The organism is Flavobacterium sp. AC274 (genome assembly GCF_979258275.1).
In genome coordinates this window covers 2,249,185-3,171,930 of the sequence record NZ_OZ409852.1, presented here as the reverse complement: position 1 = coordinate 3,171,930, position 922,746 = coordinate 2,249,185, and the positions used below count along the sequence as shown (strand labels likewise).

Sequence of the window (922,746 nt, the reverse complement as noted above, 5' to 3'; positions counted from 1 at the left end):
TTCAGTTGATTTTCTAACATATCGCCCAACATTTGAAGAGGTATTAATTCCGCTTTCGTTTGGATTTGCAACGTTTGCAGTATAAGTTCCGATGGCATCTCTAAACGTAATATTATGTGTGTTTTGATAATCTTCGTACACAACGCCCGGCGTAAAAGTGTCCGGTAATTTGGTTGAACCAATTCTGATATTATCAAAATAATAAGTGTCGCTTGTGTAAGAACCTGAATTAAATAACAATACCATTTGGTTGACTGCCAGATTTGAAGTTCCTGCATCAGGACTTGAATTGTAATAGAAAGTTAGTGTTTCCCATTGATTTTGTTTGGTCGTGATCGCTACATAGTTACTGTTTCTTCCTATTGGAAAATTCGCAGGAAGCGATGTCGCACTATTCTCTAAATTCAAGCTTACAACTGTACCAATTGGTGCCGAAGTATACACATCAATCATGATTTTATTGGTCTGATTTTTCAATAAACCGGCATCTTCGATTGTGCTTTGTGTATTGAAAAATAAAACGTCGTATTGCTCGGTTACATTTCGAACATAACGTGCCACATTCGCGGAAGCGTTAACTGAATTTGCTCCCGGATTTGCTACTACAGAATAAGTTCCAGTCGTAGTTCCTTTAATGATTTTATTGATTCCGTCGTAGTTTTGCAAAACATCGGTCGCAATAATTGGCTTTTCCGGTGCCGCTTTTGTTAGCAGATTATCAAAATAATACGTCGCTCCCGAATTTGAATTGGATTCAAAAAGAAAAACTACAGTATTGATTGTCAATGCACTTGTATTAAGGTCGATTACTTTTTCGAATTCAAATTCGATTGTTTCCCATTTGTTTTGTACCGTTGTTGTTGCTTTGTAACCACTATGTCTTCCTGACGGAAAATTGGTAGCGGTTGTTACCAAACTATTTTCTAATTGCATGGAGATTTTTGTACCAACCGGTGCAGATGTGTAAATATCAAAAGACATTCTTTTTCTTCCGTATACATAATCATTTGCATTGCTAATTACCACGTTTTTAATATTCATAACATCATATAATTCAGATGAGTTACGAACATATTTCCCCACCAAAGCAGAAGTATTTATTCCTGTTGCCGATGGGTTTGCTGTAGCTTCTGTTAAAACTCCCGTTTTAAGACCATAAACTATATTTCGGTTCGATTGAAAATCTTCATGGATTTTTTCGACCGGCAAAACGGCTTCTGTTGCTACGGCCAGTTTATAAGTATTTGAAGTACATCCTGAAACTGTTGTAGCTACGGCAACATCTCCTCCGGATGTTCCCCAGTTAACCGTAATGGTATTTGTTCCTTGTCCAGATGTAATACTGGCACCTGCAGGAACTGTCCAGTTGTATGTGGCACCGGCAATCGCATTTAAAGAATACGTTTTATTAGTTTCGTTTTGATACACTTTTGCATCACCAACTACGCCGTAATTAAAACTTCCGCTGTAAACACGGACATAATCTACTTGTAATTTTGCCGGAAAGTCTGCCGGAATTGGCTCAACTCCCGCACCATTTACACTGGTATAAGGCGTTCCTAAACTACCAACGGCCAGATTTAGAATAATATAAAACTGTTGCTCATTAAAAGGCCATCCGCCGTTTACTGTTGTTTGTGGCGTTGCGGTATGAAATAAATTGCCATCAATAAACCATTTGATAATATTTGGTCCCCATTCTACGGCATAGACGTGAAATTCATTAGACAAATCTGTTGGCGATGTATAGCTTCTGCCTGTATAATGATATCCGCCTCCGTCATAATGAATGGTTCCATCTATTGATTTTGGGTTTCTGTGTTTGGCTTCCATGATATCAATTTCGCCGGTATAAGGCCAATTTGACGTTCCTGCTGGCAACATCCAGAATGCCGGCCAAGCTCCCATTCCGTTAGATAACTTCATGCGGGCTTCAATTCTTCCGTACTTTATGGCATATTTTCCTTCAGTAGTTAATTTGGCTGAAGAATAGGGCTGTTGCGGAAATGATGTACTTGGCTCGTATTTAGCCTGAATATTCAAATAACTGTCTGCACCTTCTTTGACAATTGTCGCTTGATTTGGATCATAACGCTGAGCTTCTGCATTTCCAAATCCGCAAAGCGAAGGACAGCCGTTTCCGGAAATACTTTGCCATTTTGTTAAATCTACTGTGGTTCCGTTAAACTCATCAGCCCAAACTAAAGTGTTGCATTGTGCCTGAAGTTTTAAAAAAGGTGTAAGAAAAAATAGTATTAGAATAATACACCTTTTTAAAAAATAGTAATTACTTCCCGGTGGTCGGCCGAAAGAAAAGTCTTTTTGTTTCATTTTTTTTAGTTTTTTGTTAGTAAAGCTCATTAACACAATAAATCTTCTATTTTTTAAAAAACAGTTCTATATTGTATTAATAAGATGACAATATTAACAAATAAACTATCGAAGATGTCAATTTTGAGGTACGGTTTGACTACGGTGTTTGTAAAAAAATGTAATAATCAGCTTTCAAAAACCGTAAAACTACTTAGGATTTTACTGATAGTGAAAAATTGCTTAGCGGTTGGTTTTAGAGAGAAAAAGCTTGAATTTATTTTGTAGGAATGCGTAGTGAAATGTTTGCCACAGATTAAATGATTAAAAAGAATTATAAAATCTGTCCTCATTTTGTAATTTAGAACAGGATGCGTTAAACCCGACAGTCCCGAAGCCTCGGGATAAAAACCTGTCGGGTTTGAAATGCCGATACTTTTTGCGTTTAGTTTGTCATTTCGAGGAACGAGAAATCACATAAAGTTAAGACACACAGTTCGTCGCTCTCTGGATGTGATTTCTCGTTCCTCGAAATGACAAAACAAGATGAAAAACATTCTTATGAAAACGAGTGCCCTAGCCCCGATAGAAGTGGAAATCCTTTTGTGGCGGGGTTCGCCACAAAAGATTGAAACGGATAGCGGGATTAGCTCCTGAAAAAAGATTTGGCTTTATCATAGAAATCGAAATGACAAAAAAATCCAAACTAAAAATTCAAAATAAACTCCGTAATATTCGCATCTGACGAAAGTTGTAATTTCTTGCGAATGCGATATCGGGTGTCTTCCACCCCTCTTACGGAGATTCCTAAAAGCGGCGCAATTTCTTTGGTATTAAAATTCATTCGCAAATAAGCACACAGACGCATATCACGGGGAGTTAATTCTGGAAAACTCGTTTTCAAGCGTTGCATAAAATTATCATGAAGCTGGTTGAAAATTTCTTCAAATTCATTCCAATGCTGATCTCCCTGAAGTTCGTGATCAATCAATCGGTTTATTTTGGTTAATAAACTGAAATTTACATTAGTGTCATTCTTTTTATCAATTTGTCCGATAAGTTCTTTTATCGAAAGCAAAATCTCATTTAAATGGATAAGATTCACAGTACTAGAAGCTACTTTTGCATTTTTAAGATTAATGGTAGCTTCGAGGTTTTCGCGCATAATGGCCATATTTTCCTGTTCTAATGCCAGTTTTTGTTCGTTTAATTCTGCTCTGTTTCGCAATAATTCTTTTTCCTGATTTAAAATCAATTGTTCCCGATCGCGCTCGGCAAGATTTTTTTGATATTTGATAATTGCATAAATCAAAACACCAAAAAGCAGCAAATACAAAATATAAGCCCAGCTTGTACGGTACCAAGGCGGTGAAATTTCAAATTTAAAAATAGCTTCTTCGCTTACAACATCGTAAATATTTTTTGCCCTTACGTGAAAAATATATTCGTTTTCAGGCAAATTGGTATATTCTTTTTCGGTCTGCAAACTCCAATCCGACCATTTTTCTTCAAAACCTTCCAGCCAATATTCGTACTTTGTAGCATCGGCTTCATCATAACAAAGTGAAGCAAACGAAAAGTGCAAAGCGTTATTAGAATGTGATAAAACAGGAATGAGTTCATTTTTATCCAATTTTATATTATTAGGAAGTACATCATATCTACTGGAAAACAATAAACTATCTTTTGGTAAAATACATTTCACCTCAGAAATAATCGCTTTATACTTTGCCTGATAACTTTTATTTTTGGTTGCGTTATAATGAATTAAGCCATCCTGAGTACCAAAAAAAACATCGCCATTTGTAGTGGTCTGAATGTTTTCGAAACCCGGAACATATAAATATCGAAGTTTTCTAAAAGGCAATTCTTCTACAGTAAAATTTCCATTTGCCTGTCGGGTCATTTTCCCTGTATTTTCTCCGGAAACATACCAGATATTATTTTGATTATCTGCTTTAAGCAATCGAATATGATTTTCCAATCCCAAATACTTTTTAAAAACCGCATCGGGAATCATTTTTTTTGATGTGTCGTCTTGTTTGTAAATACCTTTTGTAGTTCCGAAAAGTATTTGATTGTTAATTTTAAACGTATTCAAAAACAAACTAGAAGGAAAACCACTTTCCTGATTGTAAAACTGAAGATCTGAAACTGCATCAAATGTTTTATTGAATTTAATTTTATAAATTCCTTTATAACCATGAGCTAGCCAGATACTTTCGTTATCAGTTACAATTATCCTGCTGCTTTCCTGAAAGTTTTTAATTTTATGCTGATATACCCAGGAATCGTTTATTTTTTTCAACAAATGCATTCCGTTATAACCGCCAACTAATAATAAATCAGGACGATTTGGAATATTTATGCCTTGCCACGCCCCATCAGTTTTTGCCAGTAATTGAGCCGAATTTCCTTTGATTTCATAGATTCCGTTTTTTTCAAAAGCCAATAATGATTTACCAAAAACGCCAACATTCCACACATTTTCAGACATTCCTGAAATGTGTTGGAAATGTGTGTTTTCACGCTTTCCGTTTTTATATGCTTGCCAATCCATCCAAAATAAACCGTTATCTGTAGCGATATATAATTTATTTTGATAAATCTGGCTGCAATATATTTTAGTTTCTGAACTTGATGTGTCTAATATTCTGGACAAAGGCGAGGAAATCTGAATTAATGAAATACCTTCTTTTAAAGTTACCCATAAATTGCCTTCTTTATCCGTTTTAAGATTTGTAACATATTCATTTTGCAGCCCCATTTGCTTATTAATGTGCTGAATTAAATGTCCGGTACTGTCAATAACTATCAATCCGGATTGTCGTGTTCCAATTCCTAAATAGCCATCGGGAAACAAAATTGCGGTCGTAATTTGATACTGTTTCAATAAATAATCAGCTTCTGTAACAAAAGGTTTTATTAGATTATTTTTATAAATGAAAAGACCATCTTTTTGGGTTAGCAACATTAATCCGTCTTTAGTTGCAAAAGCTTTCCGAATTTTCATTCCCAAAAATTGTTGTCCTTTTTCTACAGGAATTAAAACATCATCTTTTAACTTCAACAAACCCTTTCTGTTATCTAAAACATAAATAGAAGTGCCAACATTAAAAAACTCATCAAAATTTGAAGTAGATTCTATTACCTTGATTTTATTGTTCTTATAAATAAATATTTTTTCGTTTGAGAAAAAAATCACTTCATTATTTCGAACAACCGTATGTAAAACATCGCCAAAATTTCTGGACGAAACCGGAAGTAATTTTACAAATGAAGTATATTTATATTGCCCGTTTGGCAACTGAAAAGTATAACCAAAATCGCATTGCGCCCCTACATATATTCGATCATTTTTATCGATTGCAAGCGACCTTACCATACTTTTATTTTCTGGCTGTGTAACAATATTCCATCGCACGCCATCAAATTGCATAATGCCAAAATGATTGGCAAAAAACATCATTCCTTTTGAATCCTGCAAAACATCCCAGTTTTCTGAAGCTGCCTTGTATGTTTTTGGATTATAATTTGTAATAAACGGAACCCCGATTTTTTTTATTTGCGCACTTATAATAGCAGGCAAAAAAAAGATCGATACAACTAAAAATCTAATTATACATTTTGTCATTTTGTTTCTGTCTGTAGGTTATTTTTTATGGTCGTGAGAAAACCATAATCCTAAAAACAACAGCTTGGGATTGCTGTTTTCAGGCAAAAAAAATTGTTTTATAATGCTTTCAAAAATTATAATTTGATAATTTCCAGGGCTCTAAAAACAATTATATATAATCAAATATATAAAATTTTATTTTATTGTAACAAATTACATTAGAATTAGATAATTTGATAATGCGGTTAATTAGATAATTGGGCAATTAGATAATGAGATAATTTTAAACACAATCTTGTCAGGCGGAGTCGAAGCATCGTGAACATGAAGTTTTGTAAAAAGCTTTGTCAAAGTTTAAAACTTTGACAAAGCTAACTCAGTATAAACACAAAACCCGACAGGTTTTTAAAACCTATCGGGTTTAGCGCACTATTGTCATTGCGAGGAACTAAGCAAACCTGAAACTCTATTTCAAAAGATTTTCTAACTCTTCATAACTATTAAAGAGAATTGCACCTTCGTTTGCTAAGTCTTCATTGTTATAGCCATTCGCAAAACCGTAGACTTTAAATCCGCCGCTTTTTCCTGCCATTACTCCTGCTTTACTGTCTTCGACTACAATGCAATCTTTTACATCAAAACCCATTTCTTTTGCTGCGTGCAAAAAAATTCCGGGTTCTGGTTTCCAGCTATTAATTTGGTAGGAACTAAATATTTTATTTTCGAATTTATCCAATAATCCGGCAACTTCAAGATTAAGTCTGATTTTATCAACGGGACCGCTTGAAGCCACGCAATACGGGATTTTTAATTTTTCTATGAATTCAACTACGCCTTCCATAGGCTTAACCTGTGTTTTAAAAGCTTCAAAACTTTTTATACGATATTCATTTTCAAAATTCTCCGGAAGTTTTTTATCTATTGTAGTTTCTATATGCTGAAAACATTCTTTTAAATTACGGCCGTTAAAATCGCGGTAAGCATCTTCCAATTTCATTTCAAAACCATGTTCGGCAGCCATGTCCAGCAAAATTCCGTTACCTATTTTTTCAGTATCTACGAGAACGCCATCACAATCGAAAATTACACATTTAGTATTCATATTTAATTTTTACATTTTAATTATCAAATTTGACAAGAATGTAAATTACAAAATAAATTTTAAAAAGTCTGTGAAATTAAAGTGAAGCAGATATTCTGGAAACAATCTGAACTATAAAATCAGCCTGAGCCGGGTTTATTTTCTTTAAAGCTTCTGCCGTTTGAAACCATTCTGCTCTGTCAATTTCAGGAAAGCTTTTCATGCTTCCGGACTTGGGCGGCCATTCGATTTCAAATTCATTACTTTTTATTAAAGTAACGTCAATATCAAATTCTAAAGCCCAGGCAAAAACTGTTTTTCCTGATTTGAGTTTTACAGGTTCCAGTTTAATAAAATCTCCATATGCTTCAAAATCTGTTTCTTCGAGAAACTCACGCTGGGCGGCAACTAATCCATCTTCATCATCTGAAAACTCTCCTTTTGGAATCGACCAGCTTTCTAAGTCCTTATTTTTCCAAAATGGACCACCAGGATGAACTAATAAAAAATAAATCGTTACATCTACAAATTTATAGAGTAATAAACCGGCGCTTTGTTTCATTTTTTTGATATTATAATCTTAAAGATAATTCTTTTTATTTAGCAAAAGTTCAATTTGATATTATTTCAAAAGTGATTCTGTTTAGTCATGATTTACCATTTGGCGATAAAGCATCAAAACACCATTTTTATCTCTTTTCCAGATATTTGTGCTTTTTCCGGTTACGGTTGCTTTTCCTTTTTTCTTGTCCCACGAAACATCTACATAATAATAGCCATATTCTATAACAAATTTATCGAGAGCAATCATTTTACTTGCCTTAATTTCTAAAAAATCAATTGATACTCCATTTGGTTTCTCATGTTCAACAAAATAAGGTTTTATATTATCCATACCTATCAGCATTGGCGTGTCATAAGTCATGTATATCGCATCATTTGCAAATAACTCTGTAGCATGTTTCTCCCCTTCTCTTTTTGTTACAAGTTTAGCAATAAGATCATTACGTTTATTTACTTCATCAGATACTGATTTGTTTACCTTTAACTTTGGCATATTACTGGCCTGCGGTTTTAAGAATGAAAAATTAGATTTATCTATTGCGCTATTGGCTCCCCAAATTTCTGATACAAGTGTTAGACTCTCCTCTTTCTCAATTCGCCATACATTCATGTATTTTCCGTCATAAACAAATAAAGTACTATCAGGTTTAGTAAAATTATTGGTAAAAGTTCCTATTTCTACTAAGTGATTTTTAATTAATAAAACTTCGTAAATAGTACGTTTATACGAATTTATCTTAACGTTATCAAACCATTGCTGATAGTAGTATGCTATACCATATTTTGAATATATTGCCTTATAGTATTCAGGCATGCAGGTTGGCTCATTTTCATCATAATATTTCATTATGACATTGATGTCTTTATTTACAAAAGCATCTGCTAATTGAATATTTACAGAATTTAACTTTTCTTTCCAGTAGTCAATACTTTTAGCTGTTTGATCCTGTGCAGACAACTTTAGAAAACTCAGGAAGATTATTGTAATCAACAAATATTTTTTTCATCTTTTCTAATATTTAAATTGATATACTAAAAGTAATAAATAACTTTTAAAACACTACAATACAGAATATTAAATACAATAAATAGGTTTTTATATTAACTGCTAAAATTAAATTTTTGTACATTTTTATACCATATTTGTATTTATATCTAAAGTTTGATTTGTAATTTTAGAAAGTCATAAGCAATTCATGACACTAAAACTTTCTAACGAAAATTAAACCACAAAAAATTGAAAAAGTATCTTTTACTCACCGTAATTCTGGCAAGTAATTTTGTCGCTCATTCTCAAAACAAAATTATAACCGTGATAAATTCTCTCAATATTGAGAGGGAATTTGAAACTGTTGAACTCACAAAAAAATCACTCGGATTACCTGATTCTGTAAAACTGGAAGAATTTGCCATAAAAGAAAAAAACAGTGATTTATTTCTCGAAAGTCAAGCTGTAGATAACGATGGCGACGGAACAATGGATGTTTTATTATTTCAGCCGAAAATAAATGCTTCTTCTCAAAAAGATTTTGAAGTTGTTGTGGCAAAAAATACATCAGCAACAAAAAATAGTATTTGCTATTCGAGATTTGTTCCTGAAAGAACAGACGATTATGCCTGGGAAAACAACAAAGTTGCTTTTAGAACTTATGGTCCTGTAGCACAACAAATGGTTGAAAATAAGATTGAAGGCGGAACTCTGACCAGCGGAATTGACGCTTGGTTAAAGAGAGTCGATTATCCTATTATTAATAAATGGTATGAAAAAGCCACTAACGGAACAGGAACTTATCATAAAGATACTGGCGAAGGTTTGGATAATTTTCATGTTGGAAACAGTCGTGGCGTTGGCGGAATAGCCGTGAAAGTTGACAATAAATATTATTTTTCCAAGAATTTTATCAGTTGGAAAACTATTACAACTGGTCCAATCAGGACGAGTTTTATTCTAACTTATGCCGATTGGGATGCTAAAGGAAATAAAATAACTGAATCTAAATTAATTAGTCTGGATTATGGAAGCTATTTATCCCGATTTGAAATTTCAATTACAGGTACAAAAACAATAGCTGCAGGATTAACACTTCATGATAAAAAAGGAACAATTGGCACCAATATAAAAGAAGGCTGGTTAAGTCATTGGGAAACAATTGACGATTCTGAAATAGGAACTGGTTTAGTTGCTCCAAAAAACACTTTAACTAGTTTTGATAATTATCTTACCAATGATAAAGACTTAAGTAATTTGTATGGAAACTTAAAAGTAAAAGACAATAAAACAATCTATTTTGTTGGTTTTGGATGGAAAAAAGGAAGCCCGCTTCAAACCAAAACAGAATGGGAAACGTATTTGAGTTCTTTTGCTAAAAAGATTAATAATCCACTTGTTGTGAAAGTAAAGAAGTAATCTAAAACATTTTTTAGAAACGAATAAAAAAAGTCCCACATTGTGGGACTTTTTATTTAGAAGAAGTTATTTATTGTTTGATAAATTTCATGCTTGAACTTCCTTTATCTGATTTCACTTTTACAAAGTAATTACCTGTTCTAAGCTTTGAAACATCAATAGTTGAAACTGATTTTGCATTTGGAACAGCTATTACTAATTGTCCTAAAATATCAAAAATAGCTAATGATTTTATTTCTATACTTTGAGTTGCAGTAATATTTAAAATATCTTTAGCCGGATTTGGATATAAAGTGAAATAATTTGAAAACTCGAAATCCTGAGTTCCCAGAGTTTTAAAAGTTGAAATGGCTTTATTAGTTAAAATCGGAAAATTATAATCAAAATAAATATTAGCATCGTTGGTGAATGAATCTCCAACAACGAGTGTCGGTTTGGTCTTAATTTTAAAAGCAATATAACCATCATTAGTTGCATCATCAAAAGGAAGATTTATATTTTCGAAAATAAATTCTACTTTGTTTCCTTCTGAAATTTTGGTTACAAATGAATGACTTGAGCTTGTTGGCATTAAGGTTGAAACATCAAATTTATCCAAATCAATCATGTCTTTTACTACAATATTTTGAGCCTGATAAGTTCCCGTATTTTCAAAACGAATTATATAATGAACGTATTCGCCTATTAAACCTGGCGTAATAACTGAACCTTCTAAACAAGTTTTATCGTTTGGATCATAAGATCCTACAACTGTTTGATTTAAGGTGAAATTATTATCTAAAGGTGTGTCATCTGTAAAGACAGACACTATGGATGTTTTAAATGATAAAGTATCTCCATTGTTTACCGGAGGAACCGCCGTTGGAGTATTTACTTTAAGTGTAAAATTAATTTCTCCAGATTCAAAAGGTTTTAGATTACTAAAGTTCCACGATAAATTATTTAATGCTTGAGTCGCAACAGGATTTGTGGTAACCAAATCTAAAACAGCATCATCAAAAGTTAAATTTACAACACCTGATTGTGTTGTATTTCCTTTGTTTTTGTAAATAATTTTATATGAAGAATTAAATCCGGGTATAGCCGCAGTAATTGGTAAAATTGAAAGCTCTAAATCGGGATGGCTACCATTTGCAGTTATACAAAAATTTTGTTCTAGCGGGCTTATTTGTCCCGGAAAAGTAACATTGAAATCCGTTGGCGAAATATTAAAATAAGCTGGGTTTTCTAAAACCGGAGTTATTGTATGAGAACCAACTGGTAAGTAAATTGAATAATCACCATTTACATTAGCTATTATGCTGGCGTTATTAGTTCCATCTGATAAGCTAAATTTTAAATTTGGAAGACTTAAATCTGAACCATCGCAACCATTATTATTTAAGTCAAATTTATTAATTCCCTGAATGGTATAATAGGTTCCAATTGGTTTAAAAGAACAGTACGAATTTAAATTGCAATTAGTATAACCGTATTTAGTAATTAGGGTTTGAACATCTGCTAACTGACTCTCGTCTGCACAAACGTATTGTAAATTAGGATTTTGCGAGAAGTCTAAAGTTTTTCCCTCATTGCTTCCGTTTCTGATAAATAATGAGGTAAGCTCATTTTGATAGCAGCTAAATTGTTCTATTTTATTTAAATCACTTAAATCTAATGTATTCAATTGGTTATGATAGCACTCAAGATTTAAGAGATTTGTTAATCCGTTTAAATTTAACGAAGCTAATTGATTATAACCACATTTTATCCCCTTAAGATTTATTAATCCATTTACGGTTAGTGTTTTTAATTGATTATCTGTACAATTTAACCACTCCAGATTAGCTAAACCATCTAAGTTTAACGACGGAATATAATTTCCATCACAGTATAACTCTTTAAGATTAACCAATCCATTGACGTTCAATTCCATTAATTGATTTGAAAAACATGTTAAATTTACTAAGTTTATCAAACCGCTTACGTTTAATTTAAGCAATTTATTAATTTGACAAGATAAACTAGTTAGACTTGTTGATCCGGTAATGTTTAGTGTGCTTAATAGATTTCCTCCACAACTTAAACTTTTAAGATTGATTAAATTGCCTGCATCGAATGTTTGTAATTGATTACCTTGACATTGCACATTTTTAAGAGCTGTTAACCCATTTAAATCCAGGGATGCCAACTTATTGTTAGAACACCAAAGATCTGTCATATTTACTGCACCGCTAATACTTAATGACGTTAGGTTCTTATTACCTGTACATTGAACTTCTTTTAAATTTGATGATCCATCAAGTATTAATGTCGTAAGGTTTGAATTTACAATATTAAAGTACGTAGTACTTTGAATAAAAGAATAGTTTAAATAAGTGAGTTTTTGAAGTAGATTAAAATCAATTGAATTAAATATTGGATTGTTGCTACAATTCAAATACTCAAGATTTGTAAAGTTCTCTAATCCTTGTAAAGAATTAATATTTGAATTACTAATGTCTAAAAATTTTAAATTTAGTGCTTCAGAAGTTTCGATTTGAAAATTTGAGTTTGTATCAACATTTAATGATATCAACTTCATTTTAAGATTATTGTCTGGAATATTGATAACCTGTGCATTCAAACTATTAAAAAAGCATAAAGCAAAAGCCAAAAAGTAGAGTTTCTTCATATATAGAATTTTATTACAAAAATAACTTTTTAAGACAATAACACAACTTTATTTGTTAAAATGTACTAAAACTAAAAATAAAGAACAAAAAAAGTCCCACAGTAATGTGGGACTTTCTATAGAAATGTAGAGACGCACTGCTGTGCGTCTCTACTAAGAATTATTTTTTCTCAGTTTTTTCCATTTTAGCTTTCAATGCAGCTAATACATCATTGTTATCTCCTAAAGTTGCAGCTGGTGCATTTGTAGTAGAGTTAGATGAAGTATTTTCAGTTGCAGCTTTCACGTTTTTCTCTTCTTCTTCACGGAAGATAGCAGTGTGAGAAGCAACTACTCTTTTGAATTCTTTGTTGAATTCGATAACTTTGAAATCAGCAGTATCACCTTTTTTCAATTTCTTTCCGTCTTCTTTTTCAAGGTGACGAGTAGGAATGAAAGCAACGATATCATCTCCAAATTCTACAGTAGCTCCTTTGTCAACGATTTCAGAAATTTCACCATTGTGGATAGTTCCTACAGCGAAAGAATCTTCGTATTGATCCCAAGGATTAGCAGTAGTTTGTTTGTGACCTAAAGATAATTTACGTCCTTCAACATCTAATTCTAATACAACTACATCAAGTTTCTCACCAACATTTACAAATTCAGATGGGTGTTTGATTTTCTTAGTCCAAGATAAGTCAGAGATGTAAATTAATCCATCAATTCCTTCTTCTAATTCTACGAAAATACCAAAGTTTGTAAAGTTTCTAACGATACCTGTATGTTTAGAACCTACTGGGTATTTAGAAGTGATGTCAGTCCATGGATCTTGAGTCAATTGTTTGATACCTAATGACATTTTACGGTCATCTCTATCTAAAGTTAAGATAACAGCCTCAACAACATCTCCAACTTTTACGAAATCCTGAGCAGAACGTAAATGAGTTGACCATGACATTTCAGAAACGTGGATTAAACCTTCAACACCTTCAGCAACTTCAATAAATGCACCATAATCAGCGATTACAACTACTTTACCTTTTACTTTATCACCAATAGTTAAATTAGCATCTAAAGCATCCCATGGGTGAGCGTTTAATTGTTTCAATCCTAATTGAATTCTTGTTTTCTCATCATCGAAATCAAGGATTACAACGTTTAATTTTTGGTCTAATTCAAGAACTTCACTTGGGTGGTTGATTCTACTCCAAGAAAGGTCAGTAATGTGAATTAATCCGTCAACACCACCTAAGTCAATGAACACACCATAAGAAGTAATGTTTTTAACAACACCTTCTAATACTTGTCCTTTTTGTAATTGACCGATGATTTCTTTTTTCTGTACTTCGATATCAGCTTCGATAAGCGCTTTATGAGATACAACAACGTTTTTGAATTCGTGGTTAATTTTTACCACTTTGAATTCCATCATTTTGTTTACATATACATCGTAGTCTCTAATTGGCTTAACGTCAATTTGAGAACCAGGTAAGAAAGCTTCAATTCCAAAAACGTCAACGATCATACCACCTTTAGTTCTGCATTTTACAAAACCATTAACGATTTCTCCTGTTTCGTTTGCAGAAATAACTCTATCCCATGATTTAATAGTACGTGCTTTTCTGTGAGATAATACTAATTGACCTGTTTTGTCCTCACGGATGTCGATTAATACTTCTACTTTGTCACCAACTTTTAAGTTTGGGTTGTAACGGAATTCGTTTAAAGAAATAACACCTTCCGATTTTGCGTTGATATCAACGATAACGTCTCTATCTGTAATTCTAACAACTACACCTTCAACTACTTCTTCTTGATCTGTAGCGATGAAAGTTTTTGAAACTAGTTCTTCGAATTCTTGTAAGTTTTTCTCATCTACTGCATCAATTCCTTCTTGGAAGTTATGCCAGTTAAAATTTGCTAAAAACTCTTCTTGTGATTTTAATTGTTCAGACATGCTCTGATAAAAAATTTGTATTCTGTATTTCTCGAGTTTCTTAATGCAGTAGAAAAAACAGAAGTTGTTTTACATAAATAGTTGATACCTAAAGGAAACTCTTCTTTGCCAAAAGGACTGCAAAATTAATACATTTATTTGTAATGGCAAAATAAAACCAAATGATAATCAATCAATTATTCAGGAGCAGAAGATTTCAGGTTTTTCAAGACGTCCAGTCCCGCTTTCGCTCCTATCTTTTATGGTGAACGCCACCATAAAAGGATATCCGCTCTATCGGGGCTAGATTAGAGGTTTTAGTGTTTTTAAAAAACCCAACCCTTCCTTATTGACAAACCCGACAGGTTTTAAAAACCTGTCGGGTTTACTATGCGCAACTATCTTTGTCAAAGTTTTAAACTTTTACAAAGTTTTACGAAACCTGCAAATTCTGATTTTCTATTTTCACATTAAAACTAATTTCAGCTTTTAGTGCTTTGAAAACCTTAATTATAGTATCAATTGTTGCGCTATTTGCACTGGTTTCCAATTTAGAAATTTGTGCTTTTTTCACACCAATTAATTCTCCTAATTGCTCTTGAGTAAGGTTTCTCTCTTTTCTTGCGGTCTTGATCATTCTTCCTAAAATATCCATACGAAGTTCATATTCATATTGATCTCTATCAGGTGTACCAACTATACCAATATATTTATCTTTCATTTCAGAAAGAGAGTACGACTTAATTATTTTCTTTTCCATAATTTTGTTTTTTACTTATCTTGCAAATAGCGAATCCTTATTTTATTTGCTCTTTCAATCTCGTCAGTTGGAATTTTATCCACCTTTTTGAAAAAGCCATGAGTTGCAAAAACTAAAGTTTGTTTATTATCCGTTTTATCCCAAAATGCTAATAGCCTAATTTGAGTACCTCCAAATCTCACTCTAAATTCCCAAATCTCATCTTTCAATTTTTTAAATAATCTTGGATCATGACTTTTCTCTGCCAAATCAATATTATAAAATAATTTATTAATTATTTTTCTATCAAGTTTTGATATAAACTCATCAGCCTCTTCTAAAAATTTTGTTTCAAAATATTTCATTCAAATTGCATATAACAAAAATACCACAAAAGTTTCTAAATTTAGAAACTTTTGTGGTATTTTATATTTATTAATATTCTTTGTTCAAATACTTGTTATCAAAGCCTGAACGACAACAAAGATAATAGATTATTTCTTATCTCTCTTGATCCAAAACAAACCTCCCAAAACAGAAACAGGTGCAAAAACAAAAATTGCCAGCAATTGCGTCCAGGAACTGCCACTCGATTTAAAAAGTGAAAAAGCAGCAAAACCAGCCATGATAATAAAAAGCACATAATTAACTTTTAAGTTTCTCGCCTTTGAAATTAATTGAGCAACTAGTCCACTTATAAACGAAAAAACAGTTCCGTAAACAAATGTCAAAACCATAAATAACTTCGAAGCATCTTCATGCGGATTAACTCCTGAAAATTTAAAAAGAAATATAGAACTAATTACAAAAATAGCATACCCAAGAATAACACCTAATATTTGCTTTATCATGACTTAAAATTTTAAAACAATTAAAATCAATAAACTACAAAGTATAAAATTACCAAAATTAAAACACAAAATAAAAATCCAAAAAATTGAATTTGCCTTCATTGACGATAATTAATTACATAGTTTTCAGGATCAATATAGTGCTTTACAAAAATTGCCGGATCTATACTAATATCAGGTCTGTAATATGCTGTTCCTAAAACAAAAGCCCTAATCAATTCTAACCGGTTAGAATAAATCATTGAAAAAAAGTGTTTTCCCAAAAATGCATCATTATGAACTATAACTTTATCATTAATTAAAACCGGCCAATAAAACTGATCAAACACTGCTTTCATAGGCGTATTTGAATTAACATCATATTTTGGAGATTCCAAAATGTATTCAACTTTTTCTTTTTTAGCGAAACAATTCCACGGTAAATCTTTTACAATAGCATTACTAAATTTATTTAGATAACGAATTCCTTTTTCATCAATTATAGTTGTGGTGTACATTCTTTTTTTATAATAAAATAGCAATGCCGAAAAACTTACTAAAGCAAATAGAAATATCAAAAAAAAGCAACCGTAGCAATTTCATCCAATCCGGTTTCATCAGAAGAATTAGTCATTATAAAAATTATTCCCGCCAGAAAGAATAACAGAAAAAACACTCCAAAAAGCCCAATTAGAACATTAATAAATACCATTGGTTTCGAAGTAACGGCTTTGAACGGCGGTAGTGATTTTTTTATCTGATTTTGCATTTTTAAATATATGATAAAATAATAAAAGAAGAAACCCGACAGAATTTAAAATTTGTCGGGTTCTTTATAAAATGAAATAATCTTAATGACTCAAATTTTCTATTTCTTTCGGATCATGTTTATGTTTAAATAAAATAGCAAAAGCAATTGCAATAACTAAAGCGTAAGCTGCAAACGACAACCAGATGGTGTGCCAGTCTTTCATTAAAATTGGATTTGCAAAAACTCCATCTGTAGAAATTGAATTTCCCTGATTTTTTACAAACTCTAACATTTTTGAGTTTGAAGAATCTGTTTGTAAAAATCCGGCTAATTCAGCTGTATTTGAAAACGATTTTGTAAAAAAACGATCAATTGCCCAGCCCGAGGTTAAACTTCCTAAAACTGCTCCTACTCCATTGGTCATCATCATAAATAATCCTTGTGCTGATGAACGTATTTTAGAATCGGTATTGCTTTCTACGAATAACGAACCTGAAATATTAAAGAAGTCAAATGCCATCCCGTAAACGATACATGACAAGATAATCATCCATAAACCTGTTACAGGATCTCCAAAGGCAAATAATCCGAAACGTAAAACCCAGGCAAGCATACTAATAAGCATTACCTGCTTGATTCCGAAACGTCGTAAGAAAAACGGAATTGCAAGAATAAACAATGTTTCAGAAACCTGTGAAATCGACATAATAATCGTCGAATATTTAATTACGAAAGAATCTGCATATTTTGGAAAATGTTTAAACTCATCCAGAAATACATCTCCGTAAGCATTTGTTAATTGCAAAGCGCCTCCTAAAAACATAGAAAAAACAAAAAACAAAGCCATTTTATAGTTTCCAAATAACTTAAAAGCTTCTAAACCTAATGTTTCTGTTAATGAAGCATCTTCTTTGGTCAATCTTTGTGGCTCACATTTTGGCAATGTAAAAGCATAAATTCCAAGAATTAAAGCTCCAATTCCTGCAATATAAAATTGATATTCTGTGGCTTTACTTCCGCTTAAATTGGTAATCCACATTGCGGCAATAAAACCTATAGTTCCCCAAACACGAATTGGCGGAAAATCTTTTACAATGTTTTTATTATTTAATTTTAATGAAGTATATGAAATTGAATTACTCAATGCAATTGTGGGCATATAGCAACACATTGCTGCAAGCATTACATAAATAAAATTATCAGGAGTTGTAACTTGTGCAATACCAAATAAAACTAAAGCATATGTTATATGCAAAAAGCCATATAATTTTTCGGCATTTACCCATCTGTCAGCAATAATTCCGGTTAAAGTAGGCATAAATAAAGAAGCAATTCCCATGGTTCCGAAAACAAGACCAAATTGGGTTCCTTCCCAATTTTTAGTTCCAAACCAATAATTTCCAATTGTTATAAGCCAGGCTCCCCAAACAAAAAATTGAAGAAAGCTCATTATAATCAACCTGTTTTTAATGCCCATATGATGAATTTGTCTTTAGAAATAAATGAAGCGGTAAAACTACCATTAAAAATGATATCTACAAAAAATTAAACCGTTTTAACAACGTCATTTATTAATTCTAAAACAGCAGCAAATTGTTCTTCTCTGCTTAAGTAAGAATTATCTATTTCAATTGCATCATCTGCAATAATTAAAGGAGAATCTTCGCGGTGTGTATCTATATAATCTCTTTCTACTACATTTTTTAAAACATCTTCATAAGAAACATTGTCTCCTTTTTGCTGTAATTCATCAAAACGTCTTTGCGCGCGGGTTTCGGCACTGGCAGTCATGAATATTTTAAGTTCTGCATTTGGAAAAACTACAGTTCCTATATCCCTGCCATCCATCACGATAGCTTTGTTGGTTCCCATTTCCTGTTGTTGTTCAACTAATTTGGCACGTACTTCAGAAACCTCGGCTACTTTGCTTACAAAACTGGAAACCTCAATTGTTCTAATTGGTTTTTCGACATTTTCACCATTTAAATACATCTCAGCAAAACCTAAATCAGCATTGTATCTAAACTCTAATTGAATTTTTGGTAAAGATTCAATCAAAGCTGCTTTATCAAAAAAATCAGCACCAATAAACTCATGCTGCATTGCAAAATAAGCCACAGCGCGGTACATTGCTCCGGTATCTACATATACATATTCAAGTTCTTTTGCCAATTGTTTTGCCAAAGTGCTTTTTCCTGTTGATGAAAATCCGTCGATAGCAATAGTAATCTTTTTCAATGTTTTATGTTTTAGTTTTTATTATTTTAAGAGTTTTCAATAATAAATACACATCAAAATATTAGATTCTGATGCATCAATTATTTTGGCTATTCTTTCAAAGTATCTTTTACTGACCATTGGACAGCCATAACTATTGCAAATGTAGCCATCTTTCTCGTTATATGGAACATCATAATAATAATGAAAAACAATATCTCGTTTGAAGGCATTATTATTTGTTTTATCTAAACCATAGAGCTTATACGCTTTTCCAAATTTTCCGGAATAACAACCTCCAATATAATAACTTCCTAAAGAAGTACTTAAAGAATTCTGGACATTACTAAATTTTAGCTTTCCCTGAATACCGGTTTCAGAGCCGGAACCATGCGCAACTATACCTTTATCTATAATTTTATTTTCTTTTAAATCATAGACAAAAAATCGATTTTTGCCAGATGGTATTTTCATATCTATTAAAAAGACAACATCCTTATTATACTTGGTATCATTACTGATTATTTTTTTTATTTTATTAACATGAGAATTGATTCTGTTGTTTCTTGCTACTTCAAAATCAGGTTTTAAATCCTTATAGATAAACCTATAAGCAATAAAAACTAACAATATAAGAAGCAGGACAAAGAAGAGTTTTTTCATGAAAATTGCAAAAAAAATCTTTTATAATCAAAAACAAAAACTGTTTTTAGATCATAAAAGATTTATGTGAGTTTTATTTTATCCAAACGAATAAAATTTTAATAATAAATATCTAAAACTATTTTCGATTTAGAATTATCAATTATTTTTTCTATTCTTTTAAAAAATTGTTCATTAACCATTGGGCAACCTTTGCTACGTGATATATAATAATCTTGTTCTTCCTCTGGAACTGCAGAATAATGATGTAAAACTATCGCTCTTTTTAAAGCATTGCTATTGGTCTCATCTAATCCGTTTAGTCTGTAAGCTTTTCCAAAAATCCCTTTATAACATTTTTCGATCGAATATCTTCCTAATGCGGTACAATTAGAATTTGGTTCATTGCTAAATTTTAATTCCCCTCTAACCGGAGTTTCAGAACCTGATCCGTGTGCTACAAGTCCTTGGTCAAGAATTTTATTGTTTACCAGATCGTAAACAAAAAATCGATTTTTACCTGACTTTATTCTCATATCTACTAAAAAGGCGATCTTTTTACTGTACTTCGAATCAGTACTAATCACTTCTTTTATTTCATTTAACTGATTATTAAATCTTTCGATTTCGGCATCAGTCATGTTTTCATTTTTAAAATTTAATTTTGAGGTATTAAAAAAACCTGCAGTAACAAAAAGAATCAAATAAAATAGCTTCATAAATTACCTAATTATTGAAAGTTTAAGATTAGTCCAAAAAGACTCGAATTACCCGCTAATGTGTATCGTGAATATGAATAATTAAATTTTAAACGGTTCATTCTTAAACCGAAACCCAAAGAGATGCCCGAGAAATTACGCTGATCATTAATTCTCAATTCTTCACCTCTTCTAAAGTTGTAACCTAAACGTAAATTAACTGCTTTTTGCGGAAAAAGTTCTGCACCAATAACAACATGTCTTAAAGCATTATTTACAAAGGAAACTTTCTCTTCACTTGTTGTTCCGTCGATATTGGTTTCACCACGCACGGGATTCGAAAAGGAAACGTTCCATTGTTGTAAATTTTCTAAAGAAAGATGCCAGCGCAGTGGCACATGCTCTAATTCCTGCGACACTCCTGCAATGATTTCAAGTGGTAATTTTTCATGTATTCCTGAATATGTTGTAAACTGAGTTCCAATATTTCGGATTACCAATGCGAAATTCAAATCATTTCTTTCCACAATATATAAAAAACCTAAATCAATTGCGCCTCCAAACGAATTATAACTTTCTAATGTTGAAGTTATTAACTTCGCATTTACTCCAACATGAACATCTGTAAATGGTATATTGTATGCATAACCTAACGATAACGCTGCTTCACTACCTGTAAAGTCAGATGTTGCCTGACCATTTTCATCGTAACCTTCAAATGTTCCGTAGTTAATATAGCTTATTCCGGCATGAAAAGTTTGTACATGTCGATCATAAGTATAAGCATAAGAAGCAGTTCCATAAGATGCTTCTCCATAATAACTACCATAATTCATAGCCAGATGATTGTCCATATCCTGGTTTAGGGTAGCTGGATTAAACATGACCTGATTAACATCTTCATCATAAATCGTTATCGTTTTACCACCTAACGCCGCCTGTCTGGGTGATGTCGTTAAATTTAGAAATTCATAGGTGTAGCGCCCACCAATTTGTCCGAAGGAAACCGAACAAAATAGTATCATAAAAAATAAAACAAATTGTTTTACCATATTTTTTTTGGCGTTCCTATATGGGAATAACGCAAAGACAAAGATAAAATTATATAACTTATAAAATAATTTTATATGAAATTCCAATTGAAAAAAACACCAAAAATTAAATTCCAAATTCCAATTTAAAAAGAAAGTCCAAAAAGAAAATTCCAAATCCCAATTGAATTGAATTCAAAAAAAAAAAAAAAACCAAATCCCAATCTTTAAGTAAAGTTTGGAATTTGGAATTTTTAATCCCGATAGCTATCGGGATGGAATTTACAATTGAAATTTTTTATTTCAATGTTTTAGCATTTTTTACATTTTGATCTGTCAAAGCCAAAGCCAGAACTTCGCTCATTTCTTTTACATAATGAAAAGTCAAACCTTCTAGATATTCGGCTTTAATTTCATCGATATCACTTTTGTTTTCGTGACATAAAATGATTTCTTTAATACCTGCTCTTTTTGCAGCTAAGATTTTTTCTTTGATTCCGCCAACAGGTAAAACTTTTCCACGAAGTGTAATTTCTCCTGTCATGGCAAGACTCTTCTTTACTTTCTTTTGTGTCAATAATGAAACCAATGACGTTAACATTGCAATACCGGCACTTGGTCCGTCTTTTGGTGTTGCACCTTCGGGAACGTGTAAGTGGATATTATATTTTTGAAACAATTCTACACCTAAGCCCAATTTTTTAGCATTTGCTTTAATATATTCCAAAGCAATTGTTGCAGACTCTTTCATTACATTTCCTAAGTTTCCGGTAATTGTTAAAGCACCTTTACCTTCAGAAATTAAAGATTCTATAAATAAAATATCCCCGCCAACACTTGTCCAGGCAAGACCTGTAACAACTCCGGCAACATCATTATTTTCATATTTATCGCGCTCTAATCTTGGCACACCCAAAACAGTTACAATATCTTCATCTGTAACTTTTTTGTTGTACTCCTCTTCCATAGCAACAGCTTTTGCCGCGTTACGAATAACCTGAGCGATTTTTGTTTCCAGATTACGTACACCAGATTCACGTGTATAACCTTCTACGATTTTCTCTAATTGTTTTTTTCCAATTGTCAGATCTTTCGAAGTTAATCCGTGTGCTTCTAATTGTTTTGGAAATAAGTGTCTTTTTGCTATTTCAACTTTTTCTTCAATTGTATAACCTGACATTTTAATTACTTCCATTCTGTCACGCAATGCTGGCTGAATCGCCGACATATTGTTTGAAGTAGCAATAAACATAACTTTGGATAAATCATAACCCATTTCAAGGAAATTATCATAAAAAGCATTGTTTTGTTCCGGATCTAAAACTTCCAATAAAGCTGAAGACGGATCGCCGCTATTTCCACTTGATAATTTATCTATTTCATCTAAAATAAAAACAGGATTTGATGTTCCGGCTTTTTTCAAACTTTGTATGATTCGACCTGGCATGGCGCCAATATAGGTTTTTCTGTGTCCGCGAATTTCTGCTTCGTCACGTAAACCACCCAAGGAAATACGAACATATTCACGTCCCAAAGCTTCTGCAACAGAACGACCAATAGACGTTTTACCAACTCCCGGAGGTCCTGTTAAACAAATAATTGGCGATTTCATATCGTTACGAAGTTTCAATACAGCCAAATGTTCGATCATTCTTTTCTTCACTTCTTCAAGTCCAAAATGATCTTTATCTAATATTTTCTGGGCAAATTTCAAATCAAATTTATCTTTAGAATATTCGCCCCATGGCAATTCTAAAAATAACTCAAGATAATTTCTTTGAATACCAAAATCCGGCGATTGCGGATTCATTCTACGCATTTTAGACAATTCTTTTTCGAAGTGTTTTTGCGTTTTTTCATCCCACTTTTTGGTTTTCGCTTTCAGTCCCATTTCGTCCATTTCTTCCTCTTGCGAAACGCCTCCCAATTCTTCCTGAATGGTTTTCATTTGCTGGTGAAGAAAATACTCACGTTGCTGCTGATCTAAATCAAAACGAACTTTTGACTGAATGTCATTCTTCAATTCTAATTTTTGCAGCTCAACATTCATGTAACGCAAAGTTTCAAGCGCACGTTCTTTTAATCCGTTTATCGATAATAAATCTTGCTTTTCTTTTACCGATAAATTCATGTTTGAAGAAACAAAATTGATCAAAAACGATTGGCTTTCAATGTTTTTAATCGCAAAAGTTGCTTCTGAAGGAATGTTTGGACTTTCTTTTATAATTTGAATAGCCAATTCTTTTACAGAATCTAAAATGGCCGTAAATTCACTGTCATTTTCTTCAGGACGTTTTTCTTCAACTTCTTTAATAGTTGCTGTCAAATAAGGTTCTTCTGAAACAACCTGGTCAATTTCGAAACGTTTTTTTCCTTGCAAAATAACCGTAACATTTCCGTCAGGCATTTTCAAAACGCGTAGAATTCTGGCTACAGTTCCTATTTTATGAATGTCATCTTTTGATGGATCTTCGTCTTCTTCATTAATTTGAGAAACAACTCCGATGATTTTTCCACCGGCATTTGCATCATTAATTAGTTTTATTGATTTATCTCTTCCTGCAGAAATCGGAATAACGACACCCGGAAATAAAACGGTATTACGTAAAGGTAAAATTGGTAACGAAAGCGGAAGTTCTTCATTGTTCATTTCCTCTTCGTCTTCCGGAGTTAATAATGGAATTAATTCTGCTTCTGAATCAAATTCTTGAAGTGACAGATTGTCAATAGTAAGTATTTTATGATTTGACATAATATTATATAAGTCGTTTTGTCATTAAAAGTTAAATTCTAACTGCAAAGTTAACCTTAAATACAACAGTTTTTGTTAAAAGTGTAATAAGTGTTTCGTTTACAACGTAGGCCATAAAAATAGACAATCATTGTGCCAAATGCAAAATAGTCAGTTTTGAAATTTATCTTTTCTTCCTTATTTATCTTTTATAAAATCCTGGATATAAAAAAACCCGAAAGTAATTTCGGGTTTTTGTTTTATTATAGTTACTCTAATTATTTTAAAGAATAAGAAACTAATTCGCTTACTGTACTTCCAGAAGTCATTTTAATTATACCAACATCTTTGGCAACCCAATAGTCTACAGTTACAGAACTTGCGGTTTGTCCTTCCATTTTTGTTTCCATAAGAAATTTAAATTTAATTACATCCTTATATGAAACACTATTAACTGTTGCTGTTGCACCTTTTTCTAAAATTGTACCTGTATAGTTAACATTTAATTTTATTACAGGAACACCCGGGAAATCAAATGAAGTTTCTTGTGTATAACTTCCTGTCCAGGTTTTATTTACTTCTAAATAATCTTTAAAGAAAACGAATTCATAACCACTTGTTTTACCTGTAATACCATTTGCATTGTATATCACATCAGCGATTTTAATGTAATAATCTCCTTTAACTTTTTTGATGGCAGCAGTAGCGCTTCCTTCTCCTTCATCCTGAGCAAGTGAAAACTGATTGAATTTAAAGTAAGTGTCGTCATTTACTTTTTCTGAACTAACAATTTTCATTGTACTTTCTGTTCCGTTTTGATCCATAACCCATTGGTTATTAACTGCCGTAGGCCAATAATCTCCTGTTGAAGCTTCTGCAGTGTCCTCATTATCCGAATCATTCGAACAAGAAATAAATAACGAACTTGACATCAATAATGCCAATAAAGCAATACTTTTAATTTTTCTCATGGTTAAATTTGTTTTTAGTGCTCCAAAATTAACATAAAAAACGATTTTTTTAGCATTTTTTTAACAAACTAATTCCTCAAAACAAACAATTCCGTAATGTATTATATTTCAGCATTTTAAACTTAATCCTTATGAAAATAAAGTATGTTTTAAGAACTACTATCGAAATAGACTTAAAATATTTTAAAAAAATAATCAAAACTGTAACAAACCAAAAAAAGCAAAGTCATTATAAAAAACTAGCAACCATTACTTGAATATAACTAATCAAAATATCGAAGAATTAATTGCGCTTTGCAAATTAAATAATCAAAAGGCGCAATTTGAAATTTACAATCGTTACTGTAAAGCTATGTACAATGTAGCTTACAGAATTGTAAAAGACGAACATTTTGCACAAGACGTCATGCAGGAAGGTTTCCTGAAAGCTTTTACAAAAATTAACGATTATAAACAAGAAGTTGCATTTGGAGCCTGGCTTAAAAAAATCATTATTAATTATAGTATTGATTTTTATAAAAAAAATAATGCTTTCCAAATGGATGACCTGAATAAAACACTTTATAAAATAGAAGAAAATGATGATTTTTTTTCTGAAAATATCGATTTAAATTCACTTAAAGTGAAACAAGTTTTAGACGCTATTTCAGGTTTAAAAGATAATTATCGAATGGTTTTGACGCTTTTTTATATTGAAGGTTATGATCAGGAAGAGATTAGTGAAATCTTAAACATTAGTTATGCAAATTGCAGAACTACGTTAAGCAGAGCTAAAGAAAATTTACGAAAAAAATTAGAGGATATATGAAAAAGGAAAATGACAATTTAGACGAGTTATTTAAAAAATTGGAGAATCAATGGGATGTTCACGAAATGAGTTCTGATCATCAGGTAGATTTTTTGAATAAATTAAATAAAAAACAGCCACAGAAAAAAATTATGCCGGTTGGGCCATTGCGGCTTCGATAGCTTTATTATTAGGGATTTCTGTTTTGTATAACAATAACGAAAAACCTAAAGAATTCAAATTTGCATCGCAGGAAACCAAACGCACAGATTCTATTTTTAATATTTTAATCGAAAATGAACTTGTTAAATTAAAAGAAAAGAGCTCGCCTGAAAATGAACAAATCATAAATGATGCTTTAAAACAAATGAAAGTTTTTGATGCTGATTATGAAAAAATCATAAAAGAAGTTCAGAAAAACGGTGAAAACAAACAAATCATTTATGCGATGATTAGCAATCTGCAAACCAGAATCTCCTTTTTACAGACGGTTTTGCAGCGTATCGAAGAAAATGAAAATTTAAAAAACACAACTCATGAAAAAACATTATAACATACTTATTTTATTCATCTTGCTTCCTTTTTTAGGGTTTTCAAATGATGATACGGTAATTTCAAAACAAAAAAACATCAAAAAAACGTATATCGTAAATTCTAATGCAGGAATCGATATCGAAAATAAATACGGAAACATTACTGTAAGTACCTGGGATGAAGATAAAATTGATCTTGATATTACTATAAAAGTAACGGGAGGAAATGAAAACTGGGTAAATGAAAGACTAAATAGTATTGATATTGATATAACTGCCTTAAAAGGATTGGTTTCTGCGATTACCAAACTTGGAAATTCTTCTATAAAAAGTGGTGGAAGCAGCAATAGCTTTGAAATCAATTATGTGATTAAAATTCCGAAAAACGGAACTGTAAAGCTGGATAATAAGTACGGTAATATTACAATTCTGAGTTTAGAATCTACAACTGATATTTCGTGCAAATACGGTAAAGTTAATTTAGGAAAGCTAAACGGATCCAATAATCGTGTTCATATTGAATATTGCCAAAACTCAACTATTGACTATATCAAAAACGGAACTATTGAAGCTCGTTATTCTGGTTTGAAAATCGTTGATTCGGGTAATTTAAATTTAGATACAAATTATACAGATTTGGTTATTTCCGAAGGACAAAATATAAAATACGATTGTAATTACGGGAACTTTAGGTTTCAAAAGATAAATTCATTCTCAGGATCTGGAAATTATCTGACGGTTAATATTGCCGAAATTTCAAATAGTGTCAATCTGGATACCAATTACAGCAAAATAAATATATCAACAATAACAGATAAGGCTAATAATGTCAACATTAACTCAACTTATTCTGATGTAGCCTTGGGGTATGACACTAATTACTCTTTTGATTTTGATATTAATACGAGATACGGAAATATCAAAAGCGATAATTCTCTGGATGTTTCTGTTACTGAAAGCAAAAGCACCAGTAAAAGAATAAGTGGTTTCAACAAGAAAAAAGGTCAGAATAAAGTGGTAGTCAATTCAAATTACGGCAGCGTGTCATTAATCAAAAAACAATAATCAAAAATCAAAACAATGAAAAAATCAATTCAATTATTAGTTTGTGGTGTATTTTTAGTGAGCTTTATTGCTCATGCACAGTGGTCATCTAATGACAAAAATAAAATAAAAGGCAATGGCAAAGTGGTAACCGAAACCAGAAACACTGGTGATTATGATGCTATTAAAGTTGGTGGTTCTTTTGATGTAAATCTTGTAGCAGGAAAAGAAGGAAAAATTACTATTAAGGGAGAAGAAAATTTACTATCTGCTATAAAAGTTGAAGTTGAAGATAATGCCTTGAAAATTTATGTTGATAAAACAATAAATATCCGACCAAGTTCCGGACACAAAATTGAAATTACGGTTCCGTTCGAAAAAATTTCTGCGGTAAGTCTTTCTGGTTCAGGAGATTTAAAAACAAAAGATCAAATTAAAAGCGAGACTTTTGCTGCGAAACTGGCAGGTTCAGGAAACGTTAATTTAAACGTTAATTCAAATGATTTTGAGTTGAGTTTAAGTGGTTCCGGAGATGTTACTCTAAAAGGTTCTGCAGATAAATTTACTTCAAAACTTGCGGGATCAGGAAATGTAAATGCTTCAGATTTAAAATCAAAAACTGTTGAAGCCAATGTTTCAGGTTCTGGAAACAGTACTGTAAACTGCGAAGGAAGTTTAACTGCCAGAGTTGCGGGTTCAGGAAATATTAAATATTTTGGAAACCCTGAAAAACGTGACGTAAAAGTTTCCGGATCAGGAAATATTACAAAAGGTTAATTCAAAAAAAGCTCAATACTAAATATATTACAATCATCAATCCGTTTTAAAACGAACAAAATCATCCTTTTTAGTATTGAGCTTTTTCTATAAATTTTCTACTTAAATAACAAAACTAAGTCAGGTGTTTTATTAATTTAAAACGCCTTTTTTTGGCACTCTTCGTAATAATAAAATACCTACTGTAAAAAATATTCCTAATACTACAATTGCATATCTGGGGCTTCCGGTAATTTGATCAATGGCGCCGTAAACACACATTCCAATTACGATTCCTATTTTTTCGGCAACATCATAAAAACTAAAAAAAGATGCTGTATCATCAGATTCCGGTAATAATTTAGAATAAGTAGATCGTGATAAGGCCTGAACTCCTCCCATTACAAATCCTGCCAATGTAGCCATCGCATAAAAATGTATTGGCAGCCAGATAAAATAAACAATAACACAAAAAATTACCCAAATAGAATTTATTACAATTAGGGTTGGAATATTGCCATATTTTGCAGAAGCTTTTGAAGTTAGAACGGCTCCAATAACAGCTACTAACTGTATTAATAAAATACAAATAATTAAACCTTTTGTGCTATCAGCCTGAGATGGCCAGTCAATTTCCTGAGCACCAAAGTAGGTTGCTGCAATCATAACGGTCTGTACAGCCATACTGTAAACAAAATAACTGCTCAAATATCTTTTTAAGGAGATGTTTTCTTCCAGTAATTTCCATACTTTTTTTAATTCTTTAAAACCATTAAAGATTACATCTTTATTTACTTTTTGATCTTCTTTTTTATTTCCTTTTGGTAAATAATAATAAGTATATTGACTAAAGCCAATCCACCAAATTCCAACCATTAAAAATGAATAGCGCATTGCTTTCATAGCAGCTTCGCCTTCAGTCCCTGTTATGCCAAAAATTTTCGGTTTCATGATCATCGCAAGATTAACAATCATTAAAATAACACTTCCTATATATCCTAAAGAATATCCTTTGGCACTTAATTTATCTTGCTGTTCAGGAAAAGCAATATCAGGCAGGTAGGAATTATAAAAAACCAAACTTCCCCAAAAACCAATCAATCCCAAAAAGTAAAAAAGTAAGCCGATGTATATGTTTTCAAGGTTAAACCAATATAAACCCATACAGGACAAAGCTCCCATATAGCAAAAGAATTTCATAAATGTTTTTTTATTCCCCACATAATCAGCAATACCAGATAATAATGGCGAAATAAAAGCAACAACCAAAAATGCTGCAGCTGTAATAAAACTGATTAAAGCAGAATTTTTAAGATTCATTCCGAAAACATCTATATAATGATCTTTGTCTGAAAATAATGCTTCGTAAAAAATTGGAAAAACGGCCGATGAAATAACTAATGGATAAACTGAATTTGCCCAATCGTAAAAAGCCCATGCATTTAATAATTTTTTATCTCCTTTGTTTAAATCTGCCATATTTATGAATTTGGTTGCTAAATTATTTCTTTTTTTCTATAATTGGATATAATATTCATAAATCGTACATTATTAAATTATTATTTAATCGCAATTAATTGACTTATTGACAAATACAAAAAAAAGCTACTCTGAAAGAATAGCTTTTATAATTTTTTGATATTAGGAAATATTGTTTATCTGATAACACCAACTTTTGCAGCTGTCGCCCTTGCATCAGGAATTAATGCTTTTAAATTTGCAATTCTTGTTGCGTCAGAAGGGTGTGTACTCATAAATTCAGGAGTTCCCGATCCACCAGATTTAGCCGACATTCTGCTCCAAAATGCAATTGAATCATCGGGATTGTAACCTGCAATTGCCATAAGTGTCAAACCAATTTTATCGGCTTCACTTTCATTGCTTCTGCTAAATGGAAGCATTACTCCTACTTCAGAACCAACTCCGTAAGCTTGCGAAAATATGGCTCTTGTTGACTCAGATTTACCGCTTGTTGCAGCATCCAAAGCAACTCCTCCAATTTGCTGCAATTGTGCTGCACTCATTCTTTGTGCTCCGTGATTAGCCAATGCGTGAGAAACTTCATGTCCCATAACAGTTGCCAAACCTGATTCATCCTGAGTGATTGGCAAAATTCCTGAATAAACCACGATTTTACCTCCTGGTAAACACCAGGCATTTACTTCTTTATTTTCTACCAATTTGTATTCCCAACGGTAATCTTTTAAATATTGCGTTTGTCCTAAAAAAGTTAAGTATCTTTCTGCAGCAGCTTTAATTTTACTGCCCACAAGATCTACTTTTTTAGCATCTGCAGTTCCTGTTATAACTTTATTTTCTGCAATAAAAGCATTGTATTGTTGAAATGAAGTTGGAAATAACTCACTGTTTGATACAAAGTTAAGAGTCGATTTTCCTGTTACAGGATTTGTCGCACATGCAGCTAGTAAAAGCGCCGCAAAGGCGGTTAAGAAAAAGTAATTTTTCATGGTCATAGATTTTAATATAAAATAAAAATACGATTATTTTTAATAGGTATTTTTATATAATTAAAACGAAACGTATCATAATTATTATTATTGTCCGATAATGTGTAATTCCGCAAATTCTTTATCAATAATCAGGAAATGATTTTCTTCGAATCTTTCACTATCAAATTCTACTTTTTCGTTATCAATCTCTATTTCAGTTACTTTGAATGGTAATCCAATTAAATTAATTTTATATCTACTATAAGGTGTATCGTATTTTCCTTCTTTATGCAATTGAATAATAAGTTCTTTTTCTTTTCCGATGGTTCTAAAAGATAAAAAGCTGTATCGGCCTTTTTTATAATCGTAACCATCTTGTGCATCTTCGTAAACTACTGATTTTTCCTTACCATTTTTATAATATAAATCCAGCGTTAATTCATCAAATTCAAGTTCACCTACATATTGCTGTACAGGATATTTCGGGATAATTGCTCCTGCTTTTACAAAAACGGGAATTTCATCAAATTTGGTATCGATCCAAACTTCTCGTCCGCCGGTTGTAAACTCATTTGTCCAGTAATTGTACCATTCTCCTCTTGGAATATACATACGTCTTCCTAAAGAATTAGGTTCAAGAATTGGGCAAACTAATATTTGATTTCCGAAGATAAATTCATCGTTACGATAATGTGTCTGGGTATCATCCTGATCGTAGTAAACCAATGGTTTCAGCATTGGGATACCTTCTTCTATATATTGCCAAAACATGGTATACAAATAAGGTAATAACTGATAACGTAAACTCACAAATTTTCGGGTAATATTGATCACTTCTTCATCAAAAGCCCATGGTTCCTGATTGCCGTGATCTCCGGAAGAATGTGTTCTGCAAAAAGGATGAAAAACACCCAACTGAATCCAGCGTGCATATAATTCTCCTGTTGGCTGTTCTGCAAATCCACCAATATCAGAACCTGTAAAGCCCATTCCTGAAATACACATTCTTTGTACCTGAATATTGGCAATCCATAAATGTTCCCAAGTTGCTACGTTATCACCTGTCCATGATGATGTATAACGCTGCGCACCTGAATACGCCGATCTTGTAATTACAAATGGACGTTTAGGATATGCAAAACGCTTTACTCCATGATAAGTGGCACGGGCCATTTGTGTACCATAAATGTTGTGTGCTTTTCTATGGCTACAAGGATTACCATCGTACATATGACGTACATCCATTGGAAACGTTTTATTTGGAACTTCCATAACTGCTGGTTCGTTCATATCATTCCAAACCCCTTTTACACCAAAGTCCGAAATTAATTCTTTAAATAAGCCCGCCCACCATTCTCTCACTACTGGATTTGTATAATCCGGAAAATTACATTCTCCCGGCCAGACTTTTCCTTTCATGTAAGGTCCATCTGCTCTTTTACAGAAATAATCTTTTTCAAGAGCTTCCTGGTAAACCCAATAATTTTTATCAATTTTAATTCCCGGATCGATGATTACAATTGTTTTAAAACCATCTTCGGCTAATTCTGCAATCATTCGTTTTGGGTCGGGAAAATATTCACTACTCCAGGTAAAACATCGAAAACCTTCCATATAATCGATATCCAGATAAATAGCATCACAGGGGATTTTTAATTCTCGAAATTTTGAAGTGATTTCTTTTACTTTGCTTTCCGGATAATAACTCCATTTGCATTGATGGTAACCCAAAACCCAAAGTGGCGGTAATTCTGGTTTACCTGTTAAATCAGTATAAGTTGTAACAACATCCTGCATTTGTGGGCCATAAATAAAGTAGTAGTTCATTTCACCACCTTCGGCCCAAAAACTGGCTACATTTCTTCTTTCCTGACAAAAGTCAAAGAAAGTTCTAAAGGTATTATCAAAGAATATCCCGTATGATTGTTTGTTATGTAAACCAATGTAAAAAGGAACAACTTTATACAATGGATCTTGTTCTTTGTGAAAAGCGTACTGATCTGTCGCAAAATTTTCTAATCTTTTGCCTTTTAAATTCATTTGTGTGGCTTTGTCGCCAAGACCGTAAAAACATTCTCCATCTTTGGATGATTTACTCATTTTTACGATATTTCCGCCATATTCATAACTTTCTTCCCAATGAAAACCAAGCTCATCTTCAAGAATTAGAAAATCATTGAGGTCATAAATAGACAAACGAAGATCCTGTTTTTGAATTTTACACTTTACTTTACTGGTTCTTATTTGAAAATAAGTTTCCTCTTCGGTTAATTCTAAAAAATTATAACCATGCAATTGTGTTTTATCTATTGCGTATGAAAAGTCATTACTGAAATAACCTTTTGTAGTAAATCTAAATCGAATTAAACTGTCTCGAAGAATAGTGACTTTTAAGATTACTTTATTGTCTGTATGAAAAAAGATGGTATCTCCTTCATGTTCATGCGAAACAATTTTTGATGGATATAAATCGCCTTTATACTCTAGTGCTGTATTTGTAATCATACGCTAAATGAATTAATTATATAACTCCAATCTTTATCTCAAACATACAAAAAAACTTGATAAGCCTCTCTGAATAAAAGGATTATTCACGAAAACGATTTTTCTGAATGACTATCAAATTACATCTCAAAAAATCAGTAAATCGATAATTTAAGGATACAAAACTGATAAAATTGCATTGCGAAATAAAGATTGAATTTTTATTGAAAGGAATAAACTGTAACGCTTAAGGGAGGTAAAGTTAATTCTACAGAATAATCTCTTCCATCATAGGAAACAGTTTGAACTTTTAATGTTTCTGAATTCCCTACTCCACTTCCGCCATATATAATTGAATCGCTATTAAAAATTTCTTTTAATTTTCCTTTTTGCGGAATTCCGATTCTATAATTTTCTCTTATCACTTGCGTGAAATTACAAACAACAATTACATTTTCTTTCTCGTTATTTCCTTTTCTGATATAAGACAAAACGGCATTTTGATGATCTGAATAATTTATCCATTCAAAACCTTCGCCAGTAAACTGTTTTTCATATAATGCAGGATGAGTTTTATATAAATGATTCAAATCTGTGATTATCTTTTTTATACCCAAATGATAATCATATTGAAGTAAATGCCAATCTAAACTTTTCTCGAAATTCCATTCATCACTTTGTCCAAATTCTGACCCCATAAACAATAGTTTAGTTCCGGGATGTGTAAACATATAACCGTATAACAAACGTAAATTGGCAAACTTTTGCCATTCGTCACCCGGCATTTTATTAGCAATAGATTTTTTTCCGTAAACCACTTCATCATGTGAAAATGGCAACATAAAATTTTCGGTAAAAGCATACGTCATCGAAAATGTCAAATCATTTTGGTGGTATTTGCGATAGACGGTTTCTTTCTGAAAATATTTTAAAGTATCGTGCATCCAGCCCATCATCCATTTCATTCCAAAACCTAAACCTCCGGTAAAAGTTGGTCTCGATACCATTGGAAAAGAAGTACTTTCTTCTGCAATAGTTTGAACTCCGTCAAAATTAGCATAGATAACTTCGTTAAATTCTTTGAGAAAGCTTATAGTATCTAGATTCTCTCTTCCCCCATAAATATTAGGTTCCCATTCACCTTCATTTCTCGAATAATCAAGATATAACATCGAAGCTACAGCGTCAACCCTTAAGCCATCAGCATGATAATTTTGCAGCCAAAAAACAGCATTACTTATTAAGAAAGCACGAACTTCATTTCTACCATAATTAAAAACCAAACTTTTCCAATCCGGATGATAGCCTTTTCTACGATCAGGATGTTCGTATAAATGTGATCCGTCAAAAAAGCCTAAACCGTGTGCATCATCCGGAAAATGTGATGGAACCCAGTCTAAAATAACGCCAATTCCAGCCTGATGCAGCTTATCAACCAAAACCATAAAATCCTGAGGTTTTCCAAAACGGGAAGTTGGCGCAAAATATCCAGTTAATTGATATCCCCATGACGGATCGTAAGGATATTCCATAATTGGCATAAATTCAACATGTGTAAATCCGGTTTCTTTTACATAATTAACCAAATCATCCGCAAGCTCTAAATAGGTTAAAAACCGATTTTGATCACCTCTTTTCCAAGATCCTAAATGAACCTCATATACAGAATAAGGCTTATCCAGCTTATTACTTTCCTGACGTGATTTCATCCAGTTTTCGTCTTTCCAGTTATAATCCAAGTCCCAGACAACCGAAGCCGTGTGAGGTGGTTTTTCACAATATAAAGCAAAAGGATCTGCTTTTTCGGTTACAACGCCATCAATATTAGATTGAATTTTATATTTATAAAGTGCTCCTTTTTCTATATATGGAATAAATCCTTCCCAAATTCCGGAAGAATCCCATCGAACTTGCAATAAATGTTCTCCTTGTGTCCAATAATTAAAATCACCAACAACAGAAACTGATTGCGCGGTTGGAGCCCAAACGGCAAAATAAACACCTTTTTCTCCATTGACTTCAATTAAATGTGCTCCTAATTTTTCATATAATTGGAAGTGCTTTCCTGCTTTGAATAAATCAATATCAAAATCAGTAAATAAAGAATGCGTGATTACTTTAGACATATTTGGTTTTTAAGGCAATAATTAATTTTGAATTTTTATTCAATTCTGAAATTATCTGAGAGAATTGCGCCTTTTTTAATAACTACAATTCCATCTTTTATGCTGTATAATTCGTTGGTAAAATTATCTAAATGTTTTCCTCCGCTTATGTGAACATTATTTCCTATGCGGACATTTTTATCTATTAAAGCATTGCTTATAAAACAATTATCCCCAATTCCAATATGGATTTTATTAATAGTACTTTCATGATTCATTTCATCAAGATCCTGGTAAAAATCATTCCCCATCACATAACAGTTTTGCAACACAGTTCCTGTACCAATTCTGGAACGAATACCAATTACAGAACTTATTATTTCTTTGGCATTAATAATACAGCCTTCAGAAATCAATGATTGATTTATAATTGAATTTCTAAATTTTGATGGCGGTAACAATCTTGGTCTTGTAAAAATTTTATTCTCATTATCAAACAAATTGAATTCCGGAATATCAGCAGTTAGACCAATATTAGCTTCAAAAAATGATTCAATATTTCCTATATCCGTCCAATATCCTTCATATTGATAACTTAGAATTTTATGTTTTCCAACGGCTTGCGGTATAATTTCTTTTCCAAAATCTTTCGTTTCAGTATCAGACATTAAATCTTCCAGCAATTGTTTATTAAAAATGTAAATCCCCATTGATGCTAAATACTTTTTACCTTTTTCCTGCATTTGTTCACTTACCTCAGATTCCCATTCAGGCAATAAAGATGCATCTGGTTTTTCTATAAAAGCTTCAACACAATTCTCGTGATTGGTTTTAAGAATACCAAATTCAGGAGCATCTTTGGCATTTACAGGTAAAGTCGCAATAGATATCGCAGCATCTGCAGCAATATGCGCTTCTAACATTTCGTTAAAATCCATTTGATATAATTGATCTCCGGATAGGATTAAAGCATGATCAAATTCATGCTTTTGAAAATGCGACATACATTGTCGAACTGCATCTGCAGTTCCCTGAAACCATGTTGGGTTATCAGGTGTTTGTTCTGCTGCCAAAATATCAACAAATGACTGACTAAAAATACTGAAATTAAAAGTGTTTTTGATGTGAGCATTCAAAGAAGCAGAGTTGAACTGTGTCAGGACAAATATTTTGAAAATATCTGAATTGATACAATTTGAAATTGGAATATCCACCAATCTATATTTTCCTCCAATTGGTACTGCAGGTTTTGATCTCGTTTCTGTTAATGGAAACAAGCGGGAACCTTGTCCTCCTCCTAAAATAATGGCAACGACATTTTTCTTTTTAAATTTCATTTTTCTCAATTATTAGGTTGTATATCTCGATATATTCTTGGCAAACTCTTTCCCAGGAATGATCAATGGTCATTCCTGTTTTTATAACTTTATTGAAATTTATTTTATCATCGTATAATTTTACAGCACGATTTATAGAATAACAAATATCACCAACCGAGGCCTGATCATGACAAATCCCGTTACCATTATCGCCAAAATCAACTACAGTATCACGCAGACCTCCCGTTCTCCTGACAATCGGAATTGTTCCATAACGCAACGCATACATTTGATTTAATCCACATGGCTCAACTCTTGAAGGCATTAAAATATAATCTGAACCTGCATAAATCAGATGTGCTAATTCTTCATTATAACCAATGAAAACATTGTAATTTCCCTTATAATCATTCCGTAGCTGCATTAATTGTTCTTCAATTAGGGAATTTCCAGAACCCAAAATCAAAATATTGATATTCTCAAAATTTTCCGACAAGGCCAATGCCGAAGCCTGAGGCAATAAATCTCCTCCTTTTTCCTCAAATAAACGCCCAATAAAACTAAAAAGAGGTTTTCCGGGATCTAATTCAAATTGCTCACACAAGTTTTCCTTGTTCATTTGTTTTCCAACTTCAAAACTATCAATCGAATAATTTTTTACAATCATCTTGTCTTTAGAAGGATCCCAAACTTCTATGTCAATTCCGTTTAAAATACCTTTTGATTTACTTTGAACCGAATTAAATAAAGACTCTAAGCCATTTGCTGAATAGTTTATTTCGTTTAAATAACTCGGAGACACCGTCGTAACAGCATGTGCGCATTTAACTCCAACAGCCAATGAATTCAAAGAACTTCCCCATTCCAGAAAGCCAACATGAATTAAATCGAACTCAGGTAAATAATGTAGTTTATCAAAACCAAACCAACCTTGATATAAACCGTTATGAATTGTAATTACCGTTCTTACACTTTTTAAACTTTCATATTTATAAGCATATTTTAGCAAAAATGGAACTAATCCAGTATGATGATCATGACAATTTATTACATCCGGAATTGTTTTTCTGGCTAAAAGCCAATCTAATGTTGCGATTTGAAAAGAAAAAAACGCTCAATATCATCTTCATATCCATAAATATTTGGCCTGTCAAATAGTTCATTAATTTCTATCAGATATAATTCATAACCGAGTTTATCCGAAGTTTCTTTTAAAACACTAAAAGGAAAATCAAAATTCCCTAATTTAACATTTCCCCAATGAACACATTCAAAGTTATTTTCTTTTCTAAATTTTGTATCATAAAAAGGAACCACAACTCTAACAAGATTACCCGCAGCTGCTTGATATTTAGGTAATGCACCAACAACATCGGCTAAACCACCAACCTTTACCATTGGATAACATTCTGCACTGATATGAAATATTTCCATGTTAAAATTTTATAGGCCTAATAATAAAATTAATTCTCAAATTATTTTTTAAGCAAGCATTTATTAATATGTTACTTTTATGTTTTTTAAATTTAGGAAAAAATAAACAAAATTAAGCCTCAAAAAAATATTTATTGATATGACAAAAAATATAACTAATCCTACTAAATCATTAAAAATTCCGCAGTTTATAATTATATCCTGTAAAATTTGTGCTTTTATCTCAACAAAATTAGTTACGTCATATGCTGCAAGGTTATTTACAACTCCCATAAAACATAAAGTTCCAAAACGGGAGCTTGAAATGGATATAAAAAGCATTCAAAATAAAATCTATATTCCTAAAATTGACAAAAGTGTAGTAACTTATAAATATGGAGAAAGTAATCGTAAAATTTTATTGGTTCATGGATGGTCAGGAAGAGGAACACAACTATTTAAAATTGCTGATGAACTTTTAAAACTGGGCTATTCTACAATTAGCTTTGATGCACCCGCACATGGAAAATCTAAAGGAAAAACTACCATCATGTCTGATTTTATTGCATCAATATTAGAAATTGAGAAACAGTACGGTCCGTTTGAGGTTGCTATTGGTCATTCACTTGGAGGAATGTCGGTACTAAATGGAATTAAAGATGGTTTACAAGTAAATAAAGCAGTAATAATTGGTAGTGGAGATATAGTGCAAGATATTTTAGATGATTTTACTGCTAAATTAAGTTTAAAACAGGAAATTAGTGAACGATTACGTAATTTGTTTGAAGAGAAATATCAGGTAAAAATGGACGATTTCTCAGCATATAAAGCCGCACAAAAAATGGAAATTCCAGTTTTGGTAATACATGACAAAGATGATCCCGAAGTTCCTGTAAAAGCAGGAATTCATATTCACGAACAACTTAAAAACGGGATTTTATATATTACTGAAGGTCTCGGGCACCGAAAAATACTTGGAAATCAAAATGTGATAAAAAAGATATTAGAATTTATTTAAAGTGCTTAAATTTGTGTTAGTTACATTTTTAATTGTATAATTCTAAAGAAAAACAAAATGGATTTATTTGGAGAAATATCTGATTGGGAAAGTAAACTAAAACCTCTTTTGAAAAAATATAAAGGAAAAAAACACCCTTTGGATTATCAAAACATCTATCAATTGTTGGTGATGGTAGTTCTATCAGCACAAGATTCTGATGCAAACATTAATAAAATTGCTCCACTCTTATTCAAAAAATATCCCACTTTAAATAGTCTGTCTAAAACTGATTTAGAGACATTTACTCCCTATATAAGTAAGGTTCGGAATTATCCAACAAAAGCACAATGGCTTCTGGAAATTGCTAAGTTTATTAAAGATGATAAAGACATACCTTTAAATATGAAGGAATTAACAGCTTTAAAAGGTATTGGTAGAAAATCTGCAAATGTGATTCTAAGAGAAAGTCACAAACCAGCAGAAGGAATAATTGCAGATTTACATGTAATACGTGTAAGTCCAAGAATTGGTATAATAAAAGAAAGTAAAGATGGAAATAAGGTTGAAAAAGATCTTATGCAGGCATTACCCAAAAAAATATGGTCAGAGATAGGAATGGCTCTCTCCTTCTTAGGACGGGAAACCTGCAGACCTAAACCAAAGTGCGAACAATGTCTAATCACAGATTCTTGTCATTACTATCTAACAGAAGTAATATAACTATTTTTTTCTTCTGGTATCAATTAAATAGATAATCTTCCATGAATCTTTTTCTTTGAATAAAGTAAAAGCATTAACTCCCGAGTGGCTCAATTTACCATTTAAATAAAATTCATAAGGAGTCCAAACATGCGCCATACTTCCATCAATCTGGATATTATAGTTCAAGATTTTCTCCTCAAATTTTAAATTAGAAGGTATTGAAGCGATAGACTTGTAGAATTCCTTTATATTCTCTTCAGATAACTTATTTCCTTTGGTTACACTTTCACTAATAGATTGCAAAATAAGTTTATCAGAACAAACTGACTTTAATTTAATTGTGTCTTTGTGATGAAAGGCTACAAAAAAAGATTCAATGGCTTTCTGTACATCCTGTTTTTGTGCATTTGAAGACAACCCAGCAAACATTAATATTACAATAAAATACATTCTCATAATTAATACTTTTTCTTAAACTCAAACTAACTTATCTGACATAAAGATATAAAAGATAATTTATGATTAATAATAAGAATGTGTAGAAGAGCAGACTTTAAATACATAATAATATGGCTCATAACAAGCTATTTATAAAACAAAAAATCCCCATCAAATAAATGATGAGGATTCTTCAAAGAAAGGCGACGACATACTCTCCCACATAACTGCAGTACCATCTGCGCAGGCGGGCTTAACTACTCTGTTCGGGATGGGAAGAGGTGAGCCCCGCCGCAATAACCACCTTAAGGTCGTTGTTACTTGAGGTAACTTTTAATTATTAATTATCAATTATAAATTGTTAATTATCAATTAAACAATATCTTAACATACTGAGATAAAGAAAAAAGTGTTTTTTAGAAAGTTTCTTCTCCCGACCGTAGTCGGGAGAAAAGGTGTACATAAGCTTACGGATTATTAGTACTACTCGACTATGACATTACTGCCTTTACATCTATAGCCTATCAACGTGGTCATCTTCCACGATCCTTAAAAGAAATCTCATCTTGTGGTGGGTTTCGCGCTTATATGCTTTCAGCGCTTATCCCTTCCAAACGTAGCTACTCTGCGGTGCCCCTGGCGGGACAACAGATACACTAGAGGTTTGTCCAATTCGGTCCTCTCGTACTAGAATCAGATCCACTCAAATTTCTAACGCCCACAGTAGATAGAGACCGAACTGTCTCACGACGTTCTGAACCCAGCTCGCGTGCCACTTTAATGGGCGAACAGCCCAACCCTTGGGACCTTCTCCAGCCCCAGGATGTGACGAGCCGACATCGAGGTGCCAAACCCCCCGTCGATATGAGCTCTTGGGGGAGATCAGCCTGTTATCCCCGGCGTACCTTTTATCCTTTGAGCGATGGCCCTTCCATGCGGAACCACCGGATCACTATGCTCTACTTTCGTACCTGATCGACCTGTATGTCTCTCAGTCAAGCTCCCTTATGCCATTGCACTCTACGCACGGTTACCAAGCGTACTGAGGGAACCTTTAGAAGCCTCCGTTACTCTTTTGGAGGCGACCACCCCAGTCAAACTACCCACCAAGCAATGTCCCCCGCAAAACGGGGTTAGGCCTCAGATAAACAAAGGGTTGTATTTCAACAATGACTCCACAACGCCTGGCGACGCCACTTCACAGTCTCCAACCTATCCTACACATCATTTATCCAAGGTCAATACTAAGCTATAGTAAAGGTGCACAGGGTCTTTTCGTCCCACTGCGGGTAAACGGCATCTTCACCGTTACTACAATTTCACCGAGCTCATGGCTGAGACAGTGTCCAGATCGTTACACCATTCGTGCAGGTCGGAACTTACCCGACAAGGAATTTCGCTACCTTAGGACCGTTATAGTTACGGCCGCCGTTTACTGGGGCTTCAATTCAATGCTTCTCCGAAGATAACATCTCCTCTTAACCTTCCAGCACCGGGCAGGTGTCAGGCCCTATACTTCATCTTACGATTTTGCAGAGCCCTGTGTTTTTGATAAACAGTCGCCTGGACCTCTTCACTGCGGCCAGCTTGCGCTGGCGACCTTTCTCCCGAAGTTACAGGTCTATTTTGCCTAATTCCTTAGCCATGAATCTCTCGAGCACCTTAGGATTCTCTCCTCAACTACCTGTGTCGGTTTACGGTACTGGTACTAATTACCTGAAGTTTAGAGGTTTTTCTTGGAAGCCCTTAGGCGCACTATCTCTTTGTCCGAAGACTCCGAGTACTATCGTATTTCCCCAAGATCTGTGGATTTGCCTGCAGATCTTATAGGTAGGTACTTCAACGAACTATTCCGTCAGTTCGCGGCGCTTTCATCACTCCGTCACCCCATCACAGTAATTAGTAGTACGGGAATATTAACCCGTTGGCCATCGACTGTCCCTTTCGGGTTCGCCTTAGGACCAGACTAACCCACAGCTGATTAGCATAGCTGTGGAAACCTTAGTTTTTCGGTGTGCGGGTTTCTCGCCCGCATTATCGTTACTTATGCCTACATTTTCTTTTCCAGCCAGTCCAGCATACCTTACGATACACCTTCAACCCTGCTGGAATGCTCCCCTACCACTTAGAGTAAACTCTAAATCCATAGCTTCGGTAATACACTTATGCCCGATTATTATCCATGCTCGTCCGCTCGACTAGTGAGCTGTTACGCACTCTTTAAATGAATGGCTGCTTCCAAGCCAACATCCTAGCTGTCTGGGCAGACAAACCTCGTTCTTTCAACTTAGTGTATATTTGGGGACCTTAGCTGATGGTCTGGGTTCTTTCCCTCTCGGACTTGGACCTTAGCACCCAAGCCCTCACTGCTGAGAAACATTATATAGCATTCGGAGTTTGTCAGGAATTGGTAGGCGGTGAAGCCCCCGCATCCAATCAGTAGCTCTACCTCTATATAACTTAATTCAGCGCTGCACCTAAATGCATTTCGGGGAGTACGAGCTATTTCCGAGTTTGATTGGCCTTTCACCCCTACCCACAGGTCATCCGAAGACTTTTCAACGTCAACCGGTTCGGACCTCCACACTGTGTTACCAGCGCTTCATCCTGCCCATGGGTAGATCACACGGTTTCGCGTCTAACACTACTGACTAAAGCGCCCTATTCAGACTCGCTTTCGCTACGGATCCGTGGCTTAACCACTTAACCTTGCCAGCAACGTTAACTCGTAGGCTCATTATGCAAAAGGCACGCCGTCACCCCACGAAAGGGCTCCGACCGCTTGTAAGCGTATGGTTTCAGGATCTATTTCACTCCGTTATTCACGGTTCTTTTCACCTTTCCCTCACGGTACTGGTTCACTATCGGTCTCTCAGGAGTATTTAGCCTTAGCGGATGGTCCCGCCAAATTCAGACAGGGTTTCACGTGCCCCGCCCTACTCAGGATACCACTATCTATTACACTTGTTACCCATACGGGGCTATCACCCTCTATGGCGTCACTTTCCAGCAACTTCCGGTTCCTTGTGCATAAAATGTCGTGGTCCTACAACCCCAGCACTGCCGTAACAGCACTGGTTTGGGCTAATCCGCGTTCGCTCGCCACTACTTACGGAATCACTTTTGTTTTCTTCTCCTCCGCCTACTTAGATGTTTCAGTTCAGCGGGTTTGCCCACCTATCGGTGTACTATGTCTTCAACATAGTGGGTTGCCCCATTCAGGTATCTGCGGATCAATCGGTGTGTGCCCGTCCCCGCAGCTTTTCGCAGCTTATCACGCCTTTCATCGCCTCTGAGAGCCAAGGCATCCCCCATACGCCCTTATTTTGCTTATTGTACCAATCTTAAAATTAATTAAGACCGTTTTTTTTGTCTTTTGTTATTTGTATTGCTACTATAACAAAAAACGCTTTCTACTTTTTATTATTTTCTTATCTCAATATGTCAATGAACTTTTATTGCCTATCTTTATAGACAATCAGTGGAGAATAACGGAGTCGAACCGTTGACCTCCTGCGTGCAAGGCAGGCGCTCTAGCCAGCTGAGCTAATCCCCCATTTTAATTAAAAATTAAAAATCGTGAATTAAAAATTATGAACTTTTTGATTCTTAATCTTTCAACTTCTAAAATTTCCTTTTTTCTAAGTATTTCAGTCTTTTTTAATTTTTAATTCTCAATTTTTAATTAAATTACCAATTGAAATTCTTAAAAAAGTAGTCCCGGGCAGACTCGAACTGCCGACCCCTACATTATCAGTGTAGTACTCTAACCAGCTGAGCTACGAGACTCTGTTTTACTTAAAATTTATTATTTGAACTAACAGCAAGAGTAATTGAACTTCGTGATTCAGAACCTTCTAAATTATCATCTTTTTTCCCCATCGTGCATTACTGCTAACAATTGGGGCTCTAGAAAGGAGGTGTTCCAGCCGCACCTTCCGGTACGGCTACCTTGTTACGACTTAGCCCTAGTTACCAGTTTTACCCTAGGCAGCTCCTTGCGGTCACCGACTTCAGGCACCCCCAGCTTCCATGGCTTGACGGGCGGTGTGTACAAGGCCCGGGAACGTATTCACCGGATCATGACTGATATCCGATTACTAGCGATTCCAGCTTCACGGAGTCGAGTTGCAGACTCCGATCCGAACTGTGACCGGTTTTATAGATTCGCTCCTGGTCGCCCAGTGGCTGCTCTCTGTACCGGCCATTGTAGCACGTGTGTAGCCCAAGGCGTAAGGGCCGTGATGATTTGACGTCATCCCCACCTTCCTCACAGTTTGCACTGGCAGTCTTGTTAGAGTTCCCGACATGACTCGCTGGCAACTAACAACAGGGGTTGCGCTCGTTATAGGACTTAACCTGACACCTCACGGCACGAGCTGACGACAACCATGCAGCACCTTGTAAATTGTCTTGCGAAAGATCTGTTTCCAAACCGGTCAATCTACATTTAAGCCTTGGTAAGGTTCCTCGCGTATCATCGAATTAAACCACATGCTCCACCGCTTGTGCGGGCCCCCGTCAATTCCTTTGAGTTTCATTCTTGCGAACGTACTCCCCAGGTGGGATACTTATCACTTTCGCTTAGCCACTGAGATTGCTCCCAACAGCTAGTATCCATCGTTTACGGCGTGGACTACCAGGGTATCTAATCCTGTTCGCTACCCACGCTTTCGTCCATCAGCGTCAATCAATTAGTAGTAACCTGCCTTCGCAATTGGTATTCCATGTAATCTCTAAGCATTTCACCGCTACACTACATATTCTAGTTACTTCCTAATAATTCAAGTCTGGCAGTATCAATGGCCGTTCCACCGTTGAGCGATGGGCTTTCACCACTGACTTACCAAACCGCCTACGGACCCTTTAAACCCAATGATTCCGGATAACGCTTGGATCCTCCGTATTACCGCGGCTGCTGGCACGGAGTTAGCCGATCCTTATTCTTACGATACCGTCAAGCTCCTTCACGAAGGAGTGTTTCTTCTCGTATAAAAGCAGTTTACAATCCATAGGACCGTCATCCTGCACGCGGCATGGCTGGATCAGGCTTGCGCCCATTGTCCAATATTCCTCACTGCTGCCTCCCGTAGGAGTCTGGTCCGTGTCTCAGTACCAGTGTGGGGGATCTCCCTCTCAGGACCCCTACCCATCGTAGCCTTGGTAAGCCGTTACCTTACCAACTAGCTAATGGGACGCATGCTCATCTTTTACCGTTGTGACTTTAATAGTGGCTTCATGCGAAGCTGCTATACTATGAGGTATTAATCCAAATTTCTCTGGGCTATCCCTCTGTAAAAGGTAGATTGCATACGCGTTACGCACCCGTGCGCCGGTCTCTGGTTCCGAAGAACCATACCCCTCGACTTGCATGTGTTAAGCCTGCCGCTAGCGTTCATCCTGAGCCAGGATCAAACTCTTCATCGTATATTGTTTGTCTTAATTAAATCAAGACTAATTATTATGCGACGATTCTCTATCGGTTCTTTTCAAATCTCTCGATTCCATTACTCTTATTCTTTTGTTTTGAAATCTCTCTCAAAACGGCTGTCAATTCAATATGTCTACGAACGTGTTTCAATTTTGTTTCGCTTGTGTTTCAAAGCGGGTGCAAAAGTAGAAAACTTATTTCTAACTGGCAAATGTTTTTTGAAGTTTTTTTTAAGAAATTTTAATTTCCTTTTTCCTCATCTTACCTGCCAATCTGTCAATGAACTTTCCGTGTTTTGCGGGGTGCAAATGTAACTTCTGTTTTTAAATCTCACAAGCTTTTTTGAATCTTTTTTTGAAAAAAATTTTCTTTCCAAAATCCGTATGCTTGTCAGTATTTCTTAGAACGTCTGTCGCTGTTGCGGGTGCAAAAGTAGCACCTTTATTTACATTTACAAGCCTTTTTTTTATATAATTTCAATCTTTTTTATAAAGCACTGGTTTTGCGTTTTTTACAATTCAAAGTTTTTTTTGATCGGATTGGGGTTTTGTGGATTTGTAGCGCTTTGTGTGGGTTTGGATGGGTTTGCCGCAAAGGCACTAAGGCCCGAAGGTTTTTGTTTTCTTCCTTTTTATTGGGATGGAAAAGGCACAAGAGTGCGTTTTGGGATGGTTTTTGTTTCGCGCAAAGTCGCAAAGGCGCTAAGTTTTCTTCTTTGTTCCTGAATTTTCCTCTCTTTATCCAAATGTTTTCTTGAAAACTACTGCCCTAGCCCCGATAGTAACGGAAATCCTTTTGTGCCGGGGTTCACCACAAAAGATTGTAGTGGATAGCGGGAAATAACTCCTTCTAAAAACTAAATTTCAAATTCTTCAAACTCCAAATTCCAATCAGTGACGTTTCAGCTTCAGTTCAGCAGGATAAAACTAACTTATATAATTAAGGAATCTTATCCTTATATATAGGTAGCAAAAAATAAACCCGACAGGTTTTCAAAAACTGTCGGGTTGTAAAGATTAAATTCTATTACTATATATAGGTATATTATTTTTTATTGAGTGTTTTTGCCTTTTCTTCCCAATGCTCCATCAAATCATTATAATTAACTGGATTTGCAGGTTTTTGATTTATTAATCGACCGGATTCAAATGCTCTCACGAGAATGGTTTCTATTAAATAGTCTTCATTGGCTTCATAAGGCTTATATTCTGTTTTTAAACTTATGTCAAATAAATTGGCCGTGGTATTTGAAACAAATGCCTTGAAACCACTTTTTAGAGTTCGAATTAATTCATATGTTGTAATTCCGGTTTGACGATGAATTAATTTTACCAGAATTTGACCTTGTTTTCTAGAGAGCTTTTTAAGTCGTTCTTCAAATTCGTTATTAAGGTAATCTTCTACAATTTTAAAATATTTCTTTTTCTCACGATTTGTTTTTAAACGCGCCATTCCTTTATTTAATGCTGTCAATCTATCTGATGCTAATTTTGCGTACGGATAGGTTTTATAAACTCTGTTTTGAAGAATCAAAAATTGTTTCTGCGCTTCGGGGTCCAGCTTTTCTTTAGATATTATAATCTCTGGCAACTCGATTGTATCGTTTAAAATAGAATCTTGTTCGGTAAGGATATATCCCATTTCCTGATTTTCTTTTGGAGTAACCTGAGCCTGAGTTGTAAAAGAAACCGATATAAAAAACAAAATAATGTAGGTAAATCTCATAGAGTCATAATTTAAATGTAAAATTATATATTTATATACAACTCTAATACCAAATTTATAAATTAGCGCAAAAATATTTTTATGAGTACGAAATCTATCTTAAAAGATACCTCTATTGCTTTTCTGGAAAGTTACCTAAATAATGCCTCTCCTACTGGTTATGAAAGTGAAGGGCAAAAACTTTGGATGAATTATTTAAAACCTTACGTTGATACTTTTATTACGGATACTTATGGTACTGCTGTGGGAGTTATTAATCCTGATGCTCCTTTTAAAGTTGTTATTGAAGGACATGCTGATGAAATTTCCTGGTATGTAAACTATATTACTGATGATGGTTTATTATATGTAATTCGCAATGGTGGTTCTGATCATCAAATTGCGCCTTCTAAAAGGGTTCATATTCATACTAAAAAAGGAATTGTAAAAGGAGTTTTTGGATGGCCTGCAATTCATACTCGTTTGCGTGACAAGGAAGAAACTCCAAAACTGAGTAATATTTTTATCGATTTAGGCTGTGAAAACAAAGAACAGGTTGAAGCGATGGGTGTTCATGTAGGTTGTGTGATTACATATCCTGATGAATTTATGATATTAAACGAAAATAAATTTGTTTGTCGCGCTATAGATAACAGAATGGGCGGTTTTATGATTGCCGAAGTTGCCCGTTTATTGCATGAAAATAAAAAGAAATTACCTTTTGGGTTGTATATTGTAAACTCTGTTCAGGAAGAGATTGGTTTGCGTGGTGCCGAAATGATTGCACAAACTATTAAACCAAATGTTGCAATTGTAACTGATGTTTGTCATGACACAACTACTCCTATGATCGACAAAAAGGTTGAAGGCGACCTTAAAATGGGAAAAGGCCCTGTTATTGCTTATGCACCGGCTGTACAAAATAAATTACGAGATTTAATTATAGATACTGCCGAAGAAAATAAAATTCCGTTTCAACGCAGTGCGATTTCAAGGGCCACTGGAACAGATACTGATGCTTTTGCTTACAGTAATGGTGGTGTGGCTTCGGCTTTAATTTCGCTGCCTTTACGTTATATGCATACTACTGTAGAAATGGTTCATAAAGAAGATGTTGAAAATGTTATTCAATTGATTTATAAATCTTTATTGAAAATTGAAAATAATGAGACTTTTTCTTATTTCAAATAAAAAATAATTTTAAACGTCAATTCGGTTATTAATTGGCCGAATTGACAAATAAAAAAACAATATGAAAATTTTACTACTCGAAGACGATTTTACTTTATCTAAAGAAATCTCAACATTCTTTACTTTAAAAGGATTCGAGTGTATTCCTTATTATGATGGTTCATTATTATTGAAAAAATATTTTCCGTATGAATATGATTTAATAATTCTGGATATTAATGTTCCCGGAATCAATGGAATCGATGTTTGTAAAGGTATTCGGGAAGTCGATAAAAAAACACCTATTATAATGTTGACTGCTTTTAGTGAAATTGAAGATAAATTGACTTCTTTTGATAATGGAGCTGATGATTATTTGGTAAAACCTTTTCATTTTGAAGAATTATATGCCCGAATTTCATCTCTTTTAAGAAGAAAAGAGATTCCGCAACAGGTTGAGAAAAAAATTTCTATTGAAGATTTAGAAATATTCGAAGATGACATGAAAGTTTTTCGCTCTGGCGAAGAAATTAAATTAACCCCAAAAGAGTTTAAACTTATTTTGATTTTGGCTCATGCCAAAGGAAAAGTGCTTTCTAAACAATTTATTGCCGAAAAACTTTGGGATTATCATATAGAAACAAATCAGAATACAATTGAAGTTTACATTAATTTTTTAAGAAAGAAAATAGATAAAGACCACGAAATAAAATTGATTCGAACCAAAATTGGCTACGGCTATTATTTAAGCAATCAGGAATGACTTTAAAAAACCGGATATCACTTTTAGTAAGTTTATTATTTACAATCCTTTTTGGGTTGGCTTCTACATTGATATTTGTTTTATATTCTAATTTTAGAAAAGAAGAATTCCGTGATCGATTAGAAATAAAAGCACTTTCTAATATTAAATTACTGGTAAACGTTAAAGAAGTAGACGATCAGCTTTTGAAAATGATTGATCAAAATTCCATTAATAAATTGTATGATGAAAAGACATTGGTTTTTGATTCTCACTTTAAACTTATTTATAGCAGTATTGATGATGCGAAAATTAACTGGTCTATTGATGATTTAAAATATTTAAAGAAAAATAAAACTTTTTTAAACAACAGGGCGATTATGAAGTTTATGGTGTTTTTTATGACACTAAAGACAAAGACTTTTATGCCCTTATATCTGCAACAGATGATTATGGTAAACGAAAATTACTTTTTTACGATACACCTTAATTATATCTTATATCTTTTTTACTTGTATTTGTTGGGTATTAACTTCATTCATGGTTAAAAAGGCGATGAGTCCTTTAAATATATTCCATCAAAAAATTAAAAATATAAACGAGAATAATCTTGATACCCGTATTGCTTCTAAAAGCAATAAAAATGAAATTGATTTGATTGCAAATGAATTTAATTTCATGATGGATCGCATCGAAATATCGTATCAAAAACAAAAAGAGTTTACCGCACACGCTTCGCACGAGCTTAGAACTCCCCTATCCAGAATTACATCGCAAATTGAAAATACTATTGAAGATTCGGCAACTTCTATAAAAGGTAAAAACTTTTTAAAAACTATTTTATCTGATGTGAACCAATTAACCGAATTAATTAATTCGTTATTGATTTTGTCTAAAATAGACAATAAAAATCATGAGAATTATGAAATTCAAAGAATGGATGAGATTTTATTTTCTGCTATTGAAAATTTAAATAAAAGCTTTCCTGATTTTGTTATTCTTTTTGAAATGGAAGAAAATGAAAATCTGGATACTGCTTTAGAAATAAAAGGAAATAAAAATCTGCTGGAAATCGCTATAAGTAATGTTCTGAAAAATGCTTGTGTTTACTCTGATAACAAACAAGCTATTGTAAAAATTAGTATTGAAAACAATGATCTTATTATTTCAATTTCTAATATTGGAAAGACTTTAACGGAGAACGAACAAAAAAATCTCTTTCAGCCTTTTATGCGTGGCGAAAACTCAAAAGGAACTGCAGGTTTTGGGCTTGGATTACGCATTGTAAACCGTATTTTAACACTGCATAACGCCAAAGTTATATATAATGTCCCTTTTGAAAACACCAACTTATTTCAGTTGATTTTTCATTCAACTTAAATTTTTAAGGTCTTTTTAAGTTCTTTCTTAAGGTGTCTTAAAGTCTCACGATAGCATCTTTGTATCAAATAAAACCGATACAATGAAAAAGTTATTTGCAATACTACTATTGATTTTAATACATCCGGTAGGTTTCGCACAAAAGCCATTCACTTTAGAAGAGTGCGAAAGTCAATTTCTAAAAAACAATCTTTTCCTGCTTGCATCTCAATATAATATTGATGCTTCGAAAGCACTTACAATTCAGTCCAAAATTTGGGAAAATCCAACAATTACTGCAGAATTAAATGCGTACAATCCTGAAAGAAATCAATATTTTGATATTGGAAAAGAAGGACAAAAGGCATTTGGCATCGAGCAACTAATTTATTTAGGTGGAAAAAAACGCAATGAAATTAAATTGGCGCAAACTAATGAGAAATTAGCCGAGCTACAATTTAATGATTTATTAAGGACATTAAAACTACAATTACGCAAAAGTTTCTATACCGTTTATTACAATACAAAAAGCCTTGAAACGACTGACGATCAGTTAACTCATATTGAAGATTTAATCAACTCCTATTCTGTTCAGGTTCAAAAAGGAAATATTCCTTTAAGAGATCTTGTTCGTTTGCAATCGTTATATCTAAATTTTAAAAACGAACGAATGGAAGTTGTAAATAATAATATTGAAGAACAGGGAAACCTGAAATCATTATTGAACTCACAAGAAAATATAGTTCCTCAAATTTCTAAAGAAGAATTTAATAAATATCTAAAAGAAATTCCTTTTGATCTTAAAAACTTTCAGGATGAAGCCATTGTAAATCGCCCTGATTATCTGGCCAAACAAAAAGACATCGAAGTAAATGAACTGAATGTTAAATGGCAAAAATCACTTTCTGTTCCTGATATTACTGTGGGCGCAAATTATGACCAACGCAGTGGCGCTTTTAACAAGGAAGCTAATCTTACACTTGGAATTCCTTTACCGCTTTGGAATAAAAACAAAGGAAATATAAAATATGCCCAAACCATTTTAGAGCAATCAAAAGTCGAAAAACAAAATTTTGATCTGCAATTGCAAACCGAAATTACATCGGCATGGAACAAATGGGATGAATCCCGTAAAAACTACATTGTTATAAAACCAACAGTAAATTCAGATTTTGAAGCTGTTTACAACGGTATTTTAACCAATTTTCAAAAACGAAATATCAGTTTACTGGAGTTTACAGATTTCATGGAAAGTTATAATCAGGCTGCTGTTCAGTTAAATGAACTAAAGAAAAGAGTAGCACTTTCCGGGGAAGAATTAAATAGTACAATCAACAAAGACTTATTTTAAAACTAAATAAAATGAAATATAAACTAATTATAGGAATTGCTCTTGTCAGTCTATCAATTGCAAGCTGCAAAAAGAAGTTGAAAACCCTGAAACCAATACTTCTTTTGCATTAAGTGATGCAATGCTAAAAACTACTACAACAGCTGTTGCACAAACACAATCTGTAAAAAATGAATTAAGTTTTTACGGAAAAATTACAGCTGACAATAATAAAATGATAGACGTTTATCCCCTTGTTGGTGGAAATGTAATCAAAGTAAATGTAGAACTTGGAGACTATGTTCGCAAAGGTCAGGTTTTGGCAACTATTAGAAGTACTGATGTTGCCGATTTTGAAAAACAATCTATCGATGCAAAAGGTGATTTATTAGTGGCCAAAAATAAGTTGAAAGTAGCTCAGGAATTATTCGACGGAAAATTAAATTCTGAAAGTGATGTTTTTGAAGCAAAATCAGAAGTAAATAAAGCACAGTCTCAATTAAGCAAGATTCAGGAAACTTATAAAATTTATAATATTAAAGCAGGATCTATTTATGAAGTTACAGCTCCAATTAGTGGTTTTATCATCCAAAAAAGTATCAATCAGGATATGCTTTTAAGAAACGACCGCTCTGAAAATATTTTTGATATAGCTGAAATTAGTGAAGTTTGGGCATTAGCCAATATTAATGAAATCGATATTAATAAAGTAAAATTAGGAATTGATGCTGACGTTACAACTTTAAGTTATCCTGATAAAGTTTTTAAAGGTAAAGTCGATAAAATCTTTAACGTGATTGATCCTGAAACAAAAGCTATGCAAGCTCGCATAAAATTGCATAATCCGGATTTTATGCTAAAACCGGATATGAATGCAAATATCAAATTATCTTATAATGAAGGAAAATCAATGATTGCCGTACCCAGTAAAGCAATTGTTTTTGATAAAAGTAAAAACTTCGTAATGGTATTTAAAGATCGTCATAATATTGAAACCAGACAAGTTGAAGTCTATAGTGTTGTTGGTGATGTCACTTACATTTCGAATGGTTTGAAAGAAAACGAGAAAGTTATTACAAACAATGAGTTATTTATTTATCGCGCTTTAAACGAATAAGACATGAACAAATTCATACGAAATATTATTGCTTTTTCGCTTAAGAATAAAGCATTTACCTTCTTTTGGGTAGGATTACTGGCTGTTGCAGGATTTATTTCTTTTAAAAATATGCCAATCGATGCTTTTCCGGATGTAACGAATACTCAAATTATTATCATTACACAATGGAATGGAAAAAGTGCTGAAGAGGTAGAACGTTTTGTTACTTCTCCTATAGAAATCTCTATGAACTCGGTACAAAAAAAGACCAGTGTTCGTAGTATTACCATGTTTGGATTATCTGTTATTAAAATTATTTTTGATGATGGTGTCGATGATACCTTTGCACGTTTGCAGGTAAACAACTTATTAAAAAATGTATCGTTACCAGATGATGTAGAACCAGATGTGCAGCCACCTTATGGGCCAACCGGTGAAATTTTCAGATATATTGTAAAAAGTGACAGTCGAGATAGTAGAGAGTTATTAACTTATCAAAACTGGATTATTGATAAACAGCTTCGTTCTGTTCCTGGTGTTGCCGATTTAAATGTTTTTGGAGGTCAGACTAAAACTTATGAAGTTGGTGTTGATCCAATAAAATTAGCAAAATACAACATTACGCCGCTTCAGGTTTATAATGCTGTTAATGCAGGAAACTTAAATGTTGGGGGAGATATTATCGAAAAGAATGGACAGGCATTTGTTGTACGCGGTGTCGGGCTTTTAAAATCCATTCAGGACATTGAAAATATTATTGTAGATGACGCTAACGGTAATCCAATTTTAGTAAAAAACTTAGCTTCTGTTTATGAAAGTTCAATGCCAAGAGTTGGACAAACCGGTATAGGCAAAAATGACGATGCCGTTGAAGGAATTGTTGTAATGCGAAAAGGCGAGAATCCACAGGAAACATTGGCATTGATTAAAGCCAAAATAAAGGATTTGAATGACAATGTTCTTCCAAAAGACATTAAAATAGAGACTTTTTATGACCGTGATAATTTGATGAATTTCACGACAGAAACAGTAATGCATAACTTATTTGAAGGTATTATTCTTGTAACATGTGTCGTGTTTCTTTTTATGGCAGATTGGAGAACAACTTTTACAGTTTCAATTGTTATTCCGTTATCGTTATTGTTTGCCTTTTTGTGCCTGAAAATGATGGGGATGAGTGCCAATTTGTTGAGTTTGGGTGCAGTCGATTTCGGAATTATTATTGATGGTGCGGTGGTAATGGTCGAAGGATTATTTGTGGTATTGGACCACCGTGCACATCAATTAGGAATGACGGCATATAATAAAATTGCAAAAGGCAGTTTGATTAAAAAAACGGGAGCAGAAATGGGGAAAGCTATTTTCTTTTCTAAATTAATCATTATAACTGCTTTACTTCCAATTTTCTCATTTCAGAAAGTGGAAGGGAAAATGTTCTCACCGTTGGCTTATACTTTAGGTTTTGCCTTAATGGGAGCGTTACTTTTTACTTTGACATTAGTACCGGTTTTATCACATTTACTTTTAAATAAAAATGTAAAGGAAAAAAACAATCCTTTTGTTAATTTCTGGGATCGAATAGTAAGTAAAAGTTTTGCCTGGACATTTAAGCATAAAGTAAAAACTTTAATCGCTTCGACAGCTATTCTAGTAGCAGTTTTCTTTTCGGCTACGTTTTTAGGAACTGAATTTTTACCTCAATTAAACGAAGGCGCTTTATGGGTAACAGCAGAATTGCCAATGAGTACTTCTTTACCGCAAAGTGTAGAAACAGCCGCAATGATTAGAAAAGATCTGGAAAGCTTTCCTGAAGTAAAAAAAGTTTTATCTCAAACCGGAAGAAGTAATGACGGAACTGACCCGAATGGTTTTGGTTTTATACAGCTTCAGGTTGATTTGAAACCCAAATCAGAATGGACCCGAAAAATTACAATGGATGATTTGATTAATGAAATGGATCAAAAATTAAAAGTTCACCAGGGAATTACTTATAATTATTCGCAGCCTGTTATCGATAATGTTGCCGAGTCTGTTGCTGGTTTTAAAGCCTCAAATGCAGTAAAAATATATGGTGATGATCTTGACAAACTTGATGAATTATCAAATGAAGTTTTAGCTCAGATAAAAGATATTCCGGGTATTAAAGATGCCGGAATTTTAAGAAACGTTGGACAACCGGAAATCAGTGTAATTCTTGATAGAGATAAAATGGCCGCTTATGGAGTAACTTTAAGTGATGCTCAAGCTGTTCTGGAACTTGCATTTGGAGGAAAAACAGCAACTCAAAAATATGAAGATGAAAAGAAATTTGATGTAAGGGTTCGTTTTTCTAAAGAATACCGCAAAGATGAAAATGATATTGCTGAATTGAAAGTTCCAACAATTAGCGGGATCAAAATTCCATTGAAAGAAATTTGCGATCTAAAAACCGTTACTGGTCCGGCTTTTATTTACAGAGATAATACCAAACGTTTTATTGGAGTTAAATTTTCTGTTCGTGATCGTGATTTAGGAAGCACAATTGCTGAAGCTCAGGCAAAAGTGGCAAAAATGAAAATGCCGCAGGGATATACTGTGGGCTGGACAGGAGAATTTGAAAATCAGGTTCGTGCCAGTGCGCGTCTGGCTCAGGTGGTTCCTATCAGTTTAATCGGGATTTTTGTTTTACTGTTTATTTTGTTTGGAAATATTAAGGATTCATTACTTGTATTGGCGAATGTTCCGTTTGCAATTATTGGAGGAATCATGGCTTTGCATCTTACAGGAATGAATTTTGGAATCTCTGCCGGTGTTGGATTCATAGCCTTATTAGGGATTTGTATTCAAAACGGTGTAATTCTAATTTCTGAATTCCACCATAATCTAAAAGCAAAACTATCTCTCGAAGAATCCATTTTTATTGGAGTAAAAGCCCGAACAAGAGCTGTAGTCATGACAGCCCTTATGGCCTCAATAGGTTTAATGCCAGCTGCAATTTCAACAGGAATTGGTTCTGAATCACAAAAACCATTGGCAATTGTGATTATTGGAGGACTAATTACTGCAACAGTTTTAACATTATTAGTGTTCCCAATTATATTTTGGGTATTCAATCGAAAAAAGCACGTTCCTATTGAATAGTGTTTTAAAAATAAATTAATTTGGTTTGATTAATTTGACTTGGTTTTAAAAAAGAAAAGCATCATTATTATTAATGGTGCTTTTTTGATTTTAAGCTTTAAGGCTTTTTAAGATCAAAAAAATGAATTTTACCGCAGAGTTCACAAAGATTTTTTACTATTAGCCTTTTATAAAAAACACAAAGTTCGCAAAGCTTTGTATTGATTTAGCTTTGCGAACTTTCTGTCTAATAGGAAGTACAATCTTTGAACTCTGCGGTAAATAACTACTCGATAATAATCAATTTCAAATTACCACAAAAAAAAGATCCTCTGCTCAAAGAAGATCTTTTTTGTATACTAACTCAAACTTTTTTTAAACTCTTATTTCAAATCTTTCAAAAGAGCGATTGCATCTGTTGCATTTGATAATTGTGCATATTTTAAAGCTGTATATCCTTTTTCGTTTTTGTCACCAGGACGAGCGCCGCTAGCTAATAAAACTTTAATAATTTCAACTTTGTTGTAACGTGCAGCTGTCATTAAAGGAGACATATCGTCTGACTTTTCATTAACGTTAGCACCATATTCAATAAATTTTTTAACTACTTCGATGTCACCTTTACTAACAGCAACATTAAGTGGAGTTGCATCCCAAGCTGAAACTTCAACTGGCTGTTTTACTACTACTTGTTGATTTGAAGCCATTGATACATTTGCAAATGCAACTAAAGCTAGTCCTAAATAAATAACTGAATTTTTCATAATGATTTGTGTGTTAAATTGATTGATAAATATTTGATTGATAATGGGTTGTTGTTAAATTCTATACAAATGTAAATTAAATTCCAGTATATTGCATTGCAAGGTACTTTGTTTTAACTAATTCTTAACGTTTAATTAATAAACTAATAATGACAAGAGCGTTTAATTGACGTTTCCATATAATAGACGCTGCAAAAGTAAAAATGTTACACTTAATTGAATATTTTCTGAAAAATAATTCGCGAAATTTTCAGAAAATGGACAAACAATCCTTTACCTTTTTAACGTTAGTTCAAAAGGAAGTGCAAAAAAGCTCGAGAATTAAATAAAAACTAAATAAATACTGAGTAAAACATAAATTAACAATCTAAATACGTCAATTTTAAAGAAAAGCTAAAAAGAAAGAAAATACATCTGATTTCAATGCATTTCTTTAACATTTTTTTCAATAAATTGAATTAATGCGAGTTTTTTAAATCTGTATTTTAACTTAAAATACACTTCATAAAAAGGAAAAAATCATAAAAAGTGTGAAAGACAATTGAAGATTTAGAGACAAAACAAAAAGCCACAGATTACATGATCAAAAGATTATTAAAATCAAATTAATCATGTAATCTGTGGCTAAATATTCTCAAGCTTGCCTTACAGATAATTTCTATAAGACAAGATAAAATAACTATTTTTTAGAAGCTAGATATTCTACGACGTTTTTTTCAATACGCTCATCAATATTGTCAATGTTTGCCTTAACAAATTTTTCTCCTAAAATATTCTCGTATAACTCAATATATCTTTCAGAAACAGATTCTATATAAGTATCTGTCATCTCCGGAATTTGTTGCCCTTCCTGACCCTGGAAACCATTTTCAATCAACCAGCGACGAACAAACTCTTTAGATAATTGTTTTTGCTCCTCTTCTTTTTCCTGTCTTTCCTGATAACCATCAGCATAAAAATAACGAGAAGAATCAGGAGTATGAATTTCATCAATTAAAACGATTACACCGTCTTTTGTTTTTCCAAATTCGTATTTAGTATCAACTAAAATTAAACCACGGCTTGCAGCAATTTCAGTTCCTCTTTGAAACAAATCACGTGTATATTTTTCTAAAACAATATAATCTTCTTCAGAAACAATACCTTTTGCTAAAATGTCTTCACGGGAAATATCTTCATCGTGAGAACCATTATCTGCCTTTGTAGTTGGTGTAATAATTGGTTCAGGAAATTTATCATTTTCTTTTAAACCTTCGGCCATAGTTACTCCGCAAATTTGTCTTCTTCCTGCTGCATATTCACGGGCAGCATGACCAGAAACATATCCGCGAATTACCATTTCTACTTTAAAAGGCTCACATAAATGACCTACAGCAACATTAGGATCTGGTGTTGCAATCAACCAGTTTGGTACAATATCTTCTGTTAATTCCATGAATCTTGTAGCAATCTGATTCAAAATTTGCCCCTTGTACGGAATTCCTTTTGGTAAAACCACATCAAAAGCCGAAAGTCTATCCGTTGCCACCATTACCAAAAGTTCATCATTAATATTATAAACTTCTCTAACTTTTCCTCGGTAAACTGATTTTTGATTTGGGAAATTAAAATTTGTAGTTGTGATTGTATTGCTCATTATCCTTAAGTTGTGTTTTGTTTTATGAATGCAAATTTAAAACTATTTCACAGAGTTACACAATGAAAAGACAGAGATCATCAAGAAATGTGATATTTTATAAATTATAATCTCTTCAAAAAAATAATATTCCAATAAACGTATTAATTATCTGCTATTTATAATACAAAAAGAAACTATTTGAAACTCAATATTCCTTTACCTAATGTTTTTACCGAAGCATCAAAATTTCCTAAAGTTATATCAGGCAGTCTTTTTATATCAGTAGTGCTTACAATATAAATTTGTCCCTGATCTTTTGCGGGAGCAGTTGGCACAAAAACCACAGCATTCCCTTCTGTGTTTTCTTCAATTAAGTAAGCGGGCTGCCAATAGGAACCAAACTTCAATAAAACAGGCAAATTTGTACTTGTTTTTTTTACTTTTTTAATCAGTTTTTCTTCTGCCAGCTTTTTATTTTTTTCGTAACCCGGCAAAAAAAACATTAATTTATCATCAATCCAGTCTGCTATTCTTTTTAAGAAAGAAAATTGCATTAGATAACCACTGAAATAAATCAATAGAATTAAAAATATTCCACCAATAATGTCACTTCCTATTGTACCTAAGACTTTATCTATATGCAATAAGTGAGCAAATTTATCACCGTACTTTCTAAAAAATCCCCATACTTTCTCGAGGATCATAAAAAACACAACTAATGGCAATAAAAGAATAATTCCTGAGATACAATTTTTTTGAACCCGAAGTAAAAAATTTTTCATGGTATTGCAGATTAAATTAATATCAAAAAAAACTTATCCAAAAATAAGATAAGTTTTACAAAATTAAAGATTTAGTACCAATGAGCAATACATCAATTGGTTAATTATTTAAATACTAATCAGTTACAAATTCTTTATTTAGTATTTTAGATGAAATATATCTTGCAACGCCATCTTCGGCATTGGTTTTTATAACTTCTAATTCAGGCAAAGTTTCTTTTAATAATGTCGGAGCGTTCCCCATAATTAAACCTTTTCCTGACGCTGACAACATTTGAACATCATTAAAACCATCACCAAAAGAAACAACCTGTTCTAAGGTAAAACCTTCTTTTTCTAATACAGTTTCAATTGCAACTGCCTTATCTATAGATTTATCCATAAATTCTAAACAAGTTGGTAAGCTGAATGCGTGATGCAAATGCTCAGAAGAATTGGCTAGAATATCATCTTTTAATTTTACTAATTTTTCATGGTTGTCGCAGGAAAAGAAAATTTTAATGGCGCCAAAGTCTTCTAGTTTTTTATAGTCGACCAATTCAGGGCGGTAGTTTAATTTTTCCTGAAAAGCATTTAATTTTTCACTTACTTTGTTTGTTTGCCAAACATTTTCTTTAAATAAAACAACTGTAATTTCGGGATCAATTTCAACATTTAGAGCAGCTTTTACAACATCGCTGTCTAAATTAAAAGAAAATAATTCTTCTTTTTCCGGAGAATGAATTCTCGCTCCGTTTGAACTTACCAAATAAACCGGTACTTCGAGTTTTTCAATAATAGCCATCGCGTCAAGATGGTGACGTCCTGTAGCTACAACTATAAGATAATTTTGATTGTGAAGTTCCTGAAAAATTGATTTAGTGTAATCTGATATTCTGTGCTGTGTGTTAAGTAAGGTTCCGTCTAAGTCACTTACAACAACTTTTATATTCTTAAGTTTAGAAGTCATATTAAAATCAAGTATTTATGATATACAAATCTACGATTTTAACAACAGTTAAGCAAAGATAACCAAGCATAAAAGCCCGAAGACGGGCAAGTTTATTATTTATTTAACTATTTGGTTAAATAATCTATTATCTTTATTTTAAATCCTTACAGCTCCTGAATTATATAAGTTCAGGGCTTTTTGTAAAATAATTTCGATTCTGTCCAATGGCAGATCTTCATTAGAATCGACCAGCATAATTTTCATTCGTGAACGTTTATCCTGAACTAAAAAAGATTCATTAAAATAAGATCCTTCTACTATTCCAATATAAGGTTTCTTGCGTTTTTTATCTATCCATAAATAGCAAAACATTTTACCTTTATAGTAAAAAAATGGCATCCCATATTTTATTACATTAGTAATATTTTGGTCTCTTCTTAAAATAATATCCCGCAACGCAATTAGTGTTCCTTTTACAGGTTCTTCCTGGTTTAAATAAAATTCATCTAGCTGATTCATCGGCGCATAACTTTTTTTATTGTGCTAAAAAGTACCTGCAAATTTATAAAGGAAGAATCATTATTTATTTAAAAAAATTTAATTTATAAGTAATTTTAACTTAACTTGTAAAGTTTTACTTAAAAAAATATTCGTTTTATACATTTTTAAAAAAATGTATAAAACGAATACTAAAACATCAAAAAAACAGTTACGATTAAATCAAATATTTAAATTAAGTATTAATCGTGGTTTTCAATTTGCTTATAAGCATCGATTACCTTTTTCACTAATCTGTGGCGTACAATATCTTTATCATCCAGATAGATAATTCCAATTCCGTCAACGTCTTTTAAAACCAAAATAGCTTCTTTCAGACCAGAAATAGTTCTGCGTGGTAAATCGACCTGTCCTGGATCGCCCGTAATCATGAATTTTGCATTTTTTCCCATACGGGTCAAAAACATCTTCATTTGTGAGTGGGTTGTATTTTGCGCCTCGTCAAGAATTACAAAAGCATTATCAAGTGTGCGCCCACGCATAAATGCCAATGGTGCAATCTGAATAATTCCTTTTAAAATGTAATCTTCGAGCTTTTCATTTGGCAGCATATCGCGCAAAGCATCATAGAGAGGCTGCATGTACGGATCTAGTTTTTCTTTCATATCGCCGGGTAAAAAACCAAGATTTTCTCCTGCTTCTACCGCCGGACGCGTTAATATGATCCTTTTTACTTCTTTCTCTTTAAGCGCTTTAACGGCCATTGCCACACCTGTATACGTTTTTCCTGTTCCAGCGGGACCAACTGCAAATACCATATCATTTTTTTTGATGGTATCTACCAGTAACTGCTGGTTGGGCGTCATGGCCTTAATTATTTTACCGCCAACACCGTGCACTAAAATTTTGTCATGATCATATGATTTTCTTTCATCCTGACCATCACTCATAATGACACGTTCGATAACATTATCGTCAATGTTATTGTATCTCGTAAAATGAAGCATTAGTCTTTGAAACCTTTTCTCAAATTCATCTAAAACTTCTTTTTCGCCAAATGCTTTCAAAGTAGTACCTCTCGCAACAATTTTAAGCTTTGGGTAATACTTTTTAATTATTTCAAGATGAGTGTCCTGAGCGCCCCAAAAGTCTTTTGGAGCGATGTCTATGAGCTCGATTATTCTTTCGTTCAAATGAGGTAGTTTTAAATTAAAAATAAATTTGTTTTTGTAAATCTATTGCTGTCGGGTTGTTTATATCTTTAAATGCAAATTGTCTTTTGTTTCTTTCAATTTGCATTTAGTATTACTAGATTTGCATATCTCAAATTTAATGAAAATTAGATTTAAAAACTACCAATAGTTATAAACAAAATTATGTCAATAATTACCCTTACTACTGATTACGGCTTAAAAGACCACTTTGTTGGTTCGCTAAAGGGTAAGATTTTATCTGAATATTCAGAGGCTCAAATAATTGACATTTCTCATGACATAGATCCGTTTAATACTGCCGAAGCAAGTTATATTATCGGAGCATCTTATTTAAGTTTCCCAAAAGGAACTGTACACCTTATTGGTGTTGATATTGAACGCAATAAAGAGAACCAGCATATCGCCATGCAATGGAACGATCATTACTTTATTTGTGCCGATAACGGAATTTTAAGTATGCTTACGCAGAAAATTGTTCCCGAGAAAATTGTTGCCATTAATATCCACGATCGTTTTCCGGCTGAATCTACCGATTTGGATATTTTTATTCAGGTTGCCTGTCATATTGCAAAAGGCGGGTTATTAAATGTAATTGGCAAAGAAATTACAGCTATTAAAGAGGTTACAGAATTACAGACCGTTGTTGCCGGTGATGGAAACTCAATAAAAGGATATGTAATTTATATCGATCATTTTGGAAACGTAATTACAAATATTTCGAAAAAACAATTTTTAGAAATCTCACGTGGTCGCCCGTACGAAATTGTCATGAATACAAAAAACATCAAAACTATTTTACCAAATTATTCTGCAATTGCAACATCTGATAAATATCCAATAAAAACCTATGAAGGCGAAAAACTGGCTATTTTTAATGAAGCCGGATTTCTTGAAATTGCTATTTTTAGAAGCAATCCTTCAAAAGTGGGTTCTGCAAATAGTTTGTTAGGACTGAATTATCGTGATGTTATTACGATTCAGTTTTCTTGATTTTAGATTAATAGCACACGGATTTTACGGATTGAGCGGATTTACACGGATTATATTTAATCTTTTGTTCTTTGATCAAAGAAATTACTCTATTTATATTTTAGACATAGCCCGCGGTTTCAACCGCGGGGACGCATCATCTATACATGATGTCTACATGGTTGAAATCGTGGGCTATATTTGAAATACGATAAGACATTAGAATCCAAAAAAATATGTATTTATAATATTTTATTTTTTCATAAAAAGAACAATCAAAATTGGTATTTTTGCCCGCTTATTAGATTTTTTCAATCTAAAATCTAATATCAGCAATCTTAAAATCATTATATGTTTGTTCGAATAGTAAAAATGAGCTTTCACGAAGAAAAGATTCCAGATTTTTTGGAAAATTTTGAAACTGTAAAAAACAAAATACGAAATGCAGAAGGAAATCGTTTTTTAGAACTGTATCAGGACAAAAATGATAAATGTATATTTTTTACCTATAGTTATTGGGAAACCGAAACTGATTTAGAAAATTACAGACAATCTGAACTTTTTAACTCTGTTTGGAGTTTTACAAAAAAACTATTCAATGCAAAACCGGAAGCGTGGAGTGTTGATAAAATTGTTTCTTTAGTTTAAAGTTTCAGGTTTCAAGTTGCATACGTAACGTGAAGATTGGAACGAATTAACCGCAAAGAACGCAAAGAAAATATTTAAAAGGTTTAGAAAACAAAAAGTTCGCAAAGCTGGAACTTGAAACCTGAAACTTGAAACAATATAAATAATTAAAATATAAAAGGTTTAGAAACGTAAAGTTCAAAGTAAAGCAACTTGAAACCTGAAACAAGAAAAACTTGAAACAAAACATATGAAATCAATCATTTTAAGAGAAATAAAATCTTTTTTTGGCTCTCCTATTGGCTATTTGGTTATTGCTATATTCTTAATTAGCAACGGACTATTTTTATGGGTTTTTGAAGGAGATTACAATATACTGAATACCGGTTATGCAGATCTGACTCCGTTTTTTACTTTAACGCCGTGGATTTTAATTTTCCTGATTCCGGCCGTAACGATGAGAAGTTTCTCAGACGAAAAAAAACAAGGAACCCTTGAATTGCTTTTAACCAAACCATTATCAATTTGGGAAATCGTAAACGGAAAATTTTTAGGTTCATTATTTCTGATTGTTTTGGCTATTATTCCAACGTTTATTTATGTTAAGGTAATTTCGAATTTGGGTTCTCCCGAAGGAAATATTGACATGGGCAGTACAATTGGTTCTTATTTCGGATTGTTGTTTTTAATAGCTGCCTATTCTGCTATCGGAATTTTTACTTCTACCCTATCAGAAAATCAAATTGTTGCTTTTATCATTGCCGTTTTTTTATGTTTTCTTTTTTATTTTGGTTTTGAAGGTTTAGCAACATTAATTCCTGGTTTCAGCAATATTATTGTCGCTTTTGGTATGCAGGATCATTTTAAAAGTATGAGCCGGGGCGTTATTGATACGCGCGATGTTATTTATTTTTTAAGCATCACCGTATTCTTTTTGTCTTTTACTGTTTATCAATTAAAATCATTTAAAGCCTAATGAAAGCATCCAATCAACATAATATCAAAGCATTAGGTATTACAGTTTTCGTTCTAATCGTTTTAAATGTATTAGGAAGTTTATTTTTCCACCGATTTGATTTGACAAAAGACAAACGATATACTTTATCTGAAACCTCTTTACAAATTGTAAAACAGGTTAAAAATCCGCTATCAATCAAGATTTATATGCAGGGCGATCTTCCTGCAGATTTTAGACGACTACAGCAGGAAACTAAACAGTTACTAGAAGAATTTCAGGCTTATAACGCTAATATTGTTTTCGAATTTGTAAATCCTATGGAAAACGAAGACGAAAGCATGGAAGTCGTAAAATCACTTTACCAAAAAGGATTAACGCCAATAAATATTACTGTTGACGATAAAGGTAAACAATCTCAGGCAATGGTATTCCCTTGGGCAATCGCCGTTTATGATAATAAAGAAGTTAATATTCCATTATTAAAAAACATAATGGGTGCTTCGACAACACAAAAAGTAATTGGATCAATTCAGCATTTAGAATATTCGATTGCAGATGCTATTAATAAAATAACAAAAGCCAAACAAAAGAAAGTTGCCATTATAAAAGGAAACGGTGAAATAAACGAAATTCATATTGCTAAAATGCTGATGCAAATTCGCGAAAGCTATTACATCGGACCTTTCACATTAGATTCTGTTGCTAAAAATCCAACCGGAAGTTTAGATGCTTTAAAAAAATATGATTTAGCCATTATCTCAAAACCAACCGAAAGTTTCTCTGATGAAGAAAAACAGGTTTTAGATCAATTTATCATGAACGGCGGGAAAACTTTATGGTTAATCGATCAGGTTGCGGCCGATATGGACAGTCTTTACAATCAATCCGGTGCAACTCTGGCTTACCCAAGAGATTTGAATTTGAACGATATGTTCTTTAAATACGGATTCAGAATTAATCCTGATTTGGTAAAAGACGAACAAGGAAGTCCAATAAAACTAGCCACCGGAGAACAAGGAAGCGCAACTCAATATCAGGATTTTGTATGGAAATTTGCCCCGCAGGTATATCCTACAAGCAAACACCCAATTGTAAAAAACCTGGGCGGAATTAAATTTGATTTTGCAAATCCAATAGATACTTTAAAAAACGGAATCAAAAAAACAGTCTTACTGCAATCGTCTCAATATTCAAAAGTTATCGGAACTCCGGCAGAAATTAATTTGAATATTGTAACCGAAAAAACATCTCCGGAAGAATATTTAAACAAAGGAAACTTGCCGCTTTCGGTTCTGTTAGAAGGAAATTTTCATTCTGCTTTTGAGAATCGTGTTTTACCTTTTAAGGAAAATGATTTTATAGCAAAAGGGAAACCCAATAAAATGATTGTAATTGCTGATGGCGATTTAGCCCGAAATCAATTGGACAAAAACAGGGAGCCGGTTGAATTAGGTTACGATCAGCGCACAGGAAACCTGTATGACAACAAAGATTTTATCATGAATTGTATCAATTATTTGCTGGATGACACTGGACTTATTAACATTAGAAGCAAGGATGTTGAACTACCTTTATTGGACAAAGAAAAAGTTTACGAAAATTACAGCATAACACAATTCATAACTATCGGACTTCCAATTGCAATTTTATTGATATTCGGGCTTGTATTTACTTACATCCGAAAAAGAAAATACAGCAAATAGATGTTAATAAAAAAATTGCGAAACTAAGATTGTTTACGATATATTTGTAAAACCTATCTTAGTTGAAGAAAAACTAAAGAAAAGAGCAAAAAATAAAACAAAAGACATGAAATTTATAGTATCGAGTTCGTACTTATTAAAACAATTACAAGTTTTAGGTAGTGTAATTAACAGTAACAATACGTTGCCTATTTTAGATAACTTTTTATTTGAACTAGACAATGATGCGTTGACAGTTTCAGCTTCAGATCTTGAAACTACAATGTCTGCTACATTATCTATCGATTCTAAAAGTAAAGGAAGCGTTGCTGTACCTGCTAAACTTTTGCTTGAAATTTTAAAAACGTTCCCGGAACAACCTTTAACTTTTACAGTTGAAGACAACAATACAGTTGAAATTAGTTCTAACTCAGGAAAATATGCATTAGCATATGCAGCTGGAGAAGAGTTTCCTAAAGCTGTAAATCTTGAAGATCCATCTGTAACACTTGTTCCTGCTGATGTTTTGGCAACTGCAGTAAGCAAGACTATTTTTGCTGCCGGAAATGATGATTTACGTCCGGTAATGTCCGGAGTTTTCTTCCAGTTCTCACCAGAAGGTTTGACTTTTGTAGCAACAGATGCTCATAAATTAGTTAAATATGCACGTACAGATGTAAAAGCATCTCAGGTTGCAGATTTTATTATGCCTAAAAAACCTTTGAATATTTTGAAAAGTATTTTAGGATCTTCTGACGCTGAAGTAAAAATTGAATACAACGACTCAAATGCGACTTTCTCATTTGACAATTATATTTTAATGTGTCGTTTAATTGATGGAAAATATCCAAATTATGAGGCGGTAATTCCTAAAGAAAACCCAAATAAATTAATGATCGACCGTTCTTTATTTTTAAGTTCTGTTCGTCGTGTTGCTATTTTCTCTAATAAAACAACACACCAAATTCGTTTAAAAATTGCCGGAGCCGAACTTAATGTTTCTGCAGAAGATATTGATTACTCTAACAAAGCCGAAGAAAGATTGACTTGTGATTATCAGGGAGACGACCTTCAAATTGGTTTCAATTCACGTTTTTTAACTGAAATGTTAACCAACTTACAATCAGACATGATTATGTTAGAGATGTCATTGCCTAACAGAGCTGGGATTTTAACTCCAGTTGATGGCTTAGAAGAAGGAGAAACCGTTACCATGTTGGTAATGCCTGTAATGTTAAATAGTTAACATCAAAACTCCTTTTTGTTACAGGGATTTTTTTTAATTTCAAATTAAAGACATATCATTGTAAAAAAACATCGCTATTAACCAACCATTTTTTATACCTAGAAACCGCAATTTTTTCAAAAGAGTTGCGGTTTTTTATTTTGGGGATTTTTGTTTCAAGTTTCAAGTTGAAATGTGATAAGATGTTTCGCAGATTTTTACCGCAAAGACGCAAAGTTTTTCGCAAAGTTCGCAAAGCTTAATAACCCAAAGCTTTGCGAACTTTGTGTTTTTAGACAACGTATATATAAAAACCTTTGCGCCTTTGCGGTAAAATGACAAAGTTGCTCTACTCCCATTTCAACCTGAAACCTGAAACAAACAAAAACCTGAAACAAATTTTTCCTTAACTTTGTATTTATGAAAATAGAAATTTGGTCGGACATCATGTGTCCGTTTTGTTATATCGGAAAAAGACAACTGGAAACAGCTTTAGCTGAATTTCCAAATGGAGAATTTGAAATTGAATGGAAAAGTTTTCAACTTGACCCAACTATTACGCCACAGTCAGGAAAAGACGTTTACACCTTTCTTGCTGAAAGAAAAGGTATTTCAGTTGAGCAATCAATAGAAATGCACAAAGGTGTTGTAGAACGCGCAAAAAGCGTTGGTTTGGATTATCATTTTGATAAGGCAATTATTTCCAATTCACTTACTGCACATCGTATTATACATTTGGCAAAAACCAAAAAATTAGGCGATGAAATGGAAGAGATTTTTTTAAAGCTTATTTTACTGATGGAAAAGATCTAAATGATGCGCAGACATTAGTTGAATTAGGCTCTAAAGCCGGTTTAGATTCAAAAGAAGTACAAGAAATTATAGAAAATGAAAACCTTTATCTAAACGAAGTAAAAAGCGATATTAGAGAAGCTCAGGAAATTGGTGTTCAAGGAGTTCCGTTTTTTGTTTTTGACAGAAAATATGCTGTTTCCGGAGCACAGCCTGTTGAAGCTTTTGTAAATACTATCAGAGAAGTACAGAAATAATTTTGATTTTAGATTAACAATTCATTTTATCAAAACGGATTGTTAATCTAAATTTTATTTTTTCGCAGGAAAATAATTCTCTTTTAAAATAATCTCCAACGGAATATAATTGGTATTTTCTACCGTTTCCTGTAAAACCAATTTTTTATACAAATAATTAACCCCCATATAACCCTGTTCTTCAGGCCTTTGATTGATTAAAAAATCGATTATTCCTTTATTTAGGTATTCTATATTTTCTTTCAATAAATCGTAACCAATTATACGAACGCCCTTTATATTGTTTTGTTCTAAAAAACGGGCAACAATATAAGCTCTGGAATTAGGCACAAAAACACTGTTTATTCCCGAAAATATTTCCAACGATAATTGATCAATTCCGGAATCTTTAATAGTAACTTCCGAGAATTTAAAATTAGTAAGTTCGTTATGATCTTTAAAAAAAGAATAAAAACCATCAATACGCTGTAAATAAACAGATGTACTTTCTATTTCTCTGGTGATTTTAAAAATCAGAACCTGCCTTTCGTTATTTACCGCAAAACTAATGAGTCTTCCTGCCAGATAACCGCTCTGAAAAGCATCCTGCCCTACATAAGCATGTTCTTCATTATTTGAAATATTAGAATCGATCATAACAACCGGAATATTTTTCTTTTCATATTCGTTTAAAAACCGAACGGATTCTTCATAAAAAATTGGAGCAAACAATAATCCATTACAATCAAAGTCTAATACTTTTTCAACGGTTTTTTTGAATGAAACTTCGTTAAAATCATAGAAAAAATAATCAAGTACAACACCAAATTTCCCAAATTCAATAGCTGCTTTTTCTATTCCGCTAATCTGGCTTTTCCAATATTCTATATTTTCATATTTAGGTAAAAAAACGGCAAAGCGAAACTTCTTATTTAATGCCAGATTACTCGCCAAAATATTGCGTTTATAGCCATATTGTTCAATTATAGCATTTACTTTATCTACATTATCCTGAGTAACCTGTCCGCGATTATGAATTATTCGGTCAACAGTTCCTGGTGAAACATTAGCTAATTCTGCTATTTTTTTGATTGTTATGATAATGATTTCTTTTTAAGTTAAAAGGGGATTTTTGAAGTCTGTAAAATTAATTTTTTTTGAATATGATGAGTTGTTTTAGAAAACTTTTTATATACATTTGTAAAGCTCGTGTGCGTACACGTAAAATTACATAATTTACATACAAAATCGTAAATTATTTATCTTTTTTGAAATAATTACAAATAAAAAAATCAAATACAAAATTTAAAATATGATTATAGACATTTTAAATAATGCAAAGAGATATTCAGGTTTACATCCGAATTTTAAAAAAGCATTTGATTATTTAAGTCAAAATGATTTGAATAATCTTGAACCTGGTTCGTTTGAAATTGCAGAAGGATTAAAAGTAATTGTAATTTCCGGAGAAGGAACAACCAGAGAAGAAAGCATAAAAGGTTTTGAATGTCATGACCAAAACATTGACATACAATATTCTATAAAAGGCCCTGAAACTTTTGCCTGGAAACCAAGAGAAAAATGTGTGAATCCAAACGGAGAATATAGTGATGAAAGAGATGTTCGTTTTTTTCACGACAAGCCGGATACATTTTTTGAATTACAGGAAGGACAATTTTGTATCCTGTTTCCCGAAGATGTTCACGCTGCAATGATTGGCGGTGGAATTATTAAAAAAATAGTTATAAAAGTAAAGATTAAATAAATTCCAATTTTTTAAAATTCCAAACTAAAAAATAAATTCCAAATTTTAAATAGCAAATTCCAATCTTAAAATTAAATTTTAAAATTTCAAATCCCAATTTTTAAAGCTTGCGATTGGAATTTGGAATTTAAAAAATTGGAATTTAATCAACACAAATAAACTAAATACATGAATTCAATATTTAACCTTGAAGGAAAAATTGCCCTAATCACCGGTGGTGCTGGCGTATTGGGAAGCAATTTTGCAAATGTTTTGGCAAAACAAGGCGTAATTGTCGGCATTGTTTCTCAATCGATTGACAAAGCCAATAAAACAGTAGCAGAAATCGAAAGCATTGGCGGTAAAGCTTTTGCGATACAAGCCAACGTATTAAACAAAGAAGAACTGGAAAAAGCCAAAGATGCTATTGTTGAAAAATACGGTCGTCTTGACATTTTGATTAATGCTGCGGGAGGAAATATGCCAGGCGCAACCATTCAACCCGATCAGGCAATTTATGATATGAAAACTGATGATTTACAAAAGGTTATCGATTTGAATATCATCGGAACCATGCTTCCTTCGCAGGTTTTTGCAGAACTTTTTGCGAAACAAAAACAGGGAATTATTATCAATATTTCGTCGGCATCGGCACAAAGACCTTTGACAAGAGTTGTGGGTTATTCGGCTTCGAAAGCGGCGATTGATAATTTCACACAATGGATGTCGGTGGAACTGGCTTCAAAATATGGTGAAGGAATTCGTGTAAATGCTATTTCACCGGGATTTTTTATTGGTGAACAAAACAGGGCTTTATTATTGACTCCGGAAGGAAAACTAACTCCAAGAGGCGAAAAAATCATCGAACATACACCAATGGGAAGATTTGGAACTCCGGAAGATATTGACGGTGCGCTTTTATTTTTATGCAGCGATATGTCAAAATTTGTAACGGGAACGATTATAAAAGTAGATGGTGGATTTGCCGCAACGAGTATTTAAAAGTCTATTACGATTCTTGCAATCCCGAAACTTCGGGACAAAACCTTGTAGGTATGCAAGACGGCCTGTTTGTCTACAATCTTTGTCATGAGACGCAGATTAAACGGATTTGCTTTGCAAAGACGGGGATTTAAACGGATTTTTATTTTAGAGATAAGATAAAACGAAAATGTTTCTTATGAAAACGAGTGCCCTAGCCCCGATAGTAGTGGAAATCCTTTTGTGTAATGAAATGGAGCAAAAGATTGTAACGGATAGCGGGAAATAGCTTCTTAAAAAACTATAAATAATTATACCTACAAGGTTTCGAAAAACTTGCAGGAACTAATAAAAAACATAAAAAATGGAACAAACATTAAGATGGTTCGGCCCAAAAGATCCAGTTTCTTTGCAGGATATTAAGCAAACCGGCGCGACCGGAATCGTAACTGCGCTTCACCATATTCCGAACGGAGAAGTGTGGACTATTGAAGAAATCATTAAACGAAAAGTTGAAATTGAACACGAAAATGGTGATCCTAAAAAAGGTGCATCAGGTTTAGTCTGGTCTGTCGTTGAAAGTATTCCGGTTCACGAAGACATTAAAAAGCAAACCGGAAAATACCTGCAATATATTGAAAATTATAAGGAAAGCATTCGGAATTTGGCGTTATGCGGAATCAAATGTATTTGCTACAATTTTATGCCGGTTTTAGATTGGTCCAGAACTGATTTATCGTATACGGTTGAAGACGGATCAAAAGCGCTGCGTTTTGATATTAATGCTTTTGCAGCTTTTGAATTGTTTATTTTGAAACGACCGGGAGCAGAAAAAGAATATTCATCTATTCAAATCGAAAAGGCTACTAAGTATTTTCACGCTATGACGGATGATGATAAAGTAAAACTTCAGCAAAACATTCTTGCCGGACTTCCGGGTGCTGAAGAAGCCTATTCTGTAGAGGATTTTTTGATTACTTTGAGTGCTTATAACCATATTGACAGAAAAGCATTAAAGGAAAATCTTTTCTTCTTTTTAAAACAAATTATTCCGGTTGCTGAAAATAAAGGCGTTTTGATGGCGATTCATCCTGACGATCCTCCCTACCCTATTCTAGGTTTACCGAGAGTGGTAAGTACCGAAGAAGATTTAACAGAATTAATGGCAGCGTACGATTCAAAATCAAACGGATTTACGATGTGTACAGGTTCTTATGGCGTTCGTGCGGATAATGACTTACCCGGAATTGTAAGACGTCACGGCGATAAAATGAATTTTATTCACCTGAGAAGTACGCAAAGAGATGAAGAAGGAAGTTTTTACGAAGCCAATCATCTGGAAGGAAATGTGGACATGTACGAAGTTGTAAAAGCAATTCTTGAAGTAGAAAAAAGAAACAACAGTGCATTGCCAATGCGCCCGGATCACGGGCACCAAATGCTGGATGATTTGAATAAAAAGACAAATCCCGGCTATTCTGCGATTGGGCGTTTGAGAGGTTTGGCAGAATTAAGAGGGCTTGAAATGGGGATTAAAAGATCCATATAAAAAATTTGCCACGAAGGCACTAAGGCGCAAAGTTTTTTTTCAAGCAGATTTTGCAGATTTACGCAGATAATTATCCAAATTTAAATCTGCTCAAATCTGCAAAATCTGCGTGAAAAAATCATTAATTCTTTTAATCTTTGACTTAAAAAACTTTGCGTCCTAGTGCCTTCGTGGCAAAACGGCAAAAAAAACTAACTATCATAATAACCACAAACCATGAATAGTCAAAGCCTTATTATTTGTTGCAGCCTTTTTATAAACAGTATCGCATTTAGCCAGCAAACGCCAAAAATACTGACTGATTCAAAAGCAAATTACCTTCCTGATTTTAGTTACGCCGGCTATCATTTCGGCGAAAGCCCAATTCCTGAAGCTACAGGAAAAACTATAAATGCTGTAGATTTTGGTGTAATAGCAAATGACGGTTTAGACGATTCTAAAGCTTTGTTGAAAGCCATAAAAGCAGCAACTGAAACCGAAGGAAATGTAATTCTGCAATTGCCTGCAGGACAAATTATTCTGAGTGAAGTTTTGTATATCGAAAGAAGCAATTTTGTACTTCGCGGTGCCGGTTCGGGCGAAAACGGAACCGAGATTTATTGTCCGCGACCAATGATGTACCTTAAAAATCCGGAATCGCTGGCAGAACTTCGCGAATATCTAACCACTTTTGATAAAAGACAACGTGAACCTGAAAATAATGTCGATTTGCCTTTTTCGCAATATGCATGGTCGGGCGGGTTTATCTGGACACAAATTCCTGGCGAACGTGTAAAATCGTATTTGGATAAATATGAACCGGTTCCTAATGTCTTGGCGAAAGTCAGTTCAGGAAATATGGGCGAACATATTATTAATGTTTCTGATGTAAAAGGATTAAAAGTTGGCGATATTGTCGAGCTTCAATTGTTTAATAAAGAGGGCGAAAACGGCGAAATTATTACCGATTTATATAAAGGTGCAAAAGTAAAACCGGGTTCACATCATTGGAAATTCCCAAAATTACCAATCGTAAGGCAACAAGTTGAAATCACTAAAATTTCAAACTCAAAAATTACCATAAAAACGCCGTTGACAATTGCTATAAAACCAAGTTATCAGGCGCAATTGGTTGAATGGAAACATTTAAACGAAGTGGGAATCGAACATATCCGTTTTACTTTTCCTGATATTCCGAGAGTTGCACATCATGTGGAACCGGGAAATAATGCAATATTTTTAACGCGTTTGTTTAACAGCTGGGTTAAAGATATTGTTATTACAAATGCTGACAGCGGGATTTTGGGTGAAGAAATTTCGAATGTAACCGTTCAGGATATCGTGACCGATGGAAATCATATGGCGCATTATACCGTAACTTTAGGCGGTGTTCATAATGTTTTGGTTAAGAATCTGAAAATCTATAATAAAGCAGTTCATCCGTTGAGCTTCAATACTTTTGCTACTAAAAACGTCTATCTAAATTGTGAAATATTTGCAGATGCACTTTTAGATCAGCATTCTGGAGCAAATCATCAAAATTTATTTGATCATATTACGGTGCATATCAATCCGGATAAAAACAATAGTTATCTCTTATTTGGCGGTGGCGGCGCAGATTATTGGAAACCTTCGCACGGACCTTTTAGTACTTTTTGGAATCTAAATGTTCAGGTTGAAAAACCTTCGGAAATAACAAAGCCGGTTTTGCTTTACGGAATGAAAGATGGACCTTTTGCGAGAATTATTGGTGTAAACGGAAATGCAAAATTTGAAGTAAAATACGAACCTGATACTTATATTGAGTTTTTAAATATGTCGATGGATCAGATTCCTTCGTTATATGATTATCAATTAAAGAAGCGTTTGAAATAATCTTTTTTGCCACAGATTTCACAGATTAAAAAGATTAATTTCTTTGCGTTAAATCGCCACGAATTCACGAATTATTGTGCATAATAATTATAAAAATTCTTGAATTCGTAGCTTTAAAATCTCACCGAAATCTTTGTCAAAGTTTTAAACTTTGACAAAGATAATCACAATAAAATTCGTGAATTCGTGGCTAAAAAACCTTTGTCCCTTTGCAACTCTGCCTCTTTGCACCTTTAAAAAAAACACCATGAAATACAAAATAGCTTTTCTGGTTCTACTCTTTATTTCGGGTAATATATTTTCCCAAAATAAATACCGCCTCAAAAATATCTCGACGACAGATGGGCTTTCGCAGAGTTCTGTTATTGCGATTCATCAGGATAAATTTGGGCAAATGTGGTTTGGTACGCGCGACGGACTTAATAAATATGACGGAAGTCACTTTACCATTTTCAGAAATGATGTTGCTGATAAATCGTCTATTAGCAACAACGATATTTTGGCAATCGAGGAAGATAATACGGGCAAAATTTGGGTTGGAACCTACAACGGATTAAATTGTTATGATCCTGTTACCAATACTTTTAAAAGATATTTACATACCAAAAACAACCACACGATAAGCAATAACGCTGTTTGGTCGATCAGGAAAGTCAACAACGAAATGTGGTTTGGTACTTCAAAAGGATTGACTATTTATAACAGAAATACAGGGAAATTCACATCTGTTTTTCATTCGGATACCGATGATGCTACTTTGCCGAGCAATAATATTCTCACTATTTTAAAAACCAAAAAAGGAAAAATCTGGGTTGGAACCACAAAAGGTTTGTGTGTGGTAAAAAGTAGAAAATTCGGAAAGCTTTCTTTTATAAATTATCGCTTGAACAATACTGATCTTCTCAATGTTCAGTCTATAAAAGAGGACAGTGATGGAAATTTATGGATTGGAACAAAAAACAAAGGGCTTTTAAAATTTGATACTTCTGACAATAAATTTGTTTCTTTTTTACCTGATAATAAATACAACGAAATTAATACAGATATTCGCTCTCTGGTCTTTGATAGTCAGGGGTCTTTATGGATTGGAGCTTATGACGGAATTTACATTTTAGGAAAAGACAAAAGCATTCAAAAAATAAATAACAGCAATAATAACAACGGAATCGATAAGGTAAAATCGGTATTTATTGACAAAAAGGGTTCGGTTTGGATTGGCTGTTATTACAAAGGCGTGAATATTTGGGATGTTTCGAATGTGAATTTCTCTAATTACAATCAGAATTCTAAAAAGATTCCGATGAGTTTTGATGTCGTGAGTTCTATTATTTCAGACAAGAATCACAATATTTATTTTGGAACTGAAGGCGGCGGTATTACGATTTTTAACCAAAATACCGAAGTGGTAAGTTACATCAACAGCAAAACGAATCAGACGAATAAAAATGACATTAAATCAATGTGCCTCGACAAAGATCATATTTTGTGGCTTGGTACTTTTTCTAAGGGAATTTCGGCTTACAATACCATTTCTAAAAGAATTGAAGACAACCGAATTGCCCCTGATTTAAGTGATTTATTGAAAGAAAGTGGCGTTTATTCACTTAAAACAGAAGGAAACGGAATTTTATGGATTGGTACTTTTGGGAAAGGCTTGATTCGGTATAATACGATTGCCAAAACTTTTCAGGTGATTGGCAATGATACGGCTTCTGCCAATTTCCTGACGAATAATATCGTTCGAACTCTTTTGGTAGATCAAAATAAACTTTGGATTGGAACTCAAAACGGTCTGAATTGCATTTCGCTAAAAGATTTTCAGCAAAATAAATATACAATAAAACACTACTTTTTTGATGCCTCAGCTTTGTCCGGCGATGATATTCTAACATTATTTAAGGACAGTCAAAACAAAATTTGGGTGGGAACTAAAGCGAAAGGATTGCATTATTTTGATGGAAAAAAATTCAACAAAATCAATCTTAAAGTAGGAAACACGATTATTACTTCCATTCATTCAATTCTTGAAGATGATGATAAAAATCTTTGGATTAGTACCAATCAGGGAATTATAAAATACAGCACAACCCTGAAAAAGTTAGTTCTTTATGACCAAAAAGATGGTTTGGCGAGTAATGAATTTAATGATAATGCCGCTTTAAAATTAGATTCGAATCAGTTTTATTTCGGAAGTCCATCCGGAGCGACTTATTTTGATGCCAAAAAAATCTCCCTGAATGATTATGCACCTCAGGTTTTAATTACAAGTTTGAAAATTAAAAATGAGACTATTAATCCAAACAGAAAAGATAAAATTTTGGAGAAAAGCATTGGCTATACGAGAAACATAACATTAGATTACGACAAAGCCAATTTCTCGATCAGTTTTGCGATTCCAAATTACATTCGATCCAAAAACAATCAATACAGTTATCGTTTAATTGGGTTAGAAAATAATTGGACGATTACCAAAAATAACGAAGCCATATTTGCGATTCAAAATCCTGGAACTTATCGATTTGAAGTTCGTGGCGCCAACAATGACGGTGTTTGGAATCACATTCCGACTACTTTAACAGTTGTTGTAAAACCGGCTCCGTGGCGCAGTATCTGGGCGTTTTTATTATATGGAATCATCATTGGTTCAGCATTATACGGCTTGATCTGGATTATGAAATCGAAAGCCAGACTAAAACAAAAACTCGAACTGGAATATCTGGAAACCAAACGTATTGAAGAAAATAACCGCGCCAAACTAGATTTCTTTACCAATATTTCACACGAATTCAGAACACCTTTGACATTGATTTTAGGTCCGTTACAACAGATTTTATCCGATTATAACGGAACAAATGAGATGTACAAAAAGCTTTTGGTGATTGAGGGAAGTGCGAATCATCTTTTGAGTTTAATCAACCGTTTAATGGATTTTAGAAAACTCGAAAACGATCAGGTTAAATTGGAATCGGCAAACGGAAATATTGTCAAATTTACTAAAGAAATCTTTTTGTCTTTTATCGAATATGCCAAAGATGGCGGCTACAATTATACTTTTGAAACTCAGGAAGAAGAGATTTTGGTGTATTTTGATCGTTACAAACTCGAACGTGTTTTTTATAATTTGATTTCGAATGCGTTTCGTTACACACCAAAAGGCGGTGAAATCAACATAAAAATCAATCACGATCACGAGAATTTATTTATTGCGGTTGAAGATTCAGGAGTTGGAATTGCGGATGAACATATTGACAAAATTTTTGATTTGTTTTTTGAAGTTCCGCTTCATAATAATGTTCAGAAAAATTATAATAAAGGAACCGGAATTGGTTTATCGATCGTAAAAAATATTGTCAAACTTCATAAAGGAAATATTGAAGTTACAAATAAAGAAACGGGCGGTGTTGTATTTAAAGTCACGCTTCCGTTAGGACGCGCACATTTACTGGACAATGAAATTATCGAAAATTTTAAAATCAGCGATGATATTGCGCAATATTCAGCGCAGCTAGAAACGCAGGAAATTACAGAATATGAAGATATTGACGATTTTGTGGTTGATGGAGAAAAGCAAACCATTCTGTTAGTCGAAGATCATAAGGTTTTGAGAACTTTTATGAAAAATTTACTCAAAAAAGAATACAATATTATTGAAGCCGAAAACGGCAAAATAGCATTTGAAAAAGCATTACAACATGTTCCGAATTTAATTATCAGCGACGTAATTATGCCTGAAATGGTGGGAACAGAATTGTGTTCTAAAATAAAAGAAAACCTAAAAACAAGTCATATTCCGGTTATTCTATTGACTTCGAGATCTTCATTGGTTTATAAATTTGAAGGATTAGAAAGCGGTGCCGATGATTATATCAGTAAACCATTTAATCTGATTGAATTTAAACTTCGGGTAAAAAACCTTTTAAATTCAACCGAAAGATTAAAAAATAAATTTACAAGCCAGGACAATTTTGTTCCGTCAGAAATTACGGTTTCGTCTCTGGATGAAGAATTATTGAAAAAAACATTCAAAATTGTCGAAGAAAACATTTCGAACGAACAATTTGATATTCCGCTTTTCTGTTCAGAATTGGGCGTTAGCCGAACGATGTTATTCTTAAAAATTAAAGCGTGGACGAATTATACGCCAAACGAATTTATTCATGAAATAAGATTAAAACGCGCCGCTCAATTATTGGAACAAAACAAATTGAATGTTTCTGAAGTAAGTTATAAAGTTGGTTTCAACAATCCGAAATACTTCAGCAAATGTTTTCAAAAAAGGTATGGAGAAACGCCGTCGCAATTTGCTGACAAATTTAGCGAAAAAATCTCCTGATGTATTCCTGCAAGGTTTTCAAAACCTTGTAGGTATAGATTTAAAACACGAATTTCACGAATTGCCACTAATTAGTTCGTGAAATCAATTTCACAAACTAAGCTAACGATTGAAATTTGTGGAAATTCGTGTTTATATTTCTATGTGTTAGAAATAATTACATTCAACGGATAACCTCTAATTTTAAAAAATATAAATGAATACCTACAAGGTTTTGAAAACCTTGCAGGAAGAAGAACTTCAATTAATTGCAAATTCTGTAATAATTCCTAAATCCGCATATTTAAAGGCTTAAAAAAGGGTATCTGTATTTTTAGATACCCTTTTTTGTATTTCTATATCGTTTGCGCCTGATATATTTGTGACATGAAAATCAAAAAAACAAAATTCCTGTTGCTGCAAATTCTCTTCATGCTGCTCATCATCGGAATGAGTTTATTGCTTTTTTATTTTATCTAACATTAACCTAAAACCAAAATGAATGTTTACAAATCTCAAAATTAAATCACTTAAATGGTGTTTTCTGGTACTTTTTTTACTGGCAAATATCATGATGAATGCACAGGAGAAAAAAATCACCGGAAAAGTTACTTCCAGCGAAGATTTACTCGGGCTTCCTGGTGCCAATGTTTATGTTAAAGGATCTTCTGTGGGAGGATCTGCAGATATGGACGGAAATTATAGTGTTTTCGTTTCAGACAAAAATGCTGTTTTAGTCTTCAACTTTGTTGGCTATCAAACGGTTGAAATTCCCGTAGGAGGCAAAACGGTCATCAACGTAAGTTTAAAACCAGATACAAAAAATCTTGAAGAAGTAATCGTTGTGGGTTACGGTACCCGAAAAAAGAGTGACATAACAGGTTCTGTATCTTCTGTAACCGCAAAAGAACTAACGGCTTACCCTTTATTAAATGCAGAACAGGCTTTACAAGGACGTGCAGCAGGGGTTTCGGTACAATCAAATAATGGTGGTGAACCGGGCGCTCCTGTAAAAATCAGGGTTCGTGGCGGAACTTCGATCAATGCGAGTGGTGATGCGCTTGTTGTTGTCGATGGTTTTGCGGGCGTTGCCATGCCGGCGCCTCAAGATATTGCTTCGATCGAGGTGCTTAAAGATGCATCTGCAACCGCAATTTACGGATCAAGAGGTTCAAACGGGGTTATTATGGTGACAACTAAAAAAGGAAAACCGGGAAAACCTGTTATTGAATTCAGCAATTCTACATCGGTACAATCTGTAAACAATAAACTCGATTTATTAAATGCAGAACAATTTGTAGCCTACAGAAAAAGTTTTACAACGCATACTGACGGCGGTGCAAACACAGATTGGCAAGACGTAATTTACCGTGACGGAATGGTTTCAAATACATCACTTTCTTTTTCCGGCGGATCTGAAAACGTGAGATATTATGTTTCAGGAAACTACTTTAACCAAAATGGTGTTGTAATTAACTCAGGAATTGACAAATACACGATTGTAAGTAATCTTGAAGCTGATTTGTCTGACCGTTTTAAAGTGGGTTTGAATTTATTTCAAAGCAAACAAAACAAGGAAGGGATTATTAGCCAAACTGGCGCCGGAGGAACTGGTGCTGCAGGTGTAATTGCAGCGGCGTATCGTTTTATGCCGGACAAAGGAATTTATAATGCAGACGGATCGTACACAACAACGGCGCCAATTGGTGACGATATTGACAATCCGTATGCGACTGCGATGGAAAATGTTTTGGAAACCGTATCCATCGTAAACAGATCAAATTTCTTTGCTCAATATAAAATCACAAAAGATCTTGACTTTAAAACTACTTTAGGATTAACCGACAATAATTCGCAAACCGGAAGATTTATTCCGTCGACTTTAATTGCAGGAAAAAATATCAAAGGAGAAGCTTCTGTAAACAACACGAGATTTTCTTCTTTCCTTACAGAAAATTATCTAACGTATAAAAAAGAGATTATCGACAAAGGAATTTTGACGGTTCTTGGAGGTTATTCGTATCAAAAAAATAAAAACGAAAGTTCGTATGCGGCCTCTAGAGGATTTTTGACGAATACCAATTCGTACCGAAATTTAGGCGCGGGAACTGTTTTCTTAAAACCGGATTCGAATTTATCTGAAACAGAATTAATTTCGGCTTTCGGAAGGTTGAATTTTGATTACGACGATAAATACTTATTTACGTTTACGGCACGTCGCGACGGTTCTTCAAGCTTTAGTAAAAACTACAAATACGGAACTTTCCCTTCTGGAGCCGTAGGTTGGAATATCGCAAAAGAGAATTTCTTAAAAGACAACAAAACGATTTCAAACCTTAAATTGAGAGCGAGTTATGGTGCAACCGGAAACCCGTCAATTGGTGCCTACTCTACTTTATCAAGATTCTCAGAAATTTACGATGTAAGCGGTGACGTTATTGTAAACGCAGTTCAGCTGACTTCTTTGGATAATCCGAATTTGAAATGGGAAACATCATATCAACAAGATTACGGAATTGATTTGGGTTTATTCGAGAACAGAATCAGCTTAACGGCAGATTATTACAAAACTATTACGAAAGATTTATTGTTCAACAGACCTTTACCGGGCGTTTCAGGAATTGCTTCTCAGCTTCAAAACGTGGGTGAATTAGAAAACAAAGGTTGGGAATTAGGCATAAATTCTAAAAACTTTATTGGTGCAGATTTTACGTGGTCTACGAACTTTAATATTTCATCAAACAAAAACAAAGTATTAAAACTGGCTGATAATAAAGATCTTTTAATTAACTCTACGCCAGGACATTTCCTTGCAACAGATTCTCAAATTTTGAGAGTTGGCGAGCCTGTTGGTTCTTTCTTCGGATTTGTTTATGATGGTGTAATTCAGCAAGGTGAAGCGGTTATTCCGGGGAATTTTGAAACGATTGCAGGTGGAGAAAAATTCAAAGATGTAAACGGAGACGGGAAATTAGATTCTCAGGATAAAACGATTATTGGTAATCCAAATCCTGATTTTATCTTCGGTTTGAACAATGATTTTACGTATAAAAATATTGATTTGAATATCTTTTTTCAGGGTTCACAAGGAAACCAAATCTTAAATTATACGTTGATGGAACTGGCATCCGGAAACAATAATGCCACAACAGAAGTTTTAGACGCCTGGACGCCAACAAATACGGATACAAATGTGCCAATTAATGCAGCAAGAACAAAAAGGGTTACTTCGAGATTTGTTTATGATGGAAGTTATATTCGTTTAAAAAACGTTTCTATAGGATATAGTTTAGATGAAAAAGTAGTTTCGAAAATTGGTTTGAGCAAAGTTCGTTTCTACATCAGCGCGCAAAATCTTTGGACGATTACAGATTATCCGGGTTCTGATCCTGAAGGAAATTACCTGAATGATACCAACGCGAGAAGTAACACCAACTTAGGATTAGAATATGGAAGTTACCCAAATGTGAGAACTTTTACTTTCGGTTTTAATTTAAAATTTTAGTCTAAAAATAATATTAAACACATAGAAACATAGAATTTTTCTTTCTCCAAAGAGGAAATAAAAAAACTAGTTTTCACACATAGTTATACACAAAATACTATGATTGTTAATGCAAGTGAAACGTCTAATTAAGCGCTCCAAAAAGCTATGCCTCTATGTGTTAAATACACACCCAATACCCTAAAAAAATATTATGAAAAAATATATAGCTTTTCTTTTCTTGGGAATATTCGCTTTTGGCTGTTCTGACCTTGAAGAAAAACCCGTGGGAATTATTCGTCCCGATAACTTTTTTAACAATACAGATGACTTGCAAGCCGCTGTAAACGGAGCTTTTGCCAACATTGCCCACAACAACTATTGGGGACGTGAATTTACAATTGCCCTAATGCTTCGCGATGATATGGCTGATATTGGCGACAGAACCACGCAGGCTGCCCGTATCGATGTTAATGATATGAATATGAACGATACGAATGCGCTTGTTGCTAACTTTTGGCCACAATCGTATGTGATTATTACCGCTGCAAATCAGGCGATTGAAGGCGCTAAAAAAACGCCCGGAGATCCTGCAAAAGTAAACGCCATTGTCGCTCAGGCTTATTTTGCGAGAGCCTTTGCTTACTATCATTTGGTTCGCATTTTTGGCGATATTCCATATATTGATTTTGTGGTAAATGATGTTTCTCAGGTAAATTCTTTAAGCAGAACAAAAGAAGCAGATGTTTACCCAAAAATTATTGCCGATCTGGAATTTGCAAAACAATGGCTGGAAGACAAACCAAAAGTAAAAGCCGTTCCCGGAAAAGGTACTGCAGCAGGTTATTTAGCTTCTGTTTATCTGACTTTGGGAAATTACCAAAAAGCTTATGATGAATCAAAATACGTTATTACAAACGAAGCCAAATTTGGTTTGGGTTTAGATGCTGATTTTCAGGATTTATTCAACGCTACAAAAGCGGCAGCATTAAAAGAACCATTGTTTACCATCGACTTTAATAACTTAACATCAGGAAATTACGGTCAGGATTATACCGCGTTTTTTACAGGTTCTTTAAAAGATGACAGTTACAGTTACGGACAAGGATTTTCGGTTGCTGTGCCTTCTCAAAAAGTTTTTGATACCTGGGATCAAAGAGATTACAGACGTGCGGTAAGTTTTGATACAATTATTAGAAAGAAAACGGGTCCGGGCGGCGCTTTGCAGATTTTCCCTTCAAGCGATAACGAAAAAGCACCACGCCCGCATATTGCAAAATACTTTCGTTTTCCCGGAAAAGCCGGAGCAAACGGAAGAACTTCGCAACACAATTACATCACAATGCGTTACGCAGAAGTTTTGTTGACCGCTGCAGAAGCTTTAAACGAAATCACACCGGGAACTACAGAAGCTGATGGTTATGTAAACCGAGTTCGCGCCAGAGCGAGAAACAAAGCCGGAAAACAGGTTTCGTTTCCTGCCAACGTAACGCCGGGACTTTCTCAGTCCGATTTTAGAAAAATGGTTATTGATGAAAGACGTTTAGAATTAGCTTTCGAATACATCAGGTGGTACGACATTAAACGATTGAAAATTGCCCCTGACGTTTTTGGAGTGAATGGTTTAGAACCTCACACTTTTGATGTAAACAAAGATTATTTATGGCCGTTACCGGGAACTGAATTAGCGATTAATCCTAATTTAAAACCGAATAATCCCGGGTATTAATATTCATTAGAAATAAATTAAAAATTTAGAATTAAAAATTAAAAATAGCTACTGTGTTTGTTTTCCAGGGATTAATCCCGAAGCTTCGGGACTGGCTACAATATAGATTGTTCCTCCGGAACTTTTAGAAAAGAGCCTTAGGCTCGACCTATTTTGTAGGGATGGATTTTAATCCATTCATCGCATGCATAATTGCGGTTTCAAAGATTTTTAATTTTTAATTCTAAATTTTTAATTAAAAAAATATAAGCATGAATAAAGTTAGTTACTTTTCTTTAATTCTAGGATTTGCATTGCTGGCATCAGCGTGCAAATCCGGAATTAATTCTCAGACCAAAACTTCGGCAAGTGCTGAACATCTTCTGGAAAACCGATACAAAATGTTACTCGATTATCCGGTAGATTCGATGTCGATGCCACGAAGTATGACCATTAAAACCAATTTAATAAAAAAAGTGCCGTCGAGAGACTGGACAAGCGGATTCTTTGCCGGAAACTTATGGCAATTGTACCGCCTTACAAACGATTCTAAATACAAAGAACAAGCTCAAAAATGGACTCCTTTCAGTAAAAAAGAAAGTGTTAATAATAATTCGCACGATGTTGGTTTTAAAGTGTTTTGCAGTTTTGGAGAAGCGCTGAAAGTGGAAAACAAACAAGAATACAAAGATGTGATTATTAAAGGCGCCGAAACTTTATGCACGCGTTTTAACGCAAAAGTGGGTGCAATTCGTTCGTGGGATTTCAACAAAGAAATTTGGGATTATCCGGTGATTATCGATAATATGATGAATCTCGAATTATTGTTTGAAGCCTCAAAATTATCAGGAAACCAAAAATACCATGATATTGCTGTAAAACATTCGAATACAACATTAAAAAATCAGTTTAGGGAAGACAACAGTTGTTATCATGTTATTGATTATAATCCTGTTACGGGAGAAGTTAGAAAGAAAACTACGTTACAAGGTTACAATGACGATTCGGTTTGGGCACGCGGACAAGGCTGGGCAGTTTACGGTTTTACGATGTCGTATCGCTATACCAAAGATCCTGCGTATTTAAAACAAGCCGAAGCTACAGCAACCTTTTTTATGACGAATAAAAACTTGCCGGAAGACGGAATTCCGTATTGGGATTTTAAAGATCCGAGTATTCCAAATTCACCGCGCGATGTTTCTGCTGCAACCGTTATGGCTTCAGCATTGTATGAACTTTATGGATATACGAAGAATCAAAGTTATTTGGCTTTCGCCGATAAAATAATGAAGTCTTTACATTCAGACAAATACATTTTACCTGATACTGTAAAAGCGCCATTTATTCTGGATCACAGTACCGGAAACTGGCCAAAACACGACGAAATCGACGAACCAATAATCTATGCCGACTATTATTTTCTGGAGGCATTATTGAGAAGAAAGCATTAGAAAAAGTAGCAAAGGTGCAGAGGTGCAAAGTGACAAAGGTTTTCAGTCTTCGAACCTTTGAGCCTTTGTACCTAAAACCTAAAAAAGGTACAGAGGTGCAAAGTGACAAAGGTTCTAACCCTTTGAGCCTTTGAACCTGAAAACCTAAAAAAGGTACAGAGGTACAAAGTGACAAAGGTTTTCTGCCTTTGAACCTTTACAACTGAAAACCTTAAAAAGGTACAGAGGTGCAAAGTGACAAAGGTTTTCAGCCTTTGAACCTTGGAACCTTTGTGCCTGAAAACCTTAAAAAAAAGCTTTATAATTTATGCAAAAACTACATCACAACTATACTTCTTTTTCTGTTATTGCTTTTTTGATTGTTTTTCAGTTTTGCTTTTTCATTGGCTTTGCCCAGAAAAATTCGGCAATGCGAACGAAGATCAATATCAATGAAAATTGGCTGTATTTAGAAAATCATACTTCAAGTCTTACGGAAGCAAAAAATGCGGCAAACTGGACGTCTTTAAATTTACCACATACGTGGAATGCCGAAGATGCAACCGATTTAAACCCAGGTTACAGACGCGATGCAAGCTGGTATCAAAAAAGCTGAACATTGCCCAAATAGACAAAAACAAACGTTATTTTCTATATTTTGAAGGCTCGAATGTCACCACAAAAGTTTATGTAAACGGCAAAGAAGCCGGCGGACATATTGGTGGTTATATTGGGTTTACGATTGATATTACAGATTTTATCAACGAAGGAAACAACGACATTTTTGTACGTGTTGATAATAGTTACGACATAGAAATAATTCCGTCGCAAAAAAGTGATTTCTTTATTTATGGCGGAATCACAAGAGATGTTTGGCTTTTGTCTCAATACAAAAACCGAATTGATAATCTAAAAATTACAACTCCTGAAGTTTCTGCAAAAAAAGCTTCAGTACAAATTCTGGCTTCAACGATAAATGCTGAAAATGCAAAAGATTTATCTTTAACGGTGGTTCTTAAAAATCCGAAAGGGAAAAAAGTTGCCAGCAAAACGATTTTAGTTTCTGATAAAACGTCGAATATTACTTTCGAAAACATTAAAAATCCGGAGTTGTGGGATACGGATAATCCGAATTTATATTCGGTAACCGCCACTTTATCAGAAGGAAAACAAATCATTGACAGTGTAAATGAAAAAGTTGGTTTTAGATGGTTTGAGTTTAAAGATCACGGTCCTTTTTATCTTAACGGAAAGCGATTATTGATTCGCGGCACACATCGTCATGAAGAACAAGCCGGAGTTGGCGCAGCGATGAGCAACGAGCAACATTGGGCAGATATGAAATCCATAAAAAATATGGGTGCCAATTTTGTTCGTCTCGCGCATTATCCGCAAGATCCTGAAATTTACAAAGCCTGTGATGAATTGGGTCTTTTGGTTTGGGATGAATTGCCGTGGTGTCGTGGCGGCATTGGCGGTGAACTTTGGCAAACAAACACCAAAAATATGCTGGCCGAAATCATCAATCAAAATTACAATCATCCGAGCATTATCATTTGGTCTTTAGGAAACGAAATGAACTGGCTTCCTGATTTTCCTGATGGCGACAATACCGAAAAAACGAATGCATTTTTAACGGAATTAAACGACATCGCACACAAAATGGATCCAACTCGAAAAACTGCGATTCGAAAATATTATGAAGGTTCACAAATTGTAGATGTATTCTCTCCTTCTATTTGGTCTGGCTGGTATTCTGGAAGTTACAAAAGCTATCAAAAAGCAATTGACGTTTACAAAAATGAATACAAACATTTTATTCATGCCGAATATGGCGGTGACAGTCACGTTGGCCGTCACAGTGAAAATCCCGTAACTGGCGAAAATATCATAAAAGCGGAAGGCTGGGAAGAAGCAATTGTACAAACCAAAGTGGCCAATATTGCCCAAATTGGAGATTGGAGCGAGAATTATATCGTTGATTTATTCGACTGGCATTTGCATATATCCGAGAACGATCCGGCATTTGTGGGAAATGTTCAATGGGCGTTTAAGGATTTTGCAACGCCATTGCGTCCCGAAGATGATATTCCGTACATGAACCAAAAAGGTCTTGTGGACAGAAACGGAAATCCGAAAGATGCGTATTATGTTTTTAAAAGTTATTGGGCAAAAGAACCTTTTACCTATATCGAATCGCACACCTGGACAGAACGCCAGGGACCGGAAAATACGCCAAGAACTCTGAGTGTTTTTAGTAATTGTGAGCGAGTTACGCTTTATCATGAAGGAAAATCGCTTGGAGAAAAACAAAGAAATCTTTCGCTATATCCTGCAAATGGTTTAACTTGGGATGTTAATTTTAAAAAAGGAGAAAATATTCTGATTGCTGTCGGAAAAACAATAGCCGGAAAAACGGTTTCGGATACTTTAAAAGTCAACTATCGTTTTAACAAAAATGATACGGCAACGTCTTTACAATTGTCTTCTCAAAAATTAAAAAACGGCAATTATCTGGTTACGGCAATTGCAATTGACAATAACAATTTGCGTTGCCTGGATTATGAAGAAAGTGTTTATTTTCAATGTTTGAAAGGCGGAAAAACCATGAAAAATCAGGGAACTCCAACGGGAAGTGAATCAATCAGAATGGCAAATGGAAAGGCTTCGATTGAAGTTGTTCCGGATGGTTCTGGTTTGGCCATTGAAATGACGGCTTTGAATCAGAGTTTTAAAGGGGAATATTTAAAAATAATGCTTAAATAAAAATAATGCCACAAAGTCGCTAAAACACAAAGTTTTTTTTGTCACAGATTAAAAGATTAAAATGATTTTTTTTACGCAGATTCTGCAGATTTTAGCAGATTTAATTTTTAAAAAACTTTATAAATAATCTGCGCATATCTGCTTAAATCTTTTTAAAATCTGCGTGAAAAAAAACTTTGTGCCTTCGAGCCTTTGTGGCAACAAACACACATACTAATGAAAAAACTAATAACCACATTACTCCTAACCTTTTCCATTTTCGGACAAGCTCAGGATATCAACCTAATCTCAAACATTTCAAACCGAAATACAACCTCATTAAACGGCGTTTGGAATTACATTGTAGATCCTTACGAAACAGGATATTACAGCTTTCATCACGACGAATATGATAAACAGGCAAAACCGTCAAACGCGGCGTATTTTAATAATTATCACGCAGTTAATAAACAGGAATTGGTAGAATATGATTTTGATAAATCGCCTAAAATCAATATTCCGGGCGATTGGACTTCGCAGGTTCCGGAACTGAAATATTATGAGGGAAATGTCTGGTTCAAAAAGTCTTTTGATTATGATTTAAAAGCAGGAAAACGTCTTTTTCTTTATATTGGTGCGATCAATTATAAAGCTGATGTTTATCTGAACGGCAAAAAACTCGGAACTCATATTGGCGGATTTACACCTTTTAATTATGAAGTTACTTCGATTGTAAAACCAAAAGACAATTATCTGGTTATTAAAGTTGATAATACACGTCACAAAGAAGATGTTCCGACGATTAATACAGATTGGTGGAATTATGGCGGAATCACGCGTGATGTGACTTTAATTGAAGAAAACGCCTCATTTGTAGAAGATTATAATATTCAGCTAAAAAAGAATAGTACAGATTTGATTTCCGGGTTTGTAAAGATCAATAATTTAAATGCTTCGCAAAATTCGGTTTCAATTTCGATTCCTGAATTGAAAATTAATTATAAAGGAAAAGTGGGCGCTGACGGAATTGTAAGCTTTGAAATTCCGGCGAAAAAAATATCATTTTGGTCACCTGAAAACCCGAAATTGTATGATGTAACGATTGATTTTAACGGACAAAAACTGAAAGATAATATTGGTTTCAGAACAATTGAAACAAAAGAAGATAAAATTTTATTAAACGGAAAACCGATCTTTTTACGTGGAATTTCGATTCACGAAGAAAACGCAAAAGGCGGACGCGCGAATTCTGAAGAAGATGCTTTACGTCTATTAAATTGGGCAAAAGAACTGGGTTGTAATTATGTTCGTCTGGCACATTATCCGCATAACGAAAACATTATCAGAACGGCAGACAAAATGGGATTAATGGTTTGGGAAGAAATTCCGGTTTATTGGACAGTTGAATTTACAAGAGAAGCCACTTATCAAAATGCCGAAGATCAATTAACGGCTGCGATTACAAGAGATAAAAACAGAGCTTGTATTATTATCTGGTCGATGGCAAATGAAACACCAATTTCTGATGCACGAAATACTTTCATCAAAAATTTAGTCGATCATACCAAAACTTTAGACAATACCAGATTGATCAGCGCAGCTTTATTAACGCAAAGCGGAAGTGATGGTTTTGGAACGATCAACGATCCTATTGGTGAATATTTAGATATTATTTCCTTCAACCAATATTTGGGCTGGTACGGCGGAAAACTGGAAGATGCCGAAAAGATTTTCTGGAAAACCAAGTACAATAAACCGATTATTGTTTCTGAATTTGGAGGCGATGCCAAAGCAGGATTACACGGCGAAAAAAACGAACGCTGGACAGAGGAATTTCAGGAATATTTATATATTCAGAATTTGAAAATGATCGAAAATATTCCGCATTTGAGTGGTACAAGTCCTTGGATTTTAGTTGATTTCAGATCTCCAAGACGACTTTTACCGGGAATTCAGGACGAGTACAATCGCAAAGGATTGATTTCTAACGACGGTCAAAAAAAGAAAGCCTTTTATATTATGCAAAATTGGTACGAGAAAAAGAAAAAAGAGTAAAAATTGTATGATTTCTCTTTGTTATTCTCTTACTTTGTATGAACCTATAACAAATTATAATTCTTATGAAAAAATTTAGTTTATTGGCAATTACTTTTTTGATTGCTATTTCAGTTAAAGCTCAGGACGTAGTAAAATTTCCACCGTTAGATGCAAGTCCGGTTGATATTGCTTATTTCCCAAATAAAGCGGTTAAATTCAAAAAAACAGATACTCCTTCGCCTTCTATCAAAGTTATTTATTCAAGACCTTCTGCAAAAGGGCGTGTAATTTTTGGAGATTTAATTAAATACGGTGAAGTTTGGAGAGTTGGTGCAAATGAGAATACCGAAATCAAATTCTACAAACCGGCAACTATAAACGGTGTTGCGGTTCCTGCAGGAACTTATAGTTTGTTTGCCATTCCTGAAAAAGATAAATGGACAATCATTATCAATAAAGAACTTGATTTATGGGGAGGTTATGCGTATGATGAAAGCAAAGATCTTGTAAAAATTACGGTTCCTGTAAAACCAGTTTCAGAAGTAATCGAAGCTTTATCAATCGCTTTTACATCAAAAGATAAAGTAACAAATTTGGTAATTGGATGGGACAAAACAACAGTTGAAGTTCCTATCACAATAAAATAATTAGTCAATATTTCGACATAAATATCAAAGAGACACTTAATTAAATAATTAGTGTCTCTTTTTTTGCTTAATATTGAGTAAATTTAACAACATAACCACTAACCAAAAAACCACAAAAATGAAAAAAAGTATGTATTGCTGCTATTTCTGTTGTCCGCTTATTGCGGATATTCTCAACAAAAGTTCAAAATTACTTATGAGCAATTAAAAGAATATGAAGGTATTTATGAATATCAGAACAATACTACTTTACAAATCGCCGCCTCACCAAAAGACACTATTTTATACGCTATTATCAACGAAAGCAAATATGCCTTAAAACCTTCTGAAAAAGACATCTTTTTAAATATGTCTAAAGAAAAAGTGACTTTCTTAAGAAATAGTGCTTCTGCTATTACCGGTTATACTTCTCAGGAAAAAACATTTAATCTGATTAGTAAAAAAGTCATTTTTCCAAAAGAAATGTGGTATCCGAGACTGAATTCAAAAGATTTTAAATATAGCTATCAGCCGCCAAAAAAAGACCTTGATGGTTTATTGACCGGAACGCTCGATAATACGGGACTGGATAAAGCATTATTGAATGAAATGATGCAGAAAATTGTTGACGGAACTTATGCAAACGTACACAGTGTTTTGATTATAAAAGATGGAAAATTGGTTTTTGAAGAATATTTTTATGAATACAACAAAACCAAATTGCACGAAATGCGTTCTGCTACAAAAAGTATAATTTCTGCCCTTACGGGAATTGCAATTGATAAAGGATTTATTAAAAGCAAAACTGAAACTGTACTTTCTTATTTTCCTGAATATACTTTTAAAAACCTCACAGATGATAAACGACAAATTACAATTGAAAACCTTTTAACCAATCAAAGCGGACTTGATTGTGATGTGAGTAATCCTAAATCAGAAGGAAATGAAACGACAATGAATTATTCTGATGACTGGATACAATTTACATTAGATTTACCAATGATTGATGTTCCGGACGGACGAGGAATGTATTGCTCAGGAAACCCAATTACAGTGGGGAGAATTATTGAAAAAGCAACTAAAATGACGCTTCCTGATTTTGCAAAACAAACGCTTTTTAAAGATATTGGCATTAAAAATTTCAAATGGAATTTTAAACCCGATGCTTCCAGTTCCGAAACTTTTTGTCAGGTCTATTTAACGCCAAGAGATATGGCTAAATTTGGTTTGCTTTATCTCAACAAAGGAATGTGGGCAGACAAACAGGTTATTTCTAAAAACTGGATTGAGGAATCTTTAACCAAACACTCTGTTATTCAGGGAGTAAATTACGGTTATTTGTGGTGGCTTAAATATTTGGAAGTAAATGGCACTCGCTTTTCCGGAAAGGCTGCTCAAGGAAACGGCGGACAGAAAATTTATATTTGGGAAGACCAGAATATGGTTACTGTGATTACCGGCGGAAATTATAACTCACAATCACCAAGTGACGAACTGATTCAGAAATATATTTTACCTGCTTTTAAGAAATGAAACAATTAGATAATTCGGCAATTAGATAATTAGATAATTTTTAAATGAGATAAAAAAAGGCTGTCAAAAAATTTGACAGCCTTTTTCATGAATAAAATAGATAAATAATCTCGAATTGAGACTTAATCATTATGCGATCTCAATCATTTTTGGTGCTTTTTGTTTTGCATCATCTCTTTTTGGAATAGTAAGATTTAAGATTCCGTTCTCATAGCGGGCATTGATATTATCCTCATCTACAACGTTTTTTGGCAATTCAAAACTTCTTTGAAATGATTGGTAACTAAACTCTCTGCGAGTGTAATTATCTCCTTCCGCTTTCTCTTCTTTATTGGTAGATTTTGTGCAGGAAATAGTCAGTAAATTGTTATCCAGGGTAACATTAAAGTCTTTTTTGTCGAGTCCCGGAGCTGCGACTTCAACCTCATAATTTTCGGCTGTTTCTTTAACGTTTATGGATGGTACGGTTGTACTGGTGGATGAAAAATTATTGTTTTCCCAGTTAAAAAGTTCACGACTGAAAAAGTCGTCAAATAATGCCGGAAATGCATGGGAATTTGTCCCGTTTCTTCTAATAGTTAACATGACTTTTACTTTTTAAATAGTTATACATTAAAATTTAATTTCACAACCCAAAAAAAGCAAAATAAATACCAAAATAAAAAAACTGTCATTTTTTCAATATTTATTTGACACAATTTCAGATACATACGAAAAAATGTCAGTTCAAAATTAAAACATGGGAATTATGTAACAAATAAATTAAATTATATAACAAAAGTGTATTTCCTACATTTATTTTTGATGTAGTATAGAAAGTAATTATTAAGAAAATGTTCCACAACTTGTAAAAAAACTTAATCAATTATTCAATCATAAAAATCTATACTAGCCAAAACCAATTAAAGAAAAATGGTGCATTGTCATAAACGAAATATCAGCGTAAAAATTTAAAAGACAGTAATTAAGAAAACTACTTTTTTATATTCCCACTAATAATCATGTAGCATTTTTTTAATTTGTGTCCAAAAATTAATGACTTTTCCCTTTATGACATTTTGCATCATTTTTTATTGATGACTTTATTAACTATCTTGAAATACGGCTCATTTTATTTAATTAAAAAATCCCTTTGAGAATCAAATAATATTCGATTCCTAAAGGGATTATTGTTTTTTCGTCTGCTAATTATTATTAAGTAAACAATAGTTCATGTAATCCCTACGGGATATTTGAACTGGAGTAAAATTCTACTTTGTTACCAATATGTAAATCCTAACGGATTATCTTTTAGAATTTGAATTTTATTCATAAATAAAAAACCATATCTCGTAGAGATTACATATTGGTAGAAAAAAGGAATATGCACACAATATTGTCCCGTAGGGACTACACGATATTATTAAATTATGCTGTCGCTACAGCAGGATCTAAAATTTTATCAAGTGTAATTGGTAAGTCTCTAACACGTTTTCCTGTTGCATTAAAAACTGCATTTGCAATTGCCGGCGCCATTCCTACTAATGCTGTTTCTCCCAGACCTTTTGTTCCCATTGGGTTACTCACAGGATCTTTTTTATTCACAAAAAACACTTCCTGTTTTTCAATATCAGCATTTACAGGAACATGGTAATCGGCAAAATTATTATTGATCGGACGGCCAAAACGGTGATCGATTTCTAAAGCTTCCATTAATCCCATTCCGATTCCGCCCACTGCACCTCCGTACATTTGTCCTGCCGAAGTTTTATGGTTGATTACTGTGCCAATATCAGCGCAGGAAACTACGTGAGCAATTCTGATTTTACCTAAATTAGGGTTTACCAAAACTTTTACAAAATGCACTGAAAACGAATAAATAGAATATTTTTTAGCTTCTTCTGAACCTTTTGATTCATTTTCGACCGCTAATTCTTCTAATTTATTAGCACTAAGCAAAGTCGATAAAGAAACCGATTTTGAAGCTTCTTTTTTAGAAGAAACCGAACCATTTGCAAAAGTTAAATCTGCAATGGGAATATTTTTAAAAGTTGGGTTTTCAGTTGCCAAACCAAGCGCTTTACTCACTAATAAATTACACGCATCGTGAACTGCAGAACCTACAGATGAAGTCGTTGCAGAACCACCTTGCGTTGGCCCTTTTGGTAATCCGCTTCGGCCCATTTCAATCACTACATTTTCAGTTGGAATTCCGGTAATTTCTGCACCAATTGCCGTCATCATAGTTGCTGTTCCCGGTCCCATATCGTTTACGCTGCATTGAAGTACCAAGTTTCCATCTGCCAAAAATTTCGCTTTTACTGTCGTAGGATTTCGGTACGAACCAAAAGTTCCCGTTCCCATTCCGTAACCTACGAGCCATTCGCCTTCACGAACACTTCCGGGTTTGTTTTTACGGTCTTTCCAGCCAATGCGTTCCATTCCGGCTTCGTAACAATCTAAAAGATATTTACTGCTCCATGGTTTATTTTGTTCGAGATCTTTTTCGGCATGATTGCGTTTTCGAAATTCAATAGGATCCATATTTAATTTATGTGCCAATTCGTCGATAGCGCTTTCTAGGGCAAAAGAGCCGGTCGCTTCGCCGGGACCACGCATCCAGATTGGCGTACAAGTATCAAGTTCAGCAATTCTATATTTGGTCGAAACGTTGGCACAATCATACATAAAACGTGACATGTTTACGGTTGCTTCGGTAAAATCTTCATAGTTCGAAGTCATTGCCAGGGCTTCGTGACTTAAACCTGTAAGTTTACCATCTTTAGTGGCTCCCAATCCCATTTTTTGAATTGTGTAAGGACGAAATCCAACATTGGTAAACATCTGTTCACGATGCAAAACCAATTTAACCGGTTTGCCTATTTTTTTTGATCCGATAAGAGCTGCAATTTCATAAGGCCAGGTATGCAAACCCATTCCAAAAGCACCACCCAAATATTCAGAATGTACTTCTACATCTTCAGGCGGAATTCCAAAAACGTTCCCAACACTTTTTCTGGTGCCTTCTACACCCTGACTTTTGGTGTATAAAACGGGCTTATTATTTTCCCATTTTGCAATAATATTTGCCAATTCCATCGGATTATGAACTTCTGTCGGAATCGTATATTCTGCTTCTAAAACAACTTCTGCCGTTTTATAAGCATCTTCTGTTCCGCGATTGTAATCTTTTGCACGATCTCCACCGGGATTTCTGCTTTTATCTTTTGCTTTTTCAAGTTGAGTTGTATGTTCTTCTTTTAAATATTCGGCTTTGATTAAACTCGCCGCATATTGCATACGCTCAAAAGTATCAGCAATCACCAAAGCTATTGGCTGATCGTAATAACGAACCGAATCGTCTTTAAAAATTTGAAGCGGCTGTCCCAGATTATTACGTTGTTTGGCTTGCTCGTATCCTGCAGGTTTCTCGACATTTAAATGCGTTATAACCGCCAGAACTCCCGGCGCCCATTCGGCTTTTTTAGTATCAATACTTTTGATTCGGCCTTTGGCAATCGTACTTCCCACCAAACAGGCGTAGGTAACACCAGCAGTTTTATACTCGGCCGAATAAGTTGCAGAACCCGTTACTTTAGCAAATCCGTCAACTCTGTTTATATTACTTGTCTTGCTCATAATCAAATTATTTAGATGCTGCTATAGTTAACGCTTCGGTGATTGCATTTGGTCCTAGAGTCAATTTAAAGGCGTTGTCGCCATAACTTTTAGCGCCTTTCATGCTTAAATTTGCCGCTTGTCTGAATGTTTCTTCAGAGACTGTTTTTCCTCTCAAAAATTCTTCCGCTTCTGTCAATCTCCAAGGTTTATGCGCAACACCGCCCATCGCAAGTCTTGCCTCATTTATTACATTATTTTTAATATCTAAACCAACGGCGACTGAAACCAGTGCAAAAGCATAACTGCTTCTGTCACGAACTTTTAAATAATGTACATTTTTGGTAAAATTGTTTTCCGGAATTTCTATCGAAGTAATCAATTCTTTATTTTCCAATGTATTGTCTTTTTCAGGCGTATTTCCGGGAAGACGATGAAAATCAGTAAATTTTATTTGTCTTTTCCCTTTTGGGCCTTCTACAAAAACGGTTGCATCCAGAGCTGCAAGTGCTATGCACATATCACTCGGATGAACGGCAATGCAACTGTCTGAAGCTCCAAAAATGGCGTGCATTCTGTTTGAACCGCCAATGGCTCCGCAGCCGCTTTTTGGCATTCTTTTATTGCAGGGCATATCGGTATTATAAAAATACGAACAACGTGTGCGCTGTAACATATTTCCGCCAACAGTTGCCATATGCCTGATTTGCTGAGATGCTCCGGCGGCTAATGCCAAAGCCAGCAAAGGATATTTTTCTTTAATGGATTTATCTTCGGCAACCTGACTGTTTTTTGCCAATGCGCCAATTGATACTTTTCCAGTTCCAAATTCTATTTTCTTTAAATCCAAAGCTGTAATGTCGACCAGTTTGTCCGGAGCAACAACATTCTTTTTCATTAAGTCTACCAGGTTTGTTCCACCTGCAATAAACATTGCTGAAGGTTCTTTGCTGATATTGGTTACTGCAGAGCCGGATGAAAGCGCTCTAATGATTTGAAAGTTTTTCATAATGGCTTCCCTCCTTCCTTAACTTCTGTTATCGCGTCTACAATATTATGATAAGCTCCACATCTACAAATGTTTCCGCTCATATATTCTCTAATTTCTTCTCTGCTGTTGGCGTGACCTTCTTTAATGCAGGCAATTCCGGACATGATTTGTCCCGGCGTGCAATATCCACATTGAAAGCCGTCATTTTTGATGAAAGCTTCCTGCATTGGATGTAATTTTTTTCCTTTCGAAAGTCCTTCAATTGTAGTCACCTGCGCATTTTGCTGCATGGATGCCAATGTTAAACAAGACAAAATTCTGGTGCCGTTTACATGAACTGTACATGCGCCGCATTGTCCATGATCGCACCCTTTTTTTGTTCCTGTTAATTGTAAATTCTCCCTCAACAAATCCAGCAAAGTAGTTCGTGGTTCAACATTAAGATTGTGTTTTGTACCGTTTACTTCTATCGAAAGCGGAACTGTCTCTAAATATTCTGCAATTTTCTCATCCCACTTTTTTTCTGAAGCCATAACCAATGAAGGCGGTGCAAAAGCAAGTGCGGTAAATAATCCTGATTTTTTAATAAAATCGCGACGTGAATTAGTGTCGTCTTCGATTACTTTCTTAATATTTGTTTTCTTGGGAGCCATGCATACTGTTTTTAAATTAACAAATTGCTTGTAGTAATTCTAACAAATTTAAGTATCCTTTGTGAGAAAAAATTACAAAATTCACATAATCCTGTTATTCAGAAAATTTCTAGATAAGGACTGTTTCCGTTAAATTTCAAAATCGTATTTTTACAATAATTAGACTAAATGCCACCCATGATTTACCTTGACAACAATGCAACTACCCGTTTAGATGATCGCGTATTAAATACTATGCTTCCGTACTTTACAGAAAATTATGCAAATGCAGGAAGCGCTCATCTTGCAGGATTAACCGTAAGTGAAGCTGTGGCCAATGCGGCATGGCAAACGGCAAATTTGATTGGTGCTAAAGAAGAAGAAATCATCTTTACATCGGGTGCAACCGAAGCTATAAATCTCGCTATTAAAGGTCTTGCTAATCAGTATCGTAAACATATTGTTACAATTGTAACAGAACACAAAGCCGTACTCAATACCTGCGAATTTATGGAAAGTATTGGGTTTGAAGTCACCTATTTACCGGTGGGTTCTGATGGCGTTTTAGATCTTAATGTTTTAAATGAATCAATTACAGATAAAACACTGATTGTCATAGTAATGACAACCAATAATGAAACTGGTGTAACTCAAAATATTGAAGCGATTTCTGAACTTGCTCACGCCAAAAATGCATTGATTATGTGTGATGCTACACAGGCAATTGGAAAAATTCCGGTTGATGTTGAAAAACTAAAAATTGATCTTTTGCCACTTTCTGCCCATAAATTTTATGGCCCAAAAGGTGTTGGTGCTTTGTACATTTCGGCGAAAGCCAAATTAAAATTATTGCCTCAGCTACACGGTGGGGAACAACAGCGAAAATTACGAAGCGGAACGTTAAATGTACCCGGAATTATTGGTTTAGGTAAAGCTAGTGAAATTGCTGTTAATGAATTAGAAAGAGATAAAAATAGAATTTCAAAATTAAGAGATAAACTTGAAAATGGCCTGCTAAATTTTGAAGGTTCATTTGTAAACGGAAATACTGAAAACCGAATTTACAATACTATCAATATTTGTTTTCCGGGTGTTATTTCCGAAACTTTAATTCTCGCTTTACAGGATATTTCTGTTTCTAATGGAGCTTCTTGTTCGGCAGTAACATCTAAACCTTCGCATGTTTTAAAAGCAATGGGGTTATCTGATGATGATGCTTTGAGTTCGATACGTTTTAGTTTGGGAAGATTTACTACTGAAACTGAAATTGATTTGGCTATCGAAAGGATTTTGGATTTGGCGAAAAAACTAAGAGTTTAGGTTTTGCCACGAAGGCACTAAGGCGCAATTTTTTTTCACCGATTAATCAACGACAAACTTTGAAAACAAAAAACTTCGTGCCTTAGCGCCTTCGTGGCAAATCTTCAAAAAGCTTCTCATAATCTTCTATTGTATCAATATCGATATTACCTTTTTCGAAAGGAACGGCAATGACATCATCATTAAAACGGTTGATTATTTTTTTTGCACCTTCATGACCTTCCAATTCTAAAAGTTCATCGAAGTATTTTTTATTAAAAAGAACGGGAGTTCCTAATGTTTGAGAATAAGCAGATGCTGCAATTCCTTTTTCGTTATTTTGATAATGATGAATTAAATCCTCAAAAATAGCAGTTGTTAAATAGGGCTGATCGCAAACGGCAAAAATACAGCTTTCACAATCCGGAGATAAAAGCAATAGTTCTTTAAGTCCTTTGGCGATTGAAGTTGACATACCTGCTTGCCAGTCTGAGTTAAAGCAAATTTTGATTTCATCACTATTAAGGCTTTTTTCTATTATTTCGTTATTTGATCCTGTTACCACGATAATAATTGAATCAGGAACTAATAAAGCTGCTGTAATTGTGTTTTTTAAGAGCGTTGAGTTCTTGTATTCCAGTAATTGTTTGGGCTGCCCTAATCTTGAAGAATTTCCTGCGGCCAGAATAACAATACCCGTTTTTAAATCATTCGACATAAGGCGCTGTGTTATGAATTTTTCCGGTTTTGTATTTGAGTGAAGTACCGGTTTTACCACTCATCATTGCTTTTATTTCGGCAACAATCGACAAGGCAATTTCTTCAGAAGTTTCGGCGCCAATATCAAGTCCAATTGGTCCATAAATGCGATTTAATTGCTCTTCGGTTACTTTTATTCCTTCACTCAACAAATCATCGAGCATGCGGTTTAATTTTGTTTTCGGTCCCAGAATTCCAATATAACGGCAATCGGTTTGCAAAAGCAATTTTAGCATTGCTAAATCGTATTTGTAATTATGCGTAATTAATACAAAATAAGTTTGATGGTCAATGTTTATATTTTCAAACACCTGTTCCGGTTTTCCAACCCATATTTGTTTTGCTTCCGGAAATCGTTTCCTGGTTGCATGTGTGGCGCGGCCTTCGGCTATTGTAATTTCCCAGCCTGCTATTTCAACCATTTTTACAAGTGGCTGCACATCGTTCCCGGCTCCAACAATAATAAGCGAAACCGGTGGCGCAATATATTCGATTAAGGCTTCGGCATTGCTGTTTTCATTTAGTTTTTTTAGGATCGTAATCTTATCTTCTAGAACCTTTTTTGCATCCGGAAGAAGTTCAAAAGCTATGTTATTAGAACATAAAGGATCTGAATTTTCTCTGTAAAACAATATAGTTCCGTCTTGTCTGGCCTGTTTTTGCAATGAAAATAAAGTGCCAATTACGGCAGGTTTTCTTTCTGCCTGCAATTGTTGTAAAAGCCGGATTGGATTATTTTCTAATGTTTCGTCGATATATTCAAAAAGAATATGAACAATTCCGTTGCAGCCTAATTGCAGTCCTACTTCAGCATCTTCATCGTTAGTGGTATTATATGTTATTAATTTATTTTGCTGCTGATGAATTGAGAGCAATGCTTTTCGAAGCGCATCGCCTTCTAAACAGCCACCACTTATGGCTCCTGTCAGCAGACCGTCTTCGGTAACGAGCATGCGCGCACCGGGTTGTCTGTACGACGAACCTTCTACCTTAACAACTGTGGCCAATGCAGTCTTTTTTCCTGTGGCTTTTGCCTCTGAATATGCTTTAAGAATTTCGCTAATTTCTTTCATAATGGTAAATGCCTTCTAACAAAAATAAGGGATTTAAATAATTTTTACCACAAAGTCTGCAAAGTTTTCTAAAGAAATAATCTCGCAATCCTAATCAAGATCAAAAGTGATATTTACCAAATAAACGAAACAAAAAAGAGTTAAAATGTCCAGGCGAACATTTTAACTCTTTTACTTCTTTGCTAATAATTATTTTGTTAATGAATAATCGTCAGTGAATAATTGAGGTCTGATTTAATTATTTTTCGATTATCCAATAAATAAATCTTTTCACGATTATTACTATAACTGCCGTAATAAATCTGTTGTGCTTGGGGTTTATCCCAATTTAGTACATAAATTGTTCCATCTGCATCATCTTCCAAACCTCTTTCGAGATTAAAATTACCTTTTTCTGTAAATTCTTTTTTGGGTACTTTTCCTTGGTAAGTACTTGATAATTCAAATTTATGACTTTCTATCGTTCCATCTCCTTCATAAATTTTCAAAACTGTTTCGATCCCTTCACAATCTGCACAAGGAATTACACCTTTATAAATTGCAGCCTGGTCCGAAACATTGCTGTTCACTTCAACTTTTTTCGTCTCTACAACTTTTTCACTTTTTTTAGAATTACACGCAAAAAATTGCGCTGTAACAACTAGTACCAATAATAATTTTTTCATGACTTTTTTTAAACAAAAGAAAGAATATTCTTAGTTTTACAATTTCATTTAACAAAACTTTATGGTTTAAAAAAATATAATTATACTAAATCAATTTTTAAAATTACTCCTAAATCTAAAAAAACATGTTTTCTAATGCTAATAAAAAACATAAATCAAAGCCCAATTTTGCCTTTTATCCTTTAATCTTTAGTATTTGTAATATAATTACTCAATGGAGATTTTTTCTTTCAGGCTTATAAACCTTTGACAAGCCCCTGACTGCTGTACTTTTTTATTCTTTTCTTTCTTGTATTCATCCTGAGATATTTGATAAAATGCGACTTTATACAAGCATTTTTTTTTACTGTTTTTAAGCCTTTTACCAATTCAATTCCAATAATCTTAATGCTAAATTTGGGATAGAATCCTGAGAAATATTTTTATTTTTTTGAAGCTGTATTACAAAATTTTAATTCGAAATCACATAAAATACTCAAAATATTGGTTTATAAAAATATCCAATAAACCTCTGTTCCCAGAATGCTTAATTCTTGTGTAAACCCAAATTAGTTTAACCAATACAAAACCGATGAAAAAAATCTCTTACTTTCATAGCCTGACTCCAGAATCGCAGGATCTATTTTTACGTAATATAAACGGAGAACTCATCAATAATAAAATAATTTCTATTCCTGAGACAATTGGTCACGGGCACTATTATTTTACTCCTGTAAAAAGCTACATATCTGCCATTTATATGGATTTTACAGCAAAAATCCCACTTAAAATACACAGATATAAATCCGATAATGAATTGTATATTTTTCACTTTGATTTAAGTGACGAAGCCAACTCAATTAGGGTTAATAAATCAAATTATAAAATAGGCTCCAATAAAGGCTCTGGTGTTCTTGTAATAGATAATCAGACCGATAGTTCTTTTCAGCCTGTTGTTGGCAAAAGAATAGTGGCTTTACGGCTCTTGGTTGATAAAGAGAAAATGGATTTTTTTTAAAGAACAGACCTATTGGTCGTCTTTCAAAATCGAAAATTATAACCTCGCAAAAATTCGTTTATTATTATAATCAAATAGACAGCAAAAGTATCCTTGCTTTAAGATCTATTATGAATAAATCTATTTTTGAACTCTCGTTTGATTCTTATTTAAAAGGTATTTCTTTAAAGTTACTGGCTAATTTTTTAAACAAACAAGAACATTTGGAAGAGGAAAAAACTATAATTAGTAAAACCGACAGCCAAAGGATCCTCAAAACAAAAAACTATATATTAAAGAATTTACACGAGCCGTTTCCTTCTGTTTTATTTTTGGCAAATATGGCCGGAATGTCTGTTACGAAATATAAAATACTGTTTAAAAAACATTTAGCAACAACTCCAAAAAAATATATGTTAAAGAAAAATTTTTACTTGCCAAAAAAATGATTGAAAGCGGTAAATATAGTTTGTTGTCTGAGGTAATGTATGAACTTAATTACTACAACTTAAATTACTTTAAAACCCAGTATACTATCTTTTTTAGAAAAAGTCCAACGAAATATTTTCCCAGAAACATAAAAAATAAAATAACCAATGATGAAAAATAAAAAAATAAAAAAAGAGTGCTTCAATTATAAAAGGAACCTCTTCAAAATATATTTTGAAGAGGTTCCTTTTTATGTAAATAACTTTTAAAAATCATTCTATCAGAACTGCTTCTTATTTTTACTGAAATAATTTACCAACTCTTTAAACTCTATATTTTTTAAAATTACATTTTTGTTTTCGTCAAGAACATAAATTGTTGGAAGGCTTTGTATCCAATATTTTTCCTGTAATTTATTCTCTTCATTTTTATCCCATAAATTGAGCCATCTGGGAGGATAGGTATTTTCTTTTACATATTTCTTCCATTCCTGTTCATTTTGATTGATATAAATTGCTGCGACTTCTCCATCTTTAGGCCCGTCTGTATAAAACCATCCTTTCATCTTCGGCATAATTTCCGTACAATGCGAGCACTCAGGATCATAGAAAAATAGAATAGTATATTTTGATTTCAAATCATGAAGTGCATATTTTACATCTTCTATATCTTTTAAAGCCAGATTTACTGCCTTTGTACCTACCTTGTTTTTTTCATGAATTAGAATTTGCTGTTCTATAGATTGTTTTTTCCAGTCTGGAACGAAAGTTTGTTCCTTTGCATTCTTTAAAATAGAAATTGCAACATTCTCGTTATTATTATGGTATCCCGTTGCATTAAAACTACCATAAAGTGCATCTGAAATAATCTGGTACATTACAGGATTTACAGCACTTTTGTCTAATAATTCTTTTACAGTAATAATTAATTCCGGATCATTTTTATCAAAAAAAGAAATATATTTTTTTGTTTTTGAAGGCAATAGTACGGTATTCAACAAAACATCATTTTTGAAATCAATGCCTTTCCAATAGTTGTCACGCAGGAATTGTGTTGTTTCTTTATAAATTGCAGCTGACGGATCGATCCTGTAATTGTCTAATATACTTCCCGGCATTGATGGCAGACTATTGGCGGTTATAATCGCACTCAAAAGTGTGTCCGGATATCTGTTTATTAAACTGTTTTCTAAATCATGTAATTTTTTCTGCGATTCTTTTATTTGGCCCTTTATCTTTTCTATTTCTGCAGCACTAGTATTGGCGGCTGTTCCTTTACTGTATAATTTTTGAATCTGGTCTTCGGTATTTCTTACTGATCCCAAATAAGCAGAATATATTCCGTTTATTGGGTTGTCCTTAAACAAAACGGTATTATATGACTCTAAGGAAATAGTTATTTTATCACTTTTATTCTTTTCAATCAGGAACTCTATAAGCCCATCATGAACTTCTTTTGGTGTTTCTAAAAAATATTGTCCCTGCAAAAATGGTGTTTTAGAAACTAACTCTAAACGTCCCTGCGTTTTAGCTGCAATTGTATCTCCTTTTGTTAAAGCACCATTTACAGAACGATAAAAAACACATTTATTGCCTTCCTTAAGCTGTTCGCTCTCTATTAGTATTGACGATTGTGCATTCAATAGTGATGGAAACACAATGGCTAACACGATTATTATAATGAATTGAAATATTCGCATAACTGTTTATATTGTTTATAATTACTTAAAATAGCAAGAAAGACCATTTGAATAAACAAATGATCTTTCTATACTTTAGTCTGGTATTTTTTGCAAATTATTTCACAAAATACTGCAATACATAGTTGTTACCTGTTCTAACCTGATTACCATCAGAGGCACAAATACTTTTACCATTCACACATTTTGAGAAATGGTCGTTTAACTGCGCTCCTCTGGCTGAACTATTGTCTCCATCAAAGTAACCCCATAAATTCACCCAAGTACTTGAGTTTGAAACACTAGGATTACCAAACCAGTCAATTCTCATAGCATCTGAACCAGTTTGAACTAACTCAAATCTGTGACCAGGTGCACCACTATAAGTTCCGTCACCTTTAGTACCTTGCGCACTTGCTGTCATCGTAAAAAGTATTCCTGCTATTTTTCCTTCTCCGGCAACTCCACGTTGAACGTATGAATCTTTTCTAGGATCACCTCCTGCAACTGTTACAAAAGTTACATAGTTTGCATTACCTCTTGCATCTGCAATATTTCCTTTTCCTGCATTTGATGCAACACGAAATTTAAACTCACCAGCACCCGGGTTTATGGCAAGCATATCTGCAGTTGGTATTCTGTATTCATCATATTCTACCACATCCCCCGTTTTATAACGGTATCCTGCTTTACCATAACTTCCTGAATTTGTGCTGTAATTAACATTTAAATTAGTCCTGCTTCCGTCAAATTCAATATATCTTATCCAAACATATTTATTCCAGTTTGTATCTTCAGAAAATGAGTAAATCAAAGTATACCCACCACCAGTCATATCACATAACGTTTTGTAACCTCCTGCGGCGCCAGCAACTCCAGGATTGGTTGGATTAATCCAGTACTCACCATCTTTGGCTGTATTTGAAGAGGCAATTAAAATGTCTTTACAGCTTTTAGCCGGATTGGCTGCTTCACCAGGACCAACTGAGATAGTTAAATTGATTGTTGTTACATCTCCACAGCTTCCTTTAATAACAAGAGGAATACTTCCTGATCTTTCAGGAATTCCAGTCGCATTAAATGTAACCATGATATCTTGTGTACCAGGTGCAGGAACTGTTCCTGAAGCTGTTAAAGTCATTCCTGATCCATCTGCCTGCAACGTATAAGGGCCTACAGAACTAGCCGGTAAAGTTATTGAGTATTGTGCCCCTGTTAAAGGCACATTTGCCTGCCACGTACCTATTTGATTTCCTGTAGCTGATGCAGTTGCTGCAAAACAACCAATAACTGCCTGAACGTTTACAGACACACTTGGACAAAGTGCCAATCCTGAAATAAGTTCCTTAAACTGATTGAACACAATAGTACCCACCATATCAGGAGTACCAGATGCCGGTATTTGTATGGTTTGCAATCCTGCTGCTTCAAAAATACCTGCAACTCTAAATGATAAACCATTTTTGGATTCTGTTTCGATTGAATAAGGTCCCGGTTTAGTAACATTTAAAGTTAACTCTATATAATCCAGAGACGTTGTCTCTTTACCAATAGAATAATTTCCTTTAACTTTTACATTATTAGCACAATCTACCACATCAAATCCAGCGTTAGCACTTGATACTGGTACGTTTATAGTACAGCTGTACGAAACACCGTCTTTGTCTAAAATGTCAAAAGGAATAATACCATCAGGGGCTTTCCATGTTGGTGTACCTGTTGGGCGTAAAGTAACTATTTGTTCTCCCGGATAAAGGAAAACTCCTGATGCGAAAAATGAAATTCCGTTATTGGTTGCTGTTTTAAAAGTATAATTACCAACCTTAGTAACATTTACTTTCAAAATAATCTGATCTTTAATTGATACAGGTTTACCTTCATTAAAATCACCGCTTACTACTGCTTCGCCACAACCTAAGTTTAATTCAGCATTATTTTCTGTTACTTCTACTGACATTGCACTACATACAGAGACACCTGACTGATCAAGCAAATTATAATTAAATGTTCCTGTTGCTGTAGGCGTACCAAAAGCCGGGATTTTAATAATTTGTGGTGTTGCACTTACTGTACTTATAATAGAGGAAAGGAAGAAACGAACGCCGTTTTGTGTTTCAGCCACAAAGGTATACGAACCTGCTTTTTTTACTATTACAGAAAGCTCCAGATATTCCTCATTTGTTACAGGAACATCTTTATAATACGTTCCTTTAATGCCACTTGATGCACAATTTGTTTCAAATTTAGCAATTAGTACCGGGTTACATTCTGTCCAGGCGTCACCTTTCCAGGATTGTAAACATTTTTCATCGGTATTGTAAACTGTTAGGCCATTATTAACTACATCAAGTGATGGCTGTAGGGCGTTAATTTGAATTTGAGTTAAACGCGGAGGCATGAAACCTTTTTTACCGTTTTGTGAAAGAATTTCTAAAGTTGCATTATCGTCTCCTTTTTGAGTACCACCAATGACAACGGGTTTAGTTACTTGTGCAAAGGTCTGCATTAAAGTAAATACCATTATTAATGTAAAAACTATTTTCTTCATTATTTTGTTTTTTATTATTATTTGTAGATAATCGCTTATTAGGTTTTCTGTTATTAAAATAAACCTAAATTATTTGTTGCAGGTTTGGTAGTCAGCGTATTTATACTGCCAGTATAAGCAGTTGACCGGGCAGAGCGATTTTCCTTTTGATTTCCTGTCCCGACCTGTGAGCAAAAGAAAAAATACCTAAGGAAAATAGCAATAAGAGTAGTTTATTATTCATTTAATTGTAAGATTAATATTATATTACAAATAGCCGAAAAAATATTTTTTTAATCATTGAATAAAAGCCGTAAAAACAACAATTTATTTTTTTATTTAAATTTTCTTACTCAAAATACCATCGATGCAAGCAGAACATTATTATCACATTCACAAGCAATTAGATAAAAAATAAATTTATTCTAAAAATATTGCTATTTAAAAGTAAAATTAAACCTACATTTATGAATACTTTTAATATAGACTATAGCTTACTTGTATGGACTGTAGTCTCATTTAAAGAATTTACTTTTAATGAAAACAATTAGCTTATCTTACAGTGCAGACTTAAATTGGACAGCAGCATTAGCCGAGCAGCTGGATGGCAAAATTGAAAAAAACAACATCATTTCTTGTGAATCTATTTCTACAGGAGATCGGTTTTTTATGAACATTCAAAAAGGGGTTGCAGTATATTATCATAATACGATTACGCATGTAGATATAAGAATGATTCAAAAAAACAATACTGATGATTTTATAGTTGTTTATTATATTTTGAGCGACCAATATTCAAAATTTTTAAGCAACGATTTTTCTCTGGATATTGGCAGATGGCACTATAATTTTTTAATTGTTGATAGTAAAGTAGAATCTACCTTCTATATAAAAGCCGGAACCAAAACAGTGGCTTTGTCCCTATTCATTAAAAAAAGTGTAATAGAAACATTTGCAAAAACCAATCATTGTTGGTTTCCTGATCTTGATAAAATGCTCAATCCACCGGAAAATCTAATTATCAGGCTTGACAGAATGAGTAATGAAAGTATTCAGGAAATAAATGATCTGCGCAAATTAAAAGTTGGCGGTTTAGTATTCGAACTGTACCTTAAGGCAACTGTGGAATTATTATTCTCTAATTATTTAAAAAAGGTGAGCACGAAAAGAACTATCATAGAAACTGATGATTCTGATTTTGCAAATATTGTTGCTGCTAAACTTTTTCTAATTAATAATATTGAAGAACATTTTCCGAGTATAAAAAGCATATCGAACATCGCTAATATGTCTGAATCTAAGTTTCAGCATTTATTTAAAAAAATAACAGGGAAAACGGTTAATAATTATTTCATGCATAATAAATTAATAAGAGCCAAAGAGCTTCTTGAAGAAAATGAATTAACGGTTTCTGAAATTTCAGACAGACTTCATTTTACCAATAGTTCTCATTTTGCTTCTACATTCAAAAAACATTTTGGCATTTTACCAAAACAATTTATCAAACAATTATAGCTGTTTTCAAGTTTTCAGCTTTGATTTTGCAGATTTAATACACTGAATATTATTAAATAATTATTTTTTTTAACAATATAATTTATATGATGAAGTTTTGTATTTTTATCCGGCAAAATAAAAATGTTACCTAACTTAAACCAATAATTATGGGAAAATTTGTGATTACAAAAAGAGCCAACGGAGAATTTCAATTCAATTTAAAAGCAGGGAATGGCCAGACTATTTTAACCAGCGAAGGTTACAGCACAAAAGCAGCGTGTACTAACGGAATTGAATCTGTAAAAACAAATTCGCAGGATGATGCCAGATTCGACAAAAAAGAATCAAGTAACGGAAAACCTTATTTTAACTTAAAGGCGTCAAACGGTCAGATTATTGGCGCAAGTGAAATGTATGAAAGTACATCTGCCAGAGATAACGGAATCGCGTCTGTAAAAACAAATGCTCCTGACGCTACTACAGACGATCAAACAGCATAATTCTAAAATATTTAAATAAACACGAATTTCACAAAACTAACACAGAAATTCGTGAAATTCGTGTTTAAAATAATTTATAATAAATAGTTGGTTTTATATAGGTCCGAATTTCTTTTTGTACCGATACAATTCTTCTTCTGTTTTTTTTAGAAGTTTTTCGAGAAGCTTTATTTTATCTTCGTAAAGCGTTTTCAGGGTTTCGTTGTTATCCTGATTAATGAGGATACTGCCGTTGTTATTTCCTTTTACATTATTAAAATTATTAAAGTACCTCTGACTGTCGAAACTAATGATATCTTCTACACTAACATCTAAAATACGGGCAATTTCAACCAATTTAATATAGGAAAGAACCGTTTTTCCTTTTTCAATTTTACTATAACCCGCCTGGGTGACACCTAGTTGATCTGCCATATATTCCTGAGTGTAATTTTTTAACTCTCTAATGCTTTTTATTTTGTTTTTTATTGAAGTGGCCATAAACTTTGTTTGGGGGGATGGTATAGCTATAACTGCAATGCGTATCTGAATTTGCTTCCAAATGTAGGTCAATGAAGCACTATTGATATGTTATTTTTTTTTAATGGTAATTATGAAACCGTATACTATTGCAACAGCCATAAATGCCCAATCGAAAGATGAAATTCCGAATAATGATTGATCCATTTTATTATCTTGGTTTTATGCTTCCTGCAAAATCTGATCAAATTTCAGACTAAGGTACTGGTCAATTTGTTTTCCTATTTTTGTTCGGTCTAATGCTTTTATTTTAATTTTGGTTTCTTTCTGATAAATGTCTTTTACGATAACATAATAATCAAATTCGATATTTTTAGGGAATCTTAAAATGATTAAAATAGTGTAACAGAGCAAAGTTGGAATAATGTAGTAGAGTTCGGCAAAATTCGAAAAAATAATAAAATAATAGGCAAAAGCGGTTACTATTAAAAAAGCAATGTTTTCAAGAAAATAGGATTTCTTTTTTTGAGCAATCCAAGCTCGACAATTTCATCAAAATTGTACTGCCAGTGCTCCGATCCGTAATAAAAACGGACTTGATCATGTGTGAGAGTAATAAACATAGTAATTGTGTTGTTTTAAAATAATAAGTATTCAATAACGAAATCTTAAATACAGTAGTGAAAAACCATTTTTATACTTGAAAATAGGTGTAAAAACGCTAAAAATGTTACGAAACATTCCGAATCACAATATTACGTATATTCTGCTTTTTTATTCTTACAAAAAGTATCATAGAATATAACTATACGTTGTAATTCAATCTTAATATCACTTTTTACTGATTTTTAATATAGTTAGATTGAGATTTTACTGATATAGTATTTTATCCTAAAATTGAATTCTAAACTCAAAATTATTGCCCAAAAAAAGGCCGTTTCTTTATATTAGAAACGGCCTTTTTTTATCAAAATTATTATTTTTTACTATTTTTTTTAATGCATTCGCCTAAAAATCATTTGTTTCATAAATTTATATTATCTAATAAAATTTATATTTTACCAATCATATTTTCGATTCGTGAAAACGATATTTCAGGATTTGCTCCCGCAGATTCTGCAACCAAAGCACCAACGGCACAAGCAAAATCAATCGAAGTCTGCGGATTTTTATCGGTAAGTAAATAAGTTATTAACGAAGCCAAAAACGAATCGCCTGCCCCAACTGTATCGGCAACTTTTACCGGATAACCTTCATTTTCATAAAGTTGTCCTTTCCAAAACAATAAAGCGCCATGTTTGCCTCTTGTTACGCAAATTGCTTTTGTGTGGGTAAGTTCTGCAATAAAATGAATATTTTCTTCAAGACTTTCAAAAGGTGATTGTAAAGCCTTGGCAATTTCGAGGATTTCTTCGTCATTAAACTTAATAAAATCTGCAGAAAGCATTAATCTTTCAAGTACTTCATACGTATAATGCGGTTTTCTTAAATTAACGTCAAATACTTTATAAATGTTCATTTGCAGCAAATCTTCCAGCGAATCTCTCGAAACTTTATCACGGCAAACCAAACTTCCATAAATTAAAACATCGGCATTAATAACCAGCGTTTCCGCCTGATTATTCAATACAATTTTATCCCACGCCGATGGATAATTGATTTCGTAAGTTGCAGAACCTCTTTCGTCTAAAGTTACCTTTACCAATCCTGTTGGAAAAGTTTCAGATTGCATAATAGCATCTGTCTGAAGTCCTAATTGTTTTACGTGGTTTAAAATTGCTTTTCCGTCTTCGTCATTTCCTACACAGCTTATCATCGCGACTTCACAGCCTAGTGTTTTCATTCGCAAAGCCACATTAAGCGGGGCTCCGCCTATCTTTTTCTTATCTTCAAAAACATCCCAAAGTACTTCTCCGTATGCTACTGCTTTAAGGCTTATATCGTTATTCATTCTTAACTTTTTTAATATTTATATGGAGGTTCAATATTATAAAGTTAAACTTTTATTTTTTGATGGGCTAAAGATCGTGGAATATACAAGTAAAAATAAGTCCCAGCTTGACGTTATATTTATAGAAACATAAAGATCTGTTATTTAAAAAGCTCCATCGGAGCGAGATATCTCGCTCCGATGGAGCTTTACTAAAGGGTTCGCAATTATTTTTGCTATAAATATCATGCTCCGCTGGAGCATTTATGCTATTACTCTAATAAAAAAACAATCAATCCCCTAGCCCCATGCGCTCCCAAAACCAAAGATTGTTCAATATCTGCTGTTTTTGAAGGTCCGGCGATAAAAGTTCCGAAACCATATTCCTGGTTTCCAATTCTTTCATACGCCTGATGCATTGTTGGGACAATGTCCCTTTTGTTTACGATAATCGCCAGATATTGTGCAATAAAAGGTGCCACACGCTGACCCAAAATATCATCGGTTACCCAAAGTGCGCTATTTTCGGCAACGCCAAAATGTGCTTTAATAATCGTTAATTCAACATTTTGCAACAAATGCGGATCTTCGTTTTTCCAATCTAAAACCGCAACTTCAGAAAGTTCAGGAACTGTGGTGATAATGCGCCTTTCGAGTGCATAATTTTGTTTTAAATAGGCTATTATTTCATTGTAATTAGCAACTTCAATAAAATCGCCACCAATGTTTTTTAAAACAGTTTTATAAGTATCCAAAACCTCAAATTGATCTGAACCTAAAACATTTAAGTCAGGCAAATCAGCAACTATATTCGGTTGGCTGTTTTTTATTCTTTGTAAAATTTGGTCTTTACTGCTCATCTTTTTTCGCTTTAGCTTCTCTCGAATTTTTTTGTACCATTCTCTAAAAGATTCCTCTGGAACATCTGGCATTTCGCGCTGATCGTACCATTTATTCATTTTATTATTCACCAAAGCGGGAATATTTTTCATTACAAATCGCCCTGATTTTCCTGCGATATTAAAAATAGTCGGGTTTGCCAAAACGGTTGCCATTGTTTTCATTGCTACGGTTTTTGCTGCTGGCGTATGCCCTTCTTTTACCAAAACCTGACGCCATTTGTACAATTGATCGTGAATGTCAATTTTTACCGGGCAAACATTGGTACACGAACCACAAAGCGTACTTGCAAAAGGTAAATCGGCATTTTTGCTCATGTCGAGATTGGGTGCCAAAATAGCACCAATTGGTCCCGCAACGGCATTGTGATAACTGTGTCCGCCGCTTCGTCTGTAAACCGGACAAGTGTTCATACACGCGCCACAACGAATGCATTTTAATGAGTTTTTAAAATCTTCTCTGCCTAATTGAGTACTTCTGCCGTTGTCAACAATTACAATATGAATTTCTTTTCCGTCTCTAGGTTTCTTAAAATGACTTGAAAAAGTCGTAATTGGCTGTCCTGTTGCGCTTCTCGCCAATAATCTCAGGAAAACCCCTAAATGTTTTCGCTGTGGAATCAATTTCTCAAATCCCATACACGCAATATGAACATCGGCTAAATGCGCGCCCATATCAGCATTTCCTTCATTGGTACAAACCACAAATTCGCCGGTTTCTGCAATCGCAAAATTGACTCCGGTTAAAGCTACTTTTCTGGTTAAGAAGGTATTTCTTAACGTTAAACGAGCCGATTCTGTTAAATATTGAGGGTCAAAATTTCCTTTTTCTGTACCTAAATGTTCATGAAAAGTTTCGCTTACATCTTCTTTTTTAAGGTGAATGGCAGGCAAAACAATATGACTTGGCGGTTCTTTTCGAAGCTGAACAATAAATTCTCCTAAATCAGAATCGATTACTTCGATACCTTTTTCGGCTAAATAATCATTCAAATGACATTCTTCTGTAAGCATTGATTTTGACTTCACCATTTGCTTTACATCATGTTTTGCCATGATCGAATGCACGATTTCATTATGTTCTTTGGCATCAGCAGCCCAATGCACAATGATTCCGTTTTTTTGAGCATTCGCCTCAAATTCAACTAAATAATCATGAATATTAGAGAGTACATTGTTTTTTATTTGTGAAGCCGTTTCACGAAGCAATTCCCAATCGGGAATATTATGCGCGGCTCTGTCACGTTTTTCACGAACAAACCAAAGTGTTTCATCATGCCAGTTTACGCGTTCTACATCTTTGTTAAAACGTGTTGCGGCTTCACTATGTTCAATTATTTTTTTTGATGACATCTTTTTCTTTTGTTTTTTTACCATTAAGACATTAAGTAATTTAAGCCTAGCTTTATGAACTTAATCTCTTAATGGTAAAAGAAAATTAAGCTTTAATTTAAAAAATCACTTTCCTTGTTTATTTAACCCATTAAGGCATTAAGTAATTTAAGCCTAGCTTTATGAACTTAATATCTTAATGGTAAAAGAAAATTAAGCTTAATTTTAAAATCACTTAGTTTTCGAACGAATTTAATATTTCGGCAATATGAATGGTTTTTATGCTGCTTTTTTGCCTTTTCAGGATTCCTTCTAAATGCATTAAGCACGACATATCTCCACCTGTGATATAATCTACGTGATGATTTTCATGATCTTTGATTCGGTCTTGACCCATTTTTACAGAAACAGCTTCTTCGGTTACGCAAAATGTTCCGCCAAAGCCACAACATTCATCTTTTCTGGATAAGGAAACCAAATCAAGTCCGTTGATTTTGCTTAATAATTGTTCGGGTTTAGAGAAAAATGGCGCGTTTAATTCCGTCATCTGCGAAAGCTTTAATCCACGCTGACCGTGACAGCTTGCATGCATTCCTACTCTAAATGGGAAATTTCCGTTGATATGATCTACTTTCAAAATATCGGTAATAAATTCCGTTAATTCGAATACTTTTTTACGCATTTCTGCCGCTAATTCTTCTTGTTTATCATCGTGTAAATGGTCTTTTACATGCAAAACACAACTTCCAGACGGACAAACGATATAATCAAATCCGGCAAAATTGGCTATAAAATTGGCATCACAGCCTTTGGTTAAATATTGATATCCGCTGTTTGCCATTGGCTGTCCGCAACAGGTTTGCCCCATTGGGAAATGAACTTCACAGCCCAATTTCTGCAAAAGCTCATAGGTTGCAATCGCTACTTTTGGGTAAAACTGATCGACATAACACGGTATAAATAATCCGATTTTCATATTCTTTTTCATTATTTTTTAAACACATAAGCTATGTGTGTAAATATTTTTTCACGCAGATTTTGCAGATTGAGCAGATTTTTTATTTTAATCTTTTCTTTCAACGGATTAAAATCCGTTGCTACAAAATGAATCGTTCCGCCGGAACTTTTGTAAAGAGCCTTCATATCACTTTGTAGAGTTACTTGCGAAGATTTCTCTCCCGAAGCCTCGGGATCGAAATGACAAACTACCTTCAATAATTATAATAAAAAAATCTGCTCAATCTGCCAAATCTGCGTGAAACAAAATCTTTTAATTCTTTAATCTGTGGCATTTATTCTAACTCAAACCAAACAGATTTTTAATTTTTAATTCTAAATTTTTAATTCCAAATCTAGTGTTTATAAAACTTCAAATCAATCAAATCATTTTGAATTGGTTTTGGATTCCAGTTTTGATGAATTGCCAACGCCGCTCCCAAAGCACTTGCCTGCGCCATTGATGCTGCATAAACTTCTACATCCGGAAAAGCTTCTGCAAGCAAATTCATGAAAATGGAATTTTTACTGAAACCTCCATCCACAAAAATCTTCTTAACAGGACTATTACGAATGACTAAATTAGTTGAAAAAAACTGTTGTTCGACCAAATCAAGCATTAATTGATGGTACGCAATATCGTAATTTTTAAAGGTATTTAAATCTCTTTTTTGAAACGGACATTCTTTTAGAATATCAAAATCATATTTCTTGGGATAAACGATCTGGAAATTTAAGGCTCTTAAATTCGAAACGATCTTTTTATCAAAATAAATATCCTTGAAAGAATCAAACGGCACATTGAAATGTTCTGCTAATCTTTTGGCCTGAATTTCATGTTCGTTGCCCGAAAACAACCGCGCTGCTTTTACCGGTTTTTCGGTGTATTGCATGTAACACAAACAATCGTTTTGAAGTTCTTCAAACGTTAAAGGTCTATTATTAAAAGGGTTCAATGAAATACTCCAGGTTCCTGTTGATAATAAAACAAAAGGTTCTGTAAAATTAATCGTATACGGAATAATTGCCGATGAACTATCGTGCAAACCAATACCGACAGCGATACCATTTTCTTTTTTAATAATGTCTTTTCCCGGATGAATTGGCGGAAGTTTCTCTTTAATACCTTCATTTTTAAGCCATTTATGATACTTCATCTTTTTAAAATTCCAAAGATTAGTATGGCATCCAATGCTTGTAATATCGGTGTAAGCTTCACCGGTTAACAGAAAACTCAGATATTGCGGAAGATGTAAACAATATTCTACTTTTTCAAACAACTCCGGATTTTCTTCTTTTAGCCTGTAAATCTGCATTCCGGAATTCAGACTTCCTAAAACTGGAGAAGCTGTTTTTACAGCAAAAACTTCTTCTCCTTTATATTTAGTATAAAAATTGTTTTTTAGCTCTTTCGGATAATCTTTTAGATAATTGTACAAAGGCGTTAAAACTTCGCCTTTGTCATCAATATAAACAAAACTGGCTCCGTAAGTGCTAAAATTTATTGCTTTAAGAGTGTAATTACTGAGTTCTTTAATTTCTGATAATCGATCGAGAATCCAGTTTTTTAGAACCTCAATATCTTCGCAGGGAAAACCATCTTCATCAACTGTTTCATCGAGATTTACTGATTTTTCCCAGACAATTTTATAATTTTCATCAAATAAAAATACCTTTTTGTTGGTTTTACCAATATCAAAAATTGCAACTACATTCATTATTTTAATTTTGAGTTATGAATTATAAATTATGAGTTAAAGAATTATGATTTTGTCCTAGTTAACGATTAACTCATAATTCATAACTTACAATTATAATCCTGTTGCCATCGTTTTTAATCCTCTTTCTCCAATTAGATTTTTTCTAACATCAAGACCACGGTATAATGCTACAGGGTTTAATGCAGCTCCGGAACGCAAACGGGCTTCGGCAACCAAAGCGCGAACATCGGTACGGAAAGCATTTTGCAGAATTTCCTGTGCTTTTACCACATCGTTCTCATCCTGAGCAATTTCTAATGCTTTTCTGTCTACCAAAAGTGCCTGCGCATAAGCAATCATAATCGCTTCTACAGATTGCAATAAATCTTCTAAAGGATCTTTTATGTTGTGAGAAGCATCGATCATCCAGCCTAAATCTTTGGCGTGATTCATTCCTCTGGCGTCCATTCCTTCAACTAATTCATTGAAAATCAAAAATAATTGGTAAGGTTTTAAAGCTCCCGCTGTTAAATCATCGTCGCCATATTTTGAATCGTTAAAGTGGAAACCTCCCAATTTATTTTCCATCAATAATAAAGAAACAATTTGCTCGATATTGGCGTTTGGCAAATGATGTCCTAAATCGACCAATGTCTGCGCTTTATCTCCTAATTTTTTTACATAAGAATACGATTGTCCCCAATCTGCAACTGTTGTAGAATAAAAATTAGGTTCTGCACATTTATATTCTAAAAATAATTTCCAGTTTGAAGGCAATGCGTCGTAGATTTCTTCTAGGCTTTCTAATGTATTTTGATACGCTTTACGGAAGTTTAATTGTCCCGGAAAAGAAGATCCGTCTGCTAACCAAACCGTTAACGATTCTGATCCTAATTCAATCCCGTGTTTAATAACCTCTATATTATGTGCAATTGCTTGTTTACGAACCGCTTTGTTTACGTTTTGTAAGGAACCAAATTTATAAGTATGTTCCTGATTAGCCTGATCCTGAAAAGTGTTCGAGTTCATGGCATCAAATTTTAAACCGTGTTGTCCGGCTAAGTTTTTTATCGCCTGATAATCTGTTGGAATATCCCACGGAATATGCAAAGAAATCGCTCCTGAAGCTTTATTTAAAGCATGAAGCAAACCAACATCTTCAATTTTTTCTTCGATCGAACGTGGTTCTCCTCCTCCGGCAAAACGCCCGAATCTTGTTCCTCCGGTTCCCAATGCCCAAGATGGAATTGCAATTTGGAATTCGATTAATTTTTTAATAATCGCTTCTGCATCACCAATTTCTGAAGTTGTAAATGCAAATTTATTTTGATGCTTTTTTAGTAACTCATCATTATGCGAGTCTATTTTGTTTGATCCAATTAACATATTTTTTCTCTTTAATGGAATTTCAATTGATAAATATATAAATTGAATTCCTGTTTTACTATACTATTTTGAAGCTAATTTGTTTGTTTAAAATTCTTTTACATTTTAAAAACCTAACGTTCGAAATCATCGAACGCTAGATCACAAAAAACCACTTTTGCTTAAACAAACTTAAAAAAAACTATTTTTATCTATAGAAACCCATTGATACTCCGCCGTCTACGTTTAGTGCGTTTCCTGTCGATTTATCAAGTAAACCGCCAACAAAAGCAAAACACGCATTGGCAATATCATCAGGTAATATGATTTCGTTTAATAGTGTGCGTTTGGCATAGTAAGCCGGTAATTCTTCTACCGTAATGCCATACGCTTTGGCTCGTCCTTCTGCCCATCCTCCAGACCAAATATTGGAGTCTGAAATTACAGCATCAGGATTTACCGTATTCACACGGATTTTATCTGCTCCCAGTTCTGCTGCCATAAGGCGCGTTAAATGTGCCTGGGCTGCTTTTGCCGATCCGTAACCCGGATTGTTTGGTCCTGCAACAACAGCGTTTTTGGAAACAATGTTTACAATGTCTCCGCCAAATCCTTGTTTACGCATTACTTCTATTCCCGCTTTTGAAACAATAAATTGTCCTTTTACCAGAATATCGTATAATCTGTCCCATTCTTCGAGCGTATGTTCTGCGATAGATTTTGAAATGCTGATTCCGGCATTGTTCACTACAATATCAACTCCGCCAAAAGCAAGACAAGCTTCGTCTAATGCTTTTTCTGTGCTGCTTTCGTTGGTCACATTCAATAATGTGCTTGAAACTGCATCTTTTCCGAAAGCTTTTATGAAGTCTTTTGTAGCTTCTTCCAGTCTTTCTTCGTTAATGTCATTGATGATTACGCAAGCACCTTCCTGAGCGAATTTCTTTGCAATAGCTTTTCCTATTCCTCCGGCTGATCCGGTAATAAGTGCAACTCTTCCAGAAAGTGCTTTTGGTTTTGGCATACGCTGTAATTTTGCTTCTTCCAATAACCAATATTCGATATCAAAAGCTTCCTGATGCGGAAGTGAAGTATATTCTGAAACTGCTTCTGCGCCTTTCATGACATTTACCGCATTCACATAATATTCTGATGCCAAACGTGCCATCGTTTTATCTTTGGCAAAAGTGAACATTCCAACTCCAGGGTATAAAATTACAACCGGATTCGGATCACGCATTGCCGGAGAATTTGATTTCTTGCAGGCATTGTAATAATCCTTGTACATTGCTCTGTACGCTTCAAAAGCAGGCTGTAATTTTGCTTTGATAGCATTTACATCTGATAAATCTTCGTTTGGATCCAATTTCAAAACAAGCGGACTGATTTTGGTTCTTAAAAAGTGGTCCGGACAAGAAGTTCCAAGCGGAGCTAATTTCTCTAAATCATTCGAATTGATGAATTCCAAAACTCTTGCATCATCGGTATAATGTCCAATCATTTGGCGTTCTGATGAGCAGAATCCTCTTAAAATCGGAGCTACTTTTGCCGCTTTTAGTTGACGTTCGTTTTCCGGTAAACTATTTATTTTTTGTCCTCCAAAAACTGGACGTTTTTTTCCGTAGTTATTCTCAAGGTAAGTCGCACATTTCTCGATTACTTCAAGCGTGTTGATGTAACTTTCATACGAAGTTTCACCCCAGGTAAAAAGTCCGTGAGAACCCAACATGATTCCTCTTAGTTTTTTTCCTTTTTTCTCCGCTTCTTCAAGGCAAGATCTCAATTGAAGTCCAAGATCAAAACCCGGACGCTGCCAGCCTACCCAGCCAATTTCTCCGTCGAATAATTCTTCGGTGATTTTTGCACCGTCTTTGGCCGCTGCAATGGCAATGGCCGCATCGGGATGCAAATGGTCGATATGTTTGAAGGGTAAAAATCCGTGTAAAGGTGTGTCAATTGACGGTGCTTTTGAAGCCAAATCAAAAATGCAGTGGTTGAACAATTCCACCATTTCATCTTCGAATTCGATGCCTCTGTACACATTTTCCAAATTACGAAGTCTCTCTAAATACAATGCCGCACAGCCCGATTTGGTCAGAGTTCCGATATCGCCGCCAGAGCCTTTGATCCACATTACTTCTGAGTTTTCACCAGTCAAAGGATCTTTGTCAGTAATTTTAACCGAAGTATTTCCTCCTCCGTAATTAGTCAATCTTAAATCGGCTCCAAGTAAATTAGAACGATAAATGAAAAGCGCTACTTCATCCCCTGCCAAGGCTGCTGCTTTGGCCTCATCCCAAAGGTAGCTCACGTGCTTAAAATTCATATTTGGTGTTTTTATTATATTTGACATTATATAAATGTTATTGGTTGGTTGTATGTCTTTTATTTTATAATGAATTTCCAATTCCGACCAATACTATCGAAAGCATGATCAATCCAATTCCCCATAAAAAAGTATTGAATGTTTTTTTGGAAACTCCTTTCCATTCTTTCAAATAAAATCCCCAGAAATTGGCTGTAAGGATAATCGTTGCCATGTGCAAAATCCATGAACTGGCTCCGTTTCCAAGTTTGCTTTCGCCCATTCCGTAGAAGAAAAATTGCAAAAACCACATCGTTCCGGCAAGTGCAGAAAAAAGAATATTTTTAGTAATTGGTGTTGATTTATTGGTATAATCTCCAAAGGTTTTATTTTTGAAATTGAGGTACATACACCAAATAAAATTCGTTGTAAGTCCGCCCCAAAGAAGTACGATATAAGTAACATTATTTTGAAACAAAGGATTACAGCCTGAAACTACAGCCGCTTCTGCCATTGGTTTTCCGGCTTCGATTCCGTAATTGAAAAAAGAACTTAAAATACCTGATATTACGGCAATAATTAATCCTTTTGTAAGATTAAAATCTTTGTCTTTATCCTCATGTCCAACTGCAAAATCTTTTTCTTTTAAGATTCCTGCTTTCCCTGAAATGGCAATTCCGATAAGGCAAACCACAACGCCAAGCAACACAAGTTGTCCGCCAGTACTTTGTAACATATCTGTAAAAGAAATTTTTCCTTCGGTTGGATAAAAATTATAATAAATGGATGGAACCAAAGCTCCAAAAGCAGAACAGAAACCTAATACGATAGAATTTCCAAGTGACATTCCGAGATAACGAACGCCTAAACCGTATGTTAATCCGCCGATTCCCCAAATCAATCCCATTGAAAAAGTAAAGGCTTTGATTGTAGGCGAAGCTGCAGCAATAATATCAACAAAATTCGGAATCGTTAAATAAGCTGCAATTGGCGGAACGATAAGCCAGGAGAAAAAACCTCCTACGAGCCAGTAGCTTTCCCAAGCCCAATTTTTAACTTTTTTGAATGGCATGTAAAAACTCCCTGAAGAAAAACCTCCGATGGAGTGAAAAATGATCCCTAATAATGATTCCATTTATTAATTTGTTTGTGGCTATTGTGATAGTTAATCTCGTTTGGTAAAATAAGAAAATGTAAAAAACAAAACTATCCTGTACTATCCTTTATATTATATGTTAAAACCGGGAAGTATTGTAAAGAAGTATTGGAATATATTGAAAAAATAAATTTAAAATTTCTATTTTAGCAATCGATTTCGCAATTATTAAAATGATACTTATTTAATAAATAAAAAATCAGATTAAGAATTAAGTTCCTTAAATTTAATGTTGTCTTTTATTTGTAAAGCCAACAAAATAAGGCAACAATTTAATTTTAAGCTATTTACAAAAAAATATAATTTAGAATTGCGTTTTATTAAACGAACGTGATTTGCAATTACAAGCCTCATGATCAAACTTATTAAAATAGATGAAGACTCAAGAGTTCCTAAATACAAACAAATTGTAGACTCGATTCTGCAAAATATTGCCAACGGAAATCTAAAAATAAATCAAAAAATTCCTTCTATAAACAGCTTTAGTGAAGAGTTTTATATGTCGAGAGATACAGTTGAGAAGGCTTATAATATTTTAAAAGAGCGAAAAATTATTTCATCCATTCGAGGAAAAGGTTATTATATTACCCGAACCAAGCTTGAATCTAAGGTAAATATTTTGTTTTTATTTAATAAACTGAGTGCGTACAAAATGAAAACGTACAACTCTTTTATTAATACCGTTGGTGCCAATGCCCATACCGATTTGCATATTTACCATTGCGACGAAACATTATTCCTGAATTTACTGGACAAGTTTGAAGGTGTTTACGATTATTATGTCATTACAACACATTTTAAAACTGATGAACTGAAACACTTAAGTTTTACTGATGAAGTTGTAAAAGCGATTCAGAAAATTCCGCAGGATAAATTGGTTATTATGGATAACATAAAACTAACAACGGAAGGCGAAATTATCAAAATTTATCAGGATTTTGAAAATGATATTTACAATGCTTTAAAGGAAGGTCTTGCCAAAATAACTAAATATAAAAAATTAATCCTGGTCTATCCTGAAAAAGCCGTTTATCCTTATCCCCGCAGAATTTTACACGGTTTCAAAAAGTTTTGTGTCGAGCACGAAATCAATTTTGAAATTCTTAGTGAGGTTTATGACGATATGGTGCTTAAAAAAGGCGATTTATTTATTACTATTGAAGAATCTGATCTTGTTAACCTTATGAAACAAATTCGCGATGAAGAATATGTTTTAGGAAAAGATATTGGCGTAATCTCTTATAATGATACTCCACTAAAAGAACTCTTGGGAATCACCGTAATGTCTACCGATTTTAATGTTATGGGCGAAACTGCAGCCCGAATGATTTTAAATAAAGAAAAAGGTTCGGTGAAGGTGCCGTTTAATTTTATTGACAGGAATTCGATTTAATGAATCAATAAAATTCAAAAATATTTCATCATAATATTGTAAACATAGCCAACGGTTTCAACCGTTGGAGCGCAATATATTCATACAATGTGTATTCCGATTACATGATTGAAATCGTTGAAAAACAATGCATTTTACAATACGTCTCCCACGGTTGAAACCGTGGGCTATGGTTAAAATACTATACGATAGAATCAATCTTTCCTCTCAAAATTCACCACATTTTCATGAATATCCTTTTCTCCTGAAACATTATCAGCTTTAATATTTTTAAGAAAAACATTCTCAACCGGAAGTTCTTTTTGCCCTAAAATTCTTGAAATAAACTTTACGTTTGTTGCTTTAATATTTTCCAGATAAACGTTTTTTATTGGCGTTAATTTTCGCTCGAGCGTTGGCACTAAATTTCTCCATTGATACATCACATCAGTTTCAATTCCCAGAATTCCTTCGTCGATTTTACCACATGTTATGTTACTCATATAAATATTGTTGACATATCCGCCACGGCGTTCATTGGTTTTGATGAAAAGAAGATGATTCAGTTTTGCGCCATCCACGACAGTGCAATTATCGATGAAAACATTTTCTATTCCGCCAGAAAGTTCGCTTCCAATGGCTACCAATTGATGTCCGTTTTTAACAATACAATTTCGCATGACAACGTTTTTTGAAGGCGTATTCAGTCGCCACGCATCCTGATTACTTCCAGATTTTATGGCAATTGCATCGTCTCCCTGATCAAAAACACAATTTTCGATTAGTACATTCTGGCTCATTTCAGGATCAACACCGTCATTATTATGTCCGTGTGCGTAAACTTTTAGATTTCTGAGAACAACATCTTTAGACAAAAAGGATGAATCGTCCAAAACGGACTATTAGTAATCGTAACACCATCCATTACAATATTCTCACAGCGATTAAACTGAATAAACTGAGGTCGAAAATGTGCCGAATCATTTACCATTTGGCGTTCTTTTAAAGGTTTGTTGTAAGAAGCCAAATAATACAATCTTTTTAAACTTTCCATGTGCCCTTTTGGTCGTTTAAACCATTCTTTCCAAATATCCATTTTTGCCTTTAATTCGCCTTCACCGGTAATGGCAATATTTTTACATTGGTACGCATAAACCAACGGCGAATAATTATAGCATTCATATCCTTCCCAAGTCGAGGAAACGGCCGGTAAATAATCATTTGGATCTTCTGAGAAAAGTAAAACTGCTCCTTTCTTCAAATGAAGGTTAACATTACTCTTAAAATGGATTTTTTTCGTAATCCATTCGCCTTCAGGAATCACCACAATTCCTCCACCAGCTTTATTTGCTTTTGTGATCGCTTTATTTATGGCATCGGATATTTTGTCCTTATTTCCTTTTATAGCTCCGAAATCTACAATTGAATATTCCTTGCAATTCGTGAAATCCGGAATTTTAATTGCCGGCATCTCAAAAGGAGCTTTTACAACAACTTCTTTTAGCGTTACGCCTGATTGATTTTTCTTAAATGACAAAAAAATAAGCGAAACTAAAAGAGCAGAAACAAATAGTATTTTCTTCATGATAAGTAGTTTTTTAATGGATTTATTCAAAAAATATTCAACAAAATCAAAAGCGCATTCATCTAGTAAAGTAAGAAAATACCAAAAACAAAACCATCCTGCACTATCCTTCTACAATCAATAAAAAATCTATTATTTTTTCAAACAAACGATTTTATTTTAACATATTTAATAATTATCATATTCTTAATTTAACATCATAGTACAGGATACTTTATCAAAAATGAACGATTAGATTTGAATAACAAACCCATTAAAATTTTACAAAAGTGGCAAAAATCACAACCTTATTTCTTTGTTTTTTTCCTGGACTTTTGTCTTTGCTGCGTCTTCGAATGGCAATTTGAATGATACTATTAAAAACAGAAAATCTGTATGGTTTGATTTTGGAACTTCTGTAAAAAACTCAAAAGGAACCATAATCAATACTGCTTTGGTTTACGATCCAAATGTGGGCTATGGCTTTGATTTTAATACGGCTTCAAACATCAAAATGGATCCCAATTCTTTTTCAACAAAAAAACCAACTTACTTTTCTGTGAAACTTCCCGAAGGAAATTATCAGGTGGAAGTTGTTATGGGAAATTCAGAAAAAGAGTCAAACATCACCATAAAAACAGAATCCCGAAGATTAATGCTCAATCAACTTGCTATTCAAAAAGGAAAGTCAGTCACAAAGATTTTTAATGTTAATATCAGAACTCCCAAAATAGATGAAAACCAAAACATTACATTAAAAGATCGCGAGAAAGACATTTTTGATTGGGATGATAAACTCACGCTTGAATTTTTGGGCGAAGTTTCGATTCAAAGCATCAAAATTACTTTAAAAGATAATTTGACAGTTGTTTATCTCGCCGGAGATTCTACGGTTACCGATCAGGATGTTGAGCCGTGGGCATCTTGGGGACAATTTGTTACTAATTATTTTGACACAAATATTGTTATCGCAAATTATGCATATTCAGGTTCTTCTTTAAGTTCTTTTAAAAATTCAAATCGTCTAAAAAAGATCCTTTTACAAATAAAAAAAGGCGATTATTTGTTTGTGGAATTTGGTCATAACGACGAAAAAATAAAAGGCGCAGGAAATGGTGCGTGGGAATCTTATTCTGATTTATTGACTGAATTTGTTCACGCTGCAAAAGAGAAAGATGCGATTCCGGTTTTGGTAACACCTACACAACGTCGGTTTTTTAATGAAAATGGAACTTTAAAAGAAACGCATGGCGATTTTCCTGCTGCCATGCGAGCTGTGGCTCAAAAAAATAATGTTGCGCTTATTGATATTACAAAATTAACGACTGAACTTTACGAAACCTGGGGCGATGAAGTTTCCAGAAAAGCTTTTGTGCAATACCCTGCCAATACTTTTCCGGGGCAGGAAAAAGCTTTGGATGACAATACACACTTTAATAGTTTTGGAGCAAACGAAATTGCGCTTTGCGTGCTTCAAGGAATTCGAGAACTTGATATTCCTTTGAAAAAAATATCAAAAAAGAAATTCCAAATTACAATCCTAAGAAACCAAATTACATTTCAAGCTGGACTTTACCAATGAGTAACCGCTTTGAAATCACTAAACCAGATGGTAATTAACGATCAAATAATAAAACTATTATGCTGCTAAAAAATACATTTCAAACTATTGCAATTGCTGCGTTTTCACTTTTTGTAACTCAAAAATCTATCGCACAGCAAACAGATAAAATTTATCTTTCGGGAAAAGATTTTGAACATCCTGTACAATGGGATTTTTATTGTACGGGCGGGAATAACAGCCAAAAATGGTCTAAAATAAATGTGCCATCGCAATGGGAATTAGAAGGTTTTGGCGAATATACGTATGGTCGCTGGTACAAAGAACTCAACCAAAAAGAGCCGAGTAAAGAAGAAGGCTTGTATAAATATGAATTTGAAATTCCAGCAAATTATAAAGATAAAGATGTTGTTATTGCCTTTGGTGGCGCGATGACGGAGACAGAAGTAAAAATCAACGGAAAACTGGCCGGGGCGATTCATCAGGGCGGATTTTATGAATTTAAATATGATATTTCGTCTTTATTAAAATTTGGCTCTAAAAATATTTTAGAAGTTCACGTTTGGAAACATTCTGCAAATAAATCAGTTAACGCGGCAGAACGTCGTGCAGATTGGTGGCTTTTTGGTGGAATTTATCGTCCGGTTTGGCTCGAAATTTCTCCAAAAACTCATATTGAACATATTGCCGTAAATCCAAAAATGGATGGTTCAATTACGGTTGATCTGAATTTGATAAACATTCCGAAAAACACGGTTTTGGAAGCGACCCTAAAAGGTTTAAAGGGAGAAAATTTCGAAACTTTTACTTTTCCGCTTAAAGCGAAAACTACAAGAGAATCCATATCTGCACAATGGAAAAACATTAAACCGTGGAATCCGGAAAATCCTAATTTATATGATTTACAGCTTGTTTTAAAACAAAACGGAACTGTGCTTCATCAATATAATAAACGCATTGGTTTTAGAACTTTAGAATTCAAAAAACAAGACGGTATTTATGTAAACGGTACCAAAATTATCATGAAAGGAATTAACCGTCATTCGTTTTGGCCGGAAGGCGGAAGAAGTACGAGCAAGCGAATCAGTGAATTAGACGGGAAATTATTAAAGGATATGAATATGAATGCGGTTCGTGGGCATTATCCTCCAGACGAGCATTTTCTGGAAGTTTGTGATTCTCTTGGTCTTTTTGTTTTGAATGAATTAGCGGGCTGGCAAAATTCTTATGATACAGAAACGGGAACCAAATTAGTGACGGAAATGGTGACACGAGATGTCAATCATCCGTCGGTAATTATTTGGGATAATGGTAATGAAGGCGGCTGGAATTATGATGTTGATAAAGTTTTTGCAGAAAATGATCCGCAGAAAAGAATTGTAATTCATCCGTGGGCCGATTTTAATGGTTGGGACACACACCACTACCCGACCTATTTGACTGGAATGCATCGTTTTAATGCAGGTGAAAATGTATTTTTTCCAACAGAATTTATGCACGGAACTTACGACAACGGTCACGGAGCGGCTCTGGAAGATTTTTGGAATCGGTATAAAGAAAGTCCGCTTTTTGCCGGAGGATTTATGTGGGCGATGCTCGACGAAGCCGTAAAACGCTCTGACTGGACGGGCGATGTAAAATTTGATTCGAAAGGTTCGCTTGCCGCGGATGGAATTCTTGGACCTCATCGTGAAAGAGAAGGAAGTTATTATACGGTAAAAGAAGTCTGGGCGCCCATTCAGTTTCTGCCAAAACAGGTTACATCAGCTTTTGACGGTTCGTTTTTAATTTCTAATGATTATCTTTTTAGCAATTTGAATTCCTGTAAAATGGAATTTAAGGTTCTAAAATCAGAAACCAATGTTCTTTATTCCGATGGAACTTCAACAGCAATTAGTTCAGGAAAAATTGAAATTCCAAGTATTGATCCAGGTGAAACGCGTAAAATTCAATTTGCTGTTCCGAAAAATTTTGCTGACGGCGATGTTTTGTCCATCTCTGCTTATGATCAATTCAATAAAGAAATTTATACCTGGACATGGCCCATTCACAAAGCAAAATATTATGCTGCTAAATTTTTAGCGGTTCAAAATACCAAAACAAAAGCAACGGTTACAAAAACAGGAAATGAAATCATTTTAAAAGGAAATAATGTAACAATAACTTTGGATGCTTTGACGGGAGAAATCTCTTCTATAAAAAATAAAACTTCAATAATTCCGCTTACAAATGGCCCTCGCCCAATTGGGATGAAAGCTAAACTAAAAGATATTCAGGTTTCGCAAGAAGGTGAAAAAGTCATTTGTACTGTAAATTATTCTGGCGGTTTATCTTCCATTAAATGGATTATGGAACCTGACGGAAGATTCAAAATGGAATTAATTGCCTTGAAAAATGCTTCTGGCGGCGAAGGTTTTGACGGTGCTTTTTTTGAAGATAAAATCAGCGCGTTTGGAATCACGTTTAGTTTTCCTGAAAAAGAAGTTACAGGCATTAAATGGTTTGGAAGAGGCCCTTATCACGTTTGGAAAAACCGAATTAAAGGAACAACGTACGGCATTTGGGAAAAAGCCTATAACAATACCATAACGGGCGAAAGTTTCGAGAATTTAATTTATCCTGAATTTAAAGGGTATCATGCTAATGTTCTGGCCGCTAATTTAAAAGCAGGAGCCTCATCGTTTAAATTTTTTAGCGAATCTGATAATTTATTCCTGAGGTTATTTACACCTGATTTGCCTAAAAATGGTTTTCAGGGAAGTTATCCGCAACCTGCATTTCCGGAAGGCGATATTTCGTTTATGTATGAAATTCCTGCGATGCGGGATTTTAAACCTCTAGAACAACAAGGACCACAAAGTCAGCCAACTAATATTCGTATTAAAAGCGGCGATGACGGGATTAAAATGAATTTGTGGTTTGATTTTAGGGAAGAATAAAATTGTTTCAGGTTTTCTTTGTTTCAGGTTTCAGGTTGCTGTAGTTTGTCATTTCGAGGAACGAGAAATCACACTAGAAGCTCCGCAATTATAATCGCCAATCTTTGTAGAGTTACGCATGTGATTTCTCGTTCCTCGAAATGACAAATAACACGCTTAATCATTAACTTAAAAATAAAACTTTGCGCCTTTGCGTCTCTGCGAGAGAATTTATGTGTAAACTTTAGTTTATAGACAAAAGTTTAAACTTGAAACCTGAAACAAAGAAAACATGAAACTTCTATCCTTTCACCTGTATAGAACTATCATTAATCTCAAACTGGGTGTTTTTCAAAAGCAAAATCATTTCGGCTCCGGCCAATAAAACGGGACCGTAACCGTGGGCAGCGTATAAATTTACGGGGCGATAGTAATAAAATGCAGGATCAAAACCCATTCCGGTTCCTACGCAGGTTCCTTCAACCTGACCTTTTGCATTTACTTTTGAAGCAACGGCATTCCACGCCAAAACAACGGCGGGCGTGTAAGCCAGTTTGTCGACATAACCACGATTAATGGCTCTGGCAATGGCGTAAGTGTATATGGCTGTCGCCGAAGTTTCTAAGTAGGTATCATTTCTATCTAATAATTGATGCCAAAAACCGGTTCCGTCCTGATATTGCAATAAACCTGCAATGTGTTTTTGAAGCTGTGCTAAAACCTGCGGATATCCGGGATGATTTTTTGGTAAAACTTCTAATAATTCTACCATTGTCATCACTGCCCAGCCATTGGCTCTGGCCCAATGAAATTCAGGATGAACCTGCATAGATTCTACCCAGCCATGCATATAAATTCCTTTTTGAGAATTGAACATTCTTTGAGAAAACTGATTGACCTGCTTTACGGCATCGTCGTAATATTTTACATCGCCTGTATAACTGCCCATTTGCGCAAGCGCTGGCACACTCATAAACATATCATCTAACCAAAGTGTGTTGTCCTGCGGACGGTTTCTGGCGAGTGTTCCGTCTTTTAAGCGAAATTCTTTTTCGCTGATATACTTTATAAAATTATTGATTACTGGATCGACATTGGCATTAGTTCCTGCTTTTTTGGCTTTTATAAATGCGGCACACAAAGCACCCGCATCGTCTAAAGCTCTTGGATTTAAAACGGTATGTACGGGAGAATCTTTTAGATTTTCGGTTTTATAATTTTCTGCGACATCTGCAATGAGTTTTATACGCTTATTTGTATAATCTGAATATTGTTTGTTTCCGGTTGCTTCGGCTGCTAAAATCATTCCTGCATAGGTTACACCCCATTCGTAACTTGTTAACCGAAATGCTCCAGGTGCAAATTTGATTTTTCCTTTTACTTTTTTAAAATCTTTTATTTCTGAATTATCACTGGCATTTATAACTTTTGAAGCTGTATTTTCTTCGAGAAAAACATAAACTCTATTCAATACATTTTCGATATTGTTTTTTTCAGGAATTACATACGGCGTTACATAATCGGGCTGCATTAAATGTAAGGGCGTTGTTACGTCGTTTGTTTGGGCATTTATAGAAAAACATATTCCGAAAGTGAATACTGTTATTATTTTTGTTGATTTATAATTCATAATTGTAGTTAGTTAAAATCCGTTGGCGAAATTATTTTAACACATAGAAACATAGATTCTCTTTGCTAAAAAAGGCATTTCACTTGTTTAAACAAATCCCGAAGCTTAGGGACTATGTGTTGAAAATCTTGATTTTCTTTAAATACCTTTTTATTAAAATTTTAATTCTATGTTTCTATGTGTTGATTTTTTGTCATAGATTATATGGACTAATCTAAATGAAAAACTTCTTTTAATGAAATGGCAACCGGAGAATTATCCGGGTTCGTTTCCATAATATCAGCCATATAGGCCCACCACGTTTTTACTATTGGGTGATTAGGCAAATACTTCTGATCAAAATCGGGGCTAATTTTCTGGACTGCAAAAAGTATCAGGCTTTCTTCATCTAAAAAAATACTATAATCCTGAATTCCCGTTTCTGAAAGTAGTTTTGCCAATTCCGGCCAAATTTCGTCATGCCTTTTTTTATATTCTGCTTCAAAACCAGGCTTTAATTTCATTTTAAAAGCATTTCGAATTGTTGCGTTGTTTTGCATATTCTAATGTATTGTGAAGTTATTAAAGCAAACACGAATTTCACTAATTAGCACAAATTTGGATGGTTATCTTAATTTGTTCAATTAATTTCACAAACTAGTAATTCGTGATAATTCGTGAAATTCGTGTTTGAATAGTATTAATTAGAAATCAACACTAATTTCACTAATTAGCACAAATCTGTTTGGTAACTTTGCTTGTGAAATTATTTCACGAACCATAATTCGTGACAATTCGTGAAATTCGTGTTTGAATAGTATTAATTAGAAATCAACACTAATTTCACTAATTAGCACAAATCTGTTTGGTAACTTTGCTTGTGAAATTATTTCACGAACCATAATTCGTGACAATTCGTGAAATTCGTGTTTGAAATTCGTGTTCAATAAATTTTAATATCCAGGGTTCTGCATGGCATCTTTTTCTGAGGCGGTCAACGGTCTTCCGTTTGAATAAACTCCATCAAGGAAAGTTTGCGGAATAGGACGCAGATGATGGAAATCCTGAATATTTGGGTTCGCTTCAATATTGTAGGCTTTTGCTCTGGCTATCAAAGTTTTGGTTCTGCTTAAATCTTCCCAACGGTGAAATTCTCCGCAAAGTTCTCTCGTACGTTCGTTAAGTATCAAACACAACATTCGGTCATAATCACCTGCATATCCTAATTTTGAAATTACAGCCTGATCTTCTAAAGGCAAAGCTCCAATACTGGTAATTGCGAGACTTGTTGCGGCTGTTGAAACAGGAATGTTATTTGACTCATAATAGGAATTTTCAGGAACAAAAGAAATCGGAATTCCTGCCTGACCTGTCGTTGTATAGGCTGCAGAACCATCTGTGTAAGCAGCACGATTTTCTCCCGCTTTGTATTGCGCACGAGTTCTAACGGCGTTGATATAAGGTAATGCATCCGAAAATGTAGCGCCGCCTATTTGTGCCAAACGTATTTTTGCTTCTGCAGCCTGCAAATAGGTTTCTGCAGAACGCGCTAAAATAATATCACGCGAACCTTTTGTATTACTCAAATCGATTCTGTTTCCATCTAAATGTTTGCTTAAAGAAGGAAATCTTACATCGGCCATCAAACCAATATTGTCTGCGGCATAGGCTACATAAACACTCGGAACTGTTTTTCCGGTTTTTACATCAACTATGGCATCCGTATTTTTAGTTTTTGCGAAACGGGTATCTCCGGCATTATTAACGATATACATAATTCCTAAATCACCGTTATTGTAATAAGTTCCAGATTTGTTGTTGATGATACTTTTGGTTTGGAAACTTTTCCAGAAACGGGAATCGTTTACATGATCGTAAACATCATATACAAAATAAGTTGGCGCTAAACGGCTAAAAGGTCTTCCTCCTGCAAGATTACGTCGCATTTGCGGAAGCTGATCATAAGTTGAAAGAAAATGCAAATGCTGCTGATTACCTCCTGTAGTTAATGTACTGGCATTAAATTGGGCTGATAAAATTAACTCCGGAAGTTTTTCATTTGCTCCATCTGCAACAGTATAATTCCATAACTCCCCAAAATTTGAAGCCAATGGATGATGTGCAATTACTTCATCTGATAAAGTTACCACTTGCTGTAAATCTGTGAGTTTTGTGGCCGAATTCCGGTATCATTTATTTCACTCGCACGTGTTAAATAGGCTTTTGCCAAATAATGTGCTGCGGCATCTTTTGTAATTTTTGCCGGGGCGCCTGCATTACTCAATAAATTATAAGCTTGAGTAAAATCTGCAATTACCTGTTCTAAAACTTGTTGCGGGGTTGCTCTGGTAAATTCTAATTCAACTGTAGAACTTGTGGTTAATTTTAAAGGAACACCTCCATATTGATTTACTAATTTTAAATAATTAAACGCTCTTAAAAAATAGCCTTCGCCTAAAGCTGTTTTTTTAATCGCATCGTTGGTTGATGCAATTGCTGTTGCTGATTCTATTAGTTGATTGGCATTCCCGATTCCGATATATAAATTATCCCAATTGGTATTTGCAGCAACTGTATTGGCATTAGAAACGGTTACAAAAGCCTTAAATCCTGAAGAATACGAATTCCAGATCCAATTGGATGGATCTCCTCCCGCATGAAATTCATCTGTTCCTGATTCTGTTGCCGTAAGCGGAATTTCTGTTGCAAATTCTGCAGCAAATACCTGATAATAAGTTCCAATTGCCAAAGCCTGAATTCCGGCTTCGGTTTTATAATATTCCTGAGTATAAGCTGTAGTTAATTCTTCGTCAAGAAAATCTTTGTTGCATGAACTGCTTAAAAGTAAAACAGTAACAAGCATCAAACTGATATATTGTTTTTTATAATTTTTCATAATGATTTTTTTAGTTTAATTAGAATTCTACATTTAAACCTAAAGTCACACCTCTGTTTGAAGCTGTTGTCTGCGTATCCAGATCTGTCCATTTAACTTTGGAGAAAATCATTCCCGGATTTGTCGCCTGACAGTATAATTTCATTTTAGAAATTCCCAGTTTTTGTATTAAATCTTTATCAAAATGATAGCCTAACGAGATGTTTCGCATTTTTAAGAATGCTCCGTTTCGATAGCCTAAAACAGGAAAATAAGGATCTCCTGTTCCGGCAGAATAAATTGGTTTTTGATACTCGGCATTTGTATTATTATCTGTGTAATAATTAATGGCTCTCTGACTGCCTTTTGCGCCTTCGTTTTCTCCCAAAGTATCATACAAATATCCCATTCGACCGTAAACAAAGAAAGATAATTCGACACTTTTGTACACGAAAGTATTGGTTAAACCCACAATATATTTTGGATCTTTTGAACCGATAATAACACGGTCATTATTAGCATCAATTTTATAATCTCCATTTTGATCAACAGGTCTGGCATTTCCAAATGAAAAAATATTCGAACCTGCTGCGGTATTAAATTTTGCCATTTCTGCTGCATCTTCGGGTTTCCATATTCCGTTTGAAGCAAAACCGTAAATTACATTTTGTGATTCTCCAATAAATAAATTGTTATTTATATCATCAAATTTCCCATTTTGAAGCGATACAATTTTACTTTGCTGATACGATCCACTAAAATTAGAACTCCATTCAAAATCTTTTAAAGTTACGTTTACAGTATTCAACGTAAGTTCGACTCCGTTTCCTTCTGTTTCACCAACATTTTGATACGTGTCTTTTACACCAAGAGTAGTAGGAACACTGCTTTTTAATAACAAATCTGTTGTTTTACTGGTGTAATAATCTAAAGCACCCGAAATTCTGTTATTAAACATAGAAAAATCAATTCCGTAATTAAACTGCGAAGTCTGCTCCCAGCCCAATTGCAAATTTCCAAAAGAAGTATTATTTGTAACACCGGATCCGTTTGGATAAACGATTCCTATTAAAGGCGGCTGAGTAGCATAAGCCGGAACTGCAGCATTACCGGTAACACCATAACCTACTCTCATTTTTAATTGATTAAGCCAGGTCGCATTTTCCAGAAATTTTTCTTTGTTGATCACCCACGCTACAGAAGCACTCGGGAAAAAGGCCCATCTTTTGTCTGGAGCTAATTGCGAAGCCCCATCAAAACGACCAGAAGCTGTTAGCAAATATTTGTCGTCATAACCGTAATTCACTCTTCCCATGTAGGATAACAAACCTGTATCGGTTAAACCGGAAGAATAACCTGCAAGCGTAACATTAGCAGGATTTAAGGCATTCCATTTGTTGGCAGGATTTTTTATATCATTCGCAGACATTGAACTTTGCTCATTGTGATATTCTGTCTGGCTCATTAACAAAGTAGCTCCGAAGTTATGATTTCCTACTGCTTTGTTGTAAAAAATCAGATTGTCCAGCGTGTACGAAATTGATCTTTCATTGTATAAAGAAGCAAAACTTGTTCCGGAACGAATGGCCGATTTTCCATCTAAATAAACACCATCGCGATAAGACGTAATATCGGGACCAAAATTAATTCGGTATTTTAAACCATCCAGTTTAGACGAAAAAGCACCAAAATCCAACTGTGCATATAAACTACCAAAAGCACGTAATGAAACACGCTGATCCTGCGAATATTTATCTTCATCAACAGGAGTTCTTATTGTAGAATCTCCTCCGGGATTATCAATTCGTACTCCGTTATTGTCATACGGTACCGCGTATGGAAGATTTGTACGGGCTGTAGCATAGATTCCGGTAGTAGTTGTAACGGCAGTTCTACCTACATTTGATTGTCCGTATTCATTAACACCGTAACTTGTATTAAGGCTTACTCCCATCTGGAACCATTTTGTTGGCGTAATATCTACACTTGCTGTACCACTATAACGCACGTAGCCCTGCCCTTTTAATGTTCCGGTATTATTGAGATATCCAAAAGAACCGTAGGCTTTCATTTTTTCTGTTCCGCCGCTTACGCCAATGGTATGCTGTTGTGTAATTCCGGTTCGGGTTACAAATTTTGTCCAGTCTGTAGTTCCTACTTTTGAGCCATCCCAGGTTGCGGTTAAATTTCCGTCGGTATCTCTCCATCCTTTTTCAATATTGGCCCACGCAGAAGGATCGGCGGAAGCCAAAAAATTAATTTGTCATTTTCAATTGTTGGTGCATCTCCTTTTGGAAAAGCACCGGGATTGGAATAATACCTTCCCCAACGGCGAAATTCGATATATTCTGCCGAATTCATCATGGGTGCATTTTCATGAATGGTTTCGAACATGATCGAAGTATCGTAATTTAAAGTAAATCTTCCGTTTTTACCTTTTTTTGTCGTTACAATAATAACTCCGTTTGCACCACGTGAACCATAAATAGCAGTCGCAGAAGCATCTTTTAAAACATCAATCGTTTCAATATCCGTAGGGTTCAAAAAATCGATTCCACCAGAATTCGGATCCACACTAATTTTCCCTGTACTTGAATCGGTAATTAATCTTGAGTTTAACGGAATACCATCGACCACATAAAGCGGGGCATTGGATGCGGAAATAGAACGTGCTCCACGAATAGTAACCGTTCCAACCGTACCCGGACGCTCATTTGTCGTAATATCTACTCCGGCTGCTTTTCCTTGCATTGCCTGTACCGCATTTACAACGGGCCTTGAAGCGATTTCCTCAGCTCCTACGCTTACAATTGACCCTGTAAGGTCTTTTTCTTTTTTACACCATAACCAACGACAACAACTTCTTCGAGAGAATTATCCTCTTCCTTAAGGACAACATTGTAAACATTTGAATTTCCAACAGTGATTTCCTGTTTTTTAAAACCAATAAAACTGTAAACAAGAACAGCACCCGATGCAACACTTATGGAATAACTTCCGTCCATATCTGTACTTACGCCATTCGGGGTTCCTTTAATGAGGACATTAACTCCTGGAACGGGCAATCCGGTTCCGTCTGTAATTGTACCTTTAACTACTTTGTTCTGTGCAAAAGCTGATGCATGAAGGAGTGCAATCAAAGCTATCACCAGCAGAAAACTTAATTTGTTTTTCATAAAAGTTAATTTGGTTAATTAATAGTTAGCTACTCAAATTTATCCAGAAGTAATTTTCTTACCATCCTGTAGTATCCTGTTAGTTTTCAATGCATTACAACACAGTATTAAGATTTTTTTAACCAAAATAATCGTCAACTACTTGATTTTCAATAAACAAGAAAGCAAACAAACCCAAATAGTAATATCAAAACAAAATGAGATTTTAATTATACATATGATATTTTTATATTTAAAAAATTATCAAATAAAAACACGATCGCGTAAATTGATGGTTATTTTATATTTTTAAAAATTTACACATCAAAACATACGCTTATGATTTTAAATTGCAAACAAAATGGTGTAGCAGGATGGCATTTTAATGCATTAATTATACTTTTACTAATGAAGAAAAACACCTTTGAAAATCATTTTTTATGAAGAAATCAAGCGCATTAAAAAATCTAAAAACCGTATTGTTTTTTATTTGTTTTTGGATGACAATTCCGGTGGAATCTCAGCATAAAACTCCCGACGGATATCTATTTACTTATTTTAAAGGAAATGGAGAAGATGGTCTACATTTGGCTTATAGCGATGATGGTTACAAATGGATTGCTTTAAAAAATGACACATCATTTTTGACTCCCGAAGTAGGGAAAGACAAACTGATGCGTGATCCCTGTGTGATTAAAGGTGGCGATGGCTTATATCATATGGTCTGGACGGTGAGCTGGACTGATAAAGGAATTGGTTATGCATCATCTAAAGATTTGATTCATTGGTCGAAACAAGAATTTATTCCTGTAATGTCTCACGAAGAAAAAACCCGAAATACATGGGCGCCGGAGATTACTTATGATGAAAAATCGAAAACTTATATGATATATTGGGCATCAACAATTGATGGAAAATTTCCCGAAACAAAATCAGAAGAAGAAAAAGGATACAACCACCGAATTTATTATACAACAACTAAAGATTTTAAAAAGTATTCTAAAACAAAATTGCTTTACGAACCCGGATTTAATGTGATCGATGCCACAATTGTAAAACAAGATCAGGAATTTGTGATGTTTTTAAAAGATGAAACCCGAAATCCGGTGCAGAAGAATATCAAAATTGCCCGAAGTAAAAACCTAACAGGACCTTACAGCAAAGCAAGTGAGCCTATTACAGGAAATTATTGGGCAGAAGGACCAACAGCAATTAAAATTAATAACAACTGGATTGTTTATTTTGACAAGTATACTTTGAAGAAATACGGCGCAGTAAAAGAAACCTCAAATGGCTGGGAAGATATTTCGGAACAAATTAGTTTTCCCGAAGGAACACGCCACGGAACTGTTATTAAAGTTTCTGCCGATGAAATTAATACTTTGAAAAAACAGTAAATAATAATTTAAAAAAGCGTTCCGATTTAAAACGGAACGCTTTTCTTTTATTTCTTAACAGGCATTAAAACAATATTAGGTTTTGGTGCGGGTTTCATGTCTTTTCCCATATAAAAACTCGTATGCGGCGGCTGATTGTAACCCACATTTTGCCAGGCAACGCTCAACCTATATTGTGGATCATGCATTAAAGTATATTGCCTGATTTCGGTTGGAATTGTGGTGGAGTAAATTCGTAATTCTTTATTGTCTTCAGATCTTAGAATCAGTTCTTCCCGCCAATCGCCCAAAATATCTGCAGAAAGCGCCGGAGTCGATTTTGTCCCATTGTTAGAAGTTGCTCCTGTTGCAGTAAACAATCTGCCAGCATTATACTTATCAATATAATTAGCATTCAAAAGTTCTCTTGAAGAATCTCCATCCCAATAAATTAAAAAATTAGTTGATGTTGGTGCTTTTCCAATCGGCTTGCCTTTTATATCATGTAAATCCGGAGATCCAGACCACCAGCATTGCGCTCCTTTTCGGGTTGGATCAATATTATCGGCAACGCCACGGCCAACATCTTCGTTTGGAGAATCTGTAAATAAAACTTTGCCATCTGCAGCAGAAAACAAAGTAACTCCCGGACCTGTTGTTCCGTTTTCAATTTCATGAATTCCAAATGCTTCCAAACCCGGAATATCAGGATCAAGATCAGAAACATGCAACGCATCACCGTGTCTAAAACCTGTGGTGTACAAACCTTTTCCATTGTCATCAACGCACATTGCGCCGTAAATAATTTCATCTTTTCCGTCGTTATCAACATCAGCAACTGTAAGTCCGTGATTTCCCATTCCGGAATACGGATTCTCGGCATCTTTACTATCAAAAACCCATCTCGAAGTGAGTTTGTTATTTTTAAAATCCCAGGCTGCCAAAACCGTTCTTCCGTAATAACCTCTACACATCACAACGCTCGGATGAATGCCGTCTAAATACGCAACACAAGCCGTAAAACGATCAATTCTATTTCCTTTTGTATCATTTCCTCCGCTGCCGCCTCTTCCGCCCCAACCTGCCAGATCACCTCTTTCTGCAATGTAATCAACCGTTGTAATCAGTTTTCCGTTTCTTCCATTAAAAACCGAAAGATATTCTGGGCCTTTTAAAATTTTACCGTAAGTTGGCGATTTCTCATCCCGATCAACCCAATCTTTTGATGCATCGCCTACTACATTATTTGTACTGTCTGTTGTGCCGTCGGCAGTTTTGCAAACCAATTCAGAAATCCCGTCGCCATCCAAATCATACACCATAAACTGTGTATAATGTGCGCCTTCGCGGATATTCTTTCCAAGATTGATTTGCCATAAAAACTTTCCATCCAAAGTATAAGCCTGAAATATAGGCGGATCTGTAATTCCGGTATGCGAATTATCATGCGCTTTTCCCGTCATGTGCACAATCAAATCGTAACGTCCGTCGCCGTCTAAATCTCCCACCGAAAGATCATTTGGGATATAACCTTCAACGGGTTTTAGCACAATCGACAAATACTCTTTATCCTGACTTTCGTCCGGAATCGTGAAACTTCCTTTTGCATCCGTTTCTTTTCCTTTTAAAACCGTTTTTACAAACCAGGTATTTTCTTCTTTAGGATTTGCTTTTGTATCCAAAAAATTTGTCGCTCCAAGAATTGGTTTTTCATTCAATTTAATGGCTTTTTTTGTTCCACTTTTTCGGTATAAATTAAAAGCTAAATCATCAGTATCTGTTCCTAAAACCCGCCATCCTATAAAAAACTGATTGTTGTTTTTTACTGCGATTATACCACGGTCAAGGTTTTCCATTTGTCTTTGGGCAAAAATAGAACTGGATGAAAGTAATAACAAGAGTAGAATTGTATTTTTCATAATTAGTTTTTTTTGTTGGATTGTAATGGCACGCGGATGACTCGGGTTTAGGCAGATTGTCGCTGATTTTTTTATTTTTTTTCGCTGTATTGTCATTTCGACAGAGGAGAAATCACATAACGTAACCACACAGTTCGTCGCTCTCTGGATGCGATTTCTCGTTCCTCGAAATGACAAAACAATAAAAAATCCGCGTTAACCCGTTTAAACCCGCGTCATCCGTGTGCCATTTCTCAATCAAAACATTTTCTTAAATCCTTCACTCTTCACTTTCCAAGTCCCATCTTTCGGGAAACCGGGATTTTCTTCAGTCGATCCGTCCCAACCAGCGCACATCATGGCAACTGCGGTTAATAATCCGCCGTTTCCGGGAAGGTATAATGTTAGTCTTTCTGCCTGATAATTGTGTCCGTTTTTTAAATACGTATTTGTTGTTACATTCATAAAAAGCGCATCAATCGCTTTTTCCGGCATTTGCAAACGGGCAGCAGACATCGCCGTCATCGGGAAATCCCAACCCCAGGTTTTGTCCCACGACCATGTTTTCCAAACCAGATCAAACGTATTTTTCATGATTTTTTTATCTAAAAGAGAGGTTTCAGGAAGCATTCCGAAGGTTCCCAATACCGATGGATGATCGGTTTTAAATTCAGGATTTGTGTATGAATCTGTCGCACTTTCTGTAGCCAGATAAACATGATCTGAAACGGGTAATTTTGATAATTTAGTCAAAACAGTTTCCCATTTTTCAGGTACTTTCTGATTTAGTTTTTTCTTCCATGCAATTGCTGTTTTTAAGGCCCAATTCCAATACGCCAATTCATAAGTTGGGTTAAAAGTTTCCATCGCTTTAAAGCGTTCTTGCGCCGGAATTACTCCAGGTCCCAAAACATATCGATCATTTTTAGCATCATAATTAGCAAACGAAGCCATAAAATCTGCCGTAGCAAAAACGCGTTCGCTATACAAGTTCAAGGTTTTATTTGTTGGATTTGCTCTGTATATTAATTCAGCATAAGTAATAAAATGCGGTTGTTGCCAAATCAAAAATGAACCTACAGAAGACGGACTTTCATTTCCATCAGGATCGGTCATTTTTTGCCATCTTGCACCTTCAAAACCTTGTCTTTTGGCTATGTTTTTTGCTTTATCAAACACCTTCTGATACCATGGCAGGCTTTTTTCTAATAGTTCCGGTCTGTTCCAAAGTACAAAATGAACACCATGCCACCAATGCATTTCCAAATGCGGTTTTCCGTACCAGCTGTTATAGGTTAATCCTGTTTCCTGTGGCGGAACTTTTCCTGTACATTGCACTTTGGTTAGATATTGAGATAGAATAACTCTTCTTTCTAATTCATTAGCACGCTTATCTGTACTTCCCGAAAAATCTACAGCTGCTCCGCTTTTCCAGAATTGTTCCCAGCCTTTTATGCTGCTGGTTTCAATTTCTGCGAAAGAAGAATTTGCTGCTTTTTTTCTGCTAAAGCAAAAAGACAACTCAATTCTAAAACATTCGTATTCGAAGCTTCCACTACAAAATAATGATCCGAAGTTTTTTTAATCTGCGCATTTCCTTTCCACATCAAATTTAAATGATAAGAAATACTGTCCATTACATGCGTTACAACAGCTTCATTTTTAGACTTTTCTACAAGGGTACTTTTATAATCCTGTTTTCCTTCCCATTGTGTTCCCATATCTGCCCAATCTCCGGTTGGAAACGGAATTCTTAAACTGATTTTCAATCGTTTCTGCTGCAATAAATCTGATTTTACTTTTACGCCAATCGCATCTTTTTCCTGATGAGAAGCTGTTAAAACCGTTACCGGAATTCCTTCTACTTCAAAATAACTTTCGATTTCTCCCGTCCATAAATTCAGTTTTTGAGTAATCGATTTGATGTCTTCGGGTTTTGCTGAACTTCCATCTTTTTTGGTAATTTCAAAACCTAAATTTCCTAATTGCAGTAAATGCGGATTTTGACGAAACCAATTCACTGCTTCGACTCTTCTCGCCGGTTCTTTTATTTGAACGGTGTATGAAATATCTCTCCCGTATTGTTTATAATCACGTAAGGTTTCTGAAAATTTATAACCTTTTGTGTTTTTATAACTGTCCCAACCCCACTCTGACTGCGTTCCTAACGGAATTCCGTTTTGATATTTTTTAGGGAAAGTCTGCAAGCCTGTGGCGTCTACAGTAAATGCAAAAGCACCATTACCTACAGTTAACGAAGCCAAAGTATCGATAGCGGTAGTTTGCACGTTATGTCTTGTTACTACTGCTTTTCTGTCTATTTTTTGTGCAAACAGCGAAGTGGAAAATAGAAATAGAGTAATTAATTGATATTTTTTCATTTGAATATAGGGTTAGTTTTGATAGTTTCAGGTTCTGATTTTCGGCAGCTTTGTCAAAGTTAGCCACGCATTATCTAATTATCTCATTGACACATTATCTAATTAAAGTTACACTCATTAAACCAATTACCACATCGTTGGCAATAGTTCTCAAAGTCAAACTTTTTAATGTTTTATTTTTATCCAAAGCCAAATCTAAAATTGTTCCTGCACCACCATCAACTCCATAATTTGAGAAACCTTTTATGGTTTTAAAATTTTTAAAATCTCTCGTAATTTCTCCTGTTTTTAAATATACTCTTGGCGGTTTTGGCGCATCAGTTGTAAACGCAAGTCCGTCAATAAAATAATCCTGTTCAATTGGCCACCAGTTTTCTGGGTTCTTCAATAACAAAATATCCGAAGTTTCATCAGTATAATTGACTTTTATTTCACCATTTACAATTCTGCTTTGCATTGGGTTTGTGGTTCCTGCCATCATAAAATAAGCGTGAGAAGCTTTTCCGTCAAGCGGAATAGCAATACTTTCGGGAAAATTATCCCACATCGAAGTGAAGATTATATTTTTTTGATTTTCATCAGAAGGCGTTTGAAACGGAATTCCGTTTGGAGTCGAGATTTGTCCGTTTGCTTTTGCTTTTTCGCGCAATCCTTTGTCATCAATTTTTACCGAAACGTTTGGATAACACCAATTTCCAATTCCTTGTTTTGGTAATTGTAATGTTACCGTTTTCGGTCTTGGCGAAAGATATTCGTAATTAAAAATATCGGTTACTTTTGAATTAAAAAAGGATGAAAGCAAAATCGTTTCTGCACGCACCGATTTATCCAAAGGTTTATCCCAATCTATGACTATTTCATTTGATTGTTCTTTTGCTTTTATGTTTAAGTGTATCGGTTCCCACCAAAAGAATTCTCCCTGTTTCAATTTTACAAAAAACATCTTATTTCCCTCTCCGTTTACAGTCGCATGAAGCATTTTTTCTTTATTCGAAATTTCTCCCAAAATAGATTGCGGATCATAAACAGACATGATTTGAGATTTAAAAACCAGCATATCCAGATTTTCTCCTGAAGTATAAAATGGTTTTGGATGCATTTTTTCGATAGTTCCTCCGCGCCAGTTAACAACCACATCATAAGTTTTAGCATACGGTGTTTCTATGATGATTTTAGGATTTTCTATTGTTTGAGGAGCAGCTCTGTAACTCGCTATTTTACCATTTACAGTAATACCCTGAATGTTTTCGAAAGGAGCGTTTACAACCAAACACAAATTCATTTGTGTTCCTAAACGATTCTCAATATGATACGTTTCTTTTTTATTTTCTCTTTTGAAAGAAAAAGTAATATCCGGAATTTCTAAAGAAGCTTCGTTCCATTTTGAAGGAAAACCGGGTTTAATAGTTAAAACGCCTTTTAGAGCATCAGGCTGAATTCCGTAAAGTCCTTCGACTAAAGTTCGCGACGCCATACCAATTGGATCTGCAAAATCGCGATATAATTCTCCACGGATCGCGTCCTGATACAACAACTGTTCAAAACCTCCCGGGGATGCGCCCAAATACATACTTTCAATCAAAACACTTTCCCACATTTTGTAAGCTTCTTCACTTTTTCCGCCTTGCCAAAAAGCCAATGAAGTATGCAATTGCTCGGCAAGAGCCACGTTATTAATCGACCAGGTATAAGGCTGCCAATTGGTTGTACTTATTACGTACAAATCTTTTTTATCCAATCCTTCTGCTGAAATTGGAATATGCGGAATTTGTTTATCGACATAATTCAGCATTTGATAACTTTCAAAAGGATTTGATAATTCTGAATCGATCGTATGATAAATGCTCCAGATTCCGGGAACATCGTGTAATAATCTGTTTCCGAGAGCGTCTTTATATTCGGCAAAAATTCCTTTTTTTGGAATCCAAAGCTGATCGTTTGTGGCTTTTAAAATTTTGTCGGCTTCATTAGAAAATGGCTTTGTATCTGCGTTTACAATTTTGGCAACCTCAGCAACGGTTTTATTCGCATAATAATTATATGCCGAAGAATGAATCACGCCTCCACCGCTGTATTGCAGTGCATCGCTCGCCCAAATAGTTGCATATGCATCATAAAGTCCGTCATTATCAGCATCAAAATTTCGCTTTTCCCAGTTTAAATGCCTTTGAATTGTGGGCCACATTTCTTTCATAAAAGCAACGTCGCCCGTCCATTTAAAATGGCGCAACATCTGATCTATGAATACCAGATTCATATCATAATGATGCGCCAAAGTATTTTTATTCGGATTACGGCTAATGTAACCGCTGCTAAACATCGAGGTTCCGATTTCTTCTTTTTGACGTGCGAGATTTTTTTCTTCATCAAAAACAACCGGACCACTTTCTGGCGATAAAACCTGCGAGTTGCTGTAACTTGTAAAATGTGTTTTTGCCCTGTCATGCCATCCCAAAGGATCTGCAGTATAAGCACCACGCCAGGCATTGAGGTACATTCGCCATGCAATGGCACCATGAAGATAAGCAGGACTTTCCCAAATTCCGTCGGCTGCAATTGAAAGCGCTGAGCCTAGTGTATTAATATATGGATCAGGAGTTTCGACTTTAACTCTATTTGCTAAAGTCTGTGTTTCCTGAACTGATTTTTCGCAAAGTTCTGCTATTGTTTTTTGGGTAAAATTATCTTTTGAATCTTCTGATAAAAATAAAAAATATTGTGCTTTTTCATCAATTGGGTTTCTTTTTCCTGTAATAACCGGCAATGATTCTGCAGTAGAATTAAACAATTCCAAGGGAGAATTTTGACGGCTTGCATTGGCTAAATGCATTTGAGATTCAGGAAAAAATCCGGTTATATTTTTATTATTTCCTGTTTTTTGTTTGTTGCTTTCTGAACCGTATTCCAACAAAAATGAATCTTTTTTTAAAGTATATTTATTGTTGGTGCAATATTCTGGTTTTAAATAAAAAACAGATTCAGGATCTGCGCCAATATCTCCATCACGACTGAACTTTTTGCCCGTTGCACCGCCAAATACCCAAATTAAATTAGTGCTTTTTGATATGTTTTTACCGTAGACTTTTACAACAAAACCCTCTTTTTCTTTTAAAGCAACGACATCAATAAACAATTTTCCGGATCCTAAAACCGGATCCTGAATTTGATATTGCATTATTCCCAAAACATATTGTGTTTCAATTTTTGAAGCTTCTGTAATCCATTTATTCTCATTTCCGTTTACTAAGCCAAACTTTAAATTTCCGCCCATTCCGGGCATATATATTGCAAATTCCGGCAAATCTCCTGTTTCTACCCTAAATCCTGTATTTGAGCCATAAAGTGCTCTATTGAATTTTCGTGTACCATTTTTAAGTACAAAACTATTTCCGTCCGGGACATAATGTATTTTTCTGGACGTTTGTTTTTCCTGACTAAAAGATAGCGTTGAACATAACAAAAATATGCAAATCAAAATTGGAGTGTAATGTATTTTAGTAATGGTAAGCTTCATGCACGATTGGGTGTTACTTATAATTAATCATCAACTAAATCCTAAATATTTGACAATTCAATTGCAATTTCTTTGTTTTTTTATGTTTTACCATCCTGTACCTACCTGATTTTTACAATTTAATAATTTATAATTCGATAATATTTTAACATCATAGCACAGGATAGTATATAAAAATGGAATGGTTAGTTTTGAAATAGTTTCAGGTTTCAGGTTTCAGGTTTCAGGTTTCAGGTTTCAGGTTTCAGGTTTCAGGTTTCAGGTTTCAGGTTTCAGGTTTCAGGTTTCAGGTTTCAGGTTTCAGGTTTCAGGTTTCAGGTTTCAGGTTTACTTAGCTTTTTCAAAGTTTTTAAACTTTGAAAAAGCCAGAGCTTCACATTATCTAATTATCTAATTGACAAATTATCTCATTCATGAAATCAATTAAAATTTTTTCTGTCCTTTCTCTCGCTTTGTTACTTTTCAGTTTCTCAGAAAATCAAAACTCCAAACCAACTGTTTTTATGGTCGGAGATTCTACAGTAAAAAATGGCAAGGGTGACGGAGCTGGCGGACTTTGGGGCTGGGGAGATTATATTGGTCAGTTTTTAGACACTACAAAAGTTAGCGTAGAAAACCATGCCTTGGGCGGAACAAGCAGCAGAACTTTTCAGGATAAAGGTTTATGGGCACCGGTTTTAAATAAATTAAAAAAAGGCGATTATGTTTTGATTCAGTTTGGACATAATGACGACGGACCAATAAATGATAGTCTTCGTGCACGCGGAACGATTAAAGGCATTGGAAATGAAACGCAGGAAATTGATAATATCCTGACCAAAAAACATGAAACCGTGCATACTTACGGCTGGTATATTCAGAAAATAGTTAACGAAGCAAAATCAAAAGGAGCGATTCCGATAATTTGTTCGCCTATTCCGAGAAATGACTGGAAAGAAGGTAAAGTTCCACGCAACAATACTTCATACGGGTTATGGGCAAAACAAATTGCTAAAAAAGAAAAAGTCACTTTTATTGATTTGAATAATAAAATGGCTTTGGAAATGGAAAAACTGGGTGAACCAAAAGTAACGGGAACTTATTTCTATAAAAAAGATCATACGCATACCTCAGCAAAAGGTGCTGTACTTTCGGCTTCTGTTATTATTAATGAATTAAGGGAAAGTAAAAATTCACTGAAAAATTATATTTTGAAAGATCCAAAAATTGTTTTTCCTCCAAAGAAAAAAGTTTTCTTAATTGGAGATTCTACCATGGCAAATAATAGCGATGAAAATGCTGTAGGCTGGGGCGTCACTTTTCCTACATTTTGCGATACAACCAGAGTTGAAGTGATTAATAAAGCACGAGGTGGAAGAAGCACAAGAACTTTTGATCACGAAGGCCTTTGGAATGAGGTTAAAAACCAATTACAGCCCGGAAATTTTATCTTAATTCAGTTTGGTCATAATGATGTGGGAGCTGTTGATAAGGAAAAATTCAGAGGTTCTTTAAAAGGAAATGGAAATGAAACTCAGGAAGTTGTCCTGCCAGACGGATCAAAAGAAATTGTTCATACTTTTGGCTGGTACATGGAGAAATTTATTCGCGAAGCCAAAGAAAAAGGTGCGGTTGTAATTGTATTAAGTCAAACTCCAAGAAATGAATGGCCAAACGATAAAGTTGAAAGACGAACAGAAACTTATGGAAAATGGTCGAAAGAAGCGGCTGATAAGGAAGGTGTTCTTTATATCGATTTAAATGAAATTGTAGCATTAAAATACGAAGCTTTAGGAAAAGAAAAAGTAAAAGCCTTTTTTCCAAAAGATCATACGCACACTGGTTTTGAGGGTGCAAAACTAAATGCGCAAACCGTCGCAGAAAGCATTAAAAAGTTAGGTTATGAATTATGAGTTATGAATTATTTTATCACTAAACTAAAAACTCATAATTCACAACTAATAACTCATAATTAAAAAAGAAAACCTCGTTTAATTGCTTAAACGAGGTTTTATCTTTTTAGTTCAAAAAAGATTATTTTTTTGATTCTTCGATAGAAACTTTTCTGAATTCTTTTAAAAGTTTTTCAATTTCTAAAGTTGCTTTACGAGCTCTAGGTCCAGCAGCTTTAACTCCTTTTTCAGTTAATGATTCAGCCTCTGCTTTGAATGTGTCGATTTCGGCGTTGATTTTTACTAATAGATCTTTCATGCTTATACTTGTTAAATTAAGGCGCAAAAATAAAAGTTTGCTTGAAAGATAACGCAACTTTAGTGTTAAAATTATCACTCATTTTATCCCGAAAGTTAATATTTGATTAACTGATCTTCTTCATCATTCATTATCAATTCATTACAAAAATAACTTTTTTGAGAAAATTTTATCCTTATCACTTAGTAATCACCGTATAATGGCAATTTTCAGACATTTTTATAGTACAAATTATGCTCAAAAGTCAATACAACCGTAAACTCTTACATCTATGTGCTTCTTAAGCCTAATCAACTAATTGTTTGTTTACATAGACATTTTTAAATATTACGCCGCTTATTAAACTTTTGTCGATACTTGTTTTAACGGTTTCAATGTTTAAGTTTTCGAACGTAAAATTGGATAAACGAACATTCGGATCATTTTCAACTCCGTAAAAAGTCTCACATTTTAAGTCTATATTTTTTAAGGTAATATTATCTCCGTAAGAAAGCGGAATATCTTTTCGCCCTTTTAAATCAAAAAATTGTTTCCAGGCAAAAACGGCCAAACCTGTTTTTGCTTCTCCTTTAATATCTTCAACTCTTATGTACTCATAGCGCTGTGGTGTATCCGGGCGCATTTTAAGCCATAACATTCTTGATGCGCCGTCTATTTTACAATTGCGCATAATTACGTTTCTGTTATGAATTGATTCGCTTCCGTTTGTTAAGGAAGAATGACAAAATCCGAAATTACAGTCTTCTATGATTATATTCGCATTTGGTCCGTTGTTTTTATCCTGATCTGCATACGGTCCTTTTCCTCCTTTTAAAGCAATCGCATCATCGTTTACAGACAGATAACAGCCTTTTACTAAAAAATTAGTGCAAATATCAATATCAATGGCATCGGTACTTGGTGCTTTTACGCCAACATGTGGTGAAAATATATACAAATCGAGCATTTTTACATTATTGCATTTGTAAAAATGATTTGTCCAAAAACCCGAATTAATGAGTTTTACATCTTGCAATTGTACGTTGTTTGAATTCCATACAAAAACTAATCTTGGTCTTGAAACTTCAAGATTGGTACATTTTGGGTTTTCTTTTCGTCTTTGCCAAAATGCTTCCCAATATTTTTTTCCGTTTCCGTTGATGGTTCCTTTTCCTGAAATCGAGAAATTATCAACTCCATAAGCGTTTACCAAAGCTGGAAAATAATCCAGATTTTGTCCTTCCATTCTCGATGGCATTATCGGAAAATCAGCAATATTATCTGAACCTTTTAAAACTCCTCCTTCTGAAACGTACAAAGCTGTTTTTGGTTTAAAAAACAATGCTCCGCTTAAATAAACTCCTTTTGGAATCACAATTACACCTCCGCCATTTGCAGCTGCTTTGTCAATTACTTTTTGAATTGCTGTGGTTTGAATTTTGGTGCTGTCTTTACTTACACCAAAATCTGTTATAGTATATTGTTTGCCTAAATCTTTTAGCTGCAGCTTGGTATAATCTTTAAACCAATTTGAAATTGTTGTTCCGTCCGGGAATTTATCGTTTGCGTAATTTTGGGATAATGACACTTGCGTGAAAGCGAGAATGGCGATTATTATGGTTAGGATTTTTTTCATTTTTTTGGTTTGGTGTTAGTAGTTAGTTGTTTTTTTACACAATCTTGTCATTTCGAGGAACGAGAAATCACATAACGGAATTACGATCGTTGCTCTCTGGATGTGATTTCTCGTTCCTCGAAATGACAAAGCTGGCGTAAAAGCCTGCGGTTATTTTACCTCAACTTTAATTTTTGCTGACAATTGTTTCGCTAAATCCGTAACATAGCTGGTAAAATAAGCTGAATCTTTAAAGTTTTTATCTGCACTTAATTCCCAACCTGCGATTGGGTAATAACTAATTTGCTGATTATTTTTTACGTTTAATTTTATCAGATAGGAATCTGTCAATTGTCCGCTTTTTGGTGCTTCGATATATCCTTTATAAACATCTTTTGGAATAATTACGGCTGTTCCTAAAATCCATTGGCGATCGTAGGTTAGTTTATCATGCTGTATAAAACACACAAAATCTCCTGAATCAATTACTTGCAATGGGTTTTTATTGTTTAAGTTAGAAAGCGTTATAAGCAACGTTTCGTTTCCTTTTAAACCATTTAAAGAAACAGTGTTTTTATATCCATACATTCCTGGCCAGATCGAAGAAGTTTCTTGTGCGTCGTAATTATTTCCGTCTATTTTCCAGTTGTGGTAATTATAACTTAAAATTGAATTTACCGGACCTTCGCTCACGATTTTGAAAGTCGTTTTTTCGATATTGTTTACAGTGTCATTGGCGATAATTCCGAGTCTGTTGATTTTATCCTCTTTTAATAAAGCAAAACCGCCTAATCCTGCCGAATTTCCAACGGGAAAAATATCTCTTCCCCAATCGTACATAACATGATAATTGTCTTCAACGGCACCTTTGCTGTTTATACCAACATCTTCCGGGGTTATTCCCGGCAATTTTTTCCCGAAAACGTCTTTAGAATTTCTTCCGTCTAAATAATGCCTAAAGCCTACTTTGTCGTTTTCCCAGGTTGGTCCGTCGGTTTGGTATTTTTGATATCCTAATTTTTTATGTATCTGATTTGCCATCAAAACTTCTTGTGTATCTGGATGAACTGGTAGGTCTTTCCCATCTCTTTTTCCAAAACGAACACTTGTTTTTACAGGGAATTTAGGATCTGTTTTCGACCATTTTAGTTCTAGGGTTTTGCTTTCGTTTGGAGAAAAATCAGCAACTAAAAATAATTCATCCCATTTTCCATCTCCATCCAGATCATTTACCTGCGCCGGAATTGTATCTTTTTTATAAATCAAAATTGGATATTGACCTGTTTCATCTTTAATAGAAAGCTGATTTCTTTTGATTGAAATTGCTTTTTGAGACAATTCTATTTTTGAAGAATTTTTTAAAACAATTTTGTTTCCGGCTGTTTTTTGTTGTGCGTTAGAGCTTGCAAAAACCAATGCCGTAAATGCTATTGGGAAATATAATTTAGTTTTCATTATTTATTTGTTTATGCTGTTTGTTTATCATAACAATTTAATCATTTTATACTATCCTAAAAATAAAAGCCGAAGCTGTTTCGTATTTCCCTCCCTGAGAAGCAGTAAATAAATAGGTTGCTTTTCCATTTTGAAACAATAATTGCGGACGTTCTACACGGCCGTATCGGTTTAAATGTTTTGGTGCTTCGGGCTGTTTTATATATTTATCTAATGGCTGATAGGCTATTGAAGGATCGCTCCAGTGTATGCCATCGTCAGAATCCATATAAAGTCCGTGATCGATGCCAAAAACGCCCATATCCCTGGCTAACATTTTAAATTTCTTGTTTTCATACCATACAAAAGCATCTTCGCATTGCTGGTTATTTCCTAGTTTAGAAAAATCAATAAGCGGATTGTTTTCATATTTAATATAAGGTCCTTCTAAAGATTTTGAAATAGCCAATCCGTATTTTCTGTTTCCTTTGATTTCAAATTTTGGATGTACATAATTTTCTGTGTCCAATGATTTATAATAAAGCCAATATTCGCCGTTTTGACGTTTTAAAAAAGATGGGTTTGTAGTTAAAAGATCGTCCCATTCTCCTTTTTCTCCCGGTAACAATAAAGGTTTATCGGGTCTTTTCCAAGGGCCATAAAGTGAATCTGAAGTTGCTAAACCAATGCGTTTGGTATCCATTTTTCCGTTAGAATTTCCCATAAAAAACAAGGCATATTTTCCATCTACAAAATGAATGCTTGGATTATGGCAGGTTGTGGCGTCCCAAAATCCTTCTCCTCGCGGTGCCAAAATGGTACTTATATATTCGTATGGCCCTTCGGGTTTATCGGAAACGGCATGTGCAATTTCTGAGCTATTGATCCAGCCGCTCATTCCTTTTGATTTTTTCCACCTTGAAAAAAACACATGGATTTTTCCATCCGGACCTTCTATCGGGCTGTTGCACCAAACATAATAATCTTCAAATTCGAGTGCACGACCGACCGGACGAAGCCTTTTTTCAAAATCTGAAAGTTTTGGATCTTCCGAAAAAATATTGCTTCTGACGGGAAATGGCAAACATAAAGCCATTAACGCGAGGGAATTTCCGATTATGAATTTTCTTCTGTTCATTTTTAGATTTCAGATTTTAGACTTTAGATTTTAGATTCAATACTATGGTATATGCATTTTGTTATCCCGAGGAACGCAATCAAAATCGCCAATCTTTGTCGAGTTGCGCGTGTGATCCCTCGTTCCTCGGGATGACAAACTTTATGGTTACTTTGTCAAAGTTTTGTCAAAGTTTTAAACTCTGACAAAGCTTATACAGATCTTTTTTCCACATCGCTATGTTTATTTAAAACAAGTGAAACGTCTTTTTACGTTTCTATTGACTATGTTTCTATGTGTTTAAATAATTTCACTCAAAGTTTTTTCTCAATTTTATCAACCCAATCATCTGTTCTGAAAGGCGATGCGGGCAGGTTTTCATTATTGAATAAATTGGGTTCGGGAACTGCTTTCCATGCAAAACGAACGGCTGCGGGATTTTTTACTTTTAATGAAGAAACTACAATTGTTTTTCCCTCAATTTTGGCGTCGGCGGGATAAAAAATTTGATCTTCTCCGGCAATTTCAAATTCTTTTAAAGTTTCGCCTTCTTTCTTCAAACCCGAATCGGCATAATCAAAAAACAACTGCACTTTTTGTTTCTTGATTTTCATATTCTTGTAAATAGGTCCTGAATAGACCAATTTAGTTTCATTGTAGGTTTTGGCTCGGGCCAATAAAGCAAGGCGATGTCCAACGGTTTGTTTGTCTATTGGGTGAATGTTGTTTGCGTCGCCAACATCTGTGGTAACAGCCATTCCGCTATTTGGTATCGTTTTTAAAGAAAATAATTGCGCTTCGCGAATGTCAGGAGTTTGTCCTTTATGAGGTGTGATTTGTACATAGTAAAAAGGGAAATCTCCTTGTTTCCAATCGTCTCGCCAGTTTTTTACCATTGCCGGAAATAAGGTTCGGTATAAATTTGCCTGACCGGAATTGCTTTCGCCCTGATACCAGATTACGCCTTTCATTGTATAATTTATGAGTGGATATAACATTGCATTATAAAGCACATAAGAAGTTTTATTGGCTTCTTTTTTTGGCTTTTTTAATTCTAGTTTTGGAGCATTTGCAGCGCTTGCTATTTGTTGGTTTATGGAAGCTAAATAATAGGCTTCGAGTTTTTCCTGATACAATTTTTCATTTTTAGCATCTTGCTGTAAAATCGGCAAAAAGGAGACATCTTTTTCCAACACATTTTGAGACGTCCAGGCTTCTGCTTTTGTTCCTCCCCATGAAGTTGAAATTAATCCTATTGGGACGTTTAATTTTTGATACAATTCTCTTCCGAAGAAATAAGCCACGGCAGAAAATGTATTGATACTTTCCGGCGAACATTGTTTCCATGAGCCAATTACACCATCAAGAGGTTTTGGTGAGGCATTGGTTAAAACCGTAAACAATCTGATATTGGGAAATGAGGCATTTTTAACTTCTTCCTGATAATTTTTTACTCCGGTTTTCCAGGTTCCTTCTTCTTTTCCCACAGGAAAATACATATTTGATTGTCCGGAACAAATCCACACTTCGCCAATTAAAATGTTATTAAGTACAATTTTATTATTTGCGTTTATAGTAATTGTATAATCTTTTTCGCTTGCGTTTGGTGTGTCAACCGTAACTTTCCAATTTCCATCGGCGTTTGCTGCCGTTTCTATTGCCGCATCTGACCATCCTAACTGAATGTTTATTTTTTCGTTTGGAGACGCCCATCCCCATAAATTGACTTTTGCGTTTTGCTGCAAAACCATATTATCACTTACTAAAGCTGGTAGTTTGACCTGAGCTGTAAGGGAGAATTTTGCACTAAAAATCAATAAAAACAAAAGAAGCTTTTTTAAGTAAATCATTGGCATTGCGTTATTAAATCCTGAACTTTAAATTTAAAATAATTAAACACAAAAAGCATCCTGTGCTTTCCTGTTTATTTAGCATTAGAAAAATGCAAAAAAGCTGTCAAAAGAGACAGCTTTTTTCAAAAAAAACAAAATATAAAAAAAAATTGGGGGCAAAGTTTTTTTAGTCGTAACCAATATTCTGATCATACAGTCCCGGAACAGCAAGTATTTCAGACAACGGAATTGGATAAATCAACGCATTATTATCTATTGTTCTTATTTTTCCATCTGTATCTTCAACTGCTTTCCAGGCGTTCATGATTTCTACTGCTTTTCCTGATCTGATTAAATCAAACCATCTGTTTCCTTCAGAGAAAAATTCTTTTCTTCTTTCTGCAAACAATTCATCTAAGGTAATATTTGCAGCATTTGCCGTTACACCTGCTCTTGTTCTAACCTCATTTACAATAGCATCAACATCGGCCTGCGAGCCTCCGCCTCCATGAAGCGTACATTCGGCCATCATCATTAATACATCTGTGTAGCGAATTACCATAAAATCTACGCCCCAGTCTTCACGACCGTTTCCATATCTTGCGGGATCAATATATTTTTTGAAAACCGGTAGTGTGTAACTTCCTTTGTATGTTCCTGAAGCTACTGTATAACTTGTAGCTATACCGAAAGCTTTTCTTTTATCGGTTGCTGCAAACATGTTTAAGAACTCGGTAGAAATTTCTTTAGCTTCCAATGATCCCTGTGCTGATAAATTGAAAGAAGCAAAATAAGGTTCATAGCCTAGTTCGACCATAAAATTACCTCCTACACTAAGCGGCAAACTTTGTGTGTACGGAATAGTCAAAACATTTTCTTTGTTTGCATTTCCTTCTACTTTAAAAATAGCATCATAATCTGCTCCAAACACGTATACGCCACTTGTTTTTATATCGTTTAATTGCTGATACGCTTTATCCCATTCGTTTAAGCCAAGAGTAGCACCATCAATTCCGTAGGTCGGGCTTGAGCGTGTCATGTAAACAAGGCCTAATAATGCTTTTGCTCCGTATTTAGAAACTCTTCCGTAGTTTGCGGCATCGTATGACGGAGGAAGATCAGGAATAGCCTGTTCAAGATCTGAGATTATAAAATCATACACTTCTGTAACCGGAGTTCTTGGTATTTTAGCAGCTTCGGGAGCTGTCATTGTTCTTTCGATTAAAGGAACACGTCCAAACCATCTGATTAAATCAAAATAACAAAATGCTCTTAGAAAACGGGCTTCGGCAGCCATTGCTGTTTTATCTGCAGGATTTGTAAAAATCTGATCTCCTTTTTCTGCAATTTTTTCAAGCAACTGATTTGCTTTATTTATCGCATTATAATTACTTGTATACGCTTCTTTTATATATGAATTAGAGCTAATGTTGGTGTAAAAACTATTAATTCCTTCCCACTCCCTTGATGCGGTTGTGGTTGCATACAAATTATCGGATCTGGTTTCGCTTAAATTCAATACCCTGTTGGCATAACCATAAGTTCCGGCGCCATGAAAAGCTACAGAATAGGTTGCATTTCTGGCCTGAACGAAATCGCCCGGAGTAGCATAAAAATTCTCTATTGTTCCTTGAGACAAAGGCAACTGAGTCAATTCATCATTGCAAGAGGTAAAGGCAAATAATACCAAAGCACTTGCAGCTAAATAAATATATTTTTTCATTTTCTTTTAATTAAAATTAATGTTAAGACCTAAAACAAGTGACTTTGCAAGAGGTGCTCCTCCATAATCTACCGGTACAGAAAAATCACTATTTGAACTTGCAGATGTATTTACGGCTTCCGGGTTAAAACCAACTTTGTATTTGTTCCAGTTGAACCAGTTTTCTCCGGTGATATAAAGCCTTGCATTGTCGATTCTGCTAAAACTTTTTACAGCTTCTCTTAAATTAAAGCCTATTGAAATACTTCTGATACTTACATAATCTGATTTATACATCCAGTCAGAGTTAGCCTGATATCCAAACGAAGTTCTCCAGTTTCCTCTTACGGCCGGGTCAACGTCTAAAGAATTTTCTACAGATCCCATTCCGGTACGGTCAATGGCTCTTCCTGTCAATCCATAAACTGATCCTCCATTTTGTCCTTGTACCAAAATATTTAAATCAACATCTTTATATTTAAAAGTATTGGTGATTCCCCAAGTGTATTTTGGTGTTGGATTACCTAAATCTACACGATCTTCTGAGTTGATTTTTTTATCTCCGTTTTGGTCAATATATCTTGGATCTCCCAAGACTAGTTTGTTTCCTCCAATTGTAGTTCCGCCTCCATCGATATCAGCTTGTGTTACTACACCATTTTGCTGTAATCCGAAAATGGTATACATTGGTTTACCAACTTCTAATTTTATAAACGGAACTCCTCCATCAAACGAATTACTGATTTCAATTTTAGACTGATCAGGACCTAAAGCCAGGACTTTATTTTCGTTATGACTTATATTTGCAGAAGTTCTCCATTCGAAATTATTTGTTTTTACGTTTAAAGAGTTTATTTCAAATTCCCATCCTTGATTTTGGACTTCTCCAACATTGGTTAAATAACTTGTAAATCCGGTTGCGCCAACGATTGGAACTCTTAAAAGCAATTCGCTGTTGTTTTTTCTATATACTTCGAAAGTTCCTGAAAGTCTGTTTTTTATAAATCCGAAATCTATACCTGCATCAACACTTCGTGATTCTTCCCAGTGCAGTGAAGGGTTAGCAATTGATGATGCGCCCTGCCCGATTGCAGCTGCTCCGCCAATTGAATAATTATACGAAGCAAGTGTGGCATATGAAGCATAACTTCCAATATTATTACTTCCGTTAATACCTGTACTGGCTCTCAATTTCAAATCACTAAGCCAATCAACATCTTTCAAAAATTCTTCTTGTTTTACTCTCCAGCCCAATGAAAGAGAAGGAAATACTCCCCATTGTCTGTCTGATCCAAATTTTGAAGAACCATCACGTCTGATACTGGCAGAAATCAGGTACTTTTCTTTGTAATTGTATTGTAATCTGGCAAAATAAGAAAGTAATGTACTTTTTCTGCATTTGTAGAACCTAATGATCCTGTTGGCAATGTTTCTACAGTAGAACTGTTATAAAGCGCACCAGATGACAAAGTAGATCTCATGATTTCATACGAACTGAAAGACTGTCCTAAAAGCAAATTGAAATTATGGTTTCCAATAGACTGATCGTAGTTTAAAGTATTTTCATTTACTAAATTTTGTCTTCTGTACGTATTATATGCTCCTCTAATACTTGCCTGAACATCGTTTGGTGTATAACTTTCATTGGTATTATCTGAATTATCAAAATTGATTGTGCTTTTAAACGTAAAACCTTTTGCAAATTGATAACTGGCATAAGTAGAAATCAAAGTTCTGTACATAGAGTTTTTTCCCGTTCTTGCCAACGCATTTAGCATGTTGGTTGTACTGCTTCCCCACGCATATCTTGTGGTGTATTTTTCTCCGGCAGCATTTGATGCACTTTCAAAAACAGGAGTTGCAGTAAGAGCCTTAAATAATGTATTGTCTTTACCTTCAACACCCGGATCATTTTTTACAGAATATGAAGGGGCTATATTTATTCCCATTTTAAAAGAATCAGACAACTTTACATCAACGTTTGCTCTGGCAGAAAATAAAGTATAATCAGTACCTACGATATATCCGGTATTTTTTTGGTAATTGGCAGATACGTAATAATTTACGGCTTCTGTCGCTCCTGAAACAGACAATTGATAGTTGCTAAATTCTCCTGTGCGGAAAACTTTATCCTGCCAATCGATATAATCTAACCCAGGATGTCCCGGCATATCCCATCTGTCATCATACAAATATGTGAAGTATCTTGAATTTGCAGTTGTAAGCGGAGCGGTTGGGTTTACTGCATTATAAGCTGCAATACGCTGCGCCGTGTTTTGACTCGCTGATGCACCTGCAATACCAGAACCAATCCATTGTGAATCGATCATGGTTTTGGCTCTGCCAATCCATTCTTCTGACGATAACATATCTACTCTGTTGGCTTCTTTGTTAACTCCTCCGTAAGTATTAAACGTAAATTTTGGTTTTCCTATTTTACCTCTTTTTGTGGTAATTAAAACAACTCCGTTTGAGGCTCTTGATCCATAGATTGCTGCTGCCGCGGCATCTTTTAATACTTCGATCGAAGCCACATCATTTGGGTTCATATTATCGAGCGGACTACCACTTGAAAAACCTCCGTTGCTGTTTGATCCCTCGGTATAAATTGGAAATCCATCTACTACATACAACGGTTCATTTCCTGCCGTGATAGAACCTGCTCCACGAATTTCGATACTAAAAGGTTGTCCCGGTAAACCTGTAGTTTGCTTAACACGAACTCCGGCTACCTGCCCTACTAATCCCTGATCGATTCTTGAAATAGGCCTTTCGGTAAAATTCTCTGTTTTAATACCCGAAATCGCTCCGGTTGTTAATTTTTTCTTTTGAGTTCCGTATCCAATAACTACAACTTCATTTAAATTTGAACTTTCAGTATCTAAAACAATGTTGTAAGTATTTGAAGTTCCAATTTTTACTTCTTTGGTTACAAAACCTATGAAAGAAAAAACCAGCGTTTCTCCTTCTGAAACCTTAACACTGTATTTACCATCAAAATCGGTACTGGCCGCTCTTTTTGTACCTTTTACAAATACATTGGCTCCCGGTACCGAGAGTTTGGACGGATCTGTAACTGTTCCTGTAACCACTTTTTCTTGCGCATAACCCACAGAATGGAATAATCCAAACAGGGCTATAATCAGCAATAGATTAAAATTATTTTTCATAAAAAGTTTAATTTGGTTAATTAATTAGTTTAACCAAATTTATTTAGAAGGGAATCGCACAGCATCCTGTAGTATCCTGCTAACTATCAATATCTTATATTTTTATTTGTATTTTATTTAACAAAAAAGCAATATAAGTAACTGATTTACAATGCGAAAAATATAAATATCATATTAAAAATTTTATGCATTTATTTTTTTAAATCCGTATTGAAATTCGTATAAATATAAATTATGATAAAAATATTAGCCAATTTTAAGATTATTTCATATTTCAAACAGGACGCTACAGGATGGCAATTTCAAGAAGGACTTTTACTTTTACTTTATTGGATAATCATCTTTTGAATCTTAAATAATGAGACTAATCAAAACCTATTTCTTTGTATTCTTTTGCATTGTATTGACTTGTCATTCTTTTGCACAGAAAAAATCTGAATCTCCATGGCCAAATTCTACCAATATCAATCAGCCATGGGCACGTTGGTGGTGGATGGGAAGTGCTGTTGATAAGCCAAATTTGAAGAAAAGTCTTTTAGATTTTCATAATGCCGGAATTGGTGGTGTAGAAATAACTCCCATTTATGGCGTAAAAGGAGAAGAAAATAATTTTATGGATTATCTGTCTCCAAAATGGTTAGACATGCTGGATTATACCATTCACATTTCAGACAGTCTGCACATGCAGGTAGATATGGTTTTAGGAACCGGCTGGCCTTATGGCGGATCTCATGTTACACTGCAAAATGCCGCAACTAAACTAATTATCGAAAAATATCAGCTTAAAAAAAATGAAACTATTGACAAAAATATAGTACTCGAAAACACAAAAGAAAAAATACCTGCCGAGCTTTTGTATGTTGTCGCTTATGGAAATGACGGAAGTTATGTAAACTTAACAGATCAGTTAAAAGATAAAAATTCAAAAGTAAACGACAAAGGAATTGAAGGAAGTCCTGTTTCGATGCAGAATCCGTTAAAACCAAATAAATTAAAATGGAAAGCTGTTAAAACAGATTATACGATATATGCTGTTTTTAGCGGAAAAACCGGTCAACAGGTTAAAAGAGCGGCTCCGGGTGGAAGCGGTTATACTTTAGATCATTATTCTGAAGAAGCATTAAATGCTTACGTTGTTCCGTTTAATACAGCTTTTAAAGGTCGTGAAGGAAAAATAAGAGCAATTTTTAATGATAGTTATGAAGTGTACGGAACTGATTTTACTCCTAAATTCTTTGAAGAATTTAAAACTTTAAGGGGTTATGATTTAAAACAACAAATGCCTCTTTTACTAAACGAAACTGATAATGAAATTGGTAACCGAATAAGAAGTGATTACAAACAAACGATTGCCGATTTATTACTCAATAAATTTGATAAACCGTGGACAGCTTGGGCAAATTCCAAAAACTTTAAAACAAAACTGCAGGCGCACGGTTCTCCCGGAAACCTGATCGATTTGTACGCTTCGGCAGATATTCCGGAATGTGAAACTTTTGGTTCTATGCCTTTTGATATTCCGGGTTTTAGACGTGAGAAAGAAGACATCCGTGAGGGTGATGCTGATCCGGTTATGCTAAAATTCTCCTCTTCGGCAGCACATATTTCAGGGAAAAATCTGGTTTCTTCTGAGACTTTTACATGGTTGAGAGAACATTTCAAAACAGCTCTATCTCAATGTAAACCTGAAGTTGAAGACTTGATGTTAAATGGCGTAAATCATGTTTTCCTGCATGGATCAACTTATTCGCCAACAAGAGCTGCGTGGCCGGGATGGCAATTTTATGCTTCGGTAAATTTTAATGCCAACAATAGTATTTGGGAAGATGCTCCTGCCCTTTTTTCTTATATTTCGAATTGTCAATCGTTATTGCAACAGGGAAAACCAGATAACGAAATTTTGCTTTACTGGCCCATTTTTGATGTTTGGGACCAATATCAAAAAGGTAACTTATTTTTTCAATTTAAAATACATTCGTTATCAGAATGGTTACATGGAACATCTTTTTATGATACTACAAAAAGCCTTCTGAAAAAAGGATATGGAGTTGATTTTATATCGGATAACTTTATTACTGAAGCAAAGGTTATTGATGGAAAGATCAGTTTGCCGGGTGGAACTTTTAAGTCATTAATTATTCCGTCCTGTAAAAAAATGCCGCTTACCACTTTGCAAAAATTAATAGCCTTAAAAAAACAAGGTGCAATTATTATTTTTGAAGGATTACCAGAATCTGTTCCCGGATTTAATGATTATAAAAAACAGGAACAAGAACTTCAAAATCTTTTAAAGACGAATAATGAATTTGTAAAACCGGTTTCGGATATTTTTATTGCTTTAGAAAATGCAAAAATACAGCCGGAAACACTTGTAAATTCTGGTTTAAAATTCATCAGAAGAGACGTTAATGGTGAAAAAATATATTATTTGGTAAACCACACTCCTAAAACAGTTGATGAATTTATTCCGTTACAAATTGGCAATAAAGAAGTTATTATTCTTGATGCATTAACGAAAGAAGCTGGAAATGCAATTGTAAAAAAATCCAATACGAATACTTTAGTAAAAATTAAAATTGAACCGGGACAATCTTATTTTTTAAAAACAGAAAATACGGCTTCTCAAAAAAAATGGAATTATTACGAACCTGTAACTGAAGCTATTTCTTTAAAAGGAAACTGGAAAATTAACTTTGACAAAGGCGGACCAAAATTACCAACAAGCGCAACAATTTCAACTCTGGAATCCTGGACTAAATTAAGTCCGGATGCTGAAGCTTTTTCGGGATCTGCAACTTACTCTTTGGAATTTGAAAATCCGAATAATAAAATAGAAAACTGGAGTTTGAATTTAGGAGATGTGCGCGAAAGTGCAAAAGTCTGGCTTAATGATAAATTTATCGGAACCGCATGGTCTGTTCCTTACAAGCTGAATATCAAAAATTTAAAATCCGGAAAAAATATTTTAAAAATACAGGTCACTAATCTTTCTGCCAACAGGATCAGGGATAAAGAATTAAAAGGTGAAGAATGGAAGATTTTTTACGAAATAAATATGGTTGATAAGGATTATAAAAAATTTGACGCCACAAAATGGAATCCAATGCCTTCGGGATTGTTGGGGCCGGTTACGATTACGCCATTAAAAACTACAAACTAATTAACCGAATATAAGATGAGAAAATTACTTTTAAGCTTTACGATATGCTTTTTGTACACCAATATAATAAGTGCACAGCAGCCATTTGATAAAAAATTAGTACTAAAACAAATGATTTTGGCGAATGATTATTTTATGCAAAAATGGCCTGAAACCGGTAAAACTATCATTACCAACAAAGAACGCCCAAGTAACATCTGGACACGCGGTGTTTATTATGAAGGATTAATGGCATTACATGAAATTTTTCCTAAGGATGCTTATTATGATTATGCTTATTCGTGGGCTGAATTTCATAAATGGGGATTTAATGGCGGAAACACGACCCGAAATGCTGATAATTATTGCGCAGCTCAAACCTATATTGATTTATACAATTTAGAACCTGATCCTAAAAAATTAAAAAATACAATTGCAAATACCAATATGCTATTAAACACTCCACAATTAGACGATTGGTCGTGGATTGATGCGATACAGATGGGAATGCCTGTTTTTGCCAAAATGGGTGTTTTAGAGAAAGATAATCGCTATTTCGAAAAAATGTATCAAATGTATATGTACACCCAAAATAATCATGGAGACCACGGTTTGTTTAATGTAAAAGATGGTTTATGGTGGCGTGATGCCGATTTTGATCCTCCGTATAAAGAACCAAACGGCGAAGATTGTTATTGGAGCCGTGGCAATGGCTGGGTAATTGCAGCTTTGGCAAAAGTATTAACCATAATTCCTGAAAAAGCGCCACACAGAGAACAATATGTAAAAGATTTAAAATTGATGGCTGCAGCATTGATTCCTATTCAAAGACCTGATGGATTCTGGAATGTAAGTTTGCATGATCCAACAAATTACGGGGGCAAAGAATTATCAGGAACAGCATTATTTGTTTATGGAATGACTTATGGCATTAATAACGGTATTTTGAAAAAGGAAACTTATTTACCCGTTATCCAAAAAGCATGGAATGCCATGACTACGGAAGGTTTACAGCCTAATGGATTTTTAGCCTATTTACAATCAACAGGAAAAGAACCAAAAGACGGTCAGCCGGTAACCAATGATAAAATTCCGGATTTTGAAGATTATGGATTGGGTTGTTTTTTACTCGCCGGTTCAGAAATTTATAAAATGAAATAAAAAAGTTTCATTAATTCAAAAAGCCCATTCCTTTCGGTTTGGGCATTTTTTTAGTCTTACAACTTTAGTTGCTTTTGCTTATTATTTAAGAGTAGGTAATAAATTAACCGGCATTCGCTATTACTAATTTTTTAATCGAAGTATAAGATTGATTTTTCTGTGCATAAAAATTAGATTCAGACACTTGTTGTTTAAAACCTAATGTGCTTTTAAAACTAGATTTTAAATCGTTCATGATTTCATTTCTGGTCTTTGAACCGTCTAATAGAAGCAAATCATTAAAATCTTCTAAGAAAATTAAATCTGTGTATAATTTTTTATTAAAAATACATACTAAGATATTGATTCCTTTTTGTAAAATTTAAAAAATTCAATCAATTCAAACTTATTGTAGATGACAAGAACTATCCTGTCGAAATTTATTATTTGATCTTCTGTATGGTCTAAGGCGGTACTATCAGTAAATTCAAACTCATTACTAAATTTTCGCTTAAACATTTTCATGAAAACTTTTTTGTTGTCACATACTAAAATATTCTTCTTTCCCATCTTTATATTTTTTATTATTCTTCAATAATAAAACTGAATTAATAAGGTCTTCCGGTTTGGTTATTTTTAGTTTCAAATAAAATAAATAAGCAATTATTACATTTTTGTAATCTCAATTACATTACGTTCTACAAATGCAATTAATTCATTTATATTTCTGCCGTTATTAAATTTATTCGAAATGGATATGATATGATGATCATCATCTTTTACATATAAAAAGAAAAAATCTTTGGTCAGAACAGCTCTTTCTATCTGGCTCCATTTATGTGCAAAAGCTCCTAAGGGTGAGTGAACATAAATGAATGAATTGGTAAAATTTAATTTATACTTTCCTAAAACAGTAGTGTAATCCGTTATTTTTTTAGTTATCCTAAAAATGGTTTTACAGATTGCATTTACAAAAGAATAGCGAAACATTAAGAACAATATAATGACAACAAGATTTCTTAATTCCCATATTATAAGATCTTCATCTTTACTAAGATTAAAAAAATCTAAAAAGATTAAAAAGATCAGAATTAATGCAAAAAAATGGTAACTCTTTCTTTATATAAATCTTTGTAATACATTTTGTTTAACTTCTGTATTTCAGCAACATTCAATTCAAACTCTAATGAAAATTTGGAAGTATTCATATTCTTTTAAACCGCTATTTAATTTAGGTATCTTTTGTTTTTGTTTTGATCTTTTCAATAATTTTTAAATTACTAAAAGACTAAGACAAAATTACTCTTAACATAAAGTTGATATTCACCGCAAAAGCTTTTAGAATAGTAAAATAGGACTTTTGAATAAGTAACGTATGTGCTTTAAAAAATAGTTTAAAAAAATTAGAAGTAAATAAAACTCAAGAAATCTTCCTTTTTTTCCTACATATCCATATAACTCAAAAAACAATCTTAATAAGGTATATAAATATCAGAATAAGGCTAAAAATTAAAACTTATTTATTTTATTTTCAAATAGTTAAATAAAATCTAAATTTAGAATACAGAGAAGATTATTTAAGTAATTTTGGACTTTATTTAAAAACAGAATACAGAATACTTCCTACAAAATGAAATTTGCTACCGCTGAGGAAAAACTTAAAGAGAGAGTAAAAGAACTTACTTGCCTTTATGAGATTTCAAAAATAATATCAAAGACAAATTCTGATCAAGAAGAATTTTTAAAAAAATAATTGTAAGTACAAAAAAAGCATGGAGATATAGTGAAGATGCTATTGTAGAAATTCAGATTCGGGATAAACACTATATAACAGCAGCACTTTCACCGGAAACTGTTTATCAAAGTAGTTACTTATATATAGATAGTGTCAATATTGGTTTTATAAAAGTACATTATCCAAAAAATAAGTACATGCAAAATCATCTTTTAGAAGATGAACAAAAACTGCTGGATACTATTTCTTTTGAAGTTGCCAACCACATTGAAAAAATCAAAAAATTAGAAAGAGAAGATTTACTTAGGAGAAGTGCAGAAAGAATAGATCGATTAGCAATTCTTGGTGAAATAACCGCTGGAATTGCCCACGAGCTTAATACGCCTCTTGGAAATATACTTGGATTTTCTGAGCTCATCAAGGATAATAATACAAATCCCGAAATTGACTCTGATATCTCTATAATAATAAATTCCGTTTTATATTCTCGCGAGATTGTAAAAAAATTACTTTTTTTCTCGTGCGAGATGCCACATCAATTACAATTAGTTGAAATAAAACCTATTATACATTTCGTTCTTTCATCTCTGAATCAAAATTTTCAAAAAAAGAAATTAAAAGTGATGTTGTTTTTAAAAATGAGAAAATCGCTGTAAAAGTCGATTCGGTACAACTAACACAGGTTCTCTTCAACTTACTAATCAACGCTATATATGTTTCCCCACAAAAAAGCTCCATTAGAATTGTCGTTAAAAGTGATCATAAAAATGTGATCATAAAAATTGAAGACCAGGGCCCGGGAGTACCCGAGGATATCAAGCATAAAATCTTTGAACCTTTTTTTACCACCAAGCCATTAAATGATGGTAACGGACTCGGTCTTAGCGTTGTTCATGGCATCATAAAAAAACATAAAGGTGAAATAACAATAGAAGACAACCAGCCTACCGGCGCAATCTTTACAATAAAAATACCGCTAAATTAATTATAATGAATCTTAAAAAAGAGAACGTTCTTATTGTCGATGACAATTATGATATGCTTAATCTACTTCAACGTCATTTAAAATCATTCGATTATTACACTTACAAAGCTTCGTCTGTAAATGAAGCATTAGATGTACTAAAACACAATACAATAGATTTATTAATTACAGATCTTAATATTCCTGACATAAATGGCATTGAGTTATTAAAATATGCAGAAGAGCATTATCCTCTACTGCCAAAATTAATCATAACCGGACTGCCATCTATAGAAAATGTCGTGAGAGCCATAAAATCCGGTGCATTAGATTATTTAATAAAACCGTTTACAGCGGAAGAATTGCAAAAAGCAATACAAAACTCTTCTCAAAAAAGAAAACCGATTGTAGAAAACATACACGATAAAGCTGAAAACAATTATGCAGGGATAACTGGATGTTCGAAAAAATTTAAAAATTTAGTAGAAATAATAAAACGCGTAGAAAACAACAAAGTTAGTGTTCTTATAGAGGGCGAAAGTGGCACAGGGAAAGAACTAATTGCAAAAGCAATTCACTTTAAAGGAGCTTTTTCTAACATGCCGTTTATATCTGTAAACTGTTCAGGAATTCCGGAAAATTTAATAGAATCTGAATTGTTTGGTTATGTAAAAGGTGCCTTTACAGGAGCCGGTGAGTCCAGAATTGGCTTTTTTCAGGCCGCTTCTGGCGGAACTATTTTTCTGGACGAAATTGGCACAGCATCATTAGCATTACAAACTAGACTTTTAAGAGTATTACAAGAAAAAGAAATCACAAAAGTTGGATCCAGAACTCCAGAAAAATTAGATGTTAGAATTATAGCCGCAACAAATGACGATTTATTTCAAATGGTCCAAAAAGGCACATTTAGAGAAGATTTATATTATCGCTTAAATGTTATTAATATAAAGACAGAACCCTTAAGAGAACGAAAAGAAGATATAATACACTTATTAAACAATTTTATCAAAAAGTACTCTGCTGAATTAAACAAACCAGGAATCACAATTAATTCAAAAGTTACAGAAATCTTACTTCGATACTCCTGGCCCGGAAATGTTAGAGAACTCGAAAACGTCATACAAAACATGATCGTAATGAGCGATGACACTATAGAATTACAGCATATTCCGGAGCATCTGAAATATCATATTCCTGAACAAAAAGGGATTCTTAAATCATTAAAAGAATATGAAAAAGAGCAGATCATAAAAGTATTAGCGGCCGTAAATAATAATAAAACTAAAGCAGCTCAAATTTTACAAATAGATCGCAAAACACTTAACCAAAAAATAATGTAAGCAGGGTAATATTTCCCTGTTTGGTACGAAATTCCCAGCTTAAAAAACAAAAAAAATATTTTCTAAATTTTCTACAAAAGTGACTAGTAACTTGTTATAGTTTTAATAAAGTTTCAGGCATATCTTTTGTATAAAGTAAATGTATGAAACAATTACATTTAAAAAAATCACATAAAGTTTATATTAGAATAATATAAGACATAATTAATAGGATATATGAGACAAAATTTAAATTATTAATCGACAGTATTGCTCACAAAATTTAGAATGTAAAAATTGGTATTATTAGAAAAGAAAAAACATTCTTTTTTATTAACAAACAAACTTATACAACTACAAATCAAATTATTACACAATAATAAAATAAAATAAATTAACTTTATATACTTAAAATTCAAATACCATGAAAAAAATTGAACATTACTATGGTGCAGATTTAAATTGGGTTGAAAATTTTGCAGAACAATTTGGCGGTAAAATAGACGGTAATTTTATTATAGTACCAGAAGAATTTCAAACAGGCACAAGATATTTTTTTGATTGTGGAGATGGTATTATAGCGTATTATCTTAATGTAAAATATAATAAAAATTTAAATCTGATTCAAAAAAACACAAATAGTGATTTTATTGGTTTTTATTATAATTTAACTGATGGTGAAGCAACATTATCGGGTCATAATTTCATGAAAAACGTAGGAAGATGGCAATATAACTTATCCGTAATTGATGGTTCTCTTGAATCTAATTACTTTGTAAAATCCGGAAGCAGTACCTATGCTTTATGTATTTTTATAAAAAAAACAGTATAAAAGAATTTGCCGAAAAAAATAATATTATACTTCCGGACGTCCGAAAAATAATCGATCCAACAAAAAATACTGTTGTAAGATTTGACAGAATTAGTAGTGAGAGCTATCATCTATTAAATGACTTGCGAAAACTTCCTGTAGGCGGACCAATATTTAATCTGAATCTGGTTGGTACTGTACACATGTTAATTTCTAATTACTTAAAAAAAATATCCCGTAACAGAGTTATTATCCAAACTGTTAATCAAACAGATCTAAATAATATAATAGCTATACAAATGTTTCTAATTGAAAATATTGAAGAACATTTCCCGAGCATTTCTGTAATAGCAGGCAAAGCAAATATGTCAGAATCAAAATTTAAGAATTTATTTAAAAAAATTACAGGCTGTACCCCTAATACATTTTTCATGGAAAATAAACTACTATTGGCCAAAGAGTTACTTGAAAAAAAGCAATTATCAATATCGCAAGTTTCTGACAAATTAAATTTTACCAATAACTCCTATTTTGCCTCAAAATTTAAAGAACATTTTGAAATGTCTCCAAAAACATTTGTCAAACAACTGTAGGTAGCGCTTAAATGATTTAAAAACAAGTTTTTATTTTTTACATAAAAAACTATTTGTACATGAAAAAAATTACTCATTTTTATAGTTTAACGCCAGAATGGCAATACCAGTTAGCCGAAGAAATGGGGGCTAAACTTATTGACAACAAAATAATTGAAATTCCTGAAGCATTAGGCAATGGACATACTTATTTTGCCCAAATTACCCCTGAAATTTCAACTCTCTTTATTGATTTTACATTAACGTCTCCTCTTAAAATAACCAGATTACATTCTAATAACGAGCTGTATATTTTTCATTATGATTTAAGTGAGCACATAAATCTGATAAAGATTAACAATGCAGATTATGAAATTGGTTCTTTTGACAAACTTGATTTAGCTATAATTGATAATCAACTGGAGAGTTCTTTCAAGCCAGCAGTTAACGAAAGAGCATTTGCTATACGTTTACTCGTTGATAAAAAATTATTAGCTGATTTTATAGAAAAATATTCGAGTAAAAACAAATCAAAACATGCGGATAAAGATGATACGAAAACTTTTTATCATTATGGAAACATTGACAGTAACAGCATATTGCTAATCCAGTCTATTAAGAACAAATCTGTATATGATATATCATTTGATTCTCTTCTTAAAGGTATTTCTCTAAAATTGCTAGGGAACTTTTTTAATAAATTTTATGATTCACAAACAGAAAAAAATGAAATAACAGAAATTGAAAATGAAGCAGTTAACAGAACAAGAGACTATCTCGTTAACAACCTATACGGACCATTTCCTTCTTTAACATTTTTATCAGCAATGGCAGGTATGTCTGAATCTAAATATAAAAAAATGTTCAAAAAATGTTTTAATAACACACCTAATAATTTTTTTATTACAGAAAAAATGCACCTCGCCAAAGAACTATTGGAAAGTGGTGAATTTCATAGTTTAACGGATGTTGTTTACGAATTGAATTATAGTAAGCTAAGCTATTTTTCATCAAAATATTATGAGCTTTTTAAACGTAAACCTTCTGAAGATTTAATTAAGAAGAGACATTAGCAATTTATTATTTTTTCTCTTTAGATATTGTCCATACAATTTTATTAATTATTTATAATAAAAAACAGGATGTTCAAAAGAACATCCTGTTTTTTATTATCTATTATTCACCTTTATAGTGAATTCAAATTCTTTAGAGATATTTTTTTAGAATAGTATCTCATTTTCTCTATTTACTCACTGATAGTATAAATTCCGAACGTCTGTTAAGTTCATGTTCTTTTTCAGTACATTTTACCCCGTTAGCACATTTGTTAATCAAACGTGTTTCTCCAAATCCATGTCCACTAATACGTTCCGCACTTATTCCATTCGCTACTATATAATCTACTGTAGCTTGGGCTCTATTCTCTGATAGTTTCATATTGAACTCATCTCTACCTCTGCTATCCGTATGTGAATTTACAGTTATCGTAATTCTAGGACGGGCAATCATTAACGCCACAATCTTATCCAATTCAGCTTTTGATGATTGTCTGATTTTATATCCACTATAATCAAAATAGATAGGCTGCAGTTTAAGTTTGTCAGTAAGATTATCTCCTTCTTCAAGTACTACTTTTTGATTATTAACCATTACTTCCATTTCCTTAATCATATTTTGCGAGAATTCCCTTTTCTCTAATGGCTTTAATGGAGAGATATTTTTTGTTACTTCAACCAATCCCTCTTTTTTATAAATCAAATTGTAATTTACAAAAGGATCCAATGGCACAGAATATTTACCATCTTTATCTGTATACCAGGTACCTATTTTTTCTTTTGAAGAATTATAAGCCTCAATAGCAACACCTTCTATAGGAAGCCCATCTGTGTCATCTTTTAATACACCGAACACAGTTGGTTTAATATTAAAATTAAAATCAACCTGTTTGTTCTCTATAAAACTATAGATATCATCATTTCCGTTTCGATTAGACGAAAAATACCCTCTTCTATTGTCGGTCTGAATTGTATAAGCAAAATCATCTGCAATTGTATTTACTCCATCGCCTAAGTTAACTACATGATATAAACCTGTCTCATCTTTAATTGCTGCATATACATCTAAACCACCTAAGCCGGGATGCCCATCTGAAGAAAAATACAAAATACCTGAAGCATCAATGAAAGGATACGTTTCTTTACCTAATGTATTGATTTCATCTCCTAATTTTCTTACATCATTACTAATCAAGCCATTTTTTATACTTACTACATATAAATCTGTATTACCAAATTTATTATTTCGATCAGAAGCAAAATAAAGTTCATCTTCATTTGGGCTTAATGCAGGATGTGCTGATGAAAAGCCGTCACTATTAATCGGATAAGCCAACTCTTTTATGTTTTTCCACTCTCCTTTAACATTTTCAGCTGTATAGATTTTTAAATATGTGGTTCCATTTTTATCGGCTCCAATTTTGCCGTCAAGATAATTATTTCTTGTAAAATACATTGTTTTACCATCCTTAGTTATAACAGGAGTACTTTGATGATATTTTGTATTTACATCTCCTTTTAATAGAACAGGATTCTGCAATCCGCCATCAGTAGTAATATCAGCCGAATATAATTTTAAAAACGATTTTTCATTCCAACTGTGTTTACGTTTTATAACTATACCCGTATCTCTTGCCGAAGCAAAAATTACTTTATTCTTATCATAAACTGCAGCACCAAAATCTGAAAATGGTGAATTGATTTCTACCGGTTTTAATGTATAACGACCCGATTGTTTTTGAATCGCCTCCAATAGTTTTCCCTCATTCCAGTTTTCACTTAAATCTTTTGTACCTGATTTTGCATAATATCTTTTCATTATCGCTTCAGATTCTTTATATTTTTTGCTATTATTTAAAGCTTGAGCATATCTAAAGTAATATTCAGGACTAACCTCATTTGTTGAGCTTATCATTTTAGAATAACATCCGGCTGCTTCTGCATAATTTCCATTATAATAATAACAATCCCCGAGTTTCGTGTATGCATCTACTGTATTATTTCCTTTGTCAATAATATCTTTGTACAACTTTGCAGCCTCTACAAAAGCAAATTTATTATATGCTGCATCTGCTTTCTCCATTTTTTTATCCTGAGCCTGTATACTACTTATATGCATTATACAAGCCATAAAGAAAACAAAAGTAATTTGTAGTTTTTTATAAATCATCATGTTTGTTTTAGTCGTTATTAGAAGAATCTTGGTGTAACTAATCTCGCTTTCGATTTGCTTAAGAAATCAAATCTTAAAAATAATTCGTGAGATCCGGAGTTATATCTTCCCAAGTTGGTAGTTTCATAATCATAGGCATATCCTATTTGTATAGCATCCGAAACCTGAAAACCAGCCATACCACTAACACTTGCATCCCAACGATATGCAGCACCAAGTGTTAATTTATTACTAATCAGGAAATTTGCTGATAAATCGACTGCTACGGGAGCACCTTGAACAACTTTAGCTAAAACTGCCGGTTTAAATTTCAAATTTGGATTCAAATCAAAAACATATCCCCCTATGAAATAAAGATGTGATTTCGTTGAATAAACAGATTCTGCTACATCATCAAAAAAATCTGTTTTTAACAATTTAGGAACTGCTGCTCCAACATACCAATTATGGCTGTGTACATAAATCCCGGCACCTACATTTGGTGAAAATTTAGATGTTTTTCCGGTCATGTAAATATCCGGATTTTCAATATTTAATTTTGAATAATCAACTTCAAAATTGTCAAAACCACCTGATATACCAAAAGAAACTCTTACATCATCATTAGCATCAATCGTATAAGCATAACTTACCATCGCACCCGTGTTTTTTGTTGGTCCAATTTCATCATTTACAATGTTTAAACCAATACCATTACCATGATATCCTAAAGGACTTTGTATAGAGAAATTCATTGTTTTTGGAGCACCTTCTAAACCAACCCATTGAGTTCTATATAATCCCATTGCACTAATTACCTCCCTTGACCCCGTATATCCAGGGTTAAAAGACATTGTGTTGTACATATATTGCGTATACTGTGATTCTTGCTGTGCCGAAGCTCCAAAAACACCCAGCAGCAATAGTGTTGCTACGTAAAATATTTTTTTCATTAGTTCTAATTTCTTTTATAATTGTCTTAATTATTATTAATATATAAGTAACCTGATTTCTGAATACCTTTTACACCATTGTTATATTTTAAGATGTAAAAATATGTTCCGGTAGGAAGTTTATCTCCTCTTTTACCGTTACACGTCCATCAGAATATCCTCCAAACATAACATCACTTTCATTATAAGATTTTGCATCATAAACTTTAACTCCCCAACGGTTATATATTTCAACTGTGTTATCAGGATATTTAGCAATTCCTTTAATATGGAACGTATCATTGATTCCGTCGCCGTTTGGTGATACTGCATTATACACAATTAAATCATCCGGTTCCACTATAGCTTTTTTAACAATAGCCATAGTAAAAATTCCATATCCACCTACTGGAGCAGTTAATAATTTTGAAAAGTTCTCCGTAGAAGCCGGATCACTTATTTCTCCTCCATCATTTACCCATTTAGATAATGATGCATCCCAACGTACAATTGCCAATTGAGTATCAGCATTTTCATTAAAAAAAGCCGATGGGGTAGTATCTGAATTAAGAGTAAGACTTAGAACAATGTTTTCTTCTCCATTATCTTGTGTTATTTTCCAATATTCAGCATCATTTATCGTTACAATTGTTTCATCTTTACTTGAATGAGGATATAAGTCATTAGAGTTTTGAAAAAAGTATTGTGTTGTGTATGCATTTTGCACAGAAGAACCTGCTGCATGATAAGACGGTCTAAAATAAAGCTCGTCACCTACAGGAAATTGAAATGCTACATCGCCTTTTTTCTCTACCATACCATCAACAAAACTTTGATTTCCAACATTTGAATGCGAAGCGTTTTCATTAAAAATCATTTTACCATTGAACTCAGCAGCATTAATAATTCCATTTTTGAAATCTGTATTATCACCAACCGCAATTGTGGTTTTCAGTTGAAATGGAACTAGCGATGTTAAATTGTTGAAAATAATATTTTGAAAATTCGCTATCTTAGAACCCACAATAAGTTGCTCCTGACTACCTGTAAAAAAAGTTTTTCCTAAACTCGAATTGCTATATGATACAGTACCGTTATTAGCCCAATTATTGAAAATATATACTTCTCCATCATTAATAAAATTTCCAGATGACTCATTGTCATAATCCATATAAACTGACAACAAAGCATTTTTACTTACTTTTACATCACCTGTATTAACAAACTGAGCTTCTACTTCCTGACATGTAAACAAACCCAACATTAAACCTATAATGCAAACAGGGCGTTTGCAGTTTACTAAAACAAAAAATGGTTTCTTTTCTGCTTTATATAAGTAATTATTTTTCATACATATTATTTTAATTTTTTATACAAATTGCACTTTAAATCATAAGACAAAATTAACCCAATAACAAAATTCACTTACCCCTTAAAAGTTATTGATATATCATAATAAGGTGAATTAATCCATCTTGTTTCAACGAAAAAACCACAAAAACCATGTAGATAAACAGGTTTTCTGTTTTTTATTTCATTCAATATGAATGTGACATAACTTTAAGATTTTATTCAAAAAGATTTTTAAATTTTAGAATTTACTGTCCATAATAAAGAAGAGGAAGCTTACACTTCCTCTTCTTTTACCAAAACATTAAAAAATTCAAAAAATTTACAATTCAAAAATACATCTGCAATAATCATAGTTATCGTACCGGTCATTAAATCATGACCGGTTTAATAACTTAAATAAATTACATTGTATATGTGATTACGAACCAATTTTCTCCGTCTGATTGTAATGTCATTTTTATACTTCCGTTAGTTACACCTCCAAACATACTTGCTGTCATATATGGATACGAAGCTGCGTCTGAATATACAACATTAGTATTGAAGTTCACTTTTACAGGAACCTGAATATCAGGATTTGCATTAGGTATAATTACATTATACTGATTGATAACCAATAGTCTTCCTGTATTTGTTTTTGCATCAGGAAGAGTAATAGTAATGTCCTCTGTTAGTTTGCGTGCAATAATTGTATAATCGTCGTTTCCTACTGTATAATTAGCACTTATTACTTTGATTCCCATAACATTACTTTTAGCTGCTGCTTTCCATCCTACAACTCCTTCTGCAGTTGTTGTTATTACATCTCCTACAACTGTTGAAGGAACAACGTTTACTGTCGCTGCAGTGAATGTAGAACCTGTACCACTTACTGCTAACACAGTATCAGGTGTTGAAGTTGTAATATCTGCAAGGTTTATTGTTGTTGACTGTTCGCCTTCTCCATTATAAACCAATGTTTTTGCTGTAGTATTATGTACTAAAGTTGTAATAGTTTCCTTGCTATCAACAATTTTTGTAAGTTCATTTACAACATCAGTATTATTGAAAATTGTTGAAGCATTAGAAATAACATCTGAAACTACATTTATATCAGATGGAGCTCCTGCTTCATTTACATAAGTATAAGAACCTGATCCATTATTGGTAAGCGTTGTAACTGTCTCACTTCCTTTGATAACATCGGCAATGTTAACCACCTGAGTATTCCCGGCTACATCAACATAACTAAACTGTTTTGTTTCTGAATTATAGGTTACACTTCCGGCTGTCTGCTCTGAAATTTCCTTAATGAAATTCGTAACTTCTGCATTATTGAAAATTGTTGAAGCATTACCAATAACATCACCTAAAACATCAATAGTAACAGCAGTACCTTTCTCATTTGTATAAACATACACACCTTCTCCTTTGCTCTCAAGGGTAGTTAACGTCTCATCTGTCTTGATTACATTAGTAAGCTCTGTCTTGAATTCTGAATTATTGATAATTGTTGAAGCATTGGCAACAACATCTCCAACCACATCAATATTAACCTCAGTTCCTTCCTCATTTTTATAGGTATACAATCCCTCTCCTTTATTTTCAAGAGTTGTAACTGTCTCACTTCCTTTGATAACATCAGAGATGTTCACCACCTGAGTATTCCCCGCAACATCAACATAACTAAACTGTTTTGTTTCTGAATTATAGGTTACACTTCCGGCTGTCTGCTCTGAAATTTCCTTAATGAAATTCGTAACTTCTGCATTATTGAAAATTGTTGAAGCATTACCAATAACATCACCTAAAACATCAATAGTAACAGCAGTACCTTTCTCATTTGTATAAACATACACACCTTCTCCTTTGCTCTCAAGCGTAGTTAACGTCTCATCTGTCTTGATTACATTAGTAAGCTCTGTCTTGAATTCTGAATTATTGATAATTGTTGAAGCATTGGCAACAACATCTCCAACCACATCAATATTAACCTCAGTTCCTTCCTCATTTTTATAAGTATACAATCCCTCTCCTTTATTTTCAAGAGTTGTAACTGTCTCACTTCCTTTGATAACATCGGCAATGTTCACCACCTGAGTATTCCCGGCAACATCAACATAACTAAACTGTTTTGTTTCTGAATTATAGGTTACACTTCCGGCTGTCTGCTCTGAAATTTCCTTGATGAAATTCGTAACTTCTGCATTATTGAAAATTGTTGAAGCATTGGCTACAACATCACCTACTACATTAATATCAACTTCAACTCCTTTTTCATTTGTATAAGTATACAAACCTGATCCTTTATTCTCAAGAGTAGTTAACGTTTCGTCTGTCTTGATTACATTAGTAAGCTCTGTCTTGAATTCTGAATTATTGATAATTGTTGAAGCATTGGCAACAACATCTCCAACCACATCAATATTAACCTCAGTTCCTTCCTCATTTTTATAAGTATACAATCCCTCTCCTTTATTTTCAAGAGTTGTAACTGTCTCACTTCCTTTGATAACATCAGAGATGTTCACCACCTGAGTATTACCCGCAACATCAACATAACTAAACTGTTTTGTTTCCGAATTGTAAGTTACACTTCCGGCTGTCTGCTCTGAAATTTCCTTAATGAAATTTGTAACTTCTGCATTATTGAAAATTGTTGAAGCATTACCAATAACATCACCTACTACATTAATATCAACTTCAACTCCTTTTTCATTTGTATAAGTATACAAACCTGATCCTTTATTCTCAAGAGTAGTTAACGTTTCGTCTGTCTTGATTACATTAGTAAGCTCTGTCTTGAATTCTGAATTATTGATAATTGTTGAAGCATTGGCAACAACATCTCCAACCACATCAATATTAACCTCAGTTCCTTCCTCATTTTTATAAGTATACAATCCCTCTCCTTTATTTTCAAGAGTTGTAACTGTCTCACTTCCTTTGATAACATCAGCGATGTTCACCACCTGAGTGTTTCCGGCAACATCAACATAACTAAACTGTTTTGTTTCTGAATTATAGGTTACACTTCCGGCTGTCTGCTCTGAAATTTCCTTAATGAAATTTGTAACTTCTGCATTATTGAAAATTGTTGAAGCATTACCAATAACATCACCTACTACATTAATATCAACTTCAACTCCTTTTTCATTTGTATAAGTATACAAACCTGATCCTTTATTCTCAAGAGTAGTTAACGTTTCGTCTGTCTTGATTACATTAGTAAGCTCTGTCTTGAATTCTGAATTATTGATAATTGTTGAAGCATTGGCAACAACATCTCCAACCACATCAATATTAACCTCAGTTCCTTCCTCATTTTTATAAGTATACAATCCCTCTCCTTTATTTTCAAGAGTTGTAACTGTCTCACTTCCTTTGATAACATCAGCCATGTTTACCACCTGAGTGTTTCCGGCAACATCAACATAACTAAACTGCTTTGTTTCTGAATTATAGGTTACACTTCCGGCTGTCTGTTCTGAAATTTCCTTGATGAAATTCGTAACTTCCGCATTATTGAAAATTGTTGAAGCATTGGCAACAACATCACCTACTACATTAATAGTAACAGCATCACCTTTCTCATTTGTATAAACATAAACACCTTCCCCTTTGTTTTCAAGCGTAGTTAAGGTTTCGTTTGCTTTAATCATCTTACTGATATCAACTAACTGAGTATTTCCAGCAGCATCTGTATAACTGAACACATTTGTAGTTGGATTATAAGTTACACTTCCGGCAGCTCCTGAAGATTCACCTGAGATAAGTATTCTATTCCATTTATTATCAAACCAGTAATAGTACCCAGGTTTAATATCTGAGATTGCATTTGTATTAAAAACCAACAAACTTTCTACATTGCCTTTACCAATAGTAGTAGCGTCTGTAGAGCTAGTTAATTTTACTCTTGGTATCAACATACCTTTATCTGTAGCAAACACCTCTAATTGAGCTGAAGGACTAGGGTCCAATTTTCCTATACCTACCTGTGAGTAAGCTGAAAAACCTCCTAAGACAAAAAGTAAAGGGAGTAATCTATTCTTCATATTATTTAATCTTTAATGGGTTATTATTTTTTTATACTATTTGATAGAAAAAAATACTTTGCGAAAATTTCATAAAATCATAAACTAATATCAAACAACGTGTTACATCAATAATCCGTTACTTAACTTATAATCAATAAATTTTACTATTATCTTCCTATTGCTTTTTATAATTCAATTCCATCATATTTCCAAAAACTTACTAGCTATCAAACCATTAAGTTTCAGAGTGCAAAGTTCTCGGTAAATGAATCTTATTTATACCCGTAAAAGTTTTTACTCTTACATATTAAGGTACAAGTACATCTATTGAAATAGAAAAACTTTTGAAGCACTATTGGAAATGAAGAAGATCTTTAAATTGCTTAAACACTTCTAATACTATTTATTAGTCTAAATATTTCTCTTTAGATAATTTTCACAAAACTCAAATTTGAGTTTTTAGAGGATGCATAAATCAGCTATAAAAAATCAGGAGTTGATGAAATAAAATATAACAGAAAAAGCTTAAACATATTTGATATAATTTAAATGCAAGAAGCCCGATCACTACCATGATCGGGCTTCCAAAAAAACAATATTATATAATTACATTGTATATGTGATCACATACCAACTTACTCCATTTGACTGTAAAGTAACTTTCATACTTCCTGCAGTTGCACCTTGAAACAAGCTAGCTGCTAAATATGGATATTGATTTACACTTGAATAACGTAAATTATAATTAAAATTCACCACTATAGGTGTTTCTCCATCCGCTTTTACCATATCAAATTGATTTATCACCAACATTCTTCCTTTGCACAAGGTTGGATCTGGAAGATTAATTTTGATATCGCCAGTCATTCCTTCAGCGATAATTGTGTAATCTCCAGGAAGTACTGTATAATTATCTTTAATTACTTCAATATTCATAACACTTAGTGCTTTCCATCCTACAACTCCTTCTGCAGTTGTCGTTAATACATCTCCTACAACTGTTGAAGGAACAATATTAACTGTAGCTGCAGTGAATGTAGAACCTGTACCGCTTACCGCCAAAACAGTAGAAGGTGTTGTAGTTGTAATATCTGCAAGGTTTATCGTTGTTGACTGTTCACCTTCTCCATTATAAACCAATGTTTTTGCTGTAGTATTATGTACTAAAGTTGTAATAGTTTCCTTGCTATCAACAATTTTTGTAAGTTCATTTACAACATCAGTATTATTGAAAATTGTTGAAGCATTAGAAATAACATCTGAAACTACATTTATATCAGATGGAGCTCCTGCTTCATTTACATAAGTATAAGAACCTGATCCGTTATTAGTAAGCGTTGTAACTGTCTCACTTCCTTTGATAACATCAGCAATGTTCACCACCTGAGTATTTCCGGCAACATCAACATAACTAAACTGTTTTGTCTCTGAATTATAGGTTACACTTCCGGCTGTCTGCTCTGAAATTTCCTTAATGAAATTCGTAACTTCTGCATTATTGAAAATTGTTGAAGCATTACCAATAACATCACCTACAACATCAATAGTAACAGCAGTACCTTTCTCATTTGTATAAACATAAACACCTTCTCCTTTGCTCTCAAGGGTAGTTAACGTCTCATCTGTCTTGATTACCTCAGTAATCTCTGTCTTGAAAGCTGGATTATTGATAATTGTTGAAGCATTAGCAATAACATCTCCAACTACATTAATATTAACCTCAGTTCCTTCCTCATTTTTATAAGTATACAATCCCTCTCCTTTATTCTCAAGAGTTGTAACTGTCTCACTTCCTTTGATAACATCGGCAATGTTCACCACCTGAGTATTCCCGGCAACATCAACATAACTAAACTGTTTTGTTTCTGAGTTGTAAGTTACACTTCCGGCTGTTTGTTCTGAAATTTCCTTGATGAAATTCGTAACTTCTGCATTATTGAAAATTGTTGAAGCATTAGCAATAACATCTCCAACTACATTAATATTAACCTCAGTTCCTTCCTCATTTTTATAGGTATACAATCCCTCTCCTTTATTCTCAAGAGTTGTAACTGTCTCACTTCCTTTGATAACATCGGCAATGTTCACCACCTGAGTATTCCCGGCAACATCAACATAACTAAACTGTTTTGTCTCTGAATTATAGGTTACACTTCCGGCTGTCTGCTCTGAAATTTCCTTAATGAAATTTGTAACTTCTGCATTATTGAAAATTGTTGAAGCATTGGCAATAACATCTCCAACTACATTAATATCAACTTCAACTCCTTTTTCATTTGTATAAGTATACAAACCTGATCCTTTATTCTCAAGAGTAGTTAACGTTTCGTCTGTCTTGATTACCTCAGTAATCTCTGTCTTGAAAGCTGGATTATTAATAATTGTTGAAGCATTAGCAATAACATCTCCAACTACATTAATATTAACCTCAGTTCCCTCCTCATTTTTATAGGTATACAATCCCTCTCCTTTATTTTCAAGAGTTGTAACTGTCTCACTTCCTTTGATAACATCAGCAATGTTCACCACCTGAGTGTTTCCGGCAACATCAACATAACTAAACTGTTTTGTTTCTGAGTTGTAAGTTACACTTCCGGCTGTCTGCTCTGAAATTTCCTTAATGAAATTCGTAACTTCTGCATTATTGAAAATTGTTGAAGCATTGGCAACAACATCACCTACTACATTGATGTCAACTTCTGTTCCTTCCTCATTTTTGTAAGTATACAATCCTTCTCCTTTATTCACAAGGGTTGTAACTGTCTCATTTCCTTTGATAACATCGGCAATGTTAACAATTTGAGTATTACCGGCAGCATCTATATAAGTAAACTGTTTTGTATCAGAATTATAAATCACACTTCCGGCAGCTCCAGAAGCTTCACCAGAAATAAGAATTCTGTTCCATTTATTATCAAACCAATAGTAATAACCGGATTTGATATCGGCAACATCAGCCGTATTAAAAACCATTAAACTTTCAACGTTACCATTTGCAATACTGGTAGCATCTGTTGATCCTGTTAATTTTACTCTTGGAATTAAGATACCTTTATCGCTGGCAAAAACCTCTAGCTGCGCTGAACGATTTGGATTCACTTTTCCGATACCTACCTGCGAATAAGCAGAATAGCTACCAATCACAAGAAGTAATGGGAGTAATTTATTCTTCATAATAGTTAATTATTTAAACGAATATTTTCGTAGTTATAAAGTGCAAAGATCTCCGTAAACACAATCTTTTTTTGCCTTAAAAAGTCTTTAGTGTTGTAGATTAAGGTATAATGAAAAAGAAGGGGAACATTAAAACAGATATGTCGTTTGAGAAATATGACATTACATTATACACAACAAAACCAACAACTTACACAAAAAAATAGACAAAAAAACCAGTAATTAGAATTACTGGTTTTTACATTTAATAAAAAAATACTATTATTTATTCGTCAATTACAGAAGAAACTACTGATTACAAGAATTGTAAATCTATTGTATAAGATTTAAAAATACAGAATGTAACAATGATGATGAAATATTTATAGGATTTCCTAATAACTTATTTATCATTATTAATGTACAAATATCCTGTTTTATTAATCGTTTCGTTTCCTTTTTTATATTTCAAAATATAGAAATAAGTACCTGCAGGAAGCCCTGCGTTTCGATTAACCGTATCACGTCCTTCTGAATATCCTCTAAACATAATATCACTTTCATTGTATGAATCTGCATCATACACTTTTATTCCCCAACGATTGTAAATTTCAACTCTGTTCTCGGGGTATTTATCTATTCCCAGTATATGAAAACTATCATTAAGGCCATCTCCATTTGGTGATATCGCATTATAAACAATTATATCATCAGGCACCGGAACTGTTTTAGGAACAATTGCAATTGTAAAAAGACCATATCCGGTAACTTCTGTTGTTACCATTTTTGTATAATCGGCTCCTGTAAGAAGATCAGTTGTTACTCCTTTTTCATTGATCCATTTCGACGTTACATCATCCCAACGAGCTATGGCGAGTTCTGTATCTGTTTTTTCTTCAAAAAAAGAAGCCGGAGTAGTATGTGTATCTAATGTTAGACTTAGTACAATTTTTTCGGTTCCCTGATTTTGGGTAACATTCCAATATTCAGCTTCATCAATAGTAATAATTATATCTTCTTTACTGGTATACGGATAAAGACTTCCTGCACTTTGAAAAAAATATTGAGTAGTATATACGTTATTTATATTTTCTGCTTTATCATGATATGAGGGTCTGAAGTAAAAATTATCACCAATTGGAAATTCAAAATCTAAATTTCCAATATTTTCTACTTTTCCATCAACAAAACTCAGGTTGCTAGCATCGGAATGAAAAGCATTCTGATCAAAAATCATTTTACCATTATAAGTATCAGCGTCAATGATTCCATTTTTAAACTGCACATTACTGCCAATCGAAATCGTAGTACTTAAATGAAAAGGAACCAATGCCGATATATTATCAAAAACAATATTTTGAAAATGTGCAATTTCCGAACCTTTAATGAGTTGCTCCTGTGTTCCGATGAAAAATGTTTTACCGTTGCTAATTGTACTGTAAGTAACTAATCCGTCATTATTGAAATTGGCATATACCATGAAATCTCCGTCAATTAAAAAATCTCCGTTTGGCTTATTGTCAAAATCAAATATTGTAGCAAACTGGGTATTAGATGCAATTGACAAGTCACCTAAATTAACCGTTTGCGCAGAAAGTTGTACATCAAAAAACATTAATATAATACTGGCTTTTATATAAACTTTAATCATATTCTTTTGAATTTATAATGTTTAAAAATTCAATGACTATATTACTATATATCAATACTTGCGGTGATAGTAAGTAAAATTACCTTTATTTTATTTCGCTAGCAAGTTAGCGTGAAATATTTGACTTTTTCAAGATCATCAATAATTACTTTTTCTGCAATCTTACATTGTATAATTAATTACATACCAATTTATTCCATCTGACTGCAAAGTTATTTTTAAACTTCCTCCTGTTACACCACCAAATACGCTTGCGGCAATGTATGGATATGAGGCAGTGTCTGAATATATTACAGGGACATTGAAATTAACAACAACAGGAGTACCACCTGATGCAACCGTATTTTGATTAAATACTAAAACCCGACCTGTATTTGTGGCAGCATCAGGAAGTGTAAGCGTAATATTCCCTGTTAAATTTCTGGCAATAACTGTATAATCGGCATCACCTAATATATAATCAGTAGAAGTAATTTTGATGCCAAATACGTTTAGTTTCGCAGGCGCCTTCCACTCTACTCCGGTTGCAGTTGTGGTTAAAACATTTCCCTCAACCGTTGAAGGAACAATATTAACGGTTGCTGGTACTAATGTCGCGCCTGTACCTGTTACTGCTAATACTGAAGCAGGAGTTGTCGTTGTAATATCTGATCTTGAAATTGCATTATCAACTAAACCAACTAAGTCAATTGGATTACTGACAACTCCATTTACAGTTGCGGTCAAGACATTACCAGTTGTTTCTAAAATATTTGTATTAATAATCGGAGCTCCGGTACTTGCTAGTCCGTTTACTGTTACTGTTGCTATATTGGCTGTAGAAGTATTTGAAACACTACTTACTGTACCTGTTGTCGATATTACTCCGTTTACATTAGATGTCAAAGTATTGCCTGCCAAGTTTATATCATTTGTAGTTCCTGCTGCGATTGCAGAAGTCAAATCTATTGCATTACTTACAACACCATTAATAGTTGAAGTTATGGTATTGCCCGATGTATCCAAAATATTAGTATTAATAATCGGAACTGCTGTTCCCGTTATTCCATTTACTGTGGTGCTTAAATCATTTGCAAAGCTCGTATTAGAGACCGTTGTCGCCGAATTAATAGCGTTAGGAGTCAATAATGTTCCTCCATCTGTTCCAACTGTCAATATATTATCTGCATCATTGCTTCTTAAAATAGCGGTCTGGTTATCTGCATTTTCATTAGTATAAGTAATAATCCCCGTAACAGGATCTTGTAACATATTAGTCGTTGTTTCACCTGCAGTAATAGCAGAAGTTAAATCTATTGCATTACTGGTAATTCCGTTTATAGTTGCAGTTAAAGAATTACCCGATGTAGCCAAAACATTGGAATTAATTATCGGAATTACTGTTCCTGTTACTCCATTTACAGTGGTATTTAAATCATTTCCGGAACTTGTGTTAGAAACTGTTGTAACTGAAGTAATTGTAGAGGGAGTCAATAATGCTCCCCCATCAGTTCCAACTGTTATAATATTTGCTGCATCTGTACTTCTAACTTGTGAAATAAAAGCTGTCCCAGCTTCATTATTATAAGTGATCGCTCCTGATATCAGATTTTGAGATAAAGTAGTAACGGTTTCCTGATCTTGTATAACATTAGTTAGTTCCGTTACAAAAGTAGGATCACTTAATATCGTCGATGCATTGCTTATAACATCACCAATAACATCAATTGTTGATGTAATATTATCCTCATTGGTATAAACATACTGCCCGTTATTTAGAGGATTTTTATCTAAAGTAGTCAGGGTTTCGCTTGCTTTAATGATTGAGGTAATGTCAATAACCTGCGTAGTTCCCGTATTGTCAACATAACTAAACTGATTGGTGGTCGAATCAAAAGTCACATTCCCCTCTGTATTGTTTGAAATTTGCTCGAGAATATTCGTTACCGCAGGATCATTAAAAATGGACGATGCGTTTGTGATAACATCCCCGACAACATCAATGTTCACATCTGTCCCTATTTCATTTTTATACGTATAAGAACCTGCTCCGTTATTGGTAAGTGTGGTTAGGGTTTCATTGGCTTTAATGATTGAGGTAATATCAATAACCTGCGTAGTTCCTGTATTGTCAACATAACTAAACTGATTGGTGGTCGAATCAAAAGTCACATTCCCTTCCGTATTGTTTGAAATTTGTTCCAGAATATTGGTGACCGCAGGATCATTAAAAATGGAGGATGCATTGGTGATAACATCGCCAACAATATCAATGTTGACATCTGTTCCTATTTCATTTTTATAGGTATAAGAACCCGCTCCGTTATTGGTAAGGGTAGTCAGGGTTTCGCTTGCTTTAATAATTGAGGTAATGTCAACAACTTGCGTAGTTCCTGTATTGTCAACATAACTAAACTGATTGGTGGTTGAATCAAAAGTCACATTCCCTTCCGTATTGTTTGAAATTTGCTCCAGAATATTGGTGACCGCAGGATCATTAAAAATGGAGGATGCATTGGTGATAACATCTCCGACAATATCAATGTTCACATCTGTCCCTATTTCATTTTTATAGGTATAAGAACCTGCCCCGTTATTGGTAAGGGTGGTCAGGGTTTCACTTGCCTTAATGATTGTAGTAATATCAATAACTTGGGTAGTTCCCGTATTGTCTACATAACTAAACTGATTGGTGGTAGAATCAAAAGTCACATTTCCTTCCGTATTGTTTGAAATTTGCTCCAGAATATTGGTGACTGCCGGATCATTAAAAATAGAGGAGGCATTGGTGATAACGTCCCCAACAACATCAATGTTGACATCTGTTCCGATTTCGTTTTTATACGTATAAGATCCTGCCCCGTTATTGGTAAGGGTGGTCAGGGTTTCGCTTGCTTTAATAATTGAGGTAATATCAATAACCTGCGTAGTTCCCGTATTGTCAACATAACTAAACTGATTGGTAGTAGAATCAAAAGTCACATTCCCTTCCGTATTGTTTGAAATTTGCTCCAGAATATTGGTGACCGCAGGATCATTAAAAATAGATGAGGCATTGGTGATAACATCCCCGACAACATCAATGTTTACATCTGTCCCTATTTCATTTTTATACGTATAAGAACCTGCTCCGTTATTGGTAAGGGTGGTCAGGGTTTCGCTTGCCTTAATGATCGAGGTAATGTCAACAACTTGTGTAGTCCCCGTATTGTCAACATAACTAAACTGATTGGTGGTAGAATCAAAAGTCACATTCCCCTCTGTATTGTTTGAAATTTGCTCGAGAATATTCGTTACCGCAGGATCATTAAAAATGGACGATGCGTTTGTGATAACATCCCCGACAACATCAATGTTCACATCTGTCCCTATTTCATTTTTATACGTATAAGAACCTGCTCCGTTATTGGTAAGTGTGGTTAGGGTTTCATTGGCTTTAATGATTGAGGTAATATCAATAACCTGCGTAGTTCCCGTATTGTCAACATAACTAAACTGATTGGTGGTCGAATCAAAAGTCACATTCCCTTCCGTATTGTTTGAAATTTGTTCCAGAATATTGGTGACCGCAGGATCATTAAAAATGGAGGATGCATTGGTGATAACATCGCCAACAATATCAATGTTGACATCTGTTCCTATTTCATTTTTATAGGTATAAGAACCCGCTCCGTTATTGGTAAGGGTAGTCAGGGTTTCGCTTGCTTTAATAATTGAGGTAATGTCAACAACTTGCGTAGTTCCTGTATTGTCAACATAACTAAACTGATTGGTGGTTGAATCAAAAGTCACATTCCCTTCCGTATTGTTTGAAATTTGCTCCAGAATATTGGTGACCGCAGGATCATTAAAAATGGAGGATGCATTGGTGATAACATCTCCGACAATATCAATGTTCACATCTGTCCCTATTTCATTTTTATAGGTATAAGAACCTGCCCCGTTATTGGTAAGGGTGGTCAGGGTTTCACTTGCCTTAATGATTGTAGTAATATCAATAACTTGGGTAGTTCCCGTATTGTCTACATAACTAAACTGATTGGTGGTAGAATCAAAAGTCACATTTCCTTCCGTATTGTTTGAAATTTGCTCCAGAATATTGGTGACTGCCGGATCATTAAAAATAGAGGAGGCATTGGTGATAACGTCCCCAACAACATCAATGTTGACATCTGTTCCGATTTCGTTTTTATAGGTATAAGAACCTGCCCCGTTATTGGTAAGGGTAGTCAGGGTTTCATTGGCTTTAATGATCGAGGTAATATCAACAACTTGCGTGGTTCCCGTATTGTCAACATAACTAAACTGATTGGTGGTAGAATCAAAAGTCACGTTCCCCTCTGTATTGTTCGAAATTTGCTCAAGAATATTGGTGACCGCAGGATCATTAAAAATAGATGAGGCATTGGTGATAACATCCCCAACAACATCAATGTTGACATCTGTCCCTATTTCATTTTTATAGGTATAAGATCCTGCTCCGTTATTGGTAAGGGTGGTCAGGGTTTCATTGGCTTTAATAATTGAAGTAATGTCAATAACCTGCGTAGTTCCCGTATTGTCTACATAACTAAACTGTTGATTAGTGGGATTATAAACAACCGTACCCGGGCTTATAGTGATTTCATTTGAGATTACAACTCTATTCCATTTATTGTCATACCAATAGTAATATCCCGGTTTTATATCTGAAATAGTAGCTGTATTAAATACTAATAAGCTATTTACATTACCAGTTGCAATTGTAGTCGTATCAGTTGAACCTGTTAAGCTAATTCTGGGAATCAACAAACCTTTATCATTTGCTACAATTTCTAATTGACTAGATGCATTAGGCATTGGCGTTCCAATACCAACCTGAGAATAAGCTGCATAACTACATAAAATTAATATAACGGAGAGTAATTTATTCTTCATGAGATTCAATTATTAGGGTTATCAAACAATTTTATTACAGAAAAAACAATTGGCAGAAAATGATATACATGCTGATAGTTGATGCTTTACATAAAGCATCTTTAAAGCTCATCTTTGAATAAGATGTTAAACGGCGGTAATAATTTAAAAAACAAAAATAATTTCGTCGCAAATACGAAAAGACAACATGTTACTAAATAACACGTCTAAAAATCTTAGAAAAATACAAGTGGAAACATTGTATCTCTAACTAATATTCAATTTAATGGCGTAGATAAAATTAAAGGGAGTTAAGACGTGAGCAGGAATAAAATCATTTTAGGAGTTCAGAATTAACTTACTTTAATTATTAGTAAGTGTAAAAATAATGAATTTTAAAACACTAACAATCAAAATATTAAGTTTTTATTTATAAATAAAAACCTATAATAATAATTTATATTGTTTTTAATTTTCATAATCATTTACTACATAATCATTTTAAAGAAATAATTTAATTATAGAAAATAAATACACGCAGTCGTCTTAACATGAGTAATAAGAAACAACAAAAAAGGAGAAGACAAAGTCTTCTCCTTTAAAAAATCAAAATATTATTTTAATATTTTGATAAAAAAATAAACTAACCACCAAAAAAAATGAGAGCCCAAGTTCTCTCATTTTTCGAAAATTACTAAAATATTTGAAAACCCGTCAATATTTAGAAGTGCAAATATCCAAATAATTTCAAATTGCTACTAGACCTAAAAAATATTGCTATAATAAATTAAGACATTCTTTTTGTCTCAAAATATAGCATCTTCACTTTAAAACTAAAATTAAGGCTACAAAATTATTTAATTCCTGTTTTTAGTTTTTCCAAAGATGAATCTTGTATTGTTTTAATTTGATCTACAACAATTTGAGCAATTTTCGTCGCACCTAATAAAGAAAGATGTGTATCATCGGCCTTATCCTTGTCATAATAAGCGTTTTCGCCAACTTTAAAATGCAAATGCAATTGTTTTGATTTTTCAGGACCATAAGACTGCTCCAATAATTCGGTAAGATACTCCAAATCAATAAAAGGCACTTTATATTCCTGTGCTACCAATCTGGTTTCCAAAGGATATTCACCATGTGTAGGCACTAAAACTCCTTTTTGATTAAAATTACGTCTGGCGATAGAAGTCAGTAATATCGGAATGGCTCCTTTTTCTCTGCTCTCTTTAACAAACTTAATTAAATTGTATCTATAGCTCGTATGCGGATTTGTATATCTTGTAGAGTCTTCTATTTTTTCATCATTATGTCCAAATTCAATAAAAACATAATCTCCTTTTTTTAATTTTTTATAAATCGAATCCCAGCGCTTTTCATTGATAAAACTTTTAGTACTTCTACCATTTACAGCTTTATTTTCGATAACAATATTATCTTTAAAAAAGGCTGCAAAACCTGAGCCCATCCATGCTCCGGATTACGATCCGGATCTTTTTTGTTTGCCATTGTAGAATCACCAATAGTATAGACAGTTGTTTTTTGCGCAAAACAAATACTAGATATTAAACAGATTATTATTAATTTATATTTCATTTTGTTAGATAATTTGAATATTAGTCAACTACACTTTTAGGTAAGTCAATAAAACCTCTGCAACTTTGAACCTTTGCCCCTTTGAACCTCAAAAAAATCTATTTCGCTGCAGAAGGAACAGTCGCTCTCTTACCAATAAAAACATCGGTCATTAAAACATTTTCCGCATTTTCATTTGAAATAGCATTTTTAGCCGATTTAATTTCAATATTTTTCAAAGATATATTTCGTATTTTTTTCTCCGGAAATCCCTGAATTACAATCCCGGATTCTGATGCTTTATTACACGAAATATTCGAAAAATGAATATTTGAAATATCCGATTGGTAACCACTTCCTTCTCCATGATAATTGGCTGTCATATACAAACAATCTTCTACCTCGTCTAATTGTATATTTCGAACAAAAATATTTTTTATAAAACCACCGCGATCTGCATTTGTTTTGATGTAAATTCCGCGTTTTAAATATCCGACAGTTTTACAATTTTCAACATACACATTCTGAATTCCAGCTGACATTTCGCTGCCTAAAACAACGCCGTGAAGTCCTTTAAAATTACAATTCCTAATTACAATATTCTGGCTTGGCGTTGCCGAATTTGCTCTTCCTTCATGATCTCTACCGGCTTTTATGGCAACATTATCATCACCATTATCAAAAGTTACATTTTCGATCAAAACGTCTTTAGCATATTCAGGATCAATACCATCGTTATTATAATTCAACGATTTATAACTTATTCCGCGAACTGTACTACTTTCAGATTTTAAAAGATGCAAACACCAAAATGGTGAATTTTCGATACGAACGTTCTCAACCAAAATATTTTTGCACTTAAAAAACTGAATCATTTGCGGTCGTAAAAAATAACCTTCACCAAACTTTCTGTCTTTTAAAGCAGCATTATTATGATTCATCTCGCGACTCAAATCTTTTCCCTTTGCTTCTTTAGCCTTAAAAGTTTTCCAGGTTTTGCCTCCTTCTCCATCAATTGTTCCTTCGCCGGTTATAGCGATATTATTGCATTCGTAAGCATAAATCAACGGACTGTAATTGTACAAAATGGTACCTTCCCAACTTGTTAAAACCAACGGCAAATAATCCTGAGGATTATCGCTAAACTTAATTTTTGCCCCTTTTTCAATTTTAAGATTAACGTTGCTTACAAAATGAATTGGCCCATTAATCTTATAAATTCCTTTAGGCACTATAATCGTTCCGCCATTGTTCTTTTTACACAGTGCCATGGCTTTGTCAAATGCAGCTTTATTATTTGTTACAGAATCGCCTTTCGCTCCTAATTTTGCAATATTTATTTGATACGCAGGAAAAACAGGCAATTGAATTCTGTTTACAATTGAATCGACTTTTGCAGTTGGAAATTCACTATTCTGTGCAAATGAACTTATGCAAATCAACAGAAAGATAAAATACTTTAAATTCATATTTATTATTTAATATATTGTCCACGGGTTTTAACGGATTAAACGGGTTTCCGCAGGTTTATTTTCTAAATTTCAGTGATGAAAAATCAGCGTAAGCCCGTTTAATCCGCACAATCCGCGGGCTTATTTTTATTTCGAATACCAATTAGCAATCGAATCTTTTAAAATGTTTTCGATTGTATATTTTTCAGCTTCTTTTTTAGTAAGCTGATGCGACCATGAAACCCTGTTTTTCGGCTGAAAACCTTCGCCTTTACAATTGTATTCTGCATAAAAAGCATTTTTTTCAGCATCGGGTTTAGACCAGTTTTCCCAGCCTTCGGGTTTAATATGTTTTCCCATATCACAATTTATAAAAACCGTTTTAGCATAAATTCTCCAGGGTCTTCCCAGATAAACAGCCGTCGCTTCAGGGTTTGCCGTGAGTTTGCAATTCTTAAAAACAAACCCAAACGGAATTCCTTCGGGCGTTGAAGCTGCCGTAACATACGAACTTTTTATACTTTTGATTTCACAATTTTCGAATAAAGCAGTGGCACCCCCAAAAATAAAATCGGTTGTGCCTTCGATATAACAATCCTTAAAATACTGTTTTGATTCTTTTCCTGATAAGTATAAAGTATCCTGATTTCCTAAAATAGTACAATTTGAAACTTGCGCACGATTCCCCACAACTGACAACGCAATGGCCTGTCCATTATCTCCCGAAGTATTTTTAATAGTTAAATTAGATGCCGAAAAATCATCGCCTTCTACCAAAACTGTAGACGTATAAAAAGTACTATTTCGACCTAAATTAATTTTCTTAAAGTTATCGTCAAAAGCAATAATCGTGTTTTCTTTGCTTTCTCCCAATAATGTCAAATGCGTATTCCACTCAGGGATACGCACTTTTTCATTATAAATTCCGTTTTTTATATTTATGATTACTTTTTCATAAGGAAAAGAAGGACTTGCGTTTATCGCATCCTGAATTTTAGTAAAATCGCCAGAACCATCTTGTGCAACGGTTATGAAATTATCTTTTTTTTGAAGAAGTTTCCACAGAAGAAACTTTTACACCGTTTTTAATGGCCCAGACCGAATATTTTTTCAATACTTCTTTTGGTGCATCAGAATACCAGGCGTAACCATTTCGTCTTTCAGACCCAATTTGATCCAAAGATTTTTTTCTGATTCCGTCACGGTCACAAAAGAAAGGCTCATTGGTTTCCAAATCCATAAATCTAGCCCAAATAGGTGCTGCATTTGTAGTTGGAATCATCTTTTTATCTATGATTTTTCCAGCATCATTTAATACTCTTTTTTCTTCCAGATTCGTGATTTTCGTTTTTTCAAACCAATCATGAGCGCTTTTAATAGAAGTAATAATTTCTGGCGAAGGTTTTTCGATCGACATTAAAAGCAACACAATTTTTGCCGATTCAAAGCCGCTTAACGATACCAATTCAAAAGCTCTGGCATTCGCAGGAGCCAAAGTAACTTCGTCATGTTGCGCGCACCAGCCTGTTAAAACACCATTTTGTTTGTATTGTGTTTTTAAAATACAATCTATTCCTTTATCAAATGATTTTTTAGTTTTTTCGACAATGTCTTTTGATGGTTTTATGCTGTAATAATCAGACTCTTCGCTGATTTCTTTCATAATATTCAAAATATTAACCATCGAATTATCATTGTACGTAATGTGCGTGTAATATCCTTTTTTTAATGGAAAAAACTGTGGCCATCCACCATTATCATACTGTGCTTCAAGCAAATAATTCAGTCCTTTTAAGAACGATTCTTTGTATCGCTCCTCTTTTACCTGAGCATACATTTTAGACATAAAAAGCATTTCCTGACACGTTGCTCCGTTGTCAGTTGTTATTTCATGCAAATCACTTTTTAGCTCAATCAGTTTTTGTTTTTCTGTTTCAGTAAGCGTATTTTGCATTTGGATATTTTTTGGCCATCCGCCAATATTTCGCTGGTAAAGCAAAACATTTTCTGCTATAGTTTTCGCTTCTGTTGAGGCAAACCATGCTACATCGTTTTTGCGAATAACATCCGGCCAGTTTTTATAAGTGTTTTGGGCATTTAAGCCTAAACTAACAACAAACAGAAAAACCAATATTGTTTTATTTAATTGAATCATTTTCATTTTATTTAGTAATTCTAAACCAATCGACTGCAACATTTCCTGAATCGTTTGTCACTTTTTCGCTCAAGGCAAAAAGTCCAACTTTGGCACCAATCCATTTCCCTTCTTTTGATGTAAAATCGGTTCCAATGGCTTCATATTTTTTATCATCTAAACTATAGAAAAAACTGCAAATACCGCCTTTTTTCACTTTCACACGCAGGTAAATGGTATTGTTTTTTATTAAAACAGGAACCGTTTCTGTTTCAGAAACTTTTTTATCAAAAGTTCCCGTTTTCTGATTCAGATATAATTTCCCATTATCATTTTTAAGACATAAATAACTGTAATCTAAACCCATTATCAAAAGACCTGTCGATTCGCCGTTTAAGCGTGCATTAAAAGTCAGTTTTGTTGTCGTTGTAAATTCTTCTGCAGGAAACTTTTGCAGCAATAAATTTGGCGCCTCAAATATTTTATTACTCTCTTTGATGGTTGGCACACAAAACAAATTCAGATATCCTAAACTTGTCGGAAATCCCCAGTTTATCTGGGCATTTGCCTGCCATTGCCATTGCAAACCTAATTTTGGCAAATTAAACTCATCCGATTCGGCTGGAGTTTCTATTGGATATTTCTTTCCAACATTTGGTTTTTTATAAATAGTAACCGGTTCTCCAATGCCATTTTTGTCAAAATCCTGTCCCATAACAGGCCAGTCATTTACCCACTTCATCGGCTGAAGATGCACAATTCTGCCGTAAGCACCTTTATCCTGAAAATGTATAAACCAATCCTCACCCGTTTGCGTTTGAACCCACGCACCCTGATGCGGTCCATTTATATTGGTTTTACCTTGCTCTAATACTTTTTTGGTCTCATAAGGCCCAAAAACATTTTTAGATCTTAAAATGGTTTGCCATCCTGTAGGAACTCCTCCTGCCGGGGCAAAAATGTAATAATAATTGTTTCTTTTATAAAACTTTGGTCCTTCAATAGTTCCTTCACTTTCATGACCGTCAATGACCATAACTTCATCATTATTCGCAACCGTTCCTTCCGTATTCATGGTGCAAACTACGATCAAACTTTTGATTTTTGCACGGCTGCCCGCAAAGGCATGAACGAGATAATTTTTCCCATCATCATCCCATAACGGACTCGGATCTATTAATCCTGAACCTGCTTTTACCAAAATAGGTTCAGACCATGGGCCTTCTGCTTTTTTAGCTTTTATCATATAAATTCCAAAATCAGGATCTGGATAATAAATATAAAATTCATTATTATGAAAAGTTATACTTGGTGCCCATACGCCGTTTCCATGTTGCACTTTATCAAAAGTTTCGGTTGGAATTTGTTTGGTTAAGGCATAGCCAATAATTTTCCAGTTTACTAAATCTTTAGAATGCAAAATTGGCAATCCCGGAATGCAATTAAAAGACGATGCCGTCATATAAAAATCATCACCTACCCTAACGGCATCCGGATCTGAATAATCAGCATGAATTATTGGGTTCGTATACGTTCCATCTCCATTATCCGGCACCCAAACCTGAGCAAAATTCTCTTGTATGGAAAAAACCGATAATAATAGAAAAATGATTTTTATATTTTTCATTCTTTGGCAATTAAAAATAATTCAATAATTAGATTTTGTCATTTCGAGGAACGAGAAATCACATAACAGATTTTCGGTTCGTTGCTCTCTGGATGTGATTTCTCCTTCGTCGAAATGACACAACTTTATCTTTATTCTTGACCCTTTGTCGTTACGTGTTACTCATAATTCATAACTCTTAACAAACTATCTATTCAACTCTAAAGCAGCCAGAATAAAAGGACCAGTTGCTTTAGGATCGTTGTCTTTTTTTCTTTCGTTTACATAATAATCATAAGAACCATCTCTGTACGGAGTACCACCTAAACCTGCAACCTGACAACAATTTGTCAATGTAATTCCTCCATCTTCGTCTACTTTTTTGATTAAGACTTTAGTCAGACCATCAAAAGCTTTGTTGGCCAGTTTTTTGTATTTTGCAGGCAAATATCCTTTATTTGCTCCTTTTGCAAAAGCATAAGCAAACATCGAAGATCCAGAAGCTTCAAGGTAATTTCCTTTTTCTCCACCTTTATCCGTAACCTGATACCATAAACCTGATTTTTTATCCTGAAATTTCTCCAAAGCTGCCGAAGCATTATTTAAATACTTTACCAATTCTTTTTGTTTTGGATGGTCTTTTGGCATATAATCCAGAACGTCAACCAAAGCCATCATATACCAGCCTAAAGCTCTTGACCAAAAGTTTGGCGAATTTCCTGTTTCTTTATTAGCCCATGGCATTTGTTTGCTTTCATCCCAACCGTGGTATAATAAACCTGTTTTTGGATCTGTTGCGTGTAGTTGAATCAATTCAAATTGTTTTGCGATATCATCAAAACTTTTTCCTCCTTCAAAAGTAGCCGTGTATTGTGCATAAAATGGTTCTCCCATATACAAACCGTCCAGCCACATTTGGTTTGGATAAATTTGTTTGTGCCAAAATCCACCGCTTGCAGTTCTTGGCTGTTCAGCCAATTGTTTACGTACTAATTGTAAAGCTTTCAAATATTTATCTTCTTTTGATTCGGCATAAATATCAAAAAGCAAACGTCCCGGTACCACCAAATCGATATTGTATTTATCAAATTCATAGGTTTTAATAGTTCCGTCAGCTTGTACCAATTCATCGACATAACCTCTTATATAAGCTTTGTAACGAGGATCCGGATTTTTTTTGTTCAGCTCTTCTATAGAATGCAAAACCAGGGCATGAACATAGTCCCACTTCGGCTTTTTAGAATCGTCAATCATATAAGCTTCGGGGTGGCGTTTCATCAATGTTAAAGCCATTTTATCAGACCATTTTAAATCTTTAGAAATAACTATTTCCTTTTTTGAAGGTTCTTGCGAAACCACTTTACAACTTGTAAAAGCCATGGCGCAAACTAATAAAACCGACACAAAATAACCTTGCTTTCTATTATTTTTCATTTTAAAATATATTTAAATTCTACTATTTTTCTAATTCAACTGCAGCCAAAATAAAAGGTCCTAATCCGTGAGAATTGTCTGTTTTTATTTTCTCTTTAATATAATATTCATAAGATCCGTCACGATACGGATTTCCGCCTAAACCTGCGCTGGCGCAAACTTGTGTAATGTGTATTTCGCCATCTTCATCAACTTTTATGAGATTTTTTACAATTCCGTCAAAACCTTTTATAGCCAGTTTTCTATATTTTTCAGGCAAATAACCTTTGTTTACTCCTTTTGCAAAAGCATAAACAAACATTTCAGATCCTGATGCTTCCAGATAATTTCCTTCCTTTTTTCCGGCATCCGTAACCTGAAACCATAATCCAGAAGTATCCTGATATTTTGCAATCGCTGTCGATATTTCGTTTAAATATCCAATCAATTCTTTTCTTTTGGATGCTCCTTTGGCATATAATCCAAAACATCAACCAAAGCCATCATGTACCAGCCTATAGATCTTGACCAAAAATTTGGCGAAGTTCCCGTTTCTTTATTTGCCCAGGGCATTTGTTTGCTTTCATCCCAGGCATGAAATAATAAACCTGTTTTTTTATCAATCGTATGTAAATGAACTTGTTCAAATTGTTTGGCAACATCGTCTAAATCTTTTCCTTTATCGAATGTTGCGGTGTATTGTGCGTAAAAAGGTGCGCCCATATACAAACCGTCAAGCCACATTTGGTAAGGATATATTTTTTTATGCCAAAATCCGCCCGAATTCGTTCTCGGATGCGTCTCTAATTGTTTTCTTAAAGTTTGCAAAGCAGTAAGATAACGATTATCTTTTGTTCCGGAATACAAATCAAAAAGCATTTTTCCTGCGTTGATATTATCTATATTATAATCTTCCAGTTTATAATTCAGAATTTCTCCTGAACTATTAATAACCGTTTCGGCATAACCTTTTATATAATCTGCATAAACTGGATTCTTCGTTTTTTTATGAAGTTTTTCAAAAGAGGTCATTAACAACCCAATTTTATAATCCCATTTCGTTTTTTCGTTATTGTCTACCTGCCATGCAATTGGAGCGCGTTTCATGATCGAAAGTGCCATTCGCTCTGACCATTTTAAATCCTTAGAAATAATAATTTTTGAAGATTCCTGCGCAATGATTTTACCATTTGCAAACAGCAAAACACAAGTCAGTATTATTAGTGCCAAATAATTTTTATTTCTATTCTTTATCATCTTGAAGAAGCTTAAATTATTATTTATTCAGTTGAGTTGCGCTTAGTAAAAATGCGGCTAAGGCAGGCGAACTATTATCTTTCGTTTTACTTTTGATATAATATTCGTTTGTTCCATCACGAAAAGGTTTTCCGCCTAAACCAACATTCGATGAAACGTTTGAAATAACCACTTCTCCATTTTCTCCTTTTTTAACAAACTCTTTTACAAAAGCGTCAAATGATTTTTGTGCGATCTTTTTATAATTTGAGGCCAAATATCCTTTATCTGAACCTTTTGCCAAACTATAAACAATCATAGCCGAAGAAGAAGATTCCAGAAAATTATCTTTCAATTCCGGTTTATCAGTAACCTGATACCACAAACCAGATTCACTTTTATATTTAAGTGCGTTTTTTGAAATTTGATTCAAATATCCTACCAAAACTTTATAATGTGGATTTGTTTTAGGATAATAATCTAACGTTTCTACCAATGCCATCATGTACCAGCCAATGCCGCGACCCCAAATAGTTGGCGACGTTCCTGTTTCAGGATTTGCCCAGCCAATTTGTTTGCTTTCATCCCAGGCCTGATATACTAAACCTGTTTTTTTATCAACCAAATGATTTTGAACTAATTCGAATTGTTTAGCAACATCATCTAACGCTTTTCCATTTTCATACTTAACCGTGTATTGCGTATAAAAAGGTTCTGCCATATATAAGCCATCAATCCACATTTGGTTTGGATAAATTTGTTTGTGCCAAAATCCTCCGCTAGCCGTTCTTGGCTGTGTTTCAAGCTGTGTTCTTAATTGTTGAATTACTTTTAAATAGCGATCATCTTTCGTTATATCATATAAATTAAACAGCAATTTTCCCGGATTTACATAATCGATATTGTATTCTTTAAGGTCATATTTTTTAATATTTCCTGAACTATCGATCATTTCATCGGCATATTCTTTTATATAATTGAAATACTTTTTATCGTTTGTTTTTTGATATAATTTCTCAAAAGCAGTTAAAACCAAACTCATTTTATAATCCCATTTTGGCTTTTCGGTTCCGTCGATCTGCCATGCTTTTGGATATTTATTCAGAATAGTCAATGCTGTTCTTTCCGACCATTTAAGATTATCAGTAAGAGCTTTATTTTCATTAGTCTGCGCCATCATTTTACTACCAAAGATTAGTAGCAAAACAATTACGCTTTTTCTGTAATTTACGTTTATAACACCAAATAAAACTAAAGCTGTTCCTGCGATTTTTGTTTTCATTTTATTTGTAGTGTTATTTAAATATTTTGTCTAAAAATTGTGTTGTATAAGTAATGGTTTCAGTAAACCAGGGTTCAAAAAACCAAAATGAATGTGGTGAATCCTGAATTGTTTTAACTTCACTGTAAATTTTGTGCTGATTTAAAATAGCAATCATATCATCTCTTCCTGCATGAAATCTTTCAAAACTGCTGTTAATGAAAAGTATAGGCGGTGTATTTTTGTCTGCATGGCTTAAAGCCGAAGCATTTTTCCAGTTGTCCGTTTTTTCGTCATACGAGCCTCCCAGCCAAAAAGATGCCATTTCACCTTCTGAAGATTGTGGATGCCTAAAAGCTAAAACGCCATCTACATCAATAATTGCATTTACTTTTGAGGAAGATTTACTTTTAAAAGTAGCTTCTTCAAAACCCGAATTTTCATTTGTTGTACCAATCAAGGCTGCCATTTGTCCTCCCGAAGAGCAACCTAAAACCGCAATTTTGTTTGGATCTACATTAAATTTTCGTGCATTATCTTTTATAAATTTAATCGCATTTTTTACATCATAAACTCCTTCCGGATATTTTGCTTCTAATGATAATCTGTATTCGATAGCAAAACAAGAATAGCCTTTTGAAGCTATTTCTTTTGCCAAATCATGCATCTGATTTTTATTTCCTGATCTCCAGCCTCCACCATGAATCATGATTACTGCCGGATTTGATTTTTGCTTCTTAAAATAAAAAGCATCAAAATGTAATGTTCTGTCTTTTCGCTGCTGATAAATAACATCTTTACTTTCAGCCACATCCGTATTATTCTTTTCCTGCGGAATTGTGATAAAAGGATATTTTTTGATTAATTTATTATAAGTACTTTTTACAGTATATGAAGTATCAACACTATAATTGCTTTGAGCAAAAATGGCATTAGAAATCAACAGTATCATAAAAAGCATTTTTTTCATCTGAAAAATCCATTTAACAGTTAAGAAAGGAGTTTGAAATAATATCAAACTCCTTTTTAACTTCTTCAAAAAACTAAAATCTCAAAAAAATTATCAAATTATTAATAACCAGGATTTTGAGGGAAATCTTTATTTTGATTTAAATCTAATGCAGTTTGTGGTATAGGTCTTAAAATTTTAAGCGCTCCGCCAACTCCAACAAAATTTGCTTCTTTTATTTTATAATTGTGTGCAGAAGCTCTTGCAACAAGAGTTCCAGTACGTTTCAAATCAAACCAACGTTTGTATTCTCCAAGTAATTCTCTACCTCTTTCATCTAAAACATAATCGATATTGAATTCTCCGATTGTAGCATTGGCAACACCGGCTCTTCTTCTCACTTCATTTAAACGGTCTAAACCTGTAGAAGGAACTCCTGCTTTTAAATAAGCTTCAGCAGCAATTAAATAGGTTTCTCCAAGTCTTGAAACAATAATATCTCTTGTACTTACAGGACCTGTACTTGATGGTGTAGTTGGATCCGGATCGTCAAATTTCTTAACAGGAATAGTATAACAATCTAAATTTTTAATTAATGTGTGTGCTGCAGAATATTCTCCCCAAGGATGATAAACAAAAGTCGATGCTTTTCTTGAAGCATTTGCAGTATCCCAAGCTAATTTGTCTGCAGGAGTAAACCATTTTGGCTCATAAAAATGTCTCACTTTTAAAGCTGTTGGATTTGTACTTCTGTAGTAAGGATAATAAAGAGTTGTTTTTGGTTTACCGTCAGAGCCTGTTGTAGTTTCTTCAAGAATTTCTGTCATAAAAGTAGCTTCCCATCTTTTATCTCCTTTTTCATATAATCCTAAAGCATAATCTGTTGGACATAAATTATAGCTTCTTAACGGAGCTCCAGTCTCAGCACCTCCCAAATAAGAACTAAAATAATAAAACTGATTATTTCCTAATTTTGTAGGATCTGTACTAGTTGAATTTTTATCGTATTGAACAGAGAAAATAGTTTCTGCATTCAAGTCATTTCCTGGTTTAAACAATTGGTCAAAAGCCAGATTTAGAGCTTGTCCTGCAATTGCAGCATCAGCATAAGCTGCAGCTTTAGCAAAATCATCAGCTTTACCAAAAGTTTCGTATCCTCTTGTTAGGTATACTTTTGCTAATAAATCGTTTACAGCTCTTTTATTTACTCTGCCAGTTGTACTGTAAGTTCCTGTACCTACACTTGCCAATGCAGCATCCAGATCTGTAATGATTTGAGTATAAACTTCCTCAGCTGTATTTCTTTGAAATGACAATATTGGAACAGTAACATGTTCATTAGCAATTGAAACACCTCCGTATGACTGAACCAATAAAAAATAAGCATTGGCTCTCAAAAATCTAGCCTCTCCAACAAGAGTATTTAAATTTGATGTTTGCTCAGTTACGGTAGAATAATAAACAGTTTTATTTACAGACTGAATTAATTGATAACAAGAATTATATAATTCATCCACATTACTCGATGAAGGAATTAATAAAGTATATTGACTTAAACCCGCTGGTTCAGGAGTTCTTCCTTCAGCATACATGTCTGTTCCTGATTCAAACAACCACGGATTACCACCATAAATTCCTTTAAGCCACGCATAGTTTGAATTTACCAGCAATTGAAAACCTGAGGATGTTTTATAAGTCTCATCAGCAGGTACAAAAGATTCACTGTTTTCTTCAATATAATCACTGCATGAAGCAAAAACAGTAACAATTATTCCTAAAATTAATATTATTTTTTTCATTTTATATCTTATTAAAATTTAACACTTAGTCCCAATTGTGTAGTAATAGATGCAGGACGATTTACACCAAAAGGTGAACCAGCCCACTCTGGATCATATCCATCAAAATCTGTGAATACAAATGGGTCTAAAACATTTACATAAATTCTAAAATTACTCATCTTTAATTTTTTAAGTAAATCTGAATTGAAAGTGTAACCTAGAGATATATTTTTAATTTTAACATAAGATGCATCTCTGTAATATCCAAATAATGATGTCCAGTAAGCACCTGCACCAGTCGCAACAGGACCTGGTCTAGGGTTTTCATTATTAGCATTTGCCTCTATACCTGTACCGTTTGTTGGTATAAAATAATCCATTTTAATTTTTTGACGACCTCTATCACTTACGTCAGCAAAATTTTGGTGAAAAGTACTTAGTACCGTTTGTCCCTGACTTGTAATTACTGAGAAATTGAAATCAAACTGACCTACATTTAAACGAGAATAGAAACTTCCCTGCCATTCCGGATTTGGATTACCAATTACCGTTCTGTCATCCTGATTAAATTTACCGTCTCCGTTTAAATCTTTTGGTCTTGCCTGACCAGGAGCCATTCCGTAAGAAGTAGCCTGAGCAGCTTCACTTTCCTGCCATACACCATCATAAACATAATTGTAATTAGGATTTAGAGGTGATCCTAAAATCAAATTATTTCCAATATCACTTACTTTATCCTGATTGTAAATTGACTCTAATTTGTTTACGTTTTTAGTAAATGTAAAAGTAGTTTCCCAACTAACCATATTTGTTTTAATATTCTTAGTTGTTAATAGTACTTCTATACCTTTATTACTAACAGATCCAACGTTTGAATAGGTGTTTTTCCAACCAGATTCTGCCGGTAATTGCTGTTTGTAAATCAAATCGTCAGATAATCTGTCGTAAACATCTACACTACCTGTTATTCTGTTTCTTAAGAAACCAAAATCAAGACCTAAGTTAACCTCTCTTGTTTTTTCCCAGCCTAATAAAGGATTTGCAAGAGTTTCTGATTGCCAGCCCGGAACTACAGTATTACCACTAGCATAAAATGTTTGCTGATTTAATAAAGCTTGTGAGGTATATGGCGCAACGTTATCGTTTCCTGTATAACCTAAACTCGCTCTCAATTTTAAGTCTGAGATTGTAGCATTATTTTCTAAAAATGGTTCTTTACTAATTTTCCATCCTAAAGCAACTGATGGAAAACTTTCCCATTTTGCTCCTTCTGCCAATACAGATGAACCATCCCATCTATTTGATGCTGTTAATAAATATTTATCTCTAAAAGTATAGTTTAAACGTACTGCATATGAGCTTAGTGAGTTTTTAGCATAAGCTGATCTTACCACATAACTTGACTGAACTCCTGAACCAATATTATCTGTTCCGGTATCAAAAGGCTGTGTATTAGAATATAAGTAAGAACTTTTATCTACATTAGAATACAAACTTTGTAATAATAGCAAACTAAAATCGTGTACTTGATTAAAAGTATGTTTCAAATCAATTTGATTATCCCAAGTGTAATTAAAGTTATTTAAATTTTCAAGAGAAGATGAATTCTTACCATTTAAAGTAACACCTGCATTAGATTGAGCTCCATAAGCAGCACCTTTTTCGGTATCCATAATTCCCGCAGCAAATGTTGTTTTGAATGAAAACCACTTAATTGGCTGATATTGAAAATAAACATTTCCTACAGTCTGCCATGTATTTTCTTCCTGAGATGAATTAGCAATTTCTACTAATGGGTTTACTGTACTCGTTTTATTGATAGCCCATGATCCGTCAGGATAAGTTAACTTTCCAGGTAGAAAAAACTGTGTTCCTACTAATTCATTTCCTGCAGCATCAATAGCCCAAGGAGACATAAGCGGACTTAATCTAAAAGCATCCTGCATAGCCAAATCACTACCTAATTGTGAATCGATACGAGCTATTGTAATATTTGCTCCTGTAGAAAATTTATCGTTGATTTTATGATTTAAGCCAAGTTTAAAAGAATATTTATCTGTTGAATCATTATCGATAAGTCCTTTATCTGACTGAATACCAAAACCTAAATTATAACTTAAACCAGACTCTGAACGTCCTGAAATGTTTAAATAATTATTCTCGGTCATTCCTGATTTAAGTACCGCATCATACCAGTCAAAATTATAACCACTATTTGCTCTTGAAACTAATAATGGACTTTGATTTCCTGCTAATGCCGCCAATTGTGCCGGAGTTTGAGTTGCAGGTGTTGCGCTCATATAAGCTGTTTGGTGAAATTTCCACCATTCTGCTCCAGACATCATTTCTGGTAATCTTGCAGCCGTTTTTGTTCCGTATGAAGTATCAAAAGTAACACTAATACCAGCTTTGGCACTTGTACCGCTTTTAGTTGTTACGATGATAACCCCATTAGATCCTCTTGAACCATAAATTGCTGCAGAAGACGCATCTTTCAAAACGTCCATTCTGGCGATATCCTGTGGATTTAAAAAGTCAATTCCGTCCATTGGCACACCATCCACAACATATAAAGGAGTTGAACCAACCACTTTTGGATTACTTGAATCAGATACTAATGAATTATTTCCTCTAATTACAACTTTAAATCCGTCGCCGGCACGTCCTGAACTAGATGAAATTTGAACCCCTGGAGTACTTCCCTGAATTGCTTCTAAAGGGTTTATTGTATTTCTTTCTGTAATAGTTGCTGCACTTATCGTACTTACAGAACCTGTAAGGTCGGTCTTTTTTACAGATCCGTATCCTACAACAACAACTTCGGTAAGTGCATTAGATTGCTCTGAAAGACTTACATTTACTTTGCTTTTTCCCGCAATACTAACTTCCTGCGTTTGAAAGCCTAAATAACTAATAACTAGAGTGGCTTTATTATTAGTAACATTCATTTTAAAACTTCCTTCAAAATCTGTTGAAGTTCCGTTTTTAGTTCCTTTTTCCTGAATATTTACCCCTGGTAAGGATAATCCTGATGCATCTGTAATTTTCCCTTCAATTACAGTCGATTGAGCGTTCATAGTAGCGCTCAACAGAAAATTCAGGAAAAATAAAAATACAAGATTGCATTTTAAGTTTTTCTTTAAAATTTGTTTAATCTTCATAGTTTGGTTTATTGGTTAAAATTGTTAGTTTTCTTTTAAAAGTTTTTACTTGATTCTACTTTTTTGTCATTGATATAGGTATTAATAAAATTGATGTTCTTTACATTCTTTAAAGAGTAAACAGAGTCTACTTTTTTAATTACAACATTTTTTAATGTAATATTTTCTACTGGAGATTCTTTATAGCCATCAGCCAGAACACCATATTTTCCTCCATTTTTAACGTTGATATTTTCAAGACTGATATTACGTACTACCGGTATAAAATTTCCGGTCTGACTTCCATAAACATTATACGTCATTGTTGCTCTCAGCACACATTCCTTTACAGTTCCAACTTCAAGATTTCGAACAAAAATGTCTTCGATAATCCCGCCTCTTCTGGAATTTGTTTTAATGCGGATTGCCCTGTCCAGATTTGGACTGTCCATTACGCAGTTTTCAACATAAACATTATTTACACCAGCAGAAATTTCACTGCCAATTACAACGCCACCGTGACCATCAATCATTTTACAGTTTTGAACAATGATATTTTTACTTGGTATTGCTACTCTTCTTCCATCGGCATCTCTTCCTGCTTTGATGGCAATACAGTCATCACCGGTATTAAAAGTGCAGTTTTTGATAATGATGTTTTGAGAATATTCAGGATCACAGCCATCATTATTTGGTCCATGGCTGTTTACCGTTACGCCATCAATAATAATATTGTTTGATTTTAAAGGATGAAGAATCCAGAAAGGAGCATTTATTACGATAATATCTTTTACAAGAACCGTATTACATTCGAAAAATTCGATAAAATTAGGTCGTAAATAACGTCCTTCGCCAAAAACTCTTTCAGCAACCGGGACATTTTTTTCCGCCATATCTACTAAAACTTCGCGATTTGTGGGATCATTTTGTGACGGAATTCCTTTTTGCCAGCCATAACTTTTCCCGCCAGACCAAACCCACCAATTTGTGCTGTTAGCCTGACCGTTTAAAATACCTTTTCCGGTTATGGCAACATTGGTTTTATTTTTTGCATATATAAGAGGAGAATAATTCATTAATTCTGTTCCTTCCCAAGAAGTGTGAACTATTGGATAATCTTTTGGATTTGTACTAAAAAGAATTTCGGCCTGATCATCTAAATGTAAATTCACATTACTTTCTAAATGTATTGCTCCGGTTAAATACTTTCCGTTTGGCACAATTACTTTTCCGCCACCATTTTCAGTACAAGTTTTGATTGCTTTTGCAAAAGCTGCTGTATTTAAGGTCTTTCCATCAGCAATAGCACCAAAATCATTTATGTTATACGTTTTGTCCGAAAAGTGAGTTTCGGGAATGCTTTTACAATTAAATCCATTTTTTTCCATGGATTTGCTTCTGAAATAGCAGAAACTTGCTTGCCACAAGATAAAACCAATGTAATAATTACAATAAAAAAGGCAATCGATTTAAACGTTATAAGCTTATTTGTAGTCATTTACGCGGTAATTTATTATTCTATTCAATTAAAAGGCAATATTCATGTAATCGATTACACGAAAATAGAAAATTACAATGGATGCACCAAATTTATTTAGAAAAAAATTATATATTTAATTTTTATTACTAATTTTATTTACACATTGCGTAAAAAAAGACATAATTTATTATCATTGTAGAATAGAAAACGTTTTAGATATAAATTATGGTAATCGATAACAATTTATATTAGAATATCTAAAAAAAATGTATTTTTGTCTGTAAATTAATCAAAAACTATTTTTGAATGAGCGAAAAAATAACCATCTATGATATTGCAAAAAAGCTAAATATCACTGCAGCTACGGTTTCAAGAGCGTTAAACAACAACCCTAAGATAAAAGAGAGTACGCGCGAATTGGTTATAAAAACCGCAGCCTCAATGAACTATAAGCAGAACAAATTGGCGCTGGCTTTAAAAAGTGGTCGCAGCAATAACATTGGTGTAATTGTTCCTCGTATAGATAGTAACTTTTTTGCTTCGGTAATTCGTGGTATTGAAGAAGAGCTGCACCCTCATGGTTATCAGGTAATTATATGTCAAACTCATGAAGATTCCAAAAGAGAAAACGAAAACCTTTATACCTTAATAGACGCTCAGGTTGATGGAATACTAATGTCTGTAACTGCGGTTACGACCGAAAATGATGGTGCTTTTCATAATGTATTAGAAAAAAATGTTCCGTTGATCTTTTTTGATAGAAGCAAACATATTGACGGAGTTAGTTCTGTAACCATTAATGACTTTAAAGGCGGTTATATGGCAACTAAGCATCTTATTAATGAGGGCTGCAGATGTATTGCTCATTTATCTGGAGATCAGTCACTTGAAATTTTCAAAAACAGGTTTTTAGGCTATAAACAAGCTTTATTGGATAATGGAATGATTTTTAAGGAAGAACTTGTTATTCCCGTAAAAAGTAGTGTTGATGCAGGAAAAGAAGCCGTCGATACTTTACTACAACTTCAAACCAGACCAGACGCTATATTTTCTTCGAGTGATTTTGCAGCTTTAGGAGCTATTCAGGAATTAAAAGAGAGAAATATCAGTATCCCAAAAGAGTTTTGTGTAGCAGGTTTCAGTAATGAACCTTTCACTAAATTTATGGAATTATCTATTACATCTGTAGATCAGTCGCCGCTTGAAATGGGAAAAATGTCAGCACGTGTTTTCCTTGAACAAGTAGACAAAACCGAGACTATTAAAATTGAAAAAAAGGTAGTTCTGGCGCCAGAATTACACATTCGTAAATCATCTTCAAGGACAACATCGTAATATTTTTTTCACCATATAAGTTATATAAGTTCATTTAATATACTGAACTTAGTAAAAAGGCAGCTCATTTAAGAGTTGCCTTTTTGTTTTTTTCTCATTTTTTGTCATTTCGACGGAGGAGAAATCACACATGAAACTCGATAAAGATTGGCGACGTACTGTACGGAATTTCTAGTGTGATTTCTCCTCCGTCGAAATGACAAACTCAACGATGAATTTGCTTAAACCTAAAAAGCAGCCCATAAATGAGCTGCCTTTTTACTAGTTCCGTATATTAAATGAACTTATATAACTTATATGGTGAAAAATTTCAACCTATAAAGAAACTCCTCTTTTCCAAGGAATAAAGTCGTTTTGATTTAAAATTGCAGCTTTTGTTTTAACAGTACCGCTGGCTACATCAATAATAAATTCAAGCATTTCGTCTGCCATTTCATCAATTGATTTTTCACCTGTGATGATTCCTCCGGTGTCAATATCAATAATGTCTGACATCTTTTTAGCTAATTCTGTATTTGATGAAATTTTTACAACCGGTGCAATTGGGTTTCCTGTTGGAGTTCCTAAACCTGTTGTAAATAAAACCATATTTGCTCCGGAACCTACCATTGCAGTTGTACACTCCACATCGTTTCCAGGAGTACATAACAATGTAAAGCCTGGTTCATTAATATATTCTCCATAATCGAAAACACCTGTAATTGGTGAAGTTCCTCCTTTTTTAGCAGCACCAGCAGATTTCATTGCATCTGTAATCAAACCGTCTTTGATGTTACCCGGAGATGGATTCATGTCAAATCCTGAACCTGCATCTACAACTGTTTTTTCGTACCATTGCATTAAGTCTAAGAAACGTTTTCCATCCTTATCATCTACACAACGGTTTACCAATTCCTGCTCTACTCCACATAATTCAGGAAATTCAGAAAGAATTGTAGTTCCTCCTAAAGCAACTAAATGATCAGATAACACTCCTAAAGTTGGGTTTGCAGAAATTCCAGAGAATCCGTCAGAACCACCACATTCCAAACCAATTCTTAATTTAGACAATGGCGCAGGCTCTCTTTTTATATCGTTAGCTATTTTAATAGCTTCAAAAGTATCTTTTACAACACTGCTCAACATGGTTTCAATTGTACCAATTTGTTGTTGATCGTAAATCAAAACTGGTTTTTTACTGTTTGGATTAATTGCATCCAAAGCATCTTTAAAAATTTGAATTTGAAGATTCTGACATCCTAAACTCAAAACTGTAGCTCCGGCAACGTTTGGATTATTTACATATCCGGCCAATAATTTAGCCAGACTGTGCGAATCCTGACGAATTCCGCCGCAACCGCCTTGATGCGTAATGAATTTTACTTCGATGTTATTGAACAAATTAGCATCGTTAGAAGCTGCTTCATTACCAGTTCCGCCTGTTTCTGTTTTTACCAAAGAACGAAGCAACAACTGATAATCGTTTTCTTTAGGTTTCATTAATTCTTTTTCGAAAATATCTTTTAGGATTTCGATATTTCTGTTTTCACAAAAAACTAACGGGAAAAACAACCAAACATTCTCAGTTCCAACCTGACCATCTTCTCTATGATAGCCCTGCCACGTTCTATCTTTCCATTTGTCAATATTTGGAGAATTCCATCCAATCGTTTCGGTTTTACCTGTTACTTTATCACTTTCATGTTTTACATTTTCTGTAGAAAGTAAACCTCCTTTTTCAATTCTGGCACTTGCTTTTCCAACCAAAACACCATACATAATAATACGCTCACCTACTTCAAAAGTATGCATGGCGATTTTATGTTTCATTTTCACATCAGATACAATTGTAATATCTTGTCCCTCAAAGTTGATTACTTCACCAGCAACCAAATTCACTAATGCAACTGCTACATTATCTGAAGGGTTTACTTTTATTAATTTCTTTTGCATGATTGTTATTTTTTAAAAGTACTTGTAATCTAATTAATATTGTTTGCTAAAATTAGCAAAACCTTTTTCTATTCCGTTTTCTTCAATCTCATTCAAGGCCAATACTAAAGCTTCAGGTAAACCATTGATTTTAGTTAAATCTTCACCCCAGAATTCCGTGTTAGCTAATATTTTAGCAACAACTAAATCTGCAGATCCTAATTGCCATGCATTTTTAAATGCTTCAACTATCTCTGGAGAATCTTTTACAGGCAATGTTTCGTTATTCCATGTTCCTTTATAGAATTGAATTAAACTCGCTAATGAAAAAGTCAAATTAACAGGCAATTTTTTGTTAGCATTATAATATCCTAATAAACTAGGCAAAACTCTTACCTTGAATTTTGAGATAGAATTTAATGCAATATCAGCCAATGCATGTTTGATAAATGGATTTTTAAATCGGTCCATTACCTCTTCAGAATAGGCCGAAATTTCATTTTTGTCCATATCAAGCGTTTCACTAATTTCACCAATAACGCCGTCTACAAATTTTCCGGTAAAATCTCCGTTAACAGTTTCCATCACTAATTTGTTACCATACAAAAGTGAAAAAGGAACCATTGCCGTGTGCGCACCGTTTAGAATACGAACTTTAATCATTTTAAAAGGACGTATATCATCAACGATTTTTACATTCAAATTCGTTTTATGAAAAGGTAATTTTGCTTTTAAATCCTCACCACCTTCAATAGCCCAAAGAAAGAAAGGTTCTGCAGCAACAATTAAATTGTCCTGATAATCTAATTTATTATTGTATTCTTCAATTTCAGCTCTTGGATATCCAGGAACAATTCTGTCAACCAAAGTACTGTGATACGTACAAGCATCTGATACCCAAGTTTTAAATGCATCCTCTAATTTCCATAAATCAACATATTGCAAAATATATTTTTTCAGCGTTTCTGAGTTATAATCAATCAATTCGCAAGGAATGATCGTTACTGCTTTAGAAGCATCTCCATTGAAATGCTTGAATCTTTCATATAATAAAACAGTCAGCTTTGCAGGAAATGAAACTGGTGGCTTCATATCCGGAGTATCACTTTCAATGAATTCAATTCCAGCTTCAGTAGTATTTGAAACAATAAACTGAAGTTCTTCTTCCTTCGCTAAAGCTAAATAATCTGCAAATTCGGTATACGGATTTATTGCTTTTACAATATTAGTGATTAACTCAATATCTTGTATTTTTTCGCCCTTTTTAATTCCGTTCATAAACAAAGTATAAAGACCATCCTGATCATTAATCAGGTGCACCATACCGTCTTTCAAAGGCTGAACCATTGCAATACCGGCATTAAAATCAACTTCTTTATTTAGTTTGTGAAAAGCGTAATCAACAAAAGCTCTTAAAAAATTACCTTCTCCAAACTGGACAACCTTAATTGGATTTAATTTTTCTAATCCTGTATTTTTTCTGTTTAACTGTTTCATTTTAAATTCTTAAAGTGTTATAAATAACCACGATAAATACCTTATTGCTTTTATAAGAAGTTTTTTTAATTGTAAAAGAAACATTACACTTGTAAGAGTAAAATACAATTTGCTGTGAGGAGTGACAAGCTGTATTTAGCAAGCGTAATGCTCAATTACAAAACGTTAAAATCTAAAAAAACTGCAATTCAAATAAGGAATCGGTATGATTACTCCTTATTTATTTTTAATATTTTTGATGATCTCAAGAACCTGACTCACTTTTGTTTTCAGTCCGTCATAATCATTGTTATCTAATATATCTTTCGAAATTAATTGCGAACCTAATCCAACACAAGTAGCTCCTGCATTTAACCAGGAAGATAAACTTTCAACCGTTGGATAAACACCTCCTGTTGGCATAATATTCGTCCACGGGCAAGGTCCTTTTATAGCTTTAATAAACTCTGGTCCATAAATATCGGCAGGGAATAATTTTACAATCTCGCAGCCTAATTCTTCGGCTCTTGCAATCTCAGAAAGTGTTCCGCAACCTGGCGACCACAAAACTTTACGACGATTACAGGCAATTGCAATATCTTCTCTAAAAACCGGAGTTACAATAAAATTTGCACCCAAACTCATGTATAACGATGCCGAAGCAGCATCTGTAACAGAACCAACTCCCAGAATCATTCCCGGTAATTCTGCCAAAGCATATTTATTTAAAGCACCAAAGACTTCGTGGGCAAAATCGCCTCTGCTGGTAAATTCCATTAAACGGGAACCACCGTCATAACAGGCTTTTAGTACTTTTTTACTGATTTCAATATCCGAATGAAAAAATAGCGGAACCATTCCGTTATCTTTCATTTGCTGAGCTACTTCAATTCTTGAATATTTTGCCATTTCTATATTATTTATCTTGATACTAATCCCGCAGAATCACCACCAAGCATGTTCTCAACTTCTTTTAATGTAACCAAATTGTAATCGCCGGCAATGGTGTGTTTTAAGCAACAAGCTGCCACCGCAAAATCCAATGCTTTTTGATTATTATTTTGATATTCTAACAATCCGTAAATCAATCCGCCCATAAAAGCGTCTCCACTACCTACTCTGTCTACAACCGGAGTTACTTCTTTTACGGCAGCGTGGTAAATGGCTTTTCCGTCAAATAAAACTCCTCCAATTCTTTGATGCGATGCACTTACAGAATAACGTAATGTTGTAGCAACGGTTTTCAAATTCGGAATCAAATCAAACAGCTTTGTATACAGAACAGGAAGCGATTTTTCATCCTGATAATTTGGGTTTACTTTCGGAATTCCCAACATAAAATACGCCGTATCAATATCTCCTAAAATAACATTACTGTATTGCAGTATTTCTGGCATAACATCGCTTGGCGCTTTGCCATATTGCCACAATTTTGACCTGTAATTTAAGTCGCATGAAATCATGATTCCCATTTTATGCGCCACTTTAATTGCTTCTAAACAAGCCTCGGCAGCACTTTGGGAAATTGCTGGTGTAATACCGCTCCAATGAAACCAATCAGCACCTTCCAGAACTTTTTCCCAGTCAATAAGACCTTTTTCAATAGTTGCCATCGAGCTGTGTGCACGGTCGTAAACAACGTTACTTCCTCTTGTTCCCGCACCTGTTTCCAGAAAATAGATTCCTAAACGTTCTCCTCCAAAAATTATATTTTTAGATTCTACGTTCATTTTTCGTATTTCTCTCAACGCAGATCCGCCAATTTCGTTTTCAGGCAATCTTGTTACAAACTCAGCATTTAAGCCATAATTTGCCAAAGACACACAAACATTAAACTCACCGCCACCATAAGTAGCTCCAAATGCTGTAGATTGTGCAAAACGCAGGTGTCGCTCTGTCGAAAGACGTAACATAATTTCACCGAATGCAACTATTTTACTCATATTATTTTATTGTTTTTACCAGTAAAAAGATTTTTTTCACCATTAGAGATTAAGAAAATAAAGTTTTAGATTAAATCAAACTTAACATATAGTATAAACTCTTCTTCTTGCCTCTTTCTTCTATATTCTATTCTCTATATTCCCAATTAAAATTTGAAATATTCCTTTGCGTTGTTGTATGAAATATCAGCAACCAGTTTTCCAATCCATTCCATATCTGCAGGAAGTTCACCTCTTTGTATTTCATCTCCTAAAAGATTACATAAAATACGTCTGAAATATTCATGTCTTGGGAAAGATAAAAAGCTTCGTGAATCTGTTAGCATTCCAACAAAACAGCTAATTAATCCCATGTTTGAAAGGGCGTTTAATTGCTTTGTCATTCCGTCTTTCTGGTCTAAAAACCACCATCCTGAACCAAACTGAACTTTTCCTCTAACGCTTCCGTCGTTGAAATTTCCAATCATTGTAGCCATAACTTCGTTATCGGCCGGATTTAGGTTATAAATAATTGTTTTTGTCAATTTATCTTTGCTGTCTAATGCATTTAAGAAAGAAGACAATTTTTGTGCCTGTGGATAATCTCCAATAGAATCCCAACCTGTATCAGGTCCTAAGATTCTGTGCATACGCGCATTATTGTTTCTTAATGCACCTAAGTGAAATTGCTGTACCCAGCCAAATTCGTGATAAGTTTCAGATAAAAACAATAAAATAGCACTTTGAAATTTCAATGCTTCTTCCGGAGTTATCGTTTGGTTTTCTCTTTTCTTTTTGAAAATTGAATTTATTTCAGATTCTGTAAAGTTTTCAAAATAAATCTGATCTAAACCATGATCGCTTAATTTACAGCCATTTTGGTTAAAGAATTCGATTCTTTTTCTCAATGCAGTTTGTAAGTCTGCGTAAATATTAATCGCAATTCCGGATACGTCCCCCAACGTATCCAGATATGCGTTATAGCCATCATTTGAAATAAGAATGGCTTTATCGGGTCTGAATGCCGTACTCATTTTTGTTCCAATTGGGTTTTTAGCCAGTTTCTGGTGAAACTCTAAAGTATCAATTGGGTCTTCTGTAGTACAAACCAATTCAGCGTTTACTTTTTTAAGCAAGTTTTGTGTGCTGTATGCCTGGGAGTTTATTTTTTCTGAAGTTTCGATATAAATTTTCTCTGCTGATTTTTCATTCAGCAAATCATAAATATCAAAATAACGCGCCAATTCTAAATGTGTCCAGTGGTACAAAGGATTACGCATCGTGTACGGAACAGTTTTTCCCCAGTTTAAGAATTTATCTTTATCAGAACCATTTCCGGTTACAAACTGTTCGTTGATTCCTAATGTACGCATTGCACGCCATTTGTAGTGATCTCCGTTGATCCAAACCTGCGTAATGTTGTCAAAGATTTTATCTTCGGCAATAAACTGCGGATTTAAGTGATTGTGGTAATCTATAATTGGCTGATTTTTTGAGTAATTGTGATATAACTCTTCAGCATATTTATTTTCAAGTAAAAAATTATCGTTTATGAAAGTCTTAGCACTCATGTCTTTTTAATTATAATTGAGAATTATTCTTCGTTTGACGGTTTACCAATTGTGGCTAAAATTCCGCCATCAACAAATAAAATATGACCGTTTACAAAATCACTTGCTTTTGAAGATAAGAATATTGCAGCTCCTGCTAAATCACTTGGATCTCCCCATTTTGCAGCCGGAGTTCTGCTAATGATAAAATCGTTAAACGGATGTCCGTCAACTCTGATCGGCGCTGTTTGTTCAGTCGCAAAATAACCCGGTCCAATTCCGTTGATCTGAACATTGTATTTAGCCCATTCTGTTGCCATATTTTTAGTCAGCATTTTTAAACCGCCTTTTGCAGCAGCATAAGCACCAACTGTATTACGACCCAATTCGCTCATCATAGAGCAAATGTTGATGATTTTTCCTTGTCTTCTTTCGATCATTCCTTTGGCAACATGCTTGGAAACGATAAATGGAGAAACCAAATCAATATCAATTACTTCTTTAAAATCAGCAACTTCCATATCGATAAGCGGAATTCTTTTGATGATTCCAGCGTTATTAATCAAAATATCTATTGGTCCAACTTCGCTTTCAATTTTAGCAACGGCCGCTTTAACTTCCTGCTCTTCGGTTACATTAAATCTATAACCAACAGCATTAATTCCTTCACTTTTAAGTTCAGCAACAGCATCATCAATTTTTTGTTGAGATGAATTTCCGTTTACTACAATTGTAGCACCGGCTTGTCCTAAACCTTTTGCCATTGCCATTCCCAGTCCGTGTGTACTTCCTGTAATAAGGGCAACTTTTCCTTTTATATCAAATAAGTTTGTCATATTCTTATCTTAAATCAGTGATTTTACAAACATCCATATCTCCATAATCTAAATTTTCACCGGCCATTCCCCAAATAAAACTATAATTTGAAGTTCCTGAACCTGAGTGAATTGACCAAGGCGGAGAAATTACTGCCTGATGATTGTTCATCCAGATATGTCTTGTTTCCTGAGGCTGTCCCATAAAATGACAAACTGCCTGATTTTCCGGAATATCCAAATAGAAATAAACTTCCATTCTACGATCGTGTACGTGTGCCGGCATGGTATTCCAAACACTTCCCGTTTTTAATTCCGTCATTCCCATTTGTAATTGGCAGGTTGTTACAACACTACCGATAATCATTTGGTTTACCGTACGGTGATTTGCCGTTTCCATTGTTCCAAGCTGTAATTTATTTGCTTGTTCCAAGCTTACTTTTACAGTTGGATATGTTGTGTGTGCCGGAGCAGAATTAATATAAAATTTAGCCGGATTTTTGCTGTCATCACTTTTAAAAATCACTTCTTTATTTCCGCTTCCAATGTATAATGCATCTTTAAAACCTAATTCATAAGATGTTCCGTCAACCAAAACAGAACCGCTTCCGCCAACATTGATGATTCCCATTTCTCTTCTTTCCAGAAAATATCCAGCTTTAAGCGGATCGATCGTTTCAAGAGTTAAATCTTTTACAGGAACTGCAGAACCTGCAATATAGCGGTCGTAATGAGAGTACGTTAAAACAATTTCATTCTCCTGCATTAAATCATCAATTAAGAATTCATTTCTCAATTGTTGTGTGTCATATTGTTTAACAGCTTCTGGGCTTGACGCGTATCTTGAACTATATTTTGTCATAATTTTTATTTTAATGTAATCGATTGCACAAAATTATATTTTTATCTTCAAATATCATAATACAAATGAAAAATTATTTGTGTTGATTTTACACTTCTACTTTTTTCATCCTCGGAACTAAAATATGCATAATCAGCCAGGCCAGCAAATACGATGCTCCGCAGATGCAAAACATAATAAAATATCCGGTTTCGATTTTTCCTAATTTGGTATAATAGACGAACATATTTTTTTGAATCAATAAAGTTAGTAAAATTCCGCCAAGGGCACCGAACATACCTCCTATTCCTGTAACTGAAGCTGTTGCCTTTTTTGGAAACATATCTGAAACAGTTGTAAAAATATTAGCACTCCATGCCTGATGTGCAGACACTGCTAAACCAATTACCAAAATCGCCCACCAAATATTGATTGCTCCTAAATACTGAGAAAACAAAACCGGTAAAACGGCAAAAGCATAAATTAGCATACTGGTTTTACGCGCTTTATAAGCCGGCCATCCCTTATTTATTAATTTCAACGGCAACCATCCGCCGCCAATGCTTCCTATACTTCCAATAACGTAAACCAAGGCACAAGGCCAGATAATTTGAGTTGCCGAAAGTTTGTATTGTTTCATTAAAAAATCAGGCAGCCAAAACAAATAAAACCACCAAACAGGATCTGTCAATAATTTTCCAATGGCAAAAGCCCAAGTCTGGCGAAAGCTAAGCAATTTAAACCATGAAACCTTTTCTGTATCTTCAACTTCAACTATTAGAGCTTTATCTGAGTTTATATATTCTAATTCTGCTTGCGATAAACGTTTTTGCTTTTCGGGAATTTCATAATAGATGAACCATAATACGAGCCATACAAAACCAATTATTCCGGTTAGGATAAAAGCCCATTGCCATCCGTAATTCTCTGCAATAAAAGGTACTGATAAAGGCACAATGATCGCTCCGATATTACTTCCTGAATTAAAAATTCCTGTTGCCAAAGCTCTTTCTTTCTGCGGAAACCATTCGGCTGTGGCTTTAATGGCGGCAGGAAAATTTCCTGCTTCTGTAATTCCTAAAAACACTCTTGCAATTAAAAAACCTCCTGTTCCAGTAGCAAGTGCGTGACCAATAGCTGCTAAACTCCATAAACCTGTTGCAATTGCATACCCAATTTTGGTGCCTAGTTTATCAATAATACCACCTGCAACCAGCATTCCGAGTGCATAGGCAATTTTAAACGCTAATTCAATATTCGAATAATCTATAACCTCCTGTTCCGGTGTCCAATGAAAGGCTTCTGCTAAAAAAGGTCTTAGGTAACTTATTACATTTCGATCTAAATAATTGACTGTTGTTGCAAAAAATACTAAACTACATATTGTCCAGCGATATTTTCCAATTGCCTTATTAGCTTCATTCATAGGTTTTGGTTGGTTAGGTTAGTTGATTATTCTATAGCATATAATTTTAAAGATTGTAATTTTAAAGATTTGTAATCGGGCTGTATTTTGGTACTAACGCTTTCATTACGACCCAACCAATTAAGTAACAAACGGCGCAGATAGAGAAAATGATAAAATATCCGGCTTCAATTCCTTTAAAGCCCATAAAAACCATTTCTGTTTCTTTTGCGTGATCAAATAAAAGTCCTGATCCTTTATTAATTAAAGTTGAACCTAAACCTCCTGCCAAACCACCAATTCCGGTAATAGTTGCAATTGCTTTTTTAGGAAACATATCGCCTACAGTAGTAAAAATATTAGCCGACCATGATTGGTGTGCTGCTCCTGCAATACCAATAATGATAACAGGAATCCAATATGTTATATATCCTAAAGGCTGTGCAATTAAGGCTAATAAAGGAAAGAATGCAAAAATTAACATCGCTCTCATTCTTCCTTCGTACGGATTCATTCCTTTTTTCTCTACAAAATAAGTTGGCAGCCAACCTCCAATAATAGAAAGTAATGTGATCATGTAAAGCACAAATAATGGTAAAGCCGCCTGTGTAGAGTCCATTCCGTAAACAGAACTTAAATAAGCCGGTGTCCAGAACAAAAAGAACCACCAAACGCCATCTGTCATGAATTTACCAAAGGCAAAAGCCCAGGTTTGTTTGTATTTAAAACAATCTACAAAGGATACTTTTGTTGTAGTTTCCGGAACGTAACCTACAATTTTAGCATCAGCAATATCATCTTGTTGTATATATTCTAATTCTTCGGCGCTAACTCTTGGGTGCCTCTCTGGTTTATCATACATAAAAACCCAAAATCCCATCCAAACAAAACCAAGTGCTCCAATAATTATAAAAGCCATCTCCCAACCAAATGATTTTGCTATAAACGGAATCGAAATTGGCGCTGCCAAAGCTCCAACGGTTGCACCGGCATTAAAAATACTGGTAGAAAATGCTCTGTCTTTTTTAGGAAAATATTCAGCAGTTGTTTTGATGGCGGCAGGAAAATTTCCGGCCTCACCAATTGCAAGAATAAAACGGGCAAAAATAAATAAGCTTACACTTACGTTGATAACCATTCCGGTATCGTTAACATTTTTAATGATTTCCTTAGCGCCTTCAAAACCTACAAACCAGTTTCCAGTTATAATTCCTGAAGTTGCAATTCCGCAAAATGCGTGTAGACACGCACCTATAGACCAAATTCCGATAGCCCAAAGAAATCCTTTTTTAGTATCTAACCAATCCACAAATCTTCCTGCAAACAAAAGAGAAACTGCATAAAAAATAGAGAATAGCGCTGTGATATTCCCGTAATCGTTGTTTGTCCAATGAAATTCAGGAGCTATAAAATCACTCCATGTTAAAGAAAGTACTTGTCTGTCGAGATAATTGATAGTTGTTGCAAAAAATAATAGTGCACAAATACTCCAGCGATACTTTCCGGTGTTTTTTTGATTTGATTCATAATAATGTAATGGTTAGGCTAGTAATGTTAATAAATTTAAAATTTTTAATCTCACAAATGCAGTTTTGGTTAAGCATTGATCTTGAACTACATAACTTCTCTTTGTGCAATAAAATTTCAAATAATGTAATCGATTGCACAAATATAGTTCTTAATCTTAATATTCCAAATAAATTATATAAAAAATTATTTTGATGGTATAAATAAACATTTCATATAAAAAAATGAACTCAAATTTACACATTAAATAATATATTTGTTAAAACTGTATATGTGAAATTCATCCGATTTACGTGTGAAAATAGTACTAAAATCAGTACTTCAAAATCAATTTATAACAACTATTCTTATCGAAAGAGAAATAATACTTTTTAAGGGTTCTTAAACACTTTTAATCAATAAAAAAATATAAATTTGACTAACACCTTATAATAATCTATTAAAAACTTTGCACATTGAAAAAATTAACAGCCTTTATCGTAAAAAACTCATTTTTAAGCCTGATTTTTATTTTGGGAATTACAAATTTGTCACAAGCGCAAAACCAGGTTATCCCGCTTTGGAAAGTGATTCCACAAGAAATTAAAGCTCCTGATTATACAGAAAAAGAAGATATAAAAGATGGAAAAGTACAAAGCACAAGTCAGGTTTCAATACCTACTTTAAGTGTTTTTTTACCAAAAGGAATCAAACAAAATCAAACGGCTGTGGTTATTTTTCCAGGCGGCGGATATACACATCTGGCCATTGATAAGGAAGGAACTAAAGTGGCCGAATGGTTTAATTCTCAGGGAATTGTTGCTTTTGTTTTAAAATACAGATTGCCTAACAATTTAATTATGACGAATAAAACTGTTGGTCCATTACAGGATGCACAGGAAGCTATTCGAGTGATAAGACTAAATGCTGCCGTATGGAATATTGACCCAAATAAAATTGGTGTAATGGGATTTTCTGCCGGGGGACATCTGGCTTCGACTTTATCAACTCATTACGATGACAGGGTTTATGAAACTAGTTCAAAAATAAGTGCACGCCCAGATTTTTCACTTCTGATTTATCCTGTAATTTCTATGGAAAATGATATTACACACAAAGGATCTCAAATTAGTTTATTAGGCGAAAACGCTTCACAACAGGATATTGATTCATTTTCTAATGAAAAAAGGGTTACTGCACAAACTCCACCGGCTTTTTTAATACATGCTACGGATGATAATGTTGTTTTACCAGAAAATAGTATTAATTATTATTTGGCACTTAAAAAAAATGGAGTTACAGCCGAGTTACATTTATATGAAAAAGGAGGTCACGGTTTTGGTTTAGGCGTAAATGATACAAGCAAATTCTGGACAAAAGCCTGTGAGGAATGGCTTAAAAGTAATGGATATAAGAATTAAAGTATTATTTTTTCTCGCAGATTTCAAATGATTTAAGTAGATTTTTTTATATCTAATTATCGTGTGTCACCCTGAGCGGAGTCGAAGGGCGCTCCAATTGGAACGTGGGCTTCGACTCCGCTCTGCCTGACAATACAATATAGATATAACGAGCCATCAAAGAATCGAGATGTCAACGTAAAACTTATTTTTTAAAAATGCTTACATTTTTAAACAAATTGTATAAAACCGTTTTAAAACAAAAAGGCAAAACTCATAAAGTTTTGCCTTTTTTAATCAAAAAAAAAGAAATTAAAAAACAATTGAATTATTATTTTAAGCAGTTAATTCTTTTTCTGCTCTATTTTTTAGTTTAGAAACCGGAATTTCTTTAGTAACAACTTTAGGTTTTGCGGGTGATTTTTTACCGAATTTCTGTTTTCCCCACCAGATTATAAAACCTGTAATAGGTAAACTTGCTGAGATTAAACTGGCGAAAAAAGCCAAAAATTTCCCTGTAAGCCCAAGTACGCTTCCAACGTGGATATCATAATTCATTCTGCGAATTTTATCCGGTATATTGGCCTCAATATATTTTCCTGAAAAAGGCGTTTTTATAGAGATTTCCTTTAAAGTTTGCTGATCAAAACTATAACGATCCATATTATAGAAAGTATGTTTTTTTGTAAACAAAAGCTCCAATTGCATCTGCAGGTTTATCGGGAACAGTAACTAATATTCCGGCTGCCTGAGGATTTTGTTTTGAAAGATTCAATAATACTTTATCAACCGTAGTAATATTAAAAGCTTTAACAATCGTTGTATCTGATTTTGGAGACTCACGGCTTTCTGTTAATGGTTTTCCGCCGGATGTTACCCAATATAAGGATTTACTCCACCAGCCAAAACTCCACACTAAACCGGTAATCGAAATAAACAAAAGAAAAATCATGCTGTAAAAACCCAATACATTATGTAAATCATAATTTAAGCGTTTAAAACTAGCTGATAACTTGATTTTAAAACTTTTATCTCTTATTGATTTAATCCATTTTGTGGGCCACCACAATACAATACCTGAAATCAATAAAAACACAAAAATCAAAACAGCGACGCCTACAATTGGTCGGCCAATATCATATGGCAGCCACAAAGCACGATGTCCGTTAAGTATAAATCTGAAGAAATCAGGAGATTCACTTCTTGAAACAGATTTAATGTTTAATACTTCTCCTGTGTAAGGATTCATATAAACACTGGTAAAAATACCGCCTCTTCTTCTTTTAGATTTTTCTTCTTTACCTTTTTCCTTGCCTTTCCCTTTTCCTTTTTCTCTTTCTTTACCTTTTTCGTTGTCGCTTTTTGCAACATCTTTTTGGTTTCTTCCCTTACCTTCTCCTTTTTTATGTTCTGCTTTTCCTTCTCTGTCTTTGCCTTCTTTTTTCTCAGTAAAATAACCTACTATGGCGGCATCTTCTTTTCCTCCAAAAGTTACGCTTGTGGCATGTTTTCCTTTCATTGTTTTATCGGCAATTGTTATCAATTGCGAGGGCAATAAAAAAGCTTGTTCTTGTGGTTTTACAAATCTCCAGTCTTCAATAAAATCTTTTATTTCACTTTCGAAAACATAAATACAGCCTGTAAGACTGACAATAACTACAATTATTCCAGACGCTAATCCTAGCCACAAATGCAGCCAGGCCATAACGCGCTTAAAAAGTGATTTTTTACTTTTTTTCTTATTTGGATTTGAAGAAGAAAACATATTTTAATAAGTATAATTAAGGTAAATAAAAAAAGCCGCAAGCCTTTACAGGAAAGGCTAACGGCTTAAAAAAATTAATATTTTAATTTAGCAATAGCAGTAATTTGTCCACCTTCTACTTTCATACCTCTTGTAGCAACCGCAGTTGTACCATTGATTGTATAAATCCAGTTTCCTTCAGGAGTATTGATACCAATAATAGCAGCGTTACCATCTTCTGTAGTGATATTATAACGGCTTGTTGCAGATGTTAATGTTGCAGGGGCATTTGTTACCCATGTAAATGTCTGGTTGTAAACATCGGCTACAGCCAATTTAACAGCTCCGTTATTTTTACCCGCATTTCCGTACATCAACAATAAAAATTTGCCTTTGGAAATATAACTTGTAGAAGAAATTTTATATCCGCCAGACTTTTCTTCAACATTAAAGAAATAAGACTGATCAAACTCTGTAGTTCCTTTTTTGATTTTTACAATCGCAGATGGTTTTGTAGAAGTCAAAACTGCATTACTAGTAGCAATCGCACCAGAGAAACCGTAAGCATCACCGTTTTCATCCTGAAATAATCCGTTTGTAAAATAAGCTCCCAAATAACTTGTACGGTTATCTTTTATTACTTTTTCTAATTTAAGTTCAGGATAGTTGTAAACGGCAACCCAAGTACTATCAGGGTTTACTGTTCCAAAGTTATCAACTCCGTCTCCTTTAATACTCATATATGGCATGTATACTTTATCACCAACTTGTGTTGCCCAGGTAAAGAAAGCTCTTTCTCCGTTTCCGGCAAGAACTTTAGTGTCTTGCTGTGCTTCGCCGGTAATAAGTGAGTTTACTGCATCAATTTTATACATTGAAGCAATAGAAGCACCACTTCTTGGTACTTTAATTGTTAAAATATCCTTGTTTACAGCAGCAAAAACGTGTACAGTTTCTGCCTGAAAATCAGATTTTTTAACCAATTTCCCTTCAGTGTTTAAATTGTAAGTCGTTACAGCTCCGGGATTTCCTTGTCCGTAAAGTAAACTGAAAAAGTTATTTTGAGCAGTGATGTAGTAACGGTAAGTTCCGTCTTGTTCTACCCCGTTTCCAATAGTCGTTATCGATCCTGTAGAAACATCATCTGCTGTCAATAAATAATCTGCAACTCCGGTAGCTCCGGTTGTTGCTGTAATAATATATTTAGTTTTTCCGGTATCGCTTCCGCCACCTGTATCGTTTCCTGATTTATCATCACTGCTGCAAGAGAATGATGTAAAAGCAATTAATGCTGAGAATAAAGCTAAAGTGCTAAATTTTTTCATGTTATTATGGTTTGAATTATTAAATTATTTATTTGGATTTTGAGAAAAAATATCTCAGTTTAATATTGAAAGCCCTACTTGGTTTTTGCAATGAAAAATTGTCGTAAAGTTTATTGTCCAATACATTTTTACACTCTAAAGCAATATTGTATTTCCCATTTGCAAAAGTGTAAACAGCATTTAAGTCGTGATTAAACTGTTCCGGAATATCCAATTTATCATCACTTCCCATACTTGGCCAGTACAAATAATAAGCATGGACATATAGAAGATTATATCCAAGGGAAAGATTGTTTCCTTTTTTTATAAAATCAGGAAAAATATAACTTGCGTCTGCATTTCCAAACAAATAAGGCATATTTGGAACTCGGTCTTTGTAAACCGGAGATACATAGTCCTGATTCGGTTCGTATTCTGTCATATTGCGAATATTTTGATACGTTGCATTAACACCGGCGGTAAATCTGCTTCGGTACGAATAACGAATCTCTCCGTCGATTCCGTGATTGGTAACACGTCCCTGGTTAACATTTGTAGTCATCGTTTGATTATTATTCAATGTTGGGCGAATAAAATCTGTTGCATTACGATACAGCAAATTCATATCAAATGTTAAGGCATTTACTTTATTAAAACTGGTTTGGTAAGCAAAACCAATATTAAAATTATCGCTTGTTTCGGGTCTCAAATCAAGGTTTCCTTCCAGATTATCATTGACATTTCCAAAAACTTCATCAGTAGTTGGTAAACGATAACTTTTTTCGAAAGAGCCTTTTACCTGAAGATTTTGTCTTATATAATAGCTCGAAGCGCCTCCAAAACCATACGAAGAGGTTTTATCTTCATATTGTTGATAAGCAATATCTCCGGCATTTCCACTTGGGTTATAACTTCTTGAATAAGTCGTTGTTAGAGTGTAGCCTTTTACAAATACAGAACTACTCCATTTTTGATTGTAATCAAATTTATACCCGGCACCAACAACATTTTTTTGTATTTTTTTAGGTTGCTGATATACTAGTGATTCCGGAACCAGCTCATCACTTTCTTTTCTGTCAGAATTATTAAAAGTATTATTTAGCGAGAAGGAATGTCTTTCACCCAGACTGTATGTAATGTTTGTGGTGGCAATTGCGTTATTATTTTTAAATATTCTTAAAGTTCGGCTTCGCTCTGCTCCCTTACCTGGATATTCTTTATAATCTCCAAACCAATTGTATCTTCTAAAAACAGTGTCAATATTTTGTTCCTTACCAAAATTATAATTACCGGTAACATTGACATTTAAGTTTTTGGTAAACAAATCTTTTACCTGATATTTAAATGTGGGCATTAATGTCGTTCCTCTTTCATACATTTTTCCAAAAACACTTTTCATTCTGGCTCCTGTCTGAATATCAGCTTTGTTTTCGCCTGCTGTTAAACCAAACAACAACTTATCAGCATATTTTTTTCCGGTAATACCAATGTTTACAATTACAGTTTCATTTTTATAATGGTCGTGAAATTTTCGAACACGCTGATTAGGAAAATATGCCCCTGTATTTAAATCAGCTATATCAACATTAACCCAATAATTATTATCCGAGTAATTTTGAAAAGCATTAATTTCGGCAGTAAAACCATTTTTGGCAGTATACCCGGCATTTAATGTTGAACGGTGCGTATTAAACGATCCAAAAGAATAAGAAGCATCAAGATAAGTACGAGGTTTGCTATTGGTCACAATATTCACGGCACCTCCCAAAGCATCTCCTCCCAACCAAATTGGCACAACACCTTTGTAAACCTCTACTCTATCTGCAAGATTTATAGGAATATTATTCATTTGAAAAGAAGATCCAAAATTATCCATAGGCACTCCATCAATAAAAATCTTTACCTGATTACCTGTAAAACCGTTAATAGAAAGCTCTGAACGAGATCCTACACCTCCGGATTCACGAACACGAACTCCCGAAACTCTGTCTAAAGCATGTGCCAAATCGAGCGTAGAATTATGTAGTTTTTTTGCATCAATAGCAGTAACATTATAAGCTTGTTTATTTACTTTTTCAACCTGTGAACGACCTAACACAGTAACACTCTCCAATTCATTTAATTCACTTTCTAGCTGAAACTGAATATTTACATCTTTGTCTGAAACTTCAATACTTTTTTTATGGGTGGAAAAACCAATTGCGGTAATTTTTAAAGTGTATTTTCCCGGCTTAATATTCTTGAAAGTAAAGTTTCCGTTTTCATCAGAAATCAGACTTAAGTCAGTTTTTTCTATAAAAATTGTCGCATACGGAATTGTCTGACCAGAATTTTCTTTGACCTGTCCTGAAACCGAAACCCCTCGATTTTGCTGGGAAAATGATAAGAACGAAAAGAGAAAAATTATACTTGAAAATAAAAATTTGTGAGTTGTCATATTTTTAATTAGACTAATTATAAATAACTTTGGCACAAAAGTACTCTCAACTGCTCCAAAAAAGTTAGGGAAAAACGGATTATTATTTTGTAAAAACGGATTATATTTTGAAAATCAAATCGACATTATCAGCCTACGAAAAACCAATTATAAAAATTGAAATAAAAGATCATTACGACCCAAAAAGTCATTTATCTGAAGAAAATATTCATATAGAAAACGGAGATTTAGAAAATATAAAAAGTACCATTTTAGCGACAGACGGAATGGTTTTAATTGATACTCAGATGTATTTTGAGAAACCACAAACAGAAGTATTTGAAATTAGTGAAGAGTGTATCGTAATGGATTTTATCAATTGCAATAACATTGAAACCGATATTGAGCAGCTGGAAAATGAAAAATATCTTAAAGATAACACACACAATATTTTCTACACCACAAAATTTAAAGGCACTTTTAAAATTCCCGCCTTCGAACAAACGAATTATTTATGCATTATTTTGACAAAAGACTTCTATTATAATATTATAAATGAAGATTGGGAACTGCACAAAAAATTTTCAAAAAACATTCTTCTTAAAAAAGCCACTTATTTAACTTCAAAATATATTCCGTTTACTCCAGCCATTCAATGGATTATATACGAAATTAAAAGCTGTACACGTCAGGGAGCCCTAAAAAAATGTATATAGAAGCCAAGATTAAAGAATTGCTTATTCATCAGCTTGAAGCGATTATTGACCGGCCGGCAGTTAGCGAAATTGTAAATGAAGAAGAATACTCTAAATTACAGGAAGCCAAACAAATTATTGAAAAAGATTGCGCCCATGCCCCTACTCTTACTGAACTATCCAGAATGATTTCGCTAAACGAATTCAAACTAAAAAAGGTTTTAAAGCTTGTTTTGGAACTACTGTCAAGAGTTATATTATCAAACTCAGAATGGAAAATGCAAAGGAATTATTTAAAAGTAAGGGATTGACAGTAAGCGAAGTTGCCTATAAATGCGGCTATAAGGATGTTTCACATTTTTCGGCTGCTTTTAAAAGTTTTTATGGCTTTTCTCCGCAAAAAATCAAAATTAACTGGGATATTATCAACTTCTGGATTACCGGAATTCTTTTATTAGGCTAAATAAAAAAGGGTTTTCAAATTAGCTAACGTGTAGCCAATCTAAAAACCCTATAAAAATTAGACAGTATTGTATTTATTTTCAAATTGATACAACGACCACGATCAATGATTTGTCAAATTTTGTTTTAACTAAACTTGTTTTTTCCAAAAAACCTGTAATTTAAAAGTAAGAGATATGTACAAGTCAAAAACTCACTTATCCTTACTTTCACGGCGCAAAACTACAAGCTACTTTTTAAAATAGCTTACGGCTTTCCTCATTCTAACATTATTTTAGAAAGAAGTTACTAAGTGGCTAAGGCTCTAAGATGCTAAGGTCTTCTTTATTAATATTCTACATTTTTCATTCTTAAGAAATCAGCAATTAAAAATTTTAGATTTTTTTCTTGTCCTGGATTAAGTCATCAAGATCTCTTTCATTTATACATTTGTAAAATAAATTAGTAGTTCTTAGAAAAATTGATGATTCTTAATTTTTAAAAAAGACAATTAAAACAAAATTTTAGTTCTTGTTCTAGGTTAAGTTATCACCCTCTTTTTAACAACTACATTTGTCAAATAAATTAGTAGTTCTTAGAAAAATTGATGATTCTTAATTCTTAAAAAAAACAATTAAAACAAAAAATTAGTTCTTGTTCTAGGTTAAGTTATCACACTCTTTTTAACTGCTACATTTGTCAAATAAATTAGTAGTTCTTAGAAAAATTGATGATTCTTAATTCTTAAAAAAGACAATTAAAAACAAAAAATTAGTTCTTGTCCTAGGTTAAGTTATCACCTTCTTTTTAACTGCTACATTTGTCAAATAAATTAGTAGTTCTTAGAAAAATTGATGATTCTTAATTCTTAGAAAGAAATTAAAAACAAAATTTTAGTTCTTGTCCTAGGTTAAGTTATCACCTTCTTTTTAACTGCTACATTTGTCAAATAAATTTGTAGTTCTTAGAAAAATTGATAATCTTAATTCTAAAAAAAAACAATTAAAATAAAAATTTAAGTTCTTGTTCTAGATTAAGTTATCACCTTCTTTTTAACTGCTACATTTGTAAAATAAATTACTGAATCATGAAAATATTAGAATTTTTAATACTCGGAAAAAACGAAGAAATCTTACCAATTTTACTTCGACTTGTAAACGCAAATGAGAATTGGAATGGAGTAAGTTTCAACGATGAAGAAATTGCTCAAAAATATTTTCTAAACAACAAAATCGATATTGTTCTGTTGAGTTCCGGAATCGAAGATCATATCGAAAAAGAGTTTACTTCTTTTTGTTTAAAACATCAGCCAGAAGTAGAAGTAATTGAACATTTTGGTGGTGGAAGCGGCTTATTAAAATCCGAAATACAACACCGATTATATCTTAAAGGAAAAATTTAGGTACCAAAAATTTCCTTTTCAAAATTCACTAAAAGCTTTAAATATCGTATTCACGAATATCCAATGTTAAATTGACGATATATCGTTAAAATCTTTATTGCCTTTTTTGAAAAACCTTTTAAAATCAACGTTTTAGAAATAAGGCATTCCATTTGAATGTAAGACGTTGAAAATCAAATGCAAAATATTTTTTAAAAAACCATTTATCAACAACAAAATTTAATTATCATGAAAAAATTAATCTTAACAGCAGCTTTATTATTTGTAACTTTTATAGGTTTCGCACAAAAACCAAGTCCGGCATTATTAGATCCAACAAACCATACATTGGTACTTATTGATTATGAAAGCCAAATGGCATTTGCCGTAAGCAACATTCCAATCGATCAGCTTAGAAATAACACAGCTTTAGTTGCAGGTGCTTCAAAAATCTTCAAAGTTCCAACAATTGTTACAACTGTGGCCGAAAAATCATTCAGCGGACCTGTTTTTAAAGAAATTGAAGAATTTTATCCACAAAAAACTTCAAACTACATCGATCGTACTTCAATGAATACCTGGGAAGATGTTCCTGCTCACAAAGCAATTACGGAAAAAGGAAAAAAGAAAATCGTTTTTGGAGGATTATGGACAAGTGTTTGTATCGTAGGACCAACATTATCAGCAATAAACGAAGGTTATGATGTGTATGTTATTACAGATGCAAGTGGGGATGTTTCTAAAGAAGCTCACGAAATGGCTGTAACACGTATGGTTCAGGCAGGTGCTCATCCAATAACTTCATTACAATATTTATTAGAATTACAACGTGACTGGGCGCGTCAGGGAACTTATGTAGCCGTTACAGATCTTGTTAAAAAATACGGTGGTGCATACGGTGTTGGTGTACAATACGCTCACGAAATGCTAAAACATTAATTCTTTTTTAATTAAAAATTGGGAATTAAAAATTAAAAATCTCTAAATCTGCGAATCTCCGTGAAAAAATTTAAACATATAGAATATAGATTTTTAAATTTTAAAACGCCACAGAAAACCATTACACTAAACATTTTTAATTTTTAATTCTAAATTTTTAATTAAAATCTACCTAAGAAAGGCTGTGTTAAGTCACAGCCTTTTTTTTACCCAAAACCCAATAAAAACCATTATTATGAAACTGAATATCAAAATATTAGCCTTTTTACTAATCATTTCGCTGCCTATTTTCGCTCAAGGCAAAAAAGCCACACTCATCGTTCATCATGCCGTTATTCATACTTTGGATGATAAAAACACAATTGTTGAAGCTATGGCTGTAGCCGATGGTAAAATTTTGAAAACAGGAAAAAACAGTGAAATTTTAAAATTAAAAGACAAAAAAACCACTGTAATCGATGCAAAAGGAAAAGTAATTATTCCCGGAATATTTGATTCTCATATGCATATTATTCGTGGTGGAAGATTCTTTAATACCGAATTGCGCTGGGATGGCGTTCGATCATTAAAAAGAGCTTTGGCAATGTTGAAAGAACAGGCACAAAGAACTCCAAAAGGACAATGGGTTCGCGTTGTTGGCGGGTGGAATGCTTATCAATTTGAAGAAAAAGACTACCAACTCTTGAAGAAATAAACGAGGCAACAGGTGATGTTCCAACTTTTGTTCTTCATTTGTATGGGCACGCTTATCTTAATAAAGCCGGATTAACAGCTTTAAAAATAGATGCAAATACACCAAACCCAAATGGCGGACTTGTAGAGAAAGATGCCTCTGGAAACCCAACCGGATTATTAGTTGCAGAACCAAACGCATTCATTTTATACTCGACACTTTCAAAACTTCCTGAATTATCTCCGGAAGAAAAAATAAACTCAACAAAACAATTCATGACCGAAATGAATCGTCTTGGCGTAACGGCAATTATTGATGCAGGCGGCGGGTTTCAAAACTTCCCTGACGATTATGGCGTAACAAACGGATTATGCAAAGACAGTGATCTTACCATTAGAATGCCTTATTATTTATTTGCCCAAAAAGCAGGAAGCGAACTTAACGATTATACAAAATGGGTAAGCACAGTTGAAATTGGCGAAGGCTGCGACGATCACGATACAGATAAAGTAGAATATCACGCTCAGGGAGCCGGAGAAAACCTTGTAATGAGTGCCGGAGATTTTGAAAACTTTGACAAACCAAGACCGGAATTAAGCCCTGCAATGGAAGGTCAACTAAAATCAGTTCTTTCTCTTTTGGTTAAAAACAGATGGCCATTTAGAATTCATGCAACTTATAATGAAAGCATTACACGTTTCTTAAACGTTATTGAAGAAATTGATAAAGAAACGCCGCTAAACGGACTTTTATGGTTTTTCGATCACGGAGAAACCGTTTCTCTGGAAAATTTAAAACGTATTAAAGCTTTAAACGGAGGTTTGGCAATTCAGCACAGAATGGCTTATCAGGGTGAAAGTTTTATTAAAAGATATGGAAAAACGGCTGCTGCAAACACCGTTCCGCTGAAAAAGATTCTTGAAATGGGAATCAAAGTTGGAATGGGAACCGACGGAACTCGTGTTGCCAGCTACAATCCGTGGGTAGGTTTGTATTGGTTAACAACCGGAAAAACTCTAGGCGGTTTAAAATATATGAACGACGAAAATATTCAGGACAGAACTGCTGCTCTTAAATTATTTACTTACGGAAGTGCGCAATTAATTAATTTAGAAAAAGACCGCGGAATGCTTACAGCAAATAAACTAGCCGATTTTGCCATTCTTTCTGACGATTATTTCAACACGCCGGAAGAAAAAATATTAAACATCGAATCAGAACTTACTGTTGTAAACGGAAAAGTGGTGTATGCCGATAATGACTTTAGAACATTTGCACAACCAACTCCAAAAGCAATTCCGGATTGGAGCCCGGTAAACTATTTTGGAGGTTATCAAAAAAATTAAATTATGAAGACTATATTCCGATTATTGTTGCTTTTGGGAATCTTTTTTCTGCAAATGCACAGCAAAGACCAGTTTTTCAAAAGCTGCGATATGACGATGATTTGACTTATTTAAAGGATTCTACCAGAAATTGGTACGAAAAAATCAAATATATCCCACTAAGCCAGAACAGTAACTATTATGCCACTATTGGCGGTGAAGCAAGATTGCAATATACTTATACTATAAATGATAAATGGGGCGATGACTCTGATGAAGGCGACGGTTATTTACTTTCTCGTTATCTCCTTCATGCTGATATTCATTTGGGAATTTTCAGAACATTTGTTGAATTACAAAGCAGTCTAGCCAACAGCAAAACTGATCCAAGTCCGGTTGATGAAAATGAATTGGACTTTCACCAGGCATTTCTGGACATTGATTTTATTAAAAATGAAAACGAACGTTTTACATTGCGTTCCGGGAGACAGGAAATGTCGTATGGTTCGCAGCGTTTAATAGCAGTTCGCGAAGGTCCAAACAGTCGTCTTGCTTTTGATGCTGTCAAATTATTTTACAAAAAACAATTGGCAAACAGATGCCTTTTATACGCATCCTATTGCCAATAAACAGGGAACTTTTAACGATGGATTTAATGAAAATGCCCAATTCTGGGGAAGCTATACAGTAATTCATAAAGTGCCTTTTATCCAGAATATCGATTTTTATTATTTAGGATTATGGAAAAAAAGAGCCGTTTTTGACGATGCCATTGGCGAAGAAAATCGTCAGTCTATCGGAACAAGAATCTGGAAAAACAAAGGAAACTGGAAATATGATTTTGAAGGATTATACCAATTCGGAAACCTAAATCAAAAAACAATCTCGGCCTGGACACTTTCCTCTTTTGCTTGTTATACTTTTTCAGAAGTAAAATTTAATCCCGAAATTGGACTAAAAACAGAAATTATTTCCGGAGATAAAAATTCAGATGATAATCATTTACAAACCTTTAATCCCTTATACCCGAGAGGTGCTTATTTTGGATTAGTTGCCCTAATTGGCCCGTCAAATTTAATTGATATCCATCCTTCGATTGATTTTACTTTAACTGAAAAATTAGGTCTTGGATTTGATTGTGATATTTTCTGGAGACAAACTATAAGTGATGGTTTATATGCGCCAAATATGCAATTATTATATTCAGGAAAAGATACTACAGAACGTTTTATAGGCTCACAATTCATCTCCAATTTAGATTATACTGCCAATGATTTTCTGTCTTTTACATTAGAAAGCGGTTGGTTTAATGCAGGTTCATTCTTAAAAGAAGTTGGTACAGGAAAAGATTATTTTTATGCAGCTTTGACGGCTCAATTTAAATTCTAAATTTGTGTAAACCAAATCACAAAATGGAAAAGAAATATTCGGTTGCCATTTATCCTTCCCAAGAAGTAATTGATGCTGTCAAAACAATGAAGGATTATTTAAAAAGCAAAATAGATTGGTACAACAGCTGTAATTCTGTGGCTCATATTACAATTTGTGAATTCAGTATTGATGAATCTCAAATCGAAAAATACAAACAAAAACTTTTTAAGATTTGCGATACGTTTACACCTTTTCAGGTAAATTTAGATCATTTTGGATCTTATGTAAATGGTGCCTTTTTCATCGCACCAAATGAACATTCAGCCAATCATCTAAAGCCGATCATGAAAAAAACTCAGGAAGCTTTAAAACCTTTAAAACTCAAAAAAAGCGACGATCCACATATGTCTATTGGCAGAAAATTAATTCCCGAAAATCTTAAAATTGCTTCACAGCTTTTTACCACAATTAATATTGATTTTTTGTGCTGTGAAATTGTTTTACGAGAATTTGATCCTATAAAAAAACAGTTTTTTGTTATTGATACCTTTTCTTTTAATGGCAATTCACAACCAGAATTAATTCAGGGAAGTTTGTTTTGAGTTTGCCACGAAGAGACCAAGACACAAAAATTAAAAAACACAATATATAAACATAGCCAACGGTTTCAACCGTTGGAGCACAATACATTCACAATACATTTTCACAATACATTTTTACAATACGTTTCAATAATACGTTTCAATAATACGTTTCAATAATACGTTTCAATAATACGTTTCAATAATACGTTTCAATAATACGTTTCAATAATACGTTTCAATAATACGTTTCCCACGGTTGAAACCGTGGGCTATATCAAAATAGCTATAAAACCTTAAATCTTCTGTTTATTTTTCTTTCTTTATAATTACAAAAATCAAAATCCCAACAAAATAAACTTTGTGCCTTAGTGCCTTCGTGGCAAAAACCCATCCTGCAAATATTTTTCGTATATTTGAATTTTACAATTCACCCTTATGAAAACTCTGGATTCATTTTATCAGGATATTACCGAAGGTTCAACCGTTGAACCAAATTCTTTATTACCCAATGACATAAAAAAAGAAATCGGTCATTTTAATATTTTCGACATCAAAGAACTTTTGGAAAGAATGCAGGGAAAATCGTTTATGCCTTATGACAGAAGGGCTTATTATAAAATAAGTTTGATTCGAGGCAAAAACAGATCTGAATATGCTGATAAAATAATCGAAATCGAAAAACAGGGATTATTATTTGCTACACCAAAAATCCCGTATAATTATGTTCCGCAGGATACCAATCAGGCTGGGCAATTTTGTGTTTTTACCAGTGAATTTCTTTCGAAAAATAAAAGCGGAATTGATCTCGATGAACTTCCAATTTTTGCTTCAGACGGATATCCTGTTTTTCAGCTTACAGATGAAGAAGTTTTAGAAGTTGAATTGATTTTCAATAAAATACAAAAAGAAATCAATTCTGATTATGTTTATAAATACGATCTAATTCGAAATTATGTTGCTGAATTAATTCACTTCGGGCAAAAATTACAACCCATAACAGCACTTTATTCTAAACATAATTCAGCAGCGAGAGTTTCCTCATTATTTGCAGAATTACTTGAAAGACAATTCCCTATAGAATCTCCGCATCAGCGATTAGAACTACGAACAGCAAAAGATTTTGCAGAAAGATTATCCGTTCATGTCAACCATTTAAACAAGGTTTTAAAAGAAAATACAGGAAAAACAACCACAGAATTAATCAGTAACCGATTAACAAACGAAGCCAAAATTCTTTTAAAACAAACGGATTGGAATATTTCTGAAATTGCGTATTCACTTGGTTTTGAAGAACTGGCACATTTTTCTAACTTCTTTAAAAAGCAAACAACCATTACGCCTCTGGCTTTTCGCACCTAATTTTAGATTTTTGATTTTAGATTTTAGATTGTTGTCAAATCGTTATCACAACGCATCTCCTCCTGAGCGAAGTCAAAGGGCACACACTGTATAGATTCAGCATGAGATCCTTCGACTTCGCTCAGGAAGACACAAATTGAGAAAAAATCCGCGATAATCCGTGTCTTCGCAAAGCGAACCCGCGTCATCCGCGTTCAATTACACGCTTGTAAACTTTAGTTGATATATGAGTAAGATTGCTTCGTATCTCGCAATGACTAAACCTGATTTTTAAAATTGGAATTTAATTTTCCTCTGATTTGAATTTCGCAAACATCGGTTTGATATTTACAACTCCCCATTTCTACTTCACTCCTACCTTTGTCTTATTAATTTAAAGATCAGAAAAAATGGAATTATCAAACAACAAAATTTTAATAACCGGTGGCGCAAGCGGCATCGGACTTGGATTGACACAAAGATTTATTGAAGAAAATAACACCGTAATTATTTGCGGAAGAAGAGAATCAGTTTTAAATGAAGTAAAAGCAAAATTTCCAACCGTAATTACAAAGGTTTGTGATTTATCCAGCGAAAAAGAACGAATTGAGCTTTACGAATGGATTTCTGAAAACCACAGCGATTTGAATGTTTTGGTAAATAATGCAGGTATTCAAAATTGGATTTCTGTTGATGACGCAAATTTCTTCGAAAGCGCAAAAAATGAACTTGCTACTAATATAGAAGCTCCCTTACATTTAACATCGCTTTTCATCAACTTAAAATCACTTTCAACAGTTATGAACGTAACTTCGGGATTGGCATTTTCACCATTTGCAAAAGTTCCGGTCTATTCAGCAACCAAAGCATTTTTCCGTTCGTTTACCCTATCGCTTCGTCATTTATTGAAAGCAAAAAACATTGAAGTAATCGAAATTATTCCGCCTGCATTAAATACAGATCTTGGCGGAATTGGTTTACACAACGCACATCCAAGTGTAGCTGATTTCATTGTTTCTATTTTTGATCAATTAAAGCAAGGTAAAAACGAATTGACTTTCGGAACCAGCGAAACAAGATTAAACGCAAGTGTCCCGGAATTAAAAGCACATTTTGAAGCATTGCATTCAAATTAATAAAAACGCAAATACTCAAACACATAGAAACATAGACATTGTAAACGCTAAAAAAAGGCATTTCATTTTATTAAAACAAACATAGAAAGATAGATTAGCTAAAACTATGTGTTAGAAACTAGTTTCTTTTTACAATCTTTTTAACAAAATAAAATCTATGCTTCTATGTGTTTAATTTTTTTTCACGCAGATTTAGCAGATCAGCAGATTTTTAATTCTTAATTTTTAATTCATTATCAAAATGGCAGTAAATACAAAAATCGCTTTAGTAACAGGCGGAAGCAGAGGTTTAGGAAAAAATATGGCAATTGCAATTGCTAAAAAAGGAATCGATGTAATCATTACATACAACAGCAAAAAAGAAGAAGCTGACGCAGTTGTAAAAGAAATCGAAAGTTTCGGACAAAATGCAGCGGCACTTCAATTAAATGTTGCCGATTCAGGAACTTTTGATTCTTTTTTCGAAAATATTTCAGTAACTTTAAAAAACATTTTTAAAACTGATAAATTTGATTTTCTTGTAAACAACGCCGGAATAGGAATTCATAATTCTTTCGTTGGAACAACTGAAGCAGAATTTGATCAATTAACTAATATTCAATTTAAAGGACCATTCTTCCTTACTCAAAAAGCACTTAACGTAATGAATGATGGAGGTGGAATCGTAAATATTTCAACCGGTTTGGCAAGATTTTCATTTCCTGGTTACGCGGCTTATGCTTCTATGAAAGGTGCAATTGAAACTTTAACAAAATATCAGGCAAAAGAATTAGGTACAAGAAAAATAAGAGCCAATGTTGTGGCTCCGGGCGCTATTGAAACTGATTTTGGTGGTGGAGTTGTTCGTGATAACGAACAAATGAACCAACAAATTGCTTCAGTTACTGCGTTAGGAAGAGTTGGCTTACCAGAAGATATTGGCGGAGTCGTTGCTTTTTTATGTAGCGAAGAAGCACGCTGGATAAATGCACAGCGCATTGAAGTTTCTGGCGGAATGATGTTATAATTTAACTAAGTCCACGATCGGTTAAGCCCGGCAAGTTTTAAAACTTGTCGGGTTTGCTATTAAAAATCAAATTGATTTCTACAGAAAGTGTATCTCTATTCTTTTAAGATATTCTCCATTTTTATCGAAGATAATATTGTACAGTTTTTTATCTTTTTTTGCTACTGCAACGTACGTTTCATTATTTTTATCATCAATCATATAAAAAATCTTACCAACAGACTTGACTTTTCCCTTATCCGGATAATTTTTCTTCAAATAATTTTGAGATTTTAAAGGCAATTTGACAATTGCAGTTTGTGTTTTTAAGGATTTGAAAACTCCATTGCTATCATAAAGCACAATTGCCTTACTTTTTTTGTCATCAGTAAACTCTCCCTCAAAATAAACATCCTCATCTTTACCATACTCAATAGACCAAACAACAGTTTTTTTCGGATATTGACTTTCAAAAGATTTCGTTACATTTTCCGGCGGTACTATAATAGCATCTTGTGCTATTAAAAAATTACAATATAAAAAAGTCACGAATAGTAGAATGTTTCTCATTTAATACATATTATAGGTTAAAGACTACAAATTAAATAATTAAAACTAATACTATCCTAATGAAAAGGAAATAAGTTTTTACATTTTATCTGTTGACTGATTTTCAGATATTGACTTCCATATATTTTTATAAAACAAAACCCAACGGATTTTAAAAATCTGTCGGGTTTGTCTTTTCAATATAATTGAATTAGTAAGCAACCTTTAATTTATGTTAGATTTACATCTGAACTTCTCCTTCTTTATTAAAAATAACATCATAAAATTTGATATTATTCTTTCCTTCGACTTTATATGTTGTTTTATTTTGAGCATCAATGACAAGTAAAATTTGCCTCGCAGGCTTAGCCGGATATTCTTTTTTAAGATAAAGTTGTGCTTTAAAAGGCAATTGATCTATCTGAATTTGTGTTTTGTAAGCCTTAAAAACTCCTTTGCCATCATAAACGGCGTATGCTTTAGTTGTCGCTGTTTCCTTAAATTTTGCTTCAAATTTTATATCATCTTTCTGATCACCCTGTTCTATCGACCAAAGTGCCGCTTTGTTTGGATATTGTTTCTCAAATGCCATTTTTACATTAGCAGGTGGTAAAACACCATTTTTTTGCCCCATTACCAAACTACTAATTAAAAAAGCTGCGGCCAAGTAAAAATTTTTCATGTTTATAAATTGATTTTATTCTGGCAATAAAATTACATCTTTTTATAACATGAAGTATAATTCTTACAAAAATTAACTTTTCAGATTTTTATAAATTTTTAATCTTTTTGAATACTAACATCAAAACCACCATTTTTATCGAAGATAACATCATAAAATTTTGAGTTATTTTCAACACCTACCTCATATGTTGTTTTGTTTTTATCGTCAACCACAACTGCAATTTCATGAATAGCTTTTGCAGGATAATTTTTCTTTAGGTAAGACTGTGCTTTCTGTGGCAGCTGACTGTACGGAATCTGCAATTCATAAGCTTTTAAATATCCTAAATTATCATAAACTGCGAGTGCCTTCGTGTTTTTATCGGCATTAAATTTAGCTTCGTATCTAATTTCATCATTATCATCGCCAACATATTCTATTGACCAAACCGGCACTTTATTGGGATATTGTTTTTCAAAATTAAACCTTACTTTTTCAGGTGGAGTAATTTCTCCCGTGGGCATAATTCCATTTTGTGCCATCAAAAAACTGCTGCAAAAACATGCGAAAGCAAAAATTATGTTTTTCATGATTCCAATACTTTAATTAAACAACCTTTAAATTACGTACTAAAACTACTACTTTTAAATGAATTTAAAATGAAATCTGGAAACTTTTATTTCTTCAGCCGATCTGATAATTCTCTTTTATATGTAATACCAATTGGCAATTTTTCTTTTTCTGATAATAACAAAATCCTTCTCAGTTTCATCAATTTTATCAAGCGCAACAATATATGATTTATGAATGCGCATGAAATTTTTCTCCGGAAGGCATTTTTCGAATTCACTTGTTGTGATAGACGCCAAATATGTTCGTTTAGTGGTATGCAGTTTCACATAATTTCCAAAACTCTGTGCAAACAAAAGCTGATCTAATTCAATATCAACAAAATAACCGTCTACTTTTACGCTAACTGAATTAACAATTACTTCGTCTTCTTTTGCTTTTATATTTTCTGTTCCGAAGAAACGATCAACGGCTTTTAAAAATCTTGGAAAATAAATCGGTTTCAATAAATAATCGATCACGCCATAATCATAACTTTCCAAAGCAAATTCAGAATACGCTGTTGTTAAAATAGTTTTAGGGTGCGTTGGAATAATCTTTAGCAATTCCATTCCTGAAATTTCCGGCATATTTATGTCCAAAAACATCAAATCAACTTTATTTTCACGAAGATAATCCATTGCTTCAATGCCGTTATAACCCTGAAAAACCAATTCTAATTGCGGATTTTGCTTGATATAATTCGCCAGAACGTAATGCGCAGCCGGCTCATCATCAACAATTATACATTTTTTTGGCTCTTTCATTCTACAAACTTTTTCAGTTGCAATTTCAAATCTACGATATAGGTATTTTTATTGTCCTGAATATTCAATTTATAGTCTTTTCCATAAATCAAATTCAAACGTTCGATGGTATTTTTTAATCCAATTTTAGTCGAAACTACATCGGTTTTTTTATCCGGAATTGAATTTACAACGTGCAAATGCAGCAAACCATTTTCGACTGTAACAATGATTCGTACAAAACATTTTTCGATGGCGCAGGTTCCGTGTTTAAAGGCATTTTCGATAAAAGCGATTAATAACATTGGCGAAACCTTATAGGCGTTTTCATTATCAATTTTACAATCGTATGTAATATCACAACGATATCCAACTCTTTCTTTTTCAAGCTGTACATAACTGTTTATAAATTCCAGTTCATCTTCAAGAGATACACATTTTTTACTGTTACTTTCAAGTTGATAACGCATCAATTGCGAGACTTTCATGATCAAATCCGGAGTTCTTTCGGGGAATTCCAAACTAATTCCGTAAAGCGTATTAAAGGTATTGAATAAAAAATGAGGATTCAATTGTCCTTTCAAGGAATTCAACTGCATTTCATTAAACAGTAAAGCTTCATCGGTTTGTTTTCTGTGGATTCTGTAGAATTTAAACACAATAATCGGACTCAAAATACAAACCAAAGTTCCCAATACACTTGCCAATTGATAAACATAACTTCGCTGATGCGAGTTTTGATACAAACGGCAATTACTAAACATCTCGAGCATCATAATTTCATATAAAACGATTGAAAAAACGAAAACTCCAAATAATGTTAATAGTATATAAGTTACCGGACGGCGGGTTTTGAATAAGATTGGCAGGAGGAAAAATCGGTTAAACTGGGCATGCATATACAAAATGAAGTAAAAAAAATGCCCATAGATATGGAAGTAAAAGAACTAAATAACATCCAGTCATTTTTTAACGTATAGATTGTAAATGAAAAGGCAACAACGGCAATTTCCTGCCACCATTTGTTGTCCAATATGTTATCAAATTTTTTATTCATTTTTAATACTTAAATAGTTTACAAAGTACGGACAAATATTTAATTTCTTTTTCCAAAAAATGACGAATTGAATTTGTCATTTTTTAGTGCAGTACATCATTTAAGATGACATTTATCAGCGCAAGACAAATAATTTTGTTCTATAATTTGATACCACGAACTTTTATGTATTTCAAAAAAATTACCTTATTATTTTTCTTGATTTTTGCATCAATCGGTTACTCACAAAACTTGTCTTTAAAAGATGCCATTAAAACGGGTCTTGAAAATTACGGTTCGATAAAAGCAAAAACCAATTACACAAACGCTTCGCGAGAAACACTCAAACAATCTCGCCGCGATTATTTACCTAATCTAAACTTGTCTGCCCAGCAAGATTATGGAACTGTAAATGGACAAAACGGACCTTTGTATGGTTTTGGAGGTCTTGGCGTTGCTTCGTCAGGATTACCACTTCCTGAACAAAACTGGAACTCAGCTTTTGGAGCTTTGTATTTAGTGAACATGAACTGGGATTTTTTCACTTTTGGAAAAGCAAAAGAAAAAATCAATTTGGCTAAAGTTGATCTTAAAGCCAAAGAAAATGACTTAAAACAGGAAATGTTTCAACAGGAAATCAAAATTTCTGCTGCCTATTTAAATTTATTGGCAAGCCAAAGATTATTGATTTCGCAGCAAAAGAATTTAGATCGCGCCGAAGTTTTCAAAAGAACAGCCGTTGTACGTGTTAAAAACGGATTATTGGCCGGAGTCGATTCTACATTGGCTACAGCCGAAGTTTCAAAAGCTAAAATCGCTTTGAATCTGGCAAAAAACTTCGTAAAAGAACAAAACAATAAACTTGTTGATTTGATGGGCGTTGCGCCACAGGATTTTGTTACCGATACTTTATTTGTAAGCAATATTCCGAAAGCACTTTTAGTAGAAGAAAAAACTACTGATAGCCTTCATCCTTTATTGCAATTATACAAAACCAGAATTGATTACAGCAATCAGCAGCTTAAATTATACAAACGATTTTATTACCCAACTATGACCGCTTTTGGTGTTTTACAAACCAGAGCTTCAGGGTTTGATTCTGCATACGCAACAGATCAAACAGCTTACACAAGAAATTATTGGGATGGTGTAAATCCGGATCGTTCGAATTATTTAGTCGGAATTGGAATTAGCTGGAACCTGACAACACCTTTTAGAATGAGCAAACAAGTAAGCGCTCAGAAATTTGTTTCGCAAGCTTTGCAGGAAGAATACAATCAGGCTGACAGAGAATTAAAATCGCAATTGAACTTTGCAGATGATAAAATAAAAATTACACTGGAAAATTATGCCGAAGCGCCAATTCAGGTAAATGCAGCCCAGAAAGCGTACTTGCAAAAATCGACTTTATACAAAAATGGTTTGACCGATTTGACTGATTTAACGCAGATTATGTACACGTTGAACCGTGCCGAAATCGATCGTGATATCGTCAATAATAATGTATGGCAATCGTATTTGCTAAAAATAGCCGCTACGGGCAATTTCGACTTATTTATAAATGAATTTTAATTAGAGCCTAATGAATTTAATACGTTTCGCACTCCGCAAACCCATCTCCATATTAGTATTGGTTGCGGGTCTATTTTTCTTCGGAATTGGTGCCATACAGGACATTAAGGTAGATATTCTGCCAAAAATGAACTTGCCGGTTATCTATATCGCGCATCCGTTTGGAGGTTATACGCCAGACCAGATGGAAGCTTATTTTGCTAAAACTTACGTCAACATTTTACCCTTTGCAAATGGTGTAAAATCGGTTGAAACCAAAAATATTCAGGGGTTAATGATCATGAAATTAACCTATTATGAAAACACAAATATGGCGCAGGCTGCAGCCGAATTAAGTTCGCTTTCGAACAGGATTCAGGCGGCATTTCCACCCGGAACCCAGCCTCCGTTTATCATTCGTTTTGATGCTTCGTCATTGCCAATTGGTCAATTGGTTTTGAGCAGTAAAATCAGATCGAATAATGAATTGCAGGATTTGGCCAACGTTTATGTTCGTGCTTCTTTTACTTCAATTCCGGGTTTACTTTCTCCGGCACCTTTCGGCGGAAGCCCAAGAACAATTGAGGTTAACGTAGATCCTGATTTATTGCGTTCGCATAATATGACGCCGGATCAAATCGTAGAAGCGATTCGTATCAACAACCAAACGGCTCCTTCCGGAAACGTTAGAATGGGCGATATCAACTACATCACGCCAACAAACAATACGATTAAAGAAGTTAAAGATTTTGAAAATATTCCGTTGTTTAAAGGAAGCGTTCAAAACTTAAAATTAGGTGATGTTGCCACAGTAAAAGATGGTGCTGATATTACGGCCGGTTATGCTTTGGTAAACGGAAAACGTTCTGTTTACATTAGTATTGCAAAAGCCGGAGACGCTTCGACCTGGGATGTGGTTCAGAAATTGAAAGCAGAATTGCCTAAAATACAAAGTACACTTCCTGAAGATGTACAATTATCATACGAATTTGACCAGTCGGTTTATGTAATCAATTCGGTTAAAAGTTTAATTACAGAGGGAATTATCGGTGCGGTTTTAACCGGATTAATGGTTTTACTTTTCCTTGGCGACAGACGTGCGGCATTGATCGTAATTCTGACGATTCCAATTTCGATTATTTCGGGAGTTTTATTCCTAAAATTATTCGGTCAAACCATCAACTTAATGTCTTTAAGTGGATTGGCACTAGCGATTGGTATTCTGGTGGATGAAAGTACCGTAACAATCGAAAATATTCACCAGCATCTCGATATGGGTAAACCCAAGGCACTCGCCATTTGGGATGCCTGTCAGGAAATTGCATTGCCAAAATTATTGATCCTTCTTTGTATTTTAGCGGTATTTGCACCAGCATTTACCATGGTTGGTATTCCGGGAGCGTTGTTCTTGCCTTTGGCTTTAGCAATTGGATTCTCAATGGTTATTTCGTTTTTACTTTCTCAGACTTTTGTGCCCGTAATGGCAAACTGGTTAATGAAAGGTCACGCAAAACACGAACATGGTCCTGAAATTACAGATGATGAAGCAGAATTTAATGATTGCGGTCTAACGCCGGAATCTGAAAAAGATCTGATTACACAGAAAAAAGCCTACGTTGAAAGAGACGATACTGATAATAACGGAAAAATTGGCGCTTTTGAGCGATTCAGAATTCGTTTTATGAGAACTTTAGATCGATTATTCCCTCATAAAAAAGCAACAAGTATAATTTATCTGGTTTGCGCCACACTTCTTGCGGTAACTTTTATCACTTTTATTGGAAAAGATGTTTTCCCGAAAGTAAACTCAAGTCAGTTTCAGCTAAGAATGCGTGCCCCCGACGGAACCCGTTTGGAACGTACGGAAGAAAAAGCAATTATTGTTTTGAAAGAATTGCAAAAAATGGTGGGCAAAGAACATATCGGAATTTCATCTGTATATGTTGGTCAGCACCCGTCGCTGTTCTCGATTAACCCGATTTATTTATTCATGGCAGGTTCGCATGAAGCTGTTTTCCAGGTGAGTTTAAAAGAATATCACGTGGACATGGATGACTTTAAAGACGATTTTAGAGCGCGAATTAAAAAGGTTTTACCAGATGTGAAACTTTCTTTTGAGCCAATCGAATTGACGGATAAGGTTTTGAGCCAGGGATCTCCTACTCCAATCGAAGTTCGTATTGCCGGAAAAGATAAAAAACGAAATGAGTTATACGCCAATCAAATTGTGGAGAAACTGAAAAAAATCTCTTATTTCAGAGACGTACAAATTGGTCAGCCAATTCATTATCCTGCAATGAATATTGATATTGACAGAACCCGTGCAGCCGAACTAGGTGTTGACATGAACGACATATCACGATCATTAGTTGCTTCGACCTCATCATCAAGATATACAGAAAAAAATACCTGGGTTGACGAAAGAGCCGGATTGTCATACAATGTTCAGGTGCAAGTGCCTTTGAACAAAATGAAAAGTAAAACAGATATTGGAGAAATTCCGGTATTAAAAAATTCGCTTCGTCCGGTTTTAAGTGACGTTGCCAAAATTACACCGGCTTATGTAAGCGGTGAAAATGACAATTTAGGGGCTATGCCATACATTACCGTTACAGCCAACATTAGCCAGACCGATTTAGGTACGGCAGTAAAAGATGTGGATGCAACAATTAGTTCATTAGGAGAATTGCCGCGTGGTTTGTTCATAACTCCAATTGGATTAAGTAAAGTATTGAGCGAAACATTAAGTAGTTTACAGGTTGGATTATTGGTTGCCATTTTTGTAATCTTCTTAATGTTAGCCGCTAATTTTCAATCGTTCAAGGTTTCATTGGTTATTTTAACTACAGTTCCGGCGGTAGTTTTAGGAGCTTTATTAATGCTAACGATCACGGGGTCAACGTTAAACTTACAATCGTATATGGGAATCATCATGTCGGTTGGGGTTTCGATTGCCAATGCCGTTTTACTGGTCACAAATGCTGAACAGTTGCGCAAGAAAAATGGAAACGCCTTAGAATCTGCACGAGAAGCTGCTGCGTTGCGTCTTCGTCCGATTATCATGACTTCGGTTGCGATGATTGCGGGAATGCTGCCTATGGCGATTGGTCATGGCGAAGGAGGAGATCAGGTTTCACCATTAGGTAGAGCCGTAATTGGCGGGTTATTATTTTCGACATTTGCCGTATTATTAATCCTGCCACTTATCTTTGCATGGGCACAAGAAAAAACAACAACACAATCTGTTTCTTTAGATCCTGAAGACGAAGAAAGCATCCATTATATCTCATCATTAAAATCGAAAAATGAAAAATAAAATACAATTTAGCGCGCTGTTTTTTGCAGCACTATTTTTCCTTAACAGTTGTAATTCTAAAAAAGAAGAAACTGTTACGGCAGAAATCGAACCTAAAACAGAAACGTTTCTTTTAGACAAAGAAAAACTAACGACAGAATTGCGTTTACCAGCGGAACTAACCGGTTTTCAACAAGTTGATTTATACGCAAAAGTGAGCAGTTTCGTAAAATTACTAAAAGTAGATATTGGTACTAAAGTAAAAAAAGGACAGCTTTTAATTGTTTTGGAAGCGCCGGAAATTAGTTCTCAATTGGCTGCAGCCGAATCAAGACTGAAATCGATGGAAGCCATTTACACCACAAGCAAAAGTACCTACAACCGTTTGTACGAAACCAGCAAAGTGGAAGGAACGATTTCTAAAAATGATCTGGAAATGGCAAGCGGAAAGAAAAACTCTGATTACGCACAATATCAGGCGGCAATTGCAGCTCATAAAGAAGTGTCGATTATGAGAGGTTATCTAGAAATCCGCGCTCCGTTTGATGGCGTTGTAGCAGCAAGAAACGTGAATTTAGGAACGTTTGTTGGCCCTGCCGGAAAAGGTTCTGATTTGCCTTTATTGACGATTCAGCAGCAGGATAAATTGCGTTTAGCAGTTTCGGTTCCGGAACTTTACACAGGATATTTACACGCTGGCGACGAAATGACTTTTAACGTAAAATCATTGCCTGAAAATTTTAAAGCTAAAATTACAAGAATGTCCGGAGCTTTAGATTTGAAATTACGTTCTGAGCGTGTTGAAATGGATGTTATCAATACCAAAAAAGATCTTTTACCGGGAATGGTAGCTGAAGTTTTGTTACCGCTTAACGCGAAAGACAGCACATTTGTAATTCCAAAATCGGCTTTGGTGAGTTCTGCGGAAGGTTTGTATGTAATCAAAGTATTAAACCACAAAGCAACAAGAGTTGAAGTGAAAAAAGGAAGAGAAATCGACGATAAAATTGAAATATTTGGTGATTTGGACCGTAAAGATAAGTTGGTGAAAATTGCCAGCGAAGAAACTAAAGAAGGCGATATTATAAACGAATAACCTGCGTTTAGCTTTCTTAGTTTAGTAGTTTACCAAAAACTGTACGCAATTATTAAATGCGGCATTTTAAATCAGAAATGGTTTATATGCAAATCTATTTGCCTTGAGGGCAGTACTTTTTATTGAGTGCTGCCCTTTTTTGTTTTTGTTGTTTTATTGTTTCACAGAGATTCGCAAAGGTAGCGCGGAAGATTCGCTGAGTTTTTCCTTCATTTCTTGCTATTCCCGATTGTCACCCTGAGCGTCCCGAGGCTTCGGGAGAAGGCTTATGAAACCTAAAAATCTCGCAAAGTCACAAGGGCGCAAAGTTTTTATTCTCATTTTTTTGTCATTTCGACAGAGGAGAAATCACACTAAAAGCTCGACAAAGATTGGCGATTTTGCATGCGTAGAATGGATTAAAATCCATCCCTACAATATGATCCGTTCCTCTGGAACTCTTTATAAAATTCCAAAGGAATGATTTATTTTATAGCAAGGTCCCGAGGCTTCGGGATTAATCCCTTAAAACGCAAAGTAACCCCATTTTTGTCATTTCGACGCAGGAGAAATCTTCGCAAGTAACTCGACAGAGATTGGCGATTTTGCATGCGGAGTTAGTTGCGAGGATTTCTTGCTCCGCGAAATGACAGGCTTTATGGTTATGTTATTTTAAACCTTTTAATTAAATGAAAAGTTTTAGAATTTTTTGGAGCTATTTCCTGCTATCATTCCAATTTTTTTATCCGCCGCGACGGACAAAAAAGGATTTTCCCTCTATCAGGGCTAGGATTTGTTTTTTATTTGATAAATCAGGTAAAAGTACGTGGTTGTTTAGATTGGGAAATTGATATTTTTGATAGAAATAAATTTATTTTTCAAATAAAGGTTTTCCGTAAAAAGCCTACTAATTAGTAGTTTATATTTGGATTTAATTTTAAACAAAGTTAATGACAAAATGGCTACAATAAAAAACATTAGAGATTCAAAACACTACACTTCAATAAACATGGGCAATTGGAGTCCTTTTACGATAATTATTTTCAAATAAACACAGTTTAATCAATAATATTTATAAATGAAAAAAAGCACATTGGAAAGAATTTTAAAAGTTACAGTAATTTTAACCATTATCGGAATTGTTATCTTTAATTTATTAGGTATTAATATTTTTAGTAGAGAAGGCCTAATAAAAATACCAAGCTTAATAAGCGGAATTGTTTTATTTTGGGTTTTTTATATTAGTATTGGATGGAAATGGCCTTTATTAAAATATATTGTATATCAAGAAAATATAAATGGTACTTGGTTTGGAACTTATAATTCTACAGACTTTACCACAAATCAAATGTATAATGGAGAAATAGCAATGGTAGTTAGGCAATCTTTTTTAAGAATTGACATCAAATCAATGACTTCAAATTATATTAATTACTCATTTGGAGAAGCCTTTACATATGATTCAAAAAGTGATTCAAATCAATTAATTTACTTATATTCCCAAAACCAATTTAATCCCACCGACGATAACTTTAGAAAAGGAACGTCAGAGTTAATGCTACATTTTAATGTAAATGGTCAAGAGTTTTTTGGTGATTTTTGGACCAATCATAATTCAAAAGGCAATCTTAATTTAAAAAAAACATCTAAGAAACATTCTAAATCATTTTTAGAAGCAAAAAACAAATAAAAAATGAAATTTATTTATATAGACGGCGATAATATAGGGTTAAAAATAGAGCAAAGTTTTTTAAATAATGACGAAAAGAAACTAAGTGAAATAAATTTAATGGTAGCAAATGCGATCAAAAATATTACATCATATCTTCTCTCAGAAAAACAAGAAATAATATTTAGCGGAGCAGATGGAATTATATCGAAAGGCAGTAACATTAATTTAAGTGATTTACTGAAAAATGTTAGAAATACTGATGTAAATTTAACATTTTCAATTGGAATGGGGTATACTTTAAATGATTCATATATTGCTTTAAGATATGCGAAGTCATACAATAAGAATATTGCTGTAACTTTGGAAAATGGAAGTTATGAAATTATATCTGTATAAAAAGTGTGCCTTACATATATCTCCATCAATTTACAAATTTAGTGGAATTATCATTTTTGCAGTATTATTTAATTGAAAAATAAAATTTAATTTAATTGTAAACCTCGCCAAGTAGCGATAACAAAAATTTAAGCAATCATATGGCAATACCAGAGAGACAACTTGAAATTTGGTCACACCAAGGTGCTGTACAATCTTCAGCAAATACACATAAAAGTGTAGTAAATTGTATTAATAAAATAAGTTGGAAAAGTGATGTACGGTACGAAACCTACTTACAAGGTTCCTATCCAAATTACACAAATATTTATGGAAATAGTGACGTTGATTTAGTAGTTGAATTTAGGTCGATTTTTTCAAAAAATTTATCAGCTTTAGATGAATCACAAAAACAAGCATTTGATGTTAACTATTCTGACGCAAAATATAGCTTAGAATCATTCAAAGCTTCAATTGTTAAACAACTTAAATCATGTTATGGGGAAAGTAATGTAGTTATTGGCAACAAAGCAATTTTAGTTAAAGGGGATTCTAATAGACTAGATTGTGATGTAATAGTCTGTAATCCTTATCGAAAATATATTTCTTATTTACCATATACTGAAAAATATATCGAAGGGATAATTTTTCGTACTGAACATGAAATGCCAAATAGAAGTATCATTAACTATCCTAAGATTCATCTTAAAAACGGGAGTATTAAAAATCAATCAGAAAATACATTTGGAAATTTTAAACCAACCGTAAGAGTTTTTAAAAATATGAAAGCAGCCATGGTTAATCGCGGCTACGTTGACAAGAAACTTGCTCCATCATATTTCTTGGAATGCTTAATTTACAATTCCGATAATATAAATTTTAGAAAAAATGGATATAATGAGATTGCTATATCAATAATAAATCAGTTCGATCGTGATTTAAAGAATGGTATGATAATCAATTATCTCGTTCAAAACGAACAAGACAAATTATTTGGCACAAGTGACTTGCAATGGAATATAGAAGATGCAACAACTTTTGTAACTCAATTGATTAAATTTTGGAATGAATATAAATGAAAAAATCAAATTTAAATATTTTAGTTTTGGATGGTGGTGGTTCAAAAGGAGTTTATACACTTGGAGTTCTTAAAGAACTTGAACTTAAACTTGGTTCTCCATTATATAAACACTTTGGTTTAATTTATGGAACTAGCACAGGCTCTATAATTGCTGCACTTATAGGTTTAGGCTATAAAATTGACGATATTGAAAAATTGTATTTAGATCTTATTCCTAAAATAATGAAATGTAGAACTAAATCAGGTAAAAGTAAAGCTATAGAGAGAGAAGGTAAAAAAATATTCGGCACTAAAAAATTCAATAAATTCAAAACAAATATAGGAATTGTAGCTTTAAATTATGAAACACAAATGCCTTTAATATTTAAGACTGATCTTGGTCAGACACACGGCATGAAGCAATCATTTAAGCCAGGATTTGGCTGTACTATTGAAACTGCAGTACGTTGTTCAAGCGCTGCTTATCCTTTTTTCGAGAAAATGTCAATCGAAACCGAAAGTCATGGTAAAATTGAAGTTGTCGATGGTGGTTTTATTGCTAACAACCCGACGCTTTATTCAATTATTGATGCTTACAAAGCTCTTGATTACGATGAAAAAAAGCTTCATATTTTGAATATTGGTGTTGGCAATTATATTGAAAACTCTAACGGAATACTTTCAAAAATTTTAAAAAAATTGGATTGTTTGCTTTTTTTGAACGAGTTCTAAATTCAAGTACAAATAGTAATTCAACTATTTCAAAATTATTATTTCCAAATTTGGATTTGTTAAGAATCAGCGATTCTTTCCCAGAACCAAAACACGGAACAAATATGTTTGAATACGACTTAGAAAAATTAAAAAAAATGATTCAATTAGGCCGTTCTTCATATGCAAAATATGAAAAAGAAATAATAAAATTACTAAGGTTAGAGTAAATTAATCCCCCAGCTAGCACGAGCGTCCCGCTCGTGAACGCAAACAATAGCAGCAATATAATTTAAACAAACGTGAAAAAAATAAATCTAATCATTCTAATTATAATCGCAGTAATTATTTGTGGTTTTGGACTACGTGGAAAAATATCCGGTGAAAAGTTCGATTCTAAAAAATGGAAAACAAATGATTTAGTTTTAGAAGATAATTTTTCATTACGTTGGGATATGATGAATAGTTTGCGAAACAATCATAATTTAATTAGAACATCAAAAAGTGAAATTATTACTTTGCTAGGAAAACCAGACGAAGGTTTTACAACAGAAAATGCTTTTAGATATTCTTTAGGTTACACTCATACAGGAATAAATACAGGTTCATTAGTTGTCACATTTGATAATGGAATTGTTTCAGGAATAAGTGTTTGGCAAGGATAAAACTAGCAATTAAAAAAAATGCAAGACCAAAATTGATCTTGCATTTCTTACAACTTGATAAATAAAAACATCTTTTTACACTGTCTGACGCTCGTGTTTTCCTTCTTTAATTTCTTCCACCATTTTTTTATTAAAAGCGGGCAAATCATTAGGGTTTCGGCTGGTTACCAATCCATTGTCTACGACTACTTCTGAATCTTCCCATTGTGCTCCGGCATTTATCAAATCGTTTTTAACAGAGAAAAATGAAGTTACTTTTCGACCTTCTAAAACATCAGCATCCACAAGAATTTGAGGACCGTGACAAATAGCGGCTACTGGTTTTTTACTTTCAAAAAATGAGCGTACAAAATTTACTGCAGACTCTTCTCTTCTTAATAAATCAGGGTTTATAACTCCTCCAGGAAGAACCAAAGCATCGTAATCTGCTTCATTTGCCTGATCTAATACGACATCAACATTATATTCCTTGCTCCAATTACCGTCTTTCCAGGCTTTGATAGTTCCTGATTTCAAACTGATGATATCTGCATTCCAACCCTGCTCTTCCAGATAGGCTTTAGGCGATGATAATTCTGATTCTTCAAAACCGTTTGTTGCTAATATGGCTATATTCTTTTTCATAATTTTAAATGTTTAAAACGTTATTAATTTTGATTTAGTTAAAATTAGTAATTTCAAATAGTCAGCGAAAACGGAGCATGTTAAACCTTTCTTTAATAAAAGTTAATTAATTGAATTTCAGATTTTTATTAAAAATTAAATTGAAATTATATAAAATTCATGTCAATTTAGTTTGCTATTTTATAGGATGAAAGCTATTTATCTTTTCAAAAAATTGTATTGAAAGCTGGTGATTAATCAACAACAATTTAATTAACTTCGTGTTACTTAAGAATTGGCTTAATTCAACTTTATGATCAAGATAAATTATAAAATCCTATTTGCTTTATTTATCATTTGCGTATTATTTATAGGTTTAGGTATATTCGAAATCTTAACCGAAGGATTAAAAACCGGAACAGCTCTTTTTTGGCAGATTTCCGCTTTTGTTCCATTTGTGACTTCAGCCATTATTTTTGGTTATAATTTATATTCCAGATATAAGATATCTAATTAAAAAACAGGTTTCATAAGCCTTCTCCCGAAGCCTCGGGACGCTCAGGGTGACAATAGAATTTATCAAAAACAAAACTTTGCGCCTTAGCGACTTTGCGCGATTACTTTTTCAAGCTTTTAAACAAAAAAACTTTGTGAATCTCTGTGCTCGCTTTCGCGTAATTTTGCGAAACAAAACCAGTAGTAATTCATAGTAATATCCTCAACACCAACCACTCTAAATTATTTTTAATAAAAATAATCACTAAAAAATTTGCGAAACCAAATAGTTGCACATATATTTGCAACCGATTAGTTTCTTAATTAATTATTTAAAAATAAAAATTATGACACTTATTAAGCCCCAGAAGCGTAAAGTTTTCTAATTTAGATTTTCTTGCAAGATTTTATTTGCAAATTTGCACGAATATTATAAAAATACTTTTTACAAACTTGACGACATATTATTAACTATAAAAAAACAGAAAAAATGAAAAGCGATTTATTATTTGATTTTACCGTAGACAAACCATCAAAAACAGTAGTTATAACAAGAGAATTTAATGCAGAATTACCTTTGCTTTGGGATGCTTTTACGAAAGCAGAAATTCTGGATCAATGGGTTGCGCCAAAACCCTTTACAGCAAAAACAAAATACATGAATTTTGAAGTTGGCGGAAGACGATTCTACGCAATGGTAAGCCCTGAAGGACAAGAACGCTGGTCGGTTCAGGAATATACTTCGATTACGCCGAAAACGAATTTTAAAATGTACAATACCTTTGCAGACGAAAATGAAAACCGTCAATTACCGGGTTCTGACTGGGATTATGTTTTTAGTGAACAAAACGGAGTTACAACGGTCAATATTACCATTTTCAACGAATCTTTGGAACGCATGGAGAAAATGATTGAAATGGGCTTTGTACAAGGATTCAAAATGACAATTGATAACTTAGAAAAGGTATTGGAGAGTTTATCACAACGATAATTAATCTCGCAAATTTTTATTTCACGCAGATTAGGCAGATTTAAGCAGATTTCTTTTTTAGTAAATTAGAATAAACATCTGCAGAAATCTGCCTAAATCTTTTTAAAATCTGCGTGAAACAAAACTTTGTGCTGCGAAATTATTTTTTAAACCTTTGAAATAAATCTTATTTTTGATTAAGAATTATCTTCAATATGATTTCTATAAAAACATTTGATCAGGCTGCAGATTTACAAAATCCGAGACGTGTCTTAAAATACGTTCTTGTTTTTTGCACTTCGGGCTCTACAACTATTTCTGTTGATGAAAATGAATTTATATTAACCAAAAACTCTGTTATTACGATAACTTCTGGACAAATTCATTACTTCAAAGATATTCAAAATGCCACAGGATATGTTTTAGAATTTACCTATAATTTTTTCTGTAAAGATGATACTGATATGGAATTGATTTTCCACAACGGATTATTTTGTCATTTTGCCATGAATGAAATGATTAAGGTCGATAACAGCGAAATCATTATCAAGCAATTAGAAGAAATAAGCAAAGAATTAACCGAGACGCCTTATCAATATCTCATTTCTATTCACAGCCGAATCGAATTAATATTGATTGAAATTAATCGTACCAAAATCAATCGTGGCGATGAAATTTACAAACCAGATGCGTTGTTTCTGCATTTTCTGGAAACTGTTTTAAAGAACTTCGAAAAGAATCTTTCTGTTAATGAAATCGCTTCTCTCATTGGTACAACCGAAGCCAAACTAAACGAACTTTCTAAATTACACACCAACAAAACGGCACAAAATGTAGTCTTCGGATTAATTATTTCTGAAGCAAAACGTTTGTTTAATTACGAGAAGTTATCGGTAAAAGAAGTCGCTTATGCTTTGGGATTTAATGATCCGTTTTACTTTTCGAACTTCTTCAAAAAACACACTAATATCTCTCCAAAATCATATAAAGAAAAAGTTCCGCATTTATAATTACATGCTTTTTCTAAGATTCTCTATTCTTTCGCGCGGGCAGTTATTACATCTTTGTATCTCTAATTACGAATTAAAAGTATATGAAAAGATATCAGGATTTTGCAGTCTTGCTTTTGCGAATAGCATTGGCAACAGGGTTTATTTCTGCCGTTTCGAGTCGGTTGGGTTTATGGGGAAATTATTCCTCACGCTGGGAAAGTTTTTTGGTTTACGTCGAAAAAGTAAACTCCTTTGCTCCAAAAAGTTGTATTCCCTCAATTGCTATTACTGCGACCATTGCCGAAACACTTTTGGGAATACTTTTATTAATCGGTTTTAAAACCAGATTGTCCGCAATTGCCACTTCCCTTTTGACTTTATTGTTTGCCTTTGCCATGACGTATTCTTTTGGAATAAAAGATCCGTTAGATTATTCGGTATTTGTGTTTTCTATGGCGGCTTTTCTGTTGTCGACTGCAGAGCAATATAAGTGGAGTTTAGATGAAATGATTTCGAAAAAGTAACAAATTAAAATTCAATAAAAATGGAAAAACAAATCACAAAAACCAGTGAAATAAATTGGAAACCTTTAATCGAAGAAGGTGTAAAAACAGACGGAATCTCTGTAAAAGCTTTATGCTACGACGACGTTGCCAAAAGACCTACAGCATTTTTATCCAAATTTGAACCGGGGGCTTCGTACCCAAATCACAGTCATCCCGCGGGAGAAGAAATCTTTGTTCTCGAAGGCGAAGTGCGCTCCGGAAAAGATGAACTTAAAAAAGGCGATTATTTGTACATGCCACCGGGAAGCACACATTCTGTGTTTTCTAAAACCGGATGTATATTGTTGTTTAAAGTCCCGGAGGAAGTTGTTATTTTGAAGTGATATGTAAATGGTCTGAAGTCTTGATTTTATAGCACATGTTGAAATAATCTCGCAAAGACGCTAAGTCGCAAAGAAATTTAAAAAAGAAAGCTTTGCGACTCTGCGACTTTGCGAGAGTGTTTTTATTAATAAATACTTTAAATCTTTATAACATCTCACAAATCTTTCAATATTGGATATACTTTTTTAAACTTCTTAAAAGCATTTTCATAAACCTCTTTATGGTCTGTATTTGGATAAAAAATCTTTCCGGTTTTGTTTTCGGTTACGATATTAATACCAATAGATTTCATTCCAATTAGTACAGCGCCCCAGGCAGAACCTTCAATAGTTTGGGAAGTTTCTACCGTCATTTGAAAAATATCGGCCACCATTTGAAGCCAGAGTTCACTTTTTCCAAATCCGCCGCTGGCCATGACTTTGGTCTGTTTTCTTTTTCAGAATCGGGAATTAAAATTTCGGTTATCTGAAACAATCCAAACAAAATACCTTCTAAAGTCGCTCTGACCAAATGCGCCTGCGTGTGCGTAATCTGCATTCCTAAAATGGAACCTTGTGCAGCGGCATCCCAAATTGGTGCTCGTTCGCCCAATAAATAAGGCACAAAAAACAAACCATCTGATCCAGCAGGAATTTTTTCTGCTTCTGCAAAAAGAACTTCAAAAGACTTATTCGTTTTTAGCAAAGTTTCCCTAAGCCATTGCAGAATAATAGCGCCATTATTTACCGCACCTAAGGTTAGATATTGATTATCCATCAAATGGTAACATTGCGTTCGCATTTGTTCGTCGAGATAGGGTTTGTCTATTGGTAATCGCACGGCTCCACTTGTGCCAATAGTCAAGGCAATACAGCCTTTGTTCATTGCTCCTGTTCCTAAATTTGCCAAAGCGCCGTCGCCTCCTCCAATTATATATAAAAAATCGTCTGAAATTCCTTTGCATTGATGCGTTACTTCACATACTGTAGATAATTGATCGGGTTTCAAACTTAAAAAATCTAAAATCTCTGCATCCCATTTTAAAGTATGAATGTTCAATAATCCCGTACCGGATGCCATTGAAGTATCGGTATAATATTCATTGGTAAGATGATGCCAAACGTATTCTTTAATGCTAATGAATTTATAGGTTTTAGAAAAAATATCGGAATCAAATTCCTTAAACCATGCAATTTTAGTCATGGGTGAAAATGGATGAATCGGGATTCCGGCTTTTTGATAAAAATGGATTCCTTTTTCAGAATTTTTAAGTTTTTCTGCAATTGTGTGAGCTCTGTTATCAGCCCATAAAATTGCCTCTGTTAAGGGTTTTCCGGTTTCATCAATCGCAATAATACTTTGCATCGCCGAGCTAAAACTGATAAACTCCGGCTGAATTCCATTTGTAATTTCGGTAATGCAATCTTTAACCGTTTGTAAAATTTGTTCCGGGTTTTGAACACTCCAATCCGGTTTTGGATGGTACATTGGGTAGGCCATTGAAACCTCTTTGATTACATTTCCCTGTTTGTCAAAACAAATGGCTTTTGTGGCTGTGGTTCCAATATCGATTCCTATATAAAATGATTCCATGTTTTTTATTTGATCCATAAATTGAGCACCAAAACGCCTATTAATCCCATTACACCAATAATGGTTTCCATCACCGTCCAGGTTTTAAAAGTATCCGAAATGCTGATACCAAAATACTCCTTAAACATCCAGAATCCGGTATCGTTGACGTGAGAACACATTAAACTTCCTGCGCCAATAGACAATACCATTAATTCGGGACTTACACCGGAAGCCAATACTAAAGGCTGTACAATTCCTGCTGCAGTTAATCCTGCAACAGTTGCAGAGCCTAAAGCAATACGAATAATTGTGGCAATCAGCCAGCCTAAAAATAAAGGTGAAAGAGAGGATTTTTCGAAAAATGTACTTAAATCATTTCCCATTCCGCTGTCTATTAAAACCTGTTTAAAAGCGCCACCGGCAGCAATAATTAAAATAATCATGGTGGCAGAACTCATGGCACTACCCGATTTATCCATAATATCCTGCATTTTTCTTCCGCGAAAAATTCCTAAAGAAAATACCGCGAAAAGTACGGCAATTAACATTGAAGTGGTTGGGTTTCCTATGAAAAGTAAAATGGATCGTATTGAACCTTCCGACAAAATTAATTCACTAAAAGTCGCTGTTGCCATTAAAAAAACAGGAACTAATGCCGTTAAAATACTGATTTGAAAAGAAGGCATTTCGGCTTCTGTAAAAGTTTTGCTTTCGAATAATCCTTTTGGAGGAAACGCCTGAATTTTTTAAGAATTCAGGAAAAACGATTCCTGCTGCAAAAAGTGCTGGCAACGCTACGAGAAGTCCGTAAAGTAATGTTTTACCAATATTGGCTTTAAAAATAACCGCTATTGCTGTAGGTCCGGGATGCGGCGGCAAAAAACCGTGCGTGATCGAAAGTGCCGAAGCCATTGCAATTCCCAAATAAATAATGGGCTGTTTGGTACTTTTAGCAACAGCAAAAACCATCGGAATTAAAATAATAAAACCCGCATTATAAAACATCGAAATTCCTACTGAAAAACCAGTAATAACCATTGCCCATTTGATATGCCTGATGCCAAAAGAATCAATCATTACGGAACTTATTCGCTGAGCGGCACCACTGTCTGAAAGCAAGTTACCCAGAATAACTCCAAATGCAATAATTAAAATTAAAGATCCGAGTGTACTTCCAATTCCGGATTGAATGGAATTAATTAAATCGGGAAAAGGCATTTGCTTTGCGATTCCCACAAAAAAAGCGGCAATAATTAAAGCGATAAAGGCATTAAGTTTAACGCCGGAAATAAGAAGCAATAATAAAAGAATACTGGCAATCAGAATCAATAAAGACATGGATTTGAATGTGATAAATGATTAATAACTGTATTCGAAATAGCTAAATAGCTTTTATTCGCTTTTTCTACAGCGTGTCCGCCAAACTCATTGCGAAGTGCCGCTACCACTTTTCCAGAAAACGTATCCGACATTTGAGAACGATAACGCATCATGATAGAAAGGGCGATCACAGGAGTTGGAACGCCTAAATCTAAAGCTGTTTCTAAAGTCCATTTTCCTTCGCCAGATGAATGCATAATTCCTTTTATTCCGTCTAGTCTTGCATCTTTAGAAAAAGCATTTTCGGTAAGTTCCATCAACCAGCTGCGAACCACTGAACCGTGATTGAACAATTTAGCCGTTTTTTGGAAATCGATATCAAATTCTGAATGTTCAAAAACCTCAAATCCTTCTGCAATAGACTGCATCATTCCGTATTCGATACCGTTGTGAACCATTTTAGTAAAATGCCCGCTTCCAGCAGCTCCGGTATATAAAAAACCATTTTCAACAGAAATATCCTTGAAAACTTGTGCTACATAATCAAACACATCGGCATCTCCGCCAATCATAGTGCAGGCTCCGTTTAAAGCCCCGGAAGTTCCACCAGAAGTTCCACAATCTAAAAAATCAATTCCATGTTCTTTTAGTTGTGCATAACGGCGTTTTGAATCGTTGTAATTCGAATTTCCGCCGTCAATAATAATATCGCTTTTTGACAAATATGGCAATAAAGAAGTAATAACAGCATCTACGATTTCGCCAGCAGGAACCATTAGCCAAATTACTTTTCTGTCTGTAAGCTTTTCGCAAAGTTCTTCAACAGAAAAGGCGGTTTCAATTCCTTCCTGACCAATTTTTGAAACAAAATCGGAGTTGACATCCTGTGCAACAACATCATAATTATTTCTTTTTAAATTCAAGGCGAGATTAAATCCCATTTTTCCCAATCCTATTATTCCTACTTGCATGTGTCTTTTTTTATTATTTGATTCGTAAAAATATTACTTTCCGTGCTTTTAATTGTTTCAATTTTGATTTAATATGTTAAATAAAATTGACCCCAAACTATTTTATTGGTGGTTCTTACTTCAGATCTTTTTTAATAACGAGATATTTCAAATCGGTTTTTCCAACATTACTAATGCCGTGCTCCATATTTGACGGACAATAGAAACTGGTATTTGGTCCGGCAGTTGTGGTTTTTCCATCGAAATAAAATTGAGCTGTTCCTTCAAGGATATAAAAAAATTCTTCTTCGATGTGATGATGCGGTGCGTGTGTAGATTTTCCGGGTTCAACAATACTCATTTTGAGCGTATTTTCCTGAGTGAAATTTTTATCACCAAACCAATACTGGTATCCTACTTTGGTTTTTGTAGCTTTTTCTAAATCAAAATGATTGACACAATTTTCAATGGTATATTTTATCTCTGTTGGCGTTGTTTCTTTTTTTACTTCCTGAGAATGTATGGTTTGTGTTATTAAAGTTACGATCGCAACTTTAATTGTGGTTGATAGTTTCATGGCTTTTTTATTGTAATAATACAAAAAAATGGTTTTAAGTAAAAGAGAAAAAGCAAGCCTTATCAGCTTGCTTTCTTCTTCGTTAAATTTTCTCCTTAAATTTTAATTGCAATTTTACCAATAGTAGTTCCAGATTCCAATAGTTTGTGCGCTTCTTTAAAATTAGAAACCGTTAAACCATTCAGAGTTGTTTTTAAAGTCGATTGAATCGTGCCATTGTCTAATAAATGGGCTAATTTATTTAAAATATGGTGTTGCGCTATCATATCTTCTGTTTGAAACACGGAGCGTGTAAACATTGACTCCCAGTGGAAACTGACACTTTTACCTTTTAATTGACGAAGATTCACATTTTCGACAGGATCACTTATACACCCAATATGTCCCTGAGGTTTTATCAACTCTACAAATGCATTCCAATATTGATTAGCATTTACAAAATCTAATATAAAATCAACTTGTTGAAAACCGGCATCCCGAACTTCTTCTATCAAATTTTTATGATTGACTACAAAATCGGCGCCTTGCTGTTTGCACCACTCTATCGATTCAGGACGTGAAGCAGTAGCTATTACGGTTAATCCTGCCACTTTTTTGGCCAGTTGAATAGCTATTGAGCCTACACCGCCTGCTCCGCCAATTATCAAAATAGTTTTCCCTTTATCTTTTTCTGCATCAATTCTGATTCTGTCAAATAATATTTCCCAGGCTGTCAAACCTGTTAACGGCATTGCAGCGGCTTGTTCTATAGTAAGTGATTTTGGTTTTTTGCCCACAATGCGTTCATCAATAAGCTGATATTCGGCATTACTGCCTGGTTTAGTAATATCTCCTGCATAATAAACTTCGTCACCCACTTTAAATAAACTTACCCGATCGCCAATGGCTTCTACAATTCCTACGGCATCCCAACCTATAATTTTTGGCGTTTCTAAAACCGTTTCTTTGGCACTATTCTGGCGCATTTTAAAATCTACCGGATTCACCGAAACAGCTTGAACTTTAACTAATAAATTATGTCCTTCGGGAGTTGGTTTTGGAGTTTCAAATGCTATAAAACTATCTTCTTTTTCTATTGATAATGAGGTTTTAAATCCTATTGCTTTCATCTTTTTATGTTTTGATTTGAACTAATAATACAAAGGTATTCAGAAGGACGAAATTGATATTTGTACAAATTGACTATGATTTTGTATATGTTTGGCAATATTAAATAAATGTCTTTTTTAGACTTACAAAATTTAGAATATGATTATAAAAAAACTAAGATCGTTAACATGGAAATTAGACTTTTATCTTAACTTTGTTATCAACTTTAGTAAATAAATAATCATGCAGGCAATTAACATCACAGCGTATACAGAAGATGCTTCTCAAATTGAAGCTGTAAAAGCTTTTATGAAAGCACTAAAGATAAAATTTGAGATCGCAAATTTAAAACCGTACGAGCTATCTGCTGAACAACAGCAAATTTTAGACAGCCAAATTAACTTAGATAAAAGTCTGTATACAAATGCTGAGTCAATTTATAAGGATTTAAAAAAGAAGCATGAGTTATAAGATTATCGTTTCACCTATTGCATTAAAGAATATTGAAGAAGCTGTTGAATATTATGTTTTAAAAGTAAATAAAAAAGTTGCTTTAGATTTTTTGAACGATTATAAAAAAACTTATAAAGCTTTGCAAATAAACCCTTTTTATCAAGTGCATGATAATAATTATCACTTTTTTCCTTTTAAGAAATTTCCTTATATAGCTTTTTTTATTATTGATGAAGCTTCAAAAACTGTATTTTTGAATGCTGTTTTTCATACCTCTCAAAATCCCAATAAATATCCTGTAAAATAAATGGGCAGTAGAAATAGGAATCTATTGAAATCTTATAAAAACTAAACCTCTTTCCTAGCCCCGATAGAAGCGGTATCCTTTTTCTGGCTTCTTTAGCAAGGAAAAGATACAAGCGGATAGCGGGACAAGTCGTCTTAAAAAACATAATGCGTCTGCTCCTAAAAAAGAATATCCCATGCCAGCTAGAGCACCTTGGTCATGAGCACAAATAAATTAACACAAGAACCAAACTATATTATCCTTTCATTTTTTTAAAGTAACCTTTAAACCTTATCAATATGAACCAACTCCAACTTAAAATAAAATCACCTCTAATATTTTTCATCACTTTTGCTTTTACAAATTTCATATACGCTCAGCTATCAGAATGCAACAACCATAACTTAATTGCAAAAGGCGCCTTTCTCACAAAACTATCAGATCAATACAGTTTTACAGAAGGACCTGCCGCAGATAAAAAAGGAAATATTTATTTTACCGATCAGCCTAATAACAGAATCATAAAATGGTCGGTTAATGGCGAACTTTCTGTTTTTATGGAAAATGCAGGAAGAGCTAACGGTTTGTATTTTGATCACGAAGGCAACCTTTTGGCTTGTGCCGATGAAAAAAATGAAATTTGGAAAATAGACCAAAACAAAAATACTACTGTGTTGATAAATGATTTTGAAGGAAAAAGGCTGAATGGTCCCAATGATCTCTGGGTTGATCCCAAAGGTGGTATCTATTTTACAGATCCTTTTTACAAAAGAGATTACTGGAAACATACCTCCAAAGAAATAGAGAAAGAATGTGTTTACTATTTATCTCCGGATAAATCTAAAATTATTAACGTTGACGATGATCTTATAAAACCTAATGGCATTATTGGAACTTCTGATGGAAAAACTTTATACGTAGCGGATATAGCAGCAAACAAAACGTATTCTTATCCCATCAACAGTGATGGGTCTCTAGGCAAAAAAACGCTGTTTACTGAATCAGGTTCAGACGGAATGACAAGAGACGAATCCGGAAACATTTACTTAACCGGAAAAGGAGTTACTGTATTTAATCCAAAGGGAGAAAAAATAGCCCATATTGATGTTCAGGAACCTTGGACAGCCAATGTTTGTTTTGGAGGAAAAAAATTTAAAACATTATTTATTACCGCCGGTAAAAGTGTTTACACGTTAGAAATGAACATTCGGGGAATGAAATAATCAATGGAATTGTGCCAAATACTTGTGTTATTCTTTACACTTTGGGAAACCAAACCTTATCATTAAACTGGACTAAAGTCCAGCCCTATAATATGAATCATTCCTCCGGAATTTTATAATCTGTGTGGGTTTTTAAAAAAATCAAAAAAAGAGCCTTCGGCTCGACCAATTTTGTAGAGCTGGACTTTAGTCCAGTTTAAAGGGACGAATATTTATAAGATGAGATTGGTTTGCTTCTAAAAATCCAACCGTTTTTATCAACTTTATTTATGTTTTTTGATTTTGACGACGTTTTTGCAAAATAAGAACTCTTAAAAACTTAAAAAAAGAAATCAATTTTGATAAAAACAAAAATATCTAAGGATTAAAAACCTTCAAAAAGCCTTATTTTTCGGCATCTATATCACGATAAGAAAATATTATGACTAATTTATTTCATTATTAGAAAAACGGTGTTACATTTGCCTAACAGTGTTAAACAATTTAATACTTAAATAAAATGGCAAGTAAAGATCGAATTTTAAGACAAAAAGAAGAGACAAGAAGTAACATTCTTGAAGCTGCTTATGCTATCGTCAAAGAAGAAGGATGGCAGGGTCTTAGTATGCGAAAGATTGCTGATAAAATTGAATACACCGCTCCTATTATTTATGAATATTTCTCTAATAAAGAAGCTATTTTAACTGAATTGACCGGAAAAGGTTTTATAAAACTAGCTAAGGAACTTCAAAATGCCAAAGCCAAATTTGAAAAACCAGAAGATCAAATCGAAGCAATGTGGATGGCATACTGGGATTTTGCCTTTACAGATACCGAGATGTATCAGGTAATGTTTGGTGTACAAATGAACTGTTGTTCTCAGCAATGTTCGGCTGCTGAAGCCCCATATAAACTGTTTACGGCGGTGATTGCTGAAATTATGAAAGACAGTAATCCGAGTCCGGAAGTTATTAAACAAAAGTATTTTACTTTCTTTTCTGTTATTCACGGCTTAATCGCGATTAACATCATTAACAGAAGTGAAGTAATGGAAACCATCAACAATCAAATCCTGAAAGATGCGATTGGTGGAATCATAAAATCAATACAATAAAAAAATTTCATTTTTACTTAACAGTGATAAATGATTTAATGGGTAAATTTGCAAATCCTTTTTTTACAATTTTACTTAACAACGTTAGAAAATTTAATTAACGTAATTTAAAGGCTTTTTTAACCCTTTACTTAACACTGATAAATAATTTAATACCGATTTATGAAATATAATTCGAATGCATTATTATTTGAAATTTTGCACCAATTTACTTAACAACGTTAGAAAATTTAATAGACATAAATATGAATTTCCAGAATACCACAAATAAAATTTTTAAAAACGAGAATGTCCAACAAATTAAAACCAATATTAAAATGAAAAATGTAATTATAACCAGCTTTATTCTTGCGCTAGTACTAAGTAGTTGTGCAGATAAACAACAGGCTCCAGCTCCTGCAGCACCGCTTTTGCCTGTTTTAGCTATCCAGAATTCAAATGCTGTTACTGATGCTGAATATCCTGCTTCGATACAAGGAACTGTTGATGTAGAAATTCGCCCTCAGGTAAGCGGAAACCTTGATCGCGTTTTGGTTGATGAAGGTGCTTATGTAAATAAAGGTCAGACTTTATTCAAAATAAACGAACGTCCGTTTCGTGAGCAGTTAAACAATGCTTTGGCAAGTCTTCACGCTTCTGAAGCTGCTTTGATCAACGCTCAGTTAGAAGTTGATAAATTAACGCCTTTGGTACAAAACAAAGTAGTTTCTGATTATCAGTTAAAAACGGCTAAAGCTTCTCAAAAAATTGCTGCTGCCAATATAGAACAAGCAAGAGCAATGGTAGAATCTGCTAAAATTAATTTAGGATATACAAATGTGACAGCCCCAGTGAGTGGTTATATTGGAAGATTGCCTAAAAAACAAGGAAGTTTAGTTTCTGCATCTGATATTGAGCCTTTAACAAAATTATCTGATGTTCATGAAGTTTTTGTTTATTTCTCTTTGGGTGAAACAGATTTCATCAAATTTAAATCTCAATACGCAGGAAACACACTTGGTGATAAAATTAAAAAATTACCTCCTGTAACTTTAATTTTGGCTGATAACAGCGATTATGGCAAATCAGGAAAAATTGATATGGTCGATGGTCAATTTGATAAAACTACGGGTGCAATTACTTTAAGAGCAACTTTCCCTAATGCAAGCGGAACTTTACGTTCTGGAAATACAGGAAAAATTCGTTTAGGAATTAACCATGACGATGCAATCCTTGTTCCGCAATCAGCAACTATTGAAATGCAGGATAAAGTATTTGTTTTCACCTTAAACAAAGAAAATAAAGTAAACAAAATGCCTATCACAATTATTGGTAAAAGCGGTACAAACTATCTTATTAGTGATGGTGTAAAATCTGGTGACCAAATTGTTTTAAGCGGAATTGACAAACTTCAGGAAGGTCAGGTTATCCAGCCTCAAAAAGCAACAGCAGTTGCGCAAATCATTACTAAAAAATAATTTTTACGAAAATGTTCAAAATATTTATACAAAGACCTGTACTGGCAACTGTTATCTCCATTTTATTGGTGATACTCGGTGTACTTGGACTTACAAAATTGCCTTTACAACAGTTTCCTGATATTGCACCGCCATCGGTTTTGGTAACGGCTGTTTATCCGGGAGCGAATGCAGAAACGGTTTTACGTTCTGTTGCACCATCGCTGGAAGAATCTATAAATGGTGTTGAAAACATGACGTACATGAGTTCTACTGCCAGTAATGATGGTACTCTTGCTATTACTGTTTTCTTTAAATTAGGTACAGATGCCGATCAGGCTGCAGTAAACGTGCAAAACAGAGTTGCTCAGGCAACAAGTCAATTGCCTGCAGAGGTTGTTCAGCAAGGTGTAATCACGGCAAAACAACAAAACAGTTTTATCATGGCAATTGGTATGTATACCGAAGATGAATCGAAATACGATCAGACTTTTGTTGCCAATTATGCTCAAATTAATATTATTCCGGAAATTAAACGTATTCCGGGTGTAGGTTCTGCCAGTATTTTTGGTGGGGTTAAAGATTATTCGATGAGAGTTTGGTTGAACCCAACTCAAATGTCGACTTACAATGTTACGCCAAACGAAGTTATGGCTGCCATTCAGGACAAAAGTTTAGAGGCTGCTCCGGGTAAATTTGGAGAAAGAAGTAAAGAAGTTTTTGAATATGTAATTAAATACAAAGGGAAACTTACCAAACCAGAAGATTATCAAAATATTGCAATTCGTTCTAACGCAGATGGTTCTATTCTTCGTTTAAAAGATGTTGCCAGAGTTGAACTTGGTTCATATTCTTATAACAGTTTAACACGTTTAAATGGTAAAAAAGGAATCGTAATTGGAGTAATTCAGTTAGCGGGTTCTAACTCAAATGATATTCAGGTTGCGATTAACAAATTGATGATTAAAGCATCAAAAGATTTCCCAACGGGTATCAAACACAATATTTTCTATAGCACAAAAGTATCTTTAGATCAATCGATCGATCAGGTAAAACACACTTTATTAGAAGCTTTTATCCTGGTATTTATTGTGGTATTTATCTTCCTGCAAGATTTTAGATCAACATTAATCCCGGCTATTGCTGTACCTGTAGCAATTTTAGGAACGTTCTTCTTCATGCAATTATTCGGATTTTCGATCAACCTTTTAACGCTTTTCGCATTAATTCTGGCGATTGGTATTGTGGTCGATGATGCAATTGTGGTCGTCGAGGCCGTGCATGCGAAAATGGAGCATAAACATTTGTCTCCAAAAGTAGCAACACATGAAGCAATGCACGAAATAACGGGTGCTATTATCTCGATTACGCTGGTAATGGCTGCTGTATTCCTGCCGGTTGGTTTTATGGAAGGCTCAACAGGAGTTTTCTATCGTCAGTTTGCTTTTACGATGGCAATTGCAATTGTAATTTCAGCCGTAAACGCTTTAACATTAAGCCCTGCCCTTGCCGCTTTATTCTTAAAGGATAATCATGCACCAAATGCAGACGGAAGCGCTCCTTATGTAAAACAAGGATTTAAACAAAGATTCTTTAACGGATTCAACAAAAGTTTTGATTCATTGACAAACCGTTATGTAGGCGGATTAAAATTCTTAATTCGTAACAAATGGGTTAGTTTAGGAGGTTTGGCTTTAATTACTTTCGCAACTGTGGTAATGGTTAAAACAACTCCTTCAGGATTTATTCCAACAGAAGATCAGGGATTTATTGCGATTGCCGTAAATACTCCTTCAGGAACATCTCTTGACGGAACTCAAAAAGTAATGACAGAAGCTGAAAACACTTTAAGAGGTCTTGATGCATCACGATTTGTAACCGCAATTTCTGGTTTCAACTTGTTGACAAACTCTACAAGTCCATCTTCTGCAGTTGTTTTCGTATTGCTTAAGCCAAATGAAGAGCGTGGAAAAGTAAAAAATATTGATGAAATTATGAATGAAGTTCGTGGCAAATTAGGCGCGATTTCTGGCGGAAGTTTCTTCGTATTTAGTTTCCCAACCGTTCCCGGATTTAGTAACGTTGAGGCATTGGATTTAGTACTTCAGGATAAAACCGGAGGTAAACTGGATAAGTTTAGTGGAATTTCTCAAAACTTTATCGGAGAATTGATGAAACGACCTGAAATTGCTGTAGCCTTTACTTCGTTTAAAGCCGATTATCCTCAATTACAATTGGATATTGACGATGCAAAAGCAGATCAGTTAGGTGTAAAAGTAAAAGACATTCTGCAAACCATGCAGGCGTACTTTGGTAGTGCACAGGCATCTGATTTCAACAGATTTGGTAAATATTACAGAGTTGTTGTTCAGGCTGATATTGCAGACAGAGCAGATCCATCAGCGATTGATCGTGTCTTTGTAAAAAATAAAGATGGCGAAATGGTTCCGTTAAATACTTTGGTAAAACTAAGCCGTATTTATGGTTCTGAAACAGCATCAAGATATAATTTATTTAACTCAATTGGTATAAATGCGATTCCGAAACCTGGATTTAGTTCCGGAGATGCCATTAAAGCAATTGAAGAAGTGGCAGCACAACAATTGCCTGCAGGTTATGGATTTGAATTTTCTGGACAAACCCGCGAAGAAATTTCTTCAGGAGGTCAATCGGCAACAATTTTCCTATTGTGTTTGATATTCATTTATTTCCTACTTGCTGCACAGTATGAAAGTTACATCTTGCCATTAGCAGTAATTCTTTCAATCCCTGCAGGTATTTTTGGAGTTTTCGTAGCCATCGGTTTAACCGGAATCGAAAACAACATTTATGTACAGGTTGCATTGGTAATGCTTATTGGACTGCTCGCTAAAAATGCCATTTTGATTGTCGAATTTGCCGTGCAGAAACGAAAATCAGGTCAGGCATTAGTAAAAGCTTCTATAGACGCTGCAAAATTACGTTTACGTCCTATTATCATGACGTCGCTGGCTTTCGTAGTAGGATTAATTCCAATGATGAGTGCCACAGGACCTTCTGCTCAGGGTAACCACTCTATTAGTATTGGTGCCGCCGGAGGTATGATTTCGGGAGTAATTCTTGGGTTGTTAATCATCCCGGTTTTATTTATCGTATTCCAACATTTACAAGAAAAGGTTTCCGGAAAACCGGTAGCCGTAATTCATAACGAAGAAGAAAAATAAGAATGGAAAATTATATAACGACAATCCTGGTGACCATCATTATTGGCATCGCCTATATATCGTACAAAATCGCTAAAGATCTGGATAACAGAAAAGATACTTGTACAGAAATTTAATGACAACATATAAAATGAAAAAGTATATAACCAAAATCGTGATGGTCGCCATTTTGATCACCACAATAATATCCTGTAAAGTTTCGAAGGATATTGAAACTCCAAAAGATGCATTTCCTGAAAATTTCAGGAATGCATCAACTTCAACAGATACAACGAGTATTGCCGATGTGGAGTGGAAAAATTTCTTTACAGAGAAAGATGTTATTCAATTGATTGATAGCGCTGTGGCAAGAAATAATGATTTACAAATCGCTACCAAAAATATCGAAATTGCTCAATACAGATTCACACAATCAAAATGGGGAAATATTCCTCAGGTGAATTTATTTGTGAATGCAAGTACCAGCAATCCGTCTGACAATAGTTTTACGGGAATGAATTTGAATCAGGCTTTGGGGCAAAAACACATCGATGATTATTCTGCAGGAGCTTCACTTTCTTGGGAAGCTGATATTTGGGGGAAAATCCGCAATCAGAAAAAAGGCGCTTATGCAGGTTATCTTCAGTCTGAAGAAGTTAGAAAAGCATTGCAGACTAATATTGTAGCCAATGTTTCAAAAGGATATTACAATCTTTTGATGCTGGACGCACAATTAGAAATTGCAAAACAGAACGTGAAATTAAATGATAGTACAACTACTATTATCAAATTAAAATTTGATGCTGGTCAGGTAACTTCATTAGGAATTCAACAATCTGAGGCACAAAAACTGAGTTCGCAACAACTGATTCCGTTATTGGAACAAAACATTGCCATTCAGGAAAATGCTTTAAGTGTTTTAACAGGATCTTTTCCTAACTCAAAAGAAAGAACTACCCGTTTGAGTTCAATTGAAGTTAAAAACAATAACGCAATCGGAATTCCGTCTAGTTTAGTAAGCAGAAGACCTGATGTAAAAAGTGCAGAATTGGCTTTAAAAGTTGCCAATGCAAATGTTGGAATCACAAAAGCTGACTTGTATCCTGCACTAAAAATTACCGCTCAGGGCGGAGTTAACTCATTCGAAACTAGCAGTTGGTTTAACATTCCCGCTTCATTGTTCGGAACTGTTGCCGGAGGTTTAACACAGCCTTTATTCAACAATAAAAGAGTAAGAACGCAATATAATATCGCTGTTGCGGAAAGAGAAAAAGCAGTTTTAACTTTCAGACAATCGGTTTTAGTTGCTGTAAGCGAAGTTGCTGATGCTTTGGTAAGAGTTGAAAAATTAGAGCAACAGGAAACTTTTTTGCAAGAGCGTGTAAAAACATTACAGCAAGCAATTAAAAATTCGAATCTGCTATTCAAAAACGGAATGGCTGAATACCTTGAAGTACTTTCTGCTCAGGCAAATTTATTACAAAGCGAATTAGAATTAGCAGACATTAAAAGACAACAACTTTCTGCCAATACCGAGTTATATCGCGCTTTAGGCGGAGGCTGGAGATAATACCCGTTTTTAATTATTTATTTGAGATTACGCTGCAAGACTTCGGTTTTGCAGCGTTTTTTTTGTTTTGCCACTAAGGCGCTAAAACGCAAAGTTTTTTGAACGCGGATGACGCGGATTCGCAAGCGAAAACACGGATTGTCACGGATTTTTTTGTTTTTATGTCTCATTTTATGTCCTCCTGAGCGAAGTCGAAGGATCGCAAAGATTGGCCATTCAGTTTGTAGAGCTTCTTTGCGGTGACTTCGACTCCGCTCAGTCTGACAAACAGTCTGGCTACTTTACTTAAAAAAGTTTCACGCAGATTTTACAGTTTTAAGCAGATTCAAAATTGATCTTTCTTCTATTCTCTTTACTCTATTCTCTTTACTCTATTCTCTTTACTCTATTCTCTTGCTTCTTACTTCTTGCCTCTTTCTTCTATACTCCTCATCAAACTAAAATCAAACATCTGTCCCAAATGACCCTAAAATAGTCGCAAATACCTATTCATTATAAAAAATAACATTGGTAGATTTGTATTAAGTAATTAACTAACAACTATTTAAATATTAACCAATGAAAAAAGCAAAGATGATTTTCTGGATTACAACTATTATTATTTTCCTGTTTGAAGGTGTTATGCCAGCACTGACTTCTCAAAGTGAAATGGCAAAAGAAGGAATCAGGCACCTTGGATACCCTGAATATTTTGGGAATGCCTTAGTCGTTTTTAAAATTATCGGCGTATTGATATTAGTGATTCCGCAAGTTTCAAATCGTGTTAAAGAATGGGCTTATGCAGGTTTTGCTTTCGATTTTATATTTGCTTCAATAAGCCATTTTGCGGTTGATGGAGTTGATTTTCAATCTTTCTTTCCTTTAATCTTTTTAGCGATTTTGGCGACTTCATATATTTATCACCATAAAATAGAGCAATACAAAAACATCGCTTTATAAATGCAAAAACCGATGATAGAAGTTTTTAAAACAAATGTTCAGGAAATGGAGCAATCAAAAATGATTGTGATGAAACTTCTTGAGCATTTTCCAAACAGCATCATCAATTTTGATCTCGAAGATTGCGATAAAATTTTGCGGGTTCATGCTGCATCGATTTCAAACCACAGCATCATTGAACTTTTAAATTCTTACGGTTATCATTGCGAACCGCTTCCTTAATCAATGCAAAATATTGATTTTTAGAAGTTTAATTTAAAATCGTAAATTTGGTTGTATCAGTAATCTTAAATAACAGAAAAATGAACATACCCAAAAATCATCAGGTTGTAATGCCGTATTTAATTGTAAAGGGCGCATTAAAATTTATAGAATTTACAAAAAACGTTTTTAATGCGACTGAATTACAAGCACCATTATTGCGCGAAGACGGAACAGTTCAGCATGCTGAAATCACGATGCACAACAGCACCATTATGGTGACAGACGAAACCAAAGATTTTAAAGTGCAAAACGCTAACTTATTTGTATATGTACCCAATGCCGATGAAAGTTTTAAAAAAGCAATCGCTGAAGGTGCAACAGTTTTAATGGAATTAAGCGATCAAAATTACGGCCGAACTTGTGGTGTAACGGATCCTTTTGGAAACATCTGGTGGATCACATCTGTAGATAAATTGACCATTTAAATTAAAAAAGATGAAAACAATAGTGCAAAAAGATATTGTTGAAACATTCAAAAAATTAAACGGGATTCTTTCTGAGTTTTCTGAAAGTGAATTAAATACCGTTCCGTACAAAGGCAGCTGGACTGCCGCACAAACAACACAGCATATTATTCTTGTCTGTTCCGGTTATCCCGAATTATTTGCCGGAAAAACGGAAAAAACGGCCAGAAAACCTGATGAAAAAATTAAAGAGATTGAAAGCATTTTTTTAGACTTCAAAACAAAAATGGATGCACCAGATTTTATAAAACCTGAAATTAAGGATTACAGCAAAAATTCGCTAACGTTAACCCTGCTTAATATAGAATCTGATTTACTTAACGCTTCAGAAACTTATGATTTAACGCTCACATGTCTTGATTTTGAAGTTCCGGGATTTGGAAAATTCACCATTTTAGAATGGATTTATTTTGGTTTAATTCATGTCCAACGACATACGAAGCAGTTACATGATATTTTTAATTATGCGACAAAACTCTAAAATAATTATATGAAATCAAAAGCGGGAACAATATTTTTAGCAGGATTAATTGCCGGAACGCTTGATATTTTGGCAGCGATTTTTATCTACGCCATTCTATTACAAAAAACAACTCCAATAAAAATCCTGCAATCCATTGCCAGCGGAATATTCAAGAAAGAGGCCTACAATCACTCACAAATGGCCTGGTACGGATTGGGTTTCCATTTTATAATTGCCCTTCTTTTTGCCTGGTTTTATTTTATTATTTATCCCTATTTAACCTTCTTAAAAAAGAGCGCTCTTGTTTCGGGATTTCTGTATGGCATTTTTGTCTGGATTGTAATGAATTTGATTGTTCTGCCAATTGTATTTCCGGTTTTACCGGCTAAACATTTAGATTTTCCTTTAATCTTATCGGTCTTGATTCTGATATTTTGTATTGGATTTCCAATCGCGTTTATAACGCGGAAGTTTTATTCTTTTAAATAAATATTCAATTTTCTTAACGATACATACAACAAACCCGATAAGTTTTAAAAACCTGTCGGGTTTAACAGCGTAATACCACTTGAAACTTGTAACCTGAAACAAAAGATAACAAACAAAAAAAGCGACACTCCCCAAAGTATCGCTTTTTTTGATTTATATAATTAATCAGTTTATCACTAAACTTTTCTTCTTCCGCTTATTAATGAAAGTATAAATAATACGATAAATATGAAGAATAAAACTTTTGCGATACTAGCTGCTCCAGCGGCAATTCCACCAAAACCAAATATTCCGGCTACTATAGCTAGAATAATAAAAATGACTGTCCAACGTAACATATGATTTGTTTTTTAGTTAATAAAAGTGACTTTTTGGGTCTGTTTGTTATTCAAATTTCTTTCTTAAATAAAAGCTTTATTAACTCTATCCAATAATTTATTAGCGCAATCAAATATAAAACACAATAAATGAGTAACTTACAAAAAAGTATCAGAATTCCAATTTTAGTCTTATAGAATTCCCATGAAAATGCTTTTGAGTTAAATTTTTAGTCGATTGGATTAATCGTACCCTTGCCTTCGATCTAATTTTAGATAATATTTAAAAAGAACGTATGGAATTGGCTACAAAACATGGTGTTGTACTTGAAAAAACCGAAAGGTCTTTTGAAGAATTAGGAGTTTTAAATCCTGCCGTTTTTCAAGACGGAAATTCAGTACACATGTTTTACAGAGCTGCAAAAAAAGGTAATTTTTCTACTATAGGATATTGTCGATTCGAAGGACCAATGACCTTAGCAGAAAGAAATACTGAACCAATCTTTGTTCCCGAATACATTTATGAAATTCATGGAGTTGAAGATCCGAGGATTACAAAAATTGATGATTTGTATTACCTCACCTATGTTACTTATGACGGAATAAATGCGTGCGGAGCTTTAGCGGTTTCGAAAGATTTGAAAAAATTTAAAAAGAAAGGAATTATTACGCCGAAATTCATTTTGAATGAATTTACAAACCTGATTAGAAAACATTTAGAAAATCCAAGTATTGCCAAAATACTTGCTTTTAATGTCAAAAGAAATTATCCTTTGACAGAAACTATTAAAGAAAATCTATTTGTGTGGGATAAAAACGTGGTTTTATTTCCCAAAAAAATAAATGGAAAATTTGTTGGATTACACCGCTTATTTCCATCTATACAAATATTTAGTTTTGAAAAGAAGAAAGACCTGACCGAAGATTATTGGAAAGATTATTTAAAAAACCTGCCTGATTATCTCGTAATGGAACCTAAATATGACCATGAAACAAGTCATATTGGCCCGGGCGCTCCTCCTATCGAAACAGCAGATGGCTGGTTGCTTATTTACCACGCCGCCGAAAGAAGAGAAAAAGGATTAGTATATCATGCCTGTGCAGCACTGCTGGATCTTAATAATCCGCAAATTGTTTTATCAAGATTAAAAATACCTCTGATAACACCATCAGAATACTATGAAAGACACGGTTATGTCAATTATGTAGTTTTCCCAACGGGAACAGCAATTTTCGACGACCTTCTTTATATATATTATGGTGCTGCCGATGACAAAATTGCGGTAGCCTCTGTGAACTTAAATGACTTATTAAACGAATTAAAAAGTAATCCCCATGAAAGCAATATCTAATAAATCAAAAATCGTTTTTTTATCAACATTTCCACCAACACAATGTGGAATTGCTACTTATACGCAGGATACAATAAAAGGTATTACCGATGTTTTTGGTAAATCTATAGCATGTGAAATTTGCGAATTGGTTAAGGAACCAAAAGAAAATCCAACACAGGCTTTTACTTTAAACACCAATAACAGAGAAGAATACTCAAAAGTTGCCGAAGAAATTAATGATGACGAAAGCGTCAAACTAGTTCATATTCAACATGAATTTGGATTGTTTGGCGGAAATTACGGCGACCATTTATTAGATTTCTTAAATGTGATCAAAAAACCTGTGACGTTTACGTTTCATACCGTACTTCCTAACCCGAACAACGAATTAAAAACATTTGTAAAATTACTTTTGAGTTATAGTAATTCTGTATTTGTAATGACCAAAAGGTCTGAAGAAATATTGATTAATGATTACAACATTCCACAAGATTTTATTACAACTATCTCTCACGGAACTCACGTTGTTGTTTATGAAGCACCGGAAACGGCAAAAGCAAAATTTGGAATTGAAGACAGAAAAGTGCTATCAACTTTTGGTCTTTTGGGCGAAGGAAAAAATATTGAAACAGGTTTAAGATCTTTGCGCAAAATTGTCGAACACACACCAAACGCACTTTATCTGATTATTGGCAGAACACACCCCAATTTAATTATTGATGGAGTAGATACATATCGTGAAAAACTAGAGGCTATTGTTAACGAATTAGACTTGCATGACAATGTTCGTTTCATCAACCAATATCTTGAAACAGAAGAACTTTTAAGCTATTTGCAGGCTACAGATATTTATCTGTTTACATCAAAAGATCCAAATCAGGCAGTAAGCGGCACTTTTTCTTATGCAATGAGTTGCGCTTGCCCAATTGTCGCATCAAAAATTCCGCATACAAAAGAAGTCCTTACAGAAGATTCAGGAATTCTGGTTGACATTGGAAATGAAGAACAATTTGCAGAAGCTGCAATAAAATTACTTTCTGATGAAAATCTAAGAGAAGAAATGGGTAAAAACGCCTTTAGAAAAACACGCGCCTGCTCTTGGGAAAATATAGCAATTGCGCACATCAATACATACAAAAAACTGATTGAAGATGCGACAGAAATTAAATTTACATATCCGCCAATTGAATTAACACATGTTAAAAAAATGACAACAGAACTTGGAATGATTCAGTTCAGCAAAATTTCTGTTCCGGACCTTTCTTCAGGTTATACCTTAGATGATAATGCAAGAGCTTTGGTAGCACTTTGTATGCATTACAAACTTACAGAAGACAAAGCCGATTTGCCATATATTTTAATTTATCTGGATTTTATCGAGCGTTGCCAAAAACCAAAAGGCAATTTCATGAATTATGTTGATGAAAACAATCGCGAACATATTGAGCAAAATGCCGAAGTAAATCTGGAAGATTCTAACGCACGCGGTATCTGGGCTTTAGGAACAGTTGTTTCTATTCGAAAAATTCTGCCTGAAGCAATTGCTAAAAAAGCTTCAAAATGTTTATTGAATTCTTTAAAATGGGCCGAAACTATTCAATCGCCTCGTTCTATAGGTTTTGCAACAAAAGGTTTGTATTTATATCACAGCGCTATTCCTAATTTATATGTGGCAGCCATTATCAATAAGCTAAACGCGAAATTGTTATACAATTATGAAGTTCATGCTACTAAAGACTGGAAATGGTTTGAAAATTATTTAACATACGGAAACGGAATTTTACCCGAATCAATGCTATATGCTTATTTGGTAACCAACAAACCTATTTATAAAAAAGTGGCTCTGGAATCGCTAGATTTCTTAATCTCTAAAACTTATAAAGGGGATAATTTCAAAGTAATTTCAAATAATGGCTGGTATCATAAAGACTCAGAACCAGCAGAATACGGAGAACAGCCAATTGATGTTTCATACATGATTCAGACTTTGAATTCGTTCTACAGCGCATTTAAAACTCCGGAATACAAACGTTTGATGAAAATTGCCTTTAACTGGTTCTTGGGTAAAAATCATTTGAACCAAATTATGTACAACCCGGTTAGCGGCGGTGGATATGATGGTCTGGAAAAAGATAATGTAAACCTGAATCAGGGTGCAGAATCGACAGTTTGTTATTTAACCGCAAGATTAATAATGGAGAATCTGAAATTATCCGAAAGTAAAGTGATTCCGTTAATGAAAGCAAAAACTGATATGGCTATTAACTCATAATATCTTAACTATACCATAACTATATTTGAGTAACAGATTGTTACCGTAAAATCCCTTCTTTCTCGAGAAGGGATTTTTTGTTTTTAAGAAGACTTCGAATAAAGTAAAATTTTACCGCAAAGCACGCAAAGTTTTTTAACTATTGAGGTTTTTATAAAAAGAGAAAAGTTCGCAAAGCTAAATCAATACAAAGCTTTGCGAACTTTATTTTTTCTAAACATACGACCAGAGAAAAAAATTGGCGGAATTTCTGGAGAATAATTAGTTCGCATAAAATTCCCCTTAAAATCTAATCCCATGTAACGTAAATCTTTTTGAGTTATTGCTTACGATGTAAATTATATAAACTTGAAAAAAGTTCTGTAATATTTTTCGTTAACAATTAAGATAACTTTAATATTAAATAAGAAAGGAAAATAAAATATGTTAAAATATTGATTTTCAATCTAATCTCACCAACTAAAAACAACTTATTTTGATACTCACTTTAAAAAATACATTCGAAGAAGTAGGAAATGCAACGTTGTTTGCAAAGCAGTTTTTTAAGGAAGTATTTATACCCCCTTACGAAACCAGACAATTTTTGAAACAATGCTATATCATCGGATATAAATCATTACCGCTTGTAGCCATAACAGGTTTCATTATGGGACTTGTGCTTACCATGCAATCGCGACCAACTTTGGTAAAATTTGGTGCCGAATCCTGGTTGCCGGGAATGGTGGCGCTTTCGCTGATAAGAGAAATTGCACCTGTTATTACAGCCCTGATTTGTGCAGGAAAAATTTCGTCAGGAATTGGTGCCGAATTAGGCTCTATGAAAGTAACAGAACAAATTGATGCTATGGAAGTTTCTGCCATTAATCCTTATAATTATTTGGTTGTAACGCGCATTTTAGCCTGTACATTAATGGTTCCGATATTAGTGTTTTTTGCAGATGCAATAGGAATTATGGGTGGTTACGTGGGCGTAAATATTCATGGTGATGTCAATTTTCGCAGATACCTCACACAAATTATTCAGTCTCTGGAATTTCTGGATTTGATTCCGGCAACGATAAAGACTTTTTCTTCGGATTTTTTATTGGAATGATTGGATGTTATAAAGGATTCAACGCCGCAAACGGAACCGAAAGTGTTGGTAGAGCTGCAAACTCTGCTGTTGTAACGGCGTCCTTGACCATTTTTATTATAGATATGATAGCCGTGCAAATAACCGATTTATTTTTTAAAGATGATCAAGGAAGAAAAACATATAGAAAAAGAACCGAAAGCGAAAGATAAGAAAGCAATCATCGAAATCAAGGATTTGCACAAAACCTTTGGCAAAAACAATAAAGTTTTGCAAGGCGTGAATCTTACTGTAAACAAAGGTGAAGATTTGGTGATTTTAGGCCGTTCAGGTTCCGGAAAATCAGTTACTATAAAATGCATCGTTGGTTTGATTGAACCAGACAAAGGTGAAATCAAGGTTTTTGACGAAAATGTGTTACATCTTAAAAAAAGTGAACTCAATGAAATCAGGGTCAGAATTGGATTTTTATTTCAAAGCGGTGCTTTATACGATTCAATGTCGGTTAGAGAAAATTTAGCTTTTACGTTAAGAAAACACAAAAGAGATTTAAGCGCTGAAGAAATTGAAAGTCAAGTTATTGAAGCACTTGACAGCGTAGGATTAAGTGAGGCTATTGATAAAATGCCATCTGAATTATCCGGCGGAATGCAGAAGAGAATTGGCTTAGCCAGAACTTTAATCTTAAAACCTGAAATTATTTTATATGATGAACCAACAACAGGTTTAGATACGATAACATCAAGAGAAATCAGCGAATTGATTCTCGACATAAAACATAAACGCAAAACAACTTCGATCATTATTACACACGATATGGCTTGTGCCAAACTTACTGCAGACCGAATTATGGTTTTAAAAGATGGTGTAATTCATGCTGAAGGAACATACGAAGAACTAGAAAAAAGCGAAGACGAATGGGTACGCTCTTTTTTCAATAAAACTAAAAAACAAAAATAGAAATCATGGATAAGCAATCTGGATATACTTGGAAATTAGGAATGTTTGTAACAATTGGTTTGTTGCTTTTTATAATAGCAATTTACTTTATCGGGAAACAAAAAAACCTGTTTGGTTCAACATTCAACATCACTTCACAATTTAAAACCGTAAGCGGTTTAGAAGTGGGTAACAATGTTCGTTTTTCAGGAATAAATATCGGAACGGTTGAAGAAATCAGATTAATAAATGATTCTTCGGTAGTGGTAAGTATGGTTATCAAAGATGAAGTTCGCGAATTTATTAAAACAGATGCCCGCGCCAGCATAGGATCTGATGGGTTAATGGGAGACAAAGTATTAACTATTTCTCCTGGTGTAAAATCTACTAAAGTAGTCGAAAACGGCGGAGCCATAGCTTCTGTCAACGGAATCGAAATGAACGATATCATGAAAAGCGTTAAAAAAAGCGTTGATAATGCCGGTATAATTACTGAAGAGTTAGCCATTTTTAGCCATAGTATGAATAACGGAAACGGTGCTTTGGCGAGATTAGTTCGTGATGATAAAATGGCAAACAGTGTTTCGAATACCCTTTCAAATCTTGAATCAGGCACAAAAGGTTTCAGCGAAAATATGGAAGCTGCAAAAAGCAACTTTTTGCTAAAAGGCTACTTCAAGAAAAAAGAGAAAGAAAAAGAAAAAAGCAGGAAGAACTGAAAGAGAAGAAAGAAGAGCAAAAAGAAAAGGCTGAAAAAGCACAAAAGGAAAAAGAAGAAAAAGCGAAAGAGCAAAAAGAAAAAGAAAAAGAAGAAAAACAAAAAGAAGAAGATGCTAAAAAAGCAGAAGCTGAAAAAAAGAAGCTGCAGACAAAGCCAAAAAGTAATTTAATACACGCCTATGAATTCGCCTTTTAAAAATATTGCCTTAAAAGCACTCAAAGTAACAGGAATAACAATAGCATCTATTTTGCTGTTGTTATTTCTCATTCCGCTATTGTTTCCCGGAAAAGTAGCCTCTGAAGTAAAGAAAATTGCCAACGAAAGACTGGATACAAAAATGGAATTCTCGAAATCGAAACTTTCATTTTTTACGCATTTTCCGTCACTAACCGTTTCGCTTGATGATTTGTCCCTTACAGGTTCTGCGCCGTTTGGAAACGATACTTTGATAAAAGCAGAACAGGTTGCTTTTGGCATCAACTTAAAAAGGCTGATTTTTGACAACGAAGTAAAAATCAATAAATTATACGTTTCCAACGCCTTAATAAACGTAATGGTAAACCAAAAAGGACAAGCCAATTACAATATTTATAAAGCTCCGGATGAAGACAAAAACAAAGCCGATAATCCCGAAGAAGGAACAGCAATTCGTTTAGAACGTATTGATCTTAAAGATTGTCACGTAAAATACAACGATCGATCGGCTAAGATTCTCATTGATGCAAAAGGTTTTAATTATGTTGGAAAAGGAAATTTGAGCGAAGATATTTTTGATTTAAATACCGATGCCAAAATTGACAACATCGATTTTTATTATAACCGAACTGCTTATCTGAGAAAGAAAGAATTACGTGCCGATTTAATTACCCGAATTAACACGCATGCGCTTTCGTTTATTCTTCAAAAAAACGAATTAAGAATCAACAAATTACCTCTAACATTTACTGGTTTATTTACGATTTTACGAGACGGATACAAAATAAATATTAAGGCAGCTTCAAAAAATACAACCGTAAAAGATTTATTTTCTGTAATGCCGCCGGAATACTTAACCTGGCTGGATGAAACTGAAATTTCCGGAAAAAGTGATTTGCTTTTATCTTTTAGAGGAAATTATAATGTTTCAAAAAATCAAAAACCAGATTTAGCTTTCAATTTAAAAATTAACGAAGGCGCGATTAATTATCAAAATGCACCCGCTCCATTGACTGATTTTCAAATGGATCTAAACACCGTTTTGCCTTCTCTTGATGTAGAAAAATTACTAATCAACTTAAGAACTTTAAAATTTAAGGTTGGCGAAAAAGATTATTTTACCGCTTATCTGCATAGCAAAGGATTTAACGAAATGACGGTCGACGCAAGCGTAAAAGGCGCGCTCGATCTGGCTACTGTCGATGCTGCTTTGGGCTTGAGTACAATTGATTTAAAAGGAATTTTAAAAACCAATATTCAGGCGAAAGGTGTTTTTAGTACTTCAAAAAATTATTCCCTAAAACAATTGGCGGGATTTCATTGCGAAATGGTTCTCTAAAAACAGACTCCTACCCTAACCCAATTACCGATATTACTTTTATTGCCAATGTGCTCAATAAAGCCGGAACATTTGAGGATTTGATTGTGGCCGTTGCACCGGCATCGTTTGTTTTTGAAGGAAATCCGATGTACGTAAACGCAACGCTTTCTGACTTTAATGATTTGGCTTACAATGCTAAAATTAAAGGCGAATTGAATGTGGGGCGAATTTATAAAGTATTTTCGAAAAAAGGTGTCGACATTACAGGCTGGGCAAAAGCCGATCTTTCTTTAAAAGGAAAACAAAGCTACGCGACAACGGGACAATATAACAAACTGGATAATCGGGGAACCATTATTCTGAAAAATATTAAAGCAACCTCTGAACTTTTCCCTAAAGCCTTTTATATCAAACAGGGAAATTTCCGTTTTCAGAACGAGAAAATGTGGTTCGAAAAATTTGATGCTTTTTATGGAAAATCAGATTTTGCGATCAATGGATATCTGCTCAATACAATAAATTATTTTCTGGAATCGCACGGAACCTTGAGTGGTAATTTCAACTTAAAATCAAAACTGATTAATGTTGATGAATTTATGGCGCTCGAAAAAGGCGAAAATACCGATCGAAATATTGAAGTACAATACGCCAAAGAAGATCATCCAAAAATGAGCGGTGTTGTTATTGTACCGAAAAACCTAAATGTTGGTTTAACGGCAAATGTAAACAAGGTTGAATATAACGGACTTGTTTTAAACAAACTAACCGGGAAAATTGGCATTACAAAAGCAGGTTTTTATCTCGAAAATACCAATTTTAACATCATCGATTGTATTTTGGGAATAAACGCTACTTATAAAGATGAATCGCCAACTTCGGCGCATTTTGATGCTCATTTTACTGCTAAGGATTTTAGCGTGCAAAGAGCTTATAAAGAAATTCCGATGTTTCATGATATGGTTTCTGCTGCCGAAAAAGCACAGGGAATTATTGGCGTTGATTATAATATAAAAGGAGATTTGAACGGAAATATGGGACCAATTTACGAATCTCTTGAAGGTGGCGGAACTTTAAATCTTCGCGATGTAAAAGTAAAGGGATTGAAATTATTTGACGGAATAAGCTCTAAAACCGGACAAGACGGCCTGAATAACCCGGATATGAAAGGTATCGAAATTAAATCATCTATAGATAATAATTTAATTCATATTGAGCCATTTACATTTAGCGTTGCCAGTTTTAAGCCTACTATAAAAGGTACCACAAGTTTTGACGGATTACTGGATTTAAGAATGCGATTGGGGCTTCCGCCGTTTGGTATTGTTGGATTTCCAATTGTAATTACGGGAACGCACGAAGATCCTAAAATTAAAATTTTTAGCAAAACAGGTCAAAAAATTGACGATGCCATTTATGACGAGAAAAACAACAAAGTGATTAAGGAAGAAAAAGTCAGCAAAAAACGAAAAAATTAGAATCAAATGGAAAAGAAAAAACAAAACAGTGCATTCGAAAAATTTGCTTCGCATGTTTCAAAAGCTGCAGGAAGCACAACCGCTTTTTTAAGTGCTTTTTTAATTGTGATAATTTGGGCTGTTTGCGGCCCTATTTTCAATTATTCTGAAACCTGGCAATTGGTTATTAATACAGGAACAACAATTATCACTTTTTTAATGGTTTTTTTAATTCAGAAAGCACAGAACAAGGACTCACTTGCCATTCAATTAAAATTAAACGAATTGGTTGCTTCCAATAAATATTCAAGCAATAGTCTGGTCGATATTGAAAGTATGACCGAAGAAGAAATGATTATTATTCAAAAATATTATCACAGACTAAGTGAGCTTGCTAAAAAGGAAGTAAGCATTAAAACCTCGCATTCTATTGACGAAGCACATGACCAACACGAACGCAAGGATAAAAACAGAATAAAAACACGTACCAAAACCAAATAAAATGAAGTTACGCTCATCAGAAACTTACTGGCCGTTAAAGCATGCAATGGATACAAGCTATCCGTCGTTAGACTCAGATATTACTACTGAAATACTAATTATTGGCGGTGGAATTACCGGTGCATTAATGGCATATAAACTTATTAACGAAGGAAAAAAGGTTACAATTATTGACCGTCGTGATATGTGTAACGGAAGCACTGCCGCCAGTACCGCATTACTTCAATATGAAATTGATGTATCTCTTCATGATCTTATAAAACTAAGAGGAGTCGATTGTGCCGTTAACAGCTATATAAACGGAAAAAAAGCAATTTTTGATTTGCGAATAATATGTGATGCCATAAAAAGCGAATGCGGATTTGAGTTTAAAAAAAGCATTTATTTTTGTTCTCTTAAAAAAGATCTTCCGTTTTTAAAAGCCGAATTTAAATGCCGAAAAGAGCATGGCTTTGATGTTACCTGGCTTGAAAGATGGGATCTTGAAAAAATGGGATTAAATGCCATTGCAGCAATAGAATCTAAAACTGCCGCGGTGATGGATCCGTATAGATTGGCGCAAGATTTACTTGTTTATTGCGAAAATAAAGGACTGCAGATTTACGATCGTACCAACATTACTTCTACCCAAAGTCAAAAGGGAAAACTCGTTGCACATACTGAAGATAAATGTACGATAACAGCAGATCATATTGTAAATTGTACCGGTTACGAAAGTACCGAAACACTTACTGAAAAAGTTGTCGATTTAAAAAGCACCTATGTAATCACATCCGAAAGCATTCCTGAATTACCAAAAGTATTTAAAAATGCCATTTTATGGGATACGTCTACGCCATACGTTTATTTTAGAGCAACCCCGGATAACCGAATTATTATGGGCGGTGGCGATGAAGATTTTAGAGATGCCAAAAAAAGAGACAAATTATTACCCAAAAAAGAAATTTATCTTTTAAAGAAATTCCAAAGAAAATTCCCAAAAGTCAAATTCAAATTAGATTATTCCTGGGCAGGAACTTTTGGCGAAACCAAAGATGGCTTACCGTACTTCGGAAAACCAAATCCAGACAAAAACGAACATTATGTATTAGGTTTTGGCGGTAACGGAATCACCTTTAGCGTTATTGCAATGAACTCAATTCTTGACTCTATAAACAACATAAAAAATCAGGATTTGGAGTATTACAGGTTTGGGAGATAGGTTTCTGTACAGAGGTTCAAAGGTACAGAGTAGCAAAGGCTCAAAGGTTTTTTGACCAATTGTTTACTGTAGAGGCGCACTGCTGCGCTTCTTTGCATGGTGTTAGACGCACAGCAGTGCGTCTCTACGAAAAATACTGCCGTGAAAAATAACGTATATTTTAATCTCTGAACCTTTGCCACTCTGTACCTTTGAACCTTTGCTACTTTGAACCTTATCTAATAATAAGCTCCATCTGGATATTACAACGTTTATAAGGCGTTGCCAAACCAGAAACTTTCTCGAAACCTAATTTATGGTATAAGTTAATTGCTGGTTTAAGGATTGTGTTACTTTCCAGATATAACTTTGACGCGCCAAGTTCTTTAGCATTTTTTACAATTGCTTCACCAAGCAGCCAGCCAATACTTTTTCCCTGCGCTTTTGGCGAAACAGCCATTTTTGCCATCTCAAAATCATAATTTTTATCATTCATTTTAATCAGGGCGCAAACACCAACAGGTTCATTTTTATATAAAGCAACCAAAATCTTTCCTCCTTTATCCAAAATATATTCTTTGGGATTATCCAATGCTTTATAATCTGCTTCTTCCATTTCAAAATACGTTGATATCCATTCCTCATTTAAAGCTTTAAAAGCTTCCTGATATTCGGGAGTGTACTCTATAATTTGAACATCCTGACTTTCACGCGTTTTTTTCTGTTCGTTTACTCTTTTAAACAATGATTTTTGCTCCAGTAAAAATTCCCATTCTTCGAGCGCAGCCCATAAATTATGATTTGATTCAGAAATCAGAGATTCAACAGCAGCCTCAACATCAATACATTGCAATTTTATTTTTTTAGACAGGATTAATCCTTTTTCTGTCAAAGCCACAATATTTCTGCGCTTATCTATCGTTTTTAAATTATCATTTACAAGTCCTGCGGTAATCATTTCCTGAACAATTTTACTTACTGAGGGTTGCGAATGTCCAATTTCATTAGCAATTTCAGTGATCGTAATTTCTCTTTCTTCTGTAAGTGTATAAAAAACCGGGAACCATTTTGGCATAAAATCCGCTCCATACAATTCGTAAACTTTTGCAGCATCATCTGTAATTATCGCTGTCATTAAACGCAAACGGCTTCCTAAAGCCACTTTACCTACTTTATTAAAAAATCCATTTTATAATTGATTACATAATTAGTTATGCAAATATATGTATTTTTTTAAGATACTAAGTTTTTTTAAGTAACAAAGTTGCAAAGGAACATAGGTACAAAGGTTTTTAAAAATGGCAACAGTGTGTGTTTATAATATTATTTTACAAAAAATGTCATAAAAAAAAGACGTACAATAATGTACGCCCTTGAAGAAAAAACTTTGAACCTTTGCTACTTTGTAGCTTTGAACCTCTATAAAACTAAGCTGTAATAGCCAACGGATTCAAATTGAATTTATATTCTTTTGGACTGCAATTGAATTTTTGTTTGAAGATTTTAGAGAAGTAGCTTCTGCTTGTAAAACCAATGCAATACACAATTTCAGAAATATTCAAGTCCGACGTTCTAATTAAAATTTCGGCTTTTAAAACACGCATATGTGTAATATAATCATTAACTGTGCGATTGTGAATCATTTTAAAACCTTCCTGCAATTTATTTGGTGACAGACCCGATTTTTTGCTTAATGATTTAATCGTAAATGGTTCTTCAGGATTGGCTTTTATAGCTTCAGAAAGTTCTTTGATTTCTTCCATTTCTCTTAAAGTCAAACAGTTTGTATCTTTTGAAGCAGCAATTAAATCATCTGTATGTTGTTGAATTTCCATAGCAAGAATAATTCTTAAAATACCTTCTTTCAATAAATTACGAACTATTCCGCTTTGATTTACAGCATTTAATTGCTCTATTTTTTCGGCAATTCTTAAATTATATGAACCTATGTAAAAGAAATCTTCAACAGTATTTTTACCAAAAAAAGTTTCTCTCACATTTTCATTCAATGAATGAGTTTGATTAACAGTTGCGTGAGTTCCCACAATAATCAAAGTAAATTTTGTTTTCTTATCTTTTTCAAAAAACAAAACATGTTCCTGATCTTGTTTAGAAGAAAGAATTGCTGTTTGAAACGTTTTCAATTTTCTTTCTTCACCCGTAATTCCAAAACTATGAGATAAATTACCTTTAGAACAATAGGCAAAATAAACCGGAGACGATTTTAAGTTTAAGATATTCATTCGAACATCGGCAGAAAAAGTCATATCAAACTGCACATACGAAATATCATCATTGAATGAAGCACCGGTAATAGATCCTTTTGCAAAACTATTATTGACTTCCAAAGTATATTCATCTAAATCGAAAGTTACTTTTCCGCCTACATTTAAAGTTAACTCATCAAAAATATTTTCGATTTTCTCTGTATTTATAGTTACTATTTTCATTTTGCGTGGATTTTAAAAATTCTACATTCTATTTTTAATAGATTTTTGAGAAACTTTTAGAAACAGAAACATTTCTTTTAGACGTTGGATTTCCTTAAAAATCTATCTGTCAAAGTTCGTTTAATGACCTTCCGAAAATGTTATATAATTTTTGTAATTTGTTTTATAATTACCTCTAAATGATTATTCTAATATTTAAGATTTTTTCCTCTAAATAAGCAATACAAAATGAAAAGTTTTTCTTTCGCTCCCATAACTTCAAATGATGCTAATATTTTGATTTTAGGCACAATGCCCGGCACTAAATCATTAGAACTCAATCAATATTACGGTCATAAACAAAATAATTTCTGGAAATTTATGTTCACTATTTTAAAAGAAGATTTTTCAGATGACTATCCAACCAAAAAAGCACTTTTGCAAAAAAATAAAATAGCACTTTGGGATGTTTTGCAATTTTGCGAACGAGTGGGAAGTCTGGACAGTGCCATAAAAAATGAAATTGCCAATGATTTTGAAACTTTCTTAAAAAGTCACCCTAACATAAAAACCATACTTTTTAATGGACAAAAAGCGGCGGCTTTTTTTAAAAAATACGTTCCTCTTCAAAAAGAATATAACTTAATTACCTTACCATCATCAAGTCCTGCCAATGCGAGTAAAACTTTTCAGTCAAAATTAGAGGAATGGAAAATTATTGAAACCTTGATTTAAAGCCAATATTTGAATTCTATAATAAAATCATTTTAAAATGTAACAAAAAAGGACAGCTTCTAAGATAATTTTACCAAAGGTTTTAAGATATTTAAAATAATTAATCCTTTTAATTTATATGGACTCACTACTTATAAATTATTGCCAGGGAATTAGATTATAAAATATTGGTTGTTAGTTTATTTTTAAATAAAAGCTATTCTTTATTGAATAGCTTTTATTAATTTAACACTAATATTTAATGCAGAAGAAATCATGAAAATTCAAACATATTCAAACCATATTAGGTTTTATTCATGGCATCATTTTATTTATTATCCTGTTTTAATCGCATTTTTGACAGGAAGTATATATTTTGTCTGCACCACAAACGATAAATTAATCTGGACATTTATATGTGTCTGCTTTATTTTTTTGTTCTGTCTTGCTTTTATGCTTCGCCAGCATTATGCAATTACTCTCCAAAACAGAATTGTTAGATTAGAGCTTCGTTATCGCTATTTTACACTAACCGGAAAAAGATTAGAAGAATTTGAATACAAATTAACCGACGATCAATTATTTGCCCTGCGTTTTGCGCCAGACAACGAACTGCTTGGTTTAATCGACGATGCCATCAAAAATAACCTCTCCGGCAACGCCATCAAAAAGGCAATTGTTCACTGGCGAGGCGATTATAATCGCGTCTAACAAAACCAACTTTCCATTAGTCTCTTTTAGAGGCTTTTTTTTGAACTAACCAAAATGTAAATCAAAAATACGATCAACTCTCAGTATCTTAACAATCTGGGCGTGCCACCATCCCGATAAGGGGGCAAATTTACATTGCGGTTATTCGCCCCTCATCGGGATGCTGTCGGGCTATCCGCGCTACTTCGGTAGCTTGCTCCTATCCCTCACGCGACATTCAGTATTCACAAAAAAATATTTCAGCTTTTTAAACATTCTTACAAAATTAATTCACCAAAAAAAACACAAAAGTATCTTTATTTTTACAAAATAAAATATACAATACTGATAATCAAATAAATCTAAAAAATAATAAAATAAAAAAAGTAAGAAGAACGTTTTTTTTTGTTAACTTTAATTGCTAATTTTTGTCAATAAACCTAAAAAACAATCCTATGAAAAAATTATTTTCTTTGTTGGTTATTTCCCTTTTTTGGTTTTCAGCTCAGGCACAAACCACAGCCGAAATTCCTGCTGAAACCACTTTACCTACTTTACAAAATAATAATAATTTAGAAGATCTTCAGGATTATGATGTCAATGAATTGCTCTGGCACGCCAGACGATTTAAATTTACTGCAGGAGCATTTTTTCCTTTAAACAACACACAGGTTCAGGTTGGAAGAAATAGTACCGATACAGCAACCGAGATAGATCTTGAAGACGATTTAGGATTTTCAAAATCGAGCGTGTCATTTTTATCAACATTCGAGTGGCGTATTTCAAGAAGATCAAGACTAGGTTTTGAGTATTTTAATTTAGACAGAAATTCATCAAAAACTTTAGAAAGAGATATTACTTTTGGCGATCACACGTATAATATAGATGCCAGAATAACTGCCTTTTTTAATGTTCAGATTGCAAGAATCGCTTATGGATATGCCTTTTTATCTAAACCAAAATACGAAGCCGGTTTATTAATAGGATCACACGTTATGTTTGTAGATTTAGGTCTACGTCTTGAAGGAGAAGGACAGAGTGTTGAATATAGAGATAGTTTTAATTTTACTGCACCATTACCGGATGTTGGAGTTTGGGGAGAATTTGTTCTGGGAGAACGCTTTGGTCTTTATGTAAATGCCAATTACCTCGCCATAAAAATTGACAATATCGACGGTAGAATTCTGAGTTATAATTTATCTCTATTATATAATGTACACAAAAACTTCAGTTTAACAGCCGGATACACAGGACTTAATTTTAAAATTGATACCGTAAGAGAGAGACTAAACGGATATTTAAAATGGGGTTACAATGGCCCAACTTTAACAGCAGCCTATACCTTTGGAAATCATGTTAAGCTTTATAAACACTAGTTTTTATAACCTCAATTAACAAACTCTAAAACTTACAATTCATTTAAACCATTTCTGTTGGTGTTTTGTATTTAGATTTGATCCATTTTTTATTTTAAAATAAAGAAAATTGATGTTAATAATCTCATGAATAAGTAAAGTACACAAAGCATATGATTTTAAAAAATAAAAAGATAGCCATCATTGGTGCAGGACCTGTTGGTCTCATAATGGCTAAATTACTACAACAAAAAGGAATCGATGTAACTGTTTACGAAAGAGATAAAGATTCGCAGACAAGAATCACAGGCAGTACGCTGAATTTATATAAAGATTCAGGACAAAAAGCCATGAAAAAAGCAGGATTATTAGAACGATATTTCGAAATGGGTCTTCCTATGGGAAAAATTGTTACTAACAAACAAGGTAAAATATTATTCGCCAGACAAACGACAGCCAAAGAGCAGAATGCTAATCCTGAAATAAACAGAAACCATTTAAGGCAAATATTGTTTGAAAGTTTAACTGTTGATACAGTAGTTTGGGATAGAAAATTTACCAACCTTAAAGAAGACGATGGGAAATGGCTTTTGCAATTTGAAGATGGAAAATATGCAACCGCAGATTTTGTTATAGGAGCTAATGGAGGAATGTCTGCACTTAGAAAATATATTACAGATGCCCAAACAGAATATACAGGAAGTTTTATTATAATGGGAAATGTATTTGAACCAGAAATAAAATGTCCATTATACTATCAACTTTTTAATAACAATTTGCTATTGGCTCCATGCCAAAGTAATGTATTAGTTGTAAATCCACAGAATGACAATATCCTGACTTATGCTTTGTCTTTTGAAAAACCTGAAGGATGGGTTGATGAAAATGAATTAGACTTTAAAGATACGGAATTCATTATTAATTTTTTATCAAACAGATGTGCTGACTGGCACGAATGTTACCATGAATTATTCCGGTCAACATCTACTTTTGTAAAAGGATCAACAATGAAAATGCCGTTAGAAAAATCCTGGAAAGATAAACGTCCTCTGCCAATGACACTTATTGGAGACGCTGCCCATATTATGCCTCCTTACGCAGGGCAAGGTGCTAATATAGGGATGACAGATGCATTGATTTTATGCGATAATCTAACTAATGGAAAATTTGAAACTATAGAAACTGCTGTAAAAGATTATGAAAAAAATGTTTGCTTATGCACGAGAGGCACAACTTCAAACAAGCATGATCGAAATGATTTTATATCATCCTTATGCAGCCGATTTACTTCGTATGTACTATTAATAGAATTGAGGAATAAAACGTTGATTTATTTTAAAATCAACTTATAATACAATTTCCAGAAAAAATAAACCCAACACCTTTTTCTAAAGATGCCGGGTTCATTGATCAAACTTAACTCAATTAACTTATTTTATTTCTCGACTGGAGAAAATTTTATAGCTGTTCCTCCGCCAGCTGCGAGTTTAATATCTAAAACTGTTTTACTATTTACTTTTTGTTTTGAAATCGCTACCGGATACGGATTCGTTTTGTAGTTTGCTCCTGCTCCATCGGCATAAATTTCGGCTTCGTATTCTTTTCCTGCATCTAAAAATGATAATGCTACTTTAAGATCTCTGGCATTACTGTTTGTTATAGAACCCAAATACCAGTTTTTCTCGTCCCAGTCTTTGCGGGCAATTGTGGTGTATTCTCCAATTTTAGAATCTAAAACTTTTGTGTCTGACCAATTACAAGGAACTTCTTTTACAAACTGAAATTCCGGTTTCCCTTCATAATTCTCCGGCAAGTCTGAAGCCATTTGCAAGGGACTAAAAACTATCACATATAATGCCAATTGATTTGCCAAAGTCGTCTGCACGCGCGCTCCGGATGGCGTTTTATAATCAAAATTAAAATTCCCAGGCGTGTAATCAAACGGTCCGGAAAGCATTCTTGTAAAAGGCAAAGTTGTTAAATGTTCCGGCGTGTTTCCGCCATCTACAGACCACGCGTTGTATTCCTGACCTCTTCCACCCTCTTGCGACATAAAGTTTGGATACGTACGCTGTAAACCTGTTCCTTTTATAGGTTCGTGGTTGTCGATCATGATGTGATATTTCGCAGCTGTTTCCATTACTTTTCTGTAATGACGCGCTCCGTATTGGCTGTCGTGCCATTCTTTTTTGTCCAGATATTTGTTTACGTAACCGGTTTTCACGGTATTTACGCCCATTTTTTGATACAATTTAAAAGCGTCTTCCAACTGGCTTTCGTAGTTTTTTGTGGCTCCGGCAGTTTCGTGATGACCAATTAAACGAACATTTTTCATGGCGGCATATTTTGTAATTTCTTCCAGATTAAAATCAGGATACGGTTTTACGAAACTAAATGCAGATCCGTCGGCAGTCCAGTCGCCATCCCAGCCTTCGTTCCAGCCTTCGACAAGAACACCGTCGAAATTGTTTTTTGCAGCAAAATCAATGTATTCTTTGGTGTTTTTAGTTGTTGCACCGTGTTTTGGACCTTGTCCCCACGTGAATTTTTCCAAATGCATTCCCCACCAGATTCCAATATATTTTGAAGGTGTTATCCACGAAAGATCATCAATTTTTGAAGGATCATTTAAATTCAGCATGATCGTAGAAGTTGTCAAATCTCCTGGATTATTGCCTACAATAATGGTTCTCCATGGCGTTGCAAAAGGCGTTTCGGCATATACTTTTACACCATCTTTCCACGGTACTAATTCGCTTTTGTATTGTTTATTATTTACTTTTAATAAAGTCATTGAAGCAAAATCAGTCAAATTGGCTTCATGAATCGCTACAAATAATTTTTCTTTGGTTTCAAAAGTGGCCGGCGTGTTTATAGTATCTGTTTTACTAACAGGCGTTTTGCGATACGTACTTTCATAATAACTGTTTTCTCTGTGAACAGGAATCCACCAAACATCATTTTCTGATTTAAAAGTAAACTGCGTTGCTTCATCAGCAATTTTCACTTTGTTTAAATGAGGCTGTTTCGGAAAGAAATAGCGAAATCCTACACCATCATCAAAAACCCTGAAAATAATATCAACCAAACGTTCTTCTCCTTTTGTTTCTTTCAAATGAACAATCAATTCGGTGTGGTGGTCACGAACTTTTTTGAATTCGCCCCAAGGTTGTTCCCAGGTTTCGTCAGACGTTTTTTCTTCGGTGGAAACCACTTCAAAACCTTCTGTCATTTTCTGGATTCCCTGAAATTCAAAACCCATCAAAGACGGCTCAATAACCGATTTCCCATTCGAAGAAAAACTGTATTGCGGCTGACCGGAAACAGTTAATTCAAAAACCAATTGGGTCGTTTTTCCAGGCGAACTGATTGTGTATGTTTTTTTAGTACCAGCACTGCACGCGTAAATCAATATCGACGCTAAAGCAATTAAACAGTATCTATATTTTATGTTTTTCATTATTTAATTGTATTAATTACAACTCTTTATTTAATTTCATTTATCAATTGTTTTGCTTTTGCAGGCTGTGCAGAAACAAAATAATTAAAAGCCTCATCTAATTTTTGCTGTACATCAGCATTGCTTTTCTTTTCGATTCTTAAATTGTACATTTTACTGATTTCAGGAAAAACCGATTCGGTGTTTTTTACTCCGGCAAAAGCTTTTACTTTTTCGATATACGTATAACCAAATTCTACCGTTGGTTCAAACATTGTTCCTTCGCCAAAGTCGTTCCAAGTAATTAATTGCAAAAAGTTTAGGTTGGCATTTTTAGCCAAAGCTAAAGTTTCATCCAAAGTCGCTCCATTGTTATGTTCAATTGTCCATCCAATCGCTGCTCCGCCCCCGCCTTCGGCATAAAAATCTTTAAAACCGGGATAAGCACTTCCTATTGCAACATTTAGTTTTGGTTTTGTATTGGTATAAAAATTCGTCAGGTAAGAATTGTCTTTATACACCCACGCATATTCTCCAGAAGCATTTACTCCAGCCTCTACAGATTGATCCCAAAGGGTGACAAAAGTAGGTTTTGTTGTTATGGTGTTAAAAACGTTTGTCCATTCTGCTGGTGTTTGCAATACAATTGGTCCGAAGTTTAGCAACAATGGTTTTCCGTTTACTTTGATGTAGTTTGCATCATCAAAATAATTTTTCTCCATATAAGCCAAATCGGTTTTTGCAGCTGCGGTAACCGAAATTGCTTTTCCGGCATCAACAGCGCTTTTGGTTACTCTGTCTTCATAAACGATGGCATATTCTAAACCAACTTTATCAAGCATGGCAATTAATTGTTCTGTGTTTTCTTTAACCATTCTGTAATCAAAAACATCATAAGTGCCGTACCAATCGATTAAAACACCATCAATTCCGGAGTATTTCATTAGTAATAAATGGTTTTCGATCACATTTTTATCGCCTGAATGGTAAGGACCAATTAGTGGATAATAATACGATGCAATTTCTCTGCGATTGTTTGCGCCTATCGTGTTCGGATTTTTGTTGGCCATTGTCCAGTGATATCCCCATTTTTTGTCGGCACTGCTCTCGTTGGTTTCAAACCAAGGCATGTAGTGCACGTAAATTTTGGTGCTATTTGTTTTTTCAATCGCAATGGGCGCAATAACTTCTGGTTCTGTAGGTTTATCTGAACCTTTATCATCGCTGCTGCAACCGGCGGCGATTAAAATATTCAAAATCCCAAAAAACAATAATGTGATATATCTTTTCATATTGATGTGTTGTTTGTTTTGTTTTTTTGCCACTTAATTTTCTCACGCAGATTTGGCAGATTGAGCTGATTTTTTTTGCCTGATTAAAAGATTATTACAGATTTTTTAATCAAGTTAATCTTTGGCTAAAATTATCTCACGCAGATTTAAAATAGATTTGAGCAGATTCCGCAGATCTTTTAATTAAATTAAATCTTTTTTAATCTGCTTTAATCTGCAGAATCTGCGTGAAACAAAAACTATTCACACAGATAAAATAAATCTGCTTAATCTGCCAAATCTGCGTGAAAAAAATCCTTTTAATCTGTAAAAAAACAATAAAAGATGTCAGCCTTCCACGACTAACCAACATGGAAGACTGACATTCCAGAATCTAGTTTACAGGATATCCGGGATTCTGATTAAGGTTTTTATTTGTAGTCATCACAGTACTCGGAATTGGGAAAATCGCTCTGTATTTTTCTGTCGCTCCTTTTTCCCACCATGAATCGAAGAAAGTTCCAAAACGAATGTTATCTGTTCTTCTTCTTCCTTCAAAAGTAAATTCGCGAAGCAATTCCTTATCGACATAAGCAAGATCAATCGTAGCTGGTAATTCTGTTCCGGCGCGAGTTGCAATTTGCTGTAAAAATGGTTTTGCTAAATCTGCAGATCCTAAACGAACATAACATTCGGCTTGCATCATCAAAATTTCGGCATAACGAATTACAACAAGATCGTGATCACGTTCCCACATTTCGCCCGCTTTCATTTCGTATTTCCCCAAACGAACACCTTCATTTTCTTTAGCATCGGCAACGCTTGTCACGGCTTCAGTATAGGTTAAAGGTTCTCCGTTATCCATCATAATCACTTGCCCGGTGGCTAAATTGATCTGATCTCCGGCCACCATACATTTTCTTCTTTTATCAGTTGCTTCAAATGCAGAGAAAACGCCTGGCTGTGCGCACATTCCGTTGGCACTCCAAGGATAATCTCCAATAGCAGAAAGCGTTAATTTATGCAAATAATGACATGACATTGAACTCATATAATTTCCAACAGTTCCAGCTTTTGAATCGTACGGAATTGCAAAAATAATTTCTGGAGATTTTTCATTTTGTGTCGCAAAATTGGCAAAAAATCAGGTGCTAATGTATAACCCGTTACTTTTTGGCACATGTCGATACAATCCTGCCAACGCGGTGTTCCAACGAATGCTTCTGAATTTAAATACAATCTTGCCAATAACGAATACGCTACATTTTTAGTAAATTTAGAATACACTACATTCGAAGTTAAATGCGGAAGTGCATCCAGCAATTCTTTTTCTACAAAATCATAAACCTGTTTTCTGGTAGAATTTGACGGCAACGAAGTATCTTCAAAATTAACTACGATTGGCACATTCCCAAACATATCAAGAAGATTGTAATAGTAATACGCTCTCAACGCTTTTAATTCGGCATAAATTGGTGCTTTTGCAGCATCTGTCAATGACGATTTGTCGATTTGATAAATGATCGAATTGATCTTTGCTATTCCGGTATAATTATAACGCCATGCCGAAAGAATCATACGATTGTCTGGTTTCCAGGTGTGTTTTTGTGCATCCTGATATTGGCCGCCGTCGTACCAGTTTGTTCCTCTTGTTGGAATCGTGGCTTCATCTGAAACGGTTTCGTTCAAAAAGAAAACATATTCGCAAGTTGGGTAATTGTTTGAAATTCCGTCTGCAAATCCTCTTAAAGAAGAATAAGCGCCACCAACCAATGCATCAATTTCTTTTGGCGTATTCCCAAAGTTTCCGTCTTCTACTCTATCGTACAAATCTTCATCTAAGTTTGTACATGATATCGTAAAAAGCATGCTCATCAATAGTACTGCTGTTATTTTGATTTTCATTTTTTATATTTTTGAGTTAATTCGCTTAATTGTTAAACGTGAAATTTAATCCAACAGAAATGGTAGTTGGTCTAGGATAATTGTTATATCTGTCAATTCCAGGCGCTGCCAATCCGGTTAAATCCATTACTCCGGTTTGGTTGATTCCGTCTTGTGCATTTAGACCAATTTCAGGATCAACACCTTTGTATTTTGTAAACACGGCAAGATTTTCGCCCATTAAATACATTCTCAATTTTGAACCTTTTAATTTCAATGGCAATGTATATCCAACAGAAACCGTTTGAAGTCTAAAGAAAGAAGCATCTTCGATCCAGTAACTTGAGTATTTTGGTGCAGAAGTAATACCTGTATTCAGGAAATCATCAGGAACATTAAAAGCCGGTAATCTGTTTGGGTCGTTTAACATCATGTTTGTGGCATTTAATGCTTTTTGACCAAACATTCCGTAACCAGAAATTCCTAAATCAAAATTTCCATAAGTAAAATTCATTCCGATACCTAAAGTCAAATCCGGCTGAATATTACCTAAATCTCTTTTATCTGCATCTACCAAAACGTCGTCTAAAACTTTTTCTCCGGCAGCATTGTAGTACAACATTTTTCCATCGGCGCCAAGTCCTGCACTTTCAAATCCCCAGAAAGTTCCAACCGGATATCCTTCGGCAATAATTTGAGAATATTGTCCTGACATACCCGCTAATCCGTGTAGAGATCCGCTGTAAATTACATCTGTTTTATAGGTTGGGTTTGATAGTTTTTCGATTTTTTGAACATTGTGTCCTAAAGTCAAATTCGCATCCCAGGTAAATTTATCCCCTTTTATGATGTCTGCATTCAGCGTAAGCTCAACTCCTTTGTTTGACATTTCACCAACGTTTGCCAACATATTACCCACTAAATAAGGTGGTTGTGGCACTTCATACGTATATAATAAATCTCTTGTCGTTTTAGAATACCATTCGAATGAACCTGTAATTCTATTAAATAAACTAAAGTCTATACCCACGTTTACTTGTTCTGTAGATTCCCATTTTAAATCAGGATTTGGGTTTTGTTTTGGAGAATAAGCCAAACTCCACGTTCCTGTAACAGGATCATAATAACTGTCGTTACCCACTCCTAAGATCGAAAGTGATTTATATTCACCAATTCCGTCCTGATTACCGGTAATTCCCCAACCTACTCTTAGTTTTAAATTTCCCAACCAATCTTTAGACGAAGTCATAAAATCTTCGTTAGAAATTCTCCACGCTGCAGATGCAGATGGGAAAGTTCCCCATTTATTGTTTTCTCCAAAACGGCTAGAACCGTCACGTCTTACCGTTGCAGTCAACAAATATTTGCTGTCGTAACCGTAATTGGCACGCGCATAAAACGAAACTAAATTGGATTTTCCTTTGTAGGAGTACACATCGCCCAAACGATAATTGTAACCTGCTCCTAAATTATTATAACCAAAAGCATCAGTTACAAAACCGGAACGCTGTGCACCAAAACCATTGTAAATATTTTCAAGATATGAATATCCTGCAAGCGCACTAATATTGTGTTTGTCAATAGTTTTATTATAATTTACATACAATTCTCCTTGTGCATTGGTATATTCTGCATAGGTTTTTTGAGCATAACCGCCTTCCGTTCTTCCTTCCATAACAGCGTACGAAGGTTTGTATGTACTTCCCTGCATGGCATTATGTTCTAATGAAATATTGGCAACTGCTAAGAAATCATTCAGGAATTTTACTTCAGTTTTAAAATAACCTAAAAGTCTGTGTCTTTCGTTATCAACTGTTCTGTTGGTTAAAATCTCCACCGGATTTTCGTAGATATTTCCGCCTACAGAAGAAAAATCTCCGTTTGCATCATAAACCGGAATTGTTGGGTTCAGGTTATATGAACGCTCAAAAATTCTGTAATCAATTGGGTGCCATTTATCGATATTGGCAAATAATCCCATATCAAATTTTACGGCTTTGTTGTCTCCAAGATATTGGTAGGCGTTTAAGTTTCCGCTAATTCTTTCCAGACCGCTTGTTTTAATAACACCTTCATTATTTAAGTACGAAATTGACGCTCTAAAACCGCTGTCTGTTTTACCAGAATTGATGCTTAAAGTATGCGATTGCGAAATGGCAACTTGCTCGATTTCTTTTTGCCAGTTGGTATTTCCGCCGTAATCAACAGCGTCCATATTTCCGGTTTGACGAACTTGTGCTCTCCATTGGTTTGCCGATAAAAGATCTAAATTATCAGCTACATAACCTACGCTTGATAAACCGCTGTAGGTAACAGAAACGCCTTTTGTACCTGATTTTGTGGTAATAATAATTACTCCGTTTGCTCCTCTTGAACCGTATATGGCTGTCGCCGAAGCATCTTTAAGAATGTCTACCGATTTAATATCTGAAGGCTGAACGACATTGATATCAACGCCCGCAATTCCGTCAACTACAATAAGCGGACTGTTGCTTGCCGTTAAAGAGGTTCCTCCGCGCAAGCGCAAAGTAGAGCCCGCTGCAGGATCTCCAGAAGGACGAATTACATTCAATCCCGCTACTTTTCCCTGTAAAACCTGTTCTGTTGAAGAAATTGTTCCTTTTACCAAATCATCTGCACCAACGGTCGAAATGGCCCCGGTTAAATCTGATTTTTTCTGCGTTCCATATCCCACAGAAACGACCTGAACTTCTGCCAGTTGATATCCGTCATTTTGCAAACGAACATCGATATTGGATGAAGCTGAAGTGATCTGAACTTTTTGTGTTGATGAACCTATAAACGAAACTTCGATGGAACCTCCTACGGCTACATCCAGCGAAAATTTCCCGTCAAAATCTGTTGTGGTTGCGTTTTTTGTACCTACTTCAATAATCGAAGCTCCCGGCAAAACACTTCCTGTATTGTCATAAACGGTTCCTGATACTTTCTTTTTCCCTGCGCAAATATTCCTGCCGAAAGGAAAAGCATGAAAATCATGAATACCACCGATTTAGTAGTCCACATTTGATGCAGGACTATTTTTTTATTTTTACTATTCATTAGAATTGGTGTTTGGTTTGATAGTTATTTGTCTAAAGTTTTAAGCGGAATCGTAGTGTCCGAAATTGTTTTGTCTTTATTGTCTTTGACCAAAACATGAATTTCATTTAAATTCGGAATTCCCTGAAGCTCTGAAACCAAATTGACAAATCCTTTTATTTCAGCAGTTCCGCCTGAAAACTCACCCGCAATTATTTTGCTTCCGGCTGTAATCGTGTACATTAATTTGTTTACGCCCGGTTCGTTGTTTTTTCTGTACATACCCAGAAAATCTTTTTGGCTAATTTGCAAAGGAAAAAATCCAAATACCGGCGGTGGTGGCGGCTCATAAGCTCCTGCATAAATAATCTGATCACCAGAATTCGTTGTCCAGTCTTTTGCTACAAACAGAAACGTAATGTTTTCCATAACAAAGCCAGGCTCAGGATTATAATATTCTTGTGGAATCAAATCCATTCTGTAAAAACCATTTCCAAGATCTTTCAGTTTTGTTTTTTCAGATACTTCCGGAAGCCATGCCTGATATTCCTGTTTAACCGCCCAATCGTTTAATCCACTGTGGAAATGCACACTTGGAACTCCGGCAAAGCCATCTTTTAAGTTTGAATTGAATAAAATACTAACCGGTTTATCAATTGTTGGTTTTGTTGGGTATGATCTGATTAACTCATTTGCAGTGTAAAACGAAGAGAAATCAGTGTAAGTTACATTGGCAACTTCACTTTGTTTAGATCCGTTTTTGTTTTTTAAACGAAACCAAAATCCGTCGCTTGCCGTAATTTGTGCCACCGTTCTGGAGAAATAAACGGTTGGAGTTAAAGTAAAACTCCATACTTTATTGCCTTCATAATGCAGTTTTGCAAAATCAGAAGAGTTTTCCCAGTTGCCCGCATCCGGTTCAGATGGTGACCACATCCACATATACAGATCTTCGTTTTCGGTAAAAGTTGATCCTGACATGTCAAAATACCACGTAACCTGCTCATCATATTTATAAACTACGGGAAACGATGATATTGGTCCCACAGCTCCCGCGGCTTCCTGAGCCTGCGTAAAATTCGGAGCCATTAAAAGGGCAAGTAAAATTGTATATAGAAATTTTTTCATATTACTTTTAGTTAATAGCATTTAATTTGAATACATAAGATACAAAGGCAATTCCGCCTGAAGAATGCACTAATTGAAGTTCCATTTCGTCGTTGTTTCCAGGAACCGAAGTCAGTCTGAGTTCGTCTGTTTTTTGCGTTTTCTGAGCGTCGCTGTACAAATAAATTCGAACCGGACCGCTTGCATTAGTAGGCTGAAAATCTGAACTTAATCTCCAAAATCCTGTTTTGGCAAACAATGGAGGAACGTCTCCCAGAACTTCATAACTTGTTGGGTTCCTATTTTCATCTACGTTAAATTTGATCTTAAAATCTTCGTAGTTAAAATACGTACTCAAGTTTTGTTCACTTGGTTCGATGGCATTTGCCTTAGCAGATTCATCAACCATTTTCAAATTTGTTAATCCCCAATTTCCGTTTACTTTCTCGTAAAGGGTAATCGGATCAACGTAGCTTCCGTCTTCTGTATTATCACAACCAATGGCCATGAAACACATCAAAACAGCTAACCAATAAATACTTTTACATTTCATAAATTTGTGGTTTGTTTCGTTAGTTTTTTTGTCTTCTTAAAGACAGAACGAAACTAGATGTTAAATAAATCTAAAAAAAAACATCTGAGAAAAATCAAGATATATTTTGAGTTAATAAGAAGTCAAAAATCTAATAATCAATATTTTATAATCTTGTAACGATTCAAAAAATCAAGACGTTGTTTAGATCAAATTATAGGTTTTTTTAATGGTAATAATGACAATATCTAAATTTATGCATGTATTTTTTTCACTATGCATATATATAATTGCTTTTTATTGTATAATTGCAAATTATTAGACTACTTTTAACATTTAAGAGTGATTTGACTTTATAAATCACACATTTTTAAATACAAAAAGCTAATTTTAAAGTTGCTCAATCATCAACTCTTTTAAAATTATTCTGAATCAACCAATTAACAACTACAAATCAAAAACTAACTTTACCTAACCAAAACACTATGCGAATACTATTGATTCTGTATTTTTTATTGCAGGTTTTTCTCTGGCTGCGAAAGAGAAAAATCCTGTGTTGGAAGAATTGGATAAAGTGCTTCTGAAAAAGGAAGTTTATTTAAAAAAGAAATATCATAAAATTGCGGCCATAAAAAAAGACGTTTCAAAATTTACTTTGAACCAAAACAACGAGCAATTGTATAATTGTTATATGTCGTTGTTTGAAGAATATAAATCCTTTAAATACGATTCTGCTTATTATTATCTGGAAGAAGCAAAAATCAAAGCCATTGTTTTAAAAGATCCGAAGTTTTTGGCTAAAAGCCGAATTAAAGAAGGTTTCGTATTGCTTTCCTCCGGATTATTTAAGGAAGCGATTGACACTTTGAATGTTATCGATGACCAAAAACTCGACCAGAAAAATAAATTCGAATATTATTCTATAAAAGCCCGTGCTTATTATGATCTCGCCGATTATAATAAAGACCAGCGTTTTAATATTCATTACGTGCAACAAGGAAATCATTTCCTGAAAAAAGCATTAGAATTAATTGGAACCAACAGCAACGAATATTGGGCAGCAGAAAGTTTAAAACGCTTAAAACAACAAGATTGGCGTGGCGCCGAATTTGCCTTTAGCTATTGGATAAACAACTACAATTTGCCTCCGGATTACTACGGAATCGCAACTTCGAGTCTTGGCTACATTTATTCGGAGAGAGGATATACCAAAAAAGCGATTTATTATCTCGCACTTGCGGCTATTGCAGATGTTAAAAATGCGACCAAAGAAACTACAGCGTTGCGAAATCTCGCCAACGAACTCTTTAAAATGGGAGAATTAGAAAAGGCAAATGAGTACATTAATATCGCAATGGACGATGCTACTTTTTATAATGCAAGACATAGAAAAATTGAAATTTCGTCGATTTTGCCTATTATAGAAAAAGCACAACTGAATAATGTAAAAGATAAAAATGACAAACTGGAAAGAATTATTATTCTGTTAACGATTCTGACTTTGATTATTATTTTGTTTCTGATTATCATCTTTAAACAATTAAAAGAAAAGAATAAAGCCCGTAAAATAATGGCTTCTTCCTACGCGCAATTGCAGGAAATGAATGTGAGTTTAAGCGAAGCCAATGCAATTAAGGAAGAATATATTACGTATTTTATTAAGGCGACATCGGCGTTTATTAATAAAATTGATCACATACAGAAAAGTACGCTTCATAAAATTATCACCAAGAAGACAGATGAAGTTATCGCGAGTTTAAAGCGTTATAATGTAAAGGAAGAACGGGAAAATCTCTTCCATCAATTTGATGAAATCTTCCTAAAATTATTTCCCACTTTTGTGACCGATTTTAATAATTTATTTCCAAATGATCATAAATGCATCGTTAAAAAAGGAGAACTTTTAAATACCGAACTCCGCATTTTTGCCTTGTATCGATTAGGGATTCAGGACAGTAGTCAAATGGCAGAATTTCTGGAACTTTCTGTAGCTACAATTTATACGTATAAAACAAGAATCAAAAGTAAATCAGATTTTAAAGATACTTTTGAAGAGAAAATTATGGCGATTAAAACGATATGATTTTTTGCCCACGGATTGGACGGGTTAAAACAGATTGACGCAGATTAGAAAAAAACATTTTAATCTGTGTCAAAAAAAAACGCCACGAATTCACGAATTTTAAAACAATTTAATTTTTTGCCCACGGATTGAACGGGTTAGAACAGATTGGCACAGATTAGAAAAAAACATTTTAATCTGTGTCAAAAAAAACGCCACGAATTCACGAATTTTAAAACAATTTAATTTTTTGCCCACGGATTGAACGGGTTAAAACAGATTGGCACAGATTAGAAAAAACATTTTAATCTGTGTCAAAAAAAACGCCACGAATTCACGAATTTTAAAACAATTTGTTTTTTGCCCACGGATTGAACGGGTTAGAACAGATTGGCACAGATTAGAAAAAACATTTTAATCTGTGTCAAAAAAACGCCACGAATTCACGAATTATTGTTACATCTGCATGTATAAAAATTCGTGAATTCGTGGCAATCTTCATAATTTTATTCTGCCCAGATCATACAAATTTATACAATAAAAAATCTGTGATAATCCGTATCATCCGCGTCATCTGTGGCCTATTTTTATTCTGATTCCAATTGCAATACTACATTTTGATAACGTTTGCTCAACGAAAACAATTGTTCTGCAAAAATCATAATCGCCAGCGGAACAAACAAAAATGCCGTTAAATCTTCTTCGTATAAAAAATAACTGCTTACGATAAAAATTCTTCCATATTCCAGATAATAAATCCATCTGCGCTGTTCTAATAAAGCACCACAGTTGACTAACGTTATCAGAATAAAAGTCAACACAAAAATCTTATCAAAGAGGTTTAAAAAGTCAAAATAATAAGTAAAAACAGTTAGAAATAAAGTACAGATTCCCAATTGGATATAAAGATAATTACGGAATCGTAACCTTTGGTGCGGATTACTTTTGTCCTGCAAAAAGCGTTTTTCTAATATCGGTCGAATGTCCTGATCCATGTGTGCGGGACTTCCAAAAACGGCTTTCCATTTGGCTTTAAATCCTGAAGAACGTTTCCATAATTCATATATTTCAAAATAATAATGAAAGTGCTGCCAAAGGAAACTGTAGCTTTTTAGCGGATGCGTTAATCCGTATTTTGGTTTTTCTTCTTCTTCCTGGAAAGTTCCAAAAATACGATCCCAAAAAGTAAACATATCTCCGTAATTTTTATCCAGGTATTTCTCGTCAGAGGCGTGATGAACACCATGAACGGATGGCGTTACAAAAACATATTCTAACCATTTTATTTTGCCAATAAGCTGTGTATGTGTAAAAAAGGAATAGGCGCCGTGAACAATAAGCATCGTGATTACCATTGTAGGATGAAAACCAACAAGTGGAAGAATGCACCAAAAGCCGGTTCGTACAACCGCCTGAAAAGTAGTAATTCTGGCTGCAGCCGTAAAATTAAATTCTTCACTGTGATGATGTACAATATGCGCCGCCCAGAAAAAATTGACTTCATGACCTAGTCTGTGGTACCAATACCAGACAAAATCGGTCGCGAGAATTAAGGCAAACCAGACAAATACATTGCTTGGAATATCAAAAAATCGATAATTATTATAGATAAAATAATAGAGTTGATAAAAACTTGCGGCTACAAAAAGATTGATTAATCTTTCGGCAATACCAATACTAATGTTCGAAACAGAGCTTTCATAATTGAAAATCTCAGGTCTTTTTTTGCGCTGTGCCAGTTTATATTCCAAAAACAAAAAAATGAAAAACGCAGGCATAGCAAACGCTAGAAAATTAATATGTTCCATTTTAAAAATTACTTTTTTGATTCATAATACAAGTAATTACAATCTCTTTAATATTTTTTAAACACATAGAAACATAGCTTTTTTTCAAATTAAAAATTGAGAATTAAAAATTAAAGATCTATGTTTCTATATGTTTGAAAATTAACTCACAGTTCTTAATTCTGTTTGAATTTTGGCGCACTCAAAGCCACTTCTTTTACAGATTGCGTATCGGCAACTTTTTGCAAAGCGATGATATAAGCCGCAATACGTGGCGTTACGTTGTGTTTTGCAGCAATCCTGAAAACAGTTTCAAAACCTTTTTCCAAAATATCTTCGAGACGCGTATTGATTTGGTGAATTCTCCAGGATTCTAAAAGCGAATTCTGAAGCCATTCAAAATAAGAAACCGTTACCCCGCCGGCATTTGCCAAAATATCCGGAACAACCAAAACATTGTTCTCATGCAAAATCTGATCAGCATCTGAAGAAACCGGACCATTTGCGCCTTCTACAATTATTTTTGCCTTAATTTCGTTTGCGTTTTTTTGTGTAATTACATCTTCTTTCGCCGCCGGAATTAAGACATCAACTTCCAAAAGCAATAAATCTTCATGTTTTATAGCAACAGAGTTTGGATATCCCTTGATGCTTTTATTATTCAGATTATAATACAAAATCAGTTCAGGAATATTAAGTCCATCCGGGTTGTAAAATGCTTCTGAAACATCACTTACTGCGACTACCTTCAATCCTTTTTGATGTAAAAACAATGCGGAATGCAATCCTACATTTCCAAATCCCTGAATAGCAACTGTAGATCTTGCCGGTCTTAATTTTAATTTTTGAAGTGCCAAAAGTGTAATAATACTTACACCTCTTCCGGTTGCTTCTACCCTGCCCAAAGAACCTCCGGAATGCAAATGTTTTCCGGTTACAACAGCGTGAATTGGTTTGCCGTGAAGTAATGAAAATTCATCCATTAACCAGCCCATTTCATCCGGACCGGTTCCCATATCCGGTGCAGGAACATCTTTTTCGGGACCAAAAATATCAGATAAAGCTTTTGTATACGCTCTTGTAATTTTTTCTAATTCTTTTTTAGAAAGTGTTCTCGGATCACAAATAATACCGCCTTTTGCTCCTCCAAACGGAATTCCCGTAACGGCAGATTTCCAGGTCATCCAGGCTGCCAATGCTTTTACTTCGTCAAGATTTACGCCATTATCATAACGTATTCCGCCTTTTGATGGGCCTAATGCCGTGTTGTGAATTACTCTGTATCCTTCGAAGTTTTGTACGTTTCCGTTATCCAAAACAATAGAAAAATTAACGACAATTTGTTTTTTAGGTCTTTGCAATTTTTGCCTGATTGATTCGTCAAGATTAAGAATATCTGCCGCGATATTAAAACGATCAATCATAGACTGAAAGGGATTCTGTTTAATTATTTCTGTACTCATTTTTATATTTTTAATTGGGGTTATTTTTTTGATTTAGAATTTACCTGACTCTTTTCCAAGAGAATTGTTATTGCAAACAATTGCCTGGTCTACAACACGGAATTTTGATAAGACAGCACTGCATCATTATGTTGGTATTTCTATTTGATCTCATTTTATTGATTTTTTAATAGTTCTAAAAAAAGCCTTTCATGGTGCATGAAAGGCTAAAAAAAATAACTAACAAGTTCCATTTTCTATTAACGCCATTTCATTACATAGTTCACCATGCAACACATCGTGAAGCTGCACATGACCTGAATGATATTTTGGCTAGAGTTTCTCATTGTTGAAGCAAATTTATAAATATATTTTATAAATTCTATAGAATTAGTCGAGTTTGTTTTAATTATTTTAAAACTTAACATAAAAGAACCTGTAAATTAACGTATTAAGCTGTTGAAAAATTTACTTAAATTGAGAAATAACAATCAAAATAATGGCAATTAAGGCCAAAAAGATACCGATAAAGTTAATTTTGGATAGTTTTTCTTTGAAAAAAAGCAGACCAACAAGGCTTCCTAAAATAATAACCCCCATATTCATTCCGGCAAAGACGGTGGAGGGATTTTCTGAAAATGCTTTGTGTGCTTTTAGGTAAAACAGAATATTTCCGAAATTAAAGAGTCCGACCATACTTCCGAAAAGGATATTTTTAGCTTCCAATTTTACCTTTTTAATTGCAACATCATAAATAACGATAAGCAAAGAAACCGCTAATGAAATATCAAAAACAATAAATAAAGAAGTTGTATAAGGCAAATTGGTATAAAGGGCAATTTGTTTGAAAAGTATATCGATTAATCCGAAACCTAATAAAACCACAGCAGGATAAATCCATTTGTTTTCTTTATTTTGAGATTGTTTTTTTAAGATGAACAACAGCGCTAAAAAACCAATTATGATTCCCAGAACTTTATATGTATTAAATTCTTCCTTAAAAATAAACCATGCGGCTAGTATTGGTATAAAAAGTGATAATCGCTGTGCTGCATCTGTTTTTACTATTCCCATATGCTTTATGGATGCAATCAAAAACAAGAAAACAACCGGCAACAGAATTCCTATTGCAAGATAAATATTCCACGGCGCAGTTGTGTGAATTTCAGAAATATCCGGACTAAAAGTAAGGTAACACAATAGGAGAGCAAACACATAATTGAAGGCTACAATTTGAATTGGATTTCCGTTATATTTACGGGTTATTTTGAAAATTACACCAACAGTTACGCTACAAAGAATACTTAAAAGAAGAAATAACATATTATATATTTTAAATACAAAAATAAGGTTTTAAACTCCTTTAGTTTTATTTTTCACTTCTTTTATTCCCGCTTTTTTGATTTCTAACTGTGTAATTTTTCCTTTTTTATTTTTAATAAATTCCAATGTCATATTATTATTGTCTGATCTAAAAAATTTCGTCTGAGATTCCGCCAACAGTTCGATATTGTAATCAAGATAATAGAGTTTATTGTCTTTCTTTAAAATTTTGATGCCATCATAATCGCCAACATACTCATCAAAAACTTTTGTATCTATTACTGATTCAATGTGTTTGTACGGAAGCTCTACTTCTTTTCCAAAACAGATTCCGGCAAGACCATAAGCGATATAATATGATTTTGACTGATTATTAGACAAAACGGTTATAAAAACCTTATCCTGTGTGTATTTATTAAAAGAAGTCATAGCACCGTAGAAACCTCCATCGTGCGCAATTAATTGATGTCCCTGATTATAGAAAGGATTTATTACAACTCCAAAACCAAAATTTTGCTCATTATAAGGCGTAAACATTTCTTTCTTAGATTCTTCTGATAAAATGGTTTCACTATCAAAAAGCGCCTTATTCCATAAATATAAATCTTCAGCAGTTGCATAAATACCATCATGCCCTAAATTACAACTCCAATCGATATAGGGATTCTTTACCAATTTATTATTTTTTAAATAATACAATTGAGTCATTTTATCTACTATTGCATCATTAGTTGAAACACCTGAATTATACATTTTTGCTTTATCGAATACATTCTCTTTTAGGTATTCGGCATAAGATTTTCCAGATACTTTCTCTATAATACGCCCCAGAAAATAATATCCAATATTGCTGTAAGCCGTACTTGTTCCAGGCTCAAACAACAATGGTTTTTTGGTTAAATAGTTATAAACAGAATCTTTATCAAGATTTGTTTTAGACAGATACAACTCGTCAAAATCCATTTGTAAACCTGAATTGTGGGTTAACATCATTTTTAAAGTTATTTTTTCTCCTTTAGGAAAATCACTAAAATATTTGCTAAGAGGATCATCCAATGAAAGCAATTTCTTTTCTGTCAATTGCAAAATAGCAACAGCAGTAAATTGCTTTGAAACCGAAGCTAAACTGAATTTAGAGTCTATCGTGTTTTTTACATTCCACTCATAATCAGCAAAACCATATGCTTTTTCCAACATTACAGAATCATTTTTAGAAATCAAAACAGTACCGCTAAAATTATTAATGACAAATTGAGCATCCATATATTTTTCTAATTTGCCCGCAAGTTCTTTTTGTGAATATCCAAAAGTAAATACCAACAATGCAATTAGTGTTAATCTTAATTTCATAATTATTATTTTTTACAATTCGCAATTATTTTATTGAGGGTTTTGTTTAACAATGCTATTTCTTCTAATGATAAACCATCGAGTGCCGTTTCTCTATTAATTTTGATAACTGGTTTCATTAGTTCCAGAGTTGTTATTCCTTTATTTGTTATTTCTAGATTAAATTTTCTGCGGTCTTCGAGATGAATTGTTCGGTTTAGATATTCTTTTTTAACCATTAATTCAATCATTCTTGTAATCGAAGCATTGTCCTTAAAGACTAGATTTGCTAATTCTTTCTGAGAAATATTCTGATTATCATTTAGTATAATTAATACTAAACACTGATCTATCGTAATGTCTTTTACAACTTTGGTTATATTTTTTTGTGCCAGTTTTCGATATTCCTTTATCGCTTTTTCTATTGAATAAAGCGCGGTTCCGGTTGGATTTTCAAGTTTCATGTCCTTTTTATTTGATACAAATATAATTGATATATCAATATAATTTCTAAAAATATTCAAACTCCAAACAATTAAATATTTATAAGGATCTCTTAGTCGCTCTTTAACCAGCCAGTAATGCTCATTCTTGTGTTTTGCGTAACCAAAACTTCATGGACCAATTCATTACTTTTAAAAAAACTGTTTTTCCCTGAGTTGGGGCAATTTTTTGATTGTTGTTTTCCTGATGAATCATTAATTCGCCACCATCTGCTTCTTTCCAATTACTATTTAAATAACTGATCATAGAATATTTTCGACTCGGGTTATTTTTGAATTGATCTAAATGTTTCAGGTAAAAATCACCGGCTTCATATAATGAATAATGAAATTCATAACCGGTAATTCCAGCGTAACAGCTTTCGTTTAAGTATAATATGAAAGCGTCTATTTTATCGAAGAATTCATTTTCGAAAACATTATTGTGCTTTTTATCAAGCCAATAAATGGAATCACTTCTGATGGCGCCGTCGTAAGATAGTTTCTCTGAATTACCAATTCCGGCAGCAAGCAACAAACTTTTGTCGTTTAAATCAAATAAATTTTGTTTTAAATGATTTGCTAGTTCAGCACTTAAAAAATGCTCTGATATTCCTACTTTATTCTCAATATAACTCGAAATCAAATCTTCGAAACTATCTTCCATTTTGTTTTAGGGAAGACTACAATTGCAGCCAACGGAGCAAGGTAGACTAAATAAAAATGGTAATGGGTTTAATTTCAATAAAATAAAAAACCTATTATGATAGTTGATTGCTAAATCTTTGTCAAAGTTTTAAACTTTGGCAAAGATAGTTGCGCATAAAAAACCCGACAGGTTTTAAAAACCTGTCGGATTTAAATTTATAAGACGTAACTTAATTTATAATTTATAATTTATATTAAACTATAGTTTACTAATATAACTTCCGTACATATCTTTAAACTGATGTCCTTGTGCAAAACGATCTTTACTTAATTTTTTATATTCAACCAATCCCCATAAAATAAATTCTTTGAAGAAATAAATATCTTCTTTATCCAGTTCAGGCTGGTATTTTTTCACCAAAATATTTAACGGAGTTACTTCATCCAAAATTCCCTGATATTCAGCATCCGAAGCATCGTCTAATAATTCGAAACCACTTTCGGCAAAAAACCATTCGATCAAATCAGAATATGGTGTTTTTTCTCCCGGTTTTTCGAGCTTTTCTATTTTTGGCAAAAGTGTCGGGAATAACGTTCGAATTGCAGAACCTATTAAACTCTGCGCCACGTAGGCTGCTCCCTCCTGCTCTCCTTCGTAAACCAATTCTACTTTTCCGGTAATAGCCGGAATAATTCCGATAAAATCAGACAAACGTAAATTTGTTTTATCAACTCCGGCTTTTAAAGCGCGGCGTTCTGCTGTACTTATTAAGTTTTCGAAAGCCGTAATACTCATTCTCGCACTTACACCGCTTTTATTGTCGATGTATTCGCTCTCGCGGGCTTCAAAACTAATTTGTTCTAAAATATCACGAGCTAATCCAGGTACATAAACAATGTCGCTTTGGTTTTGATCTAATTTGGATTCCTGTTCTGTAATTGTTCTTGCAATGGCAACACTTTCAGGATAATGCGTTAAAATTTGTGAACCAATTCTATCCTTTAAAGGCGTTACGATACTTCCACGATTGGTATAATCTTCGGGATTTGCCGTAAAAATAAATTGCATATCAAGTGGCATTCTCAACTTAAAACCTCTAATTTGAATATCGCCTTCCTGCAAAATATTGAATAATGCTACCTGAATTCTGGCTTGTAAATCAGGTAATTCGTTGATTACAAAAATGCAACGGTTCGCTCTCGGGATCATTCCGAAATGAATTACGCGATCATCTGCATAAGATAATTTTAAATTGGCAGCTTTTATTGGGTCAACATCTCCAATTAAATCGGCTACGGTAACATCCGGCGTGGCTAGTTTTTCAAAAAAACGTTCGCTTCTGTGCAGCCATGAAATTGGCGTTTCATCTCCTTTTTCTGCAATTAAATCTTTTGAAAATCGAGAAATTGGATTCAACGGATCGTCGTTAATCTCCGAACCTGAAACAAACGGAATATATTCGTCTAACAATTCGACCATTTTGCGCGCCAAACGCGTTTTTGCCTGACCACGAAGTCCTAATAAATTGATATTATGACGAGATAATATAGCACGCTCCAATTCTGGAATTACAGTATTTTCGAATCCGTGAACACCTTCAAAAACAGGAGCTCCGGATTTTATCTTCTCACGCAAATTATTTCGCAATTCGTCTTTAATACTTATGCTTTTATATCCTGCAGCTTTTAATTGACCTAATGTGTTTATGTTTTCTATTTTCATTTTATTGAAATATCTGTGTTGTTATTATTATTTGTGAATGACAAATATTGTGTCATTACTTTGCGTAGACGCACTGCTGTGCGCCTCTACGATATCTGTTGTCTATAAAAACCTTTGTTCCTTTGAACCTCTGCAACTTTGAACCTAAATCTCTTTTATGTTAGACGCACTGCTGTGCTCCTCTACGGTATGCGTTGTCTATAAAAACCTTTATTCCTTTGAACCTCTGCAACTTTGAACCTAAATCTTTTTACGTTGTCTATAAAAACCTTTGTCCCTTTGAACCTCTGCAACTTTGAACCTAACTAACGAACTCTCTTCTTCCTATTCGTTTCATAATCTTCAAAAATCATTTCGCCCAAACCTTTTAGTCCTGTATAAAATGCCTTTCCCTGATTGGCTTCTGTAAAATGATTCACAAAACGCTGTAAATACGGATCGTTTGCAATCATAAAAGTCGTAATCGGGATATGGAGTTTTCTGGCTTGCTGTGCCTGTGTGTAGCATTTGTCTACAATATATTCGTCGAGACCATTACTATTCATATAATAAGAACCGTCGCGTTCGCGCACGCAACTTGGTTTTCCGTCGGTAATCATGAAAATTTGCTTGTTTGTGTTTCGCTTTCTACGCAAAATATCCATCGCTAATTGCAAACCAGCAACTGTGTTTGTGTGATACGGACCAACCTGTAAATACGGTAAATCTTTTATGGGAATCGTCCAGGCATCATTTCCAAAAACCAAAATATCAAGCGTATCTTTTGGATAACGCGTTGTGATTAATTCGGCCAGAGCCATTGCAACTTTTTTGGCAGGCGTGATTCGGTCTTCACCATACAAAATCATACTGTGACTGATGTCTATCATCAAAACCGTACTCATTTGGGCTTTGTATTGCGTTTCTTCTACAACCAAATCATTTTCGGTCAACATGAAACTTTCAACTCCATTATTGACTTGTGCATTTCGCAAACTTTCTGTCAATGAAATACGTTCTAAACCATCGCCAAAATTAAATTCGCGAAATTCTCCTGTATGTTCATCGCCGTTTCCGGCATGCTTAGTTTTGTGATTTCCTGTTCCGGAACGCTTTAAATTTCCAAAAATCTGATCTAAGGCTTGTTGTCGAATGGCACGTTCTGTTTTAGCAGTAATACCAAAACCTCCTGTTCCATCTTCTTTAACCTCGTCTTTTATGTAACCTTTCTTTTTTAAATCTTCGATAAAATCATCGATTGTGTAGTTTTCGTCGGTCAGTTTATATTCTTTATCCAACTCCCGAAGCCAGTCTATTGCTTCATCAAAATCGCCCGAAGTATGGGTGATTAGCTCTTTAAAAATTCCAAAAAGCTTTTCAAACGGAGACTGAAATGGGGCTTCGTACGTCTTAAAATAAAAACCTTTTTTAAATTCGTTTTTCATAATTCTAAAATTAAGCTATTTTAGAATTACGAAAAAAGAAACGTTTATTAATTTTTAGTTAAAATATTCAAACAAAAGAGGTTGAATTCCCTTATAAATTTAGCAATTATTCAAACTTTCCGTCAACGTAAAACCAAACATTATTTTCTAATTTAAAAGTCGAAAATTCATAATGTGTTTGAGGCTTATTATTAACATCTAAAAAATAGGCTTTAAACTCAACTGTATCTTCTGATGAACTAAGAATTTCTAATTTTTGCCATTTATTACTTGTTGCCCATTTTAAAATTTCAGTTTTTGAATAATACTTTCTTTCCGAAACATAAGTAGTTTCCAAAAGATAATCAGCATTATGAGTCGCGTATGCCGAATATCTCGAACGCATTAGCGCTAAAGCTGTTGGCGCTTTTTGATTGTTTTTAAGATACAATCCGCAGCAATCTTTAAACAATAAACCTGTATCGCAAAAACATTTATTCTCCATCAACCTGCTCTTCGCCGTTAATTTTTACATGCAATTGATTCAATAAAACCTGATAACGGCTAATTTCTCTCAAATCTTCATCTTCTTCTGCGTGATCCAGCATTTCGTCTAAATCATCACTTACTTCAAGCAGTTTATTATTGGCTTCTCTCTCTTGTTTTGCAGCTATCAAATCAATGATTTCCTGCACTCTTACTTTTAAATCTTCGAATTTCATATCTTTTGTTTTTTGTTTCAAGTTTCAGGTTTCAGGTTTCAGGTTACTTGACGCAACTTGAAACCTGAAACCTGAAACTTGAAACAATTATTTCTATTCTTCTTTTTTATCTTCGTTGAACTTTTTGATTATTTCTTTTAGTTTTTCTTTACGTGCAATTTCAGCCTGTTTTACTTTATTTTGGGCTTTGTGCAATTTGTCGTTGTGTTTTTTGATATTCCTTTCGTTGTTGCGTCCCATTATATTTCTCTTTTAATTTCTTCTAAAGTTTTCTCGGTGTAAATCAATTCGGTAATAATTTGCTTTCGTAAGTCGGCAATATCATCATAATCAAAATGTTTAGCCCAGGAAGTTAATTGCTGCAGATTTCGGATTTGTTTGATGCGTTTTGTCGTTTCAAAACTCGTTCTTAAAATTGCTTTTTTATCATAATCCGGGTTATTTTTATGCTGATAGGTTACGGTATTTTTATCAAAATCAGCATCGATATAATATAGTTTTTCTTCGGCATTATCCGGATGAAATTCACTCCATGCGGCAAAACCTATTTTAGTTTTTGATTCCGTTTCAGGCTCGCGTGCTACTAACCGCCATTTACTGTTGGCAAGTCTTCCCCAATGATTCGAAACGCGATACATTCCGGCTTCGGTATAATAATAGGTACTTCCGGCTTTGCTTTCGAACTGTTTTTTTAACCCTTCAATTTCATCTCCAAGTACTTCATGAAAAACACAGAATGTATTTTTAAACGAATTAGGATGTGGCTTAAAGTTTTTTTGCATATGCAAATATACTGAGATTGTTGCGAACTCCCTAAAACAAACATTAATTGATTAACTTTGCTGCTTTAATTTTAAATTTAAAAGTCATGTCTAAAGATTCACAAGAAAAAATGCCCCAAAAAGGAGTTTACACCGGTATCATCGAAAAAGATGAAAACAACAATTATTTTTGTGGTGAATATCTTTTAGATTATAAAATTGCACATACTAATTTTAACGTAGGTGATTGGATCACAATTAAATCTGTAATTGAAAATCCAAGCGATATTAGTTATGACAAATATCCTAAAAAGTCTAAAAACTTTGATAAGGCAAATCATAAACCGGAAAATAAGTAATTTTTGTTCCTGGTTTTATTTGTTTCAGGTTTTGAAATGAGAATTTAACCACAAAGTCCACAAAGGTTTCGCAAAGTTCGCAAAGTTATAACACATAGCTTTGCGTCCCGAGGCTTCGGGATGCGGTTTACAGGTGATTTATGTATAAAAACTTTGCATTTTGCTGTAAAATTTCACCACTTAAACGTTAACTCTTAATTTTTTACAATATTTTTTCCTTCAAAAGTAAAAAGTTAAAAAAAAGTGTACCTTTGCAAAAAATTTGTCGTTTTGAAGTAAAAAACACTCATTTCAAACTAATAGACAATAAGTTACCTTTTATTTATGAAAAAAATAGTTGAATACCGCAAGTTACTAAACGTTGATAAAACTGCAGAGTTAAAAGATTTGAAAACCATTTATCGTAATGCGATGAAAGAATCTCATCCTGATAAATTTCAAGGTGATGATGCTGGTTTAAAAGCTGCAGAAGAAAAAAGTAAAGCTATTATTGAGGCTTACCACTTTTTGGTTAGTATTAATCCTGAGACAATTAAAGCAAATTTACCTGAGTATACTGAAACGATTTCAACTTGTTCAATTACCGATTATAAATTTGTTGAAGGTCGTTTAATTATCGATTTTTCTAACGGAAGTGTTTACGAATACATTAGTGTTCCTAAAGCAACTTACGTGAAAATGGTAAACGCTGATTCTCCTGGAAGATTCGCAAAAAGACACATTTTAAACTCTTTTACCTGGAGAAAGAAAACAAATCAGGAATAGATTTATACCCAAATATTTATAAAAGCATTCTGACAACAGGATGCTTTTTTTATGCTTAAAAATCAGAAAATTGCATGTTTTATTTCCAAATAATAATATAATTAAAAGTTTTAAGTCAAATTTAGTCAGCAAACACACTGAAAACATGAGAATTAAGCATAAAAAAACTATAACAAAATTTTAGGTTACAAAATTCTTTAAGTTTTATATTTTTAGATACTTTTGTTGCACAAATCAATTAACTAATTAATTTTTTATAATGAAAAAAATACTTTTTTTACTTACCGCTTCTGTAGCGATAATTTCTTGCAGCAAAGTTAAAGACGGAGAATACCTAATTACAGGAACTGCAACTGGAATTGAAAACGGAAAAACGATCATTCTTCAAGGTCAGGACCCAACAACAAAAATGCCATTAGCTCTTGATACAGTAAAAGTAGAAAATGGAAAATTTGAAATTAAAGGAAAAGTAACTGAACCAGCATTTCATACTTTAATTCTTCAAGGTGCAAACGGGCCAATTCCTTTTATCTTAGAAACAGGAGAAATTAAAATTGCAATCGATAAAGACAGTATCCACAAATCTAAAATTTCTGGAACTTACAATAATGATGAGTATGTAAAATTCAACGAAGAGCTTACTAAAACTCAAAAAGCATTAGTTGATTTTCAAAAAAACAACACTCAAAAAATGCAGGCAGCTCAACAAGCTCAAGATACAGCAACTATCAACGGTTTGATGAAACAATACATGAAAATTCAAACTGAGGTTCAGGCAGATTCTAAAAAGAAATATTTAGCTTATGCTGAAGGTCATCCAAAATCTTATATTTCTGCATTGATTATTCAAGGTATGTTAGGAGATCCTTCTACAGATGTTAAAAAAGCAGAAGCTTTATACAACTCTTTAGATGAGTCTTTGAAAAACACAGCTCCTGGTAAAGAAATTAAAACAAAACTTGGTCAAGCAAAAATGCCTGCAGTTGGTGCAACAGCTCCTCCTGTTGGTGACGCTAAATGAAGATCAGATTTTTCTGCACCCAATCCTGAAGGGAAAGTAATTTCGCTTAAAGAAAGCTTAGGAAAAGTAACTATTGTTGACTTTTGGGCTTCATGGTGCGGACCATGCAGAAAAGAAAATCCGAATGTTGTAGCCATTTACAAAGAATTACATTCTAAAGGCTTAAATATTATTGGGGTTTCTTTGGATAAAGAAAAAAGCAAATGGACAGAAGCTATCGCAAAAGATGGCTTAACATGGACACACGTTTCGAACTTAAAATTTTGGGACGAGCCAATTGCAGCTCAATACGGAGTTCAATCTATTCCGGCAACTTTTATTCTTGATGCGTCAGGAAAAGTGGTTGCTCAAGACTTAAGAGGTCCTGAATTGAAAGCAAAAATCGTAGAATTATTAGCAAAATAATCCTACTTTTTAAAAAAACTTAAAAAATCTCCCTAGTGGAGATTTTTTTATTTTATTCAATTCCAATGAATTAAAAAATAACTTTAAAATAACTTAAAATTAAGTTCGTTTTTTGTTTGTAAACATGAAAAACGTTCCTATATTTGCAACCGCTTAGAACAACAAAGCGCATCAATGCTGAGATCGGGGAGATACTCAAGCGGCCAACGAGGGCAGACTGTAAATCTGCTGTGTGAACTTCGCAGGTTCGAATCCTGCTCTCCCCACCAAAAGGGTAAAAGAAATAAAGGCAACTTTTTCAATCTTTTCAAAAACCCATAAAAAACGTGGTAAAACCTGCAAATCCTAGGATTCGCAGGTTTTTTGCATTTTAAGGCAGTTTTCATTCTTTATAAAAACACTCAAAAGTTTTATGGTAAAATCGTGGCACTTTTGTCTTGGAGTGGATACCTTTTCTGCCACAAAAAGTTATGACGTTTTTTGAAGATATTTCACCTGTCTAAGTTTTGTGGCAGAATCGTGGCACAAACTACTTTTAACAATTAAAATTATTCTTTTCATGAATATTGTTTATATAAAGCGTTGGCAATATAATTTGGCCATTCCCACAAATTCCGATTTAATTCCGATACTGATCTAAAAATACATTTAAAGCCTTTGAAGGTTCTTCATCATTTCTGTAAATTAACACTGTAGTCATCGTGGCAAGTTCTTTAGTTAAAGGAAAAGTTTTTATATTTCTGTTCCTGTAATACTGATTTACCACTTCTGCAGGAAGTATACTAATACCAAGACCTGCCTCCACAAAATTAATAATGCCTTCTATCGAATTGATTACGGTACTTTTATAACGGAGGATTCCTTTTGAACCGAGCCAGGTTTCAAGTCGCGCCCTGAAAAAACAACCTTGCTCAAAAACTACTATTTTTAAAGGTTCTTGTTTCAATACTACCGAAAGCTTATCCACATCACCACCTGCAATTATTACAAGTTGTTCATCACGAACAATAAGCTGCTGTAAACCCGGAATATTTATGGGTGCTGCAACAAAAGCAGCATCAAGTTTATAACTGATTACATCGTTTATCAATGCTGACAACATCGAAGAATAAAATTCAAGCTCTACATTGGGATAAAATTCTGCAAAACCTTTGATGATTTCTGGCACTTTAAAAGCCATAGTGGTCTCAATACACCCTATGCGTATTGTCCCTCCTATTTTGTCTGCACTCTGTATATCACTTTTTGCATCATCCAATAATCGTCCTATTTTTTTAGCATATTGCAAAAGTGTTTCCCCTGCTTCAGTTAGAACCACTTTTCTGGCTACTCTTCTAAACAGTTCAGCTCCAAATTCATCTTCGAGATTTTTTATGCGAGCCGTTACGTTTGATTGTACCGTAAAGGTTGCTTCTGCAGCTTTCGTAAAACTTCCGAGTGTTGCTGCGGCTTCAAATATTTTCAGGTCATTACTATTCATAGTATCACTTTTAGTGATTGATTAGATCATTATAAATCGTTTTCAGGTATCAAATATAGACTGTATTTTTGTCTTAAACAATTGAAAATATGAAAAACACAATTAAATCCTTAATTCTAATTCTAGCTATAATTATGCTACCACGAACAAATGTAAATGCACAAGTTAAAAACTCTTTAACTACAAAAGAGAACACTGAAATTCATACCACTCATTACAATAACACGGAAGTCAACGGACTAAAGATATTCTATCGTGAAGCAGGATCTAAAAATGCTCCAATTGTATTATTACTGCATGGTTACCCTACATCATCTCATATGTTTAGAAATCTTATTCCTATTTTAAGCAAAAAATATCATGTAATAGCTCCGGACCTGCCTGGTTTTGGCTATTCAGATGCACCGGATCATCTTAGTTTTCAATATACTTTTGATAATCTTACCAACACTATGCAGGGCTTTATCGATAAGCTTGGTTTAAAACGTTTTGCCATTTATGTATTCGATTATGGCGCGCCAACCGGATACAGGCTTGTTCTTGCTAATCCGGAAAAGATAACTGGCATCATATCACAAAATGGCAATGCCTACGAAGAAGGATTAAGCAATGGTTGGAATCCTATTCAGAAATACTGGAAAGATCCTTCGCTGGCTAACAGAGACGCGCTTAAGGATTTTGTTTCTAAAGAATCAACCTGGTATCAGTATCACGAAGGTGCTTCGGATGCTGCTCTTATCGCACCTGAAACATACACATTGGATCAGCATTTTCTGGATCGCCCGGGAAACATCGAGATACAGCTTGACCTGCTAAAAGATTACAGAACCAATGTTGCTTTATATCCTAAATTTCAAGCTTATTTTAGAGATAAAAAACCTATGATGTTAGCTGTTTGGGGCAGTCAGGATCCTTATTTTCTTCCCGCAGGAGCAGAAGCATACAAACGTGACAATCCAAATACTACTGTAAAGTTCTATAAAACGGGTCATTTTGCCCTGGAAACTCATTATAAAGAAATCGGAACTGATATATTGTTGTTTCTTGCCAAACTTCCTAAATAATTAGGCTATAATATATTTAAAATAGCGGTTATAAAAGACCGCTATTTTTTTTAATAAAAGTGGACCTGATATTTTTTTTACAAAAAATTAGTTTGCATTTTTCTTCCAACTCGCTTTTATGCGATTTAAAAGGGTTGATATTTTTCTGTTATTTACTATAAAACTATATTTTTGCTTTTCAAATAATTAAAAGAATCAGAGTATGGTTCTGTCGCATCTATCAGAATTAAATACAAATATTTAAGTAATTCAAAAGCTAAACTGCTAATTTACAAAATGATTTAAACATGGTCAACCTAGTCTAACCATTTGATTCTTTCTCAGCATATGCACAACTTCAATTCCACTCAATTTTCGTATAGCTGATTCAAAACTTTTAAAGCCTAATCCGTTTTATGCCATTTGATAAAACGATGATCCTGTTCTGCAATATTGTTGAGATATTTACATTGCCGGATTTTAATCTTTGAAAACGAACGCTTGTTGTATACTTTGATAGCTGCCAAATTAGAACCACTTTTATCAATATTGATTACTATCAGCCTGTAGTTAGTATTCATTTTGGATGAGCTTAAATTTATAAAGATAAAAGTTATTACCAAATGCGACAGAACCACTATTTTCTTACTTAAAAATTCGGCCAATAATTTTTCCAATATCAGCAAAATCATCAAGATTACTTACGGATCTTTTTTCTGTAACCGTATTATCAATTTTTGAGAAAGGATAAATTAATAAATAATTGTTATTATGGAGTTTTTTATTTAAAATTTCAGGCACTTCTTTCATCTGAGGAAAATAAGAGTGCATACCCCTGTCAGCCATTAGAATGATAAGCCCTTCATCCTCTTCAAGACTGCTTGCCATATTTTCAGCCTCCTGCCAGGAAGTTACAGCATTAAAAACAGCTTCAATATTTGCCTTTTTAATAATGCTTTTCAATACATCAAGAGTTTTATCGTTTGCATAAAAACTCATTTTAGCGCCCGAGTTTTTTCCGATATTCCAAATCCTTAATAAACAATGGAAAAAACCTGGTTCGCGCTCCGCATCGGCAGGAATAAGAACAACATATTTTTTAATAGTTGACACTGGCTGGACCGCATGATAGATAATCAAATTTATATGCTTATTTTGCAGGTAACCGTTATAAAGATTATAAATAAAAGAGGTTGAGAATCCTTTTTCTTCTTCAAGACCAATAATCAGATCCGTAATATTCTGTTCTTTTACCACGTTATTAACACCCGCAATTACATCATTGTCATGTCGTGTTATCGGATTTATTTTAACATCCGCAGCTGCGCCCATATTTACAGCTTCACTCAGCAGTTTTTCTGCATTTTTTGAAGACGACTCGCTTTTTTCTTCATTAATCACATTAAGTGCGAAAATCTTGTCTTTATTACTTTTATTTTTTATAAGAAGTCCCAGGTTAACCATTTTCTCAACAGTATGCTCATGATTTACAGCCAGCAGAATCTTTTCTTCTTCATCACCCGTACCCGCCGCAGTTTCTTCTTTATCAGCATCGGCAATCCTCTGGGCACTTGCCATTGATACAAAAGATGAAATAGTACAGGAAACCAGGATAAGTAGAATACTACCATTAAGCACATGTTCGTTTAAAAGCCTCACAGGCTCGCCTGCTTCATTTTCAGATAAAATAATATTATATCCTACCATTACAGATGCAAGTGTCGCTGCTGCAGAGGCGGCGCTCATTCCGAAAATAAGCCTGCCTTCATCATCTGTAAAATTAAATGTCTTTTTAGTTAAGATAGCTGCTGCGTATTTTCCTCCTATTGAAGCAATAAGCATAATTGAGGCTACCCCCAGTGTTTCCCAGCTCTGGATAAAAGCGTTAAAATCAATCAGCATACCAACACTGATCAGGAAAAAAGGAATAAAAATAGCATTGCCCACGAATTCTACCCTGTTCATAAGTGATGAAGTGTGAGGTATAAGCCTATTTAGAGCAAGACCAGCAAAAAATGCTCCGATAATGGCTTCTATTCCTGCTAATTCTGCCAGTAAGGCTGCAAGGTATATCATTACAATTACAAAAATATACTGCGAAATCTTGTCTTCTACATTCTTAAAAAACCAGCGTGCTATGATGGGAAAAAGAAGTAAAACTACTAAAGCAAATACCAGCATGGAAGCAGATAGTGTAACCCAAAATGAAGTACCTACTTCTCCCTGTGACATACCTACTACAACAGCTAATACTACTAGTGAAAGTACATCTGTAATCATTGTTCCGCCTACCGTAACATTTACTGCCAGCTTTTTTGCTATTCCGAGTTTACTCACCATTGGATATACAATAAGAGTGTGTGACGAAAAAAGACTGGCAAACAATACCGAGGTTAAGAGCGAAAAATGAAGTATATAATATCCGCCTATAAGTCCCAGGGCAAATGGCACAATAAAGGTATACAGCGAAAAAGTGATACTCTTCCATTTATTTTTTTAAAGTCACCCATGTCTATCTCCAGTCCTGCCAGAAACATTATATACAGCAGTCCTGTAGTACCTGTTACCACTATGCTGCTGTCTCTGGCAAGAACGTTAAATCCATTTGGGCCTATAACAGCACCAGCTATAATAAGGCCAAGCAGATGCGGCACTTTTATTTTATTCAGTAAAAGCGGAATACATAAAATAATAATGAGTTCGATAAGGAATTTTAGCACTGGATCTTCAATAGGAAGACTAACGTGTTGTATACTTAATAACATAAATTATTTTTTTGAGGAAGTGTAAGTTCTACCGCAAATCTGGCAGAACAGTTATCCTGTCCGGTAATAGTCTGCGTGCCTTTAATAATATTTTCTTTGATATCATCAAGAACCACATTCATTTTTACTCTGTTTTTAGAAACACTGTCACTGCTGAATTCAAGCATTATTTTATTTTTTAGGAATTTTGCCTTAAATACCCTGACAAGCTTTTTATTATTTAGAACATTCGTATAAGTTCCGGTAGAATCAGATACAAATTCCCAGGCTTCATTACGCTGGTCTCCTATAACGTACTGGCTGCAGTTTGATTCTCTGCACAGCATCTTACTGTTCCAGAAACCTTTAAGCGATTCCGGCCATTCCGTAATTAATTCAGCATCCTTATTTATAGTGTCTTTTAAAGCAAAGATGCTGTCGCGCATAGAGAGTAATGCATTATAATCTGCTTCTTTTTTTCAAATTCTTCTTCCTTTAAAATTATAGCCTTTTCTCTCTTCAGCAGCTCCTGTTCTTTTCTGCTTTGACAGGAAATAAAAATACAGGCAAGAATTAATAGTAGAGGTAATTGTTTCATAAATCTTTTTTGGATATACAATTTAACCAAAATATACCGCTATACAAAATAAAAGAAACCTTAAAAACAATAAGCTTCCATTAAAGTTGATATAGAAAATAAGAATAAATCAGTAAATTTCAATTAAAGTAAGCCACGAAATTAAAAAAGATTACAGTAAATTAGTTTAAAACTTACAACATCATGGTTATGTTATCGACAATCTAAACGAGTTTTGGGTAGACAATCAGGCATTTATATTGACGGCAGCCGTAGTCTATGTTATTGCGACAATTTTTCAAAAAGGAGTTGAAATCCAAAACGAAACGACTTAACAGTGTAAGCTATGCCAATAATTGTAAACCTGGATGTGATGATGGCAAAACGAAAAGTTTCTCTGAATGAACTTTCTGAAAGAGTTGATTTGACATTATCTAATCTTTCAATATTAAAGACTGGAAAAGCTAAGGCGATCCGCTTTAGCACCTTGGAAGCTATTTGTAGAGCTTTGGACTGCCAACCAGCCGACATTTTAGAATATGTTAATGAATAAGTAAACAGCGACCACTGACAACCACTAACCGTAATCGCGGAGATTTAGGTAAATTTACGTTGTGATAATCAATATATCGATGTGGAACGAGAATTTGAGCGAAAAATGAAAACGGAATAATATCATTATCAGTAATTAACATATTACAGTACAGTCAATAATAAAAACCTCCAAACTTTTTTGGAGGTTTATTATTTTTTACTTTAATAAGTTCGAATCAAAATTGAATTTAAATTCTGATAATTTATCACATCTGTAAATAGTAGTTCAATTATTTTATTTTAGTTGCAAATTGATCAATTGGCAGGCGAACTTTTGGCATTGAAGCCAGATAATCGTTTGCAGTATCGCGATAGCCCAAAGAAATAATGACAGAAGCATGAAGATTCTTTTCTGACAAACCCAAAACATTATTAAATAACTCCGGATCAAAACCTTCCATAGGAGTAGCATCTACTTTAAGTTCAGCCGCTGCGATTAAGGCAGTTCCAAGTCCAATATAAGCTTGTTTAGCAGACCAAATCGCGTGTTGCTCGGGAGTTTGAGTGAAAAAAGAAGTCACTGCATCCTTTAAAGGATTTAGAGCCCCAACTTCCAAAGCGCGTTTTTTTCCATCATTGCTACGTAATCTGCAATGTACTCGCTGGTTATATTGTTAAATGCAGCAAAAACAAGTAAATGAGAAGAATCCAAGATCTGAGTATTGAATGATCCCTCCGCTAATTTTTGTCGTATTTCAGGATTAGTTACCACAATCAGGCGATAAGGCTGTATCCCGCAGGAAGAAGCGCTAAGGTTGATGGCTTCGATGATTTGGTCAATCTTGTCTTCACTAACCAGTTCATCTGTGTATTTCTTAACAGCATATCGCCATTGTAAATTTTTGATCAATTCCATATTTATATAATTTTAATGCAAAGCTATATCAGTTATGTGTATATTTGTCACTAAGTGACAAAAAGTTATAGTGACAAATGGGTAACCACCTAAATGATATGGAACAGAAATTTGAACCAATAAAAGATTGCGCCCATAAAATATTAGCGATCAGCGATACAATGGATATTTTAAATGGGAAATGGAAAATGTCCATCGTTGCCTGCTTGTGCTATAAGCCAATGCGCTATTCCGAACTGCTGAATGAGGTTAAAGGTATTTCCGGCAAAGTGCTCAGCCGCGAATTGAAAGATCTGGAAATAAATGAGCTTATTGAGCGTAGAGTGTTAAGCACTGCGCCTGTTGCCGTCGAATATCGAATTACAGAGTACGGCAATTCGCTTAAAGAGCTCACTAATACAATAGCAGATTGGGGATTCATTCACAGAAAACGCATCATTAGCAGAATGAAAAAGGATTGAGCTGTTTATCACTACTGCAGGTTGCCGTTGTACATTCCTTCGTCAAAATGGACTGTATCTGTTTGTGTTATAAACAATACAATATCGCTTGTTTTAACAGCTTTCAAAAATCTATTAATTCGTCATCATCAACTAAATCACAGGTGTAACATAACATTTTTGAAATCATAATTTTACTTTTTAAAGAGGGTTAATCTCTATAAATTCAACATAAAAACTGTTATACGAATGACTAACCGTAAGCTTAGAATTAGAATGAAATTATAAAAGTTTACTTTTATTCTCTTAAAATATCAATATTATTTCCAATGTATTTTACAGAAATATTTGTCTCTGCTTTTTCGAGACCAACACCGTTTGATTCATTAACCCAAACGATATTAAATACCCTGTTTTCAATTAACCCATTAAAGATTTTGCCTTTTCGTTTTCCAATTGTAAGGGTTTGTTTTTGCTCATTCCATTCAAAAGGTATAATCGAAAAAGCTCCTTTCTCATAGTTGTAATTTACTTCTTCATCTTCATAAAGTTCAAACTTGCCATCTGATCCTGTATATATTCTAATTTCAAGATTTTCAGCAGGCTTTTCATTTGTGTACTGTATTTTTTCACCCATTGGAATTACAGAACCCGATTTTACATATAGAGGAATAATTGAAAGAGACGAAGCTGTTTGTATTGTTTGTCCGCCTTTATACTGTTTTCCCGTCCAAAAGTTAAACCATACTGATTGATTTTCTGGCAAGTAAACATCCCAGTTTTCCATACCTTCTGAAACAACTGGCGCCACAAGAAACGCAGATCCAAACATATACTCATATTTTTGTTGAAGTGCTTTTGTATCATTTGCAAAATCCATTATCAGTGGACGCATCAAGGTTCCGTTTTTAAATGTTATATCTGCTGCTTGGGAATAAATATACGGAAGCAAACGATAACGAAAGTTTAAATATTTTAAAGATTCGGCTTCTACTTTCTCACCATATCTCCAAAACTCAGTATTTGTTTCATATCCATGTATTCTTTGTAGCGGAGAGAATGTAGCCAACTGAAACCATCTTAAAAAACGTTCGTGAAATTTAGTATCCGTATATTGGCTTTTGTCCGGACGGAAAAATCCTCCTGCATCAAAAGTCCACCAAGGCAATCCTGTTATTGAATAATTTAATCCAGCAGTTAGCTGTCGACGTAGGGTTTCCCAATCGTTACCTACATCTCCAGTCCAAACAGCTGCTGCATAACGCTGTTGGCCTGAAAATCCGCTTCTGGTAAGAATAAAAACCCTTTTATCCGGAGCATCTTTACGAGAACCCTCATAAACTGTTTTTGTTACGTACATCGGATACACATTTCGCATTTGCTCTCCGGGAATTGTTCCGTTATTTATTTTTCTGTTTACCAAATCATCATTTTCCGGTTCAGTAGCATCCTGCCACCATGCATCAATTTCATAAGGTTTTAATAGTTTTTTACTAAAGTTTTTCCAATAATAATTTGCAGCATCAGGATTAAAAAAATCAACCCACTCTGTATTTGGGATATAGTATTTTTTGTTACTAAACTCTTTACCAAGAACACTTTCTTTATCAATTTTGGACCAAACGGAAAGCATTAGTCGCATATTCATTTGATGTAATTCTTTTACCATTGCAGACGGATCAGGATACATTTTTTCATCAAATTTCATCGAATTCCAACCGTATTTACCCCAATATTGCCAATCCTGAACAATTAAATCCATTGGCAATTTTTTCTCCCTGAATGCTCTGGCATTCTCAAGCAAATCATCTTGAGTAGTAAAACGTTCACGGCAATGAATATAGCCCAATGCCCATATGGGCATAAGCGGAGCCTGTCCTGTCAGATTACGATAGCTTGAAATAACCTCATCTGAATTTCCGGCAAAAACGACATAATCCAATCTATCAGCGACAGGTGACCTAAAGACTGTTTCATTTGTAACTCTACGATAATACACTACGGGGAGATCATTTTTTTCTCCAGTAACTGTAATCTCATGTTTACCCGCTGTTAGTTTAACCAATGTACTGGTTGTGGGCGGCAGCCAATGATTCTTAAAATTAAGAATCTCTTGACCATCAATTGTCAATTGCCATTTTCTGGCCATTTTTTGTCCCACATCCAGCAGAATAGCGTATTCATCTGTATCTTTAATAGTGAAATTTCCGGTAAAAACACCGTCCTGACGAGTTTCCTTTTGTGTTCCGTTAGTAGTCGTAACATCAACTGTTATCGCTTCCCCACTTATACCTGCAGGCTTTAATTTAACAATACTATCAGCAGGATTAAAATCAGTAAGACCATAATTATGCCATAGCAAACCATAACCTTTGCTTGACATTATAAATGGAATAGCAATTTGTGTATTCACTTGGGTTAGTCTTCTGGGTAATCCCTTAATATTTAAATATCCGTCCTGAAACTGACCTGTTCCAAAAATATATTCATCGGGTAAAGTGCTAAAACCTTGTTCAACAATTTGGCAAGATACACCTTGTACTGAACTTGGTTTCAAAATACGACTATCAGGTTTTTCGCTAAGAAAAACTTTTCCCTCATGGTCGCGATAAGACAATGATCCAGTCTTTTTATCTACTGCAATAATCATTTTTGATGTAGCAATTTCAATTAGTGAGTTGGATTCAGAAACCTTAAAATCAGGCACTTTAACTTTCGAAGTAAAAACTAATTCAGGAATTTGACTTTTCATTTCCAAGCCATACTGAATCCTTACGGTATTTTCGGTTAGAGGACTTAAATGCAGTTCACCTTTATCGAAAGCTATAATTACTTTATCTTTATATTTCTTATAGCTCTTAACCACTTGTCCAATACAAAATATTGGAATCAGGAAGATAAATAGAATGGTTATTTTTTTCATTTAATCTTTATCTAGAATTATAAAACAAAATCAATTTACATTATGATAAAATTTCCAAAGCATTCGCATAAGAAGCTTCTGGTTTTTGATTTGGAAAATATACTTCAAGAGAATTTGAATTCTGCTTGAATTTCAGTTTTTGTCCTGTACTAACTAGTCTAATCTGTCTTATTTCCTCTCTATGATGTTGGTTAGATTTACCCAGATTTTTAATAATTGCAGTACCGCTTTCCGGCCATGCCATTACAGTAGCATAAAGTATTTTATCTTTTTGAACAAAACGAATATCTTCTGATGTAAAGGGTTTTCCTTTTCCTTCATTAAAACCTTGAGCGGTTAAAGCTCCGGCGCTGCCTAGCTGAGGCCCTTCGCCAAATATTTTCCAAGGACGAGTACCATAAATACTTTTGCTATTTAGTTTCATCCAAACACCAATTTCTTTTACAATCTGTCGTTCTAATTCGTCGATACTTCCATCTCCTCTTACCGGAATATTAAGCATTAAATTCCCATTTTTACTTACTGCATCAATCAGGGTATGAATAACTGTTTTAGCTGACTTATATTGCTTCCTTTCGTAAACCCCACGATCATAATGCCAATTACCAAGACAAGTATCTGTCTGCCAAGGCAAAGGTTCAATATCATTACCTTGTCCTTTTTCGATATCCCAAACCAAGGCTTTTTTTTGCTGTGTATCTAATATTTTACCTGTGATTACCGCTTGAACGGTTTTATTTTTTTGGAGACTTTTGTTATACATGTGTGCCGCAATACGTAAACCTGCATCACTGACAGGCCACAATGGTAATGCGGTATCATCAAAATAAATCATATCAGGATTATATTTGTCAATCAAATCAATGGTTCGATCATAAAAATTCTCCATGTAAGCTTCGGAGGGCTTTGCTACTCCATTTCCCCAATTCCATTGGCCGTGTATCGCACCATTATCGGAGCTTCTTTCGCTTAATGGATGATTTTGGGCATATAATTCCTGAGGATCTAAACCTTCCCACCAAGTTCCTTTTCCATCGGCTTTAGTCAATTTTCCATCATAGGGCACTCCTGCTAAAGATCCATTTTTGTCAGAACGCTGAGCAGTTTCAAACCAAGTCCAGGCATGTGCTGCGTGAACACTAACAGCAAAAGGAAGACCTGCTTTGCGAGCGGCTTTTTCCCATCCTGCTATTATATCTTTTTTTGGACCTACTTTTGTCGAATTCCAATTCGGTTGATATTTACTATCATACAAATCCAAATTATCATGGTGATTCGCCATTGCCATAAAATATTTGGCACCCGAATCCTTATATAAATTAACCAGCTCTTCTGGATTCCAGTTATCTGCTTTCCAGACATTGATCACATCTTTAAAACCAAATTTTGAAGGATGACCGTATTTTTCAACATGATATTTATATTGCCAGGAATCTTCCTGATACATTCCTCTTGCGTACCAATCACCTGCTTCTGGCTCACATTGAGGTCCCCAATGCGCCCACATTCCAAATTTAGCATCACGAAACCAATCAGGCACTTGGTATTTTTCAAGCGAATCCCAAGTAGGTTCGAAAGGTCCTTTGAATGCAGAATTGTTAAAAATATTAATTTGTCCTAATAAAGGTGACAGGTAGAGTCCAGCCAGGGCTGTTGTGCCCAATTTTAAAGCATTTCGTCTGTTCATATTTTTATGATTTTATAATATTTTACATATTTCCGACTTCACCAATCATTAAAATAAGATCATAATTTAACATTATGACATATATTTAATATATAAATTTTATTATTAGTTTTTTTTATTATTAATTTTAAAACAATTAACAACAAATATATTAATCTATTTATATATAAATTTTATTCAAAAACGACCTTTTATTATTCAAAAGCGGTATTTTTTAATTATAATGTTATTATGTCCAACAATACTTTTAAATATTCTTTTTCATTATTACATATTGATTATGTAAAACTTAATCATAATTGGAATTATAATAGTGTGATTAGTCCCTATTATCGAATTTATTATATAGATGAAGGAAATGGATTTATTTCTGACAGTTCAACCCGTTGGGCTTTAGAGCCAGGTTACCTGTATCTTGTTCCCAGTTTTACAATTTGTAATCTAAGCTGTGAGGTCTTTTTGAGTCAGTATTTTATTCAGTTTTTCGAAGAATCTCCTGATGGAATTTCTTTGTTCAACAATAATAGAAAAGTAATAAAATTGGCTAGTACAGAACTTGATGTAGCACTCATAAAAAAAATGCTGCATAATAATCCTGGAAGAGGAATCAATAGATCAGACAATCCTAAAGTATATGAAAAAGAAGCTTTTTATAAAGAATACCGATCGCTAAATGATACAATGAAAACACATCTAAAGTTTGAAAACCATGGTATTCTTCTTCAATTAATTTCCAGATTTTTAAGCACAAAAGACTTTAGAACATTCAAACCCCAGGTTACATCTCCTAAAATATTAGATACGATGAGTTATGTACAGCTTAACATAAGCGAAAATATTACGGTTTCTCAGTTAGCCCGAAGAGTAAATCAGAATCAGGATTATTTTTCCAAACAATTTCTGACTCATACAGGACAAAGACCCATGAAATATATCCATGAAAAAAAAATTGAAAGAGCGCAATACCTCATCGCAACCAGTGATAAAACATTTTTGGAAATCGCTTTAGACACCGGATTCTCGAACTTGCCTCACTTTTCAAAAATATTCAAACAAATAGTGAGCCTGACTCCGGGAGAATATCGCCATCAGAATAATAAACCTTCTATGTAATTCTCTCCATATACATTCTATAAGGTCTTTTTTATTTTGTAAGTTGCTATTCTAGCAAAAAGATATTATTCACAATTAGACGAATCACATTATTTTAGTGATTGCCACAGTGGTATTTTAAAAACAAAAAAGCTAGTATTAATAAAAACCGTCGAATTTAGATTTGAATATCGATTTGATGTGGGAAACAGTTCCAGCATCAAACGTGTCTTATTTTATTTGTATTTGATAGAAATGTTTAAGATTCCGACGACTGATTTATTGGAAAAAAAACAGTAAAACCAACTCCGGCTCCTTTTACGGATTTAGCAACGATGGTTCCCAAATGTTTTTCGATAATTCTTTTGCAAAAAGCCATATCAATACTAATCTTATCAAACTGTTCTGTGCAGGATCTGAAATACCCTGGAGGAATCAGTAAGAAAACCTTCTCCATTATCCAGATAGGTTATTCAATTTTAGAAACGCGAAAAAACGTATCATGCAGCTTTGCATCCAGGTTTATAAAAAAAAGCATCTGTTTAATACAGATGCTTCTTTTATACATTTTGCAGGATATTAAAGCACAACTACATTTACTGCGTTAGGCCCTTTTTTTCCTTCTGTTACTTCATAACGCACTTCATCGTTTTCACGAATACTTTCTGAAAGACCTGAAGCGTGAACAAAGATTTCACTTCCGCCATTTTTTGGTGTTATAAATCCAAAACCTTTTTCTTCATTGAAGAATTTTACTGTACCTTCTTGCATATTAAATTATTTATAAAAGGATAAATCTAAGCATTTTAATTGTGTACAACTAAAAAGATACCAGATAATATTTAGGATATTGAAATTATATAATAATTTCAATAAATTATGTAAATATTGTAAATGAAACAAAATATAAATCTGGTTCAGGACTTAAGGTTCTAATCCTGTTCAATCTTACTAAAAAGGGGAGAAAAATTACTCGCTCATAATACAAAAGAGCCGTCCGGCAAGACAGCTCTTTTTAGTCTACAAATTCTATAACTAATTCAAATTTAAAGAAACATAAGATTTTCTTTTAGAGACTATTAAAATCAAAGTGAAGAATTGCCGTTCTTATAGTGGTAAAATGCTATTTTGAAGCATTCTGATCTGTTTTAGGCTGCATAACGACTTCGACTTTATCGGCATTTGGCAATACTTCAGCTGCGTATTTATTAATGTCTTTTATCGAAATAGATTTGATCAATTTCTCATATTCATTACTGCTTACGAATTTATCATTGGTTTTTAACTGATCAACGATCGTGTTCATCCAATAAGAATTTGACTTAATATTCTGCTGATTGCTTTTTATCAAATCTTCTTTTATGTCTGATAAATCTTTATCCGAAACGTCATTTTTTGTAATAATATCCAGTTCGTCATATACAATTTGAAGCAGTTTGCTGTCTTTTTCAGGATTACAATCAAAGCTTACGCGAAGTGAAAAAACCGGAGATGGATTCTTAGACAATGAACTCTGCGTTTGCACACCATAACTTCCGCCCTCGTCTTCTCTAATTTTATCTAAATAACGTTTGTCTAACAATTGAGAAAGCATATAAGCCATAATTTGGTTTTTCTCTGAAAATGCTGCATTTCTATTTTCCAGATGTACATAAATACTGGTTTTAGGAACGCTCATTTCTCTGATCAGTTTTTCTTTTACAAACCCTTTTGCTGTTCCAATTTTATGATCTATAAATTTTTCCTGAGTGTGATTTCCTGCTACATTTCCTAAATATTTATTGATTACTTCAAGGTCTTTTTCAGCAATATTTCCAACAAAAACAAAAGTAAAATCAGAAGCATTTGAAATACGCTCTTTATAAATTTTAGAAGCCTCATCAAATTTCAGTTCTCCAAGATTTTCTTTACTTAAAAGAAATGTTCGTTTGCTGTGATTAGTGTCTAACAAAGCAATCGTATCACCAAATATTTTACTATTGTTTTCCGTTACATTTTCAAGTGCATCGCCATAATAATCAATAATTCGTTTGTATGCCGTAGTTTCAAATCTTGGATTTTTAAAGTATAAATAAGTCAGTTCTAAAAGTGTTTCTAAATCTTTTTTAACGGCACTTCCGCTGAATCCTTCGTAATGTTCACCAATAAACGGACTCACTTTAACTGTTTTTCCTGAAAGCTGTTTTTGTAAATCTGTCACTTTAAAATCACCCAAGCCAGAGTTTTTGGCTAAAACCGTCGCAATCTGTGAAGACGGCAAATCTTTTTCGGGCAATAAAGAAATTCCACCCGGACTAAAAGCTGAAAAAAGAATCTGGTCCTGCGCCAAAGTTGTTGGGTAAATAATTACTTTGGCTCCATTATCTAAAATATATCCTTTTGCTTCTTTAATTCCTTTAATTTCAAATCTCTTAACAATTGGTTTCTCCGTAAGTTTATCTGTTACCAAAGCAGTATTTGCAACTGTTTCGGTATAAGGTTCTAACTTTTGCTCTTTTACTTTTTTTATTACCGTAGTATAATCTGTTTCTGTTGGATAGGTAACATTTTCTTTTTCTGGTCCTGAAACGGTTAAAACTTGATTTTTTTCTGTTGGAAGTGCACGAAACACTTTATTGATTTCATTTACGTCTACATTAGCCAAAGTCGTTTTTACAAACGCTGCTTCGTCTTCTAAACTCATTACAGGCGAAGCTTCTAAAAAGTAATTCTGCAATTGTGAAGCCCAGTTTTCATTACTGATCTTATCTTTATTTTTTAACTGATTTTCATAACCCGTGCGCATATTTTCTTTTACACGGTCCAGTTCTTCTTTTGTAAAACCATTTTGAATGGCTCGCTCATATTCTGTATAAGCCTGTTGAAAAGCTTCTAATAATCTTCCGTTTTTAGGATTTACCGTTAAAGTAAAAAAAGACGTTAAGCGTGTCAAACCAGAATAGCTCAAACCTGCTCCCAACAAAGCCGTTTCATTATTTACGGTATATTCTTTAAGACGATTATTCATCATTTGCAAAGCCAATTGTTCTGCAATACTATTTTCAAATGCTGCAAGATCCTGGACAAGCGGTTTATTCTTTTTAAAGTTTAATGAAATAGATGTTTTCTGCGCTTCCTTGTCTACAGCTAGTTTATACAACAATTTATCATTGTCGGGAATAGTCTCATAAGTTCGCTCTGCAGCATTTGAAGGCATCGGAATTGAACCCATTATTTTCTTCACCTTCTCTTCTATTTTTGCAGGATCAATATCTCCCACAATAATTACGGCCTGATGGTTTGGCAGATACCATTTTTTATAATAATCTCTCAGTTGTTTGTATTTGAAATGCTCGATAAGATCCATATCTCCCAAAACATCTCTTTTTCCGTATTTTGAACCGTTGTAAATGATAGGTTCCAATTGCGAACCAATTCTTAAATCGGCATTTCTTCTAGTACGCCATTCTTCGTGAATTACACCTCTTTCAGCATCGATCTCGGCATCTTTTAAAGATAAAAAACCAGACCAATCGTGTAAAACATATAAACACGAATCTAATAACGCCGGATTTTTAACCGGTACATTACTTAGATTATAAACTGTTTCATCATGCGCAGTATAAGCATTAATGTCACGCCCAAACGTTACACCGTGTTTTGCGAGCATATTGATAATGCCTTTCCCTTTAAAATGCTCCGTTCCGTTAAAAGCCATATGTTCCAGAAAATGCGCCAGACCATTTTGATTGTCATCTTCTAAAATGGCACCTACATTCTGAACAAAATAAAAATCGGCTCTGTCTTTGGGCCATTCGTTATGCAGAATAAAATATTGCATTCCGTTGTTTAAAGTGCCATGTACCACATCTTTCCGCAGTGGAATTGTAGTTTTAAACTGCGCTGAAACCTGAGTTAAACCCAGTATTATAAAATGCGCCAGAAATAGTTTTGCTTTCATTTTGGTTGATATTTTTGTTCTTCTTTGATTGATTTATTCTTGAATTGTAATTTGAAAATGGTATAGGAAATTCCTGCTGTTAATTTGAAAATTCCTGTTGAATCTTCAAATAACAGTTTTATTTGAACGCGGATGAAACTGATTCGCCTTGCGAAAACGCAGATTAAACGGATTTAATTTACAGAATAAGATCTGTGTTAATCAGTGTTTTCGCGATAGCGATCAGTAAAATCAGTGTCTATTTTTAAGCATAGCAAAGTGTTTTTTATATTACATCCAGTCTGGTTTTGCTTCACCTTTTAGATAATAATCAAAATACTGTTGCATTTTGATTGTCCAGTCTTTTTTGTTTGCGGCATCTTCAAGCGTATGTCCTTCTTTTTTGTAGTTCACCAATAAAGCAGTTTTCCCTAAACGACGAAGTGCAAAAAATAAGGATTGCCCTTCCTGATAAGGCACTGCGCGGTCATTATCATTATGAAAAATAAGTACGGGGGTTTTTATATTCTTAGCAGAAAAAATCGTGGAGTTTTTAATATACCCGTCCAGATTATCGTATAAAGAACTTCCCATACGGTATTGATCGGCTTCGTATTTAAACATAGTCGAAATACCATTTGATCGCATAACAGGATAATTGGCCGTAAAATTACTTACTCCGGAACCTACAATTGCACAGCTGAAAATATCTGATTTTGTTAATAAAAATGATGTTTCGTAACCGCCAAAACTATGTCCCTGAATACCAATTTTTCCTTTTTCGGTAATGCCTTCTGCAATTAGATATTGAACACCGCTGATTACGTCATTATAAACACTTTTTCCGGGATCTCCGTATGTGTAATGTACATCTGGCTGAAAAACAATATAACCCTGGCTCACTAATGTTGGAATATTGATGTTTGATGTACTAACCTCAGGGGCTTGATATACATTGAAATCTTCCGTATGTTTTTCGTAAAAATGAACGATAACCGGATATGTTTTTTTACTGTCGTAATTGTCCGGAAGGTAAAGATTACCTTGATTTTCTTTTCCGCTAAAGCTTTTCCAGGTCAATACTTTTGAAGTTCCCCAAGCATATTCTTTTTGCTGCGGATTGATATCGGTAATTTTTTGCTGAGATCCAAAACCAGCCGTTGCCCACCATAAATCCGGGAAAATAGTATAACTTTCTTTCGCAAAAAGTAGGCTTGAATCATCTCCTGAAACAGTTTCAATTTTTACATTATAATCGGGATTTGCAAATACTTTTGTTATAGAATTGTTATTGGCTAATTTGTAAACTCCTTTGGATTTATGCACGATATCAAAACCTATTAAAGTAATTGACTTTCTATTGTCTAAATCGCCGATAAAACCATTTTCGTTATAACGAAGTTTTATATTGTTTTTTCTTCCATATCCCTGCGTTATAGAATAAGCCTTTTTTTGATTGGTAAGATCAATTGCCCATAAATCAAACTCATCATAGAGAACAACTGTATTTCCGTTGTTTAACCACCCTGCGATTCCGAAAGCTGTATTAGCAGATTTCATATCTACATTGTCATCAGAAACTGGATAAGAAATTTGCGAACTTATGTTTTTAAACTGCATGGTATCGCTGTCAAAAACAGTCCAGACTTTTTCTTTTTCATCATAAAAAACAGCAAAACTTCCCTGCGGATTCCAGGATATAGCGCCAAAAACTCCTGTCAGCACTTTAGTAGATTTTCCAGTTGAAACATCAATCCAATAAATATCATTGCGTTCGTTAAAAGTCCAGTCTACTTCTATTGTGTATGGTTTTTTATCAATTGCAAAAATGTCTTTAAAATTACCGGATTCTGGAATAATTACCTGATCAAATTCGCCAATTGAAGCCACTTTAACGACTTTGTTATTTTTGATATCGTAAATAAACTTTGGCTCGCTTGGAAGTGTTTTTGAATTTCGCAGCATTTCTTGTCTGCGCTCCATACTTCCCTGATTAGATCTCCAAATTTCAATATTTGATCTGGCAATCTGGGTATTTTCCTGACGCTTATTAGAATTTACTACCAATACAATGAAATTGCTGTCTTCATTTAATCCGTAAGCTGTTTTTGAAATTGAAAAGTCAGGGTCGTTTAACACAATATCATCATAATTGAACACTGGTTTTGTTGAATTATTAGTCAGATTAAAATAATATACCAAATTAAAATCGGTGCTGTTACTGCCTTTTAACGTAAAAGTACCGCCATCTTGTTTTTCATTTAATTGAAAATCACCAAAATCAGCTGCTTTTCCGCTGTAAACAGTTTCTTGTTTACCGCCTGGGATTCCGTGTTTTAAATAAGCTTTGTCTTTTTCTATTTGAACATATACAATCGCCTGGTTTTTTAAAAAGCGAGATGATTTTATGTTGCTTATAGAAATACTGTCGTTACTTTCTAAATTGTAAAAAACCACACGCTGTAGAAAAAATCTCCTTTAACAGCTTCCGGACGTGAATAGTACAAGAAATCTGTTCCGTCAAGAGCATTGGTATAATGCTTGCTTTTCCAAAAAATTTTACACCTGTTTTTAGATTTTGCAAAAGCGTGCTGTCATTTTTGCTGTACTGAATCCAGTCTTTTTTTCCAATGAATTTTAAATCACTGATATCATTCAGCATCAAGCGTTTTCCTTTTGAAGCTTCCTGAATTATGGCCTGTTTTTTATTTTCCTTTTCTTCATCCTGAAAAACGGTGCTGTAAGAAATCCATTTACCATTGTATGACAAAGATTTACTGTTTATTCTTTGCCATGATTGATAAGCCGATTCGTCGACCGTTTTTTTCTGTGCAGATAAACTATGTACACTCAGCGCGAGTGTACATAGTAAAAGTATATTTTTCATATTTTTTTGATTTTCAAAAAGAAATTACTCTTTCTTTAAAGCATTAATCACTTCTGTAAGTTCATCAACAAGCTGACCCGGATTTCCTGAATATCCTTCGGAAGTAAAACGAATCTGCCCGTTTTTGATCACCACTTTTCTTGGAATTCCGCTTGATTTAAAGATCGCTGCGTATTTAGAAAACGATTCGTTATTCGTTCCGCCGCCTTTTTTAATTAAATCAAAATAAGTATCCATTTTTAATCCTTTTTCTTTTAAGTAAGCCAATGCTTCTTTTTTGTATCCTTCTTTGGTTTCCTGTGTACTGATAAAATAAACCTCAACTTGTTTGTCTTCTTTGAAGTTGTTTACCAATTGCTGCATTGCCGGAAATGCTTTTTTACAAGGTCCGCACCAAGTCGCCCAAAAATCAATTACGATAATTTTTCCACTGTCCAAAGCCAACTGTTTTGCTTTTCCGTCTGCTGTCTGTACTTTAATTGCAGGCGCAGGAACCGGATTCATTAAAGCAATTTTTTCTTCAGACTTGTTTTCTTTTTTCAACTGCTCTAAATAAGCAGGAAAATCAGCTTCTTTTTTTCCTTCTTTTAAATACGTTTCTTTTAATTTAGCAGTTAACGCTTCTGATAAAGTATTGTTTTTTGCTGCATTTTTTAAAACTTCGACAGTCGGTTTGTTTAAGGCTTCTAAGGCTCTTACATGAATGTCGTTTATACTTGCTTTTTCGTAACGTTTTGCAAATGGCAGCAATTCAAAAGTTTCTAAAACTTCTTTGTATTTTTTCAGCATGTCGTACATACGAATCTGAATCACTAATTGATCGTTAAGCCTATCTTTAGCATTTTCATTTGCCTGATTTGGAGACCAGTAAATTCCCTGCATGTATGATAAGTCATTTACTTTTTGCTGCATCAGTTTAATCATAGGCACAGCCATTGTTTCTATAACCGCAGGATCAACCACTTTTAAATACAACGCTTTAGATATATTCTGATGATAAGCATCGTTTAGATTAGCAAAATTCATAGTTGGAATTAAAGCTAAAATACTGTTGTAATCTTTGGTTTCAAAATAATAGCCAAATTGCGTTTTTACAATATTATCATAGAAGTACTTTTGAGAATCTGGCACATCAGAAGTGTATGGGAAATCAGTTAAAAATTGCGTTATAACTTTGTTTTTCTCTGCAGCATCTGCAATTGGCATAATTTTTTGATACGCTTTAAATCTTTGAAAAGCGCCTTTCGGAAATTGTTTTTGGATTACAGTTTCAAGAGAATCTGATTTTGCCTGATCTTTTAGCTCAAATTTGTATAAATTGTAAACTTTTAGAAAAACTTCTTCAGGCTGGCCGTTCATTTTCCTTGTAAAATCTCCTAAAAAATGATGCCCTAATGCATCAAATTTTTCTGGTTTCTGAACCTTTAGTACTTTAATATACGTATCAATAAATTTCGGGAAATTGTTACCCTGATCTGCTACTTCTTTTTTTAACCAATATTCCGTAGCATCTCCGTCTATCGTAAAGTCTTTAAAATAACCGCCAAATTCAGAATTGAAATCCTTGTTTCTAAAAGTTGCCCAGGCTAAATCTGCTCCCGGCATTTTTACTTTTGGCTCCTTAAAAACAACCAAAAGATAACCAGTGTCTTGTCCAGTATCTGTAACTAAACCGTTCTCAGTATTTCCATAAAATTTGAAAGCCATAAAGCCGCAGTTTTTTGGAACGGTGTATTCTACATTCCAAACTGCGCCGTTTTTCTTCATTTTAAGATCCTCGATTTCCCATCTGTAATCATTAAAAACGTAGGCATAACCATTGATTTCTTTGATGTTTTCTAAAGGTCCGCCTTTTGCATCATAAGTCATTTTTAAAGCCATTCCCGGAATCGGAACATCTGCCATTCCTTGTAATCTGGACTTAACTTCCTGAGCGGAAATCTGTATAGTAAAGGCGCAGAACGCCAATACCAAAAATTTGATATTCATTATTTTTTTTAACATTGTTGCTATTTTTAGTTCCCCAACTCTGGGTTTAAATCAATATAATTTTGATTGATTGGAAATACATATCCGTCGCTATTAGGTTCCAAATTATAAGTCTGTCCCTTAAAAACTCTGGTATATGTTTTTTGATAAAGGGGATCCAGATTTAATCTTCGCTGATCAAACCAACGGAAACCTCTGCCTATAAATTCTTTTTGTCTTTCAATCAGCGCCAGGTCCAGAGCCTCTTTACTTGTTCCGGCAGAAACCTGGTAAACTGTACCCGATTTGTAACGTTTTTCTCTTACGATATTCAAGTTATCAATTGCTTCTTGTGTTTGTCCTAATCGGGCGTAACACTCGGCAGAAATTAAATACATTTCCGGCACCGATACTCCAACGTTAATTCCGTTAGTATAACTATATCTGGTCATACCAAATCCTCTACCTGTGTAAGTAGGAAAAAAATTGCTGCCTGCTATTGTATAATAATTGTAACGCAAATCATTGCTGTCAAAACTATTTAATAAATCATTTGATAAAGGAGATCCGTCATAAGTAGTCAACAAGGTTTTTGAGAATATAACTTCGGGATTCTGAACCAAAACGGGATAACTGTATGCAGTAGCTAATCCTTTAAAATCTATCAAACCGTTTTGCAAAGCCAAAGCTTTTTGTGCATTATCCAGACTTAATTGGTAAGAGCCCATATAAAGATAAGTTCTTGCCAATAAAGCATAAACCGCTTTTTTTGACGGCAGGACATTAAATGGCGCTGCATCCTGAATATCATTATCCAAAGCACTGTTTAAATCTGAGATAATCTGATCGTAAACCTGACCCACGGTACTTCTGTCTAATTTTGAAAATAATTCGGGTTTTAATAACAATGGAACTGCTTTTGCAGAATTATCTGAAGCCGGATCAAATTGCGGGCCATAGGTATTTACCAGTTGTAAATACGCAAACGCTCTGTGAACAAAAGCTTCAGCATAAATTTCTTTTTTTCTGCGTCACTTCCGTCCTGACTTCCCATTACTCCGTCAATAATTACGTTGCTGTAATAAATAGCCTTATATAAACCGTTCCAGTCTGAGTCACCCTGAGACGGATCGTATATTTTGTCCTGCCAGGTATAAGCATTAGACCAAATAGTCGAAACGCTATTTTGGTAGGTTGTTGGAAATTCTGCATCGGCGCTCGCAAGCAGATAAATTCCTCCTGCAACAGTCATGCTTTCATAATTGTTCGCCAAACCTCTGTAATCAGATGTATATTTTAAGATTCTGTTGTTCCCAACGGGTTCTACTTCGACATAATCTCTACAAGAGTTTAATAAAAGTACCGGCAGGAAAATATATAGTGTGAATTTTAGCAATTTCATAAAATCTATTTTTTAAAATTAAAAACTACAATTAAACTGTAAAGTATAATTACGCTGTGGTGCAAGTGTATTATAGTTATTATTTGATAAATATTGAGGATCAATACCCTGGTCATTTTTAACCCATAATAAACCTAAATTTCTCGCTGCAAAATTGAAGCTTAACGACTTTATAAAAGTTTTTGCCAGCCATTCTGAAGGAACATTATACCCTAATGATATTTGCTGTAATCGAATATTATCTGCAGGCAGCACATTGATATCGGCCATTTGATAACGATTTAAACTATTAAAACTAATATTAGTTAATCCCGGAACATTGGTAACAGCTTCGTCTCCGGCTTGTCTCCAACGATCTGCAATAAGTTCGTCTTTTGCGACAGCACCATATTGAGCACCAGAATAAGTAGGATAGTTTTGTAAAACTGTGTTTCTAAATACATGCCCCATGAAATACGTAACCTGAACACCCAATGTGAAATTATGATACGAGAAATCATTCATTAACCCACCAAAATACGGCGCAACAGTAGTTCCCATATATTTCAGGTCATCCGGAGAAACATTCGCGATACCCTGAGAAGCATTTATAATTGTACCATCTTTTTTAGAAACGGTAGATTGTCCTGTTTCATCCAGACCAGCCCACTTATAAGCGTACAGGTATCCTATTGTTTCACCCAATATCGGACTTGAACCAAAATACTGGTTTGTAGATGTAGCCTTAAAACGAGAATCTGTTACTTCGTTGGTATTATAGGCAAAATTGAAATTACTGTTCCATTTGAAACCTTTGTTAATAATAAGTCCTCCAATATTTACATCAACTCCGTGTCCTTCAAGTGTTCCTGTATTGTAATTTAAATAAGACCAGCCATAGGTTGGATTATAAGGTATATTGGTTAAAATATCTTTTGATTTTTTGTAATAAAGATCAACACTTCCGCGTAAGCGATTATTAAAAACGCCATAATCTAAACCAAAATTAAGAGTCGATGTTGTTTCCCATTTAATTTCAGGATTTTCCGGTAATGAAATAGAAGCTGTTGGCAATTGTGTATTAAAATCAATAGATCCAACCGAAATGATAGCACTTTGACTTCCGAATCCTCCGCCGGGTGCACTTCCCGATTTACCATACGTAACTCTTGCCGATAAATTGTCTAGCCAGCTTACTTCTCTTAAGAAAAATTCTTTATTAATATCCCATTTACTTCCCACGGACCATAATGGTAATGCTCTGTTTTTTCTGGAAGCTCCAAGTAAATTATAATCATCAAAACGTACACTTCCAGATATGTGGTATCTGTTCATAAAATCATAAGACCCTAATCCGTAATATGATAAATAACGGTCTCTGTATTTACTGATGCTATTGTCTGAAGTTCCAATGTAAGTCTGCCAACCGTAAATTGTAGTATAATATGTTGTAGGGTTTACAGATTGTGATGAATTTGTATCGGTATTATAGCCATAATATCTTTGGCTTGATCCTTCCCTACGCTCTTCTCTGATTTCTGAACCGGCTAAAAAGTGCAATCCATTATTTTCATTGAAATTCTTATTGATATTCATTTGAAAACGCATGCTTTGAGATTCATTAGATGTAGTCATATTATACAAATATGCTCCAACTGGTATACCATAAACCAATTTGCCGGCAGTATCTACTGAGGTCGCTTCATTGATCATATTTCGAACATAATAACTGTCCTGCTCGCTCAAAGATTTGGTTTTGTTGCCAATTGAAGTGTACATTCCAGATGCTTCAAAATTTAACCAACTGTTTACTGTAGCTGTTAAACTGGCATTCAGTCTTATGTTGGCTCCTTTTGTAATTACATTGGAATAATTTAATTCGTCAAGATAATTATAAGACCATGGCAGATATCCTTGGCTTTCAAATCCTTTTGCAACTTCTGGTCTGAAAAGAATATAACGGTCAACACCATTTCCATTTTCATCGGCAATCATATCATAAGGGCGCAATGCGGTTGATGAAACATTGGATAAGGCTTCATTGGCAACGGTATTGGCCTGAAAACTGGAAGAAACGTAATTTATTCCTGTGTTTAATTTTAAAAAGCTTTTCAGCTGAAAGGAATTATTTAAAGTCACGTTGTATGATTTCGATTGATTACCTCTCATGGCTGCCTCATCTTTATTATACCCCAAAGACAAGTAATAGGTGCTTTTTTCACTTCCGCCGCTTACAGACAAATCATATTGCGTGGTTAATGAGTTTCTTAATAAATATCTGCCAATCTGATCCAGATTATCATTTTGCGAAAGCTTATTTAGCAATTGATCTCTCTCTGATATTGAAATTGTTCCTCTTTTTGCTGAAACATAATTTCCTGAGCAGCACTTGGATTTTTACCTTGCCAATTGCTGATATCGTCTGCTGCAAATCCGCCATCAACCAAATCTTTTTCATAGTCAATATACTGCGCTGTATTCATGACACGCAATTTGCTCAAATCGATTTTATCACCTACTGTAGTTGTTGTGCTAAAATTGATTGTAGGCTCTGCTTTTTTACCTTTTTTTGTTACTATAACAATTACACCATTGGCAGCACGAGAACCCCAGATAGAAGCTGCAGCGGCGTCTTTTAAAACTGTAATACTCTCTACATCGTCCGGATTAATGTAACTTAAGATCGATTGTCCGGGAACTCCTCTTTTGCTTAAATAGAAATCACTTATAGGCTGAGGAAAACCATCGATAACGATAAGTGGAGAATTTGCTCCATAACTATTTGTTCCTCTAATGGCTATATTACCTGTTCTTGGATCTACACTTACCCCTGCCATTTTTCCTTCCAGTCTCGATGCAATATCTACTGTAGGGACTTGTGCAAGTTCTTTTGCACCAATAACTTCAAAAGCTCCTGTTACTCTTTCTTTAGGAATATCGGTGTAACCGTTTGAGGCTACTACTTCAACTCCTGTTAACTCGGTAACATCAAGACTTAAAATAACTTTTATATTTCTTTGATTGTTAATGGCAATTGTTCTTGGTTTATAACCTAAATATTCAAAACGAAGTGAATCATTGGCTGCTAAAGTTACTCGGAAATCACCTTTTTCACGGGTAATATCCCAGGCTTGTTTTCCTACTACTATAACATTAACACCAACTAACGGATTTCCTGTTTTATCGGTAACAATTCCTGTAACTTCATATTCTTCTTGTACTTGTTGCTGCGTTTTTTTATTTTTCTTTATAACAATTTGTTTGTCAATAATAGTATAAGTTAACCCTGTATTATACAAAGCCGTGTCTAAAATTTCAGGAACGGTAGCGTATTGATTAATACTTACTTTTTTAACAGAAGATAATAAATCATCATTGTAAAAAAATACGTAATCGCTTTTTTGCTGAATCGTTGTAAAAAGTGTTTGCAAAGAAGCTCCCTGAACCTTTACTGAGATTTCATTTTGTGCTTTGGCAACGTTGGCGTAGATACTGGTTAATCCTAAATACAGAACTAAAATGAATACTCTCATAAATAAAATAAAAGTAAGGTTGATGATTTTTTTAGGCAATAGAGAGCCTATATCATGATTTTTATTCATAATTTTGTTTTAGTTTATCGATAATTGCAAGTGCAATTAAAATTTTACATAAGCCAAGAGATGTTCGAGCATCTTTTGGTTTTTTTTGGTCTGGTTAGATTATTTTATTCTCAGGTTTTATCTTACATCATAGGCACTCACAATTTATAGTCATTAATAATTAGTTAATAGTTATTTCCCTGGTTTCAGCATTATAAAAGAACTCAAAACCTGTTGTGGCTTCTAATGTTTTGACCACTTTATCTAAATCATCATTAAGTTTGAAAGCCCCGGAATAGGTTTCGGTCTGGCTTACTTTTTTATTCATGACAAAATCAACATTATAATAGCGTGTTAGTTTATCTAATACTAATGGAAGTTTTTCCTGTGAAAATTCATAATATCCTTTTCTCCATGAAAATAAAGGCTCCACATTCTGAACAGTGGTTTTAATCGTTTGCTGTTTTTTATCTAAAGCCGCAATCATTCCCGGTTTAAGAATGCCTTGAAGTGTATCATTATTAAAAAAGCCTTTTTTAGCATAAACCACCTGCACTTTTCCTCTTAATAATGCAGTTGTAACTTTTGCATCTTTGGCATAACAGCTTACGTTAAACAATGTTCCTAATACACGTACACTATAATTGTTCGCTGCTTTTACAAAAAATGGTTTTGCTGCATTGTGCGCCACATCAAAAATTCCTTCTCCTTCCAGAAATACCTCTCTTGTATCTTTATCAAAAGAAGTAGGATAAATCAATTTAGAACCAGAATTCAGCCACACCAAAGTTCCGTCGGCCAGACTAAGCTGCGCTCTTTTCCCATAAGGAACCAAAACCGTATTGTATTGGGCTTCGAGAGATTTTGTTTGTTTTATCTGCTTATTATTGACCTTAACTTTATTTCCTGATGCATCATAAGCAATCGTTGAGCTGTCACCAACTGTTACAGATTCCTGATTGGATAATACCAGCTTGATTTCATCACTTTTTTCAAAAGCAATTCGGTCAGTCTTATTGCTGTTTGCAAATTGTTCAATCGGACTTATTTCATTTTGTTCTTTTTTAGATACAACTGTAATAAGTCCAAGACCTACAAAAACTACTGCAGCAACGCTCCACGAAAGTATACGAAGTTTTTTTCTTCTGGTTTGCTGTTTTTCAAACGCAATGCTCTCCGCAATTCTGGCTTTTAAATCAGCTTTATCTTTTTTTGGTAAAATTTTGAAATTTGGGTACAAAATATTTTTCTTTTAGATTCTCTATATTGCTATAAGAATCAAAAGGCAAAAACATAGACAAAAAAAATAACGTTTTTTTAAAGTTTTTTTAAAGCTTAGTTCGAATCTCTTTTAATGATCTGTAAATCAATGTTCTACAAGATTCTAAGCTAATTTCTAAAGTAGAAGAAATTTCCTCATAAGATAAATCTTCACTAAATCTAAGGTGAAGAGCGTAACGCTGTTTTTTGGTCAGAGAAGATAAGGCCAATGCTAAACTGGCATTCTTATTTAAGGCAGTTTCGCTAAAGATCAATTCATCTTCTGCTGAATCTGTTCTGTAAGCATCTTCTGAAACAATATCCAGACGCAAGGTTTTGGATTGTGATTTTAGTTTTTTGAAAATATCGTTTTGAAGTATTTTGAAAAGATAGGATTTAACCACTACATCTGCTGCAATTGTAGTGCGGTAACGATGAAGATCAACAAAAATATCATGTATGGCATCTTGCACTAAAGCCTGGTCATTAGTGTATTGCATTCCAAATGTAAAGAGTGCATTTATATACCGATCATATAATTGATGATAAGCATGAACATCTCCCTTTTTTATTTGGTGCCATAAATCAATATCTCTTTTTTCATTCTCCATTGAGATTTTCCTGCCTTTAAGGGTTCTTTTCAGCACAAAACTAAAGAATTTAAAAAATTATCAATAGAAATTTCATTTTTATTTCAACCTTTGCAACTTTTTCCGAAATAAGAAAAAATAATACTACATTTTAACACTCTAACCCATAATCTGAAAATTTATAATTTTGCTTATTTTAGTTCTTTTAAGACAATATTAAAACAAAAAAAAGATGAGCATTACTGCTCATCTTTAAATTATTCTTTGTTAGTATTTATCATAGAATAGACTATTCAATTAATATCTTTTTGGTTGTTGTAGTTGAATTTTGAGAAATCGTAGCCAAATATAAACCTCTGGCAAGTTTGGTTCTAATAACCTGATTCGTATTAGATTTTAGATTTTTTGTTTCATATAATAACTTACCTTCTGTAGAGTATATAGCCAGAGAATAATCTTCATCTGATTGTGAAGTGAAATAAATATTAAACATTCCGCCCTTTGATGGATTAGGATATACCTCGACATCAGTATCTATTTTAATATTATTTATTAAAATATTTTTCTCATCTACACTTTTTGAAGTATTTCCTATTTTATTGAACTTAAATAATTGACATGCAGTCCCGTAATATTCCCAAAGCTGAAGATTTGCTGTGCCATCCATATTACAATTAGAAATGTCCCAACTTTTTGATGTATTTATGGCTGATTTTATACTATAATAACCATTACCCACATCGGTTACTAACCATTTTTGAGCATCATTGCTATAATTTTCCCAAAGTCTTATCGCTTTTCCATTTGTTGGATCTGCGCTGTCAAGATCTATTACACGTCCTGTAGAACTTGCATTTGATTTAAAACGCCAATAGCCATTTCCGGCATCAATAGCAATCCATTGTTGTGCTGTTCCCCCTGATCTGTCCCAAGGACGAATTACAGTGCCATTTGCATTAGTCCCATATTTAAGATCTATTACTTTATTTGAATTTGTTTTAAATTCAATTTCATAAACACCATTGTTTACTAGCGAAGTACTGCTACTACAGTTTTGCGATGGTATATTGTTATTTGCATATACAGAGAACCACTGCTTAGTTGGTGCGGCACAAGATTCCCAATCGTTGTTGAAAGCAGTTGTAACATTATATGGATCTGCCTTAGTTATCAACCCTTCTGGTGCAAGTAAATTCCAACTACAATTTCCGGTAGCATCAATTCTGCCTTTCAGATTAAGACCAAAGCCGCTTGTTGTACCAGTACCCCATGTTTCGTCCCCACTAGGCGACCAATCTGTTTCTGTTATCATAATAGGCGCTACGTTTGCAATCGGTTGCACGTTAGCATTCCAGGCATTATTAAAACTAGTGGTATTTTCTGCATTAGCTCCCCAATATCCCGGATAAACATGAACAGCATAACCTATATTACCTCCTGTTATCAAATGGTTTGGATATCCTTGGTAATGAGATTGATACCCTGTTCCTGGTATCCAACAAACATTATTTGCACCATTAGCCTTAATTCTATTTACTAAATCCTGAAAGTAATTATGTAAAGCGGCAAAATGCTCATCACCTGTTGCACCCCAATTTCCATTTGTCCCAAGTATTTCTATAGGTTCATTGGCTATTTCAAACATAACATTATCTACATTCTTTAAACTTGGATGGCTCGATAGAAATTGCCATACGGTTCTTAAATAATTATGGTAATTGTCCCCATAAGCAATTCGATTAGGACATACGCCAGGAGGACGAAGGACAACATAAAGCCCTCTGCTTCTGGCATGATTAATTAAAGGGATTATAACTTGATTTACGTAAGTTACTAATCTATTGTAATCAAAGCATGCGATGTCATTTTCTCCTGCAGAACAGCCGGGTTTATTGGTCCAGTAAGGGTCAATATGAAGTCTTATATAATTTAATTTCCATCCGTTATTTGTGTCTGTGAGCGCATCCATAACTGCATTGTTATAATTGAGACAACCCTGAACATTATAATTATCCCAACGGCATTGATTATACGAGCATCCATTAAACCAGGGACTTGGTGTTATGGCAACGCCATGCAGCAAAACGTTTTTTCCGCAAGGATCCTTTAAATTTTTGCCTTCAATATGCAGAGGAGGCAGTGGCATTCCCGGCCATGCAAATAATTGTATTAGGGGAATAAACACTAAAAATAGAAAAAGTAATTTTTTAAATCTTTTCATAATATAAATGGTTTAGTTAATAAAATACACTCACTTTGAGTAAGTTTTTTACTGCTAATTTAACAATAAACATTTTAAAAACAACCGATTGTGTAATTTATTCTTTTTTGACTCTTTCTAAATCATAATTGATTAAAATCTCGATACTTAATTTTATTTTGGCTCAAAAACCAGAACAGGAAATATTCGGGAAAATAATATGTAGCTAAAAACAAAATCACTAAATTAGATTGAATCATTATTTGTTGACATTATAAAAGAAAGTTGTTAAACAATCACCATTTTAAAAAAATGAAAACAATTATAATAAAACGAGATAAAAGACTTAGAAAACAGAACGCGGTAATATCGTTGCTGGCGCTAGTGATTTTTTTATCGACTGCTATAGTTGTTATTAACTTGTCTGTTTTTCTGGCTGCATTTTTGGGCTTGATAGGACTCTTATATCTTTTTTCTTTTATACAGGATAGGCGCATTATCGAGGAGCCCGCTGAAATTATTTTTAGCGATAGATGCGTTTTTTTTAATTCAATAGGTACTTTTGAGTGGGATGATATAAATGCCCTTGAAGTAAAGAACAGCCTCAGCTACAATGAATATAGCGAGAAGAGCACCTCTGTTTATTTACATGTTTTGCTGGAAAACAGGGAATCGTTTTATTTTCCCATAAACTTTCTGGAAAAAAATGAAAATGAAATTATGGCTCTTTTTATAAAGTATAAACCAATACTTCTAAAATCTCATTTTTAATAAAAACCTGCCTACACTAAACGCTCGCTTTTTTTGTCTTTCTTCTTGGAGTGTAAAAATGGTAGTTTCACAATAATTACAACAGCTAATAGAGATTTATATCAAAGGATGCAGTGCCACAAAACTGAACCTTACAAAACCAAAAAAATCCTTAATTGTATGAACTCTATTGTTGCTTCAACAGTGTATACATTAATACGCAGGTTATTTATTGACTTATTATCTTTAACAAAATATCAAATATCAAAACCTTCATCTCTTTATTGTAAACATTGATATCCTCGTCAGGAATACTCCCGTGGTAAATTATATTTCTAACCCTTATAATATCTGTTAGATCGACTTCATATTTATTAGGATTTAAATCTAAATACAAAATAAAACTCTCAAACCGATTTACCAATCCCGTTTTTTTTACAGGATCTACCTTTAGATTTACTTTTGAATCAAGCTCTACTCTATCTGACTCCCATATTACTTCTCCAATTTCTTTAAAGCAATTTGTTTTTTTGTTATGCTTGTAAAATCAAATCCTTCCCTAATAGTAAAAGAAGTTTCTTCTAAAGGATTTGATAAAAAAAGTTTCTAAATTTTTCAATAGTAATATATAGAATCATAAATGTAGAGATAGCATCTAAATTTTTAATTCTTTTTAAACACGAAACTGCCTGCTCAACAAGTGACTTATAAGTTTGGTATTTTTCAAAATTCACTGATTCAGTAAAATCATAAAATGTTGGATACGTGTTTTTTAAAAAATATGTTTCAGAATAATCCAAATCTTCATTACTAAATTTGAAAACTTCTCTCGTTTTATAATTATCGATATCATTGATTCGAAGAGAAGCGCTAAAAAAATCAATATTTTTTTCCCAGTAAAATGACATCAGTAGGCATAAATCTTCTCCCAATTGCAGTAATTCAGCGTCTTTTAAAACTTTACTTTTATCGGTCAAGGTCAGGTACGCATCTCTGGTAATCAAAAAATCTTTAACTGAAGGGCTTGATTTATAGGAATGTTTAAAATGGAGAATAAAACTAACTGGACCAAAATCTGTTCTTCGATTATCATTGCGTTCAATAAACTTATTACCCTCTTCATGATTTCCCGGCATACCGTATTTTATATAATGGTCAAGATGAAGAAAAATGTTTTCTGTTATTTTAAATCGCGCATCGCCAGCATATCCGCTACTTAGAATAAGCTCTAGACTATCCAGAATAAGTATCAAAGTTTTTTTATCGTGGTCCAAATAATTCGTATCCTTAATTTCAATCAAGGAGCTCCTTGAAAAATCAAGGATATCAGAATGTTCCCATGAATTTTTAGAAATCACCGGGTTTATTAATTTCAGAATATTAACTCCTGAAGTTTTTAAAAAATTTAATTTTTGATATAAGAAATCTGTCGACTTATAATAGATTATTAACTGCAGTTCTTCAGGCTTTCTCTCATTGTAGATTAACCTTGTGTCATATTGAATATTCTCTGTATTTCCGACAATTATTTCACGTAATAGTTTTTGATGTTTTGACAATTGCAGACTTATTTGAACGTCCCTCTGAAAATATTCTTTCATTATTTTTTTATAACATTGTGAATCATAGACTTAAATAGTTGATAATATTATTATTACCAGACAAAGTAATCTAAAACCTTTATAGTTGGCTCAACCTTGCTTATCTCACTATCGATCTTTTGCAATATATATTTTAACATTTTCTAATCCTTCTCATTTATTTTAAGTAATTTTTTAAACTGGAAGGAAGCATATATATATTCACTTTGGCTTTTTCAAAGAAGCTAATTTCTTTTCTGATCAGATTCACAGAGTCTATAAAACTTTTTTCCTGAGGAGACAATAAAGCCTTACTTTTAAGTTTAAGCTGTCCTTTATATAGAAATAAATATTTCAAAACATTTGGGTAGCTATTTCTATCAAGAAAATCCAAAGAATTAAGCTTATGAACTTTCTTTTGAAAATAAGTATCATTTTGAGTATTAGTCCCATGTTTACGATACGGAACAAAAAATAAGGGATAGTATTTAATCTTTTTAGCAGTAGTAAAAACATTAAACCTGAAATGATTATCCTCTCCGTATATGATTGAATTATCAAATGCATAATTATTGAAGACTTCTCTTTTAATCAATATTGAATGCATTACTGAATATCTTAAATGGATCATCATGCTTCTGAAATGTTTATAAAAAAGAAGATGCCCCATTACATACATCCAAAAATTTCTTAATAGCTTAAAGAAAACCTCAGAGTAAGACATTTTCGATATGAGTTCTTCACAAGAACCGTTTTTCGAAAAAACACTCACGAAATTGGATATTACTATTTCTGCGTTTGTTGAAACGGCTCTTTTATAGAACCAGGAAAGTGTGTCTCTGCTTATACAGTCATCATCATCGATAAACATCACATATTTTGAATTATCATCCAGATACTTTCCTCTAAAAGATTCGTTTCTACAATAAGCAATTGTCTTTTCTTCCGGCAAAAATATTTTTTTTACATTAAATTTATCAGAAGTAATACTTTTTACATAGTTAACTGTTTCTTCATTTGAATAATTATCGATAATGATAACTTCAAAATCATTAAATGTTTGCTCTTCCAACGATTTCAAAAGGTGTCTTAGTAAATGATGCCTATTTTTTGATATTATAATAACTGAAATCATTCTATTTTTTAATTGTTTTTATTAATTTGATTTTTATTTCTTTTACTGACATTTTTCAATAGAAAATGCCGAATTCCGTTTTTTACATCCTTATTTTCAGTAGAAAACACAATACTTTTATTACGTTAGATATTCAATATTAAAAAATTAGAAGTTTCTAAAATATTTTTGAAAAAAATCCAAATTATTAAAAATAAAGAAATGATCACCTTCAAGTTCTGATATCTGAACAGGAGCTTCACTTTCTCTTTTCCAGCCTTCCATTATAAGATCTCCGTCTGTATGTTCTTCTGAACCGTAAAACACATCAATAGGAACTTTTAGTTTGTCTTTATTTTCTTGATAAGTATAAGATTCATAAATAGAAAAGTCAGCTCTTAAAATAGGTATTACAAAGCTCTTGAAATCCTCATTATCTCTGAAGTCTTTTGGTATTCCCCCTAAATTACAGACCTCTTTCCAAAACATGTCATCTGATTGATGGGTATACTTCACCGTACGAACCCTAGAAGGAGGTGTTCTTCCTGTTATTACTAGTTTTTCAGGCATTTTACGATGCATTTCCTGAATTTTCATCGATATTTCATATGCCAGTAATCCTCCCATGCTGTGCCCATAAAGGATATATTTTTCGTTATTATCCAGCATACTTCCAATCTGGCGCATACAATCTTCTATCAATTCTTCAAATGTTCCTGCAAATTCCTCCTTCATTCTGGTTCCTCTGCCGGGATATTCTATCACCTTAATCTTATCTTTGTTTTCAATGTTTTCAATGAGGCTTTGGTAAGAAAACTTGTGCCCTCCGGCAAAAGGGAAAAAATTATATTCATCATTTAATAGTAAACTTTTTATTTTGAGTTAAACAACCATTCCGGGATCATGTCCGTGTCATATAAATCCGGATATATGGTATGTTCCAAGCCGGAAATCTCCCAGAAGGTATAGTTTTTATTATTCATTTTTTTGAGGTATTTCACCAACATTCTGTCCGGTTCTATAGGATTCTCGGTATCCGTATTTCCATGAATGATCCATATTGGTGACTTTGCCACTTTTTCACTGAAGTCTTTATCTGGAATTCCGGAAATACTCACAGAGGCTTTTAATACATCGGGATTTCTAGCCAGCAAATTATAAATTGTGGAGGCTCCCATTGAAAAACCTATTCCATAAACGCGCTTTGCATCAACCTTAAGCTGCATAGTGAGGCTTTTTATAAGTTCTGAGGTGGCCTCCAGACAATAATCATCCGGTACGGAATACATACGTTTGGACTCATCAAAAAGGTAATTGGAAGAACGTACAGGATATTGTATTGCTACTACATAGGCAGGATATTTATTACGGACTTTTTCCTGAAGCCAATATTTGGGAAGGGTCGTCATCTGGTTCCTGTTGTCATTCCCCACTCCGCCTGAGTGGGGAAATATAATAACCAACGGATACTTTTTTCCTTCCTTTGCTAAAACCGGCTCCAGAATCCTGTAATTAAGTACGGAGTTTTTATAACTAAATTTTTCATACTTATATAATGAATCGTTTAACTTCATTACTTCTGCTCTTTTTTCCTTTATCGCATCCTGGGAAAACTTATTTTCCGTTAACGAATAGGCAGCATGCTGCATTTTACACCCGATAAGGAGCAATATTCCTGTAAAAAAAACCAAGCCTTTTTTTATCATGATTATTTAACTTTCAGATTTAAATTCGAAAATATAAGATTAGCAACCACTTTTGCAGGACCTGTAGCCATTGTCATATGATTTCCAGGAGTGAAGCTTATTTTAATTTCTCCTTCACAATATTCACGGAAACCATTGTAAGGAGTATCATGGTTTCTTTCAAACTCTGAAGTCAGTTCAGGTTTAATAAGGGCAATATCACCTTTATATATTGAAGCGGGCCTGTAGTTTTTAATGACATAATTAGAATGATATGCCTGCTCAATAAATTTGTGCATCCCTATCGAATCCGGATCTATATTTTCCTGGATAAGTAAAGCTCTGATTATTTTTTCGTAGTCTTCTCTCTGCTTATTATCACTATCAAATTCCGGTCTGTACATATTAGGATCCAATAATACAAGAGAGCTTACTTCTACTCCCAACGCCTGAAGCTGCAATGCTATTTCAAAAGCTGTACTTCCTCCAAAAGACCATCCGCCCATATGTATTCTTTTACCTTTATACATTTGTAGGATAGAGTTCTTGTAAAAACCAGCCAATGTTTCCAGGTCTTTTGCCAGTTGTGGGTATTCTTCAACAGCAATAGTTTCGAAAACATAGAAATCTATACCTTCCTGCATAAATGGCCTTAATGTGTTAAAAAGTGATGTTCCCGTAAGTGGTGGTATCAGGAAGAAAATATCTTCGTTATCATCATTCTGATTCAGGGTATGATATATCTCTTCTCTTTTAAAGTTTTTATTGGCTATCATCGTATCTATAAATACCGCCAGTTTCTCGATAGTATCATGCTGAAACAGCTCTGCTCCTTTTAGGCTTATATTAAACTCTGTACTTAATTTATAGGCGGCTTTCATTGTCAAAATAGAATTTACGCCCATTTCAAAAAACTCTTCATCAATATAAATCACAGAGCTTGGCATGATATCAGTAAAAATGTCCTTTATTCTCTGTTCTGTCATGCTATTTGTTTCGGTTCTGTTTTTATCCGTTACATTTATCTGTCTTTTCAGAGATTGTATATCTATTTTACCGGTACTGGTTCTTGGAAATTCATCCAGAAACAATATTTTATTCGGGATCATATAGTTCGGCAGCATATCCTTCAAAAAGTGTTTAAGGTTGATATCAGTGAACTCATCAACTTTTTTTACATGACAGAATGCTACGAGCCTTGCCATCGTAGGATCTTCGACGTCTACAGGAACTATTTTTGCTTTCATTATGCCCTCAAACTTTTCCATTGCAAGTTCTATTTCTTCGGGCTCAATACGGTATCCTCTTAGTTTCAGCATTGAATCTTTTCTTCCAATAAACTGTAAAATGCCTTCCTGATCTATATATCCTAAATCGCCTGTTTTTAATCCAGAAATTTGACCATCTTTATAGATAAAGTTATTATTTGTAGTTCCAATATAGCCTTGAGCCACGCTTTTACTTTCTACATATATTTCTCCTATAATTCCTGATGGCAGAACATTGCTGCTATCATCAATAATTTTAAACACGGTATTATGTATTGGTTTACCCAAAGCAAAATATCTTGACGATGTGTTAAGATTACTTTCAAGTGCTTCATTATAAGCGGTAGAAGATGCTTCTGTAGATCCATATCTGCTGACAATTTTGGTTGCCGGCATGAGTTTTTTGAATAACGTCATGTCTTCCATAGAAATTGCTTCACCACGTACTTCTAAGAAATTAAGCTTATTCAGGAAGCTTTCTTTATCGTTTTCAATAAGAAGCCTGATAAAGCTTGGAGTAAGTGAGAGTCTTGAAATTTCTTTCTGAGATACAGTCTCTACAAACTTGTCTATATTATGGTACAAATATTCCGGAAGGATAACGATTTTATTTCCCTGGATAATTGCTTCCAATATATTCCTTACAGAAGGGCTAAAAGAAACTCTTATGTTAAGACAAAAGATGTCCTGAGCATTGGCCGGATAATATTGTAGAAGGTATAATAGTCCGTTTAGGGTGTTTTCATTAGAAACCTTAACTATCTTAGGAATTCCTGTAGATCCGGATGTGTAATAGATCGATAAGATGTCTTCTGCCAGGCTTTCTATCTCTTCAATAAGGTTGTCTTCTGACGGAATATGATCTGAAATATGAATTAGGGTACAGTTTTCTTTTACATATGGCAAACGGTCTCCAAAAAGCGTTTTTTCTTCAGAGCTTATAATACATGCCTGCAAATCTGTTTCAAGAGTAATAAGATTAAGCTGCTCGATCGGGTAACCGTGTTCTAAACTGATCACTGTACATCCTGCTTTTAAGATTCCCAGAATACTTACAACCAGATTGGTAGAATACTTAAGGTGAACACCTACAGCACCTTTAATGTTTTTCGCTATCAGTTGATTCGCGATATGATTACTTTGTGCATCCAGCTCTGCAAATGTGAGCGAATTATCCTCAATGTCCTCTATTGCTGTTTTTTCTTTATACTTGCCTAATGCTTCTGTAAAGAGTTTTTGCAGAGAAACATTTTTCTGATCAAATTTATCTCCGGCAATAGCAGATCTTTCAATGTCTTTTTTGTACTCAAAAATATCAAGTTCAGAATACTTCAGTTCAGCAATATTTTCCAGATTGTTATAAAGTCCCATGATAATATCAGTCATATCTTTTATTATATCTTCTGAAAATATATCTGATCTGTAGCTGATGCTAAATGAAATTTTATCTTTTTTTGCAGATGCCAGAATAGACAGAGGGAAATGCGATATACTTTGGCTTTCAGAAACAAGTCTTTCGATACCTACATCGTTAAATGTGTCATTATTATTTTCTGAAACATCCTGAAAACTTACATTGGCACTAAACAGGTTTTTAGCATTGATAGCCTCATAGATTTCAGGGGTAGAGATGTAGGAGTATTCACGTGAATCCAAAAGCTGATAATGAAAATCAGAAATAGATTTCATAATGGTTTCCTGTTTCTCAAAATCATTAGCCACCGGTATTGTTGTAATCATAGGGCCTATGATATCTCTAAAGTTATCATGATCCATATATCGATGTGTTATGGTATTACCCCACACAAATTTTTTGTTTCTAAAATATTTAGAGAACACCATTCCAAATAAAAAGTTGATCACCGTATTGCTGGTCAGTTTGTTATTCTTCAGCATTTCCTGAGTAGCAATATTCAGATCGTAGGAAACATTTAGTTCGCCATAAGTTTCCTGAAGGTTTTTCTTAACAGGAACTATTTGTTCTATTGGGGTCGCATCGTAATTCTCCAACAGGTTTTTCCAGTAAGACAATCCTTTTTCCTTGTTCTGTTTCAATAGCCATTTCGTATATTCAGAAAAGGGAACTGATTGCAAAGCCTCCGGGGTAACATTATTCTGAAATCTGCTGTAGTATCCAAATAACTGCTGAAGCATCAGCTGTACCGATACAACATCTGCTATAATATGATGAATTTTTATAATGATAATATGCTTGTCTATCAACGCAAATTTTATAAGAGATTCTTTGGATATATCAAAGCTACCCTGCCTGAAAAACTGCTCATCCTGAGGAAGTATCTGTTCGCAGAAAAATTCGTCTGTATCTATAATTTTCGACTTAAAAACCTGCTCCTGGGAATCATAATCAAATGACGATTTTAAAATCTCATTGCTTGATACCAAAAGTCCACATGCTTTCTTAAAAGCATCAAAATCAATTTCTTTTTCAGATTTAAAAGTAAGATGAATAATATACCTTGAGCTATCCGGATTATTTTTTACAAATCCTGCCAGGCCTTCCTGAAAAGGTGTCATTCTGTAAACAGGAATAAGGCTTTCACTGTTCTTTGTTTCAAGATGTTTTATAAGATGCTCCTTGTTGCTTCTGATAGAGTCTATTAATGTTTTGTTTTCGGCGTCTTTTTTATTTAAGACGATGTTTAAGTTATAAGACTCATTAAGGCTTACATCAATGTTATTCTCTTCAATATATGTTAATAATTCTTTAAGTTCCATTAGTTAAAATGTTAGCGTTATTTTGTTATCAGTTATTGTTTGTATCTCTTGTGAAATTTGGTGCAGGTCTGTCGCATCCATAAGGTTTTTAAGGCTGTATTCTAAACTGAATTCTGATTTTATTTTATTCAGAATCACCATTGCTTTCAGAGAGTCGCCTCCCAGTTCAAACATATTGTCCTTTATTCCTACCTCATCCAGGCACAGTACTTCCTTGATGATATTTACCAGCCTGATCTCAGTTTCGGTTTCAGGAGCTATATATTCTTTATTCGTAAAGACTCTCTCTTTAGAGAAAGTAACGTGGTCAAGATCCTCTTCTTCTGTAACTTCCAGATATCCGGTCTCTACATCCATTCTGCTTCTGGAAGCAATTACAAGATGTTCTCCGGATGCTATGGATTTAAAGAGTATTTGAAGCATCTGACTAACGGTAATTGATCTGCTCAAAATAGATTTATGCCTGTATTCCGGCACGTTCTTTAATGCTTCGTTGATCATACCTACGCCGGCTACAATAGGCCAGTGCACCGTTACTCCATTATTATTCGATATACAGTTATCCAGATATGAGTTTGCTGCAATATATCCCAGCTGCCCTATAAACGGTTTTGATACGGCACGTGACGAATATCCTAAGAAAAACTGCAGAGAATTGTTCTTTAATATTTCCACTAAATTTTTAGTACCATATATTTTAGGATTGAATACTGAAGAATCATCTGTTCCTCTTCTTAAAATGATACCATTATAATCTCCTACTCCCGCAGCATGTATTACTCCGGTAACAGTTCCTATTTCCTGTTGTGCAGCTTCAATTTTCTCTTTAAGGAGGTCATAATCTGAAAGGTCTGCCTGCAGGTACATTACTTTAGTACCGTAGTCTTCAAGTATTTTTCTGTTTTCAGAATTTTCTTCTCCTCTTCCTATAATCATCAGGTTAGCCTGTGCATTTTCTGCAATATATTTGGCTACTTCAAAACCAAGTCCTCTCAAACCACCCGTTATCACATAGGTATTTGGGCTGGAAACCTGATAAGGTTCTGACGGCAATTCAATTTCTTCAAATTTTTTGATAAGGAGCTCTTTTTCCCTTACGGCATATTCAAAATGTGTTTTACCATTCTTTTTAATGTGAGACAATATATCCTGAGATAAACCGCTAAATTCCGGAACATCTGCGCAGGTTGCCGTGATATTCTCAAATTCCACATTCACCATTTTCAGGGCATTATATGCGGTTGCTTTTATGGCGCTTGTTTTTTCGCCCGGTTTTACCTTAAAGAATAAATCTCCAATCAGGGTGATATTAAGATCTTTATCAAAGAATACGCTATCAAACCCTCTTACGAAATGATAAATTGAACGATATCCGTACAAAAGTCCTTCTTCTGTTTCCTTATCTCCAAACCATACATAATATACCGTTCTCGGTACAATGCCTTTTTGCTTTAAATCCGAGAACAGCTCAGAAGTCTCTTTCTCGTCTGAAAAATCAGCACATAAAATATTCTCAGATAATTCGGCAGAGCAGCTGTTTTTATCCTGATTACAAATGTAGATGGCCTTTTTACCAAAGAAGGAAAGCTTCTCATATATATTGCTGTCATCAGAGATCACAATAATCTGCTCTTCTTCTGTATTGGTTTTATTTTCTGAAATATCTGTTGCCTGAGCTTCCCATTTTTCACGGTAGGTATAATATTCTTTTTCAGGTTCACGAACTTCCTCTTTCTGAAAGACAGGGTTCGTTATAATTTCATCTATAAACTCAACTTTGTCAAAAGGATATACCGGTGCTGATATGATATTGGCCTCCGGGAAGATTTTTTCCCAGTTTATCTCATATCCTTTCTCCGACAATAGTACGATAACGTTAAGCATCTGGCTGTATTCAGATTCTTCTTTATGATAAGTATCATAAGTCTGGATGCTAATATCTACATTTTTTAATATTTTGGACACTGTAGTTCCGGGACCAATGTTTACAATAGTAAGATCATCTTTGTTTGGAAGAATCGTACTGATACATTTATCAAACAAAACTGGCATCGCCATATGATCAAGCCAATATTCTGATTTTATGACAGAATTCTCATTTACCGTATTTCCTGTAGCACAGGAAGTAAAAGGAATTTGAGGGGTTTTGAATGTATAGCCATCCAGAAACGACTTAAATTCATCTTTTATAATTCCTGTAAAAGGAGTATGGTAGGGCCCGTCTGCCTGTAGTTCAGTAAAGTATATATCCTGCTCTTTCAACTTTTCCGCAAACAGGATCATATCGTCCTTCAATCCGGAAAGAGTATAGCTGTCCTGCGAATTGTATGCAGATATAAATATATTGTCACTTTCTTTAAGCATATCTTCAAGCTGTGATAACGGAATACGAATGCTTATCATTCTGCCTTCCGGCAAGCCAGCAAGCAATTTTGCTCTCTTATATATAATGCTTAGAGCTTCTTCATAAGAAATAACCCCGCTTAAACATGCACATACGTACTCTCCGAGACTATGACCCATCATGTATGATGGTTTCAGCCCCATTTCTATTAATAATTGTGCGTACGAATACTGGAAAGCAAAAATTATAGGGTTTGTATGATCTATTTTTCTTTGATCTATTTCTTCTCCATTGAGGAATATTTTTCTGTAATCTATATCCGAAAGCTTTTCCAATGTAGAAAAACACAGGTCCATAGTATTCCTGAACACTTCAGAATCAAGATACATCTGTACGCCCATCTTAATATAACTGGAGCCCTGGCCGGAGAATGTAAAAACCAAGGGTTTATTATTAGGAGATATTGCCTGTACGCGTGAATTTCCTTTATAAAAACCTCTCAGTTTTGAAATCAGATCTTGTCTGGATTCGAATATAAAACTTTTTCTGATATCAAAATTCGATCTTGATTTTCGATAAGTATATGCCAGATCATGAATATTTACATCCTCATTTTCTATAAATTCTGAAACATTTAAAGCTATTTTTCTAAGTGCTTTTTCAGATTTTGCAGAAATTGAAAAAATGTCAGGAAAGTTGTTTTCTATCCTGTTTTTTTCTACAAGCGGAGCCTGTTCCAGAATAATATGAGCATTGGTACCTCCTATTCCCAATGAAGTTACAGCTACCCTTAAAGGTGAATTCTTTTTCTCTATGTCTATAATTTTGTTATTTACATAAAATGGGCTTTGTTCAAAGTTGATGTTAGGATTTGGGGATTCATAATTAATGCTTGGAGGAATTTGTTTATTTTCTAAGCACAATACAGCTTTTATAAAGCTTAATATCCCTGCTGCATAACTCGTATGTCCGATATTACTTTTCAGAGAGCCAATAGGAATTTTATTTTCTCTTCCCAATCCATAGGCCTGAGTAAGGGCTTCCACCTCAATAGGATCTCCCAAAGATGTTCCTGTACCGTGAGTTTCTACATAAGATATGGTTTCCGGTAAAACCCTGCTGAATTTCAGTGCTTTTTCAATACATTCTTTCTGCCCGATTACACTTGGTGCGGCATATCCTATTCTCCTGTTGGAATCATTATTACATGCGCTCCCTTTTATAACACTGTAAATATGATCTTTATCTCTTATAGCATCTTTTAATTTTTTCAGCACCACAACTCCTATGCCTTCTCCCCACGATGTCCCAGATGAATCTGCATCAAAAGCCCTGCAGTGTCCATCTTTAGATTCTACTCCTTCTTTGTAGATATAGCCTTTTTCTTTACTGTTAAAAAAATTGACTCCCGCTACTATAGAATATTTGGATTCTCCCAGTAAAAGACTTTTGCACCCTTCATGAATCGCAACCAATGAACTTGAGCATGCACTCATAATTGGCAATGGCAATCCTGTAAACCCAAATTTATAAGATAAAAGTGCCGGAGTAAAATGATGGGCCGATAAAAAATTAAAGGAATAAAAATCTATGGGCAATTTATCCCTTAGCGATCTTACATGCATCTGCCATGTAAAATCTTCTATAATACTTACAAATAAACTGCTGCTTTCTAATTTTTTAATATCACTTCCCGAATCTTCCACTGCTTCCCATATAGACTGATGCAGCATTCTGGTTTGCGGGGAAAGCAGTTGGGCTTCATTCTTATTATATCCAAAAAAAGAATAGTCGAAATTTTTTTTGTTTTTCAACCGTCTGCTTTTGCGAACGTAATCTTTATTCTCAGCCATTTCTCTTGGTACACCTGAAGCAACTATTTCATCAATAGTAAGTTCGTCAATAGGTTCAAATCCTTTTTTAAGCTGATCCCAGAAAATATTATGATTCTCTGCAGTGGGCACTTTGCATGATATCCCTACCACTGCAATTTCTAAACCTGTATATTCGCTCATGTTATTCTGTTGAAAAATTATTTAATATGCTAAGAGTTTCATCTATGGTACTCAAAGACTCTTCAATACTTTTGTTGTAGTCAGAAGTGGCTGTTTCACCTTTAAGATAAGCTGCCAGTTTTGAAATCTGAGGAAACTCGAAAATATTAACAGGGGTTACTTCTTTTTTATTTCCGGTAACTGGTTAATTTCTTTTACCAACTGTAAAAGCTTTAATGAGGTACCTCCTATTTCAAAAAAATTGGCATTTGTGCTTATCTGGGATTCTTCAAGGTTCAGAAGATTTGACCAAATTCTTCGGATTTTAATTTCAAAATCACCTTTTGCCTCAATATATTCCGTCTGTATGGTATCTTTAAATGATACTTCCGGCAAAGCTTTTCTGTCAATTTTCCCGTTTGGAGTCAGCGGAAATTCTTCTAATGAAATGTAATAGGTAGGAACCATATAGTCCGGCAAATATTTCATCAGATATTTTTTCAGCTCTGCATTGTTAATTGACATATCCGAGCAATAATATACTGCTATGTACTGTTCTGAATTATAAGAAACAATATTGGCCAAAACGGTTCTGACATGGCTGGAATAGCTACTTGCAGCAAATTCTATTTCCTGCAGTTCCACCCTGTTTCCTCTCAGCTTTACCTGGAAATCATTTCTTCCTAAGAATTCAATATTATAGTCTTCCATCAGTCTTCCCAAATCCCCGGTTCTGTATAACCTTCCGTATTTAGGATGCTCATAAAAACGAATATCTGTTTCCTGAGGATTGTTTACATATCCCAGACCTACACCTATTCCTCCTACAACAATTTCTCCTTTGAGACCTAAAGGAAGAACATTATAGTTATGATCCATAATGTATACTTTTACCTTTGGGATAGCTTTACCAATAGGGAAATTTTTTGTACTTTCTTCATTTATCTCATAAAATGAAGAGACATCACTTGCTTCACTTGGTCCGTAAGAGTTATATATTTTGATATCACTTACCAGATTCCTCAGATTTTTAATGATTACAGGATCTATTTTTTCTCCGCCAAATATAACTTTACGCAAAGAGTTTAATACTTTATACTCTGCATCTGTAAAAGAGCTAAATATAGCCGGAGCTGCATTTGCTACCGTTATTTTATTTTTGTGGATGAAGGAAGGAATATCATACAATCCTGTATTTTCCAAATAAATTGTAGCCCCGGCTAAAAGCGGTGCAAAATAGTTTTTTTGAGTAAGGTCAAAACTGATATTACTGATAATACCTACCTTATCATTCTCGTGAATTCCTATATCGTTTTTATACCATTCCAACAGATTCAGAAAACCTTTGTGGGTATTAATGGCCACTTTAGGTTTTCCTGTAGATCCCGACGTACACATTAAATACACAGGATCATCCTGACTAACATCCTTTATCTGCTCTACAGGAGCAATTTCTTCTATCTTATCTAAAAAATCCTGAAGCTGCAATTCATCGAAGATCAATTTACAGTTTATATCTTCCAGCAATGATTTTTTCCTTTCTTCAGGAATGAAGGGATCAATTACAACATATGCATTTCCTGATTTTATGACTCCGAGCAATACGGGGATAAAATATTCCGATTTATTGATACAGATTCCGACATGGCCCTTTCCGTTTTCAGTATAACTGCTGATATAGTGAGATACTTTATCTGACAAATATTTTACGTCTCCATAGGACAATGATTTCCCTTCAAAATCAATCGCTGTTTTTGTAAAATATTTATCAAAAGAATCTTCAAGTTTTGCAATAAGACTTTTATTTTCCAATGGTTGTGATTCCGTGGGAGCCAGATATACAAGGCTCTGATTTTCACTTTCGGACATATAACCGATCTCATGAAGAACTGTATTGAAGCTGACTGGTAAAGCGTTAATTATATTTACCAGATGATCCAGCAGCCGTTGAACATGTTCGTGTTTATATGAAGGATGAGAATCTATACTGATATTCAACTGATTCTGATCATCATTAATCAAAATATCAATGTATGAATTGCCTCTGTCTTCGGATCTCTTGCCATATATCTTTTCTCCGGAATTGTATGAAAAAAACATTCCCGTTTTTACAATTTCTCCAAGCAGTTTATTTTTCTCACCATCTGCCAATAAATCTTTCCACTGATCTTTTTCAGATGCAGCGTGAATTGCTTCATTTTCTTTTCGAATAAGATTCTCTATGGTTTCTTTGTCCTCTATTTTATTCTTTATAAACAGTATTCTGTCTTCATTTGTACTTAAAAGATTAGTACAAAGGATGATGTTTTTCTGTCCGGTATACCGATATAAGAGTATTCTGTAAACTGTCAGGAACAAAGCCTGAGAGGTAATATTATGCTCTTGTGTAAACCTTTTTATTTCATTATACTTTGCATCTGAAATATTTTTGCTTACTACAGAGGATACCGTATTCTGAATGTTTCCGCTATTCCTCAGATCATTCAGATCCAGGCTATCCAGCTCTTCGTGTCCAAAGTAAAGCACATCCCGAAAGAAATAAAACGTATCTTTCCTGATTAGATAATCTATTATTTTTTCTTTATTCTCCTTCAAAAATGTTTTTTCCTCTACAGAAATTTGGGATATATTACCTTTCAGTCTGATCTGTGTGTTTTCAACTTCCAGGCTTACTCCTTTTGTACCGAGTGTTTTTAAAATATGTATAATTTCCATATTTGTTCTAATAAATTATATTAAAAATTCTTGGTCCTGATTCATCTCAATTCGTAATGCCTCAACAACATCATTCAAATTATCTCCGGAATTATTTGCCATTTTTTCGATCAGATCTGTATATAACTGCAGTAATTTTGTCATTTTGCTTTCAGAAAAAATGTCTGTATTATATTCCAATCGAATTGTGAGTTCGTCTTTTTTTACCGTAATATCTATTTTGAATTCTATTTTGGAGTGTGTACCTATTTCTTCTACATGTACAAATTCTTCTATCTGTACACCGTCATCAAACAGTATTGTACGGGATACTTCTTCTTCATTATGAAGAATAATTGTTGTATCAAAAAAAGGATTTCTGGATGCATCATTATTCGGCAAGTACTTTTCTACCATCAGGTCAAAAGGATAGTCTTCATTTTCATACACCTGCACAAATCCTTTTGTGTTTTCTTCAAGGAATTCCTGAAAATTCACTCCTGATGAAACCTTGATTTTTAAAGGCAGGTAATTTATAAAAGATCCTATAATCTGTTCTGTATCTACGTGGGTCCTTCCGGAAGAAATTGTTCCGATATAGAATTTCTCTTGATTACTATAAGCATGTATTAAGAGCCCATATATCCCAACAAGATAATTGTTCAGAGAAAGAGATTGTTCATTTAAGCTTTGTTTCAGGCCGTTAAAGTTTTCTTTTATCTGTGTGCTTATGGCGGTCCCATTGTAGGAGATCATACCGGGACGCACATAATCTATCGGAAAATCCAGGGAAGGAATGTCTTCGGCAAAAAAGTTTTCCCAGAAATTTTCATGCGTCTTATATTTGCCTTTGTGCCAGTTTACATAATCTTTATATTGTATTGCCAGAGGCTCAATATTGATACGTTTATCTTTAAGATATGTATTGTAATTTTCTTTGATTTCTTTATACAAAATCTCGCGCGACCAACCATCAGAAATAATATGATGAAGCGTTGTTGCAAGGATATATTCTGTCTCTCCTTTTTTGATTAGGTTTAACCTAATAGGCAATTCCTTTGAAAGATCAAAGGGTTTATATCTTTCCTGACGCAAAAATTCTACCATTGATGGTGTATCCTGTATGGCTATAAGAGGAATTTCCAGATCAACATTCTCTATTGGTAAGATGTACTGATAAATATCTCCATCTTCATATTTGAATATAGTTCTAAGGGTTTCATGTTTTTGTATAAGCGCCACAAAAGAAGCCTTAATTGCCTCAATATTCAGAGAACCATTGATTGAATAATTCATAGGAACATTAAACAACGCTGCACTTTCTTTTTTAATGGTCGACAGCCACATGCGTTTCTGAGAATTTGAAACTTCATATCTCGACTGAACCGGTACGGGAGAAATCTTCGTATAAGAAGATTCTCCACTCTCATTTACTTTTTCCAACAGGAATTCTGAAAGGCTTTCAAACTCGGGATATTTGTAAATATCTCCCAAAGTTATTTTTACATTAAACGCTTTATATATTTTGTTGAGCATCTGTATTCCCTTTAGGCTATGTCCGCCCAAAGAAAAGAAGTTGCTGCTGCCGGTTATATCATCTGTTATTAAGGTTTCTTTCCATATCCTTAATAAATGTTTCTGTAAATCTGAGGTTATAAAAATCTCATTTTCTTTAGAAGAATCATGAATCATTTTATCAGATTTATGTTCTTCATATAAATCTTTAAGAGCCTGATGATCAACTTTGTTATTTGTCGTTAACGGAATTTTATCAACAAATAAAATTTCGGCCGGAACCATATATTCAGGCAGAGAATTTTTAAGATATTCTTCCAAATCTGAAGAACTTTCTTTGATAATCCCGGTTACAAAAGCGCAAAGACCTGTATCTCCGTTGTTTTCTACAGCCAATACTGCTGAATCGCTTACGCCCGAAAAAGTTCTGATAATGTTTTTAACTTCATCCGGCTCTACTCTGTAACCTCTGATTTTTACCTGACTGTCTCCTCTTCCCAGAAACATGATTTCGTTTTCCAGAGTGATGAAACCGATGTCACCTGTCGCATATATTCTTCCATAATCGGGATGAACAATGAATTTTTCTGAAGTAAGCTCTTCATTATCCAAATATCCTTTTGCAAGTCCTGCACCTCCAATAAAGACGTTTCCTGTCTCATATTTTGAAACTTCTTTCTTTTTGTCATCTAAAATAACAGCAAAATTATTGGGAATCGGAGATCCTATTACAGGCCTTTCAATATATTGCTCTATATTATTTATTTTTGTGAAAACAGTTCCAATAGTCGTTTCCGTAGGGCCATAATGATTGATAACTTCTATTGTCCCGAAAGATTTTTTAAAGTCTGCTAAATCTTTTGTCTTTATTTTTTCTCCTCCCAAGATTACTTTTTTAAGATCCGATCCTTCAATCTTAGTAAAGTTTTTTGCATTTAATATGGCGTTAAAATACGACGGAGTCGTTTTAATATAGGTTACTTTTTTATCTGTAATCGTATTGATCACCTCATCTACATCATACAGGGTATCTTTTTTAACCATCTGTAATTTTCCTCCTGAAAGTAAAGTTCCCCATAAGCTTGTATAACCTAAATCAAAGGCATAAGAAGAAAGAAGTATAGAGGTGTCGCTATGGTTAATGCCAAGTGTTCCGTTAAGGAAGTCGACATAGTTTATCAAAGATTTATCCTGAATACAAACTCCTTTGGGAGCTCCGGTTGTTCCTGACGTATATATAATATATGAAGTACTTTCCGGCGTACGAATAGCATTACTGCCCGTGGATGTACTGGATGTACCTTCTGTAAAATTCAGTGTATCAATAAGGAGTTTTGGTTCAAATTCCTCTTTCTGATAGTTGCTTCCCGTGATTAAAAGCTGTGCATTAGAATTGTTAAGTATATGCGTGATTCTCTGTTGGGAATCATTAGGATCTATAGGAACTATACTTCCATTGATCTTTAATGTCGCCAAAAAAGCAACAATCACGTTATGATCCCAATCGCACATTACACCTATTGTTGGCGATGATGCATCTGCTATTTTATCCAGAATTAACGCAGCCAGTACATTTGATTTCTCATCGATCTGTTTGTAACTATATGCTGCATTTTCATCTTCTATGGCAATTTGGTCCGGAAACTGCTTCACGATTCCTGCATATCTTTCCAAAACCGATTCTTTAGTCACGGTATTTTCTGTCTTCAACAGTTTTTGGACACCGGTTTCGTAAGGCTCGATAGCAGCTGTATTTTCAGAATATCTTTCTATGATCTGAATACTATTGTGCTCCCACAGCTGCATAAAGTAGGTAATATCTTCACTTCTGATGCTATTATTATGATGTAAGGCAACAGTAGTTTCTTCTTTTGCAGAATAAATCTGGGCAATAAAACCTGAATAGTCATTTCGGTGATCTATAATCTGACTCAAAGGAGTTTTATCTTTAGTAATTATACTTAGATCAATAAATTCAAAAATATACTTGAAGTTTGATTTTATAAAATCTGCATATTCTTGATTATTAAGAATATATTCTTTTCGACTGTTCAGTAATACCACCAGTTTCCCTATACTGTCACAGTATTCTTCTATTCCTGAAAAACCTTTTGCTGCTTCTGCATTAAAAGGTAAAGTACTGGCATAAAGTCCTATATTTTTATAAAGCTGCTCGAAGCTTCTGCCATGGCTTACATATCCTGCACCAAATACTGTATTTTTATCTGCAGATATCTGACAAAGCGTATAGTGCCATCCTGATAACAGTAGTATCTCTTTATCAATTGGCGCATTTTGCAGTAACTGCACAAGCTTGTTGCTCAGCTTATGAATCTGTGTTTTTCTTTTTCCCTCCTCAGGAACATTCAATTCAAGGTTTGTTCTGAAAGGCTGAAATTTTTTCATTACATCTTTCCAGAATTCTGAATTTTCTTCATTCCCTTCTTCACCTATAATATGTTCTCTCCATGCAGAATATTGCAGGTAGCTAATATCAGCCATATCATAAGTTTCTTTGTGATACTTTTCTAAAATACGGTGGTACAGCATTATTATACTCCAATTGTCAAAAAAGTAAAGTCCATATCTGAACGCTATCGACACAGCATTTTCATTATCCTGAATGATGGTGATGCTTAGATTATGTTCTTGGGATACTGAATTCTCTGCATTTTCTATATCTTGTTTATGCACAAGTTTTACATCGAAATTTCTTTCCTGCTCAATACTTAAAAAGGCTTCTTTTCCCGGGGAAGTAATATTCATGTAAAGAGATAATTCATCTTTCAGAACTTCCTTTATATCATCACAGAGCTTTTGTCCCTGAATATTCTCCAGAGAAAAAACCATTACATTATACAAGTCACCTTTACCCGCCGCCAGATACGTGAGGTTTTGCTGTGGTGACAAATTATATCTTTTTATCATATGCTTAAAGAAATTGGATAGTAGTTTTTGATATCCGTGTGTTCCCTTTCGATTCTTCTCGCCAAAGCATCAAATTCAATTTTGAAGCCCATAGGATTGCTGATCCATTCTTTGGAATTTTGCGCTGTTTGAGAATCTATAAGATTTACTTTTTCGTTCATCTGTCTTGCCAGTACGTTAAGTCTAAGTGTACGCTCCAGACTGATCATGTACATCATAGCTGTTTCAATACTTTCTCCGCAAGCAATTGCTCCATGATTAGCCAGAATGGCAACGTTTTTATCCCTCAGCTTTTCTGCTAATTTAATGGCTCGGTCTGTTGTATTAACAGGACCGTCGAATTCATTATACAGAACATAATTATCATAGAACATGCAGCTGTTCTGGTCAAGCATAAGGATTTCAGGTTTTTCCAGCGATGAAAAAAGCGTTCCCCACGGAGAGTGTGTATGCACGATACAGTTGGCTTCTCTGCTTGTATTATGTATTTCTGAGTGTATGCAGAATCCTGCTACATTAATAGGATATTCTCCTTCAATGACTTCTCCTTCGTTATTTACCAATATCAGATTGTCTGGTGTTATTTCATCGAATAGTATCCCGAAAGGATTCACCCAAAACAGATTTTTCTCATTGGGTACTTTCATACTGATATGCCCGCTGATGCTTCCTTCATCAAGCTGAAGACTTCTTAGCATTCTGCACGATAAAGCAAGTTTATATTTAAGCATTGCTTTGCTGTCTCCATATTTGGATTCGTTGGTGATAAAGAAAGACGCTGTATTTTTTCTGGCTTCAGTTACTTTTTTTGTAGCTGAGGCTTTTACGTAGTTGCTAATATTATCTTCTTCAGACATAGATACAAAAAGCTGTCTTGCCCCGTCATAAGAATCACGGCCATGAGTGAAATTAATATTATCCATCATCAAAAGATCTCCTTTGTCCCAATCAAACCTGAAAGCCACATCGTCGTAGGCTTGTCTTATCACCTCCAAATCAGCGATGGATATGGCTGTACCATCTCCATAATAACTGTTGCGCGGAAGATTGTCTATTCCGTAGGCATCTATCAAATAATTGTAAACATCACTATCCAGATTACTGTAATGAAAAAGATGCGCCTGATTGAACCATATTTTTTTATTGGTAGCTTTATCAAGAAGTGTTGCCTGTGCAACGTAATCAATTCTAAGTCTGGTCTGATCGATTTGTGTAAGGTTCATATGATGCTCCTTACAGTATTTCTCTACTTCTTTTATGTCTGATGTTCCGAAAAAGTTTCCCACGGAATATCCATTTCCTGACTAAAATTTCGAACATACATTACGCCTCCTTTATCTTCAAATCTTTTGGAAATATCAGACGGGATTTTATTATACACAGCCGAACTATTGCAGATAGGCGTACAACCGCCGATCTCTGAGGGACGTTCACAATAAAAAACAGTTTTTTTGGCCATGATTTTGAGTAAGAATGCTCGTTATGCTGAGGGATAGACTGTTCTTTAGGATATTCTGTCGAAGTATATATTTTATCTTCCAGTCTCGTTCTTGGAGAAGAAGGTTCTGCATACTCCAAAGCACCGCCTAAGGATAGATTGTCAACAGCTGAAGAAAATTCTGTTTTAGAGGTAAAGCTTTTAAATTTTCTGAATAAAATAATTCTGTTTTTTTCATAAATTTCATCTACAAAATTATTGTTTTTTGCGAGCCAACCTTCCAGTTCATTATCTTCAACCGAGGTTATAACTGCTATTTTTGTATATTCATTCCCTATTATTTCAAACTTTATATCTTTAGGAAATTTATCACTTATTTCCTTAGGCTGGATATTGATAAGGCTGTTAAAACTATTTTCCATATTCGTGGTATTTATTTGTTTATATTATTTAAGAAGTTCACATATTTGTTTGTTTCTCTGTTCTCTTTTTTTATTGTATAATTGGGTTCAACAAATATTTCAGGTGTTTTCAGATAAGATTTCTTTATTGTTTAATGCTTCCGGAATAGCCACATTTTTAATAAAATCAATCACGAAGTTTTCAAATTCTTTATTTAAAGAAAAATTATATTCGTTGGCCACAATGGTTGAAAATTTCTGGTATAATTCAGCTGTTTTAATTAGTGAATTTTGCATGTTATTTATATTATCAGATAATAACGTTCCGTATAAATCATGATAAATTTCTTCTCCGCTCCAATCATATATTTTTAAACCATTATAAAAAACATCTGTTGATTTTTTGTTTAGGGCTGCTTCCCATTCTATCATTCTTACTAATTCTTTTTTTATGTAATTATCATAAGTTAGAATTGTAAAATAAAAATCTTTTCTTATTAGCTTAATTGATGCGGTATAACAGGATTGCCAAAAAAATTATAATGCTGAAAAAATATTTTTTTGTCTAATTTTTTATCCAAAGTAATAGTCTCAGAAAAAGTAATAGTTCTTTCTAATATTTCTTTCAGATTAATTTTATCGACATGAATTTTATACCCCCTTTTTATAGTATCATAGAATTTTAAAATACTTCCCTCAACACTCTTTTGTAAAAACCCTGGAAGTAACAATTTCAAGCCAATATTTTTTAGTCTTAAATAATAGCTTATAAGCTTGATTTTTTTATATCAATAATTGTTAAATCATACATTAAACCATCCTCTAGAACCACTTTGTTTTTATCGACTCCTTCCTGCAAGTCTTTAAATACTCTTCTTGATATTATCTTTCCTAAAGGATTAATCCATGAATGATTCTCTTTATCTAAATATTTTTTAGGATTATTAGTAAAAAGATACAAGTCTATATCGGAAAATTGATCTATCGAATTTTGAGAAAAACTTCCTATTGAAACCAGTGAAATAATATCTTGGTTGTTGGATAATAACAATTCAACGCCTTTATTTATAGTATGTATTCTTTCTGATGTATTCATAATAATTTAGTCTATTCGTTCTTTAATTTCATCTGAACCGGTTTCTCTTTTTCTTTGTTTTTTTAATTGATTATTTCCGAAATTATAGGTAAAAGTTAACCTTATAACACGCGGTTCATAACTATAAAGAACATAAGAGCTGTTCAGATTTTCTGTAGACTCAAAACTATAATCACGTCCGAAAATGTCGCTAAAACTCAATTGGACTCTACTATCCCATTTTGGAATTTTTTTATCTATACTTAAATTTACTCTCTGATAATCATCTATATGGCTTACTCCTGATATCCTTTTTGAATTATAGGAAGCAAATACCTGAATAGAAAAGTCTTTTGGTAATGTGAAGTTTTGGGAAGTTCTTAAAACATAAAATGTATCATCCTCTTTTTTATCATCCATTTTTTGATCTAAATAGGATAATTGAAGGTTATTTTGCATATCCCACCAATCTGCAATCTTAAATGGTAAAGACAGAGAAAAATTTAAAACCTTTAGATAATCTATATTTAAGGAAGTTAAAACTTGTTGGGTTGTGTTATCCGGAAATATGGTTTGTGATCTGGCTATCGCGTTTTTTTCAATTGTGTACTCCAGCGATACTAAATATTTTTTATATTGGTAATTTGTTGAAAATGCGTTACTGATAGATGGTTTAAGCTCAATATTACCAAAATAATATGTGTTTGGATCCAGGAATAAAACAAAGGGAGCCAAATCAAAATAAGTAGGTCTTGCAATTCTTCTTCCATAAGAAAATTGCAAAGTATTGTCCTTATTTAATTTTCTGGATAGAAACAAGGATGGAAAAAGCTCGCTTAATTTAGAATCAAGAACATTTCCTTTGCTTAATAAGTTTAAATCCTGAGTTGAATATTCGTAACGTAAACCAAGTTTAATATCTGTCTTGCCATTTGCTTTCCAATCCATAGAAGAATAGACCGCTGCTATATTTTCAACTAAATCCGACTTTTCGCTAAATTCTTCATTCCTTATATATGCACCATTTATCAGATCTTCTACAAGTACGTTATTATCGAGATTTGAATTGGTATATTTTGATCCTAAATCAAATTTTACATTTTTGTTTATTTCTTTTGAATAATCTACTTTTCCAACCCAAACATTCACGGGAGTCTTTTTTGTTGCCGAAAAAGTTTCATTTTTATATGCAGTTCCTGCAGCATCAAAATAAGTATTTTGGTAATTAGTGGGAGCTCCGTTATAATAGTTCAAATAATCAATATCAAAGTTTAAGGATTGTGAATCATCAATTTTTGTGTTGAAATTAATATTGGTACTAAATAAATCTCTTTGGCTGTCTTCATCATTAAATAAAACTATTGACGAATTAGTACCAGCTGATTCACTCTGCGCAGTATTCCCAAATACTTCTTGTTTAAATCTACTTGTATTGCCATTAACAAGCAATCCAAGTGTGGTTTTATCATTTATATAATAGTCCAGTCCTAACCTTCCGGAATAGCCGTTTATTACCGGATATCTGTCGCTAACCGTTTTATTATAAAAGGTATTGTTATCTGATTGTATGGTAGAAGAATTCGTAAATTGTCGGGGATTGTTATTTCTGTCAAAATTTAAATCTCCAAAAAAATTAATGTCCTTTTTTCTGGTATTCCAGTTAATTCCTGCTTTTTCCTTATCTTTTTTTCCATAACCCAATCCTAAAAGAATACCGCCATTTGTTCCTTCAGTATTTTTTTTAATCTGTTTGATATTGATTAATCCACCGGTAAATTCTGCATCATATTTAGATGGTGGATTTGATATTAATTCAATTTTTTCAATGTCTTTTGCATTGGTGCTGCTTAACATTTGCAAAAGAGATGCAATAGGAACTCTAACCAACTTGTCATTGATCATTATACCTACTTCTGTTTTACCATTTAGCGTTATTGCACTTCCGTTTGAGCCAATATCCACTCCGGGCATTCTTTGCAATACTTCTAAAGCACTCCCGGAAATCCCTATTGGAGTTCCTTCAACGTTAACAACCAAACGATCGGTTTTTTGAACCATTTGCTGTTTTTTTGTTGATATCACAACTTCCTTCAAAACATTATCCGTTACCAATATAATGGGACTAATATCCAGATCTTTGTTTTCTATAACAATATCTGTTTTATATTCCTGAAAAGACAAAGCAGAAACAATTAAAATATAATTGCCGTTTTTTATGTTTTTTATATTAAATGTGCCATCAATTCCCGATTGGACAGGGCGAATTTTTACGGTATCATTTACTGCAATAATTTCAATTTTTGCCAATGACACACCACTTTCCTTACTATCTTTTATACTACCCGATATATTATATTGCGCGATACAATTTGTGGAAATAATAAATAAAAAAATAATCGATAGTATACGTTTCATATGTTTGATATTCTGATTTAAAAGTTAAAATTGATTTCGATGTTTTTCTTAATTTCTTTTTCTGTTTGCAATAAAATGTCATAATCTGCCAATTTATCGTCAGGACTTTTTATGATTTCTTTTATAATTTTTTTAAATTTTTCAATAATTATAGTAATATTATTAAGTGAATAATAATCTGAATTGTACTCTAAGGCACAACATAATTGATCATCATCATGATAAAAATTAAAAGTTAAAGGAAATCTGCTGACTTTATGTTTATATTGAAATGGCTTCGTTTCCAATGCATTAAATCCAGAAATATTAGTTAATGAAAAATCCGGATTTTGATATGCAATCATTACATCGAATAATTGTGAATTTTTAGTTTGTAATGTTGCAAAAGGGAAATTTGAATACTGAAATGAATCAATAATTTTTTGATTAATAGTATATGACACTTCTTTAAAAGTATCTTCATCCTCTATCATAAATCGTAATGGAACTGTATTTACAAACATTCCTATGCATGGGAATAATTCTGTAGAATTTCGACCAGAATTTACAGTGCCAATACAAATATCTTTATGCTTTGAATACTTATGTATAAAAGAACCTGTTAATGAAATTAATATGGAGTATAAGGTTAAATTAAAAGTGTCTGCTAATTTAACCAGCTCTGCTTTTTCATCGGCATCAATTGAAAAATGGACCTGATTGCCATTAAATGAAACCTTATCATGCTTTAGGTCTTTTAAAAATGAATCTTTGGCTTGATAACCTTTCAATTCTTTAACCCAATATGCATTAGCATTTTCATCTAGAGGCTGGTTATTTATCCATTCTGAATAATCTTTGAACTGAAATGGTAATGGGTTGATTTTATATTCAATTCCTTCAAACAATTGATTATAAATAACCATTAATTCTTTTATAAATATTTCAACAGACCATCCATCCATAATAATGTGGTGTGTTGAAAATAACAAATAGTGTTTATATTCATCCACCACAACATGGTATAATCTTAGTAATAAATCTTTTTCTAATTCAAATTCTTTATATAAAATTGAAGCGGCTATTGCATCAAATTGTTCACTTTTTACTTCAATAGTTTTTAATTGAAAATTTACTTCACCAGAAGATTTAATTTTTTGTTTGGGAATTCCTTCTAATGCAAAAAAGTTAGTTCTTAAACTCTCCTGTTTATTGATAACCTGCGATAGCGCCTGATTTAGTATAGAAATATTAAGACTCCCCTGAATTTCATAAATAGCATTCATATTATATGCTATCGATGCTTCAGTTCGCTGAGATGCTATCCATATGTTTTTTTGAACATGGGTAAGATCATAAAACTCTTTCTCCGGAGCATTTGAAATTGGATTGGATATACTTCCCTTAGATGTATTTTCGATTAATGCACCTATAGATTTAATAGTCGGATTAATAAAAATATCTTTTTGAGACAAGTTACAGGCAAATAACTCATTTATCTCATATATGATTCGAACTGCATTTAAGGAATGTCCGCCTAATTTAAAAAAGTTATCTGTAATACTTATCTGATTTACAGGCAGATTTTTCAACCATATTTCAAGCAGCTTTTCTTCTGTTTGGGTTTGTGGCATCTCTACATCCTGCAGACTATAGCTTATATTTTGGTTTGCCAGCGCTTTTCTATCGATTTTATTGTTAGGGGTTAATGGAAAGTTTTCTAATCTTACAATGATTTTAGGCACCATATACTCCGGTAATTCTTTTTGCAGAATTTCGGTAACCAAATCTTCCTGAAACAGATTATTTGTTTTTACAAAAGCAACCAGAAAAGCCTCGTCATTTATTTTTTTAGTAATTACGATGGCCTGGTCAATAGTAGGTATTTTAACCAATTTTTCTTCAATCTCACCTAACTCGATACGATAGCCTCTTATTTTAACCTGGAAATCATTTCTTCCTAAAAATTCGATTTCGCCTTTATCATTCCATTTACCTAAATCTCCGGTGTTATATAGTCTTTCATCATAAGCAGTTATATAAGGAAATCTTTCATTTGTTAATTCAGTATTGAGGTAATATCCTTTGGCCTGACCGTGACCACCAATATAAATATCTCCAATTGCACCAATCGAAACCGGATTAAGCCATTGATCTAAAATATAAAAAGAGGTATTATCTATTGGCTTACCAATGTTTTTGGCATCACGGGGCTGTACTAATTTTTTAGTACTCGACCAGATTGTAGTTTCCGTTGGACCATACATATTCCAAACTTCTTTACAAGTATTAATAAGTTTGCCGGCTAATGATTCACTCAGTAAATCTCCTCCGCAAAGTATTTTTAAGGATTTATTTCCTTTCCATCCGGCATGAAACAACATTTGAAAAAAACTTGGAGTTGCCTGTATAATGGTTGGTTTTGTATGCTCTAAATCTGAAATAACTTTTGTTAAATCAGAAAGCACATTGCTCTTAACAACACGCAAAGCCGAACCTGAAATTATAGGCAGGAATAACTCAAGAATTGAAATATCAAATGAATACGTAGTAACTGCATAAAAAATATCATCAGCAGTGATACCCGGCTCTTTTTGCATACTCCATAAAAAATTGATTAAGGATTTGTGTCCAATTTCAACCCCTTTGGGATTTCCAGTCGAACCGGATGTATAAATTATATAGGCCGTATCGTCAAAAGTTGGCAATGCCGTGATATAATTTTCAGCTCGAAAATCTTGTATCTTTTCTAATATGAATTCTTTAGTATTTTTAAAATCAAAACTAACAGAAAGATCTTCGCTTATAATGATACTTTCACATTTGCTGTTTTCTATAATATATTCCAATCGTTCCTTAGGGAAATTAGGATCAAGAGGAATATAGGGTCTTCCAGATTTAATAACTCCCAATAATACACATACTAAATTAGCCGATCTGTTTAATAAAACTGCTATTGGCTTTTTTTCCTGCGAATCGATATTTTGAAGAATATAAGTCGCTACTTTATTGGATTCAAAATCTAATTGCGAATAACTTAATTCTTCGTCACCATCACTAACGGCTATTTTATCCGGAAATAATTTTACATTTTTCAGAAAAATATCCACGAAGGTTTCAGAAGGATATGAAACAGTTGTGTTATTAAATTTTTTTATAATTTTTCTCTTTCCTGTACAGAAAGGTATTTTATATCTTTAATTTTTTGAGATGGGTCAATTAATACCTCATGCAGTATATTTTCAAAATGAATGGCAAATTCATCAATATTAGATTCGCTTAAATAACTTACATTATAATCAAAATCAATTTTTACATCTTCCTGCTCATCAAATTCTCTGATATAAACGGCCAATGCAACTCTTTCAGATTCATGGCTTAAAGGAATAACGGTTGTTTTTGTCCCGTTAAAATGACTGGAATAGTTTTGTTTTTCGTAAGATAATGTAATGTTAAACAGTCGCTCTGTCTCTTCAAAAATATTTAATGACTGAATGAGTTTACCCAAAGGAAACCTTTGATGTCTGTATTCCTGACGTAGTTTATTTTTAATTTGTAAAATTAATTCCTGAAAAGAATTGTCACAATCTAATGCCAGACGTAAAGGCGCAATACCCATAAATAGTCCAACAGTTTTTTTGAAACTTGATTTTCCTCTGTTTAATACCGGGATACCTATAGATAAATCATCCGTTCTGTAATATCTGCCGAAGTAGACATACAATACCCCTAAAATGATATGAAAAGTAGAAGCATTATGCTTACCAGCCAGTTCGTTGATTTGATTGTATATTTCTCTCTTGATGTATATTTCTTTTCTTTTGCTTTCATTCTTTTTTTCAGAAATCAAAGGAATTAGTGCGTCCGGTAAATTTGAAAATTCTTTGGTCCAAAATTTTTTGTCTTCCAAAAAAGCATCAGAACCTTGATAATTAATATCATCATGAGCAAAATCAATATAATTAAATGGATAATCAGATAGTATTTTTCCGTGTTCCACTATCTCATTATAATTTTGAACCAAACGCTGAAACATTAAAGATGTACCCCAGCCATCTGTAATAATATGGTGGTATTTAGAGAATAAATAATATAAATCGTCTTGTACTTTAATTAAAATAAATTTATGCAGCAGCTCTTTTTTATTCAAATAAAATGGCGTCTGGAAATTTTTACGCATAAATTCCAGAGAAATTCTCTCAGCATCAGATTCGTTAGAATAATCAATATATTCTAATTCAGAATTATGGTTATCAAGTATATAAAAATAAGGGATGTCATTGTTGGAATCTATAATAATTCGGTACGCATCATGTTGGTTTATTAAATGAATATAAGCATCCTTAAAAGCATCTACATTGATACTTCCTCTAATTTCGATTTTTGCACCAATATTGTATATAGGATCGTTTGGGTAGAGGATTTGCTCAAAATAAATATCTTGCTGTGGGAGTGTGAGAGAGAAATTATTGATTAATTGTTCCATAAAATAGCTTGACTAAATTCATTTTTTTCTATGCTTATATCTTTTATTATTTTTCCGTATTCGAATTTTAAAATCCGGTCTGCGTGTTGAAAATAAGCGTCATCATGAGTAACTGCAATAATTGTTTTGCCTTGTTGTTTGAACATTGGTATTAATTTCTCGTAAAAATACTTTCTGAAATAAGGGTCCTGATCTGCTGCCCATTCGTCTAAAATTAGTATCGGGCTTTTTTCAAGCATCGCAAATATCATAGACATTCTTTTACTCTGACCTTTAGAAAATTTTCTTCTTGCAGATGATTCTTCATCGTCAGGAAGAACCTTATCCAGCTCCATTAGTTTTAATAAAGAGATATACTCGTTATTATTTTTAAGAGAATAATTATCATAATTTTGAGAGAAAATATAGTTATCAGTGAATATTACAGATAGTAAATTTTGATAATTAGGAGTATTGGATTGAACCGGAGTATTATTTAATAAAATTTCACCTGATGAAGGGCTATATAAACCGGTTAGCAGATTTATAAAAGTACTTTTACCGCTTCCATTTCCTCCAATTATAAAAATGGTTTCACCTTTATTTATAGAAAGATTTATCGGACCTAATCCGAAAGAAGGATTATGCTCGAATTTACAGTCTTTAAATTGTAAATTTTCAAAATCAATTACTTGCGATTGTTCCTTTTTCTCTTCGATTTCGTTTGCGTTAATTTCTTTAAAAAAAGATTTTACTCTTTTTATAGCAATACTTGTCCTTGTGTACATGTTTTGCATTGTAATTAACTTATTTAAAGGCCCTGACATAAATAACAATACGGTTACAAAAGAGACCATTTCTTTTGCCTGAATTATGCCAAATGCGGGAAGTAAAAAAGAATAACACCAAAAACTACATATAGTCCGTATTGGCTTAATATATTGATAGCGTTAAAATTATTAGCTAAAAACTTGTCTAAATCTTTAGCGTCTGTTCTATTGACAGATACATTATTGTATAAGTTATTTTTTCTTGTTTCACTTATCTTTAATTCCTTGAATCCCTGAATAATATCATGAATGTATTTATTAAAAAAATCATTCTGACTTCTTAAAATACTCAACTTTTTTGATAATTTTTTTCCAACAAGAAAGTACACATAGGCTATCATAGCAATCAATACAACGATCACTAATGTACTTTTATAGGATAGTATAAATAAATAACCAATACATAACAAAATCATTAATAAAGAATTGAGCGTATTTGTCATAATCCCCGGTAGAAATATAAAAACTCTCATTTCTTCTATAATTCCATATATTCTTTCAGTTCCTAAAGTCTCTAATTGCTTTAAGGAGGAGTTTTGAAGCTTTTTAGCCAGGAATAATTCATTATCATACACAAAATTGTAGGTGTAATCAATTATTTTTTTCTGAAAAAACAGGTTTAACAGATAAGAATAAACAATAAAAGAAAAGAATGTAATTACAAGATAATTCTTAGATTTAAAATTTTCATCTGTTATTGCGATATTTAGTATATATATAATTCCAAGCGTTAATAAGGTATTTACTAACGAATAGAATATTAACAGCAAAATTTTATTTAGATTAATTTTAATCATTTAGTATTTCAATTTAATTACTTTTTCTTTAAACTTTTTTATTACAATTTTGAAATAATAAACACTATCAAAATTATGGTATGGTCAATTTGCCATTGTCTTAAATCGGCCATTGTCAATAAAATATTTCGACGTTGACAATCCTTTTTCAGTATGTTTTATTTATTCATGTAATTAAGGAAACTATCAAATACTTGTTTATTTTTTTGTTGGGTTTTAGTCTCCATATACGCTGTATACATTCCTTCAAAAGAATTTAATGAATGTATTTTTTCTGTTTGATTTTGGCTTATTCGGGTTAGAATATGTTTGTAACTTTCTGTAATCAAATCCATGTATTGGGCATCAAACAATTCTTTTTTATAGTCCAGAGATCCTAAAAGCCTGTTTTTTCTAATTCTCATCACAAGACTAAAATCGAATTTTGCAGTAAACTCTTTTGGTGTAAAAATTTCAAGTTTATTTACCTGAATTTTCTCGGCAACATTATTTAAATCATATAATTCTTCATTAAACACAAATCTGCCCTGGAATAATGCATTCGAATCATTTTTTCCTCTCAAATTCAGTTTTACCAACTCTTCCAAAGAAAGATTTTGATGATCAATATCCTGCATGATGTCAGCATTGGCTCTGATGAGCAGGTCAATGAATGTTTCGTCTGGATTGATTGTTGTTTTTATTGGTAATGTATTTACAAAAAAGCCTATAATAGATTCAAATTCTTTTTCTGTTTCTTCCGGTAATAGAGGTTCCCAAAACTATATTTTTTTGATCTGAAATATGATGCAGTAAAACGCTGAAACTTGTCAGTAAAATTGAAAACAGGGAAACATTTTGCTCAATTGAGATTTTTTTCAGCAGGGCAAAAACTTCATCTTCAATATAAAAGTCAGCAACATCACCTTCACTTTTACTATCGTTTTTAACAGGATGCTGGTTTTTAATCAGGTTTAATTTCTCTATTCCGCCTTCCAGCCTGTTTTTCCAATATTGAACATTTTTATTATGTTCGTCATTTTCTTTTATAGCGTCTTGCCATGAAACAAAGTCCAGATAAGTATAATCAACTTCCGGCAAAGTGTTTTTGCTGTTCGTTACGAGTGCATTGTATATTTCGACCCATTCGTTTATTAAAATATTCAAAGACCACCCATCACTTATAATATGATGCATGACGATAATGACAAAATAAGTGTCATTGGGTAATTTAAGGATCTTTAATTTTGATAAAGGAGCAGCACTTAAATCAAAACTTATCAGGTTTTCTTTATTTAAAATCTTTACTAATTCTTCATTTTCAGGTAAATAATCAAAATCTTCAATTTCAATTATTGGCGCTGCCTCTTCTTGTATAAACTGAATAGGATTTTCTCCGTCAAATTCAAATCTTGTTCTAAAACTATCGTGTCTTTTAATAAGTTCATCATATGAATTTATAAAATCATTGATACTAAAAGTGCCTTCAATCAGCAATGCTGTCGCAATATTGTAAGCGCTGGATTCTGTTTCATCCTGACTTAAAATCCATAATCTCCTTTGATTGCTGGATAATAATGATGCCGTTTTTTGGGATTTTTCTATTACAAGGTTCGAATTATGTTTCAAATCCAGCCCGTTAATAAATTTACTCAGACTTCTGACAGTTGGTTTGCTAAAAATATCTTTTAGCTTTAAATCCAGAATAAGTTTTTTATTTATTGAATTTATATATTGAATGGCCAATAAACTATTCCCGCCTAATTCAAAAAAGTTATCGGTAATGCAGATAGCATCTTTTTTGAAGAGTTCCATTAAAATAATAACAAGCGTTTGCTGTACTTCATTTTCCGGAAGGATAATTTCGGCATTTTCTTTTATGCTTTCTATTTTTGGCAATCTTGTTTTATCAATTTTACCATTAGAAGTCATTGGCAATGATTCCATTATCACTAGTAGGGCAGGAATCATATAAACAGGCATTTTTTGAGTCAGATATTCTTTAAATTCATCCTCATCATATCCTTCTTTAGTTACCAAATAGGCTATTAGTATATTTTCTGAATTTGAATTTTTATCGACTTTTATACAGCTTTCTTTTATATATTGATTCCTGGCTATCATTACTTCGATATCCCCAAGTTCAATCCTGTTTCCTTGTATTTTTACCTGTCCGTCTTTTCTTCCTATGAATTCAATATTTCCTTCGGGTAACCATTTAACCAAATCTCCGGTATTATACATTCTTTCACCAATCACAAAAGGATTATCGATAAATTTAACCTTCGTAAGATCAGGATTGTTTAAATAACCATTAGAAACTCCTGCCCCCGAAATATAGAGATTTCCAATAATCCCTATCGGAAGCGGAACTAAATTTTCTGTCAGAACATAAGCAGATGCGTTCGAAAAAGTACGTCCCAGAGGCGTTCTGTCCTGTAATGGTTTATCATCCACAGGGTAAATAAGCTTTCCTATAGTTGTTTCTGTAGGACCATAATGATTAACAATCTTTAATTCATTATTTACTTCTTTTATCTTTTCAATAATCCCTTTTGACAATTCTTCTCCTCCAAAAACAATCATTTTCTTAGGCAGCAAAGGCTTATTTTCATTCACTAATGCTTTCCAGAAAGTAGGCACTATTTTAATGCAATCAATGTCGTTTTGATCGAAATATTGATGTACATATTCTATATTTCTTAAAGAATCCTTAGACAATAAATGCAATGTTTTACCATAAATTAAGGAACTGTACAAAGTGGTATTTCCTAAATCTGTTGATAAGGAAGACATTAGTAAAAATGTTTTAGCCTGATCGATTTGAATTCTGGAATTCAGTCCATAAAAATAATCTGTTAAATTCTGTTGATTCACCATTACTCCTTTTGGAGCACCTGTGGTTCCTGAAGTATAGATTAAATACGCTAAATTATCCGGTGTTGTATTATTAATATTTAATCCTTTTTCTTTTAAAAACTGATTGTCACTTTTATTGTTTAATGTGATGATTTGAATATTTTTATTTACAAAAATTCCTGAATCAGCATCATTTGTTATAACAAAATTAGCTTTGGTATCATTTATTATATAGGCAGCTCTTTCCTCTGGTATATCAGCATCCAGCGGCACATATACACCTCCGGATTTCATGATGCCCAGTAACCCCACAATTGACATACTCATATGCGAATTGTAACAAAGCAAAACAAAATCTCCTTTTTTAAGTCCATTGCTTAAAAGATAATCCGCCAGTTGATTTGCTTTTTCATTAAGCTCTTTATAGGTGAGTTCTTCATCGTCAAAAACAACGGCAATAGCATCAGGAACATTATTAGCCTGCTCTTCAAATAAGTCTATAATGGTCTTATCCATAGGATAATCTACCGATATATCATTAAATCCAACTAAAAGTTCTTGTCGCTCCTCCGCTGTTAGAAAATCAATTTCTTCTATAGGGTTTTCAGGTTGCTCTAATGATTTTATCAGAATGTTTTCAAAATGAGAAAACATTCTTTTAATTAACGATTGATCATAAATATCTGAATCATAATTTATTAACAAGGTTAAAACATCTGACTCAGAAAAAGTAAAAGTGATATCAAACTTAGAATTTCTGCTTTCAAATTCGTAATTTTCTATTTGTAAACCTGTTAATTGTTCTTCATTAACAAGGCTTTTTACCTGTCTTTGGTTTTGTAATACCACTAAAACATCAAATAGAGCAGAACGGCTTGTGTCTCTCTTTAAATTCAATTCTGCCAACAACGCATCAAATGGATAATTTTGATGTTCGTAAGCTTCCAGCAGGATATTTTTTTCTTTATTTAATAAATCAAGGAAACTATTTTTTCCTCGAATTGGGTTCGTATCGCTAGAGTATTTAAAAATAATCCCATTTGGTTTTCCAAATCCGGATGCTCTCTTCCAGCCACCGGAGTTCCAATTATGATATCATTTTGTCCCGTATATCGATGCAATAAAGCATTGATTCCGGCCATTAAGGTCATAAACAACGTTGCATCATGCTCTTTTGAAAAGGTTTTCAGTTTATTTAGAAATTCTTTTGAAAAGATATGTGTATGGCTGTTTCCATTATAGTTACGAACCAATGGGCGTGTTTTAAAACTCGGCAGATCTAATACCGGTAATTCCCCGGCAAACTGCTGTAACCAAAACGCTTTAGATTCCTGGCTTTTTTCCTGTTGCAGTACTTCATTAAGCCATACTGAATAATCTTTATATTGAATGCTTAATTCAGGCAGCTTAGCTTCTATTCCTTGTGTTAACGCATTATAGATTTTTACAATTTCTGATACCAATAACTCTATTGACCATCCATCGCCAATGATATGATGCATCGACAGGAAAAACACAAATTCATCTTCTTTCAATTTAACCAGACTTGCTCTTATCAATGCAGCTTGCTCTAAATCAAAAGCAATTGCGTTGTTTTCCTGTAAATAGGCAAGTACTGCACTTTGGTCTTTTTCAGATGTAAAATCTTTTTCTGTTATCTTAAAATTAATTTCTTCTGCCGGTACTATAAACTGATGAACTTGTCCTTCTTTATTCGTTTTAAAATAGGTTCTCAATATTTCATGACGCTGGATTAAAAATGCAAAGGATTCTTCAAATTTAATTTTATCGATATTTCCTTTTAATTTTACTACTGCAGGCATGTTATAAGCCAAAGAACCTCCTTCTAGTTGGCTCAATATCCATAATCTGTGTTGAGATTTGGTTACAGGATATGATGCTTTCTCCGGAGCTTTAGGAATGAAGGCAAAATCTTGTGCCTGTAATTTTAGACTAATTTCTTCAATTGTCGGACTAGAAAAAAACGCTTTAAAAGTTATACCCTGATGAAGTTCTTTATGTATTCTATTGATAACTTGCCCGATGATTAAACTGTTTCCTCCCAGGTTAAAAAAGTTATCTGTAATACCTACTTTTTCAATTCCTAAAACGTCTTGCCAAATCGCTGCTAATTTATCCTGAGTTTCGTTTTTTGGCGCTACATATTCACCCCTGATAATATCATCTCCGGTAACAGAAGGCAGCGCTTTTCTATCAACCTTACCATTAGAAGTGACAGGAATACTGTCTAACGCGATAAAGAAATTCGGAATCATGTATTCAGGAAGTTTTTCCTGTAGATAATGACGGATTTCAATTTTATCGATTTTCGATTCAGAAACATAATAAGCAACAATTACTTTCTCCTGATTTACTTCTTTAATCTCAACAATTACATTTTTTATTGCATTTGAATATTGAAATAAATGCGTTTCTATTTCGCCTAATTCTATTCTAAAACCACGAATTTTTACCTGATGGTCTTTTCTGCCAATGTATTCAATGTTTCCATCAGCAAGCCATTTGGCTAAATCTCCTGTGTCATACATTTTTGTGCCCTCAATAAAAGGGTTATTGACAAACTTTTCCTCTGTAAGCGCTGTTTTATTCAAATAGCCCCTGGCAACTCCAATCCCGGCAATGTATAGTTTGCCAACTGAACCAATGGGTTTTAAAGATAAATTTTCGTCTAGAATATATAAACTGATATTATCAATAGGCTTACCAATTGGAACAGAACTAATGTTATGCTGCTCTGCACAATCATAATAACTTACATCGATACTGGCTTCTGTGGGGCCATAAAGATTCATCAAAGAAATACCTGACAACTCCTTATAAAACAAATCCCTTTGATGCAATGTTAATGCTTCACCACTTACAAATACTTGTTTTAAGCTTTTTATGCGTTCTTTTTCATTTGGATGCTCCTTAACGTATTCTAAAAAGACAGATAACATGGCAGGAACAAAATGTATTACCGTTACCTGATTTTCATCTATGTTTTGTATTAATTGAGCCGGATCTTTTTCTGCTCCCGATTTAGCAACAGAAAGTTTTGCTCCGTAGATAGCCCACCAAACTAATTCCCAAACCGAAACATCAAATGAATAGGTCGTTTTTTGGATAAGGGTTTCACCGGAACTTAATGGATATGCTTTTTGCATCCAGGTTAATCTGTTCACTAAAGAAGTATGTTCGATCATTACTCCTTTAGGATTTCCTGTTGTTCCAGAAGTATAGATCAGATATGCTAAATCCCTCGGAGAATTGATTTTAGCTAAATTGAGAGTCGTGTATTTTTCCCTTTGATTATAGAAAATTCCGTACTGGGTTTCATCAATGATAATTTTACTTTGCGTATCACTTTCTATATAATCAATTCTATCCTGAGGATAATTAGGATCAATAGGAACATAAGCTGCGCCAGATTTTAAAATCCCCAGTATAGAGACGATCATACGTTCGCTTCTTTCTAACTTTATACCTATTAAATCATCAGGTTCTATACTGTATTTTTCTCTTAGATAAGCACCTAACTGATTGGTTGTTTCATTAAGCTCTTTGTAGGTAAGTTCCGTTCCTTCAAAAACAACTGCTACGCTATTGGGTGCCTTTTCCACCTGATCCTCAAATAATTCAATGATGGTTTTATCGTGCGGATAATCTACTGTAGTATTGTTAAAATCAAATAATAACTGATGTTTCTCTTCTGAGCCTAATAAATCAAACTCATTGCTGTCACCGTTAATAAATTCCTGAAGATGGACTAAAATTTTCCTAAAACCGGAACCTAAATGCTGTAGTAATGATTTTTCGACAAAATTTTCATTATAGTAAATTACTAATTCTAATACCTCATCGGTTATATTAAAATCTAATAAAACGCCTTTACATTTATCCGCCCCTATTGACCCATCGTTTAAACTGATTCCAAAATGGGAATAACAGGCTAAATCCAAATAGGCTGAATCATAGGCTGCATAAGCCAATTTGTTTTGGATTTCTTCTGATATCGTTTGTAAATGCTCCTTAAAAGATTTGTTTGATGAATTGGTATCGTCTTCCAAAAAGAAAGGATTGGAATCTTTATTTCCTATCAAAGAGTTGTAAGAAGTAATAATGCCTGTATAATTATAAAAATATTTGTACAGCAATATGGAATATATCGCAGTAATTATTGAAAATTGTGAAAGACGATTATTATTGGATATCTTTTGCAAATATCCCAAGTCTTCCAATTCAATTGTGTATTTAAAGGAGCTAATTTCTTTATTTAACGGAAATACCGGCTCTTTGTCCTTAATTTTGGTATTCCAAAAAAGCTCTGCAATTTTATTGATGTTTTCCATGAAACTTAAAACCTTTTATTTAACGAGTGTATCTTTTATATCATCGAGAGAAATAAAGATCAAAATATTCAACGCAGTATTTTACCAGTATTTTTAAATCAAAAATGATAATTCATACTTAGTATAAAACAGTTAACTATTTTAAAAAATTCATTAATAATACATGAACTTTATTATAGCATAACGCAAAAATAACATAGCGCTTAATAAAAAATTACGGACTTTTTAGATAAAATTTACGGCTTATTCCAACTGTGTATCAGTTTCTATAAAATTGCCATGGAAAAAACATTTATATAAACGGGAGATAGTCTTGAGTAAAGAATTTTGTTGTTGTGATTTTTATAATGTATTCAAATTTAATTGTTCTAAAACAACAGTTTCATGTTTTATTCTGTCACTATTTGCTGCTATACAGCATTGATAATTTTTATCAATAAAAATTTCTTTCAAATAGAATTTTTCATTTTCTACTATACATTCATTATTTGAAATTTCAAAAGATTTTAATGGAATTAGTAAGCCTTTTCCATGGGCTTTTATGACAGCTTCCTTTTCTGTCCAGTACGAAAAAAAACCCTGCACCGTATTCTTGGAATTACCAACTCTATACAATTCACTAAATGTCATTTGGAGTTTAAAATCCAGATAGTTAATTTTTTTATCTAAAAATTCCACATCGATTCCTATAGGAAAATCTGCAATGACACATGTCACCAAAGAGTTTGTATGAGATATATTAAAGTATATATTTTTACCTTCTAAAAAAGGTTTTTTATCAGACTGATAACAAATTTCAAATTCTTTTATATCATAAAAAGTGCTTAATCCGTATTTCAGAAGTACTCTTCCCAATAAAGATAATTGAGCATCCTGCCATCTTCTGTATTTTAGAATTTTTTCTTTAAACTCTTTTGTACTAATATCTGAATATCTATTTAAAAGATCCTGATGTTTATCTTCTTTTATAAATGCGTATAAAATAATCATTAAAAATCATACTGGTTAAAATCGTTATTTTTTTTCCATATTCCATCCAAAAACTTTTGGTCAATATTCTCATTATACTCTACCTCACATTTTAAGTCTAAACTATCATAGAAGCTAAATAATAAATGGAATCCCGAATGGGTTAAGTGCATGTACCAATAGAAGAAATATATTTCTTCCGGAAATTTTAAGTATTTCTTATTAAATTATTGAAATAGTTTCTAAAGTAATCACTATGGTTAAAAATAAAAAAGTGATTTCCTTTCAATTGAGTAATATTTACTTCTCTGGTTGTTTCATCCCTCCAACCTGTCATTTCTCCTTCTATGGCATCATCTGATCCATAAAATACGTCAATTGGAATACTTAACTTTTGCCTATTTTCGTATTGGTAACTTTCAATCACTTTAAAATCATATTTCAAAATAGGCAAATAATAATTTATTAGTTCCGGATTATTTTTTATCTCATCTGGTATGCCTCCTAAAGCTATTATCTCATTCCAAAAATCTTCATCATTAAGGTTTACTATTTTTTTATCACTTATAGTTGAGGGTGACTTCTTACCACTGACTATTAATTTTTTTGGCATTGGATAGTTTAATTCTTGCAATCTTTGACAGAGTAAATAGGCAATTAAAGCTCCCATACTGTGACCATAGATGACATAAGATTTTTCTTCCTGCACCTGGTTTTTCAATAAAATCACAAAACGATCTATAATTTTATTGAGTTCGGCAATATTATTATTTCGTTCCAACTCAAAAGGAACGTAATTATTAAAATTAGTAAAAATCTTATTTAAAGAGTATTTGTTTCCACCAGCAAAGTGAAGGGATATAATTTTCATATATTAATTTTTCTTTTTCTCGCAATTATGTTCCAATCATACACATATACATTATTTTCTATAACATGTATATTTTCATGTAAAGCAATTGTAGGACAGATATGATCCGGAATGCCAATTAATACATCACCAATTTTAATGTTTGAAGTATCTGTTATTTCTATCACTAAATGTTCTTCGCTTTGCATTATACTTTTTGCTTCAGGAAAATTTAAAAATTTTAATCTTGGAAAAGGATTTTCTGCAGCTACTGCTTTATGTCCAACATCCAGGCATATTGTTTTAGAATCCAGAATAGAAATCACTCTTGAAATGATATAAACAGCACATTCAAATTTCAAATCCGGAAACAATCTAGAATATTTCCAATCCCAAAACACAAAAGTTCCTGGTGAACATTCTACTCTTGAATTTTGTGAATGTACAGAGAAAGACGGAGAACCTCCGGCAACAATCTGAAATTTACAGTTATGCAAATTTTCTATCATCTCAATCTGTAAATAGGCTTGATTAAAGACTTCTTTTACAATTTCGTTTCTTTTGTCAATATTAGTTTCCCGAATGTGTCCGTCATAAATATGAAACCCCTTAATGTTTATATTTTTTAATTTCAAAATTTTTTGAAAAAAACAATCAATTCATTACAAGGCAAACCTGTTCTGTTCATTCCAACATTTACATCTATAAAAATGTCCTGTTTAAAATCATAAGAATCAAGAAAATCATCAAAACAGACTAAATTCTCATAATTGTCAAAAACACAAGAAAATTTTGTATTTGGATATTTAAGACTTAGATTTATAAATCGTTCCATTTTTAAGGGAGTAAGCTGATGTGCTAACAGAACATCTTTTGCATCTATCATTCCTAACATCTCTAATTCAGAAATAGTAGATGCTTTAAATTTGGTAACCCCTTTGTTTTTAAGAATTTTGCAAACCTCCAGAATTTTATTTGTTTTAACATGTGGTCGAAACCTATCCAAAGAAACCATCTCTAAAGCTGCCTCAATATTGCTTTCCATTATTTCTTTAATTAAAATAAGGGAAGGGGAATCTATCTCTGATAAATTTTTTATTTTATTCATTTTTATTATACATTATTGCATCAATTTCAATTTGGGCATTTTTAGAAATAGCCGAAACTCCTAATCTGATTCTGGCAGGATAAGGTTCATGAAAAAATTCCGGCAGAACTTCATCCAACGCTTGAGAAAATCTTACATCAGTATAATATACATTGAGTTTAACTACATCATTAATTTCTCCTCCGGCAGCAATACATATGTTACTAATATTGATAAGACATTGTCTGCAATGTTTAACAGGTTCATTGTCTGAAATTAAGTCCCCATCTTTTAATGGTAATTGCCCGCTAATAAAAACCAGGTTATCGACCTGAATGGCTTGAGAATAATTGCCAGAAGGCATTGGGGCATTATTAGTTATAATTTTTCGTTTCATCTAGAAAATATTTTACATCACTGGCTAAATTCTCTGAAACTTCTTCTAGTGCATCACGGGTGCCCGCTGCTATATGAGGAGTATAAAATACTTTAGGGTGATGAATTAAAAAATGATTATAGGTGTTTAAAATAGGATCTGTATTATAATGAGGATCAGGGTAAAGACTGTCCAAAGCTGCATACGCAATTGTATCATCTTTAAAGGCATTCAATAAGGCACTATCCTCAATAATTTTTCCTCTGGCTGTATTAATCAAAATACTTCCTTTGCGCATACATTTAAATAACTTTTCATCAAATAAATACTCTGTTGTTGGATTTAAAGAAGTATGAATAGTGATAACTTCTGACATAGATACCACTTCTTCAATGCTATTGTAAAATTTAACATTACTATGGTTATCATTTTTAAAAGTAAGCTCCTTGTTCGTATACACCAAAATATTCTTGCAAAGCGGAGCTAATAAGTCAACAACTTCCTTACCTATAACTCCATATCCAATAACACCAATACTCAGCTCACTAATATTCCTGCCTTGCCAGGTATGTCTTTGAAAATTATTATTTTTTGCTCCAAGGTGTGATTCAAAAAGTTTGTGAGACAATAAAATCATTGTTCCTAACACATACTCCGCAACACTACGGGCATTTCCTTTTGCTGAAGTAAATAATTTTATATCTAATTCATTAAGTGTATTTATATCAATATTATCGACACCGGATCCTGCTCTGGCTACAAACTTTAAATTAGCTGCATCAAGTAAAATTTCTCTATTAATACGATTACCACTCTTAAATATAACACCATGGTAATTACCAATTACAGATTTAATTTTTTCCTGGTCGAATGCACATCCATCATCAATAATTGAAAATTCTTTAAATCTCTCAAGCCCTTTTTCGGCAATTTTATCTAATAAAAGTATTTTAGTCATAGTTAATTATCAATTGTGTATTATCTGATTAAACAACTCTAGTATTCCTTCCATATTTTGCATCATGGTCATATGATTTCCATTAATCTCAAGTAACTCAATTGTTGTATTACCTATTTCATCTAATTGATTCAACTTATGATTATAATTTCTTTCAAAAGAACTAATGGTTTTAGGTTTTACTAAAATTATCTTTCGATCTAACTTTTTCGGATTATAGTTTCTTATTAACTGGTTCGCCTTTAACGCAGCATCAATATAACGATCTGTAAATATTTTTTCCGGATCTAACTTCTCTAAAGAGATTGTAAGTGATGTTCTTGTGACTTGATCATCATAATCCTGATAATAAAACCCGGGGTCAATTAACATTAAATGGTCAAAAACTACGTTCTCTTTCTTAAAAAGAGCGCTTACTTCATAAGCAATAGTGGCGCCCAGAGACCATCCGGCAATACTCACGCTTTCAACATCAATTATTGTACTCAGGTAGTCATTAATTTCCTTTGTATAATGCATTGCAAGAGTTTCCATGTTTACTGTTGTTTCTTTATCCAATCTTACAGGATCAAAAATTACCAGGTTATAGTCATATGTTAGTATTTCATTTATAAATTGAAAATCAATTGCGGCGTCACTTGCAGGTGTTATAACAAAAACAATATGCTTACTTTCTGGTTTTATGATACTATAGCCTGCTTGATTATCAATACTTTTTATAGCATTTGCAAAAAGTCTGATAGTATTATTTTTGTATAATAATATAGGATCTGATTTTATTCCCAGTACATTGTGCAATTTGTGGAGGAAATACAAAGACAGAATAGAGTCTAACCCAAGTGATCTAAAATCATCCATGGGATCAATATCTTCTTCTATTTTTAATAATTCTTTTAAAATATTTTCTATGCTTTTTTCCAATGATTTATCTAGTGGAGTGTTTTGATCCTTTGTCAATATCGGAATAGACATTTTTTTTAGTTCCTGAGCATCTATTTTACCATTTAACGTTAGTGGAAAAACTGAAATGAAAACATATTTATGAGGTATTGCATATTCTGGCAATTCACCTACAAAATATTCTTTTAGCTCTGTACTACCAATAGGTTTCTTTGAAAATGAACTGTAATAAAACACGATAAAGTTGCCATATTCGTTTGTTTCAACATCTGCATATGCGTTCTTTATATCTGGGTGATTCTTTGCAATAACCTCCAATTCATCTAGTTCTACACGATATCCCCTTATTTTTACCATTCTGGTACCTCTACTCACATAATAAAGGTTTCCATCTTCGCCAATATATCCAAGATCCTCCGTGTTTAACCAGATAGTTCCTTCTCGTTCGATAAACTTATTTTTATTGGCTTCTGCATTTACATAACCAAGCGACAGACAATCTGATTTAATTAAAATAGTACCAATCACGCCAATTGGAACGATTTGATCTTCTTCATTACAAACAATTATTTCTGTATTATAAATGGGTTTCCCGGATGGGATTCTCTTTTCAGAAATCGGTAATTCTTTTGAAAAAGTATGATATACAACAGAAGCTGCCTCTGTACAACCATAACGATTCAATATAATGGTATTTGGCAGTACTTTATTTAACGTTTCTACCAGATCATAAGAATAAGATTCGCCGCTTACTTCTATAATCCTTACTTCTTTTAGATCAACTAATTTGTTATTTGCTATTAGTAATTTAATGTACGATGGAGTAAGAAAAATCCTTGTTATTTTGTTCTTTTTCATAAATGAACAAAACTCATCTACATTTTTTAACATATTGTTATTTATAATATGCAATGTTGATCCCTGACATAAAGGCTCAAACACTTCGCGAAGTGCAGGAGCAAAAGAAAAAGAAGATTTTAGAACATACTGATCATCTGTTGTTGCCGGAAAATTTTGCAATAACCAATTTAATCTGTTTAAATGACTTTTATTATCAATCTTTACTAATTTAGGTACACCCGTGGATCCAGAAGTATAGTTAATTGTTACTAATTCCTGATTCTCTATATTTATTGTTGGAGCAGCTGATTTTTTTCCAATTCCTTGCTGTAGATTAATTCTATTTTCACAGGTAAAAAACGGATCTAAATTTTCTGCTGCATTATCTGTTATTAAAACAGAAGGCTCTAATTGTAGAATAATTTTTTCAATTGTTTTTTGTGAGAAACTGGCATCAATATTTATAAAATGTAAACCTGTTTTAAGAATTCCTATAATCGCCGGCACATAATTTTGTACGTTAGAAAGGCAAACAACAACACAATTGGCTCCTTTATGATCCATAAGTTGAGAACAGATAAAATTTGCTTTCTCATCTAACTCCCTATATGTGAGTTCTTCACCAACATACGAAAGCGCTATTTTATCTGGTGATTTCTTTACCCAAAGTTCAAACCCTTCTATAAGTGATTTAAATGGCATTTTTTGTTTATATTCTCCTTTAATAACTGAAAGAGCGGTTTTGGTCTGAGAACATTCCAGCTTTTCCATGTTATCTGTATAAACTTTAATAAAATTCTGTATAAAGTCTTCCGTATAAAATGCTGTATTATACTTTACACGTATGGCAAATTCATGTTCTGCAACTTGGTGTACAACAACCGTTAATGGAAAATGAGAAGAAATAATATTTTCATTTAACATTTCTATTTGCAGGTTCATACTGTCTAATTCTGCCTTTTTATAATTTTGATATGTGAATAATATATCGAACAATTTTTTCTGGCCAACAGTAGTTACTATTTCTTGCAAAGAGATATATGAAAATTGTTGAGATGTAATTACTTGTTTTTGCAAAATAGCAATATCATCAAACAAGGTGGTTCCAGGCTTTTTAAAATCAAAACAAACTGGAATACTATTAATACATGGACCTACTATACCGTCCATGTTTTCCATTTCATTTGTTCTATAATTTACAACGTTCCCCCAAATCAATTTCTCTTCATTCTTTAATAAGGCATACGTGTTTCCGAAGATAAAGTTAAAAGCTGAAGACAGCGTTAATTTGTTAGATCTTAAAGTATCTTGAGTTCCTTTGCTGATTTTAAAGGCCACAGAGTGCTCATTAAAAGTGGCATTGTTATTCAGGTTTGTCGTCACTTTCTCCTTTAAAAACATTGAAAGTGTAGTCTTCCAATAATTTAGGGCTACTTTTTTATCTTTTGAACGAATGTGTTGTATATATTTTTTATAAGGAACATAATGTTTTTCTACAGATTTATCCTCGTATGTGTTTAATAGTTCATGCAATAAAATAAACATAGAATGGCCGTCCAATAATGCGTGATGCGCACTAATAACAAATATATCTGTTTCGATATCAATATTAATAAGTGAAAATTTTATTAGTGGTTTATCGGCAACTACAGCTATATTTTTTAATTGTTTAAGCTTTTCTTTAAGGTTAGTAACAGCTGAATATTCATTAAAAATAAAAGCGTCCTCAAGATTCAAAACTTCGCTACGGAAAATTCCTCTTTGTACGTCATAGAAATAAGCTGTTCTTAGTATTTCAAATTTATTAAGCAAATCCCTGCAGCTATTTCTTAATTTAACTCTATCAGCGTTTTTAATTTCAAATTCCCACTGAATAATATAGTTTTCAGATTTGTCCTCATTGATTAAAGAGTGCGCAATTAATTCTTTCTGAAAATCAGATAATGAGCCATCATCATCTGAAAAATCTTTCGGATCATTTTTACTATATTCCATTAAAGTGTTTATACTCTCATTTAATAGTTCTTTAAAACTATTCCATTCTTCATCATTTAAACATAGTCTTTCAGTAGCATTTAAATTGATGAAAATTTCATTTGCTATCACACCGCAATTCACTTCTAATAAGTAAAAATTTTTTCTTATTTCCTTAAGGTACTCGCTATTAATATGCGTGCTGAGTGGAATTAATGGTCTCGCTAAAGGAAAACTATTTAAATTGGACTGACTGAATACACCCAGATAATTAAATGAAAATGATAACTCCTTGTTTAAGGCATTTCTTATTGGTTGAGGTGCCAAACGCTTGTATTTATCAAACCATACACCATTATAGCGTCTATTTTCATTGGCGTTTACAACATTATGATAGGTTTGCACAAGACTTTCTCTATTCGTGGTGTACTTTACAGGATATTTTGATGTAAACCATCCAATAATTTCCGAACTATCAAATTTATTAACCATCTCTCTACCATGTCCTTCTTTTTCAAAGTAAACATCATCAAACTGAAATGTCTTGCCAATTGTAAATGTTAAAGCTGTCAGGATAATATTTTCGATATTCTTTGAACTTTTATCTACATCTACGTTAGGAATATTAAGATTTTCCATTCGATTTTGGGTAATAAAACCCTTCCTGTAAATATTCTTATCAGAAGCCTGTTCAATCCAATAATTGATTTCTTCCTTATTAATATTTCCATTGCTATTATTTAGATGATTTAACAACCACTCTTTATAGGTTTTTGTATAAGTAGGCTTAAGTGACGGATTATTATAATAATACACAAAATCATTAATAAAAATATTCCATGACACTGCATCTATTATTAAATGAGGACAGGTAAAAAATATTGCTGTTTCTTCATTATGTTTAAATAAAGTAACATATAAAAGTGGTCCTTTTTGCGTATCTATAATTTGTTCTGCTTCTTCTATACAATTTTCTAAATTTTTATCCTTTTCAAATCCAAGGTCTTTAAAAACATAGAGTTGCTCTGTTAATGCTTCTGTATCATAATACTGATGCCAGAAAAGATTTTGCGTGTACCTCAAACGAAAAGAGGAATGCTTTTGACAAATAGCATTTAATGCTATTTGTATCATTTCAGTCGAATAATTTTCTTCTAATGTATGGGTAGTATACATCAAAAAATTAGCATTACTTGGATTTTTCTCAAAGTACCATTCTTGAATTGGAGATAAAATAAAAGGGTTTTCGTCTAATTGCACAGGTGTTAACTCATCCCCTATCACATTATTAATTATGTTAGCTAAAAAAGGAGCTTCAATAAATGCATCGTATGTAATATGGATGCCAATATTGTTAAGCTTTGAAATTAGGTTTAATAAAGAAAGTGAATCACCTCCATTTTCAAAGAAATTTTTTGAAGGAACAATATTTTTAATATCTGTATCTAATACTTCTGCCCATATCGACAATATTTTTTCTTCATTATTAACAATTGCCAGACTAGGTTGTTCTTTTCTAACTTTTTGCTGTTGCAATAATTTATTCCTATCCAACTTTCCATTTATGGTAGTGGGAATGGATTCTATTTCAATAAAAAGATGAGGTATCATATAATCAGGAAGAAGCTTCTTAATATCATTACGGATAATAGTTTCAATATCTTCATTATTTATATCCTCAGGAACAAAATAACAAATCAATTTATTCTTTTCATACAACGTTCTGGAAGCCTTTATATACTCAAGATTCGTTATCGCATAGTCTATTTCATTTAATTCTATTCTAAACCCTCTAATTTTTATTTGATCATCTTTTCTCCCCAAAAACTCAATAAAACCATCTACTGTATATCTTCCTATATCTCCCGTTCTATAAAGTTTCATGTTTAATTTTTTGTGGAAAATAAATTTTTCATCGGTTTTTTCGACATCGCCTAAATAACCCTCTGCCAAGCCTACTCCACCTATACAAATTTCGCCATATAGCCCCACTGGTAAAATCTTTTCGCCATTTAATATGTAGATACTAATATTATCAATTGGTTTACCAATGTATATGATCTGACTATCGGGATGAACATCATAATAGGTAACATCCACAGATGCTTCCGTAGGCCCATATAAGTTTTTGACAGGGATATCTGTATAGCTATACCATCGCTCTACTGTATGTTTCGTAAGGGCTTCTCCACTGGTATATACATTTTTTAAGGAATTTATGGAGGTAAATTGCGTTTTATTTTCTGTCAGGTAATTGATAAATGCCTCTAACATACTTGGCACAAAGTGAATGTGATTTACTTGGTATTTATCTATTATTGTTAGTATTTGATCTGGTTTTTGTGCTGTGCCATCTTCGGATAATACCATTTTACAGCCCCAGCATAAAGGAAGAAAAAGTTCCCATACCGATACATCAAATGAAAATGAAGTCTTTTGAAGGATGGTGTCTTCAGGGGAAAAACAATAATAATTCCACATCCAATGCAAGCGGTTAATCACTCCTTTGTTGTTTAACATACAACCCTTAGGTGTTCCAGTTGATCCCGAAGTAAAAATAACATAGAGTAAGTCGTCAGGACTTATGATAGTATTTATCGCTGTATCCGGAAAACTTAGAGCTCTGGCTGTAAACTCTTGCCATAGTGTTTCGTCCAATTGTAATTTCCCACCCGTAAGTTGCCTTAACTGTTCTTGTCTTTGTTTAGGGTAAAGCTTATCTATAGGTGAATAAGCTGCCCCTGTTTTAAGTATAGCTAATATTCCAATAATTGTTTCAACTGATTTATCAGTACTAATAGGAATAATTTCTCCCTTTTTAACACCTTTACTGCTCAAAAAATGAGACAACTGATTGGCTTTTCTGTTTATCTCATTAAATGAATAACTTTTATTTTTATGTATGATAGCAGTTTTGTCTGCGTACTTTTCTATACATTTATTAAATAAAGAAATTATCGTTTCATCTGATGGAAAGTCTTTTGAAGTATTATTTAATTCTAGTTGAATTTTAGTTTTATCTGCATCATTAATCAATTCTATGTCTTGCAATATTGTGTTGGGTTCTTTACATACATTTTCAATGAGATTAAACAGAGCCTTATAGATTACGTTAATATAATCCGCACTATATAAAGATTCATTATATTCTATTTTAATATTGATATCACCACCAATTATGTCCGAAAACTCAATAATAAGATCGTACTTGGCAGACATCTCTAATTTGTCGTATATTTTTTTTACAAATTCTGATTTCTCAAACTCCTCTTGGTTTTGATACACTACTAGAATATTAAAGAGCTCTTTGATATTCTCCTGATTTTTTTGCAGGTTTTTTATTAAATATGGAAGAGGGTAATAACTATGATTAATACATTCATTAATATTATTTTTATTTCTTTTTAAAAAATCAATAAAACTAATTTCGTCATCGATTTTTATTCTAATCGGAATAGTATTAACATAATACCCCACCTGATCCTGATGATTGAGTAAATGCCTTGCGGTAACGGGACTACCAAATATTATATCTTTGGTATCTGTAATTTTATTTAATAATAAAGAAACAAGACTTGAAAATCCGACATAAAAAGACGAATTATTTTCTTGGCAAATCTTTTTAAACGTCTTTAAATATAACTTTGGAAATGAATGGTTTGCATATTTTACAGTAGGATTAATTATTGAAAGATTTAAATCATTTTGTAAATGAGTGGTAGTTTCCAAGTTTGAAAACTTCTCCAACCACATTGTTTCTGCTTCCTTAGTATCGGTTAATTTTTTTTCCAACCATACACAATAATCTTTATAGTGTTGATTAAGAGGATGAAAATTCGTTTTATTTCCTAAATAAATCTCGTAAATCTCCTGAGCAATAATTTTTAATGACAATAAATCACCTACAATATGATGGAGGCTTAAAAGCACCAGACTTCTACTTTTCGTTTGAACTAAAACAACTCGCAAAGGATAGCCTTCTTCCAAGTTAAATCTTTTTTGTGCTTCCGTTCTTAAAGTTTTTACTACTTCATCTTCATCATATGTTTCGTAATTAAATAAAACTACCTCAAGTTTCGAGTCTTGAACCGGAACAATGATTTGTTTCAGTTGATTATTTCTCTCCACAAAGCATGTTCTAAGGGCTTCATGCCTTTTTACAACTTCATTTATGGCATTATTAAACCTGCTTACATCAACAATTTCTTTCAGCTCATTGATATAGGTCATATTATAAGAAGACGAAGAAATGTCCTTTTTATAATTAAAATATAAACTTCTTTGATTAGGAGAGCAAGGGTATTCATTATTATCATTTGGAAATTCTAATGCATTTTTTTCCTGTTTAAGAAATGCAATCATTTCAGTCTTCTTTTCTTTCAATTCCTGTAAAAAATGTTCAGGAATTTCCTTGTCTTCATCAAAAATTATTTTAAGTTTATCTTCATCAACAATTATAGAAACTCCATTTTTTTCTAGTTCTTCAATTAATTTCTCCATAATTATTCTATTATAATTTCCCTTTTTTTACTTTTATCAGCTATTTTGTTGACCATGTCTGAAATGGTATTCATATCCAGAAACTCATTTAAAGTAAGCTCGACGCCTAAGTCTGTTTTTATTCTATTTAAAATGACCATAGAGCTTAATGAATTTCCACCTAAGTCATAAAAATTATCATTCATACTTACAACATCAAGATTTAAAACATTTTTTATAATAGTTAATATTTGGGTTTCTTTTTTTGTTTTAGGCAAAACCAATTCCGAATTTATATTTAAACTCTTTCTTGTATTCCTTTCTTTACTTAAGTGTTGACTATGACTCATCAACATTTTTTCAAAATCATTTTGAGAAGTTTCTATTTCATTTTTAGAAATTACACTCCCCTTCTCTTTTATTAAAAGTATATTGCTAATAATTTTGAAGATGAACTTTGGATCTAATGCAATTTCATTTAAATTCTTTTGCTCTCTGGCGGTGCTTGTTTTATCATTTAATATGGCATTATGCGCCATACCAACATCTTTAATTGCGGGCCAGGCTATTGAAAAATATTTTTCATTGGTATTTTCCGTAAAACTTTCAATAAAAAGATTGGCTGCTGTATAGGCTAATTGACCAGGATAGGTAACTGTTGCTGCTTTGGAAGAAAAATTAATAAAAAATCTAGCTCATCCTGATTTAAGCTCTCACTAAGGTTAATGGTACCAATCACTTTTGGCAAAAACAATTTAATATCATTAATGTCCCTTCTTAATATTATACCTGCAAAGTCTCCAAGACCTGCTGTATGAAACACCCCATTAATGGATTTATTTAAATGGTTTTGAATGTTCTGCAAACTTTCCTCTAGTTCGTGTTTGTTGCTAAGATCTGATTGAATATAAAAAATTTCAGCGCCTAAATTTTCTAATTCTTTTCTTTTTGTCTCATTGTCCTCCTTAGTTCCTACAATAATTATTTGAGCAGAATATTCTTTACCTAGAGTAGAACAAATAGTATAACCAATTCCTCCGTAACCACCCGTTACGAGATATAATCCGTTTTTTCTATATTTAAATTCATATTCTCCAGTTTCCTTTTCTTCCAGATGTTCTATGTAGACATTTTGATTTCTTATAGCAAAAGCTGTATTTACATTTTGAAGAATAATGGAATAAAGTGTAGCAAAAGAAACATTCCTCAAATCATCAACATCAATTACTTTAGTTTGAATGTTTTTAAATTCTACATTACTTACTCTGGCCACTCCTAACAAAAGTGCCTTAAAAGGATTAATACTTTCTTCTGCTGTTTTAAACAATGTAGACGAAATAATAGTGATATTCGCCTTCCTGCTATCTCCTATAACTTTATCTAATTGTTTTACCAAAAAGGCAATTGATTTGTAATATATATCAATCGCATGTGAGGCAACTGTAATTTCTTCTAGTGTCCAGCTATGTAGTATAGCGTCTATTGTGGGATTCTCTTCGTAAAGCGATTTAAATAATTCATAAAAATCTTCTTCACATAGAGGATTTATAACATAGCTTATGTTACTGACTTTTTTAAACTCGGCACCTATTTTTACTTCTATAACCTTTTCGGCTTGTTCTTCAAAAAAGTTTTGAAGGTTTTGATTACCAGAAAAATGAACAACTGTTTTATACTTTTCTGTATTTTTTATTACTTCTTCCTTTTTCCACTTTTTTTGTATACGTAATAGTTTTTGAGTTTTTCACTACGAGTCATTAATTCTTTAAAACCATCCGCTTCAGCAGGCAATTCAAGAGTATCAAAATAATAATTAGAAAAAGAAATTTTATTGGTAGCTGTATATATTTTACTCCAGTCAACCGGAAGTCCTGCTTCCCACAGTAATCCAACAGACTTAATAAAGGTTTCCCACTCTTCTTCATTTTCTTTATTTAAACTAATTATTTGTGCTTTATTGATATTTGCCTTAATTAGTTTTGTAATGGAACTACCGGGACCAATATCTATAAATAAACTTTGCTCATCATACTTGAAGTTGGATATTACCTGATGCAAATTAACTGGATTTAGCATTTGATCAGCCCAATAACTACTTGTTAATTCACTCATTCTATTTCCGGTTAAACTGGAATAAAAAGGAATTTGTGGAGTATTAAAGTTAAACTGCTCTAAATATTCGAGAAAAGCATTATAAATTGGTTTCAGCGCATCACTATGAAATGCATAACCTGAATTAAGTTTTATATGAGGTATTTTACTTTCTTTAAACTCTGCCATTAACCTTTTTATATTTTCTTCGGTGCCAGACAAAACCATATTATTTTCAGTATTTATTGACGCAACAGAAACATTATGTTGCTCTATAATACTTTGTATATTGTTACTATTCTCGACAGATACCGATATCATGGCTCCTCCTACTGTTTGTTTTATAAGCTTTGCCCGTTCATAAACTATTTTTAAGGCATCTTCCAAGCTCATAATTCCAGCTGTAACAGCGCTGGCATACTCACCTAAACTATGCGCCATAAGTGCTTGTGGCTTAATACCCAAATCGATCAACTGGCAAGCTATTGCATGTTGAAACAATAGAATCAATGGATGTGTACTTTCTATATCCAATTCATCTATATTCGCATTCCAAAAAATCTGTTCAAAGTCTATAGCTGTATAAGCAGAAAGTAAAGTAAGTCCATTATCTATTTCTTTCTTAAAAGTACTTAACCTACCTGCTAAGTCTCTACCCATATTTAAAAATTGGGTTCCCTGTCCCGCAAAACAAAAAACAATTTTATTGACATTATCATTTTTGTTTGATTCGTTGACTGAAAATTCTAGAGCATTTATTAATTCTTTTTTATCATTAAACGCAATTGCTTTTCTGTAATCAAAGTGATTTCTGTGCACATTTAACGTTTTAGCCAAAGCTGTTAAATCATAATCATACTTTTCAACTTGCTTTTTAATTTTGGTTATCTGTCCATTTAGTGATTGACTACTTTTGGCACTTAGCGCCAGTACTTTTATCTCATCTTTACTATTTTGTAGTTTAGGCTGTTGTGCATATTCTTCTAAAATTAAATGTGCATTTACTCCCGTTAAACCAAAATTATTGATCCCAATTCGTAAAGGATAGTTTTTCTCTTTAAAATCAAGCAAGTCCTTGTTAACATAAAAAGGTGTCGCTGCAAAATCAATTTTAGGATTAGGTTCAATAAAATTAAGCTGAGCAGGGATTTTTCTATGCTTTAAACATAAAACTGACTTTATTAATGAAGCTACACCTGACAAAACATTCAAGTGTCCTATATTAGCTTTAACAGAACCAATAGGGGTTTCTTTTGAAAAATTAATTTTACTCAATGCCTCAATTTCTATAGGGTCACCAAGAGAAGTTCCTGTACCATGTGCTTCAATATATGATATGCTTTCAGGCTGAATAGAAAACTTCTTATAAGTTTTATTTATACATTCTGATTGTCCTTTTACACTTGGAGAAGTATGACTAACCTTTCTGTTTCCGTTATTGTTTACAAAACTTCCTTTTATTACTCCATGAATAGTATCTCCATGTGCAATAGCATCTTTTAAACGCTTTAATACTACAATTCCAACTCCCTCACCCCAAGCCGTTCCATCAGCATTTTTATCAAAAGGTCTGCATTTTCCATCAGATGATTCTACTGAATTTCCATCATATAAATAACCATACTCTGGACTACTCTTAATGTAAGCACCTCCTGCAATTGCAATATTCGTTTCACCAAGGAGTAAACTTTTAAATGCCATATCTATGGCAACCATAGAACTGGAACAAGTAGTATTTACACACAAACTTTTACCGTTAAAATTTAATTTATTTGAAATTAAACTCGGAATGTGCGTGACATTTGTTAAAGTCTTAAATGTAAATTTATCAACCTCCAATTTATCAATTACGGAAGAAGCATATACTTTCCAATTAAAATCTTCTTCCATCCCAATAAAAAGTGATGTAAACTCGTTAATTTCACTGGTGTTTGTCAAATTACTATCTTCAAGCGCCTCCCATATAAGCTGATGTAAAAGCCTGGATTGCGGTGACAGCAATAAAGCTTCCTGAAAACTATAGTTAAAAAACTTATAGTCAAAGTATTTTTTTCAGGTTTTTGCCTGTATGTCTTTATATAATTTTTATCATTATAAATATTCGCTGAGATGCCCAAATTATCTAATTCTGTATTCGATAAAGAGCTTATAGATTCTACTCCATTTAGAATATTGTTCCAGAACTCTTCATAATTCTCTGCTCCGGGAAACTTACAAGACATACCCACAATAGCAATCTCTAACCCTGTATACTTGTTATTTTCCATTTAAAAAATCTATAATATAATTATTAATTGTTTCTACCTGAGATGCCGTTCCTTTATCGTCCATATCCGAATGACGTATATCTTTCAAGTAGATTATTTTCATTTTAAATTTTACTTGTTCTTCTTCACTTGGTAAAACGCCAGGCTCTGGAGGGTAATCACTTCCCCTTAAACTTAAAATTCTTGGACTTTCTGATCTGGGCAGTAACATTCTTCTATTATCAAGTGATATCGCATTTTTTATAGACTGAGGATATTTTGAAGCATATAACATAGTCATGTCTCCACCATTTGAGTGCCCTATCAGCGTAATATCTTTCCAATCCAATGTTGGAAAAATATTTTTACCTTCTTCAATTACAAATTTTATATTTTGTACTCCACTTTCCCAATTGGGCATTCTGGTCTCATAAAAAATTCCTTCCATTGCCAATGGAGCATCACCAGGAATCTCATGTTGAATAGATATTACAAAATATCCATTTTGTGCCAAGTGTCTGCAAATTTTAGAGTATGTTTTATAACTCCCCGGATTATTTTTTCCGTAACCATGATTGAAAATCACTACTTTTTGTTTCCAGTCATTAGTATTGTAGAAATAGATTGGTATCTGTCTTGCTCTGAGTGTGTCGAATAAAGTAATACCATATTCCCTTAATTCTTGTGATTCCTTACTTTTTTTGGTAGAGCAACTACTTATTATCAGAATGAAGCATATAATAATAACTTTATAAAATTTCTGTTTCATTTTTTATATTTTCTTGTTTTAATTTATTCTTACAGCTATTTTTAGCTTGTCATTTAGAGGCTTAGTGATCGTTTTCTTAAATTTACTCTACTAACAATTTCTCTTCAGAGAATTTAGACACTTGATAACAAAAAAGCATTTTTCGTTCCTGAAGTTCAAAATTTTCTACACTTTTACTAATATTTATTTTATTTCTACTAAACATTACATCTTCAATTATAATTGCCAGCTCATCCATTTCTTTTTCACTAAACCCCAGTCTCGTTACTTCTTGAAGACCTATTCTTAAAAAGGTTTGATCAAATATTCGCCTAATATTTATACTTATATTATTCGAATAAAATCGCTGAGCAATTCCTTCGGCATTTTGACCATCAGGTACTTTTATATATAATTGATTAGTAAGCAATTCTCTTTTTTGAAATGGTTCTAAAATAGAAAAACCTTTTTCAACCAAAGAATTGTATAAATACCTTGTGTTTTTAATTATTTTTTCGGCATAAGCTTCACAGAATTCATCCATCTCAAGTATAGCAAGGTGAAGTGCAAGTGTATGATGACTATGTTGGCTGGAGACTAAACTTTTTCCAATTTCTTCTTTTACCTTAGATGCCAAGGCTTTGTTTGCAAAATGTATAATTCCTTTTTGTGGTCCTGGAAATATTTTATGTGTATTGGCCTGCAAAATATCACATCCTTCTAATATAGGCTTCATAAATTGCTGAGCAAATATAAAACCAAAAGGGTGTGATGCATCGTAGACTATAATTGTGTTTTGTCCTAAAATTTCCTTTAATAACGGAAAGTTTATAGGTTGAAAGGCAAAACTATCATCGATATAAAACATTTTAATTTTTTCTCTGTCCTTCATTTTTGCTATAAAATCATAGTCAAGTGTCAGGGTTTCTCTATTTAAAGGAACAGTCAAAGCTTTTCTTCCTGTTCGTTCAATAATATTTTGTGTTGCAAAGTGCCCGCCTGTTGCAGGATCTACAGTAAGTACATAATCATTTACTTCAGTGACAGCCAAAATTGTGCACATCATGGCATGAACGCCTGAAAGAGGTCTAAAATCAGTGTCAACGCCCCCAAGACGATTATTTAATATAATTGATGTAATTCTTTCCAACTTATTAATAGCCGATATACCTTTATATATATTTCCGTTAGAATAAGTAATATCATCATCACTAAATTTGTCTATTTGCCCAAGATGATATCTGTTTGAAAATGTACCGGACAAACCCTGAGAAACAAACTCTGATATTACATTTTCATTAGCTGTTAGATGCAAAAAACTATTTAAGTTATTTTCTTCCTCTTTTATTAATTGTTCTATTTCTCTACTATTCATTTATGCTAGTTTTCAAGATTTTCGTTAAATAAATTTATTGTATCTAATAATATCTCCATATCATCATACTTTAATTCTTCCTCTGTTTCAGCCACTGTGCTTTCCGAAATAAAGTTGGACATTTCTCTAATATTTGTGTATTCAAAAACAATTACAGCAGATATCTCTTTTTCAATAAAAACTGATTTTAATCTATTTGTCAATTCGATAGCCTTAATTGATGTTCCACCTATGTCAAAGAAGTTATCGAATATACTTATAGGGGAAATATTCAATACACTTTCCCAGATTTGTTTTATTTCTTCTTCGATTTCGTTTTCAGGCGCTACATATTTTGTCTTAGAAAAATGCTCTTCTCCCAATTGGGGTAGTGCCCCGGCATCTACTTTTCCAGTATTGGTTAAAGGAATTTTTTCTAGTATGATAATTGCTTTGGGAACCATGTAAGAAGGCAAGCCGGTTTTGAGTTTATCTGCTATAATTTCCTTTGTAAGTTTCGTATCTTGTTTCAAACTCACATAACAAACAATATAATCTGTATTATTAAATTTTCTAAGCAGGGTAATGGTCTCATTTACACCTTCAATCTTTTCGGCAACACAATTAATTTCATTTAATTCTATTCGAATACCATTTAATTTTATTTGACTATCTATACGTCCGATAAATTCAATATCACCATTTGGCAAGAGTTTCCCCCAATCACCAGAATAATAGCACCTTGCAGATAAAGGCGGAGATAAAAAGGATAGCTCATTTCTAAATTTTTTATCTGTTAGCTCATTATCTTTATAATAACCTAAGGCCAGATAATCACTGGAATAAATAATTTCACCTTCTTCATATATGCGTGCCGTTTGATTATTTTCTTTTAACAAATAGGCTTTCGTTCGGCTTACGGGCTTACCAACTGGTACATGATATTTTGTCGTAGATGTTTCGTTTAAAAATTTTTGACATACTATTGTCGATTCTGTCGGTCCGTATCCATTTATTAAAATGGCATGTGACTTGAAATTATTTTTAAAATCTATAAAATCATTATTATAAACTGCTTCCCCTCCTAAAACAACTAATCGTACATATTTTATTTTTTCCTTAATGATCTTTGTTAATGATCTGTATAAAGTAGGAACAGAATGATATATAGATATTTCATACTTATCCAGCCACTCCGGTAAATCGTAAATACCAATAGCATTTATATCATAGGGATACAATGTAGCTCCGTTTAATAAAGCTCCAAAAATATCCATCACTGCAGAATCAAAATTGTAATAAGGTATTAAGCTTACACGATCATTTAAGCTAATGTGTAATTGTGAGGTGTATACATTTATAAAATGCAATACATTTTTATGAGATTGCATTACACCTTTAGGTTTTCCGGTTGAACCGGATGTATATAAAATATACGCTAAAGAATCTGGAACTAAATTTACTTTTTCTAACGCTACATTTAAATTTTCTTTATTAGATATTTCTTCTTCAATATTTATAATGTCAATTTGAAAATCTTTAGTGATTTTGTAAGCAAGTTCCTCTGTTTTATGATCACATAAAATAGTATCTGCATTAATCTCACTTATAATGTCATAAATTCGTGCTGAATTTAAATTTAAGTCTATAGGAATGTATGCTTTACCAGATTTAAGTACCGCAAAAATTCCAACCACAGCATTATAGCCATGCGTTAGTAAAAGAAGTATTTTATCATTCTTACTATTTTCAAAAACATGTGATGCCAAATTATCTGTCAGCTCATTCAGTTCTTTATAAGTGATACTTTTGTTATCTTCAACTATAGCTTGCTTATCTGGATTTGAAACACATATATACTGAAATCGATCAATGATTGAATGATATCCAAGATCCCAATTAATGTATTCATTGATAGATTTGGGTTCGTTCGTAATTAAAAAATCATCAAATATTTCAATTTCATCAATCCTTACTTGTGGCTCCGAGAGAACTTGCTTCATTACAGAGACAATCCCATTTATCCAATACTCTACTTCATTTTTCTCGTATAAGTCTGTTTTAAATACAGCACTTATTATCATTTTTTCGGCAAATTCTTTGACAAAAAATTCTAAATCAAACTTTGAATCAACCATTGGTTCTTCATCCATGTCCATTTCAATCTCCGTCTCGTAACTTTCTTCAAGAAAATCAAGAATATTGACAACTACTGGAGTTAAAGGAATACTTCTATGAGAATTTTTAATCTTTAAAGCATCACAAATTTCATGAAGAGAAATATTGGAATATTTTATTGCTTCTATCGAAGTTAATTGTACCTGTTGTAAAAAATCGGCAAAACTTTCATCGCTTTTTATTTTGTCATAATGAAATAGGATATTAGTAAAAAGTCCTATTGTATTTGCAAAAGAATAATCATTTCTATTAGCAGAAGGTATCGCAATATTAATAGAATTACTATTAGAAATTCTGCTAAGTACTATCTTTATACAGGCAAATACAAAAGTAGAAAGAGTTACTCCGCTTTGTTGTGTGTATTTTTTAATACCAGTAACCACTTCATTATCAATAGGGATTTCTACATAATCCCCATTTTTGCTAATTTCTACAGTACTGCTTCCTGCTTTTTCAGGCAGACCTAAGAAACTTGGAACATCTTTAAGTTTTGATTCCCAGTAATTATATATCTCCTTTTTATTTCTAGCTTCAAGCTTATTAACATAGTCTTCATATTGAAATCTGATGTTAACAAGATTCTCATTAGAATTTGTATAAAGCGATAGTAATTCATTTCTAAATACGTTTAAAGACCAGCCATCAAAAATAAGATGATGAATTTTTAAGAAAACTTTAAAAGAGTTTTCTTTACAGAGCACATAAATTTTAAATAAAGGAAACTCTTCTAAGCTAAATTTATGTTCATCCTTCGCTTTTTTTAAATCTTCTTCTGATATAATTTCAATACTATAATTTTCATAACCATGCGAAAGTACTTTTTGCATTGGCTGATTGTCAACATACACAAAAGTTGTTCTAAATGCTTTATGTCTATAAATAATGGTATCGATAGCAGATTTAAATTTACCAGGATCAAAAGCCTGCGGTATTTTTACCCCAGCTACAATAATATTAGATGTATTATTCTTTATTTCAGAAATCCACATACTCATTTGTTGGGGTGATAACCCAATCGAATCAGTATTTGCGCCAAGACTAAAATTATCTTCTGCTTCTGTTAAATGCTCTGCTAGTACTTTAATTTCAGGGTTTTTAAATAATGTACTAATCTCTACATTAAGTTTATAAAGAGAATTAAGCTGCGCTACAAATAAAATTGCTTTTATGCTATTTCCTCCTAACTCGAAGAAATTGTCATTTATTCCAACTTGTTCAACACCTAATATATTCTTCCATACAGAAGCAATCTTTTTTTCCGTATCGTTTCTTGGAGCAACGTATGCTCTTCTTACCATATCCACCTCTGTTACAGTTGGCAAAGCGCTACGATTTACCTTTCCGTTCGATGTAAGCGGTAAAGTCTCCAGTTCCACAAAATAACCTGGAACCATATATTCAGGTAATTTTGATTGTATGTAATCTTTTAGATCTTTCTTTTCGACGTTTTCTTCCTTATTTTTTAGAATATAATAAGCAATTAGTGTTTGTTCCCCATTTATTTGCTGAGCTACTACAATAGCATTTGCTATATTATCATGACCAGCCAACGCAAATTCTACCTCATTAATTTCTATACGATATCCCCTTATTTTTATTTGAAAGTCTTTTCTACCATAAAACTCAATGTTTCCATCCGGAAGCCATCTCGCCAAATCTCCGGTGTAATACATTTTTTCATCACTTAGAAAAGGATTTTCAACAAATTTTTCTAACGTTAAATCTTTTTTATTTTTATAACCTTTGGCCAATCCAATACCACCTATATATATATTTCCCACTTCTCCTAATGCACATAACCCTTTATTTTTGTTTAATATATATATTGAAGTATTAGCAATAGGTTTACCAATTGGAGGAATATGTATTGTAGCATTTTTTTCATCTATTACATATGTAGTCACAACGTGAGTTTCTGCTGGCCCGTAATGATTATGGATTTTAATATGCTTCTCTTTAACCTTAGCTAAAATTGCATCATTTAAAACTAATTTTTCTCCTGCTACTATAATATGTTTAACCTCGGTATTAAGTGATTCCAGAAATAAATCATTCTCTGCAAGTACTGTAAAATATGCTGTTGGAAAAAACAAGGAATCCAATTTATTCTCTCTTATAAAAGCAGAAAGTTTATGAATATCTTTCTTTATTGCATCTGTTACTGGGAATATCGTTGCACCTATTAATAAGGTGCTAAATATTTCCTGAAATGACACATCAAAGCTTGGATTTGATAAGAATGTTACCCTACTGTATGGTGTAATTGATTGTATATGATAAATAATTAAATTCAGAATATTTCTCTGCTGCATCATTACACCTTTAGGCTGTCCTGTAGTTCCAGAGGTGTAAATTACATATGCCAAACTATCTGGTTTGCTAAGTGTAGAAAGGTTTTCCTTAGTATAAGTATTCTCTTTGTTTTGCCTTGCAAAAGTTTCTAAAAAGTCTTCATCTATTGTAACCTTCGCTTTTGTATCTTCTTCTATATAATCTATTCGATCTTGTGGATAATCCGGATCTATCGGCACATAAGCTGCTCCCGATTTTAATACACCCATTATAACCACTATCATCTTGTCACTTCTCTCTAGCTTAATAGCTATTAAATCATCCGGCTGTATATTATAATTCTGTCTTAGATAATCTCCCAGCTGATTAGCTTGCTCATTTAAATCTTTATATGTAAGCCCCTTACCATCAAAAAATACCGCTACTTTATTCAGATTCTTCTCTACTTGCTGCTCAAAAAGCTGCATAATTGTTTGATCTTCCGGATAATCAGCTTTAGTATCATTGAATTCAACCAGGAGTTTATGACGCTCCTCCTTTGTAAGAAAATCAATATCCTCAATAAATAGATTTGGTATATTTTGCTTCTGGCTGTGTGTTTCTTTTTCTATAACCTGAGTAAGCAGGTTTTCAAGATGTGAAAACATTCTTCCTATTAAAACAGCGTCATAGATATCGGTATTGTACTCAATTGTAAGCCCTAATTGCCCTTTCTCTTCTACAAAAATGTAACTTATATCAAATTGTGAAGTCTTTCTATGATAATCATATCCTTCAACCTGTAAACCAACTATATCTTTTTCTGAATTATTAAATTGTAACTGACTCTGATTCTGGAACACAACCAAAACATCAAATAATGCAGAATGACTGGTATCACGCTTTATATTCAATTTACTTACCAGTTCATCAAAGGGATACATCTGATTTTCATAGGCAGATAACAAAGTGTCTTTTTCCTGTTGCAGTAAGGATTCAAAGCTATTATTGTAATCTTCAAATCTTGTTCTTATAGCTAGTGTATTAAGGTAAAGTCCTATTTGATTTTCCAAATCAGGGTGTTCTCTTCCTGCTATTGGAGTTCCTATGATAATATCATGCTGACCTGTATATCGGTAAAGTAATGTATTAATACCAGTCATTAATGTCATAAACAGGGTTACATCCTGTTTGTCTGAATACTTGATAAGTTTTTCTGTAAATTCTTTCGAAAAAATATGCTTTAAATTATCTCCGTTATAAGTCTGTATTAATGGTCTTGTTTTATAACTTGGTAACTCTATTACAGGAAGATCTCCTTTAAATTGTTCTAACCAATACGTTTCTGCTTTTTGATATTTTTCTCCCTTGATTTCCTGCTGTAGCCATACTGCATAATCTTTGTATTGAATAGATAATAAAGCTGATTTTTCTTCTCCGTTAAGATTACTCCCTCCATAAAGAAGATTATTGTAGTTTCCTACAACTTCTGATATCAATACTTCTGTTGACCATCCATCGCCAATAATATGATGCATGGACAAAAAGAATAAGAACTCATCATCTGCTTTTTTAAGTAACGATGCTCTTATTAATGGAGATTGTTCTAAATTAAAAACTTCACTATTGGCAGTTTGCAAATAATCTTCTATATCGGATTGGTACTTTTCAGTAAAATTCAAGACCGGTATTTTGAAACTAATCTCTTCTTTTGGTACAACATACTGACGGATTTCTCCCAATACCTTATCTGTCTTAAATAAAGTTCTGGTAATCTCATGCTTGTTTATGAAAAGACCAAAGGCTGTTTCAAAATATTTAATATTAAGTTTTCCTTTTAATGTAACTACTAATGGCATATTATAGGCTTGTGAACCGCCTTCTAACTGGCTTAAAACCCATAGTCGCTGCTGAGATGGAGTTAAGGGATAACTTTCCTGCTCTGCTGCTTTTGGAATTGGGATATAGTCTTTTCTACTAAGATTTTTAACAATTCCTTCAATGGTCGGATAAGCAAAAAAGTCTTTAAAACTTATCTGCATACTCAAGTTTTGGTGCATTTTGTTCAACACCTGTCCCACCATTAAACTATGCCCTCCCATTTCAAAAAAATTATCACTGATACCTACATTGTCAATTCCTAGTACTTCCTGAAATATTACTGCAAGTTTATGTTCGGTCTCATTTCTAGCGGCTAAAAATGCTTTTCTGATTAAATCCCTTCCTGTAACATTTGGTAATGCTTTACGGTCTATCTTACCATTTGTGGTTAAAGGGATACTTTCAAGCTCAACAAAAAATCCCGGAACCATATAATCTGGAAGCTTGCTCTGTAAATAATCTCGAAGAATAGTCTTATTGATCAGCTCTGATTCATCTGTAGTGTAATATGCAATTAGTGCTTTCTCGCCATTTACTTCTTGGGCATTCACTACGATTTGCCTGATATGCTTGTTGAACTGAGAAATCGCAACCTCTATTTCACCCAATTCTATTCTGTAGCCACGAATTTTTACCTGATGGTCTTTTCTGCCAATGTATTCAATGTTTCCATCAGAAAGCCATTTGGCTAAATCTCCTGTGTCATACATTTTTGTGCCCTCAATAAAAGGGTTATTGACAAACTTTTCTTCTGTAAGCGCTGTTTTATTCAAATAGCCCCTGGCAACTCCAACCCCGGCAATGTATAGTTTACCAACCGCACCAATGGGTTTTAAAGATAAATTTTCGTCAAGAATATATAAACTGATATTATCAATAGGCTTACCAATTGGAACAGAACTAATGTTATGCTGCTCTGCACAATCATAATAACTTACATCGATACTGGCTTCTGTGGGACCATAAAGATTCATCAAAGAAATACCTGACAACTCATTATAAAACAAATCCCTTTGATGCAATGTTAATGCTTCACCACTTACAAATACCTGTTTTAAGCTTTTTATGCGTTCTTTTTCATTTGGATTTTCCTTCACGTATTCTAAAAAAACTGATAACATGGCAGGAACAAAATGTATTACGCTTACCTGATTTTCATCTATGTTTTGTATTAATTGAGCCGGATCTTTTTCTGCTCCCGATTTAGCAACAGAAAGCTTTGCTCCGTAGATAGCCCACCAAACTAATTCCCAAACCGAAACATCAAATGAATAGGTCGTTTTTTGGATAAGGGTTTCACCGCAGCTTAATGGATATGCTTTTTGCATCCAGGTTAATCTGTTCACTAAAGAAGTATGTTCGATCATTACTCCTTTAGGATTTCCTGTTGTTCCAGAAGTATAGATCAGATATGCTAAATCCCTCGGAGAATTGATTTTAGCTAAATTGAGAGTCGTGTATTTTTCCCTTTGCTTATAGAAAATTCCGTACTGGGTTTCATCAATGATAATTTTACTTTGTGTATCACTTTCTATATAATCAATTCTACCCTGAGGATAATTAGGATCAATAGGAACATAAGCTGCGCCAGATTTTAAAATCCCCAGTATAGAGACGATCATACGTTCGCTTCTTTCTAACTTTATACCTATTAAATCATCAGGTTCTATACTGTATTTTTCTCTTAGATAAGCACCTAACTGATTGGTTATTTCATTAAGCTCTTTGTAGGTAAGTTCCGTTCCTTCAAAAACAACTGCTACGCTATTGGGTGCCTTTTCTGCCTGATCCTCAAATAATTCAATGATGGTTTTATCGTGCGGATAATCTACTGTAGTATTGTTAAAATCAAATAATAACTGATGTTTCTCTTCTGAGCCTAATAAATCAAACTCATTTGTGTCACCGTTAATAAATTCCTGAAGATGGACTAAAATTTTCCTAAAACCGGAACCTAAATGCTGTAATAATGATTTTTCGACAAAATCTTCATTATAGTAAATTACTAATTCTAATACCTCATCGGTTACATTAAAATTTAATAAAACGCCTTTGCATTTATCCGCTCCTATTGACCCATCGTTTAAACTGATTCCAAAATGGGAATAACAGGCTAAATCCAAATAGGCTGAATCATAGGCTGCATAAGCCAATTTGTTTTGGATTTCTTCGGATATCGTTTGTAAATGCTCCTTAAAAGATTTGTTTGATAAATTGGTATCGTCTTCCAAAAAGAAAGGATTGGAATCTTTATTTCCTATTAAAGAGTTGTAAGAGGTAATAATGCCCACATAATTATAAAAATATTTGTACAGCAATAGGGAATATATCGCAGTAATTATTGAAAATTGTGAAAGACGATTATTATTGGATATCTTTAACAAATATCCCAAGTCTTCCAATTCAATTGTGTATTTAAAAGAGCTAATTTCTTTATTTAACGGGAATACCGGCTCTTTGCCCTTGATTTTGTTATTCCAAAAAAGCTCTGCAATTTTATTAATGTTTTCCATGAAACTTATAACATTTTATTTAACGAGTGTATCTTTTATATCATCGAGAGAAATAAAGATCAAAATATTCAACGCAGTATTTTACCAGTATTTTTAATCAAAAATGATAATTCATACTTAGTATAAAACAGTTAACTATTCTAAAAAAATCCATTAATAATACATGAACTTTATTATAGCATAACGCAAAAATAACATAGCGCTTAATAAAAAATTACGGACTTTACAGGTAAAACTTACGGCTTATTACCAACTTGTTTAAGTTTAGAAAATTGCCATAAAAAAAGCATTTATATAAAAGGAAATAGTTTTGATCTGGACACGTTTTTTTAAGAAATCATATCTTCCTAAATATTTCCATCTCTTTGTTTTACATTACAAGTTGTAATTTTTCGAGTGTTTTTTTAAAATTTTATGCGGATTAACCGAAGACGTTTTTACTTAAGTGATTTATTTCTGTTTTTAAATCCCTGACAAGAGTTGCTTTATGCTAAATACATACGCCCTATAGACTTTTCCTTCAGCGGTTTGAGGTTTGTGTAAACATAAACTTTTCTCTACTGGGCAGTATTTGGAGTGGATAACGAAAGAAGTAATCGAATAAATCGAATAGCATAAGTTATTATATTATAAATCACTTTATAATATTAATAACTTGCACCTTATCCAATTAGAAGATTCCCCAATAGGAGAAATAAATAATTACTAATATAAAAGAAAATGCTATCGAAAAAACCACTTCTATGTATGGTATAATCTTTATTTTAAGTAGTAAGTAGAATACACTAATAATTGTTGTTCCAATAAATATATAATTTAAAATAAATAAAAAATTATATTTTTCAGGCAATCCAAATAGTAGAATAAAAAGATTGTATTTAGAAGTCTGAAAAATAGCCCAAATGAAACCAAATACTACAATCATCCCTAACAAAGAGTTTGCGATAAATAAGTATTTCAATAGGTTCAAATCTTTATTTTTATTTCTAAAAATTGAAAAAACACAATACAAGAATGTACCAAAAATTATTATTAATGCAATAATCAACGGCGATAAAAATAACAGAATTGGTTTATTTAGACTTTTTGCCAACTTAGATATTCCAGGATTATATTTAATATCAGAAATAAATTCAATTTGACTTAATTTTTCTTTTACTTCAGGTTTCTTATCAGGTGTTTTTACAAAATGCTCTACTATACCCTTTCCAGCTTTTGAAAAACTTGTTGCATGACCATAAGGCATTTCAAATAGAAAGCTGTTTTTATATTTTTTTGCAATTTCCTTACCGTTATATAAAGGTGTAATTGGATCATATTTTCCGGCAAAAATTAAAGCTTTAATGTGATTGCTTTTTTGTGCTGAATTTATTTTTTTGCGCCAATTCCCCATTCTTCACAAACAGACAAGTCTGAACGATAAAATAATATTCCTCCTTTATTTTTTTTAAATACAGAAGCATTTTTGTCATATTCCGCAATACTTTTATCTGTAAACCCATCATTACATGAAACGCAATAATAAGTACCAAAGTCTCTTTTTAATGCTTCAGAAAAAGCATCTACTAAATTCGCTAATATAAATTTATCTTCTTTATAAAAACCGTTTATTATTAAAGGAATCAATTCAATTAATTGTTGATTATAAAGAGATTGATGAATAATTATTTTAAAATCGTCAGCATTATAGGTAAATTTTTCTGTTTGAACAATAGCTTTCTCAACATTTACCTCTATGCCTTTTTTACTCAATTTATTTATTACTGAATAATATTTTGATTCTAAATCAGGGTATTTTTGTTTACTTTCCTTAAAAAGGGTATTCAGACTATTAATATAATTAAAAGTATTGTTTTTATAATATTCATTAATATCATTAATCGGAGAATCCAGAATAATACCTTCGAAATCATTTGGAAATTGATCAGAATAAACTTGTGAGATATAAGTACCATAAGATATACCATATACAAACCATTTGTTTATGCCTAATGATTTTTTTAATGCGTGTAAATCTTTTGAAATATTTAAACTATTATACGCTTTTATATCTATTCCTTTTACAATAAGGTCATTTTTGCATTGTTCTGAAACATTGACAATTTCATTTATATCTTTAGTTGTACTATTATTTTCGGCAAGCACTTGCAAAATCTGTTCTCCAAGTTTAGGACAAAGAGCAGGTTCAGAAAAACCAGTACCCCTTAAATCAACAAGTATAATATTTGCTTCGTTTCTTAAAGGATGATTTAACCATTTTTTGATAGGGCCTATGCACCAACCACCGGGACCACCAGAAATATGTACTACGTTTTTACTTGACTTTTTTAAACACGGTAGAACAGCGACAGCCAATTTTATGGTTTTATTTGAACTGGTATTTTCCCAATTTTCAGGAACATTGAAACGATACCATTTTATATTTTGGCTATTTACTTCCTTCAAGTCTGGAAAATAACTTGCCGTGGTTTGAAGTTGATAGTGATTTGGACTTTGCGCATTTACGTGTAAAAATAAATGAAAAAAATGATGCAAATAAATAGTTTTTTAATGTCGCGTTTAATTCTCATTCGTGTATTTAAAATAATATCCTAAATTTTAGCTAATCTTATTACTGCCTTTTTAGTTGTTTCTTGACCAAAGTAACTTTCTTCGACTATATGAACAGTCAATCCCGTACCAATAAAAAATTTAAATTAAAGGAGTAAATAAGAATTTAAAGTGTGTTTTTACCAAGTATTTTGTAAATAAATCTCCCCCAATGATTCATTTTTATTTGTTATTTCCTTTGTTATACTATATTTAGTATATTGTTCAACAGTTATTTCTAAAATATATTTATTTGGTGGTAAATCTTTTATGATAAACTCTCCATTTTTATCATTAAAATGTAACTCTTTAACAAAAACACTATCTCTTTCTTGAAAAACTTTAATTTTAAATATAGATACAGGGCTGAATCCGTGATCAACTAATCTCCCCCATATTGAATAATTATTTATTCCATTAAAAGACATAAAAAGAAATGAAATGAATATTAAATATTGAATCTTTTTCATTTACCGTTTTTTAGTTTATTTTTTTGCTTTTGGTTTTATAAATCTTGAAAATTTATAATTTTTATTTTGTTGATTTTTATTTCACGAAAATAACAGTAACATTTAGCTAAAAATTACGGAATTTAAATATAAAAATTACGGAATTGCATTTTTTCTGAAGGTAAAATTATTTTACAATCACTAATAAATATTGGTATGGTTCTTTAAAGTAAGAAGGAATAAACTTGAAAGAAAATTTAAATCATTTAAGATCCAGATTTAAAAATGAAGTGTAACTTTAATTTTCGTTCCCACCCCAATTTTAGATTCTATATGAAATTCCCCTTTAAGAGAATTCGTTCGCTCTTTTATGTTGGTTAACCCTATGCCATTTTTTTTACTCTTAATATCAAAACCCTGTCCGTCATCTACAATAGAGATTATTAAGGAAGTATCATTAAACTTTTGAACACTTATTTCACAATTTTTAGCATTTGCATACTTATTAACATTCAAAATAGCTTCCTGAATTATACGATATAAATTTATCTTATATATATTTTGAATACTTGACCATTCAAACATTCCATCATTTAGGTATTTAAACTGGGTAAAGCTAATGTCTTTTTGATTTTCAATTAAATTTAATAACAAAACATCAAAATCATTATCTTCCAAAAAAGAACTTCGACTTAAGTCATGTGAAATAGTTCTAATCTCATTCTCAATATTTTGTAATTCAAAAATATATTCTTTTCTTTTTTCAATTATTTTCTCGTCAACTTTAGAATTAAAAAACCTAAGTTCATTCGAACACCATAAATTTTATTCATTATGCCATCATGTAATTCTTTTGCTATTTTAGTTTTCTCATTCTCTTTTGCAACATTTATTTTTTCATTTTGCTCAGTCAACAGCTGGTAGATTTCTTCATTAGCTTTTTGCTGTTCCTTTAAAAACTCCAATTCTTTATTTTTATATTTTAAAGATCTTAAAACAATAATTATTATCAATAATAAGATTAGTCCAAATGAAATAATTAAAATGTAAAAGTTCTTTTTTGTCAAAATTTTATTTTCATCCTCAATTCTTGAGGTTTCATATTCAATTCTGGCATACTTATTATGAGCATTTTTTTGAAGTGTATTAATACTATCACTTAACTTTATATATTCATTTGCATAAAACAACCTGTGCGTTTTATCTATTTTGGAGAGAAATTTTAACGATGTTAATATTTCGTTACTATTCTTAATTTTAACTGCTAATTGATTAGCTTCTTTTAAAATTTGAATTGCTTTTGTAGTATCCTTCTGGCTTAAAAAATATTCTCCAATATGTATCTTTTTATATAAAATATCCGACTCTGCTCCAATACTATCAACAATCTTTAAGGATTCAAAAAACATTAAACCAATATTCTCATAATTCCTGTTTTTCATCTTAGAATAAGCCAAATTGCTTAAAACATTAGCATATAATCTAGGATTGCTTTTTTTAAATCTGCTGAAAGCAGGCTCTTTAATATTTTAATAGACTTCGGGAATTCACCTTTTAAATCATATAAGTTACAGATATTAATCATAGAAGATACATAGTAATTGTTTATCTCATTACTATCATCATTACCATTAATTTTCATTTTTTCTAATTCACCTAAAGCCAATTTGTGATAATGTAATGCTTCGTCATACTCAACCAATTTCTCTAAACAATTTCCTATCAATGTGTTACAAGAAAAAATCAACTGATGATTTGTAGATTTCTTTAAATATCGTAATGCTTTAGCAATTTCAACTTCACATTCAACATAATTTCCATTATAAAATAGAACATAGGCTTTATTGAATAACATTCTGCCAACATTATCATAGTCATGTATATTATAATATAGTTTTTCTGCAAGTAAATAATAAAAGTAAGCACTGTCTTTTTTTGAGTTAATATAACAATCACCCACATAATAGGATGCCTTTGCCATTCTAATACTATCGTCTGACTGTTTTGATAGTCGCAATGCATTTAAACTAGCAGATAAAGATTTTTCAAAATTATTGATGTAATAATATTCTGTTGCGGTTTTCAAATATGAATTTCTGACAGTTGAATCATTTTTTTTAATTTTAATAAATCTACTATTGAATCTAGATATTTCTCTTTTTTATTTTTCCCTAATTTATCTATATAATTTTTATCAAAAAAAATAGCTGCATTTTTATCATAAGCAACAGAATCATTTTTTTTGCATGAAAATAATAGTAGTAGAAATAGTAAAATTATATAAGCAAGGGTTCTCAAGATTGTAATTATTATTTTAAATTTCAAATATACTATTATGAAACAAGAAGACTATGCAATTAAGTATAAATCACATAGTCTATCTTGAAATAATTATAAGCCTGAATTATTTAGCTCTTGGGGGTATCGGATTACTTGGGTCTCCATTAACACTCATAATCTCCATATTTAAAATCACAGTCGTTGAATCATTTCTTTTTTTATTTAATTCATTTTTAAAATCAGTCTGTGGACTAATTTTAAAATTACGACTTTTAACTTCAGGAACTTCATAACTATCATCATTAGAGCATGAATAGGTTAATAAAGAAAAGGAAACAAGGCCTACAATGTATAATTTGCTTTTCATAAAATTTATATTAATATCATTTAGTACAAAAAAACATCCTAGATTTACTTCAATTGTACGGTAAATCCGTAATATTTAATTATCTTTGATACCCTATTTAAAAAAAATGAAGATTAGTCTTAAGATTTTGATCGTTGACGATCACCCCATGACAGTTGATAGCTATATTAACCTACTATCTGACACGGATTTTCAAAAAAAACAACCAAGTTTTATAAAGAGTTATAATTGTGAGGATGCATATAACAAAATAAAACTGCAACAAATAGAAAACATAAATATTGATTTTGCTTTATTAGATATTAGCCTGCCTCCTTTTAAAGAGCTTAATATTAATAATGGCATTGATTTAGCTATACTTATTAGAGAAAAATTTGCAAATTGCAAAATTGTACTACTTACAATGCATAGTGATCCCTTAACGGTAGATAAAATCATTAAGGAAATAAAACCTGAAGGGTTCATTTCAAAAAGCGATATTAACTTTGAATTGTTTCCAATCATTTGCAAAAAAATTCTTGAAGGTGATATATATCGAAGTAATACCATAATACAATCTCAAAGAAATTTATTTAAAAAAATATAAATTGGGATAAACATGACAATCAAATTTTAACCTTAATTTACCAAGGAGTTAAAACTGTCAATCTTCCTAACTACATACCTCTTTCAATGAGTGCAATAGAAAAAAGAAAAGCAAACATAAAAGATCAACTTTTAAAGGGAAAAGGCAGTGATAAAGATCTAATTGAAAAAGCTAAAAAACTAGGATTATTACAGTAATTGGAGTTGCTCTATTATTTGTCAAAATATTGTGCCATTTTCATTCATGTATAACTTAAACTTTTCTATTACTAAGGTTTACAGAAATACAATAATATGAAAGAATAAAATACCTCCTTAAAAGTTCATTCTAAAATAAAAAGGTCGTTTCTAGCTAAGAAACGACCTTTATTGACCAAATTAATTTTAATAAATTATTTCAAAGCTTGTACTCCCGTGTGTGTTGGAATTACCTGTTTGATACTTCCGTCAGCATTAAATTCTAATTTATCCATACAAACTTCACGATGAAAACCGCCGGCATCACCCATTTTTATTCCGGTTGGATAAGAAAAACGATGATAGGTTATGTACCATTCGTCTTTGTCTGGAATTTGTAATACAGAATTATGTCCCGTAGCATAAATTCCCTGATCTGGAATTCCCTGAATTACAATATTATTTTTCGGAATTTCAATTGGCCCTAAAGGCGATTTTGACGTTCCATATCTAACTTTATAATTTGGACTTCTCGTATCATCTTCACTCCATAAAAAATAGTAGGTTCCGTTTCTGTAAATAACATAAGTTCCTTCTCTAAAAGTATCATCAACCTTGATTATTTTGGTGCTTCCTTCTTTTAACGAAATCATATTGGCATTTAATTCGGCTACAGCCATATAACCATTACCCCAATACAAATAGCTTTTTCCTGTTTTAGGATCTGTAAATACATCCGGATCAATTTCCTGACCTCCCTTTACTCCTTCTGGTCTTGTGCTTACAAGTGCTTTTCCACTATCGGTAAAAGGTCCGTTTGGATTATCTGACGATGCTACACCAATTTTTTGAGCAGCCGTGAAATAATAAAAATATTTATATTTTCCTTTGCTCTTTTTCTCAATAATACAAGGCGCCCAGGCATTTCTATTGGCCCAGGTTACATCTTTTCTGAGATCTACAATAATTCCTTCGTCTTTCCAATCCGTCAAATTATCTGAAGAGAAAGTCTTGAAATAATTTCCTGACCATCCATCAAAACCATCGCTTGTTGGATAGATATAGTATTTCTTTGTTTTGTTCGAATATAAGATTTCCGGATCAGCATAATAACCTTCTAAAACCGGGTTATTATTTATTTTTGGAAATTTATCCGGCATTCCCCATTTTGTAATCAGTTTCTTCAATTCAGAACGTGTGATAGGCAAAATAGTTCCGTGACGCGGATTAAAATCCATTGAAATATCATTATCAATAACAGTGAAATTCTCTAAATCTTTACTTTTTGTAAATTGATATCTTCCTTTTGTGTAAACATCATACATTAAGATATAATCATCCGAATTATTTAGTTTGAAAACGCTGGAGCCTTCAACACCATCCTTTGTTTGTTGCAGATAATTGTCATTTTCTGTCCATTTTCCAGAAGTCAAATCAGTTGTTGTGGCTACTTTAATTCCTGCTTTTTCGGTTTCTGTTTTATAAAAAAGATGATAAATTCCGTCTTTTTCAATAATGTCACCGTCTATACAAGCTCTCTCCGATTTTGGAACAAATAATAATTTTGGAGCACTTTCTAAACCTGTAAAATCTTTGTTTGCATAAGCGTAATAAATTTTATCCGGACCTCCTGCATATTGCAAACTAAAGTAAATTAAATACTTTCCTGCTTTTGCATCGTAAATGGTCTGCGGTGCCCAAACTCTTTTCAAATTTTCATTTCCGGAAAAAGTAGTTTGAATATTTACAATACTACTTTTCCAATTTACTAAATCGGTGCTTTTTAACAAGACCATTGCACGATTGCTGTCCCAGCCTTTTGAAGACGTCATATCTGTCAAAACCATATAAAAAGTTTTGCCATCGTCTCCGCGCAAAATATGCGGATCCCGAACGCCACCAGTTGAACTGATTACTTTGCTGTCTATGACTGGTCTGTTATTATTTAAATGATAATAATGATATCCATCTGCGCTAATGGCATATCGAACAGCTTCATCTTCAACAGAATTTCCGGTGAAGTAAACAAACAAATAAGCCGTTAAATCCTTCTCTGCAATTACAGGTGGAATTCCTTTTGCATTGTTGTTTTGTGCTTGTGAAAAAGTAAAGAGCAATAAAAATAATACAATACTAAAATGTGTTTTCCTCATTATTTTTTCCTTTTAATTGATACAAAACTGAACTGTGAGGTTTTAATTCTGCTGAAATTGCTGTTGAAGCAACTTTAGATTTCTCACCAGTCCACATATTCAAAACTTCTATATTTCCTGAAATTCCTAAATCAGAAAAATTTACCGAAATAGTTTCTGAAGCTTTATCTGAGATATTAAACAAAGCCAAATAAATACTTCCGTCTTTAGGATTTTTTGAAGTCACCGCAATTTTTCCGTCTTTCTGGAAAAGTTGTTTTACATCGGTACTTTCATTGTGCATTTTCACAACGTCTTTATTCGTTAATAATGATAATGTAAACGCATCATTACTTGGTAAATCTCCACCAAAAAATAACGGCGATTTAAAAATATTGAAAAAGGTAATTAAAGTGTATTGCTCGTCTTTTGTTAAGCGTGTCATTCTGTCTTCGCCACGTTCTCCTCTAACAGAAATACGTCCTAACGGAATCATATCGCAGTCTGGCCATGTTCCTGGTGCAATATGTGGATACCATTGTTCACTTACCTTCATTAAATGTGTAATATGCGGCCAGGTGTCCCAAACATCATCAACCATACGCCACATATTGGCATGTTCTTTTACGTGAGGGGCTGCTGTTATAGGTGTTTCACCGGGCGAAGTACTCAATACAATTTTACGTCCGCATTTGTCGATTGCATTTCTAATCAGGTTAATTTCGCCTTCGTGATACGGTCTTGACAAATCATCAATTTTGATAAAATCAACTCCCCAACTTGCATACAATTCAAATATAGAATCATAATATTCCTGTGCTCCCGGCTTGTCTGCAACAATTGTATAATTGTCTTTTAGCCACTCGCACTGCAAAGCTGTAGTATAAATTTGATCTGCCGTGATTCCGTTTGCTCCTTTAACTGGCATTTTATCTTCCACTGCTTTTTTCGGAATTCCGCGCATGATATGGATCCCGAATTTTAATCCTTTTTTATGAATATAATCTGCTAAAGGCTTAAATCCCTGTCCGTCTTTTGCTGATGGAAAACGATTTACGGCTGGCAAATATCTTCCGTATTGATCGATTACATATCGTGGATCTGTTTGGTTGTAACCTCCTGCTTTATCATTTTCTACAAACCATCTGATATCAACGACGATATATTCCCAACCGAATTTCTTGAGGTTTTTTGCCATATAATCGGCATTGGCTTTTACTTCATGTTCTTCTACAGTCGGACCATAACAATCCCAACTATTCCAGCCCATCGGCGGCGTTTGTGCCCATTGTTTGAATTCATCCTTTTTAAAAACTTTTGTTTGGGCATTAGAAGAAACCGATACGAAAACCAACCCCAAAATCAACGGAACTATATTTTTTATTTTCATCATGATTTTAATAAGTGTTAATAATACACTCGAATATAATAAACTTTTCGTCATTAAATACAATTAACCTGTCTGCTAACCAAAACGCTGACAGGTTAATTGACAATTTAAAAAACAAACTACTAATTTGTGTGAACTAGTTCCAACGGAACAAGCATCCTTTGATAGACCTGACAGGTTTTTAAAACCTGTCAGGTCTCTTTGACGACGTACTTTGTCTTTCTTTAGCCACTGATTAAAAATAATTTAATCCACATTTCTAAACTCCAGAGGAGCAACATATTTATAGCAAATAAAATCCGGTCGTGGATAAAGCTCCAGCGGAGCGATATGTAAAACGATCTTAAGATTTCACCCCGATGGGGTTCTTTTGTATAGATTCTAATTTTTCTATAAACATGTTGTTCCGCTGGAACTAGCATCCTTTAATAAACCTGACATGTTTTTAAAACCTGTCAGATCTTCGGTGATGATCTACTATAAATATATCGTTCCTCAGGAACTTAAAACTAATTACATTTTACTTCTTACTTCACATTCACAGTAACTTCAACCGGTTTTAACCATTGACTTGTAAACGTAACTTTAATAGGCTGAGACGATTCTCCTGTTGCCTGAACATAAGCCGCAATATGCCCGTGATATACTCTCTGTACATTATCTGTATAATCTGTCATGTCACTATTGTTTCCGGCTTCTAGTCCTAACAATGTTCCTGACCCCGTAATTGTGCAGGTAACTTCATTATCTGAAAGCATTACAGGAAGACCATTTTGATCTTTTAGCTGCACCATAATTTTAGCTACACCTTTGTCTTTTGCAATTGTGATATTAGTATCAGCAATGGTTAATTCAACAGGTTGTTGTGTCGAATTAATCGTGTATCTGCTTACTTCTTTGTCGTCTTTGTTTAGACCAATTGCTTCTAATTTTCCAGCAGTAAACGGAATATCCCAATAAATAATTCCTGTTTTCTCATCATAAGCTTTTGTCTCACCAACTACTTTTCCGTTTAACTCTAAACGAGCTTTTGCAGCATTTGTATAGCACACAACGCGAATCTTTTCACCTTGAGTGTAATTCCAGATTGCCCACGCATCTTTAGAAATATCCTTTTCATTTTTTAAAGGATAAGTTCCGATGTAAGCCATTGGTTTATCAGACCATAAAGATTGACGGAAATATCCTCTCGGTTTGATAATCCCCGCAAAATCAACTAAACCAGAGTAAAATCCTCTTGAAGGCCATCTTCCTGATTCTCCTAAATAATCAATACCTGTCCAAAGGAATTGTCCAAAAATATGTTTGTTATTTTTTACGGCCAGCCAAGGCTCCATATCGTGAACATTCTCGCTTCCGAAAATAACTCTGTTTGGATATTTTTCGTGATCTGATTTATATTTGCTTTCTGTATAATTATATCCTGTAATATCTAAAGCTCCCGGATATTCTGTTTCGTTAGACATTGCTACACCGGCCAAACCAGCAGTTGTCGGACGGGATTTATCGTATTTTTTTACTGCTGCAACCAAGCGTTTTGCAATTACTCCAAGACGCATGGCATCTGGTGCCTCTTTTTTATAACCTCCGTAAGCCGCTTGTCCAAAACCCTCTTTTCCTTTATCTAAAACGGGGTGCGAATAAGGATCGTTTGGATAATCTACCTCGTTACCAATACTCCAGGCAAAAACCGAAAGATGATTTCTGTCACGACGTACAAAATCTTCCAGATCTTTTTCTCCATAATCTGCAAAAATATCAAACGAACCCTCGAATCCCGGTGTTCCGTAATTCCAGCCTTCTAACCATTTACGTTTTGGGAATTCCCATTCGTCATACGCTTCGTTCAATACTAATAATCCTAATTCATCGCAAAGCTCATAAAAAACCGGTGCTTGTGGATTATGACTTGTACGGATCGCATTTACGCCAATTTCTTTTAATGTTTTCAATCTGGTTTCCCAAACTTCGCGGGGTACTGCAGAACCTAAAACTCCGGCATCGTGATGCAAACAAACGCCTTTCATTTTCATCCATGTCCCATTTAAAGCAAAACCATTATTTGGATCAAAAGTGAACGTTCTAAAACCCGTTTTTGTAACCGTTTGATCTATTTGTTTTCCATCTTTCAGGACGGTTGTTTTAAGCTGATATAAATTTGGATTATTGATGTCCCATAATTGTGGATTTGTGACATTTAATTTTGCCGCAATTTTACCGCTTTGATTGGCCGCAACCTCAACTTTATTGGAAGCTTTTGCAACCGATTTTCCGTCTTTTGAAATCAATTCGTTAACTACAGTTAAAGTTGATTTTGCAGAAGAACCATTCTCTACATCAATCTCAACATTTAGGGTTCCCACTCCCTTTTTTACTTCGGGATAGGCGTAAACACCCCATTGTGCAATATGAACCGGATTTGCATAAACTACCCAAACATCTCTATAAATTCCAGAACCTGTATACCATCTGGAATCGGCACTTTGACTGTGATCTACACGAACTGAAATCGTGTTTTCTCCGCCATATTTTACAAACTGAGTTGCATCATAAGCAAAAGAAATATATCCGTTAGGGCGTTTTCCTAAAGAATGTCCGTTGATAAAAACTTCACTTCTGTTGTAAACTCCTTCAAAATACAAATACACTTTTTCTCCGGCTTTGCTCTGCGGAATATTGATTGATTTTCTATACCACCCAATACCACCCGGTAAATAACCTGTACAACTTGCCAGCGTTGGACTTAGCTGTCCTTTTACGCTCCAGTCGTGAGGTACATTTACCGACTGCCATTTGCTGTCGTCAAAAGTGGTGTTTTTTGCATCTGAAATATCCTGAAGATTAAATTTCCAGTTGTCATTGATTTTTTTCGAATCTCCAAACGAAATCTGGCTGAATGCCGAGACGCACGAAAAGAGTAAAACAGGTAATAAGCTCTTTTTTGTAAACACTATTCTTAATTTTTAGTTGTTGTTTTTAGTTTTCTTTGTTTCAGGTTTCAAGTTTCAGGTCTCACACAGAACTTGAAACCTGAAACTTTTTTAATATTCCAATTCTCCCACAAACGTTACAATAGATTTTGCAGGGATTTCCAGATTATCAATTTTCTGAGTGTTGGTTCTTTTTAAATTTGAATTTTCAGAAGTTATATACGGAGTAAACTCGTTGTTTTTAAGCACTCCTTTTGATAAATTGAATTTGTATTTCTGATTCGATTTTCCGCAGTTTACAGCAACAACAATCATTTTTTTGTTTGTCTTGTCTTTATAAGCGGTCAACATAACATCATTTGCTGCATCGAGTTCATCTTGATTTGGAACATCAATTCTCAACATTCCCGGACGCACAAACAAAGAGTAATTTCCTAAAGCCCAAAGCAGTTTTGAATCGTGAAATTCTCCATCGTTTCTCACATAATCCGGTGTGGTTCCGCCGTTGCTTTTTCCATCATCCAGATAAATCAATCCGTCTTTGTAATCAACTCTCGTTATAGAAGTCCACCATTGCCATGAAGCCGCATTAGCGACAGCAATATCGTTATGAATCAAACGTGCTACGAATAAAGCGGTCTGCATTCCTAAATCTCTTCCTCCTCCTGAACCACCCGGAATTTCCACTTCTCCCGGATTTTCTAAAATACAATATTCAGATTGCCAATATTTTAATCCCGGATTTTGTTTCACATTCGCAGCGATCAATTTTCGGCTTAAAACTTGTTTTTCTATTGGCCAGGTTGTAAAATAACTGTGACCTAAAATTACATTTTTAACATTTGGAAATTTCGAAATATTTGTTTTTGTTTTTCCGAAGAAATAGTCAATCTGATTGTCTCTGTTTTCGCCATTTACATTTTCATATAAATAATTGATTTGTGCGGCTTCGGCAATTACAATTTCGGTGCTCATTTTTTGAGCTTTTAATTTTTCTGAAAGTGATTTGGTCAAATCATAAATTTCCTGATTGGTTGCAGGTGTCCCTTCCTGACTGTTTGTATCACCGTGTTTTGGCATCCACTCCCACTGCGGTTCGTTTATCGGACTTATATAATCGAATTTTATTCCTTCTTTTTTCTCTAATCCCTGAATACTTTGAACTAAGAAATCGGCAAATTTTGGAATTGCACCATCTTTTAGATTCAGTTTATTCTTTTGAGAGGCAAAAGATAATCCGTTGTTTGTCATATAAACTGGCGGACTATTGGTAAAAATCAGGAATTTTTCAACACCTCGTTTTTTAGCTGCCTGCAAAAACCATCTTTGTCCTTCCTGTTTCGAGAAATCATAAGTTCCGTCAGCTTGCAGAAAAGATTCGCTTCTTCTCCATTCGTCCGAAACTTTGCTGTTTTCGCCTTGCTCTGTACTTCCCGCACCTAAATTAAATCTCCAGATCGAAAGCCCAATTCCTTTTGGATTTCCCTGTGCATCGATTTCTTTGCTAAAAAGTAAATCGGCAATGGCATTCTTTTTCTGTTCCGGCCATTTACCCACAAACTGGCATCTCCAGGCATCAGAACCTCCAAAACCATCCATGGTTTGTACAACATTATCTGTGCTAATGGTTATGGTTCGCTGTCCGTAAGACAGCGAACTCATTACCAATAAAAGCGAGATATAGGTTTTTCTCATTTTCTTTTTATTCTTTAAGTCTTTATATAAACCCGACAGGTTTTAAAAACCTTTCGGGTTTGCTAATCTTTGTAGAGCTTCTCGCGGAGATCCCTCGTTCCTCGGGATGACATACTTTACGATTAATTACTTTACTTCAAAGTTTTATGCAATCTATTCGTCATCTAAATCCAATAACAAACATTGTGGTTATTTATCTTTGTCAAAGTTTAAAACTTTGACAAAGATTTGCGCATCGATTCTAAAACCTTTGAACCTTTGCCTCTTTGAACCTCTGAACCTTATTATTTATACGTTCCAACATAAGTCACAACTGACTTCGCAGGAATTGTAAAATTAGAAACATCTACAGCTGCACCTTTTTTCAAACTTAAAGTTTCAGAAGTTGTGTACGGCGTAAATTTATTATCTGCTAAACTTCCTCCCGTAAGATTTAATTTGTAGGCTTTCGCCGATTTGCTAATGTTAACTGCAACGACAACTAATTTCTTTGTTGCCGCATCTTTATATGCCGTTACCATTACATCATTCACGGAAGTGCCATTATCAACACTCGGAATCTGAACTCTTACCATTCCCGGTTTTACGAAGAAAGAGAAGTTTCCTAAAGCCCAAAGCGTTTTAGAATCTCTAATGTATCCGTCGTTTTTGCAGTAATTTGAATCTCCCGCTCCGTTGCTTGCATTGTCATCAACGTGAATCAACCCATCTTTGTAATCACCACGGCTTATTGCAGTCCACCATTGCCATGACGTAACGCCACCAACAGCAATATCTGTACTGATAATACGGGCTGTCCAAAGTGCCAGCTGAATTCCTAAATCTCTTCCCGGACCTCCGCCTCCTGACAATTCTGATGTTCCGGGACTTTCTAAAACACAATATTCTGAAGACCATAAACTAACTGCACCAACTGACTGAATTCTTGAAGCCGCTTGTTGTCTTGAAGAAATCAGTTCGTTCAAAGGCCAGGCCTGCCAGTAACTGTGTCCGGAAATGGTTTTCTTTACGTTTGATAATCCTGTTATTTTTTTAGCAGAATTTGCTGCAAAGAAATAATCAATCTGATTGGATCTGCTTTCTTTACCTGAAACGGTTTTATATAAAGATTCGTAAGCTCCGGCTTCCCCAACAACAATTTGAGCCGTAAGCCCTTTTGACTGCAATTTAGGAGATAATACATTTACAAAACTGTAAATGTTAGCATTGGTAGCAGGAGATCCTTCTTGTGCAGTTCCGTCCCACTCATATTGCGGCTCATTAAACGGACTCACATAATCGATTGTTAAACCTTGTTCTGTTTTTAATTTATCTAATGCAGTAACCCAGAAATCAGCCAATTCCGGCATTTTTCCATCTTGCAAATTATAAAATTCTTTTATGCTGGCGTGTGCTTTTCCGTTTTGAGTTAAATAAACCGGTGCACTGTTGGTAAAAGCTAATAATTTCTCAACACCACGTTCTTTTGCAGCTTTCATAAACCAAACTTGTCCGGCTTGTTTGCTCATGTCATACGAAACTCCATCTGTTGTAAAACATTCTGTACGTCTCCATTCATCTGAAATATCACTGGCATCGCCTTGTTCTGTACTTCCCGCTCCAAGATTAAAACGCCATAATGATAGTCCGATTCCTTTTGGGTTTCCGTCAGCATCCAATTCTCTGCTGAAAAGCAAATCCGCCATTTTATTTCTTTTATCAGAAGGCCAGTTTTTTCCAATGAAATTACATTGCCAGGCATCAGAAGCACCAAAACTTTCCATGGTTTGGAGATTCATATCCAGATTTACACTTAATTCTGCAATGGTGTTTTCAGCACCTGAATCATCTGATTTTTCAGAATCGCAACTAATCATAAAAAAGTTAGCGAAAAGCAAGCCTGCACATAGCAGACTTACTTTTTTGTTATTTATAAATTTCATTAATATCCTGGATTTTGTTTGATTACTCCTCCACTTAAGTCAATTTCCATTTGAGGTATTGGCCACAATAAGTTTTTGGCAGGGTTAAAATTGATTCCTTTATCCTGAGGTTCTCTCAAATTGGTTGTTTCATAAGGGTCTGCAGAGTTCAGGTTGTATTGAACAAAAGTTCCGTTTGGTCCCATCAAAGATTCAATAACCGGTTTTCCGGTAGTTGGGTCTTTTTCACGACGGATATCGTACAAACGCAATCCTTCAAAAGCCAATTCTAAACGACGCTCTTTATAAATTTGGTTCAGCAATGTCGGACCAGATAAACCTGTTTTTGGATCTAATTTTACACGTGCTCTGATAATATTGATATCTGCCAATGCATCTCCTCCTGTATGGTAATTTGCTTCAGCTCTTGTCAGATACATTTCAGCCAGACGAATCAATGGAATGTTCAAAGGCAAATGCCCGTCTTTATTATCTAAAGCACGACGTGTTGCTATCGGAATATAATATTTACGACAGATACGTCCTGATTTATTGTCATTTAAACTGAATTTATGTGTTGGATTCAAAACCTCATCTCCATAAGCAGCCTCTCCCCATTTTGTAATAGTGCTTCTGCGACGGATAACATCATTTTCAGAAAGATAAGCATTTTCTAAATCACTGGTTGGCATACACCATCCCCAACCGTCCAAAACATCTGCGGCATCATTGCTTGGAAAGTTTTTCTTGTCTTCTCCTCTTGCCCCTGCCAATGTTGGTAATGCAGAACCTAAAGTTTTGTTTTGTACATCTGAAGATTGTGCTTCTAAAATGGATTCGACACCGTTGTGATTGTTTACATTCCAAATGTTTAGGAAATCAGCTTCTAATGCAAAAGGACCTTCTGTGATTACTTTGTTTGAATATTGTTTGGCCTCTGCCCATTTTTCCTGAAATAAAGAAACACGCGCCAATAAAGCATAAGCTGCCCATTTGTTTATTCTTCCGTTTCTGTTTACCGGAATAGTTTCCAGTTTTGCAGCAGACTCTTTAAGATCAGCTTCAATCTGAGCATACACTTCTGCAGCAGAATTGCGTTCTAATTTTAAATCACCTGTTCCTAATGATGTTGTATAGACTGGAACCCCTCCGAAAAGGTTTACGAGTTCATAATAACAATAGGCACGAACAAATAGAGATTCTCCCATATATTGATTCTTTTGAGAATCAGAAATTGGTGCCAAAGCCATTTTCTCCAAACCAATATTTGCTGATTGAATGGTATAGAAATGCGCTGTATAACTGCTGTTCATATCTCCCATATTATCCGGCGAGATAATATATTGAGAACTTGGTCTGTGCGCACTGTTGTCCTGACCTGTATTACCCATCCATGCATCATCTGTTGCCATTTCGTTGGTAACTCTTGGTGCAACCAATACCCACCAATCATTGGTAACTAACAATCTGCGGGTTAATTCGTTGGTATAATTTTCGCATTCCTGTGCCGTTTGAAAGTAGTTTTCTAAGGTTTGCTTTCCTCTTTCGTCTTTTTCAATAAAATCAGAGCAGGAAACTGCAACTGCAGCTAAAGCTATTATTGATAAAATTATTTTTTTCATGTTCGTTTTTATTAAAATGCTACATTAAGACCCATCAAAATTGTTGGCTGTACAGGATAGTTCCATTCTCCAAAACCTGCTCCTTTTACTCTGTCGCCCTTATCCGGATCTCCTCCTGCAACTTCAGGATCAACTCCCGTATATTTTGTCCAAGTCCATAAATTCTGGCCTGATAAAGAAATTCTAAGCTTGTCTAATCCGAATTTATTATAGAATGAAAATCCTAACTGTAAGTTTTTCATACGGACATAAGAACCATCTTCTACGTATAAAGAAGAAAATTTAGTGTAGTTCTCATTATTATCATCTTTAGACAAACGAGGAATAGAATTAGAAGTTCCTTCTCCGTGCCATGCTTTTTGGTCTAATCCGCTTACTTTGTTGGTTAAACTTGCACCGTTGTATAAATCTGAAATGGTTGTATTGACGATATCATTTCCGATACTGGAATAAAAATTAGCTACCAAATCAAATTGTTTGTAGGCAAAATTTAAATTCAGTCCGATGTTGTAATCCGCCCATGGAGAACCAATTTTAGTACGATCTTTGTCATCTAATTTTCCGTCTCCGTTAACATCTTTAAAACGAATGTCTCCTTCTTTTGCATAAGGTTGTAATTTAGTTCCGTGCTCATCTGTATGAGAATTTAATTCGGTTTGATTTTGGAATAAACCATCAGCAACGTATCCGTAGAAATAACCTGGTTCATCTCCTTTTACAGTCACACTTCTGTTATTAGCTCCGTACAGTTTTTCTCCATCAGAAGATAAAGACAACATCTCAACATCAACCGTTGTAAAAGTTACATCGGCACCATAAGAGAAATCCCCTTTTTTATCTTTATAAGAAATTAGCAAATCGATACCGCTGGATTGCATAGAACCTACGTTTGTCCAGATTGTGGCATTTTCAGGAAATCCGCTATAAGCTGGAAATTGCTTTAAGAATAACATATCATTTGTTTTTTTCTGATAATATTCTAATGATCCTGAAAGCTTGTTTTTCCATAATCCGAAATCGATTCCAAAACTCATATCTTCAACAGTTTCCCATTTAATGTCTTTATTGGCCATAGAAGAAGGAAATGAAGTATCTCCCACAACATCTCCGATAGGATAAAATCCTTGCCCAATGTTGGACTGATACACTTGCGTTGGCAATCCCTGATTCCCTACTTTACCCCAACCTGCTCTAAATCTAAGATCGCTTAGAACATCTTTAGTAGATTCCATAAATCCTTCGTTCAAAATCCTCCATGAAACAGATGCCGAAGGGAAATTTGCCCATTTGTTGTTCGTCATAAATTTAGAAGAACCATCACGTCTGAAAGTTCCCGTGAAATAATATTTATTGTCGTAGTTATAAGAAAAACGAGAAATATAAGACATCAATGAACTTGACCAAGTGTTACCTTTACTATCGCGGTTTTTAGTTGCTGCATTTACCTCTCTCATTAAATCTGAGTTATTAGGCACACCTTCTCCGTAACCCCAAACATCATTGCCATTGTACTCTTCCATTGTATTACCAATCATTAGGGAAACATTGTGTTTTTCTGCAAATGTTTTAGAATAGGTAATTGTATTTTGCCATGTCCAGTCTACATTATTAGTAGCCCATCTTTCAACCTTATTTATCTCCTCTTTTTCGTGTGCAGCATCAATTATAAAATCGGGTCTGAACCTGCTTCTTATTTTATCACCAACTTCAACAGAAGCCTGTGTACGAAATACTAAGCCTTTGATTGGAGTATATTGTAAATACCCATTTGTATTTAAGTTATATTGATCTGTAAAATCATCATATCTCTTTACAGCTGCAACCGGATTCCATACATACGAAGGCGAACGCGCATAAATACTGTATTCATTTTCGCTTCCTGTTAACTGATCTGCCGGTTTGTAAATTGGCGTAATGGGATCAATTTTATCAAAATCTGCCCAGTTTCCAGGCTGGCCATAGGTTTCATAACGCGGATTTAAAGTGATTCCGGCAGAGAATTTATCTGAGAATTTAAAATCATTGGCAATTCTTAACGTAATTCTCTCCCAACCTCCTACTTCATAAATAGATTCTGCATCATAATAGTTCATACTGATGGCATAAGTATGTTTTTCAGAACCACCACTAACACTTAAAGAAGCATTTGTAACGGGAGATCCACCTTTAATTCCGGCTTTCCACCAATCTGTCGTTTTACCTTTGTATTGAGAAGGGTTTGGCAAATAATCCGCATAACCAGAATTGTTGTATGCTTTGTTCATGATTGTTGCATATCCTTCGGCATCAGCCATATGATAGGGATTGTTCATAAGCTGCATCCCTGAACTTATATCAAAGTTGAATCTTGTCTGACCCACTTTCCCTTTTTTGGTAGTGATCAGAATAACTCCGTTAGAAGCACGTGAACCATAAATAGCACTTGCAGAAGCATCTTTTAAAACTTCCATCGATTCAATTTCATTCGGGCTCAAAAAGTTTATACTGGTTCCCATTGGTATACCATCCACTACATAAAGAGGAGAAGTATCCAGATTTAACGTAGAAATACCACGGATCAAAACTCTTGGCTGTGCACCAGGGCCTCCTTGTCCAGTTACCTGAACCCCGGAAACCTTCCCTTGTAATGATTCGGTCACATTACCCACTGTCATGGTTTGGAGTTCTTTTCCTTTAATAGAAGAAATAGAACTCGTTACATCGCTCTTTTTTACCGCGGCGTAACCTACAACGACAATCTCATCTAGTGTCTGGCTTGATTCCTCAAGCACAACATCAAAAGTTGTTTTATCGCCAACCTGAATTGTTTTGTTAGAAAAACCAACAAACGAGAATTCAATTTGAGCATTTTTATTGGGTACACTGATAGAAAAGTTCCCGTCAAAATCTGTTGATGTTGTTGTTGAAGTTCCTTTTACTGCTAAATTAACTCCGGGAATTGGCACATTGCCTTTATCCTTAACAGTTCCTTTTACCGTTATTTGCCCGAATGTCGCGGCGGTGCACAACATGGTGATAAATAACCATATAAATTTATATTTCATATTAATCTATTTTTTTATTAATGCTAAAACTTAAGTTCTAACAAACTATTTTTTTGTGATAAAGACTCTTTCCAATTCTGTATCCAATACAACTTTGTATACTCCCGGAGCAGCTGGATATTTTGCATTTCCATTTTCACCCGGTGACATTGTAGCAATACCATTTTTGATTAATCTCCATGACGGACTCCACCATTGACCTGTAAAAGTGGCTTCCAATTGTCCTGTCAGCGTATACTCACCAACTAATTGATATGCATTATTTGGGTTATTTGCCAAATGCAATCCGGTTTGTGTCCAGGCTGTCCATGTATCCCAGTCTGCACCCTGAATACCACCGCCACATACGCTCACAAAAGGTCTTCTTAAAGCTTCGTCATCACTCCATAATCCATTGGCAACATCAGCCCAAACTTTGCTTGAAGGCGTATATTTAGTAACTGTATAAGCTAGTGTATTTGGGTTTACTTTTATATTGTAATACCCTTTTGTTGGTAAAATAATTGGTGTTGCCGTTAAATCGTCTACTAAACCTCCAGCTGCATTTAATCCGAAACAATGTGGGGCAAAGTCCGCTTCCTGACCTAAGAAATAAACTTCTTTATTGTCTTTATCAGCATAATATTTAAACTCAAAATCCTGTCCGTTTTTCTCGTGGAAATACATTGGTACACCCACAGCATCAGTAGTCAGATTAGTACCTTTTGGCTGATCACATAAATAGAGGGCAGGATATTCATTTGTCGCCACAATATTGATATTTAAAGATCCTGTATTGGGAATCGTAAATTTATCTTTGGCAGTAATTGTCAATACATAATTTGCTGCAGTTACAGGTAAAGTATACGTTTTATTGAAAGTATAAGATTGAGGCGAGCCCGCTAACTGAATCGTTTCATCAATACCTAAAGCTTCACATTTTACCTGAACATAATCTATTCCCGAATCATCGTTTACTACAAAATTTACTGGCATTTCATTGCTTGTTGACAATAAAATAACAGCTCCTTCTTTTGGCGTAACCATCGTTATTGCCGGTGCCGCAAATTCTCCATCCAGACGTAAATTGATATCTTCGTCAATGGCATTTCCCGAAACATCTGTTATTGTCAATTTAATTTTGAAAGATTCTGAGGTTCCCCTGTCCGAAGGCACTTCAAAAAAATAGCTTAAATCATATGTTTCAAGTAATGGGTCACTTGCAAACGTGATCATTTTATCTAAGGATAATTCAGGAATTTGAATTCTCACACTTTTTAGTCCTAAATCGTCATTAAGCACGGCTTTAATTTCGAATTTTCTGTTTGGTGCTCCGTAAATTTCCTTTGTTGTCACTACAGCTGTAGGATCATCAGAAGAAGGATAACCAGTTTCGTTATTTTGACATCCGGTAACAAGGACGGCAAAAAGGGCAAGAAAAAATAAAAATACATTTTTTTTCATTTCTTTAATTTTAAGGTTAGGTTAGTTAGTTTTTATGCTAAAAAATTGTTTGTTGAAGATGAGATAAACTCATTTTTGAAGAGCATCTAAATTGTCTTTCTAATAATAAAGAAATAGGACAATAAAAGATAATGGTGTGGTTTTTTGTCATTCTAGTAAAGTTTGGTTTATATTCTTTTTTCTTCTTAAACGTATAAGTGCAAAGAAATATGTAATACAGACTTCTAAGGAGGGGTAAAATGGAAAAAAAGGAGGTCAAAATGGAAATTAACTATTATTTTGGATTTAAAATTAACAAGTACAAAAAAATAATAGGGTATTTTTCAGGAATTCGTAATTATTAAATAATCCTCAAACTACAACTACAACGTTTGATTTTTTTTTAAAATTTTATACTCTTCTGCACAAAAAGCAAAAGAGTATTCAAAGAATAAAAACATAAAAGGATTGTTATTTGATGATATTCAGGTCAGAATTAAACGAATTTTTATACTTTTTAATATATTCTGAAGGTGTCATTCCGAAGAGTTTGACAAACTGCTGTCTGAAATATTTTGGATCTTCAAAACCAACTTCTGCACTTGCCTGCGCAATATTCATATCTTCTGTCAACATTAACATCGCCGCTCTTCGAATTCTGAGCGAACGAATAAAAGCATTTAAAGTCTGGCCTGAAATGATCTTGATTTTGGTATAAAGAGTTCTATGACTCATACCCATTTCGAGTGCAAAATTCTTAATCGTAAAATCTTTTTTATGAATATTGGCTTCGACAATATCGATACACTTTTTCAGGATTTCCTGATATTCAACCGGGACTTTTTGTGAGTTTTCCCTAAGTGTTATACTGTCTAAGAAATAAGTTCGCAGATTACTTCTGTTTCGCAATAATGACTCCACACGTGCTACGAGTATATCATCATCAAACGGTTTTGTAATATAATCATCCGCACCATCTGTGATTCCCTGTAAATGCGTTTCGCTATTTTTGGACGCCGTTAATAAAATAACAGGAATATGAGATAAACTGTCACTTTCTTTTATTTTTCGGCATAATTCGAGACCGTCCATATGTTCCATCGTGATATCGCTGATAACCAGATCAGGCATATGTTTCTTGGTCATCTTCAACCCCTCTTCTCCATTTTCAGCACTATAAACGATATAGTTTTTAGAAAATAATTTGATCAGATATGCCCTGATTTCTGCATTATCATCTATTATTAAAACGGTACGTTTATCAGTCAGCATAATTTTCTGAAAATCACTTTCTGAAACCATATTATTTAAAGACTGATTGTTTTCTTCAGAATCATCAATGATCAATTCATCAAATAACTGGCTTCTTGTTGCCACAACATCAGTAATTTCAATATCTTCAAAATGACTGTTTCCTTTAAGGAACGTCAAAGTAAAAGTGCTTCCTTTTCCTGGTTCACTGCTACAGTTTACTGTTCCCTTGTGTTTGTTTACAAAATATTTTACAATATAAAGTCCAATTCCAAAACCTGTTCCAACAGACACTTTTGAGTTGATCTGTTTGAATTTTTCAAAAATAACGTCAATATCTTTCTTTTCAATTCCATCGCCACTATCTGAAATTTCCAGGATAACTTCATTTGTATTTTCAGAAAGTTTCAGATTAATTTCCCCTCCAATTGGTGTGTATTTAAAGGCATTTGACATTAAATTAAATAAGGAAATTTCTATTTTTTCATAATCTCCAATAATTTCAATATCATGTTCCGGAATAGAAAATTGATAAGTAATGTTTTTCTCTTTTGCCTGATTTACGAAACATTGATACACTTCATTGCAAAGATTATTTACATTTATATTTGATAATCTGAGCGAATCAGCGTCATTTTCGGCTTTTCGAAAAAGAAGCAGCTGATCCACCAAACTCAAAAGCCTGCGGGCATTTCGATGCGCAATTGCCAAATCACTTCCGGAAGAACCATTTTGAACACTTTCTTTCTGAACTGCTTTTTTGAGCGGATTTATAATTAGCGAAAGCGGCGTTCTAAACTCGTGCGAGATATACGTAAACATCGACGATTGTTTTTCGGCGACTTCCTTTTCTTTCTTGCTTTCCAGCTCGGCTATTTTTACTTTATATTTTAGTTTTTCCTTATTTTTATGATATTCCAAATAAGCAAAAAGAATCCCTGCCATAGCCAATAAATACAACGTATATGCCCACCATGTTCTGTACCATGGCGGTAAAATTTCGATTGTCACAAGGCTTATTTCTTTATTCCATCCGCCTTTAAAATTCGTAGTTTTTACTTTAAAAGTATATTTCCCTTCGGTTAATCTGGCATAATTTGCTTTTCGTGCCTGACCCACATAATTCCACTGTGCATCCCAGCCTTCTAAATAATAGGCGTAATTTATTTTGTCGGCATTATTGTAATCTAAGGCAACAAACTCCAGCGATAAAGTGGTTTGATCGTAAGGCAGGCTTACTTCTTTTATTTTACCCGATTCCCATTCAGAAACCAAATCATTTTTGCTTTCTTCAATAGGCTGATTGTTTACGTAAAAATCGGTCAGCAATAAATTATTCTGTTGATTAAATCCTTTGATTGCTTCCGGAAAAAAGATATTAAAACCATTAATTCCTCCAAATAAAAATTCGCCTGTAGATAATTTAATTCCGGCATTAAAACTAAACTGATTACTTTGTAAACCATCGTTTACAGAGAAATTACGAAAGGTTTTTCTTTTTTTATCGAATCGACAAACGCCATTATACGTACTCATCCAAAGATTGCCTTCATTATCTTCTAGCATTCTTAAAATTGTATTCGAAGGTAAACCATCATCTGTAGTTAGTCTTTTAAAAGTATTAGTTTTTCGGTCGAATAATAACAATCCGCCTTCCTGGGTTCCCAGCCATAGATTTTTGTCCTTGTCTTCATGAATACATCGAACTGGATTTCCAATAGGAACTCTCGTAATTTTTTTGGTATTTTTTTCCAAAGAAAAGAGACTAGTATAATTACCACCCCAAAGTTTCCCGTCGCTTGTTTCTGTCAAACATTGCAAATTTGTAATCGATTTATCGAAAAGAACAAAAGTGTTTTTTGGTCTGTCAAAAAGATATAAAGAACCTTCGTTTGTAGCGCTGGCCCAAATATTTGCTTTTGAATCCTTGTAAACCAGCCAAATTTTCTTCTCGATTTGTTTGGTGAAAGGATTAAAACAAGAATATTGCGTAACTGAATTATTTCTGGGATTGATTTTGTTTACTCCGCCATTCCATGTCGATAGCCAAATTTCATTGTTATTATCGCGTACGATTCCGGTTATAAAAGAACTCGAAAGCTTGTTGCTGTAATTAGTGTAAGTATTGTTTTTTCGGTTCCAATATTTCAATCCTGCACCATCTGTCCCGACCCATAAATTTTTCTTTTCATCTTCACAAAAAGATAAAATAAAATTCTCTGCCGGATTTGTGGCGTTATAACGAATGCTTTTAAAATATTTAGGTGTGCTGCTGAGCATACTTATACCGCCGCGCAAAGAACCAAACCATTTATTACCTGTTTTGTCTTCGTATAAACTCCAGACTGAGTTGCTTTTGGCCAGCTGTACATCATTTATAACATTATATGGAATTGCTTTTTTATTTGTTCCGATGATTTTGTAGATACCGCAACCGTCTGTGGTAATCAAGATTTCCTTTTTCTTTCCCAATAGAATGTCGGTAACGCTGCATTTATTCGAAAAATAATTATCTGAAAGAACTCCTGATTTGGTATTAAAGAGAAAAATGCCTTCATCAGTTCCCAGCCAAAGATTTCCGTCAGAAGCCAATTTCATTGATTTTACTTCTTTAGAAAACGGAAAAACTACCTTTAAGGTTTTTGATTTGTAATTGTAACTACAGATTCCAATATTTCGTACATGAACCCAACAATGTTCCTTCTTTTTATCATCCTGAAGAGCAATTGCATCGTAATTATCAATACTAATATTATTGCCCAAAACTTTAAGCGGAATTTGTTTTCCGATGAAAGAACCGTTCTCAAAAGCAATTAATCCCAAATTCTGAGAAGCTACTAAAACTAAATTCTCAGACACTGATCGCATCTGGTGAATAATATCTTTTAAAACTTTATTTTTTTTGTTTAAAGAGGTATATTCGACAGGATGAAATGTAGCTGTCGTTTTACTGTAAATGCAAATCCCGTTGGAACCTCCAACCCAAATGTTTTTTCGGGAATCGCCTTCGATATTATAAATCGTATTAAAGAGTAATGATTTTTTATCGTTGATTCTGTTTCGGAAAACTTTGAAATTATAGCCATCATAGCGGTTCAATCCGTCATAAGTTCCAAACCAAAGATAACCATCACTGTCCTGAAAAATGGTGGTTACCGAATTATTAGACAAACCATCAGAAATATCAAGAAATTTTATAGGATTATCTTGTGTAAAACCTACAGAAGAAAAACCTATTAAAAAAAGAAGATGTAAAACAAAATACTTCAAAATAAAATGTTTTTGCCAGGTGTAACAAGTACAATTATAAGTTAATTTTATAGATATTTCATAAAAATGAGCAGATAAAAATTAATATACTCCTTTACTTGTACCATTTCACCCTTAATCTACATTTTTAATAAAATTATACCTGCAAAAAAAGCATCTGTGTATTAGTTATTATTTATAATTCTCCAATCATGTTTTTAATACGCGAAAGCAAAATATCAGGATTTGCTCCAGGAGCTTCGGCAACTAAAGCACAACGACACAGGCAAAATCAATTGTGAATTATGGTTCTTATGATATATCACAACGCATTGTTGTCAATATTTGTTTAAAACCAGCCTTTTCATAAGCTCTGATTGCTGCTTCGTTTTCAGAGTAAACTTCCAGTCTAATCTCGGTTATTCCTTGAGAGAAAACCCATTTTTTAAGATCATCAAGTAATAGATTATTCAAGCCTTTTCCTCTAAATTCCGGGCTTACATACATGAAACCAAGATATCCGAATAATTCATGGTTTTGATACGGTTTTGCTGATCGGATCTGCGCATATCCGCAACCAATAATTTGATTATTATAGTCAATAACAAGAAGTTCTGTTTTCTCATCAGGTATAAATTCTTCTATATTATAATAGAATATTTTCCCTTCTTTAAGTGTTGGGTCAAATGGTCGCTCTGCGGCAACCAGAAATTGTAGAAATTCTGCTAGTTTGGGTAAATCAGCAGTCGTGGCACATCTGATAATTATGTCTTTAGTATTTACATCCATATTTCAAATATACAAAAAATGATTTTTGAATAAATTAAGAAATACTCGAAATTGATATTCTCACTAGCACGAGGCTTTTATTCTAATATTGATTTCCCCCGTTCCTCGAAGTGTTCATTGCAATCGCTGCACAAATGTCTCTGACTTTGCGCCATTTTAAACAAATATTTCTCAAAAAAACCAAAACCTCATAAAGTCTCCGACTTTAAACCAAATTTTAATACAGATTATATTTCGTAAATGATTTAGAATCTAAAACATTAATTACAGGGTTATCAGCTTTTTCAATCGCCAACAATCCGTAATCATTAACATAATTGTTGGCGCTAGAATAAATATAATCTGAAGCTTTTGCAACCAGTCCTGCTCTAACAGGATTTAAATGTATATAATCTAATTTTGACCACATAAATTTATTGGTATAAATTTCTTCAGCGTGATTTCCGTATTGCCAAAACTGAAATTCTTTATTTCTCTGATGACTTTGAGCCGCTAATTTAAAACGTTCGAGCATCCACTCTTTTCTGCTTTCAGGGCTGTTTTTTATTTTATCCAAAATAGATTTCGCTATAAACTTTTTAAAATCCCTTATCAAGTCAGATAATTTCCCATTTTCTGACTGCACTATTAAATGAATATGATTACTCATAATGACATACCGTATAAAATCATTCCTTTGTTTTTTATACAATAATCTAAACACTCAATCACGATATCTCTATAAGTTTGTCGTGTAAAAACATCAATCCAGTCTACGACTGTTGGCGTTATAAAATCTGGTAAAGTTTGATCCCGAATTACGTAACCTTCTTTCATTTTAAGTTTTTTTCTTACAAAAATAATAGTTTTACCATACATTGTTTGTTTTTAAGAAATGATCGTAAAAAGTCGGAGACTTTTATTAATTTTTGATTTTCATAAGAACATAAAAAAATTGCGCAAAGTCAGAGACATTTGCGCAGCTTTTCATTAGAACTCTTTGAGGAGCGGGTATTCCCTAAACATGTAACAACTCCATAAAATCCAAAAGCCACTCCGTAATGAAGTGGCTTTTTGTTTGCTTTAGATTGTGGGTGTGCAGTCAAGAGACATTCATACAGCTTTTAATCAGCACTCTTTATATAACGGTAATCATTACCATTACTTCTCTGAACCATCATAATTATAATCATCTAAATTCCATTCAATCATTACTTCTTCTACCCATTCAATAAAATTACTATTTGAAATTTCAACATCATCATAGCTCTCATATACAAAATCCCATTGCCAAAATACTACTGGTGTTATTCCATCTACATTTTTTGATAAATCGAAGCAATAATGATTTCCTCTCCCATCAGGTGAAAATGGCAAAAATTGGGAAGGCATTTTATTAGAAACTTCAAAGTGCTCAAATTGATATACTTTTTCTAATGAAGAATTTTTAAATTCAATATCGTAACCAAATATTTCCGTTCCCAAAAGAGATATTTTATTATGCTTTTTTAAAATATATTTAAAATCATGAGGTAAAAGATAACCAATACTTTCCTCGAACAACTCTAATCTATTATCTTCTATTGCTTTTCCAAAAAATATAACATCACTTGAAAACTTATGTAACTCCTCTAATAAACTTTCACATTTTTTTTAATTCCATCTTATTTTACTTTTGGGTTTTAGGATATTCCTGTTTCCAATACTCTTTTCTAGCTTGATTAAATTCTTTTCTTTCTGCTTTTGTTAATGGTTTCTGACCTGGTGGGTGATTCTTAGGTTTGATCCCGAATTACGTAACCTTCTTTCATTTTAAGTTTTTTTTCTTACAAAAATAATAATTTTACCATACATTGTTTGTTTTTAAAAACTGATCGTAAAAAGTCGGAGACTTTTATTAATTTTTGATTTTTCATAAGAACATAAAAAAATTGCGCAAAGTCAGAGACATTTGCGCAGCTTTTCATTAGAACTCTTTGAGGAGCGGGGACATTTGCGCAGCTTTTCATGAGAACTCTTCGGCGAGCGGGGAAATGATCGTAAAAAGTCGGAGACTTTTATTAATTTTTGATTTTCATAAGAACATAAAAAAATTGCGCAAAGTCAGAGACATTTGCGCAGCTTTTCATTAGAACTCTTTGAGGAGCGGGTAACTTTCATGTAGCTGACCTACACACATATTTTTATTATTTAATAAATATCTAATCGATATGTTCCAAAAACTAAGGGTGTAAAAATACACCCTTAGTTTTGTTTTGTTTTTGTTTGCAGAACAATACCGATCTATATATCTTTCAACAAACTTAAGTCGATAATATCATCTTTAACTATTTGTCTCATTACTTCTAAATCCTTTTCTGTTACTAATTCTATGCTATCTAAATAATCAATAACATTTGCCTGTCTTTTTATTTCATTCTGCATAAACAAATCTTCCTCAATCAATAATTCTAAATTAGGATCATTGACATCTAAATCATCACGCTCTTGAATAAACATATCAACTGTATCTGTAGCGTAAGTTGCAATATCGACAATGTTCTCTATTTCTTTATCTTGTAAAAAATATAAAGTACTCAATATTGATGTACAAGCGTCTAAAGCAAAAGATACTAAAATAGTACTATAATCCTCTGTATCCGGAGTAATCGCTTCAACAGTATCTATGTAATTATCAATATTAGAGTCCTCACTCTTTTCCAGTAAATTATTATATAAGATTGAAATTATGCTATTAAGTTCCGATGGATTTCCATAACTATATTTTTTAGAAAAATAAACGTAGTTAGGTAAAAGCCTCTCGCATATCAATAATGAAAATGTAATTTTCTTCTCATCATTTAACAAAAGTAGTTTTTGTTGTATCATATTTCTGTACTGATTCATTTATTTTTTCCTTTTTAGAGGTGTTGTAGGAGTAGCTCCTGCATTTTTTATCCAAATTTCGCAACCGTCGCATATAGGTCGGCTAGGCTTATTCTGTGTGGTCTGAACTTCTTTTTGAGACTTTAGTGTTTTGTAAAGATAGTATGCAGTCAAAGTTGTAACTGCAACCATGAGCCAGTCAGAAACTGTTCCCCATATTTCTGGATCAAATTGCCACATATTTTAGATGTTTTTAAATGAATATTAGTGCATAATTAAAAAGGATGAGCAGTTGCCCATCCTTACCAAATTAATTATTATTAAAACATTCTGTAATATCATAAAAAAAACCATCTGTATCAAATTTTTTCATCTTCTTATCACTCAAAATGTCTTTTGATTGACTTAGAAACTCATGATTCAGAATCTTTATTCTTTCTAATGTGTCTGCTTTAAAAAAAGTTTCAAAATCTAGTTTTATTTCATACTCAATGGCTGGTTCGTTTTTTATTATTTTCAAAGGTCTTGCCATAAAAAAAGGCTCAAAAGCTTTAGATACACATATAATACCAATGTAGATCTTTTCTACTTCTGAATTATACTTTTTACCTGCTAAACAACCGTTTAACTGATCCCTTAGATTATCAACAATTGATGTTTCTTCAAAACTAAACTCTTTTGAAAACTGCGTTCCTATACTAAATTCCATAATTTTTATCTAAATATTTTATTTCCTGGTGGTAAACTTCCATTCATTAAAGTGTAACCATATATCATAATTTTTTCTTGCACTTTTGTCTCTACTTGGGTTCCAACAAATATAGGGACCATTCTGACACCTCCCGGAACCATATTATCAAGTGTCGATTGAGAATACCTGGTCATTCCTGCAGATGTTTCCCCATACTTCCATACATCACCTGCATTTAAATTAACTTTATTACCTCTAACATCAATATACTCTCCTGAAAGGTTTACTCGTAATTCATAAGTAAAACCAGTAGGTTTCATTTTCTTGGCTAGAATTTTTTTAATTTCGTAAGCCTGTTTTGCTATTAATGCCCTATTGTCATAAACCCAAACTCCTGATGCTACTCCATAGCCTACTGGTATAAGAACATCATCCACGGCTCCAATTCCAGTTACGTCATCTGCAGCTAAAGTAGCTGCAAATACGGTCGCAGATTTAAATGCTCTGTTATTGAATTTTGAGCCCTTAGCTGGGATTGAATTTCGAAACTATATCGATGAAAAAAGGACGAGCAATGCTCATCCTTTTTAGTATCTACATTATACACTCTCTATCTAAAGTTTATTTAAGCTTTAATTTAAATTCATTTGGAATAGGGACAGTATTATTATCATGGATTATCCTATATACATATTCATCTTTACGGCTTCCTTTAAGTAATACACTTGTCAACTGCAGATCTGACGTATGAAACCAAATATTATCATTTTTATCAATATATAAAACCCATCTGCTATTGTTGCTAAAACTATGGTTAATTTCTTGTTGATAGATAATATTATTCTTTAGATCAGCAATTCCGTAAATCAAGCTTCCATCTTTAAATTCTTTAACAATTATTTTTATTGTTTTGTGATAATAATTCCCAGGCTCAGATATAAATTCATTATTTTTTATAAATCGGTCATTATCATTTTTACAGCATGAGCATATAAAAACTAATAATACTAACAGTAATTTTTTCATTTCCTATGTTTTTTTTAAGATTATTGTCCTGTAACTATTGTTCCAGTAATATTGCCATTTTTTATATCTGCACCCGACACAGTTATTGTTTGTTTCCATTTTATTGCTACATTATAATCAACTGGAGAGTACACTTTATTTAAAGCATTATTAAGCGCTGAATCCAAAGGATAACTATGATTTGGGTCAATTGTATCAAACCATTTTAAATTAAAGTTAAAGGTATAGCTGTCAGTCTTTTTATCATATTTCCCAACAACTCCGTAACTGAAAAAATTTGTACCATGTAACATTTGATAACCTGTAAAGTAACCATCTTCAATGTCAACATGATAATTTCCTGATTCGACAGATGTTTTTTTCTTTTTATCAATAGACATTCCGCTAGCAATTTCAAAAGCATTCCTTATTATCTCATCATTCAGTATCTCATTTTCCTTCATATAATCTTGCCATGCCTCATTATCTAAAACCAAGTCTCTTCCCGATCCAGACAACCAATGACTTAACAATTCTTGCCCTCGAGCATCAAAAAGAATACTACCGCTACCTGCTCTGCTACGATTTCTATCTCTTTGTCTCGCTCCCCTTCTTCCCGGATCAATTTCATTATTATTTTGACCGTCACTATTTCCTCCAGAATTAACATAGGACATAGCATCTTCAAATGAAACTTCATTACCATTAATTACATATTTACCTGTATTGCTATTATATACAGAATCTGCTCCACTTGGGTCAGAAAAAATAGCAGGATTGTTATCAAAAGCAACATATGGGGATACACTCAAATGTACCACTGGATCTTGAACAACCCATCTTCCAATTGCAGGATCATATTGTCGCATATCCATTGCGTACATCCCAAGCCCCATCTCGTCTTGCAACTCTTTTCCATTGTACTTATACTTTAATGCCGGATTGGTAGAAACTACCAGGTTACTATTATATGTTTGTTTTAATCCAAAAGGGTAATAGTTGTTCTCTTCTAGAATTTCGTTTTGAGCATTTGATATTACCTTTTCTATTTTTAATTCATCAAACCATGCACTTCCATTTGTTGTACCAGTCCTATAGTCAAGAGTTATTCTTGAGTTTATCGATCTTATATAAGCCGGAACTGTAACAATTTTTTCAACATATACCCATTCACCTTTAGTCGTAATATACTGATAATCGTAAAGGGTCATATATTCTGTTTCTCCTTCTTTTTTCATCATGAGTTCCAGTCTGGCACGTGACCATTGTGGTATGTTTTCTAAAAGAACCCATCCAGAAATACGGTACTGGGTGTCTGCAGGATTGTTTATTAAAATCCATTGTGTACTGTGAACAGATCTGGATACATCTTCGATATGTACATCTATTCGTCCCGAACGGTTTCCGGAATGTTTTACAGTAGTGTCAAATGCATCTAAAGCATGACCCCAACTCGCACCAGTACCATCCCAACCAATTGGGTTTTCAAAACCATCTTCCCACACAAGCTGAGTACCTGTCTGATCTGAAATTATACCATCTTTATTACTATCAGCATAACTCAATCGAATGTTCCCTAAATGATCTTTGTACTGATATACATATTTATAAGAACTTCCCGAAGGTTCAACATAACCTTCTGCAGTTGGAAAAAATTTAAGTGTATTGTTATTATACTGATACCCTCCAAGATAATCGGTTGTTATAGCAGGTTTTCCTGTTTCATTAACGATTTTCTGTACTTTTTGGCCCGCTGCATTGTAAATATACTCAATATTCCCTTTAGAATCAAAGGTAATTTTGGTTGGCAGGTTTAAATGATTGTACTTTATCTCTATGATGTTTTTATTATTATCTCTAATCATATTTCCATTGACATCATAAGCGTAATCATCAGCAGTGTTTGATGCACTGTCAACAAAACCTAATGACTTATCGCTGCTGTCTATTACCTTAGTAAGTTGGTTGGTGAGGTTGCCAGATCCATAGCTATATGATAAATCATCAATTCTTGAAGCAGCAGTTTCATTATTTCCATTACGAATAATAGACATTATGTTTCCGTTTTTATCATATGATAAATTTTCATCATAGGCATTATTTACGGCACCGTTTCGTTTGAAAATACTTGTTTTTAAACGATTAAGTTTGTCATAAGCATAACCATATCCGCGAACTAACGGATTTGCCTCAGAAGTACTGGTCCAATAAGTTTCGGCAATATTTCCGTTAAATAAAGGATCGACACCTGGTGTATTTGCAGTAGAATAGTTGATTTTAAATGCAAATAAATCCTTAGGATCACCAACTATAGAAAGTGAACTTACATCATTAATACTTTCTAACCAACCACGAATATTATAGGTATAATTGACGTTTTGAGTATTATTTCCTGTTTTTTTAGAAATTAGTTGTCCTAATTCATTATAAGTATTACTCAGTATAACTTCTGCAGGTTCTGCTCCGTTTATCTGATGCGTTTGTGTTAGCAGTCTGTCATGGGGAGAGTATGTAAAAGCATCCTTTGTAACAAGATCAGCTCCTGTTCCCAATCTATTGTGCTTTGTAATACTATATTGCAATTGCCCTGAAAAAGAATCTAATTTGCTATCGGTATAAGTATAACCTCCTAAAAAGTTTTGCGTATAAGTACGAACCGGTCTTGCTTTTGCCTCATAAAAAGTAGCTGTTGTTTCTCCTTTATTACTTGTACTTGATGTAAGTACTCTTGTCCATGAAGCTGTTGCCAAACCTTTTGTAGCAGTTAAAACATCCTGTCCTTCTACACTGGTTGGTATTGCAATTGCGGGTGTGCCTGGAAAAGTATAGTTGTCATAATAGTTAACGGTAAGAAGCTTGAAATTAGTTGGCGCAACTACATTACTATAATAAGCAGGAATTCCATCTATTGTTCCACTAGCTTGTTTGTTTTCGTTTAGTACCGTAAGAACTGAACTATTTTGTGCGTTTTGTAACGATACTCTTCCATCTGCAGTGGCAGGAGTATTCATCCACCCTGTATAAACAGGGCGATTAAAGGCATCATATTTAGTTATTAACCATCCTGCAGTGTTTATGTCAGAAAAAGGAGAATTGGCTGGTCCGGTAGCTACTGGCCTGTCTAATTTATCGTAAACAATAAATTCCCATTGTTTGCCGGGTAATTTTTTCTCTACCAATCTGTTTTTAGAATCATACTTATACTGGTAGCATAAATTATCTAAAACAGTTTGACTATCAGTAGTAGTTATTACGGCGCTAAAGGTACTTCCCGCCTGAGCGTGAAAACCATCCAACAAACGTATAGAATTTGCTGCTGTTAATTGTACCGTATTTCCTGAAGCTATGATAGCTGTTGATGTTATATCTGCCCCTGTAGCAGATGAACCTCCAACACTTCCTGATGCTTTAGGCGGAATCACAAATGTTAGATTTCCATATATGTCATAAACATAATAGGTATCATGTTTTTCATTAACAGTCGAATTTTCAACTGTTCCATAGGTTCTTTTAAGAACTACTTGCCCTTGTTTGTTTTTAAATTCAACTGTTGATCCGTTAGTTTCAGATGGCGTAGCAGCTGTATTCTCGTCATACGTAATAGTTTTGTAAAGTACATTTGGCTCATAAACTCCAGTATTTAATTTAGTAGTGTATAAACCAAGAGTAGCATTCCATGTTGTTGCAGCATAGTAATAAATAACTTCACCTGCGGCATTAGATTGGTAATCCATTTTTATTTCATGTCCGGAGCCTGTTCTCCAGTCATTTCCCGGTGCTGCCTGTTTTAATACTCTGTTTAGAGGAGAAGGCTCTAACTGTTTGTCACTAAAAGGATTGTCGTTTGTATTGCCATAATTTGCTTTATACTGCTCTGTTAGTTGAAATTGTAAAACTGAAGGCAACATATAAGTTAAAGTTGTCTGATTAGAAGCGAAAGGAAGAAATTCTTTTGTTTGTCTTCCTAAATCATCATAATCAATATGTGTTATAATATCTTTACCAGTGGCAGAAGATTGATTGGCAATTTGTTGTATTGGTCTTCCTAAACCGTCAAAATAAGTAATATTAGTTTGCGCCTGATCTGGTGTTGGATTGACAAAAACTTCTGATGTTTCTTTTTTATAAGTTGTACTAATTATGTAATTAGTATCCGGCACAGGTATGTTTGAACAATCTGCACTTGTACCGTATATCAAAGGACAGTTGTCGGTATTGTCTCGCACGTAAGATACTGGTTTAGTACATTGTTGGATAAATTTTGAGGGATCTCCAAGATTATCGCCATCAAAATCAGCATACCATACGGTTGCTGGATTTATATCTGTAGCATCATCATTACAATCTCCGGCTTTATCTACGTAGTCCTCAAGTTGTTTGCCAGGACTCGCTAATAGCATATGAGTGGTTCTTAATTCATTTCCATAACCATCATGATCATGGTCCCAATAGTACATTCTTGGAGTTATATTTGTGATAAAGCCTGTTTGATCATTTAAATCAAGATTATTAGTTACATATTTATCGGGTTTAACACTCGCATAAACACTAACATTGGGATCTCCAAAAGTATCCTTATCAAAATCAAAATAAAATGTTTGTGGAGTTATCTCAGTAATAAGTCCGTTATTATCATCTAAATCATTATCTGTATCCGAATAACCATCAGGTCGTGTACAAGCCTTTGTGGTAGGACCATTTTTAGCACCACGTCCGTCACCATCCATATCACGATACCAAACTGCGTCGGCCGTTTTTATATTGAAATTACTATCATCACAATCTTGTTGATTTGCGACATAACGGTTAGGTTTTGTTGGAGAAAAAACATAAATATTTGGATCACCGTAACCATCTCCGTCATAGTCATAGTTCCACTGGTAATTTGTTTGACAATTATCGCATGGTTCTGGCGGATCAATAGGTTCAACAAAGCTTTGTGTTGTAACTGTACCACCAGTTTTTGCGGTTTTATCTTGTGCAAATCCTGAAAAAATGAAGATCTGCAATAATATTATAAGTAATAATTTTTTCTTCATTTTTCGACTAGTTAGTTTTATAGTGATATTGGTTTTGGGATAGTATTTTTCCGTTTGAATCTTTTAAAACCTTCAAGCGATTAAAATTATCGTATTCGTAATAGGTTATCAGACCTTTTGGGTCGGTTACTGAACTAATGCCTATTAAGGGTTTATAAGTATAAGTAGTTATCATTGCGTTAGGCAGCAATGTTCTTAAATCATTTAATGCTGAAATTAAATTCGCCTCTGTATCTGTATCTGATTTTGTCTGTAAATTGGCGACATAAGAAGATACCTCGCTGTATAGTGCATTTTCTATTTTTGCAATAGGTTTTGTTTTATTGTATCCCCAGATTATGGCAACCGGAGTACCATTTTCTATTTTATATTCCAAAATATTACCATTCCCATTATCCAATAATGAAAAAACAATTTTTCTGTCTTTAGCAGTTGTTATATCTATATCTCCGGCACCTCTCATTTCATGAATTTCTTTTGGCAATAAAAGATTTCCTGTAGCACTGCTTTCTTCATATTTTACAATATTTTCAGAAGTCTGTGCAGCATTAACCAACATTTCTGTTTTAACAGGTGTGTCTATTCTGTTTTGATTAACTAGTTTTTGCATGTTTGCTCCCTGATTTGAAGTTAGCAAATCTGAAGGGTAATAGTATTTTGATTCTAAATTTTCTCCAACAGAAGAACTTGATGCTTGCGACGTCAATTGAAGATGCTTATTGCCATTGTAGTTATAATTTGTAGCCGTTGTAACAGGATTTTCACCATTTATATCATATAGGCTTGTTGAAGTATTTGCTAAATAAATAAAGTAAGAGATATATTTATATGGCATTACATCAAGATGTTCTATCGTGGGAATACCAACATATTGACCTACAGAAGCATTTTTTGTAATGCATGGATGTTCAATATTTACTGTTTGATTATTTGCTCCGCTAACGATACAATTGTTATTGGCATCTTTTTGGTGAAAATGTATTGCAGAGCAATATTTAACTGGATAAACCTCAGTTAAAGTATTGGCGTCACATAAACACTTATCTTGTTCGTTAGAAGTAAAAACTCCTGGTGCAGGATTATATATAGCGTAATTGATCGCAGTAGGTGTATTTAGGTCCTTAACATAATTATTTGTAACTTCTTTTCTTAAAACAAAAGTATTATTGCGTTTTTCGAAAGTTTTTGTTTTAAATAATTTTCCGTTATTCCATCCAAAATTTGTCCAGGGTACATTTCGAAATTCACGATCTCCCCTATATATATGTTCACGATAATCTTTATTTATGATAAACTCATTTTCTTCGCAACCATTTGCATTACCAGTTCCTTCACTTACAGTAACATATTGATAAAAAATATTAGAACCCATCTCAAATAAAGAAGAGACACTACTTGAATTTAAAACAAGGTCTGTAACAGTACAACTTAGATCATTAACTCCAGACTCACTTACATGATCACTAAAGTTTACATAATAAGGTTCTTGTAGAAAATCTCCAGAAGATTTTGATTCATTATATTTTGAATAACTATAATTTTTTATAACAGGATTAGTTTTGTATAAGGAATAATCTCGGGTTTGTTTTACTCTCAATCCTCCAATCTTAATATTAGCAGGCACAATAATAGTTGTACCTGAACGGTAGCTATAACTTAATGTTGCAGATGTGCAATTAGCACCGACTATACTTAAAGAAATTCTATATTTTTGACCTGCCTCTGCATTAAAATAGCTATTTCTTGTATATGGGGTCATATTCTCTTTCAGAGATATAAATGTAGTGCTAGTTGTGATTCCGTTATTGGATGTCAAGTAAAGCGTTTCGTTTTTTTGTTTATCAATATTATATACACTATAGGTCGCTACTCTTTTTCCTGTATCATCCTGATCATTTAGACAAAAAAACTGATTCCTCCTATAAGGTTAATCTGCTGACTGCTTAAAGCCGTAAATTCTCTTCTAGATGTTGCATTATGTGTTTCTAAATCAGTTGTTGGATTTAGATATTCGTGAATTGGGGGGGCATATTCTTTTGTCTCTCCATAATAAGTATTAGGTTCATATGTTAACTCTGTATAGCCTTTTGTAGGATAGGTGATTTTATTCAAAAGCCCCATTTGTGAATAACCTTCTTTAACTTCTCTATCAGCTGCCTGATAATCAAAAGTTTCAAAACCATAATCTTCGATTCTTGGAATTAACATCGAATTATTAACACCATTAAAATATCCCCAATGATCCTGGCTCTTTGATAAACGAGCAGGAAAGGTATTAGGACTAATATAACTGAATGCATATTTGTTAGTTTCTTCCAGAAAATGAAAACTATTTAAAAAGATCCTTTTATTGTTTGTTACTAAATAATCAAATTCAATTTTTTCAATTGTATTTGATGTTTTACCCTTCATCGTAATTGTTTTAACAACAGTAGCAGGTTCGTTGGTGGCAATTTTATCTTCATAAGCAAATGATACATTACCAAAATCAGGTTTGTTACTAGTTATTGACTCAAGGTTTTTACCTATTATTCTAATAGAATGAGAAAAGATTCCACTAAAAGTAATTCCTTTTATATAACCTTGTCCTGGCGCACAATTTTGCATATCTGGAAAGGATTTTGAAGCTTGTTGACTTTCTGCCTGAATGTAATCTTGTGTATGGTTAGTGTATCCAAAATAAACTTCATCTCCTTTAGGATGTACAATTTTATTAAGGTACCACGCCGTAACTTTTATTGAAGGTATTGAATGTCCTCCCCCTTGAGTTCTTAACATGGTTTGCTCTTTTTCCTGGAAAAAATATTTGACTCCATCTGGTGTTGTTACAAGAAAAGAGTAAATCTCATCCCCAGGATTATTAATTACTTCAATTTTGATGTCGTTTCTCTCAAAAAAAACAACTTTATTATTATCATCAAAGTAAAATTTTCCAGAGTAATTCATAAAGTTGAACATAAATAAATCTCTCTCTTTTCTTTACCATAATTTTCTCCATAAAAATTAAAGTATAGTCTATTCATAACATCTGAAGGCGTCGAAGTTATATCAAAATGCTTTAATGGATAGTCTTCATAGTAATCATCTTCCTGATTACGAATTACTCTAGTAATAACACCACCACCAATAAGATTCCAGCCCATGCCTGCTTTACCATTCACGTCATCAACTTTAATTCCTCCAGAAGAGTAATTCAATGTAAAAGGAACGTTTATATTATTTGTTTTATAGGTAAATAAGGGTAACTGAATATTTGGTGTTCCAGTAAACAAACCTATCGGTGTGTTACCGTACATTGCAAACTTAAATGCTTCGGGAGAAGGTGGGGTAATATTTGGTAAAAATTTACTTGGATCATTGGCATTGTCCTGAGCGGCAACTTTTGTCAAAGCAAGAACAAATAAAAAACAATATAAAATTATAGTGTTTTTAAAAGTAGTTTTATACATAAAATCGGTAAGTTTATGGTTTGTTGAATATGATTTTCTTTGTTGTTTATAGTTATAACTATAATAATGCAATTGCATGCCCATGTGGGTTACATTTGCATTTGTTGCAGAAAAGTTTTTTTCTTAACTGGAAATAATATTATTTTTCAGTTGCTATCTGAAAATTGTTGCTTTGCCTAAATGTAAAGTTGCTGAAGCAACAGAAAATGATTTAAGGAAGAGTTTAGGTGGAGATTTAACTAAACAATTAATTTTTAGAGAGTGGTTAAAATAAGCCACATACTTAAAGAGTAGATTTTTTATCATGTAGATATTCTTAGAATATTTTAGTTGTTTTTGGCATGCAATAATAATAAAAATAAACTTATAATTTTAGATTAATATTAACAGAATATTTCTTAACAGGGCTCTAAGTTTTTTTTCAATAAAAAAGATATATTTGTAGAAATTAATTTATATTTTGTTTTGAAGAAAAATCTACTTAAAAAACTGCCATCTTTCAACCTTCAGGAAATGTTGATTGTTCTTGCTATCATAGGAATTCTGCTTTTAATTGCATTGCCAAACCTAATGCCATTAATAACCAAAGCCAAAAGTGTAGAAGCTCAGGTACAATTAAAAGCTATTTATAATGCTGAAAAACAGTATTATTTTATGTATTCAAAGTACAGTCCTAACTTTACAGAGATAGATTTTGAAGCACCAAAAACTACTAAAGAAAACGGTAGTGCAAACTATGTTTATGAAATTATTCAATCTGATAATACTGCTTTTAAAGTAAAAGCAACTGCTATTACAGATTTTAATGGTAATGGTGTTTTTAACGTTTGGGAAATTGATCAAAATGGTGTTCCAAAACAAATTGTAAACGACTAGATGTGGTACTTAAAATTGCTTTTAATTATTGTTTTTGCAATTGTTTTATTTCAGGATTTTAAGAATCGTTTGGTATACTGGTTTTTATATCCAATTATAGGAATTTTGGCATTTACAATTCAATTATACAATATCCCTTTAGAAATTGCACTTTTGAATTTAGGATTTAATATATCCTTTGTGGCTCTTATTTTAGGGGTTAGTTTTATATATATTAAGTTTCGAAACTTAGATTTTAAAAATGCGATTGGTCTCGGAGATATCCTCTTTTTTGTGTTTATATCCAGCACCTTTTCAATTCTGTCTTTCTTGATTTTATTTGTTTTTGCATTATTGTTTTCCTTGATTTTGCATTTTGCTTTAAATATAAAAAAGGAACAGGAAACAGTTCCATTAGCCGGTTATATGTCACTTTTTTTGGAGTGATTTATGCAATTTCTTTTTGTAATATCAACACTTTTTTATACTCTTATTGAAATGGAAAATTTTGATATTCCAATAGAATTTCAGCAGCTTGTAAAATCGGAGCAGGCTTATTATTACAGAATTATTCCTGTTGGCAAAAACCAGCAAACTGTTTTATTAAAAACAGATGCTCTTGATATTATAAATTTGCAAAACGAATTAAGTATTTTACTTAGTTTTCAGGTTGAATTAGAATCTGATTCAACTGAAAATATAAATCGTTATTTGAGTACTAATTATAGAAAAACGTCTAATAATAGTATTTCTGAAATCCATTATACATCTGATTTTTTAGAAAAAGTTGTATTAAATGCAAAAGAAATTGGAAGCAGTGATATTCATTTCGAACCTTATGAAAAAAATGCCAGAGTAAGATTTCGTTTAGATGGAAAGCTTAAAGAACAATTTCATATTTCAGTTGAAGAATATCCAATTATTGTAAACAAAATTAAAATCAGGGCCCAGCTTGATATTTCAGAAAAACGTTTACCACAAGATGGACGTATTACAATGGTCACCGATTATCAGGATTTTGATGTTCGTGTCTCTGTTTTGCCTACACTTCATGGTGAAAAAGTCGTTTTGCGTATTTTAAGTAAAGATACCAGCCATATTGATATTAACTCACTTGGTTTTACTGAACAGGAATTAACTGCCTATCTTGAAAATATTAAAAGACCCAATGGAATTGTTTTAATTTCAGGGCCAACAGGATCCGGAAAAACAACAACTTTATATGCTACCTTAAAAAAATTGAATGTTCCCAATACGAACATTTTAACGGTTGAAGACCCTATAGAATATACGCTGGAAGGTATAAACCAGGTTCAGTTAAAAGAAAATATTGGACTCGATTTTGCTACAACTTTAAGGACATTTTTAAGACAGGATCCGGATATTATAATGGTTGGAGAAATTCGTGATGTAAATACGGCAAATATGGCAATACGTGCTGCTTTAACAGGACATCTTGTTTTGTCTACTATTCACACCAATTCTGCCTGGGCAACTGTGTCGAGATTAATTGATATGGGAATTCCTTCATTTTTAATTGCAAGTACATTAAACATAAGCGTTGCACAACGTTTGGTTCGTAAATTATGTGATTCTTGTAAAGCTGAAGAAATTATTTCATCGGCAATTTTTCCTAGTGGATTTGAAATTCCAGATAATTTAAATTTTCATCATGTTGCCGTTGGATGTGAGCATTGTTATCATACAGGATATTCTGGGCGAAAAGCTATTTATGAAATTTTGCCAATCGGAAGTGAATTATCTAATTTGATTAAAAATAACCAACTTGATATTAATGATTATCTCGAAGAAAAAAACATTTTCACATTAAAACGTAATGCATTGTTATTAATAAAAGAGGGAATTACTTCTGTCGATGAAGTTTTTTCATTACTCTTGTAACATATATAAAGTCCTACAACTGATATAATTTCATGAAAAAAATAATTACCCTATTTTTAATACTAATTTTTCAAACTTCATTTTCGCAAGAGAACAGAATATTACAACTTAAAAATAATATCGAATCCATTACAGCTGATGCTCCGGGCTTAAATGAAAAAATCAATGTTAATATAAAAGAAGCTTCTTTGTCAAGCTTTTTATTAGCTGTATCCCAGGTACATAAATTAAATATTAGTGTAGCTCCAAATTTAAGCCAAATTAATATTGTCAATAATTTTTCGGATGTGACAGTTGGTGATTTAATTATTTTTTTGTGTAAAGAGTATAATTTAACCATCGATTTTACAGGAAATATTCTTTCTGTAAAGTCTTATGTAAAGCCAGTTGAAACTCCAGCTTTAAAGAATATTGATGTGAGTTATGATTTAGCAAATAATTTGCTTTCTTTAAATTTAAAGGATGATAAATTATATGATGTTTTCAGAAAAATTATGGATGAAAGTGCTAAAAATTTAGTTTTTGCTCCAGGTTTAGAAAATCAGCTATTAACAGTCTATATTAAGAATATGCCTTTTGACGCAGCGTTAAATAAATTAGCATTTGCAAATAATTTGACAGTTACAAAATCAAGAGATAATTTCTATGTCTTTGATAAAATTGAAGGTAATTTTTCCATAGAAGGAACAGGAAGCCAAAATGGGGAAATAAGGCAAAATAAACCACAAAGACCAAGAAAATCCAACTTTTTCTTTACCATTGTTGATGCTGATAAAAAGTTGTTGGATGTTGATTTTGAAAACACTCCTATTTCTAGTATTATTTATGACATAGGACATGAACTTGATATTGATATGTTTATTTCCAGTCCGCTTGAAAGTGCTGGTAATGGAACAGTTAAAGCTAAAAACATTACTTTCGATGATCTTTTGGTAAAATTGTTTCAAATAAAAACAGATAATAGTACTTCTTCTAATAATAATTCACAGCAATTTAATAACAATTCAGGAGGTAATACACCATCGGCAGGAAATTCATTTACTTTCATGAAAAGTGGTTCTATTTATTATTTTGGCACTAAAGATCAATTGGTGGTTAGAAATATTAAATCTATTGCCTTAATGCATCGTTCTATTGAAATCTTAAGTGACCCTTCAAAAGAAGGCAGAAGCGCAGGCAGATTGAATAATACCAATAGTTACTCCAATTATAACACGTTTGATAGTAATAGTAATAATAGCAACAGTAGTAGATCTAATTCTAATTATCAAAATCAAAATAGCAGCTATAATAATTCTGGCGGCAGTACAACTTCATCATCAAGCAGTAACCCATCTGAATCTATTTTAACCATTATACCGGATGAAATCAAGAAAGATTTAGATATTAAGATTGATAAAGAACTAAATAGTTTTTTAGTAAATGGTCCTGCCGCTAATATTGAAAGATTTGAATCTTTTATAAAATATATTGACAAGGCAGTTCCTGTTATTTTAATAGAAGTAATGTTGTTAGAAGTAAATAGAAGTGCTACTGTAGAAACAGGTATTCAGGCAGGTATTGGAGAAAAACCAGTTACCACTACAGGTACTGTTTTTCCTAATGCTGATATTAATTTAGGAGCATCCACAATCAATAAAATTATTGATGGATTCAGCGGATTTGGTTCTCTGAATATTGGTCAGGTAGTTCCTAATTTTTATTTAAGCTTAAAAGCTATGGAAACTAACGGAAATTTAAAGGTTCGTTCCTCTCCCAGATTATCAACATTAAATGGTCATAAAGCCTATTTATCTATAGGAGAAACTACTTATTATGTGGTTACTAATCAAAATTATTACGGATCTCAAATTCCGCAAGCTTCAGAGGTTAAAAATTATCAGCCAATTGATGCTGAACTTTCTGTAACTATCATGCCTTTGGTTTCTGGTAACGGACAAATTACAATGGATATTAAAGTGATACAATCTAGTTTTAATGGTCAAAAAGTAGATAAAGATGCGCCTCCAGGAATTAATTCAAGAGAATTTACTTCAATAATAAGAGTAAAAGATCAGGATTTGATTGTTTTAGGAGGTCTTGAAGAATCTGTTAGAAATGAATCAGGAACGGGAGTACCATTATTATCAAGAATTCCTATTCTAAAATGGATTTTTAGCTCTAGAAAACGCGAAGATTCTAAGAAAAAATTGAGTGTATTAATTAAACCTACTGTTATCTACTAATGACTTTACCATCAATAACTACTTTTTTGCTTGGCAAACAGTACATAGGTATTGAACACTTTACTTTAAATAATGAAGACAAAGTATCATTATTATTAATCGAAAATAAAAAAGAAGGATTAGTAATTGATAAAAAAGACAGGGTTAATTATAATGGCAAAATAGCTGAAAAGTGGGATATCAAACTTCCTTTTTTTAATTATTAATACCAATCAGGTTATTCAAAAAGAAGTTTCAGGAATTGAATCTTCAGATGAGAAATTATTACATAAAGCATTTCCTAATACAAATTGGGATGAGTTCTATTATGAAATCTGGAGACTAAAGTCTAAATCAATTATTGCGATAACAAGAAAATCATATGTTAATGATTTATTGAAAAATTATGAAAATCAGAAAATTACAATTACAGGAATAAGCCTTGGGGTTTGTTCTATTGCTGATATGATTGATTATACTTTAAATGAACAACAATTGTTAACTAATCACCAAATTATAGCTATAAAAGAAGAAAACCAAATTATTACGACAGGTACACAAGAATCTGCTTTGGTTTATAATATAAATGGTCTTGAAATAGAGAATAGACAATTACTTGCTTTTTCCGGACTTTTGCGCCTAATTATGAATTCGACATTCAATACAGGGTCAATTGTATTTTATAGCAATGCTTTATATGATAATTATAATCAAAAAACTTTTTTCAATAAAGGAATCAAGATTATGGTTGCTGTTATATTAGTTATTCTGGTTTTTAATTTTATGTTTTTCTCACATTATTATAAACTCGCACAAGAAACTTCAGAGACTTTATTAGTAAATAAATCCTCAATTGAAGATATTACCAAAATAAAACAGAGAATTATTGTAAAAGAAGAAAAAGTTAAAAACATTAGCGGAAAAACGACTTCACAAAGCTCATTAATTATTAATGAAATTGCAAACAAAGTTCCGTCTTCTATTTTATTAACCGAACTAACTTTTAATCCTTTAGAGAAAAAAGTAAAGGCTGAAGAGCCAATTATTGCTCAGGAAAAAATTATTACTATCTCTGGAACAACAATCGCAAATGAATCTTTTACAAATTGGGTCGAAGAAATAGAAAAACTAAAGTGGGTAGATAAAGTTTTAATAACCCATTTTGGAAAAAATGATGCTAATGAAACCGCTTTTTCTATTAAATTAACTTTGAAATAAATGACGCTGAATAAAAAAATAAATTGCTTTTAGTTGGTTTTGTAATAGTTCTTTATGTTTGCTATTCTTTTGCAATATCAAATACAATTAATTACTATAAAGAATATCAGGCGAAGCAGCAAGAGATAGCTGCAGATAGTAATATGCCAAAATTGGTTGGTCAATTAATTCAAAAAGAAAAGCAATTAGACCAGATATTATCACAATATGATGTAAATATTTCAGAATCCTTTCAAAATGATTTACTAAAAAAACTCACTTCTTATAGCGATAGTTATAAATTAAAGATTGTAGACTTTCAGGAACCACATACAATATCACAAAAAGGATTTACTACAACAAGCTATATATTTTCATTAGAAGGCTCTTTTAATGGTTGTTTAGCTGTACTTAATACAATAGAAAACAATCCATCCTTAGGAAATATAAAACACCTGAACTTTGTTAAAAAGAAAAACTATAAAACCAATACAGATCAGTTATTTGTAGAAGTGATTATGCAAAAAAATAAAGGAGCTTAAAATCAGCTTACCATCATAACCAACAATATTTAACTAATTATGAAAAAAACTTTTTACTACTTGTGGCATTTGCCGCACAGGTTAATTTTGCCCAAAATGTTTTTCCAACTACAGGAAATGTTGGAATAGGAACTCAAAACCCTTTGAATAACTTAGATGTTAATGGCAACATTCAAATATCAAATTCTTTAATTCCAATGGGATTAATGACAGAAGTTGTAGGAGGTTACACTCCACTCTTAAATATGAGCTTAAATTTTAGAGAGCCTAATAAAAATTTACAATATATTGGAGCAGGATTTAGAATTGATTCCAGAGAGGGTTTACCTCTTTTTCAATGGTTAAAAAGAGAGCTTAATACAGAAACTGAGCAAGTTCTTATGTCTATAAATCGAAGTGGTAATGTTGGTATAGGTACAAATAATGCCTTAAATGCTTTACACGTTTTTAAACTTAATGATTTTAATGGTGGATCAATAAGACTTGGACATAGTGGTTCATCCGACGCTATTTTAAGTTTTGGATGGAATAATCCAACTCTTAGTGATGCTTTTAAGCTGTCGTTTAATCCTCATAACTCAATATCAAATATTGTAGATTTATTGACTATTGGTACGAATGGTAATGTTGGTATAGGAACTGCTAACCCAACCTCAAAACTTACAGTAGCGGGAAATATTGCTTCTCGCGAAGTAAAAGTAACCGTTGATGCCGGAGCTGATTTTGTTTTTGAAAAAGATTATGATTTACTATCGTTAGACTCTGTCGATAAATTCATTAAAGAAAATAAACATTTACCAGAAGTTGCATCTGCTGCTTCAATGCAGAAAGATGGAATCAATTTATCTGAAATGAATATTAAGCTTTTGCAGAAAATTGAGGAATTGACGCTTTATATGATTGAGATAAAAAAGGAAAATACAGAGATGAAAAATAAACAATTACAATTTGAAAAAACAATTTCAAAACTAACTAATAAAACGTAAATATGAAAAATTTATATCTAAAAACATGTATTTTTTTGGTTTTTATTACTAGCATGAATGCACAAACATTGTCTGCTATACAACAACAAAATGCAAGAGCTACCGGTTATGCAATTGTAGCAGCAAAAAACCCTGGCAAAAGTTTTTCTGTTTATGTAATTAAGTGGGATGGAATAAATGATTTAGAATACAATGCTAATCATCAGATTAATTCATCTTGGCATCCTCAAGCTGCAGTAAAGGGTAATTATTTTGATCAAACATTTGTAGACAACAATTTTTCTACTTACAGTTCTGTAGTTGTTAGTCAATCAGAGTTTGATAAATATAAATCATCAGGCTCAGATTGGTGGATTGTTTGCTCATACTTACCATCTTTTAGTAATTCAGGAATTTCAACTTTAGAAAATGGTAATGTAGGTATAGGAACAATAAATCCGCTAAATAAACTAGATGTAAAAGGTACCATTCATTCTCAAGAAGTAAAAGTAGATATGTTGAATTGGTCAGATTTTGTATTTAAAAAAGAATACAATTTACCAACACTTCAAGAAGTAGAAAAACATATTACTGAAAAAGGTCATTTAGAAAACATTCCAAGTGAAGAAGATGTTTTGAAAAACGGTATTAATTTGGGTGAAATGAATACTAAATTGCTTCAAAAAATTGAGGAATTGACACTTTATATGATTGAGCTGAAAAAGGAAAATACAGACATGAAAAAAAGAATAGAAAAAATAGAAAAAAATAATATTATGAATAAGACTATTTTACTGCTTGTGGCATTTGCCACACAAATTAACTTTGCCCAAAGTGTTTTCCCTACTGATGGAAAGAATGTAGGAATTGGAACATTAAGCCCTAATTCCAGATTAACAATAAGATTAGGTACTACAGGGGTGAGTATCCATCCTGGTTCAGGTACAAACTCTTATTTTGGATCTTTAGCCTTTAATAGAGAATCTGCAACTGGAGAAATATTCGATAATAGCGCTTATGCTTTTCAAATAAACAATGGAAATAATGTGTATGATAAGAGTCTTCATTTTCAAATTTACGATAGCAGTGGGATGCAAATTGCTAATAATGCCTTGGTAATTAGTGGAGCTACAGGAGGTAATATAGGAATAGGCACAGCATCACCATTGGCTTTATTAGATATTTATTCTCCCTTGCCTCTGGTAGGAAGTTATGATACCCAAAAGTGGTCAACTAGTAATGTAGACTATAATCTTAAGTTACAAACTATTTGGAATAACAGTGGTATAAATCAAGAGTTCATTCAACGATATAATGGTATTGATTATAAATCATTAGTTTTTTTGCAGGCAATGTGGGTATTGGTACCAGTACACCAAATACAAAATTAGCTGTAAATGGTACAATCCGTTCAAAGGAAGTAAAAGTTGAAATATCGAATTGGCCAGATCATGTGTTTAAAAAAGAATACAGTTTACCAACTCTGGAAGAAGTAGAAAAACATATCATTAAAAATGGGCATTTAGAAGACATTCCGAGTGAAGAAGAAGTTTTAAAAAATGGGATCAATTTGGGAGAGATGGATGCTAAACTTTTGCAGAAAATAGAAGCGTTGACTTTGTATGCCATTGAGCAGGATAAGAAAACTGATAAATTAATAAAGGTTATTGAACAGCAGAATAAGAGATTAGAAGCTCTTGAAAGATTAAAAAGAGATTAGATTCTTCGAAACTAGAAAAGCCACTTCATTTAACGAAATGGCTTTTCTAGTTTAATTGCTTTGCCGATTCTTTTTGCGGGTGCGAAGTCAGAGACATTCACAGCTTTTCATTAGAACTCTTCGGATAGCGGGATTTTGTTTGACATAAAACTAGATTAAAAAGACATCCTTCAATTCTATATCTAAATCTTGTTCCGAAATTATTTCATCCTTTAATAATTCTAAAGTTTCAAAATCAGAATATAAAGTTTCAAAAATGCTAAACTCTAAATCAGTAGATTCAATGGCTTCAACACTTTCAATTCCAATGAAATCTAAACTAACTAAATTATCTTTTGATATCTTAATTATTTTATTTTTAAAGATGCTATCATTGCCTAAATTGTAGGCGCATAATTCAATTTTTTCTACTTGATTTTCTAAAATAGTTAAAATAGTTATTGTAAATTCTTCATTTTCTTGATTTCTACATAAATAAATTAATGAGCATTTAAGTATTTTTATTTCGTTATCAATATTATGTAAAGCTGTGGATAATTTACCTCTCAGTTTTTTTGCACTACTAGTATTATCAAAATCATAATAGGTAGTTCTACCTAATATTTCCCCTTGTTTAATATTTCCGGAAACAACAAATACATCATTAATACCTAAAAATGCATAACTATAATGTTCAGCTATTTTTCTCCCTAGTTTCCTTACTTTTCTTCTAAAGTCTTCGATTTTTACATCAACAACTAAACTTTTAAGAATACCTGATATTATTTTATTGTCTTTTTCCTTGAAGATTAAAGTTAAACCTATATTCATAACAGTATAATTTAATATATTATTTATTACTTTTCCAATTTGGATTTTGTCTTTTTTTATCTCGATTTACTTGTTGCTTTCTAGTCTGACCTTTTTCATGGGTTCCTGCGGTACTTGGTCTTGCTCCTGATGTATGTTCGTTGCCTTTTACTTCACCAGCTTTTCCTGGTTTTGATTTAGCAAACGGCATTGTGCCCGCGGTAGCATTGGTGCTCGGAGCATCGTAGTTCACACTATTGTGCCAAAGTGATACAACAGTTCCCACAATGATAGATCCACCTGCAACAACTACAGCGGCAGGTTCTAGCACAACCCCTTGTGGACCAGCTCCTGCAATTGAAATGTAAGTAGCCAAAGTCAGACCTCCTGCAACTATTGCAGGCCCAGGGTCGATGTCTGGACAACAATTTTCCTTGTTTTCTGCAATATCATTTTCTAGAATATTTAGATTAATTTCCTCAAGTTCATCTACTATTACAGTAGATTTATTTCTATTATCATCACTTGATGTTTCTAATATATCCATTGGCAGTTCTGGATTTTCAAACATAGAATTATTACTCTCATTGGCAAAAGATCCTTGATGTCGATCAGACCACATTTGATGTCTGCCATTTATGGTTTGACTATTATGAGCATAAGTTTGTTGAGCTTCCATTCCATCAGGATCAATACCCCCCCGCTCCTCGAAGTGTTCATTGTAATCGCTGCGCAAATGTCTCTGACTTTGCGCCATTTTAAACAAATATTTCTCAAAAAACCAAAACCTCATAAAGTCTCCGACTTTAAACTAAATTTTAATACAGATTATATTTCGTAAATGATTTAGAATCTAAAACATTAATTACAGGGTTATCAGCTTTTTCAATCGCTAACAATCCGTAATCATTAACATAATTGTTGGCGCTAGAATAAATATAATCTGAAGCTTTTGCAACCAGTCCTGCTCTAACAGGATTTAAATGTATATAATCTAATTTTGACCACATAAATTTATTGGTGTAAATTTCTTCAGCGTGATTTCCGTATTGCCAAAACTGAAATTCTTTATTTCTCTGATGACTTTGAGCCGCTAATTTAAAACGTTCGAGCATCCACTCTTTTCTGCTTTCAGGGCTGTTTTTTATTTTATCCAAAATAGATTTCGCTATAAACTTTTTAAAATCCTTTATCAAGTCAGATAATTTCCCATTTTCTGACTGCACTATTAAATGAATATGATTACTCATAATGACATAACCGTATAAAATCATTCCTTTGTTTTTTATACAATAATCTAAACACTCAATCACGATATCTCTATAAGTTTGTCGTGTAAAAACATCAATCCAGTCTACGACTGTTGGCGTTATAAAATGTGGTAAAGTTTGATCCCGAATTACGTAACCTTCTTTCATTTTAAGTTTTTTTCTTACAAAATAATAGTTTTACCATACATTGTTTGTTTTTAAGAAATGATCGTAAAAAGTCGGAGACTTTTATTAATTTTTGATTTTCATAAGAACATAAAAAAATTGCGCAAAGTCAGAGACATTTGCGCAGCTTTTCATTAGAACTCTTTGAGGAGCGGGCGTTAGCACAGCGTTTCATTAGAACTCTTCGAGGAGCGGGGCCTCTTTAATTGATACTGCCATTTATTCGTATTTAGTGTTCTTTCAAACAATTAAATTTCAATATTTTTATTCATATACAATAATACGATAAAACCACAAACCTTTGAATCATGAAAATAAAAGAATGAACTATAATTGCTAATCCCCATCAACTTTTAATTTATTAAAAATATCTATTTATCAAGCTAATAATAATTCAAAAACCGTATCCATTCCCATGTACAAAAAGATCTAAAACAAAGAAAAAAGAAGAATTTGAAGTGATATTTAATAAATTTATGTCTGTATTTTTACATCCTTTAAAAAAAACATGAAAACTATTATCGAGGTAATCAAGGGAGACATTACTAAAATTAATGTTGATGCAATTGTTAATGCAGCTAATAGTTCATTACTAGGAGGTAGCGGAGTGGATGGCGCAATACACAGAGCAGGTGGCAGTGAAATTCTGCAGGAATGTCAAAAAATAAGAAATAGACAAGGTAAATGCAATGTTGGCGAAGCTGTTATCACTACAGCAGGAAAATTGCCCGCGAAATTTGTTATTCACACTGTAGGTCCAGTTTGGAATAATGGAAATAAAAATGAAGTTCATTTATTAAGTTTAGCATATGAAAACTCATTAAATTTAGCTGTGCAAAATAATATAGAAACAATTGCTTTCCCTAACATAAGCACTGGCATTTATAAGTTTCCCAAAATTCTAGCTGCAGATATCGCAATTAGATCTATAAAATCATTTAATGATAATTTTAATTCTTTAAAGAAAATAATTTTTGTTTGTTTTGATGATGAAAATTATAAAATTTATAATGATATATTAAAAAAATAAATCCCCAAATGGGGATTTTATTTTATAAAAGTGTTTTTAATTTATCTAAAAATTCTTTTTGTTCTTGAATTTGATCTGGCTTCAATAATACATTAATTATTTCTTTTTCTTTTTTATAATCATAAAGAAATATTCCGATCCAGCCTGTTCCCCATAAGTCTAAATTTCCTCCTTTATCTGGGGAATTAAATTCTATTTGATCTAAACTTCCAAAATCTCCTTCCTCGTAAAAGCGACTTTTTACGTCGTATTCTTTTAAAAGAGGTTGGAAATTTGTTTTAAACCATAATAAGTTTTCCTTTTCTTTCATTCTTCTTTATTTTACTTGTAATATAGGTGTAAGTTTTTGAATAGTAGGCATCACTTGCCCTCCTTGTTTCGCAAGTTGTGATTGCATTGCTCTTCCTGCGTTTGGACCAAGCGTCTTAAACCAGCCTTGAACACCGCCTTGTAATAAACTATTAGTAGCTACTTGAAATTCTACATATACAGAGCCTTTAGCTGCTGCTGTAAAAGCTGTTGGTCCTCCTGTAGCTACAAATGTTTGACCACCTGCTCCCCCGCTCCTCGAAGTGTTCATTGTAATCGCTGCGCAAATGTCTCTGACTTTGCGCCATTTTAAACAAATATTTCTCAAAAAACCAAAACCTCATAAAGTCTCCGACTTTAAACTAAATTTTAATACAGATTATATTTCGTAAATGATTTAGAATCTAAAACATTAATTACAGGGTTATCAGCTTTTTCAATCGCTAACAATCCGTAATCATTAACATAATTGTTGGCGCTAGAATAAATATAATCTGAAGCTTTTGCAACCAGTCCTGCTCTAACAGGATTTAAATGTATATAATCTAATTTTGACCACATAAATTTATTGGTGTAAATTTCTTCAGCGTGATTTCCGTATTGCCAAAACTGAAATTCTTTATTTCTCTGATGACTTTGAGCCGCTAATTTAAAACGTTCGAGCATCCACTCTTTTCTGCTTTCAGGGCTGTTTTTTATTTTATCCAAAATAGATTTCGCTATAAACTTTTTAAAATCCTTTATCAAGTCAGATAATTTCCCATTTTCTGACTGCACTATTAAATGAATATGATTACTCATAATGACATAACCGTATAAAATCATTCCTTTGTTTTTTATACAATAATCTAAACACTGAATCACGATATCTCTATAAGTTTGTCGTGTAAAAACATCAATCCAGTCTACGACTGTTGGCGTTATAAAATGTGGTAAAGTTTGATCCCGAATTACGTAACCTTCTTTCATTTTAAGTTTTTTTTCTTACAAAATAATAGTTTTACCATACATTGTTTGTTTTTAAGAAATGATCGTAAAAAGTCGGAGACTTTTATTAATTTTTGATTTTCATAAGAACATAAAAAAATTGCGCAAAGTCAGAGACATTTGCGCAGCTTTTCATTAGAACTCTTTGAGGAGCGGGCGTTAGCACAGCGTTTCATTAGAACTCTTCGAGGAGCGGGGACCACATTTAAGTTTAAAAATGAAAACACCTAATTTTGTATATGAAAAAACCAGTGAAAGTAACTTCACTGGTTTTAATTAGTATTGTAAAAATCGTCAATCTATTTTAGGACGACTCAACTGATTCAGAAATTAATTAATATACAGCTATTTCTGAATAGGTTTAAGAATGAATATATCTTCATCTTTTTCTAAGGAAAACTCTACATTATTTTCGAAATATTCTTTATTTGTCACGAAAAAAACTTTATAAGGTTCTGAATCATTAAAAATTAAATTTTGCTCATATACTATTGTTTTATTTTTAACAAATAATATGAGACGGGATATATCTTTATCTCCGTCATATTTAAATCCGATTATTTTACTAACATCTTCGTTTGATACTCCTTCACTAAAAATATATAATTTATCATAATCAAAAAGATTATTGAAATTTAAAACACATTTATATTTACAATTCGAATATACAGTTTTAACATAACTATCTAATTTATCACCTTGTGCAAGGTTACATGATTGACAACTAAAAATTAAAATTATAACAAAAATTAAAAAATTATTTTTCATATCTTCTTTGTTTTATCCCCTAATGAATTTCATTTGTTTATCTAGTCTTTCTGATTCTTTTTTCCAAAATGCATCAATTGCCTTTTGTTGTTCTTCAGTTCTACCGTTGTTATTCAATTTACTCAAAAGTTCCTTAAATTGTTCATACTGTTCATTTGTTAATTTAGTTTTTCCAATCGCATATCCTTCTCCTTCTCCACTAGTTCCAAAACTTCTCTTTGTTGCCGTGTACAAACCTTCTGTCCGAAAAGTTTCTAATACTACCATTGCCAACTCTTTCATTCCTAGCTTGGGATTATCTTCCCCTATTTTTCTACCTATTATATTGTTCGACAAATCTACTCTTTCATCTACACGAGACAAAACAGCGTCTACAGATGCTCCAGTTGGGGCTGCAGGATTTTCTTCATGAGCATCGCCAACTTCTTTTGCTATCAATGAGCCAAATCTAGATGCAATAGTTGCTTGCCACAGCACATGCCTAAATGCACCATTTTGTGACCCTTCATCTCTTACACCGTCTTTACCACCATTAGAACCTTCTAAGACTCCTCCAGTAGTGGCGAATCGAGTTGCATTTGTAGAAATATTACTAGACCCTTTTTCATATTGTCCGATTTGCGAAGCAATAATTGGGTGTCTTAATGCAAACTGAATTGTTCTTAACCAAGCTGGACCTGGTCCTAGAGAATTACCATCTGGGTCTATAAAAAAGACTGGATTATTTACAGCATAATTATATGGCGACCATCTTCTACTTTGCTCTGCTAATGGGTCAATGTTCATCCAGCGACCAAGCGCAGGGTCGTAATTCCTTGCTCCATAGTCGTACATGTTAAGCCCCAGTTCGTCTTGCAGTTCTTTACCATTATACTTATACTTATTCTCTACACCATTTTTCACATTGTTATAGCCTTCGTGTTTGAGCCCAAAAGGGTAATAGTTGTTTTCTTCCTGAATGACAAGATTTTTATCATAACTCAAGCGGATGTTGCCCAGATGGTCCTTGTATTGGTATACATATTTATAAGAACTTCCAGAAGGTTCTACATAGCCCTCAGTTGTCGGGAAAAATTTCAATGTCGCATTCTCATACTGGTAACCTCCCAAATAATCTGTTGTTATGGCAGGTTTTGCTGTTTCATTAACGATTTTCTGCACCTTCTGCCCTGCTGCATTGTAAATATACTCAATATTCCCACTCGAGGCAAAGGTAATTTTAACCGGCAGGTTTAAGTGATTATAGGCGATAGAGGTGATGTTTTTGTTGTTGTCCTTTGTCATGTTCCCATTGGCATCATAGCTGTAATCATCTGCCCCATTTGAAGCGCTGTCCAGAAAACCGCCTGCCTTGGAAGCTGTTGGGGCATTATCGGCTACCATCATAAGCTGATTGCTGTTATTAGTGCCTGCATAGCTATATGTTAAGTCATCAATAAGAGCAAAACTTCCACTATTTACTCCATTACGTTTTAAGCTTAGGATGTTTCCGTTTTTATCATAAATTAATGCCTCGTTATAGGTATTGGTCAGGGCACCGGCATTTTTAAACACGGCATCTTTCAATCGGTTTAAATTGTCATAACGATATCCATAAGATCTTATAATCCCTGTATCAGAATTGGTTGCCCAATAGGTTTCCGATATGTTTCCGTTGTATAATGGTTTTACATCGGTAATTCCCGAAGTTGGCAGGTTATAATTGATTTTAAAAGCAAACAAATCTTTAGGATCACTGCCCTGGGTAAGTGCATTTACATTGTTGATGTCTTTCAGCCATCCACGAATATTATATGTGTAATTAATATTTTGAATGTTGTTACCTGTTTTTTTAGAAATCAACTGCCCCAATTCATCATAGGCATTGCTGGTAATAAGTTCAATTGCACCTCCATTAATCTGATGTGTCTGTGTAAGCAAACGATCCTGAGGCGAGTAGGTAAAAGCATCTTTTGTCATAAGTTCAGCATTAGAGGCTGTCCTTTTATGTCTTGTAATACTATATTGCAATTGTCCCGAAAAAGCATCCAGTTTGCTGTCTGTATAAGTATAACCACCCAGATAGTTTTGTGTAAAGACGCGAACGGGTCTTGCCTTGGCGTCATAAAAAGTGGCAGTAGTTTCTCCCAAGGCAATACCACTTGTAGTTAGTATTCTTGTCCAGGAAGCTGTTGTGAGGCCTTTTACCTGATCTGTTGTTAAGGTAGTTTGTCCTTCTATACTTGTGGGCAATATAATGCCACCAGGAAAAGTATAGTTGTCATAATAATTTACCGAAAGAAGTTTGAAACTCGTAGGAGCTACGACATTACTGTAATAGGCCGCTATACCGTCAAGGCTTCCGCTGGTTTGCTTGCTTTCATTAATGACGCTAAGGGCAGGATCGTTCTGGGCAGATTGTAATGCTGTTCTTCCGGCAGTAGTAGCAGCAGTCCCGTTCATCCACCCGGTATATACCGGACGGCTAAAGGCATCATATTTTGTAATGACCCATCCATCGGATGTGATATCCGAAAAAGGAGAGTTGGCAGGTCCTGTAGCGACAGGTCTGTCCAGTTTATCATAGACAATAAATTCCCATTGTTTGCCCGGTAGTTTCTTTTCTACCAATCGATTACGGTAGTCGTATTTGTACTGGTAACATAGATTATCCAGAACACTTTGGCTGCCATTATCTATAACCGCCGAAAAAACACTGCCTGACTGGGCATGGAATCCGTCTTTTAATGTAATGGAATTGGTTGCCCTGAGGTGTAAAGTGTTACCTGAGCTAATCACCGCTGTTGATGTGAGATCAGCCTCACTGGCTGCTGTACCAATTAAATCAGCTGCTTTGGGCGGAATTACATACGTCAGGTTTCCATAAACATCATAGACATAATAAGTATCATGTTTTTCGTTGACAGTTCCGGTTCCAACAGTTCCATAGGTTCTTTTCAGGATAACCTGTCCTTCCTTGTTTTTAAATTCAACTGTTGATCCGTTGGTCTCAGAAGGCACAGGGGCAGTATTCTCATCATAGGTAATGGTTTTATAAAGCTCATTGGCTGCATAGTATCCATTACCGGAAAGTGTTATAGAGTATAATCCCAGATTGGCATTCCAGGTAGTACTGGCCGTAAATAATATCACTTCATTGGCTGTGTTAGCCTGATAGTCCATTTTTATTTCATGTCCTGATCCGGATTTCCAGTCGTTGCCCGGTGCAGCCTGTTTCAAAATGCGATTAAGAGGAGATGCTTCCAGTTCTTTTCGGCTAAAAGGATTTGTTGTAGCCTCCTGTGATGGATTTCCGTTAACGGCAGGATTGGGGTTTGCATAATAAGACAATACATTTGTTTCTGCAAGGGGATCAAAAGCCATATTGGCATTGGAAGATTTAAACGGAAGATATTCCTCAACCTGCCTGCCAAATCCATCGTATTTGATATGGGTAATAATATCATTTCCTGAATTGGATTGCTGTGCTGCAACTTGCTGGATAGGTCTTCCCAGTCCGTCAAAATAGGTAATATTCTGAGCAGCCTGAGCCGGTGTAGGATTCAGAGGTCTTTCTGCTTCTAAAAAAGGAGCTTTATAAGTGGTGGTTTTAATATAATTTTGGGTTTGTGTCTGACCAATTACTATAACGGGAAACAATAGAACCAAAAGGAGTTTGACTATTTTATTCATGATGCTCTTAGTTTATTATTGTTTGTAATTGTATTGGTTCTCTGATAAAATGTTGTTATTCTTGTCTTTGACAAATTGCAGTCTTCCAAAGCTGTCATAAGTATAAGTCATAACATCTCCTTTGGGATCGGTAATGGTACTTACTCCAACAAGCGGAATATGAGTATAAGTTGTAACCATGCTGTTAGGCAGGAAGGTCCTTAAGTTGTTAATCGCAGCTAAATTGGTTTCGTTTAAAACACTTATATCCGAAACTCCCAATGTTGTTGCTATCTGTGCATTTGTCGCATTTTCAATTTTGGCAATAGGCTGTGTTTTATCATAACCCCAGATAATTGAAACCGGATTACCATTCTCAATAGTATATTGTAATATATTACCCTTATTATCATATTGATCAAATGCTATTTTTCTATCTGTAGCAATATTTAAAATAGCTGGTCCTTTGTTTCCTAATACATATCTAGGCAACAATAAATTGCTTGTTGATACACTTTTATCATAAATTGTTTTTTGATCAGACACTTTTATACTGTTATTACTATTTTGAGTTTCTAATGGCATTCCTATTCTATTACTAGCTATCAATTCGCTTCTAAAAGGTTCACTTGCCATTTCAGAATCTGATGCATAAAAATATTTTGTTTCTAAAATTTTCTGGTTTGAAGATTTAGTTTGCGTGCTTTTTACTTGATAATTAGAATCGTAATTATAAGTGTATTCAGTACTAACCTGATACTCAACTGAATTTTTCATGTACTCTATTTCCTTACTACTTAAAAGATCAACTGGGCCTCCGGTTGTATAATAAGTTTTATAAGAGTTTGGATTATTGTACGCTGCATTACCCTCTAAACTCTCATCTTTAATAAAAAGAATGAGAGGAAAACTAAATTTCCTTCTATGATTTAAATACAAATAAGTAAGATCCGGATCAATCATTTCTGTAAAATATATTGGAGAAAAAGCCTCACCTCCATATAAATATCTATTAGTGATTTCCTTTACAAGCGAATAAGTATTTAAATCATGTGAATAATATTTAATATTCAATGGCATTCCTCTTAACCATTCATTATCAGTGGGAGCATGGTACGGAAACTTATAATAATCACCGGTATCTTCAGGCATTGTAAAAGTATATTCTGTTTTACCAATGTTATTATTTTTTTCTCCATCAATTTCTGTTACAAAAGAATACCCTAATGAGTTACCTTGAAAATTAGTCAAAGGACTTCCTGCCGTTGCTCCAAACATATCAATAACAGGCATGCCATTTACAACACGAGAGATGTAATACATATTAGGTATCGAAAATGTTTTCCCTGAAGATTTTCCTGAACTGTCCAGATATTTATAGGTTTTATAGGTTAAACCACCCAAATTGTCATCCCAAACTATTCGTTTAATTCTTTTTCCGGCTGCAAATAATATTTCATTCTCATTACTTATAAATTCTTCCCAATTTAACCTAACCCAAAAAGCATCATTTTCGTAATCCTCCGGATTATGGCCTGCAAGCGTTTTAGGTCTTACTTCAACTTCATATTCTCCAGGCTTCAATATTATATATCCTGTACTACCTGTGTACAAGCTACCTACCAAACCTCTTGGATTGGTCTGATAAACATATACATCAAAAGGACAATTTGCATTATTGGATGTTGTACTACAGGATCCGGCATTACTACCAAGATTAATATTGGAATAAAGCGTAATATTTTTTAATGGGTCTCCATTAACCGTAAAGGTTTTTCTATATACTCTGCTGGCATAATATTCCGGATCTTTAAACATACTAAACGTTCTGGGTACTTTTGGAGTACTAGGATTAGTAAGCAAATCCTTGTAAAATCTTGCAGGTATAACTTTATTATGTTCGTATTCAAAAGTTGCGGTTCCTCCTGTTGGATATGTAATTTTCTTTAGCATTCCTGCCTCAGATTTAATGGTATCAACCTGCCTGTTATCATTTTCAAAAAATGATGAGAATGTGCCGTTACTTTTACCATTATAATAGCCCCAACTATCTTGTGCTGTTGAAAACCTGTTAGGCAAGACCTCGGCATTATAGATAAATGAATGTTTTTTGTCCTTAGTTGATGCAACAGATCCTTCAGTAATTATTGACTCTAAAAACAATCTTTTTTTCGCTTGAGGTTCAGAAGTTCTTAAAAAATCCAATGAATTAATGTCTTCACTATTAGTATATCTGTAATTAAAAACATGTTTGGTTTTTAGAACATTATCGCTTCCAAATACTTCTACTTTTTCTAATGCAAAGCTTGATGTTAAATCTTCCCGGGCTATACTTGCTTTAGTAAAAACAATCTTTCCTTTGTCAAAATAAATAGTCTTAATATGACATTGGTCCATAAACATTTTTGAAAAACTGGAAGTTATGTTACCACTTGTTCCTTCATCAGAATTTTTTACAAAATATACAGGTTTATCTTTTACGTATTCAAATTTTATGTGTTTTGCACTAGGTGTTATAATATCTAGTAGTTGCCATGCACTATTATTAATTGGACCACTTGTTGGTTGCTGCAGGCCTCCAGCTTGTGAAAGATATTGATATGAAGAAACCCCACTAGGTTTGTCAATGGCAGTCCTTAGACCGTCTTGTGATGTACCAAAGTAATATTTTATTCCATCTTTATCTGTAATAACCCATCCTTTTATATAGTACCCAGTTTCATAAACTGGTTCAATTTTAAAGTCACTAAATTTTTGAATCACAGGTTTTTTCGTAATTTGATCGAAAATAAATTTTCCTGAAAAGTTTAAAAAATTAAAGAAATAGACATCCGGTTCCAAATCAATGGTCTGGTCTCCTGTTCCTGCTGAAACTCCTGCTAAAACTTGCTCTCTTGTGGCACGTGAAGTAAAAAAAGTACTATAATAATTTTCGGTAATATAACCAAATGGTGTCTCATCAGCCCGACCTCTTACTTGTCTTATAACAGCTCCTCCTGCCATTAAGGTCCATCCTGTACCTACCTGAGAAGCAATTTCACTTACCTGTATACCTCTGGCATGATAAGAGATTTCTATGGGCAGTTTTATTTCACCTGATTCAATAGTATAAAGTGGAATTTTTATATTTGGTAGTCCTGTATAATGTGAAACTGGCACCTCTACAAATTTTCCTAATGAAGCAGCTTCCGGGGAGGGAGGAGTCACATTAGGAGCTACCTTACTCTGTGCTAGAACATTTTGTAAGGTAAGACAAAACAAAACGATAAAATATAGAAATTTTTCAAAATTCTTTATGGTTAATTTATTCATTGTGTAATTTATTATATAGTTGTTTTATTTTTTAATTATAGATTTTTTTGTAAGAAAATACAAGTATACTTCATGATGGATTAAAAAGTGTTAAATTTGATTGTAAAATATTAACAAAGAGATTTTTCATTGTTAATAATAAATATATTAACCAATCGCACTACTCAACTGAAACATCGGCAAATACATCGCTACCAACAAAACAGCAACCAAAACCCCAACAAAAAGAATAATAAAAGGTTCCAGAACAGTAGTCATAATTTTAGATTGCTGTACAACTTCTTGGTTATATTGCTCACTAAGCTGTTTAAAAACATATTCAGTTTGGTTCGTTTCTTCTGCTACTTTTACCAGGGATATGATGCGGTTATCAAAAAGAGGATTATTCTTTAAACTTGAGCTTAAGCTATTTCCTTTCAGAATACTTTCCTCTACTTTTTCCAAAGCATCTTGTAACGGAACAAAACGTATCATTTTTTTGACCATTTGTATACTATTCAAAAGGGGAACTTTGGCTGTAGTTAATAATGTAACTGCCTGTGTAAATTGTGCCAAATAAACTTTGGTCATAAAAGGGCCAATTACCGGAATTTTAATCAAAAAATAATGCAGCGCTTTTTTGTATTTGGCATTATCCTTAAAAAATTGAGTTGAGAAAATAAACAGTACAATTCCCAATAAAAAATAAACTCCATATGTTTTGGTTAAAACCGAAAGTTTAACAATTACCTGAGTCAAAAACGGCAGCTCCATATTGTTTTGTTTAAAGATATCCTGAAACATAGGTACAACATAACTTAGCATAAAAACCACAACCAAAACTGCTGTACTTAATACAATAGAAGGATAAGTAAGAGCGGCAATGATGATGCGTTTTTGTTCATTTTTTCGTTCAAAAAAATGACCGAGTTCCTGACAAACCTGTGCTGTAGTTCCTGTTTCTTCACCAATTTGAATAGAATAATACTCATATTCAGTAAATGATTTTGAGGTCTGTAAAGCATCCGAAAATGGTTTTCCGTTAACAACATCATTTAGTATAGACTGAATTAATTCTTTATCAGCATTCTTTTTTAAAGATTCAACAATTAAGGATAATCCTTCTTTAAAACTAACTCCGGCTTTTAGCAAAACAGAAAGTTCCTGATAAAAGGCCTGTTTTTTTTATTATTAAAACTGTCGCCAAAAAGAGTAATTTCCTTTTTTAGCAGGCTTTCTATACTACCCGAATCTTTAGACTGAACAGTTTTTTTATTTGGTACATTTTCTATTTTAAAGGCCATCTTCCTGGTTCATAAAAAAGGTTATATCATTTTTTTGAAACAAATATTTCATAATCGGGCAAGGAAGTTTCAGCAGACAAACGGATCGCATCAATGTATCCTTTGGTAACTTCTTTTCCTTTAAAAAAAGCATTTTTGGGATCAATTTTCAATTTAATAGTATCTAAATTTCTCATGCTAAAATCTTCTTTAAACAGATAAGTTATTGTATCTATTTCTGAAGTCATTATTAAAGTTTGGTTTTGATTATCATATATTATGGTGCTTGTTTCGTTAAAATCCTGCCATAGTTTTTGCTCAAACAGAGCCAGTGTACTTGTTTTATCAAAATTGGTTTGAATGGAGTGAATCTGTTTTTGCACAATACGCAAAACAGTAAAGGCCATACCAACTACAATTGCTGTAATAATCATAACAACTAATAATTCGGCCAGTGTAAATGATTTTAATTTTCTTGCTGCCATAGTATCTGTTGTTTTAAAATTTCCTTTTTAGAAGTACTATTTATAGCTGAAATTGAAATTATTTTTTTTGCCGAAACAGCTTCTAAAGCAATACTAATATCCCAATTTTTATAGTTTTCCTCATAGGGTAATTTTATATTGTTATTCTGAATTTCATACTCAAGTTCATTAATTCGGGTTTCTATGGCATGGGTATTTTTAGAAAAAGTATTTAAAACCAGATTATTAAGCACCAGACTAGCAATTACAAATATGATCACAATTAAAACTGTTGCAACTAGAGCCTCTATCAATGTTGCCGACTTTATCTTTTTTAGTACAACCATTGCAAAACAGTTTTAGGTTCCTGATCCAAAATAATTCCACCGTAGATTTTTGGAATATTTTCATTTTCAATAGTTCCGTTATAAATATGGTTTACAAAAATAGATCCTGATTGATTGGCTGTAAATTGTTTGGTATAAACACATCCGGAAACTGTTCCTCGTAATTCAAAATTTCCATTACAATATATCTGGCCTTTTATTTTAGCATCTTTTTCTACCACAATTTGAGTTTGAAAGTCTGCAACTGTTTTAGTTTGAAAATAACATACAGCTCCTCTAATTATACTATTAGAATCAATAAAAATTTTATTATCTAAAGGGTCACTTGAAACTTCATTCGCATTATTTTTATTATCCTGATACAATATTAAAGCCGAAGGATAATTTAGTTTACAGGCTTTTCCAACAGTAATTTTTTTTGAGGCAATTGCCTGAAAATTTCCAGAGGTTTCATCTTCAATGTCAATTACCGGAGCAATTAAAATCACATCTTTTAATAAAGCTGATTTTTTAACCTTAATAGCTGATTCAGATTTTATAATGATATTTCCGGCAATGTAGTTGTCCAGAGTTATTGGATTGATAGAGTAATAACTTTTTGTCGAAGATTTAAATGAATTGATAATACGTAAATTACTATCTAAATGAATATAATCTTTTTCATTCTCAGGTTTATATATTTTAAGATAGTTTTCAATATTTTGTAAAATAAATTGATTGATTTTTGGCAATTCAGAGCTGCTTTTTTTGATATTACCATAAATAAGCGCCGATCCGTAATAACTATTTCCGGCTATATACCCAGAATTTACTCCCTGAGTGGGTAAATAAGCATTTCCTTTAATTTTTGTATTGCCAACAACCGTTAAGGCATTATATGTTTCCTGTAAAAATAAAGTTGGAGACTCATCTTTATTAATAAGGGAACCAATAATCGCTATTTTGGTAAATTTCTTTTTTCGATATTGAGTAGCAGTAATTCCTTTTTCGAAAATTCCCCATTGAGATAAATGGTTTTTAATGATCTGATTTTCTTTTTTGATAAAATCAATTTGGGTCGTATCAGTACTGAGTTCTTGTTGTTCTAATAAACTTTGTATACCAATATCCGAAAATTGAATGTTTTCGATAGCCCCTTTTGACTGCTCTTTCATGTAAACAAAAGTATAGGCATATAAAATAAGCCCAGCTAAAAGCAGAGCTATTAATACTGCTACAAAAACAGTAAATTGTAAGGCACCCGATTTAATTTTCAGTCTCAATCTTGTAACATTATAATGTTGAGGTTGCCTTTGTATTTTACATAAACAGATTCTTTGTCTCCACTTTTTAAAAGAATTTCATTTTCAGTTTCACCAATTTTCATATAATAATTTTTATTGTCAATAATTAACATAAAAATTGTGTTTTTAGCTTTAGTATCAGATATCATACCTTTGTAAAGAATGGTAGGCCACACTAAAGTTTCTTTAGGTTTTACGATTTTAGCTGATTTTGTGTGATTTACTTTCACTACAGCTGTATTTGGGGCAACATACGCTTTTCCTAAAAATGGATCTCTATAATTAACATTTATCGCAAAAGATTGTCTTCGATTTATTTTAAGAGGTTTTATGGTAAATTCTGAATTCGTGATAGGAATTATTTCATCTGATTTTGTAAACGAGAAAACCTGAAATAAAACTGCACCCCAAACTAATAATACCAAAGGCAAAAGAATGTATATGTTTTTTTTATTTTTCATTACAACTTTATTTTGTACCTAATTCGTTTTCAATTTTGGCAACTCGCAAAACTAAACCTTTTAGAGATTCTATCTCTTTTGATTGTTCTTCAATCTTTTTATTTTGCTGAATACTATACAAAGTCAACTCTTCAATTTTTTGAAGCAATTTAGCATTCATTTCGCCCAAATTAATTCCATTTTCCAAAACTTCTTTTTCAGTAGGAATATCTTCTAAATGACCTTTTTCAGCAATATGTTTTTCAACTTCCTGAAGTGTTGGCAAATTATATTCCTTTCTAAAAACAAAATCAGACCAGTTTAGCATATCAACTTTTACTTCTTTCGAATGGATTGTTCCGTTTACCGCTAATTGACTATCAGGATTTGCTGTCCCAATTCCAACTCTTGCAGCATCTAAAATTAAAGGCTGATTGCCTCCTCCTGTTTTTAAGATAACAGGATAATTATTATCAAGAAAAGCTGGAAAACTAGCAGTATGTCCAATTTCTAAAACTCTGCCATCTCCGCTTCCAATTCTAGCTGGAAAAAAATGAGATTTGCCATAAACAGTGAGAGGGGCGCTAGGATTGTTGGTGCCAATACCAAAATTCCCACTATAAATATAAGAATTACCTCCATCTTTAAAATAAACATCTTTACCAATTCTAGTCCCTCCGGTAAAATCTTCGCTATAATTTAATGATAAAATATTATTATTATCGTGTACAAATGCTCTTCCCCCTGATCCTCTTTCTGGAAATCTAAAAATAACATCAGCCAGACCATTGTAAGTAAAAACATTACTACCATTTGGAGAGTTAATTTGAGAGAAAGCATTAAATGATATTATTATAAGCAGTAGAAATATTATTTTTTTCATTTTTTATCTTTTTTTAAAGTTTCTATTTCTTTTTTCATTTCAATCATATAAAGCGTCAACTCTTCAATTTTCTGCAAAAGCTTAATATTCATTTCAGATAAATTGATTCCATCTTTCTGCATTGAAGCAGCAGATGCAACTTCTGGTAAATGTTTATTTTCTTTAATAAATTTATCGACAGAGTCTAATGATGGTAAATCATAATCTTTTTCAAAAACAAAATCAGCTCCGGCATCAACCGTTACTTTTACTTCGCGAGAAGCAATATTTCCTGCTACTGTAAGTTTTGAGGTTGGATTTGTTGTTCCAATACCAATATTACCATTTTGAATATAATGATTTCCTAATCCAGTTATTTTTAAATCAGTGTTTAAAACATTTGATTCCGGAAAATCGTTGATATTAACCCCTACCGGATTAAGATTAATTTGAATTTGATTGACATCTGTAAGAACATCAACTTTTTGTTGCAAATAAGTAATTTTAACCTTATATCGTGCATAATATCTCAAATCTAAATAAATCGGCAATTGTTTGTTTATATAACCTCCTACACTAGTAGACAGATTTATAGGAGAACCTAATAGAATTTTACCAGAATGAATTAATCCGTATGAGTCTACTCGTTTGAGTTCTGCAGAAGATCCTTCACTCCCTTGCCCGTAACCATTTTCTATAATGTATTTTTCATAACCAGTGGCATAGTATTCGTTATAAAGCTCTATAATAATAAGTCCTCCCGCTTGCCAATGATGGGAATTATAACCAATGGAAGCGATTTCATATCTTTTTGCCTGATCATTACTAGCAGATAATGGTCCAACAACTGTTGACTTTACTCCGTTTTGATCTAAATTTATTTGAGAGAAAATATTTAAGGTCACAAAAAAATAATTAATGTGATCAATTGTTTATTGTTAATCATGTTTACTGGCGTTATTTTTTAAATTTATGTTTTTCAATAATTGTATTTCTTTATTTTGTAATTGAATTTGTTCGTTTTGTATTTTTAATTGTTTATTTTGCTCAATCATATACAATGTCATTTCCTCAATTTTTTGCAAAAGCTTGATATTCATTTCAGATAGATTAATACCATCTTTTTGCATTTCAGTGGCAGAAGCAATTTCCGGTAAATGCTTATTTTCCTTAATGAATTTATCGACAGAATCCAGAGAAGGTAAATCATAATCTTTTTCAAAAACAAAGTCTGCTCCAGCATCAACGGTTACTTTTACTTCGCGTGAAGCAATGTTTCCTGCAACCGTAAGTTTTGAGGTTGGATTTGTTGTTCCAATACCAACATTTCCTGTGAAATAAGCATTTCTGTTTTGGTATGTACCTGTAGTTGTAGCATATTCATCAACAGTTGTTTTAAAACTATGTGCAGGACCATTCACTTCATTGTATGGCAATGCATTTTGTACTCCATCATAGATTGTTGGATTTGTAGAATAATTTGATTGATAAAAATAAGTAGTGTTACCACCACGTAGCCATATAATAATACAAGTGCAAGTTCCGTTTGCAGTTGCATCTCTCCATCCCGATATGAAGTTACCACTAGAGCCTGCTGAGGTGTTGATTTCTGAATTAATAAAGCTTGAGCCGTGCCCATAGTTTGATACATGATAGTTGAAAGTTGCTATTAAAGAACCTTTCCATAGAGAATCAAGATGAACATTACTTCTGCCAATAATTAAATTTGTTGGTACATTATTTCCCCAACCACCATCATAAAATGTAACGGGGTAAAATTTATCTAAGTCACCACCAACAATAAAATTATTTGATTGTGCAAAGCTGTATTTTATAAAAAAACGAATATACTTACAAATACTATTTTTTTCATTTCTATTTGTTTTCGATTTTCTGTATTCTTTTTCTAAAATCTGTTGATTGTTTTTAAGAGAATCATTTTCTTTTTTCATCTCAATCATATAAAGCGTCATTTCCTCCATTTTCTTAAGCAAACTCATATTCATTTCTGCGAGCATCAAACCATTTTTTTCAATTTCCTGTGCAGATGGTATTTCCGGTAAATGTTTGTTTTCTTTGATGTAATCTTCAACTTCTTGTAAAGTTTTAAGTTTATAATCATTGGCAAAAACATAATCAGGAACTAACGGTCCAGACATATCAACTCTTACTTCTTGTGTGTGAATTTTTCCTTTTACTGTTAGTTTTTCATCTGGTGAAAGAGTTCCTATACCAACATTTGCAGTAAAATAAGCATTTCTATTGTTGTATGTTCCTGTGGTAGTTGCATATTCTTCAATAGTTGTTTTAAAACTATGTGCGGGGCCATTAAGTTCATTGTAAGGTAATGTGTTTTGAATTCCATCATACACCGTTGGATTTACTGCATAGTTAGAATGATAATTATAAGTTGTACCACCACCTCTTAACCAAATAATAATACAATAGCAGCCACCATTTATTGTAGCATCTCTCCAACCTGCTATAAAAGTTGTGAAATTAGGATAACCAAGGTTTGAGGGTATAATATCAGCATTTATAAAGTTAGAACCATGGCCCCAACTCGTAACATGAAAGTTGAAAGAAGCCATTAATGAACCTCTCCAGCTAGAATCGCCATGTACATTACTTCTTCCTAATATTAGATTTGTTGGAACATTATTCGGCCATCCGCCATCATAAAAAGTTACCGGATAAAATTTGTCAATATCACCATTTACAATAAAACTGCTTGATACTTGGGCAAAGCAATTTTTTGAAAAAATAAATAAAACAACTATTAATACTATTTTCTTCATGTTTACGATTTATCTTGTTTTTAATTTTCTAATATCTTTTTTCATTGCTTCATTTTCTTTTTTTATCTCAATCATATAAAGCGTCAATTCCTCAATTTTCTGTAAAAGCTTAATATTCATTTCAGATAAATTAATTCCGTCTTTTTGCATTTCAGTGGCAGAAGCAATTTCAGGTAAATGCTTATTTTCCTTAATGAATTTATCCACAGAATCCAAAGAAGGTAAATCATAATCCTTTTCAAAAACAAAATCGGCTCCGGCATCTACTGTTACTTTTACTTCGCGAGAAGCAATATTTCCTGCTACTGTAAGTTTTGAGGTTGGATTTGCAGTCCCTATACCAACATTTCCGTTTTGAGTAGCTTTAATAGCAAGAGAAGCACCATCCGCAACAAAAACGTTTCCAACATATAAATCCCAATCAGATGTCATTGGAATAAATTTTGAAACGGTCAAATCGTTTCCTATTGCACTTAAAGCAGTATAGGATTGGTTTGTATTTAAAGACGTAACTTTTATATACACTGTGATTGGAGTATTTATTCCTAAAGTACCAATTGCTCTTATTCTAAAGCGAGGATTGCCATATTGAGTATTGCAATCTACTGTAAAATTAGTTCCTACTCCTACATATGGATTGTTGTTTATGCGCCCGGTTTCTCTCCATAATGCAGGATTTGAATGTGATATTGAAGCCACATGTGTTGCTGCAGATGCCACATTGCCTCTTGTATAATTTATGGAGATTTCATAATAACCACTTGCACCTGCTGATAATGGACTTACACCTACAAATTCAATATAATCACCAATTACATATCCTGCGGGGAAAGTAATGCTGCTTTCATATTCAGATGCAATTACTTTATTATTATTATTATTATTATTATTATTGGAGTTTGCATAGATTTTTGTAAATGAGAAAATAATTAGAATAATTAAGAGTAAGTTTTTTTTCATTTTTAATATATTTATTTGTTTAAAATGGTTTCAATTTTCTTTTCAAGATTTTCTATTTTTTTATTCTGCTCAATCATATAAAGTGTCATTTCCTCCATTTTCTTCAACAAACTCATATTCATTTCAGCTAGCATCAAACCATTTTTTTCAATTTCTTTTGCAGATGGTATTTCCGGTAAGTGTTTTTTTCTTTAATGTAATCTTCAACTTCTTGTAAAGTTTTAAGTTTATAATCATTGGCAAAAACATAATCGGGAACTAACGGTCCCGCCATATCAACACGTACTTCTTGTGTGTGAATTTTTCCTTTTACTGTTAGTTTTTCATCTGGAGCTGTTGTGCCAATACCTACATTTCCATTTTGAATATAATGATTTCCAGGTCCGCTTATTTTTAAATTGTAAGTTAAAGCGTCTGAAGGTGAAAAATCTGGAATACTAACAGCGATAGGACTTTGATTAATTTTAATTTGATTAATATCTGTTACTGTATCTACTTTTTCTTGCAAATAAGTAATTTTGATTCTATAGCTCGCATAATCCCTAACATCTAAAAATATAGGAAGTTGTTTGTTGATGTAACCTCCAACACTTGTTGATAAATCAGTTGGTATTCCTAAAGTAATTTTTCCAGAATGATATGCTCCGTATGAATCGACTAATTTAACAACTGGTGAGCCATAGTTCGCACCTTGTCCAAAGCCGTTTTCTACAACATATTTTTCATAACCGGTTCCGTAAGATGTTTGAAAAAGTTCTATGATCATAAGTCCTCCATTTTGCCAATGAAAAGAGTTATATCCAATCGAAGCAAATTCATACCTTTTTGCTTGAGCTGCATCAGCTGATAGCCCTACTATTACACTTGTTTTAACACCATTTTGGTTTATATCATTTTGTGAAAAAGCACAAGTAGTCATAAAAAATGCAAATAGAACAATAAATATATATTTTTTAATATTTGAATTCATTTGGTTGGTTTTTAGGTTGTTGTTTTTATGCAGATTATTTATTTTTAAGTAATTGTATTTCCTTGTTTTGAAAAATAACTTGTTCATTTAAGGCTTTTAACTGTTTATTCTGCTCAATCATATAAAGAGTCATTTCCTCCATTTTCTTTAGCAAATTCATATTCATTTCCGCCAACATCAAACCATTTTTTTCAATTTCTTGTGCGGATGGTATTTCCGGTAAGTGTTTATTTGCTTTAATATAATCTTCAACTTCCTGTAATGTTTTAAGTTTATAATCATTGGCAAAAACATAATCAGGAACTAACGGTCCAGACATGTCAACTCTTACTTCTTGTGTATGGATTTTTCCTTTTACGGTTAGTTTTTCATCTGGAGCTGTTGTGCCAATACCAACATTATTGCCTAATATTAAAAAATTATTTACCTGATGGGTTTCATCCATATTTGGAGTATAATCTTCTATATTAGAAAGAATGTTACCATTTACAGCTTGTCCATTTTGTTCGTAGTTTACAGATTTCATATTTTCACCTGTAGATTTTATCCATCCTATAAATTTAAAACCCCAATCATGATAAGCCGGTGAATAAGGAACGTCTAAAGCAAGATATTTTTTTCCGTTATAAATGCAGGTTTTTAATTTCCAGTTTGCATTGTTATCTATTGATTGTATACTTGCTAAAGTTCCATTATATGCAGATGAAGAATTAATTTGTACGATATTTGTTCTGTTAAAAGAAGCTGATGTACCTCGAAAGGCAGTTATTGTTCCCACGGCATTATTACTTCCTATTAAGGTGCCATTGTACATTTCATGAATTAAAATTAGGTTCTTAACATAATCACCTACGCCATTACTTCCAATGTCAATAACTTTATAATCTCCGGCAATTGGTGTTGTCTGACCGTTTATAAACAGAGGAATGTAAACTAATGCAGTAATAAGTAAAAATTTTAGATTTTTAATCATAGGTTGATTTTTTGGTTTTGGTATATTTATTCTGGTTTTAAATTTCCTTTTAAGTAATCTATAAAATTTTAATTGATCGTAAAATTAAAAACCGTACTTCTTGCGCTTTCATTTCCCGCCTCATCAAATGATTTTACAAACCAGTAATAAGTTCCTATAATAAGCGTTTTGTTGTATGGGCTGTTACCTTTGTCTTTGAAGCTTAAATTGGTTAAAGCGCTTTCTTTGTAAACATAAATACTATCTTTTTCTGCACTTCCGGCAATAGGAGTTCTGCTCCATTGAAAATTGATACTCGTATTTGTGGTAGTACTTGCATTAGCAGGAGCTGATAATGTAGGAGTATTTGGAGCCTTACTATCAACTAAAATCAATCGTGAAGTGTATAATGTTTGTGCAGTTCCGTTACTGGCTCTTACTTTCCATGTATATTTACCCTCGTCAAAAGTAAAATTTAGTAAAGTGGTTTCTATACTTTGTTCTTTTACTACAGTACTATTCTCATCTAATATCTGAATCTGATAATTGGTTGCACCAATAATGGCATCCCAGGATAATTTTTGTAAAGCAGTCTTCGTAGTTAAATTGTTGGAAGGAGTTAATAAAACAACAGTATTGTTTTGAAAATCATCGTTGTTTAAAATTTCAAAACTTTTTTTAGCATAAGCAGTTTCATAAGCACTATTCACAGCTTTTACACGCCACTCATATTTACCAATATTTAACTGTTGTGTAAAAGAATTTTTTGTAACCAAAGTATCAAGTACAATTTGTTGAGGAGCATCAAAATTTGGAGTTGCAATTTGCAATTGGTATTTGTCTGCACTCTCCACAGCCTCCCAAGAGAAACCAACACCAGATGATGACAAAGCAGCATTATTTGCAGGTGCAGTAAGTGAAACTTCTTCTTTAGAAATATCATCAACAAGCAATATTTCTTCGCAGGAAATAAAACTAAAAATCACTAAAAAAGTAAAGAATTTATAAAAGGTAATTTTGTTCATAATAAATTAATTGTTGTTTAGATTTTAAAAATCTATTTATTCAGATAGTAACAATTACATATCAAATAAGTCTTTGTTAACTTTCTTTTCACTTATTTTAGATTGTGTTGTTCCCGCACAGCTATTGTGCTCACTAACAATATCGGCCACATACCAATTTCCGCGACCTGAGGTAGCCCAACAAAAAGAACTGACCTGATACGCCACAATTGTCTCCGGATTTATGCTGATTGCATCGATTTTTTTTCCTGATTTAAATAAAGCAATTGTATATTTTTTATACTGGTTATTAGTTAAATAAAAAGCATCTGCTTGTCTTATTTTTGCAATTTCATCAGTAGATAAACTAACGGCAAGACTTGAAACTATTTTAGATTTTTGAGTGTTTATTAATAGTTTTAAAATATCAGTATTATAATCGGCATTTATTTCATTCGTCAATCCTGCAATGTCTAAAATTTTTATAGTCACTAATTCAGGTTTAATAGGTAAACTATCTATAAAAGCTACTTTTGTCTGATTTTGATTGTATTTAGCTTTAGACTTATAAATTTTATTCAATTTTCTATTATAAGGAACAACACCAATTTCTACACGAATATTATTTTCTAATTTTGGCAACCCTTTAGTTTCAAATTTATTTTGATTGTAAGATAACTTCGATGTTCCAATGCTCCCTAATTCTACAACAGAAGCTGAAAATTTATATTCTTCATTTTTAATTTGGGTTGTCTGGCACGCACTGCAAATTAAGATTGCCAGTACAACAATTTTTTTAACATAAGACTGATTTTTAAGTAGATATCTTAATTTAATAGAATCAAAAGCAATACACATTATCGTGTGAATTTTATTATTATAATTCTAATAAATTTTTAACAAATCTAATAAAATAGATATAATTGATTGTTAAAATTTTAGCTTTCTTTTAAGAGTTTTTTTAAGGTAAAAAGTGACTTTTTTTATTTTTGAAAATAATTAAAATAAATGTTTTTATAGTATATATAAAATCTCATATCACTAAATCTGAAACACTACCTGATAAAAACAAAAGAGACGACCTGCTGGTCGTCTCTTTTACTATTCCCAATTTATAATTTTATATTCTTTTTCAGTTAGTTACTATGTAAAAACTAATCTAAAAACATCATGAGTAATTTTGAAAAGGAAAATCATTTTTTCTACAATTACAATATTCCAATTAAAGTTCTGACTTTAAATTTATTTTACCTTTCTGAAGCCCTTTTCCGGTTACTTCCAATTGGATTGCGCCTGCAGTTTTGACTGCTTTAACCAAAACAACCAATTTACCGCTGAAAAGCTTCATTTTATTTTCGTGAAATATTTCCAATGAAGTTGCGTCTCCATTACAAGCTGCTCTGTATGTTGCAGCGCCAGTTACCTTAAATTGCAATTCATTAACTGCTGTAGGACATGGAATTCTGTTTTTATCTACAACCGAAACGGTTACAAAAGAGATATCTTCGCCATCCGCTTTGATAACTTTACGATCTGCTTCGAGAATGATTTTATAAGGATCACCCGAAGTTTTAACCTCGCTTTCGGCAGCTATTTTTCCATTTGAATCAAATGCTACAACTTTTACCGTTCCAGGCTCATATTTTATATCATTCCACATTAAGCGATAACGGTTTTGCGGAGTTGAATTGTTTTTTTTCTGAACGCCCATACTTTTTCCGTTTACGAAAAGTTCTGCACTGTCATAGTTCGTATAAACGAAAACCGGAGTAATTTCTCCTTCTCTTCCTTTCCAGTTCCAATGTGGCAGAATATGAAGCGTTGTATCTTTCGTATTCCATCTGCTTCTGTACAAATAAAAACGGTCTTTAGGAAGTCCTGCCAAATCAGAGATTCCGAAATAAGAACTTCTTGACGGCCATTTTTCATCATAAGGCGTAGGTTCTCCTAAATAGTCAAAACCAGTCCAGACAAATTCACCAATAACCCATGGTTTATCATCCTGAAGCACAAAATCTTCATCCGGAACATTCGACCAGCTGCAAGCTTCGAGATCATAAGACGAACATTGAAGATCATCGTATTGTTTCTCTTTTTGCTGTACAACAGGAAATTTATAAATTCCTCTTGAACTTACTGTTGACGCTGTTTCTGAACCTAAAATAAATCCCTGTGGAAATGATTTATAAGCTTCTTCATAAAGATGAACTCTATAATTTAAACCAGGCACATCTAATAAAGCCCCAAAACCTGATGCCATAGTCTGTTTTACCTGATCCATTCCTACCGTTACCGGGCGTGTAGGATCTTCTCTATGAAAAACATCCTGCAGAAATTTAGCTCTGGTCAAACCTTCCGCTCCATATTGATCTGGAACTTCATTTCCTGAACTCCACATGACAATACAAGGATGGTTTCGTGTAGCTCTCACTAAATTTACAATGTCTTTTTCTGCATATTCTTCAAAAAAGCGATGATATCCGTTTTGTACTTTGGGTTTAGCCCATTCATCAAAACTTTCTGCCAGAAACATAAATCCCATTTCATCTGCCAATTCAAGCTGTTCAAAAGAGGGCATATTATGAGAACTGCGAATCGCATTGCATCCCATATCTTTCAGAATTGTAAGCTGTCTTCGAAGTGCGGCTTTGTTTACCGCTGCTCCAAGAGGTCCAAGATCATGATGAAGACAAACTCCTTTAAATTTTGTCACTTTTCCGTTAAGACTAAATCCTTTATCGGCTTCATATTTAATAGATCTGATACCGAATTTTATACTTTGTTCGTCTTTCAAAGTTCCGTCAGCTGCATATAATTTTGTTACTGCAGTATACAAATAAGGCGTTTCAGGACTCCATAAATGAGGATTGGCAACAGAAATGGTTTGATGAAATTTTCCATCTTTGATTTCTATAGCTTTCTGTGTTGCTACTATAGTATTAGCTGCATCTTTTATTTGAGTTATCATCGACAAATTATTGCCACTTACCTCAGCTTTAAGATCAACAATAGCAGTATTTTCTTTGATGTCCGGAGTTGTAATAAAAGTTCCCCATTGTACAAAGTTTTCTTCTTCTTTTACTACAATACTTACTTTTCTGTATAAACCGGCTCCTGGATACCATCTTGAAGAAAATGGCATATTGGTCAATTTTACTGCTAATATATTTTCTGATCCGGCTATTAAATCTTTAGAAATATCAATATAAAAATAACTGTATCCGTAACCCCACTCTCCTATTTTTTTACCGTTTAAATAAACCTGAGGTTCGCTCATCGCGCCTTCAAAAATAAGAAGTGCTTTTTTACCTTTTTTAAACTCAGGAATAGAAAATGTATTGCGATACCAGCCTGTACCAATATGCGGAAGCGCACCTGTACGACCTGTTTTTTCAGTAGGAACTTTTTCTCCATTTTGTTCAATTGCCGAAACCTGCTTGTCCCATTCTTTATCAAAAGGTCCGTAAATCGCCCAATCGTGCGGTACGCTAACTTTTTCCCACTTTGAAGCATCAAAATTTACAGAAAACGCATCTTCTTTTACGGCTGCAGAAAAACGCCAGTTGTCTTTTAAAATAACAGTTGTTGATTGTGACATCATTTTTCCACACGAAAAAACCAGTAGAAATACGAATAATATTGATCTAAAAATTAATTTCATTTTTTATTTTATTTTTTCACCATTAAGATATTAAGATAAACAGTTGAGCGCAATTATATTTAACACATAGAAACATAGAAGTATTGAACTCAAAAAAGGCGTTTCACTTGCATTAATCCCGATAGTTATCGGGACTATGTGTGAGAAACTAGCTTCTTTCTATAATCTTTTTCAAAAACATAAAATCTATGTTTCTATGTGTTTAATTTTCTTTTTATGCTACTCCCATCTGGCTTAAGATCATTTAGCTTTATGAAACTTAATATCTTAATGGTAAAATTTAATTTTTAATTTTTGAAAGCATCCAATGCCGGCGAAGGTTTACCGTCAGAAAGCCAGGCATTCAATTGATAACCGCTCCAGCTTTTTTCGCCTTGTGGTTCCCAATAAATAACGCCTAAACCTTTATTATTGGGTACGCTTTTTACAGCTTTTATAGTGGCTTCAAGCATTTCTTTGGTATTTTGTACTTGTTCAAAATCACCACCCACTTCGACCACCATAACTTCTTTATTGTAGCGGAAAGCCATGTCTTTTAGATTATTTTCTAAATCTAAAATGGTGCTTTGATAATCGGTTTTGATCCAATACGGATAATACGATAAACCAATTACATCATATTTTACCTTATTTTCAGTCGCTTTATCAAAAAACCATCTGAATTTTTCACTTTTATTTCCTTCGTCTAAATGAACAATAACTTTAATTTTTGGATCGATGGCTTTTGTAGCTTCATATCCTTTATCAAGTAATTGTGCCAGCTGATTAAAATTATCTGTATGTCCTTCCGGCCAAAGCATACCACTCGGAATTTCATTTCCAACCTGAACCCATTCCGGCGTTACTCCTGCTTTTTTCAACAGTTGCAAAACATCATAAGTATGTTGATAAACATCGGTTAACAATTCCGGAAAAGAATGTTTTGCCCATGCAGCAGGTTTATTTTGTTTACCGGGATCTGCCCAGGAATCGCTGTAATGAAAATCGATCATAATACGCATTCCCATTTTTTGCGCGCGAACTGCCATAACAACTGTTTCTTGGGGACTACAGTGTCCGCTGGCTTTATCATCATTCGGGTTAACCCAAACACGCAACCTGATCGTATTTATTCCGCGGTCTTTTAGTAATTGCAGACAGTCTTTCTCAGAACCGTCTGCGTCATAAAATTTATAACCTGTCGCTTCCATTTGAGGCAGCCAACCGATATCAGCTCCTTTTGAAAAGGAGTTTTTTTCGCTAATCATTTTTGATTTACATGAAGTAAATGCAAGTACAATTAGCATCAAAAAAGATATAATTTTAAGTGAATTTCTCATGTTTTAGTCTTTGCTGAAAGCCTCCATTACTGATAAGACATTATTGTCAAAACTATATAAAGCCTGATTTTCGAATGTAGAACCACTTGTAGATTGTTGTCCTTTAAAAGCAACCCACTCGCCTCCCCAATACGCAAATCCTTGTCCGAATTGGGATGTTTTTACTATGTTTTTAATTTCCATAACAAAAGTTCTTTGTCCCGCCGGAGTTGCAGGATATCCCGGTACCAACTGATCGTTTGTTCCTACAATGTTATTTGTCTGATCATTGTGCAATAAGGTAAAAGGATAAGCGGTTTCTGCAATCAGGACTTTTTTACCGAATTTTTCTCCTAAAGCATCAATGGTATTTTTTACTTCTGTCAAATCTTTACCGTGCCAAACAGGATAATACGATAATCCGATGTAGTCGTAATCAACACTTTTCATTTTGGTAAAAAACCAATCAGTTGCACCACCGTTTACACCTGCATAATGAATCATTATTTTTGTGTTTGGCGCTTTACTGCGAACTGTTGCACTGGCAGCAGTTAATAAAGCGATACATTGTTCTTCGTTACTAATTAAATTTCCTTGTGGCCACAATAATCCACTATTGATTTCATTACCAATTTGAATAATATCCGGATTAATTTCTGTAATTATTGTTGATGTATAATTGGTAACGGCCGTTTTTAAATCGGTAAAAGATAAATCTTCCCATTCTTTGGGAGTAGTCTGTATTGCAGGATCGGCCCAATTATCAGAATAATGAACCGTAAGCCAAACTCTAAGTCCTGCTTGTCTTGCTTTTTGAGCCAATTGTTTTACTTCGCTTAAACCAGAACGCCCATTTACAGGATTTTTCCATAAACGAATTCTGACTGTATTACAACCCGCATTTTTTAGTGTTGTAAGCATTTCTTCGGCTTTGCCGTTGCTGTAAAATTTTGTTCCTAAAGATTCCATTTGAGGAAGAAAAGAAACATCTGATGCTCTGATAAAAGTATCACTCGCATCTGGTGGGTTAACCGCTTCCGCCTCTGCAGCATCATTACTTGAGCACGAAAACTGAATTGCCGTTATAGCAAGTAACCCAAGAAGTTTTATATATTTTTTCATGAGATGAATTATAATGATTGAAATTTTGAATTTAAAAGTAAGTTTCTTTAATGTTAAAGAAGAAGCCTCAAAATAAGCTTATTGAGGCTTCTCATATTTTTTAATTCAATTATGGAGTTGGTATAAACGTGTAACGACCATCTAAGTCATTGAACCAGATTTCATATTTTCCAGCCTCAACAATAATATCTCCACCATTATCGCCCCAGCTAACATCCCAGCTGTTGTTTGCTTTAAATTTCATTTTTCCGGCTTGTAAAGTTTGAGTAACTTTCCAGATATGTCCATCAAAATCAGATTTTACTAAAGGAACATCCATATTCCATCCGGCGTCATCTCCTGTTAATACCGATCCTGTCAAAGTAATTACCGCATACGTTGTCATTGGTCCTGTATAAGGCTCAATTTTATATGTTAGTTCTTCAAGATTAATTTCAAAACTATAATAACCTGCAACTGTCGTAGGGAAAACACCCGGATCAGTATCGCTTTCTGTTGCTCTGTATTGCACTGCAGCACCATTTGTTCCGTAAGCCGGAGCCCAGAAACCAATTTGCTCAATTAATTTAAAACCATCTTTATTAAAATATCCTGTATAATAAAACTTTGCGTTTTCTTTTGTATCTCTGTAAATTGGCATATTGTTACTCGTTACACTCCATCCTGCAGCCGTACCAGGTCCTACTAAAAACAAATCAATTTTAGGGAATATACCTCTGTAAGGAGTCAGTGCAATCGTAATTGGCGTAGAAAATTTTGGCTCTGAAAGTGTTGTACCAACCGTTGATTTAATTCTAACATCGATTGTTCCTTCAACTTCAGCCGTAAGACCAAGTTCCAATGCTTTTGCATTAAGTTCTGCTACTGTAATACTGGCGTGAGTAGAAGTTGTAGACGTAATATCAACCGGAGCTGCAAATTCAGTATTACTGGCTGCAAACTGTACGGTATAGGTCACGATAGTAGGTGTTCCGTAACTCACTTTTTCCCACGTAAAAGTCAGGGCAGTATTGTTAGGTGTGTCTTTATTTAAAATAGTCGAAGAACCATTATCAGGAGTAATCATTGAAAAAGCAGCTTCCTGAGGCTCTACGATCATCAAATCCGTTTCGTTTTCACAAGACCAAAGTCCTGTAAGTAAAGTAATAGCTATAAAAAATTTATATATATGTTTCATTTTTTGTATCGTTTATGTTTTAAAAAAAGTTTTAGTAACCCGTGTTTTGAGTCAAATTTCTATTGGCTCCCAATGATCCTTCCGGAATAGGAAAAACGCTCATGTAAGAAGGTATAGCGATTCCTTTTGAAGAATTTCCCTTCCATGCCCAATTGTAAGATCCTCCCGTATATTTTCCAAAACGGATTAAATCTTGTCTTCGGTGTGCTTCCCAATGTAATTCACGAGCTCTTTCATCAATTAAAAAATCAAGAGTCAGTTCGCTTAAAGTAATGTTTCCAACGGTCAAATTACTATTAGCTCTTTGTCTTAAAGCATTTACATATTCTAATGCTTGTGCCGTAGTTCCGTTTCCACCTCTTAAAGTAGCCTCAGCATACATTAAATAAACATCGGCTAATCTGAATAATGGAAAATCAGTATCAGCATAAGTAGAACTTACACCGCTAACTCCTGCGGTAGTTTTATTAGAAAATTTAGATAAAATATAGCCTTGTGTTTTTACGCCAATATCTTCAATATCAATTGATCTTTGTTTTGCCGGATCGCCCTGAACTCCTCTTCCTACCGTATTTCTGGTATCCTGACTGAATTTTGTACCGTCAAATTTTTGAGCAAATTCTTTTCTAATTCTAAGTGCTCCTGTCCAGCCCCCAACTCCAAAATCAGCACCATTGTTTTCCCAGGCACCAATTTGTCCGTTTGTTAAAACAGTTGTTGCTCCCCAGTTTTGAGAAACTGCTCCATCCGACTGGATTCCGAAAATGATTTCTTCAGAGGTATTGTTATCTGCTTTAAAATTGTCCAGGTATTTTGGTTTTAAAGTATAACCGCTTGCTATGATTTCATTACACATTGTAATACAATCATCAAAACGATCGGCTTGAATATATACCTCGGCATTCAAATATATTTTTGCCAAAATCATACGTGCCATAGATTGGTCTAATCTTCCGTATTCATTGGTTCTGGCTGCTTTTAAATCTGGTAAAACAGCTTTAAGTTCTGTTTCGATAAAATCAAATAATTGTTTTCTGTTAAACTCAGGTCCGGTAAAATTTACTGGATCATTTTCGGTATACATTGGTGCTTTTCCAAATAAATCCATCATGTTATAATACGCATACGCCCTTAAAACACGAACTTCCTGACGATAAAGTGCTATATCGGCCAAAGTTGCAGCATTTGTAATACCTCTTGAACTTAGTTTTTCTGGTGTACTCTGACGTAAAAATTCGTTTGCATAAGAAACAGAAACCATCGTTCTGCTAAACATTCCTAAAATAACAGGATTTGCAGCGGTCCAAATATTACGTTGTAATTCTGCGGTTCCTCCGTCATTTTCATAACTCCAAACCAGTTCGTCTGTAGTTAATTCCTGCATGTATAATAAACATCTTGTAAACTGGCTTGTTCCGGCATCTACACCTTCCAAAGAAGAATCATTAGGACCAATAACTCCGGTTAAAGTCAGATTTCCGTACACACCTGCGAAAGCTTGTTTATAGCCCGCAGGCGTAGAAAATAATACATCCGAAGAAAGAACATCGTCATCTTCTGAGACTACATTTAAATCATCAGTACAAGACTGAAAAAGGGTAGTCAGTGCTAAAATTGTTATTAAAATATATTTTTTCATCGTAATTAAAATTTAAGATTAAGACCAAATAAGATGGATCGTTGTCTTGGATAAATCGTTTTGTCTACACCATTGTTGGTAATTTCAGGATCTAAACCACTGTATTTTGTAATAACAAAAACGTTCTGAACTCCTGTTGATATTCTTAACGATGCTTTACTGTTTAACCAGTTGTTCAAAGTGTATCCTAACGTAACATTGTCCATTTTTAAGAAAGAAGCATTCTCTATATAAAGATCTGACAATACAACATTTGAAGTAGTTTGAAAATTAGTTTCTGTTATCTGAGACGGAACATTACTTAAAACCCCTCCGTTTTCCATAGCATCATATTGTGCTCTGCTGGCGTCTACGGCATTATAAATTCGGTTACCAATACTGGCTCTTAAATTAAATGAAAAATCGAATTTTTTATAATTCATGTTAGATGCAAATCCTAATGTAAAATCAGGATCCGGATTATTATAGATATATTTATCAGCATCATTTCTGATATTATCTCCATTTAAATCTGCAAAAGCGCCTTCAATTGGTTTTCCTTCGTTGTTGTATAATTGTTTGTATACGTAAAAAGAATAAGGAGTATAACCTTCTCTGAAAATTTGTCCCGGAGTTCCTGTTCCTGCAATGTTGTCTCCTAAAAAGATATCGCTTCCGTTTACCAGATTTTTGATTCTTCTTTCAAATTTAGAGACATTAAAATTCATATTCCAATTGAAATTTTCTGTTTTTACAGCATTAGCATTAATCGTAAACTCGACACCTTTTGTGGTAAAACTCCCTACGTTTTGGTACACGCGGTTAGAGAAATTACTACCATCAGATATTGCTGCATTTACCAATAAATCTTTAGATTCTTTGTAATAAACATCAAGTCCGGCAGATAAGCGATTGTTTAAAAAACCAAAATCAAGACCTGCATTGTATGAAGTGGTTTCTTCCCATTTCAAATTGTTTGTTCTTTTTGAAGGAAGTGCAACCGGAATTGGGCTTTCGCCGAAGTAGTATTCAGAATTTCCACCGCCAAGCTGGTATTTTTGCAAATATCCGTTTGGCTCAGGAATATCCTGTTGTCCTGTAATACCATAACTTAATCTTAATTTTAAGTCAGATAATGTGTTATTATCTTTAAAGAAATCTTCTTTGATTTTCCATGCAAAAGCTACGGATGGGAAATTCCCCAACGATTTGCTTCTTCAAATCTTGAAGAACCATCTCTTCTGTAAGACAGCGTTAATAAATATTTATCTCTAAAATTTAAATTTGTTCTGGCAAAGAATCCTAATAAAACAACATCTGTATCCAAAGTAGTTTCAGGATATGTTGATGGCAAATCGGGATTTAGGATATTACCTGTTTCAAATTTTGAGCTTTGAAATTTTTGATACGAATAACCGCCTGTCATTTCAAAAACAAGTGAGTTAAAAGTTTTGTTATAAACTAAATAAGTATCTAATAATTTATTTTTTCTGGTTGCTTCTGTATATTCATTTGTCCCGTACGGAATGTTGTTGTTAGACGGAGCAGAACCGGCATCAGCACCAACCAATCTTCTTCTGTCTCCATTCGATTCATCATAACCAACATTTACAACCGCTCTTAAAGCAGGTAAAAAATGGAATTTATAATCAATTTCAAAATTTCCGAAAATTCTGTCATTTGTTCCTCTGTCGTTTGTATTCAACAATTGCGAAACAGGATTTCTTGCTGCAGTCGATACTAACGGATAATTTCCGTTGGCGTCTACACCTGTAGTATATTCAAAATAACCTCCGTAAGGCGCACCATCCACTTTTATGGGCTGCGTTGGGTCAAAACCAATGGCCGATCCTTCAACAGCATCTGTAAATCTGTTTATTTCGTTTGTATAATTGGCCGAAAGTCGCAATTTTAAATGATTGTCAAGAAAAGTTGGATTCATTACTAAACCAACGGTGTTTCTTTTAAAATTATTGGTTAAACGCAATCCCTGCTGATCTGTATTTCCCAAAGTTAAACTCGTTGGAATGATATTGAATAAACTTCCTCTCACGGCTAAACTTTGATCTACCGTTCCGGTATTTCTGTAAATTGCTTTTTGCCAATCTGTATTTGCAGTTCCCAGTTTATCCAGATCATCGCTTCTTCTGTCTGCAATAACGCCTCTAAATTCATCTGCACTTAAAACATCAACCGTTTTAATCAGTGTACCCGCAGCATATTGCACATTATAATCTACAGATAATGTTTTGCTTCCTTTTTTGGTGGTAATAATAATAACACCATTTGACGCGCGTGAACCGTAAATCGCAGACGCCGAAGCATCTTTTAAAACCGTAATAGATTCTACGGTTGCAGGATTTAAAGAAGCCAAAAAGGAAGAGGCTCCTGTATTTGTAGTATTATCAAGCGGTAATCCATCGATGACAATAAGAGGATCGTTACTTGCAAAAAGTGAACTTCCTCCTCGAATTCTAATTTGAGAACTAGACCCCGGAGCACCAGTTGAATTTACGGTTAAACCAGCTACTCTTCCGTTAAGCAGATTTTCTGTAGTAATATTATTTCCTTTGTTAAAGTCTTTAGTAGAAAGTGCAGTAACAGATCCGGTAGCATCTTTCTTTTTAACGCTTCCGTAACCTACCTGAACAACAACTTCTTTTAGTTGATTATTATCTTCTTCAAGAGAAACAGTTATGTTTTTTTGTCCGGCAACTGCGATAGTCTGAGTGGTATAACCTGTATACGAAAACGTAATTTTACTATCCGCTTTTACTCCGGATAATTGAAATTTTCCATCAAAGTCGGTCGATGTACTACTATTTGTTCCAGATACTTTTATGTTTACTCCTGGTATGGGCTGCTTTGTCCCTTTTTCCAGGACAACACCGCTAATCGTGTTTTGAGCCAAAACACAAAAAGGAAGCAAGAATAATAAAAGTAAAAATTTGGTTTTAATTATTTTCATACTTTTTTAATTGGGTTGGTTTAAGTTAGATTTTATTAATTAAGTGTGGTCATAAAATGATTGCAGAGATATATAATTTTTAAAGAAACAAGACTTGTTTTTTAAAATTATTTCTTAAGAATTATAACCTGCCTTGCTAAGTAAGCTTATTCACTTTTTAGAATAAGGAAAGTTTTCCTGGTGAATTTTCTTTGGAATGTTGGTCATGTTTAAAGTGTTTTTGGTTAAGATAATTGGTTAGTTTGTTTTCATTGACTTGCTATGAACAAAAAAATAAAATAAGATTACTCAAACGTTATAGCTTATCAACTCACTCTGCAAATTAAGTACAGAGCCAGATATTAAGACAGGGAAAAATTCATTTATAAAAGGGGACAATTTCGTAAAAAGTGTGCATATGACACTTTATAAAAACATATTCTGTATTTTTTTGCTGTAAAAAAATGATAATATAAATAATTAACAGGTAAAATAAGAGATTTAGTAATTGATTAAGCTACTGTTCTTTTTATCACTATGACATCAAAAACAGCTTAAAAATTCTTAAAATCTTATTTTTAAAATTAAGTTAAGCTTTTAGAAAATAAAATTATTGCAAATAAAATCCGCTTTTATCTGCGTTTTTACGAAGTAAATCTATTTTATCCGCGTCAAAATTAGACGCTGATTTTACTGATTCGCTAAAGCGAAAACGCTGATAAAAACGGATTTTTCTAATTAAAATCTATGCGATGCTTCGGCAATGTCATTAAGTTACTTTTTTACAAAATAAAATTATTGCAAATAAAATCCGTTCTTATCCGCGTTTTTACGAAGTAAATCTGTTTTATCCGCGTTAAAATTAGACGCTGATTTTACTGATTCGCTAAAGCTAAAACGCTGATAAAAAACGGATTTTTCTAATTATTTTCCTGATTAAACTGTAGTAATTTTATAGATTTCAGCTTAACCAATGACATTCTGCTTCGGGACTATGTGTGAGAAACTAGTTTCTTTTTTGATTTACTTTTTTCAAAATCATTAAATCTATGTTTCTATGTGTTAGAAAAAATTGCGCCCAACAGGTAATCACTATCTAAAAAACCAGTAGTGTTTTTAAACATTACATAATAATTGTTTTAATTTCGCAAAGTATACAGATTTCAAATATATTCACATAAAAATTGATCCCGCATTTAGATCACATCTCTTCTATTTTTCGTATATCAAAGAGCAACATGCTTTATAAAAAAATCTATGAATAAGTTAACGTTCTTTCTTGTTATTAGTGTTTTGCATATAAATGCATTTGGACAGAATTACCCGATAAGACATCTTGATATTTCATTAGGACTTTCGAACAATTCTGTTGCTTCTATATATCAGGATCAAAATGGCTATATGTGGTTTGGAACTTTTGATGGATTAAACCGATATGACGGAAATGATTTTAAGATTTACCGCCATATTCATACCGATCCAAATTCGATTCAGGGAAATGCCATTAGCTGTATTGAAGGTGACTTTGAAAACAATTTGTGGGTAGGAACAACTGCGGGACCAGTGGTTTTTAATGCAGAACGATCTTCTTTTAGTCCGCTGCAATATTATGATACGAATAAAAAAATAAAACCTTTAAACGTTACCGCTTACGAAATCATTGCGGTACATTCTCTACATCTCATTCTTGTCGCTACAAAAGAGGCAATCGTTCTTTATAAGGAAGGTGAGAAAATTGGAACGGCAATCCCCTTCAACGGAAAATTAAATTATATCGCAAGATCAATAGCTTATAATGCAAAAAAACAAATCTTCTACGTTTTTATAACAGGAACCGGACTTTGTCAGTACGATATTAAATCCGAAAAACTAACGCTTCTCAACAATACAATTACAGGTGCAAATTGCATTAAACTAACAAATGAAGGTCTCTGGATTGGATCAGACGAAGGGGCGTATATATATAATGACAATCTGAATAGTTATTCTAAAAATTACTTTCTTGAAAAAACAGTCGTACGCGATTTTTTTCAGCAGGAAAACAGACTCTGGATTGCTACCGACGGTGCAGGACTTTACACCATTACAAAAAATCAAACTGCTCCAATTTTATATCGTGCCAGCGGTCCGGTTTCATTGCTTAACAGTAAATCTTTGTATGATATATTCCAAAGCAAAACCGGAGAAATGTGGTTTGGAACCCTGCGTGGCGGCGTAAGCATGATGGGGGAAAAACCGCTCGATTTTAATCATTTTAAAAGCAAAGATCCAGTAACCAATAAAGAAGACGAAGATCCTGCCGCAAACTTCATGCTTTCTTTCTGCGAAGATGAAAAGAAAAATATCTGGATTGGTACTGATGGCGCCGGAATGCGATACTGGAACAGAAAACAAAATACCTACGACGTTTACTCCACAGCTTCATCTGCCGGCAAAAAGATTCAGAGCAATTTTGTTACAAGTATTGTCAAGGATGCTGATAATGCCATTTGGGTGGCGATGTGGAAAGGCGGAGTCTGCCGAATCGATCCCAAATCAAAAGCAATTCAAAATTTCTCCATTTATAATCAGTTTACTAAAAAAGCAGAACAAGAATCGTGGCTGCTGTTTTTAGATTCAAAAAAACGTTGTGGCTTGCTGTTACTAACGGCGGAGCGCTATATCAACTGGATAGAAAACAAAATAAATTCATTTGCTACAGTAATACTTTGCGCGATGTAACTTGCCTTTACGAAACCAAAGACGGAAAAATCTGGGGCGGAACTTTCAATTCTTTTTTTGAAATAGATCCAAAAACCAAAAAAGTAAAAAACTACCATTCAGATTATACTATCAGATGTATAACCGAAGATCAAAACAAAAATCTCTGGATTGGTACTGTCGAAGGCGGTCTGCTTTTTTCAACCCAAAAACAGGCACTTCTAAAAAATACACGACTCAAAACGGCCTTTCGAGCAATACAATCCTTCGCCTTCTGGAAGATAAAAAAGGAGATTTATGGATGAGTACGTATCACGGAATTTCGAGATTGAACCCCAAGAACAATACTTTTAGAAATTTTGGCGTTTCTGATGGGCTTCAGGGCAGTCAATTTAGCTGGAATGCAGGTACAGAACTTTCAACGGGAGAATTTATTTTTGGCGGTATAAACGGATTCAATGTTTTTGATCCTGACAATATAAAAGACAAAAAAATACGGGCAAATTTTTATTGAATGATTTGCTGGTAAACAATCAGCCTTTAAAATTAGACAGTCCTTATATCACAGAAAAAAAACTCGAAATGATAAGCGGTGCCGAACTTCCTTATGAAAAATCGGCATTGAGTTTTGATTTTGTTTATCTTGATTATGTCAATTCCGAAAAAATTAACACCGCTTACTTTCTCGAAGGCTGGGACAAAGACTGGAACTATACTTCAAAAAACAACCGAGCAAATTATTCCAGATTAACAGAAGGAACGTATGTTTTTAAAGTAAAAACAACCGATGTTTTTGGAAATTGGACCAATGAAGTAACATTAGCAACCGTAAAAATCCTTCCGCCATGGTACAGAACATGGTGGGCTTATACTTTTTATCTAATCGCTGCTATTGGTGCAATTTATGCATACGTAGGTTATCATAAAAATAAGGAAAGACTTCGCTATGAAATAAAACTGACCCGAATGGAGCATAAAAAAGACAAGGAACATGCCGAAAAGCAGTTTTCTATGTTTACTTATATGGCTCATGAACTGCGCACTCCCCTATCTTTAATTATAAATCCGCTAAAAAGTGCAATCGACAGAAAAACCCGTTCTGAAGATGATCTCGATCTGAATCTTGCCTATAAAAATGCCAAAAGATTATTGAGTCTTACGGATCAGTTGCTGTTGTTTAGAAAAGCCGAAACAGATCTTGATGAACTCAAAATTTCTAAGATTAATTTAAACAGTTTGTGCCGTGAAATCTATGACAGCTTTACGCAAATGGCAGCCGTTAAAAGTTTAAATTATCAGTTTATTGAAGAAGAAACACCGGCCGAAATATATGGAGATTATGAAAAAATAGAGATTACGCTTTTTAATTTAATCTCCAATGCTTTCAAATTCACGCCAAATAAAGGAACTATAAGTATTGAAATTATCGAGAATACTGCCGATGTTTCGATTATTATATCGGACACCGGAAGCGGAATTGATGAGAGTGATATTGATACTATTTTTGAAGAATTCAAGCAAGGTCATTCTAAAGCCAGCAATGGTTTTGGAATAGGTCTTTATGTTGCCAAATATTTTGTGACTAAACATCACGGCGAGATAAAATGTAAAAGCGAATTAGGAAAAGGCACTTCGTTTACTATTACGCTTCCAAAAGGGAAAAGTCATTTTGCACAAATGAGCATCAATGAAAATCATCCACAAATGTCACCGCTTGTTGGTGAACTTCTGGAAGGAATGCCGGCAGACAATCAAAACACAGCTAAAAGTGACGATCAACCCTCAAATCCTGAAACGATACAGTCAGCATTAATCAGTACAAAAAAAGTGCTCCTTATTGTTGAAGATAATCCGGAAATGAATCATTATCTGGTACAGCTTTTCACCAAAAACTATATTGTGTATTCGGCAGCAAATGGACTCGAAGGATTAAAACTTGTCGAAAAACACATGCCTGATATTGTACTAAGCGATATTTCTATGGAAGGCATGAACGGTTTGGATTTATGTAAAAAAATCAAACAGAATGATGATTTAAGCCATATTCCGGTGATACTTCTCACAGCTACAACCAGCAATGATATTCATTTGCAAAGCATTACCGAAGGTGCAGACGATTATGTTACCAAGCCTTTTGACAGTGATATACTTCTGGCGCGTGTAGATGCTGTTCTTCGAAACAGAGGACAATTACGCAAGTATTTCTTAGACAGTATTACACTTCGTGAAAATGTCAATAAAGTTCCCGTTGAATACAAAGAATTTCTTGATAAATGTATCGAAATCGTCGAGGCCAATCTTGAAAACAGCGAATTTAATTTAAAGAGTTTTTCTGCTGCCATGGGCATGAGCCATTCAAGTCTTTACAAAAAGATTAAAGCAATTTCCGGACAAACCGTAAATGTTTTTATCAGATCTATCAGGATCCGCAGAGCCGCAGTAATTATGCTTACCGAAAATATTAACATCGCGCAGGTTGGCCCTCAGGTTGGTATCGAAGATCAGCGTTATTTCCGTCAACAGTTCGTAAAATTGTTTGGGATGAAACCTTCAGAATATATCAAAAAATATAGAAATTCTTTTAATAAGGAATTGAATATTATTCAGAAAAGAGATATTACGTAATTAATTCAAGTTGCTAATTAATCTGTAGTCCCTACGGGACAAAAAATGGCACAAATAATTGATTTCTACCAATATGTAATCTCTCCGAGATATTTTTTATTACTCCGTTAGGAGTTAAATATTACATAATTAATTCAGGTTGCTAGTTAATAAGTGTAGTCCCTACGGGACAAAAAATGGCACAAATAAATTGATTTCTACTAATATGTAATCTCTCCGAGATATTTTTTATTACTCCGTTAGGAATTAAATATTGGTAGAATTAACAAAAGTCACACTCTGGAAATATCCCGTAGGGATTATATTTTTTTACAACCAATTTATTTATTAAATTGTTAAACTGGTAACTTGAATTAATTAGAAAAATGCTTTCTCGTTTTTCATTTTTTAAACTATAATTAATTATTTAACTGAAACAGAAAGCCTATTTGGATGATACTATACTATATGAAATTCCCTTTTTAGTTTCAAATACTGCAGAATAACCTATAGACGATTTCTCACTTTTGATATTAAGCTTTTCAATTACAAATGGTACTGCAGCTCTTACCGAACATTTACCGCCATTATTGGATATAATTGTTGCTTGGGTCATTTTACCATCATTCCACTTTATCGCTACAGTAAAATTACCTTTTGCCGTAATACCTTTTATTTCGCCGTCTGTCCAGGCATCAGGAAGAGCGGGAAGCAGATGAATTTCTTTATTCTGACTTTGCATTAACATCTCAATAACGCCTGCAGTCCCGGCAAAATTTCCATCTATTTGAAAAGGCGGATGAGCATCAAAAAGATTCGGATAACAACCTCCATGTCTGCTGTATTTTGGGTCATTATCTTTTGTTAGTCTTAATTGATTTTTGAACAATTTATAAGCATGATTTCCATCTAAAAGTCTTGCCCACATATTTACTTTCCACGCTAGGCTCCAGCCGGTACCATCATCACCGCGAAGTTCTAATGTTTTCTTTGCAGCTTCAGCTAATTGCGGAGTTTTTAACGGCGAAATTAAATTAGCAGGATGTAAAGCATATAAATGAGAAGTATGCCTGTGATGCGGATCTTCATCTTCAAAATCTTTATACCATTCCTGAAGCTGTCCTTTACTGCCAATTTGAAAAGGAAGTAATTTGTCTGCCGCCTGGCTTACAGTTTGTCTGAATTCTAAATCAGTATTGAGCACTTTAGAGGCTTCGATGGTATTTTCAAATAAATCTTTTATGATTCCAATATCCATCGTCGAAGCAGTCGTGACAACACCTCCTTTTTTTCCATCATAAAAATATTTGTTTTCCGGTGATGTCGAAGGCATGGTTACCAGATAACCATTTTTGTCTTTTTGCAGCCAGTCTAAACTAAATTCTGCCGCACCTTTTATTATTGGATATACTTTTTTAAGATATGCCACATCGCCTGTATATTGGTAATGTTCCCATAAATGTCTGCTTAACCAATTGGCGCCCATGTACCAATTTGCCCACATTGGATCTCCTTTTCCAAAATCACCAACCGGATTTGTTGTTGCCCATATATCCGAGTTATGATGCAAGACCCATCCGTTGGCATGATAATAACTTTTGGCAGTTTCGGCTCCGGTTACAGAAACGTTTTTGATAAATTCGTCAAGCGGAAAAAACAATTCAGATAAACTTCCTGATTCTACAGGCCAGTAATTCATTTGTAAATTAATGTTTGTGGTGTAATTACTGCTCCAGGGAGCGCGAAGTTTATTGTTCCAAATGCCTTGCAAATTGGCTGGCGTATTGTGTGTGCGGGAAGATGAAATTAAAAGATAACGTCCGTATTGAAAAAATAAAGCTTCAAGTCCGGCATCTTTTTCTCCTTTCGCATATTGTTCTAATCTTGTATCTGTAGGCAAATTAGATTTATTGGTTTCTTTTTGATTAAGTTGTAATGAAACTCTATTAAAGAAATTTTGAAAATCTGCAACATGTTCTTTTAATAAACTATCATATTTTTTACCAACAACTTTTTTAATTGGACTTTCTGCCAATTTATGTTCGTCTTTTCCCTGACTGTCCGGGCATTTATCAAATCCATTGAAACTCGTTGCTGCTGAAACAAAAAGTAATACTTCAGATGCATTTTTAATCACTAGTTTGTTTCCATCAGAACTTACTTCTCCATCTTTTATAATTGGTTTTATAATCAATTCAAAACGCATTCCTCTACAGCCTGCTACATCATCATAAATAACAGGTTCTTTATTGTAATCAATATAATTTGGGTCTGAATGAGATGGTGCTTTTCCGTTTAAAACCAACGACTGATTTTGTATTGTTTTTTGATTTCTTAAAAGGCTTGAAGCATCAATTGTAAGAGAAAGTTTTTTTAACTGATCTGCCGAAAGTTTAATAACAATACATTGTGCCGGTGCCGAAGCAAAAATTTCTCTTTTATAATTTACGCCGTCAATTTTAAAATTGGTTACTGCTAAACCTGTTTCAATATCAAGACTTCTGTTATAAGAATCCGCTTTTTGTCCGTTAAAATTCTGATTTAAAATAAGATCTCCCAACGGCATAAAACTTTCGCTGTAAGCACCCTGCATATTTTTAGTCAAATTATAAGCTTTTTCAAAATCTTCATTCGTTAATGCTTCCCTAATCTGCGCCAGATTTTTAAAAGCATCCGGATTCACATTTTTCTGTACTGGTCCACCGCTCCACAAAGTAGCTTCATTCAACTGAATTAATTCAGAATCTACCCTTCCAAAAACCATTGCGCCCAGAGTTCCATTTCCTATAGGAAGCGCTTCTGTCCATTCGACAGCGGGTTTATCGTATTGAAGTTTTAAATTTTGTGCATAACACGAAAATCCAGTAATTACAGCAATAAGCACAAAGACCTTTTTAAAAAAATGATAAAGCATGGTATTTTTCAATTAATAATTTACAATCGACAATTTACAATTAATTAATTCATTTTGAGTTTTAAAACAGTTACCGAATAAGCCGGAAGATTTAATTGCTGATTTCCTTTTGTTATTTTGTATTCGCTTTGTTTTGGAGTTATCTTTTTCGGATCTGCAAAAGTATTTTCATCTTGTGGATTTGAACTTACAAGTCTAATGATTGTTCCTTTTGATCCTAATTTAGCTCCTTTTAAATCAAGACTAACATCTTGTGCAGATTCGGATGTATTTACCAATTTTACAATTATTTCTTTGCTGTTTGCATCTTTTACTGCCGAAGCATATAAACTATTTTGTCCCGTTAAAGCTTTTCCATCTTTGGTAATACTTAACAAATCAGTTCCTTTATTAGTTGAAAATAACTGCTGTACATAATAGTTTGCCGAACCGTAAGATTGTAAATTATTGAACCAAATCATATCAGGAGTCCACTGCCAGGCATCTTCGTGCGCCATCAAAGGTGCGTAAGATGTTAAATGAACTACTTCTGCATTTCTTTCTAAACCAGTCATAAAAGCGGCTTCAGAAAAAGCACATTCCCAATTATTTCTGTTGTTCGGATTTGCGCCTGAAACACTTTGTGCTGCATATTCTCCTGCAAATATTTTTGGGCCTTTTCTGTCATAATTATCATAACGCCCGGCGTTTTCTCTAAACCATTTCGGGCTTTCATAATAATGTTCGTCTACCAATTCTGCATTCAGTTTTTTAAGTTCCTGCATAGCAAAATCAAAATGTTCGCCTGCAGGAGAAGGACCGCTTCCTGAAACAATTATGATATTTGGATATTTTGCCTTAATTGCTTTTTCAAAAACTTTGTATCTGTCAATGTAATCTGGTCCCCATTGCTCGTTTCCAACTCCAATATATTTTAGATTAAATGGTTTTGGATGTCCCATATCGGAACGGATTTTCCCCCAAGTCGTCGTGACAGCACCATTGGCAAATTCAATTAAATCCAAAGCATCCTGCACATAAGGATCCAGTTCGTTTATAGGTGCCAATTCTCCTGTATTATACTGGCAGGCCATTCCACAGCTTAAAATCGGCAATGGTTCTGCTCCAATATCTTCTGAAAGTTGGAAATACTCAAAAAATCCTAAACCAAAACTTTGAAAATAATCGGGAGTTTGTTTATGGTTGAATTCTACATTCCAGCGGTTCATCTTTGTCTCTCTATTGTCTACATTTCCAACTGATTTTTTCCATTGGTATCGATCTGACAATGTTCTTCCTTCAACAATACAACCTCCGGGAAAACGTAAAAATCCAGGTTTCATATCATATAAAAGCTGCACCAAATCTTTACGAAGTCCGTTTTTTCTGTTCTTCCAGGTATCTTCCGGAAACAGTGAAACCATATCTAAATCTATCGTTCCTGTTCCTTCAAAAGTTATTTTCAGCTTTGCTTTTGCTTCGGTTTGAGTCGCTGTAATTTGCGATGTATAATTCGTCCATTGATCAGATTTTGGAACAATGTTCGTTTCTCCAATCACTTTTTGGTCTTTATCAATAAGCTGAATAATAATCTTTTTAATCGCTAAATTGTGATTGGTTGCTTTTAATGAAAGATTATATTTTGCCTCCTTTTTGACTCCCATTCCCCTGAAACCTTCATTTATTAAAACGTAACCTTTTGCATTATTAATTTCTACTCTGCAAAAAACTGTATTGCTTGCCTCAAGTTTAATTGGTGCTGCACTACCCGATTCCTTATTCAAAGAAGATCTTTTGGTATTGGGCTGTTCCCATCCCATCAAAGGTTTATCAAATTCAAAAGACCTGTTTTTAATCAATTCAGCATATAATCCTCCATCTGCAGCAAAATTGATGTCTTCAAAAAACAAACCGAACATCGTAGGCTGGATTTTAGTAATGGTTTTTGTGGCATCAACTTCTAAAATTGTTTTTTGAGCATTTACATAAAAACTGCTTAAAAGCATACAAATGGTGAATGTTCTAAGGATATTATTTTTCATAATTTTTTGGAATGGAAGGAATTATTTTTTTACTGCCTCTAATTTAGCAGGAAAAGCTGATTGTCCGTCTAAATTTGTTACAATTAAATCATCAACATTTTTACTTTCGATCGCATATTTAAAATATTCCGGTTTATTTTTTCCCCATTGTACGGTACAATTCTGCACTTTGATACGTTCTGCCGAATCAAAATAAAATCCCGAAGTACTTCCTTTTACAAAACCTTCTACATTAGAGGGACGTCTGTCATATACTCCGCCAGGAAAAGTGGTCGTTTTATCAATAAAAACACTCACATTATCAAAAACAATGTTCTTGATTTTATCTTTAGATTCGCCGCTTACAAACACACCATTTTCTCCTGTACACTGAATATTAGAAAAATAGATATTTTTTATTTCGCCTACTTTTCCTTCTGTAGCTCCTTTTGGAAAACGCCAGTTGGCATCTTTATGATTTCCTTTTGCTCTGCTAAAAGCCGTTACATAAATGGGTTCTGCTTTTCCCCACCAGGTATCTGTCGTTAATTTACCTTCGATAATAATATTAGAAAAAATAACATCGCTTACTGTTCCTTCATCTCTATTTTGAATTCCCAACGCGCGATTGCTGTTTTTAATGATACAATTATTGAAAACCACTTGTCTGATGGCGTCCATGTTTTCTGAACCAATTTTAATGGCACAGCTGCTGCTCGTCATGGTGCAATTGGTCACAGTAATATTTTCGCAGGCTCCAAATTCTTCAAATTCTCTTCTGTTTTTCAAACAAATACAATCATCGCCGCTTTCAATATAACAATCGCTGATTCTCACATTTTTCGAATGATCCAAATCGATACCGTCACTATTACGCACTTTTAAGCTGTTCAACAAAGTAATACCGCTAATTACAACATCATTACAGCCAACCAAATGAATGGTCCAGTAAGCCGAATTTCCGATATGAACATCTTTGATTCTGATATTTTTTCCGCCAATAATGGTCAATACATGTGGTCGTGGATCAAGTACGTTAAAAGGTTTCAATACATACGAATCTTCCAGTTCTTCACCCATAAAAGAAATTCCGTTTCCATCTATTTTGCCGCTTCCGCTAATGGTAAAATCCTCCACGTTTTCTCCTCCAATCCAAATCGTTCCTTCTCCGGGATTGGTTCTGAAAGCGCTTTTGGTGTATAATTTTTCATCCGGACTTGCTAATAATTTCGCTCCGGCTTCGATATGAAGATCTACTTTGGATTTTACATCAATTGGTCCGGCTAAAAAGGTAAACGGTGCCGGAATTAAAACTCTTCCGCCCGTTTTAGTGCAGGCATCAATTGCTTTTTGAATGGCCGCCGCATCATTAGTTTTTCCGTCTCCTTTTGCTCCGTATTTTTTAATGTCGTAAACATTCTGCGCCGAAACGGTTAACGAAAGACAAAAAATTAGGATCGCGATTATAGATTTCTTTTTCATTTCATTTTATTTATTAAAAACCTTGTTTAAAATAGTACTCAAAGTTTTTGGTTTATTTTTTAATCTCGTAAAGTCGCAGCGTTTTTTGTTTCACGCAGATTCTACAGATTTTAGCAGATTAAATTAGATTAAAAAAAATCTCCAAAATCTGCTTAAATCTTTTTTAAATCTGCGTGAAAAAAACTTTGCGCCTTAGAGCCTTTGTGGCAAAATTTCAATGCGCAGGCAATTCAAATTTATTTTGTTCTGGTTCTATTTTTCTTTTTAAAGATTCACTGTCTAAATTGCTTGATGAAACATCTTTAAAAATAATCTGGTTAGTTTTGTCTGAAGGAATATCAATAGCTTTCATCGTAAGATTTTTTACATCATCAAAAACAAAGGCAGGACGAAAATCTTCTTTTTCCAAAATCAGTTTTATATTCTTCATTTCGATTCCGTTTACGTGACGCACATAAAATCCCCAAGAAGGCAATTCTCCAAACATGGAAAATTCGGGATAACCGTTTATGTTTTCTTTTACATCTTTTAATCGGCTTAAAGGATGATACGCCATTCCTTTTGAAGCTCTTCCCGGATAGGTAATTTCAATATTTTCTAAAGTCACATTTTCTATCAAATGCCCCGGAATTCCCACAATAGAAGCCGGAAACGGATTATGGAAATAATCAACTTCTGGTCCGCGCAAATCATAATCAATATCAGGACGACCAAAAGGAACCTGTACTTTTATATTTTTAATAGATACATTTTTGATATAACCCGGCTTATCTCCATTTCTGTGGCCTAAACGAATTAATATCGCATTTCCTGTATTTACGGCCGTAATATTTGAAACTTTAATATTCTCAATCTCGGCTCCATCCACAGATTCAATTGCGATTGCCGATCTAAAAGTATCATAGACTTCGATATTCTCGATAGTTACGTTTTTGAAACTGCCGTAAGAACCTGTACCAAATTTAACTGCATTGGCACTTGATCTAATCCTGCAGTTTGCAATGTAAATATTATTATTCTGCAAACCTGGTGACTCCGATTTTAGACAAATTCCATCATCTGCTGCGTTTACATTGCAGTTTGTAATTCGAACATTTTCACATCCGTTAACATCAATTCCATCATTGTTCCAATAAGCGGTACTATTGACTTTCATAGCATCGATTACAATATTTTTGCATTCGGTAAAACACTGCACCCAGCCCGGACTGTTTTTTAATGTGATATTGATCATCGTTATAGAATCGCATTTTACAAACGAAATCAGTTTTCCTCTTCCGTCTTCAGGACGCATTCTTCTGTAATTGTATTTGGGATCAACTCGAACTCCTGTATGATGCAGACTATCAATTGCTAATGCCAGTTCTCTACCTTGTCCGTCTATAATTCCTTTTCCATTTACGGCAATATTTTTTGCTTCATTGGCTACAATCAAAGCTCTTATTCCTTCAAATTTAGGATAATCATCCGGATTGGTGCTTCCTAACAAAACTGCTCCTTCTTCAAAAAACAATTCAACTTCGCTTTTCAATACTATGCTTCCAGATAGAAATTTTCCTTTAGAAAAAACAACTCTTCCGCCATTATTTTTGTTGGCCGCATCAATCGCTTTTTGAATGGCTTTTGTATTTAAAGTTTTTCCATCTCCTACGGCGCCATATTTTTTAATGTCAAATATCTTTTGCGCCGAAACGGTTAAGGAAATACAGAAAATTAGGATCGCAATTATAGATTTATTTTTCATTACTTTTTGTTTTTATGCCACAAAGACACTAAGTCGCTAAGCTTTTTCTCTACAGTTTCTTTCAATAAACTTTGCGCCTCAATCCTTTGCAAGCAATTTTCAATTTATTCTTTTTAAATAAACTTTGAGCCTTTGTGGCTTTGTGGCAAAATAAAAATTACCAGAAAACGGTATATAAAGCCACTAATATTCCGCAGATAATAAATGATCCTACAATAAACTCTGATGACACTTTAAACATCGAATTATCGACTTCTATTTTATGTATTTCAGCCTCTACTTCAGACACTGGTTTTGCCAGACTAAGACCAACCATTATAAACACAATTAAGAAGAAAACAATAGTCATTCGGTCTAAGAAAGGATAATCAGGAAAAGCGCCATCTGTCCACATCGGCAGGAATTTCAATATAGCAGCAAGCGGCACTGTTAATAATGCACCTGCAAGTCCGGCTGATGGTGTTGTTTTTTTCCAGAACATTCCCAATAAAAAACCGCTAAAACTCCCGGTGAAAAGAACCCAACATATTCTTGTATAAACTGATAAGCCTGATCTAATGATTTTAATGCCGGCGCTACAATTGCTGCGATAATCATGCAGACCACCACACACCATCTTCCTGTACGTACCAGCTTTTTTCTGTTGCCTGCGAATTGAAATATTTTTTATAAATATCTAAAGAAAATATAGTCGAAATACTATTGGCTTTTCCTGCCAAAGAAGCTACAATTGCTGCTGTCAAAGCAGCTAAAGCTACACCTTTTAATCCCGCAGGAAGTAAATTCATTAAAGTTGGATACGCCTGATCTGGTTTTAAAACTCCAGCGGCATCAACCATTTCCTGTTGAAACATTCCGTTTGAATGCATTACGAACATTGCGATACCCGGTAAAACGGCAATAATTGGAACTAATAATTTTAGAAAAGCGGCAAATAAAATTCCTTTTCGGGCTGTTTTTAAATCGGCTCCTAAAGCTCTCTGAACAATATATTGATTGCATCCCCAATACGCCAGATTATTGATTAACATACCTCCGATCAAAACAGACATTCCCGGCAGTTCACTATAATGCGGATTTGACTTTTCTAATATCATGTGCAAATGTCCAGGCGCTTCATCAGCAATAATAGCCAGTCCTTTTATAATGTCTTTTCCAAAACCAAACTGATCCGAAAGTAAAGTCAATGCTAAATAAGTGGTTACTAATCCGCCTAAAATTAATACTATAACCTGAAACATATCCGTATATCCAATTACTTTCATTCCCCCTAAAGTTACAATCACGGAGAATAAACTCAGCGCAATAACACAAAACTGAAAACTTACAGGAGCAATTGATGAAATAGCCAATGCACCTAAATAGATTATAGAAGTAAGATTTACAAACACATAAATTAAAAGCCAGATAATAGCCATAATGGTACTTACTGTTCCGCTGTATCTTTTGGCCAGAAACTGCGGCATGGTAAATATTTTATTCTTAAGATAAATGGGTAAAATAAACATCGCCACAATAATTAATGTGGCGGCAGACATCCATTCGTAAGAAGCAATCGCAAGTCCGATGGCAAATCCCGAACCACTCATACCAATAAAATGTTCTGCTGAAATATTAGAAGCAATCAAAGAAGCTCCAATTGCCCACCAAGTAAGCGATCCCTCGGCTAAAAAATATTCGTTGGAACTGGTTGCTGCGGTTTTCTTGCTTCTGTAAATATACATTCCATAAGCCGTGACTATGACAAAGTAAATAAAGAAAACAATGTAATCTGCGGTTTGTAATACATTCATAATAGTGTGGTTATTGTGTGGTTAGTTAGTAAAATGTATTTAAATTTGAATGTCTCTCAAATTTTTAGAAACCATTTTCTTTTATATAGAAAATAAAGTAACAGAAGCTGTACAACGGTTACTGATAAAGCAGCAAAAAAAGGCTGCCATACAAGCGGCGTAAAATTGATAAGTCCGCCAAAAACATAATCTGCAGTGTGTTTAAAATCAACTAAACCTTCGGCAGCGATGTAAATTAAAATAGAATTTGAACCGATTAATATTAATGGAAATGCCCATTTATGAAATCCAAAAAAATCAATTATCAAATAAAAAAAGACAAAAAATAAAATGCTAAATCCTCCAACAAAACACACAAATGAACTTGTCCATAAATGTTTATTGATTGGGAAATTAATATCCCAAAGCAATCCTGCCATAATCAGAACCAATGCCGTAAGAGCCATTAAAAGCAATTTTACTTTTATAGAAAAAGAGAATTTTGCTTTTAAAAATGTTCCTGTAAAAACACCTAATAATGCTGTAGCAATAGCAGGTATGGTAGAAAATATTCCTTCCGGATCATAAACCGTACTGTGCAGTCTGCCTGGTAAAAGCAAACGATCAATATATCCTTCCAGTGATCCTTCTTTGGTCAAAACTCCTGCGCCAAAGTCGGGAACAGGAATCCATTTCATTGCGGCATAATAGCCAATCAAAATACCGAAAAACCAGATTAATTGTTTTTTAAAATCAAAATTTAAATAGATAATTCCGGCAAAAAACCAAGCCAGTCCAATTCTTCCTAAAACACTTGCGAAACGTGTATGATCAAAACCATCAAATCGCAATATTCCATTTACCACAAAACCTAAAACCAGTAAAATACAGGTTCTCCTGAGCATTGATAAGTATATTTTTCGCTTTTCGTTACTTGGTAATTCCTGCGGCGTTTTTACACCGGCAAGCTGCATTTTCTTTTCAAAAGAATAGGGCATTGAAACTCCTGCCACAAATAGAAACACAGGAAAAATCATATCGTAAAACGTAATTCCATTCCATTCTGCATGATGCAATTGCGATGACATCCAGATAAAAACGGGAATTGGGGCAGCTTTGGCCAGAGCATGAATTATGTGTTCTCCGCTCATAATCCAAAACATAACAAATCCGCGAAGCGCATCCAAAGAAATTAATCTTCCTTTTGTAGTGTTACTCATTTTTTAGTATTCAGTGGTCGGTTGATAGTTTTTTTTAGTATTCAATCTAGTCCCAGTTTTCAGTACAAATGAGACTGAAAACTAAAAACTTATTCAATTGGTTTTATGACAAATCCGTAGCTGTATTCATTTTGAGTCAATACATACTGTTCGTGCGGAGGTAATCCCCAGCTGTTGTCTCCTCCTAATCCGCGCTGGGTTAAGTCTACACAAACCACTACTTCTTCTCTTGGTGTGATATCACTGGAATGAATGTTTTTCTTAGAAATTCCTCCGTCAAAATCACTCGGATAATTATTTAAAGCACTCATACATAAAGGTTGCAGACCTTTTATTTCCAGGCCATTTCCATTATTGCCTGACAACTTAAACCAGCGTATATCGGTCTTGTATCCATTTTCTTGTGGGCGTGTATAAGGCACATATTGGTCTGCAACTTTACTGTAATAAATTCCTTTGAATGAACTGGTTTTTCTATCTGAATAATTTTCTAACGGTCCTCTTCCGTAATAATCCAGATTTTCTAATGTGTTTTTTAAGGTGAAAATCATTCCGAAACGCGGGATTTCCGGCACCGGATTATTGCCTTTTTTATAAGATGCTTGAATTTCTAAAGCACCGTCATTTCCTAATGAATATTTAATTGTATAATCAGAAGCAACATCATTCAGTTTTATTTTGGCAACGATATATTGCTTTCCGTTTTCCTCTGTCTGCTGAATGCTTTCCAGACTCGTATTTTTACCGGCAGTTCTCCAAACATTCGTTCTAATCTGCATTTTATTTCCAATATCATTATCCGTTGGTGCTCTCCAGAAATTTGGTTCAGGATATTGTTTAAAATATTCCTTCCCTTTTAAGCTGTAATACGAAATCAGTCCTGTTTTTTTGCTGATTTTCACCACAACATTCTCTGATGTCAACACAAACTGCTCTTTTTCGTCCTGAATTTTAGCTGCATTTACTTTTTCTGATTTTGCAAAATAGTTGGCGTCTTCGATAACAAACTGTTCTTTGGCAATTTCAAAATGCTGTGGCAGTAATTCAGAACTTGTTTTCGTGTATGCAAAGACATTCAATAAATATTCTGTCCCTTCTTTTGATTGTAATTTTGGTAAATCAAGCTTAAACTGTTTTTTTGTTTTAGGGTCTAAAGCAACATTAATTGTTCCTTCTTTAAGTACTTTTCCGTTTTCTAAAACCTCATATTTAAAGTTGTATTTATTCAGATTTGTAAATCCAAAATCGTTAATAATTTCGATCACTCCATTTTTGATATCAACTGCATTAAATAAAATATCCTGATAGACTTTTTTTACTTCAAATGCTCCGGGATGCGGTGTTCTGTCAGGAAAAACCAATCCGTTATGGCAAAAATTTTCATCATTTGTATAGTTCTGACTTCCTAAATCGCCGCCATAAGCCCAATATTTTCTGCCAACTTCATCTGTTGTTTCAAATCCCTGATCTACCCAATCCCAGATAAAACCACCCTGCATATTTTTGCTTCCGCGAATGATATCCCAGTATTCCTGAAAATTACCACTGCTGTTTCCCATCGCATGCGAATACTCACACATGATATAAGGGCGCGTAACTTCTTTACGTGCCGCATATTCTTTCATGTATTCTATTGTTGGGTACATTGGGCAAACGATATCGGTATTTTCATTTTCCTTTGCCTGCTCAAACTGAACTAATCTTGTATTGTCTCTTTTTTTGATCCATTTGTAGGCTTCGTGAAATACAGGCCCATTGGCACTTTCATTACCTAATGACCAAAGAATTACCGATGGCATATTTTTATCTCTTTCAACAAGACTATAGATTCTATCCAGATGTGCTTCTCTCCATTCCGGAAGATAACCCGGATTAGTTTTTGGGTTCATCCAAATTAGAGGTTGTCCCTCTACTCCCATTCCATGACTTTCGATATTGGCTTCATCTACCAAAAACAAACCGTATTTGTTACATAGTTTTACCCATAAAATATTGTTTGGATAATGACTGCAGCGCACTGAATTAATGTTCAGCTGTTTCATCATTTTGATGTCTTTCATCATCGTAGCTTCGTCCTGATAATGTCCCGTTTCCGGATTATGTTCGTGAATGTTTACGCCATGAACCATTAATCTAATTCCGTTTACCAATAATTGTCCGCCTTTTAATTCTACTTTTCTAAATCCTATTTGAGTGGAAACGGTTTCTACAATATCTCCTTTTGCATTTTTTAAGGTTAAAAGCAAAGTGTATAAATTTGGCGTTTCACTGCTCCATAACTTTGGATTGGAAACATTCTGAGCAAAATTTAAAGTCTGAATTTTTGATGCTTCAAAATTGACATTCAATTCTTTTGTAAATACATTTTTTCCCGAAGCATCTACCAATTTTGCTATTAATTTTTGATTGTTAACAGTAGTTGAAGTCAGGTTTTTTAAATTTACTTCTACATTTAAACTTCCGTTTTTGTATTTGGCATCTAAATCTGGTTTGGCAAAAAAATCTGAAATTCGAACATTATCTGTGCTGTACAAATACACATTCCTATCAATTCCAGACAGTCGCCACATATCCTGATCTTCCAGATATGAACCGTCACTCCATCTGTAAACCTCTACAGCTAAATCATTTTTTCCTGGTTTTAAATATTTAGAAATATCAAATTCTGCCGGACTTTTGGTGTTTTCAGTATACCCTACTTTTTCACCATTCACCCAAATATACATAGCTGCTGTTCCTGCTTCAAAATGAAGAAAAACATGTCGGTTTTTCCAGTTTTCAGGCAAAACAAAATCTTTTTTATAAGACCCTACAGGATTATCCCAATGATTGATAAAAGGTGGGTTTTTCTCAAAAGGATACGTAATATTGGTATAGATTGGCACGCCGTAACCATTCAGTTCCCAGTTGGAGGGCACCTGAAGTTCCTTCCAATGCAGTGTACTGAAATCTGTTTTGTAAAAATCCTTCGGGCGCTGATCTGGTGTTGGCGACCACGCAAATTTCCATTGACCGTTTAGAGAAAAATACCACGGAGAGTTTTCATATTTATCGCTTATTGCAGAAGTTTCGTCTGCATAAGGAAGAAAAGCAGCTCGCGCCGGCTCTCTGTTAATTTGAAATACTTGAGGATTTTCCCAATCGTTACGATCTTGTTCCTGAGCCGAAACAAAAGTTCCGTAAAGTACCAGCAGGGTTAATAAAAATATTTTGGTTTTGATTTTATGCATTATTTTGGTTTTAGATAGCTTTCAAATGAAATTTTTGATATTTCTAGAACTTCAATTTCTCAGGCAAATATTTAGCAACTAATTCTTTATAGTAAGGAAGTAATGCTTTTACATCTGGTTTAACCGGTGCTTTAGTGTATAAATCATACGGATTGAACTTTCTTACCCAATCAAACATTTCTATGTCTTTTTCATTCATTAAATGAGCGTACGCATTTTCTTTATGCTGTGAATAAAAAGAATGATAACGAATCATGTATAAAGCCGGATCCGGAAGATAATCTTTCATAATCTGATACAAATATTCGTCATGACCCCAGCTCATTTTTACCTTATCCAATCCGCAGTTTTGAGTGTAAACACCAAATTTGGTATTGAATCTTTCATCTGTATAATCGGGGTTTTCTTTAAAAAATTCTGAATAAACAATTTTATCTGAGTAAGCACATCCAACCGGAAATGTATCACCTACAACTGCCCACTGCGGTTCTCCGAACAAACATAAAATTTTACCTAAATCATGGATAAATCCCGTTAAGACAAACCAATCCGGGTGACCGTCTGCTCTAATGGCTTCAGAAGTCTGCAAAAGGTGTTGTGTCTGATCTAAATCTATATCTGGGTCGCTGTCGTCTACAAGCGTATTTAAAAACTCAACTGCTTCCCAGATTGACATTTCTTTTTTATTAAATTGTAAAAATTCTGCTTCTTTATTACAAACAAAATCATAGGTTTGGTAAGTATGATTGATTCTATAAAATTCCTTAACCGTTTCTACTCTTTCCGAATCGACATAATTCCTGAATTCTTCTTTTTGTTTTTCGGGCGTACTTTCAGAAGGATCAGGATATCGCAATAACAAATCATCTTCCCATTCATCTAAATTATTCAACGGATTATCTGTATCTATATGCTTTTTCATAATGCTAAAAATTAAAAGTTATAAAGACAAAAATAGAATTACCTATACCGTTCAAAATGGATTAATACATCAAAAACATGGATAATTTTTATTATTGTAGGATTTTTACAAATATTTAGCTGATTATTTTGGTGTGTTCCCAAGGTTTCAATCACGGGAGACATAGCAGGAGAAATTAGATTACGGATATGCATTGCGTTCCCGCGGTTGAAACCGCGGGCAATGTTTTGAATATTGAAATGAAAGGTTGAGGAATCCCATTTCAAACATAGCCCGCGGTTTCAACCACGGGAGACATAGCAGGAAAAATTACATTGTGGATATGCATTGCGTTCCCGCGGTTGAAACCGCGGGCAATGTTTTGAATATAGATATGAAAGATTGGGAAATCCCATTTCAAATATAGCCCGTGGTTTCAACCACGGGGACATAGCGGGAAAAATTACATTATGGATATGCATTGCGTTCCCGCGGTTGAAACCGCGGGCAATGTTTTGAATATTGAAATGAAAAGATCACGAAATCCCATTTCAAATATAGCCCGTGGTTTCAACCACGGGAGACATAGTTTGAGAAATTACATTATGGATATGCATTGCGTTCCCGTGGTTGAAACCACAGGCTATGTTTTAATATTGAAATGAAAAAATTACGGAATCGAATTTCAAATATAGCCCGTGGTTGAAACCACGGGAGACATTTGGGAAAAATTAGATTGTGGATATACATTACGCTCCCGCAGTTGAAACCGCGAGCTATGTTTATGCTTAGGATATCTTTGTCAAAATTTTAATCTTTGACAAAGATTCGGTCTCAATAGAAAATGGGAAAATTAATTAATCAGCTTACTAGGCGGGAAACCAAACTGTTTTTTAAAGCATCTGCTGAAATATAAAGGATCATTAAAACCTACTAAATTCGTTACTTCTGAAACATTGTACTTTTTAGTTTTGAGTAGTTCTGCTGACTTTTTTAAACGAATCGTTCTGATAAATTCGTTTGGAGCCAAATCAGTCAGTTCTTTAATTTTTCTGTATAATTTTGAAGAACTAACGCCCAGTTTATCACATAAAAATTCTGTCGAAAGATCTACTTCGCTTAAATTATCATTGATCAGATTCGTCACTTTAACCATAAATTCTTCATCAATTGGCGAATGTGTCAGCATGCTGATCTTACCTTCTACTTCTCCGGAGAATTTTTGTTTAAGCTCTAACCTTGATTTGATCATGTTTTCGATAACCGTTTTAAGCAATAATGGTTCAAAAGGTTTCACTAAATAACCATCAGCTCCCATGTCATAGCCTTTTACTTTATCCATATTTTCAGAAAGTGCAGTAAGCATCACAACCGGAATATGGCTTATGAATTCATCATTTTTTAATTGTTGACAAAACTCCAGTCCGTCCATAACAGGCATCATAACATCGGTAACGCATAAAATTGGCTTAATTTGTCGGCAGATTTTCAAACCTTCTTCTCCATTTTCAGCGTCATAAACTTTGTAATAATCAGATAAATAGTCAACCAGATATTTTCTAAGTTCGCTGTTATCTTCAATTACTAATATTTTTTCTTTTAAATCTGTGTTTTGAATGATTTTCTTAGCCGCTTTTTCTGGAATAAGCATACTCAAACTGTCATTTTTAAGCGCATATTCAAACACCTCTTTATGCTCGTAAGAATCACGGTCAATCGGAATTTCAACTCTAAATGTGCTTCCCTTTCCTGTTGTACTTTCAACAGAAATAATTCCTTTATGAATTGCTACTAAAGATTTTACCAATGACAAACCAATACCCGATCCTGTATTATGGGCTTTACTGTTTGTTGCCTGATAAAATCGTTTGAAAATTTTATCCTGGCTTTTTAAAGGAATTCCAATTCCGTCATCGGTTACTTCGATCACTAAAATATCTTCAACCGTATCTTTCAGCCTAATGTACAAGTCTACATTCCCGTTTTTATTGGTAAACTTTAATGCATTCGACAAGAGATTGTACAGGATTTTATCATACTTATCATTATCCAGCCAACCGTTTATTTCATCATCTTCGGTAATAAAATTGAGCTTAATCTTTTTATCATAAGCCATTTCCTTAAAGGAGTCAAAAATATTTTTTGAATAAGCCAGAATATCGGTTTTAGTAACTTTTAGTTTTAATTCACCGGACTGCGCTTTTCTAAAATCTAATACCTGATTTACCAGATTCAGTAATCTGCTGGCATTTTGATAAATTAAATTATATCTGCTTTTTTCATAATCCGTTGCGTTACTGCTTTCATCCAAAAGCTGTTTGGCCGGACCTAAAATAAGCGTTAACGGCGTTCTTAATTCATGCGAGATATTGGTGAAGAAACGTAATTTCTCATTATTCAATTTAACGTCGTGTTCTCTGTTTACTTTTTCGGTAAGCAGTTCTTGTTTTAAACGAATTCGGTTTTTGATTTCTTTTCTAATGAAATAAAAAACACCAAATAAAAGGGCAAGAAACAGTATAAAAGAAATGGGTGTCAACCAAAAAGGCGGCAGGATTTTTATTTTATATGAAACTGTTTTGCTCCAATATCCGTCGCTGTTGCTTGATCTTATTTTAAAAACATAATTTCCGGGATAAAGATTTGTATACTGAACTATTCTTGACGTACTATTAACTGTAATCCATTGCTTATCAAAACCTTCCAGCATATATTGAAACTTATTCAGCTTTTCGTTTGCAAAAGACGGAGCTGAAAACTGAATCGAAAAATCGCGGTTCTTATGGGTAAGTTCTATTTCATTTCCATAATTCAAATCTTTTGAAAGCGGAATTTCTCCATTAATCTCCATTTCCGGGAAAACTTCTTCATTCTGAATTTTAAATTCAGAAATCACGGGTAACGGCGCCCATTTGTTTCTTTTCATTGCGGGAGGCGAAAAAGAAATAATTCCATTTTTACCTCCCAGAAAAATATTCGAATTATTAAAGTAAAAAAAGCCGCTTGAACTAAAAACGTCCAATCTGTTACCGCTGTTTACATGATAAATACTGATATCCCTTAAATTAGCTTTAACAAAAGCAATATTATTATTATTGATATTCAGCCACAAATTTCCTTCTGTATCTGATAAAATATCAGTAATCCATTTGCCCGAAAGTTCTTTAAGATTCTTTACCGGTTCAAATTCGTTTTTTTTCGGATCGTATAAACACAGTCCAAAACGTGTTGACGCCCATATTTTACCTTTTGCATCAACCAAAACGTCACTCACATTTTCATCATGAGGAACTCCTTTTTCTTTGATAAAAAGCGACGAATAGGTTTCTATTTTTCCAGAATTGATATTGTATTTTACAACTCCGGTTTCTGTGGCAAACCAAACATTATTTTTAGCATCTCTTTCAATTGCATTAATCTGAAAGTCTGGTAAAAGTTTACTTGATGTTTCTACTTGCAGCGTTTTGGTGTTCAAAATTACTGCGCCTTCTCCAAAAGAACCTACTATCATCGAATCGTCTGTAATCTTTGTAAAAGCAAAAACAGGGGATTTTTCAAATCCTGCCTTAATTTCTCTGGAAGAATTTGTACTGTAATTGTACACTAATATATTTCCGTCCCAAAGACCACAATAAAAGATTTTACCGTCGTCAGAATAAATACTGGCAATATCTTTTCCTGTGTTATGTAAAGGAGTTGAGCCTTTTGTATTTGAAATAAAAAGTCCGTTATGGTAAGTCGCCACAATCACTTTTTGGTCATACGTTTTAGCAAAACCTCTAATACGCGGTGCCTGATTACCTATAGAACGTGAAATATCTTTGTTTAAAGTGAACTGATTTTCATAAGGATCATATTTATCCAAACCATCTTCTGTCCCGATCCATAAAACTCCGGAAGCATCAAAATAAAGTGCTGAAATTAAATTATCTACAAGCGAAGTATCATCTGATAAAATAGAATAATACCATTTATAATTTCCTTTCTGAATATCTTCTAATTGATTACAAACCAGCAATCCGCCTAAAGTTCCAACCCAGTATTTTCCATCGGGAGCGTGTGCAACCGATAAAAAATAAGGTCCTAAAGCGCCTCTAATCTGTTTGCTTTCTATATATAAATTGACAAATTGATCACTGGTTTTATCAAGTTTATATAAACCTTCACGGGTTCCGACAAAAATATCCGACTTGGCATCTTCGTAAATAAAATTAATATATGGATTTTTTATGTTGGAATACGGAACAGAAAGCGTATAATTATTAATTCGTACAATTGCTCCTTTAGCATCCATTGTTATTTTTGCGATACCTGATTTTTCGTAACTGCCAACCCAGATATTGCCTTTTTTGTCTTCAAAAATTTCTTTTACATAATCAAAACCTTTAAGCTTAATTTTTTCGAATCGGTTTTCTTTCAGGAAAAACAGATACATACCTTTTGTTTTGGTACCCACCCAAACCCTTTTAAATTTATCCACATAAACCGATCTTACTTCATCATCGGGCAGACTGTTTGGGTCTTCTTTTTTATGAAAAAAGGTCGTAAAAACATGCGTGTCCATCTGGAAAAGTGTCAGTCCTTTTCTGGTACCAATCCATAATTGATTTGAAGCTTCATCAAGTTCCAAAGCCGTGATATCATCATTGTACAATTTATTTTTTCCCGGAGTAGAACTCATGTAATTTTTGAACTGATAACCGTCGAAACGATTTAATCCTGAGAACGTTCCAAACCACATGAAACCTTTTTTATCCTGTACAATATGGCGTACCGAATTATGAGACAATCCGTTATTGTCATTATAATGCGCAAATTTTATATTCTGTGAATAAGAATGATAAAAAAGGGCAAAAAATAAAAATAGTGCAAAAGATTTTTGTCTCATCGAAATAAATTATAAATGCAATTTAATCTTTTTTGATTTAATAAATATCAAAATTATTTAACAGATAAATTATCAATTTTGTTATTTTTCAAATCAATCATAAAATGATCGGAAGGATCGCCGTTCATGGTTTTCAAGAATATTTCTGCCCATAAAATCAGTTTTGGATCATTTGATTTTTTTAACTGACTGCAAACCAATTTATATTGCTTTAGTCTCTTGTTTCCAATTTCTGGAAAGGCCAATTCATCAGCACTTTTTAAACGGTAAAAATCGAAAATCATATCAAAACCCGTCCATAATTCAAAATCAGAAATAGTCAGGGAATTTGATTTCAAATCTTTATCCGTTTCTGATGCATTTTTATTTATTTCTAATAATTTTTTTCCTGAAAGATTTACTATTGATTTTAAAAAATCGGCAGGAAAATCTTCGGGTAAAAATCTTAAACGAACTAATTCTTTTAAATGCCAGCTCGTAAATGCTGCATAATCCTTTGCTTTTAAAATCTCTTTATTCCAAATATGCTCGCTTTTACTGTTCTGTAAATGAGCATATTCTTCTTCATAAAAAGGAAATAAATTATTGAAATTAGGCACTTTGCCAATTACAACTGTTTCAACCTCAAGTTCAGAATCAGAATGAATCGTTAGTATTTTATACGCCGGCATATAAGCTGCGAGCGAAGGCGTTTGAATATTAAACAATGTATTTCCTTTTGCCGATGTTCTTACGCCCGTATCGTTAATGTGCATGTGTCCGCCAAAGTGAATCTGAATCCCTGCATCTGCAAATTGCTGCGCTACTTCTTCGTCTGGAACTCGTTGCAGCTGCATTTTATCGGCACCAAATAACTGTTTTAATTCCGGCGAGGCATTGTCGTTAAATTCAACCATCGGGTAATGACTAAAAGCGATCAGTATTTTCCCTTCTTGTTTCGCTTCCGCGGAAACCTTCTTTACCCAGTTTAATAAGTGACTTTTATAAATCAGAACGTTATTATAACCTGTATTGGCTCCCGAAAAATCATGCGGATCATCTTGTTTTCCTGATAATTTATCGTTTGGAACATACGCATTGGCATCTATAGCCAAAAGCCAGATTCCTTTAATTGGTTCAACCACATAACTGGCATCCGGAAGATATAGATTGGTGTTTTTAATTAGATACGTTCTTTTTTCTAAAACAGATTCTTTTAAAGCGTCTTCAAAATTGTATTGTTCATACGTGTAGTTTGAAAAAGGTGTTTCCCAATACAAATCGGTCTTTTTTGGAAAAAAACCAAAATCTCTCATTTCCTGAATGGTTTCTTTATAACCCCAGTTTTTTATATCGGAAGTAATAATGGGTTCGAGTTCGCTTTTATTTTTATTGAGATTATTTTTCGAACTGCTAATGATCTGCTCTTTTCCATCTTTGCCTAAAAAATCGGTTTTAGCGGCATCTTGCAAAAATGGTCTTACAACATCATGATTACCAGTCGTAACAAAAAAATAGATTCCGTATTTTTGAGAATATTCGTTGAGTATTTTTCTCAATCCACGCACGTGAACAGGCTGTCCGTCGTCGCTAAAATCGCCCGGAAGTACGACCTGTTTAATGCCTCTTTTGACAATATCATTTAAAGCTTCTAAAAAGGCAAAATAATTTTCATTAAAAATTCTCGTAGAATGCAATTGAGCGTTCATCGTCCTGATATTGGCATATTCGCCTGTAACCGGATTTTTGATTCCCTGATAATTGCTATCTTCAAATTTGGCGAAAATATCTTGTAAATGAACATCGGCTATAAAAGCAATTTTAACTTCTTTTTTAGCCGTCTGCTGTGATTTGCAGGAATATAAAGAAAGTAATAGTACTATTATAGCCGATATTCTAAACATTTATTTTGTATTCTAATTTTTAATAATTATCTGTTACTTGTATTTTTTTTAGATTATACCGATTATATATCCATGAAATGTCCTTAAAATTAGACGCAGATTAAACAGATTCGCTAACGCGAAGACGCGGATTAAAACGGATTTTTATTAATCTTTTAAAAAATACAAATAGATTATCCGTTTTAACCCGCGTCTTTACGAAGTAAATCCGTTCAATCCGCGTTCTTACTTAAAGGATAATTCTATTACTTTTTAATATATGCTTCCAATTTATCTAAAGTGTTCAATTCTGTTTCTCTTGCGCTCGAAGAAATGATTTTTGTTTCTAATGTTTTTGTTGGTTTAGAGATTAACAAATACTGTGTTCCATCATCTGTAGTTTTTTCATAATCTTTTGGATTGTATATAATTGCTGCTCCAATCTCTACGATTTCTGCTGCAACATCTTCCGGATGTTTTCCCCAAACTGCAATATAATTGGTTCCTTTTTTAGTTCCAAAATCTTTAAAATAATTAATTCCTGTAGCAAATTGTACTTTTTCTCCGCTTAAGGAAACAGCTTCTACTTTAGCTTCTCTTTTACCGGAAAACACCGTTACACGAACTAAAATATCTACTTTTTTTCCTTTGTAAGGCACTCCTCTTGAAATCATTTCCATCCACGAAGTAGTATCTGTTTTTCCCACGCGTGCCAAACGATTTGTTACCGGATTTAAAGGCACCACTTTTTCTCCATCCCAAAGTTTTACACCTCCCAAACCTACGGTCGACGCTACTTTATAGTAATCAGCTCCCCATCCTTCTTTTTGCTGTTCCGGCGTTGGGTACCAATTTGCTTTTTTAACTCTAAACCGGGTTTAGCTTTAGAATAAACATCAATCGCTACTTTATCGCTGAAGTAAATTCTCAAAGCCATCCATTCATTTTCGACTGCAGGCCCGTGATGTCCAATTGTTTTATATAAATCTCCCGTTTCTGAACCAATATCTGTCAGATAGGTAATTTTATCAGACTTCATATACAAACTGGTATCTGTATTATTTTGTCCAAAACAAATGCAGCAAAAAAGTAAAGTGGTTAAGATTGATAATCTCATAATTTCAATTATTAATAGTTTAAAATTTAATTTTCGTAAATTTAAACTAACATTTCAATACTTTCACTATTACGCAAACGATTTCTCAATAAATAATCATTTTGTTATAAAAAAGGAGTAAATACAATAACAAAAACTAGATCGCAAAATGTTTTTGTATTTATTGTAAAGGATTCTTAATTATTTTTAACACATAGAAACATAGATTTTGATGCTTGTTAAGAGACGTTTCACTTGCATTAACAAATCCCGATGCTTCGGGACTATGTGTGAGAAACTAAGTTTCTTTTTGTCGTCTTTTCTACACAACTAAACTATGTTTCTATGTGTTGGATTCTTTTTTAATTACACCCAACGGGTTATATTATTTATCTGCTACTTTCACTAAAGTGAAGTTTATTCCTAAAGGATTCTTAGCTATTTTACAGATTAATGGATATTCTGCATTTTTTACAATCCACATTTCGGTTTCATCAATCTGTGCGATTACATGTAAAGCGTCGATTAATTTTCCGTCAATCGAAACACCGTTTTTGTCTTCATTTTTATCTAAAACATAAGTGGTGTTATTATAAACGAATGAACTATTTTTTACTAAATCCTGATATGCCGATCTTGAAATCATAAAAAAGGTTTCTGTAGGTTTTAAGTTTAAAACTGGGGCGTATTCTCCTTGGTTAAAACTTAAGGCATTTCCGTTTTTTACTGCTTCAGGAAGCATGACAATACTGCTTTTTACGCCTCTGGTTTCCAGTTTAAAAGTTAGTCCGTCACCTGCCGTTTGAGCTATAAGTGATAAAGTTCTGGTTTGGCCGTGCAGTTTGCAGACGTAATTTAGTTCTGTATTGTTTTTTAGTGTTGGAATGTAATTCTGCGCTGTTCCTTTTTGATAAACGATACAAAAAAGAATCATTAAAAATATATTTTTCATCTTGCTTATCATTTTATTTAGCTGGTGGTAAAATAGTAGTTCCCCAAGCCGAAGGTTTAGAGTCCATTTCTAAAACTAATTCTCCTCCGTTATTAATATCATCGTGTAAAATCCAAGCTTTGTTGTATGGTTTTCCGTTTAAAAAAGCGGCTTTTATGTATTTGTTTTTATCGCTCATTTTTTTTGCCGAAATAGTAAACTTTTTACCGTTTTCTAATTGCATGGTTGTTTCTTTTATCAAAGGCGTATTAATCAGATAATAAGGCTGTCCAGCATTTGGATATAATCCCATCATGTGAAATGCTAACCAGGAAGACATTGCACCAGAATCATCATTGCCCGGAAGTCCTTCTCTTGAAGTGTTGAAATTGTTTTTGATAATCGTTCTGATTCGGTCACTGCTCAAATACGGTTTCCCGATCCAGTGATACAGACAAGGCGTTAAAAACGAAGGTTCATTGGCCACATTATACAATTCTGAATTAAAGAAAGTATTCAATCTGTCTTCAAAAGCTTTTTCACCGCCTGATTTTCGAACCACTTCGGGAATATCATGCGGAATACTAAAGGAATATTCCCATGAATTTCCTTCGTAGAAAAACACACACCAATGGCAGACATACCAAGGCGATTCTATAATTACGGGCGTATATTTAAAAGTAGGTTTCTGGATTTTTGATTCTCCGAAAACAACATCATCCAGCCAGTTTCCGTCTTTGTCTTTTGGCATAATAAAACCTTTGGCTCCGTTATTTTCATAATCAGGACGCCATAAATTTTGCCAGCTGTCGGCTTGTTTGATGTATTGATTGTACAAATCTGTTCTGCCTAATCCTTTTGCTACAACGGCAATATTATAATCGTTGTAGGCATAATCGATTGTTCGGTTTCCTGCGCGGTCTGTGCCGAAGGGAACGTATCCTAATTTTAAATAATCTATTAACCCGCCCCTTCCTTCTTTTTCTTCATTTCCTCCCGGCGGAACTGTCGCATCTTTGAGCATTGCTGCAAGCGCTAGTTCGTAATCAATTCCTTTTAAGTTTTTTACAAAAGCATCTGCCAGAACAACCTCAGCATTTGAACCTCCCTGAGTTCTTCCGTTATCGTTACCACTTCTTCCTTCTGGCAAAAAGCCTTCACGCTTGTAAATATTGAGCATAGCATTGATAATTTCGACTTTACGTTTAGAATCTATCAGCGTAATTAAAGGGCTTGAAGTTCTAAAAGTATCCCAAATCGTATAAAAATCATCATAATACGGCTCGTCATTTGTCCATAACGGATTTTCTCCGGTTCTATCAACGGGCATAATCATTGTGTGATATAAACCGGTGTAGAACATTTTTTTATATTCATCTGAAGTGTCTGCAGAAAGCTGAATTCGACTTAATAAGTTTTCCCATTTATTTTCTAAGGTGGATAAAACGGTATTAAAATCCCAATGCGGAATTTCTACTTCTATGTTATTTTTTGCTTTTAATTCACTTAAAAAAGAGATTCCGATTTTGACATTCAGTTCTTCTTTTCCCCCGTTTCCGAAAGAAAGTAAAGCGGCTGTTTTTTTCCGGAATCAAATTGTACTTTTTGATTGCTGTAAAATTTCCCGTCTTTAAAGGTTACATATTTTGCAATCGGCTGATCGAAAACTGCCCAGAAATAAACCGTGTAAGCACGGCCGTTATTCCATCCGCCTCTTATTCTGCTGTAACCTCTCACTTCAGTATCCGAAACAATTTCGATCTGCGAACCTACAAACTGCTGTGCTTCTCTGGCATCAGGAATCTTTTCTTCTCCAAGAAAAAATCCCGGATCTATTTTTAATTCTTTTGATGTATTTTTTGGATAAGTGATACGGTAAAATGATACTTTTTCGCCTGTCGTGATTTCGGTTTTAATTTTATTTTCTTTGAAAATAGTTTCGTAGTAACCCAGTTTTACATTTTCTTCTGCTCTAAACGAAGTCTGATCCATTTTATCCAAAGCACCTGAAAATGGCATAATTTGAATGTTTCCGTATTTCGGCCCACCGCCTGTTCCGCTTACGTGTACTTGGCTAAAACCGGTTACTTCTTTTGGCATTGGCAGCCAGCCACTATTCGGACTCGAGGTACAATCCGGACTTGGTTTTACCATTCCGTATGGACACGACGGGCCGATAAAAACCCTGCCAACTCCTTCTGACCCGATCATTGGATCGACGTATTGATGAACGGTTTTCTGAGCGTTACTTGTAATTGTTGTAAGAAATGATATTCCTAAAAAAAGATAAACTTGGATGATATTTTCATTGTGGTTATTTCTTTGTTTTTTGTTTATGTGTTTAGTTATTTTTAATATTTCTCAAATAACTATATTTATATGTTTTTATGCGTTAATAGGGTTTTAACCCAACGTTATCTTTACTATTTTTCTAGCTTTGGCTGATCTGACATTTCTAAAATCAACTCACCTCCATTAGTAATCTCCTGATGTGAAAGACTGAATTTTGGCACTGCTTTCTGATTGAATTTGATATCCTTTATATACACATTTTCAGCGTTGTTATTATTGGCTTTGATGATAAATGTTTTGCCTGAATAATATTTCGAATTTAAGTCTATCGTGATTGTATTGAATATCGGACTTCCAATTTGATAAACAGCTTCTTGGTCTGTTCCTCCATTCATTTGAAATAAACCTAATTTAAGCAATACATTTAGACTTCCCATTAATCCCTGATCTTCGTCGCCGTTATAACCAGTTGCCGGAGATAATCCGCTGAAAGTTTCTTTTACTACATTTCTTGTCCAATACTGTGCTAAATCCGGCCTTCCTAATACTGTAAAAATATTGGATGTTTGTATGGAAGGCTGATTACCAAAATTTACAGGAATTCTGCTAAATTCCGGATGTAATTCTGCATCGTGCGATGTACCGGAAGTATACTTTTGTTTTTTGGCCGTTTCAAATTGGGCATTCAATTTTTCAACAGCTTTTTCTTTTCCTCCCATTAAAGTGGCTAAACCTTCAATATCATGCGGTACAAACCAAGTTGACTGCGCGCCATTCGATTCTATAAATCCATTTTCATATTGATAGGGATCGTAATTTTCACGCCATTTTCCTTCTACGTTTTTCGGACGCATCCAGCCTATTTTTACATCAAAAACATTTTGATAGTTTTTAGCTCTTTTGATGAAATAATTATAATCTTCTTCATGATTTAGTTTTTTAGCCAATTGCGCCAAAGTCCAATCCTGATAGGCATATTCTAAAGTCTGGCTTGTACCGTCTTCATGGCTTCCGAAATTGCCTTCGGGAAGCGGATAAGGCACATATCCTTTTTCTAAATAATATTTTAATCCACCGCCAATATTTGTATTATGCTCATATCCTGCTTTTTCCATAATACCTCCCGGCATATGATTTTTTTGAGGGCGGTATAAATCTCCTCTAAGTCTTCTTTTACAATTCCTTTTTGAATGGCGCTAACGATAAAAGGTGTTGCCGAAGCTCCGGTCATTACATAAGTATCATTTCCTCCTGAAGGACCACGCGGAATCATACCGCCGTCTTTGTAATACTGCATTAACGAATAGACAAATTCTTCCATAATTTCTGGATATACCAATCCCCAAAGATTATTAATTGTCCATTGTGCGCCCCAGAAAGCATCGGAATTGTAATGGTTGAATTTTGGTTTTCCGTCAGCATTTAAAGGCAATTGTCCGAGTCTGAATTTTTCTCCTGTATTATCCGGATAGGCTCCATTTGCGTCACTGATCATTTTTCTGCCTTGAAGGGCATGCCAAAGATCCGTGTAAAATCTTCTTTGGTCGGTTTGGGTTCCTCCTTCTATTTTAATTCTTCCCAATAAATCACTCCATACTTTTCTGGAATCGTCAACTGTTTTATTAAAATCCCAATGTGGTAATTCGGTTTCGATATTATTACCGGCATTTTCTATTGAAGTATAAGAAATACCAACTTTCATCAATATTTGTTCTTTCGTTTTATTAAAATTGACCAAATAATTACCTGTCAGATTATCTCTTTCTATGGAAGTAATCGGCTCGTTTGTTTTAATTTTAAAAAATACGGTTAATGGTTTTGGGCGTCTGAAATTGGTACTCAAAACTAATGAACCCGAAAGTTCATAATCATTGTTTTTTTCTAATTTGCCATTTGCATTTTCACAAGGCCCTAAAATAGTGTTCAAATTAAAAAGAACTGCTTTTTGTGCCTTTGTCGGAAAAGTATATTTATGAAAGCCAACTCTTGGCGTACTTGTTAATTCTGCCGTTATTTGATATCGATCTAATTTTATGGAATGATATCCCGGCGTTATGATTTCGTTTTGATGACTGAACTTAGAATAAAAATCTTTAAAAATTGTCTGTTTGTTTTCTGATGCAATTGTCACGGGCATAACTGATACGCCAGACATTTGCCATTCGTGAACGTGGCTGAAACCTTTAACTGTATCTGTAGTATATTTATAACCGCCGCCCCAATCGCCGTTAATTTCGGTATCGGGATTTAGATTTACCATACCAAACGGACGACTTGCTGATGAAAAGTAAAACCACCTGGAATTTTCGGTGTCCAACAACGGATAAACCATGTCTGATAACTGTTTCTTTTTTAAAGAAATAGTTTTCTGAGCATTGCACGACACTAAAAAAACAAGAGTTAAACCTATTCCAATGCGTCCTATTTTATAGATTTTATTTAGTTTCATTTATTCTGTTTGTATTGTTGGGACAATATTGTTTTAGACAGGATTTCATCGGATTATAATTCTCAAAACATTAGCTAAATGAATGTTACAAAGCTTAATCTTTCACTGCTTTCTCAAACGGCATTCGATTAAGCTTTGCTTTCATTCAAAAACAAAACTAAACTGATTCTTACGAGCAACTGAATAGACCAGTTTTTTAGTAAAAAAAGGAGAAGAATTTACGCTCCTCTCCTTTTCAAAATTAAAATTGGGTAACAATGCGTACTTACTAATTCTTATTTTTAATATCCATCATTCTGGATCAGAGCCGGGTTTAAAACCATAGCATTGGTTGGAATTGGGAATACACGGCGATAGGTATCTGCATTGGTTTTGTAACCCCATTGCCCTTCATATTTTCCGAAACGGATCATATCATTTCTATGCCATGCTTCCCAGGTAAATTCACGGCTTCTTTCTTTGTAAAGATCTTCTAATGTTACACCGCTTAATGCCGGAGATGTTGTACGATTAGAACGAACCATGTTTACTAATGCGTCTGCACTTTGTCCTATTGTTACGCTTCCTCCACGAAGGATTGCTTCTGCTTTCATTAAAAGAACATCTGAATAACGTAAGAAAGGAACATCATTTTTTTGATTACGATTTGTTGAAGTAGCATCCGGGTAAAATTTAATATTTCTGTAACCCATATTCCATGCAATTTCGTCGTTTCCAAGATCAAATAAAGGTTCACTTTGACGCGGTATAATATCCGGTGTTAAATTTACCTGATAGGTATATGCAGCTCCTCCATCAGATCCTGTATAAAATTGGTCATATCCTTTTTTGGTTGTTGTAACTGTTACTGGTGTAATACCGTCATTCATAAACTGAAGCCCGGTAAGCCATTGTTTATTTCGAATATCATTTACATCATCAAAATAAGCATAAAATTCAGGAAGGGTACTTCTTGGTGCACTTGGTGTAAATGAAAGACCAAACTTCGCTCTTTCAGAACGCGGTACATCATAACGTGAATGGTACATTTGTCCGTTGTAACCCACTGTAACAGCCGCCGGATCGTAAGGAACTGCAAAAATGAATTCTTTCATCAATGGTCCATTAGTTGGATAAAACATCTGAAGGTAAGTTGCTCTTGGCTCAACAACATATAAGCCCGAATTGATTACCTCATCGCAAGCTGCAATACATTCATTAACGCGTGATGCGCCTGTATATACCTCAGCGTTCAAATATAATTTAGCCAGCATTGCATTAGCCGTTTGCTTATTTGGTCTTCCGTAAGTGGCAACTCCCACTGCAGGATTTAAATTAGGAACGGCATTTTTTAATTCTTTTTCAATAAAATTAAAAACGTCTTTTCTCGGCGTTTTGGCATGAGACGAAAAATCTCCGTATAAAGTATCCAACGGTACATCTCCATAGCTGTCCATTAACATGTAATAAGAAATGGCACGCATTGTTTTTAACTCAGAAATCAATGTATTTTTATCTGCACCTTCAGGCATTGTCTGATTTAAAATTGAAATTGCCTGATTACTTGTTCCGATCACTTTAGACGACCAGTCCCAAAGACTTCCTATGATTCCATTATCTGCATTCCAATCATGGTAATGCATCGCAATATAGTTTCTGTTATCAAACCAGTTACCTCCTCTTGCAGGCAAAATAGCTTCGTCTGTAGATAAAGACTGAGACCACCACCAGGCAAATGAAAATTCACCTCGAAATGCTGCATAAACAGGTCCTGTTGTCTGAATGTATTGTGCTGAGTTTTGAGGAAATACTTCAGGTGTCAATTGTGTTGTAATAGGCACTTCAAGATCATCACAAGACCAGATTAAACCAGCCATAAGTACTGGGAGCCCTAAATATTTTAATATCTTTTTCATAATTTTTAGCATTTAATTTTAGAAGATCACATTTACACCAAACATATAAGTTCTGGTTTTTGGATAGAAGTTATTTGAATCTACACCAGGAGCTGTTCCTCCTTGTTCAACTTCCGGATCAATTCCTTTGTATTTGGTAATAACAAATACGTTGTTTACGGTTTGATAAATACGTACACTGTTTATATACCTTCCCACTTTACCAAAATTATATCCTAAAGTCATGTTGTCTAATCTTACATAGCTGCCGTCTTCTATAAAACGATCTGAATATTTATAAGAGTTTAAGTCATTTGGAGACTCATTTCCTGCATCAACTAAAATATTATTGGTCATTGCAGTACTAGGTCTGAATAAATCGGCACGAGTGGCATTGAAAATTTTATTACCAAAAACTCCTCTGAAGAAAATACTTAAATCGAATTTTTTGTATTGAAAATTATTTGCCCATCCTACTAATAGTTTTGGCTGTGCGCTTCCTGCATAATGATAATCTACTCCGTTTAAAGGCGTTGTAGTCAGAGCACCATTTTTATCGTAATACTGTGAAACTCCGTCAGCATTTTTTCCTGCATATTTCAATGTAAAGAATTGTCCTAAAGGTTTTCCTTCTTTAAAAATCTGTAAAGTACTTCCTGTTTGTCCGCCTCCGTCTGGCTGTACACGACGAATAGAATCTCCGCCAACAAAGAATGGACTGGTTAATTTTACGATTTCATTTTTATTGTGGGCCAAATTCAGATTAGTTGTCCAGCTGAAATTTGCTGTTTTAACAGGAGTTGTACTTAAACTAACCTCAATACCTTTATTAGACATTGTTCCTCCGTTTGCAACAATTGATCCTACTGGTACAAGCACCGGATTTACATTATAATTGAAAATCATGTCTGTTGTTTTTTTGTCGTACACATCAACAGAACCTGTTACTTTTCCTTTTAAGATTGAGAAGTCAACTCCAATATTTGTAGTAGCTGTTTTTTCCCATTTTAAATCAGGGTTAGCTGCCTGGTTAGGACCATAAGCACCAATTTGTTGTCCGTTATAATAGAAAGTTCCTAAACTTCCAGAAATAAACTGTGCTGTGTAAGCATTAAATCCAGATGAGTTTCCTGTTACCCCCAGCTTCCGCGGAATTTCAAATCAGTAAAAAAGTCTTGATTCTTCATGAAATTTTCTTTATCTACTCTCCACGCACCACCTACAGAAGGGAAATATCCCCATTGGTTATTTTGTCCAAACATAGATCCACCATCTCTTCTAATTGATCCTTGTAATAGATATTTATCTTTGTAATTGTAATTCACACGTCCAAAATAAGCTATCAAACGTGTTTTTTGATAAGCTTTACTGTCTCCAAAATTTACTACGTAACCATTAACCGAAGTGTAATTACTTAAAGCAAGGTTGTTATACCCAACATTGTCTACAGGAAAGTTCGTTGTTGTAGCCTGAAAACCGTCTCCTAATGTATTCTCCTGCCAAGAGTAACCTGCTACAGCTTTTATTTTATGCTCTCCAAATGTTTTATCCCAAGTAAGGAAACTTTCAATAATATTGTTTCTGGTTTCGTAAGAATTTCTCAATGCAGAACCATTTACACCAAAATTAACCAATGTTTTTGTCAAAGGTGGATCTGGGTTGTTGTAAAAATTGGCACTGTTGTATTGTGAATAATAACTGTCATAAAATTCTCCATGAGAAGTAGTTAATCTTTGGTGTGCTAAATTCAAATTATAAGTGAATCCAAACGGAAGTTTTACTTCTGCAGTAAAGTTACCTACAAGGTTTTCCGTTTTAGTTTCATCGGTACCATGATCAATTAATGCTACCGGGTTAAAATATCCCGGACTGGTAAAATTTTCAAAAAAACTTCCGTCAGCATTTCTTACCGGAGAAACAGGAAGATAACTTGCTGCCTGCAAAAGAACAGTATTTCTCTGTGGTACATTTTGATATTTTGTACTGGAATTGGTAACGTTTAAACCAAATTTAACTTTATCATCAAAAGCAAATTGTTCAACGGATAAACGGGCAATAATACGAGAAAAGTCACTTTTTAACATTACCCCTTCTTTGTTAAGAGAAGTGATACTTGCTGTATAGTTTCCATGATCTCCGCCGCCGCTCATCGATAAGTTATGGCTGCTTGATGCTGCACGTCCTGTTCTTAAAATTTCTTTTTGCCAGTTTGTATTGGCACCTTTATCATTTTCAGGAGTAAAATTCAAATTGTTTTTAGTTGTAAAATCTCTCAGCTGATCTGCATTCATCATGTCCAGATTATTTGAAACTTCTTCCCAACCAACATAACCATTGTATGCAATCTGAGTTTTGCCCTTACTTCCTTTTTTTGTTGTTACCATGATAACTCCATTTGCAGCACGGTTACCGTAGATTGCCGTTGCAGCAGCATCTTTTAAGACATCGATAGTTGCAATATCGTCTGGAGAAATTACGGAGATATCAACTCCCGGAATACCATCTATTACATAAAATGGTCCTTGTGAACTATTTAATGTAGAAGCTCCACGCAAAACTACAGAAGCCGTTTTTGTAGGGTCGCCACTTGATGAAATGTTCAAACCGGAAACTTTACCTTGTAAAAGCTGTCCTACGTCACTAATTGCCCCTCTGTTTAAATCTTCGGCTTTTACAGAAGTTACAGAAGTAGTAAGGTTTTTACGAGACCCTTTTCCATAACCCACTACTACAACTTGTTCTAAACTGTTTGTAGTAGGCTGTAATTTAATCGAATAATTTGTTTTTGTTTCGTCTAGTTTTAAAGTCAAATCTTCAAACCCCATATAAGAAACTATTAGTGTAGCATTTTTGTTTGAAGCCGAAAATTTAAATTTTCCATCAAAATCTGTTGTTACTGAATTCGTTGTACCTTTCTCTAGTACATTGGCGGCTGGCAGTGGAATGCCTTTGTCATCTAAAACTACACCGGACACTTCTGTTTTTTGTGCCCAGGTATTAATTGAGAAGCAAAAACAAAAGGCTAATAATAAAAGTTTAAGTTTTTCCATTTTGATATTGGTTAATTGGTTAATATAGTATTGACGAAATTAATGGTAAAGAAATGTTAACAAATGGACAAGTTATTCATAAACATGGATAATTCATATAAAGTCAATGATAGCAAGGGTTTCCAAAATTATTTTTCTAAAATTACATAGTTAAAAACTTATTAATTAATCGATTTCGTAAAGATTTCATTTCATATTTCTAGTATAGTTTAAGGTAATGGTTAAAAGTTTAAGTTATATTTTGGTTATATACGTATTAATTATAGTCTTGGTATATTTTTTATTTATTTTCGGTCCATTTGATTTCCCAGTTTTTAATTAATTCTCTTTCTTTTGTTTCATCAAAAGGAGTGTTATCCACTGCTGATTTTTTTAGAGCTTCTAAAAACATTTTCCATCTTGGCCAGTAAAATCCTTTATACATTCCCTGCCAGGATCTGGATGCATAATCATTTAAATGTCCTTCTCCTCCCCAAAGTGTTATTAATGTTTTCGCATTTTTTACATACAATTTTGATACTTCAGGAGAATCACCATAATCAGAAGCTGATTTTACCCATTGATCCAGACTATTCAATGATTGTCGTGACATCATCTTATCGATATCCAAAGCTTGTTTTTCTATCTTTTTAAATAATTGATCGCCTTTTGAAATATCTTTTTGCTGATAGGCTTTTACACATTCAATCAAATCTTCATCAATACAAAGTGAATAGTAATGTCTTGAAGCATCGATTAAATCGTAATTGATAAAATTCTTTTTATCATATTTTTTGGCTTCTTTGGTTAAAATATCCAAAGCTTCTTTTAATTTTTTCTTATCTCCGGGATTTCCTTTAAATTCTGTAATTGTTGCAGTCGGGCGTTTAAATAACAAATACGCTCCAGCCCTATCATTCCACCAGCGGGTTTCCCAATATTTGATATTGTAAACAGATTCAAGTAATAATTCCCATGCCTGAAAAACAGATTTTGAAGTTGTTTGTCCGTATCTCGCATTTAAATATTTAGTCAGCCAGTCGTTTACAGGTTGTTCACCCTGACTCCACGGAAGGTCATAAATATATTCGTATACAATTGAATTATTATTTAAACCTTCGGGCATTGCGCCGTAGCCCACAACATTTCCTCTATTTGGATTTTTAAGTAAACTCGTCAATTCGTTTTTATAGAAATTCAGGTCTCCATATACAGGATTCGATCCTCCATAATTATGTACATAACCGTAAGTCCATTGTTTACCATAAAAAGCTTCCTGGTTTTCCCATACCTTATATCTGTCGTTGGCGTAATCCTGAACCATCAATCGGTCATTTGGCACTTTACTTAAAAATGCGCTGGTAGCTTCTTTTGTCCAAAATTCTTTATTGTCTCCAAAAAGCCATCCCTGCATAACCCAGACTGCACCCGGCGCGGCTTCATTAATAGTTTCATAAATCGCACTTCCGTAATTAGAAAGTTCTTCATATTTATTGTGTTCCGAAACCGGAGGTTCAATCTCATTAAAAGAATCTGCCAGATAGAAATTCGACTTCCCATACATTTTAGTATAAATTTCAATAAAACGTATTCCTATTTTTTTAAACAAAGGATCTTTGGAATCTAATAGAAAAGTACTTGCAAAACCACCTCCCGACCAGGATTTTAATTCCGTTATTTTAGCTTCCGGATGTTTTTCTGCGAAAGCTTTAGGAACATAACCGCTAAATGCTGGAACAACAGGATGCATATCTAAAGCTCTCATTCGTTCCAATATTTTCTTTTGAAGTTCTTCTTTTTTACTGAACCATTCTTGTGGCAATGGCCCTTCGAGACTGTTGATATTTCCCATACGCTGCCATGGCAAAAAGGCTGGTCCGGCAAAATGTGCTTCTAATTGAGTGCTTGTTAAACCATATTCTTTCCATAATTCCTGCCACACGGCTTCCTGACCTTCCATTGCCGTTGGAAGATTGATTCCGTGCATCGCCATCCAGTCGATTTCCTGTTCCCAACGTTTCCAGTCCCACCACGGAGTAGTATAACCAAAAGTACAGGCGTTTAAATATTCTCTGTATTGAAATGGTGTATTTCCCTTTTTGAATATTCTGGCCATGTCTTAGGTAAAGCAACTCTATTTCCTTCCCAACTTACTAAAACGGCTCCTATATCCCTTAGAAAATTATAAGCAGCATAACAAATTGCTGTATTGTTTGAACCCTTTATTTTTACATGATTGTTTTTTGTTTCAATTTCAAACCAATCTGATTTATTATTCTCTCTGTTCTCAATAATACTTAATTCAAACTCACTGGCACGATTGCCTATAAGTCTTTCTATTAATGCCAATGCGTCTTTTGTATTTTCTTCATTTTTAGAATATCCTTTAAACGAACAAAGAAATAACAACATAACTGATACAGCCATTTTTAAGGAATTGTACTTTCTAATTTTTAAATGCTCTCTTTTCATATAAATCATATCTTATTAATAGTCCTAACTTATTTAGCCTAACAAAAACAAGGGAGATTAACTAATAACTAATCTCCCTAACAAACAAAACCTAACAAAAAATATATTACTAATAATTAACAATCGTGTTTCATTAAATTTTAGAATCAAATAATGGAATGCTAAACCGAAAATAAAAGTATATATAATGCTATTCTATAAGATGGATTTATCAATCAAAAGCATAGACATATTCTCTCGAAACCTCTTTTTTCTTAATAAGAAGATTTAAATTGATAAAAAAGGTAAAATATTGGGTTTGAATTTCTACAAGCATTTCTAAAAATTCATTTTTTTTGATCTCTAATTACATTCCTGTCTATGTTTGAAATGTATTGCTGAGTGTAAGTAAAAGTTAGTAAACTGATTTTTTATTAGAAACCACAATACTCTGTTTTAAAGCAAATTAAAAAGAATAAATATGCTTTAAAAGTGGTAAAACATAATTTAAGAAAAAATATGTAAAAAAATACTATTACGTAATTATTAATTTACTATTTTTACACAGTCTAAATAAGAATAGTGATTTGCATATCAACTTCACTTATGGGCAATTCGCATATCAGTAAAAATGAAAAATATAAGCACTTTCAATTCTATTAAAAAGATCATTACGGGTTTTATTGTACTATTTTTTAGTATAGCTCAAGCACAAAATAATAATGCGATTAGCGGTTTAATTTACCATTCAGGAAATCCGTTATCACAAGCTAAAATAGTATTAGAACCTTCTGGTAAAAGTGGAATATCTGACAGTAAAGGCTATTTTTCATTTTCGGGATTAACAAATGGAGCGTATACCATTAGAATCACTATTATGGGTTTTAAAGATTACATACAAGAGATCACTTTAAACGGACAAGCGATTAAACCACTTCATATAGAAATGGAATCCGGTATTGATCTAAAAGAAGTCAATGTAATTGGCCGCACCGTTAAGAACAATCCCGAAACCTTAGTCAATGCACAATACAGCGCAATGCCTGTAACAATTATAGATCGCAAAACCATAGAACTTATGGGCAGCAGAAGACTTGATGAAATATTGAAAGAACAAACCGGAATTGCTATTGTAAATAATATCAGTGGCGGAGCCAGATCTGTTGGTGTTCAAATGCAGGGTTTTGGCAGTGAATATATTATGGTTCTCATTGACGGTCAGCCAATGGTTGGGAGAAATAATGGTAATTTTGATCTTTCAAGAATCAGCGTATCAAATATTGAACGTATTGAGATTATAAAAGGTGCATCTTCCAGCCTTTACGGAAGCGAAGCTCTTGGAGGAACAATTAATATTATTACACGGCATGGTGTCGTTGATCCGCAAATGCAGGCCTCTTTAAGCTACGGATCCCTAAATATAATTGATGCAACACTAGAAGGAGAAACCCCTTTTTTACAAAATAAAGGAACAGCAAATATTGCCGCCAATTACTACAGAACAGACGGTTACAATACCAATTCTAAATACATTCAGGGTACTACATCTCCGCCTTATGACAATTATAGCTTGCAGGGACGATCGCGTTATCAGGTAAATGAAAGCAGTTTTCTGGGCTTAAGCGGACGTTATGGATTGCGACGTTCTTTCATGCAGAAGGATTTTGGTCTCGGTCATATATCCGGCGATAATCAGGACGAGCAGGACCTTAATCTTTCGGTTTCTTTTGATCATCGTTTTAATAGTAATTTTAGAAGTATTACCAAATATTACCTCACATATTACTCGGCAGACATGAGTGTTGCCTGGCAGCAAAATAACAGTGCGGTAAGTCAGGACGTTTTTAAACAGACTTTGCATCGGGCTGAACAGCAATTTTCTTATAGCAATAATAATTCATATCAGCTGGTTGCCGGAATTGGCGGCAGTATCGAAAACATGAATGATAATGCACTTGCCGGTGTAAATTCATTAGAAACTTTTTTCTCATACGTTCAGGGCGAATGGACTCCTTTTCAAAAATTAAAAACCGTTGGCGGATTGCGATATGATCATACCAATAATTTTGGAGGAAGATTAAATCCCAGTTTTGGCCTTCAGTATTTTATAACACCAAAAATAACATTTAAGGCCGGTATTGGTACAGGTTTTAAAGCACCTGATTTTAAAACCAATTATCTCGTATTTTACAATCCCAGCAGCAATTATCTTGTAGTTGGAAATGCAGTTCTCTCCCCTACACTACAGCAATTACAGCAAGACGGACAGATTAGTGAGATAAGACAATATATTCTCAATCAAACCTCCGGAAATTTACAGGCCGAAAAAAGCACCTCCTATAATGCAGGTATGGTTCTGGAGCCTTCTAAAAATTTTAAAGTTGAGGGAAGTGTTTTTTATCATAAAATAACAAATCAAATTAACAGCATACAAGTAGCCACCGGTACCAATAACCGAATTATTTATACGTATCAAAATTTGCCTGAGGCTGTAAATAAAGGTTTTGAGCTTGCCTTGAAATTCAGTCCATTAAAAAATATGGAAATAAGTGCCGGTTATCAATACTTAATTGCAAAGGATTTAAGTGTAAAAGACAGCATCAGAGCAGGAAAATGGCCTTATAGCCAAAACATACATGATCCTGCAACGGGAAATTCTTATGCGCCGCGCCCATCAGACTATTGGGGAATTGAAAATCGCTCACGCCATATGGCCAATACATCTGTTTTTTATCGTTATGATCCCTGGAAAATCAATGCCAACGTCAGGGTAAACTTTAGAGGAAAATATCCTTTTGGAGATCGTAACGGAAATCAATTCATCGATAAATACGACATTTTTGTAAAAGACTACTTTTTGACCAATGCCAGTCTGGAAAAACAATTACTAAAAGAGCATCTCAGCCTCAGATTTACTGCTGATAATATTTTTAACTACACCGATCCTTTAATGCCCGGACAGCCCGGAAGAATACTCCTTTTGGGCATAAGCTATCGTTTCTTTAAAGACAAGGAAAACTAATAAACTTTAAATATTTCCAAAATGACTAAAACTAAAATAATTAAAAAATGGCATTTTTTACTGCTTATGATTATAGCGATGAACTTTATCGCCTGCAGCAGTAACGACGAAAATACCAGCGCTTCACTACAAGATGGCAAAAGCATTGTTATCAACGATCTTGCCGGAGATACCGGAGCTGCTATGGGCGACGCTACAGAAGGAAAAGAACAAAGAAGCTTTCATACTTTTCTTTTTCGTTTTAGTGATCAAAAACAAATTTGGCTTCATACCAAAGCAGATTCTTTGCAATATATGAAAACAGCTGACTGGGATATTGCTTTTACCGGACCGTACAACAGCGAAGTTTTTGTAAACAATGCAAAATATCAGTACAATCCGGGCTATGAAGGAGCTGCTCAAAATACAGCCGTTGTACTTCTTAATGAAACTTATCAAAATGTAACTCAGGCACCGGCAGACAGCGAGTTTGACAATAGTGAAATTACTAAAATCGGATGGGCATCTTCTGAAAGTTCTCCGGGCTGGTTCTATTATAGTTTAAGCAGCCATATCATGCAGGCTATACCTGATCGTACCTACGCGATAAGGCTTCCGAATGGAAAATACGCAAAACTACAACTTGTAAATGCTTATAAAGGTAATCCTCCTGCAGTAACAGATCTTAATTGGCCGGCACCTTATTTTACATTTAGATATTATGTTCAGGCTGACGGAAGCAAAAGTTTAAATACAAAATAATATAATCCAATGAAAAAAATTAAAGCCACAATTAACAAAATACCACAAGCAATACTGGCAGTTTTCTTTATTGCCGCAATATTCTCAGCATGTTCATCTGATGATAAACCTGCTGACGAAAATGGAAATGAAGAAAACCCGGATACAGAAATACCGGATTCCTCTTTATTTAATAAAGTAATACATGTAAAAAATTATCAGGGAAGCACTTCTGATGACAATCCTACTGCGCCATCGGCAACATTATATTATAGTCTTGAAGAAAATAAGGCTGTTGACGGTTCTTTTAAGAAAACAAAAAAATGGGATTTAGCTTTTGGCGGACTTTATGCCAGCTTTTTATCCGGCAATAATACCACTAACAATCAGAATAATGGTTATTTGGGAGGCGGTGTTGGCGGTATTACAATCGTTGCAAAACCTTTTAATGAAGTGGTTGATATTCCTGCAGATAGTGAGTTTAAAACAGGAATAGATCTTATTGGTACAGATGACGCAGGTTCTTTTGGTAACGGAGTTGGCTGGTATTTATACGATTTTGGAGGTGAAGTTGTCACAAACGGAACTGATCCGAACAAAGCTCACGTAGCTTACGCACTTGGAGAACCGCTTACCATAAACAATGGTACTGTTATTCCTGCAAGAACTGTTATTTTAAAAACTGCAAATGGAAATTACGCAAAAATAAAAATGATATCAGTATACAAGGATATTTATACTCCTGCAGAATGGTTTAAAGATACTCCGCATATGTACTACACTTTTGACTATGTAATGGCAGCGAAGGGAAGCACCAAATTTGAAATTAAATAACCAACCCCCAATCCTAATGAATACTAAAATCATAAAATTTAAAACATCTTTATTATTTACTGCTTTTGCCTTATTTAGCCTTCTAACTGCCTGTACAAGTGAAGAAGATAGATGGACGGATGTAAAAGAAGATCCTGTTACGGAAATCATTACAGATCTTGATGCCAAAAGAATTATATCTTTTAAAGTAACAAATCCGGGTGAAGAACAGGCCATTTACAGTGCCGTAAATAATCTGGAAAAAACCATTACGGTTTACCTGCCTTCTTATTATCAATATGAATATTTGGAAACAGCTATTGCATTGCCGGAAAAAACTACTATTTCTCCTGCTGCTACAGAACTTTTACCGGTATTTAGCAAAACTCCTGTTACGTATACAACAAAAGCTGCGGATGGAACAACTGCTGTCTACACAGTTAACATTATTATACAACAGCCTCAATTAATTTTAAAAGAATTATCGACTGCAACTACTGTTTATACTGTTAACACCGGAGCTTCCATTACAGTAAAAGGCGAAAATTTCCTTCCATCTTATGAAATAACGAAGGTTTTTGTGGTAGATGCACAGGGAAATAAAAAATGGCAGATGCAACAATATAATGAAGGATTAAATATTGCCAGTTTTTATGCGATGTATGTTTTTGGAGCTACAGCAGATTCTCCAATAACACTTTTGCCTGACACTGATTATTGGATCATGATGGAAAGTTATAATCTTTCGACTACGATGAAACTTCCTTTTAGGATAACCAATTAAAAATTTAGGAAATAAAAAATGCCTGTCTTTAATGCAAGCGGTAACGAAAACAAAGCCAATTAACCCTATTAAATTAAATATTATGAAAAAAATAATCTTTTCAATTGTAGCATTGGCTGCTATTTCGCTTACATCTTGCAGCTCTGACGATCAGACTGCCGAAATACAAGGAACATCAAAAGAACAAACAAGCAGCAAGACTGCTAAAAGCACTGCTCTTGCGCTTTGTACTGTTACTTCAACATCTGTTACAGTAAACAGATGGCAAGCCCCATCATCTACTTATACAAACTGGACACCTGTAGCCGCTGCAATTGGTGGTGTAAATGTACAGTGGGAAGGTATTTATGGAGGATCAATTCGTCCTGTAGGTAATACTGATCAATGGTACGTAGGTACAATAGACTTAAACGAGACTTGTGCAAACTGGGATAGCTGGAAAGGAAGCATTGCTGTTAAAAACGATCCGTCAAATGTTGGTGCAGAACCAGTTGCTAATCCATTTAATGTATTAGGATACGATGGGATTATTTCCGGAGCAGATTATGGTTTAGGATATTACAGCTATGTTTTGGCTACACATGTTATGACTCCTGCAAAAGCTATTGTGATCTGGAAAACCACTGGTACTGATTCAGAATCAGTTACTGATCCAACAACAGCTACAGAAGCCTATTTAGTTAAAGTAACCGGTATTGCTCCGGGAGCTTCAAGCAGTGTAATAAGCTATAACTGGACACAAGTACTATAATTAATAACAATGTAAAAAGAACATGGGATCATGATATTAATAAAAGTAATTGCAGTAAAAGCTGACCGGCGATCGACTGCAGAATACTCTTAATGACATCATTCCCCCATGACTACAAACGGCTTTTTAAATTACCGTGAGCATTGAAGTACAGGCATTTTAAAAATAAAAGCCATTATTCAATAAGTGGCAAAACTAATAAAAATAAAATCATTTAAAAATTAAATAACCAATACAATCATGAATAAAAGAATCAATATCAGTATGTTCTTACATACGGTTATACTACTTTTTTTATCACTACTTTTTTTCGTGCGACACCGAATACATTGATAAAATAAATACTATTCCCGGCGATGTAATAAAAGTTCCAGGATATACTCAAATCGAATCATTCACTTTAAAAGATACAGAAAATAATGCGATTAGTGCTGCCTTAACAGATAACACTATAATAGTGACATGGAGTAGTCATATAGCGATTCCGGAAACTATTAAACCAGAGATTATTTTGGGTACAGAAGCTACAATTTCTCCGGCATCGGGTGCAGAAGTTCCTTTTAAAGACGGAACCGTATATACTGTAACTTCAAAAGCCGGAACAACAAAACAATACACATTAAAAATAGACTTTAGACAACAAGAACCTAGTGCCTGGACTTTGGCGGGTGGAGAAACGTACAGAAAAGGTTTAATGCAAAAAAAGACGAATCCAGCCAGAGGCGGGACTTATGCTATAGATAATTTATGGCTGAGTTTTGAAAATACAAGAGTATATTTTGTATCTGCTACAGATCAGACGGAATATACTGCAGAAATAATTTTTATGGGAAGCCCAACGGTTACGCCTTATACTGAATATGGAATATATTATTTTCTGCCTGAAAATATGCCCGTAGGAATGTATGATTTACGCATAAAAAACGGAGCTTATACACTGCAAAACACAAATGTAGATAACCGATATAAAATTTCGGTGATCGAGCCTGACACTTTTAATACTGCTAACTATGGTTTTCCTGTAACAAAACAAACAGGAGAAACTCTGGAAGTAAGAGGCGGAATGATGAATACTGTTACATCTGTAGAGTTATATCTTAATAGTAATGCAACAGTAACTTATCCTGTAGAAATTGTAAGCACAACTTCATACAGAGCCGTTTTAAAAATTCCTGCCGGCATTCCTGTCGGAACATACGACAGAATGAGATTTAAAAGAGGTGCTGCAACTTCAAACTTTGCCTATACTGTAACTGTTAAGTAATCCCTAATCAATCCGTCTTTTTCTGGCAAAAAATCAACGAAAAATTTTATTAAACAATAGTATTAACAGAAGGTTACTATCTGCGGTCTAAAGCCAATTCATTATAAAATTAGTTTATATTCGCTATTCAAAAGTAGATTAACCTAACCTTCCAAAACACAAAATGAATAAAAAAATTCTATTGGCATTACTTATTGTAAATGTATTTTGCAGACAATACATTGTTTATGGTCAGGAAAAAAAGAGTGAAGTTGTTACTCAGGAATCTATCCAACTTGAAACTGATGCAATTTTCGACAAGCTTGTTCAAATTAGAAGGGAGTTTCATGAGAATCCGGAACTGGCGGGTAAAGAAAAAAGAACCCAAGAGACTATAAAAAAATATTTATTGAATTTAGGCCTTAAAGTTGAAACGGATATTTACGGATATGGTGTCGTTGGCATTTTAGAAGGTGGGAAAAAAGGTAAAAAAATCGCCTGGCGAGCAGAAATGGACGCATTGCCAAATGATTTTCCTGATCAATCTGATTTTAAATCTAACACAAAAGGTGTTCAACACGGTTGCGGTCATGATGTTCACATGGCGATTTCATTGGGAATAGCAGAAGTTTTAGCAAAAAATAAAAAGTCGCTGCATGGCACGGTCTATTTTATTTTTCAGCCTGAAGAAGAAACATTTATAGGGGCAAAAAAAATTACTGAAAACAAATTATTTGACAAATATAAAATTGATGAAATTTACGCACTTCATGTAGTGGGATTACCCGTAGGACAAATAATGGTAAAGCCTAATGAAGTGTTTGCTTACCAAAAAGAAATAGGGATACAATTTAAAAATGTGTTACCTGCCAAAGAGTTAAAAGAGCTTACGTCAAAAATTCGTAATTCCCTGATTAGGTCGAATAACCAAAGCAAACCATGGGAGATTCAGCTCATTTCAGATCCTGAAATGGGCTTGATGAATCCCAAAACAATATTTAGTGATTATTTAATTGCTGACGAAAATTTTAGAACGTATTCTAAAAACGATGCATTCCATATAAATGCAGAAATCTACGAAACTGATGCAACCCGATTAAAAAACATTATTCCTACTATTAATAAGGTAATTGAAGACAATAATTATGGTTCTCAGAAAATTTCTGTTAAGTTCATAAAAGAAAATCCAACCGTTTTAAACGATCCAAATTTGACACGCACTTCTATTACTACACTTGACAATATTTACGGAAAAGGATTTGTCGTAACCGACTACGGACAGGTTCCTTATTTCAATGATGATTTTGCCTATTTCCAACAGAAAATTCCCGGAGTTTATTTCTTGCTTGGAGGTTCCAACTTCCAAAAAGGAATCATAGCAATGAATCATGCCCCTAATTTTCAAGTTGATGAAGAGTGTATTAGAATTGGAGTCAAAGCATTTTCTTCGTTACTATTTGAAAGAGGTAAGTAAACAAAAAAATAATAGATATACCAAATGGCGCCAACTGAAAGCAGATGGCGCCATTTTTTTGTCTTAACTTAGAAATTTATATATCGGTATAATTAACGCTTATGGTTAAATTATACTTTTATTTTGTATCATTAAATTTTCAATTCTGGAATTAGAAATCTCGGGATTAGCTCCCGGTGCTTCTGCAACCAAAGCCCCAACTGCACAGGCAAAATCAATAGCTGTTTGCGGATCTTTTCCGTTAAGCACTGATGTAATTAAAGCTGCCAAAAATGAATCCCCCGCTCCAACTGTATCGGCAACCTTTACAGGATAACCTCCATTTTCATAGAGCTGGCCTTCCCACATTAACAAAGCGCCATGCTTTCCTCTTGTTACGCACATAGCTGTCACTTTGGTTTTTTCTGCAATAAAGTTCATATTGTCTTCCAAACCCGAATATGGCGAATGCATTGCGCCTGCTATTTCCAGCAATTCCTCATCATTAAATTTAATAAAATCAGCTGAATGCATTAATTTTTCTAACATGTCATAAGAATAATGGGGCTTTCTCAAATTAACATCAAAAACTTTATAAGCTTGTGTCTGAAGCAATTCTTCCAGAGATTTTCCTGATACCTCATCCCTGCAAACCAAACTTCCATAAATTAGCACATCAGCATCTAACACTATTTTTTTTCCAGATTCATTCAAAACAATTTTATCCCATGCCGATGGATACGTGATTTCATAACTTGCAGATCCGCGTTCATTCAATGTTACGTTTACTAAGCCAGTCGGAAAATCTTCTGATTTACTAATAGTATCCGTTTCAATTCCCAGGTTTTTTACCTCACTGATAATTGCCTCACCATCTTTATCATTTCCTACGCAACTAATCATGGCTACCTCGCAACCAAATGTTTTCATTCGCAAAGCCACATTTAATGGTGCCCCGCCAATTTTTTTCATTGGCAAAAACATCCCAAAGCACCTCTCCAAAGGCAACCGCCTTAAGGTTTTTTCCGTTGTTCATTCTAAAAATATTTATTATTAATGTTATTCTGGTCTCGTAATCTGAAGATTAGAAAAAGTACTATTCTGTCCTTCAGCAATTAATCCCCATTTGTTTTGATCTCTGCCGTAAATGCGATTTGTTAAAGCTGTTTTTCCGTTTATGTAAAGTACTACAACGCTTCCTTCTGCAATTATTTCAACATCATACTTCGTATTTGTCTGAAATTGAAATGGTATACGTGTTACCTCCTGTGAAGCGGAATTATACCCTATGACTTTACCTTTTGTTATATCAAAAACTATTTCATAATAACTTCCTGTATCATTGGTATGAAAAATAAATCCTGCCATTCCTGCGCTATTTGATAAGGTCACTTCTGCTTTTATTCTGGCTTTTTTACCTACTGCTTTAAAAGTTACCATGGCTTTTTCAGTAGCACCTGACAAAATATAGCTTCCATTATTTACTGTCGCATTTGCTGTGGCTGCATCAACTTCAGCAGTATTACTTTTTTTAGAAAATAAATCTTTAACAGATTGTGGTGTCTGTACACCAAGGGTTCCATCTGTATTTTGAGTCAATTCATGAATAACCATATTACCTGCCCAATCTTTATTTCCTAAATCATTTTCAGGCGTTTTGCGGGCATTCCATCCAAAAACATATCTTTTATTTCCATCAGAAGCGGTTTTACCTGCGTAAAAATATTCTCCGTCAATCATATCATTTTCAGGCTTAATCCAAGGTCCGTTAATAGAATTTGCCATTCTGTAATGTGTTCCTTTATTAGCACTCCAGTTTTCAGAAAAATCAAATACCAATAATTCCCGATTTTAAAAATATCGGCACATTCCATCATCAAATAATTATCTTGTGATGTTGTCATATAAATTGGCGTCTGAACATCCCATTTTCCTGATGCAGGATCAGCAGTTGTAAAATGCAGTAAAACTGCTTTTCTGCCTGGTTCTGTCTGTGTACTAACCAACATTGAATACTTTTTTAACTCATCATTATAAAAAACATGCGGATCTCTGAAATCATAATTATAATATCCTGCCGGTGCTGTAATTTTAAAAGAAGGCACTTTAGTCCAATTTTTCAAATCAGAACTTGTAGCACACAAAACACTTTCTCTCACATTGGATTGTACATAAGCCGGAGTTTCATTATGTCCTGTATAATAGAAATAATATAGAGACCCCACTTTTACCACCGATCCTGTGCCAATGGCAAAATCAGGATCAGTCGTTTTTCCGTATGGAATCATTTGCCCTTCGTAGGTAAAATGAGCCAAATCAGTACTTAAATATTCATGAATATCATGAAAACCTTTTCCTGCCGGTTTATTCTGCGCATCATGAAGGAAATAAATATGGAATTTTCCGTTGTCAAAAAAAGGCATAATGTCTCCTGTATAACCCGCACTATAATAAGGATCATTTGCGCCCATCCATTGTGCCGGCGGCACAGGAAAAACACTTGTTATCTCAGAATTTCCTCCTGAAATAGAACCTCCAATATACTTATCGTCCTGACTGCAGGAAACAAGTGAAAAGAAAACGGAAGCTATCGTTATTATATTTCTATATTTCATTTTTGTTGAATTCAAAGTAGATTAATTTTTAGCCAAATAGTTGATACTATTTTGCGTTAAAAGCTTGATATTACCAATAAACTCATTTGCCTGACTTGGGACACCGCTACTATTGGTTTCGTTATACCAATCATAAGCACCCATCGAAATCACGATCACATTTTTATCAGTTCCTGTATTTGGAAATTCCGCAATGGTAACTCTTCCGTCAAGATTATTATCCCAAGCTTCACTTGCTAAGTTGGTTCCTCCTGTTTGGTTTCTCCAACCTTCTCCGTTGCTGTAACCTCCCCATTCTGGTAAAAACCACCAGGCAGTATGATTCAACCGGAAAGTACCGCTTTGTAATAAATTAGCTTTCCCGGTTTCATAAGTAATCAATCCTTCAAAAATTGGGTGATTCTCATGTCCCACAAATGACATTCCCCATGAATTTCCATCAACAAATCCGTTTGGAGGAAAATCTCCAAAAACATTATTCGGTCCTTTTCCTGAAGGAACAATTCCTAAAGCATCTACATATTGAGAAGCAAAAGATGTCAAAAGCAAATTTCCCCCGTTAGATCTGAAATTTTCCAAAGCAGTTGTTACTGCAGGATTGTAGGCAATTGAAGGTAAATTAACGGCAGAATCAAAATGCCACCAAATTACATCAACATCACTTAAATCAGCACCATTTTGAATACTATTAAATGATATATATTTAGCTCCATTAAAAGTTGCAAAGAACCAATCGGCTGCCGTAATTTCATCTATATTAGTAATTTCGGCTCTTGTTGCAGCAGTTCCTAAAAACGCTACTACTAATCCTGTTACCGGAACTCCTACATTAGCCGTATAATTAACATTTTTTCCGTTAGCAGTTACAACAAAAGTTACTGCATTGCTAAAATCTACCGTTGTCCCTGAAGCCGGTGAGATAGAAACTCCCTCTGTTGCCTCAATAACCGGTTTTAATGCCGTTAGGTTTGTGCCCTCAGGCAGTGTCATTGTAATAGTTTTACTTATATCATTGACTGTTGCTGCAACTCCATTAACAGTAAAACTTTTTATTGGACTCAACACTACAGTTGTTATCGTATAGTCTTTATACAAATTACCATTTACTACTCTAAATTTTATTGGGCTTGTAAAGTTGATTGGTTTTGTCAAATCAAGATTTGATGTTGCACCTCCTTCAAGTATTATTTCAGGTTTTACTGCTGTGATATCAGATCCATAAAGCATTGTTAGATTAATTTTTCCTGTTTTTTGGTCAATTTCACCAGCTACTCCATTTATTTTAAAAGAAGTAACATTAGAGGGTGAATTGATATCAAAACCACTGTTTTCAAAACTGTTCTCACAGGCAGTAATCATAAAAATCATTGCCAATACTGCAGATACTTTAACCCAATATTTATTTATATGTTTTTTCATATTAATGATTCTTAAAGATTAATAACCCGGATTTTGTTTGTACACTCCCTGACTGAAATTAATTTGTTTCAACGGAATTGGGCAATACTCCTCTTTACTCGCATCAAAAAAGGCATCCTGATAATAGGTGCGTTTTGTTTTTTCGCCAGCATAAAAATCATTCATTACCTGATCTGTAACGCCCCAGCGAACTAAATCAAAGAAACGATTTCCTTCCATTGCCAATTCTAAACGACGTTCGAAACGCATTGCTTTACGGGCAAAATCCTGTGTCCAGTTGCAATTAACGCCGTCTTCATAAGTATTAACTTTAAAGTTACTTACATACGGAAGTCGTCCTGTACTTTGGGCAGCTCGTTCTCTAATTTGATTGATTAATGGTAAAGCTTCTGATTGTCTTCCTAATTCAATCAAAGCTTCGGCACGCATCAAAATCACATCGGCATAACGAATCTGGATTCTGTTTTTAGAATTTCCGTAAAACGGATCAATGTTCACGACACAACTACAGCTTGGCGCCACGTTTTCTTTTAAGGATGCAAAATATCCGTATGTTCCCGGAGATCTAACCCACGCTTCAACATATAAAAATTCCGGATCATATTTATAAGGCAGACCTGGCATCGCAACGGTATGATACAATCTTGGATCTACCGTATTGGCATCGATATTTTTATAATCAAAATCCTGATTGTTATAAGTATCAAATTCCGGCAAACCATTTGCACCTGTTTTAAAAGCATTTACTAAATTTTGACTTGGTTTATGAAAATCACAGCATCCTAAACCCTGAGGAGTTGACAAAACATCTGAAAAATTTAATCTTCCGTATAAAGTTCCGTCATTGTCTGAGAATTGAATGGAAAAAATCGATTCAGTTCCGTTTTCAAAAGTTCCCGGCAAAAAGTTATTTGCAAAATCAGGCTCTAAACTTGCTTTGCCAATTACTTTATCGGTCGCGTCAATTACTTCCTGCAAATGCTGCTGATTGATTCCTGTTACTTTATAACTTTCATCCTGCGTATAAGCCTGATACAAACGGGTTTTTGCCAGATAAGCATACGCCGCTTTTTGAGTCGCACGGCCAACTTGTGGCTGCGTTTCCGGTAAAGCCTCGGCGGCAGCCTGAAAATCTTCCGCTATTTTATTCCAAAGTTCTTCGTTTGAAAGTGCTTTGTTTGAGATTGTTTTATAATCTTCAATCGCAATATCTTCTGTGATGTAAGGAACATTTCTGAACATAATTTTCAGCATAAAATAAAAATGTCCTCTTAAAAAACGCATTTCGGCGATACGAGTTTTCTTTAACGGATAATCAGCTTCTGAAATTTGTTCTAATGCCTTCAAAGCTTTGTTGGCTCTGGAAACTCCCACATAACTTATATACCAAAAGTTATCTAATTCGCCAAAATCAGATCTGATATTATTCGAAACTTCAAAAAAGTGAAAATCCTGAATATCGTTAGTTCCGCTTCCGCCTTTGTAGGCATCATCAGAACGCACATTTCCAAATGGCCACAAACTATAAGGCGAATCATAATGATCATTACCCAATTGTGCGTACGCCGCATTCATAAAACCTTCTACAGATTGTGGTGTTACAATATCTTCTTCAGACAACACTCCACGCGGATCTTCTTCCAGAAAATCAGAACAGGAAGCAAATATTCCCAACAATAAAAACCCTGTTATATATAGTATTTTTTTCATTTTTTTTGATTTAATCTTTATTATAAAGTAAAATTAAGACCAGCCGTGAAAGTCGTTGGCTGCGGATATCCAAATCTTGCATTTTCAGGATCTACACCAGTAAAACTTTTAGCATCAATGATCAATAAATTTTGTCCGCTGATGTAGAATCTAAAGCTGTCAAAATTCATTTTTTTCAATAAATCTTTAGGCAGACTGTATCCAAATTGTAAAACACGCAGTTTTAAATAGTTTCCGTTTTCTACATAATAAGTTGAAAATCTTGACTCTGCATTTCTATCAACCGTGGTTAAAGCCGGAATAGTAGAATTTGGATTATCTACAGACCAGGCATTTAATAAACGAGTCCCTTTGTTTGAACCTACGTCATCTACACTCCAAAAATCTGTTTGGTATTTTGTATAGTTAATCACATCGACATCACTTGCTCCTTCCCAGAAAGTGGTGAAATCCCAATTTTTATATCCTAAACCTAAATTAATTCCGTAAGTCAATCCCGGATTTGGATTACCAATCCACGTACGATCTTTATCTGTGATGGTTCCGTCGCCGTTTAAATCTTTGTAACGAATTCTTCCAAGGCCTTTTCCTTCCTGAATAGCCGAGTTGCTTACTTCGTCCTGACTTTTAAACAATCCATCAGTAACATAACCGTACATTGAGTTAATCGGTCGGCCCAAAATATTATCATTTAATCCGTCTCCTCCGTAGTTATTTCTTACTTCATCCGGCAATTGCGTAATCTTGTTTTTGTTTGCCGAAATATTTCCGGAAATGTCATATTTCAGTCCAAATGATGTTTCATCGTGATATCCTAAAGAAACTTCCCATCCTGTATTTTCCATCGAAGCACCATTAACCCAACGATTTCCACCTTCGCCAATTACTCCTAAATAAGCCGGTAAAACCAAAATATCTTCTGTTTTCTTACTATAATAATCAACAGAACCGCTTAATTTTTGTTTGAATAATCCGAAATCTAAACCAATGTTGGTTTGTGTTGTGGTTTCCCATTTTAAATCATCATTTCCGGATTGCGTTGCAATGAAACCTGACGGAAGCAATCCGTTTCCGTTCCCCGCAATGTCGTAAGCTGTTCCGTAAGACGTTTCCCAGGTTGGACTTCCACCTGCATAACTAGCCATATACAAACTGTAAACGGCTGTATTGCTAATTTCCTGATTTCCGGTTTGTCCCCATCCTGCTCTTAATTTTAAATCAGAAAAAACGGGTGCATTATTTTTAATGAAATTTTCATTGCTGATTCTCCATCCTGCTGAAACTGCCGGAAAGGTTCCGAATTGATTGTTTTTACCAAAACGCGACGAACCATCACGACGAATTGTAGCCGAAAGCAAATAACGATTGTCAAATTCATAATCTGCTTTTCCAAAATAAGAAAGCAAAGAATATACTGTTGAAGTTCCGCTTGTAAACGATTCTCCTGTTCCTGCATCCGGATACATATAATCTGGTGTTTCGATCAAAAAGTCGTTTTTACGCAAAGTGGTGGTATCATAAGTATCTTTGTACATCTCGGTTCCTGCCATTAAATTCAGATTGCTTTTTCCGAAATTCAAACTGTAAATAGCCGTGTTTGTCCAGGTCCATTTATCACTTACGGACTGGTCTATGGTAACCGATGTCTGATCGTTTTGTAAATAACCCGATTGGTAACTTCTTTGTAAAGTACGTTTTTTATAAAACCCGTAATCGATACCAAAACTACTCTTGATATGAAGGTTTTTGATAATCTCTAAATCGGCATACATATTTCCGAAAAGACGTAAATAATCGTATTTATTGTCTTTGTTATATTCTAAAAGTCGAACCGGATTTTGTCTGTCGTTCATTCCGCCAACCGGTCCTCCCCAGCCTTTCCCGTCAACAGTATGAACCGGAATAATTGGCAGTGCACGAAGCGCAGGATCTAATACTCCGGGATCTGTAACTTCATTGGTACGAGTGAAACTAAAGTTTTCACCAATAACCAGTTTACCATTAAAATATTTATAAGAACTGTTCATTCTGGCAGAGATTCTTTCGAAATCAGTTGTTTTTACAACACCTTCATTTCCATAATATCCCAAAGAAAAAACATAGCTTCCTTTGTCAGATGCATTCGAAACTGAAAGATCGTATGAATTTGCAATTCCGGTTTGAGAAATCGCATCGTACCAATCTGTATTTGCTGATTTTAGCGTTTGATTCGCGTCTAAATATTCGGGAATCAAAACTTTGTTTAATTGTGGTTTGTTATTATTAACAGACCAGTCAAATTGGTAACGCAAATTATTATTATTCGGATTTAATCCGTCGTTGATATTTGCCTGCCATAAAGCCTGCCCAAATTGATTTGCATTCAAAACTTCCTGCTTTCTGGAATAATCAGAAAGTGAGGTATACGTGCTAAAATTGATTCTCATTTTACCTTCTTTTCCTTTTTTGGTCGTAATGATAATTACTCCGTTTGAGGCGCGAGAACCATAAATACTCGCCGAAGAAGCATCTTTTAAAACCTGAATAGATTCAATATCATTCGGGTTCAATTCGTGCATTCCAGATTTAGTTGGCATTCCGTCAATTACATACAAAGGATCTGTGTTGTTTAAAGTTCCAACGCCACGAATCACTACTTTTGTATTTGCTCCACTCGGAGATCCGTCAGACGAAACTTTAACCCCCGCTACCCTTCCTTGCAGCGCTTTAATTGGGTTTGGTTCCGGCTGTTTCATGACATCTTTCATGTTTACAACAGCAACCGCTCCTGTAATATCCGTTTTCTTTTGTTTGGAATATCCTGTTACAACAACTTCATTTAGCTGGTTGTTGTCTACTTTTAAAGTTATATTGATTGTATTTTGTCCTTTAACGGGAATCGATTGTGGTGCAAAACCGATAAAAGAAACAACAATTACAGCATCAGCATTTATATTTCCGAAAGAAAAATTACCATCAAAATCTGTTACTGTACTGGTGTTTGTACCCGAAATAAGTACGGTTGCTCCCGGAAGCGGCATTCCGTCATCAGACGAAATTACCGTTCCTTTTATTCCGTTTTCCTGTGCTGTCAAAATCAGCATTGGAAAGAAGAAAAATAGAAAATAAATAATTTTATTTTTCATGAGGTTAGTGGTTTTTAGTTAGTTTATATTTAATTGGTTAATTACGATGTTGCTCAATTCAATTCCTTCGTTTGAAGAAACCGACAGAGAAGTAAATGGCTGGTTTGTGAAAAAGATTTCAGTGATTACTTTCTCGCCATTGTTGTAAAATATTTCAATAGATGTTTTGTCTAAAATGATTTTAAAAACACCTTCTTTCTGATTTCCGTCTACAAGCGCTTTGGTAATTGTTGAAGCAAATTTTTCTGAGAAATCATTTTTTCCTGCTTTCGAACGATCCAGAAATAAATAATGATCTGAATTATTTAATCCGAACGTTAAAGATTCTCCGGCTGCATTTGAAAGTGTAAAAGTATACGTGTCCTGTTTTAAGTTTTTTACATTAAAATTGACAATTGCCTGAGCTAAATCAACTTTTCCTGCTTCCAGAATTGAAAGTTTTCCTTTTCCTTTAAGGTTTTTCCCTTTGATGGTTTTAGAAACATATTTGTTGATTTCTTTCACCGGATTGCTAACTAAGCTATAATCATTTCCTTTTTTTACTAACTGAATTTCACGTGCAATTGTAGTAGCACTTCTCCACACAGTCGTAGGCACATCTTGCGCATAATCCCAGTTAGACATCCATCCAATAAATAATCGTCGACCGTCTGCACTTGGAACATTATTCCAGGTTACACCGGCATAATTGTCTTTTCCGTAATCAATCCAAACGGCTTTTTCCTGTTCTACTCTTTTTGCAAAATTAGCATCCAGCGTAAACATTTTTCCGTCAAAATCTCCAATAAAATACTGTGTTCCTGAACCTCCGTTTGCTCCACCCGGATTTAAACTCTGAATTAAAACCCATTTGGTTTCGTTGGTTCCCTGTACTTTAATTTCGAAGAAATCCGGGCATTCCCAAACACCTCCGTGGGCACCAATATTTTTTCCGAAATCAGATAGATATTCCCAGTTTTTAAGGTCTTTCGATTTGTAAAACTGTGATCGATCCTGAGCTGCCAAAACCATTATCCATTGTTTGTGCGTTTCATCCCAGGTCGCTTTTGGATCGCGGAAATCACGAATTCCAGGGTTTTTCACGACAGGATTTCCTTCCTCAAATTTCTGCCATGTAAAACCATTGTCGTTCGAATACGCAATATCCTGTTGCTCGACATCAATTTTATTTTCTTTTTCTTTTGTCATATCATGCAGCGTATAAATCGCCACAATTGGAGCTGTTTTTCCAGTACCTAAACCTGAACTATTGTTTGTATCTACAACCGCACTTCCAGAAAAAATAAATTTGTCTTTATTCGGATAAATCGCAATTGGCTGTTCTTCCCATTTAATTAAATCTTTACTAATGGCGTGTCCCCAATGCATTGGTCCCCATTTATTTCCGTCAGGATAATGTTGATAGAATAAATGATAATAACCATTTGCATAAAACATTCCGTTAGGATCGTTCATCCAGCCCTTTTTTGGTGTAAAATGAAAATTAGGACGGTACATTTTTTCTTCAACAGAAGTTGAAACTGTAGTTATTGCTGTTGTTTGGGCTGTCGCCGAATTCGGTTTGCAAGCTCCTATTAAAAGTACAGCGACACTATAAAATGTCAGCGGTAGATGTTTCTTTGATTTCATGGTTTTTGATATTTTTTTTAGTTAGATTTTCACTTAAAACTTCTAATGATATTCCTTTCGTTTCCGGCATTAGAAAAATGACAAACAATAATTGCAGGACCATCATAAGCGTAAAAATTAGGAATACGACTTCCGGACCTATTTCTGAAAACAACATCGGAATTAAAGATGGAATAATCGCTGCCAAAACCCAATGTACTGAACTCCCAAATGCCTGCCCCGACGCACGAATGTGATTTGGGAAAATTTCTGAAATAAAAACCCAGATCACAGCTCCCTGACCAATGGCGTGAGAAGCAATAAATAAGAAAAGGAAAATAGGTACAGATAATCCTCCCCAATTGAAATAAAATGCCGCAGAAACTAATCCTAAAGAAATAATATATCCAATTGAACCAATGTACATTAATAACTTTCTTCCTAATTTGTCAATTAATGCTACACCAATTAAGGTAAAGATAAGATTGGTAATCCCGATCCCAATACTGCTTAATAAAGCGGTGTTTTGTCCTAAACCTGCTTCTTCAAAAATTCTTGGCGCGTAATATAAAAAGGCGTTGATTCCTGAAAACTGATTAAAAAATGCAATTAAAAAAGCCAACATCAACGGGAAACGGTATTTTTTCATGAAGATATTTTCATGTTTGGTAACACCATTTTCTCTGGAATCGTCCATAATATCAGTAAGATTTGCTGTCGGATCAATTTTGAAAAGCACTTTACGCGCTTCTTCATCACGGTTTTTAGACAATAACCATCTTGGGCTTTCCGGAATTGTAAGTATAAAAAGTATATAAATAAAAGATGGAATAGCCTGAACTCCAACCATCCAACGCCAGGCATTTTCTCCAATATCTTTTAAAAAATAATTAGATATAAAGGCAATTAAAATTCCAAGTACAATATTAAACTGATACAAAGCAACCAAACGTCCGCGTTTGTCAGCCGGGGCAATTTCAGAAACATACGCCGGAGCAGCAATAGTAGAAGCACCAACTCCCAGACCTCCTATAAATCTGAAGGCGGCAAATACAAATGGATCATTTGCAAAAGCAGCACCTACAGCCGAAATAAAATATAAAATCCCAATCCAGAATAGTGTTTTTTTACGACCTATTTTATTAGTTGGGATTCCTCCAAAAATAGCACCTACAACAGTTCCCCAAAGTGCCATTGCCATAACAACAGATCCATGAAAAGCATCAGAAGAATGCCATAGAAGCTGTAATTGTTTATCAGCTCCAGAAATAACTACGGTATCAAAACCGAATAGAAAACCTGCCAGTGCAGCAGTAACAGACCAAATTAATATCTTGTTCATTGTAGATGTATTAAAAACTTATCGCTAAGATATCCGCAAAAAAAACAACTTATTTTTAATGATGTTACAATTTAATTCTATAAATACTGATAGATTGATATTTAAACAAAAAAAGCCTTATTTACAAGGCTTTACACAATTTAAAATTTATTTACGAAAACCATGTAGTTTCGATTTTGTTACATTAAGTTCAAAATTGATACGTGTTTTGTATCAATTTTGAACCAATATTAATTGGAAGATTTGTATTCCTTTGGTGAAATTCCAAATTTATTCTTAAAAGCTGTAGAAAAATAGTTTGGAGAAGAGAATCCAAGTGAGTATGCAATCTCAGAAATATTCATGTTATTGGACTTTAAAAGCTCTGCCGCTTTCTCCAATTTTACATTATTTATATGATCGCTGATATTAATTCCGATAATCGCTTTAACCTTTCGATACAGCTGAACGCGTGACACACCAAGTTTATCAGCTAAATCTTCAACCGAGAATTTGGGATTTTCAACATTCATCTTGATAATATCATTCATTTTAGTAATAAATGACTGTTCCTGATTGCCAAATTTAGACTCAGGCTCAATGCGATAAATATTATTGGTGTAATAATAACGAAGTTTTTCTCTGTTGAAAAGCAAACCCGAAATGGATTGTTTTAAAATAGAAAGACTAAAAGGTTTTGTAAGATACTGATCTACTCCGCTTTGCAACCCTTTCAAAGTAGATTCCTTATCACTTTGCGCGGTTAAAATAATAATTGGAATATGTGACGAACGCAAATCCTTTTTCAATTCTTTGCTAATTTCATAACCGTCTTTGTCTACCAGATTAATGTCACAAATGATGATGTCCGGAACAATTTCCATTGCTTTTTCGATAGCATCGCTTCCGTCAGAAGTATGAACTACATATTCATTCGATAATTTAGCTTTTAAAAATGTGACCAGATCAATATTATCTTCTATCACCAAAAGCGTATGTTTTTCTGATTCAGAAACTACATTTACTACGTTTAACTCCGTTTCGATATCTAAATTATCTGATATTAAATTTGGCGTTATATCCAGATTCTCCTCTTTATTAATCATTTCAGCAGGCTGTAAATGACTAATTCCTTTTAATAAAGTAATTACAAATTCGCTTCCCTGTTTTGATTTTAATTCGATTGTTCCGTGATGCAAAAGCACAAATTCTTTGGAAAGATGAAGCCCAATTCCTGAACTGTTTTTATTATTATTTGAAGCCCTGAAAAAAGGATTAAAAACATTCGATAATTCATTTTCAGGGATTCCAATTCCGGAATCTTTAAAACTAATTTTAACGGTATTGTCCTGATTTTCTACAATCAAAATAGTGATTTTTCCGTTATCCGGAGTAAATTTAAAGGCATTAGAAAGCAAATTGAAATACACTTTATCCATCAATCCTCTATCAATGAACAATTCAAGGTTTTTATTTTTACAGGTAAGCTGAAAATCAATATTTCTGCGGGCAGCTTCACCTTTAAAGTTGGTCATTACTTCATTTGTAAAATCATAAATTTTAGTGTTTGAAGCTCTTAACGTAAATTTTTGTTCTTCAATTTTTCTAAAATCCAGCAATTGATTTATTAATCGAAGTAATCTGTTTGAGTTTTTATGAATTAGTTTTACCTCATCGACAAGCGTGGTTCCTTTGATTTTTTCATTTTCGATTAACGATTCTACATAACTCATAATCAAAGTTATGGGCGTTTTAAATTCATGCGAAAGTCCGGTAAAGAAATTCAATTTTGCCTCATTGCTTTTTTGGGCAATTTGAGCCATTTCCTGAATTTCGTTATTCTGATCAATTACCGTTTGATTAATTCTCTCAAGTTGTTTTTTCTTTCTTGAAATTGAAATAGTCGAATAAATACTGTAAATCGTCAAACTCAAAATAATTACCAAAAAGAAACTTAGCAATCGAACCAGATTATTCTGCGAAGCATATTCTTTTTCCTGAACTTTTATTGCTCCTTGCTGCGAATCGATAACGGCTTGCTGCTGATCGACTTTATCCATTTGATTTTCGATAATTTCAGCATTGTTCTTGTCGATTACAATGGTATTAAGAATGTTATTTTTTGCAATTGGTTCTTTATTGTACATTTTTAAAGCCAATTTTAATGCCTCATTTCCTCCTGTCGGATATAAAATAGTACCATCTAAAACGCCGCTTTTCACCAATTCTATACCGCCATTAACGGTATTCAGTCCATCTACACCAATAAATTTAATTTTCTTTTCGAGTCCTACAGTTTTAGCCGTTTCCCAGGCGCTTAAAGCCATGCGATCGTTATGAGAAAAAATGTATTCAATATTGGGATTGCTTAACAGAATTGCTTTTAAAGGTTCTTTTACCGATTCTCCCTCCCAATCCCCATGAATTGTATTTTCGATTTTTATGCGCTTGTTCTCCTTTATTATTTGTCCAAATCCTAAACTGCGCTCGTATGCTGGTGAAGAACCAATTGCTCCTGTAATTTCGATAATTTTACCGGAACCTTTACTGTGCGAAACTATATAACGGCCCGCAATTCTCCCAATTTCAATATTATCAGCTCCAAGATAAGCCGTATATTTTTCTCCATCAATTTTTCTGTCTACAACAAGAACCGGGATGCCGGCTTTTATAGATTTTTCGACTACGGCGGTTAAGGGTTTTGATTGAATTGGAGATACAATAATTACATCTACTTTATTAGAGATGAATCTTTCGATATCGTCAATTTGTTTCTCGATATTATTATTGGCATCGCTAATTTTTAATTCTACTTCAGGTTGCAGAGACGCTTCAATTTTTATAGAGCTGTTCATTTGCTTGCGCCAATCATCGGTAGTCATGGCCTGAGAAAATCCAACTTTGATTTTATCACCTTGCTTTTGCTTACAGGAAACTAAACTTATTGATGCTAAAAAAAGCATCAAAATATATTTTATAAATGAATACATGAATAATGAGTTTATACAGATGAAAAATGAGTTTTCAAAAAAACACCTTCTTAGACCAACAACCTGTCAAAATAATTAGGAAGGATTATTTTCGTTGACAAGCGGGAAGGCGATATATAATAAGGTAAAATTAAACTTTTATTTCGTGTATGCAAATCAGTAAATAAAAAATGCATGCGTAACTACTGTTTAGCGGAAACAGGGATTTTTTTGTTGCTTCAAAATAACTTCAACTAAAATGTAATGTTGAAAATTACACGTTTCCGATCCAAAAAATCCATTTTAACGTAGTTGTTTTTTCTTCTTAGTATCTTAATAATAAAAACATTAAACATTATTTATTTTATATAATTTGGCGAAACACATTTCTGCCAATATTCTATAATGCTTTTTATCAGGTTTTTCATTTCTATAAAATCGGAAGGCTTTATAAAAAAACCCTGTACAGATTTTGAATAAGCTTCAACAACATGCTGCTGTTCGGCACCTGTACTAAAAAATAAATAAGGAATCGATTTCATTCTCAAATCTTCGTTTTCGTGAACTTTTGAACGTAACTCTATTCCATTTAATTTTGGCATATTAATGTCTGAGAAAATAATAAAGGGCTCAACCGCCGTTGCGGTTAAATAATCAAGTGCCAATTCTCCATCACCAAAAAAAATGATTTCGTTCTTATAATTAAGTTCCTTAAATACCAACCCCAGAATTTCCTGGTCATCCTGGTCATCTTCTATAATAATTATTGGTCCGCCTTTATTCATAAATTCATTTATATTTATTTGTGAGAAAGGTACTTAATTTAACTATACATTCATCCTGGAATAAAAAGAATAACTATTTAATTAAAATAGCTGTTAAGGTGCATCGTTTATAACATTTTATTTTACAGTATTTACTTTATCCTATAAAATAATAGAAATAAGTAAGTGTTTAATCACTTAATTTCGCTATATTCGTTTATAATCCTAATAATCTAAAAATTAATTTTAGGTATCCGTTCTAATAATTACTAAAATATAGGTGCTTTTCCAGCAAATTATTGCCATTATTTTTCTAAATATAACTTCGCTTTATATGAATATCCAAGAAAAAAATGACACTAAGGAAACAGTCCTTTTCTCAGATCAAATATCTTTTCATGAAAAAGAAAACGATCAAAACACTTCCTTTGAAAATAACAAAAATCTAACACTAGAAAACCAAAACCTTAAGGAGCTGCTAAAAGCAAAAGAACAGCAGTTAAACAATCATGTTAATGCTATTGATACTTCAAATGCATCAATAGAGTTTGATCTAGATGGAAATATCCTTAGTGTAAATAAAAATTTTCTGGAAATTATGGATTACAATGAGGCCGATTTGTTAGGAAAACATCATCGTCTTTTAGTTGATCCTGCATATTCACAATCCAATGCCTATCAATTGTTTTGGAGCAATCTAAAAAAAGGGATTTATCAAAAAGATGAGTTTATCAGGGTAGCCAAAAACGGAAAATTAATATGGCTTTTAGGAAGTTACAATCCCATCCTGGATATTATGGGCAAGCCTTATAAAATCTTAAAATTAGCTACAGATATTACTCTTTCGAAAACCCAATTTTTACAGCTTGCGGTACAGGCACAGGAAAAGGAAAAACGCGCCTCTGAATTGGCCGTCGCTAATAAAGAACTTGCTTTTCAGAATGAGGAAAAAGAAAAACGTGCAGCTGAGCTTGTAATTGCAAATAAAGAATTAAAATTTCAAAACGAACAAAAAGAACAAAGAGCAAAGGAATTAATTATAGCCAATAAAGAACTTGCCATACAGAGCAAAGAAAAAGAAAAACGTGCCGCTGAATTGATAATTGCAAATAAAAAACTGGCTGCAGAAAATATTCTGAAGGAAAAAAGAAAGGTCGAAAAGCAACAACGTGCAGCCGAATTGATTGTAAAAAACAGAGAACTTGCTTATCAGGAAAAACGAAGCAAAGAACTTACCCTCGCATACGATGAGCTTAAAAAAGCCCAGGAAGAGCTGGAATCCTTCTCTTATTCTGTTTCTCATGATCTTCGGGCTCCTATACGTGCTATTAATGGTTATACCCAAATTTTAATAGAAGACCATATTGATTTAATTGATGAAGATGGGAAAAACATGTTCAATGCCATAATTAAAAACTCCAATAAAATGGGAGTACTAATTGATGACTTACTGGCATTTAGTAAATTAGGCCGTAAACAGGTATCTTCTACCAATATAAATATGACAGCATTAGTAAACGGAGTCATTAGCGACATAGCGATAGAAAAAGACGAAAACAATCCAATATTTGAACTTGATGAACTTGCTCCTTCAAATGGTGATCCCTCACTTATTAAACAGGTATGGGTAAACTTAATTTCAAATGCAATAAAATATTCAAAACATAAACCTGAAACCCGTATTAAAATAACTTCAACATCAAAAAACAATAAAATTATCTATAGCATACAGGATTGGGGCGCTGGCTTTGATATGGAATATTACGATAAATTGTTTGGTGTTTTTCAACGCCTTCATTCTCAGGAAGAATTTTCCGGAACGGGCATTGGCCTGGCAATTGTGCAAAAAATAGTAAACCGCCACCACGGAACTGTATGGGCCGAATCAAAACTAGAGGCAGGCGCAACATTTTACTTTAGCCTGCCTGATATTAAAAATTAAAAAATATAAAAATGAATTACGACGATATTGAAATTTTATTTGCCGAAGACAGCATGGAAGATGCTTTATTAACAATACGCGCATTAAATAAAAGCGGTTTTACAAACAAACTCTTACATGTAAAAGATGGAGCTGAAGCGCTCGATTTTATATACTGCAGGGGAATTTATGCCGAAAGAAATCCAAAAGCATATCCAAAACTTTTTCTCTTAGATTTAAAAATGCCAAAAATGTCAGGGATTCAGGTATTAGAAAAAGTTAAAAGTGATTCTGATCTTAAATCAATTCCGGTGGTTATACTGACCTCTTCACAGGAAGATCCTGATATAGCAAAATGCTACAGCCTTGGTGCCAACAGTTATATAGTAAAACCTGTTGACAGCAATAATTTTTTTAATGCCATAAAAGAAATGGGAATGTACTGGATGATTCTTAGCCAGCCTGCTATATAAATTTAAAGCAAACGATTATTTAATCTAAAATTATGATTCCATATCACATAAAAGAAGATATTAAAATATTGATATTAGAGGATAATACTGCTGATGCGGATTTACTTGTACGTCATCTAACAAAATCAGGATTATCGTTTGTCTCAAAAATCGTTGAATCAAGAAAATCATTTGAAGATTCCCTCGAAAACTTTTTACCTGATATTATATTATCAGACTATTCTCTTCCGTCATTTGATGGTGTTTCTGCTTTTAAAATTATAAAAGACAAAAACCTCAATATTCCTTTTATAATAATTTCAGGTACAATTGGAGAAGAAAATGCTGTAATGCTTATAAAAGAAGGTGTAACAGATTATGTTTCTAAAAATAATTTTTCATCCTTACTGCAAAAGATAAGCCGTGCGCTTAAAGAAGCCGAGGAATTAATTGAAAAAGAAGATCTTCTCCAGAAACTAAAAATTCAGACTGCTGCACTACTATTAGCTAATCAGGAATTGGAATTTCAAAATGCTGAAAAAGAAAAAAGGGCTATTGAACTGCTCAATGCAAATAAAGAACTGCTTGCTTTCAATTTTATTTCAAGTCATGACCTTCAGGAACCACTTCGGAAAATTCAGATTTTCATTTCAATAATGATGGAAAAAGAAATGAATAACATTACAGAGCAAGGAAAAAATAATTTAAAACGCATACATGTCGCGGCAACCAGAATGAGACAGCTCATTGAAGATTTGATGGACTTTTCAAGAGTCAGTACTACAGATCATCATTATGAGATGAGCGATTTAGAGGATATTATTGAAGATGTAAAATCAGAACTTACAGATATAATTCAGCAAAAAAAGCTGTTTTTAAAATAAACGGATTAATGCCGGTAAATATAATAGCTTTCCAATTTCGCCAGCTTATCTATAATTTAATCAGCAACTCGCTAAAATTCTCAATACCTGAGATTCCACCCCAAGTTACCATACAATCCAGTATTCTGAAAAATGAAGATTTCAGGCTTCTTAATCTGCCCCATAGCCCGCAGATATGTGATTACTGGAACCTGAATTTTCAGGACAATGGAATTGGTTTTGATGCCCAATACAACGAGAATATTTTTGTTATATTTCAAAGACTTCATCATAGCGAGGAATATTTAGGAACAGGAATTGGTTTGGCAATCGTCAAAAAAATTGTAGAGAATCATAACGGAATTATATTTGCTGATGGAAATTTAAATAAAGGGGTTCGTTTCAATATCTATATCCCGGTCACTAAGAACTTTGATAAAAATTCTGTAGCATTAAAACACACAAAAAAAGAATTGCATTGCGCTTTATGATATTTCCAATGCATTTAGATTAGATTATTTTCTCAAGGCTTTATTTATCACATATTTAAATCTCAAATAAAGCAAAACAGAGGATGTTAACAAACCTAAAGATAATCCGTACCAAATTCCCTGAATCCCAATATTGAAATAAATGCCCAGAATGTAGCACGACGGCAAACCAATTATCCAATAAGCAACAAAAGTGATAAAAGTTGGAATATTGACATCGCCCATTCCTCTCAAAGTTCCTAGTCCTACAACCTGAGTACCATCAAACAGCTGAAATATTCCGGCAATTAACAATAATTGCGCAGCTATTGCTACCACATTCACATCACTTGTTATTAAAAAAGGCAAATATTGATTGAAAAGCGTAAAAATAACGGCGAAGAAAAGCATGAATATAATCACCAAATGATATGATGCATGAGCAAATTTCTGAAGCCTCATATAATTCTGATTTCCGAAACTATTTCCAATTTTAATGGTTGCTGCAGAGGCAATTCCTCCCGCCATCATGTAAGTCATTGCTGCAAGTGTTATAGCAGTTTGATGAGCAGCCTGTTCTGTTGCCCCCAATTGACCTGCAATTAAAGCTGCTGCTGCAAACGCTCCTATTTCAAATACATATTGCATGGCAACCGGCAATCCAATTTTTACTACCGCAAGGATTTTGGAAAGATTGATATACTTTGCAGAAAAATGCAGCATATAATCTTTAAAATTATGTGATTTGAATACGTACCAAGCCATTACCACCATCATTAAAACCCTATCGACTAAAGTTGCAACTCCTACTCCTTTAACTCCCATTGGTTCAATGCCAAACATTCCTTTTACCAGAATAACTGCGATAACAACGTTAATCAAATTTCCCCAAATTGTAATGTTCATGGCTTGTTTTGTAAAACCAAGTCCTTCGGCAAATTGCTTAAATGTCTGAAAAATCATTAAAGGAAAAATCGACAAACTTAAAATAAGCAAATAAGGTTTTGCTGTTTCTACAACATTCGGATCCTGATTGGCATGCTGCATGGCAAACATAGAGCCAAAATAGACTACTACAAAAAGCAGTATTGCAGCTATTATATTAAGCCATAAACTATTGGAAAGAAGTTTGGCACATTCCTTAAAATTTGATTTTCCATTTTCCTGTGCAATTAAAGGCGTTAATCCGTAGGCAATTCCCAATCCAATGACCAGAATCACCATAAAAACAGAATGCACCAACGAAACTGCTGCCAGCGATATGGTTCCTGCATAATGGCCTATAATAATGGTATCTACGGTTTGTACCAAAGTATGCCCCAATTGTGAAATAACAACAGGTCCTGCCAACGCAATGGTACTTTGATAATATATTTTATTTGATTTGTATTTTTTCAACATAATAATTCACTATTCGGGACAAGTCAATGCCTCTATTTTTTTACTTCAATTAAGGTTTGTCTTATGAAAAGATGCCATTTTGATAATCTAACAAAAACTGACCGGTTGTTATTCCGGTCTGGGTTTTGAAAAATCGCATCATATGTCCGGGTTCCGAGAAATCGAGATCATAAGCAATCTCAGCAATTGTCTTTCCCGAATGTATGAGGTCGTTTTTAATTTCAAAAAGCAACCGCTGTTTTAAGAGTTCTGTCGCCGTAACATTAAACTGTTTTTTTACGCAGGTATTAATTGTAATTCTGCTTACGTTTAATAAATCGGCATAATGATCGATTCTCTGTTTCTGCCTTATATGCAACTCCAATAACTGTTTGAACTGATAAGCATAGCTGTTTTCAGCCCTTTCAATTGATAGATGGTTTGTTTCAGCATATATTCGATTGAATTTCAAAAGCAGATAATACGTAAGCGAGCGTATAATATGAATGCTGTCTGTTTTGCTGTCTACCAGTTCAGATTTGATTTCCATAAGCTGATCCAGTGCTTTTTGGAGTTGCCCATCATCAACAGTAATATACAACGGATAATTTAATTGATAAAAATAAAGCATCCGATAGGTAAAAAATTTGTCTGAGAAAAAATCATTAAGAAAATTTTCCTGAAACACTAAAACCGTAAAATCCAATCCTTCTTTCTCCAACGTCCATTGCCTTTTTTGAAAAGGTGAAATAAAAATAATGGTGTTGTCCGCAATAGTGATTTTCTGCTGGTTTAAAACTAAGGATCCTTTGGCTTTTTTAAAAGCAGAATTTCAAAAAAATCCGTGTTGTAAATATCCCTTTCCAAATATTTTTCACTGAGCGTATCTCCGTGCAAAACATTCAGGAGAACTTCTACCCCACATTCGGTTTTATGAAATTTTACTGTTTTCATTTTATCTGTTGTTACTGCAAATCTACAACTCAATTAGATGATTTAAACCCCTCGAGAATGTTAATTTCATTATTCAAATTCTAAATAAAAAAATGAGCTGTAATTTGCTACAGCTCATTTAATAATGTGATTTTATATTTTCTTTTTAGGAATGTAGATAATCAGCTGTTGTCAAAATCTTACTGTAAGAGAATTCTAATGCTGCTAAAAAAGCATTATGCACATCTGCAGCCTTAACATTTTGATCGTTAATTTGAAGATCTCTTGTAGCGCAGGCATCTCCAATTACGGTGCATTCAAAACCAAAATCAAATGCAGCTCTTGTTCCCGCGTCAATGCACATATGAGTCATCATACCGGCAATAACTAGATGAGTTATATTTTTTGATTGCAGATATTCGAGCAAATCTGTACCTCTAAAACTATTAGGAAATTGTTTTGTGATTACTTTCTCGCCTGCTAAAGGCTTTACATTTTCATGGATTTCTACGCCTTCTGTTCCTGAAACAAAAAAAGGAATACCTTCCGGAGATATGTGTTGTACGTGAACAACTGTGTCATTTTCTTTTCTGAAATGCTCCAGTAATTTTTGTGCATTTTCACTTGCAGCAACAGGATTTACAAGTTCTAATGCGCCATTTTTGAAATACTCTTTCTGGATATCGATTAATAATAGTGCTTTGCTCATTTTATTTAATTTTTATATCTGACAAAATTAAAACGCAGAACATGTATAGAAGATACCAAAACATACCGATTGCATGCCATTTTGATAAGTACCTGTTTTTTTTAAACTATATCAAAAAAAGAAACCCTGTGTGTGTGTCAGCAGCAACAGGGTTTCGAACTATCAAAATTTAAATGGGTCTTCTTTGGTGGACAACCTTAGCTAATAGAGTCCTTTAATAAATTGATAATCTTTTTCTAATGGGTTTTCTTGATTGTTTACTTCTTTTGACTTTATAAGCTGAAGTGTAACCGATTTTATTCTTATCAGAAAAACAATTGCAAGAAGAACAAAAATTAAAATCATAATGGAAAAAACCTGAATCATATTATTTTATTTTAAGTTAGAAAATTCGATACTGTTTCTTTATTATTTAATATTAAGAATATACTCTGCCAGCTGATCCAACTGCTTTTGATCTAACTGCGATTCGAAACCGGGCATTTGTGGATAATCAGGACGTTTTTTACCCGGATTTTTTATCCATTTCTGTAAATCTCCAATATTGCCTTTATAAATTTTTGCCATTTCTAAAACTGGCGGTCCCACTAATTTTTCGTCTATTTTATGGCAGGATGCACAATATTGGCCAAATACCTTCTGCCCTTTCTCTGCCTCTGTCATATCTTCAGAGACTGCTCCGGCTTCTGCTGCTTTCATTTTTGCAATAGCTTCTTTTTTCAGAATTTGAAATTCTGCTGTTTTAATTTGTACCAGCTCACGATGTTTTTCAAGAGAATTTGCTCTATAAATCTGTCTTCCTGAACCCATGCACAAAACGGTAACTCCAAGCAGCATTGCTATTTTATAAAAGTCTTTTTCGATGTTTTCCTTCTCCCCTGTTAGTCTCTTCCAGATCATCCACATGGCGGGAACAGCAAAAGCAACTCCGGAGAAAATGATCAGAATAAGGTTCCATCCCATACCTTTAGACGGAAGCGTCAACAAAACCAAAGGACCAATCATAAACTGACAAATAGAAGCTGTCAGCGCCAGAGAATAACCTTTCTTTTGAATATCATATCGGGTAAACTTTTGATATATTTCTTCAAACGGATAATTTTTTCGGCTGTTATACCAAAATATAAACAATCCTGTAACGGCCAGTGAAGCCAGGATAAAATGCAAATACCTCGGAAAAACATTAGGAAGAAACAAGGCATCGACAAAACCTTTTACTACCGTCCATTTTTCAGGAAAGAGCATTAAATTTATATTAGTCAAAAATATAAACGGAATAAACAGAAAAATAACGGTTGCCAATGCCAAAATTGAAATATGAACCGCTTTATGATTCTCAAGTGTTTTCCAAGTATATTTGTGTAGATAAGTAAGCAGGAATGCCACCGTTACCAGCGGTATTACAGCTATCCACATTAAACCCGTAAGCGCATTTGCCGAGTAAAAATAAATCGTATACAAAACATTAATGCTCAAAAGCGGAGCAATTCCCAGCACAACAGCAATACTTTTGTTAACGGTTATTGTTTTGGCTATTTCGTGTGCGAGTATGTCATATTCTTTGTTTTTAAGTCCTTTTATCTGTGCAATCAAAGCCAGAATTGAACCTCCAAGCATCAGGTTAACAAAAAGAATGTGAAGCAGAAATGACAGTACAAGCACCACTACAAAAAACCATTCAGGCATGGGCAACGGCAATGGAATATCTTTTGGAACCGGAACGTTATTTTGTAACGCAATATATAAATGTATCATTTTTAAACTTTATTATTTTTTATTTTCTAAAACTGCTTTTGTGTTTTGCAGCTCACTCACCTTTACCCCTTCAGACTGTGCTCCTTCAAGCACATCGCCCGTATCCTGAATGTTGCGGATATAAGCAGCAAGGGCTTCACTCTCTTCCTGCGTGCCCGGAAATGGCGGCATATACGTTCGCCCGTTGTGCATATTGGGTATGTAGGACGCCATAGAATTGATATCAAGAGGTTTTCCAATGCCGTACATGCGCTCAAAAACATCTACAACACTGTTGACGCCTTGTGTAGTATGGCAGCGACTGCAGGCAATAGCAAAAACATTTCTGCCGGCTTCAATTTTATTCTCCGGTGTTATTTCGGTAACGGTTGTATAAGTGGCATTTTTCAGTAGTCCAAATTGTTGGTACACAGGATAATCTTCTTCTAATAATAAATTAGAATACATATAACCTCCAATTACATAAGGTTTTCGGACAAATTCTCTGACCCTTTCAAAAAATCCTAAATAGGCGAAAGCCATCAACACCGGGAAAAAGACAATATAACTCTTCAGCCATTTGGATTTATATAAACCTATGATGGCCATAATCAATGAAGATGAAATTCCGAACAGGATAAAATACTTCATTAAATCGTAATACTTATTAAAATCCATGGTCCCAACGGCTGTACTCATATTGGCAATCATGGCTTCGGGAATAGAATTATAGTAAATAACTGCTCCAAGAAGTGAAATTGGTGCCCAGAAAACAATCCATTTTGAAACATACTTAACGGCTTTTAATCTCAATTCTGTCCCTTTTTTAAAGAAAAGCGTTACCAGCAGCATTCCAAAACTACCCGCCACAAGCATGGCCGTTGGAGTCCTAAACAATAATTGTGGAAGATAAATAGGGTTGGTAAAACCGTTAAGCAGGCTCTTATGTGTGTTCCAGTTTCCGGGATCCATCATAAAACTCAAAATAGAAACAATAATCGCCATCGTTATCCAGGAGAACAAACTTAAAAACCATCCAAAACGAATGTGCAATAATTTTGCCCTGAGCGATGTGTTGCTGCTTTTCCATGTCAAAAAATAAATCATGATCAAAATCACTTCTGTAACAAATACCAGCCATTCTATAAACCATGCCCAGTAAAAAACGCGAATTAAACTTCCGATAGATGTTGGACTTACAAGTGCCACAGAAAACCAAATTCCCACTCCGGTCATTGCGCCCAATGTTGTGGTAATGATGAAAGCTACTTTCATCATATTATAAATTCTGTTATCCCAGTCTAAATTGGTAATCTGATCCCTGCCACTATTTTTTACCCCTTTTTGCTCCAGCCAGGTTATAAGGGGCATAAAACCTACCGCTAAACCGTGATTAATCATGACGTGAATAATGGCAATTATGGCAATAAGCATTCTGTTGTTAAGCCAGTCTAAATGAAACATTGGAAAGTCCATAAATTGTTTTTTTCTGCAAATTTCGGGCAGTACTCCAGAAATTGCTAAAAACAAAAAAGCAGAACGTTTATAAAAACGTTACTCTCAGATTCGTTAACAGTACTTTTTATAGTGTCTTTTATTCCGTTGAATTTAGTTTTTCAATACTATGAATTTGCTAAATACACCTTTTGAAGATTTAAAATAACATAGTATTATGATTTTCAGATCAGAGGGTAAATTTTTGGATAAATAATTGATTAAAAACTAAAAAGCTGAGAGGCTGTTTGAAAGTAGGGAAAAAACCTCTATCCTTGTTTTATATAAAATTCAAAGCATAACAACGGAAATGCCGAACACCGTTTTACAAAGTAGGCAGATTTTAATTTAAAATAAAGAAATGGAGAATCAACTAAAATCAATAGTAATGCTATGTGCAGCTGTACTTTTGGTTTCTTGCAACAACGCCACAAAAACGAAAGAACCAAATTCAATTTCTAATCCGGCAGAAGATTTAAAACCTGTAATTTCACATGTAATGACCAAGGAAGAGCAAACCAGACTTACGCCTGATGCTATTTTACAGGAATTTATTGAAGGGAATAAACGTTTTCAAAGCGGGACGACAACGGTGCGTGATCACAGTAAACAAGCAAGAAAATCGGCGCCGGGTCAGTACCCAAAAGCAGTTGTTTTAAGTTGTGTAGACAGTCGTGTACCTGTCGAAGATGTTTTTGACCAGGGGTTAGGTGATATTTTTGTCGGACGTGTAGCGGGGAATTTCGTAAACGAAGATTTATTGGGCAGTATGGAATTTGCGTGTAAAGTTTCGGGTGCAAAATTGGTTTTAGTAATGGGACACCAGCATTGTGGAGCCATAAAAGGCGCAATTGATGATGTAAAATTGGGTAACATTACAGCGATGCTTTCAAAAATAAAACCGGCTGTAGCAATAAGTCAGAATTTTAATGGTGAAAAAACGTCTAAAAATGATAAATTTGTAAAATACGTTTCAGAAAACAATGTAATTTATACTATCGATCAAATTCGTAAAAAGAGTCCTATTCTTAAAGAAATGGAAGATAAAGGTGAAATTAAAATTGTTGGCGTGTTTTATAATTTAACAGACGGAACACTTGAATTTTTAAAATAATGAACATTAAGAATTATTTATGGACCATCCTTTTAGTTGGTGGTTTACAATCGGCAATTGGCCAAAACAATCGCATACATACCGATAACAATATTGGATGGTACAATTTTTTCGGAACATTTAAAATATCCGAAAAATTTGGAATACATACTGAATACCAATGGCGTAGAAATGAATTTATTACTGAATGGCAGCAAAGTTTATTGCGCGTTGGAATAAATTATAACTTAAATTCAAGAGTATTATTTAGAGTTGGATATGGCTGGATAGAAACTTATCCGTATGGCGAAATCCCGATAAATGGAATGGGCAGGGATTTTACCGAACACCGAATTTTTGAAATGGTACAGCTTGGCCATAAAGAAGGAATAGTTGATTTTTCGCATCGATTTATGCTAGAACAAAGATTTGTAGGCCGTTACAGTTCATTAGCAGAAACAACAGAAGACGAATTTCCGTTACTAAACAGAATCAGATATATGATAAGGGTTCAGGTTCCTTTAAAAGGGAATGAAATAAAAGACAAAACACCTTATTTGGCTTTCTATGATGAAATTTTTATTGGTTTTGGAAAAAATGTCAATGTCAATATTTTTGACCAAAACAGAATCGGAATTTTATTAGGCTACCGATTCAATAAAAATGTACGAATTGAAGGAGGTTATCTTAATCAAACCGTACAGTTGGGCCGACTAATAAACGGACAAAACGTTTTTCAAAACAATAACGGATTTATATTGAATACCAATTTAAATTTTGACCTGACCAAAACAAATAAAACCGTTGAGTAGAACGCATTTAGAATTACATAAAAAAAGCTGAAAAGTGTTACTTTTCAGCTTTTTTATTTTGTTTGTCTTTAGAATTACTTCTGATTCTTAGAAAGGTATTCATCTGGTTTTCTCATAAAATCTTCTTTGCAGACTGATGAACAAAAACCGTATAATTTTCCTTTGTAGGTAACGGTATCGCTAACACCGTATTTGCTTATATCCATCTTACAGCTAAAATCTATTTTGCTGGCATAAGTCAATTTATTGAGCGGATTTTTAGGATCTTTATAAACCTCCTCTGACTCCATAGCATGCGGGTGATCGTGAGGATGTTTTTTTCTTCTTTTTTGTTACAACTTATAATAGTGACAATTAAGGCAATTAAAAGAAATTTTTTCATTGTATTTAAGTTTAGATTGTTTTTTTACTGTGGAATGAGGATTACTAAACCCATTCCTGTTTATTAAATTTCAAATTGCAATTAGGTAATCTGCATGCTTAATTTGATGTTTTTTACTGGTTTGATAATCTGCGGAACTGCTCTGGTGTTTTGCTCGTTTGTCTTTTAAAAAAGTAACAAAGTAGGACGCGTTTTCAAAACCCAGCTGATCTGCAATTTCATTTATAGAATAATTCGTAAAATGAATAAGCCGCTGTGCTTCTATAATAATACGTTTTCGTATCAGGTCGCCTGCGGTATTATTTGTAACCTCCTTACAGATCTTGTTGAGATAATTGGGCGTTACGTTGAGCAGGTCTGCATAGGCAGCGGGCATTTTTTTCAATTTAAAATCTTTGTCTATCAATTTCTCAAATTCTTTTATTTTCTGCTGTTTTGGAGATGTATTTACAACAAATCCAAAAGGATGATAAAGCCGCTCTAAATCGAAGAACAAAATATTGAGATACGACCGAAGGACTTTTACAGATTCTCTTCTGTGGAGACTGAATTCCTTAAAAAATATTTCAAGCAAGTACATCCACTTATCTTTTTCCTCATCACTAAGTCTTACAAATAATTTGGAAGTATCGTGAAGAAACGAAAATTGGTCTAAAATATTATTGTTGTAACGCAGTGAAAAAAATTCTTCCGTAAAACAGATTATTTTCCCTTTTGCTTTCCTGTTCATGTCTATACTACTTATACAGCGTGGTTTAATAGCAACGACCTTGGCATTATCCAAACGTATTTTCTGATTATCAATACTAATTTCTCCCTCTGCATCATCAATAAAGATAAGCATAAAGAAATCCTGCCGATGAGGATATTCTAATACCGGAAATCGTTGCAGCAGGTTCATCAGATTATCCATCCAGAAATGACTCTCATTATTTGTAAATAAGTCCAGACCGCAGACTGGTATTTCTGATAGTTGCATTTTTTTGATTTTATGATTAATACTAAAACGACAGTATTAACCACATCTGGGAGGATGGTAAATCGAAAAAATAAAATTAGACTTCTGCCTGTCTGTCTCCATTACAGGATATTTTTTTCGAATGAAAAATATATCGCCGTGAATGAAAAATCTGCCGGAGCCTCTAAAAAAAGCTGCACTTCCTTATATGTTACCGTTGGAAATTTCTGTTCCTCCTTATCATTTGCTTTTAATTTATTTTCGAGATAACATTTTCCGTTACAGATTGGAATTGTATCAAACCTATTGATACAGACATTTTTGGAAATATAATCCTGATTGAGGTAAAAATCACCAATAATCCAGATACTGCCTGCATTTTGAAATACAAACAGCATAAGAATAAATAAAGTGATACCTTTTTTTATCATGACTATTATTGGTTGGGTTCTTCTTCTAAAAGATTTTTCAAATCAGCAATCAGCCTTTCGGTTTCTTTTGGATTTGTACCGTCATAAACTCCGCGAACATGTCTGTTTTTGTCAATAAGCAGGAATCCGCCGCTGTGCACAAAACCTCCCGGCTCATTTTTATCCGGATATGCCGTTGCAAAATAACTTTCGGTTGCAATTTTATAGATGCTGTCTTTGTTTCCCGTAACAAAATGCCAATTCTTTTTTATGCCTTGATCTACGGTATAAGACTTTAGGCGAGGTATAGTATCATGATCCGGATCTATGGTGTGAGAAAGAAACAACACCTCATCATTTGTTTTGTAAACATCATATACTTTTTTGAGCTGTGTATTCATTTTTGGACAGATCGTAGGGCACGAAAGAAAAATAAAATCCGCTATATAGATTTTGCCGTCAAACGTGCTGTTGTTGATCTGAAGGCTGTCCTGATTCGTAAAAGAAAAATCTTTGATACGAGGATATTCGGTTTGATTTCCTTTAACAATCGGATTTCCTAAAATGGGAAGTTTTTCCTGTGCTTTCTCACATGATATTATGAGTAGAGAATGTAGCAGAATCAAAACTATTTTTTTCATATTTTCTATTTTTTGGGTATTGATACAGTCGCTCATTTTAAACGACTGTAGATTTTTTATATTAATTATTTCAAGAGATTTTATCTGTAAAGTTTTGTCGGCAATCACGATACCGAACAAGATTCCTAAGATGTTATTATAATTGATTAAGAATCTGTTACAGAATGTGAATTCACCAAAACCATTTCCATCTTTCTGTATTCACAATAAAAATGAACACGGAAAAATTAATTTAGTTACTAACAACAATAACTATCATATACAAAAGCACATGACAAATTATCTCAATGAAATGGGAAAAAGTTTAGATTATGAAATAGCGACGGGTGGTCGAAAAGTAAGCGAGGAAACTCCATTAGGTTTGCTATTTAGAAAAGCAAAAGCCTTTTGTTGTAATTCTAATGAAGGGATTACAGTAAAGTTTACGTCAGACGAAATGCAGATATAAATAAGCTCTGCTTTTTCTTTCAGGCTGTCCTGCATTTGTTTTTCGTTATCAGAATATTTCTTTAAGCTTTTCTGCAGTTCGCATCGCCCGTTACAGGAGTTAAAAATCTGTTTACGTTGGACACAGATTGTTTTGGCAATTTCCTGCTGATTTAATTTAAATGAAGCATAAACAAACATACTACCAAAGGATGGCAGAAAAAGAAGTCCACAAAGTAATATGATAATATACTTTTTCAAGAATGTCAATTTGTTTATAAGTGCAAAAATAAACTAATTTTAGTTTTATTCCGAAGAAACTTCTTGGTTCCTTAAAACATTAATCAAGATATAGTGATTACTTACAATCCTGCACAAAATTTTCAAAAACTAGCAATTTAGTATTAATGAGCGCCTATGGAGTCCTGCTCTACAAAATGCAAAATATATTTCTATCTTTTAAATTCATTAAATAAGGTAAAGACATGATGTTACATTGATTTGTAATCTATAAGTATATTATAAGAGAATTTACATCTTGAGAAATAAACTTTTTTTCATAATTATCGAAAAAACACTATCAAATAACGATATATCATAAACATATTTAACTAACTTCACATAAAAGTACTAAAAATCAATACTTTAAAAATACGGCAGACTTTTTGGCAATAAAACTTAAGTTTATGAACCAAAAAAGTAATTGATCAATAGCTGTATATCTACACGTTCAATTGTATCACACCATTTTAAATTAAATACTGTTAATTATGCAAAACGACATTTATCAAATTAAAAGGCTGTTAACTTCTAAAAACAAGACTTTTTCTTATTACAGTCTTGCCGAAATGGAAAACCAGGGATTTAATATTAAAAAAATGCCATTTTCTATTCGGATTCTTTTAGAAAATGTACTACGAAATTATGATGATTTTGCCATCACAAAAGAAAACATCGAAACCCTGCTGAACTGGAAACCAGAAGCTTCTGATAAAGATATTCCCTTTAAACCTGCGCGTGTACTTATGCAGGATTTTACGGGAGTTCCGGCTGTTGTAGATATTGCCTCTCTAAGGGCTGAAGCACAGCGCAGAGGGAAAAATCCCGATATGATAAATCCATTGATTCCTGTAGACCTGGTTATCGATCATTCTGTACAGGTGGATTATTTTGGAACGGAATATTCCTATTTAAGTAATATGGAAGAAGAATACAAGCGTAATTCTGAACGTTATGAATTCTTAAAATGGGCCCAGCAGTCCTTTAGTAATTTTAGTGTTGTTCCTCCGGGTATGGGAATCTGCCATCAGGTTAATTTAGAATATTTATCTAAAGGTGTGATTGAAAGAAACGGAGAAATTTTTCCGGATACATTGGTTGGAACCGACAGTCATACGCCAATGGTAAACGGAATAGGTGTAATCGCCTGGGGTGTTGGAGGTATCGAAGCCGAGGCAGCTATTTTAGGACAGCCTATTTATTTTATTATGCCGGAGGTTATCGGACTTAAGCTTACGGGGAAAATTCCGCTTGGTTCAACAGCCACAGATATGGTACTTACTATTGCAGAGCTACTTCGAAAATATGGTGTTGTCGGTAAATTTGTAGAAGTATTTGGTCCCGGACTTGACAGTTTAAGTGTTCCTGATCGTGCTACTATTGGTAATATGTCTCCTGAATTTGGCTGTACTGTTACCTACTTTCCTATTGATGAAAAAACATTGGAATATATGCGCCTAAGCAACCGTTCTGAAGATCAGATTGATTTGGTCGAAGAATATTGTAAAGCTAATTTATTGTGGAGAACAGGCGATGAATCTATAACCTACACCGACATTCTTGAACTTGATTTGTCTACTATAGAACCTACTATTGCGGGACCAAAAAGACCTCAGGATAAAATTTTGCTTAAGAATTTACAGCCTTCTCTTGTAGATATGCTCGACAAAAGCTTTGGAAGAAAAAGTCTTCCCCAAAAACAAGTTGTTCGTTGGTCGGGCGAAGGAGGTTCGCAGCCAATACAGGGAGATGCCGTAATTTCCGAGAATGCAAAAATTGAAGAAAAAGTGGAAGATGGTATAAAAAGCGTTGCCGTAACTTTAGGCAATGAACAATTTATGCTCTCTGATGGCGCAGTTGCTATTGCTGCTATTACATCATGTACCAACACTTCCAATCCTTATGTAATGATTGGTGCGGGACTTGTTGCAAAAAAAGCCAGAGAAAGAGGGCTTAGCGTAAAGCCGTGGGTAAAAACTTCACTTGCACCGGGCTCAAAAGTAGTAACCGACTATCTCGCCAAAGCAGATTTATTGGGAGATCTTGAAGCTTTAAAATTTCACGTTGTGGGCTACGGATGTACTTCCTGCATTGGTAATTCCGGTCCTTTGCCTGCTCATATTGCCAAAGCTATTGAAGATCATGACCTTGTTTTGGCATCTGTTTTATCTGGTAACCGAAATTTTGAGGCGAGAATTCATCCTCAGATTAAAATGAATTTTTTAATGTCGCCCATGCTTGTGGTCGTTTTTGCACTTGCCGGTAAAGTAGATATTGACTTAATGAATGAACCTGTAAGTTTTGATCCAAATCAGCTGCCTGTTTATTTGAAAGATATCTGGCCAACAGATGATGAAATCCATCAGGTTTTAAGCGATGTTTTATCTCCTAAACAATTTGCTAAAAGTTATGAAACTATTTTTGACGGAAACGAAACATGGCAAAAATTAAAAATACCGGAACAAAAAATATATGCCTGGGATGATCAGTCTACTTACATTAAGGAAGCGCCATTTTTTAAAAATCTTACTGAATTTCCAAAAGAATTACAAGATATTGAAAATGCCCGTACTTTATTAGTCCTTGGAGACAGTATTACCACAGACCATATTTCTCCTGCGGGATCTTTTAATGAGAAATCTGCAGCCGGTAAATATTTATTAAGCAGAAATGTTGAAAAAGCCGATTTCAATTCTTACGGTTCCCGTCGTGGTCATGATGAAGTTATGGTTAGAGGAACCTTTGCCAATGTTCGTATTAAAAACGCTTTGGCAGATAAAGAAGGCGGTTATACCAAATATCTTCCAACGGGTGAAGAAATGAGTGTTTATGATGCTTCGATACAATATAAAGCCGCTAATACTCCGCTGATTATCCTTGCAGGGAAAGAATACGGCAGCGGATCATCGAGAGACTGGGCTGCAAAAGGAACTTTCTTATTAGGTGTAAAAGCTGTACTTGCTGAAAGCTACGAACGTATTCACCGAAGCAATTTGGTAGGTATGGGAGTATTGCCTTTACAATATAAAGATGGAGAAAATGCGTTAAGTCTTGGACTTACCGGAACTGAAATTTTCTCTATATCCGGAATCGCACAGGATATAAAACCTTTAAAGGAACTTAAAGTAACTGCTCAAAAAGAAAATGGTGAAGTGATTAGCTTTGATGTTATTGCCAGACTGGATTCAAAAATTGAAATTGAATATTACAGAAACGATGGAATATTACAATATGTTTTAAGACAATTTCTTCAAACAGCAGAATAGATTTATGTTTTTTGAATTGAAATTAGCGTAAGTAATTAAAAAATAAGAAAGGCTGCAATAAATTGCAGCCTTTCTTATTTGACTAATATAATTTGTTGTTTAAATTCTAAAATATATAATCTGTACTTAAAAAATTAGAATCATGATCTCTTATAATAGAATTAAATAATTTTTTATTTGCATCTGTAGATTTAGTCGCCACAAGCGAACGTATTGAAAAAGATCGCAAAGCATCAGAAATGGATAAAGTTCCTTCTGCGCTGTCTTTTCTTCCTGTAAAAGGAAATACATCAGGTCCGCGTTGTGAAAGACAATTAATATTAACACGGCTCACCAAATTTACAAACGGATCAATAAGGCTTGAAACTTCTTTTGGGTCTTCGCTAAAAATACTGACCTGCATACCGTGAGAGGCATTAATCTGATAGTCTATTGGTTCGTCTATAGAATCAAAAGGTACAACCGGAATTATGGGTCCAAATTGCTCTTCATGATACAATTTCATTTTATCATTTACAGGATATACAACAGCAGGAAAAACAAGTGAATGATTAGAATAACCGCCATTCTCATTTATGATTTTTGCTCCGTTTGCCAGAGCATCATCTAAACAAGTTTTAAGATAAGCCGGTTTGTCAAACTCAGGAAGTGGTGTTATTTTAACGTCTTTTTCCCATGGAAGTCCCGGTTTAAGAGCTGCTACGGCATCGCTTAATTTTTTAACAAATTCATCTGCGATTTCTTTTTGTACAAAAATTAGTTTTAATGCTGTACAACGTTGTCCGTTAAATGATAACGATCCTAAAAGGCATTCACTTACTGCCACGTCAATATCGGCGTGTTTGGTTACAATTGCTGCATTTTTGGCGTCAAGACTTAAAATAGATCTTAGTCTGTTTGCTTTTGGATGTAATTTCTTTAACCCATTTGCGACATTACTTGAGCCTATAAAAGCCAATACATTTACTTTGCCGCTTTCCATTAACGGAGAAATGATTTCAGCTCCTCTGCCGTAAAGTGTATTTACAGTTCCCGGAGGAAATGCTTCTTTAAAAGCATTAAGCAAAGGATAATGCGCTAAAACTCCATGTTTAGGTAATTTAAACAAAATAGTATTTCCCATTATAAGAGCGGGAATCAAAGTGGTGAAAATTTCATTAAGAGGATAATTAAATGGTCCCATACTTAGAACAACTCCCAATGAAGATCTACGAATTTGAGCCAGCACACCTTCTGCTTCCTCAAATCTTGATGATTGTCTGTCCAGATCTTTTAGTGCATCGATTGTAGCATTTATATATTCTACCGTTCTGTCAAATTCCTTTGTTGAATCCGGAAGGCTTTTTCCGATTTCCCACATCAATAATTTAATAACCAACTCACGTTGCTGAATCATTAGGTATACAAATTTCTGCATACATTTAATTCTGTCTTCGACACTCATAGTTGGCCAGACACCTTGTCCGTTATCATAAGCCGCAACTGCTGCATCGAGAGAAACTAAAGCTTCTTTGGCAGAAGTATGCGGAATTGTTCCTACTAACTTGCGCTTAAGTCCTTCGGGACCAGGAATAAAAACCGGTGAAAAAACTTCGGTAACTTCACCATTCCAGGAAACTAATTTCCCGTCTAATAAGTATTCACGCTGATGAATTTCAGAAATCTGATATTCCTGAGGAATTAAGTTTTCCTCCACAAACAGACTGTCAATAGCAGTCTGGGACGCTTTTAAATTTTCCATATTCAATAAATTATTTTGTAATCAGGCTTTTCAATAAAAATGTACTACTAATTTAAGATATTTAATTCTTTAACAATCATAAGATCAGGATTATTAAACAAGCATTGTAACTTTATTTATTCGACAATTTTGATTCGAGTTCTTTTATCTTATTTTCTAGGTTTTTAATGTATTCTCTTTGTGGCAGTAAAGCTTCTTCTATCTCTTCTGTTGTATAACGAGGTGTTATATGTTGTGGACAATTCCAGTCGTATGCCTGAATTTCAAAAATCATCATTCTTTCTGGTTTAAATTTGTAATCTGCTGGTTTCAAAAGATTATATAATTCTTCATTTTCTTTTAAATCAACAATTTTTGCGTGTGCATAAATCTTCAGCCTTGCTCTTTGTGGATATGATAGCAGTATTAAAGCTACATTTTCATTTTTAGAAATATTACCTGTCGAAATATATTGTCTGTTTCCTACAAAATCTACAATGCCAATTGTTTTATTATCTATTACCTTAATAAATCCTGCTGGCCCGCCACGGTGTTGGATGTATGGATATTCATTTTCACCAAAACTAGCCATATAAAAACTATCCCTATCACCAATAAAATTAATTTCATTATCTGTAAGTCCATCAACAACCGACATTTTTTCCATACGGTCATAAGTGCTTCTGCTTCCAACTTCTTCCTGTATTTTTTTATGGCATCTGTAAATGCTAATTGTGAGTAGTTCATACTTTGAGGATTTTAGTTTTTCTAACTATTGTAAAAAGTATAATTTTAAGGATCATCAACGCTATTATTTTGAATGTAAAAATGTCCTTTAAATTACTATATAAATTTAATTGATTTCTTTATATAACTTTTCTTTTACGATCAGTAATATCTATGATCCAATGAATATCTTCCTGCATCCATAAAAAAAATGAACCCTAGCGCGGAAGAAAAATACCCAAAATAGCTTCCTTTCTGTTTCTGGCAATGGGCAAACTGATTTCATTCAGATATAAAGTACTGCCATCTATATGGGTAATATATTTTGTATTGACGATATAGGATTTATGAATTTGTAAAAAATCCTCCTGAGGCAACTGGTCCAAAATATTCTTTAAAGTATGGTGCACAATTATTCGTTTGTGGTTTTCAAGATGTATTTCGACATAATTCTGCATACTCTTGACATATAAAATTTGAGTAGGCACAACTTTAAAAAAAACACCATTTTCTTTAAAGAACAAAGGCTTAACTGTGTTTTCCTGATGAAACATTAAATCATACATCTTTTTTGCCTTAAAAACAGAGGCTTTAAAATCTTCAAAAAAATAGGCTTGAGTAAATAATCTACCGCATTTACCTTGTATCCTTTCAAAGCATATTCGGAGTAAGCAGTTGTAAAGACGATCATCGAGGGCTTATCTGTTATCATTTTTGCAAATTCCAATCCGTTTAAAAACGGCATTTGTATATCCAGAAATATCAGGTCAATAGTTTCACTTTTTAATTTTTCCATTGCCTGATGTGCATTTGAAAACGAACCTCTGTTTTCCAAAAAGTCAAATTCTTTGATAAATTCACTCAATCCTTCGCGGGCAATGCGCTCGTCATCTATTACTATACATGTCATTACCTATTCAAATTTATTTGGAGTTCTACTCTGTATTTATTTTCTTCCCTCTTAATTTCCAAATTATAATTACCCGGATAAGAAAGATCCAGTCTCTTCTTCACATATTTTAGTCCGACACCTTTTGATTTTTTATTGTCTGATACCGAATTGGTCGTGTTTTCTATTTTCAGAAACAGGTTATTTTCATTTTCCAAATAGATGTGTAAGTGTATGTAATTGGTTTTATCAGCAAAATCGGAAACATGTTTAAAGGCATTTTCAATGAAAGTCGATAAGAGAAACGGAATGATCATTAAATGATTTTCTGCAATATTACATTGAAAGGAAATCTGCAAATCTTCACCGGATCTATCTTTTTCTAATTCAAAATAATGCTTCAAAAAAGAAATTTCATCGTCTAGCTTTATCCATTTGTTTTGTGATTCGTAAACATAATACTGCAGTATTTTACTGTATCTGGAAAGCAGTTCGAGAGCTTCCTCTTTATCCTTTCGAATTAAAAATTGCAGATTGTTTAAGATATTAAAGGTAAAATGCGGGCTTAATTGCGTCCGTAGGTTATCAATTTCGTTTTCTAAAACACTGTTTTTCAACTCCTGATGAAGTTTTTCAGATTCGACGTTCTGCTTGAATAACTCTATTGAATAACTCCCACCGGAGATCAGAATACTTACCATCAGCATTCCGAAAAACAAAGACAGCATGTCATTGGGCATTACGAGCCTCTCAGAGGGAATTGCTCCCACAATTAAACAGCCTTCAAATGTCAAAATTACAGCTGTTATTACACTGGCTAACAAAGCATATAGGATGAATTTTATGGAACTTTCACTATTCAGATACCTTTTTGCCAGCCTGTTTATCACACACAGCACATGTATTCTCAAGGTTAATGTGATGGATAGTGAAAACAAAACACCGCCCAAAAATGACAAGTCATCGGACAATTGCAATAAAGTCATCAGGAACATAAAAATCCAAAAAACGTAATCTGCTTTTTTTACAGTAAACATGGCTTGTTTTATTTTTTTACAAAAATACCTTTTTCTAATCGGCAATAGAAAACCGTTGGTCAACAAAAAACGACCACTTGTCAAAAGCAAAAAAGAGCATTAAAGTAAAAATATAGTTTTGTTCCGAAATTTTTAGAAACAAATCCATATCATGAAAACAACATTAATTTTAGCTGCATTACTTTTTTACTTATGAATGTAAAATCAAGGGCACAAGTATCTTTTAAAACCGAATATTTTGGTACATCAAACTATAAAAATAACGATGGTGACAAAGTGGGCAATAGCAAAGGCTCGGCTATGGTTTACAGCGGAATTGCCAATATTCCCCTTGCTGTAAAAATAAATAAAGACAGTCTTTCGTCAACATGGATTCTTAATTTATCCGGCGATCATGCTTCGCTTGACAACAAAAATTTTACTCAGGATTTGGTTTTATCCCATATCACCAACCTTCAGTTATCAGTTGTTAACATTCGTCAATTGAATCAAAAATGGTCTCTTATAGCTTTTGCCGGTGCGGGAATCTACACCAGCGAAACCCAAATTTCTAAAGTGAATGCCAATAGTATTCTGGGCAATGGCGGTGCTATTTTTGTAAAAAAATCAACCCTAAACTGGATCTTGGTGCAGGACTTGCCCTGACAAATACTCTTGGATACCCAATGCTTTTTCCTGCTTTATATGTAAATTACAACTCAGAAGGAAAATATACTTTTAAGTTTTCAATGCTAAACGGAATTCAGGCATCAGCCGGATACAATTTTAATAAAACATTTGATTTACATCTAATTGCCGAAATGAATGGTCAGATGGCTTTGCTTAAAAAAGACGGCAAAAATGTGATTTTTACGCACCAGTATGTTGTTGCAGGATTAAGACCTGAAATCAAAATAAATAAGAATATTAGCCTGCCTATTACACTTGGAGTGAATGCCGTACGATTTGCATATTTTCAGGATCGAAACCTCAAAAGCTTTTTTAAAGATAAAGAAAGTTCCTATTTTGATTTTTCACCGTATGCAGCAGCTCAAATAAATTATAAATTTTGAAAATATAAAGCATAGCACATTGAGAATTTTAAATCAATAAACAGAAAAAGCTCCTGCCTCACAGCAAGAGCTTTACTTGGATACAGATTATTAATTCATTAGTTATTATAGTGTGGTGAGCACACCGCCATCTACTCGGGTAATTGCCCCGTTGGTTGCAGAAGCTAAAGGACTGCAGAGATATACTGCCATGTTTGCGATTTCAGAAGGAGCAATAAAACGTTGTAATAGTGAGGTTTGGTTGGTATTTTGTATAATAAGTTCTTTCATTTGCTCCTCTGACAATTGCTGTGCCTGGGCAATCTGCGAGACAACCTCTGCAACACCATCAGAATAAGTAGGGCCTCCTAAAATTGAATTAACAGTAACCTGAGTATTTTTGGTAAGTTTAGAAAGACCGTTGCTAATGGAAAGCAAAGCAGTTTTAGTCATTCCGTAATGGATCATACTCTCCGGAATATTGACTCCGGATTCACTACTGATAAACAGGACTCTGCCCCAGCCTTTTTCCATCATTTTTGGAAATAATGCCCTTGAGAGCCTAATACTGCTCATAACATTAATCTCAAAAATAGATAACCACTGCTCATCTGTTATTTCCGTAAAACCCTTTAGTTCAAAAACACCAACATTGTTGATCAGAATATCTACCTGTGGCAAAGCATCTATTAAAGCATTGACCTGCTCTATATTTGAAAAATCAGCCGCAATACCCGACACTTCTGCCTGAGGTATTTCTTGCCTGAGTTTTTGAAGAGCGTTCTCTATTTTAGCCTGATTTCGACCGTTTATAATAACGGTAGCCCCTTCAGTAAGAAGCTGGCGCGCAATGGCATAACCGATACCTTGAGTTGAACCGCTGATAAAAGCGGTCTTTGATTGTAATTGTAAATCCATTTTATATTTATTATTGTATTGATTACTACAAAAATAATTCAAAGAAAAAAGAGCTATTTATGTCTTTATTTTTTGAATAAACTAATTTTATTATTTTGTATTGATTACTACAAAAATGTGTAAAAAAACAGCTTAGCTCAATACACTAAGCTGCATTTCTATTTGTGCTTTAAGAATTGTATTATCGGGATACATACGCCTCGTTACATTAAATCCGCACCAGAAGGTAATTAAATAACGTCCCAGAATCTCAGCGCTGGTTTTGTTTTTCATGGTTCCGTCCCTTTGGGCTTTTTCAATAACATCAATATACATCTGTTCCACTTCTTTTAAAACCCTAACCGCTTCTTCCTCGAGTGACTGATCAACAAAAGTCATTTCCGTAACAGTATTTGCAATCAGGCAGCCCTGCAAATGAGTCAGTTTGTCGGCATGTGCCAGTGAGCGGTAAAAATCTTTAATCACCTCAAGTGGCGCTGTGCTTGCATCAACGATGGCTTTAAACTCGGCAAAAGCTTCTCTGCGCTGTTGAATAGCCCTGGAAAATAACTCCTTTTTACCTCCTTTGAAAGTGTTATAAAAACTACCGCTTCCAATCTTCATGGCATTTAGCAAATCTTCCAGTGAAGTGGCTGTGTACCCTTTCTCCCAGAAAATGTGCTGTGCCTTTTCCAGCAACTCTTTCTCCTTAAAAATCGTAGGTCTTCCTCTCATTTTGTTATTTTTGTATTGATCGATACAAAAATAGAATCTTTCTTTTAAAAAGAAGTTTTTCAGTATTATTTTTTCATAAACTTCCGAAATACTGTCTAACCTAACCGGTAAGGAAAGAATTATAATAAAAAAAGGCTGTCTTTTAAAGACAGCCTTTCGTTGCAAAATATTTAATTTATTAGCATATAAATATTATTGAGCATCCCAAGACGCACTGCCATAATAAATAGAGCTTGTTACAGGGGCTTTCCAATATTCCTGACTGCCGCCACGGAAGGTATGAAGACTTACTGCATTAACATTTCGCTTAGAATCGTTAGTTACCCAACGAATTGTTTGATTCAATATTTCTGTACCATTTACATAATATTTGACATATCCATTTGTATTTGATCCAGTATTTAACTTAACAGATATCTGACAGTTATACGTCACTCCTTCTTGTATGTAGTACTTTTTTCCAAAATCATTCCCATATTGTCCGGGCTGATCTTTATAGTAAACATAAGGCTGGAGATAAGCTCCGCTTCCTTTCGAAGTGTTTGATCCATTCGGACAATACCACATAAATCTGGCACTACCGCCATTGCCATCCCATCCTGGGTCACCTCCGGTATTCTGGTCACCAATTAGGATCCCATATCCGCATTTACCGCCTCTGCTCCAATAAAATCCGGAATTAAATTTCATAGTAAACCAAACGGTGTAAACGCCTTCTGACCAGACGCCATACGATGTACACAAACCACCTGGACATGTTAGTGTATTTGTTTTCAATGTGATTGTTCTGGCTCCGGCACTGCCTAACGCAGCAACAAGTGAGGCGGCATCTTTGTTGGTACTTTCCGGCGTGTCTTTGTTTTTACTTTGTATCACATCTTTGTTAACACTTTGTGGTACATCTAAATTTTCTTCCTTTTCACAGGAATTAAATAATAATGCTGTAATAAATAGCATACTTGTCAATTTTAAGATTTTTTTCATTTTTTTAAAGGTTAAAGGGTTAGTAAATAAATAGGTAGTAATTATATCGTTCCTGCAATTGTGCTGAACTTGCTATTGCATTTATATTTTTTCTGATTATTCTAAATCACGTCAGGTTTGTGACGCTATTAGCAATTAACATCACAAAGTTGATAAATAATAACTGTCACAAGGAGTAGTAAAGTACGTTTTTACGTACACAAAAATCCAGCTTAAGAATTTTGTGCATATTTTTTTAGATAAAAAAAACACTACTTTATTTGAGTGCTTATTTATATCCACGACTTTAATTTTATAAGATCAGCATTAAAAGATATAACATTAAAAAGCAGCTGTATTTAGATATTTGTAAAGTAAATACAGAAATCTAATAACAACAATTATGAATACCAAATTTAAAAAAGGACAGGAAGTTAAACAGGAATTTGGAGGTCCTGTAATGAAAGTAATAGGCTTTGAGCCAGAGCTAATTGAAAATATTATTACACAATGGGAAGACGAGGAAGGAACTATCATAACAGCAAAATTTATGGATTCTGTTCTGGTACCTGCCAATGAAAACACAAATTGAATTGCTCATTAGGATTTCAATTAGAATAAAACCACAGCATAAAAGTGTTGATTTAAAACACATTATATAAAGACGTGACAACAACTCCTCAAATGACATTGTTGTCTCAATTAAAATTTCCCTAAGCAGAATCTCCAGAAGATTCTGCATTTCCACCACCGTTTTTTTGAAGTACCCTTTTTTGATTGTAGCTTTTTGAATATACAAATGAGCTAGAAGTAACTACATATTTTTCTTAAATAGAAATTATGAAACTTTTGAGGAAAATTATATAAGAAAAAAATGTCCAAAAATATTTATTTGCAAGTAGTAAAACTTGTACAAAAATAAACTACATAATTTACAACGTTCTTATCAGATGTTATTACCCTGTATTAATGATCCCAAATAAATTAATCCACCATCATAATAATTAGTCTCTTATGAAAAGATATACGCTCTTTATAATGTTAATTTCCTCTATATGCCTTGCTCAGAATACCCCTCCACCACCGGGATTGCCAGATCCACCGGCAGTCTCCATAAATAGCATAGATATTATTTTATTCGTTACAGCAGTTTATCTTGGCTTCTATTTCATTTTGAGGAACAAACTAAAAAGATGATTTTAAAATAAAAATGCATCATCCCATGAAAAACACCATTAATTAATCTACAAAAATTGTGGCCAATGAAAAGAAAAATATTCTTACTATCAATTGTGATTTCAGTTCAGAGTTTTGCTCAAATATATGTAGGTGCAAGCACACCTGTTTATGTAAAAAACCAAGTGCTTTATGTTGGTCAAAATATAAATTTGGCAGCTAACTCCAATCTTTATTTGAGAAATAATTCTCAATTCGTACAAGGATCCTCAGGATTATCTACCAATACCGGAACTGGGATTTTATCGGTTTATCAGGAAGGAACTTCTGATAATTTTGATTACAATTACTGGTGTTCACCCGTTGGAAATAATATTGCTTCTTCTGTCAATAATAATTTCGGAATCACCTTATTATATCGACCTTCTACATCGATCGCTTCTACAAATGCTGCGATACTGCCCATTGGGAGTTATAATGGAACAGCCAATCCGTTAGCAATAGCCTCACATTGGATTTATAAATTAACAAATGCCAATAACTACTCGCAATGGGTTCAGGTGGGAAGTGCTACAACAATTGCGCCAGGCGAAGGATTTACGATGAAAGGAGCCAGCGGATCAGATAGTGCAGATCCCGAAGCAACAGGCATTGTAAACAATCCTACAGGCGCTCAAAGATATGATTTTAGGGGAAAACCCAATGATGGAAATATCGCCGTTACAGTTGGTACCAATAATGCAACCCTGACCGGAAATCCTTATCCATCAGCTTTACATCTAAATGCTTTTCTGTTAGATCCAACAAATAATGCTTCAACTGGTATTGCTTATTTTTGGCAACAGGACAAAAATGTAAATTCTCATTTTCTCTCTGCATATCGAGGAGGATATGCCGCATATTCGCCGGTTAGTTTAGGTTCGAATGGAATTTATACTGCAGCAACATTTAGATCCTATAATAGTGACGGAACATTAAACAATAATCCACCAAGTGGTACAAGTCCTGTTGTGCAAAGAAAATATCTCCCAATTGGTCAGGGCTTTTTGATAAATGGAGCTAGTAATGGGACAGTAACTTTTAGAAATTCGCATCGCATTTTTTATAAAGAAGGAAGCGGTTTATCTCAATTTGAAAAAATTCCAAAAAAAACAACTTCAAAAACAGAAGATGAACTTGAAAAAGAAGAAGCTATACCTCTTTCTTATTTTAAGATTAATACAATTATAAATAATGAGTTCACCAGACAACTTGCTTTAGCATTTACACCTCAAGCCACAGATGGAATTGACAGGGGAATCGATGCTAAAAATTTAGACGAAAGCCTTCCTAATGATGTTTCTTTTTGGATAGAAAACAGCAATTATGTAATTCAGGGAACTAGTTTTGATGCATCAAAAAAAATTCCACTCTCTGCAAAAGCAACTACAAAAACAACCTTTAAATTTTATATCCCCGAAATTGTTGATTTTGATACTTCACAGCAAATTTATATCTATGACGCACTTGATATGTCTTATCATGATATTAAAAATGGGACATACGAAGTTACTGTAGATCCCGGAACTTATGCGGAACGTTTTAAAATAAGTTTTACCAACCAGACACTTGGCACAAATCAAGAAAGTAAGACTAATTTTTATATCACTCAGGACAATAAAAATCAGGTTTTAAAAGCACTAAATCCAAATAATATAGCAATACAGTCATTTGTTCTATATGACGTTTTGGGCAAAGCAGTACTTTCAAAATACCGTATTGGAATTGAGCAGAGCTATACTTTTTCGACTTCCGGGCTTAGTTCTGGTATTTACATTGCAACATTCCTTACCGCTGATAATATAAAAATTACCCAAAAAGTTATTATCTCCTATTCCGGAAAATAGTAATCGACTTAACTATAATCTAACAGCCTGCTCAACATTTAAAATCTTTGATTAATTAATATTAGAAATTTATGGTAACTACACGTACTTCACAAAATACTAAAATTATATTATTGCTATTTTTCTACTTCTTAACTTTTATTGGTAATGCACAAGTTGGTATTGGTACTACTAATCCAAATACCAGTTCCGTTTTAGATATATCTTCTACAACACATGGTATGCTGGCTCCAAGAATGACAACTGCACAAAGAAACGCTATTGTAACACCTGCTGATGCGTTACTGGTTTACGATACTGATGTAAAATCGTTTTATTATTATAATTCGACTACGGCAGCGTGGACAATTCTTAGCGGCGGTACACCTTCGAGAGTAAATTTCAAGCGTATTAAAGCCGGGGACAATCTGGCTGTTGTTCTCGCACCTGAACTCGCGGCAGGTGGAGGTTCTAAATATGTCTTAACCGCAAATACTTTGTATGAAATTAACGGCCAGGTTGTATTTAATTTGCCTATAGACTTAAATAACGCTTATCTGGATGGTCTGGATGCAAATGAAGATATAATTGTAAAAACATCAGGTGTCCTTTTTGACGGCACAACAGGCGGCAGTATTCGAAACCTAACCATAACAACACCAGGTGCTACAGTTTTTAATTTGAATGCGGCAGCATCAACTTCTACCTTTTTACTTAGGGATACGGTTATTGCCAATTCAAATAATATTGGTCTCATTTCTGGTTATGGGCTTGTTTTTTTAAGCATCGTTAATTTTTCAGGAAATACAAATGGTATTACTTACAATAATATTGGTCAATTACTATTGAGCAATCAGGCCTGGTTTAGTAATAACGCAGGTACCTATGAAAAATTTACCGGCACATTTAATCTGATAGAAAAACAGGGAGGTTTCTCCAATGTAGCTAGTGGAGCCTTCGGTTTAGATGTTTCTACGCCGGGTCTTACAATCAGCGGGGATGCTGTTTTAGAGTCTGTTGTTTTTACAGGTCCTACTCCGGCAAATTATATCAGACCATATCCGGCATCTTCAACAACATACACAGGCTATAACTTTAATAACAGCTGGACAGTGAGGGCTGCAGGAATTCCCACCGAGGCAGATGCCAATGCGGTAGGTGATTTTGCAATAGATTATGCGGTTAATAATGTGGGCATCAATGTGCCTTTGAACAACTCTACACCAAGTAATATTGTAAAAGTAGGAATAAGTTCAGGTACCGCTCCTACTACAATATATTCAAATTTGTTTAGATTTACGACTGATGCGACTTCTGCCGGTTATAACAGATTAATTTACGCCGGAAAAAAGAAAAGAATTTTTCAAATAACCGGTGCTATTTCTATTCAGGTGCCTGGAGCCGGGATTTTCTTAGCATACGTTACTAAAAATGGTACTCCTTTAACACAATATAAAATTTATGGAAGAAGTACTATTAGTGGTGATATTATAAACCTTCCCTTGCAAGCCACGGCAGAATTGAATACTGGCGATTATATAGAAGTGGCTGTACAGCGTAATTCCGGAGCAACGGGGACGGTCTCAGTACCAACTTTAGCATTAACGATAAAATAAGAAAAATCACCTCACTATATTATAATTTTTCATTGGGAAGTTCCGGCTATTTTTTGCAGGAACTTCCCAAGGAAATTAAATCAGAGATCTTCCTCCAGATTCCATGTATTCTATAATTAATTCACTAATAATACACCGCCGTTATTGGGGATTTTTATCTCGACTTCCTTATTATTTTTAAGTTTAATTGTTTCTACTTTTCCATTTAGATTTTCGTCATCAGAATAATATTTTAATGCTGTTCCAGAAGCAATCATTGGCAGTTTTAGTTTAAGCTTTATTGTTTCTTTTTGAGCATTTACGCCTGCTATGTACCATTTGTTTCCTTTTCGGCGTGCAAAAACGACGTATTTACCCGGATATCCGTCCAGAAAACGAACTTCATCCCAGGTTGTTGGAACTTCTTTCATAAAATTAATTGCCCAATCCGGAGCATCATTTAAATTATTAGGCGCCAAGGCAAAATGCTGAACACCACTCTGAAAAAGAACTGCTGTAGCTAAAGCAAACACATCAGAAGTAATTCGTCTTGAACCTTTATTGGGAATATTATCACTATTATAAAATTTATTCAGAGCGCTTCCGCCAAAATCCATACTGCCAACTGTATTTCTAATAAAAGTATGTGTTGCGGCATTCTTAGCTTCATTGTCACAGCTTGCTTGTCCAAAATGCAGATTTTCACTCGCTAAAACAGCCTCACTTGCCGCGTAATTGGGATACATGCGCTCCCAACCTCTTGGTAATGTACAGCCGTGAAAAATAACCATTAATCCAAAATCATTAGCATCTGTCAGGATATCTTCATACAGTTTCATGGTGACTTGCTTGTCTCCGCCAAAAAAGTCAACTTTAATTCCTTTAACACCAATACTTTTCATCCACGCCATTTCCTGACGACGGATTGCTGCATTGTCCATTTTTCCTCTTGGCCCTTGCGGCGCATCATTCCAATAGCCATTTGAGTTGTACCACAAATACAAACCCACGTTTTTTGTACTTCCATATTCCGCTAATTCGGCAATTTTATCTTTTCCAATTTGTGTATCCCAAAGTGCATCAACCAAAATGGTTTCATAGCCTAAAGCAGTACTAAAATCGATGTATTGTTTTTGAACCGGAAAAGTGGTGTTGTTATCCATTTTCATAATCCAGCTCCACGTACCTTTTGTATATTGATATTCTTTTGAGGCTTTGTATTTTGGGTGAACCAAATCAAACGGAATCGTGGTTTCTACTATTGGATTTAGCGTTTCGCCAATTGTAATCGTTCGCCATGGAGTTTCGCCCGGAAGCGGTATTCCCGGAGCAGTTGTTCCGTTTCCGTTATTTTCTCCTGCCATTGGAAAACCAATCGTATACAATCCTTTTTCGCGACCTATTAATCTGCTGCCGCAATAATTTCCATCAACGCCTGTTTCAGAAATTAAAACCCAACCCTTATTATTTACTTTAAAAAGACATGGAAAAGTATAACCTTCGCCCATACCATTTTTTCCCATTACATCATCCAAACTATAAGTTGTTTCATAACTTGGCGCACTTCTGGCATATCCTGTCATGGGTTTACTTTGCGGACAAAGAAATGTTGTCGTTCCCTGAGGCAGCAAAAAACCAGAAGCTTCTTCCTCGACTACACAAGAGATAATATCTTTTTGCGGATGTATTTTATATTTGAAAGCGACATTGTTATTGCTCACTCTGAAAATTATATCAATCGCAGGTTTGTTTTCTTTTGCGAAAGAGAATACGGCTTCGTTTGCTTCATAATGTACCTCACGCTGCTTAATATTAGGAAGTTCGTATTTTCCATCTACTTTATTTTGATTGGGTTCCGATTTTAAACTTAATCCTGTTGTAAAATCACCAACATTTGTTTTTAAGCCAAGTGGAGAATTTTCTAAGAATATTTTATCATTATAAGTGATACTATACAAAGGAGTTCCATTTGAGATCAACACCGAAACTTTAAGTTTTCCGTCGGGACTTTTTACAACTGATTGTGCACTTAATTTTAAAAAACCAAACAGACAGAAAAATATAATATATTTAAAATTCATAACACTTTGATAATTGGTTATTTGTTATTGGTAACAGAATAAGTAGTTTATAGAATTGACACTTTAGTCATTTTTAAATCTTTAGCATCTGAACTCGTTCCGTAAAACACTTCGTATTCTCCGGAAGTTATATTCATTCCGATGCTTTTTGCATCATAAAATTCAAATGAAGAAGGCGGTAAATCGATCGCTACATTTTGACTTTCGCCGGCTTTTAAGGTAATTCGTTTAAAAGCTTTCAGTGTTTTCAAAGGACCATCAGTATCATTCACTTTTCGAACATAAACCTGAACAATTTCTGTTCCTTCACGTTTGCTCGTGTTTTTTATCGAAAAATTTAATTGCGTGTTTTCATTTGCTTTTATTTTGGTCTTGTCAAGATTCGCTTTTCCAATTTGAAATTTAGAATAGCTTAAACCAAAACCAAACGGAAACAAAACATTTGTTGTATATCTGTAAGTACGTCCTTTCATCGAATAATCTTCAAAATCGCCTAAGATTTCTGAGTTTTTATAAAAGGAAACAGGCAGTTTCCCCGCAGGATTATAATCTCCAAAAAGAACATCGGCTACAGCCTGACCTCCCGATTCTCCCGGATACCAAGCCTGCAAAATAGCGTCACAGCTTGCTGTTTCAGGCGTTAAGGCAATCGCAGAACCCGAGCAGTTTACAAAAACTACTTTTTTGCCTGCCGCTTTCAGTTCCTGCAAACATTTTCTTTGTACGGCAGGAAGTTCGATATTGGTTCTGTCACCGCCTTTAAAACCGGGATAAGAGACCGGCATTTCTTCGCCTTCCAATAAAGTCGAAAGTCCGCCTACAAAAATTACGGTATCTATACCTTTTAACTTTTGAATTAAAGCCGCAAAATTGATATCATGTTCTTTTCCAAAATCAAATTCAAGATTCGCCTGCCAATTGTTGGATTGCGCATAGAGAATTTCGATTTTGTATTTTTTCCCTACTTCTACTGCAAATTTAATTTTGCCGGGAAGCGTTCTCCAATTCGTATATTTTGCCAAAGATTTATCATTCACCAATAATTCAAAAGCTCCGGTAGCACCTGTTTTAAAAACAAGACTGTCATTTTCTTTCGCTGTAAATTCGGTTTCATATTTTGCAGAGAATCCTTCTAATTTAACGCCCGAAGCAAATTCATGCTGTCCTGCAGTTGTCATTTTGATCGAATTTACAATTTGCTGCGAGATAACGCTGTTGCCTTCTCTGTTTGGGTTGTTCCAATACGTGGCTTTCATTCCTCTTTTGCCTTCAAACGAAAGCTGGTCAAAATAACTTTGATTTACTTTGTCTTCAACTAAATCGCAGGCTTTATCATAAACCATTTTATTTTGGGGAATTTTTGATTCTATACCACTTTTAATCGTGATGGTTTTTACCGGAGTTCCGTTATAATTCCCCCATAACATCGGTTCGTTATCCGCATTCGGACCAATAACGGCCACTTTATTAATTGCTTTATTTAAAGGCAGAATATTGTTTTTATTCTGCAAAAGAGTCATTGATTTTTGCGCCATTTCGAGTGCTAATTGCTGATGTTCTTTGCTGTTAAGAACAGAAGCCGGAATTTGCGCCCACGGCACGATGGCGTCATCATCCATTTCGCCCAAATCAAAACGTCCCGTTAAAATACGAAGCAGACTTTTATCAATATCGGCTTCTTTTATTAAGTCTTTCTCAACCGCTTCGGGCAGGTTTTTAAACGGATATTTCTCCCAAACACATTCTACATCAGTTCCTGCCAAAACGGCTTTTGAGGCCGCATGTGTTGCATCTGACGAAACTTTATGCGTGGTGTAAAAATCTGTAACGGCTCCACAATCTGATACTACAAGATATTTAAATCCCCATTCGTCACGCAAAATGCGTTGCAATAAACGCGTGTTGCTACAGCAAGGCTCATCATCCAATCGCTGATATGCGCACATCACCTGACGCACATCGGCATCTTGTATCAAAGCTTTAAAGGCTGGCAAATAGGTTTCGTATAATTCACGCGGGTCAATATTATTGAGATTCAGCTCATGTCGGCTCCATTCCGGTCCTGAATGCACGGCAAAATGTTTGGCGCAGGCCAAAAGTTTGCGGTATTTCGCATCTGCCGGACCTTGTAATCCTTTCACCACTGAAATTCCCATTCGGGAAGTTAAATACGGATCTTCACCATACGTTTCCTGCCCACGTCCCCAACGCGGATCCCTGAAAATATTGACGTTTGGTGTCCAGACTGAAAGACTTAAAAATCGTTTGTTTTCATTGCCACCCTGAATCCATTGGTTGTATTTTGCACGGGCTTCATCAGAAACTGCATTAAAAACATTGTACACCAACTGATCGTCAAATGAAGCCGCCATACCAATAGGTTCAGGAAAAACGGTAACATTATCATTGTTCGCATAACCGTGCAGGGCTTCACTCCACCAATTGAATTTTTTAATCCCAAGTCTCGGTATCGGATCACTTTGATCGCACATTAACGCCGCTTTTTCTTCAAGGGTTAATCTTGAAATTAAATCTTTTGCACGTTCTGTTGAACTTAAAGATGCATCCTTAAAACTGTATTGTTGAGCGTTTGCATTAAAAACACAAACAAAACTTATGATAAACAGACAACTAATTTTCATGATTTTCTGAATTATGTGATGAATATTTTACGACGCTAAATCGACTAATTATTCTTTGAAATTTTATCTTCAATATGGAAATAATCAAAATCAACAAAGCCTCCCACATTTTTTGTTGCGTAATTGAACAACCCAAATCGATACCCCATAAAATGAGGAAGCGTATAAGGCAGTTTTATTTTTTTCCAATACTGATCCATTTTTTACCATCTAAACTGTAAAAAAACTGACCTTGATCTGCCTTATCTTTAAAGTTGCATTCTGCCTTGAAATAAATTTTATCCTGCGTTAATGGAACGCTTTCTATTTCTGTTGGAATATCTTTTAGCGTTTCAATCATAACGATTTTCTTAGCATCTTTTTCGGCTTTTACACCAATCAATCCGTACTCTTTTTGCAATAACGAAAGTCCTGCAAAGTCGCCTTCTTTCATTTTAGAAACCTCAACAAGAATAGTTCCTGTACTTTCAGGTCCAAAAGTTCTTTGCGTTAAAGTATTTTTTGCCTGAACGAAACTGCTGTCGATTCTTGCGGTTTTCAATCTTAAAAAACCTTTTCTTTCTTTTACCGACCAAAGCGAATTATCCGGATTATGATTCCATTGCCAGGCCAAAGGCAAATCGGGATCATTTTTTTTCGGTTAAAATCATCTGAGTTTACAATTCCCGGAATCAAACCTTTGCTTGCCGGTAAATCGAGATTTTGAGGCACTTTATTATTTTCGCCTAAAATTGGCCAGTCATCTTTCCATTGAACAGGAACGAAATAAGGAATTCGCCCGACACCGCCAAAATCCCTGAACAGATAAGAGAACCATTTTCCGTCTGGTGTATCGATAAGTCCGCCTTGGGCGACACCCAAATCCTGCAAACCTACTTTTCCTTCCCACGGACCTGAAATTTTATCCGCTCGGTGTATAATTACCGTTCGCATTCCGTCTTTTGGCCACACGATATTAAACAGATAATATTTTCCTTTGATTTTAAAAAGCTGTGAACCTTCAGATTGCAGCATAATATTGTTTCCCGCAGGCGCACTGGCATTTTCTATTAAGACTTTTTTTGTTTCTTCTTTTACAGTTGATAAATCCGATTTTAACTCAACAATCTGTAGTTTTCCTGCTCCCCAAACCATATAAACCTTTCCATCATCATCAAAAAAAATAGAATGATCGTGATAGGAATTATCTAAAACAGTTCGTTTCCACGGTCCTTTTTCTATATCTTTTGTCGAAAAAATATAGGTTTTGCCCGTCGTTCCGGAAAAAGTACTGACATAATAAATACCATTATGATAATTGAGACTGCTCGCCCACGAACCTCTTCCGTAATCATTTTTTCCATTATCAAGATTTAGTTTATCATTATCATCTTCTAATGTTTGATAGGCGTAATTGATTATTTTCCAATTCACTAAATCATTAGATTTCATAATAGGAACACCGGGATTCATGTGCATTGTCGTACTGCTCATGTAATAAATACCGTTTACACGAATGATGGACATGTCAGGAACATCGGCAAAAATGATCGGATTCTGCGCCTTATTTTGTCCATAATTACACAGACTAAAAAGCAGAACAAGACTAAAAAAAGCATTTTTAATTTTCATCCTGGTTTATTTTTTTAATCCTTTAAAATTCTGAATTGATGAAACTTCGGACTACTATTTCCATCATTCGATTTTATTGTGATGTTTACAACTTCAATCTTTTCAACATTTAATCGAATTGTCTTATTTGCTGAAGAAATAATGGGCGCGGGTTTTTCATTGATAAGAATGGTGATTTTATCTGTTTTAGAATCGTCTGTACAACTTATATCCAGATATTTTCCGGACTTATTTTTATTTAATAACTGATATGAAATATACGATTTAGTACTTCTCCATGCTTTTGTATCATCATAACCCGAATCACTTTTTTCGCCTTTATACCCATGATCCACTTCTGACTGCTGTTCGCCGCAATTAATTTTATCAATAGTTTTAGCTTCCAAAGCCAAAGCTTCAATTTCCTGCTGTTTCAAAAGAGCATGTTTTTCTTTGTACTGTTCTTTGGTATAATTTTGAAAATACATTTGATAACGCGCGTCATGAATTTCAAAAAAAGGCTGCAATTCTAACGAATCTAAACGAAAATGCAGGTTTCCTAATTCCTTTAGTTTTGCTATATAAGCTGATTTTTCACCAATTATTTCATAAGCTTGATCCAATGGGTAATATTTACCAGACGCGACATGCCCCATTCGGCTGTCATCTGCAAATAATCCGTCTAGATCTTTGTTTGATGTTTTGGCTGCCAATACAATTGGTCCGTTTACAAAAGCACTCCAGTTGGAACCGTCCGGCAAATTTTCTAAATGTGTCGAAGTTTTGAATCTAACGGAAATTTGATCTCCAGATTTCCATTTTCTGTTGAGAACTACATAATTAGAAGGCTTTGCTTCTATTTTTTGAATTTTTCCATTAATTGAAATTTCAAAATTTTCTGCCCATTCCGGACAACGAATATTCATAGAAAATATCTCGCTTTTCTTTAGCTTTAAAACAAGATCTGTACTATTTTGATAGGGGAATTTTGTATTTTGTTCGATGTAAATATTCTTTTCTTTCCAGTCTAAAACAGACGGAATAAAAAGGTTTACAAAAACATCATTTTCTGTATGGCTGTAAATTAATTCTCCATACTTAGAATGATTTTCAAGCCCTGAACCTACACAGCACCACATGCTTGTTTCGGGCTGAGAATAGACGCGATAATGATTGGGTCTAATCGGAGTAAAATAAACAAAACCTCCTTTTTCAGGATGCTGGCTCGAAAGAATATGATTGTAAAGTGTTCTCTCATAAAAATCAAGATAACTTACCTTATTTTTATCCACAAATAAGGCTTTGCTCAAACGTTCCATATTATAGGAGTTACACGTTTCAGGCCCCTGATTTGATTTTAACATACCGCTAAAATCTTCGGTTGGATTAAAATGCTCGGCAAAACTATTTCCTCCAAAAGCTACACTTCTCTTTTGGGTAACATTTTCCCAGAAAAACTGTGCAGCGTCTGTCATGTCTTTGTTTCCGGAAAGTACACCGATTTTCTCAAAACCAATTACTTTGGGGATTTGCGTATTGGCATGCAATCCTGTTAATTTATCTTCTTTTTTCTCCAGCGGATTTAATATGGCTAAATGCGAAACTTTTTCGGCAGTTTCCAGATATTTCTTGTCTTTTGTAATGATATACAAATCGGCAAAAGATTCGTTTATTCCGCCGTGTTCTGTTTTTAATATATTTTGAATCTGCTCATCTGAAAGCGGACGAATTAATTCGATAAACCAATCGCCCAGTTTTATTAAAACCTCTTTTGCTTTTTCATTATTTGTATAATGATACGCATCATATAAACCGGCAAAAAGCTTGTGGATATTGTACAGCGGCACCCAGGTATTGTTTAATCCAAAATTGCTTCCGTCAATGTCTCCGTTATGAATTCGATCCCAAAAAACTTTCCCCTGCGGAATCCCTCCCACATAGCCATTTCCGTTTTTTTGCTGACATTTCTCCAATTCTGAAATCATATAATCCAATCGGTTTTTAACTTCAGTATTTCCGGTCGAAGCATACATCATCGCCAATGCCGAAAGATAATGTCCGGCAATGTGCCCGTCAAGTCCTATACTTTCCCAATTACCGTAACGTTCTGCTTTTACGGGTATTCCCGAGGCAATGAGATAAGGCGCTAAAAGCCTGTCTGGATTGAGTTCTAAAATATACTTGAGATCTACATCCTGAGCATTTTTAAAAGGTCCATCTTTTAGCCTTACCTCTTTTAAATCAAACAACTGCATTTGAGCTTCTGTCACATGGCTCAGTAACAGTGTACAAAAACAAAATATAAAGCTGTATTTCATTCTAATTTTTTTTAATATTTTAAATATTTTTCCTTTTTCTTAATAACAGATTGATCCTATTTATTTTTTAAAACAAGAAGTAAGACTAAAGAATACTATTCTTAAAACTAGAAAATGAACTAGTTCTATCGGTTGTTTACTAAAAGTGTAAAAATAACACTTTTTAAAACGTGAAAAATAATTCTTCAATAAAAAAGCTATATTTTTATCATTTATGTTTTTAAATCAAATATTTTTAAGAAAATAACTCAAAATCAAAAGAAATCATTTAGATATTACATTTTAATTCAAATACCAGGCAAATAAATTTTGCTTCCTGCACAGATAATGAAAATCCGAAAACCTACGATAATTTAATATCGCAGGGTAAATATTCTTGAAGTCCAGCTTTAAAGTCACCATTGTTTTAGGAGACTTTGCACCTCTTTTCTTATCCTGAATTCTAATCTTATTTTTTTACAAATTTTCTACTTATTTTAGATTTATCGATTGTTCCATTAATAAAATAAACTCCTGCAGGCAGTGATTCTATTTTTATTCTGGTATTGCCGTTTTTCAAGGTCCCTGAATTCACTAAAGTGCCCTGAACATTAAAAATTTTATAATCAAAATCAGAAGTCATCTTATCAACAAAAATTTCCTCCAACGCAGGATTTGGATATAATGTGAAACTAGCTTCATTCAATTCATTTTGAACGATGCCTAATGTGGTAAACTCCAACGGAAGCACGGTTGCATTATATCCGCTTTTTTCACTTAAGTAAAAATTAAATGATGAAATTAAAGGTTCGCTTCCTGCAGTTACAGGATAAAATGCAGTAACATTATTTACTGTCTTCAATGTATAACTTCCTGCCGGAGCTTTCACACCAATGTAAACCGGATTCATTTGATCAACAGTTAAGGCTTTTGGTGTTGAAACATTTCCGGTACCACTGAAAACAAATGTACCTGAACCACTCAGTAAAACAGGGGTGTTTGCCGGAATTACACCTTCAATTTTATTACAGGTTATTTTAGCAGATGAAGGCTCTAGCGTGTAAGCTATTACACCTTGAGGTATATTGGCTTCATACGGAAGAACCAGAACATCATTACCTGCAATAGTTTTGGTAAAAGATGCTGCTAAAGCTGAAAAACCGAAAGGAACATTAAAATCTCCTCCCTGATCCATAAGATTTAGATTGTTACACGTTGTTCCTGATATTACATTGTTAGCAGTATTATTATCAGCCACATAAAAAATACTATTTTTATTCACTGATTTGGCATGCCAATCCTGAGAGGAACTGATACCGGTGGTGTTTCTAAAATCTAATGATACATAGTTGATGCTTTGCAGGGCATCCATCAAAAGGCTGTCATCATCTGAATATATTCCTCCAAATTCTGCCGCTTTTTCGTCTGCAATATTAAAATATACATCACCCAAATTTAAAGTAAGTACTGAACTGTAATTAGAATTTCGCAAACCAATAATTCCGGTACATCCATCTGTAAGAACGGATTTAGAAATATCAAATGTCAAATCAAATTCGACCCCGGTAGGGAAATTAAATTTTCCATAATTTTTAGATTTTACTTCGCCGTTGTCATTGATATAATACAAAGTCGTATTATCAGTATTGGCTTGATTTGCAGTAGTAAAACTTTTAACATGCAGTATAAATTTATTGTAACGGTTGTCTAATTTCAAATATCCGTTAGAACCGTCCATATTGGTACTTATCAGAGGATTTGCGTTAGCAAATGTCACTGTTTTACCGCTCATCTGATAGGTTGTTCCGAATGCTGGACTTGTAACAGACTGATTTTCAACTTTAGCGTAATGAACTTCTTTACTGGTCATTTGTGAAGGTACTCTTTCCTTACTCTTTTCAAATATCAGAGTAATAAAACTAGAAGGATCAATACTTATTACCGGGCGAAATGTTTCAGCAAAACTTATCGCAGTGTTTTGTATATCAATACTTTGACTGGTAATTGTTTTAGTGCCTTTTACAGAATAAAATGGCAAATCTACAGTAAGATTATAGGTGTTTTGTGATGGATTAATTATAGTAAGAACAATTTTATCACCTGCATCATTTATGTATGAGGAACCTTTAAGCTGTGCAGTGGCGTCACTCCACGTTGATTCTACACGTGTTGTACCTGTAGTGAATTTTGCATATTGCGAAAGTATATGCCCTCTTTTGGTAATTTCTCCGGATACTGTGCCGTTTGTTCCATCACCCATAAGTGCGTAATATCGCTTAGTGGAATAATGAATCCACGCATTGACATTTCCTAGCAAGGCATCATTCACACTGTTTGCGAAACTAAAAGCATCAATTCCCCAATTAAAATCACGAACCGTACCTCCGGAATTCCAGTTAATGAGATATTCTGTCATCCATATCTCTTTGTTAAAATTCTGAAATTGTTTGTATTTGGACTGAATACCACCATACTGATGAACTCCGTAGACTTCAAAGTTATTCATGACATCAGCATCGAGAAAAGCATTTGAAAAAGCATCTGAATAACCAACACTTTCCGGTGCAATAACTTTACAATTAATAAGATGTCCGTAATTTTTAACAAATGCAGCTATTTGTACAGGTGTCCATATACAGCCCTGGTAAGTCGCTCTTTCATCAGGCTCGTTTTGAATTGAAATATAATCGAGTTCTACTCCATTATCACGAAGGTAGGTTACATAACGATTAAGATACAAAGCATAATCTTCATAATGTTCTTCTTTCAGGTAGCCAACTTGCTGAACTCCATTTTCGTCTGTGTAAACCGCAACTTCACTGTTGTTTGTTTTCCATTCTGCCGGCATTGTCCAGGGACTTGCAAAAATCTTTAATCCCAAATCATTTTTGGCTAATTTGGCAGTTGCAAGCGTTGTTGCCCAGTTACTTTCTCCCGGAATGTAAAGACGCATAATGTTAAAACCGGCTTCACTGTTTGTTCCCCACATTTTTTTGATTTCGTCAACAGACATGTAATTATAACCAAACTGGGGACTGCATACAAAACCTCCAAAACCAGTAACTTTTTGATAGGTCTTATTTTTATCAATTTGTACTTTCGCATTTTGTGCACTTAACTGAGCAGATGATAAAAATAAAACTGCAAACAATATTGAACTTAATTTGTATAATTTTTTCATATTCTACTAAAATTTAATCAGTTAAAAATTTAGAATTTAATATTACTTTCAGGAGGTCCGAGATAAGACGGCTTTAATCCTCCGGTATTAATGACAATTTTCTGCAGCACAATTCCTGGATCTAAAACACGAAAACGCAAAACATGTTTTCCGGGTTTCGAAATGGTATGTTTAGTGTTCGAATGAATCAGGTGTTCGGCTTGCCATTTTCCTAATTCGCCACGGTAATATCCGTTAAAATTTATTGTTTGTGGTTTTTCTTCATCAAAAGAAATTTCATAACGAAGCCCTTTATTGCTGTTAAAGTTGAGCGTTGGAGACAAAAGCAATTCTACATTAAATTCTCCCGTTGAAGCAAAATCAATTTCATATTCCACAAAAATATTCTCGTTTGGAACCGGATATTTATTTTGTGGAAATGTCGTAATCCCGCTTTTTGTTTTTCCAAAATCAGGAATTACCTCCCAGTGAATTGTGTTCGAATTATTTAGTTTAGAAAAATGTTCTGCTTCGATAGAAACATAACCATCTTTTTCTACAAATACATTCGAAACTAGCTGCTCTTTTTCAGAAACATAACTGATTTCAGGCAAAATGTTTTTCGGAGTATCGTGCCACGCCTTATATCCAATTCGCATCTGATCCATAATATGCGTCCATTTTCCACCAGAAATTTCATTGTTGTATTTGTTTTGAAGTACAGAATCCCTTTCAAAATTTCTTTTACCTGATCTGCAAAAGCATTGGCTAAGATGTTTTTTTCCGAAGACAGTTTTCTGTTATTTGCCTGTGCAAAATACATTTCATAAAGATTACTGCAGGCATCTATTGGGTATAAAACCAATTGAAAATAAGCATCCTGATATTCTTTAGGAATCTCATTGTAAATTCGATACGCATCAAGTGCCAGATTTTTATACTCATTTACAACCGTTTCAAATTCATTGTAATTTTCCAGACTGTAGGTTTTGCTGTCAAGCATTTCGGGTGTTACTCTTCTGTTGAATTTTGGATAGGTATTTAATAATCTTGCGATTTCTTTGGCATGTTTTGTTCCGAATTGATCGGCAGCCCATTTCTCTGTAAATTCAAAAAGATTTTGAGAATTGAACTTTTTTGGATTCCACGCCATATCTAAAAAGAAACTGATCGGAAATTCCATTGGTTTTAAATCTCCAACATTGACAATCCATACTTTATCAACGCCATGTTCGTAGCTCAAATTCATCTGCTCCCAAACCCTCTGTATCGGACTTATATTAATCCATTTTGAATTTCTCGGACCTCCGACATAATCAAAATGATAATATATTCCGTAACCGCCTTTGTGCAAAGGTTTTGTCAGGTCTGGAAGTTTACGTACATTCCCCCAATTGTCATCACAGAAAAGCAAAATAACATCATCCGGAACACGCATTCCCTGATCATAATAATCCTGAACTTCCTTATACAAAGCCCAAACCTGAGGTGTTTTTTCAGGCTTTTTTTGGGTCACTTCTGCAATAATTTTACGTTGTTCTTTTACGATATTTTCCAGCAAAGTTATATTTGTTCCTTCACTCATGGCTTCATCGCCGTCTCCACGCATCCCAACAGTTACAAGCTTTTCCCAATTTTTGCTGCGTTCTATTCCGCCTTTCCAGAATTCATCGAGAACGGTTTTATTTTTATTATAATCCCAAACATTCGGGAGGTTATTTTTTTTAATATATCGATGCCAGTCGGTTTGTGCCAAAGCCATTGGTTCGTGGTGCGATGTCCCGATGACTATTCCCATTTCGTTGGCAAGAGGTCCGCTGGCAGGATCATCATCGTAAAATGCATTTCCCCACATGGCAGGCCAGATGTAATTGGCTTTTAACCGAAGTAATAATTCAAAAACTTTTTCATAAAACTTACTGTTAAATCCGCCAAATGTTGCTTTCGACCAGCCGCTTAATGCCGGGGCTTCGTCGTTGATAAAAATTCCTCTGTATTTTACGGCAGGTTCGCCATCCGTATAAGTTCCTTTTACAAAATACAGATTGTCTTTTTTCTCCACAGGCACATCAGCCCAGTAATACCAAGGCGAAACGCCAATTTGTTTGGATAATTCGTAAATACCGTAAATCGTTCCGCGTTTGTCGCTTCCGGCAATTACGATCGCTTCTTCGACTCCTTTAAATGGATTTTTAATGTTTTGAATACTAAATTTTTCATTTTTGCCTTTAAGCTGTTTTCCGTCGATTTTATTTGCTTTAACTAAATCATCAATAACGGAATTCGTTCCGATTGTTCCAATGATAAGCAGCGGCGATGCAATATTTGGTTTTTGATTTAAAATTGATGGTTTTTCTCCCGTAACTTTTTCAAAATCAGTTTGTAAATTAGTGATTGCACGCAAAATCCCTGCATCTGTTCCATTATTAACTAGAAAGGACAAGGTTGAAGATTTCTCTTTCAGGACAATAACATTATCCCCTTTTTGAGTGGTAATAAACGATTGCGCTTTTAAAAAAGTACAACTAAAAACGATAAGAAATGTGAGGATATATTTTGAAAATGTATTCATGAACTTTATTTATTATGCAATTCAATTACTATTTTAAAATCTTTATTTCTGCTGAAACAATAATGGTGTAAACATAAATAAATCATGTCTCCAGACTGGCCATGTATGTCCGCCTGGGTATTCGCTGTATTTATATTTGATTCCAAGCTGGTCGAACTTTTTCATCATTATTTTGCAATTTTCATAAGCGATATCTTCTTTACCGCCCATAGAAATCCAAAATTCTTTGATGTTCGCATTAATCGTCGCGGCATTGTTTTTCATAAACTCGTATTGCGGATCCGATAAAGTGGTATTATTGGCCCACCAGCCTGAACTGAATACGCCTATATAAGAAAACAAGTCAGAATTTTTAACGCCCGCATAAAGTGTTTGCAAACCTCCCATTGATAATCCTGCCAAAGCTCTGTTTTTAGCGTCTTTCGCTACTTTAAAATTGCTTTCTACAAAAGGTATAGCTCCGGTTTTCAATTCATTTTCAAAAGCTTTCAATGCATTTTCATTGAAACCTGCCACGCCGCCTGTATTCCCCATATTGCCGTCGAGCATTGCGATAATCATTGGTTTTGCTTTATTTTCGGCAATTAAATTGTCTAAAATTAAGTTTGCTTTCCCCTGCGTTGCCCAGCCTGTTTGATCCTCGCCTCCACCATGAAGGAGATATAAAACCGGATATTTTTCTGTTGAATTCTCGTAACCCGGCGGTGTATACACATACATTTCGCGCCATGAATTGGTTGCTTTTGAAAAGTATTTTTTGATTCTGATATCGCCATGCGGAACGTCTTTTAAAGCATAAAAATCTCCTTCTTTATTTGGAATTTCGATACCGCTTGCCATTCGCCCCATTCCGTAAAATGTCTGACTTGACGGATCTGCAACGGCGACGCCATCAATAAGCAGTGAATAATAATTAAATCCTTTGTTTATTACCTCTGTAGTTACTGTCCAAAATCCTTCTGAGTCTCTTGTCAGATCATATTTTTTGCCCAAATCGATTTGTACTTTTGAAGCTTCAGGAGCATTGACTTTAAAAAGCACTTTGTTATCCGGTAATATTTGAGGATATTTTGCAGTACGAATATTGGTGTGTGCCGGATTGCCTAAAATGGTATAAGCTGCAAAATTGGATTGATCGACAGGTTTAAATAAGAATTGTGAAAACATATATAATCCGTTTTTCCAGACTTTAAAATCATGAACTCCGGGTTCGATATAATAAATGTGCGGCACATCATTTTTATACAAATAATCATGCGTTCGTTTACTGTTTTCGATAAGCCAGTCGTTATCTCCGCAGGAAATCCAGAGTAGTTTTAATTTCTTTTTTGCCTCTTCGGGATTGGGAAGTAATTCTTGCGGTGCTTTAGTATTTGGAGCTGCTGAAAAAGCGCCAACCCAGGCAAATTTATCTAAATTACCCAATCCGAAATTCAACGATTGTCCGCCACCCATTGATAAGCCGGCGATGGCGCGGTGTTCTCTGTCTTTCAAAACCGGGTATTTTTTTCGATAAACGGAATCAGGTCGTTTAATAAATCTTTTTCGAAAACAGCAAAAGCTTGAACTTTATCCGGTGCCATTATATTACCTGTTGCGCTGTCATCTTTCATTGCCCTGCCGTTTGGCATGACCACAATCATGGGTTCAATTTTTCCTTCTGCAAAAAGATTGTCTAATATAATTTGCGGATTCGCTCCGTTCAACCATTCTTTTTCATCGCCGCCTATTCCGTGTAAAAGATACAAAACCGGATATTTTTTCTTTTTATTAAATCCCGGAGGTGTGTAAACTGTTGCTTTTCTTGTAGAACCAACCGTTTTAGATTCATAAGAGATCGTTTCTATTTTTCCCGACGGAATACTGTTATTTAACTGATCAAAACCTAATGGAGCCTGCACTATAAAAAGCGATTTTCCATCAGCCAATTTATATCCCAATAATGAAAGCATTTTATCAGCATAACGTCTTCCTAAGTCTCTGTAACCTGCAGCATTAAAATGCAAAAAGTCAGGTTCTGCCGTACATCCTTTAGATGAAATAACATACGAATTGGGAATCGTTTTTGGCAATGTCGCAATAATTTTATTCATGCTGCCACATTTACCGTTCTGGTCTTCGTCTACAGTTTCCCCCGAAAGCAAAGGCACTTTTTTCGGATCCAGATTCAGGTCTTTTATCAAATTATCGTAGACGATTTTTACTTTTTTCGGCCAAAGTGTATCGCCGGTATTAGATTCTCCCTGATGTAATAAAACACCTTTAATAACTCCTTTTTCTGTGCTATTTTTGCCAGTTCGACCAATCTTGCATACGGATTTTCATCGTATTCTTTTAGAATGCCTTTCATCCAGTCTGGCGCTGTTGCTACATATTCTGCTGTTTTATCTTTATCAAAAAGTTCAATTTTGCATCCTCCAACGGCTACATTGATTACGCCAACTTTTATATTTTTAGGCAGATTCGCTACCAGATTTCGTCCAAAATAATCAACTGGAGTTAGTCCGGTACTGCAACGGCACAATGGCGGTATGGCGGTGTACCAATTTCCTTTTTCACGTTTCAGTTCAGGACAATTGACGGCTTGTAAAACCTGAAATCGATCATCGACACCCAATTTATCCTGTGGTTCTATTTTGGCATATCCTTCCATGTTTGACTGACCAAAACTCAGATAAACATGAAAATCAGAATCCTGAGAATACCCTTTTTGCGCTATTGAAAAAAGAACTGTAAAGGCGAAAAACCTAAGTATTGATTTCATTGTTGATTTGTTTTTATTATCAAAAAATCATTTTAATCGAATTCAAAATATGCAAGCTGTTATTTAAAGAAATTGAGATCTACTGTTTCTCCCATCTTAAGATAACCCGCTTCGTTTGGATGCAAAAAATCTCCGTCGTGCAAGTTAGATAAGATCGTTTTTGAACCTTCTTCTGAAACCATTGCTTTATCAAAATCAATTACAGCATCAAAGGCTTTACTATTTCTAATCCAGGCATTTACAATATCACGGGCTTCTTGTTTGTGGGGCGCATCGTAAAATGATTTTTGAAATGGCAAAATGGTACAGCCGTAGACTTTAATTCCTTTTGCATGTGCTTTGTCAATCATAACTTTATACGCTTCAATAAGTTCCTTTGCTTTTATTGGTGCATCTTCGGGATTTTTAATTCCTCCAATATCGTTGATGCCTTCCAGAATTACGAGCCATTTTGTGCCTTTTTGAGATAATACATCCCGATCAAAACGACTTAGTGCCGTTGGGCCTAATCCGCCTTTTACGACACAATTTCCTCCAATTCCTAAATTCAAAACGCCTATTTTTTCTGTTCTTTTATTGGCAGATAATCGTGCCGATAAAATATCTGTCCAGCGATTTTGCTTATTGGTTCCTGAGCCTCGACCGTCTGTAATAGAATTTCCCAAACAAACGATATTCGCAGTCGATTTATCAGAAACAACATCCAGTCCCATAATCGAATACCAGTGATCTGTTTTTATGGCGCCATCAAAAGCTGCATTTTGAATTTGATCTCCTTCAAGAATATAAGAAGTCGTTCGTGAACCGGGATGTCCTGATGTTTTTTGCGATGTATTTCCGTAATGAATCGTAATCGCTAAAAGCTGTCCGGGCTGTAATTCAAAATCAAAAGCATCTGAAAAAATATCCTGTTCCGGATTTATCGTTACTTCGGATTTTCCATTAAAACGAAGTTCCTTTTGGGTTTTAGCATCAACAATCGGTGCATCGATAACATTGGCCACACTAACCGATTTTAAAACCGTTTGTTGATCGCTAAAAATATTAGAGAAACGCAATCTCATACGTTTTCCTCCAATAGAAACCCTTATAATTTGTCGAAGTGTATTTTCTGAAAGTCCCGGAGCGGGTGGCATATTGTTGGGTTCGACCAGCATTTGCGCGCAAGCCCAGGTTCCGACCCAATTCTCCATTTTTGATTTGCTTTGTGCTAATATCTGACAACTCAAAATCAAAAAGAAGAGCTGCAAAAACAACAATCCTTTAAAATGTTCCTTTTTCATATTTCATTTTTATTGTGGCTGAGCATCATTTGCAGCCGTTGCGTACAATCCTACCAACGCTCCTGTAAAACCTCCGGCCACATTGGTTGAAAGAATATCGCCTGAAACTGGTTCGCCTAAATTTTTAAAATCAGTACCGTTTAGCGCATAACTAAATTCGTAACTGTCTTCGGTTGCTTTTACTTGTAATCGTATATTTTTTTGATTTCGATTTTGGCACTTGCCATTATTTTCGACTGTCCTTTTTCTGTTCTTTCTAATAAAATATAGGTGTCTTTTCCTTTTTTTGTGATGCCAAAAACATAATTAAAACGCTCGTTTTGCAAACATGTAATTCCTGCCAAATCTTTTTCTGATTCTGGTTTGTAATCTATTGTCGTGGCAAAAGAGAACGTGTTGTGCATTTGTCTGTAAAAAAGTGTCGAAGTGGGTTTCAGTTCTTTAATATTGACTTCGAAAGGATTAATCTGAAGTCCTTTTTTGGTTACGGAAATAAAATTTTCACGCGGGCCTCTCAATCCGATCCATCTGTAATCTAATTTATCAGAAGTAAAATTTTCGGTGAATGTAAAATTGCCATTCGGAAAAAATCCGCCTTTGCCTGTTTTGTTTTCGGTAACGCCTTTTGGCATTTTAATTTTTGGTTCTAAAGGCACTAATCCGTTTTCAAAAACCGGAAAAGTTCCTGACCAGTCTACCGGAAGCATAAAAGTTTCGCGTCCTGTATTTACTCTGTCTTTATCATTCGGGCGAACGCCTAAAAATACACCGTAATATTTATTATCAGGTCCAAGTACTAAATCGGCATGTCCTGCCCAGTCTACTTTGTCTTTTCTGTTTTGCGGAAAATATCTTTGGGTTAGAATCGGGTTGTTTGATGCTGGTTTAAAAGGCCCTTTTGGACTATCGCTGATAAAAATAACTTCACTGTGATTTCCTCCTGTACCGCCTTCGGCACACATTAAATAATAATGACCGTCTTTTTTATACAAATGCGGCGCTTCTATCCAGATTGGTTTTTTAGAAAGGTCTACTCCGCCATCTACGATAATTTTATCCGTTCCTTTAATAACCTCATCTTTTTCCAGATCGTATTCCCAAACTTTAATAACACGATGACCTTCATATAATTGCTTTCCTTTATCGGGAGCATCATTATGAACAATGTACCCTTTTCCGTTATCATCAAAAAAGATACAAGGATCAATTCCGTCAAAACCTAATTTTATAGGGCTTCCCCAGCCTTTCATTGGGTCTTTTGTTTTTACTATAATATTGCCCAGACCTCCTGAAAAGGCGGTTACAATCATATAGAAAGTGTCATTATGAGGATTATAAGTTATTCCAGGTGCATAAACGCCCTGGCTTATACCTGTATCGTGCGGATTAAATTCGGAGACTTTATTTAATACGCCTCCAAGGTCTGTCCAATTTACTAAATCTTTAGAATGAAAAATGGGCACGCCTGGAAACATAGCAAATGAAGAACACACCATAAAATAATCATCACCTTTTCTGGTAATTGCCGGATCCGGATAACATCCCTGTAAAACGGGAGAATAAAACTCATCTGGTTTTAATGGATTATTTTTATAAATATTATCATTTCCCTGATACACAACATTCGAAAAAACAGGCGGTTTAACAGTCTGTTTTCCGGTAATGGTATCTTTAACTACAACTCCTTTAAAAGAAAAGAGAAATGATAATGCTAGTGAGAGAATTAATAGTTGTTGTTTCATTTTTGTTTTTTCTTATTTTTTTAATGTGGATAAAGTGGGTTTATTGGAACGCGGATGACGCGGATTTAAACAGATTGTCGCTGATTTTTTTATTGAAAATCTGATAAATCTGCTTAATAAAACAAACAAATCCGTTTAAATCCGCGTCATCCGCGTTCCATTTTTATTTCATTTTCAAATCAATATCCCTTATATCCTTGCTGCGTTTTACAAGGTAAAAGCCGAGGGAATTATCCCTCGGCTAAACTTAACTAACTTATAAATTTATTTACTTCAAAATATTTATTAATTGTATCCCGGATTCTGGTACGTTTTTTTATCTGCATCAGACATTTCCATACCGTCTATTTGCCCTTGCGGAATAGGACGCAGATAGTGATATGGCTCTATTGTTCTGGTAATAACCTCTGGTGTATGCTGACCGTAATTTGATCCGCCAATTGAATATTTACCTGCAATTTCATTCCATTTTTGAGTTCTTACTAAATCGTACCAACGGTATCCTTCGCCATAATATTCGCGCGAACGCTCTGCCAGAATGTAATTAATATCAATTACGGCAGGAGTTGTGTTTGTTAACAAAGCACTATTATCGGCCGTTTTTGCTACTTTACCATTATTGTCCCAACGCCATTTTCCTGCGCGGGCTCTGATTACATTGATAAGATCTCTGGCAGACATGCCGCCAGCTGCTCCTTTTACTGCTGCTTCTGCCGCAACAAAATAGAGTTCAGAAAATTTAGCAACCGGATAAGGTCTTGTGCTTCCCGCATTTGGCTGTCCTAATCCTCCTGCATTATCTGTACGGTATGGCCCTAATTTCCATAATCCCGGATATACGATTCTGCTTATTCCCATTGGAGAAATTACATAATCAGATCTGCCTGGTAAAACTCCTGCTCCAACACCATTATCTCCTGCTCCTGTAGGATATGTAATTGCCGTTGCAGGTTCATCATTAAGAAAAGTTACAATAGCATCGCCTGGTTTTACAGGTAACCCGTTAGCATTATACAATGTTGGTACATCGGTTAATCCGGTTCCAAGTAAATTCCAGTTCCCACGATATACGGCTGCAAATGTTCCGTCGTATCTTGAATCGTTTGTTTTATCTGCAAAAGTTTTGGTAAAGACTTCTATAGGAGGTACCATTCTTACCCATGGACGTCCTAAAAACTGATCGGCCGCTCTTTGTACAGTCGAAACCGCAGCTCCTGATGCATTTTTACTTCTTATAGATGTGTAATTAAATGTTCCCATCCAGCCTGCAAAATTATCCGGCGCGCCACCGCTTCCGTATGTAAGACTTGCTCCATTGTAATATTCGCTTTCTTCTGTATGATCTGCATAAAGCATAATTTCTTTGTTGCGATCATTAGAACCTAAATTTACATCATAATAGTAAGGCAATAATCCATAAGTTCCCGGATTATTAATTCCGTCTAATGCGATGTTGTAAGCTTCTTGAAAATACCATTGTGCATTATGACCATCAGGATCTGTTCTTGGTGTATCAGGATAGGTTGGAATATTGTTTGGATTTTCCAGCCACCATGCATATGTCAGATATGCTTTTGCTAACATTAAACGAGCCAGCGTTTTAGTTGCCGTACCAGTTAACCTTGGCGCATCCGGTAATTCATTTACAGCTGCTACCAAGTCCGGAAAAATAGCTTTTGTATAAACTTCACTTACTGTATTTCGTTTTGAAGATCTTGATGGCTTGCTATTAAATTTTAGTTCTCCAGATCCTAAATCTAAAGGCACACCACCAAAATTTTGTACTAATAAAAAATAATCAAAAGCTCTAAAGAATTTAGATTCTGCAATTAAGCTATTTGCGATACCTACTGCGGCTGCATTTTCAATAATACCACTTGCTGTATTGATATCATTATAAGAGTTATTCCATACCACATCGGCTCTGCTTGAAGCAGGATTTATAACCCCAACTCCGGATAAATCATGATCTTTGAAATTCCCATCAGCTTGCTGTCCATATGTATTTTCATCTGTTCCTGTTTGCACAGAATTATAATAATAGGCCTGCCCGTATATCCATCGTAAATGGGCATAATGTGAGGTCAATCCCTGTATAACTCCCTGTTCCGTTTTAAAATAGCCAGGCTCATAAAAATCATGTGGTTTTTCTTCTAAAATATCAGAGCAGCCCGCAAAGGAGAACAAAGCTACTGATCCTATAAGTAATCTTTTAAAAATATATCGTTTCATAGTTGTTCCTGATTAAAATGTGAAATTAAGTCCGAATAAAAAGTTTCTGGTTGAAGGTGTATTGGTTCCAATAACCGTAAATCTACGTTGGTAAGTACCTGTTACGGCCTGATTTTCATCTCCAAAAGAATTTGTTTCAGGATCCATTCCTGATTTTCTATTGTAAGGAGAGAAAAGTACAAATGGATTTTGCGCTGTAAAATAAAGTCTCAGCTTCTGTATCCCTAAACTTCTCATAAATTCCTGATCTAAAGTATATCCAAGAGTTAATGCCCTGATTTTTACGTATGATGCATCAAAATATCCCATCGTAGAAATGTATTTTGGGTTATCTCCACTTCTAATCCCTCTTGGATTTGGATATTCAGCATCTCTGTTATCCGGAGTCCAGTAATCTACATCAACATTACTTCTTCTTCCGTTAAGAAGATTCAGGTAACTGTTTCCTCCGTAAAGTGTACTGATTAAAACACCGCCGCTTTTGAATGCTCCAACGGCAGAAAAATCAAAACCTTTATACGTTAAATTGGTATTAAAACCTCCCTGAAAATCCGGGTCAGTTTCTATTATTTGTCTGTCATTTCCGTTGATGGCACGTGTTGGTGAACCATCCGGATTAAAATCTCCTGCATATTTTACTTTAATAGATCCTACTACTGTTCCTTGTTGGTTGATACCGGTTGGTCCAGGTTCGTATATAGACATATAAGGATCACCTTCCTGCCAGATGCCTACTTTTTCATAATCATAAATAGAATTGATATTATAACCTACGAACCAGGAATTAGCCTCATCTCTTTGAGCTCCGGAAGCAAGTTTAACTAACTTATTTTGATTGGCATATAAATTAACCCCAACTGTCCAGCTCAACCCTTTTGGATTATCAAGAATAACTCCGTTTAAAGCAATTTCGTAACCTTTGTTTTCAGTTTCTCCAACATTACCAACATAACCGCTAACTCCGTTTGTTGCCGGAAGATTTACTCTTTGCAGCAAATCTTTTGTATTTGTTTTGTAATATTCGATTGTTCCTGATAAACGATTATTAAGGAAAGCGAAATCCAGTCCGTAATTCCATGTTGTCGAATATTCCCATCCTAAATCGGGATTAGGCAATGTTGTAACATATACACCTGTAGAATTAGTCGTTCCAAAATTATAAGGTCTTGTACTTAAAGCTCCCAAAGTTTGATATGGATCTACGGCCTGATTAGAAGTTTCACCGTATCCTGCACGCAATTTTAGCAAATTAACCCATGAAAGATTTTTCATAAAAGATTCATTAGACATGGTCCATCCTGCAGAAACCGCCGGATACGTAACCCATTTATTTCCTTTTGCTAATCTTGATGAACCATCTGAACGAATTGTTCCCGAAATAAAATATTTATTATCGTATGAATACATCGCTCTTGCCATATAAGAACTTAATCCCCATTGTGTGTAATCCTGATCTGCAGGGTTTATAACTGCTTCTTCCTCACTCTGACCCAAGTTGTAAAATTGAAATGCATCAGAAGTAATTCCGTTTCTGGCGATTCTTGAAGTATTTCCTGTAAATTGCTCATTCGAATACAATCCCACAAAATTTACGGTATGCTTTTCAGCAAAAGTTTTATCGTATGTGATCAAATTTTCAATAAGCCATTGTGTTGATAATGTATTGCTAATCCATGCATTTGAAATCGTGGTTGGATTTACATCAAAAACACCTTGTCCTTCATAGTAACCGCCATTTGATAAGCGTAGATTCAATCCGGTATTCATACGATATTTCAAACCTTCAACTCCCGGTATTTTTACTTCAGCAAAAATATTATTGTACGAACTAAAAGCTCTTGTCTGGTTCACATAAGACTCGCCAAGATTATTAATAGATTCTCTGGTGTAAACCCAGTTTTCATCAGCACCCATTCTCACAGTTCTTTTTAAAGATCCATCTGGATTATATGGATTTGCCAAAGGAGAGGTTCCTAAAACAGTACCTGTACCGATGTTGTCTCCGTTGGTAACAGAGTAATTACTATTGGTATTAAATCCCATACGAAAAGAACTTCCTAATTGCTGATCTAAGCCTGCTCTCAGGCTAAAACGTTCGTATTTTTGACCAGGTAAAACAGATTCTTCTTTATAATATCCTAAACCTGCATTATAAGCTCCGTTCTCACTACCTCCTGAAACACTTACATCATGACTAATCATTTCGCCAGCTCCGTAAAGTGAATCCTGCCAGTCTGTATTAGTGCTTCTTGATTCATCAATACCGTCTGTATATAAAGTTGAATAATCACGAAGTGCTCCAAATTTAGCAGCATCCATCATATCATATTTCCCAAAAACCTGCTTGATACCACTAAATCCATTATAGTTAAAAGTAGCTTTTTGATTTTTACGTCCTTTATTACTTGTAATTAATATAACCCCGTTTGCTCCACGTGAACCATAAATAGCAGTTGCAGAGGCATCTTTTAAAACATCTACAGATTTTATATCCACAGGATTTATATCTCCGATTGAACCTGCAAACGGAACTCCGTCTAAAACAATTAATGGATCATTGCTCCCTGTTAAAGATCTGGTTCCGCGTATGCGTATCTGCATTGCTGCTCCCGGTTTGGTCGAAGTTTGAGTTAAGTCAACACCGGCGAGCCTTCCTTGTAAAGCCTGCGTTACGTTGGCAGCAGCAACTTGATTTAATTCACCGCCTCCAATAGAAGCTACAGATCCCGTTACAGCTTCTTTCCTTTGCGTTCCGTACCCGATAACAACTACTTCTTTTAATTGAGCAGAATCTTCTTCAAGACTTACATTAATTTTGCTTTGTCCGTTTACAGCTACTTCTTTGTTTCTTAAACCTATAAAACTGAAAACAAGAATACCATTGGATGGGACATCGATAGTATAAGTACCGTCAAAACCAGTACTTACACCAGTTTTAGTTCCTTTTAAATTTACATTAGCTCCCGGAATTGGACCATTTGCATCTGACACGGTTCCGGTAACTTTTGTCTGCGCACCCGAATGGAGTGAAAACGCAAACATTAAGATCAAAAAACAAAAGCATTTTAGATGCTTCGATTTACTTGTAACAAAAGAGTTAGTCATAAAAATTGATTTAGATAGTTATAATTTGATTGGTTTAGTTAATAAGTGTACTTATAACAAATATAAAGAAAAGCAATTAATACACAATCGGTTGTTTGTTATTTTTTTAAATAATCTATAAAAAAACATACTTTAAAAAACATTCTAAGTAATTTTAAGACCTAAATAGTGTGCAATATTCATTATTAGAATTATTTTTGCTACTAATTTTGACAATATTGCTGTATAACTTCTATTTAGTTAAAAAAAGCATAAAAAATAAAAAAAGTAAAAACGATCATGTTTTTACTTAAAAATAGTAATTTTTTAATGTAAAAATATTGTTAAAATAAAAAACTAAAAGATAATAGATCAGTGTATTTGCTCTTAATCATTAAATATTAGTTCTGAAAAGTAATCAGAACAACAGAAAAAGCAATCGGTTGTTATAAAATTAAAAAAAGCTCCTTTCAAATTAAATTCGAAAGGAGCTTTTTATGGAATTGAAATTTAGTAAAATCAGTAAAAATTGATGTACTAAACTGATAGTAAGAATATTATAATTTCATTTTTTTAGCATCTTCAATAAATTGGTTCAATCCAATATCGGTTAACGGATGTTTAAGTAATCCTTTAATAGCAGAAAGCGGTCCGGTCATAACATCTGACCCAACTTTTGCACAATTTACAATGTGCATTGTATGTCTGATCGAAGCCGAGAGAATCTGAGTTTTGTATTCATAATTATCATAAATTTCTCGTATCTCTTCAATCAAATGCATTCCATCTGTTGAAATATCATCGAGCCTTCCTAAAAACGGAGAAACATAGGTAGCGCCTGCTTTTGCTGCCAGTAACGCCTGTCCAGCAGAAAACACTAAGGTAACATTGGTTTTGATTCCTTTTGATGAAAAATATTTGCATGCTTTTACGCCATCACCTATCATTGGTAACTTAACCACAATTTGCGGATGAAGTTTGGCAAGTTCCTCGCCTTCTCTTACCATTCCGTCATAGTCTGTCGAAACAACTTCTGCAGAAACATCTCCATCTACAATATTGCAAATGTCCAGGTAATGTTTCAAAATATTATCTTTTCCTGTAATTCCTTCTTTCGCCATCAACGAAGGATTTGTCGTTACACCATCCAGAACGCCCATTTCCTGCGCTTCTTTAATGTCTTGTAAATTGGCTGTGTCAATAAAAAATTTCATTTTTTTGGTTTTAATTTGGTTAGTATTTAGTTTGTCATCCTGACGAAGGAAGGATCTCCGCTTACAGCATCGACAAAGATTGACATATTTGATTGTAGAGCTACTTGCGGAGATTCCTCGTTTCCTCGGAATGACAAAACTACCTCTAACAGCTAATAGTTGTTGCGCACATCTTTGTCAAAGCTCTAAACTTCGACAAAGATTACACACAAAATAGTTATCAAAATAGTTATTTTAGTTTTTAACCTTCTACAACTATCACTTTAATTATATATATTGATTGATAATGTTTTCAAACAATTCCTGTTTCCCGCTTTGCAATGACAATTCACCATTTTGGTTGGCAATGTCATACAAATCTTTAAGGTTTAATTTTCCATCAGCAAAATCTTTTCCTTTTCCAGAATCGAAAGAGCTGTATCTTTCTTTTCTTAATTTTTCATATGGAGAAGAAGTAATAATTTTATCAGCCGTCAATAATGCTCTTGCAAAAGTATCGGCACCACCAATATGAGCAAGGAAAACATCTTCAAGATCAGTAGAATTTCTTCTGATTTTGGCATCAAAGTTTACACCACCTCCTTGTAATCCACCAGCTTTTAAGAAAACAAGCATTGCCTCTGTAGTTTCCTGAATGTTGTTCGGGAATTGATCTGTATCCCAGCCATTTTGGTAATCACCTCTATTAGCATCGATACTTCCTAACATTCCTGCTTTTGCAGCTACTTCCAATTCATGTTGAAAAGTATGTTGTGCCAATGTTGCGTGGTTTACTTCAATATTGATTTTGAAATCTTTATCCAAACCATATTCTTTCAAAAATCCAATCGCTGTTGCAGAGTCAAAATCGTATTGGTGTTTTGATGGTTCCATTGGTTTTGGCTCAATAAAGAAAGTTCCTTTAAAACCTTGTGATCTTGCATAATCTCTCGACATTGTTAAAAACTTTGCCATGTGATCTAATTCTCTTCCCATATCCGTATTTAAAAGAGACATATAACCTTCTCTTCCGCCCCAGAATACGTAGTTTTCTCCGTCTAAAGCAATTGTTGCGTCAAGCGCTAATTTTACTTGTCCGCCTGCTCTTGCCACTACATTAAAGTCTGGATTTGTAGCTGCTCCGTTCATAAATCTTGGATTTGAGAAACAGTTTGAAGTTCCCCAAAGCAATTTAATTCCTGATTCTGCTTTTTTCTGTTTTAAATATTCTGTAATCGTTGCCAAACGTTTTTCTGATTCCGCAAAAGTTGGTCCTTCAGCAATCAAATCATAATCGTGAAAACAGAAATAATCAAATCCCATTTTACTGATAAATTCAAACGCAGCATCCGCTTTATCTTTTGCTGCCTGAATTGGATCTGATGATTGATCCCACGCAAATTTCTGCGTTCCCGGTCCAAACGGATCACTTCCTTGTCCGCAGAACGTGTGCCAGTACGCAATCGCAAATCTAAAGTGCTCACGCATTGTTTTTCCCGCCACAACCTGTTCCGGATTGTAATATTTAAATGCTAACGGATTATCAGATTCCTTGCCTTCAAATTTTATCTGGCCTATGCCTTTGTAATATTCTTTATTGCCTAAAACTACCATTTCTTTATTTTTTATGTGTTAATATTAATTCTAATTCCTGTTTCCATTTTGCATAAGCCTTTGCATACGGTTCTGCATTTTTTAGTGGTAAAAAGGTCATTACGTGATCGTTGGTCGTAATACTTGAACCAAATTTATTGTAATCACCATCTTTTAAACCCACTGCTCTCGCCGCTCCTACTGCGCCGGTTGTATTGTAAATTTCAATTTCGTGCCCGATTAAAGTTGCTACAGTATTCGAAAAAATCTCCGAACGGAACAAATTATCATTTCCGGCTCTGATTACATTTATCGTCGCATTATCATCCTTTAAACATTCCATTCCGTACACGAATGAAAAAGCAATTCCTTCAAGAGAAGCTCTGAACAAATGTGCGCTATTGTGAATATTCAAGTTGAGATTTAAAAAGTGTGTTCCGATGTTTTTATTGTTGAACATACGCTCTGCGCCATTTCCAAACGGAATCACGACAACGCCATCAGAACCTACATCAATTTTAGACGCTTTACGGTTCATCGATTCGTAGGTTTCGTCGCCCATATTATTACGCAGCCAACGATACTGAATTCCGGCTCCGTTTATGTTTAAAAGTTTTCCAACTCTTGGTGTTTTTTCTTCGTAATTAACGTGCACAAAATTGTTTACACGAGTGCTTTTTCCCGAAGACATTTCGCTAATGGCATAAAAAACACCTGAAGTTCCTCCCGTTGCAGCGACTTCTCCAGGATTCAAAACATTCAAAGCCAAGGCATTATTAGGCTGATCTCCCGCTCTGTAAACCACCGGAATCCCCACAGGAAGTCCCGCTTCTTTCGCGCCTTTCTCGTTTAAAATCCCCTGATTTGTGAAGTTCTCAACAATATCCGGCGTTAATGATTGATCGATTCCGTAATAGTCCAAAAGCCAGTTGGCCACTTTGTTTTCTTTATAATCCCAAAGCATTCCTTCAGACAAACCATTTTTTGTAGTGGTAATTTCTCCTGTAAGTTTCAAAGCAATATAATCGCCCGGAAGCATGTATTTGTAAATTTTGCTATAGATTTCAGGTTCGTTTTCTTTGACCCATTTTAGTTTCGAAGCCGTAAAATTTCCCGGAGAATTCAATAAATGCTGCATGCATTTTTCTTCTCCAATTTCGGCGAAAGCCTCGTTACCAATTTCCACCGCACGGCTGTCGCACCAAATAATCGAGTTTCGAAGTGCATTTCCTTCTTTGTCCACAATAACCAATCCGTGCATTTGGTACGAAATACCCACTCCCGTAATTTTTGAAGCTTCAATATTGGCCTCACGAATCGCTCTTTTAGTTGCCGTACAAATGTGCTGCCACCAAATTTCCGGATCTTGTTCTGCCCAATCAGAATGAAGGGCGACAATTTCCATTTCGTTTTGAGGTTCATTCAAAACGATTATTTTTTTCCCTGTTTCAGCTTCAACCAAAGCTACTTTTACAGAAGAACTTCCAATATCATATCCTATATAATACATAACTTATAATGATTCTCTTAAAATTAAATTTGTTGGCACATAACTCTGCATCACTTCATCATGCGTAATAAATGCGGCCGCTTTTGTTCCTATTGCATTAAAATCAGTCGATACGACCGAAATTCCTTTGTATATAAATTTTTTCATTGGCGTTTCGTTATACGACAAAAAACCAACATCTTCTCCAGGCTCCAAATCCTTCTCTTTGCATTGTTCTAAAAAGTGACCTAAAATCCTGTCGCTTATGCTGATATACGCAATTCCTTTTTCGATATTAAACTTTTTGGCATCGGTAATAATTTCATTTTTAAAATTAAAATCGGTGCAAAACTTCTTAAAAACTGTACGGTTTCTTTGGGATGATTTGTATAATCCGGATAAATAAAATGAATGCTTTTATACTTTTTAAACAAATCAGCAGCTTCTTTCAATGAACTGTAAAACGCTTTTCCAAAATCCTGAAAAACATAATTATTTTCTTTTTTCGAATGAATATTCCAATCAATCAAAAGCAATTTATCATTAGAAATAGCTGATAATGTTGGCGCTACATACTTGTGATCAAAATTCATCACCACGTATTTATAATACTTCCCAACACTATTATTAATGATGGTTTTAAAAACATCTATATTATAATGATGAAACTGTACATCTGTAATCACATTATCCGGCAAATTATTGACAAACGAATGATACAAAACCTCTTTATACGCCTTAAATGTGTCTAAAACCAAAAGCACTTTTCTGGTTTCTCCCGAAACATAATAACCTTTATTCGGCACAGAATCAATAACATTCTGATCTTTTAAAATTGAATATGCTTTAAAAACCGTATCTCTCGACAACTGATTTTCTTTACAAATCGCATTTACAGACGGAAGCAAATCTCCCTTTTGCAAAATATTCTCCGCAATAGCATTATTAATTCCGTTTACCAACTGCTGGTATTTCGGAACATCACTATCGTGATTGATAACAAATACAAATTTTTCCTGTTCTTCTTTTAGCATACTGTTCCGTTCTGTTCTGGTATGCTAAATTAGTGAATCCAACTTTATAAAAAAATACTTTTTCGTCCTAAATTGTTATGTTTTCAAAGCTCCAAAAGAGCGATATTACCTAGAGATGCCACCCCGCTGGGGTTTCTAATAAATTGAAATGCCAAGTCTATAAATATGACGTCCCGTTGGGACTATTCAAATTATTATTGATATTCTCTGAATTATTATCTAAACAATAAAAATAATTTGGGCGTGTCCCTCCGGGTCGGGCTATCCGCTGCAAGTCCTCGCACTTCCTTCGTCAGGCTGTGGGCTTTCCGCTACTATCCCTCACGCAACCGTAATCAAGACCAGACAAAACACTTCCTTAAAAATTAAAATTTATTTCTCTCTGTGATAACAATTCCTGATTTTGCAAATTCAAACTGTAAAACCTTGCAGCTCTGTGCGAAACATCTTCTTCCTTTTCATTCGAGTCATGTACAATTCCTGTCTGCAATAACTTTCTTCTAAAATTTGATTTATTAATCTCGATTCCTAAAATTTCTTCATACAAATTGATAACCTGCAAAAGGGTAAATTTCTCCGGCAATAAATTAAAACCAACGGCGCTTTTACATATATTTTTGCGTAATTCTTTTAAACTAAAATCTAATATTACTTTGTGTTTATCATTTAAACCGATAATTTCATTAATGCCAATCCATTTAACATTAGCATTAAACAAATCATCTTTGCTGTTATCGCGTTTTACCAAAGCATAATATGCGATCGAAATATCTTCCTGCGACGAAGAGTCTGACTGATAACTAAATGCCTTTAATTGCTCTAAGAAAAATTGATCGCCGTTAATGTAATTTTTCAAAATATTATGGGCTGTACTCAAAATTGTTTCCCCTTTTTTGATGTAATCATTCGCCAGTCCCCACGTTATAACTCCTTCATTGTCTTGTTGTTTTACCAATAAAACTTTAAGACTGTTGTTTTCAAAATTGAATATTACACAATCAATTTCAATTTTGTTTGTAATATATTGTCTGGCGATTTTTCTAACATTTTCATCTCCCTTTTTCATAGAAAATAAAATTTAAACATATTACTTTTTCTTTTCTTAATCTCCTGATCTTCTGATGCCGTATGGATCTATTGTAATAATTGAACCATCTTCCAGATAATCAATTTTGGTTACTTTCATACTTCGCAAATGCGTTACGCCTTTTGATAAACTCGAATCGTGGTAAAACAAATACCAGTCATCCTCAACTTTACAGATAGAATGGTGCGATGTCCAGCCCACAACCGGATTCAAAATGCGCCCCTGATAGGTAAACGGCCCATACGGACTGTCGCCAATCGCGTAACAAATAAAATGCGTATCGCCTGTTGAATACGAAAAATAATATTTGTCGTTGTATTTATGCACCCAGGAAGCTTCAAAAAAACGTCGGTCGTTGTCTCCGGCTAATAAAATTTCTCCGTTTTCATCGAGGATTTTAATCTCTTTTGGTTCTTCTGCAAACTCCAGCATATCGTCTGTCAGCAAGGCCACAATTGGTCCTAAAGCAGGTTCATTTGCAAGCGGTTCTTCCTGATTTGAATCGTAGGTATTGTTTCTGTATTTTTGAAGCTGTCCACCCCAAATACCGCCAAAATAGATATAATGTTTTCCGTCGTTATCTTCAAAAACAGCCGGATCGATACTATAACTTCCTTTAATAGCTTCAGGTTCAGGTAAAAATGGTCCAACTGGAGAATCGCTTATCGCAACCCCAATCTGGAAAATTCCGTTAGTACGTTTCGCTGGAAAATACAAGTAAAACTTTCCGTTTTTACAGGCCGCATCCGGTGCCCACATTTGTTTTTCGGCCCAGGCCACATCATCAACATGAAGCGCAACTCCGTTATCAACTGTTTCTGCATTAATGTTTTCCATCGAAAAAACATGGTAATCTTCCATTCCAAAATGGTCGCCATTATCGTTAAACGGAATCCCGGCATCAATGTCATGCGACGGATAAATATAAATTTTACCATTAAAAACATGCGCCGACGGATCTGCGGTATAAATATGCGAAACCAAAGGCTGCGAAATGGCTTTTTTATTAATTTGCTCGAAATTAATTTGTTCAGTACTATCTTCAGGCATAGTCGTTTTTGTTTTATAAAATAATTAAGTTCTTCTTTCTTTTAAATCAGATTCAATCTGCACTTCCATATTTTTATCGATTTTATAGAAAAATAATAGCGCAACACCAATTAAAAAAGGTATCGCGGGAAAAATACTCACCAATAATTTGATTCCGTTTATAGCAATCGCGGTTTGACCCGAAGCATTTGGCACATAATCAAAAAAGCCTAAAAATGAAGTAGTTAAAGCTCCACCAATACTCAATCCGGCTTTTAAACCCACCATCATGGCCGAGAAAATAATAGCCGTTGCACGACGGTTATTCAGCCATTCTGAATAATCGGCAACATCTGCAATCATCGCCCACAAAAGCGGAATCGTTATTCCGTAGAAAAATCCGTGTAAAATCTGGGAGAAAAACATAAAGCTGATGGCGTTTGCCGGAAAGAAATAAAATGCAATAATAAATAGGGTCGAAATGAATAAAAACAATCCGAAAATATTTCGTTTTCCGTATTTGTCAGCCAGACTTTTAGATAACGTAATTCCAACAATCATGAAGATAATTCCGCCCGCATTAAACAATCCGAAACCGGCAGAAACAGGATCACTTCCAAAATAATTCAATTTTAAAGTGGATAAAACATCCAAAATCGGTTGTATAAAAATCGCAAGCTGGTCTTTGTCTACATAATTTTCAAAATAATACACATAAGAACCGCCTTTCATTGCCAATGTAATGAATACCAATGTGGTAAGACTTAACATAATGACCCACGGTTTGTTTTTCATCAAATCGCTTAAATCTTCTTTGATGCTTGATTTTTGTTCCGGTTTTGGAATAATACGTTCTTTTGTAGTTAAAAATGTGATTAACAACATGATGGTTCCAATAATTGCCAAAACGGTCATTACCTTTTCAATACCAACGGCTTTGTCGCCATTTCCGGCACTTTTGATGATCCCCAGCATAAAAACCTGAACAAAGAATTGCGCAAACATTACAGCCACAAAACGATACGCCGACATGCTGTTTCTTTCGCCCATATCGCCTGTAATAACTCCGCTTAAAGCAGAATATGGCAAATTATTACTCGCATAAAAAAGCAATAATAAAGTATAAGTAACAACGGCATAAATTACTTTTCCGTGATAAGAAAAATTGGGCGTTGTAAAAGCCAGTAAGGCAATCGCACCAAGCGGAATTGCAGTTATTAAAATCCAGGGTCTGAATTTCCCCCATTTTGTACGGGTTCTGTCTGCCAAAACACCAATAATCGGGTTGAAAACAAAAGCCGCAATTAAACCCACGACTAGCATAATTATAGAAGAATCTGTTGGCGATAAACCGTAGATATCTGTATAAAAATAAGCGAGATACGTCATCAGGGTCTGGAAAACCAAATTTGCCGCGAGGTCACCTAAACTGTAGCCGATTTTTTCTTTAATGGATAATTTTTGTGAAATGTAATTCATTCTTGGTGTGGTTATTTTTTTAGTTAGTTGATTCCTGAAAAGGTATATATTTTTTATCATTTCGAGAAACAAAATAACATACAGAGAGCGACGCACTACATGACTACATTATATGATTTCTCGTTCCTCAAAATGATAAATTCCTTAAAACAATCGGTTGTGTAAAATTATATAAAAAAACAGAATTCGCAAGTGCGTATTTAATTATTTCATTAAATCAAACAAAATACGCATTCGGTTGTGTACTTCGCAAAAAAAAGTTTTTTTTGCGAGAAAATTTTATTGTTTTATTTCTTTTAATTGGATTACGCTGTTGTACGCTTTTTTGGGCTTTAAGTCTCTATCAAATAACAATGGGTAATTTGTCCTACCTTTTATAGGCCAGTCGTTTAGCCAGGACTGCCCATCATGAACGCCCCAAAACGTAACGCGGCTAATTTTGTCTTTATGTTTTAAAAATAATTTAAAAATTGAAGCATAACGTTCTGCCAGTTTAACCTGCACAGAATCCGGAAGTGTTTTAGGATATGGATTCATTTTAGGATCTCCTTCAAATTTTTGATTTACATCGGCACCACTAAAATCCTTTGGATTTGGCAAAACCGAAATATCAAGTTCCGTAAAAGCCACTTTAATACCAAGTGCAGAATATTCTAAAATACTTTTTTCAATTTCTTCTAATGATGGATAACCCAATTTCCAATGTGCCTGAATCCCTACTCCATCAATTTTTCCTCCGCCAGCTTTTATTTTTTTGATTAATGCGATATTTCCCGCTCTTTTGGCCGGTTCTTCATTATTATAATCATTGTAATATAAATCGACTTTTGGGTCTGCAGCAGCAGCCAGTTTAAAAGCGTCTAACAGATATTGCTCTCCAAGTTTATCCAGAAAAATTGATTTTCTTAAAGTTCCGTCTTCGTTTAAAGCTTCATTCACCACATCCCACGAATCTATTTTGCCTTTGTATTTGGAAACAATTGTCGTGATATGATCTTTCATGAAAGCTTTCATTTCTGTGCTGTCCTTAATTTTTGCATCCATGGCGCCAACTGACTGTGCCAGATCAAAGTATGACCGTGAATGAACATTTTGTTCTTTTCTCCGTAAGCAATAAATTTATCCGTGAGAGCAAAGTCGTATTTATCTTTTTGTGGATGAATAAACATCGATTTCATGATATTTTCTGCTGTAATCGCATTAAATTCTCTTTCGATTAAGGAATCTTCGCTAGCGTTTTTTTCTTCAATCTGATAAGCACTCAGGGCAGTTCCAATATAAAAATCATTTTTGTAGCTGTCTTTTAAGGAAACAACTTCTTTTTCTTTTTGTGCATTACAGCTGTTTAAAACTACAACAGACAAAAGCAGTAGAGAGCGGTTAAGTAATCTCATTTTATGTGGTTTTAGGGTTAGTAGTTAGTACTTAGTTGCTAGTGCTTAGTTGTTTTTTGTACTTCTTTATTCTATTTTCTAAACTCTTTCTTCTTGCTTCTAGCTTCTTTATTCTATTTTCTATTTTCTAAACTATTGCTTCTTACTTCTTTCGATGATTGCTTACGCCAATTCTTTCAGCTTATAAGCAATACCCATTTCTAATCCTCTTAATTCAGCAAGACCTTTCAATCTTCCTGTTAAAGAATAGCCGGGATACGTTTCCTTGCCTTTATCCACTTCATGCAAAAAACCATGATCGGGACGCATTGGCAGACTAATTTTTGTGGAATTCATTAGCATTAAAATTTTCTCGACTATCCTTTCCATTTTGGTATCACCGTTTAAATGTTCTGATTCCCTAAAAATAGTTTCGCTTTCGCGGAAGGTATTTCGAAGATGCAAAAAGTGAATCCTGTCTCCGAAATCATCTATAATTCTCTCCAGATTATTTTTCGGATCTGCACCCAAAGAACCTGTACAAAAACACAATCCATTCGAATTTAAAGGAACTGCATTCAAAATAGCTTTAATATCTTCTTCGGTAGAAACAATTCTGGGCAATCCCAAAACCGAAAACGGCGGATCATCAGGATGAATCGCTAATTTAGCATCATGCATTTCAGCTACCGGAGCAACTTCTGATAAAAAATAATTCAGGTTTTCTCTTAGTTTTTGATTATCAATATTGGCATAATTATCTAATAAAGAGAGAATTTGTTCTGCCGTAAAATTGATTTTACTTCCCGGTAGTCCCAATAAAACATTCTTAAACAATAATGCTTTTTCGTCTTCAGAAAGTTTATTCCCAAATTGTAATGCGTTTTCTTTTTCTTTATCAGAATAATCATTTTCGGCATTGGGTCTTTTCAGCAAAAAAACATCAAAATAAATAAAAGCTTCCTGATTGTATAAAAGTGCCTTGCTCCCATCTTTATTAATAAAATTGTGTTCTGTTCGAACCCAGTCCAGAATTGGCATAAAATTATACGTAATGATTTTAATACCGCAATCTGCTAAGTTTTTGATGCTTATTTTATAATTTTCAATGTATTGCAGATAATTTCCGGTCGAACGTTTTATTTCTTCATGAACCGGTAAACTTTCTACAACTGTCCATTCTAAACCAGCATTTTTTATAATTTGCTGTCTTTCTTTAATATCTTCAACCGTCCAGATTTCGCCAACGGGAATTTGATGCAAAGCGGTAACAATTCCGGTTGCTCCGGCTTGTTTTATATCTAATAAACTTACGCTGTCATTTGGTCCAAACCAACGCATTGTTTGCTGCATTTTTATCATACTGAGTATTTTTTTTAATCTCGCAAAGTCGCAGAGTCGCAAAGTTTTTTCTTTTTTAAGCTTTATTTTAAATAAGTTGGCGACTTTGCGAGCAATTTCATAGGTTCTTAAAACCCAATACTATTTCCACCATCAACAGGTAAAACAGTTCCGGTTGTGTATTTTGATTCGCTTAATGCGAAATAATAAACAGCATCTGCAATGTCTGATGGTTCTCCTAAAAAGCCCATTGGAGTTCTTCCGAGTACTTTATTTTTTCTTTCGGGATCATTATCAAGTGCTGCCGAAGACATTTTTGTTTTTATAAATCCCGGAGCGATGCAATTGACACGAATACCAAACGGTGCCAGTTCGACCGCCATGGCTCTGGTCATCGATTCGATTGCGCCTTTACTGGCTGAATAGGCAATTACTTTTGGAATCCCATATTGCGATGCCATCGAACTGATGTTAACGATGCTTCCACCGTTATTTTCTTTCATGTTTTTTACAACAGCTTTACTCACAGCAAAAACGCTTAAAAGATTGGTATGAATTACAGATAGAAAATCTTCATCGGTAACGTCTGTAAATTCTTTTTTCAGATTGATTCCGGCGTTGTTTACCAAAATATCAATCGGATTTTCTTTGGTCAGTTTTTCAATCATTGTTGGAATTCCGCCCAAATCATTTAAATCATAAATAACCGGAATGGCATTTTCGCCAATTTCCTTACAGGCATCTTCTGTTTTTTCTTTTGATCTTCCAACTATATAAGTTTTAATGCCGTTATCACATAATTTCTTTGCTGTTGCAAAACCCAAACCCGAATTTCCTCCGGTTACAATTGCCGTTTTTGTGCTCATATTTTTTTAATTTGAATATTAATTTCCCGGTGCAAAAGGAAATTTTAATGATTTAAAATAGTCCAGAGACTGTGTTGGTTTTTCGACGCCTAAAGGTAATTCCTTTTTTGAATATTGTTGAAAATACAGCAGACACGCATCCCGCCACCATTTTGCTTCTTTGTGCTGAATTTCTAATAACATCTGCACTTCTTTAAAACGTTCATCATCAACATATTTCTGCGTTTTATTCCAGATATTTTGCATTGCTGCAACCTGATTTACACCTTCCTGATATTTTAAAGCTAAACCATTCCAAAGCGTTTGTCCGTTTTTCAATTTATAATCCCAGGAAACGTGATGAAACCATAACAAATCTTTTTCGGGACAAGTTTCGAGATTATCGAACATTTTCTCCACTTCGGGGGCGTATTGCGCTGTGGCATTTGTTCCGGTTTTTGATCGGTCGAAACCAATTCCGTTTTTATCTGCTTTATGATAATAAACGGGATTCCATTCTGGTCGTGACAAGTTTGAAACCCAAGGCCCCGGACCATAATGATGCCCAGTATCCATAATGTGATGCAAACCAAGCGGTGTCATATAATTTACAACGGCTTCTCGCGATTGCATCATCATTTGTTTAACAGGTTTTATGAAGTTTTCATCGTTCGAAAATGTGCATCTAAGCCACTCATCGGCAATGGTTTCTGAATCTAAATAAGGATTCCATGCTAGTCTCCCAAAGCCGTACCAATTGGCCTGCGCAAAAGGATGTCCCGTCCAGTTGAGATCATTACCTATGTTGGAAACACCTGCAATTCCGGTCAGTTTTGTTTTGTTTAGAGATCCATCAATAACTTTGGCAACGGTTGTTCCTTTTCCTTTTTGATAGGTATCTGATTCTAAAACTTCCTGAAATAATTTTGGCAGAAAAACCAAATGCGTACTAAAACCCAGATATTCCTGAGTGATTTGGAACTCCATCATCAAAGGTGTTTTTGGCATCGCACCAAACATGGGATGAAAAGGTTCACGAGGCTGAAAATCAATCGCTCCGTTTTTTACCTGAACAATTACATTGTCTTTAAATTTTCCATCATAAGGCACAAATTCGGCGTAAGCTTGTTTGGCTCTGTCGTTTGCATCATGTTCAGAATACACAAAAGCACGCCACATAATGACACCTCCAAAAGGCGCAACCGCATCGGCCAGCATATTGGCTCCATCGACATGGTCTCTGTTATAATTTTGCGGTCCGGGTTGACCTTCTGAATTTGCTTTTACCAGAAATCCGCCAAAATCGGGGATTCTTTTATAAATTTCCTTGGCTTTATTTTTCCACCAATTAATGACTTGAGTATCTTTTGGATCGGCTGTTTTTAAACCTCCAATTTCAATTGGTGCCGAAAATCGTGCTGTTAAATACACTTTGATTCCGTAAGGTCTGAAAACGTTGGCCAACGCTTCTACTTTTTCTAAATATTGTGGCGTCAGGATTAATGCGTTTGCGTTTACATTTGTCAAAACCGTTCCGTTAATTCCGATTGAGGCATTTGCACGCGCATAATCAATATAACGCTGATCGATAAAATCAGGGAGTTTTTGCCAGTTCCATAACGAAAATCCGGCGTAACCGCGCTCTACAGTTCGGTCAAGATTATCCCAGTGATTTAGTATTCTGATATTTGTTTTTGGTGCATCAGTAATATTTAAATTTTGAATGGGTTTATTGGTTTGCATCAATCTCAAAAAGCTATAAACGCCATATAAAACGCCAACATCTGTTTTACCTGTAATGACAAGGTGGTTTTTATTTTTTATGGAAATAGATTTAATGATAAAACCTTCGTCATTTATTTGATCGAAATTCCCAACTTCCTTTTCAATTTCAGAAGTTAGAAATTCTTTTGAACTTATTATAATATTATGATCTCCCGAAATTACTGACTTATTTTCAAATTTCTTTCCCAACATTTCATCCAAACCGGATTGCAGTTCTGTAAAGGCTATTTTAGCAGTTTCCGATTTTCCCAAAGAAACAATCTCCTGAATAGTAGAAAGATATTGTGTTTTTAAATTAGCGTCAGCAACCTTATTGTATTGCAGCCATAATTTGTAATCTTTTTGAGCTGATGAAGACCAGCAAACTACCAAAAACAGTAAAATAGATTTGAAAAAAGTTTTTTTAATATATGTCATTTTGCTTTTCTATCAATTTAAATTTAAAATGCAAATCAGCAATTCTATTCAAAATCATATTATTTAGCAAAAAAAGTGCTAAAAAAATATGTTATTATAAAAAATAGGTTATTTGCAATCGGTTGTGCTAAAATACAAAAATATGGGAATAAAAAAATAAAAATTGATTTTTTTAATTCTGATTAGCTTTTTAAAAATAGAAAATGAGATCCTTAGCAAGAAGAATTATGAAAGAATTCGACATAAAAAAACCTATCAATATTGAAATTAACAGGTTTATAAAATAGTAAAAAAAGAGAATCTAAATTCTCTTAGAAGATTCACGTATAAGGACTTGTGTATTTAAAAATGTAATTTCTTTGGCATCTTCTTCCTTAGCCGATTTAAGATTTTTGATAATCAGTTCGGCTGCGGCTTTTCCCATTTTCTCAGCCGGATGCGTTATGGTAGAAATGTTTGGTTCAATAATTTTAGAGATTGGATCGTCGTTAAAACCAATTACTGCAAACTCTTCAGGTATTTTAATTCCACGCTTTTTTGCTGTCTGCACTGCACTTACGGCAAGAATATCCCCAGGCGCAAAAAGACCATCAGGACGGATTTTTAAATCAAATAATTGATTACAAGCTTTTACGCCGTCTTCATACGTCATTTCTTTCAGGTTTATAATCAGCTTTTCGTCAACAGGAAGTTCGTGCTCTATTAAAGCATCCATATATCCCCTTTTTCGCTCATTATAAAGTGTACCAAATTCTGATCCGGCAGTTAAATGCGCGATTCTTTTACAGCCTTGTTCGATGAGATGTTTTGTTGCTTTATAACCTGCGAGATAATTATTAATGACAACTCTGAAAGTATCATAATCTCTGGGGACCCTGTCTACAAATACAAGAGGAATATTGTTATTAGAAAATTGTTTAAAATGTGAAGTGTCTTTTGTTTCCATCGCAAGCGAGCAAATAACACCGCTTACCCTGTTGCTGTATAAAGATTTAGCTAAATTAACCTCCATCTCGTAGGAATCATGCGACTGCATAATAAGAACTGAATATTCAGATTTTTGAGCCGTGATTTCGATACCACTAATTAAAGAGGATAAAAATGGCTGTGTTACTGTTGGAATTAAAATACCAATAGTTCTTGATTTATTCCCACGTAAACCTGCGGCCAAAGTGTTAGGTACAAAACCCATTTCCTTAGCTGTCTGCTTAACTTTTTTTATTGTCTTATCACTAATAGTATGATGATCTTTTAAAGCTCTTGAAATTGTTGATGTTGCAAGATTAAGCTTCTCTGCAATATCATATATCGTTACATGTCTGTGTTCTTCCATCATTAAAGTACTAAGATCGTAAATGTAATTATTTTAATGATACATTAATACATTCTGGAAGCATTTTGCATATTACAAGCACCTAATTGATTACCTGATATCATCTCATTTTTAAAAAAATGTCACAAAACATAATTTTTTTATTTTAAAAAAATGTCATTTCTTTACACAATCGGTTGTTTGAAAACAAATTATAATGCTGTATATTTAATTCTCCAAAACAAAAAAGCTTATGAGATCATCAAAATTCAAATACATATTACTACTGTTTATAACTTCTTTTTGCTTCGCACAAGAAAAATCTGAAAAATTTCTCTTTCAAGATCCAAACCTGACGTTTGAAGAACGGGTAAATGATCTGGTAAGTCGCTTGACATTGGAAGAAAAAGTATCACAGATGCTAAATTCATCGCCGGCAATTCCCCGTTTGGGAATAATTGCTTACGACTGGTGGAACGAAACCTTACACGGCGTTGCAAGAACTCCTTTTAAGACAACGGTTTATCCTCAGGCAATAGCGATGGCGGCAACATTTGATAAAAATTCACTTTTTAAAATGGCCGATTATTCTGCTTTGGAAGGAAGAGCTATTTATAATAAGGCTTTAGAATCAAACAGAACCAACGAGCGTTATTTGGGACTTACCTATTGGACGCCCAATATTAATATTTTTCGTGATCCGCGTTGGGGACGCGGTCAGGAAACTTATGGCGAAGATCCCTATTTGACCAGCATTTTAGGTGATTCATTTGTAAAAGGACTTCAGGGTGATGATCCTAAATACTTAAAAGCAGCGGCTTGTGCCAAACATTATGCGGTACACAGCGGACCGGAATCATTGCGCCATACCTTTGATGTTGATGTTACTCCTTATGAACTTTGGGATACTTATCTTCCTGCTTTTCAAAAATTAATAACCGGATCAAAAGTGGCTGGCGTAATGTGTGCATATAATGCTTTTAGAACGCAGCCGTGTTGTGCCAGTGATATTTTGATGACTGATATTCTTCGTAACCAATGGAAATTTGATGGCTATGTAACCTCTGATTGCTGGGCAATTGATGACTTTTTCAAAAATCATAAAACGCATCCTGATGCCGAATCAGCTTCGGCTGATGCGGTTTTTCACGGTACTGATATTGACTGTGGTACCGATGCTTACAAAGCTTTGGTTCAGGCGGTAAAGAATGGAAAAATCAGTGAGAAACAAATTGATATTTCGGTTAAAAGGCTTTTTATGATCCGTTTCAGACTCGGAATGTTTGACCCTGTTGCAATGGTTAAATATGCACAGACGCCTGCTTCTGTTTTGGAGAGTCCTGAGCATAGTCAGCATGCCTTAAAAATGGCCAGACAATCAATGGTTTTGTTACGCAATGAAAAGGATATATTGCCACTGAGTAAAAAGTTAAAAAAGATCGTAGTTCTTGGTCCCAATGCAGATAATGCTATCTCGATATTAGGTAATTACAACGGAACTCCGAGCAAATTGACAACGGTTTTAAATGGCATCAAAGAAAAACTGGGCAGTAGTACAGAAATTGTTTATGAACAGGCAATTAATTTTACCAATGATACTTTATTAGTATACCAGGATCTTAAAAATCAATACCATTACGAAGGAAAAGCAGGTTTTAAAGCGGAATATTTTGATAATGTTGATTTATCAGGAAATCCTGCCGAAATAAGAATTGAACCTGAAATTAATAACTTTTGGCAGGAAGGCGAAGTTGTGGTTAAAAACATTAAGGCAAATCATTTTTCTGCTCGTTACACCACAAACTTTACTGCAGACAAAGACGGTTCTATAACATTCGAACTCAGCGCTGATGATGGTTATCGTTTTTTAATTGATGGAAAAGAAGTCGTAAACGCCTGGAAAAAAACAGATGGGGAGAAAAAACATTTCAATTAACTACCAAAAAAAATACAGTTTATAAGCTAGTTCTTGAATATTGGCAAGGAGAAGGAAAAGCAAACGTTGCCTTACGTACAGGAAACTTTGTAAAAACTGATTTTGCAAAATTAACTGACCGAAATAAAGATGCGGATGCCTTTATTTTCGTGGGTGGAATATCACCTCAGCTTGAAGGCGAAGAAATGCCAGTTAATTTTCCGGGGTTCGCAGGCGGTGATCGTACCTCTATCCTACTTCCGGAAGTACAAACCCGACTAATGAAAGCACTAAAAGCTTCAGGGAAACCAGTTGTTTTTGTGATGATGACCGGAAGTGCGATCGCGATTCCGTGGGAAGCAGAAAATATTCCTGCAGTATTGAATGCATGGTACGGAGGTCAGGCAACGGGAAATGCAGTCGCTGATATTTTGTTTGGAGATTATAATCCGGCGGGAAGGCTGCCTGTTACTTTTTACAAAGGGGATTCAGACTTGCCAGCTTTTGTTGATTATAGCATGGATAATAAAACCTATCGTTATTTCAAGGGCACGCCGCTTTATGGTTTTGGATATGGTTTGAGTTATACTTCCTTTAAATATGATCCATTAACGATTCCTTCCAAAATAAAAAAGAATGAAACTGTTCCGGTCTCTGTAAAAATAACCAATACCGGCAAAACAGAAGGCGAAGAAGTTGCCCAATTGTACATTATCAACCAGAATGCAAATATAAAAACACCACTCAAAAGTCTAAAAGGATTTGAAAGGCTTAATTTAAAACCGGGCGAAAGCAAGACCATAACCTTTAAACTTTCTCCTGAAGATTTGTCTTATGTGACTGCCGAAGGAAATTTACAACAATATGAAGGTAAAGTTAAATTTGCCGTTGGCGGTGCTCAGCCAGATGAAAAAAATCAAATGAAAAGTAATATTGTGTCTCAAATTATTCAGATAGAAAAATAAGCAGACATAAAATATTATTGAATTAATCGAATCAAAGCGGTTCAATTTTTTACGTGCTTTTATAATTAGAATATTAAATACGGTTCCTTTGACATCCTATGGATCTTGAGGAGCCGTTTTTTTATCGATGCTGGACATCTTATTCTTTTATCATAATGTTACGAAACCATACTTTGTTTCCGTGATCCTGCAAAGCTATTTTTCCTTTTTTGAATGTGCCAAAACCCGGCCATTCTGCAAATTTGCTTCCCTCGATCAATTTATTAAAATTAGCATCCCAAAGTACCGTCTCAACTACTACAATACCATTTAGAATTAGCGTTAGTTTTCCTTTTTTGCTAATCACTTCCGCAGTATTCCATTCCCCAACTTTTTTTACAGGTTCTGATTTACTTTGAATCAAGTCGTATAAATCTCCCGCACGGTGTTTGGTGATTTTTCCGTCGGTATGACCGTCATTGTCCAAAACCTGCATTTCGAGACCTGTACTGTATGTGTTTTGATATTTTGAAGGATCTTCATTAACATAAAAAATAATACCACTGTTACCGTTTGGCGCTATTTTCCAATCTAATTTTAAATGAAAGTCTTCAAATTCAGCATCTGTTACCAAATCCCCTCCTTCTCCATTCTGCGCTGCATCAGGATCAAAATATAAAACTCCATCTTCTACTTTCCATCCGGTTCCTGCAGAATTTTTACCATACGAATGCCAGCCTTTGGTGGTTTTTCCATCAAAAAGCGGTTTAAAACCTTTCTGTGCATGAATCTGTAAAAAAGACAAAATCAATACTGCAATTATAACTTTTTTCATTTTGTTTAAATTATTTATTTGTACTAAAAACGGTTTTCTGAAGTTCTTCCTGAGATTTTCCTTTCGTTTCAGGCACTATAAAAATAACAAGTTTCAGGAGAAATTAGAAAATTGAATAACTAAAAGACACTTTATATTATTAATTAAAAATAATACAAAATGAGGAAATGCATCCAATAAAAATAGAGGCTGCTTCACAATTGTGAAACAGCCTCTTATATTTTGTAAGAGAACTCTAATTCAACTTCTAGTATAAATAATTAAGAGCTGTAACGTCGTTAGAATTGAAAGCCCCTGTTACGCTTGAACTGAAACATGCTAACATGTAAGAAGTAGAATCGTATCCTGAAGGTGTTCCAGGAATTTGAATTGCTCCAACGCCAGCTGTTCCCTCGTTTGAATTTTGTCCACAACTTTGACGGCTGAACCAGTCTGTATGACGTAAACCAATACAGTGTCCGATTTCGTGTGCAGCTACGTGTGCGTTTACATTTGTTGAATAAGTATCTAATCCAGAATATAATGTAACTGAATTATAAGGATTTCCTCCTGAAGGGAAACCAGCTACTCCACCGGCAGATCCGGTTTGTCTTCTTACAACAATGTTTGCACCTGAAGTACTTGAACTAAAAGTTAGCGTAAAGTTAATTGATAATCCTAAATTATTGTATCTGTTGATTGCCGCTTGCAATCCATTCCGCATATTTGTTGACAGTGCTGATGTACCAGTCCCTGTTAATCCAACAACTCTAATTGTTCTTGGAGCAGATACTAAATTAGTAGTACGGTACTGTTCTGTAGTAATACCACCATGAAGATCCATTTTATTTAATTGATCTTGTGTAATGATAATATCTCCTTCTATCAGGAACGCATCCTCGGTAGTACCATCTAATTTAGTATTCTTAATCACCTGAACATCTGATGTATTTAATGAAAGTGAACTAATTTTATTTAACACCTCTGGTGTTACTTTAAGGGATCCTTGATTAGATTGAACTTGCTCATCTTCTTTGTTACAAGAAAACAGCGTTAGCGCTATAAATGACAAGGCTAAAATTGATTTAATTTTTTTCATAATAAGTTTTTTGGTTTGTTAAATTAAGTTGATAAATAGGGGTTCTTTCACAAAATATTGTAATACTTATTACCAAATTTATATAATTTTTAATCTTAAAATACTTATAAAATAATAATTTAACAAAATTAACACTTTTTGTTATATTTTTTGATAACATATTTTTAATAATAATTATCTGATTATTACTGCAAGCCCAGTAAAATCAATAAGTGAATATAAATCAGATTATTAAGACCTATTAGTATCCGAAAATTATTTCTTTTCTAAAAGTGTTAGAAAATGACTTTTACAATTTTGCATTCATTTTAAAATGCAAACAGATTATAAAAGAAAATTGTTCTCCTACAAATTTTGATTATTGTGAATGAATAAAAAATCATAAAATTATTACAAATAATTTAATAACTTTGATTTGACCTACAACGGATAAATATTTAAACTAGAAATCATTAATCATAAATTTCATCTGGCTTTATCTAAATTAAGAAGTGATAAACAGCTGAAATAATTAAGAATGTTATAGTTGCCCCTAACCTCTACAGTAAATGAAGAAACGAATTACTTTTCTCCTTTTTATGATAACGACGATCAGTTTCTCACAAAGTTCTGAGAAATGGAAACGGTACATAAAAAAAGAAAACGAAAGTAAATTTGAGAAATACTTTTTTACATCTTTAGAAAATGCACATCAAAATAAATACAAGATTGTAAAAAAACTGGACAGTACTTTTTGTATTGTTGAAAATGAAAGTTTAAAATCGAATCAAACTTTTAAATCAGATCAAACTTTAAAAAAAAATCTACCGGTAAATAATTTATGGAAATTACCTTCAAATTTTTCAGATCATAAAGAAGACAAGTTTTATACAATAGCAACAGATACTATCGAAGCTTTGATTACAGACTTGAAGTTATTGAACATTTCTGATATTAAAATACTGAACAATCATCTTGTAATTATAAAAAGTGATTCTAAAAAAATTGTTGATGAAATTATAGCGCTCAACAGTGTGTCTTCTATTTCGCAGGAATCGTTGCGGCCAAAAGGGGAATCTAAAATAATTGATCAAAATTTTAGCATCAATTCTATAAATAAAGCCACTACTAATTTTCCTCTTTTAACAGGCGAAAATCAAGTTGTAGCTATCAAAGATGATTTGTTTAATCTGGATGATATTGATTTATTACATAAGCACATTCCTTCCTCAACGCAATCTGCAATTGTATCGAGTCATGCAACGGCTATGGCGACTATAGTTGCAGGATTAGGAAATAGTTCAGCATTAGGAAAAGGAGTTGCCGAAAAGGCTAAAATACAATCATCTGACTTTTTGAATATTTATCCTGATGAAGTAGCAACTTTACAAGGTGCTGTTACTCAAAATCATTCATACGGCACAGAAATTGAAAATTTTTATGGTTCGCTTGCTAATGCTTACGATTCTCAATTGTTTTTAAATACTGATTTGACTCATTGCTTTTCCTCCGGTAATAGCGGACTTCAGGGGTATAAATCTATTACCGGTAATTTTAAGCAATCCAAAAACAGCATTATATTGGGCTGTATTGACCAAAACGAAGTAGTTATGCCGTTTTCTTCAAAAGGTCCTGCTTATGATGGCCGAATAAAACCTGAGTTAGTAGCTTATAGCACACAAGGAACTTCAAATTCTACAGCATTGGCTACAGGAATTATTACGCTTATGAAACAACATTATAAAACTATAAACAATAGTTCTTTGACTAATGCCCTGACAAAAGCCATTTTAATTAATAGCGCAAAAGATTTAGGTAACTCAGGTCCGGATTTTACTTATGGTTATGGTAATATTGATGCTGATAAAAGTCTAAAAACAATCAACGAAAACAGAATCATATCAGGTAATTTGACATCTGGTCAGACAAATACACATACGATTACTATTCCCGCAAATGCAAAAAACTTAAAAATTACATTAGTATGGAACGATTTGCCGGCTGCAATTAATAGCAATATAAGTTTGGTGAACGATTTAGACATGGAAGTTATTTCGGCCGACAATATCACTTTTTTACCCTGGATTCTTAACCCTGAGATTCCTGAGCAGCAAGCTTTAAGAGGAAAAGATAAAATTAATACTATCGAACAAATTACTATTGAAAACCTTGTGTCGGGTTCAGTTTCTATCAATGTTATGGGGTCGTACATATCGAATACATCTCAGGAATACGGTATTGCTTACGAATATGAATTGGAAAATCAATTTGAATGGAATTATCCTGTAATTAATGATAATTTCCCTTATGATGGAAAGACTATTTCTCCTTTCAAATGGAATTCTTCATTTTCCGGTATCTCCGGAGAATTGTCTGTTAGTTATAATAATGGGGAAACCTGGGAAATTATAGCAAATAATATAAATCTGGATAATGAACAATTTACATATACGCCTAAAGAACAAAAATTTTCAAAGGCCAAATTAAAAATGACCATTAATAATACCGAATATATCTCTGACAGCTTTACGATTTCTTATGATTTAAACATCAGTACCAGTTTAGTTTGTGACGGCACAACAGAAATTAATTGGGACAAACCTGCCGATGTTACTTCCTTTAATATTTATCAATTAACGGGAGATCATTTAGAATTTAAAGAACAAACCACAAACGCTAGTTATGTTTATACTGATGGAAAAATCCACACTGTTATTCCTGTATTTGACAATACCGAAGGAATAAAAAGTGAGTCAACATTACAATACACCGAAAACTCAAATTGTTATTTTGAGTTGACTTTGGCAGAAGTTTTTGAGGAAGACAAAGTAAAGATAGATGCCAGTCTTTTCAGTTTGTACAACATTAAAAGAATTGACTTAGTAAAAATAGTTAATGATGTTGAAAGTGTTATTAGTACAATAAACGATATCAATTCAAAAACATTTTCTTTTTTGGATGCTGCCCCGATAAAGGGCAGCAATAAATATAAAATAAATATAATTTTAGAAAACAATAATGTAATAAGTTCGCTAATTCTTGATACTAATTATTTGGGAGATGATTTGTTTTTTGTATACCCCACACTATTAAGTAAAAATGAGGAATTAAATATTGAAGCTAAAAAAGAAGGAAACGCTATTTTCTATCTGTACAACATCGGTGGACAAAATACTATTGCTTCTCCTTTACTTTCTAAAACCAATACTATCCATCTAAAAAATACTGCATCGGGAATTTATATTTATAAAATAGTTACAAACTCTGGCGAAATGCAAACAGGCAAAATTGCAGTTTTTTAAGCTCTTGACACAGAATCTCACTTTGTAAAAACCAGATCATTAACCAAATCTATTTCGTCCTGGCTTATTGTATGCCCCATATTTGGGTATATTTTTTTTGTAACTAATGCTCCCATTTTTTTAAGAAGCACTTCAGTTTCATTTACTCTTTCAACGGGAACATGAAAATCAGGATCGCTTGTTCCGATGAAAATCGGTGTGTTTTCAAAATTTCCTGAATAATGATTTTCATATACTTTATCCCCTATAAGTCCGCCAGTAAAAGCTGCTACACCTCCATATTTTGCAGCATTTCTGGCTGTAAATTCCAATGCAAGACAAGCTCCCTGCGAAAATCCGAGGAAATAAATGTTTTCTTTCTTAATTCCATTTTGCTGAACTGCTTCAACAACCTGAGCAATGGTTTCCAAGGATTTTGAAAACGAAGGCTCATTCTCTTCAATCGGTACTAAAAAGGAATACGGATACCAGGTTCTGTTCTCTGCCTGAGGCGCTATTAAGGCAAAATCTTCAACCTTAAGATACTTCGCAATCGAAAGAATATCGTTTGAACCTGCACCACGCCCGTGAAGCATGATTAAAGCTTTTTTTGCTTCTTTTAAAGGCGTTCCTGCTGTTATATTTTCTAAATTCATGATTGTATTTTTTAAATTATTTTTTCCAGATATCCTGATATTCATCCGGATGTTTCTTGAACTGCGCATGTACATAAGGACAAAGTGGTAAAACCATCAAATTATTGGCACGTACATAAGATGTCATTTCATCCAAAAGTTTTTTTGCATAACCTTTTCCTTCAGCTTCAGGCTCAACACCTGTATGGTAAACAGTCAGCAAATCCGGTTTAATGCTTACCGTCATTTCTCCTAGTTTTTTATCATCAACATAAAGATTAAAAGCTCCATGTTTTTTTTCGTCTAATTCTAATTTTATTGTTTCCATAGTATTTTTTATTTATAAAATTAATTTACGCCTAATTTAAGCGTAAACTAATTTCATTTTTTTATTGATTTAAATATCTTTTAGTAATTAATTAATTTTAACCAAGTGCTTTTCAATGGCAGCTCTTTGTGATTCATATTGTGCCGGAAGTTTTAAGTTTTGTCCTAATTCTTCTAAGCTTTCATCTACTGTAAATCCGGGATTATCTGTTGCGATTTCAAACAAAACTCCTCCTGGTTCTCTGAAATATAGAGAATGGAAATATTGTCTGTCGATTTGTGGTGTAATTGACAATCCAAACTCTTCTATTTTTTCACGGAAGTGCATTAGAATTTCATCATTTTTCACTCTAAAAGCCACGTGGTGAACAGTTCCATTTGCATTTAAACCACGTTTTTCATCAGCCAATTCTACTAAGTCAACAATTGCGGCATTTTCTACAGCATCTGTTGCATAACGATAACGATTTACATCCTGATCAATCAATTTGTAACCAAATATTTCTGTTAAAACTAAAGCAGTTGGTTTAATATCGTTTAAAGTTAAAGTAATATTGTGAAAACCTTTTGTTGCAACATCTGCTTTTACTTCGTCAGTTTCCCAGCCTTTTCTGTTATCGTCCGTTTTAGATTCGATCAATTCTAATTTTAATCCGTCCGGATCTAAAAAAGTAAGATATTTTTCTCCGAATTTCTCAGCAGGTTTGTTATAAATTACATTGTATTGTTCAAAACGTTTCTGCCAGAAATCAAGGCTTCCTTTTGGAACAGAATATCCTATTTCAGTAGCCATTCCAGAACCTTTTCTTCCTTGCTGAATTCCTTCTCCCCAAGGGAAAAAAGTTAAAATTGTTCCTGCGCTTCCTGTCTCATCACCAAAATAAAAATGGTATGTTCCCGGATCGTCAAAATTCACTGTTTTTTTGATAAATCTTAATCCTAAGATTTTTGAGTAAAAGTCGAAATTACGTTTTGCGTCACCTGCAATTGCAGTAATATGGTGTAAGCCTAAAATTTTATTTTCCATGGTATTTAATGTATTAAAGTTGTTTTGATTTTCTTTTACAAATTTACTTCCGTTATACCTGTTTATCGATTAACCTAGATTAAGAAATGAAAATTGCTTAAAAACTGTTGTTTTTCTTATTATATAATCAGTCGTGTTCTTAATAACTGAATTAACTTTTTGTAAGTTAATCTACCTAAAAATAATATAAATGATTACCCTAATTCTATAAAATGGAATCAATCGTGTTTCGGAAATTTGTGAAAAAGCAAGAACCATGAAAAACTTTTTACGAAATAACGGACTCAGTATCTGTTTTCTACTATTATTTTTCGGCGCATTAATCGGTCAAATATTTTTTGGGTTCGAAGAACATAATAAAGAATTGATTGATGAAGGCAGTACTGCTATTACGCTTTCTTCTTATCTTATTTCAGGTCATTTTATTCAATCGACTTTTGAAAATTGGGAAAGCGAATTTCTACAAATGGCCTTATTTGTTGTATTAACCATTTTTTATGCAGCGGGGTTCTTCAGAATCTAAAGATTTAGACAAAGAAGAAGAATTTGACAGAGAACCTTCGCCTACGCGAAAAGATGCACCCTGGCCTGTAAAAAAAGGCGGCTGGATTCTTGAAATCTACAAACATTCACTTACCATTGTTTTATTGTTATTGTTTATACTTTCTTTTTGTGCTCATTTTTACGGAAGCCTTAAAGATGAAAATGAACAATTGGCTTTAAAAGGAATGCCTTTGGAATCTGCCTCTGATTATTTGGGAGATACGAGGTTTTGGTTTGAATCTTTTCAAAACTGGCAAAGCGAATTTTTATCTGTTTTTGCCATCGTAATACTTTCTGTTTATCTAAGACAAATTGGCTCTTCACAATCTAAACCTGTGGATGCCCCTCATATGGAAACAGGCGAATAGCTATTTTTTTGAAATAAATAAAGAAATCTTTTATCAATTAAAACTATCATTATGCCAACAGTTACACCTTGGAGCGCAACGGCGCAGGAAGATATTGAAAATAGTGAAATACTTTTAGAAAGAAAAATTGTTGATTACACCTATCAATTTTACAATACAGGTGATTCTTTATGGATTGTGGTATTGATGCCTGAAAACGGAAAAATAGCTTTTCGTGCGGCATTTGCTATGAACAGCTGTTTTGAAGTTACAAATCTTTTTGATGATGAAGATACCACTGTTTTTATACTCGATTCCAGATTGGGAAGTTATGAAGTTCGCATCAATTTTCCGGAAGGTGTATTACATTATACAACAACATTTACAGCAAAAACTGCCTTAATGATTCCGTTTTGGCCACGAGATATAATTCCGCTTACACAAAGTGGAAGTTTAGAAAACACGGCTGGAAATATTCACATGGCACAATTCGGGTCGCGATCAGGATTGTTATTTGCCAGCATTACAAAACCACAAACAGGATCCTTTTTTTATTTTCAAAATCTTACTTCATTGTCTGAGTATTGCGAAGTTACCAAAACAGAATCGAAAAATACCGTTGGAGGAACATGGCCGGAAATTGGATTTCAGCTTCCAATAACGGATGAATTGCCTCTTCCTCCCAATCAGGCATTTACAATATCAGATGCGTATATAATAGTAGAGACTGAAATTTTTAAAGATACAACGGCTATTTGTGAGCACTTTTTAAATAATCTTGTTATTATATACAAAGTGCTTGAACAGCCAAGAATTGAATATCATAATTGGCCGGATATCGCTCAAAAAGTTTTAAATGATTTGCGGTATAACAAAGGTGCATGGCAACAGGCAAGCGGAATTCAGTATCTAAATGCCTACTTATGTGACTATGACACACCTCCTGAAAGTATGGTACAATTGGCTGTATTGGCACCTTTTAAGGAATTTGAAAAATGGAGTGGTGAAAAACAATCGATCTGTGATGAGTTAATTAAGGGACTGCCTGCTTTTTATGATCCAAAGATAAATTGCCTTAACAGATGGCTTCCTTCGATGGTAGACAAACTTGACAACTCAGAAGAACAAAAAAAAGAGATGGTGATGGATTCCTGGTATCTGCACCATCCGTTAATGAATTTGGCAAGACTGGCTTTAGCTGGAGACAAAACAGCAAAAAAACTGGTATTAGATTCTATTGAGTATGTCATAAAAGTGGCGCATCATTTTAAATACAAATGGCCTGTATTTTATAATATGGAAACCCTCGAAATAATCAAGGAAGAAACTGCTCCCGGTGCCGGAGGAGAAAGGGATGTTCCCGGATCGTACGCACATTTAATGCTGCTGATTTTTAAATTAACGAAAGAAAAACGCTATTTAAACGAAGCAGAAAAAGCAGCCAGAAAATTGGCAGATCTGGGTTTAAATATATTATACCAGGCCAATAATACAGCTTTTGCCGCTGCGGCATTATTAGAATTATTTAAAATTGCTAATAAAAAGCTATACCTCGAGATAAGTTATACCTGTCTGAGCGGATTATTTAAAAATATCCAGCTTTATGACTGCAAATATGGCTATGGTAAAAACTATAATAATTTCTTTTCAATATTTCCCCTCAATGATGCACCGTATACCGCTGCTTATGAAGAATTAGAAGTCTACGCAGCTTTATCAGAATATTTATCACTGGCTAAAGATGTTGACATTTTGCCTTCTTTAAGAACGCTAATTCCGGAGTTTATTAAATATACCGTGAGCAGGATTGCTTATTATTATCCAACGATGCTGCCAAAAGAAATGCTTTCGGAAGAAGTTAAAACAGGTGAAATACAAGCCGATCTCTGGGTTCCTCTGGAGGATTTGTACAATGGCTGGGAAAAAAGCGGTCAGGTTGGTCAGGAAGTATATGGCAGCGGAATGGCTTTTGGAATTGTATCCAGACAATACATCAAAATCGATGAAGATTTTCTTCTTTTTATCGATTATCCTAATGAACATACGAAAAGAGGAAAATCGATTACCATCAAATTAGATGGTGACAAAGATATGATCTGCAATTTGAAAATTATAAAACTCAAAGACCGTAAAATTCAAATGAAAGTGTTTTTTGATAAGGAACTTCTTGATCCCTTCACAAAAAATGTCAACATACAGGAATATAAAATTTCTGGTCAGGGTTCAGTTAAAGTTCAATGGTAATATTTAATAAAAAACCCAGTACTAAAAAATATCATCTGCTGTTAGAAATTCCAGCAGTTTGCAAATAATAATCATTTATAAAAAAACAAACAATGGAACAATTAACAAATTACTTTGGACAAAATATTAAAGACAAACGAATTGTAGTAACCGGCGGCACAACCGGAATAGGAAAAGCAATTGCCGATGTATTGGTCTCTCTGGGCGGACGCGTTCTTATTTTTGGAAGAGATGAAAAAGATTTTAAAAATGCTGTCGAAGATCTTAAACAGCAATTTCCCGGCTGCGACGTTTATGGAACTCCTGCCGATGTAACCAAAAAAGAAGATATCGATAAAATATTGCAAATTGTAGATACTGAGTTGGGCGGAATTGATATTCTTATTAACAATGCGGCATTAGGTGCTCCGGGAATTACACAGGAAACTTACAAGGATTACAAGTATATTATTGATACCAATATTACTGGTTACCTGGCTTTTGCTCAGGAAGCCTCATTACGAATGAAAGAGCAAAAATCCGGGCATATCATTAATATTGGGTCTATGAGTGCCGAGAGCCGTACTCCGGAAAGCACCATTTATGTAGCTACTAAATCTGCAATACGAGGTTTTAGCACATCGCTTCGTAAGGAATTAAATCCGCTTGGAATTAAAGTCTCACTAATAGAACCCGGAGCCGTAACAAGTGATATGCAGCCAGGCACTAAAGAAGAGCATAAGGAAAAAATAGAAAAAATGGAAATGCTCGAAGCGTATGATATTGCTATGAGTGCCCTATTCTGTTTATCTCAGCCAAAGAGATGCGATATTGTAACGATGCAAATTCGACCACATCTTCAAATTATATAAAAAGAATTGCTATTGATTTTGGTTGGATGGTAATTGTACAATATTGCGGAATAATCTTATAAATTGAAATTAATGGTATAGGCTAAATTTGATTTATAAGTTTATTCCAGATCACAAATGCCTCATAATGTGACGATAACATAAAAAAAATAAATCTAAACAAAGCAAAAACTAATGAAAAATTTTCAAGACGAAAAACAGCGTGATTTGTCGATAAACAAATCCGACGGAACTAATAAGTTCCTGACTACTGATCAGGGTGTTCGTATTAACGATGATAACAATTCGTTAAAAGCCGGCGAAAGAGGACCTTCCCTACTCGAAGATTTTATTCTGAGAGAAAAAATTACGCATTTTGACCATGAACGTATTCCGGAAAGAATCGTACATGCACGTGGTTCAGGAGCGCACGGTTTTTTTGAAGTAACAAACCCAATTCCTGAATTAACAAAAGCAGGATTTTTAAAAGAAGCCGGATTAAAAACACCCGTTTTTGCCAGGTTTTCTACCGTTGCAGGTTCAAGAGGTTCTACAGATCTTGCGCGGGATGTACGAGGATTTGCTGTAAAATTTTACACGCAGGAAGGTATTTATGACCTTGTTGGCAATAATATACCTATATTTTTTATTCAGGACGCCTCAAAGTTTCCCGATTTAGTTCACGCTGTAAAACCAGAGCCTCATAATGAAATGCCTCAGGCAGCGTCTGCTCACGATACTTTTTGGGATTTTATTTCCTTAATGCCCGAGTCGATGCACATGATTATGTGGGTAATGTCTGATCGTGCGATTCCAAGAAGCTATAGAATGATGGAAGGTTTTGGAGTTCATACTTTTAGATTGATTAATGAAGCTGGAGAATCGACTTTTGTGAAATTTCACTGGAAACCTAAATTAGGAACACATGCTGTTGTGTGGGATGAAGCCCAAAAAATTTCGGGTAAAAATCCAGATTTTCACAGAGAAGATTTATGGGAAGCGATCGAAATGGGAAATTTTCCTGAATGGGAATTAGGCGTTCAGGTCATTCCTGCAGAAGACGAACACAAATATGAATTTGACTTACTTGACCCGACCAAAATTGTTCCCGAAGAACTTGTTCCTGTAACGATTGTGGGAAGAATGGTTTTAGATAGAAATCCCGATAATTTCTTTGCAGAAACAGAGCAAATTGCCTTTCACCCAGGGCATGTTGTACCGGGAATTGATTTTACAAACGATCCGTTGCTTCAGGGAAGATTATTTTCTTATACCGATACACAACTTTCAAGATTAGGAAGTCCTAATTTTCATGAAATTCCGATTAACAGAAGCGTTGCGCCGGTACATAATAATCAACGTGACGGACACATGCGTCAGGAAATTAATAAAGGCCGTGTAAGTTATCATCCAAATTCACTTGGCGGAGGATGTCCGTATCAGGCTAAAATTGCCGAAGGTGGTTTTGCAAGTTTCAACGAGCGCATCGATGCACATAAAGTAAGAGAAAGAAGTGAAAGTTTTGCAGATCATTTTGGTCAGGCAAGATTATTCTTTAACAGCCAGACAGATGTAGAAAAAAGCCACATCGTAAAAGCACTTCGTTTTGAACTTGGAAAAGTTGAAACTACAGCCGTAAGAGTTAGAATGCTGGGACTTTTATCTCAGGTTGATACGCAATTGGCAGAAAAAGTTGCCTTGGGTCTTGGAGCTTCGGTTCCACCTGTATTGGAAACCCCAATTAATCAGGGTGTATCTCCGGAAAATGAAAATGGAAATCAGGAACCACGAACAGTAGATTCATCGGTTGACAGTTCTGATGCTCTTTCTATGCTTAAAAACCCTACCAATTCGCCTACAATTGCTTCCAGAAAAGTAGCTATTATTTGTTCTGACGGAGTTTCTGAAGCCGCAGTCCTAAACATGAAAAGTGCACTTCTCAAAGAAGATGCAAAAGGTTTTGTTGTTGCGCCGCATTTAGGATCTGTTCTTACAGATGCTGACGGAGCAATTGCAGCAGATTATAGTTTGCTAACCGCATCTTCTGTTTTGTTTGATGCTGTTTACATTCCGCATGGATTAGGCCTTGACCTTTTGGCTGAAAATGATGATGTAAACGAATTTATAAACGATGCTTATAAACACTGCAAAGTAATTGGTGCCGATGGTGAAGCAACAAAAATATTAAGCGCAGCACCTTTTGTTGCCAAAATAACAAACAATGATGACGGACTTATTTTATCCAGCGAACCTGGCACACAATCATTTGCATTAGATTTTATTGCTGCTATGGCACAACATCGTTTTTGGGAACGCGAAACCAACTTATACAATTAACATTCAAAATAAAAAAGATATGAAAAATTCAGAAAAACCAACTGAAACCAAAATTGCTGCCGCAAAAAGCACCAAGAAAAATAATCTTGTCGAACCCGCATCAGACGCTGCGGCAGATTTAAGAGAATTATTTATTGACAGTCTTAAAGATATTTACTGGGCAGAAAATGCACTTGTGGGTGCCTTACCAAAAATGTCTGCCAATGCTACAGCTCCAAGCCTTTCGGGCGTTATTTCAGAGCATGTTCTCGTTACCGAAAATCATGTTGCAAGACTTGATAAAGTTTTTGACTTACTGGGAGAAAAAGCCGAAGGAAAAAAATGCGAAGCTATGGCCGGATTATTAAAAGAAGGCGACAGTATTTTGCTTGAAACAATTCCAGGCTCAGTTAGGGATGCGGGAATTATTTCGGCATCACAAAAAATCGAGCATTATGAAATTGCAACTTATGGTACTTTAGTCGCTTTTGCAAAAGCATTGGGAGAAAATGACGCTGCAAAATTATTAGCACAAACTCTGGCCGAAGAAAAAGAGGCTGATTGTTTACTAAATGACGTTGCCTTAAATACCGTAAATATTGTCGCGGCAGAATAACGAACTAAATATTACCGTTTTAACAATACTACTTTTTTCATTTACCTGAAAACATCTGTACTTCGTGCAGATGTTTTTGCATTCAATTTTAAACTTTAATTTTTTTAAATATAACATATTATGAAAGAATTTCTGCATGACATTGCCCAACATATAGAAGGATATTATCAAAACATTGTTGATATCACGCCAAAATTATTACTCGCAATTCTGGTTGTTTTAATCTCCTGGTTTATAGCATCACGAGTTCGGGTATTTGCAGACCGAAGATTAAAACACCGAATGCATGACCCTTTATTAGCGACTTTTATTGCCAATCTTATCAAAGCAGTTCTTATTGTTATTGGGTTTTTATTTATGTTTCGTGTTATTGGGCTTACAGGCGTCGCGCAAAGCGTTCTGGCCGGTGCCGGAATTTCGGCGTTTATTATTGGTTTTGCCTTAAAAGATATTGGCGAAAACTTTTTAGCTGGTATTTTACTGGCTTTCAAAAGACCTTTTTCTGTTGGGGATATTATCGAAAGTAATGGTGTAAAAGGAAAAGTCGTGGCATTGAATCTTCGTGATACACAGATAAAAAGTGACAGCAAAAACATTTATATCCCAAATGCATTATTAATAAAAAACACGCTTATCAATTTTAATAGTGAAGGATTTCTTCTTCAGGATTTTACAATTGGGCTTGAATATGGATCTGATTATAAAAAGGCAATTGATTTGATCACCGAGGTTATGAAAGCGGATGACGAAATTGTAGATAAAGGATATTCAAATTCGGCTGTAGTGTCTGGTATTACAGGGGCCGTTGTACAAGTCAATGTAAGATATTGGGTAAAAACCGACTTAAAGGTTACGGATGGTAAACATCGCTCTGAAATTGTAATTAAGGTTGCCGAAGTATTAAAAACAAATGGTTTTGTTATAAAATAGCAAAATTAACATTCAGAATGATTCTTCTAAAACAGCGCAATACAACATGACAGTTCTTTTAAAAATTAATTCAGATTTTAAACAAAAGATATCAAATATGGTATCTTTTGTTATTTAGTTAAAGATTAAATCAATTAAATTCTAAAACAAATTATTAGGATATCTTTCGTAATTTTATAGAACTCATGAGCTAAATAAGGCTTTAAGAACTACAGCTTAAATTGTTTCAGGCAAAAATAGAAATCTATGAACGTTATTATTGATAAAGAAGCGACGAAAAAAATATTGCCTATTATTCTGGCAACTTCCATTTTTATGCAAATGCTTGATTCTACAATTCTTAATACTTCTATAACTGCTATTGCCAAAGATTTGCATGAATCGCCGCTGGAAATGCAAAATGCTATTATCAGTTATGTCTTAACGTTGGCGCTTTTTATGCCTGTAAGCGGTTTTTTGTCGGACAAATTTGGAACCAGAAAAATATTCATTTTTGCCTTATTACTTTTTAGCCTTGGGTCTTTGTTTTGTGCCCTTTCTCAAAACTTAATGCATTTGGTTATTGCCCGTGTTATTCAGGGTATTGGAGGAAGTTTAATGACACCTGTAGGAAAGCTGGCGCTTATTAGAACATTTCCAAAAAATGAATTATTACAGGCAATGAATTTTGCGATCATTCCAGCTTTGATCGGACCCGTTTTGGGTCCGTTGATTGGAGGATATATGGTCGATTATTTATCCTGGCACTGGATTTTCTTAATCAATATTCCTTTTGGTATTATTGGCATTATTTTAAGTTTAAAATACATGCCCGATTACAAATCTCCAATAATTGATTTTGATTTAAAAGGTTTCCTGATTTTTGCAGCCGCTTCACTCCTATTATCAATTTCTTTAGAATTGTTTGGCAATACCGTTCGTTTATCGCCGGTTTTAGTTGTTTTAATGTCAGGATTTTTAATGCTGTATTGGTATTATCGTCATGCCACGAAAGATAATAATCCTATTTTTCCCTTAAATTTATTTCAGGTAAGAACCTTTCGTGTGGGTATTGTTGGTAATTTGGCAACGCGGCTGGGTTTTAGTTCTATTCCCCTGCTATTGCCTATGATGATCCAGATTGCTTATGGTCAGTCTGCAGTGACCTCAGGATGGATTGTTGCACCTATGGCACTTACCGCAATGTTTGGAAAATCAGCAGTAATTAAAATTCTAAATACTTTTGGATATCGTAAAACTTTAATGGTTAACACTTTTATTATTGGTGTATTAATTTGTGCTCTGGCTATTCCGTCAATTCATACTTCTATTTATTGGTACATTCCGATTATTTCTGTTTTGGGTTTCTTTAACTCCATACAATTTACCTCGATGAATTCTATTTCTATTGCTGATTTAAGGGTTTATCACACAAGCAGCGGTAATTCATTAGTTTCTGTAAATCAGCAATTAGCAATAGGTTTTGGTATTGCTTTTGGATTATTGGTACTCAAAATTTTTCAGGGAGATGTAAAACTCATTCATAACGAGATTCACAATGCCTTTCGCTACACCTTTCTGGTTGTTGGTTCTTTGACTATTTTATCGGGCTTAGTTTTTAGAAGGCTTCATTTAAAAGACGGTGATAATTTAAAATCTTCTATTTAAATTTAGTATTTAGCCCAAATTTTAAAAACCGAAGAATTTCATCATATAATTGATAACGGCTTTTTTCAAGCTGCATAACATGAGTTCCTTTTTCGATAACCACATATTTTTTATAAGCGGCATTTTCCAGAGACGAAAATAATTTTTCAGCATCGATATTGTCAGGATATTGATCCCATTCACCCCGAATTACTAAAACAGAAGCGTTTATATTGGCTGGGTTATAATATGATTTTCCGTGTAATAAATCTTCCACATCCTGAGAGGGACCTGAGGGAAAACGAATACTATTAGATTTAAATTTTACAGCTAATGGATCAGATTTTAGCCAATTATCTCCCCAAACATTAAAAACTTCGGTTTCCAATTGACATTCTTTTTCTGGTGGGGTCAAATTTTTCATTGAATTTATTCTTTCATCGGGCGTCATAGTCTCAAAAGAATATGCTATTTTTTCAGCTTCAGAAGTATTTTCCCTTTGGGTAATAGCTGCAAACAAAACCAGCTTAGAAACTCTGTCGGGAAATTGTGAAGCATATAAAGCCGCAACAGATCCTCCCCAGGAATGGCCTACTAAATACACTTTTGATTTTCCTGTTTTTTTTATAATAAAATCAACTGCTTTATCTACATCTTTATAAACATCCAGAGCTCTTCCAACAGGTTTGCTATTTACTAAATTTGTTTCCATTTCATTATATCGGTCCGAATTCCCGTAACCTAAAAAATCTAGTGTATATACGTCATAACCATTGTCTGACATGCTATCAATCATGGAATAATTATTCATCTTAAAACCAAAAGATAATGCAGATGGAAATGAAGAACCGTGCAAAAAAAGAATAGCATAATCGTCTAAAGGAACCTTTGGATGTTTGTGTGTTATGGCAATTTTTAATCCCGAAACATGGCTTTCTATTTTGAATACTTCCAAATCATTCATCTTTTTATTTTTTAAATTTTCAATGTTATTCTGGGCATTGATTAAGCTTGTAAATAATACCAATGCAAGAATTGTAATTCTACTATTTTTCATCCTATTCTTTTATAAATGCAAAGTTTAAGAATCATTAGTTACAACACTTCATTTTATACTTAACTATGAATGTAAGTTTGATGAAAAAAGAAAAACGCCGGAATTATTATTGAACATAAAAACCTCGGTGTTCAAAGCAGGAGAACATGATTAATATTTTAATTTAAAAAAAACTGACTCAATAGAAATAATGAGAAAATTTCCATAATTTAACTCTCTCAATATTTAAAATCAATAAATAATTAAACAGATAAGAAATGAAAAAATTAAGCGTATTTACATTAGCAGCGGTTACTTTATTTTTAACGTCATGCGGAAAAAAATCATCTAACGAGACAACGACAGCTGCAGAACAAGAGGTTGCAGAAAAAAAGGGGAAGTTTTACCTGTAAATTTAGAAGCCTCTAAAGTAAACTGGAAAGCATTTCACAAAGGTGGTTTTGCTCCTCGTTGGGGAACTCTTAGCCTTACATCAGGAGAAGTTTCTGTTGAAGGCGGAGAACTTACAGCAGGTGACTTTGTAATAGATATGAAATCTATTAAGGTTGATCCGGCATCTGTAACAGAAAAAGATAAAAAATATTCTGAATTGGAGGCTCACTTAAAAGGTGCTGATTTTTTTGATGTAGAGAAAAATCCAACGGCAGCTTTTAAAATTACAAAAGTTGCGGCATTAGATCCTGCTGCTAAAGATGCAATTGAAGGTGCTAATAAAACAGTAAGCGGTAACCTTACCTTAAAAGGAAAAGCAGTAAATGTTACTTTCCCGGCAAAAGTTACTGTTGCTGAAGGAACTGCATCAATTCAGGCTAAATTTACTGTTAACCGTACAGATTGGGATATCAAATTTGGAGCTTCTGAGGCTGATCCTGCAGAATGGATGATCAGTAAAGACATTGAGATTGGTATTGATGTGAACGCAGCAAAAAAATAACAACAAATCATTATCGTTGATACAAAAAGCCCTTCTTAATTATAAGAAGGGCTTTTTTTAATTTTAAATGATATTTCATCTTTATTGACTGGAATTTTTGTTAAACCAGACAATAAATGCATCAACAGCTTTTTGAAGAAATTCCCTAATCTCTTCTTTCTGAATATTTCCATGTTCATCAAAAAGCTCATTTACTTTGGTAAGATAAACTTCAGGCTGCTGCATAACAGGAACATTTAGAAAAACCAAACTTTGTCTTAAATGATGATTAGCACCAAAACCAGAAATACTTCCTGGCGAATTACTAAATACGGCTCCCGGTTTACCGTCCCACACACTTTTTCCGTAAGGACGTGAACCTACATCCAATGCGTTTTTTAAAACTGCGGGTACAGATCTGTTGTATTCCGGTGTTATAAAAATAGCACCATCAATTGCTTTTACTTCATTTCTAAAAATAGTGTAGGATTCCGGCACTTGATTTTCATCATCAAAATCCTGATTATAAAGCGGCAAATCACCCAACGAAATTATTTTAAACTCAAATCCTGCAGGTGCCATTGCTGCAACGGCTTTGGCTATTTTTCTTGAAAATGATTCCTTACGCAAACTTCCTGCGAAAAGTCCAATTACTTTGTTCATATCAAATGTTTTTTAATTACAGTTACCACAGCTTTTGCAGTATAACTTACTTTAAATAAAAATTAATCGATTAATAATCTTTCGTTATATAATAAAGTTAGTCAAAAAAGCAGACTGCTCTAAATAAGAACTCATAAAATTGACGTAAAATTCTTAAGATTATATAAAACTAAAACATCTTATTTTTTTATTAAAAATCAATAAATATGTCTTAAAATCCTTTTATTCTTACAAAAATCATTGACTACCCAAACCACTACATTTTGTTAATATTGAGTTAACACCGGGCTTCTTCAATCTCATAATTTTGCCAAAAAATTAAACCAATATAAAACATTAGATGAAAAAAATTATTTTTATTTTAATTATTTTACTCTCTACTTTAGGTCATGCTCAGGTTACGAGTTCGGCCATGTCAGGGATTGTTAGATCAAATAAGGGAGAGGCTCTTCCTGGGGCGACAGTAGAAATTGTTCATAAACCAACAGGAACAAAGTATTTCTCAACTTCTGATTTTGACGGTGGATACGCGGCACAAGGTTTGAGACCAGGAGGTCCTTACACAGTTAAAGTAACTTATATTGGTTACAAAACAACAGAAATAACCGATATTAATGTCGGTTTAGGTAACAACCTGACTATAAACATTACTATTGATGAAGAACCAAACGCTCTTCAGGAAGTTGTGGTTTCTACAAAATCAAAAGGAAATTTTAATAAAGGAAGAACTGGTGCTTCACAACAGTTTTCAAACAGAGAAATCGCTGCAGTTCCGGTATTAGGAGCACGTTCAATAAACTCTGTTACAAAATACAATGCAAATGCCGGAGCTAACGGAACATTTGGCGGACAGGATTCAAGATTAAATAATTTTACTATTGACGGTTCTGTATTTAACAACGGATTTGGTCTTGGATCAGATTCACAAGCCGGAGGCAGAACTGGTTCGACTGCAATTTCATTAGATGCAATTGAGCAGTTACAAGTAAACATTGCTCCATATGACGTTCGTCAATCTGGATTTTTAGGTTCAGGAATTAATGCGGTAACGAGAAGTGGAACAAACGAAATCGAAGGATCTGTTTATACTTCTACCAGAAATAATAAAAAAGATTTTATCGGTACTCACGCCGGAGATGTAACAATTAAACCAGGTAAATTTGAAGAAACAATCTGGGGAGCCCGTATTGGAGCGCCAATTATCAAAGATAAATTATTCTTTTTTGGAAATTTTGAAACTATTGACAATGTAAGCCCGGCTACAAACTGGACATCTACAGGTTCTCCGCAACCAAGTGGTCAGGTTTCTCTTCCTACCTATACTGAAATGCAGACTCTTTCTAACTTTATGAAAGATAAGTTTGGTTATGATACAGGTGCATGGGAAAACTATGATTCTTCAAAAGAATCAAAAAAATTCTTAACGAGAATTGACTGGAATATCAATGACAATCATAAACTTACTGCTCGTTATGTATTTCATAATTCATCTTCGGATCAGTTAACTTCTAACTCAAATTCATTAGGTTTTGGTAACAGAACTAATAGTGCATTAGCAATGTCATTCAAAAATAGTGGATATACAATTTTAGATAATACAAGGTCTATTGTATTAGAATTAAATAGTAAATTAAGCAATTCATGGTATAATAACTTCATTGGAGGTTATGATAAACAAATTGAAGACAGAGGTTTAATTGGTGGTGGTTTATTCCCTACAATTGATATTAAACAAGGAACTGCTACTTATATTTCAGTTGGTTTAGATCCTTTTACTCAAGGTAACAAACTGTCATACTCAACACTACACTTTACAGATAATTTGACTAAAACTATTGGAAAACACTCTTTAGTATTTGGTGCAAACTTTGAATATTTCAAATCTAGTAACTTGTTTTTCTCAGGATCAAACGGAGTTTACGTTTTTAACTCTTTAGCAGATTTTTATGCTTCTGCAAATGAATCTCTTGCAAATGGTGGCGCGCCATCAACTACAATTAGTACTATGCCGAATAAAGTTCAATTTAAATATTCCGCTTTACCTGGAGGTGCTGAACCAATGCAAATACTAAAATCTAACAAATTAGATTTATATGCTCAGGATGAAATGAAATTGAGTGATAAATTTAAATTAACTGTTGGTTTAAGAGCTTCAAGAATATGGTATGCTGATACAGCATTAGAAAACCCAACAGTTACTGCTATGACTTTCGCTGATGGCGAAAAATTCAATACTAGTTCAATGCCGGATGCAGCAATCTTATTCGAGCCTAGAGTTGGTTTCAACCTTGACTTAAATGGTGATGCTTCAACAATTGTTCGAGGAGGTTCAGGAGTATTTACTGGTAGATCTCCTGGTGTATATTTATCAAACCAAATTGGAAACAACGGAGTTCTTACTGGTGTTGTCGATGTTAGTGGTGCTGATGTATATACAAAAGGATATGGTTTTACAGCAAATCCAGCACAATATTTTACTCCAACTACACCTACAGCTCCATCAACTTATGACTTGTCATTTAATAAGAAAAACTTCAAATCTCCTCAGGTTTGGAAAACTACAATGGCAGTTGATCAAAAACTTCCTTTTGGATTTACAGGTACAGTTGAAGGAATACTTCAAAAAAATATTAATGCGATCACTTATTACAATGCTAACTTTGATGCTCCGGTTGGAACATTTAGCGGTACTGACAACAGACCAAGATATTCTCGTAATGATGCCGGAACACGTGTAAATGATAATGTTTCAAACGGTATCGTTTTAGCAAACTCTGATGAAGGATATTTTTATTCTACAACATTTAAATTAGAATACCCATACCAAAGAGGACTTTGGGGATCATTCGCCTACACGCACTCTAATGCGACAGATTTAATGTCTCCAGGTTCAGTAGCTTCAGGTTCATGGACAAGTGCGAGATCTGTAAATGGAAATAATGATTTGGATGTATCTAATTCAAACAACAATACACCAAATCGTTTGGTTGGAGTTATTGGTTACAGAATTGAATATGGTAAAGGTCTTGGCGGTGCAACTTCTATCAACTTAGGTTATATTGGAGAACAAGCTAGTCCATTTACTTACACTTATAGTGGAGATATGAATGGAGACAGAATTAGTGGTAATGATTTGCTTTATGTACCAAACAGCGCAAGTGAACTTACGTTTGCTCCTCTTGTAGTATCTAGTACAGTAAATAATGTTACAACTTCAAGAACTTACTCACAAGATGAGCAAAGAGCTGCGTTTGATGCTTATATCAATCAGGATAAATATTTACGTTCAAGAAGAGGTCAATATGCTCAAAGAAATGAATCTACTTTACCAATGTTACACAGATTAGATTTATCTATCTCTCAAGATATATACATCAAAATAGCTGGTAAAAAGAATACTTTCCAATTTAGAGCTGATATCCTGAACTTTACAAACATGGTAAATAAAGACTGGGGATTATCACAAAGAGCAACAAATCCAAATGTTCTAGCTTATTCTAGTACAACAGGTGCAAATGTCCCTGTTTATACCCTTGCTACACAAACAGATCCTAATGGAAACAGGTATTTAATTAAAGATACTTTCCAAAAGAACTCTTCAACATCAGATGTTTGGCAAGCACAATTTACACTTAGATACATATTTGGTAACTAAAATATTTTTTACAAATAAATTAAAACCAAAATAATTAATAAAACGACATTGACTTTTAGTTAATGTCGTTTTTTTCGTATTGGAAGAATTAAAGAACCTGAAATCTGGAAAATATTAGTCTTCCCATAAAAAAGTCCTGTCTTCATATTAAAAATGACAATATCAGGAATCTTTTAATATTTTTGACCTGTGAAGAAGTCCCCAAAAATGCAATTCATCTAATACTTTTTCTAATGAAATTCCATGCTCTGTGATTGAATATTCGACTTTTGGAGGAAATGAATCATAAACCTGACGTGTAATAAGTTTATTTGCTTCTAATAATTTTAATTCTCTTGACAGCGTTTTATCTGTAATACCAACTACACTTTTTGATAACTCTCCAAATCTTTTTGGATGTTCAGCAAGAGAAAAAGAATAAGTAATTTCCATCTTCCCTCTACCGCTTCAAGAGCATCTTTTATAGAAAGCATTGTTTTAGGGCATCCACCTTTTGATATCATAACGTATTGATTATCTAATTACTTTACCTCAGGATAGTACTATCCTGAGGTAAAGTAATATCGTTTGGATAGTAAAAGTATCTAATTTTGATAAAAACTTATAAAAAATGGAAGAAAACAAAATTAAAAAATTGAAAAAAATCGTTGTATGGATAGTTCAGATGCTGCTATTTGCAATTTTTGCATGGGCAGGATTTATGAAAATTTTTAAACCAAACGATCTGCCATTTCCCTGGATAAAAGATAATGTAATTTTAGTACTGATTACTGGTATAATTGATCTTTTGGCAGCGACAGGAATTCTATTTCCTTCTCTATTCAATAGTAAATCCAGACTGACAGTTTATTCAGCTTACGGAATTATAGCATTAATGTTTAGCGCTATTGTCTTTCATATCTTTCGAGGAGAAGCTAAAGATATTGGTTTTAATATCTTCATTATTTTTGCTGCCTTATTTATAGCTTGGATAAAAAAATCACTTTAAGTAAATTATTATGATTATCTAAATCCTGCAATATTCAAATGCTATTATATAACAATACATTTTTAAAAAGGAATTAAATTTGCGACACTTACTTAAAAATACGATTATGAAAAATTATTTAATTCTTTTACTATCAATTCTCGTTTTTTCATGTCAACAAAAAGAAACCAAGGAAACTGCTGTTGAAACCTCAGACACTATTTTCGTGAAGAAAAATAAGGAGGAGAAAAAAGAAGAGAACAAACAAATAGACGATACTATTTTTATGAATTTTGCGAATGACAAAGGTTTATACACAGCTGAAGGCTCTTTGGATTCAATTCATTCTAAAATATATGTCAAATTTAAAAATGAGGATTTAGGCGAATTGAATGCAAAGATCATTCCGTCTACCGGTAAAGGAAACATCCGTTTCAACCAAATTATTTTTCCAGATAAATCCTCAGATGGTCCATTTGGAATGGATTTAAAAATTCAACTCAAGCAAAAAGGAAATCATATTATTGTAATTGGACATTCACTTATGGCTGACAGTCCTTTTTGGGGTAAATTCGAAGTACAGCTTGAAAATAAAAAAGAATAATCTAAAAAAGTCCTAATTAAAATTAGGACTTTTTTATGGGTAAATTTAAAAGCTATTTTTCTAAAAACTTTATATAGATTTACTTTTAAAGACAGTTAATTTTTCTCTAGTCATATCATTTATAGTATATGAAATCCCGCCCATTCCAAGACCTGATGCATCTCTGCCTCCAAACGGCATCCAATCTACTCTAAAGGCAGTATTATCATTAATCATAACTGCAGTAGCGTTTAGTTTTTTGGCCGTACTCAAAGCAATATCAATATTCTTTGTAAAAACCGCTGCCTGAAAATGAACATCCAAAGCGTTGGCTTTATTTATTGCTTCTTCCCTATTTGTAAAAGGATAAATACAAACAACGGGGCCGAAAATCTCATTAGTCGATACTTTAGAATCTTCCGAAGGATTAAGCAGAATTGTCGGTTCAAAACAAGTATCTGAAATTCTTTTTCCTCCCGTAATTAATTTAGCGCCATTTTCAATAGCTTCATTAACCCATTCCTCAATGCGGTTAACTTCTTTTGGAGTTATAAGCGATCCTACATCTGTAGTTTCATCAAACGGATTTCCAACAATTAATTTATTGGTTGCCTCCGAAAACTGTTCAATAAAACGATCACAAATTTCCTCATTTACATAAATTTTCTGAACTGAAACACAAACCTGACCCGCATGATAAAACCCTCCTTTTACCAAATCAGGAATCATTTCGTTAAAATCGGCATCGCTCTCCACAATTACAGGAGCAGCGCCACCATGTTCTAAAGCACATCTTGTTCCCGGCGGCAATTTGCTTTTTAGGGACCAGCCTACTTTTGCTGAACCTATAAAAGAGAAAAAACCGACTCTTGAATCTGTAACCAATAATTCTGCAGTTTCATTATCACATAACACTACTTGCAGCCATCCTTCGGGCAAACCGGCTTCCTTTAAAATATCTGCCAACGCAAGACCAGATAAGGGTGTATTACTTGATGGTTTAAATATAACAGGACAACCGGCGGCAACGGCAGTAGCAATTTGATGTACCGCTAAATTTAATGGGTGATTGAATGCACTAACTGCAACAACAACGCCAATTGGTTCTTTTGACGTAAAAGCAATTCTGTTTAAAGAAGCTTCAGTAAGTCCCATCGGGATTTGTTCTCCTTTTATTTGCGCTATATGTTCTGCTGCTAATTTTACACCTTTGATGGCTCTAAGTATTTCCGCTTTTGAATCTTTATACGGTTTTCCTCCTTCGCTTATTGCTAAATGAATCAATTCTTCACTTCTTTCACTCATTATCGAAGCTGCTTTTTCTAAAATTTCAATTCTTTCAAAAGCCGGAAGCCAATTAGATTGGTCATTAAATAATTTTTGGGCTGTATTTAATATATTCTCAACATCGTTACTATTTAACAGCGGTAATTCTTTGACCAGAGTCTGATCGTAAGGGAATAATATTTTTGTGGTCTTTTCCATAAATGTTTTTTTAATACTTAACCTGAAAAATGTTATCAAATATTTGGGTTCATTTTTTATGATTGTTCTTTAAATTTAGTCAAATTATCAATGACTACAATATCTTAATTTCCAATATTGAAAATTAAAATTTTAAATCCGTCGCTAAAACAATCTCCCTATTATGCAACAAAGGCACAATTTTACCTAAAACCAAATCTTGAAAATGTACTGAATTTCTATGTTCTGCAACAGCAGCTTCATTGCTATATCCTTCAAATAATACAATTGTATTTACATCCGAATTGCTTTGATGAACTTTATAAAACAAATTACCTTCTTCTTTGATACTTTCGTCATGTACTGCTTTTAGCAAATGCAAAACATTTTCAATATGACCTTCTTTCACTTTCCATGTAGCAAAAACATGAACTGGATTTTGATTTTCCATTTTGATTATTTTATATTATTATGTATATTTTAAAATTGTATGAACCTTCTTTTCTTTTTTTGAAGAAGATCCATACAATTAGTTTCATTATTTTTTAGGCGATTCTAAAATGACAATCATTTTTTCAGCTACTCCTTTTGCCGAAGCAGGATTTTGTCCCGTAACCAGATTACCATCAGCAATACTGTGAGCTGACCAAACTGCTGCTGCATGAAATTTTGCTCCTTGTTTGGTTAATGCTGTTTCTAACAAAAAAGGTACATCTGCGATAGCATAACCTCGTTCTTCTTCATCTGTAAAAGATGTGATGTTTTTACCATTTACTAGATAAGAACCGTTGCTTAATTTCACATTTAATAATGATACCGGACCGTGACAAACAGCTCCAACAACTGCATTTCGTTCGTAGGTTTCTTTAATTACTTTTTTAAGAAGTTCATTTTCCGGCATATCAACCATTGGTGCTAATCCGCCTGGTATAAAAACAGCATCGTATTTACTAACATCAACATTTGATAGTTTAACAGCTTTCTGCATTTTTTCCCATCCTTTTCCTGTTAGAAAAATAAGATTGTCAGGATCATTTGCTAAATTAAGTGCATCTAAGTATGGGGTATCTCCTGTTAAGCTGGCAAAATCTATCTCATAGTTTGCCTTGTCAAATTCTGCATATGGATGCGCTACTTCGGGAAGAAATGTTCCGGTTCTTCTTTTGTTTGGTCCAATCGCATTGGCATTAGACACAATAATTAAAATTCTCTTTTTCATTGTAGATTCTTTTTTAGGTGTTGCTGTTTGTTTTACTAATGTATTTTCCTTTTTACTTTGTGCATTCGAAGAAAAAAAGGTAATTGCTAGGGTTAAAAGCATAAGTTTTTTCATGTCTATAAAATTTATTGGTTTGTGAATTATTATAGGACAAATTTATGCCAGCTCTACTCCTCAATACGAGGAGCAAAGTCACAAAAAAAGTGTGACCGGAATCACACTTTTAGAATCTATGTTATGTTATTTGTTGTTGGAGTAAAGCCTGCTAAGGGTTTCGCGGCTAATTCCGAGATATTCTGCTATATACTTTTTTGGAATTTTTTGCATTAGATTTGGATAAAGATCTGCAAATTCCTCATATCTCTGCTGCGGATTATTTGAGAGAAGTGAAATAACTCTTTGCTGAAGTGCAATAAAACCTTTCGTGAGTTTTATTCTAAAAAAATGTTCCATCTTATGAAGCGTATCAGAGAGTTTTTCTCTGCCATCGAGTGTGAGGCATAAAACTTCTCCCGGCTGCATGCATACAACATACATATTAGCCTGCTTTTGATTGAAATAAGCAATGTAATCAGACATCCACCAATTTTCTGTGGCGAATTGTACAATATGTTCCTTACCATCTTCATCAAGATAAAAAACTCTAAAAATTCCACTCATAATGATGTATTCATATTTTGCTTCATCACCTTGTTGAATAAGATATTGATTCTTTAAAACTTTCCGTATCGTAAAAAAAGGCTTGATAGATTCAAACTCCTCATCAGTGATAGGTATAATTTCTTCAATATGTTTTCTAAGTTTTTCCATAGTTTACCTTTTCAAAGATAGAAGATTTATTTTTTGTTTGATAAATAGAAATTTTGGTAGCATTCTACTCTACCTATTCTTATAGCTTTTAAATGATTATTACAAAATTAATATAGAGTATTAAACGAAAAAAGGCCTTAGCTAAAATAGCTAAAGCCTTTTTTAAAAACAAAATCCCCCTTATAAAATAATAAGGGGGATTTTTGTACTCAGAGCGGGACTTGAACCCGCACGAACATTGCTGTTCACTGGATTTTAAGTCCAGCGTGTCTACCAATTTCACCATCCGAGCATTATGTGGTACCTCCAGGGATCGAACCAGGGACACATGGATTTTCAGTCCATTGCTCTACCATCTGAGCTAAGGTACCTTTTATTTACTTATAATTGTATATAAATAAAATTAAGAATAAAAAACCCTGTTGATTAAAACAGGGTTTTTCAAAAGAAAGGCGACGACATACTCTCCCACATAACTGCAGTACCATCTGCGCAGGCGGGCTTAACTACTCTGTTCGGGATGGGAAGAGGTGAGCCCCGCCGCAATAACCACCTTAAGGTCGTTGTTACTTGAGGTAACTTTTAATTATTAATTATCAATTATAAATTGTTAATTATCAATTAAACAATATCTTAACATACTGAGATAAAGAAAAAGTGTTTTTTAGAAAGTTTCTTCTCCCGACCGTAGTCGGGAGAAAAGGGTGTACATAAGCTTACGGATTATTAGTACTACTCGACTATGACATTACTGCCTTTACATCTATAGCCTATCAACGTGGTCATCTTCCACGATCCTTAAAAGAAATCTCATCTTGTGGTGGGTTTCGCGCTTATATGCTTTCAGCGCTTATCCCTTCCAAACGTAGCTACTCTGCGGTGCCCCTGGCGGGACAACAGATACACTAGAGGTTTGTCCAATTCGGTCCTCTCGTACTAGAATCAGATCCACTCAAATTTCTAACGCCCACAGTAGATAGAGACCGAACTGTCTCACGACGTTCTGAACCCAGCTCGCGTGCCACTTTAATGGGCGAACAGCCCAACCCTTGGGACCTTCTCCAGCCCCAGGATGTGACGAGCCGACATCGAGGTGCCAAACCCCCCGTCGATATGAGCTCTTGGGGGAGATCAGCCTGTTATCCCCGGCGTACCTTTTATCCTTTGAGCGATGGCCCTTCCATGCGGAACCACCGGATCACTATGCTCTACTTTCGTACCTGATCGACCTGTATGTCTCTCAGTCAAGCTCCCTTATGCCATTGCACTCTACGCACGGTTACCAAGCGTACTGAGGGAACCTTTAGAAGCCTCCGTTACTCTTTTGGAGGCGACCACCCCAGTCAAACTACCCACCAAGCAATGTCCCCCGCAAAACGGGGTTAGGCCTCAGATAAACAAAGGGTTGTATTTCAACAATGACTCCACAACGCCTGGCGACGCCACTTCACAGTCTCCAACCTATCCTACACATCATTTATCCAAGGTCAATACTAAGCTATAGTAAAGGTGCACAGGGTCTTTTCGTCCCACTGCGGGTAAACGGCATCTTCACCGTTACTACAATTTCACCGAGCTCATGGCTGAGACAGTGTCCAGATCGTTACACCATTCGTGCAGGTCGGAACTTACCCGACAAGGAATTTCGCTACCTTAGGACCGTTATAGTTACGGCCGCCGTTTACTGGGGCTTCAATTCAATGCTTCTCCGAAGATAACATCTCCTCTTAACCTTCCAGCACCGGGCAGGTGTCAGGCCCTATACTTCATCTTACGATTTTGCAGAGCCCTGTGTTTTTGATAAACAGTCGCCTGGACCTCTTCACTGCGGCCAGCTTGCGCTGGCGACCTTTCTCCCGAAGTTACAGGTCTATTTTGCCTAATTCCTTAGCCATGAATCTCTCGAGCACCTTAGGATTCTCTCCTCAACTACCTGTGTCGGTTTACGGTACTGGTACTAATTACCTGAAGTTTAGAGGTTTTTCTTGGAAGCCCTTAGGCGCACTATCTCTTTGTCCGAAGACTCCGAGTACTATCGTATTTCCCCAAGATCTGTGGATTTGCCTGCAGATCTTATAGGTAGGTACTTCAACGAACTATTCCGTCAGTTCGCGGCGCTTTCATCACTCCGTCACCCCATCACAGTAATTAGTAGTACGGGAATATTAACCCGTTGGCCATCGACTGTCCCTTTCGGGTTCGCCTTAGGACCAGACTAACCCACAGCTGATTAGCATAGCTGTGGAAACCTTAGTTTTTCGGTGTGCGGGTTTCTCGCCCGCATTATCGTTACTTATGCCTACATTTTCTTTTCCAGCCAGTCCAGCATACCTTACGATACACCTTCAACCCTGCTGGAATGCTCCCCTACCACTTAGAGTAAACTCTAAATCCATAGCTTCGGTAATACACTTATGCCCGATTATTATCCATGCTCGTCCGCTCGACTAGTGAGCTGTTACGCACTCTTTAAATGAATGGCTGCTTCCAAGCCAACATCCTAGCTGTCTGGGCAGACAAACCTCGTTCTTTCAACTTAGTGTATATTTGGGGACCTTAGCTGATGGTCTGGGTTCTTTCCCTCTCGGACTTGGACCTTAGCACCCAAGCCCTCACTGCTGAGAAACATTATATAGCATTCGGAGTTTGTCAGGAATTGGTAGGCGGTGAAGCCCCCGCATCCAATCAGTAGCTCTACCTCTATATAACTTAATTCAGCGCTGCACCTAAATGCATTTCGGGGAGTACGAGCTATTTCCGAGTTTGATTGGCCTTTCACCCCTACCCACAGGTCATCCGAAGACTTTTCAACGTCAACCGGTTCGGACCTCCACACTGTGTTACCAGCGCTTCATCCTGCCCATGGGTAGATCACACGGTTTCGCGTCTAACACTACTGACTAAAGCGCCCTATTCAGACTCGCTTTCGCTACGGATCCGTGGCTTAACCACTTAACCTTGCCAGCAACGTTAACTCGTAGGCTCATTATGCAAAAGGCACGCCGTCACCCCACGAAAGGGCTCCGACCGCTTGTAAGCGTATGGTTTCAGGATCTATTTCACTCCGTTATTCACGGTTCTTTTCACCTTTCCCTCACGGTACTGGTTCACTATCGGTCTCTCAGGAGTATTTAGCCTTAGCGGATGGTCCCGCCAAATTCAGACAGGGTTTCACGTGCCCCGCCCTACTCAGGATACCACTATCTATTACACTTGTTACCCATACGGGGCTATCACCCTCTATGGCGTCACTTTCCAGCAACTTCCGGTTCCTTGTGCATAAAATGTCGTGGTCCTACAACCCCAGCACTGCCGTAACAGCACTGGTTTGGGCTAATCCGCGTTCGCTCGCCACTACTTACGGAATCACTTTTGTTTTCTTCTCCTCCGCCTACTTAGATGTTTCAGTTCAGCGGGTTTGCCCACCTATCGGTGTACTATGTCTTCAACATAGTGGGTTGCCCCATTCAGGTATCTGCGGATCAATCGGTGTGTGCCCGTCCCCGCAGCTTTTCGCAGCTTATCACGCCTTTCATCGCCTCTGAGAGCCAAGGCATCCCCCATACGCCCTTATTTTGCTTATTGTACCAATCTTAAAATTAATTAAGACCGTTTTTTTTGTCTTTTGTTATTTGTATTGCTACTATAACAAAAAACGCTTTCTACTTTTTATTATTTTCTTATCTCAATATGTCAATGAACTTTTATTGCCTATCTTTATAGACAATCAGTGGAGAATAACGGAGTCGAACCGTTGACCTCCTGCGTGCAAGGCAGGCGCTCTAGCCAGCTGAGCTAATCCCCCATTTTTCAATCTTAGATTGTAGAATTCAGATTTTAGATTTCTTAATTCTTCTCTAATTTCTTTTGGTGAATTCCAACTTCCAGAATTTCCTTTTTTTAAGTTAAATAGTAGTCCCGGGCAGACTCGAACTGCCGACCCCTACATTATCAGTGTAGTACTCTAACCAGCTGAGCTACGAGACTCTGTTTTACTTAAAATTTATTATTTGAACTAACAGCAAGAGTAATTGAATCTTTCAATTCAGAACTTTCAATAAAATCATCTTTTTTCCCCATCGTGCATTACTGCTAACAATTGGGGCTCTAGAAAGGAGGTGTTCCAGCCGCACCTTCCGGTACGGCTACCTTGTTACGACTTAGCCCTAGTTACCAGTTTTACCCTAGGCAGCTCCTTGCGGTCACCGACTTCAGGCACCCCCAGCTTCCATGGCTTGACGGGCGGTGTGTACAAGGCCCGGGAACGTATTCACCGGATCATGGCTGATATCCGATTACTAGCGATTCCAGCTTCACGGAGTCGAGTTGCAGACTCCGATCCGAACTGTGACCGGTTTTATAGATTCGCTCCTGGTCGCCCAGTGGCTGCTCTCTGTACCGGCCATTGTAGCACGTGTGTAGCCCAAGGCGTAAGGGCCGTGATGATTTGACGTCATCCCCACCTTCCTCACAGTTTGCACTGGCAGTCTTGTTAGAGTTCCCGACATGACTCGCTGGCAACTAACAACAGGGGTTGCGCTCGTTATAGGACTTAACCTGACACCTCACGGCACGAGCTGACGACAACCATGCAGCACCTTGTAAATTGTCTTGCGAAAGATCTGTTTCCAAACCGGTCAATCTACATTTAAGCCTTGGTAAGGTTCCTCGCGTATCATCGAATTAAACCACATGCTCCACCGCTTGTGCGGGCCCCCGTCAATTCCTTTGAGTTTCATTCTTGCGAACGTACTCCCCAGGTGGGATACTTATCACTTTCGCTTAGCCACTGAGATTGCTCCCAACAGCTAGTATCCATCGTTTACGGCGTGGACTACCAGGGTATCTAATCCTGTTCGCTACCCACGCTTTCGTCCATCAGCGTCAATCAATTAGTAGTAACCTGCCTTCGCAATTGGTATTCCATGTAATCTCTAAGCATTTCACCGCTACACTACATATTCTAGTTACTTCCTAATAATTCAAGTCTGGCAGTATCAATGGCCGTTCCACCGTTGAGCGATGGGCTTTCACCACTGACTTACCAAACCGCCTACGGACCCTTTAAACCCAATGATTCCGGATAACGCTTGGATCCTCCGTATTACCGCGGCTGCTGGCACGGAGTTAGCCGATCCTTATTCTTACGATACCGTCAAGCTCCTTCACGAAGGAGTGTTTCTTCTCGTATAAAAGCAGTTTACAATCCATAGGACCGTCATCCTGCACGCGGCATGGCTGGATCAGGCTTGCGCCCATTGTCCAATATTCCTCACTGCTGCCTCCCGTAGGAGTCTGGTCCGTGTCTCAGTACCAGTGTGGGGGATCTCCCTCTCAGGACCCCTACCCATCGTAGCCTTGGTAAGCCGTTACCTTACCAACTAGCTAATGGGACGCATGCTCATCTTTTACCGTTGTGACTTTAATAGTGGCTTCATGCGAAGCTGCTATACTATGAGGTATTAATCCAAATTTCTCTGGGCTATCCCTCTGTAAAAGGTAGATTGCATACGCGTTACGCACCCGTGCGCCGGTCTCTGGTTCCGAAGAACCATACCCCTCGACTTGCATGTGTTAAGCCTGCCGCTAGCGTTCATCCTGAGCCAGGATCAAACTCTTCATCGTATATTGTTTGTCTTAATTAAATCAAGACTAATTATTATCGACGACTCTCTATCGGTTCTTTTCAAATCTCTCGATTCTATTACTCTTATTCTTTTGTTTTGAAATCTCTTTCAAAACGGCTGTCAATTCAATATGTCTACGAACGTGTTTCAATTTTGTTTCGCTTGTGTTTCAAAGCGGGTGCAAAAGTAGAACCTTTATTGACATTTGCAATACTTTACCAGCACTTTTTTTCAATCTTTTTTAAAACTATTCCCTAACTTTCTGATAACAATAATTTTAGACTAAAATCTTTTTTCAATTAAATAACGATTTTTCTTACTATTTGTATTAAGCACGTAAATTTACACTTTTAAAAAAACTCTCTTTTACTGATATCAGAGCTTTATCATATGTTTCTATCGATTTTGGATACACATATTCAAATAATTTTTAGAATCAATACTCAATTTTCTCAAAAACCCTTTTTATACTATATTATATATGTTAGCAAAAGAGTAATGCACAAGTAAAATCCTTGTGCATTTAAATAAACTTTAGAATATCCTACTCCACAATTTTAGAAATCTGAATATTTGCAATAAGTTTTACATCTTCCCCTAACCCCAGACCTCCTTTATCTGTAATCTTGTTCCAGGACATTCCAAACTCTTTTCGATTCACTATTCCTGTTATTTCAAATCCGTGTTTCACATTCCCATGTCCGTCATTTTCAAAACCGCCATATTCCACATACAATTCAATTGGTTTGGTTACACCTTTTAATGTCAGATTCCCTATCATGTTATAATGATTGTTGTCCACTTTTAAAAAGGATATAGATTCAAAAATTATCTGAGGATAAGTATCAGCTTCAAAAAAGTCACCACTTTTTAAATGTTCATCCCTTTGTGACTGATTTGTATCTATACTTTTTACATCAATCCTCAATGAAAATTTGGCAGTACTAAAATCTGCTCCTTCAGAAATTACATTTCCCTCGAACTTCCTAAAGGAACCGGTTACAGAAGAGATAACCAAATGTTTGATTTTAAATAACACTTCGGAGTGTACTGGGTCTATAACCCAAGTTGTTTTATTTTTCATAATTTTTACAATTTATTATATGAGCAAAATTATATACATTTACTATCTAATATATACTAGTTACCTCTTAGTAAGTAGTTACATTTAAGTAAGTATTGTTTTAAACCAAATTAGATATGAATCAAAAAAATGATGTTTGCCGACATAGATTAATGATTGCAAGGGACACTCTGGAAGTTATTCAGGGAAAATGGCGCTTGCCTATAATTATCTCTTTAAATCACGGAAACAAACGTTTTGGAGAAATACAAAGAGATATTACGGATATTTCTCCTAAAATGCTTTCGCAGGAACTAAAAGCTTTAGAAACAAATAAGATTATTACCCGCACTCTTTATGACAGTATGCCTGTAACTGTAGAATATTCACTTACTCCATTAGGAGAGAGCATGAGGAAACTACTAGATGAAATTTTAAACTGGGGTATTCATTTTAGAAAAGAAATTTTAGAAACGAGCATTGATAATTGACATATCAAGTCCCACCGAGTCCGCATCTCTGTCAATAACTTAATTATTGGTTTTAAAAATGTTGTTTTATTCCATCCCTGATTTCATAAAGTTTGAAGTCAGGGATTTTTTTGATAAAAAAAACACTCAATTTTCTTTCTTTCTCCATAATATTTGGTCTTTCGAAAAAATTTCATCGATCGAATTTACAACCCTGTATAGCAAATAGCTCCATACTTCTACTTTATTATTTTATACCAGCCTTTAGTAATTTCTTTGAATACGAATTGGAGGAATAAACCTCAGCGTATTTAAATTTTATAAGCCTATTCAGCAAAATTACCTTCTAGTAACATTCAAATAATTCTTTGTTCAATTACCAAATCTGTCTTATCATTTTAATGGTAATACGAACCTTTTTTTAGTTTTAAAAATTCAATTGAATTAAAGAGCATTTTTTTAATCATCAAAATAAATAACAAAGGTTACTGGAAACCTTTTAAATGCATAAAAAATTATTTTTTCTTGTACTGTTTCTCTATGCTTTTACATCTCAGGCTCAAATTACGCCTACGGTTCAGGATACTGTAAAAAATGGATACGCTATTGGAAAAATTCAATTGGCAAATCCCAAAAGCATCTTATCAGCTTATACCTATGATCCTGTTACAAACAACTATGTTTATACAGATTCTGTAGATGATTTTTCGATTAACTATCCGCTGATTTTAACTCCTGCCGAATACGAAGATTTAATATTGAAAGAATCAAGACGGAATTATTTTAAAAAAAGACAGATGCCATAGAAGCTAAAAAAGATGGTACACAAACTGCCCAAAAAGATTTACTGCCAAGATATTATATCAATTCGGCACTTTTTGAATCTATATTTGGTAGCAATACTATAGATGTAAAACCTACAGGATCTGTCGAAATGGACTTAGGTTTATTATATTCCAAACAGGATAATCCGGCATTATCACAAAAAAACAGATCAAGCCTTACTTTCGATTTTGATCAGCGAATTAGTTTGTCTTTGATGGGAAAAGTAGGAACAAGATTGAGCGTAAATGTAAATTACGATACACAGTCGACTTTTGCATTTCAAAATTTATTCAAATTAGCCTACACTCCGGATGAAGATGATATTATCCAAAATATTGAAGTCGGAAATGTCAGCATGCCTTTAAACAGCACTTTAATTACGGGTGCACAGAGTTTATTTGGTGTAAAAACCCAACTACAATTTGGTAAAACAACCGTTACAGGCGTTTTTTCTCAGCAAAAATCAGAAACCAAAACGGTAAGTGCAGAAGGAAGCGGTACTGTTCAGGAATTTAGTATGTATGCACTTGATTACGACAGCAATAGGCACTTTTTTTATCACAATACTTTAGGAACAAATACGATGCATCTCTTAAAAACTATCCTTTAATTGATAGCCGAATTCAGATTTCAAGAATAGAAGTCTGGGTTACAAACAAAAAAAGCCAGGTAAGTACAACAGCCAATAATTTACGAAATATTGTGGCTATTCAGGATTTGGGAGAATCGCAGTTATCTGGTCTTACAGACGATCAGGTGATTGTTTTGAATCCGTCGTCCGGAATGTTTAACAACAGCGCTGATTCTCCTACGGATAACTCAAATAACGATTATGATCCGGCTCAAATAAAATCCGGAGGTGGTTTATTGAACAGTAATATACGCGAAATCGCAACAGCATCTTCCGGATTTAATGTTACGGTAAATGAAGGTCAGGATTATTCAAAACTAGAAAATGCCCGAAAATTAAGTTCGACGGAATATACACTGAACAAACAATTGGGATATATTTCGCTGGTACAAAAACTCGCTAATGATGAAATACTTGCGGTTGCTTATCAATACACATCCGGAGATCAGGTTTATCAGGTGGGAGAATTTGCAGGCGATGGTGTTGATGCTACTGTTGTTACCAACTCAGAAACCGTAACAACACAAAGTTTGGTTTTAAAAATGCTAAAAAGCAGTCTGGTAAACTTAAAAAATCCGGTTTGGAATCTGATGATGAAAAATATTTACCAAATTCCAAATGCCTATCAACTGAGTCAGGAAGATTTCAAGTTTAATATTATGTATGCCAATCCATCTGCATTAAATTATATTACGCCGGTCACGTCCTTCCCTCCCAACCCAACTGATGATAATAAAGTATCCGAAACGCCTTTATTGAGAGTTTTTAATCTTGACAGGCTAAATTCTACAAATGATCCGCAGGACGGAGGTGATGGTTTCTTCGATTATGTTTCGGGAATAACAATGGATACTTCAAACGGAAGAATAATTTTTACCACCAAAGAACCTTTTGGAGAATTGATTTTCAAAAAATTAACTTCAAATACATCTGAAGATTACAACAATACGGCTTCTTATAATGCGAATCAAAAAAAGTACGTTTTTAGAAGTTTATACAACAATACGCAAACGGGTGCACAGCAGGACAGTGATAAAAACAAATATTTATTAAAAGGAAAATACAAATCATCCGGATCTGACGGAATTTCGGTAGGTTCAACCAATATTGCAAGCGGTTCTGTAATTGTTACTGCCGAAGGCCGTACTTTGACAGAAGGAATTGATTACAGCGTTGATTATCAATTAGGAAAAGTTCATATCTTGGATGCCACACTTTTGGCCTCAAATGCCAGTATTACGGTAACATTAGAAAATAATTCTGTTTTTGGACAGCAGACCAAAAGTTTTATTGGCTTAAATATTGACCATAAAATATCCGACCAATTTACCATTGGTGCAACCTATTTAAAATATACCGAAAAACCATTGACTCAAAAATCAGTCTACGGGCAGGAATCTGTAGACAATACTATTTTTGGGCTCAATACTAATTTCTCAAGTGAAGTTCCTTTTTTTACCAGATTGGTCAACAAACTTCCCAATATTGATACTGATGTTCCGTCGAATATTTCCGTACGCGGCGAAGTTGCATTTTTAAAACCTAATACCGCCAAAGCAAGTAATTTTGAAGGAGAATCGACTATTTATGTAGATGATTTTGAAAGTACGGCAACAACTACAGATTTAAGTTCGGCTTATGCCTGGAGTTTGTCATCAACTCCGGCAAATAATACAGCGAGTGCATATAATTTCAGCGAAAGCGCTACCGATTTAAGTTATGGTTTTAAAAGAGCAAAATTAGCCTGGTACACGATTGATCCTGTTTTTTATACGTCTAAACCTTCGGGAATTTCAAATGATGATCTTTCATTAAATTCTACCAGAAGAATTTACAAAGAAGAATTGTATCCGAACACCGAAACTGAAACAGGACAAACTCTTGTTGTAAGCACTTTAGATTTAAGTTATTATCCTTCTGAAAGAGGCCCTTATAATAACGGATTGGATTTTGCCAATTCTCCGAAAGACAATTTTGGAGGTATAATGAGATCCTTAAATTCTACCAATTTTGAGCAGGGAAATGTTGAATATATTCAGTTTTGGGTTTTAGATCCTTACGTTGGAAATGGAAAATCAAATCCTGAAAATTCAGGCAAAGTATATTTCAATTTAGGTGAAATCTCCGAAGATGTTCTAAAAGATGGAAGAAAACAATATGAAAACGGACTCGGTACAGATCAACTTGTTGTAACGTCACGTGGTATTTGGGGAGATGTTCCTGCTTCACAATCTCTTACTTACGCTTTTGATACTGATTCTGCCAATCGCAGCAATCAGGATATAGGTCTGGATGGTTTAAAAAATAGTCAGGAAGCTCAAGTTTACACCAATTATACAGCTGAAACTGATCCAGCCGGTGATGATTATACCTATTATTTGAATACTTCGGGTGATGTTTTAGAACGTTACAAAAAATACAATGGAACTGATGGAAACTCGGCGGTAAGTGCAGATGATGCCAATCGTGGAGCTACTACACTGCCAAATACTGAAGATATTAATGGCGATTTTACGATGAATACCATCAATGCGTATTATGAATATAGTATTGATATGAAACCTAATATGGAAATTGGAGAAAATTATATTACTGATATTCGAAATACTCAGGTTACATTGCCCAACGGAAATTCGACAGAAGCAAGATGGATTCAGTTTAAAATTCCGATTTCACAGCCTCAAAATACAATTGGAAGCATTTCTGATTTTACTTCTATACGTTTTATGCGAATGTTTATGACGGGTTTTAGTCAATCTGTTACGCTTCGTTTTGGCGCTTTAGATTTACAGCGAGGCGAATGGCGAAGATATACGGAAACACTTGATGCTGCAGATACAAACATAGATGATGACAATACGCAATTAGACATACTAGCAGTAAACATCGAAGAAAACGACGGGAAATGTCCTGTAAATTATGTGCTTCCTCCGGGCGTAGAAAGAGAACAGGTTTATAGTGGCAATACTGTTATTTCGCAAAATGAGCAGTCATTGGGTTTGAAAGTGTCAGGAAAAGGTTTAGAACCAGCAGATTCCAGAGCAGTTTATAAAAGTATTAGTATGGACATGCGCCAATATAAAAAGCTAAAAATGTTTCTGCATGCAGAATCGCTGACAAATCAGACAGTGTTGACAGACAATCAAATGAGCGCTTTTATTCGTTTAGGAAATGATTATACCGAAAATTTTTATCAGATAGAAATTCCTTTAAAAGTTACACTTCCGTCCGGCTGTTCGCCTTTGAGTGCAGAAACCGTTTGGCCGGAAAGCAACGAAATTGATTTATCATTATCATTATTATCGCAGTTAAAAATACTTTACAAAAAAATAGCAACAACTGATCTTCCCGTCGACGGCATTTATTATTTAAGCGAAGATGATGAAAAACTAGATCCTTCGCTTTCTTCAAAAATCAATAAATTAAGATTGGGTGTAAAAGGAAATCCAAACTTAGGATCTGTGCGAACTTTAATGGTTGGAATAAAAAACAGCGATCAGCATCAGGATATTAAAGGAGAAGTTTGGTTTGATGAATTACGGCTTGCAGACATAGACAATAGCGGCGGAATGGCTGCTGTCGTTAATCTTGATACTAATTTGGCCGATTTTGCAACTATTTCGGCAACCGGAAAAATGAGCACAATGGGTTTTGGATCTTTAGAACAGAGTTCTCTTGAAAGAAGTCAGGAAGATGTACAGCAATATAATGTAATGACGAATGTGAATTTTGGAAAATTGTTACCCAAAAATTGGGGCTTGAATCTCCCTTTAAATTATGCAGCGTCTGAAACTGTTATTACTCCAAAATACGATCCTGAAAATCCGGACATTACACTTGAAACCCTGTTAAATACAGCTGAAAGTGAAGCCGAAAGAGATAACATTAAAACCAGAGCAATTGATTATACCAAAACAACGAGTATTAATTTTATCGGAATCAGAAAAGAAAGAAAACCGGAACAAAAAGCCCATATTTATGATGTTGAAAATTTTACATTTTCGCAATCGTACAACGAAACTGAAAGCCATGATTATGAAAGGGAAAGTTATATAGATCAAAAAACCAATACGACTTTAAATTATGATTATACCACAGAGTCAAAAAACGTTGAGCCTTTTAAGAAAACCAAATTCATGAAAAAAAGCAATTACTGGAAGCTTTTGAGTGATTTCAACTTTAATTATATGCCCTCGAATATTACATTCAATACAAATATTGCAAGGCAGTACAACAAACAGCAATATCGTCAGGTTGATGTAGAAGGAATTGCTCTGGAACCATCTTACAGCAGAAATTTTGAATTTAATATTCAATATGGTTTTACTTTTAATTTGACAAAATCTTTAAAGCTAAATTATAGTTCAACATCGAGCAATATCGTAAAGAATTATCTTAACAGCGACAATCATCAAATTGATGATTTTAAAATTTCTGACAACTATTTTAATATTGGTGAGCCGAATAAGTATATGCAAAAGCTTACTGTATCTTATGATATTCCGCTTAATAAAATCCCAGTATTTAGTTTTGTAAAAGCCAATTTAACATATACAGGCGATTACAATTGGCAGCGTTCCTCTGAAGCCTTAACCAAAATTGAAGTTGACGGTGTGAATTATAATTTAGGAAATACGATTCAAAATGCCAATACAAGCAATTTGAGTGCTTCATTTAATATGGAAACTTTTTATAAATATATTGGAATTTCAAAAATCACGGATACTAAAACTGCACCAAAAGTAACCATTCCAAAACCGGGAGAAAAAATTGTACGAACAGAAGTTACTAAGACAAACAACAGAAGTTCTTTTTTGAAAGGTCTTTACGGAATATTAACAAGCGTTAAAAATGTGACATTAAATTTTACCGAAAATAGCGGAACTGTTCTGCCTGGTTACTTGCCTACTTCGAGCTTTATGGGATTTTCAAAACCTACTTTGGGATTTATTTTTGGAAGTCAAAGCGACATTCGATACGAAGCGGCCAGAAAAGGCTGGCTGACGACTTATCAGGAATTCAATCAAAATTATACAACTTCAAAAAGTCAAATTTTTAAAGGTGCTGCAAATGTAGAACTGATTCCTGACTTAAAGATTGATTTATTGGCAAACAGAACTTATTCTGAAAATTTTTCGGAACAATATGATGTGAGCAATGGTCAGTATAATTCCAGATCTCCGTATACTTCTGGCGCTTTTAGCGTTTCGACTGTATTGATTAAAACGGCGTTTTTATCCAGCGATGAAAATAGTTCGGTTGCTTTTAATGATTTTAGAAAAAACAGACTTACCATTGCAAGAAGACTCGCAGAACAAAGAGGAATCAATATTAACAACGCAGCAAATATTGGTGCAGATGGATTTCCGTTAGGATATGGAAGTACCAATCAAGCGGTTTTGTTGGCTTCTTTTTTGGCCGCTTATACGGGAACCAATGCTAATAATGCGTCGTTGGCGCTTTTTAGAAATATTCCAATTCCTAACTGGTCGCTGAAATACAATGGATTAATGCGTTATAATTTCTTCAAAAAAACTTTTAAAAGATTTTCTCTGCAGCACAGTTATCAGGCAACTTATACGGTAAATGCTTTCAATTCAAATTATAATTACACCAAAAACCCAAATGGCATGGACGACAACGGAAATTATTACAACCAAACCATAACTTCTAATGTAACGCTGGCAGAACAATTTAATCCGTTTTTAAAAATCGATTTTGAACTAAAAAATTCGTTTAAGCTTCTTACACAAATTAATAAAGACAGAACTTTATCGATGAGTTTTGACAATAACAATCTGACTGAAGTTAATGGAATTGAATACATTATAGGTCTTGGTTATCGAATTAAAGATATTGTTTTTACATCAAAACTCGCAGATAATCCAACAAATACCATAAAAAGCGATATTATCATAAAAGCCGATTTGACTTTGAGAGACAACAAAACCATTGTAAGATATCTGGATTATGACAACAATCAGTTGGCCGCCGGGCAGAGTATCTGGACTTTAAAAACTACAGCAGATTATTCGCTGAGTAAAAACTTAACGATGATTTTTTATTACAATCATTCTTTTTCAAAGCCTGTTATTTCGACTTCGTTTCCGCTTACTACAATTAGTTCCGGGTTTACGGTACGTTATACTTTTGGCAATTAATTCTGGTCGACTACTATTTTATTGATTAATTTAGCTTAAAATAAATTAGACATTAACAAAACACAAGTTGCGCATACAATACCTATGAAAAATAAAAAAGGATTTACGACTACAATATTACATTCAGACCGACTTTTAAAACCTGAATTTGGCGCATTACATCAACCTATACATACAGCTGTAACGTGGGGATATGAGGATGTAAACGGACTTATTGATGTTTTTCAGAATAAAACAAAAGGTTATGCTTATTCAAGACAAGGCAATCCAACGGTGACTGCATTAGAAAATAAGGTAACACAAATGGAAAATGGTCTTTCCACGGTGGCTTTCTCTACTGGTATGGCCGCTATAAGTGCCACTATTTCATCTCTTTTAAAAAAGGACGATCATATTATTGCAAGTTCTTACCTCTTTGGTAACACCAGAAGTATTATGCAGACATTTACGGAAATTGGTATTCAAATATCTTTTGTTGATGTTACTGATATAGAAAACGTAAAAAAAGCGTATCAACAAAATACTCGTATGGTTTTTGTTGAAACTATTGCAAATCCGGCTACTCAGATAGCAGCATTGGATGAAATTGGTACTTTTTGTTCAGAGAATAATCTACTATATGTTGTTGATAATACGATGACGTCACCATATCTTTTTAAGTCAATTAATGTCAAAGCCAGTTTGGTTATTAATTCGCTGACAAAATATATAGGCGGTCACGGCAATGCCCTTGGAGGCAGTGTTACAGATACAGGTTTGTATGACTGGAATAATTTCTCCAACATTGCTCCTATTTTAAAAGAACAGATTTCTCCGGCTTTACTCGGAATTACTCAAATTAGAAAAAGGGGTTTACGAGATGGAGGCGGTACTTTATCTCCGGAGGCTGCACATAGTATTTCGGTAGGATCAGAAACTTTGGCTTTAAGATTGGAAAGAACCTGCAGCAATGCTTTAATTTTAGCTCGTTTTCTGGAAGAACATAAATTAGTAAAAAAAGTTAATTATCCTGGTTTAGAAAGTCATCCTCAACATAAAATTGCATCCGATTTATTTGATGGATTTGGCGGTTTGATGAGTTTTGAATTAGACGATAAAGTTGATTGCGTAACTTTTTTAAACCGTTTGAAAATTGTCATCAAATCCAGTAATCTGGGAGATACGAGAACTCTCGCTATTCCGGTCGCAAGGACAATTTTTCATGAACTTGGTGGCGAACGAAGAAAAGAAATGGGAATTGAAGAGTCTCTAATTCGACTATCAATAGGAATTGAAGATACGCAGGATTTAATAGACGACTTTACTCAGGCGTTGTACTAAATCTTTTAATTTTCAATTAAATATAAAAAAATCCAAATCCCAATTTTTAAGTTGGAATTTGGATTTTTTTATATTTAATTGAAGTTTATTCTAAAACAAAACTCACACTTACGTTTGCAGTAACTTCGATTTCTCCAATAGCAAGAGTTTCGTTCGAAGCCCCCATTGCATCTGCTGATTCTTTCATTCTCATTGCAGCATACATTGGCTGTGGCTGGTAAATTTGTGAATTATCAGAAATCACAAAAGCTTTCCCTACTTTTTGTCCTAAAACTGATACGTAATCTTCTGCTTTTACTTTAGCATCTTTCATTGCTAATTTACGAGCATCTGACTGTAACTGAACTAATTTAGAAGTTTCAAAAGAAACTTTATCTATACGATTGATTCCTTGTTGAACCAAACCTTCCATTAATTCATCGTATTTAGATAAATCTTTTAATACAATTTCTACAGTTTGAGTAGCATTATAACTTGTTTTCTTTTTTTCGTAATCGTATTGCGGATTTAGCGCAACTTGTTTTGTTTTAAAATCTGCTGTTGGAACATTCATTTTTTTAATGAATTTTAAAACAGCATCCATTTTTTCGTCGTTTTGCTTTTTGACGTCTTTAGCATTATTCCCTTTTGTTTCAACTGTAGCTGAAATACAAACCTGATCAGGCGCTACTTTTACTTTTCCTTCTCCATTTATATTAATTAGAGGAATTTGTTTGGTTTCCTGGCCGTAAGACATAGTCATAAACATGATTGTTAAAAATAATACTAGTTTTTTCATTTTTGTTAAATTTTAATTATTCAATAATGGCATTTCAAAAGTTGTGCCACATTATATTTTCCCCAATTTTGCAAGCACAAAAAGTATCACAATAGGAATCGCCAGCAAGATTACCATCAGCGTATGATCTGTTAGTAACGATGGTTCTTTTATCAAAGTAATCAAATAACCACCCACAGCACCTCCAAAATGGGCTGTATGACCAATATTATCGTTTTTAGCACGCATTCCGTAAATAGAATACAATAAATATAAAATTCCGAAAAGATAGGCTGGAATTGGAATCACAAAAATATTCCCAACATCATATCCGGCTGTAAAAGAATTGCCGAATACAAAACACCTGTTACTGCGCCAGAAGCTCCAACGGCTCTGTAACTATAATCGTTTTTATGAAAAACCATTGTTAGCAAACTTCCAAAAATTAAGCTTCCAAAATAAACCAATGCAAACGAAAAATTACCCAGCCAGCCTAAAACCACAGGAGCAAAAAACCAAAGCGTAAGCATATTAAAAACTAAATGCATTATATCGGCATGCAAAAAACCGGATGACAGCATTCTAATTTGTTCTCCGGAACGGATACTTCCTACATGAAATTCATATTTTCTCATAAAAGAATAATCTTCAAAACCTTTCCAGCTAATTAAAACATTGGCAACTATAATCCCAATTAAAATGATATTCATAAAAAATTTTTAATTTGAAATGTAAATATAGTCATTCTTAAACATATGTTAGCATGAGACCAAAATATCCATCTTTATTCATTTTTATTTTATATTTGTAAAAAAAATTACATGCAATTTCTCGTTTATATATTGGCCTATCCTTTACTCTGGCTTATCTCAATATTACCTTTTCGAATATTTTATTGGCTGTCTGATTTCGTATATTTCATTATATATCACATTGTAGGTTATCGTAAAAAAGTTGTAAGAGAAAACCTTGCAATGACTTTACCGCATTTAAATGATGCTGAACGAAAAGAAATCGAAAAGAAATTTTATAAGCACATGTGTGATATGTTTTTGGAGACTATCAAAACGATGAGTATTTCTCCTGAAGAAATGGAGAAAAGATTTCAGGTTACTAATATTGAACTCGTACAGGATTATGCAAAAAAAGGTAAAAGTGTAATTCTAGTTGCTTCGCATTATGCTAGTTATGAATGGCTTTTGACCATTAATCCTAAACTTGGTTTTCAGGGAATTGCAATATATAAAAGGATTGCCAATCGCTATTTTGACAAATTAATCCGTGAAATTCGTTCAAAATATAATACAGAGTTAATTGAGACAAGACAAGCTATTCCGACTATGGCTCAAAATCAGCGTGAAGGAAAATTAAGTTTGTACGGATTGGCAAGTGATCAGTCTCCGAAACTGGACAGAATATTTCATTCAATGAAATTTATGGGTATTGAAGTTCCTGTACACACAGGAGCCGAAATGCTGGCAAAAAAATACGATTTAAGCGTAATAATGGTAAAAGTAAAAAAAGTAAAAAGAGGTTATTATGAAGCCACTTTCTTAACTATTGCTGATAATCCTAATGACTTTGAAAATTTTGAAATTACTGAAAAGTATTTAAAAGAAGTAGAAAAACAAATTTACGAATGTCCTGAATATTATTTATGGACACATAAGAGATGGAAACATAAGGTTGAATAATATTTTAGAAGAAACTAAAATCCAAAAAGCACTTGTTGTTTTTTGGATTTTTTGTTTTAAACAAAATCATTTTAAAAAAGTTCTTGTTAATATATTCATCCAGACTTAATAATGAATTAAATATCATTGTTTTTGCTGTTAAATTGCAACATAAAAGTAAAAAGGAGAATAAAAAAATGCTTTTTATTCTCCTTTTCGTTTCGATTAAACAAGTAATTATATTTAAAAAAAGAATAACCCCTTTTTAGTTGTAAATTATTGAAAAATAAACAATAAAATACGTATTTCGTTTTATTATTTAGAATAAATAAAGATAACTTGTTTTGTTTTAACACAACGTTTACATTTGTGCTATTCGAAACAATTCTAAATAACATGAAAGTAAAAATATCATTTTCAAAGTTAATGTGCTGTTTAATGTTGCTAACAGCTGTAACTTCATTTGCTCAAACAGGTACCATTAAAGGTAGAGTTTCATTATCTAGTGATGAAAGTGCAGACAACGTTTCTGTAACTATTAGAGGAACTAAAATTGGAACCAACACAGATGCTCAGGGAAATTATGAGATCAAAAACATCAAACCGGGTAACTATACTTTAAGAGCTACTGCGGTAGGTTTTTCTTCTAAAGAAAAAAGCATTACTATTCAGGACGGAGATGAACTTACAGAAAACTTTACATTGACGACTTCATCTGAAACTCTTACTGAAGTATTTGTAAAAGGAAATGCTAACAAGTATACTAAAACAGAAAGTGAATATGTTTCAAGAATGACGATCAAAAATCTTGAAAATGCTCAGGTTTACAATGTTGTTACTAAACAATTAATGAAAGACCAATTGGTTACCAATCAAGATGAAGCGTTGAAAAACGTTCCGGGTATTTACCAATTATGGGGAGCTACAAATCGTGCAGGCGATGGAGGTTCCTGGTATTCACTACGTGGATTTACAACTCAGAGTTTAGTAAGAAATGGTATTGCAGGAAAAGTAAACAGTAATTCTGATGCTGCAAATCTTGAGAAAATCGAGGTTATAAAAGGGCCATCTGCTACATTATTTGGAAACGTACTTTCTTCTTACGGAGGATTAATCAACCGTGTGACTAAAAAACCTAATGAAAATTTTGGTGGAGAAATTGCATATCAAAACGGAAGCTACGGTTTTAATCGTTTATCTGCTGACGTTAACACGCCAATTAACGACGATAAAACAGCATTATTCAGATTAAATGCTTCTGTAGGGAATGCTAATACTTTTCAGGATTTCGGTTACTCAAAAAGTTACTTTATAGCACCGTCTTTCTCTTATCAGGTAAACGAAAAACTGAACATCTCTATTGATGCCGAAATTGGAAATCAGGATAACTCAGGTATGCCATTAATATACCTTTCTGCTTCTAGCGCAGACCTAGGATTTGATAATGCCAAAGATCTTAACATCAACTTTAAAAGATCATTTTTAGGAGATGAATTTATGACCAATACGAAAACATTCAATGTTTTTGCACAGGCAAATTATAAAATCTCTGACGAATGGAATTCTCAAACTGTATTCAGCAGCAGCTCAAATAAAGCAGCTGGTTTACAAACCTGGTTTTATCTTTTAGCAAACGAACAATTATCAAGAAACGTTTGGGATGCAAACGGAAGAGATAATGCTATTGAATTCCAACAAAACTTCAATGGTGATTTCAAAATTGGATCAATGAGAAACCGTTTCTTAATTGGTGGTGATATCTATCATAGCACAAATAATTTAGTATATAATAATTTACCAGGTTATGCTCCATACGATGTAATAAATTACACAGGAACGGCAGACAATTATTATGATTTTAATCCTACGAATGTAAGACAAAGACTTGTTGGAGATGGTCCTAATTATAATCCATATACAACCAATAGTGCTATATCAACTTACAGTGCCTATGTTGCAGATGCAATTAACATTACAGAAAGCTTGATTCTTTCGGCAGCAGTACGTTTTGATCATTTTGAAAATCAGGGAACATTTAATGCAGCTACAAACACAAAAGCTGATACTTTTTCTCAAAATGCATTCTCTCCAAAATTTGGTGCAGTTTATCAAATTATAAAAGACCAGTTATCTGTATTTGGTAGCTACCAAAATAGTTTTACAAACAAAGGGTTCTTAAATGCAAATGTTGATGGTGCTCTTCAAATGAAACAATTTGATCCTGAAAAAGCCAATCAGTTTGAAGGTGGTGTAAAAGTAAATGCTTTTCAAAATAAAGTAAGTGCTACAATTAGTTATTACAAAATTAAAGTTGAAGATATTGTAACAGCTGATCCAAATTTGCCAAATGCAAGCATACAAAATGGTACACAATTTAGTAAAGGTTTTGAATTAGAAATTACGGCTAACCCAATTACAGGATTAAATTTATTGGTTGGTTATGCTAAAAATGATTCTGAGTTAAACGATTTAAGACCAGCAACTGCAGGACCAGAAAACTTAATCAACTACTGGTTTAGCTACAATTTACAAACTACTACACTTAAAGGTTTAGGTTTAGGATTTGGAGGTAATTACGGAGATACCACATACATCTACAATGCAGGACCTGGACAAACTTTTGAACTTCCGTCTTACTCAGTTGTAAATGCTGCATTATACTACGATCAGCCTAAATACAGAGTGTCTTTGAAAGTAAACAACCTTACAGACGAATTGTACTTTAACGGTTATACTACAATCAACGTTCAGGCTCCACGTACTTTTATGGGAAGCTTAACATACAAATTCTAATCGAATTTAAAACATATAAAAATGCCCCGAGCTCACGTTCGGGGCATTTTTATATAATATATCTAAATTCATAAATGATGCATTTTTACCGCAAAGAACGCAAAGACTTTACCAAAGTTCAATCAAATTTGATTGTTTTAAAAAAAACAAGTTCGCAAAGCTTTATATTGATTCAGCTTTGCGAACTTTATGTTTTTAAGGATTTACGAATAAAAAACCTTGCGTGCTTTGCGGTTAAATCTCACTTAAATTCCCGCAATTGCTTTTATTTCGTCTATAATTCGAAGTGCCAAAACATCCGCTTTTTCCTGAGATGGAGCTTCGGTATAAATACGAATAATAGGTTCTGTATTTGATTTTCTTAAATGAACCCATTCTGTAGCAAAATCAATTTTTACACCGTCTATTGTCGAAATATCTTCGTTTTTATATTTTTCAGTCATTGCAACTAAAATAGCATCAACATCAATTTGTGGCGTTAATTCAATTTTATTTTTGCTCATATAATATTCCGGATATGAAGCACGCAATGCCGAAACAGACATTTTTATATTCGCCAAATGTGTCAGGAACAATGCAACTCCCACTAAACTATCACGTCCGTAGTGCAATTCAGGATAAATAATTCCGCCATTTCCTTCACCGCCAATAATCGCGTTGTTCTTTTTCATTAATTCAACCACATTCACCTCGCCTACTGCACTGGCTTCGTAATTTCCTTTATGTCCAACAGTTACGTCACGCAAAGCACGTGAAGATGACATATTTGAAACTGTATTTCCAGGAGTTTTGCTCAATACATAATCAGCACAAGCGACTAGTGTATATTCTTCACCAAACATTTCGCCATCTTCGCAAATAAAAGCCAAACGATCCACATCAGGATCAACTACAACCCCCAAATCGGCTTTTTCTTTTACTACTAGTTCAGAAATATCAGTTAAATGTTCTTTTAAAGGCTCCGGATTATGAGGAAAATGTCCGTTTGGTTCGCAATATAATTTTACTACTTCAACGCCCATTAATTCTAATAATTTCGGAATAATGATTCCGCCAGAAGAATTTACTCCATCAACAACAACTTTAAATTTTGCTGCTTTTACCGCTTCAACATCAACTAAAGGCAAATTCAAAACCTCGTCGATATGAATATCCATGTAAGCGTCGTTCATCGTAATTTCGCCTAAACTGTCCACATCCGAGAAATCGAAAGCTTCAGCATCGGCAATTTCAAGAATTTTAGCACCTTCGGCACCGCTTAAAAATTCTCCTTTTTCGTTTAATAATTTAAGCGCATTCCATTGTTTTGGATTATGAGAAGCAGTAAGAATAATTCCGCCATCTGCTTTCTCCAAAGGCACGGCAACTTCTACAGTTGGTGTTGTCGAAAGTCCAAGATCAATAACATTAATCCCTAGACCAATTAACGTATTTACAACAAGATTGTGAATCATCGGACCAGAAATTCTGGCATCACGACCAATTACAACCGTTAGTTTTTCTTTTGAAGTGTTATTTTTTAAAAAGGTTCCGTAAGCCGATGCAAATTTTACAGCATCAACAGGAGTCAGGTTATCGCCTACTTTTCCTCCTATCGTTCCACGAATACCGGAAATTGATTTTATTAAAGTCATTTTTTTGAGTTATAGTTACCGGTTACAAATATAAAAAAGATACTGAGGTTCTATGATGCTAAGTGACTAAGATTTTTTTAAAAGAGTTATTATCCCGAAGCGTCGGGACTAAGTTGCTAAGATTCTAAGATCTAAAAATAAACTAAAATGTTAAGTTTATATTGTGAAGTCTACTTCTAAAACGATTTAAAAAAGATTTCATACTTTTACTAAAACAACTTAATTTCTTAGTCCCGAAGTTTCTGGTAGCAACTTTAAAAAAGAAAAACTTAGAATCTTAGCCTCTCAGAAACTTAGCAACTTATAAAGAATGAACTTCCTTGCCCACATATATCTTTCCGGTGAAAATGATTTAATCAAAATTGGCAATTTTATGGCCGATGGAATTCGCGGAAAACAATTTGAACATTTTCCTGAAGATGTTCAAAAAGGAATTATTTTGCATCGTTTTATTGATACTTATACCGATTCCCACGATATTTTCAGACAAAGCACCAAACGGTTACATGAAAAATACCATCATTATTCGGGGGTGATTGTAGACATTGTTTACGATCATTTTTTAGCTAAAAACTGGTCTAATTATTCTGATGAAAAACTCGAAAGTTTCATTAATAGATTTTACAGCTCCTTACATGAAAATTATCCCATCTTGACCGAAAAAACGCAAGGTATGATGCCCTACATGATTGATCAAAATTGGCTTTTGAGTTACAGAACCGTTGAAGGAATTCATCAAATTTTAACGCAAATGGACAGAAGATCAAAAAATGTATCAAAAATGCAATTTGCCAGTGAAGAATTAAAAGAATTCTATGACGACTTTGAACAGGAATTTACCGTGTTTTTTGAAGACATAAAACTGCATGCCCGTCAAAAACTACAATCATTATGAAGAAAATTACGCTTTTATTAAGCCTTATTTATATTAGCTGCTCAGCTCAGATTTCTACAAATCCAACAGGATTAGTAACTTCAAAAGCGATGGTGGTTTCTGCCCGCGAAGAAGCGTCAAAAATTGGGGTTGAAATCATGAAAAAAGGCGGAAATGCTTTTGATGCCATGATTGGTACAGAACTGGCCTTGGCAGTTTCTTTTCCTTTTGCAGGAAACATTGGCGGCGGCGGATTTATGGTTTACAGAAAAGCAAACGGCGAAGTTGGATCTTTAGATTATCGTGAAAAAGCGCCTTTGGCAGCATCAAAAGATATGTTTCTGGATAAAGATGGAAATGTTATAAAAGGAAAAAGTACCGAAACTGCGCTTGCCATTGGTGTTCCCGGAACTATTGCAGGAGTTTTTGCAGTGCATAAAAAATTAGGTTCATTACCAATGTCCGAAATCTTAAAACCTGTTATCGCTCTTGCCGAAAGAGGCGTTATTGTTACCAAAAAGCAGGAAAAAAGTATGAATAATTATCGGGAATCGATCGTAAAAGTAAACGGTTCTACAACGCTTTTGGCAACTAATTTTAAAGAAAAAGATACTATTAAATATCCTGCTCTTGCCAATACATTAAAACGAATTTCTAAAAACGGTCGGGATGAGTTTTACAAAGGAGAAACCGCTAAAATTCTTGTAGATTACTTAAAGAAAAAAGGCGGAATTATTACACTTGAAGATCTCGCCAAATACGAAGCCAAGTGGAGAAAACCGCTTCAGTTTAATTATAAAGATTTAAAAATCAATTCGATGTCACCGCCAAGCAGCGGCGGAATTTGTCTGGCGCAAATCCTGAAAATGATTACTCCTTATGATTTGGCAAAAATGGGTCATAATTCGCCAGAAGCAATTCAGATAATTGTTGAAGCCGAACGAAGAGCTTATGCTGACAGAAGTCAGTTTTTGGGAGATCCGGATTTTGTCAAAATTCCCGTAAAAGCATTACTAGCTGATACCTATTTAAAAGATAGAATGTCGACTTTTAATGTTAAAAAAGCCAGTTTATCATCTGAAATAAAAGAAGGAAAAATAACGTATAATGAAAGTACCGAAACCACACATTATTCAATAGTAGACCAATTTGGTAATGCAATTGCTGCAACTACAACCTTAAATGATGGTTACGGTTCTAAATATTATTGTGACGAATTAGGTTTCTTTCTGAATAACGAAATGGACGATTTTAGTGCAAAACCCGGATCTCCAAATATGTTTGGTCTGGTCGGAAGCGAAGCGAATAGTATTGCTCCTCAAAAACGTATGTTGAGTTCTATGACGCCAACAATCGTAGAAAAAAACGGAAAACTTTTTATGGTTGTAGGAACTCCTGGAGGATCTACCATTATAACTTCGGTTTTGCAAACTATTTTAAATGTTTACGAATACAAACTGAGTATGCAGGAAGCTGTAAATGCTCCACGTTTTCATCATCAATGGTTACCGGATCTTATTAATTTTGAAGCTGATGCTTTTGATATCAAAACTTTAGACCTATTAAAATCTAAAGGTTATTTGATTAACGAAAAACCAACTCCCGTACTTGGTAAAGTCGATGCTATTTTGGTTTTACCAAACAAAAATCTTGAAGGAGGTGCCGATTTTCGCGGAGACGATGCGGCTTCTGGTTTTTAAATTCTGAAAAAATAAACGGAAATAATTTACATTTTCGAATTCTATGCCCTAAATTTGTAGTTTACCTAACTTTTTAAACAAATAATGTTAAGAAAACTTTTTCGCAGACTAGAGAGCATTATTGCTTTAGCTCAATCTATATTGACCCCAAAGCAATTTATTTTTTTATCAAGTGTATTAGTTGGTATTTCCTGCTCATTGGCTGTAATTGTTTTAAAAACATTTGCCCACAGTGTTTTCTCTTTTGCGACCTATATAAACGGAATCCTTAAATTAAACTTCATTAATGGTATTTTACCCATAATTGGTATTTTACTAACTGTATTTGTTGTAAAAAAAGTTTTGAATGGCACGATTCAAAAAGGTACTTCACAAATTTTATATGCTGTTGCAAAAAAGGCAAGTATTATTCCTAAAAAGCAAATGTATGCCCAAATCATTACGAGTTCCTTAACGGTAGGTTTGGGAGGTTCTGCCGGATTAGAAAGTCCAATTGTAATAACCGGAGCTGCTTTTGGATCAAACTATGCTCAAGGCTACAAACTATCTTATAAAGACAGAACTTTACTTATTGGCTGCGGAGTTGCCGCAGGAATTTCAGCCGCTTTTAATGCTCCTATTGCCGGAGTTCTTTTTGCGATCGAAGTTTTATTGGTAGATGTTAGTATTTCTGCCTTTACCCCTATTATGATTTCGGCTGCGACCGGTGCTTTGGTTTCTGCTATTTTATTAGACGAAAGCATTTTATTGTCTTTCAAAAAACAAGAAACTTTTAATTATCATAACATTCCTTTTTATGTTCTTTTAGGCGTTTTAACCGGTTTTGTTGCGGTTTATTATGCCCGAAATTTTCAAAGGGTTGAGCATTATTTTTCTAATTTAAAAATGGGGCCGTACAGAAAAGCCCTAATAGGTTCTTCGTTATTGGCGTTGCTTATTTTTATTTTTCCAACCCTTTTTGGTGAAGGTTATGAGAGTATCAAAACCCTATCAGAAAGTGACCCGGGACAATTGTTAGACAATACGTTGTTTGCTGATTTTAGAAACAACCAATGGATTTTACTTCTTTTTGTGGGATGCACGATGATGGTAAAAGTATTCGCTTCCGGATTAACCCTTGGAAGTGGAGGAAATGGAGGAAACTTTGCCCCTTCATTATTTATGGGATCGTATTTGGGTTATTTCTTTTCAAAATTTATTACTTTGATTGGTTTATCAAAACTGCCGATTAGTAATTTTACTATGGTTGGAATGGCCGGTATTTTGAGCGGATTGTTTCATGCGCCACTTACAGCAATTTTCTTAATTGCCGAAATTACCGGTGGTTACGGCTTAATGATTCCGCTTATGATTGTTTCTTCGATAAGTTTTGCAATTTCAAAACGTTTTGAAAAATATTCGCTTGACGTAAAAAACCTGGCTAAAAAAGGGCACGCTTTTACGAGCAATAAAGATTCTAATATTCTTTCAACTTTAGATATTGACACTATTATACAATGTGATTATTTAACGGTTTCTCCAGATGAACATCTAACAAAATTAGTCGATCTTATTTCGCATTCTAATCAGGTTGTTTTTGCCGTTGTCACGAAAGAAAACGAACTTGTTGGTGTGGTACATTTTAATGATATACGCGAAATTATTTTTAATCCATATCGTGTAAAATATACTTTGATTAAAGATGTAATGAAAATACCTCCGGCAGTTATTTCCTCTTTTGATAGTATGGAAGTGGTTATGACAAAATTCGAAAGATCAAAATCAGCCTTTATACCTGTCTTACGCGACGGAAAATATTTTGGTTTTATTTCTAAATCTATTGCCCTCGAAGCTTACCGAACTAAGTTGCGTTCTATGACTATTGAATAGCCTTAATATCGGATAGATTAAAAATTTGAATTATCCGATATTAAGAAGTATCTTTGCGGGATTATGTGGAATATAGACGTAACATACAGAGAAGAATTTCAATCAACTTTTGATAGATTGTACCAAAAAAGGCTTGATTTGCAAAACAGCAGACCATTGCCGAATATCGCTTTACATAAAATTCGCGAAAGTTTATCTCTCGAATGGACATACAATTCAAACAGTATTGAAGGAAATACAATGAGTTTGCGCGAAACCCAAATGGTGATTCAGGAAGGAATTACAATTAAGGGAAAATCACTTCGTGAACATTTTGAAACTCACAATCACGATAAAGCCATTGATTATCTATATTCAATTGTTGATGAAACTTACAAACTAAGAAGCATTGACATTCTCTCAATTCACGGATTGGTCTTGCGTTCTATTGAAGATGATTTTGCAGGACGTTTACGTAATGGAGGCGTTAGAATTTCGGGTGCTAATTTTATGCCTCCAAATGCCAATAAAGTTTCAGATTATCTGGATGAACTAATTGATTTCATCAATACAAATCCGTTGGGTTTAAACGATATTGAGCTCGCAACAATTTACCATCATAAATTAGTCTGGATTCATCCTTTCTTTGATGGAAATGGCAGAACCGTTCGTTTAAGTATGAATTTATTGTTGATGCGTTGTGGTTTTCCACCGGCAATTATCCTCAAAAATGACAGAAAAAAATATTACGAAGCGCTTAATCAGGCCAATAATGGCAATTATCAAAAATTAACGCTTTTGATGTGTCAGGCTTTAGAGAGAACTTTAAATATTTACTTAAGCGCTATGCCGGGAAGCAGTTACGATTATCAACCGATAATTAATATTGTGAGCGAACCAGAAACTCCTTACGGTCAGGAATATATTAGTTTACTTGCCAGAACAGGAAAAATAGACGCTTATAAAGAAGGTCGAAACTGGTATACAACCAAAGAAGCCATAGACGAATATATGCTTACACGAAAAAGAAAACGCTAACTTAGGTTAGCGTTTTTTGTTACTAATTGTAACATAAAGTTTTGTTTTCGAGTACTAAAAGAACAAATCAAAGTGGTAACTTTGCGTTTTGCTCAAAATTATGTTAGAAAAAGACAATACTATTGAAGTTCTTGGTGCAAGAGTTCATAATCTAAAAAATATAGACATTTCCATTCCGCGTGAAAAACTGGTTGTTATTACCGGTCTTTCAGGTTCGGGAAAATCATCTTTGGCGTTTGACACTATTTATGCCGAAGGACAGCGTCGTTATGTTGAAACATTTTCGGCGTATGCCAGACAGTTTCTTGGCGGCTTGGAGCGTCCTGATGTTGACAAAATCGACGGACTTTCGCCTGTAATTGCGATTGAACAAAAAACAACAAGTAAAAGTCCGCGTTCAACCGTTGGAACTATTACTGAAATATATGATTTCCTAAGACTTTTATACGCTCGTGGAGCTGATGCTTACAGTTACAACACAGGCGAAAAAATGGTTTCCTATTCTGATGATCAGATTAAGGATTTGATTATGCAGGATTTCAACGGAAAACGTATCAATATTTTGGCTCCGATTATTAGAGCCAGAAAAGGGCATTATGCCGAATTATTCCAGCAAATCACCAAACAAGGTTTCCTAAAGGTTCGTGTAAATGGTGAAGTTCAGGATTTAGTTTCGGGAATGAAACTGGATCGTTATAAAACCCACGACATTGAAATTGTTGTTGACCGAATGTTGATCGAAAATACTGAAGACAATCAAAAACGATTGGCCGAAAGTATTAATACTGCGATGCATCACGGTGAAAATGTTTTGATGATTTTAGATCAGGATACAAATGAAGTTCGTTATTTCAGTAGAAATTTGATGTGTCCTACAACCGGAATTTCCTATCAAAATCCAGAACCAAATTTGTTTTCGTTTAACTCTCCAAAAGGAGCTTGTCCGCATTGCAACGGATTGGGAACGGTTCACGAAATCAACATCAAAAAGATTATTCCAAATCCTAAATTATCAATAAAAAGCGGTGGTTTTGCTCCGCTTGGCGAATATAAATCGTCCTGGATTTTTAAGCAATTAGAAGTTATTGGAGAAAAATTTGGGTTTAAAATAACCGATCCGATTGAAAAAATTCCGGAAGAAGCCATGAATATGATTCTTCACGGTGGAAAGGACAAATTCACCGTAAACTCAAAAGACCTAGGTGTCACAAGAGATTATAAAATAGATTTTGAAGGAATTTCACATTTCATTAAAAATCAATATGATGAAAGCGCTTCGACAACTATAAAACGCTGGGCAAAAGACTTTATGGACGAAGTAAATTGTCCGGTTTGCGAAGGTTCACGCTTGAAAAAAGAAGCACAGTTTTTTAGAGTTAATGGAAAAAATATCACCGAATTATGTGATATGGATATTTCTGATTTAACGACCTGGTTTCAGGATTTAAATAGTCATTTAACAGACAAACAACTTTTGATTGCATCAGAAGTCGTAAAAGAAATAAAAGATCGTTTGAACTTTTTGATGAATGTTGGTTTGAATTATCTGGCTTTAAGCCGAAGTTCAAAATCACTTTCTGGAGGTGAAGCGCAGCGTATTCGTCTGGCAACACAAATTGGTTCACAGTTAGTTGGTGTTTTGTATATTCTGGATGAGCCAAGTATTGGTTTGCACCAAAGAGACAACGAAAAACTGATTAAATCGCTGGAACAATTACGTGATATTGGAAACTCTGTTATTGTTGTTGAACATGATAAAGACATGATCGAAACAGCAGATTATGTAATTGATATAGGTCCGAAAGCTGGAAAATACGGTGGAGAAATCATTAGTATTGGAACGCCTGCAGAAACTTTAAAATCGAACACGATTACCGCTCAATATTTGAATGGTACAATGAAATTAGAAATTCCGAAAGAACGCAGAAAAGGAAACGGAAAGTTTTTAAAACTAACCAGAGCAACCGGAAATAATCTAAAAAACGTTTCTATTGAATTGCCTTTAGGACAATTGATTTGTGTTACGGGAGTTTCGGGAAGTGGAAAATCGACTTTAATTAACGAAACGCTCTACCCTATTTTGAACGCTTATTATTTTAATGGCGTGAAAAAACCACAACCTTATAAAAAGATTGAAGGTCTTGAACATATTGATAAAGTAATTGATATAGATCAAAGTCCGATTGGTAGAACGCCACGTTCAAATCCAGCGACTTACACTGAGGTTTTTACCGAAATCAGAAACTTGTTTACCATGACTTCTGAAAGTATGATTCGTGGTTACAAAGCCGGACGTTTTAGTTTTAATGTAAAAGGCGGACGTTGCGAAACCTGTGAAGGTTCCGGAGTTCGAACTATTGAAATGAACTTTTTACCGGACGTTTATGTAGAATGTGAAACATGTCAGGGAAAACGTTTTAACAGAGAAACACTGGAAATTCGATACAAAGGAAAATCTATTTCGGATGTGTTGAATATGACAGTCGATGAAGCAGTTCCGTTTTTTGAAAATATTCCGAAGATTTACCGAAAAGTAAAAACAATTCAGGATGTTGGTTTAGGATATATTACACTTGGTCAGCAAAGTACAACACTTTCCGGCGGAGAAGCTCAACGTATAAAATTGGCCGGAGAATTGTCTAAAAAAGATACCGGAAACACATTCTATATTCTTGATGAACCTACAACCGGTTTGCATTTTGAAGATATTCGTGTATTAATGGATGTTATCAATAAATTGGTCGATAAAGGAAATACAATTCTGGTAATTGAGCATAATATGGATGTTATTAAACTTGCCGATTACATTATTGATATTGGCCCTGAAGGAGGAAAAGGTGGTGGACAATTGATCGCCAAAGGAACTCCTGAAGAAGTAGCAAAAAATAAAAAAAGCTATACGGCTAAGTTTTTGAAAAAAGAATTAGAGGCATAATATGTTTGCAATGATACCTTTGTCAAAGTTTTAAACTTTGACAAAGGTTGAAATTCAATGTTACTCTGCGTATTTTTGTCATTCCGAAACTTCCTAATTATTCCATTAAATGAAAATCAATATGTCTAAGTTCCGTAGGAACTACATATTGGTAGCAACGAATTAAATCCGTTGAAAATATAATATACCATACAACCAAGTTCCATAGGAACGACATATTTTTCTGATTTCATTAATCATTTGATAATGAACAACAATCCAAAAGCCTTCTGTTTTAAATGTTACATTTAAATTAATAAATGGACATTCTTGTGACAATTCTTAAAAAAAGCACTAATTTAGTACGCCCTTTTTGTCAAAGCTTATTTGATTTTGAAAGGTTAAGATAAAATCTATGAATCTAAAAGAGAAATTCAGTAACGTAGACCAATATTTTTCGCCTAAAATAATTGATGAAGTAAACGATCAATATATTAAAGTAGCTAAAATAAAAGGTCAGGAAGTTCCGTGGCATAATCACGAAAATGAAGATGAATTATTTTACATTGTTGATGGTGAACTTTTAATGGAGATTGAAAACGAACCCTCTTTTACTATGAAAAAAGGCGATTTATTTGTTGTAAAAAAAGGCGTAAATCACAGGGTTTCATCCATTGACGAATGTTTAATAATGCTGATTGAATCGAAAACTACTGAACATACCGGAAAAGTTAAAAGCAACATTACTAAATCAATTGAGGAACAAACATATTAATTAAAAGACAATTCTTTTTTACAAAACAATGTTTCTATTGAAAACGAGTGCCCTAGCCCTGATGGTCCCGAAGCTTCGGGAGGCATCCTTTTGTGCCGGGGTTCGGCACAAAAGATATAGCGGACAGCAGGAATCAGCTCCTTCCTTCGACTACGCTCAGGATGACAATAATAAAAAAGACACAGCTAGAAATAAAAATATAAATAATTAAAATACCTAAAATGAGATTAGAAGATTTTGATAATGATGAGGATAAAGTAATTCAGGACCGTTTGAAACAAAAAACGTGGAATGAAATCAGAACCAATGACAGCTGGGCGATTTTTAAAATCATGGCTGAGTTTGTAAACGGTTACGAAAGCATGGGGCGTATTGGTCCTTGTGTTTCGATTTTTGGATCGGCTAGAACAAAACCAGAGGATAAATACTATTTATTGGCCGAAAAAATTGCTTACAAAATTAGTAAAGCCGGTTATGGCGTAATTACAGGCGGAGGGCCGGGAATTATGGAAGCCGGAAATAAAGGCGCACATTTAGGTGGTGGAACTTCGGTTGGTTTAAACATCGAACTACCTTTTGAGCAACACTTTAACCCTTATATTGACCACGATAAAAACCTGAATTTCGATTATTTCTTTGTGAGGAAAGTAATGTTCGTAAAATATTCGCAAGGTTTTGTGGTGATGCCTGGAGGTTTTGGAACTCTTGACGAAATGTTTGAGGCGATAACGTTAATTCAGACCAAAAAAATTGGAAAATTCCCAATTATATTAGTTGGTGTTGAATTTTGGTCTGGTTTGATTGATTGGGTAAAAACAGTTTTGGTTGAAAAAATGCAAACTGTAAGTCCTGATGATTTAAACTTATTTAAAATCGTAGACACTGAAGATGAAGTAGTTGACGTTCTGGATAAATTCTACAAGAAATACGATTTAAGTCCTAACTTCTAATTTTTAAATTATATAGCAACTTAAGTTAATCTAAGTTTAATAAATAGACATAAATTTGCCTGAATGAGCAAATAACGTTAAGTCTTACAAAAAATGAAAGCTGTTTTTTAAAACAGCTTTTTTTATGCTATTTTTACAAAAAACCAAAACGAGTTTATGCACGTAATTTAAGTGATATCCTTTAACACCAAGCCATCATTGAAGCCATTTTATAGAAACATTTTAGTTATTTTAGTTTTATTCAGCTCGATAAAACACTACTCACAGCATCAATCTAAGATGGAAGTAGCTGTGAATCTTGAGCTTAAAACATTGAATATAAAACAAGATATCACATTTTATAATACTTCAAATGATTCTTTGAGTACGATTGTTTTGAATGACTGGAATAATGCTTTCTCTGATAAAAATACGCCTTTGGCTAAACGTTTTTCGGATGAATTTTACAGAGGTTTTCATTTAGCGAAGGCAGCCGAAAGAGGAAATACTACGATTTTAAATCTTTCTGATTCTAATAATTTGGCTTTTGAATGGGAAAGAACCGATAAAAACCCGGATTTTATTATCGTAAAACTGAAGCAAAACCTGCTTCCTGGTGAAAAAATCGAACTTCATCTTACTTACATTTCTAAAATTCCGAGTGATAAATTTACGCATTATGGTTTTGATCAAAATGGCGGAATGAGTTTAAAAACTGGTTTTTAAGCCCATCACGCTATGAAAATCATAGTTTTGTGACAAACAATAATTTTAATCTCGATGATATTGCAAATGCAAGTACAGATTATGAGATTGAAATAAAAATTCCGAATGAATATTCGATTACTACTGATTTGAATTCGGTTTCAAAAGACAATTCGAACCCTTCTTATACTTCTTATCTTTTTTCAGGATCGAACAGAACTGATTTTAACTTTTTTATTGAAAGACAAAATACTTTTAGAAGTTATACCAATGACTCTTTAGAGATTCTTTCGGATTTAAAAAGTAAAAAAATCAGCGATATTCAAAAAGCAATTATCATCAATAGAGTGGTGACTTTTGCGAGTGAGTTTATTGGAGAATATCCACATCAAAAAATTACCGTTTCTCAGGCAGATTATGATCGAAATCCATTTTATGGACTAAATCAGTTGCCATCATTTATTAGTCCCTTTCCGGATGATTTTATCTTCGAAATTACTTTCTTAAAAACGTATCTGAACAATTATTTAAAGAATAGTCTACGACTGGACCCCAGAAAAGACAATTGGGTTTATGACGGAATTCAGATCTATGCCATGATGAAATTTATGGAAGAACAACATCTGGATCAAAAGATGTTAGGAAAACTTTCGGACATGAAGCTTTTTAAAAGTTATAATATTACCAACTTATCTTTTAATGAGCAATACAGCTATTATTATATGCTGATGGCCAGAAAAAATCTCGATCAGCCTCTTGGTGACCCAAAAAATACACTGATAAAATTTAATGAGCAAATTGCCAGTAAATATCGCGCAGGTTTAAGTTTAAGCTATCTGGATGATTATTTAAATAATGGTGTTGTTCCTGAAAGTGTTCAGGAATTTTATAATTTGAATAAAACGAAACAGACAAACCGATATGATTTTGAAGAAATATTACTCAAAAAAAGCCCTAAAAATATCGATTGGTTTTTTAAAACTATAATTGATTCCCGCGATATTATCGACTACAAATTCTCGAATGTTTCGAGAACAAAAGATAGTGTACAATTTTCTATAAAAAACAAAACCGGTATTTATGCTCCAATTCCTGTGTACGGAATCAAGAAAAATGAGGTCGTTTTTAAAGAATGGATTGAACCTAAAAACAAGGATACAACTTATACATTTGGACGAAAAAATGCGGATAAAATTGTAATTAATTATGACAATGAAGTTCCGGAGTACAACCAAAGAAATAACTGGAAATCATTAAAAAGTCTGGTGGTTACAAACCGTCCGATAAAATTTAATTTTGCCAAAGATCTGGAAGATCCGTATTACAATCAGATTTTATACATTCCAACGCTTACTTATAATTTATATGATGGTTTTATGCCGGGAATCCGTTTTCATAATAAAACAATACTCGACAAGCCCTTTAATTTTGATATTAATCCAACATATTCGATTAATACGGAAACTTTAACGGGTTCATCTGCTTTTTCATACAGCCAATATTACAGAAACAGCACACTTTATAATGTACGTTACTCTATCAGTCAGAATTATTTTCATTATGCTCCCGATGCTACTTATTTTAGATTGAATCCGATGGTTCAGTTTCGAATTCGGGAAGAAAATTTCAGGGACAACAGAAAACAATTGATTTTGTTGCGCCAGGTTATTGTAAATCGCGAAGCAAGTACTTATATAACCGATAATTCGAAACCAAACTATTCTATTTTCAACGCCCGGTATTCGAACACAAAGACCGAATTAATCAATCATTTTAATTTTATGACTGATGTACAGTTTTCAAGTGATTTTGGAAAATTGGCAGCAGAAGTAGAATACAGAAGATTATTTGATAATAATCGAAAATTGAATTTGAGATTATATGCCGGAAGTTTTTTATACAACACAACCAATTCAGATTATTTTAGTTTCGGTTTAGATCGTCCAACTGATTATTTATTTGATTATAATTTTTACGGAAGATCAGAAAGCACCGGATTTTTTAGTCAGCAATATGTAATGGCAGAAGGTGGTTTTAAGTCAAAAATAGAACCCCGATATGCCGATAAATGGATGACAACTTTAAATGCCAGTTACTCGATCTGGAACTGGATTGAAGTTTACGGAGATCTTGGTTTTATGAAAAACACACATGAAAATGAACGTTTTATATATGATAGCGGTATAAGATTGAATTTGGTAACGGATTATTTTGAAGTTTATTTTCCGGTTTACTCCAATAACGGCTGGGAGATTTCTCAGAACAAATACAATGAAAAAATTAGATTTGTGGTTACACTCTCTCCAAAAACATTAGTCACACTTTTTACCCGAAAATGGTTTTAATTCAATAAATTTTACACAAAAACATAAATTATTGTTATTAGAAGCAGAAAAAACTTAAATATTACACAAAAAATATACGTAGTTTTAGCAATTTAATTATAAATAATTAAATTATATTTATTTTAATGAATTATGATTATTGATACTTTTTAATTAATTTTGCTGCGTAACATGACCCATTTGAGATTATGATTAAAGAACACAACAATACTACACTTACTTTCGAAGATTTCAAAACAGAAGTAATGAAAGATTACAGAATTGCGGTTACAAGCCGTGAATGTAGTCTTTTAGGCCGTAAAGAAGTATTGACAGGAAAAGCCAAGTTTGGAATATTTGGTGACGGAAAAGAAGTGCCACAGCTTGCTATGGCAAAAGCCTTTAAAAACGGAGATTTCCGTTCCGGATACTATCGCGACCAAACTTTTATGATGGCTATTGGCGAATTGACTCCAAAGCAATTTTTCGCAGGTTTATACGGACACACCGATTTAGAATATGATCCAATGTCTGCCGGAAGGCAAATGGGCGGACACTTTGTAACGCACAGTCTGAACGAAGACGGTTCATGGAAAGACTTAACACAACAAAAAAATTCAAGCGCAGATATATCTCCTACAGCCGGACAAATGCCAAGATTATTGGGATTGGCCCAGGCTTCTAAAATTTACAGAAATGTTGATGGTATTACTATTAAAGACAAATTTTCTGTAAACGGAAACGAAGTTGCCTGGGGAACTATCGGTAACGCAAGTACATCTGAAGGTTTGTTTTTTGAAACTATAAATGCTGCCGGAGTTTTACAGGTTCCGATGGTTATGAGTGTATGGGATGATGAATACGGGATTTCGGTTCATGCCAAACATCAAACTACAAAAGAAAATATATCTGAAATTTTAAAAGGATACCAACGCGACGAAGATGCGAAAGGGTATGAAATTTTTAGAGTTAAAGGATGGGATTATGCTGAACTGGTTTCGACTTATGAAAGAGCCGCAGCAGTTGCAAGAGAAGAACACGTTCCGGTTTTAATTCACGTTAATGAATTAACACAACCACAGGGTCACTCTACTTCTGGTTCTCACGAACGTTATAAAAACGGAGAAAGACTGGCTTGGGAAAGAGATTTTGACTGTATTCGTCAAATGCGTTTATGGATGATTGCCATTAATATTGCATCACCTGAAGAATTGACTGAAATTGATTTTGAAATCAAAAAAGAAATTCTTGAGGCTAAAAAAGAAGCGTGGAATTCTTTCATCAACCCTATTATTGAAGATCAAAAGAATCTTTTGGCTTTACTGGAGCAAATTGCTGAAGCAAGTATCAACCATAAAGAAAGAATTCAAAAATATATCTCCGAATTAAGCGCTATAAAATCGCCTTTGAAAAAAGAAATGCTTGCCATTGCAAGAAAGATTTTACGCTTTATTGAAGTTCCAAACAGTAAAGTTCTTTTATCAAACTGGATTACAAACTATATTGGAATAACACAGGGAAGATTCAGCAGTAATTTATATTCTGAATCAGACAAGAATGTGTTTTCTGTAAAAAAAGTGCTTCCTAAATATGCAGATGATGCAAAAGCAGATCTGGACGGAAGAATGATTTTACGTGATAACTTTGATGCCTTGTTTACTAAATATACTGAAACTTTGATTTTTGGTGAAGATGTTGGAAACATTGGAGACGTAAATCAAGGCCTTGAAGGGATGCAGGAAAAATATGGAGAACTTCGTGTTGCCGATGTTGGTATTCGTGAAGCTACTATTATTGGTCAGGGAATTGGAATGGCTTTGAGAGGTTTACGACCAATTGCCGAAATTCAGTATTTAGATTATTTACTGTATGCCATTCAAATCATGAGTGATGATTTGGCTACACTTCAATACAGAACTGTTGGGAAACAAAAAGCACCATTAATTATCAGAACCCGCGGGCACCGTTTAGAAGGTATCTGGCATTCTGGTTCTCCAATGGGAATGATCATTAACGCTATTCGCGGAATTCATGTTTTGGTTCCAAGAAATATGACACAGGCAGCTGGTTTTTACAACGCGCTTTTAGAGTGTGATGAACCTGCTTTAGTAATTGAATGCTTAAATGGTTATCGTTTAAAAGAAAAAACGCCTTTAAATTTTGGTGAATTCAAAACACCAATTGGTGTTGTTGAAACATTAAAAGAAGGTTCAGATATTACTTTGGTTTCTTACGGATCTACTTTAAGATTGGTAGAACAGGCAGCAACTGAATTATTAGATTTAGGAATTGATTGCGAAGTGATTGATATTCAATCTTTACTTCCGTTTGATATTAATAAGGATATTGTAAAAAGTATTGCCAAAACAAACCGTCTTTTAGTAATCGACGAAGATGTTCCTGGAGGAGCTTCAGCTTATATTCTTCAACAAATTCTGGAAGAACAAGACGCTTACAAATACTTAGACAGCAAACCACAAACTCTTGCCGCAAAAGCCCACAGACCTGCTTACGGAACTGATGGTGATTACTTCTCTAAACCTTCTACAGAAGACATTTTCGAGAAAGTATACAGCATGATGAATGAAGCAAATCCTTCTAAATTTCCTGTTTTATACTAGGGATTTTGATTTGGTTTTCGATATAAAAAAAGCTCCAAATTGGAGCTTTTTGCTTTTTTATCTAACGTTTGTCATTTCGACGGAGGAGAAATCACATCCGGAGAGCGACGTACTCTGTGTCTTCACTTTATGTGATTTCTCCTCCGTCGAAATGACACGAAATACGTATAAATTAAACTAAAAAATCCGTCAAAATCAGCGTCTCCGCTTTAGCGAATCAGCGTCATCAGCGTGCCATCTCGCAATCTATTTAGATGCCAAGATAGTTCTCGCCTTTTCTAAATCCTCAGCTGTATCTATCCCAATTCCAACATGGGTTGTCTCCACCATTTTAATACGTTTTCCGAATTCTAAGTAACGAAGCTGCTCTAACTTTTCAGAAGCTTCTAAAGATTTCATAGGTAAACTATAAAAATCTAATAAAGCTTGTTTTCTAAAAGCATAAATACCAATATGCTGAAAATAACGAACTCCAACAGCTGTATCTCTTGGATACGGAATTACCGATCTTGAAAAATACAATGCAAATTGCGATTGATCAACAACCACTTTCACATTGTTAGGATTATTGATTTCGTCTTCATCTGTAATTTCACGCATAAGCGAAGCCAAATCAACTTTACGATCTTCATCATTTCTAAAGACTGATAAAACCTGCTCAAGAGGTCCGGCTTCTGTAAAAGGTTCATCACCCTGTACATTCACCACGATATCAACATCAAGATTTGCAACGGCTTCTGCAATTCTGTCGCTTCCGGATTCGTGTTCTTTGATGCTCATAATAGCTTTTCCACCATGAGAAACAATTTCATCATATATTAAATCTGAATCGGTTACAACAAATACATCATCAAACAAATTTGTAGCTACAGAAGCTTCGTAAGTTCTTAAAATTACCGTTTTACCTCCCAGATCCTGCATCAATTTTGCAGGAAAACGTGTTGATGCATATCGCGCCGGAATTACAGCTATTATTCTCATTCTACTATTTTTTAATTTATTTTCTTCTTTGTGAATCTTTGTAAAAATCTTCGTGCAACTTTGCGTTACAATTTTACCACAGAGATTCACAAAGGTTTTCACAGAGATTCACAGAGTTTTTTTACATAATTTTTACTGAGGTCATACTTAACGAACCAGCCAGTAATTTATCATTGAACAAACTCAATTCTTCTGATTTTTCTTTTAAGCCTAAAGTGTACAACAAAGGCAAATAATGATCCGGAGTTGGAATCGCAACCTGTACAGCTTTGCTCATTTTTTCGAAATCTATTAAAGGCTGAAAGTTTCCATCTAACAAATAATTGTTAACGGTTTCGCGTGCTTCGATTGCCCAATCATAACCATAATTATCTTTATCAAAATTTCTGAAATCTACCAAACGAAGATTATGCACGATATTTCCGCTTCCGATAATTAAAACTCCCTTATGACGTAACGATTGTAACTTCTGTGCCAACTCAAAATGATATTGCCCCGATTTGGTGTAATCTATACTCAACTGAATTACAGGAACATTTGCCTCAGGATATAAATGTTTGATAACGCTCCAGGCACCGTGATCTAAACCCCAATGCTCGTCTAAATCAACATTTACCGGTTCTAATATTTTTTTAGTTTCAACGGCCAATTCCGGACTTCCTTTTGCGGGATATTGCACATCAAAAAGTGCTTGCGGGAAACCTCCAAAATCATGAATTGTTCTTGGCATTTGCATCGAAGTAACTTTGGTACCGTTGGTAAACCAATGCGCCGAAACACATAAAATGGCATTTGGCTGCGGTAAGGTTTTGGCCAAATCACGAAAACCCGCCACAAACTGATTTTCTTCAATTGCATTCATCGGACTGCCGTGCCCTAAAAACAAAACCGGCATTTTATCTGTATTCGAAAACGTAGACGAAATCGAATGTAAGTCGTTTAGTGTTGTCATATAGTATTAGATATTCAACACGAATTGCACTAATTTTCACAAATCTTAATCTAAAATAATTCGTGAAAATTAGTGAAATTCGTGTTTTTATTCCTCAAAACTCTCATCTTTAAATCCTATCAAATATAATTTATTTTTGGCGCGCGTCATAGCGGTATAAAGCCATCTGATATAATCGCGATCGATTCCGTTTGGTAAATACGGCTGCTCGATAAAAACCGTATCCCACTGCCCTCCTTGCGATTTGTGACACGTTATGGCGTAGGAGAATTTTACCTGCAAACCATTAAAATATTCGTTTTCTTTTACTTTCTGGAATTTCTTGTATTTTGTACTTTCATCTTCATAATCTTTCATCACCTCTTCATACAAACGATTTGATTCTTCGTAGGTTAATGATGGAGATTCACTTTTAATCGTATCCAAAAGCAAAACCGTTTCAAAAGGTTTCTGATCCGGATAGTCGACCATTCTGATTTTTACTTTGGCAAAATTAAATCCGTATAATTCCTGAATTCCGAAGAGTTCCAATACTTCGATAATATCTCCGTTGGCAATAAATCCGGCTTCATCGGTTTCTTTTAGCCAGAAATAATTATTCTTCACTACCATCAAAAAATCACCAACCGAAAGTTCGCTTTCTTTAAACAAAATTCGGGTTCTAATTTGTTCATTATACTGATTGGCTCGTTTATTTGAGCGAACAATAAAAGCAGTATCTTCAATACTATAATTGCTGTACGCCGTGTTTATCGCATCCTGAATATCATATCCATCGGTTAAACGAACAATATCCTTGAATTTTTTTACATTGAATTTAAACTCTGTAATAAAACTTTCTTTCAGCAATTCACGTAGTTCCGTCGCATTAAATAAAATTCCGGAACTTTCTTCCTGACGCATAACTTCATCAAGTTCTATATGTTCGATTTCTTTATCATAATGAACGCCCAAAGTCTGAATATCAAGCGCCGGACTAATATCTAAATTCACAGGAGGTAACTGCGCCGTATCGCCCAAAAGAATCATTTTGCAATTGGTTCCTGAATACACATAATTAATCAAATCATCCAAAAGCGAACCACTGTCTAAAGTACTGTCTGAAATCATCGAAGCCTCATCGACAATAAAAATCGTGTTTTTATGCTTGTTGACTTGTTTGGTAAAAGCCACTCCTCCACCCGACGATTTTTTAGGAAAATAAATTTTTTTATGAATCGTAAATGCAGGCGTATTCGAATAATTGGCAATGACTTTTGCAGCTCGTCCGGTTGGTGCAAGCAAAACAAATTTTTTATTGATATCGCCAAGATTATTTACAATAGTCGAAATCACAGTTGTTTTTCCCGTTCCGGCATATCCTTTCAATACAAAAATGGTATCGTTATGCGTATCGGTTAAAAAAATAGCGATTTTTTGAAAAAAATATCCTGCTTGTAAGTTGGTGCAAATGGAAATCTTTTTTGTAAAACGCCGTAAAACAATGATGAATTCATAGGGAAAAATTGAAATACAAAGTACGGTTTTTTAAATGGCAAATGCCAATTTCAAAAATCAATAAATTTTTTACCATATAAGTTATATAAGTTCATTTAATTTCTCGCTATGTCTTCTTAAATCTCTTTTTAATGATAAGCTTTACTGCGCAACTCTACTTAATTGAACTTATATAGCTTATATGGCGGAAAAAATCTTAACATTGGCTTAAACTGCATATTAAAATGATTTTTGAAATTGCAATTATTATTGTTGCTTTTTAATTTGTAAGTTTGTCTTCGAATTAAATTCTTTCTTGACTCTAAAGCAGGTAACGAATTGTAAATCAAGTTATGTCTTTACAAAATACTAATATTACATCAAAAAAATACAAAAAACTTTCGATTCAGGTATCCCTGACCGGATTTTCATTTTGTTGTTTTGACACACTCAATAATACGATTACATCTTTTAATGAAGTTCGTTTCGATCCTTCACAGAAAATAGCTAAAATAGAAGATTTATATCACGATAATTTTAAAAAATTTGCTGAATTAAAGGATACTTACGACGAAATTATAGTTATTCACAATAACAATCTTTCAACTTTTGTGCCTTCAGCTCTTTTTGACGAACATTATCTGGGAAGTTATTTACAATATACAACCAAAGTTTTTGAAACTGATTTCTTTACATACGATCAAATTTCAAAGTACGAAATGAATTCTGTTTACATTCCGTATGTAAACATCAATAATTTCCTGATTGATCAGGTTGGTTCGTTTGATTACAAACATGCCAATAGTATTTTAATCGAGAAAGTTTTAGAAGCGTCAAAAAATAATGATGATAAAAAAATGATTGTCAATTTTAATGTTGGTCATTTTGAAATTATCGTGGTTCAAAATCAAAAGCTATTATTATTTAATTCGTTTGAATATCAAACCCCAACCGATTTTATTTATTATTTGCTTTTTACTGCCGAACAATTGGGTTTAAACCCGGAAAGTTTTCCGCTTGAATTATTGGGAACAATCGAAAAAAATGATGCTTATTACGCCATCGCATACAAATACATTCGTAACGTTTCATTCTTGGATGTAAGCACATTACAAGAAAAAAACAACTTTTCAACTGCTCAGAATCAAAAACATTATATCTTATTTCAATCATGAGAATCATTTCAGGAAAATACAAAGGGCGCCGCATTTTCCCACCAAAAAATCTTCCTGTAAGACCTACGACTGACATGAGTAAAGAAGCATTATTTAATGTTTTAAATAATCATTTTAGTTTTGACGGCTTAAAGATTTTAGATTTATTTTCGGGAACCGGCAATATTAGTTTTGAATTCGCTTCACGCGGAAGCGCACCAATTACGTCTGTTGATGGCGATTTTGGGTGTGTAAAATTCATCAAGCAGGTTTCATCAGAATATGATTTTGATATTGCAGCAACCAAAAGTGATGTTTATAAATTTCTCGAAAACTGCAAAACATCGTACGACATTATTTTTGCCGATCCGCCTTACGGTTTAGATCAGGCTGCTTTTGAAAAAATTGTTTTAACTGTTTTCGAAAGAGATTTGCTTCACGACGACGGAATGATGATTATCGAACATTCTAAATACACCAAAATGGAGCATTTAAGTAATTTCTCTTTTCAGAAAAGTTACGGTGGTTCGTTTTTTAGTTTCTTCGAATTAAATTCTACAGATGATGATGAAGAACTTCCTGATGATTCACCTCTAAAAATAACAGAAGAAGATGAAGGATAATTTCGTTTTACTAAGTGTTTTTACCGCAAAGACCGCTAAGTTTTTTTACTTTAAGTTTATGTAAAAGACAAAGTTCGCAAAGCTTTGCGAACTTTGATTGTGTAAACACAACTTAAATCTTAGTCAACTCTGCGAAAAACCTTTGCGTTCTTTGCGGTAAATTAATCCTAATTAACTCTGCTTTGATTTCCGTCGTTGTTTCTCTCTCTAAATTCTGTTTCTTTTACTTTTCCAAAAGAATATTTTATCGCTATAGAAATCAAATGATTATCTACAACATATCGTGCTTTAGAATTAATAGTATTGATCGTGAATTCTTCAGTTTCAATATTATTTTTAAAAATGTTATTACAGCTTAAAGTACAATTCCATTTTTTATAGAATGTTTTTGAAACCGCCATATCCATTATAAATCTGGGATTTGTGATAAAAACGCCTGTATATTGTTTCGTTAATCCCCAGAAATTTAAAACTAAAGAATAGTCTTTTGGAAGTTTAAATTCGTTATTTGAAGTATAATAAAAATAAGGTTTTGAAGCCATAAATGCCGCCGAATGATCTTCAATCTTTTCTAAAATAAAAATCAAAGAATTGGTTGTTGTCCAGAATTTGTACGTGAATGGCAATGTAAAATCAGCTGTAAATCCAGAACTTTTATCAAAATTAATATCCTTAAAAGTCATTACATTATTTTGATCATCGAATGAAAAACTATTGTATACAGGGTCTTTAGCGTTAGTATAACTCAATTTAACAGATTTATCGTGATATTGAAAAGTGGTCGAAATTTCGTTAATAATTGTTGGTCCCAAATTAATATTTCTGGCATATAAAAAATAAGGATTTATATAAGTTGATCCCTGACTTAGAGACGAATAATTAGGTCTTGAAATACTTCTGGCATAGTTTACAGAAATACTTTTAACGCTGTCAATTGGAAACGTAAACTGTGCTTTCGGGAAAAAATTAGTGTATTTTTTATCCAATAATGGCAATTCATCTGTTCTGAATTTCCCCTTTACAGTGGAGTTTTCAACCCTAAAACCAAGAGAGAAATCGACTTTTTTAATTTTTCCTGACAATTGTGTATATCCGGATAAATTTTCTTCTCTAAAGTCATAATAGCTTAAATCGTTTTGATTGGTTTCGGTATAAAAAATAGCCACATCAGATTTAGAATTTGCCGATGAATACAATCCTCCCAACTCAAATTTCATGTCATTTTTAAGTTTTTTCTCGATATCAATTCTTCCTGAGAAATAATTAATTTGAAATTTTTGATCTCTGATTTGATCTAATTCAAATTGGGTATCATTAAAATTATTATTTACTTCGGTAAACAATCCCTGATCGAAATTAGAATATTGAAAACCCGTAAAAATCTGTGTGTCAATTGATTTTGTTTTCTTTTGATAATTAAAAAAGGAGTTTACAAAATTCTTTTTGCTGTCATTATCCGTAAAAGTCACCACGTTATTTACAACCTCTTTATTCTTATTATCGGTTATGGTATTAATGGGAAAAGTATCAGATTGTAACTTACTATTGATGCTAAACGAAAAATAATCGTCTTCATTTATTTTGTAAAACAAGCCGGCACCAAAAACATATTGATTTCTTTTTGTAGTGGCCGTTACATCATATTTAGAAGCAATTTCTGCAGTTGGAATTTGATAATCAATACTATGGCCTTCCCACGGATTCAATCGATTGTAATTAAAATTTGCTTTCAACTCCAATTTATTCTTTTTAAAATTCGAATTAAATCCGAGGTAATTATTAAAGTTTTTTTGAATGATGCCACTTCAGATATCTCTGTTCTAAAACTATCTTTTTTACTAAATTTCCTGGTAATCAAAATTACCGAACGACCTTCTGCTTCGTATTTAGAAGATGGATTCTGAATGATTTCGATGGTTTTAATATCGGCGACAGCCAAAGCATTCAAATCGTTTATCCCAACTTTTTGATTGTCAATATAAATCAACGGATTTCCTTTTCCAACAACTGTAATACTTTCCTGGTCAGAACTTACCTGAACGGTTGGTAATTTTGCCAGTAAATCAACAGCATTAGGAATTGAATTGTAAATTGAATTGGCAACATCTACTTTAATATTTCCGTTTGTGTTCGTAAAGGTTTTTTTATTCTGAGTAATGACAACTTCGTTTAGTTTATTCGAAATACTATCTTTTGGGGTCTCATTTTGCGCATTTGCAGCTATAGAAAGCAAAATAAATAATAAGATCAGAAAAAGTTTTAAAGGCAAATAAAGATTCATTTTTAGAAAAATTTTGGTTTGATTTGATGCAAAAGTGGTTCTAAAAAAAGGTTGTGAAAGTTAATTGAAGGTTAATGGGCGGTTAATACGAAAAGTGTATCATAAAAGCTTTATTTTTGAATCGAAATTGCCCACAGATTTTACGGATTAAACTAGTTTGCACAGATTCAATTATTGTAGAAATCTGCATAAATCATTTTTAAATCTGCGTAAAAAAATCAGTATAAACCTGTTTAATCCGCGTCATCCGCGTGCCATAAAAACTAATGAAACAAAGAATCAATTTATTAATCGCTTTTTCTGTAATAGCTTTAATCGTTTTGTCGACGGTGCAATGCTATTTGGTAAAAACAACTTACGATTATAAAGTGGCGCAGTTTCATACAGAAATTAAAAACGAAATCGCCCAAATTTCTAATAATTATAGTGATATAGATTCGGTTATTGTTTCCAAAAAAGAAGCACTTTACAAACAATTATCAGAGAATTATATTCAGGGAAAAAAGACGAAAATTGATCTTAAAAATAGTGTTCTCCAAAATGCATTCAGAGATATTTTAACACAGAAAATTCAACGTAAATTCGAAAGAGATTTGCCAAATCTTAAAATAGATTTTGCTATTGTTCTGAACAAATTTATTCTGTATCAAAACACAAAAAAAGCAGATACAATTTTCTCTGAAAAACCTTTTATAGCGAATAAATTATACGGAAATCTGGCTTCTTTAAACCATGCTTTTTTGGTTCGGAGTTATGTTGGAACTACGAACGGAAGTTTTAAAAATCAAGATTATAAGTTATTGACAGAAGATTCAATGTACATTTCTGTTGTCGATTGGAAAATGATTATTTTAAAACGAATGACTTTCATTCTCGTTTTATCTTTATTTTCGATTTTAACCCTCATCACGCTTTTTGTAATTGCATTAAAAGCTTTAATCAAACAAAAAAAGTAAGCGATGTTAAAACTGATTTTATCAATAATATCACACACGAACTCAAAACGCCTTTGGCTACTTTAGGCATTTCTACTAAAATTTTAGAACAGAAAAACATCCGTGAAAACGATGAAAATTTCAATGCTATTGTCAATACGATTTCGCGCCAAAATAATCGTTTGCAAAGCCTGATCGATCAGGTTATGGCAAATTCACTGGCAGAAAATGAAATCGAATTGCAAAAAGAAAAAATAAATACGGAAGCTTTTCTACTTTCAATTATTGAAGATTTTAAAATTGGAAACCCGAAAATTAATCTTGAAACTGATTTTCAAACCAAAAAAACAATTCTGGTTTTGGATAAATTCCATCTGACAACCGCTTTTTTAAATGTTTTGGAAAATGCTGTAAAATATGGTTCAAATACAATTACGATAAAAACAAGAATAGTCCAAAATCAATTTTCGGTTAGTATTGAAGATGACGGAATCGGGATTGAAAAGAACAAACAATCACTTCTTTTGAAAAATTCTATCGCGTAGAGCAAGGAAATCTTCATAATACAAAAGGCTTAGGTTTAGGATTGTATTATGTCGATCAAATTATAAAAGCGCATCAGGGCTCTGTTAATGTTATGAGTGATTTAGGAAAAGGAACTCAGTTTACTATTTTATTAAAAGTTTAATTACCTTATTTTGAAAAAATTACTTTTAGCCGAAGATGATTTTGATTTTGCTGCAATTTTAAAACAATATTTAGAACTGCATCAATTTGAAGTAATCTGGGCAGAAAATGGAGAAATAGCTTTAGATTATTTTAAAAGCCAAACTTTTGATATTTGTGTTTTTGATGTCATGATGCCAAAAATGGATGGATTTTCATTGGCCGAAAAAATAATTACAATCAATCCTGAGATTCCCTTTATTTTTCTAACTGCAAGAAAGTTAAAAGAAGACAAAATCATTGGATTAAAACTGGGTGCAGACGACTATATCGTAAAACCTTTTGAAGTAGACGAACTGATTTTGCGTTTGCAGAATATTTTAAAGAGAATCGAACAAAAGAGAAGTCTGGACGGAAATAATATTATTGAAATTGGTTCTTATATTTTTGATAATGAAAGACTAACCCTAAATAATAAAAATCATGTCCAGCAGCTCACAGAAATGGAAGCTTCTCTTATTGAATATTTATATCTGAACCATAACCAGTTATTAAAAAGGGATCAAATTTTAATGTCTGTCTGGAAAAAAGATGACTATTTCTCCGGGCGAAGTATGGATGTTTTTATCAGCAGGCTTAGAAAATATTTTAATTCAGATCCAAAAATCAAGATTGAAAGTGTTCGTAATATTGGGTTGGAATTTAAAATAGCAAAATCTTAAAATTCTTTTACTGCAAATCATATAAGTTTCGTAAACAATTGTATAACAGCTTTCAGTTAATAATAAAATACATTTGATATGAAAACTTAAAAACACAAATCATGAACCTTAAAAGATTTTTTGGAGGATTACTTACTATTCTGGGAATAGTTGGTCTTATCTATACTGCAGTTATTTTTGCAGGAACTTCCGGCGAAACAAGAGATATTAAATCACTAATTATTTACGGAATATTAGGAATCGTTTTTTTCATGTCGGGCATCAGTTTAGTTCGAACTACAAAAGACGAATCATAGTTAAACCAAAGCGTTTGCTATCTTTTCATAAAGAGGTGTTTTTACTTTATACTTTAAACCCTCTTTCACAATAAATTGTGTTAGCGACATAGCTTCTGTTTTGTTACCGGCAGCTAAATCCCTATGCATCGATGAAGTCGCTTCTTTAGGCGATTTTTCGAGTTTTACAACAGTCTGATTTACGATATCTTCGGGTAATTGCAAACCTTTTGCTTTGGCAACTGCTTCAATTTCATTTAGCAATGCCACATAAACAGCTTTAGATTCTTTATTATTTAAAATTTCACCAATATTTTGATTGAGATAAGAAGTTACAGAAGCCAGTGCCGAAATAAAAATAAACTTTTCCCAAACCGTTTCTTCTATATTTTCAACTAAATAACTTTCTATTTTAGCCTTTTCAAAAATACTTTGCAATTGATCTAATTTATCTTTTGAAGCCGTTTTTGAACCAAAAAATAGTTTTTCGTAAAAGCCAATTTTTCTAATAGTCCCTGGAGAAAAAATCATCGAAATGATATAAACACAACCTTGTAAAATATCATTTTCCGGGAATATTTTCTGAATGCGTTCCGGTGCGTCAACTCCATTGTACAAAGGAAGAATTACAGTTTTTGGAACAATACATTCTTTTATTGAAAATAAACTTTCTTTAATATCATAAGTTTTTGTAGCACAAATTAAATAATCTAAAATTCCAATTTCATCCGGATTATTCGAAACTAATTTTGGATGTACAATCGTTTCAGTATTATCAGTTACAATTTTGAGCCCGTTTTCGGCAATTGCTTTTTGAGTTTCGCCACGAGCGATAAAAATAATCTCAACTTCTTCAGACTTAAAATAGGCTTTTGCCAAAAGTCCGCCAAAATAACCACCTACACCACCAAGTCCTAAAATTCCAATTCTTATCATAATAAATTCCAATTAAAAAATTCCAAATTTCAATAAACATTAAACAGTGACCGAACCGTTTGTCATCCTGAGCGGAGTCGAAGGAACGCAAGTAACTCCGTAATGAGAATTCCAATCTTTGTAGAGTTTCTCACGGAGATTTCTCGTTCCTCGAAATGACAAAAAAATGCGGTGATTGCTTAAAATAAACACAACCATTAAAAAAATCCGTATAAATCCGCGCTTTCGCGAAAGCGAATCCGTCTCATCCGCGTGCCATTCACGGCAAAGCAATTATTCTTCCAAAACAGACTCCAGATTCAACTCTGTAAAATCATGTTCTGTTTTCGAAATTATAATCGTTGCCACAGTATTTCCAATCAAATTGGTTATCGCTCTTGCTTCGCTCATAAATTTATCAACGCCTAATAAAAAAGCCAAACCTTCAACGGGAATTTTATGCAAAGCCGTTAAAGTCGAAGCCAGAACAATAAAACCGCTTCCGGTAACGCCAGCTGCCCCTTTTGAAGTAATCATCAAAATTCCGATTACGGTTAAAATCTCAAAAAAACTCAAATGTACATCATACAATTGCGCCAGAAATATAACCGACATCGACAAATAAATTGAAGTTCCGTCGAGATTAAACGAATATCCTGTCGGGATTACCAAACCTACTACAGATTTACTACAGCCCATTTGTTCTAATTTAACCATAATACTAGGCAGTGCAGCTTCTGAAGATGATGTACCGAGAACTAATAAAAGTTCTTCTTTAATGTATTTTAAAATCGAAAGAATATTGATTTTATAGTATCTCAAAATACTTCCTAAAATGAAAAACACAAACAAAGCCATTGTCAGGTAAACGCAAAGCATCAATTTACCAAGCGGAATCAAAGTTTCTAATCCGAATTTACCTATTGTATACGCCATTCCGCCAAAAGCACCAAGCGGGGCGAGATACATAACATATTTTAATCCTGTAAAAACAACTTTTGAAAAACGCTCTAAAACCAAAATAGTTTGTTCTCTTTTTTGATAAAAATTTAATGCAATACCACAAACGATAGCAGCCAAAAGAACCTGCAAGGTAAAATTGGACAGAAAAAATTGCAACCATGAAAAATTCTCAGCAGCATGATTGGTATATTTACTCGGATCTTGTAAAGTTAATCCTGATTTGTCAATTTTTCCGGGTTGAAAAAAATAGGCAACGCTTACACCAATTGCCAGAGCAACTGTAGAAACGACTTCAAAATACGCCAAAGCTTTTACGCCAATTCGCCCAACTTTTTTAAGATTTCCCATTCCGGAAATTCCCAAAACAATGGTTAAAAATATAATTGGACCAATAAATAATTTGATAATATCGACAAAAGTTTTTCCGACAATTTCCATTTTTACGCCATTTTGAGGCGAAAAATGTCCAAGCAAAATACCTGCAATTATGGCGATTAAAACCCAAAAAGTAAGATTGGTAATTACTGCCCTGAAAGTACTTTTCTTTGGTTTACCGGCAGTATTTGGAGTAGTTATATTCATGAAGATAAGTTAGTATTCACAAATATATAAAAAATGCAGACCTATAAGCCGGATTCTGTCCCTGATAAATCAGAGCCTTATCATTTATCTAGATTCCGAATTACTTCGGAACTCAAGCTACCTACCCTTCAACAACGGACGAGAAGCCCTTAAATGCTGATATACTTGGTATTTCACCGCATAGAGTTTACCTGGTTTCACTACAGCATTACCTGTACATACTTTCTGTTGCACTTGTCCTTGCGTTATTGCTAACACCGACGGGTGTTACCCGCTATGCTTCTCTGTGGTGTCCGGACTTTCCTCCCCCAACGAATTGAGCGACGATAAGGCGGTCTGCGGCGCAAAAGTAGCGATTTATAAGCGAAGAAACGAGGTTCTAAATTTAAGATTTTTATAAAATTTTGATAACGTTTTAATTTTAAATTGGTTACCTTTAAAATCCTTAATTTTTAAATTCATTTATTATGGCTAAAATGTATCATTACGCAACTGTCTCAAAGGCTTTAGATCAATTGAATGAAAAAGGATTTACATGTGATTTTAATCGAAACGCGGACGCGATTAAAAAAAATCCTGAAAAATTTGAAATTGTTCATGTGTATCGATACGAAGGGGAATCGGACCCGGCAGATGAAGCAGTTGTATACGTAATTAGATCAACATCAGGGAAAAAAGGTGTTTATGTAGCAGGTTTCTCCGCCGACTCTGATCTGGAAACTTCTAAGTTTTTATTCGATTTGAGTATTAAGGGAGGTGATTTTTAAATTATTCTTAAAGTTTGTCATTTCGACGAAGGAGAAATCGCATTTGCTGAAGCCACACAGTACGTTGCTTTCTGGATGTGATTTCTCCTTGGTCGAAATGACAAAAAAATGAAATCCGCCAAAATCTGCGTCATCCACGTCCCATTTTTAAGCAAAAAAGTCCATCATAAAAATGACAGACTTTTAAAACAACTCGCAAAATAAATTATGCAGTTGGTATTTTTAATTTCCAACCCGGCTGAATAACATCAGGGTTTTTAATAATATCTTTATTGGCTTCGTAAATGGTTTGCCAGGAAACACCGTAAGCTTTTCCAATTTTCGAAAGAGAGTCTCCGCTTACAACGGTATAATCTGTTGTTGTTCCTTCGGCAACTTCAATATTCATAACCACATCCCCTGCTCTAAAATCAGGGTCAATTTTTCCGTAAGCACTCCAAAGTTTTTCTTTGTCATCTGCAGATTTTGCCGTACCATCAATGTACAAAACATTATCCTGATCTCTTACCTGCAAATTTGAAACTCCTAAATTAGTCGCCAAATCTGTTAACTCTTTGTATTTATCTTGTAAACTCATGGCTTCTTATTTAATAATTAACTTGTTATCTACTTTTTTAGGTTTCAATTCCTGTACACTTTTGATTAGGTTTGGCAATTGACTTCTTTTAATTTCTCCTGTAAGCGTTACTACACCGCCCACAACAGTTGCGCTAACACCATTGTAAGATTCGATAACTTTATGTAATGATTTATCCAATTCAGTATCCGGACTAATGATAACAGCTGCAGCAGCAGTTTCTTCAGGAGCTACAATCTGGCAGTTGTTCACTACAGATTTTACACCTTTAATTTCTTTTATAGAATTTGCAACCTCTTGTTTGAATGCATCATCTTTACAAATACCCGAAATTGTAGCAACACCTTTCTCTACAGTAACTTGTACTTCTGGTCTGTCACTCAATTTTGCACTGATTTCTTTTTGAATGTCTGCATCTTTAGGCCCACAAGCTACTAATGAAACAGCAAGACCCATTCCTAATAAAACTGATTTAATCTTCATAATCGATATTTTTTAATTATTTACTAATAAAGTTAAACGAATTAAAATACCAAATATTACATAATAATCTTACAATTTTATATTTTTTCTATGAATGAGAAATTGATTATTTTATCTTGAGCATGTCAGTAAAATATATAATTAATTGACTTTGAATTACATATAAATCATTTTGACTATAATCTGTCAGGTAAACTTCATTTTCCTGCATTCCGTTTACAATTCCTTTTTTCTTTACTTTAACATCTCCAGTTCGTACTAGAATAATTTCATAATACCGATCGTCATCTTTTAAAGTCATTGTATTAAAATCAGATACTTTTGGGTCATTATTAATATTTTGCTGCCCAATGTCTGAAGCCAAATAAGCTGCAAATTTCTTAAAATCGTAGTATGGATTATTGTTATCAAAATTTCTATAAGTCTTTTGATTTCCTTCTTTCAAAATAAAACTTTTAACTTTTTCAAAATCTTCAACAGAAAATTGATTTGTAATTTTCATGAAATGAATGTGAGTTTTTAAATTCATTTTTTGTGCTGAAAGGTTTGAAAAGGTTATTAATACAAAAAAAGAAGTAGGTGTTTTGACATGGTTTAATTTTTTGAGTGCACAGGCTGAAATGCTCCAGCAGAACTAAAATAACTCTTTTTATCAACAAATCACTTTTCAACAGACTTATACAAATGAAGCACAATCCCATTACTATAACTCTCCGATTTTTCTAATTCAAACTTAGATTTTTTACCAAAAATGGGTAAACCATTTCCAATCGCTACAGGATGCACAAACAAATGTAATTCGTCTATCAAATTTTGTTCTATTAAAGACAAAACAAATCTTGCGCCGCCATAAACCATTATATCTTTTCCGGGTTCAGCTTTTAATTGTGATATCGCTTTTTTTAAATTGCCTTTTTCGATGGAAGTATTTTCGCCTTCAAAATTTTTTAATGTTTTACTGAAAATGATTTTTGGAGTTTTTACAAACAAATTGGCGTAGGCAACTTCTTCATTTTTACTTTTACTTTTCGCCACACTTTCCCAATACGGAATTCCTTCTGTTGCCATTACCCGTCCCAGAATTATAGTGTCAATACTATTTGTAAGCTCATGCAAATATTGTATTTGTTTTTCGTCGACTTCGGGCAGCATCCAGTTTAATTCACCTTTACTATCTCCAACAAATCCGTCAAGAGTCATGTTCATTTGTAATTTTAACTTTCTCATAAAATAAAGTTTTTGGATAAATCCAAAATTAGCTATTCTTAAAAATACCATTTTTTACAGGAAATAATCCCTAATTTTTCTTAATTTTTTAAGGGTTCAATTTTAAAATTAACGGTTACTTTCTCATATTCAAAACACTTAAAAATCCCTTTCAGATTTGTTGATTTCAGATTTGTGATTTGGTAATTTTCAGCCTATATTTGCTATCGAATAAAATAGAATATGGAACAATTTGTAGTATCGGCTCGTAAATATCGCCCGCAAACCTTTAAGGATGTTGTGGGGCAGAAAGCCATTACCAACACTTTGCTAAACGCCATAGAAAGCAATCACCTTGCTTCTGCCCTTTTATTCACCGGACCACGTGGTGTTGGAAAAACAACCTGCGCGCGTATTTTGGCACGTAAAATAAACCAGCCGGGATATGATGATCCAAATGAAGATTTTGCTTTTAACGTTTTTGAGTTAGATGCCGCTTCAAATAACTCGGTTGATGATATTCGTAGCCTGATTGATCAGGTTCGAATCCCGCCACAAACCGGACAATACAAAGTCTATATTATTGACGAGGTTCATATGTTGTCTTCGGCCGCTTTTAATGCTTTTTTGAAAACATTAGAAGAACCGCCAAAACATGCTATTTTCATTTTAGCTACGACGGAGAAACACAAAATTATTCCAACGATTTTATCTCGTTGTCAGATATTTGATTTCAAGAGAATTACGGTAAAAGACGCTAAAGAACATTTGGCTGAAGTTGCTGCAAGTCAGGGAATCAATTTTGAAGACGATGCATTGCACATTATCGCTCAAAAAGCCGATGGTGCCATGCGTGACGCTTTATCGATTTTTGACCGTGTTGTTTCTTATTGCGGAACCAACTTAACACGTCAGGCCGTAACCGAAAACCTAAACGTTTTAGATTACGAAACTTATATTAGTATTACAGATTTACTTTTAGAAAATAAAATCCCGGATCTTTTAATGGCGTACAACGAAATCCTTTCAAAAGGTTTCGACGGACATCATTTTATTGCCGGATTGGCTTCGCATTTCAGAGATTTATTAGTTAGCAAAACTCCTGCTACTTTAAGTTTGCTTGAAGTGGGTGAACAAGCACAGCAAATGTACGGCGTACAAGCTCAAAAATGTTCGCAAGAGTTTTTATTGAAAGGAATTGATATTGCTAATGACTGCGATTTAAAATACAAATTAAGTCAGAATCAGCGCCTTTTAGTTGAATTATGTTTGATGCAATTGGCCTCTATCAACTTTGATGGAGAAAAAAAAGTTGAGCAATACATAATTCCTCCCACTTATTTTAAAAATGGCGGATACTCAATAGTTGAAATTCCAAAAAACAAATCCCAAATTCCAAATGAGGGAAAGGAAATTTCGAATGCTGAAATTCCAACTAATAAAAGCCAAATTCCAAATACTGGAGAGAATGGCAATGTCAATCAAAATGGAAATTCTAATGTTGAAGTAAAAAATGAAACTCCAAAAGTTGAAGAACCTGAAACTCCAAGAGCTGAAGTAAATGGTACTTCTAAGGTTTCTGCTTTTTCTCTGGCCAGTATTCGCGCGAAAAAAGCGATGGAAGAAAGCAGTAAATCGTATGTAAAACCTTCATCTGTTTTACCAACTGAGGAATTTACAGAAACCGAAATGTTATTGCATTGGAACAAATATGCACAGCGTCTGGGTGAAAAAGGTTTGAAAATTATGGAATCGTTATTACTGATTAACGACCCAACTTTGAACGGAACGGTGATTACGCTTGAATTACCAAACGAAGGTTCTAAATTAGATTTTGAAAGTCAAATTAATGGGCTTTTAGGGCATTTAAAAGGACATTTACACAATCATGATATTACGATTGAAATTATTGTAAATGAAGCTGTACAAACCAAAAGAACTTTTAGCGATCAGGACAGATACAATCGATTATTGGAAATCAACCCAAACATTGAACTTTTACGTTCTACATTTGGATTGGATTTACATACTTAAGATTTTTTTCTGCCACGAATTGCACTAATTTTCACTAATTACTTTGCGTAAAAATTTAAAAATAATTCGTAAAAATTAGTATAATTGCTTCGCTTGTTCGCTATCGCTCGGGTTGTGGCAAACTATTTCTATTTATTTTTTAATCCTAAATTATAGACTTCTTGCAGCCATTTTTCTCTTTGAAAATCGTTGGCAGTTTTTATGATTCCGATGTAAGTAACTTTTACGGGCTTTACGCCACAGAATTCCAAGGTTGATTTCTTCAATTGATTTACACTCGGTCTTCCAAAAAATAATCTGTAATACCAGCCTGGCTGATCTAAAGTTGTGATAATATGCGCTGTTTTTCCTTTTAAGAGTTTATCCCACCAAACTGAATTTTCGCGATATTGAAACGCCATTCCTGGTAAAAATAATCGATCAATAAATCCTTTTGTAATTGCCGGAAGTCCGCCCCACCAAACAGGATGAATCCAAACCAAATGATCAGCATTTTGAATCTTTTGCCATGCATCTAATAAATCCGGTTCTAATTCGGTTCGTTTTTGGTAACCAAATTTTAAATTGGGATTGAATTGTAATTCAGCAATTGTAATTGTTTCTACTTGTGCACCCGAAGTTATGGCGCCCTTTTGGTAAGAATCTGCGATACCAAAGTTAAAACTTGCAGGATTTGGATGTCCGTTTATAATCAGTATTTTTTTCATGTTTTACGTTTTTACAAAAATACTATTAGCATGAAAAAAGTTACCGGACAAATGTCCTATAAAATCGCTTTTCGAATGCGGCTTAAATGTCTTGGGGTAACGCCCAAATAAGAAGCCAGATATTGAAGCGGAATTAACTGAATGTATTTTTGATGGTTTTGGTATAGTTCTTCATAACGCTGTTTTCCGGATAGTTTCTGAAAAGAAATCATTCTTTTTTGAAGCGTTACGTATTCCATTTCAGTTAATTTTCTTCCAATCTCCTGCCAATGGATTCCTGATTTATAAAGTTTTTCTAAACTTTCCCGACTGATAATCTGTAATTCTGTATCGGCCAGAGCCTGAATACTTTCTTCGGCTACTTCCTGGGTTATAAAACTGGAAAACGAAGCCATAAATTCATTTTCAAAAGCAAAACAATTGGTAATTTCATCGCCTTGATGATTGAAAAAATACGAACGTAAAATTCCTTTTTTTATAAAAACAATTTCGTTACAAACCTGATTTTCTGTCAATAAAAGTTCACCCTTTTTAAGTTTCCTAAAAGTAATTAAATCGTCTAACTGATCTAATTCATTTTGTGGTAAAACCTGAATGGATTGAAAAATAGATTTCATTTAAAAAAATATTAAAATTTGAAAACACTAATATCCATCCGGCTTTCTAACTATTATTTTTAGCCACGAATTCACGAATTACTAATCTTTGAGAACAAAAAATTCGTGAATTCGTGGCTAAATATTTATTCTGAAATCTATTTACTAAAAGCCTTCTCAATTCTTTTATCGGGAATAAGCCACGACATTGCCACAATAAAATACGCTGCGCCGGAAATCCATTCGTTGTAAAACGAAGCTATAATTCCAACTGTATATAAAACTGCAGAAGCTTTTCCTTTTAAATCTTTCCCCAAAGCTTTTGCCAATGCAGAATTTTTTCCTTCGACATCTAAAACTGTTTTTTGCAGAATTACATAAGCAATTGCAGAAAGTAATAAAATGATTCCGTAAAATGCCATTGCTGCTTTTGCAAAATTATGTTCTCCCATCCAGCCTGTAGCTACGGGAATTAGCGACAGCCAAAATAATAAATGAAGGTTTGCCCACATTATTTTCGCATTTACTTTGGATAAACCGTGAAGTAAATAATGATGGTTATTCCAGTAAATTCCAACGTAAATAAAACTTAAAATATAACTCAAAAACTTCGGAATAAGTGGTTTTAAATCGGCAAACTCATGTCCGTGAGGCACTTTGATTTCTAAAATCATAATGGTAATAATAATTGCTAAAACACCATCACTAAAGGCTTCGAGTCTGGTTTTATTCATTTTATATAAGTTAAAAAGTTGCCACGAATTTCACGGATTTTTCATTCTAAATCTTAAAAAATAATTAGCAAAAATTCGTGAAATTCGTGGCTCAAAAATTATATTTTCCCGTAATACATTGCTTTTACGATTCCGTCAGAAAGTCCGATTTTAGGAACAAAAATTTGGCGTGCTCCACTCCATTTCATTGCATTAAGATAAATACGAGTGGCGTGGATAATTACGTCGGCACGGTCAGAGTTTAAACCTAATTCGGCGATTCTTTGTTCGTACGTTAACGAGTTTAAAAATGCGTATTGTGAATTGATATAAATATATGAAAGCGGTTTTTCCTGCTGTTTTCCAGACATTTTAAACAATTTGTTAATGTTTCCGCCAGAACCAATCAGGGTTACTTCTTCATAATCTGCAGTATTGGTTTTAATCCATTTTTCGATTTCATCCCAAACCACATCATGTACCATATTGTTTAATAAACGAACTGTTCCTGCTTTAAACGATCTTGAAGTAATCATTTTTCCATCAGAGAAAAGCGTAAATTCCGTACTTCCACCGCCCACATCTACAAATAAGTAAGTTTCATCTGTTTTAAGTAAATGATGCAAATCTGTAGAAGCAATTATTGCGGCTTCTTTTTTACCATCAATAATTTCGATTTTAATGTCGGCTTTTTTCTTGATTAATGCCACAACTTCTTTGGCGTTGTAAGCTTCACGCATTGCCGAGGTTGCAAACGCCATATAGCGTTCGACTTTATGTACTTTCATCAAAAGATTGAATGCTTTCATGGCATCAACCATTCGATCTATATTTTCTTCTGAAATTTCTCCAACTGTAAAGGCATCTTGTCCCAAACGAATTGGTACACGAACAAGTGAACTTTTATTAAATTGCGGTTCTTTGCCATCTTGTTCTACAACATTGGATATCAGAAGCCTCATGGCATTTGAACCGATATCTATTGCTGCATATTTCTTTATATTAATCATGCTCACTTATGATTTGAATTTGTTTTATTAATTTACTTTTTGAGTAACCGCTTCTAGTACCGAGATTTTATTCTGATAATATTTATAGGTTTCCAATTGAGCTCTAAATGGGGCATGATGATTTCTGGGCTTATATTTATTATCTAATTTATAGGAATGATATCTCACTTTCACATTCCCTTTCCATCCAATATTAAAATTGTCAATTAATTCTTTTTTAATTTCAAGGTCATAAATTGGGCAGGTTACCTCAACTCTTCCATCGAGATTTCTGGTCATAAAATCGGCAGAAGAAATATAAACTTCGGTTAAACCGGCGTTTCCAAAAATATATACTCTTGAATGTTCAAGATAATTGTCGACAATACTTATGGCTTCGATGTTTTCGCTCATTCCCGGAATTCCCGGAATCAGAGAGCAAATTCCTCTTACCTGCAGCTGGATTTTTACGCCTGCATTACTTGCTTCATATAATTTATCGATCATTTTAAAATCCGACAAACTATTCATCTTCAGTTTTATATGCGTTTTTCTACCTGCTAAAGCGTGCAAAATTTCACGGTCTATCAGTTTTACAAATTTGGTTCTTGTATAATGCGGAGAAACTATTAGATGCTTATATCGATGAACTCTGTAATTGATATCGAAAAATTCGAAGATTTTAGAAATGTCTTTCAAAATTCCCTGATGACAGGTTAATAGCGTTACGTCGGTATAAATTTTGGCTGTTGATTCGTTAAAGTTTCCTGTTGAAATAAATCCGTAACGACGGCTTTTGCCTTCTTCTACTCTTTCGATAACACAAATTTTACTGTGTACCTTCAACCCTTTTATTCCGAAAATTAAATTGATTCCTTCGGTTTGCATTTGTTCGGCATACGAAATATTCGATGCTTCGTCAAAACGCGCCTGAAGTTCGATTTGAACCGTTACTTTTTTTCCGTTTTTTGCGGCATTTATCAACGAACTAATAATTTGCGAATTTTTTGCCAAACGATACAAGGTGATTTTTATACTCGTCACTTTTGGGTCTAAAGCTGCTTCACGCAAAAATTTAGTTATGTATGAAAAAGACTGATATGGAGCGTTTAGTAAATAATCTTTTTTATTGATTTTCTCTAAAATACTTCCATCAAGGCTTAATCCCGGAACCGGTAAAGGCTCATTTGCTTTATAAAGTAAATCGTAGCGTCCTAAATTTGGAAAATCCATATAATCACGGCGATTGTGATATCTTCCTCCCGGAATTATACTGTCTGTTTCGACAATTTTCATTTTATCTAAGAAAAAACGCAACGTATCTTCTTCAATTAAACTGTCATAAATAAAACGAACGGGTTCTCCAATTCGTCTGTCTTTTACGGAAGTAGCAATTTTTTCGAGCATACTTTTACTCAAATCGCTGTCGATATCCAACTGCGCATCACGAGTAATTTTGATCATGTGTGCCGAAACAGTTTTATAATCGAAAATATTGAAGATGTTTTTCAATTTAAGCCGAATTACATCATCAATTAAAATTACATATTGTTTATCATCTTCTGACGGAAGTACAACAAATCTGTTGATTGTTTTGGGAATTTCAATAACAGCATAGCGAACTTCATCGTTGTTGAGCTCCAAACGCACTGCCAGATATCCTAAAGTATCTTTTAAAATAGGAAATTCTGCAAGGTCGTTCAAAATAATGGTCACCAATTCGGGACTCAATTTCTGCATGTAAAAGTCCTTTAAAAAACATTCCTGTTTTTCTGTAACCTGGCTTTCGTTGATAATAAAGATATTTTCGGCTTCGAGTTCAGATTCGATATTTCCTAAAATACGTAAACTTTCAGATTGCTGCTGAATTACTATTTCTGTAATATCCTTAATTAATTGGTGGGCAGAAACACCTCCTAAATATTTTTCACCTGAAATTCCAGAAAGACTCAATCTCCGGATTGCGGCATAGCGAACTCTAAAAAATTCATCTAAATTGTTTGAAAAAATTCCAACAAAACGCAACCTGTCTAAAAGTGGAACTGTGTTGTCTGCTGCTTCCTGAAGCACTCTTGCATTAAACGCTAACCAACTTTTTTCTCTATCGATATATTTCTGCTCGTACACTTTATTTATTTTAAATCTTTGGGGAAAATTGTTTTTTGGGTTTTGCCTTTATGAATTGCATCCCAGGCTTCGGCATCAAATTTAAGTGATACAAATCCGGAAGTAGGTACATTTTCAATAAAAACATCCCCAAATTTATTAACAAAATTTGTAATAGCCTCGTTATGTCCGAAAAGAATAACGCTTTCGAAACTATTATCACATGATTTGATAACTTTTTCGAGTTGTTTATCATCAAAAGTATAAAGATCGTCTTTATAAACAATACTTTCTATCGGATAAGATATATTTTGAGCAAAGATAAGAGCAGTTTCAGACGCGCGTGCTGCAGTACTGCTCCAGATTATATAGGTTTTAGGGAGGTATTTTGAGATATGGGTTGATACTTCATGAGCATCTAAAATTCCTCTTTTCATTAAAGGTCTGTCAAAATCCTTTAAAGGAGCTTCCCAGCTTGATTTTGCATGTCGTATCAATATTAAATTTTTCATATGTGCAAGGATTTAGAAACATCAAAATTGAAGTTACTTTTTTATTAAGTTCTAATTTACAAAAGAAATTGTAATAGTTCTCTTTTTTTTAATTCTGTTAACATTTAAAGAAAATTTTAACAAGAATACAAAATGCATAATATTCAAAATTTTACAGAATACCAGAATTCCCTTTTTGTCATATTCTGTACTTCATCCATTAAAACCATCACTTAGTCGATTATCATGGTATCAGCAAAAAATTAACTAAATAATTGATTAATAGATAGTTATGTTGTTTTATTTTTTTACAGTTTTGGACAAAAAAGTAAAAATTCGTACTTTTTCAATTGTTATAAATGACATAAAAAAATCGTTTTTTGATCCATATTTAACAAAAAAAGAACGTTTCAACGAGTTTTTAGGTTAGTTACGGATAAAAAAAATCAAAAATAAACTGACTATATATCTTTGATTATGTTAATTTTTTATAAATAATGCAAAACAAAATCTTAAGTTATGAGAACAAAAACTACTCTTAGAACCGCGGTCAAATTTGTAAAAAATTGTAAGTCTATTTTTTCTTTCAAAAAAGTGATTTATCAAAAAAACATTTTTCCTCTCTTGCATATTTCATTTTCACCAACAGCTTCTTTTGATGCTATTTTGATTGAAAATCAGGGAAACATCAGAAGCATTCCATCTTATAAAAATGCTCATTTCCTGATTTCAGACAATACCGGTTTTCGACTGACACTTAAAACTTTAAGGGCATAAATTTTTACTTTAAAAACAAACACTTAAAAACCCTTGTACTTAATCAAATCCTAAATAATTTGATTAAAACAATATATAATTTGATATCAAAATTACTGTATACGCCTTTTAATTAACGAAAAATATTTGATATCAAATTATTTTATCGCCGGATAATTTTAATCAAAAACATATTGATTAAAAAGATAAAAAATCTCAATAAAATAATAATGTTTAAAAAATAGAGATTATGAAAAACATTACTTCTTTTTTAAAAATATTAATGTTAAGAGCGTTTTCATAACGTTGCTTTTACTATTTAATATCCACTTTTCGTTTTCACAAGTAGATTTGAGAACATGCGGTTTTGACTGCACCTCCAACAATTACACTTTGACAGATGTATATTTAAGTCTTTCTAATGTAAATGGAGATCCAATAACAAATACTACCTGTACTATTGGGCAAGTACAACAGGTGTATATTTACCTTAATTATTCTTCGAATTCAAATTCAAGTATACACTTTGCACGGTTAAATTCTGATTTGACTATAAACGGAGTTACAACTTTTTTGAATGTATTGCTTGGAACTATTGTTCCGGGAAGTAACAAAAGTTATTGTACGGGCCATTTAACTGGACTTGCGGTGAAGAATTAAGTCTTACCAATACCATAATAGCCTGGAAAACAAACAGCAATAATGATCCTGGTCCAAATTATCAATGTGGCAGTTTTACAAACTCACAATGTGATTTTACAAATTCGTTTATTATCTCTAAACCATTAGCTGTTCAATTTACTTACAAGGCTTGTAAAGTTGGTGCAAACACAACAGTTACTTTTACTTCTACAACCAATGGAGGTAAAACACCATACACCTACGCCTGGGATTTCCAAAACAATGGCGGCTTACCAGATTCAACCTCACCAAATCCAACGTATACTTATACGACTTCGAATAACACCGCAAAATTAACTGTTACGGACTCGCAAAATATATCAAACACCTATACGCTTCCTATAATTGAGCCAACAGAATTGATGTTAAGTGAATCTCATACTAATGTAGGCTGTAGCGGAGGCACATCGACTATAACGTTGACTGCAACAGGAGGAACTCCTGCCTACACTTACTTATGGAATACCGGTGCAACAACTAAAGATTTGCAAAATGTATCACCCGGCACTTATACTGTTACGGTTACTGATAGTAACAATTGTACAAAACAGCTTTCTGTAACTATAACAAGCGGAGATGTAATTAAGCCAATAATTGATCCGTTGCCTGCTACTTCTACAATTAATTGTCCGGATTTACCTGTATTTACTCAGGCTACAGCCAGTGATAACAGTGGTACAGTAACGTCATTAACCTACGAAGATGTAAATACACCCGGATCTTGTACCGGCACATACTCTATTACCAGAACCTGGACAGCAAAAGATGCCTGCAATAATATATCGCTTCCGGTAAGTCAAACTATAAATGTTGTAGATACTACAGCACCAATCTGGACAACTCTTGCCACTTCTCTTGATGTAACACTTGAGTGCAGTGACATAGCTGGATTGGCTACAGCGCAAAACCAAGCGCCAATAGCAGCTGATAATTGTTCTACAGTAACTTATACTAAAACTAGCGGAAACTTTGTTGCAGGCTCTTGTGCTAATTCCGGAACTTATACCAATACATGGGTTACCCAAGATGCTTGTTTGAATAGTTCAACTACTTTCACTCAGATAATTACAATTCAGGATGCTTCTGCGCCAATCTGGACAACAGCTTCAAATGCATTAAACATAACTTTACAATGCAGTGATGCGGCAGGAATTTCAAACGCGCAAAATCAAGCTCCGGTTGCGACCGATAATTGCGGAGGAACTGTAACTTACACTAAAAACAGCGGAATTTTTGTTGCCGGTTCTTGTGTTAATTCAGGTAGTTATACCAATACATGGGTTGCCAATGATGTATGTTTGAATACTTCTACCACTTTTACACAAGTGATAACAATTATTGATAATACAGCTCCAATCTGGACAACAGCTTCAAATGCATTAAACGTAACTTTACAATGCAGTGATGCTGCAGGATTAACTGCTGCTCAAAATCAAGCTCCGGTTGCGACCGATAATTGTGGAGGAACTGTAACTTACACTAAAACCAGCGGAATTTTTGTTGCAGGTTCTTGTGTCAATTCTGGAACTTACACTAATACGTGGATTGCAAATGATGTATGTTTGAATGCGTCTATTACTTTCACGCAAGTAATTACAATTGAAGATACTACAAAACCAATATGGACTACGCAAACCGCTTCTTTAGATGCAACTTTAGAATGCAGCGATTTATCTGCTTTGGCATCTGCGCAAGCGTTATTCCCAACAGCTTCTGATTTATGCGATGCCGATGTTTTGAATGTCGTAAAAATCAGCGGACAGTTTATAGCTTCAGGTTCTTGTTCGAATGCAGGAACGTATACCAATACTTGGACAGTTACCGACGATTGCGGAAATGTTTCTGATATTTTTTTCCAAGTGATTACAATTGAAGATACTACAAAACCAACATGGACAACAACTGCTAATGAATTAGACTTAACTTTAGAATGTAGTGATTTATCTGCTTTGGCTTCCGCGCAAGCGTTATTCCCAACAGCTTCTGATTTATGCGATGCTGATGTTTTGAATGTCGTAAAAATCAGCGGACAGTTTATAGCTTCAGGTTCTTGTTCGAATGCGGGAACGTATACCAATACATGGACAGTTACAGATGATTGCGGAAATGTTTCTGATATTTTTTTCCAAGTGATAACAATTGAAGATACTACAAAACCAACATGGACAACAACTGCTAATGAATTAGACTTAACTTTAGAATGCAGCGATTTATCTGCTTTGGCTTCCGCGCAAGCATTATTTCCAACAGCTTCTGATTTATGCGATGCTGATGTTTTGAATGTCGTAAAAATCAGCGGACAGTTTATAGCTTCTGGTTCTTGTTCGAATGCGGGAACGTATACCAATACTTGGACCGTTACCGACGATTGTGGAAATGTTTCTGATATTTTTTTCCAAGTGATTACAATTGAAGATACTACAAAACCAACATGGACAACAACTGCTAATGAATTAGACTTAACTTTAGAATGCAGTGATTTATCTGCTTTGGCTTCCGCGCAAGCGTTATTTCCAACAGCTTCTGATTTGTGTGATGCAGATGTTTTGAATGTTGTAAAAATCAGCGGACAGTTTGTAGCTTCAGGTTCTTGTTCGAATGCAGGAACGTATACCAATACATGGACAGTTACCGACGATTGCGGAAATGTTTCGGATACTTTTACCCAAGTAATTACTATTCAGGATACCACAAAACCGACATGGACAACACAAACCGCTTCTTTAGATACAACTTTAGAATGCAGCGACTTAACTGCTTTGGCTTCCGCGCAAGCGTTATTCCCAACAGCTTCTGATTTGTGTGATGCAGATGTTTTGAATGTTGTAAAAATCAGCGGACAGTTTGTAGCTTCAGGTTCTTGTTCGAATGCAGGAACGTATACCAATACATGGACCGTTACGGATGATTGTGGAAATGTTTCTGATACTTTCACTCAGGTAATTACTATTCAGGATACTACAAAACCAACATGGACAACAACTGCTAATGAATTAGACTTAACTTTAGAATGCAGCGATTTATCTGCTTTGGCTTCCGCGCAAGCATTATTTCCAACAGCTTCTGATTTATGCGATGCCGATGTTTCGAATGTAGTAAAAATTAGCGGACAGTTTGTAGCTTCAGGTTCTTGTTCGAATGCGGGAACGTATACCAATACATGGACAGTTACGGATGATTGCGGAAATATTTCGGATACTTTTACCCAAGTAATTACTATTGAAGATACTACAAAACCAACATGGACTACGCAAACCGCTTCTTTAGATGCAACTTTAGAATGCAGCGACTTAACTGCTTTGGCTTCCGCGCAAGCGTTATTCCCAACAGCTTCTGATTTGTGTGATGCAGATGTTTTGAATGTTGTAAAAATCAGCGGACAGTTTATAGCTTCAGGTTCTTGTTCGAATGCGGGAACATATACCAATACATGGACCGTTACCGATGATTGCGGAAATGTTTCTGATACTTTTACCCAAGTAATTACCATTCAGGACACTACAAAACCAACATGGACAACAACTGCTAATGAATTAGACTTAACTTTAGAATGCAGCGACTTAACTGCTTTGGCTTCCGCGCAAGCGTTATTCCCAACTGCTTCAGATTTATGCGATGCTGATGTTTTGAATGTCGTAAAAATCAGCGGACAGTTTATAGCTTCAGGTTCTTGTTCGAATGCAGGAAAGTATACCAATACATGGACGGTTACGGACGATTGCGGAAATGTTTCTGATACTTTTACCCAAGTAATTACGATTCAGGATACTACAAAACCAACATGGACTACACAAACCGCTTCTTTGGATGCAACTTTGGAATGCAGCGACTTAACTGCTTTGGCTTCCGCGCAAGCGTTATTTCCAACAGCTTCTGATTTATGCGATGCTGATGTTTTGAATGTTGTAAAAACCACCGGACAGTTTATAGCTTCAGGTTCTTGTTCGAATGCGGGAACATATACCAATACATGGACAGTTACGGATGATTGCGGAAATATCTCGGATACTTTTACTCAGGTAATTACAATTCAGGATACTACAAAACCAACATGGACTACACAAACCGCTTCTTTAGATGCAACTTTAGAATGCAGCGATTTATCTGCTTTGGCTTCCGCGCAAGCGTTATTCCCAACAGCTTCTGATTTATGTGATGCCGATGTTTTGAATATTGTAAAAATCAGCGGACAGTTTGTAGCTTCAGGTTCTTGTTCGAATGCAGGAACGTATACCAATACATGGACAGTTACCGACGATTGTGGAAATGTTTCTGATACTTTTACTCAGGTAATTACTATTCAGGATACTACAAAACCAACATGGACTACACAAACCGCTTCTTTAGATGCAACTTTAGAATGCAGCGATTTATCTGCCTTGGCTTCAGCGCAAGCGTTATTCCCAACTGCTTCTGATTTATGCGATGCCGATGTTTTAAATATTGTAAAAATCAGCGGACAGTTTGTAGCTTCAGGTTCTTGTTCGAATGCAGGAACGTATACCAATACATGGACAGTTACCGACGATTGCGGAAATGTTTCTGATATTTTTACTCAGGTAATTACTATTGAAGATACTACAAAACCAATATTTAGCGGAGATCTTCCAACTGATATTACGGTTTCTTGCGATGCCGTTCCTGAACCAGCTGAAATGAATGTTGCAGATAATTGCAATTTAGGTTTACCAGTTGTTTTTTCTGAAATTAAAAGTGATATTCAAAATGAATGTGCTTCTAATTATACTTTGACACGTCAATGGACAACAAGTGATTGTGCCGGAAACACGACTTCATTTACTCAAATTATTACAGTAAGAGATACGACTCCGCCAACAGGAACTGCTCCTGCAGACGTTGCAGGTCTACAAAGTATTACAGATATACCGTTAGCAAATTCACAAGACATAATAGATGCCGCTGATAATTGCAGTCAAAATGTAACTATTACGATTAATGATACTAATAATGGAGCTTCTGGTTGCGAAGGAAATGCTTATATCCTAACCAGAACCTATACTTTGATGGATTGTGCAGGTAATAAAACCGATTTAGTGCAAACGTTTACTGTAGAAAATAAAATTTCAGTTTCAGGAATTGCTTCTGCTGTTACTTGTTTTGGCGGAGACAATGGTTCAATTCTGGTTACGAATACAGCAGGCTCAACTGTTGTTATTACAAACGAAGAAAATGAAATTGTTGCAAATTCTAATTTATCAGCCGGAACATATACCTTAACAGCTTCTTTTCCGGTTAATGAAAATCAAACTTGTTCTGCAACAGCAACAGTAATTATTACACAGCCAAGTTCTCCAAATGAAGTAACAACTATATCAAGTGAGGCTTGCGCCGACGATTCCAGTCTTATTAATTTATTAACACTCTTACCGATAAACACAACTGCAACCGGAAACTGGATCGATAAAAATAACAGTAATGCATTACAAGGCAACATTTTCAATCCGTTTGGTTTAGCATTGGGCAATTATTTATTAGAATATCAAATTACCGATGAAATTTGTCCACGAAGCATTCTTCTAAATATGGAGATTAATAATGATTGTCAAGTTTTAGCTTGTGGAAATGTCGTAATACACAACGCTTTTTCTCCTAACGGAGATGGAATAAACGATGCTTTTAAAATTGACAGTATTGATGACCTGACATGTTATCCTGAAAATACAGTTGAAATTTATAATCGATGGGGAATATTAGTATTCGAAACTGTTAACTACAATAACACCACGAATGCATTCGACGGAACTTCCAGAGGCAGAACAACTGTTAAACAATCAGAAGGATTGCCAACCGGAACTTATTTTTATATCATTAATTATAAATCTCTAGACGGGAATAATATAATTCAATCAAATAAAAAAGATGGGTTTTTATATTTATCGAAGTAATAAAAAAGATAATTAACTGTATAACAAACTTTTATACGGATTTTAAATATATTTAATAAAAAAATCCGTATTTTTGAGTATGTAATCTGCAGTTTAATCTTAGGTTTTTACTTCCAAAAAAATCAATAGTAATTTAATAAACATCTACTATGAGAGCAAAATTACCATCCTTAGTCATAATGTTTGTATCCTTTGTAAGTTTTGCACAGCAAGATGCGCAGTTTACACAATACATGTATAATACCATAAATATTAACCCTGCGTATGCGGGTTCTCGCGGAGCGTTAAGCATTTTCGGGTTGTATCGTACGCAATGGGTTGGACTAGACGGGGCACCGGAAACCAGTAGTTTTTCTGCCAACACACCTATAAACAATTCTAATTTAGGAATTGGACTTTCTGTGGTTAACGATAAAATAGGGCCTACAAATGAGAATAGCTTCTCTGTAGATCTCTCTTACACGGTTCAGACATCTGCTGATTTTAAACTTTCTTTTGGTATCAAGGGAACAGCTAATTTATTCAATCTGGATATTAGTAAATTAAATCCGGAAGATCAGGGAGATCCACAATTTCAGGATCTTGACAATAAATTTTCTCCCAATGTTGGAGCCGGAGTTTATTGGCATTCTGATAAGGCTTATATCGGATTATCTGTTCCTAACTTTATCGAAACCAATCGTTATGATGATAATGACATCGCTATTTACAAAGATAAAATCAATTATTATTTAATGGGAGGTTATGTATTTGATCTTGATAAGTATCAGTACATTAAATTTAAACCGGCAGTTTTGGCCAAAATGGTAGAAGGTGCCCCCTGCAAGTTGATGTATCCGCCAATTTTATGTTTATAGATAAATTTGTCCTTGGAGTTGCCTATAGATGGAGCGCTTCTGTAAGTGCTATGGCTGGATTTCAGATCACAGACGGTCTTTATATAGGATATGGTTACGATCGTGAAACTACGAACCTGAACAACTATAATTCAGGATCGCATGAGATATTTATTAGATATGAGTTTATCAAAAAGAACAACAAGATAACCAGCCCACGTTTCTTCTAAAAATATTTATTATGAAAAATTTTATACTCTTTTACATAACCATTTTTAGTTTTGTTGCATTAGAGGGCAATGCCCAGCAGGCAAAAATAAAGGCAGCCAATAAAGATTACGACACCTATGCTTACATCGATGTGATAAAAACTTATGAGAAAGTAGCGCTTAAAGGTTACAAATCTGAAGACATGTTTAGAAAACTGGGAGATTCTTATTATTTTAATTCAGAATTTGAAGGTGCGGCAAAATGGTATGGCGAATTATTTGCCATGAATACAAATATCGAATCTGAATATTATTACAGATATGCCCAATCTTTAAGAGCAACGGGGCAAATTGATAAAGCTGATAAAATGATGGATGAATTTACTTCTAAATTTGAAAACGATACTCGCGGTAAGCTCTACAAAGAAAATCCAAATTATATGGATCTGATAAAAGAAAATTCGGGACGTTATAAAATTGAAGATGCAGGTATCAATTCTAAATATTCAGATTATGGTGCTTCTGTTTACAACAATAAATTATACTTTACCTCAGCAAGAGATACCGGAAATTTTTCTAAACGAAAACATTCCTGGACCGGTGAACATTTCACAAATCTGTATGTATCTGATGTTGATTCTGCTAAAGTAAAAAAATTCAAATCTTCATTAAATTCTAAATTTCATGATGCCACTCCCATTTTTACAAAAGATGGCAAAACAGTTTATTTTACAAGAAATAATTACTTAGATGGAAAAAAAGAAAAAACGAAAACAATACTACATTAGTTAAGCTTTACAAAGCTACTCTTGAAAACGACAAGTGGACAAATATAACCGCCTTACCTTTTACTAGTGACAATTATAGTACGGCGCATCCTGCACTTAGCCCGGATGAAAAAACATTATATTTTTCATCTGATATGCCTGGAACATTAGGACAGTCTGATATTTTCAAGGTAGCCATAAATGATAACGGCGGAAGTTATGGTTCTCCCCAAAATTTGGGCCCAACAATTAATACTGAAGGGAAGGAAACATTTCCGTTTGTAACCGATGAAAAAGAAATCTACTTCTCCTCCGATGGACGACCGGGACTTGGTGGATTGGACGTTTATGTGGGTAAAATGGAAGATAACGGAGCGGTAAGTGAAATACAAAATATTGGTGCAGATGTCAATTCTCCAAAAGATGATTTTGCTTATATAATTGATCCGGTTTCCCGAAAAGGCTATTTTAGTTCTAACAAAGTTGGCGGACAAGGTTCTGATGATATCTACAAATTCCTGGAAACCCGAAAACTTCAATGTATTCAGGAATTAAACGGAATTATTACAGATGCAGAATCAGGAATAATATTACCGCGCACAAAAGTTACTTTATACGAAAATCAAGTAGTAAAAAATACGATTCTTTCTGATGCCGCAGGCTTTTATATTTTTCCTGTAGAATGTGGAAAAACTTATAATGTAAGAGCCGAAAAAGTAGATTACTCCACAAAAGAAGTTAGTATAACTATTGAAAAGGTATCCGGAAAAACAAGTTTACCAATAGCATTAGATAAATCAAAATGCAAAGTCACAATTGGGGATGATCTGGGTAAATGTTTTGGTATAAAAATGATTTATTTTGATCTGGACAAATCCAATATTCGCACAGAAGCAGCTATTGATTTGGAGAAAATACTCGATGTATTAGATAGCCATCCTACAATGAAACTTGATATTCGCTCGCATACAGATAGCCGACAAACACATAAATACAATGAAGCATTGTCTAACCGAAGAGCAAAATCGACAATTGACTGGCTAATTAAAAATGGAATTAATCCAAACAGGCTTATCGGAAAAGGATTTGGAGAAACTCAGCTTGTTAACCAATGTTCAGACAATATAATATGCACCGAAGAACAGCATCAGGCCAATAGACGAAGTGAATTTATTATCACTGCATTATAACAAAAAAACAAGTATAAATAATTAAAAAGCTGTCTTTGGCCAAGACAGCTTTTTCTACAAAAAAAATCGTTGTAACTCAACAAAGAGCTACAACGACTAACTAAAAAACCAGTCCAATAAATCTTTATATTTTCGCGAATATATTTGTATAATATTTTTTACCCGAAGCGTCTGTCGTTACCGCCAAACCAAAATGAGTATAATCTCCTTCGATGTTTTCTTTGTGCCCTGCACTTTCTAACCAGCCTTTTAAAACAGCAGCCGATGTTTGGTAGCCATAAGCAACATTTTCACCTACTTTTTTTGCGCCTAATAATTCGATGATATTTTCAGAACGTGCCACAAAATCATTATGATTCATGACATTATTTGCTATCATATATTTATTATGTTCTTCACTTTTATAAGAAATATGATTAATTCTTTCCAAAGGATTTAAACCAATACTTACTCTATAATCGTTTATTAATTTCATGGTTTCCAACTCCGAATCATTGTAACTATAGCTAGTTATCAGAGTTTCTGTTGTCGCGCTACTATCTTGAGTTGCCTCGGCAGTGTCTGCAGTACATGAGTTCATTGTAATAAAAATTACAACGAACGTCATGATGCACATAATTTTTTTCATAATCAAAATGGTAGTTTAATTCTAAAGTAAATGTTGGGGCAAATGCTTTATATTTATTATGTGATAAATTCCTAATTCTGATTCAAACCTATTTAATTTATCGGTAAACTACAAAAATAATCGATGAAATACATATTTTTAACTAAGAATGATATATTTTTCTTACAATTAAGAAGATAAGCGCTCGATTTTCCATGAAAAATCAGACTGACTTTGATAACGAATTCTGTCATGCAACCTGTTCGGTCTTCCCTGCCAAAATTCAACTTCTAAAGGAGTTACTAAAAAGCCTCCCCAATTATCCGGACGCGGAATTGGTTTTCCTGCAAATTCTGTTTCTAATTTCTTTAGATTTTCTTCTAAAAAAGTTCTGGACGGAATTACTTCGCTCTGGTTGGAAACTATTGCGCCCAATTTACTTCCGTCTGGTCGGGAATCAAAATATCCATCGGATATGTTTTCTGACGTTCTTTGAGCAATTCCTTTAATAATTACCTGACGTTCCATTTCCTGCCAAAAAAAGACAAACAAACATGCTGGTTCGCTGCAATTGCTTTTCCTTTTTCTGAATTATAATTGGTATAAAAAATAAAACCTTCTTCGGAGAATTTCTTTAACAGAACTACTCTCGATTTAGGAAATCCATCCAAACCAATTGTAGAAACTGTCATGGCGTTTACTTCTTCGTTTGAACCAAAATCTTCTACTTCATGAAACCATCTGTTGAAAAGATTAATCGGATCTTCGGGAATATTAGTTTCTAATAATTCGCTTTTTTCGTAAGATTTTCTATAATTGCTTAAATCGTTCATGACTTTAGATTTTAGATTGTTGACTTTAGATTTTAGATTTCTTTGGATTATCTAAAATACTAAAGGTTATATTTTTATTTAAGATTTTTGTCCCGAAGTCTCGGGATAGTAACTCAAAAACTTAGTCACTTAGAATCTTAGAACCTCAGCACCTTAAAACTCAAAACTTCTCCCATCATCACCCAAAAGTACATTTGGGAAAATTTCCTGAGCTTCTTCTTTAAAACGTTCAATTCCATCATATCTTGTAGAATAATGTCCTAAAATAAGTTGTTTTGCATTTGCTTTAAGCGCAATTGTTGCGGCTTCTTTTGAGGTTGAATGTAATGTTTTTAATGCCAAAGGAGCTTCTGATTCTAAAAAAGTAGATTCGTGGTATAAAACATCTACATTCTGTATAATTGGAATTACAGCTTCGTTGTAAACCGTATCAGAACAAAATGCGTAACTCATTGGCGCAATTGGATCAAATGATAACTTTTCGTTTTCGATTACAGTTCCGTCATCAAGGGTAATATTTCCTCCGTTTTTTATTTTTTGATAATAAGCCGTGTGAATACCGTATTGTTGAACGGCATCGACATTTAGTTTTCTTTCAGCAGGTTTTTCCTGAAATAAAAACCCGTTGGTATAAACGCGATGTTTAAGCGGAATCGTTTTTACAATCACTCTGTTATCTTCAAAAATTACTTCACTTTTATCTGATTCCAGTTCATGAAAAAACAAATCATAAGTCGTCCAGGAATTTGATAATCGCAGTTGCAAAGTAATAATTTCCTTAACGCCTTTTGGTCCGTAAATATGAAGATCTGCAGTTCTGCCTAAAAGTGCAAAAGTCGAAATAGTTCCTATTAATCCAAAAAAGTGATCCCCATGCAAATGCGAAATAAAAATGTGATTAATTTTTGAGAATTTAATCTTGTTTTTACGCAATTGCACCTGAGTTCCTTCTCCACAATCAATCAAAAACAATCTGTTCTTAATTTCTAAAACCTGTGAAGTCGGGTTGGTAATTGTTCTGGGAGTTGCTGCATAACAGCCGAGTATGGTGAGCTTCAATTTTGTTGATTCGTTTAATTGTTAATTTGTTTAATCGTAAATTATTGAGCATAAACTCATTAAACAAAATTAGTTTATTTCTGTAATCGATAGATCATTTAATTGGCTGAATCGATTAACCAATTAAACAAATAAACGATTAAACCAATTATCAAAATCCAAGGTCTCTCTCGATTTCTTCCATTTCGATAATGTCGTGTGCTTCTAAAAGTGAAGGAACCACGGCAAGTTTATCAGAAATAGCATTAAAATCAAGATCAGAAACTACAATAATAAAGGATTTTTTTGCTTTTTTTTGTTGTTTTGAAAGTGGTAAAAAAAGTTTCACATCACTTTCGGTCAATTTATCATCAGCTGATAAATCAATTATAATATTTTGTTTTTCAAAGGTTTTAAATTGCTGCGTTACTTTTTCCAGAAAAGATTTAAAATCTCCCTGAGTATCTTTAATTGTAACGGTATGTCCTTTTTGATCTACTTTCATTTTATAATTTTGAGGCTAGTATAAAAATTGATTTCTTAAGCTAAGGTACGAAGTTTTTTTAGTTTTTGTTTTTTGTTCTGTTTTGTTTCAGGTTTCAAGTTTCAGGCTGAGCGTCCCGAAGCTTCGGGAGAAGCCCTTTTTAACTTACAAGCCTTCGACTCCGCTCAGGATGACATCTGTAATTCGATACGAGACAAAGTTAAAACTGTAAACTTTCACTGAAACTAAAAACTAATTTTATTGAATCTTAGACGCCAAAAGATAAATTACTGCCATTCTGATCGCTACTCCGTTTTCTACCTGATTTAGAATTACAGAATGATCAGAATCTGCCACTTCAGAAGTAATCTCTACTCCCCTGTTGATTGGTCCCGGGTGCATGATTACGATTTCTTTTCCAAGAGAATCCAAAAGTGGTTTATCTACTCCGTATTGTTGAGCGTATTCTCTTGTTGAAGGAAAGAAATTCACATCCATACGTTCGTTTTGTACACGAAGCATATTGGCAACGTCACACCATTCTAAAGCTTTTCGCAAGTTTGGTTCAACCGTAACACCAAGTGATTCAATATATCTCGGAATCAGTGTTTTCGGTCCGCAAACTTTAACTTCGGCGCCTTGCATCTGCAAAGCATATATGTTCGAAAGTGCTACACGCGAGTGCAGAATATCACCTACAATAACAACTTTTTTTCCGGCAACATCACCCAATTTTTCTCTGATAGAATAACTGTCTAACAAAGCCTGAGTTGGATGTTCATGTGCTCCGTCTCCGGCATTTACGATACTGGCTTTGACATTTTTAGATAAAAAATAAGCCGCTCCGGGATTGGAGTGGCGCATTACAACCATGTCAACTTTCATGGAAAGGATATTGTTAACCGTATCAATCAGAGTTTCTCCTTTTTTAACCGAGGACTGAGCTGCAGAAAAACTAATAACATCTGCAGATAATCGTTTCTGCGCTAACTCAAACGAAAGTTTGGTTCTTGTACTGTTTTCAAAAAATATATTGGCAATCGTAATATCTCGTAATGAAGGAACTTTTTTAATGGGTCTGTTAATGACTTCTTTAAAATGATCTGCCGTTTCAAAAATTAGGTTAATATCATTCTCGTTGATGTATTTAATTCCTAATAAATGATTTACGCTTAATTCTTTCATTTTTTTCTTTAATATTATTTGTCAATGCTTCTTTAACGAGAAGCTGTTTATTGAATCATTCTGTCTACAACTTCACTATAATCCTGGAGATCTCTCGCATCTTCATCAAAAATCTTCTGCCATTTGAAACCCGGAATTTCAATTTTAGTTCTTGCAGAGCCATCCCATTTTATTTTAAAATCGTTATTTATTAAAACTTCGGCAACTCTTTTTCCAACTTCTATTGTAACCGCATCATCAGCATTATCAACTTTCTGAAAAGCGATATACAAACCTGGATTTTCAGTATCAATTGCTCTTGCTAAATCTTGTTCGTGGTAAAAACAATAACCATCAGACTCTACTTCATTTTCCTGCAAATCTCTTTCAACCTCAACTACTTCATATTCACCGTCGGTTGTCGTATAACCTGCATTATGTAGTGCAATGATATTTTCATCACATAACTCATCAAACGCATTTATAAGCCTTTCAGTATCTGTGGGACTTTGCCATTGTTTACTTTCTGAAAGTAACTTTTGGTATTCTTCTCTTATTTTATCAAAAGCCCATTCTTCTGAGATTTCGTCTGCAAATTCGTTGTCCTCGATTTCTTCTATAATGTTTTCCTGAATTTCATCAAGAGAAAGAAATCCCATTCTAACCTGATTAAAAATTGACTCATAAATAAACTTTTCGTTCTCTGTCATTCTTTATTGTTTATTCGTTTATTTGTTAAATCGTTTATTTGTTAATTGTTTATTCTTTTTTTCGATTAAACGGTTAAACGATTTACCCGATTAAACTTTTTTATAATCATTTCATTTTCCGATTTAACAATTAACCGATTTAACAATTAACCGATTTAACGGTTAAACTAATTGGTTATTAGGTAAACGGCATCTTCGCCTTCATTTTCCTTCCAGCTTACTTTTACTTTTTCATCATTTATGGCATCTACCTGACGGCCGCGATAATCAGGCTGAATAGGTAAGTTACGGCTAAAACGTCTGTCGATTAACACTAACAATTCGATTTCTGATGGTCGCCCAAAAGACTGAATTGCGGTTAAGGCAGAACGAATGCTTCGTCCGGTAAACAAAACGTCATCTATAAAAATGACTTTTTTGTTTTCGACTATAAAATTGATTTGTGTCTTATTGGCTTCAAGCGGTTTATCTGTACGACGAAAATCATCTCTAAAAAAAGTGATGTCAAGATATCCCAAAGGAACTTCAGGAGTTTGGTATTCGTTCTCTAAAATTTGTTTTAAACGTTCAGCTAAAAAAACCCCTCTTGGCTGGATTCCGACTAAAATGGTATCGGAGAAATCAAGATGTTTTTCGATTAACTGACAAGCCAAACGATGGAGTATGATAGTAACTTCTTTTGAATTAAGTAATACTTTTTGGCTCATAATTAAGTGTAATGTTTGGTTGGGCAAATATACGAAATCAGAATTTATTTGTTGGGGTGTTGAGTGGGGAAATATTTTTTTTGGAATTGGTGGGAATGTTGGTGTTGAAAATTTGATTTTTTTTAATTCTTGCATTATATTCTTGAAAAATAAATCTTATTAATAATGGTATTTGTAGATTAAAATTATAGTTTAGCTAATTAGCTACAAATTTATATTTTTATAAAAATAATTTTACTTACTATCAACATAAAAAAATATTCTGTGAATCCTGATTTTAGTAAAAACACAATTGACACTTTAGCAAAAAGAGCTGCTTTCATGTGCTCAAATCCTGATTGCAGAATACTTACTGTTGGTCCTAACTCTGATCCAGAAAAGTCAACAAAAATAGGAGAAGCTGCACATATTTATGGAGCAAGGATTGGTTCTAAAAGATTCATCCATACAATGACAAATCCTGCAAGAGCAGAAATTACCAATTCAATTTGGTTATGTAGAAATTGTCATAAACTGATTGACACGGACGAACATAAATATTCTGCCAACATTTTATTCGCTTGGAGAGAAAAACATGAAGGATATATTGCTTCTTCTTTAGGAAACAGCACTGACCTGATATTATACGAAGAACAAAATTCTATCCTTATAGATTTTAACAATTACTCCCCAATCATCAAACGAATTATAATTGACAAACCTGACGGATGGGAATTTAGATTAACAGCTGAACTCATGAGATTTTTAAATGATCCTCTTTTTAGAAAACTTAATGATTTAAAAAAGGGATTATATTTAAAACCATTAGAAAATATTAATTCCGACCAAGCATTCAATTGGATTCAAGAAAGACTAGCTGAGCTGACAAGAATTTCAACTCCTGCTGTTGGATTGCTAGACAGCCTAACTAAAAGTTGGGGGAAGCCTGGAGAATCTGGAGATCTGAAAGAAATTCATCACGTTACTAAACTCATTAAAGAATATTTAGAACATGTTATAGCATTTGAAGAAAGAATTCTATTTGTAAATGTTCCTAAAGAATATGAAAAAGCCGTTCATTTACTTCAAAATCTGATTGGTTCACAGGCAGAGAAATTATCAATTATTCCTTTAGAACTTGATGCCGTTGTTTCAATTATCCAAAATCCTCAAAAAGAAAATGACACTCCTACAATAATTAAAAAGGAAATCATTTTTGAGATACCAGATTCTTGGCAAAAAGAATTTAACAGAGAATTAAACAAATTACAAAATAAGCAAGTTTACACCACTACTAGTTCATCGGGATGCTTTACAACTTTAATAGTTATAATAGGAATCATAATATTCTTAATATTCTAACTTCACATTTTATCAATTACTTACATAAAATCTTTATTGAATTCCTTACATTTAATCAAACAATAAAACACCAAACATCATGAGAAAAATAATCGTTATAACTATGATTACAATCGATGGCGTAATGCAAGCACCTGGTGGACCTGATGAAGATACTTCAAACGGTTTTGAATACGGAGGATGGGTGGCGCCTTTTGGAGATGAAGAATATGGTAATGTCATGCAGGAACAAATGAAACCCGCAGATATTTTATTAGGCAGAAAAACATTTGATATTTTCGAAGATTATTGGCCCAAACATGCAGAAGGCTGGCCCGGAATTAATGACGTTACCAAATACGTTTTGTCTTCCACCAGAAAAAACTCTGATTGGGAAAACTCAGAATTTCTTTCGACTGTAGAAGATATCAAAAAACTCAAAAATTCTGAAGGCGGCGATATTAAAGTTTGGGGAAGCGCTACACTTGTTCAGCTTTTGCTTCAATATGATTTAGTCGATGAACTTGCACTCTTAATTTATCCTATAATTTTGGGAAAAGGAAAAAAACTATTTAGTGATAGTTCAACTCCTGCAGGATTTACATTAATAGAGAGCACAACTACACCAAGTGGCATTATTGCGGTTAGTTATAAACGAGGTGGAGAAGTAAAAACTGGTACAATTGGGGAGTAAATAATTATGTATACAAGTCCCAGCGGGACGTTATATTTATAGAAATAAATAAGTCTAATCCGCAAAAACCCCATCGGGGTGATATCTCCAATACTACAATCAAAGAGATATGTCGCTCCGCTGAAGCTTTTCTCAATTGCACGTAATTAATTTGCTATAAACATTATACTCCGCTGGAGCTTTTCTCTATTTCGCATAATTATTTGCTATAAATATTATGCTCCGCTGGAGCTTTTCTCTATTGCGCATAGATGTTATTCATTAAACTCAATTAAGTAATTGGCTAAATCTAATACAATTAAATCCCATAGGGACAGCATGCTTATAGCAATTTTGTAGATTTATTTTATTGAACCCAGCGGGGGTGACTTACAATTTAAATATACAATTTATGGCAAATACCTACTCGCAACTATACATTCATATTGTTTTTGCTGTTAAGGGAAGACAAAACCTGATTTCAGCAAATTGGAAGGACGAAATTTATAAATATATTACTGGTATTGTTACAAATAAGGGACAAAAGCTAATTGCTATTAACGGAATGCCTGATCATATCCATATTTTAATTGGTTTAAAACCAGACATGTCCATTTCAGATTTAGTTAGGGATATAAAATCAAATTCATCAAAGTTTATAAATAACAAAAAATGGATTAATGGAAAGTTTGAATGGCAAACTGGATTTGGAGCTTTTTCATACAGTCATTCCCAATTAACAAATGTTATACATTATATTGAACGTCAGGAAGAACATCATAAAACAAAAACATTCAAAGAAGAATATATTGAATTTTTGAAATTATTTAATATTGATTTTAAAGATGAATATCTATTTAGTGAGGTTTAATGTCAATTATAATTGGATAATAAATTTCACTCCGCTGGAGCTTTTCTCAATTGCGTATAATTATTAGCTATAAATATGATGCTCCGCTGGAGCTTTACAATAGTAACCATCTATTTCATTCTACTATTGATGTAATCCCAAAATCATAGAACTTTTGAGTCAAATTATATAACACATTTTTTTGCTCTTTGAAGTAATTTTATTTTACGATAATTAGAATACAAAATTCTTTTTAAAACAAATTAAAAAAGCAAAATCATGCAAAAGAACATTACACGTTTGTTAATGGTATTCGTAATACTGTTTTCATTTACAAGCTGCGAACTAGTTGGAGACATTTTTAAAGCCGGAATGGGTGTCGGAATTTTTATCGTCGTTTTTGTTATTGCGATAATAATCTGGATCTTTAGCAGGTTTTTCAGAAAATAAAAAACATAAAAAAATCCCAAATTCTCCTTTTAGTTGGAATTTGGGATTTTTTAATATTGTAATTTATACATTAAAGATTATACATCTTCTTTCTTAATTCCTGAACTTTTTCATCATCAAGATATTCGTCAAATGTCATGTAGCGGTCGATTGCCCCGTTTGGTGTAAGTTCCACTACTCTATTACCAACCGTTTGTGCAAATTCGTGGTCATGCGTTGTAAAAATTACAGAACCTTTAAAGTTTTTCAATGAGTTGTTAAAAGCTGTAATAGACTCCAAATCTAAGTGATTTGTTGGCTCATCAAGCATCAGGATATTAGCGCGTTCCATCATCATTCTTGACAACATACAACGTACTTTTTCTCCTCCTGATAATACTCGACTTGTTTTTAAAGCTTCTTCTCCAGAGAAAATCATTTTACCTAAGAAACCTCTAATGAAAACCTCATCACGCTCTTCTTCTGTTTTTGCGTATTGACGTAACCAATCTACCAAAGTCAAATCATTTTCAAAGAAGGAATGATTTTCTGCAGGTAAATAAGCCTGATTTGTTGTAATTCCCCAATCAAAAGTTCCGGAATCTGCTTTTTGCTGATTATTTAAAATTTCGTAGAAAGCTGTTGTAGCACGTGAATCTTTAGAAAAAAGAACAATTTTGTCGCCTTTTGCCATATTCAAATCTACATCTTTAAACAAAAGATCTCCATCTATAGAAGCTGATAAACCTTCAACATTCAAAATCTGATCTCCAGCTTCACGATCCTGATCAAAGATAATTGCTGGATAACGACGGCTTGAAGGTTTGATTTCAGAAATATTCAATTTAGAAATCATTTTTTTACGTGAAGTTGCTTGTTTAGACTTTGCAACGTTCGCACTAAAACGACGAATAAATTCTTCCAATTCCTGTTTCTTTTCTTCTGCTTTTTTGTTTTGCTGAGCACGTTGTTTTGCCGCTAATTGACTAGACTCGTACCAGAAAGTATAGTTTCCTGAATAGTGATTGATTTTCCCAAAATCGATGTCAGAAATATGTGTACAAACCGCATCTAAAAAGTGACGGTCGTGAGATACTACAATTACTGTATTTTCATAATTTGCTAAGAAATTCTCTAACCAGGCGATTGTCTCAAAATCCAAATCGTTGGTAGGCTCATCCATAATAAGCAAATCCGGGTTTCCAAAAAGTGCCTGCGCCAAAAGTACACGAACTTTAATTTTTCCCTCCAGATCGCCCATTAAAGTATAATGATGTTCTTCGTTGATTCCTAAGTTAGATAACATTGCAGCAGCATCAGAATCGGCATTCCAACCGTTCATTTCTTCAAACTGAACTTGTAATTCTCCAATTCGATCTGCGTTTTTGTCGTTGTAATCTAAATAAAGTTCATCCATTTCTTTTTTAACAGCATACAGAACTTTATTTCCCATCAAAACAGTTTCCAAAACCGTATGCTCGTCGAACATGTTGTGATTTTGGTTTAAAACCGACATACGTTTTCCCGGTTCTAAATGAATGTGGCCAGAAGTTGGATCGATATCGCCCGAAATGATTTTTAGAAAAGTAGATTTTCCAGCACCATTGGCTCCAATAACTCCATAAATATTTCCGTGAGTGAAAGTGGTATTTACTTCGTCAAACAAAATTCGTTTGCCAAATTGAACTGATAAATTATTGACTGTTAACATGAATGTCTTTTTAATTAATTTGGTGCAAAAGTACGGAAAAAGGTTCAAAAATGCAAAGGTGCAAAGGTGCTAAGTTTTTTTATTGCAAAGGGTGTTCTTTCCACCATATAAGTTATATAAGTTCATTTAAATTAAGCTTAATAAATTAAAAAACTGTGTGCAAAAAATTTCACCATATAGTTATACAAAAACTAAACTTATAATATCTTATATCACTTATATGGTTAAAAAAAATCACAGTTTACTTTCCTTCGCCAAAGCTACTTCTAAACTTTCAAAATTGGGCAGGACTTTAGAAATCAAACCTTCTTTATTCAGAATAAAATGTGTTGGAAATGAGTTTAATTGCAGGCTTTCATTCATATATACTTTCATATCCGGAATTACGGAATAGGATAATGGTTTTCTTGCTAGAAATGCTTTTAATTGTTCGGGTGAATCTTCGGCCAGACTTATAAAAAGAATGTCTTTTCGATCTTTGTATTCATCTGTTAATCTATTTACCTGTGGAAATTCTCTTATACAAGGCGTACAATGAATATACCAGCACTTTATCACGATGATTTTCCCTTTCATTGATTCGTTTGAAACTAGGTTTCCGTTTAAATCTGTGAATGAGAAATGCGGAAAAGCGGTGCCTTCCATTTTATAGTTTTTGTAGGCATCAAAACCAATTTGATTGATGGTAGCTTTTATACTCGTATCTGATTTTGGCTTAATTTTAAACAGTTTATAATAATAAATTGAATCGTCTGATTTTAATCGAATTGGGATGAAATTTCCGTTTGCTAACTGATCTAAAAAGGTTTCTTTTGAAATTTCTTTTGAAAGAACATCAAGTGCCACAAAATCTCTGGAAAGCATGATTTTTTTACTTTGATAGGCTGACCAATCTGTAAATGCTTTTTGAATTTGAATGGGATCTACTTCAGGGTTGCCAAATTTTGTTTGGGCGAAACTTGACGTGAATATTAGAAATAATAGTATGTTGATTGCTTTTTGCATTTTTGATTTTATTGAAATTCAAAAATAGCCATTTTTTTTTAAAGCCTTGTCTTTTTAGAACGCGGATGACGCGGATTTGCTTTGCAAAGACACGGATTATTGCGGATTTTTTACTTGCATTTTTTTATTCGCATTTTATGTCATCCTGAGCGTCCCGAGGCCTCGGGAGAAGTAACGATAGTGGGTCTACAAAGATTGGCAATTTCTATACAGAGTTTCCTGCATTTCTTTCGACTTCGCTCAGGATGACAAACCTATCTGAAAATATATCAAACCTCTTATGAAACCTAAAGCCCTAGCCCTGATAGAAGTGGAAATCCTTTTGTGCCGGTCCCGAGGCTTCGGGAGGCACAAAAGATTGAAACGGATAGCAGGAAATAGCTCCTGAAAAACATTATTCTTTTTACTTCATCTTAAACCATAAAAAAACCCGGCAATAAAATTGCCGGGTTCATAATGCTCTCCTTCAGGTGAAAACCAAATAACAAATCAACTGAATTCGATACATTTATTCGAAATAAAAACCAGATTAAAAAATAAATAACCAAACTCAATTTTAACCGTCCCAATTTTTCTATTTCTAAATTTTCTATTCATTGTAACTAGTTTAAAAAGTTAATTACTTTGAATGATTTTTTGTTTCCTGCTTTGTCTGTTACTACAACTATAAACATTTGTTTTGTTGAGAAACTTTGGTTTTGCAACAGGATTTCTTTATTATTTTGGATATTTTGGTGGTTTACCAAATTTTGTCCAATTGTATTAAATACGTCTACACGAGCAATGTCTTCAGTTTCGTTTGTAACTGATAAGGCATTGTTTTTAAAGTAAACAATTGTATTACTTTTTACTTCAATTTTATCAACTGCCAATGTTTTTGCTGCTGATTGAGAAGCAAAATAAGTAGCATACGCTTTAGACAATTCAGATGAATTACCACAAGAAGAGGCATCCCAGTTTACAGACCAAGTCATTAAACCTCTTAAAGAAGGATATGGTCCGCCTGGCTGCATAGTGTATGTTCTTCCTGAAAAAGTGGTTCCGGTTCTTAAATAATGCATAGCATTAATTCCTTCTGTCGGCGTTAAATAACCGCTGCCTGCTGCACTTGGACAAGCTGGTAATGCAATAAGAACTTTTGAGGGCGGTAAACCATCAAAATGCATTCCTGTTGTAGCAATGTTATATCCTTTTATAATCATATCGGTTAGGGCTGTTACCATATTTGATTTCTTAGCTGAACCATAATATTGACCATCTAATCCGTTTTCTCCTCCTGTATTATACAATTGTACCGCTAACAAATCCAAATCATTACGCAAGTTTTGAATGATTGGCAGGAAGGAACCAAAAGTATCCGTATAGGTAGAATATCCTCCTTGTACGTATTGTGTTTCAGGAGCTGCAGTTAATAAAAATCCAGGGCCATAGTAAGCTTTTAATTCTTTGAAAGCATCTACTACGTTTTTTAATCTTGGATAAGCAGAAATACCCACATAAGAAATATCTCTTAAACCTCCTGCATTAAAATTCATCGATCCGCCTTCAAAATCAATATCAACTCCATCAAATTGATACTCATCAATAATTGCTTTTAAACCATTAACAAAAATATTTTTTTGAGCTACATTGTCTAAAACAACATGACCATTTTGACCTCCGATAGAAACAATAACAGGAACGCCACTATCTCTTAAGGATTTTATATCATTTTTCAACAATTGCTTATTAAAAACACCATTGGTCAAGTATCTAGTGTCATTTGTAGTTAATACTGGTGTATAACCATCACGATTAACGGTTTCTACGAAAGAATAATCAACTACGTTAAACTTACTTCCTACCATTTGAGAAAAATATAAAAATGGAGCACCTGCATTTTCCCAGGAATGTGCATATCCTAAAATAATTTTAGATGGAAGCGGAATGAATCTATTAGTGCTCACCGGAGCAATTTTAATTGTATTGTTTAATGTAGTTACAGCAGCTTTATTATCTGTTGCTTTGATTACAACCGGATAATCCTGATAAGCAGATGGTGTAAAATTATACGTATAGGTATTATTTGTGCCTGCTGTCATATTAAATGTACCTCCATTTATTGTAATTGTAACACCTGAAACTGATCCGTCACTATCAACAGCTGTAACTGAAATTGGTACAACCTGAAAAGAACTCTGGGTTACAGTAGTATTCGATGGTGAACTCCAAGTAATTACCGGCAATGAATTCGGGCAGTTTGCACCTGAACAAGTTAATGTAAAACTATATGTTTTTGACTCTGTTGTTCCGTTTGATGCCGTAGCCGTAACGGTTAATGTATGAGGAAGCGAAAACTGATTTGCCGCCGGTGTCCAAACCGATGTGTAAGTTCCCGAAGAATTGGTAGCACTCAGGCTTTGTCCATCTAAACTAAACACAACAGATGAGATTGTAGTAGCATCAGCAGCGCTTAATCCAACACTTGCAACAAAATTAATTGCTGATCCTAAATTTATAGCAATTGCCGAAGCTGTTGGCGCTGTAATGGTAACTACTGGCTTAGTCGCAACTACCGCTTGTCTGTTAAAATTATAAGCTGTTGGCGTTGTTGGAACTGCAAAGTTGGCTAAGTTATTTGGATAATAAGTCACTTCACCATTTTCCCATGAGTTTAATTTTAAACTCAAAACTTGTGAATAACCTGCTACAACTGAATTATCGAAAGTATAATTTCCTGATGCATCTGTTGTTGCAAGAACACTTTTCCAGTTGTGTGTGTTATCTGTCCATGGTAAAACGATTTCTACTTTTGCACCAGCAACCGGAGTTGTTCCGTTTTTAACTGATCCGCTAATCGAGTTTGCCGCTACCAATGCTGCTTTTGCAGTAGAACTTGTATTGAAGTTATAAACCGTTGGGTTTGCAGGAATTGCAAAGTTGGCCAGATTATTAGGGAAGTAAGCTACTTCTCCGTTTTCCCAAGAGTTTAATTTTAAACTTGTAGCGGTTGTGTAACCTGCTACAACTGAATTATCAAAACTGTATTTTCCTTGTGCATCTGTTATCGCAATTACACTTTTCCAGTTGTGTGTATTATCTGTCCAAGGTAAAACTAATTCTACTTTTGCACCAGAAACAGGAGTTGATCCGTTTTTAACTGTTCCGCTAATTTTACTTGAAGGAACTACAATAACATCTTGCGCGAAGTTTAATGTTTTGTTTGAAGTCAGATTCGTATAAACTGTTGAAGCCGGAGTAAATGTTTGTCCTGCTAAAGCTGCCGTTACAGTATAATTTCCGCCAGCAGGCAAATTAGCAATCGAATAAATTCCGCTTGAATTTGTAGTTGCTGTAAAAGTTCCGGTTGTTGAAGTTGCCGTAACTGTTACGCCTGAAACCGGAGTTGTATTATTTAAAACAGTTCCGCTTACTGTGTAATAAACCACTGGCGCACCCTGAGCAAAATTCAACGTTTTGTTAGCATCAATTGCTGTATAAACTGTTGAAGTTGGCGTGTAGGAGAATCCTGTTTTTGCAGCTGTAACGGTGAAGTTAAGCCCGGCTGTTAAACCTGCAACGCTGTAAACCCCGCTTGCATTAGAAGTCGCAGTTAAAACTGTAGATCCAGAAGTTGCTGTAACAGTTACACCAGAAACTCCTGTTGCTCCGTTAAGAACAGTTCCGCTAACTGTGTATAAAGGCTGAGTTCCGTTAATAACAACTGCCGTTTGATTTGTTGTTACATTCGTTAATGTTACCGGAGTAAAAGTATACGTGGCTTTTGAAGCTGTAAGGATATAATTTTGTCCTGAAGTTAAGTTGCTGAAAGTGAAATTTCCTCCTGTAGAAACTACGGTTTGCAATATTACATTGCTTGCATTACGCAAATCAACTGTAACATTTGGTACTAAAGCTGATCCGTTTTTTACAGAACCCGAAATACTTACTGTTCCCGGAACTACGCTTCCAAAAGAGGTATCAACCTGAGTTAATAATGAGTTTGGAATTGAACCTCTTGTATCCTGAGATAATTCCCAAACCATACCTCCGGCAAGGTTTCTCGATTTAATATACTGCACTTTTAAATCCATTGATTGCTTATCTTCATAAGAAATAAACTGTTTTAAAGTAGCATTGTATAAATAAGGAACTTTTGTTGTATTGTCAAAATATCTTACCCATCCTGCAGAAGCCGCAGTTGGTGTAACTAACATGGTATTTGGATCTAAATAAGCATGTGAATTTGTAACTGGATTTCCAACTAAATCACAAATTTCGATACTTCCTGATTTTTCGCAGGCTGCAGGGCCATCCCATGTTCCTGTTGGGTTTTGCGGATTTGTACATCCTGAAACGATGTATCTTGGTGCAGCAACGAATAATCCCGGTAAATTTGGATTGGTTCCGTTATTGGCAACATTATCGAATTTTTTTCCGTAGAAAGGCAATCCCATGATTAATTTATTCGCAGGAAAACCAACAACATTCAAATATTGATTCGTTAATTCGTCTAATGATTCTGATTGTGTTGCGCCATAAAGCGGGTCATTTGTGTTTCCACTTGCGTATAAAGGAGCATTGTAGCATGTTTTGTCATACCAGTTTCCACCAAAATCATATCCAAAATAAGTAATGTAATCACAATAAGTCGAAATATCTTCTGTCATTCCGTATTGTGCTCTGTTTGATGGTCCTAAATATTGTTTGGCAACATTTCGAACATTGTTTCCGGCAGCAATAGTGACTAATTTATTTGGCATTGCCTGACGCATTGCTTTCAATAAATACACTAAATTTTTGTTGTCGTCCGGGCTGTACTTTTGTGGAGGAATTGGTGCTCCATTAATTACTTCAGTACCGTCTGTTCCTCCGGAAAGAGGATATTCCCAGTCGATATCGAATCCATCAATAAATGGGTATTTTACAATGAAGTTTGCCATATCTGCAGCCAAAGCAGCTCTTGCAACAGGACTTGCTGCAATTGGAGAAAGATCCTGTCCTTTTGTCCATCCTCCAACAGAAATTAAAATTTTAAGATGTGGATACTTTTCCTTAAGTTTCATTAAGTCATAAAAGTTCCCTTTTACAGGAGCATCCCACGGAATTCCGCCTTCCATATGCTCAAAATCAGCATAAGTGTCTAAACATAACAACTTTGTGTTTTCCGGATGAGCGGGATCATAAGTTGTTCCATAAAAAGAATAATTCAAATGCGTAATTTTACTTCCATCTATTTTTGGAACGTTGAAATCCCTCGCGTAAATAGACCATTGCGCATAATACCCTACTACTTTTTTACCATGAGCTGGTTGTGCCATGGCGAGCAAGGGAAACAGTAACAATAAGAGCAATCTGTAATAATGTTTCATAATTAATAAATATTGGTTAATAGAAAATAAATATTCCAATTACAACATCTTACATGTCAATTTCGACACATAAAACACAACAATCGGGATTCAATAAACTGCAATAAAAACATTGCAATCCGTTGGAAATTACTTCATCTTACTTCTATAAATAAATATTACTATTACTGATTCTACCATAATCATTAGCAAATAGTATTGATTGATATTTATGTATAATTCTTTTAAAAAATTAGTATTACATACAAATGATAAATTTGGGAGAACTCATCAATCTAAATACTTGTTCTGTCATGTTTTTTATTCTTTTTATTTGGTTTTTTAAGGTTAATACTCTTTTAATGGTTATTTTTTAATGATTTTTTTGGTTAATTTTTTTTAAGTCTGAAAAAAAGTTTTGTACCATTAAAGTCTTATTATAATTACCTCTACTGAAATATTCCAGTAGAGATAATTAGAAATCTAAAACAATCATTGTAACTTACTAAACTAATTCAACTCAAACTTTATATTAATTTCTTAAGACTCGCATAAACTGCCAGCTCAACATCTGCATGATCTTTTGTGTTACATTGTTCAATTAAATTTTTTAAATCTTCAGATTTTAAAGTCGATTTTTTATCTAAAACAAGTAACAATTCCTGCGATGCATCATTTAATTTTTTTGATAAAGGTAAAATTGGCTGTACTAGCGGCGCATTGGAACTCAACTCAACTAAACCTTTATTTACTGCAATCCATTTGTTTAAAAACCCAGCTACTTTTGCTGTGTTCTCAGGCGTTTTACTAGCCAGATATTGTGTTACTGCCTCATCAAAAGCCAAAGCATCTTTGGCATCTGGGGTACAGGCATCGGCAAAAAGTGTAAACGGAGAATACATTTGATATTCTGTTCCGCCTTTATTTCTTGTATATCCTTTTAATGGTTCGCAAACATTTGCAAATTCGTTAAGGGATTTTATGTTTTGGTTATTGGCAATATTTCTTAAAATAACCGCTTTGTTGCGAATGTGAGTTAGCCCCAATTCTTCTAATCTAAAAGAAACTGTTTCCAGACGTTTGCGCATACTTGCCAAATCTGTAATATCTTCGGCAGACCAAAGTCTTTCTGCAATAGCTGCTGTTCTTGGCCAAACTCTTGAATCTATTGTTGATGGCGTTGTAAGCTCTGTCCACATTGTGGCTTCTCCACCCAAAATTCTTGCTTTTTCTTCTGCAGTTAAATCAGCTCCTTTTGGCATTGGATCATTTAAATAATGACTTTCAATCGGATACATCAAATCAATATAATATCCGTTTGATAATACTGTTTTGTATCCTTTTTTTACTGCATCTACTAATGATTGACCCGCTACAACACCTTCATTTGGTCCTCTCCAGGAATGGATGATCGCTTCTTTTGACATGTTTTTTGTCAAAATTTCTTCCCAGCCCATTAATTGTTTGCCGTGTTTTTTAAGCATTGGCACTAATTGCATCGTAAAATAGGTTTGCAATTCGTGATTGGTTGTTAAATTATTTTTCTTTTTAAATGCCTGAATTTTTGGGTTTGCATCCCAATCTTTCCCCTCATTTTCATCTCCCCCGATATGAAAATAAGCTCCGGGAAATAAAGGGCAAACTTCATCAAAAAGTTCACTTAATAATTGATATGTTTTAGGATTTGAAGGATCTAATGTTGGCGAAAAAATACCTGCATTTCTTTCAACTCCATAGGTCGCAATTGCGGTTCCCTGAATGTTTTTTTCTGAAGTTCCACCTGTCAGCGTAATCACTTTGCTTCCTATTTCCGGGTATGCCGTAAGAATTGCAGATCCGTGACCAGGAACATCAATTTCTGGAACGATCAAAATACCGCGCTCATCAGCGTATTTTACGATATTTTTAATTTCCTCTTGTGTGTAATACATTCCATCCGAAGCTAAATCGATTAATTCTGGATGTTTTTTCATTTCTATTCTCCAACCCTGATCGTCTACTAAATGCCAGTGAAAAACATTCATTTTCATAGCAGCCAGTCCATCGATATTTCTTTTGATAACATCTACAGGCTGAAAATGTCTTGCAGCATCAATCATTAAACCTCTCCATGTAAATCTTGGAAAATCTGAAATTTGTGAGTTCGGAAAATAAAATGATGTGCTGTTATTCTGCAACATTTGCAATAACGTTTCAAGGCCGTGTAAGGCTCCTAAATCGCTGGTTGCATTTATTGTAATTTGGTTTTGTTTGATGTCTAAATGATAACTTTCATCTTCATATAAACCAATTTTTCCTCTTTTGGTACAGTTTATCTGAAGTTGAGCTGAGGGAATTCATTTAGTTTCGTAATAAAACCCTGTTCGAAAAAAATACCGGTTCTACCATCTAAGCGACGCAAAAAGCGTGTTACCCCTCCAAAAATTCTTGGATTTGGATTTCCAGAAATGTTTACTTTAAAGTTTTTGGTTAAAGCAAAATTTCCGTCGTTTAAGACAACACTCTGAGGCCAGGGCATAAGATTTAGCTGCTCTTTCTTAATTTGAGCAGTAGAAGTTAAACCTGCTAATAGTAGGACTAATAAATATTTCATTTTAATTTGTTTGAAAAGATGTCACCTGGGCAACATTAATAAATTGGATAACGGAAAAACAAATTCAGACGACTTTCTAGAAACCCTCACAAATCGCTATGAAAGTCAATCTGAATTTTGTAGTTTGATTCGCTCTCACCCGAATCCTTTTTAAAAACAACGCTAATAGTCAAAACGCTTAAACGCCTCGATAGCTTCATACTCAGCCAAACCTAAATCATCGTATAAGATGGCTGTATTTTTATTACGATCTTCTGCCCTAACCCAAAATTCTCTGGAGTCGTTTCCTTGAAACATTACTCTGTCTTTTTGAGACTGGTGGTATAAAATCGCGTGACGTTTCAATAATACTTCTGATGGAGAAAGCGGAACGGCCATATCAATTTCATGAATATCCCATTCGTGCCAGGCGCCTCTGTACAGCCACAACCAGCAATCATCCATGTATTTCTCCGGTTTCAATTGTTTCATGGCAGCAAAAATTGCATTTAAACAAACTTCATGTGTTCCATGCGGATCTGCCAAATCTCCGGCTGCAAATACCTGATGTGGTTTTATTTTTGCAATAATATCTTTTACAATTGCAATGTCTTCTGATCCCAGCGGATTTTTCTTTACTTGCCCTGTTTCATAAAATGGAAGATCAAGGAAATGCGTATTCTCATCTTTTAAGCCAATGTATCTTGTTGCTGCATAAGATTCTCTTCTTCTGATTAGTCCTTTTAATTTTCGAACTTCCAACGAATCAATTTGATTTTCTGATTTGCTATTCAAAAAATCAATAACAGATTTGAAGTTTATTCCGCTGCCGGCTTCGCCAATAAAATCTTTGGCTACCTCAGCAAATTTTAATGCTTCGTCGTCTGTAACAGCTATATTTCCGGAGGTTTGATATATTACGTGTACATCGTGACCTTGTTTTATCAATTTTGAAAAAGTTCCTCCCATAGAAATCACATCATCATCCGGATGTGGACTAAAAAGAATCACTCGTTTTTTTGCAGGATTTGCTCTTTCCGGACGATGTGAATCGTCTGTATTTGGTTTTCCACCCGGCCATCCTGTGATGGTATGCTGCAATACGTTGAACATATTAATGTTCAAATCATAAGCAGAACCTTCTTGCGCCAAAAGATCAGACATTCCGTTATTATTGTAATCACGGTCTGTTAATTTTAATATCGATTGTTTTGTTTTTTGGCACAACCAAACAATCGCTTTACTTTTTAATTCTTGTGTCCAGATACATTCTCCCACAAGCCAGGGCGTTTTAAAACGCGTTAATTCTACCGCTGCAGACTGGTCTAAAACGAAAGTCGCATTGGGGTGGTTTTGTAAAAATGTAGCAGGAACTTCTGAACTGATATCACCCTGAATAGTTCTTTTGATGATATCGGCTTTGTTTTGTCCCCAAGCCATTAATACGATTCTTTTTGATCTCATAATGGTAGAAACTCCCATAGTAATAGCACGTTTTGGAACGTTGTCTATACCATTAAAATCTGATGAAGCATCTACTCTTGTAATGTGATCAAGTGTAATAATTCTGGTTCCGGAGTTAATGTGTGATCCCGGTTCGTTGAAACCTACGTGACCTGTACGACCGATACCTAATAACTGAAAATCAAGTCCTCCCGCATTTTTAATATTCATTTCATAATCGATACAATATTGATTTAATTCATCAATAGATACGGTACCGTCAGGAATATTAACATTTTCAGGTTTAATATCAATATGATTAAAAAGATGCTGATGCATGAAATAATGGTAGCTCTGATTGTTCTCTTTTGTCATTGGATAATATTCATCCAGATTAAAAGTGATTACATTGCTAAAACTTAGTCCTTCTTCTCTGTGCATTCTCACTAATTCTTCATAAACTTTTATAGGAGAAGAACCTGTTGCCAAACCCAATACACAAGATTTATTTTTTTCTTGTTTGGTTCTGATTAATTGTGCAATTTCCTGGGCAACGATTATTGAAGCTTCGGCAGAACTTTTGAAAATTTCGTTGTGGATTTTCTCAAATCTGGTCTCTTCAAATTTCCCTGCACTTTTATAGCTGATATCAGGTTTTATTTCTAAAGCACTTTTCATTTTTTTCTTTTTTGGTATGTACAATTTTGGTTTTTGAAATGGTATAAGCAATTTTCACTGCTTATACCATTTACTAACCAAACTTAAAATCTTATAATTCTTTGATATTTTTTTAGAAATTTGGAGCATCAACATCCCACCAAAGTCTGGTTCCTCCATTATCGGGACCTCCAAGTTTTGCAATTCCTGAATCTACACCACCTTGATTACCATCTTTTTCAGACTGAACAAAATTGATTCTTCTTACTCCTAACTCAGTAGAAATTGTTCCGCCACTGTAGTTTTTAAGTACCGGGAAAAGTTTAGGATAACCTGTTCTTCTGTAATCAGACCATGCTTCTTGTCCTTCAGGGAAACCTGCAATCCATTTTTGAGTAATAATTTTTTGCAATTTCACTTCGTTAGTTGCAGCTTCATCCCAGGCAACGGTAACATTATTAACTGCAGGAGAATTGTTTACAGGAAATTTAGGATCAACATAAGCTTTAGCTGTTTTTACATTATCAGCAATATAACCTACAACACCAGACGCATCTCTTTGTCCAAATGATACCGTAATACCTTGCTCATATAATGATTTAGCATCGCCTCCCATGTCCCAGCCTCTTAAAGCTCCTTCTGCTCTTAAGAAATAAGCTTCGGCAGCAGTCATTAAAACAATCTCATTTGATTTCCCAGGAGCTCCAATACCAGAAAAATTCTGGTGATCTGCCTTAGCTGCAATATCAATTCCGGTACGAACACCTTTGTATTCACCAGGATATTGAGATGATGTATCAAAATAACCTTCAAGTCTTGGATCTTCATATCCACCCATAATTGATTCCATATCAGCACCCATACGGATATCTAACCATGAACCACTAATTGTTGCAAGCGGGTTTGTGAAAACCGGAGATACAATTTTAAATAAATCGCCGTTCGACTGCATTACACCAAATTTATGGGCTACTGCTTTCTCTGCCTGAATTTTTGCTAATGCAGGATTTGCTTTTACAATACGCATTGCTAATCTTAGACGCAAAGTGTTAGCAAATTTTACCCATTGCTTGTATTTCCCTTTGTATCCTGATAAATCGGTTGATTTAAAAGTACTTTCTCCAGTATCTCCGTCATCAACTCTTTGTGTCAAATCTGCAACCGCAATATCCAATTCATTAAAAAACTGATTGTAAACTTCTTCCTGGCTGTCATATTCTGTAGGACTTAATTCTCCGTATTTAGAATATATGATTGGTCCAAAAGTATCTGTTAGCCTGTGCATACCTTCCACTTTTAAAATCAGTGATAAAGCATAAAACTGATCAAATTTTCCTTTTGAAAGATCTTCAATGTGAACGGCATTATACATTACATTCTTATAAGCATATTCCCAGATAAATCCATTCCAACCATCAACTAATGAATAAGTTGTATTATTTATCCCTCCTGCAAAACCTGTTGGAGTAGCCATATATCCTGACCAGATATCACTGTTTAAGTTTTGCTGTAATTGGTAAACCCACTCGAAATTTGCTGTAATTACCTGAATATTATTAAATATTGGTCCAAAACCTTGTTTGATATGATTAAAGTCCTGCTCTAATAATTCTGGTGTAATTCCTTGGTCATTGGTGTTAATTTCCTCAAAATTATCTGTACAACCAAATGCTGAAAGCAATGAAATACAGATAGCTGCTTTTGTTATTTTATTTAGTTTCATGTTGTTAATTTTAGAAAGTTACATTTAAATTAAGACCGATACTTCTAGTAGATGGTAAACCATAAATATCTACTCCTTGTAAACCCTGACCTGTACTTAATGCAATGTTTGGATCAAAAGGTGCATCTTTATAGATAAAGAATAAATTTCTGGCAATTAAAGAGATACTTGCTGATTGTATAAAAGGTAAATTTTTAGGACTGAAATTGTATCCGATAGAAACTTCTCTAACACTTACGTTTGTTGCGTCATATACATATTCTCCTGTGATACCTGCTCTACCTCCAACTTGTGTATAATAAGATTTTGCATCCATTGTTGTTACCGCTGTACCATCACTTGCTCTTACTGCATTAATTGCAACACCTCCGGCATTTCTTGCATCTCCTGTAGCTTTTGAAACTCCAAAAGAATCATTTTGAGCTTCTGTTAAGCTCATTACATCGCCACCAAAACGACCATCAATCAATACATTTGCAAAGAAAGAACCAAATTTAAATGAGTTTGACCAACCTAACATAAAATCAGGATTAGAATTTCCAACTTCTTCAAATTCTGTTTTTTGAATTGTTCCGTCGTCATTCAATAAAATTCTGCCCTGATCGTCTTTTTTAAAGTTGATTCCTTCGATTACTCCGTAAGGTTTTCCTTCTACTAAAGCATATCTGTAACTGTTTACTCCAGCTTCAGTTAAGTTAACTCTACCTCCTAATTCAGTAGGAATTTCTTTTACTTTGTTTTTATTTTGAGAAAAGTTTACTGTAGTATCCCAGGAAAATTTATCTCCTCTGATGATTCCACCGGTTAAAACAACCTCAAAACCTTTATTTTCAATACTTCCTGCATTAATTCCGAAGAAATCATAACCCATATCATTTACCGGAGCAACAACTTGTAAGTATTGGTTTTTAGTTTCAGAGTTGTAGTAAGAAATTTCAAAACCTAATCTGTTGTTAAACATTCTCCACTCTGTACCAAATTCAAATTCAGATTTTAATTCCGGTTTTAAAGTTTCTCCTGGTCTTGGTCCTACTTTAGGATTTATTGCAGAAGAACCCGGAGTTGCATAATAAGTAGGATTAGTAACAAATGGATAAATATCATTACCAACCTGTGCATAAGTACCACGAACTTTTCCGTAGTTAATCCATTCTGGCAATGTTGTCATTTCGCTGATAAGAGCCGTTAAACCCACAGATGGATAAAAATAAGAGTCTGGTACTGTAGATGACCAGTCGTTTCTGCCTGAAAGATCTAAGAACAACATGTCTTTATATCCAAAAGTAGTTGCTGCAAAAACTGACTGCACTTCTCTTTGAGAATCTATTGTTTGATAATTTCCTGTATTATTATTAAAATTATGAAGTGTAAACCAGTTACTAACGTTTAAACCTCCACTAATTCCTGAATCTAAAATCGTTTTATCATTCGTTAATGTATTTGTAATACTCGCGCCAATATTTGCATTGAAAGTAAAATCAGTAGCAAATTTTGCATTAATTGTCGCAATTAAATCTCCATAACGTTGTGTGCTTAAAGAATTTTCATTTATATATCTTCCGTTTGTATGAGAAAGTGTTCCTTGTGTTGTAGCATAGATTTTTTTATCGAAAACACTAGTTACTCTGTTATAGCTGTATCTTGATGCAATGCTCAACCAATTATTAGCTTTGTAAGTTAAAGACAATGCTCCGTTAAAGAAATCATTTTTATCTTCAGATTTGTTTCTGTTGATTGCCCAATATGGATTTTGCATAATATCTCTATTCGTCATCCAGTTTTGCGCCATTAAGTTTCTTGTAGGATTAAATACCTCATAATTATTTTTGTAATAATCGAAGTCATTTCCTCTTGGCATCAAATAAACTCCTGTTAAAGGGTTAAAATAAAATCCGTTTACTGGTTTATTTGCAATTGTTTGAGAAGTATAATTTGCATTAGCAGCAAAAATTAATTTATCATTAAAGAATTTAGCTGTTTGTCTAATACCAAAGTTATTTTTCTTTAAGCTGTTTCCAGGAACAATACCTGTAGCAGAAGTATTAGCATAAGAAAATGCTGTAGAAGAATTTTCAGAACCAATTGAATATCCAACTGAAGTAATTTGAGTAGTTCCTACATCAAAGAAATCTTTTACGTGGTCTTTTGTTTTTCCAGCAGCTCCCCAAGTTTCATCAGCTCCCGGAGCAGCAATATAATCTGTTTGGAATTTAGGCATGTAAGCCGCTTCTTCAAAAGTTGTAACAGATGAAGCAGAAATATTGGCTTTTCCTGATTTAGCTTTTTTAGAAGATAATAAAATAACACCGTTTGCTCCCTGAGATCCGTATAATACAGAAGCTGCAGCGCCTTTAAGGACTGTCATTCCTTCGTAATCATCAGGATTAACAAGAGAAATTACATCTCCTCCATCACGGTTACCACCAGATAAACTACCAAATGAATCGTTTGGCTGACCTGCACCTGAGTTCAACATTGGAATACCATCAATAACATATAAAGGCTGGCTGTTAGAAACAGAAGAATTTCCACGAATAACTACTTTTGTAGATCCTCCAGTACCACCAGAACTTTTAGTTACGGCAACACCGGCAATTTTACCGGCAATTGTATTAATAACGTTAGCATCTCTAACTCTTGTTAACTCTTCACCTTTAAGCTCCTGAGCTGCATATGTTAAAGATTTTCTTGTTTTCTTTAAACCTAATGATGTTACAACAACCTCGTTAAGAGCGTTTGATGCTGCCTGTCCCATCTTAACGTTAATTGTAGTCGCATCGCCTACAAGTATGTTTTGAGTTTCAAGACCTACATAAGTAAAAACCAATGTTTGTCCTTTTTGTGCTTCAATTGTGTACAAACCGTCAAAATCGGTAGTTGCACCTTTTTGACCTCCTTGTACCGCAACAGATGCCCCTGGTAATGGCATCCCATCAGAATCTGTAATCACACCTTTGATACTTTTTACCTGAGCAAGCGAAACTTGCGCCGTAAAAGCAATCATAAAGATTAAGAAAATTTTTTTCATGTTAATTTATTTTGTTAGTTATGGTGTAAATTTATTCTTAAGGGATTGTTAAAAAAATTATTTATACAAACGGCTTTATTTTTTAAACCAACGACATAAAACATTCAATAATGCGTTTCACGAAAACGTTTTCAAATCAATAAACGCTAACATTTTTAGTAATTATTACAATTATATTTAATAAAAAAGAGTATTTACTTAATAATTATGCATTATCGTTTTTTCAGCATTAAAACTGATATTTACATAATAATGAATATATTAGCTAAGCCGAAACCCAAAAATTAACAAAATTTAAAGAATAGTACAGAAAGTGATTAAGAACAATTATTGAATATTAATTGCCACAGAAACCTGTCGTTTTTATTTTTAACGAAGTATATTTTTGATGAATGACATCTAAAAGCGAATAGTTGTCAAAAGAATCCTGGGCAATTTCCCAAATCATAATTCCGCCTGTGGTTTGAGAAGCAAATTCTACTTTTTGAGTTATTGTAGGTCTTCCGTTATAATAAATTTTTCCAACCTCATCCTGATCTGCAAATTGAGTTCCTGCAGATATAATTTCTCCATAAGTTGAACTTGTAACTTCTTTATAAGTAAAATTATAACCATAAAAAGGAACTCCCAAAGTCAATTTTTCGCTTGGCACATTTTGCAGTTTATGCCAAAAATCTATTCCGGCTTTTGCGTTTTCAAAAGAGCTGTGTTGTCCTGGATTATCCGGTGTCCAGGGTCCGGTGCTGTCATACGACATGATATTTAGAAAATCAAATACATTTAAAGCTTCCTGACTTATATTTTCGAAACGCGAATTATTAGGCAGGGCCGCCGTTAAAAGTTTATTTTTTGTTGTGAGTTCTTTTCTTAATTCTAAAACAAAACCGCTGTAACCTATTGTCACTGCATCCCATTCGAGATCAACATCGACTCCATCCAAATGATGAAGTTCTGTAAAATTTATAATGTTCTGAATTAAATTTGGCCTGTTTTCGGGATTATCGATTAGATATTTCCAATTTGAAGCTACTTCTTCAGATAAAACACCGCCTGCGAGCGAAATGCTGATTTTAATATTAGGATTAACTGATTTTACATATTTTACAAGCAAATCAATATCTCCTGTAAAATTCAAATTTCCATTTTTATCCGGATTTGCAAACGCTAGATTGAGATGTGTTAATTTACAAAACTGAATCAAATTCATTTTATCAAAATTATCCGAAGATAGATACCCTACTACTCTGGCTGTTTTATTTTTTGAATTTTCCGGATCAATTTCTTTTTGATGTGAACAGCTATAAACTGAAAAAAGGGAACTTAGAAAAAAAGGATGCCTAACAAGGCTTTATTTTTTATCATAATTTTTAATTTTAAACTATTGTTTTTAATTTAATTAGAATGAAAATAATACCTTATTAGGCATAACTTTATGTTCGAGATTTTTTTAGTTTACATCCCACCAAACTTTACCCAACCAATCATTCTTTCCTCCCATTCTTGATAAAGCATCTAAATAGTTTTTCTCATTTTTTTGCATTTCATCATTAGGATAATACAAACGTGTTGGCACAACACCACCTGTTCCGGAATCTGAATTTGTTATAGGCACTAAATGAGGATAACCTGTTCTTCTCCAGTTTGAATAGGCTTCTATACTATTAAATAAATAAGTAACCCAAATTTGTGTTCCTATTTGCTCTTTTTCTGTTCCGGCTACCAAAGGATTTGCATTTACATATGCATCTATATTTGCCTGAGTTGCAGGCACAGCTCCGTAAATTTCCATTTGTTTAATCCCTGCTTCTACTCCATTTTTATAATAATCAGCGGCAGAGCCTGAAATCCAGCCTCTCACAGCTGCTTCAGCCAATAATAATTGTGTTTCTGAATAACTAACATGTAAAAAAGGAGTTGTTCTTAGTTTTAAATAAGGCTGTATTCCAGAGGCTGAATTTGATCCTCCAGGAAGATCCCATCTAAACATTCCCGGCTTAACACCTTCATATAGTGTTTCTCCCGGCTGTATTGGCGACCACGGAACCACGCTGCTACTTGTTTTTGGAGTTGCGATCATGGTTAATCTTGGATCGCCGTTATCTCTTAAAAAATCTATTAATAAAGAACTGAAATGGTCTCCATGCTCATCTGAAATAAAACCGTAAGACAATCCATTTCCTCGATAATCCAATCTGGATGGATCATCACTAAAAGGAAAATCCAAATGATGCATAATACAGTTGTCATCATTACCGGCAAAAACTCCATTTTGAAAAGCGGCTTTTACTTGTTTCTCAGCTTCTGCAGGATTTACTTCAGAGATTCTCATTGCTAAACGCAAACGCATGGTATTGGCTAATTTTTTCCATTTTGCAATATCTCCGGCATAAAACAAATCTCCTTTTATCGCACCTCCTCCGGCATTTAACTGATTAAAAGCTTCGTCTAATTCTTTGAAAAAAGAATTATAAATATCTTCCTGTTTATCATATTTTGGCGTTACAATTCCCTGAGAAAATCCTAAACCGGCTTCTGAATAAGGTACGTCACCATAAATATCGGTTAAACGATGTGCTATCATTACTTTCATAATTTTAGCAACAGCATTCATGTTTACAGCAGCGGGATCTGCACTGGTATTATCCAGAATATCAACAATACTTTTTATTTCATGGGCATAAACATTTCTCCATAAAGCGACTGCATACTCTTCGTTATTTTTAAATTTGCTGCCATATTCTGTTACCGCCCAGGAACCTGAATAATGCTGCACAAAACCTCCGGCATATATAAGGTTGGTTCTGTGTTGGTAATATCCATCTCCGGACATACACAATTGAGTAAAGGTGAGCTGTCCTGCCGGATTTGGAGATAACGCCACCGGATCTTTTACCAGTTCGTCAAAATTTTCTGTACAGCCAACTACCGTAAATACTGCAAGTATGGCTACTATATATTTAATTTTCATAATTTACTTTTTTAGAATGTAACTTTAATATTAAAACCATACGATTTTCTTGACGGTAATGAACCATACTCAAAACCTTGTCCGTTTCCGGAAGTGTACATAGACTCAGGATCAATATTTGGTAAATCTTTATTAAATGTCAATAGGTTTCTGGCAAATGCCGAAATATAGATTGAACTTATTTTTGAGCTGCCAAAAACACTTCTAGGTATTGTATAGCCTAAACTTACCTCTCTTAATTTAACGTAAGAAGCATCATAAATAAAAGGTGCCGGTGTATTTTCAGTAACATTTGACCAATATGTTTGAGGATCTACTGGCGTCGTATTTTTAACATAAACCGGATTTTCAGCAGTTCCGGTATTTACAACTCCATTTGCTACATAACCTGCTGTTGGAGTCCAATTCCCTACATTGAAATTTGGATCATTTGCTGCGGCTTCTGCTCTTGCAGCATTGTAAGCATCTCTTCCTTCTGTAGTTACATCCAAAAGTCCTTTTCCTGCGGCAACAGAGTTTGTCATAGAATATACATCCATACCAAACTTCATATCCAATAAAAATTGAAGTGTAATTCCTTTATAAGAAAATCTATTGGTTAAACCTGCCGCCCAATCCGGAAGCCCTTTTCCTAATTCTACTTTTGTATCTGTGTAAACAGGAAGACCGTTTGCCCCTACAATCATTTCGCCGGAAGGTGTTCTTTGAAAATCTTTACCAATAATAGTTCCGTATTGTCCGCCAACCTGAGCTACAATTGCTGCTCCGGCCCAGCGAGCCTCAGAAATAGTATAAGTATTAATGTCAGGATGTAAAGAAAGAATTGAGTTTTTGTTTTTTGAGAAGTTTAAATCAATTCCCCACTCAAAATTTTTAGTTTTAATTGGTGTTCCCGATAAAAATATTTCAATACCTTCATTACGCAATTTCCCTGCATTTACAGAAAGAAACTCATAACCCGATGTTGCAGAAGATGCTAAATCAAGCGTTTGATCTGCAGTATCTTCACGGTAAACTGTTATATCAGCTTTTAATCTGTTTTTAAAGAAAGCTGTTTCCAATCCAAACTCAATTCCTGTTTTTGATTGAAAAGTAAGATTCGCATTTGGTGCCGATGAATTTTTTATATTCACAACACTTTGTCCGTCATAAGCAGAATAAGTAGTATAATTTAATGCATTTTTATAAGCGCCCGGAGCATTCGAAACTTTTGCCCACGATGCTCTCAATTTACCATAAGAAAAAGTATCATTCTGAATAGCAAATGCATCTGAAAATACAAAACCTAATGAAGCTGCCGGATAAAATGCATCTTTGGTTATCACACTAAACCAGTCATTTCTTCCTGTAAATTCAGCATATAAATAACCTTTATAATCAAATTTTGCAGAACCGTAAACAGAATTTGTTCTTGTTTTGGTTTCTGATGGTGCGTTGATTGTCTGGGTCGAAAAATTACTAATATATTCTGTTCCCGGTTCAATAATATTTGTTCCCTGGCTAGAATTTTCCTGTCTTCTAAAATCTCTTCTGCTTGTCCCTAAAATACCTGAGAAAGTCAAGTCATTAGCCAATTTAATATCACTAAAAGTAGCTATGATATCAGTATTCATTTCAGAAACCGTAATATCATTCAATCCAAGATAACCTGTATCTCTGCCCGGCCAGGTACTTCCAGCCGCCATAAAATCTTTAGTTCCAAAATTATAAGTATCTAAACCGGTTCTAAAAGTTAATCCAACCCATTTTTCAAGTTGATACGTTCCGGTAACATTCCCCATAAAACGATTTTTCTTAGAGGTGTTATGATTGGCATCTACGGTAAAATAAGGATTTAATTGATAAATATTATTATTCCACTTGTAGATTTCTCCTGTATCCGGATCCTGATAATTTTTCAACCAGGCCTGATCGATATTGGGTGCTAAACCACTCAAAGAATAACCTACGTTGTTTGGAGAATCTCCCAAACCAGGTCTGTTTTCGGTGTTTTCAACCATGTAATTTACATTTGCAGCCAAAGTAAATTTTTCTGATTTTAAAGTAGCATTTAAACTGGCATCATTTCTTTCTAAACCGGAACCCGGAACAACATCATCATTTTTAAGATTGTTGAATCCAAAACGAACATAAGCATTCTCACTTCCGCCGGAGAGCGAAATCCCGTTAGTTGTTGTAAATCCCGTCTTAAAAAAATCCTGAATATTATTGTCTACTTTAGCATAGGGTTTAATAGAACCATCAAATATTATAACCTGCTGCCCAACTGTTTCCGAAAATTTCGGTCCCCAGGCACTTGTAGTATATCCGTAAATTTCAGAAGGCGCTTTTGACGGATCCGGCAAAATCCCGTGAGATCCCGTTCCATAATCACTTTGAAAATCCTGATATTTAGCATTTACTCTGTCAAAACTAACACCGCTGGTAAGTTCTACCTGTAATTTACCTTTGCTTCCTTTTTTGGTTGTAATCAAAATTACACCATTCAAAGCTCTGGAACCATATAAAGCAGATGCTGCTGCTCCTTTTAATACAGTCAAACTTTCAATATTGTTTGGGTTTATACTTGAAATTCCGTCACCGTTATCTCTTCCATCAAACCATTTGCTTGATGCTGCAGTATCATTAGACAGCCCCGTATTATCAATAGGAACTCCGTCTACAATATAAAGCGGCTGGTTATTCTCGCCTATACTAGAAATCCCCCTAATAATAACTCTGGTACTTCCGCCTGCACCTGTGGCCGGTATAGAAACATCTACACCGGCAATTTTACCAGAAAGTGCTGTGGCTACATTGGTTGTAATTACCTTATTCAACTGGTCACCTTTGATGTCCTGAACTGCGTAACCCAGTTCCTTCTTTTGTCTCTTAATACCTAATGCCGTAACTACAACTTCATCTAAGTTTTGGGTATTTTCTTCAAGTGCCACGTTTACTTGCGGAGAATCTCCAATTGTTACAACTTTAGTTTTAATTCCGATGTATGAAAATACTAAAACATCTCCTTTTGATGCCTCAATACTGTACATCCCATCATAATCTGTTTGTGCTGCCTTCGCTGTTCCCTGGATAAGAACAGTAACTCCTGGCAACGGCAGTCCTTTTTGATCGCTTACTAAACCTTTGATTGTTTTTACTTGTGCAAGAATAACCTGCGACGTAAAAAAACAACAAAGATTAATACAATTTTCTTCATTTTTGTCATGGTTTTGTTGGTTAAGCGATAAATCTATTGTTAAAATTAACATAAATAAAACTTTTTAAACAAACTACCCTAAACCTTAAACAAACAACAGAAAACAATCAATAATACGTTTTACGAAAACGATGCCTTTAAAAAATAATCGACGAAATGCCATTTTTGATAAAATTTTATTTAAAAGAATTGCGTTTTACCAACTAATTGTTTAAAGTTGCAAATTATTATTCCTAAGAATAATTACATTAACCCCCAATAATCAAAATTGAACGAAATTCAAAAATTAAAATTTGAAATAAAACTGCAAAATCATATTTGGTTTTGGGGAAGTTACTTTACTCTTAACTTTTTAAGATGGGGAGCCTATTTTAATGATTACCCTTATTCATTCAAATCTAACCTGATTGAATTTTCATTGCACATTCCGTTAGTCTATTTTAATCTTTTTGTTTTGGTACCGAAATTTGTACTAAAACAGAAATATATTCAATATACTTTTGCCTTGATTTTAAGCCTGTTCGGTATTTATTTATTAAAAACCGCACTTACCTATTATATTATATCGGAGAATATCTGGCCGGAAGCCAACAGAGAATATCATCCGTTTGAAATCAATCATATTGTTGCTGTTTGCATTGGCGAATTATATGTATTGGCCATGGCTTCATCTGTTTACCTGACTTTAACCTGGCTAAGGGAAAGAGAAAGAAACAGATCTTTAAGAGAAAATCAGTTCAAAATCAAATTGAAATATCTGGAGAATCAAATTCAGCCGCACTTTTTCTTCAATACCTTAAATAACTTATACGCCTTATCTTTAGAATCTTCAAATAAGGTTCCTGACGTAATTATTAAGTTATCCAATTTGATGGAATATGTCTTGTATGATGTTAAAGGAACCAAATTTGTTCCGCTTATAAAAGAAATAGACTATATTCAGAATTATATTGAAATTGAGAAGTTACGGTTTGAAAATGTAGAAGTTACGATAAATCTTGAGTCGGATATTGAAGATATTGTTGTGCCTCCGTTAATCTTTATTTCGCTGGTTGAAAACGCCTTTAAACATGGCGGACTAAACAATAAAAACTTAAAAATCAAGATCAATTGTAAAGTTATTGATAATAAAAGGTTAGATTTTGAAATCTTAAATAATTTTGTAATTTCACAAAATCTTAACCCGAAAAGTGGTATTGGATTAGTCAATACCAAGAAAAGACTGAAATTAATTTATAAAAATGATTTCAGCCTAAAACACAAAACAAAACTAAATTACTATATAATCCGCTTGCAAATACCTATTCATAATGAAGATTAAATGCGTATTGATTGATGATGAGCCTTTGGCTATCAAAGTCTTGCAAAATTATTTCAATAATTTTACAGATTTTGAAGTGATTGGTACATTCAATAATTCTCTTGAAGCACTTGATTTTATCAACAGCACAACTGTTGATGCTGTCTTTTTAGATATCAATATGCCAATGATGACAGGATTTGAATTAATTAGTTTAATCGAAAACAAAACCAAAGTCATTATCACAACAGCTTTTAGGGAGTTTGCAGCCGAAAGTTATGATCTTGATGTTTTGGATTATTTAGTAAAACCCATTCCGCTGCCCAGATTTATAAAGTGTATTAACAAGATTACTACCGAATACAATTTAAAAAACAATATTAAGGTCGAAACCACAAAAGGTGATTCTCATATTTTTATTAAGGTTGATAAAAAAATGATGAAAATCAATATTGAAGAAATCCTTTTTATCGAAGGAATGAAAGAATATATTAAAGTTGTTACGCCTGATAAAACCTATATTACACACAAATCCCTCACTTCTTTGTCTGAAGAATTACCGGCAGATCGTTTTTTAAGAATTCATAAATCGTACGTTATCGCCCTAAATAAGGTGAAATCTATCGAAGGAAACCGCATACAAATTCAATCTTATACCATTCCTATTGGTAGAAATTACAGTAAAGATGTTAAAAACAAAATTTTAGAGTAAATACAATTTCATTTTTCATTTTCTAAGTAGGTTAAAATTAACACATTGTTGAAAAAATGATGCCGTTGGTTTAAATTTAACATTATTTGTGCCTTTTTATTTTTTTGAAACACTTAACAAATATATTTACGGTCTTCAAAAAACAATAAAATTAAAAAATTAACCTTATCACAATTATGAGTTCAGAAAATGTGCAAACTAAGTGGGGACAGTTTATTCCTCTAGTTATCGTATTCTTCTTTTGGGGTTTTGTCGCTGCAAGTAACGACATCTTGATTCCTGTTTTTAAAACAGCCTTCAACTTATCTCAAGGAGAAAGTCAATTAGTATCTTTAGCTTTTTATATCGCTTACACCGTAGGATCGCTAATATATATGGGAATCTCCGCTTTAATCAAAGAAGATTTAGTTAACAGAATAGGATATAAAAACGGTCTTTCATTAGGTTTACTTATTTCTGCTCTTGGAACTTTATTATTTTATCCGGCTGCAAATACAGGATCTTTTCCTTTAATGTTATCTGGATTATTCATTGTAGCACTTGGTTTTTCATTACAGCAAACAGTTGCAAACCCTTTAGCAATTGCTTTAGGACCAATTACAACAGGATCTCAACGTTTAACTTTAGCAGGTGGAATTAACAATCTGGGTACTACAATCGGACCACTTATTGTGAGTTTTGCAATCTTCGGATCAAGCACAGGATCATCTACTTTAAGTATCGAGAGTGTAAAAATTCCTTATTTAATACTTGGTTTAGCCTTTTTATTAGTGGCTATTTTATTAAAATTCTCTTCATTGCCAGACAGACCGGCTCTAATCGAAGAAGAAATTGCACATGATGGCACAACAGCAAAAAAATCTGCATTACAATATCCACAATTGGTAATGGGAATGATTGCTATATTTCTTTATGTTGGTGTTGAAGTTTCTACTGCAAGTAATTTACCTGCATACATGGAAAGCAAATTAGGGTTTTTAACTCAGGAAGTTGCTCCTTATATCTCTTTATATTGGGCAAGTTTAATGATTGGCCGTTGGACAGGAGCTATCGAAGCTTTTACTGATAAAGCCAGTTTACAACAAATATTACGTTTTGTAGCACCATATTTAGCGTTTGGAGTATTCTTGGCTGTAAATGCAATTGCAAAACACGATTTAACACCGTTTTACATCTACGGATTAATTATCTTAGTATTAATTGCTGCTGATATTGCAAGTAAAGGAAATCCTGCGAGAATGTTATTAATCTTCTCTGTTTTAGGAATTGTTGCTTTAGCAATAGGAATGTCGACTAATGGTATTGTGAGTGTTTACGCTTTTACAAGTGTTGGTCTATTCTGTAGTACGCTTTGGCCATGTATCTTTACATTAGCAGTAAGCGGATTAGGAAAAAATACAAGCCAGGGAAGCAGCTTCCTAATCATGATGATTATGGGTGGTGGAGTTATCAGCTGGTTACAAGGTTTTGTTTCTGAATTCATTGGTATTCAAGCAAGTTACATTGTAGGTATCTTATGTTTTGCTTACCTTGCATTTTATGCATGGAGCGTGAGCGGAATCCTTAGAAAACAAGGAATTAACTTTGACAAAAAACTTTCAGGAGGTCACTAAACTTCTTTAAATAACAATATAAAAAATCCCAAATTCCAATCTATAAAATTGGAATTTGGGATTTTTTATTTTACGATTACGTTTCATAAGCAAACCCGACAGTCCCGAAGCTTCGGAATAAAACCTGTCAGGTTTGTCGATAAAAAATTCCAGCCGAAATTGGAATTTGGAATTTATTTTTTGGAATTTAATTTTTTACTTCGCATTTATAATATTACTCAGATTCTTTTTAAAAATGGCTTTATTTTGTTCCGATAAAGTATATACGACATCTTTATCGGCATGAATAATCACTTTATCTATATTCGTTGCTAAAAGCGCTTTTGGATCCTTAATTTTTAATGTACAGGCACCATCAAAATAACCATCTTCTTCGATTGTTTTTTTGCAGCCAGAACAGTTCCGTCACTTAAAACAGCCGAAATTGTCATTGTACTATTTAATGTATTTGAATAAAAACCATCCATTACCAACAGTAATCGGTATGTATTTTTCATTTCCGGACCTCTAAACTCGTGACGTGTAATATTATAACGTAAACCTTTTGCCAAAGTCTGGAATTTTGAAGTACAATCTAATTCAAAAGTAGCCACATCTCCGGCTTCGTTTACAGATGTTAATACTTTTGCCTGGGAATTTGCAGTGATATTTACTGCCAAAAATGCGAAAATCAGAATAAGTTTTTTCATATGTCATTCTTTTTGAGACACATAAAGATAAAAAAATCACCATCTTTCTTACAAAAAATGGTGATTTTAATTATGTATTTAAGGCAAACTATTTGTTTCCTTTCTCAAAATCAGCAACAAACTGAGCTAATCCTATATCCGTTAAAGGGTGTTTCAACAATCCGTAAATTGCAGAAAGTGGTCCAGTCATAACATCAGCTCCAATTTTAGCGCAGTTTACAATATGCATTGTATGACGCACAGAAGCAGCTAAAATTTGAGTTTCGTATCCGTAGTTATCATAAACCAGTCTAATTTCTTCGATCAGGTTTAAACCGTCTGTAGAAACATCATCAAGACGACCAATAAATGGAGAAACATAAGTAGCTCCAGCTTTTGCAGCCAAAAGAGCCTGACCAACAGAAAATACAAGTGTTACATTTGTTTTGATTCCTTTATCTGAGAAATATTTCGCAGCCATAACACCTTCTTTTGTCATTGGCAATTTAACTACGATTTGATCATGTAATTCAGCTAATTCTTCACCTTCCTTAATCATTCCATCATAATCCAACGCATTTACCTCAGCACTTACATCGCCTTCTACAAGATTGCAGATGTCAACATAATGTTTCAGGATATTGTTTTTTCCTGTAATTCCTTCTTTCGCCATCAATGACGGGTTAGTCGTTACACCATCCAAAACACCTAAAGCCTGTGCTTCTTTAATTTGAGCTAAATTAGCTGTGTCAATAAAAAATTTCATAATTATATCTATTTAATTGTGTTGATTCTATTTGATGTCTTCGGCAACCGTAATCCGGTTTTTGCCGTTATCTTTTATTCTTTTTAATTCACAAAGAATGAGCCCTCTCACCTTACATAAATTTCGGTGCAAAATTACAACTTATAATTTTCCCAAAATTAAAATCTTAAAAATAATTCTACATTTCGATATTCCTCGTTATAATACCTTCATTAAAAAAGCGTATTTTTAAGGTCAAAATAAGTCCAAAAGTGCTAGAAGAGAATTTTCAACAAGACATTACTAATATCCAGAATATTACAATTGTACCAACTTTACTAAATGTAATATGCCAAACGACCGGAATGGGTTTTGCAGCCGTAGCAAGAGTTACAGAAGATCGCTGGATAACCTGCAGTGTTCAGGACAATGTTGCATTTGGTCTAAAACCCGGAGATGAATTACAAGTAAAAACCACAATTTGTGACGAAATTCGCCAGGACAGGAAAGCAGTAATAATTGACAATGTTAGTGAAGATCCTGAATTTCGTTATCATCATACTCCGGCAATGTATGGACTTCAAAGTTATATTTCGGTTCCGATTATGCTTAAAGACGGAAGTTTTTTTGGAACACTTTGTGCCATCGATCCCAAACCAAATAGCTTAAAAACATTCAAAGTCCGCGAAATGTTTAATTTGTTTGCCGATTTAATTTCCTTTCACATCACAAGTATTGAAGAAGCAAACGAAAGCAAAACGATTTTAAAAGAGAAAGACAATCTTCTGGAAAAAACCGAAATTGAAAAACAAAAAGCTGTAAAATCAAAATCAGACATTGAGAAAAAACTTATCGAAAAAAATATCTCTCTTGAAAAAATGAACAATGAGCTCGAGGCATTTAATTATATTTCGAGTCATGATTTACAGGAACCTTTGCGAAAAATTCAGCTTTTTACAGATACTATTGAACGTGAAGAACTAAATAATTTATCTGAAAAAGGCAAAACTGCATTCAATAAAATTAAGACTTCAGCTTTTAGAATGCAAAATCTAATTAACGACCTTTTAATTTATTCTAAAACAAAATTTGACGATAGAAAGTTTGTACTTAAAGACTTAAATGAAATTACCAGAGACGTTATCGAAGATCTTACAGATGAGTTTGAAAATAAAAATGTAGTTTTTGATATACACGGTTTAGGAAAACTTTCTGTAATAGAATTTCAATTCAGACAGCTTCTTTATAATTTGATTAATAATTCAATGAAATTTGCAAGTCCTGATCGAAATTTAATCATTACAATCTCATCAAAAATCACAAATGGAATACTCGAGAAACTTTCTCCTCTTACCAAATATTATCAAATAACCATTGCAGACAATGGCATTGGGTTTGATCAAACTTATAACGAAAAAATATTTGGACTTTTTCAGGCTTTACACACAAAGCCGATAAAAAGTACCGGAATAGGACTTACAATAGTCAAAAGGATTGTAGAAAACCATAACGGCTTTATTAGAGCAGAAGGAATTTTGAATCAAGGAGCAAAATTTGATATATTTATTCCTTTAGAATGAATAAGATAGCGTTTTTTTACCGCAAAGAACGCAAAGGTTTTTATCTAATTATACTTTCTAAAAACACAAAGTTCGCAAAGCTAAGTAAACACAAAGCTTTGCGAACTTTTTATTTATTCTAATAAAAACTAACTATAAAAAATCCTTGCGAGCTTTGCGGTTAATTTTTTCTCATTACAATTGAATAATTATAGTTTATAATGGTTCATTAGCATTTTTTCATACATTTTATCCGGAAGTGCACGTTTTAAAACAATCGAAAACTTCTGCATAAAAACGCCTACTTTATAATGCACTTTTGGCTTTTTTTGCTGAATAATTTTGTAAACTGCCTCAGCCATTTCATTCGGATTACTTCCAGCATCAACATGTTCGTTCATTGTTGCAAGTATATCTCCGTAAACTTTTTCGTAAGCAGAACCTGAAATAACCGGCGCATGATAACGTCCTGAAGCAATATTAGTAGCAAAATCTCCAGGTGCTACGTTGGTGATCTCAATTCCAAAAGACTTTACTTCCATTCTTAAAGCTTCGGTAATTAATTCTAAAGCCCCTTTTGATGCAGAATAAACACTTCTGTACGGCAATCCCATATAACCGGCAATTGAAGTAATATTAATAATCAAACCCGATTTTTGTTCACGCATTTGCGGTAAAACTGCTTTCATAACTTCTATTGGTCCAAAAAAATTGGTTTCGAAGTTATTCTTGATTTCTTCTGTCGGAATTTCTTCCAAAGGGCCTGTAATTCCAACTCCTGCATTATTAATTACAATATCCAATCGCCCGGAAGTTTGAATAATTTTGGCTACCGCCGATTTAATAGATTCGGTATTTCGAACATCTAAAGCCACGAGTGGAAAAACAGAATTCAACACTTTTTCAGGGTTTCGACTTGTTCCATAAACAACGAAACCTTTTTGATGCAAAAATTCTCCAATAGATTTCCCGATCCCTGAAGATCCTCCGGTAATTAAAACGACTTTATTCATTTTGAAAAGTTATGAGTTTTTAGTTATAAGTTATGAGTTGGTTCATTGAGGTAACTTTTAACCTCCTAATAACTTTTAACTTTACGAAGTCCCAAAAATAAAAAAATCCTCCAGAAGGAAGACTACTTTTAAATTAATTCTAAAAAAAAATCCTGAAACATTTCAGGACATATAAAATAAAAAATGGCAAGCGACCTACATCGCACCGCTCAACCACGTACCCTTGCTATGTTCCCATCCTGGGGGAGTCTGCAGGAGCTGGTCGTGTAGGACTTGCCGGTGCAAATATACAATCTTTTTATATTTTTGCAAGACCTTTGTTGCTATAAAAATATCGTCGTATATTGGCTTATTCAAATTTTTAACTATGAAAAAATATAACTTCCTAACTTTCATTTTATTAGGAATCACATTAATTGGATGTGGAGATACAAAAAAAGGTGAAAATTCTTTATTTAACATCGATGATTCCGCTTTTCCTGCTCATTTTTCGTCTCAGGAATCAGTTTCTATTGGAATTTTAAACCCCAATTCGAAAGAAATTGATAGTATCGCCTACTTTGTTAATGACAAAAAAGTGGGTAGCAAAAAAGGAAATGAAAAATTTAAATTTGAATTAAAAGATCAAAAATTAGGATATCAATATCTAAAAGCTACCGTTTATTTTGGTGGAGATTCATCTGATGCTACAAAAAGAATCGAATTGGTTTCGAATGTTGAACCAAAATTATTGAAATATAAAATCGTAAATACGTATCCGCACGATACAAAAGCTTTTACAGAAGGTTTAGAATTTCACGACGGTGTTTTATTTGAAAGTACAGGTCAAAAAGCAGATTCATATTTTAGATCTGTTGATTACAAAACCGGAAAGGTGATTCAGCAAGTTGATCTTCCAAAAGAATATTTTGGTGAAGGAATTACTTTTATCAACGGAAAATTGTATCAATTGACATGGCAGGAAAAAACTGGTTTTATATACGATGCAAAAACGCTTAAACTGGAAAAAACGTTTAAATACGATAAAGAAATTGAAGGTTGGGGAATGACACACGATGATAAATACATTTATCGCTCTGACGGAACAGAGAAAATCTGGAAAATGGATCCTGAAACCCAAAAAATGATTGACTACATTAATGTATATTCCGGAACTTCAAAAATTAAAGTTTTGAATGAACTAGAATTAATCGATGGAAAATTCTATGCAAATGTTTGGCAAAAAGATGCGATTGCGGTTGTAAATCCAACTTCGGGAGCTGTTGAAGGAATTCTGGACATGTCTGGTTTACGTAAATTTATCAAACATCCTGAAGCAGAAGTTTTAAACGGAATTGCTTATAATCCTGCAACAAAAACCATTTTTGTAACAGGTAAATATTGGGAAAAAATGTTCGAAATAACAGTTTCAGAATAGGATTACACATAGAGACAAACACGAATTTCACAAATTTTCACGAATTGATTAGTGTTAATTTGTGAAATTTGCGTTTTTATATAATTACTACACTAATTAAATTTCTTAATAATGATTACTTTAATTACCAACATAAAAGAATTACTTCAGGTGCGTGAAACGTCTGTTTCTAAGATTTCGGGTGCTGAAATGGCGGTTCTTCCCACTATAGAAAATGCTTATTTAGTAATTGAAAATAATCTAATTGCAGATTTTGGTTTGATGGAAAATCTTCCCGAAATCAATGCAGATGAAGTTATTGATGCAACCGGAAAAATCGTTTTGCCTTCATGGTGCGACAGCCATACGCATATTGTGTATGCAGGAAATCGCGAGCAGGAATTTGTAGACCGAATCAATGGATTCTCTTATGAAGAAATTGCCAATCGCGGTGGCGGAATTTTAAACTCTGCTAAAAAATTAAACGAAACTTCGGAAGAAGAAATTTACGAGCAATCAAAAGTTCGTTTGGAAGAAGTGATGCATTTAGGAACCGGAGCGGTTGAAATAAAATCCGGTTACGGACTTACTATTGAAGGTGAGTTAAAAATGCTTCGCGTTATCAAAAAACTGGCCGCAAATTATCCTATTTCAATAAAAGCAACATTTTTGGGCGCTCATGCATTTCCTTTATATTACAAAGAAAACAAACAAGGCTATATTGATGAAATTATAACCAAAATGCTTCCGGAAATTGCTCAAAATAAACTGGCAGATTATATCGATGTATTTTGCGAAACGGGTTATTTTTCTGTAGAAGAAACAGAGAAAATAATGGAAGCCGGAATTCAATTCGGCTTAAAGCCAAAAATTCATGTGAATCAATTTAATTCTATTGGCGGGATTCAGGCCGGAATTAAATTTAATGCACTTTCTGTCGATCATCTTGAAGTTATGAACCCGGAAGACATTGAAGCCTTAAAAGACACGGAAACGATGCCTGTAGCTTTACCGTCCTGTTCTTATTTTTTAAGTATTCCGTACACTCCTGCCCGCGAAATGATAAAGGCCGGTTTACCACTTGCATTGGCAACTGATTTCAACCCTGGCTCTACTCCATCGGGAAATATGAATTTTGTGGTGGCAACCGCTTGTATCAAAATGAAAATGACTCCCGAAGAAGCAATTAACGCAGCAACAATAAATGGCGCATACGCAATGGGAATTTCTGAAACCCATGGAAGTATTACAAAAGGGAAAAAGCCAATCTTATCCTCACTAAGCCTATTTCATCTTATTATCAGATTCCATATGCGTTTGGCAGTAATTTAATAGAAAGCGTTTTTGTGGAAGGTAAAATTTTGTAAAGACAATTTATAAGTTAAAAAATACATAAAAATCTTACAATAAATATTTTAAGTGAAAGAATTGTCTATATTTACAAATCAGATTTTTTAAATATGGAAATGTTAGTTCACATAATAGATTTAGGCAAATTTGGTTTAAAACAAAGTGTTTTAAGTACAAAAATAAGCTTGTATTCGAACAAGAACATTTCTCTATTATCTTCTTATAAATTAAAAATCTTCCCGAATTGTTAAGCACAGCGAGTGTGCTTAATAAAATCCTATAAAACTTTTTTAAATATGCTATTCAATCTTTATTGGATAATGGCTACTCGCTATAAAGTTTTTTTATTACGAATAAATTATAGGATCGGCTTTACACTATTTTTCAATAATTAAAACAAGAAGATCATGGCAAAGGTTAATAATTTAAAAACTCCGTCGACAGATTTAAAAGCAAAAAAACAAGAGAAAATTTTAAAAAAGCTGGAAGAACAGCAAACCAGAAAAAGAAAATAGATATTAAATTATTGTGATTTTTAATTTAATAAAAAAGGTCTGTGAATTTCTTCACAGACCTTTTACTTTTATTTCAAATAATTCTTATCTTAAAGAAAAACTAGTTTTAGAAACTAATTCGTCATTATCAAAAACATTGATAAAATAAGTTCCTTTTTCGAAGTCTTTACCTGGTAAATCTTCAGAAACCTGTACAGTTTTGTTTTCGTACTGAATTGTTTTCTTGAAGCTGTAAGTTAAAGTATTGTCTCCAAAACTTTCTGTTTTCTTATCTCCTAAAACATTGTTTTTAGCATCGATAACCTGAATATAGTACGTTTTATCTCCAGATTTTGCAATTTGATTTTCAGCAATAGTAAAACTTACTTTTAAAACGTCAGCACGGCTTGCTTTATCAGTTTCAATTTGCTTTCCTGAGCTTTTCAATTTGTAAGCTGCAGTTTTTGTATTCAAAATTGATAATTTAGACCCTTTTTCAACTGTTTTAGCCAATTCTTCGTTTTGACCAACTAAAACTTCGTTGAATTTTTTAGATTCTCCTAAAACTACAATAGTACTATCTCTCTGAACTGTTAAAACACCATTTTGTTTTTTCAATTCATCGTTTTCAGCAACTAAAGTTTTCATTTTAGCCTGCATGCCTACAACTTGATTTCTGTATTTAGATACATCTCCTTTAGATTTATTTAAATCATCCATCAAAGCTACTACTTTATCTCTTTCCTGAATTAATTCATCAGACATTGAAGTGTTTTCTGCAATTGCAGCATCGTAAGTTGCTTTTAATTCCTGCAAATCTTTCATAACAGATTCTTTCTCTGTTAGAGTTGTGGTAAGTTCAGTTTTAACTACATCTGTATCAGATGATAATTTAAAAATATACACTAAACTTCCAATTAGTAGTACTGCTAAAACAGCGATTACCGCCTTTAGACTTGAGTTGTTTTTGTTTGGGTTTTCCATATTTTAATAATTTTCTTAAAAACAAATTTAATAATTAATATATCGTTATAACGTAAGTTACTACAATTATATTATTTTTGAACAATATTTTTTTATGGAGAAACTAATCCCATTTACTATTAATGATTTAGCTAAAGTAACCAACCATCGAAGTGGTGAAATTAAGTTTGGAGAAAAGATGATTATCATTCCAAATGGAGTTGATAAGGTCAATTTTTTGAAAGAGAGCGAAGCTAAATATGTACTTTTAGGAATTCCTGAAGACATTGGCGTGCGTGCTAATTACGGAAGACCCGGAACGGCATCTGCATGGGAAAGTGCCATAAAAAGCATTGCAAATATTCAGCATAACCGTTTTGCCAAAGGCAGCCAGATTATTGTTTTAGGACAAATTAATGTTTCTGCAGAAATGCGTGATGTTGAAAATCTTGATTTTAATGATATTGATGACCGCTCAAAATTAAGTCAGCTTGTTGAAAAAGTTGACAAAGAAGTTTCTCATATTATCTTTACTATAATAAAGGCCGGAAAAACGCCAATTATAATTGGAGGAGGCCACAATAATGCTTACGGAAATATTAAAGGTTCGGCTTTAGCAAAAGGAAAACCAATAAATGCTATTAATTTTGACGCACATTCAGATTTCAGGATTCTTGAAGGCCGTCATAGCGGAAATGGGTTCTCTTATGCATATGAAGAAGGTTTCCTGAAAAAATATTTCATTTTTGGACTTCATGAAAATTATACTTCAAAAAGTGTTCTCGATATAATTAAAAAATTAGAAGATCGTGTACGCTACAATACTTATGATAGTGTAAATATTCGCAAAGAAAAAGATTTCGACAGAGAAATGGCTTTGGCTTTAGAATTTATCAAAACAGATTCATTTGGGATCGAGATAGATCTGGACGCGATTCCGAATATTGCCAGTAGCGCCATGACAATCAGCGGGTTTTCGATAGAAGAATTACGTCAGTTTGTTTCATTTTTCGGACAGCACAGAAATGCCGCCTATTTACACATTTGCGAAGGCGCGCCAGACTTAGATCAATCGCCAAATAATCATCTTATTGGAAAATTAATTGGTTATTTAATTACTGATTTCATAAAAGCAAACAACGAAAAAATTTAACTTATACCAGCTGAAAATTAGATCATTTGCCAAATAAACCCCAATTCAAACAGACCATTGGCTGAATAAACCTATCTTTGCACAGATTTTTAGTACTTAAAACTAAATTTCTTAATACCTAAGATATGTTATTTGAAGATTTATCACTTTCCAAAAGTATACAAAAAGCCGTATTTGAAGAAGGCTATTTAAACCCCACACCTATTCAGGAGCAATCTATTCCGATCGTTTTGGCCGGAAGAGACCTTATTGGCTGTGCACAAACAGGAACAGGAAAAACAGCAGCATTTGCTATTCCAATCATACACCAATTACACCGAATTGTAGGCTCATCAAAAAAAGCCAAGGTAATTCGTGCCCTTATAGTTACGCCAACCCGTGAACTTGCGGTTCAGATTGGGCAAAGTTTTGACACTTATGCCAAATATACCAACCTGACGCAACTGACCATTTTTGGTGGAGTTTCTCAAAATCCCCAAGTTGATACTTTGAAAAAAGGTGTTGATATTTTGGTCGCAACCCCGGGAAGATTACTGGATTTACAGAAACAAGGTTTTCTTGATCTTGATCATTTGCATACTTTAGTTTTGGATGAAGCCGATCAAATGCTTGATATGGGTTTTATCAATGATGTAAAAAAGATTGTAAAACTAACGCCTAAAAATCGTCAGACTTTATTATTCTCGGCTACAATGCCTATTGCAATTAGAGAATTGGCCGAAATGTTTTTGCAGGATCCTGCAAAAGTAGAAGTTTCGCCTGTTTCATCAACTGCAGAAAATGTAGAGCAGCGTGTGTATTTTGTTGAAAAAACAGAGAAAAGAAATTTACTTTATCATTTAATAAAAAACGAAAACTTATCGAATGTTTTGGTTTTTTCGAGAACCAAACACGGAGCTGATAATGTTGTAAAAGCATTGCGCAAAAAAGATATCCCTGCAGAAGCAATTCACGGCGATAAATCTCAAAATGCAAGACAACGTGTTTTGGATGCTTTTAAAAATAAAGAAGTTGGTGTTCTTGTTGCTACAGATATCGCCGCAAGAGGAATTGATATTGATCAATTGCCTTTTGTAATTAATTTTGATTTGCCGAATATTCCTGAAACTTACGTACACCGAATTGGTAGAACGGGACGTGCAGGAAATGGCGGAATCGCAATTTCATTTTGCAGTAAAGATGAACATCCTTATTGGAAAGATATTCAGAAATTGATAAAAGTTGATGTAAAAACAATTACAGATCATCCTTATCAATGGCACGCAGGAAGTCCTGAAGCAACTGCTGAGAAACCTAAAAACTCAAACCGCAGTGGTGGCGCTCATAAATCGAGAAAGTCAAACGCATCCAAACAAAATAAAAAGCGCTGGTATTAGGAGATAAAATTCAAACACGAATTTCACGAATTTACACTAATTATTACTTTGTGAAATTAATTTCACAAAGTAACTTAACTATTAGAATTTGTGTAAATTAGTGAAATTCGTGTTTTTAACATCCTACGTTTTTTGTTTCATAGATTAAGTAATTCATAATCTTAAAGAGTTTTACAGGCTCAAAAGGTTTTATGATAATATCATTCATGCCCGAAGATATTGCTTCATCTGTAATTTCATCTTTATCAAAAGCTGTTAAGGCAACAATAGGAGTCTTTATTCCTGATTGGCGGATTCTTTTTGTGGTTTCAAATCCATTCATTAATGGCATGTTTATATCCATCAAAATAAGATCAAAATCTTCGTTTTCGAGTATTTGCAAAGCCCCAAAACCATCATCAACCACTTTGCATATATAATTATTTTTTTCAATAATTTTTCTGGTCACTAATTGATTGATAAGATTATCTTCGACAATTAAAATTTTATATATTTCATCAGAAGTTAAATCAACCTGAATTTCATCAATAATATCCTTTGTTTTTGCCGGATTACATTCAAAAGGAATGGTGAACGAAAATGCAGTCCCTTCACCTATATCACTTTGCAAAAGTATCGTTGTTCCAAAAAGTCCTAATAATCTTTTTACAATACTTAAACCCAATCCTGTTCCCTGATAATCTTCGTCTTTTCTTCCAACCTGAACGAATTTTTCAAAAATCTTGCCTTGGTCAGCAATGGCTATTCCTACTCCATTATCTTTTATATGAAATTCTAAATAATGGTATTTCCCTTCTGTTTTTTTAAGGTTTACGATAATTTCAACTTCACCATCTTTAGTAAATTTCAAGGCATTACTAACTAAATTCATCAGTATTTGAGCCAATCTTAATTTATCTCCAATTAAATACTCCGGAATGTCCCGGTCAATGCTGACTGAAATTTTATTATTGTTTTTTTGCGATAAAAACGAAAGTGAGTTTTTGATCATTGCAATTTCATCAGAAATATTAAATGTCAGGTTCTCCAAAACGACTTTGTTTTCTTCTATTTTATTAATTTGAAGAATATCATTTACCAACGATAATAAATATCTGGCAGAGAATTTTAAGGAACTCAAATGCTGACTGTTTGATAATTCTTTATGTTCTTCGAGCAGCATATTTGTTATTCCCACGACTCCATACAAAGGCGTACGCAATTCGTGGCTTATAGTAGAAATAAATTGTGTTTTAAGTAAAGATGCTTCTTCGGCAATTTCTTTGGCTTGTAAAAGCTCTAAATTGTGTTTTTTCTTGTATCGGATATTTTTGATCAGCGTAATAATCAGTAAAAGGAGAATAAACGAAATTACGATAAACAAAATAACAATAAGTCTCGATTTTTTCAGGCTCTGATATTGTGATATTTTTTCGTTTTCAATTTTATCAATCTGTCTTTTGTATTCGTCCAATTCGAGATTAAATCCGGCAATAGAAGCCTTTTTTAATTTCTCTTCATTATATAATTCTTCGGTAATTTTATTAAATGCAGAAAGATTTTCATAAGCTTCCTTGTATTTTTCAATTTTGGTTAAGAACTTAGAATATTCTAAATGACTATATGACAAATCTGATTTTTCTACACTATTTTTACCCGCTTCGATCGCTTTTAAAAAGTAGGCATTTGCAGTATCATTATCTTCCTTATAACTGGAATACATGCCGTTAAGCATATTTACAACCACATCTGTAGATTCGTCGCCGTATTTTTTTATTAGCGTCGATATATTTCAAATACGGATATCCTTCTTTAAAATTACCATAATCAAAATTAGCCCAGGCAATATTTACGTTTGTAAAATATACCTGATTCAAATCATTGATTTTTAAACCATATGCAATTGATTTTTTATAATACCGAATTCCTTTATCAAATTGTTTTCTTTCAAAACAATATATATTCCCTAAGTTATTGTAAAGACTGTATTTTATAGAATCGTTATTGGTTTTATTAGCGTAAAACAAACTTTTGTTGTAGAAAAAATAGCTTTATCAAACTCTGATAATTCGCTATAATTTCCTGCAATGATTTTATACGAACGAGCAATTAAGTAGTCGTTTTTTAGAGCTGTTGCATAATTTAAAGCTACACGGGAAGTAATTAAGGATTTTTCGAAATTAGAATCTTTATAATCGAACCAGGCCTGTTTTACAAGTTTGTTTATCTTGTCTTCAGAAATAATTTCAGATTGTGCAATCGCCAAATTGTCAGCACAATTCAGAATTAAAAGTAGGGTTAAAAAAATGCGTATTTGGGGCATAAATAGGCTAGTTTCATTCAAATATACGTTTAAAAATAAAAAAAGCTGTATTTCAAATAAAAATACAGCTTTTTTCTTATTTTAAATATTCTAAAAAAACTATAACGTTTTTCTCAAGAAGAAAATTTAGTTTTCAGAAACAATATCAGATTCTTTATCGTTCTCCCATTGTCCCACAACTGAAGTTGCCAAAGCATTTCCTAAAACATTGGTTGCACTTCTAAACATGTCACAAAAGTGATCAATTGGCAATATTAATGCAATTCCTTCAATAGGAATATCAAACATACCACAAGTTGCCGCTACTACGACCAAACTTGCTCTTGGCACACCTGCAATACCTTTACTGGTTAACATTAAAACTAAAAGCATTACCATTTGAGTTCCCAGATCTAAATGAACACCATAAAATTGTGCGATAAAAATACTGGCAAAAGTCATGTACATCATACTTCCATCCAGGTTAAACGAATATCCTAGCGGTAACATAAAAGATACGATTCTGTCTTTTACACCAAAACTTTCTAACTCTTCTGTTAATTTAGGAAAAACGGCTTCACTGCTTGTTGTTCCAAAGGCAATTGCCAACGGGCCAACAATACGTTTTAATAGTTCTGTCATTCTTCCTTTTAGGAAAATATACCCCACAGCAATTAAAACAGCCCATAAAGTACTTATACCTATTAAAAATGATCCGAAAAATTTAAAGTACGTAATCACTAATTCTTCTGTATCTCTAATTGCAAAAACTCCTGCAATGGCACCAAAAACCCCTATTGGAGCAAAGTTCATTACATAATTTACCATTTTTAAAACAATATGCGAAACTTTATCCAGAGCATTTATAACCGGCTTTACAGTATTTCCTAAAGATGCAGCGGCTAATCCAAAAAAGATAGAAAATATTACTATCTGCAAGATTTCATTTGTTGCCAATGCTTCAAAAATACTTTTAGGAACAATATGTTCTACAAAATTATCAAAAGATAACGTTTTTGTTTTACCGGTTACTTCTGAAGCAGAAGCCATATCAATATGCTCTAATTTTATACCAACTCCCGGCTCTAATACATTTACATAAAATAACCCAATTAGTAATGATATAAACGAAGCAGTAAAAAACCATGCTAATGCTTTTCCTCCAACTCTTCCAACTGTTTTTATATCTCCCAGTTTGGCAATACCAACTACTAAAGTAGTAAATACTAAAGGCGAAATGATCATTTGTACCAATCGGATAAAAATGGTAGCTAACATTTTTATTTTACTACTAAATGATTGTGCTGCCTCAGGTGAAATCGAATTGTGCAATATAATTCCGAGAATAGCCCCAAGAATCATTGCAACTATAATTTGACCTGTTAATCCTGAAAAAAATGATTTTTTTTGGTTTCTGTAACTTGCATTAAATTGTTTTTTAGATTAAAACATTAAGACCCTCACTGTCTTAATTTTTATTAATATGTTTTGTTGATTAAATAAAAATCAGCCAAAACAATCGCTGCCATTGCTTCAACAATAGGCACTGCGCGAGGCACAACACACGGATCATGACGGCCTTTACCGGTCATTGGTGTGATATTTCCTTTATTATCAAGTGAATCCTGAGTTTGCATGATAGTAGCAACGGGTTTAAAAGCTACTCTGAAATAAATATCCATTCCGTTGCTTATTCCACCCTGAATTCCTCCGGAAAGATTTGTTTTTGTAGTTCCGTCAGGATTGTATAAATCATTGTGTTCGCTTCCTTTCATTTCAGAACCAGAAAATCCGCTTCCGTATTCAAAACCTTTTACGGCATTTATAGAAAGCATTGCTTTTCCTAATTCAGCATGAAGTTTATCAAAAACAGGTTCGCCTAAACCAACCGGAACATTTTGAATCACGCAGGAAACAACTCCGCCAACAGTATCTCCCTGTTTGCGAATATCACGAATATATTCTTCCATAATCGCTGCCGATTTTTCGTCAGGACAACGAACAGGGTTACTTTCAATTTTAGAAAAATCCAATTCCTGATAAGGTGTATCTAAATGAATAGGTCCAACAGAAGAAACGTATGCATTAATTTTAATTTCCGGTAACATTTGCTTAGCAATTGCACCTGCAACTACTCTGCTTGCTGTTTCTCTGGCTGAACTTCTTCCGCCACCGCGATAATCACGAAAACCATACTTTTGATCATACACATAGTCTGCATGGCTTGGTCTGTAATTGTCTTTTATATGAGAGTAATCGTCTGATTTTTGATTGGTATTCGGAATAATAAAACCTATTGGAGTTCCCGTAGTTTTACCTTCAAATATTCCTGATAAAAACTGAACCGCATCCGGTTCTTTACGTTGGGTTACGATTGCAGATTGTCCCGGTTTTCTGCGTGACATTTCAACTTCAATCGCTTCTAAGTCAAGTTGTATTCCCGACGGGCAACCGTCTATAATTCCGCCTAAAGCTTCTCCGTGTGATTCTCCAAATGTGGTTACTTTATATAGTGTGCCGTAGCTATTTCCTGCCATTGTAATTTGTTTTGAGCAAATGTAAGTTTTATGAATTAAATTAAAAAATTTAAAATTGGTATTATTAAATAAAGGTTAAGTTGTTTAAAAATCACAATTTATTAAAATTGTAGCCAAATTGGTAACCTTTTGATAAAACAAATCTCGTGTTAGATTCTTTTATTTGTTAAACTTCAAAATAAGAAAAATTGAAAAAGAGAAATGTCGAGTTGGTCATTCTATCAGATGTTCATTTAGGAACTTACGGTAGCCACGCCAAAGAACTAAACAACTATCTATCAAGTATAAAACCCAAAACATTAGTTTTAAATGGCGACATAATTGATGCCTGGCAATTTAGAAAATCATACTTTCCAAAAGCTCATTTAAGAGTTATTCAGAAAGTAATCGGAATGGCTTCCAAAGGCACAAAAGTGTATTACATTACCGGAAACCACGACGAAATTCTGAGAAAATTTACAGATATGAATATGGGTAATTTTGCTCTTGTCGATAAATTAGTTTTAGAATTAGACGATAAAAAAGCCTGGATATTTCACGGAGACGTTTTTGATGCTTCTGTACAACATTCAAAATGGATCGCAAAATTGGGTGGTTTAGGTTATGATTATCTAATTCTTACGAACCGTTTTGTCAATTGGATATTATCTAAACTGGGCCGCGAACCTTATTCATTTTCTAAAAAAATAAAAGCAAGTGTAAAAAAAGCAGTTAAATTCATTTCTGATTTCGAAACTACAGCTACTGATTTAGCTATAGAAAAAAACTACGATTATGTAATTTGCGGACATATTCATGAACCTAAAATTATCAAAAAAGAAAACAAACACGGTTCTACATTATATTTAAATTCAGGGGATTGGGTCGAGAATTTAACAGCTTTAGAATATCACAAAAAACGCTGGAAATTATTCTCGTATTCTCAAACTAACTTCACAGAAGAAGAAAATCTTTTTGAAATGGAAGACATTCTGAGCAACCATTTAATTACCTCTATTCTAAAACAAAAATAACGCTCAATTAATAAATTGCTTCGGACTTAAAGAGCAAATTGATTTTTAAACAGACTTACAAATAAGTCAAAATGTAAATTATATAACAATTTTATAGAATCTTATACGTTTTGACTTTTAGAGTAATTGTAAGTTTGAATAAAAATTAATAACAATCATGAAAAAAATCATTTTATCTGCCTTTATGCTGTTAGGTTTAGCGTTTACGGCGCAATCACAAGAAATTTCAAAAAATGCACTGGGATTACGTCTGGGCGACAACAACGGTTTTGGAGGCGAAGTATCTTATCAATTGGGATTAAACCAAAAGAACAGGCTTGAATTTGATTTAGGCTGGAGAAACAGCAGCGATGTAGATGCTATTAAGGCTGTTGCACTTTATCAATGGGTTTGGAATATCGATGGAGGTTTTAACTGGTACGCAGGTGTCGGTGGAGGTGTTGCCGCTTGGGATCATGATTATTACTATGATAATGGAAGATATAATGATAGCGGAACTTATGTTTTTGCAGCTGGAGATATTGGTATAGAATATAGATTTTCTGAAGTGCCAATTACATTATCATTAGACGCAAGACCTGAAATTGGTTCTGGATATTATGATGATGACAATTTTGGATTTGATGTAGGCTTAGGAGTTAAATTCAGATTCTAAAATATTAAAGTAAAAAATAATTGTAAAAAAGAAACCTGTCGCTTTAAAACGACAGGTTTTTTTATGCTTTAATTTTGTTTCAAGTTTCAGGTTTGTTTTGTTTCAGGTTCTGCTAATTGTCAGGCTGAGCGGAGTCGAAGCCCGTGTTGCATTGACTTCGACTCCGCTCAGCCTGACAACGGTAGTGTTTAACCTGAAAAAATTATTTAACAATAATTTCTTTCTTAGAGTGAACTCTCACAACTGTATAAGGATAAGTAATTACCTGCATTGTCATAGCGTCTGCAGCCGGCCCTTTTTCTTTCACTGTAATAATGATATTTTTATCCGTTTCTTCTACTTTTTCAACACTAATCGAATAACCGCCAGTGTTCTTTTCTCCCATATTCAGAATAACATAATTCGAATTATTTATATCGGCCTGTTTCATTTTATCAGCCAAAAGTGGGTCATTCTCGAGCATTTTGATTTCATTTGGTTCTGTTAAGATTTCAAAAAACTTAATATTTCCGCCACCATCAGATTGTTCTGTTAAAACTTCATAAAGTGCTTTTGAATCTGATCCTTTTTTTGCTCCGCAGGAAATTAAAACAAAAACTGCTAAAACCGAAATAACTTTTTTCATCCGTTTATTTTTTTAATTACTGTTTTTCATATTTATAATCATCAATTGCTCTTTGGTAAAGTGCTTCATATTTTGGCAATATATTTTTAATATCAAATTTTTTCGCAACCTCTAAAGCATTTGCTTTAAATTCATTCAAAACAGTATCATCTTTTAAGATTTTAATAGCGTTTGCAGCCATTTCATCGACATCTCCAACATTGCTCAAATAACCTGAGTAACCATCAAAATTTACTTCAGGCAAACCACCGGAATTACTCGAAATTACCGGAACGCCGCATGCCATAGCTTCCAAAGCTGCCAAACCAAAACTTTCCGTTTCTGACGGAAGTAAAAACAAGTCGGTTAAAAGTAAAATTTTATCAATTTCATTACTGTTACCAAAGAAAATAACCTTGTCGTGAATCCCTAATTCCATACATAAAGCTTCTGCTTTTTCTTTTTCAGGACCATCACCAACCATCATTAATTTAGCCGGCATTTCTTTCTGAATATTGTAGAAAATTTTAATAATATCCGGAATACGTTTTACTTTTCTAAAGTTACTGATATGCGTAATAATACGCTCATTTTCCTTTGCCATAACAGAACGATGACAAGGCGCTAACGGATCTTTTTTAACTTTATCCAGTTCAATAAAATTCGGAATCACTTTTATTTTATTCTTGATTTTGAATAATTTCAAAGTATCATCTTTCAAACTCTGCGAAACCGAAGTTACATAATCTGACTTATTAATACTAAAAGTCACCGCCGGTTTATAAAAAGGGTGATTCCCTACCAGTGTAATATCAGTTCCGTGAAGTGTCGTAATCATCGGAAGATTAATTCCTTCATTTTTCAACATTTGCTTCGCCATATAACCCGCATACGCATGTGGAATAGCATAATGCACATGCAGTAATTCAATCTTATACAATTTTACCATATCAACCAATTTGCTTGACAAAGCCAACTCATAAGGCTGATAATGAAAAAGAGGATATTCAGGAACGTTTACTTCGTGATAATGAACATTAGGATTTAAAAGTGCCAACCTTACCGGCTGACTATAAGTAATAAAATGGATTTCGTGTCCGCGTCTGGCTAGTTCAAGGCCCAATTCTGTGGCTACAACCCCACTACCGCCAAATGTCGGATAACAAACTATAGCTATTTTCATGTATTAAATTTAATAACTACGAAAGTACTCAAAAATAGCTTTTAATTGATCGTTTAAATTGTTAGATTTTTGTGAATTATAGATTGATCAGATTATTAGAATGTTAGATTATTAACTTTTTTATAGAAATAGATTTTACTGTCATCCTGAGCGAAGTCGAAGGACTTACCACTCATAATTCATAACTTATTATCCATAATTTTTATCAGGAGCAGAAAATTTCGTTTTCAAAAGAACCAGTTGTCCCGCTGTTCGCTATATCTTTTCTGCCGGTCCCGAGGCTTCGGGACCGGCAAAAAAGGATATCGCTTCCATCGGGGCTAAATTAGAGGTTTTGGCTTTTCATAAGGCCCTCATTCCTAAACCCGACAGTCCCGAAGCCTCGGGATAAAAACCTGTCGGGTTTACTGCGATTTATCTTTGTCAAAGTTTAAAACTTTGAAAGATTTCCATAATCTTGTCATTTCGACGGAGGAGAAATCACACAAGAAACTCCATCTAGTATGTCACCAATCTTTGTAGAGTTACGCGTGTAATTTCTCCTCCGTCGAAATAACAAACAGATCTAACCTGAAATAAAAACAAACAACTTAGTTCCACAAAAAAAGGCACGAAACCTAAGTCCCATGCCTTTTAAATATGTTATAAATTTCTCTTTTAGAAAAACCTGCTATGCCAGCTATCAGCGGCAGGAACTTCCCATGATTCATTAAATTCTTCGATATTATTTACGAGATTATTAAACACAATCGTATTCTCAGAAACTGATTTATCCTTAACCATTTTCTTAAAATCGATTAAAGGTTTGTGCGCGATATGTTCACCAAGTTTAAAAGTTACGTTCATTTTATCTAATAAATCAACGTTGTATTTTTTCTCTAAACTCTGAATAAATTCAACAGAACTATCAATAGAACATCCCGTAGCCGCTTGTACATCCTGATTTACAGCTAATATGATAAATCGGTTATATTTTAAAAGATATGAAGCTTCTAAACTAGTTCCGTGTGCTGCCCATTCTTCTACAAAAGCTTTTAGATCAGTTTCTATTTCAGAAAATTCTTCCTCAGAAAATTTTCTGTTTGATTGATAAATCCAGATTCTGGATTCACCAGGTAAATTTTCAAAAGGTATATACATTTTAATTCTTCTTTTAGTTTAATTTGTTTCAAGTTTCAAGTTAACACCTTTGTCCCTTTGAACCTTTGCAACTTTGAACCTTATTTACAGATCCTGCGCATTAGCAATTAACTCGGCAATATCCATTACTTTCACTTGTCCTTCTTTTTCCTGATGTTTAATACCATCGGTTAACATTGTGTTACAGAAAGGGCAACCAGCAGCAATAATATCCGGTTTTACTTCTAAGGCATCTTCTGTACGCAATACGTTTACTTCTTTATTTCCTGGTTCGGCATCTTTAAACATTTGTGCTCCACCGGCTCCACAACATAATCCGTTTGCTTTTGAGCGTTTCATTTCGACTAATTCAACATCTAATTTCTGAATTAAATCTCTTGGTGCTTCGTATACTTTATTTGCTCTTCCTAAATAACAAGGATCGTGAAAAGTGATTTTTTTCCCTTTAAACTGCCCGCCTTCAACAGTTAATCTTCCATCATCAATTAATGACTTTAAAAATTCTGTATGGTGAATTACGTCGTATTGACCTCCTAATTCAGGATATTCATTCTTTAAAGTATTAAAACAATGCGGACAAGCTGTAACAATTTTTTTTGCTTCATAAGCATTTAGAACTTCAATGTTCATCATAGCCTGCATTTGAAACAAAAACTCATTTCCTGCTCTTTTTGCCGGATCACCAGTACAGCTTTCTTCAGTACCAAGTACAGCAAAAGAAACGTTTGTACGATTTAAAATACGTACAAATGCTTTTGTAATTTTTTTGCTCTATCATCAAAACTTCCTGCACAACCCACCCAAAACAAAACTTCTGGCTGTTTTCCTTCGGCAAGCATTTCTGCCATTGTTGGTACTACTAAACTTTCTGACATCTTCCTTTTTTTGTTTTAATCGGTTAATCGTTTATTTGGTTAATCGTACTCTTTACTATAACCTCCACTAAAAAACCTTAAATATTTTATTCATCAATTAAACGGTTAAACAAATAACCAATTCAACGATTAAACTATAATTTTAATTTTCGTTTTTCCAATTCAATCTATCTTGTTGATTGTATTGCCAAGGAGCACCATTATTTTCGATATTGGTCATCATGGCATTTAATGACATAGGAGCAGCACTTTGTTCCATCACCAAATAACGACGCATATCCATAATAATAGATAACGGACTAATATTTACCGGACATTCTTCAACACAGGCATTGCATGAAGTACATGCCCACAATTCTTCCGGAGTAATATAATCGTTTAATAATGTTTTATTATCAGGAACAAAAACACCTTTATTGGCATCTATATTTTTTCCTACTTCCTGTAAACGGTCTCTTGTATCCATCATAATTTTACGAGGAGACAATTTTTTACCGGTTTGATTTGCCGGACATGCAGATGTACAACGTCCACATTCAGTACAAGTATATGCATTTAATAACTGAACCCAGTTTAAATCCTGAACATCACTTGCTCCAAATTTACTCGGAGCAGCATTTTCATCAACCGGAGCAGCAGCAAATGGGTCAGCATTAGGATCCATCATTAATTTCACCTCTTTTGTAACTGACTCTAAATTATCAAATTTCCCTTTCGGATTTAAATCTGCAAAATAAGTATTTGGGAACGCTAAAAGAATATGCAAGTGTTTTGAGAAATATAAATAGTTCATAAAAACTAAAATACCCGCAATGTGCAACCACCAAAATACTTCAAATAAAATCACTACTAATTCATTTGACATCCCGTTAAAAATAGGCGCAAAGAATTGACTTACTGGGAAACTTCCCGCTTTATGAAAAACTCCACCCGGTACATTTTGCAAATGATAATCAGATGCATTCATCAATAAAAACAAAATCATTAAAACTGTTTCAAAGTACAAAATGTAATTCGCATCACTTTTAGGGAATCCCTTTAAATCTGAATGTACAAAACGTTTTAATCGGATCAGGTTTCTTCTTATCCAAAAAACAGTCACTGCAAAAATTACAAGGAAAGCCAATACTTCGAAAGAAGCAATTAAAACATCATATACTACACCCAAAAAAGGGGCAAAAACTCTATGAGTTCCAATTAATCCATCAATGATGATTTCCAGTAATTCGATATTAATAATAATAAAACCTACATAGACAACAATATGTAATGCACCCGCTACCGGACGTTTCACCATTTTAGATTGTCCAAGCGCAATCAAAGCCATGTTTGCCCAACGTGCCTTAGGATTGTCTTTTCGATCTACATCACCTCCTAAATTAATGTTTCGGATAATTTTTTTTACACTCGTCGCAAAAAAACCAAAACCAGCTATCAGAAGTATAGCGAATAAAATATTGTCTAAATAACTCATTCTTTATTATTCTTAATTATTTTTTGTCAGTCGTTTTTGCATCATCTGCAGGCGCAACGTATGGTTTGTTCTTCTTCCCAAAAAGAGAAACATTTACGTAACGCGTTGGGTAAAGACGAACATCTTGCAATAACAATTCTAATTCTTTTGAAGTTTTAGAAAGATTGTTATACAAAGCATCATCGTTTAATAATTTACCTGCTGTACCTTTTCCTGAGTTTAGGTTACTCATAATTCCATCAACTTTAGCCAAAGTTTGGTTTAGGTTTCTCACTGTTTTACCTAAATCTGCTTTATTTAAAGAATCTGATATTTTATTGAAGTTACTTGACATTTTATTGAAGTTTGTCACAACTCCGTTAATCTGACCTTTGTTTGTATCTAAAATAGAATTTAAACTTCCGGAAGCTCTATGAAATTGCTCCATAGTCTGGCTCAATTCTGATAATGATTTTTTAAGATCTTCCTGTCCTTTTTTGTCTAAAACATTATTTAATCCGGAAACCAGCGTATTAATGTTCTCAAGCATTAAATTTAATTTTGCCTGAATTGGCTCAATTTTACCTCCTAAAGATTCTGTTAATCCTAATTCTACAGCAGCTTCTAAATTTTGTCCATCAACTGCAGGATCTTTATCGGCAAGATTCGGAATAATTTTGATTTGTTTTCCTCCAATTAAACTTGGAGAATATAATGCAGCTTTACTGGTTTTAGAAATTGGAAAATCAGTTTTTAACTGAAGTTCTACTAATAATTTACCTGTAGTTTCATTGATTGTAATTTTATGTACTTTACCAATTCCAAGTCCGTTTAAAGTTACGGGAGCAGATTGTGGTAAATCTTCAACATTATCATATTCAACATATAATGTTTGATAATTTGTAAAAAGGTCTCTGCCTTTTAAAAAACTATAACCCCAAATAAATAATAATATTGACGCGATGACTAATATAGCCGTTTTAATTTCTCTAGTTATTTTCAAAATTCTAAGTGTTTAATACAAAATTAATATAAATATCCGAACTTGTTGCTATTATTTAATTGCGTCCTGAATATTGATTTTTTCTCCGTCTTTGTAAGCAATTAAAAAAGCTGCTCCATATCCTTTACCTTTAGCCTCTTGCAGATATTTCTTTGCAGTTTCGTAATCTGAGGTTTCCTGATAAAAATACTTATATATATTGTTTTCAAATAACATCGTTACATTTTTAAGTCCTTTAAAGTTTTTAGGTTCTAATGGTGTTTTTTTAATGCTGGCAATAAGCTGTACCTTGAAAAATGTACCTTTTGGAGCATTTTTCACTACTGCGGGTGCTTCAACAGTTTTAGGCTTTGCTGTAGAAGTATCTTTTACCGGTCTTGTATCTGGTTCCGGAACTCCAGAGCCAAAATACTCTCTTTTATAACTTATGATTGCCTCTGCAATAGCTTTAGCAATATCATCTTGTCCTTCTTCAGAATTTAAAATATTTCCTTCTGTAGGATTAGAAACGAATCCTGTTTCTACCAATACCCTAGGCATATATGCTTTATGAAGCACCATAAATGGCGCTTGCTTTACTCCACCCTGACGTAATTTTTTTCCTAATTTATCAAAATTATCTTCAATTTTACTGGCTAATGAAATACTATTATCCAGATATTCTTCCTGCATTAAGGTCATTCCGATCATTGATTCAGGAGAATTAGGATCGAAACCTTCATATTTACGTTTATAATCTTTTTCTAATGTAATTACCGAGTTCTCTTTTTTCGCAGCTTCAAGATTCGACGCAACTTTACTCAAACCCATTACATAAGTTTCAGTTCCGTCTGCGGCAGTATTTTTATTTGCATTACAGTGAATAGAGACAAAAATATTCGAATTTGCACGGTTGGCAATATTGGCTCTTTCTACAAGATCTATAAAAACATCTGTTTTACGAGTATAAATAACATCAATATTAGGACTAGCTTCCAGTAATTTTCCAACTTTTAACACAATAGCCAGCGCAATATTCTTTTCGATCCTTCCACTATAAACGGCACCAAAATCATGATCACCGTGTCCTGCATCAAGAGTTACTTTAAATACATTTGTTTGACTGTAAGCACAAAAAGTTGTTATCGTTAGAAAAAAACTAAAGATTAGTCTAGTTTTGTTAAATATGTTCATAAATCTAAAAGTTAATTTTAATAAAATGCAACAGCTATAATTTTTACAATTGATTATTTTTGACAAAAAATTATATGTAAGTTTGACATGTCAAAAAACAAGCCATACTTTTACAAAAATAGCATTTAAACCTTTGCATACAAACTTATTTAATATCGTTTTATTATCATTTTTCCTAACACTAGGTTGTGGTAAATTATATTCGCAAGAGATAAAATCTAAAAAAGCTCCTTTATCAACTGAAAAACAAACAGATAAACCTGAAATTGTTGTTGCAGACACCATAAAGCTGGATACTGTTAGGCCAACAAAGACTTTTCTGGATGGAAAAGTAAAATACAGGGCAAAGGACTACGCAAAAATCGATCAGAAAAAGAAAAGAATTACTCTTTATAATGAAGGTGAACTATACTATAAAGATGTTGAATTAAAATCTGGTATAATTGTACTTGATTATGAGAAAGATGAAGTATATGCCGGAAGGATAAAAGATTCCGCAGGCGTATTAACTCAATATCCTAATTTTAAACAAGGAGCAAGCGAAGTTCAGCCCGACTCTATTCGTTTTAACTTTAAAACAAAAAAAGCTTTAATTTATAATTCACGAACGGAACAAGGTGAATTTAAAATCAAAGCAGCCGTTACCAAGAAAGAAAACGATTCGGTTTACTTTTTAAAAGGCGCCAGATTTACGACTTCTAAGGATATTGACAATCCTGAATATTATTTCCAGACCAATAAAGTAAAATTTATTCCGGGCAAAAAAGTAATTACCGGTTTAACCAATATGGTTATTGCCGATGTACCTACCCCGCTGGCTTTGCCTTTTGCTTATTTTCCGATGAGTGAAGAAAAAAGTGTTTCCGGAATCATTATACCTAGTTATAATGACTCAAATACACGTGGATTCTCTCTTCAAAATATGGGTTATTATTTCGCTTTGAGCGATAATTACGATCTAACCGTGTTGGGAGATTATTACACAAACGGAAGTTATGCTATGCGATTTGAATCGGCATATGCAACCCGATATAAGTATCGAGGAAATGTCAATATTCGTTTTGAAAACCTGATAAACAGCGAAAGAGGTTATCCGGATTATTCTAAACAGAATATTTACAATATTCAGTGGTCGCATTCGAAAGACACAAAATCGAATCCTAACTCAACCTTTTCTGCTTCGGTAAATATGGGTAGTAGTAAATATTTTAAGCAATCTATTAATCAGGCCAACGTTGGATCTAATTTGAACAATACTTTAAGTTCTTCTATTTCCTATAATAAAACTTTCAACACAATTCCGCAGGCGAGAATATCGTTAACGGCGACGCACTCTCAAAATACACAAACTGAAGTAATCAACATGACTTTACCTACTTTACAGGCAAGTGTCGATCGTGTTTATCCTTTTGTTGGTAAAGATGGTGTGAAAAAAGGTTTTATAAAAAACATCAACTTACAATATAATTTAAGCGGTAAAAACAACATAGTAACTACCGATTCATTATTCTTTAAGCCACAAATGTTTAAAGATGCACAAATTGGAATGCAGCATTCGATTCCGATTAGTACCAATTTCAAGATATTTAAATATTTTAGTGCCGGAGCTTCTACAAATTACCAGGAAACATGGGTTACCAAAACAATAGACAGGCATTACGATACAAATCTAAGCAGAGTTGATACAACAACTGTAAATGGTTTTGATGCGTTTAGAACATATAATTTGAGTACAAATTTAGGTACTACTATTTATGGTACTTTTAATTTTGGTAATGATAAAAAAATCCAGTCTATTCGCCATGTAATGCGACCAACTATTACCTATGCATATACGCCTAGTTTTGAAAAATATTATGACACTTATGCAGTAGATGCTTCAGGCAGAATTACGAGTCAATACACCCGATTTGAAGGTGGTGTTTATGGTGTTCCAAGCAAGGAAAATTCTAATATCGTGGCATTTGCTTTAAGTAATACCTTTGAAGCAAAAGTAAGGGACAGTGACAGTACAAAAACTGAACCTAAAAAAATAATGTTACTGAACAATTTAAACTTTAGTACAAGTTATAATTTTAATGCTAACGGTAAAGAAACTTTAGCATGGCAGCCTGTTCTTGTAAGTGGTGGAACTCAGTTTTTTGACAATAAAATGAATGTCAATTTTGGTGCAACTTTAGATCCTTATGCCATTGACAACTCCGGAACCAGAATGAATACTTATAACATTGATAATGGAGGGAGTTTGTTTCGAATGACAAGCGCCAACGTAACTTTGAATTATTCTTTTTCAAATAAAGGCACCAAGGAAGAAAACAAACAAAGTGAACGGAACGGAGGTCGTAAGGATGATTTATTTGGTACCAATACCGATTTGAACGATAGCCGAAACAGTCAGTTTGCAAATGAAAAAGACGATGACGAAGATGTAATAACAGAGTTCTTTAACTCAAAATTACCCTGGGATATGACATTGGCTTATTCATTGACTTACTCTAATGTAAATCGTGAAAACAAAATCACAGGAAACTCTATCATGGTCTCTGCCAATATGGATATTACTCCAAAATGGAAAGGCGGAATTTCTACAGGTTACGATTTTGTACAAAATGGAGTTACATTTACGCAATTTCGTTTTGAAAGAGATTTATTAAGCTGGAGAATGGCCTTTAACTGGAGTCCATTAGGAACAAATTCTAACTGGAATTTCTTTATCGGAATTAAATCCGGTGTTCTTAGCGACATTAAATGGAATAAACGAAGTACTTCTAATCGATAATAAAATCGTATTTTAGATCAATAATTTTCTCAGCCATTATTCTAGTGGCCGAATAATCTATTTTGACATTTAACAATCAATTACTATGAAAAAAATAATTTTTACAGAAAAAGCACCTGCTCCAATAGGACCTTATAATCAGGCTGTATTATCAGGAAATACACTTTATGCATCTGGTCAAATCGCAATAAACCCTGCTTCAGGAGAACTTGTAACTGACAATATAAATGATGAAACACATCAGGTAATGCAAAATATTGCTGCTATTCTGGAAGCTGCAGACATGACTTTTGAAAATGTAGTAAAAGCAACTATTTTCATTATGGATATGAATAATTTTGGCGCTATTAATACGGTTTACGGATCTTATTTTAATGAAAAAACCGCTCCAGCTCGTGAAACGGTTCAAGTGGCTTGTTTGCCAAAAAATGTAAATGTTGAAATTTCTATAATTGCAGTGCAATAGCATTTAATAGTAATTGTGCCGTTGCTTCGTTTGTTGCCAGCGGCACATTATGTACATCGCAAACACGAATTAACATATTAATATCGGCTTCGTGTGGGTGACTTGACAATGGATCTTTAAAAAAGAAAACCATTTGTGTAATTCCTTCCGCCACTCTACCTGCAATTTGCGCATCTCCGCCTAAAGGCCCGGAAAGCATTCTTTGAGTTTTAAAACCCGCAGCTTCAGCTTTTCCTCCGGTAGTGCCTGTCCCAATAAGCTTTATTTTTTCATGATGTAAAACTGCTTCGTTTTTAATTAAAAAATCAATTAAATCTGCTTTTTTACCATCATGCGCAATAATAGCAATTTCCATAAAACCGGAACTATTGGTTAGCAACATGGTATGCAATTAAACCATCAATAGGACGTCTTAAAACATTACCTAACTGAAGTTCATATTTATCAAATGTTTCTTGTAATTCATCTTTAAGATAAAAAGCAATAGAACCTACAAAATGAACAGGAACTTCTTTACAATTATCAAATTGTTTGATATAGTTTTTAACGAAAGATTTCATTCCTTTGAAAATGATTTTTCTGCAGAATTCTGTATCCTTATGTTTGATTAAAAACTTAGCAAAAGTTGCCAAATAAGCATTTGGATTTGGTTCTTTGTATAATTTATTTTTAATATAATCAGCATCTAGATTATATTCTTTTTCAAATTCAACTGCCAATTCTTTAGGCATTTTATTGAAATAATATTTTCTGATTAATTCTTTTCCGAAAACATTTCCACTACAATCATCCATGGCAATATAACCTAATGACTGTACTTTTTGATGCAATACTTTTCCATCAAAATAGCTGCAGTTTGAACCTGTTCCTAAAATACTAACAATTGCTTCTTCTCCTTTTGGAGTTGTAGCGTAAACTGCTGCATAAGTATCTTCGTGAACTTCAACAATAGCGTTATTAAAATATTCCTGGAATATTTGCGAAAGTGCAGTTTGCATTCTCTCTGTTCCACAACCTGCTCCGTAGAAGAACAAATGTGTTGCATTTTTTTTATTTTGCAGAATATCAAAACGATCATTTAATCTTGAAACAATTTCAGGACCGTCAAGAATTTCAGGGTTTAATCCCAAAGTTTGTGTCGTGAATAATACTTTTCCATTATCATCAATTGCAATCCAATCTGCTTTTGTAGATCCACTATCAACTATTAATTTCATTTTTTTAGTTTTTGGATTTAGTTTTTCTTCATCAATTTAAAAGTGTGTTTTTTACATTAATTAAAGTCAAAACAAAATAAGAAAATCCCGTTACCTTGAGATAACGGGATTTGCCAAATTTATACAATATTATTTTAAACCTGCGATATGCACAGATAAATCGATCAATTTAGAAGAGTATCCGTACTCATTATCGTACCAAGATACAAATTTAAAGAAAGTTGAATTCAAACCAATTCCTGCAGTAGCATCAATGATTGAAGTTCTTTTGTCTGAAATGAAATCCTGAGATACAACTGCATCTTCAGTATATCCTAAGATACCTTTCATTGTAGTTTCAGAAGCCGTTTTCAACACAGCTAAGATTTCTTCGTATGAAGTTTCTTTAGAAACTTTTACAGTTAAATCTACTACAGAAACGTCAGCAGTAGGTACACGGAAAGACATTCCAGTTAATTTTCCATTCAAAGAAGGGATTACTTTTCCAACCGCTTTTGCAGCACCTGTTGAAGAAGGAATAATATTGATTGATGCAGCACGTCCACCTCTCCAGTCTTTTCTAGAAGGTCCGTCAGCTGTCATTTGAGTTGAAGTTGTAGCGTGTACAGTTGTCATTAAAGCCTCTTCAATTCCGAAGTTATCATGAATAACTTTAGCTAAAGGAGCTAAACAGTTTGTAGTACAAGAAGCGTTAGAAACAACTAAATCAGAAGCTTTTGCAGTTTCGTGATTTACTCCCATTACAAACATTGGAGCATCTGCAGAAGGAGCAGAAATAATTACTTTTTTAGCACCACCTTTAATGTGCTCATTTGCAGTCTCGATAGTTGTAAAAATACCAGTACATTCAGCAACTACATCAACATCAACTTCATTCCATTTTAAGTCAGCTGGATTTCTTTCTGCAGTGATACGGATATTTCTTCCGTTTACATAAAGTTTTCCTTCTTTTACTTCTACAGTTCCGTCAAAACGACCGTGAACTGAATCATATTTTAATAAGTAAGCTAAGTGATCTACATCTAACAAATCGTTGATTGCTACTACTTCTACATTATCTCTATTGAATGATTCTCTAAAAACGATTCTTCCAATACGTCCAAATCCGTTTATTCCTAATTTTACTTTTGACATTTTACTTAATTTTTGCTTTTGTTTTTATTACACTAATTTAAAGTCTAATTTCCTCACAATAAACTTCATTCCTTTTTTAAACTTTTATGTTCTTATGTCGACATGATGTCAGACACTCTTAATAATTCTCTGTCAATCTCAGATTTTCCTTTGATTGCTTGTTCCAACGGAGTTAAAGCTACTTTATCCTGTTGTAAACCAACCATATAATTAGATTTACCTTCGATTAAAGACTCTACTGCTTTTACACCTAAACGGCTTGCAAGAACACGGTCAAAACAAGATGGAGAACCACCACGCTGCATGTGTCCTAATACAGAAACTCTTACATCGTACTCAGGTAAATTAGCTTCAACATAATCTTTTAATTCGAATACGTTTTTACCAATTTTATCTCCCTCAGCAATAACTACTATACTGGATGATTTTCCTGAAGCTTTACTTTTTTGAAGAGAGTCCAGCAATCTTTCCAGACCTAAATCTTCTTCAGGAATAAGGATTTCTTCGGCACCTGCTCCAATACCTGCATTTAGAGCAATATGCCCCGCATCTCTACCCATAACCTCTACAAAAATAGTCGGTTGTGCGAACTTGCAGTATCTCTAATTTTATCAATACAATCTACCACAGTATTCAAAGCAGTATCATATCCTAAAGTATGACTTGTACCAAAAATATCATTATCAATTGTACCCGGAATTCCCATTACAGGAAAATCAAATTCTGAATTAAAAATCAAACCTCCGGTAAAACTTCCATCACCGCCAATTACTACAAGAGCATCAACTCCTGCTTTCAAAAGGTTTTCGTGTGCTTTTTTTCTACCTTCCGGAGTTCTAAACTCAGTAGAACGAGCTGATTTTAAAATCGTTCCTCCTTTGTTTACAATATTATTTACACTTCGGGGACCCATTTCTTTGAAATCTCCTTCGATCATTCCCTGATACCCTCTATAAATTCCTATGCATTCTATATTATGATAAGCACATGTTCGAACAACTGATCGTATTGCGGCATTCATTCCTGGTGAGTCTCCCCCTGAAGTTAGAACACCAACTTTTTTTATTGTTTTTGGCATTATTTAAGTATTAAAGTGTAAAATTAGCAAACATTCACCACTTTACAGGTGGTAATTGTCATAAATTAATAAAATATGTTAAATTCAAACGTTTTCGTTAATAAGTTTTTTGATATGAAAAAATTCATTTAAAATAATAAAAGGCACATATTTTAATTAAATCTTTAAAATTAACAATACATAAATGAAGTGTTATAAAAATCTGGATATAGCTGATTTTCAAAAAACTATTAATTTATAAATTTAGCATAAAAAAAACCATTATAAAAATGGTTTTAGAAAAGTTAACAATTCACAGACTAATAATCGTTATCGTCGGGAATATATCCCTGATTATTTCCTGGCTGAACCTTCGGTTTTTCTTCGTCTTTTTTATTCGGTTTCTTTTTATCCTTCTCTTTCTCTTTCACTTTCTCTTTTGAACTTGAAAAATTCATATAATCGGGATTTGCATAAGAATCCGGCAAATCATCAGGAGAAGTTTTTAAGGCTTTCTCTAATTTATGACTTTTGAAAATTTTATTGACCAGTTCACTAAAAGTATCAAAATCTACTTCATACGAAATACCAACTCCCTGAGTATAACCAATTCCCTGCCCTACGTAATTAATATCATTTTCCTTATTAAACAAACGAAGGTTCATAGATCCGTCTTCATTTACGCGATAAAGAATTTCAATATCTCCCACAATTGCCGATTCGTTAACACCTCCAACCGGAACTCCAAGTTTTCCGTTTATGGATATTTTTTCATTAATCTGAGAAGATATATTTGCCACAAACTGACCGTCGGCTTCCTGACCAATTCGTTTATCTGCCGATACAAAATTCAAATCAATATTAAATTTATCATTATCTGATTTAATAATTCCGCCCAATAAACTTGCAGCGGTTTCTGCAAATGTTCCCGACAAATCACTTTGGTTAAATCCATCCGGACTCATAAACGAACCTGTTGACAATAAATACAATGCCTGCGTTTGGCGCACATCTTTATCGTCTAACTTATATTGTATCTCTGATTTTAAAACATTACTTACAGATGGAAACTGAATATCAAAATTAGGTTCCGGGCTTGTTAAATCTCCCCTCAGACCAATAACAACTTCTACCGGCACTTTTTTATTAAAAGATGAATTATCCAACAATACAGCCGGGTTTGCCGTAGTTCTGTAAACGGCTTCTAAATTTAACTGGGCTTTCATCGGGTTACCTTCCCAAATAATAGATCCACCTTTTTTAACGGCGAATTTTTTATCGATTAAACCTCCATACTTAAAGTTATAAGTTCCTTCGTATGCCTGGAAATCTCCCCACATATTAAATTTACCCAATGTATTGATCTTAAACAACAGCGAACCGTATCCTTTTCCTTTCATTCCATGACCGGAATTTCGATCCAGAATTACTTCTACTTCGGCATCTGGCGTGATATCAAAATCAAATTCCAGTTCAAGTCCGTTATAATTTCGGGTTCGCTCAACAATACCGTTTGCTAAATTATATTTTTCTTTTGGCGTCACAAAATGGATCCAACTGCTCTCTCCTACACTTTGTACATTATTAATAGGTATCTTAACTTCTGTTCCTTTTTCAGACTTGGCATCTACCTTAATAAATAAACTTTCTGTTGGTCCTTTTATACTTGCCGTACCATTAATAAATGCTGTACCAAAATAAGCGGCATCATCACTGTCTTTTGTATCAAGTGCCAATAATCTTTTGGAGGTTATAGTTAAATCTAATTTCCAGTCGCCAAAATTATGATGTTCAATACTTCCGTTCAGTAATCCTTTTGTACCATATTTAGTATCAGTTAACTGATTATTTCTAAACAAAAACTTTTCATCAGTTAAATCAATGACTGTTCGATCGCTTAATTCATAATCTGTATTAAGGTACGGAATTGTCATTCCTGCTTTTTCTACATATAATCTACCATTGATTTCAGGTTTTTTAAGATTACCAACTACAGCAGCATTTCCGGAAACACTTCCTCTAACATTCGACAAAACATCTCCGCCAACCGTTCCTAAAGTTGCCAGATTAAATCCTTCGAGTTTTAGCTTTAAATCAAGAAAAGTCTCTTTGTTTTCGATCGCAAAATTTCCATTCGCACTAAACGATTCTGTAAAACCATTTTGTATGGACGAACTTATAGTGAATTTTCTCAGGCTCTCATCTCCGGAAATATCGAAATTTAATGTTCCAAGTTCCGTTTTATTTAAGTTAAGATGATCAATGACAATAGATGCCGTGGGCTGATATACATCTTTGTTTTGTTTAAAATTGACACTTCCGTTCAAATTACCATTAAAGACAAACTTCGAAGTGAGCGGTGTAATTTTATTGATATCAACATCTTCAAAATTCAGTACTAAATCTTTATAATCGGTGCCTTTTATAACTCCATTTAAGTCAATTTTCTGATCTTCATGCGAAAGAACAATATTGTCTATATTAAAGTTGCTGAAGTTTTTATCAAAAATAATTTGATTATCTGATCCGTCTTCTTCATTTAAATACCATAAATAATCTTTAAATTTCATTTCAGATTTTTTGATACCAACAATATTATTTTTGTTTTTATCAATGGTATGGTACAAGTTCATATTAAAATAATCGTTGCCCTTTTCACCTCCTTTAAACTCTGAACGCACAAATAAAGTATCTTTTGAAGTTACATTAATTAAATTAAAATCTCGGATTTTATAATACGGCGTTTTAATACTATCTAACTCTATAAATGCATTATAAAGTGGATTTTTATTATCGATATTGATTCTGATATTATCAAAAGTATTTTTTGCCGCTGTAATTTTTTGTGATTTAAATCGAAACTTAAATTCATTTAAATCGGCATCAATTCTTCCGCGCACAACAGTTGAAGAATCTATATTAATTTCAGGATAAAGCATTTCGACAACTTTATCATAAACATGAAAATTGAAACGCAAAAACTGTCCTTTTTTAATTTTATAAGGCTTATAATTAGTATAAAGACTTCCTACTGAATTCATAACCAATTTATCTAACTGAGCAAACTGAAATTTACCAACAATTTTTCCGTTAACTACATCTGTAGAATTTATAGTTATGGTACGCAATTTATCAGCATCAAAACTAGAATTGATTGTTAGTTCATCAAAAGCATAAGTAGACTTTGGATTTTGATATACTGCATCTTTTATATAAATATTTCCCTGAAGATTTTCGATAGAATTTCCTGTAACCTCGACAACTGCATCGCCTTGAAAATGAGAAATGGAATCGTTTACAAACTTCAGTTTTTTCAAATCGGCGTTTTCAACATTGATGTGGAAATCATATTTACTTTCACGCTTGCTCAAATCAACTAAACCATCAAATGTTAAAGTCAAATTAGGATCGTTTACAGAAATTTGTCCTTTATAATAAGGCAATTTAAAATTACCATTTACTACAATATTATTATAAGTGTATTTATTATAATCCAGTTTTGCAATATCACCTTTTATAATTGTGTTTAGATATTTCTCTGTAAAACCAACACCGTCAACATCTAAATTTAAAGTAGTCTTACCGAGATCCTTTCGCTGCAATAGTGCACCAACATCAAAATTATCCAAAATAATATTTCCCGAATAAGAAGCTTTATCAATAAAATCCATGTGGTTCAGATGCAAATCTACCTGACCATTTCCTAAATCTGTCGCAATTCTAAAATCACTTTCTAATTCTGTTGTCGAAACCTTTGCTTTTCCAACAATATTAAATTTACCAATTCGCTTAAGCTCTTTAGGAAGTTTTTTTCCTAAAACAATTGGCATCAAAACCACCAAATTATCATAGCTGGAAGTTAATCTGTCAAACTTTCCCTCCATGGCAAACTTTTGCTCTTTTGTACCTAAAAGATTTCTGAAATTAATGTTTCCGATAATTCTTGAACCATTTGTATCAGAAAGCCTAAGTTTTTTTAAATTAAGATTATTAAGCGTTCCTTTTATCTTAGATCTAAGCTTAAAATGCTGATTTTTACCCAATCCGTCATAAAAATAACGAATATCATTTGTAGCAATTGAAGCCGAATCTAGGGCTACATCAAACTTAACTTTATCTGTAAAAGCAAGAAAATCTCCTGGCTTGTAATTTAAAATTGCTTTACCATAAATTGAAGATCTTTTGGTTTTTATGGCTAAATTTTCAAGCTTAATTTGTTTTTTGGTATAACTGAATTTCGCCGCCAAATTAGAAACATACAAACCACGATGATCTAGAAAAGAAAACCTGTGAATCGTCGTATTTACATCCGGTCCATATAATTTGAAATCACTGATATAAGCATTAAGCTTTTTAAAATCAAGAAATTGTGGGTTTTTCTTATTTTCATCCACAACCGAAAAAGTACCTTTTGAGATATAGGCATTTTTTGCCGTGAGTAAAAAATGTTTATTAGTTTTTGAAGGCTTATCAGAATCAAATAAGCGAATAAATTTATTGATATTATTCTCGTTTTCGCCTTTGTAGGTTTTCAAATTAAAAATTAAACCCGTTAAACGAAGATCGCCGAAAATCAAATCACCATCAAGAAGTCTTTTAATACTTAAAATATCAGTACTAATAATGTCTGAATAGATTAAAGTCTTTTTATGATGGTCACGAATCAGGACTGTTTTTAGTTTAACTCCGCCAAAAATATTGATGGCAACTTTATCTACCGTAATATCTGTTTTAAAATCTTCATTTAAAGAATCTGTAACATATCGTGCAATTTTAGTTTGCACAATAGGCAATGAGAGTGTTATAGCCAATGCCAACAAAAGTAAAATTAACCCAATTAGGGTTCGTGATATTATTTTCTTTACTTTTTTGATAGCTCTTTAATTTTAGTTTTCTTTTAAATTTACTTTGAACAGACAAAGAACGACTGTTTTTGATAAAAATTCTTTAATTTTGGCTTCTACTTCAATCAAAGAAATTTAAAAATTTGATTTGTCAAATATAATCCAAAATTCGTGCCTTTATATGCAAAATTCAGAGGTTTTTATTCTTGCCATCGAAAGTTCTTGCGATGATACTGCGGCTGCAGTTTTACATAACGACAAAGTACTTTCAAATGTTGTGGCTAATCAGCTAATTCATAATCAATACGGCGGCGTTGTTCCTGAGTTGGCTTCGAGAGCACATCAGCAAAATATTGTTCCTGTGATTGATGCTGCACTTCGCAAAGCAAATGTACAAAAAGAACAATTAACTGCCATTGCCTTTACGCAAGGACCTGGCTTAATGGGTTCTTTATTGGTAGGAAGTTCTTTTAGCAAATCACTTTCATTAGCATTAAATATTCCGCTAATTGCTGTAAATCACATGCATGCCCATATTTTGGCGCATTTTATTGATGAAGAAGGTTTTGATAAACCAGAATTTCCGTTTTTGGCCCTGACCATTAGTGGCGGCCACACGCAAATTGTAAAAGTGAATGGTTTTTTTGATATGGAAATTATCGGTGAAACCACTGATGACGCAGTTGGAGAAGCTTTTGACAAGAGTGCTAAAATTCTCGGACTTCCTTATCCCGGCGGGCCTTTGATCGATAAATATGCCAAAGAAGGAAATCCAAAAGCTTTTGCTTTTACAAAACCAAAAGTGCCCGGACTGGATTTTAGTTTCTCTGGTTTAAAAACAGCAATTTTATATTTTATTCAGAAGAAAAAATAGAAAACCCAAATTTCATCGAAGAAAACCTCAATGATATTTGTGCTTCTATTCAATATACAATTATCGAAATTTTGATGGACAAATTAAAATTAGCGGTAAAAGAAACCGGAATTAAGCAAATTGCCATTGGCGGCGGCGTTTCTGCAAACTCCGGAATCAGAACGCGTTTGAAAGAAAGCGAAGGCAAATATGGCTGGAAAACTTTTGTTCCAAAATTTGAATACACTACAGATAATGCTGCCATGATTGGAATTGTAGGATATCAAAAATATTTATCAAATCGCTTTGAAACTCAGGCAGTAGTTTCAAAAGCACGAATTCAATTTTAATTATGCAATTATTTTACAATCCGAATATAGATGAAACGACCGAAACTTTTTCTTTTGATAAAGAAGAAAGCCGTCACATTATAAAAGTATTACGCAAAAAAGATTCAGATATTCTACACGTTACAAACGGTTTAGGTTTAGTTTTTGAAACCGAAATTACACTGGCTTCAGACAACAAATGTATTGTTGAAGTACTTTCGATCACCAAATCTCCGGAACCAAAATTTCGTTTGCATCTGGCTGTTGCGCCAACCAAAATGAACGATCGCTTTGAATGGTTTCTGGAAAAAGCTACAGAAATTGGTATTCAGGAAATCACGCCAATTTTTTGCGACAGATCTGAAAGAAAAGTAGTTAACAAAGAACGGTTTGAAAAAATTATTCTTTCGGCGATGAAACAATCAAATGAAACGTATTTGCCAAAATTAAACGAGGCGATTTCGTTTAAGGAATTTATCAAACAAAAAAACGAAGGTTTACAATTGATCGCACATTGCGAAGAAACCGATAAAAAATCATTAAAAGAAGTTTTAAAACCAAACGAAAACGTAACCTTATTAATTGGCCCTGAAGGCGATTTTTCTGAAAAAGAAATTGCATTGGCCATAGAGAATAATTTTCAGCCGGTAATGTTAGGAAATACACGTTTACGCACTGAAACTGCTGCTGTTGTGGCGTGTCATAGTGTGGTGTTTTTTAATGAGAGTGTTTAGCTGATTGGTTACGTAAAACCTTTGTCAACGTTTCGAACTTTGACAAAGGTTACTCCATAGTTTGTTACGAAGATTTCTGTCAGAAGACAAAAAAATATAAATTACATGAAAAAAATATTTTACTTACTATTCCTTATTTCCCTTCCTTCTTTTTCACAGGAAATCGCTTTGCTAAAATACAGCGGCGGGGGCGATTGGTATGCAAATCCAACCTCTTTGCCTAACTTAATTCAGTTTTGTAATTCAAATATCAATACAAGAATAAAAGCAAAACCATCAACGGTTGAACCCGGAAATCCTGATTTGCTTTCATATCCTTTCGTACATATGACAGGTCACGGAAATGTGGTTTTTAGCGATACTGATGTCGAAAACTTAAGAAATTATCTTACTGGCGGAGGTTTTCTTCATATTGATGATAATTACGGAATGGATCAATATATTCGAAAAGAAATCAAAAAGATATTCCCAAATAATAATTTGATTGAAATTCCCGCAAATCATCCTATTTTTCAAAAACCATTTCCTTTCCCGAATGGTTTGCCAAAAATTCACGAACACGATGGAACACGTGCTCAGGCATTTGGCATTTTTATCGAAAACAAACTGGTTTTATTATATACTTACGAATGCGATCTGGGTGATGGCTGGGAAGATGCAGAAGTACACAATGATCCGCTTGCAGCAAGAGATAAAGCGCTAAAAATGGGCGCTAATATTATCAATTATATTTTTACTAATTAAATTTTAAAAAGTGCAGCTTACTCACGAAGAAAATCAATTTGAGCGAAAAACATTTCCCATAACTTTGGTTTGTGATCATATTTATTTTCAACAAAATATTGGTTCTCTCTTTAGAATTGCCGAAGCTTTTGGTGTAGAAAATATTATTTTTTTAGGAAAAGATATTCCGCTTACGCCAAGAAAAATTAATAAAACGTCAAGAAGCACACATCTTTATGTGCCACATACAGTAATCGAACAAACGGCTGAAGTTGTCGATTATTTAACTTCAAATAACTTCGAAATCATTGCTTTGGAAATTGCAAGCAGCAGCAAACCTCTTAAAGAAGTTACAATTCCTGACAATCAGAAAATTGCATTGATTGTAGGAAGTGAAATTAACGGAATATCAGATGAAATTTTAAAAATTTCGAACCAAATTGTGCACATTAATATGTTCGGAAAGAACAGTTCGATGAATGTTGTACAAGCCGCAAGTATATCTTTGTACGAAATTACTTCTTAATAAATTTTGTTAAATTTTTGTAAGAACTAGATTATATAAGGGATTGTAAAATTCTCACAAATAATTATTTGTAAATATTTTGCTACGTAAAACTTTTGTTATAAAATTGCGATATTGTTTAACTAATCAACAATATTATAACAAAAACCCCTATTATTATGAAAAAAGTTTTTTTATCCGCAGTTACAGCCTTGTTGTTGTTTTCTTGTCAAAATGACTCAACAGAATCAGGAGATTCAAATGTAAGTGCAATTGCCCACAGAGGATGTGCGACTCAGGAAGTTTTAGAAGCACAATTAAAAGCTGATCCTACGTTAGCTATCAGAATGAATGAAATTGAAGCTTTTACGAACAACGCGTTATTAACCAAACGCTTAGTAAACGGAAAAGTTGAAATTCCGGTAGTTGTAAACGTACTTTACAGAACTACAGCACAAAACATTTCTAATGCTCAGATTCAATCTCAGATTGACGTATTAAACAAAGATTTCAACGCTTTGAACTCTGATTACGGTAATGTTCCTGCTTTATTTTCAGGTGTTAAGGCTAACGTAGGAATTACGTTTGTTTTAGATCAGGTAATTAGAAAATCGACTACAAAAACATCTTGGGGAACAAATGATGCCATGAAAAAAACGGCTCAGGGTGGTATTGCTCCAACTTCTCCAACTACAAAACTTAACTTATGGTCTTGCGCTATTGGTGGCGGAATTTTAGGTTATGCTCAATTTCCTGGTGGAGCTTCTTCTACTGACGGAGTTGTAGTTGATCCTAGATATTTTGGTTTGTCTGGTTCTGCTAATGCTCCTTTCAATTTAGGAAGAACAGCTACTCACGAAGTAGGTCACTGGATGAACTTACGTCACATTTGGGGAGATGCAACTTGCGGAAGCGATTTAGTATCTGATACTCCAACTCATAACGAAGAAAACTATGGTGTACCGGCTTATCCTCACTACAGTACTTGTTCTGGTACTCCGGTAGAAATGACAATGAACTACATGGATTATGTTGATGATAATGCAATGTACATGTTCTCTAACGGACAAAAAAGCAGAATGGCTGCGATTTTTGTAACCGGAGGTCCAAGAGCTGCATTTGGTATCTAAAAGATATTCAATTTCATAAACTAAAAGCGAGATAGTATATATCTCGCTTTTTTTGTATTACCCCAAAAATCTAAAAGCTTTTTCCTATATTTATAATCTAAAACTGAATCATGATCACTTCAAAAATTATTTCTAACGGGATATTACGAGCTTTAACCACTATCTTAGTTGTTGGTATAATTTTATATTTTTTATACGAAATTCAAACCGTAATTGTCTATTTATGTATTTCATTGATATTATGTTTGATAGCCAATCCGTTAGTTCAGTTTTTAAAAAATAAATTAAAATTCGGTAATTCATTGGCGGCCACAACTACCATAATTGTTTTCATATTAACGATGATTGGTTTTATATTTTTGTTTGTTCCGTTGATTATTTCACAAGCCAATAATTTATCCCTTTTGGATACAAATCATTTACAGGCGCAATTTTTAGAAGCCGAAAAAAGCATTGAAACTTACTTTAACATTCCTCACGTAGATTTGAATAAAGTATTGAAAGAATCTAAGATAACATCCATGCTTAGTTTTAGTTATTTTACAGGATTTATCAATTCTATTTTAGGATTCGTTGCCGATATGGGAATGGGATTAGTCTCTGTATTTTTTATTACTTTTTTCTTTATTAAAGATCAGGATAATTTTAAATCGACAGCCAGAAAAATTTTGCCAGATAATAATGAAGATAAAATCATCAATTCTGTTACTAAAATCAATCACTTTTTAACCCGTTACTTTATTGGTTTACTGCTTCAATTAACGGTTGTTTTTATTTTGTATTTAATTGTCTTAATGATTTTTGGAAACAGAAATGCCTTCGTAATTGCTTTTCTATGTGCTATACTAAATATTATTCCGTACATAGGGCCAATTATTGGAACTGTTTTAGCAGGACTTTTAACAATGATTAGCATGATTGGAAGTGATTTTCAAACAGAAATTTTACCAAAAACTATTTATGTAATTATTGGTTTTATGATTGTTCAGGCAATTGATAATAATATTAGCCAGCCCATAATTTCATCAAAAAGTGTAAATTCGCATCCGTTAGAAATATTTCTGATTACTTTAATTAGCGGAATTACTTTTGGAATCGTAGGAATGATTATTGCAATTCCGGTTTTTACAATGGTGAAAGTAATTTTGAAAGAATTTTTTCCTGACAACAAAATTGTCTCCGTATTAACCGAAAGAATTTAGCATTGAACACTTCTATTTTACAACAAAATATTCAAGAATTTATTACCCAAAATAGCGGTGTTTCAATTACAAAATTAGCACTTCAGAAAAATCCTTTTCCGGAAGTAGAATGGATTTCGATTTTAAATCAAATTGAAGCAAAATCAAAAGCAAAAGACAAATTACCAACTTGGTTTTCAACAGAAAACATCGTTTATCCAAGCAAGATTTCTGTAGAACAAACCTCATCTGAAAAAACAGCGGCTTATAAAGCTTCTTTAATTTCGGGTGAAAGTTTAATTGATCTTACAGGAGGTTTTGGTGTAGATGATTATTATTTTTCTAAAAACTTTAAAACTGTTGCACATTGCGAAATAAACGAAGATCTATCAGCGATTGTAAAACATAATTTTGAGCAGTTACAAGTTGACAATTGTGCATTTTATGCGGATGATTCTTCAACTATTTTAAAAAATTCAGAGCAAAAGTGGGATTGGATTTATATCGATCCTTCTCGAAGAAATGATGCAAAAGGCAAAGTTTTTATGCTGAAAGACTGTTTGCCAAATGTTCCGGAATCTTTAGATTTTTACTTCGAAAAAAGCAATTCAATTTTAATTAAAACAGCGCCTTTATTAGATATTTCGGCAGGTTTATCTGAATTAAAATTCGTAAAAAACATTCATATTATTGCTTTGGAAAATGAAGTAAAAGAATTGCTTTTTGAAATTCACAATCATTATTTGGGCGAAATAACCATCAAAACAGCTAATATTTTAAAAGATAAAACTGAAAATTTCGAATTTGTTTTAGGTGACCAATTAGATTTGCCTTTTTATCATTTACCACAAAAATTTCTGTACGAACCAAATTCGGCCATTATGAAATCCGGTGGTTTTGATGAAGTTAGTACTTCTTTCCAAATAAATAAACTGCATAAACATTCTCATTTATATACTTCTGATGAATTGATTGATTTTCCGGGAAGAGCTTTTGAAATTGAAAAAGTGATTTCATACAGCAAAAATGATATGAAAACCGAACTCTTAAATCAGCAGGCAAATATTACTACCAGAAATTTTCCGGATACGGTAGAAAACATTAGAAAAAAGTGGAAAATAAAAAATGGAGGAAATTTGTATTGTTTTTTTACAACAGATAAAAATGATAACAAAATAGTTTTAATTTGCAGAAAAATAACTGAAAAATGAAACAACTAATTACATTAACTTTTTTCCTATTAACCTTTACCGCTTTTGCTCAAAAACCATGTGAATACAGTGCAAATGTATCTGATTCTATTGGTACTTATAAAGTTACAAACGAATACATGATAAGCGAAAAAAACTTTGGCGGAACTTCAAATTATGTGTTCTTTTCATTGGCACAAACTGATGGTTTACCAACCTTAAACCTGCAATTGATTCAAAAAAGCAAAGATTTTGTAAAAGCAAATTGTTTTGACAAAAATTCAAAAGTATTTTTACAATTGCAAAACGGTAAAATCGTAACGCTAATTCATATCGATCAGGAAAACTGCGGAACTCTTATTCGCGATAAAGAATACAACAACAGGGTAACTACGGGAATTTTTATGTTTATGAAAGATAATTTTGAAGAACTAAAAAAATCTCCTGTTACGATTATGCGAATTAAATATTTAACTGATATTGAAGATTATATCGTAAGAAGCGAATTAACTTCTGAAATGAACAAAAAAGTATATCATCCGGATACTTATTTCATGGAAAACATTCGATGCGTTGAATAACTATTCGCTATTTCTCATAAAAAAACCATTCCGCAAAACGGAATGGTTTTTAAATTTTAAAATGACTTTAATTTAATAACTAACTTTTTTTGTCTCAGTTCGATTATTATCTAAAACAACTTTTACTATCAAAATCTGATGACGGTTAGTTAAATTATCTATAACCAATTTTGAATCGCCAATTTTCTCTTTTTTGTAGAGTAAACTACCTGACATATCATAAACAAGGACCTCATCAATATTTTCATTCAAAGTTTCAACGTTAATCACTTTGTTTTTAGAAGCTATTGAAATTGTATTGTTTGCCGATGCTGGGTTTTCTGGTGCAAAAAATTGATAAGGAACACCAACTGTTATGTCCTGATCACAACCTTGCTCTGAAAGTATTTTTAGAAGATAAGTGCCCGATGTCAAATCAGCAATTAGTAAAGAACCTGTATTTGATTCGTAAATTGTTCCGCCTGGACTAATCGCTACCAACGAATTACCCTCAGGTAAATTTTCTACAAAAATACTTCCCAAAGATCCGGATGTTTGTGGTGTAGTTGAAATTATAACGGCTACTTCATTAACAGTCACAGATATAGAATATGGACTACTGCTTATACCACTCGCATTTTTAACAGTCAATGTTCCGGTATAAGTTCCCCCAGCAGTTCCCCCAGGCACATTAATCTTAATTTGACTGGCAGGTAATGCTGCATCTGTAACGGCTGCAAAACTATTTGTTGGAGAAGAATCCCAAACAATACTATAAGAGACAGGAGATCCTGTTGTTGCACTGTAGCTTAACGCTGCTCCTTGCGCATTATCGCTTGAACAAACAGCATTTGTTGATTCTGCTACTGTTATTGTTGGTGGTAGTACTACATCATTCACTTGTATTGTTACTGCTAGATCCGTTTTACAAGTTCCGCTATAAATAGTCAGTAGTCCAACATAGGTTCCTGACGGGACATTTGGAGATATTTCAATTGTATTTATCACGCCTCCGCCTGGAGCTGCAGTGAATGGAGTTAAACCTTGGTTTTGTATTGGACTGTTAGTGGAAATAACATTCCATTTAACAGAATACTCTGTAGGGTTTCCTGTAACTGCAGTATATGCTAATGATGTTGTTTGCGAACTGGTACTTGTAAAAACCGGTGTAATTTCTCCATTTGTTGTAATTGTAGGAAGTGGATTTACAGTTACTGTAAAAAGTGAGCCTGCACTACTAACACCACTCGCATTTTTAACAGTCAATGTTCCGGTATAAGTTCCCTCAGCAGTTCCCCCAGGCACATTAATCTTAATTGGACTGGCAGGTAATGCTGCATCTGTAACGGCTGCAAAACTATTTGTTGGAGAAGAATCCCAAACAATACTATAAGAGACAGGAGATCCTGTAGTTGCACTATAACTTAATGCTGCTCCTTGCGCAGAAACTCTTGAACAAACAGCATCTGTTGATTCTGCTGCTGTTATAGTGGGTGCTTCAGGGTTAATTACTATTGATACTTCCTGAGCTGCTGAGATACAAGTTCCATTGTAAATAACCAAACTTCCAATATAGGTTCCAGGCGGAACATTAGGAGATACTTCAATTGTATTTATTACACCTCCGCCGGGAGCAAAAGTGAATGAAGTTGTACCTTGATTTTGCATTGGACTATTACCTGAAAAAACGTCCCACTCAATATAATATCCTATGGGATTCCCTGTAACTGCAGCATATGTTAATGATGCAATTTGCGAGTTCGTACTTGTAAAAACTGGGGAGATTGTTCCATCTGTTGTAATTGTAGGTTTTTCATTTATAGTTACAGTAAAAGATGAGCCTGTACTAACTACGCCACTTGCATTTTTCACAGTCAATGTACCGGTATAAGATCCCTCTTCAGTTCCCGCAGGAACATGAATACCGATAGGACTTTCAGGTAATGCTGCATCTGTAACTGCTGCAAAACTATTTGCAGGAGAAGAATCCCAAACAATACTATAAGAAACTGGAGAACCCGTTGTTTCACTATAATATAAATTTGTTATTCGCTCTTCATCAGCTGGACAAATAGGAAAGGTTCCGTCTGATATGGTTATAGTTGGTAAATCCACTACCGTTACAGTTGTGGGCTCAGAACTTACAATTTCACAATTACCACTTCGTACAACAGCTCTAAATTGTGTAGTTTCTGTTAATGGTTCTGAAAAATAAATAGAACTTATATTTGCGATATCAACCCATGTCGTAAACGGGCTTACAGATGACTGCCACTTAAGAACGAATCCTGTATGATCAATTAATTTCAGTAAACCACTTGTTTCACCAGGATTAATTGTTGTGCCACCAATTACTGTTCCGCCAACAGTTGCTGGGAATATTGTTATGGTTACCGGATATTGAGAACTGCAAAATTCATTTTCTAATGTAAATAATCCTTCATAGGTTCCCGGCAAAGCATTTGCTGGTATTGCTATTTCGATTTTTCCTCCATCTGGATCAAAATTTTGTAATGTATCAGGAATATCTGAAAGGAAGGCTTCATTTGCCGCATTGTCCCAATCAATAGCATAACTTGTAGCATTTCCGGAAGAAGCAGTATATGTTAAAGCAGATACCGAAGCGCTACCTGCACAAACTACAGAGAATTCTTCGTCTGTTGTAAGTGTTGGAGTTGCATTTACAGTTACAGTAAAAATTGAACCTGCACTTGTACCCCCGTTTGCATTTTTTACAGTTAATGTTCCGGTATAAGTTCCGGCAGTAGTACCTGGTGGAACAGTAATCTCGATAAACTGAACAGTGCCCCCAGACAATGGTTTATCAATAACCGCTGCAAAACTGTTTAAAGGAGAAGAATCCCATACTATACTGTATGTAATTGGAGACCCGGTCGTTTCACCATATACTAACAGTACCTCCTGCTCTACTGCACTCGAACATGCACTAGTTGTCGATATTATCTCTATTGTAGGTAAATCCTCTACCGTTACAGTTGTTGCAGCAGAATTTACAACCGGACAAAATCCATTTCGTACAACTGCTCTAAATTGTGTAGTTTCTGTTAGTACTCCTGAAGTGTAAGTTGTATTTGTATTGTCAATATCTTCCCAGGTCGTAAACGGACTCACTGATGACTGCCATTTAACAACAGATCCTGTATGGCCTGATAAAGTCAGTAAACCACTTGTTTCTCCGGAATTAATTGTTGTTCCGCCAGTTACTGTTCCTCCAACAGCTTGCCCAATTATTGTTATGGTTACCGTAGATGCAGAACTGCAAGATCCATTTTTTACTATAAATGATCCGTTATAGGTTCCCGGTAAAGCATTTGCAGGTATTTGGATTTGGACTCCTCCACTTGAAGCAAAATTATATGAAGTATCAGGGATATCCGCTAACAAAGCTGCATTTGCTGCGTTATTCCAATCAAGGGCATAACTTGTAGGATTACCAAAAGAAGCAACATAAAATAAAGTTGATGTTTGTGAATTGCCGTTTGCACAAATTAGAGAAAATACTCCATCTGATATAATTGTAGGAGTTTCATTTATAGTTACAGTAAAAACTGAACCTGTACTTATACCACCGTTTGCATTTTTTACAGTCAATGTTCCGGTATAAGTTCCGGCGGCAGCTTCGGCAGGAACTGCAATCGTAATTGGACTAGATGGCAATACTGCATCTGTAACAGCTGTAAAGCTATTTGCAGGAGAAGAATTCCAAACTATACTATAGGTAATTGGAGATCCCGTTGTTGCACTGTAACTTAGAGCTGTACTTTGTGCATCATCACTCGTACATACACTATTTGCAGCTAATCCCGTTATAGTGGGTAAAGGCACTACTGTAACCGTTGTTGCAGCAGAATTTGCTGCAGCACAAGCACCACTCTGAACAACTGCTCTAAATTGCGTAGTTGCTGTTAATGTTCCTGAAGTATAAGTTGTATTTGTATTTGCAATATCAACCCATGTCGTAAACGGACTTACAGCTGACTGCCACTTAACAACAGATCCTGTATGGCCTGATAAAGTTAACAAACCACTTGTGCTTCCTGCATTAATTGTTGTTCCGCCAGTTACTGTTCCCGCAACTGTTGCAGGCGAAATAATTACTATGGCTGTATTATTAGCATTAATAGTTGAAGAACAAGACTGAGAAGTAATTTTGGTTACTGTTATTGTGCTAGAACCCACAGTATTTAATCCTACTGCTGTAAAAACACCGGTTCCTGCTGTGCTCACTGTTAAATTTGCTGTTAATGCTGTAGCACTGGGATTACTTCTGTTATAAGTCACTACGTAATTACCAACCGGTAATGATGATGCGCCAGAAGTTAACGTTACTGTTGATGTTGTACCATTAGAAGCACACACATTAGTGGCTGTTGTACTGGTAACATTATAAGTTGGGCACGTATAAGAAATAGTTAGCTGACCTGCCGCACCAGTTCCTCCAACTTGAGCAGCACCTAATGCAGAATTTATTGCCCCACCGCCACCGCCACCTGGAGATGAACCAGCATTCCCGGGTGCAGTACCCAGAATTAAACTCGATAACGATGCACCTCCTGCACCTCCTGCGTTACCCCCAGCACCACCAGCTCCTGAAGAAAGCAATAATGATAATAGTGATGTACTACCATTGCCTCCTGAAGTTCCTGCAAAACGAACTGTTCCTTTAGAATTGGCAACTGTTCCTCCAATTCCTCCTACTGGTGTTCCACCTGCATTGTTTGCTCCTCCACCTGAACCACCAGCGGCTAGAAATAAAGATTCATAACCTGAAATGGTAGAATTGCCCCCTGCTGAACCATTAGCTCCGGAAGCTCCCAAAGTTTGACCAGCCACCACTACATTTAAGGTAGCTCCGGGAGTAACTGTAAGTGTGGAGCTTGCAAAGGCACCTCCACCTCCACCGGCAGCACCTCTTCCTAAAAGCAATCCGGCACCGCTCGCGCCTCCGCCGGATCCTCCTCCGCCCCATGCACTTACATTAATAGAAGTTACACCATTAGGAACAGGAAATGCTCCATTGGTGACAAATGTTTTCGTGGTCTGCGCCCAGGAAAAAGTAATAATAAAAACGAGCAATAAACATAATTTTAGTCTCATAATAATTTTTTTTAATGGTTAAAAAAACTTTTGTTAATAATGAGGCTTATACAAAAACAGAAGCATATCTGACTAAAAGGAGTTAGTCAATGGCATTCTTTCGCAGGAGTATATAAAAAATGTAAAACACTATATAATAGATAGTTACAAAAATAGAATAATGAAATTAACCAAAAAAACTGATCGATACTAGATAATTCAGTATATTATTATGCACTTTGACAGATAAAATAAGATTATTCTCTCTTTTTTAACATCCAAAATAATAATTTGTTAGAATTAACTTTTTTTACATCTTCAATATATAAGTTTAATCCTATATAAATGAAAATCAAATTATTATATCTTCAAGTTTTATAAACAGATATAAATCACGACAAAAAATACAAACGGAGTAATTAAAGAAATTTTATATGTAAGGAAAACAATTTTAAAGAACTAAAAATTGTCTGCTACGATTATGCGAGTTAAATATCTTATTGATATTAACAATAAGATCTAAGAAGCGATAAACTTCTTAAATGAATAACAAAATATACTTTGTGGATAATTTGGACATGTGGGATCGTTATTCGCAATCCCATTTTTGATTGGAAACCTTATCTTTTAAACCGGTTTTTAAATTATAATGCCACCATTCTGAATCGAATGAATTAAAGCCATTGGCAATCATTGTTTTTTTAAGATAAGCACGATTTGATTTTATTTTACCCGAAAGTTTGGTATAATTATGGCTCGCTTTAATTCCGAAGAAATCAAAAGGAGTTCCCATATCAACTTCTTTTCCATTGGCGTCAACTATAGAAATATCAACCGCTCCCCCTCTATTATGGATTGAACCTTTTTTTGGATCTGCGACATACTCCGGATTCGATACAATTTCCCACATTCTTTTTTGTATGAATAAAGGTCTGTAACAATCGTACAGCTTTATTTTATAGCCTTTTTTCATAAAATCTTTATTGGCTGCAATTAGTGCCTGCACAGTTTTCAAACGTAAAACACACTCGGCACAATCATACACTTTGGCTTTCAGAAAATTATCTTCAGTGGCATATTTCATATCATAGATAAAATCTTTGCTATAATCTTTTAAATTCACAAAAGTTGTATCGGCAATCTCCTGTTTTACCGGGCTTGAATAAGTCTCATTTTGAGCATTCATGGAAATTGCAGAGAAAAAAATCCAAAAATGAATGAGAATTGAGTAGGTATCAGAAGATTTATTTTCATTGTGAAGATTTTTATTGTGTGAAGTAAATATAGTCAAAACGCTTAAAACAAAAAAACTGGCTCTAAAATCAAAGTTAATTATAGTTAAAAACATAAGCTTTAATTGTAACACTTTTCAATAATTCTTGTCTTATAATTAGAATTCATTTATCTTTCAAATTATGTGCAATAAAACAATCCTATTATTTATAAGTTTATTTTTAGCTGTTATCAATTTATCGGCTCAGCAAACAAAAGCTACGAAATTGACGAACCAAACAAGCGATTATGATATTCAGGATAGCGTATCGGTAAAAACCCGTGATGGCGCGATTTTATCAGCCATAATTGTTCGCAAAAAAGAAGATAATACTCCGAAACCGGTAATTCTTCAATATACAATTTACGTCAGAGACAAAGGCAGAGATTTAAAAACCTTAAAAGAAGCTGCAGATCATGGTTATGTTGGTATAATGGTATATAGCAGAGGAAAACGGTTTAGCCCAAATGAAATAAATCCGTACGAGAATGAAAGCACCGATGTTTATGACGCCATTGACTGGATTAGTAAACAAAAATGGTGCAACGGAAGTGTTGGAATGTTTGGCGGCAGTTATAATGGTTTTACGCAATGGGCGGCTTGCAAAACAGTTCATCCGGCGCTAAAAACAATTGTTCCGTATGTTGCTAACAGACCCGGAATGGGTTTGCCAATGGAAAATAATATTTTTATTAATCCAAATTATGAGTGGTCTTTTTATGTTAGCAATAATAAATATTTAGATACGGTTTCAGGAAATAACAGACAGCGTTTTAGAACAATGCAATCAAAATGGTGGGAATCCGGTACAGCCTACAAAAAACTGGACAGCATAGATGGAGAACCAAACCGATTGTTTCAAAAATGGATAAGTCATCCTGCATTTGATAATTACTGGCAAAAAATGGCTCCGTACAAATTAGATTTTGCGCAAATAAATATTCCTGTTTTAGCTTTTGATGGATATTATAACGATTCTCAAAATTCAAGTTTATATTATTTACGAGAACTTCAAAAATACAATCCCAATACGCCAGCTTATTTAATTATAGGTCCATACGGGCATTTTGGAACTCAAATTGGCGGTGAAGCTGTTATAAATGATTATAAAGTTGATTCGTTGGCATTAATCGATATCAAAAAAATTACGTATCAATGGTTTGATTTTATTTTGAAGAACGGAACTAAACCAGAAGTGTTAAAAGATAAAATCAATTATCAGGTTATGGGCGCAAACTCATGGCGAAGTGCTCCTTCAATAGATAAAATGCACAACGACTTTCTGACTTTTTATTTAACAAATACTAAGTCTGGAAATTTTTATACGGCAAACTCTAAAAAATCCGGTAAAAAAGATTTTCTATTACAACAAATAGATCTTGCTGACAGACAGAAAAGCAACAACAACGATTATTATCCAGATCCGATAATTAAAAAAGAAATTGATACAACGAGCGGATTTTGTTTTATAAGTGATCCATTAAAAGAATCGATAATTGTAAACGGTTCTTTTTTGGGAGAATTAAAAATAAGTATCAATAAAAGAGATGTTGATTTGGCTGTAACTGTTTATGAAGTATTACCAAATGGCGAATATTTTCATTTGTCCTATTACATTGGCCGCGCCAGTTATGCCAAAAATATTGAAAAAAGACAACTGCTAAAACCTGATGCTATTGAAACAATTTCTTTTTCGAATACGCATTTGGTAAGCAAGCAATTAAGCAAAGGAAGCAGATTGCTTATTGTTGTCGATGTAAATAAAAATTCGTTTTCTCAATTAAATTATGGAACCGGTAAAGAAGTAAGCGATGAAACTATTAAAGATGCAAAAGTGCCTTTGCAAATAAAATGGTATACTGATAGTTTTGTAAAAATTCCTGTTTTGAGATAACAAAATCAAATCATTTTATGGCGAATTTCCTTGTACTTAGATCGGCCTACAGGCAAAAGTTCGGCGTTTTTAAGTAACATGCTGTATTTACCTCCGGGTTCTACAATGAGTTTGTCGGCTTCATTCCAGCAGACAATAAACGATTTATGTATTCGCTCGAAAGTTGAGGGAAGTAATTTTTCCAGAGATTCTAAAGATTTATCATGAAGTTCAATACGGTTATCTGATAAATGCAATTCGGTATAAATTCCCGCGCCTTTAATATATCGGATATCTTTAATGGGGACCAGTCTAATGGCTTTCCCTTTTTTTACTGCTAAAAACTGAAGATCTCCATTGGGTTGTTTTTCTGGTGACGTAAAACGTCTAAAAGCTTGTGTCAATCTGTTTTCATCAAAGGGCTTGCCTACAAAGTCCAGAACTCCATAACCAAATGCTGTAATTGCCTTATCTGTATAAGCCGAAATAATAATGGTTTGAAATGACCTTGCTACCACATTTTGCAGAACATCAAACCCATCTTCGCCGTTTAAATTCAAATCCAGCAATAGCAAATCGATTGAATTTTGATCAATGATACTTAATCCGTTTTCAACTGAATCACAAAGTAAAATCTCAGTCTCCTTATCAAAAAAATCCCGGGTCATTCTTTCTATTCGTTTGGCAATTCTGGCCTCGTCTTCAATAATCAGAATCTTCATCTTTTATCAAAAATTTTAATTGTTGTCATCCAGCCTTCCTCTACTTCATGAGAGTCAAAATGCCAGTTGGTACCGTAACTTTCATTCAATCTGGCACTGATATATTTAAAACCTGTTCCGTTACTTTTCTCTTTTCTAGTTTTTCGGTTTTTTGCAATCGTTTGTAATGTATATTCTTTATAGTTTTTTTCTTTTGTAAAACTTAAACAAAAACAAATGCAGCCTTTTTTGGGTGGTAAACTGTGTGTAATTCCGTTTTCAATAATGGTATGAATAATCGCAGGCGGAATTTCTTCATTTTCATCAATATTTTTTTCCTCCCAATCGTAGCAAACTTCTTTACGAAAAGACATTACTTCCAGATGCTTTCGACACAATTCAATTTCTTGTCTAATAGGAATAAGTGTATCTTCGGAAATGGCATTCATAATATCAAATTCGTCTGCCAGTGCGCGAATAAATACAACGCCTTGCTGTGGTGATTCTTCAACCCAATCGATCAACGAGGTCAAAGTATTTCGAAGAAAATGCGGCTGAATATTTTTCTTGATCAGTTCTAACTGCAATCTTGACGAAAGTAATAAGGATGCATTATGAGCCTCTTCGATTGCTTTTGCCCGAATGGTATGAAGATACAACATAGAAAGTACGATGATGGTAAAAGCGATAAACAATCCAAAATCATAGAAAATATAGCGATTAACAACGACACTTACCAGTAAGCCCGCGACAACAATCGATCCGCCTTTGATTTTTCGGAATGTGGCATTTGCAGCTATAATAATAGAAACAAGACACATGGCATAACTAAAATAAATCGCCGTTATATCATAATGTCCATAATTAGTAATATAGATTACAATAAGACTGGTAAACAAAAGAAACAAAAACAACCGCTTTTTTTGAAGTCAAACTGCAGCATAAAATACCACGGAACCAGAATTGAAATGGCAAAGGTGAGCAAGCCCACGATTTGTAAACGGGTATAAAATTGAGTATACGGAATGTCTACATAAAATTTGAGATATTCTACAATTAAAAGACAGAAGAAAAGCAGACAAATTATGCCAAAAACCAAAACAGTTGTTTCTTTACGAGTGCTGTTTATGTATAGAAAAAAATAATAAATAGCAGCAATAAGAAAAGCTCCTGCCATGAGATTCATAAAAGACATTACAATAAGCGGCGAGCGATGAAGTCTTAAAAAGCTTTCGAGTCTTATATCAATTCCACGATTTGCTTCTCGCAATTGGGTTTGTGTTCCAATAATAGTGATCATGTGTAAGCCAATATTGCCTCTTTTTTCGGGTATTTCGTAATACGTCGTTTCAGTGCCAGCTACTTCGGGCTGACCAGATTTGACCATTTTACCGTTGCTTCCCACAAAAATACCATCCCAATAAACATCAAAAGCACCAAAACCATTCACCTGTAAACCTAATGGTCCGGCATTATTATCCCGTTTAATCAGCTTTACCGGTATTTGAACTTTAAAAACATCTTCTGCAGATTTACCCAGATAATCTTGTACACGATCTTCATTAACATAGTAAGAATAAGATGCATCCGATTTCACATAATCAGTATACTGCTTACATGAGGTGAACAAAAGCAGAACAAAAGTGGTGAAAAAGGCAAATCTATACATAAGATAAAGATAGAATAAATATCGAATTGAGAAATGCATTTCAAAAGCTCTTGGAGCCGTTTGCATGTTTTAAAAGGTCATATTTTGTTTTATCAATTAATCTTGTATTATAAAACCAACCAACATGAGAGCCTTAATAACCAGCATTTTAATTTTACTATTTCACTTTTTAGCAAACGCTCAGCAAACGACTGTTTCAGGAAAAGTTCAGGACAATATCACCAAAGAAGCATTGCCGTATGTAACAATAGCGGTAAAAGACAGCGCCTTAAAAACAGTACTAATTGGGGTTACTGATGAGCATGGTGTTTTTAGTTTAGAAAAATTGCCAATAGGAAAAATGACCATTTCGTTTAGTTTTATGGGGTATCAAAATTATACGCAGCCATTGGAGATTATTTCGGGTAAAGCAAAAATGGAATTAGGAACTATTGGTTTAGTTACTGATGCAGTTCAATTGAATGCCGTAGAGATTAATGGTCAAAAACCAAACATTAGTTTAAAACTGGATAAAAAGGTTTTTGAAGTGGGCAAAGATGTGCTGTCGCAAAATGGCTCTGCCAATGACGTTTTAAATGGAGTACCATCTGTCGCGGTTAGTCCAACCGGCGGAGTGAGTCTTCGTGGCAACAGCAGTGTACTGGTGCTTATTAATGGACGACAATCCGGTCTTACTCAAACCAACGCGCTTGATCAAATCGCTGCCGACCAAATCGATCGTATAGAAGTGATTACGAATCCTTCGTCAAGATATGATGCTTCTGGTTCTGCAGGAATTATTAATATTATATTGAAAAAAACAAAAAAAGTGGTTTTAATGGTCAGGTACGATTGGTGGCCGGTTCACCAAATGATAGCCGTCTTAATCCAAGTATCAATTACAAATCAGATAAAATCAATATTTTTTCAAATTTTAGCATCCGCTCATCTGATTACGTTGGTCTGTACACAACAAATCAGTCCACTATTAATAATGGTACACCAAGTTTAATGAACCGGGTGCAAAATGAAGACCGTCACGATGATGGGAAACTGATGTATCTCGGGGCTGATTATTTTTTTGACGATCACCACACTATTACCGCAGCTTTTTTAAAAAATGCCACACATGACAATGACAAAACTCATCTAAAATATGATTACAGCAACGATACGAGCCTGGATAGCACTTTAATAAGAGAAGGCAAATCACTGGAAAAAAGGGATTACAATCAATTAGAATTTAACTATACACAAACATTTAAACAAGAGGCAAAAAAATGGACTATTAACGTCCAATACGATTGGTGGAACAGCGATAAAAACTGGAATCTTTCGACAGATCGTTTATCTCCAACTCCTGTGACTTATCCCGGTATTAGAACAAAATCAATAGGCAATAGTAAAGATTTACTTATTCAGAGTGATTTTATACAACCTATTGATAGTGTTTCGGTATTTGAATTTGGAATAAAAAGTGAGATTCGCAAAGTCTCCAGTGATTTTTTGGCGGAACAGCAACAAGAAAATGACTGGACAATTTACCAAAACATTGATAATAATTTGAAATATACTGAGACCATTTCCAGTGCATATGCTCAATTTAGCGACAAAGCAGGCCAATTCAATTACATGCTGGGTTTGCGTACAGAACTAACCCAAATTTCTATTACAGATATTAAAAACACATACGACGACAAGAAAAATTACGCAAAACTATTCCCCACTGTCAATATGAGTTATAAATTTGAAACTTCGACTTTGCAGCTTAATTACAGCAAACGCATTAACCGCCCGGCTTTGTATGCTTTATATCCTTTTAATGAACTGACGGATTTAAATGCACAATATATTGGAAATCCAGATCTTAATCCTTCATATACTGATGCGTTTGAATTGGGTTTTCTTAAAACCTGGAAAAAACTAACCCTGAATCCTTCCGTTTATTACCAACGAGAAAAAAATTATATTCAGGATTTTACTTACCGTGAGAATGATATATTTTTTACAACACCAATTAATATTGACTACGAAACGCGCACTGGTTTTGAACTTTCTACATTATACAATCCATTAAAATGGTTACAGATAAATGTAGAAATGAACTTTTACAGCTTTGTACAGAAAGGAAATTATCAGAAAAAAACCTTGATTATAACGGAGAAACTTTTACAGGACGATTAAGTACGCAGATTAAGCTGCCGGCCAAATTTAGTTTTCAGGGCCGCTATAACTTTCGTGGAGAACAGCAAAATGCGCAAACGACAAATGCAGCATTGCAATCAATCGATTTTGGTTTGAGCAAAACTTTATTAAAAGACAAAGCAACAATTGTATTTGATGTAAGCAACGCTTTTAATTTACGCCAAAACAAAAACACCACAACTGGCACCGATTATTTGTTTAAAGAAGTGAGCATACCTAACGCTGCCCGATACCGACTAAGTTTTGTTTATCGTTTTAACCTAACCGATCCAAAAGTGATCAGACAAGCCAATAGCGCTAATCGTAATTAAACACGAATTTCACTAATTTGCACTAATTAGTTTGTGAAATTAATTTCACAAACTAAACCAACTATAGAATTATTGCAAATTCGTGAAATTCGTGAAATTCGTGTTTATCTATTAAATTTAAGTAAAAAAGTTTAAAACACAAAACCACTCGATTGGAGTGGTTTTTCATAAATGCACACTTATATCACGTTATTCTTTTTTCAATGCAAACCAGCCAAAGGCACGAACTCTTATTTTAAAAAATGAATCTGCTAATGCTTCATCTACTTTTTTCCAGGCTTCCTCAACAAGTTCTTCTGCTTCCAGCCTGCATGCTTCAATGGCTCCGCAATCTTGCAATGTAACAATTACAGATTCTATAATCGTTCTGTCTGTAGGCATTGTTTGAATTATTTCCCAAACATATTGACGTTTATCCAAAGGCAATAAACCCATTGCTTTTGCCACAGGCATAGTTATTTTTCCTGCTGTAATATCTTCTCCTTTATCTTTTAGGTTATTGTCGAATCCCTGCAAATTCAATACATCATCCATGATTTGATAGGCAACGCCAATTGCTTCAAAAAAATCACCAAGCGCATCTATTTCTTCAGGTTTGCCTCCTCCTATTAATGCTCCCATTTTGGCCAATGTACAAGAAGGCGCTGCTGTTTTTAACCGATGAATTGTATAAATTCTCTTTTCCAATAATGAACTGTCTCCACTGTTTACTGCATATGGCATGAGATAATGAAGCCCGCTAATATCCATCGCCTGACCTGCATGTGCTGCACGCATCATTTCAAAATACAATTCATATACTTTCAACCGGATATGTTCTGAAAGCTTGGGACTATGTGTCATCAATTCTCCGATAAAATAACAGACATTGCCGGCATTAATTGCAAGTGCTTCTCCATACATAAGATGCAAAGCTGTTCCTCCCCTACGCGTATCAGACTTGTCCTGCACATCATCTACAATTAATGATCCTGTGTGTATAAGCTCTGGCATTGCAAGCCAGTCGATAAACGGCTGGGAGTTTCCGCCAACACTATCAATACAGGCTAAAAATACATACGATCGCCAGGCTTTTTTACTGCGATCAACAACTTCCCTGATTGGTTTGATTACAGCAGAAACATATTGTTCTTTATCAGCAGTGTTAAAAAAAGAAGTTCCTAGTGAACTGTTTACCAATCTGTGAAACTGATCGTCAGTGGGGTTTAAAGGCAGTAACGATTCTATCGATTTCTGCGTTGCCTTACCAACATTTTTCAGGAAACTTTCAATATTTATATTACCATTAAATCCGTTTCTTTCTATATATCCAGAGCCGGAAACTTCTGTTGCCATAAAACTTCCGACAGCATTTATACATCCTTCCCAAAATGCCGGTGCAGAGAGCATCGTAATGAACTCTTGTTCCGGGAATTCAGCTTTAACAGAAAGATAAATATTAAACTCGGGGATTTCCAATCTCCAGGAAACGGGATACGAAATAAATGTTCGGGCGCTTGTCCAGTAATCTTCAGGAGAAAATGAATAATCTTCTGTTCTCTTTATCTTACCATCCGGATCTATTATAATAATTGTGCCTCCAATATGTTCTCCATTATTTGTATTATCAAAAAGATCGTATCCGGATATCTGCCAACCATTGTCCAATTGGAGCGCTATCCAGTTCCAGGCTAAATCATGCTTAAATTCAAAGTTTGAGATTTCATCTGCGGACCTGCTGAACTCATGATCATACCAACCACTGCCTTCTACATCGTAAACTGTATTATCTATTAAAATCTCCCCACTTACGTCGCATTTTGGAATAAAATAATAAAACATATCCTCTTTCCCTATACCGCTCACCAAGCCATTTTTTCCATGTCTTACCGGATTTGTTAAGGGAACAAAATCAAGTCTGCAAGCGATTCCTTTCAATGGATTTTGCAGATTTAAATGATAGTTGCCTTGTTCATCTTTTTTAAAAGAATTTTCATCATATTCAAGTGAAAGATTCTTTGTACCTATGACAGCAGGTTTTTTAAGAAGTCTGTCAGGCAGCGGCACATTTCCTTTTTCATGCACCTCTTTTAATGCACGGCGAATCCATCTGCTTCCCTCATTTTTTTCGTCGTTTTTCTTAATAATTTTTAATACTTCTTTAGGTAAACTTCCATCTACAAGAGAATCCCTATAATACTTTTTCTCAGAGATGTCTGATAAAGAACAGATTACAGAATGTGTGTAGTTTAAATTTCCGGTATGCTCGTCTTTTTTTCCCACTCTAAAAAAAGAAGCAAACAAAGAAAGCCGTTTACCATCCTTAGAAGTCAAATGACAATTTTGATACCACCATTCGAGTACAGATGCATCGTGCGGAAGATCATGAATATTTAAATCTATCGGGCCATCAGCGGGCCATGTGGAAGCGTAATCAGCTAAAATAATTTTTGAATCTGTTTGTTGAGCGTCGATTTCTTGTTTCATAGTTTTAGACATATTAGTTATTATTAAATAATATATTTACCTCCGCTCTCCTAAGTCTCTTCTCGATAGCGAAAATAGTATTAGAAATTAAATGCTATGCAGCTCAATACAGTCTAAAACTGAAAACAGGAATAATGAATTCAGAAATTAATATAATTGGAGAGGTATAAATCAATCATTTTGTTATGTAAATACGTAACATTTCTATCTTCCCTCATAAATCTCTAATACTGTAAATGAGTCTAACTCTATAAAATATGGCTTGTAATTTAAAGGCAGATATGCCTTCTTTGGATATTATCGGATCAAAGCTAGTTGTGGAGAAATATTAAAAATTTTATATCTCCTAATTATTTTTAACGCAGAGAACGCAATCCCGCATAGCTATCGGGATTCTCAGAGTTCACTAAGATTTAAGTTGTGTTTACACAATCTAAGTCTGCAAAGCTTTGTGTCCCGAGGCTTCGGGATGTTTTTATTAAACTAGCATATTTTAAAAAACTTTGCGTTCTCCGTGGTAAATTTTTCTTTCTCCACAGGTTTTCGTATTACTCCATATTATCTGACCAGACCAAACCGCCAGCGTTCTTTATTTGTAAGATAACTTTAACCTATTATGCGTTATCAGTTTTATAGTATACAAGTTCCTGGAAAATCATGATGATATAAAAAGTGAAATTTATAAGAATAAAGATACTAAAATTAATTTATCAACCAAATAATCCATAACACATTTAACTGATTTGTAACAACTTATAAACTAAAGCAATTACACATCAGCAAAAAAAGATGTTTTGTGTTTGTCGTTTTTGTAAGATAAAAAATGATAGTAGCAGAAGTGATTTCATTGCAAGACTAAGAATATCTTTTTACTTCGTTGGTTAAAGTAAACAGTACAATGAAATATAAAGTAATTTAGAAAATGCCCATATTTTCAGGTTTGATTGTAAATCCCAAACGAATCATGCTTTTGTGTTCCTGATAATCAATTAAACTTTCTGTATAGCCCACAAACCACTGTAATGTGAGATAATAATTTTCATTTTTGTATGGTCTCCAGTTTACCTGTGTCTGCAGCGATCCGTAATTGATAAGGCCACTTCCTTTTCTAAAAAGAACGTCTGCGCTCCATCGTCCCGGCTTTATCTGGTAAGTTGCACTTGCTTCGCCATAACCTACATATTTGGTAAGTCCGGGATTATCTTCCTTATCGACAAGCGGAATCCATCCCCGTAACCCAACTGTCCATCGTGGGGAAATCTGTGATTTTAATGAGAAGGCAAGCATATTCCATGTTCTGGAATAAATAGAATCTCTGCCGTTTGATTCGTGTTCAAACGAAACTGTTCCGTAGGTTAGCCTTCCTCCTTTTAAATAAAATGGTCGAACAACAGCCACACCGGGATTAAAATTAATCTCGGAAAATGGTTTTGAGTTGGCATAAATATCCCAAAAAGCTTTTTGAGTGTATAGTAAATAGGGGTAAAAACCTGCGAATATAGGCTTTGAGCGCAATCGTAACTTAAAACTAACCTGATATTTTACATCGGCAGAGTTTTTAGTAATTGGAGCATTTATTGGCACACCCGTTAAAAAATAATTATCTCTATGAACAGAAAAACTATTTTCCTTTAATAAGGAATCTGCTGCGCGAAAATTTTTTTATCTTCTACAATTTGTGAATTTGCGTTGAGTGAAAACAAAATGAAAAAGATCAATAGGTATTTGAAATGCATTTATATGGATTAAATTGAGGTAATTTATTAATTTCTATAAATATCTATGATTTTAACAAATAACGTTAACTCAATAAAAATGAGAGTTAACTCAAAAAATACAAGATCATATTCTATTCAAAATTCTTTCAGGGATAGAGAACTTATAATTTTTCAAAATAAAGATAATTGGTGCTATCAGTTACATCACGTAACCTGATTTGGGAATTATTAAATTCAAACAATTTCCAATTACAACTTAATTTACCAAGTAATTCTGAACTGAAATTTATTTTTAATTCCCTAACATTATTCACCACTGTACTTTCCCATGTTCCTGTTTCTGAGACTGATCCTTTTGTAGCAATTACCGATTTGTCACTTTTAAACATAAACCAATAATCATTATATGAAAGCGTTTTTTCTGAATCATCAAAATAATAAGCTATTTTCCAGGAGCCATTTGTTAGTGTCTGTGTAAAATCAAGTGTTGCAATGTTATTTTCCGGGCAGTAATCAATCGCATATTTTATAGCATTTTCGAACTCCAAATTATTCGTAATCGCTTTTACCTGATTATGATAATCTACTACAGAAATTGGATAATTTAATGAAATATACTGACTGCCATTCAGGTTTTTTATAAAATTAAAAAAAGCCTCATCACTTATAATCGACTGAGAACTTGCAAATTGACTGGCGCTGTTATAAATATTAATCGTGATAGGATAATTAATATTTAACCCATTAATTTTGGATAAAAGATCAGGATAAAGATTCCAATAATCGATTAAATCATTAAAATCATTTTCATCCTCAATCAGTTTTTGTACGTAATTGTAGTAAACCATCGTTACCGGAAAATCTATTTTTACAATATCGTCATCGTAAGTACTTGCATTGATATTATCTACTACTTTTTGATAATCAGCAGTTGTATTAACGGCAATTTGCTCATTATTAACAGTAACAGTATAAGGAAGTTTTATTGTACAGTAAGTAGACCCGTCGATTACATTATCCTGCACTGTTGGTACCATTGCCACTCTTTGCAGATAAGTAGTAAGAGGAGAAACACTTGTAATTGTTCCCTGCGCATTATTTCCCTGCTCGTCTCTGTCGCTTTGACAAGACAATAAGACTAAAAGGACTGCTATTGGTAAATATTTTTTGAAAGGGAACATACTTATATTTTTACAAAGGTAATAAAATTTAAGAAACTGCTTTTTAATAAATACGGCATTAAGGGTTTCTGTTTCACTTTTTTAAATCGTTAATTATCATAAGAAAATTATATTTCTTACTCTTATAAAACAATCAGCTTTACTTTTACCCTACTTAAAGTAAAAACAAATACTTTTGCTACTACAAATTGAAAAATCCAAATGCCAAATAAAACCGAATCAAATACTTGTGATGAAATAGTCTTTTCGTCTTTTTTTAAAAGTCACATTAAAGCACTTCGCAATTTTCTTTTTTACAAATTTGGCAATTTAGATCAGGCAGAAGATATAGCACAGGAAGCATTTGTAAAACTTTGGCAAAACTGTGCTTCGGTACCTTTGGAAAAAGCAAAATCGTACATCTATACAATTGCAAATAATAGCAGTCTTAATGAAATTGCACACCAGAAAGTGGTGTTGAAATATGAAAAAAACTTCACAGGCTTAGACAAAACAAATGAAAACCCGGAATATCTTTTAGAGGAAAAACAATTTCAGTCTAAACTTTTGAAAGCTATCGAAAACTTAAACGAAAAACAGCGTGTTGCCTTTTTGATGCATCGAATTGATGGAAAAAAATACAGCGAAATTGCCCTGGAATTAAACATTAGCGTAAAAGCTGTAGAAAAACGCATTCACCTGGCATTGTTAAGTCTTCGTAAAGAAATTGATTTATAAAGTAGGGTAAATTTAGTTCCAATTGTTTTAATATATAATAGTAGTACAATGAAAAAGAATCGCTTATTAGCAAAATGGCTCAACAATGATTTGTCGGAAGATGAATTAGCTGAATTTAAAGCAAGTGCCGATTTTGAAAAATACCAAAAAATAAAAAATTATACAGAACATTTGGAGATAGGTGATTTTGATGATAACGCTATGCTGTCGAACATTCTTAATCAGAAAAAAGAAACTCCAAAAGAGATTCCTTTATACAAAAACTGGATATTTAGAGCAGCCGCTATATTTGTTCTGGCACTTGGAATAACCTTTTTGCTGAAATTTTTTGTACCACAAACGGAAACGGCAAGTTTTGGAGAAAAAACAACTTTTTCATTACCTGATAATTCTGAAGTCGTACTAAATTCAGGTTCTGAAATAAATTATAAAAAATGGAACTGGGACAATAACAGGCGTCTTGAACTAAAAGGTGAAGCTTATTTCAGGGTAGCCAAAGGCCGACGTTTTGAAGTACAGACCAGTCTGGGAAAAGTATCGGTTTTGGGAACTCAGTTTAACGTAAAAGCCAGAAAAAACAGGTTTGATGTAGTATGTTATGAAGGTCGTGTAAAAGTAAATTACGCAAATTTTCAAATTTTATTGACACACGGGCAAAGCGTTAGTTTTGAAAACGGAAAACAAACTAAAATGACAGTACGTTCCTTAAAACCGGAATGGACAGAAAATCAAATATGTTTTTATAAAGAAAATATCCGAACGCTGCTAGACGAAGTCGAAAGGCAATATAATATTAAGATCGAATTAAACACAAAAGATACGGTTTCATTATTTACGGGAAAATTACCCGCCAAAAACCTTGATATAGCTTTGCAGATTATTAGTACAACGTATCATTTAGAGGCTAAAAAAGTCTCAAAAAATAAAATAATTTTTGACGAAAAATAAATGTTCTTCCCCAAACAATTTCATTTTTTGTTTTTTCTGTTTTTCCTTGTCCTGAATCTTTTTGCTCAGGACAAAGGAAAACTTATGCCTTTTAAAAAAATCATAATTGATATTGAAAAACAGCATCAGGTTAGCTTTAATTATACTGAAGACAATATTGCCGACCTGAAATTAGTTCCGCCAAAAAAATCACTTTCATTAGATCAAAAATTGCACTATTTAGCCAAAAACACCAATTTATCTTTTGAAAACATTGGAAACAAATTCATTAATATTTATAAAAAAGAGATTGAATTACAAATAATCTGCGGCTACATTTTTTCTAAAACAGATAAAAAACCTATTGAAAACGCCAATATCAGTTTAGCCAACAACAATCAAATCACAACTGATTCAAACGGTTATTTTGAATTTAACGGAGAGGATAAAAACACACTCCTGATTAGTCACATTGGCTTCATGGCCAAAAGAATTGTGTTGGTTAATTCCGATTCTAAAAATTGTCTTCAAATACTGTTAGATCCTGAAATTACAGAACTTGCAGAAATTAAAACGAATGCGATTCTGGCTTCGGGAATTTCAAAAAACAAGGATGGATCGTTTGAAATTAAACCCAAGAAATTTGGAATTTTGCCGGGCCTTATCGAACCTGATGCCTTGCAGACCATGCAGCAAATTCCCGGCGTAAACAGCATAGACGAAAGCGTATCGAGCATTAATGTTCGCGGTGGCACACACGATCAGAATTTATTTTTATGGAACGGAATACGAATGTACCAAACGGGACATTTTTTTGGTTTAATATCGGTTTTCAATCCCAATTTGGCGCATACGATTTCTATTTATAAAAACGGAAGTTCTGCATTTTTTGGAGAAAGTGTTTCGAGTGTCGTTGCGATTTCTTCTACACCTGAAACAGCAGAAAAAAATGCTTTTAGCGCAGGTATAAATATGATTAATGCCGATGTTTATGCGAAGTACAATCTTTCGAAAAAGAGTTATATTGAAATTTCAGCACGTAAATCTATTACTGATTATGTAGAAACACCTACTTATAAGGAATATTTCAATAAAGTATTTCAAAACACAACAATTACTGATTTTTCACAAAACCAAAATATAGATTACCAAAGTGATAAAAAATTTGACTTCTATGATGCTACGCTCAAATATGCCCAAAAAATTGGAAGCAAGGATCAGATTATATTGGATTTAATTACCATTAAAGACAATCTGGAGGTTTTTCAAAGTGCTATGGTGTATGATATCAACAGATCTGAAAACAATATTTTGCGTCAACAAAATTACGGTGGAAATTTGTCCTGGAAAAGAAACTGGAACCGTTTCAATACTACCAAAGTGAATGTTTATAACTCTGCTTATGAACTGTTGGCCAATCAAAGAACTACGATTGGAAACCAAATTGTTATTCAGGAAAATACGGTTAACAATAATGGGATTAATTTAGAGAACAATCATATTATTACCTCCAGATTTAGTTTTAATGATGGCTATCAGTTTAACGAAGTAGGTATTTCTAATTTAGAAAAGGTAACGAATCCTGATTTTTATCGTAATGTAAAAGACGTTCTGAGAACTCACGCCCTGATTTTGGAGGGAAAATACAACGATACGCTTTCCGGAATATATTTTAAGGCGGGAACACGAATTAATTATATAGAAAAATTTAAAAAATTTATTGTAGAACCGAGAATACAATTTGGTTACAGCATCAATAAAAATCTGAATTTAGAATTGCTGGGTGAACTAAAAAGTCAAAATTCGCAACAAATCATTGATTTGCAAAAAGATTATTTTGGTATTGAAAAAAGACGCTGGATTATATCGAATAACACCACAATTCCTATTCAAAAGAGCAAACAGGTCTCTTTAAATTTATTCTACAAAAAGAATGACTGGCTGTTGGATATAGAAAATTTCTACAAAAAAGTGAGCGGAATCACAACTTCCAGCCAGGGTTTTCAAAACCAGTTAGAGTTTATTAGAACGACAGGGGATTATGAAATTTGGGGAGCAGAAATGCTAGTTCAGAAAAAAATGAATCATTTTCTGACTTGGTTAAGCTATACGTATAATCATAATAATTACCATTTTTCTAATTATGAGTACCCAACTTTCCCTAACAATTTTCAGTTAATGCATACGGTTTCGTGGGCGGGAATTTACGAGAAAAACAATTTTAAAATTGCTTTGGGTACAAAATGGTCTTCCGGCAGGCCAAAAACTTCGCCTGATTTTTCTCAAATTGACCTTTCAAATCCCCAATTGGTTTACAACAAACCTAATAATACGAACCTGCATATTTTTTCGCAGGTTAATATTTCTTCTACTTATAAGTGGGAAACTGCAAACGGAATTCAGTACAAATTAGGAATTTCTATCTTAAATATCCTAAACCGAAAAAATGAAATCAGCGAATATTATAGAATAAGTTCATTAACAAATTCTATAGAAGAAGTTGAAACATTCGCACTGCAAAGAACTCCAAATGTGAGCTTTAGAGTTTCACTCTAACCCTATTTCCTTCAAGATTTGTAACCCCTTTCTGTCTCTTTTTTTATTTTTTTTATAAAATAACAATTCTTTGGTAGGGTAATCTGCATTAAAGCTGTTTTACTACTGAATCTATCAGAAGAAGAAAATGGCTCACCTACAAAACGTAATACTAGATTTTAATGACAGTTCGTAACAATAAGCAAATCTGATTATTGAACGAAATGCTCGTGGACTATAATCAAACTAAAAATGCTTTACTGTTTCTGTAAAGTAGCTTCTCCCCCTTTTTATAATTAATCAAATACAAAAAACAATGAAATTAAAACAAATTAAATTCGCTTTAGTTGCTTTTGCAGCAACAACATTTTTCCTAAGCTGTAGTAGTGATAATAACAACGATGAAACTCCTACAACTCCGGAAGTAAAGATTGAAGTTAAACTTTCTACAAGTACAACATTAGGCTCTTATCTTTCAGATAAGGATGGAAGATCTTTATACTTTTTTCAACAGATGCTAATGGACAAGTTTCTTGTACAGGAGGTTGCGAAGCTGTATGGCCTGCTTTTATAGTAGATAATTTAACTGCAGATAAAATAGGTACAGGATTAACATTCTCTGATTTTGGTACTGTAACTACTGCCTCTGGTAAAAAACAAGTAACCTATAAAGGATGGCCTTTATATTATTATGCACCAAGTGTAAACGGAACTAACACAGCAGAAGCTGCCGGTGCAACAACGGGCGACGGAGTTGGCGGTGTTTGGTTTATAGCAAAACCGGATTATTCGATTATGATCGTAAGAAGCCAGCTTGTAGGACATGATGGTAAAAACTACAAATCAGATTATACTGTTGGAGATGGCCAGACCACTTATTTTACAGATGCTAAAGGATTAACGTTGTATGTTTTCAAAAACGATAATTTCAATAAAAACAATTTTACCAAATCTGATTTTTCAAACAATGCTGTTTGGCCAATATATGAAACCGATAAAATTGTTGTGCCTTCGACACTTGACAAAACTAAATTTGGTGTTATCACTGTATTTGGTAAATCTCAGTTGACTTACAATGGCTGGCCTTTATATTATTTTGGACAAGATGCAAGCGTAAGAGGCGCTAATAAAGGAATTAGTTTCCCAAGCCCTGGAGTTTGGCCTGTACCGGTAAAAGATTTGCCACTTGCTATATAAACAATAGTTTTTTTGTAAATCATACTATTTCCTATTAGTCCAATATAAATTGGGCTAATAGGAAATAATAAAAAGAAAGTTCTACTCTACTACAGTAAAATTTAAATCAGAAAATCCAAATGACTAAAACAATAATTAAAGTACTGGTACTTCTACTGGTAATTAGTTTGGGCTCTTATTATATCTATAAAAATATTTTATACAAAGATGCCAGAGACATCAATAGTGAAAAATCAATACTTACGATTTCTGCCACAGATTTAGAAAATGAATATGTTTTAGATCCTGCAAAAGGAGATGCAAAATACTTAAATAAAACAATTGAAGTTGAAGGAATCGTTTCTGAAGTTACAGATTCGTCAATGGTAATCGACCATAAGGTATTTTGTAAAATGAACAAAAAGGCTGAAAAGACTTTAATGAATAAAAAGATCAATATAAAAGGCAGATGCATTGGTTTTGATGATTTATTCGAAGTAGTAAAATTTGATCAATGCAGTATTCAACAACATTAAATATGAAAAAAATATTCTTAATAGTCAGTTTCTTAATCTGTCTTTATAGTAATGCGCAGGAAGATTTACTCTCCGGCCTGGACTCAACACAAGTGGTTGACAAAAACGTGACAGCAACATTTAAAGCTTTGCAGATTATAACCTTGCAGTCAACAAAATTACCTGCAAAAAAAGAGTTTTACATGGTAATTTCTCATCGATTTGGTACTGTAAAAGGCGGGATTTCGGAGTTTTTTGGTTTTGATGATGCCACTACAAAAATTGGTGGAATTTACGGAGTTACCGATTGGCTTGCTGTAAGTGCATCACACCATACTTTGCTGAAAATGAATGAAGCATCTTTGAAATATAGACTAATAAGACAAAGTGATAAATTTCCTTTGGATATTGTTGGCTACAGTACCATAGATTTTAATAGTGGATTAAAAAAAGACGATTATCCTAAAATTGAATTTTCTGATCGCTTAACGTATGTAAATCAAGTGCTGATTTCAAGAAAATTCTCTGATAGATTATCTTTAGAATTGGTTCCTTCTTATATCCATAAAAACCTATACAATCCTGCTATTGAAAATGATAATCAATTCACTTTGGGTGCAGGCGGACGCTTAAAATTAACCAAAAGACTTTCTCTTAATTTAGAATACGGCGAGAATTTTAATAAACCGGACTTCTATAATAATCCTCTATCAGTAGGACTTGACATAGAAACGGGAGGTCATATTTTTCAATTGATTTTTACAAATTCGCAGTCAATGACCGAAAGCGGTTACTTAACAAGTGCTGCCGGCGATTGGGGCAAAGGCGATTTCTTCTTTGGGTTTAATTTATATAGAGTTTTTTAAAAATATAAACATGAAAAAATATATTTATTTATCGATCATCATTCTATCCTTATACGGTTGTGAATCTAATACTTATGAAAGTCTGGAAGAACCAACTGTGATAGTTGACAAAGCTACTTATACTAAAAATGTCAAATCTATTATTGATCAAAATTGCATTGGCTGTCATCCTTCTTCGGGTCAGCTTATCCCTTTAGAAACTTATGACCAGGTAAAAGATGCTCTTTTAAATGGCGAATTATTAGATAGAATTCAAAGACAAAACGGCGCTGCAGGTATAATGCCAAGATCAGGAAGAATGCCACAGGATAAAATCAACACCATTCTGCAATGGAATACAGATGGATTATTAGAAAATTAAATCAAATTGAAATGAAAAAAATAATTGTAGTGCTATTTTTATTTGTTGGAACATTACATGTTTCGGCTCAAAAATATGCAACAAAAACAGGTAGTTTAAAATTTGAAGCAACTGTTGATGCAGTAGAAGAAATTGCGGCTGAAAACAAAAATACATCGGCTATTTTAGAATCATCAACAGGAGATATTGCAGTTTTAACGCTTATGAAAGGATTTCGTTTTAAGGTTGCCTTAATGGAGGAACATTTTAATGAAAATTATGTAGAATCGGATAAATTTCCAAAAGCAACATTCAAAGGAAAAGTAGAAGATTTTGATGCATCAAAACTTTCTGCTACAGCGAAGGCATTTAAGATTTCGGGAGATTTAACCTTACACGGAAAAACACAAAAAGTAACTGCAAACGCCAAAATTTCAAAATCTGGTGATAAAATTACGGTTACAGGAAATTTTGATATAAAAGCACAAGACTTTGATATCGAAATTCCAAAACTGGTTAGCAATAAAGTATCTAATAAAATCAAGGTAAGTTTCAATCTCTTGCTAGCCAAATTATAATTAGAAACATCCACTTCCTATTACAATAGAAAATTCTGGTTTCGTCTTTAGAAATCATTAAACATGACTATTTTTTGAGGTCAGTTTCATATCGGGCTGACCTCTTTTTTAATAACCTCAACTAAATTTAAATGATCTGCAAAAATTATGTTGTCGCCGGAGAAGATGTAAATGATGTTATGGTGATGGAAAGCAATGCCTACATTTCATACACGCTTAGATTATTACATCATTTTTTGTTTAATAATGGATTTTCAAAAGAGAAACTCAATGCTTTACATCTGGGTTTACAAGAAGGAAATCATGTTTTAGTTTGTTATAAAAACCTAATGTTTACCGAACCTTTTTTTGTTGAGATGAAACATTGTTCTATAGAAGACAAAATCAACATTAAAAGTTCTTTCTTCAACTCAAAAAAAGAATGCTGTGCAGAGGTTACCAAAGAAATGGAATGGTTCGATCCTATTCGAAGAGAAGTTATAGCGGCACCTAAACAAATTCTACAGCATTTTAATTCAAATATCAGATTGTAAGCTAGGAATCATGGTCTTATTGACCATGTTCTATTTTATACTTACTCCAAAGTAGATTCTGAATCTGTTCTTTGCAGATATTTTCTTTGTTTTATTCTACATCTCCTATTTTCCTCTTTATTATTTCTCTTTTTTACATTGGGCATTATTTAGAATAATTGTCCTTAATTCTGCTATGCTTTCATCTTAAAATCAATAAAAACATTTTAAACACAAACATAAAAGATTGTGTTTAGTTTTTAAATGATTCAAACTTTCATAGGCACTTTTTAATGGTCTTTAAAAGCATGGAATTAAACTCCTGCACAATAACCTTTTGTTAACAGTATCATAATATTTTCAGATAGTACGATTTCTCCTTTTAAGTACTTATATGCAAGTAAGAATTATAATTCAAAAGAAATCTGTCGACAAGATTTTCAAAAAACAAAGTTTCTACTGCTGATGAGTATTTTTTATTTCTCAGTTGGTTATAGCTATTAATAATTGCATCAAAATCAAGGAATTTCAAATTAGGTTATTAACATTAAAAACTAGAATTATGAAAAAACAGAATCTAAAAAAGGTTTTAAGTAAAGTGTTCATTATTATGTTAGGTGCCGTTACATTCTCCTGTCAGGACACAACATTGGATGAAGCACAAGAGACAAGTGTGACAAAAAAACAACAAAACACCAGCAAAATCAGTGCAGCAGCTATTTCTGATTTGGCAAGAAGATGGGCGCCTATACATTACAAAGATGTAGATGCAACTGGAACTTATGCCGAAGGAGGAAAATCAGATTATCTTACTGCTATTAATTATGACAATGACTGGAATGCCGAAAATAACTGGAATAACCTTCCTGCTTATGCCAATTCTTTAGCTGCTCATTGTTACTATTCGATAGTAGAATCAAATACACATTGGTTCATTACTTACGCATTCTTTTCTCCAAGAGATTGGACAGATAACCCACTTTTATACTCATTAGACCAACATGAAAATGATTTGGAAGGAGTATTAATGATTGTACAGAAAGATGGATCAACTTATGGTTCCTTAAAAGGAGCTGTTACAGTAAGCCATTCCGATTTCTTTTCTTACGTGCCATCCGGCAGTTCTTTTGTAAGCGGATTGGAAAGCGTTGACGGAACATTACAAATGAGAGACTATAACGGCGAATTGCATCCTATAACAGCACAAGATGCTAAGGGACACAGCCTTAAAGCCTGGCCTCAACATGATATAGATGGAGACGGAATTATTTACTACCCTTCTGCAAGCGGAACTGCACAAATACCAGCTGATAATTATGACAATTATGTAGAATATAAACTTGTTGATATTTTTGAAAGCGGAGGATTATGGGATCAAAGATTTAACACCGAATTATTTTCAAGCCCGGCTGGAGGATTTAAAGGAAACGATTTTAAAACTGGTGGCGCAAACGCTCCATGGGCATGGAATGACGGAAATGATGGAATTGTACAAAGAGGTGAATTTGCAACCGATCCTGCAAAATTAGCAGATAATTATTTTGATGGTGTAGGCAATTTATCCCGCACTTATGTTGATAATAAATACAATACTACGGCAGGTGGTATTGTAACTGTTTACCAAAACTGCAATTATACCGGTTATGCGATTGCTTTGCCGGTTGGTAATTACACATTAGATCAGCTAAAAGCGTATGGTATCGTAAATGATGATTTGTCTTCTGTTCGCTTAGAAAATGGATACAAAATTACAATGTACCAAAACGATAATTTTGGAGGAGAATCTGTTGTAATAACCGGAAATAATGGTTGTTTAGGGAATTTTAATGATAAAGCAAGTTCTGTGAAGATTAGCGTTCTATAAACTATTTTCTAGTTTTTTAGATCTCAATAAAGCCACTCGATTTGAGTGGCTTTTTTATGCAGAACTTATAGAAAAAATCAAAATCTTTTAAGTTTAGAACAAATCACATACTTCCAATTCAAAATAAGCATTCGGTTTTGGTTTAAATCAGTTAAATCCCATTCCCGAATTTAAATCATAATTGATTCTCTTTTAAATTACATTATAGGGCCTCAATGAATGAAATCAAAAAAATTTCATTTATAACTATTCTGTAAGTTAGATGCTCATTTCAAATTGAAAATAAGTGACCAATTTTATAAAATAATTATTTTATTTTAATAACAACTTTTCCCTTCGCACGCCCACTTTCTACGTAAGACAATGCTTCGTTTGTTTTATCGAAAGGAAAAACTTTATCCATAACCGGTTCAATTATTCCGGCCTCAATAAGTTTAGTAATTTCATTTAGCTGCTCGCCGTCAGCTTTCATAAATAAAAAGGAATAGTCAACATTTTTATTCTTTGCTTTTTTACGAATACCTGAACTTATTAAAGAAAGAATTATTTTCACAAACCAGGGTGCTTTAATTTCTTTAGCAAAATCGGGAGTTGGCGGTCCGGAAATAGAAATTAGTTTTCCGCCTGATTTTAGTATTTTTAACGATTTTTCAAGTGTTTCTTTGTCCTGACTATTTAGCACAACATCATAATTACTTAACCTGTTTTCGAAATCACTATTCTTATAATCAATAACGATATCAGCTCCAAGTTTTTCTAGGAAATCAAAACTTTTGGCACTTGCAGTTGTAGCAACAGTCGCTCCCAAATGTTTTGCCAACTGAATTGCAATAGTCCCTACTCCACCTGAACCTGCCTGAATAAATACTTTTTCTCCTTTTTTGATTTTTGCTTTTTCCACCAAAACCTGCCAGGCCGTTAGCGCCACTAACGGAATAGATGCTGCTTCTTCCATAGAAAGATTTTTAGGTTTAAGCGCAGCATCAGCTTCATTTATCGCAATAAATTCGGCAAACGTACCAATGCGTTGATCTCTTACTCTTGCATATACTTCATCGCCAACTTTAAATTTTTCGACATTTTTTCCGACTTTGGTAATAACTCCCGCAACATCATGTCCCAGAATTAGCGGAAGCTTATAGGGCAAAATGAGTTTAAATTCTCCCGTTTTTATTTTAGAATCCAAAAGATTGACCCCGGCTACGTGTATATCAACCAAAATATCCTGGTCTTTTACTTCCGGAACAGACATTTCTGTAAGCTGTAGACTTCCGTTTTTACTATATTTATTAATTACAAATGCTTTCATTTTATAAACTTTAGAATTTTAGTTATTGTTTCAGGCTTGCGTAAATCTTTTTAGGATTTACTAAATTGAAAGCCAATTGCGGAAAAAACTTGTTTACCATATAAAGTAATTTTGCATCGCCTACCCTAATCGTGAATTTATCTTTTTTGATTCCCGAAATAAGAGCTTTTACCAACTCTTCCGGAGTCATTTTTTTATCATTTCTGTTCGCTGTCATTTCTGTTGCCACAAGAGGCGGAAGCAGTTCAAATACTTTTACATTGCTGCCCAAAATTTCTAAATTTTTTCTAAGCGTTCTGGTATAAAAACTTAAAGCTGTTTTTGTTGCTGCATAAGTTGGTTCTTCTAAAGCAGGTACAATGCTCAAAATAGAGGTTGTATTTATTATCGCTGCTTCTTTTCTTGATTTCAGCATTTCTAGAAAAAGGTTGTTTAATCTTATAACACCAAAATAATTAACATTCATTTCGTAAATCGCATTGTTCAAAATTTGGTCATTTGCAATTCCCAGATTAAGTGCCGGACTTCCAACCCCTGCATTATTATATAAAATATCGATCCCTCCTAAAGAAGTTACCTGATCAAAAAGTGCAATGGCATCTTCCTGATTTTCGACATCACTTTTTATAATGGTTATTGACGGAAGCAACTTTTTTGCAGCCTCTAATTTTGCCTGATTTCTACCCGTAATGATGACTTTAGCACCTTCTTCTAAAAATTGCTTTGCAGATTCTAAACCAATTCCGGAACCTCCGCCGGTAATTAATATCGTTTTACCTTTTATATTCATTGCTCGATTTATTTAAAGAGTTTAGTTGTTTTCATTATATATATATTTTAAATTTTCTATTATTTTTCATTTAATAAAATCGCTTTTTTTAGACTTTTTAGTCTATTTTAAAATATACTTTTTAGTTTATTTTAAAACAAAAAAAATTAGATGACGTATTGTTCCAATTCAGACTTTAGGCTTTTAACCAGACCTTGCATTGGTTTTGCTGTATCCATAACTCTGCACATTACAATCCCGCCTTCTACAGAAGCTACTAATTTGAAAGCAAAAACAACAGGATCAAGAGATTTGGAAAATTCACCATTGTTAATTCCTTCCTGAAGCAATGCTGTCAATTCCTGCTGACCAATTCTAATTACCTTAGCCACTTTTTCTTTTATAAAAGGATAATTATCATCTGCTTCTACAGCGGTATTAAATATCGGGCATCCGCCGGAAACATATGTTTCAATAGGGTTTTTATAAAAATCTAAAAATGCAAATATTTTACCTTTTATTGTTTTTCCTTTATAAACTGCAGCCCTAATTTTCTCAGAAACCATCTTAAGCGATAAGTCAATTACTTGTGCAGACAAATCTTCTTTGTTTTCAAAATGTCCATAAAGACATCCTTTTGTAAGTTTTGTAGCTTCAAGGATATCATCAATATTAACTCCCGAAATACCTTTCTCATTATACAGAGGTATTGCGGTTTCAAGTATAAATTGTTTTGTTCTTTCTGCCTTTGTAAGCATAGTACTTTTTAAATTAGAGGACAAATATACTAAAAAGTATATTTTAAAACATAAAAAGATTAAATATTTAGCTTTTTAATTAATTTTTATTTCCAGATACAAAATAGAAAAATTCAAAATCGTAAAAAAAGAAGTGACAATAACGTTTCCCGGCACATTTTGTCCGTTTGAGCCAATTTTTTAACTGTTCAGAATTTATTGCCTTTTATGTTTGCAGCATCAAATTAATAAAAGGCATAAAGCCTCATAACATTAAAATTTATAAATCATGAAAAATTTATTTTTGCTCTGCATTGTTCTGGTATCCTCAAGTGTTTTTAGTCAAAGTATTTTTGACAGGCTTCATTTTGGAATAAAAGCCGGAGGTAATTACAGCGACTTTTCGAATGCTAATTTTGATACAGAAGGACTTCCCGGATTTCATGCCGGTGCTATTATCGCCTTTGACATTAATGAAAAATGGTCTGTTCAGGAAGACTTTTTATTTTCTACCCAAGGTGCTAAAATAAAAGGAGGATTCTCTGATGGCAAAGATCTTAAACTATCGTATGTTTCTGTGCCAATTGTTTTAAAATACAAAACCAGTTTCGGGCTTTATTTTGAAGCGGGTCCTCAGGTTGGTATTCTGGTTTCAGAAGATTTTAAAGAATTAACCAACGACGATTTTGCAGAAAAAATTGATGCAGGAATGGTCGGCGGAATTGGTTATCAATTTCCAAATGGGCTTGGTATTGGTGCCCGATATTATTATGGCTTAACCGATATCAGTAAAATAAAATCGACTACTATAAATACTGATTTTCAAAACAATATGTCGCAGGTTAGTCTTTTTTATATTTTCTAAATTTAGAAGATTTCCTTTTTCCATTTAAAAAACAAATAACACTTCCTGACTTTTACAGGAAGTATTATTTGTTTATCAAAAATCTTATAACGGCTATTATTTTTTGTACTTTTCCTTCATTTGAATAAAGAAAAACTAATGCTGAATAAAAATGTAAAACCATAGAAATGAACAATATCTCAAAATCTTTCTCTCCTTTAATTCTGAGGGAAATTTATAAAATGAACTTATTTCTAACGTTCTTAATATCGTTTATTGCTTTATTTTTTCTGGTTATATTTAAAAATTCAGTTCTTCTTGTTGTGGTAATGACCTTAAAAAGTTTTTTTTACATTCTTCTGGTCACTTTTTCACTTTCTGCTATTTTAGAATTATGTGTTATAAAATTTCCCAACGACATTTCTAAATTTCGGCTCTGGCGTTACGGTGCGAGTTTTTGTAGTTCGATTATATTGGAAATGCTTTTGTGGCCTTTTTTTGCTTATATGGCAGATATTTCATGGCGTCATGATGATTTAGAACTTATTGCCACTTTTTTAACCGAAGCTCTTTTTGTTGCTACGTTAGTATTGCTGCTGCAGGATTTTGCTATTTTAAGATTGGCCAAAACAAAAGCCGAAATGGAAAATTCGAAACTACAGCTTCGTACGGCCGAAGCCGAAAATTTGCTTTTAAAACAGCAGATTCATCCGCATTTTTTATTCAATTCACTCAACACTTTAAAAGCACTTTACAAAAAAGATCTTACGCTTGGAGAACATTATTTAATACAGCTTGCCGGATTTCTGCGAGCTGCCGTATCGCTTAACGACAGTATGGTTACAACGCTTGAAGAAGAATTGGATTTTTGCCAAAACTATCTCGAAATGCAGAAAATGCGTTTTGGTGAAGCCTTAGAATGGGATATTAAAATTAATGATTCGGAAATGCTAAAAAGCACCGTGCCTACTTTTTCACTTCAGCCATTGGCAGAAAATGCGATCAAACACAATCGTTTTACCAAACAGCAGCCTTTGCATATCAAGATAGAACAAAAAGGAGCTTATATATCAGTATCTAACACCATAAACCTAAAAGAAGCTGGTGAAACATCTTTAAAAAGCGGCTTGGCAAATCTCGCAGAACGATGCCTGATTTGGTCCGGAAATGAAATTATAATTAATAACGATGGCAGTACCTTTTCTGTAAGCTTTAAAGTAAATACCGATGAAAATCATAATTATTGAAGATGAATCGCTTGTAGCCGAAGATCTTGCCAACAGCCTTAAAAACTGCAATGCCGAAATTGAAATTACAGCCCTCTTGGGATCTGTAAAAGAAGCTATTGCTTATTTCAAAAACAACCCTCAGCCAGATCTTATTTTTAGTGACATCCAATTGGGCGACGGTTTGAGTTTTGAAATCATAAAGGCGGTGCCTCTTCATGTTCCCGTTATATTTTGTACGGCTTTTAACGAATATGCACTTGATGCTTTTAAAGCAAATGGTATTGAATACATCCTAAAACCTTTTAGTGCAGAGGAACTAAAAGTAGCTTTAGGCAAATTTCAGAACATGCAAAAATTAATGAGCGGCCAGCTTGCGCAGCAATACCAAAAGGCAATGGAAACGATCTCAAATCTGCAACAGCCTGTTAGCGAAACTATAATGGTAAAATACAGAGATCGACTGCTTCCTTTTACGCTGGATAAAATTGCGCTTTTTTATGTCGAAGCAGAAACTACGGTTATGCATGCGCACAATGGCAAAAGTTATATTTTGACCGAAAGCCTGGAAGATCTGGAAAAAAGAACCAATAAATTTTTCTTTAGAATGAACAGACAACAGCTCGTTAACCGAAACGCCATAATTGACGTTACAGATTATTTTCCCAGAAAACTAAAAGTAAACCTTTCATTTTCTTTTCATAAAGATGTTTTTGTCAGTAGAGAAAAAAGATCAAAAGTATTGGCCTGGCTTGCAAGTTAATCTTCAAATTCAAATAAAATCATCTACTTACAGACTTTCAAAAACAGTCTTAATTACTCCGTTTCCTATCCTTTATCACACATTAGTTCAGGCATAACGCCTCAGCCCTAATATTGTCCGTTTGAACTTATTTTTTAGGATTTTTAAGCAATTGCCCTGTTACTTTCGCAGAGCAATCTTAAATTAAAATGTGATGATTAAAATCAAAATTCCCAATGCCACGCGGCTTATAATGCTGATCGCGATTTTGTGTTTCAGCAGTTCGTACGGACAAAACACCCAGATTAGAGTTTCGGAAATTCGATCCGGAAAAGGGCAAATTATACTCAACGTTTTCAAAAACGACGAGGATTATCAGAAAGAAAAAGTTTCTAAAAAACTGGTATTCGAAAAGAAAATTGAAAACGGTTCCATGATTATTAATTGTACGCTCGATCCGGGAACATACGGCATTACTCTTATTGATGATGAAAATAAAAGCGGAGAGCTTAATAAAAACATGTTAGGAATTCCAAAAGAAGGTTTTGGCTTTTCTGATTTCTTCATGGAAAAAATGAAAAAACCCGCTTTTGATGATTTTAAAGTCAATGTAAAAAATCAAAACAACAAAATTAGTATCAGAGTAAAATACATGTAATCAATTAAAAACGAAGTCAAACTAAAATTAAAAATTATGAAAATTAAAAGAGCCCTTACCTTAATTCCTGTAAAAATAATAGCTATCGCAGCCCTGATTATAGCATCATCTTGTGACAACAATGAAGTAGATCCGTTTGGTTCTGCAAGGCTTAAAGTCGTAAATGCAGCTCCTAATGCAGGTTCTCAAAAATTTGTTATGGCAAATATTCCTTACATAGGCAATCTGAGTTATTTAGAACATTCTGTATCGTATCACGATGTAGCGGTGGGCAATAATTTAGTAAGTCAGTTCAGGGATGAAAATGATAACGATTTGTATGCCACAGAAGAACTTGATCTGGATGACGATAAAAGATATACCGTATATTTAACGGGAGAATCAAGAGACGACGCAGAAGTGAGACTTTATGAAGATAACGTCAGCGCGCCATCTAGTGGAAAAGCAAAGATAAAATTTATCCATTTAAGTTCGGGAGCGCCAAGTAATATTGATTTTCTGGACGGACAAGGCAACAGTCTTGCATCAAACCTTGTAAGATACAGCCAAAGCGGTTATTCAGAAATTAATGCCGGATCTGTAAGCGTTCAGGTTCGCGGTACAGGAGGATCCGAAAATCTGGCGACATTATCAGCAACTGATTTTGCGGCCGGAAAAGTTTATACTGTTTTTATATCAGGATCTGTAGCATCAGGATATACAGTGACCCAGCTTTCGCAGAATTAAATCATAAAAAAAGAGCTGTCGATAAAACAGCTCTTTTTATTCAAAAATTATAAATTACTTCATTGCATCGTTAACAGTCTGACTGTCTACAAATTGCTCAAAGCTTATTATTTTTCCATCTTTCAATTTCCAAATGTGTGCTACTCTGGCTGCAAACAACTTCTTTGTTTTTTTATAAGTACCTGTGTAAGTTCCAAAAGCCACTACTCTATCCTCGTTTGCAACATAATCTTCCGGAGTAAATTTGTAGTCAATCCACTCACTTCCTAATCTGCTAAAAACATTTTTGGTAATACTTTCTAAACCTATATAAGTCCCTGCGTACGGAAAACCTTTGGCTTCTGTCCAGGAAATATCATCTGCAGCATATTCAGCTAAATTTTTTCCGTTTTCTTCTGAAGTTTTTCCTTCGTAAGTACTTTTTATGATTTCAAGATTTGTCATTGCTTTTTTATTTAAAGAACAGCCTGACAATGCCAAAACTATCATCAGGCCAGAGCTTATTAGTTTTACCATTTCATTTCTCCGGTATTTACTTTTGCTCCTATCATTAAAGCAGTTTCAAAAGTAAGTGCAGGGTATTTTGTTTTTAAAGCCTTAATTAAAGCTTCAGAGGTTTTATTGGTTTTTAAAGCTTCTTCATAAAACTGAATATAACTTTTAGTATGATTTACAGCAGTAATATCAAATGGAGAATTTGAACTGGCATGCGCCGGAATTACAATTTCAGGATGCAAAGCCGTAATTTTATCTAAAATCGAAATCCAGCTTTTACGTTCTTCAGGCTTTTGCGCATCTGCCATCCAAAGATGAAAAGTGGTTCCGAAAACATTAATACCGCCAACAACGGCTTTGATAGAAGGAATCCATACAAAAGTTTCAGCCGGAAATTCTTCCAAACCTACAATTTCTAGTTTCTGACCTTCTAACTCGATGCTGTTTCCTTTTAAAACCTGAGGTAAAATCACATTCGAAGTAATGTTTTTACCCAGTCTTTCGCCCCATACTTCTAATTTCTTTTGAGATGTGGCTTTAATATGTTCTACCGTCGAAGGAGATGCATAAACGGTTACTTCCGGAAAATATTTTTTGAATACTTCCAATCCGAAATAAAAATCTGGATCGCCGTGAGATACATATATTGTCGTTAGTTTTTTACCGCCTGCCTTAATTTCTTGTGCTACTTTTTCGGCTTCAGCCAAAGTAAACTGTGCATCGATCAAAACGGCATCAGTTTTTCCAGACACAATTACTGATGCTACACCAAAACTGTTTTCTGATGCGTTGTAAACCTGAAGTTTAAGATTTTTAGTTTCAATAATTTTGAAACTTTGTGCTTGTGTTTCCATATTAAATAAGATTAAAATTGTTGTAAGTAGTATTGTGATATTCTGTTTCATTTTGTTTGGTTTAAATTAACTCTGCAAAGATGAAACCTTATGCAATCTCAAAACATTAAACTAGTTTAATAAAGCAATGAAAACTTATTTTTTCAGCGCAATTTTCTTTCGAATATTACTCAAAAAAACATTGGTAATACCCAAATAAGCAGCAACTTGGATATTGGAAAGACGCTGAATAAGCTGTGGATATTTTTCTGAAAACTCAATATATCTGGACTCTGCGGTTTTGCTCAGATTATCGATCATTCTGCGTTGCAGGGCGACATGTGTTTTTTGTGTCATAACCCGAAATAACTTCTCTATTTCCGGCATATTCGAATAGGCAAATTCTTTATCTTTTTTAGATATTAAAAGCACCTCACTATCTTCAAGAGCTTCTATAAAAAGCTGTGATGGTGTTTCGTTAGTAAAACTGTCAATATCTGTAATCCACCAATTTTCAATTGCAAAATACAATATTTGCTCAAAGCCGTCCTTGTCGATATGATAAACCCGAAAAAGTCCTTTTATGACAAATCCCTCAAATTTGCATACTTCACCTTCCCGAAGTAAAAAACTTCTTTTTTTGATTATTTCATGTTGAAATAAATTGCAAAATGCTTCTGTTTCAGAATTTGAAAGAGAAATATGTGCTGTAATATTTTTTTGAAGAAGTTCTGTCATCTCATTAAATATCTGAAAAATTTACAAGCTATTTTTAGTTGTTTCCCTGTGCAAAGTTCCCCAATCACTTAATTGAAGACAAATAGGTACCAGTTTTTCTCCTATTGGAGTAATTTCATATTCTACTCTTGGTGGTACTTCTGCAAAAACAGTTCTTTTAACAATTCCGTCGCTTTCCATTTCTCTTAATTGAAGTGTCAGCATTCGTTCTGTAACCTTTTCAATTTTACGTTTCAATTCGCTGTATCGAAGTGGCCCATTTGCTAAATTAACCAGAATTAATATTTTCCATCTCCCGCCGATAACTTCAACTGCATACGTCATATCACAGTTTGACAGGAATTTTCTATTCTGGTTATTTGTCGATTTTTCCTTTATTTTACTCATTACGTACATTTTTGTATGTATCACACATTTGGTTGGCTATAGTACAAATTTAGGGTTTGTTATTTAATATTGTACCAATAATTTAAAAAAACAAAAATGAATACTATATTATCGAAGACAGTTATTTTTCACGAAGCAGGAACTCCAGAAGTTTTAAAAGTAGAACAAACAGAAACTTTAGCTCCACAACCACATGAAGTAAGAATTCAGGTGAAATCTATTGGCGTAAACAGAGCAGATGCCATGTACCGAATGGGAATGTATATTGAAAACCCTGTTTTTCCGGCTAAATTAGGTTATGAAGCTGCCGGAATAGTCGAAGCTGTTGGATCTGAAGTTACCAATGTAGTAGTTGGTGATGTTGTAAATGTTATCCCAGGATTTTCATTACACCACTATTCTTCTTATGGAGAATACATTTTAATGCCGTCGTACGCAGTACATAAATATCCTTCTGTTTTATCTTATGATGAAGCTGCGGCTTTATGGACCAGTTATTCTACAATGTACGGAATGCTGATACATTCGGGAAAATTAAAATCGGGAGAATTTGTGGTTATTAATGCTGCTTCGAGCAGTGCAGGAATTGCGGCAATTCAGCTTACGAATTATGTGGGAGGAATTTCTATTGCTTTAACAACCTCAGCCAGGAAAAAGAAGCTTTATTAAAAGCTGGTGCATCGCATGTTATTGTTACATCTGAACAAGATATTGCAACAGAAATTGCCAAAATCACAAATAATATTGGTGCTCATATTATCTTAGATCCGGTTGTTGGAGCTAAATTCAGCGATCTTATAAGTGCTGTTGCCGAAAATGGAAAAGTATTCGTTTACGGTGCTTTAAGTCAGGAAGCGGCAAGTTTTCCCACTTTTGCTGTTATGATGAAAACGCCAACCATCAGAGGATATTCTGCGATTGAAGTTTTGGCTAATGCCGATATTTTAGCAGAAGCGATTGCTTTTATCGACAAAGGCGTAATCGAAGGGAAATTAAAACCGGTTATTGATAAAATATTTCAGCTTGACGAAATTGTAGCGGCGCACAGCTATTTGGAATCTAATCAGCAATTTGGTAAAATTGTAATTACTGTTTAATTGAAAATTATAAACTAAACAAATTCAAAAAAGACCTCATTGCTAATGAGGTCTTTTTGAGTTCTACATCCATACATGTAAATAAAAACAAAAAAATTGAGTTCAGGTATTTTTAAATTCAGCAGCCAATTTAACGGGTTGGGTAAATTATTTCAATACCAATAATTAACCTGAAACTATCTTCGTCATTAATCTTAAAATTTATACTAATGACAAAGTTATTGACCACCATTTTATTATTTTGCGTAACGCTATTAATGGCACAAACCGAATCAGATTCATTATCTGAAAAATTCTCAGTTGATTTTGGAGGTTCGTTTGGTGTTTTCGCTCCTTTCAAAGGATCCAGCAAAGATTTTCCTGATGATAAAAACCAACTTGGCTCTAATGGTGTAACTTTCCTTCAGCTAAACTATAAGGAGCATTATTTTGCTAAATTACAGTTCGGACAAACCACAGTGTCTTATAAATCTATCCAAAATTCTAATGGTTTTAATTCCATCATAGATTCAAAAGCAAACAGCACCACAATAGGTATCAATCTTGGATATCAATATAAAATCAAACATTGGCAGCCTTTTGTAATGCTAGGGTCAGGTACGTCTTTTATCGACTCTCCTAAAACATCTCTGATAAATGAAAATACGATAAGCTATACTACTAAAACCGGTAATTACCTTTACATCTCAGGAAGTGTTGGTGTTAATTATGTATTCAACAAATATTTTATTGTTTCTCTTGAAGGACAAGCCTCTACACTCCCAACGGCGCCTTCGGGTTCTGATACACATTTAAGCGGTATGAGTATGCAGCTAGGGTTAAAATCATATCTTTTTAGTTTTTAATAATGTATGTGCATGATAATTTCTGTCTATAAAACAAATGTTAACACAAAATCTAAATTAAGAAAAGTAAAACCTGTTCTTAATAAAGTACTTTTGGATTCTAAATGGAATTTTGATTTAGAAGATTGTGACAAAATTTTAAGAGTTGAGAGTAACAAAAGCTGCTCTGAATTTTTAATAACAGAACTTTATAAAGTTGGAATACACTGTGAAGAATTATTTTAGATGTAATAACCAGGTCATAGTAGTACACTTTTATTATTAATATTATGTATGTAAGGCGCTATAAATATTTACGTTTATATGGGTATATAGTTTTTACTGTAATCCTGTATCTAATTCTAATACTCCTTAATTCTGACGAGAGCAATCTTCAGGGATGGAAGTTTTATACTTTAATGGATTTTATTATTGAAGGATTATTTTGTTTGATCTTTACAGTAGTATTATTTGAAACCGGTCTTTGGATATCGCAAATTTTTACTAAAAAATCAGTTTCGAAAAAATATAATTTGTCAAGGTTTATTTTTCAGCTGTTGCTTCACATCGTTATTGTAAGTATTCTCGCTGTTGTATTTTTTAATATTGATCTTCCTCAAAAATATGGGTATGACGACCTTCTTTTAAGACGAGTTTTAATCATTGGCAGTATATTTTCTATATTGATAACTACAGGTTTAACCGCCGAACAACTTTTTTTAAATGGAATGAAAGCAAACTTGAAGCTATAGAAAACAAAAAACAAGCATTACAATCAGAACTCAATGCTCTGAAACTTCAATTAGATCCGCATTTTTTATTTAACAACCTAAGTACGCTTACTTCATTAATTGAGGAAAACCAAACTACTGCTGTGTTATATGTCACCAATCTTTCTGCAGTTTATCGCTATGTTTTGTCCAACAGAAATAAAAATCTGGTTGTTCTAAAAACGGAATTGGATTTTATAACCGAATATTTGTTTCTGTATCAAATCAGGTATGGATCTTCTATCGCTATCCATATCGAGGAAAATAATTCTAATTTAAGTAAATTTATACCGCCTTTAACGCTACAGCTTTTGATTGAAAACGCAATAAAGCACAACTCTTTTTCCTCAACGACGCCGCTTCTTATCAGCATTAGTTATGAAGATCAATGGATAATAATACAGAATAACAAGTCGGCTAAATTTACCAAAGAACCCAGCGAAGGAATTGGTCTGGCACATATTTACCATAGTTATAAAATAATAGGCAGTACGCTTCCTGTGGTCAATGATCTTGACACAATTTTCGAGGTTCGAATACCTTTGCTTAACAATTAAAAGTACTTTATGATGACTGTTTTAATTATAGAAGATGAGGCTGCCAATGCTGCAAGATTGCAAAAAATGCTTTTACAATCAGAAGAAGAAATTGTAGTTACAGCAGTTTTACAAACAGTGCGCGAGAGTATTGCATGGCTTGAAAAAGAAAAAAGTCCTGACATTATTTTTATGGATATTCGCCTTACAGATGGTCTTAGTTTTGAAATCTTCAATCAGGTGAATATTAAGTCGTATGTTATTTTTACAACTGCTTATGATGAATATGCCTTGCAGGCATTCGAAGTAAACGGAATAGATTATCTTTTAAAACCTATCGAACAAAAAAATTGGATTCGAGTATCAAACGAATTAAAAGTTTTATAACTCCTGAGCCTGACAATAGCGTTGTGGAAATTTTAAAAAAATGCGCCTGCACAAAGAGATTTACAGATCACGATTTTTAATTAACCATAAAGATTTATTCATCACAATCCCCTGTACTAATATTGCCTATTTTAGTTCTGAAAATAAAATAATATCTCTTACCACACATTCCAACCAAAGATATGTCATCAAGCAAACGCTCGATGAATTAATACAAGAATTAAATCCCAATGATTTTTTTAAAGTGTCCAGAAACTACATCGTTTCTTTAAAATCAATCCATAAACTATCTCAATCTTTTGATTATAAACTAAAACTGGAGCTCACTCCGGCAATTAGTGAAATAATACTGATAAGCAGAGAGCGCGGTATTTCTTTTAAAAACTGGCTTGACAGCAAATGATTTTGGGGTTTCAATTAATTAGAAGAAACAATCTGATATAAAACAAAAAAGCCACTCGTTAGAATGGCTTTAATCTCAAAATTATTTATTTTTATTCCTGATCTGCAAGAAGTACAACCTTGCCATTTACACCGCCAGCTGTTAAGAAATCCTGAGCTATTGCAGCTTCTTCAAGCTTAAATGTTTTGGAAACAATTGTTTTGAATTTCCCCGCTTTTATCAAATCAATTCCGTTTTGTAAAGTCTTGGCAGAAATGTCGGAAACCACAAAAGAAGCTTTTACATTGTATTGTTCTGCCAGCTCTTGCGATGGCGGCATAGCGATACTTAAAAGTTTACCACCAGGTTTTAAAACTTGAAAAAGTTTTATCTGAGCTTCGCCTCCGGCTGTATCTGCAACTAAATCAATATCTTTTGCAATACCTAAAACGTCCTGTAGTTTATAATCAATCACTTCGTCAGCGCCAAGGCTTTTTGCTAATGCCACACCTTTTCCTGAAGCTGTTGCAATAACATACGCACCCGCTGCTTTTGCCATTTGAATCATAGCACCGCCAACTGCGCCGGCACCGCCCTGAATTAAAACTTTTTGACCTTTTTCTAATTTTCCTTCTGTAAATAAAACAGATTGAGAAGTACCGATATTAACAACCATTGAAGCTCCTTCTTCAAAAGACAAACCTTCGGGTTTCAGCAAAACAAAATTTTCGTTTGCAGTCGCATATTCTGCGTAAGCGTTTTTCCAGGTAAGAGCAATAACCTCATCTCCAACTTTAAATTTTGATACGCCCTCGCCAACGGCAACAATTATTCCTGAAGCTTCACCGCCCGGTATAAACGGCATTTCTACAGGACGAATTTCCTTCATTAATCCCATTCGTATTTTCATATCTATTGGATTCACGCCTACTGCTTTAACCTGAATTAAAACATCATTTTCATTTTGAATTGATGGTATCGAAACCTCAACGAGTTCAATCACAGCGGAACTTCCGTAATCTTTGTATTGAATTGCTTTCATTATTTTTAAGTATAAAGTGGATAATCTGTATAACCTGTTTCACCCGGAGAATACAATGTGCCGAAATCTACATCGTTGAGGGAAAGATTTTTTTCAATGCGTTTTACAAAATCGGGATTAGCGAGAAATCCTCGACCAAAAGCAACAAGATCTGCAGAATTGTCCAATAGTTTTTCTTCGGCTGTTTCTGCTGTAAGTCCATTACAAATTATGATTGTATTGGTAAATACGGCACGGATTGACTTATATGTTTTTTCCGGAATTTCAGGATTGGTCGAAAGATGAATATAGGCGATTCCTAATTTATCCAATTCACTGCTTAGGTAAGTATAAGTTTGATGCACTTCTTCTGCATCATACGCAGCCTGATCACTTAATTGAGAAAACGGAGAAAAACGAATTCCGACTTTATCCGAACCGATAGCTGCTGCAATTGCTTCTGAAATCTCTAAAATAAGTCGGCTTCTGTTGATAAGATTGCCACCATAAAGATCTGTCCTGTTATTTACATTTGGATTTAAGAATTGTTCCAGCAAATACCCATTGGCACCATGAAGTTCTACACCATCAAAACCGGCTAGGATTGCGTTTTTAGAAGCATTTACAAAATCTTCAATAACACGCGTTATCCCATCTAAACTAAGAGCCACCGGAACGGAATGTTCCTGCATGCCCAGAGAATCAGTAAAAATTTCACCTGCCGCCTTGATATCCGAAGGCCCTACAGGCTGAATTCCGTTTGGCAAATTGGCAACATGAGCGATACGCCCGGTATGCATTAGCTGCAGAAAAATTTTTGATCCGTTTTGATGTACGGCATCTGTAACTTTTTTCCAGCCTGCAACCTGCGCTTCAGAATAAATTCCGGGAATACGCGGATATCCTAATCCTTCGGGACTTGGCGAGGTACCTTCAGTAATAATCAAACCAGCACCAGAGCGTTGTGCATAATAGTTTGCCATGAGTTCATTTGGAAGATTGTCTATAGCTCTGCTTCGGGTCATCGGCGCCATTACCAGATGATTTTTAAATTTTATAGTGCCTTTCTCAAAAGGCGTAAGTAACTTTTTCATTTTGTTCTATTTAATTATAGGAACAAATTTAGAAGTTAATATATGGGTAAAATAACCAAAAAAGACACAAGAATAGTCCTATCCGACAGTTACATTTTTAATATCGAAGATGAAAAAGGATACTTATATAGTATAAGAAAACTTTTTGGGTGTGATGCCGTACTGCTTCTCAAATAATCTGCTGAAATGACTAAGGTTTGAAAATCCCAACTCGTAACCAACTTCAGAAACAGAATGTTTGGCTTGTTTTAACAGAAAAGCTGCTTCTTCCATCCTCGCCTTCTGATAATAATTATATATGGTATCTCCAAATGTTTGTTTGAAGAGCTGCTTGAGTTTCGTTTCACTCATTGAAGCAATAATGGCCAATTCACTTAAAACCGGCGGAGTACTAAGATCGTTTAGTATTTCGTTTCGAATGATTAGAAGTTTTTGCGCATCGTTACTATTTATATTCTTAAAAGTTGTGTTCTCCCGAAGTGATAATTTACTAAAAAGCAAATACATTAATTCCTGTACTTTAATTTGTACATAAAAATTATTCATAGAATTATTCATGTCGACCGATACAATATTTTTAAGAAGCAGCTGCATTTCAGGATCCAGATTTTCGAAAAAAAGAAAAGAAGCGTCTTCGGCAGTAATAGTTTGTATTGTAGTGTTAGGCTTTTCTATAGATAAAACCGAATGCAATCTGCTGGCAGTAATACCCACTACAACATACTGAATATTACTTCCGGCAGGAAAACGAATTTCTGTTCGCAAATCATTTGTAGAAAGAATTATAGAAGAATCGTTCTTTTGAAAAAATGGGATATTTTCCTCGTTATTACATTTAACCTCAAGATCTTCTTTATTATTATAAAAGAAAATAGTCCGCACATTATTCGCCTTTACTGCCGGATTACGTTTAAGAATTAAATCTTCCTTTAATATATACCGATGAATCGTTAATTTAAAATCATCCCCAAAACCAACTTTACGCACATAACCTTCGCCCAGGCTTGCAGGAATTTGCAATACATTATCTCGCACAGGAACATTTATTTGTTTTGAAAACAAAGTTATAAAGTCGAAACCGGGTTCTGATGTAAATTCGAAAATCATTAAGAAGCTATAGAGAATACTAAATTACTGCAAATAATTATATTTTACTCTTTATAAACTCATTTTATAATTGAAAGTGATTGCCAAAAAATAAATTGTAAAAATGTATCACGTCTTCCGACTTTTGTATAAGTACTAACGATGACCCGCATTCTAAATTTGCCTCATTATTAATCATATAAACAATAAAATGAGCAAAACAATTTTAATCACAGGAGCATCTTCAGGTTTTGGATTGATGCTGGCTAATGACCTTCACAAAAAAGGGTTTAACATAATTGGAACAAGCCGCGAACCAGAAAAATACAAAGTTCCGTTTAAATTAATGCGTTTGGATATTGACGACGATAATTCTATTAATGAATTTAAAGAAAGACTCTCTAAAGAAACCAAACAACTGGATGTTTTAGTAAACAATGCCGGTTTTATGATAACGGGTATTGCAGAAGAAACGCCTATTGATGTAGCCAGAAAACAATTTGAAACCAACTTTTGGGGAACCGTTAAAGTAACAAATGCAATTATACCTTATTTTAGAAAACAAAAATTTGGACAAATTATTACTGTTAGCTCGATTGTTGGATTGATTGGACCACCAAATTTATCGTACTATTCTGCTTCGAAACATGCTGTAGAAGGATATTTTAAATCATTACGTTTTGAGTTGAATCAGTTTAACATTAAAGTTAGTGTTGTAGAGCCTGTATGGTTTAAAACAAATTTAGGGCATAATGCCATTTCTTCAACAGGAAATATCGGGGATTATAATACCTACAGAAAACTTGTCAATGCAGCTACTCAAAAAGGTTTAGACGAAGCAGAATCTCCAGATGCCGTTGCTAAAATTATCATTAAACTAATTGGCACAAAAGAACCTAAATTTAGCAATCCGGTTGGTAAAATGTCGGGAATGATTGTTTTTCTGCAGCATTATGCACCAAAAATGTTCGAAAACTCGATACTAAAAAATATTAAATAAAATAACCCGATAAACACAAAATTAATAAATGTATAGTTGGAATGTTTTAAGATTGTTTAGCATTCCAATTTTATATTTAAAACAAGAAAAATGAAAAATAAAATTATAACAAACGCCGTACTTAAAATAGATCCTCAATTTATCAATGAAGTACTTCCATTTGCAATCGAAACCAGGAATCATATTTTACTTGAAGAAGGATGCGAAATTTTCATATTGATGAGAAAAACAGATGAACCTAATACACTCGTAATTTTTGCTGTTTATACTTCAAAACAAACTTATAACTGGCATCTTGAGCAAGATTATGTGAAAAGTTTTTTTGCTTTTTTGAATGGAAAACTGACGGATGCCCCAGAAGTAACTTATCTCGAAGAAATTTGAGTAGTGATAAATTTTAAAGCGTAGATTTATAATGTATAAAACTGTAAAGAATGAAAAATTACAAAACGATAAGTGAACTCTATATTTCCAATGGATTTCCACCACCTGAAAATCCTTTACTTGGTTTAGTGACGTTTGAAGAACTAAAAAACTGCACGTTTGCTGAAACAGAATTCACAATGAATTTTTATAAAATAGCTTTAAAGAAAGTAAAATCAGGAACCATTTTATACGGAAAAACCAAGTACGATCATGATAACGGTTCGATGGCATTTGTAAAACCGGGTCAGAAAATTACAATGAGCGATATTGAGCTAACAGAAAAAGGCTTTATGATTTATATTGATGAAGATTTTTTAATGAATACCAATCTTTATTCAGAAATAAAAAAATATGGCTTTTTTGATTATGAAGTAAACGAAGCTTTGCACTTATCACCCAAGGAAGAAGAAACCATTTGGGATTTGTTTCATAAAATAAGACTGGAATATTACAATAACCAGGATGATTTTAGTAAAGATATTATGCTGACTCATATTGACTCTATCCTAAAATATTCGCAACGCTATTACAAACGACAATTTTTAAACAGAACCTCAATATCCGGAACAATAATTACCAAGTTTACCGAGATACTTAAGTTATATTTCGAAAGTGGAAAACTTCAAAAGGAAGGATTGCCAACCGTAAAATATATGGCAACACAACTATCATTATCTGCAAGATATTTAAGCGATTTATTGAAACAGGAAACTGGTAAAACAGCTTTGGAACACATCCATATTTCTTTGGTTACAGAAGCCAAAAATCTCTTGTTGAGTACAAACAATACAGTAGCTGAAACAGCCTATCAACTTGGTTTTGAGAATCCTCCTTATTTTTCCAGATTATTTAAAAAAGAAGTTGGATTAACGCCAACAGAATATCGTGAACAGTTTTTGAATTAATAGAGGAATCTTCTTTGATTTATTATAAACAAAAAAGCCACTCAAACGAGTGGCTTTTGATGTGATCCCAGAAGGATTCGAACCTTCGACCTACGCATTAGAAGTGCGTTGCTCTATCCAGCTGAGCTATGGAACCAAAAAGTTTTTTATTAAAAACTCTTAAAAAAAGTCGGGGTGGCAGGATTCGAACCTGCGGCCTCCTGCTCCCAAAGCAGGCGCGATAACCGGGCTACGCTACACCCCGAAGGCAAAAATTAAGCGGAGAGACAGGGACTCGAACCCTGGCGACGGTTACCCGTCGACAGATTAGCAATCTGCTCCATTACCGCTCTGGCACCTCTCCAAGCTCAAGGAACGTGTCCTGTTTTGCGGTTGCAAATGTAAGACAACATTCCATATCTCACAACTATTTCTGCGCTTTTTTTAATCTTTTTTTAATCTTTTTTTAAACCTCTTCACAATCAAACAAATAGAATTAACAAAAAATTCATATTCAATTTAAATTCTAATGAAACTCATACAAATTGATACAAAATTTGAATTTATTTAAATAAACAGTAAATTTGCTAGATTAACTAATATTAACAGAAAATGAACAAAAGAGTTGTTATCGTTTCTGCCGTTAGAACACCTATCGGAAGTTTCATGGGAGGTTTATCTACCGTACCCGCACCAAAATTAGGTGCTGCCGCTATAAAAGGCGCACTTCAAAAAATTAACCTTGACCCAAAATTAGTTGATGAAGTATTCATGGGCAACGTAGTACAAGCTGGAGTTGGTCAGGCACCAGCACGTCAGGCTGCACTTTTTGCCGGTTTATCTGAGGAAGTTGCCGCTACAACAGTAAACAAAGTTTGTGCATCCGGAATGAAAGCTGTAATGTTTGCAGCGCAGGCTATTGCTTGTGGCGATGCCGAAATTGTAGTAGCCGGAGGAATGGAAAACATGAGTTTGATTCCGCATTACGTACAAATGCGTAACGGAAACAAATTTGGTCCTGCAACAATGCTGGACGGAATGCAAAAAGATGGTTTGACAGATGCTTACGATAACAACGCAATGGGAGTTTGCGCTGATTTATGTGCATCTGAATACAAAATCACCCGTGAAGAACAAGACAATTATGCCATTCAATCTTATGAAAGAAGCGCAAAAGCCTGGGATGCCGGAAAATTCGATAACGAAATTGTTTCTGTAGAAGTTCCGCAAAGACGTGGCGAACCCGTTATTTTTTCAAAAGATGAAGAATATACTAATGTCAAATTAGATAAAATCCCTTCATTAAGTGCTGTTTTCACAAAAGACGGAACAGTTACTGCTGCAAATGCTTCAACAATAAATGACGGAGCTGCCGCTTTGGTTTTAATGTCTGAAGAAAAAGCAAATGCATTAGGATTAAAACCTTTGGCTTACATAAAAGGATATGCAGATGCTGCACAAGAGCCAAAATGGTTTACAACAAGCCCTGCAAAAGCGTTACCAAAAGCCTTAGACAAAGCAGGAATTGCAATTGGCGATGTTGATTATTTCGAATTCAACGAGGCATTTGCTGTTGTTGGTTTGGCCAATTCAAAAATCCTTAATTTAGATAACGAAAAAGTAAACGTAAATGGTGGCGCTGTTTCTTTAGGACATCCTCTTGGATGTTCGGGAGCAAGAATCATCGTAACTTTACTGAATGTTTTAGAACAGAATAATGCCAAAACCGGAGCTGCTGCAATTTGCAACGGTGGTGGCGGTGCTTCGGCAATTGTTATCGAAAGAGCTTAAACAAAATATTAAATTAGGAGTTGTTTATTAAAAAAATAACTCCTAATTTTCAACTTATAAATTACCCTAAATGTTCGGAATTTGCAATCTAGCCATAGTACCTGTTCGATCTGAGCCAAGTGACAGAAGTGAAATCGTTACACAACTTTTGTTTGGCGAACACATCGAAATTTTAGAACGTCAAAATCAATGGGCGCGAATAAAGATTCAGTTTGATGATTATGAAGGCTGGGTAGATTCGAAACAATATCAGGTAATTTCCGAAGCAAATTATAACCAATTAAGCAAAGAAGCTATTATTCTTAATGCCGACCTGATTGATTATATTAGTGCGCCGGACAACTTATTATTACCAATTCCGCTTGGCGCATCCTTATCTTTTTTAAACAATACCGAAATCAATACTTCAAATTTTGATTTTGAAGGAACAAAAACCAGCGGCATTAAACCTAAAAGTGCACTCATAAATACTGCTTTTATGTATTTAAATGCTCCCTATCTTTGGGGCGGAAAAACACCATTTGGAATCGATTGTTCCGGTTTTACACAAATGGTATACAAACTAAACGGATACAAAATTCATCGTGACGCATCTCAGCAAGCACTTGATGGCGAACCTTTAAGCTTCATCGAAGAAAGTGAACCAGGAGATTTAGCCTTTTTTGATAACGAAGAAGGAAATATCATTCACGTTGGTATCATAATGGAAAATAATTACATCATTCACGCCAGTGGAAAAGTACGCATTGACCGTTTAGACCACTTAGGAATTTACAATCCTGAATTAAATAAGCACACGCACAACCTTCGTGTAATCAAAAAGATCATTTAATTTTCTTAGTAATCCCTTAAAGAAATAATACTTTGACAAAGCTTTCACTTTCTAAAACAGATTTTACAATTAATGATGTTACAATTCAATTTCCGATTGATATAGATAGCTTAAAAAAGATTTTGGGAGATTGTCGACATTTAAAAAAACAACATAACCATATTTATACCTGGGATGATTTTGGCATTATTGCATTTTCTAAAGAAGGAGTAAAAGCAGAAAATTTATTACTCGATCTGAATTATGGTAATTACGATTTTTGTTCGAAAAACCCATTTACAGGTCAATTCATTTTTGAAAATCAAGAACTATTTCAATTTTATAAATCCAATAAAAATCAACTCGTAAAACTTTACAAGGGAGATGACAGCGGTGCCTTTATTCTTAATGGTATAAGTGTGTGGTTCAATAAAGAAGATGATAAAACAACAGCTATTGACATCGCTGCATATCAGGAAAAAGAAAAGAAAGCCAAAACACCAGTTGATCCGGAATTTAAAGAATTCGAATCATTATGGCAGGAATGGATTACCGAAATTAATAAAATTGTAGCAACAGATAATGATTATTACAATCTTACAGACGGTATTTCTCCAGAAGAATTAGAACAACATTCAGTCTTAGAAGATGAAATCACAATTCCGCCCGCGCTTCAAAACTTTTACAAAGTTCAAAATGTAGAATATGATGCCGTAACTTCTGCTTTTCAGTTTTTGATAAGCAATTGGACATACGATCTTATTCCTTTTGAAGACATTGCAGAAGAATGGAATTCAATACAAGATTTACAATTTGACGAAGACGATCTTCCCGAATTAGAAATAGACTTAGAAAAAATCAAGACAGACAATTACGCAAATCCAAAATGGATTCCGTTTGCAACAGGACGAAATGGAGATTATTTACTCTACGATACAGATCCGGCAGAAAAAGGAAAATTTGGTCAAATCATAGAACTTCAAAACGAATCCTGGGAACGAAATATAGTTGCTGAATCCTTAGAAGAACTTCTAAAAAACGAAATCAACAACCTAAAAACAGGCAAAACAGAACATTTCGACTTCATTACCGGCAAAGAAAATCAAGATTAAAACAAAAAAATCCGCCACAATCCGCGTTTTCGCTTGCGAATCCGCGTCATCCGTGTGCCAATTTATCAAGCACTAACACGAATCGTTCTCCTAAACTCCGAAGGACTATTCCCTCTCTGTTTTTTAAAGAATTTATTAAAGTGACTTTCATCCGTAAAGCCAAATTCATACGCAATTTCGTTAATACGTTTATCGCTAAATTGCAAACGATGTTCGATCAGTTTCGTTTTATAATTGCTAATATATTGCTGCATCGTTTCGTTAGCATGTTTCTTAAAATAACGTCCTAAATACGTATTCGAAATTCCGAAATACTCACTAAGTGATTCTGCTTTAATTCTTTCGGGATAATAAATATTGTTCTGGATATATTGCAAAATATCCATCGCTTTAGCCTCACACCCAATATTTACCTGCTCCGGTAAATACTTGGCAATATTTCGTGCCACAACAATAATAAGTGTATTTACCAATTGCTGAATCAATTCTTTATTATAAACATCTTTATCCTGATGTTCACGAATAATTGCTTCAACCATCACTTTTACCAAACATTTATCTGCCTGATTCTTCAAAATACAGCCCGGCTGATGATTTGCATTTTGCAAAATATATTCTAAACGCTGAATATTCTCATTTTGCAGGCTTGAGTTTTTCAAATAAATATCATTAAATCTCAAAAAGAAGAATTCCGTTTTGGTCTCAATTGTAAAGTTATGACAATCCTCAGGCGTTAATAAAAACATATGTCCAGCATCATATTCAAAAATATTTTTGTTGATACATTGCCTTCCTGTTCCGTCTAAAATATAGACCAACTCAAAGAAATTATGACGATCTCCAACATCCGGATATTCATCAAGAGTTTCAAAAGAAACAGAAAAAGGCTCGTATAAATTTTCTTTTTTCATAACGATAAAAATTATTTGAAGATGCAAATTTACATAAAAAAGACAAATATATACAATTTTATACCCACAAAAATGGTATAATTTTGCCAAGTGAAATTTAAGATTTAAAATACAACATTATGGAATATAGAAAATTAGGCAATAGCGAACTCGAATTATCAACTATTACATACGGCGCATTTGCCATTGGCGGAAACATGTGGGGCGGAAATGAAAAAGCAGATTCAATCGCATCCATTCACGCTTCAATCGACAACGGCGTTACCACAATCGACACCGCTCCTTTTTACGGATTTGGTTTAAGTGAAGAAATGATCGGCGAAGCTCTAAAATCTCACGATCGTTCAAAAGTACAATTACTGACAAAATTCGGTTTGGTTTGGGACGGAAGCAATAACCAAAAAGGCGATTTCTTTTTCGATGCCGATGACAACGGAAAAAAATTCCAATTTATAAATACGCTTCAAAAGCCAACATTATCAAAGAAGTCGAAGAAAGTTTAAAACGCCTTCAAACCGATTATATCGACTTATTGCAAATTCACTGGCCAGATTCTACAACGCCAATTCACGAAACGATGGAAGCTTTGGAAACCCTTATTCAACAAGGAAAAATCAAAGCAGCCGGAGTTAGCAATTATAGTGTTTCGCAAATTCAGGAAGCACAAAAAACAATCAAATTAGCTTCAAATCAGGTTCCGTTTAGCATGCTGAACCGTAAAATTGAAACCGATTTAATTCCGCTTACGCTAAAAGAAAAGATCGGAATCATTGCTTACAGCCCGATGGAAAGAGGTCTTTTAACCGGCAAATATTTCACAGACGGCAAACTAAAAGACAACGATCACAGAAACGGATATTTCGGTCAGTTCGATCTTCAAAAAGTAAAAACGTTGGTCGAGGAATTAAGTTCTCTGGCAAATGCAAAACACATTTCAATTTCGCAATTGGTTTTACGCTGGACGACTTTACAAAAAGGAATCACAATAGTTTTGGCCGGAGCCAGAAATGCAGAACAAGCCATTTCAAACGCAAAAGCAATGGATTTTGATTTATCTGATTCTGAATTAGATTTTATTAATCAGGCAATTTCTAAAGTTAAATAATCTCATTTAAAATATATTTAAACACATAGAAACATAGCCAATAGCAATTTGAAAAGCATTCCTGAGCTTTGTCAAAGTTTTAAACTTTGACAAAGCTTGACAAAGCTAAGCTATGTGTGAGAAACTAGTTTCTTTTTACATTCTCTAAACACAAAGCAAAAACCTATGTTTCTATGTGTTTAAAAAATTACACTCACAATAAAATAATCAGGGTGTGTCCCTCCGGGTCGGGCTTTCGGCTATATCTTTTGTTCCGTTCCACTTCACAAAAGGATACCGCCTCTATCCCTCACACTCACGAATTCATAAGAAAACAAGAAAAATGAAGAAAATATTTATCATCAACGGAAGTCAAAATTTCGCACATTCAGGCGGAAAATTCAACCAAACCGTTACCGACTGGACAATCGAATACTTAACAAACAGCAAGCAATTCGAAATCAAAACAACCGACATCAAACAAGACTTTAATCTTGACGAAGAAGTCGAAAAATTCGTTTGGGCCGATGTTGTAGTTTATCACACACCGGTTTGGTGGTTTCAATTGCCAAACCTTTTCAAAAAATACATTGACGACGTTTTTACAGCCGGACACAACAAAGGAATCTACAAAAGCGACGGAAGAACCAGAACAAATCCCGACATTAATTACGGAACCGGCGGACAATTACACGGACGTAAATACATGCTTACCACAAGCTGGAATGCGCCTGCAACAGCTTTCACACTTCCGGGAGAATTCTTCGAAGAAACATCTGTAGACGACGGAGCTATGTTTGGTTTCCATAAAATGAATAAATTTACAGGAATGGAAAAACTAAACAGTTTCCACTTTCATGACGTTGAAAAAGGTGCAACTGCAGAAAACATTGTCATCTTTAAAGAAAATTATACAAAGCACTTAGAAAAAACTTTTAAAACTTTATAATATGATCTCAATTACCGCAATTATAAAAAGCAAGCAGGAAAACATTGAAGAAGTCAAAAACCTGGTTCAAAATTTAGTTATCCAAACCAGAAAAGAAGACGCCTGCATTCGCTACGACCTTCACACAACCGAAAATGTATTTATTATTTGGGAAGAATGGAAAGATCAGGCTGGTCTTGACATTCACAATAACCAACCTTATTTACAGGATTTTATCAAACAAAGCGAAAGTTTAGTCTCCTCTCCTATTCTGGTTTATAAAACAACACAATCTTTATAAATAGTTACAATAATTAGATTTCAAAAAACTAACTTGCTTCATATAAATATTTAAAAATGAACCAATATCATCTTGCCGAAATCAATATCGCAAAAATGAAAGGAGTCGATATTAATGACCCAATCATGAAAGAGTTTGTAGACAATTTAGATCTTGTAAATACCCTGGCCGAAAAAAGCGAAGGATTTGTATGGCGGCTAAAAGACGAAAGCTCTAATGCAACAAACTTAAACCCATACAATGACGAGCAAATAATTGTGAACGTTTCTGTTTGGGAAAACATCGAAACCTTAGAACATTACATGTACAAAACGTTTCACAGTGAATTTTTAAAACGTCGAAAAGAATGGTTTTTAAAATTCGGAAAAGCGCACACTGCAATGTGGTGGATTCCTGCAGGCCAGATTCCTACTCTTGAAGAAGCCGTTGAAAAGTTAGATTATTTACAGCAAAATGGTCCTTCGCAATTGGTTTTTGATTTAAGGAATAAATTTCCTGCTCCTACAGAAGAAACTGTATAAGTTTTAGCCACGAATTCACGAATTAATCCAATACATTGCGGATAGATTAAAAAAAATAAATTCGTGAATTCGTGGCAAAAAAACTATTTAATCCCGCCAAAAGCACCAAAACACATATTCTTGTGTAAAATTTCAACACTTTTAAAACCTACTTTTTTCATCAAATCCAATTGGTAATTCATTGATCTTGGTGTATCTTCTTTTTCTACATAATCCAAAACTTTCTGGCGATATTCCGCACCACCAATTCCTTCAAGATAATCACCATAACGCTGCCAGGTATATTCGTTTAATAATTCTGTGTCTTGAGTTATTAAATCTGAAATCATTAAACATCCGCCTGGTTTTAGCAATTTAAATATCTTAGCAAAAGTCGTTTCCCAATCCTGATCGTCACGCAAATGATGCAAAACCGCTCCGGCCAAAATAACATCAAAATGATTTTCTTGTAAATCAACTTCGCGAATATCACCTTGCTTCACTTCTACTTTTCCGTTGGTTGCTGCCGAAACTCTTTCAAAAGCACGTTCTAACATCGGCAAACTCAAATCGACCAAAGTGCAATTCAAGTTCGGAACTTTAGATAACATTTTTAAGGTATAATTTCCGGCTCCACAGCCAATATCCAAAACGTTTTTTGCATCGGGAACAATTCTTTTTGAAGCTTCTGTAATTAATTCTAAAGAAATAGTGGCGTCGATTGTCGCCACTTGTCCGGTTTCTAAATTCGAGAATCGTTCGACATCATTATCAAAACGTTCCCTGATTTCTGCAATGGTTGATTTTTTCATAGTTTTTCTGTTTTTAGGTTTTCACGCAGATTTGGCAGATTAAGGCAGATTAAAAATGATTTTTTTACTCTTCACAAGCTAAATAAAAAATCTGCGCTTATCTGCTTAAATCTGCCAAATCCGCGTGAAACATTTTTTTCAAAAGTATTCCTTTCATATATACTTCAAAAATACTTATTTTGTCAATTATTAATACTTAATAGGTATTTATGGAATTACGTCATCTTAAATATTTTTTGGCTGTAGCCGAAGAACTGAATTTTACCAAAGCTTCCGAAAAACTTTTCATTTCACAGCCGCCTTTGAGCCGTCAGATTATGGAGTTAGAAGAAGAAATCCAGGCACGCTTGTTTATTAGAAACAACAAAAAAGTCGAACTAACCGAAGCCGGAAAATATTTCGAAAAAGAAGTAAAAGAACTTTTTCAGAATCTGGAACACATTTGTATCAAAACAAAAAAAATAGCCGAGAATGTTTCGGGCGAATTCAGAATCGCTTACATCAGTTCGATTTATGCTGAAGTAATTTCAGAATTAATAAAACATCTCAAAGAACAATTTCCATATGTAAATTTTAAATTATTTGAAGTTTCAACGACCAAACAAATTGCAGCTTTAGAACAAGGAAAAATCGAATTGGGAATTATTCGTTCTCCAATAAAATCTCCCAAAATAAAATCACAATTGTGGTTTCAGGACGGTTTTTCGGTGGTTTATAACAAAAGTTCCATCCAAATTATTTCTGAAAAAGAAATCCCGAATTTAAAAGACGAAACTTTTGTGTTTTTCAATAAAGATTACGCACCGCATTATCACGAAGTTTTACTGCAACTTTGTGCGTTTTATGGCTTTACGCCGAAGGTTGTTCATGAATCTAACAATATTAATTCTATTGTGCAATTGGTAAAAAATGGCTTGGGAATTTCGATTGTTCCGTCTAATATTGCCAGAAACAATAAGGATCCGGAAATTGGTTTTATCGAATTAAAGAAAGTCAATTTGTATACTGATGTTTCTTTAATCACTTCAAAAGAAGACGATTCTGAAATCACAAAAGCAGCGGTTGCTTTTTTATTGAATTTTAAAAAACGTGCGTAGAATGGATTAAAATCCATCCCTACAATATGATCCGTTCCTCCGGAACTCTTTATAAAATTCCGTAGGAATGATTTATTTTGTAGCTAGGGATTTTTAATCCCTTGAAACGTAAAGTAACCCCAATCTTCTCATTTCGACGAACGAAAAACTTTGCGACTCTGCGTCTTTGCGAGATTAATTAAATTATGGAAATCCGTAAAAACTAAAAGCTTAAAGGAATTAAATTGCACCGGTTAGCAGAAAGAAACACAAATACAATTAGTGCAATTCGTGGCAAAAAAGTTACAATTTATCACAAGTAAATTCCCTAAAAAGAATGAACTTTTAGATACCTTAGCAAATTATTACATTATCTAAATAAAATCAATAAAATGGCAGAGCAATCTTCAATTCAGTGTCCAAATTGCGGAACTACAATCGATGTAAATGATATTCTAAAACATCAATTGGAAGATAGTATCCGTAAAGAATATCAACAAAAAGCCAATGCTCAAAAACAAGAATTAGAACTTAAAAACGAGCAATTAGAAAAAGCTAAAGCTGAGTTTGAAGCCAAAAAGAAACAGGAAAATGAACTTTTTGCTGAACGTTTGGAACGTGAAAAAAAGACAGCCGAAAAAGAAATTACCGAAAAAATAAAAACCAAACTCGACGAAGAAAACAAAGATCGTTTGGTTGCAATGGAAAAAGAACTTTCTGAAAAATCTGAGAAACTTCGGGAACTAAATAAAATGGAAGGCGAAATTTTGAAGCTTCAACGTGAAAAACTGGAGATGAAAGACGCTATTGAAGCACAAGCTCAAAAACAACTTAACGAGACTTTAGTTTTAGAACGCGACAAAATCCGTAAACAGGAAGAAGAAAAAAACGAACTTAAAATAAAAGAATACCAAAAACAATCTGACGATCAAAAAAAGCTGATCGAAGAAATGAAACGCAAGCAAGAGCAAGGTTCTATGCAATTGCAAGGCGAAGTAATGGAATTGGCGATTGAAGAATGGCTGGCAAATAATTTTCCGCTTGACAGTATTGACGAAGTTAAAAAAGGCGCAAACGGAGCTGATTGTCTTCAAATTGTAAACACGCGCGAATTGCAAAATTGTGGTTCTATTTATTACGAAAGCAAGCGCACAAAATCTTTTCAGCCTGCGTGGATTGAGAAATTTAAAAATGATATCAGACTAAAAAGAGCCAATATTGGGGTTTTGGTTACCGAAGTTATGCCTGCCGGAATGGACCGTATGGGAATGCGAGACGGAATCTGGATTTGTACTTATGAGGAATTTAAAGGTTTGAGCGCTGTTTTGCGTCAGTCTTTAATTCAGGTAAGTCAGGCGGTTCAGGCTCAGGAAAACAAAGGTGATAAAATGTCGATGTTGTATGATTTTTTAACCAGCAACGAATTCCGTTTACAAATTGAAGGAATTGTAGAAGGCTTCACGCAAATGCAAGGCGATCTTGATGCCGAAAAAAGAGCGATGCAAAGAATTTGGAAACAACGCGAAAAACAAATTGAAAAAGTAGTGCACAATACTTTAGGAATGTATGGTTCGATACGTGGTATTGCAGGAAATGCAGTTCAGACTGTAAGAGCTTTAGAACTTGATTTTATTGAGGAAGAAGAAGATCCAAAAGAATTACCGGAATAATATTACGAGATAGAACGCGGATGACGCTGATTCGCTAAAGCGAAGACACGGATTTGCGCTGATTTTTTTACGCAATAATTGTCATTGCGTAAATCTTTATTTAGCTAAACAAAAAAATCCGCGCAAATCCGTGTTTTCGCTTGCGAATCTGCGTCATCGGCGTTCGAAATATCACGCCTGTAAACTTTTGTCGATTTAACAAATGAGATTACTTCGTTCCTCGCAACACCCAATAAAAAAAGGCTTCACTAATAATAGTGAAGCCTTTCTACTTCTTAACTTTAACTTTTTGAATTAACCTTTTTTGAATGACATTGTTAATCCAAATTGGTTTGAAAGGAATAATTTATTTTCCTTAATAGAATAACCTGAATTTGTTCTCAACAACTGCAAAAATTCAGCTTCTTTTTTTGCATCACATTTTTTAGTTTCTGACGTAAGATTTAAAAACTGAATTTGTCCTTCGCCTTTAGATAATAAATTCCCTTTGATAGCATTACATCCTGTTGAACCTGAAAACGTTGCTGGATTCATTGCAATTTTTGGTAAGCTTGAAAAGTCTTTATCAGTAACTACTTTACCGTTTAAATTTTCTAAAACCCATGTTTGCTGCAATTTCTTTTCAATTGCCTTTTCGTTAGTCGATACTGTTGCATTTGTTTCTTTAGCAGATTTACAGCCAAAAGCCAATGAACCTGCAATAAATAACATTAAAATCCTTTTCATGTAAAATATTTTTATAAGTTTTATTTTACAAAAATATTCTGACTTGAAAGTATCCTTTATATGGAATAAGATTTTTTAAAACATATTAAGACATTTTAAAGTAAGGTTCTAATCCACTTTTTTAAAAACCAATAATTTCCCGGACGGATTAGAAAGCATTAATTTATTATCACCTATTTTATAAGTTGTTACATTTTGAAGCGCTTTTACAAATTCGCTTTCTTTATTTCCTGGTGCACAAGCCATTAAAGTCGAAACAACTTTTGAGAATCTTAGCAAATCCTTTTCATAAAATATAGTACCGCTAATTGCATTACAGCCGCCATAACCCATAAATTTATTTTCTGCAGAATTAATTTCAATTCTTGGTAATTCTCTTTGAAAATCGGTTATAAAAACTTTAAATCCATTTAATTCTTCCAAAACCCAAATATCATGCAAGCGGTAATCTGTATTATATTTTCCACAGCCACTCAGTTTTTCAGCTTCTAATTCGGAGTTGTTCTTTATTTCAACTGTAACTTTATAAGGAGAAATTGCTCCCGACATTGAATTCTGACATTCCAATTGCTGAATCGCAATTGTTGCTGTAGAAGTTTCATTACTTACTTTATACATCCTTACATTGGCATCCATTGCTTTTATGGCTTCAACAGAGGGGAAAATAATTTTTTCTTTTCCGGTAATCAACGACGTGAAAATAATTTCATCATTCCCTATTTTCAATCCCCAAAAAGGTTCGTTTCCGGTTGCTGTAAAATAATATTTCATCTCGTCTTCCTGAGTTCCATATTCAGAAGTAGTCTGTGGATCTGAACTTTTGCCCACAGTAGATTTACAGCTCACAATTAAAGAAAACAACAGCAATAGTGAAATTATATTTTTCATAACGATTTTATTAAGAATATTTGCTTATCGAAAAACATATATAAAATTCTTATGAATTTACAACATTTTTTTGAAACTCTTATTTAGAATGTTTTCAAATTTTAAATAATTTCTATTACAATAATTCACTAGAAACGCCCACTACGTAAAAGATTACGGCTAAATACGTAATTACATTAAAGATATCTTAATTAAAAAATTAAATACAATACGTATTTTATAAGTATAAATACTTATATTTGCGTAGTAATACTTAATTAAAGAAATCATGATAAGAGTAATAGTAGTTGGAAACGGCATGGTTGGTTATAAATTTTGCGAAAAATTCATTGCAAAATCAGGACAGGAAAAGTATCAGATTACCATTTTTGGTGAAGAGCCAAGGCGCGCTTACGACAGAGTTCACTTAAGTGAGTACTTTGGAGGAAAAACAGCAGATGATTTATCATTATCAACAAGTAACTGGTACACAGAAAACAACATTATTCTTAACACTTCTGAATTAATTACAGATATTAACCGATCTGAAAAAACAATCCATACTCATTTAGAAAAAACACATACGTACGATTACTTAGTTCTTGCAACTGGCTCATCGGCTTTTGTACCACCAATTGATGGTGTAGAAAAAGAAGGTGTTTTTGTGTACAGAACTATCGAAGATCTGGATGCGATTATGGCTTACGCTAAAAAAATAAAACAAAAAGGTGCGACAGAAGCTGCAGTTTTGGGTGGAGGATTATTAGGATTGGAAGCTGCAAAAGCAGTAAGAGATCTGGGTTTGAATCCACATGTTGTGGAATTTGCACCACGTTTGATGCCAAGACAATTAGACAAAGGCGCCAGCGATATGCTGCAATCTAAAATTGAAGAATTAAATATTGGCATTCATCTTAACAAAGCCACGCAATATATTGACGGTGCAACATGCATAACGGGAATGATGTTTGCAGATGACGAATTGTTAAAAGTGGATATGTTGGTTATTTCTGCCGGAATTAAACCTCGCGACGAATTAGCTCGAGTTTCAGGACTTGAAGTCGGTTTACGAGGTGGTGTTGTGGTAAACAATCAAATGCAAACATCAGATCCTTCTATTTATGCCATTGGCGAAGTAGCATTATACAATCAAAACATTTACGGACTTGTTGCTCCAGGTTACGAAATGGCTGATGTCGCTGCAGAGCAAATCTTAAATGGTACAAAAACCATGAGAGAAACCATCGATATGTCGACTCAATTAAAACTAATTGGTGTTGAAGTGGCGAGTTTTGGTGACCCTTTTATCGAAAATAATGAGGTAACCGCAATTGTTTATGAGAATAAATTGAGCGGAATTTACAAGAGAATCAACATTACCAAAGATTCTAAAACTCTGTTAGGCGGAATTTTAGTTGGAGATGCCAGCGATTACAATTCACTTTTTCAGATTTACAGCAATGCAATGGCTTTGCCTAAAAATCCGGAAGATTTAATTTTAGGTTCTCGTGATGGATCTGAAGGTTCAAGTTTAGGAAGTGTGATGGATTTACCGGACACCGCCGTAATTTGTTCTTGCGAAAATGTGACTAAAGGTGCAATTTGCTGTTCACTTTTAGATGAAACCTGTTCTAGTTTTTCTGATGTTGTAAAACATACCAAAGCCACTTCTGGCTGTGGCGGCTGTAAACCAATGGTTTCTGATTTGGTAAAAGCCACACAAAAATCTTTAGGAAAAGAAGTAAAAGAAGTGATTTGTGAGCATTTTAGTTATAACCGTCAGGAATTATTCGATTTGGTAAAAATCAATAAATATGAAAATTTTTATGAAGTCATTGATCATCATGGCAAAGGCGATGGCTGTGAAATTTGCAAACCGGTTGTTGCCTCAATATTCTCTAGTATTTACAACGATACTGCGAATAAACACGTTACAACTCAAGATACAAACGATAGATTTTTGGCTAATATTCAACGAAACGGAACGTATTCTGTTGTACCAAGAGTTGCCGGTGGTGAAATTACCGCTGAGAAATTAATTGTAATTGGAGAAGTTGCCAAACAATTTGATTTGTACACTAAAATTACAGGCGCTCAACGTGTTGATTTATTTGGTGCACATTTAAGTGATTTACCAAAAATCTGGAAAATATTAATAGATAATGGTTTTGAAAGTGGTCATGCCTACGGAAAATCGCTTCGTGCCGTAAAAAGCTGTGTTGGAAATGCATGGTGCCGTTACGGAATGGACGACAGCGCAGGATTTGCAATCGAACTGGAAAACAGATACAAAGGAATTCGTTCTCCACATAAACTAAAAGGTGGTGTTTCGGCTTGTATTCGCGAATGTGCCGAGGCTCGCGGAAAAGATTTCGGACTTATCGCTGTTGAAGGCGGCTGGAATTTATACATTGCCGGAAATGGTGGTGCCAACCCAAAACACGCTGTTTTATTAGCCGAAAAAATTGATAAAGAAACTGTTATCAAATACATGGATCGCTTTTTAATGTATTACATCCGCACGGCTGGCCCGCTGATTCGAACTTCGACCTGGTTAGAAAAACTTGACGGAGGTTTAGAATATCTGAAAGAAGTAATTATCGAGGATAGTTTAGGAATCTGCGAAACGCTGGAAGCTGAAATGCAGACTCTGGTAAACACTTTTGAATGCGAATGGAAACAAGTTCTTGAAAAACCAAGATTATTAAAACGTTTCAACCATTTTGTAAACTCTGACGAGAAAGATGACAATGTTGTTTTTGTTCCGTTACGAGATCAAAAAGCGCCAAAAGCATGGTCTTAGCTTTGCCAATAATTTATTAAACACATAGAAACATAGCTTATAGAAGTGGATAAAGGCATTTCACTTAGTTTAAACACACATAGCTTTCAAAAATTTTTAATTCTCAATTTTTAATTAAAAAATTCAGCTCCAAAAAAAATAAAAAAATATCACAAACGTTTGCTGTCCTTCTTACCCTCTTTTTTACTGCGCCATCATAACTCTCATGATTGTAAAAAGAGGGATAAGAAACAGGAACAAAAAAATTATTAAAATGGAAGAAATCTTAAATCAATACGAAACCGTTCATCCAAGCGATGCTACAATTTGGTTCAAAGCCGGAAAAGTAGAAGATTTTCCAACCAATCGCGGTGGCTGTATCAAATACAAAAACAAACAAATCGCCATTTTTAATTTTGCACGCCGTAACGAATGGTACGCTTGTCAAAATGCCTGTCCGCATAAAATGGAAATGGTTTTGGCAAGAGGAATGACGGGATCAACAGATGATATTCCGAAAATTGCCTGCCCGATGCACAAAAAAACCTTTTCATTGGTTGATGGTTCAAATTTAAATGGAGATGATGATTTAAAAATTGCAACATATCCAATTAAAATTGTTGACGATCAAGTATTCGTTGGTTTTGTAGATTAGAGAGCTTTAAGAGGCAAGAAACAAGAAGCAAGATCTGAAAATTTTTATCATCTTGCTTCTTGCTTCTTTCATCTCACTTTTGTCTTTCGACTTTTCTACTAATTTACGTATATTTGAAATCTATTATCTACCAACAATGACTACACCTTTTCAAAAAGCAAGCGAATGGATTGATGCCGAAAACGCTCAGGATCCGAATATCGAAATCGATCAAAATACTGAATATCCGAAGGAATTATTATATTCTAACAGGATGTACGAAAGATTGATGCAATTTGAACCCGAGGCTTCAGAAGAAGTGCAAATTGCCTCAAAAGCGCAGCATATTTGCCGATGGAAAGTGGCACGTGAATCTTACCCAATGGATCGTGTAGGTTATTTGAAATGGAGAGAAGAATTGAAAAAATTTCACGCCAAAACTACTGCCGAAATCTTAGAAAAAGCAGGATACAACCAAGAATTTATTGATCGTGTTTCTTTTTTAATTGAAAAAAAACTGCTTAAAAAAGACAACGAAACCCAATTACTTGAAGACGTTATTTGCTTGGTTTTTTTAGAATATTATCTGGATCCTTTTGTTCATAAACACGACGAGGAAAAACTAAAAAATATCATCAAAAAAACCTGGGATAAAATGTCAGACAAAGGACATCAGGAAGCTTTAAAAATCAATTATACCGAAGAAAATTTAAATTTGATAAAAGCGTCTTTAGGGTTGTAAATTAGTATAATGAAAAAAAACAATCAGGAAACTGCAGATAAAATTACTTTCAAAAATTTACGCCGTCTGTATTTTTTTGCTCTTCTAACTATTGCAGTAACTATTATTGTTAGTCAGGTTTTAGTTCAATACAATCTAAATCAACAATTAAGCGATTCTAAAATCATTAATATTTCCGGAAAGCAAAGAATGCTGAGCCAGAAGATTGTTAAAGAAGTTCTGATTCTTCATTATGTTGCTGATACTGTTTCTTCCAAACAAATTTCACATTTAAAGAATGTTTTATCGCTTTGGAAAAACACGCAAAACTCGCTGGAAAACGGCAATGATAGTTTGGCTTTTCCAAAAGAAAAAAGTGAAACGCTTGCTAAATTATATATTGAAGTAAAACCCAATTTTTCGAAAATTGCAGAAACAACAGATTTGCTTCTGTTGAATTTAGCACAAAAAAACAAAATAGCCAACAATCAAAAACTAGTAGAAATTATTCTAAAAAACGAAGGTGTTTTTCTTTCGAAAATGAATCAAATTGTAACACAATACGATCTTGAAGCACACGAGAAAGTTACGGAACAACGCAGAATAGAATATTGGATTTTTGGCTTCACCCTACTCATTTTGCTTTTGGAATTTTTCTTTATTTTTAAACCTACCAATAAAAAAATTGAGAGATTGATTGCCAAGCTTTTATCTTCAGAAAAGAAAGCTTTAAAATTGGCCTACGACACTGAAATTATCAGTGAGATAAAAGAAAACTCTGTAAAAGAATTAAAATCATTGAATTATGCCATGGAAAATACGCTGCTTTATTGCCGTATTGCTCCCGATGGTTCGATTATACATATTGGAGAAAAATTTGCCAAGCTTTTGAATTACACTAAGTTTTCATCTAATAAAAAATTCTCGGAAGTTTTAACTACCGACGAAAAAGAACAGCTTAATATCGATCGCATTATTTTTGAAAAGCACAGAAGCGGCTGGCAGGGCGAAATTAAAATCATCAATAAAGAAGCACAGACTATCTGGCTTGATTTATCAATGGTTCCCGTAACCATAAAAAAAGACGAACTCGAACTTTTAATTGTTTGTTTTAACATTACCGAACGCAAAAAAGCACAGCGCGAAGTAGAACGTCTGAATATTGAAAACAGTACCGAAAAAATCAATCAACAGAAAATTATTTCGAGCAAAATTGTTGAAAATCAAGAAAATGAACAAAACCGAATTGCGAAAGAAATTCACGACGGAATTGGACAGATGCTCACAGGATTAAAGTTTAGCTTAGAAAGCATTAATCTCGACGACAAGGAAAAAGCGGCTCAAAAAATTGAATATCTTAAAAAATTATCACTGGATATTATCAAAGGAGTTCGTACGGCAACTTTTAATTTAATGCCTCCGGAACTAAGCGATCACGGCATTGTTTCTTCTCTGTCGAAACTTACACAGGAACTTTCAAAACTTACCGGAAAAGAAATCTTGTTTTACAACAAAACCGATTTCAGCCAGCGTTTAGATTCTTTAATCGAAATTAACATCTATCGCCTTACGCAAGAAGCGATCAACAATGCCATAAAATATGCTGAATCATCACATATTATTGTGCAGCTTTCGCATAGCGATACGCTCCTAAGTATTATTGTAGACGACAACGGAAAAGGTTTTGATATTCACACTGTAGATAAAAAATGCAATAGCGAATCCGGTATGGGATTATTGTTCATGAAAGAAAGAATTCAATACATCAACGGACGCGTTTTTATTAAATCGATTCCGGGTGAAGGAACGAGGATTACTTTTAATATTCCGATATAAAAATTAGACAATTAGACAATTTAAAATTCCGATATTCTACAATCTTGTCATCTCGACGGAGGAGAGATCACACAAGAAGCTCCGCAATCAAAATCGCCAATCTTTGTCAAGTTACAAGTGTGATCCCTCCTCCATTGAGATAAAAAAACATAACAAAATTTTTCTTCACAAAAAATTAGACAAAAGTCTACAAACAATTTTCTAATTATCAAATTGACACATTATCAAATTGGCACATTTTCTAATTGACACATTTTCTAATTTAAAAAATTACGTATCTTAGCCTAATATTTATAGATGAATATACGTAAAAACTTAGAATCAAAATTAAGTAAATCATGAGTAATACTATTCGAGTTGTACTGGCAGATGATCATGTATTTGTAAGAGATGGAATAAAATCTTTATTAGAAAACGAAGCAAACATCGAGGTTGTAGGCGAAGCTATTGATGGTGCCGATGCTCTTGAAGTGGTTGCAAGCAGTAAACCGGATTTACTTATAGCAGATATTCGCATGCCAAATCTTACAGGTATCGAACTAGTAGAAAAACTTAGAAGCGATAATAATAACGTAAAAATTATTATGCTTTCCATGCACGAGTCTGAAGAATATGTACTAAAATCTATTAAGGCCGGAGCCGATGGATACTTATTGAAAGGTTCTAGTAAAGAAGAATTTTTAAAAGCACTCCATATCGTTGCTGGCGGTGGAAAGTATTTTAGTGGTGACATTTCCTCAATATTAATCAGTCAGTTAACAAACTCTTCAACTTCATTAGAACCTAAACAAAATTTAGGCGAAGAAATGATGATTACCAAAAGAGAAAAAGAAATCCTGACACTTTTATTATCCGGAAAAGGCAACAAAGAAATCGCCGAAGCTCTTGAAATTAGTAAAAGAACTGCCGAAGTACATCGCTTTAACTTAATGAAAAAATTGAAAGTAAAGAACTTAATGGAACTTTCCAATAAAGCCACTGAGTATTCTTTATTATAAAAACTACGTATAATTACGTAATTATTTTTCAAAAACTGCGTTTTCGCAGTTTTTAACTACGTTTTAGTACTTATTTTTGTTGAAAAATATAAGTGCTATGAAAAATACAAACTCACTCTCGCAATCACACAAAATTTTATTCTTAAATACCCTGGCTTTCACTGTGTGTTTTGCCTGTTGGACATTGAATGGCGTTTTAGTAACCTTTTTGGTTGATAATGGAATCTTTCACTGGAGCGTTGTTCAGGTGGGATGGCTTCTTGGAATTCCGATTCTGACCGGATCTATAATGCGTTTGCCAATCGGTATCCTGACAGATAAGTTTGGAGGAAAATATGTTTTTTCACTTTTGCTGCTACTTTGCTCAATTCCTTTATTTTTACTGCCTTTTGCAGATAGTTTTATAACATTTGCGTTATTAAGCTTTTTATTTGGAATGGTGGGTACCAGTTTTGCTGTCGGTATTGGATATACATCGATTTGGTATCCAAAAGAATGGCAGGGACGCGCTTTGGGAATCTTCGGAATGGGAAATGCCGGTGCCGCTATCACCACTTTTTTAGCGCCTTCATTACTAAATCATTTTTCTATTGAAGATCCACAAAATGGCTGGAAAATACTTCCTGTAATTTATGGTGTAGCGTTGGTTGTTATTGGGATTGCCTTTTTAATTTTTGCCAAAAACAAGAAAATAGAAAACAATACAAAAAGTGTTTCTCAAATGCTTCAATCTCTTAAATCTGCTCGGGTTTGGCGTTTTGGAGCTTATTACTTTTTAGTTTTCGGATGCTTTGTAGCTTATTCGCAATGGCTTTTGCCTAATTTCATGAATGTTTATCAAACCAGTTTGGTTATGGGCGGATTGTTTGCTACACTTTTTAGTTTGCCATCGGGTGTTATCAGAGCTTTTGGCGGTTATTTATCAGATAAATTTGGTGCCAGAAAAATCATGTATTGGGTTCTAAGTTCATCCGTAATTTTAAGTGCATTATTAATGATTCCGAAAATGGAAATTACAACAACGGGACCTGGTGTTTTGGCTACAAAAAAAGGAACCATAACTTCTGTCTCAAATGAAAACATTAAAATTGGGGATACTGAATTTCCTGTTGTACAAAAGAAAGAAAACACCAATGAAAATGCTATTTTTCCAACCAAAACTTCATGGCAGCAAGTTGTTGTGAATCAAAATCAAACCGTAAAGAAAAAAGAACTTCTCGCCAAAGGTATCACCGTAATTAAATTTGATGCTAATATGTGGGTTTTTCTTGTTCTTGTAATCCTGATAGGTATTTCATGGGGAATTGGCAAAGCAGCAGTTTACAAACATATTCCGGAGTATTTTCCTCAGGATGTGGGCGTTGTAGGCGGAATGGTTGGAATGATTGGAGGACTGGGCGGCTTTTTTGGACCAATTATTTTTAGTTACCTGCTTACTTCAACCGGAATCTGGTCGAGTTCATGGATATTTATCTTAGTTTTTTCTTTCATTTGCTTAATATGGATGCATTATACAATCACGAAAATCATGAATGAAAAACAACCAATATTATCAAAAGTAATTGATAGACAATAAATTAAAAAAGAAACAATAAAATGAATAAATTTGTATGACTTTTATCACAAAATAAACCCTGACAATCTTTTACATTTGCCTCGTATTTAAAAATTCAGTTATGAAAAAACTAAGAATAATCATCCTAATAATATTAGGAACAATTAGTGCAAATGTACAGGCACAGGAGTTAGATGTGAACTTACAAATTAGACCTCGTTTTGAGTACCGAAACGGATATAAAACACTTTTACCGGAAGGTCAGGAAGGAACTTCTCAGATTTCGCAACGTTCAAGATTGAATTTCAATTATAAGCAGGATGAATTTACGGTAAAACTGACTTTTCAAAATACCAGAACCTGGGGAGATGTTGCTCCTACAGCAACTGCAGATAAAAATGGTGTTGCTGTTTTTGAAGCCTGGGCACAATATGATTTTACAGAAAAATGGAGCGCCAGAATGGGACGTCAGGTGCTTTCTTACGATAACCAGCGTATTTTTGGAGAAATGGACTGGGCACAGCAAGCACAAAGTCATGATGCGTTTACTGTGACTTATCATACTGAAAAGCAAAAGCTTGATTTAGGAGGCGCTTATAATTCGAATGCCGAAAATGTACTTCAAACACCTTACACTATTTCAAGTTATAAAACTTTGCAATATGCCTGGTATCATAATCAATTCAACAATGACTTTGGTTTGAGTTTATTATTGCTTAATACCGGTTATGAATACGCTAACGCTGATGCTAAATTATTAGTTGATTATAAACAGACTTTTGGGACTTACCTTGTTTATAAAAAAGTAAAATAGACAGTAATTTTTGGTTATACGGACAAACCGGAAAAAGTACAGATCTAAAAGTAAGCGCATGGAATGCTGCAGCCAACTTTGGGTACCAAATATCAGAATCTTTTAAAGCTGGTTTAGGATACGAATTCCTATCAGGAAAAGATACAAACGACGGAAGCACTGTTATTAAATCATTCAATCCAATTTTTGGAACCAACCATGCATTTAATGGTTATATGGATTATTTTTATGTAGGCAATCATTTAAACAATGTTGGTTTGCAAGATGCTTTCTTAAAATTGAATTACAATGTAAACAAATGGCAATTTGCATTAATGCCGCATATATTTTTATCTGCTGCTGATGTAGTTGCTCCGTTAAACGAAAAACTTGATTCTTATTTAGGAACTGAAATTGACTTTACTGCAGGCTTTAATTTCAAGAAAGAAATTACATTAACAGGAGGATATTCACAAATGTTCGGATCTAAAACTTTAGAATTCATAAAAGCCGGAGACGCAGGGCATACCAACAATTGGGCATGGCTGATGATTTCTGTAAATCCAAGAATTTTTAGCTGGAAAAAATAGTTTTTCTGCAAAATTAACTCCTATATTTTACCCTTTTCCCATTTCGGAAAAAGGGTATTTTTTTTGCCTTTCCAAAAAATTGTTATGTGTTTTAATTAGTTATATTTGAACCGAATACGAATCCCAAATTCTATCCTACATGAAACATTTTTTAAAACTGTCAATGTTAACTTTCATTGTAACACAAACTGGTATTGCTCAAAAATACAATAATGCATTAATTTCAAAAGATTCAGAAATAAATTTTGCAAAAACACAAAAAAGAGGAATCAAAAAAAACAACATTATCTACTATGTTGAAAATGATTTACAAACAATATCTGCCTATAAAAGCAATAAATTGAAATGGCAAACTAATGTAATTTCTGTTTGTGGAGAACCAAAACGTGGAGAACCTCAAATAAGATATGTAGGATATAATGCCAACAAACTACTTATAGTTATGGGAAAACATAATTTTGCAGAAATTGACATAAATAGTGGTATAACTAAACTTGTTGGATAAGATTAAATGTAATCCTGGAATTTTTACTTTTACGAAATAGAGATTTTAAAATATACACTTTATAAATTGCCCTTTTCAGTTTTGGAAAAGGGCTTTTTTTTTGAATATTTTAGAATATTCTTTAATATATTTGATTGAAATTATTTACATCATTTAAACTGATATATTGAAAAGAATAACAGAAATAATAACAATAGATTCAATTGATCAAATTCCTTCATTAGAAGAAATTAGAAAAATGCCCAGAACCAAAACCTTAAAAGTTATTTTTGAAAATTCAGTCCAAAATCAACGAGAATCTATTGGTCAAAATTTAAAAAAAGAATTGCAAGGATTTCAAGTTGGAATTCATCTTTTAAATTCAGAAATTAATATCGTTAAATTAATTACAGATCAAGAAATTGAAAAACATCAGAATTTCTTTGAAAACTGTGCAAAGGATTATAGAGACTTAGGCAGGGAATTAATTTTTGAATTAGCAAAACAATTTAAAATAACAATTTTTGAAGACTATCCATTGCTAACCTTTAATACATTAAAAGAAGAGAAAAGAGGACGCGGAAAAATGGGTGATTGGAAATATTTTTTTCACGGATTTCATTGTTGGTTTGAAAATCAAAAAACTGCACAAATAATTGAAGTTCCACTAGCTTTTGGTCTTGAATTTGGTGATTTAGATCCTTATTTTTTTTCAATTTTCATAAAATCCACACCAAATTATCTGCCATTACCTGTTGAAATTTACGAAGATTATGCAGATGGAGTTAGAATAAATGAAAAGATGCTTTCTCTTGGTAAATTTGAACATATTAATTCAAATTTTAAAAATCACACAGGAATTGTAGTTACAGATCGAGAAAAAATAGAAATCAAAGAATATATTCCTGAAGAACATACTACAAAAAGAAAATTTAGTTTTTGGAAGTTTATAGGACTCAACTTTTAAATTCTTATCAAATGAAACTCATAACCTGGAATTGCAACATGGCATTCAGAAAAAAGGCAAAATTCATTCTGCCTTATAATCCTGATATTGCCGTAATTTCAGAGTGTGAAAATTCTGAAAAACTCAAATTTACCGCCGATACAAAACCACCAACTGACATTCTTTGGCATGGCACAAATCCGCATAAAGGGCTTGGGGTTTTCTCTTATAGTGATTATCGGTTTCAATTATTGGATTGCCATAATCCACAATTCAAAAACATTCTGCCAATAGCTGTAACCGGCGGAAAAATTGATTTTACCTTATTTGCAATCTGGGCAAATAATCCCCAAGATAAAGACGGACAATATGTAACCCAGGTTTGGAAAGCTATTCATTATTACGAAGATTTAATCAAAGAAAATAAAACTATTTTAATTGGCGATTTCAACAGCAATACTATTTGGGACAGACCAAGAAGAGAAGGAAACCATACTACAGTTGTAAATAAACTGGGATCTAAAAAAATCCTGAGTACCTACCATCAATATTACAATCAAATACAGGGCAAAGAAGAGCATCCAACTTTGTATCTTTATCGACACGAAAACAAACCGTATCATCTTGATTATTGCTTTGCGTCGAATGATTTTATCGAAACTTTAGAAAGCGTCGAAGTTGGAACTTATCAGGATTGGACAATGCTTAGTGATCACAAACCTTTAATAATTAATTTCAATATATAATAATGAACAACTGGACTCAAAGATGGGACGACCGCTACAGCAACGAAGAATTTGCCTACGGTGAAGACCCTAACAATTTCTTTAAAGAACAAATTGAAAAACTAAATACAGGAACTATCCTGTTTCCTGCCGAAGGCGAAGGTAGAAATGCCGTTTATGCCGCAAAATTAGACTGGAAAGTTGCTGCTTTTGATATTAGCGAAGAAGGAAAAAACAAAGCTTTAAAATTAGCCGCAACAAATAATGTTTCGATTGATTATCAGGTTGGCGAATTGGAAACTTTAAATTATCAAGCTGAACAATTTGATGCTATTGCATTGATTTACGCACACTTTCCTGCTGAAATAAAATCTTCAATCCATAAAACGCTTGACAAATATTTACGCCAAAATGGAATTATAATTTTTGAAGCTTTCAGCAAAAAACATCTGGAATATCTTGTAATAAACGATAAAGTTGGCGGACCAAAAGATATTGAATCTTTATTTTCCATTGAGGAAATAAAAGCTGATTTCCCAAACTACGAAATCATCCAATTAGAAGAAAAAGAAATCGAACTGAACGAAGGTTTGTTCCATAACGGAAAAGGTTCTGTTATTCGATTTGTTGGAAAGAAAAAGTAAATCATAATGTTGAGACGCAAAAATTTGCGTCTCAACAGAACATCTCAACTAAATTCTCTTTAATTTTTATACTTCATTCCCATATCTTCAATAGAGAATTTGTCTGTCAATAAATGCAATAATTTATCTCTCAAAGCAATATATTCAGGCATTTTTACAATTTCAATTTTATTTCTCGGCCTTGGTAAATGCACTTCTACAATTTCTCTTATTGTCGATGCCGGGCCATTATTCAGCACTACAATTCTATCCGATAAAAATAGCGCTTCTTCGATATCATGCGTGATCATTACGATCGTTTTTTCCCTGTTATCTAAATTCCATAATTTTAAAACTTCCAACTGCATCGATCCTTTTGTTAAGGCATCTAAAGCCCCGAAAGGCTCATCCAAAAGCAATACTCCCGGATTGATTGCAAAAGCCCTCGCAATAGCAACACGTTGTTTCATTCCGCCCGAAAGCTGTCCGGGTAATTTATCTTTATGTTCAAATAAATTGACCATTTTTAGGTTCTGAATCACAATTTCGTGTTTCTCTTTTTTAGAGCAATTCATAACTGAATCAACAGCCTGAAAAATATTCTGTTCTACTGTTAACCATGGTAAAAGGGAATAATTCTGAAAAACGATTCCGCGATCCGGTCCCGGCCCTTTTATTTTTTGACTGGCTAATTCGACAGAACCGCCAGTTGGTGTCAGCATACCGCCAATAGCATTCATAATAGTCGATTTTCCACAACCCGAATGCCCAATAATTGAAATGATTTCTCCTTTTTGAATGGATAAATTAATATCACGAACGGCAATGTATTTCCCTTTTGGAGTTGGAAATGATATCTCTAAATTTTTGATTTCTAAATAACTCATGAGTTTATAATTTTAGTCCCGAAGCCTCGGGATTGATTTTAGATTTTTGAAGGTTTCAAGTTTCAGGTTTCAGGTTGCCTACCTTTGTCCCTTTGAACCTTTGCTACTTTGAACCTCTGACTAAGCTTTGTAAGAAACTTTATTTTCTATAAACGTGAAGAATTTATCGAATATCAAACCAACTATTCCAATGATGATAATCGCTGAAATTACTTTTTCTAAACTCAAGGCGTTCCAACTGTCCCATACGAAGAAACCAATTCCGGCTCCGCCAGAAAGCATTTCTCCGGCAACAATAACCAGCCATGCAACGCTGATGCTCAAACGTAATCCTGTGATAATGTGCGGTAAGCTAAACGGAATTAAAATTTTGGTGAGATAACGCATTTTAGAAAAACCAAAAGCCTTTGCTACATTTTTATGATCTTGTGGAATAGAGGCGATTCCGAAAGAAGTATTGATTAAAGTCGACCATAATGACGTAATGAAAACGATAAATATTGTCGCCAAGCCGGTGTCTTTAAAAACGACCAATCCGATAGGAAACCATGCCAAAGGCGAAACCGGTTTTAAAAGCTGTACAATTGGATACATAATTTGCTTGCAAATCGTGCTCGCTCCCATCAAAATCCCAATTGGAATTGCTACTAACGAACCTAATAAAAAGCCCAATAAAACGGTTTTTATGGAATTAAATAATTGCAATCCGATTCCTTTATCATTTGGTCCGTAATCGTAAAACGGATCGCTTAACATTTCTTTCAAAACGGTAAAAGTAGCCAGAGGACCCGGAAGTGCGTCTTTCGTATAAAGACTCAATAAACTCCAAAAACCAATAAATAAGGCAATTCCGATTCCTGCAAATGCAGTTGATTTTAGTTTAATCAAAACTGAATTTAAAATCAATTTTAATTTCTCATTTCTTCCGTTATCAATCACGGTATTTTCCATCAAAACTTCTGTTTGATCCGCGATGTCGTTTAGCGTTAATGTATCTTTATTAGACATGATATTCTGATTTAAATTTGACAATTCTGTTAAGGATTTTCGCCACGAATTCACGAATTTATTGTAGCACTAAATAGAAAAATTAATTCGTGAATTCTTGGCGGAAAAAAATTATTTTTTAACCACTTTTAAATATGCCGCCGGATTTGAAGGATCAAAAACCGTTTTATCCATCGTTAACGAGAAAGGCTTCATGTCATCATTTGGTACTTTTACTTTCATGCTTTTGGCCACTTCTTCGTATAAATCCTGTAAAATCAATTTATCGGCGATTGCTTTATAATTTGGTGCTTCTTTCAAATATCCAAATCGAACGTATTGTGCCATGGCCCAAATTGCATACGATTTACGAGGATAATTTACCATACCACCTTTGTAAAACAACATATAATCTTTGGCATAAACTTCCGTTCCCTGGTTGCAACCCAAATCGTAATTTCCCATTAATCTATTTTCGATAACATCAGCGGGAGCATTTACATAAGGCGCTTTTCCAATTATTGCAGCCGCTTTTTTACGATTTGCCGGATTATCTAACCAAATACAGGCTTCTAAAACTGCTTTCATCACCTTTACAAGATCAGTTCTTCTTTTTTCGCTGAATTCTTTGTTTACAACCAATGCTTTTTCAGGATGGTCTTTCCAAATATCTTGTGAAGCAACTTGTGTAAAACCAATTCCTTGTTTTACCGCAACACCGCCCCAAGGCTCTCCAACACAATAACCGTCCATATTCCCCACTTTCATATTCGCTACCATTTGCGGAGGCGGAATTGTAATAATTTTAGATGTTTTTTGACTTACACCTGCAATTGCCATCCAGTTTCTTAACCATAAATCGTGTGTTCCTCCCGGAAAAGTCATGGCAAAAGTTACTTCTTTCTCAGCCTTAAGTTTGGCCGCCACAACAGGTGCAATTTTATTCATTTGTTTGAAACCTACTTTTCCACAAAAATCATTTGAAAGTGTAATTGCCTGACCATTCACATTCAGCATCATGGCGATTTTCATTTCAGAACCTGCTTTGCCTCCTACCCCTGTGTAAACCGAAAACGGCATAGAATACAGACAGTGCGCTCCGTCTAATTCTCCGGTTAAAATTTTATCACGAACATTTGCCCATGAAGATTCTTTGGTTACCACGACTTCAACTCCGTATTTTTTAAACAATCCTAATTCCTTTGCCATTACAATTGGAGAGCAATCTGTTAATGGAATAAATCCAAGTTTTACAGGATCATTTTGCGCTGAAACTTCTGAAAAAGAAAAAGCTAAAACGAGTATTAATGTCAGTAACATTCTTTTGAAAACTTCTGTTGTGATTATCTGTATTTTTTTCATTTTTAAGAAATTTAAAAGTTATTTGTTTTTATTTTTTAGCTAAAAAATTAGGCTTGATATTTAGCATTACATAAGCAAATTGTGGGTTTAAATCAGCATTTGCAACATTTTTAACCGCTGCAGAAGCCATAGAATTTGTTGCTTTCATGAAAGAATAACCAGCTTCAATATTGACGATTTTAGTCAGGTTGTATTTTACCTGTAAATCAAGTTCAGTTCCCAGATAAGAGTTTAGTTTTCCGCCTGCACCATTAGATAAAGTATTTGCCGATTCAAAACCGTGAATATCCAATGCAAAACTTAGATTGTCTTTGGCATTATATTTTATTTTGAAGAAGTAATCCAGTAAACCTTGTTTTCCAAAACCATTCGCTGCATAAAAATAATCCATGCTTCCCCAGAATTTATGAGGTGTTCCGTAAAGCGGATCAAATCGATTGTCTTTTGAATCGGCCGTAACCGTTTTTGTTCCATCATCTCCAGATAAAAAATCAACTCCGGGACCAATAAACAATTTTCTTCCTACTTGTAAGGTTGATGTAATCGAAAATAAATTAGCGTTTAATGATCTTCCATCTTTGTTTTTTCCTCCCTGATAGTAATAACTTCCTGTCAAATTTAATTTTCGGGTTACATTGGTATTGAAATAAATTCCGGTTGTGTTTCTGCTCCAAACTCCGGTTCCGTTTACTTTTGTCGTTACCGCTGGCGTTCCCGCAGTCACTAAAGTATATTTATTGAAATCATCTTTGAAGAATAAAAAAGATAAGTCACCAAAGAAGAATTTTCTGCCAACATAAGCATATTGGAATGATTTGTACATGGTGCCAATTCCGTTAGTTCCTGCGCCATAAGCTGGATTTGTACCATTATAAATTGTTCCAGTATTATTTTCTTTATTCTGATTAAAAGCAGCTCCAACATCTGCAATCCAGCCTTTATTTGCAAACTTAAAAACGATCGCATCATGACGTCTTCCTTGTTGCAACCAATCCAAACTTCCTAAGACTTTTTGATCGTCATAAGAAATTTCCTGACGTCCGGCTTTTATAGACAAATTCTGAATCGTACTAACGGTATCATTCAAAAAATCTCGGCCCAGGCTTCGTGCAATAAAATTCCATTATTTGCTTCTGTTGTCGTTCTGTTGATAGAAGAAGCATCTTGTCCCCAAACACGAACATCTTGCAGCGCCGTAAAAATTTTAAATCTATATCCGGAATATCCAGCATTTAATCTTGTTCTCTGGCTTGTAAACAAAGCTGCTTTATCGCCTTGTTGTTGTAACGTTCCTTGTCCGGCACGCATTTCAACACGGTCTCTTAACTGACCTGTAAATGTAAATTGCGCTTTTGCTTCATAGCTTCCTAAGATTGTAAGTACAAAACCTAATAGAATAGATCTTGAAATTTTTGATGCAAAAATAGTGTTGTGGTTTTTTAATATTGGATTGGTTAATTTGCTCATAATAATTTGGTTTGATTTGTATGAAGCAAATTTATATACGTATAAATACTTAAGTACAATACTTATAACATATCAAAACATTTTTTTTAACCCATAAAAAGCGTTTGAAAGTCAATTTGTTTTCTGCGTTTTCGCATGAAGCTACGGCGAATGTCAGTAAAATAAGGGATTTTAGTTATTACGTAGTTCAACTTAATTAGATAATGTGTCAATTTGAAAATTAGATAATTGTTGGGATGGATGTAAAAAGAGGATAGAGCAACGATGAATGCAGAATGTAATTTAGAGTTGAGATTGATAACCCTGGATGATAAAACATAGCCAGCGGTTTTAACCGTTGGGAGCAAGAAACGCTAAACGATACGTCTCCCGAGGTTGAAACCTCGGGCTATATTTGAAAAAAAGAATTAATAAACATGGCCAACGGTTTTAGCCGTTGAGAGCATTGAAACGCTAAACGATACGTCTCCCGAGGTTGAAACCTCGGGCTATATTTGAAAAAAAGAATTAATAAACATGACCAACGGTTTTAACCGGAATAGATCAAAACCTGAAACCTGAAATTTTTCCCCTCCTAAAAGTACTTATGTTCCATGATTTCTGACTGAAGTTTTGGAATGGCGAGGATGCCTATTCTCTTGCCTACTGTTTTTATTAGTGACTCTTTTTTTAGACTTGATAGCACACGAATAACTTGTTCCTCAGTAGTTCCGGCGAAATCTGCAATTTCTTTTCGTGACAGTTCGATGTCAATTAGACCGTTTATTTGTCCAAATTTTCGGTGAATGTACAATAACAAATCGATTACGCGTTCCCGTACATTCATATGGGCGATTTTGCGGATATTATTTTCGCTTTTATTAAGTTCATCGGCATAAAACAACATTAAGGCATATGTAAATTCAGGAACGCTCTGAAGAATTTCCATCATGGTTTCATTGCTAAAATTACATAAAACCGTATCTTCAAGAGCATAAGCACCAATTAGATAGCGTTTACTGGTTCCGAAACCACGAAAACCAATCGTATCTCCGTTTTTAGTAAGACGAACAATTTGTTCGCGACCGTTAATTCCGGTTTTAACCGTTTTTACTTTTCCTTTACAAATAAAATAAAGTCCCTGAATTGGAGCACCTTCAATGATAAACTGCTGCGTTTTTTTGCAAACAAAACTATGTTTCTTCTGAACATATTGTTTCATTTGCTCCAGATGCAGGTGTTTTTTAATAAAACAGTTTTCGTTGGCGCAGGAATAACAAATGGGCTGCTCTTCTTTCATAAGTCCTAAATTTTAATCGATTTAAAAACTAATTTGTTGTTCCTCATTTATTTTCATCAAAAATAGAAAAATAATTTCAAAAAATACGTATTTATACGTAAAAATACTTATTTTTGTCTAAGTCAAATACGTGAGGCATTTAGGACTGGGCATAATTACTATAGTTGTATTTAAAAAAGAAGCTGTAATGCAAAATACCAAAATCAAAACTACCTGTTCATATTGTGGCGTCGGCTGCGGAATTATCGTTACTAATGACGCTAAAAATGGTGTTATGGTAACGGGCGACAAAGACCACCCGGTAAATAAAGGAATGTTGTGTTCTAAAGGGATGAATTTGCATTACGTAGTCAATGATACTTCAGATAGAATTTTATATCCCGAAATGCGAGGCAGTAAATCTTATCCGCTTGAACGCGTGACTTGGGATACAGCTCTTGATCGCGCCGCTGCCGTTTTTACTTCAATTATCAAAAAACATGGTCCTGACAGCGTTGGTTTTTATATTTCAGGGCAATGTTTAACCGAAGAATATTATCTGGTAAACAAACTCGTAAAAGGATTTCTGAAAACTAATAATATCGATACCAATTCCAGACTTTGTATGAGTTCGGCGGTTGTGGGTTATAAAAAAACTTTTGGAGAAGATTCTGTTCCAATTGCTTATGATGATATTGAATTGGCAGATACTTTCCTGATTACCGGCGCAAATCCCGCTTGGTGCCATCCTATTTTATTTCGAAGAATAGAAAAACACAAAGAGAAAAATCCGAAAATAAAAATCATAGTAATTGATCCGAGGCGAACCGATACAGCGGCTTTCGCCGATTTGCATTTGCAGATTATTCCCGGATCTGATATTATATTGTATCATGCTATTGCGAGACGCATTATCGAAAAAGGACACGTTGATCATGATTTTGTAAAAAACAATGCCGAAAATTTCAAACAATATAAAGATTTAGTTTTAGGCACTTCGTTAGAAAAAGCTTCAAAACTTTGCGGAATTTCTGTAAACGACATCAAACTTGCTGCAGATATTATTGGTAAAGCAAAAGGATTTATTTCGCTTTGGGCAATGGGATTGAATCAAAGTGCTGTTGGCGTTGATAAAAATACGGCTTTACTAAACTTATCATTATTAACGGGGCAAGTTGGTAAACCGGGTTCCGGACCATTTTCTTTAACCGGACAACCCAATGCAATGGGCGGACGAGAAGTTGGCGGAATGGCAACACTTTTGGCCGCGCATAAAGATATTGCAAATCCGGAACATCGTAAGGAAGTGGCCGATTTTTGGGGTGTTGATGAAATCTCAGACAAACCGGGCTTAACTGCAACAGAAATGTTTGAAGCATTGGAATCTGGAAAAATGAAAGCCGTTTGGATTATCTGCACCAATCCGTTAGTAAGTTTGCCGGATTCACGCCGAATCGAAAAAGCGTTACAAAATGCCAAATTTGTCGTAGTTCAGGATATCTCGCATAATGCAGATACTTCAAAATATGCCGATTTATTATTGCCTGCCGCCGGCTGGTTAGAAAAAGAAGGCACAATGACCAATTCTGAACGTCGTATATCCTATTTACCAAAAGGAATAAACGCTCCCGGAGAAGCACTTCCGGATATTGAGATTTTAATTCGTTTCGCTAAAAAAATGAATTTCAACGGTTTCAATTTTAATAGCGCCGAAGAAATTTACAAAGAACATTGCGCATTAACCAAAAATACCAACATTGATATTTCATTTTTAAATTATCATCGTTTAAAAACCGAAGGTACTTTTCAATGGCCTGTTCCAGATTACGGACATCCGGGAACTCCTCGCCTATTTACGGACAAAAAGTTTTATACACCATCGCAAAAAGCAATTTTCAATTTACCAACAGTAATTGAAAATACTTCAGAGCAGCCAAGCCCGCAATATCCATTTATTCTCACAACAGGCCGGGTTCGCGATCAATGGCATACGATGACCAAAACCGGAAAAGTATCGCGATTAATGACGCATACACCAAGTCCTGTTTTAGAAATTAACCCAATCGATGCGTATAAAAATGACATTAAAAATGGTGATATTGTTACCGTTTCGAGTAAAAACGGAGAAGTTAGGGTAAAAGCAAAAGTCACGGATACTATAAAAGAAAAAGTAGTTTTTCTGCCAATGCATTGGGGAAAACAACTCGAAAATGATTTAAACAGAACCAATAATCTAACCAATACGGTTGTTGATCCGGTTTCAAAAGAACCTGATTTTAAATATACTACAGTTGCAATTACCAAATATGTAAAACCTTTTCAAAAAATTGTTATCGTTGGCGCAGGAGCTGCTTCTTTTCGATTCATTCAAAACTATCGTGAATTCAATTCTACCGACGAAATTATTGTTTTTTCGAATGAAGTAAACCCGTTTTACAATCGCGTATTGCTTCCTGAATATATGACGGGTGAATTTACCTGGGAACAACTTTTAAAAGTAAAAGATGGAGAAGCTTTAAACAAGCTAAAAATCACCATGAATGCCGGCGTGGCAATTGATAAAATAAACGCAAATGACAAAACGGTTTTAGATAATCTGGGCAATCTGCATACTTTTGATTCATTGATTATGGCGACCGGAAGCCGTCCTTTTGTGCCTGAAAATGCCCAGCTTCATTTACCCGGCAGATTTACCGTGAGACGAAAAGAAGATGCCGATCGTTTAAAAAAATACCTGGACAATACCAATTTACCTACCGAAGAGCAACATGTTGTTATCATTGGCGGTGGTTTACTGGGATTAGAATTGGCAGCCGCCTTAAAACATAAAAAGGTAAAAATTACTATTATCCAAAGGGCTTCACGTTTGATGGAACGTCAATTAGACCGAATTTCGAGTAAATTACTGGCCGAAGAAGTTCAGCTTCGTGATATACAAATTTACTTTGATAATGAAGTGAGTACTGTTTTTGAAACTGAGAATGACAATGAAATAGAAATTGCTTTAAAAAGTGGAAGAATTATCACAGCAAATGCGATTGTGTATACTATCGGAACAATTCCAAACATTGAAATTGCCCGCGAAACAGGTTTGATTTGTGGTCGCGGTGTAAAGGTAAACCAATATTTACAATCGTCGAATCCGGATATTTTTGCTATTGGAGAAATAGCTGAATTTGATAATAAATTATTCGGAATCACTTCTGCCGCCGAAGAGCAGGCTGATATTTTAGCCAACTTTTTGGCTGGTGATATTAGCAGTTATTACAAAGGTTCGATTCTTATGAATATTTTAAAATTAGAAGATATAAACCTGTGCAGCATTGGCGATATCGAAATTCCCGAAAATGATGATTCATACGAAGAAATTGTTTTTGCCGATTTAAAAAAACGCTATTACAAAAAATGTATTGTAAAAGATGATTTGCTTGTTGGCGCGATTTTAATGGGCGACAAAAATGAGTTTGCCGAATTTAAAACGATGATTGAAAGCAAAATCGAATTATCAGACAAACGTAATTCTCTTCTAAGAGGAAGTTCAAACGCAAAACCAGTTCTAGGAAAATTAGTTTGTTCCTGCAGTCAGGTTGGAGCCGGAAATATTGAAGAAACCATTAAAAGTGGTGTTAACAATTTTACCGATTTATGTAAAAATACTGGTGCAGGATTGGGTTGCGGAAGTTGTAAAACAGAAGTAAAAGAGATATTAGCAAAGTGTAAAGTTTAAAAAAATGTTTCAAGTTTTTTTAGTTTCATGTTTCAAGTTACTTTGCTTTGAACATAAATTTTACCGCAGAGGTCGCAAAGGTTTTTCGCAAAGTTTCGCAAAGGCTTATATACTGTGTGTAAAGTTTGTTTTCTATCGAAAAAAGTTCACAAAGCTAAACGCTAAAATCTTTATTCAAAGCTTTGCGAACTTTGACTATTTAGTAAACATAAACTAAAAAACTCTGCGAAACTTTGCGAAAAACCTTTGCGACCTTTGCGGTTAGATCAACACAATCCAAAAACCTGAAACTAAAAAAACCTGAAACCTGAAACAAAAAAGAAAACCTGAAACAAAAGAAAACCTGAAACAAATAAATATATGGAATTGACAAGACTTATAGTAAAAGGAGGCGTTATTTCGCCGGGAGAATTGCGGGAAGTAGTTAATATTGCTATGGATCAGGGTTTAGATTCGATTTCCTTTGGTTCCCGACAAGATATTATTTTCCCGAAAGGGTTAAAATCTTCAGATAAAGAAAAATTGGGTAAACATCATTTTGTTTTTCCCGATCAAACAAGCGGTAATAATATTGTTTCTTCCTATGTTTCTACTGATATTTTCAGGAATACAAACTGGCTTACCGGCAATATGTTTTTATATATTTTAGAACAATTTAAAGAACAGCCCAAATTAAAAGTAAATATCACAGATCCTAAACAACAACTGGTTCCGTTGTTTACCGGTCATCTTAATTTCATTGCTTCAGAGCATGAAGATTATTGGTTTTTATATATTCGTTTGCCAAAATGGGAACGCATGGAAGTTTATCCCGTATTGATTTACAGTTGGGATATTGCAAAATTCTATTATGAAATTGAGAAAATCGTAGACGAAGAATCATACGGAATTGATATGATTTTTAGTTTGGTTAGTGAAATTTTAGACACCAACAACAGAACAATTGACAAACCTTTAAATGTTCCGTTTTATCCTTTTCCGTATTATGAAGGCATGAACCGAATGGGAATTGATCAATATTGGCTGGGTTTATATTGGAGAAATAATTTATACGATCTGGATTTCCTGAAAGAAATGTGTGATTTGTGTTTTGACTGCAAAATTGGAAAAATCTGCATCACGCCCTGGAAATCATTTATTATAAAAGGAATTCCGAAAGATCGAAAACTGGAATGGGAAAAATTCCTGGGCAAAAAAGGAATTAATGTTCGCCATTCTTTACTGGAACTGAACTGGCATTTGCCTGTTGCGATGGAATGGGCTTTGAATCTTAAAACATTTTTAGTTCGTACGTTAGATCAATTTGATATTAGTACTTATGGATTAACGTTTGGAATATCAGAATACAATCGCGACGGACACTATTTTACTTCGGTTGTGGTCGAAAAAAATGATTTGCCAAAAGATTTAGAATCCATAAAAATCAGGGATACTTATAATGTTTTGTATGCGAAGAATTTCGATCCAAATACCAGAGAATATATCGTGCATTCACAAGATATTGACAAACTTGAATTGCCCACAATTTTAATTGAATTGAGCCGAAAATATTTCGATGAACTCGGAAATTCTACTTCTGAAATAGCCGAAAACCCACAGAAAAAAGAGAAAACACAATTGGATATCTATCAATGCCAGGAATGCCTAACGCTTTATAAATCAGAATACGGAGACGAAAGCCAAAATATTCCAAAAGGCATTTTGTTTACTGATTTGCCCGAAAACTATTGCTGCTCACTTTGTGAAGCTCCAAAGAGTAACTTCAGGATTTTAGAAATTGCAGAAAATTAAAGGAACTATTTTTAAATGAAATAATTATAATAAACGACTTATAAAAATCTTAACATTCTTGTATTTAATTATTGCTTAAATTTAACTAGCTAAGAATTTATCTTTTGATGAAATAACAACTTATTTTCTCTTAGTGAAATCAATTTACTCAACTAAAAATACCATTATGATAAAAAGAACACCAAGAACATCAGCCACAAAAAACACAGATATTCCTGCAGAGGAACCTGTAGCGCCAATTACAGAAAGTACTCCGGAAACGGATAAGCCTCTTATAAAAACACCTGTTAAGAGAGCACCGAGAACCACAACAAAAGCACCTGCGGCAACAGCAAAAACACCTGTAAAACCAGCTTCTGCAAATACTCCAAAAGCAATTATAAAAAGAACGACGGGATCAACTGCAAAGACAGGAACAATAACTCCTGAAATTATAGAAATCTCTACTATTGATAAAAAAGCTGACGAACAACTCCCAACTGATAATCAGGAAATAACCGTTTTAAAGAGCATAAAAGATAAGTTGAAAGATGCTAAAAACAAGCAAAAAGAGAAAAAAGAAAAAGCTAAAAGAAGAGAAAAAGAGATTAAAGCCGTTATAAAAAAACTGGAAAAAGAAAAGAAATCAAAACTAAAAGCTGAAACTAAAAAGAAAGAAAAAGCAAAAAAAGAGAAAGAAAAAGCTAAGGCGAAACTAAAAAAGCTTGAAAAAAAGAAAAATAGTAAAGCAAAATCGAAGAAGAAAAAATAAGAATAGAAAGGTTTGACTTTAATGGAGTTGAGCCTTTTTTGTTTTAAGCATCTGATTTGTCATTTCGGGGAACGAGAAATCACACAAGAAGCTCCGCAATCAAAATCGCCAATCTTTGTAGCGTTACGACTGTGATTTCTCGTTCCTCAAAATGACAATGCACTCGCGAAGTCGAAGGAATCATCCCCCAATTGCAATCATACTGCGATTATCAAAATGCAAAGAAGGATCGTCCATTTCTTCAATCGTAACCATCCCGGCTCTGACTTTCTTTTTGTTTTTGATCGATGCGGAAATTAAGTTTTCGATAGATTCACCGTTTCTAAAAGGTGTCAGCAAATCAGTTTCAGAATTAGAAAAAAGACAATTTTTAATTTTCCCGTTTGCAGTCAGGCGAATTCTGTTGCAGCCATCACAAAACGGATTTGTAATAGAACTTATAATTCCGAAATCGCCCTGAAAACCTTTTATTCTGTATGTTCTCGCTGTAAAGTTTTTTTCGTCTTCTAATTTCTGAATTTCTTCAGATAAAAAAACACTTTCTACCTGTGATAAAATCTCATTTTGAGAAACCATTTTACTTCTGTCCCACTCGTTTCCGGCAAAAGGCATAAACTCAATGAACCGAACTGATATTGGCAAAAGCTGGGTTAATTTAATAAAATCTATAATTTCATTATCATTAAAACCTTTCATCAAAACCACATTAACTTTTACCGTAAAATCATGATTTAAAAGCAAATGCAAATTACTAATTACTTTTTCAAACTGATCTCTAAGTGTTACAGAATGAAATTTTGATGCAACCAAAGTATCTAAACTCAAATTGATTTTTTTGATGTTAGCCTGCTTTAAAGCATCAATATGACGATCAATTAAAATTCCGTTTGTGGTAATCGAAAGCGACGTTTTTAAAGTTGATAATTTCGCAATAATCTCCGGGAAATCTTTTCTTAATAAAGGCTCACCGCCAGTTAATCTAATTTTATCAACACCATTTTCTACGAAAGTCTGGGCTAAAGCAAAAATCTCTTCGGCAGTCATTAAACTTGCTTTTGGAGACAATGCGATCCCATCAGCAGGCATGCAATACGTACAACGCAAATTGCATTTCTCCAGCAACGAAATACGCAAATAATTGTGTTTTCGCCCAAAATCATCCGTTAAAATGGCTTTAGAGGGTGTCATGATTTTTTCCTTTTAAAATGTGAAAAACGTGCATTACATGCGGAAAAACAGCGTCCATTGATTCTCTGGCTCCGTTTGTTGATCCCGGCAAAGCCAAAACCAAACTTTTTCCTAATGTTCCTGCAACTGTTCTAGATAACATTGCGTATGGCATTCTTTGTTGTCCGTAATCGCGAATTGCTTCTTCAATTCCCGGAATTCTGCTTTCCAGTAATGGCAATAATGCTTCGGGAGTTACGTCTCTTGGTGATAATCCGGTTCCCCCGGTAAAAATTACCAACTGATTTTCTTCGGCGAAAGCCTTTGTTCTTTCCTGAATAATATCAATTTCATCAGGAATAATTTCATAATGTGTTGTTTCAACTCCGTAAGAAGTTAATTTTTCAACAATAATTTTTCCGGAACGATCTTCCTTTTCGCCTGCAAAAATCGAATCGGAACAAACAAAAACTGCCGCTTTTATTGCGTTTGGAAATTTATTTTTAAAAGAAGATTTTCCGCCTTCTTTATTCACTAATTTGATAGTCGAAATTTCAATCTCTTTATCAATTGGCTTCAGCATATCGTACATCGTCAGCGCCACGATAGACGCGCCGTGCATCGCCTCGACCTCAACTCCGGTTTTGTAAACAGTTTTTACATTGAAGATAATCTGAATTGTTAAACCTTCAATTTTATATGCTACCGAAGTAAATTCTATTGGAATCGGGTGACAATCCGGAATCGACAAATGCGTATTTTTTACAGCAAATAATCCTGCTGTTTTTGCCATTTCAAGTACATTGCCTTTCGGAACCAAATTATTCACCACAGCATCAATTGTTTCCTGTTTACTAACTTTTACAATTGCTGTGGCTGTTGCAGCTCTTAACGTGCTTATTTTATGCGTAATATCTACCATTATATTTTGTTAGGTATTTTGTTTCCAGGTGAATGTATCGTTTTCAAACATTTCTTTACCAAAAATAGGCACATCGGTTTTTATCCAGTTTACAATAGCTTCCGTCGCTTCATAAACCTGTTTGCGTCGCGTTGCCGAAACAAAAACGAATAAACAAATTTCGCCCGCTTTTACCACACCTAAACTGTGATAAATATGCATACAGGTCAAATCGAATTTAGCGAATGCTTTTTCTCGAATCGCGTGTAAAGCTTCGTTTGCCATATCGGTATAAGCCGAATAATCGATCGCCACTACAGTATTATCGTGAATCACATCGGCACGAACCTGACCCAGAAAAATATTGTGCGCACCAATCGTATGTTTCGATTGATGTTTTGCGATAGATTCTGCTATAAATTCAGGAGCAATTGGTCCTTCTACAAATACATTTTTACTCATTTTTTTTATTTTTTTGCCACTGATTATTATAAAATAGATTGCGAGTTGGCCCACAGATTTACACAGATTTTAACTGATTTTTTTTTAAGACCCGAGCGATATCGAACAGGCGAAGCAATTACACGAATTTAAAATTAAAAATCTGTGTTCAATCTGTTTAATCCGTTGAATCTGTGTGCTATCTTTTATAAGCTTAGTTTCTCTTCTTTCAATAATTGCTTCATTGCCAAAGCTCCTCCGGCAATACTTTTTACATTTTTGAATTCTTTTTTCTGAAGCAATTCTACTGCTATTTTACTTCTGATTCCGGATTGGCAATAAACATAAATCGTTTGATTTGGATTCAGTTTTTTGAATTCGTTTTCTAAATTCGTTAACGGAATCTGTATACCATTTTTGAAATTCATTTTCGGAACCTCATCGTCATTTCTAACATCCAGAAAAAGAACTTCGTGATTATCAATTTCATTTAAAATTGCTGAAACAGAAATTTCTTCAACCTGATTTTCAACTACTTTATACTTTTCTTCAAAAGCTTCTTTATCCATTACAACAGTAGTATTCTTTTCAAAGTCATACTTTTGCTGATTGTTATTCAAAATATTATAAACCAGCACTTTACCACTCATTACTTCTCCAATTCCCAGAATCATTTTGATCACTTCATTCGCTTGAAGCATTCCAATAATTCCAACAGAAATTCCAATAACTCCGGCATCTTCACAATTTAACGATTGCGTGTTTTCATCCGGAAACAAACATCTGTAAGTGGGTCCGTTTTGATAATTGAAGACTGAAACCTGACCCTGAAACCTGAAAACAGAACCATAAACCATTGGTTTATCTGTAACTAAACAGGCATCATTTATTAAATATTTTATAAATATATTATCAGTCGCATCAACAATAATATCATATTTTTCAAATAACGAAATAGCATTTTTGCCAGACAATTTTTCTGAAATCGCATTTACTTTTATCAATGGATTCAATTCAGAAATCATCAATTTAGATTCATCGACTTTGTATTTTCCAACAGCCGAACTTTTATAAATTACCTGACGATGCAAATTTGAAATTTCGATAACATCATCATCTACAATTCCGATTTCGCCAACGCCTGCCGCCGCCAAATAAGGCAATACGGCAGCACCTAAGCCACCCGCGCCAATTACCAAAACTTTTGCTTTTAATAATTTCTGCTGCCCAACTTCTCCAATTTCCGGAAGAATAATTTGTCTGTTATAGCGTTCAGATGTATTCATAAATTTTGTTTTATCCTCCTGCAAACGGAGGCAATAAAGCTACTACATCACTTGTTTTCAAAGTAAATTCTGTTGCTTTTGGTACTATTTTCTGGTTTACTGCTACACTAAATGACAGTGAATTAAATTGATATTTTTCTTCTAAATCCAGCAGTAATTCCTGCAATGAAATTTCAGAAGAAACTATCTTTTCAAACTCGCATTTGGTTTTTTCAGCGACAGCTCCAAAATATTTAATCTCAATCATTTTTATAAATTTAAATTCTGAAAAATAAATTCGTCATCAAAATGTTCCTGAAAATAAGAAGTTAATTTTGAGGTATTTTTCACTACTTCGCCAATGACAATAATGGCCGGCGAAGAAATTTTATTTTCTGATACCAATTTAGCAATTGAACTGATAGTTCCAACCACTTTTTGTTCAGTATTTTTTGTTCCGTTTTGGATAATGGCAATTGGCAAATCATCCGTTCTGTTTTCTTTATAAATAGAAATAATTTCTTCTAATTTATGCATTCCCATCAAAATAACTACGGTCGCAGCCGATTTTGAAGCCAAATGAATGTCTTTAGACAATTTATGATTTGAAGTTGTTCCGGTAATTACCCAAAAGCTTTCGGCAATCTGGCGTTGCGTTAAACTAATTCCAACCGAAGCCGGAACGCCCAAAGCAGATGAAATTCCGGGAACAATGGCTGTTTCCAGACCAAATTTTTCTACATATTCAATTTCTTCACTTCCTCTTCCAAATATAAAAGGATCGCCGCCTTTTAAGCGAACAACATGACCATACCGATTGGCCATTGACACAATCAATTCGTTAATCTGGTCCTGCGTGTAAGCATGACACCCCAAACGTTTACCCACAAAAACAATTTCTGCTTTTGTCGCATATTGCAATAATTCTTCATTTACCAATGCGTCGTACAAAACCACATCGGCATTTTCTAAGGCTTTAATTGCTTTTAAAGTAATCAATTCAGCGTCACCGGGACCTGCGCCTACAATCGTTAATTTGGGTGTTTTTGAATTTCGCATAACTTTTAACTTAAATTGATATTCAGATCGTTTAATTCGTCTGCCGAATTAATATTAGTTAAATGAAAGTTTTCACTTTCGTCAATTTTGATAATCTGATGCGGAACATTCGCAATTAGATTCATCATTTTTAAATCGTCGTTATCAATTGCGCTTTTGATAACAGGCAATACTTTCTTTGAATAAATTCCGATTAACGGATGCATTCTGCTCTCTGAAGCAAAAACCGAAATTTCAGCTTCCTCATTTTGTTTTGAAATTAATTCCGACAATAATTCGGTTGAAATTAATGGAATATCACAACTTAAAATCAAATTAAATTCAGATTCAGAATTCGATAGTGCTGTGTAAATCCCTCCCAACGGGCCTTTATCTGTCACAATATCCGGTATTTTTGTATACGGCAAATAATCGTATTCTTTTGTATTTGTAATTAACGTAATATTATCTGTAATAGGCAAAATTGCCTGAATTATATGTTCTATAAACGGTTTGTTCTGAAACAAAACCAATCCTTTCTCTGACTGCATTCGAGAACTTTTTCCTCCGCAAAGAATAAAAACTTTTAATGTTTCCATGGCTTTTTTTGTTTCAGGTTATTTTTGTTTCAGGTTTCAGTTTTTGCCAATCTTTGTCCCGACGGTTGAAACCGTTGGCTATGTTCCTAGCATTTCTTGTAATCGTTTTTCAGACATAGCCCGCGGTTTCAACCGTGGAGTCCGTTATGTATATTTACATTCAATTTTCAATTTTACGGAAAAATCAATTTTATGCTTGCCATTAAAATTACTGCTCCCAAAACCATTTTTAATGTTTTGTTTGAAAATTTACCACTTCCGTAAAATCCGCCCAAAACTCCTCCTACAACTGCAATCGGAACTAAATAAAAACTCTCCATCGGAACTGTTTTTCCTCCTAAAAAGAACCCCAGCATTCCTGCAAATGAATTCACAAAAATGAACAAACTCGAAATAGCTGCCGATTCTTTTACCGAAGCCCATCCTAAAAATAATAAAATCGGACTCAGGATAATTCCTCCGCCAATTCCTAACATTCCTGACAATAAACCAATTGCAAAACCAATCGCTAGTGCAAAAGGTAATTTTATTTCTACTGCTTCTTTTTCTTTAAAATTAAAAATACCAAACAATCTAAGTGCTGCAAAAACTAATACAATTCCTAAAATGATCTTATAAATTGTATTGTCTAAAGTTATAAAACCGCCAATAAATGCAGCCGGAACTGACGCTATTGCAAAAGGATAAAAAAGTTTTGGTTTGAAATAATTCATTCTGTAATAAAAGAAAAATGAAATACTCGAAACAAACAAGTTCAACAGCAATGCCGAAGGTTTCATAATTGCCACCGGAAAAGCAAAAATCGTCATCAAAGCCAAATATCCCGATGCACCGCCATGCCCAACACTAGAGTATAAAAACGCAATCACGATTAAAGCGAAGCTAAACAGAAGAATATTTTCGGAACTAAGGAGATTCATTTATATTATGTTTCAGGTTTATTTTTGTTTCAAGTTTCAAGTTTGATATGTTTTATTTTACATACCGCATTTTACAATTCATATTCAATTATCTTATTTTCAAATTATCTCAATTATCTAATTCTAATTTATTGGCAGCAAAGTCACCTGTTCATCTTTTTTAAGAGATTCTTTGTCCTGTGGAACAATTAGCAGGCTATTAGCTATAGCAAAGGTATTTAACATTGCTGAACTTTGTCCTTCCAAAATTGTTACATTGGTTTCATCATAAAGCGCTTTTAGAAATAATGTTTTTCCGGTTGTATTTATAAAATCTGTATTCAATTTTCGAACTAGTTTTGGTAAATGAATGTCCGAAAATCCCATTCTGTTTTTAATTGCCGGATATACATAAATATAAAAATTGGTTAGAGATGAGGCGGGATTCCCTGGCAAAGCAAATACTAATGTTTCATTTTTTGAACCAAAAAACATTGGCTTTCCGGGTTTTTGATTAATTTTATAAAATAGCTCTTGTACTCCATTCTCTAATAATGCTTCTTTTACAAAATCATAATCTCCAACAGAAATTCCACCGGAAATTAAAACAATATCAAATTTTGGAAGAATATTTTTTAAGGCTTTTTTCGTTGCTTTAAGATTATCTTTTACTTTAAAACTTTTTACTTTTTTAATTCCGATAGTCTGAAGAGCTGCCTGCAGCATTACCGAATTACTTTCGTAAATTTTTCCTTTTGGCAATTCCTTACCTGCTTTTACCAATTCATTACCTGTTACTAAAATAGCAACTTTAGTTTTTTTGTAAACTTCAACTTCTGTAATTCCTAAACAGGCTAAAAAGCCAATTGCAGCTGGCGTAATCAAAGTATTGGCTTCAAAAACAACATCCTCTTTTACTATTTGTTCTCCTTTTGCTCTAACATTTGTAAATTGTTTGGGCATATTGGTGATCAAAATTGAGTTTTCGTTTGCCAGAACATGTTCCTGCATTACAACAGTGTCAGCGTTTTTAGGAACAAAAGCTCCGGTAAAAATACGTACGGCTTCGTTTTCTTTTAATTTTATATCAGCATGATCTCCTGCCTGCGAAATACCAATTACATCATATTGATGTTTTTCGCTGTGAATAAAAGCGTAACCATCCATTGCAGATTGTCGAAAAGGCGGCATATTAATTGGCGAATAAATCGTTTCGGCCAAAATATATCCTAATGCCTTCTGCACTGAAATTTTTTGAACTGGCATTGTACTGCTGTTCTCTGCAATAATTGATAAGGCTTGTTCGACTTGAATCATGGCTGCTATTTTATAGACAAGCAAAATACTTATTGCAAATATAAGTATTTTTACTTAGTTTTATTAATTAATAATCTAAAATTTAAAAAGATTATAAATTTAAGCTTAATTCTTCTAATTCTTTTAGAAAAACCAATCAAATAGCTTTCACATGTTATTTAAATCAAATTACTTGTTTTGGAAATTTCCTTTTGGCAGATAATACAACCAGGAAAATCCAATAAAAAATAAAATCGCAGATGCTACAAAAGCAGGCAACAGGATCTCTTTATTATTTTCTAATGCGTTATTTAAAGATGCATATAACAACCAAATCTGAATGCTGACATTTAAAATTAAAATAAAAATAAGTGTCGAAAGTATATTATTCAGCTTATTGGGATTTACACGATTCTGACTTCTTCTAAAAGTACTCATGATAATTTGTTTTTAGTTGACATTAACTTTCTTTTTCCTGAATCATTGCTTTTACATAAACGGCATTTTCTTTAAAAAACACTTCTAGTTGTGGCAAAGCTCTTGGCGGTGGTCCGGCAATTACATCGCCTGTCATGGCATCAAATGATCCTTCGTGGCACGGACAATGTATAATTCCGGTTCCGGGTTTATAAAAAACAGAACAGGATAAATGAGTGCATTTTTGTTCGTAAGCTCTAAAATCGCCACTTTCGAGATGTATCAAAATATACGGAATTGTACTTCCTTCGATTACAAAACCTCTTGTTCCTCCTACCGGAATTTCGTTCTTATCACAAATAAAATGTTCGCCTTGCACGCTTTCTTTTGGCAATAAATAAGCTTTGGCTGCTACAAATCCGCTTCCGATCATTAATCCACCCGAAACAAAAGTGAGGAATTTGGCAAAATCCCGTCGGCTTACTTGTGTTGATTCCTGCTTTTGTATTGGGAAATCTTTTTTCCAGTTTTGATTTAAATTATCTTCTTTTGACATGGATTTAGATTTTAATATATTCTTAATTCATTACTGCCTTTTGGCATCATAATATTTACTTTGGTTTTTACGGTTTCCTGTCCAAAAATGAACGTATTAATTGGCGTACTATTAGGTCTCATTTCTTCAATTTGTTCTCTTGTACCGTAAAATAATGCTCCACTAGGACAAACTGTGGCGCACATTGGCTTTTTACCAACGCTTGTTCTGTCGTAACACATGGTGCATTTCATCATTAAATCGTATTCTTCCATTTTTTTAGGAACACCAAACGGACATGCCATAACACAATTCGAACAGCCAATACATCTTTCGGTATTTGCTGTGTGAACAACACCAAATTCATCTTGCGAAATAGCATCAGCGGGACAAACATTTGCACAAACAGGGTCTTCGCAATGCATACAAACCTGCACTGTTGTTTGAATTGTTGAGGAACGCTCGACATAATTCACGCTAATTAGTGATTCCTGACCGTTTGTTTCACATTCTGCACAAGCCATTTCACAGGCCTTACAGCCAATACAGCGCTGCAGATCTACAAAAAACTCTTCATTTCTATTAAAATTAGTTAAATTCATAGTTTCGTTTTTTAAGATTAAACACTTGCATAAGCTTCTGAGTCTTTGGATGGTGGTGCTATTTCCTTTAACGGATCTAACAAACAGGCACAAACTTTAAACTCAGGTATTTTAGAAATTGGATCTAATGTACCCGGTGTTAACTGATTGGCTGATTTCGCACCCGGCCAGTGATACGGTATAAAAACAGTATCTTTTCGAATTGTTTCTACAATATTTGCGGGAAAAATTCCTTCTCCTCTTCTTGTTGCAACTCGCACTAATTCTCTTTGTTTTATGCCATATTTTGCTGCCAATTCGGGATGAATTTCCAGCATTGGTTCCGGAAACTGATCTACTAGTTTCCCTATTCTACGGGTTTGTGTGCCGCTTAAATATTGCGAAACCACACGACCTGTTGTCAAGGTTATAGGATATTCTTCATCTGTAACTTCGCCAGGAAGCTTGTATGGGGCAGGATTAAAATGTGCTTTCCCATCTGGAGTTTTAAACTTTTTATCTTCCCATAATCTTGGAGTTCCCGGATGATCATCTGTAGGACAAGGCCAAAAAACACCCATATTGTCTTCTACTTTTTTATAGGTTATTCCAAAATAATCTGCTGTTCCGCCTTTTGAAGCAACACGCAATTCATTAAATATTGCCTCACTATCATTGTATGTAAATTTATCTTCTTCGCCTAATCGTTTAGCTATTTCTAATAATATCGATGTATCTGTTCTGGCTTCTCCGGGAGGTGTAACTGCCTGACGAATTCTAATTACGCGACCTTCTGCAGATGTTGTTGTTCCTTCTTCTTCTTCCTGTAAAGATCCTGCTAAAACAATATCTGCATGGCGGGCGGTTTCGTTTAAGAAGAAATCAATACAAACATAAAACTCCAGTTTTTCGAGAGCAGATCTTACATAATTGTTATTTGGCAAAGACACCAATGGATTAAAACAAATCGATATTAATCCTTTGATTTCATCTCTGTGAATGGCTTCTATAATTTCATAAGCGGTCAGGCCTTTGCCTGGCATATCTTTTTCATCAATTCCCCAAACCTCAGAGATATATTTTCTGTGTTCCGGATTTTCGATATCACGATTTCCCGGTAGTTGATCACATTTATGTCCATGTTCTCTTCCTCCTTGTCCGTTTCCTTGTCCTGTTATGGTTCCGTAGCCACAATAAGGTCTGCCAATTCTTCCAGTGGCAAGAACCAGATTGATACATCCCAAAACATTATCAACTCCTTTGGAATGATGTTCAATTCCTCGTGCATGCAGTAAAAAACTGGTTTTAGCTTTGCCCCATAATTCTGCGGCTTCTTGTATTTTATATTTATCGATTCCTGTAATTTCTTCTGCCCATTCTAAGGTATAGTCTTTTACAGCATCAATTGTTTCCTGAAAACCTGATGTATAATTATCAATAAAATCATGGTCTAGCATATCGTGATCCACCAGATATTTTAGCATTGCACCGTACAAAGCAGAATCTGTTCCGGGTTTTACATCCAGATGAACATCGGCAGTTCTGGCTAACGGAATCATTCTTGGATCTATAACAATCAATTTTGCCCCGCGATCTCTGGCTTTCCAGATCCAATGGGTTAACGTTGGAAAAGTCTCGCTGATATTGGCTCCGGCAACAATAATTACTTCTGCATATTCTAAATCAGAATAGTTGTTTGAGGCACGATCAAGTCCAAAAGCTTTTTTATTTCCTGCTCCGGCACTTACCATGCAAAGCCTTCCGTTATAATCCAGGTTTCTGGTTTTTAAGGCGACACGGGCAAATTTTCCAACCAAATAACTTTTTTCATTGGTTAATGATACGCCGGATAACATCGAAAAAGCATGTTTACCGTATTTTTCCTGAATTCTTTTTATTTCAGAGACGGTTTTGTCCATCGCTTCATCCCAGGTTGTTTTCTCAAAACCTTTTCCTTCTACTCTTTTTATTGGATGTAAAAGGCGGTCAGGATGATTATTTTGCAAATAGCGCTGAACTCCTTTTGGACATAAACGACCTTCGTTAAAAGGAAATTCCATCCAGGGTTCAAAACCTACTACTTTATTATCTTTTACTGATAGTTGAATACCACATTGCATCCCGCAAAAGCAACAATGTGTTTTCACCAATTTATCTGGTTCATCTCTACCTTCGTAACCATCTTTTGGTGCATAATTTAAATGCGGACCAAAATCTTCAATAATCTTTTCAGTTGATACAGGTAATTTTGCCATGTCTTTTTATTTTGTTTTGTTTCAGGTTTCTTTTTTGTTTCAAGTTTTTTTGTTTCAAGTTTGAAGTTCACACTTTGTGTAGACTTTAGTTTATAGACAAGCTATAGTAACCTGAAACTTGAAACAAAAAAACTAAACTTGAAACCTGAAACTCTTTTTACTATCCAAATAAGCTTCCGCCGCTTTCTAATCTTGCTTTTAAGTGTGCTTGCGCCAATCTTGATCTTTTTCCTTCGGGACTTAAATCGAGATGCGATGTTCCGTCTTCGTGTGTGAAATCAAAACCTAATTCTTTGGTTACAATTTTTAAATCGTCAATATGAAGTTGTGTTGCGAATTCGTCTCCGGTATGGGGACAAACTGCCATTCCTTTTTTTATTCCTTCTTTTTTATAAATATGTGCCCCAATTTGTCCCGGACGCTGAATGATGTGAAAGAATTTTCCAAACGGTATCCATATCAAAAACATGATTACTGTTACGGCATGAATTACGGCCAGAAAATCGTATGCAAATCCTTTCATGAACTGATACGAATAAGTAAGGCATAATCCGGTTACGGAAATCGCTATTAATAAAATCAACGGTAATAAATCGCCTTCAAAAGATTGGGTTGCAATTAATCCGGGATTTGTCAATCGTCTTCTTAAGTAATAAACAGATCCAATTATTACCAGCCAGGAAGACCAGTTAAGAGCATGAAAAATTAGAAATGCGAGAAAAGAACCTATTGTAAAATCCATTATTTTGAAACCAAAAAAATGGGCTTCGTAAATAGAAATAGAATTAGGCGCCAATGTAAAATGAATCCATCCAAATGTTAGCGGTATCGTGATTGCAAAAGCCGACATACAGCCCAAAGCGATACAAAAATGTGCAAACCATCTGTATTTACTTCTTGGATAAATAAATTTTTGAACTACAATGTTCTCAACAGATTCTTTTCCTAAAAACCATACATGTTCAAAGATTTTTCCGGTAAACAAAAACTGGAAACTTCGCTTAAAATACATCCATGTAGGCGGACGCTGCAGCCATACTGTATAACGATATACGATTCCGAAGAAGGCGAATACTGTTCCGAATAAATACGTAATTAATGCAGCGTCAAAATTTTGTAATTCTCTGGATCCGTAAAAAACCAATACAATAGTCAATATAGAAACCAGAGTTGCTATAAGTAACGCTTTGGTATTAAATGTTTTATTTTTCATCCTTAATTCATTTTAATGATTACTTATTTAACTTGGTTTCTCGCAATTTTTACGATTGTAAAACCACCAATTGATTCCTGTGGCTAAGACCGTAAAAACAGCAACTCCTATAAAAAATTGATTTACAGTACCATTCGCAGATAAATTATTACCTATTAATTTAGAAAAGATAAATGGCCCAAATGCTGCAATTGCCGCTGTCCACCCAATTACTCCGGCTGCCTGACGTTGGTTTTCTTCAAAAATAATTGGGTATTGTCTAAATGTTCCTGCGTTTCCAATTCCCGTAAAGAAGAACATTCCCAAAATTACAGCAACAAAAAGAGGAAACTGTTCCATGCTTGTTGGCGCTACTAATCCTTCGGTAACCAGAATAATCGATCCGGCTAAAATTCCTAAACCAGTAATTGTTGTTAATATCGCACCTCCCACTTTATCGGCTACAAAACCAAATGCAATTCTGCTTGCTGAACCAATAAGTGGTCCGTAAAAAGCATAAACTAAAGGATCCGGAGCATTTGGAAAATCTCCATATAAAAATTTAATCATTAAAGGAAAAGCTGCCGATAAACCTGCAAATGTTCCAAAAGTCATAACATATGTTATAGTACAATACCATGTATGTTTATTGGAGAAAATATCCATCTGTTCCTTTACGGACGCTTTCATTGGAATACTTCTAAGATAAAACCAACTTACAATTGATAGTATTATTAAAAATGGAATGTACCAAAAGGCTGCCGATTGCAGATAGATTTCTTTGTTATTAACCGCAGTATTATTTGGGCTGATATCATTTAATATTTTTTCAGCCATTTTTGGGTTTGCATTGGCTATCGCTTTTGCTTTTGCTTTTAAAGGCAATGAAGTAAAAAGATCCACTTTATCCTCTGATTTGATAGCTGTACTTACAGAGTCAATAATTGTTTTCTTTACGTTTGTCAATATTCTCTCCTGTACATCTGGATCCAGGGCTGCAAAAACCTCATGTTGTTTTTGAGTACTGGCATTTTGAAAAACAACTATTGCTTCTTTATGATCAATGCTTGTAAATTGTGATGCCGCACCAAAAATACTGACACTTATTATAAGTGGAGTAACAAATTGTGCTACTGATACTCCAAAATTTCCTATTCCGGCTTGTATTCCAAGTGCTGTTCCTTTAAGTCTTTTAGGAAAAAATAAGCTTGTACTTGGCATATAAGAAGAGAAATCGCCACCGCCAAAACCTGTAGTAAATGCCAAAACTGCAAAAACCCAAAAAGGAGTATTTACATCCATCACTGCAAAACCAATTCCGATTACCGGAATTAATTTAATGGCGGTTGCAAAAGAGACCACATGTCGTGTTCCGAATATTGGTAAAATAAAAGTGTGAATGATTCTTAAAAACCCTGCAGCCAAACCAGGAATTGCTGTTAACCAAAAAAGCTGATCTTTTGTGAAACGAAACCCTAATCCCGGTAATTTAACGGCGATAACACTCATCATAAACCAGGAGGCAAATGATAATATTAAAGTTAGTGTTGTTATTGTTAAAGTTCTCCAGGCAATTTTGCTTCCGTTAGAGTTCCAAAACGCATCATCTTCAGGTTCCCATTTATCTAACCAAGTTTTCATATTTATTCTTATTTAATTTTAATGATTGTGTTCTATATCTCTGGTAAAATTTGGTGATTTTGTTCTCATCACATTGATGATTGTTCGGTGCATCCACAATAAACAAAGAACGGATACGACGAAAATAAAAATCCAGGAACTCGTCCAGAGTCCGGTATAATTTAGGAGATAACCAAAAATAATTGGCCCGACAAAACCACCCAGACCGCCTATTAATCCTACCATTCCGCCTACTACACCAACTTCGTTAGGAAAATATTCGGGAATATGTTTGTAAACAGCGGCTTTTCCTATTCCCCATGAAATCCCTATAAGAATGACCAAAACCAAATAAACCCAAAGATTGGCGCTAAACTTAATTTGTGTAACACCCTGAGCTAATAATTCTTTCTTTTTAACTTCCTGATTTTGTTGTACAACAATTTCCTGCCATGAATTTTTTACAGGAAAAATTGCAGCGTCATCATTATTTGAAATTTGCTTTTCATTAATTTTATGTGTTTTCCCGTTTACGGTAATTTCATTGGCCGAAATGGCTGTGACAGCACCATTTGCAGAAGACAAAACTCCGGGACCTGCTGTGAAAATTTCCATTTTTGGAAACATCAATAAAAAACTAATTACTATTGATGAACCTAAAACCCAGTACATTACTTTTCGGGCACCAAATTTGTCTGATAAATAGCCGCCAAATGCTCTTATAATTCCGGAAGGCAAACTAAACATTGTAGCAAACATTCCGCCCATTACCAGTGTTGTATGGTACACATTCATAAAATTAGGAAGCAGCCATTGCGAATACGCCACAAAAAATCCAAAGACTAAAAAATAATAGGCACCAAAACGCCAAACCCGAATGTTTTTAAGAGGAGACATTAACTCATTCATTGTTTTTGAAACACCCTGATTGGTTTTATTTTTGGCAAAAACAACAAACAATATTCCTATAATAACCAATGTTGCTCCATAAATAACAGGTAACATTTTCCACCCGTTTACCGGATCTTTTTCTGATAAATGATTTAATAAGGTTGGAGCAATAAAAGTAGTAATGGCCGCACCGGCATTTCCCATCCCGAAAATACCCAAGGCTCTTCCCTGCCATTCTTTTGGGTACCAAATTGAGGTATAACCAATTCCCACAGCAAAACTTGTTCCCACTAATCCGAAGAAAAAACTTAATACAGCAAAACTCCAGAATGATCCGGCAAAGGGAAGCAGAAATAGCGGAACGGAACAAAGTAGTAATAAAATCGAAAACACAATTTTACCGCCATATTTATCTGTTAAAATACCAATAGGGAGCCGGAATATTGAACCTGATAAAATCGGAATTCCTAACAACCAGCCTGTTTCTACCACTGTCCAGTTGAATATTCCTTTGTCTACAAGATAAGTAACCAAAACCCCATTTAGTGTCCAACATGCAAAACATATTGTAAAAGCGAGTGTGTTTAGGAACAAAATTTTGTGAGATTGAGATAGATTACTCATAAAAAGACTATTTATAATATGTATTTAAAAACAAATCGTTTTTTAAGAAAAAATGTTTTTTTCTAATATTGAAACACAAAGTTGAATAAATAAATTCTGACACAAAATGACATTTGTCATATAAAAAGATCTCGCCTGTTTGGTGACCTTAATTTTGATAAGTTAATATTGAGAAAACACACTTAATGTGTCTTAGGCAGATAAATCCAGTGTAGTAAATAAAAATAGGTGCTGCTTGTAATTTATATAAATTTAGTAATAAAATTCCATCTAAAATAATTTAATTTTGATTTCACAAAAACTTAATTGACTCATATACTTGCAATTACATTTTATTATAACCTTTAAAACTCCAATTTCTTTTGAGTATGTTTTAGCATCTTATTTACCTTGTATTTATGCTTCAAAAAACATTGTTTTTTGTTAAAATCAAATTTCGAAGACGTTTTTGGATGATCTAGAGAAATTTGGAAGTAATTAAAAATGAATAAATTAAGTATAAAATACTACATTTTTACGATGTGAAAATATTTTTTTAACATTTTATAAAATTTAAAAAATAAACAATAATCAATTGATAATCAATCTTTTAACTACTTAAAATAACTCGATATTTCAGACTACAAATCATTCATTTCAAAAAAAAACATTTTTTTTTTGGTTTTTATTATATTAAAATTAACTTTGTCTATAGGATTAGTAGAGTTTAAAATAATATTTCAAACCATAAAGAACTAAATTTTGAAAACAACAGAAAGCATATCGTATTACATCTTTCCTAAAAACCACACAAATAACAATTTCTGTTATATGTGTTTCTGTTGTTGTTAATCTCCCGACCTTAAATCGTTTATCTTGATTTCCTTTAAATCAAATATAGAAACGAACCTTTTTAAAATTCACCAAAGCATAGCTTTAAATTTTTCCAAAAATCTATTTGATACATTTATTTGTGTCAATATGATTCTTGAAACTATATCTGTAAATCCAAAAAAAATAATTAATAACTAAATAAACTAACAATGAAAACAATGCACAACTGCTGTAAATAAATAAAAAAAGCCATTTCTGCGGCAACAGAAATGGCGAGGCTTAAAGAAAATTTATCGCTAAATAAAAAGAACCGCAGAGAGTTGAAAAATCAACTTTCAAGGCTCCTTGTTAATTACTAAAAACCAATACAAAGAAATGAAAAAATATTTAAACATATACTCATTACTATTTCTCCTGTTGCTTTCGGCAGGAATAAACGCCCAAAATACAACCCCGCTTATACAATCAAAACTCGACGGAACAGTTGTCGATGATGTTACAAATCAGCCTATTATTGGCGCATCTGTAGTTATTAAAGGTACTACTCACGGAGTACAGACAGATGCAGAAGGAAAATTTTATTTTCAAACAGGTCAGAAATTTCCATATACCTTAATTGTAAGTTACATTGGATATAAAAAAGCCGAAATAATTGTAGAAAAAAATCCAATTACTATTAATTTAAAAGAAGAACGTCAGGAACTTGATGAATTAGTTGTTGTAGGTTACGGTACTCAAAAAAGAAAAGATATTACGGGTTCTGTAGCTTCGGTGCCAAAAGCAAATTTATCTCAGGTCACTTCATCGGCAGATAATTTACTGCGAGGCGCTATTTCAGGAGTTGTAGTTACACAAAGTTCAGGTCGTCCCGGAGCTTCATCAAGTGTACGTATTCGTGGAGGAAACTCTATTACAGCCGGTAATGAACCGCTTTATGTTGTAGACGGAATCCTGATTTATAATGATAACAGCAACAGTTCGGCAGGAGTTTCGTTTGCGGGAGCTTCAGTCAATGTTTTATCAACTATTAACCCTGCTGATATTGAATCTATTGAAGTATTAAAAGATGCATCGGCAACAGCCATTTACGGATCTCGTGGTGCAAATGGAGTTGTAATTATCACGACCAAAAAAGGAACTAAAGGTCAGGATAATATTTCGTATCAGGGTTATTTTGGAGTTCAGTCGGTTTCAAAAAAGCTGGACTTAATGAATGCTTCACAATGGGCAAGTTTGCGTAATGATGTTCAGGCAAGTATTGGTCAGACACCTTCTTTTTCTGCCGCGCAAATTGAGGCTTTTAAAACTTCTGGCGGATCCGACTGGCAATCTGCAGCTTTTGTAAGAGCAGCTCCGGTTCAAAATCACCAATTATCATTTTCGGGAGGAGATGAAAGATCAAGATATGCAGTTTCTGCAGGATATTTTGATCAGGAAGGAACTGTAATTGGTTCTGATTTTAAACGAATTTCGCTTAGAATTAACTATGAAAAAAACTATTCCCAAAATTTTAAATTTGGTGTAAATGCCAATTACAGTAATTCAGTTTCAAATGGTGTAGGGACAAATAATGCTGGCGGAAGAAATCCAAACCCATTAGTGAGTGTTGCACTTACGGCTCCGGTTGTACCCATTAAAAATGAAGACGGAAGCTATAATGTTACCAATAATCCTTACGCAACTTCTGTAAATGGATATGTTCCAAACCCTATTAATGATTTGGAAAATACTATCAATGAAA

Annotated in this window: 676 protein-coding genes, 10 tRNA genes, 6 rRNA genes, 2 other RNA genes and 44 pseudogenes (2 of these 738 cut by a window edge); 271 read left to right on the top strand and 467 right to left on the bottom strand. The window is 33.9% G+C overall.

The window, feature by feature from the left end; all coding sequences use genetic code 11:
• The 5 genes from ACZZZT_RS14175 to ACZZZT_RS14155 form a co-directional block, all read right to left on the bottom strand.
• Positions 1 to 2,331, bottom strand: the 5' portion of a protein-coding gene (locus ACZZZT_RS14175; RefSeq protein WP_463460856.1) for a family 16 glycosylhydrolase. The gene continues 1,632 nt to the left of window position 1, outside the view; only the first 2,331 of its 3,963 coding nucleotides appear in the window; it begins with the start codon at positions 2,329 to 2,331; its stop codon lies beyond the left edge, outside the window.
• A gap of 685 nt (positions 2,332 to 3,016) precedes the next feature.
• Complete coding sequence (locus ACZZZT_RS14170) at positions 3,017 to 5,944, bottom strand: helix-turn-helix and ligand-binding sensor domain-containing protein (RefSeq protein WP_463460855.1); 2,928 nt, start codon at positions 5,942 to 5,944, stop codon at positions 3,017 to 3,019.
• A 448-nt stretch (positions 5,945 to 6,392) separates the two neighbouring features.
• The gene (locus ACZZZT_RS14165; protein ID WP_463460854.1) at positions 6,393 to 7,028 is read right to left on the bottom strand and encodes an HAD family hydrolase; all 636 of its coding nucleotides are present in this window, start codon (positions 7,026 to 7,028) and stop codon (positions 6,393 to 6,395) included.
• 76 nt (positions 7,029 to 7,104) lie between these two features.
• Positions 7,105 to 7,569, bottom strand: a complete 465-nt coding sequence (locus ACZZZT_RS14160; protein WP_463460853.1) for an NUDIX domain-containing protein — start codon at positions 7,567 to 7,569, stop codon at positions 7,105 to 7,107.
• A gap of 81 nt (positions 7,570 to 7,650) precedes the next feature.
• The gene (locus ACZZZT_RS14155; RefSeq protein ID WP_463460852.1) at positions 7,651 to 8,562 is read right to left on the bottom strand and encodes a Cif family virulence factor; all 912 of its coding nucleotides are present in this window, start codon (positions 8,560 to 8,562) and stop codon (positions 7,651 to 7,653) included.
• 246 nt (positions 8,563 to 8,808) lie between these two features.
• Between ACZZZT_RS14155 and ACZZZT_RS14150 the strand changes: the two genes are divergently transcribed.
• Positions 8,809 to 9,978: a DUF4861 family protein gene (locus ACZZZT_RS14150; RefSeq protein WP_463460851.1), complete on the top strand. Its 1,170-nt coding sequence runs from the start codon at positions 8,809 to 8,811 to the stop codon at positions 9,976 to 9,978.
• 70 nt (positions 9,979 to 10,048) lie between these two features.
• Here the strand turns inward: ACZZZT_RS14150 and ACZZZT_RS14145 are convergent, their stop codons facing one another.
• The 14 genes from ACZZZT_RS14145 to ACZZZT_RS14080 form a co-directional block, all read right to left on the bottom strand.
• Positions 10,049 to 12,631 (bottom strand): DUF7619 domain-containing protein, encoded by a 2,583-nt coding sequence (locus ACZZZT_RS14145; RefSeq protein WP_463460850.1) that lies wholly within the window; start codon positions 12,629 to 12,631, stop codon positions 10,049 to 10,051.
• Positions 12,632 to 12,791: 160 nt separating this feature from the next.
• Complete coding sequence (rpsA, locus tag ACZZZT_RS14140; RefSeq protein ID WP_029270489.1) at positions 12,792 to 14,570, bottom strand: 30S ribosomal protein S1; 1,779 nt, start codon at positions 14,568 to 14,570, stop codon at positions 12,792 to 12,794.
• A 412-nt stretch (positions 14,571 to 14,982) separates the two neighbouring features.
• Entirely contained in the window at positions 14,983 to 15,309 is a 327-nt protein-coding gene (locus tag ACZZZT_RS14135) for a helix-turn-helix domain-containing protein (protein WP_042566767.1), read from the bottom strand.
• Between the two features lie 11 nt (positions 15,310 to 15,320).
• Positions 15,321 to 15,653: a type II toxin-antitoxin system RelE/ParE family toxin gene (locus tag ACZZZT_RS14130; protein WP_042566766.1), complete on the bottom strand. Its 333-nt coding sequence runs from the start codon at positions 15,651 to 15,653 to the stop codon at positions 15,321 to 15,323.
• Positions 15,654 to 15,782: 129 nt separating this feature from the next.
• A complete protein-coding gene (locus ACZZZT_RS14125) occupies positions 15,783 to 16,139 on the bottom strand; it encodes a hypothetical protein (RefSeq protein WP_463460849.1) in 357 nt (118 codons plus the stop codon).
• A 98-nt stretch (positions 16,140 to 16,237) separates the two neighbouring features.
• Positions 16,238 to 16,636: a hypothetical protein gene (locus ACZZZT_RS14120; RefSeq protein WP_463460848.1), complete on the bottom strand. Its 399-nt coding sequence runs from the start codon at positions 16,634 to 16,636 to the stop codon at positions 16,238 to 16,240.
• A gap of 56 nt (positions 16,637 to 16,692) precedes the next feature.
• A complete protein-coding gene (locus tag ACZZZT_RS14115; protein WP_463460847.1) occupies positions 16,693 to 16,887 on the bottom strand; it encodes a hypothetical protein in 195 nt (64 codons plus the stop codon).
• An 82-nt stretch (positions 16,888 to 16,969) separates the two neighbouring features.
• Positions 16,970 to 18,346, bottom strand: coding sequence for a nucleoside permease (locus ACZZZT_RS14110; protein WP_463460846.1), 1,377 nt, complete (start codon positions 18,344 to 18,346; stop codon positions 16,970 to 16,972).
• A gap of 68 nt (positions 18,347 to 18,414) precedes the next feature.
• Complete coding sequence (gene cmk, locus ACZZZT_RS14105; protein WP_463460845.1) at positions 18,415 to 19,107, bottom strand: (d)CMP kinase; 693 nt, start codon at positions 19,105 to 19,107, stop codon at positions 18,415 to 18,417.
• A 36-nt stretch (positions 19,108 to 19,143) separates the two neighbouring features.
• Positions 19,144 to 19,749, bottom strand: coding sequence for a murein L,D-transpeptidase catalytic domain-containing protein (locus ACZZZT_RS14100; RefSeq protein WP_463460844.1), 606 nt, complete (start codon positions 19,747 to 19,749; stop codon positions 19,144 to 19,146).
• A 98-nt stretch (positions 19,750 to 19,847) separates the two neighbouring features.
• Positions 19,848 to 20,447 carry a murein L,D-transpeptidase catalytic domain-containing protein gene (locus ACZZZT_RS14095; RefSeq protein WP_073398106.1) on the bottom strand — a complete coding sequence of 200 codons (600 nt, stop codon included), beginning with the start codon at positions 20,445 to 20,447 and terminating at the stop codon, positions 19,848 to 19,850.
• A gap of 11 nt (positions 20,448 to 20,458) precedes the next feature.
• Positions 20,459 to 21,478, bottom strand: coding sequence for a type IX secretion system protein PorQ (gene porQ, locus ACZZZT_RS14090; RefSeq protein WP_463460843.1), 1,020 nt, complete (start codon positions 21,476 to 21,478; stop codon positions 20,459 to 20,461).
• A 277-nt stretch (positions 21,479 to 21,755) separates the two neighbouring features.
• Entirely contained in the window at positions 21,756 to 24,209 is a 2,454-nt protein-coding gene (gene lon, locus ACZZZT_RS14085) for an endopeptidase La (RefSeq protein ID WP_463460842.1), read from the bottom strand.
• Between the two features lie 257 nt (positions 24,210 to 24,466).
• Complete coding sequence (locus ACZZZT_RS14080) at positions 24,467 to 25,159, bottom strand: hypothetical protein (protein ID WP_463460841.1); 693 nt, start codon at positions 25,157 to 25,159, stop codon at positions 24,467 to 24,469.
• A 253-nt stretch (positions 25,160 to 25,412) separates the two neighbouring features.
• Here ACZZZT_RS14080 and ACZZZT_RS14075 point away from each other — a divergent pair, with 253 nt between their 5' ends.
• From ACZZZT_RS14075 to ACZZZT_RS14055, 5 genes are read left to right on the top strand one after another with little or no spacing between them, the layout of a single operon-like run.
• The gene (locus ACZZZT_RS14075) at positions 25,413 to 25,967 is read left to right on the top strand and encodes an RNA polymerase sigma factor (RefSeq protein ID WP_042565277.1); all 555 of its coding nucleotides are present in this window, start codon (positions 25,413 to 25,415) and stop codon (positions 25,965 to 25,967) included.
• On the top strand, positions 25,964 to 26,128 hold the full coding sequence (locus ACZZZT_RS14070; protein ID WP_463460840.1) for a hypothetical protein: 165 nt from the start codon (positions 25,964 to 25,966) through the stop codon (positions 26,126 to 26,128). Before ACZZZT_RS14075 ends, ACZZZT_RS14070 begins: the two co-directional genes overlap by 4 nt.
• Positions 26,129 to 26,151: 23 nt before the next feature.
• Positions 26,152 to 26,499, top strand: coding sequence for a hypothetical protein (locus ACZZZT_RS14065; protein ID WP_463460839.1), 348 nt, complete (start codon positions 26,152 to 26,154; stop codon positions 26,497 to 26,499).
• The gene (locus ACZZZT_RS14060) at positions 26,483 to 27,544 is read left to right on the top strand and encodes a DUF4097 family beta strand repeat-containing protein (protein ID WP_463460838.1); all 1,062 of its coding nucleotides are present in this window, start codon (positions 26,483 to 26,485) and stop codon (positions 27,542 to 27,544) included. The genes ACZZZT_RS14065 and ACZZZT_RS14060 overlap by 17 nt, the downstream gene beginning before the upstream one ends.
• A 15-nt stretch (positions 27,545 to 27,559) precedes the next feature.
• The gene (locus ACZZZT_RS14055) at positions 27,560 to 28,300 is read left to right on the top strand and encodes a head GIN domain-containing protein (protein WP_463460837.1); all 741 of its coding nucleotides are present in this window, start codon (positions 27,560 to 27,562) and stop codon (positions 28,298 to 28,300) included.
• Between the two features lie 132 nt (positions 28,301 to 28,432).
• Here the strand turns inward: ACZZZT_RS14055 and ACZZZT_RS14050 are convergent, their stop codons facing one another.
• From ACZZZT_RS14050 to ACZZZT_RS14025, 6 genes and pseudogenes are all read right to left on the bottom strand, one after another.
• On the bottom strand, positions 28,433 to 29,758 hold the full coding sequence (locus ACZZZT_RS14050; protein ID WP_463460836.1) for an MFS transporter: 1,326 nt from the start codon (positions 29,756 to 29,758) through the stop codon (positions 28,433 to 28,435).
• A 176-nt stretch (positions 29,759 to 29,934) separates the two neighbouring features.
• Positions 29,935 to 30,747 (bottom strand): M48 family metallopeptidase, encoded by an 813-nt coding sequence (locus tag ACZZZT_RS14045; RefSeq protein ID WP_463460835.1) that lies wholly within the window; start codon positions 30,745 to 30,747, stop codon positions 29,935 to 29,937.
• 87 nt (positions 30,748 to 30,834) lie between these two features.
• Positions 30,835 to 33,234 carry a glycoside hydrolase family 31 protein gene (locus ACZZZT_RS14040; RefSeq protein ID WP_463460834.1) on the bottom strand — a complete coding sequence of 800 codons (2,400 nt, stop codon included), beginning with the start codon at positions 33,232 to 33,234 and terminating at the stop codon, positions 30,835 to 30,837.
• Between the two features lie 200 nt (positions 33,235 to 33,434).
• The gene (glgB, locus tag ACZZZT_RS14035; RefSeq protein WP_463460833.1) at positions 33,435 to 35,339 is read right to left on the bottom strand and encodes a 1,4-alpha-glucan branching protein GlgB; all 1,905 of its coding nucleotides are present in this window, start codon (positions 35,337 to 35,339) and stop codon (positions 33,435 to 33,437) included.
• A gap of 35 nt (positions 35,340 to 35,374) precedes the next feature.
• Positions 35,375 to 36,655, bottom strand: coding sequence for a glucose-1-phosphate adenylyltransferase (locus ACZZZT_RS14030; RefSeq protein WP_042565279.1), 1,281 nt, complete (start codon positions 36,653 to 36,655; stop codon positions 35,375 to 35,377).
• A pseudogene (locus ACZZZT_RS14025) lies at positions 36,645 to 38,071 on the bottom strand (glycogen synthase). Before ACZZZT_RS14025 ends, ACZZZT_RS14030 begins: the two are co-directional and overlap by 11 nt.
• Positions 38,072 to 38,210: 139 nt before the next feature.
• Here ACZZZT_RS14025 and ACZZZT_RS14020 point away from each other — a divergent pair.
• Together ACZZZT_RS14020 and ACZZZT_RS14015 are read left to right on the top strand one after the other, a co-directional pair.
• On the top strand, positions 38,211 to 39,068 hold the full coding sequence (locus ACZZZT_RS14020) for an alpha/beta hydrolase (protein WP_463460832.1): 858 nt from the start codon (positions 38,211 to 38,213) through the stop codon (positions 39,066 to 39,068).
• A gap of 57 nt (positions 39,069 to 39,125) precedes the next feature.
• Positions 39,126 to 39,770, top strand: coding sequence for an endonuclease III domain-containing protein (locus ACZZZT_RS14015; RefSeq protein ID WP_463460831.1), 645 nt, complete (start codon positions 39,126 to 39,128; stop codon positions 39,768 to 39,770).
• On the opposite strand, the gene ACZZZT_RS14010 is transcribed toward ACZZZT_RS14015, so the two are convergent.
• From ACZZZT_RS14010 to ACZZZT_RS13980, 7 genes are all read right to left on the bottom strand, one after another.
• On the bottom strand, positions 39,771 to 40,208 hold the full coding sequence (locus ACZZZT_RS14010) for a nuclear transport factor 2 family protein (RefSeq protein ID WP_463460830.1): 438 nt from the start codon (positions 40,206 to 40,208) through the stop codon (positions 39,771 to 39,773).
• 180 nt (positions 40,209 to 40,388) lie between these two features.
• Positions 40,389 to 40,498, bottom strand: a 5S ribosomal RNA gene (rrf, locus tag ACZZZT_RS14005).
• A 149-nt stretch (positions 40,499 to 40,647) separates the two neighbouring features.
• A 23S ribosomal RNA gene (locus ACZZZT_RS14000) occupies positions 40,648 to 43,526 on the bottom strand.
• A 146-nt stretch (positions 43,527 to 43,672) separates the two neighbouring features.
• Positions 43,673 to 43,746, bottom strand: a tRNA-Ala gene (locus ACZZZT_RS13995).
• A gap of 159 nt (positions 43,747 to 43,905) precedes the next feature.
• Positions 43,906 to 43,979 (bottom strand) — tRNA-Ile (locus ACZZZT_RS13990).
• 124 nt (positions 43,980 to 44,103) lie between these two features.
• Positions 44,104 to 45,617: ribosomal RNA gene (locus tag ACZZZT_RS13985) — 16S ribosomal RNA — on the bottom strand.
• The 16S, 23S and 5S rRNA genes sit together here with 2 tRNA genes alongside, the layout of an rRNA operon.
• Before the next feature lie 1,048 nt (positions 45,618 to 46,665).
• Positions 46,666 to 47,346 carry a DUF4294 domain-containing protein gene (locus ACZZZT_RS13980; protein ID WP_463460829.1) on the bottom strand — a complete coding sequence of 227 codons (681 nt, stop codon included), beginning with the start codon at positions 47,344 to 47,346 and terminating at the stop codon, positions 46,666 to 46,668.
• A gap of 81 nt (positions 47,347 to 47,427) precedes the next feature.
• Between ACZZZT_RS13980 and ACZZZT_RS13975 the strand changes: the two genes are divergently transcribed.
• The 7 genes from ACZZZT_RS13975 to ACZZZT_RS13945 all read left to right on the top strand — a co-directional run bounded on the left by ACZZZT_RS13975 (position 47,428) and on the right by ACZZZT_RS13945 (position 56,145).
• Positions 47,428 to 48,516, top strand: a complete 1,089-nt coding sequence (locus ACZZZT_RS13975; protein WP_463460828.1) for a M42 family metallopeptidase — start codon at positions 47,428 to 47,430, stop codon at positions 48,514 to 48,516.
• A gap of 61 nt (positions 48,517 to 48,577) precedes the next feature.
• On the top strand, positions 48,578 to 49,258 hold the full coding sequence (locus tag ACZZZT_RS13970; protein ID WP_042566456.1) for a response regulator transcription factor: 681 nt from the start codon (positions 48,578 to 48,580) through the stop codon (positions 49,256 to 49,258).
• The gene (locus ACZZZT_RS13965; RefSeq protein WP_463460827.1) at positions 49,255 to 49,785 is read left to right on the top strand and encodes a hypothetical protein; all 531 of its coding nucleotides are present in this window, start codon (positions 49,255 to 49,257) and stop codon (positions 49,783 to 49,785) included. Before ACZZZT_RS13970 ends, ACZZZT_RS13965 begins: the two co-directional genes overlap by 4 nt.
• Before the next feature lie 7 nt (positions 49,786 to 49,792).
• Positions 49,793 to 50,617: a HAMP domain-containing sensor histidine kinase gene (locus tag ACZZZT_RS13960; RefSeq protein WP_463460826.1), complete on the top strand. Its 825-nt coding sequence runs from the start codon at positions 49,793 to 49,795 to the stop codon at positions 50,615 to 50,617.
• Positions 50,618 to 50,699: 82 nt separating this feature from the next.
• On the top strand, positions 50,700 to 51,947 hold the full coding sequence (locus ACZZZT_RS13955) for a TolC family protein (protein ID WP_463460825.1): 1,248 nt from the start codon (positions 50,700 to 50,702) through the stop codon (positions 51,945 to 51,947).
• 121 nt (positions 51,948 to 52,068) lie between these two features.
• The gene (locus ACZZZT_RS13950; protein WP_463460824.1) at positions 52,069 to 53,043 is read left to right on the top strand and encodes an efflux RND transporter periplasmic adaptor subunit; all 975 of its coding nucleotides are present in this window, start codon (positions 52,069 to 52,071) and stop codon (positions 53,041 to 53,043) included.
• 3 nt (positions 53,044 to 53,046) lie between these two features.
• Positions 53,047 to 56,145, top strand: a complete 3,099-nt coding sequence (locus tag ACZZZT_RS13945; protein ID WP_463460823.1) for an efflux RND transporter permease subunit — start codon at positions 53,047 to 53,049, stop codon at positions 56,143 to 56,145.
• Between the two features lie 362 nt (positions 56,146 to 56,507).
• Here ACZZZT_RS13945 and ACZZZT_RS13940 read toward each other — a convergent pair whose 3' ends face one another.
• From ACZZZT_RS13940 to ACZZZT_RS13915, 6 genes are all read right to left on the bottom strand, one after another.
• Complete coding sequence (locus ACZZZT_RS13940; RefSeq protein ID WP_042566461.1) at positions 56,508 to 56,888, bottom strand: ankyrin repeat domain-containing protein; 381 nt, start codon at positions 56,886 to 56,888, stop codon at positions 56,508 to 56,510.
• Positions 56,889 to 57,567: 679 nt separating this feature from the next.
• A complete protein-coding gene (locus ACZZZT_RS13935; protein ID WP_463460822.1) occupies positions 57,568 to 58,524 on the bottom strand; it encodes a phosphoribosylaminoimidazolesuccinocarboxamide synthase in 957 nt (318 codons plus the stop codon).
• 176 nt (positions 58,525 to 58,700) lie between these two features.
• A complete protein-coding gene (locus ACZZZT_RS13930; protein ID WP_463460821.1) occupies positions 58,701 to 59,288 on the bottom strand; it encodes a DUF502 domain-containing protein in 588 nt (195 codons plus the stop codon).
• A 115-nt stretch (positions 59,289 to 59,403) separates the two neighbouring features.
• Positions 59,404 to 60,237, bottom strand: coding sequence for a Cof-type HAD-IIB family hydrolase (locus ACZZZT_RS13925; RefSeq protein WP_463460820.1), 834 nt, complete (start codon positions 60,235 to 60,237; stop codon positions 59,404 to 59,406).
• A gap of 138 nt (positions 60,238 to 60,375) precedes the next feature.
• Positions 60,376 to 60,738, bottom strand: a complete 363-nt coding sequence (locus ACZZZT_RS13920) for a DUF1801 domain-containing protein (protein WP_042566465.1) — start codon at positions 60,736 to 60,738, stop codon at positions 60,376 to 60,378.
• A 221-nt stretch (positions 60,739 to 60,959) separates the two neighbouring features.
• Positions 60,960 to 61,910, bottom strand: a complete 951-nt coding sequence (locus tag ACZZZT_RS13915) for a PhoH family protein (RefSeq protein ID WP_042566466.1) — start codon at positions 61,908 to 61,910, stop codon at positions 60,960 to 60,962.
• A 183-nt stretch (positions 61,911 to 62,093) separates the two neighbouring features.
• On the opposite strand from ACZZZT_RS13915, the gene ACZZZT_RS13910 reads away from it, so the two are divergent.
• The 6 genes and pseudogenes from ACZZZT_RS13910 (at position 62,094) to ACZZZT_RS13885 (ending at position 68,441) form a co-directional block, all read left to right on the top strand.
• Complete coding sequence (locus ACZZZT_RS13910; RefSeq protein WP_463460819.1) at positions 62,094 to 62,921, top strand: SAM hydrolase/SAM-dependent halogenase family protein; 828 nt, start codon at positions 62,094 to 62,096, stop codon at positions 62,919 to 62,921.
• A gap of 330 nt (positions 62,922 to 63,251) precedes the next feature.
• Positions 63,252 to 63,548 (top strand): putative quinol monooxygenase, encoded by a 297-nt coding sequence (locus tag ACZZZT_RS13905; RefSeq protein ID WP_463460818.1) that lies wholly within the window; start codon positions 63,252 to 63,254, stop codon positions 63,546 to 63,548.
• Positions 63,549 to 63,777: 229 nt separating this feature from the next.
• Positions 63,778 to 64,503: a gliding motility-associated ABC transporter permease subunit GldF gene (gene gldF, locus ACZZZT_RS13900; protein ID WP_463460817.1), complete on the top strand. Its 726-nt coding sequence runs from the start codon at positions 63,778 to 63,780 to the stop codon at positions 64,501 to 64,503.
• Positions 64,503 to 66,188: a gliding motility-associated ABC transporter substrate-binding protein GldG gene (gene gldG, locus ACZZZT_RS13895; RefSeq protein ID WP_463460816.1), complete on the top strand. Its 1,686-nt coding sequence runs from the start codon at positions 64,503 to 64,505 to the stop codon at positions 66,186 to 66,188. The genes gldF and gldG overlap by 1 nt, the downstream gene beginning before the upstream one ends.
• Positions 66,189 to 66,294: 106 nt before the next feature.
• Positions 66,295 to 67,413 (top strand): DNA polymerase III subunit beta, encoded by a 1,119-nt coding sequence (dnaN, locus tag ACZZZT_RS13890; RefSeq protein WP_042566471.1) that lies wholly within the window; start codon positions 66,295 to 66,297, stop codon positions 67,411 to 67,413.
• A gap of 399 nt (positions 67,414 to 67,812) precedes the next feature.
• Positions 67,813 to 68,441, top strand: a pseudogene (locus tag ACZZZT_RS13885) (DsbA family oxidoreductase).
• Between the two features lie 54 nt (positions 68,442 to 68,495).
• On the opposite strand, the gene ACZZZT_RS13880 reads toward ACZZZT_RS13885, so the two are convergent.
• Complete coding sequence (locus tag ACZZZT_RS13880; RefSeq protein ID WP_463462436.1) at positions 68,496 to 69,503, bottom strand: substrate-binding domain-containing protein; 1,008 nt, start codon at positions 69,501 to 69,503, stop codon at positions 68,496 to 68,498.
• Between the two features lie 229 nt (positions 69,504 to 69,732).
• On the opposite strand from ACZZZT_RS13880, the gene ACZZZT_RS13875 reads away from it, so the two are divergent.
• The 13 genes from ACZZZT_RS13875 to ACZZZT_RS13815 all read left to right on the top strand — a co-directional run bounded on the left by ACZZZT_RS13875 (position 69,733) and on the right by ACZZZT_RS13815 (position 92,423).
• Complete coding sequence (locus ACZZZT_RS13875; RefSeq protein ID WP_463460815.1) at positions 69,733 to 70,185, top strand: NanQ anomerase/TabA/YiaL family protein; 453 nt, start codon at positions 69,733 to 69,735, stop codon at positions 70,183 to 70,185.
• A 168-nt stretch (positions 70,186 to 70,353) separates the two neighbouring features.
• Entirely contained in the window at positions 70,354 to 71,166 is an 813-nt protein-coding gene (locus ACZZZT_RS13870; protein ID WP_073398294.1) for an SDR family oxidoreductase, read from the top strand.
• 343 nt (positions 71,167 to 71,509) lie between these two features.
• On the top strand, positions 71,510 to 72,694 hold the full coding sequence (gene uxuA, locus ACZZZT_RS13865; protein ID WP_463460814.1) for a mannonate dehydratase: 1,185 nt from the start codon (positions 71,510 to 71,512) through the stop codon (positions 72,692 to 72,694).
• A gap of 216 nt (positions 72,695 to 72,910) precedes the next feature.
• Positions 72,911 to 74,548 carry a DUF4955 domain-containing protein gene (locus ACZZZT_RS13860; protein ID WP_463460813.1) on the top strand — a complete coding sequence of 546 codons (1,638 nt, stop codon included), beginning with the start codon at positions 72,911 to 72,913 and terminating at the stop codon, positions 74,546 to 74,548.
• A gap of 247 nt (positions 74,549 to 74,795) precedes the next feature.
• The gene (locus ACZZZT_RS13855; protein WP_463460812.1) at positions 74,796 to 78,881 is read left to right on the top strand and encodes a two-component regulator propeller domain-containing protein; all 4,086 of its coding nucleotides are present in this window, start codon (positions 74,796 to 74,798) and stop codon (positions 78,879 to 78,881) included.
• A gap of 481 nt (positions 78,882 to 79,362) precedes the next feature.
• Positions 79,363 to 82,365: a SusC/RagA family TonB-linked outer membrane protein gene (locus tag ACZZZT_RS13850; RefSeq protein ID WP_463460811.1), complete on the top strand. Its 3,003-nt coding sequence runs from the start codon at positions 79,363 to 79,365 to the stop codon at positions 82,363 to 82,365.
• A gap of 193 nt (positions 82,366 to 82,558) precedes the next feature.
• On the top strand, positions 82,559 to 84,073 hold the full coding sequence (locus tag ACZZZT_RS13845) for a RagB/SusD family nutrient uptake outer membrane protein (protein ID WP_463460810.1): 1,515 nt from the start codon (positions 82,559 to 82,561) through the stop codon (positions 84,071 to 84,073).
• A gap of 251 nt (positions 84,074 to 84,324) precedes the next feature.
• Entirely contained in the window at positions 84,325 to 85,503 is a 1,179-nt protein-coding gene (locus ACZZZT_RS13840; RefSeq protein ID WP_463460809.1) for a glycoside hydrolase family 88 protein, read from the top strand.
• Positions 85,504 to 85,810: 307 nt separating this feature from the next.
• Positions 85,811 to 86,098 (top strand): hypothetical protein, encoded by a 288-nt coding sequence (locus ACZZZT_RS13835; RefSeq protein WP_463460808.1) that lies wholly within the window; start codon positions 85,811 to 85,813, stop codon positions 86,096 to 86,098.
• Complete coding sequence (locus ACZZZT_RS13830; protein WP_463460807.1) at positions 86,026 to 88,248, top strand: glycoside hydrolase family 2 protein; 2,223 nt, start codon at positions 86,026 to 86,028, stop codon at positions 88,246 to 88,248. The genes ACZZZT_RS13835 and ACZZZT_RS13830 overlap by 73 nt, the downstream gene beginning before the upstream one ends.
• Positions 88,249 to 88,464: 216 nt before the next feature.
• The gene (locus tag ACZZZT_RS13825; RefSeq protein ID WP_463460806.1) at positions 88,465 to 90,282 is read left to right on the top strand and encodes a glycoside hydrolase family 2 protein; all 1,818 of its coding nucleotides are present in this window, start codon (positions 88,465 to 88,467) and stop codon (positions 90,280 to 90,282) included.
• A 65-nt stretch (positions 90,283 to 90,347) separates the two neighbouring features.
• Complete coding sequence (locus ACZZZT_RS13820) at positions 90,348 to 90,911, top strand: DUF2911 domain-containing protein (protein WP_463460805.1); 564 nt, start codon at positions 90,348 to 90,350, stop codon at positions 90,909 to 90,911.
• Between the two features lie 135 nt (positions 90,912 to 91,046).
• Positions 91,047 to 92,423 (top strand): serine hydrolase domain-containing protein, encoded by a 1,377-nt coding sequence (locus tag ACZZZT_RS13815; protein WP_463460804.1) that lies wholly within the window; start codon positions 91,047 to 91,049, stop codon positions 92,421 to 92,423.
• Between the two features lie 129 nt (positions 92,424 to 92,552).
• Here the strand turns inward: ACZZZT_RS13815 and ACZZZT_RS13810 are convergent, their stop codons facing one another.
• The 4 genes from ACZZZT_RS13810 to ACZZZT_RS13795 form a co-directional block, all read right to left on the bottom strand.
• Positions 92,553 to 93,008 carry an Hsp20/alpha crystallin family protein gene (locus ACZZZT_RS13810; RefSeq protein ID WP_463460803.1) on the bottom strand — a complete coding sequence of 152 codons (456 nt, stop codon included), beginning with the start codon at positions 93,006 to 93,008 and terminating at the stop codon, positions 92,553 to 92,555.
• Positions 93,009 to 93,830: 822 nt separating this feature from the next.
• A complete protein-coding gene (locus tag ACZZZT_RS13805; protein WP_463460802.1) occupies positions 93,831 to 96,041 on the bottom strand; it encodes a xanthine dehydrogenase family protein molybdopterin-binding subunit in 2,211 nt (736 codons plus the stop codon).
• A gap of 7 nt (positions 96,042 to 96,048) precedes the next feature.
• Positions 96,049 to 97,029, bottom strand: coding sequence for an FAD binding domain-containing protein (locus ACZZZT_RS13800; RefSeq protein ID WP_463460801.1), 981 nt, complete (start codon positions 97,027 to 97,029; stop codon positions 96,049 to 96,051).
• The gene (locus ACZZZT_RS13795) at positions 97,026 to 97,664 is read right to left on the bottom strand and encodes a (2Fe-2S)-binding protein (protein WP_073398307.1); all 639 of its coding nucleotides are present in this window, start codon (positions 97,662 to 97,664) and stop codon (positions 97,026 to 97,028) included. The genes ACZZZT_RS13800 and ACZZZT_RS13795 overlap by 4 nt, the downstream gene beginning before the upstream one ends.
• 177 nt (positions 97,665 to 97,841) lie before the next feature.
• Between ACZZZT_RS13795 and ACZZZT_RS13790 the strand changes: the two genes are divergently transcribed.
• Positions 97,842 to 98,963: a cysteine desulfurase family protein gene (locus tag ACZZZT_RS13790; protein ID WP_463460800.1), complete on the top strand. Its 1,122-nt coding sequence runs from the start codon at positions 97,842 to 97,844 to the stop codon at positions 98,961 to 98,963.
• An 82-nt stretch (positions 98,964 to 99,045) separates the two neighbouring features.
• Here the strand turns inward: ACZZZT_RS13790 and ACZZZT_RS13785 are convergent, their stop codons facing one another.
• The 3 genes from ACZZZT_RS13785 to ACZZZT_RS13775 all read right to left on the bottom strand — a co-directional run bounded on the left by ACZZZT_RS13785 (position 99,046) and on the right by ACZZZT_RS13775 (position 101,439).
• A complete protein-coding gene (locus ACZZZT_RS13785) occupies positions 99,046 to 99,660 on the bottom strand; it encodes a nucleotidyltransferase family protein (protein ID WP_463460799.1) in 615 nt (204 codons plus the stop codon).
• On the bottom strand, positions 99,650 to 100,774 hold the full coding sequence (locus ACZZZT_RS13780; RefSeq protein WP_463460798.1) for an XdhC family protein: 1,125 nt from the start codon (positions 100,772 to 100,774) through the stop codon (positions 99,650 to 99,652). The genes ACZZZT_RS13785 and ACZZZT_RS13780 overlap by 11 nt, the downstream gene beginning before the upstream one ends.
• A 197-nt stretch (positions 100,775 to 100,971) precedes the next feature.
• Positions 100,972 to 101,439, bottom strand: a complete 468-nt coding sequence (locus ACZZZT_RS13775; protein ID WP_463460797.1) for a copper resistance protein NlpE — start codon at positions 101,437 to 101,439, stop codon at positions 100,972 to 100,974.
• Positions 101,440 to 102,010: 571 nt separating this feature from the next.
• Between ACZZZT_RS13775 and ACZZZT_RS13770 the strand changes: the two genes are divergently transcribed.
• Complete coding sequence (locus ACZZZT_RS13770; protein WP_463460796.1) at positions 102,011 to 102,436, top strand: hypothetical protein; 426 nt, start codon at positions 102,011 to 102,013, stop codon at positions 102,434 to 102,436.
• Between the two features lie 110 nt (positions 102,437 to 102,546).
• Positions 102,547 to 102,864 carry a hypothetical protein gene (locus ACZZZT_RS13765; protein ID WP_463460795.1) on the top strand — a complete coding sequence of 106 codons (318 nt, stop codon included), beginning with the start codon at positions 102,547 to 102,549 and terminating at the stop codon, positions 102,862 to 102,864.
• Positions 102,865 to 103,124: 260 nt separating this feature from the next.
• Here the strand turns inward: ACZZZT_RS13765 and ACZZZT_RS13760 are convergent, their stop codons facing one another.
• Positions 103,125 to 104,543, bottom strand: a complete 1,419-nt coding sequence (locus ACZZZT_RS13760) for a thioredoxin-like domain-containing protein (RefSeq protein ID WP_463460794.1) — start codon at positions 104,541 to 104,543, stop codon at positions 103,125 to 103,127.
• A 97-nt stretch (positions 104,544 to 104,640) separates the two neighbouring features.
• On the bottom strand, positions 104,641 to 107,070 hold the full coding sequence (locus ACZZZT_RS13755; protein WP_463460793.1) for a hypothetical protein: 2,430 nt from the start codon (positions 107,068 to 107,070) through the stop codon (positions 104,641 to 104,643).
• Positions 107,071 to 107,586: 516 nt separating this feature from the next.
• Here ACZZZT_RS13755 and ACZZZT_RS13750 point away from each other — a divergent pair.
• Both ACZZZT_RS13750 and ACZZZT_RS13745 read left to right on the top strand, forming a co-directional pair.
• Complete coding sequence (locus tag ACZZZT_RS13750) at positions 107,587 to 108,564, top strand: AraC family transcriptional regulator (protein ID WP_463460792.1); 978 nt, start codon at positions 107,587 to 107,589, stop codon at positions 108,562 to 108,564.
• 149 nt (positions 108,565 to 108,713) lie between these two features.
• Positions 108,714 to 109,046 (top strand): YegP family protein, encoded by a 333-nt coding sequence (locus ACZZZT_RS13745; protein ID WP_463460791.1) that lies wholly within the window; start codon positions 108,714 to 108,716, stop codon positions 109,044 to 109,046.
• A 93-nt stretch (positions 109,047 to 109,139) separates the two neighbouring features.
• On the opposite strand, the gene ACZZZT_RS13740 is transcribed toward ACZZZT_RS13745, so the two are convergent.
• The 10 genes and pseudogenes from ACZZZT_RS13740 to rhaT all read right to left on the bottom strand — a co-directional run bounded on the left by ACZZZT_RS13740 (position 109,140) and on the right by rhaT (position 121,167).
• Positions 109,140 to 109,526: a helix-turn-helix transcriptional regulator gene (locus ACZZZT_RS13740; RefSeq protein WP_073398316.1), complete on the bottom strand. Its 387-nt coding sequence runs from the start codon at positions 109,524 to 109,526 to the stop codon at positions 109,140 to 109,142.
• Between the two features lie 201 nt (positions 109,527 to 109,727).
• The gene (locus ACZZZT_RS13735; protein ID WP_463460790.1) at positions 109,728 to 109,919 is read right to left on the bottom strand and encodes a hypothetical protein; all 192 of its coding nucleotides are present in this window, start codon (positions 109,917 to 109,919) and stop codon (positions 109,728 to 109,730) included.
• A 637-nt stretch (positions 109,920 to 110,556) separates the two neighbouring features.
• The gene (locus ACZZZT_RS13730) at positions 110,557 to 111,456 is read right to left on the bottom strand and encodes a carbohydrate kinase family protein (RefSeq protein ID WP_463460789.1); all 900 of its coding nucleotides are present in this window, start codon (positions 111,454 to 111,456) and stop codon (positions 110,557 to 110,559) included.
• A 251-nt stretch (positions 111,457 to 111,707) separates the two neighbouring features.
• A pseudogene (locus tag ACZZZT_RS13725) lies at positions 111,708 to 112,025 on the bottom strand (LutC/YkgG family protein); the annotation flags it as partial.
• Between the two features lie 279 nt (positions 112,026 to 112,304).
• A pseudogene (locus ACZZZT_RS13720) lies at positions 112,305 to 113,687 on the bottom strand (lactate utilization protein B); the annotation flags it as partial.
• A gap of 214 nt (positions 113,688 to 113,901) precedes the next feature.
• Positions 113,902 to 114,642, bottom strand: coding sequence for a (Fe-S)-binding protein (locus ACZZZT_RS13715; protein ID WP_463462435.1), 741 nt, complete (start codon positions 114,640 to 114,642; stop codon positions 113,902 to 113,904).
• Positions 114,643 to 115,018: 376 nt separating this feature from the next.
• Positions 115,019 to 116,380: an FGGY-family carbohydrate kinase gene (locus ACZZZT_RS13710; protein WP_463460788.1), complete on the bottom strand. Its 1,362-nt coding sequence runs from the start codon at positions 116,378 to 116,380 to the stop codon at positions 115,019 to 115,021.
• 93 nt (positions 116,381 to 116,473) lie between these two features.
• Positions 116,474 to 117,748 carry a TIM barrel protein gene (locus ACZZZT_RS13705; RefSeq protein ID WP_463460787.1) on the bottom strand — a complete coding sequence of 425 codons (1,275 nt, stop codon included), beginning with the start codon at positions 117,746 to 117,748 and terminating at the stop codon, positions 116,474 to 116,476.
• A gap of 187 nt (positions 117,749 to 117,935) precedes the next feature.
• On the bottom strand, positions 117,936 to 120,080 hold the full coding sequence (locus ACZZZT_RS13700) for a bifunctional aldolase/short-chain dehydrogenase (RefSeq protein ID WP_463460786.1): 2,145 nt from the start codon (positions 120,078 to 120,080) through the stop codon (positions 117,936 to 117,938).
• A 37-nt stretch (positions 120,081 to 120,117) separates the two neighbouring features.
• Positions 120,118 to 121,167, bottom strand: a complete 1,050-nt coding sequence (gene rhaT, locus ACZZZT_RS13695; RefSeq protein WP_463460785.1) for an L-rhamnose/proton symporter RhaT — start codon at positions 121,165 to 121,167, stop codon at positions 120,118 to 120,120.
• A gap of 373 nt (positions 121,168 to 121,540) precedes the next feature.
• On the opposite strand from rhaT, the gene ACZZZT_RS13690 reads away from it, so the two are divergent.
• Positions 121,541 to 122,581, top strand: a complete 1,041-nt coding sequence (locus tag ACZZZT_RS13690; protein WP_042566504.1) for a GntR family transcriptional regulator — start codon at positions 121,541 to 121,543, stop codon at positions 122,579 to 122,581.
• A gap of 194 nt (positions 122,582 to 122,775) precedes the next feature.
• Here the strand turns inward: ACZZZT_RS13690 and ACZZZT_RS13685 are convergent, their stop codons facing one another.
• Positions 122,776 to 123,453, bottom strand: coding sequence for a glycoside hydrolase family 28 protein (locus ACZZZT_RS13685; RefSeq protein WP_463460784.1), 678 nt, complete (start codon positions 123,451 to 123,453; stop codon positions 122,776 to 122,778).
• Positions 123,405 to 124,145 (bottom strand): glycoside hydrolase family 28 protein, encoded by a 741-nt coding sequence (locus ACZZZT_RS13680; protein WP_463460783.1) that lies wholly within the window; start codon positions 124,143 to 124,145, stop codon positions 123,405 to 123,407. The genes ACZZZT_RS13685 and ACZZZT_RS13680 overlap by 49 nt, the downstream gene beginning before the upstream one ends.
• A 295-nt stretch (positions 124,146 to 124,440) precedes the next feature.
• Here ACZZZT_RS13680 and ACZZZT_RS13675 point away from each other — a divergent pair, with 295 nt between their 5' ends.
• Together ACZZZT_RS13675 and ACZZZT_RS13670 are read left to right on the top strand one after the other, a co-directional pair.
• Positions 124,441 to 125,706, top strand: coding sequence for a rhamnogalacturonan acetylesterase (locus ACZZZT_RS13675; RefSeq protein WP_463460782.1), 1,266 nt, complete (start codon positions 124,441 to 124,443; stop codon positions 125,704 to 125,706).
• 59 nt (positions 125,707 to 125,765) lie between these two features.
• A complete protein-coding gene (locus ACZZZT_RS13670; RefSeq protein ID WP_463460781.1) occupies positions 125,766 to 128,624 on the top strand; it encodes a glycoside hydrolase family 2 protein in 2,859 nt (952 codons plus the stop codon).
• 280 nt (positions 128,625 to 128,904) lie between these two features.
• On the opposite strand, the gene ACZZZT_RS13665 is transcribed toward ACZZZT_RS13670, so the two are convergent.
• The 7 genes from ACZZZT_RS13665 to ACZZZT_RS13635 form a co-directional block, all read right to left on the bottom strand.
• Complete coding sequence (locus ACZZZT_RS13665; RefSeq protein ID WP_463460780.1) at positions 128,905 to 130,233, bottom strand: glycoside hydrolase family 88/105 protein; 1,329 nt, start codon at positions 130,231 to 130,233, stop codon at positions 128,905 to 128,907.
• Between the two features lie 209 nt (positions 130,234 to 130,442).
• Positions 130,443 to 130,772: an L-rhamnose mutarotase gene (gene rhaM / locus ACZZZT_RS13660; protein WP_463460779.1), complete on the bottom strand. Its 330-nt coding sequence runs from the start codon at positions 130,770 to 130,772 to the stop codon at positions 130,443 to 130,445.
• Positions 130,773 to 131,165: 393 nt separating this feature from the next.
• Complete coding sequence (locus ACZZZT_RS13655) at positions 131,166 to 132,362, bottom strand: RagB/SusD family nutrient uptake outer membrane protein (protein WP_463460778.1); 1,197 nt, start codon at positions 132,360 to 132,362, stop codon at positions 131,166 to 131,168.
• Positions 132,356 to 133,108: a RagB/SusD family nutrient uptake outer membrane protein gene (locus tag ACZZZT_RS13650; protein WP_463460777.1), complete on the bottom strand. Its 753-nt coding sequence runs from the start codon at positions 133,106 to 133,108 to the stop codon at positions 132,356 to 132,358. The genes ACZZZT_RS13655 and ACZZZT_RS13650 overlap by 7 nt, the downstream gene beginning before the upstream one ends.
• A gap of 19 nt (positions 133,109 to 133,127) precedes the next feature.
• Positions 133,128 to 135,338: a SusC/RagA family TonB-linked outer membrane protein gene (locus ACZZZT_RS13645; RefSeq protein ID WP_463460776.1), complete on the bottom strand. Its 2,211-nt coding sequence runs from the start codon at positions 135,336 to 135,338 to the stop codon at positions 133,128 to 133,130.
• Positions 135,269 to 135,874, bottom strand: coding sequence for a TonB-dependent receptor plug domain-containing protein (locus tag ACZZZT_RS13640; RefSeq protein WP_463462434.1), 606 nt, complete (start codon positions 135,872 to 135,874; stop codon positions 135,269 to 135,271). The genes ACZZZT_RS13645 and ACZZZT_RS13640 overlap by 70 nt, the downstream gene beginning before the upstream one ends.
• 17 nt (positions 135,875 to 135,891) lie before the next feature.
• The gene (locus ACZZZT_RS13635; RefSeq protein WP_463460775.1) at positions 135,892 to 136,263 is read right to left on the bottom strand and encodes a carboxypeptidase-like regulatory domain-containing protein; all 372 of its coding nucleotides are present in this window, start codon (positions 136,261 to 136,263) and stop codon (positions 135,892 to 135,894) included.
• Between the two features lie 419 nt (positions 136,264 to 136,682).
• On the opposite strand from ACZZZT_RS13635, the gene ACZZZT_RS13630 reads away from it, so the two are divergent.
• The gene (locus ACZZZT_RS13630) at positions 136,683 to 137,639 is read left to right on the top strand and encodes a glycoside hydrolase family 43 protein (protein ID WP_463460774.1); all 957 of its coding nucleotides are present in this window, start codon (positions 136,683 to 136,685) and stop codon (positions 137,637 to 137,639) included.
• Positions 137,640 to 137,686: 47 nt separating this feature from the next.
• Here the strand turns inward: ACZZZT_RS13630 and ACZZZT_RS13625 are convergent, their stop codons facing one another.
• From ACZZZT_RS13625 to ACZZZT_RS13610, 4 genes are all read right to left on the bottom strand, one after another.
• Positions 137,687 to 139,537, bottom strand: a complete 1,851-nt coding sequence (locus tag ACZZZT_RS13625) for a rhamnogalacturonan lyase (RefSeq protein WP_463460773.1) — start codon at positions 139,535 to 139,537, stop codon at positions 137,687 to 137,689.
• Positions 139,538 to 139,774: 237 nt separating this feature from the next.
• Positions 139,775 to 141,037 carry a hypothetical protein gene (locus tag ACZZZT_RS13620; protein ID WP_463460772.1) on the bottom strand — a complete coding sequence of 421 codons (1,263 nt, stop codon included), beginning with the start codon at positions 141,035 to 141,037 and terminating at the stop codon, positions 139,775 to 139,777.
• On the bottom strand, positions 140,968 to 141,897 hold the full coding sequence (locus ACZZZT_RS13615; RefSeq protein ID WP_463460771.1) for a hypothetical protein: 930 nt from the start codon (positions 141,895 to 141,897) through the stop codon (positions 140,968 to 140,970). Before ACZZZT_RS13615 ends, ACZZZT_RS13620 begins: the two co-directional genes overlap by 70 nt.
• A gap of 94 nt (positions 141,898 to 141,991) precedes the next feature.
• Entirely contained in the window at positions 141,992 to 145,411 is a 3,420-nt protein-coding gene (locus tag ACZZZT_RS13610) for a DUF4450 domain-containing protein (RefSeq protein WP_463460770.1), read from the bottom strand.
• A gap of 181 nt (positions 145,412 to 145,592) precedes the next feature.
• On the opposite strand from ACZZZT_RS13610, the gene ACZZZT_RS13605 reads away from it, so the two are divergent.
• Together ACZZZT_RS13605 and ACZZZT_RS13600 are read left to right on the top strand one after the other, a co-directional pair.
• Positions 145,593 to 145,805 (top strand): hypothetical protein, encoded by a 213-nt coding sequence (locus tag ACZZZT_RS13605; RefSeq protein ID WP_143165859.1) that lies wholly within the window; start codon positions 145,593 to 145,595, stop codon positions 145,803 to 145,805.
• Positions 145,806 to 145,824: 19 nt separating this feature from the next.
• Positions 145,825 to 147,303: a rhamnogalacturonan acetylesterase gene (locus tag ACZZZT_RS13600; RefSeq protein WP_463460769.1), complete on the top strand. Its 1,479-nt coding sequence runs from the start codon at positions 145,825 to 145,827 to the stop codon at positions 147,301 to 147,303.
• 121 nt (positions 147,304 to 147,424) lie between these two features.
• Here the strand turns inward: ACZZZT_RS13600 and ACZZZT_RS13595 are convergent, their stop codons facing one another.
• The 8 genes from ACZZZT_RS13595 to ACZZZT_RS13560 form a co-directional block, all read right to left on the bottom strand.
• A complete protein-coding gene (locus ACZZZT_RS13595) occupies positions 147,425 to 147,601 on the bottom strand; it encodes a histone H1 (RefSeq protein ID WP_042566514.1) in 177 nt (58 codons plus the stop codon).
• A gap of 286 nt (positions 147,602 to 147,887) precedes the next feature.
• Positions 147,888 to 149,216 carry a rhamnogalacturonidase gene (locus tag ACZZZT_RS13590; protein WP_463460768.1) on the bottom strand — a complete coding sequence of 443 codons (1,329 nt, stop codon included), beginning with the start codon at positions 149,214 to 149,216 and terminating at the stop codon, positions 147,888 to 147,890.
• Between the two features lie 150 nt (positions 149,217 to 149,366).
• The gene (locus ACZZZT_RS13585) at positions 149,367 to 150,650 is read right to left on the bottom strand and encodes a DUF4861 domain-containing protein (protein WP_463460767.1); all 1,284 of its coding nucleotides are present in this window, start codon (positions 150,648 to 150,650) and stop codon (positions 149,367 to 149,369) included.
• A gap of 46 nt (positions 150,651 to 150,696) precedes the next feature.
• On the bottom strand, positions 150,697 to 151,767 hold the full coding sequence (locus ACZZZT_RS13580) for a glycoside hydrolase family protein (RefSeq protein ID WP_463460766.1): 1,071 nt from the start codon (positions 151,765 to 151,767) through the stop codon (positions 150,697 to 150,699).
• A gap of 293 nt (positions 151,768 to 152,060) precedes the next feature.
• Positions 152,061 to 153,596, bottom strand: coding sequence for a sialate O-acetylesterase (locus ACZZZT_RS13575; RefSeq protein ID WP_463460765.1), 1,536 nt, complete (start codon positions 153,594 to 153,596; stop codon positions 152,061 to 152,063).
• A 169-nt stretch (positions 153,597 to 153,765) separates the two neighbouring features.
• Entirely contained in the window at positions 153,766 to 155,301 is a 1,536-nt protein-coding gene (locus ACZZZT_RS13570) for a RagB/SusD family nutrient uptake outer membrane protein (protein WP_463460764.1), read from the bottom strand.
• 6 nt (positions 155,302 to 155,307) lie between these two features.
• On the bottom strand, positions 155,308 to 156,612 hold the full coding sequence (locus ACZZZT_RS13565) for a TonB-dependent receptor domain-containing protein (RefSeq protein ID WP_463462433.1): 1,305 nt from the start codon (positions 156,610 to 156,612) through the stop codon (positions 155,308 to 155,310).
• Positions 156,612 to 158,450: a SusC/RagA family TonB-linked outer membrane protein gene (locus tag ACZZZT_RS13560; RefSeq protein ID WP_463460763.1), complete on the bottom strand. Its 1,839-nt coding sequence runs from the start codon at positions 158,448 to 158,450 to the stop codon at positions 156,612 to 156,614. The genes ACZZZT_RS13565 and ACZZZT_RS13560 overlap by 1 nt, the downstream gene beginning before the upstream one ends.
• Before the next feature lie 358 nt (positions 158,451 to 158,808).
• On the opposite strand from ACZZZT_RS13560, the gene ACZZZT_RS13555 reads away from it, so the two are divergent.
• A complete protein-coding gene (locus ACZZZT_RS13555; protein WP_463460762.1) occupies positions 158,809 to 161,610 on the top strand; it encodes a glycosyl hydrolase in 2,802 nt (933 codons plus the stop codon).
• 15 nt (positions 161,611 to 161,625) lie between these two features.
• Positions 161,626 to 162,750 carry a glycoside hydrolase family 88/105 protein gene (locus tag ACZZZT_RS13550; protein WP_463460761.1) on the top strand — a complete coding sequence of 375 codons (1,125 nt, stop codon included), beginning with the start codon at positions 161,626 to 161,628 and terminating at the stop codon, positions 162,748 to 162,750.
• A 103-nt stretch (positions 162,751 to 162,853) separates the two neighbouring features.
• Here ACZZZT_RS13550 and ACZZZT_RS13545 read toward each other — a convergent pair whose 3' ends face one another.
• Together ACZZZT_RS13545 and ACZZZT_RS13540 are read right to left on the bottom strand one after the other, a co-directional pair.
• Complete coding sequence (locus tag ACZZZT_RS13545) at positions 162,854 to 162,985, bottom strand: hypothetical protein (RefSeq protein ID WP_463460760.1); 132 nt, start codon at positions 162,983 to 162,985, stop codon at positions 162,854 to 162,856.
• 410 nt (positions 162,986 to 163,395) lie between these two features.
• Complete coding sequence (locus tag ACZZZT_RS13540; RefSeq protein WP_463460759.1) at positions 163,396 to 163,719, bottom strand: YcxB family protein; 324 nt, start codon at positions 163,717 to 163,719, stop codon at positions 163,396 to 163,398.
• 640 nt (positions 163,720 to 164,359) lie between these two features.
• On the opposite strand from ACZZZT_RS13540, the gene ACZZZT_RS13535 reads away from it, so the two are divergent.
• The 7 genes from ACZZZT_RS13535 to ACZZZT_RS13505 all read left to right on the top strand — a co-directional run bounded on the left by ACZZZT_RS13535 (position 164,360) and on the right by ACZZZT_RS13505 (position 169,206).
• Positions 164,360 to 164,482, top strand: coding sequence for a hypothetical protein (locus ACZZZT_RS13535; RefSeq protein ID WP_463460758.1), 123 nt, complete (start codon positions 164,360 to 164,362; stop codon positions 164,480 to 164,482).
• 179 nt (positions 164,483 to 164,661) lie between these two features.
• Positions 164,662 to 165,120, top strand: coding sequence for a histidine kinase dimerization/phospho-acceptor domain-containing protein (locus ACZZZT_RS13530; protein WP_463460757.1), 459 nt, complete (start codon positions 164,662 to 164,664; stop codon positions 165,118 to 165,120).
• A complete protein-coding gene (locus ACZZZT_RS13525) occupies positions 165,048 to 165,449 on the top strand; it encodes a sensor histidine kinase (RefSeq protein WP_463462432.1) in 402 nt (133 codons plus the stop codon). The genes ACZZZT_RS13530 and ACZZZT_RS13525 overlap by 73 nt, the downstream gene beginning before the upstream one ends.
• A 5-nt stretch (positions 165,450 to 165,454) precedes the next feature.
• Positions 165,455 to 166,771, top strand: a complete 1,317-nt coding sequence (locus ACZZZT_RS13520) for a sigma-54-dependent transcriptional regulator (RefSeq protein ID WP_463460756.1) — start codon at positions 165,455 to 165,457, stop codon at positions 166,769 to 166,771.
• Between the two features lie 403 nt (positions 166,772 to 167,174).
• Positions 167,175 to 167,582, top strand: coding sequence for a hypothetical protein (locus tag ACZZZT_RS13515; RefSeq protein ID WP_463460755.1), 408 nt, complete (start codon positions 167,175 to 167,177; stop codon positions 167,580 to 167,582).
• On the top strand, positions 167,555 to 168,154 hold the full coding sequence (locus ACZZZT_RS13510) for a helix-turn-helix domain-containing protein (protein WP_463460754.1): 600 nt from the start codon (positions 167,555 to 167,557) through the stop codon (positions 168,152 to 168,154). The genes ACZZZT_RS13515 and ACZZZT_RS13510 overlap by 28 nt, the downstream gene beginning before the upstream one ends.
• Positions 168,155 to 168,213: 59 nt before the next feature.
• The gene (locus tag ACZZZT_RS13505) at positions 168,214 to 169,206 is read left to right on the top strand and encodes a helix-turn-helix domain-containing protein (RefSeq protein ID WP_073398329.1); all 993 of its coding nucleotides are present in this window, start codon (positions 168,214 to 168,216) and stop codon (positions 169,204 to 169,206) included.
• A 169-nt stretch (positions 169,207 to 169,375) separates the two neighbouring features.
• On the opposite strand, the gene ACZZZT_RS13500 is transcribed toward ACZZZT_RS13505, so the two are convergent.
• From ACZZZT_RS13500 to ACZZZT_RS13405, 20 genes and pseudogenes are all read right to left on the bottom strand, one after another.
• Positions 169,376 to 171,361, bottom strand: coding sequence for an OmpA family protein (locus tag ACZZZT_RS13500; protein WP_463460753.1), 1,986 nt, complete (start codon positions 171,359 to 171,361; stop codon positions 169,376 to 169,378).
• A gap of 17 nt (positions 171,362 to 171,378) precedes the next feature.
• Positions 171,379 to 172,293, bottom strand: a complete 915-nt coding sequence (locus tag ACZZZT_RS13495) for a PorP/SprF family type IX secretion system membrane protein (protein ID WP_463460752.1) — start codon at positions 172,291 to 172,293, stop codon at positions 171,379 to 171,381.
• A gap of 26 nt (positions 172,294 to 172,319) precedes the next feature.
• Positions 172,320 to 172,391 (bottom strand): annotated as a pseudogene (locus ACZZZT_RS13490) (hypothetical protein); the annotation flags it as partial.
• The gene (locus ACZZZT_RS13485; protein ID WP_463462431.1) at positions 172,382 to 172,657 is read right to left on the bottom strand and encodes a gliding motility-associated C-terminal domain-containing protein; all 276 of its coding nucleotides are present in this window, start codon (positions 172,655 to 172,657) and stop codon (positions 172,382 to 172,384) included. The pseudogene ACZZZT_RS13490 and the gene ACZZZT_RS13485, both read right to left, overlap by 10 nt.
• Before the next feature lie 1,369 nt (positions 172,658 to 174,026).
• The gene (locus ACZZZT_RS13480; protein ID WP_463460751.1) at positions 174,027 to 177,659 is read right to left on the bottom strand and encodes a beta strand repeat-containing protein; all 3,633 of its coding nucleotides are present in this window, start codon (positions 177,657 to 177,659) and stop codon (positions 174,027 to 174,029) included.
• Between the two features lie 588 nt (positions 177,660 to 178,247).
• Positions 178,248 to 180,815 carry a hypothetical protein gene (locus ACZZZT_RS13475; RefSeq protein WP_463460750.1) on the bottom strand — a complete coding sequence of 856 codons (2,568 nt, stop codon included), beginning with the start codon at positions 180,813 to 180,815 and terminating at the stop codon, positions 178,248 to 178,250.
• 382 nt (positions 180,816 to 181,197) lie between these two features.
• Positions 181,198 to 182,445 (bottom strand): gliding motility-associated C-terminal domain-containing protein, encoded by a 1,248-nt coding sequence (locus tag ACZZZT_RS13470; RefSeq protein ID WP_463460749.1) that lies wholly within the window; start codon positions 182,443 to 182,445, stop codon positions 181,198 to 181,200.
• 162 nt (positions 182,446 to 182,607) lie between these two features.
• Positions 182,608 to 187,341 (bottom strand): beta strand repeat-containing protein, encoded by a 4,734-nt coding sequence (locus ACZZZT_RS13465; protein WP_463460748.1) that lies wholly within the window; start codon positions 187,339 to 187,341, stop codon positions 182,608 to 182,610.
• An 832-nt stretch (positions 187,342 to 188,173) separates the two neighbouring features.
• Positions 188,174 to 188,916: pseudogene (locus ACZZZT_RS13460) on the bottom strand (rhamnogalacturonan acetylesterase).
• 98 nt (positions 188,917 to 189,014) lie between these two features.
• Entirely contained in the window at positions 189,015 to 190,364 is a 1,350-nt protein-coding gene (locus ACZZZT_RS13455) for a glycoside hydrolase family 28 protein (protein ID WP_463460747.1), read from the bottom strand.
• A 129-nt stretch (positions 190,365 to 190,493) separates the two neighbouring features.
• Entirely contained in the window at positions 190,494 to 191,378 is an 885-nt protein-coding gene (locus tag ACZZZT_RS13450; RefSeq protein ID WP_463462430.1) for a pectinesterase family protein, read from the bottom strand.
• A gap of 4 nt (positions 191,379 to 191,382) precedes the next feature.
• Complete coding sequence (pelA, locus tag ACZZZT_RS13445; protein ID WP_463460746.1) at positions 191,383 to 192,501, bottom strand: pectate lyase; 1,119 nt, start codon at positions 192,499 to 192,501, stop codon at positions 191,383 to 191,385.
• Between the two features lie 7 nt (positions 192,502 to 192,508).
• A complete protein-coding gene (locus tag ACZZZT_RS13440; protein WP_463460745.1) occupies positions 192,509 to 194,107 on the bottom strand; it encodes a glycoside hydrolase family 43 protein in 1,599 nt (532 codons plus the stop codon).
• A 186-nt stretch (positions 194,108 to 194,293) separates the two neighbouring features.
• Entirely contained in the window at positions 194,294 to 195,520 is a 1,227-nt protein-coding gene (locus tag ACZZZT_RS13435; RefSeq protein ID WP_042566526.1) for a glycoside hydrolase family 88/105 protein, read from the bottom strand.
• 22 nt (positions 195,521 to 195,542) lie between these two features.
• Positions 195,543 to 196,756: pseudogene (locus tag ACZZZT_RS13430) on the bottom strand (glycoside hydrolase family 88/105 protein).
• 19 nt (positions 196,757 to 196,775) lie between these two features.
• Positions 196,776 to 198,017, bottom strand: coding sequence for a glycoside hydrolase family 88/105 protein (locus ACZZZT_RS13425; RefSeq protein WP_463460744.1), 1,242 nt, complete (start codon positions 198,015 to 198,017; stop codon positions 196,776 to 196,778).
• Positions 198,018 to 198,030: 13 nt separating this feature from the next.
• Positions 198,031 to 198,966: an alpha/beta hydrolase fold domain-containing protein gene (locus ACZZZT_RS13420; protein ID WP_463460743.1), complete on the bottom strand. Its 936-nt coding sequence runs from the start codon at positions 198,964 to 198,966 to the stop codon at positions 198,031 to 198,033.
• A 101-nt stretch (positions 198,967 to 199,067) separates the two neighbouring features.
• Positions 199,068 to 200,744, bottom strand: a complete 1,677-nt coding sequence (locus tag ACZZZT_RS13415) for a RagB/SusD family nutrient uptake outer membrane protein (RefSeq protein ID WP_463460742.1) — start codon at positions 200,742 to 200,744, stop codon at positions 199,068 to 199,070.
• Between the two features lie 11 nt (positions 200,745 to 200,755).
• A complete protein-coding gene (locus ACZZZT_RS13410; RefSeq protein WP_463460741.1) occupies positions 200,756 to 203,887 on the bottom strand; it encodes a SusC/RagA family TonB-linked outer membrane protein in 3,132 nt (1,043 codons plus the stop codon).
• 35 nt (positions 203,888 to 203,922) lie between these two features.
• Positions 203,923 to 205,364 (bottom strand): annotated as a pseudogene (locus ACZZZT_RS13405) (glycoside hydrolase family 28 protein).
• A gap of 288 nt (positions 205,365 to 205,652) precedes the next feature.
• Here ACZZZT_RS13405 and ACZZZT_RS13400 point away from each other — a divergent pair.
• Entirely contained in the window at positions 205,653 to 206,681 is a 1,029-nt protein-coding gene (locus ACZZZT_RS13400; RefSeq protein WP_073398060.1) for a LacI family DNA-binding transcriptional regulator, read from the top strand.
• Between the two features lie 315 nt (positions 206,682 to 206,996).
• Here ACZZZT_RS13400 and ACZZZT_RS13395 read toward each other — a convergent pair whose 3' ends face one another.
• From ACZZZT_RS13395 to ACZZZT_RS13355, 9 genes are all read right to left on the bottom strand, one after another.
• On the bottom strand, positions 206,997 to 208,613 hold the full coding sequence (locus ACZZZT_RS13395) for a UxaA family hydrolase (RefSeq protein WP_042566533.1): 1,617 nt from the start codon (positions 208,611 to 208,613) through the stop codon (positions 206,997 to 206,999).
• A 33-nt stretch (positions 208,614 to 208,646) separates the two neighbouring features.
• The gene (locus tag ACZZZT_RS13390) at positions 208,647 to 210,089 is read right to left on the bottom strand and encodes a tagaturonate reductase (RefSeq protein ID WP_463460740.1); all 1,443 of its coding nucleotides are present in this window, start codon (positions 210,087 to 210,089) and stop codon (positions 208,647 to 208,649) included.
• A 216-nt stretch (positions 210,090 to 210,305) separates the two neighbouring features.
• Positions 210,306 to 210,977, bottom strand: coding sequence for a bifunctional 4-hydroxy-2-oxoglutarate aldolase/2-dehydro-3-deoxy-phosphogluconate aldolase (locus ACZZZT_RS13385; RefSeq protein ID WP_302096499.1), 672 nt, complete (start codon positions 210,975 to 210,977; stop codon positions 210,306 to 210,308).
• Between the two features lie 11 nt (positions 210,978 to 210,988).
• Positions 210,989 to 212,011: a PfkB family carbohydrate kinase gene (locus tag ACZZZT_RS13380; protein WP_463460739.1), complete on the bottom strand. Its 1,023-nt coding sequence runs from the start codon at positions 212,009 to 212,011 to the stop codon at positions 210,989 to 210,991.
• A 146-nt stretch (positions 212,012 to 212,157) separates the two neighbouring features.
• Positions 212,158 to 213,561, bottom strand: coding sequence for a glucuronate isomerase (gene uxaC, locus ACZZZT_RS13375; protein ID WP_463460738.1), 1,404 nt, complete (start codon positions 213,559 to 213,561; stop codon positions 212,158 to 212,160).
• Between the two features lie 23 nt (positions 213,562 to 213,584).
• A complete protein-coding gene (locus tag ACZZZT_RS13370; RefSeq protein WP_073398056.1) occupies positions 213,585 to 214,376 on the bottom strand; it encodes a gluconate 5-dehydrogenase in 792 nt (263 codons plus the stop codon).
• 4 nt (positions 214,377 to 214,380) lie between these two features.
• Complete coding sequence (gene kduI, locus ACZZZT_RS13365; protein WP_084540310.1) at positions 214,381 to 215,217, bottom strand: 5-dehydro-4-deoxy-D-glucuronate isomerase; 837 nt, start codon at positions 215,215 to 215,217, stop codon at positions 214,381 to 214,383.
• An 88-nt stretch (positions 215,218 to 215,305) separates the two neighbouring features.
• Positions 215,306 to 216,622 carry an MFS transporter gene (locus ACZZZT_RS13360; protein ID WP_463460737.1) on the bottom strand — a complete coding sequence of 439 codons (1,317 nt, stop codon included), beginning with the start codon at positions 216,620 to 216,622 and terminating at the stop codon, positions 215,306 to 215,308.
• 61 nt (positions 216,623 to 216,683) lie between these two features.
• Entirely contained in the window at positions 216,684 to 218,087 is a 1,404-nt protein-coding gene (locus ACZZZT_RS13355) for an MFS transporter (RefSeq protein ID WP_463462429.1), read from the bottom strand.
• A 496-nt stretch (positions 218,088 to 218,583) separates the two neighbouring features.
• On the opposite strand from ACZZZT_RS13355, the gene ACZZZT_RS13350 reads away from it, so the two are divergent.
• Positions 218,584 to 219,528: an alpha/beta hydrolase gene (locus tag ACZZZT_RS13350; RefSeq protein WP_463460736.1), complete on the top strand. Its 945-nt coding sequence runs from the start codon at positions 218,584 to 218,586 to the stop codon at positions 219,526 to 219,528.
• 315 nt (positions 219,529 to 219,843) lie between these two features.
• Here the strand turns inward: ACZZZT_RS13350 and ACZZZT_RS13345 are convergent, their stop codons facing one another.
• The 4 genes from ACZZZT_RS13345 to ACZZZT_RS13330 form a co-directional block, all read right to left on the bottom strand.
• Positions 219,844 to 220,200: a PepSY domain-containing protein gene (locus ACZZZT_RS13345; protein WP_463460735.1), complete on the bottom strand. Its 357-nt coding sequence runs from the start codon at positions 220,198 to 220,200 to the stop codon at positions 219,844 to 219,846.
• Complete coding sequence (locus ACZZZT_RS13340) at positions 220,172 to 221,272, bottom strand: PepSY-associated TM helix domain-containing protein (RefSeq protein ID WP_463460734.1); 1,101 nt, start codon at positions 221,270 to 221,272, stop codon at positions 220,172 to 220,174. The genes ACZZZT_RS13345 and ACZZZT_RS13340 overlap by 29 nt, the downstream gene beginning before the upstream one ends.
• A gap of 74 nt (positions 221,273 to 221,346) precedes the next feature.
• Complete coding sequence (locus tag ACZZZT_RS13335) at positions 221,347 to 222,576, bottom strand: DUF4374 domain-containing protein (protein WP_463460733.1); 1,230 nt, start codon at positions 222,574 to 222,576, stop codon at positions 221,347 to 221,349.
• Between the two features lie 28 nt (positions 222,577 to 222,604).
• Positions 222,605 to 224,992, bottom strand: coding sequence for a TonB-dependent receptor (locus ACZZZT_RS13330; RefSeq protein WP_463460732.1), 2,388 nt, complete (start codon positions 224,990 to 224,992; stop codon positions 222,605 to 222,607).
• Positions 224,993 to 225,099: 107 nt separating this feature from the next.
• Between ACZZZT_RS13330 and ACZZZT_RS13325 the strand changes: the two genes are divergently transcribed.
• The 11 genes and pseudogenes from ACZZZT_RS13325 (at position 225,100) to ACZZZT_RS13275 (ending at position 235,860) form a co-directional block, all read left to right on the top strand.
• Positions 225,100 to 225,687, top strand: coding sequence for a hypothetical protein (locus ACZZZT_RS13325; protein WP_463460731.1), 588 nt, complete (start codon positions 225,100 to 225,102; stop codon positions 225,685 to 225,687).
• Positions 225,678 to 225,977 (top strand): hypothetical protein, encoded by a 300-nt coding sequence (locus ACZZZT_RS13320; RefSeq protein ID WP_463460730.1) that lies wholly within the window; start codon positions 225,678 to 225,680, stop codon positions 225,975 to 225,977. Before ACZZZT_RS13325 ends, ACZZZT_RS13320 begins: the two co-directional genes overlap by 10 nt.
• The gene (locus ACZZZT_RS13315; protein ID WP_463462428.1) at positions 225,869 to 226,129 is read left to right on the top strand and encodes a helix-turn-helix domain-containing protein; all 261 of its coding nucleotides are present in this window, start codon (positions 225,869 to 225,871) and stop codon (positions 226,127 to 226,129) included. The genes ACZZZT_RS13320 and ACZZZT_RS13315 overlap by 109 nt, the downstream gene beginning before the upstream one ends.
• A 1,065-nt stretch (positions 226,130 to 227,194) precedes the next feature.
• Positions 227,195 to 227,509 (top strand): hypothetical protein, encoded by a 315-nt coding sequence (locus ACZZZT_RS13310; protein ID WP_463460729.1) that lies wholly within the window; start codon positions 227,195 to 227,197, stop codon positions 227,507 to 227,509.
• Positions 227,510 to 227,737: 228 nt separating this feature from the next.
• Entirely contained in the window at positions 227,738 to 228,427 is a 690-nt protein-coding gene (locus ACZZZT_RS13305) for a hydrolase (protein ID WP_042565590.1), read from the top strand.
• A gap of 235 nt (positions 228,428 to 228,662) precedes the next feature.
• Positions 228,663 to 230,446 (top strand): annotated as a pseudogene (locus ACZZZT_RS13300) (amidohydrolase).
• Positions 230,404 to 231,814 (top strand): annotated as a pseudogene (locus tag ACZZZT_RS13295) (alginate export family protein). Before ACZZZT_RS13300 ends, ACZZZT_RS13295 begins: the two co-directional pseudogenes overlap by 43 nt.
• A gap of 23 nt (positions 231,815 to 231,837) precedes the next feature.
• Complete coding sequence (locus ACZZZT_RS13290; RefSeq protein WP_463460728.1) at positions 231,838 to 232,398, top strand: 2'-5' RNA ligase family protein; 561 nt, start codon at positions 231,838 to 231,840, stop codon at positions 232,396 to 232,398.
• 417 nt (positions 232,399 to 232,815) lie between these two features.
• Entirely contained in the window at positions 232,816 to 233,739 is a 924-nt protein-coding gene (locus ACZZZT_RS13285; RefSeq protein WP_073398043.1) for a helix-turn-helix domain-containing protein, read from the top strand.
• A gap of 389 nt (positions 233,740 to 234,128) precedes the next feature.
• On the top strand, positions 234,129 to 234,854 hold the full coding sequence (locus ACZZZT_RS13280; protein WP_463460727.1) for an SDR family oxidoreductase: 726 nt from the start codon (positions 234,129 to 234,131) through the stop codon (positions 234,852 to 234,854).
• A gap of 241 nt (positions 234,855 to 235,095) precedes the next feature.
• Complete coding sequence (locus tag ACZZZT_RS13275; protein ID WP_463460726.1) at positions 235,096 to 235,860, top strand: SDR family NAD(P)-dependent oxidoreductase; 765 nt, start codon at positions 235,096 to 235,098, stop codon at positions 235,858 to 235,860.
• A 78-nt stretch (positions 235,861 to 235,938) separates the two neighbouring features.
• Here ACZZZT_RS13275 and ACZZZT_RS13270 read toward each other — a convergent pair whose 3' ends face one another.
• The 5 genes from ACZZZT_RS13270 to ACZZZT_RS13250 all read right to left on the bottom strand — a co-directional run bounded on the left by ACZZZT_RS13270 (position 235,939) and on the right by ACZZZT_RS13250 (position 239,183).
• Positions 235,939 to 236,409 (bottom strand): hypothetical protein, encoded by a 471-nt coding sequence (locus ACZZZT_RS13270; RefSeq protein ID WP_463460725.1) that lies wholly within the window; start codon positions 236,407 to 236,409, stop codon positions 235,939 to 235,941.
• 220 nt (positions 236,410 to 236,629) lie between these two features.
• On the bottom strand, positions 236,630 to 237,070 hold the full coding sequence (locus ACZZZT_RS13265; protein WP_042565598.1) for a hypothetical protein: 441 nt from the start codon (positions 237,068 to 237,070) through the stop codon (positions 236,630 to 236,632).
• Positions 237,071 to 237,168: 98 nt separating this feature from the next.
• Positions 237,169 to 237,642, bottom strand: a complete 474-nt coding sequence (locus tag ACZZZT_RS13260) for a PepSY-like domain-containing protein (RefSeq protein ID WP_042565599.1) — start codon at positions 237,640 to 237,642, stop codon at positions 237,169 to 237,171.
• 117 nt (positions 237,643 to 237,759) lie between these two features.
• Complete coding sequence (locus tag ACZZZT_RS13255; protein WP_463460724.1) at positions 237,760 to 238,428, bottom strand: LytR/AlgR family response regulator transcription factor; 669 nt, start codon at positions 238,426 to 238,428, stop codon at positions 237,760 to 237,762.
• Positions 238,425 to 239,183, bottom strand: a complete 759-nt coding sequence (locus ACZZZT_RS13250; RefSeq protein WP_463460723.1) for a sensor histidine kinase — start codon at positions 239,181 to 239,183, stop codon at positions 238,425 to 238,427. The genes ACZZZT_RS13255 and ACZZZT_RS13250 overlap by 4 nt, the downstream gene beginning before the upstream one ends.
• Before the next feature lie 512 nt (positions 239,184 to 239,695).
• Here ACZZZT_RS13250 and ACZZZT_RS13245 point away from each other — a divergent pair.
• The 8 genes from ACZZZT_RS13245 (at position 239,696) to ACZZZT_RS13210 (ending at position 249,847) form a co-directional block, all read left to right on the top strand.
• The gene (locus tag ACZZZT_RS13245) at positions 239,696 to 241,015 is read left to right on the top strand and encodes a TolC family protein (protein WP_463460722.1); all 1,320 of its coding nucleotides are present in this window, start codon (positions 239,696 to 239,698) and stop codon (positions 241,013 to 241,015) included.
• A 10-nt stretch (positions 241,016 to 241,025) separates the two neighbouring features.
• Entirely contained in the window at positions 241,026 to 244,310 is a 3,285-nt protein-coding gene (locus ACZZZT_RS13240; RefSeq protein WP_463460721.1) for an efflux RND transporter permease subunit, read from the top strand.
• On the top strand, positions 244,300 to 245,385 hold the full coding sequence (locus tag ACZZZT_RS13235) for an efflux RND transporter periplasmic adaptor subunit (protein ID WP_463460720.1): 1,086 nt from the start codon (positions 244,300 to 244,302) through the stop codon (positions 245,383 to 245,385). The genes ACZZZT_RS13240 and ACZZZT_RS13235 overlap by 11 nt, the downstream gene beginning before the upstream one ends.
• A gap of 1,057 nt (positions 245,386 to 246,442) precedes the next feature.
• Complete coding sequence (locus ACZZZT_RS13230) at positions 246,443 to 247,054, top strand: Cap15 family cyclic dinucleotide receptor domain-containing protein (RefSeq protein ID WP_463460719.1); 612 nt, start codon at positions 246,443 to 246,445, stop codon at positions 247,052 to 247,054.
• Between the two features lie 3 nt (positions 247,055 to 247,057).
• Positions 247,058 to 247,432, top strand: coding sequence for a mCpol domain-containing protein (locus ACZZZT_RS13225; RefSeq protein WP_463460718.1), 375 nt, complete (start codon positions 247,058 to 247,060; stop codon positions 247,430 to 247,432).
• Positions 247,433 to 247,572: 140 nt separating this feature from the next.
• Positions 247,573 to 248,490, top strand: coding sequence for a nucleotidyltransferase domain-containing protein (locus ACZZZT_RS13220; protein ID WP_463460717.1), 918 nt, complete (start codon positions 247,573 to 247,575; stop codon positions 248,488 to 248,490).
• Positions 248,487 to 249,203, top strand: a complete 717-nt coding sequence (locus tag ACZZZT_RS13215; RefSeq protein WP_463460716.1) for a patatin-like phospholipase family protein — start codon at positions 248,487 to 248,489, stop codon at positions 249,201 to 249,203. Before ACZZZT_RS13220 ends, ACZZZT_RS13215 begins: the two co-directional genes overlap by 4 nt.
• Positions 249,204 to 249,484: 281 nt before the next feature.
• The gene (locus ACZZZT_RS13210) at positions 249,485 to 249,847 is read left to right on the top strand and encodes a hypothetical protein (protein ID WP_463460715.1); all 363 of its coding nucleotides are present in this window, start codon (positions 249,485 to 249,487) and stop codon (positions 249,845 to 249,847) included.
• Between the two features lie 75 nt (positions 249,848 to 249,922).
• Here ACZZZT_RS13210 and ACZZZT_RS13205 read toward each other — a convergent pair whose 3' ends face one another.
• On the bottom strand, positions 249,923 to 250,471 hold the full coding sequence (locus ACZZZT_RS13205; protein ID WP_463460714.1) for a type 1 glutamine amidotransferase domain-containing protein: 549 nt from the start codon (positions 250,469 to 250,471) through the stop codon (positions 249,923 to 249,925).
• Between the two features lie 306 nt (positions 250,472 to 250,777).
• Complete coding sequence (locus tag ACZZZT_RS13200; protein ID WP_463460713.1) at positions 250,778 to 250,921, bottom strand: hypothetical protein; 144 nt, start codon at positions 250,919 to 250,921, stop codon at positions 250,778 to 250,780.
• 514 nt (positions 250,922 to 251,435) lie between these two features.
• On the opposite strand from ACZZZT_RS13200, the gene ACZZZT_RS13195 reads away from it, so the two are divergent.
• The 4 genes from ACZZZT_RS13195 to ACZZZT_RS13180 all read left to right on the top strand — a co-directional run bounded on the left by ACZZZT_RS13195 (position 251,436) and on the right by ACZZZT_RS13180 (position 253,796).
• Positions 251,436 to 251,936 (top strand): SRPBCC family protein, encoded by a 501-nt coding sequence (locus tag ACZZZT_RS13195; RefSeq protein WP_463460712.1) that lies wholly within the window; start codon positions 251,436 to 251,438, stop codon positions 251,934 to 251,936.
• A 194-nt stretch (positions 251,937 to 252,130) separates the two neighbouring features.
• The gene (locus tag ACZZZT_RS13190; RefSeq protein ID WP_463460711.1) at positions 252,131 to 252,925 is read left to right on the top strand and encodes a helix-turn-helix domain-containing protein; all 795 of its coding nucleotides are present in this window, start codon (positions 252,131 to 252,133) and stop codon (positions 252,923 to 252,925) included.
• 83 nt (positions 252,926 to 253,008) lie between these two features.
• Entirely contained in the window at positions 253,009 to 253,431 is a 423-nt protein-coding gene (locus ACZZZT_RS13185; protein WP_463460710.1) for a DoxX family membrane protein, read from the top strand.
• 20 nt (positions 253,432 to 253,451) lie between these two features.
• Complete coding sequence (locus ACZZZT_RS13180; protein ID WP_463460709.1) at positions 253,452 to 253,796, top strand: dimethylsulfonioproprionate lyase family protein; 345 nt, start codon at positions 253,452 to 253,454, stop codon at positions 253,794 to 253,796.
• Positions 253,797 to 253,951: 155 nt separating this feature from the next.
• Here the strand turns inward: ACZZZT_RS13180 and ACZZZT_RS13175 are convergent, their stop codons facing one another.
• The 6 genes and pseudogenes from ACZZZT_RS13175 to ACZZZT_RS13150 all read right to left on the bottom strand — a co-directional run bounded on the left by ACZZZT_RS13175 (position 253,952) and on the right by ACZZZT_RS13150 (position 259,307).
• Positions 253,952 to 254,170, bottom strand: a complete 219-nt coding sequence (locus ACZZZT_RS13175) for a hypothetical protein (RefSeq protein ID WP_463460708.1) — start codon at positions 254,168 to 254,170, stop codon at positions 253,952 to 253,954.
• The gene (locus ACZZZT_RS13170) at positions 254,146 to 255,369 is read right to left on the bottom strand and encodes a gluconokinase (protein ID WP_463460707.1); all 1,224 of its coding nucleotides are present in this window, start codon (positions 255,367 to 255,369) and stop codon (positions 254,146 to 254,148) included. Before ACZZZT_RS13170 ends, ACZZZT_RS13175 begins: the two co-directional genes overlap by 25 nt.
• Before the next feature lie 5 nt (positions 255,370 to 255,374).
• Positions 255,375 to 256,689: pseudogene (locus ACZZZT_RS13165) on the bottom strand (gluconate:H+ symporter).
• Positions 256,677 to 257,642, bottom strand: coding sequence for a phosphogluconate dehydrogenase (NAD(+)-dependent, decarboxylating) (gnd, locus tag ACZZZT_RS13160; RefSeq protein WP_463460706.1), 966 nt, complete (start codon positions 257,640 to 257,642; stop codon positions 256,677 to 256,679). Before gnd ends, ACZZZT_RS13165 begins: the two are co-directional and overlap by 13 nt.
• Positions 257,643 to 257,757: 115 nt before the next feature.
• The gene (locus ACZZZT_RS13155; protein ID WP_463460705.1) at positions 257,758 to 258,198 is read right to left on the bottom strand and encodes a cupin domain-containing protein; all 441 of its coding nucleotides are present in this window, start codon (positions 258,196 to 258,198) and stop codon (positions 257,758 to 257,760) included.
• A 95-nt stretch (positions 258,199 to 258,293) separates the two neighbouring features.
• Positions 258,294 to 259,307, bottom strand: coding sequence for a zinc-binding alcohol dehydrogenase family protein (locus ACZZZT_RS13150; RefSeq protein ID WP_463460704.1), 1,014 nt, complete (start codon positions 259,305 to 259,307; stop codon positions 258,294 to 258,296).
• A 223-nt stretch (positions 259,308 to 259,530) separates the two neighbouring features.
• Between ACZZZT_RS13150 and ACZZZT_RS13145 the strand changes: the two genes are divergently transcribed.
• From ACZZZT_RS13145 to ACZZZT_RS13090, 12 genes are all read left to right on the top strand, one after another.
• Positions 259,531 to 259,758 (top strand): DUF2683 family protein, encoded by a 228-nt coding sequence (locus tag ACZZZT_RS13145; protein ID WP_073398021.1) that lies wholly within the window; start codon positions 259,531 to 259,533, stop codon positions 259,756 to 259,758.
• The gene (locus tag ACZZZT_RS13140; RefSeq protein WP_073398020.1) at positions 259,748 to 260,047 is read left to right on the top strand and encodes a type II toxin-antitoxin system RelE/ParE family toxin; all 300 of its coding nucleotides are present in this window, start codon (positions 259,748 to 259,750) and stop codon (positions 260,045 to 260,047) included. Before ACZZZT_RS13145 ends, ACZZZT_RS13140 begins: the two co-directional genes overlap by 11 nt.
• Before the next feature lie 278 nt (positions 260,048 to 260,325).
• Positions 260,326 to 261,249 carry an SMP-30/gluconolactonase/LRE family protein gene (locus ACZZZT_RS13135; protein WP_463460703.1) on the top strand — a complete coding sequence of 308 codons (924 nt, stop codon included), beginning with the start codon at positions 260,326 to 260,328 and terminating at the stop codon, positions 261,247 to 261,249.
• A gap of 499 nt (positions 261,250 to 261,748) precedes the next feature.
• Positions 261,749 to 262,342, top strand: coding sequence for a TetR/AcrR family transcriptional regulator (locus tag ACZZZT_RS13130; RefSeq protein ID WP_042565432.1), 594 nt, complete (start codon positions 261,749 to 261,751; stop codon positions 262,340 to 262,342).
• A 317-nt stretch (positions 262,343 to 262,659) separates the two neighbouring features.
• A complete protein-coding gene (locus ACZZZT_RS13125) occupies positions 262,660 to 263,799 on the top strand; it encodes an efflux RND transporter periplasmic adaptor subunit (RefSeq protein WP_371198031.1) in 1,140 nt (379 codons plus the stop codon).
• Positions 263,800 to 263,810: 11 nt separating this feature from the next.
• A complete protein-coding gene (locus tag ACZZZT_RS13120; protein ID WP_463460702.1) occupies positions 263,811 to 266,981 on the top strand; it encodes an efflux RND transporter permease subunit in 3,171 nt (1,056 codons plus the stop codon).
• Between the two features lie 130 nt (positions 266,982 to 267,111).
• Positions 267,112 to 268,530, top strand: a complete 1,419-nt coding sequence (locus ACZZZT_RS13115; RefSeq protein WP_463460701.1) for a TolC family protein — start codon at positions 267,112 to 267,114, stop codon at positions 268,528 to 268,530.
• A gap of 558 nt (positions 268,531 to 269,088) precedes the next feature.
• Positions 269,089 to 269,469, top strand: a complete 381-nt coding sequence (locus tag ACZZZT_RS13110; RefSeq protein ID WP_042565429.1) for a DoxX family protein — start codon at positions 269,089 to 269,091, stop codon at positions 269,467 to 269,469.
• A gap of 12 nt (positions 269,470 to 269,481) precedes the next feature.
• A complete protein-coding gene (locus tag ACZZZT_RS13105; RefSeq protein WP_073398089.1) occupies positions 269,482 to 269,691 on the top strand; it encodes a hypothetical protein in 210 nt (69 codons plus the stop codon).
• 80 nt (positions 269,692 to 269,771) lie between these two features.
• Positions 269,772 to 270,158 carry a VOC family protein gene (locus ACZZZT_RS13100; protein ID WP_073398088.1) on the top strand — a complete coding sequence of 129 codons (387 nt, stop codon included), beginning with the start codon at positions 269,772 to 269,774 and terminating at the stop codon, positions 270,156 to 270,158.
• Between the two features lie 10 nt (positions 270,159 to 270,168).
• Complete coding sequence (locus ACZZZT_RS13095) at positions 270,169 to 270,678, top strand: DinB family protein (protein ID WP_463460700.1); 510 nt, start codon at positions 270,169 to 270,171, stop codon at positions 270,676 to 270,678.
• A 9-nt stretch (positions 270,679 to 270,687) separates the two neighbouring features.
• The gene (locus ACZZZT_RS13090) at positions 270,688 to 271,149 is read left to right on the top strand and encodes a DUF1440 domain-containing protein (RefSeq protein ID WP_463460699.1); all 462 of its coding nucleotides are present in this window, start codon (positions 270,688 to 270,690) and stop codon (positions 271,147 to 271,149) included.
• 176 nt (positions 271,150 to 271,325) lie between these two features.
• Here the strand turns inward: ACZZZT_RS13090 and ACZZZT_RS13085 are convergent, their stop codons facing one another.
• Positions 271,326 to 271,487 carry a DUF1328 domain-containing protein gene (locus tag ACZZZT_RS13085; protein ID WP_042565425.1) on the bottom strand — a complete coding sequence of 54 codons (162 nt, stop codon included), beginning with the start codon at positions 271,485 to 271,487 and terminating at the stop codon, positions 271,326 to 271,328.
• Between the two features lie 275 nt (positions 271,488 to 271,762).
• On the opposite strand from ACZZZT_RS13085, the gene ACZZZT_RS13080 reads away from it, so the two are divergent.
• The 9 genes and pseudogenes from ACZZZT_RS13080 (at position 271,763) to ACZZZT_RS13040 (ending at position 282,476) form a co-directional block, all read left to right on the top strand.
• Positions 271,763 to 272,818 (top strand): glycoside hydrolase family 130 protein, encoded by a 1,056-nt coding sequence (locus ACZZZT_RS13080; protein WP_463460698.1) that lies wholly within the window; start codon positions 271,763 to 271,765, stop codon positions 272,816 to 272,818.
• On the top strand, positions 272,802 to 275,072 hold the full coding sequence (locus ACZZZT_RS13075; protein WP_463460697.1) for a glycosyltransferase: 2,271 nt from the start codon (positions 272,802 to 272,804) through the stop codon (positions 275,070 to 275,072). Before ACZZZT_RS13080 ends, ACZZZT_RS13075 begins: the two co-directional genes overlap by 17 nt.
• Positions 275,073 to 275,547: 475 nt before the next feature.
• Positions 275,548 to 276,356: pseudogene (locus ACZZZT_RS13070) on the top strand (MlaE family ABC transporter permease).
• Positions 276,307 to 277,104: an ABC transporter ATP-binding protein gene (locus ACZZZT_RS13065; protein WP_463460696.1), complete on the top strand. Its 798-nt coding sequence runs from the start codon at positions 276,307 to 276,309 to the stop codon at positions 277,102 to 277,104. The pseudogene ACZZZT_RS13070 and the gene ACZZZT_RS13065 overlap by 50 nt, the downstream one beginning before the upstream one ends.
• A gap of 5 nt (positions 277,105 to 277,109) precedes the next feature.
• A complete protein-coding gene (locus ACZZZT_RS13060) occupies positions 277,110 to 277,802 on the top strand; it encodes an MlaD family protein (RefSeq protein WP_463460695.1) in 693 nt (230 codons plus the stop codon).
• Positions 277,803 to 277,982: 180 nt separating this feature from the next.
• Positions 277,983 to 279,338, top strand: a complete 1,356-nt coding sequence (locus ACZZZT_RS13055; protein WP_463460694.1) for an AsmA family protein — start codon at positions 277,983 to 277,985, stop codon at positions 279,336 to 279,338.
• Positions 279,320 to 280,795, top strand: a complete 1,476-nt coding sequence (locus ACZZZT_RS13050) for a hypothetical protein (protein WP_463460693.1) — start codon at positions 279,320 to 279,322, stop codon at positions 280,793 to 280,795. Before ACZZZT_RS13055 ends, ACZZZT_RS13050 begins: the two co-directional genes overlap by 19 nt.
• 6 nt (positions 280,796 to 280,801) lie before the next feature.
• Positions 280,802 to 281,275, top strand: coding sequence for a low affinity iron permease family protein (locus ACZZZT_RS13045; RefSeq protein WP_463460692.1), 474 nt, complete (start codon positions 280,802 to 280,804; stop codon positions 281,273 to 281,275).
• Between the two features lies 1 nt (position 281,276).
• Positions 281,277 to 282,476 (top strand): NAD(P)/FAD-dependent oxidoreductase, encoded by a 1,200-nt coding sequence (locus tag ACZZZT_RS13040; RefSeq protein ID WP_463460691.1) that lies wholly within the window; start codon positions 281,277 to 281,279, stop codon positions 282,474 to 282,476.
• Positions 282,477 to 282,690: 214 nt separating this feature from the next.
• Here the strand turns inward: ACZZZT_RS13040 and ACZZZT_RS13035 are convergent, their stop codons facing one another.
• A complete protein-coding gene (locus ACZZZT_RS13035) occupies positions 282,691 to 283,590 on the bottom strand; it encodes a bifunctional helix-turn-helix transcriptional regulator/GNAT family N-acetyltransferase (protein WP_463462427.1) in 900 nt (299 codons plus the stop codon).
• A gap of 292 nt (positions 283,591 to 283,882) precedes the next feature.
• Positions 283,883 to 284,905, bottom strand: a complete 1,023-nt coding sequence (locus ACZZZT_RS13030; protein WP_042565415.1) for a helix-turn-helix domain-containing protein — start codon at positions 284,903 to 284,905, stop codon at positions 283,883 to 283,885.
• 228 nt (positions 284,906 to 285,133) lie between these two features.
• On the opposite strand from ACZZZT_RS13030, the gene ACZZZT_RS13025 reads away from it, so the two are divergent.
• From ACZZZT_RS13025 to ACZZZT_RS13010, 4 genes and pseudogenes are all read left to right on the top strand, one after another.
• Positions 285,134 to 285,619 carry a DNA-deoxyinosine glycosylase gene (locus ACZZZT_RS13025; RefSeq protein WP_463460690.1) on the top strand — a complete coding sequence of 162 codons (486 nt, stop codon included), beginning with the start codon at positions 285,134 to 285,136 and terminating at the stop codon, positions 285,617 to 285,619.
• Between the two features lie 255 nt (positions 285,620 to 285,874).
• Positions 285,875 to 286,309 (top strand): DUF6526 family protein, encoded by a 435-nt coding sequence (locus ACZZZT_RS13020; RefSeq protein ID WP_463460689.1) that lies wholly within the window; start codon positions 285,875 to 285,877, stop codon positions 286,307 to 286,309.
• Between the two features lie 434 nt (positions 286,310 to 286,743).
• On the top strand, positions 286,744 to 287,664 hold the full coding sequence (locus ACZZZT_RS13015; protein ID WP_463460688.1) for a hypothetical protein: 921 nt from the start codon (positions 286,744 to 286,746) through the stop codon (positions 287,662 to 287,664).
• 152 nt (positions 287,665 to 287,816) lie between these two features.
• A pseudogene (locus ACZZZT_RS13010) lies at positions 287,817 to 288,948 on the top strand (FAD-dependent oxidoreductase).
• Positions 288,949 to 289,078: 130 nt separating this feature from the next.
• Here ACZZZT_RS13010 and ACZZZT_RS13005 read toward each other — a convergent pair.
• The 8 genes from ACZZZT_RS13005 to ACZZZT_RS12970 all read right to left on the bottom strand — a co-directional run bounded on the left by ACZZZT_RS13005 (position 289,079) and on the right by ACZZZT_RS12970 (position 298,939).
• Complete coding sequence (locus tag ACZZZT_RS13005; protein ID WP_463460687.1) at positions 289,079 to 291,103, bottom strand: glycoside hydrolase family 97 protein; 2,025 nt, start codon at positions 291,101 to 291,103, stop codon at positions 289,079 to 289,081.
• Between the two features lie 26 nt (positions 291,104 to 291,129).
• Positions 291,130 to 292,374: a glycoside hydrolase family 71/99-like protein gene (locus ACZZZT_RS13000; protein WP_463460686.1), complete on the bottom strand. Its 1,245-nt coding sequence runs from the start codon at positions 292,372 to 292,374 to the stop codon at positions 291,130 to 291,132.
• 373 nt (positions 292,375 to 292,747) lie between these two features.
• Complete coding sequence (locus ACZZZT_RS12995) at positions 292,748 to 293,404, bottom strand: RagB/SusD family nutrient uptake outer membrane protein (protein ID WP_463460685.1); 657 nt, start codon at positions 293,402 to 293,404, stop codon at positions 292,748 to 292,750.
• Positions 293,401 to 294,258 (bottom strand): RagB/SusD family nutrient uptake outer membrane protein, encoded by an 858-nt coding sequence (locus ACZZZT_RS12990; protein ID WP_463460684.1) that lies wholly within the window; start codon positions 294,256 to 294,258, stop codon positions 293,401 to 293,403. Before ACZZZT_RS12990 ends, ACZZZT_RS12995 begins: the two co-directional genes overlap by 4 nt.
• Before the next feature lie 25 nt (positions 294,259 to 294,283).
• Positions 294,284 to 297,148: a SusC/RagA family TonB-linked outer membrane protein gene (locus ACZZZT_RS12985; protein ID WP_463460683.1), complete on the bottom strand. Its 2,865-nt coding sequence runs from the start codon at positions 297,146 to 297,148 to the stop codon at positions 294,284 to 294,286.
• Entirely contained in the window at positions 297,121 to 297,300 is a 180-nt protein-coding gene (locus ACZZZT_RS12980; RefSeq protein ID WP_463460682.1) for a hypothetical protein, read from the bottom strand. The genes ACZZZT_RS12985 and ACZZZT_RS12980 overlap by 28 nt, the downstream gene beginning before the upstream one ends.
• A 24-nt stretch (positions 297,301 to 297,324) precedes the next feature.
• Positions 297,325 to 298,407 carry an antibiotic biosynthesis monooxygenase family protein gene (locus ACZZZT_RS12975; RefSeq protein ID WP_463460681.1) on the bottom strand — a complete coding sequence of 361 codons (1,083 nt, stop codon included), beginning with the start codon at positions 298,405 to 298,407 and terminating at the stop codon, positions 297,325 to 297,327.
• A gap of 7 nt (positions 298,408 to 298,414) precedes the next feature.
• Positions 298,415 to 298,939 carry a DUF5004 domain-containing protein gene (locus ACZZZT_RS12970; RefSeq protein ID WP_042565409.1) on the bottom strand — a complete coding sequence of 175 codons (525 nt, stop codon included), beginning with the start codon at positions 298,937 to 298,939 and terminating at the stop codon, positions 298,415 to 298,417.
• 532 nt (positions 298,940 to 299,471) lie between these two features.
• Here ACZZZT_RS12970 and ACZZZT_RS12965 point away from each other — a divergent pair.
• A complete protein-coding gene (locus ACZZZT_RS12965) occupies positions 299,472 to 301,001 on the top strand; it encodes a DUF6377 domain-containing protein (RefSeq protein ID WP_463460680.1) in 1,530 nt (509 codons plus the stop codon).
• Positions 301,002 to 301,567: 566 nt separating this feature from the next.
• Here the strand turns inward: ACZZZT_RS12965 and ACZZZT_RS12960 are convergent.
• The 12 genes from ACZZZT_RS12960 to ACZZZT_RS12905 all read right to left on the bottom strand — a co-directional run bounded on the left by ACZZZT_RS12960 (position 301,568) and on the right by ACZZZT_RS12905 (position 312,621).
• Positions 301,568 to 302,788: a sterol desaturase family protein gene (locus tag ACZZZT_RS12960; protein WP_463460679.1), complete on the bottom strand. Its 1,221-nt coding sequence runs from the start codon at positions 302,786 to 302,788 to the stop codon at positions 301,568 to 301,570.
• Positions 302,789 to 302,943: 155 nt separating this feature from the next.
• On the bottom strand, positions 302,944 to 304,230 hold the full coding sequence (locus ACZZZT_RS12955) for a Glu/Leu/Phe/Val family dehydrogenase (protein WP_463460678.1): 1,287 nt from the start codon (positions 304,228 to 304,230) through the stop codon (positions 302,944 to 302,946).
• Positions 304,231 to 304,677: 447 nt separating this feature from the next.
• Positions 304,678 to 305,532: an EamA family transporter gene (locus ACZZZT_RS12950; RefSeq protein ID WP_463460677.1), complete on the bottom strand. Its 855-nt coding sequence runs from the start codon at positions 305,530 to 305,532 to the stop codon at positions 304,678 to 304,680.
• Positions 305,533 to 305,562: 30 nt separating this feature from the next.
• On the bottom strand, positions 305,563 to 306,882 hold the full coding sequence (locus ACZZZT_RS12945) for a serine hydrolase (RefSeq protein WP_463460676.1): 1,320 nt from the start codon (positions 306,880 to 306,882) through the stop codon (positions 305,563 to 305,565).
• 5 nt (positions 306,883 to 306,887) lie between these two features.
• Positions 306,888 to 307,325 carry a MarR family winged helix-turn-helix transcriptional regulator gene (locus ACZZZT_RS12940; protein WP_042565404.1) on the bottom strand — a complete coding sequence of 146 codons (438 nt, stop codon included), beginning with the start codon at positions 307,323 to 307,325 and terminating at the stop codon, positions 306,888 to 306,890.
• 121 nt (positions 307,326 to 307,446) lie between these two features.
• Complete coding sequence (locus ACZZZT_RS12935; RefSeq protein WP_463460675.1) at positions 307,447 to 308,010, bottom strand: 2OG-Fe(II) oxygenase; 564 nt, start codon at positions 308,008 to 308,010, stop codon at positions 307,447 to 307,449.
• A 240-nt stretch (positions 308,011 to 308,250) separates the two neighbouring features.
• Positions 308,251 to 309,714 (bottom strand): AAA family ATPase, encoded by a 1,464-nt coding sequence (locus ACZZZT_RS12930; protein ID WP_463460674.1) that lies wholly within the window; start codon positions 309,712 to 309,714, stop codon positions 308,251 to 308,253.
• Positions 309,715 to 310,019: 305 nt separating this feature from the next.
• Positions 310,020 to 311,138 (bottom strand): vWA domain-containing protein, encoded by a 1,119-nt coding sequence (locus ACZZZT_RS12925; protein WP_042565401.1) that lies wholly within the window; start codon positions 311,136 to 311,138, stop codon positions 310,020 to 310,022.
• A gap of 106 nt (positions 311,139 to 311,244) precedes the next feature.
• Positions 311,245 to 311,622 (bottom strand): YchJ family protein, encoded by a 378-nt coding sequence (locus tag ACZZZT_RS12920; RefSeq protein ID WP_463460673.1) that lies wholly within the window; start codon positions 311,620 to 311,622, stop codon positions 311,245 to 311,247.
• Positions 311,612 to 311,839 (bottom strand): hypothetical protein, encoded by a 228-nt coding sequence (locus ACZZZT_RS12915; protein WP_073397993.1) that lies wholly within the window; start codon positions 311,837 to 311,839, stop codon positions 311,612 to 311,614. The genes ACZZZT_RS12920 and ACZZZT_RS12915 overlap by 11 nt, the downstream gene beginning before the upstream one ends.
• 93 nt (positions 311,840 to 311,932) lie before the next feature.
• Positions 311,933 to 312,079: a hypothetical protein gene (locus tag ACZZZT_RS12910; RefSeq protein ID WP_089075917.1), complete on the bottom strand. Its 147-nt coding sequence runs from the start codon at positions 312,077 to 312,079 to the stop codon at positions 311,933 to 311,935.
• A complete protein-coding gene (locus ACZZZT_RS12905; protein WP_463460672.1) occupies positions 312,079 to 312,621 on the bottom strand; it encodes a hypothetical protein in 543 nt (180 codons plus the stop codon). Before ACZZZT_RS12905 ends, ACZZZT_RS12910 begins: the two co-directional genes overlap by 1 nt.
• 86 nt (positions 312,622 to 312,707) lie before the next feature.
• Here ACZZZT_RS12905 and ACZZZT_RS12900 point away from each other — a divergent pair, with 86 nt between their 5' ends.
• From ACZZZT_RS12900 to ACZZZT_RS12880, 5 genes are all read left to right on the top strand, one after another.
• The gene (locus ACZZZT_RS12900; RefSeq protein WP_042565397.1) at positions 312,708 to 312,959 is read left to right on the top strand and encodes a hypothetical protein; all 252 of its coding nucleotides are present in this window, start codon (positions 312,708 to 312,710) and stop codon (positions 312,957 to 312,959) included.
• A gap of 324 nt (positions 312,960 to 313,283) precedes the next feature.
• Positions 313,284 to 313,724 (top strand): KTSC domain-containing protein, encoded by a 441-nt coding sequence (locus tag ACZZZT_RS12895; protein ID WP_026983258.1) that lies wholly within the window; start codon positions 313,284 to 313,286, stop codon positions 313,722 to 313,724.
• A 259-nt stretch (positions 313,725 to 313,983) separates the two neighbouring features.
• The gene (locus ACZZZT_RS12890; protein ID WP_042565396.1) at positions 313,984 to 314,745 is read left to right on the top strand and encodes a DUF4369 domain-containing protein; all 762 of its coding nucleotides are present in this window, start codon (positions 313,984 to 313,986) and stop codon (positions 314,743 to 314,745) included.
• Between the two features lie 39 nt (positions 314,746 to 314,784).
• The gene (locus ACZZZT_RS12885; RefSeq protein WP_082036966.1) at positions 314,785 to 315,150 is read left to right on the top strand and encodes a TlpA family protein disulfide reductase; all 366 of its coding nucleotides are present in this window, start codon (positions 314,785 to 314,787) and stop codon (positions 315,148 to 315,150) included.
• Between the two features lie 185 nt (positions 315,151 to 315,335).
• Positions 315,336 to 315,419 (top strand) — tRNA-Tyr (locus ACZZZT_RS12880).
• A gap of 350 nt (positions 315,420 to 315,769) precedes the next feature.
• Here ACZZZT_RS12880 and ACZZZT_RS12875 read toward each other — a convergent pair.
• Positions 315,770 to 316,630 (bottom strand): LysR family transcriptional regulator, encoded by an 861-nt coding sequence (locus ACZZZT_RS12875; protein WP_073397990.1) that lies wholly within the window; start codon positions 316,628 to 316,630, stop codon positions 315,770 to 315,772.
• Between the two features lie 89 nt (positions 316,631 to 316,719).
• On the opposite strand from ACZZZT_RS12875, the gene ACZZZT_RS12870 reads away from it, so the two are divergent.
• Positions 316,720 to 317,694 carry an alpha/beta fold hydrolase gene (locus ACZZZT_RS12870; RefSeq protein ID WP_084540308.1) on the top strand — a complete coding sequence of 325 codons (975 nt, stop codon included), beginning with the start codon at positions 316,720 to 316,722 and terminating at the stop codon, positions 317,692 to 317,694.
• 291 nt (positions 317,695 to 317,985) lie between these two features.
• On the opposite strand, the pseudogene ACZZZT_RS12865 reads toward ACZZZT_RS12870, so the two are convergent.
• The 3 genes and pseudogenes from ACZZZT_RS12865 to ACZZZT_RS12855 all read right to left on the bottom strand — a co-directional run.
• Positions 317,986 to 318,227 (bottom strand): annotated as a pseudogene (locus ACZZZT_RS12865) (DDE-type integrase/transposase/recombinase); the annotation flags it as partial.
• A 91-nt stretch (positions 318,228 to 318,318) separates the two neighbouring features.
• A pseudogene (locus ACZZZT_RS12860) lies at positions 318,319 to 320,438 on the bottom strand (cation:proton antiporter domain-containing protein).
• Positions 320,429 to 320,863, bottom strand: a complete 435-nt coding sequence (locus ACZZZT_RS12855; RefSeq protein ID WP_463460671.1) for a hypothetical protein — start codon at positions 320,861 to 320,863, stop codon at positions 320,429 to 320,431. Before ACZZZT_RS12855 ends, ACZZZT_RS12860 begins: the two are co-directional and overlap by 10 nt.
• Before the next feature lie 477 nt (positions 320,864 to 321,340).
• Between ACZZZT_RS12855 and ACZZZT_RS12850 the strand changes: the two genes are divergently transcribed.
• On the top strand, positions 321,341 to 321,547 hold the full coding sequence (locus ACZZZT_RS12850) for a helix-turn-helix domain-containing protein (protein ID WP_463460670.1): 207 nt from the start codon (positions 321,341 to 321,343) through the stop codon (positions 321,545 to 321,547).
• Between the two features lie 271 nt (positions 321,548 to 321,818).
• Here the strand turns inward: ACZZZT_RS12850 and ACZZZT_RS12845 are convergent, their stop codons facing one another.
• Together ACZZZT_RS12845 and ACZZZT_RS12840 are read right to left on the bottom strand one after the other, a co-directional pair.
• Entirely contained in the window at positions 321,819 to 322,145 is a 327-nt protein-coding gene (locus ACZZZT_RS12845) for a nitroreductase family protein (protein WP_463460669.1), read from the bottom strand.
• A complete protein-coding gene (locus ACZZZT_RS12840) occupies positions 322,127 to 322,444 on the bottom strand; it encodes a nitroreductase family protein (RefSeq protein ID WP_463460668.1) in 318 nt (105 codons plus the stop codon). Before ACZZZT_RS12840 ends, ACZZZT_RS12845 begins: the two co-directional genes overlap by 19 nt.
• A gap of 98 nt (positions 322,445 to 322,542) precedes the next feature.
• Here ACZZZT_RS12840 and ACZZZT_RS12835 point away from each other — a divergent pair, with 98 nt between their 5' ends.
• A complete protein-coding gene (locus tag ACZZZT_RS12835) occupies positions 322,543 to 322,905 on the top strand; it encodes a winged helix-turn-helix transcriptional regulator (protein ID WP_073398083.1) in 363 nt (120 codons plus the stop codon).
• A gap of 277 nt (positions 322,906 to 323,182) precedes the next feature.
• Here ACZZZT_RS12835 and ACZZZT_RS12830 read toward each other — a convergent pair whose 3' ends face one another.
• Both ACZZZT_RS12830 and ACZZZT_RS12825 read right to left on the bottom strand, forming a co-directional pair.
• Positions 323,183 to 325,807, bottom strand: coding sequence for a glycoside hydrolase family 31 protein (locus ACZZZT_RS12830; protein WP_463460667.1), 2,625 nt, complete (start codon positions 325,805 to 325,807; stop codon positions 323,183 to 323,185).
• Positions 325,808 to 325,847: 40 nt separating this feature from the next.
• Complete coding sequence (locus ACZZZT_RS12825) at positions 325,848 to 327,494, bottom strand: alpha-L-fucosidase (RefSeq protein WP_463460666.1); 1,647 nt, start codon at positions 327,492 to 327,494, stop codon at positions 325,848 to 325,850.
• Between the two features lie 231 nt (positions 327,495 to 327,725).
• On the opposite strand from ACZZZT_RS12825, the gene ACZZZT_RS12820 reads away from it, so the two are divergent.
• Complete coding sequence (locus ACZZZT_RS12820) at positions 327,726 to 328,607, top strand: helix-turn-helix domain-containing protein (RefSeq protein WP_463460665.1); 882 nt, start codon at positions 327,726 to 327,728, stop codon at positions 328,605 to 328,607.
• 238 nt (positions 328,608 to 328,845) lie between these two features.
• Here the strand turns inward: ACZZZT_RS12820 and ACZZZT_RS12815 are convergent, their stop codons facing one another.
• The 13 genes from ACZZZT_RS12815 to ACZZZT_RS12755 form a co-directional block, all read right to left on the bottom strand.
• Entirely contained in the window at positions 328,846 to 329,043 is a 198-nt protein-coding gene (locus ACZZZT_RS12815) for a hypothetical protein (RefSeq protein ID WP_463460664.1), read from the bottom strand.
• Between the two features lie 122 nt (positions 329,044 to 329,165).
• Positions 329,166 to 329,357 (bottom strand): cold-shock protein, encoded by a 192-nt coding sequence (locus ACZZZT_RS12810; protein ID WP_042562756.1) that lies wholly within the window; start codon positions 329,355 to 329,357, stop codon positions 329,166 to 329,168.
• A gap of 352 nt (positions 329,358 to 329,709) precedes the next feature.
• Positions 329,710 to 332,526 (bottom strand): M16 family metallopeptidase, encoded by a 2,817-nt coding sequence (locus ACZZZT_RS12805; RefSeq protein WP_463460663.1) that lies wholly within the window; start codon positions 332,524 to 332,526, stop codon positions 329,710 to 329,712.
• Positions 332,527 to 332,796: 270 nt separating this feature from the next.
• The gene (locus ACZZZT_RS12800) at positions 332,797 to 334,962 is read right to left on the bottom strand and encodes an alpha/beta hydrolase family protein (protein WP_463460662.1); all 2,166 of its coding nucleotides are present in this window, start codon (positions 334,960 to 334,962) and stop codon (positions 332,797 to 332,799) included.
• The gene (locus ACZZZT_RS12795; RefSeq protein ID WP_463460661.1) at positions 334,937 to 335,392 is read right to left on the bottom strand and encodes a hypothetical protein; all 456 of its coding nucleotides are present in this window, start codon (positions 335,390 to 335,392) and stop codon (positions 334,937 to 334,939) included. The genes ACZZZT_RS12800 and ACZZZT_RS12795 overlap by 26 nt, the downstream gene beginning before the upstream one ends.
• Positions 335,393 to 335,416: 24 nt before the next feature.
• Positions 335,417 to 337,396 carry a TlpA family protein disulfide reductase gene (locus ACZZZT_RS12790; RefSeq protein ID WP_463460660.1) on the bottom strand — a complete coding sequence of 660 codons (1,980 nt, stop codon included), beginning with the start codon at positions 337,394 to 337,396 and terminating at the stop codon, positions 335,417 to 335,419.
• A gap of 11 nt (positions 337,397 to 337,407) precedes the next feature.
• Positions 337,408 to 338,331 carry a RagB/SusD family nutrient uptake outer membrane protein gene (locus ACZZZT_RS12785; protein ID WP_463462426.1) on the bottom strand — a complete coding sequence of 308 codons (924 nt, stop codon included), beginning with the start codon at positions 338,329 to 338,331 and terminating at the stop codon, positions 337,408 to 337,410.
• Positions 338,325 to 338,762 carry a RagB/SusD family nutrient uptake outer membrane protein gene (locus ACZZZT_RS12780; protein ID WP_463460659.1) on the bottom strand — a complete coding sequence of 146 codons (438 nt, stop codon included), beginning with the start codon at positions 338,760 to 338,762 and terminating at the stop codon, positions 338,325 to 338,327. Before ACZZZT_RS12780 ends, ACZZZT_RS12785 begins: the two co-directional genes overlap by 7 nt.
• 18 nt (positions 338,763 to 338,780) lie before the next feature.
• A complete protein-coding gene (locus ACZZZT_RS12775; protein ID WP_463460658.1) occupies positions 338,781 to 341,066 on the bottom strand; it encodes a SusC/RagA family TonB-linked outer membrane protein in 2,286 nt (761 codons plus the stop codon).
• Complete coding sequence (locus ACZZZT_RS12770) at positions 341,060 to 342,343, bottom strand: STN domain-containing protein (protein WP_463460657.1); 1,284 nt, start codon at positions 342,341 to 342,343, stop codon at positions 341,060 to 341,062. The genes ACZZZT_RS12775 and ACZZZT_RS12770 overlap by 7 nt, the downstream gene beginning before the upstream one ends.
• Positions 342,344 to 342,503: 160 nt before the next feature.
• Complete coding sequence (locus tag ACZZZT_RS12765) at positions 342,504 to 343,562, bottom strand: FecR family protein (RefSeq protein ID WP_463460656.1); 1,059 nt, start codon at positions 343,560 to 343,562, stop codon at positions 342,504 to 342,506.
• A gap of 88 nt (positions 343,563 to 343,650) precedes the next feature.
• On the bottom strand, positions 343,651 to 344,193 hold the full coding sequence (locus ACZZZT_RS12760) for an RNA polymerase sigma factor (protein ID WP_073397975.1): 543 nt from the start codon (positions 344,191 to 344,193) through the stop codon (positions 343,651 to 343,653).
• Positions 344,194 to 344,461: 268 nt separating this feature from the next.
• Entirely contained in the window at positions 344,462 to 346,393 is a 1,932-nt protein-coding gene (locus tag ACZZZT_RS12755) for an RICIN domain-containing protein (RefSeq protein WP_463460655.1), read from the bottom strand.
• A 291-nt stretch (positions 346,394 to 346,684) separates the two neighbouring features.
• On the opposite strand from ACZZZT_RS12755, the gene ACZZZT_RS12750 reads away from it, so the two are divergent.
• Positions 346,685 to 347,143, top strand: coding sequence for a hypothetical protein (locus ACZZZT_RS12750; RefSeq protein WP_463460654.1), 459 nt, complete (start codon positions 346,685 to 346,687; stop codon positions 347,141 to 347,143).
• Between the two features lie 560 nt (positions 347,144 to 347,703).
• Here the strand turns inward: ACZZZT_RS12750 and ACZZZT_RS12745 are convergent.
• The 43 genes and pseudogenes from ACZZZT_RS12745 to ACZZZT_RS12535 all read right to left on the bottom strand — a co-directional run bounded on the left by ACZZZT_RS12745 (position 347,704) and on the right by ACZZZT_RS12535 (position 418,970).
• Complete coding sequence (locus ACZZZT_RS12745) at positions 347,704 to 348,723, bottom strand: hypothetical protein (RefSeq protein WP_463460653.1); 1,020 nt, start codon at positions 348,721 to 348,723, stop codon at positions 347,704 to 347,706.
• 157 nt (positions 348,724 to 348,880) lie between these two features.
• Positions 348,881 to 349,837, bottom strand: coding sequence for a glycosyltransferase family 2 protein (locus tag ACZZZT_RS12740; RefSeq protein WP_463460652.1), 957 nt, complete (start codon positions 349,835 to 349,837; stop codon positions 348,881 to 348,883).
• Between the two features lie 147 nt (positions 349,838 to 349,984).
• Entirely contained in the window at positions 349,985 to 350,692 is a 708-nt protein-coding gene (locus ACZZZT_RS12735; protein WP_463462425.1) for a thioesterase II family protein, read from the bottom strand.
• Positions 350,689 to 351,522, bottom strand: coding sequence for a carboxylesterase family protein (locus ACZZZT_RS12730; RefSeq protein WP_463460651.1), 834 nt, complete (start codon positions 351,520 to 351,522; stop codon positions 350,689 to 350,691). Before ACZZZT_RS12730 ends, ACZZZT_RS12735 begins: the two co-directional genes overlap by 4 nt.
• Before the next feature lie 2 nt (positions 351,523 to 351,524).
• Complete coding sequence (locus tag ACZZZT_RS12725; protein WP_463460650.1) at positions 351,525 to 355,505, bottom strand: non-ribosomal peptide synthetase; 3,981 nt, start codon at positions 355,503 to 355,505, stop codon at positions 351,525 to 351,527.
• A gap of 3 nt (positions 355,506 to 355,508) precedes the next feature.
• Positions 355,509 to 359,864 carry a type I polyketide synthase gene (locus ACZZZT_RS12720; protein ID WP_463460649.1) on the bottom strand — a complete coding sequence of 1,452 codons (4,356 nt, stop codon included), beginning with the start codon at positions 359,862 to 359,864 and terminating at the stop codon, positions 355,509 to 355,511.
• A gap of 156 nt (positions 359,865 to 360,020) precedes the next feature.
• Positions 360,021 to 362,558 (bottom strand): AMP-binding protein, encoded by a 2,538-nt coding sequence (locus ACZZZT_RS12715; protein WP_463460648.1) that lies wholly within the window; start codon positions 362,556 to 362,558, stop codon positions 360,021 to 360,023.
• A gap of 15 nt (positions 362,559 to 362,573) precedes the next feature.
• Entirely contained in the window at positions 362,574 to 366,962 is a 4,389-nt protein-coding gene (locus ACZZZT_RS12710) for an amino acid adenylation domain-containing protein (RefSeq protein WP_463460647.1), read from the bottom strand.
• Between the two features lie 14 nt (positions 366,963 to 366,976).
• On the bottom strand, positions 366,977 to 368,266 hold the full coding sequence (locus ACZZZT_RS12705; RefSeq protein WP_463460646.1) for a class II aldolase/adducin family protein: 1,290 nt from the start codon (positions 368,264 to 368,266) through the stop codon (positions 366,977 to 366,979).
• Positions 368,236 to 368,439 (bottom strand): TauD/TfdA family dioxygenase, encoded by a 204-nt coding sequence (locus ACZZZT_RS12700; protein WP_463460645.1) that lies wholly within the window; start codon positions 368,437 to 368,439, stop codon positions 368,236 to 368,238. The genes ACZZZT_RS12705 and ACZZZT_RS12700 overlap by 31 nt, the downstream gene beginning before the upstream one ends.
• Before the next feature lie 500 nt (positions 368,440 to 368,939).
• The gene (locus ACZZZT_RS12695) at positions 368,940 to 369,293 is read right to left on the bottom strand and encodes an aminoglycoside 6-adenylyltransferase (protein WP_463462424.1); all 354 of its coding nucleotides are present in this window, start codon (positions 369,291 to 369,293) and stop codon (positions 368,940 to 368,942) included.
• A gap of 23 nt (positions 369,294 to 369,316) precedes the next feature.
• Positions 369,317 to 369,556: a hypothetical protein gene (locus tag ACZZZT_RS12690; protein WP_463460644.1), complete on the bottom strand. Its 240-nt coding sequence runs from the start codon at positions 369,554 to 369,556 to the stop codon at positions 369,317 to 369,319.
• A gap of 29 nt (positions 369,557 to 369,585) precedes the next feature.
• Positions 369,586 to 369,915 carry an aminoglycoside 6-adenylyltransferase gene (locus ACZZZT_RS12685; RefSeq protein ID WP_463460643.1) on the bottom strand — a complete coding sequence of 110 codons (330 nt, stop codon included), beginning with the start codon at positions 369,913 to 369,915 and terminating at the stop codon, positions 369,586 to 369,588.
• A 6-nt stretch (positions 369,916 to 369,921) separates the two neighbouring features.
• Positions 369,922 to 372,309 (bottom strand): TonB-dependent receptor domain-containing protein, encoded by a 2,388-nt coding sequence (locus tag ACZZZT_RS12680; RefSeq protein ID WP_463460642.1) that lies wholly within the window; start codon positions 372,307 to 372,309, stop codon positions 369,922 to 369,924.
• Between the two features lie 17 nt (positions 372,310 to 372,326).
• Positions 372,327 to 375,398, bottom strand: coding sequence for an amino acid adenylation domain-containing protein (locus ACZZZT_RS12675; protein WP_463460641.1), 3,072 nt, complete (start codon positions 375,396 to 375,398; stop codon positions 372,327 to 372,329).
• 44 nt (positions 375,399 to 375,442) lie between these two features.
• Positions 375,443 to 376,774 carry a condensation domain-containing protein gene (locus ACZZZT_RS12670; protein ID WP_463460640.1) on the bottom strand — a complete coding sequence of 444 codons (1,332 nt, stop codon included), beginning with the start codon at positions 376,772 to 376,774 and terminating at the stop codon, positions 375,443 to 375,445.
• Positions 376,762 to 377,541, bottom strand: coding sequence for an ATP-binding cassette domain-containing protein (locus ACZZZT_RS12665; RefSeq protein WP_463460639.1), 780 nt, complete (start codon positions 377,539 to 377,541; stop codon positions 376,762 to 376,764). Before ACZZZT_RS12665 ends, ACZZZT_RS12670 begins: the two co-directional genes overlap by 13 nt.
• An 83-nt stretch (positions 377,542 to 377,624) precedes the next feature.
• Positions 377,625 to 378,380, bottom strand: a complete 756-nt coding sequence (locus tag ACZZZT_RS12660) for a hypothetical protein (RefSeq protein WP_463460638.1) — start codon at positions 378,378 to 378,380, stop codon at positions 377,625 to 377,627.
• A gap of 158 nt (positions 378,381 to 378,538) precedes the next feature.
• Complete coding sequence (locus ACZZZT_RS12655; RefSeq protein WP_463462423.1) at positions 378,539 to 379,051, bottom strand: condensation domain-containing protein; 513 nt, start codon at positions 379,049 to 379,051, stop codon at positions 378,539 to 378,541.
• Between the two features lie 46 nt (positions 379,052 to 379,097).
• Positions 379,098 to 385,570, bottom strand: a pseudogene (locus ACZZZT_RS12650) (amino acid adenylation domain-containing protein).
• A 342-nt stretch (positions 385,571 to 385,912) separates the two neighbouring features.
• The gene (locus tag ACZZZT_RS12645) at positions 385,913 to 386,560 is read right to left on the bottom strand and encodes a 4'-phosphopantetheinyl transferase family protein (RefSeq protein ID WP_463460637.1); all 648 of its coding nucleotides are present in this window, start codon (positions 386,558 to 386,560) and stop codon (positions 385,913 to 385,915) included.
• A gap of 187 nt (positions 386,561 to 386,747) precedes the next feature.
• On the bottom strand, positions 386,748 to 387,410 hold the full coding sequence (locus ACZZZT_RS12640; RefSeq protein ID WP_073398365.1) for a thioesterase II family protein: 663 nt from the start codon (positions 387,408 to 387,410) through the stop codon (positions 386,748 to 386,750).
• Positions 387,407 to 388,024, bottom strand: coding sequence for a type III PLP-dependent enzyme domain-containing protein (locus ACZZZT_RS12635; protein ID WP_463460636.1), 618 nt, complete (start codon positions 388,022 to 388,024; stop codon positions 387,407 to 387,409). Before ACZZZT_RS12635 ends, ACZZZT_RS12640 begins: the two co-directional genes overlap by 4 nt.
• The gene (locus tag ACZZZT_RS12630; RefSeq protein ID WP_463460635.1) at positions 388,021 to 388,497 is read right to left on the bottom strand and encodes an alanine racemase; all 477 of its coding nucleotides are present in this window, start codon (positions 388,495 to 388,497) and stop codon (positions 388,021 to 388,023) included. Before ACZZZT_RS12630 ends, ACZZZT_RS12635 begins: the two co-directional genes overlap by 4 nt.
• On the bottom strand, positions 388,490 to 388,873 hold the full coding sequence (locus ACZZZT_RS12625) for a RidA family protein (RefSeq protein WP_463460634.1): 384 nt from the start codon (positions 388,871 to 388,873) through the stop codon (positions 388,490 to 388,492). Before ACZZZT_RS12625 ends, ACZZZT_RS12630 begins: the two co-directional genes overlap by 8 nt.
• Positions 388,851 to 389,810 (bottom strand): NAD(P)-dependent oxidoreductase, encoded by a 960-nt coding sequence (locus ACZZZT_RS12620; protein WP_463460633.1) that lies wholly within the window; start codon positions 389,808 to 389,810, stop codon positions 388,851 to 388,853. The genes ACZZZT_RS12625 and ACZZZT_RS12620 overlap by 23 nt, the downstream gene beginning before the upstream one ends.
• Before the next feature lie 9 nt (positions 389,811 to 389,819).
• On the bottom strand, positions 389,820 to 398,024 hold the full coding sequence (locus ACZZZT_RS12615; RefSeq protein WP_463460632.1) for an amino acid adenylation domain-containing protein: 8,205 nt from the start codon (positions 398,022 to 398,024) through the stop codon (positions 389,820 to 389,822).
• Positions 398,025 to 398,026: 2 nt separating this feature from the next.
• A complete protein-coding gene (locus ACZZZT_RS12610; RefSeq protein WP_463462422.1) occupies positions 398,027 to 398,542 on the bottom strand; it encodes a phosphopantetheine-binding protein in 516 nt (171 codons plus the stop codon).
• Between the two features lie 69 nt (positions 398,543 to 398,611).
• Positions 398,612 to 399,696 (bottom strand): annotated as a pseudogene (locus tag ACZZZT_RS12605) (SDR family NAD(P)-dependent oxidoreductase); the annotation flags it as partial.
• Positions 399,696 to 401,555: an acyltransferase domain-containing protein gene (locus ACZZZT_RS12600; protein WP_463462421.1), complete on the bottom strand. Its 1,860-nt coding sequence runs from the start codon at positions 401,553 to 401,555 to the stop codon at positions 399,696 to 399,698. The gene ACZZZT_RS12600 and the pseudogene ACZZZT_RS12605, both read right to left, overlap by 1 nt.
• Positions 401,556 to 401,597: 42 nt before the next feature.
• Positions 401,598 to 402,131, bottom strand: a pseudogene (locus ACZZZT_RS12595) (beta-ketoacyl [acyl carrier protein] synthase domain-containing protein); the annotation flags it as partial.
• Positions 402,029 to 402,361, bottom strand: a complete 333-nt coding sequence (locus tag ACZZZT_RS12590; RefSeq protein ID WP_463460631.1) for a beta-ketoacyl synthase N-terminal-like domain-containing protein — start codon at positions 402,359 to 402,361, stop codon at positions 402,029 to 402,031. The pseudogene ACZZZT_RS12595 and the gene ACZZZT_RS12590, both read right to left, overlap by 103 nt.
• On the bottom strand, positions 402,351 to 403,109 hold the full coding sequence (locus ACZZZT_RS12585) for an alpha/beta fold hydrolase (RefSeq protein WP_463460630.1): 759 nt from the start codon (positions 403,107 to 403,109) through the stop codon (positions 402,351 to 402,353). The genes ACZZZT_RS12590 and ACZZZT_RS12585 overlap by 11 nt, the downstream gene beginning before the upstream one ends.
• Positions 403,110 to 403,191: 82 nt before the next feature.
• Positions 403,192 to 404,463: a PLP-dependent aminotransferase family protein gene (locus ACZZZT_RS12580; protein WP_463460629.1), complete on the bottom strand. Its 1,272-nt coding sequence runs from the start codon at positions 404,461 to 404,463 to the stop codon at positions 403,192 to 403,194.
• A 5-nt stretch (positions 404,464 to 404,468) separates the two neighbouring features.
• On the bottom strand, positions 404,469 to 413,285 hold the full coding sequence (locus tag ACZZZT_RS12575) for an amino acid adenylation domain-containing protein (RefSeq protein WP_463460628.1): 8,817 nt from the start codon (positions 413,283 to 413,285) through the stop codon (positions 404,469 to 404,471).
• A gap of 670 nt (positions 413,286 to 413,955) precedes the next feature.
• Positions 413,956 to 414,678, bottom strand: coding sequence for an alpha/beta hydrolase (locus tag ACZZZT_RS12570; RefSeq protein ID WP_463460627.1), 723 nt, complete (start codon positions 414,676 to 414,678; stop codon positions 413,956 to 413,958).
• Positions 414,654 to 415,820 (bottom strand): alpha/beta fold hydrolase, encoded by a 1,167-nt coding sequence (locus tag ACZZZT_RS12565; RefSeq protein WP_463460626.1) that lies wholly within the window; start codon positions 415,818 to 415,820, stop codon positions 414,654 to 414,656. Before ACZZZT_RS12565 ends, ACZZZT_RS12570 begins: the two co-directional genes overlap by 25 nt.
• Positions 415,821 to 416,014: 194 nt before the next feature.
• Complete coding sequence (locus ACZZZT_RS12560) at positions 416,015 to 416,344, bottom strand: peptidase associated/transthyretin-like domain-containing protein (protein ID WP_463460625.1); 330 nt, start codon at positions 416,342 to 416,344, stop codon at positions 416,015 to 416,017.
• Positions 416,345 to 416,602: 258 nt separating this feature from the next.
• Positions 416,603 to 417,001: a sensor histidine kinase gene (locus ACZZZT_RS12555; protein ID WP_463460624.1), complete on the bottom strand. Its 399-nt coding sequence runs from the start codon at positions 416,999 to 417,001 to the stop codon at positions 416,603 to 416,605.
• A gap of 89 nt (positions 417,002 to 417,090) precedes the next feature.
• Positions 417,091 to 417,765 (bottom strand): hypothetical protein, encoded by a 675-nt coding sequence (locus ACZZZT_RS12550; RefSeq protein ID WP_463460623.1) that lies wholly within the window; start codon positions 417,763 to 417,765, stop codon positions 417,091 to 417,093.
• A 20-nt stretch (positions 417,766 to 417,785) separates the two neighbouring features.
• Positions 417,786 to 418,409 carry a hypothetical protein gene (locus tag ACZZZT_RS12545; protein ID WP_463460622.1) on the bottom strand — a complete coding sequence of 208 codons (624 nt, stop codon included), beginning with the start codon at positions 418,407 to 418,409 and terminating at the stop codon, positions 417,786 to 417,788.
• A complete protein-coding gene (locus ACZZZT_RS12540; RefSeq protein WP_463460621.1) occupies positions 418,406 to 418,621 on the bottom strand; it encodes a hypothetical protein in 216 nt (71 codons plus the stop codon). Before ACZZZT_RS12540 ends, ACZZZT_RS12545 begins: the two co-directional genes overlap by 4 nt.
• A gap of 106 nt (positions 418,622 to 418,727) precedes the next feature.
• Positions 418,728 to 418,970, bottom strand: coding sequence for a hypothetical protein (locus ACZZZT_RS12535; RefSeq protein ID WP_073397957.1), 243 nt, complete (start codon positions 418,968 to 418,970; stop codon positions 418,728 to 418,730).
• Positions 418,971 to 419,076: 106 nt separating this feature from the next.
• Here ACZZZT_RS12535 and ACZZZT_RS12530 point away from each other — a divergent pair, with 106 nt between their 5' ends.
• A complete protein-coding gene (locus ACZZZT_RS12530) occupies positions 419,077 to 419,556 on the top strand; it encodes a response regulator (RefSeq protein ID WP_463460620.1) in 480 nt (159 codons plus the stop codon).
• A 391-nt stretch (positions 419,557 to 419,947) separates the two neighbouring features.
• Here ACZZZT_RS12530 and ACZZZT_RS12525 read toward each other — a convergent pair whose 3' ends face one another.
• From ACZZZT_RS12525 to ACZZZT_RS12430, 20 genes and pseudogenes are all read right to left on the bottom strand, one after another.
• The gene (locus tag ACZZZT_RS12525) at positions 419,948 to 421,885 is read right to left on the bottom strand and encodes a family 43 glycosylhydrolase (protein ID WP_463460619.1); all 1,938 of its coding nucleotides are present in this window, start codon (positions 421,883 to 421,885) and stop codon (positions 419,948 to 419,950) included.
• The gene (locus ACZZZT_RS12520) at positions 421,866 to 423,257 is read right to left on the bottom strand and encodes a glycoside hydrolase family 27 protein (RefSeq protein WP_463460618.1); all 1,392 of its coding nucleotides are present in this window, start codon (positions 423,255 to 423,257) and stop codon (positions 421,866 to 421,868) included. The genes ACZZZT_RS12525 and ACZZZT_RS12520 overlap by 20 nt, the downstream gene beginning before the upstream one ends.
• Before the next feature lie 524 nt (positions 423,258 to 423,781).
• Positions 423,782 to 426,205, bottom strand: a complete 2,424-nt coding sequence (locus ACZZZT_RS12515) for a sugar-binding domain-containing protein (protein ID WP_463460617.1) — start codon at positions 426,203 to 426,205, stop codon at positions 423,782 to 423,784.
• Positions 426,206 to 426,295: 90 nt separating this feature from the next.
• Positions 426,296 to 427,879: a glycoside hydrolase gene (locus ACZZZT_RS12510; RefSeq protein ID WP_463460616.1), complete on the bottom strand. Its 1,584-nt coding sequence runs from the start codon at positions 427,877 to 427,879 to the stop codon at positions 426,296 to 426,298.
• A 284-nt stretch (positions 427,880 to 428,163) separates the two neighbouring features.
• On the bottom strand, positions 428,164 to 429,801 hold the full coding sequence (locus ACZZZT_RS12505; RefSeq protein ID WP_463460615.1) for a glycoside hydrolase: 1,638 nt from the start codon (positions 429,799 to 429,801) through the stop codon (positions 428,164 to 428,166).
• A complete protein-coding gene (locus tag ACZZZT_RS12500) occupies positions 429,801 to 431,402 on the bottom strand; it encodes a RagB/SusD family nutrient uptake outer membrane protein (RefSeq protein WP_463460614.1) in 1,602 nt (533 codons plus the stop codon). Before ACZZZT_RS12500 ends, ACZZZT_RS12505 begins: the two co-directional genes overlap by 1 nt.
• Positions 431,403 to 431,413: 11 nt before the next feature.
• Complete coding sequence (locus ACZZZT_RS12495) at positions 431,414 to 434,446, bottom strand: SusC/RagA family TonB-linked outer membrane protein (protein WP_463460613.1); 3,033 nt, start codon at positions 434,444 to 434,446, stop codon at positions 431,414 to 431,416.
• A gap of 45 nt (positions 434,447 to 434,491) precedes the next feature.
• Positions 434,492 to 435,889: a cadherin repeat domain-containing protein gene (locus tag ACZZZT_RS12490; RefSeq protein ID WP_463460612.1), complete on the bottom strand. Its 1,398-nt coding sequence runs from the start codon at positions 435,887 to 435,889 to the stop codon at positions 434,492 to 434,494.
• Positions 435,890 to 436,339: 450 nt separating this feature from the next.
• Positions 436,340 to 440,389: a hybrid sensor histidine kinase/response regulator transcription factor gene (locus ACZZZT_RS12485; RefSeq protein WP_463460611.1), complete on the bottom strand. Its 4,050-nt coding sequence runs from the start codon at positions 440,387 to 440,389 to the stop codon at positions 436,340 to 436,342.
• Between the two features lie 291 nt (positions 440,390 to 440,680).
• Positions 440,681 to 441,157: an N-acetyltransferase family protein gene (locus ACZZZT_RS12480; protein ID WP_463460610.1), complete on the bottom strand. Its 477-nt coding sequence runs from the start codon at positions 441,155 to 441,157 to the stop codon at positions 440,681 to 440,683.
• 217 nt (positions 441,158 to 441,374) lie between these two features.
• Positions 441,375 to 441,973 (bottom strand): annotated as a pseudogene (locus ACZZZT_RS12475) (REP-associated tyrosine transposase).
• Between the two features lie 324 nt (positions 441,974 to 442,297).
• Positions 442,298 to 442,768, bottom strand: a pseudogene (locus ACZZZT_RS12470) (SMI1/KNR4 family protein); the annotation flags it as partial.
• Between the two features lie 651 nt (positions 442,769 to 443,419).
• Positions 443,420 to 444,022 (bottom strand): DUF416 family protein, encoded by a 603-nt coding sequence (locus tag ACZZZT_RS12465; RefSeq protein WP_463460609.1) that lies wholly within the window; start codon positions 444,020 to 444,022, stop codon positions 443,420 to 443,422.
• Positions 444,023 to 444,311: 289 nt separating this feature from the next.
• Complete coding sequence (locus tag ACZZZT_RS12460) at positions 444,312 to 444,710, bottom strand: hypothetical protein (protein ID WP_463460608.1); 399 nt, start codon at positions 444,708 to 444,710, stop codon at positions 444,312 to 444,314.
• 5 nt (positions 444,711 to 444,715) lie between these two features.
• Positions 444,716 to 445,129 carry a hypothetical protein gene (locus ACZZZT_RS12455; protein ID WP_463460607.1) on the bottom strand — a complete coding sequence of 138 codons (414 nt, stop codon included), beginning with the start codon at positions 445,127 to 445,129 and terminating at the stop codon, positions 444,716 to 444,718.
• A gap of 184 nt (positions 445,130 to 445,313) precedes the next feature.
• Positions 445,314 to 445,718 carry a hypothetical protein gene (locus tag ACZZZT_RS12450; protein WP_463460606.1) on the bottom strand — a complete coding sequence of 135 codons (405 nt, stop codon included), beginning with the start codon at positions 445,716 to 445,718 and terminating at the stop codon, positions 445,314 to 445,316.
• A gap of 20 nt (positions 445,719 to 445,738) precedes the next feature.
• The gene (locus tag ACZZZT_RS12445; protein ID WP_463460605.1) at positions 445,739 to 450,736 is read right to left on the bottom strand and encodes a DUF6443 domain-containing protein; all 4,998 of its coding nucleotides are present in this window, start codon (positions 450,734 to 450,736) and stop codon (positions 445,739 to 445,741) included.
• A 7-nt stretch (positions 450,737 to 450,743) separates the two neighbouring features.
• The gene (locus tag ACZZZT_RS12440; RefSeq protein WP_463460604.1) at positions 450,744 to 452,495 is read right to left on the bottom strand and encodes a hypothetical protein; all 1,752 of its coding nucleotides are present in this window, start codon (positions 452,493 to 452,495) and stop codon (positions 450,744 to 450,746) included.
• Positions 452,496 to 452,632: 137 nt separating this feature from the next.
• On the bottom strand, positions 452,633 to 453,682 hold the full coding sequence (locus ACZZZT_RS12435; protein ID WP_463460603.1) for a hypothetical protein: 1,050 nt from the start codon (positions 453,680 to 453,682) through the stop codon (positions 452,633 to 452,635).
• Positions 453,679 to 454,269, bottom strand: coding sequence for a hypothetical protein (locus ACZZZT_RS12430; RefSeq protein ID WP_463460602.1), 591 nt, complete (start codon positions 454,267 to 454,269; stop codon positions 453,679 to 453,681). Before ACZZZT_RS12430 ends, ACZZZT_RS12435 begins: the two co-directional genes overlap by 4 nt.
• A gap of 381 nt (positions 454,270 to 454,650) precedes the next feature.
• Between ACZZZT_RS12430 and ACZZZT_RS12425 the strand changes: the two genes are divergently transcribed.
• The 10 genes from ACZZZT_RS12425 to ACZZZT_RS12380 all read left to right on the top strand — a co-directional run bounded on the left by ACZZZT_RS12425 (position 454,651) and on the right by ACZZZT_RS12380 (position 463,570).
• A complete protein-coding gene (locus ACZZZT_RS12425; RefSeq protein WP_463460601.1) occupies positions 454,651 to 455,061 on the top strand; it encodes a type IV pilin protein in 411 nt (136 codons plus the stop codon).
• A gap of 105 nt (positions 455,062 to 455,166) precedes the next feature.
• Entirely contained in the window at positions 455,167 to 455,487 is a 321-nt protein-coding gene (locus tag ACZZZT_RS12420) for a hypothetical protein (RefSeq protein WP_463460600.1), read from the top strand.
• A 51-nt stretch (positions 455,488 to 455,538) separates the two neighbouring features.
• Positions 455,539 to 456,942, top strand: a complete 1,404-nt coding sequence (locus ACZZZT_RS12415) for a GspE/PulE family protein (protein WP_463460599.1) — start codon at positions 455,539 to 455,541, stop codon at positions 456,940 to 456,942.
• A 32-nt stretch (positions 456,943 to 456,974) separates the two neighbouring features.
• Positions 456,975 to 459,167, top strand: a complete 2,193-nt coding sequence (locus ACZZZT_RS12410) for a type II secretion system protein GspD (RefSeq protein WP_463460598.1) — start codon at positions 456,975 to 456,977, stop codon at positions 459,165 to 459,167.
• Entirely contained in the window at positions 459,167 to 459,373 is a 207-nt protein-coding gene (locus ACZZZT_RS12405) for a hypothetical protein (RefSeq protein WP_463460597.1), read from the top strand. Before ACZZZT_RS12410 ends, ACZZZT_RS12405 begins: the two co-directional genes overlap by 1 nt.
• 169 nt (positions 459,374 to 459,542) lie before the next feature.
• On the top strand, positions 459,543 to 460,364 hold the full coding sequence (locus ACZZZT_RS12400) for a hypothetical protein (protein ID WP_463460596.1): 822 nt from the start codon (positions 459,543 to 459,545) through the stop codon (positions 460,362 to 460,364).
• 23 nt (positions 460,365 to 460,387) lie between these two features.
• The gene (locus ACZZZT_RS12395; protein WP_463460595.1) at positions 460,388 to 460,885 is read left to right on the top strand and encodes a hypothetical protein; all 498 of its coding nucleotides are present in this window, start codon (positions 460,388 to 460,390) and stop codon (positions 460,883 to 460,885) included.
• A gap of 62 nt (positions 460,886 to 460,947) precedes the next feature.
• Entirely contained in the window at positions 460,948 to 461,871 is a 924-nt protein-coding gene (locus ACZZZT_RS12390) for a hypothetical protein (protein ID WP_463460594.1), read from the top strand.
• 2 nt (positions 461,872 to 461,873) lie between these two features.
• Positions 461,874 to 463,241: a hypothetical protein gene (locus ACZZZT_RS12385; protein ID WP_463460593.1), complete on the top strand. Its 1,368-nt coding sequence runs from the start codon at positions 461,874 to 461,876 to the stop codon at positions 463,239 to 463,241.
• Positions 463,205 to 463,570: a hypothetical protein gene (locus tag ACZZZT_RS12380; protein WP_463460592.1), complete on the top strand. Its 366-nt coding sequence runs from the start codon at positions 463,205 to 463,207 to the stop codon at positions 463,568 to 463,570. Before ACZZZT_RS12385 ends, ACZZZT_RS12380 begins: the two co-directional genes overlap by 37 nt.
• A gap of 150 nt (positions 463,571 to 463,720) precedes the next feature.
• Here ACZZZT_RS12380 and ACZZZT_RS12375 read toward each other — a convergent pair whose 3' ends face one another.
• The 3 genes from ACZZZT_RS12375 to ACZZZT_RS12365 form a co-directional block, all read right to left on the bottom strand.
• Positions 463,721 to 464,380 carry a hypothetical protein gene (locus tag ACZZZT_RS12375; protein ID WP_463460591.1) on the bottom strand — a complete coding sequence of 220 codons (660 nt, stop codon included), beginning with the start codon at positions 464,378 to 464,380 and terminating at the stop codon, positions 463,721 to 463,723.
• Between the two features lie 19 nt (positions 464,381 to 464,399).
• On the bottom strand, positions 464,400 to 464,981 hold the full coding sequence (locus ACZZZT_RS12370; RefSeq protein WP_463460590.1) for a hypothetical protein: 582 nt from the start codon (positions 464,979 to 464,981) through the stop codon (positions 464,400 to 464,402).
• Between the two features lie 196 nt (positions 464,982 to 465,177).
• A complete protein-coding gene (locus tag ACZZZT_RS12365) occupies positions 465,178 to 465,777 on the bottom strand; it encodes an REP-associated tyrosine transposase (protein ID WP_463460589.1) in 600 nt (199 codons plus the stop codon).
• Between the two features lie 526 nt (positions 465,778 to 466,303).
• Between ACZZZT_RS12365 and ACZZZT_RS12360 the strand changes: the two genes are divergently transcribed.
• Positions 466,304 to 466,825, top strand: coding sequence for an O-acetyl-ADP-ribose deacetylase (locus tag ACZZZT_RS12360; protein WP_463460588.1), 522 nt, complete (start codon positions 466,304 to 466,306; stop codon positions 466,823 to 466,825).
• 22 nt (positions 466,826 to 466,847) lie between these two features.
• Here the strand turns inward: ACZZZT_RS12360 and ACZZZT_RS12355 are convergent, their stop codons facing one another.
• The 27 genes from ACZZZT_RS12355 to ACZZZT_RS12225 form a co-directional block, all read right to left on the bottom strand.
• Complete coding sequence (locus ACZZZT_RS12355; protein ID WP_463460587.1) at positions 466,848 to 467,135, bottom strand: hypothetical protein; 288 nt, start codon at positions 467,133 to 467,135, stop codon at positions 466,848 to 466,850.
• A 6-nt stretch (positions 467,136 to 467,141) separates the two neighbouring features.
• Positions 467,142 to 467,405: a TreTu family toxin gene (locus ACZZZT_RS12350; protein ID WP_463460586.1), complete on the bottom strand. Its 264-nt coding sequence runs from the start codon at positions 467,403 to 467,405 to the stop codon at positions 467,142 to 467,144.
• 98 nt (positions 467,406 to 467,503) lie between these two features.
• The gene (locus ACZZZT_RS12345) at positions 467,504 to 468,103 is read right to left on the bottom strand and encodes an REP-associated tyrosine transposase (protein WP_463460585.1); all 600 of its coding nucleotides are present in this window, start codon (positions 468,101 to 468,103) and stop codon (positions 467,504 to 467,506) included.
• A 363-nt stretch (positions 468,104 to 468,466) separates the two neighbouring features.
• On the bottom strand, positions 468,467 to 468,889 hold the full coding sequence (locus ACZZZT_RS12340; protein WP_463460584.1) for a hypothetical protein: 423 nt from the start codon (positions 468,887 to 468,889) through the stop codon (positions 468,467 to 468,469).
• A 12-nt stretch (positions 468,890 to 468,901) separates the two neighbouring features.
• Entirely contained in the window at positions 468,902 to 472,561 is a 3,660-nt protein-coding gene (locus ACZZZT_RS12335; RefSeq protein ID WP_463460583.1) for a DUF6443 domain-containing protein, read from the bottom strand.
• A 15-nt stretch (positions 472,562 to 472,576) separates the two neighbouring features.
• Positions 472,577 to 475,852 (bottom strand): hypothetical protein, encoded by a 3,276-nt coding sequence (locus ACZZZT_RS12330; protein ID WP_463460582.1) that lies wholly within the window; start codon positions 475,850 to 475,852, stop codon positions 472,577 to 472,579.
• A gap of 147 nt (positions 475,853 to 475,999) precedes the next feature.
• A complete protein-coding gene (locus ACZZZT_RS12325) occupies positions 476,000 to 476,983 on the bottom strand; it encodes a type II secretion system F family protein (protein ID WP_463460581.1) in 984 nt (327 codons plus the stop codon).
• 178 nt (positions 476,984 to 477,161) lie between these two features.
• The gene (locus ACZZZT_RS12320) at positions 477,162 to 477,599 is read right to left on the bottom strand and encodes a PulJ/GspJ family protein (RefSeq protein WP_463460580.1); all 438 of its coding nucleotides are present in this window, start codon (positions 477,597 to 477,599) and stop codon (positions 477,162 to 477,164) included.
• Positions 477,581 to 477,925: a hypothetical protein gene (locus ACZZZT_RS12315; protein WP_463460579.1), complete on the bottom strand. Its 345-nt coding sequence runs from the start codon at positions 477,923 to 477,925 to the stop codon at positions 477,581 to 477,583. The genes ACZZZT_RS12320 and ACZZZT_RS12315 overlap by 19 nt, the downstream gene beginning before the upstream one ends.
• Complete coding sequence (locus ACZZZT_RS12310; RefSeq protein ID WP_463460578.1) at positions 477,913 to 479,187, bottom strand: hypothetical protein; 1,275 nt, start codon at positions 479,185 to 479,187, stop codon at positions 477,913 to 477,915. The genes ACZZZT_RS12315 and ACZZZT_RS12310 overlap by 13 nt, the downstream gene beginning before the upstream one ends.
• Positions 479,184 to 479,669: a hypothetical protein gene (locus ACZZZT_RS12305; protein ID WP_463460577.1), complete on the bottom strand. Its 486-nt coding sequence runs from the start codon at positions 479,667 to 479,669 to the stop codon at positions 479,184 to 479,186. The genes ACZZZT_RS12310 and ACZZZT_RS12305 overlap by 4 nt, the downstream gene beginning before the upstream one ends.
• A gap of 7 nt (positions 479,670 to 479,676) precedes the next feature.
• Positions 479,677 to 480,531, bottom strand: coding sequence for a hypothetical protein (locus ACZZZT_RS12300; protein WP_463460576.1), 855 nt, complete (start codon positions 480,529 to 480,531; stop codon positions 479,677 to 479,679).
• Complete coding sequence (locus ACZZZT_RS12295; RefSeq protein ID WP_463460575.1) at positions 480,528 to 481,415, bottom strand: hypothetical protein; 888 nt, start codon at positions 481,413 to 481,415, stop codon at positions 480,528 to 480,530. Before ACZZZT_RS12295 ends, ACZZZT_RS12300 begins: the two co-directional genes overlap by 4 nt.
• 33 nt (positions 481,416 to 481,448) lie before the next feature.
• Positions 481,449 to 483,308 carry a hypothetical protein gene (locus ACZZZT_RS12290; protein ID WP_463460574.1) on the bottom strand — a complete coding sequence of 620 codons (1,860 nt, stop codon included), beginning with the start codon at positions 483,306 to 483,308 and terminating at the stop codon, positions 481,449 to 481,451.
• 9 nt (positions 483,309 to 483,317) lie between these two features.
• On the bottom strand, positions 483,318 to 484,268 hold the full coding sequence (locus tag ACZZZT_RS12285; protein ID WP_463460573.1) for a hypothetical protein: 951 nt from the start codon (positions 484,266 to 484,268) through the stop codon (positions 483,318 to 483,320).
• 11 nt (positions 484,269 to 484,279) lie between these two features.
• Positions 484,280 to 484,405, bottom strand: coding sequence for a hypothetical protein (locus tag ACZZZT_RS12280; protein WP_463460572.1), 126 nt, complete (start codon positions 484,403 to 484,405; stop codon positions 484,280 to 484,282).
• Positions 484,402 to 485,238, bottom strand: a complete 837-nt coding sequence (locus ACZZZT_RS12275; RefSeq protein WP_463460571.1) for a hypothetical protein — start codon at positions 485,236 to 485,238, stop codon at positions 484,402 to 484,404. Before ACZZZT_RS12275 ends, ACZZZT_RS12280 begins: the two co-directional genes overlap by 4 nt.
• 34 nt (positions 485,239 to 485,272) lie before the next feature.
• Entirely contained in the window at positions 485,273 to 486,211 is a 939-nt protein-coding gene (locus tag ACZZZT_RS12270; RefSeq protein ID WP_463460570.1) for a hypothetical protein, read from the bottom strand.
• Positions 486,212 to 486,279: 68 nt separating this feature from the next.
• Positions 486,280 to 487,215, bottom strand: coding sequence for a hypothetical protein (locus ACZZZT_RS12265; protein ID WP_463460569.1), 936 nt, complete (start codon positions 487,213 to 487,215; stop codon positions 486,280 to 486,282).
• A gap of 54 nt (positions 487,216 to 487,269) precedes the next feature.
• The gene (locus ACZZZT_RS12260; RefSeq protein ID WP_463460568.1) at positions 487,270 to 488,052 is read right to left on the bottom strand and encodes a hypothetical protein; all 783 of its coding nucleotides are present in this window, start codon (positions 488,050 to 488,052) and stop codon (positions 487,270 to 487,272) included.
• A 364-nt stretch (positions 488,053 to 488,416) separates the two neighbouring features.
• Positions 488,417 to 490,855, bottom strand: coding sequence for a DUF4982 domain-containing protein (locus ACZZZT_RS12255; protein ID WP_463460567.1), 2,439 nt, complete (start codon positions 490,853 to 490,855; stop codon positions 488,417 to 488,419).
• Between the two features lie 287 nt (positions 490,856 to 491,142).
• Positions 491,143 to 492,102 (bottom strand): glycoside hydrolase family 53 protein, encoded by a 960-nt coding sequence (locus tag ACZZZT_RS12250; protein WP_463460566.1) that lies wholly within the window; start codon positions 492,100 to 492,102, stop codon positions 491,143 to 491,145.
• Between the two features lie 75 nt (positions 492,103 to 492,177).
• On the bottom strand, positions 492,178 to 493,275 hold the full coding sequence (locus tag ACZZZT_RS12245) for a glycoside hydrolase family 53 protein (RefSeq protein ID WP_463460565.1): 1,098 nt from the start codon (positions 493,273 to 493,275) through the stop codon (positions 492,178 to 492,180).
• A 109-nt stretch (positions 493,276 to 493,384) separates the two neighbouring features.
• Positions 493,385 to 494,452, bottom strand: coding sequence for a SusE domain-containing protein (locus tag ACZZZT_RS12240; RefSeq protein WP_463460564.1), 1,068 nt, complete (start codon positions 494,450 to 494,452; stop codon positions 493,385 to 493,387).
• Between the two features lie 31 nt (positions 494,453 to 494,483).
• Positions 494,484 to 496,091, bottom strand: coding sequence for a RagB/SusD family nutrient uptake outer membrane protein (locus tag ACZZZT_RS12235; protein WP_463460563.1), 1,608 nt, complete (start codon positions 496,089 to 496,091; stop codon positions 494,484 to 494,486).
• A gap of 5 nt (positions 496,092 to 496,096) precedes the next feature.
• Positions 496,097 to 497,275 carry a TonB-dependent receptor domain-containing protein gene (locus tag ACZZZT_RS12230; protein ID WP_463460562.1) on the bottom strand — a complete coding sequence of 393 codons (1,179 nt, stop codon included), beginning with the start codon at positions 497,273 to 497,275 and terminating at the stop codon, positions 496,097 to 496,099.
• A complete protein-coding gene (locus ACZZZT_RS12225; protein ID WP_463460561.1) occupies positions 497,254 to 499,038 on the bottom strand; it encodes a SusC/RagA family TonB-linked outer membrane protein in 1,785 nt (594 codons plus the stop codon). Before ACZZZT_RS12225 ends, ACZZZT_RS12230 begins: the two co-directional genes overlap by 22 nt.
• 1,236 nt (positions 499,039 to 500,274) lie before the next feature.
• Here ACZZZT_RS12225 and ACZZZT_RS12220 point away from each other — a divergent pair.
• Genes ACZZZT_RS12220 through ACZZZT_RS12205 form a run of 4 tightly spaced genes read left to right on the top strand, consistent with a single transcriptional unit; the run spans position 500,275 to position 504,342 of the window.
• Positions 500,275 to 501,738, top strand: a complete 1,464-nt coding sequence (locus ACZZZT_RS12220) for a ligand-binding sensor domain-containing protein (RefSeq protein WP_463460560.1) — start codon at positions 500,275 to 500,277, stop codon at positions 501,736 to 501,738.
• Positions 501,645 to 502,022, top strand: coding sequence for a two-component regulator propeller domain-containing protein (locus tag ACZZZT_RS12215; RefSeq protein WP_463460559.1), 378 nt, complete (start codon positions 501,645 to 501,647; stop codon positions 502,020 to 502,022). Before ACZZZT_RS12220 ends, ACZZZT_RS12215 begins: the two co-directional genes overlap by 94 nt.
• The gene (locus tag ACZZZT_RS12210) at positions 501,980 to 502,231 is read left to right on the top strand and encodes a hypothetical protein (RefSeq protein WP_463462420.1); all 252 of its coding nucleotides are present in this window, start codon (positions 501,980 to 501,982) and stop codon (positions 502,229 to 502,231) included. The genes ACZZZT_RS12215 and ACZZZT_RS12210 overlap by 43 nt, the downstream gene beginning before the upstream one ends.
• A 5-nt stretch (positions 502,232 to 502,236) precedes the next feature.
• Positions 502,237 to 504,342 carry a hybrid sensor histidine kinase/response regulator transcription factor gene (locus ACZZZT_RS12205; protein ID WP_463460558.1) on the top strand — a complete coding sequence of 702 codons (2,106 nt, stop codon included), beginning with the start codon at positions 502,237 to 502,239 and terminating at the stop codon, positions 504,340 to 504,342.
• Positions 504,343 to 504,766: 424 nt separating this feature from the next.
• On the opposite strand, the gene ACZZZT_RS12200 is transcribed toward ACZZZT_RS12205, so the two are convergent.
• The 21 genes and pseudogenes from ACZZZT_RS12200 to ACZZZT_RS12100 all read right to left on the bottom strand — a co-directional run bounded on the left by ACZZZT_RS12200 (position 504,767) and on the right by ACZZZT_RS12100 (position 540,477).
• Entirely contained in the window at positions 504,767 to 507,205 is a 2,439-nt protein-coding gene (locus tag ACZZZT_RS12200; protein ID WP_463460557.1) for a glycoside hydrolase family 95 protein, read from the bottom strand.
• A 74-nt stretch (positions 507,206 to 507,279) separates the two neighbouring features.
• Positions 507,280 to 509,256 carry an alpha-L-arabinofuranosidase C-terminal domain-containing protein gene (locus tag ACZZZT_RS12195; protein ID WP_463460556.1) on the bottom strand — a complete coding sequence of 659 codons (1,977 nt, stop codon included), beginning with the start codon at positions 509,254 to 509,256 and terminating at the stop codon, positions 507,280 to 507,282.
• A gap of 21 nt (positions 509,257 to 509,277) precedes the next feature.
• Entirely contained in the window at positions 509,278 to 510,717 is a 1,440-nt protein-coding gene (locus tag ACZZZT_RS12190; protein ID WP_463460555.1) for a glycoside hydrolase family 28 protein, read from the bottom strand.
• Between the two features lie 214 nt (positions 510,718 to 510,931).
• A complete protein-coding gene (locus ACZZZT_RS12185; protein ID WP_463460554.1) occupies positions 510,932 to 512,461 on the bottom strand; it encodes a glycoside hydrolase family 28 protein in 1,530 nt (509 codons plus the stop codon).
• Positions 512,462 to 512,618: 157 nt separating this feature from the next.
• Positions 512,619 to 514,254 (bottom strand): annotated as a pseudogene (locus ACZZZT_RS12180) (sodium:solute symporter family transporter).
• A gap of 56 nt (positions 514,255 to 514,310) precedes the next feature.
• Positions 514,311 to 515,453, bottom strand: coding sequence for an acyltransferase family protein (locus tag ACZZZT_RS12175; protein WP_463460553.1), 1,143 nt, complete (start codon positions 515,451 to 515,453; stop codon positions 514,311 to 514,313).
• 89 nt (positions 515,454 to 515,542) lie between these two features.
• Positions 515,543 to 518,683, bottom strand: coding sequence for a beta-galactosidase, LacZ type (lacZ, locus tag ACZZZT_RS12170; RefSeq protein ID WP_463460552.1), 3,141 nt, complete (start codon positions 518,681 to 518,683; stop codon positions 515,543 to 515,545).
• Positions 518,684 to 518,726: 43 nt separating this feature from the next.
• Entirely contained in the window at positions 518,727 to 519,605 is an 879-nt protein-coding gene (locus ACZZZT_RS12165) for an inositol oxygenase family protein (RefSeq protein WP_463460551.1), read from the bottom strand.
• A gap of 832 nt (positions 519,606 to 520,437) precedes the next feature.
• Positions 520,438 to 524,472: a hybrid sensor histidine kinase/response regulator gene (locus ACZZZT_RS12160; protein WP_463460550.1), complete on the bottom strand. Its 4,035-nt coding sequence runs from the start codon at positions 524,470 to 524,472 to the stop codon at positions 520,438 to 520,440.
• Between the two features lie 53 nt (positions 524,473 to 524,525).
• Positions 524,526 to 526,355 (bottom strand): metallophosphoesterase family protein, encoded by a 1,830-nt coding sequence (locus ACZZZT_RS12155; RefSeq protein ID WP_463460549.1) that lies wholly within the window; start codon positions 526,353 to 526,355, stop codon positions 524,526 to 524,528.
• 245 nt (positions 526,356 to 526,600) lie between these two features.
• Positions 526,601 to 527,373, bottom strand: a pseudogene (locus ACZZZT_RS12150) (DUF4861 family protein).
• A gap of 442 nt (positions 527,374 to 527,815) precedes the next feature.
• The gene (locus ACZZZT_RS12145; protein ID WP_463460548.1) at positions 527,816 to 528,382 is read right to left on the bottom strand and encodes a hypothetical protein; all 567 of its coding nucleotides are present in this window, start codon (positions 528,380 to 528,382) and stop codon (positions 527,816 to 527,818) included.
• A 13-nt stretch (positions 528,383 to 528,395) separates the two neighbouring features.
• Positions 528,396 to 529,880, bottom strand: a complete 1,485-nt coding sequence (locus tag ACZZZT_RS12140; RefSeq protein WP_463462419.1) for a glycoside hydrolase family 92 protein — start codon at positions 529,878 to 529,880, stop codon at positions 528,396 to 528,398.
• 14 nt (positions 529,881 to 529,894) lie between these two features.
• A complete protein-coding gene (locus tag ACZZZT_RS12135) occupies positions 529,895 to 530,572 on the bottom strand; it encodes a hypothetical protein (protein ID WP_463460547.1) in 678 nt (225 codons plus the stop codon).
• 212 nt (positions 530,573 to 530,784) lie between these two features.
• Entirely contained in the window at positions 530,785 to 531,783 is a 999-nt protein-coding gene (locus ACZZZT_RS12130; protein ID WP_463460546.1) for a glycoside hydrolase domain-containing protein, read from the bottom strand.
• A complete protein-coding gene (locus ACZZZT_RS12125) occupies positions 531,720 to 533,102 on the bottom strand; it encodes a glycoside hydrolase domain-containing protein (RefSeq protein ID WP_463460545.1) in 1,383 nt (460 codons plus the stop codon). The genes ACZZZT_RS12130 and ACZZZT_RS12125 overlap by 64 nt, the downstream gene beginning before the upstream one ends.
• A 281-nt stretch (positions 533,103 to 533,383) precedes the next feature.
• Positions 533,384 to 534,997 (bottom strand): RagB/SusD family nutrient uptake outer membrane protein, encoded by a 1,614-nt coding sequence (locus ACZZZT_RS12120; protein ID WP_463460544.1) that lies wholly within the window; start codon positions 534,995 to 534,997, stop codon positions 533,384 to 533,386.
• An 18-nt stretch (positions 534,998 to 535,015) separates the two neighbouring features.
• On the bottom strand, positions 535,016 to 536,026 hold the full coding sequence (locus tag ACZZZT_RS12115) for a TonB-dependent receptor domain-containing protein (RefSeq protein ID WP_463462418.1): 1,011 nt from the start codon (positions 536,024 to 536,026) through the stop codon (positions 535,016 to 535,018).
• An 83-nt stretch (positions 536,027 to 536,109) separates the two neighbouring features.
• Positions 536,110 to 538,026: a SusC/RagA family TonB-linked outer membrane protein gene (locus ACZZZT_RS12110; RefSeq protein ID WP_463460543.1), complete on the bottom strand. Its 1,917-nt coding sequence runs from the start codon at positions 538,024 to 538,026 to the stop codon at positions 536,110 to 536,112.
• 280 nt (positions 538,027 to 538,306) lie between these two features.
• Positions 538,307 to 540,121 carry an alpha-N-acetylglucosaminidase gene (locus ACZZZT_RS12105; protein ID WP_463460542.1) on the bottom strand — a complete coding sequence of 605 codons (1,815 nt, stop codon included), beginning with the start codon at positions 540,119 to 540,121 and terminating at the stop codon, positions 538,307 to 538,309.
• Positions 540,067 to 540,477 (bottom strand): alpha-N-acetylglucosaminidase N-terminal domain-containing protein, encoded by a 411-nt coding sequence (locus ACZZZT_RS12100; RefSeq protein WP_463460541.1) that lies wholly within the window; start codon positions 540,475 to 540,477, stop codon positions 540,067 to 540,069. The genes ACZZZT_RS12105 and ACZZZT_RS12100 overlap by 55 nt, the downstream gene beginning before the upstream one ends.
• A gap of 610 nt (positions 540,478 to 541,087) precedes the next feature.
• Here ACZZZT_RS12100 and ACZZZT_RS12095 point away from each other — a divergent pair.
• The 7 genes from ACZZZT_RS12095 (at position 541,088) to ACZZZT_RS12065 (ending at position 549,263) form a co-directional block, all read left to right on the top strand.
• Entirely contained in the window at positions 541,088 to 543,478 is a 2,391-nt protein-coding gene (locus ACZZZT_RS12095; protein ID WP_463460540.1) for a TonB-dependent receptor, read from the top strand.
• A 21-nt stretch (positions 543,479 to 543,499) separates the two neighbouring features.
• Positions 543,500 to 544,219, top strand: coding sequence for an HmuY family protein (locus ACZZZT_RS12090; protein ID WP_463460539.1), 720 nt, complete (start codon positions 543,500 to 543,502; stop codon positions 544,217 to 544,219).
• Between the two features lie 9 nt (positions 544,220 to 544,228).
• Positions 544,229 to 545,032, top strand: coding sequence for an HmuY family protein (locus ACZZZT_RS12085; RefSeq protein WP_463460538.1), 804 nt, complete (start codon positions 544,229 to 544,231; stop codon positions 545,030 to 545,032).
• Positions 545,033 to 545,048: 16 nt separating this feature from the next.
• The gene (locus tag ACZZZT_RS12080) at positions 545,049 to 545,795 is read left to right on the top strand and encodes a hypothetical protein (protein WP_073397933.1); all 747 of its coding nucleotides are present in this window, start codon (positions 545,049 to 545,051) and stop codon (positions 545,793 to 545,795) included.
• A gap of 82 nt (positions 545,796 to 545,877) precedes the next feature.
• Positions 545,878 to 546,546, top strand: a complete 669-nt coding sequence (locus tag ACZZZT_RS12075) for a hypothetical protein (RefSeq protein ID WP_463460537.1) — start codon at positions 545,878 to 545,880, stop codon at positions 546,544 to 546,546.
• Positions 546,547 to 547,003: 457 nt separating this feature from the next.
• Positions 547,004 to 547,810 (top strand): hypothetical protein, encoded by an 807-nt coding sequence (locus ACZZZT_RS12070; protein WP_463460536.1) that lies wholly within the window; start codon positions 547,004 to 547,006, stop codon positions 547,808 to 547,810.
• A 163-nt stretch (positions 547,811 to 547,973) separates the two neighbouring features.
• The gene (locus ACZZZT_RS12065) at positions 547,974 to 549,263 is read left to right on the top strand and encodes a M20 metallopeptidase family protein (protein ID WP_463460535.1); all 1,290 of its coding nucleotides are present in this window, start codon (positions 547,974 to 547,976) and stop codon (positions 549,261 to 549,263) included.
• A gap of 105 nt (positions 549,264 to 549,368) precedes the next feature.
• Here the strand turns inward: ACZZZT_RS12065 and ACZZZT_RS12060 are convergent, their stop codons facing one another.
• The 10 genes from ACZZZT_RS12060 to ACZZZT_RS12015 all read right to left on the bottom strand — a co-directional run bounded on the left by ACZZZT_RS12060 (position 549,369) and on the right by ACZZZT_RS12015 (position 564,794).
• On the bottom strand, positions 549,369 to 550,214 hold the full coding sequence (locus ACZZZT_RS12060; protein ID WP_463460534.1) for a carbohydrate kinase family protein: 846 nt from the start codon (positions 550,212 to 550,214) through the stop codon (positions 549,369 to 549,371).
• 87 nt (positions 550,215 to 550,301) lie between these two features.
• Positions 550,302 to 551,027, bottom strand: coding sequence for a glycoside hydrolase domain-containing protein (locus tag ACZZZT_RS12055; protein WP_463460533.1), 726 nt, complete (start codon positions 551,025 to 551,027; stop codon positions 550,302 to 550,304).
• Positions 550,979 to 551,857: a family 43 glycosylhydrolase gene (locus tag ACZZZT_RS12050; RefSeq protein WP_463460532.1), complete on the bottom strand. Its 879-nt coding sequence runs from the start codon at positions 551,855 to 551,857 to the stop codon at positions 550,979 to 550,981. The genes ACZZZT_RS12055 and ACZZZT_RS12050 overlap by 49 nt, the downstream gene beginning before the upstream one ends.
• Before the next feature lie 21 nt (positions 551,858 to 551,878).
• Positions 551,879 to 553,276, bottom strand: coding sequence for a DUF4960 domain-containing protein (locus tag ACZZZT_RS12045; RefSeq protein ID WP_463460531.1), 1,398 nt, complete (start codon positions 553,274 to 553,276; stop codon positions 551,879 to 551,881).
• A gap of 18 nt (positions 553,277 to 553,294) precedes the next feature.
• A complete protein-coding gene (locus ACZZZT_RS12040) occupies positions 553,295 to 554,986 on the bottom strand; it encodes a RagB/SusD family nutrient uptake outer membrane protein (RefSeq protein ID WP_463460530.1) in 1,692 nt (563 codons plus the stop codon).
• Positions 554,987 to 555,006: 20 nt separating this feature from the next.
• Positions 555,007 to 558,111: a SusC/RagA family TonB-linked outer membrane protein gene (locus ACZZZT_RS12035; protein ID WP_463460529.1), complete on the bottom strand. Its 3,105-nt coding sequence runs from the start codon at positions 558,109 to 558,111 to the stop codon at positions 555,007 to 555,009.
• Between the two features lie 18 nt (positions 558,112 to 558,129).
• Positions 558,130 to 559,740 carry a glycoside hydrolase family 32 protein gene (locus ACZZZT_RS12030; RefSeq protein ID WP_463460528.1) on the bottom strand — a complete coding sequence of 537 codons (1,611 nt, stop codon included), beginning with the start codon at positions 559,738 to 559,740 and terminating at the stop codon, positions 558,130 to 558,132.
• Positions 559,703 to 561,061 carry a sugar porter family MFS transporter gene (locus ACZZZT_RS12025; RefSeq protein ID WP_463460527.1) on the bottom strand — a complete coding sequence of 453 codons (1,359 nt, stop codon included), beginning with the start codon at positions 561,059 to 561,061 and terminating at the stop codon, positions 559,703 to 559,705. The genes ACZZZT_RS12030 and ACZZZT_RS12025 overlap by 38 nt, the downstream gene beginning before the upstream one ends.
• Before the next feature lie 230 nt (positions 561,062 to 561,291).
• Positions 561,292 to 564,030, bottom strand: a complete 2,739-nt coding sequence (locus ACZZZT_RS12020) for a substrate-binding domain-containing protein (protein ID WP_463460526.1) — start codon at positions 564,028 to 564,030, stop codon at positions 561,292 to 561,294.
• 338 nt (positions 564,031 to 564,368) lie between these two features.
• The gene (locus ACZZZT_RS12015) at positions 564,369 to 564,794 is read right to left on the bottom strand and encodes a response regulator (protein ID WP_463460525.1); all 426 of its coding nucleotides are present in this window, start codon (positions 564,792 to 564,794) and stop codon (positions 564,369 to 564,371) included.
• Positions 564,795 to 565,107: 313 nt separating this feature from the next.
• Between ACZZZT_RS12015 and ACZZZT_RS12010 the strand changes: the two genes are divergently transcribed.
• The 4 genes from ACZZZT_RS12010 to ACZZZT_RS11995 are packed head-to-tail and all read left to right on the top strand — an operon-like array spanning position 565,108 to position 568,500.
• On the top strand, positions 565,108 to 566,715 hold the full coding sequence (locus tag ACZZZT_RS12010) for a PAS domain-containing sensor histidine kinase (protein WP_463460524.1): 1,608 nt from the start codon (positions 565,108 to 565,110) through the stop codon (positions 566,713 to 566,715).
• An 11-nt stretch (positions 566,716 to 566,726) separates the two neighbouring features.
• The gene (locus ACZZZT_RS12005) at positions 566,727 to 567,167 is read left to right on the top strand and encodes a response regulator (RefSeq protein ID WP_463460523.1); all 441 of its coding nucleotides are present in this window, start codon (positions 566,727 to 566,729) and stop codon (positions 567,165 to 567,167) included.
• A 32-nt stretch (positions 567,168 to 567,199) separates the two neighbouring features.
• A complete protein-coding gene (locus ACZZZT_RS12000; protein WP_463460522.1) occupies positions 567,200 to 568,030 on the top strand; it encodes a sensor histidine kinase in 831 nt (276 codons plus the stop codon).
• An 8-nt stretch (positions 568,031 to 568,038) separates the two neighbouring features.
• On the top strand, positions 568,039 to 568,500 hold the full coding sequence (locus tag ACZZZT_RS11995) for a sensor histidine kinase (RefSeq protein WP_463460521.1): 462 nt from the start codon (positions 568,039 to 568,041) through the stop codon (positions 568,498 to 568,500).
• Between the two features lie 24 nt (positions 568,501 to 568,524).
• On the opposite strand, the gene ACZZZT_RS11990 is transcribed toward ACZZZT_RS11995, so the two are convergent.
• The 5 genes from ACZZZT_RS11990 to ACZZZT_RS11970 all read right to left on the bottom strand — a co-directional run bounded on the left by ACZZZT_RS11990 (position 568,525) and on the right by ACZZZT_RS11970 (position 574,711).
• Positions 568,525 to 569,880, bottom strand: a complete 1,356-nt coding sequence (locus tag ACZZZT_RS11990; protein ID WP_463460520.1) for an MATE family efflux transporter — start codon at positions 569,878 to 569,880, stop codon at positions 568,525 to 568,527.
• A 61-nt stretch (positions 569,881 to 569,941) separates the two neighbouring features.
• On the bottom strand, positions 569,942 to 570,580 hold the full coding sequence (locus ACZZZT_RS11985; protein WP_463460519.1) for a helix-turn-helix domain-containing protein: 639 nt from the start codon (positions 570,578 to 570,580) through the stop codon (positions 569,942 to 569,944).
• A 378-nt stretch (positions 570,581 to 570,958) separates the two neighbouring features.
• Positions 570,959 to 571,501, bottom strand: a complete 543-nt coding sequence (locus ACZZZT_RS11980; RefSeq protein ID WP_073397919.1) for a cysteine hydrolase family protein — start codon at positions 571,499 to 571,501, stop codon at positions 570,959 to 570,961.
• Between the two features lie 408 nt (positions 571,502 to 571,909).
• The gene (locus ACZZZT_RS11975; RefSeq protein ID WP_463460518.1) at positions 571,910 to 573,256 is read right to left on the bottom strand and encodes a c-type cytochrome; all 1,347 of its coding nucleotides are present in this window, start codon (positions 573,254 to 573,256) and stop codon (positions 571,910 to 571,912) included.
• 12 nt (positions 573,257 to 573,268) lie between these two features.
• Positions 573,269 to 574,711, bottom strand: coding sequence for a c-type cytochrome (locus ACZZZT_RS11970; RefSeq protein ID WP_463460517.1), 1,443 nt, complete (start codon positions 574,709 to 574,711; stop codon positions 573,269 to 573,271).
• Positions 574,712 to 575,090: 379 nt separating this feature from the next.
• Here ACZZZT_RS11970 and ACZZZT_RS11965 point away from each other — a divergent pair, with 379 nt between their 5' ends.
• Together ACZZZT_RS11965 and ACZZZT_RS11960 are read left to right on the top strand one after the other, a co-directional pair.
• A complete protein-coding gene (locus ACZZZT_RS11965) occupies positions 575,091 to 575,843 on the top strand; it encodes a carbonic anhydrase family protein (RefSeq protein WP_073397917.1) in 753 nt (250 codons plus the stop codon).
• The gene (locus ACZZZT_RS11960) at positions 575,843 to 576,634 is read left to right on the top strand and encodes a DUF2490 domain-containing protein (protein WP_073397916.1); all 792 of its coding nucleotides are present in this window, start codon (positions 575,843 to 575,845) and stop codon (positions 576,632 to 576,634) included. The genes ACZZZT_RS11965 and ACZZZT_RS11960 overlap by 1 nt, the downstream gene beginning before the upstream one ends.
• 74 nt (positions 576,635 to 576,708) lie before the next feature.
• Here the strand turns inward: ACZZZT_RS11960 and ACZZZT_RS11955 are convergent, their stop codons facing one another.
• The 4 genes from ACZZZT_RS11955 to ACZZZT_RS11940 form a co-directional block, all read right to left on the bottom strand.
• Positions 576,709 to 576,924 carry a YHS domain-containing protein gene (locus ACZZZT_RS11955; RefSeq protein ID WP_463460516.1) on the bottom strand — a complete coding sequence of 72 codons (216 nt, stop codon included), beginning with the start codon at positions 576,922 to 576,924 and terminating at the stop codon, positions 576,709 to 576,711.
• A 162-nt stretch (positions 576,925 to 577,086) separates the two neighbouring features.
• Positions 577,087 to 577,995, bottom strand: a complete 909-nt coding sequence (locus ACZZZT_RS11950; protein WP_463460515.1) for a helix-turn-helix domain-containing protein — start codon at positions 577,993 to 577,995, stop codon at positions 577,087 to 577,089.
• 101 nt (positions 577,996 to 578,096) lie between these two features.
• Positions 578,097 to 578,405 carry a hypothetical protein gene (locus tag ACZZZT_RS11945; protein ID WP_463460514.1) on the bottom strand — a complete coding sequence of 103 codons (309 nt, stop codon included), beginning with the start codon at positions 578,403 to 578,405 and terminating at the stop codon, positions 578,097 to 578,099.
• A gap of 5 nt (positions 578,406 to 578,410) precedes the next feature.
• Positions 578,411 to 579,025: an SCO family protein gene (locus ACZZZT_RS11940; RefSeq protein ID WP_463460513.1), complete on the bottom strand. Its 615-nt coding sequence runs from the start codon at positions 579,023 to 579,025 to the stop codon at positions 578,411 to 578,413.
• Between the two features lie 271 nt (positions 579,026 to 579,296).
• On the opposite strand from ACZZZT_RS11940, the gene ACZZZT_RS11935 reads away from it, so the two are divergent.
• Both ACZZZT_RS11935 and acnA read left to right on the top strand, forming a co-directional pair.
• Positions 579,297 to 579,473 (top strand): hypothetical protein, encoded by a 177-nt coding sequence (locus tag ACZZZT_RS11935; protein WP_463460512.1) that lies wholly within the window; start codon positions 579,297 to 579,299, stop codon positions 579,471 to 579,473.
• A 748-nt stretch (positions 579,474 to 580,221) separates the two neighbouring features.
• On the top strand, positions 580,222 to 582,996 hold the full coding sequence (acnA, locus tag ACZZZT_RS11930) for an aconitate hydratase AcnA (protein WP_463460511.1): 2,775 nt from the start codon (positions 580,222 to 580,224) through the stop codon (positions 582,994 to 582,996).
• 106 nt (positions 582,997 to 583,102) lie between these two features.
• Here the strand turns inward: acnA and ACZZZT_RS11925 are convergent, their stop codons facing one another.
• The 5 genes from ACZZZT_RS11925 to ACZZZT_RS11905 all read right to left on the bottom strand — a co-directional run bounded on the left by ACZZZT_RS11925 (position 583,103) and on the right by ACZZZT_RS11905 (position 587,368).
• Entirely contained in the window at positions 583,103 to 584,737 is a 1,635-nt protein-coding gene (locus ACZZZT_RS11925; protein WP_463460510.1) for an NADP-dependent glyceraldehyde-3-phosphate dehydrogenase, read from the bottom strand.
• Positions 584,738 to 584,849: 112 nt separating this feature from the next.
• Positions 584,850 to 585,383, bottom strand: coding sequence for a pyridoxamine 5'-phosphate oxidase family protein (locus ACZZZT_RS11920; protein ID WP_463460509.1), 534 nt, complete (start codon positions 585,381 to 585,383; stop codon positions 584,850 to 584,852).
• Positions 585,384 to 585,660: 277 nt separating this feature from the next.
• Positions 585,661 to 586,008, bottom strand: a complete 348-nt coding sequence (locus tag ACZZZT_RS11915) for a LytR/AlgR family response regulator transcription factor (RefSeq protein ID WP_463460508.1) — start codon at positions 586,006 to 586,008, stop codon at positions 585,661 to 585,663.
• Positions 585,996 to 586,352: a LytR/AlgR family response regulator transcription factor gene (locus ACZZZT_RS11910; protein ID WP_463460507.1), complete on the bottom strand. Its 357-nt coding sequence runs from the start codon at positions 586,350 to 586,352 to the stop codon at positions 585,996 to 585,998. The genes ACZZZT_RS11915 and ACZZZT_RS11910 overlap by 13 nt, the downstream gene beginning before the upstream one ends.
• Positions 586,352 to 587,368, bottom strand: a complete 1,017-nt coding sequence (locus ACZZZT_RS11905; RefSeq protein ID WP_463460506.1) for a sensor histidine kinase — start codon at positions 587,366 to 587,368, stop codon at positions 586,352 to 586,354. The genes ACZZZT_RS11910 and ACZZZT_RS11905 overlap by 1 nt, the downstream gene beginning before the upstream one ends.
• A gap of 192 nt (positions 587,369 to 587,560) precedes the next feature.
• Here ACZZZT_RS11905 and ACZZZT_RS11900 point away from each other — a divergent pair.
• A pseudogene (locus tag ACZZZT_RS11900) lies at positions 587,561 to 588,420 on the top strand (DUF6268 family outer membrane beta-barrel protein).
• A gap of 105 nt (positions 588,421 to 588,525) precedes the next feature.
• Here ACZZZT_RS11900 and ACZZZT_RS11895 read toward each other — a convergent pair.
• From ACZZZT_RS11895 to ACZZZT_RS11885, 3 genes are all read right to left on the bottom strand, one after another.
• Positions 588,526 to 589,317, bottom strand: coding sequence for an SDR family NAD(P)-dependent oxidoreductase (locus ACZZZT_RS11895; protein ID WP_463460505.1), 792 nt, complete (start codon positions 589,315 to 589,317; stop codon positions 588,526 to 588,528).
• Between the two features lie 132 nt (positions 589,318 to 589,449).
• Positions 589,450 to 590,196, bottom strand: coding sequence for a TetR/AcrR family transcriptional regulator (locus tag ACZZZT_RS11890; protein ID WP_463460504.1), 747 nt, complete (start codon positions 590,194 to 590,196; stop codon positions 589,450 to 589,452).
• A gap of 27 nt (positions 590,197 to 590,223) precedes the next feature.
• Complete coding sequence (locus tag ACZZZT_RS11885) at positions 590,224 to 591,015, bottom strand: polysaccharide lyase (RefSeq protein WP_463460503.1); 792 nt, start codon at positions 591,013 to 591,015, stop codon at positions 590,224 to 590,226.
• Between the two features lie 382 nt (positions 591,016 to 591,397).
• Here ACZZZT_RS11885 and ACZZZT_RS11880 point away from each other — a divergent pair, with 382 nt between their 5' ends.
• The 3 genes from ACZZZT_RS11880 to ACZZZT_RS11870 all read left to right on the top strand — a co-directional run bounded on the left by ACZZZT_RS11880 (position 591,398) and on the right by ACZZZT_RS11870 (position 595,651).
• Positions 591,398 to 591,586, top strand: a complete 189-nt coding sequence (locus tag ACZZZT_RS11880; RefSeq protein ID WP_463460502.1) for a hypothetical protein — start codon at positions 591,398 to 591,400, stop codon at positions 591,584 to 591,586.
• 670 nt (positions 591,587 to 592,256) lie between these two features.
• The gene (locus ACZZZT_RS11875; RefSeq protein WP_463460501.1) at positions 592,257 to 594,056 is read left to right on the top strand and encodes a T9SS type A sorting domain-containing protein; all 1,800 of its coding nucleotides are present in this window, start codon (positions 592,257 to 592,259) and stop codon (positions 594,054 to 594,056) included.
• Between the two features lie 71 nt (positions 594,057 to 594,127).
• Positions 594,128 to 595,651 carry a hypothetical protein gene (locus ACZZZT_RS11870; RefSeq protein ID WP_463460500.1) on the top strand — a complete coding sequence of 508 codons (1,524 nt, stop codon included), beginning with the start codon at positions 594,128 to 594,130 and terminating at the stop codon, positions 595,649 to 595,651.
• A gap of 116 nt (positions 595,652 to 595,767) precedes the next feature.
• On the opposite strand, the gene ACZZZT_RS11865 is transcribed toward ACZZZT_RS11870, so the two are convergent.
• The 28 genes and pseudogenes from ACZZZT_RS11865 to ACZZZT_RS11730 form a co-directional block, all read right to left on the bottom strand.
• Complete coding sequence (locus ACZZZT_RS11865) at positions 595,768 to 597,711, bottom strand: glycoside hydrolase family 97 protein (protein WP_463460499.1); 1,944 nt, start codon at positions 597,709 to 597,711, stop codon at positions 595,768 to 595,770.
• Positions 597,712 to 597,758: 47 nt separating this feature from the next.
• Positions 597,759 to 600,353 (bottom strand): xylan 1,4-beta-xylosidase, encoded by a 2,595-nt coding sequence (gene xyl3A, locus ACZZZT_RS11860; RefSeq protein WP_463460498.1) that lies wholly within the window; start codon positions 600,351 to 600,353, stop codon positions 597,759 to 597,761.
• A 44-nt stretch (positions 600,354 to 600,397) separates the two neighbouring features.
• Entirely contained in the window at positions 600,398 to 600,502 is a 105-nt protein-coding gene (locus ACZZZT_RS11855) for a hypothetical protein (RefSeq protein ID WP_463462417.1), read from the bottom strand.
• A 26-nt stretch (positions 600,503 to 600,528) separates the two neighbouring features.
• Entirely contained in the window at positions 600,529 to 600,972 is a 444-nt protein-coding gene (locus ACZZZT_RS11850) for a beta-xylosidase family glycoside hydrolase (protein WP_463460497.1), read from the bottom strand.
• Positions 600,918 to 601,964: a glycoside hydrolase 43 family protein gene (locus ACZZZT_RS11845; protein ID WP_463460496.1), complete on the bottom strand. Its 1,047-nt coding sequence runs from the start codon at positions 601,962 to 601,964 to the stop codon at positions 600,918 to 600,920. Before ACZZZT_RS11845 ends, ACZZZT_RS11850 begins: the two co-directional genes overlap by 55 nt.
• A gap of 14 nt (positions 601,965 to 601,978) precedes the next feature.
• A complete protein-coding gene (locus ACZZZT_RS11840; protein ID WP_463460495.1) occupies positions 601,979 to 604,261 on the bottom strand; it encodes a beta-L-arabinofuranosidase domain-containing protein in 2,283 nt (760 codons plus the stop codon).
• A 448-nt stretch (positions 604,262 to 604,709) separates the two neighbouring features.
• Entirely contained in the window at positions 604,710 to 607,421 is a 2,712-nt protein-coding gene (locus ACZZZT_RS11835; RefSeq protein WP_463460494.1) for a T9SS type A sorting domain-containing protein, read from the bottom strand.
• Between the two features lie 29 nt (positions 607,422 to 607,450).
• Positions 607,451 to 608,014 carry a hypothetical protein gene (locus tag ACZZZT_RS11830; protein WP_463460493.1) on the bottom strand — a complete coding sequence of 188 codons (564 nt, stop codon included), beginning with the start codon at positions 608,012 to 608,014 and terminating at the stop codon, positions 607,451 to 607,453.
• Complete coding sequence (locus tag ACZZZT_RS11825) at positions 607,975 to 609,972, bottom strand: glycosyl hydrolase 115 family protein (RefSeq protein ID WP_463460492.1); 1,998 nt, start codon at positions 609,970 to 609,972, stop codon at positions 607,975 to 607,977. The genes ACZZZT_RS11830 and ACZZZT_RS11825 overlap by 40 nt, the downstream gene beginning before the upstream one ends.
• A gap of 42 nt (positions 609,973 to 610,014) precedes the next feature.
• Entirely contained in the window at positions 610,015 to 610,692 is a 678-nt protein-coding gene (locus tag ACZZZT_RS11820) for an alpha/beta hydrolase (protein ID WP_463462416.1), read from the bottom strand.
• 621 nt (positions 610,693 to 611,313) lie between these two features.
• Positions 611,314 to 612,625: pseudogene (locus ACZZZT_RS11815) on the bottom strand (sialate O-acetylesterase); the annotation flags it as partial.
• Between the two features lie 170 nt (positions 612,626 to 612,795).
• The gene (locus tag ACZZZT_RS11810) at positions 612,796 to 613,929 is read right to left on the bottom strand and encodes an SGNH/GDSL hydrolase family protein (protein WP_463460491.1); all 1,134 of its coding nucleotides are present in this window, start codon (positions 613,927 to 613,929) and stop codon (positions 612,796 to 612,798) included.
• Positions 613,930 to 614,028: 99 nt separating this feature from the next.
• Positions 614,029 to 615,761: pseudogene (locus tag ACZZZT_RS11805) on the bottom strand (glycoside hydrolase family 43 protein).
• 285 nt (positions 615,762 to 616,046) lie between these two features.
• Positions 616,047 to 617,993, bottom strand: a complete 1,947-nt coding sequence (locus ACZZZT_RS11800; protein ID WP_463460490.1) for a RagB/SusD family nutrient uptake outer membrane protein — start codon at positions 617,991 to 617,993, stop codon at positions 616,047 to 616,049.
• 12 nt (positions 617,994 to 618,005) lie between these two features.
• Positions 618,006 to 621,098 carry a SusC/RagA family TonB-linked outer membrane protein gene (locus tag ACZZZT_RS11795; RefSeq protein ID WP_463460489.1) on the bottom strand — a complete coding sequence of 1,031 codons (3,093 nt, stop codon included), beginning with the start codon at positions 621,096 to 621,098 and terminating at the stop codon, positions 618,006 to 618,008.
• Between the two features lie 536 nt (positions 621,099 to 621,634).
• On the bottom strand, positions 621,635 to 622,291 hold the full coding sequence (gene fsa, locus ACZZZT_RS11790) for a fructose-6-phosphate aldolase (RefSeq protein ID WP_463460488.1): 657 nt from the start codon (positions 622,289 to 622,291) through the stop codon (positions 621,635 to 621,637).
• 267 nt (positions 622,292 to 622,558) lie between these two features.
• Positions 622,559 to 623,884: a xylose isomerase gene (gene xylA / locus ACZZZT_RS11785; protein WP_463460487.1), complete on the bottom strand. Its 1,326-nt coding sequence runs from the start codon at positions 623,882 to 623,884 to the stop codon at positions 622,559 to 622,561.
• Positions 623,885 to 623,888: 4 nt separating this feature from the next.
• Complete coding sequence (locus ACZZZT_RS11780) at positions 623,889 to 625,373, bottom strand: xylulokinase (RefSeq protein ID WP_463460486.1); 1,485 nt, start codon at positions 625,371 to 625,373, stop codon at positions 623,889 to 623,891.
• A 3-nt stretch (positions 625,374 to 625,376) separates the two neighbouring features.
• Positions 625,377 to 625,520 carry a hypothetical protein gene (locus ACZZZT_RS11775; RefSeq protein WP_463460485.1) on the bottom strand — a complete coding sequence of 48 codons (144 nt, stop codon included), beginning with the start codon at positions 625,518 to 625,520 and terminating at the stop codon, positions 625,377 to 625,379.
• 95 nt (positions 625,521 to 625,615) lie between these two features.
• A complete protein-coding gene (locus ACZZZT_RS11770) occupies positions 625,616 to 626,386 on the bottom strand; it encodes a GntR family transcriptional regulator (protein WP_463460484.1) in 771 nt (256 codons plus the stop codon).
• A gap of 358 nt (positions 626,387 to 626,744) precedes the next feature.
• Positions 626,745 to 627,452, bottom strand: a complete 708-nt coding sequence (locus ACZZZT_RS11765; protein ID WP_463460483.1) for an NUDIX hydrolase — start codon at positions 627,450 to 627,452, stop codon at positions 626,745 to 626,747.
• 36 nt (positions 627,453 to 627,488) lie between these two features.
• Positions 627,489 to 628,523 (bottom strand): glycoside hydrolase family 43 protein, encoded by a 1,035-nt coding sequence (locus ACZZZT_RS11760; RefSeq protein WP_463460482.1) that lies wholly within the window; start codon positions 628,521 to 628,523, stop codon positions 627,489 to 627,491.
• A gap of 24 nt (positions 628,524 to 628,547) precedes the next feature.
• Positions 628,548 to 629,981, bottom strand: a complete 1,434-nt coding sequence (locus ACZZZT_RS11755; protein WP_456312005.1) for an MFS transporter — start codon at positions 629,979 to 629,981, stop codon at positions 628,548 to 628,550.
• Between the two features lie 279 nt (positions 629,982 to 630,260).
• A pseudogene (locus tag ACZZZT_RS11750) lies at positions 630,261 to 631,375 on the bottom strand (endo-1,4-beta-xylanase).
• Between the two features lie 162 nt (positions 631,376 to 631,537).
• A complete protein-coding gene (uxuA, locus tag ACZZZT_RS11745; RefSeq protein WP_463462415.1) occupies positions 631,538 to 632,707 on the bottom strand; it encodes a mannonate dehydratase in 1,170 nt (389 codons plus the stop codon).
• 116 nt (positions 632,708 to 632,823) lie between these two features.
• Positions 632,824 to 633,561: an SDR family NAD(P)-dependent oxidoreductase gene (locus ACZZZT_RS11740; protein WP_463460481.1), complete on the bottom strand. Its 738-nt coding sequence runs from the start codon at positions 633,559 to 633,561 to the stop codon at positions 632,824 to 632,826.
• Between the two features lie 18 nt (positions 633,562 to 633,579).
• Positions 633,580 to 635,742 carry an alpha-glucuronidase family glycosyl hydrolase gene (locus ACZZZT_RS11735; protein WP_463460480.1) on the bottom strand — a complete coding sequence of 721 codons (2,163 nt, stop codon included), beginning with the start codon at positions 635,740 to 635,742 and terminating at the stop codon, positions 633,580 to 633,582.
• 301 nt (positions 635,743 to 636,043) lie between these two features.
• Complete coding sequence (locus ACZZZT_RS11730) at positions 636,044 to 637,075, bottom strand: LacI family DNA-binding transcriptional regulator (protein ID WP_073397880.1); 1,032 nt, start codon at positions 637,073 to 637,075, stop codon at positions 636,044 to 636,046.
• Between the two features lie 397 nt (positions 637,076 to 637,472).
• Here ACZZZT_RS11730 and ACZZZT_RS11725 point away from each other — a divergent pair, with 397 nt between their 5' ends.
• Positions 637,473 to 638,990 carry a glycoside hydrolase family 3 N-terminal domain-containing protein gene (locus ACZZZT_RS11725; protein WP_463460479.1) on the top strand — a complete coding sequence of 506 codons (1,518 nt, stop codon included), beginning with the start codon at positions 637,473 to 637,475 and terminating at the stop codon, positions 638,988 to 638,990.
• The gene (locus ACZZZT_RS11720) at positions 638,951 to 639,934 is read left to right on the top strand and encodes a glycoside hydrolase family 3 C-terminal domain-containing protein (protein WP_463462414.1); all 984 of its coding nucleotides are present in this window, start codon (positions 638,951 to 638,953) and stop codon (positions 639,932 to 639,934) included. Before ACZZZT_RS11725 ends, ACZZZT_RS11720 begins: the two co-directional genes overlap by 40 nt.
• 139 nt (positions 639,935 to 640,073) lie before the next feature.
• On the opposite strand, the gene ACZZZT_RS11715 is transcribed toward ACZZZT_RS11720, so the two are convergent.
• Both ACZZZT_RS11715 and ACZZZT_RS11710 read right to left on the bottom strand, forming a co-directional pair.
• Complete coding sequence (locus ACZZZT_RS11715) at positions 640,074 to 640,748, bottom strand: 3-keto-disaccharide hydrolase (protein WP_463460478.1); 675 nt, start codon at positions 640,746 to 640,748, stop codon at positions 640,074 to 640,076.
• 247 nt (positions 640,749 to 640,995) lie between these two features.
• Positions 640,996 to 641,826, bottom strand: coding sequence for a M57 family metalloprotease (locus ACZZZT_RS11710; protein WP_463460477.1), 831 nt, complete (start codon positions 641,824 to 641,826; stop codon positions 640,996 to 640,998).
• A gap of 548 nt (positions 641,827 to 642,374) precedes the next feature.
• On the opposite strand from ACZZZT_RS11710, the gene ACZZZT_RS11705 reads away from it, so the two are divergent.
• On the top strand, positions 642,375 to 645,107 hold the full coding sequence (locus ACZZZT_RS11705; RefSeq protein ID WP_463460476.1) for a S8 family serine peptidase: 2,733 nt from the start codon (positions 642,375 to 642,377) through the stop codon (positions 645,105 to 645,107).
• A gap of 17 nt (positions 645,108 to 645,124) precedes the next feature.
• Here ACZZZT_RS11705 and ACZZZT_RS11700 read toward each other — a convergent pair whose 3' ends face one another.
• From ACZZZT_RS11700 to ACZZZT_RS11690, 3 genes are all read right to left on the bottom strand, one after another.
• Complete coding sequence (locus ACZZZT_RS11700; RefSeq protein WP_463460475.1) at positions 645,125 to 645,742, bottom strand: alpha/beta hydrolase; 618 nt, start codon at positions 645,740 to 645,742, stop codon at positions 645,125 to 645,127.
• Positions 645,743 to 645,758: 16 nt separating this feature from the next.
• Positions 645,759 to 646,049: a GNAT family N-acetyltransferase gene (locus ACZZZT_RS11695; protein ID WP_042562893.1), complete on the bottom strand. Its 291-nt coding sequence runs from the start codon at positions 646,047 to 646,049 to the stop codon at positions 645,759 to 645,761.
• A gap of 87 nt (positions 646,050 to 646,136) precedes the next feature.
• Entirely contained in the window at positions 646,137 to 647,075 is a 939-nt protein-coding gene (locus ACZZZT_RS11690; RefSeq protein ID WP_463460474.1) for a ring-cleaving dioxygenase, read from the bottom strand.
• 256 nt (positions 647,076 to 647,331) lie between these two features.
• Here ACZZZT_RS11690 and ACZZZT_RS11685 point away from each other — a divergent pair.
• The 7 genes and pseudogenes from ACZZZT_RS11685 (at position 647,332) to ACZZZT_RS11655 (ending at position 656,548) form a co-directional block, all read left to right on the top strand.
• Positions 647,332 to 647,986, top strand: a pseudogene (locus ACZZZT_RS11685) (DUF6766 family protein).
• A 51-nt stretch (positions 647,987 to 648,037) separates the two neighbouring features.
• The gene (locus ACZZZT_RS11680; RefSeq protein WP_463460473.1) at positions 648,038 to 650,209 is read left to right on the top strand and encodes a hypothetical protein; all 2,172 of its coding nucleotides are present in this window, start codon (positions 648,038 to 648,040) and stop codon (positions 650,207 to 650,209) included.
• Positions 650,210 to 650,301: 92 nt separating this feature from the next.
• Entirely contained in the window at positions 650,302 to 651,060 is a 759-nt protein-coding gene (locus ACZZZT_RS11675; RefSeq protein ID WP_463460472.1) for an SDR family oxidoreductase, read from the top strand.
• A gap of 174 nt (positions 651,061 to 651,234) precedes the next feature.
• Entirely contained in the window at positions 651,235 to 653,376 is a 2,142-nt protein-coding gene (locus ACZZZT_RS11670) for a catalase (RefSeq protein WP_463460471.1), read from the top strand.
• Between the two features lie 19 nt (positions 653,377 to 653,395).
• Positions 653,396 to 653,971, top strand: a complete 576-nt coding sequence (locus tag ACZZZT_RS11665) for a YciE/YciF ferroxidase family protein (RefSeq protein ID WP_463460470.1) — start codon at positions 653,396 to 653,398, stop codon at positions 653,969 to 653,971.
• A gap of 120 nt (positions 653,972 to 654,091) precedes the next feature.
• Positions 654,092 to 654,901, top strand: coding sequence for a mechanosensitive ion channel family protein (locus ACZZZT_RS11660; protein WP_463460469.1), 810 nt, complete (start codon positions 654,092 to 654,094; stop codon positions 654,899 to 654,901).
• A gap of 246 nt (positions 654,902 to 655,147) precedes the next feature.
• Positions 655,148 to 656,548, top strand: coding sequence for an MFS transporter (locus ACZZZT_RS11655; RefSeq protein WP_463460468.1), 1,401 nt, complete (start codon positions 655,148 to 655,150; stop codon positions 656,546 to 656,548).
• Here ACZZZT_RS11655 and ACZZZT_RS11650 read toward each other — a convergent pair.
• Positions 656,541 to 657,584, bottom strand: a complete 1,044-nt coding sequence (locus tag ACZZZT_RS11650; RefSeq protein ID WP_463460467.1) for an alpha/beta hydrolase — start codon at positions 657,582 to 657,584, stop codon at positions 656,541 to 656,543. The two genes, ACZZZT_RS11655 and ACZZZT_RS11650, sit on opposite strands and share 8 nt — an antisense overlap.
• Before the next feature lie 257 nt (positions 657,585 to 657,841).
• Between ACZZZT_RS11650 and ACZZZT_RS11645 the strand changes: the two genes are divergently transcribed.
• Positions 657,842 to 657,976 carry a hypothetical protein gene (locus tag ACZZZT_RS11645; protein ID WP_463460466.1) on the top strand — a complete coding sequence of 45 codons (135 nt, stop codon included), beginning with the start codon at positions 657,842 to 657,844 and terminating at the stop codon, positions 657,974 to 657,976.
• 62 nt (positions 657,977 to 658,038) lie between these two features.
• Positions 658,039 to 658,518: pseudogene (locus tag ACZZZT_RS11640) on the top strand (YceI family protein); the annotation flags it as partial.
• 81 nt (positions 658,519 to 658,599) lie between these two features.
• Here the strand turns inward: ACZZZT_RS11640 and ACZZZT_RS11635 are convergent.
• Positions 658,600 to 659,160 carry an NADPH-dependent FMN reductase gene (locus tag ACZZZT_RS11635; RefSeq protein WP_463460465.1) on the bottom strand — a complete coding sequence of 187 codons (561 nt, stop codon included), beginning with the start codon at positions 659,158 to 659,160 and terminating at the stop codon, positions 658,600 to 658,602.
• A 340-nt stretch (positions 659,161 to 659,500) separates the two neighbouring features.
• Here ACZZZT_RS11635 and ACZZZT_RS11630 point away from each other — a divergent pair, with 340 nt between their 5' ends.
• Entirely contained in the window at positions 659,501 to 662,815 is a 3,315-nt protein-coding gene (locus ACZZZT_RS11630) for a TonB-dependent receptor (RefSeq protein ID WP_463460464.1), read from the top strand.
• A 162-nt stretch (positions 662,816 to 662,977) separates the two neighbouring features.
• Here ACZZZT_RS11630 and ACZZZT_RS11625 read toward each other — a convergent pair whose 3' ends face one another.
• On the bottom strand, positions 662,978 to 663,247 hold the full coding sequence (locus ACZZZT_RS11625; protein ID WP_463460463.1) for a winged helix-turn-helix transcriptional regulator: 270 nt from the start codon (positions 663,245 to 663,247) through the stop codon (positions 662,978 to 662,980).
• 178 nt (positions 663,248 to 663,425) lie between these two features.
• On the opposite strand from ACZZZT_RS11625, the gene ACZZZT_RS11620 reads away from it, so the two are divergent.
• Both ACZZZT_RS11620 and ACZZZT_RS11615 read left to right on the top strand, forming a co-directional pair.
• Positions 663,426 to 663,803, top strand: a complete 378-nt coding sequence (locus ACZZZT_RS11620; RefSeq protein WP_463460462.1) for a DoxX family protein — start codon at positions 663,426 to 663,428, stop codon at positions 663,801 to 663,803.
• Between the two features lie 106 nt (positions 663,804 to 663,909).
• Complete coding sequence (locus tag ACZZZT_RS11615; protein ID WP_463460461.1) at positions 663,910 to 664,386, top strand: hypothetical protein; 477 nt, start codon at positions 663,910 to 663,912, stop codon at positions 664,384 to 664,386.
• A gap of 69 nt (positions 664,387 to 664,455) precedes the next feature.
• Here ACZZZT_RS11615 and ACZZZT_RS11610 read toward each other — a convergent pair whose 3' ends face one another.
• The 12 genes from ACZZZT_RS11610 to ACZZZT_RS11555 form a co-directional block, all read right to left on the bottom strand.
• The gene (locus tag ACZZZT_RS11610; protein ID WP_463460460.1) at positions 664,456 to 665,850 is read right to left on the bottom strand and encodes an aldehyde dehydrogenase family protein; all 1,395 of its coding nucleotides are present in this window, start codon (positions 665,848 to 665,850) and stop codon (positions 664,456 to 664,458) included.
• 124 nt (positions 665,851 to 665,974) lie between these two features.
• On the bottom strand, positions 665,975 to 666,280 hold the full coding sequence (locus ACZZZT_RS11605; RefSeq protein ID WP_463460459.1) for a putative quinol monooxygenase: 306 nt from the start codon (positions 666,278 to 666,280) through the stop codon (positions 665,975 to 665,977).
• A gap of 87 nt (positions 666,281 to 666,367) precedes the next feature.
• The gene (locus tag ACZZZT_RS11600) at positions 666,368 to 667,150 is read right to left on the bottom strand and encodes a type 1 glutamine amidotransferase domain-containing protein (RefSeq protein ID WP_463460458.1); all 783 of its coding nucleotides are present in this window, start codon (positions 667,148 to 667,150) and stop codon (positions 666,368 to 666,370) included.
• 138 nt (positions 667,151 to 667,288) lie between these two features.
• Complete coding sequence (locus ACZZZT_RS11595) at positions 667,289 to 667,858, bottom strand: Crp/Fnr family transcriptional regulator (protein ID WP_463460457.1); 570 nt, start codon at positions 667,856 to 667,858, stop codon at positions 667,289 to 667,291.
• 206 nt (positions 667,859 to 668,064) lie between these two features.
• A tRNA-Leu gene (locus tag ACZZZT_RS11590) sits at positions 668,065 to 668,150 on the bottom strand.
• A 6-nt stretch (positions 668,151 to 668,156) separates the two neighbouring features.
• A tRNA-Phe gene (locus tag ACZZZT_RS11585) sits at positions 668,157 to 668,229 on the bottom strand.
• A gap of 76 nt (positions 668,230 to 668,305) precedes the next feature.
• A 5S ribosomal RNA gene (rrf, locus tag ACZZZT_RS11580) occupies positions 668,306 to 668,415 on the bottom strand.
• 149 nt (positions 668,416 to 668,564) lie between these two features.
• A 23S ribosomal RNA gene (locus ACZZZT_RS11575) occupies positions 668,565 to 671,443 on the bottom strand.
• A gap of 146 nt (positions 671,444 to 671,589) precedes the next feature.
• Positions 671,590 to 671,663: transfer RNA gene (locus tag ACZZZT_RS11570), tRNA-Ala, on the bottom strand.
• A 108-nt stretch (positions 671,664 to 671,771) separates the two neighbouring features.
• Positions 671,772 to 671,845, bottom strand: a tRNA-Ile gene (locus ACZZZT_RS11565).
• Positions 671,846 to 671,969: 124 nt separating this feature from the next.
• Positions 671,970 to 673,483, bottom strand: a 16S ribosomal RNA gene (locus tag ACZZZT_RS11560).
• A 546-nt stretch (positions 673,484 to 674,029) separates the two neighbouring features.
• Entirely contained in the window at positions 674,030 to 674,569 is a 540-nt protein-coding gene (locus ACZZZT_RS11555; RefSeq protein ID WP_463460456.1) for a YceI family protein, read from the bottom strand.
• Between the two features lie 116 nt (positions 674,570 to 674,685).
• Here ACZZZT_RS11555 and ACZZZT_RS11550 point away from each other — a divergent pair, with 116 nt between their 5' ends.
• The 3 genes and pseudogenes from ACZZZT_RS11550 (at position 674,686) to ACZZZT_RS11540 (ending at position 683,955) form a co-directional block, all read left to right on the top strand.
• Positions 674,686 to 675,039: a winged helix-turn-helix transcriptional regulator gene (locus ACZZZT_RS11550; protein WP_073395041.1), complete on the top strand. Its 354-nt coding sequence runs from the start codon at positions 674,686 to 674,688 to the stop codon at positions 675,037 to 675,039.
• Between the two features lie 482 nt (positions 675,040 to 675,521).
• Positions 675,522 to 682,635: pseudogene (sov, locus tag ACZZZT_RS11545) on the top strand (T9SS outer membrane translocon Sov/SprA).
• Positions 682,636 to 682,719: 84 nt separating this feature from the next.
• Positions 682,720 to 683,955: a cystathionine gamma-synthase family protein gene (locus tag ACZZZT_RS11540; protein ID WP_463460455.1), complete on the top strand. Its 1,236-nt coding sequence runs from the start codon at positions 682,720 to 682,722 to the stop codon at positions 683,953 to 683,955.
• Between the two features lie 85 nt (positions 683,956 to 684,040).
• Here the strand turns inward: ACZZZT_RS11540 and ACZZZT_RS11535 are convergent, their stop codons facing one another.
• Together ACZZZT_RS11535 and ACZZZT_RS11530 are read right to left on the bottom strand one after the other, a co-directional pair.
• Positions 684,041 to 684,733, bottom strand: a complete 693-nt coding sequence (locus tag ACZZZT_RS11535) for an SIMPL domain-containing protein (protein WP_042564970.1) — start codon at positions 684,731 to 684,733, stop codon at positions 684,041 to 684,043.
• A gap of 51 nt (positions 684,734 to 684,784) precedes the next feature.
• Positions 684,785 to 685,422, bottom strand: a pseudogene (locus ACZZZT_RS11530) (rhomboid family intramembrane serine protease).
• 111 nt (positions 685,423 to 685,533) lie between these two features.
• Between ACZZZT_RS11530 and ACZZZT_RS11525 the strand changes: the two are divergent.
• Together ACZZZT_RS11525 and ACZZZT_RS11520 are read left to right on the top strand one after the other, a co-directional pair.
• Positions 685,534 to 686,406, top strand: a complete 873-nt coding sequence (locus ACZZZT_RS11525; RefSeq protein WP_463460454.1) for a lysophospholipid acyltransferase family protein — start codon at positions 685,534 to 685,536, stop codon at positions 686,404 to 686,406.
• 375 nt (positions 686,407 to 686,781) lie between these two features.
• Positions 686,782 to 689,178, top strand: a complete 2,397-nt coding sequence (locus ACZZZT_RS11520) for a TonB-dependent siderophore receptor (protein ID WP_463460453.1) — start codon at positions 686,782 to 686,784, stop codon at positions 689,176 to 689,178.
• Between the two features lie 245 nt (positions 689,179 to 689,423).
• Here ACZZZT_RS11520 and glmM read toward each other — a convergent pair whose 3' ends face one another.
• Positions 689,424 to 690,812, bottom strand: coding sequence for a phosphoglucosamine mutase (glmM, locus tag ACZZZT_RS11515; protein ID WP_042564974.1), 1,389 nt, complete (start codon positions 690,810 to 690,812; stop codon positions 689,424 to 689,426).
• A 310-nt stretch (positions 690,813 to 691,122) separates the two neighbouring features.
• On the opposite strand from glmM, the gene ACZZZT_RS11510 reads away from it, so the two are divergent.
• The 9 genes and pseudogenes from ACZZZT_RS11510 to ACZZZT_RS11470 all read left to right on the top strand — a co-directional run bounded on the left by ACZZZT_RS11510 (position 691,123) and on the right by ACZZZT_RS11470 (position 706,540).
• Positions 691,123 to 691,707, top strand: a complete 585-nt coding sequence (locus ACZZZT_RS11510; protein ID WP_463460452.1) for an acyl carrier protein phosphodiesterase — start codon at positions 691,123 to 691,125, stop codon at positions 691,705 to 691,707.
• Positions 691,704 to 693,386 (top strand): gamma-glutamyltransferase, encoded by a 1,683-nt coding sequence (gene ggt / locus ACZZZT_RS11505; protein WP_463460451.1) that lies wholly within the window; start codon positions 691,704 to 691,706, stop codon positions 693,384 to 693,386. Before ACZZZT_RS11510 ends, ggt begins: the two co-directional genes overlap by 4 nt.
• Positions 693,387 to 693,470: 84 nt before the next feature.
• Positions 693,471 to 695,255, top strand: a complete 1,785-nt coding sequence (locus tag ACZZZT_RS11500) for a chloride channel protein (protein WP_463460450.1) — start codon at positions 693,471 to 693,473, stop codon at positions 695,253 to 695,255.
• A 63-nt stretch (positions 695,256 to 695,318) separates the two neighbouring features.
• Entirely contained in the window at positions 695,319 to 696,272 is a 954-nt protein-coding gene (locus tag ACZZZT_RS11495) for a Fic family protein (RefSeq protein WP_073395051.1), read from the top strand.
• Positions 696,273 to 696,372: 100 nt separating this feature from the next.
• Positions 696,373 to 699,207: an excinuclease ABC subunit UvrA gene (uvrA, locus tag ACZZZT_RS11490; protein WP_463460449.1), complete on the top strand. Its 2,835-nt coding sequence runs from the start codon at positions 696,373 to 696,375 to the stop codon at positions 699,205 to 699,207.
• Between the two features lie 394 nt (positions 699,208 to 699,601).
• On the top strand, positions 699,602 to 699,961 hold the full coding sequence (locus ACZZZT_RS11485; RefSeq protein WP_073395053.1) for a cupin domain-containing protein: 360 nt from the start codon (positions 699,602 to 699,604) through the stop codon (positions 699,959 to 699,961).
• A 221-nt stretch (positions 699,962 to 700,182) separates the two neighbouring features.
• Positions 700,183 to 700,911, top strand: a complete 729-nt coding sequence (locus tag ACZZZT_RS11480) for an LOG family protein (RefSeq protein ID WP_042564981.1) — start codon at positions 700,183 to 700,185, stop codon at positions 700,909 to 700,911.
• Positions 700,912 to 701,190: 279 nt separating this feature from the next.
• A pseudogene (locus ACZZZT_RS11475) lies at positions 701,191 to 703,940 on the top strand (gluzincin family metallopeptidase).
• Positions 703,941 to 704,128: 188 nt separating this feature from the next.
• Complete coding sequence (locus ACZZZT_RS11470; RefSeq protein WP_463460448.1) at positions 704,129 to 706,540, top strand: alpha-ketoacid dehydrogenase subunit alpha/beta; 2,412 nt, start codon at positions 704,129 to 704,131, stop codon at positions 706,538 to 706,540.
• Positions 706,541 to 706,786: 246 nt separating this feature from the next.
• On the opposite strand, the gene kdsB is transcribed toward ACZZZT_RS11470, so the two are convergent.
• The 3 genes and pseudogenes from kdsB to ACZZZT_RS11455 form a co-directional block, all read right to left on the bottom strand.
• On the bottom strand, positions 706,787 to 707,521 hold the full coding sequence (gene kdsB / locus ACZZZT_RS11465; RefSeq protein ID WP_463460447.1) for a 3-deoxy-manno-octulosonate cytidylyltransferase: 735 nt from the start codon (positions 707,519 to 707,521) through the stop codon (positions 706,787 to 706,789).
• A 121-nt stretch (positions 707,522 to 707,642) separates the two neighbouring features.
• Entirely contained in the window at positions 707,643 to 708,473 is an 831-nt protein-coding gene (gene ygiD / locus ACZZZT_RS11460; RefSeq protein WP_463460446.1) for a 4,5-DOPA-extradiol-dioxygenase, read from the bottom strand.
• A gap of 87 nt (positions 708,474 to 708,560) precedes the next feature.
• A pseudogene (locus ACZZZT_RS11455) lies at positions 708,561 to 709,969 on the bottom strand (ATP-dependent DNA helicase).
• A gap of 333 nt (positions 709,970 to 710,302) precedes the next feature.
• Here ACZZZT_RS11455 and ACZZZT_RS11450 point away from each other — a divergent pair.
• A complete protein-coding gene (locus tag ACZZZT_RS11450; protein ID WP_463460445.1) occupies positions 710,303 to 711,124 on the top strand; it encodes a DUF3822 family protein in 822 nt (273 codons plus the stop codon).
• A complete protein-coding gene (locus tag ACZZZT_RS11445) occupies positions 711,121 to 711,726 on the top strand; it encodes an RsmD family RNA methyltransferase (protein WP_463460444.1) in 606 nt (201 codons plus the stop codon). Before ACZZZT_RS11450 ends, ACZZZT_RS11445 begins: the two co-directional genes overlap by 4 nt.
• A gap of 167 nt (positions 711,727 to 711,893) precedes the next feature.
• Here the strand turns inward: ACZZZT_RS11445 and ACZZZT_RS11440 are convergent, their stop codons facing one another.
• Positions 711,894 to 713,459 carry an outer membrane beta-barrel family protein gene (locus ACZZZT_RS11440; protein ID WP_463460443.1) on the bottom strand — a complete coding sequence of 522 codons (1,566 nt, stop codon included), beginning with the start codon at positions 713,457 to 713,459 and terminating at the stop codon, positions 711,894 to 711,896.
• Positions 713,456 to 714,007, bottom strand: coding sequence for a hypothetical protein (locus ACZZZT_RS11435; protein WP_463460442.1), 552 nt, complete (start codon positions 714,005 to 714,007; stop codon positions 713,456 to 713,458). The genes ACZZZT_RS11440 and ACZZZT_RS11435 overlap by 4 nt, the downstream gene beginning before the upstream one ends.
• A 266-nt stretch (positions 714,008 to 714,273) precedes the next feature.
• Between ACZZZT_RS11435 and ACZZZT_RS11430 the strand changes: the two genes are divergently transcribed.
• The 4 genes and pseudogenes from ACZZZT_RS11430 to ACZZZT_RS11415 all read left to right on the top strand — a co-directional run.
• Positions 714,274 to 714,963, top strand: a complete 690-nt coding sequence (locus ACZZZT_RS11430; RefSeq protein WP_463460441.1) for a hypothetical protein — start codon at positions 714,274 to 714,276, stop codon at positions 714,961 to 714,963.
• Between the two features lie 53 nt (positions 714,964 to 715,016).
• A pseudogene (locus ACZZZT_RS11425) lies at positions 715,017 to 715,630 on the top strand (sensor histidine kinase).
• A 10-nt stretch (positions 715,631 to 715,640) separates the two neighbouring features.
• On the top strand, positions 715,641 to 716,330 hold the full coding sequence (locus ACZZZT_RS11420) for a response regulator transcription factor (RefSeq protein ID WP_463460440.1): 690 nt from the start codon (positions 715,641 to 715,643) through the stop codon (positions 716,328 to 716,330).
• Between the two features lie 95 nt (positions 716,331 to 716,425).
• A pseudogene (locus tag ACZZZT_RS11415) lies at positions 716,426 to 716,626 on the top strand (hypothetical protein); the annotation flags it as partial.
• On the opposite strand, the gene ACZZZT_RS11410 reads toward ACZZZT_RS11415, so the two are convergent.
• The 3 genes from ACZZZT_RS11410 to rnpB form a co-directional block, all read right to left on the bottom strand.
• On the bottom strand, positions 716,627 to 717,541 hold the full coding sequence (locus ACZZZT_RS11410; protein ID WP_463460439.1) for a ketopantoate reductase family protein: 915 nt from the start codon (positions 717,539 to 717,541) through the stop codon (positions 716,627 to 716,629).
• A gap of 273 nt (positions 717,542 to 717,814) precedes the next feature.
• Positions 717,815 to 719,065 (bottom strand): cation:dicarboxylate symporter family transporter, encoded by a 1,251-nt coding sequence (locus tag ACZZZT_RS11405; protein WP_463460438.1) that lies wholly within the window; start codon positions 719,063 to 719,065, stop codon positions 717,815 to 717,817.
• Positions 719,066 to 719,093: 28 nt separating this feature from the next.
• An RNA gene (rnpB, locus tag ACZZZT_RS11400) (RNase P RNA component class A) lies at positions 719,094 to 719,408 on the bottom strand.
• A 124-nt stretch (positions 719,409 to 719,532) separates the two neighbouring features.
• Here rnpB and ACZZZT_RS11395 point away from each other — a divergent pair.
• The gene (locus tag ACZZZT_RS11395; protein WP_463460437.1) at positions 719,533 to 719,832 is read left to right on the top strand and encodes a hypothetical protein; all 300 of its coding nucleotides are present in this window, start codon (positions 719,533 to 719,535) and stop codon (positions 719,830 to 719,832) included.
• A gap of 205 nt (positions 719,833 to 720,037) precedes the next feature.
• On the opposite strand, the gene ACZZZT_RS11390 is transcribed toward ACZZZT_RS11395, so the two are convergent.
• From ACZZZT_RS11390 to ACZZZT_RS11375, 4 genes are all read right to left on the bottom strand, one after another.
• The gene (locus ACZZZT_RS11390) at positions 720,038 to 720,409 is read right to left on the bottom strand and encodes a LysM peptidoglycan-binding domain-containing protein (protein WP_463460436.1); all 372 of its coding nucleotides are present in this window, start codon (positions 720,407 to 720,409) and stop codon (positions 720,038 to 720,040) included.
• A 6-nt stretch (positions 720,410 to 720,415) separates the two neighbouring features.
• Positions 720,416 to 720,892, bottom strand: coding sequence for a BON domain-containing protein (locus ACZZZT_RS11385; protein ID WP_073395069.1), 477 nt, complete (start codon positions 720,890 to 720,892; stop codon positions 720,416 to 720,418).
• A 106-nt stretch (positions 720,893 to 720,998) separates the two neighbouring features.
• Positions 720,999 to 721,421, bottom strand: coding sequence for a hypothetical protein (locus tag ACZZZT_RS11380; RefSeq protein ID WP_463460435.1), 423 nt, complete (start codon positions 721,419 to 721,421; stop codon positions 720,999 to 721,001).
• Positions 721,422 to 721,552: 131 nt separating this feature from the next.
• Positions 721,553 to 722,119 carry a dihydrofolate reductase family protein gene (locus ACZZZT_RS11375; RefSeq protein ID WP_463460434.1) on the bottom strand — a complete coding sequence of 189 codons (567 nt, stop codon included), beginning with the start codon at positions 722,117 to 722,119 and terminating at the stop codon, positions 721,553 to 721,555.
• 222 nt (positions 722,120 to 722,341) lie between these two features.
• On the opposite strand from ACZZZT_RS11375, the gene ACZZZT_RS11370 reads away from it, so the two are divergent.
• Positions 722,342 to 724,132: a DNA polymerase III subunit gamma/tau gene (locus ACZZZT_RS11370; protein WP_463460433.1), complete on the top strand. Its 1,791-nt coding sequence runs from the start codon at positions 722,342 to 722,344 to the stop codon at positions 724,130 to 724,132.
• Positions 724,133 to 724,260: 128 nt separating this feature from the next.
• Here ACZZZT_RS11370 and ACZZZT_RS11365 read toward each other — a convergent pair whose 3' ends face one another.
• The 6 genes from ACZZZT_RS11365 to ACZZZT_RS11340 all read right to left on the bottom strand — a co-directional run bounded on the left by ACZZZT_RS11365 (position 724,261) and on the right by ACZZZT_RS11340 (position 729,755).
• The gene (locus tag ACZZZT_RS11365) at positions 724,261 to 724,839 is read right to left on the bottom strand and encodes an NAD(P)H-dependent oxidoreductase (RefSeq protein WP_463460432.1); all 579 of its coding nucleotides are present in this window, start codon (positions 724,837 to 724,839) and stop codon (positions 724,261 to 724,263) included.
• A 56-nt stretch (positions 724,840 to 724,895) separates the two neighbouring features.
• Complete coding sequence (locus tag ACZZZT_RS11360; RefSeq protein WP_463460431.1) at positions 724,896 to 725,456, bottom strand: Crp/Fnr family transcriptional regulator; 561 nt, start codon at positions 725,454 to 725,456, stop codon at positions 724,896 to 724,898.
• A gap of 137 nt (positions 725,457 to 725,593) precedes the next feature.
• A complete protein-coding gene (locus tag ACZZZT_RS11355; protein ID WP_463460430.1) occupies positions 725,594 to 726,169 on the bottom strand; it encodes a TMEM175 family protein in 576 nt (191 codons plus the stop codon).
• A 98-nt stretch (positions 726,170 to 726,267) separates the two neighbouring features.
• Complete coding sequence (locus tag ACZZZT_RS11350) at positions 726,268 to 727,158, bottom strand: Ppx/GppA phosphatase family protein (RefSeq protein ID WP_042565004.1); 891 nt, start codon at positions 727,156 to 727,158, stop codon at positions 726,268 to 726,270.
• Between the two features lie 27 nt (positions 727,159 to 727,185).
• Positions 727,186 to 729,264, bottom strand: a complete 2,079-nt coding sequence (ppk1, locus tag ACZZZT_RS11345; RefSeq protein ID WP_463460429.1) for a polyphosphate kinase 1 — start codon at positions 729,262 to 729,264, stop codon at positions 727,186 to 727,188.
• A gap of 5 nt (positions 729,265 to 729,269) precedes the next feature.
• Entirely contained in the window at positions 729,270 to 729,755 is a 486-nt protein-coding gene (locus ACZZZT_RS11340) for a SixA phosphatase family protein (RefSeq protein ID WP_042565006.1), read from the bottom strand.
• Between the two features lie 603 nt (positions 729,756 to 730,358).
• Between ACZZZT_RS11340 and ACZZZT_RS11335 the strand changes: the two genes are divergently transcribed.
• The 5 genes and pseudogenes from ACZZZT_RS11335 to ACZZZT_RS11315 all read left to right on the top strand — a co-directional run bounded on the left by ACZZZT_RS11335 (position 730,359) and on the right by ACZZZT_RS11315 (position 740,079).
• Positions 730,359 to 730,511 (top strand): hypothetical protein, encoded by a 153-nt coding sequence (locus tag ACZZZT_RS11335; protein ID WP_463460428.1) that lies wholly within the window; start codon positions 730,359 to 730,361, stop codon positions 730,509 to 730,511.
• Between the two features lie 372 nt (positions 730,512 to 730,883).
• On the top strand, positions 730,884 to 731,150 hold the full coding sequence (locus tag ACZZZT_RS11330; protein ID WP_463460427.1) for a hypothetical protein: 267 nt from the start codon (positions 730,884 to 730,886) through the stop codon (positions 731,148 to 731,150).
• Positions 731,111 to 737,077, top strand: a complete 5,967-nt coding sequence (locus tag ACZZZT_RS11325) for an HYR-like domain-containing protein (RefSeq protein WP_463460426.1) — start codon at positions 731,111 to 731,113, stop codon at positions 737,075 to 737,077. Before ACZZZT_RS11330 ends, ACZZZT_RS11325 begins: the two co-directional genes overlap by 40 nt.
• 149 nt (positions 737,078 to 737,226) lie before the next feature.
• Positions 737,227 to 738,143: pseudogene (locus ACZZZT_RS11320) on the top strand (PorP/SprF family type IX secretion system membrane protein).
• A gap of 11 nt (positions 738,144 to 738,154) precedes the next feature.
• Positions 738,155 to 740,079, top strand: a pseudogene (locus ACZZZT_RS11315) (OmpA family protein).
• 124 nt (positions 740,080 to 740,203) lie between these two features.
• Here the strand turns inward: ACZZZT_RS11315 and ACZZZT_RS11310 are convergent.
• The 7 genes and pseudogenes from ACZZZT_RS11310 to pyrR all read right to left on the bottom strand — a co-directional run bounded on the left by ACZZZT_RS11310 (position 740,204) and on the right by pyrR (position 745,622).
• Positions 740,204 to 740,707 carry a CAP domain-containing protein gene (locus ACZZZT_RS11310; protein ID WP_463460425.1) on the bottom strand — a complete coding sequence of 168 codons (504 nt, stop codon included), beginning with the start codon at positions 740,705 to 740,707 and terminating at the stop codon, positions 740,204 to 740,206.
• 168 nt (positions 740,708 to 740,875) lie between these two features.
• A pseudogene (pdxH, locus tag ACZZZT_RS11305) lies at positions 740,876 to 741,519 on the bottom strand (pyridoxamine 5'-phosphate oxidase).
• A gap of 153 nt (positions 741,520 to 741,672) precedes the next feature.
• Positions 741,673 to 742,578: a ribonuclease Z gene (locus ACZZZT_RS11300; protein WP_463460424.1), complete on the bottom strand. Its 906-nt coding sequence runs from the start codon at positions 742,576 to 742,578 to the stop codon at positions 741,673 to 741,675.
• Positions 742,579 to 742,729: 151 nt separating this feature from the next.
• Positions 742,730 to 743,062 carry a ribonuclease Z gene (locus ACZZZT_RS11295; protein WP_073395084.1) on the bottom strand — a complete coding sequence of 111 codons (333 nt, stop codon included), beginning with the start codon at positions 743,060 to 743,062 and terminating at the stop codon, positions 742,730 to 742,732.
• A gap of 237 nt (positions 743,063 to 743,299) precedes the next feature.
• Positions 743,300 to 744,226: an aspartate carbamoyltransferase catalytic subunit gene (locus ACZZZT_RS11290; protein WP_029273654.1), complete on the bottom strand. Its 927-nt coding sequence runs from the start codon at positions 744,224 to 744,226 to the stop codon at positions 743,300 to 743,302.
• 47 nt (positions 744,227 to 744,273) lie between these two features.
• Entirely contained in the window at positions 744,274 to 744,915 is a 642-nt protein-coding gene (locus ACZZZT_RS11285; RefSeq protein ID WP_463460423.1) for a DUF6891 domain-containing protein, read from the bottom strand.
• Positions 744,916 to 745,082: 167 nt separating this feature from the next.
• The gene (gene pyrR / locus ACZZZT_RS11280; protein ID WP_463460422.1) at positions 745,083 to 745,622 is read right to left on the bottom strand and encodes a bifunctional pyr operon transcriptional regulator/uracil phosphoribosyltransferase PyrR; all 540 of its coding nucleotides are present in this window, start codon (positions 745,620 to 745,622) and stop codon (positions 745,083 to 745,085) included.
• A gap of 264 nt (positions 745,623 to 745,886) precedes the next feature.
• On the opposite strand from pyrR, the gene ACZZZT_RS11275 reads away from it, so the two are divergent.
• The 4 genes from ACZZZT_RS11275 (at position 745,887) to ACZZZT_RS11260 (ending at position 748,915) form a co-directional block, all read left to right on the top strand.
• Complete coding sequence (locus tag ACZZZT_RS11275; protein WP_463460421.1) at positions 745,887 to 746,963, top strand: hypothetical protein; 1,077 nt, start codon at positions 745,887 to 745,889, stop codon at positions 746,961 to 746,963.
• Between the two features lie 79 nt (positions 746,964 to 747,042).
• Positions 747,043 to 747,636, top strand: a complete 594-nt coding sequence (locus ACZZZT_RS11270; RefSeq protein WP_463460420.1) for a dihydrofolate reductase family protein — start codon at positions 747,043 to 747,045, stop codon at positions 747,634 to 747,636.
• A gap of 391 nt (positions 747,637 to 748,027) precedes the next feature.
• Positions 748,028 to 748,486, top strand: a complete 459-nt coding sequence (gene tnpA / locus ACZZZT_RS11265) for an IS200/IS605 family transposase (protein ID WP_463460419.1) — start codon at positions 748,028 to 748,030, stop codon at positions 748,484 to 748,486.
• A 258-nt stretch (positions 748,487 to 748,744) separates the two neighbouring features.
• Positions 748,745 to 748,915, top strand: coding sequence for a hypothetical protein (locus ACZZZT_RS11260; protein WP_165587198.1), 171 nt, complete (start codon positions 748,745 to 748,747; stop codon positions 748,913 to 748,915).
• 70 nt (positions 748,916 to 748,985) lie between these two features.
• Here ACZZZT_RS11260 and ACZZZT_RS11255 read toward each other — a convergent pair whose 3' ends face one another.
• The 10 genes and pseudogenes from ACZZZT_RS11255 to ACZZZT_RS11210 form a co-directional block, all read right to left on the bottom strand.
• Complete coding sequence (locus tag ACZZZT_RS11255; protein WP_042565020.1) at positions 748,986 to 750,605, bottom strand: ABC-F family ATP-binding cassette domain-containing protein; 1,620 nt, start codon at positions 750,603 to 750,605, stop codon at positions 748,986 to 748,988.
• Positions 750,606 to 750,839: 234 nt separating this feature from the next.
• Positions 750,840 to 751,610, bottom strand: a complete 771-nt coding sequence (locus ACZZZT_RS11250; RefSeq protein ID WP_463460418.1) for a TlpA family protein disulfide reductase — start codon at positions 751,608 to 751,610, stop codon at positions 750,840 to 750,842.
• A gap of 602 nt (positions 751,611 to 752,212) precedes the next feature.
• The gene (chiA, locus tag ACZZZT_RS11245; protein ID WP_463460417.1) at positions 752,213 to 756,961 is read right to left on the bottom strand and encodes a T9SS-translocated chitinase ChiA; all 4,749 of its coding nucleotides are present in this window, start codon (positions 756,959 to 756,961) and stop codon (positions 752,213 to 752,215) included.
• A 506-nt stretch (positions 756,962 to 757,467) separates the two neighbouring features.
• Positions 757,468 to 759,533, bottom strand: a pseudogene (locus ACZZZT_RS11240) (beta-N-acetylhexosaminidase).
• 162 nt (positions 759,534 to 759,695) lie between these two features.
• Positions 759,696 to 761,633 (bottom strand): glucosamine-6-phosphate deaminase, encoded by a 1,938-nt coding sequence (nagB, locus tag ACZZZT_RS11235; protein WP_463460416.1) that lies wholly within the window; start codon positions 761,631 to 761,633, stop codon positions 759,696 to 759,698.
• A gap of 112 nt (positions 761,634 to 761,745) precedes the next feature.
• Positions 761,746 to 763,335 (bottom strand): RagB/SusD family nutrient uptake outer membrane protein, encoded by a 1,590-nt coding sequence (locus tag ACZZZT_RS11230; protein WP_463460415.1) that lies wholly within the window; start codon positions 763,333 to 763,335, stop codon positions 761,746 to 761,748.
• Positions 763,336 to 763,345: 10 nt separating this feature from the next.
• Positions 763,346 to 766,363 carry a SusC/RagA family TonB-linked outer membrane protein gene (locus ACZZZT_RS11225; RefSeq protein WP_073395095.1) on the bottom strand — a complete coding sequence of 1,006 codons (3,018 nt, stop codon included), beginning with the start codon at positions 766,361 to 766,363 and terminating at the stop codon, positions 763,346 to 763,348.
• 337 nt (positions 766,364 to 766,700) lie between these two features.
• Positions 766,701 to 767,570: a glycosyl hydrolase family 18 protein gene (locus ACZZZT_RS11220; RefSeq protein WP_463460414.1), complete on the bottom strand. Its 870-nt coding sequence runs from the start codon at positions 767,568 to 767,570 to the stop codon at positions 766,701 to 766,703.
• Between the two features lie 240 nt (positions 767,571 to 767,810).
• Positions 767,811 to 769,331 carry a SusD/RagB family nutrient-binding outer membrane lipoprotein gene (locus ACZZZT_RS11215; RefSeq protein WP_463460413.1) on the bottom strand — a complete coding sequence of 507 codons (1,521 nt, stop codon included), beginning with the start codon at positions 769,329 to 769,331 and terminating at the stop codon, positions 767,811 to 767,813.
• 11 nt (positions 769,332 to 769,342) lie between these two features.
• Complete coding sequence (locus tag ACZZZT_RS11210) at positions 769,343 to 772,582, bottom strand: SusC/RagA family TonB-linked outer membrane protein (protein WP_463460412.1); 3,240 nt, start codon at positions 772,580 to 772,582, stop codon at positions 769,343 to 769,345.
• Between the two features lie 216 nt (positions 772,583 to 772,798).
• Here ACZZZT_RS11210 and ACZZZT_RS11205 point away from each other — a divergent pair, with 216 nt between their 5' ends.
• The 3 genes from ACZZZT_RS11205 to ACZZZT_RS11195 all read left to right on the top strand — a co-directional run bounded on the left by ACZZZT_RS11205 (position 772,799) and on the right by ACZZZT_RS11195 (position 776,155).
• Complete coding sequence (locus tag ACZZZT_RS11205; RefSeq protein ID WP_042565029.1) at positions 772,799 to 773,851, top strand: sensor histidine kinase; 1,053 nt, start codon at positions 772,799 to 772,801, stop codon at positions 773,849 to 773,851.
• A complete protein-coding gene (locus ACZZZT_RS11200; RefSeq protein WP_042565030.1) occupies positions 773,841 to 774,542 on the top strand; it encodes a LytR/AlgR family response regulator transcription factor in 702 nt (233 codons plus the stop codon). The genes ACZZZT_RS11205 and ACZZZT_RS11200 overlap by 11 nt, the downstream gene beginning before the upstream one ends.
• A 176-nt stretch (positions 774,543 to 774,718) precedes the next feature.
• On the top strand, positions 774,719 to 776,155 hold the full coding sequence (locus ACZZZT_RS11195; protein WP_463460411.1) for an MFS transporter: 1,437 nt from the start codon (positions 774,719 to 774,721) through the stop codon (positions 776,153 to 776,155).
• A gap of 338 nt (positions 776,156 to 776,493) precedes the next feature.
• Here the strand turns inward: ACZZZT_RS11195 and ACZZZT_RS11190 are convergent, their stop codons facing one another.
• Positions 776,494 to 776,844: a hypothetical protein gene (locus ACZZZT_RS11190; RefSeq protein ID WP_463460410.1), complete on the bottom strand. Its 351-nt coding sequence runs from the start codon at positions 776,842 to 776,844 to the stop codon at positions 776,494 to 776,496.
• Positions 776,845 to 776,932: 88 nt separating this feature from the next.
• Entirely contained in the window at positions 776,933 to 777,589 is a 657-nt protein-coding gene (gene fsa, locus ACZZZT_RS11185; RefSeq protein ID WP_042565033.1) for a fructose-6-phosphate aldolase, read from the bottom strand.
• 251 nt (positions 777,590 to 777,840) lie between these two features.
• Between fsa (ACZZZT_RS11185) and ACZZZT_RS11180 the strand changes: the two genes are divergently transcribed.
• Positions 777,841 to 779,148 carry a GAF domain-containing sensor histidine kinase gene (locus tag ACZZZT_RS11180; RefSeq protein WP_463460409.1) on the top strand — a complete coding sequence of 436 codons (1,308 nt, stop codon included), beginning with the start codon at positions 777,841 to 777,843 and terminating at the stop codon, positions 779,146 to 779,148.
• A gap of 188 nt (positions 779,149 to 779,336) precedes the next feature.
• Here the strand turns inward: ACZZZT_RS11180 and ACZZZT_RS11175 are convergent, their stop codons facing one another.
• A complete protein-coding gene (locus tag ACZZZT_RS11175; protein WP_463460408.1) occupies positions 779,337 to 780,140 on the bottom strand; it encodes an SDR family oxidoreductase in 804 nt (267 codons plus the stop codon).
• A 181-nt stretch (positions 780,141 to 780,321) separates the two neighbouring features.
• Positions 780,322 to 780,419: signal recognition particle sRNA small type (gene ffs / locus ACZZZT_RS11170), an RNA gene on the bottom strand.
• Positions 780,420 to 780,507: 88 nt separating this feature from the next.
• Between ffs and ACZZZT_RS11165 the strand changes: the two genes are divergently transcribed.
• Positions 780,508 to 781,557, top strand: a complete 1,050-nt coding sequence (locus ACZZZT_RS11165) for a glutaminyl-peptide cyclotransferase (protein WP_463460407.1) — start codon at positions 780,508 to 780,510, stop codon at positions 781,555 to 781,557.
• A gap of 111 nt (positions 781,558 to 781,668) precedes the next feature.
• Positions 781,669 to 782,903: pseudogene (gene hutI / locus ACZZZT_RS11160) on the top strand (imidazolonepropionase).
• 582 nt (positions 782,904 to 783,485) lie between these two features.
• Here the strand turns inward: hutI and ACZZZT_RS11155 are convergent.
• On the bottom strand, positions 783,486 to 784,364 hold the full coding sequence (locus ACZZZT_RS11155) for a hypothetical protein (RefSeq protein ID WP_042565038.1): 879 nt from the start codon (positions 784,362 to 784,364) through the stop codon (positions 783,486 to 783,488).
• 94 nt (positions 784,365 to 784,458) lie between these two features.
• Between ACZZZT_RS11155 and ACZZZT_RS11150 the strand changes: the two genes are divergently transcribed.
• Positions 784,459 to 785,496, top strand: coding sequence for a formimidoylglutamase (locus ACZZZT_RS11150; RefSeq protein ID WP_042565039.1), 1,038 nt, complete (start codon positions 784,459 to 784,461; stop codon positions 785,494 to 785,496).
• Positions 785,497 to 785,621: 125 nt separating this feature from the next.
• Complete coding sequence (locus ACZZZT_RS11145) at positions 785,622 to 786,872, top strand: DEAD/DEAH box helicase (protein ID WP_042565040.1); 1,251 nt, start codon at positions 785,622 to 785,624, stop codon at positions 786,870 to 786,872.
• Between the two features lie 115 nt (positions 786,873 to 786,987).
• Here ACZZZT_RS11145 and ACZZZT_RS11140 read toward each other — a convergent pair whose 3' ends face one another.
• The 5 genes from ACZZZT_RS11140 to aroC all read right to left on the bottom strand — a co-directional run bounded on the left by ACZZZT_RS11140 (position 786,988) and on the right by aroC (position 791,690).
• Positions 786,988 to 788,574, bottom strand: coding sequence for a response regulator (locus tag ACZZZT_RS11140; protein ID WP_463460406.1), 1,587 nt, complete (start codon positions 788,572 to 788,574; stop codon positions 786,988 to 786,990).
• 4 nt (positions 788,575 to 788,578) lie between these two features.
• Entirely contained in the window at positions 788,579 to 788,878 is a 300-nt protein-coding gene (locus ACZZZT_RS11135) for a hypothetical protein (RefSeq protein ID WP_463460405.1), read from the bottom strand.
• Positions 788,842 to 789,174: a hypothetical protein gene (locus ACZZZT_RS11130; RefSeq protein WP_463460404.1), complete on the bottom strand. Its 333-nt coding sequence runs from the start codon at positions 789,172 to 789,174 to the stop codon at positions 788,842 to 788,844. The genes ACZZZT_RS11135 and ACZZZT_RS11130 overlap by 37 nt, the downstream gene beginning before the upstream one ends.
• A gap of 126 nt (positions 789,175 to 789,300) precedes the next feature.
• Positions 789,301 to 790,515, bottom strand: coding sequence for a dicarboxylate/amino acid:cation symporter (locus tag ACZZZT_RS11125; protein ID WP_463460403.1), 1,215 nt, complete (start codon positions 790,513 to 790,515; stop codon positions 789,301 to 789,303).
• Positions 790,516 to 790,631: 116 nt separating this feature from the next.
• Entirely contained in the window at positions 790,632 to 791,690 is a 1,059-nt protein-coding gene (gene aroC, locus ACZZZT_RS11120; protein ID WP_302096858.1) for a chorismate synthase, read from the bottom strand.
• A 188-nt stretch (positions 791,691 to 791,878) separates the two neighbouring features.
• Between aroC and ACZZZT_RS11115 the strand changes: the two genes are divergently transcribed.
• Together ACZZZT_RS11115 and ACZZZT_RS11110 are read left to right on the top strand one after the other, a co-directional pair.
• Positions 791,879 to 792,703, top strand: coding sequence for a UDP-2,3-diacylglucosamine diphosphatase (locus ACZZZT_RS11115; protein ID WP_073395111.1), 825 nt, complete (start codon positions 791,879 to 791,881; stop codon positions 792,701 to 792,703).
• Between the two features lie 157 nt (positions 792,704 to 792,860).
• On the top strand, positions 792,861 to 793,358 hold the full coding sequence (locus ACZZZT_RS11110) for a hypothetical protein (RefSeq protein WP_042565045.1): 498 nt from the start codon (positions 792,861 to 792,863) through the stop codon (positions 793,356 to 793,358).
• Positions 793,359 to 793,560: 202 nt separating this feature from the next.
• On the opposite strand, the gene ACZZZT_RS11105 is transcribed toward ACZZZT_RS11110, so the two are convergent.
• The 7 genes and pseudogenes from ACZZZT_RS11105 to ACZZZT_RS11075 form a co-directional block, all read right to left on the bottom strand.
• A complete protein-coding gene (locus tag ACZZZT_RS11105; RefSeq protein ID WP_042565046.1) occupies positions 793,561 to 793,983 on the bottom strand; it encodes a protease complex subunit PrcB family protein in 423 nt (140 codons plus the stop codon).
• A gap of 16 nt (positions 793,984 to 793,999) precedes the next feature.
• Entirely contained in the window at positions 794,000 to 795,145 is a 1,146-nt protein-coding gene (bshA, locus tag ACZZZT_RS11100; protein ID WP_463460402.1) for an N-acetyl-alpha-D-glucosaminyl L-malate synthase BshA, read from the bottom strand.
• A 657-nt stretch (positions 795,146 to 795,802) separates the two neighbouring features.
• The gene (locus tag ACZZZT_RS11095) at positions 795,803 to 796,285 is read right to left on the bottom strand and encodes a hypothetical protein (protein ID WP_042565048.1); all 483 of its coding nucleotides are present in this window, start codon (positions 796,283 to 796,285) and stop codon (positions 795,803 to 795,805) included.
• A gap of 84 nt (positions 796,286 to 796,369) precedes the next feature.
• Positions 796,370 to 797,160: pseudogene (locus ACZZZT_RS11090) on the bottom strand ((Fe-S)-binding protein).
• Between the two features lie 142 nt (positions 797,161 to 797,302).
• Positions 797,303 to 798,634 carry a 4Fe-4S dicluster domain-containing protein gene (locus ACZZZT_RS11085; RefSeq protein WP_463460401.1) on the bottom strand — a complete coding sequence of 444 codons (1,332 nt, stop codon included), beginning with the start codon at positions 798,632 to 798,634 and terminating at the stop codon, positions 797,303 to 797,305.
• Positions 798,635 to 798,650: 16 nt separating this feature from the next.
• Complete coding sequence (locus tag ACZZZT_RS11080; protein ID WP_463460400.1) at positions 798,651 to 799,616, bottom strand: MlaD family protein; 966 nt, start codon at positions 799,614 to 799,616, stop codon at positions 798,651 to 798,653.
• 51 nt (positions 799,617 to 799,667) lie between these two features.
• Entirely contained in the window at positions 799,668 to 800,789 is a 1,122-nt protein-coding gene (locus ACZZZT_RS11075; protein ID WP_042565109.1) for an N-acetylmuramoyl-L-alanine amidase family protein, read from the bottom strand.
• An 82-nt stretch (positions 800,790 to 800,871) separates the two neighbouring features.
• On the opposite strand from ACZZZT_RS11075, the gene ACZZZT_RS11070 reads away from it, so the two are divergent.
• Positions 800,872 to 803,568, top strand: coding sequence for a putative LPS assembly protein LptD (locus ACZZZT_RS11070; RefSeq protein WP_042565110.1), 2,697 nt, complete (start codon positions 800,872 to 800,874; stop codon positions 803,566 to 803,568).
• Between the two features lie 85 nt (positions 803,569 to 803,653).
• Positions 803,654 to 804,034, top strand: coding sequence for a RidA family protein (locus ACZZZT_RS11065; RefSeq protein WP_073395114.1), 381 nt, complete (start codon positions 803,654 to 803,656; stop codon positions 804,032 to 804,034).
• On the opposite strand, the gene ACZZZT_RS11060 is transcribed toward ACZZZT_RS11065, so the two are convergent.
• The 5 genes and pseudogenes from ACZZZT_RS11060 to ACZZZT_RS11040 form a co-directional block, all read right to left on the bottom strand.
• Entirely contained in the window at positions 804,015 to 804,389 is a 375-nt protein-coding gene (locus ACZZZT_RS11060) for a methylglyoxal synthase (RefSeq protein WP_302097419.1), read from the bottom strand. The two genes, ACZZZT_RS11065 and ACZZZT_RS11060, sit on opposite strands and share 20 nt — an antisense overlap.
• 10 nt (positions 804,390 to 804,399) lie before the next feature.
• Entirely contained in the window at positions 804,400 to 805,251 is an 852-nt protein-coding gene (locus ACZZZT_RS11055) for an N-acetylglucosamine kinase (RefSeq protein WP_073395115.1), read from the bottom strand.
• 129 nt (positions 805,252 to 805,380) lie between these two features.
• Positions 805,381 to 806,385, bottom strand: coding sequence for a type I glyceraldehyde-3-phosphate dehydrogenase (gap, locus tag ACZZZT_RS11050; protein ID WP_042565054.1), 1,005 nt, complete (start codon positions 806,383 to 806,385; stop codon positions 805,381 to 805,383).
• Positions 806,386 to 806,477: 92 nt separating this feature from the next.
• Positions 806,478 to 807,463 (bottom strand): annotated as a pseudogene (gene pfkA, locus ACZZZT_RS11045) (6-phosphofructokinase).
• Positions 807,464 to 807,762: 299 nt separating this feature from the next.
• Complete coding sequence (locus ACZZZT_RS11040; RefSeq protein WP_463460399.1) at positions 807,763 to 812,262, bottom strand: translocation/assembly module TamB domain-containing protein; 4,500 nt, start codon at positions 812,260 to 812,262, stop codon at positions 807,763 to 807,765.
• 205 nt (positions 812,263 to 812,467) lie between these two features.
• On the opposite strand from ACZZZT_RS11040, the pseudogene tsaD reads away from it, so the two are divergent.
• The 8 genes and pseudogenes from tsaD to ACZZZT_RS11000 all read left to right on the top strand — a co-directional run bounded on the left by tsaD (position 812,468) and on the right by ACZZZT_RS11000 (position 819,512).
• Positions 812,468 to 813,489, top strand: a pseudogene (gene tsaD / locus ACZZZT_RS11035) (tRNA (adenosine(37)-N6)-threonylcarbamoyltransferase complex transferase subunit TsaD).
• A 2-nt stretch (positions 813,490 to 813,491) separates the two neighbouring features.
• On the top strand, positions 813,492 to 814,202 hold the full coding sequence (locus ACZZZT_RS11030) for a 16S rRNA (uracil(1498)-N(3))-methyltransferase (RefSeq protein ID WP_463460398.1): 711 nt from the start codon (positions 813,492 to 813,494) through the stop codon (positions 814,200 to 814,202).
• A 105-nt stretch (positions 814,203 to 814,307) separates the two neighbouring features.
• Positions 814,308 to 814,946 (top strand): DUF4159 domain-containing protein, encoded by a 639-nt coding sequence (locus ACZZZT_RS11025; protein WP_302096871.1) that lies wholly within the window; start codon positions 814,308 to 814,310, stop codon positions 814,944 to 814,946.
• Positions 814,947 to 814,956: 10 nt separating this feature from the next.
• Positions 814,957 to 815,451, top strand: coding sequence for a TrmH family RNA methyltransferase (locus ACZZZT_RS11020; protein ID WP_463460397.1), 495 nt, complete (start codon positions 814,957 to 814,959; stop codon positions 815,449 to 815,451).
• Between the two features lie 158 nt (positions 815,452 to 815,609).
• The gene (locus ACZZZT_RS11015) at positions 815,610 to 816,560 is read left to right on the top strand and encodes a zinc metalloprotease (RefSeq protein ID WP_463460396.1); all 951 of its coding nucleotides are present in this window, start codon (positions 815,610 to 815,612) and stop codon (positions 816,558 to 816,560) included.
• A 110-nt stretch (positions 816,561 to 816,670) separates the two neighbouring features.
• On the top strand, positions 816,671 to 817,762 hold the full coding sequence (locus tag ACZZZT_RS11010) for an AI-2E family transporter (RefSeq protein ID WP_073395120.1): 1,092 nt from the start codon (positions 816,671 to 816,673) through the stop codon (positions 817,760 to 817,762).
• Between the two features lie 2 nt (positions 817,763 to 817,764).
• On the top strand, positions 817,765 to 818,952 hold the full coding sequence (locus ACZZZT_RS11005) for a THUMP-like domain-containing protein (protein WP_463460395.1): 1,188 nt from the start codon (positions 817,765 to 817,767) through the stop codon (positions 818,950 to 818,952).
• Positions 818,949 to 819,512, top strand: a complete 564-nt coding sequence (locus tag ACZZZT_RS11000) for a hypothetical protein (RefSeq protein ID WP_042565064.1) — start codon at positions 818,949 to 818,951, stop codon at positions 819,510 to 819,512. Before ACZZZT_RS11005 ends, ACZZZT_RS11000 begins: the two co-directional genes overlap by 4 nt.
• A 72-nt stretch (positions 819,513 to 819,584) precedes the next feature.
• Here ACZZZT_RS11000 and ACZZZT_RS10995 read toward each other — a convergent pair whose 3' ends face one another.
• Both ACZZZT_RS10995 and ACZZZT_RS10990 read right to left on the bottom strand, forming a co-directional pair.
• A complete protein-coding gene (locus ACZZZT_RS10995; protein WP_463460394.1) occupies positions 819,585 to 824,609 on the bottom strand; it encodes a T9SS sorting signal type C domain-containing protein in 5,025 nt (1,674 codons plus the stop codon).
• Between the two features lie 568 nt (positions 824,610 to 825,177).
• Positions 825,178 to 825,774 carry a M15 family metallopeptidase gene (locus ACZZZT_RS10990; protein ID WP_463462413.1) on the bottom strand — a complete coding sequence of 199 codons (597 nt, stop codon included), beginning with the start codon at positions 825,772 to 825,774 and terminating at the stop codon, positions 825,178 to 825,180.
• A gap of 313 nt (positions 825,775 to 826,087) precedes the next feature.
• Here ACZZZT_RS10990 and ACZZZT_RS10985 point away from each other — a divergent pair, with 313 nt between their 5' ends.
• Positions 826,088 to 827,755: a CocE/NonD family hydrolase gene (locus tag ACZZZT_RS10985; RefSeq protein WP_463460393.1), complete on the top strand. Its 1,668-nt coding sequence runs from the start codon at positions 826,088 to 826,090 to the stop codon at positions 827,753 to 827,755.
• A 5-nt stretch (positions 827,756 to 827,760) separates the two neighbouring features.
• Here the strand turns inward: ACZZZT_RS10985 and ACZZZT_RS10980 are convergent, their stop codons facing one another.
• Genes ACZZZT_RS10980 through ACZZZT_RS10970 form a run of 3 tightly spaced genes read right to left on the bottom strand, consistent with a single transcriptional unit; the run spans position 827,761 to position 830,032 of the window.
• Complete coding sequence (locus tag ACZZZT_RS10980) at positions 827,761 to 828,456, bottom strand: LytR/AlgR family response regulator transcription factor (RefSeq protein ID WP_463460392.1); 696 nt, start codon at positions 828,454 to 828,456, stop codon at positions 827,761 to 827,763.
• On the bottom strand, positions 828,453 to 829,349 hold the full coding sequence (locus ACZZZT_RS10975) for a histidine kinase (RefSeq protein ID WP_463460391.1): 897 nt from the start codon (positions 829,347 to 829,349) through the stop codon (positions 828,453 to 828,455). The genes ACZZZT_RS10980 and ACZZZT_RS10975 overlap by 4 nt, the downstream gene beginning before the upstream one ends.
• On the bottom strand, positions 829,313 to 830,032 hold the full coding sequence (locus tag ACZZZT_RS10970) for a hypothetical protein (protein ID WP_463460390.1): 720 nt from the start codon (positions 830,030 to 830,032) through the stop codon (positions 829,313 to 829,315). Before ACZZZT_RS10970 ends, ACZZZT_RS10975 begins: the two co-directional genes overlap by 37 nt.
• A 196-nt stretch (positions 830,033 to 830,228) precedes the next feature.
• On the opposite strand from ACZZZT_RS10970, the gene ACZZZT_RS10965 reads away from it, so the two are divergent.
• The 3 genes from ACZZZT_RS10965 to ACZZZT_RS10955 are packed head-to-tail and all read left to right on the top strand — an operon-like array spanning position 830,229 to position 832,599.
• The gene (locus ACZZZT_RS10965) at positions 830,229 to 831,095 is read left to right on the top strand and encodes a carboxypeptidase-like regulatory domain-containing protein (protein WP_463460389.1); all 867 of its coding nucleotides are present in this window, start codon (positions 830,229 to 830,231) and stop codon (positions 831,093 to 831,095) included.
• Positions 831,095 to 832,267, top strand: coding sequence for an outer membrane beta-barrel family protein (locus tag ACZZZT_RS10960; protein WP_463460388.1), 1,173 nt, complete (start codon positions 831,095 to 831,097; stop codon positions 832,265 to 832,267). The genes ACZZZT_RS10965 and ACZZZT_RS10960 overlap by 1 nt, the downstream gene beginning before the upstream one ends.
• Entirely contained in the window at positions 832,162 to 832,599 is a 438-nt protein-coding gene (locus tag ACZZZT_RS10955; RefSeq protein WP_463460387.1) for an outer membrane beta-barrel protein, read from the top strand. The genes ACZZZT_RS10960 and ACZZZT_RS10955 overlap by 106 nt, the downstream gene beginning before the upstream one ends.
• A gap of 189 nt (positions 832,600 to 832,788) precedes the next feature.
• Here ACZZZT_RS10955 and ACZZZT_RS10950 read toward each other — a convergent pair whose 3' ends face one another.
• The 3 genes from ACZZZT_RS10950 to ACZZZT_RS10940 form a co-directional block, all read right to left on the bottom strand.
• Complete coding sequence (locus tag ACZZZT_RS10950) at positions 832,789 to 835,065, bottom strand: polyprenyl synthetase family protein (protein WP_463460386.1); 2,277 nt, start codon at positions 835,063 to 835,065, stop codon at positions 832,789 to 832,791.
• A gap of 915 nt (positions 835,066 to 835,980) precedes the next feature.
• Positions 835,981 to 836,649 (bottom strand): phospholipase A, encoded by a 669-nt coding sequence (locus tag ACZZZT_RS10945; RefSeq protein ID WP_463460385.1) that lies wholly within the window; start codon positions 836,647 to 836,649, stop codon positions 835,981 to 835,983.
• 295 nt (positions 836,650 to 836,944) lie between these two features.
• Positions 836,945 to 837,964 (bottom strand): hypothetical protein, encoded by a 1,020-nt coding sequence (locus ACZZZT_RS10940; RefSeq protein ID WP_463460384.1) that lies wholly within the window; start codon positions 837,962 to 837,964, stop codon positions 836,945 to 836,947.
• 201 nt (positions 837,965 to 838,165) lie between these two features.
• On the opposite strand from ACZZZT_RS10940, the gene ACZZZT_RS10935 reads away from it, so the two are divergent.
• The 12 genes and pseudogenes from ACZZZT_RS10935 to ACZZZT_RS10880 all read left to right on the top strand — a co-directional run bounded on the left by ACZZZT_RS10935 (position 838,166) and on the right by ACZZZT_RS10880 (position 847,994).
• Positions 838,166 to 838,681, top strand: a complete 516-nt coding sequence (locus tag ACZZZT_RS10935; RefSeq protein ID WP_042565074.1) for an RNA polymerase sigma factor — start codon at positions 838,166 to 838,168, stop codon at positions 838,679 to 838,681.
• Positions 838,682 to 838,729: 48 nt separating this feature from the next.
• The gene (locus tag ACZZZT_RS10930; protein ID WP_463460383.1) at positions 838,730 to 839,629 is read left to right on the top strand and encodes a FecR family protein; all 900 of its coding nucleotides are present in this window, start codon (positions 838,730 to 838,732) and stop codon (positions 839,627 to 839,629) included.
• 84 nt (positions 839,630 to 839,713) lie between these two features.
• Positions 839,714 to 842,164 (top strand): carboxypeptidase-like regulatory domain-containing protein, encoded by a 2,451-nt coding sequence (locus ACZZZT_RS10925; RefSeq protein WP_463460382.1) that lies wholly within the window; start codon positions 839,714 to 839,716, stop codon positions 842,162 to 842,164.
• 295 nt (positions 842,165 to 842,459) lie between these two features.
• Positions 842,460 to 842,717, top strand: coding sequence for a hypothetical protein (locus ACZZZT_RS10920; protein ID WP_463460381.1), 258 nt, complete (start codon positions 842,460 to 842,462; stop codon positions 842,715 to 842,717).
• Positions 842,636 to 842,863, top strand: a pseudogene (locus tag ACZZZT_RS10915) (COG4315 family predicted lipoprotein); the annotation flags it as partial. The gene ACZZZT_RS10920 and the pseudogene ACZZZT_RS10915, both read left to right, overlap by 82 nt.
• Before the next feature lie 75 nt (positions 842,864 to 842,938).
• Complete coding sequence (locus ACZZZT_RS10910; protein WP_463460380.1) at positions 842,939 to 843,340, top strand: COG4315 family predicted lipoprotein; 402 nt, start codon at positions 842,939 to 842,941, stop codon at positions 843,338 to 843,340.
• A 119-nt stretch (positions 843,341 to 843,459) separates the two neighbouring features.
• On the top strand, positions 843,460 to 843,855 hold the full coding sequence (locus tag ACZZZT_RS10905; RefSeq protein WP_463460379.1) for an OB-fold protein: 396 nt from the start codon (positions 843,460 to 843,462) through the stop codon (positions 843,853 to 843,855).
• A gap of 2 nt (positions 843,856 to 843,857) precedes the next feature.
• Positions 843,858 to 844,700 carry a DUF5777 family beta-barrel protein gene (locus ACZZZT_RS10900; RefSeq protein ID WP_042565111.1) on the top strand — a complete coding sequence of 281 codons (843 nt, stop codon included), beginning with the start codon at positions 843,858 to 843,860 and terminating at the stop codon, positions 844,698 to 844,700.
• 10 nt (positions 844,701 to 844,710) lie between these two features.
• Positions 844,711 to 845,061 carry a cytochrome c gene (locus tag ACZZZT_RS10895; protein ID WP_463460378.1) on the top strand — a complete coding sequence of 117 codons (351 nt, stop codon included), beginning with the start codon at positions 844,711 to 844,713 and terminating at the stop codon, positions 845,059 to 845,061.
• An 11-nt stretch (positions 845,062 to 845,072) separates the two neighbouring features.
• Entirely contained in the window at positions 845,073 to 845,618 is a 546-nt protein-coding gene (locus tag ACZZZT_RS10890; RefSeq protein ID WP_463460377.1) for a YceI family protein, read from the top strand.
• Between the two features lie 131 nt (positions 845,619 to 845,749).
• Positions 845,750 to 846,151: a hypothetical protein gene (locus ACZZZT_RS10885; RefSeq protein WP_042565081.1), complete on the top strand. Its 402-nt coding sequence runs from the start codon at positions 845,750 to 845,752 to the stop codon at positions 846,149 to 846,151.
• Positions 846,152 to 846,692: 541 nt separating this feature from the next.
• On the top strand, positions 846,693 to 847,994 hold the full coding sequence (locus tag ACZZZT_RS10880; RefSeq protein WP_463460376.1) for a hypothetical protein: 1,302 nt from the start codon (positions 846,693 to 846,695) through the stop codon (positions 847,992 to 847,994).
• 307 nt (positions 847,995 to 848,301) lie between these two features.
• Here ACZZZT_RS10880 and ACZZZT_RS10875 read toward each other — a convergent pair whose 3' ends face one another.
• The 3 genes from ACZZZT_RS10875 to ACZZZT_RS10865 form a co-directional block, all read right to left on the bottom strand.
• The gene (locus ACZZZT_RS10875) at positions 848,302 to 849,303 is read right to left on the bottom strand and encodes an NADP-dependent oxidoreductase (protein WP_463460375.1); all 1,002 of its coding nucleotides are present in this window, start codon (positions 849,301 to 849,303) and stop codon (positions 848,302 to 848,304) included.
• A gap of 22 nt (positions 849,304 to 849,325) precedes the next feature.
• Positions 849,326 to 850,093, bottom strand: a complete 768-nt coding sequence (locus ACZZZT_RS10870) for an SDR family oxidoreductase (protein WP_463460374.1) — start codon at positions 850,091 to 850,093, stop codon at positions 849,326 to 849,328.
• A gap of 146 nt (positions 850,094 to 850,239) precedes the next feature.
• Positions 850,240 to 850,830: a TetR/AcrR family transcriptional regulator gene (locus ACZZZT_RS10865; RefSeq protein WP_463460373.1), complete on the bottom strand. Its 591-nt coding sequence runs from the start codon at positions 850,828 to 850,830 to the stop codon at positions 850,240 to 850,242.
• A 268-nt stretch (positions 850,831 to 851,098) separates the two neighbouring features.
• Between ACZZZT_RS10865 and ACZZZT_RS10860 the strand changes: the two genes are divergently transcribed.
• The 5 genes from ACZZZT_RS10860 (at position 851,099) to ACZZZT_RS10840 (ending at position 855,005) form a co-directional block, all read left to right on the top strand.
• A complete protein-coding gene (locus ACZZZT_RS10860; protein WP_073395137.1) occupies positions 851,099 to 851,674 on the top strand; it encodes a porin family protein in 576 nt (191 codons plus the stop codon).
• 458 nt (positions 851,675 to 852,132) lie between these two features.
• Entirely contained in the window at positions 852,133 to 852,900 is a 768-nt protein-coding gene (locus tag ACZZZT_RS10855) for a sensor histidine kinase (protein ID WP_463460372.1), read from the top strand.
• Complete coding sequence (locus ACZZZT_RS10850; protein ID WP_463460371.1) at positions 852,881 to 853,642, top strand: LytR/AlgR family response regulator transcription factor; 762 nt, start codon at positions 852,881 to 852,883, stop codon at positions 853,640 to 853,642. Before ACZZZT_RS10855 ends, ACZZZT_RS10850 begins: the two co-directional genes overlap by 20 nt.
• Positions 853,643 to 853,835: 193 nt before the next feature.
• Positions 853,836 to 854,279, top strand: coding sequence for a DUF2141 domain-containing protein (locus ACZZZT_RS10845; protein ID WP_463460370.1), 444 nt, complete (start codon positions 853,836 to 853,838; stop codon positions 854,277 to 854,279).
• A 36-nt stretch (positions 854,280 to 854,315) separates the two neighbouring features.
• Positions 854,316 to 855,005 (top strand): DUF4397 domain-containing protein, encoded by a 690-nt coding sequence (locus tag ACZZZT_RS10840; protein ID WP_463460369.1) that lies wholly within the window; start codon positions 854,316 to 854,318, stop codon positions 855,003 to 855,005.
• Between the two features lie 54 nt (positions 855,006 to 855,059).
• Here ACZZZT_RS10840 and ACZZZT_RS10835 read toward each other — a convergent pair whose 3' ends face one another.
• From ACZZZT_RS10835 to ACZZZT_RS10820, 4 genes are all read right to left on the bottom strand, one after another.
• Positions 855,060 to 855,521 carry a nuclear transport factor 2 family protein gene (locus ACZZZT_RS10835; protein ID WP_463460368.1) on the bottom strand — a complete coding sequence of 154 codons (462 nt, stop codon included), beginning with the start codon at positions 855,519 to 855,521 and terminating at the stop codon, positions 855,060 to 855,062.
• Positions 855,515 to 856,405: an MBL fold metallo-hydrolase gene (locus tag ACZZZT_RS10830; RefSeq protein WP_463460367.1), complete on the bottom strand. Its 891-nt coding sequence runs from the start codon at positions 856,403 to 856,405 to the stop codon at positions 855,515 to 855,517. The genes ACZZZT_RS10835 and ACZZZT_RS10830 overlap by 7 nt, the downstream gene beginning before the upstream one ends.
• A gap of 84 nt (positions 856,406 to 856,489) precedes the next feature.
• Positions 856,490 to 857,071: a Crp/Fnr family transcriptional regulator gene (locus tag ACZZZT_RS10825; protein ID WP_463460366.1), complete on the bottom strand. Its 582-nt coding sequence runs from the start codon at positions 857,069 to 857,071 to the stop codon at positions 856,490 to 856,492.
• 21 nt (positions 857,072 to 857,092) lie between these two features.
• A complete protein-coding gene (locus ACZZZT_RS10820) occupies positions 857,093 to 857,458 on the bottom strand; it encodes a winged helix-turn-helix transcriptional regulator (protein WP_073395495.1) in 366 nt (121 codons plus the stop codon).
• Between the two features lie 96 nt (positions 857,459 to 857,554).
• Here ACZZZT_RS10820 and ACZZZT_RS10815 point away from each other — a divergent pair, with 96 nt between their 5' ends.
• The 6 genes from ACZZZT_RS10815 (at position 857,555) to ACZZZT_RS10790 (ending at position 861,475) form a co-directional block, all read left to right on the top strand.
• Positions 857,555 to 858,127, top strand: coding sequence for an alcohol dehydrogenase catalytic domain-containing protein (locus ACZZZT_RS10815; protein ID WP_463460365.1), 573 nt, complete (start codon positions 857,555 to 857,557; stop codon positions 858,125 to 858,127).
• A 20-nt stretch (positions 858,128 to 858,147) separates the two neighbouring features.
• Positions 858,148 to 858,555 (top strand): zinc-binding dehydrogenase, encoded by a 408-nt coding sequence (locus ACZZZT_RS10810; protein WP_463462412.1) that lies wholly within the window; start codon positions 858,148 to 858,150, stop codon positions 858,553 to 858,555.
• 209 nt (positions 858,556 to 858,764) lie between these two features.
• On the top strand, positions 858,765 to 859,400 hold the full coding sequence (locus ACZZZT_RS10805) for an outer membrane beta-barrel protein (RefSeq protein WP_463460364.1): 636 nt from the start codon (positions 858,765 to 858,767) through the stop codon (positions 859,398 to 859,400).
• 652 nt (positions 859,401 to 860,052) lie between these two features.
• On the top strand, positions 860,053 to 860,706 hold the full coding sequence (locus ACZZZT_RS10800; RefSeq protein WP_463462411.1) for a sensor histidine kinase: 654 nt from the start codon (positions 860,053 to 860,055) through the stop codon (positions 860,704 to 860,706).
• A 9-nt stretch (positions 860,707 to 860,715) separates the two neighbouring features.
• The gene (locus ACZZZT_RS10795; RefSeq protein WP_463460363.1) at positions 860,716 to 861,072 is read left to right on the top strand and encodes a LytR/AlgR family response regulator transcription factor; all 357 of its coding nucleotides are present in this window, start codon (positions 860,716 to 860,718) and stop codon (positions 861,070 to 861,072) included.
• Positions 861,073 to 861,112: 40 nt separating this feature from the next.
• Entirely contained in the window at positions 861,113 to 861,475 is a 363-nt protein-coding gene (locus ACZZZT_RS10790; RefSeq protein ID WP_463460362.1) for a LytR/AlgR family response regulator transcription factor, read from the top strand.
• A gap of 91 nt (positions 861,476 to 861,566) precedes the next feature.
• Here the strand turns inward: ACZZZT_RS10790 and ACZZZT_RS10785 are convergent, their stop codons facing one another.
• The 3 genes from ACZZZT_RS10785 to ACZZZT_RS10775 all read right to left on the bottom strand — a co-directional run bounded on the left by ACZZZT_RS10785 (position 861,567) and on the right by ACZZZT_RS10775 (position 864,676).
• Positions 861,567 to 862,496 carry an NADP-dependent oxidoreductase gene (locus tag ACZZZT_RS10785; protein ID WP_463460361.1) on the bottom strand — a complete coding sequence of 310 codons (930 nt, stop codon included), beginning with the start codon at positions 862,494 to 862,496 and terminating at the stop codon, positions 861,567 to 861,569.
• Between the two features lie 5 nt (positions 862,497 to 862,501).
• Positions 862,502 to 863,569 (bottom strand): alkene reductase, encoded by a 1,068-nt coding sequence (locus ACZZZT_RS10780; protein WP_463460360.1) that lies wholly within the window; start codon positions 863,567 to 863,569, stop codon positions 862,502 to 862,504.
• A gap of 123 nt (positions 863,570 to 863,692) precedes the next feature.
• Positions 863,693 to 864,676, bottom strand: a complete 984-nt coding sequence (locus ACZZZT_RS10775; RefSeq protein WP_463460359.1) for a helix-turn-helix domain-containing protein — start codon at positions 864,674 to 864,676, stop codon at positions 863,693 to 863,695.
• 190 nt (positions 864,677 to 864,866) lie between these two features.
• On the opposite strand from ACZZZT_RS10775, the gene ACZZZT_RS10770 reads away from it, so the two are divergent.
• The 3 genes from ACZZZT_RS10770 to ACZZZT_RS10760 all read left to right on the top strand — a co-directional run bounded on the left by ACZZZT_RS10770 (position 864,867) and on the right by ACZZZT_RS10760 (position 866,986).
• Complete coding sequence (locus tag ACZZZT_RS10770) at positions 864,867 to 865,655, top strand: SDR family oxidoreductase (RefSeq protein ID WP_463460358.1); 789 nt, start codon at positions 864,867 to 864,869, stop codon at positions 865,653 to 865,655.
• A 90-nt stretch (positions 865,656 to 865,745) separates the two neighbouring features.
• Positions 865,746 to 866,039 carry a putative quinol monooxygenase gene (locus ACZZZT_RS10765; RefSeq protein ID WP_463460357.1) on the top strand — a complete coding sequence of 98 codons (294 nt, stop codon included), beginning with the start codon at positions 865,746 to 865,748 and terminating at the stop codon, positions 866,037 to 866,039.
• Between the two features lie 50 nt (positions 866,040 to 866,089).
• A complete protein-coding gene (locus tag ACZZZT_RS10760) occupies positions 866,090 to 866,986 on the top strand; it encodes a helix-turn-helix domain-containing protein (RefSeq protein ID WP_463460356.1) in 897 nt (298 codons plus the stop codon).
• Between the two features lie 62 nt (positions 866,987 to 867,048).
• On the opposite strand, the gene ACZZZT_RS10755 is transcribed toward ACZZZT_RS10760, so the two are convergent.
• From ACZZZT_RS10755 to ACZZZT_RS10745, 3 genes are all read right to left on the bottom strand, one after another.
• Positions 867,049 to 867,122: transfer RNA gene (locus ACZZZT_RS10755), tRNA-Arg, on the bottom strand.
• Between the two features lie 33 nt (positions 867,123 to 867,155).
• Positions 867,156 to 867,230 (bottom strand) — tRNA-Pro (locus tag ACZZZT_RS10750).
• Positions 867,231 to 867,245: 15 nt separating this feature from the next.
• Positions 867,246 to 867,329, bottom strand: a tRNA-Ser gene (locus ACZZZT_RS10745).
• Positions 867,330 to 867,577: 248 nt separating this feature from the next.
• On the opposite strand from ACZZZT_RS10745, the gene ACZZZT_RS10740 reads away from it, so the two are divergent.
• The 3 genes from ACZZZT_RS10740 to ACZZZT_RS10730 all read left to right on the top strand — a co-directional run bounded on the left by ACZZZT_RS10740 (position 867,578) and on the right by ACZZZT_RS10730 (position 870,679).
• The gene (locus ACZZZT_RS10740; protein WP_463460355.1) at positions 867,578 to 868,756 is read left to right on the top strand and encodes an acetyl-CoA C-acyltransferase; all 1,179 of its coding nucleotides are present in this window, start codon (positions 867,578 to 867,580) and stop codon (positions 868,754 to 868,756) included.
• Between the two features lie 70 nt (positions 868,757 to 868,826).
• The gene (locus tag ACZZZT_RS10735; RefSeq protein WP_463460354.1) at positions 868,827 to 869,588 is read left to right on the top strand and encodes a C40 family peptidase; all 762 of its coding nucleotides are present in this window, start codon (positions 868,827 to 868,829) and stop codon (positions 869,586 to 869,588) included.
• A gap of 32 nt (positions 869,589 to 869,620) precedes the next feature.
• Positions 869,621 to 870,679 carry an SMI1/KNR4 family protein gene (locus ACZZZT_RS10730; protein ID WP_463460353.1) on the top strand — a complete coding sequence of 353 codons (1,059 nt, stop codon included), beginning with the start codon at positions 869,621 to 869,623 and terminating at the stop codon, positions 870,677 to 870,679.
• Positions 870,680 to 870,744: 65 nt separating this feature from the next.
• On the opposite strand, the gene ACZZZT_RS10725 is transcribed toward ACZZZT_RS10730, so the two are convergent.
• Positions 870,745 to 871,590: an AraC family transcriptional regulator gene (locus tag ACZZZT_RS10725; protein ID WP_073395159.1), complete on the bottom strand. Its 846-nt coding sequence runs from the start codon at positions 871,588 to 871,590 to the stop codon at positions 870,745 to 870,747.
• Positions 871,591 to 871,709: 119 nt separating this feature from the next.
• On the opposite strand from ACZZZT_RS10725, the pseudogene ACZZZT_RS10720 reads away from it, so the two are divergent.
• The 4 genes and pseudogenes from ACZZZT_RS10720 to ACZZZT_RS10705 all read left to right on the top strand — a co-directional run bounded on the left by ACZZZT_RS10720 (position 871,710) and on the right by ACZZZT_RS10705 (position 874,424).
• Positions 871,710 to 872,695 (top strand): annotated as a pseudogene (locus ACZZZT_RS10720) (aldo/keto reductase).
• A gap of 322 nt (positions 872,696 to 873,017) precedes the next feature.
• A complete protein-coding gene (locus tag ACZZZT_RS10715) occupies positions 873,018 to 873,623 on the top strand; it encodes an NAD(P)H-dependent oxidoreductase (RefSeq protein WP_302096906.1) in 606 nt (201 codons plus the stop codon).
• A 1-nt stretch (position 873,624) separates the two neighbouring features.
• A complete protein-coding gene (locus ACZZZT_RS10710; RefSeq protein ID WP_463460352.1) occupies positions 873,625 to 873,903 on the top strand; it encodes a putative quinol monooxygenase in 279 nt (92 codons plus the stop codon).
• A 56-nt stretch (positions 873,904 to 873,959) separates the two neighbouring features.
• Positions 873,960 to 874,424 (top strand): DUF3291 domain-containing protein, encoded by a 465-nt coding sequence (locus ACZZZT_RS10705; RefSeq protein ID WP_463460351.1) that lies wholly within the window; start codon positions 873,960 to 873,962, stop codon positions 874,422 to 874,424.
• Positions 874,425 to 874,507: 83 nt separating this feature from the next.
• Here ACZZZT_RS10705 and ACZZZT_RS10700 read toward each other — a convergent pair whose 3' ends face one another.
• Positions 874,508 to 875,215: a class I SAM-dependent methyltransferase gene (locus ACZZZT_RS10700; RefSeq protein WP_463460350.1), complete on the bottom strand. Its 708-nt coding sequence runs from the start codon at positions 875,213 to 875,215 to the stop codon at positions 874,508 to 874,510.
• A gap of 209 nt (positions 875,216 to 875,424) precedes the next feature.
• Here ACZZZT_RS10700 and ACZZZT_RS10695 point away from each other — a divergent pair, with 209 nt between their 5' ends.
• On the top strand, positions 875,425 to 876,312 hold the full coding sequence (locus ACZZZT_RS10695; RefSeq protein WP_463460349.1) for a LysR family transcriptional regulator: 888 nt from the start codon (positions 875,425 to 875,427) through the stop codon (positions 876,310 to 876,312).
• Between the two features lie 371 nt (positions 876,313 to 876,683).
• On the top strand, positions 876,684 to 877,961 hold the full coding sequence (locus ACZZZT_RS10690) for a DUF2130 domain-containing protein (protein ID WP_463460348.1): 1,278 nt from the start codon (positions 876,684 to 876,686) through the stop codon (positions 877,959 to 877,961).
• Between the two features lie 294 nt (positions 877,962 to 878,255).
• On the opposite strand, the gene ACZZZT_RS10685 is transcribed toward ACZZZT_RS10690, so the two are convergent.
• Both ACZZZT_RS10685 and ACZZZT_RS10680 read right to left on the bottom strand, forming a co-directional pair.
• Positions 878,256 to 878,687, bottom strand: coding sequence for an META domain-containing protein (locus ACZZZT_RS10685; RefSeq protein WP_463460347.1), 432 nt, complete (start codon positions 878,685 to 878,687; stop codon positions 878,256 to 878,258).
• Positions 878,688 to 878,795: 108 nt separating this feature from the next.
• Positions 878,796 to 879,575, bottom strand: coding sequence for an META domain-containing protein (locus tag ACZZZT_RS10680; RefSeq protein WP_463460346.1), 780 nt, complete (start codon positions 879,573 to 879,575; stop codon positions 878,796 to 878,798).
• Between the two features lie 268 nt (positions 879,576 to 879,843).
• On the opposite strand from ACZZZT_RS10680, the gene nirB reads away from it, so the two are divergent.
• From nirB to ACZZZT_RS10620, 12 genes are all read left to right on the top strand, one after another.
• Complete coding sequence (nirB, locus tag ACZZZT_RS10675) at positions 879,844 to 882,357, top strand: nitrite reductase large subunit NirB (RefSeq protein ID WP_463460345.1); 2,514 nt, start codon at positions 879,844 to 879,846, stop codon at positions 882,355 to 882,357.
• A 253-nt stretch (positions 882,358 to 882,610) separates the two neighbouring features.
• The gene (gene nirD / locus ACZZZT_RS10670) at positions 882,611 to 882,991 is read left to right on the top strand and encodes a nitrite reductase small subunit NirD (RefSeq protein ID WP_073395496.1); all 381 of its coding nucleotides are present in this window, start codon (positions 882,611 to 882,613) and stop codon (positions 882,989 to 882,991) included.
• 136 nt (positions 882,992 to 883,127) lie between these two features.
• Positions 883,128 to 883,712: a DUF4202 domain-containing protein gene (locus ACZZZT_RS10665; protein ID WP_463460344.1), complete on the top strand. Its 585-nt coding sequence runs from the start codon at positions 883,128 to 883,130 to the stop codon at positions 883,710 to 883,712.
• 9 nt (positions 883,713 to 883,721) lie between these two features.
• Complete coding sequence (locus ACZZZT_RS10660) at positions 883,722 to 885,527, top strand: sensor histidine kinase (RefSeq protein ID WP_463460343.1); 1,806 nt, start codon at positions 883,722 to 883,724, stop codon at positions 885,525 to 885,527.
• 338 nt (positions 885,528 to 885,865) lie between these two features.
• Positions 885,866 to 886,525 carry a response regulator transcription factor gene (locus tag ACZZZT_RS10655; protein WP_073395173.1) on the top strand — a complete coding sequence of 220 codons (660 nt, stop codon included), beginning with the start codon at positions 885,866 to 885,868 and terminating at the stop codon, positions 886,523 to 886,525.
• A gap of 97 nt (positions 886,526 to 886,622) precedes the next feature.
• Entirely contained in the window at positions 886,623 to 888,101 is a 1,479-nt protein-coding gene (locus ACZZZT_RS10650; protein WP_463460342.1) for an MFS transporter, read from the top strand.
• 100 nt (positions 888,102 to 888,201) lie between these two features.
• A complete protein-coding gene (locus tag ACZZZT_RS10645; protein WP_463460341.1) occupies positions 888,202 to 888,894 on the top strand; it encodes an alginate export family protein in 693 nt (230 codons plus the stop codon).
• A 215-nt stretch (positions 888,895 to 889,109) separates the two neighbouring features.
• Complete coding sequence (locus tag ACZZZT_RS10640) at positions 889,110 to 889,463, top strand: hypothetical protein (RefSeq protein ID WP_463460340.1); 354 nt, start codon at positions 889,110 to 889,112, stop codon at positions 889,461 to 889,463.
• A 139-nt stretch (positions 889,464 to 889,602) separates the two neighbouring features.
• On the top strand, positions 889,603 to 889,968 hold the full coding sequence (locus ACZZZT_RS10635; RefSeq protein ID WP_073395176.1) for a hypothetical protein: 366 nt from the start codon (positions 889,603 to 889,605) through the stop codon (positions 889,966 to 889,968).
• Positions 889,969 to 890,134: 166 nt separating this feature from the next.
• Entirely contained in the window at positions 890,135 to 890,914 is a 780-nt protein-coding gene (locus tag ACZZZT_RS10630; protein ID WP_463460339.1) for a DUF6896 domain-containing protein, read from the top strand.
• A gap of 11 nt (positions 890,915 to 890,925) precedes the next feature.
• Positions 890,926 to 891,639 (top strand): exonuclease/endonuclease/phosphatase family protein, encoded by a 714-nt coding sequence (locus ACZZZT_RS10625; protein WP_463460338.1) that lies wholly within the window; start codon positions 890,926 to 890,928, stop codon positions 891,637 to 891,639.
• Positions 891,640 to 891,641: 2 nt separating this feature from the next.
• Positions 891,642 to 892,262 carry a class I SAM-dependent methyltransferase gene (locus ACZZZT_RS10620; protein ID WP_463460337.1) on the top strand — a complete coding sequence of 207 codons (621 nt, stop codon included), beginning with the start codon at positions 891,642 to 891,644 and terminating at the stop codon, positions 892,260 to 892,262.
• Positions 892,263 to 892,321: 59 nt separating this feature from the next.
• Here ACZZZT_RS10620 and ACZZZT_RS10615 read toward each other — a convergent pair whose 3' ends face one another.
• From ACZZZT_RS10615 to ACZZZT_RS10590, 6 genes are all read right to left on the bottom strand, one after another.
• Positions 892,322 to 893,128: an ABC transporter ATP-binding protein gene (locus tag ACZZZT_RS10615; protein ID WP_073395179.1), complete on the bottom strand. Its 807-nt coding sequence runs from the start codon at positions 893,126 to 893,128 to the stop codon at positions 892,322 to 892,324.
• A gap of 120 nt (positions 893,129 to 893,248) precedes the next feature.
• Positions 893,249 to 894,136, bottom strand: a complete 888-nt coding sequence (gene ntrB / locus ACZZZT_RS10610) for a nitrate ABC transporter permease (protein WP_463460336.1) — start codon at positions 894,134 to 894,136, stop codon at positions 893,249 to 893,251.
• A gap of 111 nt (positions 894,137 to 894,247) precedes the next feature.
• The gene (locus ACZZZT_RS10605) at positions 894,248 to 895,477 is read right to left on the bottom strand and encodes a CmpA/NrtA family ABC transporter substrate-binding protein (RefSeq protein WP_463460335.1); all 1,230 of its coding nucleotides are present in this window, start codon (positions 895,475 to 895,477) and stop codon (positions 894,248 to 894,250) included.
• 28 nt (positions 895,478 to 895,505) lie between these two features.
• The gene (locus ACZZZT_RS10600) at positions 895,506 to 896,564 is read right to left on the bottom strand and encodes a hypothetical protein (protein WP_463460334.1); all 1,059 of its coding nucleotides are present in this window, start codon (positions 896,562 to 896,564) and stop codon (positions 895,506 to 895,508) included.
• Entirely contained in the window at positions 896,561 to 896,944 is a 384-nt protein-coding gene (locus ACZZZT_RS10595) for a hypothetical protein (protein ID WP_463460333.1), read from the bottom strand. The genes ACZZZT_RS10600 and ACZZZT_RS10595 overlap by 4 nt, the downstream gene beginning before the upstream one ends.
• A 574-nt stretch (positions 896,945 to 897,518) precedes the next feature.
• On the bottom strand, positions 897,519 to 898,223 hold the full coding sequence (locus ACZZZT_RS10590; RefSeq protein ID WP_042563004.1) for a Crp/Fnr family transcriptional regulator: 705 nt from the start codon (positions 898,221 to 898,223) through the stop codon (positions 897,519 to 897,521).
• Between the two features lie 187 nt (positions 898,224 to 898,410).
• On the opposite strand from ACZZZT_RS10590, the gene ACZZZT_RS10585 reads away from it, so the two are divergent.
• From ACZZZT_RS10585 to ACZZZT_RS10575, 3 genes are all read left to right on the top strand, one after another.
• Positions 898,411 to 901,929, top strand: a complete 3,519-nt coding sequence (locus tag ACZZZT_RS10585) for a molybdopterin-dependent oxidoreductase (RefSeq protein WP_463460332.1) — start codon at positions 898,411 to 898,413, stop codon at positions 901,927 to 901,929.
• 360 nt (positions 901,930 to 902,289) lie between these two features.
• The gene (locus tag ACZZZT_RS10580) at positions 902,290 to 903,720 is read left to right on the top strand and encodes a rubredoxin (RefSeq protein WP_463460331.1); all 1,431 of its coding nucleotides are present in this window, start codon (positions 902,290 to 902,292) and stop codon (positions 903,718 to 903,720) included.
• 166 nt (positions 903,721 to 903,886) lie between these two features.
• Positions 903,887 to 904,471 carry a hypothetical protein gene (locus ACZZZT_RS10575; protein WP_463460330.1) on the top strand — a complete coding sequence of 195 codons (585 nt, stop codon included), beginning with the start codon at positions 903,887 to 903,889 and terminating at the stop codon, positions 904,469 to 904,471.
• A gap of 180 nt (positions 904,472 to 904,651) precedes the next feature.
• Here ACZZZT_RS10575 and moaA read toward each other — a convergent pair whose 3' ends face one another.
• From moaA to ACZZZT_RS10495, 16 genes are all read right to left on the bottom strand, one after another.
• Positions 904,652 to 905,659 (bottom strand): GTP 3',8-cyclase MoaA, encoded by a 1,008-nt coding sequence (gene moaA / locus ACZZZT_RS10570; protein ID WP_463460329.1) that lies wholly within the window; start codon positions 905,657 to 905,659, stop codon positions 904,652 to 904,654.
• Positions 905,646 to 906,560: a bifunctional molybdenum cofactor biosynthesis protein MoaC/MoaB gene (moaCB, locus tag ACZZZT_RS10565; protein WP_463460328.1), complete on the bottom strand. Its 915-nt coding sequence runs from the start codon at positions 906,558 to 906,560 to the stop codon at positions 905,646 to 905,648. Before moaCB ends, moaA begins: the two co-directional genes overlap by 14 nt.
• Before the next feature lie 9 nt (positions 906,561 to 906,569).
• Positions 906,570 to 907,001 (bottom strand): molybdenum cofactor biosynthesis protein MoaE, encoded by a 432-nt coding sequence (locus tag ACZZZT_RS10560; RefSeq protein WP_042563010.1) that lies wholly within the window; start codon positions 906,999 to 907,001, stop codon positions 906,570 to 906,572.
• 185 nt (positions 907,002 to 907,186) lie between these two features.
• Positions 907,187 to 908,266, bottom strand: a complete 1,080-nt coding sequence (moeB, locus tag ACZZZT_RS10555) for a molybdopterin-synthase adenylyltransferase MoeB (RefSeq protein ID WP_463460327.1) — start codon at positions 908,264 to 908,266, stop codon at positions 907,187 to 907,189.
• 10 nt (positions 908,267 to 908,276) lie between these two features.
• Positions 908,277 to 908,513, bottom strand: a complete 237-nt coding sequence (locus tag ACZZZT_RS10550; RefSeq protein ID WP_463460326.1) for a MoaD/ThiS family protein — start codon at positions 908,511 to 908,513, stop codon at positions 908,277 to 908,279.
• A 2-nt stretch (positions 908,514 to 908,515) separates the two neighbouring features.
• Positions 908,516 to 909,304, bottom strand: a complete 789-nt coding sequence (gene cobA / locus ACZZZT_RS10545) for a uroporphyrinogen-III C-methyltransferase (protein ID WP_042563013.1) — start codon at positions 909,302 to 909,304, stop codon at positions 908,516 to 908,518.
• 5 nt (positions 909,305 to 909,309) lie between these two features.
• Positions 909,310 to 909,882 carry a molybdenum cofactor guanylyltransferase gene (locus ACZZZT_RS10540; protein ID WP_042563014.1) on the bottom strand — a complete coding sequence of 191 codons (573 nt, stop codon included), beginning with the start codon at positions 909,880 to 909,882 and terminating at the stop codon, positions 909,310 to 909,312.
• A gap of 173 nt (positions 909,883 to 910,055) precedes the next feature.
• Complete coding sequence (locus ACZZZT_RS10535) at positions 910,056 to 910,802, bottom strand: sulfite exporter TauE/SafE family protein (RefSeq protein ID WP_463460325.1); 747 nt, start codon at positions 910,800 to 910,802, stop codon at positions 910,056 to 910,058.
• 123 nt (positions 910,803 to 910,925) lie between these two features.
• Positions 910,926 to 912,098 (bottom strand): molybdopterin molybdotransferase MoeA, encoded by a 1,173-nt coding sequence (locus tag ACZZZT_RS10530; protein WP_463460324.1) that lies wholly within the window; start codon positions 912,096 to 912,098, stop codon positions 910,926 to 910,928.
• A 168-nt stretch (positions 912,099 to 912,266) separates the two neighbouring features.
• Positions 912,267 to 912,515, bottom strand: coding sequence for a DUF6755 family protein (locus ACZZZT_RS10525; protein WP_073395191.1), 249 nt, complete (start codon positions 912,513 to 912,515; stop codon positions 912,267 to 912,269).
• Positions 912,516 to 912,537: 22 nt separating this feature from the next.
• The gene (locus ACZZZT_RS10520) at positions 912,538 to 913,050 is read right to left on the bottom strand and encodes a QcrA and Rieske domain-containing protein (protein WP_073395192.1); all 513 of its coding nucleotides are present in this window, start codon (positions 913,048 to 913,050) and stop codon (positions 912,538 to 912,540) included.
• An 11-nt stretch (positions 913,051 to 913,061) separates the two neighbouring features.
• Complete coding sequence (locus ACZZZT_RS10515) at positions 913,062 to 913,631, bottom strand: 4Fe-4S dicluster domain-containing protein (RefSeq protein WP_073395193.1); 570 nt, start codon at positions 913,629 to 913,631, stop codon at positions 913,062 to 913,064.
• A gap of 17 nt (positions 913,632 to 913,648) precedes the next feature.
• Entirely contained in the window at positions 913,649 to 915,865 is a 2,217-nt protein-coding gene (locus ACZZZT_RS10510; protein ID WP_463460323.1) for a molybdopterin oxidoreductase family protein, read from the bottom strand.
• Between the two features lie 160 nt (positions 915,866 to 916,025).
• Positions 916,026 to 917,078, bottom strand: a complete 1,053-nt coding sequence (locus ACZZZT_RS10505; protein WP_463460322.1) for an MFS transporter — start codon at positions 917,076 to 917,078, stop codon at positions 916,026 to 916,028.
• Positions 917,079 to 917,105: 27 nt separating this feature from the next.
• Complete coding sequence (locus tag ACZZZT_RS10500; RefSeq protein ID WP_463460321.1) at positions 917,106 to 918,698, bottom strand: magnesium transporter MgtE N-terminal domain-containing protein; 1,593 nt, start codon at positions 918,696 to 918,698, stop codon at positions 917,106 to 917,108.
• A gap of 18 nt (positions 918,699 to 918,716) precedes the next feature.
• Positions 918,717 to 920,192, bottom strand: a complete 1,476-nt coding sequence (locus ACZZZT_RS10495; RefSeq protein WP_463460320.1) for an MFS transporter — start codon at positions 920,190 to 920,192, stop codon at positions 918,717 to 918,719.
• A 1,188-nt stretch (positions 920,193 to 921,380) separates the two neighbouring features.
• Between ACZZZT_RS10495 and ACZZZT_RS10490 the strand changes: the two genes are divergently transcribed.
• Positions 921,381 to 922,746: the beginning of a SusC/RagA family TonB-linked outer membrane protein gene (locus tag ACZZZT_RS10490; protein WP_463460319.1), read on the top strand. Its footprint extends 1,760 nt past the window's final position; 1,366 of the gene's 3,126 nt are visible here — the first part of the coding sequence; its start codon is at positions 921,381 to 921,383; its stop codon lies beyond the right edge, outside the window.

Bases quoted from the DNA above. Each gene is read 5' to 3' on its own strand.
- ACZZZT_RS14170 (WP_463460855.1), bottom strand. From the start codon at position 5,944: ATGACAAAATGTATAATTAGATTTTTAGTTGTATCGATCTTTTTTTTG.
- ACZZZT_RS14165 (WP_463460854.1), bottom strand. From the start codon at position 7,028: ATGAATACTAAATGTGTAATTTTCGATTGTGATGGCGTTCTCGTAGAT.
- ACZZZT_RS14160 (WP_463460853.1), bottom strand. From the start codon at position 7,569: ATGAAACAAAGCGCCGGTTTATTACTCTATAAATTTGTAGATGTAACG.
- ACZZZT_RS14145 (WP_463460850.1), bottom strand. From the start codon at position 12,631: ATGAAGAAACTCTACTTTTTGGCTTTTGCTTTATGCTTTTTTAATAGT.
- rpsA (WP_029270489.1), bottom strand. From the start codon at position 14,570: ATGTCTGAACAATTAAAATCACAAGAAGAGTTTTTAGCAAATTTTAAC.
- ACZZZT_RS14135 (WP_042566767.1), bottom strand. From the start codon at position 15,309: ATGGAAAAGAAAATAATTAAGTCGTACTCTCTTTCTGAAATGAAAGAT.
- ACZZZT_RS14130 (WP_042566766.1), bottom strand. From the start codon at position 15,653: ATGAAATATTTTGAAACAAAATTTTTAGAAGAGGCTGATGAGTTTATA.
- ACZZZT_RS14125 (WP_463460849.1), bottom strand. From the start codon at position 16,139: ATGATAAAGCAAATATTAGGTGTTATTCTTGGGTATGCTATTTTTGTA.
- ACZZZT_RS14120 (WP_463460848.1), bottom strand. From the start codon at position 16,636: ATGTACACCACAACTATAATTGATGAAAAAGGAATTCGTTATCTAAAT.
- ACZZZT_RS14115 (WP_463460847.1), bottom strand. From the start codon at position 16,887: ATGCAAAATCAGATAAAAAAATCACTACCGCCGTTCAAAGCCGTTACT.
- ACZZZT_RS14110 (WP_463460846.1), bottom strand. From the start codon at position 18,346: ATGGGCATTAAAAACAGGTTGATTATAATGAGCTTTCTTCAATTTTTT.
- ACZZZT_RS14100 (WP_463460844.1), bottom strand. From the start codon at position 19,749: ATGAAAAAACTCTTCTTTGTCCTGCTTCTTATATTGTTAGTTTTTATT.
- ACZZZT_RS14095 (WP_073398106.1), bottom strand. From the start codon at position 20,447: ATGAAGCTATTTTATTTGATTCTTTTTGTTACTGCAGGTTTTTTTAAT.
- porQ (WP_463460843.1), bottom strand. From the start codon at position 21,478: ATGGTAAAACAATTTGTTTTATTTTTTATGATACTATTTTGTTCGGTT.
- lon (WP_463460842.1), bottom strand. From the start codon at position 24,209: ATGTCAAATCATAAAATACTTACTATTGACAATCTGTCACTTCAAGAA.
- ACZZZT_RS14080 (WP_463460841.1), bottom strand. From the start codon at position 25,159: ATGAGAAAAATTAAAAGTATTGCTTTATTGGCATTATTGATGTCAAGT.
- ACZZZT_RS14070 (WP_463460840.1), top strand. From the start codon at position 25,964: ATGAAAAAGGAAAATGACAATTTAGACGAGTTATTTAAAAAATTGGAG.
- ACZZZT_RS14060 (WP_463460838.1), top strand. From the start codon at position 26,483: ATGAAAAAACATTATAACATACTTATTTTATTCATCTTGCTTCCTTTT.
- ACZZZT_RS14055 (WP_463460837.1), top strand. From the start codon at position 27,560: ATGAAAAAATCAATTCAATTATTAGTTTGTGGTGTATTTTTAGTGAGC.
- ACZZZT_RS14050 (WP_463460836.1), bottom strand. From the start codon at position 29,758: ATGGCAGATTTAAACAAAGGAGATAAAAAATTATTAAATGCATGGGCT.
- ACZZZT_RS14045 (WP_463460835.1), bottom strand. From the start codon at position 30,747: ATGAAAAATTACTTTTTCTTAACCGCCTTTGCGGCGCTTTTACTAGCT.
- ACZZZT_RS14040 (WP_463460834.1), bottom strand. From the start codon at position 33,234: ATGATTACAAATACAGCACTAGAGTATAAAGGCGATTTATATCCATCA.
- glgB (WP_463460833.1), bottom strand. From the start codon at position 35,339: ATGTCTAAAGTAATCACGCATTCTTTATTTACTGATTTTGATATTGAT.
- ACZZZT_RS14030 (WP_042565279.1), bottom strand. From the start codon at position 36,655: ATGAAATTTAAAAAGAAAAATGTCGTTGCCATTATTTTAGGAGGAGGA.
- ACZZZT_RS14020 (WP_463460832.1), top strand. From the start codon at position 38,211: ATGACAAAAAATATAACTAATCCTACTAAATCATTAAAAATTCCGCAG.
- ACZZZT_RS14015 (WP_463460831.1), top strand. From the start codon at position 39,126: ATGGATTTATTTGGAGAAATATCTGATTGGGAAAGTAAACTAAAACCT.
- ACZZZT_RS14010 (WP_463460830.1), bottom strand. From the start codon at position 40,208: ATGAGAATGTATTTTATTGTAATATTAATGTTTGCTGGGTTGTCTTCA.
- ACZZZT_RS13980 (WP_463460829.1), bottom strand. From the start codon at position 47,346: ATGAGATTTACCTACATTATTTTGTTTTTTATATCGGTTTCTTTTACA.
- ACZZZT_RS13975 (WP_463460828.1), top strand. From the start codon at position 47,428: ATGAGTACGAAATCTATCTTAAAAGATACCTCTATTGCTTTTCTGGAA.
- ACZZZT_RS13970 (WP_042566456.1), top strand. From the start codon at position 48,578: ATGAAAATTTTACTACTCGAAGACGATTTTACTTTATCTAAAGAAATC.
- ACZZZT_RS13965 (WP_463460827.1), top strand. From the start codon at position 49,255: ATGACTTTAAAAAACCGGATATCACTTTTAGTAAGTTTATTATTTACA.
- ACZZZT_RS13960 (WP_463460826.1), top strand. From the start codon at position 49,793: ATGAGTCCTTTAAATATATTCCATCAAAAAATTAAAAATATAAACGAG.
- ACZZZT_RS13955 (WP_463460825.1), top strand. From the start codon at position 50,700: ATGAAAAAGTTATTTGCAATACTACTATTGATTTTAATACATCCGGTA.
- ACZZZT_RS13950 (WP_463460824.1), top strand. From the start codon at position 52,069: ATGCTAAAAACTACTACAACAGCTGTTGCACAAACACAATCTGTAAAA.
- ACZZZT_RS13945 (WP_463460823.1), top strand. From the start codon at position 53,047: ATGAACAAATTCATACGAAATATTATTGCTTTTTCGCTTAAGAATAAA.
- ACZZZT_RS13940 (WP_042566461.1), bottom strand. From the start codon at position 56,888: ATGAAAAATTCAGTTATTTATTTAGGACTAGCTTTAGTTGCATTTGCA.
- ACZZZT_RS13935 (WP_463460822.1), bottom strand. From the start codon at position 58,524: ATGAGCAATACAATCACAACTACAAATTTTAATTTCCCAAATCAAAAA.
- ACZZZT_RS13930 (WP_463460821.1), bottom strand. From the start codon at position 59,288: ATGAAAAATTTTTTACTTCGGGTTCAAAAAAATTGTATCTCAGGAATT.
- ACZZZT_RS13925 (WP_463460820.1), bottom strand. From the start codon at position 60,237: ATGACTTCTAAACTTAAGAATATAAAAGTTGTTGTAAGTGACTTAGAC.
- ACZZZT_RS13920 (WP_042566465.1), bottom strand. From the start codon at position 60,738: ATGAATCAGCTAGATGAATTTTATTTAAACCAGGAAGAACCTGTAAAA.
- ACZZZT_RS13910 (WP_463460819.1), top strand. From the start codon at position 62,094: ATGTCAATAATTACCCTTACTACTGATTACGGCTTAAAAGACCACTTT.
- ACZZZT_RS13905 (WP_463460818.1), top strand. From the start codon at position 63,252: ATGTTTGTTCGAATAGTAAAAATGAGCTTTCACGAAGAAAAGATTCCA.
- gldF (WP_463460817.1), top strand. From the start codon at position 63,778: ATGAAATCAATCATTTTAAGAGAAATAAAATCTTTTTTTGGCTCTCCT.
- gldG (WP_463460816.1), top strand. From the start codon at position 64,503: ATGAAAGCATCCAATCAACATAATATCAAAGCATTAGGTATTACAGTT.
- dnaN (WP_042566471.1), top strand. From the start codon at position 66,295: ATGAAATTTATAGTATCGAGTTCGTACTTATTAAAACAATTACAAGTT.
- ACZZZT_RS13875 (WP_463460815.1), top strand. From the start codon at position 69,733: ATGATTATAGACATTTTAAATAATGCAAAGAGATATTCAGGTTTACAT.
- ACZZZT_RS13870 (WP_073398294.1), top strand. From the start codon at position 70,354: ATGAATTCAATATTTAACCTTGAAGGAAAAATTGCCCTAATCACCGGT.
- uxuA (WP_463460814.1), top strand. From the start codon at position 71,510: ATGGAACAAACATTAAGATGGTTCGGCCCAAAAGATCCAGTTTCTTTG.
- ACZZZT_RS13860 (WP_463460813.1), top strand. From the start codon at position 72,911: ATGAATAGTCAAAGCCTTATTATTTGTTGCAGCCTTTTTATAAACAGT.
- ACZZZT_RS13855 (WP_463460812.1), top strand. From the start codon at position 74,796: ATGAAATACAAAATAGCTTTTCTGGTTCTACTCTTTATTTCGGGTAAT.
- ACZZZT_RS13850 (WP_463460811.1), top strand. From the start codon at position 79,363: ATGTTTACAAATCTCAAAATTAAATCACTTAAATGGTGTTTTCTGGTA.
- ACZZZT_RS13845 (WP_463460810.1), top strand. From the start codon at position 82,559: ATGAAAAAATATATAGCTTTTCTTTTCTTGGGAATATTCGCTTTTGGC.
- ACZZZT_RS13840 (WP_463460809.1), top strand. From the start codon at position 84,325: ATGAATAAAGTTAGTTACTTTTCTTTAATTCTAGGATTTGCATTGCTG.
- ACZZZT_RS13835 (WP_463460808.1), top strand. From the start codon at position 85,811: ATGCAAAAACTACATCACAACTATACTTCTTTTTCTGTTATTGCTTTT.
- ACZZZT_RS13825 (WP_463460806.1), top strand. From the start codon at position 88,465: ATGAAAAAACTAATAACCACATTACTCCTAACCTTTTCCATTTTCGGA.
- ACZZZT_RS13820 (WP_463460805.1), top strand. From the start codon at position 90,348: ATGAAAAAATTTAGTTTATTGGCAATTACTTTTTTGATTGCTATTTCA.
- ACZZZT_RS13810 (WP_463460803.1), bottom strand. From the start codon at position 93,008: ATGTTAACTATTAGAAGAAACGGGACAAATTCCCATGCATTTCCGGCA.
- ACZZZT_RS13805 (WP_463460802.1), bottom strand. From the start codon at position 96,041: ATGAGCAAGACAAGTAATATAAACAGAGTTGACGGATTTGCTAAAGTA.
- ACZZZT_RS13800 (WP_463460801.1), bottom strand. From the start codon at position 97,029: ATGAAAAACTTTCAAATCATTAGAGCGCTTTCATCCGGCTCTGCAGTA.
- ACZZZT_RS13795 (WP_073398307.1), bottom strand. From the start codon at position 97,664: ATGGCTCCCAAGAAAACAAATATTAAGAAAGTAATCGAAGACGACACT.
- ACZZZT_RS13790 (WP_463460800.1), top strand. From the start codon at position 97,842: ATGATTTACCTTGACAACAATGCAACTACCCGTTTAGATGATCGCGTA.
- ACZZZT_RS13785 (WP_463460799.1), bottom strand. From the start codon at position 99,660: ATGTCGAATGATTTAAAAACGGGTATTGTTATTCTGGCCGCAGGAAAT.
- ACZZZT_RS13780 (WP_463460798.1), bottom strand. From the start codon at position 100,774: ATGAAAGAAATTAGCGAAATTCTTAAAGCATATTCAGAGGCAAAAGCC.
- ACZZZT_RS13775 (WP_463460797.1), bottom strand. From the start codon at position 101,439: ATGAAAAAATTATTATTGGTACTAGTTGTTACAGCGCAATTTTTTGCG.
- ACZZZT_RS13770 (WP_463460796.1), top strand. From the start codon at position 102,011: ATGAAAAAAATCTCTTACTTTCATAGCCTGACTCCAGAATCGCAGGAT.
- ACZZZT_RS13765 (WP_463460795.1), top strand. From the start codon at position 102,547: ATGAATAAATCTATTTTTGAACTCTCGTTTGATTCTTATTTAAAAGGT.
- ACZZZT_RS13760 (WP_463460794.1), bottom strand. From the start codon at position 104,543: ATGCGAATATTTCAATTCATTATAATAATCGTGTTAGCCATTGTGTTT.
- ACZZZT_RS13755 (WP_463460793.1), bottom strand. From the start codon at position 107,070: ATGAAGAAAATAGTTTTTACATTAATAATGGTATTTACTTTAATGCAG.
- ACZZZT_RS13750 (WP_463460792.1), top strand. From the start codon at position 107,587: ATGAAAACAATTAGCTTATCTTACAGTGCAGACTTAAATTGGACAGCA.
- ACZZZT_RS13745 (WP_463460791.1), top strand. From the start codon at position 108,714: ATGGGAAAATTTGTGATTACAAAAAGAGCCAACGGAGAATTTCAATTC.
- ACZZZT_RS13740 (WP_073398316.1), bottom strand. From the start codon at position 109,526: ATGGCCACTTCAATAAAAAACAAAATAAAAAGCATTAGAGAGTTAAAA.
- ACZZZT_RS13730 (WP_463460789.1), bottom strand. From the start codon at position 111,456: ATGAATAACGATATAAGCCTTAAAGCAGTAGCATACGGAGAAGTACTT.
- ACZZZT_RS13715 (WP_463462435.1), bottom strand. From the start codon at position 114,642: ATGAAAATCGGATTATTTATACCGTGTTATGTCGATCAGTTTTACCCA.
- ACZZZT_RS13710 (WP_463460788.1), bottom strand. From the start codon at position 116,380: ATGAATGTAGTTGCAATTTTTGATATTGGTAAAACCAACAAAAAGGTA.
- ACZZZT_RS13705 (WP_463460787.1), bottom strand. From the start codon at position 117,748: ATGTTAATTGGATCAAACAAAATAGACTCGCATAATGATGAGTTACTA.
- ACZZZT_RS13700 (WP_463460786.1), bottom strand. From the start codon at position 120,080: ATGTCAAATATAATAAAAACACCAAATATGAATTTTAAGCACGTGAGC.
- rhaT (WP_463460785.1), bottom strand. From the start codon at position 121,167: ATGGAATCATTATTAGGGATCATTTTTCACTCCATCGGAGGTTTTTCT.
- ACZZZT_RS13690 (WP_042566504.1), top strand. From the start codon at position 121,541: ATGATCAAACTTATTAAAATAGATGAAGACTCAAGAGTTCCTAAATAC.
- ACZZZT_RS13680 (WP_463460783.1), bottom strand. From the start codon at position 124,145: ATGAAGAAAATACTATTTGTTTCTGCTCTTTTAGTTTCGCTTATTTTT.
- ACZZZT_RS13670 (WP_463460781.1), top strand. From the start codon at position 125,766: ATGCTGCTAAAAAATACATTTCAAACTATTGCAATTGCTGCGTTTTCA.
- ACZZZT_RS13665 (WP_463460780.1), bottom strand. From the start codon at position 130,233: ATGAATTATAAATCAACAAAAATAATAACAGTATTCACTTTCGGAATA.
- rhaM (WP_463460779.1), bottom strand. From the start codon at position 130,772: ATGCAAAACAACGCAACAATTCGAAATGCTTTTAAAATGAAATTAAAG.
- ACZZZT_RS13650 (WP_463460777.1), bottom strand. From the start codon at position 133,108: ATGAAAAATTATAAAAAACAATATATCAGTTTGATGCTTGTTACTGTT.
- ACZZZT_RS13635 (WP_463460775.1), bottom strand. From the start codon at position 136,263: ATGAAAAACAAATTAAGTTTTCTGCTGGTGATAGCTTTGATTGCACTC.
- ACZZZT_RS13630 (WP_463460774.1), top strand. From the start codon at position 136,683: ATGAAGAAATCAAGCGCATTAAAAAATCTAAAAACCGTATTGTTTTTT.
- ACZZZT_RS13625 (WP_463460773.1), bottom strand. From the start codon at position 139,537: ATGAAAAATACAATTCTACTCTTGTTATTACTTTCATCCAGTTCTATT.
- ACZZZT_RS13615 (WP_463460771.1), bottom strand. From the start codon at position 141,897: ATGAAAAAATATCAATTAATTACTCTATTTCTATTTTCCACTTCGCTG.
- ACZZZT_RS13610 (WP_463460770.1), bottom strand. From the start codon at position 145,411: ATGAAGCTTACCATTACTAAAATACATTACACTCCAATTTTGATTTGC.
- ACZZZT_RS13605 (WP_143165859.1), top strand. From the start codon at position 145,593: ATGGTTAGTTTTGAAATAGTTTCAGGTTTCAGGTTTCAGGTTTCAGGT.
- ACZZZT_RS13600 (WP_463460769.1), top strand. From the start codon at position 145,825: ATGAAATCAATTAAAATTTTTTCTGTCCTTTCTCTCGCTTTGTTACTT.
- ACZZZT_RS13595 (WP_042566514.1), bottom strand. From the start codon at position 147,601: ATGAAAGATCTATTAGTAAAAATCAACGCCGAAATCGACACATTCAAA.
- ACZZZT_RS13590 (WP_463460768.1), bottom strand. From the start codon at position 149,216: ATGAAAAAAATCCTAACCATAATAATCGCCATTCTCGCTTTCACGCAA.
- ACZZZT_RS13585 (WP_463460767.1), bottom strand. From the start codon at position 150,650: ATGAAAACTAAATTATATTTCCCAATAGCATTTACGGCATTGGTTTTT.
- ACZZZT_RS13580 (WP_463460766.1), bottom strand. From the start codon at position 151,767: ATGAACAGAAGAAAATTCATAATCGGAAATTCCCTCGCGTTAATGGCT.
- ACZZZT_RS13575 (WP_463460765.1), bottom strand. From the start codon at position 153,596: ATGATTTACTTAAAAAAGCTTCTTTTGTTTTTATTGATTTTTAGTGCA.
- ACZZZT_RS13570 (WP_463460764.1), bottom strand. From the start codon at position 155,301: ATGAAAAAATATATTTATTTAGCTGCAAGTGCTTTGGTATTATTTGCC.
- ACZZZT_RS13560 (WP_463460763.1), bottom strand. From the start codon at position 158,450: ATGAAAAATAATTTTAATCTATTGCTGATTATAGCCCTGTTTGGATTA.
- ACZZZT_RS13555 (WP_463460762.1), top strand. From the start codon at position 158,809: ATGAGACTAATCAAAACCTATTTCTTTGTATTCTTTTGCATTGTATTG.
- ACZZZT_RS13550 (WP_463460761.1), top strand. From the start codon at position 161,626: ATGAGAAAATTACTTTTAAGCTTTACGATATGCTTTTTGTACACCAAT.
- ACZZZT_RS13545 (WP_463460760.1), bottom strand. From the start codon at position 162,985: ATGAACGATTTAAAATCTAGTTTTAAAAGCACATTAGGTTTTAAACAA.
- ACZZZT_RS13540 (WP_463460759.1), bottom strand. From the start codon at position 163,719: ATGTTTCGCTATTCTTTTGTAAATGCAATCTGTAAAACCATTTTTAGG.
- ACZZZT_RS13535 (WP_463460758.1), top strand. From the start codon at position 164,360: ATGAAATTTGCTACCGCTGAGGAAAAACTTAAAGAGAGAGTAAAAGAA.
- ACZZZT_RS13530 (WP_463460757.1), top strand. From the start codon at position 164,662: ATGCAAAATCATCTTTTAGAAGATGAACAAAAACTGCTGGATACTATT.
- ACZZZT_RS13520 (WP_463460756.1), top strand. From the start codon at position 165,455: ATGAATCTTAAAAAAGAGAACGTTCTTATTGTCGATGACAATTATGAT.
- ACZZZT_RS13515 (WP_463460755.1), top strand. From the start codon at position 167,175: ATGAAAAAAATTGAACATTACTATGGTGCAGATTTAAATTGGGTTGAA.
- ACZZZT_RS13510 (WP_463460754.1), top strand. From the start codon at position 167,555: ATGTATTTTTATAAAAAAAACAGTATAAAAGAATTTGCCGAAAAAAAT.
- ACZZZT_RS13505 (WP_073398329.1), top strand. From the start codon at position 168,214: ATGAAAAAAATTACTCATTTTTATAGTTTAACGCCAGAATGGCAATAC.
- ACZZZT_RS13500 (WP_463460753.1), bottom strand. From the start codon at position 171,361: ATGATGATTTATAAAAAACTACAAATTACTTTTGTTTTCTTTATGGCT.
- ACZZZT_RS13495 (WP_463460752.1), bottom strand. From the start codon at position 172,293: ATGAAAAAAATATTTTACGTAGCAACACTATTGCTGCTGGGTGTTTTT.
- ACZZZT_RS13485 (WP_463462431.1), bottom strand. From the start codon at position 172,657: ATGGCTATTGTTAAAAAAGCTATAGTGGAACCGGATGATTTAATTGTG.
- ACZZZT_RS13480 (WP_463460751.1), bottom strand. From the start codon at position 177,659: ATGAAGAATAGATTACTCCCTTTACTTTTTGTCTTAGGAGGTTTTTCA.
- ACZZZT_RS13475 (WP_463460750.1), bottom strand. From the start codon at position 180,815: ATGAAGAATAAATTACTCCCATTACTTCTTGTGATTGGTAGCTATTCT.
- ACZZZT_RS13470 (WP_463460749.1), bottom strand. From the start codon at position 182,445: ATGATTAAAGTTTATATAAAAGCCAGTATTATATTAATGTTTTTTGAT.
- ACZZZT_RS13465 (WP_463460748.1), bottom strand. From the start codon at position 187,341: ATGAAGAATAAATTACTCTCCGTTATATTAATTTTATGTAGTTATGCA.
- ACZZZT_RS13455 (WP_463460747.1), bottom strand. From the start codon at position 190,364: ATGAATTTAAAGTATTTTATCTTTCTGTTGATTTGCATAAGTTCATTT.
- pelA (WP_463460746.1), bottom strand. From the start codon at position 192,501: ATGATTCAATTAAATAAAACAATATTGGTTTTTCTGTTTGTTGTTAGT.
- ACZZZT_RS13440 (WP_463460745.1), bottom strand. From the start codon at position 194,107: ATGAAAAATATAAAAATCATTTTTCTATTATTATCGGTTTTTTCCATA.
- ACZZZT_RS13435 (WP_042566526.1), bottom strand. From the start codon at position 195,520: ATGAAAAATAATAGAAAGCAAGGTTATTTTGTGTCGGTTTTATTAGTT.
- ACZZZT_RS13425 (WP_463460744.1), bottom strand. From the start codon at position 198,017: ATGAAAACAAAAATCGCAGGAACAGCTTTAGTTTTATTTGGTGTTATA.
- ACZZZT_RS13420 (WP_463460743.1), bottom strand. From the start codon at position 198,966: ATGAAAAAAATGCTTTTTATGATACTGTTGATTTCTAATGCCATTTTT.
- ACZZZT_RS13415 (WP_463460742.1), bottom strand. From the start codon at position 200,744: ATGAAAAAAATAATATTAATTTTAGGAATAATTGTTACTGTTTTTGCT.
- ACZZZT_RS13410 (WP_463460741.1), bottom strand. From the start codon at position 203,887: ATGAAGATTAAACAAATTTTAAAGAAAAACTTAAAATGCAATCTTGTA.
- ACZZZT_RS13400 (WP_073398060.1), top strand. From the start codon at position 205,653: ATGAGCGAAAAAATAACCATCTATGATATTGCAAAAAAGCTAAATATC.
- ACZZZT_RS13395 (WP_042566533.1), bottom strand. From the start codon at position 208,613: ATGCAAAAGAAATTAATAAAAGTAAACCCTTCAGATAATGTAGCAGTT.
- ACZZZT_RS13390 (WP_463460740.1), bottom strand. From the start codon at position 210,089: ATGAAACAGTTAAACAGAAAAAATACAGGATTAGAAAAATTAAATCCA.
- ACZZZT_RS13385 (WP_302096499.1), bottom strand. From the start codon at position 210,977: ATGGCAAAATATTCAAGAATTGAAGTAGCTCAGCAAATGAAAGATAAC.
- ACZZZT_RS13380 (WP_463460739.1), bottom strand. From the start codon at position 212,011: ATGAGTAAAATAGTTGCATTCGGTGAAATTATGTTACGTCTTTCGACA.
- uxaC (WP_463460738.1), bottom strand. From the start codon at position 213,561: ATGAGTGCTAAGACTTTCATAAACGATAATTTTTTACTTGAAAATAAA.
- ACZZZT_RS13370 (WP_073398056.1), bottom strand. From the start codon at position 214,376: ATGACAAACTTATTTGATATAAAAGGAAAAGTTGCCCTTATTACAGGA.
- kduI (WP_084540310.1), bottom strand. From the start codon at position 215,217: ATGACAAAATATAGTTCAAGATACGCGTCAAGCCCAGAAGCTGTTAAA.
- ACZZZT_RS13360 (WP_463460737.1), bottom strand. From the start codon at position 216,622: ATGAATGAAGCTAATAAGGCAATTGGAAAATATCGCTGGACAATATGT.
- ACZZZT_RS13340 (WP_463460734.1), bottom strand. From the start codon at position 221,272: ATGTTTTCTTCTTCAAATCCAAATAAGAAAAAAAGTAAAAAATCACTT.
- ACZZZT_RS13335 (WP_463460733.1), bottom strand. From the start codon at position 222,576: ATGAAAAAATTTAGCACTTTAGCTTTATTCTCAGCATTAATTGCTTTT.
- ACZZZT_RS13330 (WP_463460732.1), bottom strand. From the start codon at position 224,992: ATGACAACTCACAAATTTTTATTTTCAAGTATAATTTTTCTCTTTTCG.
- ACZZZT_RS13320 (WP_463460730.1), top strand. From the start codon at position 225,678: ATGTATATAGAAGCCAAGATTAAAGAATTGCTTATTCATCAGCTTGAA.
- ACZZZT_RS13310 (WP_463460729.1), top strand. From the start codon at position 227,195: ATGAAAATATTAGAATTTTTAATACTCGGAAAAAACGAAGAAATCTTA.
- ACZZZT_RS13305 (WP_042565590.1), top strand. From the start codon at position 227,738: ATGAAAAAATTAATCTTAACAGCAGCTTTATTATTTGTAACTTTTATA.
- ACZZZT_RS13290 (WP_463460728.1), top strand. From the start codon at position 231,838: ATGGAAAAGAAATATTCGGTTGCCATTTATCCTTCCCAAGAAGTAATT.
- ACZZZT_RS13285 (WP_073398043.1), top strand. From the start codon at position 232,816: ATGAAAACTCTGGATTCATTTTATCAGGATATTACCGAAGGTTCAACC.
- ACZZZT_RS13280 (WP_463460727.1), top strand. From the start codon at position 234,129: ATGGAATTATCAAACAACAAAATTTTAATAACCGGTGGCGCAAGCGGC.
- ACZZZT_RS13275 (WP_463460726.1), top strand. From the start codon at position 235,096: ATGGCAGTAAATACAAAAATCGCTTTAGTAACAGGCGGAAGCAGAGGT.
- ACZZZT_RS13270 (WP_463460725.1), bottom strand. From the start codon at position 236,409: ATGAGAAACATTCTACTATTCGTGACTTTTTTATATTGTAATTTTTTA.
- ACZZZT_RS13265 (WP_042565598.1), bottom strand. From the start codon at position 237,070: ATGAAAAATTTTTACTTGGCCGCAGCTTTTTTAATTAGTAGTTTGGTA.
- ACZZZT_RS13260 (WP_042565599.1), bottom strand. From the start codon at position 237,642: ATGAAAAACATAATTTTTGCTTTCGCATGTTTTTGCAGCAGTTTTTTG.
- ACZZZT_RS13255 (WP_463460724.1), bottom strand. From the start codon at position 238,428: ATGAAAGAGCCAAAAAAATGTATAATTGTTGATGATGAGCCGGCTGCG.
- ACZZZT_RS13250 (WP_463460723.1), bottom strand. From the start codon at position 239,183: ATGATGCTCGAGATGTTTAGTAATTGCCGTTTGTATCAAAACTCGCAT.
- ACZZZT_RS13240 (WP_463460721.1), top strand. From the start codon at position 241,026: ATGAATTTAATACGTTTCGCACTCCGCAAACCCATCTCCATATTAGTA.
- ACZZZT_RS13235 (WP_463460720.1), top strand. From the start codon at position 244,300: ATGAAAAATAAAATACAATTTAGCGCGCTGTTTTTTGCAGCACTATTT.
- ACZZZT_RS13230 (WP_463460719.1), top strand. From the start codon at position 246,443: ATGAAAAAAAGCACATTGGAAAGAATTTTAAAAGTTACAGTAATTTTA.
- ACZZZT_RS13225 (WP_463460718.1), top strand. From the start codon at position 247,058: ATGAAATTTATTTATATAGACGGCGATAATATAGGGTTAAAAATAGAG.
- ACZZZT_RS13220 (WP_463460717.1), top strand. From the start codon at position 247,573: ATGGCAATACCAGAGAGACAACTTGAAATTTGGTCACACCAAGGTGCT.
- ACZZZT_RS13215 (WP_463460716.1), top strand. From the start codon at position 248,487: ATGAAAAAATCAAATTTAAATATTTTAGTTTTGGATGGTGGTGGTTCA.
- ACZZZT_RS13205 (WP_463460714.1), bottom strand. From the start codon at position 250,471: ATGAAAAAGAATATAGCCATATTAGCAACAAACGGTTTTGAAGAATCA.
- ACZZZT_RS13200 (WP_463460713.1), bottom strand. From the start codon at position 250,921: ATGGCTGAAGTCACAAATGGAACAAAAGCGGAAATCTGCCAAAAAAGA.
- ACZZZT_RS13195 (WP_463460712.1), top strand. From the start codon at position 251,436: ATGAAAAGCGATTTATTATTTGATTTTACCGTAGACAAACCATCAAAA.
- ACZZZT_RS13190 (WP_463460711.1), top strand. From the start codon at position 252,131: ATGATTTCTATAAAAACATTTGATCAGGCTGCAGATTTACAAAATCCG.
- ACZZZT_RS13185 (WP_463460710.1), top strand. From the start codon at position 253,009: ATGAAAAGATATCAGGATTTTGCAGTCTTGCTTTTGCGAATAGCATTG.
- ACZZZT_RS13180 (WP_463460709.1), top strand. From the start codon at position 253,452: ATGGAAAAACAAATCACAAAAACCAGTGAAATAAATTGGAAACCTTTA.
- ACZZZT_RS13175 (WP_463460708.1), bottom strand. From the start codon at position 254,170: ATGGTGGCCGATATTTTTCAAATGACGGTAGAAACTTCCCAAACTATT.
- ACZZZT_RS13170 (WP_463460707.1), bottom strand. From the start codon at position 255,369: ATGGAATCATTTTATATAGGAATCGATATTGGAACCACAGCCACAAAA.
- gnd (WP_463460706.1), bottom strand. From the start codon at position 257,642: ATGCAAGTAGGAATAATAGGATTGGGAAAAATGGGATTTAATCTCGCC.
- ACZZZT_RS13155 (WP_463460705.1), bottom strand. From the start codon at position 258,198: ATGAAACTATCAACCACAATTAAAGTTGCGATCGTAACTTTAATAACA.
- ACZZZT_RS13150 (WP_463460704.1), bottom strand. From the start codon at position 259,307: ATGAAAGCAATAGGATTTAAAACCTCATTATCAATAGAAAAAGAAGAT.
- ACZZZT_RS13145 (WP_073398021.1), top strand. From the start codon at position 259,531: ATGCAGGCAATTAACATCACAGCGTATACAGAAGATGCTTCTCAAATT.
- ACZZZT_RS13140 (WP_073398020.1), top strand. From the start codon at position 259,748: ATGAGTTATAAGATTATCGTTTCACCTATTGCATTAAAGAATATTGAA.
- ACZZZT_RS13135 (WP_463460703.1), top strand. From the start codon at position 260,326: ATGAACCAACTCCAACTTAAAATAAAATCACCTCTAATATTTTTCATC.
- ACZZZT_RS13130 (WP_042565432.1), top strand. From the start codon at position 261,749: ATGGCAAGTAAAGATCGAATTTTAAGACAAAAAGAAGAGACAAGAAGT.
- ACZZZT_RS13125 (WP_371198031.1), top strand. From the start codon at position 262,660: ATGAAAAATGTAATTATAACCAGCTTTATTCTTGCGCTAGTACTAAGT.
- ACZZZT_RS13120 (WP_463460702.1), top strand. From the start codon at position 263,811: ATGTTCAAAATATTTATACAAAGACCTGTACTGGCAACTGTTATCTCC.
- ACZZZT_RS13115 (WP_463460701.1), top strand. From the start codon at position 267,112: ATGAAAAAGTATATAACCAAAATCGTGATGGTCGCCATTTTGATCACC.
- ACZZZT_RS13110 (WP_042565429.1), top strand. From the start codon at position 269,089: ATGAAAAAAGCAAAGATGATTTTCTGGATTACAACTATTATTATTTTC.
- ACZZZT_RS13105 (WP_073398089.1), top strand. From the start codon at position 269,482: ATGATAGAAGTTTTTAAAACAAATGTTCAGGAAATGGAGCAATCAAAA.
- ACZZZT_RS13100 (WP_073398088.1), top strand. From the start codon at position 269,772: ATGAACATACCCAAAAATCATCAGGTTGTAATGCCGTATTTAATTGTA.
- ACZZZT_RS13095 (WP_463460700.1), top strand. From the start codon at position 270,169: ATGAAAACAATAGTGCAAAAAGATATTGTTGAAACATTCAAAAAATTA.
- ACZZZT_RS13090 (WP_463460699.1), top strand. From the start codon at position 270,688: ATGAAATCAAAAGCGGGAACAATATTTTTAGCAGGATTAATTGCCGGA.
- ACZZZT_RS13085 (WP_042565425.1), bottom strand. From the start codon at position 271,487: ATGTTACGTTGGACAGTCATTTTTATTATTCTAGCTATAGTAGCCGGA.
- ACZZZT_RS13080 (WP_463460698.1), top strand. From the start codon at position 271,763: ATGGAATTGGCTACAAAACATGGTGTTGTACTTGAAAAAACCGAAAGG.
- ACZZZT_RS13075 (WP_463460697.1), top strand. From the start codon at position 272,802: ATGAAAGCAATATCTAATAAATCAAAAATCGTTTTTTTATCAACATTT.
- ACZZZT_RS13065 (WP_463460696.1), top strand. From the start codon at position 276,307: ATGATCAAGGAAGAAAAACATATAGAAAAAGAACCGAAAGCGAAAGAT.
- ACZZZT_RS13060 (WP_463460695.1), top strand. From the start codon at position 277,110: ATGGATAAGCAATCTGGATATACTTGGAAATTAGGAATGTTTGTAACA.
- ACZZZT_RS13055 (WP_463460694.1), top strand. From the start codon at position 277,983: ATGAATTCGCCTTTTAAAAATATTGCCTTAAAAGCACTCAAAGTAACA.
- ACZZZT_RS13045 (WP_463460692.1), top strand. From the start codon at position 280,802: ATGGAAAAGAAAAAACAAAACAGTGCATTCGAAAAATTTGCTTCGCAT.
- ACZZZT_RS13040 (WP_463460691.1), top strand. From the start codon at position 281,277: ATGAAGTTACGCTCATCAGAAACTTACTGGCCGTTAAAGCATGCAATG.
- ACZZZT_RS13035 (WP_463462427.1), bottom strand. From the start codon at position 283,590: ATGACAGCGATAATTACAGATGATGCTGCAAAAGTTTACGAATTGTAT.
- ACZZZT_RS13030 (WP_042565415.1), bottom strand. From the start codon at position 284,905: ATGAAAATAGTAACTATAAATACAGAGAAAATCGAAAATATTTTTGAT.
- ACZZZT_RS13025 (WP_463460690.1), top strand. From the start codon at position 285,134: ATGAAAAGTTTTTCTTTCGCTCCCATAACTTCAAATGATGCTAATATT.
- ACZZZT_RS13020 (WP_463460689.1), top strand. From the start codon at position 285,875: ATGAAAATTCAAACATATTCAAACCATATTAGGTTTTATTCATGGCAT.
- ACZZZT_RS13015 (WP_463460688.1), top strand. From the start codon at position 286,744: ATGAAAAAATTATTTTCTTTGTTGGTTATTTCCCTTTTTTGGTTTTCA.
- ACZZZT_RS13005 (WP_463460687.1), bottom strand. From the start codon at position 291,103: ATGAAAAACATAAAATATAGATACTGTTTAATTGCTTTAGCGTCGATA.
- ACZZZT_RS13000 (WP_463460686.1), bottom strand. From the start codon at position 292,374: ATGAAAAGATATATCACATTATTGTTTTTTGGGATTTTGAATATTTTA.
- ACZZZT_RS12995 (WP_463460685.1), bottom strand. From the start codon at position 293,404: ATGAGTTCAATGTCATGTCATTATTTGCATAAATTAACGCTTTCTGCT.
- ACZZZT_RS12990 (WP_463460684.1), bottom strand. From the start codon at position 294,258: ATGAAAATCAAAATAACAGCAGTACTATTGATGAGCATGCTTTTTACG.
- ACZZZT_RS12980 (WP_463460682.1), bottom strand. From the start codon at position 297,300: ATGAATAGTAAAAATAAAAAAATAGTCCTGCATCAAATGTGGACTACT.
- ACZZZT_RS12975 (WP_463460681.1), bottom strand. From the start codon at position 298,407: ATGAAAAAATTTCTATATACAATTTTACTTGCCCTTTTAATGGCTCCG.
- ACZZZT_RS12970 (WP_042565409.1), bottom strand. From the start codon at position 298,939: ATGAAATGTAAAAGTATTTATTGGTTAGCTGTTTTGATGTGTTTCATG.
- ACZZZT_RS12960 (WP_463460679.1), bottom strand. From the start codon at position 302,788: ATGGAACATATTAATTTTCTAGCGTTTGCTATGCCTGCGTTTTTCATT.
- ACZZZT_RS12955 (WP_463460678.1), bottom strand. From the start codon at position 304,230: ATGAGTACAGAAATAATTAAACAGAATCCCTTTCAGTCTATGATTGAT.
- ACZZZT_RS12950 (WP_463460677.1), bottom strand. From the start codon at position 305,532: ATGTTATTTCTTCTTTTAAGTATTCTTTGTAGCGTAACTGTTGGTGTA.
- ACZZZT_RS12945 (WP_463460676.1), bottom strand. From the start codon at position 306,882: ATGAAATTAAGATTAACACTAATTGCATTGTTGGTATTTACTTTTGGA.
- ACZZZT_RS12940 (WP_042565404.1), bottom strand. From the start codon at position 307,325: ATGAAACTTGAAAATCCAACCGGAACCGCGCTTTATTCAATAGAAAAA.
- ACZZZT_RS12935 (WP_463460675.1), bottom strand. From the start codon at position 308,010: ATGGAAGATAGTTTCGAAGATTTGATTTCGAGTTATATTGAGAATAAA.
- ACZZZT_RS12930 (WP_463460674.1), bottom strand. From the start codon at position 309,714: ATGAAAATAGAAAACATAAACACATTAGGTCAATTAAAAGCTGCAGGA.
- ACZZZT_RS12925 (WP_042565401.1), bottom strand. From the start codon at position 311,138: ATGAAAAACGAATTTAAAAAAGGTTTTTATTTTAAGACGTACGAAGCC.
- ACZZZT_RS12920 (WP_463460673.1), bottom strand. From the start codon at position 311,622: ATGGAGAATAAATGTTTTTGCGATACAGGTTTATTGTTTAAAGATTGC.
- ACZZZT_RS12915 (WP_073397993.1), bottom strand. From the start codon at position 311,839: ATGAAATTCGAAGATTTAAAAGTAAGAGTGCAGGAAATCATTGATTTG.
- ACZZZT_RS12910 (WP_089075917.1), bottom strand. From the start codon at position 312,079: ATGGGACGCAACAACGAAAGGAATATCAAAAAACACAACGACAAATTG.
- ACZZZT_RS12905 (WP_463460672.1), bottom strand. From the start codon at position 312,621: ATGCAAAAAAACTTTAAGCCACATCCTAATTCGTTTAAAAATACATTC.
- ACZZZT_RS12900 (WP_042565397.1), top strand. From the start codon at position 312,708: ATGTCTAAAGATTCACAAGAAAAAATGCCCCAAAAAGGAGTTTACACC.
- ACZZZT_RS12895 (WP_026983258.1), top strand. From the start codon at position 313,284: ATGAAAAAAATAGTTGAATACCGCAAGTTACTAAACGTTGATAAAACT.
- ACZZZT_RS12890 (WP_042565396.1), top strand. From the start codon at position 313,984: ATGAAAAAAATACTTTTTTTACTTACCGCTTCTGTAGCGATAATTTCT.
- ACZZZT_RS12875 (WP_073397990.1), bottom strand. From the start codon at position 316,630: ATGAATAGTAATGACCTGAAAATATTTGAAGCCGCAGCAACACTCGGA.
- ACZZZT_RS12870 (WP_084540308.1), top strand. From the start codon at position 316,720: ATGAAAAACACAATTAAATCCTTAATTCTAATTCTAGCTATAATTATG.
- ACZZZT_RS12855 (WP_463460671.1), bottom strand. From the start codon at position 320,863: ATGCGCGACAGCATCTTTGCTTTAAAAGACACTATAAATAAGGATGCT.
- ACZZZT_RS12850 (WP_463460670.1), top strand. From the start codon at position 321,341: ATGCCAATAATTGTAAACCTGGATGTGATGATGGCAAAACGAAAAGTT.
- ACZZZT_RS12840 (WP_463460668.1), bottom strand. From the start codon at position 322,444: ATGGAATTGATCAAAAATTTACAATGGCGATATGCTGTTAAGAAATAC.
- ACZZZT_RS12835 (WP_073398083.1), top strand. From the start codon at position 322,543: ATGGAACAGAAATTTGAACCAATAAAAGATTGCGCCCATAAAATATTA.
- ACZZZT_RS12830 (WP_463460667.1), bottom strand. From the start codon at position 325,807: ATGAAAAAAATAACCATTCTATTTATCTTCCTGATTCCAATATTTTGT.
- ACZZZT_RS12825 (WP_463460666.1), bottom strand. From the start codon at position 327,494: ATGAACAGACGAAATGCTTTAAAATTGGGCACAACAGCCCTGGCTGGA.
- ACZZZT_RS12820 (WP_463460665.1), top strand. From the start codon at position 327,726: ATGTCCAACAATACTTTTAAATATTCTTTTTCATTATTACATATTGAT.
- ACZZZT_RS12815 (WP_463460664.1), bottom strand. From the start codon at position 329,043: ATGGAGAAGGTTTTCTTACTGATTCCTCCAGGGTATTTCAGATCCTGC.
- ACZZZT_RS12810 (WP_042562756.1), bottom strand. From the start codon at position 329,357: ATGCAAGAAGGTACAGTAAAATTCTTCAATGAAGAAAAAGGTTTTGGA.
- ACZZZT_RS12805 (WP_463460663.1), bottom strand. From the start codon at position 332,526: ATGAAAGCAAAACTATTTCTGGCGCATTTTATAATACTGGGTTTAACT.
- ACZZZT_RS12795 (WP_463460661.1), bottom strand. From the start codon at position 335,392: ATGAAAAATATACTTTTACTATGTACACTCGCGCTGAGTGTACATAGT.
- ACZZZT_RS12790 (WP_463460660.1), bottom strand. From the start codon at position 337,396: ATGTTAAAAAAAATAATGAATATCAAATTTTTGGTATTGGCGTTCTGC.
- ACZZZT_RS12780 (WP_463460659.1), bottom strand. From the start codon at position 338,762: ATGAAATTGCTAAAATTCACACTATATATTTTCCTGCCGGTACTTTTA.
- ACZZZT_RS12770 (WP_463460657.1), bottom strand. From the start codon at position 342,343: ATGAATAAAAATCATGATATAGGCTCTCTATTGCCTAAAAAAATCATC.
- ACZZZT_RS12760 (WP_073397975.1), bottom strand. From the start codon at position 344,193: ATGGAGAATGAAAAAAGAGATATTGATTTATGGCACCAAATAAAAAAG.
- ACZZZT_RS12755 (WP_463460655.1), bottom strand. From the start codon at position 346,393: ATGAAAAGATTTAAAAAATTACTTTTTCTATTTTTAGTGTTTATTCCC.
- ACZZZT_RS12750 (WP_463460654.1), top strand. From the start codon at position 346,685: ATGAAAACAATTATAATAAAACGAGATAAAAGACTTAGAAAACAGAAC.
- ACZZZT_RS12745 (WP_463460653.1), bottom strand. From the start codon at position 348,723: ATGAAAGAATATTTTCAGAGGGACGTTCAAATAAGTCTGCAATTGTCA.
- ACZZZT_RS12740 (WP_463460652.1), bottom strand. From the start codon at position 349,837: ATGATTTCAGTTATTATAATATCAAAAAATAGGCATCATTTACTAAGA.
- ACZZZT_RS12730 (WP_463460651.1), bottom strand. From the start codon at position 351,522: ATGATAAAAAAAGGCTTGGTTTTTTTTACAGGAATATTGCTCCTTATC.
- ACZZZT_RS12725 (WP_463460650.1), bottom strand. From the start codon at position 355,505: ATGGAACTTAAAGAATTATTAACATATATTGAAGAGAATAACATTGAT.
- ACZZZT_RS12720 (WP_463460649.1), bottom strand. From the start codon at position 359,864: ATGAGCGAATATACAGGTTTAGAAATTGCAGTGGTAGGGATATCATGC.
- ACZZZT_RS12715 (WP_463460648.1), bottom strand. From the start codon at position 362,558: ATGGAAATTATACATATTTTAAAAACACTCGGTACAAAAGGAGTAAGC.
- ACZZZT_RS12700 (WP_463460645.1), bottom strand. From the start codon at position 368,439: ATGGCCAAAAAAACTGTTTTTTATTGTGAACGTCCCTCAGAGATCGGC.
- ACZZZT_RS12685 (WP_463460643.1), bottom strand. From the start codon at position 369,915: ATGAATACATCAGAAAGAATACATACTATAAATAAAGGCGTTGAATTG.
- ACZZZT_RS12680 (WP_463460642.1), bottom strand. From the start codon at position 372,309: ATGAAACGTATACTATCGATTATTTTTTTATTTATTATTTCCACAAAT.
- ACZZZT_RS12670 (WP_463460640.1), bottom strand. From the start codon at position 376,774: ATGGAACAATTAATCAATAATTTCTCTCTCACACTCCCACAGCAAGAT.
- ACZZZT_RS12665 (WP_463460639.1), bottom strand. From the start codon at position 377,541: ATGTACACAAGGACAAGTATTGCTATAAAAAGAGTAAAATCTTTTTTT.
- ACZZZT_RS12660 (WP_463460638.1), bottom strand. From the start codon at position 378,380: ATGATTAAAATTAATCTAAATAAAATTTTGCTGTTAATATTCTATTCG.
- ACZZZT_RS12645 (WP_463460637.1), bottom strand. From the start codon at position 386,560: ATGATTATTTTATACGCATTTATAAAAGAAGATAAACATCAGGATCTT.
- ACZZZT_RS12640 (WP_073398365.1), bottom strand. From the start codon at position 387,410: ATGAAAATTATATCCCTTCACTTTGCTGGTGGAAACAAATACTCTTTA.
- ACZZZT_RS12630 (WP_463460635.1), bottom strand. From the start codon at position 388,497: ATGAATAAAATAAAAAATTTATCAGAGATAGATTCCCCTTCCCTTATT.
- ACZZZT_RS12625 (WP_463460634.1), bottom strand. From the start codon at position 388,873: ATGAAACGAAAAATTATAACTAATAATGCCCCAATGCCTTCTGGCAAT.
- ACZZZT_RS12620 (WP_463460633.1), bottom strand. From the start codon at position 389,810: ATGACTAAAATACTTTTATTAGATAAAATTGCCGAAAAAGGGCTTGAG.
- ACZZZT_RS12615 (WP_463460632.1), bottom strand. From the start codon at position 398,024: ATGGAGAAATTAATTGAAGAACTAGAAAAAAATGGAGTTTCTATAATT.
- ACZZZT_RS12610 (WP_463462422.1), bottom strand. From the start codon at position 398,542: ATGGCGCATAATGCCATATTAAATGATAAAACAAGCACCGCCAGAGAG.
- ACZZZT_RS12590 (WP_463460631.1), bottom strand. From the start codon at position 402,361: ATGGAAAATAACAAGTATACAGGGTTAGAGATTGCTATTGTGGGTATG.
- ACZZZT_RS12585 (WP_463460630.1), bottom strand. From the start codon at position 403,109: ATGAAACAGAAATTTTATAAAGTTATTATTATATGCTTCATTCTGATA.
- ACZZZT_RS12580 (WP_463460629.1), bottom strand. From the start codon at position 404,463: ATGAATAGTAGAGAAATAGAACAATTAATAAAAGAGGAAGAAAATAAC.
- ACZZZT_RS12575 (WP_463460628.1), bottom strand. From the start codon at position 413,285: ATGGAAAACATTAATAAAATTGCAGAGCTTTTTTGGAATAACAAAATC.
- ACZZZT_RS12570 (WP_463460627.1), bottom strand. From the start codon at position 414,678: ATGGGGAATTGGCGCAAAAAAATAAATTCAGCACAAAAAAGCAATCAC.
- ACZZZT_RS12560 (WP_463460625.1), bottom strand. From the start codon at position 416,344: ATGAAAAAGATTCAATATTTAATATTCATTTCATTTCTTTTTATGTCT.
- ACZZZT_RS12550 (WP_463460623.1), bottom strand. From the start codon at position 417,765: ATGAAAAACAGGAATTATGAGAATATTGGTTTAATGTTTTTTGAATCC.
- ACZZZT_RS12535 (WP_073397957.1), bottom strand. From the start codon at position 418,970: ATGAAAAGCAAATTATACATTGTAGGCCTTGTTTCCTTTTCTTTATTA.
- ACZZZT_RS12530 (WP_463460620.1), top strand. From the start codon at position 419,077: ATGAAGATTAGTCTTAAGATTTTGATCGTTGACGATCACCCCATGACA.
- ACZZZT_RS12525 (WP_463460619.1), bottom strand. From the start codon at position 421,885: ATGAGGAAAACACATTTTAGTATTGTATTATTTTTATTGCTCTTTACT.
- ACZZZT_RS12520 (WP_463460618.1), bottom strand. From the start codon at position 423,257: ATGATGAAAATAAAAAATATAGTTCCGTTGATTTTGGGGTTGGTTTTC.
- ACZZZT_RS12510 (WP_463460616.1), bottom strand. From the start codon at position 427,879: ATGAGAAAAACCTATATCTCGCTTTTATTGGTAATGAGTTCGCTGTCT.
- ACZZZT_RS12505 (WP_463460615.1), bottom strand. From the start codon at position 429,801: ATGAAATTTATAAATAACAAAAAAGTAAGTCTGCTATGTGCAGGCTTG.
- ACZZZT_RS12500 (WP_463460614.1), bottom strand. From the start codon at position 431,402: ATGAAAAAAATAATTTTATCAATAATAGCTTTAGCTGCAGTTGCAGTT.
- ACZZZT_RS12495 (WP_463460613.1), bottom strand. From the start codon at position 434,446: ATGAAATATAAATTTATATGGTTATTTATCACCATGTTGTGCACCGCC.
- ACZZZT_RS12490 (WP_463460612.1), bottom strand. From the start codon at position 435,889: ATGAAAAAAAATGTATTTTTATTTTTTCTTGCCCTTTTTGCCGTCCTT.
- ACZZZT_RS12480 (WP_463460610.1), bottom strand. From the start codon at position 441,157: ATGGATGTAAATACTAAAGACATAATTATCAGATGTGCCACGACTGCT.
- ACZZZT_RS12465 (WP_463460609.1), bottom strand. From the start codon at position 444,022: ATGAATCAGTACAGAAATATGATACAACAAAAACTACTTTTGTTAAAT.
- ACZZZT_RS12460 (WP_463460608.1), bottom strand. From the start codon at position 444,710: ATGGAATTTAGTATAGGAACGCAGTTTTCAAAAGAGTTTAGTTTTGAA.
- ACZZZT_RS12450 (WP_463460606.1), bottom strand. From the start codon at position 445,718: ATGAAAAAATTACTGTTAGTATTATTAGTTTTTATATGCTCATGCTGT.
- ACZZZT_RS12445 (WP_463460605.1), bottom strand. From the start codon at position 450,736: ATGAAGAAAAAATTATTACTTATAATATTATTGCAGATCTTCATTTTT.
- ACZZZT_RS12440 (WP_463460604.1), bottom strand. From the start codon at position 452,495: ATGACCCCATATACAAGAAATAGCTATTTTAATGCAGAGGCAGGTCAA.
- ACZZZT_RS12435 (WP_463460603.1), bottom strand. From the start codon at position 453,682: ATGAATTACTCTGGAAAATTTTACTTTGATGATAATAATAAAGTTGTT.
- ACZZZT_RS12430 (WP_463460602.1), bottom strand. From the start codon at position 454,269: ATGGGCATGCAATTGCATTATTATAGTTATAACTATAAACAACAAAGA.
- ACZZZT_RS12415 (WP_463460599.1), top strand. From the start codon at position 455,539: ATGGAAAATTTTGATATTCCAATAGAATTTCAGCAGCTTGTAAAATCG.
- ACZZZT_RS12410 (WP_463460598.1), top strand. From the start codon at position 456,975: ATGAAAAAAATAATTACCCTATTTTTAATACTAATTTTTCAAACTTCA.
- ACZZZT_RS12405 (WP_463460597.1), top strand. From the start codon at position 459,167: ATGACTTTACCATCAATAACTACTTTTTTGCTTGGCAAACAGTACATA.
- ACZZZT_RS12385 (WP_463460593.1), top strand. From the start codon at position 461,874: ATGAAAAATTTATATCTAAAAACATGTATTTTTTTGGTTTTTATTACT.
- ACZZZT_RS12375 (WP_463460591.1), bottom strand. From the start codon at position 464,380: ATGAATATAGGTTTAACTTTAATCTTCAAGGAAAAAGACAATAAAATA.
- ACZZZT_RS12370 (WP_463460590.1), bottom strand. From the start codon at position 464,981: ATGTGGTCTGATCGACATCAAGGATCTTTTGCCAATGAGAGTAATAAT.
- ACZZZT_RS12365 (WP_463460589.1), bottom strand. From the start codon at position 465,777: ATGAAAGAAGGTTACGTAATTCGGGATCAAACTTTACCACATTTTATA.
- ACZZZT_RS12360 (WP_463460588.1), top strand. From the start codon at position 466,304: ATGAAAACTATTATCGAGGTAATCAAGGGAGACATTACTAAAATTAAT.
- ACZZZT_RS12355 (WP_463460587.1), bottom strand. From the start codon at position 467,135: ATGAAAGAAAAGGAAAACTTATTATGGTTTAAAACAAATTTCCAACCT.
- ACZZZT_RS12350 (WP_463460586.1), bottom strand. From the start codon at position 467,405: ATGAACACTTCGAGGAGCGGGGGAGCAGGTGGTCAAACATTTGTAGCT.
- ACZZZT_RS12345 (WP_463460585.1), bottom strand. From the start codon at position 468,103: ATGAAAGAAGGTTACGTAATTCGGGATCAAACTTTACCACATTTTATA.
- ACZZZT_RS12340 (WP_463460584.1), bottom strand. From the start codon at position 468,889: ATGAAAAATAATTTTTTAATTTTTGTTATAATTTTAATTTTTAGTTGT.
- ACZZZT_RS12335 (WP_463460583.1), bottom strand. From the start codon at position 472,561: ATGAATAAAATAGTCAAACTCCTTTTGGTTCTATTGTTTCCCGTTATA.
- ACZZZT_RS12330 (WP_463460582.1), bottom strand. From the start codon at position 475,852: ATGAATAAATTAACCATAAAGAATTTTGAAAAATTTCTATATTTTATC.
- ACZZZT_RS12320 (WP_463460580.1), bottom strand. From the start codon at position 477,599: ATGGCAGCAAGAAAATTAAAATCATTTACACTGGCCGAATTATTAGTT.
- ACZZZT_RS12315 (WP_463460579.1), bottom strand. From the start codon at position 477,925: ATGGTTGTACTAAAAAAGATAAAGTCGGCAACATTGATAGAGGCTCTA.
- ACZZZT_RS12305 (WP_463460577.1), bottom strand. From the start codon at position 479,669: ATGAAAAATAAAAAAAACATATACATTCTTTTGCCTTTGGTATTATTA.
- ACZZZT_RS12300 (WP_463460576.1), bottom strand. From the start codon at position 480,531: ATGAAAAAAATAATATTTCTACTGCTTATAATAATATCATTTAATGCT.
- ACZZZT_RS12290 (WP_463460574.1), bottom strand. From the start codon at position 483,308: ATGAAGAAAATAGTATTAATAGTTGTTTTATTTATTTTTTCAAAAAAT.
- ACZZZT_RS12285 (WP_463460573.1), bottom strand. From the start codon at position 484,268: ATGAAAAAAAACTTACTCTTAATTATTCTAATTATTTTCTCATTTACA.
- ACZZZT_RS12275 (WP_463460571.1), bottom strand. From the start codon at position 485,238: ATGAATTCAAATATTAAAAAATATATATTTATTGTTCTATTTGCATTT.
- ACZZZT_RS12270 (WP_463460570.1), bottom strand. From the start codon at position 486,211: ATGATTAAAAATCTAAAATTTTTACTTATTACTGCATTAGTTTACATT.
- ACZZZT_RS12265 (WP_463460569.1), bottom strand. From the start codon at position 487,215: ATGAACAAAATTACCTTTTATAAATTCTTTACTTTTTTAGTGATTTTT.
- ACZZZT_RS12260 (WP_463460568.1), bottom strand. From the start codon at position 488,052: ATGTGTATTGCTTTTGATTCTATTAAATTAAGATATCTACTTAAAAAT.
- ACZZZT_RS12255 (WP_463460567.1), bottom strand. From the start codon at position 490,855: ATGAAATTAATTTTTAGATCAATATTATTCGTATTTCTACTGGTTTTT.
- ACZZZT_RS12250 (WP_463460566.1), bottom strand. From the start codon at position 492,102: ATGATTAGCGAAAAAAACTCCTTTTCAAAAGGAGCTGATATCGGTTGG.
- ACZZZT_RS12245 (WP_463460565.1), bottom strand. From the start codon at position 493,275: ATGAAAAAATATATAAAACTTCTTGGGTTACTTGCTATAACGGCAATT.
- ACZZZT_RS12240 (WP_463460564.1), bottom strand. From the start codon at position 494,452: ATGAAACATATATATAAATTTTTTATAGCTATTACTTTACTTACAGGA.
- ACZZZT_RS12235 (WP_463460563.1), bottom strand. From the start codon at position 496,091: ATGAAAAAATATATTTTAATAACAATTTTAGCACTGACTACCCTTTTT.
- ACZZZT_RS12225 (WP_463460561.1), bottom strand. From the start codon at position 499,038: ATGAAAATAATTAAAACCAAATTTTTACTTTTATTATTCTTGCTTCCT.
- ACZZZT_RS12220 (WP_463460560.1), top strand. From the start codon at position 500,275: ATGAATAAGTTAACGTTCTTTCTTGTTATTAGTGTTTTGCATATAAAT.
- ACZZZT_RS12195 (WP_463460556.1), bottom strand. From the start codon at position 509,256: ATGAAAAATAATATCCTTAGAACATTCACCATTTGTATGCTTTTAAGC.
- ACZZZT_RS12190 (WP_463460555.1), bottom strand. From the start codon at position 510,717: ATGAAAAAGAAATCTATAATCGCGATCCTAATTTTTTGTCTTTCGTTA.
- ACZZZT_RS12185 (WP_463460554.1), bottom strand. From the start codon at position 512,461: ATGAAAAATAAATCTATAATTGCGATCCTAATTTTCTGTATTTCCTTA.
- ACZZZT_RS12175 (WP_463460553.1), bottom strand. From the start codon at position 515,453: ATGAGTAACACTACAAAAGGAAGATTAATTTCTTTGGATGCGCTTCGC.
- lacZ (WP_463460552.1), bottom strand. From the start codon at position 518,683: ATGCATAAAATCAAAACCAAAATATTTTTATTAACCCTGCTGGTACTT.
- ACZZZT_RS12165 (WP_463460551.1), bottom strand. From the start codon at position 519,605: ATGAAAAAGCATATAGATACAGATAATCCGTTGAATAATTTAGATGAA.
- ACZZZT_RS12160 (WP_463460550.1), bottom strand. From the start codon at position 524,472: ATGAGACAAAAATCTTTTGCACTATTTTTATTTTTTGCCCTTTTTTAT.
- ACZZZT_RS12155 (WP_463460549.1), bottom strand. From the start codon at position 526,355: ATGTTTAGAATATCGGCTATAATAGTACTATTACTTTCTTTATATTCC.
- ACZZZT_RS12145 (WP_463460548.1), bottom strand. From the start codon at position 528,382: ATGAAAAATATATTTTTAATGATTCTTTTTTGTATCGTTTATCAAAAA.
- ACZZZT_RS12135 (WP_463460547.1), bottom strand. From the start codon at position 530,572: ATGATCGGGTCAGAAGGAGTTGGCAGGGTTTTTATCGGCCCGTCGTGT.
- ACZZZT_RS12130 (WP_463460546.1), bottom strand. From the start codon at position 531,783: ATGCCGGGAGGTATTATGGAAAAAGCAGGATATGAGCATAATACAAAT.
- ACZZZT_RS12125 (WP_463460545.1), bottom strand. From the start codon at position 533,102: ATGAAACTAAATAAAATCTATAAAATAGGACGCATTGGAATAGGTTTA.
- ACZZZT_RS12120 (WP_463460544.1), bottom strand. From the start codon at position 534,997: ATGAAAAAGATATTAAAATATTTAGGGCTCCCAGTACTTATGGCTGGT.
- ACZZZT_RS12110 (WP_463460543.1), bottom strand. From the start codon at position 538,026: ATGGAAAAACTTAAACTTTTATTATTAGCCTTTTGTTTTTGCTTCTCA.
- ACZZZT_RS12105 (WP_463460542.1), bottom strand. From the start codon at position 540,121: ATGGCCAGAATATTCAAAAAGGGAAATACACCATTTCAATACAGAGAA.
- ACZZZT_RS12100 (WP_463460541.1), bottom strand. From the start codon at position 540,477: ATGAAAAGAGAGCATTTAAAAATTAGAAAGTACAATTCCTTAAAAATG.
- ACZZZT_RS12095 (WP_463460540.1), top strand. From the start codon at position 541,088: ATGAAAAATATAAGCACTTTCAATTCTATTAAAAAGATCATTACGGGT.
- ACZZZT_RS12090 (WP_463460539.1), top strand. From the start codon at position 543,500: ATGACTAAAACTAAAATAATTAAAAAATGGCATTTTTTACTGCTTATG.
- ACZZZT_RS12085 (WP_463460538.1), top strand. From the start codon at position 544,229: ATGAAAAAAATTAAAGCCACAATTAACAAAATACCACAAGCAATACTG.
- ACZZZT_RS12080 (WP_073397933.1), top strand. From the start codon at position 545,049: ATGAATACTAAAATCATAAAATTTAAAACATCTTTATTATTTACTGCT.
- ACZZZT_RS12075 (WP_463460537.1), top strand. From the start codon at position 545,878: ATGAAAAAAATAATCTTTTCAATTGTAGCATTGGCTGCTATTTCGCTT.
- ACZZZT_RS12065 (WP_463460535.1), top strand. From the start codon at position 547,974: ATGAATAAAAAAATTCTATTGGCATTACTTATTGTAAATGTATTTTGC.
- ACZZZT_RS12060 (WP_463460534.1), bottom strand. From the start codon at position 550,214: ATGAAAAAAATTGGCGGGGCACCATTAAATGTGGCTTTGCGAATGAAA.
- ACZZZT_RS12055 (WP_463460533.1), bottom strand. From the start codon at position 551,027: ATGGCAAATTCTATTAACGGACCTTGGATTAAGCCTGAAAATGATATG.
- ACZZZT_RS12050 (WP_463460532.1), bottom strand. From the start codon at position 551,857: ATGAAATATAGAAATATAATAACGATAGCTTCCGTTTTCTTTTCACTT.
- ACZZZT_RS12045 (WP_463460531.1), bottom strand. From the start codon at position 553,276: ATGAAAAAACATATAAATAAATATTGGGTTAAAGTATCTGCAGTATTG.
- ACZZZT_RS12040 (WP_463460530.1), bottom strand. From the start codon at position 554,986: ATGAAAAAAATACTATATATAACAGGGTTTTTATTGTTGGGAATATTT.
- ACZZZT_RS12035 (WP_463460529.1), bottom strand. From the start codon at position 558,111: ATGAAAAATAAAATTATTTATTTTCTATTTTTCTTCTTTCCAATGCTG.
- ACZZZT_RS12030 (WP_463460528.1), bottom strand. From the start codon at position 559,740: ATGAAATCAAAGAAACATCTACCGCTGACATTTTATAGTGTCGCTGTA.
- ACZZZT_RS12025 (WP_463460527.1), bottom strand. From the start codon at position 561,061: ATGAACAAGATATTAATTTGGTCTGTTACTGCTGCACTGGCAGGTTTT.
- ACZZZT_RS12020 (WP_463460526.1), bottom strand. From the start codon at position 564,030: ATGTATTCATTTATAAAATATATTTTGATGCTTTTTTTAGCATCAATA.
- ACZZZT_RS12015 (WP_463460525.1), bottom strand. From the start codon at position 564,794: ATGAATAAAGGCGGACCAATAATTATTATAGAAGATGACCAGGATGAC.
- ACZZZT_RS12010 (WP_463460524.1), top strand. From the start codon at position 565,108: ATGAATATCCAAGAAAAAAATGACACTAAGGAAACAGTCCTTTTCTCA.
- ACZZZT_RS12005 (WP_463460523.1), top strand. From the start codon at position 566,727: ATGAATTACGACGATATTGAAATTTTATTTGCCGAAGACAGCATGGAA.
- ACZZZT_RS12000 (WP_463460522.1), top strand. From the start codon at position 567,200: ATGATTCCATATCACATAAAAGAAGATATTAAAATATTGATATTAGAG.
- ACZZZT_RS11995 (WP_463460521.1), top strand. From the start codon at position 568,039: ATGCCGGTAAATATAATAGCTTTCCAATTTCGCCAGCTTATCTATAAT.
- ACZZZT_RS11990 (WP_463460520.1), bottom strand. From the start codon at position 569,880: ATGTTGAAAAAATACAAATCAAATAAAATATATTATCAAAGTACCATT.
- ACZZZT_RS11980 (WP_073397919.1), bottom strand. From the start codon at position 571,501: ATGAGCAAAGCACTATTATTAATCGATATCCAGAAAGAGTATTTCAAA.
- ACZZZT_RS11975 (WP_463460518.1), bottom strand. From the start codon at position 573,256: ATGATACATTTATATATTGCGTTACAAAATAACGTTCCGGTTCCAAAA.
- ACZZZT_RS11970 (WP_463460517.1), bottom strand. From the start codon at position 574,711: ATGGACTTTCCAATGTTTCATTTAGACTGGCTTAACAACAGAATGCTT.
- ACZZZT_RS11965 (WP_073397917.1), top strand. From the start codon at position 575,091: ATGGAGAATCAACTAAAATCAATAGTAATGCTATGTGCAGCTGTACTT.
- ACZZZT_RS11960 (WP_073397916.1), top strand. From the start codon at position 575,843: ATGAACATTAAGAATTATTTATGGACCATCCTTTTAGTTGGTGGTTTA.
- ACZZZT_RS11955 (WP_463460516.1), bottom strand. From the start codon at position 576,924: ATGGAGTCAGAGGAGGTTTATAAAGATCCTAAAAATCCGCTCAATAAA.
- ACZZZT_RS11950 (WP_463460515.1), bottom strand. From the start codon at position 577,995: ATGCAACTATCAGAAATACCAGTCTGCGGTCTGGACTTATTTACAAAT.
- ACZZZT_RS11945 (WP_463460514.1), bottom strand. From the start codon at position 578,405: ATGATAAAAAAAGGTATCACTTTATTTATTCTTATGCTGTTTGTATTT.
- ACZZZT_RS11940 (WP_463460513.1), bottom strand. From the start codon at position 579,025: ATGAAAAAAATAGTTTTGATTCTGCTACATTCTCTACTCATAATATCA.
- ACZZZT_RS11935 (WP_463460512.1), top strand. From the start codon at position 579,297: ATGACAAATTATCTCAATGAAATGGGAAAAAGTTTAGATTATGAAATA.
- acnA (WP_463460511.1), top strand. From the start codon at position 580,222: ATGCAAAACGACATTTATCAAATTAAAAGGCTGTTAACTTCTAAAAAC.
- ACZZZT_RS11925 (WP_463460510.1), bottom strand. From the start codon at position 584,737: ATGGAAAATTTAAAAGCGTCCCAGACTGCTATTGACAGTCTGTTTGTG.
- ACZZZT_RS11920 (WP_463460509.1), bottom strand. From the start codon at position 585,383: ATGGAAAAAATGTCGGTTGTTGATGGACTTACAGATAATGAAATTAAT.
- ACZZZT_RS11915 (WP_463460508.1), bottom strand. From the start codon at position 586,008: ATGTATGATTTAATGTTTCATCAGGAAAACACAGTTAAGCCTTTGTTC.
- ACZZZT_RS11910 (WP_463460507.1), bottom strand. From the start codon at position 586,352: ATGACATGTATAGTAATAGATGACGAGCGCATTGCCCGCGAAGGATTG.
- ACZZZT_RS11905 (WP_463460506.1), bottom strand. From the start codon at position 587,368: ATGTTTACTGTAAAAAAAGCAGATTACGTTTTTTGGATTTTTATGTTC.
- ACZZZT_RS11895 (WP_463460505.1), bottom strand. From the start codon at position 589,317: ATGGATTTACAATTACAATCAAAGACCGCTTTTATCAGCGGTTCAACT.
- ACZZZT_RS11885 (WP_463460503.1), bottom strand. From the start codon at position 591,015: ATGAAAAAAATCTTAAAATTGACAAGTATGCTATTTATTACAGCATTA.
- ACZZZT_RS11880 (WP_463460502.1), top strand. From the start codon at position 591,398: ATGAATACCAAATTTAAAAAAGGACAGGAAGTTAAACAGGAATTTGGA.
- ACZZZT_RS11875 (WP_463460501.1), top strand. From the start codon at position 592,257: ATGAAAAGAAAAATATTCTTACTATCAATTGTGATTTCAGTTCAGAGT.
- ACZZZT_RS11870 (WP_463460500.1), top strand. From the start codon at position 594,128: ATGGTAACTACACGTACTTCACAAAATACTAAAATTATATTATTGCTA.
- ACZZZT_RS11865 (WP_463460499.1), bottom strand. From the start codon at position 597,711: ATGAATTTTAAATATATTATATTTTTCTGTCTGTTTGGTTTTTTAAAA.
- xyl3A (WP_463460498.1), bottom strand. From the start codon at position 600,353: ATGAAAATTAGTTGTCTGTTTATCATAAGTTTTGTTTGTGTTTTTAAT.
- ACZZZT_RS11855 (WP_463462417.1), bottom strand. From the start codon at position 600,502: ATGGGGTATCGATTTGGGTTGTTCAATTACGCAACAAAAAATGTGGGA.
- ACZZZT_RS11845 (WP_463460496.1), bottom strand. From the start codon at position 601,964: ATGAAAATTAAAAATGCTTTTTTTAGTCTTGTTCTGCTTTTTAGTCTG.
- ACZZZT_RS11840 (WP_463460495.1), bottom strand. From the start codon at position 604,261: ATGAAATACAGCTTTATATTTTGTTTTTGTACACTGTTACTGAGCCAT.
- ACZZZT_RS11835 (WP_463460494.1), bottom strand. From the start codon at position 607,421: ATGAAAAAATTATACAAATTAAGTTCAATATTGTTTGCAGTTTTATTT.
- ACZZZT_RS11825 (WP_463460492.1), bottom strand. From the start codon at position 609,972: ATGAATACATTTTCAAAATATATCCTCACATTTCTTATCGTTTTTAGT.
- ACZZZT_RS11820 (WP_463462416.1), bottom strand. From the start codon at position 610,692: ATGTATGTGTATACACCGCCGGGTTACGAGAATTCAACAGAAAAATAT.
- ACZZZT_RS11810 (WP_463460491.1), bottom strand. From the start codon at position 613,929: ATGGAGAATTGGGTCGGAACCTGGGCTTGCGCGCAAATGCTGGTCGAA.
- ACZZZT_RS11800 (WP_463460490.1), bottom strand. From the start codon at position 617,993: ATGAAACGATATATTTTTAAAAGATTACTTATAGGATCAGTAGCTTTG.
- ACZZZT_RS11795 (WP_463460489.1), bottom strand. From the start codon at position 621,098: ATGACTAACTCTTTTGTTACAAGTAAATCGAAGCATCTAAAATGCTTT.
- fsa (WP_463460488.1), bottom strand. From the start codon at position 622,291: ATGAAATTTTTTATTGACACAGCCAATTTACAAGACATTAAAGAAGCG.
- xylA (WP_463460487.1), bottom strand. From the start codon at position 623,884: ATGGTAGTTTTAGGCAATAAAGAATATTACAAAGGCATAGGCCAGATA.
- ACZZZT_RS11780 (WP_463460486.1), bottom strand. From the start codon at position 625,373: ATGTATTATATAGGATATGATATTGGAAGTTCTTCTGTAAAAGTAGCT.
- ACZZZT_RS11775 (WP_463460485.1), bottom strand. From the start codon at position 625,520: ATGAAAAAATTTATATACAAAGGAATTTCGGTCGTATCGACTGATTTT.
- ACZZZT_RS11770 (WP_463460484.1), bottom strand. From the start codon at position 626,386: ATGCTAAAAGAAGAACAGGAAAAATTTGTATTTGTTATCAATCACGAT.
- ACZZZT_RS11765 (WP_463460483.1), bottom strand. From the start codon at position 627,452: ATGAAAAAGGGAGATGAAAATGTTAGAAAAATCGCCAGACAATATATT.
- ACZZZT_RS11760 (WP_463460482.1), bottom strand. From the start codon at position 628,523: ATGCCTGAAGATAGTACTGAACAAATTAATTTCGAGCAAATTAATAAA.
- ACZZZT_RS11755 (WP_456312005.1), bottom strand. From the start codon at position 629,981: ATGAATTACATTTCACAAAAATTATCCATTAAAGAAAAAATCGGCTAC.
- uxuA (WP_463462415.1), bottom strand. From the start codon at position 632,707: ATGCAGCAAACAATGCGTTGGTTTGGACCAAATGACAGCGTAAGTTTA.
- ACZZZT_RS11740 (WP_463460481.1), bottom strand. From the start codon at position 633,561: ATGAGCACAAAAACGGCAATTGTAACCGGAGGAAATTCGGGTTTGGGT.
- ACZZZT_RS11735 (WP_463460480.1), bottom strand. From the start codon at position 635,742: ATGACATATATTAAAAAAACTTTTTTCAAATCTATTTTACTGTTTTTG.
- ACZZZT_RS11730 (WP_073397880.1), bottom strand. From the start codon at position 637,075: ATGGAAGAACACAGACATGTAACGATATATGATATTGCAGAGAAGCTT.
- ACZZZT_RS11725 (WP_463460479.1), top strand. From the start codon at position 637,473: ATGCTAAATTCATCGCCGGCAATTCCCCGTTTGGGAATAATTGCTTAC.
- ACZZZT_RS11715 (WP_463460478.1), bottom strand. From the start codon at position 640,748: ATGAAAAAAGTTATAATTGCAGTATTGATTTTGTCTTTTTTACAGATT.
- ACZZZT_RS11710 (WP_463460477.1), bottom strand. From the start codon at position 641,826: ATGAAAAAAATTAAATCAATTTTAGCCTTGTCATTTATAGCGCTAACG.
- ACZZZT_RS11705 (WP_463460476.1), top strand. From the start codon at position 642,375: ATGAAGAAACGAATTACTTTTCTCCTTTTTATGATAACGACGATCAGT.
- ACZZZT_RS11700 (WP_463460475.1), bottom strand. From the start codon at position 645,742: ATGAATTTAGAAAATATAACAGCAGGAACGCCTTTAAAAGAAGCAAAA.
- ACZZZT_RS11695 (WP_042562893.1), bottom strand. From the start codon at position 646,049: ATGGAAACAATAAAATTAGAATTAGACGAAAAAAAACATGGAGCTTTT.
- ACZZZT_RS11690 (WP_463460474.1), bottom strand. From the start codon at position 647,075: ATGGAAAATAAAATTTTAGGCTTACACCATATTACTGCAATTGCAGGT.
- ACZZZT_RS11680 (WP_463460473.1), top strand. From the start codon at position 648,038: ATGCCAACAGTTACACCTTGGAGCGCAACGGCGCAGGAAGATATTGAA.
- ACZZZT_RS11675 (WP_463460472.1), top strand. From the start codon at position 650,302: ATGGAACAATTAACAAATTACTTTGGACAAAATATTAAAGACAAACGA.
- ACZZZT_RS11670 (WP_463460471.1), top strand. From the start codon at position 651,235: ATGAAAAATTTTCAAGACGAAAAACAGCGTGATTTGTCGATAAACAAA.
- ACZZZT_RS11665 (WP_463460470.1), top strand. From the start codon at position 653,396: ATGAAAAATTCAGAAAAACCAACTGAAACCAAAATTGCTGCCGCAAAA.
- ACZZZT_RS11660 (WP_463460469.1), top strand. From the start codon at position 654,092: ATGAAAGAATTTCTGCATGACATTGCCCAACATATAGAAGGATATTAT.
- ACZZZT_RS11655 (WP_463460468.1), top strand. From the start codon at position 655,148: ATGAACGTTATTATTGATAAAGAAGCGACGAAAAAAATATTGCCTATT.
- ACZZZT_RS11650 (WP_463460467.1), bottom strand. From the start codon at position 657,584: ATGAAAAATAGTAGAATTACAATTCTTGCATTGGTATTATTTACAAGC.
- ACZZZT_RS11645 (WP_463460466.1), top strand. From the start codon at position 657,842: ATGAAAAAATTAAGCGTATTTACATTAGCAGCGGTTACTTTATTTTTA.
- ACZZZT_RS11635 (WP_463460465.1), bottom strand. From the start codon at position 659,160: ATGAACAAAGTAATTGGACTTTTCGCAGGAAGTTTGCGTAAGGAATCA.
- ACZZZT_RS11630 (WP_463460464.1), top strand. From the start codon at position 659,501: ATGAAAAAAATTATTTTTATTTTAATTATTTTACTCTCTACTTTAGGT.
- ACZZZT_RS11625 (WP_463460463.1), bottom strand. From the start codon at position 663,247: ATGGAAATTACTTATTCTTTTTCTCTTGCTGAACATCCAAAAAGATTT.
- ACZZZT_RS11620 (WP_463460462.1), top strand. From the start codon at position 663,426: ATGGAAGAAAACAAAATTAAAAAATTGAAAAAAATCGTTGTATGGATA.
- ACZZZT_RS11615 (WP_463460461.1), top strand. From the start codon at position 663,910: ATGAAAAATTATTTAATTCTTTTACTATCAATTCTCGTTTTTTCATGT.
- ACZZZT_RS11610 (WP_463460460.1), bottom strand. From the start codon at position 665,850: ATGGAAAAGACCACAAAAATATTATTCCCTTACGATCAGACTCTGGTC.
- ACZZZT_RS11605 (WP_463460459.1), bottom strand. From the start codon at position 666,280: ATGGAAAATCAAAATCCAGTTCATGTTTTTGCTACATGGAAAGTGAAA.
- ACZZZT_RS11600 (WP_463460458.1), bottom strand. From the start codon at position 667,150: ATGCTTTTAACCCTAGCAATTACCTTTTTTTCTTCGAATGCACAAAGT.
- ACZZZT_RS11595 (WP_463460457.1), bottom strand. From the start codon at position 667,858: ATGGAAAAACTTAGAAAACATATTGAAGAAATTATACCTATCACTGAT.
- ACZZZT_RS11555 (WP_463460456.1), bottom strand. From the start codon at position 674,569: ATGAAAAATAAAACAACTTGGGTTATAGACCCAGTACACTCCGAAGTG.
- ACZZZT_RS11550 (WP_073395041.1), top strand. From the start codon at position 674,686: ATGAATCAAAAAAATGATGTTTGCCGACATAGATTAATGATTGCAAGG.
- ACZZZT_RS11540 (WP_463460455.1), top strand. From the start codon at position 682,720: ATGAAAAATAAAAAAGGATTTACGACTACAATATTACATTCAGACCGA.
- ACZZZT_RS11535 (WP_042564970.1), bottom strand. From the start codon at position 684,733: ATGAAAAAACTAGTATTATTTTTAACAATCATGTTTATGACTATGTCT.
- ACZZZT_RS11525 (WP_463460454.1), top strand. From the start codon at position 685,534: ATGCAATTTCTCGTTTATATATTGGCCTATCCTTTACTCTGGCTTATC.
- ACZZZT_RS11520 (WP_463460453.1), top strand. From the start codon at position 686,782: ATGAAAGTAAAAATATCATTTTCAAAGTTAATGTGCTGTTTAATGTTG.
- glmM (WP_042564974.1), bottom strand. From the start codon at position 690,812: ATGACTTTAATAAAATCAATTTCCGGTATTCGTGGAACGATAGGAGGA.
- ACZZZT_RS11510 (WP_463460452.1), top strand. From the start codon at position 691,123: ATGAACTTCCTTGCCCACATATATCTTTCCGGTGAAAATGATTTAATC.
- ggt (WP_463460451.1), top strand. From the start codon at position 691,704: ATGAAGAAAATTACGCTTTTATTAAGCCTTATTTATATTAGCTGCTCA.
- ACZZZT_RS11500 (WP_463460450.1), top strand. From the start codon at position 693,471: ATGTTAAGAAAACTTTTTCGCAGACTAGAGAGCATTATTGCTTTAGCT.
- ACZZZT_RS11495 (WP_073395051.1), top strand. From the start codon at position 695,319: ATGTGGAATATAGACGTAACATACAGAGAAGAATTTCAATCAACTTTT.
- uvrA (WP_463460449.1), top strand. From the start codon at position 696,373: ATGTTAGAAAAAGACAATACTATTGAAGTTCTTGGTGCAAGAGTTCAT.
- ACZZZT_RS11485 (WP_073395053.1), top strand. From the start codon at position 699,602: ATGAATCTAAAAGAGAAATTCAGTAACGTAGACCAATATTTTTCGCCT.
- ACZZZT_RS11480 (WP_042564981.1), top strand. From the start codon at position 700,183: ATGAGATTAGAAGATTTTGATAATGATGAGGATAAAGTAATTCAGGAC.
- ACZZZT_RS11470 (WP_463460448.1), top strand. From the start codon at position 704,129: ATGATTAAAGAACACAACAATACTACACTTACTTTCGAAGATTTCAAA.
- kdsB (WP_463460447.1), bottom strand. From the start codon at position 707,521: ATGAGAATAATAGCTGTAATTCCGGCGCGATATGCATCAACACGTTTT.
- ygiD (WP_463460446.1), bottom strand. From the start codon at position 708,473: ATGACAACACTAAACGACTTACATTCGATTTCGTCTACGTTTTCGAAT.
- ACZZZT_RS11450 (WP_463460445.1), top strand. From the start codon at position 710,303: ATGTCTTTACAAAATACTAATATTACATCAAAAAAATACAAAAAACTT.
- ACZZZT_RS11445 (WP_463460444.1), top strand. From the start codon at position 711,121: ATGAGAATCATTTCAGGAAAATACAAAGGGCGCCGCATTTTCCCACCA.
- ACZZZT_RS11435 (WP_463460442.1), bottom strand. From the start codon at position 714,007: ATGAATCTTTATTTGCCTTTAAAACTTTTTCTGATCTTATTATTTATT.
- ACZZZT_RS11430 (WP_463460441.1), top strand. From the start codon at position 714,274: ATGAAACAAAGAATCAATTTATTAATCGCTTTTTCTGTAATAGCTTTA.
- ACZZZT_RS11410 (WP_463460439.1), bottom strand. From the start codon at position 717,541: ATGATAAGAATTGGAATTTTAGGACTTGGTGGTGTAGGTGGTTATTTT.
- ACZZZT_RS11405 (WP_463460438.1), bottom strand. From the start codon at position 719,065: ATGAATATAACTACTCCAAATACTGCCGGTAAACCAAAGAAAAGTACT.
- ACZZZT_RS11395 (WP_463460437.1), top strand. From the start codon at position 719,533: ATGGCTAAAATGTATCATTACGCAACTGTCTCAAAGGCTTTAGATCAA.
- ACZZZT_RS11390 (WP_463460436.1), bottom strand. From the start codon at position 720,409: ATGAGTTTACAAGATAAATACAAAGAGTTAACAGATTTGGCGACTAAT.
- ACZZZT_RS11385 (WP_073395069.1), bottom strand. From the start codon at position 720,892: ATGAAGATTAAATCAGTTTTATTAGGAATGGGTCTTGCTGTTTCATTA.
- ACZZZT_RS11380 (WP_463460435.1), bottom strand. From the start codon at position 721,421: ATGAATTTAAAAACTCACATTCATTTCATGAAAATTACAAATCAATTT.
- ACZZZT_RS11375 (WP_463460434.1), bottom strand. From the start codon at position 722,119: ATGAGAAAGTTAAAATTACAAATGAACATGACTCTTGACGGATTTGTT.
- ACZZZT_RS11370 (WP_463460433.1), top strand. From the start codon at position 722,342: ATGGAACAATTTGTAGTATCGGCTCGTAAATATCGCCCGCAAACCTTT.
- ACZZZT_RS11365 (WP_463460432.1), bottom strand. From the start codon at position 724,839: ATGAAAAAAATACTGATTATAAACGGACATCCAAATCCTGCAAGTTTT.
- ACZZZT_RS11360 (WP_463460431.1), bottom strand. From the start codon at position 725,456: ATGAAATCTATTTTTCAATCCATTCAGGTTTTACCACAAAATGAATTA.
- ACZZZT_RS11355 (WP_463460430.1), bottom strand. From the start codon at position 726,169: ATGAATAAAACCAGACTCGAAGCCTTTAGTGATGGTGTTTTAGCAATT.
- ACZZZT_RS11350 (WP_042565004.1), bottom strand. From the start codon at position 727,158: ATGATTAATATAAAGAAATATGCAGCAATAGATATCGGTTCAAATGCC.
- ACZZZT_RS11340 (WP_042565006.1), bottom strand. From the start codon at position 729,755: ATGAAAAATTTAATATTGATACGACATGCAAAATCAAGCTGGGAAGCT.
- ACZZZT_RS11310 (WP_463460425.1), bottom strand. From the start codon at position 740,707: ATGAAAAAAATTATGTGCATCATGACGTTCGTTGTAATTTTTATTACA.
- ACZZZT_RS11295 (WP_073395084.1), bottom strand. From the start codon at position 743,062: ATGAAAGTAGATCAAAAAGGACATACCGTTACAATTAAAGATACTCAG.
- ACZZZT_RS11290 (WP_029273654.1), bottom strand. From the start codon at position 744,226: ATGAAAGAATTAAGCGTAAATCATTTATTAGGAATTAAATACATCAAC.
- ACZZZT_RS11285 (WP_463460423.1), bottom strand. From the start codon at position 744,915: ATGACAGAGAACGAAAAGTTTATTTATGAGTCAATTTTTAATCAGGTT.
- pyrR (WP_463460422.1), bottom strand. From the start codon at position 745,622: ATGAGCCAAAAAGTATTACTTAATTCAAAAGAAGTTACTATCATACTC.
- ACZZZT_RS11270 (WP_463460420.1), top strand. From the start codon at position 747,043: ATGAGAAAAATAATCGTTATAACTATGATTACAATCGATGGCGTAATG.
- tnpA (WP_463460419.1), top strand. From the start codon at position 748,028: ATGGCAAATACCTACTCGCAACTATACATTCATATTGTTTTTGCTGTT.
- ACZZZT_RS11260 (WP_165587198.1), top strand. From the start codon at position 748,745: ATGCAAAAGAACATTACACGTTTGTTAATGGTATTCGTAATACTGTTT.
- ACZZZT_RS11255 (WP_042565020.1), bottom strand. From the start codon at position 750,605: ATGTTAACAGTCAATAATTTATCAGTTCAATTTGGCAAACGAATTTTG.
- ACZZZT_RS11250 (WP_463460418.1), bottom strand. From the start codon at position 751,610: ATGCAAAAAGCAATCAACATACTATTATTTCTAATATTCACGTCAAGT.
- chiA (WP_463460417.1), bottom strand. From the start codon at position 756,961: ATGAAACATTATTACAGATTGCTCTTATTGTTACTGTTTCCCTTGCTC.
- nagB (WP_463460416.1), bottom strand. From the start codon at position 761,633: ATGAAAAGTGCTTTAGAAATAAAACCTGATATCAGCTATAAAAGTGCA.
- ACZZZT_RS11230 (WP_463460415.1), bottom strand. From the start codon at position 763,335: ATGAAACTAAATAAAATAACAAAAGCAGCTATCTGTATTTCATTGCTT.
- ACZZZT_RS11225 (WP_073395095.1), bottom strand. From the start codon at position 766,363: ATGAAAAAAATTTTCTTAATCTTTATGATTGCTTTTACGGCGCAAGTT.
- ACZZZT_RS11220 (WP_463460414.1), bottom strand. From the start codon at position 767,570: ATGAATTTGATTCAGTTTTGTAAATTAACACATCTCAATCTAGCGTTT.
- ACZZZT_RS11215 (WP_463460413.1), bottom strand. From the start codon at position 769,331: ATGAAAATTAAATATATAGTAGCCATACTTGCAGTATTTACGGTAGTT.
- ACZZZT_RS11210 (WP_463460412.1), bottom strand. From the start codon at position 772,582: ATGTTAATTTTAACAATAGATTTATCGCTTAACCAACAAAACCATGAC.
- ACZZZT_RS11200 (WP_042565030.1), top strand. From the start codon at position 773,841: ATGAAGATTAAATGCGTATTGATTGATGATGAGCCTTTGGCTATCAAA.
- ACZZZT_RS11195 (WP_463460411.1), top strand. From the start codon at position 774,719: ATGAGTTCAGAAAATGTGCAAACTAAGTGGGGACAGTTTATTCCTCTA.
- ACZZZT_RS11190 (WP_463460410.1), bottom strand. From the start codon at position 776,844: ATGAAAAAACTTATTCTGATTTTCGCATTTTTGGCAGTAAATATCACT.
- fsa (WP_042565033.1), bottom strand. From the start codon at position 777,589: ATGAAATTTTTTATTGACACAGCTAATTTAGCTCAAATTAAAGAAGCA.
- ACZZZT_RS11175 (WP_463460408.1), bottom strand. From the start codon at position 780,140: ATGAATAAAGTCGTTTTAATTACCGGAGGATCTTCAGGGATCGGGAAA.
- ACZZZT_RS11165 (WP_463460407.1), top strand. From the start codon at position 780,508: ATGAAAAAATATAACTTCCTAACTTTCATTTTATTAGGAATCACATTA.
- ACZZZT_RS11155 (WP_042565038.1), bottom strand. From the start codon at position 784,364: ATGGAAAACCCAAACAAAAACAACTCAAGTCTAAAGGCGGTAATCGCT.
- ACZZZT_RS11150 (WP_042565039.1), top strand. From the start codon at position 784,459: ATGGAGAAACTAATCCCATTTACTATTAATGATTTAGCTAAAGTAACC.
- ACZZZT_RS11145 (WP_042565040.1), top strand. From the start codon at position 785,622: ATGTTATTTGAAGATTTATCACTTTCCAAAAGTATACAAAAAGCCGTA.
- ACZZZT_RS11140 (WP_463460406.1), bottom strand. From the start codon at position 788,574: ATGTATTCCAGTTATAAGGAAGATAATGATACTGCAAATGCCTACTTT.
- ACZZZT_RS11130 (WP_463460404.1), bottom strand. From the start codon at position 789,174: ATGCCCCAAATACGCATTTTTTTAACCCTACTTTTAATTCTGAATTGT.
- ACZZZT_RS11125 (WP_463460403.1), bottom strand. From the start codon at position 790,515: ATGATTCTTGGGGCTATTCTCGGAATTATATTGCACAATTCGATTTCA.
- aroC (WP_302096858.1), bottom strand. From the start codon at position 791,690: ATGGCAGGAAATAGCTACGGCACACTATATAAAGTAACCACATTTGGA.
- ACZZZT_RS11110 (WP_042565045.1), top strand. From the start codon at position 792,861: ATGAAAAAAATCATTTTATCTGCCTTTATGCTGTTAGGTTTAGCGTTT.
- ACZZZT_RS11105 (WP_042565046.1), bottom strand. From the start codon at position 793,983: ATGAAAAAAGTTATTTCGGTTTTAGCAGTTTTTGTTTTAATTTCCTGC.
- bshA (WP_463460402.1), bottom strand. From the start codon at position 795,145: ATGAAAATAGCTATAGTTTGTTATCCGACATTTGGCGGTAGTGGGGTT.
- ACZZZT_RS11095 (WP_042565048.1), bottom strand. From the start codon at position 796,285: ATGTATATACCTTTTGAAAATTTACCTGGTGAATCCAGAATCTGGATT.
- ACZZZT_RS11085 (WP_463460401.1), bottom strand. From the start codon at position 798,634: ATGAGTTATTTAGACAATATTTTATTCGCTATACTTCTGATAGCTGGT.
- ACZZZT_RS11075 (WP_042565109.1), bottom strand. From the start codon at position 800,789: ATGAACATATTTAACAAAACTAGACTAATCTTTAGTTTTTTTCTAACG.
- ACZZZT_RS11065 (WP_073395114.1), top strand. From the start codon at position 803,654: ATGAAAAAAATAATTTTTACAGAAAAAGCACCTGCTCCAATAGGACCT.
- ACZZZT_RS11060 (WP_302097419.1), bottom strand. From the start codon at position 804,389: ATGGAAATTGCTATTATTGCGCATGATGGTAAAAAAGCAGATTTAATT.
- ACZZZT_RS11055 (WP_073395115.1), bottom strand. From the start codon at position 805,251: ATGAAATTAATAGTTGATAGTGGATCTACAAAAGCAGATTGGATTGCA.
- gap (WP_042565054.1), bottom strand. From the start codon at position 806,385: ATGTCAAAAGTAAAATTAGGAATAAACGGATTTGGACGTATTGGAAGA.
- ACZZZT_RS11030 (WP_463460398.1), top strand. From the start codon at position 813,492: ATGCAATTATTTTACAATCCGAATATAGATGAAACGACCGAAACTTTT.
- ACZZZT_RS11025 (WP_302096871.1), top strand. From the start codon at position 814,308: ATGAAAAAAATATTTTACTTACTATTCCTTATTTCCCTTCCTTCTTTT.
- ACZZZT_RS11015 (WP_463460396.1), top strand. From the start codon at position 815,610: ATGAAAAAAGTTTTTTTATCCGCAGTTACAGCCTTGTTGTTGTTTTCT.
- ACZZZT_RS11010 (WP_073395120.1), top strand. From the start codon at position 816,671: ATGATCACTTCAAAAATTATTTCTAACGGGATATTACGAGCTTTAACC.
- ACZZZT_RS11000 (WP_042565064.1), top strand. From the start codon at position 818,949: ATGAAACAACTAATTACATTAACTTTTTTCCTATTAACCTTTACCGCT.
- ACZZZT_RS10995 (WP_463460394.1), bottom strand. From the start codon at position 824,609: ATGAGACTAAAATTATGTTTATTGCTCGTTTTTATTATTACTTTTTCC.
- ACZZZT_RS10990 (WP_463462413.1), bottom strand. From the start codon at position 825,774: ATGAATGCTCAAAATGAGACTTATTCAAGCCCGGTAAAACAGGAGATT.
- ACZZZT_RS10980 (WP_463460392.1), bottom strand. From the start codon at position 828,456: ATGAAGATTCTGATTATTGAAGACGAGGCCAGAATTGCCAAACGAATA.
- ACZZZT_RS10965 (WP_463460389.1), top strand. From the start codon at position 830,229: ATGAGAGCCTTAATAACCAGCATTTTAATTTTACTATTTCACTTTTTA.
- ACZZZT_RS10960 (WP_463460388.1), top strand. From the start codon at position 831,095: ATGAACCGGGTGCAAAATGAAGACCGTCACGATGATGGGAAACTGATG.
- ACZZZT_RS10955 (WP_463460387.1), top strand. From the start codon at position 832,162: ATGGTTACAGATAAATGTAGAAATGAACTTTTACAGCTTTGTACAGAA.
- ACZZZT_RS10950 (WP_463460386.1), bottom strand. From the start codon at position 835,065: ATGAAACAAGAAATCGACGCTCAACAAACAGATTCAAAAATTATTTTA.
- ACZZZT_RS10940 (WP_463460384.1), bottom strand. From the start codon at position 837,964: ATGTTCCCTTTCAAAAAATATTTACCAATAGCAGTCCTTTTAGTCTTA.
- ACZZZT_RS10935 (WP_042565074.1), top strand. From the start codon at position 838,166: ATGCCAAATAAAACCGAATCAAATACTTGTGATGAAATAGTCTTTTCG.
- ACZZZT_RS10930 (WP_463460383.1), top strand. From the start codon at position 838,730: ATGAAAAAGAATCGCTTATTAGCAAAATGGCTCAACAATGATTTGTCG.
- ACZZZT_RS10925 (WP_463460382.1), top strand. From the start codon at position 839,714: ATGCCTTTTAAAAAAATCATAATTGATATTGAAAAACAGCATCAGGTT.
- ACZZZT_RS10920 (WP_463460381.1), top strand. From the start codon at position 842,460: ATGAAATTAAAACAAATTAAATTCGCTTTAGTTGCTTTTGCAGCAACA.
- ACZZZT_RS10910 (WP_463460380.1), top strand. From the start codon at position 842,939: ATGATCGTAAGAAGCCAGCTTGTAGGACATGATGGTAAAAACTACAAA.
- ACZZZT_RS10905 (WP_463460379.1), top strand. From the start codon at position 843,460: ATGACTAAAACAATAATTAAAGTACTGGTACTTCTACTGGTAATTAGT.
- ACZZZT_RS10900 (WP_042565111.1), top strand. From the start codon at position 843,858: ATGAAAAAAATATTCTTAATAGTCAGTTTCTTAATCTGTCTTTATAGT.
- ACZZZT_RS10895 (WP_463460378.1), top strand. From the start codon at position 844,711: ATGAAAAAATATATTTATTTATCGATCATCATTCTATCCTTATACGGT.
- ACZZZT_RS10890 (WP_463460377.1), top strand. From the start codon at position 845,073: ATGAAAAAAATAATTGTAGTGCTATTTTTATTTGTTGGAACATTACAT.
- ACZZZT_RS10885 (WP_042565081.1), top strand. From the start codon at position 845,750: ATGATCTGCAAAAATTATGTTGTCGCCGGAGAAGATGTAAATGATGTT.
- ACZZZT_RS10880 (WP_463460376.1), top strand. From the start codon at position 846,693: ATGAAAAAACAGAATCTAAAAAAGGTTTTAAGTAAAGTGTTCATTATT.
- ACZZZT_RS10875 (WP_463460375.1), bottom strand. From the start codon at position 849,303: ATGAAAGCATTTGTAATTAATAAATATAGTAAAAACGGAAGTCTACAG.
- ACZZZT_RS10870 (WP_463460374.1), bottom strand. From the start codon at position 850,093: ATGAATATAAAAGGTAAAACGATATTAATTACCGGCGGAGGTTCCGGA.
- ACZZZT_RS10865 (WP_463460373.1), bottom strand. From the start codon at position 850,830: ATGCTTACAAAGGCAGAAAGAACAAAACAATTTATACTTGAAACCGCA.
- ACZZZT_RS10860 (WP_073395137.1), top strand. From the start codon at position 851,099: ATGAAAAATTTATTTTTGCTCTGCATTGTTCTGGTATCCTCAAGTGTT.
- ACZZZT_RS10855 (WP_463460372.1), top strand. From the start codon at position 852,133: ATGCTTTTGTGGCCTTTTTTTGCTTATATGGCAGATATTTCATGGCGT.
- ACZZZT_RS10850 (WP_463460371.1), top strand. From the start codon at position 852,881: ATGAAAATCATAATTATTGAAGATGAATCGCTTGTAGCCGAAGATCTT.
- ACZZZT_RS10845 (WP_463460370.1), top strand. From the start codon at position 853,836: ATGATTAAAATCAAAATTCCCAATGCCACGCGGCTTATAATGCTGATC.
- ACZZZT_RS10840 (WP_463460369.1), top strand. From the start codon at position 854,316: ATGAAAATTAAAAGAGCCCTTACCTTAATTCCTGTAAAAATAATAGCT.
- ACZZZT_RS10835 (WP_463460368.1), bottom strand. From the start codon at position 855,521: ATGGTAAAACTAATAAGCTCTGGCCTGATGATAGTTTTGGCATTGTCA.
- ACZZZT_RS10830 (WP_463460367.1), bottom strand. From the start codon at position 856,405: ATGAAACAGAATATCACAATACTACTTACAACAATTTTAATCTTATTT.
- ACZZZT_RS10825 (WP_463460366.1), bottom strand. From the start codon at position 857,071: ATGACAGAACTTCTTCAAAAAAATATTACAGCACATATTTCTCTTTCA.
- ACZZZT_RS10820 (WP_073395495.1), bottom strand. From the start codon at position 857,458: ATGAGTAAAATAAAGGAAAAATCGACAAATAACCAGAATAGAAAATTC.
- ACZZZT_RS10815 (WP_463460365.1), top strand. From the start codon at position 857,555: ATGAATACTATATTATCGAAGACAGTTATTTTTCACGAAGCAGGAACT.
- ACZZZT_RS10805 (WP_463460364.1), top strand. From the start codon at position 858,765: ATGACAAAGTTATTGACCACCATTTTATTATTTTGCGTAACGCTATTA.
- ACZZZT_RS10795 (WP_463460363.1), top strand. From the start codon at position 860,716: ATGATGACTGTTTTAATTATAGAAGATGAGGCTGCCAATGCTGCAAGA.
- ACZZZT_RS10790 (WP_463460362.1), top strand. From the start codon at position 861,113: ATGCGCCTGCACAAAGAGATTTACAGATCACGATTTTTAATTAACCAT.
- ACZZZT_RS10785 (WP_463460361.1), bottom strand. From the start codon at position 862,496: ATGAAAGCAATTCAATACAAAGATTACGGAAGTTCCGCTGTGATTGAA.
- ACZZZT_RS10780 (WP_463460360.1), bottom strand. From the start codon at position 863,569: ATGAAAAAGTTACTTACGCCTTTTGAGAAAGGCACTATAAAATTTAAA.
- ACZZZT_RS10775 (WP_463460359.1), bottom strand. From the start codon at position 864,676: ATGATTTTCGAATTTACATCAGAACCCGGTTTCGACTTTATAACTTTG.
- ACZZZT_RS10770 (WP_463460358.1), top strand. From the start codon at position 864,867: ATGAGCAAAACAATTTTAATCACAGGAGCATCTTCAGGTTTTGGATTG.
- ACZZZT_RS10765 (WP_463460357.1), top strand. From the start codon at position 865,746: ATGAAAAATAAAATTATAACAAACGCCGTACTTAAAATAGATCCTCAA.
- ACZZZT_RS10760 (WP_463460356.1), top strand. From the start codon at position 866,090: ATGAAAAATTACAAAACGATAAGTGAACTCTATATTTCCAATGGATTT.
- ACZZZT_RS10740 (WP_463460355.1), top strand. From the start codon at position 867,578: ATGAACAAAAGAGTTGTTATCGTTTCTGCCGTTAGAACACCTATCGGA.
- ACZZZT_RS10735 (WP_463460354.1), top strand. From the start codon at position 868,827: ATGTTCGGAATTTGCAATCTAGCCATAGTACCTGTTCGATCTGAGCCA.
- ACZZZT_RS10725 (WP_073395159.1), bottom strand. From the start codon at position 871,590: ATGAAAAAAGAAAATTTATACGAGCCTTTTTCTGTTTCTTTTGAAACT.
- ACZZZT_RS10715 (WP_302096906.1), top strand. From the start codon at position 873,018: ATGAAGAAAATATTTATCATCAACGGAAGTCAAAATTTCGCACATTCA.
- ACZZZT_RS10710 (WP_463460352.1), top strand. From the start codon at position 873,625: ATGATCTCAATTACCGCAATTATAAAAAGCAAGCAGGAAAACATTGAA.
- ACZZZT_RS10705 (WP_463460351.1), top strand. From the start codon at position 873,960: ATGAACCAATATCATCTTGCCGAAATCAATATCGCAAAAATGAAAGGA.
- ACZZZT_RS10700 (WP_463460350.1), bottom strand. From the start codon at position 875,215: ATGAAAAAATCAACCATTGCAGAAATCAGGGAACGTTTTGATAATGAT.
- ACZZZT_RS10695 (WP_463460349.1), top strand. From the start codon at position 875,425: ATGGAATTACGTCATCTTAAATATTTTTTGGCTGTAGCCGAAGAACTG.
- ACZZZT_RS10690 (WP_463460348.1), top strand. From the start codon at position 876,684: ATGGCAGAGCAATCTTCAATTCAGTGTCCAAATTGCGGAACTACAATC.
- ACZZZT_RS10685 (WP_463460347.1), bottom strand. From the start codon at position 878,687: ATGAAAAGGATTTTAATGTTATTTATTGCAGGTTCATTGGCTTTTGGC.
- ACZZZT_RS10680 (WP_463460346.1), bottom strand. From the start codon at position 879,575: ATGAAAAATATAATTTCACTATTGCTGTTGTTTTCTTTAATTGTGAGC.
- nirB (WP_463460345.1), top strand. From the start codon at position 879,844: ATGATAAGAGTAATAGTAGTTGGAAACGGCATGGTTGGTTATAAATTT.
- nirD (WP_073395496.1), top strand. From the start codon at position 882,611: ATGGAAGAAATCTTAAATCAATACGAAACCGTTCATCCAAGCGATGCT.
- ACZZZT_RS10665 (WP_463460344.1), top strand. From the start codon at position 883,128: ATGACTACACCTTTTCAAAAAGCAAGCGAATGGATTGATGCCGAAAAC.
- ACZZZT_RS10660 (WP_463460343.1), top strand. From the start codon at position 883,722: ATGAAAAAAAACAATCAGGAAACTGCAGATAAAATTACTTTCAAAAAT.
- ACZZZT_RS10655 (WP_073395173.1), top strand. From the start codon at position 885,866: ATGAGTAATACTATTCGAGTTGTACTGGCAGATGATCATGTATTTGTA.
- ACZZZT_RS10650 (WP_463460342.1), top strand. From the start codon at position 886,623: ATGAAAAATACAAACTCACTCTCGCAATCACACAAAATTTTATTCTTA.
- ACZZZT_RS10645 (WP_463460341.1), top strand. From the start codon at position 888,202: ATGAAAAAACTAAGAATAATCATCCTAATAATATTAGGAACAATTAGT.
- ACZZZT_RS10640 (WP_463460340.1), top strand. From the start codon at position 889,110: ATGGATTATTTTTATGTAGGCAATCATTTAAACAATGTTGGTTTGCAA.
- ACZZZT_RS10635 (WP_073395176.1), top strand. From the start codon at position 889,603: ATGAAACATTTTTTAAAACTGTCAATGTTAACTTTCATTGTAACACAA.
- ACZZZT_RS10625 (WP_463460338.1), top strand. From the start codon at position 890,926: ATGAAACTCATAACCTGGAATTGCAACATGGCATTCAGAAAAAAGGCA.
- ACZZZT_RS10620 (WP_463460337.1), top strand. From the start codon at position 891,642: ATGAACAACTGGACTCAAAGATGGGACGACCGCTACAGCAACGAAGAA.
- ACZZZT_RS10615 (WP_073395179.1), bottom strand. From the start codon at position 893,128: ATGAGTTATTTAGAAATCAAAAATTTAGAGATATCATTTCCAACTCCA.
- ntrB (WP_463460336.1), bottom strand. From the start codon at position 894,136: ATGTCTAATAAAGATACATTAACGCTAAACGACATCGCGGATCAAACA.
- ACZZZT_RS10605 (WP_463460335.1), bottom strand. From the start codon at position 895,477: ATGAAAAAAATACAGATAATCACAACAGAAGTTTTCAAAAGAATGTTA.
- ACZZZT_RS10595 (WP_463460333.1), bottom strand. From the start codon at position 896,944: ATGAGCAAATTAACCAATCCAATATTAAAAAACCACAACACTATTTTT.
- ACZZZT_RS10590 (WP_042563004.1), bottom strand. From the start codon at position 898,223: ATGAAAGAAGAGCAGCCCATTTGTTATTCCTGCGCCAACGAAAACTGT.
- ACZZZT_RS10585 (WP_463460332.1), top strand. From the start codon at position 898,411: ATGCAAAATACCAAAATCAAAACTACCTGTTCATATTGTGGCGTCGGC.
- ACZZZT_RS10580 (WP_463460331.1), top strand. From the start codon at position 902,290: ATGGAATTGACAAGACTTATAGTAAAAGGAGGCGTTATTTCGCCGGGA.
- ACZZZT_RS10575 (WP_463460330.1), top strand. From the start codon at position 903,887: ATGATAAAAAGAACACCAAGAACATCAGCCACAAAAAACACAGATATT.
- moaA (WP_463460329.1), bottom strand. From the start codon at position 905,659: ATGACACCCTCTAAAGCCATTTTAACGGATGATTTTGGGCGAAAACAC.
- moaCB (WP_463460328.1), bottom strand. From the start codon at position 906,560: ATGGTAGATATTACGCATAAAATAAGCACGTTAAGAGCTGCAACAGCC.
- ACZZZT_RS10560 (WP_042563010.1), bottom strand. From the start codon at position 907,001: ATGAGTAAAAATGTATTTGTAGAAGGACCAATTGCTCCTGAATTTATA.
- moeB (WP_463460327.1), bottom strand. From the start codon at position 908,266: ATGAATACATCTGAACGCTATAACAGACAAATTATTCTTCCGGAAATT.
- ACZZZT_RS10550 (WP_463460326.1), bottom strand. From the start codon at position 908,513: ATGATTGAGATTAAATATTTTGGAGCTGTCGCTGAAAAAACCAAATGC.
- cobA (WP_042563013.1), bottom strand. From the start codon at position 909,304: ATGCGAAATTCAAAAACACCCAAATTAACGATTGTAGGCGCAGGTCCC.
- ACZZZT_RS10540 (WP_042563014.1), bottom strand. From the start codon at position 909,882: ATGGAAACATTAAAAGTTTTTATTCTTTGCGGAGGAAAAAGTTCTCGA.
- ACZZZT_RS10535 (WP_463460325.1), bottom strand. From the start codon at position 910,802: ATGAATCTCCTTAGTTCCGAAAATATTCTTCTGTTTAGCTTCGCTTTA.
- ACZZZT_RS10530 (WP_463460324.1), bottom strand. From the start codon at position 912,098: ATGATTCAAGTCGAACAAGCCTTATCAATTATTGCAGAGAACAGCAGT.
- ACZZZT_RS10525 (WP_073395191.1), bottom strand. From the start codon at position 912,515: ATGAGTACTTTTAGAAGAAGTCAGAATCGTGTAAATCCCAATAAGCTG.
- ACZZZT_RS10520 (WP_073395192.1), bottom strand. From the start codon at position 913,050: ATGTCAAAAGAAGATAATTTAAATCAAAACTGGAAAAAAGATTTCCCA.
- ACZZZT_RS10515 (WP_073395193.1), bottom strand. From the start codon at position 913,631: ATGAATTTAACTAATTTTAATAGAAATGAAGAGTTTTTTGTAGATCTG.
- ACZZZT_RS10510 (WP_463460323.1), bottom strand. From the start codon at position 915,865: ATGGCAAAATTACCTGTATCAACTGAAAAGATTATTGAAGATTTTGGT.
- ACZZZT_RS10505 (WP_463460322.1), bottom strand. From the start codon at position 917,078: ATGAAAAATAAAACATTTAATACCAAAGCGTTACTTATAGCAACTCTG.
- ACZZZT_RS10500 (WP_463460321.1), bottom strand. From the start codon at position 918,698: ATGAAAACTTGGTTAGATAAATGGGAACCTGAAGATGATGCGTTTTGG.
- ACZZZT_RS10495 (WP_463460320.1), bottom strand. From the start codon at position 920,192: ATGAGTAATCTATCTCAATCTCACAAAATTTTGTTCCTAAACACACTC.